The organism is Pseudalkalibacillus sp. Hm43, from assembly GCF_054170705.1.
Map to the genome: position 1 here is coordinate 57,672 of NZ_CM135129.1, position 922,746 is coordinate 980,417.

The 922,746-nt window shown below is 43.0% G+C and carries 975 protein-coding genes, 2 tRNA genes, 2 other RNA genes, 4 pseudogenes, 8 riboswitches and 1 other annotated feature (2 of these 992 running past the window's edge); of the genes and pseudogenes, 436 read left to right on the forward strand and 547 right to left on the reverse strand.

Going from position 1 to position 922,746, the window contains the following annotated elements; genetic code table 11:
• The 8 genes from ACXQIQ_RS00280 to phoU form a co-directional block, all read left to right on the forward strand.
• Positions 1–5,230 carry the 3' portion of a carboxypeptidase regulatory-like domain-containing protein gene (locus ACXQIQ_RS00280; RefSeq protein WP_439300718.1) on the forward strand. 2,993 nt of this gene lie to the left of the window's left edge, so only the last 5,230 of its 8,223 coding nucleotides appear in the window; its start codon lies off the left edge, out of view; its stop codon occupies positions 5,228–5,230.
• A 157-nt stretch (positions 5,231–5,387) separates the two neighbouring features.
• Positions 5,388–6,650: an MFS transporter gene (locus tag ACXQIQ_RS00285; RefSeq protein ID WP_439300717.1), complete on the forward strand. Its 1,263-nt coding sequence runs from the start codon at positions 5,388–5,390 to the stop codon at positions 6,648–6,650.
• Between the two features lie 108 nt (positions 6,651–6,758).
• Complete coding sequence (locus ACXQIQ_RS00290) at positions 6,759–8,804, forward strand: peptidoglycan D,D-transpeptidase FtsI family protein (protein ID WP_439300716.1); 2,046 nt, start codon at positions 6,759–6,761, stop codon at positions 8,802–8,804.
• 339 nt (positions 8,805–9,143) lie between these two features.
• Complete coding sequence (locus tag ACXQIQ_RS00295; protein ID WP_439301974.1) at positions 9,144–10,088, forward strand: PstS family phosphate ABC transporter substrate-binding protein; 945 nt, start codon at positions 9,144–9,146, stop codon at positions 10,086–10,088.
• A gap of 183 nt (positions 10,089–10,271) precedes the next feature.
• Positions 10,272–11,177, forward strand: a complete 906-nt coding sequence (pstC, locus tag ACXQIQ_RS00300; RefSeq protein WP_439301973.1) for a phosphate ABC transporter permease subunit PstC — start codon at positions 10,272–10,274, stop codon at positions 11,175–11,177.
• 2 nt (positions 11,178–11,179) lie between these two features.
• Positions 11,180–12,064, forward strand: coding sequence for a phosphate ABC transporter permease PstA (pstA, locus tag ACXQIQ_RS00305; protein ID WP_226546475.1), 885 nt, complete (start codon positions 11,180–11,182; stop codon positions 12,062–12,064).
• An 18-nt stretch (positions 12,065–12,082) separates the two neighbouring features.
• Positions 12,083–12,910 carry a phosphate ABC transporter ATP-binding protein PstB gene (gene pstB, locus ACXQIQ_RS00310; RefSeq protein WP_439300715.1) on the forward strand — a complete coding sequence of 276 codons (828 nt, stop codon included), beginning with the start codon at positions 12,083–12,085 and terminating at the stop codon, positions 12,908–12,910.
• A gap of 14 nt (positions 12,911–12,924) precedes the next feature.
• On the forward strand, positions 12,925–13,584 hold the full coding sequence (gene phoU / locus ACXQIQ_RS00315) for a phosphate signaling complex protein PhoU (RefSeq protein ID WP_439300714.1): 660 nt from the start codon (positions 12,925–12,927) through the stop codon (positions 13,582–13,584).
• Between the two features lie 88 nt (positions 13,585–13,672).
• Here the strand turns inward: phoU and ACXQIQ_RS00320 are convergent, their stop codons facing one another.
• Positions 13,673–14,158: a hypothetical protein gene (locus ACXQIQ_RS00320; protein WP_439300713.1), complete on the reverse strand. Its 486-nt coding sequence runs from the start codon at positions 14,156–14,158 to the stop codon at positions 13,673–13,675.
• Positions 14,159–14,171: 13 nt separating this feature from the next.
• Positions 14,172–14,375 carry a hypothetical protein gene (locus ACXQIQ_RS00325; RefSeq protein WP_226546471.1) on the reverse strand — a complete coding sequence of 68 codons (204 nt, stop codon included), beginning with the start codon at positions 14,373–14,375 and terminating at the stop codon, positions 14,172–14,174.
• 328 nt (positions 14,376–14,703) lie between these two features.
• Here ACXQIQ_RS00325 and ACXQIQ_RS00330 point away from each other — a divergent pair, with 328 nt between their 5' ends.
• The 4 genes from ACXQIQ_RS00330 (at position 14,704) to rpmG (ending at position 20,899) form a co-directional block, all read left to right on the forward strand.
• Positions 14,704–15,336 (forward strand): DUF4912 domain-containing protein, encoded by a 633-nt coding sequence (locus tag ACXQIQ_RS00330; protein ID WP_439300712.1) that lies wholly within the window; start codon positions 14,704–14,706, stop codon positions 15,334–15,336.
• A gap of 14 nt (positions 15,337–15,350) precedes the next feature.
• Complete coding sequence (locus tag ACXQIQ_RS00335; protein WP_439300711.1) at positions 15,351–18,143, forward strand: 1,4-alpha-glucan branching protein domain-containing protein; 2,793 nt, start codon at positions 15,351–15,353, stop codon at positions 18,141–18,143.
• 1 nt (position 18,144) lies between these two features.
• Positions 18,145–20,556 (forward strand): sugar phosphate nucleotidyltransferase, encoded by a 2,412-nt coding sequence (locus ACXQIQ_RS00340; RefSeq protein WP_439300710.1) that lies wholly within the window; start codon positions 18,145–18,147, stop codon positions 20,554–20,556.
• Positions 20,557–20,749: 193 nt separating this feature from the next.
• Positions 20,750–20,899 carry a 50S ribosomal protein L33 gene (rpmG, locus tag ACXQIQ_RS00345; protein ID WP_221565576.1) on the forward strand — a complete coding sequence of 50 codons (150 nt, stop codon included), beginning with the start codon at positions 20,750–20,752 and terminating at the stop codon, positions 20,897–20,899.
• Positions 20,900–21,271: 372 nt separating this feature from the next.
• Here rpmG and ACXQIQ_RS00350 read toward each other — a convergent pair whose 3' ends face one another.
• Positions 21,272–22,180, reverse strand: a complete 909-nt coding sequence (locus ACXQIQ_RS00350) for a nuclease-related domain-containing protein (protein WP_439301972.1) — start codon at positions 22,178–22,180, stop codon at positions 21,272–21,274.
• Between the two features lie 104 nt (positions 22,181–22,284).
• Between ACXQIQ_RS00350 and ACXQIQ_RS00355 the strand changes: the two genes are divergently transcribed.
• The 9 genes from ACXQIQ_RS00355 (at position 22,285) to ACXQIQ_RS00395 (ending at position 29,429) form a co-directional block, all read left to right on the forward strand.
• Complete coding sequence (locus ACXQIQ_RS00355) at positions 22,285–22,875, forward strand: 5-formyltetrahydrofolate cyclo-ligase (RefSeq protein WP_439300709.1); 591 nt, start codon at positions 22,285–22,287, stop codon at positions 22,873–22,875.
• A complete protein-coding gene (locus ACXQIQ_RS00360; RefSeq protein ID WP_439300708.1) occupies positions 22,862–23,443 on the forward strand; it encodes a molybdenum cofactor guanylyltransferase in 582 nt (193 codons plus the stop codon). Before ACXQIQ_RS00355 ends, ACXQIQ_RS00360 begins: the two co-directional genes overlap by 14 nt.
• 360 nt (positions 23,444–23,803) lie before the next feature.
• The gene (nhaC, locus tag ACXQIQ_RS00365) at positions 23,804–25,192 is read left to right on the forward strand and encodes a Na+/H+ antiporter NhaC (RefSeq protein ID WP_439300707.1); all 1,389 of its coding nucleotides are present in this window, start codon (positions 23,804–23,806) and stop codon (positions 25,190–25,192) included.
• A gap of 98 nt (positions 25,193–25,290) precedes the next feature.
• Positions 25,291–25,485, forward strand: coding sequence for a hypothetical protein (locus tag ACXQIQ_RS00370; RefSeq protein ID WP_439300706.1), 195 nt, complete (start codon positions 25,291–25,293; stop codon positions 25,483–25,485).
• Between the two features lie 36 nt (positions 25,486–25,521).
• A complete protein-coding gene (locus ACXQIQ_RS00375) occupies positions 25,522–25,698 on the forward strand; it encodes a hypothetical protein (protein WP_439300705.1) in 177 nt (58 codons plus the stop codon).
• A 14-nt stretch (positions 25,699–25,712) separates the two neighbouring features.
• Positions 25,713–26,003 (forward strand): DUF5316 family protein, encoded by a 291-nt coding sequence (locus ACXQIQ_RS00380; protein WP_439300704.1) that lies wholly within the window; start codon positions 25,713–25,715, stop codon positions 26,001–26,003.
• 497 nt (positions 26,004–26,500) lie between these two features.
• Positions 26,501–27,895 (forward strand): sodium:solute symporter family protein, encoded by a 1,395-nt coding sequence (locus ACXQIQ_RS00385; protein ID WP_439301971.1) that lies wholly within the window; start codon positions 26,501–26,503, stop codon positions 27,893–27,895.
• Positions 27,896–27,949: 54 nt separating this feature from the next.
• Positions 27,950–29,053: a M24 family metallopeptidase gene (locus ACXQIQ_RS00390; protein ID WP_439300703.1), complete on the forward strand. Its 1,104-nt coding sequence runs from the start codon at positions 27,950–27,952 to the stop codon at positions 29,051–29,053.
• A gap of 199 nt (positions 29,054–29,252) precedes the next feature.
• The gene (locus ACXQIQ_RS00395) at positions 29,253–29,429 is read left to right on the forward strand and encodes a hypothetical protein (protein ID WP_439300702.1); all 177 of its coding nucleotides are present in this window, start codon (positions 29,253–29,255) and stop codon (positions 29,427–29,429) included.
• A gap of 11 nt (positions 29,430–29,440) precedes the next feature.
• On the opposite strand, the gene ACXQIQ_RS00400 is transcribed toward ACXQIQ_RS00395, so the two are convergent.
• Complete coding sequence (locus tag ACXQIQ_RS00400) at positions 29,441–30,316, reverse strand: hypothetical protein (RefSeq protein ID WP_439300701.1); 876 nt, start codon at positions 30,314–30,316, stop codon at positions 29,441–29,443.
• A 95-nt stretch (positions 30,317–30,411) separates the two neighbouring features.
• Between ACXQIQ_RS00400 and ACXQIQ_RS00405 the strand changes: the two genes are divergently transcribed.
• From ACXQIQ_RS00405 to ACXQIQ_RS00455, 11 genes are all read left to right on the forward strand, one after another.
• Positions 30,412–31,464 carry a M42 family metallopeptidase gene (locus tag ACXQIQ_RS00405; RefSeq protein WP_439300700.1) on the forward strand — a complete coding sequence of 351 codons (1,053 nt, stop codon included), beginning with the start codon at positions 30,412–30,414 and terminating at the stop codon, positions 31,462–31,464.
• 112 nt (positions 31,465–31,576) lie between these two features.
• Complete coding sequence (locus tag ACXQIQ_RS00410) at positions 31,577–33,037, forward strand: spore germination protein (protein WP_439300699.1); 1,461 nt, start codon at positions 31,577–31,579, stop codon at positions 33,035–33,037.
• 106 nt (positions 33,038–33,143) lie between these two features.
• On the forward strand, positions 33,144–33,344 hold the full coding sequence (locus ACXQIQ_RS00415; protein WP_439300698.1) for a YqgQ family protein: 201 nt from the start codon (positions 33,144–33,146) through the stop codon (positions 33,342–33,344).
• Positions 33,345–33,357: 13 nt separating this feature from the next.
• Positions 33,358–34,320, forward strand: a complete 963-nt coding sequence (locus tag ACXQIQ_RS00420; protein ID WP_439300697.1) for an ROK family glucokinase — start codon at positions 33,358–33,360, stop codon at positions 34,318–34,320.
• A gap of 520 nt (positions 34,321–34,840) precedes the next feature.
• Positions 34,841–36,718: an LTA synthase family protein gene (locus ACXQIQ_RS00425; protein WP_439300696.1), complete on the forward strand. Its 1,878-nt coding sequence runs from the start codon at positions 34,841–34,843 to the stop codon at positions 36,716–36,718.
• Positions 36,719–36,916: 198 nt separating this feature from the next.
• A complete protein-coding gene (locus tag ACXQIQ_RS00430) occupies positions 36,917–38,107 on the forward strand; it encodes a M14 family metallopeptidase (protein WP_439300695.1) in 1,191 nt (396 codons plus the stop codon).
• Positions 38,108–38,215: 108 nt separating this feature from the next.
• On the forward strand, positions 38,216–38,758 hold the full coding sequence (locus tag ACXQIQ_RS00435) for a putative glycolipid-binding domain-containing protein (protein WP_439301970.1): 543 nt from the start codon (positions 38,216–38,218) through the stop codon (positions 38,756–38,758).
• Positions 38,759–38,781: 23 nt separating this feature from the next.
• A complete protein-coding gene (locus ACXQIQ_RS00440; protein ID WP_439300694.1) occupies positions 38,782–39,111 on the forward strand; it encodes an HIT domain-containing protein in 330 nt (109 codons plus the stop codon).
• A gap of 119 nt (positions 39,112–39,230) precedes the next feature.
• Positions 39,231–39,932, forward strand: a complete 702-nt coding sequence (locus tag ACXQIQ_RS00445) for an ABC transporter ATP-binding protein (protein WP_439300693.1) — start codon at positions 39,231–39,233, stop codon at positions 39,930–39,932.
• Between the two features lie 5 nt (positions 39,933–39,937).
• On the forward strand, positions 39,938–40,711 hold the full coding sequence (locus ACXQIQ_RS00450; RefSeq protein WP_439300692.1) for an ABC transporter permease: 774 nt from the start codon (positions 39,938–39,940) through the stop codon (positions 40,709–40,711).
• A gap of 17 nt (positions 40,712–40,728) precedes the next feature.
• Positions 40,729–41,043 (forward strand): MTH1187 family thiamine-binding protein, encoded by a 315-nt coding sequence (locus ACXQIQ_RS00455; protein ID WP_439300691.1) that lies wholly within the window; start codon positions 40,729–40,731, stop codon positions 41,041–41,043.
• A gap of 50 nt (positions 41,044–41,093) precedes the next feature.
• On the opposite strand, the gene ACXQIQ_RS00460 is transcribed toward ACXQIQ_RS00455, so the two are convergent.
• Together ACXQIQ_RS00460 and ACXQIQ_RS00465 are read right to left on the reverse strand one after the other, a co-directional pair.
• On the reverse strand, positions 41,094–41,279 hold the full coding sequence (locus tag ACXQIQ_RS00460) for a DUF2759 domain-containing protein (protein WP_439300690.1): 186 nt from the start codon (positions 41,277–41,279) through the stop codon (positions 41,094–41,096).
• Between the two features lie 139 nt (positions 41,280–41,418).
• Positions 41,419–41,892, reverse strand: a complete 474-nt coding sequence (locus ACXQIQ_RS00465) for a hypothetical protein (RefSeq protein WP_439300689.1) — start codon at positions 41,890–41,892, stop codon at positions 41,419–41,421.
• 89 nt (positions 41,893–41,981) lie between these two features.
• Here ACXQIQ_RS00465 and ACXQIQ_RS00470 point away from each other — a divergent pair, with 89 nt between their 5' ends.
• Complete coding sequence (locus tag ACXQIQ_RS00470; RefSeq protein WP_439300688.1) at positions 41,982–42,623, forward strand: MBL fold metallo-hydrolase; 642 nt, start codon at positions 41,982–41,984, stop codon at positions 42,621–42,623.
• Complete coding sequence (locus ACXQIQ_RS00475; RefSeq protein ID WP_439300687.1) at positions 42,620–43,705, forward strand: class I SAM-dependent methyltransferase; 1,086 nt, start codon at positions 42,620–42,622, stop codon at positions 43,703–43,705. The genes ACXQIQ_RS00470 and ACXQIQ_RS00475 overlap by 4 nt, the downstream gene beginning before the upstream one ends.
• 62 nt (positions 43,706–43,767) lie before the next feature.
• On the opposite strand, the gene ACXQIQ_RS00480 is transcribed toward ACXQIQ_RS00475, so the two are convergent.
• The gene (locus ACXQIQ_RS00480; RefSeq protein WP_226546441.1) at positions 43,768–44,013 is read right to left on the reverse strand and encodes a DUF2626 domain-containing protein; all 246 of its coding nucleotides are present in this window, start codon (positions 44,011–44,013) and stop codon (positions 43,768–43,770) included.
• A gap of 299 nt (positions 44,014–44,312) precedes the next feature.
• On the opposite strand from ACXQIQ_RS00480, the gene comGA reads away from it, so the two are divergent.
• The 8 genes from comGA (at position 44,313) to ACXQIQ_RS00520 (ending at position 48,975) form a co-directional block, all read left to right on the forward strand.
• Positions 44,313–45,377, forward strand: coding sequence for a competence type IV pilus ATPase ComGA (comGA, locus tag ACXQIQ_RS00485; protein WP_439300686.1), 1,065 nt, complete (start codon positions 44,313–44,315; stop codon positions 45,375–45,377).
• Positions 45,364–46,395 carry a competence type IV pilus assembly protein ComGB gene (comGB, locus tag ACXQIQ_RS00490; protein WP_439300685.1) on the forward strand — a complete coding sequence of 344 codons (1,032 nt, stop codon included), beginning with the start codon at positions 45,364–45,366 and terminating at the stop codon, positions 46,393–46,395. The genes comGA and comGB overlap by 14 nt, the downstream gene beginning before the upstream one ends.
• 17 nt (positions 46,396–46,412) lie before the next feature.
• Positions 46,413–46,733 (forward strand): competence type IV pilus major pilin ComGC, encoded by a 321-nt coding sequence (comGC, locus tag ACXQIQ_RS00495; protein ID WP_439300684.1) that lies wholly within the window; start codon positions 46,413–46,415, stop codon positions 46,731–46,733.
• Positions 46,711–47,157 carry a competence type IV pilus minor pilin ComGD gene (comGD, locus tag ACXQIQ_RS00500; protein WP_439300683.1) on the forward strand — a complete coding sequence of 149 codons (447 nt, stop codon included), beginning with the start codon at positions 46,711–46,713 and terminating at the stop codon, positions 47,155–47,157. The genes comGC and comGD overlap by 23 nt, the downstream gene beginning before the upstream one ends.
• A gap of 278 nt (positions 47,158–47,435) precedes the next feature.
• On the forward strand, positions 47,436–47,888 hold the full coding sequence (gene comGF / locus ACXQIQ_RS00505) for a competence type IV pilus minor pilin ComGF (protein WP_439300681.1): 453 nt from the start codon (positions 47,436–47,438) through the stop codon (positions 47,886–47,888).
• A gap of 14 nt (positions 47,889–47,902) precedes the next feature.
• Positions 47,903–48,262: a competence type IV pilus minor pilin ComGG gene (gene comGG / locus ACXQIQ_RS00510; protein ID WP_439300680.1), complete on the forward strand. Its 360-nt coding sequence runs from the start codon at positions 47,903–47,905 to the stop codon at positions 48,260–48,262.
• A complete protein-coding gene (locus ACXQIQ_RS00515) occupies positions 48,262–48,771 on the forward strand; it encodes a shikimate kinase (protein ID WP_439300679.1) in 510 nt (169 codons plus the stop codon). The genes comGG and ACXQIQ_RS00515 overlap by 1 nt, the downstream gene beginning before the upstream one ends.
• Positions 48,772–48,798: 27 nt before the next feature.
• On the forward strand, positions 48,799–48,975 hold the full coding sequence (locus tag ACXQIQ_RS00520; RefSeq protein WP_226546432.1) for a YqzE family protein: 177 nt from the start codon (positions 48,799–48,801) through the stop codon (positions 48,973–48,975).
• A 39-nt stretch (positions 48,976–49,014) separates the two neighbouring features.
• Here the strand turns inward: ACXQIQ_RS00520 and ACXQIQ_RS00525 are convergent, their stop codons facing one another.
• The 3 genes from ACXQIQ_RS00525 to ACXQIQ_RS00535 form a co-directional block, all read right to left on the reverse strand.
• Complete coding sequence (locus ACXQIQ_RS00525; RefSeq protein ID WP_439300678.1) at positions 49,015–49,473, reverse strand: YjdJ family protein; 459 nt, start codon at positions 49,471–49,473, stop codon at positions 49,015–49,017.
• A gap of 87 nt (positions 49,474–49,560) precedes the next feature.
• A complete protein-coding gene (locus ACXQIQ_RS00530) occupies positions 49,561–50,358 on the reverse strand; it encodes a YqhG family protein (RefSeq protein ID WP_439300677.1) in 798 nt (265 codons plus the stop codon).
• The gene (locus ACXQIQ_RS00535) at positions 50,336–52,015 is read right to left on the reverse strand and encodes a DEAD/DEAH box helicase (protein ID WP_439300676.1); all 1,680 of its coding nucleotides are present in this window, start codon (positions 52,013–52,015) and stop codon (positions 50,336–50,338) included. Before ACXQIQ_RS00535 ends, ACXQIQ_RS00530 begins: the two co-directional genes overlap by 23 nt.
• Before the next feature lie 254 nt (positions 52,016–52,269).
• Positions 52,270–52,359: riboswitch (glycine riboswitch) on the forward strand.
• A 199-nt stretch (positions 52,360–52,558) separates the two neighbouring features.
• On the opposite strand from ACXQIQ_RS00535, the gene gcvT reads away from it, so the two are divergent.
• From gcvT to gcvPB, 3 genes are read left to right on the forward strand one after another with little or no spacing between them, the layout of a single operon-like run.
• Positions 52,559–53,653 (forward strand): glycine cleavage system aminomethyltransferase GcvT, encoded by a 1,095-nt coding sequence (gene gcvT / locus ACXQIQ_RS00540; protein WP_439300675.1) that lies wholly within the window; start codon positions 52,559–52,561, stop codon positions 53,651–53,653.
• A gap of 20 nt (positions 53,654–53,673) precedes the next feature.
• The gene (gene gcvPA / locus ACXQIQ_RS00545) at positions 53,674–55,017 is read left to right on the forward strand and encodes an aminomethyl-transferring glycine dehydrogenase subunit GcvPA (RefSeq protein WP_439301969.1); all 1,344 of its coding nucleotides are present in this window, start codon (positions 53,674–53,676) and stop codon (positions 55,015–55,017) included.
• Positions 55,014–56,477, forward strand: coding sequence for an aminomethyl-transferring glycine dehydrogenase subunit GcvPB (gcvPB, locus tag ACXQIQ_RS00550; RefSeq protein WP_439300674.1), 1,464 nt, complete (start codon positions 55,014–55,016; stop codon positions 56,475–56,477). The genes gcvPA and gcvPB overlap by 4 nt, the downstream gene beginning before the upstream one ends.
• Before the next feature lie 322 nt (positions 56,478–56,799).
• Here the strand turns inward: gcvPB and ACXQIQ_RS00555 are convergent, their stop codons facing one another.
• On the reverse strand, positions 56,800–57,132 hold the full coding sequence (locus ACXQIQ_RS00555) for a rhodanese-like domain-containing protein (protein ID WP_439301968.1): 333 nt from the start codon (positions 57,130–57,132) through the stop codon (positions 56,800–56,802).
• Positions 57,133–57,364: 232 nt separating this feature from the next.
• Here ACXQIQ_RS00555 and ACXQIQ_RS00560 point away from each other — a divergent pair, with 232 nt between their 5' ends.
• The 9 genes and pseudogenes from ACXQIQ_RS00560 (at position 57,365) to ACXQIQ_RS00600 (ending at position 65,601) form a co-directional block, all read left to right on the forward strand.
• On the forward strand, positions 57,365–58,198 hold the full coding sequence (locus ACXQIQ_RS00560; protein ID WP_439300673.1) for a lipoate--protein ligase family protein: 834 nt from the start codon (positions 57,365–57,367) through the stop codon (positions 58,196–58,198).
• A 367-nt stretch (positions 58,199–58,565) separates the two neighbouring features.
• Positions 58,566–59,387 (forward strand): annotated as a pseudogene (locus ACXQIQ_RS00565) (ribonucleotide reductase N-terminal alpha domain-containing protein); the annotation flags it as partial.
• Between the two features lie 360 nt (positions 59,388–59,747).
• Positions 59,748–60,341: pseudogene (locus tag ACXQIQ_RS00570) on the forward strand (vitamin B12-dependent ribonucleotide reductase); the annotation flags it as partial.
• 256 nt (positions 60,342–60,597) lie between these two features.
• Positions 60,598–61,113, forward strand: a pseudogene (locus ACXQIQ_RS00575) (vitamin B12-dependent ribonucleotide reductase); the annotation flags it as partial.
• A 278-nt stretch (positions 61,114–61,391) separates the two neighbouring features.
• Positions 61,392–61,994, forward strand: a pseudogene (locus ACXQIQ_RS00580) (vitamin B12-dependent ribonucleotide reductase); the annotation flags it as partial.
• 88 nt (positions 61,995–62,082) lie between these two features.
• On the forward strand, positions 62,083–62,934 hold the full coding sequence (locus tag ACXQIQ_RS00585) for an HNH endonuclease (protein WP_439300672.1): 852 nt from the start codon (positions 62,083–62,085) through the stop codon (positions 62,932–62,934).
• A 62-nt stretch (positions 62,935–62,996) separates the two neighbouring features.
• Positions 62,997–64,031 (forward strand): spore photoproduct lyase, encoded by a 1,035-nt coding sequence (splB, locus tag ACXQIQ_RS00590; RefSeq protein WP_439300671.1) that lies wholly within the window; start codon positions 62,997–62,999, stop codon positions 64,029–64,031.
• A gap of 100 nt (positions 64,032–64,131) precedes the next feature.
• Positions 64,132–64,566 carry a transcriptional regulator MntR gene (gene mntR, locus ACXQIQ_RS00595; protein WP_439300670.1) on the forward strand — a complete coding sequence of 145 codons (435 nt, stop codon included), beginning with the start codon at positions 64,132–64,134 and terminating at the stop codon, positions 64,564–64,566.
• Between the two features lie 93 nt (positions 64,567–64,659).
• Complete coding sequence (locus ACXQIQ_RS00600) at positions 64,660–65,601, forward strand: patatin-like phospholipase family protein (RefSeq protein ID WP_439300669.1); 942 nt, start codon at positions 64,660–64,662, stop codon at positions 65,599–65,601.
• Here ACXQIQ_RS00600 and ACXQIQ_RS00605 read toward each other — a convergent pair.
• Positions 65,596–65,991, reverse strand: a complete 396-nt coding sequence (locus ACXQIQ_RS00605; RefSeq protein ID WP_439300668.1) for an SA1362 family protein — start codon at positions 65,989–65,991, stop codon at positions 65,596–65,598. The two genes, ACXQIQ_RS00600 and ACXQIQ_RS00605, sit on opposite strands and share 6 nt — an antisense overlap.
• Before the next feature lie 19 nt (positions 65,992–66,010).
• On the reverse strand, positions 66,011–66,970 hold the full coding sequence (locus ACXQIQ_RS00610; protein WP_439300667.1) for a DUF1385 domain-containing protein: 960 nt from the start codon (positions 66,968–66,970) through the stop codon (positions 66,011–66,013).
• Positions 66,971–67,196: 226 nt separating this feature from the next.
• Here ACXQIQ_RS00610 and ACXQIQ_RS00615 point away from each other — a divergent pair, with 226 nt between their 5' ends.
• The 28 genes from ACXQIQ_RS00615 (at position 67,197) to spo0A (ending at position 91,481) form a co-directional block, all read left to right on the forward strand.
• Positions 67,197–67,721 (forward strand): YqhR family membrane protein, encoded by a 525-nt coding sequence (locus ACXQIQ_RS00615; protein WP_439300666.1) that lies wholly within the window; start codon positions 67,197–67,199, stop codon positions 67,719–67,721.
• A gap of 117 nt (positions 67,722–67,838) precedes the next feature.
• Positions 67,839–68,282: a type II 3-dehydroquinate dehydratase gene (gene aroQ / locus ACXQIQ_RS00620; RefSeq protein WP_439300665.1), complete on the forward strand. Its 444-nt coding sequence runs from the start codon at positions 67,839–67,841 to the stop codon at positions 68,280–68,282.
• Positions 68,279–69,346: a M24 family metallopeptidase gene (locus ACXQIQ_RS00625; protein WP_439300664.1), complete on the forward strand. Its 1,068-nt coding sequence runs from the start codon at positions 68,279–68,281 to the stop codon at positions 69,344–69,346. The genes aroQ and ACXQIQ_RS00625 overlap by 4 nt, the downstream gene beginning before the upstream one ends.
• An 18-nt stretch (positions 69,347–69,364) precedes the next feature.
• A complete protein-coding gene (efp, locus tag ACXQIQ_RS00630; protein ID WP_439300663.1) occupies positions 69,365–69,922 on the forward strand; it encodes an elongation factor P in 558 nt (185 codons plus the stop codon).
• 153 nt (positions 69,923–70,075) lie between these two features.
• Positions 70,076–70,357 carry a YqhV family protein gene (locus ACXQIQ_RS00635; protein WP_439300662.1) on the forward strand — a complete coding sequence of 94 codons (282 nt, stop codon included), beginning with the start codon at positions 70,076–70,078 and terminating at the stop codon, positions 70,355–70,357.
• Positions 70,358–70,432: 75 nt separating this feature from the next.
• Positions 70,433–71,377: a stage III sporulation protein AA gene (gene spoIIIAA, locus ACXQIQ_RS00640; RefSeq protein ID WP_439300661.1), complete on the forward strand. Its 945-nt coding sequence runs from the start codon at positions 70,433–70,435 to the stop codon at positions 71,375–71,377.
• The gene (spoIIIAB, locus tag ACXQIQ_RS00645; RefSeq protein WP_439300660.1) at positions 71,374–71,886 is read left to right on the forward strand and encodes a stage III sporulation protein SpoIIIAB; all 513 of its coding nucleotides are present in this window, start codon (positions 71,374–71,376) and stop codon (positions 71,884–71,886) included. Before spoIIIAA ends, spoIIIAB begins: the two co-directional genes overlap by 4 nt.
• 19 nt (positions 71,887–71,905) lie before the next feature.
• Complete coding sequence (gene spoIIIAC / locus ACXQIQ_RS00650) at positions 71,906–72,112, forward strand: stage III sporulation protein AC (RefSeq protein WP_221565492.1); 207 nt, start codon at positions 71,906–71,908, stop codon at positions 72,110–72,112.
• 13 nt (positions 72,113–72,125) lie between these two features.
• Entirely contained in the window at positions 72,126–72,515 is a 390-nt protein-coding gene (gene spoIIIAD, locus ACXQIQ_RS00655; RefSeq protein ID WP_439301967.1) for a stage III sporulation protein AD, read from the forward strand.
• A 53-nt stretch (positions 72,516–72,568) separates the two neighbouring features.
• Positions 72,569–73,726: a stage III sporulation protein AE gene (gene spoIIIAE, locus ACXQIQ_RS00660; RefSeq protein ID WP_439301966.1), complete on the forward strand. Its 1,158-nt coding sequence runs from the start codon at positions 72,569–72,571 to the stop codon at positions 73,724–73,726.
• Positions 73,727–73,747: 21 nt separating this feature from the next.
• Positions 73,748–74,356 carry a stage III sporulation protein AF gene (spoIIIAF, locus tag ACXQIQ_RS00665; RefSeq protein ID WP_439300659.1) on the forward strand — a complete coding sequence of 203 codons (609 nt, stop codon included), beginning with the start codon at positions 73,748–73,750 and terminating at the stop codon, positions 74,354–74,356.
• 6 nt (positions 74,357–74,362) lie between these two features.
• Positions 74,363–75,016: a stage III sporulation protein AG gene (gene spoIIIAG / locus ACXQIQ_RS00670; RefSeq protein WP_439300658.1), complete on the forward strand. Its 654-nt coding sequence runs from the start codon at positions 74,363–74,365 to the stop codon at positions 75,014–75,016.
• Positions 75,017–75,019: 3 nt separating this feature from the next.
• Positions 75,020–75,562 carry a SpoIIIAH-like family protein gene (locus ACXQIQ_RS00675; protein ID WP_439300657.1) on the forward strand — a complete coding sequence of 181 codons (543 nt, stop codon included), beginning with the start codon at positions 75,020–75,022 and terminating at the stop codon, positions 75,560–75,562.
• Between the two features lie 336 nt (positions 75,563–75,898).
• Positions 75,899–76,399 (forward strand): acetyl-CoA carboxylase biotin carboxyl carrier protein, encoded by a 501-nt coding sequence (accB, locus tag ACXQIQ_RS00680; RefSeq protein WP_439300656.1) that lies wholly within the window; start codon positions 75,899–75,901, stop codon positions 76,397–76,399.
• A gap of 9 nt (positions 76,400–76,408) precedes the next feature.
• Positions 76,409–77,782 carry an acetyl-CoA carboxylase biotin carboxylase subunit gene (gene accC / locus ACXQIQ_RS00685; RefSeq protein WP_439300655.1) on the forward strand — a complete coding sequence of 458 codons (1,374 nt, stop codon included), beginning with the start codon at positions 76,409–76,411 and terminating at the stop codon, positions 77,780–77,782.
• Position 77,783: 1 nt separating this feature from the next.
• Positions 77,784–78,191, forward strand: a complete 408-nt coding sequence (locus ACXQIQ_RS00690) for an Asp23/Gls24 family envelope stress response protein (RefSeq protein ID WP_226546408.1) — start codon at positions 77,784–77,786, stop codon at positions 78,189–78,191.
• A 390-nt stretch (positions 78,192–78,581) separates the two neighbouring features.
• Positions 78,582–78,974 (forward strand): transcription antitermination factor NusB, encoded by a 393-nt coding sequence (nusB, locus tag ACXQIQ_RS00695; RefSeq protein WP_439300654.1) that lies wholly within the window; start codon positions 78,582–78,584, stop codon positions 78,972–78,974.
• A 14-nt stretch (positions 78,975–78,988) separates the two neighbouring features.
• Entirely contained in the window at positions 78,989–79,852 is an 864-nt protein-coding gene (gene folD, locus ACXQIQ_RS00700) for a bifunctional methylenetetrahydrofolate dehydrogenase/methenyltetrahydrofolate cyclohydrolase FolD (protein ID WP_439300653.1), read from the forward strand.
• Positions 79,852–81,204 (forward strand): exodeoxyribonuclease VII large subunit, encoded by a 1,353-nt coding sequence (gene xseA, locus ACXQIQ_RS00705; protein WP_439300652.1) that lies wholly within the window; start codon positions 79,852–79,854, stop codon positions 81,202–81,204. Before folD ends, xseA begins: the two co-directional genes overlap by 1 nt.
• On the forward strand, positions 81,204–81,437 hold the full coding sequence (locus ACXQIQ_RS00710; protein WP_226546404.1) for an exodeoxyribonuclease VII small subunit: 234 nt from the start codon (positions 81,204–81,206) through the stop codon (positions 81,435–81,437). The genes xseA and ACXQIQ_RS00710 overlap by 1 nt, the downstream gene beginning before the upstream one ends.
• Entirely contained in the window at positions 81,438–82,325 is an 888-nt protein-coding gene (locus tag ACXQIQ_RS00715; protein ID WP_439300651.1) for a polyprenyl synthetase family protein, read from the forward strand.
• Between the two features lie 829 nt (positions 82,326–83,154).
• Positions 83,155–83,772 (forward strand): hypothetical protein, encoded by a 618-nt coding sequence (locus tag ACXQIQ_RS00720; RefSeq protein ID WP_439300650.1) that lies wholly within the window; start codon positions 83,155–83,157, stop codon positions 83,770–83,772.
• Between the two features lie 9 nt (positions 83,773–83,781).
• The gene (gene dxs / locus ACXQIQ_RS00725; RefSeq protein WP_439300649.1) at positions 83,782–85,674 is read left to right on the forward strand and encodes a 1-deoxy-D-xylulose-5-phosphate synthase; all 1,893 of its coding nucleotides are present in this window, start codon (positions 83,782–83,784) and stop codon (positions 85,672–85,674) included.
• The gene (locus ACXQIQ_RS00730; protein WP_439301965.1) at positions 85,674–86,507 is read left to right on the forward strand and encodes a TlyA family RNA methyltransferase; all 834 of its coding nucleotides are present in this window, start codon (positions 85,674–85,676) and stop codon (positions 86,505–86,507) included. Before dxs ends, ACXQIQ_RS00730 begins: the two co-directional genes overlap by 1 nt.
• A gap of 166 nt (positions 86,508–86,673) precedes the next feature.
• Positions 86,674–87,123: a transcriptional regulator AhrC/ArgR gene (gene ahrC, locus ACXQIQ_RS00735; RefSeq protein ID WP_439301964.1), complete on the forward strand. Its 450-nt coding sequence runs from the start codon at positions 86,674–86,676 to the stop codon at positions 87,121–87,123.
• Between the two features lie 22 nt (positions 87,124–87,145).
• The gene (recN, locus tag ACXQIQ_RS00740; RefSeq protein ID WP_439300648.1) at positions 87,146–88,873 is read left to right on the forward strand and encodes a DNA repair protein RecN; all 1,728 of its coding nucleotides are present in this window, start codon (positions 87,146–87,148) and stop codon (positions 88,871–88,873) included.
• Between the two features lie 123 nt (positions 88,874–88,996).
• The gene (spoIVB, locus tag ACXQIQ_RS00745) at positions 88,997–90,310 is read left to right on the forward strand and encodes a SpoIVB peptidase (protein WP_439300647.1); all 1,314 of its coding nucleotides are present in this window, start codon (positions 88,997–88,999) and stop codon (positions 90,308–90,310) included.
• Positions 90,311–90,683: 373 nt separating this feature from the next.
• Positions 90,684–91,481 (forward strand): sporulation transcription factor Spo0A, encoded by a 798-nt coding sequence (gene spo0A, locus ACXQIQ_RS00750; RefSeq protein ID WP_439300646.1) that lies wholly within the window; start codon positions 90,684–90,686, stop codon positions 91,479–91,481.
• A gap of 75 nt (positions 91,482–91,556) precedes the next feature.
• Here spo0A and yvfG read toward each other — a convergent pair whose 3' ends face one another.
• Positions 91,557–91,766, reverse strand: coding sequence for a protein YvfG (yvfG, locus tag ACXQIQ_RS00755; protein ID WP_439300645.1), 210 nt, complete (start codon positions 91,764–91,766; stop codon positions 91,557–91,559).
• Positions 91,766–92,014, reverse strand: a complete 249-nt coding sequence (locus ACXQIQ_RS00760) for a DUF2627 family protein (protein ID WP_439300644.1) — start codon at positions 92,012–92,014, stop codon at positions 91,766–91,768. Before ACXQIQ_RS00760 ends, yvfG begins: the two co-directional genes overlap by 1 nt.
• A gap of 133 nt (positions 92,015–92,147) precedes the next feature.
• Between ACXQIQ_RS00760 and ACXQIQ_RS00765 the strand changes: the two genes are divergently transcribed.
• From ACXQIQ_RS00765 to ACXQIQ_RS00885, 25 genes are all read left to right on the forward strand, one after another.
• Positions 92,148–94,196 carry a sigma 54-interacting transcriptional regulator gene (locus tag ACXQIQ_RS00765; protein WP_439300643.1) on the forward strand — a complete coding sequence of 683 codons (2,049 nt, stop codon included), beginning with the start codon at positions 92,148–92,150 and terminating at the stop codon, positions 94,194–94,196.
• A 153-nt stretch (positions 94,197–94,349) separates the two neighbouring features.
• The gene (gene yqiS, locus ACXQIQ_RS00770; protein ID WP_439300642.1) at positions 94,350–95,243 is read left to right on the forward strand and encodes a phosphate butyryltransferase; all 894 of its coding nucleotides are present in this window, start codon (positions 94,350–94,352) and stop codon (positions 95,241–95,243) included.
• Between the two features lie 61 nt (positions 95,244–95,304).
• Positions 95,305–96,408, forward strand: a complete 1,104-nt coding sequence (bcd, locus tag ACXQIQ_RS00775; RefSeq protein WP_439300641.1) for a branched-chain amino acid dehydrogenase — start codon at positions 95,305–95,307, stop codon at positions 96,406–96,408.
• A 108-nt stretch (positions 96,409–96,516) separates the two neighbouring features.
• Entirely contained in the window at positions 96,517–97,635 is a 1,119-nt protein-coding gene (buk, locus tag ACXQIQ_RS00780) for a butyrate kinase (protein WP_439300640.1), read from the forward strand.
• Positions 97,636–97,652: 17 nt separating this feature from the next.
• On the forward strand, positions 97,653–99,074 hold the full coding sequence (gene lpdA / locus ACXQIQ_RS00785; RefSeq protein ID WP_439300639.1) for a dihydrolipoyl dehydrogenase: 1,422 nt from the start codon (positions 97,653–97,655) through the stop codon (positions 99,072–99,074).
• A 27-nt stretch (positions 99,075–99,101) separates the two neighbouring features.
• Entirely contained in the window at positions 99,102–100,094 is a 993-nt protein-coding gene (locus ACXQIQ_RS00790; protein ID WP_439300638.1) for a thiamine pyrophosphate-dependent dehydrogenase E1 component subunit alpha, read from the forward strand.
• 12 nt (positions 100,095–100,106) lie between these two features.
• Positions 100,107–101,090: an alpha-ketoacid dehydrogenase subunit beta gene (locus ACXQIQ_RS00795; RefSeq protein ID WP_439300637.1), complete on the forward strand. Its 984-nt coding sequence runs from the start codon at positions 100,107–100,109 to the stop codon at positions 101,088–101,090.
• Positions 101,091–101,110: 20 nt separating this feature from the next.
• Positions 101,111–102,451: a dihydrolipoamide acetyltransferase family protein gene (locus ACXQIQ_RS00800; protein WP_439300636.1), complete on the forward strand. Its 1,341-nt coding sequence runs from the start codon at positions 101,111–101,113 to the stop codon at positions 102,449–102,451.
• A 229-nt stretch (positions 102,452–102,680) separates the two neighbouring features.
• Entirely contained in the window at positions 102,681–103,721 is a 1,041-nt protein-coding gene (locus ACXQIQ_RS00805; RefSeq protein WP_439300635.1) for a serine hydrolase domain-containing protein, read from the forward strand.
• Positions 103,722–103,877: 156 nt separating this feature from the next.
• The gene (locus ACXQIQ_RS00810) at positions 103,878–104,309 is read left to right on the forward strand and encodes a GNAT family N-acetyltransferase (RefSeq protein WP_439300634.1); all 432 of its coding nucleotides are present in this window, start codon (positions 103,878–103,880) and stop codon (positions 104,307–104,309) included.
• A 74-nt stretch (positions 104,310–104,383) separates the two neighbouring features.
• The gene (locus ACXQIQ_RS00815; RefSeq protein WP_439300633.1) at positions 104,384–104,950 is read left to right on the forward strand and encodes a hypothetical protein; all 567 of its coding nucleotides are present in this window, start codon (positions 104,384–104,386) and stop codon (positions 104,948–104,950) included.
• Between the two features lie 168 nt (positions 104,951–105,118).
• Entirely contained in the window at positions 105,119–105,790 is a 672-nt protein-coding gene (locus tag ACXQIQ_RS00820; RefSeq protein WP_439300632.1) for a 5'-methylthioadenosine/S-adenosylhomocysteine nucleosidase family protein, read from the forward strand.
• Positions 105,791–105,893: 103 nt separating this feature from the next.
• A complete protein-coding gene (locus ACXQIQ_RS00825) occupies positions 105,894–106,043 on the forward strand; it encodes a hypothetical protein (protein WP_439300631.1) in 150 nt (49 codons plus the stop codon).
• Positions 106,044–106,168: 125 nt separating this feature from the next.
• Entirely contained in the window at positions 106,169–106,921 is a 753-nt protein-coding gene (locus ACXQIQ_RS00830) for a phosphotransferase family protein (protein ID WP_439300630.1), read from the forward strand.
• A 208-nt stretch (positions 106,922–107,129) separates the two neighbouring features.
• Positions 107,130–107,417 (forward strand): hypothetical protein, encoded by a 288-nt coding sequence (locus tag ACXQIQ_RS00835; protein ID WP_439300629.1) that lies wholly within the window; start codon positions 107,130–107,132, stop codon positions 107,415–107,417.
• A gap of 70 nt (positions 107,418–107,487) precedes the next feature.
• The gene (locus ACXQIQ_RS00840) at positions 107,488–107,955 is read left to right on the forward strand and encodes a hypothetical protein (protein ID WP_439300628.1); all 468 of its coding nucleotides are present in this window, start codon (positions 107,488–107,490) and stop codon (positions 107,953–107,955) included.
• A gap of 256 nt (positions 107,956–108,211) precedes the next feature.
• Positions 108,212–108,577 carry a GNAT family N-acetyltransferase gene (locus ACXQIQ_RS00845; protein ID WP_439300627.1) on the forward strand — a complete coding sequence of 122 codons (366 nt, stop codon included), beginning with the start codon at positions 108,212–108,214 and terminating at the stop codon, positions 108,575–108,577.
• A 55-nt stretch (positions 108,578–108,632) separates the two neighbouring features.
• Positions 108,633–109,055: a VOC family protein gene (locus ACXQIQ_RS00850; protein ID WP_439300626.1), complete on the forward strand. Its 423-nt coding sequence runs from the start codon at positions 108,633–108,635 to the stop codon at positions 109,053–109,055.
• A gap of 529 nt (positions 109,056–109,584) precedes the next feature.
• Complete coding sequence (locus ACXQIQ_RS00855; RefSeq protein ID WP_439300625.1) at positions 109,585–110,142, forward strand: DJ-1/PfpI family protein; 558 nt, start codon at positions 109,585–109,587, stop codon at positions 110,140–110,142.
• 425 nt (positions 110,143–110,567) lie between these two features.
• Entirely contained in the window at positions 110,568–110,759 is a 192-nt protein-coding gene (locus ACXQIQ_RS00860) for a PspC domain-containing protein (protein ID WP_439300624.1), read from the forward strand.
• 256 nt (positions 110,760–111,015) lie between these two features.
• Positions 111,016–111,576: a sugar O-acetyltransferase gene (locus tag ACXQIQ_RS00865; RefSeq protein WP_439300623.1), complete on the forward strand. Its 561-nt coding sequence runs from the start codon at positions 111,016–111,018 to the stop codon at positions 111,574–111,576.
• A gap of 81 nt (positions 111,577–111,657) precedes the next feature.
• Complete coding sequence (locus ACXQIQ_RS00870; RefSeq protein ID WP_439300622.1) at positions 111,658–111,900, forward strand: hypothetical protein; 243 nt, start codon at positions 111,658–111,660, stop codon at positions 111,898–111,900.
• Between the two features lie 313 nt (positions 111,901–112,213).
• Positions 112,214–112,723 (forward strand): hypothetical protein, encoded by a 510-nt coding sequence (locus ACXQIQ_RS00875; RefSeq protein WP_439300621.1) that lies wholly within the window; start codon positions 112,214–112,216, stop codon positions 112,721–112,723.
• Between the two features lie 139 nt (positions 112,724–112,862).
• Positions 112,863–113,336 carry a DUF2975 domain-containing protein gene (locus ACXQIQ_RS00880; RefSeq protein WP_439300620.1) on the forward strand — a complete coding sequence of 158 codons (474 nt, stop codon included), beginning with the start codon at positions 112,863–112,865 and terminating at the stop codon, positions 113,334–113,336.
• Between the two features lie 10 nt (positions 113,337–113,346).
• The gene (locus tag ACXQIQ_RS00885; protein WP_439300619.1) at positions 113,347–113,562 is read left to right on the forward strand and encodes a helix-turn-helix domain-containing protein; all 216 of its coding nucleotides are present in this window, start codon (positions 113,347–113,349) and stop codon (positions 113,560–113,562) included.
• Between the two features lie 72 nt (positions 113,563–113,634).
• Here ACXQIQ_RS00885 and ACXQIQ_RS00890 read toward each other — a convergent pair whose 3' ends face one another.
• Together ACXQIQ_RS00890 and ACXQIQ_RS00895 are read right to left on the reverse strand one after the other, a co-directional pair.
• Positions 113,635–114,366, reverse strand: coding sequence for a HipA family kinase (locus ACXQIQ_RS00890; RefSeq protein ID WP_439300618.1), 732 nt, complete (start codon positions 114,364–114,366; stop codon positions 113,635–113,637).
• A gap of 68 nt (positions 114,367–114,434) precedes the next feature.
• Positions 114,435–114,758 carry a hypothetical protein gene (locus tag ACXQIQ_RS00895; RefSeq protein WP_439300617.1) on the reverse strand — a complete coding sequence of 108 codons (324 nt, stop codon included), beginning with the start codon at positions 114,756–114,758 and terminating at the stop codon, positions 114,435–114,437.
• A 199-nt stretch (positions 114,759–114,957) separates the two neighbouring features.
• On the opposite strand from ACXQIQ_RS00895, the gene ACXQIQ_RS00900 reads away from it, so the two are divergent.
• Genes ACXQIQ_RS00900 through ACXQIQ_RS00910 form a run of 3 tightly spaced genes read left to right on the forward strand, consistent with a single transcriptional unit; the run spans position 114,958 to position 117,184 of the window.
• Positions 114,958–115,512 (forward strand): cysteine hydrolase family protein, encoded by a 555-nt coding sequence (locus ACXQIQ_RS00900; protein ID WP_439300616.1) that lies wholly within the window; start codon positions 114,958–114,960, stop codon positions 115,510–115,512.
• 16 nt (positions 115,513–115,528) lie between these two features.
• On the forward strand, positions 115,529–116,287 hold the full coding sequence (locus ACXQIQ_RS00905; RefSeq protein ID WP_439300615.1) for a class I SAM-dependent methyltransferase: 759 nt from the start codon (positions 115,529–115,531) through the stop codon (positions 116,285–116,287).
• 15 nt (positions 116,288–116,302) lie between these two features.
• Positions 116,303–117,184 (forward strand): GNAT family N-acetyltransferase, encoded by an 882-nt coding sequence (locus tag ACXQIQ_RS00910; protein ID WP_458025697.1) that lies wholly within the window; start codon positions 116,303–116,305, stop codon positions 117,182–117,184.
• A 43-nt stretch (positions 117,185–117,227) separates the two neighbouring features.
• On the opposite strand, the gene ACXQIQ_RS00915 is transcribed toward ACXQIQ_RS00910, so the two are convergent.
• Positions 117,228–117,551 (reverse strand): antibiotic biosynthesis monooxygenase family protein, encoded by a 324-nt coding sequence (locus ACXQIQ_RS00915; protein WP_439300613.1) that lies wholly within the window; start codon positions 117,549–117,551, stop codon positions 117,228–117,230.
• 105 nt (positions 117,552–117,656) lie between these two features.
• Complete coding sequence (locus tag ACXQIQ_RS00920; RefSeq protein ID WP_439300612.1) at positions 117,657–118,001, reverse strand: winged helix-turn-helix transcriptional regulator; 345 nt, start codon at positions 117,999–118,001, stop codon at positions 117,657–117,659.
• A gap of 121 nt (positions 118,002–118,122) precedes the next feature.
• Here ACXQIQ_RS00920 and ACXQIQ_RS00925 point away from each other — a divergent pair, with 121 nt between their 5' ends.
• The 6 genes from ACXQIQ_RS00925 (at position 118,123) to ACXQIQ_RS00950 (ending at position 122,571) form a co-directional block, all read left to right on the forward strand.
• Positions 118,123–118,617, forward strand: a complete 495-nt coding sequence (locus ACXQIQ_RS00925; protein WP_439300611.1) for a lactoylglutathione lyase family protein — start codon at positions 118,123–118,125, stop codon at positions 118,615–118,617.
• Between the two features lie 158 nt (positions 118,618–118,775).
• Positions 118,776–119,738: a metal ABC transporter solute-binding protein, Zn/Mn family gene (locus ACXQIQ_RS00930; RefSeq protein ID WP_439300610.1), complete on the forward strand. Its 963-nt coding sequence runs from the start codon at positions 118,776–118,778 to the stop codon at positions 119,736–119,738.
• A gap of 548 nt (positions 119,739–120,286) precedes the next feature.
• Positions 120,287–120,721, forward strand: a complete 435-nt coding sequence (locus tag ACXQIQ_RS00935) for a BrxA/BrxB family bacilliredoxin (protein WP_439300609.1) — start codon at positions 120,287–120,289, stop codon at positions 120,719–120,721.
• Positions 120,722–120,839: 118 nt separating this feature from the next.
• A tRNA-Arg gene (locus ACXQIQ_RS00940) sits at positions 120,840–120,914 on the forward strand.
• Between the two features lie 122 nt (positions 120,915–121,036).
• Complete coding sequence (locus ACXQIQ_RS00945) at positions 121,037–121,993, forward strand: aromatic acid exporter family protein (protein WP_439300608.1); 957 nt, start codon at positions 121,037–121,039, stop codon at positions 121,991–121,993.
• 62 nt (positions 121,994–122,055) lie between these two features.
• Positions 122,056–122,571, forward strand: a complete 516-nt coding sequence (locus ACXQIQ_RS00950; RefSeq protein ID WP_439300607.1) for a L,D-transpeptidase — start codon at positions 122,056–122,058, stop codon at positions 122,569–122,571.
• An 81-nt stretch (positions 122,572–122,652) separates the two neighbouring features.
• Here the strand turns inward: ACXQIQ_RS00950 and prli42 are convergent, their stop codons facing one another.
• The gene (gene prli42, locus ACXQIQ_RS00955; protein ID WP_439300606.1) at positions 122,653–122,742 is read right to left on the reverse strand and encodes a stressosome-associated protein Prli42; all 90 of its coding nucleotides are present in this window, start codon (positions 122,740–122,742) and stop codon (positions 122,653–122,655) included.
• A gap of 170 nt (positions 122,743–122,912) precedes the next feature.
• On the opposite strand from prli42, the gene ACXQIQ_RS00960 reads away from it, so the two are divergent.
• From ACXQIQ_RS00960 to ACXQIQ_RS01000, 9 genes are all read left to right on the forward strand, one after another.
• Positions 122,913–124,568, forward strand: coding sequence for an acyl-CoA mutase large subunit family protein (locus tag ACXQIQ_RS00960; protein WP_439300605.1), 1,656 nt, complete (start codon positions 122,913–122,915; stop codon positions 124,566–124,568).
• Between the two features lie 24 nt (positions 124,569–124,592).
• On the forward strand, positions 124,593–125,435 hold the full coding sequence (mce, locus tag ACXQIQ_RS00965; protein WP_439300604.1) for a methylmalonyl-CoA epimerase: 843 nt from the start codon (positions 124,593–124,595) through the stop codon (positions 125,433–125,435).
• 2 nt (positions 125,436–125,437) lie between these two features.
• Positions 125,438–126,985, forward strand: a complete 1,548-nt coding sequence (locus ACXQIQ_RS00970; RefSeq protein ID WP_439300603.1) for an acyl-CoA carboxylase subunit beta — start codon at positions 125,438–125,440, stop codon at positions 126,983–126,985.
• A gap of 24 nt (positions 126,986–127,009) precedes the next feature.
• Positions 127,010–128,137, forward strand: a complete 1,128-nt coding sequence (locus tag ACXQIQ_RS00975) for a M20/M25/M40 family metallo-hydrolase (RefSeq protein WP_439300602.1) — start codon at positions 127,010–127,012, stop codon at positions 128,135–128,137.
• Positions 128,138–128,390: 253 nt separating this feature from the next.
• Entirely contained in the window at positions 128,391–128,894 is a 504-nt protein-coding gene (locus tag ACXQIQ_RS00980) for a MarR family transcriptional regulator (protein ID WP_439300601.1), read from the forward strand.
• Positions 128,895–129,225: 331 nt separating this feature from the next.
• Positions 129,226–130,449: a DNA polymerase IV gene (locus ACXQIQ_RS00985; protein WP_439300599.1), complete on the forward strand. Its 1,224-nt coding sequence runs from the start codon at positions 129,226–129,228 to the stop codon at positions 130,447–130,449.
• Positions 130,424–131,374 (forward strand): AAA family ATPase, encoded by a 951-nt coding sequence (locus ACXQIQ_RS00990; protein ID WP_439300598.1) that lies wholly within the window; start codon positions 130,424–130,426, stop codon positions 131,372–131,374. Before ACXQIQ_RS00985 ends, ACXQIQ_RS00990 begins: the two co-directional genes overlap by 26 nt.
• Positions 131,371–132,579 (forward strand): DUF58 domain-containing protein, encoded by a 1,209-nt coding sequence (locus ACXQIQ_RS00995; protein WP_439300597.1) that lies wholly within the window; start codon positions 131,371–131,373, stop codon positions 132,577–132,579. The genes ACXQIQ_RS00990 and ACXQIQ_RS00995 overlap by 4 nt, the downstream gene beginning before the upstream one ends.
• Positions 132,576–133,820, forward strand: a complete 1,245-nt coding sequence (locus tag ACXQIQ_RS01000; RefSeq protein ID WP_439300596.1) for a hypothetical protein — start codon at positions 132,576–132,578, stop codon at positions 133,818–133,820. Before ACXQIQ_RS00995 ends, ACXQIQ_RS01000 begins: the two co-directional genes overlap by 4 nt.
• Positions 133,821–133,957: 137 nt before the next feature.
• On the opposite strand, the gene namA is transcribed toward ACXQIQ_RS01000, so the two are convergent.
• Together namA and ACXQIQ_RS01010 are read right to left on the reverse strand one after the other, a co-directional pair.
• A complete protein-coding gene (gene namA / locus ACXQIQ_RS01005) occupies positions 133,958–134,974 on the reverse strand; it encodes an NADPH dehydrogenase NamA (RefSeq protein WP_439300595.1) in 1,017 nt (338 codons plus the stop codon).
• Positions 134,975–135,076: 102 nt separating this feature from the next.
• Entirely contained in the window at positions 135,077–135,868 is a 792-nt protein-coding gene (locus ACXQIQ_RS01010; RefSeq protein WP_439300594.1) for a glycerophosphodiester phosphodiesterase, read from the reverse strand.
• A gap of 248 nt (positions 135,869–136,116) precedes the next feature.
• Between ACXQIQ_RS01010 and ACXQIQ_RS01015 the strand changes: the two genes are divergently transcribed.
• The 4 genes from ACXQIQ_RS01015 (at position 136,117) to ACXQIQ_RS01030 (ending at position 140,363) form a co-directional block, all read left to right on the forward strand.
• On the forward strand, positions 136,117–137,739 hold the full coding sequence (locus ACXQIQ_RS01015; protein WP_439300593.1) for a M20/M25/M40 family metallo-hydrolase: 1,623 nt from the start codon (positions 136,117–136,119) through the stop codon (positions 137,737–137,739).
• A gap of 157 nt (positions 137,740–137,896) precedes the next feature.
• Positions 137,897–138,493 carry a glycerol-3-phosphate 1-O-acyltransferase PlsY gene (gene plsY, locus ACXQIQ_RS01020; RefSeq protein WP_439300592.1) on the forward strand — a complete coding sequence of 199 codons (597 nt, stop codon included), beginning with the start codon at positions 137,897–137,899 and terminating at the stop codon, positions 138,491–138,493.
• Between the two features lie 111 nt (positions 138,494–138,604).
• On the forward strand, positions 138,605–139,591 hold the full coding sequence (locus ACXQIQ_RS01025) for an MBL fold metallo-hydrolase (protein ID WP_439300591.1): 987 nt from the start codon (positions 138,605–138,607) through the stop codon (positions 139,589–139,591).
• Positions 139,578–140,363: an SDR family NAD(P)-dependent oxidoreductase gene (locus ACXQIQ_RS01030; protein WP_439300590.1), complete on the forward strand. Its 786-nt coding sequence runs from the start codon at positions 139,578–139,580 to the stop codon at positions 140,361–140,363. Before ACXQIQ_RS01025 ends, ACXQIQ_RS01030 begins: the two co-directional genes overlap by 14 nt.
• Positions 140,364–140,401: 38 nt before the next feature.
• Here the strand turns inward: ACXQIQ_RS01030 and ACXQIQ_RS01035 are convergent, their stop codons facing one another.
• Complete coding sequence (locus tag ACXQIQ_RS01035; protein ID WP_439300589.1) at positions 140,402–140,602, reverse strand: YqzH family protein; 201 nt, start codon at positions 140,600–140,602, stop codon at positions 140,402–140,404.
• Between the two features lie 142 nt (positions 140,603–140,744).
• Between ACXQIQ_RS01035 and ACXQIQ_RS01040 the strand changes: the two genes are divergently transcribed.
• The 7 genes from ACXQIQ_RS01040 (at position 140,745) to ACXQIQ_RS01070 (ending at position 145,306) form a co-directional block, all read left to right on the forward strand.
• Positions 140,745–140,921 carry a hypothetical protein gene (locus tag ACXQIQ_RS01040; RefSeq protein WP_439300588.1) on the forward strand — a complete coding sequence of 59 codons (177 nt, stop codon included), beginning with the start codon at positions 140,745–140,747 and terminating at the stop codon, positions 140,919–140,921.
• A gap of 93 nt (positions 140,922–141,014) precedes the next feature.
• Complete coding sequence (locus ACXQIQ_RS01045; RefSeq protein WP_439300587.1) at positions 141,015–141,932, forward strand: GNAT family N-acetyltransferase; 918 nt, start codon at positions 141,015–141,017, stop codon at positions 141,930–141,932.
• Positions 141,907–142,509, forward strand: a complete 603-nt coding sequence (locus ACXQIQ_RS01050; RefSeq protein ID WP_439300586.1) for a TetR/AcrR family transcriptional regulator — start codon at positions 141,907–141,909, stop codon at positions 142,507–142,509. The genes ACXQIQ_RS01045 and ACXQIQ_RS01050 overlap by 26 nt, the downstream gene beginning before the upstream one ends.
• Positions 142,510–142,617: 108 nt before the next feature.
• The gene (locus ACXQIQ_RS01055) at positions 142,618–143,874 is read left to right on the forward strand and encodes an MFS transporter (protein WP_439300584.1); all 1,257 of its coding nucleotides are present in this window, start codon (positions 142,618–142,620) and stop codon (positions 143,872–143,874) included.
• Positions 143,875–144,130: 256 nt separating this feature from the next.
• Positions 144,131–144,331, forward strand: coding sequence for a hypothetical protein (locus tag ACXQIQ_RS01060; RefSeq protein WP_439300582.1), 201 nt, complete (start codon positions 144,131–144,133; stop codon positions 144,329–144,331).
• Between the two features lie 14 nt (positions 144,332–144,345).
• The gene (locus tag ACXQIQ_RS01065; RefSeq protein ID WP_439300580.1) at positions 144,346–145,074 is read left to right on the forward strand and encodes an alpha/beta fold hydrolase; all 729 of its coding nucleotides are present in this window, start codon (positions 144,346–144,348) and stop codon (positions 145,072–145,074) included.
• Between the two features lie 10 nt (positions 145,075–145,084).
• Entirely contained in the window at positions 145,085–145,306 is a 222-nt protein-coding gene (locus ACXQIQ_RS01070; protein WP_439300579.1) for a hypothetical protein, read from the forward strand.
• 42 nt (positions 145,307–145,348) lie between these two features.
• Here the strand turns inward: ACXQIQ_RS01070 and ACXQIQ_RS01075 are convergent, their stop codons facing one another.
• Positions 145,349–146,872 (reverse strand): glycine betaine uptake BCCT transporter, encoded by a 1,524-nt coding sequence (locus ACXQIQ_RS01075; RefSeq protein WP_439300577.1) that lies wholly within the window; start codon positions 146,870–146,872, stop codon positions 145,349–145,351.
• A 274-nt stretch (positions 146,873–147,146) separates the two neighbouring features.
• Here ACXQIQ_RS01075 and nagA point away from each other — a divergent pair, with 274 nt between their 5' ends.
• The 6 genes from nagA to ACXQIQ_RS01105 are packed head-to-tail and all read left to right on the forward strand — an operon-like array spanning position 147,147 to position 152,858.
• Complete coding sequence (nagA, locus tag ACXQIQ_RS01080) at positions 147,147–148,322, forward strand: N-acetylglucosamine-6-phosphate deacetylase (RefSeq protein ID WP_439300575.1); 1,176 nt, start codon at positions 147,147–147,149, stop codon at positions 148,320–148,322.
• A 1-nt stretch (position 148,323) separates the two neighbouring features.
• Entirely contained in the window at positions 148,324–149,064 is a 741-nt protein-coding gene (gene nagB / locus ACXQIQ_RS01085; protein ID WP_439300574.1) for a glucosamine-6-phosphate deaminase, read from the forward strand.
• Positions 149,054–149,809 carry a GntR family transcriptional regulator gene (locus ACXQIQ_RS01090; RefSeq protein WP_439300572.1) on the forward strand — a complete coding sequence of 252 codons (756 nt, stop codon included), beginning with the start codon at positions 149,054–149,056 and terminating at the stop codon, positions 149,807–149,809. Before nagB ends, ACXQIQ_RS01090 begins: the two co-directional genes overlap by 11 nt.
• Entirely contained in the window at positions 149,793–150,749 is a 957-nt protein-coding gene (locus ACXQIQ_RS01095) for an N-acetylglucosamine kinase (protein WP_439300570.1), read from the forward strand. Before ACXQIQ_RS01090 ends, ACXQIQ_RS01095 begins: the two co-directional genes overlap by 17 nt.
• A 1-nt stretch (position 150,750) precedes the next feature.
• Entirely contained in the window at positions 150,751–151,914 is a 1,164-nt protein-coding gene (locus ACXQIQ_RS01100) for an exo-beta-N-acetylmuramidase NamZ family protein (protein WP_439300568.1), read from the forward strand.
• Entirely contained in the window at positions 151,911–152,858 is a 948-nt protein-coding gene (locus tag ACXQIQ_RS01105) for a GNAT family N-acetyltransferase (RefSeq protein ID WP_439300566.1), read from the forward strand. Before ACXQIQ_RS01100 ends, ACXQIQ_RS01105 begins: the two co-directional genes overlap by 4 nt.
• Before the next feature lie 48 nt (positions 152,859–152,906).
• Here the strand turns inward: ACXQIQ_RS01105 and ACXQIQ_RS01110 are convergent, their stop codons facing one another.
• Positions 152,907–153,527, reverse strand: a complete 621-nt coding sequence (locus ACXQIQ_RS01110) for a class D sortase (RefSeq protein WP_439300564.1) — start codon at positions 153,525–153,527, stop codon at positions 152,907–152,909.
• Between the two features lie 6 nt (positions 153,528–153,533).
• Positions 153,534–154,697 (reverse strand): processed acidic surface protein, encoded by a 1,164-nt coding sequence (locus ACXQIQ_RS01115; protein ID WP_439300562.1) that lies wholly within the window; start codon positions 154,695–154,697, stop codon positions 153,534–153,536.
• A gap of 372 nt (positions 154,698–155,069) precedes the next feature.
• Between ACXQIQ_RS01115 and ACXQIQ_RS01120 the strand changes: the two genes are divergently transcribed.
• The 15 genes from ACXQIQ_RS01120 to ACXQIQ_RS01190 all read left to right on the forward strand — a co-directional run bounded on the left by ACXQIQ_RS01120 (position 155,070) and on the right by ACXQIQ_RS01190 (position 167,013).
• Positions 155,070–155,783 (forward strand): hypothetical protein, encoded by a 714-nt coding sequence (locus ACXQIQ_RS01120; RefSeq protein WP_439300561.1) that lies wholly within the window; start codon positions 155,070–155,072, stop codon positions 155,781–155,783.
• Between the two features lie 80 nt (positions 155,784–155,863).
• Positions 155,864–156,283 carry a hypothetical protein gene (locus tag ACXQIQ_RS01125; protein ID WP_439300559.1) on the forward strand — a complete coding sequence of 140 codons (420 nt, stop codon included), beginning with the start codon at positions 155,864–155,866 and terminating at the stop codon, positions 156,281–156,283.
• Between the two features lie 477 nt (positions 156,284–156,760).
• A complete protein-coding gene (locus ACXQIQ_RS01130; protein WP_439301963.1) occupies positions 156,761–157,276 on the forward strand; it encodes a GNAT family N-acetyltransferase in 516 nt (171 codons plus the stop codon).
• Positions 157,277–157,362: 86 nt separating this feature from the next.
• Positions 157,363–157,578 carry a DUF6366 family protein gene (locus ACXQIQ_RS01135; RefSeq protein WP_439300558.1) on the forward strand — a complete coding sequence of 72 codons (216 nt, stop codon included), beginning with the start codon at positions 157,363–157,365 and terminating at the stop codon, positions 157,576–157,578.
• A gap of 122 nt (positions 157,579–157,700) precedes the next feature.
• Complete coding sequence (locus ACXQIQ_RS01140) at positions 157,701–158,189, forward strand: HIT family protein (RefSeq protein ID WP_439300557.1); 489 nt, start codon at positions 157,701–157,703, stop codon at positions 158,187–158,189.
• A gap of 748 nt (positions 158,190–158,937) precedes the next feature.
• Positions 158,938–160,326, forward strand: coding sequence for a tetratricopeptide repeat protein (locus tag ACXQIQ_RS01145; protein WP_439300556.1), 1,389 nt, complete (start codon positions 158,938–158,940; stop codon positions 160,324–160,326).
• Between the two features lie 343 nt (positions 160,327–160,669).
• The gene (locus ACXQIQ_RS01150) at positions 160,670–161,113 is read left to right on the forward strand and encodes a GNAT family N-acetyltransferase (protein ID WP_439300555.1); all 444 of its coding nucleotides are present in this window, start codon (positions 160,670–160,672) and stop codon (positions 161,111–161,113) included.
• Between the two features lie 500 nt (positions 161,114–161,613).
• Complete coding sequence (locus ACXQIQ_RS01155; RefSeq protein WP_439300554.1) at positions 161,614–162,012, forward strand: nucleoside 2-deoxyribosyltransferase; 399 nt, start codon at positions 161,614–161,616, stop codon at positions 162,010–162,012.
• A 17-nt stretch (positions 162,013–162,029) separates the two neighbouring features.
• Positions 162,030–162,383, forward strand: coding sequence for a MazG nucleotide pyrophosphohydrolase domain-containing protein (locus ACXQIQ_RS01160; protein WP_439300553.1), 354 nt, complete (start codon positions 162,030–162,032; stop codon positions 162,381–162,383).
• Between the two features lie 299 nt (positions 162,384–162,682).
• Positions 162,683–163,393: a DUF2711 family protein gene (locus tag ACXQIQ_RS01165; protein ID WP_439300551.1), complete on the forward strand. Its 711-nt coding sequence runs from the start codon at positions 162,683–162,685 to the stop codon at positions 163,391–163,393.
• Between the two features lie 59 nt (positions 163,394–163,452).
• A complete protein-coding gene (locus tag ACXQIQ_RS01170; RefSeq protein WP_439300550.1) occupies positions 163,453–163,878 on the forward strand; it encodes a hypothetical protein in 426 nt (141 codons plus the stop codon).
• 301 nt (positions 163,879–164,179) lie between these two features.
• Positions 164,180–164,632, forward strand: a complete 453-nt coding sequence (locus ACXQIQ_RS01175; RefSeq protein ID WP_439300549.1) for a GNAT family N-acetyltransferase — start codon at positions 164,180–164,182, stop codon at positions 164,630–164,632.
• A 110-nt stretch (positions 164,633–164,742) separates the two neighbouring features.
• Positions 164,743–165,180: a cell wall hydrolase gene (locus ACXQIQ_RS01180; RefSeq protein ID WP_439300548.1), complete on the forward strand. Its 438-nt coding sequence runs from the start codon at positions 164,743–164,745 to the stop codon at positions 165,178–165,180.
• A gap of 146 nt (positions 165,181–165,326) precedes the next feature.
• Positions 165,327–165,803, forward strand: a complete 477-nt coding sequence (locus ACXQIQ_RS01185; protein ID WP_439300547.1) for a GyrI-like domain-containing protein — start codon at positions 165,327–165,329, stop codon at positions 165,801–165,803.
• 169 nt (positions 165,804–165,972) lie between these two features.
• On the forward strand, positions 165,973–167,013 hold the full coding sequence (locus tag ACXQIQ_RS01190; RefSeq protein WP_439300546.1) for a zinc-binding dehydrogenase: 1,041 nt from the start codon (positions 165,973–165,975) through the stop codon (positions 167,011–167,013).
• A 54-nt stretch (positions 167,014–167,067) separates the two neighbouring features.
• Here the strand turns inward: ACXQIQ_RS01190 and ACXQIQ_RS01195 are convergent, their stop codons facing one another.
• Positions 167,068–167,847, reverse strand: coding sequence for a TerC family protein (locus ACXQIQ_RS01195; RefSeq protein WP_439300545.1), 780 nt, complete (start codon positions 167,845–167,847; stop codon positions 167,068–167,070).
• A 237-nt stretch (positions 167,848–168,084) separates the two neighbouring features.
• Here ACXQIQ_RS01195 and ACXQIQ_RS01200 point away from each other — a divergent pair, with 237 nt between their 5' ends.
• From ACXQIQ_RS01200 to ACXQIQ_RS01225, 6 genes are all read left to right on the forward strand, one after another.
• Positions 168,085–168,480: a VOC family protein gene (locus ACXQIQ_RS01200; protein WP_439300544.1), complete on the forward strand. Its 396-nt coding sequence runs from the start codon at positions 168,085–168,087 to the stop codon at positions 168,478–168,480.
• A gap of 75 nt (positions 168,481–168,555) precedes the next feature.
• Positions 168,556–169,173: a class I SAM-dependent methyltransferase gene (locus ACXQIQ_RS01205; RefSeq protein WP_439300543.1), complete on the forward strand. Its 618-nt coding sequence runs from the start codon at positions 168,556–168,558 to the stop codon at positions 169,171–169,173.
• Between the two features lie 103 nt (positions 169,174–169,276).
• Positions 169,277–170,371 (forward strand): hypothetical protein, encoded by a 1,095-nt coding sequence (locus ACXQIQ_RS01210; RefSeq protein ID WP_439300542.1) that lies wholly within the window; start codon positions 169,277–169,279, stop codon positions 170,369–170,371.
• 36 nt (positions 170,372–170,407) lie between these two features.
• Positions 170,408–170,974: a GNAT family N-acetyltransferase gene (locus ACXQIQ_RS01215; RefSeq protein ID WP_439300541.1), complete on the forward strand. Its 567-nt coding sequence runs from the start codon at positions 170,408–170,410 to the stop codon at positions 170,972–170,974.
• Between the two features lie 80 nt (positions 170,975–171,054).
• Positions 171,055–171,222, forward strand: a complete 168-nt coding sequence (locus tag ACXQIQ_RS01220; protein ID WP_439300540.1) for a YfhE family protein — start codon at positions 171,055–171,057, stop codon at positions 171,220–171,222.
• Between the two features lie 111 nt (positions 171,223–171,333).
• A complete protein-coding gene (locus tag ACXQIQ_RS01225) occupies positions 171,334–171,879 on the forward strand; it encodes an ATP-binding protein (protein WP_439300539.1) in 546 nt (181 codons plus the stop codon).
• Positions 171,880–172,089: 210 nt separating this feature from the next.
• Here the strand turns inward: ACXQIQ_RS01225 and ACXQIQ_RS01230 are convergent, their stop codons facing one another.
• Complete coding sequence (locus ACXQIQ_RS01230) at positions 172,090–172,758, reverse strand: type 1 glutamine amidotransferase domain-containing protein (RefSeq protein ID WP_439300538.1); 669 nt, start codon at positions 172,756–172,758, stop codon at positions 172,090–172,092.
• Between the two features lie 206 nt (positions 172,759–172,964).
• Between ACXQIQ_RS01230 and ACXQIQ_RS01235 the strand changes: the two genes are divergently transcribed.
• A complete protein-coding gene (locus ACXQIQ_RS01235) occupies positions 172,965–173,252 on the forward strand; it encodes a putative quinol monooxygenase (RefSeq protein WP_439300537.1) in 288 nt (95 codons plus the stop codon).
• Between the two features lie 19 nt (positions 173,253–173,271).
• Positions 173,272–173,448 (forward strand): hypothetical protein, encoded by a 177-nt coding sequence (locus ACXQIQ_RS01240; protein WP_439300536.1) that lies wholly within the window; start codon positions 173,272–173,274, stop codon positions 173,446–173,448.
• A gap of 46 nt (positions 173,449–173,494) precedes the next feature.
• Here the strand turns inward: ACXQIQ_RS01240 and ACXQIQ_RS01245 are convergent, their stop codons facing one another.
• Positions 173,495–173,758 carry a hypothetical protein gene (locus tag ACXQIQ_RS01245; protein ID WP_439300535.1) on the reverse strand — a complete coding sequence of 88 codons (264 nt, stop codon included), beginning with the start codon at positions 173,756–173,758 and terminating at the stop codon, positions 173,495–173,497.
• A gap of 191 nt (positions 173,759–173,949) precedes the next feature.
• Here ACXQIQ_RS01245 and ACXQIQ_RS01250 point away from each other — a divergent pair, with 191 nt between their 5' ends.
• The 12 genes from ACXQIQ_RS01250 to ACXQIQ_RS01305 all read left to right on the forward strand — a co-directional run bounded on the left by ACXQIQ_RS01250 (position 173,950) and on the right by ACXQIQ_RS01305 (position 188,049).
• Positions 173,950–175,488, forward strand: coding sequence for a BCCT family transporter (locus ACXQIQ_RS01250; RefSeq protein WP_439300534.1), 1,539 nt, complete (start codon positions 173,950–173,952; stop codon positions 175,486–175,488).
• Positions 175,489–175,594: 106 nt separating this feature from the next.
• The gene (locus tag ACXQIQ_RS01255; protein WP_439300533.1) at positions 175,595–176,095 is read left to right on the forward strand and encodes a DUF2716 domain-containing protein; all 501 of its coding nucleotides are present in this window, start codon (positions 175,595–175,597) and stop codon (positions 176,093–176,095) included.
• 33 nt (positions 176,096–176,128) lie between these two features.
• On the forward strand, positions 176,129–176,755 hold the full coding sequence (locus tag ACXQIQ_RS01260) for a pyridoxamine 5'-phosphate oxidase family protein (RefSeq protein ID WP_439300532.1): 627 nt from the start codon (positions 176,129–176,131) through the stop codon (positions 176,753–176,755).
• 546 nt (positions 176,756–177,301) lie between these two features.
• Positions 177,302–178,216: an N-acetylmuramic acid 6-phosphate etherase gene (gene murQ, locus ACXQIQ_RS01265; RefSeq protein ID WP_439300531.1), complete on the forward strand. Its 915-nt coding sequence runs from the start codon at positions 177,302–177,304 to the stop codon at positions 178,214–178,216.
• Positions 178,217–178,258: 42 nt separating this feature from the next.
• A complete protein-coding gene (locus tag ACXQIQ_RS01270; RefSeq protein ID WP_439301962.1) occupies positions 178,259–179,575 on the forward strand; it encodes a sugar ABC transporter substrate-binding protein in 1,317 nt (438 codons plus the stop codon).
• Positions 179,576–179,662: 87 nt separating this feature from the next.
• Positions 179,663–180,598: a carbohydrate ABC transporter permease gene (locus tag ACXQIQ_RS01275; protein ID WP_439300530.1), complete on the forward strand. Its 936-nt coding sequence runs from the start codon at positions 179,663–179,665 to the stop codon at positions 180,596–180,598.
• 12 nt (positions 180,599–180,610) lie between these two features.
• Positions 180,611–181,585, forward strand: a complete 975-nt coding sequence (locus tag ACXQIQ_RS01280; protein WP_439300529.1) for a carbohydrate ABC transporter permease — start codon at positions 180,611–180,613, stop codon at positions 181,583–181,585.
• Positions 181,585–183,168, forward strand: a complete 1,584-nt coding sequence (locus tag ACXQIQ_RS01285) for a glycoside hydrolase family 3 protein (RefSeq protein ID WP_439300528.1) — start codon at positions 181,585–181,587, stop codon at positions 183,166–183,168. The genes ACXQIQ_RS01280 and ACXQIQ_RS01285 overlap by 1 nt, the downstream gene beginning before the upstream one ends.
• A 27-nt stretch (positions 183,169–183,195) precedes the next feature.
• Positions 183,196–184,062 carry a MurR/RpiR family transcriptional regulator gene (locus ACXQIQ_RS01290; RefSeq protein WP_439300527.1) on the forward strand — a complete coding sequence of 289 codons (867 nt, stop codon included), beginning with the start codon at positions 183,196–183,198 and terminating at the stop codon, positions 184,060–184,062.
• A gap of 10 nt (positions 184,063–184,072) precedes the next feature.
• Positions 184,073–185,251: an anhydro-N-acetylmuramic acid kinase gene (locus tag ACXQIQ_RS01295; protein WP_439300526.1), complete on the forward strand. Its 1,179-nt coding sequence runs from the start codon at positions 184,073–184,075 to the stop codon at positions 185,249–185,251.
• 21 nt (positions 185,252–185,272) lie between these two features.
• Positions 185,273–186,991: a beta-N-acetylhexosaminidase gene (gene nagZ / locus ACXQIQ_RS01300; protein ID WP_439300525.1), complete on the forward strand. Its 1,719-nt coding sequence runs from the start codon at positions 185,273–185,275 to the stop codon at positions 186,989–186,991.
• Between the two features lie 8 nt (positions 186,992–186,999).
• On the forward strand, positions 187,000–188,049 hold the full coding sequence (locus ACXQIQ_RS01305) for a serine hydrolase domain-containing protein (RefSeq protein WP_439300524.1): 1,050 nt from the start codon (positions 187,000–187,002) through the stop codon (positions 188,047–188,049).
• Here the strand turns inward: ACXQIQ_RS01305 and ACXQIQ_RS01310 are convergent.
• On the reverse strand, positions 188,038–188,976 hold the full coding sequence (locus ACXQIQ_RS01310) for an AEC family transporter (protein ID WP_439300523.1): 939 nt from the start codon (positions 188,974–188,976) through the stop codon (positions 188,038–188,040). The two genes, ACXQIQ_RS01305 and ACXQIQ_RS01310, sit on opposite strands and share 12 nt — an antisense overlap.
• Positions 188,977–189,113: 137 nt before the next feature.
• Between ACXQIQ_RS01310 and ACXQIQ_RS01315 the strand changes: the two genes are divergently transcribed.
• The 5 genes from ACXQIQ_RS01315 to recQ all read left to right on the forward strand — a co-directional run bounded on the left by ACXQIQ_RS01315 (position 189,114) and on the right by recQ (position 194,655).
• Positions 189,114–190,085, forward strand: a complete 972-nt coding sequence (locus ACXQIQ_RS01315) for an NAD(P)H-dependent flavin oxidoreductase (protein ID WP_439300522.1) — start codon at positions 189,114–189,116, stop codon at positions 190,083–190,085.
• A 60-nt stretch (positions 190,086–190,145) separates the two neighbouring features.
• The gene (locus ACXQIQ_RS01320) at positions 190,146–190,688 is read left to right on the forward strand and encodes a histidine phosphatase family protein (RefSeq protein WP_439300521.1); all 543 of its coding nucleotides are present in this window, start codon (positions 190,146–190,148) and stop codon (positions 190,686–190,688) included.
• A gap of 84 nt (positions 190,689–190,772) precedes the next feature.
• Positions 190,773–192,113 (forward strand): FAD-binding oxidoreductase, encoded by a 1,341-nt coding sequence (locus ACXQIQ_RS01325; protein WP_439300520.1) that lies wholly within the window; start codon positions 190,773–190,775, stop codon positions 192,111–192,113.
• A gap of 69 nt (positions 192,114–192,182) precedes the next feature.
• Positions 192,183–192,365 (forward strand): YfhD family protein, encoded by a 183-nt coding sequence (locus tag ACXQIQ_RS01330; protein ID WP_439300519.1) that lies wholly within the window; start codon positions 192,183–192,185, stop codon positions 192,363–192,365.
• 157 nt (positions 192,366–192,522) lie between these two features.
• Entirely contained in the window at positions 192,523–194,655 is a 2,133-nt protein-coding gene (gene recQ / locus ACXQIQ_RS01335) for a DNA helicase RecQ (protein ID WP_439300518.1), read from the forward strand.
• A 77-nt stretch (positions 194,656–194,732) separates the two neighbouring features.
• Here recQ and mraY (ACXQIQ_RS01340) read toward each other — a convergent pair whose 3' ends face one another.
• Positions 194,733–195,689 (reverse strand): phospho-N-acetylmuramoyl-pentapeptide-transferase, encoded by a 957-nt coding sequence (mraY, locus tag ACXQIQ_RS01340; RefSeq protein WP_439300517.1) that lies wholly within the window; start codon positions 195,687–195,689, stop codon positions 194,733–194,735.
• A gap of 340 nt (positions 195,690–196,029) precedes the next feature.
• On the opposite strand from mraY (ACXQIQ_RS01340), the gene bla reads away from it, so the two are divergent.
• A complete protein-coding gene (bla, locus tag ACXQIQ_RS01345; RefSeq protein WP_439301961.1) occupies positions 196,030–196,863 on the forward strand; it encodes a class A beta-lactamase in 834 nt (277 codons plus the stop codon).
• 97 nt (positions 196,864–196,960) lie between these two features.
• Here bla and arr read toward each other — a convergent pair whose 3' ends face one another.
• Both arr and ACXQIQ_RS01355 read right to left on the reverse strand, forming a co-directional pair.
• On the reverse strand, positions 196,961–197,377 hold the full coding sequence (gene arr / locus ACXQIQ_RS01350) for an NAD(+)--rifampin ADP-ribosyltransferase (protein WP_439300516.1): 417 nt from the start codon (positions 197,375–197,377) through the stop codon (positions 196,961–196,963).
• A 355-nt stretch (positions 197,378–197,732) separates the two neighbouring features.
• A complete protein-coding gene (locus ACXQIQ_RS01355) occupies positions 197,733–198,083 on the reverse strand; it encodes a DUF4367 domain-containing protein (RefSeq protein WP_439300515.1) in 351 nt (116 codons plus the stop codon).
• 322 nt (positions 198,084–198,405) lie between these two features.
• Here ACXQIQ_RS01355 and ACXQIQ_RS01360 point away from each other — a divergent pair, with 322 nt between their 5' ends.
• The 7 genes from ACXQIQ_RS01360 to ACXQIQ_RS01390 all read left to right on the forward strand — a co-directional run bounded on the left by ACXQIQ_RS01360 (position 198,406) and on the right by ACXQIQ_RS01390 (position 206,031).
• Positions 198,406–199,668 (forward strand): Y-family DNA polymerase, encoded by a 1,263-nt coding sequence (locus tag ACXQIQ_RS01360; RefSeq protein WP_439300514.1) that lies wholly within the window; start codon positions 198,406–198,408, stop codon positions 199,666–199,668.
• 17 nt (positions 199,669–199,685) lie between these two features.
• Complete coding sequence (locus tag ACXQIQ_RS01365) at positions 199,686–200,018, forward strand: YolD-like family protein (RefSeq protein ID WP_439300513.1); 333 nt, start codon at positions 199,686–199,688, stop codon at positions 200,016–200,018.
• A 153-nt stretch (positions 200,019–200,171) separates the two neighbouring features.
• On the forward strand, positions 200,172–201,737 hold the full coding sequence (locus ACXQIQ_RS01370) for a SpoIID/LytB domain-containing protein (RefSeq protein ID WP_439300512.1): 1,566 nt from the start codon (positions 200,172–200,174) through the stop codon (positions 201,735–201,737).
• Between the two features lie 494 nt (positions 201,738–202,231).
• On the forward strand, positions 202,232–202,630 hold the full coding sequence (locus ACXQIQ_RS01375) for a GntR family transcriptional regulator (RefSeq protein WP_458025719.1): 399 nt from the start codon (positions 202,232–202,234) through the stop codon (positions 202,628–202,630).
• On the forward strand, positions 202,614–203,513 hold the full coding sequence (locus ACXQIQ_RS01380; protein WP_439300510.1) for an ABC transporter ATP-binding protein: 900 nt from the start codon (positions 202,614–202,616) through the stop codon (positions 203,511–203,513). Before ACXQIQ_RS01375 ends, ACXQIQ_RS01380 begins: the two co-directional genes overlap by 17 nt.
• Positions 203,488–205,482: a DUF6449 domain-containing protein gene (locus ACXQIQ_RS01385; protein ID WP_439300509.1), complete on the forward strand. Its 1,995-nt coding sequence runs from the start codon at positions 203,488–203,490 to the stop codon at positions 205,480–205,482. Before ACXQIQ_RS01380 ends, ACXQIQ_RS01385 begins: the two co-directional genes overlap by 26 nt.
• A gap of 15 nt (positions 205,483–205,497) precedes the next feature.
• Positions 205,498–206,031: an RNA polymerase sigma factor gene (locus ACXQIQ_RS01390; protein WP_439300508.1), complete on the forward strand. Its 534-nt coding sequence runs from the start codon at positions 205,498–205,500 to the stop codon at positions 206,029–206,031.
• 123 nt (positions 206,032–206,154) lie between these two features.
• Here ACXQIQ_RS01390 and ACXQIQ_RS01395 read toward each other — a convergent pair whose 3' ends face one another.
• Entirely contained in the window at positions 206,155–206,634 is a 480-nt protein-coding gene (locus tag ACXQIQ_RS01395; RefSeq protein ID WP_439301960.1) for an MFS transporter, read from the reverse strand.
• Between the two features lie 62 nt (positions 206,635–206,696).
• The gene (locus tag ACXQIQ_RS01400) at positions 206,697–207,368 is read right to left on the reverse strand and encodes an MFS transporter (protein ID WP_439300507.1); all 672 of its coding nucleotides are present in this window, start codon (positions 207,366–207,368) and stop codon (positions 206,697–206,699) included.
• Between the two features lie 250 nt (positions 207,369–207,618).
• Between ACXQIQ_RS01400 and ACXQIQ_RS01405 the strand changes: the two genes are divergently transcribed.
• Genes ACXQIQ_RS01405 through ACXQIQ_RS01415 form a run of 3 tightly spaced genes read left to right on the forward strand, consistent with a single transcriptional unit; the run spans position 207,619 to position 210,099 of the window.
• Positions 207,619–208,281: a TVP38/TMEM64 family protein gene (locus ACXQIQ_RS01405; protein ID WP_439300506.1), complete on the forward strand. Its 663-nt coding sequence runs from the start codon at positions 207,619–207,621 to the stop codon at positions 208,279–208,281.
• A 53-nt stretch (positions 208,282–208,334) separates the two neighbouring features.
• Positions 208,335–208,997, forward strand: a complete 663-nt coding sequence (locus tag ACXQIQ_RS01410; protein WP_439300505.1) for a haloacid dehalogenase type II — start codon at positions 208,335–208,337, stop codon at positions 208,995–208,997.
• Positions 208,998–209,010: 13 nt separating this feature from the next.
• Positions 209,011–210,099 carry an FAD-dependent oxidoreductase gene (locus ACXQIQ_RS01415; protein WP_439300504.1) on the forward strand — a complete coding sequence of 363 codons (1,089 nt, stop codon included), beginning with the start codon at positions 209,011–209,013 and terminating at the stop codon, positions 210,097–210,099.
• A 441-nt stretch (positions 210,100–210,540) separates the two neighbouring features.
• On the opposite strand, the gene ACXQIQ_RS01420 is transcribed toward ACXQIQ_RS01415, so the two are convergent.
• Positions 210,541–213,687, reverse strand: coding sequence for an efflux RND transporter permease subunit (locus ACXQIQ_RS01420; protein WP_439300503.1), 3,147 nt, complete (start codon positions 213,685–213,687; stop codon positions 210,541–210,543).
• A gap of 167 nt (positions 213,688–213,854) precedes the next feature.
• Here ACXQIQ_RS01420 and ACXQIQ_RS01425 point away from each other — a divergent pair, with 167 nt between their 5' ends.
• Complete coding sequence (locus tag ACXQIQ_RS01425; RefSeq protein ID WP_439300502.1) at positions 213,855–214,397, forward strand: PadR family transcriptional regulator; 543 nt, start codon at positions 213,855–213,857, stop codon at positions 214,395–214,397.
• 4 nt (positions 214,398–214,401) lie between these two features.
• On the opposite strand, the gene ACXQIQ_RS01430 is transcribed toward ACXQIQ_RS01425, so the two are convergent.
• The 4 genes from ACXQIQ_RS01430 to ACXQIQ_RS01445 all read right to left on the reverse strand — a co-directional run bounded on the left by ACXQIQ_RS01430 (position 214,402) and on the right by ACXQIQ_RS01445 (position 219,597).
• Positions 214,402–215,496 carry a GerAB/ArcD/ProY family transporter gene (locus tag ACXQIQ_RS01430; RefSeq protein WP_439300501.1) on the reverse strand — a complete coding sequence of 365 codons (1,095 nt, stop codon included), beginning with the start codon at positions 215,494–215,496 and terminating at the stop codon, positions 214,402–214,404.
• Between the two features lie 251 nt (positions 215,497–215,747).
• Complete coding sequence (locus ACXQIQ_RS01435; RefSeq protein WP_439301959.1) at positions 215,748–216,956, reverse strand: Ger(x)C family spore germination protein; 1,209 nt, start codon at positions 216,954–216,956, stop codon at positions 215,748–215,750.
• Between the two features lie 15 nt (positions 216,957–216,971).
• A complete protein-coding gene (locus tag ACXQIQ_RS01440; protein WP_439300500.1) occupies positions 216,972–218,546 on the reverse strand; it encodes a spore germination protein in 1,575 nt (524 codons plus the stop codon).
• A gap of 142 nt (positions 218,547–218,688) precedes the next feature.
• Complete coding sequence (locus ACXQIQ_RS01445; protein ID WP_439300499.1) at positions 218,689–219,597, reverse strand: hydroxymethylglutaryl-CoA lyase; 909 nt, start codon at positions 219,595–219,597, stop codon at positions 218,689–218,691.
• A 198-nt stretch (positions 219,598–219,795) separates the two neighbouring features.
• Here ACXQIQ_RS01445 and ACXQIQ_RS01450 point away from each other — a divergent pair, with 198 nt between their 5' ends.
• The 5 genes from ACXQIQ_RS01450 to ACXQIQ_RS01470 are packed head-to-tail and all read left to right on the forward strand — an operon-like array spanning position 219,796 to position 224,954.
• Positions 219,796–220,977, forward strand: a complete 1,182-nt coding sequence (locus tag ACXQIQ_RS01450; RefSeq protein ID WP_439300498.1) for an acetyl-CoA C-acetyltransferase — start codon at positions 219,796–219,798, stop codon at positions 220,975–220,977.
• Between the two features lie 20 nt (positions 220,978–220,997).
• Positions 220,998–221,687, forward strand: coding sequence for a CoA transferase subunit A (locus tag ACXQIQ_RS01455; RefSeq protein WP_439300497.1), 690 nt, complete (start codon positions 220,998–221,000; stop codon positions 221,685–221,687).
• Between the two features lie 18 nt (positions 221,688–221,705).
• A complete protein-coding gene (locus ACXQIQ_RS01460; protein WP_439300496.1) occupies positions 221,706–222,377 on the forward strand; it encodes a CoA transferase subunit B in 672 nt (223 codons plus the stop codon).
• A gap of 40 nt (positions 222,378–222,417) precedes the next feature.
• A complete protein-coding gene (locus ACXQIQ_RS01465) occupies positions 222,418–223,734 on the forward strand; it encodes a short-chain fatty acid transporter (RefSeq protein ID WP_439300495.1) in 1,317 nt (438 codons plus the stop codon).
• Positions 223,735–223,772: 38 nt separating this feature from the next.
• Complete coding sequence (locus ACXQIQ_RS01470) at positions 223,773–224,954, forward strand: thiolase family protein (RefSeq protein ID WP_439300494.1); 1,182 nt, start codon at positions 223,773–223,775, stop codon at positions 224,952–224,954.
• 221 nt (positions 224,955–225,175) lie between these two features.
• Here the strand turns inward: ACXQIQ_RS01470 and ACXQIQ_RS01475 are convergent, their stop codons facing one another.
• Both ACXQIQ_RS01475 and mciZ read right to left on the reverse strand, forming a co-directional pair.
• Positions 225,176–226,084: an aldo/keto reductase gene (locus tag ACXQIQ_RS01475; protein ID WP_439300492.1), complete on the reverse strand. Its 909-nt coding sequence runs from the start codon at positions 226,082–226,084 to the stop codon at positions 225,176–225,178.
• A 130-nt stretch (positions 226,085–226,214) separates the two neighbouring features.
• Positions 226,215–226,346 (reverse strand): Z-ring formation inhibitor MciZ, encoded by a 132-nt coding sequence (mciZ, locus tag ACXQIQ_RS01480; protein ID WP_439300491.1) that lies wholly within the window; start codon positions 226,344–226,346, stop codon positions 226,215–226,217.
• Positions 226,347–226,445: 99 nt separating this feature from the next.
• Between mciZ and ACXQIQ_RS01485 the strand changes: the two genes are divergently transcribed.
• The 28 genes from ACXQIQ_RS01485 (at position 226,446) to ACXQIQ_RS01620 (ending at position 250,657) form a co-directional block, all read left to right on the forward strand.
• Positions 226,446–226,988 carry an NUDIX domain-containing protein gene (locus tag ACXQIQ_RS01485; protein ID WP_439300490.1) on the forward strand — a complete coding sequence of 181 codons (543 nt, stop codon included), beginning with the start codon at positions 226,446–226,448 and terminating at the stop codon, positions 226,986–226,988.
• 6 nt (positions 226,989–226,994) lie between these two features.
• Positions 226,995–228,155: an endonuclease Q family protein gene (locus tag ACXQIQ_RS01490; RefSeq protein WP_439300489.1), complete on the forward strand. Its 1,161-nt coding sequence runs from the start codon at positions 226,995–226,997 to the stop codon at positions 228,153–228,155.
• Between the two features lie 82 nt (positions 228,156–228,237).
• Positions 228,238–228,888 (forward strand): stage II sporulation protein M, encoded by a 651-nt coding sequence (gene spoIIM, locus ACXQIQ_RS01495; RefSeq protein WP_439300488.1) that lies wholly within the window; start codon positions 228,238–228,240, stop codon positions 228,886–228,888.
• Between the two features lie 114 nt (positions 228,889–229,002).
• Positions 229,003–229,479, forward strand: a complete 477-nt coding sequence (gene fur, locus ACXQIQ_RS01500; protein ID WP_439300487.1) for a ferric iron uptake transcriptional regulator — start codon at positions 229,003–229,005, stop codon at positions 229,477–229,479.
• A 241-nt stretch (positions 229,480–229,720) separates the two neighbouring features.
• Positions 229,721–229,951, forward strand: a complete 231-nt coding sequence (locus ACXQIQ_RS01505) for a YqzK family protein (RefSeq protein WP_439300486.1) — start codon at positions 229,721–229,723, stop codon at positions 229,949–229,951.
• A 14-nt stretch (positions 229,952–229,965) separates the two neighbouring features.
• Positions 229,966–230,856 carry a site-specific tyrosine recombinase XerD gene (gene xerD, locus ACXQIQ_RS01510; RefSeq protein ID WP_439300485.1) on the forward strand — a complete coding sequence of 297 codons (891 nt, stop codon included), beginning with the start codon at positions 229,966–229,968 and terminating at the stop codon, positions 230,854–230,856.
• Positions 230,857–231,089: 233 nt separating this feature from the next.
• The gene (gene deoB, locus ACXQIQ_RS01515) at positions 231,090–232,274 is read left to right on the forward strand and encodes a phosphopentomutase (protein ID WP_439300484.1); all 1,185 of its coding nucleotides are present in this window, start codon (positions 231,090–231,092) and stop codon (positions 232,272–232,274) included.
• Between the two features lie 10 nt (positions 232,275–232,284).
• Positions 232,285–233,103, forward strand: a complete 819-nt coding sequence (locus tag ACXQIQ_RS01520) for a purine-nucleoside phosphorylase (RefSeq protein ID WP_439300483.1) — start codon at positions 232,285–232,287, stop codon at positions 233,101–233,103.
• A 16-nt stretch (positions 233,104–233,119) separates the two neighbouring features.
• Entirely contained in the window at positions 233,120–233,941 is an 822-nt protein-coding gene (locus ACXQIQ_RS01525) for a purine-nucleoside phosphorylase (RefSeq protein WP_439300482.1), read from the forward strand.
• A gap of 18 nt (positions 233,942–233,959) precedes the next feature.
• On the forward strand, positions 233,960–235,261 hold the full coding sequence (locus tag ACXQIQ_RS01530) for a pyrimidine-nucleoside phosphorylase (protein ID WP_439300481.1): 1,302 nt from the start codon (positions 233,960–233,962) through the stop codon (positions 235,259–235,261).
• A 297-nt stretch (positions 235,262–235,558) separates the two neighbouring features.
• Complete coding sequence (locus tag ACXQIQ_RS01535) at positions 235,559–236,731, forward strand: D-alanyl-D-alanine carboxypeptidase family protein (RefSeq protein ID WP_439300480.1); 1,173 nt, start codon at positions 235,559–235,561, stop codon at positions 236,729–236,731.
• 101 nt (positions 236,732–236,832) lie between these two features.
• Positions 236,833–237,183, forward strand: coding sequence for an anti-sigma F factor antagonist (gene spoIIAA / locus ACXQIQ_RS01540; protein ID WP_439300479.1), 351 nt, complete (start codon positions 236,833–236,835; stop codon positions 237,181–237,183).
• Positions 237,183–237,623: an anti-sigma F factor gene (spoIIAB, locus tag ACXQIQ_RS01545; RefSeq protein ID WP_439300478.1), complete on the forward strand. Its 441-nt coding sequence runs from the start codon at positions 237,183–237,185 to the stop codon at positions 237,621–237,623. The genes spoIIAA and spoIIAB overlap by 1 nt, the downstream gene beginning before the upstream one ends.
• Before the next feature lie 13 nt (positions 237,624–237,636).
• Complete coding sequence (gene sigF / locus ACXQIQ_RS01550; RefSeq protein WP_439300477.1) at positions 237,637–238,395, forward strand: RNA polymerase sporulation sigma factor SigF; 759 nt, start codon at positions 237,637–237,639, stop codon at positions 238,393–238,395.
• A 255-nt stretch (positions 238,396–238,650) separates the two neighbouring features.
• Positions 238,651–239,283 (forward strand): stage V sporulation protein AA, encoded by a 633-nt coding sequence (locus tag ACXQIQ_RS01555; protein ID WP_439300476.1) that lies wholly within the window; start codon positions 238,651–238,653, stop codon positions 239,281–239,283.
• Positions 239,264–239,686, forward strand: a complete 423-nt coding sequence (locus ACXQIQ_RS01560; protein WP_439300475.1) for a stage V sporulation protein AB — start codon at positions 239,264–239,266, stop codon at positions 239,684–239,686. The genes ACXQIQ_RS01555 and ACXQIQ_RS01560 overlap by 20 nt, the downstream gene beginning before the upstream one ends.
• Before the next feature lie 51 nt (positions 239,687–239,737).
• A complete protein-coding gene (gene spoVAC / locus ACXQIQ_RS01565; protein ID WP_439301958.1) occupies positions 239,738–240,187 on the forward strand; it encodes a stage V sporulation protein AC in 450 nt (149 codons plus the stop codon).
• Positions 240,188–240,208: 21 nt separating this feature from the next.
• A complete protein-coding gene (gene spoVAD, locus ACXQIQ_RS01570) occupies positions 240,209–241,231 on the forward strand; it encodes a stage V sporulation protein AD (RefSeq protein ID WP_439300474.1) in 1,023 nt (340 codons plus the stop codon).
• Positions 241,231–241,581: a stage V sporulation protein AE gene (gene spoVAE / locus ACXQIQ_RS01575; RefSeq protein WP_439300473.1), complete on the forward strand. Its 351-nt coding sequence runs from the start codon at positions 241,231–241,233 to the stop codon at positions 241,579–241,581. Before spoVAD ends, spoVAE begins: the two co-directional genes overlap by 1 nt.
• A gap of 6 nt (positions 241,582–241,587) precedes the next feature.
• Positions 241,588–242,193: a stage V sporulation protein AE gene (locus tag ACXQIQ_RS01580; protein ID WP_439300472.1), complete on the forward strand. Its 606-nt coding sequence runs from the start codon at positions 241,588–241,590 to the stop codon at positions 242,191–242,193.
• Entirely contained in the window at positions 242,144–243,625 is a 1,482-nt protein-coding gene (locus tag ACXQIQ_RS01585; protein WP_439300471.1) for a spore germination protein, read from the forward strand. The genes ACXQIQ_RS01580 and ACXQIQ_RS01585 overlap by 50 nt, the downstream gene beginning before the upstream one ends.
• Before the next feature lie 57 nt (positions 243,626–243,682).
• Positions 243,683–243,855: riboswitch (Lysine riboswitch) on the forward strand.
• A 108-nt stretch (positions 243,856–243,963) separates the two neighbouring features.
• Entirely contained in the window at positions 243,964–245,289 is a 1,326-nt protein-coding gene (gene lysA, locus ACXQIQ_RS01590; protein ID WP_439300470.1) for a diaminopimelate decarboxylase, read from the forward strand.
• Positions 245,290–245,373: 84 nt separating this feature from the next.
• Complete coding sequence (locus tag ACXQIQ_RS01595) at positions 245,374–245,808, forward strand: peptidylprolyl isomerase (RefSeq protein ID WP_439300469.1); 435 nt, start codon at positions 245,374–245,376, stop codon at positions 245,806–245,808.
• A gap of 379 nt (positions 245,809–246,187) precedes the next feature.
• Positions 246,188–246,337: riboswitch (FMN riboswitch) on the forward strand.
• 186 nt (positions 246,338–246,523) lie between these two features.
• A complete protein-coding gene (ribD, locus tag ACXQIQ_RS01600; RefSeq protein WP_439300468.1) occupies positions 246,524–247,612 on the forward strand; it encodes a bifunctional diaminohydroxyphosphoribosylaminopyrimidine deaminase/5-amino-6-(5-phosphoribosylamino)uracil reductase RibD in 1,089 nt (362 codons plus the stop codon).
• Positions 247,613–247,615: 3 nt separating this feature from the next.
• Positions 247,616–248,263 carry a riboflavin synthase gene (gene ribE, locus ACXQIQ_RS01605; RefSeq protein WP_439300467.1) on the forward strand — a complete coding sequence of 216 codons (648 nt, stop codon included), beginning with the start codon at positions 247,616–247,618 and terminating at the stop codon, positions 248,261–248,263.
• Between the two features lie 29 nt (positions 248,264–248,292).
• Positions 248,293–249,486: a bifunctional 3,4-dihydroxy-2-butanone-4-phosphate synthase/GTP cyclohydrolase II gene (locus tag ACXQIQ_RS01610; protein ID WP_439300466.1), complete on the forward strand. Its 1,194-nt coding sequence runs from the start codon at positions 248,293–248,295 to the stop codon at positions 249,484–249,486.
• A 63-nt stretch (positions 249,487–249,549) separates the two neighbouring features.
• Complete coding sequence (ribH, locus tag ACXQIQ_RS01615; protein ID WP_439300465.1) at positions 249,550–250,020, forward strand: 6,7-dimethyl-8-ribityllumazine synthase; 471 nt, start codon at positions 249,550–249,552, stop codon at positions 250,018–250,020.
• A gap of 262 nt (positions 250,021–250,282) precedes the next feature.
• Positions 250,283–250,657 carry a GNAT family N-acetyltransferase gene (locus ACXQIQ_RS01620; protein ID WP_439300464.1) on the forward strand — a complete coding sequence of 125 codons (375 nt, stop codon included), beginning with the start codon at positions 250,283–250,285 and terminating at the stop codon, positions 250,655–250,657.
• A 13-nt stretch (positions 250,658–250,670) separates the two neighbouring features.
• On the opposite strand, the gene ACXQIQ_RS01625 is transcribed toward ACXQIQ_RS01620, so the two are convergent.
• Positions 250,671–251,198, reverse strand: coding sequence for a DUF309 domain-containing protein (locus ACXQIQ_RS01625; RefSeq protein ID WP_439300463.1), 528 nt, complete (start codon positions 251,196–251,198; stop codon positions 250,671–250,673).
• A 196-nt stretch (positions 251,199–251,394) separates the two neighbouring features.
• On the opposite strand from ACXQIQ_RS01625, the gene ACXQIQ_RS01630 reads away from it, so the two are divergent.
• Genes ACXQIQ_RS01630 through ACXQIQ_RS01640 form a run of 3 tightly spaced genes read left to right on the forward strand, consistent with a single transcriptional unit; the run spans position 251,395 to position 253,162 of the window.
• On the forward strand, positions 251,395–252,156 hold the full coding sequence (locus ACXQIQ_RS01630; protein ID WP_439300462.1) for a segregation/condensation protein A: 762 nt from the start codon (positions 251,395–251,397) through the stop codon (positions 252,154–252,156).
• A complete protein-coding gene (gene scpB / locus ACXQIQ_RS01635) occupies positions 252,153–252,761 on the forward strand; it encodes an SMC-Scp complex subunit ScpB (protein ID WP_439300461.1) in 609 nt (202 codons plus the stop codon). Before ACXQIQ_RS01630 ends, scpB begins: the two co-directional genes overlap by 4 nt.
• Positions 252,758–253,162, forward strand: coding sequence for a hypothetical protein (locus ACXQIQ_RS01640; RefSeq protein ID WP_439300460.1), 405 nt, complete (start codon positions 252,758–252,760; stop codon positions 253,160–253,162). The genes scpB and ACXQIQ_RS01640 overlap by 4 nt, the downstream gene beginning before the upstream one ends.
• A gap of 104 nt (positions 253,163–253,266) precedes the next feature.
• Here ACXQIQ_RS01640 and ACXQIQ_RS01645 read toward each other — a convergent pair whose 3' ends face one another.
• On the reverse strand, positions 253,267–253,365 hold the full coding sequence (locus tag ACXQIQ_RS01645) for a YjcZ family sporulation protein (RefSeq protein WP_439300459.1): 99 nt from the start codon (positions 253,363–253,365) through the stop codon (positions 253,267–253,269).
• 144 nt (positions 253,366–253,509) lie between these two features.
• Between ACXQIQ_RS01645 and ACXQIQ_RS01650 the strand changes: the two genes are divergently transcribed.
• The 13 genes from ACXQIQ_RS01650 (at position 253,510) to ACXQIQ_RS01710 (ending at position 266,494) form a co-directional block, all read left to right on the forward strand.
• Positions 253,510–254,589: a type III polyketide synthase gene (locus ACXQIQ_RS01650; RefSeq protein ID WP_439300458.1), complete on the forward strand. Its 1,080-nt coding sequence runs from the start codon at positions 253,510–253,512 to the stop codon at positions 254,587–254,589.
• Between the two features lie 15 nt (positions 254,590–254,604).
• Positions 254,605–255,171: an isoprenylcysteine carboxyl methyltransferase family protein gene (locus ACXQIQ_RS01655; RefSeq protein ID WP_439300457.1), complete on the forward strand. Its 567-nt coding sequence runs from the start codon at positions 254,605–254,607 to the stop codon at positions 255,169–255,171.
• A gap of 112 nt (positions 255,172–255,283) precedes the next feature.
• Entirely contained in the window at positions 255,284–256,447 is a 1,164-nt protein-coding gene (locus ACXQIQ_RS01660; protein ID WP_439300456.1) for a D-alanyl-D-alanine carboxypeptidase family protein, read from the forward strand.
• Entirely contained in the window at positions 256,440–257,033 is a 594-nt protein-coding gene (locus ACXQIQ_RS01665) for a nucleoside recognition domain-containing protein (protein ID WP_439300455.1), read from the forward strand. Before ACXQIQ_RS01660 ends, ACXQIQ_RS01665 begins: the two co-directional genes overlap by 8 nt.
• Before the next feature lie 2 nt (positions 257,034–257,035).
• Positions 257,036–257,569: a spore maturation protein gene (locus ACXQIQ_RS01670; protein WP_439300454.1), complete on the forward strand. Its 534-nt coding sequence runs from the start codon at positions 257,036–257,038 to the stop codon at positions 257,567–257,569.
• 455 nt (positions 257,570–258,024) lie between these two features.
• Positions 258,025–258,744: a pseudouridine synthase gene (locus ACXQIQ_RS01675; protein ID WP_439300453.1), complete on the forward strand. Its 720-nt coding sequence runs from the start codon at positions 258,025–258,027 to the stop codon at positions 258,742–258,744.
• Between the two features lie 82 nt (positions 258,745–258,826).
• Positions 258,827–259,354 carry a thiol-disulfide oxidoreductase ResA gene (resA, locus tag ACXQIQ_RS01680; protein WP_226549702.1) on the forward strand — a complete coding sequence of 176 codons (528 nt, stop codon included), beginning with the start codon at positions 258,827–258,829 and terminating at the stop codon, positions 259,352–259,354.
• Between the two features lie 12 nt (positions 259,355–259,366).
• Positions 259,367–260,986, forward strand: coding sequence for a cytochrome c biogenesis protein ResB (gene resB / locus ACXQIQ_RS01685; protein WP_439300452.1), 1,620 nt, complete (start codon positions 259,367–259,369; stop codon positions 260,984–260,986).
• A gap of 15 nt (positions 260,987–261,001) precedes the next feature.
• Positions 261,002–262,192, forward strand: coding sequence for a c-type cytochrome biogenesis protein CcsB (gene ccsB, locus ACXQIQ_RS01690; RefSeq protein ID WP_439300451.1), 1,191 nt, complete (start codon positions 261,002–261,004; stop codon positions 262,190–262,192).
• Between the two features lie 84 nt (positions 262,193–262,276).
• Positions 262,277–262,996, forward strand: coding sequence for a response regulator transcription factor (locus ACXQIQ_RS01695; RefSeq protein ID WP_439300450.1), 720 nt, complete (start codon positions 262,277–262,279; stop codon positions 262,994–262,996).
• Positions 262,993–264,792: an ATP-binding protein gene (locus ACXQIQ_RS01700; protein WP_439300449.1), complete on the forward strand. Its 1,800-nt coding sequence runs from the start codon at positions 262,993–262,995 to the stop codon at positions 264,790–264,792. The genes ACXQIQ_RS01695 and ACXQIQ_RS01700 overlap by 4 nt, the downstream gene beginning before the upstream one ends.
• Before the next feature lie 151 nt (positions 264,793–264,943).
• Positions 264,944–265,639 carry a peptidoglycan DD-metalloendopeptidase family protein gene (locus ACXQIQ_RS01705; RefSeq protein ID WP_439300448.1) on the forward strand — a complete coding sequence of 232 codons (696 nt, stop codon included), beginning with the start codon at positions 264,944–264,946 and terminating at the stop codon, positions 265,637–265,639.
• A 42-nt stretch (positions 265,640–265,681) separates the two neighbouring features.
• Complete coding sequence (locus ACXQIQ_RS01710) at positions 265,682–266,494, forward strand: histidinol-phosphatase (protein WP_439300447.1); 813 nt, start codon at positions 265,682–265,684, stop codon at positions 266,492–266,494.
• A gap of 216 nt (positions 266,495–266,710) precedes the next feature.
• Here ACXQIQ_RS01710 and serA read toward each other — a convergent pair whose 3' ends face one another.
• A complete protein-coding gene (gene serA, locus ACXQIQ_RS01715) occupies positions 266,711–268,285 on the reverse strand; it encodes a phosphoglycerate dehydrogenase (protein ID WP_439300446.1) in 1,575 nt (524 codons plus the stop codon).
• A 123-nt stretch (positions 268,286–268,408) separates the two neighbouring features.
• Positions 268,409–268,897, reverse strand: coding sequence for an inorganic diphosphatase (locus ACXQIQ_RS01720; RefSeq protein ID WP_439300445.1), 489 nt, complete (start codon positions 268,895–268,897; stop codon positions 268,409–268,411).
• Positions 268,898–269,151: 254 nt separating this feature from the next.
• Between ACXQIQ_RS01720 and ACXQIQ_RS01725 the strand changes: the two genes are divergently transcribed.
• Positions 269,152–271,536 (forward strand): immune inhibitor A domain-containing protein, encoded by a 2,385-nt coding sequence (locus tag ACXQIQ_RS01725; protein ID WP_439300444.1) that lies wholly within the window; start codon positions 269,152–269,154, stop codon positions 271,534–271,536.
• 1,006 nt (positions 271,537–272,542) lie between these two features.
• Here ACXQIQ_RS01725 and ACXQIQ_RS01730 read toward each other — a convergent pair.
• Complete coding sequence (locus ACXQIQ_RS01730) at positions 272,543–272,791, reverse strand: ferredoxin (RefSeq protein ID WP_439300443.1); 249 nt, start codon at positions 272,789–272,791, stop codon at positions 272,543–272,545.
• 294 nt (positions 272,792–273,085) lie between these two features.
• Between ACXQIQ_RS01730 and ACXQIQ_RS01735 the strand changes: the two genes are divergently transcribed.
• The 5 genes from ACXQIQ_RS01735 (at position 273,086) to ACXQIQ_RS01755 (ending at position 277,132) form a co-directional block, all read left to right on the forward strand.
• Positions 273,086–274,174: a YpbB family protein gene (locus tag ACXQIQ_RS01735; RefSeq protein ID WP_439300442.1), complete on the forward strand. Its 1,089-nt coding sequence runs from the start codon at positions 273,086–273,088 to the stop codon at positions 274,172–274,174.
• Entirely contained in the window at positions 274,164–275,666 is a 1,503-nt protein-coding gene (locus ACXQIQ_RS01740; RefSeq protein WP_439300441.1) for a RecQ family ATP-dependent DNA helicase, read from the forward strand. Before ACXQIQ_RS01735 ends, ACXQIQ_RS01740 begins: the two co-directional genes overlap by 11 nt.
• Complete coding sequence (locus tag ACXQIQ_RS01745; RefSeq protein ID WP_439300440.1) at positions 275,659–276,264, forward strand: CPBP family intramembrane glutamic endopeptidase; 606 nt, start codon at positions 275,659–275,661, stop codon at positions 276,262–276,264. Before ACXQIQ_RS01740 ends, ACXQIQ_RS01745 begins: the two co-directional genes overlap by 8 nt.
• 31 nt (positions 276,265–276,295) lie before the next feature.
• Positions 276,296–276,598, forward strand: coding sequence for a hypothetical protein (locus ACXQIQ_RS01750; RefSeq protein WP_439300439.1), 303 nt, complete (start codon positions 276,296–276,298; stop codon positions 276,596–276,598).
• Between the two features lie 66 nt (positions 276,599–276,664).
• Positions 276,665–277,132 (forward strand): DUF2663 family protein, encoded by a 468-nt coding sequence (locus ACXQIQ_RS01755; protein WP_439300438.1) that lies wholly within the window; start codon positions 276,665–276,667, stop codon positions 277,130–277,132.
• Between the two features lie 16 nt (positions 277,133–277,148).
• Here ACXQIQ_RS01755 and ACXQIQ_RS01760 read toward each other — a convergent pair whose 3' ends face one another.
• On the reverse strand, positions 277,149–277,367 hold the full coding sequence (locus ACXQIQ_RS01760; RefSeq protein ID WP_439300437.1) for a hypothetical protein: 219 nt from the start codon (positions 277,365–277,367) through the stop codon (positions 277,149–277,151).
• A gap of 198 nt (positions 277,368–277,565) precedes the next feature.
• On the opposite strand from ACXQIQ_RS01760, the gene ACXQIQ_RS01765 reads away from it, so the two are divergent.
• The 6 genes from ACXQIQ_RS01765 (at position 277,566) to ACXQIQ_RS01790 (ending at position 282,924) form a co-directional block, all read left to right on the forward strand.
• A complete protein-coding gene (locus tag ACXQIQ_RS01765; RefSeq protein ID WP_439300436.1) occupies positions 277,566–278,198 on the forward strand; it encodes a CBS domain-containing protein in 633 nt (210 codons plus the stop codon).
• A 47-nt stretch (positions 278,199–278,245) separates the two neighbouring features.
• Positions 278,246–278,641, forward strand: coding sequence for a hypothetical protein (locus ACXQIQ_RS01770; protein WP_439300435.1), 396 nt, complete (start codon positions 278,246–278,248; stop codon positions 278,639–278,641).
• Positions 278,638–279,417, forward strand: a complete 780-nt coding sequence (locus ACXQIQ_RS01775; RefSeq protein ID WP_439300434.1) for a metallophosphoesterase — start codon at positions 278,638–278,640, stop codon at positions 279,415–279,417. Before ACXQIQ_RS01770 ends, ACXQIQ_RS01775 begins: the two co-directional genes overlap by 4 nt.
• An 86-nt stretch (positions 279,418–279,503) precedes the next feature.
• Positions 279,504–280,103: a genetic competence negative regulator gene (locus ACXQIQ_RS01780; RefSeq protein ID WP_439300433.1), complete on the forward strand. Its 600-nt coding sequence runs from the start codon at positions 279,504–279,506 to the stop codon at positions 280,101–280,103.
• Between the two features lie 291 nt (positions 280,104–280,394).
• Positions 280,395–281,660 carry a Glu/Leu/Phe/Val family dehydrogenase gene (locus ACXQIQ_RS01785; protein WP_439300432.1) on the forward strand — a complete coding sequence of 422 codons (1,266 nt, stop codon included), beginning with the start codon at positions 280,395–280,397 and terminating at the stop codon, positions 281,658–281,660.
• A 280-nt stretch (positions 281,661–281,940) separates the two neighbouring features.
• On the forward strand, positions 281,941–282,924 hold the full coding sequence (locus tag ACXQIQ_RS01790) for a YpdA family putative bacillithiol disulfide reductase (protein WP_439300431.1): 984 nt from the start codon (positions 281,941–281,943) through the stop codon (positions 282,922–282,924).
• Positions 282,925–282,967: 43 nt separating this feature from the next.
• On the opposite strand, the gene ACXQIQ_RS01795 is transcribed toward ACXQIQ_RS01790, so the two are convergent.
• Positions 282,968–283,942: an asparaginase gene (locus ACXQIQ_RS01795; protein ID WP_439301957.1), complete on the reverse strand. Its 975-nt coding sequence runs from the start codon at positions 283,940–283,942 to the stop codon at positions 282,968–282,970.
• Between the two features lie 164 nt (positions 283,943–284,106).
• Here ACXQIQ_RS01795 and prsW point away from each other — a divergent pair, with 164 nt between their 5' ends.
• From prsW to rpsA, 8 genes are all read left to right on the forward strand, one after another.
• Positions 284,107–284,802 (forward strand): glutamic-type intramembrane protease PrsW, encoded by a 696-nt coding sequence (gene prsW / locus ACXQIQ_RS01800; protein ID WP_439300430.1) that lies wholly within the window; start codon positions 284,107–284,109, stop codon positions 284,800–284,802.
• A gap of 151 nt (positions 284,803–284,953) precedes the next feature.
• A complete protein-coding gene (gene sleB / locus ACXQIQ_RS01805) occupies positions 284,954–285,805 on the forward strand; it encodes a spore cortex-lytic enzyme (protein ID WP_439300429.1) in 852 nt (283 codons plus the stop codon).
• A gap of 15 nt (positions 285,806–285,820) precedes the next feature.
• A complete protein-coding gene (gene ypeB, locus ACXQIQ_RS01810) occupies positions 285,821–287,170 on the forward strand; it encodes a germination protein YpeB (protein ID WP_439300428.1) in 1,350 nt (449 codons plus the stop codon).
• A gap of 97 nt (positions 287,171–287,267) precedes the next feature.
• Positions 287,268–287,927, forward strand: a complete 660-nt coding sequence (locus ACXQIQ_RS01815; RefSeq protein WP_439300427.1) for a flagellar brake protein — start codon at positions 287,268–287,270, stop codon at positions 287,925–287,927.
• Positions 287,928–287,994: 67 nt separating this feature from the next.
• On the forward strand, positions 287,995–288,228 hold the full coding sequence (locus ACXQIQ_RS01820; RefSeq protein ID WP_439300426.1) for a YpfB family protein: 234 nt from the start codon (positions 287,995–287,997) through the stop codon (positions 288,226–288,228).
• A gap of 111 nt (positions 288,229–288,339) precedes the next feature.
• Positions 288,340–289,017 carry a (d)CMP kinase gene (gene cmk, locus ACXQIQ_RS01825; RefSeq protein ID WP_439300425.1) on the forward strand — a complete coding sequence of 226 codons (678 nt, stop codon included), beginning with the start codon at positions 288,340–288,342 and terminating at the stop codon, positions 289,015–289,017.
• A 6-nt stretch (positions 289,018–289,023) separates the two neighbouring features.
• Positions 289,024–289,608: a lysophospholipid acyltransferase family protein gene (locus tag ACXQIQ_RS01830; RefSeq protein WP_439300424.1), complete on the forward strand. Its 585-nt coding sequence runs from the start codon at positions 289,024–289,026 to the stop codon at positions 289,606–289,608.
• A gap of 183 nt (positions 289,609–289,791) precedes the next feature.
• The gene (gene rpsA / locus ACXQIQ_RS01835; protein WP_439300423.1) at positions 289,792–290,943 is read left to right on the forward strand and encodes a 30S ribosomal protein S1; all 1,152 of its coding nucleotides are present in this window, start codon (positions 289,792–289,794) and stop codon (positions 290,941–290,943) included.
• A 104-nt stretch (positions 290,944–291,047) separates the two neighbouring features.
• On the opposite strand, the gene ACXQIQ_RS01840 is transcribed toward rpsA, so the two are convergent.
• Positions 291,048–291,182 carry a YpzI family protein gene (locus ACXQIQ_RS01840; protein ID WP_439300422.1) on the reverse strand — a complete coding sequence of 45 codons (135 nt, stop codon included), beginning with the start codon at positions 291,180–291,182 and terminating at the stop codon, positions 291,048–291,050.
• Positions 291,183–291,306: 124 nt separating this feature from the next.
• Between ACXQIQ_RS01840 and ACXQIQ_RS01845 the strand changes: the two genes are divergently transcribed.
• The 30 genes from ACXQIQ_RS01845 to ACXQIQ_RS01990 all read left to right on the forward strand — a co-directional run bounded on the left by ACXQIQ_RS01845 (position 291,307) and on the right by ACXQIQ_RS01990 (position 317,754).
• On the forward strand, positions 291,307–291,945 hold the full coding sequence (locus tag ACXQIQ_RS01845; protein ID WP_439300421.1) for a YphA family membrane protein: 639 nt from the start codon (positions 291,307–291,309) through the stop codon (positions 291,943–291,945).
• Between the two features lie 147 nt (positions 291,946–292,092).
• Positions 292,093–293,406: a ribosome biogenesis GTPase Der gene (gene der, locus ACXQIQ_RS01850; protein ID WP_439300420.1), complete on the forward strand. Its 1,314-nt coding sequence runs from the start codon at positions 292,093–292,095 to the stop codon at positions 293,404–293,406.
• A 9-nt stretch (positions 293,407–293,415) separates the two neighbouring features.
• Positions 293,416–294,030 (forward strand): glycerol-3-phosphate 1-O-acyltransferase PlsY, encoded by a 615-nt coding sequence (plsY, locus tag ACXQIQ_RS01855; protein ID WP_439300419.1) that lies wholly within the window; start codon positions 293,416–293,418, stop codon positions 294,028–294,030.
• Positions 294,030–295,088, forward strand: coding sequence for an NAD(P)H-dependent glycerol-3-phosphate dehydrogenase (locus ACXQIQ_RS01860; protein WP_439300418.1), 1,059 nt, complete (start codon positions 294,030–294,032; stop codon positions 295,086–295,088). The genes plsY (ACXQIQ_RS01855) and ACXQIQ_RS01860 overlap by 1 nt, the downstream gene beginning before the upstream one ends.
• A 62-nt stretch (positions 295,089–295,150) precedes the next feature.
• Positions 295,151–295,405, forward strand: a complete 255-nt coding sequence (locus ACXQIQ_RS01865) for a stage VI sporulation protein F (protein ID WP_226549540.1) — start codon at positions 295,151–295,153, stop codon at positions 295,403–295,405.
• A gap of 240 nt (positions 295,406–295,645) precedes the next feature.
• Positions 295,646–295,846, forward strand: coding sequence for a DUF2768 domain-containing protein (locus tag ACXQIQ_RS01870; protein ID WP_439300417.1), 201 nt, complete (start codon positions 295,646–295,648; stop codon positions 295,844–295,846).
• 46 nt (positions 295,847–295,892) lie between these two features.
• Positions 295,893–296,615 (forward strand): hypothetical protein, encoded by a 723-nt coding sequence (locus ACXQIQ_RS01875; RefSeq protein ID WP_439300416.1) that lies wholly within the window; start codon positions 295,893–295,895, stop codon positions 296,613–296,615.
• 253 nt (positions 296,616–296,868) lie between these two features.
• On the forward strand, positions 296,869–298,347 hold the full coding sequence (spoIVA, locus tag ACXQIQ_RS01880) for a stage IV sporulation protein A (RefSeq protein ID WP_226549531.1): 1,479 nt from the start codon (positions 296,869–296,871) through the stop codon (positions 298,345–298,347).
• A gap of 729 nt (positions 298,348–299,076) precedes the next feature.
• Positions 299,077–299,349 (forward strand): HU family DNA-binding protein, encoded by a 273-nt coding sequence (locus ACXQIQ_RS01885; RefSeq protein WP_439300415.1) that lies wholly within the window; start codon positions 299,077–299,079, stop codon positions 299,347–299,349.
• Between the two features lie 113 nt (positions 299,350–299,462).
• Positions 299,463–300,020, forward strand: a complete 558-nt coding sequence (gene folE / locus ACXQIQ_RS01890; protein WP_226549513.1) for a GTP cyclohydrolase I FolE — start codon at positions 299,463–299,465, stop codon at positions 300,018–300,020.
• A gap of 16 nt (positions 300,021–300,036) precedes the next feature.
• Positions 300,037–300,261: a trp RNA-binding attenuation protein MtrB gene (gene mtrB / locus ACXQIQ_RS01895; protein ID WP_226549510.1), complete on the forward strand. Its 225-nt coding sequence runs from the start codon at positions 300,037–300,039 to the stop codon at positions 300,259–300,261.
• 244 nt (positions 300,262–300,505) lie between these two features.
• Positions 300,506–301,321: a heptaprenyl diphosphate synthase component 1 gene (locus ACXQIQ_RS01900; protein ID WP_439300414.1), complete on the forward strand. Its 816-nt coding sequence runs from the start codon at positions 300,506–300,508 to the stop codon at positions 301,319–301,321.
• 4 nt (positions 301,322–301,325) lie between these two features.
• The gene (menG, locus tag ACXQIQ_RS01905; protein WP_439300413.1) at positions 301,326–302,051 is read left to right on the forward strand and encodes a demethylmenaquinone methyltransferase; all 726 of its coding nucleotides are present in this window, start codon (positions 301,326–301,328) and stop codon (positions 302,049–302,051) included.
• Positions 302,052–302,064: 13 nt separating this feature from the next.
• Complete coding sequence (gene hepT, locus ACXQIQ_RS01910; protein ID WP_439300412.1) at positions 302,065–303,033, forward strand: heptaprenyl diphosphate synthase component II; 969 nt, start codon at positions 302,065–302,067, stop codon at positions 303,031–303,033.
• An 86-nt stretch (positions 303,034–303,119) separates the two neighbouring features.
• Entirely contained in the window at positions 303,120–303,563 is a 444-nt protein-coding gene (gene ndk / locus ACXQIQ_RS01915; protein ID WP_439300411.1) for a nucleoside-diphosphate kinase, read from the forward strand.
• Between the two features lie 244 nt (positions 303,564–303,807).
• Positions 303,808–304,581 carry a CheR family methyltransferase gene (locus ACXQIQ_RS01920; protein WP_439300410.1) on the forward strand — a complete coding sequence of 258 codons (774 nt, stop codon included), beginning with the start codon at positions 303,808–303,810 and terminating at the stop codon, positions 304,579–304,581.
• Positions 304,582–304,606: 25 nt separating this feature from the next.
• On the forward strand, positions 304,607–305,779 hold the full coding sequence (aroC, locus tag ACXQIQ_RS01925; protein ID WP_439301956.1) for a chorismate synthase: 1,173 nt from the start codon (positions 304,607–304,609) through the stop codon (positions 305,777–305,779).
• Between the two features lies 1 nt (position 305,780).
• Complete coding sequence (aroB, locus tag ACXQIQ_RS01930) at positions 305,781–306,893, forward strand: 3-dehydroquinate synthase (protein WP_439300409.1); 1,113 nt, start codon at positions 305,781–305,783, stop codon at positions 306,891–306,893.
• Positions 306,894–306,928: 35 nt separating this feature from the next.
• Entirely contained in the window at positions 306,929–308,059 is a 1,131-nt protein-coding gene (gene hisC, locus ACXQIQ_RS01935; RefSeq protein WP_439300408.1) for a histidinol-phosphate transaminase, read from the forward strand.
• A gap of 64 nt (positions 308,060–308,123) precedes the next feature.
• Entirely contained in the window at positions 308,124–309,413 is a 1,290-nt protein-coding gene (aroA, locus tag ACXQIQ_RS01940) for a 3-phosphoshikimate 1-carboxyvinyltransferase (RefSeq protein ID WP_439300407.1), read from the forward strand.
• A 293-nt stretch (positions 309,414–309,706) separates the two neighbouring features.
• Positions 309,707–310,618, forward strand: coding sequence for a hypothetical protein (locus ACXQIQ_RS01945; protein WP_439300406.1), 912 nt, complete (start codon positions 309,707–309,709; stop codon positions 310,616–310,618).
• A gap of 19 nt (positions 310,619–310,637) precedes the next feature.
• Positions 310,638–311,900, forward strand: coding sequence for a tetratricopeptide repeat protein (locus tag ACXQIQ_RS01950; protein ID WP_439300405.1), 1,263 nt, complete (start codon positions 310,638–310,640; stop codon positions 311,898–311,900).
• Between the two features lie 173 nt (positions 311,901–312,073).
• Complete coding sequence (locus ACXQIQ_RS01955) at positions 312,074–312,610, forward strand: ReoY family proteolytic degradation factor (protein WP_226549464.1); 537 nt, start codon at positions 312,074–312,076, stop codon at positions 312,608–312,610.
• A 147-nt stretch (positions 312,611–312,757) separates the two neighbouring features.
• Complete coding sequence (locus ACXQIQ_RS01960) at positions 312,758–313,285, forward strand: YpiF family protein (RefSeq protein ID WP_439300404.1); 528 nt, start codon at positions 312,758–312,760, stop codon at positions 313,283–313,285.
• Between the two features lie 142 nt (positions 313,286–313,427).
• A complete protein-coding gene (locus tag ACXQIQ_RS01965; RefSeq protein WP_439300403.1) occupies positions 313,428–313,925 on the forward strand; it encodes a ubiquinol-cytochrome c reductase iron-sulfur subunit in 498 nt (165 codons plus the stop codon).
• A gap of 15 nt (positions 313,926–313,940) precedes the next feature.
• A complete protein-coding gene (gene qcrB, locus ACXQIQ_RS01970; RefSeq protein WP_226549444.1) occupies positions 313,941–314,615 on the forward strand; it encodes a menaquinol-cytochrome c reductase cytochrome b subunit in 675 nt (224 codons plus the stop codon).
• A 30-nt stretch (positions 314,616–314,645) separates the two neighbouring features.
• Positions 314,646–315,404 (forward strand): c-type cytochrome, encoded by a 759-nt coding sequence (locus tag ACXQIQ_RS01975; RefSeq protein WP_439300402.1) that lies wholly within the window; start codon positions 314,646–314,648, stop codon positions 315,402–315,404.
• A 113-nt stretch (positions 315,405–315,517) separates the two neighbouring features.
• Complete coding sequence (lhaT, locus tag ACXQIQ_RS01980; RefSeq protein ID WP_439300401.1) at positions 315,518–316,114, forward strand: lipoprotein heptaprenylglyceryl N-acetyltransferase LhaT; 597 nt, start codon at positions 315,518–315,520, stop codon at positions 316,112–316,114.
• Positions 316,115–316,215: 101 nt separating this feature from the next.
• Positions 316,216–317,028: a sporulation protein YpjB gene (locus tag ACXQIQ_RS01985; protein ID WP_439300400.1), complete on the forward strand. Its 813-nt coding sequence runs from the start codon at positions 316,216–316,218 to the stop codon at positions 317,026–317,028.
• Between the two features lie 48 nt (positions 317,029–317,076).
• Positions 317,077–317,754: a zinc metallopeptidase gene (locus ACXQIQ_RS01990; RefSeq protein WP_439300399.1), complete on the forward strand. Its 678-nt coding sequence runs from the start codon at positions 317,077–317,079 to the stop codon at positions 317,752–317,754.
• 245 nt (positions 317,755–317,999) lie between these two features.
• Here the strand turns inward: ACXQIQ_RS01990 and ACXQIQ_RS01995 are convergent, their stop codons facing one another.
• Positions 318,000–318,872: a YitT family protein gene (locus ACXQIQ_RS01995; RefSeq protein WP_439300398.1), complete on the reverse strand. Its 873-nt coding sequence runs from the start codon at positions 318,870–318,872 to the stop codon at positions 318,000–318,002.
• Positions 318,873–319,042: 170 nt separating this feature from the next.
• Between ACXQIQ_RS01995 and ACXQIQ_RS02000 the strand changes: the two genes are divergently transcribed.
• The 20 genes from ACXQIQ_RS02000 (at position 319,043) to ACXQIQ_RS02095 (ending at position 337,959) form a co-directional block, all read left to right on the forward strand.
• Positions 319,043–319,381: a nucleotide pyrophosphohydrolase gene (locus ACXQIQ_RS02000; RefSeq protein ID WP_439300397.1), complete on the forward strand. Its 339-nt coding sequence runs from the start codon at positions 319,043–319,045 to the stop codon at positions 319,379–319,381.
• Positions 319,378–320,184 carry a 4-hydroxy-tetrahydrodipicolinate reductase gene (dapB, locus tag ACXQIQ_RS02005; protein ID WP_439300396.1) on the forward strand — a complete coding sequence of 269 codons (807 nt, stop codon included), beginning with the start codon at positions 319,378–319,380 and terminating at the stop codon, positions 320,182–320,184. The genes ACXQIQ_RS02000 and dapB overlap by 4 nt, the downstream gene beginning before the upstream one ends.
• Before the next feature lie 10 nt (positions 320,185–320,194).
• A complete protein-coding gene (mgsA, locus tag ACXQIQ_RS02010) occupies positions 320,195–320,605 on the forward strand; it encodes a methylglyoxal synthase (protein ID WP_439300395.1) in 411 nt (136 codons plus the stop codon).
• Between the two features lie 2 nt (positions 320,606–320,607).
• Complete coding sequence (bshB1, locus tag ACXQIQ_RS02015) at positions 320,608–321,318, forward strand: bacillithiol biosynthesis deacetylase BshB1 (protein WP_439300394.1); 711 nt, start codon at positions 320,608–320,610, stop codon at positions 321,316–321,318.
• Positions 321,315–322,460, forward strand: coding sequence for an N-acetyl-alpha-D-glucosaminyl L-malate synthase BshA (gene bshA / locus ACXQIQ_RS02020; RefSeq protein WP_439300393.1), 1,146 nt, complete (start codon positions 321,315–321,317; stop codon positions 322,458–322,460). The genes bshB1 and bshA overlap by 4 nt, the downstream gene beginning before the upstream one ends.
• Positions 322,461–322,471: 11 nt before the next feature.
• Positions 322,472–323,662: a CCA tRNA nucleotidyltransferase gene (locus ACXQIQ_RS02025; protein ID WP_439300392.1), complete on the forward strand. Its 1,191-nt coding sequence runs from the start codon at positions 322,472–322,474 to the stop codon at positions 323,660–323,662.
• Positions 323,635–324,618 carry a biotin--[acetyl-CoA-carboxylase] ligase gene (locus ACXQIQ_RS02030; protein ID WP_439300391.1) on the forward strand — a complete coding sequence of 328 codons (984 nt, stop codon included), beginning with the start codon at positions 323,635–323,637 and terminating at the stop codon, positions 324,616–324,618. Before ACXQIQ_RS02025 ends, ACXQIQ_RS02030 begins: the two co-directional genes overlap by 28 nt.
• A 243-nt stretch (positions 324,619–324,861) precedes the next feature.
• Positions 324,862–325,698 (forward strand): 3-methyl-2-oxobutanoate hydroxymethyltransferase, encoded by an 837-nt coding sequence (gene panB, locus ACXQIQ_RS02035; RefSeq protein ID WP_439300390.1) that lies wholly within the window; start codon positions 324,862–324,864, stop codon positions 325,696–325,698.
• The gene (panC, locus tag ACXQIQ_RS02040; protein WP_439300389.1) at positions 325,695–326,543 is read left to right on the forward strand and encodes a pantoate--beta-alanine ligase; all 849 of its coding nucleotides are present in this window, start codon (positions 325,695–325,697) and stop codon (positions 326,541–326,543) included. The genes panB and panC overlap by 4 nt, the downstream gene beginning before the upstream one ends.
• 16 nt (positions 326,544–326,559) lie before the next feature.
• Positions 326,560–326,943, forward strand: a complete 384-nt coding sequence (gene panD, locus ACXQIQ_RS02045; RefSeq protein ID WP_439300388.1) for an aspartate 1-decarboxylase — start codon at positions 326,560–326,562, stop codon at positions 326,941–326,943.
• 172 nt (positions 326,944–327,115) lie between these two features.
• Positions 327,116–329,914: an ATP-dependent DNA helicase DinG gene (gene dinG, locus ACXQIQ_RS02050; RefSeq protein WP_439300387.1), complete on the forward strand. Its 2,799-nt coding sequence runs from the start codon at positions 327,116–327,118 to the stop codon at positions 329,912–329,914.
• Between the two features lie 60 nt (positions 329,915–329,974).
• Complete coding sequence (locus ACXQIQ_RS02055) at positions 329,975–330,886, forward strand: ComEC/Rec2 family competence protein (RefSeq protein ID WP_439300386.1); 912 nt, start codon at positions 329,975–329,977, stop codon at positions 330,884–330,886.
• A 214-nt stretch (positions 330,887–331,100) separates the two neighbouring features.
• Entirely contained in the window at positions 331,101–331,271 is a 171-nt protein-coding gene (locus tag ACXQIQ_RS02060; protein WP_226549355.1) for a YpmA family protein, read from the forward strand.
• A gap of 8 nt (positions 331,272–331,279) precedes the next feature.
• A complete protein-coding gene (locus tag ACXQIQ_RS02065; protein ID WP_439300385.1) occupies positions 331,280–331,777 on the forward strand; it encodes a hypothetical protein in 498 nt (165 codons plus the stop codon).
• Between the two features lie 34 nt (positions 331,778–331,811).
• Positions 331,812–332,996 carry a pyridoxal phosphate-dependent aminotransferase gene (locus tag ACXQIQ_RS02070; RefSeq protein WP_439300384.1) on the forward strand — a complete coding sequence of 395 codons (1,185 nt, stop codon included), beginning with the start codon at positions 331,812–331,814 and terminating at the stop codon, positions 332,994–332,996.
• A 103-nt stretch (positions 332,997–333,099) separates the two neighbouring features.
• A complete protein-coding gene (gene asnS / locus ACXQIQ_RS02075; RefSeq protein WP_439300383.1) occupies positions 333,100–334,392 on the forward strand; it encodes an asparagine--tRNA ligase in 1,293 nt (430 codons plus the stop codon).
• Positions 334,393–334,733: 341 nt separating this feature from the next.
• The gene (locus ACXQIQ_RS02080) at positions 334,734–335,447 is read left to right on the forward strand and encodes a DnaD domain-containing protein (RefSeq protein WP_439300382.1); all 714 of its coding nucleotides are present in this window, start codon (positions 334,734–334,736) and stop codon (positions 335,445–335,447) included.
• 18 nt (positions 335,448–335,465) lie between these two features.
• Complete coding sequence (nth, locus tag ACXQIQ_RS02085; protein ID WP_439300381.1) at positions 335,466–336,125, forward strand: endonuclease III; 660 nt, start codon at positions 335,466–335,468, stop codon at positions 336,123–336,125.
• Entirely contained in the window at positions 336,118–336,642 is a 525-nt protein-coding gene (locus tag ACXQIQ_RS02090; protein ID WP_439300380.1) for a YpoC family protein, read from the forward strand. The genes nth and ACXQIQ_RS02090 overlap by 8 nt, the downstream gene beginning before the upstream one ends.
• Before the next feature lie 45 nt (positions 336,643–336,687).
• The gene (locus ACXQIQ_RS02095) at positions 336,688–337,959 is read left to right on the forward strand and encodes a glycosyl hydrolase family 18 protein (protein WP_439300379.1); all 1,272 of its coding nucleotides are present in this window, start codon (positions 336,688–336,690) and stop codon (positions 337,957–337,959) included.
• Between the two features lie 97 nt (positions 337,960–338,056).
• Here the strand turns inward: ACXQIQ_RS02095 and ACXQIQ_RS02100 are convergent, their stop codons facing one another.
• Positions 338,057–340,663 (reverse strand): PBP1A family penicillin-binding protein, encoded by a 2,607-nt coding sequence (locus ACXQIQ_RS02100; RefSeq protein WP_439300378.1) that lies wholly within the window; start codon positions 340,661–340,663, stop codon positions 338,057–338,059.
• 70 nt (positions 340,664–340,733) lie between these two features.
• Positions 340,734–341,354: a Holliday junction resolvase RecU gene (gene recU, locus ACXQIQ_RS02105; protein WP_439300377.1), complete on the reverse strand. Its 621-nt coding sequence runs from the start codon at positions 341,352–341,354 to the stop codon at positions 340,734–340,736.
• A 198-nt stretch (positions 341,355–341,552) separates the two neighbouring features.
• Here recU and ACXQIQ_RS02110 point away from each other — a divergent pair, with 198 nt between their 5' ends.
• The 4 genes from ACXQIQ_RS02110 to ACXQIQ_RS02125 all read left to right on the forward strand — a co-directional run bounded on the left by ACXQIQ_RS02110 (position 341,553) and on the right by ACXQIQ_RS02125 (position 344,205).
• Positions 341,553–342,560 carry a DUF2515 family protein gene (locus ACXQIQ_RS02110; protein ID WP_439300376.1) on the forward strand — a complete coding sequence of 336 codons (1,008 nt, stop codon included), beginning with the start codon at positions 341,553–341,555 and terminating at the stop codon, positions 342,558–342,560.
• A 345-nt stretch (positions 342,561–342,905) separates the two neighbouring features.
• A complete protein-coding gene (locus ACXQIQ_RS02115) occupies positions 342,906–343,445 on the forward strand; it encodes a MerR family transcriptional regulator (protein WP_439300375.1) in 540 nt (179 codons plus the stop codon).
• Positions 343,446–343,509: 64 nt separating this feature from the next.
• The gene (locus ACXQIQ_RS02120; protein ID WP_439300374.1) at positions 343,510–343,878 is read left to right on the forward strand and encodes a YppE family protein; all 369 of its coding nucleotides are present in this window, start codon (positions 343,510–343,512) and stop codon (positions 343,876–343,878) included.
• Positions 343,879–344,004: 126 nt separating this feature from the next.
• Positions 344,005–344,205: a hypothetical protein gene (locus ACXQIQ_RS02125; RefSeq protein ID WP_439300373.1), complete on the forward strand. Its 201-nt coding sequence runs from the start codon at positions 344,005–344,007 to the stop codon at positions 344,203–344,205.
• A gap of 36 nt (positions 344,206–344,241) precedes the next feature.
• Here ACXQIQ_RS02125 and ACXQIQ_RS02130 read toward each other — a convergent pair whose 3' ends face one another.
• The 3 genes from ACXQIQ_RS02130 to ACXQIQ_RS02140 form a co-directional block, all read right to left on the reverse strand.
• Positions 344,242–345,264, reverse strand: coding sequence for a cytochrome d ubiquinol oxidase subunit II (locus ACXQIQ_RS02130; RefSeq protein WP_439300372.1), 1,023 nt, complete (start codon positions 345,262–345,264; stop codon positions 344,242–344,244).
• Between the two features lie 11 nt (positions 345,265–345,275).
• Positions 345,276–346,607 carry a cytochrome ubiquinol oxidase subunit I gene (locus ACXQIQ_RS02135; protein ID WP_439300371.1) on the reverse strand — a complete coding sequence of 444 codons (1,332 nt, stop codon included), beginning with the start codon at positions 346,605–346,607 and terminating at the stop codon, positions 345,276–345,278.
• Between the two features lie 114 nt (positions 346,608–346,721).
• Positions 346,722–348,134, reverse strand: a complete 1,413-nt coding sequence (locus ACXQIQ_RS02140; RefSeq protein WP_439300370.1) for a cryptochrome/photolyase family protein — start codon at positions 348,132–348,134, stop codon at positions 346,722–346,724.
• 83 nt (positions 348,135–348,217) lie between these two features.
• On the opposite strand from ACXQIQ_RS02140, the gene ACXQIQ_RS02145 reads away from it, so the two are divergent.
• From ACXQIQ_RS02145 to ACXQIQ_RS02155, 3 genes are all read left to right on the forward strand, one after another.
• On the forward strand, positions 348,218–348,487 hold the full coding sequence (locus tag ACXQIQ_RS02145; protein ID WP_439300369.1) for a hypothetical protein: 270 nt from the start codon (positions 348,218–348,220) through the stop codon (positions 348,485–348,487).
• A gap of 74 nt (positions 348,488–348,561) precedes the next feature.
• The gene (locus tag ACXQIQ_RS02150; RefSeq protein ID WP_439300368.1) at positions 348,562–348,873 is read left to right on the forward strand and encodes a YciI family protein; all 312 of its coding nucleotides are present in this window, start codon (positions 348,562–348,564) and stop codon (positions 348,871–348,873) included.
• 17 nt (positions 348,874–348,890) lie between these two features.
• Complete coding sequence (locus tag ACXQIQ_RS02155) at positions 348,891–349,229, forward strand: Mpo1-like protein (protein ID WP_439300367.1); 339 nt, start codon at positions 348,891–348,893, stop codon at positions 349,227–349,229.
• A 10-nt stretch (positions 349,230–349,239) separates the two neighbouring features.
• On the opposite strand, the gene ACXQIQ_RS02160 is transcribed toward ACXQIQ_RS02155, so the two are convergent.
• Together ACXQIQ_RS02160 and ACXQIQ_RS02165 are read right to left on the reverse strand one after the other, a co-directional pair.
• Positions 349,240–349,479 (reverse strand): helix-turn-helix domain-containing protein, encoded by a 240-nt coding sequence (locus tag ACXQIQ_RS02160; protein ID WP_226549287.1) that lies wholly within the window; start codon positions 349,477–349,479, stop codon positions 349,240–349,242.
• A 93-nt stretch (positions 349,480–349,572) separates the two neighbouring features.
• Positions 349,573–350,226, reverse strand: a complete 654-nt coding sequence (locus ACXQIQ_RS02165) for an SIMPL domain-containing protein (protein ID WP_439300366.1) — start codon at positions 350,224–350,226, stop codon at positions 349,573–349,575.
• Positions 350,227–350,535: 309 nt separating this feature from the next.
• On the opposite strand from ACXQIQ_RS02165, the gene ACXQIQ_RS02170 reads away from it, so the two are divergent.
• The 14 genes from ACXQIQ_RS02170 (at position 350,536) to ACXQIQ_RS02235 (ending at position 365,895) form a co-directional block, all read left to right on the forward strand.
• A complete protein-coding gene (locus tag ACXQIQ_RS02170) occupies positions 350,536–350,736 on the forward strand; it encodes a cold-shock protein (protein WP_226549281.1) in 201 nt (66 codons plus the stop codon).
• A 713-nt stretch (positions 350,737–351,449) separates the two neighbouring features.
• Positions 351,450–352,817 (forward strand): sigma-54 interaction domain-containing protein, encoded by a 1,368-nt coding sequence (locus ACXQIQ_RS02175; protein ID WP_439300365.1) that lies wholly within the window; start codon positions 351,450–351,452, stop codon positions 352,815–352,817.
• Positions 352,818–352,883: 66 nt separating this feature from the next.
• Complete coding sequence (locus ACXQIQ_RS02180) at positions 352,884–354,296, forward strand: YjiH family protein (protein WP_439301955.1); 1,413 nt, start codon at positions 352,884–352,886, stop codon at positions 354,294–354,296.
• A 53-nt stretch (positions 354,297–354,349) separates the two neighbouring features.
• Positions 354,350–355,684: an aspartate aminotransferase family protein gene (locus ACXQIQ_RS02185; protein ID WP_439301954.1), complete on the forward strand. Its 1,335-nt coding sequence runs from the start codon at positions 354,350–354,352 to the stop codon at positions 355,682–355,684.
• 137 nt (positions 355,685–355,821) lie between these two features.
• Positions 355,822–356,649, forward strand: coding sequence for an STAS domain-containing protein (locus ACXQIQ_RS02190; RefSeq protein ID WP_439300364.1), 828 nt, complete (start codon positions 355,822–355,824; stop codon positions 356,647–356,649).
• Between the two features lie 133 nt (positions 356,650–356,782).
• Positions 356,783–359,077, forward strand: coding sequence for a DEAD/DEAH box helicase (locus ACXQIQ_RS02195; RefSeq protein WP_439300363.1), 2,295 nt, complete (start codon positions 356,783–356,785; stop codon positions 359,075–359,077).
• Entirely contained in the window at positions 359,061–360,308 is a 1,248-nt protein-coding gene (locus ACXQIQ_RS02200) for a ribonuclease H-like domain-containing protein (RefSeq protein WP_439300362.1), read from the forward strand. The genes ACXQIQ_RS02195 and ACXQIQ_RS02200 overlap by 17 nt, the downstream gene beginning before the upstream one ends.
• Positions 360,309–360,696: 388 nt before the next feature.
• Entirely contained in the window at positions 360,697–360,963 is a 267-nt protein-coding gene (locus tag ACXQIQ_RS02205; RefSeq protein WP_458026077.1) for a CotD family spore coat protein, read from the forward strand.
• Positions 360,964–361,117: 154 nt separating this feature from the next.
• Positions 361,118–361,687 carry a DUF1273 domain-containing protein gene (locus ACXQIQ_RS02210; protein WP_439300360.1) on the forward strand — a complete coding sequence of 190 codons (570 nt, stop codon included), beginning with the start codon at positions 361,118–361,120 and terminating at the stop codon, positions 361,685–361,687.
• A gap of 101 nt (positions 361,688–361,788) precedes the next feature.
• A complete protein-coding gene (gene gpsB, locus ACXQIQ_RS02215; RefSeq protein ID WP_439300359.1) occupies positions 361,789–362,097 on the forward strand; it encodes a cell division regulator GpsB in 309 nt (102 codons plus the stop codon).
• A gap of 86 nt (positions 362,098–362,183) precedes the next feature.
• Positions 362,184–362,578: RNase P RNA component class B (gene rnpB / locus ACXQIQ_RS02220), an RNA gene on the forward strand.
• A 231-nt stretch (positions 362,579–362,809) separates the two neighbouring features.
• The gene (locus ACXQIQ_RS02225) at positions 362,810–363,958 is read left to right on the forward strand and encodes a THUMP domain-containing class I SAM-dependent RNA methyltransferase (RefSeq protein WP_439300358.1); all 1,149 of its coding nucleotides are present in this window, start codon (positions 362,810–362,812) and stop codon (positions 363,956–363,958) included.
• 56 nt (positions 363,959–364,014) lie between these two features.
• Complete coding sequence (locus ACXQIQ_RS02230; RefSeq protein ID WP_439300357.1) at positions 364,015–364,200, forward strand: hypothetical protein; 186 nt, start codon at positions 364,015–364,017, stop codon at positions 364,198–364,200.
• 171 nt (positions 364,201–364,371) lie between these two features.
• A complete protein-coding gene (locus ACXQIQ_RS02235; protein ID WP_439300356.1) occupies positions 364,372–365,895 on the forward strand; it encodes a carboxypeptidase M32 in 1,524 nt (507 codons plus the stop codon).
• A gap of 25 nt (positions 365,896–365,920) precedes the next feature.
• On the opposite strand, the gene ACXQIQ_RS02240 is transcribed toward ACXQIQ_RS02235, so the two are convergent.
• Positions 365,921–366,046, reverse strand: a complete 126-nt coding sequence (locus ACXQIQ_RS02240) for a hypothetical protein (RefSeq protein ID WP_439300355.1) — start codon at positions 366,044–366,046, stop codon at positions 365,921–365,923.
• A 201-nt stretch (positions 366,047–366,247) separates the two neighbouring features.
• Here ACXQIQ_RS02240 and ACXQIQ_RS02245 point away from each other — a divergent pair, with 201 nt between their 5' ends.
• The 5 genes from ACXQIQ_RS02245 to ACXQIQ_RS02265 all read left to right on the forward strand — a co-directional run bounded on the left by ACXQIQ_RS02245 (position 366,248) and on the right by ACXQIQ_RS02265 (position 372,983).
• The gene (locus ACXQIQ_RS02245; protein WP_439300354.1) at positions 366,248–366,658 is read left to right on the forward strand and encodes a CoA-binding protein; all 411 of its coding nucleotides are present in this window, start codon (positions 366,248–366,250) and stop codon (positions 366,656–366,658) included.
• A 280-nt stretch (positions 366,659–366,938) separates the two neighbouring features.
• A complete protein-coding gene (gene parE, locus ACXQIQ_RS02250; protein WP_439300353.1) occupies positions 366,939–368,912 on the forward strand; it encodes a DNA topoisomerase IV subunit B in 1,974 nt (657 codons plus the stop codon).
• Positions 368,913–368,916: 4 nt separating this feature from the next.
• Positions 368,917–371,352 (forward strand): DNA topoisomerase IV subunit A, encoded by a 2,436-nt coding sequence (parC, locus tag ACXQIQ_RS02255; RefSeq protein WP_439300352.1) that lies wholly within the window; start codon positions 368,917–368,919, stop codon positions 371,350–371,352.
• Between the two features lie 451 nt (positions 371,353–371,803).
• Positions 371,804–372,682, forward strand: a complete 879-nt coding sequence (locus ACXQIQ_RS02260) for an alpha/beta fold hydrolase (RefSeq protein ID WP_439300351.1) — start codon at positions 371,804–371,806, stop codon at positions 372,680–372,682.
• Between the two features lie 82 nt (positions 372,683–372,764).
• Positions 372,765–372,983: a hypothetical protein gene (locus ACXQIQ_RS02265; RefSeq protein ID WP_439300350.1), complete on the forward strand. Its 219-nt coding sequence runs from the start codon at positions 372,765–372,767 to the stop codon at positions 372,981–372,983.
• A 36-nt stretch (positions 372,984–373,019) separates the two neighbouring features.
• Here ACXQIQ_RS02265 and ACXQIQ_RS02270 read toward each other — a convergent pair whose 3' ends face one another.
• Complete coding sequence (locus ACXQIQ_RS02270) at positions 373,020–373,181, reverse strand: hypothetical protein (RefSeq protein ID WP_439302033.1); 162 nt, start codon at positions 373,179–373,181, stop codon at positions 373,020–373,022.
• Here ACXQIQ_RS02270 and ACXQIQ_RS02275 point away from each other — a divergent pair.
• On the forward strand, positions 373,150–373,332 hold the full coding sequence (locus ACXQIQ_RS02275) for a hypothetical protein (RefSeq protein ID WP_439301953.1): 183 nt from the start codon (positions 373,150–373,152) through the stop codon (positions 373,330–373,332). The two genes, ACXQIQ_RS02270 and ACXQIQ_RS02275, sit on opposite strands and share 32 nt — an antisense overlap.
• Positions 373,333–373,373: 41 nt before the next feature.
• Here ACXQIQ_RS02275 and ACXQIQ_RS02280 read toward each other — a convergent pair whose 3' ends face one another.
• Entirely contained in the window at positions 373,374–374,747 is a 1,374-nt protein-coding gene (locus ACXQIQ_RS02280) for an LVIVD repeat-containing protein (protein ID WP_439300349.1), read from the reverse strand.
• Positions 374,748–375,017: 270 nt separating this feature from the next.
• Here ACXQIQ_RS02280 and ACXQIQ_RS02285 point away from each other — a divergent pair, with 270 nt between their 5' ends.
• Together ACXQIQ_RS02285 and ACXQIQ_RS02290 are read left to right on the forward strand one after the other, a co-directional pair.
• Positions 375,018–375,248, forward strand: a complete 231-nt coding sequence (locus ACXQIQ_RS02285) for a DUF3892 domain-containing protein (protein WP_439300348.1) — start codon at positions 375,018–375,020, stop codon at positions 375,246–375,248.
• Between the two features lie 134 nt (positions 375,249–375,382).
• A complete protein-coding gene (locus tag ACXQIQ_RS02290; protein ID WP_439300347.1) occupies positions 375,383–376,018 on the forward strand; it encodes an FMN-dependent NADH-azoreductase in 636 nt (211 codons plus the stop codon).
• A gap of 48 nt (positions 376,019–376,066) precedes the next feature.
• On the opposite strand, the gene ACXQIQ_RS02295 is transcribed toward ACXQIQ_RS02290, so the two are convergent.
• Complete coding sequence (locus tag ACXQIQ_RS02295) at positions 376,067–376,255, reverse strand: hypothetical protein (RefSeq protein WP_439300346.1); 189 nt, start codon at positions 376,253–376,255, stop codon at positions 376,067–376,069.
• 216 nt (positions 376,256–376,471) lie between these two features.
• Here ACXQIQ_RS02295 and ACXQIQ_RS02300 point away from each other — a divergent pair, with 216 nt between their 5' ends.
• From ACXQIQ_RS02300 to ACXQIQ_RS02335, 8 genes are all read left to right on the forward strand, one after another.
• The gene (locus ACXQIQ_RS02300; protein WP_439300345.1) at positions 376,472–376,966 is read left to right on the forward strand and encodes an SRPBCC family protein; all 495 of its coding nucleotides are present in this window, start codon (positions 376,472–376,474) and stop codon (positions 376,964–376,966) included.
• 119 nt (positions 376,967–377,085) lie between these two features.
• On the forward strand, positions 377,086–377,364 hold the full coding sequence (locus ACXQIQ_RS02305) for a hypothetical protein (protein ID WP_439300344.1): 279 nt from the start codon (positions 377,086–377,088) through the stop codon (positions 377,362–377,364).
• Positions 377,365–377,498: 134 nt separating this feature from the next.
• The gene (locus ACXQIQ_RS02310) at positions 377,499–378,041 is read left to right on the forward strand and encodes a sigma-70 family RNA polymerase sigma factor (RefSeq protein ID WP_439300343.1); all 543 of its coding nucleotides are present in this window, start codon (positions 377,499–377,501) and stop codon (positions 378,039–378,041) included.
• Positions 378,038–378,907 (forward strand): hypothetical protein, encoded by an 870-nt coding sequence (locus ACXQIQ_RS02315; RefSeq protein WP_439300342.1) that lies wholly within the window; start codon positions 378,038–378,040, stop codon positions 378,905–378,907. The genes ACXQIQ_RS02310 and ACXQIQ_RS02315 overlap by 4 nt, the downstream gene beginning before the upstream one ends.
• Before the next feature lie 145 nt (positions 378,908–379,052).
• Entirely contained in the window at positions 379,053–380,072 is a 1,020-nt protein-coding gene (locus tag ACXQIQ_RS02320; RefSeq protein ID WP_439300341.1) for a Gfo/Idh/MocA family protein, read from the forward strand.
• Between the two features lie 16 nt (positions 380,073–380,088).
• Positions 380,089–381,150 carry a Gfo/Idh/MocA family protein gene (locus tag ACXQIQ_RS02325; protein WP_439300340.1) on the forward strand — a complete coding sequence of 354 codons (1,062 nt, stop codon included), beginning with the start codon at positions 380,089–380,091 and terminating at the stop codon, positions 381,148–381,150.
• Between the two features lie 19 nt (positions 381,151–381,169).
• Positions 381,170–382,318 (forward strand): Gfo/Idh/MocA family protein, encoded by a 1,149-nt coding sequence (locus ACXQIQ_RS02330; protein WP_439300339.1) that lies wholly within the window; start codon positions 381,170–381,172, stop codon positions 382,316–382,318.
• A 9-nt stretch (positions 382,319–382,327) separates the two neighbouring features.
• Complete coding sequence (locus ACXQIQ_RS02335) at positions 382,328–383,296, forward strand: sugar phosphate isomerase/epimerase family protein (RefSeq protein ID WP_439300338.1); 969 nt, start codon at positions 382,328–382,330, stop codon at positions 383,294–383,296.
• Between the two features lie 1,537 nt (positions 383,297–384,833).
• Here the strand turns inward: ACXQIQ_RS02335 and ACXQIQ_RS02340 are convergent.
• From ACXQIQ_RS02340 to ACXQIQ_RS02370, 7 genes are all read right to left on the reverse strand, one after another.
• Positions 384,834–385,946 carry a Ger(x)C family spore germination protein gene (locus ACXQIQ_RS02340; protein ID WP_439300337.1) on the reverse strand — a complete coding sequence of 371 codons (1,113 nt, stop codon included), beginning with the start codon at positions 385,944–385,946 and terminating at the stop codon, positions 384,834–384,836.
• Positions 385,943–387,040 (reverse strand): GerAB/ArcD/ProY family transporter, encoded by a 1,098-nt coding sequence (locus ACXQIQ_RS02345; protein ID WP_439300336.1) that lies wholly within the window; start codon positions 387,038–387,040, stop codon positions 385,943–385,945. Before ACXQIQ_RS02345 ends, ACXQIQ_RS02340 begins: the two co-directional genes overlap by 4 nt.
• Positions 387,037–388,563: a spore germination protein gene (locus ACXQIQ_RS02350; RefSeq protein ID WP_439300335.1), complete on the reverse strand. Its 1,527-nt coding sequence runs from the start codon at positions 388,561–388,563 to the stop codon at positions 387,037–387,039. The genes ACXQIQ_RS02345 and ACXQIQ_RS02350 overlap by 4 nt, the downstream gene beginning before the upstream one ends.
• A 133-nt stretch (positions 388,564–388,696) precedes the next feature.
• Complete coding sequence (locus tag ACXQIQ_RS02355; protein ID WP_439300334.1) at positions 388,697–398,992, reverse strand: carboxypeptidase regulatory-like domain-containing protein; 10,296 nt, start codon at positions 398,990–398,992, stop codon at positions 388,697–388,699.
• Positions 398,993–399,180: 188 nt separating this feature from the next.
• Positions 399,181–400,116, reverse strand: coding sequence for an NADP-dependent oxidoreductase (locus ACXQIQ_RS02360; RefSeq protein ID WP_439300333.1), 936 nt, complete (start codon positions 400,114–400,116; stop codon positions 399,181–399,183).
• A gap of 216 nt (positions 400,117–400,332) precedes the next feature.
• Positions 400,333–400,761: a DUF1801 domain-containing protein gene (locus ACXQIQ_RS02365; RefSeq protein WP_439300332.1), complete on the reverse strand. Its 429-nt coding sequence runs from the start codon at positions 400,759–400,761 to the stop codon at positions 400,333–400,335.
• Complete coding sequence (locus tag ACXQIQ_RS02370) at positions 400,754–401,101, reverse strand: VOC family protein (RefSeq protein WP_439300331.1); 348 nt, start codon at positions 401,099–401,101, stop codon at positions 400,754–400,756. Before ACXQIQ_RS02370 ends, ACXQIQ_RS02365 begins: the two co-directional genes overlap by 8 nt.
• 139 nt (positions 401,102–401,240) lie before the next feature.
• On the opposite strand from ACXQIQ_RS02370, the gene aldA reads away from it, so the two are divergent.
• Entirely contained in the window at positions 401,241–402,689 is a 1,449-nt protein-coding gene (gene aldA, locus ACXQIQ_RS02375; protein ID WP_439300330.1) for an aldehyde dehydrogenase, read from the forward strand.
• 61 nt (positions 402,690–402,750) lie between these two features.
• On the opposite strand, the gene ACXQIQ_RS02380 is transcribed toward aldA, so the two are convergent.
• The 4 genes from ACXQIQ_RS02380 to ACXQIQ_RS02395 all read right to left on the reverse strand — a co-directional run bounded on the left by ACXQIQ_RS02380 (position 402,751) and on the right by ACXQIQ_RS02395 (position 409,422).
• Positions 402,751–403,704, reverse strand: coding sequence for an aminoimidazole riboside kinase (locus ACXQIQ_RS02380; protein ID WP_439300329.1), 954 nt, complete (start codon positions 403,702–403,704; stop codon positions 402,751–402,753).
• Positions 403,705–403,852: 148 nt separating this feature from the next.
• The gene (gene odhB / locus ACXQIQ_RS02385; protein ID WP_439300328.1) at positions 403,853–405,148 is read right to left on the reverse strand and encodes a 2-oxoglutarate dehydrogenase complex dihydrolipoyllysine-residue succinyltransferase; all 1,296 of its coding nucleotides are present in this window, start codon (positions 405,146–405,148) and stop codon (positions 403,853–403,855) included.
• Positions 405,145–408,021, reverse strand: a complete 2,877-nt coding sequence (locus tag ACXQIQ_RS02390; protein ID WP_439300327.1) for a 2-oxoglutarate dehydrogenase E1 component — start codon at positions 408,019–408,021, stop codon at positions 405,145–405,147. Before ACXQIQ_RS02390 ends, odhB begins: the two co-directional genes overlap by 4 nt.
• Positions 408,022–408,303: 282 nt before the next feature.
• Entirely contained in the window at positions 408,304–409,422 is a 1,119-nt protein-coding gene (locus tag ACXQIQ_RS02395) for an MBL fold metallo-hydrolase (RefSeq protein ID WP_439300326.1), read from the reverse strand.
• 232 nt (positions 409,423–409,654) lie between these two features.
• On the opposite strand from ACXQIQ_RS02395, the gene ACXQIQ_RS02400 reads away from it, so the two are divergent.
• The 3 genes from ACXQIQ_RS02400 to ACXQIQ_RS02410 all read left to right on the forward strand — a co-directional run bounded on the left by ACXQIQ_RS02400 (position 409,655) and on the right by ACXQIQ_RS02410 (position 411,690).
• Positions 409,655–409,801: a hypothetical protein gene (locus ACXQIQ_RS02400; RefSeq protein WP_439300325.1), complete on the forward strand. Its 147-nt coding sequence runs from the start codon at positions 409,655–409,657 to the stop codon at positions 409,799–409,801.
• A 116-nt stretch (positions 409,802–409,917) separates the two neighbouring features.
• The gene (locus ACXQIQ_RS02405; protein WP_439300324.1) at positions 409,918–410,355 is read left to right on the forward strand and encodes a hypothetical protein; all 438 of its coding nucleotides are present in this window, start codon (positions 409,918–409,920) and stop codon (positions 410,353–410,355) included.
• A gap of 84 nt (positions 410,356–410,439) precedes the next feature.
• Positions 410,440–411,690: a YeeE/YedE family protein gene (locus ACXQIQ_RS02410; RefSeq protein WP_439301952.1), complete on the forward strand. Its 1,251-nt coding sequence runs from the start codon at positions 410,440–410,442 to the stop codon at positions 411,688–411,690.
• A gap of 135 nt (positions 411,691–411,825) precedes the next feature.
• Here the strand turns inward: ACXQIQ_RS02410 and ACXQIQ_RS02415 are convergent, their stop codons facing one another.
• Entirely contained in the window at positions 411,826–413,772 is a 1,947-nt protein-coding gene (locus tag ACXQIQ_RS02415; protein ID WP_439300323.1) for an aconitate hydratase, read from the reverse strand.
• A 119-nt stretch (positions 413,773–413,891) separates the two neighbouring features.
• Entirely contained in the window at positions 413,892–415,100 is a 1,209-nt protein-coding gene (locus ACXQIQ_RS02420) for an MFS transporter (RefSeq protein WP_439300322.1), read from the reverse strand.
• Positions 415,101–415,280: 180 nt separating this feature from the next.
• Between ACXQIQ_RS02420 and ACXQIQ_RS02425 the strand changes: the two genes are divergently transcribed.
• Complete coding sequence (locus ACXQIQ_RS02425; RefSeq protein WP_439300321.1) at positions 415,281–415,583, forward strand: hypothetical protein; 303 nt, start codon at positions 415,281–415,283, stop codon at positions 415,581–415,583.
• 23 nt (positions 415,584–415,606) lie between these two features.
• On the opposite strand, the gene ACXQIQ_RS02430 is transcribed toward ACXQIQ_RS02425, so the two are convergent.
• The 3 genes from ACXQIQ_RS02430 to ACXQIQ_RS02440 form a co-directional block, all read right to left on the reverse strand.
• On the reverse strand, positions 415,607–416,635 hold the full coding sequence (locus ACXQIQ_RS02430; protein WP_439300320.1) for a serine hydrolase domain-containing protein: 1,029 nt from the start codon (positions 416,633–416,635) through the stop codon (positions 415,607–415,609).
• Positions 416,636–416,780: 145 nt separating this feature from the next.
• Positions 416,781–417,614, reverse strand: coding sequence for a response regulator (locus ACXQIQ_RS02435; RefSeq protein ID WP_439300319.1), 834 nt, complete (start codon positions 417,612–417,614; stop codon positions 416,781–416,783).
• Between the two features lie 48 nt (positions 417,615–417,662).
• Complete coding sequence (locus ACXQIQ_RS02440) at positions 417,663–419,300, reverse strand: GspE/PulE family protein (RefSeq protein ID WP_439300318.1); 1,638 nt, start codon at positions 419,298–419,300, stop codon at positions 417,663–417,665.
• Positions 419,301–419,374: 74 nt separating this feature from the next.
• A riboswitch (cyclic di-GMP riboswitch) is annotated at positions 419,375–419,463 on the reverse strand.
• A 335-nt stretch (positions 419,464–419,798) separates the two neighbouring features.
• On the opposite strand from ACXQIQ_RS02440, the gene ACXQIQ_RS02445 reads away from it, so the two are divergent.
• Positions 419,799–420,869, forward strand: coding sequence for a GGDEF domain-containing protein (locus ACXQIQ_RS02445; protein ID WP_439300317.1), 1,071 nt, complete (start codon positions 419,799–419,801; stop codon positions 420,867–420,869).
• 48 nt (positions 420,870–420,917) lie between these two features.
• Here ACXQIQ_RS02445 and ACXQIQ_RS02450 read toward each other — a convergent pair whose 3' ends face one another.
• The 13 genes from ACXQIQ_RS02450 to shc form a co-directional block, all read right to left on the reverse strand.
• Positions 420,918–421,367 carry a PCYCGC motif-containing (lipo)protein gene (locus ACXQIQ_RS02450; RefSeq protein WP_439300316.1) on the reverse strand — a complete coding sequence of 150 codons (450 nt, stop codon included), beginning with the start codon at positions 421,365–421,367 and terminating at the stop codon, positions 420,918–420,920.
• A 105-nt stretch (positions 421,368–421,472) separates the two neighbouring features.
• Entirely contained in the window at positions 421,473–422,018 is a 546-nt protein-coding gene (locus ACXQIQ_RS02455; protein WP_439300315.1) for a ribonuclease H-like YkuK family protein, read from the reverse strand.
• 258 nt (positions 422,019–422,276) lie between these two features.
• Positions 422,277–422,993, reverse strand: coding sequence for an ATP-binding protein (locus tag ACXQIQ_RS02460; RefSeq protein ID WP_439300314.1), 717 nt, complete (start codon positions 422,991–422,993; stop codon positions 422,277–422,279).
• On the reverse strand, positions 422,990–423,481 hold the full coding sequence (locus tag ACXQIQ_RS02465) for an ECF transporter S component (protein ID WP_439300313.1): 492 nt from the start codon (positions 423,479–423,481) through the stop codon (positions 422,990–422,992). The genes ACXQIQ_RS02460 and ACXQIQ_RS02465 overlap by 4 nt, the downstream gene beginning before the upstream one ends.
• Entirely contained in the window at positions 423,471–424,061 is a 591-nt protein-coding gene (locus ACXQIQ_RS02470) for a cob(I)yrinic acid a,c-diamide adenosyltransferase (RefSeq protein WP_439300312.1), read from the reverse strand. Before ACXQIQ_RS02470 ends, ACXQIQ_RS02465 begins: the two co-directional genes overlap by 11 nt.
• Positions 424,061–424,504 (reverse strand): bifunctional adenosylcobinamide kinase/adenosylcobinamide-phosphate guanylyltransferase, encoded by a 444-nt coding sequence (locus ACXQIQ_RS02475; protein WP_439300311.1) that lies wholly within the window; start codon positions 424,502–424,504, stop codon positions 424,061–424,063. Before ACXQIQ_RS02475 ends, ACXQIQ_RS02470 begins: the two co-directional genes overlap by 1 nt.
• Complete coding sequence (locus ACXQIQ_RS02480) at positions 424,456–425,064, reverse strand: histidine phosphatase family protein (protein WP_458025770.1); 609 nt, start codon at positions 425,062–425,064, stop codon at positions 424,456–424,458. Before ACXQIQ_RS02480 ends, ACXQIQ_RS02475 begins: the two co-directional genes overlap by 49 nt.
• A complete protein-coding gene (cobS, locus tag ACXQIQ_RS02485; protein WP_439300310.1) occupies positions 425,022–425,810 on the reverse strand; it encodes an adenosylcobinamide-GDP ribazoletransferase in 789 nt (262 codons plus the stop codon). The genes ACXQIQ_RS02480 and cobS overlap by 43 nt, the downstream gene beginning before the upstream one ends.
• Positions 425,811–426,353, reverse strand: a complete 543-nt coding sequence (locus ACXQIQ_RS02490; RefSeq protein ID WP_439300309.1) for a bifunctional adenosylcobinamide kinase/adenosylcobinamide-phosphate guanylyltransferase — start codon at positions 426,351–426,353, stop codon at positions 425,811–425,813. It lies immediately after the preceding gene.
• Positions 426,354–426,413: 60 nt separating this feature from the next.
• Positions 426,414–427,880: an adenosylcobinamide amidohydrolase gene (locus tag ACXQIQ_RS02495; protein WP_439300308.1), complete on the reverse strand. Its 1,467-nt coding sequence runs from the start codon at positions 427,878–427,880 to the stop codon at positions 426,414–426,416.
• A gap of 1 nt (position 427,881) precedes the next feature.
• Complete coding sequence (locus tag ACXQIQ_RS02500) at positions 427,882–428,943, reverse strand: FecCD family ABC transporter permease (protein WP_439300307.1); 1,062 nt, start codon at positions 428,941–428,943, stop codon at positions 427,882–427,884.
• Positions 428,903–429,877, reverse strand: coding sequence for an ABC transporter substrate-binding protein (locus ACXQIQ_RS02505; RefSeq protein ID WP_439300306.1), 975 nt, complete (start codon positions 429,875–429,877; stop codon positions 428,903–428,905). The genes ACXQIQ_RS02500 and ACXQIQ_RS02505 overlap by 41 nt, the downstream gene beginning before the upstream one ends.
• A gap of 151 nt (positions 429,878–430,028) precedes the next feature.
• Positions 430,029–430,222: riboswitch (cobalamin riboswitch) on the reverse strand.
• Positions 430,223–430,387: 165 nt separating this feature from the next.
• A complete protein-coding gene (gene shc / locus ACXQIQ_RS02510; RefSeq protein WP_439300305.1) occupies positions 430,388–432,268 on the reverse strand; it encodes a squalene--hopene cyclase in 1,881 nt (626 codons plus the stop codon).
• Between the two features lie 70 nt (positions 432,269–432,338).
• Between shc and ACXQIQ_RS02515 the strand changes: the two genes are divergently transcribed.
• Positions 432,339–433,382 carry a DUF2515 family protein gene (locus tag ACXQIQ_RS02515; RefSeq protein WP_439300304.1) on the forward strand — a complete coding sequence of 348 codons (1,044 nt, stop codon included), beginning with the start codon at positions 432,339–432,341 and terminating at the stop codon, positions 433,380–433,382.
• A gap of 3 nt (positions 433,383–433,385) precedes the next feature.
• Here ACXQIQ_RS02515 and ACXQIQ_RS02520 read toward each other — a convergent pair whose 3' ends face one another.
• Genes ACXQIQ_RS02520 through ACXQIQ_RS02535 form a run of 4 tightly spaced genes read right to left on the reverse strand, consistent with a single transcriptional unit; the run spans position 433,386 to position 437,479 of the window.
• The gene (locus ACXQIQ_RS02520) at positions 433,386–434,483 is read right to left on the reverse strand and encodes a GerAB/ArcD/ProY family transporter (protein WP_439300303.1); all 1,098 of its coding nucleotides are present in this window, start codon (positions 434,481–434,483) and stop codon (positions 433,386–433,388) included.
• A 15-nt stretch (positions 434,484–434,498) separates the two neighbouring features.
• Positions 434,499–434,732 (reverse strand): hypothetical protein, encoded by a 234-nt coding sequence (locus ACXQIQ_RS02525; RefSeq protein WP_439300302.1) that lies wholly within the window; start codon positions 434,730–434,732, stop codon positions 434,499–434,501.
• 4 nt (positions 434,733–434,736) lie between these two features.
• Positions 434,737–435,933 carry a Ger(x)C family spore germination protein gene (locus tag ACXQIQ_RS02530; RefSeq protein ID WP_439300301.1) on the reverse strand — a complete coding sequence of 399 codons (1,197 nt, stop codon included), beginning with the start codon at positions 435,931–435,933 and terminating at the stop codon, positions 434,737–434,739.
• Between the two features lie 13 nt (positions 435,934–435,946).
• Positions 435,947–437,479: a spore germination protein gene (locus ACXQIQ_RS02535; RefSeq protein ID WP_439300300.1), complete on the reverse strand. Its 1,533-nt coding sequence runs from the start codon at positions 437,477–437,479 to the stop codon at positions 435,947–435,949.
• A 179-nt stretch (positions 437,480–437,658) separates the two neighbouring features.
• Between ACXQIQ_RS02535 and ACXQIQ_RS02540 the strand changes: the two genes are divergently transcribed.
• The gene (locus ACXQIQ_RS02540; protein WP_439301950.1) at positions 437,659–439,416 is read left to right on the forward strand and encodes a Rieske (2Fe-2S) protein; all 1,758 of its coding nucleotides are present in this window, start codon (positions 437,659–437,661) and stop codon (positions 439,414–439,416) included.
• A gap of 161 nt (positions 439,417–439,577) precedes the next feature.
• Here ACXQIQ_RS02540 and ACXQIQ_RS02545 read toward each other — a convergent pair whose 3' ends face one another.
• Positions 439,578–439,667 (reverse strand): YjcZ family sporulation protein, encoded by a 90-nt coding sequence (locus ACXQIQ_RS02545; protein ID WP_439300299.1) that lies wholly within the window; start codon positions 439,665–439,667, stop codon positions 439,578–439,580.
• A gap of 244 nt (positions 439,668–439,911) precedes the next feature.
• Between ACXQIQ_RS02545 and ACXQIQ_RS02550 the strand changes: the two genes are divergently transcribed.
• Positions 439,912–440,064, forward strand: a complete 153-nt coding sequence (locus tag ACXQIQ_RS02550; RefSeq protein WP_439302032.1) for a hypothetical protein — start codon at positions 439,912–439,914, stop codon at positions 440,062–440,064.
• Positions 439,998–440,186, forward strand: a complete 189-nt coding sequence (locus tag ACXQIQ_RS02555) for a hypothetical protein (protein WP_439301949.1) — start codon at positions 439,998–440,000, stop codon at positions 440,184–440,186. Before ACXQIQ_RS02550 ends, ACXQIQ_RS02555 begins: the two co-directional genes overlap by 67 nt.
• Before the next feature lie 86 nt (positions 440,187–440,272).
• Here ACXQIQ_RS02555 and ACXQIQ_RS02560 read toward each other — a convergent pair whose 3' ends face one another.
• Positions 440,273–440,878 (reverse strand): TlpA family protein disulfide reductase, encoded by a 606-nt coding sequence (locus ACXQIQ_RS02560; protein WP_439300298.1) that lies wholly within the window; start codon positions 440,876–440,878, stop codon positions 440,273–440,275.
• Positions 440,879–440,923: 45 nt separating this feature from the next.
• Positions 440,924–441,061, reverse strand: a complete 138-nt coding sequence (locus tag ACXQIQ_RS02565) for a TlpA family protein disulfide reductase (RefSeq protein WP_439300297.1) — start codon at positions 441,059–441,061, stop codon at positions 440,924–440,926.
• 117 nt (positions 441,062–441,178) lie between these two features.
• On the opposite strand from ACXQIQ_RS02565, the gene ACXQIQ_RS02570 reads away from it, so the two are divergent.
• Together ACXQIQ_RS02570 and ACXQIQ_RS02575 are read left to right on the forward strand one after the other, a co-directional pair.
• Positions 441,179–441,337, forward strand: coding sequence for a YjcZ family sporulation protein (locus tag ACXQIQ_RS02570; RefSeq protein ID WP_439300296.1), 159 nt, complete (start codon positions 441,179–441,181; stop codon positions 441,335–441,337).
• Positions 441,338–441,474: 137 nt separating this feature from the next.
• Positions 441,475–441,789, forward strand: coding sequence for a hypothetical protein (locus ACXQIQ_RS02575; RefSeq protein WP_439300295.1), 315 nt, complete (start codon positions 441,475–441,477; stop codon positions 441,787–441,789).
• A gap of 173 nt (positions 441,790–441,962) precedes the next feature.
• Here the strand turns inward: ACXQIQ_RS02575 and ACXQIQ_RS02580 are convergent, their stop codons facing one another.
• From ACXQIQ_RS02580 to ACXQIQ_RS02595, 4 genes are read right to left on the reverse strand one after another with little or no spacing between them, the layout of a single operon-like run.
• Positions 441,963–442,259 carry a ferredoxin family protein gene (locus ACXQIQ_RS02580; RefSeq protein WP_226548971.1) on the reverse strand — a complete coding sequence of 99 codons (297 nt, stop codon included), beginning with the start codon at positions 442,257–442,259 and terminating at the stop codon, positions 441,963–441,965.
• Positions 442,259–443,554, reverse strand: a complete 1,296-nt coding sequence (locus tag ACXQIQ_RS02585) for an FAD-dependent oxidoreductase (protein WP_439300294.1) — start codon at positions 443,552–443,554, stop codon at positions 442,259–442,261. The genes ACXQIQ_RS02580 and ACXQIQ_RS02585 overlap by 1 nt, the downstream gene beginning before the upstream one ends.
• Complete coding sequence (locus ACXQIQ_RS02590) at positions 443,538–444,572, reverse strand: electron transfer flavoprotein subunit alpha/FixB family protein (protein WP_439300293.1); 1,035 nt, start codon at positions 444,570–444,572, stop codon at positions 443,538–443,540. Before ACXQIQ_RS02590 ends, ACXQIQ_RS02585 begins: the two co-directional genes overlap by 17 nt.
• Positions 444,569–445,402, reverse strand: a complete 834-nt coding sequence (locus ACXQIQ_RS02595; RefSeq protein ID WP_439300292.1) for an electron transfer flavoprotein subunit beta/FixA family protein — start codon at positions 445,400–445,402, stop codon at positions 444,569–444,571. Before ACXQIQ_RS02595 ends, ACXQIQ_RS02590 begins: the two co-directional genes overlap by 4 nt.
• A gap of 345 nt (positions 445,403–445,747) precedes the next feature.
• Here ACXQIQ_RS02595 and ACXQIQ_RS02600 point away from each other — a divergent pair, with 345 nt between their 5' ends.
• From ACXQIQ_RS02600 to ACXQIQ_RS02610, 3 genes are read left to right on the forward strand one after another with little or no spacing between them, the layout of a single operon-like run.
• Complete coding sequence (locus ACXQIQ_RS02600) at positions 445,748–446,065, forward strand: DUF4212 domain-containing protein (RefSeq protein ID WP_439300291.1); 318 nt, start codon at positions 445,748–445,750, stop codon at positions 446,063–446,065.
• Complete coding sequence (locus ACXQIQ_RS02605) at positions 446,062–447,747, forward strand: sodium:solute symporter family protein (RefSeq protein ID WP_439300290.1); 1,686 nt, start codon at positions 446,062–446,064, stop codon at positions 447,745–447,747. The genes ACXQIQ_RS02600 and ACXQIQ_RS02605 overlap by 4 nt, the downstream gene beginning before the upstream one ends.
• A gap of 53 nt (positions 447,748–447,800) precedes the next feature.
• Entirely contained in the window at positions 447,801–448,223 is a 423-nt protein-coding gene (locus tag ACXQIQ_RS02610) for a hypothetical protein (RefSeq protein ID WP_439300289.1), read from the forward strand.
• Positions 448,224–448,230: 7 nt separating this feature from the next.
• Here ACXQIQ_RS02610 and ACXQIQ_RS02615 read toward each other — a convergent pair whose 3' ends face one another.
• Positions 448,231–449,826 (reverse strand): multicopper oxidase family protein, encoded by a 1,596-nt coding sequence (locus ACXQIQ_RS02615; protein ID WP_439300288.1) that lies wholly within the window; start codon positions 449,824–449,826, stop codon positions 448,231–448,233.
• Between the two features lie 134 nt (positions 449,827–449,960).
• Between ACXQIQ_RS02615 and ACXQIQ_RS02620 the strand changes: the two genes are divergently transcribed.
• Complete coding sequence (locus ACXQIQ_RS02620) at positions 449,961–450,419, forward strand: DUF2512 family protein (protein WP_439300287.1); 459 nt, start codon at positions 449,961–449,963, stop codon at positions 450,417–450,419.
• A 50-nt stretch (positions 450,420–450,469) separates the two neighbouring features.
• Here ACXQIQ_RS02620 and ACXQIQ_RS02625 read toward each other — a convergent pair whose 3' ends face one another.
• The 7 genes from ACXQIQ_RS02625 to ACXQIQ_RS02655 all read right to left on the reverse strand — a co-directional run bounded on the left by ACXQIQ_RS02625 (position 450,470) and on the right by ACXQIQ_RS02655 (position 455,142).
• On the reverse strand, positions 450,470–451,231 hold the full coding sequence (locus ACXQIQ_RS02625; RefSeq protein WP_439300286.1) for an NRDE family protein: 762 nt from the start codon (positions 451,229–451,231) through the stop codon (positions 450,470–450,472).
• Positions 451,232–451,316: 85 nt separating this feature from the next.
• On the reverse strand, positions 451,317–451,778 hold the full coding sequence (locus ACXQIQ_RS02630; RefSeq protein ID WP_439300285.1) for a DinB family protein: 462 nt from the start codon (positions 451,776–451,778) through the stop codon (positions 451,317–451,319).
• Between the two features lie 11 nt (positions 451,779–451,789).
• Positions 451,790–452,446 carry an HAD family hydrolase gene (locus tag ACXQIQ_RS02635; RefSeq protein WP_439301948.1) on the reverse strand — a complete coding sequence of 219 codons (657 nt, stop codon included), beginning with the start codon at positions 452,444–452,446 and terminating at the stop codon, positions 451,790–451,792.
• Positions 452,447–452,460: 14 nt separating this feature from the next.
• Entirely contained in the window at positions 452,461–452,907 is a 447-nt protein-coding gene (locus tag ACXQIQ_RS02640) for a GNAT family N-acetyltransferase (protein WP_439300284.1), read from the reverse strand.
• A gap of 116 nt (positions 452,908–453,023) precedes the next feature.
• Entirely contained in the window at positions 453,024–453,221 is a 198-nt protein-coding gene (locus ACXQIQ_RS02645) for a hypothetical protein (RefSeq protein WP_439300283.1), read from the reverse strand.
• A gap of 96 nt (positions 453,222–453,317) precedes the next feature.
• Entirely contained in the window at positions 453,318–453,923 is a 606-nt protein-coding gene (locus ACXQIQ_RS02650; protein WP_439300282.1) for a superoxide dismutase family protein, read from the reverse strand.
• A gap of 160 nt (positions 453,924–454,083) precedes the next feature.
• Positions 454,084–455,142, reverse strand: a complete 1,059-nt coding sequence (locus ACXQIQ_RS02655) for an oxidoreductase (protein ID WP_439300281.1) — start codon at positions 455,140–455,142, stop codon at positions 454,084–454,086.
• 182 nt (positions 455,143–455,324) lie between these two features.
• On the opposite strand from ACXQIQ_RS02655, the gene ACXQIQ_RS02660 reads away from it, so the two are divergent.
• Both ACXQIQ_RS02660 and ACXQIQ_RS02665 read left to right on the forward strand, forming a co-directional pair.
• Positions 455,325–455,762 carry an Lrp/AsnC family transcriptional regulator gene (locus ACXQIQ_RS02660; protein WP_439300280.1) on the forward strand — a complete coding sequence of 146 codons (438 nt, stop codon included), beginning with the start codon at positions 455,325–455,327 and terminating at the stop codon, positions 455,760–455,762.
• 77 nt (positions 455,763–455,839) lie between these two features.
• Positions 455,840–456,346, forward strand: coding sequence for a GNAT family N-acetyltransferase (locus ACXQIQ_RS02665; protein WP_439300279.1), 507 nt, complete (start codon positions 455,840–455,842; stop codon positions 456,344–456,346).
• A 98-nt stretch (positions 456,347–456,444) separates the two neighbouring features.
• Here ACXQIQ_RS02665 and ACXQIQ_RS02670 read toward each other — a convergent pair whose 3' ends face one another.
• The 14 genes from ACXQIQ_RS02670 to trpD all read right to left on the reverse strand — a co-directional run bounded on the left by ACXQIQ_RS02670 (position 456,445) and on the right by trpD (position 467,688).
• Positions 456,445–456,780 (reverse strand): MGMT family protein, encoded by a 336-nt coding sequence (locus ACXQIQ_RS02670; protein ID WP_439300278.1) that lies wholly within the window; start codon positions 456,778–456,780, stop codon positions 456,445–456,447.
• Positions 456,777–456,971, reverse strand: a complete 195-nt coding sequence (locus ACXQIQ_RS02675) for a hypothetical protein (protein WP_439300277.1) — start codon at positions 456,969–456,971, stop codon at positions 456,777–456,779. Before ACXQIQ_RS02675 ends, ACXQIQ_RS02670 begins: the two co-directional genes overlap by 4 nt.
• On the reverse strand, positions 456,972–458,114 hold the full coding sequence (locus ACXQIQ_RS02680) for an amidohydrolase family protein (RefSeq protein WP_439300276.1): 1,143 nt from the start codon (positions 458,112–458,114) through the stop codon (positions 456,972–456,974).
• The gene (locus ACXQIQ_RS02685; RefSeq protein WP_439300275.1) at positions 458,115–458,669 is read right to left on the reverse strand and encodes a GrpB family protein; all 555 of its coding nucleotides are present in this window, start codon (positions 458,667–458,669) and stop codon (positions 458,115–458,117) included.
• Positions 458,670–458,675: 6 nt separating this feature from the next.
• Positions 458,676–459,203: a 5' nucleotidase, NT5C type gene (locus ACXQIQ_RS02690; protein ID WP_439300274.1), complete on the reverse strand. Its 528-nt coding sequence runs from the start codon at positions 459,201–459,203 to the stop codon at positions 458,676–458,678.
• A 26-nt stretch (positions 459,204–459,229) separates the two neighbouring features.
• Positions 459,230–459,706 (reverse strand): GNAT family N-acetyltransferase, encoded by a 477-nt coding sequence (locus ACXQIQ_RS02695; protein ID WP_439300273.1) that lies wholly within the window; start codon positions 459,704–459,706, stop codon positions 459,230–459,232.
• Between the two features lie 11 nt (positions 459,707–459,717).
• Positions 459,718–459,969, reverse strand: coding sequence for a hypothetical protein (locus ACXQIQ_RS02700; protein WP_439300272.1), 252 nt, complete (start codon positions 459,967–459,969; stop codon positions 459,718–459,720).
• A gap of 161 nt (positions 459,970–460,130) precedes the next feature.
• Positions 460,131–462,311 (reverse strand): anthranilate synthase component I, encoded by a 2,181-nt coding sequence (locus ACXQIQ_RS02705; protein WP_439300271.1) that lies wholly within the window; start codon positions 462,309–462,311, stop codon positions 460,131–460,133.
• A gap of 34 nt (positions 462,312–462,345) precedes the next feature.
• On the reverse strand, positions 462,346–463,302 hold the full coding sequence (locus ACXQIQ_RS02710) for an aldolase catalytic domain-containing protein (protein ID WP_439300270.1): 957 nt from the start codon (positions 463,300–463,302) through the stop codon (positions 462,346–462,348).
• Positions 463,289–464,089 carry a tryptophan synthase subunit alpha gene (trpA, locus tag ACXQIQ_RS02715; RefSeq protein WP_439300269.1) on the reverse strand — a complete coding sequence of 267 codons (801 nt, stop codon included), beginning with the start codon at positions 464,087–464,089 and terminating at the stop codon, positions 463,289–463,291. The genes ACXQIQ_RS02710 and trpA overlap by 14 nt, the downstream gene beginning before the upstream one ends.
• Positions 464,082–465,290, reverse strand: coding sequence for a tryptophan synthase subunit beta (trpB, locus tag ACXQIQ_RS02720; protein WP_439300268.1), 1,209 nt, complete (start codon positions 465,288–465,290; stop codon positions 464,082–464,084). The genes trpA and trpB overlap by 8 nt, the downstream gene beginning before the upstream one ends.
• A complete protein-coding gene (locus tag ACXQIQ_RS02725) occupies positions 465,265–465,915 on the reverse strand; it encodes a phosphoribosylanthranilate isomerase (RefSeq protein WP_439300267.1) in 651 nt (216 codons plus the stop codon). Before ACXQIQ_RS02725 ends, trpB begins: the two co-directional genes overlap by 26 nt.
• Entirely contained in the window at positions 465,912–466,673 is a 762-nt protein-coding gene (gene trpC, locus ACXQIQ_RS02730) for an indole-3-glycerol phosphate synthase TrpC (protein WP_439300266.1), read from the reverse strand. The genes ACXQIQ_RS02725 and trpC overlap by 4 nt, the downstream gene beginning before the upstream one ends.
• The gene (gene trpD, locus ACXQIQ_RS02735) at positions 466,666–467,688 is read right to left on the reverse strand and encodes an anthranilate phosphoribosyltransferase (protein ID WP_439300265.1); all 1,023 of its coding nucleotides are present in this window, start codon (positions 467,686–467,688) and stop codon (positions 466,666–466,668) included. The genes trpC and trpD overlap by 8 nt, the downstream gene beginning before the upstream one ends.
• A gap of 530 nt (positions 467,689–468,218) precedes the next feature.
• On the opposite strand from trpD, the gene ACXQIQ_RS02740 reads away from it, so the two are divergent.
• The 3 genes from ACXQIQ_RS02740 to ACXQIQ_RS02750 all read left to right on the forward strand — a co-directional run bounded on the left by ACXQIQ_RS02740 (position 468,219) and on the right by ACXQIQ_RS02750 (position 470,367).
• Positions 468,219–469,166 (forward strand): DUF4489 domain-containing protein, encoded by a 948-nt coding sequence (locus ACXQIQ_RS02740; RefSeq protein ID WP_458025798.1) that lies wholly within the window; start codon positions 468,219–468,221, stop codon positions 469,164–469,166.
• Complete coding sequence (locus tag ACXQIQ_RS02745) at positions 469,166–469,642, forward strand: DUF4489 domain-containing protein (RefSeq protein ID WP_439300263.1); 477 nt, start codon at positions 469,166–469,168, stop codon at positions 469,640–469,642. Before ACXQIQ_RS02740 ends, ACXQIQ_RS02745 begins: the two co-directional genes overlap by 1 nt.
• Before the next feature lie 446 nt (positions 469,643–470,088).
• Positions 470,089–470,367, forward strand: a complete 279-nt coding sequence (locus ACXQIQ_RS02750; RefSeq protein WP_439301947.1) for a DUF3817 domain-containing protein — start codon at positions 470,089–470,091, stop codon at positions 470,365–470,367.
• Between the two features lie 93 nt (positions 470,368–470,460).
• Here the strand turns inward: ACXQIQ_RS02750 and ACXQIQ_RS02755 are convergent, their stop codons facing one another.
• Positions 470,461–470,895, reverse strand: a complete 435-nt coding sequence (locus tag ACXQIQ_RS02755; protein WP_439300262.1) for a hypothetical protein — start codon at positions 470,893–470,895, stop codon at positions 470,461–470,463.
• A 183-nt stretch (positions 470,896–471,078) separates the two neighbouring features.
• Here ACXQIQ_RS02755 and ACXQIQ_RS02760 point away from each other — a divergent pair, with 183 nt between their 5' ends.
• Together ACXQIQ_RS02760 and ACXQIQ_RS02765 are read left to right on the forward strand one after the other, a co-directional pair.
• The gene (locus ACXQIQ_RS02760) at positions 471,079–471,606 is read left to right on the forward strand and encodes a hypothetical protein (RefSeq protein ID WP_458025800.1); all 528 of its coding nucleotides are present in this window, start codon (positions 471,079–471,081) and stop codon (positions 471,604–471,606) included.
• A 76-nt stretch (positions 471,607–471,682) separates the two neighbouring features.
• Positions 471,683–472,351 (forward strand): TVP38/TMEM64 family protein, encoded by a 669-nt coding sequence (locus ACXQIQ_RS02765; RefSeq protein ID WP_439300260.1) that lies wholly within the window; start codon positions 471,683–471,685, stop codon positions 472,349–472,351.
• A 40-nt stretch (positions 472,352–472,391) separates the two neighbouring features.
• Here the strand turns inward: ACXQIQ_RS02765 and ACXQIQ_RS02770 are convergent, their stop codons facing one another.
• Positions 472,392–472,652, reverse strand: a complete 261-nt coding sequence (locus tag ACXQIQ_RS02770) for a glutaredoxin family protein (protein ID WP_439300259.1) — start codon at positions 472,650–472,652, stop codon at positions 472,392–472,394.
• Positions 472,653–472,776: 124 nt separating this feature from the next.
• Here ACXQIQ_RS02770 and ACXQIQ_RS02775 point away from each other — a divergent pair, with 124 nt between their 5' ends.
• Positions 472,777–473,454, forward strand: a complete 678-nt coding sequence (locus ACXQIQ_RS02775) for a Crp/Fnr family transcriptional regulator (RefSeq protein WP_439300258.1) — start codon at positions 472,777–472,779, stop codon at positions 473,452–473,454.
• A 36-nt stretch (positions 473,455–473,490) separates the two neighbouring features.
• Here ACXQIQ_RS02775 and ACXQIQ_RS02780 read toward each other — a convergent pair whose 3' ends face one another.
• Genes ACXQIQ_RS02780 through ACXQIQ_RS02805 form a run of 6 tightly spaced genes read right to left on the reverse strand, consistent with a single transcriptional unit; the run spans position 473,491 to position 479,490 of the window.
• Positions 473,491–474,924, reverse strand: a complete 1,434-nt coding sequence (locus tag ACXQIQ_RS02780; protein ID WP_439300257.1) for a dihydrolipoyl dehydrogenase family protein — start codon at positions 474,922–474,924, stop codon at positions 473,491–473,493.
• On the reverse strand, positions 474,908–475,594 hold the full coding sequence (locus ACXQIQ_RS02785) for a TVP38/TMEM64 family protein (RefSeq protein ID WP_439300256.1): 687 nt from the start codon (positions 475,592–475,594) through the stop codon (positions 474,908–474,910). Before ACXQIQ_RS02785 ends, ACXQIQ_RS02780 begins: the two co-directional genes overlap by 17 nt.
• Entirely contained in the window at positions 475,572–476,591 is a 1,020-nt protein-coding gene (locus tag ACXQIQ_RS02790; protein WP_439300255.1) for an ABC transporter ATP-binding protein, read from the reverse strand. Before ACXQIQ_RS02790 ends, ACXQIQ_RS02785 begins: the two co-directional genes overlap by 23 nt.
• Positions 476,592–476,610: 19 nt before the next feature.
• A complete protein-coding gene (locus tag ACXQIQ_RS02795) occupies positions 476,611–477,405 on the reverse strand; it encodes an ABC transporter permease (protein ID WP_439300254.1) in 795 nt (264 codons plus the stop codon).
• Between the two features lie 2 nt (positions 477,406–477,407).
• Positions 477,408–478,274 carry an ABC transporter permease gene (locus ACXQIQ_RS02800; protein WP_439300253.1) on the reverse strand — a complete coding sequence of 289 codons (867 nt, stop codon included), beginning with the start codon at positions 478,272–478,274 and terminating at the stop codon, positions 477,408–477,410.
• On the reverse strand, positions 478,255–479,490 hold the full coding sequence (locus ACXQIQ_RS02805) for an ABC transporter substrate-binding protein (RefSeq protein ID WP_439300252.1): 1,236 nt from the start codon (positions 479,488–479,490) through the stop codon (positions 478,255–478,257). The genes ACXQIQ_RS02800 and ACXQIQ_RS02805 overlap by 20 nt, the downstream gene beginning before the upstream one ends.
• A gap of 180 nt (positions 479,491–479,670) precedes the next feature.
• On the opposite strand from ACXQIQ_RS02805, the gene ACXQIQ_RS02810 reads away from it, so the two are divergent.
• Positions 479,671–480,255 carry a CDP-alcohol phosphatidyltransferase family protein gene (locus tag ACXQIQ_RS02810; RefSeq protein ID WP_439300251.1) on the forward strand — a complete coding sequence of 195 codons (585 nt, stop codon included), beginning with the start codon at positions 479,671–479,673 and terminating at the stop codon, positions 480,253–480,255.
• A gap of 31 nt (positions 480,256–480,286) precedes the next feature.
• Here the strand turns inward: ACXQIQ_RS02810 and ACXQIQ_RS02815 are convergent, their stop codons facing one another.
• From ACXQIQ_RS02815 to ACXQIQ_RS02835, 5 genes are all read right to left on the reverse strand, one after another.
• Positions 480,287–480,541 carry a carboxymuconolactone decarboxylase family protein gene (locus ACXQIQ_RS02815; protein ID WP_458025804.1) on the reverse strand — a complete coding sequence of 85 codons (255 nt, stop codon included), beginning with the start codon at positions 480,539–480,541 and terminating at the stop codon, positions 480,287–480,289.
• Positions 480,542–480,574: 33 nt separating this feature from the next.
• Positions 480,575–480,814, reverse strand: coding sequence for a carboxymuconolactone decarboxylase family protein (locus tag ACXQIQ_RS02820; RefSeq protein WP_439300250.1), 240 nt, complete (start codon positions 480,812–480,814; stop codon positions 480,575–480,577).
• Between the two features lie 28 nt (positions 480,815–480,842).
• Entirely contained in the window at positions 480,843–481,385 is a 543-nt protein-coding gene (locus ACXQIQ_RS02825; protein ID WP_439300249.1) for a hypothetical protein, read from the reverse strand.
• Between the two features lie 141 nt (positions 481,386–481,526).
• Positions 481,527–482,141 (reverse strand): alpha/beta hydrolase, encoded by a 615-nt coding sequence (locus tag ACXQIQ_RS02830; protein WP_439300248.1) that lies wholly within the window; start codon positions 482,139–482,141, stop codon positions 481,527–481,529.
• Positions 482,142–482,165: 24 nt separating this feature from the next.
• A complete protein-coding gene (locus tag ACXQIQ_RS02835) occupies positions 482,166–483,140 on the reverse strand; it encodes a ring-cleaving dioxygenase (RefSeq protein WP_439300247.1) in 975 nt (324 codons plus the stop codon).
• A gap of 155 nt (positions 483,141–483,295) precedes the next feature.
• Here ACXQIQ_RS02835 and ACXQIQ_RS02840 point away from each other — a divergent pair, with 155 nt between their 5' ends.
• The gene (locus ACXQIQ_RS02840) at positions 483,296–483,739 is read left to right on the forward strand and encodes an OsmC family protein (protein WP_439300246.1); all 444 of its coding nucleotides are present in this window, start codon (positions 483,296–483,298) and stop codon (positions 483,737–483,739) included.
• Here ACXQIQ_RS02840 and ACXQIQ_RS02845 read toward each other — a convergent pair.
• From ACXQIQ_RS02845 to ACXQIQ_RS02900, 12 genes are all read right to left on the reverse strand, one after another.
• On the reverse strand, positions 483,726–484,556 hold the full coding sequence (locus ACXQIQ_RS02845; RefSeq protein WP_439300245.1) for an Nmad3 family putative nucleotide modification protein: 831 nt from the start codon (positions 484,554–484,556) through the stop codon (positions 483,726–483,728). The genes ACXQIQ_RS02840 and ACXQIQ_RS02845 overlap by 14 nt on opposite strands.
• A gap of 138 nt (positions 484,557–484,694) precedes the next feature.
• Positions 484,695–486,011, reverse strand: coding sequence for a M15 family metallopeptidase (locus tag ACXQIQ_RS02850; RefSeq protein WP_439300244.1), 1,317 nt, complete (start codon positions 486,009–486,011; stop codon positions 484,695–484,697).
• A gap of 12 nt (positions 486,012–486,023) precedes the next feature.
• Positions 486,024–486,740 carry a hypothetical protein gene (locus ACXQIQ_RS02855; protein ID WP_439300243.1) on the reverse strand — a complete coding sequence of 239 codons (717 nt, stop codon included), beginning with the start codon at positions 486,738–486,740 and terminating at the stop codon, positions 486,024–486,026.
• Positions 486,737–487,285 (reverse strand): sigma-70 family RNA polymerase sigma factor, encoded by a 549-nt coding sequence (locus ACXQIQ_RS02860; protein ID WP_439300242.1) that lies wholly within the window; start codon positions 487,283–487,285, stop codon positions 486,737–486,739. The genes ACXQIQ_RS02855 and ACXQIQ_RS02860 overlap by 4 nt, the downstream gene beginning before the upstream one ends.
• A gap of 187 nt (positions 487,286–487,472) precedes the next feature.
• A complete protein-coding gene (locus ACXQIQ_RS02865; protein WP_439300241.1) occupies positions 487,473–487,979 on the reverse strand; it encodes a hypothetical protein in 507 nt (168 codons plus the stop codon).
• 153 nt (positions 487,980–488,132) lie between these two features.
• Positions 488,133–489,311, reverse strand: a complete 1,179-nt coding sequence (locus ACXQIQ_RS02870) for an acyl-CoA dehydrogenase family protein (protein WP_439300240.1) — start codon at positions 489,309–489,311, stop codon at positions 488,133–488,135.
• Positions 489,312–489,416: 105 nt separating this feature from the next.
• Positions 489,417–489,617 carry a hypothetical protein gene (locus ACXQIQ_RS02875; protein ID WP_226548824.1) on the reverse strand — a complete coding sequence of 67 codons (201 nt, stop codon included), beginning with the start codon at positions 489,615–489,617 and terminating at the stop codon, positions 489,417–489,419.
• 422 nt (positions 489,618–490,039) lie between these two features.
• Positions 490,040–490,690 carry a methanogen output domain 1-containing protein gene (locus ACXQIQ_RS02880; protein WP_439300239.1) on the reverse strand — a complete coding sequence of 217 codons (651 nt, stop codon included), beginning with the start codon at positions 490,688–490,690 and terminating at the stop codon, positions 490,040–490,042.
• Between the two features lie 116 nt (positions 490,691–490,806).
• The gene (locus tag ACXQIQ_RS02885) at positions 490,807–492,222 is read right to left on the reverse strand and encodes an alanine/glycine:cation symporter family protein (protein WP_439300238.1); all 1,416 of its coding nucleotides are present in this window, start codon (positions 492,220–492,222) and stop codon (positions 490,807–490,809) included.
• A gap of 249 nt (positions 492,223–492,471) precedes the next feature.
• On the reverse strand, positions 492,472–492,993 hold the full coding sequence (locus ACXQIQ_RS02890) for a DinB family protein (RefSeq protein WP_439300237.1): 522 nt from the start codon (positions 492,991–492,993) through the stop codon (positions 492,472–492,474).
• Between the two features lie 93 nt (positions 492,994–493,086).
• Positions 493,087–493,521 (reverse strand): DUF4395 domain-containing protein, encoded by a 435-nt coding sequence (locus tag ACXQIQ_RS02895; protein ID WP_439300236.1) that lies wholly within the window; start codon positions 493,519–493,521, stop codon positions 493,087–493,089.
• Between the two features lie 80 nt (positions 493,522–493,601).
• The gene (locus tag ACXQIQ_RS02900) at positions 493,602–495,761 is read right to left on the reverse strand and encodes a beta-propeller domain-containing protein (RefSeq protein WP_439300235.1); all 2,160 of its coding nucleotides are present in this window, start codon (positions 495,759–495,761) and stop codon (positions 493,602–493,604) included.
• 98 nt (positions 495,762–495,859) lie between these two features.
• Between ACXQIQ_RS02900 and proC the strand changes: the two genes are divergently transcribed.
• On the forward strand, positions 495,860–496,687 hold the full coding sequence (proC, locus tag ACXQIQ_RS02905; RefSeq protein ID WP_439300234.1) for a pyrroline-5-carboxylate reductase: 828 nt from the start codon (positions 495,860–495,862) through the stop codon (positions 496,685–496,687).
• A gap of 58 nt (positions 496,688–496,745) precedes the next feature.
• A complete protein-coding gene (locus tag ACXQIQ_RS02910) occupies positions 496,746–497,123 on the forward strand; it encodes a PH domain-containing protein (protein ID WP_439300233.1) in 378 nt (125 codons plus the stop codon).
• A gap of 52 nt (positions 497,124–497,175) precedes the next feature.
• On the opposite strand, the gene ACXQIQ_RS02915 is transcribed toward ACXQIQ_RS02910, so the two are convergent.
• Positions 497,176–497,367 carry a hypothetical protein gene (locus ACXQIQ_RS02915; RefSeq protein WP_439300232.1) on the reverse strand — a complete coding sequence of 64 codons (192 nt, stop codon included), beginning with the start codon at positions 497,365–497,367 and terminating at the stop codon, positions 497,176–497,178.
• A 213-nt stretch (positions 497,368–497,580) separates the two neighbouring features.
• On the opposite strand from ACXQIQ_RS02915, the gene ACXQIQ_RS02920 reads away from it, so the two are divergent.
• Complete coding sequence (locus ACXQIQ_RS02920) at positions 497,581–498,087, forward strand: DoxX family protein (protein ID WP_439300231.1); 507 nt, start codon at positions 497,581–497,583, stop codon at positions 498,085–498,087.
• Between the two features lie 41 nt (positions 498,088–498,128).
• On the opposite strand, the gene ACXQIQ_RS02925 is transcribed toward ACXQIQ_RS02920, so the two are convergent.
• The 3 genes from ACXQIQ_RS02925 to egtD form a co-directional block, all read right to left on the reverse strand.
• Positions 498,129–499,022, reverse strand: coding sequence for a DUF3307 domain-containing protein (locus ACXQIQ_RS02925; protein WP_439300230.1), 894 nt, complete (start codon positions 499,020–499,022; stop codon positions 498,129–498,131).
• Between the two features lies 1 nt (position 499,023).
• On the reverse strand, positions 499,024–499,722 hold the full coding sequence (locus ACXQIQ_RS02930) for a hypothetical protein (protein WP_439300229.1): 699 nt from the start codon (positions 499,720–499,722) through the stop codon (positions 499,024–499,026).
• Positions 499,723–499,876: 154 nt separating this feature from the next.
• Complete coding sequence (egtD, locus tag ACXQIQ_RS02935; protein WP_439300228.1) at positions 499,877–500,836, reverse strand: L-histidine N(alpha)-methyltransferase; 960 nt, start codon at positions 500,834–500,836, stop codon at positions 499,877–499,879.
• Positions 500,837–501,063: 227 nt separating this feature from the next.
• On the opposite strand from egtD, the gene ACXQIQ_RS02940 reads away from it, so the two are divergent.
• Both ACXQIQ_RS02940 and ACXQIQ_RS02945 read left to right on the forward strand, forming a co-directional pair.
• The gene (locus tag ACXQIQ_RS02940; RefSeq protein ID WP_439300227.1) at positions 501,064–502,683 is read left to right on the forward strand and encodes an ABC-F family ATP-binding cassette domain-containing protein; all 1,620 of its coding nucleotides are present in this window, start codon (positions 501,064–501,066) and stop codon (positions 502,681–502,683) included.
• 501 nt (positions 502,684–503,184) lie between these two features.
• Positions 503,185–503,463: a hypothetical protein gene (locus ACXQIQ_RS02945; RefSeq protein WP_439300226.1), complete on the forward strand. Its 279-nt coding sequence runs from the start codon at positions 503,185–503,187 to the stop codon at positions 503,461–503,463.
• A gap of 372 nt (positions 503,464–503,835) precedes the next feature.
• Here ACXQIQ_RS02945 and gvpU read toward each other — a convergent pair whose 3' ends face one another.
• From gvpU to gvpA (ACXQIQ_RS03015), 14 genes are read right to left on the reverse strand one after another with little or no spacing between them, the layout of a single operon-like run.
• Complete coding sequence (gene gvpU / locus ACXQIQ_RS02950) at positions 503,836–504,252, reverse strand: gas vesicle accessory protein GvpU (RefSeq protein ID WP_439300225.1); 417 nt, start codon at positions 504,250–504,252, stop codon at positions 503,836–503,838.
• A 24-nt stretch (positions 504,253–504,276) separates the two neighbouring features.
• Positions 504,277–504,933 carry a GvpT/GvpP family gas vesicle accessory protein gene (gene gvpT / locus ACXQIQ_RS02955; RefSeq protein ID WP_439300224.1) on the reverse strand — a complete coding sequence of 219 codons (657 nt, stop codon included), beginning with the start codon at positions 504,931–504,933 and terminating at the stop codon, positions 504,277–504,279.
• A 22-nt stretch (positions 504,934–504,955) separates the two neighbouring features.
• Positions 504,956–505,288 carry a gas vesicle protein gene (gvpJ, locus tag ACXQIQ_RS02960; protein ID WP_439300223.1) on the reverse strand — a complete coding sequence of 111 codons (333 nt, stop codon included), beginning with the start codon at positions 505,286–505,288 and terminating at the stop codon, positions 504,956–504,958.
• 37 nt (positions 505,289–505,325) lie between these two features.
• Positions 505,326–505,610, reverse strand: a complete 285-nt coding sequence (locus ACXQIQ_RS02965) for a gas vesicle protein K (protein WP_439300222.1) — start codon at positions 505,608–505,610, stop codon at positions 505,326–505,328.
• Positions 505,561–505,839 carry a gas vesicle protein gene (locus ACXQIQ_RS02970; RefSeq protein ID WP_439300221.1) on the reverse strand — a complete coding sequence of 93 codons (279 nt, stop codon included), beginning with the start codon at positions 505,837–505,839 and terminating at the stop codon, positions 505,561–505,563. Before ACXQIQ_RS02970 ends, ACXQIQ_RS02965 begins: the two co-directional genes overlap by 50 nt.
• Positions 505,840–505,855: 16 nt before the next feature.
• Positions 505,856–506,659, reverse strand: coding sequence for a GvpL/GvpF family gas vesicle protein (locus ACXQIQ_RS02975; RefSeq protein WP_439300220.1), 804 nt, complete (start codon positions 506,657–506,659; stop codon positions 505,856–505,858).
• A gap of 10 nt (positions 506,660–506,669) precedes the next feature.
• Complete coding sequence (locus ACXQIQ_RS02980) at positions 506,670–506,921, reverse strand: gas vesicle protein GvpG (RefSeq protein ID WP_439300219.1); 252 nt, start codon at positions 506,919–506,921, stop codon at positions 506,670–506,672.
• The gene (locus ACXQIQ_RS02985) at positions 506,921–507,688 is read right to left on the reverse strand and encodes a GvpL/GvpF family gas vesicle protein (protein WP_439300218.1); all 768 of its coding nucleotides are present in this window, start codon (positions 507,686–507,688) and stop codon (positions 506,921–506,923) included. Before ACXQIQ_RS02985 ends, ACXQIQ_RS02980 begins: the two co-directional genes overlap by 1 nt.
• Positions 507,689–507,716: 28 nt before the next feature.
• Positions 507,717–508,628, reverse strand: a complete 912-nt coding sequence (gvpN, locus tag ACXQIQ_RS02990) for a gas vesicle protein GvpN (protein WP_439300217.1) — start codon at positions 508,626–508,628, stop codon at positions 507,717–507,719.
• Positions 508,629–508,650: 22 nt separating this feature from the next.
• Positions 508,651–508,917 carry a gas vesicle protein GvpO gene (gene gvpO / locus ACXQIQ_RS02995; protein WP_439300216.1) on the reverse strand — a complete coding sequence of 89 codons (267 nt, stop codon included), beginning with the start codon at positions 508,915–508,917 and terminating at the stop codon, positions 508,651–508,653.
• A 58-nt stretch (positions 508,918–508,975) separates the two neighbouring features.
• Complete coding sequence (gene gvpA / locus ACXQIQ_RS03000) at positions 508,976–509,239, reverse strand: gas vesicle structural protein GvpA (protein ID WP_439300215.1); 264 nt, start codon at positions 509,237–509,239, stop codon at positions 508,976–508,978.
• Positions 509,240–509,262: 23 nt separating this feature from the next.
• Positions 509,263–509,709: a gas vesicle protein GvpQ gene (gene gvpQ / locus ACXQIQ_RS03005; protein ID WP_439300214.1), complete on the reverse strand. Its 447-nt coding sequence runs from the start codon at positions 509,707–509,709 to the stop codon at positions 509,263–509,265.
• A gap of 30 nt (positions 509,710–509,739) precedes the next feature.
• The gene (locus ACXQIQ_RS03010; RefSeq protein WP_439300213.1) at positions 509,740–510,132 is read right to left on the reverse strand and encodes a GvpT/GvpP family gas vesicle accessory protein; all 393 of its coding nucleotides are present in this window, start codon (positions 510,130–510,132) and stop codon (positions 509,740–509,742) included.
• Positions 510,133–510,173: 41 nt separating this feature from the next.
• Positions 510,174–510,431: a gas vesicle structural protein GvpA gene (gvpA, locus tag ACXQIQ_RS03015; protein WP_439300212.1), complete on the reverse strand. Its 258-nt coding sequence runs from the start codon at positions 510,429–510,431 to the stop codon at positions 510,174–510,176.
• Between the two features lie 381 nt (positions 510,432–510,812).
• Between gvpA (ACXQIQ_RS03015) and ACXQIQ_RS03020 the strand changes: the two genes are divergently transcribed.
• Positions 510,813–512,204, forward strand: coding sequence for a S8 family peptidase (locus ACXQIQ_RS03020; RefSeq protein ID WP_439300211.1), 1,392 nt, complete (start codon positions 510,813–510,815; stop codon positions 512,202–512,204).
• A gap of 47 nt (positions 512,205–512,251) precedes the next feature.
• Here the strand turns inward: ACXQIQ_RS03020 and ACXQIQ_RS03025 are convergent, their stop codons facing one another.
• A complete protein-coding gene (locus ACXQIQ_RS03025) occupies positions 512,252–512,719 on the reverse strand; it encodes an Hsp20/alpha crystallin family protein (protein WP_439300210.1) in 468 nt (155 codons plus the stop codon).
• Positions 512,720–512,745: 26 nt separating this feature from the next.
• Positions 512,746–512,970: a spore germination protein gene (locus tag ACXQIQ_RS03030; protein ID WP_439300209.1), complete on the reverse strand. Its 225-nt coding sequence runs from the start codon at positions 512,968–512,970 to the stop codon at positions 512,746–512,748.
• Positions 512,971–513,112: 142 nt separating this feature from the next.
• Here ACXQIQ_RS03030 and ACXQIQ_RS03035 point away from each other — a divergent pair, with 142 nt between their 5' ends.
• From ACXQIQ_RS03035 to ACXQIQ_RS03060, 6 genes are all read left to right on the forward strand, one after another.
• On the forward strand, positions 513,113–513,337 hold the full coding sequence (locus ACXQIQ_RS03035) for a spore germination protein (protein WP_439300208.1): 225 nt from the start codon (positions 513,113–513,115) through the stop codon (positions 513,335–513,337).
• A 112-nt stretch (positions 513,338–513,449) separates the two neighbouring features.
• Positions 513,450–514,088 (forward strand): spore germination protein GerPC, encoded by a 639-nt coding sequence (gerPC, locus tag ACXQIQ_RS03040; RefSeq protein WP_439300207.1) that lies wholly within the window; start codon positions 513,450–513,452, stop codon positions 514,086–514,088.
• Entirely contained in the window at positions 514,078–514,257 is a 180-nt protein-coding gene (locus tag ACXQIQ_RS03045; RefSeq protein WP_226548758.1) for a spore gernimation protein GerPD, read from the forward strand. Before gerPC ends, ACXQIQ_RS03045 begins: the two co-directional genes overlap by 11 nt.
• 4 nt (positions 514,258–514,261) lie before the next feature.
• Complete coding sequence (locus ACXQIQ_RS03050; protein ID WP_439300206.1) at positions 514,262–514,633, forward strand: spore germination protein GerPE; 372 nt, start codon at positions 514,262–514,264, stop codon at positions 514,631–514,633.
• A gap of 12 nt (positions 514,634–514,645) precedes the next feature.
• The gene (locus ACXQIQ_RS03055) at positions 514,646–514,888 is read left to right on the forward strand and encodes a spore germination protein GerPB (protein WP_439300205.1); all 243 of its coding nucleotides are present in this window, start codon (positions 514,646–514,648) and stop codon (positions 514,886–514,888) included.
• 14 nt (positions 514,889–514,902) lie between these two features.
• Entirely contained in the window at positions 514,903–515,331 is a 429-nt protein-coding gene (locus ACXQIQ_RS03060) for an Hsp20/alpha crystallin family protein (protein WP_439300204.1), read from the forward strand.
• A 96-nt stretch (positions 515,332–515,427) separates the two neighbouring features.
• On the opposite strand, the gene ACXQIQ_RS03065 is transcribed toward ACXQIQ_RS03060, so the two are convergent.
• Both ACXQIQ_RS03065 and ACXQIQ_RS03070 read right to left on the reverse strand, forming a co-directional pair.
• Entirely contained in the window at positions 515,428–515,649 is a 222-nt protein-coding gene (locus tag ACXQIQ_RS03065; RefSeq protein WP_439300203.1) for a spore germination protein, read from the reverse strand.
• A gap of 163 nt (positions 515,650–515,812) precedes the next feature.
• Positions 515,813–515,911, reverse strand: a complete 99-nt coding sequence (locus ACXQIQ_RS03070; RefSeq protein ID WP_226548748.1) for a YjcZ family sporulation protein — start codon at positions 515,909–515,911, stop codon at positions 515,813–515,815.
• 351 nt (positions 515,912–516,262) lie between these two features.
• Between ACXQIQ_RS03070 and ACXQIQ_RS03075 the strand changes: the two genes are divergently transcribed.
• Entirely contained in the window at positions 516,263–517,630 is a 1,368-nt protein-coding gene (locus ACXQIQ_RS03075) for a YjiH family protein (RefSeq protein WP_439300202.1), read from the forward strand.
• A 44-nt stretch (positions 517,631–517,674) separates the two neighbouring features.
• Here the strand turns inward: ACXQIQ_RS03075 and ACXQIQ_RS03080 are convergent, their stop codons facing one another.
• Together ACXQIQ_RS03080 and ACXQIQ_RS03085 are read right to left on the reverse strand one after the other, a co-directional pair.
• Positions 517,675–517,920 (reverse strand): hypothetical protein, encoded by a 246-nt coding sequence (locus ACXQIQ_RS03080; protein ID WP_439300201.1) that lies wholly within the window; start codon positions 517,918–517,920, stop codon positions 517,675–517,677.
• 130 nt (positions 517,921–518,050) lie between these two features.
• Complete coding sequence (locus tag ACXQIQ_RS03085) at positions 518,051–518,365, reverse strand: thioredoxin family protein (protein ID WP_439300200.1); 315 nt, start codon at positions 518,363–518,365, stop codon at positions 518,051–518,053.
• Positions 518,366–518,508: 143 nt separating this feature from the next.
• Between ACXQIQ_RS03085 and ACXQIQ_RS03090 the strand changes: the two genes are divergently transcribed.
• Entirely contained in the window at positions 518,509–519,396 is an 888-nt protein-coding gene (locus ACXQIQ_RS03090; RefSeq protein WP_439300199.1) for a cation diffusion facilitator family transporter, read from the forward strand.
• A 14-nt stretch (positions 519,397–519,410) separates the two neighbouring features.
• Here the strand turns inward: ACXQIQ_RS03090 and ACXQIQ_RS03095 are convergent, their stop codons facing one another.
• Positions 519,411–519,917: a DUF6141 family protein gene (locus ACXQIQ_RS03095; protein ID WP_439300198.1), complete on the reverse strand. Its 507-nt coding sequence runs from the start codon at positions 519,915–519,917 to the stop codon at positions 519,411–519,413.
• Positions 519,918–519,931: 14 nt separating this feature from the next.
• The gene (locus tag ACXQIQ_RS03100; protein WP_439300197.1) at positions 519,932–520,798 is read right to left on the reverse strand and encodes a GNAT family N-acetyltransferase; all 867 of its coding nucleotides are present in this window, start codon (positions 520,796–520,798) and stop codon (positions 519,932–519,934) included.
• Between the two features lie 362 nt (positions 520,799–521,160).
• Here ACXQIQ_RS03100 and ACXQIQ_RS03105 point away from each other — a divergent pair, with 362 nt between their 5' ends.
• A complete protein-coding gene (locus ACXQIQ_RS03105; protein WP_439300196.1) occupies positions 521,161–521,934 on the forward strand; it encodes a DeoR/GlpR family DNA-binding transcription regulator in 774 nt (257 codons plus the stop codon).
• 59 nt (positions 521,935–521,993) lie between these two features.
• Here the strand turns inward: ACXQIQ_RS03105 and ACXQIQ_RS03110 are convergent, their stop codons facing one another.
• The 5 genes from ACXQIQ_RS03110 to ACXQIQ_RS03130 all read right to left on the reverse strand — a co-directional run bounded on the left by ACXQIQ_RS03110 (position 521,994) and on the right by ACXQIQ_RS03130 (position 526,541).
• Positions 521,994–522,710 (reverse strand): class I SAM-dependent methyltransferase, encoded by a 717-nt coding sequence (locus ACXQIQ_RS03110; RefSeq protein ID WP_439300195.1) that lies wholly within the window; start codon positions 522,708–522,710, stop codon positions 521,994–521,996.
• Between the two features lie 102 nt (positions 522,711–522,812).
• Positions 522,813–524,039, reverse strand: a complete 1,227-nt coding sequence (locus tag ACXQIQ_RS03115; RefSeq protein WP_439300194.1) for a S41 family peptidase — start codon at positions 524,037–524,039, stop codon at positions 522,813–522,815.
• A 20-nt stretch (positions 524,040–524,059) separates the two neighbouring features.
• Positions 524,060–524,797: a hypothetical protein gene (locus ACXQIQ_RS03120; protein WP_439300193.1), complete on the reverse strand. Its 738-nt coding sequence runs from the start codon at positions 524,795–524,797 to the stop codon at positions 524,060–524,062.
• Between the two features lie 17 nt (positions 524,798–524,814).
• Positions 524,815–525,435: a LysE family translocator gene (locus ACXQIQ_RS03125; RefSeq protein WP_439300192.1), complete on the reverse strand. Its 621-nt coding sequence runs from the start codon at positions 525,433–525,435 to the stop codon at positions 524,815–524,817.
• 95 nt (positions 525,436–525,530) lie between these two features.
• Entirely contained in the window at positions 525,531–526,541 is a 1,011-nt protein-coding gene (locus ACXQIQ_RS03130; protein ID WP_439300191.1) for an NADP-dependent oxidoreductase, read from the reverse strand.
• Between the two features lie 122 nt (positions 526,542–526,663).
• On the opposite strand from ACXQIQ_RS03130, the gene ACXQIQ_RS03135 reads away from it, so the two are divergent.
• Positions 526,664–528,043, forward strand: coding sequence for an MATE family efflux transporter (locus tag ACXQIQ_RS03135; RefSeq protein ID WP_439300190.1), 1,380 nt, complete (start codon positions 526,664–526,666; stop codon positions 528,041–528,043).
• 56 nt (positions 528,044–528,099) lie between these two features.
• A complete protein-coding gene (locus ACXQIQ_RS03140; RefSeq protein ID WP_439300189.1) occupies positions 528,100–528,285 on the forward strand; it encodes a polyribonucleotide nucleotidyltransferase in 186 nt (61 codons plus the stop codon).
• 651 nt (positions 528,286–528,936) lie between these two features.
• Here the strand turns inward: ACXQIQ_RS03140 and ACXQIQ_RS03145 are convergent.
• The 15 genes from ACXQIQ_RS03145 to gltB all read right to left on the reverse strand — a co-directional run bounded on the left by ACXQIQ_RS03145 (position 528,937) and on the right by gltB (position 544,839).
• On the reverse strand, positions 528,937–529,443 hold the full coding sequence (locus ACXQIQ_RS03145) for a mismatch-specific DNA-glycosylase (protein ID WP_439300187.1): 507 nt from the start codon (positions 529,441–529,443) through the stop codon (positions 528,937–528,939).
• Entirely contained in the window at positions 529,436–530,044 is a 609-nt protein-coding gene (locus ACXQIQ_RS03150; RefSeq protein ID WP_439300186.1) for a DUF502 domain-containing protein, read from the reverse strand. Before ACXQIQ_RS03150 ends, ACXQIQ_RS03145 begins: the two co-directional genes overlap by 8 nt.
• Before the next feature lie 75 nt (positions 530,045–530,119).
• Positions 530,120–530,761, reverse strand: a complete 642-nt coding sequence (locus ACXQIQ_RS03155) for a TetR/AcrR family transcriptional regulator (protein ID WP_439300185.1) — start codon at positions 530,759–530,761, stop codon at positions 530,120–530,122.
• 15 nt (positions 530,762–530,776) lie between these two features.
• The gene (locus ACXQIQ_RS03160; RefSeq protein WP_439300184.1) at positions 530,777–531,574 is read right to left on the reverse strand and encodes an ABC transporter permease subunit; all 798 of its coding nucleotides are present in this window, start codon (positions 531,572–531,574) and stop codon (positions 530,777–530,779) included.
• Positions 531,564–532,469, reverse strand: coding sequence for an ABC transporter ATP-binding protein (locus tag ACXQIQ_RS03165; protein ID WP_439300183.1), 906 nt, complete (start codon positions 532,467–532,469; stop codon positions 531,564–531,566). Before ACXQIQ_RS03165 ends, ACXQIQ_RS03160 begins: the two co-directional genes overlap by 11 nt.
• A 135-nt stretch (positions 532,470–532,604) precedes the next feature.
• On the reverse strand, positions 532,605–532,796 hold the full coding sequence (locus ACXQIQ_RS03170; protein ID WP_439300182.1) for a hypothetical protein: 192 nt from the start codon (positions 532,794–532,796) through the stop codon (positions 532,605–532,607).
• 75 nt (positions 532,797–532,871) lie between these two features.
• Entirely contained in the window at positions 532,872–533,345 is a 474-nt protein-coding gene (locus ACXQIQ_RS03175; protein WP_439300181.1) for a glycine/sarcosine/betaine reductase selenoprotein B family protein, read from the reverse strand.
• A 73-nt stretch (positions 533,346–533,418) separates the two neighbouring features.
• Positions 533,419–534,252: an aldo/keto reductase gene (locus ACXQIQ_RS03180; protein ID WP_439300180.1), complete on the reverse strand. Its 834-nt coding sequence runs from the start codon at positions 534,250–534,252 to the stop codon at positions 533,419–533,421.
• A gap of 76 nt (positions 534,253–534,328) precedes the next feature.
• A complete protein-coding gene (locus ACXQIQ_RS03185) occupies positions 534,329–535,189 on the reverse strand; it encodes a lipase/acyltransferase domain-containing protein (protein ID WP_439300179.1) in 861 nt (286 codons plus the stop codon).
• 4 nt (positions 535,190–535,193) lie between these two features.
• Entirely contained in the window at positions 535,194–535,922 is a 729-nt protein-coding gene (locus ACXQIQ_RS03190) for a nucleotidyltransferase domain-containing protein (protein WP_439300178.1), read from the reverse strand.
• A 205-nt stretch (positions 535,923–536,127) separates the two neighbouring features.
• Complete coding sequence (locus tag ACXQIQ_RS03195) at positions 536,128–537,075, reverse strand: S8 family peptidase (protein WP_439300177.1); 948 nt, start codon at positions 537,073–537,075, stop codon at positions 536,128–536,130.
• A 134-nt stretch (positions 537,076–537,209) separates the two neighbouring features.
• Complete coding sequence (gene egtB, locus ACXQIQ_RS03200) at positions 537,210–538,481, reverse strand: ergothioneine biosynthesis protein EgtB (protein ID WP_439300176.1); 1,272 nt, start codon at positions 538,479–538,481, stop codon at positions 537,210–537,212.
• A 115-nt stretch (positions 538,482–538,596) separates the two neighbouring features.
• The gene (locus ACXQIQ_RS03205) at positions 538,597–538,740 is read right to left on the reverse strand and encodes a hypothetical protein (RefSeq protein ID WP_226548700.1); all 144 of its coding nucleotides are present in this window, start codon (positions 538,738–538,740) and stop codon (positions 538,597–538,599) included.
• A gap of 76 nt (positions 538,741–538,816) precedes the next feature.
• A complete protein-coding gene (locus tag ACXQIQ_RS03210; protein ID WP_439300175.1) occupies positions 538,817–540,298 on the reverse strand; it encodes a glutamate synthase subunit beta in 1,482 nt (493 codons plus the stop codon).
• 14 nt (positions 540,299–540,312) lie between these two features.
• The gene (gene gltB, locus ACXQIQ_RS03215) at positions 540,313–544,839 is read right to left on the reverse strand and encodes a glutamate synthase large subunit (RefSeq protein ID WP_439300174.1); all 4,527 of its coding nucleotides are present in this window, start codon (positions 544,837–544,839) and stop codon (positions 540,313–540,315) included.
• A gap of 192 nt (positions 544,840–545,031) precedes the next feature.
• Between gltB and ACXQIQ_RS03220 the strand changes: the two genes are divergently transcribed.
• Entirely contained in the window at positions 545,032–545,937 is a 906-nt protein-coding gene (locus ACXQIQ_RS03220) for a LysR family transcriptional regulator (RefSeq protein WP_439300173.1), read from the forward strand.
• A 386-nt stretch (positions 545,938–546,323) separates the two neighbouring features.
• On the opposite strand, the gene ACXQIQ_RS03225 is transcribed toward ACXQIQ_RS03220, so the two are convergent.
• From ACXQIQ_RS03225 to ACXQIQ_RS03240, 4 genes are all read right to left on the reverse strand, one after another.
• Positions 546,324–546,776 (reverse strand): hypothetical protein, encoded by a 453-nt coding sequence (locus ACXQIQ_RS03225; protein ID WP_439301945.1) that lies wholly within the window; start codon positions 546,774–546,776, stop codon positions 546,324–546,326.
• A gap of 60 nt (positions 546,777–546,836) precedes the next feature.
• Positions 546,837–547,097 (reverse strand): hypothetical protein, encoded by a 261-nt coding sequence (locus ACXQIQ_RS03230; RefSeq protein WP_439300172.1) that lies wholly within the window; start codon positions 547,095–547,097, stop codon positions 546,837–546,839.
• A 15-nt stretch (positions 547,098–547,112) separates the two neighbouring features.
• Positions 547,113–547,637 carry a GNAT family N-acetyltransferase gene (locus tag ACXQIQ_RS03235; protein ID WP_439300171.1) on the reverse strand — a complete coding sequence of 175 codons (525 nt, stop codon included), beginning with the start codon at positions 547,635–547,637 and terminating at the stop codon, positions 547,113–547,115.
• A 66-nt stretch (positions 547,638–547,703) separates the two neighbouring features.
• Positions 547,704–548,357: a ribonuclease H family protein gene (locus ACXQIQ_RS03240; protein ID WP_439300170.1), complete on the reverse strand. Its 654-nt coding sequence runs from the start codon at positions 548,355–548,357 to the stop codon at positions 547,704–547,706.
• A 100-nt stretch (positions 548,358–548,457) separates the two neighbouring features.
• Between ACXQIQ_RS03240 and ACXQIQ_RS03245 the strand changes: the two genes are divergently transcribed.
• Complete coding sequence (locus tag ACXQIQ_RS03245) at positions 548,458–550,260, forward strand: dihydroorotate dehydrogenase (RefSeq protein WP_439300169.1); 1,803 nt, start codon at positions 548,458–548,460, stop codon at positions 550,258–550,260.
• Between the two features lie 26 nt (positions 550,261–550,286).
• Here the strand turns inward: ACXQIQ_RS03245 and ACXQIQ_RS03250 are convergent, their stop codons facing one another.
• The 3 genes from ACXQIQ_RS03250 to ACXQIQ_RS03260 form a co-directional block, all read right to left on the reverse strand.
• A complete protein-coding gene (locus ACXQIQ_RS03250) occupies positions 550,287–550,610 on the reverse strand; it encodes a hypothetical protein (protein WP_439300168.1) in 324 nt (107 codons plus the stop codon).
• A gap of 162 nt (positions 550,611–550,772) precedes the next feature.
• A complete protein-coding gene (locus tag ACXQIQ_RS03255) occupies positions 550,773–551,753 on the reverse strand; it encodes an NAD(P)-dependent alcohol dehydrogenase (RefSeq protein ID WP_439300167.1) in 981 nt (326 codons plus the stop codon).
• Positions 551,754–551,934: 181 nt separating this feature from the next.
• On the reverse strand, positions 551,935–552,804 hold the full coding sequence (locus ACXQIQ_RS03260; protein ID WP_439300166.1) for a 50S ribosomal protein L11 methyltransferase: 870 nt from the start codon (positions 552,802–552,804) through the stop codon (positions 551,935–551,937).
• 75 nt (positions 552,805–552,879) lie between these two features.
• Here ACXQIQ_RS03260 and ACXQIQ_RS03265 point away from each other — a divergent pair, with 75 nt between their 5' ends.
• On the forward strand, positions 552,880–553,131 hold the full coding sequence (locus ACXQIQ_RS03265) for a hypothetical protein (protein WP_439300165.1): 252 nt from the start codon (positions 552,880–552,882) through the stop codon (positions 553,129–553,131).
• Between the two features lie 84 nt (positions 553,132–553,215).
• On the opposite strand, the gene ACXQIQ_RS03270 is transcribed toward ACXQIQ_RS03265, so the two are convergent.
• Together ACXQIQ_RS03270 and ACXQIQ_RS03275 are read right to left on the reverse strand one after the other, a co-directional pair.
• Positions 553,216–553,659 carry a YhcN/YlaJ family sporulation lipoprotein gene (locus ACXQIQ_RS03270; RefSeq protein WP_439300164.1) on the reverse strand — a complete coding sequence of 148 codons (444 nt, stop codon included), beginning with the start codon at positions 553,657–553,659 and terminating at the stop codon, positions 553,216–553,218.
• Positions 553,660–553,680: 21 nt separating this feature from the next.
• Complete coding sequence (locus ACXQIQ_RS03275) at positions 553,681–554,799, reverse strand: MGDG synthase family glycosyltransferase (protein ID WP_439300163.1); 1,119 nt, start codon at positions 554,797–554,799, stop codon at positions 553,681–553,683.
• Between the two features lie 152 nt (positions 554,800–554,951).
• Here ACXQIQ_RS03275 and ACXQIQ_RS03280 point away from each other — a divergent pair, with 152 nt between their 5' ends.
• Together ACXQIQ_RS03280 and ACXQIQ_RS03285 are read left to right on the forward strand one after the other, a co-directional pair.
• A complete protein-coding gene (locus ACXQIQ_RS03280) occupies positions 554,952–555,521 on the forward strand; it encodes a YkoP family protein (RefSeq protein WP_439300162.1) in 570 nt (189 codons plus the stop codon).
• A 147-nt stretch (positions 555,522–555,668) separates the two neighbouring features.
• The gene (locus ACXQIQ_RS03285; protein WP_439301944.1) at positions 555,669–556,436 is read left to right on the forward strand and encodes a metallophosphoesterase; all 768 of its coding nucleotides are present in this window, start codon (positions 555,669–555,671) and stop codon (positions 556,434–556,436) included.
• A 49-nt stretch (positions 556,437–556,485) separates the two neighbouring features.
• On the opposite strand, the gene ACXQIQ_RS03290 is transcribed toward ACXQIQ_RS03285, so the two are convergent.
• The gene (locus ACXQIQ_RS03290; RefSeq protein WP_439300161.1) at positions 556,486–557,166 is read right to left on the reverse strand and encodes a GDSL-type esterase/lipase family protein; all 681 of its coding nucleotides are present in this window, start codon (positions 557,164–557,166) and stop codon (positions 556,486–556,488) included.
• Between the two features lie 170 nt (positions 557,167–557,336).
• Here ACXQIQ_RS03290 and ACXQIQ_RS03295 point away from each other — a divergent pair, with 170 nt between their 5' ends.
• The gene (locus ACXQIQ_RS03295; RefSeq protein WP_439300160.1) at positions 557,337–558,392 is read left to right on the forward strand and encodes a M20/M25/M40 family metallo-hydrolase; all 1,056 of its coding nucleotides are present in this window, start codon (positions 557,337–557,339) and stop codon (positions 558,390–558,392) included.
• 33 nt (positions 558,393–558,425) lie between these two features.
• On the opposite strand, the gene ACXQIQ_RS03300 is transcribed toward ACXQIQ_RS03295, so the two are convergent.
• Complete coding sequence (locus tag ACXQIQ_RS03300; protein WP_439300159.1) at positions 558,426–559,055, reverse strand: NUDIX hydrolase; 630 nt, start codon at positions 559,053–559,055, stop codon at positions 558,426–558,428.
• Between the two features lie 37 nt (positions 559,056–559,092).
• Entirely contained in the window at positions 559,093–560,934 is a 1,842-nt protein-coding gene (locus ACXQIQ_RS03305; protein WP_439300158.1) for a PAS domain S-box protein, read from the reverse strand.
• A 205-nt stretch (positions 560,935–561,139) separates the two neighbouring features.
• Between ACXQIQ_RS03305 and ACXQIQ_RS03310 the strand changes: the two genes are divergently transcribed.
• On the forward strand, positions 561,140–561,481 hold the full coding sequence (locus ACXQIQ_RS03310; RefSeq protein WP_439300157.1) for a hypothetical protein: 342 nt from the start codon (positions 561,140–561,142) through the stop codon (positions 561,479–561,481).
• Positions 561,482–561,532: 51 nt separating this feature from the next.
• On the opposite strand, the gene ACXQIQ_RS03315 is transcribed toward ACXQIQ_RS03310, so the two are convergent.
• The 4 genes from ACXQIQ_RS03315 to ACXQIQ_RS03330 all read right to left on the reverse strand — a co-directional run bounded on the left by ACXQIQ_RS03315 (position 561,533) and on the right by ACXQIQ_RS03330 (position 564,151).
• Positions 561,533–562,057 (reverse strand): acyl-CoA thioesterase, encoded by a 525-nt coding sequence (locus ACXQIQ_RS03315; protein ID WP_439300156.1) that lies wholly within the window; start codon positions 562,055–562,057, stop codon positions 561,533–561,535.
• A 94-nt stretch (positions 562,058–562,151) separates the two neighbouring features.
• Positions 562,152–562,547, reverse strand: coding sequence for a DUF350 domain-containing protein (locus ACXQIQ_RS03320; RefSeq protein WP_439300155.1), 396 nt, complete (start codon positions 562,545–562,547; stop codon positions 562,152–562,154).
• Between the two features lie 27 nt (positions 562,548–562,574).
• Positions 562,575–563,828, reverse strand: coding sequence for a glutathionylspermidine synthase family protein (locus tag ACXQIQ_RS03325; RefSeq protein ID WP_439300154.1), 1,254 nt, complete (start codon positions 563,826–563,828; stop codon positions 562,575–562,577).
• A 2-nt stretch (positions 563,829–563,830) separates the two neighbouring features.
• A complete protein-coding gene (locus ACXQIQ_RS03330) occupies positions 563,831–564,151 on the reverse strand; it encodes a hypothetical protein (protein WP_439300153.1) in 321 nt (106 codons plus the stop codon).
• 54 nt (positions 564,152–564,205) lie between these two features.
• Between ACXQIQ_RS03330 and ACXQIQ_RS03335 the strand changes: the two genes are divergently transcribed.
• Positions 564,206–564,655: a hypothetical protein gene (locus ACXQIQ_RS03335; protein ID WP_439300152.1), complete on the forward strand. Its 450-nt coding sequence runs from the start codon at positions 564,206–564,208 to the stop codon at positions 564,653–564,655.
• A 25-nt stretch (positions 564,656–564,680) separates the two neighbouring features.
• Here the strand turns inward: ACXQIQ_RS03335 and ACXQIQ_RS03340 are convergent, their stop codons facing one another.
• From ACXQIQ_RS03340 to trhO (ACXQIQ_RS03380), 9 genes are all read right to left on the reverse strand, one after another.
• The gene (locus ACXQIQ_RS03340; RefSeq protein WP_439300151.1) at positions 564,681–565,193 is read right to left on the reverse strand and encodes a 2'-5' RNA ligase family protein; all 513 of its coding nucleotides are present in this window, start codon (positions 565,191–565,193) and stop codon (positions 564,681–564,683) included.
• Positions 565,190–565,915: a DUF817 domain-containing protein gene (locus ACXQIQ_RS03345; RefSeq protein ID WP_458026081.1), complete on the reverse strand. Its 726-nt coding sequence runs from the start codon at positions 565,913–565,915 to the stop codon at positions 565,190–565,192. The genes ACXQIQ_RS03340 and ACXQIQ_RS03345 overlap by 4 nt, the downstream gene beginning before the upstream one ends.
• 283 nt (positions 565,916–566,198) lie before the next feature.
• On the reverse strand, positions 566,199–567,170 hold the full coding sequence (locus ACXQIQ_RS03350; protein ID WP_439300149.1) for an HD domain-containing protein: 972 nt from the start codon (positions 567,168–567,170) through the stop codon (positions 566,199–566,201).
• A gap of 71 nt (positions 567,171–567,241) precedes the next feature.
• Positions 567,242–567,724 (reverse strand): dihydrofolate reductase, encoded by a 483-nt coding sequence (locus ACXQIQ_RS03355; RefSeq protein WP_439300148.1) that lies wholly within the window; start codon positions 567,722–567,724, stop codon positions 567,242–567,244.
• On the reverse strand, positions 567,721–568,515 hold the full coding sequence (locus ACXQIQ_RS03360; protein ID WP_439300147.1) for a thymidylate synthase: 795 nt from the start codon (positions 568,513–568,515) through the stop codon (positions 567,721–567,723). Before ACXQIQ_RS03360 ends, ACXQIQ_RS03355 begins: the two co-directional genes overlap by 4 nt.
• Positions 568,516–568,651: 136 nt before the next feature.
• On the reverse strand, positions 568,652–569,305 hold the full coding sequence (locus ACXQIQ_RS03365) for a YpjP family protein (RefSeq protein WP_439300146.1): 654 nt from the start codon (positions 569,303–569,305) through the stop codon (positions 568,652–568,654).
• 114 nt (positions 569,306–569,419) lie between these two features.
• A complete protein-coding gene (gene spoIIP / locus ACXQIQ_RS03370; RefSeq protein ID WP_439300145.1) occupies positions 569,420–570,604 on the reverse strand; it encodes a stage II sporulation protein P in 1,185 nt (394 codons plus the stop codon).
• A gap of 121 nt (positions 570,605–570,725) precedes the next feature.
• Positions 570,726–571,109 (reverse strand): sporulation phosphorelay system protein KapB, encoded by a 384-nt coding sequence (gene kapB / locus ACXQIQ_RS03375; RefSeq protein WP_439300144.1) that lies wholly within the window; start codon positions 571,107–571,109, stop codon positions 570,726–570,728.
• Positions 571,110–571,123: 14 nt separating this feature from the next.
• Complete coding sequence (gene trhO, locus ACXQIQ_RS03380) at positions 571,124–572,023, reverse strand: oxygen-dependent tRNA uridine(34) hydroxylase TrhO (protein ID WP_439300143.1); 900 nt, start codon at positions 572,021–572,023, stop codon at positions 571,124–571,126.
• 113 nt (positions 572,024–572,136) lie between these two features.
• Between trhO (ACXQIQ_RS03380) and ACXQIQ_RS03385 the strand changes: the two genes are divergently transcribed.
• A complete protein-coding gene (locus ACXQIQ_RS03385) occupies positions 572,137–572,667 on the forward strand; it encodes a D-glycero-alpha-D-manno-heptose-1,7-bisphosphate 7-phosphatase (RefSeq protein ID WP_439300142.1) in 531 nt (176 codons plus the stop codon).
• Positions 572,668–572,699: 32 nt separating this feature from the next.
• Here the strand turns inward: ACXQIQ_RS03385 and sleB (ACXQIQ_RS03390) are convergent, their stop codons facing one another.
• The 9 genes from sleB (ACXQIQ_RS03390) to ACXQIQ_RS03430 all read right to left on the reverse strand — a co-directional run bounded on the left by sleB (ACXQIQ_RS03390) (position 572,700) and on the right by ACXQIQ_RS03430 (position 580,553).
• Positions 572,700–573,353 (reverse strand): spore cortex-lytic enzyme, encoded by a 654-nt coding sequence (sleB, locus tag ACXQIQ_RS03390; protein ID WP_439300141.1) that lies wholly within the window; start codon positions 573,351–573,353, stop codon positions 572,700–572,702.
• 167 nt (positions 573,354–573,520) lie between these two features.
• Positions 573,521–573,709 (reverse strand): glutaredoxin family protein, encoded by a 189-nt coding sequence (locus tag ACXQIQ_RS03395; protein ID WP_439300140.1) that lies wholly within the window; start codon positions 573,707–573,709, stop codon positions 573,521–573,523.
• Positions 573,710–573,829: 120 nt separating this feature from the next.
• A complete protein-coding gene (locus ACXQIQ_RS03400) occupies positions 573,830–574,606 on the reverse strand; it encodes an ABC transporter permease (RefSeq protein WP_439300139.1) in 777 nt (258 codons plus the stop codon).
• Entirely contained in the window at positions 574,603–575,511 is a 909-nt protein-coding gene (locus tag ACXQIQ_RS03405) for an ABC transporter ATP-binding protein (RefSeq protein ID WP_439300138.1), read from the reverse strand. The genes ACXQIQ_RS03400 and ACXQIQ_RS03405 overlap by 4 nt, the downstream gene beginning before the upstream one ends.
• Before the next feature lie 2 nt (positions 575,512–575,513).
• Positions 575,514–575,711 (reverse strand): PLD nuclease N-terminal domain-containing protein, encoded by a 198-nt coding sequence (locus ACXQIQ_RS03410; protein ID WP_439300137.1) that lies wholly within the window; start codon positions 575,709–575,711, stop codon positions 575,514–575,516.
• Between the two features lie 203 nt (positions 575,712–575,914).
• Positions 575,915–576,829 carry an oxygen-dependent tRNA uridine(34) hydroxylase TrhO gene (trhO, locus tag ACXQIQ_RS03415; protein ID WP_439300136.1) on the reverse strand — a complete coding sequence of 305 codons (915 nt, stop codon included), beginning with the start codon at positions 576,827–576,829 and terminating at the stop codon, positions 575,915–575,917.
• Positions 576,830–576,949: 120 nt separating this feature from the next.
• The gene (locus ACXQIQ_RS03420; RefSeq protein ID WP_439300135.1) at positions 576,950–577,984 is read right to left on the reverse strand and encodes a threonine aldolase family protein; all 1,035 of its coding nucleotides are present in this window, start codon (positions 577,982–577,984) and stop codon (positions 576,950–576,952) included.
• A 136-nt stretch (positions 577,985–578,120) separates the two neighbouring features.
• On the reverse strand, positions 578,121–579,434 hold the full coding sequence (locus ACXQIQ_RS03425) for an MDR family MFS transporter (RefSeq protein ID WP_439300134.1): 1,314 nt from the start codon (positions 579,432–579,434) through the stop codon (positions 578,121–578,123).
• Positions 579,435–579,776: 342 nt separating this feature from the next.
• Complete coding sequence (locus tag ACXQIQ_RS03430; RefSeq protein ID WP_439300133.1) at positions 579,777–580,553, reverse strand: class I SAM-dependent methyltransferase; 777 nt, start codon at positions 580,551–580,553, stop codon at positions 579,777–579,779.
• Between the two features lie 137 nt (positions 580,554–580,690).
• On the opposite strand from ACXQIQ_RS03430, the gene ACXQIQ_RS03435 reads away from it, so the two are divergent.
• Both ACXQIQ_RS03435 and ACXQIQ_RS03440 read left to right on the forward strand, forming a co-directional pair.
• Positions 580,691–580,885: a YjcZ family sporulation protein gene (locus ACXQIQ_RS03435; protein WP_439301943.1), complete on the forward strand. Its 195-nt coding sequence runs from the start codon at positions 580,691–580,693 to the stop codon at positions 580,883–580,885.
• Between the two features lie 203 nt (positions 580,886–581,088).
• Positions 581,089–583,260, forward strand: coding sequence for an MMPL family transporter (locus tag ACXQIQ_RS03440; RefSeq protein WP_439300132.1), 2,172 nt, complete (start codon positions 581,089–581,091; stop codon positions 583,258–583,260).
• A gap of 41 nt (positions 583,261–583,301) precedes the next feature.
• Here ACXQIQ_RS03440 and ACXQIQ_RS03445 read toward each other — a convergent pair whose 3' ends face one another.
• From ACXQIQ_RS03445 to ACXQIQ_RS03460, 4 genes are all read right to left on the reverse strand, one after another.
• On the reverse strand, positions 583,302–584,084 hold the full coding sequence (locus ACXQIQ_RS03445) for an ABC transporter permease (protein WP_439300131.1): 783 nt from the start codon (positions 584,082–584,084) through the stop codon (positions 583,302–583,304).
• The gene (locus ACXQIQ_RS03450) at positions 584,081–585,049 is read right to left on the reverse strand and encodes an ATP-binding cassette domain-containing protein (RefSeq protein ID WP_439300130.1); all 969 of its coding nucleotides are present in this window, start codon (positions 585,047–585,049) and stop codon (positions 584,081–584,083) included. The genes ACXQIQ_RS03445 and ACXQIQ_RS03450 overlap by 4 nt, the downstream gene beginning before the upstream one ends.
• A 97-nt stretch (positions 585,050–585,146) precedes the next feature.
• Positions 585,147–585,581, reverse strand: coding sequence for a BrxA/BrxB family bacilliredoxin (locus ACXQIQ_RS03455; RefSeq protein WP_439300129.1), 435 nt, complete (start codon positions 585,579–585,581; stop codon positions 585,147–585,149).
• Positions 585,582–585,655: 74 nt separating this feature from the next.
• The gene (locus tag ACXQIQ_RS03460) at positions 585,656–586,786 is read right to left on the reverse strand and encodes a conserved virulence factor C family protein (RefSeq protein ID WP_439300128.1); all 1,131 of its coding nucleotides are present in this window, start codon (positions 586,784–586,786) and stop codon (positions 585,656–585,658) included.
• A 213-nt stretch (positions 586,787–586,999) separates the two neighbouring features.
• On the opposite strand from ACXQIQ_RS03460, the gene ACXQIQ_RS03465 reads away from it, so the two are divergent.
• Complete coding sequence (locus ACXQIQ_RS03465; protein ID WP_458025830.1) at positions 587,000–587,143, forward strand: hypothetical protein; 144 nt, start codon at positions 587,000–587,002, stop codon at positions 587,141–587,143.
• A 64-nt stretch (positions 587,144–587,207) separates the two neighbouring features.
• Here the strand turns inward: ACXQIQ_RS03465 and ACXQIQ_RS03470 are convergent, their stop codons facing one another.
• The 3 genes from ACXQIQ_RS03470 to ACXQIQ_RS03480 form a co-directional block, all read right to left on the reverse strand.
• Complete coding sequence (locus ACXQIQ_RS03470; protein ID WP_439300126.1) at positions 587,208–587,750, reverse strand: SWIM zinc finger family protein; 543 nt, start codon at positions 587,748–587,750, stop codon at positions 587,208–587,210.
• Positions 587,747–590,773 carry a DEAD/DEAH box helicase gene (locus tag ACXQIQ_RS03475; protein ID WP_439300125.1) on the reverse strand — a complete coding sequence of 1,009 codons (3,027 nt, stop codon included), beginning with the start codon at positions 590,771–590,773 and terminating at the stop codon, positions 587,747–587,749. Before ACXQIQ_RS03475 ends, ACXQIQ_RS03470 begins: the two co-directional genes overlap by 4 nt.
• Positions 590,774–590,906: 133 nt before the next feature.
• Positions 590,907–591,515 carry a DUF3298 and DUF4163 domain-containing protein gene (locus tag ACXQIQ_RS03480; RefSeq protein WP_439300124.1) on the reverse strand — a complete coding sequence of 203 codons (609 nt, stop codon included), beginning with the start codon at positions 591,513–591,515 and terminating at the stop codon, positions 590,907–590,909.
• A gap of 80 nt (positions 591,516–591,595) precedes the next feature.
• On the opposite strand from ACXQIQ_RS03480, the gene ACXQIQ_RS03485 reads away from it, so the two are divergent.
• Entirely contained in the window at positions 591,596–592,087 is a 492-nt protein-coding gene (locus ACXQIQ_RS03485) for a GNAT family N-acetyltransferase (RefSeq protein ID WP_439300123.1), read from the forward strand.
• Positions 592,088–592,268: 181 nt separating this feature from the next.
• Here ACXQIQ_RS03485 and ACXQIQ_RS03490 read toward each other — a convergent pair whose 3' ends face one another.
• From ACXQIQ_RS03490 to ACXQIQ_RS03510, 5 genes are all read right to left on the reverse strand, one after another.
• Entirely contained in the window at positions 592,269–592,583 is a 315-nt protein-coding gene (locus ACXQIQ_RS03490) for a hypothetical protein (protein WP_439300122.1), read from the reverse strand.
• Entirely contained in the window at positions 592,570–593,139 is a 570-nt protein-coding gene (locus ACXQIQ_RS03495; RefSeq protein WP_439300121.1) for a cysteine hydrolase family protein, read from the reverse strand. Before ACXQIQ_RS03495 ends, ACXQIQ_RS03490 begins: the two co-directional genes overlap by 14 nt.
• A gap of 241 nt (positions 593,140–593,380) precedes the next feature.
• Complete coding sequence (locus tag ACXQIQ_RS03500) at positions 593,381–595,069, reverse strand: formate--tetrahydrofolate ligase (RefSeq protein WP_439300120.1); 1,689 nt, start codon at positions 595,067–595,069, stop codon at positions 593,381–593,383.
• A 123-nt stretch (positions 595,070–595,192) separates the two neighbouring features.
• On the reverse strand, positions 595,193–596,050 hold the full coding sequence (locus ACXQIQ_RS03505; RefSeq protein WP_439300119.1) for a CvfB family protein: 858 nt from the start codon (positions 596,048–596,050) through the stop codon (positions 595,193–595,195).
• 55 nt (positions 596,051–596,105) lie between these two features.
• Positions 596,106–596,519 carry a VOC family protein gene (locus ACXQIQ_RS03510; RefSeq protein WP_439300118.1) on the reverse strand — a complete coding sequence of 138 codons (414 nt, stop codon included), beginning with the start codon at positions 596,517–596,519 and terminating at the stop codon, positions 596,106–596,108.
• 92 nt (positions 596,520–596,611) lie between these two features.
• On the opposite strand from ACXQIQ_RS03510, the gene ACXQIQ_RS03515 reads away from it, so the two are divergent.
• Positions 596,612–596,932 (forward strand): 2Fe-2S iron-sulfur cluster-binding protein, encoded by a 321-nt coding sequence (locus ACXQIQ_RS03515; protein WP_439300117.1) that lies wholly within the window; start codon positions 596,612–596,614, stop codon positions 596,930–596,932.
• A 45-nt stretch (positions 596,933–596,977) separates the two neighbouring features.
• Here ACXQIQ_RS03515 and ACXQIQ_RS03520 read toward each other — a convergent pair whose 3' ends face one another.
• From ACXQIQ_RS03520 to ACXQIQ_RS03535, 4 genes are all read right to left on the reverse strand, one after another.
• The gene (locus ACXQIQ_RS03520; RefSeq protein WP_439300116.1) at positions 596,978–597,619 is read right to left on the reverse strand and encodes an HD domain-containing protein; all 642 of its coding nucleotides are present in this window, start codon (positions 597,617–597,619) and stop codon (positions 596,978–596,980) included.
• 50 nt (positions 597,620–597,669) lie between these two features.
• The gene (locus ACXQIQ_RS03525) at positions 597,670–597,948 is read right to left on the reverse strand and encodes a DUF6123 family protein (protein WP_439300115.1); all 279 of its coding nucleotides are present in this window, start codon (positions 597,946–597,948) and stop codon (positions 597,670–597,672) included.
• Between the two features lie 87 nt (positions 597,949–598,035).
• The gene (locus ACXQIQ_RS03530) at positions 598,036–598,230 is read right to left on the reverse strand and encodes a zinc-finger domain-containing protein (protein WP_439300114.1); all 195 of its coding nucleotides are present in this window, start codon (positions 598,228–598,230) and stop codon (positions 598,036–598,038) included.
• Positions 598,231–598,345: 115 nt separating this feature from the next.
• Positions 598,346–598,879, reverse strand: coding sequence for a type 1 glutamine amidotransferase domain-containing protein (locus ACXQIQ_RS03535; RefSeq protein WP_439300113.1), 534 nt, complete (start codon positions 598,877–598,879; stop codon positions 598,346–598,348).
• A 330-nt stretch (positions 598,880–599,209) separates the two neighbouring features.
• Here ACXQIQ_RS03535 and ACXQIQ_RS03540 point away from each other — a divergent pair, with 330 nt between their 5' ends.
• Positions 599,210–599,602 (forward strand): reverse transcriptase-like protein, encoded by a 393-nt coding sequence (locus ACXQIQ_RS03540; RefSeq protein WP_439300112.1) that lies wholly within the window; start codon positions 599,210–599,212, stop codon positions 599,600–599,602.
• On the opposite strand, the gene ACXQIQ_RS03545 is transcribed toward ACXQIQ_RS03540, so the two are convergent.
• The 6 genes from ACXQIQ_RS03545 to ssrS all read right to left on the reverse strand — a co-directional run bounded on the left by ACXQIQ_RS03545 (position 599,599) and on the right by ssrS (position 604,880).
• Positions 599,599–600,615, reverse strand: a complete 1,017-nt coding sequence (locus tag ACXQIQ_RS03545) for a hypothetical protein (protein WP_439300111.1) — start codon at positions 600,613–600,615, stop codon at positions 599,599–599,601. The genes ACXQIQ_RS03540 and ACXQIQ_RS03545 overlap by 4 nt on opposite strands.
• Positions 600,605–601,570: an ABC transporter permease subunit gene (locus tag ACXQIQ_RS03550; RefSeq protein WP_439300110.1), complete on the reverse strand. Its 966-nt coding sequence runs from the start codon at positions 601,568–601,570 to the stop codon at positions 600,605–600,607. The genes ACXQIQ_RS03545 and ACXQIQ_RS03550 overlap by 11 nt, the downstream gene beginning before the upstream one ends.
• A 93-nt stretch (positions 601,571–601,663) precedes the next feature.
• Positions 601,664–602,671 carry a hypothetical protein gene (locus ACXQIQ_RS03555; RefSeq protein ID WP_439300109.1) on the reverse strand — a complete coding sequence of 336 codons (1,008 nt, stop codon included), beginning with the start codon at positions 602,669–602,671 and terminating at the stop codon, positions 601,664–601,666.
• Entirely contained in the window at positions 602,661–603,626 is a 966-nt protein-coding gene (locus ACXQIQ_RS03560; protein WP_439300108.1) for an ABC transporter permease subunit, read from the reverse strand. Before ACXQIQ_RS03560 ends, ACXQIQ_RS03555 begins: the two co-directional genes overlap by 11 nt.
• Before the next feature lie 86 nt (positions 603,627–603,712).
• Positions 603,713–604,588 (reverse strand): 5'-3' exonuclease, encoded by an 876-nt coding sequence (locus ACXQIQ_RS03565; protein WP_439300107.1) that lies wholly within the window; start codon positions 604,586–604,588, stop codon positions 603,713–603,715.
• 106 nt (positions 604,589–604,694) lie between these two features.
• Positions 604,695–604,880, reverse strand: a non-coding RNA gene (gene ssrS / locus ACXQIQ_RS03570) — 6S RNA.
• A gap of 263 nt (positions 604,881–605,143) precedes the next feature.
• A riboswitch (cyclic di-GMP riboswitch) is annotated at positions 605,144–605,225 on the forward strand.
• A 30-nt stretch (positions 605,226–605,255) separates the two neighbouring features.
• Here ssrS and ACXQIQ_RS03575 point away from each other — a divergent pair.
• The gene (locus ACXQIQ_RS03575) at positions 605,256–605,399 is read left to right on the forward strand and encodes an anti-repressor SinI family protein (protein WP_439300106.1); all 144 of its coding nucleotides are present in this window, start codon (positions 605,256–605,258) and stop codon (positions 605,397–605,399) included.
• 89 nt (positions 605,400–605,488) lie between these two features.
• Positions 605,489–605,815: a helix-turn-helix domain-containing protein gene (locus ACXQIQ_RS03580; RefSeq protein ID WP_439300105.1), complete on the forward strand. Its 327-nt coding sequence runs from the start codon at positions 605,489–605,491 to the stop codon at positions 605,813–605,815.
• A 40-nt stretch (positions 605,816–605,855) separates the two neighbouring features.
• Here the strand turns inward: ACXQIQ_RS03580 and ACXQIQ_RS03585 are convergent, their stop codons facing one another.
• The 9 genes from ACXQIQ_RS03585 to ACXQIQ_RS03625 form a co-directional block, all read right to left on the reverse strand.
• Positions 605,856–606,167 carry a helix-turn-helix domain-containing protein gene (locus tag ACXQIQ_RS03585; protein WP_439300104.1) on the reverse strand — a complete coding sequence of 104 codons (312 nt, stop codon included), beginning with the start codon at positions 606,165–606,167 and terminating at the stop codon, positions 605,856–605,858.
• A 25-nt stretch (positions 606,168–606,192) separates the two neighbouring features.
• Complete coding sequence (locus tag ACXQIQ_RS03590) at positions 606,193–606,444, reverse strand: hypothetical protein (RefSeq protein ID WP_439300103.1); 252 nt, start codon at positions 606,442–606,444, stop codon at positions 606,193–606,195.
• 139 nt (positions 606,445–606,583) lie between these two features.
• On the reverse strand, positions 606,584–607,201 hold the full coding sequence (locus ACXQIQ_RS03595) for a class D sortase (RefSeq protein WP_439300102.1): 618 nt from the start codon (positions 607,199–607,201) through the stop codon (positions 606,584–606,586).
• A gap of 6 nt (positions 607,202–607,207) precedes the next feature.
• A complete protein-coding gene (locus ACXQIQ_RS03600; protein ID WP_439300101.1) occupies positions 607,208–607,888 on the reverse strand; it encodes an LPXTG cell wall anchor domain-containing protein in 681 nt (226 codons plus the stop codon).
• A 108-nt stretch (positions 607,889–607,996) separates the two neighbouring features.
• Positions 607,997–608,593, reverse strand: a complete 597-nt coding sequence (locus tag ACXQIQ_RS03605) for a TasA family protein (RefSeq protein WP_439300100.1) — start codon at positions 608,591–608,593, stop codon at positions 607,997–607,999.
• A 79-nt stretch (positions 608,594–608,672) separates the two neighbouring features.
• Positions 608,673–609,245, reverse strand: coding sequence for a signal peptidase I SipW (gene sipW, locus ACXQIQ_RS03610; protein ID WP_439300099.1), 573 nt, complete (start codon positions 609,243–609,245; stop codon positions 608,673–608,675).
• A gap of 5 nt (positions 609,246–609,250) precedes the next feature.
• On the reverse strand, positions 609,251–609,949 hold the full coding sequence (locus ACXQIQ_RS03615) for a SipW-dependent-type signal peptide-containing protein (protein ID WP_439300098.1): 699 nt from the start codon (positions 609,947–609,949) through the stop codon (positions 609,251–609,253).
• A 251-nt stretch (positions 609,950–610,200) separates the two neighbouring features.
• A complete protein-coding gene (locus ACXQIQ_RS03620) occupies positions 610,201–610,338 on the reverse strand; it encodes an anti-repressor SinI family protein (protein ID WP_439300097.1) in 138 nt (45 codons plus the stop codon).
• Between the two features lie 43 nt (positions 610,339–610,381).
• Positions 610,382–610,463, reverse strand: a riboswitch (cyclic di-GMP riboswitch).
• Positions 610,464–610,592: 129 nt separating this feature from the next.
• Entirely contained in the window at positions 610,593–610,724 is a 132-nt protein-coding gene (locus tag ACXQIQ_RS03625) for a hypothetical protein (protein WP_318289917.1), read from the reverse strand.
• 93 nt (positions 610,725–610,817) lie between these two features.
• On the opposite strand from ACXQIQ_RS03625, the gene ACXQIQ_RS03630 reads away from it, so the two are divergent.
• Entirely contained in the window at positions 610,818–611,078 is a 261-nt protein-coding gene (locus ACXQIQ_RS03630; protein ID WP_439300096.1) for a DNA alkylation repair protein, read from the forward strand.
• A 31-nt stretch (positions 611,079–611,109) separates the two neighbouring features.
• Here ACXQIQ_RS03630 and ACXQIQ_RS03635 read toward each other — a convergent pair whose 3' ends face one another.
• The 14 genes from ACXQIQ_RS03635 to ACXQIQ_RS03700 all read right to left on the reverse strand — a co-directional run bounded on the left by ACXQIQ_RS03635 (position 611,110) and on the right by ACXQIQ_RS03700 (position 626,446).
• The gene (locus ACXQIQ_RS03635; RefSeq protein ID WP_439300095.1) at positions 611,110–611,520 is read right to left on the reverse strand and encodes an ester cyclase; all 411 of its coding nucleotides are present in this window, start codon (positions 611,518–611,520) and stop codon (positions 611,110–611,112) included.
• Positions 611,521–611,621: 101 nt separating this feature from the next.
• Positions 611,622–613,052: a hypothetical protein gene (locus tag ACXQIQ_RS03640; protein ID WP_439300094.1), complete on the reverse strand. Its 1,431-nt coding sequence runs from the start codon at positions 613,050–613,052 to the stop codon at positions 611,622–611,624.
• Between the two features lie 54 nt (positions 613,053–613,106).
• Positions 613,107–614,615 carry a hypothetical protein gene (locus tag ACXQIQ_RS03645; protein ID WP_439300093.1) on the reverse strand — a complete coding sequence of 503 codons (1,509 nt, stop codon included), beginning with the start codon at positions 614,613–614,615 and terminating at the stop codon, positions 613,107–613,109.
• An 18-nt stretch (positions 614,616–614,633) separates the two neighbouring features.
• On the reverse strand, positions 614,634–616,037 hold the full coding sequence (locus ACXQIQ_RS03650; RefSeq protein WP_439300092.1) for a hypothetical protein: 1,404 nt from the start codon (positions 616,035–616,037) through the stop codon (positions 614,634–614,636).
• 237 nt (positions 616,038–616,274) lie between these two features.
• Positions 616,275–617,534 (reverse strand): peptidase, encoded by a 1,260-nt coding sequence (locus ACXQIQ_RS03655; RefSeq protein ID WP_458026083.1) that lies wholly within the window; start codon positions 617,532–617,534, stop codon positions 616,275–616,277.
• Positions 617,535–617,565: 31 nt separating this feature from the next.
• Positions 617,566–618,231, reverse strand: coding sequence for a 3-oxoacid CoA-transferase subunit B (locus tag ACXQIQ_RS03660; RefSeq protein WP_439300091.1), 666 nt, complete (start codon positions 618,229–618,231; stop codon positions 617,566–617,568).
• The gene (locus tag ACXQIQ_RS03665; protein ID WP_439300090.1) at positions 618,174–618,911 is read right to left on the reverse strand and encodes a 3-oxoacid CoA-transferase subunit A; all 738 of its coding nucleotides are present in this window, start codon (positions 618,909–618,911) and stop codon (positions 618,174–618,176) included. The genes ACXQIQ_RS03660 and ACXQIQ_RS03665 overlap by 58 nt, the downstream gene beginning before the upstream one ends.
• Positions 618,912–618,926: 15 nt before the next feature.
• Positions 618,927–620,300 (reverse strand): aspartate aminotransferase family protein, encoded by a 1,374-nt coding sequence (locus ACXQIQ_RS03670; RefSeq protein WP_439300089.1) that lies wholly within the window; start codon positions 620,298–620,300, stop codon positions 618,927–618,929.
• 94 nt (positions 620,301–620,394) lie between these two features.
• Complete coding sequence (locus ACXQIQ_RS03675; RefSeq protein ID WP_439300088.1) at positions 620,395–620,667, reverse strand: YokU family protein; 273 nt, start codon at positions 620,665–620,667, stop codon at positions 620,395–620,397.
• 11 nt (positions 620,668–620,678) lie between these two features.
• Complete coding sequence (gene kamA / locus ACXQIQ_RS03680; protein ID WP_439300087.1) at positions 620,679–622,070, reverse strand: lysine 2,3-aminomutase; 1,392 nt, start codon at positions 622,068–622,070, stop codon at positions 620,679–620,681.
• Positions 622,071–622,248: 178 nt separating this feature from the next.
• Positions 622,249–623,664 (reverse strand): sigma-54 interaction domain-containing protein, encoded by a 1,416-nt coding sequence (locus tag ACXQIQ_RS03685; RefSeq protein ID WP_439300086.1) that lies wholly within the window; start codon positions 623,662–623,664, stop codon positions 622,249–622,251.
• A 62-nt stretch (positions 623,665–623,726) separates the two neighbouring features.
• A complete protein-coding gene (ablB, locus tag ACXQIQ_RS03690) occupies positions 623,727–624,590 on the reverse strand; it encodes a putative beta-lysine N-acetyltransferase (RefSeq protein ID WP_439300085.1) in 864 nt (287 codons plus the stop codon).
• Positions 624,591–624,837: 247 nt separating this feature from the next.
• Positions 624,838–625,443 carry a trimeric intracellular cation channel family protein gene (locus ACXQIQ_RS03695; protein ID WP_439300084.1) on the reverse strand — a complete coding sequence of 202 codons (606 nt, stop codon included), beginning with the start codon at positions 625,441–625,443 and terminating at the stop codon, positions 624,838–624,840.
• A 172-nt stretch (positions 625,444–625,615) separates the two neighbouring features.
• Positions 625,616–626,446, reverse strand: coding sequence for a sulfurtransferase (locus ACXQIQ_RS03700; protein ID WP_439300083.1), 831 nt, complete (start codon positions 626,444–626,446; stop codon positions 625,616–625,618).
• A 141-nt stretch (positions 626,447–626,587) separates the two neighbouring features.
• Between ACXQIQ_RS03700 and ACXQIQ_RS03705 the strand changes: the two genes are divergently transcribed.
• On the forward strand, positions 626,588–627,748 hold the full coding sequence (locus ACXQIQ_RS03705) for an aminotransferase A (RefSeq protein ID WP_439301941.1): 1,161 nt from the start codon (positions 626,588–626,590) through the stop codon (positions 627,746–627,748).
• A 27-nt stretch (positions 627,749–627,775) separates the two neighbouring features.
• Here the strand turns inward: ACXQIQ_RS03705 and ACXQIQ_RS03710 are convergent, their stop codons facing one another.
• From ACXQIQ_RS03710 to ACXQIQ_RS03735, 6 genes are read right to left on the reverse strand one after another with little or no spacing between them, the layout of a single operon-like run.
• Positions 627,776–628,225 carry a CBO0543 family protein gene (locus ACXQIQ_RS03710; RefSeq protein ID WP_439300082.1) on the reverse strand — a complete coding sequence of 150 codons (450 nt, stop codon included), beginning with the start codon at positions 628,223–628,225 and terminating at the stop codon, positions 627,776–627,778.
• Positions 628,226–628,275: 50 nt separating this feature from the next.
• Positions 628,276–628,818, reverse strand: coding sequence for a DUF402 domain-containing protein (locus tag ACXQIQ_RS03715; RefSeq protein WP_439300081.1), 543 nt, complete (start codon positions 628,816–628,818; stop codon positions 628,276–628,278).
• A gap of 20 nt (positions 628,819–628,838) precedes the next feature.
• Positions 628,839–629,171 (reverse strand): thioredoxin family protein, encoded by a 333-nt coding sequence (locus ACXQIQ_RS03720; protein ID WP_439300080.1) that lies wholly within the window; start codon positions 629,169–629,171, stop codon positions 628,839–628,841.
• 58 nt (positions 629,172–629,229) lie between these two features.
• Positions 629,230–629,490, reverse strand: coding sequence for a DUF2533 family protein (locus tag ACXQIQ_RS03725; RefSeq protein WP_439300079.1), 261 nt, complete (start codon positions 629,488–629,490; stop codon positions 629,230–629,232).
• A gap of 14 nt (positions 629,491–629,504) precedes the next feature.
• Complete coding sequence (locus ACXQIQ_RS03730) at positions 629,505–629,690, reverse strand: hypothetical protein (protein WP_439300078.1); 186 nt, start codon at positions 629,688–629,690, stop codon at positions 629,505–629,507.
• Entirely contained in the window at positions 629,683–633,300 is a 3,618-nt protein-coding gene (locus tag ACXQIQ_RS03735) for a dynamin family protein (RefSeq protein WP_439300077.1), read from the reverse strand. Before ACXQIQ_RS03735 ends, ACXQIQ_RS03730 begins: the two co-directional genes overlap by 8 nt.
• A gap of 181 nt (positions 633,301–633,481) precedes the next feature.
• On the opposite strand from ACXQIQ_RS03735, the gene ACXQIQ_RS03740 reads away from it, so the two are divergent.
• Entirely contained in the window at positions 633,482–635,074 is a 1,593-nt protein-coding gene (locus ACXQIQ_RS03740) for a Na+/H+ antiporter (protein WP_439300076.1), read from the forward strand.
• A gap of 32 nt (positions 635,075–635,106) precedes the next feature.
• Here the strand turns inward: ACXQIQ_RS03740 and ACXQIQ_RS03745 are convergent, their stop codons facing one another.
• The 4 genes from ACXQIQ_RS03745 to dat form a co-directional block, all read right to left on the reverse strand.
• The gene (locus tag ACXQIQ_RS03745; RefSeq protein WP_439300075.1) at positions 635,107–635,652 is read right to left on the reverse strand and encodes a GNAT family N-acetyltransferase; all 546 of its coding nucleotides are present in this window, start codon (positions 635,650–635,652) and stop codon (positions 635,107–635,109) included.
• A gap of 23 nt (positions 635,653–635,675) precedes the next feature.
• Positions 635,676–636,167 (reverse strand): metallophosphoesterase family protein, encoded by a 492-nt coding sequence (locus ACXQIQ_RS03750; RefSeq protein WP_439300074.1) that lies wholly within the window; start codon positions 636,165–636,167, stop codon positions 635,676–635,678.
• A 32-nt stretch (positions 636,168–636,199) separates the two neighbouring features.
• Positions 636,200–637,690: a DEAD/DEAH box helicase gene (locus tag ACXQIQ_RS03755; protein ID WP_439300073.1), complete on the reverse strand. Its 1,491-nt coding sequence runs from the start codon at positions 637,688–637,690 to the stop codon at positions 636,200–636,202.
• 331 nt (positions 637,691–638,021) lie between these two features.
• Positions 638,022–638,870, reverse strand: a complete 849-nt coding sequence (dat, locus tag ACXQIQ_RS03760; protein ID WP_439300072.1) for a D-amino-acid transaminase — start codon at positions 638,868–638,870, stop codon at positions 638,022–638,024.
• A gap of 127 nt (positions 638,871–638,997) precedes the next feature.
• On the opposite strand from dat, the gene ACXQIQ_RS03765 reads away from it, so the two are divergent.
• Complete coding sequence (locus ACXQIQ_RS03765) at positions 638,998–640,401, forward strand: Na+/H+ antiporter NhaC family protein (RefSeq protein ID WP_439300071.1); 1,404 nt, start codon at positions 638,998–639,000, stop codon at positions 640,399–640,401.
• Positions 640,402–641,054: 653 nt separating this feature from the next.
• On the opposite strand, the gene ACXQIQ_RS03770 is transcribed toward ACXQIQ_RS03765, so the two are convergent.
• The gene (locus ACXQIQ_RS03770) at positions 641,055–641,921 is read right to left on the reverse strand and encodes a GDSL-type esterase/lipase family protein (RefSeq protein ID WP_439300070.1); all 867 of its coding nucleotides are present in this window, start codon (positions 641,919–641,921) and stop codon (positions 641,055–641,057) included.
• A gap of 193 nt (positions 641,922–642,114) precedes the next feature.
• Here ACXQIQ_RS03770 and ACXQIQ_RS03775 point away from each other — a divergent pair, with 193 nt between their 5' ends.
• Positions 642,115–642,411: a HesB/YadR/YfhF family protein gene (locus ACXQIQ_RS03775; RefSeq protein WP_439300069.1), complete on the forward strand. Its 297-nt coding sequence runs from the start codon at positions 642,115–642,117 to the stop codon at positions 642,409–642,411.
• A gap of 90 nt (positions 642,412–642,501) precedes the next feature.
• On the opposite strand, the gene ACXQIQ_RS03780 is transcribed toward ACXQIQ_RS03775, so the two are convergent.
• The 8 genes from ACXQIQ_RS03780 to acnA form a co-directional block, all read right to left on the reverse strand.
• On the reverse strand, positions 642,502–642,807 hold the full coding sequence (locus tag ACXQIQ_RS03780; RefSeq protein WP_439300068.1) for a hypothetical protein: 306 nt from the start codon (positions 642,805–642,807) through the stop codon (positions 642,502–642,504).
• An 8-nt stretch (positions 642,808–642,815) separates the two neighbouring features.
• Entirely contained in the window at positions 642,816–643,250 is a 435-nt protein-coding gene (locus ACXQIQ_RS03785) for an acyl-CoA thioesterase (RefSeq protein WP_439300067.1), read from the reverse strand.
• Between the two features lie 11 nt (positions 643,251–643,261).
• Positions 643,262–645,607: an AAA family ATPase gene (locus tag ACXQIQ_RS03790; RefSeq protein ID WP_439300066.1), complete on the reverse strand. Its 2,346-nt coding sequence runs from the start codon at positions 645,605–645,607 to the stop codon at positions 643,262–643,264.
• Between the two features lie 164 nt (positions 645,608–645,771).
• Positions 645,772–646,281 (reverse strand): hypothetical protein, encoded by a 510-nt coding sequence (locus ACXQIQ_RS03795; protein WP_439300065.1) that lies wholly within the window; start codon positions 646,279–646,281, stop codon positions 645,772–645,774.
• Positions 646,282–646,428: 147 nt separating this feature from the next.
• Complete coding sequence (locus ACXQIQ_RS03800; protein WP_439300064.1) at positions 646,429–646,569, reverse strand: acid-soluble spore protein N; 141 nt, start codon at positions 646,567–646,569, stop codon at positions 646,429–646,431.
• A gap of 105 nt (positions 646,570–646,674) precedes the next feature.
• Positions 646,675–646,803, reverse strand: coding sequence for an FbpB family small basic protein (locus ACXQIQ_RS03805; protein WP_439300063.1), 129 nt, complete (start codon positions 646,801–646,803; stop codon positions 646,675–646,677).
• 107 nt (positions 646,804–646,910) lie between these two features.
• The gene (locus tag ACXQIQ_RS03810; RefSeq protein ID WP_439300062.1) at positions 646,911–647,621 is read right to left on the reverse strand and encodes a thermonuclease family protein; all 711 of its coding nucleotides are present in this window, start codon (positions 647,619–647,621) and stop codon (positions 646,911–646,913) included.
• Positions 647,622–647,693: 72 nt separating this feature from the next.
• The gene (acnA, locus tag ACXQIQ_RS03815) at positions 647,694–650,405 is read right to left on the reverse strand and encodes an aconitate hydratase AcnA (protein WP_439300061.1); all 2,712 of its coding nucleotides are present in this window, start codon (positions 650,403–650,405) and stop codon (positions 647,694–647,696) included.
• A gap of 499 nt (positions 650,406–650,904) precedes the next feature.
• Between acnA and sspO the strand changes: the two genes are divergently transcribed.
• Positions 650,905–651,054 (forward strand): small acid-soluble spore protein O, encoded by a 150-nt coding sequence (gene sspO, locus ACXQIQ_RS03820; RefSeq protein WP_439300060.1) that lies wholly within the window; start codon positions 650,905–650,907, stop codon positions 651,052–651,054.
• 59 nt (positions 651,055–651,113) lie between these two features.
• On the opposite strand, the gene ACXQIQ_RS03825 is transcribed toward sspO, so the two are convergent.
• Entirely contained in the window at positions 651,114–651,371 is a 258-nt protein-coding gene (locus ACXQIQ_RS03825; protein ID WP_226550110.1) for a hypothetical protein, read from the reverse strand.
• Between the two features lie 141 nt (positions 651,372–651,512).
• Between ACXQIQ_RS03825 and ACXQIQ_RS03830 the strand changes: the two genes are divergently transcribed.
• Positions 651,513–651,653 carry a small acid-soluble spore protein P gene (locus tag ACXQIQ_RS03830; protein ID WP_439300059.1) on the forward strand — a complete coding sequence of 47 codons (141 nt, stop codon included), beginning with the start codon at positions 651,513–651,515 and terminating at the stop codon, positions 651,651–651,653.
• Between the two features lie 77 nt (positions 651,654–651,730).
• Here the strand turns inward: ACXQIQ_RS03830 and selA are convergent, their stop codons facing one another.
• Together selA and ACXQIQ_RS03840 are read right to left on the reverse strand one after the other, a co-directional pair.
• Positions 651,731–653,131, reverse strand: a complete 1,401-nt coding sequence (selA, locus tag ACXQIQ_RS03835) for an L-seryl-tRNA(Sec) selenium transferase (RefSeq protein ID WP_439300058.1) — start codon at positions 653,129–653,131, stop codon at positions 651,731–651,733.
• Positions 653,132–653,190: 59 nt separating this feature from the next.
• Positions 653,191–653,334 carry an Rdx family protein gene (locus ACXQIQ_RS03840; RefSeq protein WP_458025845.1) on the reverse strand — a complete coding sequence of 48 codons (144 nt, stop codon included), beginning with the start codon at positions 653,332–653,334 and terminating at the stop codon, positions 653,191–653,193.
• A 239-nt stretch (positions 653,335–653,573) separates the two neighbouring features.
• On the opposite strand from ACXQIQ_RS03840, the gene selD reads away from it, so the two are divergent.
• Positions 653,574–654,626 (forward strand): selenide, water dikinase SelD, encoded by a 1,053-nt coding sequence (gene selD / locus ACXQIQ_RS03845; RefSeq protein WP_439300057.1) that lies wholly within the window; start codon positions 653,574–653,576, stop codon positions 654,624–654,626.
• Between the two features lie 32 nt (positions 654,627–654,658).
• Here selD and phnC read toward each other — a convergent pair whose 3' ends face one another.
• The 6 genes from phnC to ACXQIQ_RS03875 form a co-directional block, all read right to left on the reverse strand.
• Positions 654,659–655,408 carry a phosphonate ABC transporter ATP-binding protein gene (phnC, locus tag ACXQIQ_RS03850; RefSeq protein ID WP_439300056.1) on the reverse strand — a complete coding sequence of 250 codons (750 nt, stop codon included), beginning with the start codon at positions 655,406–655,408 and terminating at the stop codon, positions 654,659–654,661.
• On the reverse strand, positions 655,408–656,166 hold the full coding sequence (gene phnE / locus ACXQIQ_RS03855) for a phosphonate ABC transporter, permease protein PhnE (RefSeq protein WP_439300055.1): 759 nt from the start codon (positions 656,164–656,166) through the stop codon (positions 655,408–655,410). The genes phnC and phnE overlap by 1 nt, the downstream gene beginning before the upstream one ends.
• Before the next feature lie 6 nt (positions 656,167–656,172).
• The gene (gene phnD, locus ACXQIQ_RS03860; protein ID WP_439300054.1) at positions 656,173–657,069 is read right to left on the reverse strand and encodes a phosphate/phosphite/phosphonate ABC transporter substrate-binding protein; all 897 of its coding nucleotides are present in this window, start codon (positions 657,067–657,069) and stop codon (positions 656,173–656,175) included.
• Positions 657,070–657,075: 6 nt separating this feature from the next.
• Positions 657,076–658,107, reverse strand: coding sequence for a glycosyltransferase family 4 protein (locus ACXQIQ_RS03865; RefSeq protein WP_439300053.1), 1,032 nt, complete (start codon positions 658,105–658,107; stop codon positions 657,076–657,078).
• Positions 658,073–660,013, reverse strand: coding sequence for a selenocysteine-specific translation elongation factor (gene selB / locus ACXQIQ_RS03870; protein WP_439300052.1), 1,941 nt, complete (start codon positions 660,011–660,013; stop codon positions 658,073–658,075). The genes ACXQIQ_RS03865 and selB overlap by 35 nt, the downstream gene beginning before the upstream one ends.
• 71 nt (positions 660,014–660,084) lie before the next feature.
• Positions 660,085–660,648 (reverse strand): recombinase family protein, encoded by a 564-nt coding sequence (locus ACXQIQ_RS03875; RefSeq protein ID WP_439300051.1) that lies wholly within the window; start codon positions 660,646–660,648, stop codon positions 660,085–660,087.
• A gap of 673 nt (positions 660,649–661,321) precedes the next feature.
• On the opposite strand from ACXQIQ_RS03875, the gene ACXQIQ_RS03880 reads away from it, so the two are divergent.
• Positions 661,322–661,418: transfer RNA gene (locus ACXQIQ_RS03880), tRNA-Sec, on the forward strand.
• Between the two features lie 13 nt (positions 661,419–661,431).
• Here ACXQIQ_RS03880 and ACXQIQ_RS03885 read toward each other — a convergent pair.
• Both ACXQIQ_RS03885 and ACXQIQ_RS03890 read right to left on the reverse strand, forming a co-directional pair.
• The gene (locus ACXQIQ_RS03885) at positions 661,432–661,866 is read right to left on the reverse strand and encodes an SRPBCC family protein (RefSeq protein ID WP_439300050.1); all 435 of its coding nucleotides are present in this window, start codon (positions 661,864–661,866) and stop codon (positions 661,432–661,434) included.
• A gap of 137 nt (positions 661,867–662,003) precedes the next feature.
• The gene (locus tag ACXQIQ_RS03890; protein ID WP_439300049.1) at positions 662,004–662,351 is read right to left on the reverse strand and encodes a hypothetical protein; all 348 of its coding nucleotides are present in this window, start codon (positions 662,349–662,351) and stop codon (positions 662,004–662,006) included.
• Between the two features lie 244 nt (positions 662,352–662,595).
• On the opposite strand from ACXQIQ_RS03890, the gene ACXQIQ_RS03895 reads away from it, so the two are divergent.
• Positions 662,596–663,024, forward strand: a complete 429-nt coding sequence (locus tag ACXQIQ_RS03895; protein WP_439300048.1) for a DUF2621 domain-containing protein — start codon at positions 662,596–662,598, stop codon at positions 663,022–663,024.
• 34 nt (positions 663,025–663,058) lie between these two features.
• Here ACXQIQ_RS03895 and ACXQIQ_RS03900 read toward each other — a convergent pair whose 3' ends face one another.
• The 13 genes from ACXQIQ_RS03900 to yneA form a co-directional block, all read right to left on the reverse strand.
• Positions 663,059–663,517: a CcdC family protein gene (locus ACXQIQ_RS03900; protein ID WP_439301940.1), complete on the reverse strand. Its 459-nt coding sequence runs from the start codon at positions 663,515–663,517 to the stop codon at positions 663,059–663,061.
• 8 nt (positions 663,518–663,525) lie between these two features.
• A complete protein-coding gene (locus ACXQIQ_RS03905) occupies positions 663,526–663,975 on the reverse strand; it encodes a Na(+)/H(+) antiporter subunit B (protein WP_439300047.1) in 450 nt (149 codons plus the stop codon).
• A gap of 130 nt (positions 663,976–664,105) precedes the next feature.
• Positions 664,106–664,819 (reverse strand): cytochrome c biogenesis CcdA family protein, encoded by a 714-nt coding sequence (locus ACXQIQ_RS03910; RefSeq protein ID WP_439300046.1) that lies wholly within the window; start codon positions 664,817–664,819, stop codon positions 664,106–664,108.
• Positions 664,820–664,870: 51 nt separating this feature from the next.
• Positions 664,871–665,746: a M15 family metallopeptidase gene (locus ACXQIQ_RS03915; protein ID WP_439300045.1), complete on the reverse strand. Its 876-nt coding sequence runs from the start codon at positions 665,744–665,746 to the stop codon at positions 664,871–664,873.
• Positions 665,743–666,321 carry a TVP38/TMEM64 family protein gene (locus ACXQIQ_RS03920; protein ID WP_439300044.1) on the reverse strand — a complete coding sequence of 193 codons (579 nt, stop codon included), beginning with the start codon at positions 666,319–666,321 and terminating at the stop codon, positions 665,743–665,745. Before ACXQIQ_RS03920 ends, ACXQIQ_RS03915 begins: the two co-directional genes overlap by 4 nt.
• Positions 666,322–666,381: 60 nt before the next feature.
• Positions 666,382–667,446: a tRNA 2-selenouridine(34) synthase MnmH gene (gene mnmH / locus ACXQIQ_RS03925; protein ID WP_439300043.1), complete on the reverse strand. Its 1,065-nt coding sequence runs from the start codon at positions 667,444–667,446 to the stop codon at positions 666,382–666,384.
• Positions 667,447–667,573: 127 nt separating this feature from the next.
• Positions 667,574–667,789, reverse strand: a complete 216-nt coding sequence (locus ACXQIQ_RS03930) for a YneF family protein (protein WP_226550219.1) — start codon at positions 667,787–667,789, stop codon at positions 667,574–667,576.
• Positions 667,790–667,885: 96 nt separating this feature from the next.
• Complete coding sequence (gene sirA, locus ACXQIQ_RS03935) at positions 667,886–668,326, reverse strand: sporulation inhibitor of replication protein SirA (RefSeq protein ID WP_439300042.1); 441 nt, start codon at positions 668,324–668,326, stop codon at positions 667,886–667,888.
• Between the two features lie 167 nt (positions 668,327–668,493).
• Complete coding sequence (gene tkt, locus ACXQIQ_RS03940; protein WP_439300041.1) at positions 668,494–670,491, reverse strand: transketolase; 1,998 nt, start codon at positions 670,489–670,491, stop codon at positions 668,494–668,496.
• A 241-nt stretch (positions 670,492–670,732) separates the two neighbouring features.
• Entirely contained in the window at positions 670,733–671,011 is a 279-nt protein-coding gene (locus tag ACXQIQ_RS03945; RefSeq protein ID WP_439300040.1) for a hypothetical protein, read from the reverse strand.
• A gap of 109 nt (positions 671,012–671,120) precedes the next feature.
• Positions 671,121–671,348 carry a DUF896 domain-containing protein gene (locus tag ACXQIQ_RS03950; protein WP_439300039.1) on the reverse strand — a complete coding sequence of 76 codons (228 nt, stop codon included), beginning with the start codon at positions 671,346–671,348 and terminating at the stop codon, positions 671,121–671,123.
• A 60-nt stretch (positions 671,349–671,408) separates the two neighbouring features.
• Complete coding sequence (locus tag ACXQIQ_RS03955; RefSeq protein WP_439300038.1) at positions 671,409–672,050, reverse strand: YneB family resolvase-like protein; 642 nt, start codon at positions 672,048–672,050, stop codon at positions 671,409–671,411.
• A gap of 24 nt (positions 672,051–672,074) precedes the next feature.
• Positions 672,075–672,377 (reverse strand): cell division suppressor protein YneA, encoded by a 303-nt coding sequence (gene yneA, locus ACXQIQ_RS03960; RefSeq protein WP_439300037.1) that lies wholly within the window; start codon positions 672,375–672,377, stop codon positions 672,075–672,077.
• A 159-nt stretch (positions 672,378–672,536) separates the two neighbouring features.
• On the opposite strand from yneA, the gene lexA reads away from it, so the two are divergent.
• Both lexA and ACXQIQ_RS03970 read left to right on the forward strand, forming a co-directional pair.
• Positions 672,537–673,154, forward strand: a complete 618-nt coding sequence (lexA, locus tag ACXQIQ_RS03965) for a transcriptional repressor LexA (protein ID WP_226550280.1) — start codon at positions 672,537–672,539, stop codon at positions 673,152–673,154.
• 189 nt (positions 673,155–673,343) lie between these two features.
• The gene (locus tag ACXQIQ_RS03970; protein ID WP_439300036.1) at positions 673,344–674,114 is read left to right on the forward strand and encodes an arylamine N-acetyltransferase family protein; all 771 of its coding nucleotides are present in this window, start codon (positions 673,344–673,346) and stop codon (positions 674,112–674,114) included.
• Between the two features lie 45 nt (positions 674,115–674,159).
• Here the strand turns inward: ACXQIQ_RS03970 and ACXQIQ_RS03975 are convergent, their stop codons facing one another.
• The 7 genes from ACXQIQ_RS03975 to ACXQIQ_RS04005 all read right to left on the reverse strand — a co-directional run bounded on the left by ACXQIQ_RS03975 (position 674,160) and on the right by ACXQIQ_RS04005 (position 681,880).
• Positions 674,160–675,509 carry a murein hydrolase activator EnvC family protein gene (locus ACXQIQ_RS03975; RefSeq protein ID WP_439300035.1) on the reverse strand — a complete coding sequence of 450 codons (1,350 nt, stop codon included), beginning with the start codon at positions 675,507–675,509 and terminating at the stop codon, positions 674,160–674,162.
• Positions 675,510–675,722: 213 nt separating this feature from the next.
• Complete coding sequence (glnA, locus tag ACXQIQ_RS03980; protein ID WP_439300034.1) at positions 675,723–677,060, reverse strand: type I glutamate--ammonia ligase; 1,338 nt, start codon at positions 677,058–677,060, stop codon at positions 675,723–675,725.
• Between the two features lie 64 nt (positions 677,061–677,124).
• A complete protein-coding gene (locus tag ACXQIQ_RS03985; RefSeq protein ID WP_439300033.1) occupies positions 677,125–677,514 on the reverse strand; it encodes a MerR family transcriptional regulator in 390 nt (129 codons plus the stop codon).
• Positions 677,515–677,654: 140 nt separating this feature from the next.
• Positions 677,655–678,932, reverse strand: a complete 1,278-nt coding sequence (locus tag ACXQIQ_RS03990) for a methionine gamma-lyase family protein (protein ID WP_439300032.1) — start codon at positions 678,930–678,932, stop codon at positions 677,655–677,657.
• Between the two features lie 2 nt (positions 678,933–678,934).
• Positions 678,935–680,203, reverse strand: coding sequence for a GTPase HflX (gene hflX, locus ACXQIQ_RS03995; RefSeq protein ID WP_439300031.1), 1,269 nt, complete (start codon positions 680,201–680,203; stop codon positions 678,935–678,937).
• 61 nt (positions 680,204–680,264) lie between these two features.
• Positions 680,265–681,203, reverse strand: coding sequence for a stage V sporulation protein K (gene spoVK / locus ACXQIQ_RS04000; protein ID WP_439300030.1), 939 nt, complete (start codon positions 681,201–681,203; stop codon positions 680,265–680,267).
• A gap of 113 nt (positions 681,204–681,316) precedes the next feature.
• Positions 681,317–681,880 (reverse strand): YhcN/YlaJ family sporulation lipoprotein, encoded by a 564-nt coding sequence (locus ACXQIQ_RS04005; protein WP_439300029.1) that lies wholly within the window; start codon positions 681,878–681,880, stop codon positions 681,317–681,319.
• Between the two features lie 118 nt (positions 681,881–681,998).
• On the opposite strand from ACXQIQ_RS04005, the gene ACXQIQ_RS04010 reads away from it, so the two are divergent.
• On the forward strand, positions 681,999–682,976 hold the full coding sequence (locus ACXQIQ_RS04010; RefSeq protein ID WP_439300028.1) for a tyrosine-type recombinase/integrase: 978 nt from the start codon (positions 681,999–682,001) through the stop codon (positions 682,974–682,976).
• Between the two features lie 73 nt (positions 682,977–683,049).
• On the opposite strand, the gene hfq is transcribed toward ACXQIQ_RS04010, so the two are convergent.
• The 120 genes from hfq to smc form a co-directional block, all read right to left on the reverse strand.
• Positions 683,050–683,286, reverse strand: coding sequence for an RNA chaperone Hfq (hfq, locus tag ACXQIQ_RS04015; protein ID WP_226550334.1), 237 nt, complete (start codon positions 683,284–683,286; stop codon positions 683,050–683,052).
• Positions 683,287–683,318: 32 nt separating this feature from the next.
• Positions 683,319–684,257 carry a tRNA (adenosine(37)-N6)-dimethylallyltransferase MiaA gene (miaA, locus tag ACXQIQ_RS04020; RefSeq protein ID WP_439300027.1) on the reverse strand — a complete coding sequence of 313 codons (939 nt, stop codon included), beginning with the start codon at positions 684,255–684,257 and terminating at the stop codon, positions 683,319–683,321.
• A gap of 21 nt (positions 684,258–684,278) precedes the next feature.
• Positions 684,279–686,165, reverse strand: coding sequence for a DNA mismatch repair endonuclease MutL (gene mutL / locus ACXQIQ_RS04025; protein WP_439300026.1), 1,887 nt, complete (start codon positions 686,163–686,165; stop codon positions 684,279–684,281).
• A complete protein-coding gene (mutS, locus tag ACXQIQ_RS04030; protein WP_439300025.1) occupies positions 686,144–688,777 on the reverse strand; it encodes a DNA mismatch repair protein MutS in 2,634 nt (877 codons plus the stop codon). Before mutS ends, mutL begins: the two co-directional genes overlap by 22 nt.
• A 255-nt stretch (positions 688,778–689,032) precedes the next feature.
• Positions 689,033–689,599 carry an outer spore coat protein CotE gene (locus ACXQIQ_RS04035; RefSeq protein ID WP_226550350.1) on the reverse strand — a complete coding sequence of 189 codons (567 nt, stop codon included), beginning with the start codon at positions 689,597–689,599 and terminating at the stop codon, positions 689,033–689,035.
• 365 nt (positions 689,600–689,964) lie between these two features.
• Positions 689,965–690,384, reverse strand: a complete 420-nt coding sequence (locus ACXQIQ_RS04040; RefSeq protein WP_439300024.1) for a RicAFT regulatory complex protein RicA family protein — start codon at positions 690,382–690,384, stop codon at positions 689,965–689,967.
• Positions 690,384–691,883 carry a tRNA (N6-isopentenyl adenosine(37)-C2)-methylthiotransferase MiaB gene (gene miaB, locus ACXQIQ_RS04045; protein ID WP_439300023.1) on the reverse strand — a complete coding sequence of 500 codons (1,500 nt, stop codon included), beginning with the start codon at positions 691,881–691,883 and terminating at the stop codon, positions 690,384–690,386. Before miaB ends, ACXQIQ_RS04040 begins: the two co-directional genes overlap by 1 nt.
• A gap of 190 nt (positions 691,884–692,073) precedes the next feature.
• Positions 692,074–693,252 (reverse strand): glycine C-acetyltransferase, encoded by a 1,179-nt coding sequence (locus tag ACXQIQ_RS04050; RefSeq protein WP_439300022.1) that lies wholly within the window; start codon positions 693,250–693,252, stop codon positions 692,074–692,076.
• A gap of 48 nt (positions 693,253–693,300) precedes the next feature.
• Positions 693,301–694,341 (reverse strand): L-threonine 3-dehydrogenase, encoded by a 1,041-nt coding sequence (gene tdh, locus ACXQIQ_RS04055; RefSeq protein WP_439300021.1) that lies wholly within the window; start codon positions 694,339–694,341, stop codon positions 693,301–693,303.
• A gap of 464 nt (positions 694,342–694,805) precedes the next feature.
• Entirely contained in the window at positions 694,806–695,672 is an 867-nt protein-coding gene (locus ACXQIQ_RS04060) for a 2-oxoacid:ferredoxin oxidoreductase subunit beta (RefSeq protein ID WP_439300020.1), read from the reverse strand.
• A gap of 1 nt (position 695,673) precedes the next feature.
• Positions 695,674–697,410, reverse strand: a complete 1,737-nt coding sequence (locus tag ACXQIQ_RS04065) for a 2-oxoacid:acceptor oxidoreductase subunit alpha (RefSeq protein ID WP_439300019.1) — start codon at positions 697,408–697,410, stop codon at positions 695,674–695,676.
• A 186-nt stretch (positions 697,411–697,596) separates the two neighbouring features.
• Entirely contained in the window at positions 697,597–698,520 is a 924-nt protein-coding gene (locus ACXQIQ_RS04070; RefSeq protein ID WP_439300018.1) for a dipeptidase, read from the reverse strand.
• A 192-nt stretch (positions 698,521–698,712) separates the two neighbouring features.
• Positions 698,713–698,973, reverse strand: a complete 261-nt coding sequence (gene spoVS / locus ACXQIQ_RS04075; RefSeq protein ID WP_003211281.1) for a stage V sporulation protein SpoVS — start codon at positions 698,971–698,973, stop codon at positions 698,713–698,715.
• Positions 698,974–699,289: 316 nt separating this feature from the next.
• On the reverse strand, positions 699,290–700,084 hold the full coding sequence (locus tag ACXQIQ_RS04080) for a TIGR00282 family metallophosphoesterase (RefSeq protein ID WP_439300017.1): 795 nt from the start codon (positions 700,082–700,084) through the stop codon (positions 699,290–699,292).
• Positions 700,085–700,227: 143 nt separating this feature from the next.
• A complete protein-coding gene (gene rny, locus ACXQIQ_RS04085) occupies positions 700,228–701,793 on the reverse strand; it encodes a ribonuclease Y (protein WP_439300016.1) in 1,566 nt (521 codons plus the stop codon).
• Between the two features lie 256 nt (positions 701,794–702,049).
• Entirely contained in the window at positions 702,050–703,093 is a 1,044-nt protein-coding gene (recA, locus tag ACXQIQ_RS04090) for a recombinase RecA (protein WP_439300015.1), read from the reverse strand.
• 74 nt (positions 703,094–703,167) lie between these two features.
• Entirely contained in the window at positions 703,168–704,409 is a 1,242-nt protein-coding gene (locus ACXQIQ_RS04095) for a competence/damage-inducible protein A (protein WP_439300014.1), read from the reverse strand.
• Between the two features lie 63 nt (positions 704,410–704,472).
• On the reverse strand, positions 704,473–705,051 hold the full coding sequence (pgsA, locus tag ACXQIQ_RS04100) for a CDP-diacylglycerol--glycerol-3-phosphate 3-phosphatidyltransferase (RefSeq protein WP_439300013.1): 579 nt from the start codon (positions 705,049–705,051) through the stop codon (positions 704,473–704,475).
• 363 nt (positions 705,052–705,414) lie between these two features.
• Positions 705,415–706,329: a helix-turn-helix domain-containing protein gene (locus tag ACXQIQ_RS04105; RefSeq protein WP_439300011.1), complete on the reverse strand. Its 915-nt coding sequence runs from the start codon at positions 706,327–706,329 to the stop codon at positions 705,415–705,417.
• A 14-nt stretch (positions 706,330–706,343) separates the two neighbouring features.
• On the reverse strand, positions 706,344–707,117 hold the full coding sequence (locus tag ACXQIQ_RS04110) for a DUF3388 domain-containing protein (protein ID WP_439300010.1): 774 nt from the start codon (positions 707,115–707,117) through the stop codon (positions 706,344–706,346).
• Between the two features lie 191 nt (positions 707,118–707,308).
• Positions 707,309–707,563: a DUF3243 domain-containing protein gene (locus tag ACXQIQ_RS04115; protein WP_439300009.1), complete on the reverse strand. Its 255-nt coding sequence runs from the start codon at positions 707,561–707,563 to the stop codon at positions 707,309–707,311.
• 81 nt (positions 707,564–707,644) lie between these two features.
• The gene (gene ymfI, locus ACXQIQ_RS04120) at positions 707,645–708,367 is read right to left on the reverse strand and encodes an elongation factor P 5-aminopentanone reductase (protein ID WP_439300008.1); all 723 of its coding nucleotides are present in this window, start codon (positions 708,365–708,367) and stop codon (positions 707,645–707,647) included.
• A gap of 67 nt (positions 708,368–708,434) precedes the next feature.
• Complete coding sequence (yfmH, locus tag ACXQIQ_RS04125) at positions 708,435–709,724, reverse strand: EF-P 5-aminopentanol modification-associated protein YfmH (protein WP_439300007.1); 1,290 nt, start codon at positions 709,722–709,724, stop codon at positions 708,435–708,437.
• A 2-nt stretch (positions 709,725–709,726) separates the two neighbouring features.
• On the reverse strand, positions 709,727–711,007 hold the full coding sequence (yfmF, locus tag ACXQIQ_RS04130; protein WP_439300006.1) for an EF-P 5-aminopentanol modification-associated protein YfmF: 1,281 nt from the start codon (positions 711,005–711,007) through the stop codon (positions 709,727–709,729).
• 197 nt (positions 711,008–711,204) lie between these two features.
• The gene (locus ACXQIQ_RS04135; RefSeq protein WP_439300005.1) at positions 711,205–712,167 is read right to left on the reverse strand and encodes an ABC transporter permease; all 963 of its coding nucleotides are present in this window, start codon (positions 712,165–712,167) and stop codon (positions 711,205–711,207) included.
• Positions 712,168–713,217 carry an ABC transporter permease gene (locus ACXQIQ_RS04140; protein WP_439301939.1) on the reverse strand — a complete coding sequence of 350 codons (1,050 nt, stop codon included), beginning with the start codon at positions 713,215–713,217 and terminating at the stop codon, positions 712,168–712,170.
• Between the two features lie 6 nt (positions 713,218–713,223).
• Positions 713,224–714,750: an ABC transporter ATP-binding protein gene (locus tag ACXQIQ_RS04145; RefSeq protein ID WP_439300004.1), complete on the reverse strand. Its 1,527-nt coding sequence runs from the start codon at positions 714,748–714,750 to the stop codon at positions 713,224–713,226.
• Positions 714,751–715,029: 279 nt separating this feature from the next.
• Positions 715,030–716,109, reverse strand: coding sequence for a BMP family lipoprotein (locus tag ACXQIQ_RS04150; RefSeq protein ID WP_439300003.1), 1,080 nt, complete (start codon positions 716,107–716,109; stop codon positions 715,030–715,032).
• Between the two features lie 103 nt (positions 716,110–716,212).
• On the reverse strand, positions 716,213–716,941 hold the full coding sequence (locus ACXQIQ_RS04155) for a GntR family transcriptional regulator (RefSeq protein WP_439300002.1): 729 nt from the start codon (positions 716,939–716,941) through the stop codon (positions 716,213–716,215).
• A gap of 954 nt (positions 716,942–717,895) precedes the next feature.
• Complete coding sequence (locus ACXQIQ_RS04160; protein WP_439300001.1) at positions 717,896–720,265, reverse strand: FtsK/SpoIIIE family DNA translocase; 2,370 nt, start codon at positions 720,263–720,265, stop codon at positions 717,896–717,898.
• Between the two features lie 140 nt (positions 720,266–720,405).
• On the reverse strand, positions 720,406–720,651 hold the full coding sequence (locus ACXQIQ_RS04165) for a YlzJ-like family protein (RefSeq protein ID WP_439300000.1): 246 nt from the start codon (positions 720,649–720,651) through the stop codon (positions 720,406–720,408).
• A complete protein-coding gene (locus ACXQIQ_RS04170; RefSeq protein WP_439299999.1) occupies positions 720,648–721,433 on the reverse strand; it encodes a ClpP family protease in 786 nt (261 codons plus the stop codon). The genes ACXQIQ_RS04165 and ACXQIQ_RS04170 overlap by 4 nt, the downstream gene beginning before the upstream one ends.
• Positions 721,434–721,594: 161 nt before the next feature.
• Positions 721,595–722,476 carry a 4-hydroxy-tetrahydrodipicolinate synthase gene (gene dapA / locus ACXQIQ_RS04175; RefSeq protein ID WP_439299998.1) on the reverse strand — a complete coding sequence of 294 codons (882 nt, stop codon included), beginning with the start codon at positions 722,474–722,476 and terminating at the stop codon, positions 721,595–721,597.
• Positions 722,477–722,501: 25 nt separating this feature from the next.
• Positions 722,502–723,728 (reverse strand): aspartate kinase, encoded by a 1,227-nt coding sequence (dapG, locus tag ACXQIQ_RS04180; RefSeq protein WP_439299997.1) that lies wholly within the window; start codon positions 723,726–723,728, stop codon positions 722,502–722,504.
• 13 nt (positions 723,729–723,741) lie between these two features.
• A complete protein-coding gene (asd, locus tag ACXQIQ_RS04185; RefSeq protein WP_458026085.1) occupies positions 723,742–724,728 on the reverse strand; it encodes an aspartate-semialdehyde dehydrogenase in 987 nt (328 codons plus the stop codon).
• A 268-nt stretch (positions 724,729–724,996) separates the two neighbouring features.
• Positions 724,997–725,584, reverse strand: a complete 588-nt coding sequence (dpaB, locus tag ACXQIQ_RS04190; RefSeq protein WP_439299995.1) for a dipicolinate synthase subunit B — start codon at positions 725,582–725,584, stop codon at positions 724,997–724,999.
• Positions 725,585–725,589: 5 nt separating this feature from the next.
• Complete coding sequence (dpaA, locus tag ACXQIQ_RS04195; protein WP_439299994.1) at positions 725,590–726,483, reverse strand: dipicolinic acid synthetase subunit A; 894 nt, start codon at positions 726,481–726,483, stop codon at positions 725,590–725,592.
• A gap of 97 nt (positions 726,484–726,580) precedes the next feature.
• The gene (locus tag ACXQIQ_RS04200; protein WP_439299993.1) at positions 726,581–726,841 is read right to left on the reverse strand and encodes a YlmC/YmxH family sporulation protein; all 261 of its coding nucleotides are present in this window, start codon (positions 726,839–726,841) and stop codon (positions 726,581–726,583) included.
• Positions 726,842–727,030: 189 nt separating this feature from the next.
• Positions 727,031–728,272 carry a M16 family metallopeptidase gene (locus ACXQIQ_RS04205; protein WP_439299992.1) on the reverse strand — a complete coding sequence of 414 codons (1,242 nt, stop codon included), beginning with the start codon at positions 728,270–728,272 and terminating at the stop codon, positions 727,031–727,033.
• Between the two features lie 93 nt (positions 728,273–728,365).
• Positions 728,366–729,358 carry a polysaccharide deacetylase family protein gene (locus tag ACXQIQ_RS04210; RefSeq protein WP_439299991.1) on the reverse strand — a complete coding sequence of 331 codons (993 nt, stop codon included), beginning with the start codon at positions 729,356–729,358 and terminating at the stop codon, positions 728,366–728,368.
• Between the two features lie 113 nt (positions 729,359–729,471).
• Positions 729,472–731,577 carry a polyribonucleotide nucleotidyltransferase gene (gene pnp, locus ACXQIQ_RS04215; RefSeq protein WP_439299990.1) on the reverse strand — a complete coding sequence of 702 codons (2,106 nt, stop codon included), beginning with the start codon at positions 731,575–731,577 and terminating at the stop codon, positions 729,472–729,474.
• A 187-nt stretch (positions 731,578–731,764) separates the two neighbouring features.
• Positions 731,765–732,034 carry a 30S ribosomal protein S15 gene (rpsO, locus tag ACXQIQ_RS04220; RefSeq protein ID WP_221564435.1) on the reverse strand — a complete coding sequence of 90 codons (270 nt, stop codon included), beginning with the start codon at positions 732,032–732,034 and terminating at the stop codon, positions 731,765–731,767.
• A 135-nt stretch (positions 732,035–732,169) separates the two neighbouring features.
• The gene (ribF, locus tag ACXQIQ_RS04225) at positions 732,170–733,114 is read right to left on the reverse strand and encodes a bifunctional riboflavin kinase/FAD synthetase (RefSeq protein WP_439299989.1); all 945 of its coding nucleotides are present in this window, start codon (positions 733,112–733,114) and stop codon (positions 732,170–732,172) included.
• Between the two features lie 17 nt (positions 733,115–733,131).
• Positions 733,132–734,052, reverse strand: coding sequence for a tRNA pseudouridine(55) synthase TruB (gene truB / locus ACXQIQ_RS04230; protein WP_439299988.1), 921 nt, complete (start codon positions 734,050–734,052; stop codon positions 733,132–733,134).
• A 79-nt stretch (positions 734,053–734,131) separates the two neighbouring features.
• Positions 734,132–734,482: a 30S ribosome-binding factor RbfA gene (gene rbfA / locus ACXQIQ_RS04235; RefSeq protein ID WP_225065574.1), complete on the reverse strand. Its 351-nt coding sequence runs from the start codon at positions 734,480–734,482 to the stop codon at positions 734,132–734,134.
• A 111-nt stretch (positions 734,483–734,593) separates the two neighbouring features.
• Positions 734,594–734,824 (reverse strand): DUF503 domain-containing protein, encoded by a 231-nt coding sequence (locus ACXQIQ_RS04240; protein ID WP_458025866.1) that lies wholly within the window; start codon positions 734,822–734,824, stop codon positions 734,594–734,596.
• 44 nt (positions 734,825–734,868) lie between these two features.
• Complete coding sequence (infB, locus tag ACXQIQ_RS04245) at positions 734,869–737,088, reverse strand: translation initiation factor IF-2 (protein WP_439299986.1); 2,220 nt, start codon at positions 737,086–737,088, stop codon at positions 734,869–734,871.
• A gap of 16 nt (positions 737,089–737,104) precedes the next feature.
• Positions 737,105–737,407 carry a YlxQ family RNA-binding protein gene (locus ACXQIQ_RS04250; RefSeq protein ID WP_439299985.1) on the reverse strand — a complete coding sequence of 101 codons (303 nt, stop codon included), beginning with the start codon at positions 737,405–737,407 and terminating at the stop codon, positions 737,105–737,107.
• On the reverse strand, positions 737,408–737,680 hold the full coding sequence (gene rnpM / locus ACXQIQ_RS04255; RefSeq protein ID WP_226550680.1) for an RNase P modulator RnpM: 273 nt from the start codon (positions 737,678–737,680) through the stop codon (positions 737,408–737,410).
• 14 nt (positions 737,681–737,694) lie between these two features.
• On the reverse strand, positions 737,695–738,798 hold the full coding sequence (nusA, locus tag ACXQIQ_RS04260) for a transcription termination factor NusA (RefSeq protein WP_439299984.1): 1,104 nt from the start codon (positions 738,796–738,798) through the stop codon (positions 737,695–737,697).
• 17 nt (positions 738,799–738,815) lie between these two features.
• A complete protein-coding gene (rimP, locus tag ACXQIQ_RS04265; protein WP_439299983.1) occupies positions 738,816–739,286 on the reverse strand; it encodes a ribosome maturation factor RimP in 471 nt (156 codons plus the stop codon).
• Positions 739,287–739,552: 266 nt separating this feature from the next.
• On the reverse strand, positions 739,553–743,848 hold the full coding sequence (locus ACXQIQ_RS04270) for a PolC-type DNA polymerase III (RefSeq protein ID WP_439299982.1): 4,296 nt from the start codon (positions 743,846–743,848) through the stop codon (positions 739,553–739,555).
• Between the two features lie 102 nt (positions 743,849–743,950).
• Positions 743,951–745,651 (reverse strand): proline--tRNA ligase, encoded by a 1,701-nt coding sequence (locus ACXQIQ_RS04275; protein WP_439299981.1) that lies wholly within the window; start codon positions 745,649–745,651, stop codon positions 743,951–743,953.
• A gap of 444 nt (positions 745,652–746,095) precedes the next feature.
• Positions 746,096–747,355 carry an RIP metalloprotease RseP gene (gene rseP, locus ACXQIQ_RS04280; protein ID WP_439299980.1) on the reverse strand — a complete coding sequence of 420 codons (1,260 nt, stop codon included), beginning with the start codon at positions 747,353–747,355 and terminating at the stop codon, positions 746,096–746,098.
• A gap of 14 nt (positions 747,356–747,369) precedes the next feature.
• A complete protein-coding gene (locus ACXQIQ_RS04285; protein WP_439299979.1) occupies positions 747,370–748,518 on the reverse strand; it encodes a 1-deoxy-D-xylulose-5-phosphate reductoisomerase in 1,149 nt (382 codons plus the stop codon).
• Positions 748,519–748,542: 24 nt separating this feature from the next.
• Positions 748,543–749,340 carry a phosphatidate cytidylyltransferase gene (locus tag ACXQIQ_RS04290; RefSeq protein WP_439299978.1) on the reverse strand — a complete coding sequence of 266 codons (798 nt, stop codon included), beginning with the start codon at positions 749,338–749,340 and terminating at the stop codon, positions 748,543–748,545.
• A gap of 15 nt (positions 749,341–749,355) precedes the next feature.
• Positions 749,356–750,126: an isoprenyl transferase gene (locus tag ACXQIQ_RS04295; protein WP_439299977.1), complete on the reverse strand. Its 771-nt coding sequence runs from the start codon at positions 750,124–750,126 to the stop codon at positions 749,356–749,358.
• A gap of 229 nt (positions 750,127–750,355) precedes the next feature.
• On the reverse strand, positions 750,356–750,913 hold the full coding sequence (gene frr / locus ACXQIQ_RS04300) for a ribosome recycling factor (protein WP_439299976.1): 558 nt from the start codon (positions 750,911–750,913) through the stop codon (positions 750,356–750,358).
• Position 750,914: 1 nt separating this feature from the next.
• Positions 750,915–751,637, reverse strand: a complete 723-nt coding sequence (gene pyrH, locus ACXQIQ_RS04305) for a UMP kinase (RefSeq protein ID WP_226550758.1) — start codon at positions 751,635–751,637, stop codon at positions 750,915–750,917.
• A 155-nt stretch (positions 751,638–751,792) separates the two neighbouring features.
• Positions 751,793–752,677: a translation elongation factor Ts gene (tsf, locus tag ACXQIQ_RS04310; protein WP_439299975.1), complete on the reverse strand. Its 885-nt coding sequence runs from the start codon at positions 752,675–752,677 to the stop codon at positions 751,793–751,795.
• A gap of 159 nt (positions 752,678–752,836) precedes the next feature.
• Positions 752,837–753,565 (reverse strand): 30S ribosomal protein S2, encoded by a 729-nt coding sequence (gene rpsB / locus ACXQIQ_RS04315; protein WP_439299974.1) that lies wholly within the window; start codon positions 753,563–753,565, stop codon positions 752,837–752,839.
• A gap of 185 nt (positions 753,566–753,750) precedes the next feature.
• On the reverse strand, positions 753,751–754,242 hold the full coding sequence (locus ACXQIQ_RS04320) for a DUF6115 domain-containing protein (protein WP_439299973.1): 492 nt from the start codon (positions 754,240–754,242) through the stop codon (positions 753,751–753,753).
• A 9-nt stretch (positions 754,243–754,251) separates the two neighbouring features.
• Positions 754,252–754,554 (reverse strand): hypothetical protein, encoded by a 303-nt coding sequence (locus tag ACXQIQ_RS04325; protein ID WP_439299972.1) that lies wholly within the window; start codon positions 754,552–754,554, stop codon positions 754,252–754,254.
• A gap of 27 nt (positions 754,555–754,581) precedes the next feature.
• Positions 754,582–755,964 carry a DUF342 domain-containing protein gene (locus tag ACXQIQ_RS04330; protein WP_439299971.1) on the reverse strand — a complete coding sequence of 461 codons (1,383 nt, stop codon included), beginning with the start codon at positions 755,962–755,964 and terminating at the stop codon, positions 754,582–754,584.
• A 16-nt stretch (positions 755,965–755,980) separates the two neighbouring features.
• Entirely contained in the window at positions 755,981–756,748 is a 768-nt protein-coding gene (locus tag ACXQIQ_RS04335) for a FliA/WhiG family RNA polymerase sigma factor (protein WP_439299970.1), read from the reverse strand.
• Positions 756,749–756,791: 43 nt separating this feature from the next.
• Entirely contained in the window at positions 756,792–757,292 is a 501-nt protein-coding gene (locus tag ACXQIQ_RS04340) for a chemotaxis protein CheD (protein ID WP_439299969.1), read from the reverse strand.
• Positions 757,285–757,923: a chemotaxis protein CheC gene (locus tag ACXQIQ_RS04345; protein WP_439299968.1), complete on the reverse strand. Its 639-nt coding sequence runs from the start codon at positions 757,921–757,923 to the stop codon at positions 757,285–757,287. The genes ACXQIQ_RS04340 and ACXQIQ_RS04345 overlap by 8 nt, the downstream gene beginning before the upstream one ends.
• On the reverse strand, positions 757,920–758,405 hold the full coding sequence (locus tag ACXQIQ_RS04350; RefSeq protein ID WP_226550791.1) for a chemotaxis protein CheW: 486 nt from the start codon (positions 758,403–758,405) through the stop codon (positions 757,920–757,922). Before ACXQIQ_RS04350 ends, ACXQIQ_RS04345 begins: the two co-directional genes overlap by 4 nt.
• 13 nt (positions 758,406–758,418) lie before the next feature.
• Positions 758,419–760,428 (reverse strand): chemotaxis protein CheW, encoded by a 2,010-nt coding sequence (locus ACXQIQ_RS04355; protein WP_439299967.1) that lies wholly within the window; start codon positions 760,426–760,428, stop codon positions 758,419–758,421.
• Between the two features lie 12 nt (positions 760,429–760,440).
• Complete coding sequence (locus tag ACXQIQ_RS04360; protein WP_439299966.1) at positions 760,441–761,505, reverse strand: protein-glutamate methylesterase/protein-glutamine glutaminase; 1,065 nt, start codon at positions 761,503–761,505, stop codon at positions 760,441–760,443.
• Positions 761,502–762,368, reverse strand: a complete 867-nt coding sequence (locus ACXQIQ_RS04365; protein ID WP_439299965.1) for a MinD/ParA family protein — start codon at positions 762,366–762,368, stop codon at positions 761,502–761,504. Before ACXQIQ_RS04365 ends, ACXQIQ_RS04360 begins: the two co-directional genes overlap by 4 nt.
• Entirely contained in the window at positions 762,361–763,494 is a 1,134-nt protein-coding gene (gene flhF / locus ACXQIQ_RS04370; protein ID WP_439299964.1) for a flagellar biosynthesis protein FlhF, read from the reverse strand. Before flhF ends, ACXQIQ_RS04365 begins: the two co-directional genes overlap by 8 nt.
• Positions 763,494–765,527, reverse strand: a complete 2,034-nt coding sequence (flhA, locus tag ACXQIQ_RS04375; protein WP_439299963.1) for a flagellar biosynthesis protein FlhA — start codon at positions 765,525–765,527, stop codon at positions 763,494–763,496. Before flhA ends, flhF begins: the two co-directional genes overlap by 1 nt.
• A gap of 35 nt (positions 765,528–765,562) precedes the next feature.
• Positions 765,563–766,645 (reverse strand): flagellar biosynthesis protein FlhB, encoded by a 1,083-nt coding sequence (flhB, locus tag ACXQIQ_RS04380; RefSeq protein ID WP_439299962.1) that lies wholly within the window; start codon positions 766,643–766,645, stop codon positions 765,563–765,565.
• A gap of 3 nt (positions 766,646–766,648) precedes the next feature.
• Positions 766,649–767,422: a flagellar biosynthetic protein FliR gene (fliR, locus tag ACXQIQ_RS04385; RefSeq protein ID WP_439299961.1), complete on the reverse strand. Its 774-nt coding sequence runs from the start codon at positions 767,420–767,422 to the stop codon at positions 766,649–766,651.
• A gap of 6 nt (positions 767,423–767,428) precedes the next feature.
• Positions 767,429–767,701, reverse strand: coding sequence for a flagellar biosynthesis protein FliQ (gene fliQ, locus ACXQIQ_RS04390; RefSeq protein WP_439299960.1), 273 nt, complete (start codon positions 767,699–767,701; stop codon positions 767,429–767,431).
• A 27-nt stretch (positions 767,702–767,728) separates the two neighbouring features.
• Positions 767,729–768,403 (reverse strand): flagellar type III secretion system pore protein FliP, encoded by a 675-nt coding sequence (gene fliP / locus ACXQIQ_RS04395; RefSeq protein ID WP_439299959.1) that lies wholly within the window; start codon positions 768,401–768,403, stop codon positions 767,729–767,731.
• Positions 768,396–769,052: a flagellar biosynthetic protein FliO gene (locus tag ACXQIQ_RS04400; RefSeq protein ID WP_439299958.1), complete on the reverse strand. Its 657-nt coding sequence runs from the start codon at positions 769,050–769,052 to the stop codon at positions 768,396–768,398. The genes fliP and ACXQIQ_RS04400 overlap by 8 nt, the downstream gene beginning before the upstream one ends.
• A gap of 13 nt (positions 769,053–769,065) precedes the next feature.
• Positions 769,066–769,431, reverse strand: coding sequence for a response regulator (locus ACXQIQ_RS04405; RefSeq protein WP_226550896.1), 366 nt, complete (start codon positions 769,429–769,431; stop codon positions 769,066–769,068).
• A 17-nt stretch (positions 769,432–769,448) separates the two neighbouring features.
• Complete coding sequence (fliY, locus tag ACXQIQ_RS04410; protein ID WP_439299957.1) at positions 769,449–770,606, reverse strand: flagellar motor switch phosphatase FliY; 1,158 nt, start codon at positions 770,604–770,606, stop codon at positions 769,449–769,451.
• The gene (gene fliM / locus ACXQIQ_RS04415) at positions 770,599–771,597 is read right to left on the reverse strand and encodes a flagellar motor switch protein FliM (protein WP_439301938.1); all 999 of its coding nucleotides are present in this window, start codon (positions 771,595–771,597) and stop codon (positions 770,599–770,601) included. Before fliM ends, fliY begins: the two co-directional genes overlap by 8 nt.
• Before the next feature lie 31 nt (positions 771,598–771,628).
• Positions 771,629–772,060: a flagellar basal body-associated protein FliL gene (gene fliL, locus ACXQIQ_RS04420; protein ID WP_439299956.1), complete on the reverse strand. Its 432-nt coding sequence runs from the start codon at positions 772,058–772,060 to the stop codon at positions 771,629–771,631.
• A complete protein-coding gene (locus ACXQIQ_RS04425; RefSeq protein ID WP_439299955.1) occupies positions 772,050–772,271 on the reverse strand; it encodes a flagellar FlbD family protein in 222 nt (73 codons plus the stop codon). The genes fliL and ACXQIQ_RS04425 overlap by 11 nt, the downstream gene beginning before the upstream one ends.
• Before the next feature lie 43 nt (positions 772,272–772,314).
• Entirely contained in the window at positions 772,315–773,103 is a 789-nt protein-coding gene (gene flgG / locus ACXQIQ_RS04430; protein WP_439299954.1) for a flagellar basal body rod protein FlgG, read from the reverse strand.
• 78 nt (positions 773,104–773,181) lie between these two features.
• The gene (locus tag ACXQIQ_RS04435) at positions 773,182–773,559 is read right to left on the reverse strand and encodes a TIGR02530 family flagellar biosynthesis protein (RefSeq protein ID WP_439299953.1); all 378 of its coding nucleotides are present in this window, start codon (positions 773,557–773,559) and stop codon (positions 773,182–773,184) included.
• Between the two features lie 21 nt (positions 773,560–773,580).
• Complete coding sequence (flgD, locus tag ACXQIQ_RS04440) at positions 773,581–774,006, reverse strand: flagellar hook assembly protein FlgD (RefSeq protein WP_439299952.1); 426 nt, start codon at positions 774,004–774,006, stop codon at positions 773,581–773,583.
• Between the two features lie 6 nt (positions 774,007–774,012).
• Complete coding sequence (locus ACXQIQ_RS04445; RefSeq protein ID WP_439299951.1) at positions 774,013–775,272, reverse strand: flagellar hook-length control protein FliK; 1,260 nt, start codon at positions 775,270–775,272, stop codon at positions 774,013–774,015.
• 30 nt (positions 775,273–775,302) lie between these two features.
• On the reverse strand, positions 775,303–775,863 hold the full coding sequence (locus ACXQIQ_RS04450; protein ID WP_439299950.1) for a MotE family protein: 561 nt from the start codon (positions 775,861–775,863) through the stop codon (positions 775,303–775,305).
• 5 nt (positions 775,864–775,868) lie between these two features.
• Positions 775,869–776,315, reverse strand: a complete 447-nt coding sequence (gene fliJ / locus ACXQIQ_RS04455; protein WP_439299949.1) for a flagellar export protein FliJ — start codon at positions 776,313–776,315, stop codon at positions 775,869–775,871.
• A 5-nt stretch (positions 776,316–776,320) separates the two neighbouring features.
• Entirely contained in the window at positions 776,321–777,634 is a 1,314-nt protein-coding gene (gene fliI, locus ACXQIQ_RS04460; protein ID WP_439299948.1) for a flagellar protein export ATPase FliI, read from the reverse strand.
• The gene (fliH, locus tag ACXQIQ_RS04465) at positions 777,603–778,406 is read right to left on the reverse strand and encodes a flagellar assembly protein FliH (protein WP_439299947.1); all 804 of its coding nucleotides are present in this window, start codon (positions 778,404–778,406) and stop codon (positions 777,603–777,605) included. The genes fliI and fliH overlap by 32 nt, the downstream gene beginning before the upstream one ends.
• Positions 778,399–779,412: a flagellar motor switch protein FliG gene (gene fliG, locus ACXQIQ_RS04470; RefSeq protein ID WP_439299946.1), complete on the reverse strand. Its 1,014-nt coding sequence runs from the start codon at positions 779,410–779,412 to the stop codon at positions 778,399–778,401. The genes fliH and fliG overlap by 8 nt, the downstream gene beginning before the upstream one ends.
• Positions 779,413–779,423: 11 nt before the next feature.
• Entirely contained in the window at positions 779,424–781,007 is a 1,584-nt protein-coding gene (fliF, locus tag ACXQIQ_RS04475) for a flagellar basal-body MS-ring/collar protein FliF (protein ID WP_439299945.1), read from the reverse strand.
• Positions 781,008–781,114: 107 nt separating this feature from the next.
• Positions 781,115–781,408, reverse strand: coding sequence for a flagellar hook-basal body complex protein FliE (fliE, locus tag ACXQIQ_RS04480; RefSeq protein WP_439299944.1), 294 nt, complete (start codon positions 781,406–781,408; stop codon positions 781,115–781,117).
• Positions 781,409–781,434: 26 nt separating this feature from the next.
• Positions 781,435–781,881, reverse strand: coding sequence for a flagellar basal body rod protein FlgC (gene flgC / locus ACXQIQ_RS04485; protein ID WP_439299943.1), 447 nt, complete (start codon positions 781,879–781,881; stop codon positions 781,435–781,437).
• Positions 781,882–781,884: 3 nt separating this feature from the next.
• A complete protein-coding gene (flgB, locus tag ACXQIQ_RS04490) occupies positions 781,885–782,271 on the reverse strand; it encodes a flagellar basal body rod protein FlgB (protein ID WP_439299942.1) in 387 nt (128 codons plus the stop codon).
• Between the two features lie 369 nt (positions 782,272–782,640).
• Positions 782,641–783,420: a GTP-sensing pleiotropic transcriptional regulator CodY gene (codY, locus tag ACXQIQ_RS04495; RefSeq protein ID WP_226550964.1), complete on the reverse strand. Its 780-nt coding sequence runs from the start codon at positions 783,418–783,420 to the stop codon at positions 782,641–782,643.
• A 19-nt stretch (positions 783,421–783,439) separates the two neighbouring features.
• Positions 783,440–784,840, reverse strand: coding sequence for an HslU--HslV peptidase ATPase subunit (gene hslU, locus ACXQIQ_RS04500; protein ID WP_439299941.1), 1,401 nt, complete (start codon positions 784,838–784,840; stop codon positions 783,440–783,442).
• 19 nt (positions 784,841–784,859) lie between these two features.
• Complete coding sequence (hslV, locus tag ACXQIQ_RS04505; RefSeq protein ID WP_439299940.1) at positions 784,860–785,402, reverse strand: ATP-dependent protease subunit HslV; 543 nt, start codon at positions 785,400–785,402, stop codon at positions 784,860–784,862.
• Positions 785,403–785,437: 35 nt separating this feature from the next.
• Positions 785,438–786,325 (reverse strand): tyrosine recombinase XerC, encoded by an 888-nt coding sequence (xerC, locus tag ACXQIQ_RS04510; protein WP_439301937.1) that lies wholly within the window; start codon positions 786,323–786,325, stop codon positions 785,438–785,440.
• A gap of 94 nt (positions 786,326–786,419) precedes the next feature.
• Positions 786,420–787,727: an FADH(2)-oxidizing methylenetetrahydrofolate--tRNA-(uracil(54)-C(5))-methyltransferase TrmFO gene (gene trmFO, locus ACXQIQ_RS04515; protein WP_439299939.1), complete on the reverse strand. Its 1,308-nt coding sequence runs from the start codon at positions 787,725–787,727 to the stop codon at positions 786,420–786,422.
• Positions 787,728–787,738: 11 nt separating this feature from the next.
• A complete protein-coding gene (gene topA, locus ACXQIQ_RS04520) occupies positions 787,739–789,808 on the reverse strand; it encodes a type I DNA topoisomerase (RefSeq protein WP_439299938.1) in 2,070 nt (689 codons plus the stop codon).
• 71 nt (positions 789,809–789,879) lie between these two features.
• On the reverse strand, positions 789,880–790,773 hold the full coding sequence (gene dprA, locus ACXQIQ_RS04525; RefSeq protein ID WP_439299937.1) for a DNA-processing protein DprA: 894 nt from the start codon (positions 790,771–790,773) through the stop codon (positions 789,880–789,882).
• A gap of 252 nt (positions 790,774–791,025) precedes the next feature.
• Positions 791,026–791,931 (reverse strand): succinate--CoA ligase subunit alpha, encoded by a 906-nt coding sequence (gene sucD / locus ACXQIQ_RS04530; RefSeq protein ID WP_226550999.1) that lies wholly within the window; start codon positions 791,929–791,931, stop codon positions 791,026–791,028.
• A gap of 18 nt (positions 791,932–791,949) precedes the next feature.
• On the reverse strand, positions 791,950–793,110 hold the full coding sequence (gene sucC, locus ACXQIQ_RS04535) for an ADP-forming succinate--CoA ligase subunit beta (protein WP_226551001.1): 1,161 nt from the start codon (positions 793,108–793,110) through the stop codon (positions 791,950–791,952).
• Between the two features lie 260 nt (positions 793,111–793,370).
• Positions 793,371–793,526 carry a hypothetical protein gene (locus ACXQIQ_RS04540; protein WP_439299936.1) on the reverse strand — a complete coding sequence of 52 codons (156 nt, stop codon included), beginning with the start codon at positions 793,524–793,526 and terminating at the stop codon, positions 793,371–793,373.
• A gap of 52 nt (positions 793,527–793,578) precedes the next feature.
• On the reverse strand, positions 793,579–793,857 hold the full coding sequence (locus tag ACXQIQ_RS04545; protein ID WP_439299935.1) for an EscU/YscU/HrcU family type III secretion system export apparatus switch protein: 279 nt from the start codon (positions 793,855–793,857) through the stop codon (positions 793,579–793,581).
• Positions 793,854–795,404 (reverse strand): hypothetical protein, encoded by a 1,551-nt coding sequence (locus ACXQIQ_RS04550; protein ID WP_439299934.1) that lies wholly within the window; start codon positions 795,402–795,404, stop codon positions 793,854–793,856. Before ACXQIQ_RS04550 ends, ACXQIQ_RS04545 begins: the two co-directional genes overlap by 4 nt.
• A 31-nt stretch (positions 795,405–795,435) precedes the next feature.
• Positions 795,436–796,236, reverse strand: a complete 801-nt coding sequence (locus ACXQIQ_RS04555; RefSeq protein WP_439299933.1) for a ribonuclease HII — start codon at positions 796,234–796,236, stop codon at positions 795,436–795,438.
• Positions 796,237–796,322: 86 nt separating this feature from the next.
• Complete coding sequence (gene ylqF / locus ACXQIQ_RS04560) at positions 796,323–797,177, reverse strand: ribosome biogenesis GTPase YlqF (protein ID WP_439299932.1); 855 nt, start codon at positions 797,175–797,177, stop codon at positions 796,323–796,325.
• 11 nt (positions 797,178–797,188) lie between these two features.
• Positions 797,189–797,740: a signal peptidase I gene (lepB, locus tag ACXQIQ_RS04565; RefSeq protein WP_439299931.1), complete on the reverse strand. Its 552-nt coding sequence runs from the start codon at positions 797,738–797,740 to the stop codon at positions 797,189–797,191.
• Between the two features lie 181 nt (positions 797,741–797,921).
• Positions 797,922–798,269, reverse strand: a complete 348-nt coding sequence (rplS, locus tag ACXQIQ_RS04570) for a 50S ribosomal protein L19 (RefSeq protein WP_439299930.1) — start codon at positions 798,267–798,269, stop codon at positions 797,922–797,924.
• Positions 798,270–798,415: 146 nt separating this feature from the next.
• Positions 798,416–799,153 (reverse strand): tRNA (guanosine(37)-N1)-methyltransferase TrmD, encoded by a 738-nt coding sequence (gene trmD / locus ACXQIQ_RS04575; protein WP_439299929.1) that lies wholly within the window; start codon positions 799,151–799,153, stop codon positions 798,416–798,418.
• On the reverse strand, positions 799,150–799,671 hold the full coding sequence (rimM, locus tag ACXQIQ_RS04580) for a ribosome maturation factor RimM (protein ID WP_439299928.1): 522 nt from the start codon (positions 799,669–799,671) through the stop codon (positions 799,150–799,152). Before rimM ends, trmD begins: the two co-directional genes overlap by 4 nt.
• A 128-nt stretch (positions 799,672–799,799) precedes the next feature.
• Positions 799,800–800,027 (reverse strand): KH domain-containing protein, encoded by a 228-nt coding sequence (locus ACXQIQ_RS04585; RefSeq protein WP_226551037.1) that lies wholly within the window; start codon positions 800,025–800,027, stop codon positions 799,800–799,802.
• Positions 800,028–800,043: 16 nt separating this feature from the next.
• On the reverse strand, positions 800,044–800,316 hold the full coding sequence (rpsP, locus tag ACXQIQ_RS04590; protein WP_226551039.1) for a 30S ribosomal protein S16: 273 nt from the start codon (positions 800,314–800,316) through the stop codon (positions 800,044–800,046).
• 65 nt (positions 800,317–800,381) lie between these two features.
• Complete coding sequence (gene ffh / locus ACXQIQ_RS04595; protein ID WP_439299927.1) at positions 800,382–801,737, reverse strand: signal recognition particle protein; 1,356 nt, start codon at positions 801,735–801,737, stop codon at positions 800,382–800,384.
• A gap of 13 nt (positions 801,738–801,750) precedes the next feature.
• Positions 801,751–802,080: a putative DNA-binding protein gene (locus ACXQIQ_RS04600; protein ID WP_439299926.1), complete on the reverse strand. Its 330-nt coding sequence runs from the start codon at positions 802,078–802,080 to the stop codon at positions 801,751–801,753.
• Between the two features lie 264 nt (positions 802,081–802,344).
• On the reverse strand, positions 802,345–803,343 hold the full coding sequence (gene ftsY / locus ACXQIQ_RS04605; RefSeq protein WP_439299925.1) for a signal recognition particle-docking protein FtsY: 999 nt from the start codon (positions 803,341–803,343) through the stop codon (positions 802,345–802,347).
• 14 nt (positions 803,344–803,357) lie between these two features.
• The gene (gene smc, locus ACXQIQ_RS04610) at positions 803,358–806,924 is read right to left on the reverse strand and encodes a chromosome segregation protein SMC (protein ID WP_439299924.1); all 3,567 of its coding nucleotides are present in this window, start codon (positions 806,922–806,924) and stop codon (positions 803,358–803,360) included.
• A 146-nt stretch (positions 806,925–807,070) separates the two neighbouring features.
• On the opposite strand from smc, the gene ACXQIQ_RS04615 reads away from it, so the two are divergent.
• Positions 807,071–807,298 (forward strand): DUF1128 domain-containing protein, encoded by a 228-nt coding sequence (locus ACXQIQ_RS04615; RefSeq protein WP_439299923.1) that lies wholly within the window; start codon positions 807,071–807,073, stop codon positions 807,296–807,298.
• 46 nt (positions 807,299–807,344) lie between these two features.
• Here the strand turns inward: ACXQIQ_RS04615 and rnc are convergent, their stop codons facing one another.
• The 11 genes from rnc to ACXQIQ_RS04670 all read right to left on the reverse strand — a co-directional run bounded on the left by rnc (position 807,345) and on the right by ACXQIQ_RS04670 (position 818,021).
• On the reverse strand, positions 807,345–808,106 hold the full coding sequence (gene rnc, locus ACXQIQ_RS04620; protein WP_439299922.1) for a ribonuclease III: 762 nt from the start codon (positions 808,104–808,106) through the stop codon (positions 807,345–807,347).
• A gap of 118 nt (positions 808,107–808,224) precedes the next feature.
• Positions 808,225–808,458: an acyl carrier protein gene (gene acpP / locus ACXQIQ_RS04625; RefSeq protein ID WP_439299921.1), complete on the reverse strand. Its 234-nt coding sequence runs from the start codon at positions 808,456–808,458 to the stop codon at positions 808,225–808,227.
• Between the two features lie 435 nt (positions 808,459–808,893).
• Positions 808,894–809,634: a 3-oxoacyl-[acyl-carrier-protein] reductase gene (gene fabG / locus ACXQIQ_RS04630; RefSeq protein WP_439299920.1), complete on the reverse strand. Its 741-nt coding sequence runs from the start codon at positions 809,632–809,634 to the stop codon at positions 808,894–808,896.
• Positions 809,635–809,638: 4 nt separating this feature from the next.
• Positions 809,639–810,580 (reverse strand): ACP S-malonyltransferase, encoded by a 942-nt coding sequence (gene fabD, locus ACXQIQ_RS04635; RefSeq protein ID WP_439299919.1) that lies wholly within the window; start codon positions 810,578–810,580, stop codon positions 809,639–809,641.
• The gene (gene plsX / locus ACXQIQ_RS04640; RefSeq protein ID WP_439299918.1) at positions 810,581–811,582 is read right to left on the reverse strand and encodes a phosphate acyltransferase PlsX; all 1,002 of its coding nucleotides are present in this window, start codon (positions 811,580–811,582) and stop codon (positions 810,581–810,583) included. It abuts the gene before it with no gap.
• A gap of 8 nt (positions 811,583–811,590) precedes the next feature.
• Positions 811,591–812,163, reverse strand: coding sequence for a transcription factor FapR (gene fapR, locus ACXQIQ_RS04645; protein WP_439299917.1), 573 nt, complete (start codon positions 812,161–812,163; stop codon positions 811,591–811,593).
• Positions 812,164–812,244: 81 nt separating this feature from the next.
• Entirely contained in the window at positions 812,245–814,281 is a 2,037-nt protein-coding gene (recG, locus tag ACXQIQ_RS04650) for an ATP-dependent DNA helicase RecG (protein ID WP_439299916.1), read from the reverse strand.
• A complete protein-coding gene (sdaAA, locus tag ACXQIQ_RS04655) occupies positions 814,281–815,168 on the reverse strand; it encodes an L-serine ammonia-lyase, iron-sulfur-dependent, subunit alpha (RefSeq protein WP_439301936.1) in 888 nt (295 codons plus the stop codon). Before sdaAA ends, recG begins: the two co-directional genes overlap by 1 nt.
• A 23-nt stretch (positions 815,169–815,191) precedes the next feature.
• Positions 815,192–815,854, reverse strand: coding sequence for an L-serine ammonia-lyase, iron-sulfur-dependent subunit beta (sdaAB, locus tag ACXQIQ_RS04660; protein WP_439299915.1), 663 nt, complete (start codon positions 815,852–815,854; stop codon positions 815,192–815,194).
• A 117-nt stretch (positions 815,855–815,971) separates the two neighbouring features.
• Entirely contained in the window at positions 815,972–817,642 is a 1,671-nt protein-coding gene (locus tag ACXQIQ_RS04665; protein WP_439299914.1) for a DAK2 domain-containing protein, read from the reverse strand.
• A gap of 16 nt (positions 817,643–817,658) precedes the next feature.
• The gene (locus ACXQIQ_RS04670) at positions 817,659–818,021 is read right to left on the reverse strand and encodes an Asp23/Gls24 family envelope stress response protein (RefSeq protein ID WP_225065629.1); all 363 of its coding nucleotides are present in this window, start codon (positions 818,019–818,021) and stop codon (positions 817,659–817,661) included.
• Positions 818,022–818,245: 224 nt separating this feature from the next.
• On the opposite strand from ACXQIQ_RS04670, the gene rpmB reads away from it, so the two are divergent.
• Positions 818,246–818,434, forward strand: a complete 189-nt coding sequence (gene rpmB, locus ACXQIQ_RS04675) for a 50S ribosomal protein L28 (RefSeq protein ID WP_226551145.1) — start codon at positions 818,246–818,248, stop codon at positions 818,432–818,434.
• A gap of 192 nt (positions 818,435–818,626) precedes the next feature.
• Here rpmB and spoVM read toward each other — a convergent pair whose 3' ends face one another.
• The 17 genes from spoVM to ACXQIQ_RS04760 form a co-directional block, all read right to left on the reverse strand.
• Positions 818,627–818,707 carry a stage V sporulation protein SpoVM gene (spoVM, locus tag ACXQIQ_RS04680; protein ID WP_007202502.1) on the reverse strand — a complete coding sequence of 27 codons (81 nt, stop codon included), beginning with the start codon at positions 818,705–818,707 and terminating at the stop codon, positions 818,627–818,629.
• Positions 818,708–818,819: 112 nt separating this feature from the next.
• Positions 818,820–819,404, reverse strand: a complete 585-nt coding sequence (locus ACXQIQ_RS04685) for a thiamine diphosphokinase (protein ID WP_458026087.1) — start codon at positions 819,402–819,404, stop codon at positions 818,820–818,822.
• Between the two features lie 59 nt (positions 819,405–819,463).
• A complete protein-coding gene (gene thiT / locus ACXQIQ_RS04690) occupies positions 819,464–820,009 on the reverse strand; it encodes an energy-coupled thiamine transporter ThiT (RefSeq protein ID WP_439299912.1) in 546 nt (181 codons plus the stop codon).
• Positions 820,010–820,111: 102 nt separating this feature from the next.
• Positions 820,112–820,220, reverse strand: a riboswitch (TPP riboswitch).
• 27 nt (positions 820,221–820,247) lie between these two features.
• Entirely contained in the window at positions 820,248–820,895 is a 648-nt protein-coding gene (gene rpe / locus ACXQIQ_RS04695; protein WP_439299911.1) for a ribulose-phosphate 3-epimerase, read from the reverse strand.
• Between the two features lie 2 nt (positions 820,896–820,897).
• On the reverse strand, positions 820,898–821,776 hold the full coding sequence (gene rsgA, locus ACXQIQ_RS04700; protein WP_439301935.1) for a ribosome small subunit-dependent GTPase A: 879 nt from the start codon (positions 821,774–821,776) through the stop codon (positions 820,898–820,900).
• Positions 821,777–821,785: 9 nt separating this feature from the next.
• On the reverse strand, positions 821,786–823,777 hold the full coding sequence (pknB, locus tag ACXQIQ_RS04705) for a Stk1 family PASTA domain-containing Ser/Thr kinase (protein ID WP_439299910.1): 1,992 nt from the start codon (positions 823,775–823,777) through the stop codon (positions 821,786–821,788).
• Positions 823,774–824,529, reverse strand: a complete 756-nt coding sequence (locus ACXQIQ_RS04710) for a Stp1/IreP family PP2C-type Ser/Thr phosphatase (protein ID WP_439299909.1) — start codon at positions 824,527–824,529, stop codon at positions 823,774–823,776. The genes pknB and ACXQIQ_RS04710 overlap by 4 nt, the downstream gene beginning before the upstream one ends.
• A gap of 16 nt (positions 824,530–824,545) precedes the next feature.
• Entirely contained in the window at positions 824,546–825,592 is a 1,047-nt protein-coding gene (rlmN, locus tag ACXQIQ_RS04715) for a 23S rRNA (adenine(2503)-C(2))-methyltransferase RlmN (RefSeq protein ID WP_439301934.1), read from the reverse strand.
• Positions 825,593–825,653: 61 nt separating this feature from the next.
• A complete protein-coding gene (rsmB, locus tag ACXQIQ_RS04720; RefSeq protein ID WP_439299908.1) occupies positions 825,654–827,000 on the reverse strand; it encodes a 16S rRNA (cytosine(967)-C(5))-methyltransferase RsmB in 1,347 nt (448 codons plus the stop codon).
• Complete coding sequence (fmt, locus tag ACXQIQ_RS04725) at positions 827,000–827,932, reverse strand: methionyl-tRNA formyltransferase (protein ID WP_439299907.1); 933 nt, start codon at positions 827,930–827,932, stop codon at positions 827,000–827,002. Before fmt ends, rsmB begins: the two co-directional genes overlap by 1 nt.
• A 17-nt stretch (positions 827,933–827,949) precedes the next feature.
• The gene (gene priA / locus ACXQIQ_RS04730; RefSeq protein WP_439299906.1) at positions 827,950–830,370 is read right to left on the reverse strand and encodes a primosomal protein N'; all 2,421 of its coding nucleotides are present in this window, start codon (positions 830,368–830,370) and stop codon (positions 827,950–827,952) included.
• Positions 830,367–831,581, reverse strand: coding sequence for a bifunctional phosphopantothenoylcysteine decarboxylase/phosphopantothenate--cysteine ligase CoaBC (gene coaBC, locus ACXQIQ_RS04735; RefSeq protein ID WP_439299905.1), 1,215 nt, complete (start codon positions 831,579–831,581; stop codon positions 830,367–830,369). Before coaBC ends, priA begins: the two co-directional genes overlap by 4 nt.
• Positions 831,582–831,710: 129 nt before the next feature.
• Complete coding sequence (gene rpoZ / locus ACXQIQ_RS04740) at positions 831,711–831,920, reverse strand: DNA-directed RNA polymerase subunit omega (RefSeq protein WP_439299904.1); 210 nt, start codon at positions 831,918–831,920, stop codon at positions 831,711–831,713.
• Positions 831,921–832,535 carry a guanylate kinase gene (gene gmk / locus ACXQIQ_RS04745; protein ID WP_439299903.1) on the reverse strand — a complete coding sequence of 205 codons (615 nt, stop codon included), beginning with the start codon at positions 832,533–832,535 and terminating at the stop codon, positions 831,921–831,923. It lies immediately after the preceding gene.
• Positions 832,536–832,559: 24 nt separating this feature from the next.
• Positions 832,560–832,820, reverse strand: a complete 261-nt coding sequence (gene remA, locus ACXQIQ_RS04750; protein WP_225065642.1) for an extracellular matrix/biofilm regulator RemA — start codon at positions 832,818–832,820, stop codon at positions 832,560–832,562.
• Between the two features lie 66 nt (positions 832,821–832,886).
• The gene (locus tag ACXQIQ_RS04755) at positions 832,887–833,768 is read right to left on the reverse strand and encodes a YicC/YloC family endoribonuclease (RefSeq protein WP_439299902.1); all 882 of its coding nucleotides are present in this window, start codon (positions 833,766–833,768) and stop codon (positions 832,887–832,889) included.
• A 102-nt stretch (positions 833,769–833,870) separates the two neighbouring features.
• On the reverse strand, positions 833,871–836,594 hold the full coding sequence (locus ACXQIQ_RS04760) for a cation-translocating P-type ATPase (protein ID WP_439299901.1): 2,724 nt from the start codon (positions 836,592–836,594) through the stop codon (positions 833,871–833,873).
• A 390-nt stretch (positions 836,595–836,984) separates the two neighbouring features.
• Between ACXQIQ_RS04760 and ACXQIQ_RS04765 the strand changes: the two genes are divergently transcribed.
• Complete coding sequence (locus tag ACXQIQ_RS04765; RefSeq protein ID WP_439299900.1) at positions 836,985–838,700, forward strand: Rqc2 family fibronectin-binding protein; 1,716 nt, start codon at positions 836,985–836,987, stop codon at positions 838,698–838,700.
• Positions 838,701–838,922: 222 nt separating this feature from the next.
• Here the strand turns inward: ACXQIQ_RS04765 and ACXQIQ_RS04770 are convergent, their stop codons facing one another.
• From ACXQIQ_RS04770 to ACXQIQ_RS05005, 48 genes are all read right to left on the reverse strand, one after another.
• Positions 838,923–839,561 carry a TVP38/TMEM64 family protein gene (locus tag ACXQIQ_RS04770; RefSeq protein WP_439299899.1) on the reverse strand — a complete coding sequence of 213 codons (639 nt, stop codon included), beginning with the start codon at positions 839,559–839,561 and terminating at the stop codon, positions 838,923–838,925.
• Between the two features lie 161 nt (positions 839,562–839,722).
• Positions 839,723–840,370 carry a class I SAM-dependent methyltransferase gene (locus ACXQIQ_RS04775; RefSeq protein ID WP_439301933.1) on the reverse strand — a complete coding sequence of 216 codons (648 nt, stop codon included), beginning with the start codon at positions 840,368–840,370 and terminating at the stop codon, positions 839,723–839,725.
• A 29-nt stretch (positions 840,371–840,399) separates the two neighbouring features.
• Entirely contained in the window at positions 840,400–841,035 is a 636-nt protein-coding gene (gene pyrE / locus ACXQIQ_RS04780; protein ID WP_439299898.1) for an orotate phosphoribosyltransferase, read from the reverse strand.
• Complete coding sequence (gene pyrF / locus ACXQIQ_RS04785; RefSeq protein ID WP_439299897.1) at positions 841,016–841,738, reverse strand: orotidine-5'-phosphate decarboxylase; 723 nt, start codon at positions 841,736–841,738, stop codon at positions 841,016–841,018. Before pyrF ends, pyrE begins: the two co-directional genes overlap by 20 nt.
• Positions 841,711–842,649 (reverse strand): dihydroorotate dehydrogenase, encoded by a 939-nt coding sequence (locus tag ACXQIQ_RS04790; protein WP_439299896.1) that lies wholly within the window; start codon positions 842,647–842,649, stop codon positions 841,711–841,713. The genes pyrF and ACXQIQ_RS04790 overlap by 28 nt, the downstream gene beginning before the upstream one ends.
• A complete protein-coding gene (locus tag ACXQIQ_RS04795) occupies positions 842,646–843,422 on the reverse strand; it encodes a dihydroorotate dehydrogenase electron transfer subunit (RefSeq protein ID WP_439299895.1) in 777 nt (258 codons plus the stop codon). Before ACXQIQ_RS04795 ends, ACXQIQ_RS04790 begins: the two co-directional genes overlap by 4 nt.
• A complete protein-coding gene (gene carB / locus ACXQIQ_RS04800) occupies positions 843,419–846,628 on the reverse strand; it encodes a carbamoyl-phosphate synthase large subunit (protein ID WP_439299894.1) in 3,210 nt (1,069 codons plus the stop codon). The genes ACXQIQ_RS04795 and carB overlap by 4 nt, the downstream gene beginning before the upstream one ends.
• Positions 846,613–847,713 (reverse strand): carbamoyl phosphate synthase small subunit, encoded by a 1,101-nt coding sequence (locus ACXQIQ_RS04805; protein ID WP_439301932.1) that lies wholly within the window; start codon positions 847,711–847,713, stop codon positions 846,613–846,615. Before ACXQIQ_RS04805 ends, carB begins: the two co-directional genes overlap by 16 nt.
• Complete coding sequence (locus ACXQIQ_RS04810; protein ID WP_439299893.1) at positions 847,713–848,996, reverse strand: dihydroorotase; 1,284 nt, start codon at positions 848,994–848,996, stop codon at positions 847,713–847,715. The genes ACXQIQ_RS04805 and ACXQIQ_RS04810 overlap by 1 nt, the downstream gene beginning before the upstream one ends.
• Positions 848,980–849,894, reverse strand: a complete 915-nt coding sequence (locus tag ACXQIQ_RS04815) for an aspartate carbamoyltransferase catalytic subunit (protein WP_439299892.1) — start codon at positions 849,892–849,894, stop codon at positions 848,980–848,982. The genes ACXQIQ_RS04810 and ACXQIQ_RS04815 overlap by 17 nt, the downstream gene beginning before the upstream one ends.
• Before the next feature lie 151 nt (positions 849,895–850,045).
• Complete coding sequence (locus ACXQIQ_RS04820) at positions 850,046–851,371, reverse strand: solute carrier family 23 protein (protein WP_439299891.1); 1,326 nt, start codon at positions 851,369–851,371, stop codon at positions 850,046–850,048.
• 167 nt (positions 851,372–851,538) lie between these two features.
• On the reverse strand, positions 851,539–852,078 hold the full coding sequence (pyrR, locus tag ACXQIQ_RS04825) for a bifunctional pyr operon transcriptional regulator/uracil phosphoribosyltransferase PyrR (RefSeq protein WP_439301931.1): 540 nt from the start codon (positions 852,076–852,078) through the stop codon (positions 851,539–851,541).
• A gap of 209 nt (positions 852,079–852,287) precedes the next feature.
• Complete coding sequence (locus tag ACXQIQ_RS04830; protein ID WP_439299890.1) at positions 852,288–853,205, reverse strand: RluA family pseudouridine synthase; 918 nt, start codon at positions 853,203–853,205, stop codon at positions 852,288–852,290.
• A gap of 1 nt (position 853,206) precedes the next feature.
• Positions 853,207–853,677: a signal peptidase II gene (lspA, locus tag ACXQIQ_RS04835; RefSeq protein ID WP_439299889.1), complete on the reverse strand. Its 471-nt coding sequence runs from the start codon at positions 853,675–853,677 to the stop codon at positions 853,207–853,209.
• A gap of 237 nt (positions 853,678–853,914) precedes the next feature.
• On the reverse strand, positions 853,915–854,592 hold the full coding sequence (locus tag ACXQIQ_RS04840) for a TraR/DksA C4-type zinc finger protein (RefSeq protein WP_439299888.1): 678 nt from the start codon (positions 854,590–854,592) through the stop codon (positions 853,915–853,917).
• A gap of 466 nt (positions 854,593–855,058) precedes the next feature.
• A complete protein-coding gene (ileS, locus tag ACXQIQ_RS04845; protein ID WP_439299887.1) occupies positions 855,059–857,818 on the reverse strand; it encodes an isoleucine--tRNA ligase in 2,760 nt (919 codons plus the stop codon).
• A gap of 83 nt (positions 857,819–857,901) precedes the next feature.
• Positions 857,902–858,136 (reverse strand) — a binding site (T-box leader).
• Between the two features lie 42 nt (positions 858,137–858,178).
• The gene (locus tag ACXQIQ_RS04850) at positions 858,179–858,703 is read right to left on the reverse strand and encodes a DivIVA domain-containing protein (RefSeq protein ID WP_439299886.1); all 525 of its coding nucleotides are present in this window, start codon (positions 858,701–858,703) and stop codon (positions 858,179–858,181) included.
• Between the two features lie 66 nt (positions 858,704–858,769).
• Positions 858,770–859,549 carry a YlmH family RNA-binding protein gene (locus ACXQIQ_RS04855; RefSeq protein WP_439299885.1) on the reverse strand — a complete coding sequence of 260 codons (780 nt, stop codon included), beginning with the start codon at positions 859,547–859,549 and terminating at the stop codon, positions 858,770–858,772.
• A 12-nt stretch (positions 859,550–859,561) separates the two neighbouring features.
• A complete protein-coding gene (locus tag ACXQIQ_RS04860) occupies positions 859,562–859,816 on the reverse strand; it encodes a YggT family protein (RefSeq protein WP_439299884.1) in 255 nt (84 codons plus the stop codon).
• Between the two features lie 24 nt (positions 859,817–859,840).
• Positions 859,841–860,275, reverse strand: a complete 435-nt coding sequence (locus ACXQIQ_RS04865) for a cell division protein SepF (protein WP_226551243.1) — start codon at positions 860,273–860,275, stop codon at positions 859,841–859,843.
• Positions 860,276–860,309: 34 nt separating this feature from the next.
• Positions 860,310–860,987, reverse strand: a complete 678-nt coding sequence (locus tag ACXQIQ_RS04870; protein WP_439299883.1) for a YggS family pyridoxal phosphate-dependent enzyme — start codon at positions 860,985–860,987, stop codon at positions 860,310–860,312.
• An 18-nt stretch (positions 860,988–861,005) separates the two neighbouring features.
• The gene (gene pgeF / locus ACXQIQ_RS04875) at positions 861,006–861,827 is read right to left on the reverse strand and encodes a peptidoglycan editing factor PgeF (protein ID WP_439299882.1); all 822 of its coding nucleotides are present in this window, start codon (positions 861,825–861,827) and stop codon (positions 861,006–861,008) included.
• A gap of 98 nt (positions 861,828–861,925) precedes the next feature.
• On the reverse strand, positions 861,926–862,213 hold the full coding sequence (locus tag ACXQIQ_RS04880; protein WP_226551245.1) for a YlmC/YmxH family sporulation protein: 288 nt from the start codon (positions 862,211–862,213) through the stop codon (positions 861,926–861,928).
• 151 nt (positions 862,214–862,364) lie between these two features.
• A complete protein-coding gene (gene sigG / locus ACXQIQ_RS04885) occupies positions 862,365–863,147 on the reverse strand; it encodes an RNA polymerase sporulation sigma factor SigG (protein ID WP_439299881.1) in 783 nt (260 codons plus the stop codon).
• Between the two features lie 93 nt (positions 863,148–863,240).
• Positions 863,241–863,960: an RNA polymerase sporulation sigma factor SigE gene (sigE, locus tag ACXQIQ_RS04890; protein WP_226551247.1), complete on the reverse strand. Its 720-nt coding sequence runs from the start codon at positions 863,958–863,960 to the stop codon at positions 863,241–863,243.
• Positions 863,961–863,992: 32 nt separating this feature from the next.
• A complete protein-coding gene (spoIIGA, locus tag ACXQIQ_RS04895) occupies positions 863,993–864,916 on the reverse strand; it encodes a sigma-E processing peptidase SpoIIGA (RefSeq protein WP_439299880.1) in 924 nt (307 codons plus the stop codon).
• A gap of 399 nt (positions 864,917–865,315) precedes the next feature.
• Complete coding sequence (gene ftsZ, locus ACXQIQ_RS04900) at positions 865,316–866,473, reverse strand: cell division protein FtsZ (RefSeq protein ID WP_439299879.1); 1,158 nt, start codon at positions 866,471–866,473, stop codon at positions 865,316–865,318.
• Positions 866,474–866,514: 41 nt separating this feature from the next.
• The gene (gene ftsA / locus ACXQIQ_RS04905; protein WP_439299878.1) at positions 866,515–867,798 is read right to left on the reverse strand and encodes a cell division protein FtsA; all 1,284 of its coding nucleotides are present in this window, start codon (positions 867,796–867,798) and stop codon (positions 866,515–866,517) included.
• 151 nt (positions 867,799–867,949) lie between these two features.
• Entirely contained in the window at positions 867,950–868,315 is a 366-nt protein-coding gene (locus tag ACXQIQ_RS04910; protein WP_439299877.1) for a small basic family protein, read from the reverse strand.
• Complete coding sequence (locus ACXQIQ_RS04915; RefSeq protein WP_439299876.1) at positions 868,316–869,017, reverse strand: DUF881 domain-containing protein; 702 nt, start codon at positions 869,015–869,017, stop codon at positions 868,316–868,318.
• An 8-nt stretch (positions 869,018–869,025) separates the two neighbouring features.
• Positions 869,026–869,721, reverse strand: coding sequence for a DUF881 domain-containing protein (locus ACXQIQ_RS04920; RefSeq protein ID WP_439299875.1), 696 nt, complete (start codon positions 869,719–869,721; stop codon positions 869,026–869,028).
• A complete protein-coding gene (locus ACXQIQ_RS04925; RefSeq protein WP_439299874.1) occupies positions 869,705–870,493 on the reverse strand; it encodes a cell division protein FtsQ/DivIB in 789 nt (262 codons plus the stop codon). The genes ACXQIQ_RS04920 and ACXQIQ_RS04925 overlap by 17 nt, the downstream gene beginning before the upstream one ends.
• A gap of 175 nt (positions 870,494–870,668) precedes the next feature.
• Positions 870,669–871,580, reverse strand: a complete 912-nt coding sequence (gene murB, locus ACXQIQ_RS04930; RefSeq protein ID WP_439299873.1) for a UDP-N-acetylmuramate dehydrogenase — start codon at positions 871,578–871,580, stop codon at positions 870,669–870,671.
• 208 nt (positions 871,581–871,788) lie between these two features.
• Complete coding sequence (gene spoVE, locus ACXQIQ_RS04935) at positions 871,789–872,841, reverse strand: stage V sporulation protein E (RefSeq protein ID WP_458026090.1); 1,053 nt, start codon at positions 872,839–872,841, stop codon at positions 871,789–871,791.
• An 85-nt stretch (positions 872,842–872,926) separates the two neighbouring features.
• The gene (gene murD / locus ACXQIQ_RS04940; RefSeq protein ID WP_439299871.1) at positions 872,927–874,279 is read right to left on the reverse strand and encodes a UDP-N-acetylmuramoyl-L-alanine--D-glutamate ligase; all 1,353 of its coding nucleotides are present in this window, start codon (positions 874,277–874,279) and stop codon (positions 872,927–872,929) included.
• Position 874,280: 1 nt separating this feature from the next.
• Complete coding sequence (gene mraY, locus ACXQIQ_RS04945; protein ID WP_439299870.1) at positions 874,281–875,252, reverse strand: phospho-N-acetylmuramoyl-pentapeptide-transferase; 972 nt, start codon at positions 875,250–875,252, stop codon at positions 874,281–874,283.
• A 58-nt stretch (positions 875,253–875,310) separates the two neighbouring features.
• Positions 875,311–876,783: a UDP-N-acetylmuramoyl-L-alanyl-D-glutamate--2,6-diaminopimelate ligase gene (locus ACXQIQ_RS04950; protein ID WP_439299869.1), complete on the reverse strand. Its 1,473-nt coding sequence runs from the start codon at positions 876,781–876,783 to the stop codon at positions 875,311–875,313.
• 159 nt (positions 876,784–876,942) lie between these two features.
• Positions 876,943–878,874, reverse strand: a complete 1,932-nt coding sequence (locus tag ACXQIQ_RS04955) for a stage V sporulation protein D (protein WP_439299868.1) — start codon at positions 878,872–878,874, stop codon at positions 876,943–876,945.
• A 67-nt stretch (positions 878,875–878,941) separates the two neighbouring features.
• Entirely contained in the window at positions 878,942–881,161 is a 2,220-nt protein-coding gene (locus ACXQIQ_RS04960) for a penicillin-binding transpeptidase domain-containing protein (RefSeq protein ID WP_439299867.1), read from the reverse strand.
• A 15-nt stretch (positions 881,162–881,176) separates the two neighbouring features.
• Positions 881,177–881,539, reverse strand: coding sequence for a cell division protein FtsL (ftsL, locus tag ACXQIQ_RS04965; protein WP_439299866.1), 363 nt, complete (start codon positions 881,537–881,539; stop codon positions 881,177–881,179).
• 15 nt (positions 881,540–881,554) lie between these two features.
• Positions 881,555–882,484, reverse strand: coding sequence for a 16S rRNA (cytosine(1402)-N(4))-methyltransferase RsmH (gene rsmH, locus ACXQIQ_RS04970; RefSeq protein ID WP_439299865.1), 930 nt, complete (start codon positions 882,482–882,484; stop codon positions 881,555–881,557).
• Positions 882,485–882,526: 42 nt separating this feature from the next.
• The gene (mraZ, locus tag ACXQIQ_RS04975) at positions 882,527–882,958 is read right to left on the reverse strand and encodes a division/cell wall cluster transcriptional repressor MraZ (protein ID WP_439299864.1); all 432 of its coding nucleotides are present in this window, start codon (positions 882,956–882,958) and stop codon (positions 882,527–882,529) included.
• 295 nt (positions 882,959–883,253) lie between these two features.
• On the reverse strand, positions 883,254–884,873 hold the full coding sequence (bshC, locus tag ACXQIQ_RS04980; RefSeq protein WP_439299863.1) for a bacillithiol biosynthesis cysteine-adding enzyme BshC: 1,620 nt from the start codon (positions 884,871–884,873) through the stop codon (positions 883,254–883,256).
• An 83-nt stretch (positions 884,874–884,956) separates the two neighbouring features.
• Positions 884,957–885,346 carry a DUF3397 domain-containing protein gene (locus tag ACXQIQ_RS04985; protein ID WP_439299862.1) on the reverse strand — a complete coding sequence of 130 codons (390 nt, stop codon included), beginning with the start codon at positions 885,344–885,346 and terminating at the stop codon, positions 884,957–884,959.
• Complete coding sequence (locus ACXQIQ_RS04990; protein WP_439299861.1) at positions 885,339–886,244, reverse strand: 2-dehydropantoate 2-reductase; 906 nt, start codon at positions 886,242–886,244, stop codon at positions 885,339–885,341. Before ACXQIQ_RS04990 ends, ACXQIQ_RS04985 begins: the two co-directional genes overlap by 8 nt.
• Positions 886,245–886,398: 154 nt before the next feature.
• Positions 886,399–887,937 (reverse strand): acyl-CoA carboxylase subunit beta, encoded by a 1,539-nt coding sequence (locus tag ACXQIQ_RS04995; RefSeq protein ID WP_439299860.1) that lies wholly within the window; start codon positions 887,935–887,937, stop codon positions 886,399–886,401.
• Between the two features lie 47 nt (positions 887,938–887,984).
• Complete coding sequence (locus ACXQIQ_RS05000) at positions 887,985–888,197, reverse strand: biotin/lipoyl-containing protein (protein ID WP_439299859.1); 213 nt, start codon at positions 888,195–888,197, stop codon at positions 887,985–887,987.
• 12 nt (positions 888,198–888,209) lie between these two features.
• The gene (locus ACXQIQ_RS05005) at positions 888,210–889,556 is read right to left on the reverse strand and encodes an acetyl-CoA carboxylase biotin carboxylase subunit (RefSeq protein WP_439299858.1); all 1,347 of its coding nucleotides are present in this window, start codon (positions 889,554–889,556) and stop codon (positions 888,210–888,212) included.
• A 166-nt stretch (positions 889,557–889,722) separates the two neighbouring features.
• On the opposite strand from ACXQIQ_RS05005, the gene ACXQIQ_RS05010 reads away from it, so the two are divergent.
• The gene (locus tag ACXQIQ_RS05010; protein ID WP_439299857.1) at positions 889,723–890,253 is read left to right on the forward strand and encodes an N-acetyltransferase; all 531 of its coding nucleotides are present in this window, start codon (positions 889,723–889,725) and stop codon (positions 890,251–890,253) included.
• A gap of 60 nt (positions 890,254–890,313) precedes the next feature.
• On the opposite strand, the gene ACXQIQ_RS05015 is transcribed toward ACXQIQ_RS05010, so the two are convergent.
• The 4 genes from ACXQIQ_RS05015 to ACXQIQ_RS05030 all read right to left on the reverse strand — a co-directional run bounded on the left by ACXQIQ_RS05015 (position 890,314) and on the right by ACXQIQ_RS05030 (position 892,743).
• The gene (locus ACXQIQ_RS05015) at positions 890,314–890,931 is read right to left on the reverse strand and encodes an RsfA family transcriptional regulator (protein WP_439299856.1); all 618 of its coding nucleotides are present in this window, start codon (positions 890,929–890,931) and stop codon (positions 890,314–890,316) included.
• A 103-nt stretch (positions 890,932–891,034) separates the two neighbouring features.
• Entirely contained in the window at positions 891,035–891,793 is a 759-nt protein-coding gene (locus tag ACXQIQ_RS05020; protein WP_439299855.1) for an enoyl-CoA hydratase/isomerase family protein, read from the reverse strand.
• 196 nt (positions 891,794–891,989) lie between these two features.
• Positions 891,990–892,163 carry a 50S ribosomal protein L32 gene (gene rpmF, locus ACXQIQ_RS05025; protein ID WP_226551278.1) on the reverse strand — a complete coding sequence of 58 codons (174 nt, stop codon included), beginning with the start codon at positions 892,161–892,163 and terminating at the stop codon, positions 891,990–891,992.
• Positions 892,164–892,215: 52 nt separating this feature from the next.
• The gene (locus tag ACXQIQ_RS05030; protein WP_439299854.1) at positions 892,216–892,743 is read right to left on the reverse strand and encodes a YceD family protein; all 528 of its coding nucleotides are present in this window, start codon (positions 892,741–892,743) and stop codon (positions 892,216–892,218) included.
• A gap of 192 nt (positions 892,744–892,935) precedes the next feature.
• Between ACXQIQ_RS05030 and ACXQIQ_RS05035 the strand changes: the two genes are divergently transcribed.
• Complete coding sequence (locus ACXQIQ_RS05035) at positions 892,936–894,165, forward strand: nucleotidyltransferase (protein WP_439299853.1); 1,230 nt, start codon at positions 892,936–892,938, stop codon at positions 894,163–894,165.
• 53 nt (positions 894,166–894,218) lie between these two features.
• Here the strand turns inward: ACXQIQ_RS05035 and ACXQIQ_RS05040 are convergent, their stop codons facing one another.
• Both ACXQIQ_RS05040 and ACXQIQ_RS05045 read right to left on the reverse strand, forming a co-directional pair.
• A complete protein-coding gene (locus ACXQIQ_RS05040; protein ID WP_439299852.1) occupies positions 894,219–895,247 on the reverse strand; it encodes a SepM family pheromone-processing serine protease in 1,029 nt (342 codons plus the stop codon).
• On the reverse strand, positions 895,234–896,028 hold the full coding sequence (locus tag ACXQIQ_RS05045) for a patatin-like phospholipase family protein (RefSeq protein ID WP_439299851.1): 795 nt from the start codon (positions 896,026–896,028) through the stop codon (positions 895,234–895,236). The genes ACXQIQ_RS05040 and ACXQIQ_RS05045 overlap by 14 nt, the downstream gene beginning before the upstream one ends.
• Positions 896,029–896,148: 120 nt before the next feature.
• Here ACXQIQ_RS05045 and ylbJ point away from each other — a divergent pair, with 120 nt between their 5' ends.
• A complete protein-coding gene (ylbJ, locus tag ACXQIQ_RS05050; protein WP_439299850.1) occupies positions 896,149–897,372 on the forward strand; it encodes a sporulation integral membrane protein YlbJ in 1,224 nt (407 codons plus the stop codon).
• A gap of 20 nt (positions 897,373–897,392) precedes the next feature.
• Here ylbJ and coaD read toward each other — a convergent pair whose 3' ends face one another.
• Positions 897,393–897,878, reverse strand: coding sequence for a pantetheine-phosphate adenylyltransferase (gene coaD, locus ACXQIQ_RS05055; RefSeq protein WP_226551285.1), 486 nt, complete (start codon positions 897,876–897,878; stop codon positions 897,393–897,395).
• Positions 897,871–898,449, reverse strand: a complete 579-nt coding sequence (rsmD, locus tag ACXQIQ_RS05060; RefSeq protein WP_439299849.1) for a 16S rRNA (guanine(966)-N(2))-methyltransferase RsmD — start codon at positions 898,447–898,449, stop codon at positions 897,871–897,873. Before rsmD ends, coaD begins: the two co-directional genes overlap by 8 nt.
• 433 nt (positions 898,450–898,882) lie before the next feature.
• Here rsmD and ACXQIQ_RS05065 point away from each other — a divergent pair, with 433 nt between their 5' ends.
• A complete protein-coding gene (locus ACXQIQ_RS05065; protein ID WP_439299848.1) occupies positions 898,883–899,260 on the forward strand; it encodes a DUF7147 family protein in 378 nt (125 codons plus the stop codon).
• Between the two features lie 4 nt (positions 899,261–899,264).
• Here ACXQIQ_RS05065 and ACXQIQ_RS05070 read toward each other — a convergent pair whose 3' ends face one another.
• On the reverse strand, positions 899,265–899,540 hold the full coding sequence (locus tag ACXQIQ_RS05070; protein WP_439299847.1) for a YlbG family protein: 276 nt from the start codon (positions 899,538–899,540) through the stop codon (positions 899,265–899,267).
• Between the two features lie 94 nt (positions 899,541–899,634).
• On the opposite strand from ACXQIQ_RS05070, the gene ACXQIQ_RS05075 reads away from it, so the two are divergent.
• Positions 899,635–899,955, forward strand: a complete 321-nt coding sequence (locus ACXQIQ_RS05075) for a hypothetical protein (RefSeq protein ID WP_439299846.1) — start codon at positions 899,635–899,637, stop codon at positions 899,953–899,955.
• 64 nt (positions 899,956–900,019) lie between these two features.
• On the opposite strand, the gene ACXQIQ_RS05080 is transcribed toward ACXQIQ_RS05075, so the two are convergent.
• Positions 900,020–900,460 carry a YlbF family regulator gene (locus ACXQIQ_RS05080; protein WP_439299845.1) on the reverse strand — a complete coding sequence of 147 codons (441 nt, stop codon included), beginning with the start codon at positions 900,458–900,460 and terminating at the stop codon, positions 900,020–900,022.
• 616 nt (positions 900,461–901,076) lie between these two features.
• On the opposite strand from ACXQIQ_RS05080, the gene ACXQIQ_RS05085 reads away from it, so the two are divergent.
• Positions 901,077–901,892 (forward strand): ATP-grasp domain-containing protein, encoded by an 816-nt coding sequence (locus tag ACXQIQ_RS05085; protein WP_439299844.1) that lies wholly within the window; start codon positions 901,077–901,079, stop codon positions 901,890–901,892.
• 3 nt (positions 901,893–901,895) lie between these two features.
• Here ACXQIQ_RS05085 and ACXQIQ_RS05090 read toward each other — a convergent pair whose 3' ends face one another.
• The 3 genes from ACXQIQ_RS05090 to ylbD form a co-directional block, all read right to left on the reverse strand.
• Complete coding sequence (locus ACXQIQ_RS05090) at positions 901,896–902,327, reverse strand: hypothetical protein (protein ID WP_439299843.1); 432 nt, start codon at positions 902,325–902,327, stop codon at positions 901,896–901,898.
• Between the two features lie 157 nt (positions 902,328–902,484).
• The gene (locus tag ACXQIQ_RS05095; RefSeq protein ID WP_439299842.1) at positions 902,485–902,712 is read right to left on the reverse strand and encodes a YlbE-like family protein; all 228 of its coding nucleotides are present in this window, start codon (positions 902,710–902,712) and stop codon (positions 902,485–902,487) included.
• 18 nt (positions 902,713–902,730) lie between these two features.
• Positions 902,731–903,147 (reverse strand): spore coat protein YlbD, encoded by a 417-nt coding sequence (gene ylbD, locus ACXQIQ_RS05100; protein WP_439299841.1) that lies wholly within the window; start codon positions 903,145–903,147, stop codon positions 902,731–902,733.
• 149 nt (positions 903,148–903,296) lie between these two features.
• Between ylbD and ACXQIQ_RS05105 the strand changes: the two genes are divergently transcribed.
• Complete coding sequence (locus ACXQIQ_RS05105) at positions 903,297–903,785, forward strand: PaaI family thioesterase (protein ID WP_439299840.1); 489 nt, start codon at positions 903,297–903,299, stop codon at positions 903,783–903,785.
• Between the two features lie 723 nt (positions 903,786–904,508).
• On the opposite strand, the gene ACXQIQ_RS05110 is transcribed toward ACXQIQ_RS05105, so the two are convergent.
• The 3 genes from ACXQIQ_RS05110 to safA all read right to left on the reverse strand — a co-directional run bounded on the left by ACXQIQ_RS05110 (position 904,509) and on the right by safA (position 906,781).
• Positions 904,509–905,552: a CAP domain-containing protein gene (locus tag ACXQIQ_RS05110; protein WP_439299839.1), complete on the reverse strand. Its 1,044-nt coding sequence runs from the start codon at positions 905,550–905,552 to the stop codon at positions 904,509–904,511.
• A 165-nt stretch (positions 905,553–905,717) separates the two neighbouring features.
• Positions 905,718–906,155: a CBS domain-containing protein gene (locus tag ACXQIQ_RS05115; RefSeq protein ID WP_439299838.1), complete on the reverse strand. Its 438-nt coding sequence runs from the start codon at positions 906,153–906,155 to the stop codon at positions 905,718–905,720.
• Positions 906,156–906,163: 8 nt separating this feature from the next.
• Entirely contained in the window at positions 906,164–906,781 is a 618-nt protein-coding gene (gene safA / locus ACXQIQ_RS05120; protein WP_439299837.1) for a SafA/ExsA family spore coat assembly protein, read from the reverse strand.
• A gap of 162 nt (positions 906,782–906,943) precedes the next feature.
• Here safA and ACXQIQ_RS05125 point away from each other — a divergent pair, with 162 nt between their 5' ends.
• Positions 906,944–907,306: a YugN family protein gene (locus ACXQIQ_RS05125; RefSeq protein WP_439299836.1), complete on the forward strand. Its 363-nt coding sequence runs from the start codon at positions 906,944–906,946 to the stop codon at positions 907,304–907,306.
• 122 nt (positions 907,307–907,428) lie between these two features.
• On the forward strand, positions 907,429–908,490 hold the full coding sequence (ytvI, locus tag ACXQIQ_RS05130) for a sporulation integral membrane protein YtvI (protein WP_439299835.1): 1,062 nt from the start codon (positions 907,429–907,431) through the stop codon (positions 908,488–908,490).
• 165 nt (positions 908,491–908,655) lie between these two features.
• Here the strand turns inward: ytvI and ACXQIQ_RS05135 are convergent, their stop codons facing one another.
• The 6 genes from ACXQIQ_RS05135 to cyoE all read right to left on the reverse strand — a co-directional run bounded on the left by ACXQIQ_RS05135 (position 908,656) and on the right by cyoE (position 914,925).
• Positions 908,656–909,852, reverse strand: coding sequence for a GNAT family N-acetyltransferase (locus ACXQIQ_RS05135; protein ID WP_439299834.1), 1,197 nt, complete (start codon positions 909,850–909,852; stop codon positions 908,656–908,658).
• 144 nt (positions 909,853–909,996) lie between these two features.
• On the reverse strand, positions 909,997–910,329 hold the full coding sequence (locus ACXQIQ_RS05140) for a cytochrome C oxidase subunit IV family protein (RefSeq protein ID WP_439299833.1): 333 nt from the start codon (positions 910,327–910,329) through the stop codon (positions 909,997–909,999).
• Between the two features lie 3 nt (positions 910,330–910,332).
• Positions 910,333–910,953 (reverse strand): cytochrome (ubi)quinol oxidase subunit III, encoded by a 621-nt coding sequence (locus tag ACXQIQ_RS05145; protein ID WP_439299832.1) that lies wholly within the window; start codon positions 910,951–910,953, stop codon positions 910,333–910,335.
• Positions 910,953–912,812 (reverse strand): cytochrome c oxidase subunit I, encoded by a 1,860-nt coding sequence (gene ctaD / locus ACXQIQ_RS05150; RefSeq protein ID WP_439299831.1) that lies wholly within the window; start codon positions 912,810–912,812, stop codon positions 910,953–910,955. Before ctaD ends, ACXQIQ_RS05145 begins: the two co-directional genes overlap by 1 nt.
• 36 nt (positions 912,813–912,848) lie before the next feature.
• Positions 912,849–913,898, reverse strand: a complete 1,050-nt coding sequence (gene coxB / locus ACXQIQ_RS05155) for a cytochrome c oxidase subunit II (protein WP_439299830.1) — start codon at positions 913,896–913,898, stop codon at positions 912,849–912,851.
• Positions 913,899–913,986: 88 nt separating this feature from the next.
• Positions 913,987–914,925, reverse strand: a complete 939-nt coding sequence (gene cyoE, locus ACXQIQ_RS05160) for a heme o synthase (RefSeq protein WP_439299829.1) — start codon at positions 914,923–914,925, stop codon at positions 913,987–913,989.
• Positions 914,926–915,260: 335 nt separating this feature from the next.
• Here cyoE and ACXQIQ_RS05165 point away from each other — a divergent pair, with 335 nt between their 5' ends.
• Entirely contained in the window at positions 915,261–916,148 is an 888-nt protein-coding gene (locus tag ACXQIQ_RS05165; protein ID WP_439299828.1) for a COX15/CtaA family protein, read from the forward strand.
• A gap of 193 nt (positions 916,149–916,341) precedes the next feature.
• On the opposite strand, the gene pyc is transcribed toward ACXQIQ_RS05165, so the two are convergent.
• The 5 genes from pyc to glsA form a co-directional block, all read right to left on the reverse strand.
• The gene (gene pyc / locus ACXQIQ_RS05170) at positions 916,342–919,779 is read right to left on the reverse strand and encodes a pyruvate carboxylase (protein WP_439299827.1); all 3,438 of its coding nucleotides are present in this window, start codon (positions 919,777–919,779) and stop codon (positions 916,342–916,344) included.
• A 15-nt stretch (positions 919,780–919,794) separates the two neighbouring features.
• Positions 919,795–920,994 carry a putative lipid II flippase FtsW gene (ftsW, locus tag ACXQIQ_RS05175; protein ID WP_439299826.1) on the reverse strand — a complete coding sequence of 400 codons (1,200 nt, stop codon included), beginning with the start codon at positions 920,992–920,994 and terminating at the stop codon, positions 919,795–919,797.
• A 101-nt stretch (positions 920,995–921,095) separates the two neighbouring features.
• Positions 921,096–921,569, reverse strand: coding sequence for a site-2 protease family protein (locus ACXQIQ_RS05180; protein WP_439299825.1), 474 nt, complete (start codon positions 921,567–921,569; stop codon positions 921,096–921,098).
• Positions 921,570–921,766: 197 nt separating this feature from the next.
• The gene (locus tag ACXQIQ_RS05185) at positions 921,767–922,033 is read right to left on the reverse strand and encodes a YlaN family protein (RefSeq protein WP_439301930.1); all 267 of its coding nucleotides are present in this window, start codon (positions 922,031–922,033) and stop codon (positions 921,767–921,769) included.
• 100 nt (positions 922,034–922,133) lie between these two features.
• On the reverse strand, positions 922,134–922,746 hold the 3' portion of the coding sequence (glsA, locus tag ACXQIQ_RS05190) for a glutaminase A (protein WP_439299824.1). The gene runs 317 nt beyond the window's last position; 613 of the gene's 930 nt are visible here — the last part of the coding sequence; the start codon falls outside the window, past its right edge — the gene reads right to left on this strand; its stop codon occupies positions 922,134–922,136.

The following is a 922,746-nucleotide window of genomic DNA, read 5'->3' on the forward strand; positions in this document are numbered from 1 at the left end:
GGCACCTGGAAATTACACCATAACCGCTATTGCAGCTGGTTTCCAATCGGCTTCAACAGGAGCCATCGTCCAATCCAACGAATCGACCATTGTGAATCAGAGTTTAGTGAGCAACCCAGGTTCTATTTCTGGAACGGTTAACCCGGTTGTTACCGGCACTTTGATTACATTAACCACGTCAAACGGTGTTCCCATTGGGACTACTCTTGCAGATTCCAACGGTGCGTTTCAATTCAATAACCTTCAACCTGATCAATACATTGTGACTGCGACTGCACCGAATTATCAGACCGCAACAGCAGGAGCAACAGTCGTATCCGATCAAGTAACGGCAGTAGCCATTACGATTACACCTAATCCTGCAGAGGTTGGTGGAGTCATAACCGATACCTCTGGAGATCCTGTGACGAATGCCGCCATTCAGGTGATTGATGGGAATGGGACGGTTTTACAAACAGGTGGAACAGATCAAAATGGACAATATGTCATTGGGAATCTACCACCAGGTTCGTTCACTATCGTAGTAAATGCTCAAGACTACTCATCCGCTACGAATGGAGTTACTTTGGAGCCGGGACAGATTATTTCAAATGCCAATTTTGTATTGATTCCTGACCCAGGTGGGATAACTGGACAAATCATAGATACGAACGGTGATGCTATTGCAGGTGCCACAATCATCATTCGAAATGCTGACAATCTCCCGATCAGAACGACGACAACCAATGAATTCGGTGAATTTCTGGTTGATGGAATCGCGCCTGGTTCATATACGGTTGTTGCGACTGCTACAGATTTTTCAACTAACTTTGTTGGGGTTATGGTCCTAAGTAATGAAGATTCAATTGCGAATATGACTCTGACCAGCTTAGTCGGAAACATCTCAGGTACGGTAGTTGACGAAAATGGTGATCCGATCCTTGGTGATAACACAGGCATCAAACTATTCGATAACAGCGGTGCGCTTCTTCAAACGCTAGTAGCAAATTCGGATGGTACATTTACGTTCTTTGCACTTCAACCTGGTCAGTATCAGATCAATGCAACAGCAACGGATTATGCAGCCAATACAATCGCTGCAACCGTAATTGCCAACACGACTCAAAATGTATCAATACCACTTTCGTTATTACCTGGAATCATAACAGGAAGAGTGTTCAACCTTTCCAGTTCAGAGGGGATCAGCGGAGCTGTTCTTACATTCACCACTTCAGAAGGGATACCGATCACTTCGACTATATCTGGATTGAATGGTCAATATACTGCAGCCAATATCCCTGGTGGGACTGTGAATATTGGTGTAGCGGCGGAAGACTTCGGAGCTGAATCGGTCACAGCTGTGGTCAGTCCGAATCAGACGGAAACGGTGAATATCGGTATGACAGAAAGCTTAGGCTTTTTGACCGGCTTTGTAACCAATATAGCGACAGGGAATCCGATTGCAGGAGCAGTCATTCTTATTGATGAAAATGGCTCGCAAGTTGCTACTGTAACTTCTGACGGTTCAGGAGAGTTTCTCACACAAGGATTAAGACCTGGCAATTATACGGCTATTGTGTCTGCTGCCAATTTCACCTCTAGCACAGCAAGTTTCACTATCCTGCCAAACGATACAACGACATTGAGTTTTGCGTTATCGCCTGAACCTGGAACGATTACAGGGACGATTACGAACTTCAATACAGGTGATCCGATTGTAGGGGCCACAATAACGATCAGAGCACAAACGCCAAGTGGGCCAATCATTGCGAACACGATAACTGATCCGAATGGTGATTATGCCGTTTCAACATTATCACCAAGCACTTACACAGTTATAGCTTCAGCAAATGGATTTGGTGCTGCAGAAGCGACGGACATCGTTGAATCCAACGAGGTCACCCGTGTGGATATCAAACTTGTGCCGAATCCGGGTACGATAGAAGGAACCATCACGAACAATAATACGGGAGATCCAGTATCGGGTGTTAATGTTGAGGTTTTCAACCAAGACGGAATCCTGGTATTCAATACAACGACTGACTCTAACGGCTTCTATCAATTCGTTAGTTTGGCGGCGTTGCAATTCAGGATTGTAACACGAGATCCTAATTTTCAAACACAAGAAGTAGGAGTTACCGTTGTTTCGGATGAGACGACTGTTGTCAATTTTGGACTGGATCCAAATCCAGGTGCGATTACAGGTACAATTCGTGATTCTGAAACGAACACCAGATTGGTTGGTGCAGAAGTGCTTGTTTTCTCAGCACAGGATATCGTTCCGATTGCGATGGCTTTAACGGATGGATTAGGGCAGTATACGATTACTGGTCTGGTACCAGGTACGTATACGATTGTCGTCAACGCAGTCGGATATACGGAAAATTCAGCTGGAAGTACAGTTTTCTCAAACCAGACGACAACAACGAATCTATTCTTGACCACCAATTCGGGTAGTATTTCTGGGACGGTCCTTGGAACGGATGGTCAGCCATTTAAGAATGCAGTCATCAAGATTGTGGATAGTAACGGTGTCGTAGTTGGGACGAGTGCAGCAAATGCGGATGGCTTCTATTCAATTGGAGGGCTGCCTCCTGGAACCTATTCAATTCGTGTAGCAGCACCTGACATTGCTTCTCAATCGTCTGGTATTACGCTGGTCGCAAATGAAAATAAAGTGATTAACTTTGTATTAAGAGTAAGCCCAGGGACGATAACAGGAAAGGTAACGGATCAAACGACTGGAGAGCCGATTGTCGGAGCGAATGTCAATATTCTTGATTCGAATGGTCTCGTCATTGCAACGACAGCGACGAATACTTCAGGTGGTTATTTTGTCGACCGTTTAGCTCCAGGAAGCTATACCGTTTCTGTTACGAAGACGAACTATGCAAAACAAACAAAGGGTGGCATTGTTCAAACAGGAGAGTTAACAACTGTGAACATTGCTCTTAGCCGGTCAGTTGGTTCGATTCTAGGTGTACTCCGAGATGTGGACGGAAATCGGATTAACTCAGTCGAAATCGGGGTTCGTCTCCTGGATAGCAAAGGATTGCTCCTACAATCCACCATTGCATCACCAGAGAGTGATTTCAGTTTCTTCAATCTTACACCGGCACAATACCTGATCAGTATTAGCGCGGAAGGGTTCAGATCGAAGGTCGTTCCTGTCACAGTCGCAGGAGGGACAACAAGTGAATTGGATATCACACTCTTTACTGAATCTGGGAACTTGATCGGAACGGTCCTGAACGATGATTCTGGAGTTGGTATTGCCGGAGCGGTCATTAATATCAAAGATGAAGCAAACAATTTGTTGAATTCTAGTTTTTCAAACGAAGATGGAAGATTCACGGTTGACAACATTCCTACTGGCTCGCTGTTTGTGGTTGCCTCAAGAGATGGTTTTGGTACAAAAGCGATCAGTATTATGGTTGAAACGGATGAGACCGTAGAAGCTACAATCCGTCTGACCCCGAACCCTGGTAGCATTGGGGGAGCCATTACAGATGAAGTAACCGGAGAACCAATTTCTAGCGCTGTCGTTCAACTGTTAGACGGTGACTGTACGGAAGTGGCAACAGTTCTTTCCCAATCAGGTGATGGGCGGTATCTCATATCTGACGTAACGCCTGGTGTATATGAATTAGCGGTGAGCGCTTCGGGTTATGGGACAAAAATCGCAGGTGCGATCGTCGTAAGTGGTAGAAGAACAGATTTGGATTTCGCACTTCCTTCGGATCCAGGTGCATTGAGTGGCATCGTAAAGAATCAAGTGACAGGGGAGCGTGTATCAGGAGCCATTGTTCAAGTAAGGTGGTTAAGTCCTGATGGGGAATTACTTGCCACCACTTTGACGAATGAAAATGGGGAATATCTGATTGATGGTTTGACTCCAGCCGTTTATACAGTGGTAGCTTATGGAGGAGGTTTGGGGAGCGATCAAGCATCCGTGGAAGTCTTTCCAGACCAGACGACAGTTCAAAATCTAGGCCTATTCCCGCTCCCTTCTGCTGTCCGAGGACAGGTAACGGATGCAGTGACAGAACTGCCTATTCAAGGGACGATTGTAAGACTCATCGCTTCCAGTGGTACGATCATCCAGAGAGCCTTGACTGATGCATCAGGTAAATACATGTTTAAGGAATTCGATCCAGGTGAATACACGGTCGCAGCCAGAAATGAGAACTATGAGTCAGTCGCAAAACCGTTTACAGCACAACCACTTGAAACGGAAATTGTAAATTTTGCACTTGAAACAGAGCCCGGGGCTGTTACAGGTAGAGTGAGAGACGAAAGAACGCAAGAACTGGTGTCTGGCGTTTCCGTCATCGTTATGGACTCTGATGGGATCATCATCGCCAATACGCTCACCGATCAATCCGGAACTTATTTGATTCGAGGACTTGCGCCGGGGATCTATTCAATAAGAGCACTTGCTTTAAGGTGTGACTCAGATGCGAAAAGAATGACGATTACGGCAAATGAAACGACTACAATCAACTTTTTATTAACAGGAAATCCTTCTTTCGTGCGAGGAAACGTAACGAATGAACAAGGTAATCCATTAAATGATGTAAGTATCAGGGCATACAACTCGAACGGATTGTTGGTCAACTTAGGTGTGACAAGTAGGGAAGGGGAATATGTAGTCGGCTACTTGCCTGGAGAAACCTTGACCTTTATTGCGTCCTTGCCAGGATTTGAACCAGATGTGAAAGTGGTAGAAGTGCCACCGGGTAGTTCATTGACACTCAATTTTGTTCTGGGTGTGCTGAATCCTGCGACCATCCAAGGTGTTGTGACAAGTGAAGCAACTGGAGAACCTATTCAAGGGGCTTTGGTGACAGTTAGACGAAACAATGAATTGAGAGCAGAAGTCACCACTGACGAAAATGGAAGGTATGTCATTACGGGTCTAGCGGAGGGAGAGTTCACGTTCATAGTATCCGCACAAGGTTTTGAAACGTTCGTCGATCCGATATTCTTGTTAGCAGGAGAGGTGCGAACCATCAACGTTGCGTTGGAAGGGGGAGGACCTTCACCTACCCCTACTGGACCGAATCAGTTCTTGTTGATTTCGTGTACGACAGGACAATATTTACGATTGGATGGTAGCTCGACTCCCACTGTGTTCACACTTTTGTGTAAAGAGGAAGATACACGTTGTGCATTCTTCGGTATCCAGAGCGATCCTTCCGATGTTCTGATCATCGATCTCGACTTCTTCATTTTGGTACCAATCAGCTAAAATTCTTTTTGAAACGATGGGATCTTCTCCCATCGTTTTTTTATGGCTTCTTTTCTCTTTCCGCCTCTTAGTTTTCTTAGGATTGCACCATTATTAGTGAGAATAACAACAAGGGTTTTAGGAAAACTAGGGTTGTTGAGTAAAGGGGAGACAAGTGATGAAAGCATTACAAAAAATGATCGGTGATATCGAAATAACAAAAGACCTTCTGATGTTGTTGATTATCGGGGGACTATACTCGCTCAGTATCGCATTATCGAATACATTCGTGAATGTTTTCCTATGGAAACAATCTGGTGAATTCATCGATATTGCGATTTACAATTTGTCCATTGTCGTTTTTCAACCCATTACCTTCATTATTGCAGGACGGTTAGCTAAACGGATTGACCGGGTCATTGTTTTGAGGCTCGGCGTCATCAGCCTTTCGATCTTTTATTTAACCGTCTTATTGTTAGGAGCCCGGGCAGAACATTTCCTTATCCTTCTAGGTGGGTTGCTTGGGATCGGGATGGGGTTTTATTGGCTTGCTTTCAACGTACTTACATTCGAAATTACAGAACCGGATACAAGAGATTTTTTCAATGGATTCTTGGGATTATTGACTTCATTTGCAGGGATGGTTGGACCATTTTTGGCAGGATGGATCATCACCCGGATGGATGCTTTCATCGGATATAAAACGATTTTCGCCATTTCGTTGATCTTGTTTTTTGCGGCTGTCATTACGAGCTTCATGTTGAATAGAAGATCAGCTGAAGGCGTCTTTTCATTTGTTCGGATTATAAAGGAGAGGAAGAAGAATCCGAATTGGAACCGCATCCTATACGCACATTTCTTTCAAGGGCTGAGAGAGGGAACATTTATCTTCGTCATTGTCGTCTGGGTTTTCATTACGACGAACAGTGAGTTGGCCTTGGGTACTTTCGGTTTGATCAACTCAGCTGTGTCATTCTTGGCCTATTACGTTGCGACGAGGTTCATCAAATCTAAACACCGTAAAAAAGCGATCCTGCTCGGAGGATCCATCCTTTACGCGGCCCTCAGTTTGATTTTGTTTGATCTTACGTTTGGAAAGCTCATTACGTATGGGGTCATCATATCGATTGCCTACCCGATTTTGTTGGTTCCTTACGTTTCTCTCACATACGATGTTATCGGACGTAGCTGGAATGCACGTGAAATGCGAATCGAATATATCGTCGTTCGGGAATTGTATCTAAATTATGGAAGAATAACTTCTATTATACTGTTCATACTCACGATCACCTTCTTTGATGAGAAGACCAGCATTCCTTATCTGTTACCGATCATCGGTGTCGGACATACGCTCATCTACTTCTGCATAAGGAAAATCAGTTTCCAATCCGACCCTGATAATCAAGTCGTACTTTCGAACGAAAAGGGCTCGAATGTATAACTATATCTTTTTTTTGAAATAGAGTTGCGATACAATAAAAAAGCGATTTAGACATATCAGACACCTTACACAAGGTGTCTATTCTACATATTGGGGAGTCATACAAAAATGGATGCGTACAAGAAGAAGAAAACTCATGTTCCATTTCGCTTGAATATCTTGTTTGTAGTCGTTTTCATCATGTTCACGATACTCATATTAAGGTTGGGGGTCGTCCAAATCGTCCACGGTGATTCGTTCAAGGCTGAAGCAGAGCGTACGGAAAACATCACAGCTAAATTGGATGCACCACGTGGAAAAATGTTTGACCGCTATGGGCGGGTGGTCGTTGATAATGAACCTGTATTCTCCATCACCTTTACGAGGACAAACAATACAACTCAAGAAGAAATATACGAAATTGCGACAAAGCTGTCCAAGTATATCGAGATTGATACGGAAACACTTACTGAGCGAGACCGAAAGGATTTTTATCTTTCCTATAAAGTCGAAGCAGCTGAAATGTATGAAAAGCTGTTGACGGAGAAAGAGATGGAAGAGTTGGATGATAAGGAAGAATATCGCCTTGTCATCGAGAGGCTGAAGGTCTCAGAAATCAACCTCACGAATGAGGAAGAAGAAATTGCTGCAATCTGGCGGGAGATGATCAGAGGGTATGCCTTGACGCCTCAACGGATCAAAGTAGGGGCAACTCAAAAAGAAATTGCGGTCATCAGTGAAAACCTGGACGAATTTAACGGTACGATCGACATCAAACCAGATGCCCAACGTTCGTATCCTTATGGAGAAACCTTGCAGTCCATATTCGGACAGGTCGGACAGATTCCTCGTGAATTGATCAATGGTTATGTGCTGGAAGGACGGGATCGAAACGATCTAGTCGGCACAAGTTTTCTTGAGGAGCAATACGAGTCTGTCTTGAGAGGGACGAAAACGAAAATCAACTATGTAACAGATAAATCAGGGAACCCTGTAGGGAAACCTGAAGAGAATGTCGGAAGTCGGGGATACGACCTAGTTCTTACTGTGGACATGGAGTTGCAGAAACGCGTAGAAGCGATTGTTGAAAAGCAGATTGTAGAAGCAAGAAGGAAATATGCAGCCAATAATCAGTTGAAAAGCTCTTATGTCGTCATGATGAACCCGAAGACCGGTGAGATCTACTCCATGGTTGGTAAGCAACTGGAAGATGGCAAGTTCAAAGATGTGCCTTTCGGTAATGTATATAACCAATATCCGATGGGTTCCACGGTTAAAGGAGCGACAGTCCTGACTGGTTATCAAACGGGTGTGATCGATCCAGGCACGGTGCTATATGATACGCCACTGAAATTACCAGGTACGAAAATCAAGAAATCATATAAAAACATGGGTTACGTCAGTGACATCGAGGCATTACAGCAATCTTCCAACGTTTACATGTTCCGTATCGCCATGTTGATTGCAGGCTATGACTATAATGAAAAAAGAGGGTTCAAGAATCCTGCTAAAGCGTATGAGACGATGCGTTATTATTTCAATCAATTTGGACTTGGTGTGCCTACCGGAATCGACCTTCCATATGAGGATGACGGTTACAACGGTGGAGTCCAGGCACTCGGTAACTTGATGGATATGGGCATCGGACAGTTTGATACGTATACACCGATGCAGATGGTCCAGTATATCTCAACCATCGCAAATGGCGGATATAGAATGCAGCCTCATTTCATGAAAGAGATCAGAAACCCGAGTGCGCGTTCAGAAAATCCTGGTGAAAGTATCATGACCCATGAACCGAAAATCCTCAACCGTATCGATATGAAGGAAGAATGGATCGAGCGCGTGCAAAAAGGATTATGGATGGTCATGAATACAAAAGACGGAACGGCGAGTTCTTACTTCAAGAATACCGAAGGGTACATTGCTGCTGGAAAAACAGGTACTGCTCAGTACGATGGGGATTCTTATATCCTGACATTAGTCGGATATGCCCCTCATGATAATCCTGAGGTAGCATTTGCGGTTGTCAGTCCCTATGCTGAAGAAGGCGGCATCAATAATAAAATCGGCCGTGAAATTTTGGACGCCTATTTTGAAATCAAAAAAGAAGGTCATAAAGAAGACATCCTCAACCAACCTGCTGAGGAAAAAGATGCAGAACAAGAAGGATGACAAAATTCAAAATTAAACTTTTTAGAAATGCTCCCATATGGGAGCATTTTTTTATGAATTTCTCGATTAACACTTTTATTTTGCAAATATTCTTGATTATTCGTTTGAAAGAGCTATGAACGTGGTAAGGAACTTATGTGCAATGTTTACATACCCAAATTTCCTCAATATTCGACCCATCTTTACAAAACCTTAACAATCCATTTATACATCCTTAATAAGAAATCGTTATTATGGGCATTGTAAGGGCGAGCGGGCAATTCGCCCTATAGGAATAGAGAGAAACCTTTCTCATTTATTTCTAAATACCCAAATACAAAAATCTAGGGGGATTTCATGATGAAAGCTTTCAAGAGAAGTACGCTTTTTGTCATGCTAGCGGCATTAATGGTATTCGCTGCAGCTTGTGGAAATGACAACGGTTCTGAAGGTGGACCAGAAGGTAGTGTCGTAATTGATGGATCTGGTACAGTATATCCGTTGATGGCAAAGCTAGCTGAGAGTTATATGGGCGAGAATGAAAACGTATCAGTTGAAGTTGGACGTGCTGGTTCAAGTGCTGGATTCAAAAAGTTTCTAGCTGAAGGCGGCGGAACGGATCTTTCCAATGCATCCCGTACAATTAAAGAAGAAGAAAAAGCAAAAGCTGAAGAACTTGGAATTGACTATAAAGAATTGAAACTAGCTCTAGATGGAATCACGATCGTTGTGAACAAAGAAAACGATTGGATCGACGAATTAACTCAAGAAGAAGTCATTGACATCTTCCTAGCAAGTGCTAACAAGAAAAAATGGTCTGATGTACGTTCAGACTTTCCGGATGAAGAAATCAAAGCATACGGACCAAATGAAAACCATGGTACTTACGAATTCTTCTATGAAACGATTCTTGAAGAACAAGAGCTTAGAGGAGATGTAAATCTTCAACAAGAGTACTCTACTCTTGTAGACATGGTTTCAAAAGATAAGAACGCAATTGCATATTTCGGTTATGGTTATTATGAAAACAACCAAGACAAGCTTAAGGCTGTGAAGATCGACTTTGGTAATGGACCAGTTGAGCCATCAATCGAAACCATTAAGGAAGATGGTGAATACGCTCCATTTACACGTCCTGTATTCACTTACTTGAACGAAAAGATGGCGAAGGAAAAAGCTCAAGTGATGGATTTCGCAATCTATGCAATGGAGAATGCTGGGAATGCTGCCAAAGAGTCAGGCTTCGCACCACTTCCTGAGGAAGAATACAACGAAGCTGTTGAATATCTTAAAGGCTTAAAATAATAAAGTTTGAAAAAAAGATTAGAGCAGGTTTGCTAATCTTTGAAGGTGAGGGGACTATAGAGGCCTCTCATCTTCTTATGATTTTTTTAGGATTATTTCTTACTAACCTGAAAATTCTGTAAATTGTATCTGTGATGGGTGAAAGGAGAAATATAAGTGGATAAAAATATAAATGTAAGAGACATGATCCACAAGAATAAGCAATCAATGAATATAGGGCAAGTGTGGGAAAAAATGGTTCCGAAGGTTCTTCTCTCGATCGCAGTCATTTCAATCCTTACTACAATAGGGATTTTGGCGACATTGACAGTTGAAACGATCGCGTTCTTCAGGGAAGTTCCAATTCTTGATTTCTTTACGGGAACGAAACTGAAACCACTTGGTGCGAACGCAGAATTCGGAGTGCTTCCACTTTTGACCGGAACGATTTTATCCACGATCATAGCCATGTTCGTTGCGATTCCTGTTGGATTGATGACAGCTGTTTATTTGAGTGAGTATGCATCTGACAAGGTGAGAAGAACTTTGAAACCACTATTAGAGGTACTTGCTGGAATTCCTACAATTGTGTATGGTTTCTTTGCCTACACATTTGTAACTCCGATCCTAAGAACATTCATTCCAGGACTTGACCCGACGAATATTCTAAGTCCGGGACTGGTTATGGGGATCATGATTATTCCAATGGTAGCATCACTTTCTGAAGATGCTATGAGTTCTGTACCTTCAGAAATGAGACAAGGTGCATTTGCACTAGGTGCAACCAGACTTGAAACTACATGGCGTGTAGTAATTCCTGCATCTATCTCTGGAATTATCGCTTCCTTCGTTCTTGCGATTTCCCGTGCAATCGGTGAAACGATGATCGTTACGATTGCGAGTGGAAGCTCAAAGAATTTCACGTTTGATATTACTCAATCGATGCAGACGATGACGGCATATATCGTTGAGGTCACTGGTGGTGAGGCACCAGCAGGCTCTACCCTTTATTACAGTCTTTATGCTGTTGCGATGACGCTGTTCGTCTTTACATTGGTCATGAACCTGCTTGCACAATATATTTCTCGTAGATTCAGGGAGGAATATTAATTATGAAACACGTTGACTCTACTCAAGTTCAAAACAGAATGGGAACTCGCTTGTTAATCAATAAACTTGCAAAATCAATATTCTTCCTATCGACGATATTCGGACTCATTGTGTTGGTCATACTCATGTACCGTGTATTGTCACAAGGAGTGGAATGGATTGATTGGCAATTCATCACTGGAAAATTGTCTACGATGGCTGAAAATGCAGGTGTCATGGGGCCATTACTCGGTACATTCTGGCTCATGTTGGTCGTAGCGCCAGTTACCCTTATACTAGGTGTAGGTACGGCAATATATCTTGAAGAGTATGCGAAAAAGAATCGTTTACAATCGTTGATTCAAACGAACATTTCAAACCTTGCTGGTGTACCGTCTATTGTATTCGGTCTTTTAGGACTTACTGTCTTTGTCAAAGGAATGAATTTAGGAAACATTATCTTAGCAGGTGGTCTGACGATGTCTCTCTTGGTACTCCCAATCGTGGTTGTAGCAAGTCAAGAGGCCATCCGTGCAGTACCTCAGTATTTGAGAGAAGCTTCATATGGTATGGGTGCTACAAAATGGCAGACTGTTAAAAATGTCGTTATGCCTGCATCATTACCCGGCATATTGACAGGATCGATCTTAGCACTTTCCCGTGCAATCGGTGAAACGGCACCTCTAGTCGTGCTTGGTATCCCAGCTTTGATCATTCCTTTTCCTGATAACATTTTTGATAAGTTCACAGTTATGCCTTTGCAAATTTACTACTGGACAATTGATTCTGCGTTAGTTGATGAGTACGCAAACTTAGCAGCAGCTGCAATCGTCATCCTATTATTGCTACTGTTTGCTATGAACTCTATTGCAGTCATCATCCGTAACAAGTTTCAGAAGAGATTATAATTTTGGAGGGATATGTCCATGTCCACTATGACTGGTAAAGATAAAAAATTCACTGAGGTTGCTAAAGAGAAAGATACAACAATCACATCAAATAATACAGTTTTTGAAACGAAAGATCTCAACCTTTGGTATGGTGAAGATCATGCATTGAAGGATATCAACCTACAAATTCCTGAAAACCAAGTAACTGCGATCATCGGTCCTTCCGGTTGTGGTAAATCAACATTCATCAAGACGTTGAACCGTATGGTTGAAATGGTGCCGATCGTTAAAGTTTCTGGCTCCATCCAATACCGTGATAAGCGGATTTTCGACCCAAGATACAAAGTTGAAGAGCTACGTACACAAGTAGGTATGGTCTTCCAGAAGCCGAATCCGTTTCCGAAGTCCATTTATGACAATATCGCTTACGGTCCACGTATTCACGGTATCAAAAACAAAAAAGTACTTGATCAAATTGTTGAGAAGAGTTTACGTGGAGCTGCGATCTGGGATGAAGTCAAAGACCGTTTGAACGAAAACGCCTATGGACTATCTGGTGGACAGCAGCAAAGAATTTGTATCGCACGTTGTCTTGCAATCGAGCCAGATGTCATCTTGATGGACGAGCCTACGTCAGCTCTTGACCCGATTTCAACATTGAAGGTAGAAGAGCTTGTACAAGAGCTGAAAAAAGATTACAGTATTATTATCGTTACACACAACATGCAACAAGCAGCACGTATCTCTGACAAGACAGCATTCTTCTTGAATGGAGAAGTTGTCGAGTTCTCAGATACAAATGAACTCTTTTCAAATCCTGAGGATAAGAGAACTGAGGATTATATCACTGGACGATTCGGTTAAGGGGAGTGCATAACATGGTTGTAAGAGAAAGTTTTCAAACCCAACTTGATGAACTGAGAGACTTATTGGTACAGCTTGGCGGTTTAGCGGAAGCTGCATTGGATGAAGCAATCGATTCTTTGAAAAACCAGGATATCGACAAAGCGTTACGCATTATCGAGAACGATAACCGTATCAACGCTTTAGAAGAAGAAATCAATGACAAAGCGATTCTTCTTATTGCGAAGCAAGCTCCAGTTGCGAGTGACCTGCGTCGCATCATCGTTGCAATCAAAATCTCTTCTGATGTAGAACGGATTGCCGACTTTGCTGTTAACATTGCGAAGTCCGTCATTCGCATTGGAAAAGAACCATTGATCAAGGAATTGGTAGACATCCCAGAGCTAGCGGAAATGGCAAAAACAATGCTTGCAGAAGCAATCCAAGCGTATAATGACGAAGACATCATCCTTGCGAAGAAGATGGCAGACCGAGACGATTACGTGGATGAGAAATATGGAGAATTGATCCAAGAATTACTTGGTAAAATGAAAGACTATCCAGACTCCACGAACCAAGTCATTCAATTAAGCTTCATCTGCCGTTACATTGAGCGTGCAGCTGACCATGCTACAAACATCGGAGAAAATATCGTATATCTTGTTAAAGGAAAGCACTACGACTTAAACGAATAGATGAAGGAAGAGGCTGACAGATGTCAGCCTCTTATTTGTAGATGAATTAAAAAAAGAGCTGAACTTCAGCTCTTTTTCCAATAAACCGTTATGGAGATGTGATGGTTTTTGCAATTTCTGCGATGGACATGTTGCTGTTCACTTCATAATTTCCAAAGCGAACTTTTGACTCCATGTTATTGGATCGAAGATAATTCAATAACTCATCACTGCTTTTGATGATTTTTTGATTTTCAAGGAAATTCGTAACTTCCCCAGTAGAAGTCCCTTTTTGGATGACAAGAGTTGTGGAATGAACTTGTTCTTCCTTAGCCTCTTCTTCAGATTTTTCTTTTGTATCTTCAGATGGCTTTTTCTCGCCGGTTTGTGCTGCTTGTAATTGTTCAAACTGCGCTTCCTCAACAGCTACAAGGCCTTCGTTCTTCAAATATGTTTTTACCTCTTCATATGTAATGCTCTCAGATCCTTCTGCCTTCACTTCCTGGTTGTCTGATCCCTGGTAGTGTACGAGGGCCAGGATACCTGCAGCCACGATCAGGCCAGCTCCAAAACCTCTTAACCCACTATTGAACATGTTGATAACCCCTTTATCGAATCTCTTTTCTATCTGTAATCATCAGTTCTTCTTCAAGAACTTTAATTTTCTTATTGATCTGATAAAGTTCTTTCATCAACTGTATAGAAACATTCTCTAATTGCGTTTCAATTTGTTGAGTTTTATTTTGCTTGAAGAAAGAGAGAACGATCAATGCGATCCCTGCGACAAGTAAAGTTATGATGGTGAATTCCATGAAATGCTCCTCCTTTAAAGGTTTTCCTATTCATTTATATCATAGAGTTTGTCGACAGGGTAGAGGTTTTGACAAATCTCCATCATAATTCCTATTCATTTTCGACAAGATTTGCCGATATTTACAAATTTCTACCCCCATTGCAAGTAATAGGCAAAAAATTACGCGTAAACTGTCATGATTGCGTTTACAAAAATAAAATAAAACCCCTGATATATTGCGGTTCTTGACGACCGCAAAGTTCTACAAATTACGTTTATTGAAGCTCTATATGACGGGTGATACGATGTTGAAAAATACATACTAATCATTGCTATAGGAGGTCACAATGATCGAAGAAATCATCGCGTTAAAAGAGCGTGGACTTACACTGAAGGAAATCGCAAATGAATTGGATTTATCCGTGGGTAAAATCCAATACCGACTAAGAAAAGAAAGAATGATTGAAGAGAAGAGATCTGTGCAGAAGCAAGTCTATCGAATTTCTCGAGAGATTCCAACGGCTTATGAGTTGGATCGAATTGTCGCGCTGCCACAGAATCCATATAGCATTTATGCTTATTGGGATATCCAATCCACCACGCAACACATGATTTCTCACCAGTTTACAAAACCATGGACAGAGCTGATGAAGAAGCTTCGGGTCTATGATGTCAGTGACCTTCAATTCAATGGCCATAACAGCCATCGGTTCTTCGACATTCTGCTTCCGGAAATGACCAATAACTGGTTCATCCGAAACTTAGAGGAAAACCGTACATATATCGTGGATGTTGGAGTCGGATCTGAGCATTGTGACTTCTTTACAATCGTCCGTTCAAATCCAATCGAAACGCCGAGATGTGGGCCAAGCCAGGGAAGACATGACGAACCTGTGAAGAGATGGCAGTCTGGAGAACTAGCATCTCCGGAATGGAACGAACACTTCTCGACCTATTCAGTCTATCGGTTGTTGAAATGAAAGGAGGACATACGATGACACCTTATTTCTCATTCGTCCTACATGCCCATCTCCCATATGTCCTGCATGAAGAACCAAATCGATTAGAGGAACGTTGGCTGTACGAAGCCGTAACGGAAACCTATATCCCACTCATTTGGGGTTTTGAAAAGAGTACATCGGATACGCGCTACACATTATCCATTTCACCTCCTGTCCTGGAAATGCTCTCGAGTGAACTATTCCAGGAACGCTATCTTCAATATTTGGACCGCACGATAGAATTGTTGGAAAAAGAACAGGTTTTAAAAGAAGCAGATGAAGAAGAGTTGAACGTCATCCAGTTTTATGATGATCGATTTAAAAAAATCAAGCAGACATTCATGGAATGGAATTGCAATTTAATTTCAGCTTTTCGCTATTACGTACAAGAAGAAAAAGTGGAATGTATGACGTCTACTGCGACTCACGCTTTTCTACCTTTTATCCAGACGGAACAAGGCGTTCGAGCTCAAATCGTATACGGGCTTCAATGCTTCGAACATCATTTTGGTTTTAAACCTGATGGCATGTGGTTACCGGAATGTGCTTTCACACCTGGTCTGGATAAGATTCTTTACGAAGAAGGCGTACGATATACCTTCGTTGATGAGGAAACGGTGCGAACACTCGAACCGAAACCGGACGACATTCATGCACCCGTTTACTCACCACATGGAATCGTCCTTTTTCCAAGGAGAATGGATCTATCTAAGAAGGTTTGGGATTCGAAGATCGGTTATCCAGGGGACTTTGATTACCGTGAATTTTATCGGGATGTCGGGTACGACCGGGATCATGCATACATTCTTCCCTATATCCACCCAGATGGGATCCGTATCGACACTGGCTTGAAATATCATCGAATAACAGGAAAAACGGATGCTAAGGATTTCTACAAACGGGATTGGGCAATGGGGAAGGTTGAGCAGCACGCTCAGGATTTCGTCAGCAGTATCCGTGGAAGTTTTACAGTTGCCGGAGCGAGTGGTCGTTCTGTTCTCTCACTTACATCCTTTGATGCAGAGCTGTTCGGACATTGGTGGTTTGAAGGGCCTGAGTGGATTGAGAGACTGCAAGCTTACGGTTCTCAAGAAAACATCGAGTGGATTACATCGGCTGAATTCATCAAGCGTCATCATGAAGAACTCTCAACCCATCATGCATGTTTTTCTACATGGGGTCGAAACAACTACGGTGAAGTCTGGGTGAATGAGGCTAATGAATGGATCTACCGTCATTTACACGCAATGGAGACCGAGCTCATCAAACAGTTTTCCGTAGTAGATGTGTCGGATGCTTTTAATGAAAAGGTTTTGACCCAGATGACACGAGAATGGTTGCTTGCGACGAGCAGTGACTGGGCATTCATCATGGATCACGAAACCGCTTCTGAATACGCAGCATCTCGGACGAAAGAACATATCCAGGCATTCTATGAACTTAAAGACATATTGAAAGATTCGAGTTTGGAATACGACCGTCTTAAGCCTATAGAAGAACGATTCGGTTTTATGAACTGGCTTGAACCGATGAACCTGTCCTCTGACCATGATGCGTATGTTATGTCCAATCCTATTTATCAGGAAAAACGGGATGGTTTGAACATACTGATGCTTTCCTGGGAATTTCCACCGATGGTCGTTGGAGGGCTTTCCCGTCATGTGTTTGATTTGTCCAAAGCGCTAGTGGAACAAGGACATCATGTATACGTCGTTACATGTGCTGTTGATGGATATCCAGAGTATGAAATCAATCAAGGGGTTCATGTGTATCGGGTTAGAGGAACACAACCGCACCACGATGATTTTTATCATTGGGCAGGAAGTCTGAATCTAGCAATGGCGAACCTCGGACGTCAGTTAGGATCAAAAATCTCATTTGATTGTATCCATGCACATGACTGGATTGTCAGTGTCGCAGCGAAAGGGCTGAAACATCATCTGAACCTACCGCTCTATGTAACGATCCATGCTACAGAACATGGGCGGAACAACGGAATCCACGATGATATGCAAGCAGCGATCCATCATAAAGAGTGGGAATTAATGTATGAAGCGGCGCATATCATTGTTTGCAGTGCGTATATGAAACAAGAATTGAAAGATGTGTTTGAAGTTCCAGCTGATAAAATCACCATCCTGCCAAATGGAGTCGATCCGTTGTTGGTTCCTGAGATTGGAGGGAATGCAGACTGGAAGCGTAATTTCGGAAATCCAGACGATTTTTATGTCTTTTCCTTAGGGCGAGTTGTTCCTGAAAAAGGGTTCCAGCATTTGATAGAGGCTGCTAGCTTGCTACGGAATGATTATCCGGACATCCGATTCATCATCGCAGGTAAAGGTCCTCTTTTAGAAGACTATCGAAGGAAGGTGCGAGCGTATCAATTGAACGACAAAGTCTATTTTGTTGGCTTTGTATCCGACGAGGAACGCAACCAGTTTTTACGACAATCCGACGCATTGATTTTTCCAAGTTCATATGAACCGTTCGGAATCGTCGCACTCGAGGGCATGGCTTCTCAGACACCGATCATCGTAAGTGATACGGGCGGTTTGGGAGACATCGTACAGCATGGTAAAAACGGCTTGAAGGTATTCCCTGGGAATGCGGAAAGCATCCGGGATCAGATTGTGGCACTCTACAATGACCGGGAATTAGGAGATCAATTGGTGCAAGCTGCTTGTGAAGACGTAGATACGAAATACAACTGGACTGAAATTGCTGTGAAAACGACGGAAGTGTTGTCAGGCGCTGTTAAAAAACCGAAGACGGTAGGAGTGAAGTAAGGTGAAAGCAGTCATAATGGCAGGCGGTAAAGGAACAAGGTTACGTCCTCTTACATGTAATTTACCAAAGCCGATGGTCCCAATTCTTGAAAAACCGGTAATGGAATATGCGATCGAGTTGTTGAAAAGCTATGGCATTACGGAAATTGCAGTAACCGTTCAATATTTGCCAGAGCACATCAAACAATATTTCGGAGATGGATCGCGATTCGGCGTTGAGCTGGTTTATTACGAGGAGACCTCACCACTGGGTACAGCAGGAAGTATCAAAAATGCAGAGGAATTCCTGGATGAGCGGTTCATCGTCATTAGCGGAGATGCATTGACAGACTTCAATCTGCAGGATGGCATCGACTTTCATGTTGAGAAAGAAGCTCTCGTGACCATTTTCATGAAACAAGTGGAAAACCCTTTGGAATACGGCGTTATTATGACTGATAAAGACGATCGGATCATCCGATTCTTCGAAAAGCCAAGCTGGAATGAAGTGTTCAGCGATACCGTGAACACCGGCATTTATGTGCTGGAGCCGGAAGTGTTCGATTACCTGGAGGAAGGTGTCCCGACCGACTTCAGCAAGGATTTGTTCCCGATCTTGATGGGTGAGCGCAAGCCTTTGTTTGGATATGCGGCGGAAGGCTATTGGTCCGATATCGGGAACCTTGTGCAATATCGTAAGAGTCATGAGGACTTTTTGGACGGATTGATCAATCTGCCATTGCCAGGAAAAGAGATCATGCCAGGATTGCGTGTAGGTGAAAATGTCGTCATCGAACAGCATGCGGTCGTCAATACGCCAGCGTACATCGGTAGTGGAACGACAGTCCGTCAGCATGCGAAGCTCTATCCTTATTCCGTCATCGGCTCGCATAGTGAAGTGTCATCTGGGTCTTCCATCAAGCGGTCTATTTTATGGAACGACGTATATGTTGGAAACAATTCGGAATTGCGAGGGTCGACGATTGCCAACGGAACGTTTATTGATGAAGGAACAAGTTTATTTGAACATAGCGTCATCGGCAACCAAGTCCAAATCGGTAAAAAAGTGACCATCAAGCCGGAAGTGAAGGTATGGCCGAAGAAAGGGATCCTCGACAATTCAATCATTCAGACCTCTCTGATCTGGGGTAAAAAATCAACGAAATCCTTGTTCAGCAACCATGTCGTAAAAGGGATTGCGAACGTGGAGATCACACCGGATTTCGCTGCGCGTGTCGCTTCGGCTTACGGCGCTTCGATCATGCAAGGGAAGAAGCTCGGCATCGCATCCGACTATCATCCGTTCTCCAGCCTGATTTTACAAGCGTTCGAACAAGGGCTTCATTCCGCAGGCATCCATACCGTCAACTTATCACCGACACTCAGCCCGATGTTCCGATATACGATCGAGCGTGAGAGTTGGGACGGTGGCGTGTTCATCCGGATGGAAGATGTGGATAACAGCATGAAAGTCGTCATCGAGTTTTTGGATGAAGAGGGATATCCAGTCTCATCAGACTTTGAACGGAAAATCGAGAACGCGTTCTGGCAAGAGGATTACCGACGCGCGCCATACGATCGCATCGGCATGAACATACCAGTAGGAGAACATAAGGATTATTACTTGGAAGCTTTGTTTGAAAGGATTAATCCACGTTCTGTTCACGAGAGTGATTTCCATCTGGTCGTGAATGTCCAATTCGATAACCAGGAATCGATCATCGCAAAAATGTTGAAGCGATTGAACTGTCGGGTATTCTCCGTCCCATCGGAAACGACATCGCAAGAAATGATCAATATCGTCCGTGCATCAGGTGCGCATTTGGGTGTCTGGATCGATGATAAAGGAGAAAAACTGAAGCTGCTCACGAACAATGGCAACTGGCTGAATGACGATCAAATGCTTTCCCTGTATGTACTCCTTTCATTGCGCGAGTTGAATGTAAAAGAGTACGCGATTCCGGTCTATGGCTCCTCTGAACTCGATCAGCTGGCTGCTTCTCTGGACGGGAAGTTGATCCGGACGAAAGCAGACGCAAGATCAATCATGAAATTCGGCGGAACAGTCTTGAACGTCCAGTTCGATGCGATGTTCGCGCTCGTATCCATTTTGAATATGATGGCGAATCGTAAAGAGTCGCTCTCTCAACTGTTGAAGCTGTTGCCGGATATCCAGTTGATCCGTGACCAGGTGGACTGTCCAACAGTGGTCAAAGGACGAGTGATGAGAAAGCTGATGGAAGAGACGCGCGATCAGATCACCGATTTGGTGGATGGCATCAAGGTCTATCACCCGAACGGAGGATGGACGCTCATTTTACCAGATATCGTAGATCCGACATTCACGATCTACTCGCAGGCACCGGACTTGGAATTTGCGCGTAAAACGAGCGAATCGTTCAAGAATAAAATCAAGACATACCAGCAGTTGTAGGGTTTTTGGCCGCTGCGAAGAATTAATGATTTTCCCTCTATTAAGCATCTTGATTATTTTTGTCAAATTTGATATCATACAAAGGTGTCATTTTGACGATAAGATTATAAAAACTAACAGTTAAGCGATCGGTCATCCGCTGGGTGATCGTTTCGTACGCTTAAACATTGTAGATAGTTTGGAGGGAAACATTATGCGCGTACAAGTTACATTAGCTTGCACAGAAACTGGTGACCGTAACTACATCACTTCTAAAAACAAACGTACTAACCCAGATCGTATGGAGCTTAAGAAATACAGCCCAAGATTGAAGCGTCACACACTACACCGCGAAACGAAGTAAAACAGTAGGAGCATTCCTGCTGTTTTTTTCTTTTTGTGTGGGGTTTCGTATTTAATATGCAGGATTGGGGCTCTATCCTTCCCCAAAATGAGAAAGCTGCTGATTTCGGTAAGGGTAGGGGCTCTATCCTTCCCCAAAATGGGAAAGCTGCTGATTTCGGTAAGGGTAGGGGCTCTATCCTTCCCCAAAATGGGAAAGCTGCTGATTTCGGTAAGGGTAGGGGCTCTATCCTTCCCCAAAATGGGAAAGTTGCTGATTTCGGTAAGGGTAGAGGCTTTATCCTTCCCCAAAATGGGAAAGTTGCTGGTTTCGGGCAGGATAAACACAGTATCTGCTCTTATCTTGAATAGAACGGCATTATTACAAAATATTCTACTTCTTATTTTCATAGTAAGTTGATGGTCCGAACTTAATTTGATTGAAATTCCTATTTAAACTAGTACGGATCTTCTTTACTGACACTACCATCCCACACCACTCATATATCGCATTGGTGGTTATTTTTTTGTCTGGAAAAAGAAGCTGAAAATCTTCTATAGCTTTTAATACAGCAGGTTCATAAGGTTCTGCGCCATCACACTTATCGCATACCAATGTCGTCTTAGTTAATTCTGAATACATCTGCTGACATTTAGGACAGCTAATCCCTTTCCGGAGCTCATCATAATTGTATTGCGGCAGGCGAGCGTTGGGGTTTTTATCGAGGTGCAGCTTCAATAGATGTTGGGCTATTTTCGTCATACGATTATTTGCGTAGGAACGCTCTTTTTTCATCTCAGCTTTGAATCGGTTCAACTGGCTTGGAAAAATAATCGGTGGATCAAGAGGGGTCTGATATAGCTGAAATTCGGGGTTCATGAAAATCAGACGGGGTTCAATGGGGATTTTCAGTCCAATCATACGTAAGAGTCCTCGCAAAAGTACGGTGTTCCGGTGCAATTGATGCAGTGGATTATTAATCTCTTTTCCTTTCAGTGAGTACCAACCATCTCCTTCAACATAGTAATCGCCTTCAAAATTTTTCACTTCAAAAAGAATGATTTTCTCAGAGGTAAGCAACAACGAATCAATCTGAAATATCGTCTGGTTAAAATCCAGCAACAAATCATTCAACACAATCTTTCCATCCAATAGTGGAGCGAGCCAATCGTCGAATTTGCATTCACCTTCATATCCTTTTTCCGCGTTGAAGTACTTGGTCTGCTCTTGATCGGAGAAGGACTTGCGGTTGTTCAGTGCGCGCAGGATTCTCAACTCCTCCGGCACTCCTCTCTCTTTCATAATCAATAAGCATCAACTCCATTCCATCTTTTTACAATAGCATAGCTCGAACCCATCATACTGACAAGCATTATGTTAAAATTGGTGCTAGGTAGGTGATACGGATGAAAGAACGGAAAAAAGCGTTACGCAAGGACATGCAAAAGCGGCTGTCGGAACTGACGCCAGATGTCCGCGCCAATGAAACGGAACAGATCAGGCAGCAATTATTCGCAACGGATCAGTGGAAACAAGCCGCCACTATTGGGGTGACGGTATCGCGAGGGAATGAGATCGATACATACCCGATCATTGAAAAAGCGTGGTCGGAAGGCAAGACGGTTGCCGTTCCAAAATGCCATGCAAAGGATTACTCGATGGACTTCCGAAAGCTCGAATCCTTCGATCAGCTCGAAGTCGTCTATTTTGGTTTAAGGGAACCGATCGTGGAAAAAACAACCCAAATCGAGCCAAACGAGATGGGCTTGCTGATCGTGCCAGGGCTCTTATTCGATAAAAGCGGATACCGCGTTGGATTCGGTGGCGGTTTTTACGATCGATATCTGGATCGTTTCACTGGGACGACGGTCTCGCTCCTCCACAGCGTTCAGCTTCATGACGAGATTCCTCGTGAGTCGTTCGATCAGCCTGTCGATTTTCTCATTTTCCCGGACCGGGTTCACCAAACGAAAGGGTTCAGAAATGACCACTCATAAGAAAGTGGGCATCATCCTCGCTGGTGGAGAATCCCGCCGGTATGGCACTCCGAAAGCGCTGGAACGAATCGATGGGCTTTATTTTTACGAAAAAGCGATCCAGGTCCTGCAACCGGTGGTCGACGAAATGGTGCTCGTCGCGCATCCCACAATCAAAGGTAGGATCAAGACACCGATTACAGTGGTTACCGACTTACAAAAATACCAGGGACAAGGTCCTCTTGCAGGCATTTACACGGGTATGATGACCATCCCAGGCCACGATTACTTCGTGCTCGCGTGTGATATGCCTGTCATGGAAACGGAAATTTTTCAACAACTATATGCTGTAAAAACGATGCTTCCTCCAGATTGCAGTGTGATTCCGACCGTCGACGAAAAGCTTCAACCGTTGGCGGCGATCTATTCATACGCTACGAAAGAGGAAATTCCCACACTGTTGGACGCAGGTGAGCGGAGACTGACAGATTTACTTCAAAATACAAACTGTGCCTACATTCAATACTCTTCCATCGAACCCTTCAAAAACATCAATAAGCCTGAAGACTATACGAAACTGAGAAACTGACATCCATGTGTGTCAGTTTTTTTTCTTGACGAATCCGTCATTTCATTTTATAGTAGAACCACATTATTACTTAAACGCACAAAAGCATAAAAGTGTTGAAGCGGACCGCAGTAGTTCACTCCTTCAAACATCAGAGACTTAGCGGGTGGTGAGAGCTAAGGAAGGAACGGAACGAAATTACAGCCGTGGAGCTTATAGGTTTCATACCTTTATCATGAACGAGAAGATGCTGTTGAACACATCAAGCAGGGTGGTACCGCGATTCGAATCGCCCCTGTACATGTCGTTGACAGTTTTTTTACGTTTAAAAAGGAATTCATTCATAGATACTAAAAGTGTTGAAAAGGCAGGGTATTCATTATGACAGCAAAGAAGCAGCAGACGTTTGCGTTATTATCATTCGTATTATTGATGGGCATCATCTTATTTTCCATGTTGATATTAAAAACCGAACCGCACATTCCATTGCTCGTGTCCCTTGTGGGTATTGCGATTCTCGCAAAAGCGTTCGGATACAAATGGGACCAGATGGAAAAAGGACTGATTGAAGGAATCACGATCGGAATCAAACCCGTACTTATCTTGATGATTATCGGCATGTTGATCGGTACGTGGATGATGAGTGGGACGGTTCCGACGATGCTATTCTATGGAACAAATGTGATCGATCCGAGCTGGTTTACTTTAAGTGCGTTACTTGTGACGATCATCGTTTCGACCTTCACGGGAAGTTCGTTTACAACGATCGGGACGGTAGGTGTCGCGCTCATGGGACTCGCGATGAGCCTGGGAATTCATCCGGGTCTGGCAGCGGGTGCAATCATCAGCGGAGCATGTTTCGGAGATAAGATGTCTCCTTTATCGGACACGACGAACTTTGCGCCAGCCGTTGCCGGTGTAGCTTTGTTCGATCATATCAAGCACTTGATGTGGACGACGGTACCCGCACTCCTCATCACGATCATCATTTTCCTCGTGATCGGAAGTGGTGGGGAAGGAGCTCAAACGCTCGCATCCATCGAACCGGTACAAAAACAACTTCAGAACTCGTTCAATATCAGTGTGTGGACTTTAATATCTCCGCTCGTCGTCATCATCCTTGCACTCGTTCGATTCCCGACGATTCCGGCTTTGATCATCGGTGTCATCACCGGAATCCTGACCGTATGGCTGATTCAGGGGCAAGGCTCGATCAGTGTGATTTTTAACATGCTGCAAAACGGATTCGAACTGGAGACAGGCGAAGCGACAGTTGATAAAATCGTCAATCGAGGTGGAATCCAGTCGATGATGTGGTCGATCTCACTCATATGGATTGCACTTGCCCTCGGTGGACTGGTGAGAGGGTTAGGGATGCTTGAGTCCTTCGTCAATTTGATGAAAACGAAAATCCGCAATCGAGGGAATACGATTGCCACGACGGCCTTATCGTCCATCGGTGTCAACGTGTTGACGGGTGAACAATACTTGTCCATTTTGATACCTGGGCAAACCTTCAAGCCTCATTTTGAAGAGCAACAGATCGATTCACGGAATCTGTCCAGAACATTAGAAGATGCTGGGACACTTGTGAATCCGTTGATCCCGTGGGGAGTGAGCGGGGCGTTCTTCGCTTCGACCCTTGAAATCAGCGTCCTCGAGTATATGCCATACGTCTTCTTCCTGTTCCTTTCACCTCTGTTCACGATCCTGCTAGGTTATGTAGGAATCGGTGTCGGTGGCGTGAAAGCCACGTTTCAGAGTGATTAAATATGAAAAAGTAGAAGTAAAACAGCTGTTTGGTTCATAACATGTTCCAAACAGCTTTTTTCATTGATATAAGAAACGGAATTGAGGGAGGCTATAACATGGAGAACGTTATGGGTTTTGTGTTGATTAGTGTCCAAGTACTCATCATTTTATATGTGATCTTCAGCCTTGCCGTCATGAATCATAAGTTGAACACGCTTTTGCAGCATTTCAATCTAGATGAAGAAAGCCAGGGGCGTGTATCAAATGAGGAAATTGAGAAGGAATTGGAAGAGCAGGTGGATAATAAGTAAGAAGGAGAGTTTTTGTAGTTGTTTGGAGGGTCACCTTTGTTAAAAAGAAACGGACAAGAACCAAGTACTGAATATGAAGAATACGATCCCATTAAATCAAAGAAACGGTACAAAACCGATAAGTGGTTCGAGTTGCTTTACCGGACAGGCGGAGCCATCATCGTACTTGCGATCGGCATGCTGGTTGCACTCTACTATTGGTTATTTGGATGAAAGGCGGGGCATGAATGAAGAAAGCGTTTATTGCAGGTTTGATCTTTTTGCTCATATTGATTGTCGTCACCTTCACGTCGGGTGATTGGACACTTCTATATAAAATCGGTGGTACAGTCGGACTAGGATCCATGCTCCTCAGCGGTCTTCTTCTAGGAGCATTTGTAAACGGGATGCAGCTCCGGGCGAATTATCTCACTGAAACGAAAAAAGATCGCAAGAACCGCAATCGATATGCATACATGTTGTTTGCTTTCGGCCTGCCGAACTTAGCTGCTGGCATCATTTCTATTGTCCTTTTGTAAGTTCCCATGTTTAAAAATCCTTCAAAACGTGTATTAGACGAGTAATCAAGAATGAAGGAGGATGAGCCATGGGTATTATTAGCAAATTGTTCCGCATCGTCACGTTCATTCCAAGATCACTGATCAGAGCGATCATTCCACGTCGCCGACATCGCCTTTAACTTTTCGAGAAATGGGTGTTTACGACAGTAAAAAGAAGCTGTACACTATAAAAAGTACACAAAAATTCAAAATAATAACGCGTTTTTGACAACAATGCGAAAAACAAATCAGTACTTAGGTACTATAATATTAGAAGGATCAACCACTATTCACCTGTAATTTCCAAAATGCAGGTACGATAGTGGTTGTTTTTATGCAGGATATGACATATAACACTAAAGTTTTCCAGTTCGAAACACCTGGCAAACTTTACGCCCTGTCTAGTTGTGTTAGGATACAAAACGGTGCGCATCATAAGAAATAAACAACTTAGACAAGGAAGTGACTTTTACGTAATGGAAATTACACATAATCCAAATCTACTATGGTTTGTCATTGCTTACGGCATTCTCATGGTTGGATTAGGAATTTACTTTTCAAAGAAAGTTTCAAACAGTGAGGATTTCATTCTTGCTGGTAAAGGATTAGGTGCGCTTGTATTGACAGGGACCCTACTTGCCACTTGGACAGGAAGTGGGAGTATTTCCGGCGGGGAAACCTCGATGGCGTACACCTATGGAATCATTCCAGCGCTTTTGATGGCGATCCCGACATTGGTCGGTATTTTTGTCCTTTATGTCATTGCACCTAGAATACGTGCATTCGGAAAATATACCGTTTCTTCTATCCTTGAAGAAAAATACGGTGCGTTCGCGAGGATGTTGGCAGGAATCATCATTATCCTTGCATACGTCGGTATTGTTTCCTACCAGATGAAAGGTTTCGGATTCATTCTTAATCTTACGACGGGCATTTCGGTAGAGGTAGGAACAATCATCGGTGCAGCATTGATCATTTTCCTAGCGACAATCGGTGGACTCCGTTCCGTGGCGCCAACCGATGCTATCAGTGCATTCTTGATGGTAGCAGGTCTTGGAATTACGTTGCCTACGATCTTTGTCATCGCAGGTGGCTGGGACAACATTGTGGCGAATGTACCGAAAGAGCATTTGACCTTCAGCGGCTCATTGACAAACATCCAGCTGTTAGGATATCTGCTCCCTTCATTGTTCCTATTGCTTGCTGACCAGAACATGTATCAGCGTCTTGCATCATCTAAAGGGGACAGCTCTTCGAAAAAAGCACAAATCGGATGGCTCGTTGCCATGCTACTCATTTCACCAACAATCGGATTGATCGCTTTCGCATCACGTTCTCTTTTCCCGAACATTGATCCGGGAATGGCTCTGATGGCGACAACTGTAGCGATGCCGACGTTCGTTGGAGGAATCTTGCTGGCTGCAGCTACAGCATTCATCGTGACGACAGGGAATTCATATCTGTTGTCAGCAGCTACGAACGTAACGTATGATATTTTTGGGAAGTATCTTAAGAAGGATGCAACGGATCACCAGTTGCTTAAGATGACAAAATGGTTCATCGTCATTCTTGGTTCCCTTGCATATGTCATCATCAGCTTCTTCCCAACTGTATTGTCGGTTCAAATGTACGCTTACACTGTCTATGGTGCAGGAATTACACCAGCCGTGTTGGCAGTCTTCTTCTGGAAGCGCGTCAACCTGTATGGTGGAGTTTCATCCATGATCGCCGGTGTCTTGACGACGCTAATCTGGGAAATCCCATTGGCGAAACCATTTGAACTGAACAGTGTTCTATTTGCTGTCCCTGTTGCAGTCATCGTACTGATTGTCGTTACACTTGCTACGACAAAACCGACGAAACAGGATTAATGGAAAAACAATCGAATAATTGAAATGAATACTGGTAAAAGGTTGTGGTCTGAAATGAATCAACGGTTAGAAAGTTTCTCGAAATGGTTGCAAGAGAGTGGACAAACATTCGCGTTCATCCACTCTTCTGCCAATGTCTTTTATCTATCGAATTTTGAATGTGAACCGCATGAACGGTTACTCGGAATGTTCGTTTTTCCAGACAAGGAACCATTCCTCGTTTGTCCCGGAATGGAAGTGTCTCAGGCAAGAGATGCTGGATGGAAATACGAAATCATCGGTCACGGCGATGCGGACAACCCTTGGGATATGATCCACTCGGCGTTGAAGGATCGCGGTGTTACAGAAGCTGATCATGTGGCGATCGAAAAAGAAACGCTATCTTATGAGCGTGCCGAACAGATCATGAAGCGTTATCCATCTGTCACGTTCAACAGTGCAGAGGAAAAGCTTCACGAACTGCGTCTGATCAAAGACGAAGATGAGCTGAAGATTTTACGAAAAGCTGCTGAATTGGCAGACTTCGGTGTAGAGACGGGAGTCAATGCACTCCGAGAAGGATGCACCGAGATGGAAGTCCTTGCAACCATTGAGTATGAGTTGAAAAAGAAGGGAATCCGTGAAATGTCGTTCTCGACGATGGTCCTGTTCGGTGAAAAATCCGGCCAGCCACACGGTAACCCTGGCGACCGCAAATTGAAAAAAGGCGATCTCGTATTGTTCGACTTAGGTGTCGTGTTGGACGGTTATTGCTCCGATATCACTCGGACTGTAGCGTTCCAGGAGGTCAATGACAAGCAGAAGGAAATCTATGATATCGTCTTGGAGGCTCAACTTGAAACGTTGAACATCTCCAAGCCGGGTACGAGACTCGGTGATCTTGACCGAAAAGCGCGTGATATCATCACGAACGCTGGTTACGGAGATTTCTTCCCGCATCGTATCGGACACGGCATCGGAATCGATGTCCACGAGTATCCTTCCATGAGCGAGAACAACGACAATCTCCTCAAAGAGGGTATGACGTATACGATTGAACCAGGCATTTATCTTCCTGATATCGGCGGCGTCCGAATCGAAGACGATGTGCTAGTCACAAAAGACGGATATGAGACGTTGACGAAGTTTCCAAAAGAACTACAGATCGTTGGAAAATAATGAAAAACCCTGCAAGCGCACCATGCGCTTTGCAGGGTTTTTTTCATGTTTGGTGGTCTTGATATCGGGATTTCTCTTTTTTCATTACCAGTTAGTGGTTGTCATCAAGAACTTTTCCCATTCTCAGAGTGCTCTAGTAAATGTCTTGCATAATTCTTCAAACAATATCAGATAGTATAGAGGAAAGGTGGAATGGTTGATGAGATATGGATTCATGAAATGGCTATTGTTTTTTGTCGGTGCAATATTGGTTTATCAAAATCGATACAAGCTGTTGAATATGATCTTAGGCATGAAGTTTCTACGTTCCATTGCAGTTCGCGGATTCATGAAAGTACCTGGTGTACGTGAAAAGTTCGTCCAGGACCTTTTCTAGCTGGACGAACTTTAAGGATCGATGTATTGAACGAGTTGGACATTTCTGCCTGACTTCGTTTCTGTTAAAACCAAGAGATGCGTCATATCTTTGCTCACAAGGATAAGCGGCAGACTGCTCCCAATCGGAGATTCGACTTCTCCGGTTTCATTTTTCACCCCTAAAAAGTAATTCTTATAGATTCCTTCCCATAACCCACCGATCACTTGGTCGGTTTTTTCTTTTGACAAGCCAGGTAAGGGTACCATGGAATAATCGTACAGCTTCGTCAGAGGAATCATGTAGTAATTCTCAACCGGAACGTTGAAGTATTTAATCAAATTATGCCAGATGACTTTCAGCTGTTGATTGGTCGCATGGTCCAGCACTTTTTTATTGATTTCATCTTCCTTCGTCTCTGGTGTCTTGAACGATTCCAAAGGCTGAAGAGGTGAGTCAATTACATAGAGTTCATCGTAACTCATTGTCTGAGCGCTTTTGATGATATCATTAGGGTGGTGCAGCTCAGCATGATGAAAGCTGATCGCTTCGAAATGACCACTATCTTCATTTGTAATAATCTTTTTCTGTTGAAGTGTATCGGCTTCTTGTTCCCATTTGGAAAGGGTATCTCTCAGCATCCCGTCTTCATATAAGAGCGAAATGTCCTGCCTTAAATATGCCTTTTTCCCAAGGGTAGAATCCACTTTCCATTGGACCGTATATTCATCTTCATCTTTTTCCTCTAAAATGTTCACTTTCGTGTTTGCATTGGAAAAAGACACATCCGGATCGATCGGAAAATAGATAATGCTTTCTTTTACATCCGAAGATTGGTTATGATACATATAGAAGGAAGTTGCAGTAACTGCTGCAAGCAGAATGAATAAGATTCTTTTTCTTTTCATACCTTTAAAACCTCCGTGGACAATCCGTTCCATATTAAAATATGAGCGTGTCCGGGAGTTTAGAAGGAATAGTTTGTACATAGGGGGATTTACCAATGAATGAAAACATCAATACGACAGAAATCATGGAACTGATCAAAGGTCTGGTCACGATTCCTAGTCCATCCGGTAATACGGATCGCGTGATCAGTCATGTCGATGAATTCTTCACGAAGTTAGGGATCGAAACAACCCGCAACCACAAAGGCGGATTGTTGATCACTTTACCTGGGAAAAATAACGAGCAGCATCGTTTCCTGACGGCACATGTCGACACATTAGGTGCGATGGTGAAGGAAATCAAGCCGAATGGCCGATTGAAGCTTTCCATGATCGGTGGATTCCGATGGAACCATGTAGAAGGGGAGTATTGTGAAATTGAAACGTCGCAAAACGAAACCTTCACAGGTACGATCTTGATGCATCAGACATCCGTCCATGTGTATAAGGATTCTGGAGAAGCCAAACGGGACGAGAACAATATTGAAGTACGCTTGGATGAGCGGGTCTCTTCAGCAGATGATGTCAAAAAGCTCGGCATTTCAGTAGGGGACTTCGTTTCGTTCGATCCTAGAGTTGAAATGACGAAGAGCGGATTCATCAAATCCCGACACCTTGACGATAAAGCGAGCGTCGCACTCCTCATGCATGTGGTGAAACAATTGAAAGAAGAGGGTATCGAACTCCCTCACACGACGCATTTCTTGATTTCTAACAATGAAGAAATCGGATACGGAGGAAACTCCAACATCCCGGTTGAAACGGAAGAATACTTAGCAGTCGACATGGGTGCGATCGGTGACGGGCAGTCGACCGATGAATATACGGTTTCCATTTGTGCGAAGGACTCAAGTGGACCGTACCATTTAGGATTGAGGAAGCACCTTGAAAATCTTGCGAAACAGAACCAAATCCAGTATCAAATGGATATCTATCCTTATTACGGATCGGACGCATCTGCTGCGATCCGCGCTGGATTCGATGTGAAGCATGGATTGATCGGTCCTGGTATCGATGCTTCGCACGCCTTCGAACGTACACACGAGACTTCCTTGCTGCACACTGGACGCCTCATCTACCATTACTTACGATCTGAAATGAACAGCTAAAACTTGAACGGAAAGAACACTGGCTTCAGCCGGTGTTCTTTTTTAACTCCTAATCCTGAAGTATGCCAGCTCACAAATTAGTTAATGATGGTAATTGAAAGGATGGGGAGTTATGCCACACCATAAAGATGTACCGCCAATCAAAGATTACGAATCAACCGTTGAATATTGTAAAAAAGAACTCGGCATCGGAATCAGCTTCGATCAGATCCATCTCGAAATGGAGTATGCCGGTCGGAAGATGAGTTTCTTCATGATTGATGGTTTTGTAAAAGATGAAATCATGCACTACTTGATGAAGCTATTATCGGAACTCGATCCTGATCAGATAGAACCGGATCCGCTCACGAAGCTGATGCGCACACATTTACCCTATATGGAAATCGACACAGAGGATGATCTCGATAAAGCGATCGACTTTTCTCTAGGTGGTCCGACTCTCCTTATTGTAGAAGGCGTAGATACGGTCATCGTCATCGATGCCCGTACCTATCCGGTGAGGGGACCATCAGAACCGGATCTTGAACGGGTCGTCAGAGGTTCAAGAGATGGATTCGTTGAAACGATCATTTTCAATACATCGTTGACCCGAAGGAGAGTACGAGATCGATCTCTCCGTATGGAATATATGAGTATCGGGCGGCGTTCCCAAACGGACATATGTGTCTCTTATATTGAAGACATTGCAGACCCTCATATTGTTGAGAAAATCAAAGACTCCCTTTCGAAGATTGATACGGATGGATTGCCGATGGCTGAAAAGACGATCGAGGAATTTGTCTGTGGACGACATTGGAATCCCTATCCACTTGTCCGGTATACAGAAAGACCAGATACAGCTGCGGTTCATTTATATGAAGGACATGTGCTGATTTTTGTCGATGGATCTCCAAGTGTGTTGATTACTCCGGCGACATTCTGGCATCATTTGCAGCACATGGAAGAGTATCGACAAAAGCCGATTGTCGGTGCATATTTGAGGCTCGTTCGATTTTTAGCGGTATTTTTGTCGATCTTTTCACTGCCGCTCTGGTACTTGTTAGCGGTGAACCCCGATCTCATGCCTGCTACATTAGCTTTTATCGGACCTGAAGAGGTGGGGGACGTACCGCTTATCTTCCAGTTCATCATCATTGAGATCGGACTGGATATATTGAGGATGGCGACCGTCCACATACCATCCTCTCTTGCAACAGCACTTGGATTGGTCGCTGCCATCTTGATCGGGCAAGTTGCGGTTGAAGTAGGGCTTTTCATTAACGAAGTCATCCTTTATATCGCGATTGCGGCATTAGGGTCATTCGCAACGCCAACTTACGAGATGAGTTTGGCGAATCGACTCGTCCGACTGGTTCTTTTAATTGCGACCGCCTTGTTCGGTGTCGCTGGTTATGTATTAGGGACCACATTATGGATCATCATGCTTGTCAGATTGAAGTCTTTCCACATTCCATATTTATGGCCGTTCATCCCGTTTTCTTATAAAGGATTCCGAGACGTTTTGATCCGCTCTCCAATCCCTTTGAAAAACCGGAGGCCGACCGTGTTACACCCGAAAGATCCCGACCGGTAGAGAAGCAGATATCTGCTTCTCTTTTTTACATTGAGGCAATAAACAGACGAGGAGAGCCTTTCTTAACAAACGAATAGTGATATAATACGGATGGGTGAAATCATATATGAAGACATTATTCGATGTACAAAACATATTGAAACGCTTCGGTACATTCATTTATACGGGTGACCGCGGAGCGGATCTCGAAATGATGCATGGGGAGCTGCAAGAGCTCTTTCAGAATGGATTGATCCAGAACGACGAATTCCGCCTGGCCATTCTGATAATCAAAAGCGAACAAAGCAAGTTAAATAAATTGAATTAAAAGGATGAGACATATGGAAAGACTGTCGATTGGAGTTGACCTAGGAGGCACGACGATCAAGATGGCAATCGTCGACTTCAAAGGGACAATTGTGGAAAAATGGAACATTCCAACGGATACTAATAATAATGGAAGAAACATATCGAATGATATCGCAAATTCCATTCAGGAAAAGTTGCAATCATTGAATATAGATCCTTCTCAAATTGAAGGAATCGGAATGGGAGCACCTGGCTTCATTAACATGACGAACGGATTCATCTATAAAGCCGTGAACCTTGGCTGGGAGAACTATCCGCTAAAGGATGATCTCGAAGCAAAGACAGGTTTGACGGTTCATGTAGACAATGATGCGAACATTGCAGCGCTCGGAGAAATGTGGATGGGCGCTGGGAACCAGGCCTCCAATATGATTTGCATCACCCTCGGAACTGGGATCGGGGGCGGAATTATCCTAGATGGTAAAATTCTTCACGGGGTGAACGGCATGGCTGGTGAAATCGGGCACATTACGTCGATTGTGGATGGAGGTGCTCCTTGCAATTGTGGAAAGACGGGTTGTTTGGAAACGATTGCATCAGCAACCGGCATCGCGCGCATTGCGACAGAAGGTCTCGATCAGCATCCAGAAAGCAAGCTTCATGCGGTTTTATCTGAAAAAGGTAGCATTACATCTGAAGAGGTGTTCACGGCAGCTGCAGAAGATGACGAATGGGCGCAGGAAGTCATCGGCATCATCACACATCACCTCGGATTGGCGATTGCAAATATGTCTGCTGCACTAAATCCTTCAAAAATCGTCATCGGCGGTGGCGTTTCGAAAGCGGATCATGAATTGTTGAAACCGTTGAAAGAAGCATTTGCAAAATATGCGTTACCAAGAGTGTATGAAGGTGCGGACTTTGCCATCGCAAGCTTAGGAAATGACGCTGGCGTGATCGGTGGAGCGGGTCTCGTATTCAATGACACCCCGTAAAAGTTGACGGGATATCCTCTCATAATGGACTTTTGAATCGAATACTATACCAATCAACAACAAAAGGGTCTATAGTTAAGACCCTTTTTCATATTCATTCGACCGAGCGCGTCATCACGAATGGAAAGCACGAAGAGAAGCTTGGCATAGCCAAGTTTCTTCTTGTTTAGTAGTAAAATAGTTTTGGGTTATCTAGAGAGTAGTACAAAGTTCCGTTCATAAATGTGAAAAAAGTGTGAAATATCACCAAAAAACGGAAAATGACAAAACTTTTTTCTTATTCATACGTCTATAGGTTTAAGACTATTTTTTGTTGGGGAATAAATATTCTAGTGTTTGACAAGCTATTTTACAATATCTTGAAAAAGTTCAATTTTCACTTGAAAAATTGTTTGAAAGGGAGTAATATAACAATCATGTGAAAAACGAGTGAAGAAACTTTTGAGATATTATTAAGATTATGAACCGCTTAAAATGACTAAAATAACGAAGACATCATTGTCAAGGAGGTAACAATACGATGCTGAAAAACACCCTATCAAAATATCAGATTCTCATCATCACAGGTGTTTTGTTATGGATCAAATCGTATCTTGTTTACAAAGTTTCATTTGACCTGAAAATCGAAAATGCGATACAAGAACTAATTCTATTGATCAACCCATTAAGCTCAGTGGTCTTCATTATGGCGTTTGCCCTCTTTTTCTCAGGGCGCTCCCGTAATATTGCCACTCTAATATTGAATTTGATCGCCTCATTCATTCTGTTCGCCAATATGGTCTACTACCGTTTCTTTAATGATTTCATTACGATTCCGGTATTATTCCAGACAAGCAACATGGGTGACCTGGGTAGTAGTATTACATCGTTAATTTATCCATTCGACCTACTATTATTCGTCGATCTTATTTTCATCGCCGTCTATATGAAATTGCGTAAAATTGAAGCGCCGAAAGTCTCTTCTAAAAAGATCGGACTCGCGTTCGCTTCCAGCTTGATCATCTTCATCGTCAACGTAGGTATTGCTGAAACGGAACGTCCACAGTTGTTGACACGTTCATTTGACAGAGAAATGTTGATCAAGAACATTGGTACGTATAACTACCATGCTTATGATGCAATCATCCAATCCAAAGCTAAAGCTCAACGTGCGCTTGCGGATGGTAGTGAGATTGCTGATATTGAAAACTATGTAAAAGCAGATTATAAAAAGCCAGACCCTGAAATGTTCGGTGCCGCAGAAGGCAAGAATGTGGTCATGATTTCTCTTGAGTCTATCCAGAACTTCGTTATTGATAACGATATGGATGGCCATGAGATTACACCTTTCTTGAACCAGTTGAAGAAAGACAAAGATACATTCTATTTCCCTAACTTCTATCACCAAACGGGTCAAGGAAAAACGTCAGACTCTGAGTTCTTGTTGGCGAATTCCATGTATCCTTTACCAAGTGGAGCTGTATTCTTCACTCACTCACAGAATGAATACCAAGCTGCTCCTGAAATGTTAAAGGAAAAAGGATATTACACGGCAAGCCTACATGCGAACAACAAGAGTTTCTGGAACCGTGACATCATGTATAAGTCACTTGGTTATGAGCGTTTCTACGATATCAATGATTATGATGTAAAACCTGAAGAATCGATTGGTTGGGGAATGAAAGATGAATTCTTCTTCAAACAATCCGTCGATCATATGAAAGAAATGCCTGAACCTTATTATACGAAGTTCATCACATTGACGAACCACTTCCCATTCAGTCTTGAAGAGGAAGACGAGTTCATTCCAGAGTGGAATTCAAATGACGGTACCGTCAACCGTTACTTCACGACGGTACGTTATACGGACGAAGCTGTGAAAATGTTCTTCGATAGCTTGAAGAATGAAGGTATGTATGAAGATACGATGTTCGTCCTATATGGTGACCATTACGGAATATCCGAAAACCATAACAAAGCGATGGGTGAATTCTTAGGTAAAGAAATTACACCTTTCGAATCTACTCAATTGCAGCGTGTACCGATGTATATCCACATTCCTGGTAATGGAAAAGGGAAAGTGATGGATACTGTCGGTGGTCAAGTGGACCTTCGTCCGACGATCATGCACCTTCTAGGTATTGAAACGAAGAACACGATCCATTTCGGATCTGACCTGTTCTCTAAAGAACGTCAAGACTTCACTGTCCTTCGTGATGGAAGCTTCATTACGAAAGATCACGTGTACACGGACAACACATGTTACGAAAAAGAAACAGGTGAACCTGTCGAAAAAGAAGCATGTGAACCGTTCATGGAAAAAGCGAAGAAAGAATTGGATTATTCTGACCGAATCATTTATGGAGACCTTCTCCGTTTCTTTGACTCAAAAACGGGTCAAATCAAGCAAGAAGAGTAGGAGTAACAAGAGCCGCACCGACAAATTCAGTTGGTGCGGCTTTTTATATCTTCGATCCAGTGCCAGGTACCTCAAAAGATCCCTTACAGGGCAAGGGCTTTTGACTGGTACCTGGCACTTTTTTATGATGCTATACTCATAACAAGAAGAATTTGTCCATATACATGATGGGAGAATGGTTTTTGGAGGGAATCTACCATGAAAGTGACTGTACGGAAAGGAGATAGTCTTTGGTATTTCGCTAAAGTATTCAATGTACCCTTGCGTCTTGTCATTGATTCGAACCGCTCAATCGACCCATCTCAACTGCAGATCAACCAGCAAGTTGAGATTCCTGGCTATGTACAAGAAAAGTATACAATCCAGAGAGGTGATACATTTTATAAGATAGCGCAAAGGCGGAAGATCCCTCTGGACGCGCTTACGATCATGAACCCGAATACAGCACCAAGCAACCTTCAAATCGGCCAGATCATCCTTGTACCGGTCCGAGTCCTCCAGCCGATCGTGACACCTAAAATGGACTACGACTATTCTACAATGATGAATCAATTGAAAAGGCTCAATAGTATATATCCATTTATGAAGATCAGAAGCATTGGCCGGTCTGTACTGGGAAAAAGCATCCCAGAAATCCAAATCGGCAATGGCCCGAAGAAAGTGCATATGAACGGTGCTTTTCACGCACAGGAATGGATTACGACAGCGGTACTGATGAATTTCTTGAACGACTATCTTCTCTCGTTGAACAATCAGTGGTCGATCAGAGGATTGAACATGTCTCCATTTTATGATGGTGTAACTTTATCCATCGTTCCTATGGTAAATCCGGATGGGGTCGATCTTGTGTTGAACGGACCACCTGATGATGACTACTATCGAGATTATGTAATAGAGCTGAACAATGGAAACCCCGATTATTCAGGTTGGAAAGCGAATATTCGTGGAGTGGATTTGAACAATCAATATCCAGCGAAATGGGAAATAGAAAAGGCTAGAAAACCGCAAAACCCAGCCCCGAGGGATTATCCGGGGGAGGAGCCTTTAAGTGAACCAGAAGCAATCGCTATGGCGGAATTGATTGAGGCGGAGGATTTTGACCGGGTCATCGCTTTTCATACGCAAGGTGAAGAAATCTATTGGGGTTATGAAGGTCTAGAGCCTCCATACGCAGAGACGATCGTTCAGGAATTTGAGCGAGTGAGCGGTTATAAGCCTGTCCGCTACGTTGATAGTTATGCAGGATATAAAGACTGGTACATCCAGGAATGGCAAAGACCAGGCTATACAGTAGAATTGGGAGAAGGGGTCAACCCGCTGCCCATCAGTCAATACGATGAGATTTATCAAGAAAGCTTAGGCATCATGCTGGCCAGCTTATATATGTGATAGAAAACCAAACCTTTTTGTAGGTTTGGTTTTTTTATGTAATGGTTAACTTGACATATGGAAATTTGTGTTAAGATGATGTGTAGAAAAGGGGGAAGGACAGTGCTGATGTTGAAAGTCATGTGGGAGAATGTTGAAGCGTATGGGAGTGAAGTTCTTGAATTGAATAAGGAAGACACAATGGTAAAAGTGGATAGCACCATTCTGTTCATGGACGAGGTTCCTCATCAAGTGAGCTACTCACTTCATCTGGAAAACTGGGTGACGCGAGATCTTGAAATCGTTGTTGATTCTCACCACACACTGAAATTAACGTCGAATGGGAATGGAAACTGGTTCAAAGAGAACGGAGAACGAATAGTGGCATTGGAAGGAGCGATCGATGTCGACTTATCGGCTACACCTTTTTCCAATTCGTTGCCCGTCAATCGCCTCGAATGGAAACGCAACCAATCAAGGGATTTTGAAATGGTCTACGTCTCGATACCTTCATTAGTGTATAAAAAGGTGAAACAGCGCTACACATACCTTGAACACACGGATACTCATCGCCTTTTTCAATATGAGAGTGGGACGTTCCAAACCGAAATTAAAGTAGACGAGCATGGGCTGATTGTAGATTACCCAGAACTGTTTAAAAGACGATATTAAATGAGAGGGAGAGTACCGAAAACATGACGAATGATTTTTATTGTGATGAAGTGTTGAGTGGCAATACAGAAGTGGATAAGGTGCATGAAACGGAGAATGTTCTAGCTTACCATCATACAAGACCGGCCTATCAAGTACATATCGTAGCCATCCCCAAAAAACACATCCCTTCCCTTACAAAAGTGGAAGAGCATGATCTTGGCTTATTTTCAGAGTTGATGGAAGTCGTCCGGACGGTAGCCGAAAAAGTAGAGGATAAACACGGGGCTTGTCGAGTCATCACAAACCTCGGACGTTATCAGGACTCCAAACACTTGCACTGGCACATCGTATCGGGTGAGAAGTTAATATAGAGTGAATGAAACCTCCGGATAAGTATTACCGGAGGTTTTTTGTTATAGTTAAGGCTGAAATGTTAAATCATTCATTGTTTGTGAACAATAGAACTAAAGAAATGTATGGAGCGGAATGTATGGAATCTACGGCTATTTTGAAAAGTGATAACTTAACGACGGATGTGCTGAAAGGCATCTCCTTTGAGCTTCAATCCAAAGAGATCACGACTGTTATCGGTCCATCTGGTGCAGGAAAAAGCAGTTTGTTACTCTTACTGAACCGATTGGAAGAGCCTCATGAAGGACGTATCTTTTATAAAGGGACAGATATTCGAGAGTTACCGGTAACGAAACTCCGTCGGGAAATCGGAATGGTGTTCCAGTCCGCTTATCTTTTTGATGGTACGACAGAAGAGAACATCGAATATGGACCGAAACTTTGCGGTGAATGGGAGCCCGGTGAAACGAAACGTTTATTAGAGCTTGTTAAACTTCCGCAATCTTACATATCAAGAGAAGTGAGTACGTTGTCCGGCGGAGAGCAACAAAGGGTGGCACTGGCGAGAACATTGGCGAACAAACCGTCTATCCTTTTGTTGGATGAAGCGACAAGCGCACTGGATATCAAGACCATCGAACATATAGAATCCCTATTGTTTAAACTTAAAGAAGAAAGAGCACTTACGATCATGATGGTCACCCATAATCTTCGACAGGCGGAACGGATGGGAGATCAGACGATCTTTGTAAAAGATGGACAACTCATCGAAAAAGGGAATACGGAAGAATTGTTCCAAAACCCCCAGACCGAAACGCTGAAACTGTTCTTGGAGGAATGACGACCATGCAAGGAACCACTGAAATCTCGAATTTATCGTTGCTATTCATCATCGTCTTTGTGATGATACCCGTTTCGCTTTCCTACTGGTTTTCATTGAATCTTTCCAAACCGGTATTATGGTCTTCACTCCGTGGTGTTGTGCAACTTTTCGCCATCGGTTATGTGCTGACTTTTCTATTTGATTTACCGAGTTGGCAAGGAATCGGCTTGTGGGTTGCGGTAATGATTGTCGTTGCTACCTTGAATGCAGCAAGAAAAGGGAAAGGGATTCCTTATGTCAGAGTGGTGGTGTTTGCGGTCATCGCCTTGATCGAGGTGTTTATCATTTCCCTCTGGCTCGGCTTCGGATACATTCCTTTTACAGCTGAAAAAGTGATTCCGATCAGCGGAATGATCATCGGAAACAGCATGATTGCCATCGGACTTGCTCTTGAAAGATTGCAAAGCCAATTTAAAGAAGAGAGAGGGAGAATTCTCGCGGCACTATCTTTAGGCGCAAACCCAAAGCAATCCTCACTACAAATCATCCGCAAGACCTTGAAGGCAGCGATGATTCCGAACATTGATGGATTGAAGACGATCGGTCTCGTACAATTGCCAGGAATGATGACAGGATTGATTCTTGGTGGCGTTTCACCATTGGATGCCGTAAGATATCAGATCGTCATTTCGCTCAGTATCTTTGTTTCTGTGGCGGTTTGTGCGATGCTTGTTACAATCTTTTTATACCGGTTCTATTATAATGATAAAATGCAATTGATTGATCTACATACTTGAAAAGAGGAGGAATAAACATGGCAATCGTAGACATAACGGTCATCCCCATCGGTACTGAAACACCGAGTGTGAGTGACTATGTAGTAGAAATCCAGAAGGTGTTGGAGGCGAATACTGATAAGATCCACTATGAGCTTACCCCGATGAGTACTTTGATTGAGGGGGAAATGGAAGATTTGCTGGAGGTCATCCGACAAGTACATGAAGTACCTTTCCAAAATGGAATCCAGAGGGTCGCAACGAACATCCGGATCGATGATCGAAGAGATAAGAAGGTGAGCATGAAGGACAAGGTCAATACGATTCAATCGAAACTGAATGATCCATCATAAAAAAGAACCCGGTCTATGGAAGACCGGGTCTTTTTACCGTTCAGTATGATTTAGTGACCAGCGCCCCAACCACCAGTGTGGAATAGGTCGATGACTGTCATCACCGTAAACCATCCGAACACCGCTAGAGTCAAGAATGCGAAGCCCAATGCAAATACATTTTTCCTTTTCAGTTCTCTAAATACCGCCCATAATGCAAAAAGGGTTACAAGGCCAAAGATTATTGACAATGCCATAAGATTTCCCCCCCTTATCAATTCAGAAAGTTTTCTAGTTAGTATTAATATAACCTGTTTCTTCTAAAACAATCTATGTAAGAGAATGATTGCCTATCCTATTGTACCTGTTTTTTTTGACAATGTCGAGAATCCTTCCTTACAAAAATGTGACGTTTACTCCATAAGCGGACGCAATCTGCTCGATCAACTCTTTCTGCTTTCGATCAGCGAAATAGATGATCGGACTGACGGAGTCGTCTTCTCCTACTAAATGCTCTTCCATCTGCATCATCGCCATTTTTTCACTTTCCCCTTCATTTTCCACTTGGAAAGGAATCGTCATCTCCTTATAAAGGTATGCATGATTGGAAGTGGAGACGAACCCATAATCGGTGTTGAAGGTTGTTGTAGGAGATTGGAGCGGATAAAGCTCAAAGCTTTCCTCCAACACATTTTCTTTCTGGAACAAGTCTTGAAGAGCACGGAAATCTTCTTCAGATTGTACGATGCATAAACGATCATCCCGATCGACCACATTGGCAGCGTTTGCAATTTTTCGGACGAATTGACTGATGAAGCCTGACCCTTGGTTTCTGAGTTCCTTGTGTTCAACACCATAAACCGTTTGCATAGCATCCTCGCTTTCAAAACCTATTTAGTATTTGATATTGTAAGTATAGTGTAGAATAAAAAGAGATACATGGCAATGGAGGCGATAGAATGGATTGGAAACGTTTAACGGTTGGACCCGTACAAGCAAATTGTTACATCTTATGGAATGATCAGAAAGAAGGTTTGATCATCGATCCTGGAAGCGATGGCGATCGCATCATTCAAGAATTGGACGCTATTGGAGTCAAACCGATTGCGGTACTGTTGACACATGCTCATTTTGACCATATCGGTGCACTTGATGAAGTGAGAGAGAAGTGGAACTTACCTGTCTATTTACATAAAAAAGAGTTTGATTGGCTCGGTGATGCTCAATTGAACGGATCGAGTTTCTTCCCGATGGTGAAGCCTGTGTCCGTGAAACCGGCAGATCATGAATTACACCCTGGGGAAGAGCTGAAAGTCGGTTCATTCTCTTGTCAGGTACTTCATACTCCGGGGCATTCCCCTGGAAGTGTTTCATTTTATTTCGAGAAAAGTGGAATCGTCGTCAGCGGAGATGCGTTATTCATGGGCAGCATCGGACGTACCGATCTACCGGGTGGAAACCACGATCAATTGATTCAGAGCATCCACGATCAATTGCTCACTTTGGATGAAGATACGGAAGTATTATCTGGTCACGGACCATCGACGACCATTGGAGAAGAGATGAACACCAATCCTTTCCTCAACGGCTTTTCACTATGAGTGAAACGGTAATAGAGGACATCCTGCGGGAGAAAATCGCATCATCCAACGGTTCAATTGATTTTGCAACCTATATGGAGACGGTCCTTTACCTTGAGAAGGGGTACTATCAGAACGAGCAACCCAAGATTGGCAAACAAGGAGATTTCTATACTTCCAGCTCCGTCCATCCTGTCTTTGCGTGGATCTTCGCGGATTATTTCGAGCAGTATTGCTTGAATCATGACCTGCCTTTTCGCATATGTGAGCTGGGAGGAGGAACAGGAGCGTTTGCTGAACAAGTTTTGGATTATGTAAAAAAACACAAACCAGACCGCTATAAGGAACTGGTTTATGAGTTTGTAGAGATCAGCTCAGAACATAAGAATGAAGCACGATCCCGTTTAAGCGATCATAACAATGTCACTTTTCATACAAGTATTGCGGAGCTTCAGGAAAATGGCCCTTACCGAGGAATCATCTTTTCAAATGAGCTGTTGGACGCATTACCGGTTCATGTCGTCGAGAAAAAAGGCAACGCTCTGTTTGAAGTGAAGGTTTCGTTTGATGAAGAGAACGGTTTGTACGAACTGCTTGAACCTCTGAGTGATGAAAGAGTGCTGGAATGGCTGGCTTGGAGTGGTTTGACGATTCCAGAAGGTCACAGGATTGAGATCCCATTGAGCATGATGGATTGGTTGGATGAGATCACGCATTGTTTGGGGGAAGGGTTGCTTGTAACCGTCGATTATGGCTATCAAAATGATGAGCTTCTCCAGCCCGAATTGAGGAATGGAACATTGAGAGGGTACTATAAGCATCAGATGATAGAAAATTCGCTTTCTCATCCTGGAAAAATGGACCTCACCACACATATCCATTTTGATGCCCTGATCGAACAGGGGAAAGAGAAAGGGTTGCAAACGGAATACTTCGGTAAACAAAGAGAATTCTTGCTGGAGCATGGTTTGTTCCAGCATCTAGTAGAGCATGACAACCGGGATCCATTCTCGGAGGTCAGCCGTTTGAACCGAGCAATCCGTTCCTTTGCCTCTCCGGGTGGCATCAGTGAAGCGTTTCATGTACTTGTCCAAAAAAAATAAATGGACCTACCAAAAGAAGCTGCCCAATGAAGGGCAGCTTCTTTTACACAAAGCTATAGAGATTAATGTCCACCTGAGCCAGGTGTCATCATGAATGTGGTCCAATACGTGAATCCGATGAAGAACACCGTTAAGTATGCACCAAAGATATAAATATACATTCTCTCAGATAAGTTTAAGTAGCCAAGTGCAACGAACATGACTGTTTGACCAACAAACAGCAGGGAGAACGCTTGCATACCACCGACATATGCCATAACAGCGATGACTGCCGTCCAAAATCCCATCATGCGGTACATTCTTGCCATATGTAATCCTCCTTTGCAGCAATGATCATACGGTTATAAGTGCGCATTTTGTACTATATTCCACTCATAAAATAATGGACTCTTTTAGTATTATAAATCAAGTTCATGACAAAAGTAAATTACATTTGCTATGTCAATTTTGTGGCGCCCCTAAATCTCTCGTAGATGCTACTCATAGTATAGTGGCTACGGAAAAAAATATACAAGTATTTCTACACGTAAGAAGGAGATGATCTCCATTAGTCGAATTATACATATACTTCCCGAAAGAAGGTGATTGTATAGAAATTAATGTCGAAATGAAGAGTCAAAAACTCATTTCAAAAGCGCTCGCTTTGAATGCCACAGATCTTCACGTCATCCCGAAAGTCAAATCCTCTACGATACAAGCAAGAGTCGATCATAGATTATATCCCCTTGAAGAAATGCCACTTCATCAAAGCACTCGCCTGATCTCACACTTCAAATTCTTGGCCGGTATGGATATCGGTGAGAAAAGAAAACCTCAAAATGGTTCCATCCATCATTATCTTCCAACCCAAGGAAATATTCATTTAAGGCTTTCCACACTCCCTTCTGCCTACAACGAAGCATTAGCCATTCGAATTTTACCTCAAAATACGATGAACCCACATGAACAGCTTTCGATTTTCCCAAATACGCTCGATCAAATCAGTCAGTTACTGAAGCGAAACCAGGGTCTTCTCCTATTCGTCGGACCGACAGGCTCAGGTAAAACGACGCTCCTTTATTCTCTGCTCCAAGAAGCACAAAGACAATCAAAACGACAGATCATCACGCTCGAAGACCCGATTGAAAAGCGGATGGATCATTTCTTGCAGATTGAAATCAATGAGCCTGCCGGAGTGACGTATCTGGATGGATTCAAATCGATTTTGAGACACGATCCCGATGTCATCATGATTGGAGAAATCCGCGATGAGGCGACTGCCCACCTCGCGATCCGGGCCGCGTTGACAGGACACCTGGTACTCTCGACCTTACACGCGAAAGACACGACAGGATGTTTGTATCGATTGCTAGAGTTCGGTCTGAAAATTGAAGACTTAAAGCAAACTTTACTAGGCGTCGTTTCACAACAGCTGTGTGATTTGGTGTGTCCGTATTGTGGGAATGGATGCAAGATTCCATGCCTTGTCAGACGAACGAACAGGCGCATGGGGATCTATGAAGTGCTTGTTGGCGGAACGTTAGCTAGAGTATTGGAAGAAGTACAACTGAAGAATGATCATACAGCCATCTATCCGAAATTGAACGATTACTTAGTGCGAGCAGAGGCGATGGGATTCATATCCACGCAACCATCTAGTGATTTCACCGGCTGGGATTATGGCAAAACGTAATTGGACGAGAATGCAACAAGCTGCTTTTTTAAGAAGCCTTGGGATGCTTTTGGAAAAAGGATATTCCGTTTCTCAAGCGCTTGATCTGCTGAAATTTCAATTTGAACGTCAAAAAAATTACCCGATCAAGGATATCCAATGTGAGTTAAAGAAAGGTCTGCCGTTAGTAGAAGTTCTCGCCGACCATAGAATCCCTTCAGATGTATTAGGGTATTTGTACTTCGCTTCTGAGTACGGCAGTCTTTCGAAAGGACTGAAGGAAGGAAGTACCATCCTTCAAAAACGGGAAGATGTGAAAAAGGTCTTCTATCAGAAAATCCGTTACCCGATCGTGTTATTGAGTGTATTAGCGATTATGATGTTTTTCATGGTGCAATACCTTTTCCCTCAGTTCACATCTCTTTTCCATTCCGTCAATCTAGAACTTCCCATTGTCACAAGGGTGATGATCGGCATCTTCGAGCACATTCCAGCGTTCATTTACGGCAGTCTCGCGTTGTCCATCCTTCTTTTCAGCTATGGTCACTTCAAATACTACAAGCTGACCACATTTGAAAAACTCCTTCGTTTATCAAAAGTTCCTTTCATTTCGATTCCCCTCAAAGTATTTTTAACCCACTATTTCACATTCCAATTGGGACATCTATTAAAAGGAGGTCTATCCATCCCACAAGCATTGCAGCTTTTTCAGCAGCAAAGTCATATGCCATTCTTTCAGGAGGAAGCGGGTCAGCTCATATGTGAACTGAGGACAGGTGAATCATTCAGTAAGATCATACAGGAAAGAGTGTTTTATCTACCAGAGCTGTCTCAAGTGATTCACTTCGGACAGTCCAATGGTCAGCTGGGTCAGGAGTTGATCCTTTATAGTGACATGCTGTTGGAACGGACTGATGAACAAATCCAAAAGTCGCTGACCTTCATCCAACCGATTTTATTCAGCCTGATTGGTGGCGTTATCTTAACGTTATTCTTATCCGTCATGCTGCCGATTTTTCGAATGTTCCAATCCCTTTAAGATGAAAGGAGATTTGTATGTGTCGTTTGAAAGCAAATGAGTCCGGCTTTACTTTGATCGAAATGTTGATTGTGATCCTGATCATTTCAATTCTATTGCTGATCGCTGTACCAAATATGGCGAAGAACAGTCATGTTGTAAAAGAAAAAAGCTGTGAAGCGACCATTCAACTGGTGCAAAGCCAGGTAGCGGCTTATGAGGTCGAGAAGGGTGAACTTCCTGCCGATTTCACTGTGATGAGTGAATACATCGATCGTTGGAAATGTCCGGATGGAGAGGAACTACAGCTTGAGAATGGGAAAGTGGTACGTCCGAGTGAAACAGTCCAGACAAATTGAAGGCGGGTTTACGATGATTGAAGTGGTGATGGTATTATCTCTTCTTGTTCTCATGATGGGAGTGGTGGTCATCAACTTAAAGCCTCTTCAAGAAAGCAGAGAGGTGCAACAATTCATCCAACTCCTTACTTCAGATCTCCATTATGCACAACAGTATGCACTCACCGAACGAGCAAAAGTACAAGTGAAATTCAATAATGCGACCAAGCAATATACCATTCAATCCGGTCCTATGAAAAAGATCAAGTCTGTAGAATACCCTGAAGGTCTTTATTTTCAAGAAGTGTCAACAGGTCTGGTTTTCGAATACAGCAGCAACGGTACCATTCAAAAAGGGGGTACGATTTTGCTGCGATCTAAGAGGGGATCGTACAAAATCGTCTTCTTGCTTGGTAAAGGACGTTTCTACATTGAACAATTGTAGAGGGTGGACACTTCTGGATACAATGATTGGATTCAGTCTGTTCATGTTTACTATCGTATCGGTTGCCCCGATTCTACATGAGATTTATCAGGAAAGAGTGACGCTTCAGGAAGAAAGTATCGCGATCACTATGTGTCACAACCTATTACAAGAATGGCAGGTTACAAGAGCATTACCTGCATCAAATGTCCACTCGGACAATAATGGGAAAACCTTTAACGTGTCATGGGATCAAAATGCAGAGGTCATGAAAATTTGTTTAGATTGGAAGGGTTCGAATGACAGGGCGAAATCAGTATGCGGTGAAGTTAGATGAGCAAGGCATTACGATGCTTGAAACGGTATTGAGTCTGATTTTGTTTCTCGCATTCGTTTCATTAGTGCCATCCATGTATCAGCTGATTTTTTCAACTGATGGAACCTCATTGCACCGACAAGAAGTGAATCTCTTTTTTGAACAAGCCGATAAGGAGATCCAGGGTTCGACGGATGCTGAAATCAGTTCAAACAAGTTATACTTGACTCAACCAAGTGGGAAACTCATTACGTATGAGAAGAATGGGAACCGGGTGATTCGCAAGGTGGATGGAAGAGGCTTTGAAATCATCCTTCAACGGATTGAAGCGATTGATTTTTCTCTTCTTCATACGGTAGTATCAATTACAGTTGAAGCGAACGGACAAAGATTCACACATAAGTCTATCCTCGTCCAGTCATTCTTGAATCAATGAAACAGGGCGGGTATATGACAGCGTTGTCCGTCATGTTGTCCATCCTTCTCGTTTCGGTGACGGTATACAACATTCAGATCTTGAATAGCGAACGGGATTTCATCCGGACGAAAACCAGTTGGTTTCAAACATCGATCCTTTTACAGCTTTCAAGAGAGGAGATACTTCCACAATTACGTTCCGCTCAGCTCAAAAGTGGTGATGTTGGGGTATTCAATCATTCCGTGGGGAGAGTGGAGTATTTCATAACCGATTATGTAGAAGGTATAATCAAAGTACGGTTTGAAGCTGAAGGAACGCGTTTCGGAAAAGGTACGGGTTTATTGTATTATGATTATGTTAACGAACAAGTCATTCAGTGGGTGGTGGTCTAGTGAAAACGATATACTTGACTGGTTTCATGGGGGCAGGGAAAACGACAGTTGGAAAAGTGCTTGGAGAACGGATGAAGATGCAGGTCATTGATTTAGATGCATACATTGAAGAAAAATTATCTTGGAAAATCCCCACGATTTTTGAGCAGAAAGGGGAAGTCTATTTCCGGGATGAAGAACAGAACGCCCTTCGTGAACTACCAACGAACGAAGTCATCATAACGACTGGCGGCGGTGTTGTAATAAGAAAAGAGAATCGCCAATTCATGAAACAAAACGGTTATGTTATTTACTTGGATGCAGAGGTGGATACGATTTATGACCGATTGTCAGGAGACGACGGCAGACCGCTTGCGAAAGGGAAGTCCAAATCGGAGTTGGCCCGACTAGCAGAGCGACGTCAACCGTATTACGAAGATGCCCACTTTACTGTGCAAACAGATCATAAGACAGTCGAACAAATAGCCGATGAAATACAGGAATGGATAAAAGCAACCGAGATTGTCTAGAATGTATGGTAAAAACGGGTGATCAGGATGTCGTTGAATGATCTCATCAAGTATCTTACTCAACAATTTGTAAAATACGTGGATCAGCCAAAAGAAGACCGGAAGAAAACGAAAGAAGGGCGAAAGGAAGAAAAAGCACCACTTTCTGTGAAGTGGTTCGGCCTCGTTCCGATGGCGATCTCCATGTTCATAAAGAAAAAGTAAAGGATGGGTCATCATCACGTGACCCATCCTTTATTTCTTTCAAATCATTGCATCTGTCTTTTTCCGAAGACGAAAGAACTGGTAGCATGCTGAACCGATGCACAAAATACCTGCAGTAATGAACAGTTTCGTGAATAATGCAGCCCCGATTGTCGGTGATTGGATCATGAAGCTCGAACTGATCAATAGCGATGCACCAAAGCAAGAAAAGAAGAGAATCCCTTTTCGTTGGTTGTTAAAAGATCTGTAAGCCACTAAAACGATTATGTATAGTAGACTTGTAGCCATCAAGAGCGGAAAAGTCGGTTCGAATTTCGCTGCGTAAAAGAAAAAGTCCAGCTGTGATATATCGCTTTCCTGAGTCACTTCACCACTGAAGGGTGTCGTGTACTTCCATTCCCATGGATCATTAAGCAAAGCGCTCCCCTCATACCATGCTACAGCAGTTGCAAATAAGAATAACATGATAGCAAACCCGATCTGGATGATGAAACCCATGCTTTCACACCTCTCTTTTTCCCTCATTTTACCACTAAATTCCTTTTAGAAAAGCAAAAAAAGTGCGAATCGTTCTCGCACTTTTCGTTATTGCATCATCGTATGGTTCGATAGATAGAACATACCACCGTTGATGATTTGTACAATCACTTTCGGTTCATACAACTCTTTTAACGCTTGCTTTTCAACATGATAGGATTCAGGCAACACTTCAACGTCTCGGTAGAAGTGATCAAGTAATTCATCATCCTCTTGCCAACGTTTACGGGCATCGATGGACCATTGAGGGTCATCCTCTCGGATCGTTTGTTCAACATAAGACTCGATCCTTTTGATTCCACTTACCGGCTTGATCATCGAGCTCATCGTATAGCAATAATCCGGAATTTTCGGTGTCAGTGGTTTAACCTGTAAAAGGGATTGGAACTCGCTGACCATCATACCGTTGATCAGATTCAATCCGATTGAATGCAAGAGATCTTTTTTCCGATCGCATTGGTAAGATACTTTGATGTTCAATCCGAGCCACGGTACTAGCGGAATATAGGATTGGTTATTCTGCATCACATTCTCATACAACCGGATATAAGATCCCAACTGTTTTGTTGATTGGAAGATTTGATGAAGCCTCGGAGAACCGAAGTGAATGAACTCTCCATCACCACTCCCATCCTCTGCTTGTTCTGTGCGCAACTTCAATTTCATCGGATTAGGTTCAGCACCGGTCATTTGTTGATAATGCCAATAGAAGGGTCTATTCATCAACAACTTATCCAATTCAATCGTCAACTGGACATGGAGCATGTTGTTATAACGTTCCAACAACTCGCAATCATTCGCGTTGAAGTATCGCTCAAGGAAATTATGAATGTCCTTCTGAAGCATATGAATCCCCCTCGTCCTCATTATACGTTAAGAGTGATGTCAGATTATCCATCTTGATCCGTACTTCCCCGTCTGTATCCGAATCATAGAAAATATCCCGGATATGTTGCTCGATGTTCTTCATACCGACACGTGAGAGGATCTCATCCAGGTCACCGATGACGTTTTCAAACAAGTTGATTTTCTCGTATAACAATCGTAGGATGTGTTCTTCAATCGTGTTTTCCGTTGCGAAATTATAAATATGCACATCATGTTCCTGACCGATCCGGTGGACACGGCCGATTCGTTGTTCAATACGCATCGGGTTCCATGGCAGGTCATAGTTGATGATATGTTGGCAAAATTGGAGGTTGATTCCTTCTCCACCTGCTTCGGTGGCAATCAAAACCTTCGCATGGTTTTTGAACAGATGCGTCATCCAGTCTTTTTTGTTCCGCTTGAAACCGCCTCGGAATGGAACGGAACTGATTCCGTGCTGCTTCAGGTACCACTGTAAATACAATTGGGTGGCCCGGTACTCGGTGAAAATGATGACCTTATCGTCAATCGACTGGATGATCTCCAGAGCCTTTTCAGCTTTCGAGTTCCGATCGACGTTCTCGATCTCCTGCATCAGGTTGATAGCTGAATTTCGGGCTTCATCACTGATGCCATCTTTTTCGGACATCGCTTTCAGCGTTAGGAAAACTGCTTCCCGGCTGCTGCAAACTTCACGCTGGAGAGTGATTGTAGAAAAGGCGTGCTGTTGTGCGAGTGTCGTATTTTTCCTTGTATTCGTAATGGATTCATACAACTGTCTTTCGGTAGGTGAGAGGGTGATCGGAATCGTCTTGACGATCCGTTTCGGCCACTTAAGACCGGTATCTTCTCGTCGATTCCGCACCATCACCTTGTTGATCAATTGCTTCAGCTTTTCTTCATTCTGGACATTGTATTTTCCAGAGCGATACGCTTCATCGAAATATTCTTCATTTCCAAGATGACCCGGCTTCAGAAGTGATACTAGGTTGAACACTTCTTCCACACGATTTTGAATCGGCGTTGCAGTCAGCAACAGACAGTACTTCTTTTTCAAGTGTTGGACGAATTCATAGTTTTTCGTTTTCTTGTTTTTCAATTTATGTGCTTCATCAATAATGATCAGATCGTAATCCTGATTCAGGACGATGTCACGGTGAGGACTACGCTTTGCTGTGTCAATTGAGGACACGACTACATCACACTGTTCCCATACATACGCTTTCTTTTGCGGGACCGCTGGAATGAGGAATTTCGTGTTCAATTCATGCGTCCATTGGATGACAAGTGAAGCCGGAACGAGAATGAGAATTTTCTTCGCAAGCCCGCGAATCATGTATTCTTTCATAATCAGGCCAGCCTCGATCGTCTTACCAAGACCGACTTCATCAGCAAGAATACCTTTTCCGTTCATGTCCTCGATGACTTTCCTCGCCACCTCCAATTGGTGGGGGAGGATCTGGACATGTGGAATATGCCTTGGAGCTTGTAATCCAAGGAACTCAGGTATGATCAAGCTTTTCTCTGCTTCAAGTGCAAGTTGATATAACTCCCAGTTCGCCCAGGGTCCATCCTCGTCCATCCGCTTGAGGAAGTCCGAAGCCCAGGATTGATCATGTTGGATTGAAAACGTCATACTAGAAAACCCTTTCCAGAGATGTATTCAGCGTTAATGACGAACATTAAATATATGAGATTATGAAACGTTCGTTAAATGTGTTAAATAGAACGCTTTCATAGAAAAGATAATTGTCATTTTACGTCGTTCGATGATAAGATAGAACTAGTTTCATACTTAGTATGAACAAGCGAACTTAGAAATATAATAGCTGCTATTGATTTAGTCTGAACAGCCGGTGAAAATCGGCTGCATGAACCATATAGAGGCGAGTGAGAACAAGGGGAGAGACTACTCTTTGAAGTAGCGCCGAAGGAGCAAGCATTAGCGAATCTCTCAGGCAAACGGACTCTTGTTTGACGCAGCTCTGGAGAGTGTTCCGATGATGGAGCCACCAAAGGGGACAATCGCAGTTTGCTAACACTGCGATAAACTTTCAGGTACAAGGACAGAGAAGACAGATCAGTCTTCTTTGTCTTTTTCTGTTTTACAAAGACTGAAAGACAAATCTGGCAGCTAGATAACGAAACTTTAAATAAAAATAGAAGAGGAGAGATGTTCATGTCTACCTTGCAGCGAACACCATTATTTGAGCTGTACAAAGAGTACGGTGCGAAGGTAATCGATTTTGGAGGCTGGGAACTGCCTGTCCAGTTTTCTAGCATTAAAGAAGAGCATGAAGCTGTACGTACGAAAGCAGGATTGTTCGACGTTTCTCACATGGGTGAGGTCAGCGTGAAGGGTCCGGGTGCACTAGACTTCCTTCAATATGTCATGACGAACGACGTTTCGAAATTGAAGGATGGCGGAGCTCAATACACAGCGATGTGCTATGAAGATGGTGGCACGGTTGACGACCTTCTCGTCTATAAGCGTGCAGACGAAGATTATCTGCTCGTCGTGAACGCAGCCAATACAGAAAAAGATTATGATTGGCTCGTGAAAAATAAAAAAGGCGATGTCGAAATCAAGAACATTTCCGATGACGTTGCCCAGCTTGCACTTCAAGGACCAGTAGCTGAGCAAGTCCTTCAAAAACTGACGGATTACAACCTCAGTGAAATCGGATTCTTCAAATTTGCGGAAGACGTTGACCTGGATGGCACGAATGCGCTTGTCTCCCGAACTGGATACACAGGGGAAGATGGTTTTGAAATCTATTGCGACAGCCAAGATGCCCCAACGCTATGGAAGAAGATTTTAGAGACTGGAAAAGAAGACGGAGTGCAACCGATCGGCCTAGGTGCTCGGGACACACTACGCTTTGAAGCTCGCCTTGCTCTTTACGGTCAAGAGCTTACAGCTGAGATCTCTCCACTGGAAGCAGGTATCGGATTTGCGGTCAAAGTGAAAAAGGAAGCCGATTTCATCGGAAAAGAAGCCTTGACGAAGCAGAAAGAAGAAGGCCTCAAGCGAAAGCTCGTCGGCATTGAGATGATCGAAAAAGGCATTCCACGTACACACTACGAAGTTTTCAAAAATGATGAAAAAATCGGAGAAGTGACGACTGGAACGCAATCTCCTACACTAGGTAAAAACCTTGGACTAGCCATCATCAACACGGAGTATGCGGAACTTGGCACAGAAGTCGAAGTACAGGTCCGTAAACGCCGACTAAAAGCAGAAGTGGTTAAAACGCCTTTCTATAAACGTTAAATAACGAGGGGGAATGAATGGTGAAATTCCGTTACTTACCAATGACAGAGCAAGACGAAAAGGACATGTTAGCCGAAATCGGCATCGATTCCATTGATGAGCTGTTTGCTGATATCCCTGAAAACGTACGATTCAAAGGGGATTTGAATATCTCAGAAGCAATTCCTGAGCCGGATCTGATGAAGAAGATGACGAAGCTCGCGAACAAAAACGTCAACACGAAGGAGTACGCATCATTTTTAGGTGCAGGAGTGTATGATCACTACATTCCATCCATCGTCAATCACGTCATTTCGCGTTCAGAATTCTATACAGCTTATACACCTTACCAGCCTGAGATTTCACAAGGAGAGCTTCAAGCGATCTTTGAATTCCAGACGATGATCTGTGAATTGACAGGCATGGAAGTAGCGAACTCCTCTATGTATGATGGACAAACGGCGTTGGCGGAAGCGTCTTTCTTAAGTGCAGCCCAAACGCGCAAGAAGAAAGTCATCGTCTCCAAGAGCGTCCATCCAGAAGCATTGAGCGTGCTTCATACGTATGCAAAAGGTCCGAACCTTGAAGTCGTAGAAGTGGAAGCATCCAACGGTACGACGGATTTAGAAGCGTTGAAGGCAGAGGTAGATGGAGATACAGCTTGTGTGATCGTCCAATACCCGAACTTTTTCGGACAAATTGAACCGTTGAAAGAGATTGAAGAAATCGTCCACTCTGAAAAAGCGATGTTCGTCGTCTCCAGCAACCCGTTGTCACTTGGTGCACTTACGCCACCAGGCAAGTTCGGTGCTGACATCGTCATCGGCGACGCACAACCATTCGGAATCCCGGCTGCCTTCGGTGGACCGCACTGTGGTTATTTTGCAACGACGAAGAAATTGATGCGTAAAGTACCGGGGCGTCTTGTCGGTCAAACGACTGACGAAGAAGGACAACGCGGATTCGTTCTGACTTTGCAAGCGCGTGAACAGCATATCCGTCGTGATAAGGCGACATCCAACATCTGTTCCAACCAGGCATTGAACGCATTGGCTGCATCTGTTGCCATGACCGCTCTTGGTAAAAAAGGCATCAAAGAAATCGCGGTGCAGAACTTGCAAAAAGCACACTACGCGAAGAAGCAGTTAGAAGCAGCGGGATTGGACGTTCATTTTAACGGGAAGTTTTTCAACGAGCTGGTTGTGAAGGTTTCGAGGCCAGTGAAAGACGTCAATAAAGCCCTGCTTGAAAAAGGATTCATTGGCGGTTACGACCTCGGTCAATACTACCCGGATCTCGACCAGCACATGCTGATCGCGGTAACGGAACAACGCACGAAAGAAGAAATCGATACATTCGTTAAAGAATTGGGGGGAGTCCAATGAGTCACGAAAAAGACCAAGCGCTCATTTTTGAATTGTCAAAACCAGGACGTGCAGGATACAGCCTGTCCGAATTAGATGTCCCGGAAACTCCCATTGAAGAAATGCTCGATGCTGACTATATCCGTGAGGAAGAGCCGGAGCTACCAGAAGTTTCCGAGCTTCAAATCATGCGACACTACACAGCATTATCGAAGCGTAACCACGGAGTAGATTCCGGATTCTACCCATTAGGTTCTTGTACGATGAAATATAATCCGAAAATCAATGAGGATGTCGCACGGATCCCAGGATTCGCACACATCCATCCCTATCAGGACGAAGATACGGTCCAAGGTGCAATGGAAATGATGTACGATCTTCAAACGTCACTAGAAGAGATCACCGGTATGGACGAAGTGACGCTACAGCCTGCAGCAGGTGCTCATGGTGAGTGGACTGGTCTCATGATGATCCGTGCCTTCCATGAGAAAAACGGAGACCACAACCGTACGAAAGTCATCGTTCCTGACTCTGCACACGGAACGAACCCGGCTTCTGCAGTCGTGGCTGGATTTGAGTCTGTAACGGTAAAATCAGATGAAAATGGCCTAGTAGACTTGGAAGACTTGAAGCGTGTCGTTGGTGAAGATACGGCAGCGTTGATGTTGACCAACCCGAATACGCTCGGTCTTTTCGAAGAGCATATCCTTGATATGGCACGAATCGTGCACGAAGCTGGCGGAAAGCTTTACTATGACGGAGCGAACATGAACGCAATCATGGGGCGTACCCGTCCAGGAGACATGGGCTTTGACGTCGTTCACTTGAACTTGCATAAGACGTTCACAGGTCCTCACGGAGGCGGCGGTCCAGGATCAGGTCCAGTCGGTGTGAAAAAGGACTTGATGCCATTCTTGCCGAAGCCGATTTTGAAGAAGACGGAAGAAGGGTATGTGTTCGATTACAACTTGCCGGATTCTATCGGCCGTGTGAAGCCATTTTACGGTAACTTCGGAATCAACGTCCGTGCTTATACGTATATCATGACGATGGGCCGTCACGGTCTGAAAAAGGTCAGTGATTACGCGGTATTGAATGCGAACTATATGATGCGCAAGCTCGCGCCACACTTTGACCTTCCATTCTCTCAACATTGTAAGCACGAATTCGTCCTTTCCGGGAAGCGTCAGAAGAAGCTTGGTGTCCGTACGTTGGACATGGCGAAACGCCTGCTAGACTTCGGTTACCACCCGCCGACCATCTACTTCCCTCTAAACGTTGAGGAAGGATTGATGATCGAGCCGACGGAAACGGAATCAAAAGAAACGTTGGATGAGTTCATCGAGGCAATGATTCAGATCGCGAAAGAAGCGGAAGAATCCCCTGAAGTGGTACAGCAAGCACCACATACTACAGTCATCAAGCGAATGGACGAAACGACAGCAGCACGTAAACCGATCCTTCGCTACGAAAAACAATAAAGATGAAGATGAAAGGACGGATCCCGGGTTTAGTTTGGGGGTCCGTCCTTCTTTTTCGTTGTATTCAGGGCTGGTTCTGTCCTTCAAAACTCAGGAAACCAGAAATGAGGGACAGCAAAGGGTTCTTTCTATCCCTCATTTACTGAAAAAACGAAAATGGAGGATAGAAAGTGTCGCTTTCTATCCTCCAAATGACAAACAGACAAAAATGGAGGACAGCAAGAGGCTCTTTCTATCCCCCAAATTGCGATAAAACGAAAATGAAGGACAGAAAGCTGTCCAAATAAAAAGAGTGAGATCATTTCGATCTCACTCTATCAGCTTATTTTGCTTTTTTTACTTTACCGTTCCATTTTTTGAATCCGCCTTTGAGGTTGTAAAGGTCTTTAATGCCTTTTTTCCTTAAGACTGCCGCTGCCCTAACTGTACGCATTCCGCTTTCGCAGTATAGGTATACCGGTTGATCTTGACGGATTTCTTTATGACGCATACGGAGCTGAGATAGTGGGATGTTACGCGCTCCTAATATATGTCCGTTATCGTACTCTTTTGCTTCGCGGACATCAATGAGTTGCGCCTTTCGATAACCGCTACGGAATTCTTCTTCAGTCAAAGTCTTCAATTGTCTACGTTGATAAAGGCCAGCAATGATCATATATAGTAGCAGCCCTACTGGCAATACCCATAAAATCCAATCCATGCTATTTCCCCCTAGTTTCTTTCTATAGAATTCATAAAAATATACCATGTCCATTATATACAGGATTGACCGTATTCGCAAAACAAAGTTACGCCAAAAGAGCATTCATTGTACCCTTGTTCATAAATCTGTTAAACTATGAACGGTACATACAGACGATTGTTATAGAAAGAGGCGTTATGTTCGAATGAAAGAGCAATGGTATTTTATCGATTCTGGTGCATGTTCACCAGCTTATAATATGGCGTTGGATGAAGCGCTCTTAGAATGGCACAGTAAAGGCGAAATCAAGCCAGTCGTCCGATTTTATGAATGGAACCCTGCGACGCTGTCCGTCGGTTATTTTCAAAAGGTAGATAAAGAAATCAATATGGATGCAGTCAAGGAACACGGATATGGATTTGTCCGTCGACCGACCGGTGGAAGGGCAGTTTTACATGATCAGGAACTGACTTACAGTGTGATCGTGACAGAGGAACATCCGAAGATGCCGCAGTCCGTGACTGAAGCATACCGAGTCATTTCAGAAGGGATTCTCGAAGGATTCCGGAACCTTGGATTGGATGCCTATTTTGCGGTTCCACGAACTGAGGAGGAAAAGGCCGGCTTGAAAAATCCGCGTTCAGCAGTCTGTTTCGATGCTCCTTCCTGGTATGAGCTCGTTGTTGAGGGACGGAAGGTTGCCGGAAGTGCGCAAACGAGACAAAAGGGCGTCATTCTCCAGCACGGATCCATCTTACTAGATATAGATGAAGACAAACTGTTTGATTGTTTCAAATTTGCAAATGAGCGTGTTCGCGAGCTGATGCAAAAAGCGTTCAGCAAAAAAGCGGTTGCCATCAACGACCTCCGCCAAGAGAAAGTAACTATTGAAGAATCAAAAAAAGCATTCAAACAAGGATTTGCAGATGGGCTTGATGTGGAACTCGTCCCACTTGAACTGAACGATGAACAAAAACGATATATAGATGAGATCATTGAACGACGTTATGCAAATGACGAATGGACTTATCGACGATAATGTGGAAAAACTGCAGCTGAAACGAGCTGCAGTTTTATTTTTTTTCAGGCACAAAAGAAGGATATGAGTAAAACTTATGGCACATCTATAGCTCAAAAATCCTAAAAACCTGCAAACAGATAAATTTGTTATTCCAGATGAAATAGGGAGGGATTTGGACATTTTTCTCCACCATTCTACACATTTTACACCTTTCTGATTTTGACAAGATTATTCTTATTCGTTCTAAATTACACAATATATTGTACTATTTAAATATAATGTACACTATATATTGATATCGGGAGGTTGGATATGCTATTATTTGGGTACACATAAAGCATTAATGAAAAAACATAAAAACACTAAATAATGAGGAGGATCCTGGATGGCGATTGTAACAGGGGAGCAACGACATCATATCAACATTGACCGGTTGAATGAGGACATTGCTAAATTCGAACAGGTGCATCCGATCACATCGGACATGCACACTACACACAAAGGTGTATCTCGATTGGTCATGTTGGACCGGTATTCGTTCAAGGATACCGAGAAAAGGACGTTGAAGGTCGGGGATTTCGTCGTATTGACTGTAAAGGACGACCCGAAATTCCCAGCAAGAGGTGTCGGGTTCATCGTTTCATTGGACCGAGAACAAAAAATGGCGGAAGTGAAGGTAGAAGACGATTATCGAGGCGTATTAGACAAGCCTGAGGAGATCGAAACTGGAATTGTAAAAAGATCACTGGATACGATTGATAAGCCGCTTGAAATCTACTATGAGCAAATCGCAAAGCGAAATGCGACAGGTCTTTCAGCCGTTGAAGAAACCAAAGAAAAGAGACAAGAGTCATTCGAGAAGTTTTATCACGAGCTGGTGAACTTGAACTTCGTACCAGCTGGACGAGTTCTATACGGAGCAGGTGCTGCGACAGAAGTCACATACTTCAACTGTTACGTGATGCCGTTTGTAGCAGACTCGAGAGAAGGAATTTCGGATCACCGTAAACAAGTGATGGAGATCATGAGCCGTGGTGGCGGAGTCGGAACGAACGGTTCGACGCTCCGACCGAGAAACACACTGGCAAAAGGCGTGAATGGAAAATCATCCGGATCCGTTTCATGGCTGGATGATATTGCGAAGTTGACTCACCTTGTAGAACAAGGCGGGTCGCGCAGAGGTGCGCAGATGATTATGTTAGCGGATTAAATTTTCTAGTCCGCGTCATTCAGACAATGAATGACTAGAAAATTGGGTGAATTGCTGAAAAATCCTTAGAGACGATCAAGCTACAACGTGACTGGGAACGGTGAGCGTGAATGCTAAAAATTGATCGGATTGGGTAATCAGCAGCCAAGCACCTATGAAGGTGAAGGTTCAACGACTATCGAAACCTAAGCGCAGTCTTAGGAAGTAGAGTAGGAGATCATTCGATCTTCGAAGCGCCCAACCCCTAACAGGTAGAGCTGAGGGTGATGATATAGTCTAGACCGTCTGCGAAAGCAGAGTTAAAGTATCCTGAAAAGGACGGTATAAGCGTGGCATCCTGACATTATCGAATTCATTATTTCTAAAATGCAAAACCCAAGAATTTTACGATACTTGGTTGAGAATACAAAGGACGAGCGAATCAAGCAACTTGCCCTTGATAAATTGAAATTTACACCACTGACAGAGACGGAACAGTTGATGTACCAAGGGATCGTGAATTACAAGAGCATCCCTGGTCAAGGTGGTTTTACTGATAAAGCCATTAAAGAAGCAGAAGAAAAGCTTCGCACAGGTGGAACATACAGCGTTCATAATTCAGAGTTCCTAACTGGAGCGAACATCTCGGTATGTGTGACAAAAGAGTTTATGGAAGCTGTAGAAAACGACGCAGAATATGAATTGCGTTTCCCGGATGTGGAGAATTACACATTTGAAGAAATGCTCGAATACAACAATAAGTGGCACGAATACGGAGATGTTCGTGAATGGGAAGCACTAGGATACGGTATCCGCGTTTACAAGCGAATCAAAGCGCGTGAACTATGGAACCTCATTAATATCTGTGCAACCTATTCAGCAGAACCAGGTATTTTCTTTATCGACAATGCAAACGAAATGACAAATGCGAAGGCATATGGACAGAAGGTCGTTGCGACGAACCCGTGTGGTAGAGTAGCTTAATTTGCCTCACGTAAAAAATTGCGGAATTAAGCGGGAACCCTGAGATGGGAATCCGAACCGAAGGCTAATTTTAAAAAGATTAGCCAGGGGCAGAGCATAGATCGTGAAACTGCTTGTAGCAGAATATAACCGATCCACGAGGCCGCAACATTAATGTTTATCATTAATGAAAAGATATGCCGAGCTGCACCGAACGATCAAGGTGTAGAACTTTCGGATAAAAAGCCGAAAGGATAACAAACTGGAACAACCTCTCGCACCATATTCCGTCTGTAACTTGGCGGCTGTCAATTTAGCAAATGTCGCTGATAAAGAGACGAAGAAGGTCGATTTTGAGAAACTGAGACAAACGGTTCGTACGGGTGTCCGTATGCAGGATAACGTTATTGATGCAACTCCTTATTTCTTGGAGAATAACCGGGAACAAGCTCTTGGTGAGCGCCGTGTTGGGCTTGGAGTGATGGGCTTACATGATTTGCTCATCTACTGTGAGACGAAATACGGATCTGAGGAAGGGAACAAGCTCGTCGATGAGATTTTTGAAACGATGGCAACGACTGCTTATCGTGAGTCAATCGAATTGGCGAAAGAAAAAGGTAGCTTCCCATTCTTAGTTGGCAAAACAGATGAAGAAACAAGAGAATTACGAGAAGCTTTCATCAGTACAGGCTATATGAAGAAAATGCCTGATGACATCCGACAAGGTGTCCTCGAGCATGGTATTCGTAACTCGCACCTGTTGACTGTAGCTCCTACGGGTAAATAAATTGCCCCCTCTACTTGTAAAAGTATAGGTAAACTTGGCTATATGCGGGAAACTCTGAGTATCCTTTTGTACCCGTGCTTTGCCAGCACATATTATTGGGTAAAAATTAAAAGGTGCAGACAATCCGCAGGGAAGTCGTGGCTGACCCCTCAACGACTACATGCCGAGCACCAGTTTTAAACTGGTTGATGATATAGTCTGACCCATTTGGCGACAAATGGAGAGGGTACTGATAATCCCTCCACCTGCAAAAGCAGGGAGTAACAAAAGTGAGTACAGGAACTATGGTCGGTGTAAGTACAGGACTTGAACCTTACTTCTCATTCTCATACTTCCGTAGCGGACGTTTAGGTAAGTTCATCGAAGTGAAGGCAGATATCGTGAACGAATACTTGTCGCGCAATGAGAATGCAGATGGAGATAACTTACCTGAGTGGTTCGTATCAGCTATGGAACTCAAACCTGAAGCTCATGCGGATACGCAATGTGTGATTCAGAACTGGATCGACAGTTCAATAAGTAAGACTGTTAATGCACCGAAAGGCTATACAGTTGAGCAGGTTCAAGCGGTTTATGAGCGACTATATAACGGTGGAGCAAAAGGTGGAACAGTCTATGTAGACGGAAGCCGTGACTCCCAAGTTTTAACGCTAAAAGCTGAGGAAAACACTTTCGATGAAGAAGAAACACTAACTGAACAAGAACCAAAGAAAGTCGTGCTCGTTGACACGATTGCAGCCCTTCGTTCTACTGACGTAACGATCGGTAACGAAGTAGGAAACACTTGTCCAGTCTGCCGAAAAGGTAAAGTAAAAGAAATCGGTGGATGTAACACATGTACAAACTGTAATGCGCAGTTGAAGTGCGGAATCTAATTACTACATGAGACTATGCCGAATGCATAGTCTCATTTTTTAACAACTAAAAAGAACATACGTTCTTTTCGTGGAGGTGTTGTAAACTGTGGAAAAGAATTGTTTAGAATGCAATAAGATATTGAGTGTAAAACCTAGTCAATTTAATAGGAAAAAATATTGCTCTAGGGAGTGTCAACATAGTTATCAAAAGAAAAATCCATTGGAACATTGGAAAAGACTCACAAAGAAAGTGAAAATCAAATGTAGTTATTGTAAAAAAGAAATCTATGTAAAACGCTGTATAGTTTCTAAAAGAAATTTTTGTGACAAAGAATGTATGTACAACTACAGGAGAAAGAATAAACAGAATCAACATCTAAGGGAAAGAGTTATGATTAACTGTGAGATATGTAATACACCATTTGAGGTGGTTGTCTCGAGAAAAACAACTGCAAAATATTGTTCAAGAAAGTGCTTAGGTAAAGCTAATGGTAAAAGAGGAAAAGTTGAATATAAGAAGAGAGTTATAGTTAAATGTACTGGTTGTAACAAGGATTTTGACAAAAAACCATCTGTAGTTAAAAATTTCAACTTTTGTTCTGTTAATTGTATGTCAGATTATTATTCCAATTCAGGCTTATTCTCCGGTGTTAATAGTGGAACATGGCAAGGTGGGGATATTGATTATTATGGGCCAAATTGGAGAAAACAGAGAAGGATAGCTAGGAAACGTGACAATTTCACCTGTCAGGATTGTGGAATAACTGAGTTGGAATACGGTAAGGAACTTTCTGTTCATCATATTATTCCTTTTCGTAACTTTGAAGGGGACTGGAAAAAGGCAAATGAACTTTCAAATCTGATTAGCTTGTGTGAATTCCCGTGTCATAGAAAACGACATAGTGGTGCTTATAATGTTAAAGAGCAATTTGATTTCTATGTTTTATCTAGAAGATAGCAATTGTCTAAATTTACCTAAAAGATATTTAAACACCTCGCTCATACTAAACACGAGGTGAAATGCTTATGAAACCATTCGTGCCGCAATTGGTCTATGTCGAACCAAAAGCGTTAGAAAAATATCCTCTTGCACAGGAATTGAAACAAAAATTTGAAGATATGGGATTAGAAATCAGAGAAACGACATCTCACAACCAGGTCCGGGACTTACCCGGAAACAACGAGCTTCAGAAGTATCGGAATGCGAAATCCACACTCGTGATCGGTATCAGGAAAACGCTCAAATTCGATACATCCAAGCCATCCGCCGAATATGCGATTCCACTCGCAACAGGTTGTATGGGGCACTGTCACTATTGTTATCTCCAAACAACGCTCGGCAGCAAACCTTACATCCGGACGTACGTCAACCTAGACGAAATCTTCGGCCAAGCCCAAAAATATATGGACGAAAGAGCGCCTGAAATCACGAGGTTCGAAGCTTCGTGTACATCGGACATCGTCGGAATCGACCATCTGACACACTCTCTGAAACGAACGATCGAATTCATCGGTCAAACGGAGCTCGGACGTCTACGATTCACAACGAAATATCATCACGTTGATCATCTGCTGGATGCGAAGCACAATGGAAATACACGTTTCCGATTCAGTGTGAACAGCAAATGGGTCATCAAAAACCTGGAGATGGCGACCTCCTCACTAGAACAACGCTTAGGTGCTGCCAAAAAAGTTGTGGAAGCAGGCTATCCTTTAGGTTTTGTCGTTGCGCCATTATACTTACACGATGATTGGAAAGAAGGATACAAGGAACTTTTTGATATCATCAATGAAATGATTCCGACCGACTATTTCAAGAACATCACTTTCGAATTGATTCAACATCGTTTCACGAAACCAGCGAAAAAAGTCATCGAAAAACGTTACCCGAAAAGTAAGTTGCAGATGGATGAAGAGAATCGAAAATATAAGTGGGGTCGTTACGGAATCGGGAAGTATGTGTACCAGAAGGATGAAGCACAGGAACTCCGCGAAACGATAGAGGGATACATTCACAGTTACTTCCCGGAGGCATCGATCGAGTACTTTACATGACTTTATCTGCTCTTGTCACGTAAAGTTTATTATTGTATCCTTTTAATATGTTTTGATTTTCAAAACAGGTACAGGATCTGCGGTATTGGAGGGGAAGAACATGCCAACTCCAAGTATGGAGGATTATATTGAACGTATTTACCAGCTCATAAGCGAAAAAGGATACGCAAGAGTTTCAGATATTGCAGAAGCACTGGAAGTTCATCCGTCATCGGTTACGAAAATGGTACAGAAATTAGACAAAGGGAAGTATGTGGTCTACGAAAAATATCGTGGATTTGTACTGACTCCGAATGGGAAAAAACTCGGGAAGCGTCTCGTTTATCGACATGAACTATTGGAAGAGTTCTTGAAGGTCATCGGTGTAGATAGTGAAAACATCTACGATGATGTTGAAGGGATCGAACATCACCTTAGCTGGAATGCGATTGATCGGATCGGAGACCTCGTCCAATATTTTGACGAAGACACGAAACGAATCGATGGTTTGAGAGAAGTACAACGTAAAAATGAAGAAGAACAAGAGCAATCATGACATTCGTTATGGTTGTTTTTTTATTGCGTGGATTTGTCTGATTCTGAATCCACACCTCTCTTCGTAAATATATAAAAGGAGAGGGGTGAGACGATGGATGTAGATGGCGTGTTTTCGGGCGGTGGAGTTAGAGCGATCGCTTTCATTGGTGCGTTGAAGGTCGCAGAAGAAAAGAACATCCACTTCAAAAGAACAGCTGGGACGAGTGCTGGAGCGATCATTGCCGCCTTTGTTGCCGCTGGTTATACATCGGATGAAATCAAGTCGTTGCTGCATGAGATTGACCTTCGTGAATTCCTCGACCCAAGAGCGATCTCAGTGGCTTTTCCTTTTATGAAATGGCTGACACTCTATTGGAAGTTAGGATTATATAAAGGCAAGAAATTGGAACAATGGATGGAGGAAAAGTTAGCGGATAAAGGGATCAAAACGTTTGCAGACCTTGAAGAAGGCTCTCTTCGGATCATTGCATCGGACATTACGAATGGTCGGTTGATTGTCTTGCCGGATGATCTGGAGCGATACGGGATACTTCCTGAAAAGTTCAAAATCGCAAAAGCCGTTCGGATGAGCGCGAGCATTCCGTATTTCTTCGATCCGATCAAATTGTATGACGCGACAGGAAAGAAAAATGTGTTCGTGGATGGTGGAGTGCTGAGCAACTTTCCGATTTGGCTGTTTCAGGACGACAAGAAGCCACAGCAACGTCCCGTGATCGGTTTCCAGCTGCAGCCCTCCCAGTTCGAGGAGAAGCCGAACAATATCACCAACGCGATCACCCTTTTTCACGGATTGTTCGATACGATGATGGACGCCCATGATGCGAGGCACATATCTGAAGCGCATAGTGCAGACATCGTGTTCATACCTGTGCAGCAAATTTCAATGATCAATTTTTCTCTCTCGAACGATGTGATCGACCAACTGACGGACTACGGAAAGGAAAGCACGGAGAAGTTTTTACGGACTTGGCGTCATTATCCTACTAACAAAAAAACCACAAAAATCACACTAAAAAAATCGAGCACCTTATAGAGCTCGATTTTTCTTCTTTCCTTTTTTGCCTTCAATGACTTTGAAGTTGTGGTCGTTCCTTCTTTTCTTCGCTTTTGCTTTTGTATAGGAGGGTTTTGCCTTTTGCTTTGGGCTCGGTTTGACTTTTCTGGAAAGAACATTACCAGCATTGTTGTTCTGATATTTCTTAGCAGAGTAGCGAGCCGCTTGCTTGTATTGACCATTATCTGGCCCCATTCTTTTTGCCATGAAACGTTTATACAAGAAGTAGAATAGTCCAGCGACTGCTGCAATGATCAGTACCATTTTAAGAAGGCCCATAGGATCCGTAATCACTTTCATCACAAAACCGAATGCAGCTAGACCGATTAACAACATGATGATCCAGTTGGATACACGTGAAAACAACAAGACTCACCTCCTTTAAGGATTAAACCACTTTCGCGCTTGTTTTTGCCGCTTCTTTTTCATACTCCCCATCTCTGCGAAGCATTTCATTGAAAGAGGCGATGGCAACTTCGACTTGGTCGTCTTTCGGTTCTTTCGTAGTTAGAAGTTGCAGCCATAAGCCAGGATATCCAAGATAACGTAATACAGGGATGTTTCTTAATTTATTTGTAGCCTGTAAGACTTCGTATGAAACCCCGAGTACGAGAGGAATCAATGCCAAGCGTGAAACGAGACGAAGCCATAAGGGCTCGGATGGTACAAGCAAGTAAATGAATACACCGATAATCACTGTGAAAAGTATGAAACTACTTCCGCAACGGTAATGGAGCCTTGATTGGGCCTGCACATTTTCAACCGTCAACGGCAACTTGTTTTCATAAGCATTGATGACTTTATGCTCAGCGCCGTGATACTGGAATACGCGTTTGATCAACGGTGTCATCGATATGAAATAAAGATATGATAGCAATAAGACTAGTTTTAAGAAGCCTTCGATCATATTCTGTCCAACATGTCCTGAAAATATAGGGATTGGACGGAATGCTTCTGCTGCCAGAGCAGGCAATAAGGTAAAGAGAAACTTTCCGAATAAGAATGATAAAACGCCAATCGCAGCGGTTCCTAATATCAATGAAAGCTTAGAAGGCTTATTTTCCTCTAACATTTTTTCATCATCTTCAGGAGCGACGTCATATCTCTCTGTGGAGAAGTTCAAGTGTTTTACACCGTTTCCGCTTGCCTCGATAATAGCGACGAAACCTCGGATCAACGGGATTTTTTTGAGGAATCCAAGGATTGGACGATGTTTCTTCTTCACTTCGAAGTAGTCTAATGTATCGTCTTTCCTACGGATTGCTGTTACGTATGTGTGTTTCCCAGCGAACATGACACCTTCCATGACAGCCTGGCCGCCATACGCTGGAGTTTTCTGCTTAGACATTCATCCACCAACCTATCTATACGTTTCCAATCTACCCTTATTCTATCATGATAGTATAGCTGGTCGCTATATGTGTGGACTTCTTGTCAATTAAATTTACGATTTGGGCTTGCATTATATTTTCCCTAATTCCGGTCATTTAACACGTCGTACTGGCAATTATTTGTCGATTTTAAAAATAGAATTCCAATCAACGGATATACTAAACTTCGGAGGTGTTTCGTTGATGGAAACAGAGCGAAAACAAGATGAGCGGTTGGAACAGAACAAGGATGAGCGACAGTTTTCCTTTACAGGCAGAGTACTGACCATCGGTTTTGTCGGGGGTGTATTCTGGAGTCTGATCGGTTATGCCGTTTACATGTTGAATTTCACGAAAATACGACCTGCATTGGTATTGTCCCCCTGGGTGGTAGGGGATTGGAAGGATAAAGCGTTAGGTGACTGGATCGGAATTATCCTCATCGGTCTGTTATCCATGCTGGTCGCAATCATTTATAAAGTCGTGTTAGCCAAATTCAAGCACATGATGACAGGTGTCCTATACGGTATAGCGCTTTGGCTAATCGTGTTCTATTTGTTACGGCCGATGTTTCCAGGGTTGAAGCCGATCCAAGAGTTAGGCACGAACACGCTGGTGACGACATTATGTTTATATGTGCTGTACGGATTGTTCATCGGTTTCTCCATCTCATTTGAGTATGATGAATTGCAGAAAGCCCGTGAGTCTCGCCGGAGCGAGAACCAATAAACTATTCAAACAGAATGACCTATGATAGAATGTTCAATGGAACATTCTGTTTTTTTAACATTGAAAAAAGTCCCGTTTGTAAAGGGTTTCTAGGAACTTGAGGGAGAGTCGTACATAATGAGAATTCTGGTGATCAACGGTCCCAACTTGAACAGGTTAGGCAAACGTGAACCAACGATTTATGGAAAAGAGACCCTAGAGCAGATCATGGAGACTTTGGAAGAGAAAGCCAAAGGACTTGGATGCGAAATTGTACACAAACAATCCAATCACGAAGGAGATCTCATCGATTGGATCCATCAGGCAGAGACTGATTTCGACGGCGTCATCTTGAACGCTGGCGCATTCACACATTACAGTTATGCGATCCGAGATGCCATTACGAGCATTTCGTTACCAGCCATCGAGGTGCACCTATCCAATATATATGCTCGAGAATCCTTTAGACATACCTCTGTTCTTTCAGAAGTCGTCATCGGTCAGATATCCGGATTTGGAAAAGTCGGATATGAGCTCGCATTAAGAGGACTCTTACATTATTTGAAGGGGGAAGAAAGATGAATCGAATTGAACGTTTAAGAGCTTTATTCAGTGAAAAAGGGATTGACGGAATGCTGATTACGAGTGCTAGTAATCGTCGCTATATGACGACATTCACAGGCTCATCTGGTGTTGTCTTGATTTCGGAAAAAGAAGCGAAATTCATCACGGACTTCCGTTATATCGATCAAGCGAATGAACAAGCAGCAGGTTATGAAATCGTCAAGCACACAGGTATGATGACAGATGAAGTGGCGAACCAGGCGAAGGAAATGGGAATCAAGAAGCTTGGTTTCGAACAGGATTATCTTACATATGCAGGGCATCAGTCTTATGCAGAGAAAGTGGAAGCGGATCTCGTTCCGATTTCTGGAGCGATTGAAAAACTCCGTCTCGTCAAAGACGCGGATGAACTGAAAATCTTGAAAGAGGCAGCTGAGCTTGCAGACCGTACATTCGAACATATTCTCAACTACATCAAGCCGGGCATGCGTGAAATTGATGTTTCAAATGAGCTGGAGTTCTTCATGCGTAAAAATGGTGCGACCTCTTCTTCATTCGATATCATTGTCGCTTCAGGCATCCGTTCTTCATTACCACATGGTGTGGCATCTGAAAAAGTCATTGAAAAAGGTGACATGATCACATTGGACTTCGGTGCGCTCTATAAAGGGTATTGCTCCGATATCACGCGTACGATTGCAGTAGGCGAGCCAAGTGAGAAAATGAAAGAAATCCATCAAATCGTCCTGGACGCACAGTTGAAAGGCTTAGAAGGATTGAAGCCGGGCATGACTGGTAAGGAAGCGGACGCATTAACGAGAGATTATATCAAAGAACACGGATTCGGAGACAACTTTGGCCATTCCACAGGTCATGGAATCGGGTTGGACGTCCACGAAGGCCCAGGACTATCGATGAAATTGGACACAGTCCTTGAGCCAGGTATGGTTGTCACGGTTGAACCTGGCATTTATGTATCGGGTCTTGGCGGAGTCCGAATCGAAGACGACGTCGTCATTACCGAAACAGGCTGCGAAAAGCTGTCGACATCTTCCAAAGAATTGTTTATCATAGGCGAGTAAAGAACAGGAGGAAACCTAATGATTTCAGTGAACGATTTTAAAACAGGATTGACGATCGAAGTAGACGGAGGCATCTGGACAGTGCTGGATTTCCAACACGTTAAACCAGGAAAAGGTGCAGCATTCGTCCGTTCCAAGCTTCGTAACCTCCGTACTGGAGCGATTCAAGAAAAAACATTCCGTGGCGGGGAAAAAGTAGCGAAAGCACACATCGACAATCGTCGTATGCAATACCTTTACTCTTCTGGAGAGGCGCATACTTTCATGGATACAGAGTCCTATGAGCAGCTTGAGCTTCAAACCGCTCAAATTCAAGAAGAGCTGAAGTATCTTCTGGAAAACATGAGTGTCCAAGTTCAAATGTACCAGGGTGAAATCATCGGGGTTGAACTTCCGAACACAGTTGAACTGGAAGTGACTGAAACAGAACCAGGTATCAAAGGTGATACGGCTTCTGGTGGTACGAAGCCTGCGACTGTTCAGACTGGATTGACGGTTCAAGTACCATTCTTCGTCAACGAAGGAGACGTACTGATCATCGATACACGTTCTGGAGAGTACGTATCAAGAGCATAATAGCGTAAATTGAAGCTGCCCAAACAGAGTTTGGGCAGTTTTTTTGTGTCGTAACTCCCCCTCATCTCACCGTAACCCCACCCACCCCAAATATTCCATTCTTTTTCTTGAATCGTTCACATAGGTTGTACAAAAAAGAAAGTGGAGCGATTTATGAAGCATCTTCTCGATTTGTTTGATTCCACCGTATTGAATATGGCAGGTCTCCGGTTGCTGTCCGCTTCGTTTGAACTCACAGCAGTCGTTTTAATGTTGTATTTCAACTCGATACAAAAAGCGATCATCATCAATGGTTCGTTAGCTTTGGTCGGCCCGATCATCTTCATTTTTACAATGTCGCTTGGATTGGTCGGAATAGCTGGAGATATTTCATTCAGTAAGCTAGCTCTGATTGGACTAGGCGTATGCTTGGTCGTAATCGGTGTTCTTAAATAACGCTTGAACAGGTCATAAAACCCCTTGTGCCGCATACATTGGAAACAAGCCCATACAGAAAGAAGTGGGATCCAGATGAAAGAAATCATACACGTTTTACCGGACTCGATTCAAAAGATCATCACCTCTTTAACATCAACAGAGGAGATTGAAGAGATCCGCATTCGAGTCAACAGACCGTTAGAGATTGTGAGAAATGGACGACCTTTCAATCCATCGAAAACTGGAAGAGAACCTTACATGGTCACCCTTGAAGATGGAATACACCTGATGAATAAACTGAGCCAATTCTCCTTGTATGCTTTTGAAGAAGAGTTGCGGAGAGGTTATATCACGATCAAAGGTGGTCACCGAGTAGGGCTGGCGGGAAAAGTGATAACCGAAAAAGGACAAGTCAAAGCAATTCGGGATGTGAGTTCATTCAACATCCGGGTTGCAAGACAGAAGCAAGGAATTGCAGTTCCACTGGCTCCCTATCTTTACAGCAAGCGGTGGCTGAACACTCTTATCATCGGTCCGCCTCAATCTGGGAAGACAACCTTACTCAGAGATTTAGCCAGAGTGGCCAGTGAAGGCTTGCCACAATGGAAAATTGAAAGCTCGAAGGTGGGGATTGTGGATGAGCGTTCTGAAATTGCAGGTTGCATCCAAGGTGTGCCCCAACATGAGCTCGGTTCAAGGGTCGACGTACTCGATTCCTGCCCGAAAGCAGAAGGGATCATGATGATGATTCGCAGTATGAGCCCTGAAGTGATCGTAGTAGATGAAGTCGGGCGGCAGGAGGATGCGGAATCAATACTGGAAGCTCTCAATGCTGGCGTGCAGATGATCATGACAGCCCATGGATACAGCATCGAAAACGTATTGAAACGTCCGACACTCAAGAAACTGGTGGATATCCAGTTGTTTGATCGGTTCGTAGAAATGTCGCGCGTACACGGGAACAACCGGATCAAAAGAATTCTCGATGCTGATTTGAAACCGATCCAAGTCTCGTATAAAGAGAGGATCTCACGATGAACATGATCGGAGCGCTTTGTATTATTCTTGCGACAACGTGGGCTGGTTTCGAATGGGCGAAACGAATGCAGGAGCGGCCTCGTCAATTGCGACAATTGAAAGTCGCTCTCCAATCATTAGAAGCAGAAATCGTTTATGGGATGACACCATTATATGAAGCGTGCACCCATTTATCCAAACAAATGAAGGAACCGCTGTCCCTCTTTTTTGAACAACTTGCTTCACGATTATATACAGGTCACACAACCGTCCAGAAAGCCTGGGAGGAAAGTTTGGAAGTGATTCAGAGACACACTGCTTTCCAAAAGGGTGAGCTGGAGGTGTTGAAGCAGTTCGGAGCAACACTTGGGAGGCACGACCGTGAGCACCAACAAAAACAAATCAGACTCACGATCGTCCATCTTGAGCGCGAGGAGAAGGAAGCCGTAGAAATTCAGCACCGTTATGAAAACATGGTGAAAAGTCTCGGGTTTTTGACCGGTTTGCTGATTGTCATATTGCTCATCTAGTTGGAGAGGAGAAACAGAAATGCCATACGATGTGAACACCATTTTTCAAATTGCTGGAATCGGTATTGTGATCGCGATGTTACATACCGTGTTGAAACAGATGGGGAAAGAGGACATTGCGCATTGGATCACTTTAATCGGTTTCGTGTTGGTTCTCTTTATCGTCATCACTCTTTTAGACGATCTGTTCCAACAAATCAGAGGTGTGTTCCTCTTCCAGGGATGAGGAGGGGTTTGAAATCGAAATCATCCAAATCGTCGGTTTTTGCCTGATTGCGACTTTTCTGACCATCATCATCAAAGAACAGAAGCCCGCGTTTTCGTTTCTGATCGTCCTGTTTGCAGGTGCAGCGGTCTTTTTATTCTTGATTGGAAAAATCCAGACCGTCATCACGATGCTGGAACGCCTTGCGACGAATGCGAACTTGAATATGGTGTATGTGGAGACGATCCTGAAAATTATCGGAGTTGCCTATATCGCTGAATTCGGTGCTCAAATTACGAGGGATGCGGGTCAAGGGACGATGGCGTCCAAAATCGAATTGGCAGGCAAAGTATTGATACTGGTCATGGCCATTCCGATTCTTACTGTTCTTATTGAAACGATAATCGATCTGCTGCCAAGTTAGGGGGGAATGATGTGGCAAAACGTTCAAATCCAACATTCTTTACCGTACTCTTGATGGCGATCGTTTTTTTTACGTTGATGGGACAACCTGTGCCTAAAGTGATGGCCGAAACGAATGGCAGCGATCCGTTGAAAGAAAGCTTGCAGATTGAAGAAGAACATTTTGACGATATACGGGAGTATTGGAATGAAATCCGTAATAAATACGGGGGATTTTTACCGGAAAGTCAGAAGGGGAGCATCCTTGAATTCATCCAAAGTGACAAAGATTTTTCATTCAAGGAGTGGGGAATCGCCCTTCTGAAATATCTCTTCCATGAGATTTTGAGCAATGGCAAATTGCTTGGAATGCTGATCATGTTGACATTATTCAGCATGCTGCTTCAAACGATGCAGAACGCGTTTGAGAACCAGGCGGTCAGCCGGGTCGCTTATGGGATGGTTTACATGGTCCTGATCGTCATCGCCTTGAACAGCTTCCATGTCGCGGTTTCGTATACAACGGATGCGATCCAAAACATGAACGCGTTCATCGTTGCCTTGATTCCATTACTACTCGCCTTGATGGCAACGACAGGAAGCCTGGTGTCGGTCGCTTTTTTCCATCCGTTCATCATCCTTCTCGTCAACACGAGCGGGATGTTGATCCAGCACTTTGTGTTGCCGCTCTTATTTTTATCGGCATTATTAAGCATCGTCAGTACGTTGACCGACCACTATAAAGTCACTCAGCTCGCCAATCTGTTACGGAATGTCGCAATCGGGGTGATGCTCGTCTTTTTCACCGTATTCCTCGGTGTCATCAGTGTTCAGGGGGCATCAGCTGCTGTTGCAGATGGAGTTGCAGTTCGGACGGCGAAATTCATCACCGGCAATTTCATCCCGGTCATCGGGCGAATGTTCACCGAAGCGACGGATACGGTGTTAAGTGCCTCTCTTCTATTAAAAAACACCGTCGGGATCGCTGGAGTCGTCATCCTGATCCTTTTATGCGCATTCCCGGCATTGAAAATCCTATCTCTCGTCTTAATCTATCAAATTGCTGCTGCCGTCTTACAACCTCTTGGTGGAGGTCCGATCATCCAATGTCTCTCTATCATTAGTAAAAATGTCATGTTCATCTTCGCTGCTCTTTCCATCGTATGTTTCATGTTTTTCCTGGCTGTGACGATGATGATTGCTGCTGGTAATCTGACATTGATGATGAGGTAGAAAGGAAGGAGGGAGTTCTCTATGTCTTTCATATATGAATGGGTGACGAACATCATCCTCATCATTCTCTTGGCGACGATCTTGGAACTCTTACTCCCTTCTTCCGCGTTCCAAAAATATGTGAAGGTCGTCATCGGACTTTTGTTGATCATTTCGATTTTGAATCCATTGATCAAGTTCTTCTCTGTCGATCTCAACTCCCAGTTGGCTTCGTTCCAGGTAGAGGGGAGTGAAGAGGACCAAGCTCAGCTGAAAAATTTGATAGAAAACAAGAAAAGTGAAATACAAGCCTCACAAGATGCATATATTTTAGAACAAATGGCTGTCCAATTACGCCAGCAGGTGGAAGGAAAGCTAGAAGAACAATTTGATAAACGGTTAAAGGATGTGGTAGTTCAAGATCAATCCCAGAACGACTCGGGAAAAGACCAATGGGTCGTCCGCGTAACCGTGGAATCCTTTGAAGGGGAACAATCGATTGAAGTGGTCAGGGAAGTCAAGATTGATACATCGACATCCCTCCAAACGGAGGAGGAATCTCCTGATCTGGCTGAGATTGAACAATTCCTTTCGAAAGTATGGGAAATACCGACAGACCAGATTGTACTAGTAGAGGAAGGAGGATCGTAATGCAATATGTCTGATGACAAAAAGAAGAATGACTGGCTCAAATCGATTCTGAAGCCGACGAAAGAGGGGAAGAAGCTCAACCGGAAATCGCAATACATTTTATTAATCCTAGGATTCGGGGTTGCCATGATGCTCATTCAAAACCTGATTCAATCTCCAGAACCGACATCAGTCATGAATATGGCAGCGGGTGATCAGGAATCGAAGCCAACATTCTCAATGGGAAAATCAGACGATCCTTCATCCTTGATCCGGGAACTTGAAGAGCACTATGAAAACCAATTGAAAGAGCTCCTGGATGAAATGATTGGAGTACAAGATGCTGAGGTGATGGTCATTTTGGACTCTACCTTCCGGAAAATCGTAGAAAAAGAAATCAGCAAGCAAGAATCTACCACAGACGAAACAGACAAAAATGGAGGGAAACGCAAATCGACGACAAGTCAGACAGATGAAAAAGTCATCATCATTGATGGGAAGGGTGGCAAGGAGCCGTTCATCGTCAGTGTGGAAAAGCCTCAAGTGACAGGCGTATTGATTGTCGCGGATGGGGCCGAAAACCTTCAAGTGAAAAATTGGATCATTGAAGCTGTATCGAGAGTTTTCGATATGCCAAGTCACAAAGTCAGTGTTATTGCGAAAAAGCAGAAGGGGGAATAAGGAATGTTATTGAAGAAACAAACAGTTTGGTTGTTGACGATGTTGAGCTTGATCATTGTGTTGTCTGTTTACTACATTACAAGCCCTGAGCAATCTCCTGCGGATCTTGCCACTGAACAGAAGGATGGTAAAGAAGCCAGCAAAGAGGGCGCTGAAGCGGATGGCAAGTCTGTCGTCTCTGAAATCAACAGTGATGAATTGTTCATGGAACTACGCATGAAGATTCAAGACAAACGTTCTCAGCTTGCACAAAAATACAATGAAGTCATCGCCTCCACAAGCGTTTCAGCGGAAGTACAATCTGAAGCATTGGATCAACTGACCGCTTTACAGGAGCTCGCAATGAAAGAAGATACGCTCGAAACATTGATCAAAGGCATGGGCTATGAAGATGTCCTCGTCAACACGATGGGTGAGGAAGTGACGATCATCGTCCGCGTCGATGAGAAGCTATCTGCTCAAGAAGCGAATGCCATCATGCGTAAAGCGAAAGAACAACTTGGTGAGAAGCAAGTGGCAGTCCAATACCAGGCCGCAAAGAATTAAACCGAAATTCGAAAACTATATTAAGCATTTGAAACAGCCCGAGGAATCGGGCTGTTTTTCATTTGCCGTACCAGGCACCGATTACAAACGCCGTGGTATCAACGGTCTTGAATCGGTGCCTGGCACCATTTCAAAACCCTTGGTACATAAGGCCTCACAAAATGTACCTGGTACGAAATCGAAAGCGGTTTCTTTCTACAACTACACTGTTCAAGAGGATTATGGTATGATATAAACGAATTAGCACCTGCTCCCATAATAAGGTGTTAAGTTTTAGGTGCCATCTTTTATGCTATAATAAATCATAACCGTAGACATTTAGAAGGAGTGGAAGCAATGCTCAAAATTCAAGAAATTCGAGAATTGATCAAACTAATCGATCAATCCTCCATCAACGAATTCGAATATGAACAAGAAGGTGCAAAAATCAGCTTGAAGAAGGGTGGAGGCGAAACAGTCGTCCAACAAACCCCAGCTCCTCAAGCACGTGTAGAACAACCAGCACCTGCTCCACAACAGCAGCAACAAGCTCAACCAGAGCAAAAGGAACAAAAAGAAACTGAAAAGAGCGAACCAGTCAAAGAAATGGACGAATCTTTACATAAGATTGAGTCACCAATGGTAGGAACATTCTATTCTTCACCATCTCCTGAGGAAGATGTATATGTGAAGTCTGGAGACAAAGTTTCCAAAGACTCCATCGTCTGCATTATTGAAGCGATGAAATTGTTCAACGAAATCGAAGCAGAGGTTAATGGTGAAATCGTGGAAGTACTCGTAGAGAATGGTCAACTAGTGGAGTATGGACAACCATTATTCCTTGTAAAGAAACAATAGGTGATGCATATGATCAAAAAAGTTCTGATTGCTAACCGAGGAGAAATTGCCGTCCGAATCATCCGTGCATGTAAAGAGATGAACATTGAGACGATTGCCGTTTATTCAGAAGGGGATAAAGAATCGCTCCATGTCCGTATGGCTGATGAAGCATACTGCATCGGACCGATTTTAGCGAAAGAAAGTTACTTGAACTTCACGAACATCATGAGCGTCGCGACACTAACTGGTGCGGACGCTATCCATCCAGGATACGGATTCCTTGCTGAAAACGCAGATTTCGCTGAGATCTGTGCAGAATGCAACATCACATTCATCGGCCCGAGTCCGGATGCTATCAACCGTATGGGAACAAAAGACGTTGCTCGTACGACGATGAAAGAAGCGGGCGTACCGATCGTTCCGGGATCTGAAGGAATCATCGAATCCCCTGAAGAAGCGATTCAGTTGGCGGAAGATATGGGCTACCCTGTCATCATCAAGGCAACTGCCGGCGGTGGTGGTAAAGGGATCCGTGTCGCACGCACTGAGCAAGAGCTTGTCAAAGGGATCAAAATGACCCAGCAGGAAGCGGCTTCCGCTTTCGGTAACCCTGGCGTCTATATTGAAAAGTACATCGAGGATTTCCGTCACGTAGAAATTCAGGTTCTTGGAGACAATCATGGTAATGTCATTCACTTAGGTGAACGTGACTGCTCCATCCAGCGTCGTCTGCAGAAGTTGTTGGAAGAAACACCTTCTCCAGCACTTGATCCAGATAAGCGTGAAGAAATGGGGCAAGCAGCTGTCAGAGCTGCAAAAGCCGTGGATTACTCCGGTGCAGGTACCGTCGAATTTATCTTCGAATCAAACACAGGAAACTTTTATTTCATGGAGATGAATACACGAATCCAAGTTGAACACCCTGTTACTGAAATGGTTACAGGAACAGACTTGATCAAGGAACAAATTCGAGTGGCGTCCGGTGAACGTCTATCACTTGCCCAAGAAGATGTTACGTTCAATGGATGGTCCATCGAATGCCGGATCAATGCCGAGAACCCGGACAAGAATTTCATGCCATCAGCTGGTAGAATAGAAATGTACCTGCCACCAGGTGGACTTGGAGTACGAGTTGACTCTGCAGCATATCCAGGATATTTCATCCCACCTTATTATGACTCGATGATTGCGAAGGTCATTACGTACGGAAGTACGCGTGATGAAGCAATCAGAAGAATGAAACGCGCATTAAGCGAGTTCGTCATTGAAGGGATCGATACGACAATTCCTTTCCACCTTCGATTATTGGATCACGAAGCTTTCAATAGTGGAGAATTTAACACGAAGTTCTTGGAAATGTATGACTTGACATCAAAATCAGCTTCCAGTGGAGGTGAGTAGAATGAACGAATATCAAACATTTGAAATGGAAGAGAAAGATTCAGATTTAGGAAAAGTTGAAATCTCACCAGAAGTGATCGAAGTGATTTCAAGCATCGCTGCAACTGAAGTGGAGGGCGTGTCCTCCATGCGTGGCAATTTTGCTTCCGGAGTTGTTGAGCGCTTCGGGAAAAAGTCACTCGGTAAAGGGGTAAAAGTTGAACTTACCGAAGATGGAATCAACATCGATGTGTTCGTAACGATGAACTTTGGAGTTTCCATTCCGGATACAGCAGAAAAGATCCAGGAGAACATCCGCCACACGCTGAACACTATGACAGCTTTAGAGCCGAACCGTGTTGATGTTCATGTAGTTGGTGTCCAATTCGAAGGAAAACCGGACCCTCTAGAAGAAATCGAGGAATATTAAGATTGAACTGACTCGGATGTGAGACCCTTATGCCCTTTTTCATCGGGGAAAAGGATGTCCAACGTCCGGGTCAGTTTTTTATATTGGATTTGTATATTGATTTTAAACGAAATTCACGATACTCCTGCGGAAACAGAAAGTTAGGTCTCCAATGGATCTTCGACTGCTTTAAGGAACTTCGACTAAGTACCATCACGTCCTGTGATGAACGTGGAAGTCAGCACAAGGAATGCTCCTCTGAACTCTCATCGCAGACACGAAAATGTATCATTTTTGTGTTGACATTCTGTGCAAATAACGCTTAATCCTCAGAAAAATGGTGTATGCTGTTAAGGGAAGAATCTCTATGCTATCATCAGATAGAGAAGAAATGAAAGGAAGTATCAAATCATGAAAAGAAGGATTGCAAGGGAGAAGGCATTACAGTCCTTATTCCAAATAGATGTAAGTGAATTGGACCGAGATGAAGCGATCGGTCACGTATTAGAGGAAGGCGAAGAACGTGATGCTTTCCTGATCCAATTAGTAGAAGGTACGCTCGACAACTTGGAACCAATTGATGAAATAATCAAGCGTCACCTGGAAAATTGGAGCTTTGAAAGAATTGGAAACGTCGACCGTTCTGTCCTCAGATTGGCCGTTTACGAAATGAAGTATTTAGAAGATATTCCAATCAACGTGACATTCAACGAAGCGATCGATCTTGCCAAAACATTCGGGGGAGACGAATCCGGTCGATTTGTAAATGCGGTCCTTTCAAAAATAAGCAAAACAATCCAATAGCGGAGGGGATATGAATGGTTGCAGAGCTTATCAAAGGGAATGAAATCGCTCAAGCGAAAAGGAACGAGATGAAAGAAGAAGTCAGTCGTTTGAAAAAAGAGGGGATTGTACCAGGCTTGGTGGTCATCATCGTCGGTGAGAATCCTGCCTCGCTTTCCTATGTAAAGGGAAAAACGAAAGCTTGTAAACAAGTCGGGATTGACGGAAAGCTTATTGAACTTCCGGAAGAGACCTCTGAGGAAAAACTGCTAGAAGTCATTCATCAATATAATGAGGATGAGTCCTGTCACGGCATACTCGTCCAACTGCCTCTACCTGACCACATCTCTGAAACAGCCATCATAGAAGCCATTTCACCAGAGAAGGATGTGGATGGATTCCACCCAATCAATATTGGAAGGATGATGACCGGGCAACGTGCATTTTTACCGTGTACGCCTTATGGCATCATCGAAATGGTCAAAGCGAAGAACATCACCATCGAAGGAAAGCATGTCGTTGTGATCGGACGAAGTAACATCGTCGGAAAACCCGTCGGACAGCTTTTCTTGAATGAGCATGCAACCGTTACATATTGTCACTCCAGAACACCGAATATGAAAGAGATAGCCAAGCAAGCTGACATACTCGTCGTTGCAGTCGGCAAAATGAATTTTATCGGGAAAGATTACATCAAACCAGGAGCTGTCGTCATTGATGTCGGAATTAATCGTAAAGATGATGGTAAGCTGACGGGTGATGTGAATTTTGAAGAAGCAGAAGAAATCGCGGCTTATCTGACACCTGTTCCAAAAGGGGTAGGACCGATGACCATAACCATGCTGCTTCAAAATACGATTCTTTCTGCGAAATGGAGTCATCAAGTAGGTGTACATTAATGCAACAAGATCGTTATATCAGTATTACAGAACTAACCCGTTATATTAAAAGAAAATTCGATCAAGACAGGACGCTTCAGGACATCTGGCTACGCGGGGAACTATCGAATGTAAAGTTCCACAGTCGCGGTCATATGTATTTTACGGTAAAAGATTCGAACAGCCGGGTCAATGCGGTCATGTTCGCTGGGAACAACCGTTTTCTGAAGTTCAGACCAGAAGAGGGTATGAAAGTCTTGATACGCGGTGAAGTTTCCGTTTACGAACCGCACGGACAATATCAATTATATGTAAAAGAAATGCAACCAGATGGAATCGGAAATCTGTTTTTAGCATTTGAAGAACTGAAGAAAAAGCTGGACTTTGAAGGTCTTTTTGCTGAAGAGACGAAAAAACCGTTACCAGCAATGCCAAAACGGATCGGAGTCATCACATCCCCGACAGGAGCGGCTGTACGGGATATTTTGACGACCATCAAACGTCGTTTTCCGATCGCAAAAGTGACAGTCATGCCTGTGCTCGTACAAGGACCGCATGCAGCCCCTAGCATTTCCCATGCAATCGACTACGCGAATGAAAAAGGGACCTGGGACGTCCTGATCGTGGGACGGGGTGGTGGTTCTATTGAGGAATTGTGGGCGTTCAATGAGGAAATTGTCGCCCGAAGTATTTACAAGTCACAAATTCCGGTCATTTCGGCAGTCGGACATGAAACCGACTTTACGATTGCTGATTTTGTAGCGGATGTAAGAGCAGCTACACCAACAGCAGCGGCGGAACTCGCAGTGCCTCATATTGAGGAGCTGGAAGAGCGGATCCGACAAAGGGAATTGCGTCTGACTAGAGCAGTTTCTGAACATGTGAAGAGCATGAGAACCGAGCTGAACCGGCTCCAACGTTCCTATGCATTCAAGTACCCGACTCAGCTTGTCAAACAGAAGGAACAAGATCTGGATCGGCTGATCGAGGGTTTACAAAAAAGCAAAACGAGAGCGTTCACAAGCAAAAAAGAGCATATCGGACGCTTACATGATCGCTTGCAAAGGAATCATCCAGCCAAACTGCATCAACAGTCAAAAGAGAGGCATCAATCCCTTGTACGCATGCTGCAAAAAGAAATGCGCACCAGCTATGAACAACACAACGCTGCATTCAAAGAGAAAGTCGGAAAGTTGAATGCGCTCAGCCCGTTAAGCATTATGGAACGAGGATACAGCCTCGCTTACCATGAAGGACAAGAAAAGCTCATCAAGAGTGTAAGCCAGGTACAACCTGGAGATCCGATTTCGGTTCGTTTGAAGGACGGGAAACTGGATTGCCAAGTTTGGGGACTTGAGGAGAGTGAAAAGTAATGGAAGAGAAGAAAGAACAATCATTTGAAGAAGCGATGCAAGAGCTTGAAGAAATCGTTGGCAAACTTGAAGAAGGTGACGTACCGCTCGAGGAATCCATCCGACTATTTCAAGAAGGAATGAAGCTTTCAAAGCAATGTCACGATAAATTGCAGCATGTGGAAAAGCAAATGGATGAATTACTGAAAGAAGATGGCGAAACTGAGCCGTTCACGATACAGGAGGACGAATAGGTGGATCAGGAAAGGTTTTTGGAGCTCCTACAGGAGAAGAAAAACTTCATAGACGACGCTCTGCCTGCGAAAGTGGAAGCGCTGAATGCCCAACCTACGTTGAAAGAATCCATGCTTTACTCCATTCTAGCTGGCGGAAAACGCTTAAGACCCACACTGCTACTCATGACGATTGAGGCGTTTGGGAAAAACAGCAAGCTCGGGCTGGATGTCGCTTGTGCAGTCGAGATGATCCACACGTACTCCTTGATTCATGATGATCTTCCTGCAATGGACGATGATGATTTCAGAAGAGGCAGTCCGACCAACCATAAGATTTATGGAGAAGCGCTTGCGATCCTTGCGGGTGATGGTTTACTCACTTATGCATTTGAAGTGATCTCCCGTTCCGAAAGCCTTGACAGTGACACGAAAATCGATTTGATCACCCATCTATCCAATGCCGCAGGTCCTGAAGGAATGGTGGATGGACAAGTAGCGGATATGGATGGAGAAGGTAAATCGCTTACGATTGAAGCTCTAGAGAACATTCATCGTAAGAAAACAGGTGCATTGCTTGGGTACTCCATATATGCAGGAGCGAGAATTAGTGGAGGTACGAAGGAACAGATGGAACATCTCGTCAAATTCGCACATTACCTTGGTCTCGCTTTCCAAATTCAGGATGACATTTTGGATGTTGAAGGCGATGAGGATAAGCTTGGAAAACCGATTGGCAGTGATGTTGGCAACAATAAGAGTACATACCCACATCTGCTAACATTGTTAGGTGCGAAAGAACAACTGCTTGATGTGGTGAAAGAAGCCAAGAGACATCTGCATAAAGCGAACATCGATCATAGTTGGCTCGAGCATTTTACAGATTATATGATTAGCAGAGATCATTAGAAATATTGAGCGAAATACGTGAATATGGTATATTATAATTACATGAGGAGTGGTGCAGTATTCTAGTCAGTCTCCCATTTCTGAGGGCGGGCCTAAAAATCCGCCAAAGGGCACATCGATGAAGTTCCTTGTATAGGCTCGAGGCGCCCAGCTTTGGGTCTACACTGGGAGTTAAGGCTAAAGGGCGATCCACAAAGGCATGTGGGCGTTGACCCTTTTGCCGCGGAGGACCTCAACTTTGCGATTTGCGTGCTAATACCTTATTGCGAACTGAGGTTATAAACCTGCTTTCATCGGTTTTTTCGGTCGCTAGAAACTATCGGTGAGCAGCGTAGCCTGCCTTGAGTGGGATTTGAGGGGATTATGGAAGAGGATGAATTTCTGGTTGGCCGCCGAAAGGATTCCATACCATATGAAATCAATCCTGCGAAAGAGGCTAGGGAATGGTAAAGACTGTCGAGGAAAACTCCTAGACTGTTCCATGTGACATTCAATGAGGATTATAGTGCGGACTAAGTGGTAATCTAGTCTGACGATTGGTGACAACGTCAAGAGGGGATTAAAGGGAAACCTCCAGTGTGGCAACGCACTGGTACCCCTCTGGGAAAACCTACTGGACCTAAGCCGCAGTGTTTACTCACTGAATGACCACTCCACCATACATATCCAATAAAATGTTCAAAAGAGATGGACAATCCATCAACCTTTTGAACACTTTTATTATATGATGTTATATCATCAAAAAAATTAGTTGCCGTCCATCTGGTTACCAACTACCGGACTTAGGGTAAGGGACTAGAGCGGCTGTTTGAGGGATTAAGGAGCATACATGAATAAAGTTCTAACGAAATCATTAAAATGGAGTTCTGGAATTGCCGTTATCACGCTAGTGTTAGCGGCTATTTTTTCAATTGTCTCAACATTGCTCATCGAAGGTGTCGTATGGGCGATCGGAGTTATGATTGTATTTTTAATCGTGCTTATCGGTATTGTATTTGATATTATAGGGGTTGCAGCAACTGCAGCAGATGAAGTACCATTCCATGCTATGGCCTCAGAAAAGATCAATGGCTCACGACAATCGATTACGATCTGTCGGAATGCCGACCGTGTGGCAAGCTTTTGTAATGACGTGATCGGGGATATTTCTGGTATAATTAGCGGGACTGCATCCGCTGCGGTCATCGTACAACTTGCACGAACATTTGGCGGAGATGATGCCTCCGCATTTCAATATACCGTTTCGATTGTGTTCACAAGTGTAGTAGCTGCACTTACTGTTGGCGGGAAAGCTCTCGGCAAATCATTTGCCATACATTTTTCTACTTCCATCATTTTTCAGGTCGGGAGATTAATCTACTTCTTTGAGGAAAGATTAAAGTTAAAGAAATTTGTTCCTCAACAACCCGCTTCAAACAAGTTAAAGCGCAATACGAAAGGAAAGTGAGGATGTTCCATGGATTTGGAATCAATCAAGGACCCTAAATTTCTACAACAACTGGATGTTGACCAGCTAGAAGAACTGGCTGCTGAAATCCGTACTTTTTTAATTGAGAAAATTTCAAAAACAGGTGGACATCTCGGGCCGAATTTAGGCGTGGTTGAATTAACGTTGGTTCTACATAAATTATTCGAAAGCCCGAAAGACAAGTTCATTTGGGATGTAGGACATCAAGCATACGTACACAAAATTTTGACGGGTCGAGCAGACAAGTTCGATACATTAAAACAATACAAAGGTCTATGTGGATTCCCTAAAATGTCTGAAAGTGAACATGACGTCTGGGAGACAGGACACAGTTCCACTTCACTTTCTGCTGCCATGGGTATGGCGACAGCACGTGATCTGAAAGGGACGGATGACGAGGTCGTTGCAATCATCGGCGATGGCGCGTTGACCGGTGGAATGGCGCTTGAAGCATTGAACCATATCGGACATGAACAGAAAGATCTTATTGTCATTTTGAACGACAATGAAATGTCCATCGCGCCGAATGTCGGTGCGCTACACAATGTATTGGGACGTCTGCGCACCGCTGGTAAATACAAACGCGTCAAAGAAGAATTCGAATCGTTATTGAAGAAAGTGCCTGCAGGAGGCCGATTGGCTTCGACGGCTGAACGATTGAAAGATTGCTTGAAGTACTTGCTTGTGTCCGGAATCTTTTTCGAGGAATTAGGATTCACATATCTTGGACCTGTAGATGGACACAGTATTGATGATCTTACGGAAAACATCAAATATGCGAAAAAGACAAAAGGACCTGTCCTCGTACACGTTCTTACCCAAAAAGGAAAAGGATACAAGCCTGCTGAAACCGATGCAATCGGTACATGGCATGGACCTGGCCCTTATAAAATCGAATCAGGGGACTTCATCAAGCCTACTGTTGCTGGACCTAGTTACAGCAAAGTGGTCAGTGAGACGTTACGTACGGTTGCACGGAAAGATGAGCGTCTAGTCGTTCTCACACCAGCAATGACGGTAGGATCGAAACTAGAAGCATTCGGAGAAGAGTTCCCGGATCGTTTGTATGACGTAGGAATTGCGGAACAGCATGCAACAACGATGGCAGCAGGACTTGCCACTCAAGACATGAAGCCTGTGCTTTCCATCTATTCAACATTCCTCCAACGGGCATACGATCAACTTGTTCATGATGTTTGCCGACAGAACCTGAATGTTGTTTTCACTGTAGACCGTTCTGGATTGGTTGGTTCTGATGGTGAAACGCATCAAGGCGTATTCGATATCGCTTTCTTGCGACACTTACCGAATATGGTCGTTTTGAACCCGAAAGATGAAAACGAATTGCAGCATATGGTTTATACAGCTACTGAATATGACGCTGGACCGATTGCCGTCCGTTTCCCAAGAGGTACAGGTCTTGGCATTCCGATGGATGAAAAACTCAAGAAGATTGAAATCGGCACATGGGAAGTTTTGAAAGAAGGAAAAGACATTGCGATCCTTGCAGTCGGGACAATGATTCCAGTCGCTATGCAGGCTGCTGAACATCTGAAATCGCAAGGCGTTTCCGCAAGTGTCATTAATGCACGTTCGATCAAACCTCTTGATAACGGTATGATTACTGAACTCGTCACGAAGCGAATTCCGATTTTGACGATGGAGGAAGGTATCCTTCAAGGTGGATTTGGAAGTGCCGTACTTGAGTTTGTCCATGACATGGGAATACATGATGCGGTCATCGATCGGATGGGTATTCCAGACCGTTTCATCGAGCATGGAAGTGTCTCTAAGCTTCTTGAAGAAATCAACCTCACTCCTGAGGGAGTCGTGGAACGCGTATTTGAAATGATTCCGAAGAAACAACAGAGGGCTTACTGATTATGAAAAAGAAAGAACGGCTTGATATTCTCCTCGTCGATCGCGGGTTGATCGAAACGAGGGAGAAAGCCAAGCGAGCAATAATGGCAGGGCTTGTCTTCTCAGAACACGAACGCATGGACAAGCCTGGTCAGAAAGTGGATATTACAATTCCGATTGAACTGAAAGGGAATCCGATTCCTTATGTCAGTCGGGGCGGCTTGAAATTAGAGAAGGCGTTGAAATCATTTGATTTTGATGTAAATGAGAAGATCATGATCGACATCGGATCCTCTACAGGAGGATTCACCGATTGTGCCCTTCAGAATGGTGTTCAATTCGTTTATGCACTCGATGTCGGCTACAACCAGCTAGCCTGGAAACTCCGGAATGATGAACGCGTAAAAGTGATGGAACGGACCAATTTTCGTTACTCCAAGCCTGAAGACTTTGACAAAGGTCTTCCACAGGTAGCGACGATTGACGTATCCTTCATTTCCTTGAAACTGATTTTACCTGTCCTGAAAGAAATTTTGGTTCACGGCGGACAAGTCATCGCCCTAGTGAAACCACAATTTGAAGCAGGCCGTGAGGAAGTCGGTAAGAAGGGCATCATTCGTGATAAAAAAGTTCACCAGTCTGTACTCGAGAAGATCATTGAATTCAGTCACCAAACAGGCTATAACATTTTGAATTGTACACATTCACCGATAAGAGGTGGTGAAGGGAACATCGAGTTCCTTTTACACTTGGAAAAACCTCAGTTGAATGAGGAGGCTTCCATCATATGGACCGGAAAGCCGGAATCGGTCGTGAAGGAAGCACATGAATCTTATAAAAATGACGAAAGATAACGGAAACCACATCCGTTATCTTTTTTTGCTTGTAATAAGGGGTAGCTCTATATACAGCGGTATACATGTTTATTCACCATATACGTGTACAATTAGACAGGATTCGTTTATGATAAGCATATATACGCGTGAAAATGTAGAAAGCACCTTGTGGAGTGATACGATGATGAATAAAGGGCAACGCCATATTAAAATAAGAGAGATCATTACGAATTTTGACATCGATACCCAGGACGAGCTCGTCGAGCGCTTGAAAAATGCTGGATTCAATGTCACGCAAGCGACAGTCTCCCGAGATATTAAAGAACTGCATCTTGTTAAGGTTCCGATGCAAGATGGACGATATAAATATAGTCTGCCAGCGGATCAACGGTTCAATCCTTTACAGAAGTTGAAGCGAACGTTGACGGACAGCTTCATCAATATCGATCATACCGACCACCTCATCGTCATGAAGACGTTACCAGGAAACGCGAATGCGGTTGGGGCGTTGATTGATAACTTGGACTGGGAAGAAATCATGGGGACGATTTGCGGTGATGATACGATTTTGATTATTTGTCGTTCTCCTGAAGACAGTCCACTTGTCACACGACAATTTTTAGATATGCTATAGAACGTACTGTAGGAGGGAAATTATGCTTGCGGAATTATCCATACGAAATTTTGCGATTATAGAACAAGTCACCGTTCCCTTTGAAGAAGGTTTAACTGTTTTGACAGGTGAAACTGGCGCAGGTAAGTCGATCATCATCGATGCGATCGGCTTGTTGATCGGTGGTCGCGGCTCTTCAGAGTATGTGCGACACGAAACGGACCGGGCAGAAATCGAAGGTCTTTTTTACATACCAGAAACACATCCGGTCACACAGAAAACCCAAGAACAGGGCATTGAGGTTTCAGATGGAATGGTCGTTCTGAAGCGTCACATTACGAGCTCTGGCAAAAGTATTTGCCGTATCAACGGAAAGCTTGTTACATTGGCGATCTTACGAGAGATCGGTCAATCGCTCATCGATATTCACGGTCAGCACGAGCATCAATTCCTGTTACAAAGCGATAAACACCTGCACCTGTTGGATCAATACCACTCAAGTGACTTGAAACGGACGAAGCAAGAATATCAGCAATTATATAAACGATTTATAGATACACAAAAACAGTTGAAGCAATTGACGGAAAACGAGCAAGAAATGGCGCATCGAATTGATCTGATCCAGTATCAGCTTGAGGAAATCGACAAGGCGAACCTGCAGCCGAATGAAGATGAAGAATTAATGGAGGAAAAACAACGGCTCAGTAATTTTGAAAAGTTGTTCCAGTCCGTCCAGGACGCTTACAGCGCGTTGTATGGTGAGGGAAAAGGCGTCGACGTTCTTGGGCTTGCAATGAGTCATTTGGAAGATGTATCTGATTATGATGAATCCTTGAAACCGATTCAGGAAACTGTCACGAATGCTTATTACGCATTAGAAGACGCTTCTCACCAGCTTCGGGATTATGTTGATACGATGGAGTTCGATCCAGAGCGGCTGACGTTCATTGAAGATCGTTTGCATGAAATCAATACACTCAAGCGAAAATACGGAAATTCTGTAGAAGAGATTTTGGAATACAGTTCACGGATTGAAGAAGAGCTCGATACGATTACGAACAAAGATGATCGCATCCGGAAGTACGAAGATGAGTTAAACGAAATCGGAAAAGATCTGTATTTAGAAGCGAAGCAATTGAGTAAGCTAAGAAAGAAAGCTGCTAAAGATCTTGAGAAGAAAATCCATCGCGAGTTGAAGGATCTTTATATGGCGAAAACGACTTTTGAAGTATCGTTTGAACCTGCAAGCAGTTCTTCGACTGTTGGTGTTGAAATCGATGGAAACTACATTCAATTCGGAAAAAATGGTATGGATGATGTGGAGTTCCTTATTTCCACCAATCCAGGAGAACCTTTGAAACCGTTGGTCAAAATCGCATCTGGTGGAGAGCTCTCGAGGATTATCCTTGCTTTGAAAGCGATCTTCTCGAATGAGCAGGAAGTTGCCTCGATCATTTTTGATGAAGTTGATACGGGAGTGAGCGGTCGAGTCGCACAAGCGATTGCTGAAAAGATCCAGAAGCTGTCGGCTGGCTCACAAGTCCTTTGCATCACGCATTTGCCACAGGTTGCTGCAATGGCAGACCGTCATCTTTATATCCAGAAAAAAGTAAAAGGCGATCGAACGTTGACGCTTGTGAAGCCTTTGCCATTTGAAGAAAAGGTGAAAGAAATCGCTCGAATGATTTCCGGCGTCGAAATTACTGACCTGACAAAGCAACATGCTAAAGAAATGATTCAATTCGCTGATGAAGTAAAAATTACATCATGAAAAGCTATCCATTTAAGGGTAGCTTTTTCTTTTCACTCTTGGTTATAGAAACATCCTCTAAAGGTAAAATTATAAATGCAACCATAAAAAAGTTGTAGGGTAAGGAATGAGGAGAGTGACTGAATGAAAAGAGTGAAAATCAGACAATTAGTCGGCATTCTTCTCCTTGGATTCCTCATAAGCTTGGGTTTCATTAAGCCTATTCAGGACTATCTCAGTATCCCAACTGATATAACCGTGTTCCAGGGAGAGAGATTAACGATAGATCAGAAACACCCAAAAGCTACACTGCATTCTTCCGATCAAGAAGAATCCATATTGTCGATTGGTAATATCGAAAACAATCCTCAATCCTTTTCAATAGAAGCGAATCAAGATGGTAACGCAGAGGTTACCATGCAAGTCTCCAATTTACCTGTCAAGAAAATGAATGTGAAAGTACTTCCTGAATTCAAAGTCATCCCGGGAGGGCAAAATATCGGGGTTCGCTTGAACACAGTCGGAGTATTGGTGGTCGGACACCATCTCGTCGGAACGTCTAACGGTGACGTGTCCCCAGGGGAAAAAGCAGGTATCCAAGTCGGAGACATCATCACAGAAATCAATGGTAAATCCATTCAAAAAATGAGTGAGATCGGTCCTTTCGTAAAGCGAAGCGGTGAATCCCATCAATCACTCGATCTGAAGATCATCCGTAATAAACAGACATTGCACAAGAAATTAACTCCTGTAAAGGATAAGTCGGATTCCAGTTTTCGTATCGGATTGTACATCCGTGATTCTGCAGCAGGCGTTGGAACGATGACGTTCTACCACCCTGATTCAGGCAAATACGGAGCACTCGGACATGTCATCTCTGATATGGATACGAAAAAACCGATTGTCGTGAACGATGGTCAGATCATTGGATCCACCGTTACCTCCATTGAAAAGGGGACGCACGGACGACCAGGTGAGAAGTTAGCCCGATTTAATGATGGTGAAAAGATCCTCGGCAGTATTTTCAAGAACACGCAATATGGTATCTTCGGTAAGCTGAAAGAGCCAATGCGAAATGGAATCATGGATAAAGCACTTCCGATCAAGCTTTCACACGAAGTGAAAGAAGGACCAGCTGAAATATTGACCGTTGTAAAAGGTGAAGAGGTCAAAAAGTACGACGTGGAAATCGTCAGTTCAGTGCCACAGAAATTCCCAGCCACGAAAGGTCTCGTCGTGAAAATTACAGATCCGGATCTACTGGAAGCTACAGGCGGAATCGTGCAAGGTATGAGTGGAAGCCCAATCATCCAGGATGGAAAAGTCATCGGTGCAGTCACGCATGTATTTGTCAACGATCCGACAAGCGGATATGGGGTGCACATCGAATGGATGCTGAGCGAAGCAGGCATCAATATATACGAACGAAATAGAAATGGCGACAAGGTGGCGAGCTGAACGAGCTCGCCTTTTTGTTATTGGCAGAGGGGATGTTGGAGTTGCTAGTAGAGCGAGAAGCTCATTCGCACCCCGCAAGAGAAGTTCAACTCGAATCCACACGACCTACTGAATCTCACCAAAAAATCCCCCATATTATTTTTGTCTCGGAAGTTGTGACAACATCTGATATAATAAATATAAAGAAAATTCGACAAAGAACACGAAAATCCGATATGTCAAATTGTGATTTAGGTCGAAATTTCGAGGAAAATGAAGGATGTAAAAGATTGAGATATTTTATGATAAAAATATTAAATAATTAAAGGAATTATGAAATTCATGTGGAAATCTTACATACAAGGGTTAGAAAAGATGTGAGGAGGAACATCAATTGCAAAATATTAAAGTGTGTTTGGCAGATGATAACAGAGAGTTAGTGGGGCTTCTTGATGAGTATATTTCTAGTCAGGATGATATGGAAGTTGTAGGTGTCGCTTATAACGGTAAGGAATGTCTGGAGCTTTTGGAAGAGGAGACGCCTGATGTTCTTGTATTGGATATTATCATGCCACATTTAGACGGTCTGGCTGTTCTTGAGAATATGCACGACTTGAACTTGAGTTCGAAACCGAATGTCATCATGTTGACAGCGTTTGGTCAAGAGGACGTTACGTCGAAAGCAGTTGAATTAGGGGCATCATACTTTATTCTTAAACCTTTTGATATGGAAAACTTAACGAACCAAATCCGTCAGATCAGTGGAGCCAAGAAATCATTTGTCAAATCTTCTTCAAATACATCTTCATCTCGTTCTTACACGAAAGAGTACAAGCCGAAGAATTTGGATGCAAGCATTACGAGCATCATCCATGAAATCGGAGTACCTGCACATATTAAAGGTTACATGTACTTACGCGAAGCGATTACAATGGTTTACAACGACATCGAATTGCTCGGATCAATCACGAAGGTCCTTTATCCTGATATCGCGAAGAAATTCAATACGACAGCATCCCGTGTCGAGCGTGCCATCCGTCATGCAATTGAAGTGGCATGGAGCCGAGGCAACATCGACTCGATCTCCAATCTGTTCGGCTACACAGTGAGCATGTCGAAAGCAAAGCCGACGAACTCAGAGTTCATCGCGATGGTTGCGGACAAGCTGCGCATTGAACATAAAGCAGGCTGAAGAGCAAATAAGTGAATACAAAAATAAAGCATCCTTGCTGGGGTTACCCAGACAGGATGCTTTTTGTTTTTACAATTATGATGATCGCACATTCTGATAAGCCGTATTCAGATTACGGATCCGTTTGACGACCTCTGAATTTTTGTTGATGTTATCATTCACGAGCGTGGAAACCATGGAAACATAATAGCTGTTCATCGCTTGTTGCTTATTGAAAACATCCTCGTTTTGCTCCGCATAAGCACGGAAATTTTCCTCGAAAAATGGTACGCTGAATTGCTCCATTATGAATTGCCTCCCTTTTTACGAAATCTGGGTTGAACATTGTTCCTCTTACGATCACGGTAAAAGATGAAGCCACCCACGAATCCGAATCCCACAATGAACAAAAGGATTCCTGCGATCAATTCAATAAGAAAATTCGGGAACGGTGAGTGAACGATTCCGAAGAGGGAGTCTCTGATCAGTTTGATGCCGATGACTCCACCGATTCCTGGTATTACTAATATGAGAAGTGCCATTATTCTTGTCATTTCAATCATCCTTTTCTCGGTCTTCATTGTACCTATTTTAGGGATTTCTGTCTATAAGTTTGCGAAGAGACCCAACTAACGGTAAAATGAAAGGTGTGAAAAATATTGCATGGTAAAAACTAGGGTGTAGATGATGAAAAATGTCATAATTATAGGCGCGCAAAAAGTAGGTACGGCATTGGTGAAAATGATCGAAAAATCCAATGCGCTCAAATTGGTCGCTGTGATCGATCCGGAAGAGCAAGCCCCAGCCATTCAGCTTGCTCAAAGTAAAGGGATCCGCACAGCAACGGATTGGAAAAAGATCATTGATTCACCGATTGATGTCGTGATTGAAACAACTGGAAAGGAAGAGATTTTTTCATCTCTTCAAGAAGTGAAAGACCGAAAATGGGTGATCATTCCTCCATCTGTCGCTGTATTGATATCCAATCTGATGGAAGAGCAAGAAAACCTGATCAATCAATTATCAAGTCAGTCTAGACAACAAGACTTGGTGCTAAGCTCCTCTCACGATGGCATGATTGCAATCGACCAAAACCGTAAAATCACCATCATGAACAAAAGTGCACGAATGATGACAGGTCTCCAAAGCGTGTCAGCGATCGGAAGAGAAATCACTGAACTAATTCCGAACAGTGAATTACCCCGGATTTTAGATACTGGAAAGACAGAAGTCAATAAAGAGCAAGTGCTGGACAACGACAGAAAAATCATCACGACAAGAACGCCGATGATCGATGATAACGGAAAAATCATCGGAGCGTTTGCGGTCTTCAAAGACATCACCGAAGTCGTTGAAATGGCCGAAGAAGTGACAAGCTTGAAAAGTGTCCAAACGATGCTGGAAGCGATTATCCACTCTTCAGAAGAAGCGATTACGGTCGTGGATGAAGAGGGGAAAGGTCTCATCGTCAATCCAGCTTATACGAGACTGACTGGTCTGAAATCAGAAGACATATACGGAAAACCGGCAACGACGGATATTTCTGAAGGAGAGAGCATGCATATGAGGGTGCTCCGAACTCGGAAACCTGTCCGAGGCGTACGGCTCAAGGTCGGTCCGAACCGTCGGGATGTAATCGTAAATGTAGCACCTGTCATCGTAGATGGAAAGTTGAAAGGCAGTGTCGGTGTCATCCACGACATGTCCGAGATCCAGTCGTTGACTGCCGAATTGCAAAGAGCACGACAAATCATTCGTACATTGGAAGCGAAGTACACATTCTCGGATATCATCGGCGACTCGAAGGAAATGCAGTTCGCCATCGATCAAGCGAAGCTTGGTGCAACCACGCCTGCAACAGTGCTATTACGCGGAGAATCCGGTACGGGTAAGGAATTGTTCGCTCATGCTATACATAACAGCAGCAATCTGAAATACAACAAATTCGTACGAGTGAATTGCGCTGCCATATCTGAATCCCTTCTGGAAAGCGAATTGTTCGGCTATGAAGAAGGTGCCTTTTCTGGTGCTCGTAAAGGTGGAAAACGGGGGCTTTTTGAAGAAGCAAACGGTGGCAGCATATTTTTAGATGAAATCGGGGAATTATCAAGCGATACACAAGCCAAGCTATTAAGGGTATTGCAAGAAAACGAAATCATCCGTGTCGGTGGAACGAAAGCAATCCCGATCAATGTCCGGGTCATAGCAGCAACGAATGTCAATTTGGAGAAAAGAATAATCGATGGTTCGTTTAGGGAAGATTTATATTATCGAATCAATCGATTACCGATCTTCATACCGCCACTGAGAGAACGGAAAGAAGACCTGGGCAAATTATGCAACCATCTGATCCAGAAGCTGAACCAGGATTACGGGCGGAATATCGAGGGCATAACAGAGGCTGCGATCAACTATTTAGAAGGCTATGATTGGCCGGGTAACGTAAGGGAATTGGAGAATGTGCTAGGGCGTGCAATCATCCATCTTTCTTTCCATGAATCTTGGATTGATGTTCATTCCATACCACCACTTACTTCCAAGATAGGTGTGAAAAATCAAGCTTCCCATACCCCCATTAATAACCGATCGCTCCAAGAGCAGGTTGAGCATTTCGAGGAGAACTTAATCCGTTCAACGTTAGCTCAATGTAACGGGAATAAAACGAAAACAGCACGAACCCTTGAGTTATCTTTGAGGAATTTATATTACAAAATTGATAAATACAACATTGAATAACATTGCATGCAAATTATTTCATACCATGAAAACATTTGCATGGAACAAATCGACAAAAACGACTTTAAATCAGCGTTTTTAAACTTGGCATGAATCTTGCATTTAATAATAGGCGGGGTACAAGAAAATTTGTGAAGGGGTTGAACATAGGTCATGCAATTAGAACAAATCATCCAAGAAGCAACCCAGTTACCTAATAAAACTGTTGCTGTAGCTGCTGCAGAAGATCATGAAGTGATTCAGGCAGTCAAAATGGCATTAGGGAAACAGTTGGCATCCTTCCAATTGTTTGGAGACGAAGATAAAATCAAGTCCCTTCTTCATGAAGAAGGACTAGAAGGCTCTGATCATTTGAAGGTTGTTGATTGTCAATCAGCTGAGGAAGCAGCTTCAAAAGCTGTCCAAGCCGTCAGCAGTGGAGATGCAGATGTCCTCATGAAAGGAATGGTTTCCACATCCACGATTCTGAAGGCAGTATTGAATAAGGAATACGGCCTCCGCACTGGAAAAGTGTTGTCCCATGTGGCGGCATTTGAAGTGGACGGTTTCGACCGACTCATTTTTGTCACGGATGCGGCGATGAACATCGCGCCCGATCTACAACAGAAAGCAGACATCATTCAAAACGCGGTAGATGTAGCGACAAGGATTGGTGTCAGCACACCGAAAGTCGCTCCGATTACAGCAGTAGAGGTTGTGAACCCGAACATGGTGGCGACACTTGATGCGGCAGCTTTAAGCCAAATGAACAAACGCGGCCAAATCAAAGGGTGTGTAGTAGATGGTCCACTTGCACTCGATAATGCCGTTTCTATGGAAGCAGCTTCACACAAAGGTGTAGGTGGAGAGGTTGCTGGACAAGCAGACATTCTGCTCGTTCCGAACATTGAAACTGGAAATGCACTTTATAAGTCATTGATCTACTTTGCGAAAGCAAAAGTAGGAGCTGTCATCGCTGGAGCAAAAGCACCGATCGTATTGACTTCACGTGCTGACAGTGCTGAAAGCAAGCTGCATTCGATTGCACTTGCCGTTCGTTCAGTTTAACAGGTCAAGTTAATGACCTTCATTAATAGATAGATTTGATTATCCCAAGGAGGAATTTATAATGGAAATTTTCAAGTATATGGAGACATACGATTACGAGCAACTGGTGATTTGTCAGGACAAACAATCTGGATTGAAAGCAATCATCTGTATTCACGATACAACATTAGGTCCTGCACTTGGTGGTACAAGAATGTGGACATACGAAAACGAAGACGCTGCAATTGAAGATGCACTTCGTCTTGCGAAAGGTATGACTTATAAAAACGCAGCAGCAGGTCTGAACCTTGGTGGCGGTAAGACAGTTATCATCGGCGATCCACGTACGGATAAGAACGAAGAAATGTTCCGTGCATTCGGACGTTACATCCAAGGATTGAACGGTCGCTACATAACGGCTGAGGACGTTGGTACGACAGTAGCGGATATGGATCTGATCCGTCAGGAAACTGAATTCGTAACAGGTGTATCCCCTGCATTCGGTTCTTCCGGTAACCCATCTCCTGTAACAGCTTATGGCGTATATCGCGGAATGAAAGCTGCAGCGAAGGAAGCATTCGGTACGGATTCGCTAGAAGGAAAAGTCATCGCAGTACAAGGTGTTGGAAACGTTGCTTATAACATGTGTAAACACCTACACGAAGAAGGCGCACAATTGATCGTGACAGACATCAATAAAGAAGCGGTTCAACGTGCGGTAGACGAATTTGGAGCAAAAGCAGTTGATACAGAAGACATCTACTCAGTAGATTGCGACATCTATGCACCATGTGCACTTGGAGCGACAATCAACGACGAAACGATTCCACAATTGAAAGCGAAAGTCATCGCAGGTGCAGCGAACAACCAATTGAAAGACACGAAGCACGGTGACCAAATTCATGAAATGGGTATCGCGTATGCACCAGACTATGTCATCAACGCTGGTGGAGTCATCAACGTAGCGGATGAATTGAACGGTTACAACCATGACCGCGCAATGAAGAAAGTAGAATTGATCTACGACAACATCGCACGTGTATTTGAAATCTCCAAGCGAGACAACATCCCGACATATCTAGCTGCGGACCGTCTTGCTGAAGAACGTATTGAGCGCAACAAGAACTCTAGAAGCCAATTCTTGTTGAACGACCGACACATCCTATCACAACGTCTCGGTCAATAATTTAAAAGTATCAAGAAACTCTATCTTCTAGGCTCTTCCTGTTAAATCCTAAGATTAAGGGGAGCATAGGAGTGGAGATGAAAAAAATGAATCATTATAGAGTCATCAATGGAGGGTTCCGTTTTGCAACAAAGAGAATATCGATTACTGGTAATTAATCCTGGGTCCACATCAACCAAGATCGGAATATTTGATGATGAACGCTCCGTGTTTGAAAAAACCATTCGACACGACAGCGAAGAAATCAAAGCTTTCGAACACATCATCGATCAATATGAGTTCCGTAAAAATGTCATATTGGAAACATTGGATCACGAAGGTATCAATGTTTCTAAATTAAGTGCGGTCGTCGGCCGTGGTGGCCTCCTTCGTCCAATCGAGGGCGGAACATATGATGTCAATGACATGATGCTCGAAGACCTCCGAAAGGGATACTCTGGGGAGCATGCCTCAAACCTCGGTGGAATCATCGCTTTTGAGATTGCCCAGGGGTTAAACATTCCGTCATACATCGTAGACCCTGTCGTTGTTGACGAATTGGCACCGCTGGCACGAGTTTCTGGTGTCCCTGAGATTGAACGGAAAAGTATTTTCCATGCACTGAATCAAAAGGCGGTTGCCCGAAGAGTAGCGAAACAATTGGGTAGACCATATGAAGAGTTGCGCCTCATTGTGACCCACATGGGTGGAGGAATCACAGTAGGTGTTCATGAACAAGGCAAAGTCATCGATGTAAACAACGGACTTCACGGGGAAGGACCATTTTCACCGGAAAGAGCAGGTACAGTCCCTGTTGGAGATCTCGTTTCCATGTGCTTTTCAGGAGAGTACTATGCTGAGGAAATTATGAAAAAACTAGTTGGTAACGCTGGATTTGTTGGTTACCTCGGAACGAACGATGCCGTTGAAGTCGAGAAGCGGATTGAAGAAGGCGATGAGAAAGCGAAGTTGGTCTATGATGCAATGGCGTATCAAGTCGCGAAAGAAATCGGTGCGGCAAGTGCCGTTTTACATGGTAAAGTCGATGCCATCGTTTTGACGGGTGGACTTGCTTACGGAAAAGAATTCGTGAACTTGATTACAGAGCGCATTGAATGGATCAGCGACGTTATCGTACAACCGGGTGAGAATGAACTACAAGCTCTTGCTGAAGGTGGACTGCGTGTCCTACGCGGCGAAGAAGAGCCGAAAGTGTACCCGAATCAACCAGTCAAACAGAGCATTTAACGAAAGGGGAATGAATCATGGCTGAGAATTATGATCTCGTCATCCTCGGTGGAGGAACAGGCGGATATGTAGCAGCGATTCGAGCATCCCAGCTTGGATTATCCGTTGCGATTGTAGAAAAAGGTAAGCTAGGCGGAACGTGCCTACATAAAGGATGTATCCCGAGTAAAGCATTACTTCGAAGTGCAGAAGTCTTTGCTACAGCGAAAAAAGGTGAAGAATTCGGAGTCATCGCGAAAGACGTTGCTCTTAACTTCGAAAGAGTCCAACAACGTAAACAAGGTATCATCGATCAGCTCCATAAGGGTGTCCAACACCTGATGAAAAAAGGGAAAATCGATGTATTCGAAGGTCATGGACGAATTCTAGGACCATCCATCTTTTCTCCGATGCCAGGAGCCGTTTCTGTCGAGTTCAACAACGGAGATGAAAACGTGATCCTCGTACCGAAGAACCTTCTCGTATCTACAGGTTCACGTCCAAGAACATTGCCTGGACTTGAAGTTGATGGAGACCTCGTGATGACTTCTGACGAAGCATTGGAGCTTCAAGAGCTTCCATCTTCCATCATCATCGTCGGGGGTGGCGTCATCGGGATCGAGTGGGCTTCCATGTTCATCGATTTCGGATTAGACGTAACGGTTTTAGAATACGCAGATCGTATCGTACCGACAGAAGACAAGGAAATCTCGAAAGAAGCGACGCGCATCTTGAAGAAGAAGGGTGTCAACATCGTCACTGGCGCGAAAGTATTGCCTGAAACACTTGAAAAAGGTGAAGGCGTTACAATCAAGGCAGAACATAAAGGAGAAGAAAAATCCTTCTCTGCTGATAAATTGCTCGTGTCTGTTGGACGTCAGCCGAACGTTGAAGACATCGGTCTTCAAAACACAGAAATCCAAGTGGAAAAAGGTGCAATCCAAGTAAACGAATACTTCCAGACGAAGGACTCCCACATTTATGCAATCGGAGATGTCATCGGTGGATTGCAATTGGCACATGTTGCGTCCCATGAAGGGATTGCAGCTGTTGAGCACATGACTGAGAACAATCCACATCCAATGGATTATACAACGATTTCAAAATGTATCTACTCAAACCCTGAAATGGCAAGTGTCGGTTTGACAGAAGATGAAGCAAAAGAACAAGGATACGACGTGAAAGTCGGTAAGTTCTCTTTCAAAGGAATCGGTAAAGCGCTTGTTTACGGTCAATCCGATGGTTTCGTCAAATTGATTGCCGATAAAGAAACCAATGACCTTTTAGGTGTCCATATGATCGGACCGCATGTAACGGATATGATTTCCGAAGCTGGTCTAGCGAAAGTATTAGATGCAACACCTTGGGAAATCGCTCACTCTGTCCATCCTCACCCGACTCTATCAGAAGTCATCGGGGAAGCTGCACTCGCTGTTGATGGGAAAGCGATTCATAACTAAAGGAAGACTCTTAAGGAGGGTAATGTGATGGCCGAAAATCGTCATGAAAGATTAGGTTTATCTGATGAAGATGTATTGAAAATGTATGAAACGATGTTAATGGCTAGAAAGATCGATGAAAGAATGTGGCTCTTGAACCGTGCTGGTAAAATTCCATTTGTCATCTCTTGTCAAGGACAAGAGGCAGCTCAAGTTGGTGCTGCGATGGCATTGGATAAAGAAAAGGATTATGTCCTTCCATACTACCGTGATATGGGCGTTGTTCTTCACTTCGGTATGACTGCACGTGACTTGATGCTTTCAGGATTTGCGAAAGCGGAAGATCCGAACTCTGGCGGTCGTCAAATGCCAGGTCACTTCGGTCAAAAGAAGAACCGCATTGTTACTGGATCTTCTCCAGTTACAACACAAGTGGGACATGCTGTCGGTATTGCGTTAGCAGGTAAGATGGAAGGCAAAGACCTTGTGACGTTCACAACATTCGGTGAAGGTTCATCCAACCAAGGTGATTTCCACGAATCTGCCAACTTTGCGGGAGTACATAAGCTTCCGGTCATCTTCATGTGTGAAAACAATAAGTACGCAATCTCTATTCCGGTTTCCAAGCAATTGGCTTGTGAAAAAGTATCCGACCGTGCAATCGGTTATGGAATGCCAGGTGTGACGGTTGATGGAAACGACCCACTTGCAGTCTATGAGGCAGTGAAAGAAGCGGCTGACCGTGGACGTCGTGGTGAAGGTCCATCCTTGATTGAAACCGTTTCTTACCGTCTGACTCCTCACTCCAGTGATGATGACGACCGTGCTTATCGTGAGCGTGAAGAGGTTGAGGAAGCGAAACAGAAAGACGCTTTGATCACTTTCAAGAAATACCTCGAGGAAATGGGGATTTTAACGGAAGAAAAGGCGAAAGAACTCACTGAACGCATTGATAAAGAAGTGGACGAAGCGACGGATTATGCTGAAGAAGCACCGTATGCTGACGCTGAAAGTGCGCTCAAATACGTGTATGCGGAATAGGGGGACGAACATATGCCAGTAATTTCTTATATAGATGCAGTAACCCAAGCTTTACGTGAAGAAATGGAACGTGACAACAAAGTATTCGTACTTGGAGAAGACGTCGGTGTGCGAGGCGGAGTATTCCGTGCCACTGCAGGTCTTCATGAACAATTCGGTGAAGATCGTGTCATCGATACACCACTCGCAGAATCTGCGATTGCTGGAGTTGGTATCGGAGCTGCAATGTACGGTATGCGTCCAGTTGCTGAGATGCAATTTGCGGACTTCATCATGCCTGCAGTGAACCAGATCGTTTCGGAAGCAGCGAAAATCCGCTACCGTTCCAACAACGATTGGCACTGCCCGTTGACAATCCGTGCGCCATACGGTGGGGGAGTTCACGGTGCGCTTTATCACTCTCAGTCCGTTGAAGCACTTTTTGCGAATATACCAGGTTTGAAGATCGTCATGCCTTCAACACCTTATGATGTAAAAGGATTATTGAAAGCGGCAATCCGTGACGACGATCCTGTCTTATTCTTCGAGCACAAGCGTGCTTACCGTCTGATTAAGGGAGAAGTTCCGGAAGACGATTACACACTACCGATCGGAAAAGCGGATGTGAAACGTGAAGGTGAAGACATTACCGTCATCACTTACGGATTGGCTGTCCACTTTGCACTTCAAGCAGCTGAAAAGCTTGAAAAAGACGGCTATTCTGCACACGTGCTTGACCTTCGTACCGTTTATCCATTGGATAAAGAAGCGATCATCGAGGCAGCTTCCAAGACAGGTAAAGTATTGCTCGTAACAGAAGACAACAAAGAAGGAAGCATCGTGAGTGAAGTTTCTGCCATCATTGCAGAGAACTGCCTATTCGAATTGGATGCACCAATCCAACGTCTTGCTGGACCAGACGTACCGGCAATGCCTTATGCACCAACTATGGAAAAACACTTCATGATCAACCCAGATAAAGTTGAAAAAGCGATGCGTGATCTAGCAGAATTTTAATCTCCAAGGAGGGAAACAAAATGGCAACAGAAAAAATAACCATGCCCCAGCTTGGTGAGAGTGTAACAGAAGGTACCATCAGTAAGTGGCTCGTTCAAGTTGGAGACGAAGTAAAAAAGTATGATCCAATTGCGGAAGTTATGACTGATAAAGTAAACGCAGAAATCCCTTCATCCTACACAGGTACAATCAAGGAACTTGTTGCAGGAGAAGGAGATACGCTTGAAGTAGGAGAGCTCGTCTGCTACATCGAAACAGAAGGCGGAGCGGGTGCTGAAGCGAAGGAAGAGGCTCCTGTAGAAGCTGATCCAGTAGAAGATGCTTCTGCTGAAGATGCACCTAAAGAACAAGCACCTCAGAAAGAAAAGCCGAAGCAACCGAAAAACGGTAAAGTCCGTTATTCTCCGGCTGTTATGATGCTCGCTCAAGAGCACGACATCGACCTTGAGCAAGTCGAAGGTTCTGGCCGCGAAGGACGTATTACTCGTAAAGACCTTCAGAAGTTGATTGAATCGGGTAACATTCCGAAGGCTGGCGACAAGCCGAAGGAAGAGGCAGCTCCTGCACCAGAAAAAGCAGCAGCACCACAAGCGGAAGCTCCAGCAGCTGCTGCAGCATCCAAGCCAGCTTCTAAACCGATGAACATCCCGGTAGAACCAGGTGATGTCGAGATTCCTATAAGCGGCGTCCGTCGTGCGATTGCTGACAACATGGTCCGCAGTAAGCATGAAGCACCACACGCATGGATGATGATGGAAGTCGACGTAACGAACCTTGTGGAATATCGAAACAGTGTGAAAGGCGACTTCAAATCGAAAGAAGGATACAACATCACATTCCTTCCTTTCTTCATCAAAGCTGTCGTTGAAGCACTGAAAGAATTCCCTATGATCAACTCCATGTGGGCAGGCGACAAGATCGTACAGAAGAAAGACATCAACATCTCAATTGCGGTTGCTACGGATGATTCTCTCTTCGTTCCAGTCATCAAGAATGCGGATGAGAAGAGCATCAAGGGTATTGCACGTGAAGTGAATGACTTGGCGACTAAAGTCCGCACTGGAAAACTTTCCGGTGACGACATGAAGGGCGGAACATTTACAGTGAACAACACGGGTTCATTCGGTTCCATCCAATCTACGCCGATCATCAACTACCCGCAAGCAGCGATCCTATCGGTTGAATCGATCGTGAAACGACCAGTGGTCATGGATAATGGCATGATTGCCGTACGTGACATGGTAAACCTCTGTATGTCACTCGACCACCGTGTACTCGACGGATTGATCTGTGGAAGATTCCTTTCCCGCGTCAAAGAAATCGTCGAAAACACAACGAAAGACAACACAAGCATCTATTAATAACTTAAAGCAGCGCAAGCGAATCCTCGCTTGCGCTTTTCTTATGGATTAATATTTTTGTACTCGAGATCATATGTTACAATTTAGTTATAATTATCAGAATTTACCAAATGAGCAACCTAGTTTATTCAGTAAACGTTCAGAATTCATACATAAGTCAAATAAAGTAGATCCCTCCTAAGAACCATTCATACCCTTTCTTTTATAAAAAATATATGGAGGTTTTAAATTGATAAAATCAATCAACGATTTCAACATTGATGACATTACGTCCAATGCTGTGTCAAAAAAGAACATTTTTGGATCAGTAATATGTGTTGAAAAAGGTGATGGCTCATTATCTCTAATAAGTAGTGCTGGTAACTTAACAGTAGAACAACCCTACTTCATAGCAAGTGTAACGAAATTATACGTTACAGCTGTCTTATTAGAATTAAGAGCTGAAAAGCAACTTCAGTTAGATGATAAAATATCAAGATACCTCTCAGATGATATTCTTCATCAACTCCATGTCTTTAAAAATGTTGATTACTCCAATGAAATTACAATTAAACAATTAATGTCAAATACATCAGGAATTCCAGATTATTTTTCTTCTGAAGTCGTTTCTGAACTAACAGCAGGAAAAGATCAAGAATGGGGCTTTCATAGAACGATTGCTCACGCAAAACGGAAGACTCCTAAATTTGCACCTGGAAAGAAGGCCCAATACTCCGATACAAACTTTCAGCTTTTAGGAAAAATTATTGAAATCGTAACGGATAAAGACATACGTACGGTCTTCAAAGAGCGAATTTTTAACGAATTAAGTTTAGGAAATACGTATTTGTATGAAGATGTAAACGATTCAGGACCAGCTCATTTATATTACAAAGATAAGAAACTGCATTTGCCGGTTTATATATCGTCTATTGGACCTGAAGGTGGTATTGTCTCCACAGCAGAAGATACAATGATTTTTTTAAAAGCTTTTTTTAATGGGCGCTTTTTTCCAAAAAAAGATTTTGAAGAGCTTAAAAGCTGGAGAATCCTTTTTGGTCCCGGATTATTTTATTATGGAGTTGGGATAGCGAGTCAGCCGATTTCATTAGTAGAGCTAAAAGAAGGGTTGATTGGACACTGGGGTCAATCTGGTGCATTTGCATTTTATCACCCTAAAACGGATCTATATTTTACTGGCACAGTTAATCAGTTTGTCGGACATAGAGTTGCAGCGAAACTAATGCTGGATATCATAAAAACCTACAAAAAAGAATATAAAAACAGGTGAACTTGTATTAAGTTTTTCACTTTTGACGTACATGTTTTAGATAATACTATATGAATACTGACTTTTATTTCATCTATTTTAATAACAGGGTTTTAGAATTCCATAGGTAAACTCCGTGATAGAAGGGCTAAGGTGAATTCATTAATGGAGGTATGTATGAAAGTTAGGGAAGCTACAAAAGAAGATGCGCTACAAATGGTCTCTTTAATGGAACAACTTGGTTACCCAACCACATTAGAACAATTTGAACCGAGGTTTGAAAAGATTTTTTCGCATACATGCTATCATACATTAGTTGCAGAGTTTGAGGATCATCTTGTTGGAATGGCAGGATTATGTACTAATTTGTTCTACGAATACGATGGTTCTTATGTTCGAATTGTAGCTTTTGTTGTTGATTCAAATTACAGAAGGAAAGGCATAGGAAAAAAGTTGATGAAAGAAATCGAAAGTTGGGCAAGAGACCAAGGTGTTAATGCAATAGCTTTAAATAGTGGAAATCGTAAAGAGAGAAAGGATGCACACCAATTTTATTTAAGTATGGGCTTTGAGGCTCAAAGTATTGGATACGGTAAGGCTCTTACTTAACTAATTCAGCTAATTAATAGAATATCATTTGTTATTGCGTAAACGGGGGCTATTCTTAAAATAGGGGAATAGCTTTGTATAAATTTATTGCGGTAGGGTTGAAGGTTAGGGTAGGAGGGAGTTCTATTTTAGAATTTTTGTATGTTTTAACGTTAGTGACCCTTATTTTAGGGCCAATGTTTGTGTTGATCCATGAATTAGGTCACGTTTTACCTGTTTATTCTCAATCAGAAAAAGTATACATACAATTAGGAATACCTTATAAAGGTTTGTCTAGGCGTATGATCATAACGTTAGGAAAGATAAGGTTTAAGATATTTCCCCTTATATTAATTAACGGCAGTTTCACTATATCTAACTGGAATCAATTTTCTAAGAAATATAAAATTGCAAGCTTATTATCCGGTCCTATAATTACACTTGTGATGCTCGTAATTACAATTACTTTTTTTTTATTAGATTTAAAAGACTTAAATGTTTTTATAGATTATTTAATATTTGCAAGTTCTGTTTTTTTATTTTGGGAATTAATCTTCACGGCTATTCCAATGGTGTATTCTAGAAGATTTGGCCAATTCTACGATTCCCGAGAAAGTGATGGACTCCAGGTTCTAAAATTGATTAGTCGAAAGGGAGGATAACAGGCAGGTCCCTTATTGTGCTTACCAAGCAGGTTAGGAAAAAAGGATACTTACATATCAATAACAATTTTTGTTGAATCGAGGAAAGAAGAATAGGCATAAACATGAAATTCTGACCATGTATAGACATTTTAAAGTGACTAATTAAATTTGTAGGGTGATCAGTCGATGATAGGAATAAGCATAGCAACGAAGTGGGAATACGAAGCAACATTGAAATACTATAGCATAAAAGATAACGAACGTATCGATTACCCATTTGGCGAGTATTTTATAAGAACAATTAATGATGCCGAACTGGTTTTTTATAGTACAGGTGTAAGAAAAGTAAATGGTGTTGGTGGTAATCAGTATATGATTTCTAGTTTTAATTTAACTAAAGTTATCGTTGCTGGAACTTGTGCAGGAATAGATGATAAGTTCAGTAATTTAGATATTTTTGTACCCGATAAAGCCGTTCAATATGATTGCACAGTAAAAGAAATTGAGCCTCTTATTAAAAAATCCTTCATAGTCGATATTGCTCTATCAAAATATGGAGATGATTTTTATACTGGAACAATTGCCACCGCTGATAAAGCAGTTGTTATGTGGAAGGACTATTTAGAACTTAAAGAAAACGAAATAACAATAGCCGATACAGAAGCGAGTGCAATTGCTTATATCTGTAAGAAGAATGATGTTGAATGTATTATTATAAAAGGGATATCTGACTTTCCAACGGAAGAAAGTAACTCTGATCAATTCGAATCGAACATTGAACAAATTAATGTTTATTTAGAAAACACCCCCAAAGTTATGAACAAAATATTTGGCGAATATTTAAATAGATTTATATAAATAAATTGGTTAATAGAAAGGTTAATATTGCTGACCTTATTCAACAAACGAGGCGATTTTCTTAGAAGTGTTCGCTCTATTATATGAAAGGTGGTTTTTATTCTTGGCAATTATATTTCTATTATTAGGAGCGATAATGCTATTTGGTATAATTTATTATGGAGTAAGAATGGGGATTGATAGCTCTGAAACTAGTATCTATATTAAAAAAATACACGATCTTCTTGAAGAACAGAAAAACAAAGAGTCTTGATTTGTTTTATTCCATTATAGGGGCATATCCAGAATAGGAGATGTCCCTTAATTATGAAATTTTTAATTGTGTTAAATCTTATAATTTGAAATAATTGGTATTAAGAGAGGGGGTATTAGAGTCAAATGAATTTAGGTACTCCAGTAGCGATAGGAAACACAGCAAAGATCTATCTTTATGAAAATAAAATCATCAAGTTATTTAATGACAATTTACCAGATAATGAATCTATAAATGAAGCGTTTAAACAGAAGTATGCTTATTCGTGTAGACTCTCTGTTCCGAAGGTATTGGATGTCACAAAAATAGAAGGTAAGCAAGCTCTTATTATGGAATACATCAAAGGAAGAACAGTAGGGAAGATTTTATCAGGTAATATAGAACAAGCAGAATATTACATGAGCATTTCCATAGATATACAACAAAAAATTCATCAAATTGAAGCCAATACAATCGAACTTATGTCAAAAAAATTGACTCGACAAATAGAAAATGCTTCTGCTTTAGGATATAAAGTGAAGTTAGCTTTGATAGATAAGTTAAACTCAATGAAATTTGAAAAAAGGCTTTGTCATGGAGATTATCATTTATTTAACTTAATTATGTCGGAAAATAAAGTGACAATTATTGATTGGGTAGATTCAAGTGCTGGTGATTTACGGGCCGATATATATAGGACGTATCTGCTGTATTCACAACTTTCATTAGAATTAGCTGATATGTATTTGCGAATTTATTGCGAAAAAAGTGGCTTGTCAAAAGATGAGATCTTTCAATGGGCTCCAATAATTGCTGCAGCAAGATTGTCTGAGAATGTATCATCTGAAAATTCCAATCGACTAATGGAAATTGTAAATTATTATTGTTCTACAAGATAATTTTATTCAACAAACGGGAGCATATCTGATGTTTGGATATGTCTTTTTATTATGGAATTAATGATTGAGTTAATACCTATATTTTGGAATAATTGCTATAAATCTAGAGTGCAGATTTATTCAAAAGAAATTAAAAGTAATTTAAAAACTGGGATGAAGCACATTATTATTTATCAGGATATGATTAAAATATATGGAGGTATTAGTTATGTGGGTAATATTAGGGGTTATTGCAATAGTAGCAACTATTATAAATCTTTATATGTATACAGCAGGAAAGGATTATAAGCTTGCTATGGCAATGGGATTATCATTTACAGCATTAACACTTTGTGCAGAATACAGTCTTGTATCTCGATGGGTAAAAGTGGAAGATTGGGCAGCTTTATTAGATGTAGTACCTGGTATGGAAAGGGCATTATGGGTTTTAACAATCGTTTCTATCTTACTAAATATATCACCTATAATTTTAGAACTAAGAGGTAAGAAAAAATGATTTTTCTTGTTCAACTTTCTTTGGCGAATTTCTATGAAAGATAGGCTAAATCATATGAAGGGGTTACCATATGAAAAATACACTAGTCATATTTTTGTTTCTAATTGGATTAACCCTTAGCGGATGCTCGAATAATGGCTTGGATGGAGAAAGGCCTCCAGAAGCTTTCGTAAAAGTGGGAAGTGAAACTTTTAGAACCATTTTAGGAACTTATTGCTGGAAAGGAAAAGGAAAAGGGATTTGTGTAGATACAGTTGGACCTAAAGAAATTTTGAAAGGGAAAGAACCGATTCCAGTGAAACAAGGAGAAGAAATAAATCTTGTAATCAATTTTGAACCAAAACCAAATGAGTTTCATGTCCTACAGATCAATGAGAATGATGAAGAAATTGAAGTAAGTGTAAAAAATAATAGTTTCAATGTCCCTTTGCAGAGGGGCGTTTACTATTATTCTTATGGAGTATGGTGGATGGACGAAAAGGTAGAACACTTATCTCATGGTGATGCTTTTTATAATTTTGTTATAAAAGTGGAATAAGCTATTTGAATGAGCGTTGATCTATTAAAGGATTAATGCTTTTTTTGTTTTATATCTAACCTTATTAATAGGTTCGTTTACCGTTTGAAGGATAAACGGTCCTTTTATCGAATCTTTAAATAACAGTTGGCAGGAAAAATTTTGACAAGGTGATTTATATGGTTAGGATGGGGATAGGTGTCTCTTGAAAAGTAATTAGGGAGGCGAAAACATAAATATAAAATATGAAGAAGATACTGAGTTAGAAATCTATGCAGTGAAAACATTATATAATGATGCGAACTGGTCAGCTTATACTAATGATATCGTAAAACTGAAGGAAGCAATAAACTGTTCTTTAAAGGTTATTACGGCTTGGGATCATGACAAATTGGTAGGGTTAATTAGAGCTGTCGGTGATGGAAAGACCATTATCTATATCCAAGATATATTGGTTCTGAAAGCATACCAGAATAATGGAATTGGTTCACACCTTCTTGAATTGCTGTTATCAAGATATAAAGATGTCAGACAAAAAGTGTTATTAACGAATGATGCGGTGGATGTAAGAGCCTTTTATCAAAAACACGGATTTTCATCGTGTGATAAAGGTGATCTAGTATCGTTTGCTAAGTTTGATTAATGATTTTCTCTTTCAATTAGGGTTTTCTTTATTATTCCAAAGGAGTTGTTGAATAATGTCAATTTCACTGAACCCATATTTATTTTTTGACGGTAACGCGAGAGAAGCAGTCCAGTTTTACGAGAAAGCGCTGGGCGGTAAAGTAATCGGTATCATGACTTACGGAGATATGCCGGCGGACCTGAATAATCCGCTGTCGGATGATATGAAAGATCGTGTCATGCATGCACATTTGAAAGTTGGCGATGGGGACCTTATGTTCTCTGATACGTTTGAAGGCATGCCTTATCAGCCAGGCGATACAATTCAGATTGCCATCCATCCAAAGGAAGAGTCAAGAGCGAGAGACATTTTCGCTGCTTTGGAAGACGGCGGACAAGTCCTTATCCCCCTTCATAAGACGGATTTTAGCCCATTGTATGGGATGGTAAAAGACAGGTTCGGGGTTAGTTTTAATGTGAATGTTCCAGCGGAGTAACTTACAAGAAACAAGCTCTTACTATTTCAACCAACAACGCCTCCTGTTCAATGGCACAGGGGGCTTACTCATTTTCAAGTTCAATGGTAGGCTTAATCCTAACTGGAGTGTGTGTGCAATCGATAGAAAGAATTAGATTGGAGTATAGAAAATGTTAGGTGAAGAGAAAATTCCGGATTTTTCACCTCATCCATTCACTCAGTGGTTTTTGGTGATTGTATTCGGTGTTCCATTTGTAGTGTTGTTAATATGGTCCATAAAAAATTCCGAAAAAAGCTATTTATTCGGGAAACGATGGCTGTTTAAAGGCGAACCGCATATTTCTAAAGTAGGCATCTTTTGGCTTCGTATAACTAATACCATACTATTAATTATCACATTATTGTTCTTTATGAACTGGCTAATTAGTTTTTTCAAGAATTAGTTGGTCAAAGCTTACGATTACATAAAGGGGTTGTTATATATGAAACATATTAAAAACAAAGAAACAGGTCGTTGTAGAATTTAAAATGACAAAGGGGATGAACATTTGAAAGTTTTATTTTTTCTGTATGATGGATATGTAGATTGGGAGATTAGTCCATTGTCTTACATGTTAAGTATTTCGGATATTGCTATTGAAACAGTAGCATTAACAGAGGAAGTCACTCATAAAGGTATGTTCAAGATCATGCCTGATCTGAATATTGAGGATTGCGACCCATCAGAATATGAAATGTTGATCATACCCGGAGGCGAGCCTGCTCCACTAGATAAAGAGGAGCGCTTGTTGGATCTTATCCGTAAGTTCGATGAACAAGGGAAATACATTGCTGCCATTTGTGGCGCTCCGACATTTCTTGCAGCAACAGGAATATTACGGGAAAGAAAATACTCGACCTCAATTGAAGAGCCAGAGTACTTACATTACTTTGATCAAACATTCAAAAGTGAATCAGATGTGACTGTGTGTGAAAATCTAATAACCGCTGAAGGGAATGCCTATATTGAATTTAGTGTTGCGGTTGGTAAAGAACTGAAAATATTTGAAGACAGAGAAGATGAACTTGAAACAGTCTTGTTCTTTAAAAATCAACTTAGAGGATAATAGCGTACAGGAAAAGATCAACCATATTGCTGGTTGGTCTTTTTTTAGTAAGTATTTAAAAATTTGTACGCTCTTTTTTTGTACCCTTGTTCCTTCTGGAAAATATAAGAAACTTTTTGATTGATTAATGCGTATAGAAAGAAATAAGCTTTATTAATGGGAGGTATTCCATGGATTTTATTAGTTGGTATGACTGGATAACACCTACTAATCCTTATGCTTCAATATTTTTCGGCGTCTTATTTACTATGATTCTAGGAATTACAATATGGGTAGAAACGAAGCATTTTAGAACTGTCATAATCCTTGCTGTAACTGGGTTTGTTGTGACTGGCATTGGGGTTGTCATACTAAATGCTATCGGCTACTATGTGTAACTCTAAAATAGTGGTTTTGATTTAAATATGTGAGAAGGAGGGGGGGCTATGATGTATAAAAGAAATTTAAGAAGATCATATATTGATAAGTCCATACAAGGAGTTTGTGGGGGAATAGCTGAGTTTTTTGGTATTTCTTCGTTAGCTGTTAGATTAATATTTGTACTTACACTGCCAACTTCTTTACTTATATATCTGATTCTTGCTAACACGCTTGACGATACCCCTCCAACTTTATAGAATTCTGAAGGACATATTTTATTTCACTGGGGGACTTGTAATGGGAATAGGTTTAATAATCTTTGGGATTACTATTTTTCTGCTAGGTTTATTTACACCTGTGAATGATTTTTATACTCTTCCAATATCAATCGTATTGATTGCATTCGGTAGTAATCTAATAATGAATAGACGAAAATCCTCTAGGAGGCGTTAATCTAATTAAGGGTTACGCTTTCTTACTTTGGAAGAGGAATATAAAAAGGAGATTTACTTTATGAGAACAGAAAAAGAGAAGATGTTAGCAGGAGAAATGTATGATCCAGCTGACCCAGTCTTATTAAAAGAACGGGAGGAAGCTAGACGAAAGGTCAGAATCTATAATCATACATTGGAGACTGAACATGAAAAACGGATAGGAATATTGAAAGAACTACTTGGATCTACTGGTAAAAACGTTTATATGGAGCCAAATATCAGATTTGACTATGGTTATAACACGCATGTTGGAGAGGACTTTTTTGCGAATTTCGATTGTACCATCTTAGATGTCTGTGAAGTACGATTTGGGGACCACTGTATGCTTGGTCCTGGTGTACAAATCTATACAGCAACTCATCCTCTTCAACCGACAGAACGTAATTCAGGTAGAGAATACGCCAAACCGATTACATTTGGAAATAATGTGTGGATTGGAGGAGGTGCAATCATTAACCCTGGTGTAAAAGTTGGGCATAATGTGGTAATCGCCTCTGGTGCAGTAGTAACGAAAGATGTCCCCGAGAATGTGTTTGTTGGCGGTAATCCAGCAAAAGTAATTAAAGAGATAGAAGTTTGAGCAGCTCATTCTGGAATAATACCGAAACAAAATACATAACCATTCGTAAATAATAAATAAAAACTTAAAGGTGGGATTAGTTTGAAAAAGAGCGTAATCTCATTAGTGGGTGGAATAATCTTAGGTCTCATCATTTCTTATTACACACTTGAATACAACGGTTGGAAATATATCTATGGAGACGAGAATGGTGATCCATATCTCATCATTAATGAATTGGATGTAGATTTATTAATGAACGGGTTATTGATTGTAATCGGTATGTCAGCCCTGATTTATTTGATTTGGACTCTGATAGAAAGGATTTCGGAAAGGATTAATTAGGGGAACAGACGAAAGACAATCCAATACAACGATTTGAATTCATCACCCTTCATGTCTTGGTTAATGTTTGCACCCATAACTTACTATTCATTCAAGATAGAGTTTTACATCATTTTCATAGGTGCAGCATTGTGGCAGCTATTTCTGTTCATTCATTTAGTTAGAAATTTGTTATAGAAAAGATAGACAAGTAGATCGTTTTAGATGATTAAGATTCCCCAATATAAAGTAGGAAGCTTCACATTTATATACCTGAGTGTAATTCGTTAAGTGATGAGGGATACTACAATGAAAATATATTGGGGTGATGTTTTTGAAGAGAGAAATGTACTTATTTGTAGTTGTGTTAATTGGTCTAACCCTAGTCCCATTCAAATCCTATGCTGAACAACCAAGGTTATCGGAAGAATGTATGAAAAAGATGGAATTGAGAAATGAAAAATACAATCGATTGGTAATGAAGGATATCATTGCCGGGTTCAACCTTGATATAGATGAAGTGAATTACCGAAAAGTAACAAGAGAAGGTCTGGAAACGGCATATATGATTTACGGTGGAAAGCTAAGAGATGACTACTACAATTCTTTGAAAGAATATTTTAATGTGGCATCTCGTGGAAATCCTATGTTATTTGTAAGACCACAAGAAGCTTATCTTTTGTATAAACAGCTTAACAACACAAATGTAATGATTCATTTAAAGCTCAACGGCTCTAAATGGGTGGAAATCAACCGGGATAAAAAATCAGGAAACTACATTGAATTTCAAAAGCTGAAATGCGAAACAAAATACATGAAAGAAAAGCAGAAAATTTTAAACTAAATTCAGCTAGGAGCATTCCTTCATAAGGAGTGCTTTTTATTTTGTCTGTGAGATATATATTAATAAATAACAATTATTTATTGTAAAACAATAAATAACGTAGTATATTTAACTAAAATAAATAAGCGAGGTGCTTTTAATGAATAGAGGAACGCTCTTCCTGAAGGTGGTTGTCTTTCTCCTAGCCATTCCAATCATCGGGATGTGTATATTTTTGTTACCGTGGATTGCGCGAGAAGTATCAGATAGTCAATTTGCGAATTATTTTTATCCAGTCTTAATCGGTATGTATGCATCAACGGTTCCATATTTAATCGGTTTGTTCCAGGCTTATCGTTTGTTGAGCTATATTGATCAAAACCGAGCGTTCTCACAATCGTCCATAGGTGCTTTGAAAACAATCAAGTTCTGTGCCAGTACTATCAGCGTCTTCTATCTCGTATGCTTACCCTTTTTCTACCTTATTGGAGAAAAAGACGATGCACCAGGAGTCATCCTCATGGGGTTCATTCTTATTTTCGCCCCAATGGTGGTCGCTGTCTTTGCTGCTGTTCTCCAGAAGCTTTTACAACAAGCCATCACCATAAAAACAGAAAATGATCTGACAGTGTGAGGTGGTTATTATGGCAATCATAATTAATATTGATGTGATGCTAGCGAAAAGAAAAATGAGCGTAACAGAACTCACCGAAAAGGTTGGTATAACGATGTCCAATCTTTCTATCTTAAAGAACGGAAAAGCCAAAGCGATTCGATTTTCAACGTTGGAGGCAATTTGCAAAGCGTTGGATTGCCAACCAGGAGACATTTTAGAATATAGAAATGACGAGCATGAATAAAAACACCCATGATAAAAAGTACCCTAAGCTGTCAGTGCTAAGGGTACTTACTGAGCAGTTATACAATATCGATTAAGTTGCTAGTATCGCATTCATGTTCTTTGCTAATTGTTCTTTAGATCTTTCTAAAAAGGCTTTTATAGCTTGCTTTTTTTGATCGGTGACTTTCCAATCAGAAGGTATGGATTCAAGAAGTTCGTCTAATTTATCTTCAGGAAACTCCTCAATTTGTTTGATAAACGTTAATGTGGCGTCTTTACAATTTGAAATGGATAGTAACCAATCGTGTATATGTTTTTTACTTGAATGCAACTGTTGATAGTTGGTTTCCGCAAACGTATGGGTGTGGTCTATTATATGAATGAAGTATTGATCGTCCTCGAGTTTTTGACAAAGGATATTTTTCCGATGTCGATCCTTGTTACCTGTCCATACATCAAATACGAAGACTTTAGGTCCTGCATCCCGATTGATGAGTTGATGTTCATTCGGTCTAAATTTGTTCAAGTCAATACAATTCGTTAGATACTCACTGCAAAATTGTGTCCCGTGCTTAAATCGATGCTTGAATAGTCTTCCATTTTTTCTGATGAAGCTTTTCGGTATCTGAATGGTATCGAATTGAACGATGGGAAGGTTCAGTTCTTGAGCAAGTCTACCGATAACATACTCACGAACCAGATATTTTGATCCACCAAGGTAATGTTGGAATTTGACGACATACTGCCTTTCGTTATCAAATTGTATGATTTGTGGACGTGTGAAACCATGTAATTCCTTGATGACTTTAATTGGTGTCACCATGGCCTGCCCTCCTAATCTATCTTCAAACTAAAAAGGGGTGGCCGATTAGACACCCCATCCAATTTCTGTTACTCGCTGCTGTTATCTTGAGGTGTATTGCCCCAATATTGAATCCCTTTTATCTCTCTGCAGTCAACTGTGACTGGGAGGTTCAGGTCACCATCATTGTCTTCACTAATAAATGTTGCAGCACAGATGTCTTCTTCTAAACAAACGAATCTCAGTACAGCTGCTGTGGAAGTAGGGTCTGTAGTCGTAATCAAGAAGTAATCATCTCCGAATGTGATACGGACTCTGTCCCCGACATTCAACCGTTTAACGAGTTCACAGCCGAATGAATCACATTTCTTTCCTTTCTTCTTACAACACCCATCACTTGAAAATAAACTCATTCTCCATCCCCCTTTCTTCGGGTTTCATATTAATATATTGCGACTAGCAGAAATTTGGATGGACATGTACCCAAGTCGTCCAAATTTGGGTTCACATCAGATTGTAAGCAGCTGTCCATAAATTTACAAATATACATCTTTTGCTTATGATGAAGAAGTGGGAAATTTCAGATAAAAGAGAAAAGGGGTTCTTGTGATCATGATACATAATCAGGTTTTGTTGAGTGTTGATGTACAAAATGCATTTTTCGACCCGAAATGGGGCGAGCGCAACAATCCGAATGCGGAAGAGAATATGAGAAAAGTATTGGATGTGTATCGTGAAAAAGGTTGGGAAGTCATACATATCCAGCATAAAAGCGACAAACCTGACTCGGTTTTCTACCATGAAGGGGAAGGATTCACTATAAAGGAGATCGTTGCACCGATTGAAAGTGAGAAAGTGTTCACGAAGTATGTGAACAGTGCTTTCATCGGAACAGGTCTGAATGAGTATTTACAAAGTATACACGCTGAACATGTTGTCATTGTAGGGTTGACGACTCCTCATTGTGTATCGACGACAACGCGGATGAGCGGAAACTTCGGGTACGATACGTACTTGTTATCCGATGCGACTGCTGCTTATGAACTGGTCGACCACAACGGCAAAAATGTAGATCCAGAAACGGTCCACTATGTGTCGCTTGCTACTTTGCATGAGGAATTTGCGACTGTGATGACCACTGAACAATATTTGCAAACAATCAAATAACAAACGAGGGATACATATGCTAGGGTACTATAGTCGATTATCATCTGAAATTTATGATATTGATAAGCCGATCGGCCGTTCGTTCGGCGATATCGAGTTCTACTTGGAACGTCTCGAGTCGGTGGAGGGACCGATCCTCGAACCTGCGACAGGGACTGGCCGGATCTTGATTCCTCTGCTGGAAAAGGGCTTCCAAGTAGATGGCTTCGATTCATCCGAGGAAATGCTCAGCATCTGCCGAAGAAACTGTAAGCAACGAGGGTTAGACCCGACACTTTTCAATGGAAAAATGGAATCCTTTTCATTGGACACCCAATACGGAGCGATCATCATTCCGACGGGCACCTTCTTGCTGTTGCATGAGCGGGAGAAGTCGATCGCTGCGTTAAAGAATTTCCACAAACATCTGAAACATGGTGGGAAGTTGATCGTCGATGTGTTCTTACAAACGGATATTACGCTTGGAAAAGTATCGACAAGAACGTGGGAGTTGGCGAACGGGGATGTCATCACGCTGGAAGACAAGACCGTGCAAGTCGATTACATCAACCAGTATACAGTTGGTCACAACCGTTATGAAAAGTGGCGTGATGGAACGTTGATTCAGTCTGAGCTGGAGAAGTTTCCATTGCGTTGGTACGGGGTAGAGGAGTTCAAAACGATCCTGGAGCAGGTCGGGTTTGAGAATATCGTCATTTCTTCCGGTTATGAGTATGGAAAATATCCCGAGACGCATGGTCAGCCAATCACGTTTGAAGGGACGGTACACAAATAAAAGCAAGGAGTTCGAATGATGATCCATTTGCAAAATCGTCCGGTCTATGAAGAAGTGGCAAGTTTCATAGCGGAGTTAAACAAAGAAAAACATCACCACGTCGGTTATTGTGGTGAACAGACAGATGAGGTCTTACATACTTTGCTCAACGAATTTTCGGATTTACCGTTGGAATCCTCTTTAGTCGCTGCCTTTGAGGATGACCGAATGGTAGGTGTGTTTGGCATCGATCTGGAGAAAGAAAGTGGAGAAGGTGAATTGTGGGGACCGTTTGTCCGACATGTAGATTGGCATGAAGTTGCCACGTTGATGTGGGCGTTTTTAAATGGACAAGTTTCCGATCATCTGAAAAAGGTGGTGGGCTTTTACAACGTGGAAAATCAGAATGCCCATCAGTTCATGGAATGGTTGGCAGCTGAAAAGCGTAACAGACATGCTATTTTGAAGATCGCTCAAGGGAACCATACCTCTGATACTGTCGGGCAAGAATGCGTTGAACTGTCAGATCCATTGATTGAGGATTTTCAAAGGTTACATGACGAAACGTTTGAAGATACGTATTTCTCTTCCGTTGACATTCTCGGTAGGAAAAATCGAGAAAATAAGGTGTTCGTAGAGAAAGATGGTGGCGATTTGAAGGGATACATTTACGTGGAAGCGAATCCTGCTTTTGGCGAAGGAGATATCCACTATGTCGCCGTGTCACCTCAGTATCGGAAGCAGGGTGTTGGAAAGCGGTTGGTTCAGAAAGGGTTGGATTTCATGTTCTCATTCCAGGAACTTGAGGAGATTGTCTTATGTGTGGATGCGGACAATGAACAAGCATGCAGATTATATGTAGGGGCTGGCTTTAAAAAAGTACATACGCTCAATTCGTATGTACTGGAGGTCAATTAAGTGGAAGGACACATAAATGGTTTATGTGTCCTTTTTTTTCATGTTACTTTAAACGGTTGAAATTCGGGAACAATTGGTCGGCTTCTGATAGTGAAGAGAGGTTTTTCATTTCGGCGACTTCCATCATATGCTCCCAAACTTTCATGACTGTACTGGATTCATGGGCCTGATTTTTTGCCTCGACAGATTTCCATTGAAACAGTTCTAAATATGTACCGTTCTCACTTTTGAGCAGCAAAGGTTGGAAATCGGTAATCAAGCCTTCACGCCGTAATAGTGGTGTGTGACCTTCAATGATCTTCAGCAGTTCTTCTTCTTTTCCCTCTTTAGGTTGATATAGAGCAATGGCGAAATTCGAATTTTCCACTTCAGACACCCCTTTAGATTAGATACTTCAAGCGTAATCCGAAGGCCGCTCTTTGTAAATAAAAAGGTGAACGGTGTCGTTCATCTATCATTACATTATTCCTCATCAACAGAAGTCTTCGCCGTTATCGGTTCCCCAGCGATGCATTTCATGGAGTATGGGCATGAGGGTCATTCCTTTATCCGTCATGGAGTATTCGACTCTTGGTGGAATCTCATCATATTGCTTTCGAGTGATCAGTCCATCCTGCTCCAATTCCTTCAACTGTTCTGTCAAAACTTTATGTGTCACACCGGGAAGTAGCCGTCTCAATTCGTTATAACGATAGGTTCCTTCGACTCCAAGGTGCCATAAGATGACCGTTTTCCACTTGCCGCCGATTTTGTTCAATGTATATTCGATTGCACATTTCAGTTTCCCTTGATCATCGACTTGAACAGAATTTTTCATGTATTATTCCACTCCTTACTTACCTTAAGGTTAGTTTCTCACAAAAAAGTGCATTCTTACATAAACGAATCTTACTGATTTATAATAATCAATGTCAAAAGATAACTAGGAGGGAATTGAAATGTACCCATATCCAAGAACATTTTCACATATCGGATTGTCTGTACCGAACCTTGAAGAGGCAGTCAAATTTTATAAAGAAGTCTTTGGTTGGTATGTCATTATGGAACCATCCGAGGTTCTGAACGATGATACGCCAATTGGACAAATGTGCCGCGACGTATTCGGGAATGATTGGGAGAAGTTCCGTATTGCCCATTTAGCGACTGGAGACAAGATTGGCGTTGAGCTATTCGAGTTTCCACACAACGAAAATCCTGAAAACAACTTCGAATATTGGAAAACTGGGTTGTTCCACTTCTGTATCCAGGATCCTGATATCGAAGGAATTGTGGAGAAAATCAAAGAATACGGCGGAAAGCAACGGATGCCGATTCGCGAATACTATCCAGGTGAAAAGCCTTATAAGATGGTTTACGTGGAAGATCCATTCGGTAACATTTTCGAGATTTACACACACAGCTACGAATTGACGTATTCACAAGGTGCATATTAAGAATAGGAAAGACAGGGTGACTGCATGGTCATCCTGTTTTTTTTACATTGGAAAAAGAAATAGCTTGTCTAACGCTTGAAAATCGGAATGGTTACGATATAATAGAGAATGCTTTTATTTTAAATAGTAATTGGAAAGAGACGAAAGGGGAAGTACCATTGAGATTATTCACGATCATACTCTTGTTCTCGATGTTGATTGCCGGATGCAGTCCTGATGGCTCAGACGCGGAAAAAGAACAAGGATCTCAATTGAAAATTTATACGTCCATCTATCCGTTGCAATATTTTGCTGAGCGGATCGGTGGGGAGCACGTAGACGTTCAATCGATCATTCCGCCAGGTGCGGATGGACATACGTATGAGCCGACAACGAAAGAACTGATTAAAATTGCTGAATCGGATATGTTGATCTATAACGGCGCAGGGTTCGAAGGTTTTATTGATAAAGCGAAAAACTCCCTGGATGAACAGGATGTCGTATTCGTGAAAGCATCGGAAAATATTCATGCTGGTGAAGAGGGCGAGGATGCCCATGAGGACCATAGTGATCATGATGAAGGTGAGCATGAAGGCGAACATGATGAACATGCTCATGAGGGTGAAGATCCACACTTCTGGCTTGATCCCGTTCAAGCGATTCAGATGGCTGATACGATTAAGCATGAAATCATCGAGCTACGCCCTGAGTTGAAAGATGAAATCGAAGCGAATTTCGGCACTTTGAAAAAGGATCTGCAAGAGCTGGACGGACAGTTTGAAAAAGTAGCAGAGGAAGCGGAACGAAAAGAATTCATCGTCGCCCATAGTGCCTATGGGAAGTGGGAAGAGCGGTACGGCTTGAAGCAGATTTCCATTTCCGGCTTGTCCCCGTCGCACGAACCAACTCAGAAAGAAGCACAAAAAATCATCGATTATGCCCGAGAACATGATGTCCGCTATATCATCTTCGAGAAAAACTTCACTTCGGATGTCGCTGAAATGATCCGTAAAGAAGTGGATGCAGAAGTGCTCTATTTGAGCAATTTGGAGTCACTGACTGAAGAACAGCTAGATGCTGGAGAAGATTATATGAGCATTATGAGAGAAAATGTCCAGACACTGAAAAAAGCACTAAATTAATTACAAAAAAATCCTGGAAATTAGTTTTAAAATTTGACAGCGGGGTATATAACCAATACAACACCTCTATACCCCCTAACCCCCTTTCAAAGTGAGCCTCGTGCTTGCTTTCTTTTTTTGCGCAGATCTAGGTGATATCATGCACGAAAATCGGGTTTTAGGGGGATTTCCTGCGGGTAGAGCGGTTATCCTGCCCTCAAACTAGCTGTTCTGTTGTTTTCAGGGAAGGATCTAAGCCCAATCCCTCGTATTCATTACCACCAAGACTGATTTCTGCGTTCATAGGGATGAATAGCCCTTATTCATTCCCATCATCAGCGGTTTTTGCCCTTCTTAGGGACGAATAGACCCTATTCAAAACCATCATTGATGGTTTTTTCATTTTATAGGGATGAATAGATCTCTATGAGTACCCGAAAAACCAAAGATCCAAAAAGGAGGACTCATACATAAGTATGAGTCGTCATATTGAATCCACAAATTTGCGCTCCAACCCTGATTCAGAATAAAATAGGATTAAGAGGGATATGGAAAGGGTGTGTTGGATTATGAGTAATATGAATTTCAACTTCTTCATGAATGATGTCGTCGTAACGGCCCGTAACGAAGCGAAAGAGGCAGGTTTCCAGGAGCTGACGACTCCAGATGAAGTCGATACAGCTCTAACGAAAGAAGGAACGACGCTCGTACTCGTGAACTCGGTTTGTGGATGTGCAGGTGGAATCGCACGACCAGCAGCCAATTATGCACTGCACAAGAGCGAAGTGAAACCAGAGCATACGGTAACAGTTTTCGCTGGACAAGATAAAGAAGCGACGGAAAAAGCAAGATCTTACTTTACAGGCTACCCGCCTTCATCACCGTCATTCGCACTACTAAAAGACGGCAAGTTGTTGACGATGATTGAACGTCATGAAATCGAAGGTTCAGAGCCGATCGAGGTTGTCGAAAAGCTTCAGGCAGCCTTCAAAGAACATTGCTAATCGATCAATTCAGAACGTCAGCCCACCCAAGGGATGACGTTCTTTTTTCCATTAAAAACACTGTTGACAATCCTATCGACTTCCGATAAAATTAATTTCTGTCACCACATAACAATTTGCGTCCATAGTGAAATGGATATCACACGAGATTTCGGCTCTCGTATTCTGGGTTCGAATCCTGGTGGGCGCGCCATTCATTGACTATTCAAACTCTGCTTAGCGAAAGCGGAGTTTTTTTGTTTTTGTTTGACCTTTATCGGATTTTTGGGCACGATGATTAATGAAAGATTTTCGTTCAGGAGGAAGGGGTAACCCATGAAATTTCAAATTGGGTATCGGACCATCAAGACTGCAATCGCAGCTCCCATAGCGATTCTCATCGCACAAGCTTTCAATCTGGAATTTTACATATCAGCAGGAATCCTTGCCATCCTTTGCATCAAGGTAACGAAAAAGAAATCGATCGTCAGTTCCTGGGAGCGTTTTGCCGCCTGTCTGGTCGGGATTCTTTTCGCTTTCATCTTCTTTGAAGGGATTTCGTATCATCCGTTGGTCCTTGGGCTTCTGTTGCTCGTTTTCATACCAACGATGGTCGCACTCAAATTGAAGGAAGGCGTCATCACAAGCTCGGTCATCATCCTACACTTCCTGGTCATTCAAGATTTTACATGGGCAATCGTATGGAATGAACTGGGCATCATCGTCATCGGAATCGGTATGGCGTTAGTCATGAACTTGTACATGCCGAGCATGGAAAAACAGTTGAAGAAATACCAGGGAGAGCTTGAGTCGAAATTCGAGATAATCCTTAAAGAGATCGCCTCATTCTTAAGAGAAGGCAAAAGCGATTGGGATGGAAAAGAGATCGTCGAAGCGGATGAAATCATCCAAAAGGCGAAGAGTCTTGCGTTCCGGAACGTCGAGAACCATCTCACCCGACATGAAGACCAATATTACAATTATTTTAAAATGAGGGAAAAGCAGTACGAAATCCTCGGAAGGGTCATGCCAATCATCACTGCTATAGACCACACCTACGTTCAGAACTTCCGTATCGCTGACTTTCTGGATGATATCGCAGATGCGATCCATCCTGGGAATACAGCACAAATTTATCTGGATGAATTAGAAGGGATGAGGGAAGCATTCCGAGAGATGGACCTACCAAAAGACCGATCGGAATTTGAGACGCGTTCAGCGCTCCATTACTTCCTGACCGAAATGGAACAATATCTGATCCTGAAAAGGTATTTTAAAGCTAGAGACGTGTGATAATCATGAGCCATTCAACGCAAAATAACCTGAAAGCGACTATTTCAGGAGGTTATGGCGTTATGGCATCATTCACACTGTTTCTAGCTTCTTTTTTATTCGTGGCGTCTCCGATCTGGCCACTCGGACTCAATCCACTTCCGGGTGATCCTTATGTGATCGTCAATAAAGCCGATAATACGTATGCCTATATTGATGATGGGAAAATTGAAAGGGAAGGGCAAGTCGCCACAGGGAGATTCAATGGGCTCACACCCGAGGGGGAATTCACGATCGTCGTCAAAGCGAAGGATCCTTATTATCGTAAAAAAGACATCCCTGGCGGAGATCCGGAAAACCCGCTTGGGTCAAGATGGATCGGCTTTGACGCTGAAGGGACGGACGGTCGCATATACGGACTTCACGGCACGAACAACCCAGAAGTCATCGGGAAATTCATCACTGCAGGTTGTGTGAGATTTTACGAGAACGATATCCAATGGCTCTTCGATCACGTTCCTTTAGGTACGAAAGTGTTAATCGTCGATCATGACACATCCTTTGAAGAACTCGCAAAAGAACGCCATTTAATCGAATAACCGATTCGTCATGAAAAAAGGCGGGAAAAGGATACCGAAGTCACAGCTACGGTAATCACATTTCCCCGCCTTTTCTAGTATCTAGAACATCAGTGCAACATTCGCCAAGAGTGAGACGACCATCGTTACGATCATGATGTAGATCATCACTTTCATCAATTTGTTTCGCATGGAATCTACCTCCTAAAACTCTCCTTCTTATTGTACATAGATTCGTGAAACCGGACAAGTGAAAGACTAGTTCGAGTTTTTTCGACGATTTGCAGGAGTTAACCGCTTACATAGAGAAGTGATGTAGGTGGTATATCTGGTTTACGTTATGGAAAAAGGAGGCTTCTAGAATGGAACAGGAGAAAGACTTCAATCAATTATACAAAGAGTGGCAAGAAACGACGAAAAAGTTGATGGAAAGATTCCCGGAGCGGAAAGAGGAGTTCAAAACTTCCTCCAACATACCGGTTGAACGATTATACTTACCTGAGCAACTGGAATCTGACTATATGGAGCAGCTCGGACTGCCTGGACAATATCCATATACAAGAGGGATTCAGCCGACGATGTATCGTGCACGGCATTGGACGATGCGCCAATATGCAGGATTCGGTTCTGCGGTTGAAACGAACAAACGGTTCCACTATTTGCTTGAGCAAGGACAAACGGGACTGTCCGTCGCGTTTGATCTCCCGACTCAAATCGGGTATGACTCCGATCATGCGATGTCGAGAGGGGAAGTCGGAAAAGTCGGCGTAGCCATTGATTCCTTAGAAGACATGGAAGCTTTATTGAAAGGCATTCCATTGGATAAAGTAAGTACATCAATGACGATCAATGCACCGGCGGCAGTGCTGCTAGCGATGTATATCGTCGTTGCAGAAAAGCAAGGGGTCTCACCTGAGAAAATCTCAGGAACGATCCAAAATGACATTTTGAAAGAATATATTGCACGGGGGACTTATATCTTCCCGCCTAAACCATCAATGCGTCTCATTACAGACATTTTCGCGTATTGCTCGGACAATGTGCCTAAGTGGAATACAATCAGTATTTCCGGTTATCACATCCGTGAAGCGGGAGCAACGGCAGCGCAAGAGCTTGCTTTTACAATTGCCAATGGAAAAGCATACGTCGAGGCGGCATTATCGGCTGGTCTCGATATCGATAAATTTGCACCACGCCTCGCATTCTTCTTCAATGCGCATAATGAATTTTTTGAAGAAGTGGCCAAGTTCAGAGCGGCGAGAAGAATGTGGGCGAAGATCATGAAAGAAGAGTACAATGCGAAGAATCCGAAAAGCTGGCAGCTCCGTTTCCATACCCAAACAGGTGGTTCTACATTAACGGCGCAACAACCTGATAACAACATCGTACGTGTTACGGTGCAAGCGTTATCGGCTGTACTTGGCGGAACGCAGAGTCTTCACACGAATTCCCGCGATGAGGCACTTGCTCTTCCGACAGAGGATTCAGCTCGAATCGCATTACGTACGCAGCAAATCCTGGCAAATGAGAGCGGAGTAGCAGATACAGTCGATCCACTTGCAGGCTCCTACTATGTCGAGTCGTTGACCAGTGAGTTGGAAAATGAAGCAAACAGCTATCTGGATAAAATAGAAGAGCTAGGTGGAGCTGTGTCTGCGGTTGAACAAGGTTACATGCAGCGTGAAATCCATCATACGGCTTACGAAACACAGAAAGCGATCGAAAAGGGCGATCAGATCGTCGTCGGAATGAATGCTTACCAATTGGATGATGAACCGAAGCCTGAACTGCATCGACTCGATCCGGAACTTGCGGCGAACCAGGTGAAAAAGTTGGCAGATATCCGGGAGAACAGGGATCAAGAACGAGCGAGCGCTCAGTTAGAAGCACTTCGCCGGGCAGCCCAAGGTTCAGACAACTTGATGCCTCATATTGTGGAATGTGTAAGATCGTATTGTACAATCGGTGAGATTTGTGGCGTTTTACGTGAAGAGTTCGGGGAATTCACAGGAATTTAAACAGCGGAGACGGAGGGAAATCAGATGGAAAAGAAAATAAGAGTGTTGATTGCGAAGCCAGGATTGGACGGACATGACCGTGGAGCGTTGATCATTTCTCAAGCCTTGCGGGACTATGGGATGGAAGTCATCTATACAGGGCTAAGACAAACACCGGAACAGATCGTCGCATCCGCCATCCAAGAGGATGTCGACGCAATCGGATTGTCTTGCTTGTCCGGTGCGCATAATGAACTTTTTCCAGATGTCATAAAAGGTTTGAAAGCACAAGGCGCAGAGGACATCATCGTTGTCGGCGGTGGCGTCATTCCGTGGGAAGACATTCCGTTCTTAGAAGAACAAGGTATCAAGAAGATCTTCACACCAGGCACGCTCTCAATTGATACAGCGAAGTTCATCGAGCAGGCTGTGTACCAGCGGGATGGGATTGAAGTGAAGAGTGACATGGAACTTGTGGAGAAGATTGATCACATCGGAATTGCTGTCCAATCACTTGATGACTCGCTTCCTTTTTATTTGGACACACTGCAACTAAAGCTGCAAGGCGTTGAAGAAGTAGAGTCGGAAAATGTGAAAGTCGCGTTCATCGAGGCTGGCAATGTGAAATTGGAATTGTTGGAGCCGACATCCAAAGAAAGCTCGATTCAAGGATTCATTGATAAGCGCGGACCAGGGATTCACCATGTCGCCTTAGGTGTGAAAGATATTGAAGGCAGGATTGCAGAATTGAAAAAGAAAGGCATCCAAATGATCCACGATGCACCTAAGCCTGGCGCAGGAGGAGCATCCATCGCATTCATGCATCCTAAATCAGCAAATGGTGTACTTTATGAATTGTGTGAGAAAGAATCGAAGGAGCGTTTGTAATCATGGACATCTACGATAAAATCAATGAACTGTATGACCGGCGCCGCGAAGTCGAAATGGGTGGCGGAGACGAACGAATCGATAAACAGCATGAAAAAGGGAAACTGACGGCACGCGAGCGGATCGATCTGTTGTTGGATGAAGGAAGCTTTGTCGAAATCAATCCGTTCATTGAACATCGAACGAACGATTTCGGTATGGACAAAAACCGTGCGCCTGGTGAAGGGGTCGTGACCGGGTATGGTACGGTCCACGGTCGTTCCGTCTATCTGTTTGCACAAGATTTCACCGTGTTCGGAGGCGCACTCGGAGAGATGCATGCACAAAAAATCGCGAAGGTGATGGATCTCGCTGCTGAGAACGGCGCACCATTCATCGGATTGAATGATTCCGGAGGCGCGCGTATCCAGGAAGGAGTCGTATCCTTGGATGGATACGGTCAAATCTTCTATCGCAACTCCGTCTATTCCGGTGTCATCCCACAGATTTCGGTCATCCTTGGACCGTGTGCGGGTGGAGCGGTTTATTCACCTGCAATCACTGATTTCGTTTTCATGGTCGAACAGACGAGTCAGATGTTCATTACCGGACCGAAAGTCATTGAAACCGTTACGGGTGAGAAGATCAGTGCAGAAGACTTAGGTGGAGCGAAAGTTCACAGTTCGAAGAGTGGCAATGCCCACTTTACAGCACCTACAGAAGAAGAAGTGTTGGCGAATGTGAGAAGGTTACTCGATTACTTGCCACAGAACAGTGAAGAGAAACCGGAACCGAAGCAAGTGGATGATGAATCGGATTATCGCGACAACCTTGCTGATATCGTTCCATTTGAATCGATTCGCCCATATGACGTCAGAAATGTTATTGTAGAAGTGGTCGATGACGGATCGTTTATGGAAGTCCATAAGGATTTTGCAAAAAATATCGTCGTTGGGTTTGGTAGAATCAACGGGGAATCCGTGGGTCTGATCTGTAATCAACCGAAAGTGATGGCAGGCGGACTGGACATCGATTCTTCCGATAAAGTAGCGCGTTTCATCCGTTTCTGTGACAGTTTCAATATTCCGTTGATCACCTTTGAAGATGTGACAGGCTTTTTCCCTGGCATTAAGCAGGAACATGGCGGTATTATTAGACATGGGGCGAAAATCCTTTACGCATACTCCGAAGCGACTGTACCGAAAATTACCGTCATCACTCGAAAAGCATATGGCGGTGCTTATGTCGCATTGAACAGTAAATCCATCGGAGCGGATCTTGTGTTTGCATGGCCGAATGCTGAAATCGCCGTTATGGGTCCTGAAGGTGCAGCGAACATCATTTTTGCAAAAGAGATCAATAATAGTGAAGACCCTGAGCAGACGAGAAAAGAAAAGATTGAAGAGTACCGGGAGAAATTCGCGAACCCTTATGTTGCTGCGGCAAGGGGAATGGTCGATGATGTCATCGATCCAAGGGAGACGCGGATCAAACTGACCCAATCCTTACATATGCTCAGGAACAAGAAAGTGCATCGTCCATATAAGAAACACGGCAATATACCGTTGTAAAGAACTGAAAGGAGACTTGATGATATGATCAATCAAGACAGACTTGTTGAAGAGTTTCTAGAGCTCGTGCAGATCGACTCAGAAACAAAATATGAAGAAGAAATTTCGAAAGTGTTGAAGAAGAAGTTTTCAGACTTGGGCCTTGAAGTCGTAGAAGACGATTCCAAAGAGAGAACAGGCCATGGTGCAGGGAATCTCGTTTGTACATTACCTGCTTCCAACGGATCTGCAGACTCGATCTACTTCACTTCTCACATGGATACAGTTGTACCTGGCAAAGGCGTGAAACCTTCCATAGAAGATGGCTACATCAAAACAGATGGGACAACCATTCTTGGCGCAGATGACAAAGCAGGGCTTGCTGCAATGCTTGAAGCCCTCAAAGTCCTGAAGGAGCAAGACATCCAGCACGGACAAATTCAATTCGTCATCACAGTAGGTGAAGAATCAGGACTTGTCGGTGCAAAAGAATTGGATCCTTCCCTTGTGGATGCGAAATTTGGATTCGCGCTCGATTCAGATGGTAAAGTCGGGAACATCATCGTCGCTGCTCCTACGCAAGCGAAAGTGAAAGCTGTCATCGAAGGGAAAACCGCACACGCAGGTGTGGCTCCGGAAAAAGGTGTTTCTGCCATTACAATTGCTGCAAAAGCGATCGCGAAAATGCCGTTAGGACGCATTGACGAAGAAACGACCGCGAACATCGGACGTTTTGAAGGCGGTGCAGGTACGAATACGAACATCGTCATCGATCATGTGGAAATCCTTGCGGAAGCTCGTTCATTGATTCCTGAAAAAATGGAAGCACAAGTGAAGAAAATGAAGGATGCTTTTGAGGAAACAGCAGAAAAAATGGGCGGAAAAGCACATGTCGATGTGAACGTCATGTATCCAGGCTTCAAATATGACCATGGAGATCATGTCGTTGTAGTGGCGAAACAAGCGGTCGAGAAACTTGGACGTAAACCGGAATTGCAACAAAGCGGTGGAGGAAGTGACGCAAACATCATCGCAGGCTTCGGAATTCCGACGGTCAATCTAGCAGTCGGATATGAAGAGATCCACACAAAGAATGAGCGCATGCCGATTGAAGAACTGGTCAAGACTTCCGAATTGGTCGTCAACATCATTCGCGAAGTAGGAAATCAATAAGTATGATGACGAAGGTTGATTTGGAGAAATGGGACTGTTTTCGTGTTGAAAGTCCTTCCAGCTCCAGGTCAACCTCTCATTTTACCTTATTAGCGAAAGTGGAAAACTCCTTCCATAGAGCTAGTCGTATTTAAGCACCCTGAAACGAATTTTGTAAAATAAGCATTGAAGGGTGTCGAAGTTTACAAAATATGTTAATATTAAACTACCTTTTAATGCCTATTAATAGACTAGAGAAAGCGAGGCGCTGGTAGTGAAAGTCAATATGTCCAACTTGCATATCATCATGAATTATTTGAGAGGGACTTATAAAGTATTGGAAGAAGAATGGCAGAAATCAGCTAGAAGCATTGGATTGACCCAAGCTGAGCAACACGTGCTGTGGATTGTCCATCTCGAAAAAGAAGCAACCATCACGAAAATTGCATCCATCGGATTGTGGGATGTGTCTACGGTTATGCAGGTCATTACACGTCTCAAGCAAAAAGGTCTCATCACCTTGATGAAAAAAGCGGCAGACCGCCGTGTGTCCTATGCGACTTTAACTGAATTAGGGGAACAGAAAATTCAAGAGTCCTATGATTTCTCGTATAAGTTGTACGACTATCTAGAAGACTATAGTAAAGAATCTGAGGATAATATGGAATTCATGAAACAAATGATGGATTTCCATAAAGAACTGAATCAATACTTTCATGGTTCCGAGTTCATCGATTGGACGGAAAGGACTTCAAAGTCTTTAAAAGACGGGAGCTAATGTAATGTGCATTCTCTTATGCCAGAGATTCTTTGATTGGACGCCACGTTGAATTCCATGGATTCAAGGATCCATTCTACAGAAGCGCCTGTTACAAGGGAAAGCTCATTGATAGTGGGGGAGCGATGTTGTTCTGCTTTCACATGTTCTACTGCTGCCAAAACCTTAAATCTCAGTTTAGGGTAAGGGGTACGAGAATAATGTCGAATGCGATTGTACATAAGGACATTCCTCCCTCCTATTATAGTCCCATTTTAGCATAAGTATATAGAATTTTCAAAATATTCTTACTATAATAATTTTGACGATTTTGTTCGAGGTGAAAGGGTTCATGTTGAAAAAAGAAAATACAGCAAGAATAATCTTTCATATCGATATGAACAGTTTTTACGCCTCAGTCGAGAGTGCACTGAACCCAGAGCTAAGAGGGAAACCCCTTGCCATTGCTGGGAATGTGGAGGAAAGACGCGGAATCGTTGTAACGAGCAGTTACGAGGCGAGGGCACAAGGTGTCAAAACGACCATGCCGGTTTGGCAGGCGAAGAAGAATTGCCCGGACTTGATCGTCATGGCACCCTCATTTGAAAAGTATCGAGCGGCCTCGGAAAAGATGTTTGATTTGCTATTCGAATATACGGAATTAGTGGAACCGATTTCCATTGATGAAGGGTACATGGACGTCACCGATCTTCAAGGTGATCTTTCACCCGTCCAAATAGCGAAAGAAATTCAACAACGGCTCCAAGAGGAACAACATCTGCCATGCAGTATCGGGATTGCACCGAACAAGTTTCTTGCGAAGATGGCTTCAGATATGAAAAAACCACTCGGAATAACGATTCTTCGTAAAAGGGAATTGGCAGATAAACTTTGGCCTTTACCGATAGAGGAAATGCATGGTGTCGGGAAGAAAACGATGAAGAAATTTCATGAAATCGATGTCTATACGATCGGGGACCTTGCGAAAAAAGAGTCGTACGATGTAAAGCTCCAGCTTGGAAAGAATGGTCAAAAACTATGGGAACGCTCCAATGGAATCGACGATCGTCCTGTTGATCCTGAAGCCTCCGGTGAGTTCAAGTCTGTTGGAACTTCCACAACCTTACCTCAAGATCTGCTCCGTATCGATCAAGCCTCCCAAGTCTTGAGAGAGCTTTCAGAATCCCTTCAACAACGATTAAAAAGAAAAAATGTAATGACCAATTCGATCCAATTGACGATCCGGTATGCCGATCTGAAAACGATTACGAGAAGCCATACGATGTTAAATCCGGTTTTCAAGAAAGAAGAGATTTTTGACATTGCGATGCTTCTATTCCGTCAAAATTGGAATGAAGAACCTGTCCGGTTGTTAGGCATAACGGGAACACAGATCATAGAGAGAAGTCATGCCACTCAGCAACTGGATTTGTTTACATATAAAGATCATAGTAAAGATGAAAAGCTGTATGACACGATGAACAATCTCCATAAAAAATATGGAGATCATTCAATAAGAAGAGGTGTAGAGAAAAAGGGGGATCAACAAAATGGAAATGAGAACGAAGCTGAATGATTTGAAGCAGGGGATTGGAAAAGTTTTGATTGGGAAAGAGGAGAGCGTCGAACTGTTGATGGTCGCGTTGCTCGCAAAAGGACACGTGTTGATGGAAGATGTTCCAGGTACCGGGAAGACGATGCTTGCGAAAAGCCTGGCAAAGTCGATTGACGGATCATTCCGACGGGTACAATTTACGCCAGATGTGCTACCGTCCGATGTGACAGGCATTCAATACTTGAATCCAAAAACGAGAGAGTTCGAAATGCGATACGGTCCTGTCATGGCGAACGTTTTACTGGCTGATGAAATCAACCGAGCGACTCCAAGGACCCAATCAAGCCTTTTGGAAGTGATGGAAGAGCGACAGGTGACCATCGATGGATACACTGAACTTTTACCTGTACCTTTCATTGTATTGGCGACGCAAAATCCGATTGAATCACAAGGGACGTTCCCATTGCCTGAAGCTCAATTGGACCGGTTTTTACTTAAAATCAAAGTCGGTTATCCGACTTTGAGAGAAGAACAGATGATCATGCAGGCGTACCGCGAGCAGGAACCGATTGAACTCCTCAAGCCTGTGTTTACGACGGATGACATCATCCAGATGCAAACCATGATCAAACAGGTTCACGTCAGTACAGATATCGAGCAGTATATCCTGAACATCATCAACGAAACTCGGAACTCCAAGTACATCGAGGTCGGTGTGAGTCCAAGGGGAACCCTCGCCTTCATGCGTGCCTTACAAGCTTATGCATGGCTTCAGGACCGGGAGTATGTCATCCCTGGTGATGTTAAAAAGCTTGCAACGGCTGTCCTTGCACACAGAATCGTATTATCATTGGACGGTGAATTGAGGAAGACCTCTATTCAGGTGATCGAAACCATTCTTGAAGAAGTCGAGGTACCAGTCGAAGCTGGAGCGGTAAGAGAATGAACTGGCGGATAATGATCCACACAGGGAAAACACAAAAGTTTTTGTATTTGTTTTCCATCATTACCATGATCGTATCCTTCTATAGTAAATCCCGTTTTTTGTTCATGGTGGGTGTGCTGATTACATTAAGTCTTTTTCTATCAACAAAATATTTGAAAACGATCACCGATAAAATACAGTTTTTGAATAAGAAACAGGTGTATCGGATGTTTCCGGACGATGAGGAAGTGTGGCATCTGACGATGACCAACCGGAGTCGATTACCGGTACTCCAGAGCAACCTCGTATTTTCGATGAATAAAGAAGTGAGTCTAGGAGAATTCAAACCGAGGGATGAACGAAAAGGCTATAACATATTTACTTTGCCACTTGTCTTCCAACCGAAAGAGACGAAGACTGTCCAAATTCCAGTCGTGGCATTGAAACGCGGCGTTGCGAAGATTTCTAGCTTCGAACTGCATATCAGCGATCCTTTGAATCTTGAACAATATCAGTTGTTGAACGATCGACTTGTCCGGACAGAGTTCATCGTCTATCCGACACCTGTGCCTGTGAAGGGAATTCATAAACTGGACCAGCTGAAACAGGGTGACAGGGCCGTGCCATTGTCATTATATGAGGATCAGAGTCTTGTGATCGGAACGAGAGAATATGAGCCAGGCGATTCGTTCCAACGGATTCATTGGAAAGCGTCAGCCCGAATGAATGAGCTTCAAACGAAAATCTATGAAAAGACACTGTCTCAATCGTGGACGATCCTATTGAACATCAATGTAAGCAGTGCACTCATTTCTGAATATGGAGAATTGGAAGTTTCAGAGAAACAGATCAGTCATGCAGCATATTTGTGCCAGTATGCCACCCAACATAACATTCCGTTTGATATGTATGTGAATATCCGGACGAAAGGGAGAGTGCCCTATCTTCACCTGGAAAAAGGAGAAGGAAAACCGCATTTGATGAGAGCGTTGGAGCTTCTTTCCCGGATGAATATCAACAGTGTACGGGTGCCGATGCACAGGCTATTAAGCATGTACGACAGCTGGGAGTCCGATTCAACTTCTGTCATCGTTCTAGGCGATCGATCGTCAGATGACTTTTATTACGATCGGTGGAAAAAGAAAGGGATGGATGTATTCCATGTGCAGTTAGATGGAGAGTCTGCCAGCCTTGAAAGAATGGAAACAAGGAGGGCGACATCATGAAGATTTCAAATCGATTCCTTTCCAGATGGCTTCACTATTCGGTGGATATGACATTCCTCCTGATCATGTCCGTATGGGCATTTGCTCCTTACAAAGAAAATCAATATTTACAAGTTTTCGCGTTGATGGTAATTGCCGGGCTTCTGTTCGAGCTCTTGTTGCCGAGGATCTCTGCGACTGTCGGTAAGATTTTGCTTGCGTTGCCGGTCATTATCGGAATAGGCTGGTTGCTTCAGATCGATATGTTCATTTTAATTGTCACGACCGCTTTTGTGGGATGGCGTTTCACGAGTCATTATTTTGATGAAGACCTGGGGCAAGAAGCAATCATGCTGCTGTTTTCAATCGTGTCCGGTCTTTTGTTCCTTTTCTTGTATGCGAATAATGCAGCGGTTCCAATCGTGTTAGGGTTGCTATTCTTGCAGACGATCCTGTTCACGCTCACACGGATCAATCGTTATATTCAGAGTAACCCGAATACAGTCGTGAACAATTGGATATCGAGGTTTGCGTTACTGATCATTGGTGGGACTGCTCTGATAGCTGCATTCTATCCTTTCATCAAATCAGCAGCTATGTTCATATTGAAAGGTTTCGCTGCAGCCTTTGCGGTCATCTTCTATTATCCTTTAAGCTTCGTTTTCGGTGCTTTTGAGAGATTGTTGAACGAAAGAGAAATTGATCAAGAAGCTGCGGAAGATAATGAAACGAGCTTAGAGCAGAATGAGGAATTGAAGAAACTGATTAATGACAACAATCAAAACGAATGGTTCACGTATATGCTTGTCATACTGATCATTGCAGGATTGATCTGGTTTGGAATCAAGTTGTACAAGAGAAGAATGATGAAGTTGGACCGGTTTGCATTTGATGGGATGCATGAAAAAAGCGTTATTTTTGAGGAAGACGTACCGAAGAATTACTTTGGTGGAAAAGTAAAAGCACCTGACAATAAGATCAGAAAACAGCTATTCCGACTTGAAAAGAAAATGTCTTCGTATGATTCTGGAAGAAGGTCTAGTGAAGCGGTACTGGAATGGCTTGATCGAGTGGAAGCTCCAGATGAGCTTTCCGTTGAGATTAACCGTATATATCAGAGAGTCCGATATGGAGAGCAAAATGTTACAGCTGAAGAAGAAGGACGTTACGTCCATTCCATTGACGAACTGCTGAAATGGGCGAAAGCACAACACAAAATGAGAAAGAAAGAGCAAAAAAGGAAAGATCGACTCGATAACTGAGTCGATCTTTTTCATATGATATGGCTATTCATCCCTATAAAGAAAAAAATCCTTCATGATGGTAACGAATAGAGGCTATTCATCCCTATGAAAAGGAAAATACCCTCACAACGGTAATGAATGGCGCTTAAACCACTCTACCAACCTCGCTCGTACTGTCTCGGTGATTCGATTTCGGTCTTCAGTTCAATCGCGGCTCTTCGTGGCCAATAAGGATCTCGCAACAATTCTCTTGCGAGGAAAATTAAATCAGCCCGGTCATTCTGCAAAATCGCTTCTGCATGAAGAGGGGAGGTGATCATTCCAACCGCACCTGTGGCAATTCCCGCTTCCTTTTTTAACGCTTCGGCATATTGGACTTGATAACCCGGATAAGGCTTGATCTTAGCAGGTACGACACCTCCAGAACTGCAGTCGATCAGATCGACTCCTAGCTCCTTCATCCACTGTGCGTATTCCACATAATCCTGAACGGAATATCCTTCGTTATTATAGTCATTCGCTGAAATCCGAACGAAGAGTGGTCCATCCCATACTGTATTCACAGCTTCAATGATTTCTTTCAGGAAATTGAATCGCTTTTCCTTGGATCCCCCATAACGGTCAGTCCGTTGATTGATCAACGGAGATAAGAATTGATTGATCAAATATCCATGCGCACCATGCAGTTCAATGACATCAATGCCAGCTTCCTTACTTCTTCTCGCAGCCAAGCGGAAGTCTTCAACCGTTTCTTCGATTTGTTCGATTGTCATTTCATTCGGTACTTCCATATCATCATTGAACGGTAAAGGGGAGGAGGAATAGATCGGTCCTTCTACAATCGCCTTCCGTCCAGCATGTGCGAGCTGGATACCGACTTTCGCATCCTGTTCGTGTATCATTTCGGTCAATGTTCGCAGTCCATCAACATGACTGTCATCCCAAATGCCAAGGTCTTGCATCGAAATCCGACCTTGCGTATGGACGGCTGTCGCTTCCAATACAATCAAGCCGACCTGTCCGACTGCACGGCTCGTATAATGCGTCTTATGCCAATTCGTCACCTGTCCATCCTCTGCTTCACAAGAATACATGCACATCGGTGACATGACGATCCTATTTTTCAATGTGACATCTTTAATAGCGAACGGTTCAAATAGCTTTCTGCTCATGCACTCCACTCCTATTATCTATGTTTCGTTAAGTTTATCACAAGGACATGCGGGAACATCTCTTATATGCTCATCCTTTAAACAAGTAAAAAAAGCTGACGATCATGATCGCCAGCTTTTCAAATTGATTTTTTGCAGTGCATTTATGACTTTCTTACCTTTCGTGGAATGTGTTCCAGCTTTTACAGCCCGTGCAACATCCGGGATGTCAGTGACGATCGCTTCCACTTCATTTTCGAACAACCATTTCATTCTCTTCGGATCGTTGATCGTATAAGGACGGACTTTGATGCCAGCATTTTTAAAACCGTTCAAGATCGTTTGGTTCAACGTCCGCCAACTTGGATGGGCACTGTAGGCAGGCAGCTGCTGCACATACTTCCATGGTTCGTACAATCCATTGGAATAGAGTGGCGCAACATCCACTGAAGGGTCCAGATTTTTCATTTCCTTCAGACTGTAATGATTAAATGAGGAATAGATGAGTCGGTCCTGAAGACCATGCATCTTCACGAGATCATACACGATTTTTTCCATACCGTAATATGGTAGGATATTGTTTTTGAATTCGATGTTCAGTAAAAGGTTAGTCGGTTTCATCCAGATGAGGAACTCTTCAAGGGAAGGAATTCTCTCACCTTTGAATTTTTTCGAAAACCATTTGCCGGCATCCAGACATCTCAATTCCTCAAATGTATACTCACCGACGAATCCTTTGACGCCAGTCGTACGTTTCAGCGATTCATCATGGATGATGACAGGTACTTTATCTTTCGTCAGCTGGACGTCAAGTTCGATGCCGTCCGCTTTCAGTTCATATGCCTTTCGAAAAGCAGCCATAGAATTTTCAGGTGCGTACTTACTCGCACCACGGTGTGCGAAAATATAGGTCAAACCAATCTCTCCTTGAATGGTGTGATGTCCCATTTTTTTCTGGAAAAATGTATTCTCTAATCAGTAATTTAGCATTATTTATATAGTATACACAAGTGAACCTCCAGTGCGTAGATCCAGCCCGAAATGGTCACTCTTCTTCATCCGAAAGTTTTTTTACTATAGAAAGGAATTCGACGTCATCCGCCGAAATCTTACTATTACACATACAAATTTCGACATATTTTTAATATAGGAGTGAGGCATCTATGAAGAAGTGGCAGGATAAAGAGAGTCTGAAAGAATTGCTATGTCACCTGATTGAGTTTCCGAGTATTACGGGATCTGAAGCGGAGCTTGCAATCAGTGAATTCATCCATATGCAGTTGAACGACTTGGATTATTTCCAGGAGCATCCTGAGGATTTGCAAATCCACCCGACAAGTGATGGCCGTAAGTTCGTCACAGCGTTTGTCCGGAACGGCAATAAGAAGGAAACGGTCGTTTTGATCAGCCACTTCGATGTTGTGGATGTGGAAGACTACGGGGAATGGAAGAACCTCGCATTCCGCCCGAAAGAATTGACGCAGGAGTTTCTTGCGAATATAGATGAATTACCTGACCTCGTCCAAGAGGACTTGAAGGAATCGGAATGGCTGTTCGGGAGAGGCTCGATGGATATGAAAGCGGGACTTACGCTTCAAATGTCCATGATTGAAAAAGCCACTCAAGGTGAATTTGATGGCAATTTGCTACTTCTTACCGTCCCGGATGAAGAAGCCAATTCCACCGGGATGATGGAAGCGGTGGAAGTCCTTCTGGAGATGTCTCAATTGCACGATCTTGAATATAAAGCGTGTTTGAACTCAGAGCCGGTCTTCACGCGTTATCCAGGTGACACGAATCAGTACGTCTATACCGGTTCAATTGGAAAATTGTTGCCTGGATTCTTGTGCTATGGTATGGAAACGCATGTCGGTGAGCCATTCTCAGGCATCAATGCCAATTACATGGTTTCCGAGCTCACCAAGGAGCTTGAGCTGAATACCGATTTTTGTGAGTCGATTGACGGTGAAGTGACGCCACCTCCGACCAATTTGATGCAGAAAGATTTGAAGGAAGAGTATTCTGTGCAGATCCCACACGTTGCGGTCACGATGTACAATTTGATGGTCATGGATCGGTCGGTGTCTGAGATCAATAAAGATTTGTTGTCACTTGCCTCAAAGGTGGCGAAACGAATTGAAAGGCATCTCTACAATCATGCGATGACATTCACCCAATGGGAATCGTTTGAACCATTGGAACATCACATATCCGTTTTTACCTATCAGGATTTATTGGAAAAAGCGATCCAACAATACGGTGAAGCAGAAATCGTCCGGCGTCAGGCATACATTGCGGCCAACTACAAGGTACTCGGTGACCGCGATCTTTCCACCCGTCTCGTTTATGACCTTGCGTCGCTTTGTAAGGATGAAGGGCCGATGATCGTCTTGTTTTACAGTCCGCCATTCTATCCTGCAGTTTCATCCCGGAAAAATCCATTCATCAAGCAGGTTGTCCGTGAGATGATCGAGTATGCGGAAACGAAGCATAATGTCGTTTTGAAAGAGCAAAATTACTTTGCGGGGCTCTCAGACTTGAGCTTTACAAGCCTTTCTCAATCAGTCGAAGGGTTGAAGCCGTTGTTTCGGAACATGCCCCTTTTCCAAAACGGATACCGTTTCCCGTTGGATGAACTGCAACAGTTGAAGATTCCTGTCATGAATCTCGGACCTCAAGGTCGGGATGCCCATAAATGGACGGAACGATTGAACATCGATTATTCCTTTGGCGTATTTCACGACATGCTGCCCGTCGCGATTTCCAAGCTATTGAAAAATAAATGACTTATAAGAACACAGGTGCTTTCACATTAGAAATCGCCTGTGTTTTTTCTTGTTACATGATCGGTATAGAGGGAAGCACTTAAGTCGTATATAATGAAAATAATGACAAAATAGAAAATGCACAGTTGAAAAAGGGGATGTAAAGGGGCGATAGGGGATGGCTTGGATTTTACTCATAGTCAGCTACTTGATCGGTTCGTTCAGTTTTTCAATTTGGATCGGTAAACGATGGCATGGTGTTGATGTTCGAACGCAAGGAAGTGGAAATGCAGGGGCAACCAATACTTTCCGCACATTTGGTAAAAAGACCGCAATCCTGGTGGCTGTTGGGGATGTTTCAAAAGGACTGTTTGCTGCTTCATTGCCTATGCTTTTTAACGTGGATGTTTCACCTCTAACAATCGGGATGATGGCCGTTATCGGGCATTGCTTTCCTATTTATTACGGGTTCAAGGGTGGAAAAGCGATCGCTCCGACAGCAGGTGTACTACTCGTCTGGAATCCTATTTGGAGTCTCATCGCATATGGTGTTTTCTTTCTCGTCATCTTTCTGACTCGTTACGTATTTCTCGGGTCCATTTCCATCGGCATCACATTGACCATCCTATGCTTGCAAATGAACGAGTGGAGAACGGGTGTGTTTTTTATCTTCTTCACCATTTTTCTTATCTATCTACACCGATCGAACATACGGAATTATTGGAACCGAGTTGAACCGACAATTCACCATAAGGACGTGAATAGAGAAATGTAATCCCTGCTCCTTCTTTGGGATTGTTTTAATCTACGCTATAATATGAATGAGCACCCATTCATTTTTTTACATAGTCGTTGGAACTTCTAACACAACGGAGGCGTTGTTAACTTGAATATAAATGAACAGATACACTGTATAACATTACCTACACCATTCGCAGTCGGCGATGTGAATCTCTATTTGATAGAGAGTGAGAAATTGACTCTAGTCGATGCCGGTGCAAAGACAGATGAAGCATGGGCATCTTTCCAACAACAACTGCAATCACTTGGGTTCAAGGTCGATGACATCGAGCAGGTCGTTTTAACCCATCACCATCCTGATCACGTTGGACTTGCCGATTATTTGAAAAGAAATGATGTCAGATTCATCAGTCTAGCTTACAATTTGCCTTGGTTAAGGCAGGACCCTGACTTTTTTGATCACCATGATGACTTTTATTTGACCGTCTATCGGGAAATGGGCATCGAAAAATTCCACAAAAAAGCGATGGAAACAGTCCGAGGATACCTTCAATATTCTTGTAACATTAATATAGATGTCGTCGTGAAGGAAGGGGATTCGATTGAAGGGCTACCTGGATGGTATGTCATTGAAACACCGGGGCATGCGCAAGGTCATTTATCTCTGATCCGTAAAATCGATGGTGTCATGATTGGGGGAGATCATCTCATCAAGCACATATCATCCAACGCATTGGTAGAGCCGCCCCCGGTGGGTGTGAAGGAGCGACCGAAAACGCTGCTTCAATACCGTGAATCCCTTCAAAAAGTCATCCATCATGATGTCAAAAAAGTGTATGCCGGTCATGGGAAGCCGGTTGAGCACCCGAAAGAGCTTGTCCATCTGCGTTTGTTGAAGCAGGAGGAACGTGCGGATGATATTTTGAAGATGATCACGGAACGACCGATGACCGGATTTGAAATCTGTCAGAAACTGTTCCCGACGATCTTCTTGAAGGAACTTGGTTTGACGATGTCGGAAACATTGGGGCATCTGGATCTACTCGAAAGCCAAAACCGGCTTAAGATCGATGAGAAAGATGGCGTGCTGTACTTCCAAGCGAAAGAGGTCGTAAGAAATGAGTGCCGATAAAATCATCGTAATAACCGGAGCATCGAGCGGAATCGGTGCAGACATGGCAAGACTTGTCGCTGCAAAAGGTTGGACACCAGTCTTGATGGCTCGATCTGTAGCCAAACTCGAACACCTTCAAAATGAAATCCAACACGATTTTCAAGTGCAAGCGTACCGTTACAAATTGGATGTGCAAAACCTCGATGAAGTAGAGGACGTTTTTAACCGGGTCGAGAAAGAAATCGGTCCGATCCATGTATTGATCAATAACGCGGGGTACGGTATTTTTGATTACTTCCTGGATGCAAAAATGGAGGATGTGAAAGGGATGTTCGATACGAATGTCGTCGGGTTGATGGCTTGTACGAAAGCGGTCCTCCCAGAAATGATGGAGCGGAGGGAAGGCCATATCATCAACATCGCATCACAGGCAGCGAAACTCGCAACGGTGAAAGGCAGTGTCTATGCCGCCACGAAGCATGCGGTACTCGGGTTTACGAACAGCTTGAGGATGGAAGTGAAAGACTACGGAATCTACGTGACCACCGTGAATCCCGGTCCGATTCAGACGAACTTCTTCAAAGTCGCTGATAAGAGCGGTCAATATGAGAAGAACATTGAGAAATGGCTGCTGGATCCAAAGGAAGTGGCACAGAAAATTGTGAAGACGATTGACAAACCGGTCCGTGAACTGAACCTCCCGGGGTGGATGGAAGCAGGAAGTAAGCTCTATCAGCTCGCTCCAGCCCTTGTTGAAAAACTCGGCAAAAAAGCCTTCAGCCAGAAATGACGAACAACCTGAGTGGGATTCCCCTCAGGTTTTTTTGTTCACGTTTCTGTCGCCAAATACATATACACTTTGTCGTGGACGATGACATAGGTCGCTTCATCTTCCTGATTTCTGAGCTCATCCTTGATTTCGTCAATCAGTACGCTGTAATCCTCTTCTCCAAAAGGGGATAAGGACAGCTCTCCGAAATAATCGATCAAACATCGATCGATCATTTTCCTTATGAACTTTTCTTCCACTTGAACGCACAACCTTTCTCCATAATACGGTAGTGGACTCGGAATTTGTCGTCAATATGACCGTGTATGACCGAGGAATCAAGAAGGAAAAAATTCAGTAGACTTCGAATATACATATACAAGATCAAAGGGGGAATGAAAGGTGAGAATTAAAGTTGTGATGAACAGCGGTAAAGAGTATGTGTTGCAAATGGAAAAGAACGACTTTCAATCGATCGTGATGACCGAGGATGAATCGGTCCGAGATGAACTCATCGAAATACACCCTTCGTTATACATCAATCCTTCGCACATCTCATCGTATGAGGTTATGGATTAATTACCATTATTTTCTTGAATTGAAACATGAATTGGATTATGATGTACTTATAAAAAACTAACCAGTCAGTTTTATATGAGGAGGAAAAAAGAAATGATCGTGTTGGAACGGATGTCCAATTGCAGATTGACCGATGTGTTAGACGCCTGGAACCACGGATTCAAAGGGTATTTCACCGATATGACGATGACGATGGACCGTTTCTTGCAACGGATGGTTCACGAAGGCTTTTCCGCTGATGATTCAATCATCGCATTTGTAGACGGTGTACCAGCTGGAGTTGTATTGAACGGCTTTCGGGAAATCGATGGGAAAATGATCGGCTATAACGGGGGCACAGGTGTCGCTCCGGAATTCAGAAGATCAGGTGTCGGCAAAAAAATGATGGAGGAAGTCTTCCGGATTTATGAAGAAAAACGAGCAGACTTCGCAACTTTGGAAGCGATCAGGGACAACGAAGCTGCGATTCGGTTATATGAATCACTCGGTTACGAAATCCATGACCATGTTGAGTTTTTACAACAACAAGGTGTTATTGAAGAAACGCGAAGTACTATTCAAGAAGGTTGGCAGTTCGAACGAACAGCTCCTGAAATGGTCCGACATTTTCCTTTTTACGATGTGAATGGTCCATGGCAGACGCAATGGCAAAGCGTCCATAATGGGCGTGCACTCATTGTATCTGATGCAAGTGGAGAAATCGGTTATGCCTTATATCGGACGTTGTACGATGAACACGGCACGGTTTCCACGATCGTCCTCCATCAATTCGGCATGAAAAAGGATGTAGAGGCACCAGACACGTTGATGAACGCGATCTTGAAAGAAGTGCTTCAACCAGAGCTTGATTGCAAGCGCCTCGTCATCAATCTTTCGAGCGAAAAGAAAGAACAATACGAAGCCATCAAGCGCTTCGGGTTTTCGACGATGATCGAACAAGTGTGTATGGAGAAACCCATGAAAGAAAGGAAGTCGTCGCTGAGCAATGCCACGAGTATCGGAGAAATATAAGGAAGAGAAGCGTCAAGCGATCCTAGATGCAGCCGCCCAATGCTTTGCAGAGAAAGGGTATAACGAGACGACTGTGGACGATATTGCAAAAGCGTCCGGAACGAGTAAAGGCTCGATCTATATTTATTTTAAAAGCAAAGAAGAAATCTTCCACCTGTTGAATGAAAAGCGTACGGAGAAATATTTTGAGATCAAAGATCAACTCAATCGTTTGGATGGAGCTACCAAGAAAGTCAATCATCTGTTCCAATACTTTTTGTCTGGAAAAGTGAAGGATGAGGATTTCAATCAGATCGCTGTTCAATTTGAATTTTGGATCTACATTTCAAAAGGGGACCATCAAAAGCTTTTCGATGAACGAGCGGAACGATTCACCCGATTCTTGGAGGAGATCATAGAAGAGGGAGTCGAAACCGGTGAGTTCAGGGAAGATATCCAAGTTTCCGAGTTTTCAAGATTATTCTGGTCGTTGCTGGATGGGATCGTCCTCCACTTGCTGTTCCATAAGAGTGAAGAATCGCACAAATCCATGCTGCAGTTGTACCAACAAATGGTACTCCGATACCTGCTTCCATAAATCAGACCTGAGACGGAGAGTAAGAACATCCTTGAGACAGTATGAAAGATTGGTTGTTTTGTAGAAAATGGAAGTAGAAATTGTTCAATCATTTGGAGGCGATTATTCATGGAAGCAGTAGTGGAGCAGAAACCGCAGGGGGAGCTTGCCCCTGCCATTTGGAAAAATCGGAATTTCTTATTTTTGTGGATCGCGGGGCTTTGTTCTAGCTTCGGACTGGCGATCTTCATGTTCTCAGAAGCCTGGTACGTCGTAGAAGTGATGGGACTCGAAGCTTCGTTAGGTCTTGTATTCATCGCGTCCAGTGTGCCACGGGTCCTGTTCATGATGATTGGTGGAGCAGTGGCTGACCGGTTCAGCAAAAATTTCATCATGTTTTTGTCGGATATTTTGCGAGCCGGTGTTGCCGTCGCGCTTGTGTTATGGCTGTTGTTCGGTGATGTGACGATCTGGTCGTTCGTTCTTTTCGCACTCATTTTCGGAATACTCGATGCCTTCTTCTGGCCAGCTAGCGGTGGATTGCTACCAGCACTGGTAAGTAAGGAGCAGTTGACCCGCGCGAACTCGGTCATCCAGATGACGAGCCAATCCTCGTTTATTCTCGGACCGATGCTCGCTGGTGCTGTCATTGCACTCGGAAGCTATGTGTTTGCCTTTTCGATGACCGCAGCTCTCTTGGCTATTGCGAGTATCGCGATCCTGCTCATCCGTACATCGAAAAAGAAAGCGGAAGGCGGGGAGCAGGAGGCAGCTTCAGACTTGTTCAAGTCGATTAAGGAAGGAATCGCTTATGTAAAAGAATCCTCGTTCTTGCTTGCGCTGATCCTATTCGCAGTGTTCATCAACTTGTTCATGGTCGGACCTTTGCAAATGGGGCTTCCACTCTTCGTTAAAAATGTTCTCGGAGGAAACTCGCTGGACTTCAGTTATCTCGAAGGAATGTTAGCTGGTGGAATGCTGCTCGGATCGATTTTAATCGGCGTATTGAATGTACAGAAAAGAAGAGGCCTGCTCGTCATCGCAGCTGTCGGTATCAATGGACTCTTCTTCACCTTATTCAGTTTTACGAATGAGCTCTGGCAAAGCCTTGCGTTGATTGCGCTACTCGGCTCGACGTTCTCGATCATCAATATCCCGATCATCACTGCCATCCAGGCGACGATTAAAGAAGAGATGCTCGGACGCGTGATGAGCCTGTTGTCGATGGCTTCACTCGGACTCGTGCCGGTGTCCTTTGCCGTGACCTCCCTGTTTTTATCGGTCGGAGTGGACATCACGACGATTATGCTCGTAGGTGGGGGTCTGATCGTACTATTATCGATTGTAATCTACACGAAAGTGCCAGGATTACGTAACTTTGATTGAGAAAAGACCATCGCAGTCGGCTGCGATGGTCTTTTTTTGGTGATTTTAGCTAGATTTGTGCTTGTTTCCCGAAAAACGGGTCCGGTTTCCCGGAAATCAGCGGTTGTTTCTCGAAATTGTGTGAAGGTCTCTCGAATATCAGCATTCGTTTTGCCAAAACAAACGAACAGCCGGCCAATCGAGTATTTAGAGTGAATATCCTATTTCTGGGAATACGGAAGTATGGTATGGTAAAAGTAGGAAAGGGGGAAGCGAAATGAAAGATGTAATGGTGTTAATCGTCATCCTGCTCATCATATCCCTTCCCATCTGGATTGGGATGATTCGTTCGAGGTTCAATTCGAACTCGTTTTATGGGGATGAGCTGAACAAAAAGAAGAACAAACGGACTTTACGTGATGAGTCGTACGAAAAAACATCGAGTGCTTCAAAAGGGGAGAACTTCTATAATTCATAAGGGGGAATGGTGTTGTGATTTTACATACGGAATCTTATGGCGAAGGTGACCCGATCGTATTTTTACATACAGGACTACAAACGGGTGAGCTCGACTTTTCCACTATAAAAGAGCGCTTCCAAGATCAATACAAGGTCGTGCTTCCGGATCTCAGAGGTCATGGCAAATCTCACGCTGAGAATCTGGAAAACTATCTGGAAACGTGTATTGAAGATCTATACGAAACACTCGAATCACTGAATATTGACGAGGCCCATATCGTCAGTTGCTCACTTGGCTCTTTCGTCGCGTTAGGTTTTGCTAAAAAGTATCCCGACAAAATCATCAGTCTAACCGTTTCCGGCGTGATGGCTGAAGAACCGACGAACTGGCCGGAACTACACCGGGAAACGGTACGTCAGCAAACGGCATTGCTCCAAGATCCCGAATCAGTTGCATACCACGATCAATTGCACAGCTCCGATTGGAAACAGTTTATGTACATGTGTCAGGACCAAGATTGGTATCCGTTCCAATTTACAGCTGATATTTCTGATATCAAGCCACCTATGCTATTTATTGTCGGGGAACAAAATAAAGAAGAGGTTAAAACGGTCTCTACCTATCAATCTATGAAGGATAATTTACACGTTTGTGTCTTACCTTTCGCTGGACACCTTGTTCACTCAGAACAAACCGACCTGTACACCACGATTCTTAACAACTTTTTAAACCAGTACTCCTTAGTGAAAAACAACGAATAGGTGACGCAACTTGTTTAAAACTCACATCATATCGCTATGTACATTCTTGTTCGTCAGTGGATTTCTGCTCTTAATTGGGTATGCGCAAAACATAGAATGGCTCATGCTCTATTACTATGAAAAAACGGCTACAAGCCTCCATGCGGGTGGATCCATGCTGCCACTACTCATAGGCTTGGCTGCCAGCTACCTCATCACCACCATCTATAAAAGAACAACTCAACAAGCATAAAAAAGGCGTGCCACCGATGATGGAGGCACGCCTTTTAAGCATTTATGAAATTTTTTCTTCGTACTTTTTCTCTTCATAAGATTTATTCTCAAGCTCAGCTTTATCCTTCCGCAAGGCTTGATACAACGAGTACACCATGAGGATCATGATGAACGAGAACGGGAATGCGGCTGATATCAATGCATTCTGCAAGGCTTGCAATCCACCTGTATATAAGAGGACAGCCGCAATCGCGGATTGTGCGACACCCCAGGCAAACTTGACTGTTTTAGGCGGATTCAACGAACCGTTCGTCGTCTGCATACCCAGAACGAATGTTGCAGAGTCTGCGGAAGTGATGAAGAATGTTCCGATCAACATCATCGCAATGACTGACAATGCAATACTGAATGGGAACTGATCAAATACACCGAACAGCATTTGCGCATCCGGTAAACTCGCAATGTCTGCGCCTTCCTTCTCTTTTTGGATTGCGGACATTCCGAATACGGCCATCCACAAGAAACTGACGACAGATGGCACAATCAGTACGCCAGATAAGAATTCTCGGATGGAACGACCTTTCGAAACACGAGCAATGAAGATTCCCACGAATGGCGACCAGGCGATCCACCATGCCCAGAAAAAGACTGTCCAGTTACGGACCCATTGCTGTTCATCCTGATTCTCTGGACTTAACCGGAAACTTTCGACAGCCAGGTTTTGGATATACGCACCGATCGTATCAGTGAACGTGTTCATGATATATAAAGTCGGTCCGATGATCAGCATCGACACGAACAAAATCGTTGCAAGTCCCATATTGGCGTTACTCAAATAACGGATCCCTTTACTGAGCCCTGTATAGGCTGAAATCATGAACAAGACCGTCACGATGACGATGATGACAAGCTGTATCCAGAACTGTTTCTCGATGCCCATCAGATAGGTGAATCCACCATTGATTTGCGCAGCCCCGAAACCAAGTGTCGTTGCCACACCGACAATCGTCGCAAAGACAGCAATGACGTCCACGAATGTACCCCATGGTCCTTTCATTTTGTCACCGAACAATGGCTCAAGAGTGGCACTGATCAGACCAGGCTTTCCATGTCGGAACTTGAAGTAGGCGAGGACCAATGCAACGACCGCATAGATTCCCCAGGCATGGATGCCGTAATGGAAAAAGGTGATCCGCATGGCATCCCTGAGTGCTTCTGCCGTTCCAGGGTCAGCCGTCGGCGGGGTTTTGATGTATTGAGAAATCGGTGCAGCGGCACCATAGAATACGAGTCCGATTCCCATACCTGCACTGAACAGCATGGCGAACCAGGTAGAATAACTGTAATCCGGTTTATCATCCGGCTTCCCGAGCTTGATCTTTCCATAAGGACTGAAGATTAAGTATAGGCAGAAGATGACAAACAGGGAAACAATCAATAAATAATACCATCCAAAGTGAACGGAAATGTACGTTTGAATGGTACCTGTGATTTTCTCTAAATTTTTTGGAGCGAATGAACCCCAAACTGCAAGAAATATTGTGATTCCTAACGTGATCCAAAAGACTTTTGTGACTTTCTTCATCTCATTCTCCTTTCGTAAGCTTTGGTTGCAAAATTTGTCGTCTATAAGTTTAATACCCATAGAAAATTAGGATAAACAAAATTTTATCCCTAAAGTAAGCTGAAATCCCGACAGAAATAAAAAATGGCCATCTCTGACCATCCTGATTCTGACCAATTAAAATTCGTTGTGAAAAGCCTGTAGCAGTATAACATACATGCGAAAGATGTTTAAAGTTCGACAGATGACTGGTATAGACAACTATACAGCGAAACCACTATACTAGTATGTGGAGGTGAATGGATTGAGTATTCAGGTAATTGAAGGTGGAAACGTGTTCGTCGGTGAGATCGGATTTCAAAAGAAACAGATACATATTCATAATGGTAAAATATCTGCACTGACAGACGGAGCAGGAAATCAAAAGGCAACGATCAAGTTGGAGGAGGAAGATGTCGTCCTTCCGGGCAGAATCGACGGGCACATCCACGGGGCAGCGGGATTCGATGTGATGGACGGAACCCAGGGAGCCATCGAAGGCATCGCTACTGCCATCGTAAAAGAAGGGACTACAAGCTTCCTGCCGACGACAATGACGTCTTCTTCTGACCGAATCGCACAGGTATTACAAAATCTCAATGACTACATCCATTCACAAAAACGTACGGGAAAAGCAGAGGTCATCGGGATCCATTTAGAAGGACCTTTCATTTCACCAGAGAAAATGGGCGCACAAAACCCAGAACATATTCAGAAGCCGGACTTGGACACCTTCATGGCCTGGAACGAAAAAGCAGGCTCAACGATCAAAGTCGTGACGATGGCGCCAGAGTTGGAAGGTGCGCTAGCATTCATCCGGGCGATCACCGATCAACAGATCATCGCTTCCATCGGTCACAGCAATGCGACTTATGATCAAGTCCAAGCTGCGTACAAAGCGGGGGCAAAGCAGTTCACTCACTTGTACAATGCGATGAGACCGCTGCATCATCGTGAACCCGGTGTCGTAGGGGCGGCCTATCTCCACACTTCAACAATCGCTGAGCTGATTGCAGATGGTCTTCACTCTGCGCCGGAAATGGTCAACCTTGCTTTTCGCATGAAAGGGAAGGAAGGATTGATGCTCATTACCGACGCGATGCGGGCAAAGTGCCTTGGGAACGGTACGTACGATCTTGGTGGACAGCAAGTGAATGTCCTTGATGGGAAAGCGACTTTAGAAGATGGAACCCTTGCAGGCAGCGTCTTGACGATGCAAGAGGCTTTTACGAATATGAAGAACTTTACAGATGCGACGCTCGAAGACCTTGTTTATATAACGTCGATCAATCCTGCAAAACAATATAACTTGTATGACCGGAAAGGCTCCATCGACATTGGAAAAGATGCCGATCTGATCGTTTTAGATAAAAAAGGTGAGTTGAAGATGACCATCTGTCGGGGAGTCATCGCTTATCAGAGGGGGTGCTGACATGAACATCGTGACGGTGAAAAATGACATGCAGCTGAGTGATGTTGCTTCCTCACAAATTTTGAAAGCCATAGAAAACAAACCCGATCTCGTACTCGGAATTGCAACTGGGGGAACTCCAGCTGGCACTTACCAGCAACTGGTGAAGAAAGTCCAACTCAAATCCGTTGATCTCTCCAACATCAAGACCGTGAACCTGGATGAGTATGTCGGGCTAGCGCGGGACCATGAAGAAAGTTATTGGCACTATCTTCATGAGCATCTATACGGACCACTCGAACTGTCACCGGACCAGGCGATCATTCCGAACGGCCTGAACAAAAAATTGGAGGAAGAGTGTGTCCGATATGAACAAGCAATCCAACAAGTCGGTGGGGTCGACCTTCAGATCCTCGGTGTCGGGCGAAATGGCCACATCGGTTTCAATGAACCGGGCACGTCTCTCGACTCGAAGACGCATGTCGTGGAATTGACGGACAGCACGCGTCAGGCGAATGCACGGTTCTTTGAAGATCCATCCGAAGTTCCGACTCGAGCCATTACTGTAGGGATTTCCACGATCATGAAAAGCAGGTCGATTTTACTTTTAGCTTCAGGAGAAGAAAAAGCAGCTGCTGTTTCGGCATTACTCTCAGGAAAAATAGACAAGAATTGGCCCGTGACAATTTTGAACGAACATCCGGATGTCACGTTGGTCGTCACAGAAGATGCAAAAGCAGAGGAGCAAGGACATGCTGGATAAACACTCATCTTTACCGTTATATTCACAGGTTGAACTTTACTTAAAAGAAGAAATCCAAAATGGCGGCTACCATACAGGTGATCTGGTCCCTTCTGAACGGGAGCTATCGGAGAAATTCCAGATCAGCCGGATGACTGTCCGCCAGGCGATCAACAACATGGTCAACAGTGGTGAGCTGTATCGAGAGCGCGGGAAAGGAACGTTTGTCGCAGCGCCGAAACTCGCATACCCGCTAAAGGGTGTGTTCAGTTTTACGGATGATATGAAACGAAGAGGGTTGACGCCTTCGACGAACGTCATATCTTTTGAAACGATTCAAGACGCGCCACCTCACATATACAGAAAATTGGAACGAACGCTAGGCTCCAGATTACATCGCATCAAACGGGTCCGGCTGGCAGATGATGAACCTGTTGCAGTAGAGACCGCCTATCTACCGTATCAACTTTTCTCTGAATTTACCGAATGGCATTCGAGCGGTTCGATTTACGAGTATGTGAGAAATACGTTAGGCAGAGAAGTTACACGTGCCAACCAACGGATTGAGGCATCGGTTGCAGGTGATCAAAATAGTGTACGCTTAGGAATAAGAGCGGACAGCCCTGTGCTGATCGTCAACCGAAAGACGTACTTGGATACCGGAGAGCCATTCGAATATGTCCAAACGGTTTTTCGAAGCGATAAATATTCGTTCTCGATTGAAGTCGAACATGAAAAGGGGGATGACGATGTATCTAGGAATTGATGGTGGGGGCTCGAAAACAAGGATTGCACTCGCTGATGCATCCGGTAAAATTGTAGCCGATTTCGTTGGTGGACCGAGCAATCCATTGTCCGTTTCAATGGAAATGATCCAAAACACGTTGGATGATTTGCTTCAGCAAATAGAAACCGTCGTTGATCTTTCAGAGATTGTAAGTATCTGTGCAGGCATTGCGGGACTCGAAAACAGTCACTCCAAGGATGAATTGGATGCGTATTTGAAAAGTAATTTCTCTGAGCATACGAACGTGGAGCTTTGCCATGATGCACTGACCGCCCTCTATTCCGGCACGGATGGAGAACCAGGCATCGTCAACATTGCAGGGACAGGCTCGATTACATTCGGTCTGACCGATGAACTAGAGATGGTCCGGTCAGGCGGCTGGGGCTATCTGTTGGATCATACCGGCAGCGGTTATGGTATCGGTCGTGCTGCCCTTCAGAAAGTGTTTGAATCGTATGATGGTATGGTCGGAGAGACCACCTTGACAGAACGTATACTTACGAGGTTTGAAGTTTCTAGACCACCCGAATTGATTCCGTACATTTATAACCACCCCGATAGTCGGACGAACATTGCTTCCATCTGTGAGGAAGTTTTTCAGTTGATGCGTGAAGGGGACGGTCATGCGATGCAAATCATCGAAAAAGCCGCTTTCGATATTTCAAAATGCATCCGAAATCTGATTGAGCGACATTTTAAAAATCGATCTGAAATAAAAGTCGTCCTAACCGGGAGTGTGTTCAGGAGCTGTGATCTAATCCTGCCGATGCTTGAAAGGCATGTACCGGGAGAGGTTGAATTCTTACTGCCGAAATCACCACCGGTCTCTGGTTCCATCATTCAGAGCTACCAAACCGTGAACGGGAAATGCCCGGTTGAATTTACACGCAATCTTCATGCAAATTTAAAGGAGGTATAAGATGGTCCAGACAGGTCTCCATGCATTTCTCAACGGCCTAGGTGAGAAGTATAGAGGAAAGAAGATCGGAATGATCCTGAATCACACGTCCGTCACGCCTTCCATGGACTTAAGTATCGATGTTTTGATTGAGCAAGGATACGACATCGTTGCTTTGTTTTCCCCTGAACATGGACTGCGAGGGCACGTGAAAGAAGGACAGCACATCTCACATGAAACCGATCCTCGGACAGGTCTTCCAGTGTACAGTTTGTATGGGAAAAACAAAGTCCCACCGGATGATTGGCTGAAAGACATCGATGTGCTTCTGTTTGATATCCAAGACCTTGGCGTACGGTTCTATACATACATTTATACACTCGCGAATTGCATGCAGGTAGCTGGGAGACTGGGAAAAGAGTTTGTCGTACTCGATCGTCCGAATCCGATTACTGGGACCAGGGTTGAGGGAAATCCACTCGACTTGAACTTTGCCTCATTTATCGGAAATTACAATCTACCGATCAGACATGGGATGACAGTCGGCGAGCTAGCCGCTTACATCAATGAGGAATTCGGGTTCAATGCAGACTTAAAAGTGATTAAGATGGAGGATTGGAAACGAGAGATGTGGTTTGATGAGACATCTTTTCAGTGGACTCCACCTTCTCCCAATGCGCCTTCACTTGATATGGCAATCGTTTATCCCGGCACCTGTTTCTTCGAAGGGACGAACGTTTCGGAAGGAAGGGGGACGACGAAGCCTTTTGAATGGATCGGAGCGCCGTGGATTAATTCATTTGAATGGAAAAAACGACTGAGTACCTATTCGTTGGAAGGCGTTCAGTTCAGAGAAACCGTGTTTCAACCGACAACCTCTAAATATGAAGGTGAAACCTGCTTCGGCTTACAAGTGCATGTGACAGATCGCGAAACCTTCCAACCGGTAAAAACAGCATGTGCGATGATGGAAAGCTTGATTCAGCTCCATCCAGAAGAATTCTCCTGGATTCAATTGAAGGACGGTCGTTACATGGTTGATCTGATCTTAGGAACCGATGGATTCAGGTTCGCATTGGAACAACAAAGTCCGCTCATCCAATGGCTTGAGAGGGAAGAGGAACAGCTGGAAACCTTCAAGGTAAAGCGGGAGAAATATTTGCTTTATGGAGGTGAATCGCTATGAAACTCGTAAACTGGCACGATGGAGAAGTACCTGTAAAGGAATTGTGCCACTTATGGAACCGAACGATAGGAGAATCTTTTCCGATGTCTGAGCGACTGTTCCTCCAGAACAGCATCAAATGTCCACATGTATTTTCAGAAGGATCCTGGTATGTGGAGGTAGAAGAACAGATCGTCGGATGCGTGGTCTCGAAGGTCACCGCTGAACGAAAAGACCTTTTGCCATCAGGCGTTGGATGGATCCAAGTACTAATGGTTGATCCCAATCACCAAAACAAAGGGTACGGAACAGCTCTCCTTGAAAAAGCAGAACAAGCACTCCAATCGGCTGCCGTATCCAAAATCGCCCTCGGAAGTGATATCAATCACTACTTCCCAGGTATTCCGAGCGAATTGGAAACGACCATGGAATGGTTCGAAAAGAAAGGGTACATACAGGTCAATACCGAACACGACTATGTCCAATCGTATGAACAAACACCACAAGCACCTGTACCAAATAAAATTTCATTTACCGTACTGAAAAATGAAGAGAAGAATGACTTGCTCACATTTTTAGGCAGGTGTTTTCCAGGGCGTTGGTATTATGAAGCTTGGGATTATTTCCGTGCAGGTGGGCAAGGCGAACATTTCCTCGTTGCGAAGGACAACCAAATCATTATCGGTTTTGTCCGCGTGAATGATTGGAGTTCACCTATCATCGGACCGAATGTGTACTGGAAAGATGCGTTCGAAGACCAGACGATGGGAATCGGTCCTTTAGGAATCGACCCTAACTACCGGAAAAAGGGATATGGAAAAGCGATCATCGAGCAGGCCATCAAGACCGCATACGACCGCGGTGCAAGAAACATCATCATCGACTGGACAGATTTAAAAGGCTTTTACGAGTCGTTTGGTTTTTGTAAATGGAAGAGCTATGTCCAATTTAAGAAAAATATATAAAAAAACAGACTCGACACCAATTCTTGTGTCTGAGTCTGTTTAATTCATTTAACTTCTTTCCTTTTTCACCAAGTCAGCTACAAGCACGTACCGTTCTGGTGCTGCCCCGATAAACGTAAACGGATAGCAGGTGGTCACTGTCAGAGTAGCCTTTGGTTTCGGTACGATGACTGTACGATCATCTGCATCGACAATCCGTACCTTTCGAATTTTGTAAGTGAAAGTACCCTCGGCAGTTGTAACGATGAGTTCATCGCCTTCTTTTACCTCTCCTAGACGACGGAAGACCGTATCCCGGTGACCAGAAAGGACGGAGTTATCTTTTTCACCAGGCAACACACTTCCCGCATAGTGTCCGACACCGCGACTAAGTTCATCTTCATCCGTCCCATGAATGATGGGAAGCTCTTCATCAAGTTTCGGAATATATAGTGTACCGATGTTCTCCCCTTTTTCAGGCCGAGTAGGGTAGAGGAGTTCGGACGAATCATCGATCACATCCTCTGTATTGCCCACTTCTGGTTCGACTTCAACTGTACTTTTAGATCCCTTATTTCCATTGAAGAGTTTCGCCATATTGTTACCGGATACCACAACGCCAAAAGTAATGAACGAAATCGCAACAATCCATAAAACTATTCGTTTGACTGACGTTCGGGTTTTATTCATCTTTCGTTATGCAGCTTTCTTTATTTTTAAACGACGAATCATGTAAAGTCCGACAAGAAGGAATCCAAGTCCAGCAATTGAACCTTCTACATAATTTCCTGCAGTTTTCGGCATTTTAGCGCCTTTTTCGGTTTTCATAATTGGCTTTGCTTTCTCAGCTTTCGTAGGCGTTCCAGCCGTCTTCAGATCTTGAGCCGTTTCTTCAATCAATTCGGAACTCACCATGTCAGCAGTGATCAGCATGTCCAAAATCATTTCACCATTCAAGTTGTAAAGCTCAATTAAAAGGCTATAACCCGCAGCTTCTTCCTCTGACATTTCAAGCATCTGAGCAAGTGTAATCGGCGTTGTTTGCCCATCTTTCACAAGGTAAAACTTAGCATCCAATTCCATTAGGTTAAACATCTCTGTCATGATCGCTGCCATTTCAGCAACTTGTTCTTTCGTAAGCTCTTCAGCCGTTTCAAAATCCCCTAATGCAAGCATACGATCAGATAGCTCCATCATTTTCGCTTCCAAAGCAGGGTCTTCAACATTAAGCGTCATTAAATGATTGAACAAAGCTTCAAGCTCCGCCTCTGTAAGTCCCAACTCTGTAAAAAGATCTTCAAAGTTCAGAAGTTCATCCCCATACATATATTCAATCAAGGAAAGTTCTAGTTCCTCGATAAACTCATACGCTTCAATTGAATCACCGTTTTCTTCAAACAGTTCCACAAGCTCTTCATATGTGATTTCGTACAGATCAAGTAATTCTTGCAAGGATTCCTCTGTTATTGGCGTTTCAGTTTCCACCTCTAAGTAAAAACCAACCAATCCATCTAGCTCTTCATAGATTGTGAAAACTTCAAGAACATCCTGACCCACTTCTAATTCCCCGGATTCAACTAGCAATTCGTTCAGTTCTTCGCGAGTCAAATCATAGTTCGCTAGAATCTCTTGAAGATTTTCTTCTGTTAATGGATTACCAATAAACTCCTGGAGTTCTTCAATTGTCTCAAAATCATCCAAAGTCATATCAGAATAAGACAACTCTTCCTCCAACATTTCTTGCGTCCAACCGATCGACTTCAAATAAGCGTCGAGGTCAGATTGTTCGATGGCTGCAAACGCTGTCATCGGAACCATAATCAAACTAATTGTTAATACAACTGCCAACACATGCTTCACTGATGTGTCCCCCTTAAAGTTTATCAAAACAAGATAATTATATAGATATATTAATAGATTGGATACAGGTAAATTATACTAACTTTTAAGGGATGAAAACCGCTCAACGATAGGGGTTGAAACCGGTTTTTAAAAGATGCGAAATACAATCTGAAATATAGAAGTGTGGTAAAATGAGGAAAAAATATGCTTGTAAGGTATTACGGCTTTATTCCAGAAAAGGGCAGGATTGTGGAAGACTCAGTTTCGAGATAATATGTAGAATTTACATTTAATTATCATTCTACGAAACTCCATAAGAGTTATTCTAATATGTAAAATGCTAGTGAGTAAGAAATATATAATGAAAATTAATATGAATGGAGTTTTGAAATGAGTGACTTTAAGTTTCACAGAGGAATTAGAACTGCTTCTAGTGAACAATACGATATACACTACTTAGGTGAAAACATTGGTGAGTTACATATTCATTTTATGGAGCAAAGTTCAAACGAGATTTGCAATTTATTAATCACGAAAGAACTTGAGGAAATTAATAAAGAAAAGTTAGTTGATGAAATTGTTGATACACTCATTTACAACCCTGAAGATTTCTTTTGGATAAATGTTTTTAATGCGAATTATGAATTTGGAATAATAAATGAGCCTCATCCAGACAGTCTAAAAGCTAGACAGAAAGACTTGTCTAAAGTTTTAAATACTTTTCAAGTTGCAAAAGGTCAATTGTCAGAAGTTGCTCCAATAGAATACTTTAGAGGTTTTGACTATGAGGTTAAGGTAGCTTCTGAATATTATGATAAAAACCTGAAAATTGATTTAATCGGCGAAAATCTAAAAGAACAGCTATACATACAGGTTAAACTGGGTATGATTGGAGAACAAGAAATAATAAAGACTGTAAGTAAAGTATCTGAAATAAACAAAACAAATAAATCTAAAATTGCTTGTATTGTTGCTGAGAGATTTCCTGTTAAAGCAGAATTTTTAAGAAACAGGTTAGAAAATGAGTTAGGTTTAAGAGTGATGTTTGTTCATAAATACCAAATACTAGAGTCTGTTTCGAAATATAAAAGAACGCTAAAGTAACCAAGGTTTTTTCGCAGCACTGATTTAGAATCTGAATTAAGCAACCTTTATACAAGATAGATCATTAAGGGGGGAGTTCTATGCAAATTCTACAGGCTTTATTGCCATTAATTGGTGTTATTGTAGGTGGTTTAGTTTCTTATCTAGCCCAGACTGCCCATCAAAAGAGAACAGAAAAGCATAAGGACAGAAGACAGAAGACAATCGCATATAATGAAATATTAAAGATCGAAGGGGAAAATAGCCCCCTAGAAATCCCCAGCTATAGTGGTGAAAACAAAGGATTCGATTGGAAGAAGTATGTGGAGGGCAATAGGCGAATTTTATATGATAATCTTCATTTATTTGACTTTAGTATAGCGGATAAGGTCTTAGACATTGATCACATAGGGGAAAAAGCAGAGGTATTAGGCCCTGAACAAGAAGATATTGATATGGTATATGATCTTTATTGCGAAATCATTGATTGGATTAAAAAAGATTATCCCAGAAACCGATAACCCCTTTTCTGGATTTCAGGTCTACAAGAAATTGGGGCTTTTCTACAATATCTTAAGTAGAAGAAGGCTCGTTATACTGTTGAACGTGATTGAATAATACGAACCTATTAAAACATTATAAGGTTGTGGTTTTATTGAAAAATTCTATTAGTTTAATTATTATTATCTTCTTGATGCACTTGGTTACGCTGATTCATGTGACTGTTTTTAATGGTGACTGGGATGGAGTTGTTTTAATGCTATCTTCTATATTCTTTATATCAGCAATAGCAGTTTTTGGGATTAGCCAGCAAAGAAATAAACAAAAGTAGTTGTTAGACTTTAAAGTATTGATCGTCTTCCAGAATCGGGGGCGATAATCTAGGAAGGATTACGCTTCTTTTTGTTTAATACATAAGAATTGGTCAGGATTGTGGACTAAGGAATTTATTTATGAGTAGTTTAAAATAGAAAATTCAGTTTAAGGAGAGGGACGATATTTCAGAACAAATCAAAGAACGACAAATACAAATTAACATTTGGGGAGACACTGACCTGGATCTACTTTTTAAAATAAATGCACCAGAAATGATGGAACATCTGGGTGGCTCTGAAAGTAAAGAACAAATTCTAAAGCGTCACAAAAGGTATCTGAAACTTGGTGAAAAGGGGAAAATGTTTAGCATTACCCTAAGTCCTGATTTTGAAGCGGTTGGTTCTGTTGGTTATTGGCAAACAACTTGGAAAAATGAAAGTGTCTATGAAATTGGATGGAGCATACTACCACAATTTCAGGGAAATGGTATAGCAACTATTGCAGTTAAACTAGCAATTAAAGAAGCAATAATGGAAAGAAAATATAAATACATCCACGCTTTCCCTTCAATTGATAATCTTGCTTCAAATGCCATTTGTCGAAAACTCAACTTTTCATTTATTTCAGATTGTGAATTTGAGTACCCACCTGGTAACTTAATGCATTGCAACGATTGGCGTTTAGACATAAGTAAATAGTAAGCTGAGATCTTCAATTATAGGGGGCATTTATTGAATCAAGTGACCCTCTTTTCATATAAAAATTGGTCAGATGGAGGACAATTGTGAGTACTACTAAAGAAAAACCTAAGGATAGACGAGAGAGGCTTCGGCAAGAAGAAATCAAAACAAATTCAGCAAGTAATATAGGTGATGGATTTAATCGTTCGCATAGTGGCAGTTTCATTGATTTAGTTGGTAGTTTAAGTTGGAAAGGTACAGGAACTCTGATTGTTATAATCATAATAAGTTACATAATTTATTCGTTGTTATTCAATTAACGGGGGCATTTCTCCAGAAAGAGAAGTACCTAACACTATTAAATCAGGCAATGGATATTTTGAAAAAGGGCTAATTTCTGTACTGAATTTATACTGTATTTATTTATAAGGAGAAGAAACATTTGTATATACATATGCCATCTAACTATACTTGTCCTTTTTGTTTGGTTGTTAAGGGTGAAGAGGACGAATTCAATAAGCGTGTCCAAACAAAGCAGCAAGATATTATTTATAAAGACGATGATGTAACAGCTTTGATTGCAACCTTGTGGTGGCCTAATAATAAAGGCCATGTGATTATCATACCTAATAAACACTTTGAAAACATTTTTGATCTACCTATAGAGATTGCCACTAAAATACATAAATTGTCCCAACAAGTATCTTTAGCACTTAAGGAGTGTTACGGTTGTGATGGTATCTCAACAAGACAACATAATGAACCTGGTGGGAGTCAAGATGTTTGGCATTATCACCTACACGTTTATCCAAGATATTATAATGATAATCTATACCTAACACATGGTAATTTAAGTGAACCATCGGATCGTGTGGTATATGCTGAAAAGCTTAGAGCGTGGTTTCAATCAAATATTTTAAATAAGAGTTAATAATGTATAGATAATCGCTTAAAAAGTAGATCCATTAGTCCAGAATAGGGGGCAATTGATTAATCATGGAGGTATATATCCAATTTGAAATTAAGGATTGAGCAAAGAAAAATATTAAATATAATATCAGTATTTATTCTTGCGATTGGTTTATTTGAAGCCACTTTCCCAGTGTATAACTTGGTTGATTCAAAAGTAATTATAGTGCTTATTTTTTTGAATTTTATATGTTTAATAGTAATTTTCACTTTAATAAGTATTACATATTTAAATAAAAATTTTTTCTCATTACCAATTTTAATAGTTGCAGCAATACTAATAAGTGTATTATTAATGGTTAACATTACTGGGGGAGTATAACAAGCTTTATTAAACAATCGGGGGCTTATCTGAAATAGGATAAGCCCCCTTCATTATGAAATTAGTGATTGAGTTAGATCAACAATTTTGAAATAATTGGTATTAAGAAAAGGGCAGCATTCCTTGTTAAGAAAAGTTTGACAGGAGGAGAGGAAATATAATTAAAAAGATATTATTTTTTATAATAATGTGGGGTTTTTTAACAGGTTTGTTCTTTGGACTATCCCTCTGGTTTGATGAGGTACAAGGGTTCGAAGCATGGGTATACGTCTGTTTATTAGGAATAGTAGTTTTACTGTTTTGTATAATAGGTTTATTTAAACCACGGTGGCATCCCTTAACAAATAAAGGAGTTATTTTTCGTCTAATACTACTTTCGATATTGGTAATGACTTCAACGTTTGTCATCAGTACCGTAAATTATGCCTTTGAAGACATGATATCCAAAGAGGGGGATGATCAGAGTAGCCCTTCCCGAAAAATCAGTTTATACAAATTGTTTTTTGCAAACCTCCGTAATCAGGAAATCGATTTGGAAGGTCTGGATACAAAAAAAATCGGTCATATCACTTTTTATTATGAAGAAAGCGAAAAGAGTTCTAGTTATATCAACAAAGTGCTAAAAGCTTTGGACGAAAAAGAAAAAGAGTATCATTCTCTATTCGGAGACATTCCAGAAAAACCCGTTCGCATCATCTTTCGTGAACAACAGTCCTTTGATAATGAAACAAAGCTGGAAGGCGACAATAAAGGTTTCACCAGTGGTTATTATACATATGAGAACCATACAATTCATCTCCCTTTACCAGGAAAATCGGAAGAATTGAAAAGATTTGAAGGGACCGCTATACATGAATACACGCATCATTTATTCGCTACTTCATTGGAAGAACATGGTCTTTCCTATTCTGCTATCCCTCTTTGGTTCAATGAGGGTTTGGCGAGATACGTTGAAAGTAAAGATGTTGGGGTATTTGTTCGAAATTTTCAAGACTTAGAGTACCCGAGTCTTGAATCACTCGATACACTTATAGAATGGAATAACCATTTAAAGGAACCGTATGACCCTTACTTCCAAAGCATGGTATTTATCCAGCATATTTTGAGAAACGAAGAAACGGAATTCGTTCAAGAAATAATAGAAAAGACGAAAAAGAATGACTTCGAGAATGCGTTTCAACAAGCAACAGGTCAATCTGTCGATACGTATGAAGAGAGGGTATTCAATCAGTTGAAAAAGGTACCAGACATGATGGTTACCGCAAGAAAACTACACTATCAGGAAGACAAACCAAAAGAATCCATGGAAATATTGATGAAAATTAACGACTTCATGCCGAACCTGTTGGATTCGAAAATACTAATCGCCTCGTTGTATTCAGAAGAAGGAGATGTGCAATCCGCCATCCGATACAACGAGAGAATTGTGGAATTGAACCCTCATAGTAGTCCCTTATATCAAATGCTTTCTTTAACACTACTTTCAGAGGATATGGATAAGGCAATTGAGGCTTCTAAGTTAGCTGTCAAGTATGCTGAAGCGAGTGAATCTAAACATGCAAGAGGACTTTTAAACATCTTAGAATCAGCAAGAGAAACTATTCGTTCGGGTAACCCTTTCTCAGGCTACTTGCTCATATTAGAAAGCGATTATTTGTTCATGGATTCCGAAAAGAGGAATCTTATCAAAAGAATTCTTGAAGAATACCCTGATGAGGATGAAGTGGGTCGAACGAAGATTCTTGCACTGAGAGACGAATTGGACACAAGGAATTAAATGATGATAACTTAATGTTTATTATTTAATCACCTTCAATATCCTAATGGTTGGGTTCTGAATAATGAAAGTACAAACAAAGAAATATGGGGGAACTATATTGAGGTTATTCCTTGCGATTCCAATCATAGTGTTTGGTAGTTTTCTTATTAGTTTAACAGTTGATAACATTGGTATAGGTAACATTATTATTAAAGTCATTGGTGCTGGATGTATCTTTGTTGGAATCATTATCGGGAAAAACAAAAGAATATACTAATGAATCTGAATGATTGAACGTGTACTAGTTTATATCTAGAATTAATGCTTATTAGGAAATAGTTTTTGTGAGGAGAAAAATTCAATGGACTTTAAATTTATTCCAATAACTATAGAGTATGTAAAAGAAATAGATTCATGGAATTATGAGGGCTTCATTGAAGAAGTTTGGATGACTCCCTATTTTGAGTCGTTCAATAATACGGAGAAGTTAAGAGGTCCTGGTGGATGCGAAGGTTTTGTAGCATTATTGGATAATAAGGCTGTTGGATTATTTGAATTTAGAATGGAAAACAGTATTATGGAAATCGGCCTAGCATTAAGACCCGATTTAGTGGGGAAAGGCTTGGGAGTAGAATTCGTCAATCAAGGGATAGAGTTTGGCCTTAAACATTATGATACTGAATTTGATTACATAAGATTAGAGGTGCACTTTCAAAATAAAGCAGCTATCCGTGTTTATGAAAAAGTGGGCTTTGTAAAAGTCGAACAAAAGGCTACTGAAATTGAAATGAGAAAGACACTGTAAAGTAATTTTATATGGTCCAGAAAGGGGAGGGTTAATCTATGAAGGATTAACGCTCTTTTTGTTTAATAATTAACAGAAGGGCTGGATTATATAGAAGCTTTTTAATTAAATAAATTAAATGGAGTTCGGGGATAAAAAAATGAATAGAATATTTGTATCATTATTCGTTCTACTTCTAATTTTTTTAGGTGCTTGTGAGAGTTCAGCGCATACAATTTCAAAAGAAGAAGTAAAATCAATTGTTGTGGAACAGAACTCAGGATCCATCGGAGAAATTAAAATAATATCAGTCCGTCACACAAGGGGTAAATACATAGTCGAGTGGGAAAACAAACAAAACTGTGAGAGGGGCACTCAATATATTGATGACCAAAGTGGGGAGATAACAAAAGGTAAAGTGTCGATATGTTAATAATATTTGTTTCTAACAGTTATTCTTCTTAGTAGTAATTTAAGTGCTAGACCTTGCGAATAGCGTATAGGTATTTAAGGAGGAGCAGATGAAGTTTTATGTAGCATCGAGCTTTAAGAATGTAGATAAAGTTCGGCAAGTTAGTAAAATGTTAAAAAGTAAAGGGTATATACATACATTTGATTGGACTAAAAATATAAAGGCTTCAACACTTGAAGACTTGAAACAGATTGGGCAACAAGAGAAAAATGCTGTTTCTGAAGCTGATTTCATTGTGGTTTTATTACCAGCAGGAAAAGGAAGTCACATTGAATTAGGAATAGCACTAGGGCTAAATAAAAGGGTTATACTTTACTCGCAGGATAATGAAATCAATAACTTTTCCACTACGAGCACTTTTTATCATCTATCAGAAGTAGAAAAGGTCATTGGATCTTTGGAAGACTTGGTTGAATACTTGACCTCGAATGATAAAGTACTTAAATAAATTAGGGGGTATTGAATGTGAATTCGAAATTAATTGAAGAACTTACTGATCAAATGGAAAAAGATAGAGGTTGGGTTGACGAGGATGCATACTATAAAATGAATCTTTTAATTGAAGAAGTTGGGGAATTAGCTAGGGAAGTGAGAAGGAGAGAAACTGGTAGATTAAGACCTGATGAAGACGATACGGTGGATAATAGAGATGATTTAGAACTTGAGGTGGGAGATGTATTATTTTCGCTAATATCTGTCTCAAATCATTACAAGATCTCACTAGACAGAGCATTCCTAGCAAAGTTGAACGACCTAAAACGACGATACAATTCCAGCATACCTATTCCTGGATATGAAGAAATCAATTCTAATAAATAATCGGTATATCTGGCATTATTTTAGAGGAGTTTTTAGAAATGAAAATTAAATTTCTCATAGTTTTAGTCTCATTAATCCTAGCTATATTCACATTCAGTATCCCTGGACTATACATGCTCTGGTCTTCTTCAGGGTTCTTTGAAGTGTGGACTTTTTGGTTGGTAATACTTATTTTTTTCATTTATATAAAAAGAGAAGAAAAGTAGAATTCTCTACGATTGAAAGCGTTAATCTCAGAAGGATTAACGCTTTTATTTGGAGTTTATTGGATTGAATTATGATAAAAGGAGGTATGGACAATGGATTATTTCTACCCCTTAAATGGTGACCTTGAAAAAGATCCTTTGTTGGATCAAACACCTGAGAAATTTAGATTTGCTGCTATCATTTTTTATCCTTTTGTAAAAATGCCAATCAAATGGAAAGCTAAGAAGGGTGCAAATCCCCATGCCTACCCGTCCAATAAAGATATTCTTAAATATGGAAAGCCCGTATATTGGAATGAAATCAGAGACAAGAGTGGCTTAAATAACATTGCTGAGATGTCTATTGCTGTAAAATCTGCCATATCAGGAGAGTCAGGAAGACAAATCTATCAAAGACCCGACTTAGCAATACAAATGAATGATTGCTTATATAAAAATATCTTCTATCCATTGGAAGATCGTCTATCTATTTTTCAAATAGATGGCATATTGAAGATCCTGAGCTCTAAAGGAGCAAAACGGATAAAGTATACAAAGATTCATGGTGAAGAAGGTACATATGAAATTAATAGTATTAAAACGAATGATGCGATTAACTTATGTTCTGGACCCATAACGAATACAGATGAAAATGAAGATTTTGTGGTTGCCTGCTATTTTGATGAAGTATCAGCATTATGTCTTGCAAAAGAAGATATTCGGGATCTTTTAAGGAAAACTAAGTTGGAGGGCATTATCTTAGACGAAAAAACACCCTTAGTTTGGGAAAAATACAAGGTTGCTACTTTAAACTCTCTTATTTAGCCTAAGAATTAGGCAGGAATGTGATACCGAGAATGTTACTTTTAGGCAGGTGAAAACATTTGGATTGGGATCAACAAGCAGTCATTTTTAACATTTTTCATGATGGAGTGATTACAGATTTAATTAAAAGATCTGGGATTCTTGAAATGAAGATAGAAATTAGATATTTAGCTGAAATGTTAGATGAAAGTTATAGGTGTTTCTACTGTAAGTTGATCAATTGCGATAAGTTTTTGTTAGAGAATTGGAGTGATGAGCAGAATTACATTCATGATTTAAAGACGATCATTGACTATGATCTGGAGATTATGGATGCCAAGAATTCCGAGGAAGGGGTATTGGTTAATTGTCTAAGTGTGGAGTTTATAGGTGGTACATTGCAAATTGGTACAGAGGATATAAAAATTTTTGACCAAAGTAAGAAAGAAATCTTTTTAGACGAACTTACTCAGTTAGCTGATCGTTATTGGAAAGATAGTGTCTAGTTAATAGCCCGTTCAATAAGTTTATTGAGATAGTTGCTCATATTTGAAATAATTGGCATGGGAGGAGTGGTGTTCTCATGTTTCTTTTTAATGATTTGTTCATGTGGCTTCTTTTAGCTTTTGTCGTTATATTATTAACGATCATTGTATTATTGAGAGGGATTTTCCAGAGGTTTAGAGAACCGAATGAGGAATTAAAAGAACGTGTTCGCAGACTAGAAAGGCAGGTTCATGAGCTCCAAAATAATAAATAGCTAATGGAGCCCCTTTCATCTTAGTGACATGAGAGAGGAAGATGGTTATGGAATGGGTGAAAAAGACTTTTCAAAAGTTGACGAAAGAGGAGTTATATACGATTCTGCAAAAGCGCGTAGAAGTATTTGTAGTTGAACAGGAGTGTCCATATCCAGAAGTGGATGGGCGTGATGAAGAGTGCATACATATTTGGTCTGAAATGGATGGTGATATGGCAGCTTATTGCCGGATAGTTCCACCTATTCATAAAGACGGACACTACTCCATAGGCCGGATATTGATTCCGAAAGATTACCGCAGACAGGGGATTGCCCGAGATATGGTCAATTTAGCGATTGACGTCTTAGTTCAGGAAATCGGTGTAAAAAGGATAGCGCTTCAAGGTCAGGAATACCTACGTCACTTTTATGCTTCGTTCGGATTTAAAGAAGTTTCAGGTGTGTACCTAGAAGACGGGATTCCACATGTGGATATGCTGATGGAAGAAGAAGAAAGGTGAATCAGGTAATGATGGGGCGTGAATCCAAGAAGGATTCATGCTCCTTTTGTTTAAATTAAATCATGAAATTAAGATAGGCTCTTGTCATACAATACATTGAGGTGAAGAAAATGCCTAGAATAAAGTATACGAATTCGGATGTTGATTTAATGGCAAGAATGATGAGAGCGGAAGCAGAAGGCGAAGGCAAGCAAGGGATGTTGTATGTTGGAAATATAATTGTTAATCGCGCGAATGCAGAATGTTTAGATTTTAAAAATATAAGAACCATTCCACAAGTCATTTATCAAGTACAAGGTGGTAACTATTCTTTTGAAGCTGTTCAAAAGGGCAATGTATTTTATAACCGAGCGAGATCTGCTGAAAAAAGGTTAGCCAAAAAGAACTTGGATTATTGGAGGGAACACCCGGCGAAATATGGTCTTTGGTATTTTAACCCGTATGGTCCATGTCCACAAACATGGTTCGGGCAACCTTTCGCTGGTCAATACAAAAACCATTGTTTCTACGAACCAAAAGCCGGTACATGTGCAAGTGTTTATGTATGAGTTGGTTTAGAAAAAAATAAGAATTATCTTCTAACTAGGAGGCGCGGATCTACGCCTCTTTTTGTTTTGTCTAAAAATGGAGGATTCTTACAGGCGATGTAGAAGACTGGTCATGTAAGAGAAACCATCCTTCAGGAGTGAAGTTCATGAGCCAAGAAGTTATTAATGAAAAGTCTGTTAAAGAATTAGGTCAAATTAAACTAGTCGGGTTTAGAGTAGTGTGTGCAGATAATCAGTATATTGAAGAAATCCCAAAGGCGGCAAACGAACTAGCCGAGAGGATAAATGAAATAAAAAACGTCATGAATGTCGACCAACAGATAGGAGCTTTTGTTGTAGAAGAAACGACTCCAGAGCACGAAGGATACTGGGTCGGAGTGCAAGTAAGTGAATATCAGAACATACCTGAAAATATGACTATTCTAACCATTCCTGAACAAAAATATGCCACACTGGTACATACAGGACCAAACGATTTAATTAGAGAAAGTTATAGCCACTTACACCAGTGGATCGAGGAACAAGGATATACACGGTCCAATACGGGATGGAATTTAGAGATCTCTCCAAAACAAAACGATCCTCAAAATCTTCAAGTTGAATTGATGGACTCCATTAAGTAACCCGAATGAGAGAACGACAATTTGATGGTCGTTCTCTTTTTGTTGTTACTAACTTAAAAAGCTTCTTTCTCATATAATTTTCAGATGCATTTAGTTTGGATGAGCAGCGGTATTATGTGTACACTAACGGTGGATTATTATAATAAATGTTTTGAAAGGTGATTCTAGTATGAAAGCTGTTCAAGTAACAGGATATGGAGATGTCGACAAATTAGAATTAGTGGACACACCGATTCCTGAGCCGAAAAGTAATGAAGTTCTCGTAAAAGTTAAGGCTTGTGCAATCAATAACACGGAAATCTGGATGAGAGAAGGCGCATATGGAACTGGCAAAAAATCAGGTTGGAGACCAGAGGGTGTTCAATTTCCGAGGACTCCAGGGTCTGACATTACAGGTCAGGTCGTAAAAGTAGGAAGCCAGGTTGAAGAAAGCATGATTGGAAAAGATGTTGTCCTGTTTCCATTCACTTCAAGCGGTGAAGAAGGCCTTGAACATATTTCTGAAGATATGTCTTTCATCGGTTCTGAATATGATGGAGGGTATGCTGAATATGTTGTTTGGCCCGCGGAACTTTGCTATGATATGCCCCTTCCTGACTATATAGAGAGCTCAGTTTTCTCTGTTAGTGGGATGACCGCCTGGCATATGGTTGAACAGATTCAGGCGAAACCAGGAGAAACGATTATGGTGACGGGCGCAAATGGTGGCGTCGGATCGTTGAACGTTCAAATCGCTTCAAAAGTCTTCGGTGCCAAGGTCATCGCAATCGTTGGTGATCTGGCTTTAGAAGATAAGATGAAAGATTTAGGAGCTACACATGTACTTTCCTATAGATCGGACAAGCTTAGCGAAGAAATTTTAGAAGCGAACGGCGGTCCAATTGATTCTGTCTTGGATGTAGTAGGTGATGCGTTGTTTGCAACATCGCTTCAGGTTCTGAAAAAAGGCGGGAAGTTTTGTACTTCTGGTTCAGCCGGGGGTCAAAAAACGGAGCTTGATTTCAGAACGATGTATTTAAAACACATCACGCTGTATGGCTCTGTATTAGGAACGAGAGCGGATTTTCAAAAAATGCTTACTGCCATATCAGAGGAAAAAATCAAGCCAGTCATCGATTGTACTTTTCCATTAGAAGAAGCAAGAGAGGCACAAACCTACTTCAAAAACTCAGGGAAACTCGGAAAGATTGTTCTACTTCCTGAAAAATAGGTTATAAACTAAAATGGCGTAACCCGTTAACTCGGGTACGCCATTTTTTTAACGTCATTCACTATAGTTTTCTTGAGATTCTTTGTTTTTAGTTGGTGCGAACCAGCCTAATAATGCGATTGCAATCAGCACGCCGTAGAAGATGAGCGTCCAGACCGTACTATGTGGGAAATGGTGGTCCAGTACGCCGATATCCTTGTGCGCAAGAGTGATTACTGCAAGCTTGACTCCGACCCATGCCACAATCGCATAAGCAGTCGTTTCTAAAGCAGGGCGTTGTTCAAGAAGTTTTACAAACCAGGTTGCAGCATACTTGATGAGGACAAGTCCTGCAATCCCACCGAGCACGACGACTAGAAATTTTCCGCCATCCATACCGCCGAAGTCACCGAGCGGGGAGTCTGGTAGGCCAAGTGCTAGAGCAACTGCAGCTAAGATCGAATCAATCGCAAACGCAAGGTCTGCCACTGCAATTTTTCCGACTGTTGGCCAAAATCCTTTTCCTGCAGCCTCTTCTTCTTCATCCTTATGGACGTTTTCGTTTTCTTTTCCAAAGCGAGCCTTAATGACATGCTTTAGACCTAAGTATAGAAGATAAGCCGCTCCGACTGCTTGAATCTGCCATACATTCGCGATAAAGGAAATGGCAAAAAGAGCAAGGAAGCGGAAGGCGAACGCCATGATAATTCCATATTTGATCGCTTTCTCTTTTTCATCGTCTGGTAAGTGCTTGGCGATCACCGCAAGAACAAGTGCGTTATCCGCTGATAGCAAGCCTTCCAGACCAATAAGTATCAGTAATGTCCATCCATATTCTAACCAAATTGACTCCACAAAAAAGTACCCCTTTCACAAACAAATCCAAATCATCTGAGCCTTTATACGGTTTAACAATTATAAATATACCATAGTCCACGAAAGATAAAACTTTTTCGCATATGAGTTATCTTCCCTCTTTTACAAGATCTAATTCTGTAATCTGACCTTTTGAAGCAGGATTATGGCGTTCCGATAAGAATATACATACGTGAAGGTTCAGTAGTCAAAAATCTGTCAAATCTGGAGGTAATGATGGGAAGATTGATTCATTTCGAGATTCATGTAGATGACATGGAACGTGCTAAGAAGTTTTATGGAGAAGTATTCGGATGGACGTTTGAAGATTGGAGCGAATTTGCTGGCATGCCATATTTCGGGGCTGTAACAGGAGATGCAAATGAGCCTGGAATCAACGGCGCATTAATGCAACGTCAAGGTCCACCACCAGAAAAAAACCAGGCAGTGAATTCCTTTACTTGTACGATGGGTGTAGAAGATTACGATTCCATCGACACTAAAATCAAGGAGCTCGGTGGAGAGGTCGCATTGCCGAAATATGCACTTCCAGGAATGGCTTGGCAAGGGTACTACATAGATACGGAAGGAAATATTTTCGGTATCCATCAACCGGATGAAAACGCGAAATAGGAGTTTTAAAAAAGTAGTACAAGTCGAAGAACCCTACTATAAGGGTTCTTTTGTTTTCTAGAAGAGGGTGATGTATTGGACAAGTGGAATAGATTCGTTTATAAACTTTGGTCTCCTGTTTATGATAAGTTTTTCAACACTGGGCAATTCCTCAAAGCACGAAAAGAGGTTTTTCAAGACCAACGTTTTCACGAGGGTCAGGAGATCTTATTTGTAGGAGTAGGAACAGGTGCAGATTTAGAGCTTATCAACTACGAAGTAATGAACATAACAGCGATCGACTATTCAAACGATATGCTCAACAAAGCGAAAACCAAATTCAAAGGTACATCTATAGAATTCTTGAAAATGGATGCTCAAGATATGAGTTTTCCGGATCATCAATTTGACGTTGTTGTGGCAAGTCTTGTTTTATCGGTCGTACCTGATACGAAAAGGTGCTTGGAAGAAATGGTGAGAGTATTAAAGCCTCAAGGGACTATCATTGTATTTGATAAATTTGCGCCTAAACATAAAGGTCTTTCCTTTTTGAAAAAAGCATTAAGACCGTTTATTAAGTTATTGGGGACGGATATCGGGATCAATTTTGAAAAATTGTATGCGGTACATAAAGATGGATTATTGATTAGAGAAGAGGAGCCGCTCATGTTCAATGGTATGTACATGAAGATTATCCTCCAGAAAAAAGATTAGAAACCTTAGAAAAGAAGGATTCAGCCCTTCTCTCTATAATAAGTACTGTTGGGGATGCTGAATTTCTTTCATCTACATAGTGAAAAAGAGGAGCTTACATAACATGAACTTGCTTACAAAAAACGCTTCTACAGAACTTGAACTCATCAATAGAGCGTTAAACAATGAAGGATTAAATGGACTATCGGATAAATCTCAGATCCATCGTTTAGGTGAAGGTGCCTGGCACTTTGCTTATTTGGTTGAAAAAGATTCCCTCGTTCTTCGTATTCCGAAAAAAACAGCCTACGATCAAGAGGTCGTTTTTAATCGAGATGAATTGACGACCGAGTTTGCTGGCACGAAAGCATTTTACGAAATGGCTAATAAAGCTAAAAAAGGTATCTGTCCTGAGCATTTCGAGTACTTCGTCCATGACGAATTGACTTATACCATTGAATCCTATTTGGGAACATCAGCAGGGCTTGGCGATCAAACCGAGGAACAAGCAAAACGGTATGGTGCAGAACTGGGAGAGTTTTTCCTGGCACTTGAAGGTTTAGAACATCCCTATGACGGAATTGGATACTTGAAAGTCGGAGACAGCGGTAATGTGAAAGGCTCATTAGATATGGACTTGAAAGCGTGCATTATTGAAGAAACGCAAGAGTACCTGGATGATTTGAATACGTTGGCGTCCAATAATTACCGCTTTGATAAGGAAAAAGTTTTAAACATAGGTAAGGAATTGCTCTCTAAACGGTCAGTAGAACGTGAAAAAAAGGTGCTTACCAATCAAGACACCTCTCCTGAAAACATTCTTTTTACCAGTAGTGGTGCTCGAATGATCGATCCGGTACCGATCCTTTACACAGGAACTTCACTAGCTGCCAATTATGTTTACAATTATCAGGGGTTTTTCCATACGGTTCATGACACTGAAAGATATGGGAAATGTCAGTATCACCTTCATATACCGAGATTAAAGGCCAATGCTGAAGGATTCATAGCAGGATATACAAACGGCTCACCGCAAAAACTGCAAGACTTGAATGTTGAAGTGTTCATAAAGCTTTTATCGATGGCGTTTACACATCATGAGCTATTGCAAAAAGATGAATTGAGCCATGAACAAATCATCCGATTCGGGACAAAAGAACAAATTGAGAAACGTCTCCAGATTTATTTGAGAGAGCTTGAGGCGTTTACAACTATCTAAAGTGACAACTAATCAGAAAGCATTTGGGGGATGATCATGGAACAAAATGTACATAAACCAATCAAGTTTTTAGAAAGCAAAAGAGTGTATTTGAGACCTGTTGAAGAACATGATTTAGATCTTTTCTATACTCAAGCCTTGTGGGATAAAGAAGGCAGAAGGCTAACGGGAACCCAAGCGGTATTCAGTCGAGCTGGTGTTCAAAATTGGTTTGAGAGTATTTCCACCGATACGACTAGAGTGGATCTAATTATTTGTTTACAGGAAAACGATCAACTGATAGGAGATCTGTCGATGCTCGAAATCGACCATCAAAACCGTAAGTCTGTCGTTCGTATCTCGATTTTCGAGAAAGGTTGTTGGGGAAGCGGATACGGAACAGAAGCAATGTCGCTTCTGTTGGATTATGGTTTTAACATCTTCAATTTAAACAGGATCGGTCTTGATGTTTTCGACTATAACGAAAGAGGGATCAAGTCTTATAAAAAGTTAGGGTTTAAAGAAGAAGGCCGCATCCGACAGGACCTCTTTTACAATGGTGAATATCATGATTCCGTCTTGATGGGTGTTCTAAAGGACGAATTCCGGCCTTATCGTTTTTAAGATTAGTGACTAATGTTTATCGTATTTCTGTGCCGGGTACAGCATGGACATAACCCAATTCCACAGAAAGGATGAGTACATTGGCTAGAAATATTCAATATCAACCTGTAAGAGGAAATGGGATGGAATTATCAGACGCTCAAGAGGTGTCTTACGCGAAAGAATTCAAACATGCCGATATGGCAGGTGGATATCGCAAACCGAGAGTGAAAGAAGCGAAGAGGGAAAATCCTAAATTACGCTCTTAATCGGAATGAAAGCAGCCCATCAGCGGCTGCTTTTTTACGTTTTACATAGGAAATGACCGAGGAGTATGGAATCAATATCTACACTACTTTTAGTCAGATTGGAGATTTTTAATGGAGAGATATGTAATCATTACTGTTGGAAAAACACATAGTGGAAAGTCGACGTTTGCAAGAGATTTAGAAAGACAATTGAAGAATACGGTGGTCATTGACCAGGACGTACATGCAGAGTTTATCAATACATATTATGATAAACTATTGCCTGCCAGTGGTCCCAATACTTTTAAATATGCAATCACGAAAACCATTGTAGATTATGCGGTGGAAGAGACGAATGCTCACCTTATATTGTGCAACTCCAATCGCAATGAGAAGATCCGCTTGAAATTGCTGTCCCGTTTTCATGATTTAGGCTTTAAGAGTATCCTTGTTGATTTTGACTTACCGGATGATGTACTGCGGGCACGTATTGCCGATAGTACGCGGAGCACAAAGATCTTTCGCAGTGCATCAACCTTTCAAGAAGTGCTCGATCGTCAAGAGGTTGAAAGAAATGTAAAGCAGCCAAAAACTGGTGAAGCGGACCACTTATTCGTTATTAATAGACCAGAGGATGCAGAGCAGGTCATTTATTCAATTGTTGAAGTAGTGGATTAGAGAAAAATAATGGCGTTTTGGTCTATAATTTCTGAATCTGGTCTATAATTTTTTATTTTTATGGGAAAATCGAAAATCTGATCTATATTTTCTCATTTTTATTGGAAATAACCCGTTTTTTATGGGAAATAATCAAAACCCACTCTAAAACAAAAAAACAGAGCCGACATAATCACTGTCCGGCTCTGTTTTACAACATTTCAACTCAAATTACTCTTTTTCCTTCAGTGCTTCTACCATTTTCTCGGCTGCACTTTCACTGGACATCGGATTTTGACCGGTAATCAAGTTTCCGTCACGCACAGCATGAGAAGTCCAGTCTTCACCTTTTGAAAAGTTTGCTCCTTTATTACGAAGCTCCGTTTCCAACATGAATGGCATATGAACATCCAATTTCATGCTGATTTCTTCTGAATCTGTGAAGCCTGTTACGGTTTTACCTTTTACAAGTGGAGTTCCGTCTTCATATGTTGCGTTTACAAGACCAGATGGACCGTGGCAGACGGATCCGATGACATTTCCTTGCTCAGCATGTTGTTGAAGGACATACTGAAGGGTTTCATTCTCTGGGAAGTCGAACATTGTACCGTGTCCGCCTGGTAGGAAAATGCCGTCAAAGCCTTCTGCATCATCTTTTGACAGTTGAGCTGTGTCCTTTAATTTATCTTGAGCTTCAGCCCATTCCTTGACTTCTTCTTCAGGAATGCTGTTCGGGTCAAGTGGGACTTCGCCTCCCTGGATGCTTGTTACTTTTACGTCATAACCAGCTGCCTTGAACGCGTTGTAAGGGACAGCATATTCCTCCAGCCAAAGGCCGGTTTTATAATCGTCTGTAATTTTAGTGTGATTGGTTACAACCATAAGTACTCGCTTGCTCATTTTCTCTACCTCCTAATTTTTTTATAGAAACTAAGGATTACGTAGTCAGTTATAACACGAACCTTCTTTATGACAAAAATAGTTTGCTCAAACGCTTTTGAATTAAACATGGATTTATGTAGTGATCGACGAGCATATGTAAGGTGAATGCAATTGATTTGTGGTACAGTTTTTGCAAAGCCCTAAGATTGAAAGGATGTATCGAAATGGACGCTATTGTAATTAATGCGATTTTCAAACCGAAAAGTGATAAAGTTGAGGAATTTTTTAAAGAGCTGAAGGAAGTTCAACGTGCTTCAAGAGAAGAAGAAGGTTGTGTACAGTATGAATTGCATCAAGGTCTAGAAGACGATACGTTCATGCTTTATGAAATCTGGGAGAATGAAACCGCATTTGAGGAGCATATAACGACAGATCACTATAATCACTATCGCGATCAGACAGCGGATCTTATCGAATCGAGAGAAGTATATAAGTTCAAGAAATTGGACTAAAATTGTTGCGAGGTATTGAATGAGTAATTTTCAGCTGCAAAAAAGGTTATGGATCGGGAGCGTATTTGGATCGTTACTGGCTTTTCTGATTTTGAAAGCCATCTGGTATGAACTGCCCAATCCTACTTTACTTGTCATCCTGATGATTAGCTTCCTGATCAACTTCATCATTTCATTCAAGTTCGGAATAAAATAAAAAATGTCTCATGCTGAAACAGCCATGAGACATTTTTGCGTTTTGCTTACCAGATTCCATAACCATATGGTGGATAATACGGGTATGGTCGGAACAAGGTGACACCAGCAATCGCACCCAGCCCCAAACCAATTAGCCCCGCACCTAATAAAGGAAAGAACCTTCCTTCTCTTTCTTCAAATGGTTGCAGGTATACTTTCTCCGAATCCACATCTACAATGACACCGACAAAGACTTCCTTTTTGTACGTGGTAATCATCACAGGCTGTTCAATATGGTGAACACATTGTTGATAAATATAGTCTTTCATACCTTCACCTCCCCCTTCCGCCTAAATGACTCTTTTTATCATATGAAGGGGTTCTGGAATTGACAAAAAAGCCCGGAGAAAATTTCGTTTTAGAGGAATGGAATCCGGGTATGACGACTATAGATATGGGTCTCATGGTTATTCATTGAATAACTGTGGGGCTTTTTATTATATAGAAAGAGGGGGAGAACATGAATAGCAAAAACTTGATCGAGTATAAGATCTTCTTACCATCTTTACTCGTCATCATTGCCATAAGTGTTCCGTTTGCATTGTACGAAGCGGAATCGCTCCAATTACTGAACTCCATTTTTGACTATATCGTGAAGGTATTCAGCTGGGGTTACTTATGGTATGGGATTCTATTGGTGGCTGCGGCGTTATATTTTTCATTTTCCAAATATGGTCAAGTCGTACTCGGTGATCCGAAGGAAAAGCCGAGGTTCACCTTATTCGAATATGCTTCCATATTGATTGCGATGGGGATTGGTTCAACAATCATGCGGACAGGGATGTTGCAGTGGACGTCGGTTGCAAACGATCCTCCGGCAGGTGTGGAACCGGGCTCAGCTGAAGCCCTATTATGGGGGAATTCCTACAGCATGTTCTTATGGAGTTTCCAGGTATTTGCGATCTTTGTCATGATTGCGCCTGCGATGGGATACATCCTCCATGTAAAAAAACGACCATTGATGCGGATCTCAGAAGCCTGTCGGGTGTTGTTTGGTGATCGATTTACAGATGGCTGGGGCGGCAGAGTCCTGGACATGCTTTTCCTGATCAGCATTCTAGCGGGAGCAGCCGTGACTTTGGGGCTTGGAGCTCCGATTGTTACACATAATCTGTCCTCTTTGTTGGGGATGGAAGTGACTTTCACGATGACAATCATCGTCACCATCATCTGGGTGATGTTGTTCTCGATCAGTGCATACTTAGGGATTGATAAAGGAATCAAACGGTTAAGTACGTTGAACATGTATTTAGCTGCACTATTTGGGCTTTTCATCATCATAGCAGGACCCGGTGTGTTCATTTTGAATTATTTCTCGGATAGTGTTTCCTTTCTGTTGACACACTACATTCCAATTTCAATGAACACGGAGTCTGTCCATCAAGGGGCAGCATCGCATATCCAAAGTAATACGGTGTTCTGGTTTGCCTATAGTGCGACCTGGGCGATGCTGCACAGTGTATTTGCGGCGAAAATTTCAAAAGGCCGGACAGTCAAAGAAATGATTCTTACCTATCTGTTGGCACCGACTCTCATTTCCTGGGTAGCAACTGGCATACTCGGTGGGCTTGGAGTGCACCGTTACCTCACAGATCAACTTCCGGTATTAGAGCTCGTGAAGGAGAAGGAAAGAATGGCTGTCATTCCAGAGATTCTATCCACACTGCCACTCGGTGAACTGTCCATCATCATCTTTATGGTCGTCGCACTTATTTTCCTGACGACGACACTGGATTCGACCACTTACACCGTAGCAGCATATACGAGTAAGCGGGATATGAGTAAACATGAACCGCCTAAAACGTTGCGGATTGTCATCGCTGGAATCATTACGGCAGTTGCCCTTGTCTTGATGCGAATCGGAGGGTTACCACCGTTATCGGTTGTGTCAGGATTGATGGGATTACCAATCATCGTGATTCAGTTCATTCTCATCTATGCAGCGAAGCGAATGTTTGATGTCGATCAAGCATTTAAAAATAATATAAGGGAAAATTAATGAAGGAGACGCGTCCAGTGGACGCGTCTTTTCTAATTAGATAAAATAAAAGGAACGAATGGAAAGATGTGGAATGAGCTATGTAAAAAAGGGAGGGTGTATGTATATGAAAAGTTGGGTGCCAATGAACGATCAAGAATCGGAGCAGGTTTGGACCACGATTTACGAAGAATTTGAGTTTCGACCAAGTACGACAATCTTTCCTTCCTTATCAGTTCCTGCGCCTTTTATCACGTATGATGTATCTTCATACTATAAAGCGAAAAATCACGAAGCCCTTTACGAAGATCTGGAGAATAAGGTCATACATGCTTTCCGAAATCTAACGAGTCAAGATGAGTTGATCTATGCATTGGAGTGGCAACATGAAGGGTATTGGTTCAACCCACGCGATGAAATACCGAGTGATGAATTCGGTGAATGGGTGGTTCCGCCTTTTCCTAATGGAGATTATCCTTTCTACTTGGAACAGAATTTCAGTTGGGGATATATCGGACATCCATGGGAGAAATCCGTCATTGTCTTTGGTGACGCATTAATCAGTAGTCTGGAGAACCAAAGGCCAAAATTATTTCAGCAAATCATTCGTTCCAATTACCATCTTTAATGAGAGAACTTTATTTTATAGAGGAGAAAAAGAATGCAATTTAAACATGAAATTACGAGCGAAGAAGAGCTGCGAGAAATCATTGGTACCCCGAGTGAGAGAGCAAGGAAAAAAGTCATTTCTCATATCGACGAGCATGTCAAAACGTTCATCTCCAAGTCACCTTTTCTAGTATTAGCAACTTCCAATCTAGCAGGCTCTTGTGATAGTTCTCCTCGAGGGGATGCGCTAGGCTTCGTACATATCTTAAATGAAAACATATTGGTTATTCCAGAACGTCCCGGCAACAAGAGGATGGACTCCATATTGAACATCATGACGAACCCGAATGTGGGCTTACTGTTTTTCATACCAGGATTGGAGGAAACCCTCCGAATCAACGGAAAAGCTAAGGCTATACGAGATGAAGAGATTCTAGAAAAGATGAACGTGAATGGGAAGACTCCATTACTAGCAATTGCCGTAATAGTGGAAGAATGTTTCATCCATTGCGCCAAAGCCCTCAAGAGGTCACAACTCTGGCATAACGATACATGGTATGAAGACTGTTCTCTTCCAAAACCTGCGAAGATACTAGCAGATCACGTCAATATACCTGAAATGGACGAAAAGAGAATAGCGGCTGACCTGAAAGAAGGTTATCAAAACCGGCTGTATTAAGGAGAATGAATAATGAGATTATTATGGAGCGGTATACGGATTTCTTTAGAGTTTTTGCGATTCATAGTCATACTTATTCTTCTTGGTAGTTTGTTAGGTGGTGTGAGTAAGCTCATATACAACATGTTTGGGATTAATCTTGATCATACTGTTGGTGGTTGGATGGTGGGGTGCGCAATCCTCATTTCTATTACAGTGTTTTATAAAAATAGATTTCAAAAAACAGTCTTTTATAAGGGGCACCCTTTTTCACCAACAATCAGGAAGACGCTCCTTTTCGTGTCCTTAATGATGTTCATCATGGCACCCTTTTTCAGTTGATAAGCTTGGTTATCCAAGCTTTTTTATTTTTGCCTATCTGAAATCAAATTTTATAATTTAAAATAAAAAACTAAAAAAATATTTTATTTTGGAAGGGATTTTTCATTTCAGGCCGAAATAATATTTTAAGAGTGTATCCGTAATTGTGAAATCAACATTCAACAAACATTTAAAGGGGGATGGAACGGGTCTTCATTTAAAATTTTCAAACAATAGAGGTGTCTTATGGAGTTAGATTTGACGTCGTTGACGACGGAACAGCGCAACATGCATACGAATAGCATCGACACACTCGGGACTCAAGAGATTCTGCAAACGATTAACAAGGAAGATGAGAGCGTTTCTCTTGCGGTAAAAAAGGTCTTGCCAGACATTTCTGCTGCAGTTGATTTGATTTATGAGGGTTTTAAAAACAACGGCAGATTATTGTACATCGGTGCTGGCACAAGTGGCAGATTAGGTGTCATTGATGCGGCCGAATGCCCACCGACGTTCAGCACACCTCCAGAGCTCGTGCAAGCGATTATAGCAGGAGGAGCGGAGGCGATGTTCGAGGCGATCGAAGGTGCGGAAGATAATGAGCAACAGGGAAGAAAAGATCTCCTCGCTCGGGGTTTGGCTGAAAACGATGTGATCGTTGGGATAACGGCGAGTGGTCGAACGCCTTATGTCATTGGTGCTATAGAAGCCGCAAAGGAAATGGGACTGAAAACGGTCAGTTTAAGCTGTAATCCGAATTCGGTTGTATCGGATCTTGTGGACCAAGCGATTGAAGTTGTGGTCGGTCCTGAAATTCTGACGGGTTCGACCCGGATGAAAGCGGCAACTGCACAAAAGATGGTCCTGAACATGCTGACGACTGCTTCGATGATCAAAATGGGTAAAGTGTATGAAAATTTGATGGTCGATGTGAACGCCACCAATAAGAAATTGGTGGAAAGAGCGAAAGGAATCGTCATGACGATTACAGGAATTCCGTATGAGGAAGCCGAAAAACTGTTAGAGCAGACAGGTTATGAAGTGAAGACTGCAATTGTCATGCAGAAGGCGGACGTACCACTAGTTGTAGCGAAAGAAAGCATTCAGAAAGCAGATGGATTTGTCAAAAAGGCGATTGAATTGGCAAAACGTTTCAAGTAGAGTTAGCGAATTACAAATTTGTGAGGGGGATTCACATTGAAAATGAAGAAATGGTTAATGGGATTCGTTTCAATGATGCTCGTTGTTGGTATTTTTGCTGGATGTTCGAATGATGATGCATCAAAGGACATGAGTTCGGATGAGTGGAAGGATTGGGAAGGCACCATCACGATGTGGGATGGTCCACGTTGGGCTGATAAGGATGAAAACAAGTACCACTGGATTGAAGCGAAGATTTCTGAGTTCCAAAAAGAGTATCCGAATGTAAAAATCAAACTCGTCAAAACACCTTGGGCTGAAATGAATGACAAGCTCAGTGTAGCGATTGCTGGACGTGCATGGCCGGATATCGCACCAGTGGACATCAGTGGTGGATCAGTCAACCAAAACCACATCAAACAAGGTGTCATCGCTGAATTGGATCCTTATTTTTCAGATGAAGACAAAAGTGATTTCTATGACAATGCACTAGAAGCGTACACGACTGACGGCAAATTGTATGGTATTCCGACGTCGATCAGTGTTCATGCGATGCTTCTGAACCTTGATATCTTTGAAGAAAAAGGCGTAGAACCTCCTGAAAATGGAAAATGGACATATGATGAATTCGTCGAAAAGATGAAAGCACTCACTGGTGATAAAGTGGATGGATTCTCAACGTACATCCTTCCAGGATACTATGAAGCTTGGCCGTTCCTATTGATGGATGGCGGGTATCCATTGAATGAGGACATGACGGAGTATACGTTTGACTCCGAAGAAGCGATCAGCGGCTTACAAAAGCTTGTCGATCTTAAATACAAACACGAAGTTGCACCTGAAAGCATGGGTGGTCAAGATGTCGGTGGTACTTGGAAGGCTTGGGCTGCAGCCGATCAACGAACAGTAGCGGTTCAACCTTGGGCGACATGGGCAATTGCTGCTGCACAAGGAGATAAGTTCAAGACGAACTTCATGGTTGCAGAGTATCCGATCGGTGAAACTGGCGAACCCGTTACAATTGGCGGTGTCGGTGGTTACGTGATGTTCAACGCGAAAGACGAAGCGAAAAAGCGCATGACAGCTGAGTTCATGAAGTACATCACGAGCACGGATGAGCAAGTGGTAACCGCAAAGAACTACGGAACGTTCCCAGCAAGAAAATCTGCTGCGGACCAAGAACCGTTTGCGGATAACCCTCAAATGGCGAGAGCGCAAGAACTTGCAAAGCATGCAGTACCTGTTCCTCGTCACGAAAACTGGGCACGAATTGATGAAGCGATCCAGAAGGAACTTCAGCTTGCTCTGAACGGTGAGAAAGAACCGGCAGACGCATTGAAAGACGCTGGAGAAGCTGTAAACGCCATTCTAAGCGAATAGTTTAAACCCATGGGGTTGGCTCGATGAACGATCGAGTCAATCCCTACAATTTTAGTCATTGTCGGTTCAGAAGGGAAGTGGACAACCTTGGAAACGAATACGGTAACCGAACGTAAAGTCCAACAACGGACGACAACGAAATCGAAGACCAAAAAGGTCCTGAAAGAGATGTACAAGAACAAAGTGGCTTACCTTTTTCTCATGCCGAAGCTTTTGTTCTTTTTCTTGTTCATGCTCGTTCCGATTGTTTGGGCATTCATATTATCGTTTCAGGAATTCAATATCATGGGCTCGACATGGATCGGGTTCGACAACTATATAACAGCTTTCCAAAGTAAGGTCTTCAAAGTGTCGCTATGGAACACATTCCTCTATACGATTGTGACCGTACCGGCATTTGTCATCACCGCACTCATTATTGCATCACTCGTGCAGCCGCTCGGTAAGCTCTCGCAATCTTTCTTCAGAGCTGCGTTCTACCTACCGACGGTAACGTCTATGGTCATCATCGCAATGGTGTGGCGCTGGATGTACAACTATCGGTTCGGAATCTTCAACTACATCATCGGATGGTTCGGATTTGAACCTGTCAACTGGCTCGGTAAGAGTGATTCTGCGTTACCTGCACTCATGATCATGTCGATTTTGATTCCTCCAGGTGCCGGGATCATCATCTACCTTGCAGCGATGAATGACATCGACCAATCGTTATACGAAGCGGCAAGGATTGACGGGGCGAATGCGTTCCAACGGTGGTTGCGCATCACAATACCGATGCTGAAGCCAACGACCTTGTATCTGGTCATTTTAAGTACGATCGGCTCGTTCCAGGTGTTTACCCAAATCATCATGATGACGGGCGGCGGACCAGGGAATGCTACAGAAACGATCGTCCATGTCATTTATAAGACCGCATTCCGCGATTTCAAATTCGGATTAGCCTCGGCACAGTCCGTTATCCTGTTCTTCATCATTATGATATTTGCTATTTTCCAATATCGAACACTACGGGATCATCATTAAGGAGGTGGGAAGATGAATCCAAAACAAGTGAACCAAAAAGTCGGAAAAATGCTCATCTATGTCACGCTTATATTCATGGCAATCGTTTCCCTACTCCCGCTGTACTGGGTGTTCGCGACCTCATTACAATTACCGAGTTATCAAAATGAAACGATGGAGGAACCAGTCAATTACGTGGAATCGACTCCACCGAAGTTGTATCCGGTCGGGGTGAAAGAGTACTTCCATCAGTGGCAAAAGCGTGAAGCGGCAGAGGATGCAGGCAATGATGCGCAAGCTGCTTATCACGACGAGAAGATGGATGAAGTAGTTACGAAAACGTTTGAAGGATTCGTCATACTCTTTGAGCGGACGAAAATCATGAAATGGCTGCTCAACAGTTTATACATATCCATTGTCACGACGGTCGCCATTGTCTTGATCGATACGATGTCCGGATATGTGCTCGCAAAGAAGAAATTCCCAGGGAAGATGATTATCTTCTGGGCAATCATCTCTACAATGATGATTCCAGAGCAGGTCACGCTTGTGCCGACGTTCATGATGGTTCAGAAATTGCAGCTTTTTGACACGCACTGGGCATTGATTTTCCCGAGTCTCGCATTAGCTTTCGGTGTCTTTTTGATGCGTCAATTCTTACTGGCAATACCGGATGAGTTAATTGAAGCGGCGAAAATTGACGGTGCGTCGGAATGGAAAATCTTCTGGACGGTGATCGTACCGCTCGCAAAACCTGCAATGGCAGTGTTGAGCATCTTTACGTTCGTGTTGATGTGGAACTCCTTCTTGTGGCCTATCATCGTATTGAACGATGAGAACCTGTTAACGCTTCCGGCAGGACTGAAAACGTTACAGGACGCGAACCTTGCAAGCTTCAAGCTGCTTATGACAGGTGCTACGGTCGCAGCGATCCCAATGATCGTATTCTTCTTGTTGTTCCAGCGTTACTTTGTCAAAGGACTCTCAATGGGTGGTGTGAAACAATAATGGATCTACGGAAAAAGATTGGCCAATTGATGGTGTTCGGATTTAAAGCCGATCATCCTTCGGAGCTGTCTGACGAGATCAAAGATCTGATCGAGAATCATCATGTAGGCGGCATCATTTTATTCGGTAGGAATATTGGTACTCCTGAAGAGATTCAACAACTGACAACAACGCTTCAATCCACTGCGAAAAATGCAGGTCATACGCATCCTCTGTTCATTTGCATCGATCAGGAAAATGGTGTCGTTCGTAGGTTAGGAGAAGGAACGACCGTGTTTCCTGGAGCCATGTTGCTAGGAGCAACGGGTAATCCAGAACGCGCATTTGAGATTGGAAAAGCTTCCGGTCGAGAGCTGATGGATTTGGGCATCAACTGGAACCTTTCGCCTGTTGTGGATGTGAACAACAACCCGAACAATCCTGTCATAGATGTACGTTCTTTTGGGGAGAAGGCGGAGGTCGTTGCCCAATTCGGAAAGCAGTTGATGAAGGGAATGCAAGCTTCCGGAGTGATTACGACACTGAAGCATTTCCCGGGGCACGGTGATACGACTGTCGATTCGCATCTGGCATTGCCAGTGATCCCGCACGAGCTTCAGAGATTGCATGAGGTAGAATTGGTCCCTTTTAAAGAAGCGATTGAAAACGGAGCGGAAACGGTCATGTCTTCGCATGTCTATTTTCCATCCATCGAGCCGGAAGAAAACCGACCGGCGACAATGTCCAGAGCTGTCATGACTGGTCTATTGCGTGAAGAGCTCGGGTTTGAAGGTGTCATTACGACCGACTGTATGGAGATGAAAGCCATCGCAGACGGAATCGGTACGGCAAGAGGGGCGGTCGAGGCGATCAAGGCGGGCGTCGATCTGATCATGATTTCCCACTTACCTCAATTGCAGCATGAAGCGATTGAAGCGATCTATCAAGCCGTTCAGAGCGGAGAGATCGACGAGAAGCTGATTGATGAAGCGGTCGATCGTGTGATGAAGCTGAAAGAAAGCACGTTGGATTGGCACGATGACCTGAAAGGATTCTTGAAGCCAGAAGCTCATCAGAAACTAGCTGAGGACGTGATGCGCAGCGGTGTTACACTCCTTGAGCATAGAAAAGGATTGCTCCCGCTAAAACGGGATCATCATGAACGAATCCTTGTCATTTATCCGGAAAACAGTTACTTGACCCAAGTTGAGGATGAACGGTTTTCACAAAATGCGCTCGGAGAATTGGTGAAAGAATTGAACCTGGGAGCAAAGGTGGCTTCTGTTTCACCACAGCCAGAACAAAGCGAGATTGATTTTATGAACGTTTTGGCGAGTGGTGCTGATGTGATTATTGTAGGGACATTGTCAGCTACGCGATCGGAAGGTCAACAAAGGTTGATGCAGGATATGTTGAAGATGAACAAGCCGATCATCCATTTTGCGATGAGAAGCCCATATGACCTCGGATTGTTTCCGGAAGTCGATGTGTCAGTAGCCACTTATGAATTCACGACCCCTGCATTGCGTATTGCCGTCCGTGCTTTATTCGGATTAGAAGACGTTAAAGGGAAGTTACCCGTCACCATTCAGAATAAGAATTGATGCAAAGAGAGAAGCAGGTGAATACAGATGACGAATACGACCGGTGGACTTGTGATGTTGAAAGAAATGCGTGACAAGTTACCCCCATCAGAGAAAAAGATTGCAAGCTATATTCTAACGAACCCGAAAGCAGCCGTTTCTTGCACAACGAGTGAGCTTGCGAAGCATAGTGAAACAAGTAGTGCAGCCGTTATCAGGCTATGCAAGTCCTTAGGACTGAAAGGCTTCCAAGAACTGAAGCTGAAAGTCGTCGGGGATCTGCAGAAAGACGTTCAAGAAGGCTATCGGGACATTCAACCGAATGAAGCTTACGACTCAGTGTTGGAAAAAATGACGAACAACAGCATCCAATCTCTGAAAGAGACCGCGGAAATGCTGCACCTTAGTGAGCTTTCAAAGTCAGTCGAAGCGTTGAAAGATGCGAAAAACATCCATTTCTTCGGCGTCGGCGCTTCGGCAATCATTGCACAAGACGCTCAGCAGAAATTTTTACGAATCAACAAGAACGCCAACGCATTCTCCGATCTTCATATGGTGGCGATGCTCGTAGGTAATGTGCAGCCTGAAGATGTGGTGGTCGGCATATCGTTTTCCGGTGAAACGGCGGAGGTTGCCCATATCCTTGAATTGGCGAACCAAAAGGGAGCAACCACGATCAGTCTGACGAAATACGGTTCATCGAAGGTTGCTGATCAGGCGGATATCAAATTGTTCACTTCCGCATCGAAAGAAGCGACATTCCGAAGTGGCGCGACCTCTTCACGCCTCGCTCAGCTACACGTGTTGGACATTCTGTTCATGTGTGTTGCTTCCAGTCAATACGATGCATCCATTCAGTACCTGGATGAGAGCCGAAGTGCCATTGAATATATCCAACAGAAACGTCGGAAGTAGGAGGGATGGAATGCTTCAGAAACTGACTTCTATTTTGAAAAGTGAGAGGAAATTGGCTGTCGGTTTGATGTCCGGGACGTCGCTGGATGGAATTGATGCCGCTTTAGTTGAAATCAGCGGGGCAGGAGAAAACACTGAAGTGAAGTTGATTGAATTCGATACGACGCCTTATTCGAGTGAAGATCGTGAACAGTTGATCGAGCTCTGCAGTCCATCTTCTTCAACGGTTGAAAAAATCTGCCGGATGAATGTCGTGCTTGGTGAACGATTTGGTGAAGCGGCTTTAAACGTCATCCAGAAGGCTGGTTATCAACCTGGAGACATCCAATTCATCAGTTCTCACGGTCAGACGATTTATCATTGGCCTGAGGAACGATCTACGTTACAGATCGGGGAACTTGCTAACATCGCAGCAAAGACAGGTATTTTAACCGTTGGAGATTTCAGACCGAGCGACATGGCGTATGATGGGCAGGGTGCTCCGCTTGTTCCTTTCGTAGACGCACTGCTCTTCTCGCATGAGACCGAGACTCGAGTGTTACTAAATATTGGTGGAATCAGCAACTTGACGGTTGTCCCTGCACTATCCAACCGGAACAGAGCGTTCAGTGCTTTTGACGTCGGTCCGGGCAATGTCTTGATTGATGGGGCTGTCCGGAGATTGACGAATAACAAGCAATCTTATGACAAGAACGGCGAAATGGCGAAACAAGGTAAAGTGCATTTGGAGTTGCTAGAAACCCTAATACAGGAGGATGGATTTTTAACGATTCAACCACCGAAAAGTACAGGGAGAGAGCTTTATACAGAAGATCGTCTGGACAAAATCCTTGTTAGAGCAGAAAAGTTGAATCTGAATCCGAATGATACGATCGCGACGATCACTGCCTATACCGTGCAGATGATTGCAGAAAGCCTCGACAAGTTCATACATAAGGATCATGCCATCAATCAATTGATTGTTTCCGGTGGTGGTGCCTACAACGAGACGATTATGGATGGATTGAAGGATGCTCTTTCATATAAGGTATCTAAGATGGATGACATTGCGTTCGATGGGGATGCGAAAGAGGCGATTGCATTCACGATTCTAGGAAACCAATTCCTGCACGGCGAAACGAACAACCTTCCTACGGCAACAGGAGCTTCTAAACAAGTCGTCATGGGAAAAATGGCATTACCCTCATAACAAACAATCAGGGGGGAGAGAATGAAACGATCTTATAAGTGGTTGATTGGAGCAACAATTGCAGGCATTTTGTTGCTTCTTTTTATTTTCATCTATATGAATCAAAGTCCGATGATGTGGAGTGAAGTGCAATCGGATGAGGATCTTGATGATTTTATCAAACAAATGAGTACAGAAGAGAAAGTCGGTCAACTGCTCATGCCAGCAATCCGTGAGATGGATGGAGAACCGGTTACTGAGATGAACGATGAGTTGAATGAAATGCTCGGTACGTTCCAGCCTGGTGGAATCATTCTTTTTCGTGAAAATATACAGAGTCGGAATCAAGTGAAGCAATTGAATGAAGCGATGCAGAAAGGAAGTGACGTTCCACTCCTCATTTCCATTGATCAAGAAGGAGGAATTGTGACACGCCTCCCTTACTTTCCCGAGCTTCCAGGCAATATGGCACTTGGTGCAACACATAGTGCAGACCTTGCCCGTGAAACCGGGGAAGTGCTAGGAGCTGAACTCCGACAAATCGGTGTACATATTGATTTCACTCCTTCCGTTGATGTGAACACGAATCCGAATAACCCGGTCATTGGTGTGAGGTCGTTCGGAGATGATCCTGAGCTAGTCACTGAGATGGGTCTCGCGTTCATGGAAGGACTGCACGCTTCTGACGTAATGGCAGTTGCCAAGCACTTTCCAGGTCATGGGAGTGTGAATTTGGATTCTCATTACGTCCTGCCAGTCAGCGAACAGTCGATTGAAGAGCTGGAACAAGTCGAATGGAAACCTTTCCGTAAGATGATTGAGCAAGGTGTGCCTGGTATCATGACGGCGCATATCACCTTCCCAAACATTGATGATTCGGAATTCACCTCTCGTAAAGATGGTTTACCGATCCAAACGCCAGCGACTATGTCACCCAAAATCATGAATGAACTACTAAGGAATGAGATGGGGTTTCAAGGGCTTCTTTTCACAGACTCTATGGAGATGAAGGCAATTACCGATCATTTCGGTCCAGGAGAAGCTGCGGTTCAAGCGGTTTTGGCAGGTGTGGATGTCATCGTTATGCCCGACCATTTGAAAGTCGCGTATGATTCCTTGGCCCAAGCGGTAGAAGAGAATCGGATTTCAGAAGAGCGGCTTAATCAATCGGTCAATCGGATTTTACAAGCGAAGTTGAAGTGGATCGATGAGAGTGAGGTAGACGAGTTAGATGCCGCGGTTACAAATCGAGCTGTGGAACTAGAAAAAAAGATTGCCCAGGATTCTATTACACTCATGAAAAATGAGGGAAGTGTGATTCCGCTCACAGCACCAGTCAACGGGCAAATCTCATTCGTATCTACCAATAGCCAACACTTAGAAAAATTGAAGTACGCGCTTTGGAAGGATCACAAAAAAGTTACTCTGATCCTATTAAAAGGTGATGCCCTCACAGAAGCGCAGAAGCAAGAACTGAAGAAGAGCGAAATGACCATTCTGATAACCGATTCCAAAACCGTTATCGGAGAAGGGGATACAGGTTGGGAACAATCAGCCATGAATGAAACCATCCGCCACTCAGAAAAATCCATTCTTGTCATGGCACGAAATCCGTATGATGCGGATGTGTTATCAGAGGTTGATGCTGCGATTGCGCAGTACTCGGACCAACAGGCTTCTTTCCAGGCAACTGTGGATTTGATTTTCGGACGGATTGAAGCAAAAGGGGAACGACCTGTAGAACGATTGGAAAAAAGGTGAGGAAATTCATGAACAGATTAGATGCAATCGTAGAAGACGCTGTGCGTACTCAATTTCCAGGCTGTGTCGTCAAGGTCTTGAAAGAGGAAAAGACGGTTTATGAAAAAGCTGAAGGGTATCGGCAAACTGAACCGACACTTGAACCGGTAAACATGGAAACTATTTTTGATATCGCCTCTCTCACGAAAATCATGACTACGACAATGATTTTACAGCTGATCAGTCAGGAAAAATTGAGGATGGATACTTGTGTTGGGGAGTTTTTGAATATTAAGCATCCCAAACTGAGAGAAAAACTAGAATCTATTACCCTATTTCAGCTTTTGACCCATTCTTCCGGTTTGATTGCCTGGCATCCATTTTATACGGCTGACGATGATTTCTGTTCACAGCTTCATAAATTGGGTCCAAACCTTTTTCAAGCTGAAAAAGTGAAGTACAGTGACGTGAACTTCATTTTGCTTGGAAAAGTGATTGAGGAAACAACAGGACATTCCTTGAATGAAGCTGTCCGAACAAGAATCTGTGTACCTTTGGGTTTGTCGACCATGAAATATGGTCCGGTTGAAGCGGAGAATGTGGCAGCCACGGAGTTTGGCAATCACATTGAGCGAAAGATGTGCGAAGAGCGGTCTCTCACTTTTAACAGATGGAGAAGAACAGATCGACCGATCATCGCAGAAGTGAATGATGGAAACACGCATTACTTCTTCAGAGGTGTCTCCGGTCATGCAGGTCTTTTTTCAAATGTGGACGATGTTCTCGAGTTAGGCCGAATTTATATCGATCCTTCACATGCAGAGAAAGTAGATATCCAACCAAGCTTGATAGATGAAATTAAAAATACAGTCGTAGGGTCCAGAAGTCTAGGATTTGAGTGGTCGCCGAACTTTCCAGGTGGGTACGGTCATACTGGATTCACGGGGACATCTTTATTCATCCATCCTGAACAGAAAATCGTTGTGGTGATTCTCACGAACCGATTGCATCAAATAGAGCCTGTAAACATCAATACATTTCGTCGAATCTTCCATGAAGCGGTCTTGTCACACACCTAGCCACTTCAACAACCCATAAAGGAAAGTCAACGTGAACATGGAGAGCACGGTTGATATGGCTGAACCGACGGATGCGAAGTAAGGGTCACCTCCATACTTCCTTGCATACAAGGCGATTGTCGGAGCGGAAGGCGTTGCTGCAACCAATACCGCAACGAGTAAGAGAATTTTATTGTCGAGTAAAACAATGAACGGAACGAGGCAAATGGGGATCCCGATCAAGCGCATGAATACAGAAGACCAGAGGTATGGACTGCAAAAATAGTTCCATACCTCTTTCTTGTTTAAGTTCGCTAAAAGGATTCCGATAATTAGCATTGAAAGCGGGACGGTGGGAAGTCCGACGGTTTCAAAAAGGTTATGGATCGATTGTGGCCATTGATACGGAAGTAGAAAAAGGATGAACCCGATCACTGTAGCCATTACACCCGGATTGAATACGAGCCATTTCCATGTGAACGATGCATTGCTTTTTCCAACCACATAAATGCCGTATGTCCAAATCAAGACGATGTAAAGAAAATTGAACACCGCAGTATAAAGGATGCCGATGTCACCGAGTAACAAATAAACGATGGCATAACCGATGAATCCTTGATTCCCGAATACGATCAATCCTTCATAGACGCCTTTTTGCTCATCGGGTAGTTTTGCGTTTTTTCGTAAAAGGTATCCGAATAGACAGGCGATGATGATGGCGGTAATCGATAACAAGAGCAACCAGCTGAAATCATGGAGGTAACGAGCTTCATAGGGAAAATCCATGGAATAAAGGATGAGGGCAGGTAAGGTGACATAGAGGACAAGCTGGGTCAATACATAGTCGGATCCGTCCGGAAGTACTCGAGCTTTCCGAGCGATGTACCCAATCACAGCTATTCCGTACAGCATGATCATTTCCTCGAACAATGAAGCCATGGCACCCATCGGAAACCCCTCCCCTTTGCAGAGTATGAGCTCTGTTGGGCATAGGTGCAGAGATCGATTTTGGAAAAAGGAAGGTGTAGTTGATTCCGATGGCGTATTAGTAGGTATGCACAAGAATTATGGAAGGGGTTTTCCAATTGTTATCGAAGCTACCAGATCATATTGCAAAAGAACTAAGTGTACCCGTAATTTCTGCACCTATGTTTCTCGTATCCAGTCCTGAACTCGTCATTGAAAGTTGCAAATCAGGTATCATCGGATCGTTTCCCTCATTGAATGCTCGTACCGAAACGATTCTAGAAGAATGGATGGAACGAATTCAATTTGAGTTAAGTGAGGCGAAGGAGAAGGAGCCGAACCGAAAAGTTGCCCCATGGGCTGTGAATCTTATCGTCCATAAATCGAACAAACGATATGAGAAGGATCTTGAAATCGTGAAGAAATATGAGCCTCCGATTGTCATTACATCGCTCGGAAATCCATCTGCTGTCATTGAGATCGTCCATTCCTATGGTGGACTCGTTTTCTCAGATGTATCTACGATTACACATGCTAGGAAAGCGGCTGAAACAGGTGTAGATGGACTCATCCTCGTGTGTTCAGGAGCAGGCGGACATGCAGGCACCATCAACAGCTTCGCATTCGCAGGAGCGGTACGGGAATTTTGGGATGGTATCACGATACTTGCGGGTTGCATCTCAAGTGGCAGAGACGTGCTTGCTTCTGAAGTGTTAGGGATGGACTTAGCCTATATGGGAACGAGATTCATCTCGGCAAAAGAAAGCTTCGCATCAGATGAATATAAAGAGATGCTGATTGAATCGGTCTTGGATGATCTCATATATACGGATGCATTCACAGGTGTTAACGCCAATTATTTGAAAAACAGCATCATCAAAGCTGGCATTGATCTGGAGAAATTGAAGAGTAAGGAAAAAGTCGACCTCTCTTCTCTGGATCAATCGGATTCTAAAGCCTGGAAGGATATTTGGTCGGCTGGGCAAGGAGTCCATCAGATTCAAGCCGTGCAATCGGTCAAGGAAATGGTAGCCGAACTACAAGATGAATACGACAAAGCAAAAGAAAAGCTTTTCGTTCCTTCGTCTTAACGTACATGTGGGCATTGCTTCGATAAGAAGTAATGCTCTTTTATTCAAAGGAGGAAGAATATGATATATGTCATCCGACACGGTCAAACAGACTTGAATAAAGAAGGCAGGCTGCAAGGTAGAAATGGACTGCCTTTAAATGGACAAGGTATCAAACAAGCTGAATCGTTAAGAGGGGAGTTGAAAGGGGTCTCTTTTGACTATGTCTTTTCATCTCCACAAGAGCGGGCGGTTCATACTGCTGAAATTGCAACAGGCGTGACTCCTGCAATAGACCCGAGGTTGGATGTCTTTGACCTCGGTACTGCGGACCGTATGAAAAAAGAGGATGTTCAAATGAAAGAGGCTATACCCGATCCAGATGTCTATGAGGGAGTTGAAGACATTCCTAGCTACATGAAGCGGGTTTTCAGTTTCATGGAGGAGCTTGAGAACAAGTACGGTACAAGTGATGTAAACATATTGATTTCCGGACACCGGTGTACGACCGGCTGTATCGGCTCGTACTTTGAAGGCATCCCGGAAGACCGGAACATACTGAAATTGTCCTCTGATAATGGAGGTTACAAGGGATACTCTTTCAAGAGCCGAGTGAATAATTGACCTGAAAGTTGCCGTTCTGCCCTCCCTAAACTTGTCGTTACTTCATATACTGCGGTAATAAGACAAGCTAGAGGTGGAGAGAGAATGGCAACAAAATTGACTGGACGGGTCGTTTTGCCGGATGATCCGGCTTATCCGGAAGCCCGCACCAATTTGAATCTATACAGAGGCAAGTACCCTGCTGCAATCGTATTTTGCCAGGATGAAATGGATGTTTTGAATGCATTGAAATTTGCGCGTGAACGCGATATTCCTTTTCGAGTGAGAAGCGGTCGGCATAGCTATCAAAATTTTTCTATACTGAACAAAGGTATTGTCATTGATATCAGCGAGATGGTTAAAGTGTCGGTGAACACCAGTAGCAATACTGCGGTCATTGATGCAGGTGCGGATCTCGGTCATGTGTATCAGTCGCTATGGAAGTATGGACGAGCTCTTCCAGGCGGAACAGAATACAGTGTTGGAGTAGCGGGACTGACATTAGGTGGAGGCATCGGATACTTATCAAGAATATTCGGATTAACGTGTGATCATCTCATTGGGGTAAGGATCGTGATTCCGAAAGGCGACAACAGTGCAGAGATTGTTGAGGCGAATAAATGGAAAAACAGGGATTTGTTTTGGGCCTGTTGCGGAGGTGGGGGAGGAAACTTCGGAATCATCACCCAGTTCACGTTCCGTGTTCATCCGATAGACATGGTTTCCATATACCGGGTGGAATGGGACTTTGATCAATTGGAAAAAGCGTTTGACTCATGGCAAAATTGGGCTCCTTTTACCGATGAGAGGTTAACATCGGACATAGAATTACATGCGAAAAGTCAAAATTTGATACTATCGGAGGGGCAATTCGTAGGCCCGAAAGAGGAATTGAAGCAGCTGATCAGACCATTGCTGAAAGGAACACGCCCTCGTAGAATCCAAATCGCATCGCTACCTTTCAATAGAGCGTTCGAACATTTCAATTATCCTGCAGGGAACGAACCCTCCTACTTTAAGCGATCGGGATCTTTTGTTTATGAAAAAATTCCGGAACGTGGCATTCAAATCATGAAAAAGTTTTTGGAAAATGCTCCGAATGAGAATGCATCGATCTGGCAGCAATCGTTGGCAGGGAAGGTCCAGACAGTCGGTCCGACGGAAACGGCGTATTTTCACAGAAATGCACTTATCGCTCAGGAATACAACACGACCTGGGAAAAAGGTGAAGATCCAAAAAAGTTCGTCGAGTGGGTCGTGGCTTTACGGAAACATATGAGTCCTTATACGAGAGGCGATTACGTCAACTGGCCGGATCTGACCATTTCTGACTGGCCGACCTCTTATTACGGGGAAAACTACGATCGGTTGCGAAAAGTGAAAACGCGGGTCGACCCGATGAACGTGTTCAACTTCAAGCAGAGTATTCCACCATTCACACGCTAGAAAGCGGTCGCGTTTCGAATAATTCAATGGTGATTTTCGCAATCTAATCCCATGAAAGGAGGTTCTTTCATGGGAAGAATGGACCACGGTCGAAAAGCGAACAACAGCAAGAAAAAGATCTCGCAAGATCCAAATCAAGTCGGCGGATTGACGCAGGAAGAAGTTGAGCTTTCGGAAGAACTTGACGCTTCATATGAAATGGAAGAGAAGCCAGGCTTCAGACCAACTGCGGCGAGAAAGAAAGAAGATTAAGTCTAGCAAGAAAATACTAGAAAAAATTGGCGTACTCCTAAGAGAAGTAGGATACGTCAATTTTTTTATGTGCAGAAATCTAAACTTTGATATGTTTTTCTCAGTACAGATGGTACCCTTATAAACAGAGAAGATAATCCGAGGAGGATCACAAGTTTTGATACAAAGAGCAAAAGAGATGCTGGAGCAATACTATGGTTATTCGTCATTCCGATTGGGCCAAGAAAGAGCGATACAATCGGTTTTGAACGGGGAAGATACCCTTTGTGTGATGCCGACTGGTGGAGGGAAATCGATTTGTTATCAGATTCCAGCGGTCGTATTTGAGGGAACGACGATCGTCATTTCTCCATTAATTTCTTTAATGAAAGATCAAGTAGATTCATTGCTACAATTAGGTATCCCTGCTGCTTTCATCAACAGTTCACTCACTGGATCGGAAACGAGAGAACGAATTGAAAAAGCGAAAAGCGGAGAATACAAATTATTATATATCGCACCTGAAAGACTGGAATCGTATGACTTTATGACGCTTTTAAAAGAGTTGGACATTCCCTTGATTGCAGTGGATGAAGCCCATTGTATTTCGCAGTGGGGACATGATTTCCGACCAAGTTACCAGCGCATTCAGAGAATGATCGGAAGCCTGCCGAAACGACCGACTGTATTGGCGTTAACGGCAACGGCTACACCGAAAGTTCGTCAGGATATTTGTAGGTCACTTGATATTGATGAGAACAATTCGGTTCTGACAGGTTTTGAGCGGGAAAATCTATCATTTTCTGTAATCAAAGGACAAGACAGGGTCAAATTTTTAAAAGACTTTATTAAAAAGAATGGAAATGAAGCAGGCATCATTTATGCAGCCACCCGAAAAACAGTGGATAAGCTGTATGAACAATTGAAAAAAAGTGGTGTCAACGTCTCACGCTATCATGCTGGCTATGATGAAGCGGAGCGAATGGAACAGCAAGAGCAGTTTTTACAAGATCAATCAACAGTGATGGTAGCCACCAACGCGTTTGGTATGGGAATCGATAAATCCAATATCCGATATGTGATCCATTTCCAGCTACCGAAGAACATGGAAAGTTATTACCAGGAGGCAGGACGTGCCGGACGTGATGGACTTCCGAGTGAATGTATCCTTCTGTATTCTCCTCAAGATGTTCAAGTACAGCGCTTTTTAATTGATCAATCGAGTGAAGCTGATCGCATGTCGCAAGAATTGCAGAAGCTGCAACTCATGGTGGATTATTGTCATACAGAAAGCTGTTTGCAAAGATCGATTGTCAGGTATTTCAGTAACGAGGATACACCGCCATGTGGTCGCTGCGGCAATTGTACTGATTCGCGTGAAAGTATCGATGTGACACGAGAAGCTCAAATCGTCCTGTCTTGTATCGTGAGAATGGGGCAAAAGAGATTCGGAAAGACGATCATCGCTCAAGTACTGACAGGCTCCAAAAGTAAAAAAGTACTGGAATTGCGTCTCAATAAACTTCCGACTTATGGTCTGATGAAAGAAAAAAGTACAAAAGAAGTGACGGACTTTATCGAATTTTTCATCTCGCAAGAACTAATAGCTGTTGAACACGGTACATTTCCTACCCTTTACATCAATGAAAAAGGGAAGGACGTTCTACTCGGAAAAGAAACTGTGAAGCGGAAAGAAGCTGTTCAGACGAAACAAGTTGCCGTCAATGATCCATTGTTCGAGGAACTTCGAATGGTTCGTAAAGAGATTGCTGAAAGAGAAAACGTTCCACCTTTCGTCATATTTGCAGATACGGCCTTGAAAGACATGTGTGTGAAGCAGCCACAGTCTAGAGAGGAATTCTTAACGATAACGGGTGTAGGGCAAAATAAACTCGAAAAGTACGGAGAACGGTTCATTGAAGCCATTACGGATTATCTAGTCCAGAACCCTGAGCAGAAAGACGAAGCAATAAAGGGATCTGACAGTATTGAAAAGCCGAAGAAAGCTACACCGAACTCACATCTTGAGACGTACACGTTTTTTAAAGAAGAGATGAGTGTGGAAGAAATTGCAGAGCATCGCGATCTCGCGGTGAGCACGGTGGAGAGTCATCTCATTCAATGCATGCAAGAAGGAATGGACGTTCAGATGGAAGATATTATTCCGGATGAATATGTTTCAGAAATAGAACACGCCATTCAGCAAGCAAACGGCGAGAAGTTGAAGCCGATCAAAGAACTGCTGCCTGATGAAGTGAGTTATTTTATGATTAAAGTGTATTTACTTCAAAATGAGAGACAAGTAACTTAATAAACAATTTGACATATTGGTATGCAAAAAAGGAACTTCGTAATTACGAAGTTCCTTTCATTTTTACAGATGTTTAATTAAGGGTGCAAAAAGAATTTCCAGTACGCCAAACTGATAAAAGCACAAATCCAAGAAATAAATCCAAAAACCGTGACAATTTTATTTTCAGACCACCCATATTTTAAGCTGAAGTGGTAGTGAATTGGTGTAAATCTGAAGATTCGTCGACTTGTAAGTTTAAAGGAAGCAACTTGTAAGATAACCGAAAGTTTTTCTGCGAAATAGATAAAGAACAATACGGGAATTACAATCTCAACTTTCTCAATCACAGCAAGAAATGAAAGGGATCCACCTATTGCTAGAGATCCTGTATCTCCCATAAAAGCTTTGGCTGGATAAATATTATAAATGAGAAAACCGAGTAAGCATCCAATCATAATCAAACAAAACAGTTGTACCTCTGTACGATCTGAAATCACAAAAAAGAAAAAATAGGTTGGAATTGCAACGACTCCTAAAAGGCCGTCCATCCCATCTGTAAAATTGATGGCATTTGCAGAACCAACGACAAACAAGGTGATGATTATGATATAAAATACCATGGGAAGATCGAAGGAAAGATTTTTATGAATACGAATGATTGGGTCTACACCTAGTTCGTCAATCGTGTAGTAAAGTAATGCACCAGTAAAAAGAAACTGTAAGATGAGCTTGGTCTTACCTGATACCCCTAACGGATCTTGGCGAGAAGCTTTCCAAAAATCATCCAAAAAACCAATAAAGCCAAACAGAATGTAGGTAGCAGATAGGAAATACATGAATGGAGTAGGTGAAAATAGAAGGGAAACGATAATCCCTACTAATAGAATCAATCCAAACATCAACGGTGTTCCTTTTTTCAACTGATGATCCGGAGGGAGTTCTTTTCTAATCGGTTGAAGAAGCTTTCGTTTTCTCAAGATAGAAATGAATAGTGGGGATAATACGGATACGAATACAAAAGCAATGATTGCAGGAATGATTTGATTACTCAATTTTTTTCTCCTTTTCTCATTAATATCTATAATAAGTTCTAAGATGACTATTCATTTCCTCTAATTCATACAATAAATAAAAATTAAGATACCAAGAGGTGCACTTATTCATTGTACTTTTTTTTGTTTAGGTCCGTAGTACGTAATTTAATCCCGTTGAAGTAAAAGAGTCTTTAACCTGACCATAAAGCAGTTCTATGGATGGAATATAATCAGGCACTTTGGACGAAGTACACGAACTGAAAATGCATTAAACTCAATCTATTACTATTAAAGGTTGGAGGGTTCTATGACTTTATTTAAACGAGTCTTGGGAGCAGGAGTTTTTGCCTTGGGTGTTATGTTTGTCGTGGGCTGTTCAATTTACGAGAGTGAATCAGCGTCAAAAACGGAGCATGAAACAAAAGTCAGTTTCGAGGATCTAGAGAAGGAATATAATGCCAGGCTTGGTGTTTATGCACTTGATACGGGGAGCAATCAAACGGTTTCCTATCGAGCTGATGAACGCTTCACCTATGCATCTACTCACAAGGCACTAGCTGTAGGAGTACTTCTAATGAACAAATCTATTGATGATCTTGACGAAAAAATTAATTATACGGAGGCGGATTTGGTCAATTATAATCCAGTAACGGAAAAGCATGTTGATACAGGTATGACCTTACGGGAGTTAAGTGATGCCTCTATCCGTTACAGTGATAATACGGCAGGGAATCTAATCCTAGAAGCCATCGGAGGTCCTAAAGGATTCAAGGAAGCTCTCCACAAAATCGGTGATGATGTTACAAAACCTGAAAGAATGGAACCGGACCTGAATAATGTCGGACCCGGGGAAACGAGAGATACCAGCACGCCTAAAGCACTTGCTACAAGCTTAGAAGCATTTTCACTGGGCAGTGTTCTTCCCAGTGAAAAGAAGAATCTACTGAATGACTGGTTGAAACGAAACACGACAGGCGATGCTTTGATCCGTGCGGGTGTTCCTGAAGGCTGGATAGTAGGAGACAAAACCGGCGGCGCAAACGGAACTCGTAATGATATCGCTGTCATTTGGCCGACAGATGGAGACCCCATCGTTCTCGCTGTACTCTCCAGTCGTGAAAACGCAAACAATGCAGATGAACTCATTGCCAAAGCTACAGAAGAAGCGATTAGACAGCTTCAAGATAAGTGACAACAGTTAATTCTAAAATTAATATCAAGATTGATAAAAATCCTGGACTTTAAGTTCGGGATTTTTTTAAAAAAGAGAAAGAAGCGTGGAATGAAGTTTAATCGTATATTACATATTTTCCTTGTTCACGTAACTTTTTTAGAGATGTAAGCATATGATTGATTTCTTCATCGGTATGTCTTTCCCATGAACCCAATTCAGCTATTATTTTCAAAGGTGATTTAGATCTATATGAACGGGTTGGGTTTCCGGGAAATTTTTTATCAGTTAAGTTCGGGTCATTTTCAAAATCACCTAATGGCTCTACAATATAAATTCTTTCTTTCGATTTAGATCTTGCTAATTCAGCACCCCATTTAGCAGCATCTAATGTTGCTGTGAAATATATGTAGTTCGATTTTTTGTCCTGATAATTTGATAAGTGTTGCGGTTCTAATAGATCTCCGAGTTTTAGTTCAGCTTTAGTACCATGAAAGAAAGGACCATGATCTAAGACATCTTTTTGGTCATCCATACGGGTACACCTCTTTTTTTTAGATTTGATAACAAAAGTATATGACAGGAATTTTAGAAAGAGTAGTCTACAAATTATTGGGAATCAGGAGTATAATGTAAGTAGAGAGTATGATATTGAAGTACGATTAAACAATTATGCGCGAAAAGCCGCATGCCTGGATGCATGCGGCTTTTGCTTTATTCTTCTTCTCTTTTCGATGCCCAGAATATTATAAGAATGAAAATCGAAAAAATCACCAAAAGAAATAGGGTGGATAGACCATGATTATAGTGGAAAAACGCCTGAACAAGCGGAAATTGATAAGCAATCAATCCTAAGATGATAATGAATAGAGCAAACATGAAAACATTCCTTATTTAATCGACGAAGCAACCTGGATCAATTCGTCTTTGCTTAAAGGTTCTTTCCCCACATAGTCGATGGCGTACTCGACTTCTTTTCCGTTTCGCCAGCTAAGCATTTGAGTCCCGTCACTTTCAGTATAATAGGCTTTCCGACCATCCTCGAAGGTCAGTTCTTCGTCCCAATCGGTTACGTTGTTCCAGCCGATTTCAGATGTTACCCAAATACCCAAGGAATCTTCCGCATTCTCGAACACGAGCCGTACTCGATCGAAACCAGTGAATTCTGCGTATTCCTCTTCTGCTTCAAAAGGCAAATAAGCTGGTGTTACCACTTCAAAAGGTACAATCCAATTGATCATCTTGGTCGGGAATTTCACCCAATTTAATATTAGAAAAAATGAGATGCAAAAGACCAGTACCCATACGAATGTCTTTTTCACTCTGATGCTTTCCCTGAAATATCTCTCCATATGTTCGAGCAATTTGATCCCCACCCTGTCACCTAATTGATTGGAAAATTATGATAATTTCAGTTTATCATACGTTCAAATCCTTGAGAACAACGGAATCAGGTTTAAAAAATCAGACCTAGGTGAAAATTACCAGTGGAAAGCGAACGTATATTCGCTTACAATAAGACATAAGATATAGAACAAACGTTCTTATTGGGAGTGACTGAGGATGGAGATTGATTATTCGACCTTTGAAAAACGAACGATCCTTTGTATTGACATGAAAAGTTTCTTTGCAAGCTGTAGTGCGGTGGAGAGAGGCTTGGACCCGCTTACGTGCTACCTTGTCGTTGTAGGAGATACCGAACGGCAGGGCAGTGTCGTATTGGCTGCTTCACCGATGATGAAAAAAGAATTCGGGATCCGAACAGGAAGCCGGTTGTTCGAGGTGCCGGACGACCCGCGCATCCATGTCGTGAATGCGCAAATGCGCTTGTACCTGCGGCGTTCGACGGACCTGACCCGCTTGTTCAACCGTTATGTGCCGAAAGATTCAATCCATACGTACAGTGTGGACGAAAGCTTTTTACAAGTGGATGGGACGGAACGGTTGTGGGGAGACGGCTGGGAAGTCGCCCGCCGCATCCGGGAGGAAATATGGGAGAAGTATGGTCTGCCGTGTGCCATCGGGATCGGTCCGAACATGTTGCTTTCGAAAATTTGCCTTGACCTTGAAGCGAAGAAGGAAGGGATTGCGGAGTGGACGTTTGAGGATGTGCAGGAAAAGCTGTGGAAAGTTTCGCCGCTCAGTAACATGTGGGGCATCGGTCCTCGGCTAGAGAAGACGCTGAACCGGATGGGCATCATGTCGGTCGGTCAGCTTGCGAACTATCCGCTGAAAATGCTTGAGAAAAAGTTCGGCGTGATGGGGAATCAGCTATACTATCATGCCTGGGGAGTCGACCTTTCTGAAATCGGCGCGCCGATCATGCAGGGACAGATCAGCTACGGGAAAGGCCAAATTTTACTCAGGGATTATAAAGACCGCAAAGAGATCCAGCACGTGATTCTCGAAATGTGTGAGGAAGTCGGCCGACGTGCGCGGACGGCGCGGAAAGCCGGTCGTACGATCAGCCTCGGTGTCGGTTACAGTAAGGATGAAGGCGGGGGAGGATTCCATCGCTCCAGAACCATCACGGACCCGACGAACATCACGATGGATTTGTACCGTGTCTGCCTAGAGCTGTTTGACGAATTTTACGGAGGTCAGACGGTACGGAAGCTTAACATCACTTTATCGAATGTGTGTCCAGACGATGAAATGCAGCTGTCTCTATTTGAACTTGATCGCCCGAAAAAGCGGGTGCTCGGCTATACGATGGACCAAATCCGTGAGAAATACGGAGGAGACGCCCTCCTGCGCGCAGTATCCTACACACCTGCTGGGACTGCAAGGCATCGCAGCCGTCTTGTCGGTGGACATAAAGCGTAGAAAGGAGCGTGGGTCGATTGAGTATTCGTGATCGCGGCAACATCAAATGGACGTCCATGATGCTTCCGGAGCACGTGAAGCTGCTCCGAGACTGGAAGGAGGAAGAACGCCTCCGGAAAAAGCCGGAGCTCGATGAACAGAAGCTTGAGGAGATGAACGAGACGATTAATGAGGCGATGGCCTACAACGAAACCCTTTCGTTCGTCTACTTTTCGGCATATGAGTATAAGCTCCTTGTCGGCAACATCCATTATGCGGATCCGGTTAAGAAGGAGCTGCGCATCGTCGATGAGTTCGGCGACCGTTATGATTTGAAGCTGCAAGACATCGTAGATATTCGCCATTTATAAAAGGGAAACCGCTCATTTTTTGAGCGGTTTTTTCTTTAATTAGGTCCATGTGACTAAAATTTAATTTTAGAAATATTAAGATAATTTTGAAAGGAAATTTCAACCAAACGTCGAAAAGTACAGATAGAAGACTAAAAATGAGGAGGAAATGTGTTGAAACGAATTTGGCTTGTGCTGTTGACGATGGTGACAGTGGTTGCTTTTTCTTTTCCAAATGCACAACAAGGGATGGCATCCGAACCAGAAGACATGATTCGAATCGGTGTTGTTCCTGAAGCGGAGTCTCTTACACTAGGGAGTGCCGACACCTTCCGTATCCAGGACAAAGTGACGGGTGATGTGCTCGTTGAAGCAGTGAACGACACTGCAGAAGTGATGTTGGAAAGTACGGGATCCGTCGACTCTTCCTACAGATTGCAGACGGCATGGACAACGAGTGAAGCTTACATGAACGACTGGGTAGCCCGTGCGGAAGCAGGGGGATACGAAACGTATATTGAACCGTATAACGGAGGGCATCGCCTATACATAGGGAAGTTCCCTGCGGATGCGAGCTGGAGTGTACGGAATAACTTCCGAAATGAAGTGATTGCGAATGGACTCGCCGCTACGGATTCGTTCTGGAAAGTGATTACGTTGACGACAGGCGTCTCATCGGTAAAAGTAAGCTATCAAGGAAGCGAGTTTGTCACCGAGAATCCGGTCGTAGTGAGCTCACCGGATGGATTGATCGAAATGAACGGTAAGCAGTACCGCGGTGTTGGGGAAGTTGGCTACAACAGCAACGGCACGTTGGCTGGTATCAACGAACTGCCGCTTGAAGAATACTTGTATGGCGTCGTGCCTAAGGAATTGCCACCAAATCCGTATGGAGAAATGGAAGCACAAAAAGCACAAGCCGTGGCAGCCCGTACTTACACCTACGCGAACTTAGGAAAACGCAGCAATGATGGATACGACTTGTTGCCGACCACATCCGATCAAGTGTATGGCGGCTATGAGGTCGAGCATCCAGTATCCACACAAGCAGTCCAAGAAACAGACGGTGTTGTCGCGACAAAGGACGGTAAGCTGATTACAGCCGTCTATCATTCAACAAGCGGTGGCGTGACAGCGAATAACGAAGACGTCTGGGACTCAGGTCCAGTCGACTACTTACGAGGTGTTTTCGTTTTTGATTGGAAAAAAGGAAACAAACATAAGTCCCAAAAAGAAGAATTCAAAAATGCAAAAGAGGCTGCCTCACTCCGAACGAGTAAAGTATTGGAGTATGAGAAAGACTGGTCGAAGTATTACCGATGGGAGTTTGAGTGGACAGCCGAAGAAATTTCGGGTGTCTTGAGCGAATACTTCGGTACCGATGTCGGCGAGGTGTATGAGATCAACGTCGTAAAACGGGCTGATCTCGGTCGCGTACTGGAAATCGAGTACGTCACTGAGAATGGAACATTTTACGAGCAAAAGGACAAGATTCGTTGGTCGTTGAAATACATCAACTCAGCTGGGAAACATAGTGTGTTACTCAGCACTCTGTTCTATATCGATCCGGTTGAAGGTGACGATGACAATCAAGCTGCCGGATTCAAAGTTTACGGCGGCGGCTGGGGACACGGAGTCGGATTATCCCAAACCGGAGCAGTTGGAATGGCCGTTGACGGGAAAAACTTCGAGCAAATCCTGAAGCACTTCTATCAAGGGATTGAGCTGGAAACAAGATAATAGTATGAATGTGAAAGAACCTCACGAGAGACGTGGGGTTCTTTTTATGTTGCCCTCAAAAGCGGTGATTAGTTGGTTTTGGGTAAAGATAGAGGGTACATCTTGCCCTCAAAAGCAGGTATTTGCGATTTTAGGTAAAGATAGAGCGTTTACCCTTCCCAAAAAGAGTGATTCATCGGATTTCGGGAAGGGTAGAGCGTTTATTCTGCCCCAAATGAGCGATCCTCCGGATTTCGGGAAGGGTAGAGCGTTTATTCTGCCCCAAATGAGCGATCCTCCGGATTTCGGGAAGGGTAGAGCGTTTATCCTGCCCCAAATGAGCGATCCTCCGGTTTTCGGGAAGGATAGCGTCCCCCTACCTTACCTACATGAGCAAAAATTTTTTCCAAATATATCTTCCCAAATTGAATTTACTGGTATATAATCAAAACTGTATTAATAATCATAATACAGTTAGTACGGATAATACAGTTGGTACAGATGGGAGGGAGTACATGTTTAATCTTGATGTCAGAAGCAGAAAGCCAATCTATGAACAGTTAGTCGAACGGTTCAAAGAGTTGATTATCAGTGAAGTGATGAAGAAAGATGAGAAACTCCCCTCTGTCAGAACGTTGGCTCAGCAATTGACGATCAATCCGAACACGATCCAAAAGGCGTACCGAGAGCTCGAAACCCAGGGCTATATTTATTCAATAAAAGGAAAAGGGAGCTTCGTGAGTGAAACGACCGACGTCGTCAACACAGAAAAGCTCCAAAAAGTTGAAAAAGATCTGAGCAAACTCATTTTAGAAGCCTTATATCTAGGGATGACAGTCCCACAATTACAAGCACTAGTCGAAGAAACAGAAAAATCAATAGGGGGAGGGGAACAAGATGATCGTAGTGAATAAAATTTCAAAAGAATTAGATGATACGGAAGCTCTTTCAGATGTTTCCTTTACGGTCAAAAAAGGATCCATTTATGGACTGCTCGGCTCGAACGGCGCTGGGAAAACGACGTTGTTGCGAATCATTGCAGGTGTCTTGAAAGAAAGCAAAGGGAACATCACCATCGACAATCTACCGGTTTTCGAAAATACTCAAGTGAAGGAACGGATGATTTTCATCCCGGATACATTGTATTTCTTTTCGCAATACACGGTCCGTCAGATGGCGAATTTTTACCGAAGTATGTATCCCAGTTGGAATGAAGAACGTTTCCAGCAGTTAAGTGAAGTCTTCGATATTGATGTAAAGAAGAAAATCCAAAAGTTCTCAAAAGGCATGCAGCGCCAGGTCGCGTTCTGGATTAGTCTTTCGGCAATGCCAGACATCCTGATCCTTGACGAACCGATTGACGGACTCGATCCAGTCATGCGGAAAAAGGTGAAGAACTTGATCCTTCAGGATGTGGCAGAACGTGAAATGACGGTCTTGATCTCATCCCATAACTTGAGGGAGATTGAGGACATTTGCGACCATATCGGCATCTTACATAAAGGGGAACTTTTACTGGAAAAAGAACTGGACGACTTGAAGTCAGATGTCCATAAAGTCCAAGTGGCCTTTAAAGAGGGCATTCCAGAAGGATTGTTCGAAGATGTAAGAGTCCTTTATAAGGAAGAACGAGGAAGTGTACTGCTCTGTATCGTGCAGGGGCGAGCGGAGGAAGTTGAAAAGCAGATCGAACAATACAATCCAGTCATCTTCGACTTGTTGCCACTTACATTAGAAGAAATATTCATCTACGAAATGGGGGATGTGGGTTATGCAATCCAAAGCGTCCTGGATTAATAAAGAGATCCTTATACAAAGTTTTCGAAGTGTTGGATGGGTGAGCATCATCTATCTAGTCGGTCTTTTGCTGACGATTCCGTTACAGATCTTGATGGATTGGAGCTATCGAAAAGACGAACTTGAACAAAACATGCAAGTAGAAGCTACTAACTTGAACTACTATGACAATGTGTTCCAAATCGGAATTGGTATTCAATTAATCATGCTTGTCGCTATACCGGTCTTGCTCGGAATCTTTTTATATCGTTTCCTACAAGTGAAGCAAGCATCTGATTTTATGCACAGCTTACCTTTAAAAAGAACCAATTTGTACACGCAATATTTTCTGATAGGCGCTCTATTCTTAGTGATTCCGTTGTTCGTGACTGCAGTTGTTTTGGTCATTATTCATGGAGCATTAGACTTAGAACAATATTACGCTTTAAAAGATGTCGCTAGTTGGTTTGGAATCTCTATTGTCTATTTACTACTTATGTTCTCTGGGACTGTCATGATTGGAACGATTTCCGGTTTATCAGCGGTTCAGGGTGTGCTCACGTTCATCATGTTTTTATTCCCAGCAGGAATCTTAAGTCTGATCTATTTAAATGCTAAATACTATTTCTACGGTTATGATGCAGAATGGTATTTTAATAACGAACTTGAAAATTATTCACCAATTACAACAATACCCGTGTTACATGATGGATCTTTCAGTTCAGTTCAAATGTGGACTTACATCGTGCTGACAATCGTATTTTTCACGATAGGTTTACTATGCTATCAATATCGTAAACTTGAAAGTGTTTCACAACCACTTGTTTTCAAATCATTAAAGCCAATTTTCAAATATGGCGTAACCTTCTGTTTCATGTTACTAGGAGGTATTTACTTCGCAGAGCTTCAATATCACGGAAGCTTTCCTTGGTTAATTGTTGGATACGTAATTGGATCATTCATCGGATATCTTGTAGCAGAAATGGTGCTTCATAAAACGTGGCGCGTGTTCACCCACTTGAAAGGGTATGCGTTGTATGTAGTAGCCGCTGGTATTTTAGTAGCGGCACTTCAATTCGATGTTACTGGTTATGAGAGAAGAGTTCCTGAAATGGAAGATGTGAAAAGCGCATATATCGGTGAGGTGACTTACGGATACATGCAGGATAATTTTGATCAACCTGATTTTGGTGGTGGGTCAATATTAACGACTCCAGAAAATATAGAGGAAATTCGTGAATTGCATAAAAGATTGATTGAACAAAAGGGTGAGTCCCAGAGATACAGTAATTACAATCACATTTATCTGGCATACGAGCTGGAAAATGGTAAGGAAATCACAAGGCATTATAAGGTTCAAATGAACGATGATATGACCAAAGCGTTAAAACCAATTTATGAATCAGATGAATTCAAATTAAAAACAAACCGTATTTTGAGTGTCAATCCAGAAGATGTCATTCAAATTCGAATCATGCCAGACCATCCGGTTAGTATCAATGCGCAACTGAAAGATCCGAAGGTTGTAATAAAAGCAATAGAAGCTTTGCAAAAGGATACGCTTAACACGCCTTATGAAGGTTGGACCAACTGGCACGATCATGAAGCTGATATTGCAATCCATCTAGATAATGGAGATGACTTCCATATGAATCTAACGTCAAACTACACATCCTTTAAAGAGGTATTGAGGGAAGCTGGCGTACTAGAGGATATTCAAGTTGGTTCAGAAGACGTGAATTATGCAGTTGTCATACAGGCAGAAGGGATGAACAACCTGCATCGTTTAAGTGCTGAAGAAATCATTGACCTTGAAAATTCAATAATGGTGAAGGATGCTGAGAAAATCGATAAGATCTTGGACTCTAGTAAATCTTACAACCCTGGCAGTCCTTATGTCGTCATGTACATGTATTCTAATTGGGAAGTTGACTTTGGTACGCTTGAGGATAACAATCTTCCTGACTTCGTCAAGGAACATTTTGAATAAGGTGAGGTGATGGGAATGGCTGCAGAAATGAATGCGCCGGAATTAGATTTCGGTCTTTTATATGAAACCTTTGCGGATAAGATCTTCAAGATTGCAATGATGATAACGAAGGACGCCTACCTGGCTGAAGATATCGTCCAGGAGACGTTCATCAAGGCTTTTAACAAAATCGACTCTATTTTGGACTTAGAAAAGGTCGGTGCCTGGCTGTCCACAATCGCCTCACGAACCGCAATCGATCTGATCCGGAAAGAAAAACGATCGGGAACGATCTTAGTGGATGACATTATTTTTAACGAGAGCACGAAAGCGATCAATGATGTGGAGCAAGAAATCGAGTATCTTTGGATGAAGCGGGAAATCACTCAGGAAGTGCTTCAACTGAAACCTGCACTCCGAACAGCTTTCCTTCTGAAATATAAGGAAGACATGAAGGAAGAAGATATTGCGACTCATCTCCAATTGCCACTCGGTACGGTGAAGTCAAGGCTTTACCGCGCAAGACAGCAGATTCGAACGGAACTCAATCAACAATTGACAGCTTCATAGCAATACAAAAAGGACACTTGAGATGCAGGGGATGCCACATCAAAAGTGTCCTTTCTAATAATAACTTTTAAGGGGGTTGTGTTAATAAGTTTCGGGTTTACAGGATTACATGTGGGGGTGCTGTTAAAAAAATTCTTCAGCACGTTGATGTGTTTTCTTAGGAAAGCGTAAAGTGAAGGCCAGGAACGGGATGAACGTGATCATACTGATTAAAGTAAGCCCTGTTCTGATAGTTAATGAATCAAGCATCCATCCAACTAGAAACGCTCCAATTCCACCACCTGCAACTGCTATCAAACTCCAGCCAGCAAAAACTCTACCTAAGTACTCATCCGCAACACGTTCTTGAATGACGATCTGCAGTAAAGTTACGGTTGCGGTCAGTACGCCACCGAAAAGGAAGGAAAACACAGCAATGGTCACCGGATGCAACCACTGCGCCACCAGGACCAGCAGAATGCAAAGTGTGAACCCGCTTATTTTTACAAGATGGGTGGGAGGAATACGGTTGTGCACTTTGGGTATAAAAAGAGATCCTGTTATGCCTCCTGTAGCGAAAATCGCCAAAAGCATTCCAAGCGAATGTAGACCGTCACTATTCATGCGATTGCTGAAATCCAAAACCAAGACATCAAAAATTTTCCCAGTCCACGCAACAGGAAAGATCAGCAGGAGTAATGAACGGACGCCCTGGTACGGAAAATGAATTGGAACCCTTCTAACAAAAGTGGTCTTCCGGGAACATTTTGTTGACGTTCAGAGTCCTTGAAATCTACTTGGAGTAAAAAGAAAAAACTGATAAGAAAAGTGATAGCGTCTAATACAAACAACAGCTGTAGAGATTCGTTCGTGTTGAAATAAAGTATACCGGCGAGGAGAGGTCCTGCAATGACCGCAATTTGACTGAGCAGGGCGCTGACAGATCCGGAAATTTTTAAAGGTGTAGGATCAGAAATACTTTTGAATGACGCTTTAGCAGCGGGATCATAAACACGCTGGACCGCTTGAGTTGAAAACGCTAGTAAAGGAAGTAGCCAGACTTGATTTCCGTGGTCAACGAAAATGAAGCAGAACGTTAACAACCCCAGTATCACGTCTGTCGTAAGCATCAACCTTTTCCGTGGGAAGCGATCTGCAAGCACACCTCCAAAGGGGATGAGAAGGATACTTGCAATCCCGCGAACCAACCACAAGACTCCCACCGCAGTAAGGGTTTCGGTAAAATGATAAGCAGCCACAGATTGGGCGAAAAAAGAAAAATGATTGCCGAGTGAAGAAATGAATCGACCGGTAAAGTACCGTCTTAAGTTGTTGTTTGTCCAAATCTCATTAAACATCCATCACCCTCCTAAATTGAGTAACCTTAATATTAGAAGGAAATTTGTGTAAAAGACAGTCTGTAATTGCTCAGGATATTGGAGTATACTTAAGATAGAAGGACATACGTCGAACACACCGCCTGACCACATTGGTTTGGCGGTTCTTTGTCTAGCTGGAACGTTAACGTTTAGTCAGGTCAGCGGAAAGGGAAAGATAACCTTTAGAGTCTATCGTTCGATCAATGAATTCCGAAAACGAGGGAAAATTATGGACAAACGTAAATTGGCTAAGAAGATTGCGATCATTTTAACCATTATTGGTGTTTTCATTTGGTTGAACCGAACATTCTTCGATATTCCACCTGAAGAGATTCGCAATTGGGTAATGTCATTCGGATGGATTGCGCCTGGTATTTACCTACTCATTTTTGCATTCAGACCATTTGTTTTATTTCCTTCTTCTCTCTTGGGAGTCGTTGGAGGATTAGCGTTTGGGTTTTGGTTTGGATTCTTACTCACAACAATTGGGACAACAATCGGAGCGGTTCTATCTTTTCTAGCAGTGCGTCAATTAGGTTTTTCTTTTGGAAAAATCCCATCCTCTGAGAAGTACGATGGACTTCGGAAGCAGATTGAAGACAAGGGCTTCATTATCTTGATGATTTTACGATTGATTCCGTTTTTGCATTTTGAATTGGTGACCTATTTAAGTGCCGTTTCCAACATCAGGTTCAGAGATTACTTCTTTGCTACATTGGCAGGTGTGATACCAGGAGCGGCAATTTACACAGGGATTGGAAGCAGTTCCTATTCCGGTGGAAGTGAAATACTCATCTTTTCCATCGTGAGCTTGATCATCCTGACATCGATCCCGATTTTGTTTCGGAAAAAACTCTTTACGATGCTTGCAATCCGAGCGGACCAAGAATAGGGAAACGAGCGGACCAAAAATAGGGAAATAGGAAGGAGCGTTTTTGAACAATCATGGCAGATTTTCGTGTGAAAGCAATTGTATTTGATGTATACGGTACGTTATTTGACGTACATTCCGTCATTGAAGAGTGTGAGCGGCAATTCCCTGAAAAAGGGGAGACCATCAGCCAAATTTGGCGGAAAAAGCAATTGGAGTACTCCTTTTTACGTGGATTGATGGGTAACTACCGTCCTTTCTGGGAGATTACACAGGACGCATTACGTTATGCTTGTATAACTGAGGATGTAGAATTAACGCCTGAAAAAGAGGAAAAACTGCTGAATGCTTACAAGCAATTGCAGCCTTACGATGAAGTGAAGGAAGTCCTTACCCAATTGGAAGGCTATCAGCTGGCGGTTTTCTCCAACGGTTCAGAAGAAATGCTCCATCCGTTAATTAAATATCATGATTTTCAAGGCTATTTCGATGCATTGATTTCCGTAAATGGGATCAAACAGTTCAAACCGCATCCATCGTCTTACTTGTATGCGCTAGAACAGCTTGGCGTCGAGCGTGAAGAGGTGTTGTTCTTATCGTCCAATACATGGGACATCGCCGGTGCGAAGACGTTCGGTTTCCAGGTTGCATGGGTGAACCGTTCGGGTGGTATAATGGACGAACTAGGGGTCACACCGGATTATGTAATAAGAGACCTCACTGAGCTATTCGAATAGGAGATCACGTTGTATGTCAGAGAAATTGTTGTTAATCGGAGGTGGCCATGCCCACCTTTCTTTATTGAAAAAATTAAAAGATCATCAGCTTCCAGATTGTGAAGTGACTTTATTGAATCCAACTTCATCGTATTATTATTCCGGTATGTTTTCAGGATATGTGGAGGGCATCTACTCGTTAGACCAGTTGGAAATCGACCTGGCTGAATTGAGTGAGAAGGCAGGCGTCCAATTCGTTGAAGGAACGGCAATGAGTGTTGATGCAAAACAGAAAATGGTGCTCACCGAAAAAGGCGACATCCTGTCTTTTGATGTGCTCTCCTTTGACATCGGAACAAGACGAAAAGGTATTGAGGACCTGCCTCAGTCTGATGCCATTTATCATTTGAACAGAAAAGAACAGATCCAGGAGCTCGGAACGGATGAAAGTCGACGAGGAGAGGTCGTCATCATCGGCGGTGGGGCAGCTGGAATCGAACTTGGCTTCTCAATCCAATCATGGAAAAAGAAACATGGTGATGAGGGACGAGTGAGCCTTATCAGTTCTTCAGCCATTTATGGAGAATCTGAAGATGATCGTTGTAAAAAGCAGTTGAAACAGAAGCTTCTAGATGCTGGAGTGCACCTTCTGGAAAATGAGAGGGTAGAAGAAGTCAGGGAGCATGAAGTGGTTGTCGGGGGAGAATCTGTCCGATATGATTCGTTGCTCTGGATGACAGGTTCTGAAGCCCCTAAATTATATAAAAGCTCCAAGTTGCCGACTGATGATGAGGGTTATCTTCTCGTAGAGGACACATTGCAGGTGAAGGAATTTCCATTCATCTTCGGCTCTGGTAATGGCGTTACTGTCCGGCAGTACCCAGAAATTCCGAGGAACGGTGTCATGGCGGTACGACAAGGGGAAGTGCTGTGGGACAACTTGAAAGGCTTTTTGGGTTCTGGTGAGGGCTACCATTTTAAACCGCAAAAGCGGTATTTAACGATTTTATCGACCGGTGAACGGCACGGCTACCTACGCTACGGTTCGTTATGTACATCCGGCAAACTCGCCTGGAAACTGAAGAACAAAATCGATCAGAAGTTCATGTCAACGTTCAAATAATGAAGGAGGAGTGCCGTGATGGCACTCCTTTCATCTTGAAAAGAGTCTATTCACCCCGACGGAGCGGAAAATTAATTGAGATGGTAATGAATAGGGGCTATTCATCCATACGAAGTGGAAAGCTGATTGTGATGGTAACGAATAGCGTTTATTCGTCCCTAAGATGCGGAAAATTGCTTGAGATGGTAATGAATAGGGGCTATTCATCCCTAAGATGCGGAAAATTGCTTGAGATGGTAATGAATAGGGGCTATTCATCCCTAAGGAGCGGGAAAATGACTGAGATGGTAACGAATAGCGCTTATTCGTCCCTAAGATGCGGAAAATTGCTTGTGATGGTAACGAATAGAGCCTATTCGTCCCTATCAAACTAAAAAACAGCACATAAAGGTAACGAAAAAGGCTGATCTCCGCTACAAAAGCGGGATCAGCCTTCTTTTATTATGCATCTACTGCTTGTTTTCGTTCTTTTCGTGCTTGTTTGAAGAAGAACAGTTCATAGATGACTGGGACGATGATCAATGTCAGGAAGGTGGAAGTGGTTAATCCACCGATGACGACAATAGCGAGTCCTTTAGAGATCAACGTACCGGATGAAGTTGTAAACGCCAATGGTAACAAGGCTGCAATCGTGGCGAAAGCAGTCATCAAGATTGGGCGCAAGCGCGTTTTACCTGCTTCCAATAAAGCCTCACGAATCGACATTCCTTTTTCAAATCGGTTCTGTCCGATGCGGTCTACGAGTACGATCGCGTTCGTCGTTACGATACCGATCAGCATCAGGACACCGATCATGGCACTGATGGAGAGTGGTTCACCCGTCAACCATAAGCCACCAATGGATCCAATCGGTACGAAAATCAGTGAAGACAGGATGATGAACGGAATACGTGCTTTTCCGAATGTGATAAGCATCGTCAGATAAACGAGTCCGATGGCTACTAGCATTGCAAGACCTAGCTGTTGGAACGTTTCTACCGTCTCATCACTTCCACCACCGCCCTCAAGGGAAACGCCGTCTGGTAATTCTAAATCAGATTTCACACCACTGACCACTTCGTTTGAAACGGTTTGGATGTTTTGACCTAGAATCTGTGCAGATACACGAGCAAAGACTTTTTCATCAAGCTTTTGGATGGAAGCGACATCTTCAATCTGTTTCACTTCAGCAAGTTCAGAGAGTGGAACGGGACCTTTGCTTGTGAATATCTGCAGTTCTTCAAGCTCCTCAAGTGAGGTCACATCTTCATCATACTGGAGCGTTACAGATGAATCTTCTTCACCAATCGGAAGTTCTCCGACACTCACAGGTTTCGTCTGTTCGCTGATGATGCCTAGAATCATGAATCCAGATACGCCATATTCAGACGCGATTTCAGGATCGATTTCAACCTTCCATTGAGGTTGTTTTTCAGAGAAGTTGTTGCTTACATAATCCAGATCATCGTTCTCTTTCATATAAGCTTCAACCTTGGCTGCTGCTTTTTGGAGCTTATCAAGGTCATTGCTGTATAGATCGATGTTCACGGCATTATTAGTCGGTGGTCCTCCAGACTGAAGTTCTTGAACGCTGACCACAGCATCTTCGCTTTCAGAGGTGACGATCTCTTTCATTCCGTCTTCCAGCATATCAATAACGCCACTCACATCTGCAGACTCAGTCAGGTTGATGAAGTAGTTGGCGACATTTTCACGCTTAAGTCCAGTCTGGAAGTCTCTGCTTCCGACAGCTGCGGTGACATCCTTTATGCCGTCTTGGTCTTCAAAATATTCCTCGACTTGTAACGAAACTTCATTCGTGTTTTCGAGTGTAGTGGAAGCTGGCATCTCAACGGATGCAATCAATGTCTTCTGCTTTTCGTTCGGTAAGAATACGAATCCGAGTTGAGAGGTCATGAAGAACGAACCTCCAAGCAGCAAGAAGGACAGGATGATGACAACCGCTTTGTGATTCAAGGATTTCTTGATCAGGCTGACATACACTTTTTGAAGCCAGGTCACTTTCTCTTCATGCTTTACATTTTTGAACGACACTTTTGCAAGGATCGGAACAATCGTAACCGCTACGATAAGGGATGCGAGTAGAGCAAATACGATCGTCAATGCGAAAGGTAAGAAGAATTCTCCTGTCACGCCTCCGACAAATCCTAATGGTAAAAAGACGACAACCGTAGTCAACGTAGAAGAGACGATTGCTTTCAAGATTTCTTTCGTCGAGCTTAAGATGAGCTCGTTGCGATCTTCCGTTCCATCACTTTTGCGCATTCGCCTGAATATGTTTTCGATGACGACGATACTGTCATCGACGACTCGACCGACTGCAACCGCCATACCACCGAGCGTCATGATGTTCAATGTGATGTCCATCTGGTCTAAGAAGATGGCCCCGATCAACAAGGATAGTGGTATGGAAATGATGGCGATGATCGTTGCACGGATATTTCGCAAGAACAACAATACTGCAAGGGATGCGAATAAAGCACCGTACAACCCTTCCTTCACAAGCTTTTCAACGGACTGCTTGATACCAGAAGCTTGGTCGAAGCCGATCGCATAATCCACTCTGTCGTCGTACTTTTCGAGTGTCGTGATGATTTTTTCTGATACTTCAACAGTGTTTGCGCCTTGTTTTTTCGTAATGGCAGCAGATAAGGCTTCCTGCATGTTGTAACGTGTGATTTCATCGCTTTCTGCCGTCTCTTCGACTTCAGCAACATCCCCTAACGTTACAGGTTCTGGTGCCTGAGTCGGTGCAGTTCCGGCAGGAGGTCCTGCTTCGTTTCCACCACTCGGTGGCCCTGCATTACCCTCACCGGAAGGAGGACCTTCCTGTTGAGCGGGTTGCCCTGTAGCTCCAGAACTCAATTGGAGAGCTTTCAGTTCATTGATCGTTTCGATTTTTTCTTCGACACGGACAGGGACGGAGATCGTCTCCTGTTCAATGGAACCAGCAGGGAAGGACATGTAATGCTGATTAATTGTTTCTTTGATTTGATTCAAGTTCAAGCCATTTTGTCTGGCTTTTTCTTTATCGACCGTGATGACGATGGATTCGTCTTCCAATCCACCTACGGAAATGTTGTTCACTCCAGAAATTTTATTGATTTCTGGAATCAGTTCATTTTCAACGAACGCTTTGAAATTTTCACCTTCACCGGAAGGGAAGAGTGAAATGTTGTAAATCGGAAATGTACCGAATGAAAAACGGTTGATTTCAGGTTTTGCATTCTCCGGTAGATCCGCGTCTTCAATCAAACTTTCGATTTCACGTTCTACGTCATCCAAGTTTGTGGAGAATGGAAACTCCAGATTGATGACGGAAAAGCTTTCAAAGGATTGACTTTGCAGTTTTTTGACATCGTTCAATCCTTTCAATTGTTCTTCTAATTTGTCGGTGACTTTCTCATTTACGTCCTGGGTGGAAGCCCCTGGATAGACGACTTGCACAGACATTTGTGGGAATTCAATGTCAGGAAGTAGATCGACTTTCAAATTACTGAATGAAAAAAGTCCGCCAATCACTAATAAAATACCGATGATAACAACAGCAATCGGATTCTTCAGACTGAATTTAGTTAAGAAACTCAAGATTTCGCCCCCTCGTATTATGTAAAAATAAATTCAGGTGTATATGTGAATTTACACATATACACCCTAAGTATAAAGCATTAGTGAAGTGGTGCAACTATTTTGTATCTGTTTGTTTGTAAATTTTGTGATAAGATGTATTCAGTTGAGAAGAAAGAAGGATAAAAATGGCTTTACGATACGCAATACTCGGGTTATTAACCAAGAAACCATCGACGGGTTACGAACTGAATCAGCAATTTAAGGAAACGATGATCCATTTCTGGTCAGCGCATCACACACAAATTTATCGTGAATTGATCAAGCTGGAAGAAGAGGAGTGGGTGAGTTCTGTCATCTATCCACAAGAGGATTCACCGGATAAAAAGGTCTATTCAATTGAAGACAAAGGAAGAGAAGAATTATTGAAGTGGTTGTTGAACTATAAAGTCGAGCCACCCAAATTGAAAGACCAACAGTTGTTGAGAGTCTCCTTGTTCCATCTGATTGATCCGGATGATGCGATACGATTTTTAGAACAGAGTAAAGAGCATCATAGAATCGGTGTTCATCATATGAACGTCTGGCAACAGACACAATATCCAACAGATGAAGACAAGAAAGCTGCGCTCGGAGAATATTTCACCTCCGAATTTGGTAAAAGGTATATGAAAAGCTGGATTGAATGGTGTGATTGGGCGATAGAAGTGTTAAAAGAGTTGAAAGAGTAGATAATCAAGATTGTCCCTTTCCTTTAAAGGATCCTATGATTAAGAGCAGTAAAGGGAATATCAAACCAAACAACAATGCATAAGCGAGCCACGTTTTCGTGGCAAAGTCGATGAAATAGGCGCTGTTTGGATAGGCAATCAGTGAGTAGATATATAAGATGAATGACATCGGAATGACCAACAAGCGATAATCTTTCAAATTGAACAATTTCTTGAGCATGATGAGTGAAGCATGGAATGAGAGAACCAGTTTAAAGAACAGGGTGATTCCCCATAATGCAGCAACCGTGACTTCTATCCGCTCTAAGAAGTCTGCTATGCTGATTTTCTTTGCCCACACATAGGTAGGGTATACTTTCAGTTTTGTCAGTTCCACTCCGAGAACGAGGATGGTAAATAAGGTCGTAACGATTAGTATAGACGAACCTAATGTGACACCTAATAAAAAGCTTTTTCTCGTTTTCTCCGGATGATTGATGGACGTATAAAATGTGGTCAAAATGACCAATTCAAGGAAGGGAACTCCAACCATAGATAGTGAGCCCCCAAAAATCGTCTTCAAACCTTCCCCTGCAATCGGTTGTATGTTCGTCAGATTGATTTGTGGAGACGTAAGGCCGACTAGTATGATGAACATCAGTACGACAAAGGGAAAAGTGATTTCCGCTACTCGGCTATATGTTTCTAAGCCCAATTTCACTGCATAAATGACCGGAATCAGAAACATGATATGGATCGCTTCAAGTGGTGTCTCCAACATGATTTTCGTTTTCATGAAATCGCCGAAATTTCTTAATACGAGTGCAGCAAGCGTGAAGCAAAAGAAAAAATAGAACACGATGATGATACGCCCCAAAAATTTACCTAAAACAAGTTCAGCGATGCTCGGTAAATTCATTCCAGGATACCGTTTAGGAAATGAGGAATAAAGATAAGCCAAGCCCAATCCTATGATGGAGGCGACAATTGCGGAGATCCAACCATCTTGACTGGCCGTAATAACCAGACTTGATGGAATGATGATGATTGAACTTCCCACAGTGAATAACAAGACGAGAAGTACAAACTGACGGGAACTAATACTCTCCTCTTTTCCCATAAACGTTCCTCCTTACTTAAATAGATTGAGAATACTCGTACTGATTGGTTCGAAAAGATAACTTACTAAATTTAATGGATTGGGGATTTTCACATCAAATCCATAAAGAGTTAGAAGTATGCTTGCAAATGCTAGCAGGACAAAATAAATGATACTTGGATAGAATTGCTGTTCCTTGATTAAGGGTGGTAATTCTACAGTTACAAAAAGTATCGCTAACAATAACATTCCTACAGTGAACCCCATCTACTTCATCCTCCAATCTCTGGAGATTCTGAAATCGATCCTGTATTATGAATTGCTGAATCTACTTTGACCTCAACCTCGATGTTTGGGAATAAACTATCCCACTCTTTCTCTACTCGTTTCCAAACTTTAGGATGACTACGATGAAGAGCGTTTCCAAAGCCATATATATCAGATTGATAAGTGTCTTGCGCTTTTTTAATGGCTTCTCGAATGTCCTTTTCAATGGTTTCATTCATGTTGTTTTCAAATTTCTTCATATAATCTGGATCATTGAATGGCTGTGGTAAAACACATTCCGAATCCATAATATTTCCGTTTATCTCCACAGAAACATCACCTTGAATTTTTTTGTTTTTTTGTTCTGTGTTGATTGAAGCGTTTGTATTGATCACTTCAACACCAACGAGTCCATCTCCCTCGACACATGGAACATTAATCAATGTGCTTTGGATATTGCCTTGAGAGAAGTTATAGGCAATACTTTCTTTCTCTTCCATCCAAGCAATAAGCTTATCCTTTTTGAACACACCTAAAGGACTATACATGAGATAGGTTTTAGGACTGATATATTTATATTTTGATTCCGTTTGCCCCTCTTCTTCATCCCCCTCAATGAAGACTCCTGTTACAACGAGGTTTTTCCCTGTGCTTACCAGTTCGGTAATGAAAGTGTCCAACGATACTTCCGTCGTTGAACCATATGATGTGCTGGATGTAACCAGTGATTTGAACAACTTGTTTCCAGGAATTTCATCCATGGTTGTCAAGATTGAGAGAATGTCATTGGCTTTACCATTTTTTGCAATTAAGATGAAAAAGTCAGAACGATATTCATGGTCCCTTAGCATAACGTCCATGATTTTTGAAACTCCTTCTTTTGCAAGGTCTTCTCCGATGATAAGTACCCGAACGTGCGAAAAGTACATTTTTGTTTCAGCTTTTTTCGTCATTTTTCTCCATGCTTCAAAAAGTGTATCTCCCTTTTCATCTAGGGTCGTTACTACTGTCCGTTTTGCAGAGCGTTCTTTTGCTACCTCACTCGGATTAATGATTTGTGTTGTAAAAACATATTGCCCATCCACTTTGTCAATTCCAAGACCAGTCGTTATGGAGAGTTCGTTCAATTCACGGCTGTTCCAGCAGCCTGAGAGGAGGGGAGTAATGAATACGAGAATTACAATAAAAGTTTTAAAAGATCTCATTTCTATCATCACTCCTCATTATCATCATTGCTTTCTCTTGCCATTCAGAGGCGAATGGTATTGTTGCTTCGTTGTATTTATTTGACTTATCAATCGAGGTCTGGTGATCAACCATCTTCTAGGGAATCTGAATACAGCATCTTTTTGTTCTTTTAAGCTGAAAGGTCCAATCGGAGACATGTACGGCATACCGAAAGAACGTAGACTACATAAATGTAAAAGCAATAAAAATAGTCCGACTGCGATTCCGAATAAGCCAAATGTGGCGGCAAGAATCATAAAGCCGAATCGTAGAATTCGGACAGAAAGTGCCATGTCGTAAGAAGGGAATACGAAGTTGGAAATTGCAGTGATGGATACGACGATAACCATTGTCGGAGAGACAAGTCCCGCCTGGACAGCAGCCTGGCCGAGAACCAGTGCGCCTACAATTGATATCGCTTGTCCGACTGCTCGTGGCATCCGAATACCAGCTTCCCTTAAAATCTCAAAGGTTACTTCCATGATTAAAGCCTCAACGAGTGCAGGAAAGGGAATTCCGTCTCTTTGTGCTGCTAAGTCAATTAATAGTTGAGTCGGTATCATTTCCTGATGAAATGTTGTTACCGCGATGTATAGTGATGGAATGAGTAACGCTGCAAAAAAAGCTAGGAACCTTAAAACTCTTATGACTCCAAAGAATGAACGCTCATAGTAATCCTCAGGTGATTGGAAGTAATGGATAAACAATGCAGGCACAATAAGTGCGAAAGGTGTTCCATCGATGAGGATGGCGACTCTTCCCTCCAATAAAGCAGCAGCAACAACATCTGGACGTTCGGTGTTAAAAACAGTAGGGAAAGGGGAGGACGTCTTATCCTCAATTAATTCTTCTATATAAGCACTTTCCAAGATGCCGTCAATGTCAATCTGTTTAAGACGGTCACGTACTTCTTGAAGTACTTTAGGGTTGGTAACAGATGAGATGGAGATGATAGATACATCCGTTTGTGTATGTTTTCCGATGATGTTCGTTTCCACTCTCAAGTCTGGATCTTTAATTTTCCGACGTAAAAGTGACGTATTCGTCCTGATGCTTTCTGTAAAAGATTCCTTTGGACCACGGATGACATTTTGTGTAGTCGGTTCTGTAACTTCACGATGTTCCCAACCACGAGTAGCAGCAATGACCGCTGTGTTGATACCTTCTATGAAGATAGCGGCATCCCCAGACAAAATGTTGTTCAACGTTTTCTTGAAATCCTTCTCATCATGTACTTCACCAATGGAAATTGCTTGTTTTTTCAGGAGATCAAGATCGTTCTTTTTTTCATTGCGAAGTACTTTGGAATCATGATCGAACATCATGACTTTTAAAATAAATTCCTGTATGGATTGGATATCTACAAGTCCATCTACATAAACGATGGAAGCGTTGATTTGCTGGTAGATCTGGAATTCTCTGATGATAATGTCGTCACTTTGACCAAGACTTTCACGAAGAGCTGCAACATTTTCCTTCAGTGACCGAGAAACTTCATTAATCGGAGAATGCGTGACCTTCTTTTGATTTGTACTGAATTGATCTTTCATCCGGTTTCGTTTGCGGAAGAAACTCATGACGAGCTCACTGCTTCCCTTCTGATTTGCCCGATTTTCTTTAGTATTCACGGATAATATGAATTTATGAATACACAAAAAAGATGAACCAAATGAATTTGGTTCATCTAACTTTTCCATATCGTTTTGTAAGTCCTTAACGTCAAGAAACAGAATGCGTGTTGTTATTCAAATTGTAATATTTACTTTCAATGTTTCTAGAGACGTGTCCGGAAATGCCTTGAATGGCTTTCTGGAGTTTTTCTAAATCGATGCCGGTTTCAATGCCCATCTGATGAAGCATGTAGACGACATCCTCTGTTGCAACATTTCCTGTCGCACCGGGGGCAAACGGACATCCTCCAAGTCCGCCGGATGAGGCGTCGAATCTTGATATTCCAGCCTGGAGGCATGCAAACACATTCGCGAGTGCCATTCCGCGCGTGTCGTGGAAGTGCGCTGTCAGGAGCAGGCGATCTCCCAATTCATCATTCAACCTTTTGAACAGAGCATAGCTTTCTTGCGGGTTCGCCATCCCGATCGTATCCGCAACGCTCAGTTCGTCCACTCCATTATCTGCAAATTGCGTGCAGAGCGCGACTACATCGTCCGGATTGACCTTCCCGTCATAAGGGCAATAGAAGGCTGTCGAGATACATGCTCGGACAAAATAGCCTTTTTGCTTCAACTCCGCAAGGATCGGTTTTAATTCTTCCATACTTTCTTCTGTCGTTTTATTGATGTTCTTTTTGTTGAATGCAGAACTGACGCCTACAAAAACTGCGACATGCTTAACGTCTGTTTCATAGATGCGATCGATCCCTTTCCGGTTCGGTGCTAGGACGAAATTCCGTTCTCCATCCAGACAAGCCTCGATGACTTCCTTGGCATCACCCATCTGTGGCACCCATTTCGGGGATACGAAGGAAGTGAGCTCCATTTCCTTCAGTCCAGCTTCTTTCAATCCTTTTATGAAGTGAATTTTTGCATTGGTTGGAACTTGCTTTTTCTCATTTTGAAGTCCATCCCTTGGTCCGACTTCAATCATGGTCACTTTTTCAGGTAAGTTCATGTTCGACCTCCCAATCTGGCAAAAATCGTAAGCGTTTTCACCCATACTAACTTTCATTGTAACGCGAAAATTTTTATAAGGGCAAGAATTTTCAATAAATTGAAGAAATATTGGAGGATAGGGAGGAAATGCTCGAATGAAATGAGAAATAGACAAGGTGAGACATAGAACTACAATTCACAAGGAGGCAACAAAGAGATGGAGAGAGAAGCTGTCATTGTAAGTGCTGTCCGGACGCCAATCGGGACGTTCGGCGGTAGTCTGAAATCAATTCCAGCCACTCAATTAGGTGGTCTAGTCATTAAAGAAGCTTTACAAAAAGCTGGTATATCAGAAGTGGATGAAGTCATCATGGGGAATGTCCTGCAAGCAGGCTTAGGGCAAAATCCGGCTCGACAAGCTGCGATTCATGCAGGTCTTTCAGAGAAAATTTCATCCATGACAATCAATAAAGTGTGTGGATCCGGACTGAAAACTGTCCATCTAGCAGCACAATCCATCCTGCTTGGGGATGCAGACGTCGTCCTTGCGGGTGGAATGGAGAATATGAGCCAGGCGCCTTACTTGTTACAAGGCGCACGTGATGGCTATAAAATGGGCGATCAGAAAGTGGTCGACTCTATGGTCCACGACGGGCTTTGGTGTGCATTCAACGATTACCATATGGGGATTACAGCAGAAAACCTTTGCTCATCACATGAGTTGAAACGTGAGGAGCTTGATGAATTCGCGGCATGGAGTCAGGAGAAAGCAGCGAACGCAATTGAAAGCGGAAAATTCAAGGATGAAATCGTACCCGTTTCCATTCCTCAACGAAAAGGTGATCCGGTTGTTTTTGATACAGACGAACACCCGAAAAAAGGGTCGACTGCTGACAAGTTAGCGAAACTTCGTCCAGCATTCAAAAAGGATGGCATGGTCACTGCAGGGAACGCTTCCGGAATCAATGATGGTGCAGCCGCAGTTGTCGTCATGAGCCGACAAAAGGCTGAAGAGCTCGGATTGAAGCCGCTGGCAATCATCCGTTCAAATGCATCAGCAGGTGTTGACCCAAGTGTCATGGGCATCGGACCTGTTCCGGCAACACGTAAAGCACTTGAAAAAGCGAACCTCACAATGGATGCGATCAATTTGATCGAAGCGAACGAAGCGTTTGCCGCTCAATCGTTAGCGGTCGGGAAAGATTTGAATATCAACCGTGACATCCTCAATGTGAATGGTGGCGCAATCGCACTCGGACATCCGATCGGAGCGAGCGGAACGCGCGTACTCGTAACGCTCATTCATGAGTTGAAGCGACGTAATGAACAATATGGTCTGGCAACATTATGTATCGGTGGCGGACAAGGTGTCGCAACCATTATCGAAAATGAAGCTTAAGCAGAGGAGATGAAGAAGTTATGAAACCAATCGAAACATCATTCTTAGAAGCTGTCAAAGAAATCAAAGATGGCGCAACGATCATGGTCGGAGGATTCGGACTTGTCGGAATCCCGGAGAACCTCATCCTTGCTCTTGTTGAAAGCGGTGTCAAAGACTTGACCGTCATTTCCAACAACTGTGGAGTCGATGAGTGGGGACTCGGTCTTTTATTGAAAAACAAACAGATCAAAAAAATGGTCGGCTCTTATGTCGGTGAAAATAAAGAGTTCGAACGCCAAGTGTTGGCAGGCGAATTGGAAGTCGAACTAATCCCTCAAGGTACGCTTGCAGAGAGAATCCGTGCAGGTGGAGCAGGTATTCCTGCATTCTATACGCCAGCTGGCGTTGGAACACCGCTTGCAGAAGGTCGTGAAGTCCGTAACTTCGACGGCAAGGATTATTTGCTCGAATATGGCATGAAAGCCGATGTGAGTCTTGTTCGTGCGAAGAAAGCGGATAAGATGGGGAACCTCATCTACAATAAGACCGCTCGTAACTTCAACCCGATGATTGCAGCGGCAGGTAAAGTGACGATTGCTGAGGTGGAAGAGTTGTGCGAAGTCGGTGAATTGGATCCAGATCTGATTCATACACCAAGCATCTACGTTCAAAAGTTGATCGTTGGAGAACAGCAAAAGAAAATCGAGCGCTTGACGGTTACAAAGTAGCAGAGGAGGAACTGAATCATGACAAAAGTAGATAAAGCAATTGTACGCGAACGTATCGCAAGAAGAGCAGAAAAGGAAATCCAGGACGGCTTCTACGTGAACCTAGGAATCGGTATGCCGACGCTAGTAGCCAACTACATTTCAGATAACAAGACAGTCGTTCTTCAATCGGAAAACGGACTGCTCGGAATAGGCCGTTATCCGACAGAAGATGAAGTTGACCCGGATTTGATCAATGCTGGTAAAGAAACGGTCACAGCGACAAAAGGAGCTTCTTACTTTGACAGTTCCGAGTCATTCGCGATGATCCGTGGAGGTCATATCGATATCGCCATTTTAGGTGGTATGGAAGTTTCCGAAAACGGAGACCTTGCGAACTGGATGATTCCAGGAAAGATGATTAAAGGTATGGGCGGTGCGATGGATCTTGTCCATGGTGCACAACGCATCATCGTCATTATGGACCATGTCAATAAGAATGGTGAACCGAAGATTTTGAACAAATGCTCACTGCCGCTAACAGGTGAAGGTGTCGTCGACCGTATCATCACCGATCGTGCAGTAATCGATGTAACACCAGAAGGTCTTAAGCTAGTTGAGGTGGCAGAAGGATTCACACCTGAAGACATCCAGGAAGTGACTGAGCCTTCGCTCATCATTGCAAATGATGTAACAACCAATTCATTTTAATGAATTGTAAGCTTCTAATCGTGTAGGGAGGGGATTGGTCTTGAAAAGATTAACAGCACTTTCAAATCGGATCATGCAGAGGTATCTGCCTGATCCCTTCCTTTTTGTCGTCATTTTGACGATCGTCGTATTTTTGATGGGTATGCTCATCATGCAAAGTACACCGGTTGAAATGGTGACATATTGGGGAGATGGATTCTGGAATCTATTAACGTTTTCCATGCAGATGGTCTTGATCCTTGTGACCGGATTCGTTCTTGCGAGCAGTCCGTTTTTCAAAAGGATCCTGAAAGGGATGGCTTCGCTCGTTTCCAAGCCAGGCCAAGCGATCGTTTTCGTCACGATTGTTTCATTGATCGCAAGTTGGGTGAACTGGGGCTTCGGATTGGTCATCGGTGCCTTGTTTGCGAAAGAACTGGCCAAGAAAGTAGAGAAGGTCGATTATCGTTTGTTGATTGCCAGTGCGTATAGTGGATTCCTCGTCTGGCATGGCGGATTCTCCGGATCCATACCGTTGACGATTGCGACACCAGATCATTTTACGAGTGACATGATCGGGATCATTCCGACATCGGAAACGATCTTCGCACCGTTCAATATTTTCATCGTCATCTCGTTGTTCATCGTGCTACCGATTGTAAACCGCTTGATGATGAATTCGAAAGAGAATGCCTATTACATCGATCCTTCTGTGTTAAAAGATTCTGATGTACAAGCAGCGACCGTCGAAGCGGGTACACCTGCTGAAAAGATGGAGAACAGTAAGATTTTATCACTGATCATCGGGTTGCTCGGATTGGCGTTCATCGTCTATTATTTCGCGACGAACGGATTCAGCTTGAACTTGAACATCGTGAACTTCATCTTCTTGTTCTTCGGAATTCTGCTGCACGGTACGCCGAGAAGATTCATCAACAGCGTTTCGGAGGCGGTGAAAGGAGCAGGAGGCATCATCATTCAGTTCCCATTTTACGCTGGGATCATGGGGATGATGGTCGCATCTGGACTCGCAGCTGAAATGTCGCAATGGTTCGTGAGCATTTCTAACGATATCACGTTCCCATTCTTCGCCTTCCTTAGTGCAGGTATCGTCAACTTCTTCGTTCCATCTGGTGGAGGTCAATGGGCGGTTCAAGCACCGATCATGCTCCTTGCTGGTGAAGAACTTGGATTTGATGCAGCTAAAACTGCGATGGCAGTAGCATGGGGAGACGCATGGACGAACATGATCCAGCCGTTCTGGGCATTACCAGCCCTTGCGATTGCAGGATTGTCAGCCAAGGACATCATGGGCTTCTGTGTCATTGCCATGCTTGTAAGCGGTTTATTCATTACGGTCGGTCTCGTATTCATCTAGGATGATGCCGGATTGAAGCCTTTTTAGGAGGATAAAAGATGAACGATTTATACATTGTAGATGGCGCACGTACAGCTTTTACAACGTTCGGTGGATCATTTACACAGGTCGGTCCAACCGAACTTGGTGTTGCAACCGCGAAGGAAGCCATGCAACGGGCGAATGTGTCGCCTGAAGATATTGACCAAGTGATCTATGGAAATGTGATTCATAGTAGTGCAAATGCCCCTTACGTCGCGCGCCATATCGCCACTCAGTCTGGCATCCCTGTAGAGGTACCGGCGATGCTCGTCAACCGTTTGTGTGGTTCCGGATTGCAGTCAGTTGTTTCTGGGGCGCAGTCTTTGCTGTTGAACGAGGGAGAAGTCGCTCTTGTCGGCGGTGTGGACAACATGTCGATGAGTCCGCACGTATCTTTTCAAAATCGGTTCGAACATCCGAAGCTGGGTGGCGTCGAATTCCAGGACATGCTGTTGTTGACGTTACGTGATGAAGCGATTGGAAACGGTATGGGCATTACGGCGGAAAACTTAGCGGAGCAGTATGGCATTTCGCGTGAAGAGCAAGATGAATTTTCTACGTTGAGCCATACGAGAGCCGCTAAAGCGATTGAATCAGGCCGATTCAAAAAGGAAATTGTATCGGTTGAAGTGAAGAAGCGTAAAGAAACCGTCATGGTCGACACGGATGAACATGTTCGTCCGACGACTTCCATTGAAGGTCTTGCGAAGCTGAAACCGACGTTCAAAAAAGACGGGTCTGTAACAGCTGGGAATTCTAGCGGAATTAACGATGGAGCGGCTTCTCTAATTATCGCTAAAGATTCTTTTGTGCAAAAGAAAGAGCTAAAGCCGATGGCGAAAATCCGTTCATGGGGAATCTGCGGAGTCGATCCATCTGTGATGGGCATCGGGCCAGTGCCAGCGATCAAGATGGCACTCGAGCGGTCCGGATTGACGATGGATGATATCGATTTAGTCGAAGTGAATGAAGCTTTTGCCGCACAATATTTATCGGTCGAAAAAGAGTTGAAACTCGATCGTGAAAAAACGAATGTAAACGGTGGCGCGGTTGCACTCGGACATCCTGTTGGAGCGAGTGGTTCAAGACTACTGCTGTCACTAGCATATGAATTGCATGAACGAGATAAACAATTCGGTGTTGCTAGCCTTTGTATCGGAGGCGGACAAGGCATCGCGATGGTAATTGAACGCGTTTAGTTTCAATAAGGAGGGGGCTGACCACATGTCAGCCCCTTTCGTTATGGAGAAGTTGAGTTTTGAGCTATAAATTTCGATTTATATGGAAAAATCGAAATTCTGATCTATAATTTCTCAAATTTATGGGAAATAACACTATTTTATGGGAAATGCCGAAATCTGATCTATATTCAAAAAAACGGAGCCCGACAACCACTGTCGAGCTCCGTTTTTCCACCTATTTATTCTCGATGTTTATCGTAATGCGTCACTTGTGTCCATTCTTTAAAGAGTTCTACCTCTTCTTCTGATAGATTCACGTCTGCTGCCGCTACGTTGTTTTCCAATTGACTCACACTGCTCGCCCCTGGAATGACTGTGGCTACAGCAGGGTGATTCAGAGGATATCGTAAGGAAAGGTGTGACAAATCGCGACCTTTCGCGATTTCTTTTACTTTGGTCATTACATCTCTAATTTCCTCGTCACTATATTCCATGAATCCTTTACCAGAAGCTTTATCAGTGAAAATTCGCTCTGTAAGATTCCCCTTCGCTAACGGACCTCGTGCAATGACGGACACATCGTTTTCCTGTATGAGATCAAGGAATTCCTCAGGTCGTCGATCGAGCATGCTGTACTGCATCATGATACTCACAATGTTGGACCGTGATAAGTATTCTTTGATGACGTTCGGACGGATGGATGAGATGCCATATTCCCGAATCAGGCCATCTTGCTTCAAGTCTTCGAACGCTTCAATGATTTCATCAATCGGATCCTCAATCGTTCCACCGTGTAATTGATACAAATCAAGATAATCCGTATCCAGTCTTTGTAAGGATCTTTTGACCGCAGTTTTTATATAATCCTTACTTGGTGCCCATTCCCAACCTTCATCGACATGATCCCAGCGATTTCCTACTTTTGTAGCTAGGACGCATTGATCACGTTTTCCTTTCAATGCTTTACCGACCAACTCTTCATTTGCGCCAAAATCATACAGATCGGCAGTATCGATGAACGTCACGCCTTCATCAATTGCTCTGTGTATGATGTTGATCGATTCTTGTTCGTCCTTTCCAAGTGACATGCAACCAAGACCAATCTCTGATACATATAATTCGGAAGAACCTAGTTTATTTCGTTGCAAAGTACGCACCTCCTACACCTACATTACCACGTACGGATGGAACTGTAACACGAGAATGAGGATCAGCTTGAATTCTAAAGATAAAACATAAAAAAGCACCCTTCTGTAGAGTGCTTTCCGTCCGTTTCCTTTATACTTTTGGTTTTCCTTCGATCCATTCCTGGACGGTGGTGTATTCACGCATGTACTTCTTCAGCATGTATTTAATCTGCCAAGGTTTCCCGACAAGTGTCACGCTGTTTGGTTGAAGATAGACTTTCATGCTCGGACCCCCTTCATTTTTTACGTAGTAGGTTTAGGATGTCGCGTATGATAGACTTTATGTAAGTTGAACTAGATTTAGTACAAGGAGTTTTGCGATATGAAACCATTAGAAGAGAAGACCCTTGATTCGAAAGTGATCTATAACGGAAAGATCATCGATTTACATTTGGAAAAAGTAGAGTTGCCTGATGGAAGGACTTCAGAAAGGGAAGTGGTGAAGCATCCTGGTGCCGTTGCCATTCTCGCTGTCACGCCAGAGGACAAGATCGTGTTTGTCCGCCAATACCGTAAACCATTGAATCGTGAAATCATTGAGATTCCAGCAGGAAAGCTCGAGCCAGACGAAACTCCTGAAACATGTGCAATCCGTGAACTGGAAGAAGAGACGGGTTACCGGACAGGAAAGCTTGAATTCTTACAATCGTTCTATACGTCTCCAGGATTTGCAGATGAAATCATCCATATCTATTATACTGATCAACTCGAGCCTGGTGAGGAACAGCTCGATCAGGATGAGTTTGTTGAATTGATGGAAGTGACTTTGGATGAAGCGATCCAGATGGTGAAAGACCAGAAGATCTATGATGCGAAAACCGCATTTGCGGTGCAATATCTTCAATTGAAACGAGCGATGGAGTAAGAGAATATGATTCAACCGTTTGCAGATCTTCATATTCATTTAGGAAGTACTTGGGAAGGACAACCGGTCAAAATCTCAGCTTCCAAGAACTTGACGATTCCAACAATCATGGACACTGCTGTGCACAAGAAAGGGATCCAAATGATCGGAATCATCGACTGCCACGTCCCAGCGGTGATCGAGCAATTACAGTATATGTTGGATGATGGTGAGCTTCTCGAACATGAAGAAGGTGGCCTGATCTATGATAGTGGCTGTTTGATCCTAGGTTCCGAGATCGAAATCTATGATGAAAATTGCAAGGGACCAATTCATGTACTCGTATATTTACCTTATTTAGACAGCATGAAACATTTCAGTGAATGGTTGAGCCAACGGATGACCAATCCGACTCTATCATCACAGCGTTATTATGGTTCGGCGATCGAACTGCAAGAGAAAACGCACGAGCTAGGAGGTCTGTTCGTGATCGCCCATGCTTTCACCCCGTTTAAAAGTCTGTACGGCAAAGGGGTTGAGCGGAATCTTTCAGAAGTGTTCGATCCTGCTAAAATCAATGCCATCGAGCTTGGGTTGAGCGCGGACACAGAAATGGCGGACCAACTCAGTGAGCTCCATTCCTATCCGTATCTATCAAATTCAGATGCGCATTCACTAGAGAAGATCGGAAGGGAGTACCAACAGATTCAGGTGGATCAGCTTTCTTTTCAAGAGTTGGAATGGGCTTTGAAAGGGCAAGAAGGCAGGAAGCTTCTTTCCAACTTCGGTCTTCATCCAAAGCTAGGCAAATACTATCAAACGAGATGTTCAAAATGCGGTGCTGCTATAGAGGAGCTCTCTATGAAACGATGTCCTCACTGTGAAAAAGGTAGAGTGGTCAAAGGTGTATCCAATCGGGTGGCAGAGCTGGCGGATACATCTTTTCAACTCGATCGGCCCCCTTTTGTCCATCATGTTCCACTGGATTTCATCCCAGGTTTAGGACCAAACACTTTACGGAAACTGAGAGAAAAGTTCGGCACCGACATGGAAATCATCCATTTTAAGGATAGAGAAGCGTTGGAATCGATTCTTCCAACCCGTTTAGTAGAGAAGATCATCCAGTCAAGAACGGGTTCTGTAGCTGTGGAAGCAGGAGGAGCAGGTAAATACGGCAAGTTGAGATGATAGATTAGCTCCAAACGGATTGTCATACTCTATGAATTCCCTCATAAGATGGAAGTAAGAGAAGAAGAGGGAGGGCAATACGATGGAGCACCGGGTAACCTTGAATATGAAGCGGTCATTCTCGCAACACATGCAAGAACATTCTTCCTTATATATGTTCACAGTCGTTTTACTCATGATGGGAATCGTTTTCGGAGCCGTCATTGTAAATAGCTTAAGTTTGATGCAGAAGGAGGATCTGTTCCATTATTTGAATCGTTTTTTCGGACAAGTCTCTGAAGGAGAGGTCGCTAGTGCATCGGCCATGTTCACCCAGAGCTTTTTACACTATTTAAAATATATGGGATTGATCTGGATTCTTGGACTTTCCATCATCGGACTGCCCGTCATCCTCGTTTTGCTGTTTTTGAAAGGAATGGTGGTTGGGTTTACGGTCGGGTTTCTCGTCAATCAAATGGGGTGGCAGGGCTTCTTGTTATCGTTCGTTTCCGTACTGCCACAAAACCTAATCCTAATCCCAGCATTCGTGCTCGTCACCACTGCTGCAGTTGCAATTTCCTTGACATTGATCAAGGCTCAATTCTCAAATAGGATGAAAACGCCGCTTATGCCTTTGCTCGTCCGTTATACCATGACAGTCGTTCTCATTATGGTTCTTGTCGCATGCGCATCTTTTGTCGAAGCCTTCCTGTCGCCAACTTTGATCAAAACAACGATCGGCATTTTCAATTAATAATTGCTATCAGATGATAATAACTTTAAAACCCAAATTAAAATTATTATAATTTGACACTATTTTCACCCACGCTTATAATGAGACTATACATAGAGTGTGGGAGGGTTCGTCTTGGAAAACCGTATTGAAAGCATTAAAAAACAACTCCATTCACAAAGCTACAAATTAACCCCCCAGCGTGAAGCAACGGTCCGGGTCCTGCTAGAACGTGAAGAGGACCACTTGAGTGCAGAAGATGTCTACCTTCTCGTTAAGGAGAAAGCGCCGGAAATCGGTTTAGCAACCGTCTACCGGACACTGGAACTGCTGACTGAATTGAAAATCGTCGATAAGATCAATTTCGGCGATGGGGTTTCCAGATACGATCTACGAAAAGAAGGCGCGGATCACTTCCATCATCATTTGGTATGTATCGAATGTGGCGCAGTGGATGAAATCCAAGAGGATTTGCTTGGAGATGTAGAGCAGATCGTTGAAAGAGATTGGAATTTTAAAGTAAAGGATCACCGATTGACATTCCATGGAATCTGTCACCGGTGCCATGACAAAGTTGAAGCTGAAAAAGAAGAAGAAGTAACGACGAAATAATTGAAAATGAATCATAATGAAACGATGGGTTGACCCGAAATGAAAGAGTTCCAAAGGGTCAGCTTTTTCTTTTGTTCTTTTCCTAAGGATTGTTGCTATTGAGGAAGTGACTGTAAAGAATCAACAACTATCAGATCCCATAAATTTTGCTAATCTTTCTTAACGATATCCCGGTTTACAAGTATATTCTTTCGAAAGACAGGCATATCCTGTAGAAAGGACAAACTGGGAGGCTTTCGTTATGTTGTCTATGATTCGGTTGATGTGGAACACGATGAAAGTGTTCTTCACATTCATTTGTTTTACACTGCTGTTTTATTACGGACTTTTATGGTTAAATGAAGAGTATCAGAACTTTCACCGTTATGACGAGCCTGAAGGGCGTGCTGTGAAAGTATTCGAAGCCTATTATGAGAAAGAAGAAATGAACTGGGTCGACCGTTTGAAGTTGTTTTATGATATTGGGGAATAAGGAGCGGTTGCTTCATGCTAGACGAAGTGAAGGATTATTTGCATTACCTCACAGTTGAAAGAGGTCTCGCAGCCAATACGCTGCAATCATACGAACGTGATCTGAAGAAATACACCACACACTTACAAAAAGAATTGAACCATACGAATTATAATACGATTACTCGTAACGACATCATGAATTTTTTATATCATTTGAAGGATTCTGGAATGGCGACAACGACGATTGCAAGAACAATTGCATCCATTCGTTCTTTCCATCAATTCCTGATCCGTGAAAAGGTCACCGATCAAGATCCTTCTGTACATATTGAAACACCTAAAACGGAAAGACGCCTACCGAAGATTCTTTCATCAGCAGAAGTGGAAAACTTGATGGAAGCGCCAGAAGGGAACACTCCTTTCGGATTAAGAGACCGTGCCATGATTGAGTTGTTGTATGCAACAGGTATCCGGGTATCGGAAATGATTCAGCTGAACGTGTCGGATGCGCATTTGACGATGGGATTCATCCAATGCACAGGAAAAGGGAACAAAGAGCGGATCATCCCGGTGGGGCGTATGGCTAGTCAAGCATTAACCACTTATATAACAGAAGCACGGGGCAAGCTATTGAAGAAGAAATCGAATGATGCTTTATTCTTGAATCATCACGGAAATCGTTTGACCCGACAAGGTTTCTGGAAGATTTTAAAGAAGCTTGCTCGTCAAGCGAATATCGAAAAAGAGCTGACACCACATACATTACGGCATTCATTCGCGACGCATTTGCTCGAAAATGGTGCGGATCTTCGTGCGGTCCAGGAATTGCTTGGGCATGTGGACATATCGACGACACAGATCTATACACATGTGACGAAAACCCGGCTGAAAGATGTCTATTCCACGTATCATCCAAGAGCCTGAACAAACAATATTTTACATTGATAGAATAGGAATGTAAGCCCTTATATAAAATTACGTGCGAATTGAAAGAAAAGATGATACACTCAAAAAAGTGCCTTCGTTTAGAACAATGAATGAAGGGCACTTTTAAATAAGATAAGAGGTCAGACTTCTGACCTTTACAAACTGTTGTTTGATAGACCGTTTCGCTGGAAATGGTATTAAATAGTGTGAAAATAGGGAGGAGACTTACTATGACGGATCCTAAATTCAAACGAGTATTCCTGATAGTCATGGACTCTGTTGGAATTGGAGAAGCACCAGATGCAGAACATTTCAATGATGTCGGTGCGGACACGCTTGGTCATATCGCAGAAAAAATGAATGGCTTGAACATGCCGAACATGGGACGCCTTGGATTGAGCAACATCCGAGAAATTCAAGGAATCGAGAAAGCAGATCAACCGATGGCTCATTTCGGTAAGATGGAAGAGGCGTCTAATGGAAAAGATACGATGACAGGCCACTGGGAAATCATGGGCCTTCATATTGAAAAGCCTTTTAAAACATTCCCTGATGGTTTTCCGGATGAACTGATTCAAGAGCTCGAAGAAAAGAGTGGCCGAAAGATCATCGGAAACAAACCTGCTTCCGGTACTGCTATTATTGAAGAACTTGGCGAAGAGCATATGAAAACAGGTGCTTTGATCGTATATACATCAGCGGATTCTGTACTTCAGATTGCTGCACATGAGGACATCGTTCCAATTGAGGAGCAATATGAAATTTGTAAAATGGCTCGAGAATTGACTTTGGATGAAAAGTATATGGTCGGTCGTATCATCGCACGTCCATTCATCGGAAAACCAGGTGAGTTCGAGCGTACATCCAACCGTCATGACTATGCATTGAAACCGTTCGGTCGTACCGTCATGAATGAGTTGAAAGATGAGAATTACGATGTGATCGCAATCGGTAAGATTTCCGATATTTATGATGGAGAAGGGGTAACAGATGCGATCCGTACGAAATCCAATATGGATGGAATGGATCAGATCGTCAAAACAGCTGAACGTGATTTCACTGGCATCAGCTTCTTAAACCTTGTCGATTTTGATGCGAAGTTCGGACACCGTCGTGACCCGATCGGTTATGGAGAAGCATTGGAAGAGTACGATGAGCGACTCCCTGAACTGTTGGATAAAATGAAAGAAGACGATTTGTTGTTGATTACGGCAGACCACGGAAATGACCCGATCCATCATGGCACGGATCATACGAGAGAGTATGTCCCACTACTTGCTTACCATAAAGGTATTGAGGTTGGTCAACAGCTACCGACAAGCAAGACATTTGCCGATATTGGTGCAACGATCGCGGATAACTTCAACATCAAATTACCTGAGCACGGAAAAAGCATTCTAGAAAAATTGTCGTAGGAGGAGAACCATGACACAAATTGAATCCATACAACAAGCTGCACAATACATTACTGGTAAAATCGATGCTAAGCCGACAATCGGTCTGATTCTTGGATCAGGCCTTGGCGTGTTGGCGGACAAAATCGAAAATCCAGTTTCTTTCCCTTATTCTGATATTCCGAATTTCCCTGTTTCCACAGTAGAAGGGCATGCTGGCGAACTCGTCGTTGGTACGATTTCTGGTAAAACAGTCGTCGCGATGAAAGGACGCTTCCACTATTACGAAGGTTACTCCATGCAAAAAGTCACGTTCCCTGTTCGTGTCATGAAAGAAATCGGAGTGGAGCAGCTGCTTGTAACGAACGCTGCTGGAGGAATCAATGAAAACTTTGATGCTGGTGACTTGATGCTGATCACGGACCACATCAACAACACAGGAGACAACCCGCTTATTGGACCGAATGACAATAAACTAGGTGTCCGTTTCCCTGATATGTCTGATGCCTATTCTGAGCGCTTGCAAGGCATTGCGAAGCAAATTGCCAAGGATCTTGGGGTGAAAATGCAAGAGGGTGTCTACATCGCGAACTCTGGTCCTTCTTATGAAACACCAGCAGAAGTCAGAATGCTTCGTATCATGGGTGGAGACGCAGTCGGAATGTCTACTGTACCTGAAGTCATCATCGCTCGTCATAGCGGAATGGAAGTCCTCGGTATTTCTTGTATTTCCAACATGGCTGCAGGAATCCTTGATCAACCATTAACGCACGATGAAGTCATCGAAACGACGGAAAAAGTAAAATCCAACTTCATGGATCTTGTCCAACAAGTTGTCAAAAGCATGTAAGTAGAGGGGGATATACATGTCAAACCTAATGGAACAAGTGAAAGAGTCAGTAGGTAAAATCAAAACCTTCACAGAGCAGCAACCGACGATCGGTTTGATTTTAGGATCTGGTCTAGGTGATTTTGCAGACGAAATCGAAAATGCCACTTCCATCGACTATGCGGATATCCCACATTTCCCAGTATCAACAGTAGAAGGTCATGCTGGGAAATTGGTCGTCGGTGAAATGAGTGGCAAGACGGTCGTTGCGATGCAAGGCCGCTTCCATTTTTACGAAGGGTACTCCATGCAGGAGGTTACGTTCCCGGTCCGTGTCATGAAAGGATTAGGTGTGGAGCAGATCATCGTCACAAATGCATGTGGCGGAATGAACCCTGATTTTAAAGCAGGAGATTTGATGATCATTGAGGACCACTTGAATTTGACGGGGGCGAACCCGTTGATCGGACCGAACGACAAGGAGCTTGGACCGCGTTTCCCTGATATGAGTACAGCGTACACACCTGAACTCATCGAGTTGGTTGAAAATGTAGGGAAAGAACACGGTATCAACCTTCAAAAAGGGGTATATGCTTCTATAAGTGGACCAACGTATATGACGCGTGCTGAGTTGAAGATGCTCCGCACACTTGGGGCAGATACAGTCGGAATGTCCACGGTTCCAGAAGTGATTGTCGCTCGTCATATGGACATGAAAACAATTGGAATTTCATGTATCACGGATATGGCGATCGCTGAAGAACTCGAACCGTTGACGCACGAACAAGTCGTCGAGGTTGCGAACCGCACGAAACCGACGTTCAAGCAATTATTACGTTCAATTATTGAAAAAGTTTAAAACAAGGAATGATTTCGCATGAGAATGGTAGATTTAATCGAGAAAAAACGTAATGGTCAAGAGCTCTCGAAAGAAGAGATTGACTTTATCATTGAAGGATATACAGAAGGTGACATCCCGGACTATCAAATGTCTGCACTAGCTATGGCGATCTATTTTACGGATATGACGGAAGAAGAACGCGCAAACTTCACAATGGCGATGGTCGAGTCTGGCGATCAAATCGACCTATCTGCGATTGAAGGCATCAAAGTCGATAAGCACTCCACAGGTGGTGTCGGTGACACGACGACGCTTGTACTTGCACCATTGGTTGCAGCGCTCGACGTTCCAGTTGCGAAAATGTCAGGGCGTGGACTTGGTCACACAGGTGGAACGATCGACAAGTTGGAAGCTGTCCCTGGTTTCCACGTTGAGCTAGAGAAAGACGAATTCGTCGACCTCGTCAACAAGAACAAGATCGCTGTCATCGGACAGAGCGGTAACTTGACTCCTGCAGACAAGAAATTGTACGGTCTGCGTGACGTTACAGGTACAGTCAATTCGATCCCATTGATCGCAAGCTCAATTATGAGTAAAAAAATCGCAGCAGGTGCTGATGCAATCGTGCTTGACGTCAAAACAGGCGCAGGCGCATTCATGACGGAAGTTGAGCAAGCGGAAGAACTTGCAAACGCGATGGTCAAGATCGGAAACAATGTCGGTCGTAACACGATGGCAGTCATTTCTGACATGAGCCAGCCGCTCGGGTTCGCAATCGGTAATGCGTTAGAGGTAAAAGAAGCAGCGGATACGTTGCGCGGTAAAGGACCGAAAGACCTTGAAGAGCTTTGTCTCACGCTAGGTTCATTCATGGTGGTCCTTGCAGGAAAAGCGGAAACGAAAGAAGAAGCACGCGAGATGTTGATTGAAGTTATGGAAAATGGCAAAGCGATCGAAGTGTTCAAAACATTCTTGGCGGCACAAGGCGGAGATGCTTCTGTCATCGACGATCCGAGCAAAATGCCACAAGCTCAATACCAAGTTGCGTTTGAAGCAGACCAAGACGGATACGTTTCTGAAATCGTTGCGAACGAAGTCGGAACGGCCGCAATGTGGTTAGGTGCTGGTCGTGCGACGAAGGAATCTGAAATCGACCTCGCTGTAGGAATCGTCCTTCACAAGAAGGTTGGAGAAGAAGTGAAGAAAGGCGAAGCACTCGCTACCATTCACAGCAACCAGGAGAACGTAGACGATGTATTGAAGAAGCTGCGTGAATCCTACACGATCTCAGCTGAAAAAGTGGATGCACCACCACTTGTCTATAAAGAAATTATGTAAACTTTAGTTGGGAACTGCCCTTGAGCGAATGCTCGGGGGCAGTTTTTTTATGGCGTGTGGCGTGGTACAAAAGGCCTGATTTCTAAAACAGGTCGCTGTTTTTCTAAAACCGACGTGCAAAATTCTAAGACCCCATGTGATTTTTCTAAAATGAGCGCGCAAATTTCTAAAACCCACCCTCATTTTTCCAAGACCACCTCTCAACTCCCCCACAAAAACCAACCGAAACCCACTCGTTAAGTATAAACTCTCCAAAATTGGAAAATATAAGAATAATAAGAATGGAGGGATTATGCCATGAAACGTATTTTTTCTAGTATTCTGGCGGTTATGATCGCTTTTTCAGTCGTATCACCGACCGCTTTTGCAAACGAAGACCATGTTACTGTGAATTCTCTTGCGAATAATGCATCTTCTGCCATCCTGATTGAAAGGGATACGGGCAGTGTTCTATTTGATAAAAATGCTGATGAGAAGCTTCCTCCAGCAAGCATGACCAAAGTCATGACGATGATTCTCGTGATGGAAGCCCTTCATAAAGGCAAAATCAACATGAAAGACAAAGTGCGTACAAGTGAATACGCTGCTTCCATGGGAGGTTCTCAAATTTTCCTGGAGGCTGGTGAAGAAATGACGGTTGAGGAGATGCTCAAAGGGATTGCGTTAGCTTCAGGAAACGACGCATCCGTTGCCCTTGGGGAGCATATCGCCGGAACGAACGATGCGTTCGTGAAACTGATGAACGAAAAGGCGAAGGAACTCGGCCTGAAAAATACAAACTTCGAAAATGCGACAGGTCTACCAGGCAAAGAGCACTACAGTACTGCCAGGGACATGGCGCTTATGGCGAAGGAACTGTTGAAGTACGAGCAGATTACGAAGTATACCGGTAAATACGAAGATTACTTACGTGAAAACACCGAGAAAAAGTTCTGGCTCGTGAACACGAACAAGCTTGTCAAATTCTACCCTGGAGTCGATGGGCTCAAAACAGGTTACACGTCTGAAGCAAAATATTGTCTGACAGCTACTGCTAAGAAAAACGGCATGCGTGTCATCGCGGTCGTCATGGGTGCTCCGACAACGAAAGAGCGGAATGCGCAAGTGACGCAAATGCTGGACTATGCATTTGCCAATTACGAAACGCAAAAGCTTTACGATCGTCATCAGATGATTGAGAAAGTAGAAGTGCAAAAAGGTGCTTCGAAAACCGTCCAAATGCAGACTTCAGAGCCGATCTCCATTTTGATGAAAAAGGGAGAGAAGAAACTGAAGTTGAAGACGGAAATCAAAATCAAGAAGAGTCTTAACATGCCGATTGAGAAAGGCGATCGTCTCGGAACACTCGTTGTGAAAAACAACGGCAAAACCGTGACGGAATCAGCACTCGTCGCATCTGAAAACGTTCCATCAGCCAACTGGTGGGGACTATTCAAGCGAACCGTCGGCAAGTTCTCACAAACACCATAGAGTATTTTTTTATCGATTCGACACTAGTTTTGTCATCGTGAAAGGATTCAACTATTGCGGTATAGAATTGACTCACTACCCAGAAGAAGGAGGAGAGGTAAGTGAGTCTCAGCGTAAAACTTGAAGTGAAAGACCGTGTACTTTGTATCCGATTATCCGGTGATTTAGACCACCATACAGCGGCACAGTTAAGAGAAGAAGTCGATCAGACCATCCAAGAAAATCAGATTCATGACATCGTTTTGAATTTGGAAGCCTTGTCTTTTATGGATAGCTCGGGATTAGGTGTAATCCTCGGCCGTTATAAATTGATTAAAAGCCAAGGTGGAGAAATGGTTGTATGTTCGATCTCCCCTTCTGTAAAAAGACTGTTCGAAATGTCAGGCTTGTTCAAGATCATTCGTCTTGAGGACAGTGAACAAAAAGCACTGAACACGCTGGGGGTGGCATAATGAAAAATGTAATGAAAATGGAGTTCTCTGCGAAAAGTGAAAACGAGTCCTTTGCACGCGTAACCGTTGCTGCGTTCATCGCGCAGCTCGATCCGACAGTCGATGAATTGACGGAAATCAAGACCGTCGTTTCAGAAGCAGTCACGAATGCGATCATTCACGGCTATGAAAACAAAGAAGATGGCATGGTGCACATCGAATGTCGTTTGGAAGATGGTTGTGTGGAAGTCGTCATCCGTGATGAGGGTATGGGCATCGACAACCTGGACGAAGCTCGGCAGCCTTTATTCACGACGAAGCCTGAATTGGAACGTTCTGGAATGGGCTTCACGATCATGGAGAACTTCATGGATCAAATTGAGATTGAAACAGAAAAATCCTTCGGCACCACGATCCGCTTGAAAAAGTACTTATCAAATCATAAAGCGCTTTGTAATTAAGGGAGCTAAGCCTATGGATTTGGACGTCAAACAAGATAAAAAGACCACGTACCTGAATGACAAGGAAATGAAAGAATTGATTCAACGTAGTCAAGATGGTGATCAGACGGCACGCGATACGATTGTCGAGAAGAACATGCGACTTGTCTGGTCCGTTGTACAACGTTTTTTGAACAGAGGGTACGAACCGGATGACCTTTTCCAAATCGGAAGTATTGGTCTGCTCAAATCTGTCGATAAATTCGATCTTAGTTATGACGTAAAATTCTCAACCTATGCGGTACCGATGATCATTGGAGAGATCCAACGGTTCATAAGGGATGATGGCACGGTAAAAGTAAGCCGTTCCTTGAAGGAGCTCGGCAATAAAGTCCGGAAAATGAAAGACGAATTATCCAAAGATCTCGGAAGGAACCCGACGATCAATGAGATCGCCACGAAACTCGAAATCAGTCCAGAAGACGTCGTGATGGCGCAAGAAGCTGTAAGGGCACCTTCCTCCATTCATGAGACGGTTTATGAAAATGATGGCGATCCGATCACCTTGCTCGATCAGATTTCGGATCAAGAAGAAACGAAGTGGTTCGATCAGATTGCGTTGAGGGAAGCCATACAGACGCTCAATGAACGTGAGCGGCTGATCGTCTACCTCAGGTATTTCAAGGATCAAACCCAGTCGGAAGTCGCGACAAGGCTTGGCATCTCACAAGTCCAAGTTTCGCGGCTCGAAAAGAAAATACTTCAGGAAATGAAAACCCAGATGGACGAATGACTCGTCGCATCTGGGTTTTTTACGTTAAATGATACCTAACCTCGGTCAAACTGAGCTATCATTTTTCATTTTTTATGGGAAATGCCGAAATCTGATTTATATTCCACAAAGATCCTACATCCATGTATCCTTTCCACTCCATTTCACCCCATTTTTTGCAAATAGGTAATTGTTGGAGAACCTGAGTGGACAGAATGATACAGGTTTGGAAGAAACATACTACACATAAACGAATTGGCATAAGGGGGACTTACTATGGATGCTGAAGCGGTGTATCTACGTATGCGACATAAGCTGCATGTTTCTCCAAATCAAACCGTACGTATCAAGGACCTTGCCCAACTCGTAGGACCTGACTCGGTCATTGAAAAGATCGGTCAGATCATCGTGCACAAAATCACGATCCATGACAAGAACATCGTCATCATCGACCTTATGAAAGTTCTGAAAGCGATACGAGATGAGTATCAAGGCATCGACATCCAAACGATCGGAACCGCGCAAACGATCATCGAAGTACAGTATAAAAAACCTAAAATGACAGGTATGTACTTTATCATCGTTTGGCTCCTCCTATTCATAGGTGCGGCTCTTGCCATCATGAACTTCCATGAGGATGTCAGTATGCAGGAAGTACATCAGAAAATCTATTACATCGTGACAGGTCGGGAGAACGATTATCCTTTACTGCTTCAGATTCCTTATTCACTAGGACTGGGGCTTGGGATGGTGTTGTTTTTCAACCATATTTTCAAGAAACGCTTCAATGAGGAGCCTAGTCCACTTGATGTAGAGATGTTCAACTATCAACAGGATCTCGATCAGTACGTCGTCATGAACGAAAATAGTGAGAATGAGAAGAAGACCCATGACAATCAAAATACTTAGCGTCATGTTGATCGGATTAGGTGGAGGATTGGCCGTCGGTGCCGGTTTTGTCGCGGTACTTACCGTGTTCGGTATCCTTCCTAGGCTTATGCAGATTTCCAAAACACATGCACGCATCAGAAGCTATGAATTAAGTGTCATACTTGGAGTCCTTTTTTCCAGTTGGTACGGACTTCGGGACATGACGATCACAAGCAGTCCATGGCTGCTCGTCCCGATCGGGCTTGCAAGCGGGACGTTCATCGGAATGCTGGCAGCTGCATTGACGGAAGTGTTGAATGTCCTGCCCATCCTCATGAAACGGGTCGGGTTCAAAGAGCAAGTGCTCATCCTTCTGATGGCTATTCTTTTTGGAAAAGTGTTCGGCTCGTTATTTCATTGGATATTCTTTGTCCATTTGTAGAAGTGGTGCTCATCCAAAACAAGGAGTGGAATTCAATTGGCTAAGAAAAAGCTGACACCTGAACAACAGGCATACAAAGAGAAAATCAAACCCTTGCAGCCGAAAACCCCTTATGTGCTGAATGCGTTCAAAGCGTTCATGGTCGGAGGTTTCATTTGCTTGATCGGACAAGGGATCTCCAACTTTTACATCATGTTTTTTAATTTTACCGAAAAAACAGCCGGCAATCCGACTGTTGCCACACTGATCTTGATCGCTTCGTTACTCACAGGTTTTGGTGTGTACGATAAAATCGGTCAGTTCGGCGGTGCAGGATCAATCGTGCCGGTTACAGGCTTTGCGAACGCGGTCACGAGTGCCGCACTCGAACACAAAAGCGAAGGGATCGTTCTCGGGGTTGCGACGAACCTGTTCAAATTGGCAGGAGCTGTCATCGTGTTCGGAGCGGTATCCGCCTATGTCATCGGTATGATCCGATATATTATCCAACAATTCCTATAAGTCTCAGGGGGACTGACAATCATGAAGTTAACTGGAAAGCAAACTTGGACTTTTTCGAAACCGTTATACATTACATCCTCAGCTGCTGTCGTCGGTCCAGAAGAAGCGGCAGGTCCTTTAGGGGATCAATATGATCTGTCGTTCGATGAACTCCATTGCGGTCAGGACAATTGGGAGCTCGCAGAACGTCATCTGATGGAACAGGCGATCAACATCTGTCTGGAAAAAGGAAGTAAACAAGCGTCCGATATCGATTTATTTTTGTCAGGTGATCTGATCAACCAGACGGTCATCGCGAACTATACGGCACGTCAAAATCAGATACCGTTCCTCGGTATGTTCGGGGCTTGTTCCACATCAATGGAAACGTTGGCTGTGGCATCTGCATTGATCGATGGCGAGTTTGCCAACAATGTGTTGACGGCGGTCAGTAGTCATAACGCGACAGCTGAACGGCAATTCCGGTACCCGACAGAATACGGTGGTCAGAAGCCGGACTCCGCGACCTACACGGTAACAGGAGCGGGGGCATCGATCGTCAGCACGACGCCATCCCCAATCAAAATCACCAGTGCCACAATCGGGCGGGTGATGGACTTAGGGATTAGTGATCCATTCGACATGGGTTCAGCGATGGCACCGGCGGCTGCAGATACGATCGCGACTCACTTGAAAGATACGGGACGTTCACCGGATTACTATGACATGATCGCAACAGGCGACCTTTCCGCTGTCGGGACACCGATTTTACTTGAACTGTTAAAGGAACAAAATTATGACCTCACTGCGAACCATCAAGACTGCGGACTGCTCGTCTATCGACCTGATCAGCCTGTCTTCGCAGGTGGTAGTGGGTGTGCCTGTTCAGCAGTTGTGACTTACGGTCACCTGTTGAAAGAGATGAAGGCCGGTAATCTGAAGCGGATTTTCGTCGTTGCGACAGGTGCGCTCATGAACCCGATCATGATTCAACAGAAGGAATCTATTCCGACTATTGCTCACGGTGTCGTATTAGAGGCTGTTTCAGGAGGTGGGAATCAATAATGGAATATCTTATCGCATTTGTCGTTGGTGGTCTGATCTGCTTGATCGGTCAATTGCTGCTCGATTTATTCAACATCACACCTGCCCATCTCACCTCTGGATTTGTCGTAGCTGGAGCCTGTCTCGATGGATTCGGATTATACGACAAGTTGATTGCATTCGCTGGAGCAGGGGCAACCGTTCCAATCACGAGTTTTGGACATTCGCTGCTTCATGGGGCGATGGCCGAATCGGAAGAACATGGATTCATCGGAATTGCAATGGGGATTTTCCAGCTCACCTCAGCTGGAATCTCCTCCGCGATCTTGTTCGGATTCATTGTCGCTGTGCTTTTCAAACCAAAAGGATGATCTGACATGAAAAAAAGAGTCATCATGATTACGGATGGAGACTTGTACGCTCTGAAGGCAGTCGAGCATGTGGCAAAGGAAATCGGAGGTCGCTGCATCTCCCAATCCTGGGGGAATCCTTCCAAGATGTCCGGCGAAGAACTCGTCTCCATGATTTTATCAACTCCATATGATCCCGTACTTGTCATGTTCGACGATTGCGGATACCGAGGCGAAGGTCCAGGAGAACGGGCGATGCGTGAGGTATGCAACCACCCGGACGTGGAAGTGCTTGGAGCGATTGCGGTGGCGTCCAAAACCCATCTAGCGGAATGGACCAAGGTGGACGTCAGCATCGATCGCTTTGGAGAACTTTCCGCTTATGGCGTTGATAAGAGCGGTCTTCCGGATATGGAATTCGGTCGATTGGACGGGGACACCGTTTATATCCTTGATGAACTCGATATACCCTTCATAGTCGGAGTCGGTGATATTGGAAAAATGGCGGGCATCGACCACGCTGAACGGGGCTCACCGATTACGCGACAAGCCATTGAACTCATCTTAGAAAGGAGTGGACAACATGAATCCGAAAAAGGAAAAGGAAACACCGATCAAAAAGAAAATCGCTGAAAATGAAGAGTTCTTGAAAGAAAAAATCGGCATAGGAAAGAGCTTCGACGTCGGTGTCCGGAAGATGAACATCCTGAACAAGGAAGTCCAGATCTACTATTGTACAGGTCTCTGTGACAGTGAATACATCATCATGCTGTTAAAAGAACTCCTTGTCATGAACGATGATTTCCGAACGAGCTCTAAAACGAAGGATATGATCAAAAACCACCTCGCCCATCAGCAGGTGTCGACTGCGAAAAACCTCGATGAAGTCATCGACCGGGTGCTTTCAGGGCTGATCGCGGTGCTCATTGACGGTCATGATGAAGGATTCATCGTCGATGTCCGTAGTTATCCCGGACGAACCCCACAGGAACCGGATGTTGAAAAGGTCGTCCGTGGTGCACGTGATGGGTATACAGAGAACATTGTTGAGAATACAGCCCTGACTCGTAGACGATTGAGGGATGAGCGTCTACGCAATGAAATCGTCCAGATCGGTGACCGATCGAAAACGGACGTATGTTTATCTTATTTGGAAGACGTAGCCGATCCTGGACTGATTGAAACGATCAAAAAAGAACTCGACAATATCCGGATCGACGGAATTCCGATGGCAGACAAAACGGTAGAAGAATTCATCGTCAATCAAGGCTGGAATCCATACCCACTCGTACGATACACCGAACGTCCTGATGTTGCGGCGACCCATTTGCTTGAAGGGCATGTGCTCATTTTCGTCGACACTTCTCCAAGTGTCATCATTACACCGACGACGTTTTTCCACCATGTGCAGCACGCAGAGGAATACCGACAAACACCGATGATCGGGGCTTTCTTGAGATGGATCCGTTTTGGAGGAATGCTGACCTCAGTGTTTCTGCTACCACTCTGGCTGTTGTTCGTCTTGAATGAAAACTTACTACCCGCGGGTCTCGATTTTATCGGTCCGACGAAGGAATCGAATATCCCAATTTATCTGCAGATCTTGTTCGCCGAACTCGGAATTGACGTGTTGAGGATGGCCGCTATCCATACGCCATCGGCCTTGTCGACCGCAATGGGCTTGATCGCGGCTGTGTTGATTGGCCAAATTGCGATCGATGTCGGATTGTTCGTATCTGAAGTCATCCTTTATGTTTCTTTAGCGGCTATCGGATCGTTCTCGACACCGAGTTATGAGCTGAGTGTCGCCAATAAGATCGTCCGGTTGATTCTGATTACGCTCGTACTCATATTCGGAGTACCAGGGTTCATGGTCGGTACGACATTAGTGATCATTTTACTGTGCAGCATCAAGAACTTGAACACACCTTATTTGTGGCCGTTCATACCATTCAATCCACAAGCATTGATGCAAGTACTTATCCGTGTGGCTGTACCGTTATCGAAAGTCCGTCCAAGTATCGTCCGTCCGCAAAATCAGAAAAAACAAGAAAATACAGGTTGATTCTGTCAGGGGCTTATGCTAAAGTTATTGATAATTTCATAATTGCCTCATTCAACGTAATGGGGTAGAGGCGCAAAACGAATGAGTAGTCGTTCCGAGCAGGGGTGCGAAGACGTACGATGAAAGGTCAATTTGCCGAAGCGAACAATGGACCTGACCATGTTTCGCTGGGTCGTTGCTGAATAAGTAACGGACTGTCACTACACATGTAGTGGAGAGCTATTCCGACTGATGAGGGTACGGACGAAACCAGTTTATGTACCTATACATGGACTGGTTTTTTGTATTTTTATCAGTTAAAAGAGCTCTCTCATAATCCGAGAGAGGGGAAATGAAAAATGGCATTCTTAGGAACAGGTTATATGAATCAAGCAGGGCACTTGGAAATTGGCGGTGTAGATACCATCGATCTGGCGAAGGAATTTGGAACACCTTTATTCGTATATGACGTAGCGAAAGTCCGGAAACAAGCGAGAGCCTTCCGCTCATCTTTCGAAGAAAATGGAGTTAAAGGCAAGGTGGCATATGCGAGTAAAGCTTTTTCAAGCATCGCAATGGTCCAATTGATGGAGGAGGAGAAGATCGACATCGAGGTCGTTTCTGGTGGGGAATTGTATACGGCACTTCAAGCAGGATTTCCGGCAGAAAAGATCCACTTTCATGGAAGCAATAAAGGTGTCGATGAACTGCGGATGGCGGTGGAAGAGAACGTCGGTTGCATCATCGTCGATAATTTTTACGAGTTGGACTGTCTGAAGGCGATTGGAGAACAGTTGAATCGAATCATTCCTGTCCAATTGAGGATTACCCCGGGAATCGAAGCCCATACCCATGAATATATCCTTACCGGACAAGAAGATTCGAAATTCGGTTTCGACGTCATAAGCCTTCAGGCGGAGCAAGCTTTACAGGAGGGATTGAATTCTCCTTACATCGCCGTGATGGGGATCCACTGTCATATCGGTTCCCAAATTTTCGAAGCGGACGGGTTCGTGATGGCCGTTCAGAAGGTGTTCGATCAGTTGGAAAGATGGTCAGAGTCGTTTGGCTTTGAAGCGCGCGTTGTCAATTTGGGTGGAGGGTTCGGTATCCCATACACGTCCGAGGATTCTGCGATTTCTATTGAAAAAATGGTTGGTGTCTTGATTCGTGAGGTGGAAAACCAGGTGGCTGCTCGAGGACTTTCGATGCCCGAAATCTGGATTGAACCAGGGCGTTCTCTTGTAGGTGAAGCGGGAACGACGCTCTACTCAATTGGTTCTGAAAAAAGAATCCCTGGCGTGCGAAATTATCTAGCGGTCGATGGAGGCATGACGGATAATCTTCGACCTGCCCTGTACCAGGCAAAATATGAAGCCGTCATCGCCAACCGTTTGATGCAGAAAAACGCTCAAGTCGTTTCAATTGCAGGGAAGTGTTGCGAATCTGGGGATATGCTTGCTCATGACATCGAGTTGCCGAAAACGTCTCAAGGGGACATTCTTGCGATGTTCTGTACGGGGGCATATGGATATTCGATGGCGAACAACTACAATCGCCTTCCGCGTCCGGCAGTTGTTTTTGTAGAAGAAGGGGATGTGCAGCTCGTCGTAGAACGGGAAACGTACCGGGATCTTGTCCATTTGGATCGACCTTTGAAAAAGGCCACTGTATCAAGCGTTTAGAACGATGATTGGAAGGCACTTACCTTTACTTCTCCTCCAAAAAGTCATACAATAAAACTACTTGTCAAAGAGGAGGAACCAATCATGAAAAAAGGTAGTATCGAGTTTGAAAACGGAGAAAAAGTACTTATCGATTTCTTCCCTGAGGAAGCACCGAATACAGTTGCGAACTTTGAAAAATTAGCGAATGAAGGTTTTTACAACGGTTTGACGTTCCACCGTGTCATCCCTGGTTTCGTTTCACAAGGCGGATGCCCGACAGGAACTGGAACTGGCGGACCTGGTTACACAATCGATTGTGAAACAGAAGGAAACCCTCATCAGCATAAGCCTGGTTCATTATCAATGGCACACGCTGGTAAAAACACAGGTGGAAGCCAATTCTTCATCGTGCATGAGCGTCAACCGCACTTAGACGGTGTACATACCGTTTTCGGTCAAGTGACAGAAGGCATGGATTCCGTATTGCGCACTCAGAACGGCGACGTGATGAAAGAAGTCAAAGTCTGGGAAGAATAATAAACATCAAAAGGAGGATCGTTTCATTCTGAAACGGTCCTTTTTAACACTTTTGTGGGACTGTCTAGGTGACAGTCCCTTCCTATTACGGGAGACAAAGCTGCATTTTCGAGAGATGGACCCACATTTTCGAGAAACACCGACCTAATTTGCGTATAAAACGCATTTCAGTAAGTCTAAAATCCTCATCTAAGATTTGTGATTCTCCACTTATACAATAATTGTTCACTATAGAATGGATCAAAAGCGAATTTCGTAACATTTTCAACGTAAATGCGTGAATATTACATCAACCTTCTCTTTTTTCACATCGACCGTGCGAGGAGGACATTCCTCTTGCTAATGCGGGAAATAAAGAGTAACATGAGAATACAACTGAAATATCCTTCGGGGTCGGGTGAAAATCCCAACCGGCGGTGATAAAGCGAACGGTGCTTTTCAGTCCGTGACCCGGTGCAATGTCTATTGTAGCGGTGGATTCGGTGCAATTCCGAAGCCGACAGTATAGTCTGGATGGGAGAAGGATTCATAAGAAGAACAAGGTATATTCTGCTGTAAAACAACAGCAGTCACTATGCCCTCAGTTTACCTACGTCTATTGTCTGAACATTCGTTCAGTTAGACAAAGGTTTATTTGTTCATGATTTTAAACCCCCGAAGATGCTTATGCATTTTCGGGGGTTTTTTCACCTTCAAGTAGGAAAGAGGAGATCAGATGATACAAGAACAATATATGCAGCTCGCATTGGATATGGCGAAGCAAACAGCCGGTCAGACGTCTCCGAATCCGAAGGTAGGTGCTGTTGTCGTCCGAAATGGTGAAGTCGTAGGACTGGGAGCCCATCTTAAAGCGGGTGAAGGACATGCTGAAGTCCACGCCTTAAATATGGCTGGATCGAAAGCAGACGGAGCTATCATGTTCGTTACGCTGGAACCGTGCAGCCACCACGGCAGGACACCGCCTTGTGCGGATCTCGTCATCGAACGAGGCATCAAGACGATCTATATCGCGACTTTGGATCCAAATCCGATCGTGGCAGGTAGAGGTGTCGAACGTTTGCAAGAAGCAGGGGTCGAAGTCCATGTTGGAATGCTCGAAGAAAAAGCAGTAGCTCTCAATCCATTCTTCAACCATTTCATGAAAACGAAGCTTCCTTATGTCACCTTGAAAGCTGCGTCGAGCCTGGATGGAAAAACAGCGTCCAATTCAGGGGATAGCAAGTGGATTACAGGAGAAGAAGCGCGTCTTGATGTTCATCGACACCGTCATGAGCATGATGCCATCCTGGTCGGGGTCAATACGGTCATCCAGGACGACCCACAACTCACGACAAGGATTCCCCTCGGTGGTAAAAATCCGATCCGTATCGTTTTGGATACGAACCTGCGGATTCCTGCTCATGCGAAGCTTTTACATGACCAAGAAGCGGAAACGCTTATCATTGCTGGGAGCAGTGCGCCAAAAGCTCGGATCGCTGAACTTGAAAGAGCATCCGTTCGAGTCATCCAGCTCGATGAACCAGCGATCGAAATCCCTTCTCTGCTGGAAAAGATAGCGAAAGAAGGGATCACATCGATTTTCGTGGAAGGCGGCGCATCCGTACATGCGAGTTTTATCCAAGCAAGATGTTTTCAACAGATAATCACTTACATCGCACCGAAATTGATCGGTGGAATCCATAATCCGACCGTCATCGGTGGAACAGGAATTGAGACGATGAAGGATGCTGTCGAACTAGAGATAATTTCAGTTGAACATGTGGGGAATGATTTGAAGGTCGTTTCCGAGCTGAAGGAGGGATGAGGAATGTTTACTGGGATCATTGAAGAAATCGGAACCATTCAATCAGTGAAAGAATCGAGTGAAGGTTATGTCGTCACAATCAATACGAAAAAGGTCCTTGAGGATGTCCGCCTAGGAGATAGTATCTCGGTCAACGGGATCTGCCTGACCGTCACTTCATTTAAAGAATCATCATTCACGGTCGATGTTATGCCGGAAACGCTTAAAGCGACCAACCTGAAAGGGCTTGGCACAGGAGATCGGGTCAACCTGGAACGTGCAATGGCAGCCGGTGGAAGATTCGGGGGACATTTTGTCTCCGGGCATATTGATGGCGTAGGAAAAATCGTCAGCAAAACACCGAAGCACAATGCCATTTATTTTGAAATTGAAGCCCCGCAAGAATTGAATCCCTACTTTATGATGAAAGGTTCTGTAGCGGTTGACGGAACAAGCTTGACGATCTTCGGGGTGACCGATACAACCTTCACTTTATCCTTGATTCCACATACGGTTGAGGAATCAGTCATCGGTCACAAAAACGAAGGAGACCTCGTTAATATCGAATGTGACATGCTGGCGAAATACATGGATAACATCCTTCAACGAAGAGCTGAACAATCTCAGCAAAGCAAATTGACGAAAGATTTTTTGACAGAACACGGCTTCTAACGCGTGCACGAAAAAGGGTGGTGACAGAAATGTTCGATCGAATCGAAGAAGCAATTTATGAATTGATGCAAGGAAATGTGGTCATTGTCTGTGATGATGAAGACCGCGAGAACGAAGGTGATTTCATTTCGTTGGCCGACCGGGTCACACCAGAGATCATCAACTTTATGGTGACGCATGGAAGAGGGCTTGTCTGTACGCCCATTACGGAAACTCTGGCTGACAAGCTTGAACTGAGTCCGATGGTCCATCAAAACACGGACCCTCACGGCACGGCATTCACTGTCAGTATTGACCATAAAACGTCTACGACGGGAATCTCCGCTCAAGAACGTGCAGCGACCATACAATATCTTTTAGATTCAAATGCAGTAGCTAGCGACTTCAAACGTCCGGGACACGTTTTCCCATTGATTGCAAAAGAGGGAGGCGTACTGAGACGGGCTGGTCATACGGAAGCTGCTGTCGACCTGGCAAGACTCTCAGGTGCTGAACCTGCTGGCGTCATTTGTGAAATCATGAATGAAGATGGAACAATGGCCAGAGTTCCTGAACTACGGAAAATAGCAGATGAGCATGATTTGAAAATGATTACGATCAAAGATCTCATCCAATATCGAAACAGGAAGGATAAGCTCGTCAAAAAGGAAATCGAGATCAACCTCCCAACGGTGTTCGGTGATTTCCGTGCAATCGGCTATTCCAATATCCTTGATCAGAAAGAACACGTTGCGCTCGTAAAAGGGGAGATCATCCCTGATGAGCCGACGCTCGTCCGAGTCCATTCCGAATGTTTGACAGGAGACGCATTCGGTTCGTACCGCTGTGATTGCGGTCCGCAATTGCATGCAGCCCTCTCACAAATCGAACAGGAAGGAAACGGTGTTCTTCTATATATGAGACAAGAAGGTCGAGGAATTGGTTTGTTGAACAAGATGAGAGCTTATAAGCTACAAGAAGAAGGCTATGATACCGTAGAAGCGAATGAGAAACTCGGTTTCGCACCTGACCTTCGTGATTATGGAATCGGAGCGCAAATTCTACGCGACCTTGGAATCTCCAAAATGAAGCTGTTGACGAACAATCCTCGCAAAATCAAAGGATTAAGTGGGTATGGACTTGAAGTGGTCGATCGAGTGGCGATCCAGATGCCACATCGGGACGAAAACGAGAAGTATTTGCGTACGAAACATAGCAAACTCGGACATATGTTGCACTTTTAAGTGAACTAGATTTCACACTCACACATGAAATTACAAAAAAAATCTACCTGGAGGTAATCAAATATGGGAACGACTTTTGAAGGACATTTAGTAGGAACGGATTTGAAGATTGGAATCGTTGTAGGCCGCTTTAACGAATTCATTACAGGAAAATTGCTTTCAGGTGCTGAAGATGCTCTTAAGCGTCACGGTATTAACGAAGAGGACGTTGACGTCGCCTGGGTACCCGGTGCATTTGAAATTCCATTGATTGCAAAGAAAATGGTCGAATCCAATAAATACGATGCCGTCATCACATTAGGTACGGTAATCAGAGGATCTACACCTCACTTCGATTATGTTTGCAGTGAGGTATCCAAAGGGGTATCCAGCCTCTCTATGTCTTCCGGTATCCCGGTCATTTTCGGTGTGTTGACAACAGACTCCATCGAACAAGCTGTAGAACGTGCTGGTACGAAAGCAGGGAACAAAGGTTGGGAAGCTGCAGTTTCAGCAATAGAAATGGGGAACCTCTGCCGTACATTCAATAAATAAGAATGAATCGGACAAAAGTATGGTACAATTCGAATAGAATGTTATACTGATATCGGGTGTAGGGTTAAAATTAGCAACTTGAATGAAGATTCGCTATAATGAATGTGACTTTGAATCAACTCGAAAATTATGTTTAAATAAGAGGCTGAGTGGATGAACAATCGAAAGCAAGAACGCATACTATTCATCGTAGTCATCATCGTTGCATTCCTCTTACTATTGTCACTAGTCGGGAAGTTATTTCGATAATGAGGGAGAACTTATGTTAATTCGTTATAAGCGTAATTATGAAAAAATTGCAATGGGATTATTATCGTTCATGCCGAACGAGAAAGATCTCAAGAAGTTGCAGCAAACCGTGAAACAATACGACACAGAACCTGATTATCAGTTGTTCCTATGGAAAGAAGATGAGGATATCATCGGAATTATAGGATTGAAAATGGAAGATGGTATTGCTGAACTGCAACATGTCAGCGTCAATCCATCCCATCGTCATCAAGGAATCGGTAAGAAAATGGTCGACGCCCTTAAAAAGGTGTTGAAAGATGAATATAAATTGACAGCCAATGAAGAGACTCATTCTTTCTTTGAACGCTGTGAAGAGAATCCAGTCAAACTGGAGCATGATCAATAAGAAACGGAAAGGTTCAACCTTCCCGTTTCTTTTTTCTAATCGCTTGTTGTTCTAACCGTTCTTCTATGACAGGCTGTCTGTCTCGGAGAGTGTGCTTATGGATGAGAAACTCATTGTCGAGGTCGCTCGGAATGCCATACTTACAGCCAACCGCTAAGCATTCCTTCTCACATTCTTGTAGCAACTTTTGATCAACGATGGGAAGATTGAAGCTTTTGTATGGCTTTTCATCCTTGATCTCAGCCAATCTGGATTGCAGCTGTTGCTGTAACTGAGCGGTGTCCAGACCGAGGCCGACGACCGCTTTTTCGTTTTGCCGGACAATATTGAGAGCACTCTTCATCATTCGGTATGCCCCAGGGAAATTACCGCGTCGCTGGTGGTAGAGCCCTACAGCAATCTGAATCAATCCCACCCAATGGTGCTTCGGTTCTTCTTTCGGTACAGACTTCCAATATTCTTCTAGTATTTCATGACATTCGAAGTAATCTCTCAATCCATGAAAATGAACGAGATATTCAATGTATGATTTCGGATACATACGTCTAAAACCTCCACTCGAGTGGTGACTTTCATTTTACCATAATCGGCCGGACAGTTGAAAAGAAGCAAATTGTGAAGCACCAGGCGGTATGCTATAATATCGACATATTTTGATGCAAAAATCAGGTTGAAAGAGTTGGCGGTGTGAACGAGGATCCGCCTAGGAATCAACCTCTGGAAATGGTGAAAAATACATGACGCAATACAATGTAAGACTGGATGCATTTGAAGGACCTCTTGATCTGTTACTTCATCTGATCAACCGTTATGAGATCGATATATATGATATTCCAGTCTCTCAAATTACGGAACAGTACTTAGAATACATACATACGATGCAAGAATTGCAATTGGATGTGGCTAGTGAATACCTTGTGATGGCGGCGACATTGGTCGCCATCAAAAGCAAAACGCTACTTCCAAAGCATGAGGAAGAAGATTATGATCAGCAAATGGAAATGGATATGGAAGAAGATCCCCGGGATGAACTTGTCCGTCGATTGATCGAATATCGGAAGTTCAAGGAAGCTTCGACTTACTTGCGAGAACACGAAGGACAGAGGAGTCTTACCTTCTCAAAACCCCCTTCCAACCTTGAGCATATCGAGGCGAATGCTGAACCGGTCAATCCAGTATCCAATATGACGATCTATGACCTCGTGGATGCATTCCAATCCATATTTGATAAAAAGAAACCAAAAAAACAACCACAAACGAAAATCGATCGTCAGGACATTCCGATCGACACTCGAATGAATGAAATCGTGACAGAACTGAAAGGTAAGAAAGGGGTAAGGACTTTCAAAAGTCTGTTTCCTTATCCGAGCCGCGATCATATGGTCGTTACTTTCTTGGCCGTATTGGAACTGATGAAGACACGACAAATCCGTTGTGAGCAGGAAAAGAATTTTCAGGATATCATGATTCATCTGGTACAGGAGGAGAAAAGCCATTGACGACGAAAATAGAACAGAAAGCAATCATTGAAGGCCTACTTTTTGTCGTCGGAGACGAAGGGCTGGAAAGCAAACAAGCTGCCGATATTCTTCAAATCGAAGTGGCGGAAGCGGATGAATTGATTCAAGAAATGAAAGAAGAATATCAATCTGAGGCTCGTGGTATCGAAATTGTTGAAATCGCTGGAGCATTCCAATTTACAACCAAAGCGAAACACATTTCTTATTATGAGAGATTCGTAGAGTCACCGACGACAAGTTCTCTGTCTCAAGCAGCACTTGAGACGCTTGCCATCATTGCATACAAACAACCGATTACAAGAGCTGAAATTGAAGATATACGTGGAGTAAAGACCGAAAAGCCGATCCAGACCTTATCTTCGAAACAGTTGGTGAAGGAAGTCGGCCGAGCAGAAGGGACAGGCAGGGCAATCCTGTATGGTACGACACGTGACTTTCTCGAATACTTCGGTTTGCGGGCGTTGGAGGATCTACCAAGCCTTCCGGAGCAATCAGGGGAAGAATCAATCGAGGCGGAAGCGGATCTTTTCTTTGAAAATTTCCAAGATGTTATCAATACGGATGATAAGGAGGAAGGAAATTGATCATACATTCCATTTCCGGTGAAGAACTGGAAAAGTCGAAGTCCAATTCACCTGAGGAATTCTTCACGCGTTCGGAGGTCACTTTTTCCGGTGAGGATGGTAAAAGCAAAACGTTGGCAGTCTTGTATGTACGTTTCTTTGATGAGAAGATGTCGGAATGGAGTCCGTTCGAATCAGACCCGATTTTTGACGTGAAGGGCAAATCCATTCACATGCGGGATGTTGTGGCACTCATCGCATTACATAAAAATCCTGATTTCCAACATCGTCATCGGGTATACATCAATGAAGAAGAGGCGTTTGCAGCTTTGTTCAAAGGTTTGGATGCTGAAACAATCACAGGGTGGGTCACACAGCTGGAGTCAGATGGTCAACTGAATCTTGAAACTGCTCAAGCATAAAAGAAATCAAAAGGGATTGATCGATTTGTACAGGTTTGAAATGCTCAAAGCCGCACGGATCGGAACAATCCCTTTTTTTATTGAAAATGATGGATAGATCGATGTTAGCCGACCGTTCCGGTATAGACCACGATCCCGATGATCACCAAAAGGACGAATAGTACGACGACTAAAATGAATCCTTTCCCGAGTCCGTCTGACATGAAAAGTCCCCCTCTACCTCCTGAGTCATTCACCCATACTATATGCATTCGTCTAGTAGGCGGTCTGGACGGATGCCCGGTTTTACATAATTCACCGAAATTAGTACAAACTGTTACCAACCATATGAGAGGGTAGGGTCGCTCATGCCATACATACTATCGGTTGGAACATGTGATGCAGAACATAAGATTGACCAAGAAAAAACAGTCATCTTCGCCAAGGAGATGTTCGAGGATCATTTCCCTAATATCAAACGTCTGTTGAAGGTGTTTGAAAATGGTCAGATCCAATCCAGGAATTTTGTGCAGGATGTCAGCTGGTACAAACATGATCATTCATTACAAGAAAAAAACGATCTGTATATCGAGAAAGCGTTGGAATATAGTGTTAAGGCGATCGAACGATGTTTGAGCACGTACGACACCCCTTATCATGAAATTGAAGCGATTTTCTTTGTTTCTTCTACCGGATTTTCCACGCCTAGCATGGAAGCAAGAATCATGAATGTGCTGCCGTTTTCCCCACATACGAAGCGGATTCCCATATGGGGACTCGGGTGCGCGGGAGGCGCTTCAGGCATGAGCCGCGCACATGACTACTGCCTTGCCTACCCAGATGCGAAGGTTCTGCTTGTTTGTGTGGAGCTTTGCAGCCTGACTTTCCAAAATGACGATTTTTCAAAGAGTAACTTGATCGGTACGTCCTTGTTTGCAGATGGTGTTGCCGCAGCTCTTGTCGTTGGTGAAAATGTGAAAGTGAACGAATTCGAGCAAGACGGACATACATATGTTAAAACGATTGCAACACAGTCGACCCTCAAACCACATTCGGAAGACGTAATGGGCTGGGACGTGAAGGACAACGGATTGAATGTCGTGTTCTCGAAAGACATCCCTACGATCGTAGACAACTGGATGTATCCGACGATCCATCAATTTTTGATAGATCAAAAGCTGGAAATGGATCAAATTCAGCATCTAGTGGCTCATCCAGGTGGAATCAAGGTGCTTAATGCTTATCGGAGTGCACTTTCTCTGCCTGAAGAAATGATCGCGGATGCATTGGAAGTGTTGAAGCATTATGGCAACATGTCCTCTGTCACTGTGTTATATGTCTTGAGCAGATTCTTTGGTAAAAAGATCAATGCAGGAGAACTGGGACTGTTGATGGCACTTGGTCCTGGGTTCAGTTCAGAAATCGTCTTATTGGAATGGACCGAATAAAAGGAGGGGAGAAGAATGGTATTCATCGTACTCTTTTCGTTTCTTGTCGTCCAACGACTTGTCGAGTTATTCATCGCAAGGCGGAATGAACGTATCCAAAAGGAAAAAGGCGCGCACGAATACGCACCCGAACATTATAAATACATTGTGCTCCTTCACACCGCATTCCTCATTTCTTTATTGATCGAGTCTTCCTTGCAAGGTTTTTCGCTCTCGCCTATATTCGGCATCCTGTTCGTTCTATTTGTCGTACTACAAGCCTTGAGAATCTGGACGATCCATTCGTTAGGACACTTTTGGAATACGAAAATCATCATCTTACCTGGAGCAGATGTCGTGAAAAGGGGTCCGTTCCGTTTCATAAGGCATCCGAACTACGTGATTGTAGCATTGGAACTGATCGTCATTCCGCTTCTGTTCAACGCCTATGTTACGGCCGTTCTTTTTACGATATTGAATGCGTGGTTGATCCGATTCGTCAGGATTCCTGCAGAAGAAGCCGCTCTGAAAGAATTGTGCAATTATGAAGCAACATTCAAGTCTACCCCTCGATTCATACCGAACGAACCTGAACGACCTTGACGAACAACATTAATACAAGTCGACCATAACAACATTATGTATACTATCTTTTTTTCATATCCCGTCCTTTCCAGCATAAACTTGTACAAAACGTGCTAAGGGACGGGATGTTATGTTTGCTGCAGCAATTAAAACAGGAATCCGAATCGGGCTAGCCCTTTTATTATTGATATTGATACCGATCCACCACACAGGGGAAGCAGCAAGCCCAGGGGTGAACGCTCGTGCAGCGATTCTCATGGAACAAGAATCCGGTAGAGTGTTATTCGGGAAAAAAGAGCATGAGAAGATGCGCATCGCAAGCATTACCAAAATCATGACCGCAATACTTGCAATCGAGTCGGGTAAAATGGACGAAAAAGTGAAAGTGAGTGAGCGGGCGACATATGCAGAAGGGTCCTCTATCTACTTGAAAAAAGGCGAAAAGATTCTTATGGAGGATCTCGTCTATGGCCTGATGCTCCGTTCTGGGAATGATGCAGCTGTGGCGATTGCCGAGCATGTCGGCGGCAGTGTGGAAGGCTTTGCTTTTATGATGAACGAAAAAGCGATGGAACTGGGCATGGAAAATTCGTATTTCTCCAATCCCCATGGCTTGGACGACAGTGAACACCATTACTCCACTGCGTATGATATGGCGTTGTTGACCCGTTATGCGATGAACAATTCCGAATATCGTAAAATCGCTGGAACAGATACCCATCGTGCACCCCAAGAAGGTGAGAAGTGGGATCGCATTTGGAAGAACAAGAACAAATTACTCCGGATGTACAAATATACGACGGGTGGAAAAACCGGCTTCACTTCCCTCGCCAAAAGAACACTCGTATCGACTGCAGCAAAAGAGGACATGGAACTGATCGCCGTCACTTTGAACGACGGAGACGACTGGAATGACCATATGAACCTGTATGAATGGGGATTCAAAGAATACGATCTCGTTTCAATCATTGAAAAAGGCACCATTGAGGGATTAGAGAACAAATTTTACAAAAACAAAGTCGAAGCGGCCCGTACGTTCGCCTATCCATTATCAGAGGATGAACGGGAGCTTGTCCGGAATGACATCACATTGATCAAGCCACCTGAAAAAGGAAAGTGGAAAAATCCGCCGAGTCATGTCGGTAATGTGACGGTACTTCTTGAGGATCAACCGATCGGGACGATGCCCCTATATATGAAGGGTACGTACCGGGAAATGGATGAAGAGACCTTTTGGAAGACGGTGAAAGAGGTTGTTACGAAGTTTTTCATCATAACGGTGCCTTATGGTTAATCTCATTTGGGTGTTCATGTTTGTTTTCGGTATCGTTTATGCCGCCATCAATGGAACGATGGAGGAAGTGAACAAAGTCCTTTTCAAAAGTGCGCAGGAGGCTGTCACCATCAGCTTAGGATTAATCAGCATCCTCGTCTTTTGGCTAGGGTTGATGAACATCGCCAAGAAAGCTGGATTGTTGGACAAATTGACTGGCTTGTTCAAGCCGATTGTACGAAGGTTGTTTCCGGAAGTGCCGCCAGATCATCCCGCCATGGGTTATATCCTCTCCAACATGGTGGCAAACCTGTTCGGATTAGGGAATGCTGCCACTCCGATGGGAATCAAGGCAATGGAACAGATGAAAAAATTGAATGAGGACCGGGATGAAGTGAGCAGGTCGATGATTACCTTTCTGGCGATCAACACCTCGAGTTTGACGATCATACCGACGACTGTCATCGCCATCCGGATGAATTACGGATCGGTTTCCCCGACGGACATCGTTGGGACGACCTTGATTGCAACAGCCTGTTCGACGGTTGCTGCCGTTCTGATCGACCGATATTTCCACCGACGTCGGATGCAGAGAAGGAGGCATTGATCATGGAAGCAGTTTCGACGATTTCCATTTGGCTCATGCCTTGCTTGATTGGATTTGTGTTGATCTATGCGACGTTTAAGAAAGTCGCTACGTATGAAGAGTTTGTGGAAGGCGGTAAGGAAGGATTTTCAATTGCCGTGTCGATCATTCCTTATCTCGTCGGGATGCTCGTAGCGATAACGGTGTTCCGGGCATCGGGTGCGATGGGGTTTATGATTTCGTCGATCCAGCCCTTTCTGACAGCCATCGGAGTGCCATCTGAAATCGTGCCACTCGCTTTGATCCGTCCGATTTCCGGTACGGGAGCATTGGCGATGACCTCCGACTTGATCAGTACACATGGAGCAGATTCGTTCATCGGTCGGCTGGCTTCCACGATGCAAGGAAGCACAGACACGACTCTCTATATATTGACCGTCTATTTTGGTGCAGTCGGCATCAAAAAGATGGGAGACGCTCTGAAGGTCGGCCTGCTGGCAGATCTGGTAGGCATCATCAGCGCCATCATCGTCGTTACTCTCGTTTTTGGAAGCTAGGTTTCATTCATTTTTCCTCCTTATATTGAGGGTGCCCGTAACGGGCACCTTCCTTTTTTGGTTTTGGTAGGATGAGGAGTTATCGTGCCCGAGGAGTCGGCTGATTTCGGGAAGGATAGAGCGTTTATCGTGCCCGAAAAAGAGGTGGGGGCTGATTTCGGGAAGGGTAGTGCTTATTCATCCCTACCACCAGCGAAATCGTAACCAACTGTAATGATTAGTGCTTATTCACCCCTACCAACACCGAAATTCCCTTCCAATGGTAATGAAAAGGCTCTATTCATCCTCATCATCACCCAAAACAAGCCTCTAAGGTAACGAATAGCCTCTATTCGTCTCCATTAACACCCAAATTCCCCTCCGAAGGTAATGAATACCCCAGCCACCAGCCAAAAAAATCATGTAAACTTGAGAATTCAAACACCGAGGAGTATGATTGAGAATGAGGTGAAAGTATGGAACGATTACAAAAAGTAATAGCACAAGCTGGAGTGACTTCCCGCCGTAAAGCGGAGAAGCTGATTGAAGAAGGACAAGTGAAAGTGAATGGACAAGTCGTAAGGGAATTAGGTACAAAAGTATCCCCATCAGACGAAATCGAAGTGAACGGTGTACCGATCGATAAAGAGGAACCCGTCTACTTCTTGATGTATAAACCTTCAGGGGTCATCTCGAGTGTAAAAGACGAAAAAGGAAGAAAGGTCGTAACCGACTACTTCCCGGAAGTAGAGCAACGGATTTTTCCGATCGGACGATTGGATTACGATACATCCGGGCTGCTTCTACTCACGAATGACGGTGATTTTGCCAATATCCTTATGCACCCGAAATACCACGTGGATAAGCGCTACATAGCGAAAGTCAAGGGAATTCCGAGCAAGCTCGAACTTCGCACGCTTGCGAAAGGCATCCAACTTGAAGACGGCAAAACGGCACCAGCCAAAGTGAAGATGAAAAGTCTGGATAAAAAGAAGCAAACAGCGATCATCGAGCTGACTATTCATGAAGGCCGAAACCGGCAAGTCAGAAGGATGTTCGAAGCACTCGGATATCCAGTGCAAAAGCTGAAACGGGAAGGGTATGCATTCCTCGACTTGCACGGATTGAACTCGGGCGAGTCCCGACCGCTCACCCCTCATGAAATCAAGCAGTTGCGCAACCTTGCTGTCACATAAAAGTCAAAAAAAACCCATGAATACTGGACAAATTAGCGTTATAGTAGGAAGGGTAGAAGATTAGATTGGAGCGATTGCCATTATGAAAAAACAGCAGCGATTCATCATGCGTACTGTCATATTGGCTGTAATTGCCCTAGCCCTTGGATACACACTTTTTCAGACAGTTTTCAGTGACAAGGAAGAGCCCGTCGCTGCAGGTGATATGGCTCCGAATTTTGTCCTCAAAGACCTAGATGGAAATGAAGTCGAACTAGAAGATTTCAAAGGGAAAGGCGTTTTCTTGAACTTCTGGGGTACATATTGCCCGCCTTGTGAAAAAGAAATGCCGGCAATTCAACGTCAATACGAGAAATATAAAGATCAAGGCGTTGTCGTTCTGGCGGTGGATATCGCAGAAACAGAATTGACCGTCAAAAAATTCGCCGAAGAGAAGAACCTGACATTCCCGATCGTGTTGGACCAGCAAAGGGAAGTGGTTGATACATATGGTGTCGGTAACCTGCCAGCCACTTATCTCATCAGTCCTGAAGGGGAAGTTCTTGATAAGATTACCGGTGAATTGAACGATACACGTGTCCGTGATTACATGGAACAAATTAAGCCATAATGGGGTGTTCAAATGGACAAGATTAAGTGCGAATGCGGCCATCTGAATCCCTACGGTACGATTCTTTGCGAATCATGTGGAAAACCGATCCAGGAAGAAGCAGATCAGCAACTCTTGAACATGAGGTATGAAGGAACGGCGAGACGTTCCCAAACCTACAATACGAATTTCATTGATAAGACGTGGAACTTCTTCTCCAGTGTCAAAGTCGGGGTTTGGTTGATCGTGATTACATTGATTGCTTCTGCAATCGGAACGATTTTCCCTCAACAAATGTACATTCCACAAAACGTGGACCCTGCTGCTCATTACGAAAATGAATACGGGGTACTTGGAGAAATCTATTATCTGTTAGGTTTCCATAACTTATATAGTTCGTGGTGGTTTGTACTACTGCTAGGATTGATCGGGGTCTCGATTACAGTCGCGAGTATTGATAGAGGTATTCCACTCTATCGTTCTTTGAAAAATCAACGAGTGACCAAGCATGAAAATTTCCTGAAACGACAACGGATGTTCGGAACATCGAAGCGTCCTGACGATGAAGAGCAATTCATTGAAGAAGCGATTTTCCGTTTGAAAGAAAAGCGCTATAAAGTCCGTCGTGATGGGAACAATATCCTCGCTGAAAAAGGGAGATTTTCCAGATGGGGTCCTTATGTGAACCATGTCGGACTGATTATTTTCTTGCTTGGAGCGATGTTGCGGATCGTACCAGGGATGTATATCGACGAAGATATGTGGGTCCGTGAAGGCGAAACGAAGGCGATCAAAGGGACGGATCGCGAGTACTATTTGAAGCATGAGCAGTTCGTCCTCGAAACCTATGATCCGAAAGAAGAACGCTATTCAGAAGCGCTTAACCGGGTCGGCGGAACGGTCGTCAAAAACTATCAAAGTGACGTTATTCTGTATAAAGCGGATGAAAAACTTCCTGGTGCGAAGCCAGAGCTGACAGAAGTGAAAGAGTATCCGATCCAGGTCAACCGACCGCTGCAATTCGATGGATTTTCCGTTTATCAGGTGGATTACAGGCAAGAGATGAGCGAGATGAGTTTCCAATTGCAAACCAAGGAAACGGAAGACACGATCGGAGAATTCACGGTTGATTTACAGAATCCGAAGAATGAGTACGATCTAGGGGATGGAAACAAAGTCATACTCAGAAACTATTATCCTGATTTCTACTTTGATAAAGAACGGAATCAACCGGCTACACGGACGAATGTACCGAACAATCCTGCGTTCATATTCAATATGATGACCCCTGATACTCCGGATGGAGAGATTGCATTCATCGGAATCAGGCAGAACCTCGATCCTTCGGGAGAGAACCAGTACAAGATCGCGTTTAACGGCATAGATACAGAGTTCATTACCGGTCTTACGGTCAACCGAGATTACACACTACCGATCATCTTTGTCGGTGGGATCATCTTCATGATTGGTGTCGTACAAGGATTGTATTGGAATCATAGACGGATCTGGTTGAAATTGAACGAGGAAGAAATTTGGGTCGCAGCCCACACAAATAAGAACTGGCATGGAATCAAGCGTGAAATGGACGATGTCACATCCAAATTGCAATTGAATCCGGCTATCGATCAACAAGAAAAGAAAAAAGACAGATAGAAAGGAGGAAACACATTGGCAGAATTAAGTAGTAGTCTATTATATGCGGCATTTATCATCTATTTTATCGCAACAGCTGTCTTTGCCGTCGCATTGACGGTCAAGAAGTCAGACGAGGCAACGACGATGAACAAATGGGGACGTTGGGGATACATCCTTTCGATCATCGGTTTCATCTCCCAACTCGGCTACTTCATCACTCGCTGGATTGCGTCAGGACATGCTCCAGTCAGTAACTTGTTCGAATTCACGACGTTTTTCGGCATGATGATGGTATTGGGCTTCATCGTGATTTATGCAATTTACCGTTTGAACGTATTAGGTGTGTTCGCGATGCCGGTCGCATTACTGGTCATTGCCTATGCTAGTATGTTTCCACGAGAAATCGAACCGCTCATTCCGGCACTGCAAAGTAACTGGTTGAAGATCCATGTTACGACAGCTGCCCTTGGGGAAGGGATTCTGGCAATCAGTTTTGTCGCTGGACTGATTTATCTCATTGCGTCCATCGATCAATCAAAAGGGTCGAAGAAGACGGGATGGTTGGAATTTGTCCTGTATACATTACTCAGTACCCTCGGATTCATCCTTGTCTCCTTATATTTCGGATTGACGGACTATCAGGCGACCTTCAACTGGATCAATGAGAATGAAGCGGAAGCAGAGCTTGTCTATCAACTGCCTGCCATTGCAGGACCTCATGAAGGGGAATTGTTGACAGAAGATACATTCGGACCTCTATTCGAAGCTCCATCCTGGATGGAAGGTATAGACGCTCCGAAAAAACTGAACACATTCATCTGGTCACTTCTTTCAGGTGGTGTGCTTTATGGTCTGCTTCGATTGTTGCTTCGCAAACGATTAGGCGCAGCTTTACAGCCGATGTTGAAAAATATCAATAAAGAGCTTGTAGATGAAATCAGCTATCGCTCAGTCGCAATCGGGTTTCCTGTGTTCACGCTCGGAGCGCTCATATTCGCGATGATCTGGGCACAAGAAGCATGGACCCGTTTCTGGGGCTGGGATCCTAAAGAGGTCTGGGCACTGATCACATTCCTGTTTTATGCTGCTTATCTACACTTACGACTGACAAGAGATTGGCACGGTGAACGATCTGCATGGTTATGCGTCCTCGGATTCGTCATCATCATGTTCAACTTGATTGCTGTCAACCTTGTCATCGCAGGGTTACACTCGTATGCTTAAGAAATAACCTTCACGTTTCGTGGAGGTTTTCTTTCCATTTGGTAAGAATAAATGGTATGTATGATGTAGGAGGGTTTGTATATAATGGAAAATTTACAAAGAGTATTAGTTGTTGATGATGAAGAACGAATCCGTAAATTGCTGAAGATGTACTTAGAACGTGAAGATTTTGAAGTCGTTGAAGCAGAAGACGGGGAGACGGCATTGCAAATCGGCCTGGAGTCTGAATTCGATATCATCCTGCTTGATTTGATGTTGCCTGAAATGGACGGAATTGAAGTTTGCGAGAAACTTAGAAAAGAAAAAGCGACTCCAATCATCATGCTGACAGCAAAAGGAGAAGAATCGAACCGCGTGCATGGATTTGAAGCTGGTGCGGACGACTATGTCGTCAAGCCGTTCAGCCCGAGAGAAGTCGTCTTGCGGGTGAAAGCGCTGTTAAGAAGATCGACTGCTACGAAATTTTTACATACAGATACAGCGAGTAAAGACTTGCTCGTTTTTCCGCATTTGACGATTGATAATGACGCCCATCGCGTGATGGCGGACAATAAAGAAATCAATTTGACACCGAAGGAATATGAATTGTTACTTTATCTGGCCAAGACACCAGACAAAGTGTACTCCCGTGAACAATTGTTGAAGGACGTTTGGAATTATGAGTTCTTCGGAGATCTTCGTACGGTGGATACGCATGTGAAACGGCTCAGAGAGAAGCTGAACCGTGTCTCTGCAGATGCAGCATCAATGATTTCAACCGTATGGGGCGTCGGTTATAAGTTCGAGGTGGAAGAACAAGAATGATCTGGCGGAGTGTCGTAGGCAAGCTTTGGGGGACGATTCTGCTACTCGTTTCCGTTGTATTATTCATCTTGACCGTCTTATTGCTGCAGTTCTTCGAGAACTTGATCGTCGACAATGCAAAAGTGCAGCTTTCTCAACTTGCCGGCTCACTCGTCCAGGTGATCGAAGACGAACGACGCTTCGAAAACTCTGAGGAAACGATTAATGCACTGGTCGATGCGCATTCAAGCAATATTGTCATATTAGGTGAGAACACACAGTTCTCCCATGCTTCCAATCAAGTGGAACTGTCGCTTTTGCCTTATTCGTTGTTCCGTGAGGATAAGCAGTTGTCGCAAGTTCTGAAACAAGGAAAAGAAGTGACTGTACAGGGTGATTTTCCTTCTGCAAAAAATAACGGGACGGAATCGAACGAAATCCTGATTGTCGGGAAACCTGTCCAGTTAACCCCTAATGAGCGCGGAGCTGTGTACATCTATCAGTCGTTGGATTTGATTCAGGAAACGAATAAGAAAGCGAAGCAGATCATCTATCTATCAGCCGGAATTGCCATCATACTGACTACGATTTTCGCCTTTTTCTTATCCACGAGGATTACAGCGCCTTTACGACGGATGAGAGAAGCGGCACTAGAAGTGGCTCAAGGGAAGTTCGATACGAAAGTACCGATCCTCACCCATGATGAAATCGGTGAACTTGCGCTCTCTTTCAACCGGATGGGGCGTAAGCTGAAGAACAACATCAATGCACTCAGTCAGGAAAAAGAACAGCTCTCAAGCATTTTGAGCAGTATGGCAGATGGTGTCATCACGTTTGACCGTAGAGGGAAAATCCTTGTGACGAATCCACCTTCCGAACGCTTCATCCAAGCCTGGTATTATGAGCAAGGAATGGAGGAACGAGTAGGGGAAGAGTTACCTGAACAAATCAAAGACTTGTTCCGACGAGTCGTCAACCTCGAACGAGAACAGATGACAGAGATCGAATTGCAAGGGCGTAGCTGGGTCGTTGTCATGACGCCGCTCTATAACCAGGCAAATGTCCGTGGTGCTGTTGCTGTATTCCGGGATATGACAGAAGAGCGGCAACACGATAAGCTGCGGAAAGATTTCATTGCGAATGTCTCACACGAGCTCCGCACACCGATTTCAATGCTACAAGGATATAGTGAGGCGATTATTGACGATATCGCAGCTACAGAAGCCGAGAAGAAAGACATTGCTCAGATCATTTATGATGAATCGCTCAGAATGGGTCGCCTCGTCAACGAGCTGCTTGATCTTGCAAGAATGGAAGCGGGATATGTCTCATTAGAAAAGATGGAAATCGATGTGGATGAATTCTTCAGTCGTGTCGTTCGCAAATTCCAGGGACTTTCAAGAGAAAGGGACATCCAGCTGCAGATTTCTACTCCAGAGCATCCGGTCCAAGTAAATGCAGATCCGGATCGTCTGGAACAGGTGATGACGAACCTTGTCGATAATGCCATCCGGCACACTGATAAAGGGGGTCATGTCACGGTCAAAGTAACAGATCGAGGCGATGGTATCCTGGTTGAGGTGAAGGATACAGGAACAGGAATTCCGAAAGAAGATCTGCCATTCGTGTTCGAGCGTTTTTATAAGGCAGATAAAGCACGGACGAGAGGAAGATCTGGGACGGGGCTTGGTCTTGCCATCGCGAAAAACATCGTCGATTCGCACGGTGGAAAAATATCCGTTCACAGTAAAATGAACGAAGGAACGACATTCTCCTTCCACATCCCTCGAAATAGTGAGAACACGAGTAAATCGTGACGATTAATCTTGTTCCATAAGAAACATTGAAGCGCTTTTTACAGTAAAGTGACATTCAAAAACTTTTGTTATAAAAATTGGACAACCTCCATACGATATGAGCATGTGCAAATTTGGTCCATATGCTCTACCAATCGTGGGAGGTTTTTTTATGTGGAAAAAAGGATTCTTCGTGTGCTTGTTGATCATGTTTTTTAGTTTGCCAGAATTGGCGAAACCATATATAGTTTCTGCAGAGGAGACAGAATTGAACAGGGGTGCGTTCAATTGGGAATGGCCCGTTCAGGGCATCATCACGGATCATTTCGGCTCTCGGGGTGGTTCGCATTTCGGGATCGATATTGCTGCTGAACGTGGTACAAATATTTACACGGTCGATCAAGGGAGGGTTCATAAATCGTATTACTCCAGTACGTATGGCCATGTGATCTTCATCAAACATCCTGGAAAAGTGGAAACGGTCTATGCCCACTTGAGTGAGCGACTTGTAGAAGAAGGGGAAGTCGTCGAACGTGGTCAGGTCATAGGGAAGGTCGGCAACACGGGAAGATCGGATGGAAATCACCTTCATTTCGAAGTACATACGGAGGAATGGAATATCGAAAAGAGCAATGCAGTCGATCCATTGGTATTGTTAGACGAAGAAAACCATCGGTTCCATGCACTTGAGGTCAGTCAAACGAATGCACCAGAAGATAAAGTCATCACAATCCAAAGTGGTGATACTTTATGGTCGCTTTCAAAGCAATACAGTGTTTCCGTGGAGAACTTGATGCTGTGGAATGACCTTGGATCCGATTTAATAGTCGCCGGAAATCCACTCATTGTATTTAAAGAAAAGTCATAAACACGTATAATGATGGTGATCACAGTCGGAAGGATGATATTCGTGCTGACAGATTACCATAATCATTTGGAAAATGGGACTTTGACATTGGAGTATTTGAAGAAGTTCACTGATAAGGCATCAGAAAAAGGAATCGAACATTTCGGGATTTCAGAACACGCGTATCACTTTTACCAAACAGCCAATATTCTTTCGAATCCCTGGGTGGATGAACGCCGCTATTACGACATGGATGATTATGTCGCATTGTTTGAAGAAGCCTGGAAGAAGAATATTGATGTGAAAATGTCGATTGAGATGGATTACACACCTGGAAAGCACGAAGAGATGGGTTCCTTTATCCGTTCATACGATTTCGATTATGTCATCGGATCCATCCATTGGGTCGAAGATTTCGGCATTGATCTTTCAGAATTCAAGACCGAATGGGATACAAGAGATCTGCATGATACGTACCGGAAGTATTTTGATCAAGTCGTCACGTTGGCTGAATCCAACCTTTTCGATATATTAGGGCACTTCGATTTGGTCAAAATCTTCAACTACGTGCCACAAGAGAAGGAATTTCTCATTGAGCAATATGAACGGGCGACGGACGCTATTGCGGAGTCTAAAACGTGTATCGAAATCAGTACAGCAGGATTACGGAAACCGGTAAAAGAAATGTATCCACATGAGGAATTGCTGAAAATGTGCTACAAAAAAGGGATCCCAATCGTTTTGTCCTCGGATGCTCATTTTCCTGAACATGTCGGATTCGCTTATGACAAAGCGGTGGAATTTGCTCGTTCCGTCGGTTACACACAATTGATGACATTTGAAAAAGGCAAACGACGCGAAGTGGAGCTTGGATGAAAGTAAATCAAAAGGCTTAGAGGATATGTTCCTCTAAGCCATTTTTATAGTCCAGGAATAGGTGAATTCCGAGAATTGATGATTTCACCCTACCAGAGCGCATATCTGGATAGGTGAATTCCGCGAATTGATGATCACACCCTATCAGAGCGCTTCTCTGGATAGGTGAATTCAGCGAATGGGTGATTACACCTTACCAGAACGCCTCTATATCATCTATTCCATCGACATGACGGTTACCGATGAGATGTTATTCGTTTGTTGCAACTCTTCGAGCATCGGGTGGGTCAATGGCTCATCAAACGTCAGTACCATTGCAGCTCCACCTCCGATTTCTTTTCGGCCAACCTGCATCGTAGCGATGTTCATTTCGTATTTTCCGAGAACCCGACCGACCATACCGATGACACCTGGTTGATCATTATGCGTAATGAAAACGAGGTGACCTTTCGGTGTGAAGTCGATGTCGAATCCGTTCAGATTAACCACTCTTCCACCTAAACCAGGCAATAATGTCCCTTGGATAGAGACGCTATGATCTTCTCCGATTACTTTTACGTCGATTAAGTTGGAATAACCGTATGATTGGGATGCCTTCGTTTCCCCGTAGGATATCCCCCGCTGTTTAGCGATGACACTCGCATTGATAATATTGACGGGTTGATCCACGCGCGGATTCAAGAACCCAGAGAGAAGACTTCTCGTAATCGGTAACGTTTCATGGTCTGAGAGGTCACCTGAATAGCTCAACTGGATTTCGTTGACCGCGGTTTTGATACATTCGGATAAGAATGAGCCTAGTCGATAAGCAAGGTCGATATAAGGATAGATGAATTCGTGTACATCTTTAGAAATCGTCGGATAATTGAGCGCATTATAAGCTGGCTCACCGAGCAATACATTGCGGACATCCTCGCTTACCTGCCTTGCCACATGGTATTGAGCTTCAGTGGTAGAAGCAGCGATGTGTGGAGTGGCGATTACTTTTTCATGTAAAAGTAGTGCTTGGTCCAAACAAGGTTCAGCTGAGAATACGTCGAGTGCTGCTCCTGCAATATGTCCATTGTTGATGTATTTCAGCATTGCTTCTTCATCGATGATTCCGCCGCGTGCACAATTGATCAGATAGACGCCTTTCTTCATGGACTCGATGGTTTTCGGATTGATGAGTCCTTTCGTATCCTCATTCAATGGTGTGTGAACAGTGATGATATCTGCGTGTTCCAGCAATGGATCCAATGGAACGGCTTCCACTTGCAGTTTTTTTGCGCGTTCCTGTGTCAAGTATGGGTCGTACACGAGTATTTTCATACCGAACGCGAGAGCACGCTTCGCAATTTCCGATCCGATCTTTCCTAAGCCTACGATGCCGAGTACTTTCCCATGTAATTCATGCCCCGTAAAAGCAGAACGCTTCCATTCAAGGTTACGGAGTGAGCGGTTCGCTTGCGGTATGTTCCTCAACAAAGACAGCATCATGGCAAATGTATGTTCAGCGGTCGAAATCGTATTCCCATTCGGGGCATTGACGACGATGATGCCTCGTTCCGTAGCCGCTTCCACATCAATATTATCTACACCAACGCCTGCTCGTGCAATGATTTTCAGGCGGGGCATTTCGGAAATCAATTGTCTCGTGATCTGGGTACTGCTCCGCACGATGACAGCGTCGACTTCATTTTTGGACTCTATTTGAGCGATGTTTTTTTCGATAAGGTGCATTCCTGATGTGTTCGCTAAAGGCTCTAGTCCAGTCTTACTGATTGGGTCACTTATGACGATATTGAACAAAGATCCATCACCTCATCCTTCACTTATTAATAGTTGATTGTCCTATCATTCACAATCTATGTCAACAAAAATAAATAAGACCCATGGAATCTTTTCCATGGGTCTTTCAAATATAATTCGGTTTTATTGCTCTTTGTAACGTTTTACGCACTCATCAACCAGCTGGGACGCTTTTTCAGGGCCTTCCCAAGCGCCGATTTCTGTTTTCTTACCTTGAAGGTCTTTATAACGCTCGAAAAAGTGGGAGATTTCTTTCAATGTGTGTTCAGACACATCTTCTAATGACTTCACGTGATCGAAACGTGGATCTTCAACTGGTACCGCGAGAAGTTTAGCATCTTCTTCGCCAGAGTCGATCATGTTCAATACTCCGATGACGCGGGATTCGATGACACATCCAGGGAACGTAGGATTCGTCACAAGAACGAGGATGTCAAGTGGATCTCCATCAAGCGCTAATGTATTTTCAAGGTAACCATATTCTGCTGGATAGAACATTGGTGAGAAAAGAACACGGTCAAGCTTGAATACACCTTGCTCTTTGTCATACTCATATTTGTTTTGGCTTCCTGTTGGTATTTCAATGAATGCATCGACAATTTTATTTTCCATTCAATAGGGCCTCCTTTAACTATGTAACAACTTACAGTTACCTATTATAGCAATTTGTTCCCCGTTTGAAAACTTACGTCTCTCCGTACATGGAAAAACGTATGAGCGGCTTCAACGGCGCCTAACCCAAAAATAGGCGGATTGATTCCGTGCTGGACATGGGCATTCTTCATCCCAGGTCATATAATGCACTATTACATCTCTACTCTCTTTGACGCGGACGACGACTATTCACATAAGGAGATGTTCAAGGAATGGGGAAGAGGCTCAGTTCTTTAAGGGGACTCGCAATTGCTGCTGTATTGTTGTTCGGAACCATCTTTTCATCGACGACTGTTGCTGCTACGTCTTGGATACAACCGGATTTGGATCAGCCAGGACCGATCGACCTCGGAATTGTGAACGATGAGCGCATGATTGAGGCTTTGATTGAGCGAGGATTGATTTCGAATACATTAAGTGCTTCAGGTAAAGAGAAAGCACTGAAGGCATATCTTGAAAAGCGGGCCAATGGACAAGCGCATAAGCATTCCGGGAAAAGCGTTCTAGGGGGAGAGCATGCCGATCGGTTGAAACATGTTCAAGAGAGAATGCGGAAAGGGATGCCATTTCCCTTGAAAACGAATGGAACGCCAAAAAAATCCTCCAGCTTCCAACTTCCTTCTGTATTTGAAGAACAATGGCAAGGAGCAGTCAGAACAGATAAGGTGCTCGTCATTGCCATTCAATTCCCTGACCTGCCTACAGGATCGTTTTCTCCAGATGAAACCGATATGTACTACGATGAATATCCCGTTTCCCATTACGAAGATATGATTTTTGGAGCAGAAGGGTATGTGGGACCTTCAGGTGAGAATCTGATCTCCATGAGACAATATTATGAACAACAATCAGGGGGGAGTTACTCCGTTGATGGAAAAGTGGCTGGTTGGTACACGGCTGCACACCCAGCGTCTTATTATGGATCGAATGGACCCGAGCCAGATGGTAACGATTCTAAACCTCGAACACTGGTTGCAGAAGCGTTGATGCTTGCAGCGCAAGATCCGAATATCAATTTAAGGGATTTCGATATGGAGGATCGTTACGATCTGGACGGTGACGGCAATTATCGTGAACCAGATGGCTTAGTGGATCATTTGATGATTGTCCACTCCGGAGCGGGAGAGGAAGCTGGAGGTGGCTCGCTAGGTGAAGATGCCATCTGGTCACACCGTTGGAATCTAGGAGGCGTGTTCCTCATACCCGGCACAATCGCCAAAGTACCATATTGGGGTGGTGTGATGGGGGCATTCGACTATACGATTGAGCCTGAAGATGGCGCTACGGGAGTGTTCGCGCATGAATACGGGCATGACCTAGGACTCCCCGATGAGTATGACACCCAATATTCAGGAGAAGGCGAACCGGTCGCCTACTGGTCGATCATGAGCAGCGGGAGCTGGGCTGGGATCATCCCGGGAACGGAGCCCACTGGATTCAGTGCATGGGCAAAGGAATTTTTACAAGGGTATGTTGGTGGCAATTGGCTGACCGGAATGTCGATTGATATAACGGATCCGTCTTTTCATGCAAAGCTCGCCGTATTGGATCAGGCAAACGACAAAGGAATCTGGAACGATGCAATCCGGGTAGAGCTTCCGGATAAGATGACACAAGTCAATGAACCATACAGTGGAAACTATGAGTATTACAGCGGTAAAGGGAATAGCTTGGATCACGCCATGTTGACGACGGTCAATCTGCAGAATGCAAAGAAAGCGAGCCTGTCGTTCAAGGCTTGGTATGAAATCGAAGAAAATTGGGATTATGCATCCATACAGATCAAGGAAACCGGAACAGAAGAATGGATTTCAATCAAAGGGAACCTGACCACATCAGAGGATCCCAATGAACAAAATCCTGGTCATGGCATAACAGGTCATTCGGATGGATGGGTGGACGGCGTATTCGATTTATCCCCATTTGCGGGTAAAATCATAGACTTGAAGGTGAACTACTGGACGGATGTCGCAGCCACGGAAAAAGGATTGTATTTAGATGATATCCATATCCAAATGGATGGAGAAACGATTCTTTGGGATGACGCAGAAGGGGATGCTCAGTTTGCATTGGAAGGGTTCAGTAAAGATACCGGCACTTTCTCCTCAAAGCATTATTACTTGCTGGAATGGCGGAATCACCAGGGAGTAGACCAAGGTCTCAAGCACATCCTCAGGGGTGAATCACTCATGGAATATGATCCCGGATTGGTTGTCTGGTATGTAGACTTATCTTATACAGACAACTGGACAGGAACACATCCTGGGGAAGGTTTTTTAGGTGTCGTGGATGCTCATCAGTCTACGTTGAAATGGAGTGACGGCACAATCGCGTCAACGAAGTATCAAGTGAATGATGCCGCCTTCGGCATTTCAAGGACGAACGGAGAATATTTGGATTATCAGGAATCGTTGGGGATCACGCTGACAGCACAAGACCAAAGAGGAGATTGGTTGTTCTCAGATCAGGATGAGTATCTGAATCCAGGTCTCGTAGACGCTGGACGCAACATACCGCAATATGGTCTCACCTTCGTCGTCTTCGCACACTCGAAAGATAAGTCCACAGCCTTGATTGGTATTTTCAAAGAGAAGTAAGTAGCTATTCATCCCTATGAAGATCATTCTACCTGAAACGATAATACTGAAGGTTATTTCCGCAAATATTGTTGCTCTTGAGTTCATTTCCGCTTAAGGTACTCAACTTGCACAAGTTGTTTCCTAACAAAAATGATCCGATTTCAACAATCCTAAAGAAAAGATCCATATAAAAAAAGAACGCTTCTTATTAACCGGTTCGGTTATCTATCACAAACAATAAATATGTTGACTAAAATGTGCCCCGAATTGCATAGCAATTTGAGGCACTATTTTTGTTGATAAATAAGGATTATTGCTCAAATAGAACGTTAAATTGTTTGAACATATGCATACGAATTTGTAACCTTACAGAATCCCCTGTATGTTTGCAAATTGACCTGCATTTGTTTTTGTTAGAATGCGGAAGGTAATCAAATTTTGAAATATTATATGGATAATGCTAAAAGTGTACTTAGATACACACTTATTGTTATTCAACAAAAGGACAGGATTGTTGAAGGTGGGAGATAGGGATTAACGGACATCAGATCCGTTATTTGTGACAAAAACGCTAATTTCGGTGTGCAAGCGGACATCAGAGACGCTATTCTTTAAAAAGTATATTGTTTTTGATGATTTTGGACCAAATAAGGTATCATATGTCCGTTAAGTTTAGTGAAAATGAATAAGTTATAGAAATAAGGTCCTCAATGTCCGTTAGATTTATGAATTAGTCATTCTTCATTAATTATCGCGCGCTTTAGTTTAAAAAGCTGAAAAAAAATAGCCGCACATCGATCCGTAATGGATTGAAAGTTCGGCTTATTTTTTATCTTATACGATATGAAATACAGTGAAATTATCTATGCATTTCCATATGCAATTTCTTAAGTAAATTACGGTTTTGTGACAGGTATCAGAACCCGATAGCTTCTTATGGCGTTCTTTTTTAATTGACAATGATTATCATTTGTAATAATCTATAAAAAACGCCCTGCATTGAGGGCGTCTTCGTAAGTATTTTTTATTCGAACTTAGTTGCATCTCCATCGAAAGGCTCTTCTGCGATCTTGATTGAATCTGTTGGGCAACCTTCGAAGGCGTCTTGCATATCTTCGTGCAAGATATCTGGAATTTCTACGATTCCCTGGTTGTCATCCAATGTTACGAATGCAATTCCTTCATCATCGTAATCATAGATATCAGGTGCTGCTGCTCCACAAGCTCCGCAAGCAATACAAGTTTCTTTGTCAACAATTGTGTACTTTGGCATATCGAAATTACCCTCCTAGTAATTGATGAAACTGTCTTTCGTCATCCACTTTTCTAATCCTGCTTATTATCAATTAAAAAACAGTTCATATTCTCCAAATGATACCATTTTATATATCCATATTACTATTGTAAAACTGTTGTTAAGAGATTTCAACAGTTAAATTCAATGAGAATCCTTATCAAATAAGGGTTTCTCAATACTCTCATCTACATAAGCAATTTTCCCAAATTGACCAAAATCTAAACAACCTTTGATACAATAAGAGTATAGATGGGGAGGAGGTATGGAAATATGGATTATGCTGAAATGATCTACTTGTTCGGAATTCATCGTATGAACGGAGAACGGACGACATCAGGTCTCTTCCATCTATTAACAGGTAAAAAGTCTTCACAGACGGTCCAAGATGGGAAACTTTTTGGACTGTCCCATTTGTTTGGAACGTTTCAAGGATATAAGTATGCAGCCTTCGCGTCAAAGATACATGAATTCGAGAAAAAGGGATGGATCCATCTAGAAGAAAACCAAAAGGCGATCTTAACGGAACTCGGCGAATGGACTTTACAGGACAAGCTGGAAAATAAACCGATTCCGGATGCTTTGGATGGATGGCGGTTTGGAGATATCGCACGTGTGTTTTGGCGGCGATTCTCACTATTCACCCAAACCCTTTCGTACTTGTTAGTGGATGATTCGAAGTTTCATCCGATCCAGAATGATCCACAGGTTTTAGCATGGGTAAAACATCATTTCCCGAAAGCACCACAAGATCGTATACGTGTCTCAGAAGTCATACATAAAGAATTGAAGTCCCTCCTACATGGATTTGATCGAAAGACATCTGAAAACCTAGTTTTTCGGCTCACAAGATACAACCGGGTTGGAAGGACGTCCACACAGATGTCGGAACACTTGAAGATGGACCCGATGGAGTGTCACATTCATTTTCAAGCGGCTCTTCATCGTCTTGTTCGTATCGTCATGGAGGGTCGGTCTCAATTTCCATCCCTTTACCTATTCATTTCTGATCTGGACTCTGAATACACGTTAACGGAATCTACGAGAAAAACATACGAGTTGATCCAGGCAGGTTATCCTCACGAAAAGCTGCCGATGATACGGAATTTGAAGATGAGTACGATTGAGGACCATATCGTTGAGCTCGCCATTCATGTCGAAGATTTTCAAATTGAACCATACATATCGAACACAGATCAAATCAAGATTATGGAATCGTCGAATCGGCTGAATAGTAAAAAACTGAAAGACATCAAACAGGATCTGGATGAGGATTTTACCTATTTCCAGATACGGTTGACCTTATCGAAACATACTGCTGAAACCAGCTTGAATAAAGGAGCAATGAGCCTTGTCGATTGAGCAACTTTTAATGGACCGATTCGGACACACTTCTTTCCGGAGAGGACAAAAGGAAATAATTGAAGATGTCCTACAGGGAGAAGATGTCTTTGCCATGCTTCCGACGGGCACAGGTAAATCGATTTGTTACCAACTTCCCGCTTATATCGTACCCGGGAGCGTTATTGTCGTTTCACCTCTCATCTCATTGATGGAAGATCAGGTTGAGCAATTGAAACGGAACGGTGAGAAAAGGGTATACACGTTTCATAGCGGTTTACCATTTGAACAAAGGAAAAAGATCCTCAAGAATATCAGGCGGTTCAAATTCATCTACTTATCACCTGAAACGTTACAGTCGGATGTGTTGTTCGATGCTTTGAAGAAAACGCATATCTCTCTATTCGTTGTGGATGAAGCGCACTGTATTTCCCAATGGGGTCATGAGTTCAGAACCGACTATTTGAAGCTAGGAAAGATATGCGAACAGATTGGAAGGCCTCCGATCCTTGCACTGACAGCCACAGCTACTGAAAAAGTCCGGTTGGATATCATCCATCAATTGAAGTTACATGAGCCGAAGCAGCACGTCTATTCGGTGGACAGGCCGAACATCGCATTGCAGGTGGAAAAGGTGTTGGATCAAACAGATAAGATGGATCGTCTCATAGATTATGTGAAGCGATTAGAAGGACCAGGACTCATCTATACTTCAAGTCGGCTTATCGCTGAAACATTGACAGCGAACCTGAAACAAAACGGGATCGAACGTGTGGCGTACTATCATGGAGGTATGGAAAACGACGATCGGTTGTTGATCCAAAAACAATTCATTTATGATGAACTAGATGTTATTTGTTGCACAAACGCCTTTGGGATGGGAATCAATAAATCGAATATCCGCTTCGTCATCCATTATCACTTTCCGGCGAATATGGAAGCCTATCTCCAGGAAATAGGTCGTGCTGGACGAGACGGAAAATCGAGTATAGCCATTTTGTTATACCATGAGGACGATGACTTTATTCCTGAACGATTGATCGAGATAGAGTTCCCTGAACCCGAACAGCTTGATGGTTTCAGCCGGGCTATGGCACATCATCCAAAGGAAAGAAGTCACCTGGATCATGTGCTGCAATCACTGGACGTGTCTGAAACCGGTGAACGGTTCATCCGGTATCATTATGAAAACTTCTTACGTGACGATGATCAGGACCTTCAAGCATGGAAGGATGCTTTACTTGATAAGATGGAAAAGCGAATTCAAGAAAAGAAACGGCGCATCCGATATATGAAGAAATGGATTGAAACGGATACTTGTAAACGATCGAGTATTTTAGCAGCCTTTTCAGAAACATTGATTGATCGACCGGATCATTGCTGTAGTCATTGCGGCTTACGAGTGGAGGATTATGAACGAAAAGAAGTTACGCAAACGGAAGCTCCAACAGAGGACATAGGATGGGAAGAAGAATTAGCGAGGATATTCCATCAGGGGAATTTGCATGTTTGAGCAGTTGAATCAGAAAGAGATCATTAAGTCTTTGTCACAGAAAGATCTATATATAAACCTATACTTTACGCAAGGCATCTTCTTATTCCTGACGCTCTTGTTCTCATTGGTTTTCAACCAAGGTGTAGACGAATGGGTGGCGTTGTTCCATTTAGAGTGGGGTTCACTTCTTATTTGGACCCTACCTACTGTCGTTATCATTGTTGTACTGGACGTTCTTTTGTGGATAAAGGTACCGAAGAAATGGATCGATGATGGAGGGATCAATGAGCGGATCTTCTCGAATATATCCGTTTTTCACCTCTTTTTGATTTCAATCATTATAGGTGTTTCAGAGGAAATCTTGTTTCGTGGAGTCTTACAAGTGAACATTGGATATGTCGCTTCAAGCTTGCTCTTTGCATTCATGCACATCCGGTATATTACGAAACCTGTCTTACTTCTATTTGTTACTCTATTGAGTTTTCTGCTTGGTTGGATTTTCATGGTCACTGGGAATTTGTTGATTCCGATCGTTATTCATATATGCATTGATTTTCTATTAGGATTGATCATTCGCTATAATTTGTTTTCTGTCCGTAAGGCTAATGAACAATGAAGGTTTTGACCATCAGTGAAGGGGGCTACTCATGTTGAATCAACATGATCAAGCATCGGATTTGCGAGCGAAAATGAACAACGGACATGTGTCTGAGAAAGATGAGGTGGATATCCTCCATCTACCTCCTAGAAGTGAAAAACATCGTTCCAATAAAAAAACCAAGCAAAAAGAGACGACACCATCAGGTAAAATCCACATTTGGATCACCAGGATCATCGTCGTTGCCTTTCTCGGTTTACTCGTATTTACCGTTTTCTATTTTTCGAACGGTTTTGACTTGAATGACGAGTTGAAAAAAGATGCCGTAAAACTGATTGATATCGTGCGTTAAAAGGGGTTTGAAGTGCATGTATACGACATTCCCTCCTAGCATAGGTTTGAATAGGAGGGAATTCAAATGGATGGATTAAGAGTTTGGAAATTCAAGCAATATCAAATATCTGAAGTGACGCTGGAAGTGATCAAGAGTTTGGTGGAGAAAAGACAAAAGGAACAACGATTCGAACAGATCCTGTTGAAATGGTCGTTGTCGCTATTCGTCATCTTGTTCTTTGCGGTCTTATATATCTACTTCTATAAACTTCCTACTCTCGAAACCATGTTCATGAACAATCGCAAGGTCAGTGAGTATTTCATGCAGGATATGCTGTTGTTCGTCCTTTTTGTTGGAGGACTCTTATGTTTTGTCCAAATCATCCTTTATAAGAAGAAACATGTAAAAGCTGAAAGTGAATTCGAAGAGCTCAGGATAGCAACGATTGAAAGAGGAGAAGAACTGTGGGATAAACCAGTTCCATGGAAACATCGTCACGAGGTGTTTGAATGGTTGAAAAAAGACCATGATGTCAACTTATATCATAAGTGATGGTATTGGCAGCCGGTTACATCGGGCACGGGCAACCGAAAAAAGCGTTTGCATCTCTGCAGAAAAGCTGATCGTTGACGCGTACATGTTGTTTCGTAATCAATTGGATTCTTCCAAATGCAACGGTTTCATGATCCTTCATACAGAAAACTTCTACTGGGAGTCCGATTTTCTGGCTGTATTCCAAATCCTGATCGAGAACGAGAGACTTATTCGTAAACTTGGATATGGTCATGGTGTGTCCTCTCCTAACTTTAAATTTTAGAATTTTCTGAAGCGCTTTATCTTACTCATATCTTAATGTAAATTTACATAATTTTCAACCTCTATTGTTTAAATATTCTGATAAAAATTAATTTGTTACACATTCTAGTAGGAAATATCCAAGTGAATCTCGAATGGGTTATAGTACGAATATATCAGGGGGGATACCATGTTTGTCAAAAGCGTCATGATACCAAAAGAAAAGGCTTATATCGTCCAATCTTCCGAGAATTTGAAAGAAGTGTTACATAAGATGGAAGAATATCAGATTGACGGTATGCCCGTAGTGAACGGAAATCATTACGGTGGTCTTGTCACACTCAACAAGATCTATAAGGCGTTTTTCGAATCCGGTATGCAAAGGGATGATTTCCTTGCGCAGACTGTGGCAGGTGATGTTGCTGCTTATAAAGAAGAGTATATCGATGAAGAAGAGATCTTCGAGAATACGTTCTTAAGAGTGAAGGACCGTCCTTTGGTCGCTGTTGTAAACCAAAGTGGTGAACTGAAAGGGGTTATCACAAGGTCAGATATCCTGGAACAGTTCCAGAGCGCATTCGGTATGAAGCGTAAAGGAGTAAGGATTTCATTCTCCTCCTCTGAAGCGGAAGGCCGAATCGCCAGACTTGCAGAGATTGCGAAGCAATTTCATGAGAACATCATTTCACTCACGACGTTCGATGAAACGGATAAGTTCATCCGCAGAATCGTCATGAAAGTGGAAAAGCAGCAGAACATCGATAAGTTCGTAAAAAAACTGGAGGCATCTGGATTCAGGGTCCTCGATATCAAGGAAGATTAAACATGAAAGTCCCTTTCTCTACATAACGTGTAGGGGGAGGGATTCTCTTGTTTACACGATTCTTTTCTCTTATAATCGGATATTGGTCTTTCTATATTGTTGTTATTGAAATTCCTACCACGAATATGCAAGAATTCAGAAGGTGGCTAGGTACATTAATTTTTCAACCTGTTATGTTCGTTACCATTTCGTTTATGAGTATGGTCGGTATCTTAGCTTACGGATTTATGATTAAGAAAACCATCCGTGATTTGAAAGATCGTTCGAAAGGAAGCCTGTTTCAGAAAGCGCTATTCGTAGTCTTACTCCTGACAAGCTGGTATTTTCTTTTTCAGATGAACGTGGTAGTGATGCTGATATTATTACCATGCACCTTCTTTTATGGTATCATTTCGATATTACAGGCGAATAAGCATGTACGAAGACAGGAAGGTGTGGAATGATTTACTTCATCGGTTTTCTATTGTTATGCGGAATCCTATTGATTGTCCATATGTGGGTTGAAGCCCATAAAGTGACTATTGAGAAAAAGGAGATTCAACTTGAACATTATCCTGTAAGCTTCAATGGCTTAAAGGTTTTTTTTATTTCGGATATCCATACAAGGACCATCGATGACCGTCTATTGGATCAGATTGACGAGCCGATCGATTTGGTTGTCATCGGGGGCGACTTGATGGAAAAGGGTGTTCCTTTTGACAGGGTTTCAAGGAATTTAGACAAACTATCAGAAATTGCTCCTATTTATTTCGTGTGGGGGAATAATGATTATGAGGTTGATTTTCGAAGATTGGATGTCCTATTGAAAGATAAAGGTGTTACAATACTTGATAACACTTGTGCACGTTTTGAAACAGATGAAGATGTCTTACACTTGATCGGAGTAGATGATCCGACACTGGATCGGGATGAATTGAGACTCGCTCTGCAAGACATAGATGAGAGAGGATACAGGATCCTGATCAGCCATAACCCGAATATTATGGAGAAACTGCAGAGAGAAGATCGAATCGGTGCCGTATTGAGCGGACATACCCACGGTGGCCAAATCCGCTTTTTTAAATGGGGGATTGCCGCACGAGGTGGCATTAGCCGACATGCCGGTACATTACTATTCATCAGTAACGGATTCGGATATACGCAGCTCCCTTTCAGACTTTGTGCACCGGCACAAACCCATGTATTGACCTTTTCTCGATCGACATCTTCAAAAACCTGAAGAACAACATGACCATCATGAACCTTATTCTTGCACCATCATATAGTGTAGAAAGGGTGGAGTATTGCTGTTAAGGAGGACCATATATGCGATTGGAGCGTTTGACATATAATAAGATAAAAGTGTTCTTAACGTTGGATGACCTTGACGAGCGTGGTATTTCAAAAGAAGAAATGTGGCAAGACCTCCCTAAGGTACATGAGCTATTCAGGGATATGATGCTGGAGGCGGATGATGAGCTTGGCTTCAAAGCTGATGGTCCTATAGCTGTCGAAGTGTTTTCATTACCAGCTCAAGGTATGGTCGTAATCGTTACGAAGGGGCAATCGACCAATGAAGATGAGGACTACGATGATGAATTTTTGGAGCTTCAAGTGACGATGGACATCAGCGACGACGTCTTTTATGAATTCGACGGATTCGATGATCTCATCGCATTGACTTCACGGTTGTATCCGTTAGGGGTCAAAGGTGGAGAGATCTATCACTATAATGGACGCTACTACGCTTCCTTCGAAGAGGAAGATTATGAACGTCTCGATGTTGATATGTTCGTAGCTCTGTTGTCCGAATTCGGAAGTCCATCGACCATAACAAAATGGCGCGTCAGAGAATATGGAAAATTGATCTTAGATGACGATTCAGTCGGAAAGATCAATCACTTCTTCTTAACCGGAAAAGAATAAATGGTTCATAAAGCTTGGCTTCTGCCAAGTTTTCTATTTAGAGGCGTAAATATGGAACTTTGATTCAAAAGCTCAGAATAGTGAAAGAAGGCTTAAGAACAAGGGGGAAATGAACTTAAATACGTGATTCGGTATAGAAAAAGTCGTTCAACCTCAACATAAGAAAGCGTTTACAAAATAAAATGGAAAACTTATATATATCACTTCTCATAATCAGTGCTAGGGTGTATACTATGCATTGAGAAATTGAAATCATACTTATATTTATGGATTTTTCACGGGAGGTAAACCATGTCTGCCAATGAACACGATAACAATGGACAAGACAACGTATTAATATCAACACAAACTGTAATCAATGATGCTTTAGATAAGCTCGGTTATCCAGAAGAGGTATTCGAGCTGTTGAAAGAGCCTGTCCGATTGATGACCGTCCGCATCCCGGTAAGAATGGATGATGGATCGATCAAAATCTTTACAGGATATAGAGCACAGCATAATGATTCTGTTGGACCAACAAAAGGTGGCGTAAGGTTTCACCCGAATGTAACAGAAACAGAAGTAAAAGCATTATCAATTTGGATGAGTCTGAAGGCAGGAATTGTCGACCTTCCATACGGTGGAGGTAAAGGCGGAATCATCTGTGACCCGCGTGATATGTCTTTCCGTGAGTTGGAACGATTAAGCCGCGGATACGTTCGTGCAATCAGTCAGATTGTGGGACCTACAAAGGATATCCCAGCTCCTGATGTGTTCACGAACTCTCAAATCATGGCTTGGATGATGGACGAATACAGCCGTATTCGTGAATTTGACTCTCCTGGATTCATTACAGGTAAGCCGCTTGTATTGGGTGGTTCTCACGGTCGTGAGTCTGCGACAGCGAAAGGGGTAACCATTTGTATTCGGGAAGCGGCCAAGAAGAAAGGGATCAACATCGAAGGCGCTCGCGTCGTGATCCAAGGATTCGGTAACGCTGGAAGCTTCCTAGCGAAATTCATGTACGATGCCGGAGCGAAAGTGATCGGAATCTCTGACGCTTATGGTGGATTACATGATCCAGATGGATTGGATATCGATTATCTATTGGATCGCCGAGACAGCTTCGGAACAGTGACGAAGTTGTTCAAGGATACGATCTCAAACCAAGATTTACTTGAGTTGGATTGCGATATCCTCGTACCAGCAGCGATCGAAAATCAAATTACAAAGCATAATGCCCACAATATCAAGGCATCGATCGTCGTGGAAGCTGCAAATGGTCCGACGACGATTGAAGCGACGAATATATTGACAGAACGCGACATCTTGTTGGTACCTGATGTCCTTGCAAGTGCTGGTGGAGTGACTGTATCCTACTTCGAGTGGGTACAGAACAACCAGGGTTACTACTGGACAGAGGATGAAGTTGAAGCGAAATTAGAACAAGTCATGGTAAAAGCATTCAACAACATCTTGACTACAGCCACCAACCGAAAAGTGAACATGAGACTAGCTGCTTATATGGTCGGTGTTCGTAAAATGGCTGAAGCATCCCGTTTCAGAGGATGGATTTAAGACGATTAAGTTGAAACACACATTAAAATCCCCTATCATCTATATGTATGGTAGGGGATTTTTCCTATGTGTAAGGTGTTAATTACCTTAAAATTAAAGGCTCTCTCCAAAAGGTTATTTGCATTTGAGTCAAGTGCAAAAGCAACCAAGTTTGCGAAAACATCCAAATCAAAAAGCCATACTCACTAATTAATCGTTAATGATCGTGTAAGATTTTATAGAATAAATGTTGTAAATGATAAAGATATAGACATGAAGTTATTAGGAGTGAAGAGAAACCATGCAAGCGGATGCAATCATCGTCGGTGGAGGCCCCTGTGGATTATCTACAGCAATCGCCTTAGAGGGAATTGGTCTCAAACCGATCGTCATCGAGAAAGGAAACATCGTCAATTCCATATATAATTACCCGACACATCAACAATTTTTCAGCACAAGTGAGAAGCTGGAAATCGGCAACATGCCATTCGTTATCGAACAAAGAAAACCGAAGCGAAATCAAGCTCTCTCCTATTACCGGGAAGTGGTGAAACGGAAACAGCTCACGGTTCATACGTTTGAAAAAGTTCAAAAAGTCGAAAAGACGGCTGACGGATCTTTCATTGTCAGCTCGACGAAACAGGATGGGTCTGCAGAGACATATGAAACACCATACGTCATCATCGCTACTGGATATTATGATCATCCGAACTATATGAATGTGCCTGGTGAGGACTTAGACAAAGTTTTCCATTACTTTAAAGAAGCACATCCTTATTTTGATACAGATGTCGTTGTGATCGGCGGTAAAAATTCAGCTGTTGATGCAGCGCTTGAACTTGAAAAGGTCGGAGCTAGAGTGACCGTCCTCTATAGAGGATCTGAGTATTCCGGCAGTGTCAAGCCATGGATTCTTCCCGAATTCGATGCGCTCGTAAGGCATGATAAAGTCAAGATGGAGTTTAATGCAGAAGTGAAGGAGATTACGCCGGACACTGTCCGTTATGAAGCGGATGGAGTGGCGAAGGAAATCAAAAACGATTTCGTATTTGCCATGACGGGCTATCACCCTGACCATTCATTTCTGACGAAAATGGGTGTCTCTATTGAAAATGAAACAGGCAGACCTCTTTTCGATCCTGAAACGATGGAAACGAATGTTGACGGCATTTTCATTTCAGGCGTCATTGCTGCAGGCAATAACGCGAATGAGATCTTCATTGAAAATGGCCGGTTCCATGGTGGACTCATTGCAAAAGAACTCCAGAAACGGAAGAAGGATTGACCGATATCATTTTGGTCAATCCTCTTCTTATTCTATGATCAATTTAGTTCTTCAGAAACGCTTCTCTGATCTCTTCCATTTGATAATCCATTTCTAATGTGACCATCAGTTTGAGGCGTGCTTTCGGTCCATTTAAACCGTTTGTGAAGATGACCCCTTTATCTTTCAACTGTTTTCCACCGCCGTCATAACTGTAGATGTCCTGCACGATACCATTGAAACATCTGGAGACGAGGACGATCGGAATGTCTTCACGAAGGAAAGCTTCCACTTCTTCGACCAATGCAGGTGGGAGATTACCCTGACCGAGTGCTTCAATCACCAGGCCATCAATCTGCATGTTCCGGACGGATTGAAGCAGTTCTTTGTGCATACCCGCATAGGCTTTTAGAAGCACTACCTTTTTTGAAAGACCCAACGTTTTGTAATGCTCCTTATTCACAAGGTTATGGTGAAAGTGGACCCCTCTTTTCGTTACGATCCCTAAAGGCCCGTATTGGGGACTTTGGAATGTGGCAATGTTGCTCGTATGTGTTTTTGTCACATTTTTAGCGGTATGGATTTCATCATTGAAGACGACAAGTACTCCTTTATCTTTTGCTTCGTCACTTGCAGCTACTCTGACGGATGAAATGAGGTTATGAGGCCCGTCCGCTCCAAGTTCATTGCTTGAACGCATAGCTCCTGTCAATATGATTGGAGTGTCGTTTCCATGGAGAAGATCCAACAAGTAGGCCGTTTCTTCCAAAGTGTCCGTACCGTGTGTCACGACGACACCATCCAATTGATTTTGTACTAATTGAGCATGAATATAATTCGAGAGCTCAATCATATGTTCAGTCGTTATATGGGGAGAAGGCAGGTTCAAGAAATCATCCATCGTCACTTCCGCTACCTGGGATAACAAAGCATATGTTTCATGGAGCGGATTGACTTCCCCTGGCAAAACTTTTCCTGTATCTTTATCCTCGCTCATGGCGATGGTACCACCTGTATGAATGACTAGGATTTTTTTCATCATTCTGCTCACCTCAGTTCCAATAGTTTCTCCAAGACTTAACATACCATTTTCCGATGTTCCCGTCTAAATGGAAATGTTCTTCCTCTTTGAAAATATTTGAAGCCATGGAGCATCTGTTCATGATACGATAGAGAAAATAAATTGGAAACGAGACGATTTACATGTTTACGATCTTTTCAGCTGGAATAGCTCCTGGTATAGCCTTGCTATCTTTTTTCTATCTGAAAGAAAAATACAAACCAGAGCCGATATTAATGGTATTGAGAACATTCATCATCGGTGTTCTTCTTGTTTTTCCCGTTATGGTACTTCAATTCGGCATACATGAAGAGATGGTTGTACCAAGTTGGGTGGATGCTTTTCTCGTCTCATCCTTATTAGAAGAGTTCTTCAAATGGTTCTTACTCTACTTTGCTGCTTATCAGCATATTGATTTCAATGATCCTTACGATGGCATCATCTATGGCGTTTCGATATCTTTAGGCTTCGCTACCGCTGAAAATGTGTTGTATCTGTTTTCGAACGGAGTAGAAACTGCAATGTATCGAGCAATGCTGCCAGTACCAAGTCATGCTCTGTTCGGTGTCATAATGGGATACTACCTCTCAAGAGGGAAATCTTCAGAGAAAGGCTCAATCAAACGGCTTTTCATACTGGCATCCCTTTTCATACCGATCCTGTTCCATGGCTTTTATGATTATATCCTTTTCGCTTTCATGCAAAAACGTTGGTTGTTATACATGTTACCGTTTATGGCTTTCCTGTGGTGGCTAGGGTTGAGGAAGATTAAATATGCACAAGTGGCTTCTGAGAGAAAATACCGGAATGCCCATACTCAGAACAAAACAATACTATGATGATGAAATGAAGTCTGGTTTGACCTGATGAGGTCAGTCAGGCTTTTTTTATTACACAAAATCAACTTCGCCTCTTTTGTATAAAATTCCATCAGTGACAAAAACTACGAACATTGAAAAGCTACACAGGATTCAACAGGAGGCTGTAACGATGAAAAGTCGATTTATGTGCTTGAAAGTATGTTTATCCATGATTCTCTTGGTCATCCCCTTGCTCACGGCTCTGAACGTAGAAGAATCGAAAGCGTTTAGTCCTCAAGTCATCCAGCACGGAGCGACAGGGGAGGATGTAGTTGAATTGCAAGCTAGACTGCAATATTTAGGATTCTATAACGGGAATATCGATGGCGTCTTCGGATGGGGGACTTACTGGGCTCTTCGAAACTTCCAATATGAATTCGGTTTGAAGGTGGATGGATTGGCAGGCTTCACCACGAAAAAGAAACTTGCTGATGCTTCCAAATACAATGAAAGCTTTGTAAAGAATAATCTCCGCAAGGGCAAAGACTTCACCCATTACGGAGGACAACCAATCGAGCAGCAAGCTGAAAAAGGGAAAGCGAAAGCGCCATCTGGACAAGGGAAGGCTGCACCTAAAGGTGATCAAAAGCAAACCGCGAAAAAGGGTAAAAACGTGCCGAGCGGCTATTCGGAAAATGATATCCAATTGATGGCGAATGCCGTATATGGTGAAGCCCGGGGTGAACCTTATGTCGGTCAGGTAGCGGTAGCAGCAGTAATCATAAATCGTATCGAAAGCACGTCGTTTCCGAATACGATTTCTGGAGTCATTTTCGAACCCCGTGCTTTTACAGCTGTAGCGGATGGTCAAATCTGGTTGACACCGAATGAGACAGCGAAGAAAGCAGTACAGGATGCGTTGAATGGATGGGATCCGACGGACGGAAGCATCTATTACTTCAACCCGAACACTGCGACTTCTGGTTGGATTTGGACACGAGATCAAGTGACACAGATCGGGAAACATATCTTCGCAAAATAATGGAGGTGAATCGGAATGATTCGAACGATACTCATCACCCTTTTAGCGATTGCAGTAGTTGGTACTGGCTATTGGGGATATAAAGAACATCAAGAGAAAAACGCCGTTTTGATCAATGCGGAAAATAACTACCAAAGAGCCTTCCATGATTTGAATTTCCACGTAGATGCCCTTGAGGAGAAGATCGGGACGACACTTGCGATGAACTCTCGTCAACAGTTGTCACCCGCTTTAGCGGAGGTGTGGCGATTGACGTCTGAAGCCCATAATGATGTCGGACAATTGCCGTTAGCCTTGATTCCTTTTAACAAAACGGAAGAGTTTCTGACGAACATCGGAGAATTCAGCTATCGAATCGCAATCCGTGACCTAGAGAAGAAGCCTCTTTCGGATCAGGAATATAAGACGCTTGAAAAATTGCATCAAAATGCTTCTGAAATCAAAGGTGAATTAAGAAAAGTCCAATCACTGGTCATGAAAGAAAATCTTCGTTGGATGGATGTCGAATTAGCACTTGCGACAGAAGCTGATCCACAAGACAATACGATCATCGATGGATTGAAAACCGTCGACAAGTCCGTTGAGGGGTATTCAGAAGTGAACTGGGGCCCTGAAATGACGAAGATCAGTGATATCAAGGACAATAAATATAAAGCTTTATCCGGAAAAGAGATATCCAAAAAAGAAGCAAAAGATCTTGCGTTCAAGTTCTTGAATTTGAAAAAGGGTAGCAAAGTGATCGTTGAGGCCAACGGAAAAGGCAGCCCATATGAAGCTTATCGAGTTTCCATCAATGAACCGGACACAAAATCGAACATTTATATGGAGCTGACGAAGAAAGGCGGTCACCCTGTTTGGATTCTTCAGGATCGTAATGTGAAGAAAGCCAAAATCAGCCTTTACGAGGGTAGTCAGAAAGCGTTGAAGTTCTTGAAAAATCATGCGATGGATCAAATGGAGCTTTCAACAAGCGACCAATATGACAACATCGGTATTTTCACATATGTGAAAATGCAAGATGATGTTAGGATCTATCCTCAAACCATTACGATCAAAGTGGCATTGGACAATGGGGATATCATCGGGTATGAAGGAATGAACTACTTGGTCGGAGAAAAAGACCGGAAAATCGGTTCCCCAAGTCTTTCGATTGAAGAAGCGAAAGGCAAAATGAATCCGAAGCTGAAAATCATGGAAAATCATCAGGCGATGATTGTAAACGATTTAGGGGATGAAGTGCACTGTTATGAATTCCTCGCCACACTCGGAAATGAAACATTCAGGATTTTCATCAACGCGGATAATGGGTATGAAGAGAAAGTGAAAAAGCTTGATGACCCGAACACACCCGTGAATAGCATGTAGTGAATTCGAGGGAAGGAAAAGCGCAAAATGTGCTTTTCCTTTTTTTATTAAAATGAGATAATAGACCTAATCGAATCATTAAGGGGCGAGGGGAAATATGATTCAAATCGGTGACATTCTTTTCTTGGATATCCATAAGCCTGGCGCAGCACCACTCAAATATAAATGTAAGGTGGAGCATGTCGGGACAGATCGATTGCTTGTTACATATCCGACAAACCTTCGGACGAACAAGTCTGAATTTTTTATGGTCGGAACACGTTTTCACGGGCATTTTACAACGAAAGATAAAATGACATATTCGTTCAATACGGAAATGGTGGATCGGAAGAAAGATCGGCTTCCTTTATTAGTCATCTCTTATCCTGGTGAACAGAACCTGAAAAAGATCCAGCGTAGGGAGTATGTAAGGGTCGATACATCCATTGATGTGGCCATCCACCCGAAAGATGTGCATTTTTCACCATTTAATACGATGACCTCCGATATCAGTGCAGGAGGTTGCGCCATCAATTTGCCTGAGAAACACAAATTGAAGGCAGGGATGGATGTCATCTGTTGGTTGGTATTGCCTTTGAAAGACCGGATCCATTACTCTAAGCAACATGCAAAAGTCATTCGGATCATTGATGGGAAAGATGGCAAAAGGGATAAAGCCCCATTACAGTTCGTTGATGTTTCCGAAAATGATAAGCAGAATTTCCTACGATTCTGTTTTGAAGAACAACTACGCTTCAAAAAGAAAGGTCTCCTTTAATCATGTAAAAAGATCCATGAAATTGGGCATAGATAAATAAGAAACCAATTTCTGAGGATGATATGTCTTGAAAAGGACGGAACGACTCTTCACCAAACTGATCATTTGTCAATTCATCTTTCTCATCATCGCCCAGTTGGTGCTTGCCAATCCTGGTCTGAGAACCTATATGAACAAGGTTTATCAGTATGAAGGGATCCATAATGGCCATAGAGGAGAGACGGTTGAAACGATAGACCACTCCAGTGACCTATGGTATGATGGAAGAGTTGAAAAGGAAGACCTAACTGAGAAGAAATAAATGCGTGAACTTGGCATAAGAAGCGGGTGCTTTACTGCTATCAAAGCCAAGTTTTCTCTATGATTAAAAACAAAAATAATTGGAATACAACGTGATATAGCAGGAGGAAGTATGAGTAATCTAATGAAAATTGCCATCGATGGTCCAGCAGGTGCTGGAAAGAGCACTGTAGCGAAAAAGGTCGCAGATGAATTAACCTATGTATACATTGATACCGGAGCGATGTACCGTTCCATCACTTTGAAAGCACTTCGCGAGGGTATTGATGTCCGTAATGAAGATGCACTGCAATCTTTGTTGCAAACGACAAAAATCGATTTGCAAAAGCAATCAGACCGCCAGATCGTACTATTGGACGATGAGGATGTCACTGAAGAGATTCGTACTTCAGATGTAACGAATAATGTGTCTGAAGTAGCGAAGCATGCGGAAGTCCGAAAAGAAATGGTCAAGCGCCAACAGAAGCTGAGTGAAAAACATTCCGTCGTCATGGACGGAAGAGATATCGGCACGCACGTCATTCCGAACGCTCAGGTGAAAATTTTCCTGATTGCTTCTGTGGATGAAAGAGCGAAAAGAAGACACGAAGAGAACGTATCAAAAGGGATGGCTTCAGACATAGAACAAATCAAGAAAGAAATTGAACAAAGAGACTTGTTGGATTCGCAACGGGAAGTGTCCCCACTTAAAAAAGCGGTGGATGCAATCGAGGTCGACACAACTACGATGACGATTGATGAGGTCGTAGATGCGATTTTGACGATTGTAAGAGAATATGAAAGGGTTTGATGGTTGGTGGCGCTTTATAATTTAGGTCGTTCATTATTCAATGGAATCTTTTACGGAGGGTACCGAATTCAAGTGGAAGGACTTGAAAATGTGCCGAAAGAGGATGGCGTATTGATCTGTTCCAATCATATCAGTTATCTGGATCCGCCATTAGTCGGCTCGTCTTCAGGACGTACGGTCCATTTCATGGCGAAAGCCGAACTTTTTGAAGTCCCGATTTTGAAAAATATCCTACCTAAGATTCATGCTTTCCCTGTCCGTCGCGGTATGAGTGATAAACAAGCCCTACGTAAAGGCTTAGAACTTCTGAGAAATGGGAAAGCGGTCGGACTTTTCCCTGAAGGAACGAGAAGCAAGACTGGCGAAATCGGTTCAGGTCTTGCAGGGGCAGGGTTCTTTGCGATGAAGACGGATGCCAAAGTAATCCCTTGTGCAATCATCGGTCCTTTCAAACTATTCCGCACTGTGAAGATCGTTTACGGACCTGAAATCGACTTCAGTGAATTGAAAGAAAATAAGGCTTCTGCAAAGGACGCAACCGAGAAAATCATGGCAGAAATACGCAAATTGTATGAGGCAAATAAGTCCTGAAGATAGAAGCATAGTTACTTGACAAATCTCGCTATTTGTAAGAAGTTAGAGGAAAGAGAATGGAGATTGAGAATGTTCAAAACATTTTTTTGGACACTCACTTATACATACTCTTTCACTGAATTTTATGTGAAGGGTCTTATATAGTTTCTCTTCGTTTAGACACTTAAGGAGGTAAAGCCAATGACTGATGAAATGAATCAAGAACTTTCAGAAATGAAGCCTTTGGAAACGGGGGACGTCGTAGACGGTACTGTTACAAAGGTCGAGGAAAAGCATGCATTAATCGATGCAGGATATAAAATGGATGGAATCCTGCCGATCAGTGAGCTCTCTAGCTTGCATGTTGAAAAAGTTAGTGATGTTTTATCTGAGGGAGATACATTAACACTTAAAGTGATTAAACTAACTGAAGAAGAACTGGTACTCTCCAAGCGTGCGATTTCTGCTGAAAAAGCTTGGTCTGAGTTAAAAGAAGCTCATGAAAACAATGAAACTTTAGAAGTCGATATCGCTGACGTAGTCAAGGGCGGTCTAGTGGTCGATCTTGGCGTGCGCGGGTTCATCCCTGCTTCCCTTGTGGAAAGACACTTCGTCGAAGACTTCTCTTCTTATAAAGGAAAATCACTTGAAGTCAAGATCGTAGAGCTAGATGAGGAAAACAACAAGCTGATCTTGTCTCACCGTGCAGTCCTTGAAGCGCAAGAAGAATCGAAAAAGCAAGAAGTGCTTCAATCACTAGAAGCTGGTCAAGTACTTGAAGGTACGGTTCAGCGTCTAACAGACTTCGGTGCGTTCGTTGATATCGGCGGCATCGATGGTCTTGTACACATTTCCCAGCTCGCACACCACCGTGTGGAAACACCATCTGAAGTGGTAAGCGAAGGGGATTCTGTGAAAGTGAAAGTACTTTCTGTTGACCGCGATAATGAGCGTATTTCATTATCCATCAAAGAAACGTTGCCTGGACCATGGGATAACGTCTCTGATGTACTTGAAAAAGGTAAAGTCGCTGAGGGTACAGTGAAACGTTTAGTTTCCTTCGGTGCATTCGTTGAAGTGGCACCTGGTGTCGAAGGCCTAGTGCATATTTCAGAAATCGCCAACCGTCACATCGGCACACCAAGCGAAGTGCTGTCCGAAGGCGAAGTCGTGAAAGTGAAAGTGCTGGACATCAATACGGATGAAAAACGTATTTCCTTGAGCATCCGCGCTACACTTGAAGAAGAAAACCGTCCATCGAAAATCGATCCTGAATACAGCAAAGAGACAGATGGAAATTCCGGTTTCTCACTTGGAGACATGATCGGCGATCAACTAAAGAAGTATAAGTAAATGAACGAATGAAGGCGAGCGCATTTGCGCTCGCCTTTTTTAATTTTCGAAAGGTCAACCTGATGACCATAGTCATCATCGATTAGATTCACCTGCACCTCGATTTAATGTTGATTATCCCGTCTCGCCTCTTCTGGGGTATCCATGCGAGTCGCCCCTTTAAAACGCAAACCTCGGTCACGATCAGATTCTACACGTCCTGATTGCTTCAACTTCTTTTCTTGTCTGTCTTTTCCCAATTTCATCACTCCTTTTCAATTAGTTTTAGAAATCGAAGGATTCCTATACATTTTTACACCCTAATAAAGATTCTACAGTTTAGAATTCGCCTTCCATTTCCATACTTATTAAGGATGTGGATTAATGCCAAAACAAGAAGGTGGAGTTGAAAATATGGAAGGTGCTGCATTTTACTGGTTAGCTTGGATTGCTTGGACAATTACGACATTTCTTATGAAGAAAACGAAGGAAAGAGTGTATCTCTCCATCTTCTTTCTCCTACTCATTTACACATCGACCTTCACTTTTCATATCGATCGTTTTTCCATGAATGGAACCCTTTTAATGCTCGCATTAATCAGTTATGCTTACATTGGTATGCAGACTGCCAGAGATACGATGTACAGCATGTTTGTGAGTATCCTGTTATCCCTTGTATATCTCGGTTTGTATGTCATCGTCATGAATGATCCAATTTGGGTCATGTTCAGTTTTCATTTCTTTATGGCGCTTCCGGTGGCATTACTCTCGATTTTAATGCTGAAAACGGTCAGGACTAGACTTTCTGTAGTGATTTCCGCATTGATCCATGGGGAAGTGGGATACACCATTTTCATGTTGGACATGCATCCGATGTATGTTTCTGGATCCTTCATCTTTTTAAATGTCCTAGTAGTGGCGTGCGGAATCGTCTTTCTTTGGACGATGTATGAATCCTTCATCAGCAAGCTGAAGGTGAAGGTGGATCGACCCGTCAAACATGTGAAGGAAGGGGTTCATTAATCGGCCGTTGTTTCCGATGTTGTAGGGAACCTTGTTTTTTGCTAAAATAAATGAGTTCTAATTGTAAATTGATTTTACATACGGAAGATGGATTGGAAATGCACCAATCATAAGGATTGGAAGCATTGAAGAGAAGGAAGTGATGTTATGCGTAAACCGGTTGTAGCTGTTGTCGGACGTCCTAATGTTGGAAAATCGACAATATTCAATCGTATCATCGGGGACCGTCTAGCGATTGTGGAAGACAAGCCAGGCGTAACTCGGGACCGTATTTATAGTTCAGCAGAATGGCTGAATACAGAATTTAATGTAATCGACACAGGTGGGATCGACCTCGGTGACGAACCACTTTTGAAACAGATGAGACAACAAGCCGAAATTGCTATTGACGAAGCGGATGTCATCATCTTCATGGTTAATGGACGTGATGGAATTACTTCTGCAGATGAAGAGGTAGCTCAAATCCTCTTCCGTTCGAAAAAGCCGATCGTACTTGCAGTCAATAAAATCGATAACCCAGAGCGCATGAGTGAGGTATATGAATTCTACTCGTTAGGATTCGGAGAACCAGTCGCCATTTCTGGGGCGCATGGTCTTGGACTCGGAGATCTTCTCGATGAAGTCGTCAAGCACTTTCCTGAGGAAGACGTAGAGGATTATGACGATTCTACAATCAAATTTTCATTGATTGGACGTCCGAACGTCGGAAAGTCCTCCCTCGTGAATGCGATCGTCGGTAAAGAGCGTGTGATCGTAAGTGACATAGCCGGTACGACACGTGACGCAATCGATGCCAAATTCACGAAAGATGGTCAAGAATATGTCATCATTGATACGGCAGGTATGCGAAAAAAAGGAAAAGTATATGAAACCACCGAAAAATATAGTGTATTAAGGGCTTTGAAAGCGATCGATCGCTCTGATGTCGTTCTTGTCGTCTTGAATGCAGAAGAAGGCATTATCGAACAAGATAAGAAAATCGCAGGATACGCTCATGAAGCGGGTCGAGCGGTCATCATCGTCGTAAACAAATGGGACGCGATCGAGAAAGATGATAAGACGCTACGTGACTTCGAACAGAAGATCCGCGATCATTTCTTATTCCTGGACTATGCTCCGATCGTTTTCGTTTCGGCGTTAACGAAACAGCGTCTACACACTCTACTGCCAGTCATTGAGCAGGTAGCTGAAAACCATACAATGCGTGTGAAAACGAATGTATTGAACGATGTCATCATGGATGCTGTCATGATGAATCCGACACCGACTGATAAAGGTAGAAGGCTTAAAATCAATTATGTTACCCAGGTGGCAATCAAGCCGCCGACATTTGTGTTGTTCGTGAACGACCCTGAACTGCTCCACTTTTCGTACAAGCGGTTCATCGAAAATCGGATTCGCGAAGCTTTCGGATTCAAAGGTACTCCGGTTCGCATTATTGCTCGTAGAAAAAATGAATAGGAGGCACTCATGGACATCATCAATATCATTCTTGCGATACTCATCGGTTATTTTATCGGTTCGATCAGTTTCAGTTATCTGATCGCTAAGAAAATCAAGAAGGTGGATATCCGTACGCAAGGGAGCGGGAATGCAGGCGCTACCAACACCCTTCGTGTCCTAGGATGGGGTCCTGCAATCGCAGTATTGCTGTTGGATGCTTCCAAAGGGATTGTTGCCGTATTACTCAGCTATCTATTAGGTGTAGAAGGCTGGGTCGCTTTCCTAGCAGGTCTGTTTGCGATTGTCGGACATAACTGGCCGATTTATTACGGGTTCCGAGGCGGCAAAGGTGTAGCGACTACCATTGGCGTATTTGCCATCCTTGTATTCATTCCTGCCCTCATCGCAGGTGGGGTCGCCATTTTGACGATTGCTTTGACTAGATATGTATCATTGGGATCGCTGTTCTTTATCATTCTTACACCGATTTTGGCAGCCTTTATGGGCGAATATGGGACAGCTTATATCATTCTCGCTACCGTTATCGGCCTTTTATCCTTGTGGCGTCATCGTACGAATATCCAGCGGTTGATGAAAGGTACTGAAAGCAAGTTAGGTCAGAAGAAGGAAGTGACAAGTTAATGAAGAAGATTGCTGTTATTGGTGCAGGTAGTTGGGGAACCGCTTTGGCACTTGTGCTGGCGGATAACCAACATGATGTACGGTTATGGGCTCGTAGAAGCGAGCAGGTGGATGAGATCAATGAACGCCATACAAACCAAAAGTATCTACCGGATGTAGAACTACCTGAAAACATCATTGCGACAAACGACTTGAAAGAAGCTGTCTCCAACACGGATACGATTCTGCTCGTTACTCCGACTAGCGCTTTAAGAGAAATACTGAACCAGATGAAAGAGGATCTGGAGGACAAGGTGACTTTGATCCATGCAAGTAAAGGAATTGAACCTGATACGCTCTATAGAGTGTCAGAAGTGATAGAAGATGAGATTCCTGCAGAGCTGCGTGAAGCCGTTGTCGTGCTTTCCGGACCGAGTCATGCCGAAGAGGTTAGTCTTCGCCAACCGACTACTGTGACGGTCTCTTCCAAAAACCACGAAAAAGCAGAACAGGTCCAGGATCTGTTCATCAACCCGAACTTCAGAGTGTATACGAATCCGGATATTGTGGGTGTCGAACTTGGAGGTTCGTTGAAGAACATCATCGCTTTAGGTGCCGGGCTGTCCGATGGCTTAGGTTACGGGGACAATGCGAAAGCGGCCCTGTTGACACGTGGTCTAGCTGAAATCGCACGGTTAGGAACGACAATGGGTGCACAACCTCTCACTTTTGCAGGATTATCCGGAATCGGAGATCTCGTCGTTACTTGTACGAGTGTACATAGCCGGAACTGGAGAGCAGGTAATCTGCTCGGGAAGGGCAACTCTCTCGATGAGGTCCTGGAAAACATGGGCATGGTCGTCGAAGGGGTACGAACAACGAAAGCGGCCTATCAGCTCGCCAAGAAAGAAGGCGTTGAAATGCCTATTACGAATGAATTGTATGAAGTGCTTTTCCATGACAAGCATCCGAAGGAAGCAGTCGATTCCCTGATGAGAAGAAGCAGGACTCACGAAGGGGAAGACTTGAGCTCGTTGATTTCGAGTCGATATACGTTAAACGAAAAAAATCCTGAATAAAGCACACGAAGTGCCCTCCATCGCATAGGATATTATGAATGTTACGTGTGAGGAGGACTTCGATGGACAGAAATTTCATGGATGACATTGAAAAGAAGACAGGTGTAAAGAAAGAAGATATTTTCAAGCTAGCCGATTCTGTACAAAATGCCAATTTACGTGATGAGAAGACGATTCGCCAATTGATTTCACAGGTCTCTCGTATGGCGGGGGTACCGGTTTCAAAAGAAAAAGAAGATCAGATCGTAAAGGCGATCATAAATAATAATATCCCTCTGGACATGGCCTCGATCGCGAAAATGTTCAATAAGAAATAATATTGAGGTAAAAATAGGCGATTGAGCGATACAGGTATCCATAAATTTGCATAAACTAGCATGGAATGGACATTTGAGCTGCAGCGGGAAATGTTATTTAGTCAATTGCTGGAGAAAAGGCGCCCCTTTTCTTCAGCTTTTATTTTTTATCGCGATGATTCTTTGAGTTGTCCTTTCTTGTTCATATGTTCTATTCAGAAAATGTGCTATAATGAAACCCGGAAATAAGGAGGTAAGCGCATGTCTGAAGGGTTAATCAAGATGTGGATCGCTCTAGCTGCGATCGGACTGATGTTCATATCGGTCATTTCGATATCCATCAGCCGGACGAAATTGAACGGTATCCTCAAAGGGATCATCTCAATCTTTGCATATGCATGTATGATTACTGCAGGGATCCTGCTCATATTTGTCGTGTTCAGCGGTCCCGTTCCAGAGTAATACCTAGTAAGATGATTTTACATAGCTTAGTAAGTCAGGTGATAACATGAAGCGTTTCATATATTTCGTCGTAGGTGTCCTTTCTTTTACACTGTTGACGGGCTGTCTCTATCCAGAGGAGCGAATGGCACAAAATCGAGTACCTTATAAGCAACAGCTCAATACTGTCCAAGATGCGGTCAACCAGTACCGTATGGATAATGGTGTGCTGCCGATTGAGAACCGGGAACAGGGCACTGGCATTTACATCAAGTATCCTATCGATTTCGGAAAACTAGTACCACGGTATATGCCGGAACCTCCAGGCAATTCGTTTGAAAATGGGGGTGTCTTTCAATACGTTCTGGTCGACGTTGAGAAAGACCCTGTCGTAAAGCTAGTAGATCTTGAAACAGTAGAACAGCTTAAAGACTTCAAAATGAAATTACGGTTATATATCCAGAAAAAGGACTACCCACCTTATAAAGATGTTTTGGCGAACAATCGGTATACGCTAAAGCACAAAGAATTAGGTTATAAGGAGCAGCCAGTCGTGAAGAGTCCATTCACAGGTAATAACCTTCCGTTCATTGTAGATGGACAGAATAACGTCTATATCGATTATTCTATGGATCTATACCAGGCACTCCAAAACAAAGAGTATGATTATAAAAAAGGTGATGACATAAGGGACATCCTGATGGAAGATTCTCCATTTGTCCCTGCATTCTCTGTCCCTTATACGGTCGAGAATGATGAGCCTGTCTTTTTATTCGAAAAATCCGAATAATGACAAGTTCTCGGAAAACAAGTTTTTTCTCACCGAAATAGGTATGTTCCCTCTCTTCTACCAATAAAGTGTAGTAAGGGAGGGATTTTTTTCGTTCAATAGGATGGTTATTTCTCCGACGATGAGGTGATCGAACGATCGAATCTACGATATTATTTTTAGTTTTATCACCAGAACAGTCATATTCGTTGGACAACATCATAGACATATATTGTCTATCCCAAACACTACTCTGGAATGGGGAGGGGAACTAATGGAAAAAGTTGATATCTTCAAAGATATCGCAGAACGGACTGGCGGCGATATATATTTGGGTGTAGTGGGGGCTGTAAGAACCGGTAAATCAACTTTCATCAAAAAGTTCATGGAACTCGTCGTACTGCCGAACATAGAGAGCGAGTCTGAAAAGATGCGTGCTCAAGATGAGCTGCCTCAAAGTGCGGCTGGTAAGACGATCATGACGACTGAGCCTAAATTCGTGCCGAATAATGCTGTCAAGATCGAAGTGGATGATGGTTTAGAAGTGAATATACGCTTAGTAGACAGCGTAGGTTATGCGGTACCGAGTGCTAAGGGTTACGAGGACGAAAATGGTCCTAGGATGATCCATACACCATGGTACGAAGAACCGATTCCGTTTCATGAAGCAGCAGAAATCGGTACGAGAAAAGTCATACAAGAACATTCGACCTTAGGGGTAGTTGTCACGACGGACGGTTCAATCGGAGAGATTCCACGTTACGATTATGTAGAATCAGAAGAACGGATCGTTGATGAATTGAAGGAAGTCGGAAAACCGTTCATCATGCTCATCAATTCCGTACATCCGCATCATCCAGAGACAGAGAAGCTGCGAAGGGATCTATGCGAGAAGTACGATATCCCTTGTCTATCGTTAAGTGTAGAAAGCATGACAGAGCATGACATCAACAATGTATTGAGAGAAGTCCTTTACGAATTCCCTGTACTGGAAGTCAACGTTAATCTTCCGAGCTGGGTAATGGTATTGAACAACGAACACTGGCTCCGTAACAGCTATGAAGAGTCGGTTCGTGAGACTGTAAAAGATATCAAGCGTCTTCGTGATGTCGATCGTGTGGTCGGAAACTTCACCGATTATGAGTTCATTGACGAAGCGAGACTTGCTGGTATCGAAATGGGGCAAGGGATTGCGGAAATCGACCTTTACGCACCAGACGATTTATATGATCAAATCTTAAAAGATGTCGTCGGAGTCGAAATCAGGGGTAAAGACCATCTCTTACAGCTCATGCAAGATTTTGCACATGCGAAGTCCGAGTATGATCAGATAGCAGACGCACTCCGCATGGTTAAGCAGACAGGATATGGAATCGCAGCACCTGCCTTATCGGATATGAGTCTTGATGAACCTGAAATCATCCGTCAAGGATCAAGATTCGGTGTCAGGCTGAAAGCTGTCGCACCATCCATCCATATGATCAAGGTAGATGTAGAGTCCGAGTTCGCACCAATCATCGGTACCGAGAAGCAGAGCGAAGAACTGGTCCGATACTTGATGCAAGATTTCGAAGACGATCCACTTTCAATCTGGAACTCCGATATCTTCGGAAGGTCGCTTAACTCCATCGTACGAGAAGGTATTCAGGCGAAAATTTCGCTAATGCCGGAAAATGCGCGGTATAAGCTTAAAGAGACATTAGAACGCATCATCAACGAAGGTTCAGGCGGACTGATTGCGATCATCCTATAATCCAGAAGACTCCAATTGAGTGGAGTCTTTTCTTTTTTTGGATGTGAAGGGTGTATCCTACCCGAAAATGAGAGCAAATGTGATTTCGGGCAGGATCAGAGGTCTATCCTCCCCCAAAATGAGAGCAAATGTGATTTCGGGCAGGGTAAGAGGTCTATCCTCCCCCAAAATGAAAGCAGATATGATTTCGGGCAGGATAAGAGCTCTATCCTCCCCAAAAATGAGAGCAGTTGTGATTTCGGGCAGGGTAAGAGGTCTATCCTCCCCCAAAATGAGAGCAGATATGATTTCGGGCAGGATAAGAGGTCTATCCTCCCCAAAAATGAGAGCAAATGTGATTTGGGGCAGGGTAAGTACTCTATCTTACCTTAAAAAAGCAAAACCCAAGTTTGAGAACAAGATTAATTTGACCGGAATACGATGCAGGTTCATGGCCAATCAACCCCCGAATCACACATAATGAGGACCCGCATTTTGCGGGTCTCCTTTTATTTTTTGCTCGTTTCATGCCTTAGATGTTATGATGGTTTGACGAACCGTTGATATATCTAGATTGAGCGTGAATTGGCTGATATTTACTTTCAATTCGGAAATATACCGAAAAATGATTGAATTTCGGTTCAATATCGTTTAATATAAGGCATGTCAACGTATTGACGCTGTTAGTTCTTTGAATAATTGGTTATAATGACTAAAATGAAACGAACTCATTGAGAGGAGGTGAGTCGTGTGAACAAGACAGATCTAATCAATAATGTATCTGAGCAAACCCAACTTTCTAAGAAGGACGTTTCTAAAACAGTTGACGCTGTATTCGAAGCGATTGAATCTTCACTAAAAGGCGGGGACAAAGTTCAACTCATCGGTTTCGGAAACTTCGAAGTACGTGAGCGTGCTGCTCGTAAAGGCCGTAACCCACAAACAGGTGAAGAGATTGAAATCCCTGCAAGCAAGGTACCTGCATTCAAACCAGGTAAAGCCCTTAAAGACGCTGTAAAGTAATAAGTACATAGGGCATCGGAGGAGAGTCGAACATTCGGCTCTTCTTTTTTGCGTCTAAAGAGGCTATTGTGCTATTATCTGTTTGATACTGTATTAATGAAGGAGCATTGGAAATGGATCATAGCAAAATTGAAACAGCAGTGAGAATGATACTGGAAGCAATAGGAGAAGACCCTGATCGTGAGGGGCTTTTAGATACACCAAGTCGAGTAGCTCGTATGTATGAAGAAGTTTTTCAAGGTTTGAATCAAGATCCTTCAGAGCATTTCAAAACGGTTTTCGGGGAAGATCATGAAGAGCTTGTACTCGTAAAAGATATCCCATTCTATTCCATGTGTGAACATCATCTGGTTCCTTTCTTCGGAAAAGCACACGTAGCATACATACCGAAAGGCGGTAAAGTAACTGGATTGAGTAAATTAGCACGAGCTGTGGAAGCGGTCGCAAAACGTCCTCAACTTCAGGAACGTATTACTTCGACGATTGCAGATTCATTGCTTCGTTCCCTTCAACCGCATGGCGTAATGGTCATCATCGAAGCGGAACATATGTGCATGACGATGCGTGGAGTGAAGAAGCCAGGTTCGGAGACGATCACATCCGCTGTAAGAGGAATCTTTGAAGAAGATCAAGCAGCACGTGCTGAAGTCATGAGTTTGATCAAGTCTTAACTTGGAGGTATGAAAAATGGCAACTTCTGAAAATGAGTTCTTCGTCATCAAGGCGAAAGAAAATGGTGTCAATGTCATCGGTTTGACGCGTGGATCGGATACTCGTTTCCATCACTCGGAAAAACTCGATAAGAACGAAGTGATGATCGCCCAATTCACAGAACACACCTCTGCTGTCAAAGTAAGAGGGAAAGCAGTCATCCAGACTCGTCACGGTGAAATGCATACCGATCAGGACTAACCGGCTTTGAAGTGTCAGAGCTCTCTTCTGCATTGTTCACAAGAGAGCCCTGAACACATTGAACAGGCGTTACATAAAGCTTTGAAGTAGTGAGACCCCTCGTATCTGGTGAAAATATGAACCGTATGATAGAAGGGGTTTTATGATATAATAGACAATACATTATCAACGGAATACATAAGATTAACACGACGATTTCCATTGTGGCATGAATACATTGGAATCGGTGGGGGCTTAGGGCATAATGCAAAAATATGAAATGGACCTGAAAATTTCAGATTTACTTCAAAAGATCAATAAACGCTTACAGCATCCCTATTTGATGCGATATATCGAAAAGCCGGTCATTGATGAAGATAAACTTCTTCTCACATACATCATCTTGAAAGAAAAAGATTTACCTGAAGAAGAACTGGACAATTATGCGATTTCAACCATGCTCGTTCAAATCGCTTTGGATACGCATGAGCGCATCACTTCACATGAAGTTACGACTGACGAGGACAAAAAGAATCGCCAGCTATCTGTGCTTGCAGGGGATTATTATAGTAGTCTCTATTATTATCTCCTTTCTGAGATCAAGGATCTTTCTATGATCCGGACGCTTGCACAGGCAATTCAAGAAATTAACGAAAACAAGATGCAATATTATAAAAACGATAGACAATCCATTGAAAATTCGATGGAAAACATTCATCGGATTGAGTCTTCCTTGCTCTTGAAAACCGCTGATCATTTTCACCTGCCACTATGGAAAGGGATTGCTGATGAGTTTTCTTTCATGAAAAGGATGTTGATTGAGCGTTCAGAGATTCAGAACAACCATTATACACCGTTGGCGGCTAAGGTGATGAATCATCTGAATCGTTCCAAAACAAGCTGGCTATCATTGAAGTTTCAGATTCTGGAAGTTATAGATTCTTATATTCTCCATTCCAAAGAAAGACTGGAGAAATTATGGTCACAAGAACCGATCATGTATACGATTTTGGAGCGCAAAATTGACCACTATATCAAAGAATCAGGGTTTCTGAAGAAGAAATATGCGGAAGAAGGGTAAAAGTATGCAACAAGATTCAAAGGAACAACGTGTCCATCAAGTGTTCGAGTCCATCTCTACAAACTATGACAAGATGAACTCTATCATCAGTTTCCAGCGTCATGTTGCCTGGCGTAAAGACACGATGAAGCGTATGGCTGTCCAGGAAGGGTCCACAACGCTGGACGTATGTTGCGGTACCGCTGATTGGACGATTGCGATGGCAAAAGCAATCGGTAAGGAAGGACAAGCTTACGGACTTGATTTCAGTAAAAACATGCTCAAAGTCGGAGAACAGAAAGTGAAGCATGAAGGAATTCCAAATATCGAGCTTCTGCATGGCAATGCGATGGAACTTCCTTTCGAGGATGGTAAGTTCGATTATGTAACGATCGGATTCGGCTTGCGAAATGTACCGGACTTGAAACAGGTACTGAAAGAAATGTATCGAGTGTTAAAGCCGGGTGGCAAGCTCGTCTGTCTGGAAACATCACAGCCGACGATGCCTGTGTTCCGTCAACTTTACTATGGGTATTTCCGATATCTCATGCCATTGATGGGGCGTATGTTTGCAAAAAGCTATGAAGAATATTCTTGGTTGCAAGAGTCTGCAAAAGAATTTCCAGGCAGGAAAGAGCTCGCCAGGTTATTTGAAAAGACCGGTTTTGAAAATGTTGAAGCAATTCCTTATTCAGGCGGTGTTGCAGCAACACATATCGGTCAGAAACCCATGACAAACACCAAGAATTAAATTAGGTGAAAATATGAAATTGACGACAATCTATTCCCATTTGAGGAATGACTTATCTACAATTGAAAAGGACTTGGAGAAGACGATCGAAGCTCAGCACTCCATCCTACAAGATGCATCGACCCAATTGTTAAAAGCCGGGGGAAAACGGATTCGCCCTGTTTTTGTGCTGTTGTCTGCTCAATTCGGGAAATACGATGTGGAACGTGTCAAAAGAGCAGCAGTCGCATTGGAGCTGATTCATATGGCTTCACTCGTACATGATGATGTCATTGATGATGCCTCTTTAAGGCGGGGAAAGCCTACGATCAAAGCTCAGTGGGACAACAGAGTGGCGATGTACACTGGAGATTATATCTTTGCACGATCATTGGAGTACATCACCTACCTGAACAAAGTCGAAGCGCATCATGTCCTCTCACAAGCGATTGTTGACATGTGTCTTGGTGAAATCGAGCAGATCCGGGATCAGTACAACCTCGACCAGGATATTAAGGATTATTTCCGTAGGATCAAGCGTAAGACTGCACTCTTGATCTCCGTCAGCTGTGAACTTGGTGCGTTGGCAGGAGATGCGGAGCCTGATATTCAACTTCATTTGAAGCGGTTCGGTTACTATGTCGGAATGGCATTCCAAATCACTGATGATATTCTTGATTTTACAGCGACCGAAAAGCAGCTCGGTAAACCGGCAGGAAGTGACCTTCAACAAGGAAACATCACTTTGCCTGTGTTCTTTGCCCGAGAGGACCAATCGTTCGAAAGACATTTACGTGAAGTCATGGATAAACAGACGATTACACGAGTTGAAATTGAAAGTTTGATTGGTGCAATCAAAGAGTTGGGCGCGATCGATCGGTCAAAAGAAATTGCGGATCGATATTTGGAGAAAGCATTTCATGCGCTCGATCAAGTTCCCGATATGAAGGCGAAGCGTTCTTTGCGACAAATTGCTGAATATATCGGAAGACGTAACTATTAAATGTTGTGAAAACGCTTAAAATTTGATAAAATCAACTTCGGACAAGGCAGCACGTCCAAATCATACATAGATAGGAGTGCGTGAACATGGAGAAAACTTTCTTGATGGTTAAACCAGACGGTGTTCAACGTAATTTGATTGGAGAAATCGTAACTCGCTTTGAAAAGAAAGGGTTTACACTTGCAGGAGCGAAATTGATGCAAATTTCGGATGAATTGGCTCAAAACCATTATGGTGAGCATAAAGAACGTCCATTCTTCGGTGAGTTGGTCGACTTCATCACATCTGGACCTGTTTTTGCAATGGTTTGGGAAGGTGAAAACGTAATCGCTACAGCTCGTAACATGATGGGTAAAACAAACCCTACAGACGCTGCACCTGGAACAATCCGTGGTGACTATGCAGTCCAAGTTGGACAAAACATCATTCACGGTTCAGATTCACCAGAAAGTGCTGAACGCGAAATCAACCTTTTCTTCAACGAAGAAGAGCTTGTAAACTATGAAAAAACAATCTCTAAATGGGTTTAACATGAAACACTGACCAGCTGGATCTATCCGGCTGGTTTTTTATTTGTCGTTAAAGGATAGGTCCCATGTAATTCTCCACGAATAGTTATTCTAACGTCCCCCATTTTGGGGTTTTCCCGATTTCAGGGAGGCAAGGTACTTTTGAAAAGCTGTAAACTAACTGACCCTCCTCATAAGAAATAGTGGGAAAACCAATTTCCTTGCCGATATAATAGATAGAAAACAGATAGAGGAGAAGGATGAAATGGATCAGGATTACACGACATTTTCAAATCAGATTAAAAAACATACAGGAATCGATCTCTCTCTTTACAAAGAGGCACAGATGAAAAGGAGACTGATTGCACTGAGGGAAAAGAAGGGTTACGATAGCTTTTCTGACTTTTATGATGCCATGAAGGACAATAACACCCTGCTCGACGAATTTCTTGATCGGATGACCATCAACGTCTCTGAATTCTTCCGAAACCCGACCCGATGGGAAGTGCTTGAAAAGGAAATGCTCCCGAGGCTCTTGAGTGATCGGAAATCGCTGAATGTTTGGAGTGCCGCATGTTCTACTGGTGAAGAGCCATACACGCTTGCGATGCTTTTACGTAAAGCAATACAATTAAAGGACTTTTCCATCTTTGCGACGGATATCGATGAACTCGCTTTGAAGCGTGCGAAATTAGGATATTATCTTGAGAGAAGTTTGAAAGATGTACCAGAAGATATGAAGGCAAAGTATTTTGAGAAAGATGGGATTGGGTATAAAGTAGAAGATATATTGAAGGAAAAGATTACGTTTGCAAAACATAATATGCTCGCAGACCCCTTCAAGTCCGAATTCGATCTAATCGTCTGCCGAAATGTGATGATTTATTTTACAGAAGACGCAAAAGCGGAGCTATACAGAAAATTTAGCACAGCATTGCGGCCTGGCGGGATTTTATTCGTTGGGAGTACAGAACAAATTTTCAATCCGAAACAATTTGGGCTTGAATCGGTGGCTACCTTCTTTTATGTTAAAAAGTAACCTTGTAGAAGAAAGGAACCAGGATATGCGCTATTTAACTGCTGGAGAATCTCATGGACCACAATTGACAACGATCATCGAAGGAATGCCTTCTAACATGAAACTTGAAAGAGAAACGATTGACAAGGATCTGAAGAGACGTCAAAAGGGATATGGCAGAGGAAGACGTATGCAGATTGAATCCGACGCTGTCCAGATTGTTGGTGGGGTACGTCACGGGAAAACGACAGGTGCCCCGATCGCTTTGACTGTTGAAAACAAGGACTGGAAGCATTGGCTGAAGATCATGGGTCCTGATCCGATTACAGATGAAGAACAAGAAAGCATGAAGAGGGTCATCACAAAGCCACGTCCTGGTCATGCTGATTTGAACGGTGCTATCAAGTACGATCACAGAGATATGAGGAATATCCTCGAACGATCCTCAGCTCGTGAAACGACCATTCGTGTAGCGGCTGGGGCGGTTGCGAAGTCACTTCTCGCTGAATTTGGTGTTACCGTTGCAGGACACGTGCGTGAGATTGGCGGCGTAAAAGCGACGGATTTTTCCTTCCAATCATTGAAGGAACTTCAAAATGTGACGGAGGAATCCCCTGTCCGTTGTTTTGATGAAGCGGCAGGTGTGAAGATGATGGAAGCGATCGATCATGCGAAGGAAAACGGGGACTCCATCGGTGGGGTCGTGGAAGTGATTGTGGATGGCCTGCCGATCGGCCTTGGCAGTCACGTTCATTACGACCGTAAACTTGATGCCAAAATCGCCGCTGCTATCTGTAGTATCAACGCTTTTAAAGGTGTGGAATTCGGAATCGGTTTTGAAGCTGCACAACGGCCCGGAAGCGAAGTACATGACGAAATTCTTTGGAGTGAAGATAAGGGATATTACCGCAAAACGAACAATTTAGGTGGTTTCGAAGGTGGAATGACCAATGGGATGCCAGTTGTCGTTCGCGGAGTCATGAAGCCGATCCCGACCTTGTACAAGCCTTTGAATAGTGTCGATATTGATTCGAAAGAGACATTCGCCGCAAGTATCGAGCGTTCAGACAGCTGCGCAGTGCCTTCTGCAAGTGTAGTAGCAGAAGCGGTCGTAGCCTGGGAGCTCGCGAATGCTTTCACTGAAAAATTTGGTAACGAGTCCATTGACAGGATGCGACGCGTTTTTGACGAATATGTTTCCTATACGAAGGAGTTTTAACGTGGAACAGATTCAGGTGAAAACTGAGACAAAATCATATCCTGTTTTGATCGGTGATGGTGTCATCGATCAATTGCAACAGGTTTTGGAGGAGCGAGTACGAGATTGCAGTCGGATTTTGATTATATCCGACAGCAATGTCGCACCTCTATACCTGGATGAGGTCAAATCAAAATTAAGTGGTTACCAGGTGAACGAATGGGTCATTCCTGCTGGTGAAACGAGTAAGTCGATCCGTGAATATGAAAAAGGGATCACGTATGCCCTACGGTGTCAGCTCGACAGACAAGCTTGCATTATCGCTTTAGGAGGCGGGGTTGTCGGTGACCTTGCTGGTTTCATCGCATCTACATATTTGAGGGGGATACGGTTCATCCAGGTCCCGACCACTCTTCTTGCGCATGACAGCAGCGTCGGTGGAAAAGTCGGAATCAACCATACGTCAGGGAAGAATTTGATCGGGGCATTCCATCAACCAGAGGCTGTCTTGTATGACATCCACTTCCTCAAGACTTTGCCTAAAAAAGAATGGAGATCCGGCTTTGCTGAAATTGTGAAGCTGGCTTTGATTCGAGACCCGGATTTTTATGATTATTTAGAGGAAAATGTCCGCTCACTACCGATTGAAGACGAGATTCTGACTGATATCGTCAAGAAAGCAATCAGCATAAAAGCTGAGATCGTAGGTCAGGACGAAAGAGAAGCGGGTATCCGAGCCTACTTGAATTTCGGACATACCCTCGGTCATGCGATCGAAGCAGAAAGCAGATACCAATCCATCACTCATGGGGAAGCGGTGATGATCGGTATGATCTTTGCCATGAAATTGAGTGAGGAACATTTCAAGACAAAAGTCTTTCCAGAAGGATTTTTCACCTGGGTCCATCAGCTAGGTTATTCAGATTGGCATGCCACTTTAAATAAAGGTGGACTGCTCCTCGAAACGATGAAGAAAGACAAGAAATCCCAGGAAAACAAAATCCGGATGGTGCTGTTGAAGAATTGCGGCGATGTCATTCTTCAAACGGTAGAGGATAGTATACTGACAGCTGAATTAGCCTCCTACCGGACTTGGTTGAAGACAATTGCTGCTGACCGGGTTGCTGAGAAATAGAAACTGAAGATATCCCATAAAGAAGAGGTGTATATATGAAGGCGAAAGATCAAGTTTTATCTTTGAAAGCATACAAGCCAGGAAAACCGATCGAAGAAGTGAAGCGCGAGCTCGGTCTGACGACGGTCACGAAGCTTGCGTCGAATGAAAATCCATTCGGATGTGCACCAGCTGTGAAGGAAGCAGTCATGGATGAACTGGACCGGGTTTCAATCTATCCGGACGGTTATGCAGCTGATATTCGGATGAAGCTCGCACAACATTTACAAGTGAAGCCTGAGCAGATCCTATTCGGCAATGGCTCGGATGAAGTGATTGAAATGTTCTGCAGGACGTATCTTACTCCTGAGACCAATACGATCATGGCGACACCGACTTTCCCTCAGTATAAACACAACTCTGTCATTGAAGGTGCCGAAATCATTGAAGTGCCCTTGATGGAAAATGGGAAGCATGACTTGGAGAAGATGCTCCATGCAATCGATGAAAATACCCGGATCATCTGGTTGTGTACACCCAATAATCCTACCGGGTCCTATATTACAGACGAAGAACTCATTACTTTTATGAAAAAGGTGCCTGATCACATCATTGTAGCTGTTGATGAAGCATATAAAGAATACGTCGTGGCAGACGATTACCCGGATACGATCGCGCTTCAACGTCAGTACCCGAATTTGGTTGTCACCAGAACTTTCTCCAAAGCATTCGGATTGGCGTCTTTACGTATTGGATATGGCATCGCTCATGAGGATCTCATGAAAGTGGTAGATCCAGTACGAGAACCATTCAACACTTCTAGAGTCTCGCAAAGGGCAGCAATCACTGCGTTGGAGCACTTGGAATTCATCGAATCATGCAGGAGGAAAAATCGTGAAGGCATGGTCTTGTACGAAGCATTTTGTGCAAAGTATCACTTGTATTATTACCCTTCACAAGCGAACTTCATTCTGATTGACTTCAAAACTCTACAAGGGGACGAAGTGTTCGATTTCTTGTTGAGGAAAGGATATATCGTTCGGTCAGGGAACGCATTAGGCTTCCCGACATGTGTGAGGATCACAGTCGGAAGCAAGGAGCAAAATGAAGGTATCATCCAATGTCTGTCTGAATGGTTGGAGGAAATAGGGATCGATTCTGATCGAGAGACGACCATCATCGATTGATGATCATATGAGTAGGGTGACTCGATAACCGAGTCACCTCTTTCAATAAGGAGAGGTGTTTTCAATGGAGGAACATACTTTAGCGAAAAGAGAAAAAGGCTTGCAAGGTACTTTAAAGGTCCCGGGAGATAAGTCTGTAACGCATCGATCCATCATGTTCGGAGGGATGGCAGAAGGAAAAACGATCGTCCGGGATTTTCTAGACAGTGCTGATTGCCGAAGTACGATGCGATGTATGAAACAGCTTGGTGTTCAGATAGAACAGCTCGGTTCAGAGTTACACATTGTAGGAGTCGGTCGTGGAGGGTTGAAAGAGCCTGAACACGTATTGGATGTGGGCAATTCAGGTACGACGATTCGATTGATGACCGGTATTTTGGCAGGTGCACCGATTTATTCGGTCTTGGTCGGGGACGATTCCATTCATAGGCGTCCGATGAGCAGGGTTGTGGATCCACTTCGGCAAATGGGTGCCGATATTCATGGACGAGAAGATGGGCGTCTTGCCCCGATTTCCATTAAAGGTGGGAAAACGAGAGGTATTCGGTATGAAAGCCCGATTGCAAGTGCCCAGGTAAAATCGGCTTTGTTACTTTGCGGATTAAATAGCGAAGGGACGACAACGGTAAAGGAACCATATGTGTCCAGAGACCATACTGAACGAATGTTGAAATCATTCGGGGTAGAAGTGATGCGGGAAGGCACGTCCGTACAAATCAAAGGCGGGCAGAAATTAAAGGGTACCGATGTTCAGGTCCCCTCCGACATTTCATCAGCTGCATTTTTCATGGTTGCTGCAGCAATAACTCCAGGCAGTTCGATCCGTTTGGAGAAAGTCGGATTGAATCCGACCCGAACAGGGATCATGGATGTTCTCGAGAAAATGGGAGCTACCTATTCCATATCAAACGAACAGACAATCAACGAAGAGCCAATCGGAGATATTGACGTGTCATACTCTAAATTGCGAGGCACAGAAATAAATGGCGAAATCATTCCAAGGCTGATTGATGAAATTCCTGTCATCGCCCTTCTGGCTAGCCAGGCAGAAGGGATCACAACCATTAAAGACGCCTCTGAGCTCCGATATAAAGAAACCGATCGGATTGCAGCAATTACAGACCAATTGAAGAACATTGGAATAGACATCGAGCCGACAGAAGACGGAATGATCATCCATGGTAAACAAAAGGTGAAAGGTGGTAACGCAGACAGTCTCGGCGATCATCGGATCGGGATGATGCTGGCAATCGCTTCTTGTATCAGTGAAAGCCCTGTAACGGTCCGTGACGTATCAGCTATCGGCGTTTCGTACCCGAATTTCTTAAATGATCTGGAGTCTTTATCAGAATAAAAACAATTATATAAATTTTCTAAAAATATATTGATTTTTTATACGAGCTTGTTATAATAATTGTAGTATGGTTTCTCTCCACTCCTATCCATATACATTATGGACAATTGATCCCGGACGACATGTATTTACTACATCGTTGGCGGGGTCTTTTTTTGTTCATGGATCAAAAGAAATCGGGAATTATACTATGCACAAAAAATGATTCGGGTTGTCCAACCAATTGTTCTGAAAATTCTCTTTGATTCATAGCCTGTCTATAACACCAGTGTTTCTATGAGGGGGACAGGTCAATGGAATATATATTAGAGAATGTTTGGACCACAGACCGGAATCCAAAGCAAAAGCATGTGTATGTCAAAGATAATGTCGTTCGATATGTTTCAGAACGGCCATTACGGATGAAGTGTTTCACAGTCAACTCGGCTGGTTTTGACGTCATCCCCGGTTATGTATTCCGAGACTTTTCATTAAATGGCATGGATGATGTATCGTTGAAGGATCATTGTGAGCAATTGGTCAGGATGGGGTGCACATCTGTCGTAACGGCTTTATCTCTCACATACCCAAAAGAGTTCGAACAACGGATATCTGAAACCCGCACAAAATTGAATGCACTGCCGTTCGATTACGCAATCGGGGTCGAATTACCGATGAACAGGATATCCCCGGCTTTGATCCGTACTTGTCAAAAAGCGAAAATCCCATTCATCAACGCCATGGTCGAACAAGAAGAGGATTTGGATACCGTCATCTGGGAATGGGTCCGTAATGTGAATTTCCCATATACGGTTCCCATCATTGCTGATTGGTCTCAAATTCCGTTGCATGAAAAACGTTTGATGCAATTGAAGGAAAAATGGGCACGAATCTGTAAAGAAAAATCGATCGTTACGATCGACGACTTTCCGAATCACGACCAGCATCGATTGAACAAGCATCAATTGCAATGCCTCGGTCTCTATCCTAAAAAAGGATCCTGGGTGACTGGGTGCGATGTCGATTATCTCGTCTACGAGCGAAACGTATCGGTTGATGGGGAAGAGAGAGTCGAGTATGATAAAGGTAAAAATCCAGTGATCGTCGTACAAAACGGAAACATAATCAAAGTTAAAGATGACATTCGATTGAAACAAGGGAATGGGAAAGAAATGCGGATCATCCGTCCCGGTATCTTTCGAGTGATGTCCAACGATTTGTTATAGGAAGAAAGGATGTACATCAATGTCGAGTGTGGAAAATGCAATTGAGAAAATCGACCGTGGAGAAATAGAAGAAGGTCTGAAATTATTAAAGGACCTGCGAGAATCAAGCGATCATGATACATTGCTTGAAATCGCTCAAATATACAACGAACTTGGTTTCATTGAGGAAGCGATCGATGTTACGGAAGAACTCATGGCATTCCACCCGGATGTTGATGAACTGAAGTTATTCGGAGCTGAACTTTACATGGAAATGGAACGGGAAGAAGAGGCGTTACACCTTCTTGCTTCTGTAGAGCCTGGAGCAGAGCAGTACCTCGAAGCCCTACTTCTTTCAGCGGACCTCTATGAACGACAAGGACTGATCGAGGTCGCAGAACAGAAGCTCCTGACTGCCAAGCGTGAAGCTCCGAATGAACCTGTGATCACCTTTGGCTTAGGAGAGTTTTACCTCCATCAAGGGAATTTCAACCGAAGCATCCTTTACTATGAGGAATTGCTCAAGTCCGGATATGATACCTTCAATCACACTTCTACATCATTACGATTAGCAGAGGCTTTAAGTGGCTCAGGTAAATTTGAAGAAGCGCTCACTCATTATGAAAATGGATTGAAGGATGATTCCAACCCAGATGACTGGTTCGGTTTTGCTTTGACAGCGGATCGGATTGGCGAAAATCAAAAAACGATTCAAGCATTGAATCATTTGAAAGAGCTTGATCCACAATATACAACGTTGTACCCGATTCTTGCACATGCGTATGAAGAAGAGGGCGCTCTTCAGGAAGCGATGGATATCTATCTAGAGGGAATGCGTCTGGATGAATTCAATGAAGAGCTGTATCTACAGGCAGGGCAGCTTGCACTACGGTTGAAAGATGAAGAAAAAGGGATTGAGCTCCTGAAACACGCTTTAAGCCTGGATCCAGCCAATATGAAAGCCACCTCCTTGTTGATGGATCAGTATATTGCTAATGAACAATACGAATACGTAATCGATCTAGCTACTGAAGCTGAAAGATATGGTGACCTTTCTCCGGATGCACATTGGAAGACAGCGATGGCCTATAGGGAGCTTGAGGAAGATGAAGGCGCATTAAAACGTTACGAAAACGCATATAATGAACTAGAGGACCAAGCAGAATTTCTTGAGGACTTTGGATGGTATTTGATTGAGATCGGGCAAAGGGACAAAGCGAAGCAACTGTTGCAAAAAGCGTTAGATCGTGACCCTGAACGTCTGCATCTTGAAGAAGAGATTGTAAGGCTTGAGGAAAGATAATGCTTCCGTTCGTTACAGACATCGGTCAACGACCCTAAAAAATTTCCGATTAAGAAGGAATTGGATGATGGCATATCGAACATAGTAAGTAATTATCAACCAGCTTTGGATTATTATATGGCTGTAGGATATTGTAAGATCTCGAACGACACGTGAATGATGGAGGGATTGCAATGGGCAGCACCGTAACAGTCTTAGAGAAAAAAGATTTTCTTAAATGGTTCTTGAACCACTACCAACTAAAAAAACGCGAATGTGTATGGTTGCTCAACTATTTGGTAAGTGATGAGGCGTTGATGGAAAACGTTCATTTTGTTGAAAATGCAGAATACTGTCCAAAGGCAATCATCATGTCTACCAATTGTGTAGATGGTGTACCTTTCAGATTCTATAAGCAAAATATATTGACGACGGATGCTGAAAAATCGTTTCACGATATCCGTCTGAATCAGGACGAAGACGTCTACATCGAATTGAAGTTCAAAGGTGCTTACCGTACACCGCAATATGCAGCCGTTCTAGAAGAAAATCCTCACATTCCAGAGAACATGGTACCTGATAAGAAGTATGGCTTGTGGGCTGAGATGATCCTGGATCAATCGTTCAGTCATTTCAGAAAAAAGTCACTTCAAACTCAGATCGATGAAGCGCTGGACCGTAAGGATTTTGAAAGCTTCGAACGGTTGAGCAAAGAATACAATAAACTTTGAATGAAATGACAAAGATTCTTATATATACGTCTATTTGGTCAGGAAAGTTGATGAAATGTCTGTCCGTTTCAATCGTCACAAAGGTGATGGCTGAGACCGGCAGACATTTTTGTATGCTTCGAAAAATCATTTGAGAGATATAGCTTTATGAACATCCTGACAAGTGATACACTTTGGATTAGATTGAATGGATTGGATGTGAACGATAGAATGAAATGGAGAACGAAGGATATAGATTTATATCATCAGGCAGCCGAGTATGTCGATACTGCGATCATTCCTCTCATTCCGGTTTCCTGGGGATCTCAAAAGAAACAAGTGGTTCTGAAAGGAGAGTTCCCGCAACTGATCTCAGATGAGTTGGAGCGTCAACTGAAAGGCCGTGTCGTCTTATTTCCGCCAGTTACATATTTGGAAAGCGAAAAAGAGGAAGATGTTCTAAATCGGATCAGTTCTTTATCAGATGAACTTCGTCAAGGGGACATGCCCTTTACGGTTTTCATCACTTCGGATGCAAAGTGGAGCGGTGCAGATTCAGATCGTCAGGAACAAATTATCAACATTCCGCCGGTCCCACTTGAACATATGGATGAAGACTATCAAAGGGAGATTGTTTCTGAACAAGTCAAGCATATTCTACAAATTGTCACAAAAAAGTGGCAAAACACTTTCTAGAACGAATAGATTGGTTGAATTGGACAATGATATTATTGACGATGTTTGTAAGTTACGCTATCATGTTAATGTCCTAGTAATATATGTGTAATATGAGAAAATGTCCGGTTGGACTTAGTCTACTGCGTAAGGGGGGAAACCAATGGCCAATAAAGATGAAGTCTCCAGACGACAATTTTTGAACTATACCTTAACGGGTGTCGGTGGATTCATGGCTGCAGGCATGCTCTTACCGATGGTACGATTTGCGATCGACCCTGTCTTAAAAGAAGGTGCCGGTCAAGATATGGTAGCTGTTGTCGAAGAGAGTAAACTAACAAAAGAACCACAGAGATTCACATTCAAAGTAAAACAAAAAGATGGCTGGTATGAATCTGAAGTCACACAAGCTGCTTGGGTGTTCAAAGAAGATAACGGTGATATCGTAGCATTGTCTCCGATCTGTAAGCACCTTGGCTGTACAGTAGACTGGGGGACAAACCCTGCTTATCCAAACCAGTTCTTCTGTCCTTGTCATGCAGGACGTTATAAGAAAGATGGAGAGAACGTACCAGGCACACCGCCGCTTGCGCCGCTTGATGTTTATAAGAAAGAGGTAAAAGACGGCAAACTATACTTAGGTCAAGCAGAACCACAGTAGAAAGGGGCGTAAAAGATGTTACAAAAAATGTATGACTGGGTAGATGAACGTCTTGATATTACGCCTATGTGGCGAGATATTGCAGACCATGAAGTACCTGAGCACGTCAACCCGGCTCACCACTTCTCAGCGTTCGTGTACTGTTTCGGTGGATTGACGTTCTTCATTACCGTCATCCAAATTCTATCTGGAATGTTTTTGACGATGTATTATGTTCCGGATATTATCAATGCCTATGAATCTGTTTATTACTTACAAAATGAAGTCGCGTTTGGTGTCATCGTTCGCGGAATGCACCACTGGGGTGCGAGTCTGGTCATCGTAATGATGTTTCTACATACTCTTCGTGTTTTCTTCCAGGGTGCATACAAGAAACCTCGTGAATTGAACTGGGTAGTCGGAGTTCTGATCTTCGGTGTCATGCTCGGACTCGGTTTCACAGGTTACCTATTACCTTGGGATATGAAAGCGCTATTTGCAACAAAAGTAGGACTTGAAATTGCAGTAACGGTTCCTGTTATCGGACCAGCATTGAAAACATTGTTAGCGGGTGACGCAACGATCATCGGTGCACAGACGTTGACAAGATTCTTTGCAATCCATGTATTCTTCCTGCCTGGTGCTCTTCTCGGGCTCATGGGAGCGCACTTTATCATGATTCGAAAGCAAGGAATTTCTGGACCACTGTAAAATATGCGATAGGATAAAGGAGGGAGAAAGATGCATCGTGGCAAAGGTATGAAGTTTGTAGGGGATTCCCGTATCCCTGCAGAACGAAAGCCGAACATCCCGAAAGATTACTCCGAGTATCCAGGGAAAACGGAAGCGTTCTGGCCAAACTTCCTTTTAAAAGAATGGATGGTCGGATCCGTATTCTTGATCGGCTACCTTATTTTGACGGTCGTTCACGAATCCCCGCTTGAGCGTAAAGCGGATCCAACGGATGCAAGTTACATTCCACTACCTGACTGGTATTTCTTATTCTTATACCAATTATTGAAGTATAAATATGCAGCCGGTGATTTCACACTGATTGGAACAGTCATCATGCCAGGATTGGCATTCGGTGCACTTCTATTAGCTCCATGGTTGGATCGTGGCCCTGAACGTCGCCCGAACAAACGACCTGTAGCAGTAGGAATGATGTTGTTGGCACTCATTTCAATCATCTTCTTGACTTGGGAATCTGTCGTCAACCATGATTGGGAGAAAGCTGAGCAACAAGGTAAGATCGTTGAAGTCGAGATTGATGAATCAGCACCTGGATATAAAGTTTATCAAGAACAGGGCTGTATCGGATGTCACGGTAACAATTTATCCGGTGGAAGCGGGCCTTCCTTGATTGGAACTGGCTTACCACCTGAGGAAATTGGAAATATCGCGAAAAACGGTATCGGGAATATGCCAGGAGGTATCTTTAAAGGTACTGACGAGGAATTACAACAACTTTCCGAGTTCATCGCTGAACTCGAGAAGTAATAAAGTATACTTATAAGGAGAGACTGACAAATATGGTCAGTCTCTTTTTACATCGTTCAATCATCATACATAGTTCGAAAATCTACTTCACGCTAATAAAAAGGAGATAGAAGATGCACACGATTTTGATGTTGTTAAGACACCGTGCATTCCTTTGGATGCTTCTGATCATCAACATTTTAGGAACAATTTATGGATACTACTGGTACGCTGACCAATTGGAACGTACACCGTGGTACTTCCTGCCGTTCGTTCCAGATAGTCCAACTGCCAGTCTGTTCTTCGTATTTGTCCTGATTGCGTTTTTACTAGGGAGGAATTGGCCTCTGATGGAAGCGCTCGCAGCCATCACTCTGTTCAAATACGGAATATGGGCTGTCATCATGAATTTGCTCGGTGGTTCAGTGACAGGTTCATTGAATTTCGTCAATTACATGTTGATCTTTTCTCATTTAGGTATGGCGATCCAAGGCATTTTATATGCTCCTTTTTATCAAATCAAAAGATGGCATATATTTGTCGCTACTATCTGGGTCCTCCATAATGAGATGATTGACTATCTATTCGACATGATGCCGACCTACTCAGTGCTCGATATGTACTATACGGAAATCGGTTACTTCACCTTCTGGTTGAGCATCCTTTCCATTCTCATCGTTTATCTATTAACGATCCGTAAATCTACTACCGATCGTTTCGAGACTCAATAGAATCCGCGTTCTACTCTTGTCCCATCCTACATAAGATGAACTATAGCTTGTACGGTCGTGATGTATAAGAAAGAGTTTTCTTAATAGGAGGGACAAGTTTTATGAGAGGGGTATTTGCTTTATTCCTGATAGGGTGTTTCTTGTTCATTCCATTGACTGTTTTTGCTGACCATGGTGAAGGAGATCATTGGAAGAAGCTGAGTGAGTTATCCTATAAAGCACTGCAACTGACGAAAGAAGAGAAATATGCTGATGCCAAGGATGTTCTCGGATATTTCGAACGTGAATATCATGAATTAGCCGATGCAGACAAGGACTTATCTATCCATCATCTCCGCATTTTTTCAACCAGTTATGATGAATCGGTGAAAGTATTGACGGAAGTCGCTGCTTCCCATGAAGAAAGAGTCAATACCTTGATGGGTTTACACCTACTTGTTGATGCCGTTCATACGGATCACCAGCCGTTATGGAAATCGACACAGAATGAATTGATGAGCATGTTGGAGAAGATGGAAGGGGCAGCCGCTGACCAGGAGTTGCAATCCTTCTATGCGTACTTCAATCAATTCTTGGTGAAGTATGACAAAATCCACCCTGCATTAAGTGTTGATCTACCAGCAGAATTATTGAGCCGAATCGATTCCTATGTAAAATATTTAGATGAAAATCGGTCATTGGTTGTAACGACGGATCATCAGCTGCAACAGATCAAGTTCATAGAAGCAGCCTTGAAAGATGCTTATGACCAGAAGCAAGAGGACAGTGCGGATCCATCCATTTTGTGGCTGATCTTTACGGTCGGAGGCGGAATTATCTCTACATTATTTTACGTCGGATGGAGAAAATATTCAGAGGAAAAGAAAGGCATTCAAACCTTCTCCAAGCAAAAAGAATACAATCGCTTCCGCTAAGTGATATACTTGCTTTATAAAGGGAATCAAAGCGATTAGGAGGGACAATTGATGTTTCTGATCTATTTTCTCCTGTTATTGGCCATTCCACTTTGGGCTCAGTTTCGAGTGAAAAAAGTCTATAGTAAATATGCTAAAGTACCTTCCGCACTAGGGATGTCAGGTGCAGAGGTAGCTCGCAAAATCCTGATGGATAATAACATCCATGATGTAGAAATCGAACCAATCCGCGGGAAACTGTCGGATCATTATGATCCGCGCAGCAAGGTTGTGCGTTTGTCGGAAGATCATTATTACGGACATTCCATAGCAGGGACGGCAGTTGCCGCCCATGAAGTGGGCCATGCGATCCAGCATGCGAACCAATATGGTCCGTTAAGAGCCAGGCATGCCCTTGTTCCTGTCGCATCGATCGGCTCGAACATGTCATATTTCCTCATCCTTATTGGCATCATTTTTGGCGCAGCTGACTTGATTTTGCCAGGTATCTTGCTGATGGCTGGGGCAGTGCTCTTCCAGCTGGTAACATTACCGGTCGAGTTCAATGCAAGCAGCCGTGCGATGAATCAGATTGTACAGCTAGGGCTGATCCGAAATGATGAGGAACGGCAGGCAAGAAAAGTGTTGAATGCAGCAGCACTAACGTATGTTGCTTCCGCACTAGTCGCGTTGTTAGAACTCGCGCGGTTCGTGCTCATTTTCGTCGGAATGAACCAATCTGAATAATGATAAGGTAAAACCGCTTGGTAAAAGCCAAGCGGTTTTTTTTATGTTGTTTCGCCGTTCTTTTTACTGGCATGCGCACCCCAAAAACGCCAAAAACGGAAGATCGCACCCCGCAAGAGGCTCTTGGGCACCCCGAAAACGGGAAAAACGGAAGATCGCACCCCACAAGACGCGCTTAACTCACACTACATCATAAAAAAAGCTGACCTGAACATCATATATTTGATGTTCTAGGTCAGCCTCATCTAATCGTGTAATGGGTTCTTGTTTTCATCCAGGGTGAATCCTTCTCCAAGTACATCATGGACGTCATTGACGGCGACGAAAGCATGCGGATCGATCTGTTGGATCAAGATTCGCAACCGGAAGATTTCATTCCTCGCGATGACGCAATACAAAACCTCTTTTTGCGCACCGGTGAACGTTCCTCTTCCATTCAAGATGGTCGCGCCACGATCGAGCTCTTTGATGATGCGATTGGCGATTTCTGCGTTTTTCTCAGATATGATCATGGCTGCCTTGGCTGCGTATGCACCTTCCTGGATAAAGTCGATGACACGCGCACCAACAAACACGGCAACAAGTGTGTACATCGCTTCTTTATAGTTGAGGTAAGTGATGGTCGCAGACAAAATGACGAAAGCGTCAAAAAGGAACATCGTCTTACCGAAACTCCACCCGACATATTTGTTCACTAGTCTAGCAATGATATCGACACCGCCTGTGGTACCACCATAGCGGAAAATGATACCCAATCCGATTCCGATGAATACCCCGGCGAACAACGCCGCAAGTGTCAGATCCTCTCGGAGTGGAAAGTGAAACCGCAAATGGTATTGGAAGATCCATAGAAAAAAGGACACTGCCACTGTACCGATGATGGTGTATATGAAGGCGTTCCTCCCGAGCAATCTCCAACCTATCAAGAACAATGGAACATTCAATACGAGGTTGGATATGGCAGGATCGATTTGAAAGAGATTATAGAGAATCAGGGTGATACCCGTGAATCCGCCTTCAGCCAGGTTGTTTTCAAGATTGAAATGGATGATGCCGAAACTGAAAATTGCTGAACCGAGTAAAATGAATAATACATTCTTAAGCTTGATCTTAAGCATCCGGACAGCCTCCTTTTAACGTATTCTGTTGATTGAGTGACGGTTCGGTCATACTAACGAATAAGTAGAAATCATACATCACTACCTAACCAATCTATCCATGTCTTTATTATTTGTCAAACCGTTTTGATTTAGCTAACATGAAGTAGAGTATGAAATGAGGTGGAACGATGAACGAACGTACGATGAAAGAGATGCAAGATGCAGTAGATGAATATATCGGACAATTCAAGGAAGGATATTTCAGTCCACTAGCCATGCTTGCGAGGATGACAGAAGAGTTAGGCGAACTATCCAGAGAAGTGAACCATCGTTATGGGGAAAAGCCGAAAAAATCCAGTGAAGATGAACAGTCGATTGAAGAAGAATTAGGAGATCTATTGTTCGTCGTGATCTGTTTTGCGAATTCATTACATATTGATTTAGACGAAGCGTTACGCATCGTGATGGATAAATTCAACACAAGAGATAAAGATCGTTGGACACGTATAGAGGAGGAAACAGAATGAGTGAACGAACCATCCGTATCGTCATAGCTGGTCCGAGAGGAAAAATGGGCAAGGAAGCTGTGAAGATGGTCACCGATACAGAGCACTTTCAGCTGAAAGCAGTCGTGGATACTAAAAACGCAGGAAAGATGCTAAAAGATCTTGAAGATCAGCCAAACCTGGAGATTCCTGTTTTTGATGATCTACGAACGTGTCTTTCAGAAACCGAAACGGATGTTATCATTGACCTGACCAAACCGGATTCCGGTAAAAAGCATCTGGAAATCGCACTTGAGTATGGTGTTCGGCCAGTCGTCGGAACAACAGGTTTTACAGATGAGGAAATCGCACGATTCAGTGAAACAGCAGAAGAGAAAGGCATCGGCGTTGTCATCGCGCCGAATTTTGCTATCGGAGCGATTTTGATGATGAAGTTTTCTCAAATGGCAGCCAAGTACATGCCAGACGTCGAGATCATCGAACAGCATCATGACCAAAAGCTGGATGCACCTTCTGGTACAGCGATGAAAACGGCTCAAATGATCAAAGAGGTCCGTGAACCGAAACAACAAGGTCATCCTGAAGAAACAGAAGATCTCAAGGGTGCAAGAGGTGGGGATGTTGATGGCATCCGGATCCACAGTGTACGTCTTCCGGGACGTGTTGCACACCAGGAAGTTCTGTTAGGTACGACAGGACAAACGTTATCCATCCGCCATGATACGATCGATCGAAGTGCGTTCATGCCAGGTGTGAAAATGTCTGTTGAGACGATCATGAAATTGGACGTATTGGTTTATGGATTGGAAAATCTAATGGAGTAGGGGTAGACAGATGAATATAGCATTGATTGCACACGATAAGAAGAAGCAGGATATCATTAATTTTACAGTCGCATATGCACCTGTTCTGAAAAAACATAAGCTGTTTGCTACCGGGACGACGGGAACGAAAATTTCGGATGCAACAGGCCTTGAAGTGCACAGGTTCCAATCCGGTCCGCTCGGTGGGGATCAACAAATCGGAGCAATGATCGCTGAAAACAAGATGGATTTGGTCATCTTTTTCAAAGACCCGCTAACGGCACAGCCACATGAACCGGATATCGCAGCGCTTATCCGACTTTGTGATGTTTATCAGATCCCTCTTGCCTCCAACATTGCAAGTGCAGAAATTTTTGTCCACGCGTTAGAGCGCGGTGATTTCGACTGGCGTAAAGTGATCCGGGATAGAGAGGAAGGTTAGGTATGAACGATGAACTTGATCTTCTTGCCTTCGGTGCACATCCTGATGATGTTGAAATCGGTATGGCAGGTACACTGATCAAACATGCAGATAGAGGCTTCAAGACAGGAGTCTGTGATTTGACGCTAGCAGAACTGTCTTCCAATGGCAATGTGGAACTTCGTCAGCAGGAAGCGAGACAAGCGAGTGAAACACTCGGTCTGAGTGAAAGGATCAACCTTCACTTGCCAGACCGCGGATTATCGATTACGGATTCCCATATTAGAAAAATTGCGGCAGTCATAAGAAAATACAAACCAAAGGCGGTTTTCGTTCCTTATCCGAAAGACCGTCACCCGGATCACGGAAACTGCACAAGATTGGTTGAGGAAGCCCTCTTTTCGGCCGGAATCCGAAAATTCACGGTGGAGGGAGATTTACCTGCACACCGAATCGAAAAGGTTTATTATTACTACATCAACGGTTATGACCATCCTTCTTTTACAGTTGATATATCAGCAGTCCAAGAGAGGAAGATGGATAGCTTGAAAGCTTATAAGAGTCAATTTACAGCAAGTGAAGACGGTGTAGAGACCCCGCTCAATAACGGTTACCTTGAAACGGTTGAAGCGCGTGACACGATGTTTGGAAAAGAAGCAGGTGTACGTTATGCTGAAGGGTTCTATACTAAACGTCCGATCTTGATGGATCATTTGTTAGGAGAGTCAACATGAAAAAACTGAAAATCGGTATCACATGTTATCCGACAGTCGGTGGATCTGGCGTCGTCGCCACGGAACTTGGAAAAATGCTAGCGAAGGAAGGGCATGAAATCCATTTCATCACATCAAGCGTCCCTTTTCGCCTCGAAAAGTTCTATTCGAACATCCACTTCCATGAAGTCGAAGTGAATCAATATTCCGTTTTCCGTTATCCTCCTTACGATTTGACGCTCGCGAGTAAAATGGCGGAAATCGCAGAACGGGAAGAACTGGATCTGTTGCACGTCCATTATGCTGTCCCTCATGCCATCTGTGCCTATTTAGCGAAGCAGATGGTCGGAGATCACTTGAAGATCGTGACTACTCTGCACGGGACGGACATTACAGTGCTCGGTTATGATCCGAGCCTGAGCGAATTGATTAAATTCGGAATTGAACAGTCAGACTCCGTGACAGCGGTCTCAAACAGTTTGATCGAGCAAACACAGGTCCTGTTGGGCACGGATAAAGAAATCGAGTGTGTATATAACTTCATTGATGAAAAAGTGTACCACCGGACCACTTCTACTGATTTGCGCAAAGAATATGGGATTGGTCCAGATGAAAAAGTGATCATCCACGTTTCCAACTTCCGAGGCGTGAAAAGAGTTCCGGACGTCGTCAATACCTTTCATAGAGTCAATAAGAAAGTTCCTTCCAAACTATTGCTGGTAGGAGATGGCCCAGAGCTTACGGTCGCTTGTCGTCTGACGAAGGAGCTTGGTATAGAAGACGATGTCCATTTCTTAGGGAAGCAGGACAATATTGCAGAATTGTTCTCTATCAGTGATTTGAAGTTGCTCTTATCTGAAAAAGAAAGCTTCGGTCTCGTTCTACTAGAAGCGATGGCATGTGGCGTTCCGGTCATCGGTACGAACATAGGAGGTATTCCAGAAGTCATTGAAGACGGGAAAACCGGTTATGTTTGTAAAGTGGGAGATCTGGATGTCATCACTGAAAAATCCCTTGAGATCCTGCAAAACGACGAACTCCATGAGCAAATGTCAAAGAATGCAATAGAGCATGTCCATACGCAGTTCCACTCACGTAAAATCGTAGAGCAATATATGGATGTTTATGCGAAGACACTCGGTATCAAATCAGTCGAAGTTTAGGAGAGCGGATCATGTCTTTCAGTAAAGCGGAAAAAATCATCGAGCAATTGAAAAACAATGGATATGACGCTTATATCGTAGGTGGTGTCGTCCGGGACCTTCTGTTGAAGAAGAAGCTTGGAGATATTGACATCGCCACTTCCGCTTTACCAGAGGACGTCCAACGGATCTTCGAAAAGACGATTCCGGTCGGCATAGAACACGGTACCGTCATCGTCAGGATGGATGGAGAATCCTATGAAGTGACGACGTTCCGAAAAGAAGGCGAGTATGAAGACTATCGACATCCATCAGAGGTTGAATTCCATGATTCAATCGAATTAGATCTGTCAAGACGTGATTTCACCATTAATGCAATGGCTCTCAGGCAGGATGAGACCGTTTTTGATCCTTTCGGTGGTCAATTAGACTTGGAAAAGAAGCTGATCCGTGCCGTCGGAAATCCACATGAACGTTTCCGCGAAGACCCATTACGGATGATGCGGGCATTGCGCTTCCTCTCAGCACTCGGGTTCAGGTTGGAAAGTGAAACGTATACTGCACTCAAAATGAATGCAGTACTGCTGGACAAGATTTCAGTTGAACGAATACGGGATGAATTCGAAAAGTTACTAGCAGGGGCCCATTGTGAAGAAGCTCTTCAATTCATCAAGGAGGCAAACCTCGATCGGTATTTACCAAATGGTCCATATAAGTTTGAAGTGAATCCCGCTTTTTCCAAATGGGAGAAATTGACCTCTGATGAAGAGAGATGGGCTGGATTCCTCTTGAGGCTGGGTATATCGGAACCGTTCGATTGGCTTCATGCTTGGAAACCTTCCAATCAGAAACGCAAGCAAGTTTCTCATCTTGTAGAATTATATAGAAACGATCCCGATTTCAAAAATCCAATGACCCTCTACCGCAATGGATTGGATCGTTTGAAATCGGTTATGAGATTACAACAGTTTTTTGGATATCAGGTGTCTACGACTCCTCAAGAGATGAATGCAATCTTTGTACAGCTTCCGATCCAGGAGCGATCGGAGTTGGCGATCGATGGGAATGACCTCCAAGCCCTGGTAAATCAGCCGCCTGGACCATGGATTGAGGAACTTTTGGAAAATATCGAGTGTCGTGTCGTATCGGGAACATTGAAAAATGACCCCGGGGAAATTAAGGAGTGGATTACACAATGCAATCAAGCACAAGAGAACGGTTGATCAGTCTTCTTTCGGAATCGGATGACCATATGTCCGGACAAAAGCTCAGCGAAATCATCGGATGTTCACGAACAGCGATATGGAAGCATATCGAAGAGCTGAGAAAGGAAGGGTATGTCGTGGAGGCGGTACAGAAAAAAGGATACCGCATCATCGATCGACCGAATAACCTTCATCCGGGTGAAATCAAACATCATATGGAGACAGAAAAAATCGGACAAGTCATCCATTATGAGCCATCGGTGACATCGACTCAGGAAATCGCCCATAAATTCGCCTTGAATGATGCAGAAGAAGGAACCATCGTCATCGCTGACGAACAAACGTTAGGAAAAGGACGATTAGGTCGTTCATGGCACTCACCGAAAGGAAACGGCATCTGGATGAGCATCATCTTACGACCGAACATTCCACCCCAAAGGGCACCTCAGCTCACATTACTGGCTGCTGTCAGTGTCGTCCAGGGGATCAAGGAAGTGACCGATTTGGATGCCCAGATCAAATGGCCGAATGATATTTTGATTGAAGGGAAAAAAGTGGTCGGGATCCTGACAGAGCTTCAAGCGGAAGCAGATCGTGTCAATTCCGTCATCATCGGGATCGGCATCAACGTAAACACACCAGAAGAGGTTTTTCCAGAAGAAATCAAGAAAATCGCAACCTCATTGAAAGTCCAAAGCGGGAAAGAGATTGAACGAGCCCATCTCGTCCGTGCCATCATGGAAAAGATGGAAAAGCTCTATCATCTATACCTTGAGCACGGGTTTGCCCCGATCAAGCTATTATGGGAAGGTTCTGCAGCAAGTCTTGGAAGGCGGGTAAAAGTCCGTACGATCACTGGAGAGCTGTATGGCAAAGCGAAGGGTATTACAGAAGAGGGTGTCCTTCTCGTTGAAGATGATGAGGGTGAAGTCCATCGGGTATACTCTGCAGATATAGAACTTCCCCAAAACTGATAAATATTTGATATAATGGTCATGTAGGCGGTATCGCTCAGGCGAACTGCACTTTGATTAAACATGTTCATACAAAGTACGTTAAGTAATATGTTCTGCCTTGATCCGAACATTGGACATGGACAGAGGGATGAAAGTTTGTAAGCGTTTTATCTCCTTCTTTCTGTATGTCTGAAAGAAGGTTTTTTATTTGCACGATTTTCCACTTTCATCTTCCTCTGATAATAAAAAAGGAGGAGAAGTATGAAACAGACGGTTGATTTTAAAAAAATGAAGGAGAATGGCGAATCCGTTGTCATGCTCACCAGTTATGATTATCCTTCCGCTAAGATTGCTGAGGAAGCAGGGGTCGATATGATTCTTGTCGGTGATTCACTTGGCATGGTCGTACTCGGTTATGAATCGACGATCCCCGTTACGATGGCAGATATGATCCATCACACGAAAGCGGTCAAAAGAGGTGCAAGGAACACGTTTGTGGTCACGGATATGCCTTTCATGAGCTATCATGCCTCCATTCAGGATGCAATGATCAATGGGGCGAAGTTGATGCAAGAAGCTTCAGCTGATGCCGTGAAAGTCGAGGGAGCAGGAGAGGTTCTTACTGTCATCGAACGTTTGACACAAGCAGGTGTTCCTGTTGTCGGGCATCTAGGCTTGACACCGCAATCGGTTGCTGTTCTTGGTGGATATAAAGTCCAAGGGAAAGATGCAGCAGATGCACAGAAATTGATACAGGATGCAAAAGCGGTAGAAGAAGCGGGAGCCTTCGCTCTCGTCCTCGAATGTGTGCCGAGACAACTTGCTGAAACGATCAGTGCAGAACTGACCATACCGACAATCGGGATTGGTGCTGGACCTGGTACAGATGGTCAGGTGCTCGTTTATCATGACTTGGTCGGCTATGGGTCCCATAGAATTCCGAAATTCGTCAAACAATATACGAATGTCTCCGGACAGATAGAGGATGCGATCCGTTCATATGTTGATGAGGTAAGATCGCATAAATTTCCTGAAGAGAAACATAGTTTCACGATGAAAGAAGAACAGCTTGCTTCATTGTACGGAGGGAAAGTATGAAGGTGATCCGCCACATCTACGAGATGCAACACTTCATCAAGGAGCGGAAACGACGAGGCGATACCATCGGATTCGTTCCAACGATGGGCTTTTTGCATGAAGGTCATGTTTCCTTGATCGAGAAGGCACGGGAAGAATGCGACACTGTCGTGACCAGTATCTTCGTGAATCCTCTCCAATTCGGTCCGAATGAGGATTTCGACCGTTACCCAAGAGACTTTGAACGTGATGAAAGACTCGCGAGGGAGCGCGGCACGGACGTTTTGTTCTATCCTTCAGTGGAAGATATGTACCCTGATGGTGCAGGCGTCCAGATGAAAGTCACAGAACGTACGAACGTATTATGCGGTGAAAAAAGACCCGGTCACTTCGATGGTGTCGTAACCGTTTTGACGAAGCTGTTCCACATCATACAGGCTGATCGAGCCTATTTCGGATTGAAGGACGCCCAACAAGTCGCTGTCGTCAATGATTTGATCGACTCGTACTTCTTCCCGGTAGAATTGGTCGCATGCCCGACCGTTCGTGAAGAAGATGGACTTGCGAAAAGCTCCAGGAATGTCTATTTGAAGGACCACGAACGTTTTGAGGCTCCAAAGCTTTATCAGCAACTGCTCAGAGCCAAAGAGCAGGTACAGACAGGAAAAGCACTTAAAGATGTCCGTCAAGAAATGATTTCTGTATTGGAGGATATTCCATACGGAGAGACGGACTATGTTGAAATCCTATCATACCCTCAATTACAGACGGTGGAGACGTTCGACCGTAAGTTGATCATCGCACTGGCCTATCGTTTCGAAAACGCACGATTGATCGATAATATCATAATAGAAGAAAAGCTTTGAAAGGGGAAAGACAACCATGTTTCGCACGATGATGAAAGGGAAGATCCATAGAGCAAGAGTGACAGAAGCGAATTTGAATTATGTAGGGAGCATCACAATCGACGAGGATATTCTGGATGAAGTCGATATGCTTCCGAACGAGAAAGTACAGATTGTCAACAACAATAACGGTGCACGATTTGAAACATACATCATACCGGGTGAACGAGGAAGTGGGACCATTTGTTTGAATGGAGCAGCCGCTCGACTCGTACAAGAAGGAGACGTCGTCATCATCCTCAACTACACGATGATGACAGAAGAAGAAGCACGGAAGCATCAACCTACCGTAGCCATCATGGATGAACATAATCGTATTATAGAAAAGATCACAGCTGAACCTGCTTCGACTGTGCTTTAATACTTGGAATCGGCCCGATCTGCGGGCCGATTTTTTTATGAGATCAAGGTGGTTTCTCAGACGAGATGGACACTCTTCATTGCACAAATAGTACGGGAAGCGTAGAATAAAGTGAGAGGTTTGGAAAGCTTGGCCGGATTGCCAGCTTTTCTTTTTTTGAGGTGAACGAACAATGAACAACCGTTATGTTGTATTAGACCTGGAAACGACGGGACATTCCCCTAAAAATAAAGATCGGATCATACAAATCGGCTTAGTCGTCGTAGAAAAGGATACCATTGTCGAGCGGTTCTCGACATATGTCAATCCTGCGATGGCCATTCCGACATTCATCACGTCTCTGACCGGGATCGACCAGGCGATGGTTGAAGACGCTCCTATGTTCGAAGATGTTGCGCCACGTCTTCTCCAGCTATTGGATGGGGCTTGTTTGGTTGCACACAATATCAAGTTCGACCTCGGATTTTTGAATGCGGAATTGGAAAAGGCCGGGTATTTCGAATGGAGAGGCATGATTCTCGATACCGTAGAGCTTTCAAGGATCATGATGCCAAACCTAGACTCCTATAAGCTTACACAGCTGTCAGAAGCACTCTCATTGGCTCACGAGAACCCACACCAGGCGGATAGTGATGCAGAGGCAACGGGCTTTTTGCTCATTGAATTGTTGAAGCGGTTGAGCGGTCTTCCATTATTGACGATGCAGAGACTACTTCCTCTCGTCAAAGGGATGCACAGCGATATTGCAGACCTAGTACAGGCAGAAATCGATCGGAAAATGATTCAATTGGAAGAAGAGGAGCCTGCGCTGGAAACCTATCGGCAGCTCGTTTTACGTAAATTGCTTGAGACTGAGCAAGATGAGGATCCTATCGACGAGAATCTTACTCATCAACAAATCGAGGAACAGCTTGAAAAGACTTTGCCCAATTATGAAAAGCGGACAGGTCAAGTGGAAATGATGGATGTAGTCGAACAGTCGCTGACCAATGGACAACATGCTTTGATTGAGGCTGGAACAGGGATCGGTAAGTCTCTAGGTTATCTGATTCCAGGCTTGTTGAACGCAAAAAAGACAGGAAGACCTCTGGTAGTCAGTACACATACGATTCAGCTGCAAGAACAGCTGCTGGACAGGGATATTCCATTGCTGCAGAAGATGGTGCCGTTTGATTTCAAGGCGACTGTCTTGAAAGGACGAAACCACTATTTGTGTTTAAGGAAGTTCGAGCAGCAACTCGATCAGATTTATGACAACAATTATGACGTTCTTCTCGCAAAAGCACAGTTGCTCGTATGGTTGACGACGACAGACGAAGGAGACATCGAAGAGCTGAATCTTCCGTCTGGTGGTCAGTTGTTCTGGCATCAAGTGAAAAGTGATGCCAATTCATGTCTGAACCACAAATGCCCCTGGTTTTCACGGTGCTTTTACCATCGTTCGAAAAGGGAAGCCTATGACGCCGACATCATCATTACGAACCATGCATTGCTTTTTACGGACCTGGTCAACGATCACTCGTTGATTCCTGCTTACCAGGAAGCGGTCATCGATGAGGCGCATCATCTGGATGATGTAGCGAGCGACCATTTCGGATTGCAGACGGACTATTTCGCTTTTCACCGGTTGCTTGATCGGATTGGTACTTCTGAGGACTTGACTGTCAATCTGTGGTTGAAGCTAGAAGACGTCTTGAAATCAGTTGATGTCGACTTCGAAAAGTCAGACCTTCTATCTAGAATGCGGGATTTGAAGTTTGAAATCGATCAATTATTCAGCATGATCAAAACCTATGTACTTTCCAAAGGGCAGAGAAAGTCTGAAATCGGGAAGATCAACTTCCGTTTTTCCATCGATCAAGTCGATCCGACCTGGTATGCTGAATTGAAGGAAATCTTCGCAAGGTGTCAATTGCAAATCAATGATCTGATCCGGGATCTGCGCGATCTTCTCAAAAAAGCGCAAAAGCAGGAAGATCACTTGAATGTAGCTCAAAAAGGCATCCTTGTGGATTATACGGGTCTGTTGAACCGTTTGGATGAAGAACGGAACACACTCGCTCACATGCTGTTATCGTCCAATGAAGAAGAGGTCTGTTGGATTGAAACCGATTATGGTGGTGCGAAGAACGCAGTCTCCATCTTCAATCAACCCATTGATATATCAGATCGTCTGTCGGAAGATTTCTTTGGGAAGAAAAGAAGTGTGGTCCTCACATCCGCTACATTGACGATTCGGAATCGTTTCACTTTCGTGCGTAAGCGTCTCGGAATGGAAGAAGATACATTGACGGTCCAATTGCAGTCCCCATTCGATTATCAAAATCAGTCCAAAATCATGATTCCGACCGATTTGCCGATGATCAAGGACGTTTCAACGGATGATTATGCATCGACCATAGCTGCATCGATTTACCGGATTGCACATGTCACTGATGGAAGGATGCTCGTCCTGTTTACAAGCTATGACATGTTGAAGAAGACGTATCATGCGTTCAAAGAATACGCAGAACCAGAGGACTTTTCATTGATCGGACAAGGAATCGATAGTGGAAGCCGGGCTCGATTGACTAAGAATTTCAAACAATTGAATCGAGCAGTGTTATTCGGAACGAGCAGTTTTTGGGAAGGCGTCGATATCCCTGGTAATGATTTATCGTGCCTAATCATCGTACGACTTCCATTCAATCCACCGGACAACCCAGTCATGGAAGCGCGCAGCGAAAGGTTGAAGAAACAAGGAAAAAGTCCTTTCATGGAATTATCGCTTCCGCAAGCGATCATCCGTTTCAAACAAGGATTCGGGCGACTTGTACGCTCATCCTCCGACCATGGTGCAGTATTTGTATTCGATCGTCGTATCGTAACGACTAAATATGGGAATTTATTCATCAATTCTCTACCAGCAGTCCCTGTTCGACAAGGAACGATGGATCAACTGCTGGATGACCTGAATGACTTTCTCGATTAAGAATCATCGGACCGCATACACTAGGATTAAAGCACACCGTATTCTGCGGAGGGATCCATTGTGTATGCGAAACCATTGATTTTGTTCAGTCTGTTTCTGCTCATGCTGGTGTTGAGCATCATTCCGGTCAAGGATGAACCGGTTCTTTTTATGATGAATGAAACGAAAGGTAACGCCATCAAAGAGCTGAATTTGAACCTTGATTCGAAAGATGTAGCCATCTCTTTTCTTGAATTGAAAAGCGGTGAGTCCACACTCCTTCAGGATAGCACTGGGAAGAGTGGGCTCATCAACACGGGTAGTGGGCAATCAAAATCCCAATTCAAACAACAGATGAAAATCTTCAAAGTCCAACAGATTGACACGTTAGTCCTGACGAACATCGGGAAACAATTTACAGGAAATCTCGACTGGTTGCTGGAACAGAAAAAAGTCAAAACGATCGTGATTGCAGAAGACATCCGAGAGGAATTGGCTGCCAATCATGATTTGACAGACGTAGAAATCAAATCGCTCAAAAAAGGCGACCGGTTCACCATGCTGGATAAAATTCAACTGGAAGTCGCCTATATCGAGTCCAGACCTGAATACAATGTTGGCGGTCTGGCACTTGTCATGAACTATGGAGAGCATCGCTTCCTGTACATGGGGGTTTCCAATAAGGATGCAGACATGGCCATCGTGAAAAATGGACCTCTCGACATCTCCTTATTGAAGGTAGGTGGGTTCGGGCATTACTTCGGTACGAACAAAGCTCTGTTGAAACATACGAATCCACAAGTCGCCATCATTTTTAAAAGGGAAGGCTACACAGCAAGTGATGAGGTATTGAACCGTTTGGATGACCAGTGGGTAGAAGTGTTGAAGCCCTCTGAGGAAGGCATTGTGATGGTAAAATGTAATGAACATACGTACGAAATCACCCAGGTTCCATTGACGACGCCTGAAATGGCTTTCGATGATGAGAATTAAGTATTGAAAAACCAGGTGATTTCATTGAAAATATACACGTAGGACGAATATGAAAAAAGGAGGATGACGGTCGTCATCCTCTAAAAAAGGTGTAGGGAAGGAAGAATATATGGCAGCCGTTTGAGGGGCTGCTTGTTGCTTCGATATCTATATTCTGTCCTGATCGAACCCACTTATTAGTGGAAACAGGAACAACTAATGGGGTGTACTGGTAATGGAGAGTAAAATTGAGATTTTATCAACAGTCAAGGTGCAATCTTCCCCTGACTTATATAAGATTGTGGATGCATTGAACCGTACGCTGAAACATCAGGACTTGATGTTCGGACTTGCCCTTGATAAGGAAGATCAAGAAAAAATGGTATTCACGATCTATCGTACATAGGTGATGAAATGAAAAAGATAATTTATGGCGCAGGAACGTTTTTCCTCGGAACCATTATCATCGGAGCATCTTATTATTATTATGTGTGGAATGAACATGGTGACGAGCAAAATGGAAGTATCGCATTCGCAAAAGAAAAATATGAATTGACGGAAGTCGAGAATACAGAACATTATTACGGATCATACGGCGCATTTGATGTCATCGAATCCAAGGTGGATGGGAAGACCCGATACATTTTTGTCCCTCTTGATAAAGAAGGCGAAACCAGGATGCTCGATGCAGATGACGGTTGGAGCAAACAGCAAGTGAAACAATATATCGAGCAGGAACTGAATCCTGATCAGATTGTATCAATCCGATTGGGTCTAGAGAAATTCAAGGAATCCTCTTCGTTTACACCGGTGTGGGAAATCGTCTACAAAAAAGATGGAAATGCTTATACATTCCATTATATCCGGTTCGAGGACGGTACATTTTTTAAAGCTTATAAAATGAAGCAATAAACCAAAAATCATTATTACTTGTGGAGGTTGAAATATGAAATTAGCGAAGCGTGTAAAAGCATTGACACCATCCAGTACGTTAGCGATCACGGCAAAAGCGAATGCCTTGAAAGCAGAAGGCCATGATGTCATCGGTCTAGGAGCAGGTGAGCCGGACTTCAACACTCCTGCACATATCATTGAAAAGGCAGAGGAAGCGATGCGCGAAGGGTTGACGAAATATACGCCTGCCGGAGGGCTCGGTGAGCTGAAGAAGAGTATCATCAATAAGATGAAAAAAGATCATCAACTTGAATATGATCCGAGTGAAGTGATTGTAACAACAGGTGCGAAACATGCCCTATACAACCTTTTTCAAGCTTTGTTGGATGAAGGGGATGAAGTCATTATACCGACTCCATACTGGGTGAGCTATCCTGAGCAAGTGAAACTTGCCGAAGGGACGCCAGTCCATATTGAAGGTAAAGAACAGAATGGATTCAAAATCACTCCGGATCAGTTGAAAGAGGCGATCAATGAAAACACGAAAGCCTTAGTGATCAATTCGCCCTCTAACCCTACAGGTGCGATCTATTCTGCTGATGAACTGAGACAGATCGGTGAGATTTGTGTGCAACACGATCTTGTCATCGTTTCGGATGAGATTTATGAGAAGCTTACGTACTTTGGTGAGCAACATACGTCCATTGCTGAACTCTCAGATGAGCTGAAGGCTCGTACGATCATCATCAACGGTGTTTCGAAATCCCATTCAATGACAGGATGGAGAATCGGTTATGCTGTAGGGGACAGGGACATCATCAAAGCGATGACGAACCTTGCGAGTCACAGCACTTCCAATCCGACTTCTATTTCACAATATGCAGCGATTGCAGCATATGACGGGCCACAAGAACCTGTAGAAGAGATGAAGCGTGCTTTTGAAGACCGTTTGAATAAAGTGTATGAAAAATTGATTCAAATCCCTGGATTCAAGTGTGAAAAGCCGAAAGGTGCGTTCTACTTGTTCCCGAATGTAACGGAAGCTGTCGAGATGACCGGTTTCGAATCTGTAGACAAATGGGTTGAGGCACTACTTGAATATGAAAAAGTGGCACTGGTTCCAGGAAGCGGATTCGGTTCTCCTGACAATGTACGTCTATCCTACGCAACATCCATGGATGTGTTGGATGAAGCGTTGGACCGCATCCGTAGCTTTATGGAGAAACATCAAAAATAAGAGCCGGTTGTTTAACGGCTCTTGTTTATGTACAATATAAAAAGCTAAATTAACAATGAAGAATCAAAAATGTTGATACATAACATTGGGTGGAGGGAATAGTGTGAAGACCACAGTAACGTTATTAAAAAACCATATTGATGAAGAAGTCACCCTTGGTGCATGGCTTGCCAATAAACGATCCAGCGGAAAAATCGCTTTCTTACAGCTTCGCGATGGGACAGGCTTTGTGCAAGGTGTCGTCGTGAAGAGTGAAGTGGATGAGTCGGTTTGGAACCTGGCAAAATCGATTACACAAGAATCCAGTTTATATGTAACTGGAACTGTACAAAAAGACGATCGTTCTCCAACAGGTGTAGAACTTGTCGTTTCCAACATCGAAGTGATTCATGAATCGGTCGATTATCCGATCACTCCAAAAGAACATGGTACAGAGTTCTTGATGGACAACCGCCATCTTTGGCTACGTTCCAAGAAACAGCATGCCATCATGCGAATCCGTAACGAAATCATCCGCGCAACTTATGAGTTTTATAATAAAGAAGGATTCGTCAAAATCGACCCGCCGATTTTGACAGGAAGCTCAGCGGAAGGTACGACAACCTTGTTCCACACGAAATATTTTGATGAAGATGCTTATCTTTCTCAAAGTGGACAACTCTATATGGAAGCAGCTGCAATGGCATTCGGACGTGTATTCTCTTTCGGACCGACATTCCGTGCTGAGAAATCGAAAACACGCCGTCATCTGATCGAGTTTTGGATGATCGAGCCTGAAATGGCGTTTGTGGAACATGAAGAAAGCCTCGAAATCCAAGAACAATATGTGTCTTACTTAGCACAATCCGTCCTTGAGAATTGTAAAATCGAGCTTCAAACACTCGGTCGTGATATCTCGATGCTAGAGAAAATCAAAGCACCATTCCCGCGTATTTCATACGATGATGCCATCAACCTTTTGAAAGAAAAAGGATTTGATGATATCGAATGGGGCGAGGATTTCGGTGCACCTCATGAAACGGCGATTGCTGAAAGCTTTGACAAGCCAGTGTTCATTACGAATTATCCGAAAGATATCAAAGCCTTCTATATGAAGCCGCATCCTGAGCGTGAAGATGTCGTTCTTTGTGCAGACTTGATTGCGCCTGAAGGTTTTGGTGAAATCATCGGTGGAAGTCAACGGATCGATGACCTCGAGCTGATGCGTAAACGTTACGAGGAACATGACCTTTCTGCTGAAGCGTATGAGTGGTACTTGCAATTGCGTCAATATGGTAGTGTACCTCACTCTGGTTTCGGTCTAGGTCTTGAGCGTACGGTGGCATGGTTATCCGGCATCGAGCACATCCGTGAGTCAATTCCATTCCCACGTCTGTTGAACCGCCTTTACCCTTAAGCAACGTACGAACGTCATTGTGATGATGAAGAAATGCCTCCTTTTGGGGGCTTTTCTTTTTTAACTAGGCTTACTGCGGAAACCGAGCATCCTTAAGCGGAAATCAAAGAATTTTTAAAGAAAACTTGGCGAGACCAAGCCTTTTGTAGGTCGAGCCTTAGTTACCCTTATACTGAAGAAAGTATTTAATACTTTCTTTAAGTGCAAGAGCAACAAAGTTTGCTATGACAGCTTATTTTAAGGTGCTTATTTTCATTCATGTTTGCCACTTATGAAAATTCCACTTTTACATCAAACATGGTTGCCCTACAGTTTGTTATAATGATGAGGAGGTGTAAGAGATGAAAAAAGAAAGCTTTATCAACTGGCTTGAAATGGGGACGATCTCCATTCCGAATGCATTATTGGTGAATTACAACAAATTAGGCTTAGATGAACAAGAAATGATGATTCTCATACATATGCACTCCTTTATCGAAGGTGGCAATTATTTTCCGACGCCAGAGGAATTGTCTGCTCGGATGTCGATTAACACCCAACAATGCATGCAACGTTTGAGGACTTGTATTCAAAAGGGATTGCTGAAGATTGAAGAACAGGACGATCATGACCAACATATCTATTCTGAAATTTATACGTTACGTCCACTATGGGAGAAATTGATCCGTGTCCTTGAAGAAGAAGAAATCGATCAACAACAAGAACGTCAGCAGCAGGATGAAATGCAGATCTATACGATCATGGAGAAGGAATTCGGTAGACCGTTATCGCCTATTGAATGTGAAACACTCTCCATGTGGCTCGATCAAGATGGACATGAACCTCCCATTATTGTCGCAGCGTTGAAAGAGGCTGTGCTTTCAGGAAAATTGAATTTCCGATACATTGATCGTATCCTTTTCGAATGGAAGAAAAATGGCATACGATCTGTAGATGAGGCAAAACAGTACGGTGAGAAATTCCGCCAACAACGTTACAAGAGGACGCCAACCCAACGGGATCAAGAAACCGAAAAGTCGGATTTCCCTTACTATAATTGGCTGGAACAATCCTAACAAAGGACGAGATAGGTTATGTTGACGAAAAAACAGATCAGAGAAGTATTGGATGAAATGGGTGAAATGTTCCCGGACGCCCATTGTGAATTGCATCATTCGAACCCATTCGAATTGACCATTGCGGTCCTGCTTTCCGCCCAATGTACAGACGCTTTAGTCAATAAAGTGACACCAGGATTGTTTGAGAAATATAAAACGCCTGAGGATTATTTGGCAGTGCCTTTGGAAGAGTTAGAACAGGATATCCGCTCGATTGGTTTGTACCGGAACAAAGCAAAGAATATCCGGAAGCTTTCAGAATTGGTGATTCATGAGTATGGAGGAGAAATACCGAAGGACCGCGATGAACTCGTGAAACTCCCGGGTGTCGGGCGAAAGACGGCCAATGTCATCGTATCCGTATCTTTCGGAGTACCTGCAATAGCGGTGGATACGCATGTAGAACGTGTCTCAAAAAGACTAGGCATTTGCAGATGGAAAGACAGTGTTTTGGAAGTGGAGAAGACATTGATGCGCAAAATTCCTGAAGAAGAATGGTCCGTCTCCCACCATCGCTTCATTTTTTTCGGTCGTTATCATTGTAAAGCCCAGAACCCGCAATGTACGGTATGTCCACTCTTGTATCTATGTAGAGAGGGACAAAAACGGATGAAGAAAGTGAAAGTGAATGTCTAAGCAAAATGTTTCGATCCCTGAGACTTTTAAGAATCCCTTATTCTTCCCAGATGGGGATTTTATTTATGATGACCAATGCAATTTAGAACAATTGGCAGCCGTACCTTTTTTGATCGACCTTCTTTATTATCAAGGGAAATTCGAACAAGAAGAGCTCAAGTATGAACAATTGGTAGGCAACCTTTTTTATCTATGGGAAAAAGAGAAAACCGAGATTGCAGATGATTTCAAACGGAGAGATCGGACTGCTGCAAGATCGAAAATGATAAAGGGGATCGGATGGTACCTATCCTTACTGCACTGGATGGATGGACGTGGTGTCGATGATTTAACGGACATTTTCCAATCCATATCGAAAGCTACGGTTCAACCTGTCAATTTGAATGAACGTCTTTCCTTTATACTTGATGCACCCGATCATTATCAATCATTCATCCAGTTGTCAGCGTTGTTTGATGAAACCGAAAAGAAATGGCATACGATAGAACGAAAAAAACAGCATACGGACAAGAATTGACAACATAGGATAATAGCATGATTACGTCGGCAGGAGGTAGGATTCATGCAAATACATGTTGTCAGACCAGGTCAATCCTTATGGGGAATCTCTCAGTTGTATGGTATACCGTGGCAGCAAATCACAGAGTTGAACGGACTTGAATATTCCGACGAGCTCGCGATTGGACAGACGCTGCTCATACCGACTCAAAACCGTTATACGGTTCAACCGGGAGATTCTTTTTTTTCAGTTTCACAAAAAACGGGCGTTTCGGTTCCTGAACTGCAAAAAGCCAATCCTCAGGTAGAAGGTTCTGTCCTTTATCCAGGTCAGGTTTTGAAGGTTCCACAAAAGCCGAAGACAACCACACTCGTGAATGCATATGCCGAACCTTACAAAGATACGATCGATAATGCGAAAACAGTCGGGGATGCACTGAGCTGGCTTGCTGTATTCAGCTATCATGTAGATGAGAAAGGGAACATCAGGCCGCTCGAAAACGATCAGCAGCTGTTGGATGTCGCCAAGGCGAACAATATGAAACCGATCATGACGATCACGAATATCAAGGAAGGTGCTGAATTCGATACGGACCTCGCTACAGCCATTCTCAAAAGCGATGAGGTTCAGAATACTCTCATCTCCAATATTGATAAGGAGATGAAAAATAAAGGCTATAAAGGTATAAACGTGGATTTCGAGTTTCTTGGCAAGGAAAACAAGGAAAGGTACAACTCATTCTTACGGAAATTAGTCAAAAAGATGAGGCCACAAGGCTATGAAGTTTCAACGGCAGTCGCACCTAAAGTGAAAGCCGATCAGAAAGGTGTCCTATATGAAGGGCATGACTACAAAGCACATGGAGAAATCGTCGATTATGTCATCATCATGACTTATGAGTGGGGATGGAGCGGGGGACCGCCTATGCCGGTAAGCCCCCTTCCGGAAGTTGAAAAAGTCCTCCAATATGCCCTTACAGAGATTCCGAAAGAAAAGATCGTGATGGGTGTCAATTTATATGGGTACGATTGGACATTACCGTATGTAGAAGGAGGGAAGTTCGCGAAAGCTTTAAGCGTCCCTCAGGCTACAAGACTCGCATATACGAAGAAAGCGGAAATCCAATACGATCAGGATTCCCAAGCCCCGTTTTATACGTATTATGATCAAGACGGGAAGGAACATATTGTTTGGTTTGAGGATTTGAGGAGCATGGCTGCCAAATTCGATCTTCTCAAAAAGCTCGGGCTGGCTGGAATGTCTTTCTGGAATCTTGCTTTTCCTTATACACCGTTGTGGCCATTGATCAAAGACCGGTTCAACGTAAAAAGGTAAATAATCTGAGCTGTTTTCAAAAACATACTTATAAGCATTTAGAAAAGAGCTCTAATAAAAAAAGGCTGACAGATGACTGTCAGCCTTTCGTATTCAATCAGGCAGATTGACGAGATTGTGTTGTTGGTGGGAGATCGATGCCGAGAGGTGAGGAATCTTCGTCACCACCGTCTCCGTCGTTACCGGATTCTCCATTTCCACCACCGGAATCACCTTCACCACCAGTATTGCCTTCTCCTTCATTACCGCCTTCTTCATTGCCTTCACCGTCGCCGTCACCTTCACCGTCTTCATCACCATCTCCATCGAGAGGAGGGAAGTCACCTTCATCTTCCTCTTCAGGCTGTGTTGTGGTCACTTGGACTGTTGCAGGATCACTTTCTTCGCCGCGTTCTTCACTTACTGCTACGACAGCGAATGTAATCGTTGCATTCGGAGAGAGATTCTCTACGACAAGTTCTGTTTCTTTTTGTTTCGTAAGTTCTTGATATCCGCTGCCATCAATGGAATACAACACTTTGAACGTTGTTCCTTTTTCAAGCAATTCTTTCGGATAAGACCATGTCAATTTTGCTTCTTGTTTCTCCTGGTTGTAATCCGCCTTCAGGTTTTGAGGAGGATCCAATTTGAAATACTCCTGAGAAACATCCGGAAGACTGGTACCACGTACGGCAAGTTCGCGTACGATTTTGTCCTTCGGTGTGAATTCACTTGCACGTTTACCGGAGTCTTCTTCCATCGCAACTTCAACTACCGATTTCGGTCGTTTCCAATCTGAGTTCTTCAAGTTTGCACTTGCTTTTTCCATTACATAATCGAAGAGGATCTTCGAGTAGTCATCCGTTTTTCCTTCAAGGTACAACGGATTGCCATCCTCATCCCGTTTACCATCGTAACCGGTCCATACGGCCATGGTCAGCTCAGAAGAGTACCCAGCGAACCATGCATCCTTCGTCTTATCCTTGAATTCAGCACCATCATCTGCACTGAAGTTGGTCGTTCCCGTCTTACCTGCGACAGGGAAGCTCAAGTTGACTTCATTACGAGCGGTTCCTTTCGTAATGACATCCTTCAGCATATCTGTCACCATGTATGCTGTATAGTCCTCCATGACAGGTTGAGGATCTGCCTCATGTTTGATTTCACGCCCGTCTGGGAACTTGATTTTTGTAACTGTATAAGGTTTGTTATAGACGCCTTCATTACCGAATGCGGCATATGCGCCCGCAAGTTCCATTGGAGTTGGACTCTTACGGAATCCGCCGATTGCATATGAAGGGCTGTAATGCTTATCTTCAACTTCGATTCCGAGTTTCGCTGCGAAATCTTTCGCTTTATCTGCACCGACTTCTTGCCAAGTACGAATCGCTGGTAAGTTGTAGGATTTGTATAAGGCTTTACGGATAGACATGTCACCATGGTGCTTATCATCATAGTTGTGGAATTCATGTCCGTTGATGACGAGTTTGTCATCACTTACTTGCTTGTATGTTGGCCACTGTAAATGTTCGATCGCTGGTCCATAATCTAGGATCGGCTTGATCGTTGAACCGGGTTGTCTTGTATCCATTTGCGTGGCGTAGAAAGCACTGGACGTACTTTTTCGACCGCTTCCGATCGCACGAACTGCCCCGGTTTTCGTATCGGTCACGACGAGACCACCCTGAAGATTTTCTTCTTTGATGATGTTCGTCGTATAAAGAGCTTCTTCTACAGCTTTTTGGGCAGTCGGATCCAGGGTCGTATAGATTTCAAGACCGGATGTGTACACTTGACTTGTGTCCTCGAATCCTGCCATTTTTGCAGCTTCTTTTACAACTTGCGCTTTAAAGGTCTCATAGGAATCCTTCTTAGATTCGATTTCTTTCTTGTCTACATACTCTGACACTTTCATCGCTTTCGCTTTATCGGCTTCTTCTTTCGTAATGAAGCCGTATTTCTCCATCTGGCTTAAAACGACATTACGTCGTTCTTCAGCACGCTCAGGATGTTCGTCAGGTGCATAGTAGGAAGGTGCTTTCGGAAGCCCTGCCAGTAAGGCTGCTTCATGGAGTTCAAGGTCCTGTATGTCTTTTCCGAAATACGTCTTTGCAGCAGTGGCGACTCCATACGCCTGGCTACCATAATAGATCTTATTGAGATACATTTCGAAAATCTGATCTTTTGAATAACGTTGTTCCAATTTGATCGCAAGGTATGCTTCTTTGATTTTACGGGTCATCTTCTTATCACTCGTCAAAAGGGTGTTTTTGATGACCTGTTGTGTGATGGTACTTCCACCTTCAGAACCGAAGCCACTAGTGACGTTGGCAATCGCTGCGCCACCGATCCGGCGGATATCGATTCCGAAATGGTCATAGAACCGGACGTCTTCCGTAGCAATGACAGCATCCCTCATCACTTGTGGAATTTCGTCAAACCCTGCCTTGATCCGTTTTTCATCGCTCGAGATCATACTGAATTCATTGCCTTCCTTATCAAAAAGCTTAGAAGAGACGGGTGTCTCTAGTTCTTTAGGATCCAATTCAGGTGCCTGACTTATCACGGCGAATACTACAATCGCACCAGCAGTGATTCCAATCAACCCGAAAATGAGAAGGAGGGCAGTCACCTTTTTCATGACGCTTTTATTCGGTTTTTTCGATTTCTTATTAGAAGACGTTTGTTTTCGTCTCTGTTGTCGAGAGTTATAATTGTCACTCATCGTTGTTCCTACCTTTCTAAACAGTACCTAACGTAATAACATTCGAATCGAACAAATGGTTTATTACCCTTCAATCGTCAAGGAAAAACAATTGATCGATGATTTTCAAATAATCGATTCTTGGATTGAGACCTAGTTGGATCGGATGTCCATTTTCTTCAAAGTACGTTTTCGGAATCGATTTCCGTCCACCTGTAAATTGCTCGTCCCAGAAATGAAATAAATGTGATGAATCCAAATAGTATACTTCCTGTGTCGATTTGAATCGCACGAGGATAAATGAAATCCCTTCCTGGCCGATCACTTGTTTCATATGATCGATCTGGTGTTGGTGGAAATTCGTCAATGGAAAGGACGTTTTATTCCGTGTTTCTTTCGCTTCAAAATCGATGTATTTTCCTTTATAGACGCCATTGTAGTCTGTCGTGGAGGGTTGCTTGAAATAAGCCTCCTTGATTACCGCCGCACTCCGTTTCGGATAGTCGACGGAAACGATCTGGACTGGAGTCGGTTTTTTGTGAATAACAGACTTGCCGGTCTGCAAATAATAGTCATTGGAATGGTTGATATCCTCTTCAAAAGTCATACCTCTGTTCGCATAAGAACGATCCGGTTGTTTCCCTTTTGAGTTTTGCCTTACCGGTCGTTGAATGGATACGGTAGACTTACGATTCGGATAACGAAAGTCCAAATAAGCCACCTTCCTTTCACAACATGAAATGGATTATAACATTCTAGACGAAATAAAAGTAAAATGGTTTCATGCTGTAACGGATGTTTGTCCATCATCCTTTCAGTATACATGTATAAAAATATACCATATTTATAGTGAATGTCGAGTAAGATCACACATTTAAACGAACGGATGTTTGTAAATGGAGGGAATGAAATGAGTCTGGATACGGTTCTGAAACAGAGACAACATACGAAATTGACAGACTCTGAAGTCGCCCTCGTTACACAGATCAACAAACAGATCGAAAAGATGAATGTCGATAATATATCTCGGACGAAAGCTTATCAAGATTTCTACTTCCGTAATCGAGAAATCTTATGGTCTTTCCTTGCCAGTATGGTGTCTCGTAATGCAGGGTGGAACATGGTCGATCTCCATCTGAAAGAATACAGGCAAATGCTGACTCCAAATGCACGACGATCGATCTTCTATACATATGAACGTGCCAATTGGCTCATCTTCTCGGATGCCTATCCTCAATTGCTTGTTTATGAAGCTTCTAAAAATGCCCGTCGTCCGCTTTTTTACCTGCTCAAGGAATGGAAGGTTTCCGCTTTTATGGAATTGGAGTGGAATCGTTTCTGGCAGGAACAAGATCATGGCAGGATCGATATTGCGCTTATCATCAATGAACAGAACCTGATTCAACACCCCGTCCTGGAACATCCTGAATATCGGAAGGGCGTTTTTTCAACATTGCCTTTCTGGCTTCAAGAACGCTTTCATTTCAGTACGGTTCTATTTCCGACATTAGAAGGGGACTTATTCGGAATATCGGTTTATGGATTCAAGAAGTTGAATAAACGGATCAATGTCGGAAAAAAGCTCCTACAAATCCTATCGAATCCTGCTTATCAAGAGCGATTTGAAACATTCGCCTTGCAAACCGAACCGACTGGAGCAAGAAATGATTATGAACGTTATCTGTCACAAAATCCACGGACGGATCATCGGTCGATCCTCAGGATGGTATATCCAATTATCCGACATGAGCGGCACGATTTTTCGGATTGGTCTTTGAACCATCCGAAAGTTGAACCGTTCTTCCGGGAAGTGAGACTACCGAAGCAGATCCATCTGAATGATTGGTACGAACATAAACGAATGGAGTTATCCCTACTTGCAAAAGTTAAGAGCCACCTCATCAAGAAAAGAGGATGACACGAGTCACGTCACCCCCTGAATGAAATGTTTAAGTGGAAGGGCGGTTCGGTCCTTCTAGTTTCTTATCTCCATAACCTGTCCGTGTTTCTTCTTGAGCTTTCTTCTGCTCTTCTTTAACAGGACCACGTCTTTTTGTCATGATGCGTCACCTCCTAGTGTTAGTATGGTATTCCATACATCATCTATTCAAAAATCAAAAGTGGACAACTGCTGTCGAATCCGTGTCCTCCTAGTGAAAATCCACTTTCTTTGCCGAACGGATACTACTTTTGTCATGCCTGAAGGGGAAGGAAGGTAGGCTCTAGAATAGTAACGGTACCATTATTTCGGGAGGTCCGTACTATGGAAAGATTGGTGAAAACGAAAGTCGTTTCCAGGAAGCTGAATGTCAACCCGACCACCATTCAACGCTGGGTAAAGTATTTCGATATCCCGTGCCCGAAGAACGATCATGGACATTATCTGTTTCGACCTGAGGATATCGAACGGTTGGAAGAAATACAGGACATGCTGCAGCAAGGTTTGCAAATGAGCGACATCAAGCAACAGGAAGAGAAAGGGATCGAAGTAGTGCAACCGAAAAAAGGCAATGCACTGAAGGAAATGGATGCATGCTTCCAACAGCTGCAGGGGCAGTTGGACCAGCTGGAGTCGAAGGTATCACAAAAAGCGGATGAAGTCCTTTCATACCAGGTTCTGCAACATCGTAAGGATATGGATCAGATGTCGACGAAACTGACTGAATTGGAAGAGAAGATGCTCGTATTGGAAGAGCAGCTCCTATTACAAGTGACGGCTACGAATGAAATCAGAACGGAATTCAATCCGACGGTGATCAAACCGAAAAAACGGAACTGGCTGATCAGCCTTTTCACCTTGTAGACAGCATTCGATCGATGGCTTTTATCGACCTCGTTTGATAGGATAGATTCAGCGAGGTGAAAGCATGGACAATAACCATCAAAAATTGAAAGAGCTGACGGTCCGTCTGCGGTCTTTGAACGATCAGGCTCATGCACAATATATCGAAAAGACGACGAAAGATGGGTATGAAGTGGATTTTTACGGAGAAGTGAAGCCTTTTGCGGATGAAGTACAGGAACTGGCTGATCAATGGAAGCCACTTGCGACGAATTGGGCGATTGAAGAGAAGCCGAAGTATGTGTATCCGATTCAAATCAAAGACACACATGAAAACATGACGATCGTCGCCGTTCAAGCTTTCCAGAAGGATACGAGGGAAAAGCGATTCATTGCGATGACGAAATCGATCGAGTACATTTTGAAATCGATCGATGAACAAATCGAAACGTGAGAGGCTGATCTCATCGGATCAGCCCTTATTCGTTTATTCACGAAATTGTAATAGCTCTATACAGACATCCCCATGGGGATGTCTGTTATAATGTAGGAAGCTAATCAAAGAGAGGGCGTGACGCGTATGATGGAGTTTCTTTATTTTCCTGACGATAAGACAGAGTACATCCCCTCCGTCATCATGTTGATCATATTCATGGCAGGGGCCATCATCGCAACGATATTCATCCGTAAGCATTCCGCTAAGGAATTGAGCAAGTTCGAACAGGAACATCAATCCTTAAGTGATGAAAAGGTCTCTGAACCGTCAAATGAACGTAAATGAACAAAGGCTGCCTTCGAGGGCAGCCTTTTCTGTTGTTCACGATTCCGACTCTCCAGATTTGATATATCTGCGGTCTTTCATGAACAAGCGCCAGAAATAGATGAAACCAGGGATCAAGATCGCAAACCCGACGATGTAAGAGACGAACAATGCACGGAACATATTCGGATTCGTAAAACCAGACTCGATCGTCACGGATGGATATACGATATACGGAAGATGACTCGTGCCATATGCATAACTTGCGAGCAAATATTGGATGACGATAGCAAGGACTGCAAAACGCGGCATCTGTCGTTTCGTCCATAATAGAGCGTAGCCGATTAGAAAAACGATCACCGACGAGCCTAACCAGAAAGTGCGCTCCATCATGTTTTCATATAACCATGGAGCTTCCGTCCTGATCGCCAACATGATGAAAAAGGCGAACAATAGGACTACCGGTCCGATTAGCTGAGCATCCCGACGATAGATGACGAAGGCTTCATGGTCGTTCGCTACATTGGAATAATCATAGAGAAGAAGCGAAGACAGAAACAATGTACTGGAGATCGCAAACCCGACAAAGGCGTACGTACTCCAGCTAGTCCATAAAGCCATCATGCTCAATTGTTCGTTTCCATTGATCACATCGATGTAACCACCATGGGAAATCGGCAGAATCAGTATGAGTAGCCCAGGGATCAAGAATCCGGACACCCCTGAAACATATGTCAATATCTTCTCATACTCCTTAGCGGTATGGGAGAAGACGAGGAAGGCACTCCGGACAGCGAGCAATAGGATGACCATACTGCCTGGAATCAATAAAACCGTGCCCAACGTATAAGTTGCACCAGGAAAGAAACTGACGAGTGCGACGACGATCAGTACGATGAACACGTTCGTCACTTCCCATGATGGTGAAAGGTAACGGTTTGCGATTCTCGTCGCCCTCATCTGCCGTTTCCCGAGATAGATCATCGACCAGAACCCTGCACCGAAGTCGATGGTGGCAGCGACTGCATAGATGAACACGAATACCCAAAGTAATGTGATTGCGAGCAAAGCATCTGTCACTGAAAACCCTCCTAATTCTTCTCGATGTCCAATTCCTTTTCAATAGGATGTCTGCGGAAGTAATACCGAAGCACCAGGACGGTCGCGACCATCAAGATGATGTAGATGATGATGAAAAAGATGAACAAAGTACCCAGGTTAGTGGCCGTCGTCACGACTTCTTCCGTCTTCAAGACCCGATAGATGACCCATGGTTGCCGGCCAGTACAAGCAAAAATCCATCCGAATTCAATGGCAAGGATCGACAGAGGTCCAGCAGATATGAAGAGCACCATAAGCCAACGGGGGAACTGTTCCTTTTTGAAAATATGTCGGATCGCAAAACCGATCATCGATAGGAAGATCAACATCGTCCCGATACCGACCATAGCATTGAATAGTGTATGGACGAAAAGCGGTGGCCACAATTCTTCAGGATAGTCATTCAAACCTTTCACTTCCGTGTCGAATCGATCACCTGCAAGGAAGCTGAGCGCCCAGGGGATTTCAATCGCCCATTTCACTTCTTGTGTTTCACGATCTGTGAAGCCTCCGATCGCAAGCGGGGCATATCGTTGCGTTTCAAATAATCCTTCCGCGGCTGCCAACTTTTCCGGTTGATATTCATGTAATAGTTGTGCACTTTCATGTCCGTTCAAGGAAGTCGCTATTGAAAATATGCCGCCGACGACGAGACCGAGCATCAACGCTTTCTGATGAAAACGATAAGCTCTGTTGATCTTCCGTTCTTTCCACATTTTAAATGCAGCAATCGAGGCGATGACGAATGCGCCTGTCATGAACGCGGAGACTGCGACGTGTCCTCCCGTTACAAAAAAGCTGGGATTGAAGAATGCAGCCCATGGATCCACATCCACGAATTCTCCATTCTCGATCCGGAACCCAGCCGGCGTGCCTTCGAATGCATGGACATTCGTAATCAGGATTCCAGAGGCAGCCGCTCCTACGAAAACGAGAAACACACTTAATATCCGCATTGCAGGTGAGAGTCGATCAGCAGCATACACATAAATGGACATGAAGAGCGCTTCTAGGAAGAAAGCATAGATTTCGATCTGGAAGGGAAGGGCGATGACTTTTCCGACCACTTCCATGAACCCTGGCCATAACAGGGATAATTGGACACCTGCGATTGTCCCGGTAGGGATGGCAACCCCGAGCAGGACGGCGAACCCTTTCGTCCATCGGTTGGCCATGATCGCATAATCCCGATCCTTCGTCTTCTGATACATCAGCTCTGCAATAAGGATCATGAGTGGAATGCCGATCCCAAGAGTCGCGTAAATGATATGTACACCCATCGTCGTTCCGAATAGCGTTCTTGCAATCAATAAATCATCCATTTTGAATTTTCCTTTCGAAGTGCCAATGAATGGTAAGTCAACTGCTCTTATTTTGAACAACAAAGAATGATTTATTCGAAAAAAAGAACCGGCTAGTGAAAAGCCAGTTCTTGATCATTTCATTTCTCCATATAATTTCAATGCTTTTTCTCGCTGTGTCTTATGGTCAACGATCGGTTCAGGATAATCTTTACCGATTGTACATCCGTACTCTTCTTGATCAGACTTGCTCATTTTCCAAGGTTCATGGATATATTTTTTCGGTACGTCTTTCAATTCTGGAAGCCACTTCCGGATATAGGCACCCTCCGGATCAAACCGTTTACTTTGCGTTGTCGGGTTGAAGATGCGGAAGTAAGGCACAGCATCCGTACCTACAGAGGCTGCCCATTGCCATCCGCCGATATTGGATGCCGGATCATAATCGATCAATTTACGAGCGAAATATTGTTCTCCATAACGCCAATCCATTAGCAGATCTTTAGATAGGTAGGAAGCGGTGATCATTCGTAAACGGTTGTGCATCCAACCAATCGAATTCATCTGCCTCATGCCAGCATCGACAATCGGAAATCCAGTTTTCCCCTCACACCAGGATTCAAACAGATTCCGATCGAATCGCCAATCCATTCCTCTGTATTTTTCTTGTATTTCTTCATTTCTAGCATAAGGATATTGGGTGAGTACACAATTATAGAAATCTCTCCACGCCAATTCTTTCACATAAGTTTCTTTCGCATCGGAGTCGGATTCTTCCTCTACGAGTGAAAACAGCGTCCGGATGGACAGTGTACCTGTTCTTAAGTAAAAGGATAAGCGGCTTGTTGCATCTTTCGAAGGAATGTCACGCTTGTCATCATAAGAACCTAACCGTTCATTCACGAATTGTTCTGCGTCTTCGAAAGCCTTGGCTTCACCCATTCGTTCCCATTTCGCTTCACATCTTTTCAGAAGATTCCCGAAATTCGTACTCCTAATCTTGTCAGGTAGATGATGATGGTCCTTTAAGGTCTGGAGCGGAACTTGATAAGGCTGTGGTTTATCGATTGTGCGCCAGACTTTGTAATAGGGTGTAAACACCTGATACAGTCCGCCGTCATTTTTGCTAATGTCATAGCTTCCGTGAAGATTGTAATCGAGAAGCTGGTGGAAATCGATATCATAGGCCTCGCATAACTCTCTTACCCGATCATCCCGTTCTTTTCCATATCCCCATTCGTCTTCGTTCGTATATATCCCTTTGATATTTCCGACACTTTCTATCAGATGCTTGATCTGTTCTTCCGGTTTTCCTTCCATTATATGAATCGGAATTCCCTCTTTTTCACAGGTCATCCGGAAATGCTCGACTGTTTGGAAAAAGTAATCGTTGCTCAGATCGATTTCTTCAGTGAATGTCGGATCGACGATGAAAAACCCAAACCATTGCCCACCTGATTTTGTAAGCTCTTCGGCTAATTTATATAGCGCATGGTGATCTTGAAGGCGGAAATCCCTTCGGAACCATAATGCATAAACCTCATCCATTGGAACCACCCTAGTTGAAAGATTTGTCTTTATTCTACTGATAAGAACGACGTAAAGTCCAATCATAAGCGGAGGTTGAATTTATGGATGAATATGAAGGAAATCTATTGAGTGGGGAGTGGGATGCCGAGTCATCTCACTTTATACTGAAGCGGGTGAAACAGATTGAAGTCCAGTCCGTCTTGTCTCAAGGTCAATTCGAAAGGCTTCAGCGATATCTTGCTAACCATGGTGTTGAAGAATCTGTCATGATTACATTACATGACCAGATCCCGATCATCGTATCTTCAGAACAAAGAGAGGAGCTCGATTCTGACCTCCACGGAATCTCCCAATATTGGCATCAACAATAAAATTTCACGTACCGTGTGTAAAGAGGATTTTTGAATCGTACAGAGAACGTATATAAATAGAAGGAGGAGAGGGAATGGAGGAGTATTTGTACAAATTGACGCCTAAAAGGCAAGATTTCATCAATCAAATCACACCAGAGGAAGAAGAAATTCTACAGCAACACTACAAGTATTTAGAGAAGTTGCTTGAATCAGAAGAACTTATTCTGGCTGGACCATGTTTGGATGGCACACTCGGACTGGTCATTCTTCGCACGTCATCCCATGAGCGTGCGATGAAGTTGATGGAAGGGGATCCTGCTGTGTTGAACGGGATCATGGACGCATCGTTGCATCCTTATCGGGTCTCTTTGATGCAGCAGAACTCGCTACATATTGATGGATAAGAGGGGATGATTGAAAAATGGAATTCAAAAGTTATCAAGAGTTTTGGCCGTTTTATCTACAACAGCATTCCAAGCCAGCAACTCGTGCCTGGCATTTTGTAGGGACTAGTTTTGTATTCGTATGTATCGGTGTTGTCCTGTTGACGATGAACTTCTGGTATCTTCTCGCGGCACCGATCATCGCCTATTCATTTGCCTGGATCAGTCACTTCTTCATTGAGGGGAATAAGCCAGCTACATTCGGACATCCGTTCTGGTCGCTTCGTGCTGATTTCCAAATGTTCGGCAGTATTTTGACAGGGAACATTGGAAAAGAACTCGAAAAGCACGTAAAAAAAGAAAAAACGGCTTCCTAGGAAGACCGTATTATTCCATGATTTCACTTTCGACCAATTGATGAACTTCTTCAATCAATTGTCCAGGTGGAATGTTCAGATGTTCTGAAATGATGAAGATCGTTTTGACTGTAGGTACTCTTCTCCCGCGTTCCAACAAGCTGATGAACGACCGGTCGAAACCGGTTAATTCAGCCAGTTTGAACTGGGAGATTTTTTCTACAGTCCTATGTTTACGTATTACAAGGCCGATCGCTTGTTCCAACTTCATAGTAAGTCCTCCAAATGATTTGAAAAAATGACAGCGGACTATAGTCAACATTCTATATTTTAATACAGGTTTCGTCAGACAACAATATGAAATTCATTGATAGCAGAACCATACTTTCAAAATCGCTTGAACCGTCACTCGTTGAGGTTGAATTGGTGTTGTAGCAGCCTGGAGGAGTTCGGTTTTGTAAGGAATGCCATTTCGAGAGGCGGGTTGTTCCTGGACTTTCAAAGGGTTCTTTGTCATACGTACACCCATCACATTAGCAAGAGAACAAGCTTTTCCAAGAGCGTCTTCGTAAGCTTTTTGTAAAGCGACACAATAATAGTCAGATGGATTTGATAGCTCGAAAGATAGACCTCTTGCGACATTTGCACCGGCTTGGATGGCAGTGTCATATACTTCTCCTGCCATATTCATTTGATTGAGGCGTATGCGATACAGATGTTCGACTCGGAAGCCTTTTAAATTCGACTTCCCATCTTCATACTGATAAATGGGTTGTATATTATACTCGGTCGTTTCAATTTGGTTGGTAGGTACTCCAATATTTTGGAGAGCTTTCAAGACTTGTGTTGCACGGTATGCATTCTCTGTGGTGGCTTGTTTGACATCTTCATTCTCCGTCTGTACACCAATCGTCATGTAAATCTGGTCCGGATCTGCCTTGATTGTCCCTTCTCCGTACATTTCCATGACATGAGATAGGTGAAGGAGTTGATTTGCAGGTGTTTGATAAGGATACATACAAACATTCCTTTCCTTAACGGGAAGTCTATATAGTAGACTATGAGCCGGAGTGAGGCGGAAATGTGTAGGATTGAAAAATATTTTTGTTGTAGGTTTGACATTACCGCCAAGATGTTTTATAGTGGGGTTAACGCTATAAAGTTAGTTATATAGACAGTGGGTAGATTGAAGTCGTAGCTGCAAGATGTTGTAGACGATGATGGAATTGTTGTCTAACAACAGTGCAGGTACGAATTTTTTAATACAGCAAAAAGTATAACGTTTAACTTTAAGTGAAATTTGTAAGATTTTCAGGAGGTACAGTATATGAATACTGGTACAGTAAAATGGTTTAACGCAGAAAAAGGTTTTGGTTTCATCGAAATTTCAGAAGGTAACGACGTATTCGTTCACTTTTCTGCAATCCAAGGTGAAGGATTCAAGACTTTAGAAGAAGGTCAAAACGTATCTTTCGACATCGTTGAAGGCGACCGTGGACCACAAGCTTCTAACGTACAAAAAGTTTAATTGAGTTTTTTAACTGACTAAGACTTTAATGGGTGATGTACGTTGTGCATCACCCTTTTTGCGTTTATTAACGCAAATGCCTTCACCCAAATCAATGGAGGTTCCTCGACAAAAGAGGAACACATGCTCCTTACCAAACTACGTATGCATTGCCGCATACCAACCCCTCTATTTATTCTCCCAAAATGATTATTCCTAACAAGAAAAATTTTAAGAGTAGAAAGGAGAAAGGTAAGAGTTAAGCAATAACTGATTCACACTGGCGCGACCTAGGAGTCGTAAGGACGGAAGAGAGGTAGGGCTTTCGTTGTATGAGTTATCTGTTCATTCAAGTCTCGGGTTGTACATGCCTGATTTTGATCGGCATATAGTCACTTTATAGCAAGCGATCTATTCACTAGAGATAGGAGCATGAATCACTGGTTGGAGTGAACATCTCACGGTTTCATTCGACCAGACTTACATAACTGAAATAAATTCATCCGCCAATCTGAAGAAGAACCTTCATTCACACTCCTCAATAATGATCCCGTTCTTTTCTTTTCAACCATCCACATGTATGATGAATAGTATGAAAATTCAAAATTGAATAACGGATGCATTTATGAATAAATGTTTATCTATCAGGTATTCATAAGTAATCTTCATTCGGAAACATACAGTTAAAGTATTCATATTTGCATAACTCTAATCATGCATGTGGAGGGTTTTACATGAAGAAAGGTAAATGGAATGAAGCTGAGGCGATTCTTGACTCGCTACAAGACGATATTGTCGTTACCGATAGGAACGGTGTCATTGTGAAGGTAAGTGACTCAACTGGATTGATTTATGGGGTCAAATCCAAGGATCTGATTGGCAGATCGGTTTATGAACTTGAACAGGAAGGGCTTTTCTCCCCGCTTGCAACCCCATTGGTTCTAGAAGAAAAGAAGAAAGTCACATTTGTTCAAATGACGAATGAAAACAAAAAGCTGCTTGTAACGGGTGTACCTGTCTTCAATGAATCTGGTGAAATCTACAAAGTCGTCAGTTACTCGCATGACGTAACGGAACTTATGGAAATGAAAAATTATATGGAAAATCTCGAAGGTGAAATGGAGCGCGTCAAAAACGAATTAGAAATCCTTCGGAACCGCTTCAATCAAATTGGAGGCATCATATCAAAAAGTCCTCGCATGGAACAAGTATTGAAAACTTCCATCCAGGTTGCTTCAGTGGATGCAAATGTACTGATACTAGGTGAATCCGGAGTAGGAAAGTCGATGTTGGCCCAATTCATCCATAAAAAAAGCCACCGGAAAGAAGGGCCTTTCATAGAAGTCAACTGTGGTTCAATCCCTGATCAGTTATTCGAAGCAGAGTTTTTCGGGTATGAAGCCGGTGCCTTTACAGGTGCAAACCGGAAAGGGAAAGTCGGCTTGGTGGAACTGGCAGAAGGGGGTACCCTTTTCCTGGATGAGGTCGGAGAACTACCGATCGAGCAGCAAGTGAAAGTGTTGAAGCTCATTCAAGAAAAACAATTCTACCGTGTTGGAGGCACGAGGCCTCGCTTCGTCAACTTCCGATTGATTGCAGCTACAAACAAAGATTTGTTGGAAGCGGTAAATGCGAAACAGTTCCGGAAAGACCTCTATTTCCGATTGAATGTCGTTCCTATTACAATCCCATCATTGAAAGAACGGCAGGAAGATATTCTGCCTCTCATAGAGATGTATTTGAAACGCTTCTCAGAAAAGTATGACCGGATGCGCACCATTAATGATGAAGCGATGCGTCTGCTGCTGAATGCAGAGTGGGAAGGTAATGTGAGAGAACTGATGAATGTCATTGAACGATTAGTCGTCACGTCCGGAACAACAGTCATTTCCCCAGAGTACTTACCTGAATCCATCCGGACGAGGGAAGCTTCTTATTCCGATGAAACAGAGGGCACTCTTAAAACGATCATGGATGAGGTAGAAGAAAATATATTGAGAAAGGCACGGATCCGTTATGGTACGACGACAAAGATCGCTTCCGCTTTAGGAATCAGCCAACCTACAGTAGTCAGAAAATTAAATAAATACAAAATAAAGTGACCTTTTTGGCATGAAACTTGCAATTACCTAAGAGTAAGGAAGTACATTTTCCATGCAAAAGGAGTGATCGAGTTGGAAGCGAAAAAAAGACAAGTCGACTTACAGCAAACATCCACTGTATCGATACCTGATAGTGGAAGCCATTCTTTAGGCTCTTATTTGAAATTTATCATCCCATCATTGTTAGGTCTTCTCCTGTTTCTGATTCCAGTGTCCTTTCAAGGTAAAGTGACCATTGGAGTAGGAATACTGGCTGAGTCAGTCAACGGGTGGTTTGCCGACTATATCCCATCCTTCATGACAATCGTATTCGGTTTATCTGTTCTTCTCGTTATTTATGCGAAGATGGTAGATCCACTTTGGTTGAAAACACATCTATTCTTGAAGGAATTATTCGACATCCATCCATTTTGGTTCTCGATGAGAGTAGTCGGTTTACTGTTTGCAGTCATGACCTTATTCAAGATCGGACCTGAGTGGATATGGTCAGATGTAACTGGAGGGACTGTCTTATACGCACTTGTACCGGTGCTTGCCACGTGGTTCTTATTCGCTGGTCTTTTAATGCCATTGCTACTTGAATTCGGATTGATGGAATTCATCGGAACGATGGTCCAGAAATTGATGAAGCCACTGTTCCAATTGCCAGGTCGATCATCGATCGATGCAGTCGCATCCTGGATGGGTAGCGGAACGGTTGGCGTCCTCATCACAACGAAACAGTATGAGGAAGGCTATTACACGAAGAGGGAAGCAGCAGTTGTAGCGACGACCTTTTCGATTACATCCATTGCATTCAGTCTGGTGGTCATCAGCTTCATCGGTTTGGATCACATGTTTGTACCTTTCTATTTGACAGTTGTCGTTGCCGGATTGATCGCCGCAATCGTCTGTCCTCGAATCCCTCCGTTATCTAGAAAAAAAGATACGTATTATGAGCCGGTCGGAAAACAAATTGCGGAAACCGTACCAACGACTACATCCCGATTCAAATGGAGTATTCATCAAGGTGTTGAAAAAGCAGGCCAAGTGAAAGATTTCAAGATCGTGATTCATAAGGGATTACAAAATGTGCTCGATATTTGGTTCAGTCTTATCCCGCTTGTTATGGCGCTTGGTACACTTTCACTCATTATTGCTGAGTTTACACCATTCTTTTCATATTTATCTTATCCATTGATTCCCTTACTTGAATGGATGCAGATTCCCGAGGCATCAGAAGCAGCTCCTGCAATGATTGTCGGTTTTGCAGACATGTTTTTACCTGCCGTATTAGGAAGCGGAATTGAAAGTGAATTGACCCGTTTCGTCATCGCGGCTGTATCACTCACCCAGCTGATCTACATGTCTGAAATCGGAATTTTATTGATCAAATCGAAAATCCCGATTTCATTTTTGGAACTTGTCATCATTTTCGTCCAACGAACACTGATTACTCTTCCGGTCATTGTTCTCATGGCACACCTATTGTTTTTCTAAACGATTTGATTTCCTTAAACAAATGATTGAACTTGGAGGGATAGATTATGTCAATGTCAACTTATGATTGGAATCACCGTTTCGAGAAGATGCCCGATTTGTTAGCTCCCTCGATGGCGAAAGATCATCCGAATCTTCCTGTCGTGAAAGAGGAAGGTTGTTATTATTACGGTGCGGATGGGAAACGATATTTGGATTTTACTTCCGGGATCGCCGTTACGAATACCGGACATCGGCATCCTAAGGTCGTACAAGCGATCAAGGAAGCTGCAGATTCACTCGTTCATGGACCGTCAGGGGTCATCATGTATGATTCCATTTTAAAACTTGCAGAAAACCTCCAAACGATCCTGCCTGAAAAATTGGATTGCTTCTTTTTTGCAAACAGCGGTACCGAGGCTATTGAAGGTGCGATCAAACTGGCTAAACACGTAACCGAAAGACCTTTCGTCGTTTCATTTACTGGATGTTTCCATGGAAGATCGATGGGGGCACTGAATGTAACGACTTCTAAGAGTAAATACCGCAAGTTCCTCAACCCGACGGGGAGTTATCAAATTCCATATGTTGATTTGGATGAGTGCCCTTCGGGAGTCGATGACCCGATCGATTTCGTCGTTTCTAAATTGGAAAAGGACTTTGAAAAGCTATTCAGACATCAAGTATCCCCTGACGAAGTGGCATGTGTCATTTTAGAGCCAGTGTTAGGAGAAGGTGGGTATATCATTCCGCCATCTGAATGGTTACGAAAGATAAGGGAAATCTGTGATCGACATGATATTCTCCTCATATTCGATGAGGTCCAGACAGGATTCGGACGAACAGGGGATTGGTTTGCAGCACAGAAATTCGGGGTCACCCCGGATATCATGGCGATTGCAAAAGGGATTGCTTCGGGATTACCTTTGAGTGCGACAGTCGCCTCCAAAGAACTGATGAAAAAATGGCCACTCGGTAGTCATGGTACGACGTTTGGAGGTAATCCGATTGCCTGTTCGGCAGCTCTCGCTACACTTGAAGTGATGAAAGAAGAACAACTTTGTGCAAATGCAGAAGTCATGGGTGAATATGCCGTCCAAAGACTGATAGAGATGCAACAGAAACATCAGGACGTGATCCAAAGTATACGGGGTGTCGGACTGATGATTGGAATTGAAATCATGGATCCTCAAACCTATAAGCCGAGTGGAGACGCCTTACTTCGCATACTGGATCTCGCACTGGAAAATGGGGTGCTTTATTACTTGTGTGGGAATGAAGGGAATGTCATCCGGATGGTACCACCACTCATCGTAACGAAAGAACAAATTGATGATGGTCTACGGATGCTAGATGAAGCGATCACGATGTACAAAGAAGAGCGGAAGAGAGTAGCTGTCGGCATTTAGAAAATCAATAAGATTGAACATTCTATTAATGAACGGCCCGTTTGGGGTCGTTTTTCATTTTAAATAAATTGTAGTTTTCTGTCATAAGGTTTAATATTAGTTGTAGATAGGTATATGACGTGTAGGAGGTCTCTGAGATGCAACGAAATGAAAAACTATATACATTCCTTATGGAGAAAGCGTCCCAGTTAACAGATGATTGGTATGAATCATTAGATAAAAGTGATCCCTCAGGGGTTTACGCATCAAGCGACCCTGATGTAATCCAAAACCTGAAGAAGCAAAATTATGATTTCCACACGAATCTCATTCGAATTTTCAATGTAGAAGAGAAAGAATTTTTCAGGGATTTCGAAGAATGGGTGGTCAGTGTCGCCAGAGATAAAGAGCATCTCGAAACACCAACTCATTTCATCATGCGTGAATTCATCCGAGTCCGAAAGCAATACATGGATCTGATTGATGAATTCGTAGAATTGCATCCAGGTGAGTATTCATCTTCACAGATTCAGTTATGGAAAGATATGATTGCAAAAGAGTTTGACATTGCGATGGTGAGATTCACTGAGGAGAAGAACAACTATTTGAACGATCAATTGAACGCCCAGAAAGAAATGATCAACGAATTGAGCTCTCCAGTGATTGACCTTTCTGATAACAGAGGTCTACTTCCTTTAGTCGGGGACATCGATACACACAGAGCAAAAGTCATACTGGATAGTACGTTACAACAATGTGCAGACCGGAACATCGAACATCTTTACGTTGATTTATCCGGTGTGTTCATGGTGGATACGATGGTGGCACATGAGTTATTCCAACTCATCAGTGCACTGAAATTGTTGGGTGTCAAAACGACCTTATCCGGAATCCGTCCGGAAATCGCTCAGACTGCCGTTCAACTAGGCATCGATTTTGAAGATATCAACATGACTTCAAAACTTGCTATCGCTTTAAGTAAGTAATATCGCTAGATCTTGAAAGCACCCTAAATGTTGGTGCTTTTTTGTATGGAGAGACATTCTTACCATTCTTGTAGGTATCCCTTTTCCTACGAACGTTTATTCGATAAAATGGAGGGAGAATGGAGTGAACGGTATGAGATTCAGAAAAGATTTGAATGAGATTCTGAAAGTGATGAATCAGGATGATACGATCGCAGCTAACATCGCGCAATGGAAAACACTGCCCGAAAAAGAAGGCAAATCTGTTGAAATTCCAGAGCTTGTACACCCGAAAATTCGTCATGCTCTAGAGAGAAGAGGAATCAATTCTTTATATACACATCAAGCTACAGCTTTCGAGTCGGCAAGGAACAAGGAAAGCTTCGTAGCTGTAACGCCTACCGCTTCTGGAAAGACCCTTTGCTACAATCTACCCGTCTTGCAAGAGGTAGCGGAGAATGAAAACAGTCGGGCGCTCTATCTGTTCCCGACGAAAGCGCTGGCACAGGATCAGAAAAGTGAAATGAATGAGTTCATTGAAGAAATCGGATTGGATATCAAAAGCTATACGTATGATGGGGATACACCATCGAATATCCGGCAAGTGATCCGTAAGGCAGGTCATGTCGTCATGACCAATCCGGATATGCTGCATTCAGCGATTCTTCCTCATCATACGAAATGGGTATCCCTATTTGAGAACCTGAAATATATTGTCATTGATGAACTGCATACATACAGAGGGGTTTTTGGGAGTCACGTAGCCAACGTCATCCGCAGGTTGAAGAGGATATGTGCTTATTATGGAAGTCATCCTACGTTCATTTGTACATCCGCCACCATCGCCAATCCTAAAGAATTGGCGGAGAATCTGACGGGAAATCAAGTCCGGCTCATCGATAACAACGGTGCGCCAGTGGGAAGAAAGCATTTCGTATTTTATAATCCTCCGATTGTAAACAAACCTCTCAACATTCGGCGTAGTGCTACTCTTGAATCGAAAAAGCTTGCCTCTTTGTTTTTGGAAAATGAAGTTCAGACAATCGTCTTTGCAAGAAGTCGAGTGCGAGTGGAAATCCTATTGACCTACCTTCAGGAACTGATCAAGCGGAAGATCGGAAACAAATCGATCAGAGGCTATCGAGGAGGCTATTTACCGAAACAAAGGCGTGAGATCGAACAAGGGTTGAGAAGCGGCGAAGTAATGGGCGTCGTCAGCACAAATGCCTTGGAGCTTGGCGTGGATATCGGTCAGCTTCAAGTCTGTATCATGAACGGATATCCAGGTACGATCGCAAGTACATGGCAACAAGGCGGCCGTGCAGGAAGAAGACAGGGTGAATCTGTTGTCGTGTTGGTGGCAAGTTCATCCCCACTCGACCAATATATCATCCAGAACCCGGATTACTTCTTCAATCGAAACCCGGAAACAGCAAGAATCAATCCAGATAACTTATTGATTTTGGTAGACCATCTGAAATGTGCAGCTTATGAGCTACCGTTCAGAAATGACGAAACATTCGATGGCGTCGAGATAGACGAAATCATGTATTTCCTAACAGAAGAAGGCGTCCTGCACGAACAAGGGGATCGTTGGTACTGGATGAATGATTCTTTCCCTGCTCATAACATCAGCCTTCGCTCTGCATCCCAGGAGAACGTCGTCATCATCGACCAGACGGACGTCGCTAACGTCAAGGTCATCGGAGAAATGGATCGGTTCAGCTCTATGACACTTTTACATGAAGAAGCGATCTATCTACACCAAGGCATCCAGTACCAGGTGGAAAAGCTCGATTATGAAGAGAAGAAGGCATTCATCAGGGAGGTGGATGTCGATTACTATACGGATGCGAACTTAGCTGTTTCACTGAAAGTGTTGGAAGAGGACAAACAGAAAGGGTATCCTCGAATGGATGTGGCGTTTGGAGATGTTACGGTCAACGCGATGGCGACGATCTTCAAGAAAATCAAATTCGGTACACATGAAAATATCGGTTCAGGTCCGATATCGTTGCCGGAAGAAGAACTTCATACATCTGCGACATGGATCAGCTTCCCGCAAGAAATGGTAGAAGGGCTATCCGAACAGGAATTGGAAGAAGGGCTCGTCGGTATATCCAATGTCATGCGTCACGTTGCACCATTGTTCGTCATGTGTGATGTTAGTGACTTGCATGTCGTTCCGCAAGTGAAAGCTTCCCACTCTCAGTTGCCTACCATTTTCTTCTACGATCGTTATCCAGGAGGGATCGGTCTGAGCGAATACGTGTACGAACATATTACCGAAATTCTCAGTGAAGCTGAGCAAGTCATCAAAAGGTGCCCTTGTGAGAAAGGATGTCCGTCCTGTGTCGGAAATGAGATGCAGGCTACTGACATCAAAGGATTGGCATTACGATTTTTATCAGAAGGAAGGAACGATTCGAAACATGTCTTTACAAAATAAATTGAATCGTTTTAAAAAAGAGCTCACGCATGTCGGAACAGATAAGCAGAATATGGAAAATACTGCTCGAAAGGTTTCTCCTGCTCAAAAGACAGATCCTGCATGGACTTCATTTGATGCGATCCAGGCGACATTCGAAGATCAGTACTGTATACTCCGGGAGAAAACGTATGATTGCAACCATAAAATCGGCCCCTATCGAGTAGCGGATTTGTATGATTCCGTATCGCTTTGGAATGATTGGAATCAGTCCCACCCGCTTTCTTCAGCTGGAAGGAAAGCAGAGGACTTGTTGTTCTTTGATACGGAGACGACCGGATTGGGTACTGGAGCGGGAAATACGATTTTCCTTCTCGGCGTCGCGAGGATCATGGAAAACGCAATCCAGGTCAGGCAATATTTCCTCCCGGGTCCTGGCCATGAGACAGCACTTTACCACCATTTTCTGACCGATGTCCAAGATATGGGCAATCTGGTGACATACAATGGAAAGGCATTTGATTGGCCGCAAGTGAAGACAAGACATACATTTGTCCGAGACATGGTACCGAAACTCCCTTCATTCGGACATTTCGATTTACTTCATGCTTCACGACGAATATGGAAAAAGTCTTATGAATCGTTGCGTCTAGCAAATGTCGAACAAGAAATATTGAATATAGAACGGAAAGAGGACACACCAGGATATTTGGCTCCGATGCTCTATTTTGAATATTTAAGAGAGAAGGATCCTGCCATTCTGAAAGGTGTCTTTGAGCATAATGAACTCGATGTACTGACGTTGATTGCATTGTATACTCACTTATCCAATGTGCTGATTGGACAAGGGAAAGAAACGTTGAGTGCTGTTGAGCAATATGAAGTCGCTCGATGGTTCGAAGCAGTGGAGGATGTTGAAGAAGCCAAGCGAAGATATGTTGAATTGAAAGAATCCACACAATCGTTCAAAGCGAAAAAAGCGTTGGCACGCCTCTATAAGAAGGAAAAGAATCTTCCGCAAGCAGAGGTCTTGTGGAAAGAGGTCCTTGGTGAAAAGGAGGATCCAGAAGCTTTCATTGAATTATCCAAGATTTATGAACATACTCATAAGGATTTTGAACGAGCATTGCATTTTGCACAGAAAGGGTATGATACCTGGAAAAATGCAAACCGTATCATCCGAAGGAACGATGAAAAGGATCGATTGTCCTATTGTAAAAGGATTGAGCGTTTGGAAGGCAAAATAAGCTGAAAATTGAGGAAATAATGCAAATGAAATATTCCCCGGGTAAGCGCAAAAACCGATTCTTTTCGCGCTATACCGGGGTTTTTTACATGTTTAGAGACTTTTGTCATAGAAATATTGAAAAAAATGTCGAAACGCCCTATTATTATGAATGGATCATAACATTTTTAGGGGGAATCCGACATTGAGAAGGATGTTAGTTGCACTATTCTTTTTGATGATCGGCCTGACCGTATACTTCATGAACGTAGGTGCTTGACCATTTTCATCAGATGAGGGGGATAACGAGGCGGTTGCCTCAGACAAGTCTCATAGGTTTCTCATACATTAACTACAAAGCAGTAAATAATTCAAAAGGAGAATCTATGGGATGCAATATAATAAGCCTCAAATGATGTGCCCGGTGGTCCATCCACCCAAAAAGTGTGTCAAGCATTTCTGTCATTATAAGGTCGTGCCGCATATCCATCCAGTAATCGAAGAACACGTACACCACAACATTTACCAGCATAAGCATATGCAGAAACATTGTACAAAGTCTTGTTGTAAGACCCATCATAAACATTGTATGGTTCCGCCAAAGTGCGGTTGTCAACATGGCGGAGGCTATGAAGGCGGCTATGGTGGAGGTTATGGTCAAGGACCTCGCCCTTGGTGGTAAAGGTGTATGAACGGACCGAATTCTTTCGGTTCGTTTTTCTTTTTCCTATTTTCAAAAACATGATGGATTTGTCTTTTTTCTACAATTTTGGCAATGGAAAATGTGATACACTAGAAGGGAGTCCATTTCCCTATAAGAGAAAAGGAGTCGAGGGATGATTAAAGTAGTAGCTGTGACAGGGTATAAAGCGCATGAACTCGGCATATTTTCAAATAAGCATGAAGCTGTACCATACATACAAGGAGTCTTGAGAAATCGTCTGATCCAGTTGATAGAAGAAGGATTAGAATGGGTGGTCATGACAGGACAGCAAGGGGTCGAGCTCTGGGCTGGTGAAGTTGTCCTGCAACTGAAGGAGCAATACCCAGAACTTCAATTGGCAGTCCTGACACCATTCGAGGAACAAGAACACAAGTGGAAAGAAGCATCGCAAGAATATTATCATCAGATTCTTGAAGGTGCGGATTTCGTGGACAGTGTATCCAAAAAACCTTATGAAAATCCGGGACAACTACAAGCATGTAACCAGTTCATCATTGATAAGACAGATGCACTTCTTGTGCTATACGATCCTGATCAATCAGGGAGTCCTGAATATTATTTGAAGACTGCGCACAAATATCAGGAAGCGGGTAACGAATATCCTATATTATCGATTTCTTTTTTTGATGTGAACGACTATATTGAAGAACAGAAATCAAACACAGAGGATTGGGCAACATAAACATTAGATGAATATTTCTTGGAAGTTGGTATAATGTTTGATAGAACTTAGCGCATTTCCTCATTATGATATTATAAAGTACTAACGGGGTGACGGTATATATGGATAACAACAAACGTGTTCAATTAACATCAAAGGAAATTTTAGAAAAAGACTTCAAGTCGGGCTTTCGAGGCTATGACCAGGATGAAGTCGATCAATTTCTCGATCTTATCATCAAAGATTATGAACAATTCCAAAAGGAAATCGACCGTTTGACAGAAGAAAACAATAAACTGCGTAAAGAAGTCCAACGTGCAGGAGAACAGCCAAGGCAGCAAAGCAACGGTGCTGGAATCACGAATTATGATATTTTGAAACGCTTATCCAATTTGGAAAAGCATGTTTTCGGTAGCAAATTGTACGATTGATCCAAGGCTACATTCGTTCTGGTTATTATTTACATTGAAAACGTGATGAGCGTCATGTATAATGGAAGTTGACTCTAGCGGTCATATCGTTTGGGTAATCGCTGTACCTCCTTTGAGAGGTATAGAGGAAAGTCCATGCTCGCACAGTCTGAGATGACTGTAGTGTTCGTGCCTAATGAATTCATAAGTTAGGGTACTCTGGTCAAGACTGGAGTAACGGCAAGGAAAACACCTACGTCTTCGGATATGGTGTGAATACTTTGAAAGTGCCACAGTGACGAAGTCCTTCAGGAAACTGCAGGAGTGGAACGAGGTAAACCCCACGAGCGAGAAACCCAAATTACGGTAGGGGAGTCTTCTCGGAGGAATTGAACGAAGAGAAGAGCAGATGTTGGAGAACATCTGGAGATAGATGATTACCACCCACGTACGAGGAGCCTTGCTCTGCATGAGTACTGGGAACAGAACATGGCTTACAAAACGATAGACCGAAAGCCCACTTAAAAGGGCTTTTTTTTATTTTGTCGTTGATTTTCATAGAAATTCACTCCCTTTCCAAAGTTGACCGTGGGAGGATTGTGAATTTCCTTTAAATCACCTTTTTAGAATGACCCTTGAACTGTTATTCAGTATTATGTTGTTGGATTTGAAGCATTTTTGCATGTTTCGGGTATAATGGGAATGAACATACATAGGATTGGAGTCTTTATTAATGAATTTAACGTTGATTGCGACTGCAGCAATGGGGCTGGAGTCCATCGTAGCAAACGAAGTGAAAGCACTTGGATATGAAAACGTACAGGTTGAAAACGGGAAAATCATCATCGAGGCAGATGAGCGGGCCATTCCACGATTGAATTTGTGGCTAAGGACGGCTGATCGGATCAAAGTGCAAGTCGGCTCGTTCAAGGCACTTTCCTTTGAAGAGCTGTTCGAGAAGACGAAAGCCTTACCATGGGGAGATTACTTACCAGAGGATGCAGAATTCCCTGTCATCGGACGTTCAGTGAAATCCAAACTATTCAGTGTATCTGATTGTCAGGCGATTGTGAAGAAGGCGATTGTCGAAAATATGAAGGAAACGTATGGTGTTTCTGGCTGGCTCCCAGAGGACGGTGCGTTTTATCGTGTAGAAGTCGCTTTGCATAAAGACATCGCTACACTCACGATGGATACAAGTGGTGAAGGACTTCATAAACGTGGGTACCGCTACTTGCACAATGAAGCACCATTGAAGGAAACATTGGCAGCGGCATTGATTCAATTGACGAATTGGCGAGCTGATCGACCTTTCCTGGATCCATTCTGTGGTTCTGGCACCATTCCGATTGAGGCGGCGATGATCGCGAAAAAAATCGCACCGGGGCTCAATCGAGAATTCGCTTCTGAAAATTGGTCCTGGCTTGATAAAAAACTTTGGTATCAAGCAGTTGAAGAAGCCCACGACGTGGCTGACTTCGACCTCCCTGTAGATATCATGGGTTGCGATATCGACCATAAGATGATTGAGCTGTCTGAGAATAATACAGACGAAGCGGGATTAAAGGGAGACATCACATACAAACAAATGCAGATGAAAGATTTTCGCACCAAGAAAGAGTACGGATATGTGATTGGAAACCCGCCGTATGGAGAGCGTCTGAATGAACGAGATTACGTAGAAAAGCTTTATCGTGAACTAGGCGAGGTGTTCGGTGCACTGGACACATGGTCGCTCTATATACTCACATCACATGAAGGTTTTGAAGGCTTGTATGGCAAGAAAGCTTCCAAGAAAAGAAAACTGTATAATGGGGATCTTAAATGCCATTATTATCAATACTTCGGGAAAAAACCGCCAAGAAAACACGTCGAGGTTTAAGGATGACGGAAACCACCCATACTAAGTTAAGAAAGACTTAGAAGGGTGGTTCCTTTATGTACGAACGATTCACAGACCTCGAAAGGGTTTCGAAAGCGATGAAAGCGCTCGAACATATCAACAATGGAGATCCTTGTTACACGGAAACCTGTCAGCAAATTAAAAATCAATTGCACCAGGCCATCTCACATGAAACAGGTTACCACAGTGGAATGAGCCAATACTCCAACTTATACGATTGAAAAAGGAAGTGTCTGACCTCCCGAGGGACCAGACACTTTTTTAAATTTCACGTACCGTACTTAATTCTAAAATTATTAAAAGATGTTGGTCCTTAAAAGGGTTTTTTCGATTTTCGTCTAATTAGTAGGATGGAGCACTTTGATACTGGTATATAGAAGGGATTGTTACATATGACGAATACAACAGTACATAAGTCAGAACAAAAGTTCCATGAGCTTACACAACGAATTACAAGCTATAACGAAGCAATCGGTCTTATGGTATGGGATTTAAGAACAGGGGCACCTAAAAAAGGTGTAGAACAACGTTCAGAAGTAATCGGAATGTTATCATCTGAAGTCTTCAAGTTGTCCACATCAGACCAAATGAAAGAATGTCTGGATGCCTTATCAGATGATTCTTTACATCCGAATTTAAACCCGGTCACTAAACGTGCCGTTGAAGAGGCAAAACAAGAGTTTGAACGGAACAGAAAAATTCCGGAGGCGGAATACAAAGAATATATCATTACCCAATCCAAAGCGGAGAATGTATGGGAAGAGGCAAAAGCAAACTCTGATTTCTCCATGCTTCAACCTTATTTGGAGAAGCTCGTCAATTTCAAAAAGAACTTTGTGGGTTATTGGGGATATAATGAACACCCTTACAATACATTGCTTGACCTGTACGAACCAGGTGTTGATGTCAAAACGATCGATCGCGTCTTCAATCAATTGCGTGAAGCAATCGTACCGCTTGTACAGGACGTAGTCGCTTCCAAAAATCAACCGGATACCTCCTTTTTATTTGATCACTTTCCGGCAAGTCAACAGGAGGCATTCAGCATGCATGTCCTAGAGCAAATGGGGTATGATTTCAAGGCTGGGCGATTGGACACGACGAACCACCCGTTTGCAATCGGTTTGAACCCTGGGGATGTCCGTGTTACCACGAAGTATGATGAGAAGGATTTTCGTACAGCTGTATTCGGTACCATCCATGAAGGCGGGCATGCACTTTATGAGCAGAACATCAGTCAAGACTTGATTGGAACACTATTATGTACAGGTACCTCCATGGGGATCCACGAATCCCAATCCCTATTCTGGGAGAATTTCGTTGGACGAAACTACTCTTTCTGGGAAAACAATTATGATACGTTCAAATCCTATTCAAACGGTCAGTTCGACAACGTATCGATGGATGATTACTATAGGGCCATCAATGTTGCCGGACCATCATTGATTCGTATTGAAGCAGATGAGATGACATATCCGCTCCATATCATCCTTCGTTATGAAATCGAAAAGGGACTCTTCAGCGATCAAATCCAAGTGAAGGACCTTCCTGAAGTTTGGAATGACAAGATGAAGGAGTACTTAGGAATAGAACCGAAAAATGATGCAGAAGGTGTACTTCAGGATATCCATTGGTCTGGTGGAGACTTCGGTTACTTCCCGTCTTACGCACTAGGCTACATTTATGCTGCACAGTTGAAAAATGCAATGTTGAAAGACATCCCTGACTTCGATCAAAAACTGAAGGAAGGCAACCTTCTTCCAATTAAAGAATGGTTGACGAAGAATGTGCATCAACACGGTAAAATGAAAAAACCGATTGAAATCATCAAAGAAGTGACAGGAGAAGGATTGAACGCAGAACATTTAATCCAGTATCTGTCCGATAAGTACCGAGGCGTTTACAAAATCGGCTAAACTTAAAGAATCCCCATCTCCTCCTTTAGAGGTGGGGATTTCTTTGTTGGATCTTCATCAAGATCTCTTCTTTTTCTTTTTCATCGATGATGGATAATACATTCAGCAAACAAGTATAGTATGATAACTTCTTCTTGATATGGTTAGACATGAATATTCCCTCCATTTTTTGCATTAGAGCAACTTATTTAGTTGATTACAATATATGTTGCTGTAAGAAAAAGTGGAACCAACAAGTGCCTGTAATAGCAGGAAATCCATTACATCACCACGAATATTATATGGAGGATGTTTGAAAAAGGGCGTTTCGTGAAAGGTTAGAATTAAATACATTTCAATGGGAGTGGTATCAATGGCTTTTCAAAATCCAGATCAATCGAAAATAAAAGACATTCTTCAAACGAAAAAGAGAATCGCTGTTGTTGGGTTATCTGATAAACCCGAAAGGACATCTTATCAGGTTTCCAGCTACATGAAAGACAACGGTTATGAAATCATTCCTGTCAATCCGACAATTGAAGAAACCATGGGGTTGAAAGCTTACCCATCACTTAAAGATGTGGAAGGTCCTATTGATATCGTAAATGTTTTCAGACGTAGCGAAGAACTTCCGGCCATTGCTGAAGAGGCGAAAGAGTTACAACCTGATGTGTTCTGGGCGCAATTAGGGATATTTAATGAAGAAGCTGCGAACATGCTAGAAAATACAAAAACGACAGTCATCATGGATCGTTGCATTAAGGTTGAACACGCATCCATGTAAACGTAATGAACCACTCCACGCAGAGTGGTTCATTTTGGCTTTCAAAAGGAAAATTGAATGAAAACCACTCAAAACGGGCAAAACGAATGGTAATATAAGATTAGAACGGCTTAAGCCTTATGATATAATGGTTCATTGCAGGCATGAATAAAAGATAATAGATGTATAACCGATACTATTGATGAACAATGTAACAAGTAAAACGTTGTATGTGAACAAATGTTCTGATACGATACAATTAAAAAATGTTTGTCTGAGTTTTGAAAGGGGCACGAGGGTTTTGGCTACAAGAGAACAGCTTTCATATAATGATGATGCCATTCAAGTTCTGGAGGGTCTTGAGGCTGTCCGCAAACGACCTGGTATGTACATCGGAAGTACAGATAACCGGGGATTACACCATCTCGTATATGAAATCGTAGATAATGCAGTCGATGAAGCATTGGCTGGGTATGGGAATGCCATCACTGTCAAGATACATAAAGATAACAGCATCAGCGTCGTGGATGAAGGACGTGGGATGCCAACAGGTATGCACAAAACAGGTAAACCGACACCAGAAGTCATCTTTACCGTCTTACATGCCGGGGGGAAATTCGGTCAAGGTGGATATAAAACAAGTGGTGGACTACATGGTGTGGGTTCATCTGTCGTCAATGCACTTTCGGAATGGTTGGAAGTGACCATCCATCGAGACGGCGTCATATACCATCAACGGTTTGTGAATGGTGGAAAACCAGCAACGACGCTCGAGAAAATCGGTACAACTAGAAAAACCGGTACAATCGTACACTTCAAACCGGACCCGAGTATTTTCTCTACAACGACATACAACTTTGAAACGTTAAGTGAGCGTCTTCGAGAAGCTGCTTTCCTTTTGAAAGGCATGAAGATCGAATTACATGATCTAAGAGATAATGATAATGAAAAAGTGGAGTTCCAATTTGATACGGGAATCGAAGCATTCGTCAATTATTTGAACGAAGAAAAAGATACCTTGCATCCTGTCGTCTCTTTTCAGGGATTCCAGAATGCCATAGAAGTCGAATTCGCTTTTCAATTCAATGATGGATACTCCGAGAACATGCTATCCTTCGTCAACAACGTACGGACGAAAGATGGTGGAACGCACGAGTCTGGTTCCAAAACGGCAATGACACGCGTGTTCAATGAATATGCACGGAAAACCGGACTTCTGAAAGAAAAAGATAAAAATCTTGATGGTTCGGACATCCGAGAAGGCTTAACTGCCATCGTGTCGGTTCGGATTCCTGAAGAGAAACTTCAGTTCGAAGGTCAGACGAAAAGCAAACTAGGTACGAGCGATGCTCGATCATCCGTTGACGCGGTCGTTTCAGAGCAGCTCAACTATTTCCTTGAGGAAAATCCGAAAGTAAGTGAGATGCTCGTTCGTAAAGCTGTCAAAGCTTCTCAGGCACGTGAAGCCGCTCGCAAAGCACGTGAGGATGCTCGGAACGGCAAAAAGAAGAATCGTAAAGATTCCATGCTGAGCGGTAAGTTGACGCCAGCATCATCTCGTAATGCTAATAAGAATGAGCTCTATCTCGTCGAGGGGGATTCTGCAGGCGGATCTGCCAAGCAAGGGCGCGACAGACGATTCCAAGCGATTCTTCCGCTCAGAGGTAAAGTCATCAACACCGAAAAGGCTAAGCTTGCCGATATCTTCAAAAATGAAGAGATCAATACGATCATCCATGCCATCGGTGCAGGTGTCGGGGCTGATTTTACGATAAAAGATTCCAATTATGACAAAGTCGTCATCATGACAGATGCCGATACAGACGGCTCCCACATCCAGGTATTGCTGTTGACCTTCTTCTATCGTTACATGAAACCGATGATTGAAGCCGGTAAAGTGTACATCGCCTTACCACCGCTCTATAAAGTGAGCAAAGGAAAAGGCAAGAAAGAAGTCATCGAATATGCATGGGATGAAGACGGCCTCAAACAAGCCATCAAAAAAGTCGGAAAAGGATATACGATTCAACGCTACAAAGGTCTTGGTGAGATGAATGCGGATCAGTTATGGGAAACGACGATGAACCCGGAGACCCGTACACTCATCCGTGTGAAAATTGAAGATATCGCGAGAGCGGAACGTCGAGTATCCGTATTAATGGGCGATAAGGTCGAACCGAGACGTAAGTGGATTGAATCCAATGTCGCTTTTGGACTGGATGAAGAAACCAACATCTTAGAAAACGAGAACTTGGCTGTAGTTGAGGGGGAGTAATGTTTTGGCGAATGCAGAGAAATATTTAGATTTACCATTAGAAGATATCATCGGCGATCGTTTTGGCCGGTATAGTAAATACATCATTCAGGAACGTGCACTACCAGATGCGCGAGATGGCTTGAAACCTGTACAACGACGTATTCTTTATGCCATGTATCAGGATGGCAATGTGTCAGATAAACCGTACCGGAAGTCGGCTAAAACAGTCGGTAACGTGATCGGGAACTTCCATCCACACGGCGATACGTCTGTATATGATGCGATGGTCCGTCTCAGTCAAGATTGGAAAGTCAGGAACGTCTTGGTTGAGATGCATGGAAATAACGGTAGTATTGACGGGGATCCGCCAGCTGCGATGCGTTATACCGAAGCAAGGCTATCACCGATCGCTTCCGAACTGTTAAAAGACATCGAGAAAAATACCGTTGATTTCACACCGAACTTTGATGACACACAAGAAGAACCGGTCGTCTTACCGGCACATTTTCCTAGCTTGCTCGTCAATGGTTCCACAGGGATATCTTCCGGTTACGCAACTGAAATTCCACCTCATCATTTAGGTGAGGTCATTGATGCTGTGACCATGCAGATCGACAATCCGGAATGCACCGTGGACGAATTGATGACGGTCATCAAAGGTCCTGATTTCCCAACTGGCGGAATCATCCAAGGCGTGGACGGCATTAAACAAGCCTACGAAACAGGTAAAGGAAAAATTGTCGTCCGTGCAAAAACTGAAATTGAGGATCTACGAGGTGGACGTCAGCAAATTTTGATTACCGAAATTCCTTATGAAGTGAACAAGGCGAACCTCGTCAAACGTATGGACGAGCTTCGATTGGATAAAAAAGTGGACGGTATTTCTGAAGTGCGTGACGAGACCGATCGTACTGGTCTTCGAATCGTAGTGGAATTGAAAAAAGAAGCGGATTCACAAGGGGTATTGAATTTCCTCTTCAAAAATACTGATCTGCAAATATCGTATAACTTCAACATGGTTGCGATTCACAACCGTACCCCACAATTGATGGGCTTGAGACAATTGATTGATGCTTATATCCAGCATCAGCGTGAAGTGGTCACGAACCGCTCCAACTATGAGCTGAAGAAAGCACAAGATCGTCAACATGTCGTTGAAGGTTTGATCAAGGCCATTTCAATCTTAGACGAAGTGATCTCCACGATCCGTGGTTCGAAAGATAAGAAAGATGCTAAGCAAAACTTGATACAACAGTTTGAATTCACGGAGCCACAGGCAGAAGCCATCGTAACGCTCCAGCTTTACCGATTAACGAATACGGATATACAAACACTCGAAAAAGAAGCGGAAGAACTGAATAAGCGGATTCAAGAATTGCTTGCCATTTTGAACAGTGAACGTAAGTTGCTCTCCGTTATCAAAAAAGAATTATCAAGAGTGAAGAAAACGTATGCAGATGACCGAAGATCCGTCATAGAAGCGGAAATCTCTGAAATCAAAATCAATTTGGAAGTCATGATTCCATCAGAAGATGTCGTCGTTTCTGTCACGAAAGAAGGCTACGTGAAGCGTACGAGCCCCCGTTCTTATGCAGCATCTAATGGTGAACCGCCTGGGATGAAAGAGACCGATCGGGTTCTGAGAACGTTCAACGCCAATACGACCAACACGATGTTGATCTTTACGAACAAAGGGAATTACTTGCACATACCTGTTCACGAGCTGCCGGATATTCGTTGGAAAGATGCCGGTCAACACGTCACGAACATCGTTTCGATCGATCGAGACGAATACATCATCGATTCAATGGTCATTGAAGAATTCAAAAGCGATGAGTTCATCCTGTTCTTTACAAAAAATGGCATGGTGAAGCGAACCGAATTGAGTAATTATAAAGCACAACGATATTCGAAACCGCTCATGGCCCTTAAATTGAAAAATGATGATGAGTTAGTAGATGTCTATATTACAGATGGTCAGCAAGAAGTCTTCATTGCTACACGAAACGGTTATGGTCTCTGGTATGAAGAAGAAGAAATCAGTATCGTTGGACAAAGAGCGGCAGGTGTCAAGGCGATCAATCTAAAAGATGGTGATTATGTCGTCAGTGGCTTTATCAAGGATAAGGAATCGAAAACAGAGATGGTGTTGGTTACAAATCGCGGCGCCGTCAAGAAAATGCGATTGGAAAACGAATTTGAGAAAACAACCCGAGCGAAACGTGGCGTAGTCATGCTACGTGAGTTGAAAAACAATCCACATAGGGTGGTTGAAGTCATACATGTCCAAGACAAGGATTATATCATCATGAAGGCAGAAAAAGGGAAGGAAGAAACCGTTGATCCTGCACAGCTACGTCCAGCTGATCGTTATAATAACGGTTCCTTCATGATAGATGTCACTTCAGAAGGCCCAGTTACGGAAGTGTGGAAAGTGGAAAGAGAAGAAGAGGAATAACATAGTATGTCAGGCTACCTATGTATTTAGGTAGCTTTTTTTCTTATGAGGTTTGTTAAACTAGATACATATCCTGTAATTCGTAAGGGGGGATTCGTTTGGACATTTTTTCAATTCTGATCGGGGTTGGTGTCTTTTTCTTTATCATTTTTCTTGTAGCGATTTCCGCTTCGATTAAAAATCGAAATAAAAACTAGATAGAGGTTCTTTTGTAGTAAGAAGGAACTGTTCGGCAAAACCTAGCTCTAATTTCGAGAAACACATTCCTAATATCGAGAAACGCATCCTTATTTTCGAGAAACGTACAAGGATTTTGGCAAAAAGAACACTTGTATTCGAGAAACAAGCTCTTATCTCACCCCAATTTGCGGTTAGTTTCAATAGGGGTTGTGCAAGTAAATTATAGCGTCCGTATATTTATGTAAAACACTAGGGAATGGAGAAAAAGACGTTGGGAAAGTCAATTTATAAAAGCTTAAAAGGTAAAAAACACATTGAAGAACACTATGAATCGTATATGGCTTCCTTTGAACATGAATTCGAGCGGGAACATGTCATGACACGGTTTGGAAATACACATGTTTTGGTAGGTGGACCTTCTGATGGGAAACCTCTTTTCATCTTACAAGGGGGCAATTGCATCAACCCGATGACATTGTCCTGGTTCTTGCCATTATTGGATATATACAGAGTATACGCTCCAGATACAATCGGACACCCCGGTTATAGTGACGAAGTACGTATATCTGCCAAAGATGATAGTTTTGCAATTTGGGTAAGTGACTTGATGGATCATTTCGGAACCACTAGTAGTGCGTTCATTGGCCCCTCTTATGGTGGAGGGATCATTTTACGGTTGGCTACCTATTTTCCAGAGCGGATTAAAAGTGCAATATTGGTTTCTCCAGCAGGCATTCGCTTGGGATCCAAGTACGATATGATAAAAAGGATTCTCATACCTCTTCTTATGTTCCAGATGACTTCTTCAGACACCTATTTGAGAAGGATAACGGATACCATGTCTGATCACTCCATGAAAGAGGTAGATCATAAAATTATCGGTGATATTTTCAAGCATCTTCGATTAGAACAAGACATGCCGAAACTTACTTCGAGGGACGATCTAACGAATTTTCATGCCCCTACTATGGTCATTGCTGGGATCAATGATGTTTTCTTTCCGGAAAAGAATTTAAAAGCTGAAGCTCATGAAATCATTCCTAATCTGAAATCTTTCATAGGGTTTGAAATGGGACATTTTCCTTCGGGTGATCATCTCATCGAAATGAACAAAGAGATCATGTCATTTTTACAAGTTCACTACTCATGATGACGAGATATGGAGGTGGAAAGCTTGTTCCAAGCAGTATTCATAGACAGGGATGGAACGATAGGGTGATCGATGGACTGATATGGTCGCTGCAGAGGATGCAGGTTGTTATAAGATCTTAGTCAAGACCGGTTCAGGTATGGATGCTTCTGAAAAATACCGAGGTTCGAAGTACTATGGGAAATGGGGAAAGGTAACTCCGGATGTGATAGCGGAAGACTTTGTGAGCGCAGTAGATTGGATCGTAAATAAGGGAAAGAAAGATGGTTACCACACAAAGGGAAAAATGAAGGCAAAATGATCCTCTTTTTCGTTATTACATACTAGTAAAATCAACTTAGAACAACTGAATTGTTTGAAAGGATGTTTCTTTGAAAAAATCATTTTTATTTGGCATTTGTTCATTATCAATATTAGCAATCACTTTGTTTTTTGATGTATCGTTGTTCTTCAAAATATCAGCAATCATGAGTGTTGCTACCATTGCTTTATCTGGCATACTATTAGGTTCATTTGTTCGGAGAACGAGAGATGTACAAAGCGGAGATGCGGATGAAGATCGAAGAAATCGAGAACTTGGCCAAAATGTCGTCTTATTTGGATTGCCCTTTATAGCAGCTACAATTTTTACAACGTTTATCATTTATTAAACAGTAAAAAGCTGGCCATTAAGCCAGCTTTTTAAATAAATTTATTTGTTATTGCTGTTATTCTTCAATAGAACTTTGAGACCTTGTCCCATATCTGAAGCTAGAATGTAATTCTGATCAACAAACACTCCCCAGAAGAAAGCCTGTTCAGGTACATATTGACCGATTTGTTCGGGATTCGCCGGGTCTGTAATGTCTACAGCCCTTATCCCTCCTGCATAGTGAGAGAGATAGAGGGTGTTACCGTGAACCTTAGGATCGTGGACGGTATTTGCAAAAGTAACGCCATCTTCTACATGATCCACGAGATCCGTTTTGAAAGTACTAAGCAGTTTAGGATTCGTTTTATCCTTTATATCAAAAATCCGCGTATAGCCATACGATCTTTCATAACCTTCTCTTGTAGGGTGGTATACTTCTCTTGTTTCAACCAACACATTCCCACCTTTTGCAAGCGCAGAAGAGTGAGCCGCTCCTTGTACATCTGGCCCGAAATCGGTTCTGCCAAGATACTCAACATCATATGGATTTGAAATATCTAGAATGATTGTACCTAGATCCCAGAACGAAAGGAATGCCGTTTTACCTGTCTGATCCGTCATTGTACTATGGTTGAATGCAGGACGGGTTTTTCCGTCTGGTGCATGCCAGTGATATCCATTGAAGTCCTCCGGAACCTCTTCAATCATCCTTGGGTCGAATTCATAAACCGTTTGTGGATTTGAAGGATCTGTGACATCTACTAATGCGAAATCCTTCTGTTCTCCATGCGTATAGTAATCTGCATAAGGGTTAGCGGTCAATACGACTGGTTTGTTCCCTTGAACAGTCAAGTATAGTTCATGTGTGCCTCGTACTCTTTTATCAAGCTCCCAGAATCCAAGCTTTTTCGGGTTGTGTGGATCGTTTACATCATATAAAAGGAAACCACCCTTTGAAAGCGCATTGTTGACATTTAGCTGTTGTACACTTACAACCGCTAAATCTCCTTTGAAATAAGGGGTGTTGACCGTTTTAACAATGACTTTTTCTTGCCATGTACCAGGAATGTCGTCAGCAAACTTCGCAATTTCTACTGGGTTAGAAGGGTCCTTCAAATCGAAGATCCTTACTCCACCGTTCCCGCCACCAGAAGTATGGGTGCCCAGATATGCAAACCCTTTATGGGCATAAACATCAGCTGTGGAATTCTTTTTCCCGTTGTACTCTTTGATTTGAACAGCAGCCGCTTCATTCCAATGGTTGAGGTTCTTCGTTCCTTCCAACTTTGGAATTTTATTTAATTGTTCACCATCTTGTGCTCCCTTTTCTATGGACACATCATCCAAATTATCATGGGCCGAAATTGACGGAGATAACAAAGACAAGCTCATGATCCCTGCTAGTGCTACATTCGTGACAATTTTCTTATTCAAAATAACGCCTCCTTTTGTAAATACTTCCAACAAAATACCACAATACGTTTGAATTTTCAGCAAATTTCTGATAAATGAACCCATTAGCACGCCTTTCGTTTACAATAAATGGGAAATGCTGACTACTTCACAAATAATTTAACCAAATACATGTAAATAGACCTGATTCCAAAAAAGGAGAACAATGGCCAAGTACGTTATAAATTGAAAGGCTGTTTTTTATGCATATAAACCACAAACTCGCTCAACACTATGTTAGAGGAGGTTGTGATGATGGAAAAAGAACGATTTTCTGCTGTACGGAAAGACGAGAACGGAAATATCCAAATGTTCAAAACGAGTTTTGGAAGAGAATTATCTTACCCGGAAGCTATTCAAGAAGTCGATCAAGAGCGGATTGAAGGGGTCAGTGTCATCCGTGAAAAGGATGGGGAAACTTATATCCGCTCCAACCCGGATAACCGAAAAGACAATAATCTAGACGGTCTACCCATTTTTTAGGGCTGGTAAAAAGCCAGCTCTCTTTTCGTGCAAGCATATTTCTTTGCTTACTTTTTGTTAGGTGATATTATACTATATGTAAAATAAGTTACTAAATAAAAGTAACAAAATAACAATTATTAGGAGGAACCAACATGGCAGAAGTACTATACATTACTGCAAATCCTAAATCAGTGGAAGAGTCCCTCGGCTTAACCGTAGGGGAGGCATTCATTCAAGAATACCGGGAAGCCAATCCGAATGATGAGGTCATCCGCCTTGATCTTTATGATTACGATATCCCCTATATTGATACCGATGTTTTCAATGGGTGGGGCAAACTTCAACAAGGAACAGCTTATGAGGAATTGAGCCCAGATGAACAAGACAAAGTAAGAAGAATCAATGTACTTACCGAACAATTCAAGAAAGCTGACAAATATGTATTCGTAACCCCACTTTGGAATTTCAGTGTACCTCCAAAGATGAAAGCGTATATTGATACGATCTCTATTGCTGGGTCCACTTTCAAATATACAGAGAACGGACCAGTTGGTCTCTTGGATAACAAAAAAGCATTACACATCCAAGCACGTGGTGGTATATATTCAGAAGGACCTGCTGCAGAGCTTGAAATGGGTGATCGTTACATTAAAGCGGTCATGGGCTTCTTAGGCGTTGAAGATACAGACTCCATCATCATCGAAGGTCATGCCTTCATGCCGGAAAAAGCGGAAGAAATCAAAACCGCAGCATTGGAAAAAGCTAAATCTTACGCAACACAATTTTAATAAAAAGAGGTTGAACCTGTAATAGGCTCAACCTCTTTTTTGTTTATCTTATTCATCATGTGGTCGATAGGGTACTTGATCAAGCGGGACAACTAAGGAGTAGTCGTATCCAGAAGATTGTGATGGTACTGCACCGTTTTGATAATCCATGACTGAATCATTGAGTGGATTGTCATTCTTCACATTTTCGAATGTGGGAACATGATTAGACGGAATCTCTTTTTGATGATCGAACATTACTATCCTACCTCCTAATTCTGGAAGTTTATTTTCATTTATATTCCACACCAAGTGACCAATACCTTTATACAATATGGAATTTCATGATTTCTTATTCTTCTTGTCCATACCACTGGAATAAATTGCACAAGGTACAGTATTGTAAGTTAACGCCTGTTATGTTACCTTATAGTCACAAGTTACTTTTGAGTCACATTTTAGGAGGAGATAAAAGTGAACAAAGATTTTACAACGATTCTGGATATTCCGGTATCCAGTTCAGAACTCTACAAGGCGATTCACACTGAGGAAGGTGTACGGAATTGGTGGACGAAGTTTGCTAATATCAGTGAAGAGGTAGGAGGCATATCAGAGTTCAGGTTTCCTACAGCTGGATTTTATGTTGTAGCAGAGAATGATCAATTACAACAAAATGAAGTTGTGATCTGGAAAGTCATTGAGTCTCGACACCCTGAAAAGAGCGGGTTTAATGACCTAGAGGATTGGGTCGGAACAACTATCCGGTTTGAAATTGAGCATGTGAACGAAAAGGATTCCCGTCTTCACTTTGTCCATGAAGGCTTAACACCGAAACTGGAGTGCTACGAAGCTTGTGAAAACGGATGGGCGCACTATTTGAACAGTCTAAAGAATTATGTGGTCAATGGACAAGGTGAGCCTTACACAGATGATTCAGAAGACAACATCAAACAAAGTGGAAAGAAGTGAGTGTATACAGGGAGATGCTGTGATCAGCAGTATCTCTTTTTGTATTTTGAGCATAATCGAACACACATTTGCATTTCCGTGATAGAATAAACGAAACACCAATGAAAAGGGGGATTCACGTGCCGCAATTTCTGTTCAAAGTGGTAGAAGTGGAAACGTTGGAGTCGGAATCCGATGATCCCCGTCTTATCAATCGCGTTGCAATCGTAGACGCCGAGGTGATTGATAAACAATCTGGGGATACGATCTACAGAGGCAATTTCGACGTTTTGTTCAATGAAGATGGCGTTTACCCTTCCATAAAAAAAATCAATGCAATCAATGTACCTAAATACATAAAAACGGAATTACTCTTTCAATCCAAACGCTATATCAAACGCTTAAGAAGATGGCTTTAAGTAAGGGCTCGTCCGAGAAGTGATTAACACTTTCTATGGATGGCTCTTTTTTTATGGAAAAAAATGAAACCATTTTGTAAGTCCCTCGTCTAAGTTACGATTTTAAACAATACAGAGAGAAAGGGGTGAATCAAGTGCCTGAATTGGAAGAAGGACGCTCTAATTATACAAGGGATGAAACCATTGTCTATCTTATGGACGAATACGGTGACATGGTGAAGAAACTGGCATTTACATACGTCAAGGATATCAGCCTTGCAGAAGATATTGCACAGGATGTCTTCATCAGTTGCTATCACCACTTACATCAATTTGAAAAGCAATCCAGTTACAAGACCTGGATTTATCGGATAACGATCAACCGTTCATTGGATGTCCTTAAGAGTAGTCATTTTAAAAAATGGCTGCCTTTTAAAGTCGAACGACACAAAGCCGGAAGTGATCTAACACCTGAATTAAAGCTCATCCAAAAAGACGAAAAGAAGTTGATAACTGCATCCCTTCTGGGTATCCATCCAAAGTACAGAGGAATTCTTTATATGTTTTATTATGATGGATTGAAAATCAGAGAGATCAGTGTGATTACAAAGCTAAAAGAAGCGACCGTCAAAACCCGGTTAAGCCGTGGGAAGCAATTATTGAAACAGGAACTTGAAAGGAGAGGTTTAGAGCTATGAAGAACGAACAGTTTGATAACCTCAAAAAACGGTTGGATGATGAAGTTTATCGAGACCTGAAATTTTCTAAAACTGAAAAAGATGAGGTGATGATTCAATTGAAAACGGATCAAAGAAAGAAAACCCGTCCTATTGTCAGATGGAGCATGAGTGTAGCAGCCATTGTAACTTTGTTGTTGTTCGGAGGGATTTTACTTACCCAAGGGTTAGATTCAACAGAAAAAGCAAATCAGCAGACGACCGAACCTTCAGAAGAAACGCTTGCTTCAGATGATACACAAAAAGATCAAACCAAAGAAGATGTCACAGATGATGCGGTGAGCGCAAGTGGGAATGGTTTAAATAAAGAGTGGAAAGATGTATCCGATTTTCACAAAAATGATCCGGAAAACGATGCTGCAGCTCATAGTCTTGGGGAGTTCATACAACAGTATGCAGAAGAATTAAATGAACCTGTTCCAGTTCAATATGAGGATGATCCAGTTTATTACAGATGGCTCGCTGCAACCGTTTCAAGTACTGATCTCAGAAATAAACTTGTGGATGGTGAAGCGATTGAAAAAGATTTCAAAAACTTATTCGATTTAACACTCATCATCCATTGGGAACAGATCAACCGCTATTTACCTTTAAATAAAGAAGGAAATCCTATGGACTATCGCGATGAGTGGCTTGAGCCGAGCGATCGATTAATCCAAGCCATTGAATATTCAAAACAGCTAACCCACGATTTGAACGTGGTAATCAATAAGGATGGGCAAGGAGAAACTTACGGTGTTGCCCATATGCTGGATGGCGAAAAAGCAACGGAAGTAGAACAATTCATTCAGGCGGAAGAATTTAAAGACATGTGGATTGAAGACTAAATAATTTTGCATAGAGTACCGAAAATAAACCGCTTCTCATATGATGGAGCGGTTTTAAATTGTTTGTAAAATTCTTAATCTTGACAACTTTAGCGGATTAAAATAACCTAACCACATACGTTTTCAAAAATGAGGAGGTATCCAATTGATTCGTGTTGCTTTGTTAAGTAAATGGCATGTCCATGCAAAAGATTATGCACGCGAAGCTAGCGAGATAGGAAATATACAGATCAAAGTGGTCTGGGATAACGATGTGGACCGTGGTTCTGAATGGGCAAACGAGTTGGATGTTCGATTCGAAGATAATCTGGAGAATGTCCTCAACGATCCAGATGTTGATGCGGTCATTGTGAGTACTGCGACAAATCTACATAAAGAAGTGATACTAGCTGCTGCAAAGCACAAGAAACATATTTTCACAGAAAAAGTTTTGGCATTCACAGTTGAAGATTGTCAGGAAATTTATCAGGCGGTCAAGGAGAACCATATTGAATTGATGGTATCCCTACCAAGATTGAAAGACGATTATTACTTATATGCGCAAGACGTCGTTGACCAGGGACTCTTGGGTGATTTGACAACCATTCGCTGTAGGGTTGCTCACAATGGTGCCGTTTCTCAGGAGGGTCATCCGAACGGATGGTTGCCATCCCACTTTTTCAACAAAGAACAATGTGGTGGGGGTGCCTTGATTGACCTAGGAGCCCATCCCATTTATCTGACGAACCGTCTAGCAGGACCTGTAAAATCAGTCATGGGTCAACTGCAGCAAACAAAAGGTTTTGAGGTGGATGACAACGCAGTAGCAATTGTTGAATATGATTCTGGAGCGATCGGTATTTTGGAAACGAGTTTTATATCGACTGGAAGTCCTTTTCAGCTTGAGCTATATGGAACAGAAGGTACCTTGTTGATTGAAGACCGAATGATTCGGCTGAAATCTCTACAGTATGGTGAGGATTGGCTAACGCCAGAGGAGCTTCCACGACCAGACGAGACACCTATGGAGCAATGGGTGAATGTAATCCAACACGGAGTGCCTACACGCATATTGGAATCTGATGTGATGGCATTGACCATGGTTAACGAAGCGGCAAAAATCTCCCATGAACAAAACCGGAGAGTCTTAACGAAGGAACTGAGCAATACCATAAAAAATGCATGATCAGGAGGGTGTCCCAATGACGAATAAATTGAAAGTAGCCATAATCGGCGCTGGTGGAATTGCACAAGCCGTACACATCCCTAATTATCTCAAATGTAGTGACCGCATCGAAATTGTAGCAATTTGTGATGTTGTTCCAGAAAAAGCTCGTGAACTCGCAAGTGAAGTGAAAGCTCCTTACGCTTTTTCTGACTACGTAGAAATGTTCAATATGGTTGAAATTGATGCAGTGAGCATTTGTACACCGAACAAATTCCATTACCCTGCAACGATGGCAGCGATTGAAGCGGGATGTCATGTGCTCTGTGAAAAGCCACCTGCAATGACGGTCGAGGAAGCGGCTGAAATGGCAGAAGCAGCAGAAAAGGCAGGCAAAATCCTCACTTATGGATTCCATTACCGTCATGCACCGGAAGTCGAAGCATTAAAACGATTCATCGACCATGATGAGCTGGGGGAAATCTATGCAGCCAATGTACGCGCCATGAGACGGCGTGGTATTCCGGGCTGGGGTGTTTTCACCAATAAAGAGTTGCAAGGTGGTGGACCGCTGATCGATATCGGAGTACATATGCTCGATACGGCACTTTACCTTATGGGATACCCAGAACCAGACACGGTGTTCGGAGTAACTTATCAGAAGCTTGGGAAGCAAAAAGGCGTCGGACTGATGGGACCCTGGGATTGGGAGAACTTTACGATTGAAGATATGGCACGCGGCATGATCACCTTCAAGAATGGTGCGTCCATCCTTTTGGATTCCGCATTCGCTGCTAATGTGGAGAAACATGATGAGATGAACGTGACACTTATGGGAGATAAAGGGGGAGCGGATGTCTTTCCGCTAAAAATTTATCAAGAAAAGCATGACGTGTTAATTGATACAACACCTTCTCATCTTCCTGTAAAAGGGCATCACGAACTTGAAATCGAACGATTCGTTGATGCTTGCTTGTCCGGCACACCAACGATCAGCAATGGGAAAGAAGGGGTCTTCCTACAGCAAATCATCAATGGCCTTTACGAGTCTGCCGAGAAAGGTGAAGCCGTAAAAATCGAATCGATCATCAAAGTATGACTAGAAGGAGGAGAGGCAGATGAATCGTTTGAAAGCCGGCATCATCGGGACAGGATTTTCCGCGATGTCACACTTGGAAGCGGTTAAACGCCTTCCAAACGTTGATGTAGTCGCCATCGCTTCAAGCCAGATGGAGAAAGCGAAAAGCGTCGCACAACACTATAATATCGATAAAGCATATGACAATGTGTCTGATCTGATTCAAGATCCTGATGTGGATGTCATTCATAATTGCTCTTCGAATCAGCTTCATTACCCATTCAATCGGGCAGTTTTAGAGGCTGGTAAACATCTATTATCAGAAAAACCATTAGCCATGAACGTTGAAGAATCCAATGAGCTCTTAGAACTGTCTAAGAAAGTGGGAAGTGTGAGTACAGTCTGTTTCAACTATCGTCACTTTCCTATCGTGCATGAAATGAAAACTCAATTAAGTACCGGTGAACATGGCAGAATGAATCTGGTATATGGCGGGTATGTGCAAGATTGGTGTTTATATGAGACGGATTACAGTTGGAGAATGGATCCAGAAAAAAATGGTCCTTCCCGTGCCATTGCAGACATCGGATCCCATTGGTGTGACACGATCCAATATGTCACAGGTCAAAAAATCGTGGAAGTGTTTGCAGATTTGAAAACCGTGCATCCTGTTCGTAAAAAACCAAAGCAAGAAGTGGCGACCTTTGGAGCCAATCAAACGGCTGAAACAGAAGACGTGAACATTGGAACAGAAGATTACGGCAGTGTACTCGTCCATTTTAATAATGGGATGCACGGGGTTTTTACCGTATCGCAAGTAAGTCCGGGACGTAAGAACAAGTTTTATTTCGACATTACGACGGAGCACACCACCTTCTCCTGGGATCAGGAGAAGCCGAACCGTTTGTGGATTGGAAAACGGAACGAAGCGAATCAAGAGCTGGTGAAAGACCCAGGTTTGCTTTCAACAGGTGCTGCAGACTTAGCGCATTATCCAGGCGGTCATCAGGAAGGATGGCCAGACGGGTTGAAAAACTTGATGATTGACTTTTACAGTACGATTGAAGGAAATAAAGGTAGAGATGCTTCATTTGCAACCTTAGAGGATGGTCATCGTATCATGCTACTGATTGAGGCAATACTCGAAAGTCACCAAACGAAAAAATGGGTCAAAATATCAGAACGGTAGGTGAATGAAATGAAATTAGGTGTTTTCACCGTATTATTTGGAGATCAATCTTTCGAACAGATGTTGGATCATGTGAAAAATAACGGGCTACATGCAGTTGAGATTGGGACAGGCTGTTATCCAGGGAATGCACATTGCAATCTTGATGAATTGTTGCATGATGCAGCAGCAAGAAATCATTATTTGAGCCTTGTAAAAGAGCGTGAATTGACAATCAGTGCATTCAGTTGTCATGGGAATCCATTGTCTCCAGACAAGAATTTCGCACACGAATCCGATGAAACCCTTCGTAAGACGATCAAATTAGCTGCTCTCATGGACGTTCCCGTCGTAAACTGTTTTTCGGGTACAGCGGGAGATGGGGAAGGGGCAAAGTATCCGAATTGGCCAGTTACACCTTGGCCGGGTGAATATCGGGAGGTTTATGAATGGCAATGGGAGAACCGGTTGATTCCTTATTGGAAGGAAATCGGAGAAATAGCTGAAGCGCATGATGTGAAAATCGGCCTAGAACTCCACGGAGGATTCATGGTCCATACACCCTATACGATGCTGAAATTAAGAGAAGCGACTTGTGACGCTATAGGTGCGAACCTCGATCCAAGTCATTTGTGGTGGCAAGGAATCGATCCGGTTGCAGCCATCAAAATTCTCGGTGAAGCGAATGCCATCCATCATTTTCATGCGAAGGATACATACATCGATCAAGATAATGTCAATATGTATGGTCTGACAGATATGCAACCTTATGACAATGTGAAAACTCGAGCATGGACGTTCCGTTCAGTTGGTTGCGGTCACAGCCTGGAAGTGTGGTCCAATATCATTAGTACACTTAGAATCTATGGATATGATCACATCATCAGCATTGAACACGAAGATCCAATCATGTCGATTGATGAAGGGTTCAACAGAGCTGTGGCGAACTTGAAAACGGTCTTAATTGAAGAAAAACCTTCTCAGATGTACTGGGTTTAGGAATCGTTCATCTGAAAAATCGCTCATAAGACTTATAACGGGTTTACTTCAGAGGTGCAAACAAGTAAATATTAAAGAGAAACGCACTGGAAATCACAACGAAAATCAACAGTGCGTTTTTCATTGTTTTATCAGCCCTTCCCTAAACATTTGAGCCAAAACAACATATGAATTCACATATCATTTCACAAGGTCTGAAATAATTATTGGAGGGCTGTGAATTTAGATGTGATTTGTGTATGAATTTCAAAGGAAACTAGAAAAATTTGTTAAAAAATTAGAATGAAACCATATGAAAGTATTTAATAATCGGGCAGTTATCAGGAAGAAAGAATTCTCCTTAATAAAAGGATCTGATAGGGTGAAAACACCAAAATCGTCAAGTCACCTAACGAGAGAAGCTTATTGGTAGGGTGAAAACGCTGAAACCATACAAGTCACCCAACGAAAGAAGCTTTATGATAGGATGAAAACGCTGAAATCATACAAGTCACCCAACGAAAGAAGCTTTTTAATAGGGTGAAAACGCTTAAACCATACAAGTCACCCAACGAAAGAAGCTTTATGATAGGATGAAAACGCTGAAATCATACAAGTCACCCAACGAAAGAAGCTTTTTAATAGGGTGAAAACGCTTAAACCATACAAGTCACCCAACGAAAGAAGCTTTTTGATAGGGTGAAAACGCTTAAACCATACAAATCACCCAACGAAAGAAGCTTTTTGATAGGGTGAAAACGCTTAAACCATACAAGTCACCCAACGAAAGAAGCTTTTTGGTAGGGTGAAAACGCTTAAACCATACAAGTCACCTACCGAAAGAAGCTTTTTGATAGGATGAAAACGCTTAAACCATACAAGTCACCTAACCAGAGAGGCATTCTTATGGGTTGAAAAGCCAAAACCGGTTATCAAGTATAGGAAGGATTACGCCTTTACATTTATTTCGGTAATAAGAGGGAATAGAACACTTAAATCTTCTTTGATACCAACTAATACCAGATATATTGATACTCTATTATTGGGGCTATTCCTTAATAGGATGGAAGTCTCGCTGCCGGAAGTTAGTGACTATAGCATAAATAATATCAGTTTGGAATATCCACCCGAGAGTAATCTTGGGGAACCAATTGGGGACCGCCACGTTGTAATAATTTCTTACGTAGATGAAATAGGTGAAAAAGCACATCATAATGACAAACAGTCGTTCATTTAACGTGAAAAACGGTTCATTTCAAATGATCTTTCACTTAGATGGATCATTGACAAAGGAAAATGGAAATTTATTGATGAGATTGTAAAAGAAAACAAATGACTTCAAAACTTGAAAATGTATATACATAATGAAGATCATAAAATAAGCTTTTGAGCTTAAAGATTCAATTCTGTCTCACTATCATGAGTATACTTTGATATTGAGACGTATTTTCTTTGTTTTTTTATTGAGGGATATAATAAATATTATGTAAACTAGTTAAAGGTAATTAAATTGGGCTAGGTAAGTATTTTCGCCTAGCCCTCTTTTTATGATTTATTGCTATTTCAAGACTCCATAACTGATGATGTTCACATCCGTCTTGATAGATACTTCCGCTTCTGCTAACGCTTTTCCCCAATCGTCCTGGACTGTCTTCCATGCGTCATATTCATAAGCTCTTGCAAACAAGCCTAATCCGATCGGATCGATTTCATTATCTTGAATCTTTTCCAAGAGCCCTTTGTACTCTTCTTCCAACGCTTTCGATATCAGTTTTTCGATGACGTTCTTGTCTTTGTTCATATTGACTTTAAATGGCATTTCGGTGATTAAAATATTCAATTCAGAGTGTATATCGAATGTGAACCTTCCATCTTTGTGTTTGACCTTCACTTCTTGGTCCACCGTTGAAATGTGAAAACTTACCTGCCCCAACCCATTCTTTTTTATTTGAACATGTTCTGGGATTTGGATGATGATATGGACAGGATATTTCACTTCCTTTTGAAGAATCTGAAGCAAGGAACTCTCTCTCGGGTTCAAAGATGTTACGAATTTTCCATCATTATCGAGTAACGCTACCCCTTTGACCACAATTTTGCCATCCTTCTTCTTCAATTCAGAAAGATAAGGTGTGAGTCCTTTTTCGTAATGTTGGTAATGGTAATCTCTCAAGGTTGTCGATGCTGTTATTCCCTGATCATAAGAATTGTCGATGAGGTTGGACAAATACACAGAGATGATTGGTTTTTCTGGCATTTTTGTATTGAGAATATCTGCAATGGAGTCTTCAGTCATGACGAGGCGCGCGTTTGTTGAATTTTTTGCATCTCTATACAGGACATCCAAAACCGAGTAAAGTTCCTGCTGCTCTAACAACTCTTTACTGACCAGGAGGATTTGGAGCTTCCCCCCTACAACAGGTCCATTTGCCTCTGCATTCATCTTCTCTCTTGCTTCACGTAACGTTAACGCAGTTGCAGACAATGTTTCAGTGTTTTCAGCAATCTCTTCACCGAAGATCGGATTGGATTCATATGCGATGATTTGGTTATCCTCAGCAACATCAATTCCAATCGCCAAAGCAATCGTCGTTTTTTCCAAGTCCTTACGATCGCTGCAAGCTGTCAACAAGAAAATCAGCATAATTAACACGATGGTAAACTTTTTCATATTGTATTTCTCCTTACTTTGAAGAAGATCCAAATGTAAACCCAGAGCAACACTGGGAAGACATATGAGAACAAAATGCCAGCGACGCTGATGACCTCACCTGCATAATCCAGTTTTTGAAAGGATGGTTGATAGAACAGGGCTACAACTACTATGGATAAAGTGATCATAATGAGCGGTCGGTTCGAATTCATTTTCCCCGTAAGATGGTTGATTCCGTAGACCGTAAAAAAGAGATAGCTGATGACGGTCATAGATAATATGACAAAGTAAAGTGCCAGGAAGAAGATTTCAAATCGCTCGATAAATGTAAATTCAATCGTCTTCAATAAATTCAAAGTCGGCCATTTAAATTTGTCGAGTTGATCCGGGCTGAAATAGATGAAGCTCATAAGTACTACGATCAGATACACGAACAAAGCGAGAGAATTCGCTATGATGACACCGAGATAAGCTTTACGCTTGTTTCGTAAGAATGGATAGATGAGAAAAATCATTTCAAACCCCAAAAACGAGAGCACAGTTGTTTGCAACGCTCCGAACACAGGAGTCCACCCTTCTTTCAAGACGGGCAAAAGATTCAGCCAATGACTTTCAGTTATAGCGAGAAGCAGGAGTGGCGGCATCCATACGCTGAAATAATACACGAATTCGGAATATCGCCCTATGACAGTAATACCGTTCTTTGTTATGTAATAGATCGGAATCAAGAAAAGTAGAATGATCCAAAAATTCGGAGTCATCGGCAAGATCCATATTTGCATGACATACACACTTGTGAAAACCACGTAAAGTGTAATGAAGGCTAGATAGACAACCCAACAGAGTGAAAATGCTTTACCACCCCATACGCCGAACAAATGCCGAAACAGATCAAATAAAGTATCCTTCTCAAACTTCTGCATGATATTGATAAGAATGAGACTGACGATGACAGCCAGAAACCACCCGATGATGACTGCGATCCATCCATCTGTACCTGCATGGTCAGACACTTCCCTCGGCAGAGTCAACACACCAATCCCGATTTGCGTTTTGTAGATGATGAATATGAATTGTTTAAGGCTGATTCCATTTGCATTGTATTGCATCATTCTTCCTCGCCATCATTCCATTTAGGACCATGTCTATAAGCTTGAATAGGCTTAATGGACCTTGGACGCATTTTCATATATTTAAGAGGAACCCGGATGATCGTATCTTTTAAATCAGATAGAAGTAACGGTGCTACCGGTCTACTATATGGAACGCCTAGTGATCTTATTGAAACCAGATGACCGACGAGAATCATCAATCCAAAAACGATTCCGATGATCCCCATCAAAGAAGCAATGATCATCATCGGGAACCGGATTAACCGTATTGAAGCAGCCATATCTTGATTCGGCATGATGAACGTTGTAATTGCTGTCAGGGCCACGACGATCACCATGATATTACTGACTAATCCCACCTGGACAATCGCTTCTCCAATAACAATTCCCCCTACGATTCCTACCGTTTGGCCAATCGGGGCTGGTAGTCGAATCCCTGCTTCTCGAAGCATCTCCAATATAAGCTCCATTAATAGGGCTTCCAGTATTGTCGGAATAGGCACTTGAGCACGTGACTCCCCGATGGAGATCATTAGATTGATGGGTATCACTTCGTAATGGAATGAGATGACGGCAATATATAGGGATGGTAAAAAAACGGCGATCAAAAAGCCTGTAAATCGTAGGAGTCGGATAAACGAAGCGACAAGCCATCTACTACTATAATCATCAATAGATTGAAAAAAAGAGGTGAACGTCATTGGACCCACAAGCACGCCGGGTGACTTGTCCACTACAATTGCAATCCTCCCCTGAAGAACTTGTGAAGCCGCTGTATCAGGACGTTCAGTCACTTGAAATTGTGGGAAAGGTGAAAACGGGTGGTCTTCAACATACTGCTCAAGTTCACCTGTATTCAAAATCGCGTCAATATCAATCCGTCTAATACGTGTCTCCATCTCTTCAATTAATTCTGGATTAGCAACATCCTCTAAATACAGCATGGAAACTTTCGTTTGTCCTCGTCTACCGACAACCTGCTCTTTCAGTTGAAGTTCGCGATTCGGTAAATAACGTCTGATGAGTGCGATGTTGGTCTTTCCGGATTCAATGAATCCGCTATGCGCGCCTTTGATTGCAGATTCTGCTGTCGGTTCTTCAATCGCCCGTTCCGGCCATTTTTCTGTACCTAGAGCCAACGCAATATTAGAACCTTCTATGAAAAGAATGGTCTTTCCTGAAAGCAATCCGTTCTCAACCTTTGACCAGTGTTCAATGTTCATTACATCACCGACCGTAACGATGGAACGATAATCTTCTACCTTGGTCTTGGCATGAAGCAAGGGCTTGATGATATGCTCATTGATTACATCTATATCCACTTGATTAGTAAAATAGGCAATAGCTGCCTCTCTGCCCGTTTTAGTTTCCAGTTTTCTTACGATTAAATCGGGCGTGTTGCTGAACAATAAATTTAAGGTTTCAAGGTTGGAGTCTAGTTTCTCATATAGAGGGGTTTGGAGAATCTGACGCATATCAGGAGAATGACGATGTTTTCCTCTATTCCATTTCATTCTGCGCATAGTTCAAACCCTCTTTTATGATTTATAGATTGCTTATAGAGTTAGGATGTACGATACATGTCTTCTTATTCTGAACATAAGAAAGAGACTGGCTAGCCACCAGTCTCTTTCCATTCCGTTCCACGATCGTCACCTAATGGACAGGTACTAAAATCACGTGTGATAAATCGAATAAAATCAATTGGGTTTTTCTTGATCCGTCTACAATTTCTATAAAAGCAAACGTAGCGCATGTTTTATCTTCATTCATGTTAACTAAAGTGAATAATGTTGGTGAGGTATCACTATTTTCTAGTGTTAAATACTTTCCACCAAGAATGATGTAATATTGATTGACTCCCGTTCGTCCCGGTGCTGGTGAGTCTGGTGAAAGAGAGATCAAGAGTAGTAATTCTTCATCTGGTCGTAATTGGACGGTGGTGTTATATGAAAGGTATCCATCCCTTGACGCCCGAACTCGATAAGTACCAGCCGGTATTCCTGAAAAAGCGTATACGCCTTCCGAATTCGACGTAACTTCTTCTACTCCTGCCCCATTCTCGTTGTTCAGCTGTATCAATACCCCTGGAAGTGGTTCCCGAGTTCTACTGTTGGTCACTTGCCCTTTAATTTCTCCATCCGCTCCAGGACTTAAAGCAAAATTGATTCCGTCCTTATTTTCACCTCTTTCAAAGGCTAACTCGATTGAGACGGTCAAATAGCCATCCGCATCTGCTGTTACCGTAAGGACCCCTGCAGGCAAATTGCCGATAAAGTAAGTGCCATTTTCATTCGTTGAGGTGTTTCCGACTACGATCCCATTCTGATCTGCAACCGTTACCGTGGCATTATTCAGTGGTTGCCCCTCAATGGATGTCACACTGCCTGAAACAGAAGCAGGATTTACGCTTAAAATGAAGTTTTCAATTTTGCTGTCATTCACGAGTAATGACGAAAAGCGGGACATAGAGCTATACCCTTGTGCGGATGCCCTGAGAGTATAGGTGCCATCATTTAGAGCAGGAAGCGTATATACGCCATTAATATTTGTTAACGCAGCCGCAACTGGGCGATCTAACAAATCATACGCTTCTACGAGAGCTCCAATGATTGGGAGTTCCGTTTCTGCATCTATTACTGTGCCTGTAAACTGACTCGGGAAAGCTTGCAAATTAAAATCGACAAGACTTGGAGACCCCGGTTCAGCTAGGAAGGAAACGATTTGACTTCGATAGTCTGTATTAAGGGCTGCGATGCTGTATTCACCAGGCATAAGTCCTTCATAAGTAAATCTACCGCTCACATCCGTCTGGATTTCAGCAATGACAGTCCCGCCTTGGTTAGCAATTCTGAGAAGTGTATTCTGAAGGGGTTGATCACCTTCACTATTTCGAACCGTTCCGTTTATACTTGTCGTTATCCTAGCGAGTTGTAGATCTGCAAATGTCGTTGAATTCATTTGTACTGAGATGAACTCCGCATCAGCTCCATATAGTCGGTGTGTCGCGATGACAGTATAGTTTCCGCTTGTGATGTCAAGGAATCGATAATGACCTTGTGAATCCGTCAGCGTGGATGCAATGACCGGACCTGATGGGCTGATGAGCCGCAGTTCTACATTCGTCCTCGACAAGAATGCGCCTGTTTCTGTATCCGTAACGATCCCTTCAACACTTCCGGGTGCGGATTCAATGATCAAATTGTTCCTTGAAGTTTGACCTGCTTCTATATATGCACTAAGAGACTGCTGTTCATATCCAGGATGATTGATGAGCATCGTATAGATTCCAGGTGCTAAATCAAACACGGCAAACCCGCCATCCGTTTGGGTTAATACAGTTGTTACAACAGATCGTTTAGAGTCCAGGATTTGTATAGTGACTCCGGCGAGTTGTTCTCCACTCGGAGCGGTTAACGTACCTTGGAGTTCTCCCGTCTCCGGTGTAACAGCAAGAGTGGTCTCTTTCGTTACGCCACTTTCAATAATTGCTCCTTTAGAAGCATTGGTATAGTTTGGAGCTACAGCTGAAACGACAACTTGCCCTTCTGGTAATTTCTCGAACGTAGTCTTCCCCTCTTGATCTGTAACGCCAGAAGTAATGGGAATTCCGGTCTCATTGTAAATATCGGTAATGACTCCTGGTATAGGAACACTAGTATCGTCTTCAATGACCTGTACGGACAGATTGCCACCTAACACACTCAACGGGACCGTTAAATCCGTAACTTCATCCGGTTCGACCGATACACCAGAGGTTTTTGATTCATATCCCTCTGTTGTCACTGTCAGCAAATAATCTCCTGGCTTCACCTCTGGAATTGAGAATGTTCCGTCGGGTTGAGCTAGTACGGAATATACGAAACTGTCATTTTGATCAAAAACATTCAGATAAATGGTTTTATTATTGAGTGGGTTTCCATCTGAATCTGTAACAGTTCCGCTAATCACTCCGAATATGGAAAGCAGGTTGAAATTTGCTGTAGCCGTCTCGTTACTTATTACGACTGCGCCAATAGAAGCCATACCATATCCAGGTTGATCTGCAGTTAATTGATAAGACTGTGGTTGGAGATCCTGGAACGAATAGCTGCCGTTTTCATCTGTTAAATTAGAACCAATGATTAAACCATTCAAGAGGACATTAATGACGGTCCCTGAAATAGGTGTTCCGTTTTCATCTAATACCGTACCAGCAATTGAACCTGGTTCCGGAACCAGGGTGAAGCTAAGCGTTTCAAATTCACCTGGAGAAATGGTGACTCCTTGTGAGATGCTATGATGATTAGCAGCAAGGATGGTTACTGCAAACGTTCCTACTGGTAAATTTCCAATGGAGAAGGTGCCGTCTCCATCTGTTATACCGGAACCTATACTCGATCCATTCACATCAATGACTTTCACTGCCGCTCCTTCTAGCGGACCTTCTGTCCCCGTAACGGTACCAGAAATAACGCCTGGATCTGGTGCTAAGAAGCCGTCAATCGTTATCGTTTCATTTGCATTAATGATCGCTCCTGTTGTGAAAGTCTTATAGTTTGATGATGTCATTGTTAATGTATAGTTTCCTGGAGCAAGGCCTGAAATGACATAGCTTCCTTCAGGGTCTGTTATAGCACGATTCGCAGGCTGCAAACTGTCTGCATAGAAGACTTGGATGAGAGCACCGGGAAGTGGTGATCCCTCTTCGTCAAAAATGGTTCCGATTAAACTACCTGGTTGAGCTATCAAATCAAAATCAAGGTTAATGGCTTCCCCAGGTAGTGACGTAAATCCTTGTTTTCCAGTCTGATAATCTACATGATTGACCAACAAAGCGTAACTACCAGGTTTGAAATTTTCAATCAAGTATTGCCCTTGTTCATCTGTTTGAACCTCAAACACATTTGCCCCAGAGGTGTCTACAAGCCTAATCAGTACGTTCGTTAAAGGTACACTTCCGGTTGTAACAGTTCCACTGATGCTGGAAGGATTGAGCGAAAGTGAAAAGTCGTGTGTATGTGTTACGCCATTCTCAATCAAAACAGAGCCACTTTTATCTCCATAGTTGTCTTTCGTGACAACGATCGTATAGGTACCGACAGAGAGTGTTCCGAAGTTATAATTCCCCTCACTGTCAGTCAGAACATTATTGATGACTGGTCCGAACGGACTTATTGATCTGACTTCGACAGACGCCCCAGTTAATGGTGTTTCTGTATCAACATCAATTATGTTACCGATTAGTATTCCGCCAATTGGAGTCAAGGTGATATTGACGACTGTTTCTTCATCTGCGCGAATGGTCCCGGCAATTGAATTGCTCCCGAAATTAGTGGCATTTGCCAATATGGTATATTCATCTACTTGAAGCGTAGCGGTGTAAGATCCATCTAAATCTGTAATGAACGTTGCGACGGTTGTGTTGGTCGGGTCAACAATTTGCACCGTGCTGCTACTGATCGGTATGCCGTCTGGATCCATGACTGTACCTGATAAAAGACCAGTGATCGGTGAGAGGGTGAGTTGGGTGTTCGATATTTCTCCAGGTTCAACAATAATTCCAATGGAGGAAGGGCTGAATTCTGGAGCAGTTGCTTTCAAGTTTAGCGCACCTGGCTGAATATCTGTTAGAAGGAATTCCCCATTCTGGTCACTCGTAATGGTAGCTACGATCACTCCCGTGACATCAAAGATTTCGATGAAACTCCCAGGAATCGGAATGCCTGTTTGGGATGATACAATCCTTCCTTCAACGGTGCCGCCTTTTAAGGTAAGCGGAACTGTCAGGTCAGCAATTTCACCGTTTTTTATGTTCGCTCCTACTGTTGTCGTTTGATAGGTGTCTGCAATGACATTGACTTGATATGTCCCAGCAGAAAGGTTCAGAACTTCAAACGTTCCATCAATCAACGCCTGTAGAGTTTGCAGTAATGCCCCGTTATTGTTCAATAATCGAATGGCGATTGGAGTATTTGTAATAGGATTCCCGTTTTCATTAACCGCTCTTCCCTTAATCGAACCGCCGATGCCTTCAAGTTGGAAAATTACTTCACTCGTCTGATTGGAAACGATGATAACGCCTTTTTCATCCTGGACGTAATACGGCGAGCTTGCGATTACTGTATACATACCTGGTGATAGCAGTGGAGATACGAAATTCCCGATTGGATCAGAGTTGGTTGATATGATGGGGATTCCTTCAGGTGTCAGTATGGAAATGAGGACTCCTGCTATCCCTTCACTACTTTCAACACTGGTTACATTTCCTCTGAACATCCCTCCAAGTGCGATCATTTGGATGTTTAAATCATCATATTCTTCGCCCGGCTGTACAGAAATGCCTGTAGTAAACTCTGCATAATCATCTATACCTGCTATGATTGTGAAGTTACCGCTCGGGAGATTTCCAATGGCAAAGTTACCGTCGATATCTGAGATCCCATTTCCGATTTCAACTTCGTTTTCATCAATGATCCGCACACTGACATTCGCTAAAGGATTATCATTCTCATCAAGTACCGTTCCTGATACGGTCACTGGGTCAGGGTCAAGTTGAAATTCCACTTCTGTTATCCCGTTCGGCTCAACGATTATACCTTTGATTTCCTCACTGTAATTAAGTGTATAAGCCGTGATGGTAAATGACCCCGGAACGACTCCTTCAATGAGGAAGTCTCCGCTTGCCCCTGCTGTTCTTCTGGCTACCGGTACGGTTGAACCGGGGGAATACACTTCAGCCTGAGCGCCGACTAGAGGAGATCCTGTCTCGGCATCCAGTATCAGACCCGATATTTTACCTGGTTCAGGTTGGAAAAAAATATCTGCAATGACAGTCTCTCCAGGTTCCGGATTTATAGAGATTTGAACTCTCTGATAAATTGGAAAGATGGCGGAAATAAGATACTGACCGGATGTGAAACCCGAAAAACGATAAAAACCATTCATATCGGTATTAATAACTTGAATGGAGCTTCCATGTATGTCTAACAATCTTACGAAAACATTCGGTACAGGTTCTCCGGTTGCTTCGTCGCGTATTGTACCTTCAACTGTAGATGGGAACGGTTCTAGTGCAAAGTCCACTGTTCGTGTACCGTTCGCTGGTATCATGACGGATGCGCTTGAGGATCCGTAACGATCATCCGCAAACACGATGACTGTATAAGTACCTGCATAGAGGCCTTGTGTTTGATAATTCCCCTGGTCATCGGTCAATGTATTTGCATACACCGGACCCGCAGGTGTCAAATAACGCACTTGGATATTGACGCCAGGAATAGGTGCACCTGTAACAATATCTGTAATGGTACCTAACAAATTCCCTGGCTCTGGTGTCAGTATGAAACTCAGTGAAGTCGTTTGATCGGATAATACAACGAATGTTGCACTTTGACTTGAGAATCCTTCTGCCGTGACGAGCGCGCGGTAAGAACCTGGAGAAAGGTTTGGAAACGTAAATTGGCCATAACTATCGGTCACAACGTGGTTTTCTAATGATTTCCCTGCATTGATGACCGTCACGACTGCAGTTGTTAGCGGGTCACTTGATAGTTGGTTCGTCACATAACCCGTTACTGCTCCTGGATTTTTGGTCAGGGCAATATCGATATCTGTGCCACTTTCAGGCACTGTTACCGTCACGATTTGATTACCGTAACCTTCTGCATTCACGTTCAACAGATAGATTCCAGGAGATAAGGAATTGAATGAAAATAGTCCAGTTTCACTAGGGTACTGGTTCGTCACGAATACGCCAGTATTTTTCGTTAAAGAAATAGTAACAGCTGTTCCCGTAATAGGATTTCCTGATTCCGAATCCACTACTGTACCAGATAAGGTTGTAAGAATAGGAGATAATTGTATGTTTATGTTATTGATTTCACCAGGTGTCAGGATGACGGATACGAGATTAGAAGTATAACCTTCTAAAGCGGCTGTAACGAAATACGTCCCTTCAGACAAATTGGGTATGATGAAAGAACCATTTGGCTGAGCCAGCAGTGCTTGCAAGAGTTCTCCATTTGCTCCTTTGAGCTTGATTTGTACATTGTCACCACCAATTGGATCTCCCTTGTCATCAGTGACCTGCCCAGCAATGTTTCCGACTAAGCTTTTTAAAGCAATGTTGAGTCCCGAAGTTTGTTCACTCTGTACAATCACCCCTGATATCTCTGTCGAATAATTGGGAGCTGAGGCTGTGACAGTATAAGACTCAGGCCCAATATTCCTGAACAAGAATTTTCCGAACTGATCGGTGGTCGTGTATTTGATGAGAATCCCTTGACTGTTACGTAGCAAAATGGAAGCTCCTGTTATCACACTACCAGAAGTAAAATCAAAAACGCCGCCAGAAATCGTCCCTCTCGTTCTAGCCATGTTGAAATTTATATCCGTTACATCCTGCCCCGGACTTACGGTAACTGTACCTGTGGTCGTTGTGTGCATCATCAATTTAGCAATGAGGGCATAGCTTCCGGGAGGAACATTACCTATATAATAATTCCCATCAATATCGGTATTGCCATATGCAATTGGTGTTTCGTTCGCATCCAATAACGAGATCGTAACGTTCGGTAAGACAGTCCCGAGATCATTGATCACATTACCACTGATTGAACCAGGAGAAGGCTTGATGGTCAGTGAAACGTTCGTCTCCGAACCAGTTTCTACGTAGGCGCCTGTGCATGCTATTGAATAATTAAGCGCAGAGGCTTTAAGGATGTAATTCCCTTGAGCAAGGTTTTGGAATTGAAAAGTACCAGTAGGATCTGCAGCAGTAGAGTTGACGAGCTGGTTATCCATTGAGATCAGCTGTATGATTGTATTCTCAGCAATTGGAGTGACGGTCCCTCGGATGGAACCTGGATTAGGTGTCAACTGGATATCGATACTTTTAGTGAATCCCCAAGGAACAATCTCCCCGACAAGGTTGGTTTCGTATCCTTCCGCAACAACTGCAAGTGTATAGATACCCGCTGGTAAACCCATCGACAAAAAGTGCCCATCTGTACTCGTAATCATAGAGTCTACTTGGAATCCAAGTGCATTACTGATATTAATCGTCGCACCAGCAATTGGATCCCCTGAGTTGATGTCTGTTAATGTACCGGTTATGAATCCAGGTAATGGTTCCAGTCCGATACGTGTCGAAGTAGTTTGGCCGGGTTCGGTTTTCACACTTGCATACGAACTACGGAAGCCGTCTGTGCTCGCATTGACGGTGTAGGTATTCGGCAAGATGTTTTCAAAAATGAATTCACCCTCTATGTTGGAAAACGTTGTCGCCAATACCACTCCATTCGAATCAATCAATTGCATTTGGATGGATTCGCCTTTGATTGGCTCTTGTGTATCTATATTGATGACTGAACCTATGATAGTAGATGGATTCGGTTTAAGTGAGAAGCTTAGCTGTGACTCGTTTCCGGAAGTAACAATGGCTCCACCTAGTTGTGTTTGGTAATTCGTGAAGGATGCAGTCACAGAATAACTGCCTGGATTGAGGTCATTCACATTATATCCACCATTAGAATTGGTGAGGATTCTTGCAACGAGAACATCTGAATCTGAATTATTCACAAGGATAACAGCACCTGGAAGCGGATCACCGTTTTCTTTGGTAACTAAACCATTAATCGTGCCAAAAATCGTTTTGATGTTTGCATTGAGAAGAGTCGTTTCATTGTTTTCAATGATGGCACCAAGAGAAGTAGTTGAATATCCATCAGCTGTGAAAATCACCGTGTACCTACCAGGACTCAATCCACTGATGGTATATGTGCCATCTGAGTTGGCAAACGTTTTGGCCATGACCACGTGGTTGGACACAACATCTACTTTGGCTCCACTGACCGGTAGCCCATCCGACCGTACCGTTCCGGTTAGAACACCTGTCAACTTTTTTAGTGAGACATTCAATTCAGTCGTCTGATCGGGCTCAATGTATGCACTGATGTTTTTGGCTCCACGTCCATCTGCAGCAATGGTAATGACATAATTCCCTGGTGTGAGTGAGTCCACGGCATATTGTCCATTTATATCTGTTATTGCATGTGCGTTTGTGATACCAAAGGCATCGGTTATTTTCAGACTAGCCTCTGATAATGGATCGCCTGTATCCTCGTCTGTAATGGTACCGGTTAGTGAACCCGGATTCGGTAACAGATTCATGTTGACTTCCTCAGTCTCCCCAGATCCTACTGTGAAACCGATATTCCTTGTTTGGAACGAGGTAGCACTTCCTCGTAGTCGATAAGAGCCTGGAGCAAGTTTGTTGATTACGTATTCCCCAATACCATTTGTAGTGGTAGAAGCTACTACGATCCCAGTAGCTCCGATTACTTCCACATTGGCATTTGATAATGGACTTCCATCGCCACTTATGGTTCCTTGTACGGTTCCTGGGTTAGGTGATAAGACAAAATTGGTTGTAGTGGTCTGATTTGGGAAGATATCTTCTCCGATTGACGCAGATTGAAAGTTATTTGCTGTAGCGGTTATGACATAGTGGCCAGGTTGTATGTTCGGAATTACATATTGCCCTGTAGGAGAGGTCGTGGTCGAAGCGACAACACCCCCTATATTGTTTGCTATGAAAACATCGGCATTGTTGATCGGGGTTGCATCATTGGCAGTTACGGTTCCTTGTAGGTCTCCGGACAATGGAACTAAATAAAGGTTTAGGATTGTCACGTTATCTTCGGTTATTTGAATATTACTTGTCGCAGTCGAAAAATTGGATTTCGTAAATTCTAACGTGTACGTTCCAGGAGGAATATTCGTAAAGTTATAATCTCCGTAAAAATCGGTTTGTGTCACGGCTACTTCGGTTCCACCAGATAGTAGACGTACATTTACATTTTCTTCTGGTAGCCCATCTACATTGTCAAGGGCATTTCCTGCCGCACCACCTGTTGATTGGACATCAACTGAAACAGCGGTCGTTACAGGGATGAGCTCTCCTCCAGTGAACAAGTCATAGCCAATACCAGTCGCTGAATTCAATATTTGATTACCAGAAGTATAGAACAATCCATTTTCCACAAAGTTCAATGTTGCACTCTGACCGGCCTCTAAATCTCCAACCGTCCATGTAAGCGTTTTGGTAGCTTGGTTATATGCAGTAGAACCTTGAGTGGTTGATTGGACATTAAATGAGGAGACCACATCTAAATTGACCATATCGAGCACATTCAATATGGTAGCCTGACTTTTCCCAACATTTGTGAGTGTGATGCTGCCGCTCCACTCTTCATTTTGTCCTGCAACCGGCGAACTCGGTCCAGAATCAATTTCTTTCGTAATCTGGAGGCGAGCTCTTACATTTCCATCTTCCATCGTGACCGGGTCGGATAGTGCATCTTTAAATTGATAGTCTTCAGATCTTCTTAATGAGTCTTTATTATAATTGTTGTTATTCGCTGCAGTGAATGCGACCATTTGTAAAGGACTGTTTGGTGATACATCTAAATAAGAAAAAAATGTGGAAGCTGGGATCAGGAAATCAACAAAATAGTTTTGAGTGTTTCCGAATGTGGAGTCAGCTTGCAACACACGAGCCACATCGAAGTTGATGATTTGTCGTGAATAATTTGGTTCTCCTCTCCCATTCGTTCCCTCGGCTCGATCAGTCCAGGAATTAAATCGCTTTTTGACATTTTGAATAAGATTGACTCTATTCTTACGTCCATTGACAGCTAGTAGCCAGTCGTAAGTCCCTTCTACTCCTGTTGTGTTCAATAAGACACCCCAGGCGTAATTCGCAAACGAAGTTTTTGCCTTGTTTCGTGGATCTGAACGGATACGCATTCGAAAATAGACGTTAACAGTATCATAAGCGAAGTAAAAAGAAGGGAAAATTGCGTTCCCTACAATATCCGTACCTGCGGGATTGATATCCTTCACCACATCTGCATAATCATTACCACCTACTGTTATAGGGGTAAATTGACGAGTATTCGGAAAAGGCATTTCTACACCCCCTAGAAAAGAAAATAATCCCATTAACATTATGCAGAAATGTCAACATAAATTACTTTTATACTTCTAGTATCTAGTATGTGGATTTAAATGACATTTTTGGATTGATTGAATTAAAAAACATCAACTGCTTTGACCAAACAGTTGATGTTTTGGATGTTGAGGTGCAAACGGCAAATTTACTTTACTTTGATAACAATTTTACCTTTCGCATGGTGCGTTTCACTAAGAGCATGTGCTTCTTGAAGGTTTTCCTCTGTGAAATCAAAAGCTTCCCCAATGATCGGTTTTAATTGACCTGCTTTATATAATTCTGCAAGTTTTTGCAGTTGATCTCCATTTGGTTCCAACCATACAAACCCTGCCTCGACTTTATGTTCATTTGCTTCATCCTCGTTAGGTGGTTGTACGATCGATACAAGCTTTCCATTTTCTTTCAAGACTTCATAACTCTTGGATTGAACTTCTCCGCCAATTGAATCCAGAACGAGATCAAAGTCTTGAAGAATATCAGAGAAATCTGCATGCTTATAATCAATCACTTGATCTGCTCCAAGTGACTTTAAGAACTCATGGTTTTTCTCACTGGCCGTTGTCGCTACATATGCTCCGTAACTTTTGGCAATCTGAATAGCGAAATTACCGACACCACCAGCACCAGCGTGAATAAGAACCTTATCGTTTTCCTTGATTTTACCGAAATCAACTAAACATTGCCAGGCCGTCAGTCCTGCAAGAGGAATGGAAGCGGCTTCTTCGAAGCTCATTTCCTCAGGCATATGCGCAAGTAGATTCTCCTCAACTGGCACGTATTCTGCATAAGTACCTTGGTTGGTTGTAGCAGGTCTTGTGAAAACCCGGTCTCCAACATTGAACCCAGTGACATTTTTCCCTTTTTCCACTATTACACCCGCTGCATCCCAGCCAAGAATCAACGGAAATTCGAATGGTAGCATATCTTTAAGATAGCCTTCTCTTACCTTCCAATCTATAGGGTTGATGGATGTTGCATGAATCTCCACTAACACCTGTTCATCATTGATCGTTGGTCTTTCGACCTCTCTTTCCTTTAAGGTCTCTTTTCCTCCATATTGATCAATTACGATAGCTTTCATGATTCAAAACCTCCTTCTGAGTGGAAATGATAATACACTTTCAACAAAAGATAAAACTTCCTGCTTGTTAGGATGACGTTATCCCGACAGCATTATTCAAAATATGGATGAAGTTGAATACATTAACTAACTTATGAATAAAAGAAAAAAGAAACTGGAATAAATTCAGTTTCTTTTTGTACAGATAAGGTGTCTCTATTGTTATATTCGGACCCTTTAGTTCCTCACCTCATAGGTCTCCCTTAAGAATTCTATGGACCGGTTGATAAGTGCTTTCAGTACATCTACGTCGATGTCTGCCACTTTATTGATATACACACAAGCTTTCCCAGAGGTGTGCTTTCCGAATTGATTTAGTAATTCCTCGCGTTTTATATCATCACCAGTAGCGAAATACAGGCTGATTTTTGCTTTTCTTGGAGAAAATCCGACTAGTGGTGCATCTCCTTCATGTCCTGTTTTATATTTGTAATGGTACGAGCCGAAGCCGATAATGCTAGGCCCCCACATTTTCGCTTTATAACCTGTCGTTTCCGTAAAAATGTCCAATAGTCGGTAGGCATCTTCCTTTTTCTTCGGACTTTCTACATTTTCAATGAACTCGATGACACTGTTGTCATTTTCTTTCGTTTTCAATTCATACATTTTCTGCTCCTCCTTTATCTTCCCATACATTGAATACCATTCCGTAAGGGTCCCTCACATAGCAGTCTTTCCCTTTTCCTTCCCATCGGACAATGGCACAACCGTTATGAACGAGGTAATCCTTCGCCTCTGATAAATCCTCAACAATCAACTCCATGACAGGTCCCATGTTTTCCTCCCCATCAATGAGAAAAATGTTGTTATGAAAAGTTCTGAATTCAACTTCGTCTACAACACTGTTACGCGGTTGCTGAAAGCCTAGGACTCTTTCATAAAACGATTGGGCTTCTGAAACATTATGTACTTGGAAACCGATATTTTTTGAGACTTTAAATTTCATATCTGCGCCCCCTTCTTTGCCTATTGGCTCTTATCTTCTTTCGTTTCACTTCTATCATTCTCCTCCTTGAGCATGAAATGTTTAGCACACACCCCGGAGTGGAAGGTACAGAGTAACTTTATTTAGGGAGGAAGCGCTTTTGCAGACACATCAACTTTATATTAATGGAGAATATGTGCAATCCACAGGAAATGAAACGATAGATGTGATCAATCCTGCTACCGAAGAGGTGATCTCTCGTATACCGAACGGAACCGAAGAGGATGCAAATAAAGCCATTGAGGCGGCATACAATGCTCAAAAGAAATGGGCTAAGGTCCCTTCCAATGAACGGGGTCAAATCGTTCGTAAGCTCGGTGATGAGTTGGAAGCGAGACGCGAACGATTCATCGAGCTCTTAATAGAAGAACAAGGAAAAAGCTACGAGCATGCGTCTGCTGAAGTGGAACTTGCGATCGACTATTTCCGATACATGTCCGAATGGGCGCGAAGAATTGAAGGTGAAATATTACCGAGCGATCGGCCGAATGAAAACATATTGATCAAACGCAAGCCAATCGGCGTGGTTGCAGGTATCGTGCCTTGGAACTTTCCTGTCTTTATATTGGCACGAAAAGTGGCAACTGCACTGATTTCAGGATGTACAATCGTCTTAAAACCGAGTCAACAAACCCCGAATACAGCAGTTGAATTTACCCGTATCATCTCAGAAATGGATATTCCAGCAGGCGTTTATAATCTTGTGACCGGGAAAGGGTCAGAGATTGGGAATGCGATGGCCTCCCATCCAAAGGTGCGCATGGTTTCTATGACAGGTAGTATCGGAGCAGGTACGAAAATCATGGAGGCTGCTGCTCAGAATATCACGAAGATGAATCTGGAACTTGGCGGAAAAGCGCCAGCGATTGTTTCCGAACATGCCGATTTGGATCTTGCTGTAGAAAACATCAAGCTGTCCAGAATCGTTAATGCCGGGCAAGCGTGTACCAATGCTGAACGCGTATATGTCCACGAAAAAGTAGCGGATACATTCATAGAGAAGCTGACGAAAGCCTTGAGTGAAGTTCGATATGGCAATCCAGCGGAAGATCGCGAAGCGGACATTGGTCCACTCGTAAGTAAGGACCGCCTTGAAACCGTCCATGAAATAGTCGAACGTGCCAAAGAACAAGGTGCAAAAATTCTTACCGGTGGAAAACCAGCTGATGTAGAGAGAGGTTTCTTCTATGAGCCCACTCTTATCACCAATGTCACGCAGGATATGGAAATCATGCGAGATGAAATTTTCGGACCGGTCCTCCCTGTTATGACCTACAAAACGTTTGATGAAGCAATTGAATTGGCTAATGACACCGATTATGGCCTCTCCTCTTCCATCTATACGGAAAATGTGCACGAAGCGATGCGAGCTGCCAACGAGTTGGAGTTCGGTGAAACTTTCGTGAATCGCGAAAACTTTGAAGCTGTGCAAGGATATCATGCAGGTATGAAGAAGTCAGGACTAGGAGGCGCAGATGGGAAACATGGACTAGAAGATTTCTTAGTCACTCATGTCGTATACATGCAGTATAAAGATGACATCCAGTAACCAAAGCGTATGGAATATGAAACAGGGTGACACGATACGTGTCACCTTTTTTTGAATTGAATCATCTTCCATCCAATATTTCGGATACTTCTTTTAAAGTAGGGAGAGCTGTCATTGCACCTTTCGTAGAAGCGGCTAATGCTCCAGATACGCTTGCAAATTGAGCCATCTGGGTAACCTCTTCAATTGTAATTGATTGTACCTCACCTTGATATTGATGCAAGGAATAAAGGAAAGCGGAAACGAATGCGTCTCCTGCTCCCGTCGTATCGATCGCTTTTACATTCATGGCCGGAATGTGAGCTTGATCGTCCGTTGTATGTACATAACTTCCTTCACTTCCAAGAGTGACAAGAATGAGTGGTATGTCATATGTCTTTCTCAGCTGTTCGATGCCACTCTCCATATCCGTTTCACCCGAAAGGAATGAGAGCTCCTCCTCTGATACCTTCAGCACATCGACTTCATTCAGTACACTCATAATTGTATCACGTGCCTGTTCTTCAGAATCCCACAAAGCCATTCGAAGGTTAGGATCATATGACACCATCATTCCATTTTCTTTCGCAAGCTTGATGGCGCACTTTGTCGCATCTTTAGCAGGATTGCTGATCATCGAAATGGAACCGAAGTGGAGGATTTTACTTTCCTTGAAGAGTTCTGTATTTATTTCGTCCTTGTGCAAAAACCAATCAGCACTAGGATTGATATAAAAATCGAAACTTCTTTCTCCATCCTCATTGTTCGTCACGAAAACAACACCAGTCCGTACTTCTGGTGTCAGGATCATGTTGTTCGTATTCACGTTAAATCCTGTTAATGTCTCCATTAGGAAATGCCCTAACACATCATCTCCTACTTTACCGATAAAAGTGGAAAGCAAGCCTAATCTCGCTACACCAACTGCTACATTCGCCGGGGCACCTCCAGGGCTTTTCTGATAATTGGTATTGTCATCATCCAATGGGATGAAATCGACGAGTGCTTCGCCGAGGGACAAAATTCCTCTTTTCAAACCTCTAACCTCCCATAGACATTTTCGCTAAACCTAGTTGTAGCTTATCACGAACCATCTTGGAAATCCGCTAATATCCTTTTCATCGATAGAAAAAACTCAACCGGACGTTTCCGGGTGAGTTCATCGTCTAACAACTTATTTGTAATTAACCTTCTAAAAGAAGTGATTCTGGATCTTCAAGAAGCTCTTTTACTTTCACTAAGAAGCTTACGGCTTCACTACCGTCTACGATACGGTGGTCGTAGGACAATGCGATGTACATCATCGGACGGTTTTCCATGCGTTCCTTATCAATTGCAACCGGACGCCATTGGATCTTATGCATTCCAAGGATACCGACTTGAGGTGCATTCAAGATCGGGGAAGACATTAATGAACCGAACACTCCACCATTGGTAATCGTGAATGAACCACCTTGCAACTCATCTAGCGTCAATTTCTTGTTACGTGCTTTCTGTGCAAGGTTCTTGATTTCTTTTTCAATACTCGCAAAGCTCAACTTATCTGCATCACGTACGACTGGTACGACGAGTCCTTCTTCTGCACCTACCGCGATACCGATGTCATAGAACTTTTTAAGTACGATTTCATCGCCTTGGATTTCAGCATTCAAGCGAGGGAACTTCTTCAACGCTGCAACAACAGCTTTCGTGTAGAAGGACATGTATCCAAGCTTGACATCATTTTGCTCTAGGAACTGTTCTTTACGACGTTCACGGAGCTCGTTGATGGCTGTGAGATCCACTTCGTTATACGTTGTCAACATTGCAGCTGTTTGTTGTGCTTCAACGAGACGCTTTGCAATTGTTTGACGACGGCGAGACATCTTAACGCGTTCAACTGGTTTTTCATATTGCTGCTGATCAGAAGAACTTGTGGTCTGCTTCCCTTTTGACTCTTGTTTTGGAGCGGATGGTTGTTCTGACTTAGGTCCCTCTGCATGCGCACGAACATCTTCAGAGCGTACTCTTCCAAGTGGATCCGTAGCTTTCACTTTGTTCAAGTCGACACCTAGCTTGCGCGCCAACTTACGAGTAGCAGGAGATGCCATCGGACGATCCGTATCGTCACGATCTTCTTCCGCCGCTTCGTTCTCTTCTTTTTGTTCTTCTTTAGTACTTGGAGCTTCTTCTTTCTTATCTTCTTTAGAAGCATCCTTACTTTCTTCCTTACCGGACTCTTCTGATTTCGCGCTGGAAGCTTCACCGTTTTCGTTCAACTTCGCGATCGTTTCACCAACTTCAACTGTATCGCCAGCTTCTTTCAAGAATTCTTCAATGACACCATCAATTTCTGCACTTACTTCTACATTGACTTTGTCTGTTTCCAATTCACAGACAGGGTCACCTTTGCTGACTTTGTCTCCAACATTCACTAACCATTCGGAAATGGTTCCTTCTGAGATAGATTCTGCAAGTTCTGGTACTTTGATATCGCTCACGATACATTACCTCCTTCAGTTGTCACAGTGTTCGTTTGATTTAGGTTCAATGCTTGATTTAGGATGCGTTCTTGTTCTTTTTTATGAACATCTGGTTCCCCACCAGCAGGGCTGGATCGATCAGGGCGTCCAACATAAGAGATCGTTACACGATTGGAAGCGATGGACTTGATTCTGGATTCGATGTAGAACCATGCTCCCATGTTTTTCGGCTCCTCTTGCACCCATACGATTTCTTCTAGGTTTTCATACTGTTCAAGGTGTTCAACGATTTCATCTTCTGGGAATGGATACAGTTGTTCCATACGTAGTACGTCGACCCAATCCCAATCTTTTTCGTTTGATTCCATTGCTGTCTGAAGATCGATTGCCACCTTACCTGTACATAAAAGAAGTCGTTTCACTTTTTCCTTCTTCACTTCACGGTTCGGTTGTTTCATTACAGGCTTGAACTCACCTTCACTGAATTCTCCTGGTTTAGAAGCTACCCGTGGATTACGAAGCAAGCTTTTTGGTGTCATGATGACCAATGGCCGTACTTCATCCCGTTCTAGAATAGCAGCCTGTTTCCGTAAAATGTGGAAATATTGTGCTGCGCTTGTCAGGTTTGCGACTGTCCAGTTGTTTTCTGCAGACAGTTGAAGGAATCGTTCTAAGCGTCCGCTTGAATGCTCTGGTCCTTGTCCTTCATAGCCATGAGGTAATAAGAGGACCATTCCGGAGCGTTGTCCCCATTTCGCCCGACCAGCAGAGATGAATTGGTCGTAAATGACCTGTGCCGCATTGGCAAAGTCACCATATTGAGCTTCCCAAAGAACGAGCGTTTCCGGAGCAATGACATTATAGCCATATTCATATCCGACAACAGATGCTTCGGATAGTGGGCTATTATGAATTGCGAAGGATGCATTCGCTTCTGTCAATTTGTGCAATGGTGAGTACACTTCTCCTGTTTCAGGATCATGTAAGACGATATGTCGTTGAGCGAATGTTCCGCGCTCCGTATCCTGACCGGTAAGGCGGATCGGAGTTCCGTCCTTCAAGATACTTGCATATGCCAGTATTTCAGCGAGAGCCCAGTCGACTTTACCGTCTTCATCCAATGCCTTATCACGACGGGTCAAGATCTTCTTCAACTTAGGATAAACTTTGAATTCTTCAGGCCATTGTAGCAAACCTTCATTCATTGAACGCAATTCATCCAACTCAACAGATGTTTTGATTTTCGGTAATCCGTTTACGATTTCTTCGGGCGCATTGACTTCATCGATTTCACGCTTGTCTTTTGACACTTTGTCATATTCGGACTGAAGCATGTCCTGAACATCGGATTGGATTTGTTTCGCTTGTTCTTCATCGATCGTTCCATCATTTTGTAGAACTTCAGAATAAAGATGACGGACGGTCGGATGGTTGTTTACGATTTCATAAAGCTTAGGGTTCGTTGCATTCGGATCATCCATCTCGTTATGCCCATATCGACGGTAACCGATCAGGTCGATCAAGAAATCTTTCTTGAAGCGCATACGATACTGATACGCCAGATGCATCGCTGCAAGGCAAGCTTCCGGATCATCAGCGTTTACATGGACAATCGGTATCTCAAATCCTTTTGCAAGGTCACTCGCATATTTCGTAGAGCGTGAGTCTGTACTTTTCGTTGTAAAACCAAGTAGGTTATTCGCAATGATATGTACAGTCCCACCGATTTGATATCCAGGCAATTGACTCAAGTTCAATGTTTCCGCCACAATTCCTTCTCCAGGGAAAGCTGCATCCCCGTGGATCAAGATGGAAAATGCTTTGGATACATCTTGCTTCGGATATCCTGCTGAGCTTCGGTCCTCTTGGGCTGCACGTGTATATCCTTCTACTACAGGATCGACATACTCCAAGTGACTTGGATTGTTTGCGAGTGTGAGTACCGCCGGTTCAGTCGTTCCTTCTTCAATTTCACGATTTCCACCTAAGTGGTACTTCACATCACCCGTCCATCCGTAATTGATTCCCATAGAACCTTCTGATGGTACAAGTTCTTTGTTTGGTGAGTGCTGGAATTCTGCAAAGATTTTTTCATACGGCTTCCCTAATACGTGAGCAAGCACGTTCAATCGACCACGGTGAGCCATTCCAATCATCACATTTCGTGCTCCATCCTTTATACCCGACTGAATGATGTTGTCGAGCATCGGAACCATTGAATCCAATCCTTCGATGGAAAATCTTTTCTGACCGACGAATGTACGATGAAGGAAGTTTTCGAATCCTTCGACTTCTGCCAAACGCTTCAGCAGTGACACGCGGTCATCATTGGATAGCTTCTGGTAGACAGAACCGCTCTCCACCATTTCATAAAGCCAGTTGCGTTCTTCATCTTCATGTACGTGGCTGAATTCGTACGCTAGAGATTTCGTATAGACCTCTCTTAGACGTAGGATGGCATCGTAGCCTGTACGGATGTTGTTTGGTGCTTCGGACCACACGATATCGGCAGGAATCTCTTTCAAGTCTTCATCAGAAAGACCGTATTCCTTAGGATCGAGTAATCGTACTTCTTCAGCATTTTTCATTATTGGGTTAGTTTCTGCAGCTAAATGACCATATGTGCGGATATTCTCTGCTAGTTTGACCGCTGCAACCACTTTCTTCATTGTGCCTGCGTCCTGTTTCATTTCAACTGGTGCAGTTGAATGGTCAGCAACATCATCACTAGAAGTTGGTGGAGGTCCCCATTTATCAAATAATTCCTTTAATTCAGGTTCGACCGAATCTGGATCCTCTTTGTACTGATCGTATAGTTCGATCGCATAGCCAAGGTTTGGACCAGAAAATCCTTGCCATGGCTTCTCGTTGTTTGGTCCATTTGTAGCCATTTCATTTAACCTCCTAGTTACATATGGGATAACTGTGTTTGAACCATCTTCAAGCTTTTTATCAACAATAGAAATGACAGTCGTTTTCGAAGTCTAATCTACTCTTAGAATTCCTTAAAAGCAAGTAAACTAAACTTCCTAGACCATAGTAACATAACAACGCTTTCAGTGGGTTATAAAGCGTTCAATTTCTGATAAATTTCGAACAAAACCGACAATTTATAATATTAGAAAAGGCTGAACGTTCAAGTTCAGCCTTTCAACCTCATCTATTCCGACTTTTCAGCTGATTGCACAGCGGTTTGGACCGACTTCCATCTCTTGTTGCTCTTCCGCATCAGGAGTTTTTTGACCCATGTTCGTTTTTCGGATTTGTTCATGACTGTTCGGTTGTGGTGGCAAATTATCCGTAACCATATGATTGAATTGATCCGGATCTTCTATATTCAATCGTTCGTTTTCCTTATAAAGAGTACTTAGTTTGGCTTGAACACTGCCATCCTCATTCATCTCTTCCATTTCTCCAAAATGTGAAGGGAGTACTGTCAGGTCATCTGACAATTGTTCGTATCGTTCGTATAAGGTGTTTCTCAGATCGTCTACCCAGTCGTCAGCTTTCCCAGCCAGATCCGGACGTCCGATCGAATCGACGAATAAGATATCTCCTGTCAATAAATATTCATCATCGACAATTAGGCTCGTACTACCAATGGTATGTCCAGGCGTATAAATCGGCTTGATTTCGGTATCTCCTACCTTAATAACCTTCCCATCTTCTAAAGGTTGATATTCAAATTGAACACCTTCATCATCTTTTGGCGGGAACCAATAATCCGCATTTGAATCGTCTGCCAATTGTCTTCCTCCGGATATATGATCTGCATGTAAATGAGAATCAACGACGACTTTGATGGTCCATCCTTTTTGACGCACAAAATCTTCATAAACCTCAGTCATCCGGTTTGAATCAATGATTGCGACTTCCCCATTTGATTCAATCAGATAAGACAAACAACCTTTCCCGATTCTTACGAATTGATGGATTGAACCTCCATTCTTCGTTTCTCCAATATGAATAGGTTCGAGATGTTCACTCCAAGCAGTCATGCCTCCTTCCACATATGTGATATCTTGTACACCTGCATCCTTCAATATCGATACTGCTTTTTGTGAAGAAACGCCTTTTGCGCACATGACATAGATGTTTTTGTCTGTTGGCAGTTGCTCCTTTACATCCTCGACGCCATTTTCCAGTTCATTAAAGGGTATATTCATGCTCCGGACGGTGTTTCCTTCAACCGACCAATCTTCATAGTCTTCTTGTTTCCTTACATCCAGGAGAAATACTTCTTCTTTGTTTAAGATTTTCTGCACGAGTTCTTTGACTGTTAAAGGTTCCATAATTGATCTACTCCTCCATTCTTGGATTTGTCTCATCATAGCTTTCCCTGTAGTACTTGATGAATGCCCTCATTTTTGCCATACCCCAATACGTATGTAAGCTAACATAAATCATGGAGCTCCTTTAATTGTAATTGTCAGAATATTTAGGTGTATCACTTGCAAAATGTAGCGAATCGAGGGACAATAATAGTAACAATCCAATAAAATACTCGTGAGGAGTGACGAAAAAATGCATTCGTTGAGGAAGGGCTTGCGGATTTTCGTATTTTCTAACCTTGCAGTCTTTGGATTCTTGTTATTGCTCCCTGCACTCATGATTACAGGTGATCTCGAAATCGTAAAAGAGTTCATCAGTTACCTGAACAAAGATAAATAATTCGAATCTTCTTTAAGAAAACCAGCTGTTACGCTGGTTTTTTTGTTTGGTAGCAAGAGTACAAGCAAGAGCGTCATACAATACCTCTAGACAAATATCTATAAGGAGGGATTGTATTGAGACAGAATAACATTTGGGAACCAACAGCTACTGCAATCAACAGAAGTTTGTACGGTGAATTGATGGTCTGCTCTATGAGCACTCAACTCTTTTATATTCCAGAGACGGCACAATTGGAGGGCAATAAACAAATGCATGACCATCTCGTACCCGCTTCTTATCACCGTGTTACAGCTGCCGGCTCTGCACTGAGAATGATGAACGGCGAAACTCAGCCTGCAGTCATTCAGACGTACGTGGGATGTATTAAAAATGCAGAAAAAGAAGACCAACAGGTACGTGCTGGTTTAGAGGTCATGTTAGAAAATGCTCCGAGCAACTATGAATCATTCGTACAAACCATCATCCAATGGCAAGACTATGCTGAACAAAACTTACAAGAAGCGAAAAAATCTGCAATGCAAGTGACTGGTCCAAATGTTTGGCAAAGTTAGACGACGTGTTCAATCATTTTACATGGTATAGGTTTTGTATTATGATTCCTTCATATCCGAGTAAACAAATAAGAAATGGAGGAAATTAATTTGGCTATAAAAGAAACAGCTTTGCATGAAGATACGCCACTTGGATCACCCGTCCTCCCATCGCCTCAAGCTTTACTTGTCACGGGTGGACTGATTACGACTGCAGTGCTGAGTTATGCGATTCTTTCTTCATCAGGTTTGCAACAAAGTATGACGATGTGGCTTGGTCTTTTACTAGGTTATACATTATTCCATGCTCGATTTGGATTCACATCTGCATTCAGAAGGCTGCTCTCGGTTGGAAATGGTGAAGCGATGCGCGCGCACATGATTATGTTGGCGGTCGCATGTACTCTCTTTGCACCGATCCTTTCCATAGGAGTCGGATTCTTCGATCAAGCACCTGCAGGTTATGTTGCGCCAGTAGGCACGAGTGTCGTCGTCGGAGCGTTCCTGTTCGGTATCGGTATGCAGTTAGGTGGAGGCTGTGCTTCAGGAACCTTGTATGCGGTCGGTGGCGGTCGTTCCGCTATGTTCATCACATTGTTCGCGTTCATCATTGGTTCGGTTTTGGGTGCGTGGCATTGGGATTTCTGGGTGAATCAAACCCCTTCTTTCCCTGCTATTTCTTTGGCAACTAGTACGAACCTCGGCTACACAGGCGCTTGGGTTGTACAACTCGGCATTTTTGCAGCCATATTTGGTGGGACATACTTGATTGCAAAAAAACGTAGACCTCCTTCTATTAAACCCTTACCTACTACAAAAGGCTGGAAAAGGGTTTTACGTGGCTCATGGCCATTATGGGTAGCAGCAATCGCGTTAGGCGTACTGAATGCTGTGACTTTGATGGTAAGAGGAAACCCTTGGGGAGTGACGAGTGCTTTTGCATTATGGGGTTCCAAGATGGCGATGGCACTTGGCATTGATGTGACTCAGTGGGTCTATTGGTCAGGCGATCGAGGAAATGCATTGAACCAATCCATTCTGGCTGACTCCACAAGTGTATTGAATTTCGGAGTCATTTTGGGTGCATTCCTTGCATCAGCAACCGGCGGTGTGTTTGCACTGAAGAAAGTCGGTCTGAAACGAGTCGCAGCTGCGATTGTTGGTGGTTTACTGATGGGTTATGGAGCACGAATAGCATTTGGTTGTAACATAGGAGCATACTTCGGAGGAATCGCTTCCTTCAGCCTTCATGGTTGGGTTTGGATGGTGATGGCACTTGCCGGAACTTTTCTCGCACTTTATCTACGACCGTTGTTCGGCATGTCTGTACCTAAACCAAAAGACACCTTTTGTTAAATGGAAAAAAGGACTGTCCCAGAGTTTCGTATTGAACTCTGAAGGACAGTCCTTTTCTTATAACAAACCTGCTCCATCACAAGCTTTACAAATTTGATTGCGATCCACCATAGTTGATCCTCCTTATCTAGGCTGTTATTTCTGGCGATCTCTTTCCCAATTGATTAAGCCACCTTTTAACATCATCTCTACCTGTCGCTCGGACATGGTATGCTTCGCTTTAATTTCTTTATTTTTACCTTTCACTGTTACCGTGATTTCTTTACCGGATTTCAATTGTTCCCTCAAATTGGAAAGTTGGAGGATGTCTTGGTCATCCAATGCATCAAAATCTTCTTCATTACTGAAGGTGAGTGGCAGTACCCCGAAGTTCACGAGATTTTGCCAGTGGATCCTTGCAAAATCCTTCACCAAGGCGATCCGTAAACCTAAATACCGCGGAGCAAGTGCGGCATGTTCTCGACTAGATCCCTGACCATAGTTGAATCCGCCGACAATGGCATGTCCGCCTTTATCCTTGATATCCATTGCACGATCATAATAGTTCTCATCAACGATTTCGAAGGTAAACTTACTGATCTCAGGGAGATTGCTTCGATACGGAAGGACTCGAGCCCCACCTGCTAATATCTCATCGGTCGAAATGTTATCTCCCATCTTCAATAGAATCGGTAACTCCATTTCGTTTGGAAGTTCGTTCATTTCAGGAATGGATGCGATATTCGGTCCTTTTGCCAACTCTACCTGCTTGGCTTCCTCTTCAGGGAGCGGCTGTTCCAGTAATGCATCATCCACAGTCGGATGGTCTTTATCTTTTACAATTGGATAATCCATGTCCAACTTACGAGGATCCGTAATTTTTCCTGTCAATGCTGAAGCGGCAGCTGTTTCTGGACTGCACAGGAATACGCTGTCTTCCTTCGTACCTGATCGTCCAGGGAAATTCCGTGGTGTCGTCCTCAAGCTGTTGCGACCAGTTGCGGGTGCTTGACCCATCCCGATACAACCGTTACAACCGGCCTGATGAAGTCGAGCTCCAGCCGTTAAAAGACTCCCGATATGCCCGTCCTCAACCAAATCTGTCAACATTTGACGAGATGTTGGATTGATATCGAAAGAAACCCCTTGAGCGATTTTCTTCCCTTTCACGATTTCCGCTGCAATCGCAAAATCACGGAACCCAGGATTTGCTGATGAACCAATATAAGATTGATAAATCGGTTCGCCTTCCACTTCACGAACTGGGACCACATTCCCAGGGCTTGAAGGTTTTGCAATCATCGGTTCAATTTCAGAGAGATTGATCTCTTCATGGAGGTCATACTCTGCTCCATCATCTGCTAAAAGCTCTGTCCAGTCCTCTTCCCTCTCCTGACTTTTCAAGAATCGCTTCACTTCCTGATCTGATGGGAAGACAGTGGTCGTCGCACCAAGTTCAGCACCCATATTTGCGATGACATGCCGATCCATTGCGGTCAGATTTTCAAGTCCAGGTCCATAATATTCGATGATTTTACCGACTCCGCCTTTTACGTCGTGACGCCGTAAAAGCTCTAAAATGACGTCCTTCGCACTTACCCATTCCGGAAGTTTACCCGTCAATTTGATGCCCCAGACCTTCGGCATTTTGATATAAATCGGCTCACCTGCTATCGCCATCGCAACGTCGATCCCCCCTGCACCCATGGCAAGCATTCCCATGGACCCGTTTGCACATGTGTGGCTATCTGAGCCGAGTAATGTTTTACCAGGTTTCGCTAATCGCTGCATATGTACTGGATGACTGACCCCATTACCTGGGCGACTGTAAAATAATCCAAACCGTTTGGTCGCACTTTGCAAGAATAAGTGGTCATCCGGGTTCTTGCTGTCCTCCTGGATGATGTTATGGTCAACGTACTGAGCTGATACTTCTGTTTTGGCTCGATCGAGTTTCATCGCTTCAAGCTCTAACATCACCATCGTACCTGTCGCATCTTGAGTGAGGGTTTGATCGATTTTCAAACCGATTTCACTCCCAGGTTTCATTTCTCCAGAAACTAAATGGTCTTTGATTAACTTTTGTGATACGTTCATTGCCATGACTCTTCCCTCCTAGGATTATTGGTCTAAGTTCACGTACGGTGTTGATGTGATCATGGTCCAATTTCACATCATTTAATAAACCTGTACCCCTTTTCAAATCGTCTTACACGTTGAAATCAGGCTTTTCTTACTACTTGTGTTTTCCATTCAAGCATGAAAATTGTCATTAGAATGGCAGCTGCACCAATCAATGCCAAAACGATAAAAACAGCGTTCATTGAACTTTTAAGAAGGATGGAAACGATCGGTGGCCCAACTGCTACACCAATGAAACGAGTGCTGCTGTAAAAAGACGTAATCGTCCCCCGCTCTTCCTTTTCTATCCCTTCCGTAATCAACGCATCTAGGCAGGGTAACGTAATTCCGATTCCAAGACCTGTCACAGATAACGCAATTAGGATGGTGATCAATTGAGAATCTAGAAACAGCAGTGACACGAGTGAAAGCAAAGCAATGAACCCGCCAAACAAGACGATTCTGTTCATCAGCATCACTTCTTTTCCGATTTTCTTCCCGGTGAAATAAGATGCGATACATAAGACGAGTAATGGAACGGCTAAATAAACCCCTTTTAACACGCCTTCAATTTTATAGGTCTTTTCAAGGATAAAGGACAAATAAATCAGGAAACCAAACAATATGAAAGTCATCATTCCACCAATGAATAAGACGCCTGCTAACCAACGACCGTTTTGATGGAAAATCTTCTTGATTTGCTTTACAAATTCCCCGAACGGAATCGGTTCGTCTTCACGTTTAGGAGGTTTAATGAAAAAAAAGATCAATATGATTGCAATAATCGATAAAAATGGAACGGACCAAAACGGAATATGCCAAGCCCAAATTGCAAGAAAAGCACCTAAGATCGGGCTGAGCACTTTACCAAACGTATTGGAGGTTTCAATTAGTCCTAGTCCTGCGCTCACCTCTTCTTCTGTTTTGAAAAGGTCACCTACGGTAGGTATGACGACTGGGAAGGCACCAGCTGCACCGGCACCTTGAAGAAACCTGCCTAGAAGGATCATCCCGTATGGGTCTTTCAAAGAAACTGCAGCCCAACTGCTGATCAAACCACCTATACCTACTAGAACTAGGCTAGGGATGATGATCTTTTTACGTCCAAAGTGATCGGATAAATAACCAGCAATGGGTATTAAGAAAATCGCGACCACCGAATAAATGGTGATGATCATGCTGGATTGAAACGGTGTGATATTGATTTCTTTTTCTATGATAGGAAGTACCGGGATGAACATGGAGTTCCCCAGAGTCATCAATAACGGAATGGATGCTAATGCGTATAAGGACCATTTCAGTTCTTTCATTTCCTTCTCTCCATGGGTTCAGATCGATTGATTGGGTTAGTGTGTGGGTAGATATCGGGAGCAAGCATGCCCTACACATTTTTACCTATTTAAGTTGAAATATGCATGCTAAGGTTATTGTGTAAGCCTTGAAATGTCCGCTATAATGAGCGTTATAAGAGGAAAAAAGGGGAAATGAAAGTGGATTCAAAAGATCTGGAGAACAAAATCATTCAGAACTACCAAAAAGACGAACATATGATGATCCTTGTATTTGCACAGTGGTGTATCAATCATGACCTGGACCCTCACGCTTTATACGTAAAAGCCTATCCGAATCAAGCAGCGAATCCTGCCCTTCAGCAAGCGATCGACCTGACCGTATCGAAAGAGGAATCTGAAGACATTGCCGATCAGACATTGCTTGGTGTCTTATCGTTGTTTGGGAATGATGATCTGGCTTTTGTGGTGAATGAAGAAATCGATAATCGGAAGAAAAAATAACCGCCGGACTCGGCGGTTATTTTTTAAGCATTCACTAGTTCTTCTTCAATTGCTTTCATGATGAAAAACGGACCGTCAGCTTGATTTGATGGAATCGCGATGATCAAACCAAATTCAGGGTATACAGCAGAGTGGAAGCTTACCCCAGGGTCATATCCCATGACATGGTATTTTAACAATTGCCCATCTTTCATGTTCAACCAGACGCCATAGCCGTAATAAGCATCCTCACGCGCTTTCATATGTCTAGACAGTAAGGTTTTGGTCATCGACTCACTCAATAATTTGTCCGCTAACAATCCTTCCCAAAGCTTGATCATATCGGCAGAGGTCACATAAGCCCCACCATCGGATCCACCTTTCAACGGCATAGTAAAGGTATTCGTCCGGTATGAGCCATCATCTTCATCAATATAGCCGATTGCCGTGTTACGAGGTAGACGGTCCAGTGAAAAATAACCTGAATTCGTCATATCGCACCGCTTAAAAATATTCTCTTCTACATAATCTGTGAAATCCATTCCAGTCAATTGTTCCACGACAAGTCCTAACACAATGTAACCGGCGTTATTGTAATGAAACCTTTCGCCAGGTTTGAACATCTGTTCTTTTTGTTGGAACAAAGGTAGAAAGTCTTCCAATTTTCGTACTTGGTACATGGGGATCGTTTTCCACAGGTCTTCATAATCATCCATTACGGATTCATCAAAATAGTCCGGAATACCAGACGAATGTGTGAGTAGGTGATGAATGGTCAACTCCCTTGAGAAGTTCGGAAACGCGATATCCAAACAATCTGTCAAACGGGTATCAAATGTTAACAATTCTTTCTCAACCAACTGGCAAATGGCAATGGCCGTGAACAACTTGCACCCGGATGCAATGGCGAATCGGGTATCGGATTGTACAGGAAGTGATTCTGACCGGTTGTAAAGGCCAGAAGTTTTTTGAAGTACGGTCTCTCCCTCTTTTTTTATGTGGACAACTCCAGAAAAAGAGTGTTCCTCTATTATTTCATCTACTCTCTTTTCAAAAGTTAAGCTTTTCATCATTCTCAATCATCTCCATATTGTTAGAACTGCTTAACTACCTTCTCTATTCCCATCGGGAGACCTGCAATGAATTTATAAATGAGCCAACTTACTCCAAATTCAGTAAAAAAGCTGCTCCCTTTCAAAAAAAGGAAACAGCCTACCTTCATGATCCATTCATTCTTTTACCTTCTTCAAGACGTTGCTCAAGCCAATCATGTAGTTCTCTGAACCCATCTAGGGTCAATTGGATGGATTGTTTCTCGTTCTGTTCATCCATCATATCAATTGTGATGTTGTTATCATTTTCTGTATAGGTGAATGAGTAGGCTCTGTTCTCCCCCTGAATTTCTTCTTCCCAGTTGCACATATAACTTGTCTTAAATTGTATTTTCTTATCTGATTTAGAAATCATAGATCGTTTTCTCTTTTCTACTGGTTGAGCTAGCGCTGTCTGGTCTGACTCCTGTTCAATCGCGGTTGCTTCAATTGAAGCTGCGACCTCTACGGGACCAATTTCAGTGGTTGGAATATGGTTAACATTCTCTACCATGCTTACAGACTCTTCCACTACTTCTTCCTCTATAACATCATTCTTCGGCTCTTCCTCATCTTCAGGTGTCAGGGGTTTTAAATGGGGTTCTGCGTAACGTTTAACGATTTCTTGCATGTAGTCTGGTTTGAATGGCTTCATAAGGTATCCAACTGCTCCTGCATCCAATGCTTCTTGAATCAGATCTTTTTGATTGCTTGCAGAACAAACGAGAATGACGGCTTCCGCATCATACACTAATATCTCCTTAATCGCATCCAACCCGTTCATTTCAGGCATGGTCAGATCCATCATGACTACATCCGGTTCCAATTCCTTGAATTTTTCCACAGCTTCCTTTCCGTTCACCGCTTCACCTACAACATGGTACCCGTGTTGGATCAGACATTCTCTTGCCATTTTTCTCATAAAGCTTGTATCATCTACGACTAGAAAATTGTAAGACATCCCATTTTTCCCCCTTAATCAATTTAAATGCAAACATTGATTCATTCCTCATTGGATATTGGTTAGAACGTCATCGACGGTTGTTATACCCTCTTTGACTTTTGTAAGGCCATCGTGAAGGAGCGTTTGAAATTCTTTTTCTTCCAGGTGTTCTCGGAACGCTTCTGCTGGACGGTTCTGTAAGATCATGTCTCTAAGTACATCGTCGATTGTCAATACTTCGTGGATTCCGACCAATCCTTTATAACCTGTATTGTTGCACAGCTTACATCCATCACCACGTACAACAGCAATCTTCGAACTTTTATTTGTCGTTACGAAGGAGCGGAAATTCCCGATTGCACTTTTGCTTTTCGCATCATCTGAAGGAACCAGTCCATGTGCTTCAAAAAGCTTGGATTCTTCATCAGACGCAGGCATGCTTTTCGCACACCGCTCACAAACCTTTCTCACCAATCGTTGGCTAACGATACAAGTTAAGGAGGTTGCGAGGAGATATGGCTCGATGCCCATATCAAGAATTCTTCGGATCGTTCCAACTGCATCTTTCCCATGGATCGAACCTAGAACGAGCCGTCCGGATAGTGATATTCGAGTTGATGCTTCTACTGTTTGTTTGTCCTCTAGATGACTGACCATGATGACATTAGGATCTTGAGTTAGCATTGTGCTTAATCCATTCGTGAAATTAAATCCGATTGAATCATTCACTTCCACTTGGGTAATTCCATCCAGCCGTCTATCAACACTTTGTTCAACGGATACAATTTTATGTTTTGGGTGATTGATATGGTCGAGAATGGAATACAGTGAAGTCGTTTTTCCACTCATTGATGGTCCTGAGATAAGGACAAAGCCGCTGCGACGATCAATGGCTGATTCCACTTGTTTCAGGTTGTTTTCACTAAAGCCGAACTCATTAAGTTTCAACAATTGATCCGTACGATCGATTAATTTTAAGACCGCACTTTCCCCATTAATGGTTGGAACCGTAGAAACCCGAATGTCGTAATCCGTATTATACGCTTCCTTATGTATGTACCCGGTTTGCGGGAGTCCCCTTTTTGACGCATTTAAACTCGCTATTGTTTTGATCCTACCTATAATTGATTCTTTCAGATCGTTTGAAATAACCTTTTGTTTTTCAAGCATCTGATTGATGCGATACTTGACTGAAAGACCATCTTTTTCAGCATCCAAGTGAATATCACTCGCATTTTGCTGGACAGCATACTCGATGATATCATTCAGCTCTTTAACAGAACTCAAAACCCCATAGTGATCGATAATCGCCATCTCTAGTTCACTTCTTGTTGCAATACAAGGTTGGACGATCATACCAGTCGTCTCCTGGATATCTTTGATGGCCTCTTGATTAAGGGGATCCACCATAGCCACTTTAAGCTTTCCACTCATTTGTTCAATCGGTATGAAGCAATGTTTTCTGGCTAGGGCTTCATGTATGAGTTGAATGGTACTACGGTTCGGTACAATCTCATCCATATTCACGACAGGTATGCCAAGTTGAAATTCTAGGGCTTCAGCGAGTTGACGTTCGGTTATGAGATGATCCTCTACTAATATTTCCCCTATCTTTTTAAAGGAATGGGTTTGTTTTTGGAGCGCGTTTTCAAGTTGATCCTCTGTAATCAGTCCATTCATGACCAATAATTCACCTATGCGCATATACAACCTCCTTTTGGTACTATTCCGACATTGATAGAAATAAAAGGATATTAATAGACATAAAAAGCCAATGTTTGAGCGGCCCGACGATCATGCCTCGTGAAGAGGATTAGACTCGTAGCTTTGCGTCCCCAACTTTCGTATGGGTTTGCCTTTTTTCATTCATTTGGCTTGAGTGGAATTTATTTTCTGTCTAGGAAAAATGACCCTTTTCTGTATGTTTCAATTATACTGTAAACCTATAGTTGGAAAAATAGAGCATTATCACTAAATTGAATGCTAGATAAAAAGGACCAACAAGTGAGTATTTTATGTTTTCAGAAAATAATACATAGGTATTTGTAACTAAGTTACAAACCAAGGGATTAGGTATAATGATGTGTTTCTAGATTACTCGATTATGTCGAAATAAAGAATATTATAGATTTTTAATCCATGAACCCTACCTGATTATGGTAAAATACTCATTACATCATGTTCTTAGGGTGATCTTACATAATGAAGGACTTAATATTTCACACAACACTGATCTTATCGTATTTGTTTTTAGTTGGATTCATCATGGGTTGGCGTGAACAGAACTTTTCACGGTTTGTAAACAGGCTGTTCATTGGAACTGGTACAGGGCTAATGGGAATCGTATTGATGTATTATTCTATAAGAATCACAGAAACAGTAATACTTGATATGCGGCACTTGTTCATGATTATCGCTGCCTTGTTTGGTGGTCCTATTTCGGCAATGCTTTCAGCAGTAATTATTGCCTCCGGAAGAATTTTACTCTTCGGAGTTACAGAAGCGTCATTGACGGTAGCTGTCTTGTTTGTATTCATCGGTGTCATTTACAGTTTGATTGCGAAATTGAGATACAACAATTACATTAAAGGATTCATCATGAACATGGTCACATTAGTGCTCGTATTCATGGTCATCAATCATCTTGTCAGTTTTACTCAAGCTATGGAAAGCACCATTTATCTATTCGCCATCTCAATTCCAGTCGGTTTTTTGACCGTTTCCCTTTGGATCTATCTTTATCGGTATAACGAGATGGTCAAGACTTATAAAGCACAAGCGAAGGTCGATTTTTTGACCAGCTTGAACAATGTCCGTAAGTTTGATGAAGAGATGAACGCATTTAAAAAACACCGGCTCCCAAAAGGCGAACGGTTATCGATTTTATTGATTGATATCGACTTCTTTAAGAAAGTGAATGATACTTATGGGCATGAAGCTGGAGATGAAGTCCTCCGCCAATTAGGTCAGGTATTGAAATCGAAAGCCAGGATGAAAGATATCGTGTCCAGAAATGGTGGCGAAGAGTTTTCGATCTTACTTCCAGATTGTGATTTGGAAACTGCTGAGGAAATAGCAGAACGCATACGAAATGCTGTAGAGAACCATATTTTCGATTTACCGGATGGGTCTGGCATCCAAATTACTGTATCCATCGGTGTAGCGAGCTTTCCGGACACCGTTAAAGTGTTTGATAAGTTATATAAGGAAGCGGATGAGGGTCTTTATAAAGCAAAACGCACAGGCAGGAATAAAGTTTGTGTCCCTACATAAAAAAGTGCGACCACGATGTTTTTCTAACTCATCGTGGTCGCTTTTTCATTACATCGGTTTAGGTGTTGGAGTAGGCTCCATCCCACTTTGACCGTATTTAGCTTCAATCATTGCTCTAATGTCTTTCAGGTCTGTCCCTTTTTCATATTCGAATTTAGCCTCACGGGCTATATTGACACAAATTCCTCAGCCAAGTCCCATATCATCCAGAACCGCCACGTTGTCTTCGATCTGATCTACGAAACAATCGGTATTGTTATTGTGGCCGGCATCATGGTGACACCCACAATAACACGGTATGTAATCCAATACTTCAGGATGGTGGACAGCAAAATCATAGGCTTCAATAGTAGCAGCATCAACCCCAAGATCCTTGAGGTGCGTCCAATCATTATTGTGCATATCATGGGTCATTTTGGTTGGTTGTTCTTCACTGCTACAAGCAGAAAGGAATAGAAACAGAGAAACCATCAGTAGGAAAATCCTTTTTCGGCACATGTTGTTCACCTCATACCTATCGTTACATAGTAACAGTATATCTGATAAATCAAAATAAAACATGTACCGATCTAACCTTTTTTGTTACTTTTTTATGAACGATTATTACTTCGTATAACGGTTCGCATAACTGGAAGCGACAAGTGACTCAGGTTTGATTTTTGCTTCAATGCCGTGCGCTTCAATCCGTGCGACCATTTCGGCGACGAATTCCCGTGTCTTATTCTGTTTTCCTTTCCCAATATCTAGATGCCCTTCCATAATGAAGCTTGATCCTTTATATACATGAGGAAGGACGATGTTGATGAACTGATTCTTGAGGTTTTCATCGAAAAGTGAGGCGACTTCTTCTGTCAAAGAGGTTTCATAGGAGATTTTCTGATGTAAATTCCGTATAGGATCGGGGTATCGGATTTTTCGATAGCATGCCCATGCTCCTTTTCCGACCCGTTGCATAACAAGCCCGGTAATGAAGATCGTTTCATTTTGATATACATGAGAATCGGTTCCAATCATGAGCTTATAGTTACCTAGTGGCTCTTTCCTCATGAAAGTAAGCATATGTTCACGGACTTCTTCAAAGGTCAGATGAGCGAAGGTCAGATTTCTGAAAGTCATCGGCTGATCCGCAAAGAAATAATGGTCTACCATATGCCGTTATCTCCTTTTTCTTAGCTTTGGAATTCTGAAATTCTGAAATATCAAATCCTGAGAGTAAATATAATCTTAAAATACCCATAAAACACTTTTGTTATAAAAATCATATGTCATTTCTTGTCTCACATACATAAATCATTGAAAAACTTACAGGAAATTTACAGTGTTATACTACTATCTTATTCAACCGAAGTACAAGATGTGTGGGACTTTACTATATGCAAAAAAGGAAGACCAATGATGGTCTCCCCTTCAACCCTTTATTCTGTCTATCATTTCAAGTGGATAAAATAATTCTCTGCATTTAGAGTGGATTTCCTCTTCGTGATTGATTGGATAAGATACGATCGTGCATGTGGAAGGTCCTGCGGATGCATGGAGGTCAAGTTCAGAGTTAACTTTAAAATCCTTGTGAAAGATTTGTTCCAGTTCCGCTTGTATTCCTTTTGAACCGACTGGCCATAAGTAAACATCCTCAAGTGCAGAAAGAGATTTAAACATTTCCAAAGGGATGACGAAACTCGAATGATCCATAACGCCTTGTCCGACCAAAGGTTTTCCAATGACAGCCCATCCGAACTCAGGACGAAACGATGGCATACTCCTTTTGACATGTTTGGCCTTCCCCGCCACTGCAATCCCGATGGCGGACTGGACCATTGAAAAATTACTTTCCGAACTTCCAGAAACATTTATGTGTCGCATTTCTAGCTCTTCTAGACCTTTATGTATCCCTTTCATCAATGAATGCCAATGACCTTCACCGTTGAAATTATGGAGGATGATCGAGGTTGGCTCACCACCTGCAGCCAAACACTCCATGACGGCAACTCGGAAGGAGTAATAGGCTAAGATGTCATATGGGACCTTTACCTCATCATTGTCTTTCTCACCAATTCCTCCACTGTTATCGCTTGTAAATATCAAGAATTGTTCAGACGTAATAGGTTGAATGACCGCATTTCTCAAGAGCTCCACTCCTTCATCGGACTTTTATTGAACATATTAGCACCCTTATGAACACTTATGACCGCGAGAATTGTATTCACGACTGCGCTCAACAATAAGGAAGGAACGATTGCGGTGTAAAAGGAAGCCCCGATGATCCAAATGAACGGTAAAGGCGCTAACAAAGCATTGCCACATACGAAAACGACACATGCTAGTCGCTTGATGCCTCTTTGGTATAGTCCACTAAAAAGGTATACAAAAAACGCCATCTCAAGACTGATGAGGACATGAAAAGGTCCAAGTGGCATACCTCCGAACAGAGCAGAAATCAAATGTCCAATGCCCGCCACAATCGCTCCAGGTATGCTGCCAATAAGCATACCTGCCATGAGGGCTGGAAATGTGTCTAATCCGATACTCCCAATAACAGCGGGTATCTTAATGGCGCCACCGATTGCCGAAAATGCTGTGAACAATGCTACTAGGCTGATGATTTTAGTTCGCATCTTCCGATCTTCCTTTAGGTTTTTTGAAAACAATCGCACTCCTCGCATATTCAACATCTTTCACATTCAGTCTGAAGTTGATGACTCTTGATAGCGCAAAAAAATAGTCCGATAGACGATTCAAGTATTGGAGTGGGCGTTCAATATCCTCAGCACCTGATTTCATAAGGTGTACGACCAATCTCTCTGCTCTTCTTGTAATCGTCCTGGCTATGTGGATGGATACTGCCGGTTTTGTACCGCCTGGAAGGATGAACTTTTCCAATTCAGGCGTTTCTGCAATCATTATATCGATCCGTTTTTCCAAGTAGGTGATTGATTCATGAGTGAGCTTCGGTTCATTCTTTTTCGTAATGTTGGAAAGATCTCCTCCACAGTCAAATAATTCATGCTGGATTTTCTCCAAATCAAAGCACACATCATTAAACAAGTCGGCATCCAATTCCGCTATCGCTTGGCCCACGAAAGCATTCAATTCATCTATGGTCCCATATGCTTCGACGCGGATATCGTCTTTATCGACTCTTCCTCCAATTACACTGGTTGTACCTGAATCACCTGTACGCGTATAAATTTTCATCATTTCGCCTCCGATTTAATGGTTTGATGAATGCCATACCAGATCAAATCTACCCGGCTAGCATGTTTGCTGATTTGTTGATAGCACCTTCCTGTGAGATCTCTCCAGTTACGTTCCTCGGACGAAATAGGGACAATTCCTTTCGTGATATCCGTACCGATCAGGATCATCTGTTTCGTGGTTTGTCTCTCCCAATCCATCCATCTTTCCAATAACTGCTCCCAATAGAATTCTGGTTGATCTTGCCTCATCACCTCATGCCGAATCCAGTTTTCTAGTCCTTCAAGGACGACCAGTGTGTGAGACAAATGATTGACATCTGTTGGTAACGAAGCGTTTTCATATTGTGATATCCAGATATACTCATCCCTGAGCGTTAAATTATAGTGTTGCTTTACCCAAGCACGCTTCCCGTTGAAGGAACCTCCTGTAACGAAGTGCATCGCTCTCCCCTCCTTAATTGACTCTCGGTAAAAGTAAGTTCGTAACCTGCTGCAAACGGGACTTCCCATTCCCAGAAGTTCTTGGGAACCGGAGCAAATCGGTGTAGCAAGCTTCGAATGACACCACCATGTGTGACGAGCGCAAGCCGTCTTCCCTTCCGATCGGCTAGTATTTTACTCCAGCCTTGCATAATCCTTTCTTGAAATTCATCCAACCCTTCTCCATCGGGAGGAGCGATTTGATCAGGATCGTCCAGCCATTTTTGGTAGTGAAGGTCGTGTTTCAGAGATTCATAGGTATGTCCTTCCCATGAACCGAAATTCATTTCCCTGAATTCCTTCAACAAAGTCGGTTCAGAATGTGGAAACAGTCGAAGACATGTTTGCTGACATCGCTTCAAGTCACTTGAAAAAAATTGGTCATATTCCTTGTGTGCAGGAGATATCCTATGTGCTTCATCTTCACCCAAAGAAAGATCATCCCATCCACAATATGTCCGGGTTCGATTGGCTTTCGTTATACCATGTCGATAGAGAGCAATATCCACCATGTCATCCATGCGAATAGTTCAACACCTTCCACTGAAGCCCCTATTACATCTCCGGTCATCCCGCCGAACCACTTCACGCTCTTCTTTCGAATGAACAGAAAAGTAATAAGACCCATTCCTGTTAAGGTAACGAAAAGGAAGATATTTATATCTGTTATTACCCATACGATAAACATGATGCCCCAAAATACCCAGTATTGAGGCATTCTCTTCTTCTTCACTGACTGATGGAATAAAGAAGCTAATCCTTCGTCTTTCGCGGGTGTGACGTGGACTAACAAATACCCCATGACCGTTCTGCTGATAAACGGAATGAGAATGATCGTAATGAATGCCTCGTTATTGGTAAATGATAAAATTTCATATATGAATAGGAACTTAGCGGCAAGTAGAATGATGACCGAAAGAACACCAAAGGCACCTGTTCTAGGATCTTTCATGATTTCAATCCGTTTTCTGACATCTTGATGAGAAAAAAACGCATCACTCGTATCCATCCAGCCGTCCAGATGGATCCCTCCTGTCAATACAATAGACAATACCCAGAGAGCAAAGGCAATGGCTATGGTTGAAAAAGGAGAAAACTGACTCAAAGCCACCACGATTAGATAATAGATGATACCTTGTAAAAGACCTAACAACGGAAATGTTTTGACCGCACGCTCAAGATGTGGCTGGTCCATCGGTATTTCCATTCGGATCGGTATGGAAGTGAAAAATTGCAGGTTCAGTAAGAACCCTTTTATGTATCCCACTTAAGTCACCCCTTTCATTACGATAGGAATGCCACATTCAACATGGAAAGCTTCGGAAGCTCGTTCCACAACTTGTTGATGGATCTTCCCCAGGACTTTTTTATAAGTCAGGACAACCTCGGAGTCCGTAGCTGCATCAAAAAAGACATCATTGCTGACAAGGATAAGGGTATGACAAGACCTGGCGATCATCTCAATATCCTCTACCATTTTAGCTCTGATGTGCTCTCCCCTTTTTTCACCGCCAATAAAAAACTCATTGTTCAACCATGTTGTCAAACAGTCCAAAAGTACAATATCTGTCTTTTGAAAATGCTTCGCTACAACTCGGATGTCTGTTGCTTGTTCAATGGTATTCCAGCTATCTAGTCGTCTGTCTTGTTGATGTCGTTGGATGCGTGATTCCATTTCTGGGTCGGTGGGAACCCCTGTTGCCACGTATTGAAGTTTACCAACAGAGTTCAGCGAAGCCTTCTGAGCCAATTTTTCTGCAAAGCGGCTTTTTCCACTTCGTACACCTCCACTGATGAAGACGATTTTCATCCTTATCCCCCTTCTCCTGATAAAACAAAAAGGAGCATTCACTCCTTTTTGTACATCCGTTTAATTGTCCATTCTTTTCCGATAATGCGCGATTGCTTCACTTGTACATGTGTAAACGGCCTGGCTGATCATTTTTCCTAATGGGGTGATGGTGCCTCCGAATTCGATCTCTTCTCCCTGCTGGGTAGAAGCGATTAAGATGCTGTCGGTTGCTGTCCCTGTGGCTAATGTCCCTGTAACCGGATCACGGACTTCCAGATCATGAAGTACCTTCGTTTTCACCTCTGTAGCGGTCATCATGCTTTGAATGAATGCTTCTTCGGTCATGCTCCCATTCACAAAAATCCAAGTATTGATTGTACCTGGCTGCAATTCCATCTCGTGGTGTCCACTCTTCGAAGCATCGATGGCATGTCCTACTCCAGCAGTAACGACGACGAACATGGAGAATCCTTCGCCATCCAAGAAGAGGTAAGAAAAATCCTCCAGATTGACTGCTGTCATCATCCCTACACAATCAGAGGGCTCATAACCGGTTTCTTTCAAATAATGCCGCATTTCCTCCCGATGGTCATTGCAATCGTAATCGAGTCCGACTCGACGATTGATGAACGTATCATGCCAACCCGTTCCGGAACCGATGACCCCGGAAGATAAGGTTTTCATGGGCTGAGGGGTTCGGATGACAATTCGTTCTTGGGTTCTATTCAACATCTCTGCATTGACTTTAAAAATGTGTCGGTCTTCCTGCTTTTCTGGAAGAAGCACCATTTGTGGTGCCGGGACCTTCGGGTGTGCCTGTTTCTTTATTTTCGTCCGGTAAACCGCCTGCACCCGATCTTCTCTTAACACTTCATTTGGTTTATGATGGATGTTCAGTTTGCCGTCTTCCATCAACAGCAATTGATCACAATATAATCCTGCAAGATTCAAGTCATGGAAGATGGAGATGACGGTCAATCCTTTTTCTCGTGTCCATGCTTTCAGCACATCCAATAATTCTTTCTGGTAAGACAGATCTAAATGGTTCGTCGGTTCATCAAGCAGGAGGATCTGAGGTTCTTGTGCAAGAGCTTGTGCGAGGAACACCCGTTGTTTTTCTCCTCCAGACAACGCTTGTATATCTTTGTTTTGAAAATGATGAATACCGGTTTGCTTCATGACAGATTGAACGATTGCTTCATCTTTGGGACTCCATGTTTGGAACCAACCTGATTGATGAGCATACCTTCCTAGCGCGACCGTATCTTTTACCGAATATGAAAAGCTCTGATTCGAATGCTGTGGTAGAACGGCTATGATTTTAGCCAATTCTTTCGCGGAGAAGGATTGTATCGGTTGATTCGCGATATCAACTGTACCTTTTTGGAAGGGTAAGATTCCGCTGATCATTTTCAACAACGTCGTCTTCCCACTTCCGTTGGGACCCAGTATACCGAACATTTCCCCATTGTTGACTCGAAATGATAGATCTTTGACGATCGGTACGCCAGCATATCCACCTGTCAGATTTTGAACGTTCAACATATTAACCACTTCTTTCTGATCTGCTCTTCATTAAGATCAGTGCAAAAACAGGCGCACCAATCAATGCAGTGATGACCCCGATCGGGAGTTCAGTCGGAGATATGATCGTCCGAGCAACAAGATCTGCTAAAATTAAGAAACCACTACCTGTCAAGATGGAAAGTGGCAGAAGATGCTTGTGGTCCGATCCCCATAACAATCTCGTCAGATGCGGAATAACAAGGCCGACGAATCCGATTGTTCCAGAAACAGCGACGGCAGCCCCAGTCAATATCGAACCTGCCGTCAGCACCGATAACTTTCTACGGTGAACATCTACACCGAGATGATGTGCCCGTTCTTCCCCAAAGGACATCGCGTTCAATTCTCTTGCATTGAAAAGGAGTATCCCAGCTCCTATGATCAAGAATGGCAGGATGATCTTGACATACACCCATCCACGCATGGATACACTGCCTAACAGCCATCCAATGATCTGTCTCAATTCATCTCCAGTAAGTGCAATCATCAATGAGATGACGGCGCTGAGAAAGGAACCGAATATGATACCCGTCAATATGATTGTTTCCACTCTCATGGATTTTTCAATTTTACGAGCAAAACTTAAAACAAGGACGATTGTCATAAACGATGAAACAATACTCAATAATGGTAATGTGAATGCTCCGACAAATGGTATGGATATTTGAAAAAACAACGTGACGACTGCTCCGACGGATGCACCGGAAGAGACTCCCAAAGTATACGGATCAGCTAACGGATTTCGGAGTAAGCCTTGAAAAGCGGCTCCTGCTATAGCAAGAGATGCGCCGACAAGGCTTGCCAGTATCACTCTTGGCAGCCGGACATTCAATACGATGTTCGTATGCATAGAATCAACTTGAGCTAAAGATATAAACGGAAAAATTTCATGACCTACAATGCGGATAATGCTTGAAATTGGTACATGCACGGTTCCGATTGAGATTCCGAGCACCATACTGATCAGTAGAAACAAGACGGAGCAAGCATAAGCGAGCAGTCTATTGTTCGCCAAACGCTTCCGGATAGACCGATTTTGCAAGCTCCTCTACTCCTTCAACCAATCTCGGACCTGACCGAGTGACCAGATCAGAGTGCACATCATATACCTGCTCCTCTTCAACAGCTGTCACATTGCTCCATCCTTCTCGTTGTAACACTTGTTGTTTTGGATTCTCTGTATAATAGCCATAGGTGGTAATAATGACATCTGGATTCTTATCAATGATCGTCTCTTGGTCGATTTTGGCCCATCCATCTATATCCTTTGAAACATTTTCTGCATTGATGATTTGGAGCATTTCATGCATGAACGTGTTTTTACCTGGTGTATAGATTTCCGGCTCTGGAGATACCTCGATGAACACAGATTTCTGATCTTCTATTTTCGCTACCTTCTTTTTAATGTCTTCCACTTTTGTTTTCATGTCTTCAATGATGGTATCGGCTTTGCTAGTTTCACCAGTTGCTTTACCGATCATTTCAATAGAGTCATAGACCTCTTCGAAATTTGCCGCTTCATTCACAACGATGACTGCGATGCCAGAATCACGTAGCTGTTGAATCGCATCAGATGCCATTTGGACACCAGATTCATGTGCGAGTACCAGGTCAGGATTCAAGGAGATGATTTTCTCCACATTCAGTTCTTGACCTCCAACCTTCTCTTTTTCACTTACCTCTTCAGGGTAGTTGTCATAGTCAGAAACCCCGACGATTTTTTTCCCTAAACCTAATTCATAAGCAACCTCTGTATTACTCGGTATGAGAGAGATGATGTTTTTTGGTTGGTCCTCAATCGTCACCTCTTGATCTGCGGCATCTTTAATCGTTACTGGAAAAGAAGCTTCATCTGTCTGTTCTGCAGTCTGATCGTTCGAAGAACCATTTTCAGATTGAGTTGGTTCATCATTACAGCCTGCCATTAAACCAAGGACGAGAAATAATGATAGAAAGATAGATAATACGTTTTTCATGAAGAATCCTCCTGAATGTTAGTGTAGTACGCTTTCATTTTCTGCAAAATAAAAAACATCTCCACGTAAGAACATGAAGATGTCGTATTGAACAAGTGATCGTGCAGAGCAATCAAATATCCGTGACACACCTCCCTATCCGCGTAGGTTTCAAGTGCTTGCAGAAATGGCAGGTCTCCTGGCTCATGGTCATTGTGGTCTACACCTTCCCGTACTTGACCGTACAGTGGCTAATCGCAGATTCACTCCCAATTACAGTGGCGGGACCGCGTTGGAATTACACCAACTTCCCTTTTAAGAGTTTGATGTTCTAACATCAAACTCACCAATTTCTTTATGTATGAAATTTTCCTAATATCGATTATACACCAGACTGATGGTTCAAAAGCAACCTTTTTTCGTAGATTGTGTAAAAATTTGATAGACGATGTCTACTATTCCTACAACTATTAATGAGCATTGTGAACGGTAAGAGAGTGATCTTTGAGTAAGGACCACCCTCCTAAGCACCTATACCAACCCATACTTGTTCCGATAATGACTCAATGCCATAAGTGGCCAAATATACCGGTAACTGTGGTAGTGGATGTAAAATCCAGCTGCCATCCCCTGACCTTTCGGGTATTGTTCGGTCCATCCTTCTTTATTGCCATTTCTGACTAGAAAATCGATGCCATTGTCTATCTTCGCATTTGGGACGTCTGATATCGAAATCAGAGCATCTAAAGCCCAGGCGGTCTGTGTCAACGTACTTTCTCCAAGGGGGATGTATTTTCGTTCAATATCACTATTGCAGGACTCCCCCCATCCGCCATCCTGGTTTTGTATGGAGTAAAGCCAATCGACGGCTCGCTTTACGGTCTTATCATCCTTACCTTTTCCACATGCAGCCATGCCGGTCAGAGCCGCCCAAGTCCCATAGATGTAACAGATGCCCCACCTCCCATACCAGGAACCATCTTCACGTTGGTTTTGTGCGAGCCATTTCAGCCCCTTTTTGATGGCGGGATGATTTCTATTCAATTGCGTATAGTTCCCTAGAAACTCTAACGTTCTCCCTGTCAAATCTGCAGTAGAGGGATCCAGGAGAAGGTATTCCGCTCCTTGAATGGGAGCAAGCGCCAACCATTTCTTATCAACCCCTCTTTCAAAAGCAGGCCACCCACCATCCTGATTCTGCATCGACAGTATCCATTTCAGGCCGCTCTTCCAATATTGCTGATAGGAGGGATTTTCGGACACTTGCGTTCGAATGGCACGTAGACTTGCGGTCGTATCATCTACATCTGGGTTGATTGTATTGATATTGGAAAAACCCCATCCTCCTGGAATGGTGTCTGGATTGTTCAACACCCAATCACCGAATTTGTATTGTTGACGGGTCAATAAATACTGATTCGCTTTTTGTATGGCTGGTATTGTGTAAGACAAACCAGCATCTTGTAGCGTATGACTGATCAAGGAAGTATTCCACACATCTGCAGTCGTATATTGCATATGGATGGTTCCATCCATATGATCCGCCATGCTGAAAATACCTCTACATGCGTTGATGATTAATGGATGATTTTTAGGATAACCGAGCGACAACAGAGCAAAGATCATGAAAAAGGTCGCACTGTAGTAGCTTAGGAGTGTTCCATCAGGTTCAATTCGTTTCAGCATATATTGTAAAGCCGCTTCGATGCTTTTTGCTTTCAGTTTCTCAGGTGTTTCTGATAATTTTTGTAATTGTTCATTGATTATTGTTAACATGCCACGCCATTCTCTCGTCTGAGATACACTCGTTCTCTTTTGTTCAGATGTATACAGATGCTTAAGATCTGGAGTATATGAAGTTGGCAATTGAAATTTCTTTTCCCTAAGAATCAACACGGGGGCAAGGTTCGCTCTCCCGAATACAGAAAAATCATAAAAATTTAATGGAGCTTTTAAGGGGAAAAGCATAATCTCAATCGGCATGGATACGATGGAAGACCAGTCATACTGTCCTGTAAGAGCGAGCAGGAATTTCGTAAATGTACCAGCATGCTCTATACCTCCCTCTCGTGTTATGAAGGATGAAGCCTTCTCCATATAGGGATCATCTTTCTTTACATAGCCTGAATAGAGTAAGGCATTATAGGCTTGAATAGTCGATGACAAGTCTCCATTCGGTTGGTCCTTGAACAGTTTCCACGATCCATCTCCCTCTTGCTTTCGGAGGAGTCTTTCCTTTAACGACTGAATGAAACCCTCCTCATGTATTCCCAAACTTCGTAATAAAATGATGGTATAGGCATCGGTCGCTATACCCGTTTCAAATGCATAATTCCAAGATCCATCTGAAGATTGATTGCTCAACAATTTGGCTACGATCCGTTCCATTTCTTGTTCAATGTTATCTACCAACGTCATCAACCTCCTTTCACCATCTTATTCAGAGGTTTGAGTGGACATCACACTTAGAGGAGGTGCAAATATGCATGATTCTCATTATATGGAGCTTGTACACTCCATCCAACAAGAGACCAAAGCATTGAACGTAAACAACGTAACCAGGACGATGGCTTACTTGGACTATTTTCGAAGGAACCCTGAAATTGACTGGTCTTTCCTTGCCCACATGGTCTCGAGAAATGCTGGTTGGAATATGACGGATCTGAAAGGAGAATTTCTTCCTAAGCTTCTTTCTGAAGAGGAAAGGACTCATTATTTCATGTGGCTTGAACGGGGAAATTGGTTGATTTTCCAGGATGCTTTTCCTCAGTTATTGCTTTATGAAGCTAGTAAGAGACAGCGAGCTCCTTTGTTTTCATTACTTCATCATTTTCATGTTTCACGTTTCATGGAAAAGAACTGGAATGACTTTTGGCGCGACGAGGATCAGTCCAAGTTGACCATCGCTCTGATCATCAATGAACAGAACTATATTGAAACAAGAATTATCCAGAATGAAGAATATAAAGTGAAGATCATGGACAAAACATCGTTTGCCCTCCAAGACCTGTTGAATCTCAACTACATTCTATTTCCCTATGAAGAAGGATCCAGTAGAGTTAATTTACTTGGTCGCATCGTTCACGATTTTACGTCCCTAGAGGAACGAATCAGCATCGGAAAATGTCTGTATGCGATTCTTTTCCAGTCTTCAGGTCACCTACAATCCGTACTCAACTGGGCTTTCAAACAAAATCATACGGCATCAAGAAAAGACTTCTGGCCACACCTCTTCCATGATGTGAAAGTTTCCTTGCCAGGTAGACTATTCAACCCACAAATCAAATCCTGCAACTTGAAAAAAGGTGTCCCGAAACTTTACAGTCCACAACTTCAATATGTATGGCCTGATGTGGACCATGAAGCTCCAATGATTCACGATTGGTACCAAGGAGCATTGCCGAATGACTTGTTTTCTCCAACACTTGGAGATGAGAGTAACAGTGTTAAAAAGAACTACTGCAGCTCACTGGAAAAACTCAGCCTTGCGGTATACACAAAGAAAGCGATATTTGAGCGTAGGTGAGGTTCAATTTAGTGTATCTTCTCTTCTTACGAGGGAAACGCCCCATAAAATGAGAGGAAACACAAATCCGAACAGAAATACGTAAATTTGCATCGTTTCGGTGAACTCAATGAGAAATGCCACATTTGGAAAAATATTATTTGCCAGTACGTACATAAGCAATCCTAGTGGCAAAGTCAGCACTTTATAATCCTTGATTTCGAGTGTCTGTGCGAGCCCTAGCGATACGACGTATGTTAAGATCGTCAGCTTCATGAAGACCGTTGTAAACCAAATGAATGCCACCATCGCTTCAACTCGTTGGAAGAATCCTCCCAGATTGATTTGTTTTGCAAGGTCATAACTTGAATATATGCTTTCTGTCGTCTCTTCTACTCCAGCAACCAGTATAGAAACTGATGAAACAAGTATAAGAAGAACGCCACCAACCATTGTGCCGATCAACATTCCATTCTTCGTTTTTTCAGGTCGGTTCACATACGGTATGATCATCATGAATACGATGAGTTCTAAAAAAGGAAATGTGAGAAAGGAAAAGCTTGCATGAAGGACCGGTTTGAGTCCGTTCTCTAACACAGGTTGTACCTTACGTATGTCGATTTGAGGAGCAATCGTGAACAATAAAACAAAATATAACAGAAGGACCCAGGGAAGAAATAATTCACCAGCACGGGAAAACGTCTCCAACCCTAGTCGAACCGCTAGGATGACAACAAGTAGAAAACTGATATGGATAGCTTGTATCGGTGTTTCGACCATCATCACCGTCACCATGAAATCCCCTATGTCCCTAAGTACAAAAACACAAAGCAGAAACACGAACAAGATGAGGTAAATGATGGAGACGATCTTTCCGATCCATTTCCCAAAGAGGGCTTCCAGGATCTCCGCAAAATTTTTCTCTGGGTACTTTGATGCAAGCTTATAATATAAGAGGGTTACAGATAACCCTATCCCTAAACTGATTAAGCCGGATATCCATGTATCTTGTTTCGCATTAGTAGCAAGGATAGATGGAATGACCAAAATCGTTGTTCCGATGACATAAAAAAGAACGAGGATCGTAAATTGGCGGACACTGATCTTTCCCTTTTCAATCATCTCCATCCTCCTTTGTTACTTGAAGATTTCATAAAACTTTTCTGTGATCGGACTTAATATCGATTGTATCCATAATAATGGTGATGGAATCATTCTTCCCGTATTCTGATAGATCAACAATCCGAGACCGATACACAATGTAACCCCGAATACCAACAATGCCCTTTTGTTGCGTACCTTCCATAAGGGAACACCATCCATACCGATAATAATAATGATTGCAATGAAAATGAATAAGAAATTCCACATGGGATTACTCCTTCAAGTTATTGATGAATGGATTACTTCTTCTTCCGGATTGACGGATATTCACCTCAACCTTGACGTTAATTGGCATATCGACGAAAGTTTCATCCCATTTTGATTTGATGCGTTTCCAATAAGCAGGATGTGCACGATGGATCTCATCTCCAAAACCAAAAATATCAAGCTGGAAATCTTCTTTCGCTACAGTGATTGCATGGTTGATTTGCATTTCAATATCTTTCTCGGTTTGCTTCTCCAATCGCTCGATCGTTTCGGAAGTCTGCAAATTGATAGGACACTCGACCTCTCCTACGTTCCCAGTAGCTTTTACATTTACCTCCATATGAGGCTGACCATTCATCATTTTGCTGGTCATTTTTGAATTTGTATTCAATATCTCTATGGATATGCTGTCCTTTTCTTCCTTACAAGGAATGTTCACAATTGTGCTGGTGACATCACTGATGATATAGTTGTACCCTTTGCTCTGAGACTCATCCAGCCAGCCTTTTAATCGATCCCCTTCAAAAACTGCCAAATCATTGTATTGAAGTCTCGTCGATGGATCTACTGACTGTAAATTTTCCATCTGTTTTCCTGCTTTCTCATCCCCTATAATCTGTACACCACTGATGACAGGATGCTTACCCTGGCTTGTAAACTGATCCAGCAAATCTCCGAATTTCAAAGCGGCGGTAGGTGCCCAAACTTTTGATGAAGTTTCCAGCTTGGTAAAAAGGTTTTGCGCTGTAATCTTTTCGACAGGTACCAAGAGATCAAGAATGTCTTGTGCATCGTGATCCTTTGCAATGACGACGTAAAAATCAGGTCGGAATTCCTGATCACGTTCCATTAAATCTAGCGAAGTGGCAATACCTTCTTCAGCAGCCTTCTCTCCAATTACGAGCATCCGTAGGTGTGGAAAATACGTTTTACGAGGGACGGTTTTGGTCATCCTTCGTAAGGCTTCAAACAGTGAATCCCCTTTTTCTTGATACGTTACAATCGGTGCACGTGATCCACCGGATTGTTTTGTCGAGATTTCAGCAGGATTGACCAGTTGGACAGTGAGAAGAACTTGATCATCTTCTGTCTTATCGATTCCTAAACCCACCGCTATTCCAATTTCATTCAATTCCCTGCTGTTCCAACACCCGCTTAAGATGAGAAGGGAAATATAGACTACGATCAATCTCAGTTTCATCACGATCTCCCTTTCATTTTGACCCTTTTGTCTTTTGTCGGACGACATCCTTCTGACTCAACAGTTTAGGTCGAGTGAATAAAAGATTTTGTGGCAAACGGATAAGGGTATCTTTCTGGTCTTGCAAATTTGATGGTGCCAATGGCGACATGTATGGAATACCAAATGAACGTAAGCTACAGAGATGTAAGGAAAGCGCGAATAATCCTAAAGCTATTCCATAAAGACCGAATGTAGCAGCAAACATCATAAATAAAAATCGAAGTATACGGATTGAAATGGCCAAATTGTACGAAGGAATGATGAAATTTGAAATCGCTGTGATGGAAACGACGATGACCATGGCAGGCGAAACGAAGCCAGCTTCCACAGCTGCCTGTCCAACGACTAATGCCCCTACAATGGATATCGTCTGTCCAACAGCGACAGGCAATCGAATTCCCGCTTCTCTCAGTATCTCAAGCGTCACTTCCATTAAAATCGCTTCGAAAATGGCTGGAAAAGGGATCCCTTCTCTTTGTGCAGCAAGACTGATCAACAGATTCGTCGGCAACATCTCTTGATGGAATGTACTCAGTGCAATGTAAAAAGCAGGCCCAAGCAAGGAGACGAAGAAGCTGAAAACCCTTAATAATCGCAGTAAACTTGATATGTCCCACCGCTGGTAGGAATCTTCTGCTGAATGGAAGAATTGTACGAAAAGGGCTGGAACCAATAAGACGAATGGGGATCCGTTTACAATAATGGCGACTTTGCCTTCCAACAATCCAGCAGCGATGACATCCGGTTTTTCAGAATTGAATGTAGTTGGAAACGGTGAATACGTCTCATCTTCTATCAATTCCTCTATGTTTCCACTTTCTAAAATCGCATCGATGTCGATCCGGTCAAGCCGTTGATTGACTTCTTCTACGATCTTTTCATTGACCACTCCTTCAAGAAACAAGACTGCTACATCTGTCCGGGTGGAGCGTCCAATGACCTTGGATTTGACCCGTAAGTTCGGATCTCTGATTTTTCTCCGAACCATAGCTGTATTCAGTTCAATGGATTCCGTGAAGGCCTCTTTCGGTCCCCGGACCACAGGTTCAGCCGTAGACTCCTGAACACCTCTGAAATTTTGATTGTCCGCATCAATTACATAACCAAGCTCTTCACCCTCCATCAGTAATACCGCATCACCTGATAGGATGGATTGTATTAATTCATTCAGATTCTCAAACTGTTCAAGTTCACCGATCGGCAATTCCTTAGATTGTTGAGTAACCTCATCCGTTCTTTGAATGACCAAATTCGTCGTAAAATGATTGACTGTTGAAGCATCTACAATCCCCTTCAAAAAGATCAGAGACGCGTTCTTCGATTTTGCCGACATGAGCGTGAATCTTTTCACTTGTAAATCGGAACTGTTTCCCAGGGCTTGTGTAATGACCTCCACATTTTCTTCCATGTTTGAAGAAAGCGGTCTTGGTCGATCGGTAACTTCGAAAGCGTGAGGTTCTGACTTGTCTAAAGATTTTCGGATCGGTTTTTTTCGATAGCCCATGAAGAACTCTCCTGCTGTTCATTTCTTTTAGCTTTCCATGTAGATTCGCCTTTATGCATTATTTGGAAATTGTTCATCTCAGACTTTTGAATGAGAGATGTTTCTACTTATGAAGGATTCAAGATGAAAATCGTTAATTTAAACTAATAGGTGTAGAAAAACAAAGGAGGGTTCACATGTTGGAAGAAAAAATCGAAGCAGGATCAATTGAAAATTTGAAACAAGAAGGCGCAAAAGTCATTAAAGGCGGGAATCATGGAATTGCTGTCTTTGTGCATGATGGAGAAATTCACGCTGTGGATAATCGTTGCCCACATATGGGGTTCCCGCTTCATATGGGAAGCTTGTGCGATGGTATCCTCACTTGTCATTGGCACCATGCACGCTTTGATGTGAAAAGTGGCGGAACACTCGACCCATGGGCAGATGATGTACCGACTTATCCGGTTGAAGTTGTAAATGATCAAGTGTATGTCGTACCGGTCCCTCATCAGAAAACCACCATCCAGAAACTCCAAAGACGGTTACGAGAAGGACTAGAACAAAGTTTAAGCCTTGTAATTGCCAAGGCAGTCGTCGGGTTGGTCGAAGCAGGCGTGTCCCCTACTGAAATTTCCAAAGTAGGAATTGAGTTCGGCACGAAACATCGGCAAAGTGGCTGGAGATCAGGTTTGACAATTTTGACAGCCATGACGAACGTCTTGCCCAAACTTGATAAAACAGGTCAGATTTTAGCGTTGTATCAAGGATTGGTACATGTTGCAAGAGAAAGTTCAGGGATGGGGACACGTTTTTTGTTAGGCTCTTTGCCGCAAACCGATCTTGGAGAAAATCAAACGAAAGAACAATTGATGAAATGGTATCGACATTGTGTCGAAGTCCGGGACCAGCAAGGTGCTGAACGAGTACTGTTGACTGCAATTGAAACGTGTTGGTCCGATGAACAGATTTCAGATATGATGATGACTGCTGTTACAGACCACTTTTACATCAATGCCGGACATACCCTTGATTTCCATAACAAAGCGTTCGAAATATTGGAGCATATCGGGGATGAATCTCGTCCGTACATTCTTTCTTCCCTCTTACCAGGGATTTCGAATGTAACTCGAAGTGAAGAATCACACAGTTGGCAATCGCCGGTCAATTTGGTTAAACCCTTACACCAAGCGTTTGAAAAACTTCCTGATATTCTAAAAAATGAAGGATCAGAGACATCCATTGATGAAGAAGCGATTCTTGAGCAGATCCTATCTGATCGACCTGTGGAAACCGTACAGGTTATGATGGAATCATTAGAAAGTGGTCTTTCTCCTGAGAGACTTGCGCAGCTGGTTTCATTAGCAGCAGCCGAACGGATCGCCCATTTTCATACGCAGAATGATTTCAGCGATTGGATTACAGTATTGCACACTTTCACCCATGCGCATGCGGTGCATCAATCGTTGAAACGTTCGAGAACGGTTGAATTGACACGCGGTGTTTTCCATGCGGCGATGAGCGTTTATTTGGACCGGTTTTTGAACATGCCGAAAGCAAGAAAGCCGAAACCGACCGACGAGCCGTTAGATTCTGATAACCTATCTGAACTGCTGGATCTTATGAATAAGCAGCAGCAAGTTACGGAGGCTGCGAAATGGGTGGTGACCTATCTTTCCAATAATGGTGATAAATCAAGTCTCTTCAATACATTAGGGCATGCTTTATTACGGGAGGATGCTGAATTCCACTCTTTCCAAATGTATGAAGCAGCATTAATGGAACATGATGAATGGGAAAAGGATGAAAGTTCTCTCGCAAAACGGGCTCAGGAAACGTTGATTGTTGCTGTCACCCGCTATCTTGCAGGTCACGCTCCAACTTCCCGCGAAATGCCACACATGGCTACCATTGCGATGAGGCTACAACGCGGAGAGAGGCTATTTGAAGAAGAATAATGGTAAAAATAATAGTGCTCTATCGGCCTACACGCTGATGGAGCATTTTTATGTAAAAAATCACCGCAACTTCCTCACATGTATCTCATTTAAGAATAGAAAAAGGTGACTATGATAGCCACCCTCTTTACTTACCTCACCTGACTTCTACAGGAAAGGTCCTACCAGCTTACGAAAGCACACCCTACAATGATGAGTAGGACAAACAATACGACGATCAAAGCGAAACCATTTCCACGTCCGTATGACATAAAAAAACTCCTTTCTCCAGTGAATTAAAGAAGGTTTACTTCTTATTATCACCGTATGCATGTCTGGCACTTTTGTTTGGACAAGTGTACTAGAAGGTTGTACACATTTTTTGCAAATCTTCATTAAGAGCCAGTCTTTTCCGTGAATTGTTAGGTGTTCAAACAATCCATCCCATTGGACAAGTCATATAGTATTACTAGTTCATAGATACCTAGTAGGTGACAAGGGAGGTTCAAAAAATGTTTGAAGATCGGCGAACCAAGAAGGGTTTTTGTATTTTTCCAGGTTACAGATATTGTGGACCCGGCTGCAGCGGACCAGGGTTTCCAATTAACGATGTTGATGCTGCTTGTAAAATACATGATGAGTGTTATGAAATGTATGGACCTTGTTTAGAATGTGACCTGGAATTCATGGAGAGGTTACGAGAGGAAATGCAATATGACACAGAGGTAGGTCGACATGCACGAATCATGTATCGTTTCATGAGAATCAAGACTTTCTTCGCCCGTTATTAGTTTAATCTTATAATCATTTCATAAAAAAAAGAGGAACTCTGAAGAGTCCTCTAGATACATAGAATTCAGGTTTTATTGATTTTAGACTACTGACTGGTTCCTGGGATTTCACACCCTTCAGGACCACAATCAAGCTCACCGTTCTTCTTCGCCTCTTCTTCCCTCTCTTGTTTCAGAAGCGTTTGTTGCCAGTCGGTATCGATCTTATCCGTAAATTTCTCAGGGTGGCGGATATACCATCTTTGCTTTCGAATAAGGAAGTTATCCGGATCTAACTGAAGGGCTTCGTCCAGTTCCTTCAATGCATCTTCCTTTTGTTCGTTTTTCAAGTATTGCATACCGAGCTTGTATTTTGTTTCGGCCAGTTGGATTTGCACCTGTTCGACTTGGGATGGTGGTGAATAATAGGAGTCTTCCAACTCTATCTTTTCTACTTTTTCGTCCAGTAACTGCTTGACGGCATCGAGATGTGTTTTCTCCGTCACTTTAAAGCCTTGCTTGATCAACCTAATCGTTCCATTTTCATCTACAAAAATTCCGTTCGGGACAATTTTAAATTGGAAAAGACTACTCAGTTTGTTCTCCGTATCAACGACTGTCGTGAATGTGGTTCCTTCCACATAAGGTTTGACCACTTCAGGACCTTGTAGATCGACTGCTACAGATAAAATCTCAAAATCTTCTCTTGCCATTTGCTCATAGAATTCCTGCCATCCAGGCAGTTGCTCCCGGCATCTTCACCAGGATGCCCACATGAAGATCAGTGCTTTCTTGCCCTTCAGTTGTGCCGTTGAAAAAGTTTTCCCGTCAAGGTCCTGTAGTTGCACATCCGGTATAGTTTCAAGCAACATGACATCATCTCCTTTGCCAACCATTATAAAGGCTCCTGAATTAAATGAAAAAATATATGCCCATTTTTCTTGTAGCTATTCGATAGCCTGTCCACATCGAATCCAATACACATATAGTAGATATGAAAGGAGGTTTTGAATATGAGTGATGATGCTGTAGGTGGAATCAGTGGGAGAACTTTTGCGCTTCTCGTAATCTTGTTCATCCTATTGATTATCGTAGGAGCTGCTTGCGTTGGTGGTACTCGACGTCGTCGAGGAGGATTCTGCTGCGGAGGTGGCGGCGGGTTCTTCTATTAATTGGAATGAGATGAGGTTGACGTTTGTCAATCTCATTTTTTTATATGTTTTCTGACAATTCTATAATCATTCGTCTTGGTCGTACATATACTGTTATAAGACAATTTTTCAGTTCTAATATCAAGGGAGTGAGGTCTATGAGGAACGTCCCGAACTACGGTGAATTTTATCAGAGAGCTCTGATCACCATCGGAGAATCTGATCGTAGTTCAGTAGATTGTGAGACATGTACACATTGGTTGATTGTATTAGAGGGTAGTGAAATGGATAAAGATACAGGGGCTTACCATTGGAACGTGGTCGTCTTCCCTTCGAAAAAGTGTGGAGGATTCAATTATAAGCTTCCTTACTTCGTATCTGAACGTTTCTCTTCCATTCATAAAGCCATTGACTACACGAGTCAGTTGGAGAAAATGGCGAAAGAAGATCAGTTGGTTACGATTGTTAAATAAAAAAAGAGAATGAAGCCTACCTTCCTCTCTTTTTGAAGTGGTTTGTGAAATAGTGTACATAAACAAATACATATGTATCTGATTGATAAAAAGGCAACACCTTATGATGAGGTGTTTTTTTGATGGATAGAAAAAAAGAGCTGGTTCTTATTGAACCAGCTCTCCAACCTTATCTAACCTAACCTGAAGATGATCCCGTGACCGCCTTTCGGGTAGACCCAGTCGATGTTTTCATGTGGACATCCGATTCGGCAGCTCCCACACTCATGACAACCTTCATATCCGATGTGCATCCGGATGTCTTCCCACTTATAAATTTCTGCCGGACAAAAAAGTGTACAGATCTTATCTGGACAATCGGTCATACAGATTTCAGGATTCTTCACATGAAGATGGGACTTCGTGTCTGCGTTGAATCGGACGAGGTACTGCTTTTCTTCAATGGATTGTGTTTTCTTCTCCTCACTCATTATTTCATCACCTTCCATGCCCGGTACATATCCCGGGCGATTTTGATCTTTTCCCTTGGAGATCCGATGTCTTTCCAAATCTTCTTCTGCTTTTCCCATTTAGACGTACCGTCCACTGTGAACATCTGACTGGCAGCACGATTCATCATAGGAATATACTGGTCGAAGTATTGCGGGAATTTATCAAAATGATGAGTGGAGTCTTTGTACTTTTTCATATCTTGACCGACGAAGCTCGCCATCAGCTTCACACGGTACTGATCCAGTGTCCCCTCTGAAAAATCCTCTTTTTCCATTGCATCCAGGACTGTTTCAGCAGCATATCTTCCGGAAGTCATCGCAAGGTTCGATCCTTCACGGTGAATAGCGTTCACGAGTTGTGCAGCATCTCCAACCACGATGACGCCATTACCAACGACTTTCCCCATTGATTTATAGCCGCCTTCTGGAATCAAGTGGGCCAAATATTCTTGCTGCTCTCCCCCTTGCAGATACGGTCTGATCATCGGATGACCTTTCACGTAATCCAATAATTCGTATGGTCTAATCTTATGTTTGATCAATCCGGATAATAACGTTCCGACACCGATGCTTAACGAATCTTTATTTGTATATAGGAAACCGGTCCCCAGGATGCCTTTCGTGGCATCTCCGAACAATTCGATTGTACAGCCTTGATTCGGTTCGAGATTGAAGCGGTCTTCTATGATCTTCTTATCGAGCTTCAAGATTTCCATCGTGGCGAGTGCAACTTCATCAGGTTTGTATTCTTTATGGAAGCCAAGTGATTTTGCCAGAAGTGAATTCACACCATCTGCTAAAACGACCACATCAGCAAATACGTCTCCGTCCGGTCGATCGGTCCTGACGCCGATGACCTTTCCTTTTTCAACAATACATTCAGTTACGACGGTTTCATTGACTAACAAAGCTCCTTGTTCAACCGCCTTCGATGCGAACCATTGATCGAACTTGGCACGCAAGACGGTGAAGTTGTTATATGGTTCTTGCCCCCATTCCATCCCTTTGTATCCGAAAGTGACGGCAGACTCCTTATCCATCATCATGAACCGTTGTTCAACAATCGGTCTTTCAAGGGGTGCTTCTTTATAGAAATCAGGAATGACGTCCTCCATCATTTTTCTGTACAGGACACCGCCCATGACGTTTTTGGATCCAGGGTACTCGCCTCTTTCCAATAGAAGAACCTTCGCTCCTCCTTTGGCTAGTTCGAAAGCACATGAAATTCCAGCTGGCCCTGCACCGACGATGATACAATCAAACTTCTCTGGCATGGTCGACCTCCTTCCTGGACAATTCCTGATCAAACGCTTTGATCATTAACGGGAGGATTTCAAAAGCATCTCCCACTATTCCGTAATGACAAGCTTCAAATATGGCTGCATCCGGATCTTTATTGATGGCGATGATCATACCGGAATTTTTCATTCCGACGAGGTGTTGGATCGCTCCTGAAATGCCGACCGCTATATATATTTTCGGAGTGACGGTAACACCTGTCTGCCCGACCTGATGGTGGTGCTCGATCCAACCGGCTTCGACGACATCTCGGCTCGCTCCGACTGCTCCGCCTAATGTATTCGCTAATTGATGAATCAGCTTGAATCCTTCTGCACTTCCTAGTCCTTTTCCACCAGCCACCACGATATCGGCTTCATCAATTCGCACTTTCTTTGTCGTCGTTTTGACGATTTCCAATACTTTTGTACGAATATCATCTTCCTTAACGTCTATCGATTCCTCGACGAGCTCACCAACTCGTCCTTCTTCAGGCTCTAGTGCTTTCATCACCTTCGGACGGACTGTCGCCATCTGAGGTCGGTACTTTTTACATAAAATCGTTGCCATGATATTTCCACCGAATGCAGGGCGACTTGCGAGCAATAACCCGGTGTCTTCCTCTACATCCAACTCGGTCGTATCAGCAGTCAGCCCCGTTGGTAAGTCTGTCGCGACAGCGCTTGCAAGGTCTTTTCCTGTTGAAGTTGCACCAAACAGTATGATTTCTGGTTTATGCTTTTCACTACAATGGAGCAACGCCTTCATGTAAGATTCGGTCCTGTAATGGGTGAAAATCTCCTGATCATAGACATAGACGACATCTGCCCCGTATTCAAACGCAACGGTCGACAGATGCTTCACATCATTCCCGATGATGATGCCGCCCAGTTTAACGCCTCGTTTGTCCGCCAGCCTTCTACCAGCCCCTAACAATTCAAGAGAAACAGGAGCGACCGAATCTCCATCTTCCTCCAAAAACACCCATACACCGCTGTAGTCTTCAAAATTCATGATGAAGAACCTCCTTTCAAACGGAACAGTTCTTTCTTCTCTAAAACGACAGAAAGAAGCTGATTCACTTGTTCTTCCGCATTTCCTTCAAGCATCTTACCGCCTTCAGGTTTAGGAGGTGCCCAAACTTTCGCTACGATGGTCGGAGAACCCTTCAATCCTAATTGCTTAATGTCCACCTCTTCTAAATCATCGACTGACCAAATATGTGGTTCGTATCGTGCAGCTTTGAGCATATTCGGAAAAGGCGAATAAGGCACTTCATTAATTTCTTTCTCTACGGACATGAGACAAGGAAGACTGGATTGGATGACTTCATGTCCATCTTCAATCTTACGGTGGACGATGACATATCCCTCGTCTTTATTGATAACCTCTACCTTTTTGACCGAGGTCAAAGGTGGAATATCCAAACGCCTGGCGATTCCTGGACCGACTTGTCCAGTATCACCGTCGATGGTCATCTTCCCACACAGGACCAGGTCGACAGGTCTGATTTTCGAAATCTTTTCAATGGCTTTCGTCAGAGCATAACTCGTTGCCAATGTGTCAGCACCAGCAAATTTCCGGTCAGAAATCATATAGCCTTCATCAGCTCCGATTTCAATACATTTCTTGATGGCCTTGACCGCTGGCGGCGGTCCCATCGTCAATACAGAAACGATACCTCCATATCGTTTCTTGATTCTGACAGCCTCTTCCACAGCATGAGCATCATATGGGTTCAAAATCGCCGGCGCACTGGCCCGATCCATGGTATTGGTTTTAGGATTCATCTTGATGATTTTCGTATCAGGCACTTGCTTGATGCAAGCGACGATATGTAGCATTGGACACCTCTCCTTTTCTACGAAAATCGTACAATTCTCGTACTTATGAATTGTCTATACACTTTAACTATATTAACGAGAGATGGTGATAATGCTGATTTTAGAGATGAAATCTAACCAAACACGGAAAAGGAATACGACTAGAGTTGTATTAATTAGTTCATTCCTATCAATCTTGTTCTATTTTCGTTTTAAAATTTAAAATATTCAAACATTTAATGTATAATTTTGGATGAAAGAAAATAGAAGATTACCTTTGTATTGAAAGGTGGTGATCCATCAAGGACCATGAACCTTCATCCATCTGTCGAATTAGTCACGGAACATGATCAGGAGGTGTAGTAGATGAAAGACATCGAACAAGACATGACAAAAAAGCAGCATGAATATTGGAAGAAAAATACTCGTCTAATCAAGGTGCTGCTCGTCATTTGGGCACTCGTTTCCTTAGTCGCTGCCATCATACTTGCGAAACCTCTCAGTGAAGTTCAGTTCTTTGGTGTTCCATTGGCTTTTTGGTTTGCACAACAAGGTTCAATCATCATCTTTTTGATCTTGATTTTTTATTATGCTAAACGGATGGACAAGCTCGATGAAGAGTATGACGTACAGGAGGTCATATTGACGAAGAAGAAAACGAAGGATAAGGGGGTATCGACATGAGTGTAGAAACCCTTACCTTGACGCTCGTCGTTCTTACCTTCGCCATCTACCTCTATATCGGGTGGCGCTCAAAAGTGAAAGATACGAGCAATTTCTTCGTGGCTGGAAATGACATTCCGGCAGTCGCGAATGGAGCTGCAATTGCTGCGGACTGGATGTCAGCTGCATCGTTCATCTCGATGGCAGGTCTGATCTCATTCCTAGGGTATGACGGCACCATCTATTTGATGGGCTGGACAGGGGGATATGTACTCCTTGCCCTCCTCTTAGCACCGTATCTGCGTAAATTCGGTCGCTATACGGTACCGGATTTCATCGGTGACCGCTATTATTCCAATGGTGCACGTGCGGTTGCGGCAGTAGCCACAATCTTCATCTCACTTACATATGTAGCGGGACAGATGCGTGGTGTCGGAATCGTATTCAGCCGTTATCTACAAGTGGACATTGTCATTGGCGTACTTATAGGAATGGCCATTGTCGCATTTTTTGCCGTACTAGGTGGAATGAAAGGAATCACCTGGACACAGGTCGTCCAATATTCTATCCTGATTGTCGCTTTCCTGATTCCAGCAGTTGCCATCTCGTTCAAATTGACAGGAAACCCTGTACCTCAATTGGCTTTGACATTCAGTGATATTGCGAAAGAATTGAGTGTCCTACAGGTTGAACTGGGACTGAAGGAATATTTAGCTCCATTCCAGAACATGTCCGCTCTCAATGTATTTGCGGTCACACTGGCGCTTATGATTGGAACGGCTGGTTTACCTCACGTCATCATCCGATTTTATACAGTCAAAAACGTCCGTGCAGCAAGATGGTCTGCTGGATGGGCATTGCTATTCATCGCATTGCTCTATACAACAGCACCCGCGATAGGTGTTTTTGCAAAATATAATCTAATCAACAGTTTTAACGATCAACCGATCAACGAAGTTCGTGAAACAGCATGGGTCTCGAAGTGGGAAGAAACGGGGTTACTGACGCTTGATGATAAAAATGGAGACGGCGTTCTAGCCTTCTCATCCAATGAAGCAACGAATGAAGTGACTATTGACCGGGATATCATTGTGCTATCTACTCCGGAAGTAGCTGGTCTTGCTCCAATCGTTATCGCGCTGGTAGCAGCAGGAGGTCTAGCGGCTGCTTTATCCACCGCATCAGGTTTATTGCTGGCCATGTCCAGCGCAGTTTCCCATGATATTTATTTCAGAATCTACAGGCCGAATGCAAGTGAGGAACAGCGTTTGAAAGTCGGTCGACTGATGATTTTTTTGGCTGTTATCGTTGCTGGTTATTTCGGCATCAACCCACCAGGATTTGTTGGCGAAGTGGTCGCATTCGCCTTCGGGTTAGCGGCAGCCAGCTTATTCCCTGCAATATTACTAGGCATCTTCGATCGACGGATGAATCGTGAAGGAGCGATTTGGGGAATTTCAGTGGGTCTAGCCTTTACTGTTATCATGATCCTTTTGATGCGCTCACCTCAAATCTTCGGTACAGACGCACCTGTTCTGGAAAGTTTCTTTGGCATCAACGCTCAAGGAATCGGAGTAGTCGGTGCATTGTTGAATTTCATCATCTCTTTCATCGTTTCACGAAGGACAGCAGCACCACCAGAAGACATTCAACAAATGGTGGAAGATATCCGCGTACCGAAGGTGATGGACAAGACAGGTTGAACAATTGGGGGAGAATCTTCCCCCCTTTTTACATATCGAGGAGGAAATGATTTATGACGGTTTTCTTCGGACTACTTACGCTTGCGTTATATATGTTTCAACCTTATCTGGATTTGAAAGTGATCAAGAAAGCACTTGGAATCGCTCTTTTCCTGGAGATTTTTTATCTGCTTGGACATTACATCGCAGATTGGCCATTCCCGACACCTACCGTCATATTTCAAATCATCATTGTATCCGCATTAGGAGTAGCGTTAGGGGTCATCTTTTCTCGGATTTGGCCACTACCGAGAAACAAAGGTTTCGAACGGATCATGCGCACCCTGCTCATCGTCATCCCATCCCTCGGTATCGGAGTCGGTTTGCAGCTCGTTCTACAAGGAAACTTTGCAACACAGGCCATCTATCTCATATTTGCCTTGTCCGCTTGGTTAGGATCCGGACATTTCATAAAAGAAAACCCGAAAGAAGGATGAATACAGGTTATTCATCCTTCTTTCTTTTGTATCGTATTCTTTTGAAAAGCTGGTGAAGACGACTTTGTTTCGGGATGACTTCGTACGGCCGCATCATCTCTTGATCCTCGTGTTCGAGCATGTGACAGTGCCATACATACCGGCCTGTATAAGGTTGGAATTTTCCGATGATACGTGTAACCTCACCTGGGTTCGCACTTACGATGTCTTTCCAGCCCTTTTCGTATGGTTCAGGTCCCCTTCGATCACCTGTGTATTTCAAGTTTCCCGTTTCGTTAAAATAATCGACATCAAACGATTGCCGATCCAAGATTTGAAACTGGATGAGGTGGAGATGAATCGGATGTGTGTCGTCGCTGATATTGATGAGGCTCCAAATTTCAATTGCCCCTAACTCAGGGTTCTCCGTTATCGGATCGTCCCATCTAAGGTCATCCAATAACATGATTGGTCGACCGTAAGCATCCTCTCGGTGAACTAAAGTCAAAGGTCGGATGATGGACGCTTGGTTTTCATTGTAGTATTTGATCTTATTCAATGTTTTCGGTATCACAGATGTGTCCTTTTCAGTGAGAGGTTTCGTCACCTTAAAAGCCATGATTTGCCCGGTCGTTGACGGATCTGGCAGTTCGCCATCCGGAAAAGGCGCTGGTGCCTTATTCCTCAATACGATCGTCTGCCCTTTCAAATCCGAAAAATCAACGATCAGATCAATCCTCTCCCCGGGTGCGAGTAAGAAACTTTTCAATTCCAGAGGTTCTTCTCTAAGTCCCCCATCAGTTCCAATCTGGTAAAAAGACTGTTGGTTGCTCAAGGAAATCCGGTAAAATCTTGCGTTTGATCCGTTCACCAATCTGAAACGATATTTTCTTGGTTCAAGCTCTAAATAAGGCCATACGACTCCATTAACAAGATTGGTGTTACCGAAGAATTCCGGTACAACCGATGGATAGACGGGTGTCGTCATATTATCGGGCTTCGCAGGATAATAAAATGTTCCATCGGGATTGAACGATCGATCTTGAATCAGCAATGGAATCTCAAACGCTCCTTTAGGGAGGTTCAATTGTTCCTCATGTTCATCTCTTATGATATACATTCCTGCTAACCCAGCATAAATGTTCAGGCGCGTTATGCCGATTGCGTGATCATGATACCAGAGCATCGTCGCTTCCATGTCATTCGGGTACTCATATGTGTCTTGTTCAAAAAAAGATCCAACCACCTGATAATTTTTCGTAAACCAGGCGTCCGGGTATCCATCACTGTCCGGTTTTACACGCGCTCCGTGCAAATGGACGACGGTGCGAACATCGGGAACCTGTACTCCAGCACCATGGACAGTGTGATCAAGTGGTAGGATATGTTCAGCCGGCAAATCATTCATCCATCTTACTCGAATCTTCTGATTCCGTTTCACTTCCAATGTAGGACCAGGATAAATCCCTTGATACCCCCAAATGACAGTATCTGGTAAGTCTTTATGAAGCTTTTGATACATTTGTTTCATGGTCACTTCATAATAGGCAACCCCTTCTTTCACATACAAAGGTCTCTGTATTTTCGGAATGGGAAGAGGTGTATTGAACGGGTTGATCTTCATGGTACCCCTCCTAGTTGTGCTGTTCCTCCATTACTTATGTATGCGCCTCAAACCTGTACCATGTTCAGCGTAATATTAAAAAGCGAATGGGAAACCATAGAAATAGAAAAGATGAATAAAAGGAGCTATCCAATTTGAATATCAGACATATTGTTGCGATCTCTTCTAAATTTGTCATTGTATACGGTCTTTGCCTTTCTGTTTTGACGCCGTTTTTCGGGGTGTCGATACTGAATGCTTTATGGGTATCCGCCTTGATTACGGCAATCGGTTACCCAATCGGGGATCTGTACGTGTTGAAGAAACTAGGCAATTTCTTTGCTACTGCGCTTGATTTCGGGTTCGTGTTCATCGTCCTGTTTCTTTTAGCCGAGCCGATCGTCGATACAGCCTATAATCGCCTCCTCGGAGCAGGGATCACTTCCTTAGGTATTGCGGCTTCGGAATTTGTTTACCATATGTTTATAGAAGTGACGAATCCTCTCCACCCATCCAAAGCAGATGTTAAAGGACACGGATACGCTGTTGAAGTTGGAGAAGAGTTTGCACCAGCAGATGATAAGTTAATCAACGAAAGCGACGAAGACAAGTAGAAAACAAGAAAGGTGACGTGGCATTCTGTTTCAGATGCCCGTCACCTTTTTTATTCGAAATGGAAAGAGAAATGTTCGGTGTTCAGTTCACCATCAATTAAACTTCTTTCAGTCAAATCTACGTAGCGATTCAAACCGAGTTTCAAAACCGTCGAAGAACGTGTTCCATACCGTTCCGATTCAATGAAGATGGAAGACAATTTTTCCTCCCATTCCAAGCCAATCCCAGTGTCCGGTAACAGGTGGCGGTCAGCCGGATCTCGGTTATTCAATATTTCAAACAAGCATTCTTCATCCATTTCCTCTGATTTCGAAAGACATTGCTCCAAGTCTTCCTTCCCTCTTTCAACTTTCGGCCAAGGGGTATCTAGGAAATGATTGCTGAGTCCATAAATTCCAGGTGGAAGCTCTCTGATTTCATTTTGGACATTCGAATAATAAAAGAGTGCCTCTTCATTTCCAACAATCAAGTTGTAGCCACGATAATGGTTCCGATCTTCTTGCTTTTCTTTTAGAAATTCAAATGTGTCTTTTTTACTCTTTAAATAATCTGAAACGAGTTGGCCTCGTGAAATTTTGTTTTCCGTCGGTTCATTGGGATCCCTGAAATTCGTCAAGGCTGCAAATCTTCCTTTTGTCGATACCCCCATCCACGTCCCCTTTTCTTTCAGGTCTCGTCCTGCAAGAATGGATGGGTCATCCTCCCAGAAATGAACAGGGGCAGTCGGTCTTTCATAAAATTCGTCTCGGTTTGCTGCAACAATGAGTGGATATTGATTGTGTATTTTATAAGCGAAAAATAAGACGCACATTCGCTACCCTCGTTTCTGGTCTTTTTCTTTTAATCTTATGATTATTGTTCCTGACGAGAGACCATCGTACACGTAATAAGCCCTATTATTTGGAAAGAACCAGTCTTCTGTCGATCAGATTGGCTGAAACAGGCTTGCGACCGATTTCTCTTGACCAAATGGAGAGTTGTCCACTATGGTGGATCTCATGCGCTATGATATGGCGGAGGATCTCACCTTTCCTGAACTTGTTGAACCGAAGATCCAACTCTTCTTCCATTTGATTGGTCCAATTCCCTAGGTATGCTTCCACTTCCGGATGGCATTCTTCAGAAAGATCAATGACCTTTTGTAGCGAATCATACTTATGGAAAGCTTCTTCGATATCAGGTTTTCCTTGTAAAATTTGAATCCAGCTATATTCTACGTCGACAATGTGGTACAACGTTTCAAGAATACTTCCGACTCCACCTGTACGCTTTGCAAGTAATTCATCTTCTGGAACTTGCTTGCACCATTCAAACCATTCATTTCGGACCTGCCAATTGTATTGGAATAAAGTGAGCATTCGGTACCCTCCTATTGAGTTTTACTTTGGTTTACAACATCCATGTGAAAGAATTCCTCCACTGTTTCCAGTATGTGATCAGGTTCTACTGCAAATTCCGCTACTTGCGTATTCGGTAACCACTGTACACCGATCGTAAATACGCCTGCTCTCTTCCCGGCCTCAATATCAGCGTCGCTGTCACCAAGAAACATCGCTTCTTCTTTCTTTGCGTCCATCATCTGTAAAATTTCAATCAAGCCTTCTGGGTCCGGTTTCGTCTGTTCGACTTCATCCCCCGCCACTGTGACATCAAAAAATGCTTCCATCTGCAATTCTTTCAAAGAAATATCAAGGCTTCTTCGGGATTTACCAGTTACGATTCCGAGCTTGAATCCATTTCCCTTTAATTGTGATAACAATTGATGCATGTCCTTATTGAAATCAACAAACTTAGAATGTTGCTCAGCATATGTTTCAAAATACCACTCTATTGCCTCTTCGTACCGATCGTTTTCCAATTGATTTCGTATGATTTCCGTTTCAGGAGGTCCAAACATGCTTTTGATTTCTTCAGGGTGATATTCTTTCTGATCGAATTGGTGGAAGACGGTGTTGAAGGAATGAAAACAGAGAGGTAATGTATCTGCCAAAGTTCCATCGAAATCGAAAATGATCGTTTTCATGATAATCATCCTTTCCGCTATTCTACTGGGAGAAAATAATAAAAATGATCTGTGTCCTTTTGGTATCCTAGTTTTTCATAAAGCGCTTGAGCTTGGACATTATCATCAGCTGTTTCAAGCAAAATACCGGAAGCATCGGTATGCTCTGCAAGTATTTTCGCTTTGGCCATCAAGGCTTCAGCCACTCCTTCACGACGATGTTTTTCAGCCACAAACAGGTCATTCAATAACCATTGCCTCTTCAGACCTACGGATGTGAAAATGGGATAAAGCTGTACGAACCCCATCGGTCGACCTTCCTCATCGTGAGCAATGTATATGATGGATTCTTCATTTTTTATACGTTGACGAAGAAACGCTTTCCCTGCTTCAAAATCAGAGGCTTTTCCGTAAAACACTCGATATTGATCAAAGAGGTCTGCAATATCGTCCAATTCATTCATTGTCACTGGATTGATGATCATAGAATTACGTCACTCCTCATGGTAATAATTACTAACTCAAGGATATCTCAGTACGGCCGATTTTGCACTTAATTAGAAAAAGGCAACCCAGTCAGGTTGCCTGAAAAGAGTACCACTCAAGCCTTGTGTATCATCTGTTTCACACCTTTGAAAATCAGAACCGCAGCAAATACAATAACCGTGATGATTCCAATGATATCAATTGCAGAATCGAAGCTTGCCAAAAAGGTGCCTTCTAATGAAATACCTAGCAACAAATAACCCGCTACCAACGCTGCAAAATACGTGAAGATATTCCCTTGCACGTCATTCACCCCTTTCATCCTGTTTTTGAAAACAAAAAAAGGGAAGTGGTGCAAGTGTATGACGCAAAATCAAGATTTATACAGGGACAAGCATCGGTAATTGGCTCACTCTGCTTTACTGATGACACCACATGCTACACGACTACCAGCATCTCCAGATGGCTGGGACTCTTGATCATCAGCACCTTTATGAATGATGAACGCAGTTCCGGTTGAACCAATCAGTGAATTGGGTTCGCCGCTTTTCAGTGTGACTTTTTCGGCGAGTATGTCTTCTTGAACGGCTCCATCCTCATTGACATGAAGGTTCGGCAAATCCCCAGCATGAGCTTCGTTTCCATGATCGGTGCCGTGACTTGCATCATTCGGGTTGAAGTGACCTCCAGCAGACTTAAAATCTGGTGCCTCACAAATGCCTTTCTCATGAATGTGAAAACCGTGTTCTTCTGGCGATAGATTGGATGCCTTGATAGTGATCAATACCCCTTCGAATTGCTGTTCCAGATCGACCGTGCCGATCTTGTCGCCATCACTATTCTTTAGATCAACAGAGACCGGAACAATGTCATCCTTAACGTTGCCTTCATTTTCATTCCCACTCAATGTAGGGTTATCTTCGTCATTAGGAGCGTCTTCACCTACATTTGTGCTACATGCTGCTAGTGACATAACAAACAGAAATAAGATGGAATACAATAGCCAACGTTTCATCCAAATCTCCCCCTGCAATTATTTGTTACAGGACCCTTCACAGATTTCCCAGATTTTAAACGTTTTGCAGGATAATGTGGCCTTCTTTCCTAATGAAAATCCACCCTTCTTCCTACGAAAAAACGGTCACATCATTATATTTAAGATTATCTACTTTTTTCTATGTGAGCTTTATCAAATGCTTTTGGCTATCATAGATTTCTAATGGTTTTCCTCTCTCGAGCTTTGTTACAAAATCTGGATTAGCAAGCAATGGCCGACCGAATGCTGCTAGATTGATAACATTATTTTGAATTGCGGTTTCAGCCATTTCAGGATTAAGATTTCCGACACCTATAATATTACTGTCCCAGTGCTTTCGAACAACTTCATGAAATGTCTGGCCCCTTAGTAACACTTTGTCAAATTGATGTACCGAGGGATGAATGATCTTAATACCCACCTCTTTAAAAGCTTCCGTAAATGTCTGAATGGTGGTTTCCGGGTCTCTCCACTTGTATTGAGGTGCATCATCTTTCAATTCAGAAAAGCGGATGATTGTATTATTATCTCCAGCTTCAGACATAACGGCTTGAAGAACTTCTTTCATAAACGTTATCCGCTTAGCCAGATGTCCACCATACTCGTCTGTACGATGATTGGAGACTTCCGAATTGAACTGATCAATCAAATACCCATGAGCCCCATGGACTTCTACACCATCAAAACCAGCTTGCATTGCATTATGGGCAGCTGTGGCATATTGTTTGATTGTTTCTTTGATATCCTCTTCCGTCATTTCCTCAGGCCTATCAAACGGTTTTCCATAACGATGTACATGTCCTATTGCTCTGATGGCAGAAGGAGCTTGAGGAGGTAAACCAGCCGCTACTTCATGGTGTGTAAGTCTACCTACATGCCACAGTTGGGCAATGATGGTCCCATATTCTTCATGTACAGCATCTGTTACTTTTCGCCATCCTTTAACCTGTTCGTTTGTATATAAACCAGACAGGTTGAAAGTACCCTTCGCACGTGGGCTGATTATGATTCCTTCTGTAATGATAAGACCAACTCCATCAGCAGCTCTCTTCCTGTAGTACTCGACAACATCATCTCCCACAACACCAGTCTTGTCATCAGCAAAACCACGTGTCATGGGAGCCATCGTTATTTTGTTCTTAAGCTTCCAATTACCAATCCGGAAAGGGCTTAGTAAATTTGGATAAATGTCTTCCATTTTGGATTCTCCTTTTCTGTATGGATTACAATAATGGTAATGAATTGAAAAGGAATTTTACATGCATAATCCAATGCCTTTTAAATGATTCTGTTATAAAATTAAGAAAATAATTGAGCTTAACAAATGAATTTAAAGGTGTAAATTTTTGCGTAAATTTACATGGATAAGGGGGAAAGAAAGTGGATAAAACGGATATTGAAATATTAATCAATCTGCAAAACAATGCACGAATTTCAATGACTGAATTAGGTAAAATGGTCTCAATGTCACAGCCTGCGGTCACAGAGAGGATAAAAAGGCTTGAGGAAAATAAGGTGATTGATCATTACCGTGCAATCCTAACCCCGCAAAAAGTTAACAGAACAACAACGGCTTTCTTATTATTTCATACTAAGAATTGTGAAAAGTTCATCCAGTTCTGTAAAGGATCATCAGATGTGGTTGAATTACATCGAATTAGCGGTCGATACAATTACTTACTTAAAGTTGTATCTGAATCAATGGAAACATTAGAAACCTTTATTGATACTAGTGGAGAACACGGGGATTCTACAACTTTGGTAGTCTTATCTTCTCCGATCGACTTCAAAAACATTACACCTATCATCAAAGATTAGTGTTTGTTTAGAATATTCTTGCTGCCTTGATTTAAATGAATTCGAATTTCCATACTAATGAAGGGGTTGCCCAATAAATGAAAGTATTTGAAACTGAACGACTGACACTCCGATGGATAGAAGATAGAGATGCAAAGTTTATCTATACGCTTTTAAATGAACCAGGATGGATCAAGTATATTGGGGATAAAGGTATTCATAATTTAGGTGATGCTACCTCCTATATTAAAAACGGCCCTCGTGCTATGTATGAACGCGAGGGGTTTGGACTTTTCTTAGCACAACTCAAAGAATGTCAGACGCCTATCGGATTGTGTGGTCTGATAAAACGAGAAGGACTTGTGGACGTCGACATCGGTTTTGCCTTTCTTAAAGATTATCAATCTAATGGATATGCTTTTGAAGCAGCTAGCAAAACATTAGAATATGCTAAAAACATTGGGTTGAAAAAAATTGTGGCCATTACCACTAAAGATAATCAATCATCCTCTAAGCTCTTGGGGAAACTCGGAATGAGCCATGATGGTTGTGTGACTCTACCTGGTGATAGGGAAGAATTAAATAAGTATACAGTAGTATTGTAAGTGAGATGACTGGTACCATAATACGCTTATCGTAGCACTGTATTTTTCGACCAAAACAAACCCTCAAACTATACGGTTTGAGGGTTTGTTAACCATAATCATATGATGTTAACATCGTCCATTTCATGATCAGGCTCAAATCTGAACTGGCTTAGATCAACCCGATTTGATGAATCCACATGTACGCCTTCTTCTTCCAACGCTTCTATTTGCATTCGCGCTAAAGTTTCTTCCTGAATGGAGATTTCCCCTTTTGCGTTGATGACCCTGTGCCAAGGCAGCTCATAGGCTTTGCTCATGGTATGGAGTACGCGGACTACTTGTCGTGCTCCTCTCGGGCTTCCTGCCAGTTTTGCAATTTGACCATATGTCATCACTTTTCCAGGAGGAATATCACCGATGATGTTGATGACTTCATTTGTGAAAGGTTTCAAGCTGAATCCCTACCATTCTTTTGATAGATTAATGATGTAAAACCAAGAGAGATTCCCAGTCCTATAAAAATGATTGCAAATGTCTGGGATTGCTCCACTTTCAATAGATTCATCATACATACAAATCCAAGCGCGATAAAGATCACGGATAACACGAAGTTCATTTTACCAAAACGAGTGAGATTATTCATTCAAGACTCCTTCAAACTTTTCTTTTTTAGATCAAAGATCAATTCATTAGCTTCACGTTTATTTAATTTGTACGTTTTGGGATTGAGTTTCAATTCGTTTGTTAAGGTTTTGATTTCCTGTATTTGATTATCGGTTGGGGGCTGATTCTCGATCAACCGTTCATAATTCTGATAAGCGACTTTTCCAGCCGTTTCAGGAGTAAGCAAATGAATTAATTCGTACATCGCTTTATACGCATTTTCCAAACCGATTTCGTAACCTGAATCTGATCCTAAAAAGAACTGATCAGAATACTCTTCAATGAGCGGAACAAAATCTGCCAGCTGTTGTTCACTGTTTTCATTATAACGGGTGAAGCCAGGAAAGAAATCAATATAGAGATGATCATGATTCCTTAATAATGATCTTAAATTTTCAGGTGTGTTATGGACATTCGCATGCGCATAAACAAAAATGGTGTCTGGGTGAATTCGTAGAGCCTTCTTCAAGTAGGCCATGTTCTTTCCGTTTGGTGGGTCGATATGAAGTAAAATCGGTACCTGATACTCAGCACATAAATCATAGATTTCAGGTAAGAGACCCCAGTGCGGGTGTTCAGCTTTCCACGGTAGACCGGAATGACTCGAATAAGTGGATGCAGCAAAGAGTTCACCAATATTAAGGTATCCTTGCTCCAACTTTTGTCTAACCTTTTCAATGCCATCCGAGTCCTCTGATAATGGAATGCCTGCAAATGATGGATAAATATGATCCGGATATTTTTCGTAATACTGCCAAGCTAACTTGTCAGTTTGAATGGCTTCGGGTTCAGAGACGTTCCCAAATAAAACGGTACGATCAATACCATACTTTTTCCAGGTTTCCAATAGAGAGCTACTTAGCTCACTTTTCCGTCTCTCTGAAGCATCTAATAAGGGAGCGTCGTGACTATGTACATCTATGACAGTAAGTTTTTCGTACACTTCGTGTAGAGGGGTGGAGCTATCCGAGTCCTTTCTCATCTGCTCAATGGTGTTTGCAACGTTCTCTACCCTTTTATAATCAGTTGTGCTGATTACGTTCACCTGGTTTGCATCGTTGTATATGTACCAGGTAAGGAATAAGACAGTACCGATCAATGCTGGAAAAATGATTTTTTTCATTTAAGAACCTCTTAAATCCGTATCTTGCATTAAATGATCCAGAATACCTTTGATGAATTCAGTTTTACCTGCGGTATAAGCTTCACGATGATTTGACGAGTTTGCCAGATTCCTTTTTAATTGACCGTACTTTCTAACGATTTCAGGATTCGTTCTCAAAAAATCTCTGAACATGATATGCTTTTTTAGCTCTTCGTTATCTTTTGTACAAACGTACAGGTGATGTTTCATCCAATCATTCCGATGCCAATCTTCAGTGACACTTGAGTTTGTTTTACGGAATGCTTCACGCCCAAGTATTCCTAAGTCACCTTCGTGTTCGTACCCTAACTTTTTAAATCTAGTTATGATTTCCGGTAGTAGCTCATTGCAGTCGATAACAATATCGATATCAAGAATCGGTTTAGCGATAAGTCCAGTCACAGACGTGCTTCCTACATGTTCAATTGCTAAGATTAAATCTGATAAATCATGTTGAATTCCTTGCTTGATTAGATTAAAACTATTTTTCCATTCTGGGTCGTAGGGTCTGAGATCTATCTTGTTTGTACACATACTCTATTACTCCCCTATTAACAATTGATAGACTTCTTTCCAGGAATCAACTCTCGTGTATTTTTGTTCGTGAATGTTATGTGACGCAGTGAAAAGGATGCCCTCTCCTTTGAAATTTGCAAAGTGTTTCGGATTATCATCAATCAGATAATCTGCATGAATGATACTTTTATCCCCACAAAATACGAAATTCATATCATTCAAGAAAGGAAAGTGTTCTTTAAGCCATTCATGTTTTGCTGTGAATGAATTGGGATGCTCCATAGCCGCTGTCGTAATATATACCTCGTACTGTTTTGTCAGTTCGCGGATCACTTCTTGACTACCTTCCATTACCTCTAAATCACGGAAAAACGTTGGATCGTCCACAAAATCTAAGATTTCTCGAGACAATGATGCTCTTATTTTCCATAAACGAGTACCATTCAGATCCTCCATCTTCAAATCTTCTTTATAGGCTTCGTTATAAACTTGAAGATGTTTTTTTGTGAAATCAGCTATGACCTCATCCATATCTATCGCAATTCTTTTCAAACTCTACTCCCCCAACTGTCTGCTAATCAACCTAATAGATTTTTGACAAATAAAACCTTATCATTTCCTAGTCCATCGTAGTTTGAGTGAACAGGTAACCCATTTATATCCTTGTCTCCAGGTATGATTTCAAAACCAATATGTAAGTGGAATTCGATTGAGTTTGCATTAATTGGTGATGTGATGACGTATACCTTATTTACATGTTGTTTTTCTATAACTTCAAAAAACGTCTCATAGAGCCGTTTCCCCTTCCCCAATTTACGCTGTTTTGGATCAATACCTACGAGATGGATGTAAGCTTCATCTTCTCTTGTTTGGGAGATGAATCCAATCAGAAAACCCGTAACTTCATTTTCTTCTTCAACTACGAAACTCGTATTCTGAAAATGATCGCATAAAAAGCGGGGCAATAGATGAGATACCTCTCGTCCGCCCCACCAATCATTCATTTTAGGTAAGATTGTTAAGAAATCATCAGAGGTGATGTGTCTGATATACATTGATACCATCCTTATCTCTGCATTTCTCTTTTGTGCTGACCTCTCTCGATCATGGACCAGATGATGTAGATGAATGCAGATATCCCTATGATGATGAGAGCGCTATCCAACAATAAGTCGACATCCAGTTCATTGATTGTTCGGATTGCTTCTCCTCCACCATCACCCATGTGTTGTATGGTCATTCCACTATAATCCAGGGTGAAATAAGCAATCAGTGCTCCAATAATAATGCCCGCGAGTATGGAAACCAGACCTTTCATCACTCATCCCTCCATTCACACTTTCCATACACTTCTATATATTGTGATGATTTCCTTTAATATGGGTGAAGGTTTCTATTAGTTGCTCTTGTAAGGATCTTCTCCATCTTAGGTACTCATAAAAATACCTGCAGCTCTATTAGACTGCAGGTAACTTTTGTTTACACTTTTACTTTTTTCTCATGCTTGCGTACTGCGTTCATCACATTGTGGATGATTTTGATTCCGATTTGATCGGCCGAACTGACAATTGATTCTGGGTGGAACTGAACCGCATAGATGGGAAGGTCTAGATGTTCTATCGCCATCGGGATATCGTCATCAGACCGCGCCGTTAATTCCAAGGATTCCGAAATCGTTTCGGCATAAATAGAATGGTAGCGGCTGGCTTGAAATCGCGTTGGTAACCCATCAAACAATTGAGATACTCCCATTTTAGTGATATGGGCGGTTTTCCCATGTTGAGGGTAATCAAGGACACCTAAAGATCCTCCAAAGTATTCTACAATTCCTTGAAATCCTAAACAAACGCCGAAGATCGGAATCTTTTTTTCGATACATCGTTCAATGGTTGAAGAAACATCAAATCGTTCAGGCAGTCCAGGCCCTGGAGACAGGACAACCAAATCAAAGCGTGATTCATTCATCAATGCTTCACGTGCAAAAGGTGCTCTGAGCGTAACGACTTCAGCTCCTGTTTGTTTAAAGTAGTTGGCTAACGTGTGGACGAAGGAATCTTCGTGATCCACAATAAGAATTTTTTTGCCATTACCAGGTTGGGTTGATTGAGCTGTTTCATGACCGGTATTCGACTGCTTGATCGCCTTCCGAAGACCTGCAGCTTTCGTCAACGTTTCTTCTTCTTCCGCTTCAGGGATGGAATCATAAAGTAAGGTTGCTCCTACACGAATTTCGGCGACATCATCCTTCAACCGTATCGTCCTCAAGGTCAATCCTGTATTCAAATCTCCATTGAAACTGTACCATCCGACGGCACCACCGTACCAGCCTCTTGGGGTCTCCTCATGGTTTTCGATCCAATCGATGGCTGCTTTTTTCGGAGCACCTGTAACGGTTACTGCCCACATGTGTGTCAAGAACGCATCCAGCGCATCAAATTCCGGTCTCATATAACCTTCGACATGGTCAACCGTATGGATCAAGTGGGAATACAGTTCGATCTGTCTTCTGCCCACAACGTTAACAGAGCCAGGTATGCAGATTCTAGACTTGTCATTCCGGTCGACATCCGTACACATCGTCAGCTCTTCTTCATCTTTTTTCGAATTGAGGAGTTTCCGAATTTGTTCGGCGTCCTCAATCGCATTGTTCCCACGTTTGATGGTCCCGGAGATCGGACAGGTTTCCACCCGATTGCCTTCGACTCTGACATACATTTCAGGAGATGAACCGACCAGTATCTCATTCCCTAAGTTGATGATGAATCCATATGGGCTCGGATTGATTTCCTGTAGCCGTTCAAATACTTCAGATGGTTTGGACTCACACGATTCATAAATGGTCTGGGATGGTACAACTTCAAACATATCCCCCATTTTGAAGGCAGCTTTAGCTTGATGAACGAGATTGGCATATTTACCCGGCTTATACTCCTGCACAGATCGTACGGAGCTTTTATTTTGAGTTATCTTTGTTCCTGATCGCTTGAAATGTTCCGTATGCTGATTTCCGTATTGAAAATCGTACGATAACTGGTAAGCCTGTTTCGTTTGATGATCAATAACGGTGATTTCATCGGGGAGATAGAGGACCAGATCCGCTTGATTTTTCTCTCTCCTCAATTTTTGTTGGATGGCTTCAAATTGAAAGACGAGATCGTATCCGAATGCACCATACAAACCCAGGAAAGAGTCTTCCTCAGACGCAAACAATGATTTGATTGCTCTGATGACCGTGAAGATAGATGGTTGCATACTTCTTTCTTCCTCTGTAAAAACAGCCTCCGTCTCTATCACCTTTCCAGTCAGTACCGTTTTATCCAATGAGAGAGAAGCCAATTCCTCAATGCTTTCTAAATGCGTCTGGATCGCATTCAGCAATACATTGCCTCTCGCATTCAACGCCTTGACCGAGAATTCCCTTCCTTTTGCTCGGATCACTATGGGTGGATGGATGAAACCCACGTCCCATCTGGAATAACGGCCAGGGTACTCGTATCGGCTTGAAAATAGCCCACCTTGGCTGTGGTCGATATCCTTTAGGATCAGCTCCAGCTCCTCTGAGCCTTCCACAACAACTTTTGACCGAGAGATCTTCATTCCGCCTTCTGTCTCATACTCATGTAAAGTTTGTTTGTTCATCAATTGTAAGAAGTTCCTCATGCTCAACTAACTCTCCTGTCTCAGCTTTTCTCAACTATTTTGCAGCTTGAAGAGGGTTCTCTTCCATGCTTTTAGATTGCTCATAAAACGCTACGTACTTGTCTTTCAATTCATCCTTTTCTCGTAAAGCGATCGCTTTCCTAGGATGATCATTCATCTGACCTGAAATGGCATAAGGAATCAGATAACCCCATTCCATTTCTTTACGAAGCGGGATTAGGCTTTCTTCTATGGCCTTTAGAACGGGTTTAAGATCATATTTTGGTTGTAGATAACCAATCAACAATTCGGTGGGACAATTGCCTGCTGCTCTTCCCATTCCATACACTGTCGAATCCAAAAACCTGCTTCCTGCTTGCTCTGCTGCAATGGTGTTGGCGAAAGCAAGCTGCAAATTGTTGTGTGCATGGATACCGATTTGTTTATCTGGTAACATGCGCTTGTAAATTTCCGCCAATCTACGGATTTCTTCCATGTACAAGCTTCCGAACGAGTCGACGATATAGACCACATCGACTGAACAATGTTGGACTTTCCTCAACTTTTGTTTCAATTCCACCTGATCCACATTCGATACTGCCATGATGTTCAGACACGTCTCATATCCTTTTTCATGCAACACATTGACAGTGGTGATGGCTTCTTCAATTTGAGAACTGTAGCAAGCAACACGGATCATGTCGATCAGACTATCTTGTGCTATCGGTATATCATCTAGTGTAAACTTTCCGATATCCACCATAACGGACAACTTGGTCCGCTTCTTAATGGGAATGGTTTTCGTTAATAGGTCTTCCCGACAGAAGCGCCAAGGTCCAGTATCCTCATCTCCCACTAACCCAGGTGCGTTTTTATAACCGATTTCCATATATTCGATCCCTGCTTGATCAAGCGCTTCATACAAATTACTTACGAACTCGATGCTGAAATTCCAATTGTTCACGAGTCCTCCATCTCGAATCGTACAGTCGATGATTTTAGCTGTTGACATGTTGTTCACCTTTTACGAGTGAAGATAAGTAAGCTCTAAAGGCACTTCTGAAATCAGCAGATGGATCTTCTCTCAACTCGTGTGCTTTCTTGATCAATGAGCTACCGATGATGACTCCGTCACACACTTCCCCTACATCGATGAACTGCTGTCTCGTTGAGATCCCGAATCCTAATGCCACCGGCACATCTGTATAGAACTTCGATTCTTGCAAAAGTCTTTTCGTTTCAGGATGGAAGTCTTTTCGTTCACCTGTGACTCCTAGAGAAGAAACACAGTATAAAAAGCCTTGGGCGGACTGAGCAATCTGAATCAACCGCTCAGGGGAGGTCGTTGGTGCGACCAGAGATATGAAGCTGATGGACTCTGCATCACATCTTTCCCGCAAGTTTTCACTCTCTTCAAATGGCAGGTCTGGAATCAATAACCCATCAATATCGTTCTCTTTAGCCAATTGGAAGAACTGCTCCTCTCCAAGTCGTAGGAAAGGATTAATATAAGTGAAGATGAGGACTGGAATTTCCAAACCTCTCTTACGCATTTCTCCGACAAGTTTCATCGCTTTTCCGATGGTCATTCCTTTAGCACGTTTCGCTGCCTCTTGAATGACGGGGCCATCAGCAAGCGGATCCGAATAAGGAATTCCAAGCTCTAGAACATTCGCTCCTTCTTCTTGTAAAATCAACGCGGTCTCGATGGTGTCTTCCGGTGTAGGATCTCCTGCCATGATGAACGGGATGAACAATGGTTTAGAATCGTTTTTCAATGATTCGAATCGCTTATTCATTGCTTCCTTCCTCCTCTAGCAAATTCATGATGGTTGTTACATCTTTATCACCACGTCCGGAAAGACAAACGACAATGGACGTGTGTTCAGGCTGGACTTCTGCCTCTTTAAATGCTTGCGCCAAGGCATGTGCACTTTCGATCGCGGGTAAAATCCCTTCTTCCTCTGAGAGAATTTTCAGTGCATCTAACGCTTCTGCGTCTGTAATCGTTTTGTAGGTCACCCGTTTAGACGCAGCCAGGTAAGAATGTTCCGGTCCTACACCTGGGTAATCGAGACCTGCAGAAATGGAGTAAGGTTCAACGATTTGACCACTCTCATCCTGATTGAGATATGTCATTGAGCCATGTAACACACCGATTGAACCTGTCGTGATGGAAGCGGCATGTCTGCCTGTCTCGATTCCTAGTCCTCCAGCTTCTACTCCGATGAGATTCACTTCCTGATCTTCCAGAAAGGGATGGAACATGCCCATCGCGTTACTGCCACCACCCACACAGGCGATGACGGTTTCTGGAAGTTTTCGTTCAAACTCAACATGCTGCTCCTTCGTTTCCAAACCGATGACCCGTTGGAAATCCCGTACGATCATAGGATAAGGATGAGGTCCAACGACCGAACCGATGCAATAGAAGGTATCCTGCACGGCACCTGCCCAGTACCGGATCGCTTCATTCGTAGCATCTTTCAAGGTTTTGCTGCCGCTTGTCACTGAGACGACCTCTGCTCCCAGCAGCTTCATCCGGAAAACATTCAACGATTGACGTTCAATGTCTTCTTTACCCATGAATACTTTACAAGACAGTCCGTAACGAGCACATGCAGTCGCGACTGCTACACCATGTTGGCCTGCTCCTGTCTCTGCAACGACTTTCGTTTTGTTCATTCTTTTAGCGAGTAAAACTTGTCCGATGGCATTGTTGATCTTGTGCGCACCTGTGTGGTTCAAATCTTCACGTTTCAAGTAGATTTTTGCTCCACCAAATCTTTTGGTCGTGTTTTCCGCATAAGTGAGCGGTGTCGGTCTACCGGAATATAAGTTCAATTCTTTATGAAGCTCTTCCTGAAAGTCGGGATCCTGAATGGCTTCATGAAATTCGCCTTCCAATTCTTCTAGAGCGAACATTAACGTTTCAGGAACATATCGCCCTCCGAATTGCCCGAAACGTCCTTTTTTATCTGGATACAATGCTGTTGGCATATGCGTTCATCCTTTCTGTCAGTTTGCTGATTTCCGTTTCACTTTTCCGTTCATTTTGTTCTACACCGCTCGACAGGTCGATCCCGAGAGGTTTTTTAGAAAGACACGCTTGTACATTGTCTGGATGGATACCACCCGCGATCAAACAAAGCTTTTCATTCTTTTTTGCGAGTTCTGTATAAGCAGGAATCGCTTCCCAATCAAAACGAATACCTGTCCCACCGGTTTTTCCTTTCACCTTTGTATCAATGACGAATCCATCAACTACTGCCATGTAGTCGGCCATTTCATCGAGCGTCTGTTCAGAATGAGGCAGTGCCTTCCAGATAACTTTATCCGTCTGGGCTTTCACTTGCTTGATGAATGAGACAGATTCTGTGCCATGGAGCTGAAGGACATCTAGATCTACCTCTACCAATGTTTCTTTGATTTGCTTTAAGGTCGGATTTACGAATACACCGACATGAGAAATGCCTTGGTTTCCGATGGTCCAACGCTTCACGTCCTGAGGCGCAACTCTCCTTTTGCTTTCTGCAAAAATGAATCCGGCATAATCGGCCGAGCTTTTTTGGATTTTCACATAATCTTCACGTGAACGTGCTCCACAAATCTTCAATTTGGTCATTCTATATCACCAAACAAATCGGCTATACATTTGGGGATGGATTTCGCACGCATCAACGTTTCACCGACCAGTATCCCTTTTGCTCCAGCTTTTCCGACCAATGAGACATCCTCCTTCGTAACGATGCCACTCTCACTTATGAAGGGGACATTTTCTGGGATCTGTTCAGCAATTATCCGCGTATGCTCCACTCTCGTTTCAAATGTCCGGAGATCACGGTTATTGATACCTAGTAGATCTGGTGTAAAGTTTGAAAGCGCGGTGTCCAACTCATCGATGGAATGCACCTCGAGTAACACTTCCAGTCCAAGTTCTTTTGCTACTACAAAAAGTTCTTTTGCCTGCACCGGTTCCAAAATAGCTTGGATCAACAGGATTGCATCGGCCCCAATCGCCTTGCTTTCCTCTACCTGGATCGGATCAATGATGAAGTCCTTTCTCAGAAGAGGTAGATGGGTAGCATTCCGGATTTCCGTCAAGTACGCCTTCGATCCCTGGAAGTAATCACGATCTGTCAGAACGGAAATTGCATCGGCACCAGCCTGTTCGTATGTTTTTGCAATTTCAACAGGTTCGATATGTTCACGTATGAGCCCTTTTGAAGGTGATGCTTTCTTCACCTCTGCAATGAGTCCCAGCTGACGAGTCGGGTACTTTATTGCATCAGACAAAGACCGGATCGGGTAAGCATGATCTTCAAAGGATGTTGGTATATCTAAGAGTTCCTGCTTTTTCGTTTCGACGATTTTGTTAAGCATACGAACGCTCCTCTGTGTTCGTCATGCTCAAATAGTGGTTCATGACCCTACCAGATTCCAATGCGTCTTTCACAATCGGGACGGCTTTTATAAAAGAATCCGCTTTTCCAGAAGCGACTAGACCGGCAGCTGCATTCAGGATGACGATGTTTTTAGCTGACGAATTGGAAGTGCCTCCGAATACCTGGCGGATCAAGTGGGCACTTTCACTCGGTGAACCGACTTGTATGTCTTTCAAAGATCCTCTCGAAAGCCCGAAATCTTCTGGAATCAGTTCCATGGATTCAATGGAATCCGGCGTCACCACCAGCACTTTTGTGGAGGTCGTAATCGTGCACTCATCCAAGCCATCTGAGCCTGTGACAATCAGAGCTTTTTGAATGCCGAGTCGTTGAACGACCTGCGCCATTTTATCCGCCAACATCGGTTCATAAACCCCGATCAATTGTCGGCTGCAGCCAGCTGGATTACAGAGCGGTCCGAGTATGTTGAACACCGTACGGAAACCGATGTCCTTTCTCGGCTGCACAGCATGTTTCATCGCAGGATGATAGAGTGGCGCGAATAAGAACGTCATCGAATGCGAATCCAAAGCGTTCAGCGCTTCTTTTACACCAGATTGTGTCGGAATGTTCAGTTGTTCAAGAACATCTGCGCTTCCACTTTTCGAAGAGAATGAACGGTTACCATGCTTCGCGACCTTTACGCCTAACGCTGACATGACGATGGCTGATGCTGTGGAAATGTTGAATGTGCTGGAACCATCTCCGCCAGTGCCGCATGTATCTACAGCATCTTCAAGGTTCACGGGGAAACGGACGGCATGTTCTCGCATTGAACGTGCAAAGCCTGTCAGTTCATCAACCGTTTCACCACGCATCCTTAAAATGGTCAGTAAACTAGCAAGCTGACTGGAGTTGACCTGCCCCGTCATGATCTGGTCCATGATCGATTTGGCTTCTTTTTCTGTAAAAGTAAAGCCCTCTATTGCTCTCTTTAATTGGATTTGTATCATTTGTAGTCTCCTCTCGATCTATTTGATTCATAGGTAGATCAAGAGAAGTTCAAGGTGGGATAAATTTGAGTTGTACATCAATACATAGAAGTTCCATCTCTATCACTCTCCATTTCTGAACGGAGTACGGATAGAGCTGAGGTATGGAAATAGGAAGGTATAAAAATAAAAAAATCCTATGGACATAAAGGTGCCCAAGGATTTGTCTTCTGTAAACGTACCTTAGCTCGCCTCAACTCTCTCAAACTCGTCTCTCATTCTCATCTCAACTAATCTAATTTCATTCTAAAAACTTAAACTTATAGTAGTAAATTTACTGACAATTTGTCAAGAGATTAATTTTATGTTCCTCTTTTTGCATACAATGGATTAGTTGAATGGTTAGGCTCTTTTCAATACAACGAGAAAAGGAGATCATGATGGCCAAATTGAAGTCATTGCCCTTCGTGAAATGTGGAAAAGTGTTCGATTCTCCCTTGCCAGATTCTCTCGATATGAGTATGCCCCCGATTGTACTTGGAGAGGTCAAGGTGGAAGTTCCTAATCAACGGGATGAACGTAATGTTTGTGTTCTCGTAACATTCTCAGAGTTCATTAACTTTGCCTTGCTGGGTCTTAACCCAAAGCTATCGATCATTTATCGTTTTGTGCGGATGAATCATGGCTCACATGATGCTCAAATTCTGCAAGAGTACGAATTTCTGTTCGAATCTGCTCGAGCAGATGAAGTAGCGAACGTGACTACGAACCAACCGACTGTCCTTACTGTGTGTGATTGCATGGATAAGGGCACATCAGGTTCGTTTACCTATCGCCTGGAGATCACTCAGATTGATTCAAACAGTCTAGAGAATCTAGAAATCGTGAACAAAAGCATCACTGCCACTGTTTTGGATGAACAGACAGAAAACAACGATATCCAAATGCGGAGAGGCCCAAGAGGTCCGTTGCTATTCCTCGATCGAAATTTTTCACTTCCGAAAAAAACAACGAACGGGCAGGCTTTTGTCGCTTGTGGGAGAGTGTTCAATCCAGTGTTACCATTGCGCCTTTCCGTTTCTGACCCGCCCGTAGTTCTGACTCAAGTGACTGTTCGACCAGAAGTGGTGAAAAAACCCTGTGTGTTGGTCAATTTTTCAGGATTCTTAACGTCGATTCTACGGAATGCAGACTTCAGTAACTTGACGTTCCGTTTGGTCAAATCAAGAACAGACGGCTCTGGCCGAAAAGTGCTGCAAACGTGGCCATTTTTGAGGGAATTCGTGAGTGACACGAATATTAAAGAACCGATTGTGTTCAACTTTTGTGACTGCTTGGACGACGTAAAGGCGGATGCTGAAATCCTGTACACTTTTGAACTCATTGAAGCTACTCTTTCTCAGCAATCCTCCTATAACATTACTCAGAAAAGCATGACCGCCCAGGTCTATACCGGTATCGACCAACAGAAGAGATCAAATCATAAGGAGAAGAACTGATGCATGGAGATTCGCAAACACCTATTTTGAATTGTGGACGCATCCGACGAGTGAAATTTCCCCAACAGTTGTCGATGGATGACCCTCCTGTCACACTTGCTGAAGTTGCTGTGAATACAGGTAAAGTGAACCTGCCGAGTGTTCTGTTCAACTACTCTCAAGTATTATCGTTTCAAACGACTGGAGCGAACCTCGATTTGACGATCACATACCGGTTGATCCGGATATCGAGAGCTTCCAAAACGGTGAAAAACCTTGAAGAATGGACATTCAGAGGTGCAGAGATCATCCCTACAGATGTACCGGATCTGGATACGATCGAACCCCTGGTGGTCAATTTCTGTGATACTGGTTTGGAAAAAGACCAATCATTTGTGTATCGGTTCCAGCTCGCTGAAGTAATTACCAATAATGCGAGGTATCGCATTTCCGATCAAGTCATTACGGCGATTGTATTGGATGGAGCCAGTGATTAAGAAATTTAATGGAAAAATGCTGCCCGGAAGTGTTGGGGCAGCATTTTTTGGTAGTAATATGTACCCGATTTGCAAAACATATGTCTGTTTTTGTTAGAATCTATTGCATTTTTGTCCGAACATGCGCAAAAATTGTCTGAACCAAGCGTGATTTGGTCCGAACATTAGAGAAAATTCTAAAACCCAACATCCAATCACTCTCATTTCTGCAAAAAATCATAGTATTTTGCTCGGTCATTCCAACTTTTGAACAAAAAGCGATGAAGTGTTCCTCGTTTTGATGAGTTTTTAATCGAACTGCGATTCAAAATCACTAATTTTATGCAAATTCCCAACCACAACCCCGATTGTCATAATTCGTATACAAAAAATACGTATGTTTTCTGATCTGGATTGTTATAATGGCTTTGAGTACAAGTTTTTAGGAGTTGAGAGATTTGAATAATTTGCTGAAAACGTTTCGTATTGTTGGATATTCTGAAGGGGTTTCCTTCCTGCTCCTCCTTGGGATCGCCATGCCTTTAAAATATATGTTCGATTACCCAATGGCGGTAAGCGTTGTCGGTGCAATCCACGGTGGTCTCTTCGTTCTTTATTGCATGATGGTCGTCTATCTGAAGTTCAACTACCGCTGGTCCATCCGAAAAGCGGCAATGGGTATCATCGCATCTGTCCTACCGTTCGGTCCATTCGTATTTGACGCTAAAATGATCCGCAGTTCATGATCAAATAAGGTAACCATCAGCTTCTGCTGATGGTTTTTTCTTTTTCAAAAACGAAAAGACTGCCTCAAACGGGCAGCCTTTCTTCATCAGTCGTTATCGATTTGTTTTACTGTAAACGAATGCAAGAATCAGTGCGAAACCGAGATGCGTAACAAGGTTCATCAATTGAGCACCTGTAAATGCCTGCCCGATCATGACACCCATACCGAGCATCGCTGGCATGATCAATAGTGGCCCTACTACCCAAAGCACAATTCCATAGATGATGGCTAAACCATAAATGTTTTTCCTACCAGATGCTAATACTCCGAATCCTAGACCGAAAATCACGCTGATCACCATATGCACAAACCATCCGACCGCGACGCTTTCTGAACCGACCAACATTGCGACCATTGGCAACTTGCCCATCAGTTGCATGAAAATACCGAAGATGATACCCGCTACAACGCCTCCGATTGCCGAAGCTTTTAATGAAGTTCCCATTGTCAACGGATTCGTTTCACTCATACTCTTCACTTCTGCCATTTTTCATTCACTCCTTTTCATAAGTTACTTTTATTATAAAAAGGAAGCGCTATCATTACTGTAAGTTAAATTACAAAACATTCAAAAAACGGATACCATTTATAGGAATTGTTATAGGCATCCGCACAATAAACGAAACAGATTCATATACTGCATCAATTCAAACCGATCTTTAGGAGGATCATGATGCATCATTACCACTACACTACCATTCTGAGACTTCTCGGTTATTGGCCGGAGCCCCAACGTCGTATAGGTTATGAGTTGATTCAGAAATATGGAATGCCGGATGAGTACACAACGAGTGCACTCCTATGGTTTCACCGAGGACCTTGGAATAATATCATGTTGTTCCGCGAGTCGGTTCCACATGACTTCCCGACCCCACACAAAGATTTCCTGGAGCAGACGATCAGCTACAAAGTACCCATTGAATTTTACGACGACATTGCCAAGTTTGATGGCAGTGTCTATCCCGACCGTACGAGTGGTGAACTCTCGGTCAAGTGTCATAATGAACCGATGAACATTTTGACGTTGAATCTCGTTCATGATCTTGTTACTGGAAAAAGGACCGTTGAAGAAGCGAGAGCTTTCTATGGTCAAGTCGCAAGTGCCTTCAACAAAGGAGATCATAGTTCACCTTTTACTCAACGTCTGCTCTTTGCAAAACAAACCAACACTGCCGATCCAGATGTGGCCATCATTTGATAAGTCCGTACATTCGTTTTTTCAGAGTCAAAGCCTTATAATGAGAAGCAATTCACCATATTAGGAGTTAGACATCTTGAAAAAAATCGGTTTATATTTGGTACTTATCTTCATTGTTCTTTTATTGATTATAAAAGGTGATCAACTGATTGGCTTATTGACGAGTGGATCATTGGATCGAGTCGTCGGGTACGTGCAATCATGGGGAATTTTTGCACCACTCATCAGTATAGGGCTGATGATTTTCCAGGCGATTGCAGCGCCCATACCAGCTTTCCTGATAACTGCAACGAACGGCTTATTATTCGGGGTTGTTTGGGGATTCGTCATTTCCTGGATCGGTGCCATGTTAGGAGCAATCGTATCATTTTATCTTGCCAAACGACTCGGTTATGATTTTGTGAAAAAGAAGGTCAATGAGACTGGGTGGTTGAATCATTTAGAGCGGCTTAATGGAAAGTATGGATTCTGGATTGTACTGATTGCAAGGCTTGTCCCGGTCGTCTCATTCGACTTGATCAGTTTTGCCGCTGGACTCGCAGGTATGAAGCTCAGAACCTTTTTGGTTTCAACCGGCATCGGCATGCTACCAGCTACAATTGCTTATACGATGCTAGGTCATGACATGAGGAACATTCAACAATTCAACGAACGGATGTTGATCATCATCAGTGCTTTGGTGGGAGTGACCTTAATCGCCATGCTACTGAAAAAGAAATACAAATCTGAGAAACCAGGGGGCTGAAATCGGTCGTAGACCATCAACTTGCCCTGGTTTTATTTTTTCAACGATCGTTATTAAAACCAAAATCTCCATTGATCAATTGTTGGATTTCTTCCAGCCGATCTCCTTTAATGGTACGATTACGATAGATGAAAAGAGGAACGTAAACTTCACCAATCTGTTCCTTCACATCCTTATGTCTAGAGGGTGTTTCAGATAAGTTGACCTCATTGAATTCTATTTGGAACGACATCAGATAGTTTTTCACAGTCTGACATCTAGAACAACTGTCGATGGTATACAATACAGGTGTATCACTCATGACACAGACCTCCTATTCCCCATCATTTTACCGGAACAATAGGACTGAAGTATGTAATATATCTTACTTTTCCTTCGATCTAATCCTTATATAATAAAAGTAGCTAATAGGAGGGTATACCGATATGGACAAACTAACCTATCTCTCACAAATCAACTTATTTGAAGAAATGCCGATGAATGAACTTGAAGAAATCGATCGTATATCTGACATGCAACCTTTGAAGAAAGGGTCCACGATCTTTACACCAGAAACGAATATACAAGCGTTATATCTGTTGAAAAAAGGACAAGTACGTCTTTATCGTATGAGTGAAAATGGCAAGCAATTTACGGTAGATATCTTAGGTGACGGGAATATCTTTGGAGAAACTGCCACTTTCTCCTTAACAGAGGAACAAGATTATGCAGAAGCGATGTCCGATGTCTATTTGTGTGTCATTGGAAAAACCGAATTCGAAAAATTGATCGAACAAAATCCGAAGCTTGCCATCAAGCTGATCGAGATCTTATCTGCCCGCCTCAAGGATATATATGAAGTCAGTGAACAAATCGCTTTAAGAGACGTTCGTTATCGTGTTCTGTCTCTTTTGCTGAAGCTAAGTGAGAAGTTCGGAAAGCGTAGTAAAGAGTGGCAGACGATCGATGTGAAGATCACCCATCATGATATTGCAACCATGGTCGGTTCCAGTCGAGAAACCGTCAGTTCAATCATAAGTCAATTGAAAAAAGAAGGACTGATCAAAAAGTCGATCGTTTCGATGAAAATCAATGCCGATAAGGCGAAGAAAGAGCTCGAATAAAGGTGGTGACCAGTCTGGTCACCACCTTTATTTGGATCAACGGAAGATTTGTATATACTTTTCTGTAATTTTCGGTATGACGCCTTCAAACAATTTTTCTCTCCAGAATTGATTGGCCGCATTTTCCAAAATAGCGCCATGAGTAGGATAAGGATGTATGACGTTCGAAAGATCTCCGATTTTGTTCCCTTGTGTTTTTGCAAACACGATCTCTTGCATCCAATCTCCTGCATTTCTCCCAACAGCATGAGCACCGAGGATTTCCCCTTTTTGTGAAGTGATGACTTTCACCAACCCAACGTCATCTCGATCTGTTGCAAATCGGTCGACATCTTTGTTTTCCACTTTAAACACTTTTATGGAATCTCCGTGCTTTTCTTTTGCTTCCTTCTCCGTCATCCCAAGATGATATACTTCCGGATCCGTATACGTGACCCATGGAAGATTTTCATAGTTGATCTTGCCTTTGAATCCAATCAAAGCATTTCTGACGACCAATTTTCCTTCCATCCCTGCAGCATGAGTAAACGGATATTGTCCATTTGTATCTCCCACTGCAAAGATATTGGACACTGTCGTTTGGAGATGCTCATTAACGACTACATTACCTTTATCCAGCTGAACACCGATCTCCTCCAGTCCGAGATTGTCGGTATTCGGTTTCCGACCGGTTGCGATCAGTATGTCATCGGCTTCAAGATCAATCTTGTTGCCTTCTTTTTCAACCGTTAGAAGTTTAGTGCCATTTTCAAGACGAACGCTCTTGGCCATCGAATTGTACAGAAAATCCATTTCTTTCTCTAGTTCACTTTTAATAACCGGAATCATGTCTTCATCTTCACGACCGAAAATCGTATCGGAAGTCTCTACGACGGTCACTTTTGATCCAAAACGTGCAAGTGACTGAGCCATCTCAAGACCAATTGCTCCTCCACCGATGACGACGAGGCGTTTCGGAAGCTCCTTTAAATTGAAAATCGTTTCATTTGTCAGGTAATCTACCTCTTCAATTCCCTCAATCGGTGGTATGAATGGTCTGGAACCAGTCGCGATGACGAACCTTTTCCCTTTCAGAATCTTGCCGTTATCCAGCTCGAATTGTTGAGAGTCGACGAAACGTCCAGTACGTTGTGAATAGATATCAACGCCAAGTGACTCAAAGCGTTCATGGCTGTCATGATGTTGTAAGTCTGAAATGGCGGAACGGACTCTTTCCATTGCTACAGCTATGTCGGCTTGTCCATTAACAGTCAATCCGAATTTTGCCGCTGCCTTCTGAGCGTTATAAACTTCTTTTGCACTTTTGATGAGTGCTTTAGATGGAACACATCCATAATGAAGGCAGTCTCCTCCGAGGAGCTCATTCTTTTCAATAAGAGCGACCTGTGCCCCCAGACTCGCTGCACCGGCGGCAACCGTCAGGCCACCCGCTCCGCCTCCGATTACTATCAGATCATATGGTTTCATCATCAACTAGCACTCCTTCCTTCTCTTTTTGTTTCTTCATCCATCTATTTCTCACCCACATCGGAATCAAAGTTAAAGTGGCGAAAACACCGACTGCCAATAGAATGATTTTCGGGTCCCCTGTTACGAGACTGCTCCCAAGGAAGTTATAAGCGAATGTACCAGGGATGATTCCTATTAATGTTCCCAAAAAGAAGTCACGAAAACGGACTTTCGATATCCCAGCAGAATAACTGATGAGATCAAAGTTGAATAAAGGGATGAAGCGGAATAGAAGGACATAGAAAAATCCGTTCTTTTCAAGTTGCGATTGGATGGCTTTTCCCTTTCCTTTCCATTCTTTATTGGCAATGTTCTTCCCGAGTTTACGGGCTACAATGAAGGATAATAATGCCCCTGCTGTCGCACCAAGTACGGTATAGATTGTACCGAACAATGGTCCGAAGGCTAGTCCCCCTGTTATGGAGAGGACAGACGCTGGGAAGAAGATCAATGGCCGGACCGTGTACAAAAGCATGTAGATGATCGGTGCAAATATACCGAAGCCTATGATCCAATCCCTGATTTCATTTGCGTTTATGTTCAATTGAGTTGTACTGAACCAGATTGCGACAATAATGAAAACACCAATTAAGATCCATTTCAACCATTTATGAGTAAGCAACGATTTCATTCTCTCCTTCTCCCCCTTTCTTCCTCTTACGAACTTCATCAAAATGATGAATACTGTTTTTTGTATATTTCAACACTACAGATGAACCTTTGTTGATATCATGCTTTTTTGAAGAAGGGATGGTGATTGTCTGTTCTAATTGAGGAACTCGGATATGGTAGATCTTTTGTCCGTACTCTAAACTTTCATTCACCACTTCCCCTTCCATTTGAAGGTTTGTTGAAGGAGCATCAGAAGGTATGAGTGTCAACTTCTGGGTTGGAATGAAGCCCTCTTCTAATACCAAACCTTCTGAAAAGAATCCCGCCACGAAAGGGTTGCATGGATGTAAGGATAGGACTTCCGGATGACCGACTTGTTGAATCCGTCCCATTCCCATAACAGCAAGACGATCCCCCATAAAAGATGCTTCTTCTTTATCATGAGTGATGAACAGAGCCGTCACTCCTTCTTCGACAAGTACATTTCGAACGTACTGTCGCAATTCATAGCGAAGGGATTGATCGAGGTTGCTGAATGGTTCATCCAGCAACAACAAGTCCGGCTTTGTGACAAGAGCACGTGCGAGTGCAACTCTTTGTTGTTGACCACCGGATAGTTCATATGGGAACTTCTTTTCATGATCACTCATATCCACTTTTGCGAGCATCTCTCGTGCGGATCGTATTCTTTCCCTTTTTGCGATCTTTTTCATTTTCAACCCGTAGGTTACATTTTCTAATACATTCATGTGTGGAAAGAGCAAAGAATCCTGGAACATTAATACGATGCCACGATTATCCGATCGGTCGGACAAATCTGTTCCATTCATTCTCATGATGCCTTCATGCCTTTCAAGTCCTGCCATACATCTCAAAAGAGTTGTTTTCCCACATCCGGATGGTCCGACGACACTTAAGATCTCGCCTTGTTTCATAGAAAGAGAGAGATCATCCAGAATGATCTTTTGATCGTTATAATGTTTGGTGATGTTCTGTAATTCAATGTAATTCTCCATATATAAGAATTCCTTTCCATCAAGGTTGTCGAATCATCGTTGTTACACTTTTGCAAACCAGTTCGATCACGAACCAGAAGAAGATCGGCAAGACAGCAAATAACAAAGTGAACGCTGCCATGATCGGTTGATCTGCACTAGAGAAATAAGGGTAATAGATGATCGGCAAGGTTGTGATGATGCCTCCCCCGATAATTGCAGTCAAGGCATATTGACTGAGGGTGATGACAACTGTAAGAACGATGGCACTTCGGATGCTCGGCATCAGCATCGGCACTGTAATCGTCCAGAATTGTTTTTGTCGACTTGCACCAAGGACGGTAGCTTGTTCATACCACTTCGTCCCTACCCTTTCATATCCCGTACGCAAGATTCGGATTGCATAAGGAACACAAGGAAGTAGGTGGACTAAGATGACCCCCGATAGTGTGTCTGCTAGATTGAAACGTATCATGGTTAAATGCAAACCCATGACGATGAAGAGCAGCGGTATCAATAATGGAAGCATCAGAGTGGTCTCAATGAGTGTCTTTCCTTTAAACTGCTCGAATGCGAGTGCTCGTGCCGCAGGCATGCTGATGACCATAGTCAACATGACGACCGCAGCTGTAATGACCATCGAATTTCCTAATGCTTGAAGCAAACTTGGATCCTCCAAAACAGCTCTCCATGCCCTCATTCCAAAATGTTGAGGCAAAAGATTCGGCCACATCCAACGGGAAGATAAGCTTTGGATGCCCACTAACAAGACGGGACCTATCGTTAAAATGATGGAGAATACCAACAACGTTTTTAAGAATATGTTTTTAACCATCCTTAACTTCCTTTCATCAAACGGTGTCGGTATTTTTGGGTGGAGGAGTATAACGCGATCGTCAACACCACGATGATTGCTGTTACAACAATCAATGAGGCAAATGCGACCGGTCTTTGATCCCAGTTTCCATCGTAAAACCAGTCAAACGCCAGCACTGGTGTCATTTGTGGAAACGTAACCCCAAGTAGATAAGGTACTTCAAATGCTGCGAAAATAAATGCGAATAAGATGATGGCAACCTCAATGATCGTTGGCCACAGATATGGCCATTGAGCCGTAAAGAACTCATCACGCTTCTTGCCGCCCAATGTCTGTACGACATCTTTCAAACGTTGGTCCATTTGTACATATACCGGGAGTAACATCAAAACGACAAAAGGGATCTCTTTCCAAACATATGTCAGTATGATTCCGATCCCACTTGTATCATTTACTAGATTCGGAAAGTCAGTCAACTCGGAGATTGCGCCGAATTGAAAAAGCAATCCGGAAATCCATCCGCTATCTGAGAATAATAAAACGATTAAATATCCTGCAGCGAAATGTGGAAAAAGCATAGGAACCCATATCACAGCTTTCCAACGATCCTTCACAAGATAAGGATAAAGAAAATGAGTCAAACAAAGACCAATCAGTAAAGAGATGATCGTAGAAACCAAAGTGATATAAAGGGTGTACCCAAGTGATGTCCAGAACGTACTATTTGCAAAAAGTGTCCGATAAGCTTCAAATGTCCATGAAAAGTCCATTTGTAAGCTTTCCAATATACCATTGAACACGCCATACCCCAACAGCCCGGCAATCAGGAGGAATGCCGGGGCAAGTTGCAGGTAAGGGAGAGCTCGTTTATTTTTGTACAACTTCATTGAGCCAATGCTCCTTAATCCAATCAATGTAAGTAGAGTTCAGTTCAGGTAAGTAAGCTTCCTCCAGGTCTTTTGTCGACAATACCGAATCACCTCGATCCAGTGCTTTCAACTCTTTTTGGATGTCGTTCGGTAAGCGATCTGATTCAAGTACCATGCCTTCCCCCCACATTGAAGGATTCATCTTAGCCAACTGAGCTTCAGGTGACTCCATAAAGTTGATCGCAACCATTGCACCTGCCGGGTTCGGACTATTGAAAGGAATGCTCAGATAATGGGTATTCCCGATGGAACCGACATCCAATACAAATGACTTTGTAGAAGGAGGGAATACGCCATCCTTGATTAATCCTTCTCCACGGGCTTCGTTGAATCCGAGTGTAAACCAAACTTCCCCTTTACTGTAAAGTTGGTCAAGTTGAGATAAGGATTCTGGATACGTTTTACCTTCTCTCCATAAATGAGGCGAAATCTCTTTGAGATCTTTCCAAAATGCTTCATCTTCTCCTTCAAGCCAGGAAGGGTCATCCTTTTCGGTCAAATTCGGATTTTGTTCGGTCTTCTCATATAGGACATGTCTTAAAAATGCGTTTCCTGAAAAATCTTTCGGGTTTGGATAAGTGAACTTACCAGGATGCTCTTTCACGAACGATTTCAACTCATCCATGTTTTTTGGAGGATTTTCCACTTTGTCAGAGTCATACCACATGACAAATTGCACATTCCCCCAAGGTGCTTCCATACCATCTATGTTTGTTCCCATATCAGACTTCGTAAAATTTTTGTCCTGATTGATGTATTCTTCATAGTTCGGAAGTTTGGATGCAAAGGAACCGAGCAACAGCTTATTTTCCTTTGCGTTTTTGAAGTTTTCACCGTTGATCCAGATGATGTCGATCGTACCTTTGTCTTTCCCTGCTTTCTTTTCGGTTTGAAGCTTTTGTATGAATTCATTTGTATCCATAGGGTGTCTTTTTAGAGTAACGTCATGATCCTCTTTCAATCTTGGGGCCACCCACTCATCAATATAGCGATTGATCCCATTATCCCCGCCCCACATGAAGAGATTGACTGTCGACCCTTTTGCTTCTTTTTCGATGTCTTCCCATTTTTCTTCAAGGACCTTTGATGTTTGACTCTCACCGTTACCTGCAGAATTACATGCTGCTAGAAACATTGAGACTATCATTATTAGTGCTGTGATTTTAAGCTTCATTCGTCCTGACCCTCCGATAATATTTGATTTTCATACAACTCTAATGTAAGTATAGTAGTTATCCACTATGATTTATGTAAGGTGTATTACAGTATCTCTTCCCTATTATGGGTAAACTTAGTAATATATTCACACAATTTAAATGATTGATTACAGTATTTTTAATAAGGTGGTCATAACATGCTGGATACTCATGCAAGGAAATATGTACAGCCAATCATAGAAAAGACGGCAGATTTCTTTATAAAAGCAGGACTCAGTGCCAATCAGGTCACGTATCTTGGATTTTTCGTAGGAGTATCCACAGGTATTTTTGCCTATCTCGGATATCCAATCATAGCAGTATTCGTGCTCTGGCTCTCTGGTTTTCTAGATGCAGTGGATGGAACGATGGCTCGAAAGACAAAACCATCCCCATGGGGCACCCTATTAGATATAACGTTTGATCGGCTTGTTGAGATCAGTGTGATCATTGGTTTAGCGTTCAGATTTCAGGAATCCATGTGGGCGTTGCTACTTTTGAGTGTTTCCATCATTTTCGCTATGACGGTTTTCCTCACTGTAGGAGCTCTTTCTGAGAAAAATGGCATCAAGTCCTTCTATTATCAGGCAGGACTTGCAGAACGAACAGAAGGCTTTATCCTTTTCTCTCTCATGATTTTGTTTTCACAATATTTGACTGTCATCACATTGGTGTTTCTGGCAATTGAGTTGTTCACAACCTTCCAACGGCTTTTAGAAGCTCGGAAACTGTTAAAGGGTTGACGTAAATACGTCAACCCTTTTCAAGTTGATGTTATTTCTCCAACTTTACACCAAGGCCTTCAGCCATTCGGTTTACAAAATTGAAATAGGATGCAATTTGGCATATATCAAGAATTTCAAGGTCAGTACATCCTAGGTCCTTCAGCAAGTTGACATCCTCATCTTTTACCGCACTGGGCTCTTGTGTCAATTTTACAGCATAGTCAAGGATCACTCTTTCCTTTTCAGTCAGATCCGCTTCTTTATAGTTCTGCTTGATTTGTTGGACAAATTCCTCATCTTTCACAAGTAAATGGAGCGCCGCCCCATGATGTTCAATTCAGTAAAAGCATTCATTCGTCGAAGAAACGACGGTTGCAATCATCTCCCTCAACCTTCTTGGTAATGGAGATTTTCCGAACATGATGACCCGGTAATAGTCTAAATGGGCTTCTAATGATTTTGGATTCAAGGAGTGGACTCTCAAAATGTTCGCCATTTGACCATTGAAACGGTCATATAGTTCCTTCATTTTTCCTTCAGCTCGTTCATGATCGATGATTTCAATTCGTGCAGACATATGTATGAACCCCCTTTTCAATAGTTTATCAAATGTTTGATCTTTTCTTCGACTTTTTAAGCTTCACTCTTTCCACAATCAAGTAAACGATTGCCGCTACGAAGAAAATGGAGTGGGTGATGCTGAATTCTCTCCCATAAAAATCAGGGTCCCAATAAGAAATAGGTCCTCTGACAATATAATCATTCAACGGATATAAAATGGGAACGGCATCTTCGACATGTGTTAGAAGATCAATGATGATATGGCCCAACCATCCATAGAGAACGGCTTTCCATGGTGACAGCCGCCATTTTGTCAATAGGATCGTAATGATCATAAGGAAGAGCCATACAGGAATCGAATGCCCTAGTTGTCTTAACACGATGACAAGCGGGTGATCAAACATTTGGTGGACGATACTATGTAATTCAAAAGCATTTTCTTCTATCGGAAAACGTATCGCCATATAGAGGAACATGATGTAGTAAATGATATCTGGTAAGATGCTCCCGAAAACGAAAAACTTAGCAAGGCGTTTTTGTTTACGGAAGATAAAGTATGTCCAGAACCCATGATGAATCGTGTTCATAGACAACCTCCTTTTGAGAACACTTATCTTTAAGTAAATCATGTGACCTCAACTGAATCTGTAAGTTATATTACATATAGAAGAGGTGACCCCTTAGGTGCTGGACGAACACGCTCTGAATGGGTCACCTTCAATAATGGATCATATCATATTGGTTTTGTACCAGGCGTTGGCCTTCTCCACTTCTTCTCTAGTCAACTGGTGGCCACCATTGGTCCAGAACTCCTCAACTGCTGCTCCAGATTTACGAAGTTCTTCAGCTAGTTCTTGCGTTTCATCCATCGGAATGAGCGGATCGTTCTTACCTGCTCCGATAAAGACGGGAATTCCATCAAGAGAAGGCAATTGGAAGTTCTTCAAAGGCACCATCGCATGAAACAATATAGCACCTTTCAAAGCATCTTGATAGTGATATAACAAACTGCCAGCTATATTGGCACCGTTCGAATAACCGATTGCGACGACATGGTTACGATCAAATCCGTATTCCTTTGACATATCCTCAATGAAATCATTGAGATCATTCGTACGGCGTTTCAAATCTTCTTCGTCAAAAACCCCTTCACGCAGTCTTCTGAAGAAGCGAGGCATGCCGTTCTCCTCAACATTTCCTCTTACTCCAAGAATCGATGCTTCAGGATCGATCATTTCGGCTAATGGCAACAGGTCCTTTTCATTTCCACCTGTACCGTGTAACAATAGTAAAGTTGGTGCATTTTTGTCTTTGCCTTCTATAAATATGTGTTGGTGTTCCAAGTAAGCGTCCTCCTTCGTGTCAACTTATTCTTTCGTATCGAGTGGCTTCAATCGCTCTTCAATCTCTTTACGGTCATTTTCGAAGTATGGAGGCAATGCGAGGCTTTCACCAAGAGATTCGAACGGTTCATCTCCTTCAAAGCCAGGTCCATCTGTTGCTAATTCGAATAAGATTCCATTCGGTTCTCTGAAGTATAATGATTTGAAATAATATCGTTCTACAAAGCCTGAGTTGGGGATTCGCAGCTCTTTGATGTAGTCGCCCCACTTTTGCAACTCTTCTTCACCTTCAACACGATAAGCAACGTGATGAACACTTCCTCGTCCGGGTCTTTCTGGAGGTAGATCATTTCGTTCAATCAAATGAACTTCAGCACCATTTCCACCCTCACCGGTTTCATATACATCAACTTGATTGTTATCACGTTGATAGCTTCCTATTTTTGTGAATCCAAGTACATTTGTAAGAATTTGTTCTGTTTTATCAATCTTTGGGATCGTAAGGAATACAGGACCGAGACCTGTAATACCGTATTCCACTGGTACAGGACTCTTTTCCCATGGCTTCCCGCTCTCCACGCCAGTGTCGTGTTCATCAGAGATGAGCATGAGGCGTTGACCTTCAAAATCCTTGAAAGAGATCGTCGCTCTATCGTTTATGTGATGAATCTCACCATGCTCTACTTCATATTTGATGAATCGTTTTTTCCAGAAGTCTAACGCTTCATCTGATGGTACTCTCAATGAAGTCGTGGAAATGCTACTCGTACCTTCATAGGTTTGACCGGCCATTGGGATTTCAAAAAAGGTAAGGTCCGTTCCTGGATTTCCTCTTTCATCCGCATAGAAAAGATGATAAACGGACGGATCGTCTTGGTTGATCGTCTTCTTCACAAGACGCATACCTAATACTTTTGTATAAAACTCATAATTCCTCTTAGCTTCTCCTGTAATTGCAGAAACATGGTGTATACCTTTTAGCGGCTTTCGTTCGCTCATACCTCAACACTCCAATCCAGCATATTAATTACTAACTAATAGTAAGTGACCTTCATTTAATAGTATACCATTAAATGACGATTACAAAACATTTGTGCTCAAATCAGAGAAACCATAAAATGGACAGTAGTAAGACTATGAGGAGGAAATCTACAATGGCAGAACATCGTTTCCATTTGAAAGCAGATTGGCCAGGCCATAGAAATGACGTAGGAGAAATAGAAACAGCAAATTTAAGGACAAAGGTTTCCATTCCACCTGAAATGGATGGACCAGGAATCGGAACCAATCCCGATGAAATGTTATTAGGTGCCGCTGCAACTTGTTATATCATCACGCTAGCAGCGATGTTGGAAAGAAGTCGGATGGATAAACAGTCACTCACGATGGAATCGGAAGGAATCGTCGATGTGACCAATCAAGTGATTACATATAAGGCGATCATCCATCGTCCTAAACTCATCTTGAAGAATGGATCGGACAAAGAGATGAAGAAAGCTCAAAAACTCATTGATAAAGCAGAAGAATCTTGCATGATATCAAGGGCGATCAAAGGCAATGTCCATGTCAGTGTAGAACCCCTTATTACCTTTGAATAAGTTTTTTCGCCCATCTGATAACGGAATGATCGGCATCGACAACAAATTCCTGACCTCGGGCGACAGATTGAAAATATTCCTCTTTCCAGCTAGTCGGCTTATGGTAACTGATCGGACAGTCCCTGAAACATTCGGGTAAATCCCAGCAAGACTTATTCATGCCTTTCTTCGTCAATACATACTGTTCGTCATAGTTGAAAGTCCCGTATCCTGCCTTCTTTTCACTCCAATCCAGCGTATTTCGAGCGATGTAGATGGTATTCCTCTCTTTCTTTCGCTTGGCTGGAGTGACATGAGGGTGGTCCTTCATCCAATCTTGGACAGCCGCAGATGGATGGACTTGATGAATTTCATCCACTTGGAGGTACCCATAAATGATATGCCTGCCTTTTTGATCTGCAGGGTCGAAAATCAATCGATTCCCTTTACGCAATGTGTTTCGAAACCAGCCGAAGAACAGGAATAGGTCTCCTTCTTCTACCCCTTGATTTTCCAGGTGGCGTTGGGCAGCTCCACTTTGACCGAAGATTCCCTTCCAACCCTTTTTCCTTCTTAACGTATTCTTCTGAAGGTCAGGGTCCAAATGACAGTAGGTTTTTTCATCAAGAGACGTCCATTGATTGTTCACCTTTACTTTATCTTTAAAAGAATGCATCACATCCATATATGATTGTTGATTGAAAGCAAGGTTGTTGTACGCTATGCTAGAATCTTGATCAGGAATGGGCAAAGACAACAAGGTTCCATCTGGCAAAATCGGACTAGGATAACCTCCAGATGAAGAGTCGAATCCCTTCCTGCTTAAAACGATTTTCATGTATTTCACCTCTCTTGACTATGAAACCATAATCGGAGCACTCTATAAACTCATTCGCACCTATTTGTAAAAATCCTGTCGTAGAATGAAAAAGTAGGCTGTCCATTTTACTTGGACAACCTACTAGATTGATCTTCCTTATTGGAATCCTCGATATTCTTCAAGGGTCAGTTGCTTAGAATGAATATACCCTGCAGCTTTCTTTCCAACGTATCTTAGATGCCAAGGCTCATAACTATATCCTGTAATATCAGATTCACCTTTCGGGTAGCGGATGATGAAGCCATACTCATGAGCGTGATTCAGCACCCATTGTCCTTCCTCGGTCTGATCGAACGATTGGATGAGTCTGTAATCCACAGCTGGAGACGTTACGTCCATCGCTAAACCGGTTTGATGTTCACTTTCCCCGGGTTGAGCACTGACTTTATTCGCTTCCTCTTTACTGCCATAACGGTCTACATTGGAAGCAAAGATGGCTTCTTGGCGATCATAGGAGCGGTAACCGGATTGGGCGAACAACTCTAAACCTTGACTGTTCGCATCTTCAAACATTTGGTCTAGCGCTGTTGCAGCTTCTGAGCGGAGTAACTTCTTCGGTAGATCCTCTTCAAATGGAAACGGGACTGGTGTTTCGACTAGATCATTCGGTACATAGGAGTCGGGTAAATGACGTTTTTTATTAACAACTGCTAATATGGAGCTTGGCTTGTCAACGATCACAGGAGAACTTTCTGTTGGTTCAGGATCTTTGTGTTTTTCAGGATCCTTGGATGCTTGATTTTCTTCGCTTGTGTTTTTGTCTTCATTTTGTTGTTCCGTTTGCTGCTTCTCTTCTTTGTTTGTGTCTGAATCATCCGTGGATTGTTTTTCCTCAGTCGAATGCTTTTCCTCTTTGTGCTGCTCTTCCTGTTCGGTTTGTTCCTCTTGTTTCACTTCTACTTCCCTTGCTGAAATTTTCCATTGATCTTCTGTATACTGATAGGTGATTTTAAGCGTATATTTTCCTCTTAACTGATTCTGTGTTGTTTGGATGACGACATAGGTCGTTTCCGATTGTTGTTTCTCTTCAAATTCTTCATCTGTATTCAACCATACGGGCGCATCTTGTTTTTTGAGATAAAGATCATCATTTTTTTCTTCGAAGTATTGGTCAACATAATGTTCAGCCACATCTTTTGCTACTATGGCTTCAAGATGCTGGATGAGTGATTCTTTATCGGAGAATGCTTTCACCCTTTGTTGTGCATTCGTCTCTTGCATCAGCAAATCTTTGAAAGAAGATTCAATTTTTGCATAAGCTGGCTCTTTGATGGGATCCTCATTTTCTTTATCTCTTTGTTCTTCACCATTTGCAACCTCATGATTTGGCTCATTGTCAGTACCGGCTTCATCATTTTGACAGCCTCCTAAAATGATGAACGTAGAAATCAATAGTACCGACAAAAGTCTCATTGTATGACCTCCTTATCCTTCTTCTTTATATTCAATGTCATATTTGGTAATCAACCATTTTCCATCCATCCACTCGAACTCCGTTTGAATGACGTAGGTTCCGTTTAATTCATTAGAACGTAGTTGTTCGATTTTGAATTTGCCTTCCCCATTCTCTTCCAAACGAATATCAGAGAAATCAAATCGTTTGATTCCATGGAATGTTTTAGGTTTCAGTTCCCCGTCCTTTTCTTCCATAAAACTATTGACCCATTTCTGAGCAACTTCTTCAGTCGCTGACTTTTTCACTTGAGTGATCGCATCCTCCACGGAGTCATACCGGGTAACCGTGTTGTTCTCGTCAAGCTCAGGGTACACATCCTCATAAAACTGTTTAAGTAACGCTTCTGCTTTTTCTTCTGAGAACGTTTCAGGTTGTTGCTCAGTGTCCTGATCATCTTGCTCTTTTTCATCCTCTGAAGGTTGTTCCTGGGATGGCTCCTGTTCCTCTTGCGGCTTTTCCTGTTGACCAGTCTGCTGCTGTAATGATTGGAAGCCGATAGCTGCAACAATGATCAATAGAATGGATAATGTTGCAAAGCTGAGTGTTTTTTTGAAAAAGAAGGTACCCTTCGGTTGTTTCTGTTCCAACTCTTCAAGCTTCTGAAAAGTTTCACGTTTCTTATCCTCAGAGAAATGAATTTCATCCAAGGATGATTTTTGCTTCAAATCATTTAGATCCCTTTTCATACTTCTTCATTCCTTTTTTCTAAATACTCTTCTAGCATTTGTCTGGCTCTTCTCAATCTCGTACGTACCGAAGTATCCTTCAAATCCAGAATTTCACTGATTTCCTTTGTGGAATAATCTTGATAATAATGCAAAATGGTCACTTCACGGTATTTGACTGGTAATTGTAATACAAATTGGGTCAACGCATCATGTTCCATCTGAGTCGTCACTTCCGATTCAGGGGTTTCATGCGTTTTCGGTTGACTGAAAAAAGGCAAATCAAATTGCATATACCTCTTCCAACCACTTTTCAAGTGATCTTTACACTTGTTGATGGTTATCCGGTTCAACCATGTTTTCAGAGAAGAATTGCCTTTAAAGCTATCGAGTTTCGTATAACATTTCAAGAAAACGTCCTGAGCAATATCTTCTGCTGTCGTCATATCTTTCACATAGGAATAAGCCAAACGAGTCATATGGGACCCATGCTCGTTCATGACCTCTCGTAAAACATCCTCTTTATTCAATTGGTTGGTCTTGTACCTCTCAATCAAGCTCTCCACTGTCAACAACCACCCTTTTTCCGCTCCGTATATTTAGACGAAGATCTTATCCATTACAATTCAAAAAATTTTCTCTTATATAATGTGTACCCAGGAAAAACAAAATAAAAAAGATAGAATGCCATAAAAAAACTGCACGGCCAAATGTGACTAACATTTGGTCGTGCAGTTCTGCATGCCCTCGGATTCAATAGGCTTGATTCCAGACAATTTTACCTGATTTATTATGATAATCAACTTCTACTTGAAAGTTATGCTTTTCATAAAAATGAATGAGTCGATCTAAATGATCCCAATCACGATCGGAGATGTCTCCTGTAATATAAGGGATGTTTTTATCTTTTGCGAGCTCTTTCAAATAATGGATGCATATCGTTCCGTAACCTTTGTTCTCAGGACCTTTAATATCACCAATATGAATGCGATCTTCATCTGGGAATAGAGCCTGCAGTGCAAAATCCCAAACGCCTCGGAAAGCAGAATCACAGTCATTAAGCATAAGGTTGCAACGTTCTTCTTCTTCCGCTTTATAAACGATGACCAAGTTGTCCTCTTTCGTTTGATCGACACCGACAACGTCCCACTTTTTCGCGATTTCCTTCATGTCGTTTTGCATACGGAATACTTGCATTTCCATTTCTTCTAGATCTCGGTCGTTTTCTTCAGTAAAAACAGATTGATAGGCTAATGACATTGTGTTTCTCCTTTCTTCAGCAATGATTTGAATCGTTGTTTAAATGTTTTGTGTTAAAAATGATCCAACACACAATTTTCCATTTTACAAGATTTGAATCACTTTTTCAAATCTCCACTAAAAAAGACTCCTTAACAGGAGTCTGTAACGTGACTATTCACCGTTTCCCCCATGCAGTGCTCGACGTGCAAGTGTCTGTATGACAGCATCATCCATTGGTGGATTGTGTAAACCGGCACGAACATCCCGATAATACCGTTCGAAGCTAGAGGATTTCGAGAGCCCCCTTCCACCGACAATCCGCATGGCGAGGTCAACTACATCATTTGCCGTATTGGTTGCGATTGTCTTTACCGCAGCAAGATCTGGCCCTAATTCACTTCGCTTATCAGGTTGTGCATCCCATTTTTCAGCAACGGCGTACATGAAGTAACGAGCATTTAATAAGGCAAGGTCCATCTTCCCAATCTTTTCTTGTATATGAGGAACTTCAGATATGGGCTTGTTCAGGCTGTTCGGTTGATAGGTTTGTGCGAATTCGATGGCATCGTTTCTTGCTGCCAGTGCTATACCAAGGTAACAAGCGGGTATATGGAGCAACCAGCCTTTTGGGATGGATTTCTCTGGATTAGGCTTCTTCGTCTCAACCATCCTGCTTCCAGCTACATGTACAGTATTCAGCACTAAATCATCACTTGCTGTTCCTCTCATTCCTAATGTGTCCCACGTATGCTCGATTTCTACCCCTTTCTGATTTCTTTCTACGAGAAACCATCCTATTTCTTTTGTATCTTCTATAGAGGCTGAAACGATATAATAATCTAGCACATCTGCCATGGAGGTAAAGGATTTTCTCCCATTCAGTATATAGCCATCTTCTGTTTTCGTCGCATTCGTTTCAGGGATGCCCCCACGGGTAGGACTACCAGTAGCAGGCTCTGTCGCCGCACGGTTAATGATTTTGTGTTTGTCTATTATTTGTGATCCTAACCAGTTGAACATGTCATCCGTCCATAATTGTTCATCTCGAAGTTCCATCACAATACCAAGGTGCCAGCCTATAGATAGTGCAACGGAAGGATCTCCTTCCGCCAGTTTTTCCTGTGATAGGAGAAATTCATATAAGGAAGCGTTCTTGCCTCCAATCTCTTCAGGTAGGGTTAGTGTTATGTAGCCAGATTGTTTGAGATCATTTAAATTTTCAAGGGAGAATGTTCCTTCCCTGTCGGTCTCCTTCGCTCTTTTTTTCACTTTATCCGACACAGACTTGGCTAACGAGTACAGTGCTTTCTGTCGATCTGTTTTAACAAAAGGCTCATCCATTTTCCACATCTGAAAACCACTCCAACTCATTCAATTGTATAAAGCATACTAAACCTGTCGGAATTTATTCAACTGTGATGCTTTCTACACAGAAAGAAAGGGCCTTTTCTGGCCCTATTTACTCTCACGGAGGCAATTTCTTTTTACTAGATACTTCAGATGCTGGACAGGCATGGATCCATACCCTTGTTGATCCCCTAGATTAAATGAGACCACATTCCGGAAATGAGATGTGATTTTCAATGTTGTAGCTGAATTGAAGTTGACGGAACCTGGATCTGTAATCTGATAAATCGTGCCATCTTTAAGGTTCATGGAGACACTCCTCAAACTATTTTTATTCTAGTATCTCCAGACTCAGCATCATTATATGTTGATACAAAAAAAATCCCTGGACAACTTACATCCAAAAGATTTCTAGAGTTTATTTATTCACTGGTTCTTTCAAATTTTCAGCCAATCCCTCTTGATAGGCCATTTCTAGATACATGGAAACAAGTTGGCGAATTTTCGGTTCTACCCCTAAAACCTCCAGGTGAGTCATACATTTCCTTATGGAAGAACTACTTGGATCAACGTTCAACACCTCTAACAACTCCCTCCGAACATGGATTCAACAAAATCATGTACGTGGCCCTAATCCCTAAGCACGAATGTTGTTAAATCAAGTATGAGGGTTGTTAGTCATTAATGATACCCCTTCGCCCAAACTTCTTATTGTTCGACAATAAAAATAGTCATTTTACTCCTTCTCGATTCCGTAATAATTCAACTTCAGCCTTCAGGTTCTCTAATTCGTCGAGTAAAGACAGAATCATCTCATCACTTTTTTGCATTTCATCATTCAAATACTGTATCGTCTCTTCTTCCCAAATGAATGGATTCCCATTAGAAGGGGACATAGGTAGGTTATCATATACAATTCCGTCCTCTTTAGGAGCAGGCTTAAAGTAAATCACAACTTCGCAACCGGGATCCCCCATTGCAATCCGTTTCTTCAAATGTACCTGTCCAAAACCCATCTTACGGGCTGCAATCCCTCCAAAGACGCTAGAAGTCATCATACAGAGGTGTGGTGCATCTTGAACAATTTCCCCGAAAGGACATCCAGTAGCTTTGACGACAGCATAATCCTCATTGATCTCAGATATGCGGAAATGCCCCCCAATCGAATTCTTTAAATCGACAATCACTTCAGCATATCGATCAACTGTCCAATCATCTTCTGGATTACAATAGAATGATTCGATCCACTCCCCGGTTTTTATCCCTAATTGTTTGATATACTCCTCTGCATGTTCCCCTACTGTCCGTCTGTGTAAGTGAGCATATTGTGTGACCAGTTTTGACAGAAAGATTGTTGCATTGAAACTTTGGTTCTCTGACATAGTAATCTCCCTTCCCAAAACCTTTTTCCTCTATTATACAGAATATTCTAATATATTTATATTAAAAATATTGTTTAATATAAAAAAAGGCAGGTTCCCCTGCCTTTTTTTCGTCATTAACCTGCGATATCTTTCTTTTGTTTGACGCCATCTCCCCAGCACTCTGTATTTTCAATGCCGAGTTTGACTGGATCGAACGTAGGATCTTTTCCTTCTTTACGTTGCATTTCATAGTCTTTAAGAACTTTGAAGGCAACTTTTCCAAGAAGTGCAATCCCTACCAAGTTGATCAAAGTCATCAATGCCATGAATAAGTCTGCCAGACTCCAAACGAATGCGAGTGGAAGCATTGCACCGACCATGACCATTCCCATTGTAGCTAACCGGTATACAAAAATGGCTGGCTTGCTTTCCTTGATGAATTCGATATTCGTTTCACCATAGTAGTAGCTTCCGATAATTGAACTGAAAGCAAATAAGAAGATTGCAACTGCGATGAAGATCGTAGCTGCGTTACCAACATGATCTCCAAGAGAATCCTGAAGCAACTGGATTCCGGCAACATCGCCAGTTTGGTAGATCCCTGACATCAGGATGATGAACGCTGTCGCAGAACACACAATCAATGTATCAAGGAATACGCCAAGTGTTTGGATGAACCCTTGTTTTGCTGGGTGGGAAACACTTGCAGTCGCTGCTGCGTTCGGCGCACTACCCATACCAGCTTCGTTAGAGAATAGTCCACGTTTAACACCATTCATGATTGCGGCACCGATTCCACCACCGATAGCTTGTTCTAATCCGAATGCACTCTTGATGATTAACATGAACATTTCTGGGATTTGTCCAACATTCAAAATGAGTACGACAATCGCCAGGATAATATAAAGAACAGCCATGATTGGAACGACTACAGAAGATACGTTCGCGATACGGTGTACGCCACCGAAAATGACCAATCCAGTAAGGACCGTAATGACGATACCAACTACTGTACCATTGAAGTTGAATGCATTTTCATATGCAGCAGAAATCGTGTTACTTTGTACCGAGTTAAAAATAAGACCGAAAGTTAATGCAATTAGTACTGCAAAAATGATTCCAAGCCATCTTTTCCCGAGTCCTTTTTCAATGTAGTAAGCAGGACCTCCACGGAATGCTGATTTATCCTTGATTTTGTAAACCTGAGCAAGTGTACTTTCTACAAAACTCGTTGCTCCACCTACTAATGCTACGATCCACATCCAGAATACAGCCCCTGGACCACCAAGACCGATCGCTACGGCAACCCCAGCAAGGTTACCTGTACCAATACGTGTAGCTGCACCGATACAGAAAGATTTGAATGAAGAAATGCTTTTTCCATCTGTAATCGTTGATTTCTCAAATAATACTCTTGTCATCTCTCCGAGGTAGCGGAACTGTACGAATCTTGTTGCTACCGTGAAGTATACTCCTAGCCCAAGTAAAGCGGCGATCAGAACATACCCCCATAAATACGTATTCAAAAATCCTACGATGTTTTCTAACACAATACCTAACCCCTTTTCCCATTTTTTGTTTTTTCTGAATTTTTAACTTAAATATTATTATAATAAAAGCTTGTCTATTTGCAACAACTTTCTGCATATTCTTACATTTCGACTTCCGAAATATCGCGGATTTTACCTTATAAAACAACATTTTGTTACATGATTATTCGTGTGCAAATTATTTTTTTTGTAAAGAAGATCTTGTGTAAAAAATGGAAAATCCAACATTAGAATGCTGGATCATGACTTCTATTTGGATAGAATCCGTAGATACTCTTTCCACGGTCCTACATCCTGGGTATAACGATTTGCCATCACTCTTGTGATTTGTGAGATATGATTCAGATCATGGACGACCCATGTAGAGAGTAATTGATGAAGCGATACCTCTCCGAACGCTGGATGTATCCCTTTTAATTCAAGCTCTGCTACGTTTGAAATAGAATCGATCTCATTGAGATTCTGATCGCGTAACCTTCTGAATTCTTCAAGTAACTCTTCCAATGATCGGTCTTTGTTCCGAGTCAGATGTTCGAATCGATCAAAGGGTTGAAACTCCAAGTTGTCACCTTGTGAACGAATGATCTGTACTCTTTCCAGCCAATCCCTTCGTTCCCCGTCTATGAGATGACCTACAACATCAAATGGAGACCATGTATCCTTTCCTTCATCAGTCCGGATCCAGTTCTCCGACAATCCGGAGAGCAATGACGCCAAAACATTTGGGGTGTTCCTTAATATTTCTTTTGCTTCTTTCAAATCGAAATTCATCTTCTCCACCTCCAATAAGTTACAAGTTAATTGTACACGAAAAAAAGAGACTTACCCGATCATTCCGGCAAGTCTTCAAGTAATTGATCGTTACTATGATTTGTTCCGTTGGATCCTTTGATAACGGTATCGACTCCATTGATATCGAACGAAACAACCTATACAAAACCCCATTATGGCAATGAAGGAAGCAGCTGCGACCATGCCACTCGATAAGTAATACAAAGTTTCTGATCCTATTCGTTCTCCTATTAACGCACTTATCAATAAGATTACAGCGATCAATTGATTGAATTGTTGTTGTTCGCGATCTTCTTGTATATAGGATGAATGATCCTTTTTGAGAAAGTGGCGTGCCAGTTTCATTACTGGATTATATTTAAATAGTAAACCGGAAAGTCCAGTAATCAACGGGAAAAGTAAAACCCATTCCGAACTGGTGAACCAAGCAACAACTACGGAAAGAAAAATGAACCATTGATTCGTTCTTATGATGGGTCTAGGAATGGATTGGATAGAATGAGACATTTATATAAGACCTTTCTTATATGAATGATATGGTTATCTTAACCTTATTCATATGGAAAGGGAAGTGTGAGCACTCGGCATTATGGTATTTCAATTGCACCAATCTGCTCATATGTCTTCATTTCGTGTGTGACGATACTGTTGTTGGAAAAGCTGTATAAGTGATCGTCGATATAGATCAATCGATGAATTTCCTGTTCCCACGGCGATTGATATAAGTCTGAAACGTCCGCATGTGAAATCTCTTCTATTAACTTTAAACCATCTTTCATCGTGATCTGGTAAACGTGGGCTCCGTTAAACAAGTAGCCCCCCGTTTTTTCATTGTACATTTGTAATGGAAAAGCGAACAAATTCTTTGAAGGTTCAAACAAGAGCGCTTTATGGTCATGGTTCAAAGGTGAGTAGGTTCCGCTTCCACCAATGATTTTGGTGTGAATTTCTTTTGGATCATGCATATCTTTTACGTTGAAGATCGAAATTTTTATGCCGTCTGTTTGAATCATCGGTTCTCGACTACCCTTAAGGTTCACCAGTTTTGTGTGGTGACCGAAACCGATGATATGGTCCTCATCATAAGGGTGCAGATAATTACTGAAACCTGGAATTTTGAGCTCTCCCTTTACTTCTGGGTTCCGGGGATCACTAGCATCAATTACAAAGAGAGGATCCACTTGTTTGAACGTGACAATATAGATCCTTTCATTCATGAACCGTGCAGAATAGATCCTTTCCCCCTCAGCTAATCCCTCTACTTTTCCAATCAAGTTCAAGTGTTCGTCATAAATGAACAAGTGGTTAAAGGATTGTGTACGATCATCTCCTGAAAATCCACTAGTTGTCGCGATTCTGAAATTCCCCTCGAATTCATCCATAGAAAACTGGTTCAGAACCGTTCCTTTAACAGTTACGGAAGCTTTGTAATCTATTTCTCCATCCTCGATGGTGAACTTATAAACATCAGTGTCCGGTGTATAACTTCTCCTGAATTCTGAATCATTAACTACATTTGTTTGGACAGCAATATAAAGGTTCTCCTTGGACATAAACAACTCTCCGCCTCCACCAAGAAATGTCTCGTGAAATGCTGGACTTTCCGGTTTATCGATATTGATGGAAGAGATTGTCGTGTAATGGGATTCATTTGTATCAGGAAAGTACTGAATCTCATCATAATCAATGACATTCATCTTGTTGCTCATAGCCGTATCTCTGAACCTTGGTCGAAGTTCGACTTTTTCATCCCCCTTTTCGAACGTACGCCAAACTGGAGGGTGATATTGGGAAATCAAGTAAACATGTTCCTGAGATCTTCGAGCAGACAAATAGGACCCTTCGATTTCCACTTCCCTTTCCAAGATTGGGTTGGATACATTTTCAACATCATATACCTTCATTTGAACACTATGAAAGGCAGTTCTTGCAATAGAATCCTCAGAGCCAGATGACTTTTGTTCGTGGGATGTTTCGCTTTGATAGGAATGACCCATTACGATGAGCTTATTGCCATATAGGAGTAATTGGTGTGGAGAAAATGCCATATCCTCAAAACGGATGGTAGTCATCAATTTCAATTCGTCAGCAGGTTTTGCTCTCGTGATATGGAGTTTGTTACGGACTAATTGGTAAATGAAATCACCATCATTCTTGATCGTGTCCGGTTCATCTACACCCTGTACCTGGATATTCGTAGTTGAATGACTTTGATCAGAATTCCCACTGCTGCTATTGTCAGCCATTTCCATTGATGATTCACCATCTGCTGAGGATTTTTCCATGACATGTACACTGTTCTTATGGCTCTTTTCAAAATAGGCCTGAAGTCTTTGTTTTGATCCAATTACGGGTAAGCGATCTTTCACAACGAATTGAATGCGCTCTCCATCGAGCTTTCTTCCACCAACGGATTGAATGTCTTCAGTAAGATGGAGTGTGAAGTAATTACTTTCTGAGTCATAACCTTCGTGTGGAGATGCAATGGAAATGGACCTGTTATCTTCGTTCAGCTTAATGGATACAGCTTGTTTCTCCCCATCCTCATTTGTGACATACACACTTTTATCTGTTACCGAATGTGCATTCAATTCTTTTGAAAATGCCAAGTCCAGATTTTTATTTTGCAACAAAATTTTCCCTCCATCTTCCCATTCATTAAGCACCTTCAGTTCGGTTGTATAATAGACAGCAATGGTGAATATTGTGACAAACATTACACCAGCGAGCAGCCACCATTTCTTCATAAAAAACGCCCCCTTTTTCCTAGAGACGTTTTCCATTAAGATTCCGTTACAAAAACTTCCTTTTCAAGAACATGAAGTTCTGGTAGGTTTAAATAACGATGGATTCAGAAGGGTTGGATGACATGGAAAAATACCGTTTATTAGTGATTGGTGCAGGCAGGATGGCAGAGGCCGTTACATCTGGTCTGCTGAGTCAAGAGGAGTCCCTATTTTCGACAATCCTGGTTGCAAACAGGTCTGATCAAAAACGCTTGGAGACATTTGCTAGTAAGTATGATGTAGAAGTTACGACAGATTGGAAGTCAGCAGTTTCCAATTCGGACGTGATTCTATTGGCTGCACCTCCGAAGGCACATGAACATCTGTTGCACGAACTGTCCAGTCAATTGGATGAGCAACTCATACTTACCGTTGCAGCTGGCATAGACCCTACCTATATGGAAAGTCAACTACCCGACGGTACACCAGTCTGTTGGTTGATGCCGAACACAGCTGCTCTCGTTCAAAAATCGATGACGACTTATACATGTGGTAGGCATGTGGATCAGACACACCGAAAAATCATCGAACATATTTTGGACTCAATTGGTGACTATGAAGAACTGACAGAACAACAGGTACATGATTTGACAGCTATAACCGGTAGCGCTCCTGCTTTCCTTTATCTGGTTACTGAAGCGTTGGAAGAAGCCGCCCAAGCTTATGGTCTCACAGATGAACAAGCACAGCGGTTAGTTACGAAAATGATCAGCGGTTCAGCTGCAATGCTGGAGACTAATACACCCGCAGTAGAGTTAAGGGATCAAGTAACGACACCGGGAGGTTCAACAGCAGCTGGTGTCGAGGTTTTGGAGCAATCTGATTTGAAAAAAGTCTTGAAACAAGCCGTATACGCAACAAACGAGCATGCCAGAAAAATACATTAGGTAGGAAATTCTGCTCAAATCTCGAATGGTATAGGTAATGTATAAGGAGGGATTTCAAATGGGCATTTTAGATGGTTTGATGGGCAATGCATCAGAGGCAGATCTGAATGCAGTCGCTAAAGACCTCGAACAGATTGTAACGGAAGGTGAACGCGTCGAAAAAGCATTCAAAATCATCCGTGACATGATTGTATTCACAAACAAACGATTGATTTTGATTGATAAACAAGGTATGACAGGTAAAAAGGTGGAATATCATTCTGTACCCTATAGAAGTATTACGCATTACAGTGTAGAAACCGCCGGAACATTCGATATGGATGCAGAGTTGAAAATTTATATTTCGAGTACTGCACAACCGATTTCAAAACAATTCCGTAAAGACAACAGTATATTTGATGTCCAACGGGCACTTGCCACTTATGTGAATGCCTGATGAATAAAGGATGACCGGAAACGAATTTCCGGTCATTTTTTTATGTTTCAAATTAGTAACGATCTTTGTTTCGCTCTATTTGTTTATTAAGTGCATCTGCTGTTTTGTCTACAGCATTCATTGCGGCACTTTCTGTAGCTTCCACCGCATTTTGAACACTGTCAAAAGCGGTATCAGCGCCGTCCTTAATATTCTTTGCAGCTCGCTCCACTGCACGTTGTCCATCATTTCGTTTATGAGACATTTTCAGTCCTCCTTTGCTGTCAGTAAAGAACATTATTAGGTTTTTACTGTTGATTGAAATTATGCGCCAATCGTACTATTGACAGAAACCACCATATCCATAAGGAATTCGAACCATTTATCTTTCTATTTGTTGCCCTAATGCAAAAACGAAGTCTATAATGTGTATTAGCGCTAAAATGTTTCCTTAAGGAAAAACACAGGAGGTTTTTACATGTTTTTGTCTTTTATTAGGCGTAACGTCTATGCAAGTTATGGTTTGACCTTAATCCGCGTTTACTTAGGATTTATATGGTTGCAAGCAAGTTGGGGAAAGATAACGGGTTCATTTGATGCAACTGGCTATTTGAAAGGGGCTTTGTCAAAAGCGGAAGGCGAACACCCTGCTGTCTCTGGGTGGTGGGCATCTTTTATTGAAAATGTTGCTTTACCGAATGTTTCAATCATCAACTTCATGGTTCCATGGGGTGAATTTTTGGTTGGAGTTGCCTTAATACTTGGCGTATTCACCAGTTTTTCAGTATTAATGGGGCTTATCATGAATTTTTCTTATATCTTTTCAGGATCTGCTGGTCAGAATCCATCTATGGTGATTATGGGGTTCCTCGTTCTGATTGCAGGGTATAATGCTGCTCATTTCGGAATGGATCGCTGGATTTCGAAAAAAGCTCGTACAACTACTGAAAGTTCACAGCCGAAGGATCCGGCATATGACAATTAAAAGATATGAGGGTGACGGAAACGATCCAGTCACCCTCTTTTTTATAGTATTCTAAGGATTCCATAGCCTAGAACAATCCCGATCCCAGCACTTAATAAACTTCCGATCAAATAGTATTCCGCGAAGGATTTGCTTTCAAATTGTTTGAAACGGGTCAAGGATTTTACAGCAATTAAGAATGTCATCCCGTGTGGAATACCTTGGACGATGAAGATCATGATCAACACTCGTTCAATCATGCCTATATAACGTCCGATCTGTTTTGGAGAATCTTTATAATATTGATCGGTACGAATAGTCGTAACTTCATTCACTTCTTCCCCTTTTTCATTGAAAAAGGTTTTGATTTCTGTTTTTTCATCGGTAATACTGTACATATTTTTTTGCAATGTCGGGTTGGGACCAAGATCCCTCAATACGATACCTAAGAAATACCCGGCTCCTTCTGTTGCTAGGATGAGGATGACTCCAATCATGAGCAACTTCGATAAATCCGTTACTTCTACTCCATCAAATAAAAATGTCAATAGTGCATTATTCAGCTCAATCCATGAATAGGAAGACAATCCAAAAAGATTGAAAAATAGGAGTATGAACGTGACGTGAACGAATTGATCGAGTATGAATAAGCTCGCTCGAATACCCACCCTATCATGCTGCCGATTGATCCATTCCTTCAACCAATCCACAGCATAGTGCGTAAGAGCTATTGAAATTAAAACACCACAAATACTAACAATAAGGGTAGTAGGATTCGTTTCGCCCCAGGTGAAGTAAATTACAGTACCTATCAACATGACCACGAAATGTATCAATACATGTAATCCTAAACCTTTATGCAAATGGTCCTTTTTCAGTCGGATGATCCGATTCGTCTGTAAAACGAAATCTGCCAAAAAGTGAGTGAAAAGAATGACTAAGAGAAATTGGAACACTTTATCTCTCCTCGCTCTTCATTCTGTCTTGCATGTCCCCTAATAACGCCATAAGGCTATTCTCCATTTCAATGACTGTATGGTATTGAGCTCTAGATAATAGATAGGAAACGGTCGATTTTGCAGATTTATATCCAAGCTGCTGACCAATTTGCTCATAGGTAGCATCAGGATGCGTTTCAAGTAAGCCAATGACTTCCTTTTGCTTTTCACTGCGACCGATCTTCTTTTCAGTAATAGCATAATTGAGGGCATTCAATGCTTGATAAGGGAACTTCTTTGAGTAAAAAAAGACTGTGGAACGTTTCGTTTCGATGATCCATGGCTTGATCTCTTGATGCTTGTCCTTCAAATACCGATCCCGAGCATCAAGTGCATTCAGGACAGCAGACCCGTTCATCGTGTGTATCGTCGAGTCTTGTGTATCAAGAACTCCGAGTCCGATGCCGATATACAGATCAATTCCTTCTTTGGACAGGAATTCTTCAAGCCATCGAGAAACCTGGAATCCAGTACGGAAACTTTCAATCACACCAAGTAACTCATCTCCGTTGCGCACGTCAAATGGCACGAGAACGTCATCTCGATGTCGATCATTGATGTATTCAGCGCACCGCAGTAATGCTAATCGAAGCTGTTCTTTATCTTTCTTCCGAGAGTCTTTAACATCTACTGCGATACACATACTCGCTATTCCCATAAAACTCACCACCTATAGTTGATGTTTTTTCATCAATATCTATTTAGTTGATGTAATTATAACAACTATAACAAACTATAACCAATATACAATAGGAATATCGGAGTAATTAAAAAAGAGGATTCTGATTGAGCAAGAATCCTCCGTTGTAGTGCTATTTGACAGTGAAGTAATGAATGCTGAAATGTCCCTTTTCGTCCAACCATACTGCTTCTCTCTTGAACCCACATTGCTCTGTGATTTTTTTGAATTCCTCAGGTTCATATTTGTAGGAATTTTCTGTGTGGATTGATTCACCTTCTCTGAAGTGAAAAATGTCTTCATCAATGGACACTTTTTGATCAACCGTACTGATCAAATGCATTTCAATTCGACCGATTTCTTCATTATAAAATGCATGGTGGCGAAAGGTGTCTAGCTTAAAGTCAGCAGAATGCTCCCTATTGATTCTTTTCAGTAGGTTCAAATTAAACTCAGCTGTAACATTTTGGCTGTCATTGTATGCATCTTCCAATATTGGCAGCTCTTTTTTTGTATCAACACCAATCAGTAGTCCATCTCCTTTCTGGAGAAGTTTTGATGTCCGCTTCAAAAAATTTTGCCCTACGAGTGGTTCGAAATTGCCATATGTGGATCCGGGAAAAAAGACAACTCTTTTCTTGGCCTTCCTTACTTCAATCGGTAGCTGGAACGGTTTTGTATAATCCGTACAAATGCCTTTGATCATCAGTTTGGGAAACCTATGAGAAAGATGGTTGACCGATTCCTCTAGGATGGATTTTGAAATATCTACTGGAATGTAAGCTGCTGGCTCCTGTAAATTTTCCAGCAATAGACTGATCTTCGTATGACTCCCGCTTCCAAACTCTAGTATTGAAGTGTCCTTTCCTATCATCTCGGATATCAAACAGCTATACTCCTTCATGATCTTCAATTCGGTTCGAGTAGGGTAGTATTCCGGTAATACTGTAATCTGTTCAAACAGTTGTGAACCTGCTTCATCATACAAAAGCTTCGGATCAGTCTGTTTGGGATCCTTTCTCAGTCCCATTACAATCTCTTCTTTAAAATCCATCAATTTCGGTTGAAAATCCAAAACTTCAACGTTTTTCATTTTGGCCTCCATCATGAATTTATCTTTGTATTCCTATATTAGCACTTGGGTTTTTGGAAGGCATGTGAATAGTCTTGAGATTTCATACATTTCTGACCATTCAAAACCTGTCCCTTACCAATTGTTGATTTCTTGGCATATGTGTCAAAGAAATAGCGATCATCTCGCTCTCAAAGCAAGAACGTGATATAATTCCTTCGTAGCTGAATTATGGAGGAATGTAAAAAATGATTACTGTTACAAATGTAGGTTTGCGATTTGCCGATCGCAAACTCTTTGAAGACGTCAATATAAAATTTACTCCTGGGAATTGTTATGGATTGATCGGGGCAAACGGTGCCGGTAAATCGACCTTCCTTAAAATTCTTTCTGGAGAAGTTGAACCACAAAATGGTGATGTTCATGTCCCACCTGGCCAACGCTTGGCTGTATTGAAACAGGACCACTTCGAGTACGAAGAATACGAAGTGATGAATACGGTCATCATGGGGCACGAACGCCTTTATGAAATCATACAAGAGAAGGACGCAATTTATGCAAAACCGGATTTCTCTGAAGAAGATGGAATTAAGGCTGCTGAACTAGAAGGAGAATTCGCGGAACTAAATGGTTGGGAAGCAGAATCCAACGCAGCTGTCCTTTTGAAAGGTCTTGGTATTGAAGAAGAACTTCATACGAAGAAAATGGCAGACCTGACAGGTTCCCAAAAGGTTAAGGTTCTTCTTGCTCAAGCTCTATTCGGAAATCCTGACATCCTTCTACTGGATGAGCCGACGAACGGTCTTGACTTGAAAGCGACTCATTGGCTGGAAGAATTCCTGATCAACTTCGAGAACACAGTCATCGTTGTATCCCATGACCGTCACTTCTTGAATAAAGTATGTACGCATATTGCCGACCTGGACTTTGGAAAAATTCAAATTTATGTCGGTAACTATGACTTCTGGTATGAGTCCAGTCAACTTGCTCAAAAGATGGCGTCCGAGCAAAACAAAAAGAAAGAAGAAAAGATCAAAGAATTGGAGAAGTTCATTGCGCGGTTCAGTGCGAACGCTTCGAAATCCAAGCAGGCCACTTCTCGTAAGAAGTTGCTTGATAAAATCACGCTTGATGACATCAAACCATCTTCCCGACGTTATCCATTCGTAGGATTTTCACCTGCACGAGAAATCGGTAACGATCTTCTAAGAGTCGAAGGTCTCACGAAAACAATCAATGGTGAGAAAGTATTGGACAATGTCAGCTTTGTCATGAACAAGGATGACAAGATTGCCCTAGTCGGTAAAAATGAAATTGCCAAAACGACGCTCATGAAGATACTCATGGGTGAGATGGAACCAGACAGCGGCTCATTCAAGTGGGGTGTCACGACTTCTCAAGCTTACTTCCCGAAAGACAACTCAGAGTATTTTGAAGGATGCGAACTCAACCTTGTGGATTGGCTCCGTCAATACTCCCCTGAGGATGACAGTGATACGTTCCTGCGCGGTTTCTTAGGCCGTATGCTCTTCTCCGGCGATGAGGTCAAGAAGAAAGCAAGTGTCCTGTCTGGGGGAGAAAAAGTACGCTGTATGCTATCGAAGATGATGCTGAGTCATGCGAATGTGCTATTGCTCGACGAGCCGACGAACCACTTGGACCTCGAATCCATCACGGCTTTGAACAATGGTCTGATCAAGTTCAAAGGTTCGATGCTATTCGCATCTCATGACCACCAATTCGTACAAACCATTGCAAACCGCATTATCGAGATTACCGATCATGGAATCATGGATAAGGAAATGGCATACGACGAATACCTTGAAAACAAAGAAATCCAACAGCAACTTGAAAAAATGTATGCTTAAGTATTGAGGCTGCACAAATAAACTTTGTGCAGCTTTTTTCTATGGTGTTGGGTGCGGGTTGTGGTAGTAAGATTGTCCTGATTTCTAAAACCTACCTGCCAAATTCTAAAACCCGAGCTCTCTTTTACAAAACCAACGTCCGTTTTTCCAAAACCAGCTTCACTTTTTCTAAAACATCCATCCAAATTTCTAAAACAAGTCCCCACCTTTCACATCCCAGCCCCTTCTCAACCACACGATTGTGACTTCGGCACCTTGTTCGTCAAGTTGTATAGGAAAAAATGGCTGTTTTTTTAAAATAATAGGAATTTTTCACAAGAATCATATATTTCTCCGTTATTCTCCTTTATAATGATAATAAGATAACTGTACGGTTCTTATTACATTTCTTAAGCATTCTACGCTTTAAACTGCGCTTGGTGATGACAAGTTCTCTCCTATTTGATCCAATTGACGTCAAACCACTCATTTCTTATTCCTTTTTAGAAAGTAGGTAATCCTATGGAATCTATCGTAATCCGCTCTTTCCAAAATGATGAAGTACGCTTTGCATTCGTTTATAATGGAAGATTATATACGATGATTATGAATTGGTCCGTTGAAGAGAAACGCTGGAATCTTCAAACCTATGATCAGGAATTGTTGAAAGATCCGGATCGACATAACTTTATCGTGACTCAGTTACTCTCAAATGAGCGGGTGCAAGAGTTTTTCAAAGAGAAAAACATCCATATGGAACAAATAGACTGTAAGGAATGCGGAAATGTTGCGGTTGAATAATCGTCAAGGTTGATACGATGTGTATCAACCTTTTTTATTTGATTTCTCATAAGCTCAGCTTATATGTTACAAGTCCTACAGATAAGCAACTTGTCATTTACCAGCTTTTTGAAGAGGTTTAAAATTTATGGCAAAAGGAAGAACAATACTGTACACCCTTTTACAATTAGCCACCGAAAATTATTATGTTTGGAGGGTTCCCCTTGTTCCGCAAGCGCCTGGTAATCGTAAGCATCTTCGCAGGTTCGTTTCTTGGAATGGCAAGCCACGTAATCGGTTAATGCAACCCGAACATCCTATCCCCTTTCTAAAAAGGGGATTTTTTTCTGAAATCAAAAAACGACGGATTGCCCGTCGTTTTCATCATCGTAATCATGATGATTTCTTTTCTGAACTGCTTTTTGATTCCGATATTTTACCTAGGAAGAAACCGTCGATTTGATCCAACTTTCCTCTCCATAAAATCTTTCCTTTAGAAGGAGTCGGTTTGCTGTCACCACAGTAAACGCGAGTATTTTTCAAATGGATGAAATTTGCTTCAGCATCATTATATTCATCTGTCGCTTCACTCGCGGCAGCTAATTCTTCACTCAGTTTCTGAGAGATGTCATTGCCGTTCTCAAGCTTTCCGCTGAGCGCTTCGAAATATTCTTTTGCAGAGATCATCGTGCCAGAAACGACTGCCCCATTGACATTCAAGGTGATATCAAGTGATAAGTCCCCTGTATTGGATGCTTTTACGAAATATTCAAGAACGTTGTCTTTGTCGGTTACTTTTTCCGAACTCATTGAGATCACTCCCTTATGATTTGCTCAAGATGACGTATCATCATCGCTCGTCAATGCAGTATCGTCATCCTCTTTCTTTTTAGTCGAATTTTTGGAGCTAGTGGAGTTGTTGTTACTTTTATTGTTCGTTGATTTACTCTTTTTGCCATCCTTATCGTCATCGTCTTCTTCATCGTCCTGATTTTCAGTCTGCTTTTTACTTTTACTGTTTGTCGTTTTCTTTTTCGCTTTCGACTCATCCGATGATTCTTCGTCTTCCTTCTTTTCATCTAACTCTTTGTCGAGCAACTGATTGATCTTCTCTTCTAATGAATCGAGCTTTTCCTGTAGTTTCTGATTTTCATTTCTCAGTTCTTCTATCTCTTCAGTGTCTACTTGTTCAGTAGTCGCTCCTACTTCTGTTTCAGCACCTTCTGCATTCGCATTACGCCTACGGTTTATGAAGTCTGTAGTGGACGTTTTTACAGAGTTGAACGCTGACATGGATTTCTCTTTTGCCGAGCGACCCAAAACCATACCTCTATTTTTGATCGCTTCCTTGTCGATCCTCTGCAACATTTTCTTGCCATTTTCAGGTGTAGCAAAGTATCCTAGAGCTGCACCAAGAATACCACCAGCTACTGTCCTTGATAGTGGTTTACCGGATTCATTATTAGTAGATGACTTTTTTTCTTCTCCCATATTTGACGCCTCCTCTTATTGATCATTCATTTTCCTTCGCATTCCAGCGATTGGTATCATCCAACTTATGTTCAAGCTGTTCTAAACGGCTTTTCAATTCTTCATTCTCTTCTTGTAATGCTTGTGTATGTTTTTCTGAAGCTTTAGAGCTTAAGTAAGGATCGTTTTCCCACCAATCCATGCCGATTTCCTTTGCTTTATCGACTGATGCTATGATGAGGCGAATCTTGATGGACAATAATTCCACATCCGCTAATCCGACTCGGATATCTCCTGCAATGACGACACCCTTGTCCAGCACCTTTTCCAAAACATCTACGATTGAATGTGATTGCACAGGATGTTCAACAGACATCTCTCATCCCTCCTTGGTCCCGTTCAGACACATGTTGCTATAGCAAATGACCTAATGGGCCGAGATCGATATTCAAGTCTTCTTCATCAAGATCAAAGAGATCTTTCAGTTCTTCCATCTTTTCTTCAAGATTCATCAAAGCTACACCCAAGTCTTCGATCTGTTCTTCTGAAAGCGCGCCACCTTCTACTCTTCTCAGTGCATTCCGTTCTACAACCTGTCGTAATAATTCAATGACGGTGAGCACTAATTGGGCAAGACCTTGTTGTGCATTATCCGGGTCGATTTCTATTCTTGAGTCCGTATGATTCATTGACTGCATTCGTCAGATCACCTCTCTGTTCATCTAGTTCTACCGATGTAATCGTTGAATCTCCTTTTGCTTGCACGAGGGTTTCAACCGAAGAGATCATCACGCGTAGATCTAAATAAACCAAATCTACTCCCGCTACTGATATGATGATATCACCCTTTATGGCGACACCTTTATCCAAAATGACATCTAATAGATCGATCAGTGCAATATCTTTGTTTTCAATTGATTCATGCATCCCGTCACCCCTCTGTTCAAGACAATCCGGAAAAGTGATAGGCTGGCCAAGGACCTGATACTTCGAACTTCCAGCCTTGAGGATTCAAGTCCTTTTGGAGACTCTTGATTTCTTCCAGATACGAATCGACTGTTTGGTCGGGAAGTAAGAAGACACTGTTCCAAGCCATACGTTCATTCATACCTGTGACATCCTTGTTCCAATTACGCTTAACTTCTGCTTTCTGCGAATACTTTTTCAAGCGGTCATGTACATCCTCACATAATGTGTTCTTCTCTTTCTCCATTTCTTGCTCGATCAACTGGTCTAATTTCTTCTTCTCGAAAAATCGCTTACCGGGAGACAACGAATCAAGATTTCGTCTCATCTCTTCCACGGCTGGAGAATCACCTTGACCTTTCCACTTTTTCTCGTCCAAGTAGATTTTGAGGTTCCATTCCTGATTCCCATCCAATGAGTCGAAAATGTCCATCAGTTTATCTTCATTTTCGCGGATCGTTTTCTTTACATTTTGCTCTGACTCATAAATCGTACAAAAGGAAGAGGGGATGATATCCGGGTACACCTTATACAAGGAAATCAAGGTCTCATGATGATGGAAAGCTTTCGATTTCAACCATTCCATGTCCTGATCGATTTTCGATTTGATGATCTCTTCTGAGTAATCATCAGGATCCAGCGCACATAAGATTGCTGTAATTTGACGGTCTTCAATCATATAAAGCTCTGTCTCACCATCAAATCCTTGTAAAGATGGAAGGTGATTCTGGTGTCGTTTAGAAGTAGGTATAAATCCATATAAATAGCTTAGATACTCCATCTTTCATCCCTCATTTCTTGGTCAATTCTTCCCACTGCTCCAACTCTCTCAGCTTTGCGATTTCATAGCGTTGCAACAGGATCTCTTCCTTTTCTTTAAAAACTTCTTCTGGAATTTCTTCGAGCTCATACATCATCTGCAATTGAATCAGCTTTTGTTGAATGGTATTCAAGTCGTATAATTCCTTGTCCACTTCCTCTTTCACCTTTTCACCGACTTTGACGACGGCATTCATTGGTGCAGTTACTAATTTATGAAGCATCAGCCTTCCTCCACACTCAAACGGATATTGACGAAATTATATACAGGCCAGGGTCCTGTATATTTGAAATCAACTTTGTCTTTCCATTTTTCATGTGCTTCATTCACTTTTGCATCAAAGTCTTCCTCTTGTTTTCTGTCAATCAGAAATGATGCGTTCAGGAGCATCTTTTCACCAAGGGGATCATTCGCTACCGCAGCTTCCGCTGTTTCTTCAAGAGGCTGATACACTTCGGATTTTATTTCACCTTGAATTTGAGAAACCATCTTCTGGGCAAAGCCCCCTAATTGGATACGATCATAATAGCTTGCAGCTTCTGACTTCCCTTTTACAGAGTTGGCTTTTTTCATCATCTCTGGATGTTCGTTGACTCTTGATTCGAGCCATTCTTTTTTGCCGATGACTTTCAAACCGAGCTCCATTTTGCCTTTTATCTTTGGGAAAAGTTGTTCGAATTGCGGATACAGGTTTTTAAGGAGAACTTCTACATCCTCTACACTCTTGAAAACATTACCGAAACTGATCGGTATGACGGTGTCCTTCCGATTCATCACTTCAGAAATGGTATTTTGATGAAACATCAAATTCTCTTTATTAGGATGGTAGATTTTCAATGGCACTTGAGCTACGACCATCGCAGCATCTTTATAGCGGATGGTGAAAATCTCGTATTCTCTTCCATCCATTTCAACGATTCCGAATTCATCTTCTTGATCGGTCTGTATTCCACAAAACAAATAGATTCCCATCTTGTCTTGACGATCCAAATGACTCACTCCCTATACCGACTTTTCATTATAACTTCTCACATGCTTGGATGACCCGTTTCGATGCTTCTGATGATGTGATCCCCTCTTCTGTAGCTGACTGACTCAATGGATAAGCAAGTATATCGATACAGAGTTGTTGGAATTCCTCGTTCTGCCCTTCAATAGGGATATCATCTTCCATCGCAATTCTGGCAATCATTAATGATGATCTTAAACTAGGTCCATTCCAATCTACTGTGCCTTGTTCTCTTAATAAGGAGACCAAGTTTGTAATCGCTTCTGCATCTTCTAAATCCATACCTAGCTTTTCAGAAACGATTTCTGCTTCTTTCTCTTTGCTTTTGTACTCGACGAATAACGTGATCATCCGGTCGAATAAAGCATCGGGGCTATTGAATACCCCTGCATATTCCCCGGGGTTGCTTGTAAAGATCACCGAGAAATCAGGATGGACCTTCACAAAAGGTTCTGTCGTTTTCGATCCGTATAGCGGTAGAACCCCTTCTTCCAATATGGATAAAAATAGATTATTCGTCGTCGGTCGAGACCGAGTGAACTCATCATACACAAGGGTGTATCCATTTTTGACCGCTTCTAGGAGTCGTCCATCCCTCCATGTTTCAGTAACGCTTTCATCCTTTTTATAAACGGAACGGACATATTGGTCGACCACTTTTTTGCTTGTATATCCCGTAAAATCTCCAATCAAGTCTTTATTATCGAGCTCATGATTACCGTGAATGAGCATCACAGGTCTTTTTCTTTTCTTAGCAAGGGCTAGAGCGAGGGAGGTTTTACCCGAACCCGTCGGACCTGTGAAATGTACTGGATACCCAGCTTTCAAGTATTGTAAGGATCGGTATAGGAGATGTGTCATTTCTTGGTCCTCTATCAAAGCCCTTGAATCTTTCATTCTTTTTTCTCTCAATTCAGCCATTGAAGCCTCCTACTGCTCTCCTTTAGACTTCAACATGGAGTGCGCTTCGATATCTTATATCTTGCCGTTTGAAAGAAGTGACCTCTTTATTTTTGTTGACCAGCACTTCATAAGTACCGACCATTTCGTCTTTTGCGTATTTCTTCATATACTCTTTTTCCTCGATCACTTCTATGGTGACACTCCAACCTTCATCTTCCCGCGCTTCAACAGAAGTAATTTTATGCGGCGGGGCCACATGTTCATTGAAGAATTCTGCAACATTATTCATGATTTGTTTGATTTCCATAGCCGCCTCCACTTCAATCTGATGGTAGGAGCAGGGGCTTTAATGAAGCCCCATTTCCCTATACACTGAATTGTGCACTTCTTCTTTCATTGCTTTGAGAAGGTAGTCCTTCTTCTTCAACTCCATCACGTAAAAGTCCCACTGCTTCTGCATATCGAAGCCAGGTGTCTACGCTTGCAATGACCACACGTGCTTCCACTGTAAGAATCTCGATTCCTACGACAGAGACCCGTGCAAATGCGTCAATGACGATTCCTTTATCGAGTATCCGATCGATTACCTCTGCCAAACTTGAGCTATCCGTCGTTTTTTGAACAGACATGATGAATGTCTCCCTTCTGTGTTTTAGGATCCTAACGTCTTGATATCTGTAGAAGATTTGATATTTGTTGAACTTTTAATCTGGGTAGAGCTTTTGATGTTCTGAGAGCTTTTGATCTCCTGGACACTTTTAATGTTCTTTACGCCTTTTATCTTGGTATTTTCATTAGAGGACAGCTTTTGTTGGAATTCTTCACCTGCATCCTTTACTTTCTCAAGCTTGTCCCTTACAGATAATAAGACATCCTGTACCTTCTCTTTCGCCTTTTCTGCCTGACCATGTACCTTTTCTGCATTTTCTTCTTTCGCATCAGCCATACGATCCGATACTTGGTCCGCTTTTGATTGGACATGGTCTTCTACTTTTTCAACGGCGTGCTCTTTTACTTTTTCTTTCGCTTTTTCCTTCAGGCTGGATGGTGCGAGCTGTACAGCCTTGTTGATGACTTTTTTGATAGGCTTGGATGCCATGTGATCCCCCCTTCACAGAGTCAAGGGTTTTCATTTCTTACTTTCCATCAGGGCATCGAGCTTCTCTTCTATGCGTTGAAGATGTTCATTCAATTGTTTGTTTTCTTCTTTCAACTCTTGATAACGATCTGAATCATCATTTTCCTGCTGGTTACCTTGGGAAGCATCACGTTTAAGCCTGTATCCTGCTGCAGTTTCACGAAACGTCATCACTAATTGATCGGTGATGATTTGTTGTGCTGTTCGTCTCAACTCGTTTCCTGCAGCTCTCATCGTTTCGGATTGATTGATGTTCTGAATCACTTTCTTTCCCGTACCAGGAGTAGTCAGTAGTCCGATGCCAGCACCAATAATTCCTCCCAATACAGCGAAATTCATCGATAACGTTTGATTGGAGTCATCTTTTTTTGATTGATTTGCCAATAGGTATCACTCCCTTCTAATCTTGCTTAATAAAATGTGCATCAAATACTGAATTGAGCCTGGCGATTTCTTTCTTCAATCTGTCCTTCTTCCTGGACATCATCTCGAAGCAATCCTACCGCATTGGCATATCTAAGCCACGTATCAACACTTGCAATGACGACCCGAGCTTCAACTGTCAAAATTTCAATACCGACAAGTGAGACCCTGGCGAAGGCATCTATCACTATCCCTTTGTCCAAAATACGATCGATGACTTCTGCTAAACTCGAGCTGTCCGTGGTCTTTTGGATACTCAACTGAATCGCTCCCTTCCTAGAGATCAAATCATTGAAAATCTGAATATTTTTTCTTAAATATAATGGGGATATACCCGCTAACAAATTGGAATAAAACCGCAAAACCTATCTATTTGATGGACTTACCAATATTTTCATATATTATTATCGAATAAAGTTTATTCGAAATGGAAAATTGCCTGCTATGTAAAGGTTCTCTGCTGAAAACTCTTTCTAATAAGACAAACATAACAATTTGATTACAGTTTATATTTTTTTATATTGAATGGTATTTTCTCTATTTCAGAATAGAAATTGACCGTTGCTCATATGGAATGCCTTTTTAAATATTTTCCTTGAAAATACACATCCTAACGATAGATGTTAGGAGGAGGCTTTCTGATGAGAAGTAAAAATTGGACACTAACCGTTGCTGTTCTCGCGTTGATTACGGGCGTCATTCTCTTACTCCCTGCTGATGAAGTGGAAGCACCGCTCGTTGTAGGAGAAGATTCTACAAAACGGATCATTCCAGACAAACTCTCTACAAAGCAATCTAATCAACTAGTGAAGATGGATTCCATTCAATATGGTAAAAATCTGGTACGGAAACTAGATACAAGTTCATCGATTGGTGTCATTCGTCATAAAACAAAAGTAAGCAGTCACTATCAAGACCGTGAAGTTACCGTTAAATTCAATCGGAAACCAACGAAAGAAGAATTGAGTCGTTTTGCCAATGAAATTGATGGTCAGGTGAGAAAAGAACTGGATTCGACTTATATCTTCAAGTCGAATACCCTTTCAACTCCGAAGCTTGTTCAATATTTCAACGAACAAGATCGTATAGTTTATGCTGAACCGAACTACATCTACTTGCAAAACGAAACGGATGATGAATTATATAGTCGTTACCAATGGAACCTGCCTGCTATCAGAACGGAAGACGGATGGAAGATATCCAGAGGAAATGAAGATGTCATCATCGCTATCATTGATACAGGTATTGATATGAAGCATCCCGATCTAGCTAAAAGAATTGTGGATGGTTACAATGTGTTGAATGAATCACCAATGCCGAATGATGACAACGGACATGGCACCCATGTCGCAGGAATCATCGCTTCAGAGACGAACAATGGTGTCGGTATTGCCGGTATGACCTGGTATAACCGGATTATGCCAATCAAAGCGATGAATGCAGATGGATATGGAACATCCTTCGATGTCGCTCAAGGAATTCGTTGGGCAGTAGAGCATGGAGCTGACGTCATCAACATGAGCTTAGGGAACTATAAAGCCTCTAAGGCATTGAAGGAAGCGATTGACTACGCTTATGAAAAAGATGTCATCATGGTTGCCGCTTCTGGGAATGAGAATACGAATCAGACGAGTTATCCGGCAGCCTTTGACAACGTCATCGGAGTTGCAGCTGTCAATCTGAACTTGAACCGAGCTGAGTTTTCGAATTATGGAGATTATATTGATGTCGCAGCACCTGGGGTGGATATTGCAAGCACTTATCTAGAAGGACAATATGCATCGCTTTCCGGTACTTCGATGGCGACTCCGCACGTTGCTGCACTTGCTGGTCTCATCAAGTCTTATCAACCGGATCTGAAGAATAGCGACATCATACGAATCATTGAAGAGACGACAGATGATGTTGGCGATCCTGGCAAAGATATTTACACTGGAAACGGTGTGATCAACGTTGCATCAGCTCTCGAATCTGCTAATGAAACGAAAAATCCCCTGAGCAACTTTGGAAAATGGTTCAAAGGTATACGATAAAAAGAGGATGCCCGGACTTTCAACGGGCATCCTCTTTTACAGGATTGTCACTCTTGGTCAATTTCAATAATTTGAGAATGGTTATGGTTACCTTTAGGAACTTTAACTGTCAGACGATTGCCGGACATAGAAGCTTTGATGCTTTTAGGAGCAACATTGGGGGGTAAAGGCAAATATCTTTCAATCCGTTTTGAGAAATTTTCTTTCTTCAGGATCTCCCCTTCATTGTTTTGAATCTGTTCGGTCTCAAACCGTTGAATCAAGATTCTTAACTGATGGTTCACCAAATCAAGATTCACTTTATCTTGGTCACTTACCGGTAAAGTTGCCTGAATGATCACTTCATTTTCTGTTTCAGTACTATCGACATGAAAGAAATAATTGTTTTGAAAGTGGTTTAAGTGATGGTCGAATTCTTTCAGAGAATGTGCCAATTGTTGATCGATCGATTTCAACAACCCATCCAATCGTTCATCGTTAAAAAGGTTTTTCAATTGTTCCTTCCAGAAGTCCACTGTATACTCCCTCCTTTATCCTATCATCAGAAGTTCGCTAAGTTGTTGGAATCGCTGATATCAGGATCCAACGTATTCGTCATATTCCAGAAGTTGTTCACAAGCATGAAGTCGCCAGTGTTACCTCCACCCGATCCACTTGCAGATTTAGATGTGGATTTTGGAGAAATGTACAATGTATCCCCGAAGTTCACGGTTCCATTACTTTCAACTGTACTGATTTTAATTGGAGCTAAAATGACCGAAGGCAAAAGACTCTCCCCTTTCTTGAAAGGATCCTTGGGCTGATTTACTAAGGTATTGTATGCATATCAATAGAAAGGGGTACTCATTAACAATCAATTAGGTATATGCATATGTTGAAAGAAATAACTTCTAAAGGATGTTTTACACATGCCTGCCATGGTTGGAGCTATCAAAATCAACGAAATATCCGGCACAGCCATCTTCAATGTGGGAGATGTGTACCATATGTCACCTCAAAGTCAAACGAAGACGTTTGCCGGCGCAGGCTCTTTCAATACGGGGGATTACCTTCAGGTCAATAATGGCTATAGTGTGACACACACCATAGACTCGGATGTCATTGATTCAAGTAATATCGGAAATCAGGGCTAGCCGCTCTATCGAAATTCCACTTCATCCTGACGACTTGTTTCATATATTTATGCGGAGGCTGTGTTAAAAACTTATCCATTCCGCATAGGTTAGAAATAAGGGGGTGATGGGCTTGAGCAACATCAATTACTTACACCAGCGAATCCAACAGCTAGAAGAGATGATCAGACAATTACAAGCGAAAACGGATTCGTTTGAGAACATGATCACATCCCTGCAAAACGAATTGAGCCAATTGAAAAGCTCACCCCAGACATCCATTGAATACAAGTTCGATCAATTAAAAATAGAAACCCTTGAAGGTACGTTGAATATCGGTCTCACCCCTGGTGGGAACGGTTTTGAAAATATTGAGGATCTCGGCGTAAATGGAGGAAACTTCAAGGTCAATCAACAGCAACAAGATACAGAAGCACCCTATACGAATGAAATGTATAACTGGATCAACCAAGGAGTCGATCATTATTTAAACAATGATGTGTTCAATGATATTAAGAAAGTCGAACGACAAACCCAGTACCGATTGAATGAATCCCAGTTGAAATTGGTGGTAGAAGATATCAAGAAACAGATGGGGTTACGACTACCACATTATATGATGGCTGCGAAAAAGGAAAACATCCGATCCAATCCTTCTCAAGAGGCTGATCGAATCATGACACAAATCAAAAAAGATATTTTGACGGGAATTGAAATATACTTAAATAATGAAAAGAAGAAATCTCAAGGAGGCCAACAGGATGGAACTTAATGTCATCAACCGGGATATATCTGTAGGAGATATCCGAATCATCGGTATTGGTACATCCGCGATGGTACTTGTCGGAGATAGTGATGTGATCAACTGTCAATCCATGTTCGACACGCCACCTGAATCATTGATCATTGGTACGCCTCTCGTCCCGTTATCAAAGGAATAATCAGATGGATCGCACTTCTGTTGTTCAGAATATGCAAATCACTTCCCTTGTTTCTGCGTCCATTGTCCAGATTGGTGATACCAGAATCCTCACCCCTTCTTCCAAAGCCTTGGCTGTACAAAGACAAGAATCGACCTATGATCCAAAAGAGCACGAGTTTGATATGTATCCGATGTTTACCGCACCATTCCCTCCATTCGAATATGAAACCATTCCTGTCAACACGGTTCAAGAAGTACCAGCAATTCATGTCAACTCCATAAAAATCATCGGTATAGCTGCTTCTTCAGTAGTACGTGTCGGAAAGACTGATTACATTTGCAATGAAGCACGTGTGAAGCATATCCGACAGTTTACTTTGAATCCATATGATTAGGAGGGTTTGGGGATGAATGTATACGTCAATCAAACGATCTCAATCCAAACCATCCGAATCGATGGTCTATCCAACTCTTCCGTACTTCAAATTGGAACGAGCGGAGTCATCAAACCGGTCTCATACCTTTCCAATACGGGAGGGTATACCGGACCTGCACCGGCAATTGAAAATCCATTCGGCAGTGTCATTGAGCAACCTTTTGAAGGACCTCTTGTGCCTTTATCAGGTCCACGTGAACCAAAAGCAACATAATGTGAGGAGATTGTATGGATACTTGGTCTAAAATGATGGAATGGAAGCAAGTTGCAGATAAATACATGAATCAAAGCTTCTTTCCGGATTATCAGCAACCTAAGAAACAAAGTCCGCAGGTGAATATTTATGAATCTGATAATGAACTGTTATGTCTCATATCCTTGCCTGGATTGAATCGTGTAGATGATGTCGAAGTGTATGTATACAAAAGTTCCATAAAATTAATTGGCAATACGACGTTACAAACGCATGGGATGTCATTGAAACAAGATGAAATATTCCAAGGGAGATTCGAGCGGGATATCACTTTACCTTATTCAGTCCGTGAAGAGCCGATTGATGCCTATTATCAAAAAGGTGTTTTATATATTCGACTTTATAGACTTTTGACCGATGACCGTCCAAAAAAGAAGGTACAAATCAAAGATCATGGAGAATAATAGTAGGGCTTGCCCGAAAATTTTGCACACATCTCATGTCGCTAACACCCTTAAGGTGTATGAGTTGTCCCAAAATGATCGGTAAGCCCTTTCCTTTTATACGTTTCCAACATTGTTGCTATCCGAGACATCTGGATCAATAGCTACAACTGCGCTGAACAGGTTATTCACTTGAGAAAAATCCCCAGTATTTCCTCCCCCTGAACCTGTAACTGATTTTGAAGTAGAAACGGGTGAATTATAAAACAGGTCTCCAAAATTGACATTTCCATCATTGACAGTTGAAATCTTGATGGCACCTAATATGATAGATGGCATATATACACTCCTTCAGTTTGTCTCAAAAGAAAAAGAGTCGGACCCACCTGGTTATATAGGCCAACCCTTCAATAGATGAATGTTTATTCTATATTATATTCATTTATATATAGGTAGTAAAAGGAGTGAGTACCCCTTTCACTTACCTAAGTAGGTTGGTTCCTTAGTATAGGAAACAAGCACATCCTACAATAATAAGGAGAATAAACAATACTACGATCAAGGCAAAACCTGCTCCATAGCCGTAACCCATGAAATACATCCTCCTCCCTTAAGGTCTTGAAAGAATATTCTTTTCAATACATCCTATGTATGTGTGATTTTTTTGATAGGTACAAGTGGCGATATTTTTTAAAGTTTTTTTATTTTTTTAAGAAAAACGCTCGAAATTTCACCTTTTTTTGAAAATTTAAGTATGTTATAATTATACTGTTTCGTTTTTAGAGATGCATCGTTATGCACTCTTTTTTAATTGCTGCCTCGTATTCATCCAAGCAAAAACTCGTATCCTTTCATGTTTATTCAGTCTGGATCGATATGGGCAAAGCTTTGAATATCAAGGTATGCGGAGAGATTAGGATTTCATATTTCAACAGAGAGGTGAACGAACTAGATGGACCAACAAAAGACGAACTCAAATCAACTTACATTATTCAATTACTTGAAATTCGCCATTCCTTCTCTAATCGGTATTTTCCTGTTTATGATACCGATTACTTTCAAAGGAGAAGTCACGATACCTGTCGCACTTCTCGCAGATTGGGTACAACAGGTGTTGGAAGGAAAACTTCCTGCAATTATGACGATCATCATTGCTCTTACGGTTGTCCTGACCCTATTTGCATCAATCTTGAAGCCTACATTCCTAACGGAAAGACCATTTCTGAATTCTCTATTAGTGGTTCGCCCAATATGGGTGTTTGCTAGAGTACTAGGATTGATTTTTGCAGTCATGACTTTATTCCAACTTGGACCTGAGGCTGTATGGTCAGATGCAACGGGAGGTCTTCTGCTAGAGGGGCTTATCCCAGTCCTCTTTTCCGTATTTTTATTTGCGGGATTATTTTTACCATTGCTTCTGAACTTTGGGTTACTAGAGTTGTTCGGAGCGTTATTGACAAAAATCATGAGACCGCTTTTCACATTACCAGGCCGTTCTTCGATCGACTGTCTTGCATCCTGGTTGGGAGATGGTACGATCGGTGTGCTATTGACAAGTAAGCAGTACCAGGAAGGGAACTATTCCAAGCGTGAAGCAGCTGTAATCGGAACGACCTTCTCAGTCGTATCCATTACATTCACGATCGTTGTCCTTCAGCAGATGGAGTTAGAAGCGTATTTCGGTCCATATTATCTGACGATCGTGTTGGCTGGACTAGCTGCGGCATTAATTATGCCTAGGATTCCGCCGCTATCAAAGAAAAAGGACACATATGTGGATGAATCTGACGTTCAAAAAAGCGAGGAAATTCCTGAAGGGATGACCATTTTGGGGCATGGGCTTCGTTCTGCAGCCGCAACTGCAAAAAAGACGCGGAGTTTTGATGCCATCATCAAAGGCGGAACTCAAAATGTGCTCGACATGTGGATGGGTGTCATTCCGATTGTTATGGCAATCGGGACAATCGCATTGATTGTTGCTGAAAATACACCATTCTTTGAGTGGATCGGTGCACCATTTGTACCTCTCCTTCAAATCATGCAAGTACCAGAGGCTGCAGCTGCTGCGCAAACAATGGTTGTCGGATTTGCAGATATGTTCTTGCCGGCACTGATCGCGTCTGAACTTATCCAAAGTGAAATGACAAGGTTCATCATAGCTTGTCTATCCGTAACACAATTGATTTACATGTCTGAAGTCGGTGGTTTGTTACTAGGTTCTAAAATACCAGTGAACTTCAAGGATCTCGTAATCATATTCCTAGAAAGAACATTGATTACGTTGCCTGTCATCGTCATCATGGCACATATCATATTTTAAAAAAAGACGGCTGACCTGATTAAATTGGGTCAGCCTATTTAATGTTACCAGTTAAACCAGAAGTTGCGTATACGTTTTTCTTCGTCATCAACTTCTTCTTCTGTCTCATCTTCTTCCCGTTCCTCATCAAGTTCTTCTTCGTGATCTTCTAGTTCCAGTTCTTCTTCATCTGAATCATCAACACCGATCCCCCACATTGCGTCCCAAATGTTGACTTCTGGTCTTTCTCTTTCTTCGGCCTGATTCGTTTCAACATCATGGTTAGCATTACCACTCGATTTTCTTTTCATATTCACCTCTCCCTTCCATCTGTTATTACAGTATTGATGGAAGGGATATTTGGTAACGGATAATCGCCTATGTTAGGTGAATAAAATAAAAAGAGGTAGGGCTGTTTAGCCTACCTCTTATCTCGGACAATTATTGTTCCTCAAAGAATGAACGGACAGATTCAGGTGTTTTGGCATTTGCGCTGTGCAAGTGACCTTTTTTCTCACCTTTTTCATACACAAGCAAACTCGGAATCCCCATCACTTCGTATTTTTCAGCTAGCTCAGGAAAATCGTCCTTGTCGATCTGATACCATTGCTTATCATTATTTTCTTCAATGATATCACCAATGAACATATCAAGACGCTTACAATCCGGGCACCAATCTGCTTCAAATTTCACGACTGACTTTGTATCTTGGTTGATGATTTCATAAAATTCTTTTTCACTTGTTATTGTTTTCATACTGGTTCCCCCTCTTGTTCTTTCAATACTAGTATACAAAAGAGCAATACGTTTGTTAATCAATCTGTTTTCAATATAATGATGTAAAATAAGCGGGTTCCGAGTATCCTATAAAAAATGACATGGTCGGGAGGAAGGCAATCATGGACCACCATCAACACGAACATAACTATGAGAATAAAAATGCGTTGCGAATATCGTTTTTCTTGATCAGTATATTCATGACTGTCGAAGTAGTTGGCGGGTTATGGACGAACAGCCTTGCATTATTATCTGATGCAGGTCATATGTTCAGTGATGCTGCATCCCTTGGACTGAGCTTTCTAGCCGTTCATTTCGGAAGCAAAAAACCAAATGATTCTAAAACATTTGGTTACAAAAGATTTGAAATTCTCGCCGCATTCATAAATGGTTTAGCGCTAGTTGTGATTTCTTTATTCATCATATATGAAGCGTATGAGAGGTTTATGGACCCTCCCGATGTAGCTGGATATGGGATGCTTTCCATTGCGGCGATCGGATTGATAATCAATTTGGTTGTGGTCTACATACTGATGAAAGGAAATCACCATGACAACTTGAATGTCAAAAGCGCTCTTCTTCATGTTATTGGGGATCTACTAGGTTCTATAGGTGCTATCTTGGCTGCAGTGATCATCATATGGACCGGTTGGGGTTATGCGGATCCTTTAGCTAGTGTCATCGTTGCCATATTGATTCTGATCAGCGGGTGGCGGGTAACATGGGAAGCGATCCATGTGCTAATGGAAGGCACACCACAACATATTAGCATAAGTGATATTAAGGTATCACTTGAATCACTTACACAAATTAAAGGTGTACACGACTTGCATGTATGGTCGATTACATCTGGCTATGTTGCATTAAGCTGCCATATCGTAGTGGAGCCTGGGAGTAATTATCAAGGCATATTGAACCAGGCATCGGATCAACTAAGAAGGGATTTCAACATCAATCACACAACGATTCAGATTGAAGAGGAACCAGAACATTGTGATGGCTGTAATTGATGCGATTTTTAACATCATTCCTTCCAAACAATACTGTCCAGTACCTCTTTAACTTCATCCGGTTTTTGGGTACCGATTAGCATGTTTTTTCCATTCTTGAGTTCGATTCTTATCCCATGGTTCCCTTTTACATTATATCCTTTTTCTCCATCTAGGCTAATCCGAATCCCATAACCCCAAAACTCCCTTATCGGATGATAGGTTTCAACTTGGATAGAATTGATTTCTGAAAAAAGAAAGGTTTGTTTCTTGATCATCAATGGTTTAAATTGAACGTGGATGGACTGATCCGTAACCTTTATTTCCAGTCTCAAGGTAAGAAAGAAAATGGGAAATCCGATACCGAACAAAACCCATAACACGATCAAGACTGGATCAGAAGCAGGATTGGTTCCGAAAGGTAGTCCATAAATGATTTGTTGTATAAAGCCGTACCACATCAAACTGGTTAAAGCGACTACAATAAGAACAACCCACCATAACGTCATCTTTTGCTTCTCTTCATACATGATCTTTTCCACTCTAAACCACGTCCTTATCTGTCAAACTGAAAAACGACGGAATCTCCGATCGGGTTGTAACCAATCTTCTGATAAATGCTGTTGGACGTCGGATTGGATAGATCCGTATACAACGTACAGAATGAATATCCCTCATTCAACAACCGATCGCTCAGTTCAGTTACACAGGCAGTAGCGTAACCTTTCCGTTGATGCTCAGGAGGAGTGTAAACAAAATTAACGCTGACTCCATTTTTCGTACCGCGTGCTTTCCGAGCCATAGATACCGGTTCATCATTGACCAGCCATAGATAAACACTTTGTTCCTGTATGAATTGCCTTGCTTTTTCCTCTGCCTGCTCTTTAGTGAAAGGATTTTCGGTAACAAATGAAAACTGATATCCCCATTCTTTAATGACATCTAAATCATTGAATGTAGCGAGCCGTAATTTCCCGGACCTTTGGATATCTTCTTTCACTTTCGTCAGTTTATAGATACGTTGATCCATTGCCATTTTATATGATTTTCCTGTTTTTTCAGCCCAAATGGTTGCGAAAAGCTTAGAAATCGATTTCTCTCCAATGACACCAGGTAAAGGAACCCCTTCGGTCAACAAATAGTCGATGGCATATTCGACTGCGCTTTTTATCTTTGGATTTAGCGGATCGCCAAACACCCCCATTTTGTATGGTGGGGTCATCAACAAGTACAGCACAGGTTCATGACCGTTCTGTATGGTTAGAAAATAAGGAGGTGGATCAGTCTGCGTCCCTTCTTGTTCCTGTTTTACACAGCGATTCAATATGCCGATAGGAAGATTGTTTAACGCTTCTTGTTTATACAAATCGTGATGAGCATACTCTGCGTACTTCCTTGCACTAGTAAAAGTTATAGCTTCCATTTCTCTACCCTTCCTTCGAACGTCTATTGTAATGTCAGTACCCTTATAATTACATACAAAAAGTACGGAATCCTTCCTTCCGTACCCACTTTGTCTCTACACATGATGAGAATCGTCTATGAAGTTTCGTTCCGGACCATCAGCAAAAGACTCAGTTCCAAGAATACGAGTAAAGTGATAAGGATAAAACCAATCATAACCTATTCTCCGTTTCTTTAAGGTATATAATCAATCATAAGCCATTTCACTATTCTAATCAATAAGTAATTATAAGTAATTTTGCGTAAATACTTTTTGCTTACTTTACTTAAAACACTTATAATGGAATTAAATACTACTATGCGTAACAAGTGAGGTCGATTATGTATCAAGATGAACGTTTAATTGAAATAAAAAAATACTTAAAAGATCATAAACGTATAACCGTAAGTGAAATGATGGAGAGGTATGAGATATCTAGAGATACAGCTAGAAGGGATCTTGTAAAACTGGAAAAGGATACTGACGTAATCAGGACGAGAGGTGGTGCGAAATTACGTACATCATCTTTACCTGAGCTTAGTAAAAACAGTGAATCAAACGGGTATTCCGCGCTCTCGATACAAAGGATCACGAACTATGCGAAATCCATTGTAAAAGAAGGCGATTCTCTACTGTTGGATGGATCTAAAACAGTTGAGTCTTTAACGAATGTATTAACAACACCTCATATTAAGGTCGTTACAAATGCCATCGCCTTGCTTCATATACTCTCTGAGCGTGAACATGTACACATTCATCTCCTTGGTGGAAGATACAATAAAAACAAAAGTTTTTTGTACGGTCCAACATTGATCAAAAGTCTAAATGATTTTCATACTGATAAAGTGTTTATTGGAGCTGAAGGAATGACAGCAGAAGGGATTTCATACAGCAGCGAGGAAGAAGCCTTGGTGAATCAGGCTATGATTAAACGAGGAGACGAAGTAATTGTTCTCATCAGACATTCATCTTTTGGTTCAGAAGCGTTTTATAGAAGTATTCAGTGCCATCAAATCGACAAGGTCATTACTGACAAACATCCTGGAGCTGTCTTTGAGGAGATATTCGAGGAAAACAATGTGGAATTGATTGTCGCTGACAAATCCACAAAATAAAATGCACAAAACAACCCCCATCTTATTGAAGCTGAGTGCTTAAAAGATGGGGGTCGTCTTTATAGATCGGTCATTTTTTGTGCACGCACAAATAGGAACTGTGGACGTTTTGTCAATCGCTCATATTTTTCAGGGAGAACTTTTCTGAACTCTTCTGTCGGCATTGGTTCAATGATTTTTTCGATGACGAATCCATTCAAGTATAACGGCTTTAATATTTCATTCAAAGGGCGGCGATAGAATTGCACTTCCACTGAACCCTCAGGCGTTTCCCATTCATCTGTCAATAATTCCGTTGCAAAGTAATTATCGCAATTGAACAGTGTGAAATCCATGAATGGATGGTGTACGGAAAAAATGAGTCTCCCTTTGTTTTTGAGTATACGATTGAATTCCTGCATGGTTCCTTCCCAATCTTTTAAATAATGAAGCGTAAGCGCCGAAACGATGACATCATATTTGTTAGATTGGATGTTTAACGGTTGATTCAAATCAGCAGTGAACACTTCTGCTACTTTTCCAACACGTTGTTTTGTCATGTTGATCATGTTTTCGCTGAAATCAACAGACGTCACTTTTGCACCATGATCTAGTAACCACTCCGTATACCAACCTGCACCACATCCTGCATCGAGTACGGTTTTATTTTCTACATCTGGCAATAAGGATAACGTGCCTGGTCGTTCATAATACGCATTAAATGGTTTTGTATCTACATGGCGGAAATAATAATCGGCTAGCTTTTGATATGACTCGTATGAGATAGACTTTTCCATACTGTACACTCCTGTTTATAGCTGATCATTTTCGTCAAAAAGGCTGGTATGTACGTGTAAATTAATGCGGACTATAGTCAACTATACTAAAATAACAACATCTTAAGCCTTTTGAAGTCGGTTATTGTAATCTAATGCATGACGCAAATCGACATCTTCATCAAGGTGTTCAGGGGTCCAAGGGATATGGTGGTCAGGCTGTACACCAATATTGTCAATCCCTTTTCCTTGTTGGACTCGATCACTGATTGATGTAGGATACCAGAGTTCGAACCCCTTGGAAGGGAAAGATTCTTTGGCAACATTGCTATAATCCAATACCCCCTTTGTAGGTCTACCTATCATCCTAACTTTAGGAGATTGTGAAGCAATCAAGGCAAATTGATCTCCCGAACTGCCGCAATATCGATCGGTTATGATCATCACAGTTTCAGGTGCTGTGAGTCCATCAATCACTTCTTCATTAGTATCCAAATCGAATTGGACAAAACCTTGTTCCTTATATTTCTTCATATTATCGATGAATGAGAGAATAACATCGTCTTGCCCATATTGTTCGAGAAATCCATTGAATAGGTCCATTCTGTTATCGTAGTTCCGTTTTGTAATCAGATGATAAGTTGAATCATATGTGATGATGGATTCAGGTGGGAAGATATACTTCAACAGAGGTTCATATACCGCATCCATGCCCCCTCTGTTACTCCTAATATCGATGATCAATTTTTCTTTTTTAATGATCTTGTTGTGATTCTCTTTCAACAAAGTCACCATTTGTTCCTTGTCCATAAAGTCATTGATCGATAACAATCCGACATCGGAGCGGATATCCATATATGTATACTTTGAATCATGCTTCGGATTTTCATAGAAGCGGATATCCATTTCAAGCACATTTCCTTGCAGATCTTCAATGGAAATACATTTTGCTCTTTCCAATACGCTTGACCAATTTTGTTCATTTGTATCGTATGTATGAAGAGGCTGTTGATCAATCTGGGTGATTTTCATACCAGGACTCAGCCTTTTTTCCGAATCTACATGGGTAACATACAATTTGTTAACATAATATTCTACTCGGTAACCTATGTAATTTAAATTCGATGTTCCTTCCATCATCTTAAATTTAACATGTTGATCCTTGAAAGCTGACAAGTAATCAGTAACGATCTCATAAAAGGTTTGGTTATCTAATGAACCGTTCTGATCGGCTAGTTTAAGCTCTCTAAAGAAGTAGTCGGGATCATCCCAACCCTTTTTCGCTTCACATCCTGAATAATCCTCATGCATGATTGAGACAATTTCTTTAAAAATCTCCCTAAATCCCATACGAAACAAACTCCTCTATTTTAAATGTAATAAATCCACCCTTCTTCTGTTGCGGTTTCTTTATGTATGCAAGGGTCTTGTAAGGTAACATTCTCGATGAATTGCCCATTCCCTTTAAATAGTAAAGCTAAGATTGAACATATGGCTGCATCATACGCATCTGATCTCGGATTGATTTCAGATGGGATCCGTTTAAGAATCTCTTCCTTAATAAAGGACTGTTCCATAGACTTCACCAACGCAGGATAAACTTCAATCATCACGTGTTTACTCGATTTGTTCCCTTGCTGAGGAATCATTTTAAAGCCTTCCTCTCGGCTCCATTTCAAGGCATAAGATAAAGCCAACGTAGTATTGTTGCCGAGTTTGTCAAATGGAGCAGAAAGCGGTTTTTTGCCAAACTTCTCAAAAATATGTCGCTCTGTATCGCGGTATGCAAACGGGTTTTGTATTTCTTTGGATGGGAATTTTAGCTCATGATCTTCCTGATTCACGAGCTTTCTGTAGGCTATAGGAAAGCCTAGAGAAGCATCCATTCCAATTGTAACTTCCTCAAATTCTTCTATACTTATTTTAGGGTCCAATGCTTCTAATATGGATTGAGGTGTCCAGTGTTGATGTTTTTTCAGATTGGTGTTCCTCGGTGTGCCAATCCATTCGAACTTTTGTGTGTCAAGATTGAATGTGGCAGCGGCAATCCCTTGTTTGGATCCCATCCATCCACCGACATCCCAACCAATACCTAATATTTTTGTCATAAGACTCTCTCCAATCGTTATTTCCCTTCAAACAACAGCCGGATAGAGAAGAATGCGAATACCAACCCTTTCATGCGGTTGATCCATTTGACGATTATTGGATTCCCCCAAAGTTTCTCTCCCACTGTTCCTGCAGAAATAGACAATACAGTGAAAATGATCAGTGCCTGAACAATGAATAATACTCCTAAAATCGTCATTTGCAATGGTACGGCACCGCTTTTCACAGATACAAATTGAGGAAGGAATGCAAGAAAGAAAATGGACACTTTCGGGTTCAAAATGTTCATGAAGATGCCTTTCCTATACAACGCTGATAAGGTATACTGTTTCACTTTTTGTTGCTCAGGCTGGGCGTTCTCTCTGAAGGCTTGGATAGCAAGATACAATAAGTAGATGGCCCCGATGAACTTTATCAAGTTGAAAGCGAGGCTAGATTGATAGAGAATCGCTGAAATCCCGATTGCTGCAGCTAGTGTGTGACCGATGAGGCCTGTACATAACCCAAGACCTGTGGCAATTCCTGCTTTCTTTCCATGCGAAACGCTCTGCGCAAATACGAACATGAAATCTGGTCCTGGTGTAATTGTCAATAATACAGATGCTAAGATGAAATAACTGATCGTGTTTATATCCAATGAACTATTCTCCTTTTATGTACTATTTATCTAGTTTATCAAATTATATTGAGCTGACCCAATATAAATTGAATCAGCTCAAGTATTCTTGTATTCTAGTTTGAAGGTTCTGCAACTCTTACGATGTATTTGCCGATATTCTCGCCCTTGAATAGTCCTATAAACGCATCTGGTATTCTTTCAAATCCTTCAACTACTGTCTCTTTGTATTGTAATTTACCTTCCTGTAACCATTTGGCTAAATCGGATACTGCGTCTTCGAAGTGCGCGCCGTAATCAGATACAATGAAGCCTTTCATCAAAGCGCTATTTACGAGTAAGTTTGGCTGAACACGTATACCTAAATCGGGTTTTTTCAAGTTATAAAGTGAAATCTGTCCGCAAACCGGAATTCGTGCGCCTTTATTGATTAATCTGAGTACGGCATCTGAGACTTCTCCACCTACATTATCAAAATAGACATCTACTCCATCTGGGCAAGCTTGTTTCAACGATTCTTGTAAATCATCAGACTTATAATTCACCACTGCATCAAACTTCAGCTCATCTTTAAGATAGGCAAGTTTCTCTTCCGATCCTGCAATACCTACTACACGAGCGCCAGCGATTTTAGCAATCTGTCCAACGACCGTTCCGACCGCACCAGCTGCTCCAGAAATGACGACTGTTTCGCCGGGCTCTGGTTTTCCGATATCCAATAATCCGAAATAAGCTGTAATACCAGGCATTCCGATCACACCTAAATGAGTTGTGAGAGGGGCTTGAGAAGGGTCGATTTTACGTAGGGCATCTTCATGTGCGAGTTGATAGGTCGCCCACCCTAGATTGCCGATGACGAAATCTCCTTCCTCCAATTCCGTGCTGTTCGATTGGTGGACTTGAGCAATCACCCCTCCTGAGATGACCTCATCCAAGCCATAAGGCTCTACATAGGATTTCTGATCATTCATACGTCCTCTCATGTATGGATCTACAGAGATGTATAGCGCCTTCAGCACCACTTCTCCGGTATCTGGAGCTCTTAAGTCCTCTTCAGTCCATTTGAAATTGTCTTCATTTGGCATACCAACTGGTCTCTTACCTAAACGGATTTGTTTTGCTTTCATTCTCACATTCCACCTTTCCACTTGTCATCCATTATAAATTTCAAGTAGAAAGAAAGGAAATAGATTGCTTGGATATGTATAATGGATAGTTGTAATGAATTTTTGAAACAGAGGTCGTTATTATGTATAAGACAGATACGATATCAGGAAAATTACGTCAATTCATGGTCATTCTCCTACCCATACTGATTACTCAAGTCGGTTTGTTGGCCATGAACTTTTTTGATACGGTCATGAGTGGTCGTGCTGGAGCAAATGATCTTGCTGGTGTTGCAATCGGTTCAAGTCTTTGGGTACCGGTTTTCACTGGATTGACAGGTATTTTAATGGCTTTGACACCGATTGTGGCTCAATTGATCGGGGCGAAAAAGGAAGGTCAAGTATCATTTTCAGTATTACAAGGCGTATACCTTGCCATCTTCTTGTCGGTTGTCGTTGTTCTTCTCGGTTCTTTGGTACTGGATTTGATCTTAAATGGTATGGATCTTACCGATGAAGTGACTTATATCGCAAAGCATTACTTAATCGGATTAGCCTTTGGAATTTTGCCTTTATTCGTGTACACCGCATTAAGAAGTTTCATTGATGCATTGGGAGAGACGAGAACCACTATGTTCATCACTCTCCTATCTTTACCGGTTAATGTATTGTTCAACTACTTATTGATCTTCGGAAAACTTGGCTTCCCTGAACTCGGAGGAATCGGAGCTGGATATGCATCTGCTATCACATACTGGTTCATTTTTTTCGTTGTCCTATTGGTAGTCCATCGGATACGACCATTTTCAATTTATGGCATCTTCAAAACTTTTTATCGAGTATCGTTCGGGAAGTGGAAAGAGATATTGAAGATCGGAGTTCCAATCGGTTTATCTATTTTCTTTGAAGTGAGCATATTTGCAGCAGTTACACTTCTAATGAGTCGATTTGATACCGTCACCATTGCTGCCCACCAAGCCGCGATCAACTTTGCCTCCTTACTTTACATGGCGCCCCTTAGTGTATCGATGGCTTTGACGATTGCAGTAGGGTTCGAAATTGGGGCTCATCGACCGAAAGACGCCAAGCAATACAGTGTCTTGGGAATAATCATTGCTGTTGGTTTTGCACTCTTGTCTGCTGTCCTGCTACTTCTGTTCAATGAACAAATCGCAGGCTTGTATACGAAAGATCAGGCCGTTTTACAGTTGATTGCGCATTTCTTGATCTATGCAATCTTCTTCCAACTTTCAGATGCCATTGCGGCTCCGATTCAGGGTGCACTGAGAGGTTATAAAGACGTCAACATCACACTGATCATGGCATTGATTTCTTATTGGGTCGTGGGACTACCGCTTGGATTTGTTTTGGCAAACTATACTGATTTCGGTGCTTTCGGATATTGGATCGGTTTGAGTTCGGGACTGACGAGCGGTGCGATTACACTCTATCTCCGACTTAGATGGCTACAAAATAGATATGCTAACAAGCTTACAGAGGATGTTCCTGAAGGCACTTCATAATCAGGAAGACGCATCCGATATTATGGATAAGTCTTGCATTGGAGGTGTAGAACGGAATGGAACTTTCATCATTCATGGCGAGCAATTTGCAACAATTACGCCATACGTTGAATATGAATTTGTTGGATGGAAATCTTGCTAAACAAGCTGCCCAATCCACAGTCATGCTGAAAGATTTTCAAGAAGCACAACAGCAGGTTCAACACCCAACATCCGGACATCGAGTGGATGTGAAAGTGTAAGTCGTTATAACGAAGAGGCTGAATCAAGAGGAGTTTCTCCCTTTTGAAATCAGCCTCTTTTATTATGATGGTGAGGAACGGATTCGGCTTATAAATTCTAAATTAGGATAATCATATCAGAATTTGGCTTATAATCATCATTTTTCCTGCGAAGTGCCCACGCACACAACCCTCCATTCACAAAAAAAACAGAGCCGACGCTTCGTCGGCTCTGTTTTTTAAATTTTCTTATGTCAGTATAATCTCTGCCTGCAGCGTTCTGCTACCTCGTAACAGATTTCAGTCAAATTGTATTCTGAAGAGATCGGATGGGATTTGCATTCATTACCACATGCTTCACAGATCAATTCACAAAGCTGGCAAACTTCTTTCGAAAAAGGAGTTTCTCGTTGTAAAGTTAATGCGGTATAAGCACATATATCATAGCATTCAAGGATCAGTCTCGAGCATTCATCTATCGATTCATCAGATGACTGGATGTTGCTGCGTTTGAGCCAATCTTCGCAGAGGTCACGACATTCCATACATAATTCAATTAGGTTTTGATCGGACTCTTTAGCCATCTCTTATACGCCTCCAACAGTATGTTACTATACTGTATCCGTTCTACAGTGAACGTAAACTCCGAGGCGACAATATTTTTTCATTGATTCAAAACTTTGTTGAAAGTTGTTCATAAATAGAGACCACTTCGTCTAGTTTCATCCTTACAAGACCGCTAGATGAAGGAGCAACGAAATCTCTCACACCAGGCACAACCGACTCTTCCTGGAAGCCCCAATCTACTTTTCTTCTGCCGCTGTATTGTTGATAAACGCCTTTCCCAACGAAACATACGACTTTTGGCTTATATTGTTGAATCTTTTCATTTAGTTGGAGCTTACCTTCTACATACTCTTCTTTCGTAATATCTGCAGCTTCCTTTGTCGGTCTGGAAACAATGTTCGTGAATCCATAACCATACAGATCGATGAATTTTCGCCCATCTTCAGGCTTATGCAATTGGTCCGTCAAACCAGATCGATAGAGGATTTTCCAAAACCGGTTATTCGGATTAGCGTAATTATGACCCGTTTCGCTGGAACGTATGCTAGGATTGAAGCCTACAAAGATAATGTTCAGATCGTCATCAAGAATATCGGGTACAGGGTTAAGCATGTGTATCCCCTTCTTTTCTCCGTTCGTTCTTTCTGACACTCATTCCACCAGATAATACGAATTTCATAGCATCTTCTGCCTTCATATCCAATATTTCAACTTCCTCTTTCGGAATAAGGAATGTCATACCAGCCACCTGGAAGGTTTGTGGTACGTATACGGCTATATGATCGACTAATGGATCGGCAATCGAATCAACTTCTTCAGACGTTACAAAGCCAATGGCTTTCATATTTGTGCCAGGTATATAGACCAACGCCACCTTGGAGAATGACTTTTTATCTCCTGCAAATGACTGGAGCGTATCCTTAATAATGGAATATAAACTCTTCACTAGAGGAATGCGATCCAACCACTTATCAAGCAGTTCGACTACTTTTCCACTTATATATTGTTTAGATAACCAACCTAGCAGTGTAATCAAAAGAATGGAAGCGAGCAACCCTAGACCAGGAACATAATCTTCTTGTAAAATCCCTCTGAATGTCTGTCCAAGAATGTTGTCCAGAAATTCAAAAACTTTAATCACGACATAGATGACCAGTATGATAGGAACCACAGTTACGATTCCGTTCAGAAAATTTTTCGCAAATGCTTTCATCCTATACCTCCAAAGATAAAGAAATAGGAGCAACAAATGACTGTCACTCCCTTAGCTTCATCTATTATAGCATTTTTAACGATAAACACCGTGTTTGATGACATCGATGTACTGATTCAACCGATTCAATAAAGGGTCGGGATGTTCCAATAATTCCTCTTCCTGACCTTTATATTGTTGCAGAATGGACCGATTGAATTGCTCCATCACCGTCATGACATATTCCAATACAAAGGGTACAGTGAGACCTTCACGTAAATCAGACTCATTCAAGTAGGCGAACAAAAGCGCTTGATTCTGCTCAATCGCCTGTTGTTGAATCTCTTTGAACAAAGCTGCGATTTCAGCTTCAATCTCTTTAGGTGTATCCAGGAAGGACTTCAATAACACGTGATACTCATCGGGATACCTTGAAAATGTCTCCATCTTCATGATCGCCGTTTTCTTGATGCGTTCGAAGAAATCCTCCTCTTGTAGGTCTTTTAATCGTTCATAAATCTGAACATGCACGATATCAGCTGATTGCTTCAAAAGATACAAATACAAACCTTTTTTATTCTTGAAGTAATGGAAAAGCAAGCCTTTCGAGATTCCTGCTTTTTCCGTTATCTTGTTCGTTGAAGTGTTTTCATATCCGTTCGTTGCAAACTCTGCCATGCACGTTTTGATGATTTGTTGTTTCTTCTCTTCTGGTAAATTCTCGAATGTACGGTTCATTGGGAACCTCCCACTTTAGACGGCGATATCTTTTTTACGGTAATACAAGTACGTACTGATTGTACAGATGATCATTATTGATAACATGATCGCTAGGTATAGTCCCTTAATGGATTCATTCGTAATGATATCTGCTGCATCCACATATACGAATGGACTCATGTATTTCAAGTTCTCGAGTTTATCCGAAACGCTTGAAATCACCTGCAGAAAATAGGTGATGAAAACCAATCCTACCGTAATCGATAGAATCTGACGTCCTTTTCTAAAAATACTTGATAATAGGAATGCGATGGATGCAAAAGTTAAATGCAAGAGAATTGGAGCGATTGACATCAACACGAATGGGTAAAATTCAAACGTGCCATCATCAACGAGCATGAACCCTGTTAAATTGATCAATGAAACAAACAAGTTGAACAAAACGACATTGACGATGATAACGAGCATTTTTTGGGTAACGAGAGACGTTCTAGAAATCGGTTTGGATAGAAGGAATTCAATCGTCTTCTCTCCTTCTTCTTTCGCTAGCATATTTCCAGCCAAGAGAACGACATAAATGCTACCGATCAAAGTAATAAGCATATAACCTTCAATCGCATAGAATCCTAATACAGTTCCCAAACTCAACTGATCCATATTGAATGCTTTTTTGATTCCTTCAGGATAGGCTTCTAATAATGCTTCCAGATTGCCCTGTTGTTTGGCGAAGTCAGGATAGATCTGCATCATCAAGAAGACTAAGCCTCCAAGGATGACCGACCAGATCAATAATGATTTGAAATTCCATTTCAATTCTTGCTTAAAGATCATCTTCCATCCCTCCATTCTCCGTTTCATAGAAATGCATGAAAATTTCATCCAGTGAGGGTTCTTCTATTACAACGTCTCGATAATCTTCTTTACTTAATGCATTGATCAGTTCATGTATATCGCCTCTGAACAGAATCGTCAACGTAAGACCAAGTTGTTCTTGTTGGATGATACCATCTACATTTAAATTCAGGGTTTGACCTTCTGAAAGGAGGATGCTCACTTTCTTGAACTGATTTTTCGTCAGATTTTCAATCGTATCGTTCGCAATCAATTTCCCTTCTTTAATGATGGCTACACGGTCGCACATTTTTTGTACTTCACTTAAGATGTGCGATGAAAAGAAGATGGTTACTCCCTTCTTCTTTTCTTCCATCAACAGATCAAAGAAGGTATGCTGCATTAATGGATCGAGGCCGCCAGTAGGTTCATCCATGATCAGGAGTCGCGGTTCATGTATTAAGGCTTGAACAATTCCTACTTTTTTACGGTTACCGAATGAAAGATCCTCGAATTTTTTATGAACGTCTAAATCCAAACGCTCTGTCAGTTCATTCATTCGTTTTTTATACGATTTATTTTGATAAAACCCTGCAGAATAATGAAGGAGATCTTTCACCTTCATGTTTTCATAGAAATGGACTTCTGAAGGCAGATATCCCACTTCTTGTTTAATGGCCATCGATTGAGTCACAATGTCTTTCCCGAAAATCTTTGCTGATCCACTCGTTGGAAAGATGAAGTTCAACAACGTACGGATCGTCGTACTTTTCCCTGCACCATTCGGACCTATGAAACCATAGACCTCTCCTTCTTCCACACTGAATGTTAGATCCGAGACGGCTTGATGTTTTCCATAGTACTTCGTGAGATGATCCATCTCAATAACCTTCATTTCAAGACCCCCTTCAATTGATTGACCACCTAGTCAATATTAAGTATATACCGATTTGACCATGTGGTCAATAACCACATAAAGAGAAAAGGCTGTCCAAAAATGGTTTCCCATTTCAGACAGCCTCCTACGCTTTTACCCTTTATATGAGATGTCGGAATCTTGGATCGTACCCGATTCTTTTGCATCTGTAAGAAGTTGTAAAGCTGCTTTTAACACCGCTTTTTGTTGATCGATGTTCTTCGGTTGACCAACAGGGCTTCCGAAAGGAAACCTGGAATACAGTGAACGAGCAGGCTTTACAATCTCGGCGATCTCTTTTGCCATAGTCAAAGTAACCGTCGGAATATCGTGTTCCTCAATTGTACGTGCGACCAGACCGGCCGTCTGTTGACAGATTGGTCAGGACGGTACCAGAATAGCAAAATCCACTTGTTGCAGCTGTAATTTTTCAGCTACTTCCTTTGCAGTCACCGTTTTGAGAGGATGTGGAATTGGAACGTAACCCATGAATGAATAATGGACATCCGCTACTGATCCGATAGAACCTTCTTCACTTAGGTGTTTTAACATTTCTAGCGGGAATACCACATTGCGGTCTTCGTTCGCCTTCGAGTGATCATAATGCTCATGGGCGATGGAAAGTTGATCATAGTCCACATCATGTCGTATTTCTCTGTACGAAGGGTCTCCCAAACCATAATGGTCTTGAAAAGGAGGTTGTCCTTTCACATAAATGCCACCCGTTGTAATGATGACCCCTTTAGCTTCTTCAATCGGCTTGTTCAATGTTGCAAAAGCACCGGGCTCATTCCGCTCATACTTGAACGAAGGTACCCAGCGTTCCTGAACCGCTTTTTCCACTTTCTCGATCACACGATCACCTCTTCAAATTGTAGGTTGCAAGAAAAGTATTCCCAATGGCGTGCCGACCATAACTTATTTAAGTTTAAAAATCGAAATTGTCCGGATCTGGACCGAACCGTTCATTCTCATTCAATTGGTCGATCTTTTTCATTTCATCATCCGTAAGTATAAAGTCGAACAGCTCGGAATTTTCGCGGATCCTTGATGGATTTACGGATTTAGGAATGGTGATGATGTTATGTTGCAAGTCCCAACGAAGGATGACTTGTGCTGGTGACTTCCCATACTTCTCACCAATCTCTTTTAATGTTGGATGATCCAGTAATTTACCATGCATGAGCGGAGACCATGCTTCCACCAAGATGTTTTCCTTGTCGCAGAAAGCGCGTACGTCTTTTTGGGTCAATTTCGGGTGGAATTCGATCTGGTTGACCATCGGCTTGATGTTCGCATCTTTTATCAAATCCTCTAAGTGATGTACATTGAAGTTACATACGCCAATTGCTTTCGCACGCCCATCTTCATAAAGTTTCTCCATCGCTTTCCATGTATCATTATACTTACCTTCTACAGGCCAATGAATCAAATAGAGATCGACATAGTCGAGTCCTAATTTTTCAAGGCTTTCATCAAACGCTTTCAAAGTGCTTTCGTATCCTTGATCTTTGTTCCATACTTTTGTCGTGATGAACAGTTCTTCACGAGGAACATTCGCATCCTTGATTGCTTGACCTACACCTTCCTCGTTTTTATAAATGGCAGCTGTATCAATGCTACGGTATCCAACTTCTAAAGCAGTCTTAACAGAATCAATGACTTCAGAGCCTTCTTCGACCTTGAATACACCGAACCCTAAGCGCGGCATTTCAATTCCATTATGTAATTGTACTGTGTCTTGGATTTTCGTAATCAACATGGATCACTCCTTTAATGGATATATCGCAATTATATGGGAAATTCAAAAAAGGTGTAAGCGATTTGCTTACACCTCTTTATTGGATGGAACGGTGTAACTTTAGAAGTCGGTCAACGATAAATGAAATCGTATTGTCGTCTTTTACGTACTGGAAGTGTGATAACGGAGTCCAGCTCGTGAGGAGATTGCCAGTATTGAATTCAAGATCTTCGACCACCGCTTGTTCATAAGCTTTATTGAGTGTTTTCAGAGGATACCCGAGTACATCATCCTTATCAAAAATATTCCACCATCCTCCTTTTGCATCCGGAAAGTGCCTCTGAAACGGCTTGGCTGGCACTTGAATCGGTCTGTTGAAGTCAGCATAACGTAAACTCCATAATGCAAGAGGAGAGCCCAAAGATATGAAAGCTGACAGTGTTTCACCTTTCATAAGAGGCGTTGCGTCACGAAGCCAATTACGTACATATGGCAATTGATCTTTTTCTTTCTGGAGGTCATAGAAGAAATTACTTGTAATGACTGTCCCCAGACTGTGACCGACTACAACAAGTGGTGCTTGATCCCCGACCTGCTCATTCAAACGCTTCAATGCATGAAAATATACTTCATGGACCCGTTCATAGTTTTGGAACTGATCACTGGTCGGTTGATAAGCGATCGCATCTCCTAAAAATTCAATGATAAATTTACGCAAAGTACTGAAATCAAGTTGTCCTCCTTTATTCAGGGCTTCCCACAACTCTTTTTCACGATCATTGAAAACGGTCGCCCAGTAGATAGGTATAAACGCAAAGTCATCAATGGAAAGGTCGTATTTATCCTTTTTCGCCTTTTCGATGATTTGCTCTTTCAAGCGTGTAATGAGGATTTCAGCAAAATCTTCTTTCTGAATACCAGCTCCATGTATGACTGCAATGCCAATCTTTTGATTCATGGAATCACCTCTCTCGTTTCTTCTCCGTTTTTCCTAGTTGGAATCCATCGAACAACCTTCCACCATGTGGCTCTAAAATGGTGTCTGCTAGGTCGATGATCTTGCTGTCATCATTCGTTTTATAGTACTGATCAAATGCGTTCATGAACGTGTTCGCAAAGCCTTTATCATAGTGTTTCAAAGCGCGATAAGACCATTTCGAGCTGCCGACCCATCTCCCATTCGTCCAAAGTAGAAATTCTTGTAGACGATCGGCCAACGTATTGACGATGAATATTTGTTCGAATCGATCTGGACGACCGATCAAATCATCAAGTAGATCCGTAATAAAATACCTCTTCATGTTGATCGTTTCTTGACTCCAAGGTGTCGGTCCTTTTTCAAGAAGCCCTTTCGCCTCTGCCTTTATTGCTTGTAGGACTCCTTTATCTTGAATGACGACTCCTTCTGCAACCATCCTTGGCATAGAAGGAGTACCTCTGTCACAATCCGATTGAAAATACTGCTGATAAGAGGAGAGGTTATGTACGAATATTTCAACTGGCCAACCTTGAAATATGAATGATCGGCGGTAAGAGGCGAGAATGCTATCATCAAAAATGACCACGTCCAGGTCAGATGACGGTGTGGCTTCACCTCGGACAACACTTCCTGCCAGTAAGGCACCTTGGCAATTTGAATAATGTGTATCAATCAGTTTTTGTGCAGTTTCTAATGGCGATAATCGATCCATGAATGTATACGCTCACTTTCATTGGAAATGTTTTTACATTTCATTTGTAATGTCCCTTTTCACTCCCTTCCTTTCGACAATCATCAAATCAATCCCTCCTGACCATGCTTAAGATCATAGTAGTCGACATCTCGTTATGGAATCTTTCTGTGTGGATGAAAATAAAAAAACCCTAGAGAAATGTTTTTTCATCTGGGGTCATTTTTCAACTACTTTTTCTAGATTGAATACCTTTCGATAAATCCAATACGCCCCTCCCGACGGAAACACGATCAAAATCCAACCTTTGGGTGTTATTCATCAGGAGATTGTAGATTTCCCTTTCGGTCAACCTTCTTCTTAATTGGGATTCATATCCTTGGATCAGTAATGCCGCTGCACCGGCTACATGAGGTGTTGCCATAGATGTACCGGAGGATCTAGCGTATTTACTGTTAATGTATGTGGATGTGATGTTCACTCCTGGAGCTACTAGATCAATTTCATCATTCGTGTTGGTAAAACCAGCTGGGTACAATTTCTCATCAATTGCTCCAACGCAAACGACTTCAGGGTAATACCCTGGATATGTTCGTTCAAAAGAATATGCCCGTCCATCCCCAAGATTTCCAGCTGCGCACACGACCAGTATATTTTTTGCGACTGCCCTTTTGACAGCTGCATGGAGTCTGGGATCATCAGCTGGTCCACCAAGCGACATGGAAATGACCCGAACTCTTTCTCGGTTCGGTCCCCTCCAATTGATGGCATAATGGACACCACGGATCAAATTCTCATAAGAGCTTGCGCCGCTTGCGGGTATGACTTTCAAGACCAATAATTGGGCTTCTGGTGCAACACCTGCGACCCCGAATCCGTTCAAGTTGGCTGCAATTGTTCCAGCTACATGGGTACCATGGAAGTGGTTGTCGGAATAGTCCGTTGGATCGCCACCATGATCGGAAGTAAAGTTACGACCGCCGATGATTCGGCCTTGGAGATCTGGATGATCTGGCTGACATCCTGTATCCAATACCGCTATAGTAACTCCTTTTCCTCTATATCCAAGATCCCACATCTTTCTGGCGTTGATCATATCAACACCATAAGGTACTTCCCGTCGTAAAACGTTTGAATTCACCATTTGAGAGGGGAACCAATGTAGATCTGACATCTTTAATCTCCTTTACACTCAAATCACTTTGCTCATATACCTATTAGATTCAAGTGAAAGGAAAACGGTATGGTGTCTTGTCCATAGAACAGGAAAAAGGGGCTGAATCCTTTTTGGATCAACCCCTTTGTAAATCAAAGGTCTTTTGCTAACCTAAGACCGCTGAATTGCCATCTCTTATCCGGATGGAAGAAATTCCGATATGTCAGTCTCATATGAGTGGAATGGGTGGCACAAGAACCTCCTCTTAATACCATCTGATTACACATGAATTTTGCATTATATTCCCCTAATGTTCCTTCCAAAGGTTTAGACCTCGGATATGGAACATACGGGCTTGAGGTCCACTCCCAAACGTCTCCGAACGTTTTCATCATACGATTACTTTGATCGTTGTATTCTGCTGTGGGATGATAGTAACCTTGATCGGCAAAGTTTCCTTCAACATTCTGATTCTTCATAGCATGCTCCCATTCCGTTTCAGTCGGAAGCCTGTACCCTGCCCATCGTGCGAACGCATCTGCTTCATAAAAGCTGATGTGTGTAACAGGTTCGTCTTCATCCACCTTTTGCATACCTGATAGTGTGAACAAATACCATTCCCCATCTTTTTTCTCCCAATATAACGGGGCTTCCCATTGTTCCTCTTTTACAATCGACCATCCTTCAGATAGCCAATATTCAGGCTTTTCATAGCCGCCCTCTTCCATAAAGGAAATGTATTCGCCATTTGTAACGGGCCTGTTCGCTAAGGCAAAGCTGTCCAGCCAGGATTTATGGATTGGTCGCTCATTGTCGAATGAAAATCCTTCATCTTCACAATGACCCGTTGCAACGATCCCCTCCTCAAAACTTACCCATTCCAGTGTGGGCGCAACCGTTTTTGAATTGGGAATGGGCTGTTGATAGACTGGCTTCAAAGGATTGATGGAGAAATTATACTTGATGTCTGTAACGAGTAACTCTTGATGCTGTTGTTCATGCTGCAATCCGATCTCAAGCAACGGTTGGATCCGATCACAGGTATCCGTATCACATCCTTCAAGTAAGCGGGTCATCTGTTCATCGACATAATCGCGGTATTGGAAGATCTCATTCACAGACGGTCTAGCCAATAAACCTCTCGCATGCCTTGGATACGGCTTCCCGTGAGTCTCATAATAAGAATTGAACAAGTAATCATATGTATCATTGAACCTTGTAAAGCTCTCTAAATATGGAACAAGGATGAAGGTCTCGAAAAACCAGGTCGTGTGGGCAAGATGCCACTTTGGCGGACTCACATCAGGGATCGCCTGGATGACGAAATCTTCAATTTCCAATGGAGAAACGATTTGCTTGGAGAAACCTCGAATTTGTTTATACTGCTGTAAGAGCTTGGTTGTTTGATGATTTATGACAGACATTTCGCTCTCTCCTCTCAAATGTACTACACAAAATATACTCTTCTTTTCCCTGATCTAGAATCCTGCAAACAACTGAAAAACGAAAGAAGCTGAACCTGTTTGGCTCAGCTTCAATTTATCGTTCGTTTTTTTCGTCTTCTTGTTTTTGTAAGTCGATCGGTTCATCTCTGGCGAATTCTTCGCGAGCAATTTTCGATCCTTTCGGTGGTCGATTGATGGTTCCCTGACGCTTATGCTCAAAGTTTTTGCCTCTTCCCATAGGACGGGCACCTCCTTGGAGAAATTAGGTGGTCATATTAACAGGTTGCCCATAGAACAACTGTTTTATCATCCCATCAAACGGAAACAGCTGACATCTTAGAACTCATCAAATAGTCGTGTACTTCTTTCGCAGCTTCCTGTCCTTCACGGATCGCCCATACGACAAGACTTTGACCTCTTCGGGCATCACCAGCTGCAAATACGCCATCTACACTCGTCTTATAAGTTGTTTTTTCCGTCCAGACGAGCCCTCGTTCCGTCGCTTTCAAGTTGAAATGGTCCAAGATTTCTTTTTCCGGTCCTGTAAACCCGATTGCAATCAATACGAGCTGTGCGTCCCAGTCTTTTTCAGTACCTGGGATTTCAACCGTCACAAGTTCACCGTTCTTGTTTTCCTTCTTGACTTGCATCGTCCGTAATGATGATACTTTTCCGTCTGCTCCCCCTTTGAACGATTGGGTCAAAATTTCATATTTACGAGGATCGTTTTTGAATTGTTGATGAGCTTCTTCATACGCATATTCCAAGGAAAAGGTCATTGGCGTATGCGGCCATGGATTATCTTCAGCCCGTTCTTTTGGAAGTTCAGGATGCTTTCCGAACTGGACAACACTTTTACATTTCTGGCGTAATGCGGTTGCAACGCAGTCTGCACCTGTATCTCCTCCGCCAATGACAATGACGTCTTTCCCTTCTGCTGAAATGCTCGGTTCGGTTTTCGAATTCAATGATTTCGTCGATTCCGTCAGGTACTCCATAGCAAAATGAATGCCTTCACTTTCGCGTTCTTCTATCGGTATATCACGCGGTTGTTGAGCCCCTGTACAGATTACGACGGCGTCAAATTCCTTCTGTAACTCTTCCCGGCTGACATCCACTCCTATTTCTGTGTTCAACCTGAACTCGATCCCTTCTTTTTCAAGAAGATCAATTCGTCGTTCAATCGTCCTCTTTTCCAATTTCATGTTCGGAATCCCGTACATGAGGAGACCGCCAGGACGGTCTTCTCTTTCAAAGATCGTAACCAGATGTCCGGCTTTATTCAGTTCGTCAGCAGCGGTCAATCCTGCAGGACCTGAACCAATGACGGCAACTCGTTTCCCTGTACGGGAAGAAGGAGGTTCAGGTTGAATCCATCCATTATCAAACCCGCGCTCAATGATTTCGTTTTCGATTGATTTGATCGTCACAGGGTCATCGTTGATACCGAGCACGCACGATCCTTCACACGGAGCAGGGCACACCCGACCTGTGAATTCAGGAAAGTTGTTCGTCAACTCCAGACGATCTAAAGCTTGCTTCCATTTCCCTTGGTGCACCAGCTCGTTCCACTCTGGGATCAGATTGTTGATTGGACAGCCGATCGAGGATCTGCCCCACTCCATACCTGTATGGCAGAAAGGGGTTCCGCAATCCATGCATCTGGCACCTTGTTGTTTCAAATCTTTCTCGTCATGACGTTCTGTATATTCATTCCAATCATTGATCCGCTTTTTCGGATTTCGCTCTTCATTGTCTTTCCGAGCATATTCTAAAAATCCCTTTGGATTACCCATGATGAGCTCCCTCCTTATTTGGTCAATGTTTCTGTGCCATTTGAAGCTTTCTTTCTCCGGTCATCATCTTGTTGGAGTTTCCGTTTATACTCCTCCGGGATGATTTTGACAAATTGGCTCACAGCTTCCTGCCAATGGTTGAGAATGTACCTTGCCCGGGCACTTCCGGTATATTGGACATGCTTTTGAAGCATTTGTTTGATGTGTTGGCTCTCTTCATAATCCTCCAGGTCTTCAAAAAGGACCATCTCTGGATTACATCGGGCTTTGACAGATTTTCGATCAGTAGTCCAAATATACGAAATGCCTCCTGACATTCCAGCTGCAAAGTTTTTACCGATAGAGCCGAGTACGATGACTCTGCCTCCAGTCATATACTCGCATCCATTATCGCCTAAGCCTTCAACGACAGCATGAGCACCGCTGTTCCGTACGGCAAAACGTTCACCAGCTGCTCCGTTGATGTATACCTGACCGGATGTTGCACCAAATAAGGCGACATTTCCAATCACCACTTCCTCCATTTGTTGGAACGTGCTTGCACGAGGAGGTGCGATGATGATTTTACCTCCAGATAATCCTTTTCCTACATAATCATTTGCATCCCCAATAACTTTCAAAGTGATTCCTTTCGGAACAAATGCTCCAAAACTTTGCCCTGCAGATCCTTCAAAGGTAAGATTGACTGTATCCTCTGGTAAGCCTTTCGCACCGTGTTTTTCAGTCACAGCATAGCCGAGTCTCGTACCTACAGCGCGGTCCGTGTTCCGGATCGGTGACTTGACGAACACCGGCTTGTGATTCAATAAGCTTTGCTCCACTTTAGGAATCAGATGTGCCTCATCCAAGTGGTTCTCGTTATATTCAGTACGATATGGTCTTTTTTTCGTTTTCCAAGCATGGTCCGTTTGCAATAATAGCGGATTGAAATCCAAGTGCTGCGCTTTCGGATGTTCCAGTGCTTTATCATTCACTTTCAGCAGTTCTGTTCTACCGATCAATTCGTCGAGAGACCTCACTCCGAGTTGTGCCATTAATTCTCGGATTTCCTCTGCGATGAAGCGCATATAATTGACGACATGATCCGCTTGACCTAGGAACTTCTTTCGTAGTTCGGGGTTTTGAGTTGCAATTCCCACTGGGCAAGTATCCAAATGACATGCTCGCATCAGAATACATCCAAGTACGACGAGCGGAGCCGTTGAAAACCCATACTCTTCTGCTCCGAACATTGCGGCTTTCAAGACATCTGCACCTGTCATCAACTTTCCGTCTGTTTCGAGCACGACTTTATCTCGCAAATTATTCAGGATTAATGTTTGATGGGCCTCTGCTAAACCGAGCTCCCAAGGTAAACCAGCATGACGGATGCTCGTTTTTGGAGATGCACCTGTACCACCTTCATATCCACTGATCAGAATGACATCGGCTTTTCCTTTTGCCACTCCAGCTGCAATCGTTCCTACACCTGTCTTGGCAACCAATTTGACGCTGATGCGTGCTTTCGGGTTCGCATGCTTCAAGTCATAAATCAGCTGAGCAAGGTCTTCAATGGAATAAATGTCGTGGTGTGGTGGAGGTGAAATCAAACCGACTCCAGGTGTTGATCCTCGAACCTCTGCAATCCACGGGTGTACTTTTTTACCCGGAAGGTGCCCACCTTCTCCAGGCTTTGCCCCTTGAGCCATTTTGATCTGGATTTCTTCAGCACTCGAGAGGTAATGGCTGTTTACGCCGAAACGTCCAGAAGCCACCTGTTTGATGGCACTCTTTCTGCTGTCACCATTAGCGTCAGGAATGAAACGGTCCGGGTCTTCCCCGCCTTCACCGCTATTACTTTTACCTCCGATCCGGTTCATGGCGACTGCGAGAATTTCATGTGCTTCCTTACTCAATGAACCGTAAGACATTGCTCCAGTCTTGAACCGTTTCCAGATTGCCTCGACCGGCTCAACTTCATCTAACGGTATCGGTTGAACATCGTTGGTATTGAAATCGAATAGATCTCGCAAATAGGTCACTTTCTCCGTGTTAACAAGCTCGGAAAACTTTTTATATAACTCTTTGTCGTTCGTTCGACAAGCGTGCTGGAGTGTATGGATCGTTTTCGGATTGAAAGAGTGATGTTCTCCCGTACTTCTCCATTGCATATCTCCGCCTGCTTCAAGAGTTGGATTCAAAGTGAAGTAAGCCGTATGGTGGCGTTTGATCGATTCGTCCGCAATCGTAGTGAGATCGATTCCGCCTAACTTTGAAGAAGTCCCTTTAAAGTATTTTGAAATGACGGATTCTGAAATCCCGATCGCTTCGAATGTTTGAGCTCCACGATAACTTTGAATCGTGGAAATCCCCATCTTGGACATGACTTTCACGATCCCTGAAGTAGCGGCATCTCTGAAACGATCAACGGCTTCCATGTAGTCGTAATCGGTCACATGTTCCTGATCAATCAAGCTTTGGATCGTTCGATAGGCGAGATACGGATACACCATGTCTGCACCAAAACCGATCAACACCGAAAATTGGTGAACATCTCTTGCTTCTGCCGTTTCCATAATGATGCTCGCCTTCGTACGTAATCCTTTTTCCACTAAGTAGTGATGGAGTCCACTTACGATGAGTAACGATGGAATCGGAACTCGATTCTCATCCATTTTTCGATCGGATAAAACGATCAAGGAAACACCTTGGCGTATCGACCTTTCGACTTGTTTAAACACGTTTTCCAGCGCTGATTCCATCGTTGCACTTTCACCTGTGAAGCACGTCGAGATTTTCGTTGATCGGAAATCATTCCGCCCGTTATGGATGATCTCTTCGAACTCCTCTTTTTTCAATATAGGTGTATATAACCGGATTCGTTTACAATGTTGCGGACCTTCATCCAGCACATTCGCTTTCGCACCAATGTAAGAAGTTGTTGAGGTGATCGCTTTTTCCCGGATGGCATCGATCGGTGGATTGGTCACCTGAGCAAACAGCTGTTTGAAATAATTGAACAATAGCTGTGGTCTGTCAGATAGCACCGCTAGTGGCGTGTCATTCCCCATCGACCCAATCGGATCCTTCTTTTCATTCACCATTGGCAATATATTTTTCATGATCTCTTCATTTGTATATCCGTGTGCAAGCTGATAGGTCAAAAGCTCGCCTTCAATCATTTTTTCAAAGCGAGGGCCATCATTTTGTGCATGCAAGCTGACAAGAGACTCGTTCAGCCATTTGCGATAAGGATATTGCGTCGCAATCTCACGCTTAACATCTTCATTTAGAAGCACTTCGTTTTTCTCAAGGTCGATCAGAATCATTTCTCCAGGAGCCAATCGTCCTTTCTTCACGACTTTATCTGGCTCGACATCCAACACACCTACTTCTGAAGAAAAGATGATGGTATTATCATCCGTCAAATAGTAGCGTGCCGGTCGTAGTCCGTTCCGGTCGATGGAAGCTCCGATCTGCTTGCCATTCGTATATGCAAGTGCTGTCGGTCCATCCCACGGCTCCATGATGCAACTCATATACTCGAAACAAGCTCGTTCCGGATCCGTCATCTGGTCGTTGAAATCCCAAGCTTCGGGAACCATCAACATGGCGGTGTGCGCCAACGAACGGCCATTCATGACAAGGTACTCGAAGGTCTGATCGAGCATTCCAGAATCGCTGGAATCTTCAGACACAACAGGGAGCAAGTCATCATGGCGTTTCCCATAGACCGTGGAAACAGCCGCAGACTCACGGGTTTTCATCCAATTCACATTCCCTGTAATCGTATTGATCTCCCCGTTGTGCATGAGCATGCGGTTCGGATGAGCTCGTTCCCATGACGGAAACGTATTCGTACTGTAACGGGAGTGGACCATACCGAACATGGAGGTCGTCACTGGATTCGCTAAATCCAAATAAAACTGATCCAGCTGATACGACGTTAGCATTCCTTTATATACGATTGCATCTGGGGATAAGCTCGCAATGTAAAATGGACCTTTCCCGATATTGTCCAAATCCATAACACGCTTTTCGATCACCCTTCGAATCAAATACAAGGATTGATTGAACTTTTCGCTCGTAAAAATGTCATCCGGTTTACGAATGAACATTTGTCGGATGTATGGCATCGTTTCTTTCGCGGATGAGGTGACAATCGTTTCATCTACAGGGACCGTTCTCCAGCCGATGAAGTGGTGTCCCTCTTCATTCACAGTACGCTCAATCGTTTCTTCGATCTGTTGGCGCAAAGACTCCTTTTGAGGTAAAAAAACCATCCCTACTGCATAATCGCCTTGTTTCGGGAGGGTTTCATTCCATGTTTTACGGAAAAGTTGATCCGGCATTTGTATCATGATGCCTGCCCCGTCTCCGGAGTCAGGGTCAGCTCCTTGCCCGCCTCTATGTTCCAGCCGGCATAGGATCGTCAATGCATCCTTAATGGTTTTATGAGTCGAAGTCCCGTCGACTTGCGCAACGAAACCGATACCACAAGCGTCACTTTCATATTTGGGATCGTATAAACCTTGCTTCTCTGGTAGTCCTGTTCGAATCATCCTATCACCCCATAGCGCTTATATTTTTTAAAAAGGAATACCCCTAAACTTGAAAGAGTACTCCTCTAATCGTTCGAAAATTTCTGACAAAAGGTTAGTTTAAATGTTATGGGTTTTCTGTTATGCTTTCAATATATAAATTAGATTGAATTGATCTCATTTTGAGATTAAGCGCTTACAAGGGTTGATATAATGGAACTGAGACAAATCAGGTATTTTATAAAAGTTGCGGAAATAGAGCATGTCAGTGAAGCAGCAGCCGAATTGCACGTTGCACAATCTGCGGTCAGCCGACAAATCGCAAACTTAGAAGAGGAACTCGGGGTGAAACTCTTTTTCCGTGAAGGACGAAACATCCGTTTGACCCCAGTTGGGAGGATCTTTTTGGAGCGTGCTCAGTTGGCCGTATTGGAAATCGAGAAAGCGAAACAGGAAGTGTATGAGTTCTTGAACCCTGAAACAGGGACAATTCGGCTCGGTTTTCCGAACAGCTTAGCTGCGAAGACATTGCCATCCGTCATCTCCGCCTTTCGGAAAGAACACCCGCAAATCGGCTTTCAGCTCCGTCAGGGCACTGTGAGCGAGTTGACGACCGCCGTCATCCAGGGGCATATTGATCTTGCATTCGTCTCCCCGGTTCCTGGAAAACAGGATGACGTGAAGGGGCATATCTTTTTTACCGAGAAAATCATGGCATTGTTGCCTGAGCAGCATTCACTGGCAGGTGAGCTTCATTTGAGACTTAGCCAGTTGAAGCACGATCCGTTTGTCATGTTCCGGCAAGGATATGTACTGAGGGATTTAGTAATGAGAGCTTGTCAGCAGGTCGGCTTCAACCCACGTATTGCGTTTGAAGGAGAAGATGTGGACACGATCAAAGGGCTCGTATCTGCTGGACTTGGCGTGAGCTTACTCCCTGAGATCACCTTACATGAGCGACCGGATCGAGATACTGTGGCGATTGAGGTCATCGAACCGAATGTCAAAAGAACGGTCGGTATCATCATTCCGCAAAACCGGGAACTCGCCCCATCCGAGAAGATTTTCTTCCAGTTCTTAAAGGAATTCTATGAAAAGCTGAACCGATTCGGACAATGAAAGAAAGCTCAGAGCGTTTGCGCTTTGAGCTTTTACCTTATTTAGATGTGGTAGATGCGTTCTATCCTTCATTTTGGGATTTTGCCGTTTTGAAGGATAGAAAACACCTCTTTCTATCCTTCATTTTGGGATTTCGCTGATTTGAAGGATAGAAAGCCCCTCTTTCTATCCTCCATTTTGGGGTTTTGCTGATTTGAAGGATAGAAAGCACCTCTTTCTATCCTCCATTTTGAGATTTTGCTGATTTGAAGGATAGAAAGCACCTCTTTCTATCCTTCATTTTGGGATCTCGCTGATTTGAAGGATAGAAAGCCCCTCTTTCTATCCTCCATTTTGGGATTTGCAGATTTGAAGGATAGAAAGCCATTCTCATACACCGCTACCCATTACATGCACGATTCTATTGAATTCGATAGTACGCTTGGACCTAGTTTGTTGGTAATTGAGTTAGATAACCTAACTTGAACGAACACGTTTTTCATTTCAGCTGTAATTAAACCAATTCGACCAGCCCAAGTGGGTGCATCGTCTTCTGGTGTTGGATAAAGAGTGAAACGCCAGCTGATTTCTTCTGGTATGTAAGCGAATCCTTCGTACCGATCGTAATCACCAAAGAAAGCTGGATCTGGTAAATGTACTGCTAGAATGCTTATATTTGTTCTGGCAAAGCTCGGGGGATTCAATTGCACTTTATAGATTAAAGCACTACCCATAGCATTTTTCAGATGATCTGGTTCGTTTGGTTTCAATACCATGGAACAAGGCATTGATAAGGCTATAGCTTCTAATGGAAACAAGAATATACTCAATAACAGGACGATGACAATGAATCGTTTCATGGAGACCTCACTCACAACTATGTCTTTCCTCTATTGTTGCCTGCTACTTTCAAATATTTATTACAACCAATCCCGGATATTCACATAGATCAACGTGATGATCATCAGGCCGATGAATCCGATCCAAATGTAACCTATGATGCGGATTGGTTTAGGCAGTCCCTTCATATTGATGCGACCAACATTTCTGGTCGGATAACCTTCGATGCGTCCGAGGTGATCCAACGCACTGTTGATTGGTCGCGAGGCAGAACCTTTCCGTCTGTGGTACTCCAATCGTTTCTCCGTTCTTTTTCTCACTTTTTCAAGTTCTTTTTCCATTCGTTCTCTCCACTCCTACAATTCCACTTCATATTTACAATGCTGACCAAATTTGTTTTTGACTTCCTTTAAAGGATAACGCTTCTGATAATAAGCATTTAAACTTTCATTGCTTGCTAAACAATCGAAGCGCATCGTATTCAGTCCAGACTCTCTTACATAGTCTTCTGACCAGTCGAGGATTTGGTTCCCTAAACCTTCCCCTGCAAAATCTCGATGTACAACGACTCTATGTAAGTAAACGACAGGATCATTCGCTTCATCTTCCCACATATCAAAATCCCACTCACTTGGTTTTAATTCCAGTGTAGCGGTCGCGATCGGTCGTTCCTTTTCGTAAAAAAGAAACGTACTCCCATTTCGGATAGAGTCCTTTACCTCTTGCGTGTTGCCTTCCAAGTCGTTCAGGTAATAGTCCCATTGGGTCGTACCCTTCGTTTGGATCCATTCAGCTGCGTTAACCAACAGATCCAATACTGTATTGATATCTTCCATCGTCGCTGTTTTTACTTTCATATTTTCCCCTACGTATGCATTCACTTGAACGCCTCCTTATATGAACCTGTCTACAACTTCCATTATGCACTCTCCATTTCCTTCCAATGATTATAATTCTATGGTACTCGATATCTCTACCCCGTTCAGCGCTTGTGTAGCCAGTTTATCCGCTTCCTGATTCTTTTTCCGGGAGAGGAGCTCATACTCAGGTTGAAGTCCAAGCCGATTCAGTTTTTGATCAATACGATCCGCCCATCTGGTCAACTCTTCTTCAAAGCAGGCCCACTCTCCATTCAGCTGATTGATGACCACTTGTGAGTCCCCTACGATTCTAATAGGCAAATGATGCACTCCTAAATTTTCAAGTTCTTTCAACGCTAGATGAAGCGCAGCATATTCGGCCTCATTATTGGATTGGAGCTCATCGACACTTGCATTCTTCCGTAGCCGAAAAGACTTTCCGCTTTGGTCATAATAGATCACACAACCCAAACCGGATCGCCGGGATTCTAACTCATATCCTCCATCAAAATACACCTTTATATTGTGCGGTTCCGTTTCGATTCCTTTTAAAAATTCCTTTAATTCCTTTACCGACCATGTAGAATCTTGAGAGTCGATGAACGAAAGGTTCTTCACCCGTCCTGTCCGTTCTAAGTCCTCTGCCATTTTTATCGCTTTGTCCGCGTTCATCTCATCGGATTGGAAAAGGGTTTCTAGACCCTTTGGCGTTCGGTATGTAAAATCAATTCGTACGTTCATGTTGAAGCCTCCTTCGAACCTATTCTTCCCTACATAAACAAAAAATTCCTTCATGTATGTGGATGAATATTTTACAATGAAAAGGAAGGAGAGAAACGTTATGCCAGATTGGTCTTATCACACATTTTTTAAACCGTTGTTATTCAACTTGAAACCTGCTAAAGCCCGTTCTATAACCCTTAATATGATGAACACCCTTATTTCGATTCCTTATGGATATCGGATCATCGAATTTTTTGGCCATATGGCTTCATCCCCTGCCATCCGCAAAAACGTATGTGGTGTAGAAGTGGAAAGTCCTGTTGGTTTAAGTGGCCAGGTGGATCCTAAGCTTCAAGGGATTTCAGCACTTTCGAACCTAGGATTCGGTTACATTGAAGTCGGTCCAATTACAATTGACCCTGTTCATGAACCAGAGATCAAACTTCATCAGGAGTACAACACGATAGAGTACAGTCACCTACAAGAAAACACAGGTTTCACTCATGTTGAAGAAGTATTGTCCAACAGAAAACTGAAGATACCTGTACTATTCCGTATTGGAGAAGCCTCTCTTCAAGATACTCTGAAAATCATACATAAGCTGAAGAAATATGCTGATTGGTTTGTGCTTGATACATCCTTCCATGCGGAAACGTTAGCTGAGATAAAAGAAGCTGCGGGTAAACCTATTCTAGTAAATGTAGAGAAACAACATGAGATTGATCATTCCATCGAATGGATCGATGGATTTTACATCCCAGAAGGAAAAAAGGTTGAACAATCTAATCATGTAGGGCCTCTTGAATTGGATCATCATTTGGAAAGGATTCATCAACTACAATCCTATGAAAAATCGATTATCGTTTCAGGTGGGATCCATGAACCTGCTGATGCTATTACCTTAATGGGAGCTGGAGCAGACTTGGTTCAAATACATAGTGGATTCATTTTTTCGGGTCCAGGTCTACCGAAACGGATCAATGAAGCTTTAACATATGAAGTGAAACAGAAACAGCCAACCCAACCTGGATGGTTGGCGAGTTTTCTCATGGGACTTGGGGTCTTCATTGCGGGTATCATCGCCACTTTTGTCGGTTTGACGGATGTCATTCTTTCGCCTGATGAGCGATTTCTCGGCATGACGAAACAAGAAATTCAGCATTTCAGTGATCATCTATTCAAATTCATGTCTCATGATCGCATCAGTCTTGCGGGGGTCATGATTTCGGCTGGTTTCTTGTATATGATGCTCGCTTATCATGGCATCCGGAATGGATCACATTGGGCAAGAAAGGTATTTTACATAGCCGCGACACTTGGTTTTTTGAACTTCTTTTATTTTATCGGTTTCGGATATCTGGATCCGATTCACTTGCTATACAATGGGCTCATTCTACCTTTTTTCCTCTACGGATTTATTAAAACACGGAACATGCCTTTGGGAAGTGAAGGAAGCAATACACGAAATACAACAGCCTGGAGGAAGAGTCAATTTGGACAAACGATGTTCATCATTCTCGGAGGAGCTTTCTTGACGGCTGGAATTGTCATTTCTTACATCGGGATGACGGACGTTTTTGTAAAAGAAGATCTCGGATTTCTGGAACTTGATCCTGAACACATCCATGATCATAATCAACAGTTCATATCGTTGATTGCTCATGATCGCGCTGGCTTTGGTGGAGCTTTGATATCGGCAGGGATTATGATTGCACTGATTGCGATGTGGGGATACCGTGAAGGTGAGGAATGGATTTGGTGGACGTTGACACTCGGAGGTATTCCTGGCTTTGCAGCTGGTATCGGCATTCACTATCATATCGGTTATGTGGATCAATACCATCTAGCACCTGCCTATTTTGCAGTCTTACTATATGTTCTAGGTGTGGTCTATTCTTACCCGTACTTAATGAAACGCTAAAATAGCGCTCGACAAGAGCGCTATTTTCATGCGGTGAAATAAGGTAAGTAATAGATGAACGTCACTACACCACTTGTAACCAGGTAGACGATCGTTCCAACCATGAAGGAATTGAGCGTTACCGTAAAAGGTTTGGACACACCAGTACTAACCCCCGTAGTCCCTTTGATGGTTGCATTCAGTATATTTGTAGATTGATTGTGATTCAGAAGAATCATCCAAACCACTCCAAAAACGAGCAACCCACTAAGAAAAATGGTTTCCATGTAACTCCACCCTACTAACCTTGAAAATAACCAAGCAATACCTGCGTTCCCTAGGATCGATGCTGTAAAATACAAGAACTTCATGAAACCCCACCTTCTATGTATCGTTAGTCATACTTACGTATGAGAAGGACGAAGGTTTCAAATATTTTACATAATATCCCTGCAAGTTTTTATCTCGTACTCTTTTCCCAACTTCATTCCTCGCTACGCCTATATAATAGAAGGAAGTGTCGTTTTTTAATCCTAGTCACTTCTCGCTTCCCAATTGATGACGACATTGCCCACTTTATGTCCCTCATCTACGTAACGATGAGCCTCCGCAATCTGTTCTTTTGTATATTTTCTGTCGATTACTGCTTTGATTTTCCCTTCTTCAATAAGCTCTTTCAGATATTTGAGATCTCCTGGATCTTCCCCCGCAATACCACTTATGATTTTTTTCTTACCGAATTTCGATGTGATGAGGATTTGTGCAACTTCTCGATAGTCGACGACTGCTGTAACGTACAAGCCTTTCTCTTGCAATGATTTTTTGCTCCTAGAGAAAGGCGACTTCCCTAACGTATCAAAAATCAGATCGTATTTTTCACCGTTCTTCGTGTAATCTTCGTTTTTATAATCGATCACATGATCTGCTCCTAATGATTTCACTAGTTCAACATTTCTAGTACTGCACACTCCTGTAACTTCTGCTCCAAAAAGTTTCGCCAGTTGAATGGCATATGTCCCTACACTGCCGGAAGCCCCGTAGATCAAGACCTTTTGGCCAGCTTGGATTTTACCTTTTCGAAGGAAATCAAGTGCCGACACGGCTCCAAAGGGAACGGACGCTGCTTCTTCGTATGACATGCTGGAAGGTTTCAATGAAAGTGACCCAGCTTCTCTTACGCTGATATACTCCGCATAAGTGCCTTTTCCACAGAATCCATATACCTGGTCACCTTTACAGAACTGTGTGACGTCCTTCCCCACTTCTTCAATTTGACCGGAGAAATCCATTCCAAGTATGTTCTTTCTCGGTCTTCTGATTCCAAGCGCCATTTTTGAAATCGGCCATAATGGTAAGGTCTTACGATTGCCGTTCCGGATTCTTGAATCTCCTGAACTGACCGTGGTGGCATGGACCCTGATCAGCACTTCGTTCTCCTGAAGCTCAGGTTTTTCCAGTTCATGCATTTCCAAAACGTCTGGTGGTCCATAGCGATTACACAAGACAGCTTTCATCGATCTTCCTCCCCTTACATGTGTCCATTACGAAAATATAATATGGGAAATTTCTCTATCAAATCACTATTTCCTTCTTTTATCTTGTGTGACATTAAGCTGCTGTAAAGTTTCTGCAAGTGACGTGACCATTGATCAACAGCTGGATATATAAAAAACTGTGGATTTTCTCCACAGTTTTTTACTTTCTCATAAAATGGATCGTCATCCATTCGTCGTTTATATGCTTTTCTACAGCTTCATAACCATATCGCTCAAAGTAGTCCAACAGTTTTCCATGACTCCACTCAACTACACCAGAAATGAGGAAATGTTCAACTTCGTTTTTGAAAAAAAACTGTTGTTCTAGAATTTGAATCGTCTCCTCCGTACCAATATTGATAAAGACCCAATCCAACTTCCCGTAACTTTCCGGCTTTTCATTGATGAGGTCTTTTTGCTGTACTTCGATTCGTTCCACACCATTCAATTCAGCATTCGCATACACTTCTCTTTCACTTGGTTGAATGTCTATCGCAATCATTTTTTCAGCATTCTTCTTCGCTGCTGCTATGCTCAGTATACCGGACCCCGTTCCGATATCCATGACGCTTTGTGAAGTCAAATCATTATGAAGCAATACACGCAAGCAATCACGAGTCGTGACGTGTGCTCCCGTACCGAAGCCTCCCATTGATTCTAGGAGAATCTGCTTTTTACCTGGAGTTGGATCGTGCTGAGGTGTGACAATCTCCCACTCCTCATCCACTTCTATTCGCGGAATGGGCTGCTGCCACTCTTGCAATTCATAAGGTTCATTTTTAATCTGACCAGTGTCATGATCCAGAAGTCGAGCGAGTTTCTTCGTCGTATCGGACGCATTTTCTGTTGGGATGATCACATGTAAATCAACGTCCTGATCTTCTGTTACCTCATAATCATAGCCGTTTTCATTTCGAGACACTTCAATCGGTTGATCGTAAAAGGCATTGTAATAACCCTCGATAGCAAGTTTTTCAATCGCTTCCTCTACCGTTGGAAAAGGTAATCGGATGATAAATTCATATTCCATAATCCGTTCGTCCTCCTACACTTGTATGTATATCTTGGGATTTGGCTAGAATGGATACTAAAAAGGTGATTCACTATGGAATTATACCGCATCTTTTATACGTTTCGCACGAGGGATCTTAACTTCATCACCATTACAGGAATGGATATGATCAACCGGAAGCTTTTTTCCGTGCTCGTCTATTCTCCCGACGACTCAATTGATCTCCTACATTCCCTGACTCGGGATCTTCCCGAGCCATTGTACGATCTGATTCTGGAAGAAAAAGCAAAGATTGACCTGGGTTATTATGACTTGGCTACCTGGGAAAGGAACGTCATCCACTAGGATGATGTTCTTTTTTATGACATATAAAAAAGCCCTCTCTCTAATCCGCGTCAGGAATAGTACTTCGAAAGGACTTCTACACATTCAACCCTCGTCTTTTGACAGCTTGATCAAGGAGACGACTTTCTTATGGATTTCTCGTTCTGACAACTTCTTACTTGCATGTTGATTTTCCAGTTCCATTATTTTCATGAAGATTTTCTTATCCGGTGAAACCGTTACTTCCATTTCTGGGTATTTTGAATCCATTTTCTTCTTTACTTTCTTTTCAATGCCTTCTATTTGGAAGCGATCGATATTTGTCACTTTGATAGCCACCAACAGTTTATCTTTGGAATGGATGATTTCTACATCTTCGACACCTTTCATATCAATTACTTCTTTCTCAATGGATGTCGATTCATTCGTCGATAACTCTTGTGTCGAAATCGTATTCTTCATATCTGTTTGTGGTTCGTCTTTACATCCTGTTAAAAAGATAAGGGCTGTAATGGTAAGTACTGATCCTTGTAAAATGATCCTTTTCATAACATCTCACCTTTCTCATTACTATGATTTAATATTCTCATTCGTGGTTTGAGCGATACTCTCATTGATTAAATTGAGGATGGATTTGTCAGTTAGCCGCGTATGATAGACGTCCAACTGTTTCTGTAGGACTTCAAATTCCCTTTTATCATCCAAAAATCGAAGCAAATACTCTTCTGCCCCTCTCCACTCCCTCAGATTTTGGACGAGATTCTGACTTCTCAAGTAAGTGAAGTTGTATTCCTCTTGGCCTGGCAGGTAGTCATAGATGAAAATCGGTAGCCTCGACTTTAAGCACTCCGACATGGTGACGCCACCAGGTTTAGATATGATCCCATCACATCGCTCATACAACTCATTCAGTTGTTCCTTGCATTGGATATAAGAAAACGGCTTGATTTGAGGATGTTTCCAGGCTTCTATCCGAGCGAATAGTTTTTGATTGTTCCCACACAAAACGTTGTATTGAATGCGACCTTTTGGCTTCAGCGCGTGGATGAACCTATTGAGCTTGCCGGTGCCTTGAGCTCCACCAGAAATCAAGATTTCATAGTGATCCTTCCGCTCATAATTCCTACGATCTGTTATTCGAATAGCACCGTCTGTCGGTATCCCTGTCATGACGATCTGACTTTCATCCACCTTTCGCTGTATCAATTCATGCGTGAAAGGTGCATCAGGGACCATATGCAGGTTGATGTATTCGTCCCCCCACAAATGATTGATGAAATAATCTGTGTAGATATTGATGACAGGGACATCCACCTTCCCTTTCCTTTTCAAGATGTTCAGTAAATGAGAGGGAAGCGCATGTGTACATATCACAACATCTGGCCGGTAATCGGATAAGATCTTCATCATGTTCCTCAAGAACAGTTTTTCGTAAAATTTGAAAGGTAGGCTCGTGTTACCGTTCGGAAGCGCGATCCGCTTATACACCTTGCTGTAAAATGCCGGACTATATGTAATCCATTTCAAGTACGCCTGAGAAACGATCGTCTCCCCTTTTCCGAAGGTATACGAAAGAAGTTCAACCTTTTGGCAGTCAAATTCATTGCTGATTTTTTGTTGGACACTATCTGCCACATGATGATGACCAGAATTGATCGTCAGGAGCGGCATGATCAATGCACGTTTCATTCTCCATCCACCCATTTTTTCTTTTTAGTGTTTGAAGAAAGATGAAAATCATTCAACTGGTTCAATATCCTGTTATTACCTCTTTTACAATGGTACGTCCGTGAGAAAAATAAGAACGATTCAAACTGTATGATTTAAAGGAGAACGTCAACATGGAATTCATTAGAGGATATGCTTTGTCCATCTGGAGCTTCTTAGATCCGTTGTATTACATGTTTACACGATTGACCTATCTGGATCGATGTGCAGGCTCACGTGGATGTATCTTCCGTGTCAGATTGACCCGTTACAAAGGAAGAACAATCACACTGTCAGATGGAACAGTGTTCAAGAAGAATGATGTATTAGTGAAAATCCATCTGCATAACGTTCGTCTACTTAAAGACATGGCGGGTATAACGAACGATTTCCAGAAGATGATTTACTTATATAAGAAAATACAAACATCACTACCACACGTTGCTGACTATATAGAAAAGCATCATCAACAAGGCGAGATCAAAGGCATTATCGGAATTACCTTATTGGATCGAGGATGTAAGAAACTCGGCTTTGAACCCTATACCATTCAGAGTCATTGTTACCGTATATTCAAGCTATCTGCACTGCTACCGATCTCCCTCCTTTCAAGAGGAGGAGAAAGGCATTTTTTTCATGCCAAGCCCCAATACTTGATGATGTCCAAAGACAAGTTGTACCAACGTTATAGACAACCAAGATAGTGACTCCCAGCATTTACCGGTTCCAATCCTCTCTCAATTTCCTATAATTGTATATGGGAGGGGATTGACTTGTTCGTAAGTGCTTTTTTTATTTTTATCATCGTTGTTGCAATAGTCAAGGCCCACAAGAATACGAAAGATATACAAATGGAAAAGGTCCGCATTGAGGCGAGGCATACTCGTTCTGGACAGTCACTAAAGGTATTACAGATTTCAGATATGCATTTGGAAAACCTGTCGATTAGTCCAAAGGAGCTTTATACTCGATTGAAAGACGAGGATTTCGATTTGATTGCTTTGACAGGAGATTTCCTGGATCGAAAGCGCACTTTGAAAAAGCTGCCTGACTATCTTGAGACCTTCCAAAAGCTCAATCCCCCGCTTGGCATGTATGCCGTGTTCGGGAATCACGATTATGTATTGAGAGAAGGACACTTTAAGCAACTTGAGCAGCTGTTGAATCGATATGGTTGCCAAACCATGCGTAATGAACATACACAAATCGATGTGAATGGGGTTAAAATCAACATTATCGGAATTGACGATTATGGTACAGGTCACAGTGACCTATTCGCTTCTTATGATGGATTAGAAGAGTCTGACTACAATCTAGTACTGACACACGATCCGAACGTTGTACTTGATATGGATGGTTCTCAGTTCGACTATCTGTTATCTGGTCACTTCCATAATGGTCAGATTCACTGGCCGAAACCCTATCATCTTGTAAAAATGGGAAAGCTTGCACGGATGAACATGGTAAAAGGGTTGTTGTATATGCATGAAAAACCGTTTTACATCAGTGAAGGCTTAGGACAGACAGGACTGAACATCCGAGTCGGATCAAGACCTGAATTGACCATTCACGAGATACAAATCGGTAAAGCACAAACACAGAGTGTCGCTGTTTCATAAATGAGAAAGCTGATAAACGGACGATTGTTGTAGAGACAATCGTTTTTTATCAGCTTTTTTCTATGCAGGGAAATAAGTAGCGCCTATCCATCAGTGAAGCTAGTGGATCAAATCCTGTTTTGTCTAACGCATCGGCAATGATGGTATATCCTATTTTGTTCGGATGAAGCCCGTCAATCGCAAGTGCATTCCTTCCGTGTTCTTTGAAGCCTTCAAAAATGTCCGCCATCAAGATTCTTTTCCGGTTGAACCGCTTCAATTGTGTATTGAAAGTATGGATCCATTTATCACTGAAATCCAACTGGGTATAAGGGTTGTATAGCCCCACTAATCGGACGTAATAATCCTCTTGACCGGTTTTTATTTTTTGGACCTCTTTCAACATAGATGCTATGTTCAACATACTTTGCTTGATCGTCTCCTTGAAGACGACTTGATCTTTCTTCTTATAATACGTCCGCAGTGCTCGCTTAAGATCATTCCCACCTGCAGTAATTGTGATAACATTCGCATTTTGTATAGCTTCCCGGACTTTCCGTTTTTTAAAAAACTTAAGTATTTGTTTTGTTGTAGCGCCATTCCGCGCATATACGAACCTGTCTACATCCATCTGAAAAACACTTTCCAACGCTTGAGTATACAGGGTTACGAAATTCGGGTTCATCAATGAACCTACTCCAATCGTCAAGGAATCCCCGATCGCTACATATTTTACCGTTCTTTTCTCCAAACATTCTCACCACCCTTATACTTCTATCGCTCTCTATAAGTTATGTAAATGATGGATGATTGAAATGGACAACTGTGTAGGAGATTAAAATGGTTAAAACGCCGAGAGCCTTTGTGTTTTTCTGTTTTTACAGTTATGATGGTAATGGATATTTTACTAGGAGGTACGTCATGGAATTCGAATCGCAAAATTTCTTGAAAGAATTATTATCTACCCCTTCACCTTCTGGGTTTGAAATGGGGATACAACGCAAATGGATGGATTATGTGCGTACATTTGCTGATAAAATTGAAACGGATAATATTGGAAACGCTTACGGAGTGATCAACCCAGATGCTCCATTCAAAGTATTGCTTGCTGGTCACTGTGATGAAATCGGGTTCATGATCAATCGCATTGACGAAAATGGATTCCTGCATTTTACTAAGCTCGGCGGAATCAGCCCAAAGCCTTCCATCGGCATGAAGGTAGAAATCCTCGGGAGCAAACAGACCATTTCGGGGGTCATCGGGGTAAATGCAGAGCATCATGGTGGCATTAACGATGACTTTGGTTTTGAGGATCTTTACATAGATTGTGGAGCGAAAAGTAAAGAAGAAATGGAAGAATACGTTCAAATCGGTGATCTCGCCATCTATCGTAGGAACGTTGAATTCTTGTTGAATGATCGCATCAGCGGTCGAGGATTGGACAACCGTACAGGGTCTTTCATCGTTGCTGAAGTATTGCGCAGAGTGGCTAAGAAAAACCCGAAAGTAGGCGTCTATTCTGTCAGTACAGTGAATGAAGAAACCAATATGGGTGGCGCATATTTCGCAGCTTCCCAGGTGGAACCGGATTTTGCACTTGCAGTTGATGTGACATTTGCGACAGATTACCCAGGTGTGAACAAGAATAAGCATGGGGATATCCGACTCGATGGTGGTCCTGTATTAGCAAAAGGAGCACCGATCCACCACAAGCTGAACAATATGCTGGAAGAAACGGCACGGAAGCACAAGATCAACGTTCAATACGAGCTGACCCCACGTGTAACCGGAACTGATGCTGATCGCATGCGTCTTACGGGTAAAGGTGTACCTGTATCGCTTGTTTCTCTCCCACTTCGGTACATGCACTCTCCTGTGGAAACTGCAAGCCTGCAAGATATTGAAGATGAGATTACTTTGATAACAGAAATGATCCTTTCATTGGATGGAAACGAAAACTTGAAACCTGTAGAATGATGATAAAGAAAGGTTGATCCAGATACGAACGGATCAACCTTTTATAATGGAATCGATTTTTGAAGAGATCGTTTCAAAATAATCATCTTCATGCGGGACAAAATGATTTCGAGTCACCTTTTTGTGAATCGGTTGTTTGTCTCCATCATCAAACATCTGAAATCCTTCTACTTCTAACTCCTCTATTTCTTTGAAGCAGAATTGTTTGAACAAATCGAATTCTGACTTCACAATGCCTGAAACTTCATCCTCTTGGACCTTGAACGTGGGTGCTTCGTCATTATGCATTCTGTGTAAAAAGGTATGGGCAAGCTCATTATCAATGAAATCTTCCCTTTTTAAAGAGTAATGAATGATACCTAGCTGGTCCAGATCTGCCAATTCCACATCCAAGCCAATCTCTTCTTGTACCTCTCGTTTACCATCTTCAATGGATTCATTCGCCATCAAATGACCAGCAGCTGTGATGTCTAAGAGTCCAGGATAGTCTGCTTTATGCTTGCTTCGGATTTGAAAATAAATGTAGGGGACGTCATTTTCAAAACGGATCAACCAGTAATGAAAAGTATGATGCCAGTACCCCTTTCTATGGACTTCGTCTCGTGAAAAAACACCAATCGAATTCTGATTCTCGTCGAAAGCTTCTATAAGTTCTGATGTCATTTTTGTACTCCTTCAAGTCTAGGTGCTTCAAGTTTAGTTACTTTGGATTATGAGGTAGATGAATTTTTACGGTTGTTCCTTCCCCCACTTTACTTTCATAATGAACATGCCCTTTATGATTGGAGATGATCTTTTGGCTGATCATCAGTCCAAGGCCGGTACCGTTTTCTTTCGTCGTAAAAAACGGAGTCCCGATTTTCTCTAAATCTTCTTTGGATATCCCTTTTCCGTTATCTTTTATCAGTACGACGATTCCCTCAGCTTCACGCTTAACAGAAACGTCTATTTTTCCACCATAGGAACAAGCTTCAATTCCATTTTTAATATAATTGAGAAAGACTTGTTTCAGTTGGTTTCCATCACAATAGATAGTTGGAATGTCATTTTCGATATCGAAGGAAATTTCTACATTTTCCATAATGGCCTGACTGTCCACTAATGCTAATAGATGGCTTAACAAATGATGAATGTGTGTTTCTGAGAACTTTGAAGTCTGAGGTTTTGCGAGCAGTAGGAATTCACTGACAATCAAATTGATGCGCTCGACTTCTGATAACATCAGCTCATAATAGGTTTTCGTCAAGTCGTCTCCATTGGAGTGAAAATATTGCAGAAAACCTTTCAACGATGTGAGAGGATTACGAATTTCATGGGCGATGCTTGCTGCCAATTGCCCAATGACTGCAAGCTTATCAGAGTTCCTCAATAATTCTTCTGTATTTTTACGTTCTGTTAAATCACGGATAACCATGACGATAGATGTAATGGTTCCGTTCTCATCCAATACCGGCATGCATCTTGCTTCCACTGGAATCCACTCACCCTTCGCATTTTGCTCACGGTATTCGATATTGACCGGTTGCTTCATCTTAATCATCTGCTGGTAAAGCTCATTCGCTGAAGACAAGTCTAGCGGGTGTACATATTGAAAACCGTTCCTGAACTGGTAATCGGACTCGCTTCTTCCTAAAATCATTTTATGGGAAGGAGATGCATAAAGGATCGAATTGTCCAAATCCAGTACACGGATCATATCGGCTGTATTTTCGGCGATCAACCTATATTTCGCTTCACTTTCACGCAATACTTCAACATTCTTCTTCCGTTCGGTAATGTCTCGAAGAATGTTTGCCATCGCAATCATTTCCCCGTTCTCATCATAAATAGGAGAATACGTGATTGCTACATCGATCAGTTGACCATCTTTACGTTTACGTACGGTCTCATATTCGACAACAGATTTACCGGATTTTACTTTCCGCTGCAGAAAGTCAACCTCTTCTCGATACGATTCATCTGGAATGGTCACCACCTTACCGCCAAGTAACTCTTCTCTAGAATACAAGAAGATATCTTCCGTTGCCCGGTTCAGTTTAAGGATATTTCCATCCATGTCAAATAGGCCGATGGCATCAGCAGAATGATTGATGAACGATTCCCAGTATGCATTTTCGGATTTCAGATCTTTCGTTTCTTTAAGTTCCTCTGTTCGATCTTTCGTTTGGATGAAACGACCAATGATTTCATCGCGGATGATGATCGGTATGCTTGTCATCTCAAAGACAATGGATTTCTCGGAGTGACGTGTTTTCATTTTGCCTTTATAGTGATGGGTATCTTCAGAGTATAACGTTTCATATAATTCGTTTTCATCATCAAAGGTAATCCACTCATGGATCGGTGTATAAAAGTATTCTTTGGAGTCGGCAGGTAATAGAGTTCTTCCGGCCTGGTTCACTTGCAAGACCATTCCATTCAAATCGATTGCCCAGATTGCATCACTGTTATGCTCGAACAGTGATTGGTACATATCTGAGTTCAACAACTGATGAATGTCAGAGCTGCATTCCAAAGCTTTCAAACGTTTATTCGAATACATTCTGGTACCTCACTGATTGGTTTATTTTCTAATTACATAGTTTGACAAAACCTCTCCATTACCTCCCGCTTCTTGTAAAATATTTTGAAGTTCCTGTCGAATAGAGCGTTACATTGTCGAGTGCTTAACTGCAGCATGAACGTTTAGCACCCGTCCAGTTGTGGAATGGGTACGTATAATACGAAACTATAAAGAGGTGATGAGCATGACCGAACGTAATACGTTTTTTGTATCACCAAAAGGGGATATTTATCCTACACCCGTTGAGTCTCAGTTTCAATTATTCGAGATCAGAGCGACAGACTATGAATTGAATGAATTCAAAGTAGCAGTAGAGGAATTCAACTCGTCTGAAGATGTGGAAAAAGAGGACTTCTGGTCTTTGAATCACTTCAAGGAGAGCGAAGTGGACAAAGATCGTGAAGTAACGTATACGAAGCTTGTAGAGATTTATAAGTGGATTTACACACTTGGTACTTCAGAGACTAAAAAACATATCGAGGGCATGAATGTATTGCCTAGATTAAGTGAACGACCACAGTTATGACGCAAAAAAACAGGTTGGACTCCCCAACCTGTTTTTTTGCGTCAACATTTGTTAAAAGCGTTCCCACGGTTTTTGTGTTCCGAAATTCTGAGCTAGCTGCTTGCTTTCATTTCGTCGCTTTCGTCTTCTCTCTGCACGTTTGGGTGCCCCTTCAAATAACCATTTCTCTTCTTCTGTTTCAGCTATGACATTCGGGACAGGCGCTGGATTTCCGTCCTCATCAACAGCGACGAATGTCAAAAAGGATAAGGCACATAATTTGCGTTCTCCTGTAAGGAGGTTTTCCGAAATCACTTTTACGAACACTTCCATGGATGTCCGGTGTGTCCAAGATACAAATGCCTCCAGGCAAACCGAATATCCTTCTTTAATCGGATGGAGGAAGTCGACCGAATCACTTGAAGCGGTTACGACATGCTGACGGGCATGACGCGTCGCTGCGATGGCTGCAACATCATCGATATACGCCATCAACTTCCCACCGAATAATGTTCCATGTGTATTTGTATCCGGAGGTAGCACATGACTGCTCTTTACCGTCCTGGATTCTCTGACACTTTTTGCTTTTACCGTCATAATCACTTACCCCTCAGTTTCAGTTTGTTAGTAGCTTTTACGCGGTTATGATATATCATACACAGAATGGAAGCAAGTAATTGATTTAATCGAATCAGTACGTAAGCGATCCTGCGATTGTCAGGCCAAGAGCGATGGATACGAACAGTAAGAACAATCCTACCGCTTGATTATCATCATCAATCGCTTTCGTAATATGAAATCTAGGTGTCATCCATTCCACAATATAGAAGGCAACAATTTGGACGATAATCGCGACAGCGCCCCACACGACCATATCATACAAGCTGATCGAGTTTGCAATCGAAGCGTAAAGCACGATTGATAAACCGATGATCTTACCGCCAAGTGCGTACGCTGCAGCCTTGTTTCCTTGTGAAATCAACTGGAACTCCTTATTTTTCGTCGTCATTTCAAATAAGAAGATCCCCACAATCAATAAGCCTAGCCCAACAGCAAAATATGATAAAAAGTTCAATAATAGTTCCATTTGCCTCTTCCTTTCTAAACGGTTTATTTATTTCATTCCTAGTGGCAAAAAGTACGCTTTATTATCCGTAATTTCGTTACCTGCACGAAGACCGATGGCACTTGCTTTTCCTTTGATCAGAAAACTTCCAATCAAGAGATGGCCTTTCTGTAAGCCATTGGATGTCCTGATCGACGTCGATGGTAACGTGACAAATTGTTGATAGACAGGGATGGAACTCTGATAGGTACGGTTTTCATCCGCATTGACTAGGTTGCCACTGCCATTGAATACTTCAACCGTATCCCCTTCCCGTCCGAAACTTGGTTTTTTCACATAAGGAACTCCGCGTTCTTTAAATGGTACGTCATCCAAATAAGTCGGTAGGAAATACGTACGTATCCACTGTCGTTCTTCTGCAGTGTAGTAAGGATTCTGTTCCTCATACAATCCCCATATGACAGCTTGAACCGCTTTTGACTGAAGGAGAAAGGCGGATAAGGGATTGAAACAGATGACGCTTTTGTCATGAATCAATTGTAGAAGATCTACTCCAACTTTTGCTCCGGTATTTGGGTCCTGGTCATTAATGAGATGCTCCAAAGGATAAGTCTGTCGGTAGAGTACATCAATCGGTTCTCCTTGATCGTCCAACAGCAAGCGGGTATCGCTATCCTTCCACAATTGTAATTGGTGTAGAGGGACATAGCGTGCGTCCAGTTCACTGATTTCCATCAAGTATTGTGTCGTCAGACGGTCTTCTTCATGATCCCCATGAGATGTGAACACGATGTTGGCATCATCCGTCTTATGAAGGGAATGTATACTTTTCGTCACCGTCGTATGTATGGTTTTTGCCAGGTCCCTCTCATATCCTTCGTTTGGATCTTCGTATCCGAAGTGTTTAGCTGCTGCAGCATTAATATGGAACACTTCTTTTTCAAATGTAGGTGTATCTGCATTCACTTCAAGTACTTTCAATCCATCAGAAGTTTTCACAAAATCCACCCGGGATATCAACATTTCAGCAGATATACTTTTCGTTCGGATGAAGGGTATGACTTCTTCTGGGATATCCAGTTGCAACAACGTTTCGTCATCTAGATTACGTAACAATCCAGCAGTCTTCTGATAGATTTGACCTACCTTTTCGGTCGCATTTCGGATTTCATCGATTTCACTTCGGGACATTGGATAGCAATCATATAGCGCGTACTCCTCACCGTCTAGATCATGCCAGAAATCTTGGAATGTCCCGTAGAATGTTTCTCGGTTTTTAATATGTTGATCGTTTGAAAACACAATCAGCCTCCGAACCCTCCTTTAGAGCCGGACCCAAATCCGCCCTTGAAACCTTTACTGGAGCGATATTTTTTGTAGGCAGAACTGCCGAGCAATTTGCTCTTTGATTTATAATACTTACCAGCATAGAAATAATGGCCGTAGAAGTTTGAGTCATGATCCTCACATTCATAAACGCCTTCATCCGCTTCCCACTCCCACTCATCACAGTTCTCATCATCTGGTTCTGGTGGTAAGCTTTGTTGACCACAGCCTGTCAAAGAGGTAGCCACGACTGTAGACAAAACTCCTGTCATCAATTTTTTTGTTTTTGATCCTTTCATCCGTATCCCTCCTTTTATATAATCAAACTATCCGATGATTAGGTGGTGAATAGATTGAATACCCTCACAGATCGCTTGGAATATCGACTTTTCGATGAAAAGAATGGATTTCCTGCTCTCTATCATTATGAAGGCTTAACCTCTGGTGAACTTTTTGCTCGCCGTATGTGTGATTTTTACATAAAAAACAACCAAATATACACGAAGACGTCAACCGCTTATGAAACCGACTTGTTCGTGATCTACCTATCCGTAGATGCGAAGGAAGAAGTTTTTGACGATGCTCCGATCTATGAATATGTCACAATCGAGCTGAGAGAATGGAAAGAACATGTTGATTCCCCAGTCCTCCATACGATTGAATGTCAGAACCATGAAGAAGTGGTCGGTTATATCGGTTCGGATTACATCCAATTGAAAAATGCCGAATATGAAACAGTCGCCTCTGAAATCGATGAGGATCGCCGCGCTTATGTCATGTATATCAAGCCGTCTACAATGTAACGTACGATTGAGGTAGTAAAAAGATTCACATTACATGAACATATTCCACGATGGACGCTTCATTTTCTCCGATTGTTTCTAACGTGATTCGATCAACCGTTAAAGTAACCGGTTCATTGATCAGCTGTGCAATTTCATTTTGCACAGCTTTCGCTTTTTCCAGGTCATTGAAGCGTCCGATGGTGATGTGCGGTATGTATTGGTGAGTAGTTGATCTGTATTCTTTAAACGGACCAGAATATAACTTCAAATTCAATTGTTGAATGATCTCTTTACCATCCTTCACCAACCAGAATAAGCATCCATCCTCAGCTACTACTGTGTCTTCTAAAGTGATCTGGAACGGATTGAAGTCTTTCAATATGCGTGACATGTGATGTTGGCACTGTTCCGTTGTCATCTCATTTTTAAATGGAAAGACCAAAGTGATGTGAGGTGGAATTTTTCCATACAATGGATCATGTTTTGCCCGAATTTGCTCTACGATCGGAAGTATATGACGATTAAGGAAAATGGAAATGGTCCTTTTCTTTTTCATGCCTGTTCCTTCCCCTTCAACATTTTCAGGTGAGCAACAATCAAGAAACTGACGATAACGAGCAAGAACCATGAACTCAGTTTTCCTAAATCAACAAGAGACCATGCTTCCTTTTGATAAGGGTAGTGCCATGCTTTGAAAAAGGTTGCAATGTTCTCAGCAATCCAGACGAAAAATCCGATTAAAAAGTACGCAAGGATAATCGGCATTTGATACGTATTCCCTCTTACTTTGAACATGACATAGGTTCTGAAGAACAATAGGAATAGGATCCCGACCAACCACCAGCGAATATCAAAAATATAGTGGTGCGTAAAAAAGTTCAAGTAAATCGCAGCCCCTAACAGTGTTGTCAATAAAACATTCGGCCAGGCAATGATTTCGACATGAAGCCTTCTCCAAGCCTGACATAAATAGCTGGCAACACTCGCATACATGAATCCACTATATAGCGGGACACCTAGGATTTTCGTATAGGCCTCCTCTGGATACGACCATGATCCCATATTCACTTTGAATAACTCTAGTAAAAGTCCAATGATATGAAACACACAAATGACTTTCAATTCGTCCATCGATTCAAAACGACCAACCACCATGAGGATTTGAGTTGCAATACAAATCAATAACATTAAATCATATCTCGGGATCGCTATGTATGCCTGGAATTGGTCCGTCAAAAACAAGCTCGAAAAGATGACGAGAGGAAAGATACAAGACATGGCTTCATGATAAGTGAATACCGTTAAGTCTTTTAAATATCGAGACCCTTTTTCATAAACGACCTCCAACCCAATCCCTCCTTGTTTACAAGCCTTTTTTTAAGGCAGTTTTCGGAAACTTTGTCGCTATTGCACTTGAAGAAAGTATAAAATACTTTCTTCAGTATAAGGGCAATTAAAACATGATGTTGCAATTGTGTTGAAGTGTCCGAGTGCCTTTATTAAACTGTTTTATTAAATTTTGTTTTTAAAAATTCCATTTCTAGTACGGTACGTGAAATTTTTATTTTGAGATTTTGATCTTGGCACCTTTTAAAGATCGTTCCTTTGCCTTTTCATTCATATCCATCACTTTTTTAGAAAGTTGGCTTACTGGTAAGCTTTCTTTCCCGACAATCACTTCAGGATCGATCAACCTCATCTTTTTCTTTACTTCGATGTCGTAATCCTGGTCGTTGGCATGGACCACAACAGAATCCGATAACTTGTTCCGTAGTGATAGAATCTCAGGTTCTTTACTGTTCTCTATCAGCCTCAATAATGCATCGTCTGTCATTAAAAAGTCTTCTTTTGTTATGATCGCCTTCTTTAGTGAAGCTTTTAATAGTTCAGACATCATATGATTGCTGTAAATGTTGAGCGGGTGTAGAAAAAAGTCCAGTACTTCTTGATAATAGTGGTCCACAAACCATTCAGCAGCACTTACATCTTTTACATGGATTCTACCATTATACAAACTCAGGCTTTGCAGGAAGTCCTCTACTTCTTGCTTAGTAATTTCGCCATATTCATACAGATCCCTTAGTGTATAATCGATGCGATCCGCACATAAGCGTGGTGCTGGCTGTTCGAGGATCTTCCAATTGGCTTCTTCTAACACATCATCTAGGTTTACATTGTATTTTTCCAGAATAGATGGTAGGTCTGACTCCATTACCATCTGTTCCTTGATCTGTTCATGGTAATCCTCATTTTCTTGTTGCAAAGCATCATCTACAACATGGGAAAATGCGGTGTGTGATACGTCATGAAGAAGTCCTGCAATTTGCTCTTCTAGGCTACCTCCCAGAAGTCTTATCAAACACATCACTCCGACTGAATGTTCGTATCTCGTATTCTTCCACTTCGGATTGACGAGATAGCTTGCTCCATTTTGATGGACACCTTTTAAGCGCTGAACCGCATCTGAGTCGATTAAATCTACTAGAACCGGTTCCAGCTCAAAACGTCCATATAAGGAATCCTCTATGTACATCCTTCCACTCCTTTGTAAAAAAGAAGAGTGCCTGACTTCGGTCAGACACCTTCTACGTCGCTCTCATGATGTCAGTCTGTCTTACGGTCGTAAACACAGAAATAATAGTCGTACGGGTTCTTTTCGTCTTTGATCCCTATTTCTTTTGAGGTCAGTTCCCATTCAGATTCATCATACTCCGGGAAGAAAGTGTCCCCTTCAAACTCTTCATCAATGTAAGTCATATAGAGGCGATCCGCATCATCGAGTACTTGCTCATAGATTTTCGCACCACCGATGACAATCGTTTCGTCCCCATCTTGTTGCAACGCTTCTTCGATTGAATGTGTCACAATACATCCTTCTGCTTCGTATTCTTTATCATTGGTCACAATGACATTTTTACGATTCGGGAGGGGTTTACCGATTGATTCATAGGTTTTCCGTCCCATGATGACCGTATGTCCCGTGGATACCTGTTTGAACCACTTCAGATCCTCTGGTAATCGCCACGGCAAATCATTGTTTTTACCAATAACGTGGTTCTTTCCCATTGCGAAAAGTAATGAAATCATACAGAAACGGCTCCTTTGATGTGTGGATGTGGATCGTAATTTTCCAATGTAAAATCTTCAAATTTGAAATCAAAAATCGATTTCACTTCTGGATTAATGGTCATGGTCGGAAGCTCACGGGTGTCTCTAGTGAGCTGCAGTTCCACCTGTTCAATATGGTTCAAGTAGATGTGCGCATCTCCGAAGGTATGTACGAATTCACCTGGTTCGAGATCGCACACTTGCGCAATCATCATGGTAAGTAGTGCATATGATGCGATGTTGAAAGGTACTCCCAAGAATGTGTCAGCTGATCTTTGATAGAGCTGACACGACAACTTGCCATCGTTCACATAGAATTGGAACAAGCAGTGACATGGTGTGAGTGCCATATCATCGAGTTCTCCGGCATTCCATGCATTGACGACAAGTCTTCTGGAATCCGGGTTTTGTTTGATTTCCTCAACGACACGTGTGATTTGGTCGACAGTCCCGCCATCCGGTTTCGTCCAGGAACGCCACTGTTTCCCGTATACCGGACCAAGGTCACCATTTTCATCCGCCCATTCATTCCAGATCCGAACGCCATTCTCTTGAAGATATTTGACATTCGTATCGCCATTCAAGAACCATAGGAGTTCATGGATGATAGATTTCAAATGGAGTTTTTTCGTCGTAACCATCGGAAAGCCTTTTTGGAGATCGAATCTCATCTGGTAACCGAAAACACTGATCGTTCCGGTGCCTGTACGATCTTCTTTCTTTGTGCCATTCTCTAGAATGTGACGGCACAAATCCAAATATTGTTCCATGGAATCCCTCTCTTCTATTCAATTTATAATGCTTGTCCCAATTATAGCATTATGCATTCATGGTCGAAATGTAATTTAGAAATTCTGTGGCAAGGTAATTCGGCCTATAAGAAAAAGCAACCTGTACTCAGGTTGCTTAACTCATCCAATTCGGTGGTGTATTTTTATCCCAGTAGATGCTCCCTAGTTCATGATGGCTTTCAAAGTTGTCTTCTGATACATGATAGTGGAACGAAAACCAGTATCCTTGCCCTGGTGGATGTTCTCTTCGTACGTGTAAACGAAACACATCTTGATTTGTGTGTTCATTTTTGATGTGGAAGATCTTTTCGCTCTTCCCAGGGGTAGGTCGTTCTGTAATCGTCAAGTTCCTTAACATCTCTTCTTCAAGATGTGCACTCAGTTGCGAGATCGTTTCTTCAATCTTTGGCAAAATAACGGTTCGGAATTCCTCGCCACGTTTTGCCTCGATCCGGTCTCCGAATTTTTCTTTCGTCTGTTCGGTTGCTTGATACACAGAATAAGCAACGAAAGCTTCTTTTAACTCATCTGTTTCTTCGTATGTAGCTGCAACCTCTTGCCAAGGTTTTTGGAAGAGGTCGACTTCTGGTTCGTCATCTATTATTTGTTCAAAATCAAACGATTCTAAGTTGGCTTGATTAACCGCAGAAGTCGTTTCTGTCGGAGTTCGTTCATCACTCTCTGCTAACAAATGCGGAGGCGGCGTAACAGTTCCTAATGTGAAGACCGTAATCAGTACGACGAGCGTTTTCCTTAACCAGTTCGGCATGTGCATTCAACCTCAGTCTACTTAAAGATTTGTAACTTCATTATCTCACAACGAGTTTGTGATAAGTGTGAGAATAATGTGAAGATTTACTCCACTTACATAATTCGTTACAAATCAGTTACCTCCTGCATTCACTTTCTCATCTTTCCAATAATATTCAGCAAACACTTCTGCGAAAGCTTCCATTGAGCGTTGAATTTCTTCGAGGTTATTGTCCACACCGCCGACCTCCATTAGAGCTGCACGATCTGAGAGGTCTTGATTATAAAGTCCGTTGTTCCCTGCAATCTTTGGTTTTACAAGAATCCCGCGGCTGAGTCCGGGATACTTCTCCTCGAGCAATTTGTGGAGTTCACTTGCAAGTTGTTCGTTCTTTTCATAATCAGGATTCGCTTTACCTATGACAAACATGAGTTTTGCGTACGTTTTACCATTAATCGTAGCCGTTGTTTTATCTCTTCTGAGAGAATCTCGATGCAGATCGAAACTGAAATCAATGTTGTTGTTAACTGATACAGCTTCCTTCACAATCTCTCTGGACAATTGATAAGCATTTCCATGCTCCCATCCCCGACTTTTCAACATTTCTCCAGTATTTGTCCGATCTTGTTGGGAACCAATTCCCCTCTTCTCCAGTTCGCTGGCTAGCATTTCCCCTACTCGAACCATGTTCGCTTTCGGATTAGAACTGTTGGCATCATTCGGTACTTTCGCATCTTTCAACAATGGAAGAAAGGACTCATAGGAATGCGACTGATAGATATAAACGACTTTTCGCCCACCTGTCGTCATGTTCGGTTCGGGTGTGTCTTTTGAACCTTCTACATTCAGTTTTTCTTCTGCAACTTCACGTTCTTTCAAGAGGACATCCAAAGGCGGAGCGGATTCAATTGGCAACGTCGTATAATCCGTTCCTTCTCCGGCGACAAGAATTTCTGTATCAAAGATCGCGAATCCAGGTAGTTCCCGACCAAGTAAAGAGCGAATATCGCCTGGTTTGATATTCGTCGCTAACTCGAACGAGAGGCTTTGAATGGAAGGGGGTTCATATGAATTCGGAAGCCCTTGCTGGAAATAGGGATTCACAGTGCCCATGAACGTCACCAACTGTTCAGTGGAAAAGATATTGAGCGTGCCTTTCAAGGAACTGGATTGAAATCTTTTCTCGAAAAAGGAGGATGCTAATATGGAAACAGTGATGAACAGGATCAACACAATGACAGCATAAATCCCTGCTCGCTTGACGAACGTTTCGTTATTCGACTTTTTCAGATTGTAGATGAGTCGATTGTGTTTCATGCGCTCTCATTCCTTTCAACCAGCTTTATACTCTATGAATATGTACAAGCCAATCGAAATAGAAGTAGATTTGATAGAAAAGAAAACCCGCATCAATCAACGATTGACGCGGGTTAATGAATTATTTCTGATAATCTTTTGATAGAATCTCGAGCTTTTGATAGGATGCTTTAGCATATTCGCTTTCCTCATCCTTCAGTTGATCCATCTGTTTATGAAGAGCTTCCATCAAGGACTCATCATACCCCGGAATCTCTCCTTCATACGGTTTAATGCTTGAAAGTGGAACGAGTGCTTTTTCCGTATACGCCAGGGCTTTCCGCTCATGGAAAAGCTGAACGTCCACCTGATTCGGTGAATGGAGGTCCCCTTGTTTCGGATGGACGATGACCGCCAAAACCTTCACGACGGCTTTTTGTAGTTTCGGCTTGAAATCAATGACCTCACCGATGTATCGACCTGTTTTGTAAGTGGCCGTCACTTTATCTCCAATTTCGATTGACATGTACTTCACCTCAATTATTTGGATGCTGTGAAAGCTTCTTTACATTCATTTGAACAGCAGCTTTCATATTCTTCTTTACAATTCTCGCATGTGATGTGGAGCTTGTCACACTCATCAATTGGACAATTCACGAATTGTTCAGCTTGCGTTCCGCAATGATGGCATTTGCCGACGATTTTCTGATCGTCCGTTTGATTGATATCCGTTGTCATCCGCTCATCAAACACGAAACACTTCCCATCAAAGTGGGCACCTTTCGTCTCTGGGTCTTGGCCGTATTTGATGATGCCACCATGCAGTTGATTGACATTTTCGAATCCTTCTCGAACAAGGTATCCGGAAAACTTTTCACACCGAATTCCGCCGGTACAATACGTTAAAATCTTTTTGTCCTTCTTGTCTGCTAGATTCTTTTGAATCCATTCCGGCAAATCCCTGAATGCTTTGATATCCGGTCGGATAGCATTTCTGAAATGGCCGATATCATACTCATAGTCGTTCCGCGCATCCAGTACGATGACGTCTTCATCTTCCAACGCTTCCTTCCATTCTTTCGGGGAAAGGTGTCTTCCTGTCACCTCGTTCGGGTCAAGGTCATCATCCAGTCTCAATGAAACGATTTCATCTCTTGCTTTGACCGAAATCCGATTGAATGCGTGCGCGTCAGATGCTTCGCGTTTGAATTCCATATCTTCAAATCGCGGGTCTGCGTGCAGAGCTTTCATGTACGCTTCAGTTTGTTCCAAAGTTCCGGATACGGTTCCGTTGATCCCTTCCCTCGCTACGAGTACACGACCGAAAACGCCAAGTTCCTTGCAGAATTTCAGGTGCTTTCGTGCAAAATACTCAGGATCTTCAATATCTACATATTTATAAAACAGCAAAATCTCATAGTTGTTTGTCTCTTCTATCATTCTGATCACCTTTTTGTATTGTTTTCCACCGTTTATCTTACCAAAAAACGCTTCATAGTTCACATGTTATTGTATCTTATGGGAATCATGTATGTATCAGGAGGTCGAATGTTATGCAGAAAGCGGTGTTCTTGGACCGGGATGGCGTCATCAACGACAACAAACGACCGGTGAATCGTCCAGAGGAATTGATATTATACCCGAAGGCTGGTGAAGCGATACGACTGTTGAATGAAGCCGGCTACAGAGTGTTCGTCGTGACCAATCAGGGCGGTGTCGGGCTAGGATATTTGTCTGAACAAGACTTGAAAGAAATCCATGCCAAAATGGAAGAAGACCTAAAGACGGCTGGTACTGGTGTTCACGAAATTCGGGCGTGCACGCACAAGCCACATGAAGGATGCGTATGCCGCAAACCAGATGCAGGGATGATTCTGGAGTTGGCTGAGAAACATAGCATCGATCTTCACCACAGCTATATGGTCGGAGATCGTATCACGGATATTCAAGCAGGAGAAAAAGCGGGAACGCAAACCATTTTTATCGGTGATGAAGATGTAGAAGCTGATTTCATTACTGACTCTCTTTATGAAGCAGTCCAATGGATATTAGAACGTGATGAACATGGTTGTACGATAGAATAAGAAAGAGGCAGCCTTTCGCTGCCTCTTGTTGGTTACTTCGCAAAGATATGCTTTCCGATTTGGGTAATTTGGGTTCTTGACCAGATCCAATCGGATGTCGCAGTGTTCGGATTGAAGTAGAATGTCGCACCTTTAGATGGATCCCAACCTTGGATCGCATGATAAACAGCGCGATAAGCATCCTTATCAGGAGACATGTTGTATTGTCCGTCCGCTACTGCAGTAAATGCGAGACTCTCGAACAGGACATCCTCTACTTCATTTGGAAACTTAGATGAGTCAACACGGTTCAAGATAACGGAAGCGACCGCTACCTTCCCTTTATAAGGTTCACCACGAGCTTCCCCGTGGACCATTTGTGCCATCATCTGAATTTCTTCCTCACTGAATGTTGTGTTGTATATTGTTGAAAACGTTTGGTGTCCAGCAATGCCATCAACTTTCAGTCCATGCTTACGTTGAAATTGGACCACCGCGTTTTTGGTTTGCTGTCCATATACGCCATCTATTTTTGCTTCATAAAAACCTAGCTGTTGGAGACGGTGTTGTAAGTTCCAGACTTGACCATACTTGTCACCGACCTGAACCGTCTTCGTGTGAGCTGAAGCTTGTTCAGTCGGGATGGTTACAACCGTACCGATCGTCAGTGTAACAGCCAGGAGTAGTTTTCCTATATTTTTGAACATATGGGTTGCACCTCCTAGTCAAACACTACTTTTATATTGTAAAAGGAGCCTAACTTCTGTCTCAATAGGAGGTTAGCGGAAATAGATGAAGGTTTTTCCAGCGTGTTGTAGTCTACATAATATTGTTATGGTTGCATATGAAAAAGACAGCTAGGATAGCTGTCTTTTTACGCGAGGTTCAATAGTTTTGTCAGTTGATCTGGATCAAATCCTGTAATCACTTGATCACCGATGATGATTGTCGGTGTTGACATGGAATCGTATTTCTCAATCATTTCGTCTCTTGCTTCTGCATTTTCAGCCACATTGTACTGTGTGAACTCAACATTATGCTGTGAAAGAAACTCTTTCACCATATGACAAGGTGGTCAGGAAGGCTGCGAATAAACGATTACGTTTGGTTGTGTCATTGTACATTCACTCCTTTACTTTTAAGGTACCAAAGTTGGAGGAAAATAATCAAAGAGTTTGCTTCATCAAGCCAATTCTTTGTTTTTCAATGTAAAAATGGAAGCAACCAACAGCATGATGACCAATACCAGCGTTACGCCAGCCGTCCCCCATAGCTCTGTCGGGATCACTCCGGTGTTCAACGTATCCATGATGTATTCTGATAAACGGTTCGGGCTCCATACAAGATATTTATTGAATATGTTTGTCAGGATGCTTGATGCGATTATGGTGATGAACGTCAAAAATGCTACAACGCCTGAATTTTTGACGAGCGTATTCATGAAAACGGAAATGCTCACCACGAGGATCAACCACAAGCTGTAGAACAGCAATGTATGCATGAATTGGCTGAACGAGAGTTCTCCGAACAATACGCTTGTATAATACCAGCTCATCAACACGCCACATGCCAGTGATACCCATACGAGTAACACCGTTGCAGCCCATTTAGCGGTGATGTACGTACTGTATTTGACCGGTTTCACAAGGATCAACTCTGCAACTCCGCTACGCCGTTCACGAGCGATCATACCCATTGTCATCAAAACGATGATCAAAACACCGAGCTGGCTGAACTGGCTAAGACTTGCCATCAAGATGTCTTCCGCCAGGAATTCGGGGAGGTTGATGGTTGCGCCGTCCGGCATACCCCCAACAGCATCAAGGATTTTCGGCAAATAATATGTACTGATTGGATCCATAACACCAAGCAAAACGAAGACGATCGGTACCCAAATCCACTTGAAGTTACGCCATAATTCAAGATTTTCTCTCTTGAAAACCGCTGCCCACTGCCTCATTTCTGCACCACCTTCATGAACATATCCTCAAGCGTTGTTTTTCCGACTTCGAATTTTGTCAGCGGCCATTTGTTAAATTGAACTGCATCTAAAATTTCTTCACGGCCTTGATTCATATTTTGAACGAACACATGAATAGAGTCTTTATTCATTTCCACTCGCTCGACTGATGGAAGCTGGCTGATTAGATTCTGATAATCAGCGGTTTCATTCGCAAAACAAATATCGATTTTCTCCACTTGATGTCTGTTACGTACTTCGCGGATCGGACCTGATTCTAGAATCTCACCGTGATGCATGACAAGCAGCTCATTACAAATTTCCTCCGCATCGTTCAGGATATGGGTCGAAAACAGCAATGTCGTATGTTCTTTTAAGCTGTCCATCAGTGTGAGGACCTCCCTACGCCCGATTGGATCAAGAGCTGAAACAGGCTCATCCAGTAGGAGTAGTTTCGGGCTATGTATGAGCGCTTGAGCGATACCAAGTCGTTGTTTCATTCCACCCGAATATTTTCTGATCCTCTGACCGGACGCATCGATAATACCCACTAGTTTCAACAGCTCATCTGCACGAGTGGACGCTTCCTTTTTCGTTAAATTAGCGAGCTGCCCGACATAGACGAGAAACTCTTTTCCAGTCATCCAATCATGGAAAGCGGGATATTGCGGAAGATAACCGATATGCTGGCGGATGTCCTTCGATTCCTTCAACTCTTCGAATTGAATTGAACCAGAGGTAGACCGGATCAAACCAGAGAGCATTCGGAGTGTCGTCGTTTTCCCCGCTCCATTCGGTCCCAGTAGTGCAACACACTTTCCTGGCTCAAGGTCGAAACTGACATTCTTGACGACATGCTTCCCATCGAACTGTTTATTGAGACGATTCACGTTAATCATGGACATCGTTATTGCTTCCTTCCAAAAATGAAATATAAAATCGGTCCGAACAAGTTTACCAATAAAATTATCAAAACCCACATCCAACGTGGACCATTCGTCTCTTTGTGGCGGATTAGATCCACTAAAGCGACAACAATCAAAATCAATTGAATGATGATGATCGGAATGACCAAATCCCAGCGGATCATCTGTAACTCTTCCATCGTGATATCCCCCTTTTTCTCAAACCTACATTACTATATACGATTATGTAGTAAAGAAGATTCAAATGGTAGTAAAAAATGATGACAGTGCCAGGTACCGCTCACAAACGTAGTGATATCAACGGTTGCCGAGCGGTACCTGGGACGACTGAAGCATTAGAAAAGCACTGCCACGGATGGCAGTGCTTCTTAGTTCGTTTGATTTATGCTTCTTGAGTTTCTTGTGCTTTGTTATAACGGTTGCGTGGGTGTTCACGGCACTCGTCTGAGCAAGAGCGCATATGCTCTTCTTCACACTCAGGACATGCTACGTGCTGTAGGTTACACTCTGGGTTCGCACAATTAACGTAGCGATCCTCTGGCTTACCACAATAATAACATTTCCCGACAACCTTTTCCTCCACCTGGTTGATTGGCACTGAAATTCTTTCATCGAAAACGTAACATTTTCCGTCGTAAAGTTGACCCTGCGTTTTCGGGTTCTTGCTGTAGTTGATAATACCACCGTGTAACTGGTTTACGTCTTCAAATCCTTCTTCTTTTAAGAATCCTGAGAATTTCTCACAACGGATTCCGCCTGTGCAATATGTGAGGATCTTTTTGCCTTCGAATTTTTCACGATTTTCTTTGATCCAATCCGGTAATTCACGGAATGTTTGGATGTCCGGACGAATCGCTCCTCTGAAGTGTCCGATGTCATATTCGTAGTCATTACGAGCGTCGATGATGATCACATCATCCAGTTTCATCGCTTCGTAAAACTCTTCAGGAGACAAGTGCTTTCCTGTCGTGACATTCGGGTTGATTTCTTTCAGGACACCAGAGTTTACAAGTTCCGGACGATAGCGGACGTGCATCTTTTTGAACGCATGTCCATCTGCTTCATCTATTTTAAACTCAGTATCTTTAAAACGTTCATCGCTTGTTAGAGCTTCGATGTATGCATCCGTTTTTTCAACGGGACCTGAAAGTGTACCATTGATCCCTTCATCAGCTACCAAGATACGGCCTTTCAAACCGAGCTCTTTACACATTTTCAAATGTTCATCTTTAAACTGTTCTCCGTTCTCAATCGGAACGTACTTGTAATAAAGTAAAACACGATATGGTTTTGTCATGTTGAATCACCTATTTCATTAGTATTGTATTGCAGGTACAACACCAGTTACGACATAATATATTAGCAAAAAGAACCTGCATTTGGCAAGTTCTTTTTGACTAATTTCAATTTTTGTCCATTATTTTTGCACAGGCTGTAAAAGTTGATGGAACACTCGAAGCGTTTGTTTGATATCGCGATCAGTGATGTGATGGTGTGTCGTCAAGCGGATTGTGGTAGGTCCGAATGGAACCGCTAGTATACCTTGAGCCTTCAAGTCCTCTAGCAATTGTCCAACCGATTTTCCCGTATTTTCAATGTCAGCAACGACAATATTCGTATCCACTTGGTTGACGATCTCCAACTCTTCGATCGCTTTCAGCCCTTCCGCAAGATTCCTCGCTCGAACATGATCTTCCTTAAGTCGATCTGCCATCTTCGTTATAGCAATCATACCAGGTGCCGCCAAAACACCGACTTGTCGGAGTCCACCTCCAAGACGTTTTCTCCATTTTCGTGCTCGTTGTATGAATGCATTGCTGCCTGCGATGATGGACCCAGCTGGTGCACCGAGTCCTTTGGAAAGGCAGATCTGTACTGTCGTCGTGTGTTCCGTGAATGCAGAAACAGGTAACTCCAATTCCGCAGCGGCATTGAACAATCGAGCTCCATCGAGGTGGACTGGAATCTTGTGTTCCTGTGCGACTTGATGAACTTCTCTCATGTTCTCGATCGGTACAATTGCACCACCTGCGCGATTGTGCGTGTTTTCTATACAGATCAATCCCGTTTCAGGAAAATGGATATCGTCACCGCGCACCGCATTTTTCAATAGGTCTGGTCGGATTTTACCCCGTTCGCCTTTGATTGTTCTAGTCTGAACGCCTGCAAATGCTGATATCGCTCCACCTTCATAGTAAAAAATGTGAGCATCCTCCTCGAGCAATACCTCGTTCCCAGGCTGACAATGAGTAAGTACGGCAATCTGGTTCCCTTGCGTGCCACTCGTCACGAATAATGCTGCTTCTTTTCCAAGGATTTCAGTCGCTTTCTCTTCAAGACGTTGGACAGTCGGGTCTTCTCCGTATACGTCATCGCCAACTTCTGCTTCATACATCGCTCTTCGCATTTCTTCTGTCGGTTTTGTTATCGTGTCACTTCGTAAATCAATCATGAATGACCGCTCCTTTTCAAACTTTTAGAAAGTAGATGATGTCGTTAGAGCATTTCTAATATCATTTCGCCATCGATTAAGAAACCCCTACTCCAAAATGGGAGTAAGGGTCGGTTAGTGTTCATTTTAACATAGCTTATTGGTTTACAGTCGAAACATTTCCCTGAGTGACGGAAGACTCTGCACTCGGGCGGTCATCTACCCAACGATCAAGTGAAAGATAGATGATTCCTGCAATGATACAGCCGATACCCAGGATCGTGTAAAGGATGTTTCCAAGTCCCAGATCAAGCAAGTAACCTCCGAGCAATGGACCGGTTACACCACCAAGAATCCATTGAAGACCTGCAGCCCCCATATAGGTTCCTCGTAAGTGTTCCGGTGCAAGATTGGCTACGAATGTCATTTGTACAGGTGACATGAGCATCTCACCTAATGTGTAAATGCCATAAATCGCAAGGAATATGAGCATGATCGCCCAGTAACTTGTTCCGATGGCAGTGAACGCTTGTGGAAGCCAACCGACTGCGAGAAGTCCGAATCCAAACAAGATACAGCCATAAAGCATCACTTTTCCGATTGCCCGGTTCCCTGCCCATCGTGAGATCGGAAACTGGAACAAGACGACGAGCAATCCGTTGAACGCAAGCATGTAAGTGAACGGATTCTGTGCATCTGTCAAGTTCGGCAACGTTTGATCGAAGTGGAGCGGCAGCATCCCTTCCGTTTGCGTGAACGACATCGAAATGACGACTCCAGTGATGATGAAGATGAACAATAACTTGTCTCGTAAAATCACTTGGAATGGGCTCGGAAGATCTTGCTTCTCTTCTTTCTGAGAAGCTTCCTCAAGAGTTTCTTTTTTCTCAGATTTCGGTAAGCTTTCCCGGATCCAGATCAAGACGATGAGCGCATAGAAGAACATGCTCACCGCAGAAACCATAAAAATGACCTGCTTCGAGAAAAGCACGACCGAAGCACCGATTAAAGGTCCGATGGCAGCACCGATGTTGTGCCCCATCCTTAAAAGGCCGAATGCTTCTGTCCGTTTATCCGGCTCCGTCACATCCGCAACCATTGCAGAGGCAGCAGGATGGAACAACGAATTGAAAAATCCTAAAAACAACGATAAGATAACGAACGCCCAAAACCCGTCAAACCAGACGAATCCAAGCATCACGACTGCATTTCCTGCCATTGAGCCAACCATCAACGGCTTCCGGCCGTAAATGTCTGCGAGACGACCACCGATCATCGTCCCGAAGACGGATGCTAATGGTGAGACACCCATGACAATGCCGACTTCCCAAATATGATCGACCCGGTCTTTCAAATATAAGGCCAAGAAAGGAAGCAACATCATGAATGCAATTCCATTGATGGACTCTCCGATGAAACGGATCCAGACATTCCGGTCCATTTCTTTGTAAGCTCTCCATGTTTCTTTCATTTTTTCTACCAACTTTCTGCATGTGCGTTAGTACGAGGAAGACTACATTTGATCATTGAATCATTGGTATCATAAAACTTGGCGAACAAAAAAAGCCATGGGATAGAAAACACCCATAGCTTCACACGTATACAAAACACCCGTTCAAAACAAAGTTCGTGTTACGTCGCCAAGTGGTATCTACCTGAAATTCGGTCCATATGTAGTTGAACGATGAATTGCTGTTGCTGCTGTACGAATTTCATCAATACCACTCCTTCCAAAATTTTGTACTCTACAAACCAAGTATAAAGAACCCTTCTCTAAAAGTAAACGGTTTCTGAACAAGTGCCTACTCATTGCTTATTTAACTTTAATGTGGCCGAAGTGAAAGGCAGAGGTCTTTCGAATTTCGACATCGAAACCGAATTGGGCGAATCGGTTGCTCTTATAATGATCTTTCAACACGACACGCTCTCGAGCGACCCGCTTTGCCTCTTCGATGATTTCTTCAGAAATCGGTTCGTACACTGCAAAGTCCTTCAGCGGTGCAATGCCATCTGAAGTGACGATCGTTTCCTCGAACATCGGATCGAAATAGACGACATCAAAACTATCTGTTTGACATTGCCGCAAATAATCCAGATGATCCCCCTCCTTCACCTCAACACGACGCATCGCTTCATAAATCAGAGGATTTTCATCTTCATAGACTTTCAGGCCAAGTGTTGTAAGTAAAGCAATCGTCGAACTCCCTTCAATACCGACGACTTTACCATTCTTTCCGACTACAAAGCTCGCAACGATACTGTCCGAAGCCCACCCCAATGTACAATCTAAAATGGACATCCCTTCTCTCAATCGAGCATTTCGTACAAGAGGGTCGTCCTCTCCTCTCATCAATCGTTTGATTCTGAAAAGCGAGGAATTCGGATGGAAGAATACAGGACTGGAAGACCCTTTCGGATAAAAGAGAAATCTTTCTCTTCGCACGACAATGATTCCGTCTTCCACGAGGTCCATCATTTTATCAATCGAGCGATCCTGCCGATCCACATACGGTATCCCTAGCTCGTTACCGACTTCTTTTGCCCGATGTTTCAATTCGATTTTCGCTTTTCCACCAGTCGTAATGATCATTTCTAAACACCTCGAAAAAATAGGTTTGTACACAAAAATTCCACTAGTGTCCCCGTTGCATATAAGGCAATTGTACATATTTTGTAGTAAGACAGAACAGATTATATCAAATTTGGAGGGGAAGTCTGTTGGAAAAGATGAAAAAATATATGCCTAAGAAAAAGGAAATGGACTACGGATATGATCATTGTTATCCGATGCACCATGGTTATGGATACGATGGATACTGCGATGGATATGGTCATGGATTCACGATCATCGTCGTTTTATTCATTCTCTTGATCATCGTCGGTTGCGCCTGTGCCGGTGGGGGAAAAGGTAAAGACCACTAATCGCTGATTCAAGTGAATTCGCTCAATGCCTACTAAAGTGTAAACTACTCCAGTGTGTTTTTTTGCATGTCAAAAACAGCCAAACTCATTAGATCTGATTGTAAGATATCACAATCGGATCTTTTTTTATGCAGAATTATCCATACATTCCCATCATCAAGTGTATAATATCCACATATCATCTGTTTGATTTGGAGGAAATCATGAGAAATTCATTTTTACATACGTACAGTACCCTTTTGTTCCGTTTCAAGAAAACCATCATCTTTCTATGGTGTATCCTTGCGATTGCACTCGGGCTGTTCGCCTGGAAAATGCCTTCAATTCTTGAAGGCAGTGGTTTCGAAACCAAAGGCTCTTTCAATGAGACTCAAAAGATCCTTAAAGAAGATTTCAATCAACCGAAATCGTCCATGACGATCGTCATAGAGTCAGAAAGCTATAAGGCTGATTCAGATGAATTCAAGAATTACGTGCGAGATACAATCGAAGACTTAGAGGGAGTGGATCATCTTTCAAGCATCACCTCCCCCAACCAAAACACAAAAATGGCCAAAGACAATATCGCTTACATTCTTCTCGGATTTGATAAAAGTTTTACCGAACTGAAAGATTCCATTGAACAGATCCGAGAGAACCTGGAAGACACTGAGGATTTCAATGCGAGTCTGACAGGCGGCGCGGTCATTTCTGAAGACATGAACAAAGCTAGTCAAGAAGATTTGAAGCGAGCTGAAGCCATTGGTATCCCTGCTGCGCTCATCATCCTTCTTTTCGCATTCGGTGGCGTTGTGGCAGCATTCATTCCACTACTCATCGGCGTCGTAAGTGTCGTCAGTTCTCTCGGGATCCTTTATTTCATCGGACAGGAGCTTGATTTGTCCATTTTCCTGTTGAACGTCGTCCCGATGATCGGTCTTGCACTTGGAATCGATTTCGCATTACTCCTTGTTAATCGGTTCCGTGAAGAGATCGATAAGAGATCCATCGAGCAAGCGATTGACGTTTCAATCCAAACTGCCGGCAGGTCGATCGCCTTTTCCGGGCTCTGCGTGTTCCTAGGACTCTCTTCCATGCTGTTCATCGACATCGATATTTTCCAAACGGTGGCGATCGGGGGGATGGTCGTCGTCATCTTATCGGTGATCTGTGCCCTTACATTCCTCCCTGCAGTTTTAGGGATACTGGGACACAAAATCAATAAATGGAAAGTTTTAAAAGCAAAAGAAAAGAAAGTGAGCAACTGGTATCGATTCGCCCAATTCGTCATGAAGCGTCCGGTTTCCATGTTCCTGATTGCACTCGTCATTCTCATCACGGCGATCCTGCCCCTAGGCAACTTGAACTTGACCATTCCGGAAGCCGAAGCCTTACCGAAGTCATACGAATCGAGACAGGCGTTCGAGACGTTCAAAGACACGTTCGGTGAACAAGAGTTGTATCCTGTCACGATGATTGTTGATGGTGGAGAAGAGCTCCTCGACTCGAAGGAAACGTTGGATGATCTGGAAGATCTGCAAAACGAACTGAAAGATGAACCCATCGTAGATCGAGTCGAATCCGTCTTCTCAACAACAGGTGTACCACCCGAACAACTCCATTCCATGGTGGAATCCGAAACACTTCCTTCCGGTCTGAATAAAGCGGTTGAGTCGTATGTTCAAGAGGATAAGTCCATCTTCCGAGTCTATCTGAACGTGGATACGACATCCAGCCAAGCGAAAGACTGGGTTCGAGAGTGGAACGGGACTTATGAGGAATATGAACTGATTCTGGGAGGAAACAGTAAATTCACCCAGGAGATTTTCGATGAAATCTATGAAAAAGCACCATATGCCGTGGCTTTCGTTCTCCTTACCACCTATATCATATTGTTGATTGCGTTCCGTTCACTATTCATACCGTTAAAAGCCATCGTGATGAATGTGATCAGCTTGAGTGCAACATTCGGCATCGTCGTATGGATTTTCCAGGAAGGGCATTTCGTCGACCCTGTTAATGGCATCGGTCTGATGATTCCAGTATTCACGTTCGGTATCGTATTTGGACTCAGCATGGATTACGAGGTCTTCCTCATTTCCCGCATCCAAGAATATTACGAGGAAACGAAGGACAATGACTATGCGACCTTGATGGGCTTGACATCAACGAGTAAAATCATCACATCCGCTGCGTTGATTATGATCGTTGTGACAGGCGCGTTTGCGTTTACCGGCGTTGTGCCCGTCAAACAAATGGGGGTATCGATCGCGCTCGCAATCTTCCTCGACGCAACACTCGTCCGGATGGTCCTCGTTCCTTCCCTTATGAAGCTGATGGGCCACTGGAATTGGTGGATGCCGAAGCTCAGGAAACAGCGACAACCGAATCATTGACTTAAAAAAGGACCCAAGCACTGGGTCCTTTTTCTATCGTTTTATCCGCGACTGACCGCTTTCTTCGCGTTCAATGCAGCAAAACTGATTGTGATTACACAAATGATTACGATCGCTGTCAAACCTTTCACAAGTTCTTCCCACACCCAACCGTCGATCAACACCGCACGCATGCTCTCAAATATGTACGTCGTCGGGTTGATGACTGCTGCTACTCTCAGCCATTGCGCTTCAATCAGCTCATACGGAACGAACGTGGTACTCAAAAAAATGAGAGGGAAAAAGATGAGCGTACCGGCCTGTGCAGCCTGTGCATTCTTCGTCCGTAAAGCGACGCCAGCAGAATAGCCTGCAAATGCAAGCCCCCATCCGATTGCGATGAGTATGACCACAAGCATCCCACCGACACCGGTTGCCACTTCCAAGCCTAACAGAAGTCCTACGACAAGGATTAGTATCGTCTGGACACAGAGCTGGAGCATTCCGGCGATAATCGGACCTAGAACAATCGCCAGCCGTGAAGACGGCGTCAACAACAGCTTGGAGAAATATCCATTTTCCAGGTCTCGAACGAGGGATTGCCCCGCTCCACCAGCCCCACCGATGGCAGCAGAAACGATCGATACCGGTAAAATGAATGCCAAATAGTTGGCTCCCTCGAATTCCGGTAGCTCAGAAATGCCACTTAATCCGCCCTCATACACGAATAGGAAAAACAAACTGATCATCAAGTTCGGAATGAAGGTGAAAGGGTTACGGAGCGTGACTAACACGCTTCTTTTGGTATGTAGATACGTCTCGACGAAAAACGAAGCTTTGCTCATGCCTGCTCCACACTCCTTTGTGACTTTTTCAAACGCTCACCCGTAACGTTCAGAAACACATCATCCAATGTCGGAGGCGAGACGTTCAGTTTTACCAATGGGATGTGGGATTCATCGAGTTGTCGGATCATCTCTGGCAATTGTGCCGTACCGTTTTCAATGTAAATTTGCAGTTGCTCCTTCAAGTCGATGACATTCTCGGATTTGTTTGTGAACAGTTCCTTCGCGCTCAGTGCGTCATCCCGCGATTCAAACTGTAACGTGACGAGATCCACACCGATCGAGCTTTTCAATTCCTCTGCGGTTCCCGTTGCGACGATGGTTCCCTTGTCTATGATACTGATCCGATCCGCCAATTGGTCCGCTTCTTCCAGGTATTGTGTCGTTAAAAAGATCGTCGTACCGAGCTCTTTATTGAGATGCCGGATTTCTTCCCATACCGCTTTTCGGTTCATCGGATCAAGTCCAGTCGTCGGTTCATCGAGAAAAAGCACCTTCGGGCTATGTACGAGAGCGAGCGCCAAATCAAGTCGACGCCTCATACCACCGGAATAGTTGCCACACTGACGATCCGCATCACTAGTCAAATCTACAAGTTCAAGCAGCTCGTTTGCCCGCTCTTTCGCTTGCGAACCATTCAAACCGAACAACCTCGACTGGAGGATGAGAAGCTCTCTGCCTGTCAAGTTCGGGTCCACACCCGTTTCTTGCAGTGCAACTCCGATGTTTTGGCGAATTTTTTCGGGTTCTTTTTCCGTATCATAACCTGCAACGGTGATGGATCCTGCTGTAGGAGTCAATAACGTGGTCAGCATTTGGACGGTCGTCGATTTCCCAGCTCCATTCGGTCCGAGAAAAGCGAAAAACTCCCCTTCGTCTACTTCAAAGGTCACATCCTTCACTGCTTGTACATTCCCCTTGAACGTTTTCGCAAGATTTTCAACACGGATGATTGGTGAAGTCATTGCCATCACTCCTTTTTGTAATAAGAAGAAAAAACCCTATCAAATCAAAATTTGATAGGGTCTGCATCGTTGTCATCCTGTTTTTTGTATGCCCTTTTTATTTGCAGTGGGTTTCAAATGCGTTCGTCAGGTTCTGGACGATATCTTCCGGATCATGGTCTTCAATTTCTTCTCTTGGTACGAAGTGGACCAATTCTTTACCTTTCAACAGTGCGATTGAAGGAGAAGATGGTTCAACATCCAAGAAATAAGAACGCATGACTGAAGTTGCGACTTTATCTTGGCCGGCAAATACAGTTACAAGGTGGTCTGGTGCGTTTTCAAGTTGAGCTGCTGTACGTACGGCAGGACGTGCTAGACCTGCAGCGCAACCACAAACAGAGTTGATCATCACGAGTGTCGTACCTTCAGCGTTTTCCATATATTCATCGACTTCTTCAGGTGTGCGAAGCTCTTTGAAACCTGCTTCTGTCAATTCATCTCTCATTGGTTGTACAAGTTGTCTCATATATTCTTCATATGCCATGGACATGGAACATACCTCCATTATTCTTTGTCTTTCATTAACTTTATCATGAGGTCATTGAAACATCAATTGACTTTCCGTTACTTGCCTTTTTGAATCGTTTCCGTCATCTGTTTCCATACGGAACCTTTCGCTTCTTCCCCGCCTTCAATCCGTTCTAAAGCCATATTCACTTGCATCGCCACTTCGAATTCAGGGTCGTCTTTCGCTGCTTTCAATGCTGGAATCGCTGACTCGTCTCCAACTTCATATAAAAACATCGCTGCACGCCAGCGGACGAGTTTGTTCTTGTCCTTCAACGAATCGATCATCACTGGAATTGCCTCTTTAAATCCGAGGTCCGACATGCAATCTCCGGCCGTTCGACGGACTGTCACACTTTTATCCTGGAGTGCTTTCGTCATGTATGGAAGCACTTCTTGGTCTTCAATCATACCTAGGTAAACGGTTGCCAGACGACGAATAGATGTTTTCTCATCATCCAACGCTTTTTCCAGTACAGGAAGATCCATTTTCGTCGGTTCCATCTGTTCGAGCGCTGCGTAACGATCTTTCCAATCAGGCTGTTCCATCATATCCATCGTCACTTTGTACGCTTGTTTTCGCTTAGAGATGTCAGCCGTATTTTGTTCAAATGCCTGCTCCTTCAAGGCAGATAGACGTGCGTCATCATAAGCGGCACTGATTTCTTCTGCCACTTCTTTACCGACCTCATCCATGTCACCGTAACGTGGACTTTGCTCGATCCATTGACGCTCCATCACAACATTGTCTGAAGCACTTTGAGCCGCCATGACGGTTTCCATGAATCGGTCTGGTAAACCGACTCGCTCTTCCGTTTCACCTTTGATCAGTTTGATTTGCATCGGAATACGACGGAACTTTTGGATGAACACTTTGATCTCTTCAAAATCTTCATCCTTTTCCTCTTGCTCCGCCTCTACCTCAGCTGTTTCATCTCCCATCACTTGACGGGCTTTCGGCAGAATCACTTTCCAATCGTGCTTCGCATTCCGTTCGAGCGCGATGAAATCAGCAACATAGTAAAGTCCTTTCACACCTTCGATGCTTAACAATGCATTCAACGGTGCGGGTGCTTCATCTATCTGGTCTGCTTTGAAATTCATGTTTTTCCCGCTCGGTAAGGCTTCATCTACAATCAACTTCATTGTATTCGGACTTGGTGTCGGTTCGATACCGCGCAGTTTCATAATACAAAAACCCCTTTCTGAAACGTTCCTTGCCTCTACTCAAAATATAACATACGTATGAAGAAATCTCATATCGTTCGGCTCGCAGAGAATTGTCTTTCATTGTCATATGTTTGTAACTTTTGTAGTTTTATGTTAAAAATGTTCATTTTTCTGAAAAACGGGTATATAAAAGTATAGGTTTCATCCATTCATTATTTTAAAGGAGAGGATATGATGAAGAAGCTCCCAGTCGAAGGCAGAGTCATCCGCATTACAGAAGACCGAATCGTCACTGTACAAGGACAACAAGTCATCACCTATAATCGAGCTTATTATGAGATTGTCCCTCCAACCTATCAGGATCAACCTGCATAAGCACTCATACTTAATCAACAGCATACGCAAGTCAAAAGGGTTGACCTGATGCAGGTCAACCCTCTTACTGTCTTTTCTTCAATTCGTCCATCACCGATACAACACGAGCATGGACCGTTTCAATGTAATCCTTGTTTGGTATGTTTCGGCTTCCTCTATACGAATGGAGCTCTAAAATTGAACTCGTTTGTGCTGCCACTTTTTGTTGCAGTTCGTTCAATGGTTCTTCGATTTGTGCCGATCGTTCCATTCTAACCCTGTCTTCTGTATCTTTCTGTTCCGTAGACAGTTCATTCAGTATGAAAAACATCGTCGCACAAACGCCATGTTTACAGATCGGCTTCTCATCAGGACAGGAGCATACCACCTCATAATCGTTCAAAATCGGTATACCGTCTTCCAGCCTGTAGTATCCTCGAACTTCATACGGATCATGCTGCCCTTCAATCTGGCACTCGAAATGATTCGGAAACACCTGAAAGCCATGGACACGATGATCGTTGTAAAGGTTCATTCCTTTTTGGAACCTGGTATAGTCCACACGTTCTGAAAACTGATTCAACCATTGTTGGAGTTTCGTTTCCGACTTTCGCCCTTTTTTCGTCATGAGTGCAGCACCTTCTCCCGTAACCGAATCAGCTCAATCAATTCTTTATCGCTCATTTCCGTCACCCATTGATCTTCATGACTGACGATTTGTGAGGTGAGATGGGACTTCCGATCAATCAATTTATCGATTCCTTCTTCAAGCGTCCCTTTCGTAATCATTTTATACACGCTCACGTTTTGCTCCTGACCGATCCGGTATGCACGGTCCGTTGCCTGGTTTTCAACCGCAGGATTCCACCAACGGTCGAGATGGATGACATGATTGGCTTCGGTCAGATTCAATCCGACTCCACCCGCTTTAATTGACAAGATGAATACGCATTTCTTCGATTCCGTTTCCCGGAATTGCTTCAGCATCTGTTCACGCTTCTGCGACGGAATGCCTCCATGTAAAAAGAACACCTTCATTTCAGTGGTTTCCTTTTCCAACAATCCCTTCAGTAAATCACCCATTTTGACATATTGAGTGAAGACGAGGGCTTTTTCCCCTTCCTTCACCTTACTGTCTAAAATTTGCAGAAACTCGGTGATCTTCCCGGAGTGAGAAGCAATCGGTTCATCCCACGTCAACAAGGATGGATGGTTACAAACCTGCTTCAATTTCGTGATGCCACCGAGTATCGTGCCTCGTCTTTCCATTCCAGTCGTAGACTGAAGCTTTTCTCGGATCTGATCGACGACCATCTGATAAAGGGAGGCTTGCTCCTTCGTCAGCTGACAATGGATTTTCGTCTCCGTTTTTTCCGGCAACTCTTCGACAATGGACGTCTGTTGCTTGGATCGCCGCAATAAGAACGGCTGTATCAAGCGTTTCAATACTTCGACCCGTTCTTTTTTACCTTCCTTTTCAATCGGACGGATGAACTGTTGGCTGAAGGAACTCCGGTTGCCAAGGTAACCGGGATTCAAGAAATCCGAAATCGACCAAAGCTCCTCCAAGCGGTTTTCCATGGGCGTTCCGGTCAGAGCAATCCGGTGAACTGATTTTAACGAACGGACCAGACGACTTTGTTTCGTAGTCGGGTTCTTGATCATTTGCGCCTCATCTAGGATGACCGCATTCCACTCCTCGTTTTCAAATAGATGTTGATCCCGTAAAAGCAGCGCGTAGCTCGTAATGAGTACATCTTCACCTTTAAGTTCATGTTGGAAGGTGGGCACATCTTTAGCCCGGTCCGCTCCATGATGCACTTTTGAATTCAATGATGGGGCGAAGCGTTCTAATTCCCGTTTCCAATTGCCAAGAACCGATGTCGGGCAAATGATCAGATGAGGCTTCGCTTCCCGCTTGATATCCAACAAATACGTGATTGCCTGGATCGTTTTCCCGAGCCCCATGTCGTCTGCAAGGCAAACACCGATCCTTTTGTCCCGATGCGAACGCATCCATTGAAAGCCTTTTTTCTGATAAGGACGGAGCACACCTCGGAAACTTTCTGGAATCTCATATTGTTCTTCGGTTGGTGTTAGGAAATACTTCAGATAGTCTTGCACTTCACGGTCCATGTGGAGATCGATGTCCGAATCGAAATCCTGATTTTTGGCGTTCACACCAACTAATGTCGCAAACGATGCTTTACTCCGGATGATCGGATCTAGCTCACCGATTTCCTCGAAAATCTCTTCAATTTTCGATTGCGGCAGCATGATCCATTTACCGTCTTTTTCAATGATGTATTGCTGTCGGTAGACGAGTCGTTTGAACTCTTCGACTGACAGCTCGATATCACCGATCGCAATCTGCCAGTTGAAGTTCAATAAACTGCTCAATCCGACCCCTTCTCCATGGTCGTTTTTCACGTTCAGAGAGACCGATACATCCTCTCGATCCATCGATTCGAGCGTCAAGCCAGCCGGGAACGTCAATTGGATGTCCATCGACTTCAGTACACTCAAGTTTTCATGGAGCGTACGCATCGTATCGAGCGAAATTTCTGCCGTCCCGGATTGTCGAAGTTTCCGTTGGGACTGATAGAGCGCATCATCCATCTGAACGAGGTAATTGATGCGGTCATCTACCCAGTTTTTAATATATGAACGGACGATCCGCTGATCATCCATCGGTAGTCTCAATGATTCCCCTTCTTGTTCACCTGTGATGTAGATCTGCACGCCCCAATGTCTCATCTCTTCGTCATCCATAGGGAAGCAGTTGATGTCCATCGATCCGACGGTAAAACCTGTCTGGATGAACGGCTGCTTGAAGTTGACTAGCCCTTTTTCCAATGTACGGAAGGAATCTGTGCTGATTGGCGCATGCCACTTCCGCACTTCACGAATCAGGATGTGCAATTGTTGAAGCTCCGACTTCTGATCGACGATATGGAAAAAGCTCGCATTTGAAGTTAGAAGCGCTTTTTCCCATCGGACCATGATATCTGAATGTTCCACAGTTAAGCCTTCCAAATCGATTTCAGGTCCAGAGGTGAGATGGACTTTGATGATCTGGTCCGCCCAGATGTCGATCATCAGATTTTGCCACTCGCGGATTGGGAACGTTGAAAGATGCTCAAATGAGAAGATAAGTGGTGAGGCGGATTTCAACCAATCGGAAAGCGCTTGACCTTCGAGTACGGTTCTCGCAATCATCCACTGCGCATAGGCATAATGCCGCTTCTCTTTCGTGATTTCATAGATTGTCGGGAAGTATTGTCCGCCCCGTATGAGTGTTTCAAGACTTCTCGCGACTGTCTCCCAATACACGAAACTTTCACCGAAATAAAAGGAGCCCTTTGTCGTATGTGCGACTGGCTGCTGTAAAAAGAGGTACACCCGCCACATGTCGACGAGCAGTCCTTCCACTTCGTAATGCTTTTCATCCCAATCTACGATGAGCGTTTTGCTCTCTTCTTTTTCACTTGTGAAAACATGCGAAATCCCCGATTCCCCAAGCAGCCAGTGCAACCTGGACTTGCTGATGGAAATCGGTTCGCCATTCGGGCGTGTGACCCATATGAGAAACTTCCCGCGTTCGTCGAGGGAAGGTATGAATGTCATTTGTAAGTGATAGTATGTAATCATCGCCTAACTCCTATTGGAACGAATTTATCCCATAAAGACCATTTTATCACAAAAAAGCACTCCATAAAAACTTCCATCGGAAGGGATCGAGTTGTTGTCAAAAAAAGCCCACGTATGTATCGTGGGCATTTGTCTAACGGGACGTCAGTTGGCGGATCGGACTATCCATCGCAGCCATCGAACGAACCTCTCCTAACGGGATCGGCACTTCAAGAAATCCATAGACGTAAGGTGTGTATTCATACAGCTGGTAAAAAAGCACGAGATCCTCGTCTGTTAGGTAAAACTCCTGATCATCCGTAATCGTCTGTATCTCGTTGATCAACTGGATGTTTTCCTTTTTTACATAGTCCTTCACATAGCGGGTCAGTCTCGTTTTGTAATAGCTGTTCTTCGAAAACAGTTCAGGGAACGTATAGTTGTGCCCTGTGAGCGTTGAAAAAGTGAGTGCCTTCTGGATTTGCATCGGGTGGGCAGCATGCTCTATGAAATAAAAGAGGATGAGTACGACGCTGTAGACGCCATTCCGGTTCACTTTCGTTTCATATCGGACCTCCACAGTGGTGGCATCGGGTTGGTTCCCCTCCTCCACTAGCTCATCCACTAACTCCCGGATCTCCCTATTGATCTTTGCCTCCGCTTTTTTGTCCTTCATATCCACAAGTTTTGGATACGAAACTTTCACAATCTCATGTTCTTTCTTTATCGTAATCACTTTAACTGGTTTAAATTTATCATACATTCCATTCCCTCTTTCCAATTGGGGACTAGGCGTCTATCATGAATGGTATATCTTATTCATTTCGGGATGGAGTGGTGTCTATGATTCGGAAAGCGACGATTGATGATGTGACGCAAATTGCTGAAGTCCATGTGTCAAGCTGGAAAACGACGTATAAAGGGATTGTGAGTGATTCGTTCCTTGCTCAACTATCGGTTGAACGTAAAATTGAGCAATGGACTCAGGTCATCCAGCAGACTGGCGGATTCATGTACGTAGCTGAAGAGAATGGGAGAATTGTAGGTTTTGTGAATGGCGGCAGACGTCGGATTGAGGAGATTCCTTACGACGGCGAGATTTATGCAATCTATTTGTTGAGTGAATGTCAGGGGAAAGGGTTTGGGAAGCGATTATTTGAAGCGTCCGTGGACTGGATGAAAAGCGAAGGCTTGAATTCCATGTATGTGTGGGTGTTAGAAGAGAATTCATCGAAGTTTTTCTATGAAAAGATGGGTGGACGAGCATTTAAAGAGGATCAGCTTGAAATTGAAGGGGTTAAACACACCGAAATTGCATACGGGTGGGAGTTTTAAAGTGAGGTTTTAGAAATTTAGGGATCGGTTTTAGAAAAACAGCTGGGTGTTTTAGAAATTTCGGGGGTGGTTTTGTAAAAATCCCTTGCGGTTTTAGAAAAATGACCACCTGTTTTGTAAAATAGGTCTTTAGTACGACAAAAATCTGACCCCGCTCGTTTGGGATCAGATTTTTTTACCGCTAATCAAAGGATTTTTTCTCGACACCATCGTAGATGTCTTCCAATTCGGTCAGGAAATTCAGCAGGAGAGGTCCTGGAAGCTGCTCCTGAATTTCCTCTATTTCAGGCATCGCTTCCAGCTCATCATAACTCGGGGGCTTTGGTTCTAGCTGCTCATACCAGAACTTCAGCTTTTCTACCATCTCGTAAAAATGCTGTTCAAATCGCTCTGCCCACTCAGCCCCTTCATCTCCAGAGGTTTTCTGCATGTGGCTCCAATCATCGAGCGCTTTCTGAAACGTATTTTTCACCTGTTCAAAATCACTTGCTGACATTGGATCCTTCTGCGGCATTAACGACTTCAGCGCCGAGCGTATTCTTAAAGTGGCCAAGCGCCCATTCATGACCAGCCTGGTTGAAGCTCTGGACTGCATCTTCGTGAACGACGATCTTGAATCCTTTGTTGTAGGCATCAATTGCAGTATGTAGCACGCAAATATCGGTACATACCCCGACGAGATGAAGCTCTTGCACTCCGCGTTCGCGGAGTTTCAGTTCCAGGTCCGTCCCTGCAAAAGCGCTATAACGCGTTTTGTCCATCCAGTACACTTTATCTTTCACTTTTTCATAGTACTCGCCAAGTGAACCGTATTGATAGCGTCCAGCAGTGCCACGGATGTTATGAGGCGGGAACAGGCTGTTCTCTGGATGATGCGGATCGTTTTCGTCATGCACATCCACTGCGAAAACGACATACTCCCCTGCGTCCACAAACGTCTTCGTCAATTCTGTAATCCGAGCTTCAATAGCCTGGCCTGGCTCTCCACACGTCAAACGACCGTCATCTGCCACAAAATCATTCGTATAATCGATTACGACTAACGCTTTCACGTCTTGAATACCCCCTTCATTATTCTACTTTCATTATAACAAAGTCTTTGTCAGGAAGTTTCTACTACAATCCCGGATTTTTCTGTGAAAAATCTCCGATTATCTGTAAGAATCCAATTTTTTCTGTAAAAAATTCAATTAATTGTGTAAGAATCACAGTTAATTCTGTAAGTTTTCCGATTTATTCTGTAAAAATGAAAAAGGACTGACTCCACGTCAGTCCTCTCATCATCAAATTATTCTAGAACAATCCTTCTGCTTTCCCGTCGTCGGTGACGTCCATGTTCAGTGCAGCTGGTTTTTTCGGCAAACCAGGCATCGTCATGACGTTTCCTGTCAGCGCGACGATGAATCCAGCTCCGATGGAAGCTTTCAACTCACGGATCTGAACGCGGAAACCTTCCGGACGTCCGAGCAGCGTCGGATCATCCGACAGTGAATACTGTGTTTTTGCCATACAGACTGGAAGGTTGTCCCACCCAAGATCTGTGTATTCTTTCAATTGTTTCTTCGCTTTCTTCGAGAAGTCTACGCCTTCAGCGCCGTAAACCTTCGTCACGATCGTCTCGATTTTCTCTTCGAGCGATTGGTCCAATGTATAAAGCGGTTTGTAGTTGTTTTCACCCGTGTCGATCATGTCGACGACCTTCTGAGCAAGCTCTTCGCCGCCTTTTCCGCCGTCAGCCCAAACTTTTGCGACCGCAACTTCGACGCCTTTCTTCGCACACCATTCTTTTACAAATTCCACTTCGCGGTCGGTATCCTTCACGAAATGGTTCAATGCAACAACGAACGGCAATCCGAACGACTGAACGGTTTCAATGTGCTTCTCGAGGTTGACCATTCCTTTTTCCAAAGCGGCCAAGTCTTCTTTCTGGAGCTCATCTTTCGGTACACCACCATGCATCTTCAACGCACGGACCGTTGCGACGACAACGACGAGGTTCGGGTCGATTTCACCGTAACGAGCTTTGATATCAAGGAATTTCTCTGCCCCAAGATCCGCACCGAAACCGGATTCTGTCACAACGTAATCGCCAAGCTTGGAAGCCATTTTCGTCGCGATGACACTGTTACAGCCGTGCGCGATGTTCGCGAATGGTCCGCCGTGAATCAATGCTGGCGTATTTTCTAATGTCTGAACGAGGTTCGGCTTGATCGCATCTTTCAATAAGAGCGTCAACGCACCTTCCACACCTAGATCTTTTACCGTAACAGGCTCTTTATTTACATCATAAGCCACGACCATGCGGGATAGACGCTCTTTTAAGTCGCGGACATTACGTGCAAGGCAGAAAATCGCCATGATTTCAGAAGCGACCGTAATGTCGAAGCTGTCTTCACGCGGTACACCTTGCACAGCGCCGCCAAGCCCGACCACCACGTTACGTAACGCACGGTCATTCATGTCGATGACACGCTTCCAAACGATGCGGCGCGTATCAATGTTCAGTTCGTTCCCTTGATGGATATGGTTATCAATCAACGCAGAAAGTGCATTGTTCGCTGTCGTAATCGCATGAATATCACCTGTAAAATGAAGGTTGATTTCCTCCATCGGCATGACCTGGGAGTAACCGCCGCCCGCAGCACCGCCTTTGATTCCCATGCTCGGTCCAAGGGATGGCTCGCGGAGTGCGATGACTGATTTTTTGCCGATTTTATTAAGAGCTTGTCCAAGACCGACTGTTACCGTCGATTTCCCTTCCCCTGCAGGTGTCGGGTTGATCGATGTGACGAGGACGACCTTTCCGTCTTTCGTATCCTTCAATCGGTCCATCACATCTAATGAAATTTTCGCTTTATAACGTCCGTATGGTTCCCACTCTTCTTCCGTCAAGTTCAATTGTTCAGCAATTTGTTGAATCGGTAAAAGCTCGGCCTCTTGGGCAATTTCAATGTCTGATTTCACTTTCGTATTTTCAACCATTTGACGTTCCTCCATCTTCTACATGATTTCTCTTTTTAACGTCTGCACATGAATAGATGTGCCTTCCATTATCAACGATAACAATAGTTTTTGGAAAATGAAAGCACTTTCATATAGAAAGGATTATTTTAATTTCGTACCTTCAGGAGACTGTTCTATCTTCTTCTCTTTCATCAGTTTCCCCATCGCTCGTTTGAAAGCTGCTTTCGATAATCCGAATGCCCGTTTGATGTCATCCGGGTTGGATTTATCGTTAAAGCGCATGAAACCGTCGTTTTGTTCCAGGTACGAAAGAATCTGTTGCGAATCCTCTTCGTAAGCGATCTCTTTGGGTGCTTTTAACGAGGCATTGACGCGACCGTCTTCCCGCACGAAGGTTACGCGCACCTGTAGACGTTGTCCCAGTCGGAGACGCTGACCACCTTCATCTCTATGTAAAAAGGCGATGTGCCGGTCGTCCGTGAAGATCATTGCTCCTTGTTCATTGAAGCGGTATACGTGACCCGTTATGTACTGGTTTCGGAGCGTTTCAGGAGCAGGCTCTGAAAGCGTCTCGATCTCTTCATTTGAAGCACGATCTGCAAATAACCGACCTTTTTTATCTGTACGAAGTCCGCAATACAACTTGTCACCTTCCTGTGGCCAGATAGAACGTTCATTCGGTAGATCGTCCTTTGATAAAAGGATGTCTTTCTTGATGCCGATGTCCATAAACACGCCAAGCTTCGGTTGTACGCCGACAATTTCCAGCCACGCGATGCTGTTCATGTCAATGAATGGCATTGTCGTTGTTGCAGCGAGACGTCCTTCATGATCATGATAAAGGAACACTTTCACTCTTTCATTTTCCTCAAGACCTTTTTCCGTTTCTGCTCGGTGAAGAAATACTTCTTCCCTTTTGGCGTTCATGAGCATATATCCAAGCTCGGTTTCACGAGAAACGACTAAATTTACAATTGTTCCAACTTCTAATGTATTCATCTATACAACTTCCTTTACTCGCTTTGTCTTCATATTCTATCCCATTATATCAGAATCATTGATTGGGATAATCGCAAAATTCGATAATGGTTCCTTGGGTGGAGGCTGGGTTCAAGTAAATGAGCCTTCTGCCTAACTGGTTCGTCCGATACGTATCTTCTAGGAATCGGATCCCATCTTTCCGACTTTCTTCAATAGCTTTATCCAGGTCTGGTACCCGGTATGCTATATGATGGACGCCTTTCCCTTTTTGCCGGATGAACCTGGCGACTGGTGACGTATGGGAAGTCGGCTGCAGGAGTTCGATCAGATCACCCTTCACTTTTACCGCAGCAACATGCACTTCAACTCCAGGCGTGTCGCTAGTATATCGATGATCGAGTTCACCTCCGAGAATATCTATGTAAAATTGGAGCGCTTCATCCAAGTCACGGACGGCAATACCGATATGATCCAATGTTTTTTCCACGGGTCATCATTCCTTTCACTAGTTTAACGTTGTATGGTTCAGGTAATGGTATAGTATAATAAGTAGGAATTCATCTCTAAAGGAGGAAGATCATGCCAAAAGTTACAGTACCCGACCATGGAACATTTGAAGTAGAAGAAGGTAAAAAGCTCGTCTTAGCGCTTGAAGACAATGGAATCAATATCCTCCACCGCTGCGGGGGAAAAGCGAAATGCACCACATGCCGCGTCGATGTTGAAGGCGGTGACTTTGGAGATCTGACCGACATTGAACAAGAAGCTTTCTCCAAAAAAGGCATTCAGGAAGGATTACGTTTGTCTTGCCAGGTTCGTGTCACTGAAGATGTAACTGTACGACCAATCATGACCGAAGAAAACTCCGAAATGGATGCAGGACCACGCCCAGCTGAATAATGGACTCATGTTTGGAGGACTTCGGTGAGCCGAAGTCCTTTTATATTATTGAACGTCTTTCCCTTCCCACTCTGCTAAAAATTGTTCCACGAACTGTTCGATGAATGTGTGGCGTTCTTCAGCTAGACGAATGCCTTCTTCTGTATTCATCAAGTCCTTCAACTTGAACAATTTTTCATAAAAATGATTGATGGAGGTGCTTTTTCCTTGGCGGTACTCTTCTTTTGTCATCTGTTGTGTTCGGGCAGGGATCGCTGGGTCGTACATCGCCTGACCTTTTGCACCTGAGTACATGAACGTCCGAGCAATGCCGATCGCTCCTAGAGCATCCAATCGGTCGGCGTCTTGCACCACTTCTCCTTCAAGCGTACTCATTCCCTTTTCGGGACCACTGCTAAACGACATCGTCGTGATGATCTCGACGATATGATCCATCTCTTTCTTTTCGATTCCTTCTTTTTTGAGGAGTTGAATAACTTCCTTAAGAGCAGTTTCTTCATCGCTGAACAGCTTGTCATCAATGAGATCATGGACAAGGGCTGCCAGTTCGCAGATCTTCAAATCTGCTCCTTCCACTTTTCCGATTTGTATCGCGAGCATACGAACCCGGTCGATATGCGCCCAATCATGCCCAGTCGAGTCCTTTATTAACTTTTCCATGACGAACTTCTCAATGTTCTTCAACATTCTTACCTCCCACAAAAGTAAAAAACAGCATCTCAGGAATGCTGTCGCTGTTATGAACTGGGTACGATTTCTTGATTTTTCACGAACCGCTTCGCATCATATGTACTTTGAGCACCAGATTGTTTCATCGCTTCCAATAAGGCAATGTAATAGCTGCCATCAAACCGGACTTGTACCTTCAATGTTGTTTCAATCGCAACATTCACGAGCTCATCGTCCGCATCCGTATACTTTTTCCCGAAATAGATGAAAGCAATGTCATCATCTGATAGATGAAAACCTTTGCTGCTCAAAAATTGAATGAATTCACCCGTAGATCTGTGACGCATATGTCTTTTGCCCTACCTCTATCTGAAAATTTATACATTCATTTTACCATAAATGAGAGGAAGTGGAACAAAAGCTCTAATATTTCGCTAACCTTCTACACGTTTCGACGATAACGATTCCCCAAGCATCTGCAGTCTTCTACCGATTGAGCAATCGCGGTTGCAGAAGCTTTGTGCATAATTTTTCCCATAGTCCTTTTTGAACGCTTCACACACGAAACAATCCCTGCAATAGGTTTTCAAGGTCCATTCAATTTCCTCTGTCACAACCTTTCTTTCCAATCGTCTCACTCCTGTACGTTCATTTACTTTCAGTATGCCTTTTCTAGTTTTATTTTATTGATGGAATCGTGGTGTATACCTTTTATCCAAGAGAAAACCACTCGCTATGGAGTGGTCAGTCTCTGTTGTTCTCTTCTAACACTTTGATGAGCTCCCGCGTATAGTCCGGTAAGTCAGGCGGTCGCCTGCTCGAAACGATGTGACCATCCACCGTCACCGCTTCGTCCCTCCAGACTGCGCCAGCATTTGTCATATCATCTTTTATGCCTGGTGTACTTGTCACCACTTTATCTTTAAGGATGTCGGCTGAAATCAAGACCCATCCAGCATGACAGATTTGTCCGATCGTCCGTTTCTGGTCATTCATGTACTGGACGATTTCAATCACTTTCTTATCGCGACGGAGTTTATCGGGTGCCCAGCCGCCTGGAACAAGAATTCCGTCGTATTCGTAGTAGTTCACGTCTTCATAGCTGTAATCGGCAACTGCCGGTACACCGTACTTTCCTTTGTATTCCTTGTTCTCTTCGGCACCGACGATGTGGACGGTGACGCCTTCTTCACGTAAGCGGAGTACTGGGTACCATAGTTCTAGATCCTCGAAATCATTTTCAACCAATGCCATAACTCTAGTGTTCGACAGCCTCATTGTGTGAACCTCCTTTTTACAAAACATTCGTACAAATGTCCATCTTACAGACCGTAAAAGAATCTGTAGCTAGATATGGTAGTACCTATTCCCAACTTGTATGATAAAATAAACGTTAAGTCGAGGGGATTTTTGGAGCTGCTCACTTCGTTCGGTGCTCGAAAAGCGTTTTTTCCCGTTTTCAGGGTGCGAAAGTGCCGCATACGGGGTGCGAAATCTGATTTTTCCCGTTTTCGGGGTGCGAAAGAACCTCTTGCGGTACCCGAAATCCGATCTCCACCGATTTCGGGGTGCGGACGGTAACAAATTTTTACAATTATAGGTGATTAGATGATAGACGTTTATGTAGATGGTGCCAGTTCAGGTAATCCTGGACCGTCTGGCGCAGGTATATTTATAAAAGGAGCTCCGGATGGAAGTCATTCCTACTCCATCCCGCTCGGTGAGATGTCGAACCATGAAGCAGAGTACCATGCTCTTATCCACGCATTGAAAATCTGCATCGACAAAGGTTACAAAATCGTTTCATTCCGGACCGACTCACAGCTAGTCGAACAAGCCGTCGAAAAGGAATATGTCAAAAAGAACGTATACCAGCCCCTCCTTCAACAAGTTCTTGTGTTGAAAGACGAGCTGGATCTGTTTTTCATCAAGTGGATTCCGAGTTCGCAAAACAGGAATGCTGATAAACTCGCTCGTGAAGCCATCCAAAAGAACGCTTAAATCTTTGTAAAATCCAACTCTGTAGCTGTCTTCTTTCGAAGGCGGCTTTTTCGTTCGCGCTTCTTTTTAACATATGGATTGATTTCAAGCGTTTGTGTTAAACCGTGTACCAGTAAGTTCATCATCAAAATGACGAACGAAAACCCTAGAATCGGTCCAAAAACAAGCATCGGGTTGAACATATATTCAGACCAATACTTTCCGATCAGTCCACCCCACTCATTCGACATCGTAAATGATTCCGTTATGATGACAACTTCTTTTCCTTCTATACGTTCATCCATTTTATATGTCTCACTTCCACCGATGAACACCTGGAGGATTCCTAAATGGACAAAGATGATCAGGACCGTACTGATTTGTTGAAGGAATAACACAAACATTTTTGGTACTAGGAACCTAGATACATGTTTTCTAAAAATGTGGAAGACGCCTCCCCCCAATGTAGGCGCATTTTGGATGAACTCGACTTTATAAACCTGTTCTAATTCCTTTGCGATCAGATTTGATAGTACGGGAACAGATAAAAAGATAATGACGACCGCAGGAAAGACGATCTTCGTTTCTAACGTATAGCTCCATGTAAAAATGACGAGGACAGGTCCAACGAGTAAATAAATGAAAATCACAAATGGAGCATAATGGAGTGTATCAAATAAACCATCGAATGTAAGGCGAGCTTTTTTCGGTGAAAGATACAATAAAAATCCGCCAAAGAAAGACAAAATCATTTGTATGAGACTGATGATGGCCGCTAGTGCAATCGTGTATTTGGCCCCGTCTATAACCCGATACAGATAATTTTCCCCCAGGTTATCTGATCCTAAAGGATACTCTAAGGACGGTTCGAAAGGCGCACTGTCATAAGGAAGACCCTCCTCATCATATAGGATCGTTACACGTTCTCCATCATATTTCAGCCAGGCCTCATACCCGAAGCTTAGCGTAAGTAGAACCGTTAATCCGATAAAGCTGAATACAATCCATGGATTTCTAATGAGTTTAAGCAGCATCTTCCATTCCCCTCCTTACTTTCGTTTCCGCAACTGACATCTTAATAAGTGAAGACAATACACTGATCAAGAAGTAAGGAAGGTAAATCATCAAGACCCCTACGATGAACAATGATGGATTCAATGGTCCATTCTCCACCAAGAACATCATGATTCCATTATAATTCATGAAGATCTCTATCATTAGCCAATTGGACAGCATGATCCAAAAGATCGTCTTGAAATGATTCCTTAAAGTCGGAATCGCATTGCGGAAAATATGGATACTGACGATCTTGAACCTTGCAACTCCCTTTCCTTTTGCGAGTTCCACGTATAATTGGTCTTCTTGATCTTCAAAAGCCAGCAATAGATATTTTACGAAATACACCGTTGGCAATATGGATAAGACCAATATCGGAAAAAATATGGCCTCGTCTCCATATGAATGGGTGGTATTGAACAGTACCACCCCCGTTTTTTTGAACACCATGATGATGGCAAGTTGAACGATCATGATGAAAAACACATCAGGAAGTGATTTTAAGACTGTGAGCATTGCCTTAAAAGCTCTTCTTACTTTTTTATTTGTCATCATGATGATGTGAACTGAGATGACAGAGAGACAAACGGCTACAACTAATCCACCTAAAAAGTAGGATGCAGACTTGAAGTAAAGTTCACTCAGTTCAGGGAATACAGGCAAGTCCTTACCGACTTTCGTCGAATAGGTCATCTCCCAAAACGTTCCGACTTCTCTCAGTGAAAGTGCAACTTGATCGAGGTATCCTTTCCAGTTGAACATGATGTCATCTGACATGTAGCTCGCATTTCCTAATATGTCCTTATTGAGCAGATAGAGGATTTCTTTGTTCACTTCCATGTTGAATAACAGAAATGGAAGACACCCGAACAAGATGATGCTCAAGACTGTCAGTAATGCTTTAAAACCGGATATTGCTAGAAATTTCCCCATAAAAAAGACCCCACTTTATTTTCTATAAAGTAGGGTTTCGACAAAATTCTCTTATTCCCTTTAATTGTTATTTATGTTATGTTCTTCCTTCCGTTAAATCTTTGAAAAATCCAATTCAGCAGCTTCCTTGTTTTGAAGGCGGCTTTTTTGTTTCCTTTTCTTTTTACCATATGGATTGATTTCAAGCGTTTGCGTCATGCCATGCACGAGCAGGTTCATCATCAAAATGACAAACGAAAACGCCAAAATCGGTCCGAAAATGAGCCAAGGGTATGCTATATAAAGTGACCAATACTTACCGATCAATCCACCCCACTCATTTGATAAAGTGAAGGTCTCAATCATAACACCACCATCTACACTTTCTGCCATTTTGTATGTTTCACTACCTCCGATGAACACCTCTAACACGCCTAAATGGACAAAGATGATCAACACCGTACTGATCTGTTGGAGGAACAATACAAACAGCTTCGGGATGAGGAATTTGGAAACATGCTTCCGGAAAATGTGGTAGACGCCACCTCCCAAGGTTGGTGCATTTTGAATAAACTCCACTTTATATAAATCCTCTAATTCCTTTGCAATCAGAGTGGAAAGCACAGGAACAGATAACAAAACGATGACGATGGCAGGAAAAATGATTCTCGTTTCAAGTGAGTAACTCCATACAAAGATATCAATGACTGTTCCCGCCAACAAATAAATAAAAATGGCGAAAGGCGCATAATGGAACGTATCAAATAAACCATCTGCAGTCAGTCTTACTTTTTTAGGTGCAATATATAGTAGAAATCCACCGAATAAAGATAAGATGATCTGGACGAGGCTGATTGAAGCTGCCAATCCGATCGTATACTTGGCTCCATCTACTATTCGATACAGATAATTTTCTCCTAGACTATCCGACCCTAACGGATACTGAAAAGAGGGCTCGAACGGCGCACTATCATAAGGCACACCATCCTCATCATATAAAACAGTAACCCGATCTCCATCATCTTTTAGCCATGCTTCATATCCAAAACTGAATGTCAGTAAAACCGTCAATCCAATAAAACTGACTAAAAACCACGGGTTACGTATCAATTTAAGCAGCATCTTCCATTCCCCTCCTAACGATTACTTTTTGAACAGACATCGTCATGAGTCCTGATAGTAAACTGATCGTATAGTAAGGGATGAAAATCATGACAACTCCTAAAATGAACAATGTCGGATTCAACGGTCCATTTTCCAAAAGGAACATCATGATCCCATTAAAGTCCATGAATATTTCAACCATCAACCAATTGGACAGCATAATCCAAAAGATTGTCTTGAAATGATTTTTTAAGGTAGGAATCGCATTACGGAAAATATGTAAACTCACGATACGAAAACGAACAACGCCCTTTCCCTTCGCAAGTTCCACATATAACTCTGACTCCTGATCCTCAAAAGCCAATAATAGAAATCTCACAAAATAAACCGTCGGCAATATCGCTAACAGCATGATTGGGAAAAAGATTGCTTCATCCCCGAATGAATGTGATGTATTAAACAACACCACATCCGTACGTCTGTATACCCAGATGATGATCAGTTGTGTAAGGATGATGTAAAACACATCCGGAAGGGATTTCATGATGGTCAATATTCCTTTAAGTACTCTTCTCACTTTCACGTTAGTCATCATAATGATGTGGACTAACATGACAGACAAGCTAACCGCTACTACTAATCCACCGAGAAAATAGGCAGCTGATTTTACATATAATTCTCTCATTTCTGGGAAGACAGGTAAGATTTGACCCGTTTTCGTCGAATACGTCATGTCCCAAAATGTAAATAGTTCCTTAATTGAAAGCGCAACTTGCTCGAAGTAAGCTCGCCAGTTGAAAATGATATCATCAACCAAGTAGCTCGCATTCGACATCATCTTTTTATTGATCAGATAAAGAATTTCTTTGTTCGACTCCATATTGAATAACAAATACGGAAGACAACTGAACAGGATGATGCCGGTAATGGTAAGCCCACCCTTCACCAATGAAACAGCCAATAAATTTCGCATAAAAAGACCCCACTTTATATTTTCTATAAAGTAGGGTTTCGACAAAGTTCTATCGTTTCCTTTTTTTGGTTTTATTAGTATACAACTTACATCCGAACGCGTAATTCGAGTCGTTCCACTTCTTGTTTCAGTTTTTCACGGTCAAGTCGTAAGGAGAATCCATCCCATGGCGTTTCATTCAATATCGGAATCTGTGTATCGATGGTTACGAGATCCTTACTGAGGAATGCCATCTCACGACCGGCAGCAATCTTCTTCAAGTAACGCTTGAAAATCGGATCCAGCTCTTCTTCCTCATAAATCGCTTCGACCGATCCGTACTGCTGGATCATCGGGAGCGCTGCTTTTTCCCCAACACCATGCACGCCAGGAATGTTGTCACTCTTATCACCAAGTAGTGCCTTCACATCAATCCATTGAGCAGGCGTAATCCCGAACTCGTCAGTGAAATGCTTCAGAGTGTATGCATTCTCTTCTTTCTTTTTCGCTATGATCTGAGACACTTTATCCGTTAAAAGCTGCAGCAAATCACGGTCGTTACTGTAGATGTAGCACTCTCCGTCCATTTCTTCCGACCAACGGCGTGACAAAGTACCCATGATGTCATCCGCTTCATATGGGCTGATCGCCATTTGTGTGACTCCTACAATATCGAACAGTTCCGTTACAGTTTGATACTGCTGAATGAGAGGTTCAGGCAGTTCGTTTCGTGTATCCTTATAATCTGGATACTTTTGACGGCGCAACGTTTCTTCACGCTTCACATCCCATGCAATCATAAGATGTGTCGGATCGTAAATTTCAATTAGATTCAAGAGCTTTTGAATTTTGACACGGAGTGCATTCGTGTACAATCCTTCACTGTTTGTCGTCAATTCATGGTCTTCTCGACCATAGCTCGTCGCAAAATAACATCGGCTTAACAGGTTGAATCCATCTATGATAATAAATCGGTTACTCATTTTTTTGTCCCCTTTTCCCCGGCTTTTCCTCTGTTCATTGTATCACATTTTACTTTATAAATAGAGAAGGACTGACCATTGCTGGCCAGCCCTTTCACAATATGTATGAGTTCCCGCACTTGCCGTGACACTTCATGACTCATAAACCCACTTTCGGCAGGTGGGTACCCGCATCAATCCGTTCGTCTTCCGCTTCCGAAGTTGCGGCATGACGTCTAGATCGAGATTTAGGGTTCCCTATGTCATGACATCGGTTTAAGACATAAACGTGTCACTAACAATGCAGGAACTTTATTATAACTAGGAATGGGTTGTTTGTAAAGAACTCCGATCATTGTCGAGTTGTTACAATTTATGGTATCTATCAGACCTTTCCTAATCGCTAAATCTAGTATGTCACTTTATCATCCACAGCATTCGCGTCAATATGTAGATAATCAGGTAATTTGTCGGATATTTCTGTCAATACGACAAAATTAGAACGAATTTTCATCGTAAACTTACAACTTTTGTAGTAGGCATTCTATATGATAGATAGTATAAAAATGGAAACCCTCCTTGCAAAGGCAAACCCGTTGAAAAGCGGCGACGCAAAGTCACAGATCTACGGATATACCAAGATGGCTGGGCTACCAAGAGGCAAGTTCTTAATTAGGAGGAATGGGTAATGGAAAAACGAGTTGAAAAAGAGAAGTTGGATTTAGAGTGGGTTGAGTTGATGAAAGCAGCAAAAAACAATGGCCTGACAAAAAGCGAAATCCGGGACTTTATTCGTAGTTTTTCCTTCAAAACCGTCCAATCAAAAGCGTAACTACACAGAAATACATAACAGATCACCAAGTTTTATGGTATAATGGGTTTAATTATCCAGAAGAATTTTGACTTGAAGGAGTTACAATTATGATTGGGGATCGTCTTAAACACTACAGAAATGAAAAAGGATTCTCTCTATCAGAGCTTGCAGAACGAGCGGGTGTGGCTAAGTCCTACCTCAGCTCAATTGAGCGTAATCTACAATCGAACCCTTCCATTCAATTCTTAGAAAAAGTATCGACAGTATTGAATGTACCTTTAGATAATCTATTACATGATGCAGTGGATGCAAAACATGAGGACCTAGATGAAGATTGGATGAGACTTGTACAAGAAGCCATGCAGTCCGGGGTTTCAAAAGACGAATTCAAAAGTTTCCTAGAGTATAATAAGTGGAAAAAAGAACAAGAATAATAATTAAGCACTCCCATTCTAATTTGGAATGGAGTGCTTTTTATTTTGCATCAAGGGAGAGAAATTGTTGCTGTAATATGAAGTTCCGTATTTCCGTTCTTGAAAGTCCTAACTGCCTTGCTTCCTTAATCAGATCCAACCATTCAGGATCAACGTACAATTTATCCATCTCATATACATCCAATCCTAATTCTTTTGCAATACGTACAACGGTAAAAAATGATGGATTTTGTATGATACCACTCTCTAGATTCAATATGTAAGCCTCCGTTACCTGGACAAGTTTCGCCAGTTCTTTTATAGAAATCTGTTGGGCAATCCGAGCTTGCCTTACTTTTTCTCCTAAATACATAACTGGGATCCCCCTTCTCCAAGGTCTAAACTTGAATATTAATCAGTGTACCTACCTTCAATTCTCTAAATAGAATTTCATCGTCTTGAATATAGATTTTTTCTCTACTCTTCACTTGTTCCATACGTTCTATAGATGATTTAGCATAAGAGTAAGAACATTTCCCCATCAGTTGGTTATTGATGTAGAGTTCTCCAATGTCTTCTTGTAAGTATCTCAAGGTAACCTTCTGATTATTAATATAGGAGATCGAATCACCATTTAATCTACGAATCATGGCAATCACCTTTTCTTATGGATTTTGTATACGTTTTGAAAACGATAACTTTTCAACGAGGATGTTCGTCGACGTTGAAGAAAAGTAATAGATAAAAGTATAAGAGCAACTAAGGTTCAACCTGCGCCAAGGCTTGGCTTCACCAAGTTTTCTTTATAGAAGCTTGAACAATCAAGCGATGTGTAGGGTCTTTGATAGGGTCACACGTTATTAAGGTTATGATGGATTGATCTTGATTTGATGCTAATACTGAAGTGTCATCTGGAAGAACACGCAAAGTGTTGTCCACAATATATGTGTATGTGGAAGTTTCGGTTGTAATGATGATCTCGTCACCATCTTCTAACTCATCAAGGCGGTTGAAGTCTTTTCCGTAGGTATAGCTGCGGTGTGCAGCAATCGCTGCATTCCCCTTCTCTCCTAATAGAGCAGTACCTTCGAGACGGCCAGCTCCTTTTTTCAAGTTCGGGATTGTTGCTCCTTCAAGAATTGGTAATGTAAGATCTATACTTGAAATTGAGATTGTGCCTATTAATTCACCTGTTGTTGGAAACGTTTTTGTTTGTTCTTTATTCTCTTCTGAAGCATATACCTTTGATAGTGAAGTGAAGCTCTGTCTTGCGGTTTCCTGATTAGATTGGTTCCATTCAGTAAGGAGTTGTTCTTGTTGATGAAGTGAGTACTGAGATTTGATAAAAGGGAAAGAGGCAACACCTATACCAATAAGTATGAGTAAAGAAGCCATAAGTAGTTTCATAGTGTGTTACCTCTTTAACCTGATTCTAGGACGATCACCTTTTAAACTTTGACGCAATACACCAACACCAACACCAGCCAACATAATTCCTGTTAAGTAATACCAGATAGGATTGGATTCACCAGTTTGTGGAAGAGCACTCTTAGGTGATTCATTTTCTGTTTTATCAGGATCTTTAGGTTCTTGAGTCGGGACTTCTTCTTTGGTAGCTTGAGCTGAAAACTCTAATTCAAAAGTCGTTCCTAACCCTTGAAACTCGTTTCCGGATTCAGATGGGAACGTTACTGTCACAACAAATTCGTCTGTATGGTGATGATCCAACTTACGTTCAGTTAGCTGATCAAACTTGTAAAGCTTATCCTCAAATAGTACTACTCCAGTTTGATCTTCAATCTTTAGATCCAATTGGTCGTAAAGCTTTTTAGATCCATCTTTAAATTTTGCTAATGTTCGATAATCAAAATCAATATTACCGTCATTACTAACGACTAACTTACGCTCAGCCCAATCACCAGGTTTTAAATTTTGCAAATCGAATAAATAGCTTGCAGGTGAAGTACTGATGTCCAACAGCGGGGCACTTTTCTCAGCACCAGTATCTTTTACAGGATGATAAAATACATTTACCAACATAATTGCACTATATAAGATTATTACTCTAACAAGTAATCTTTTTATCAATCTCATAAATTGACTCCTCATAAGAAAATTTTGTTATCCAAGGAGTTTCAAGTTTTTACTTTAATTAAGAGGAAGGTGGGATTACCCACCTTCCCATTCATTAAGTATTTCTTATTATCGTTCTTCTCCATCTGTTTGGTGACCAGTAAATGTCCACTGAAGGTTCAATGAATCTTGTTGGAATTCATTTTGATCAGTACCATCATCCACGAATTCAAATTGTACATAAAGTAAATCACTTGAACCAGCTACTAATCCTGTGCTACCCCATCTATCTCCGAAGATATGCTCCCATGTGTTTTCTACAGCTTCAGGAGACATTGACGATAAATCAGCAAGAGTAGTAGAGTAAACTGGTACATCCAACTTATCGATATTGAATAAGAAGTTTACTCGTATATGCTCACCCAAATCACGAGCATTATTGTTGCCATGATCTGTTACAGAATAAGAAGTATCGAGAATAACATTTTTGATATCGAGTGTACCACCATTGACAAGCTCAAAAGAACGAAGCATAGTATCCCCTGGCTTTAAATTGTCAACATCAATAATAGTAGTAGGATCAACTGATAGGTCCAATTTTCCTGCAGCAAAAGTATTACTTGCTGTTGCTGTATCACTAAAGTATGCAAAAGTCCCTCCACCGACCAACGACAATCCTAGTGCTGCTGATGCTACGCCCAAACCAATCTTCTTTTTAATACTCATGTTTCTTTTTCCTCCTTTACCCTATTGGGTATGTATATTTTTTATTTTGAACCCGCTGAATAGCGGTGATTCAACTTATTCAATTACTAGTAGTAGAACTAGATTCTTCTTTTTTAGGTACTTCAATTTCCTTAATAGCCTTCCAGATAGAGTAGGCAGAATAAATGATCAACAGTAATCCTGGAAGGATCAATAATATTGCTGTACCAATTTTTGAATTTGCAAAATTCATAAAATAGCCAAGTAACGGGATATTGAAGCCATCATATTTTCCAACAACATTTTCCGAAAGAACTGGGGATATGTCAGCACCATCATTGTTATCCCCTTTGGTGATGTATTGCACATGATTGGCGGTTTTTTTAACTTCTATAATTCTATGAGTGATTAACTTTTCTGCATCTTCCATGAAGGTGATGATGTCACCCTTTTTTAGTTTCTCTTTATTAATAGATGGATCTATAGCAATAATTGATCCTGTATCGAATGTGGGTTCCATCGAACCTGAAAGAACAGATTTTAGTTGATAACCCATGAACGTTGGTTCTCCACCTGATGCTTTCGAAGTTACAACCATGAAAACCATGACTATAAAAATGCCGAACAATAACCATGACGTAATGTTACTAACCCATTTCAATGTTGTTTTCATATACATCACTCCGTTGTTTCTTGATTATTTTCATTTTGGGGTTCATTACTACTTGTCTTATTCTCCTCTGTTTGTTTTGGATCAGGAACTTCAGGAGTCTTTTCTGTGTTTTGTCCTTTTCCTTCAATTACGTTATTTTCTTCATCTTCTTCAGAAGACTGAGATTGTGGCTCAGTTTCATTTGACCCATCAGTTTCATTTCCTTCTTCAGCTTCTTCAGATGATTGATCAGATTCACTTGCTTCAGTTTCATCATTTTCTGAGTTTTCTATTTGTTCTTGACTATTAGTATCATCTTGTACTTGATCTTCTTTTTCTTGTTTTGTATCATTTGTTTTGTCTGAACATGGAGCACCCGTATGATCATCACAATCTTTTTTGTTATGACCAGGGTTGTCTGGATCAGTTTGTTCTCCAGTATCATCGTCTCCATCTTCTGGTCCGTTTCCTAAACCTGCATTATCTTTACATAATTCTTTATGAGATTTTTTATATTCTTTGTCTGCACAAAAGTCAGTTGCTGCTGTCATCGTGCCTGATACTCTAGCTTGATCCGAGAAATAGGAATATGTACCTTGAATTGCATATCCCATTAGAAAAAATACAATAAGTGCCAGTGAAAAGTTTAGTAGTAATCTAAATCTCCTTTTTCTATTACCTTGACTCCTACTTCTTTTTTTTCTGCTTGGCAGTTCAAGCACCATTCCCACCTACTTTGTTATGGGTTTTGTAAGTGTTGTTCTTTTTAAAGAACATCTTACACTTGTGATTATATACCGTTATAAAGAACGTTTAAACCCTTCTATAGTACCATATCGTTCGTTTTGAAGAACAATACCTTAGTAATACTCGCTTATACTCCCTTTTTCGTAGTTTTTCAACTTTTTTACTATGTTCTTTTTACAGAACGACCACAAAGAAAAAGACCCACACAACCGGTGTGGGTCCTAAATATTTACTTCTGTATGTGGTGTTTTCTTGTTGTCATTTCCAGGAAAGCTTGGATCTCTTCTTTGGTCAGTCCGAGCGACTTTGCTTCAAGGATCAGTGCAACCCAGTCTTGGTCAATGATTTTAACAGGCACTTCATTCATTGGTAGCCCTCCTCTTATCACGATCCTGGATTTTAGTCTCCTGATATGTCGGGTCGGTTGCACCACTGACTCCGCGCAGCATAAGTGCCCAAATGTATATGCGCTTCATTGTCTCCCATAGCTATAACGAACTATTTAATTAGTTCTATTATATACATCTATAGTACTATGAAGCAACATTATTGTCAGAAAATTTTGTCATATATGGGAGTTGTTCTTTTGCTCAAATAGAACAAAAAAACAGTCCCTCTATTTCATTCGCTCTCCATCTTTTTCGCTTCTACTTCAGCGAAGTTTGGCATTTCACCTGATTTTGCGCGTTTTTCCATTGCTTTTGCATTATTGTTTCGTTGTGCGTTTGCATTTCCTTTTTTCTGTTTGCCCATTGGGATCCCTCCTATTCTTTTTCTTAGTATGAGCCATTCCGATTTCATAATTCTTCAAAATCTGGTCATTCTAAGTGATAGGAGGTGTTCGCTATGGGTGGACCTTATTTATGTCCCGGCTGCAAGACCAACCGAACGCGCTTTAACATGATTGAACAGATCCCTAAAGGTGTCAAACTGGATCCACAGTCAGGTGATGTGGTTGAGGAATATTCCAACGATCATTTAGATACGTTCCACATTCCTTATAGTGGATCCCATTATCGCGTCCAGTGCGGTGCTTGCGGTTTGATTGAGAATGAAGAAACGTTCAAGGCACGTGCAAGCTCGTCCCAAAATCCATTTTTGACATGAAAAAAGCCTCTATAATAGAGGCTTTTTCGCATTATACATTCTGCAATAGACCGAGTTGCTTCGGAATTTCGTATTCGTTGAAGCATACATAGTTTTCATAAATTTTTCCGTCTTTAAATTTGAAAAACGAACTGCCGTGGAGCTCTATGCGTTTATAGGTGGCAGGATAATATTGTAGAGGGGCTTTGTTCGTTCCTTTCATCTTCCAGTAGACGACGACACAACTCCCGTCCTGGTACATGTTCTCCGTACAATAGGTCAAATCTGGAAAAGCCTGCTGGTAGTCATTCATGTGTTCGGCGAAAGCATCCAATCCGAAAACACAGCGATCATCGTTTGATTTGAAGGTGAAATCTCGATGACAGTAGAGAAAAAAGTTGTCGTAACACCTCTCGTTCAATACTTCATCCTGAAACTTCTGAACGATCTGTTTATAAATCATCTCGTCTCCTCCCTCAAGTGTGATAAGACTAATTTGTATGCAGGTGGGACGGTGATTAGTACTTTTACAGATAAAAAAACACCTGAATATGATTCAGGTGTCTAATTCAAGCGGAAGGTGCTTTCTTTTTCATGGAAGTTAACTTGTTTTGAAATGTTGTATATTTTAATGTGCAGCGCTTCTACCTTTTTGAAGTCTTTTTTAGTCAGGCCGATCATTTGGGAAGCACTGCCCGACGTTGGCAAAAGATTGATCCGTACAGATTCCCCATCCTGATCGCGCACATCAATAATCGGATTGGCATGTAAGGGCTCTTCTTCATCATCGGGTCTGAAGTGTAAATCACGATCACCCTCCGCTTCAACCGCTATCGTAATAGCGTAATCGCTACCTTCAAAAACCTCTCCTAAGCTTCTGATATCTTCTAACCTGAAGGACACATCATGAATTTCCCCGATATCACGCTCCAATCGTCGCTCCTTTCCTCCGTTCTGAACCGCCTGAAGATGTTCTTTTTCAATTGTAAAATCGAGTTCATCTCCGGTGGTATAAAGTCCAGATAATAGCGAGAATTGGATTTCGTCATTCAGTAGGCTTGGATAATGATGGAGTTGAATGTAAGTATGACCTTCTTCATCTTTTAGAATGGAGCTATTGCCCATCATACCATTCACTCTAAATGTTAACGTCCGTAGCTCAGTTTTCGTTTGTAGTGAAAAATAGAGACGATCGTCATATAAATGCTTATCGAATTTCGTATAAGTGATGCTGGATTGTTCCTTCAAATCAACGGATTGGTCGAGTTGAAACGTTTCCAGTTTAGGATTGAATTCCTGAAAGCGATAAGGAATTTCAACATCCTCCATCGTCTTGGTTTCTGCACCATTTTCTTTTTTCGTCACAAGCTCGATGTTCTTCAGATCCACTTGATGGATGGATTCCGCAGCGTCATTAAAGTTGGATGGACCTTCTGACCAATTTCGAATTTGGTCATACAGATCTTCTGTCATGACAGGAATCAAGACCGTTCTTCGGTACAACCGGTTCTCATAAACGACCCCATCATTCGGCCAATAGTTCCCACCCACCTGATTATGAGTTTGGACGGTCATATTCAAAGGGTCATCATCGTCTGGATGATAGGTTAACTCATTCACACGAAGATGTGGAATTGCCTCTGGAATTTTATCGCTCGGCAACAAATTGAAACTATAAGTCAGGATCAAATCAAGTCGGTGATTCCACATGGATTCGACCCTAAAATCTCTCTGTTCATCAATCAATGGGACTTTTACACCTTCAATTTCTTTCATCAGATCATATTGATAAGCTTTTATTAAAAGGTCTCCGTTATACCTCGACTGTCCAGCTAACAATGATTCAAGTTCATCTTCCGTATCTACAACTTTAAAATTCTCACGGTCAACCTCAAACGAAGTAGATGCTTCTTCTTTTGCATAGTTGCTAACAATGATAAAAGCTGCAATAAGAATCAGCACTGGGAGCAGCTTCAAATATGTCTTGGATTTCATCTCATCCCACCTTAACACCGACGTTGAAAAAGCACCCACACAGGTGCTTTTTCATCATTCACTTCCCAATGATACTTCATTTTCGGCAAAATCAACATACATTGGAAGATTGAATATGCGGATGTTCAATTCCTCAATTTCATCAAAAGAATGAGGTTCGAAACCATAGAAATGACCGGATTCATCTGAGTAGTGTTGATCTGCCCGAACCGGATTACCATCTTGATCTTTCACTTCCATCATGGGTTGCCCCCTAAAATGCATTTCTGCTTCAGGATGTTCTTTAATCGTTTCCAAGTATCTTTCATAGCTTTGGAAGTATATATGACGATCATACTCATGCTCTGGATCTACCTTTAAAAAGAAACCATAATTGTCCTGATGTGGTCCATTCGGGTTTATTTCCAATTTGACGAGTTCAAAATCTATCGTATTCACCACACCTAAATCACGATTGATTTCGTAAACATTTTCGTCTTGTTCCATTTTTGCTCGAAACTTTTGAAATTCATCCTTCGTAATCGTAAACGTTAATTCTTCATCTGTTGGATAGGATCCTGATAGGAGTGAAATCGTCGGCTCATCAGGTCCCAAATCGCCGTTGTAGGGGTCATGATAAATTTCGATATATTGTCTACCGTCTGCATCTTTACGAACGGACGATTGACCCTCGATTTTTCCATACTTGTAGTAAACTTCATTCAGTTCTAGAGGTGAATTCATCTCAAAATAAAGACGTTTCTGATGAAGCCTTGTTTCAAAATCTGTATAAGTGATGGACCTCCCATTCCCAAGATTGGTTGATTTGTTAACGGAGACGGATTCAAGCAACGGATCCTGACTCTTCATCTGGTAATCGAGCGCAATGTCCTGGAGTGCGAACTTTTCACCACCTGCATTCCCCTTCTTTACCAATTCCACCTCTTGAAGTTCGATTTTGGATATTTTCATGATTGCTTCATTAATATGATCAAAGTTATCCATTTCCTTACTATTTACCCAGCTGGATAATGTTTTTAAAACTTTTTCATTCCAGTCTGGTTCATAAACTACTCTACGGTAGATTCTGTTTTGAAAGACGACACCGTCACTTTGCCAATGTTGGTCCTGGAATCCACCATGTCTACCAACCCCGAGCTCGAGAGGATCTTCTCCATCTGCTGTCAGTTTTAACCGGTCAAACTCAAAGTAGGGAATATCATCCGGGCTTTCATCGTTGGGCAATACATCTAAGCTGTATGTCATGAAAAGACCTAGCCCTTGATTATATAATGATTCAATTCGGAATTCCCGTTGCTCCTCCACAACTGGGATATTGACGTTTTCAATTTCGGTGATAAGGTTATGTTTTTCCATGAGTTTGAACATTTCCGGGTCAAAGTATTGAACTTCTCTTCCGAGTCTTTCTTTCAATTCCTCTTCGGAATCGACGACAATGAACGCCTCACGATCGACTGCAAACGACGTTCGCTCTTTCTCTTTGAACATTTCACTAATAAAAAAGAAAGCACCTAAAATCAATAAAACTGGCAAAAGTTTTGCGAGCGTATTTTTCCCTTTCACAATTTTCCCCCTTAAAAATTACTCTGTGTGAATTGGAATCTCGATGAGTTCCATTTCTAATGGATACGGTTTTGAAAAATGGAAGAACCTGAAATTTAATTCATTCTGATCAATAAATACATCCTTAGCTATTTCAATATTAATATTAATACTATTTGCGCTCGGCTGACTTCTAACTTCCATAAGTTCTAACCTTTCCCCGTTACTGTTTGTCACTTCGACCAAAGGATCCATAAACAGATGCTTTTCATTTGGATCATGTTGTTTATGCTCCAAATACTCCGCATAATCTCTGAACCAATAGTCTTGATAATCGATGTTGTCCCCTTTTAAGTTGACATTGAAGGAGACAGCGTTTCCGTCAGGAGTTTCACGGTAATCCAGGCTTCTTGCTGTAAACGTATCATCACCGTTGATTTTTCCGAATGTTTCATTCAATGCAAGCATTGGTGGTTTTTCTTGAGATAAATCATTCTTGAAATCCTCCATATTCTTACCGGTTAGTTGATAGGTCGCTTCTTCATTGCTCGGAACAGATGCCTCTGTAAAATGGATAGATAATTTTCCAGAATCCATAGGCTTCTCATTGGCTTGAATGTATAATTCCCCTTCTCCATCTGATTGGATTGAAGATTGCATTCCATGTCCGTTCAAGCTATAAGTCAGCGCTTTCAACTGATCTTTATTTTCACCAATGTCTATATACAGCCGCTCTTCAAAAAATGACACTTCATAACGCTTGAACAGTAAGGTCGTATCAGGTGCCAATTGGACAACCCCATCCAATTGAGCGGATTCGAGTGGTTTTGTGAAATTTGTCATTTTCATATTCACAGTCAGAGGATTGAGTGATGTCATGTTCCAATCTTTATCAACCATCTGTAGATTGGTAAACGTCACACCATTTACCAATTCAAGCCGTTGCTGGACTGCGTCTCCATCTTCAACAGTTGGTAAGTTCCATTCCATGATTTCCTCGTGGAAACTAGGACTGTCCATCCCTTCAATCCAAATACTTCGGTAAAATCGCTCCTCATATACGAAACCTGTATTCGAGGTCGAATTCATTTTATTGTTTGGATTGGTTTCATATGGATCAACGAGAATACGTGCTTCTTGATTTTCTTCATTATGTAAAAAAATATCGCCGAACGTCATGTATGGGATGTCTTTCGGTTCTTCATCACTTGGCAATAGACTGACACTATAAATGATGAAAAATTCGGTATTGGCGTTCCAAACCTCATGTATTTTAATCGTTCGATTCGATTCCATGACCGGTATTTCTTCATGCTTAACCTTTTGAATTAAACCGTATTGATCCGCCTTCTTCAACCATTCACGTCGATAATCAGACCCCAGCCGACTGTATCGCTGTATCTTTTTGTAAGAATCGACGACATCGAAATTTTCTTCGCTCACTTGGACGTTCTGTACTTCTTCTTTCTGAAATTGATTACCTAACAAGATAAATAAGATGATGACAATTGCAATTGGTATTAGCTTCTTGATGATCGGTCCCTCCCCTTTCCCTTCATCCTACCATAAGTTCAATATTCTGGGAGAGGTTATCGGCGAAATAATCGGATGATTCTGTAAAATAAAAAAATCTGTCCTCAAGTAATAACAAAGATCCCATCGGTTACGATGGAATCCTTTTTAGAGCCCTTCCCCTTCACACCACTCATAGATGACGAGGCTGAAGATCTGAGCGACTTGGAACACTTTTTCAAGCTCGATGTATTCGTTCGGGTAATGCGCGTATGCCGTGACACCTGGGCCGAACACGATGGACGGTGTGTTTCCGACCTGAGTCAAAAGTCCACCATCTGTTCCCCAAGGAGACGCCTCAATCTCAGGAGGTTCACCCAATACTTCCTCATACTTGCTTTGAAGGATACCCATCAATTCGTGCTCGACGTCTATAGAACCTGGAAGCCACTGCGCACCGAACCATTCCACTTGAACCGGATGCTGTTGAATCCAGTTGTCCTCGATCTGGCGCATCGAGTGTTCGAATTCAGCTTTTATCTCTTCTAACGTCTCTTGAGGTCCAACTCCGATTCTGCCTTCAATCAATACTTCATCTGGTACAGAGGACGGCCAGCTTCCGCCTTCAATTTTTCCAATATTGATTGGTAGAGGGATCGGCGTATTCCTGTAAAGTGGATCATCCACCCGCTTGTTGCGCTCGTGTTCAAGGTTTTGTATCGCATGGATGACCGGCATCGCTTTCTCAATCGCACTGATGCCTTCATACCGGGTTCCACCGTGCGCGGATCGACCGTTGATCTTCAGTCGGAACCACATCGATCCTTGTTGTTTCGGAAAAATCTTCATGTTCGTCGGTTCGGGCACCAGGGCTGCATCAGCGGTATGACCTCTTAAAATCGCAGCCAGCGTGCCAGCCCCACCGCTCTCTTCTTCTATCACACTATGAAAAAGCACATCCCCCTTCAGCTTCACACCCAGTTCTTTCAAACACTGGATCGCCAGAAGTAGAGCGAGGTTGCCGCCTTTCATGTCAGTGACACCCCTGCCGTACATCTTCCCGTCTTCCATATGACCACTGTAAGGAGGATAATCCCACTGGTTCAAGTCACCGGGAGGCACGACATCGATATGCCCGTTCAATACGATCGACTTACCTCCACCGGTTCCTTTCCATGTACCTACGATGTTCGGACTCTTGGAAAAATCCTTTCGAGTTGCACAAAAGTAAGGGTGATTAAGGAATGCCTCGTCACTCGGAATCCAGTAGTCTACGTCTAATCCAAGATTTTCGAGATGCGCTTTTACGAGAAGCTGGACACCTTGCTCATTTCCCTGTTCACTACCCTCTTGGACGAGTTTCTGTAAAAGGTCCGTCGCCTCTTCCCGGTGTTCATCAATCCATTTTTTAATTTTCGTTTTCAGGATGAACGCCTCCTCCCAATATGTAAAAGATCGCTCACGATTGGATTGTCGTGAGCGTCGGACTCACTTGGAATGTCGCTTCTGTGGCCTTTTCAATCTGTTCGAGCGTATACGGATGCATGATTTCAATCAACTCAAGATGGTCGTCATTTACTTGGAAAACCGCCATTTCAGTGATGATCATGTGCGCCCCTTTTTGAACGGTCAATGGCAAATTACAGCGGTGAACGATTTTCGAGCCGCCATCCTTATTTGTATGATTCATAAGGACAATCACTTTCTTCGCTTTTTGAGCGAGATCGATTGCGCCTCCCATTCCAGGTACTCTTTTCCCAGGGACGATCCAATTGGCGATGTCGCCTTGTTCACTCACTTCAAGCGCTCCGAGAATGGTCATATCGAGATATCCTTTGCGGATGATGCCAAACGCAGTGGCACTGTCGAAGTAGGAAGCACCTGAAACAAGCGTCACTGGGTAACCACCAGCATTCGAAAGATGTCCGTCTTCCTCTCCATCCTCTGGTGATGGACCCATACCAAGGATGCCATTTTCCGTATGAAGCATCACACCAAGCTCTGGTTTCAAATAATCAGCAACAAGAGTCGGAATTCCGATTCCAAGGTTGACGATCATGCCATGCGTTATTTCTTGTGCGGCACGTTTGGCGATCCGTCTGCGCGTCTCAGCTCCCAAACCCATTTCCAGTCCACCCCTTTACTCGGTACGACGTAATCGACGAATGCACCCGGTGTCACGATACACTCGGGATCCAATTCACCAGCACCGACAATCCGCTCCGCTTCAACGATCGTGATGTCTCCAGCCGTTGCGATGAGCGGGTTTGTATTTCTTGCACTTTTATCAAACGTCAGGTTCCCGTATATATCTGCTTCCTTTGCAAAAACGATGGAAACGTCGGCTGAGAGTGCCGGTTCGATCATGTACTCTTTATCTTCCACATTCACCTTCTGCTTTCCTTTTTCAACGAGCGTTCCTAAGCCGACATCGAGCAGAATGCCTCCGAGCCCCATGCCCCCCGCTCTAATTTTCTCCGCTAACGTACCTTGGGGATAAAACACGACCTCAAGCTCTCCGTCGTGCATCTGTTTTCCGGCTTCTGGGTTAGAGCCTATGTGAGAAGCGATGAGCTTTTTCACTCTTTTCTCGGTAATCAACTTGCCTGGTCCGATCCATGGAAAACCAACGTCATTGGAAATGAGTTCAATGTCTTTTGTTCCGAGGTCCAAAATAAAGTTTACAAGAGTCGGAGGAGCACCGACTCCCCCAAACCCTCCGCACATCAATGTCATGCCGTTTTTAAAACAGGAAGCAAGATGTTCCATTTCAACAACTTTAGAAGGGACATTCGGTTCCGTCATCTATTCTCCTCCTTTCTAACTGATCGACCGGTGCTGTAAAAGACCTTCCTGGTCGAGATCATGACTGATTTCAGCAATCGCTTCTTCCAATGTCGTCAACAACAGTTTCACTTCTTCTTTATTGATCGTGAGGGGTGGTGCTACGATGACTGCATCACCTGAAGTACCATTGATTCCACCAACTGCAGGATAGACGATCAATCCCTTTTCAAAGCATTTCTTGATGGTCCGCTCTGTCACGAATGTGTGGATCGGGAAGCATTCCTTCGTGTCAGGGTTGCTGACGAATTCAAGGCCCCATAAAAGACCTTTTCCTCGCACGTCTCCGACCAAAGGATAACGATTCGCAATTTGATGTAGCTCCTGTTCAACGAACGCTTCAAGATCCGCTGCGTTATCACACACTTGATGCAAGTTCATGTAATCGACGACGGCAAGGGCTATGGCCGCTGATTGAGGGTTTCCGCTCAGCGTATGCCCGCTCATAATGACTTTCGAACCTCTCTCAATCGTGCTGATGATTCTTTCCGAGGCCATCGTTGCGCCAATTGGTGTATATCCACCACTCAAGCCTTTTCCGAGTGCCATGATGTCGGGTTCCACGCCCCAATGCTCCATGGCAAACCCTTTTCCGGTCCGACCGAATCCTGTCATCACTTCATCGGCAATCAGAAGGATGTCATACTTGTCGCAAATTTCCTTGATTCTGTTGTAATAAGGGTCAGGTGGAACGATTGCGCCTCCTGCTGCCCCGATGATCGGTTCAAACACGAATGCTGCCACTTTATCCGGACCGATGCGCTGGATTGCGGTTTCCAGTTCATTCGCACACTTCAATCCACATGTCGGATAGGTTTCGTAAAAAGGACACTGATAGCAGTACGGTGGTGACACCACCGGGTAATCTGCGAGCAATGAAGAGAAGCGGTTCCGCCTCAGCACATGGCCAGACATGGATAAAGCTCCGAGTGTTATTCCGTGGTAGCTGGTCCATCGAGATATGACGCGGTTCTTTTCCGGTTTCCCTTTTTCCTGCCAAAATTGGATGGCGATTTTGAGTGCCGTTTCCATCGCTTCAGATCCACTGTTGACGAAAAACACGTAATCAAGGTCACCTGGAGCCATTTGTGATAACTTTTCAGCGAGTTCTTCTGCTGGTCGATTCGTGAACTGTGAGCGATAGACGAAAGACACTTTTTCCGCTTGCTCTTTCATCGCCTGGATGATTTCCGGGACACCATGCCCAATATTCGCTGTGACTGCACCAGAAGCGCCGTCCAAATATCGGTTTCCGTCTGTATCGTATAAATAGATCCCTTTCCCATATGCGACTTCAGGATAAGATGCGCCAAGCAAAGGTTTGATGAGATGTGATTTGTTCTTGGCCATGGCAGATAACACCTCTCTTCTATAATGAAAGAAGCACCGAATGGATCGCTGCTCCTTTCGTATCTGTGATGAATCAGATCAGATGTCCGATACTCTACAATTTAAAATAATTCTTCTTCAAAAACCGCGGGACTTCCATCAGTTCTTGGTAGGTCAAGGAATTCGGCAGCGGCTTCGTATCAATCAACATAAGCTGGTCTTCGATCTCTTCAACTAAAGTTTCATCCTGATATTCCATTCCACAATCCGGACACTGGACAGATGGAATCGCCACAATTTCTATAGCTCTTGTTCCGTCTGGAAGTTCCCAGTAACAAGTCGCAGCTGCATTGGTCGCTTTTTTCGATTCACACCACGCACATTGCATAGAATCCCCCCTTATTCCCCAGCCGTCTTGTTCTGTTCGGCTTGCCATTTCCGCTCGATCATTTCATCCCGTTTCGATCGGCGATCCTTCAATGAACTGTGATCCGGATCATCGTTGTAAGTTTTCCGTCTGTTCAACCGTTGCAATCCTTCAGGTACAAGATTGAACGCCTCATCCCTCATCAAGCCGGCAATTCCGACGCTCTTCGGTTTTTCTGCGATTTGATAGAGTTCATCGAAATACGCTTCGGCCCGGCCTGGTACATAATTTTCTGGCTCTGGATATGTCGTGATCACACCTTCAAAATTCCGCAAGACCACTTTATCGGCACTTTGCGAAATGATGTAGTTCGGCTGCACGGAAATCTTACCTCCGCCACCTGGTGCATCAACGACAAACGTCGGTACAGCATAGCCCGATGTATGACCGCGGAGCGATTCAATGATTTCCAGACCCTTGGAGACAGGTGCCCGGAAATGTCCGATTCCTTCTGACAGGTCACATTGATAGATGTAATATGGACGGACTCGTATCTTTACGAGGTCGTGCATCAACTTTTTCATAATGTAAGGGCTATCATTGATACCCGCTAAAATGACAGCTTGGTTTCCGACTGGTACACCGGCATCGGCCAGCATTTCACACGCTTTTTTCGACTCTTCGGTAATTTCAATCGATGTATTAAAATGTGTATTCAGCCAAACCGGATGGTATTTCTTCAAGATATTGCACAAGTTTTCCGTAATCCGCTGCGGGAACACGACCGGTGCTCGGGTCCCGATCCGGATGATTTCAACATGCGGAATCGCCCGTAAATTTTTCAACACATATTCGAGGATGTTGTCGTTGATCAACAATCCGTCTCCACCGGAAATCAACACGTCCCGCACGACCGGTGTATTCGCGATGTACTCGATGGCGGCATCCAATTGTTTCTTCGGTACACCCATTCCGATCTGGCCCGAGAAACGGCGTCGCGTACAGTAACGGCAGTACATCGAACATTGGTTCGTCACCAGGAAAAGGACACGGTCCGGATATCGGTGAGTCAGACCCGGGACAGGTGAATCTTCATCCTCATGAAGTGGGTCTTCGAGATCGTACTTCGTCTTGTTGATCTCTGCGGATATCGGTACCGACTGCATCCGAATCGGACAACGGTGGTCATCCGGATTCATGAGTGAAGCATAGTAAGGCGTGATGTTCAACGGAATCGTCCGAGTGGAGATCCGAACCCCTTCTTCCTCTTCTGGTGTCAAATTGACCACTTTCTTCAATTGATCGACGTTCCGGATCGTATGGGTCAGCTGCCAGAGCCAATCGTTCCATTGCTCATCGGTAACATCCTTCCAGAGCTCAACATCTTTCCAATGACGTTTCGGCTTATAAATGAACTCTTTCATGTCATTCCCCCCATTAAAAGTTCTGCTCACCTATATGAAATGCAAGTTTCATGCCAATTTCTAATTTTTCAGAAAATAGTTCCTCTACATCATATGAGACATAGGCAGAAAAGGGTGAATGACTATTTTGCGGAGGATTGATTTGTGATATTTTTGTTTTAAAAAAGAAACACACCGCCTAATTTTCGGCAGTATGTTTCTCATTGATTTTTGAGAGCTTATATTGCAAGGTTTGTCGTGGTATTTTCAAAAGTTTAGCCGCTCGCTGGATGTTTCCGTCCGTCGCATCCATCGCTTTTTTGATCCATTTCGCTTCGGTGTCCGAAATTGCTTCCCGAAGTGATGGGATCCGGACTTCTTCACCCGGGAGATCGGACGCCTCAATCAAGTGGATCGGGATGTGCTCAAAGGTCAGGGTATCTTCGCTGATCAAGTTCAAAGCCGACTCAATCGCATGCTCCAATTCACGGACATTGCCGGGCCAATGATACTCGTTGAACAATCGCTTCACTTCATCTGAAACCCGGATGACGAGTTTACCAAATTTGAAGTTATACCGTTGGATGAAATGGTCCATCAGCAGTGGAAGATCTTCTTTTCGGTCCCGTAACGGCGGTATTTTTAAAAAGATGACGTTCAATCGGTAGTAGAGGTCTTTCCGTAGCGTTTCCTTCTCGATGCACACTTTCGGATCTTCGTTCATCGCAACGATGACACGAACATCTACGCTTTTTTCCGTCGTACTTCCTACACGGCGGATTTTTCCGTTTTGAAGAACGCGAAGCAGCTTCGCCTGGGTGTCGAGCGGCATGGAATTCAGCTCATCCAGAAACAGCGTGCCACCATCAGCGAGCTCGAACAATCCCGGTCGGTCCACTGCTCCGGTATAGCTTCCTTTCGCTGTTCCGAATAGAATGCTTTCCAGCAGTGATGACGGAATCGCTGCACAGTTTTGAGCGATAAAAGAACGTTTGCGACGATCGCATGCATTATGGATTGCCTGAACGAGCAGTTCTTTTCCAGTACCCGTTTCCCCGTACACGATGACTGGCGAAGTCGATTCTGCCGCTTTCATCGCGGTTTCCTTCACTTTTAAAAACAAATCATTCTGTGTCAAAATGTCGTTCATCTTGAAGTTGGTTCCGTTTTCGTATTCCTTCGGCCGTTCATTCGTAGTCGAACCTTTGACCCTTGCTTCCAGATCAAGCAATTTCCAGGAAAGCTGTTGGATTTTCGAGAAGTCCTTTGCAATTTCAACTGCTCCGACAATTTCCCCATTTACAACGATCGGAAGGGTCGTATTGACCGTCGTGATCAGCTTTCCTTTTACATTCGGATAGCGTTGATGCTGGTTATAGATTGGTTCACCCGACTCCACGACCTTCAGCAATGTGCTCGTTTCTTTTGAAAAGGTCGGAAACACATCCAGCAAGTGATTGCCGAGTACATCCTCAACTGCAACACCATCATGAATGGACGCGATATCGTTGTAAAATACGGTAATGCCCTCTTTATTGATGACATGAATTCCTTCGTCAATGGAACTTAAGATGGCTTGGAGCATTTCGCGCGTATTGGTGACATCCAGTAGCATGTTCCTTACCCCCTTGAAACAAGATGCCCAAAATTCATCATCTGCTGCCGGTTTTTCGGCATCTATTTCCGTCTTGATAAATCACAGACCCATAGGTTCATATCTTCAAGTTTGTTATAGATGTTGCAGTTTTTTGTGAATCGCCCTTTATATTGATAATATCGTTGGTGGAAAACCGCATTCATCCCAAATGAGAGGGCACGTGCGATCGAGTAAGCACAGTAAATCTGCTTCTCTTTCAACTCACATTCCAGCTTGGCGATGAGGATTTTCATGAGACCTTTCTTCCGATGATCAGGCAAGGTCGCACAGTCGGTGAGCTCAGCATTGTGGTAGGTGGTGTTGATGTCGGCCGATGCCGCACTGACGATTTTTCCATCGAACTCGGCAACATAGAAAATCGAGTCTTGGTTGATCAGCTTTTCGATGTATTTCGGATCGTTCATCGGCGTCGGGTAGATTTCAAAGACAGCCTGGTACAGTTCTGATAACGCATACGCATCCGTTGCCTCTGCTTTTCGGATTTTATAATGTGCAGCTGTCGGGACGTCTAATGTTCGTTCCACCTCTTGCACTTGCTGCAACGTTTCATCTTCATACACCCAGTAGTCACTCGTGCGACGGGCATTTTCCGTGAAAAGCGCCATGGAATAGGCATCATTTCCGCTGAAGTATCCAGAGAAAAGTGCCTCGAATTGATAACCGAGAGATAAGAAGTTCTTCCAGTCTTCTTGCCTAGAATAGACGATGACTTTTGAGAACGGATTGTCGGCAAGTAGTCTCATAATCTGTTTGTGGATCGAATCAACGTTTCCTCTATAATCCTCTATTTTCAATCGTTCATTAAAGAAATCCAGCGAGACATCCACCGTAAAATCGGTCGATGTGATTACGCGATCTTCCTTGAACACCTTCGTTTCCTTCATCCTTGCCATGCCCCCAATCGAGATTTGATGACAACTATTTTTCTATATGATTCCATATGTTTATGTCCTTTTCCTGCAAGTATGAGAGGAGAATAATTCGCCGATTTATGGGAAATCTCTGATTCTGGTCTATAAATTTTTATTTTTATGGGAAATGCACTCAATTTTATGGGAAATAACCAAAAACAGATCTATACGATAAAAAAAACACAACTTCCATCCTGGAAGTTGTGTTGATATTTCAAGTTTATAAGGTTTGCAAGTATCGATGAGGCAATTTCCAGCGGTACCTGGCTGAAAAAAGTCTCAGCGTGATCAGTATGATGCATAATGCATACAGTTCCCATGCCTGTGAAACGAATCCCGTTCCGATGCAGATCCCTGCAATGATCGCCCATGCGGCATAAATGTCATACCGAAGCACCGTCGGCTTTCGCCCTGCAAGAAGATCACGGACAATTCCGCCTCCTGTACCTGTCATGACCGCCGCCATAATGATTGCCGTCAACGAGTGACCTGCTGCATACGCATAAAGAGCACCCTGGATGGCAAAAGTCGATAATCCGACTGCATCAAAAAAGTTCAGCCAACCTCTCGTCCAGTGAATCCAGCCATCCGGTATGATAAACACGATGACGATAACGAGAACCGTCACTTTAATGAGGATGTCCTGTTGCCACAGTGTCGACATCGGTACATCTATCAATATATTTCGTATGATTCCGCCTCCGAAAGCGGTCGCTAATCCTAATATCAAAACGCCGAGAAGATCGTAGTCCTCTTCCATCGCGATGATGGCTCCACTGATCGCAAAAGCCAACGTACCGATGACGTTCAAAACCTCCCAAGTCAATCCCGTTTCTCTCCTTTGGTTCATTACTTTTTCGTTATGCCAAATAGAGTTTACACCGTTTCCATCGGGATGGCAACGGATAATGAGTTTTTATTAAAAACCATTTAATGACGGTTTGGTATTCAATTTATCAAACTTCAGTACGGTACGTGAAATTTAATAAATATCATCCTTATTTCTCGTTCGGTTCCGTCTTAACTGCGTGCTCATCATATGAGCTCCAGTCACTCCAGCTACCTACGTATAACTTGCTTTTCTTACCGATTTCATCAAGAGCAAGTACGTTGACGCATGCGGTGACCCCTGACCCACAGTAATTGATGACTGGCTTGTCCTCCGCTTCGAACCGTTCCTTCAATTGATCGGTTGATTTCCAAGTTCCTTGCTCGATATTGTCCATGAAAAAGCGGTTGCGAGCCCCAGGAATATGTCCTGCTTTTACATCGATCGGTTCAGATTTACCAAGATATCTTGCTTCATCTCTTGCATCGATCAACACGATATCTTCTTTGTCAGTCGCTTCCCTTACTTCATCCAGATCTGCAACCATATCTTCCTGGATGTCTGGTTTGAACGTGGTTTTCTCGACATCCGGAAGTTTTTCCGTCAATGGATAATTCTTTTTCTCCCAAGCCTGGAAGCCTCCATCCAACACGTAAACTTTTTCATGACCGAGATATTTCAGCATCCACCAGAGTCGGGCAGCCATTGCGGTGTTCTGTGCATCATATGCGACGACCGTTTTCGTTTCATCCACTCCCATCGATTCCAGGAAACTGACGAATTGGTCCAGATCTGGTAACGGATGCCGTCCACCACGATCTCTGACTGGACCCGAAAGGTTTTTCTCGAGATCGGCATAATGCGCACCCGGAATGTGAGCATCATGATATTCTTCCTGTCCTTGGTCTTTATTGTTCAAATAAAACCGGCAATCTACGGGAATGACACCTTCGTCATCGAGCCATGAATACAACCAATCCACTGATACGATATTTTTCATGATCCATTCACCTACTCTTTTCATTTTCTTCATTGTATCTGAATCGACTTGCCGATGACAAACGAATGGACACCTTCATTGACGGGTGCTGTACAAACGATTAAACTTCAGTTAGATGAAGAAAGAGAGGTCGTTTTACATATGGAGCAATGGATCAATCCAAGAGTGAAAGAGATACAAATTTCAGGCATCCGGCAGTTCTTCAACAGAGTTTCCGCTTATCCTGATGCCATTTCTTTGACGCTAGGACTTCCGGATTTCCCAACACCGGAACATGTAAAAGAAGCCGGTAAAACGGCAATTGATGAAAACAAGACAACCTATACACATAACGCAGGTTCGATCGAACTAAGAAACGCCATCGGACGATTTGTAAAAGAAAAATACAATCTCGATTACGAGACCGAAAACGAAATCATCGCCACGAGCGGCGCAAGTGAGGCGATCGACATATCGCTGCGCACGATCCTCGTCGAAGGAGATGAGGTCATATTGCCGGGACCCGTCTATCCTGGTTACGAGCCGGTCATCCGCTTATGTGGTGCAAAGCCGGTCCACGTGGATACGAGGGAAACGGAATTCAAGCTGACTGCATCACTTATTGAAAAAAACATGACGGACCGGACGAAATGCGTCATTCTTCCATACCCTTCCAATCCAACTGGGATGACGTTATCGCATGATGAAAGGAAAGAAATCGCTCACCTTTTGAAAGATACAAATGTGTTCGTCCTATCTGATGAGATCTATAGTGAATTGACTTACGATCAAGCACATCAATCCATCGCCACGTATGAAGGCATGAGGGAGAAGACGATCGTCATCAACGGGCTATCGAAATCCCACTCGATGACAGGATGGAGAATCGGATTTTTATTGGGGGATGCTGATATCACACAGCATATCCTCAAAGTTCATCAGTACAACGTGACGTGCGTATCTTCAATCACCCAGTCTGCCGCAGTCGAAGCGCTAACAAATGGTAAAGATGATGCGAAGCCGATGAGGGAGATTTATGAACAGCGGTTGGGCTACACCTACTCGCGCCTTCAAGACATGGGTCTTGGAATCCATAAACCAGGTGGCGCATTCTATCTCTTCCCTTCAATCAAAAAATATGGCATGAAATCATGGGATTTCGCAACCCAACTGTTGGAGGAAGAAAAGCTCGCAGTCGTTCCAGGTATTGCATTTTCCGATTACGGAGACGATTATATCCGGATTTCCTATGCGTATCATCAAGATCAGCTGAAGGAAGGTCTCGACAGATTAGAACGCTTCCTTAATCGACTCGAAAAATAAACGAGCAGGCATCCCCTGCTCGTTTTGCTATACATCCACATATTTTTTCAACAAGATAAAGTATCCATAACAGACGATATACGCAAGTAAGTAGGAAACGAATGTCCAGAGGATCGTCCAACCGTTGTAATAATGGACCATGCCGATCACCACTCCCGTATACTCAATGATCGTCGTCAACAAAGTGAATAAAAGAATCCAGAGAATCGGGCTCCATCCCGAACGTTTAATGAAGTAGAAAAGGAAACCCGTGAGGATCGGATAGACGCCGAAATACATCGGTAATGCGGCGAAAGTCTCTATATCATGCTTTGGATCGATTCGCCAAAACTTCAAATGGAAGCCGACAACATCAAACGTAAACGCCACAACAGCCGCAAACGGTGCAATCAACAGAAAGATTTTCGTGTCTCTCTTTAACAAAAAGATCCCTGCAATCCACGGGATCAACAAACCGAACAACGTATTGATGAACATTTCGCTCAACTCCTTATGTAAGGTTTGAGCAATTTAAGCTGTTTTTATACCTAGCACAGTTTTTTATAAAGAAGATCCTTATGTAAAGAGGATTTCTGCAACAAAGGGAATGTCCCGTGCTGGACCTGCTCTTTCAGGCGATTCAACTCAGTCCATGCTTTCTCGTATTGTGATGTCCTGATGATCTTTTTCTGGAGTGCTTCCTCCAGTTCATCAGCATCCTTCACGATCATCTCACCAGATGGAAGGATGACCAGATCCAAAAACAGATCATCCAACCATGGAACCCCTTCATCAAATCCAATCTGTTCACATACATCGATATACCACTGGACTGGCGTGCCCGTTGAATCATACATCGTCGTGACGGAATAATGTTCACCAATCGGGAAGTGCTGAAGCCAGCAGTAACCGTCATCGATGATACATACTTCACTGTTATCGTATTTTACAATCAGCGGTTCGGTCACACTGTTCATTTTTAACAAAGAAAGATGACCTGTGAAGTCATCTTCCTCAATGAACGCTTGTGCATATTGGTGATCGATGAGCCTCGTCCAACCCGGACGGTTTCCATACAATCTTTTTAACATGTGCCCCTCTCCTCACGTAATCAAGTATTCAATTCATATATTTTGCTCACTTGAGATTCCAACGCATCCATCTGTACGAATCTTGCTTCTCGGATGTATTCTTTTCCTTCTACGAACAGTAACAGGACTGGAACGGTGAAAATGGAAAAATGGCCTGCAATGTCTGGCACTTCATCTGCGTTGATATGGCCCATCTGGATCTCCGGATAATCAACCAACATCTCACGGACCTTTGGAAGTAAGGCATGACAGACGCTGCAATTCGTTCTTGAAATATAGATGAAGCTCAAACGATGATTCTCTACAAAGTGATTCACTGCCTCGATGGAATGAAGCTCTTTCATTTCTTTCATGGTTTACCTCCGAAATTTATGAAAAGAGTGCGATGTACACCATCACACTCTTCGCTCTTTATTGCTTTTGACAATATTCTTTGATCATGTCTTTCGTTACATTCTTACGTTGTGGAACGATGCCTTTCCTCGCCAGCTCATTGATCTGCTCGGTAACTTCATTGATTTTTACGAGCGCTTCTGAAAAATCATCATCCGCTTTGCATTTCTTCAAGGCGATCTCGATCCATTGCTCCCGTTTTTCGTCGAGTTGAGCGAATTGACGTACTCTTGCATGTTGATCATTGCTATGTTTAGAAATCTCGTGATGTACAGACATGTACGTTCCTCCTTTTAATCTTCCCTATTTTTCTTATCCATCAGTTTTTTTACATGTTCTTTCGGCTTCCAGCAATTGAACCGATAATCCGGCTTCGTTTCATAGCCGAGTCGCTCACAAAAATACGTAATGGAACCTGGTTTCTTATCGACCCGAAAATGGATACAGGTCGCACAACAATGGAAACGTTCCTCATTCATGATTGACACGAACCTCTTGTTGGATGATTTGGTCAAGCTCATGTTTCATCGTTTGCAACGTTTCCAATTGTTCCTTCGAACCGAATGATTCGATCAGACCAATATAGTATTGCTGAATTTCATCTATCATCTGTTCTTTGAGTCGGTTCAATTCATCCGTCATTTTTTCCTTATAAAAAAGGTTGAACTGTTCTGTGAAGCGATCGACGACCATCTGTAGTTCAGGTAGGAACTTTTCAGAAAGTTCTTCCCTAAGTTCATCGCGTCCATTCCCTTCAAAGAACTGCTTCGGATTTTTGAACCGCTTCAACGAAGGTCGTAAGTTTTCACGTGTTGATTTGGACCAAACTGCTTCGACTTCTGGCGTCTCAATCGAGAGCTCAGCCATCTCCATGTATTCATATTGGCTTTTTGCAGATGTGAAATCCGCAATCATATCAAAGAATTGGAGACGCTGGTCATTCAATTTCTTCTCCACGCGTAATGTCGTCGCCCGTAATTCTTGAGATAGTTGGAACGCCATCGATTCCAACAATTCCTCTAAACAGCGTAGGAGTTGTTCTTTCCCTACATTTTTCTGTGAAAGGACGGATGGATTGAAGGCAATCTTGAATTCATCATTGAACGTGAGCATCAAACGATGAACGACATAATGGAGCAATTCATTCGTTTCTTGGACAACTGCTTTTTCATATGGTTTCGTCGAGCTAGAATGGATTTTCTCTTCAATCTCAGTTTGATCTGTTTTCAGTTGATCTTTTTGAGCGGCTTGCGTCTCTTTATCCGCTTGTGCGTTTTGGATCCATTCCGTTAAGCGATCTTTCGCTGCTTGCAGTAATTGATTGGCTTGCTGCTGTAGAATGTCGTCCCGTTCACGGATGGTGTTCGTATGGAAGGACTCCGCAAATGAACCAAATTTCGAATGATCTTCTTTCGACTCTCCTTTACGTTCATTCAAAGCTTCCTTACTGGATAAAGCATACATACGAGGGTGCCGGATGCCGTATGTGTTCAATTGGGACCTTACATAATCGACGACGGCTTCCCGTTCTTCTTCATCTTTCGCAAGATCGGCTGCATTGATGACGAAATACATTTTGTCCATTGAGAACGTATCTTTTACACGGCCGAGCTGTATGAGAAAATCACGATCCGCTTTCGAGAATGCATGGTTATAATAGGTCACGAAAACGATCGCATCCGCGTTCTTGATATATTCGAACGCAACGGAGGTGTGACGCGCATTGATCGAGTCCGCACCTGGCGTATCCACGAGCGTGATCCCTTCCCGGGTCAGTTCACAATCGTAATACAGTTCCACTGATTCTGTGAAGCATGCACGTTCTTCTTGTGCCACAAACGAACCGAAGTTCTCATGATCGATGATCTGTTCTGAACCTAGGTAGTCCTTCATAGCCGCGTATCCCTTCGATACAGCCATCAAGAAGTTGTAATGAGGGCCCGGTTTCTCACTATCAAGCGTTTGAATGACCTCAACCGCTTCTTCGAGGGTTCTACACTCTTTTCCGAAGCGTTGTAACGAATGATTCACTTCTTCTAAGATGATTTCGACCGATTTTAGTTGAATTTTGACGGTTCCGTGTTTGTTTTCATCGGTCACAGGTAAAATTTTATTGATCGTCGCCGTAGTCGGATTCGGTGATACAGGAAGGACATCCTGTTTCATCCAGGCGTTAGCGAAGGATGATTTTCCTGCACTGAATGCGCCGAACAATGCGACCGTATATTCTTTGTTCTTGATTTTTCCAGAACGTTCCTTCATCCGTTTCGTCAAGTCACTGAGAGATGACCAATCACTTAGTAGTTCACTCGCCTGATCCAGCTGGGAAGCAGCTTGTTCAATATTAACTGTTGACCCTTCGACGATTTCTTCTTCTTCAACTGTAAAATCAGCTGCATCTGCTTCATGCTTGTCTGGCTGTTTGATCCATTTTCCTTCTTCAACTTCTGATTGAAGGTGATCTAGTACGTCTTTAAACCATTCTTCCGTACCGTTCGCTTCTTCATTTGAATGAAGCAGTTGGCGGAGCGTTTCCTGTTCGTGCATGTAAAGGTCGTTTTCAACCGAAGCCCCCTTCACCTTTTCAAGTTCTACCTTCAACTGTTGAAGTTCATCGTTCAACTTCATTTGTTGGGGTTTCACTTGTTCGTTCAAATACATTTCTTTGATTTTCTCGAACAACTGAACAACATCTTTTCGGTACCGTTTCTTTAAATCATCCTCGACATCACGATTATATTGAAGCACATATGCTTCGTTGAACGTCGCCCCTTTTTGTTGGAGACGCCATATATCTTCTGGCTCGAACTTATGCTCCATTTCCAGGATGCTGTTTTCGATGTCTGCATCATGGACGTTCAATTTTTTCATTTGCTTTTGCAATTCATCTTTCAAGTGCCATTCCAATTCCGTTTTCGCTTTCTCATTGACCGCTTCGACAAAGCGTTTGATTCGCGATTCGCGTTCTTCTTCCGTTTTCTTCCTTGTGAAGAAAAGACCCGTTTTGAAGTCTTCCTTCAGGCTCTCAAGCACCGCTCTCCCCAGTTCTCTCACTTCATATGGGGCAACACGTGCATTGTCGATCAGTTTTCTCAATTCGGCGTGGAACTCTTTTTCCACTTTCTGATCCTGCTCTTCCAATGCCGCTTTTTGATCTTCGAACGATTCGATCTCATGGATCAATGACTTGGAATCCTTTTGATTTCCTTCATCAACATCAGGATACTTTTTTTCCAAATATTCATTGATGATTTGTGCGCTCATCGATTCCAGTGTTTTTCGGATATAAGCTTGCTTGTTCGCTTTGATTTGCTTCAATTCTTGCTGTAGACGATCCAACTGATTTTCAGTATGATCTGTTGCTTTTAACGACGTAAAAAAGGTTTCCTTCGGTCGCACGCCCCAATGCATGAAAGCTTCAGTCGTCTGACGCTTGAAGTCCGCAAATGAAAGCTCCTTCTCACTATGTTTGTCGATCTGATTCACGACAAGATAGACCTCTTTTCCGAGATCCTGCATTTCCTTTGTAAATTCGAAATTCAGTTCAGATTGAACGTGGTTGTAATCCATCACGTAAAAGATCACGTCAGCCAGATGGAGCATGGATTCCGTTGAAATCCTGTGGGCATCATCCGTTGAATCGATTCCCGGTGTATCCATCAACACTGTATCATCATTCAAGAAAGGGTGATGCTTAAGGATTTCGATGGTACGTATCCCTTCACCATCTTTAGAAGCTTTCTTCACTTCATCTAGATCCATCTCACCTTCATAAGCGATCTTTTTACCATGTTGATCGGTCAGGATCACCCGAGGTTCCCCTTCCCTCAAAGCGACGATGTTGGCGCTTGTCGGAATTGGAGATGACGGCAACATATCGTCGCCCATGAGCGTATTGATCATACTGGATTTACCAGCACTGAAATGTCCACAAAACGCAATCGTGATTTCTTCAGCATCCGCTTTCTGAGCGAGCTGACGAATTTTATGTAAAAAAGCTTGATCGGCTTGATTCTGTGCAAAATGTTGGTCCATTTGATAAAAGCGGTCCAACCAGATATTCGTTTTGTTTTGTCTATTCGTTGTCATGTTAACACCTGATTTTTTATCGTTTTATTCTTACTTTATCATATTTACCAACTTCTGTGCGTTCCTTTAAACTTGTCCTGCTGTTTTCGATATAATAGAAGATGAAGAATTTGGAAAGATATAGAATGGAGCCGTTGAGAACGAACAAGACTTATTGGACAATTTTGGGAGAGGAGTACATATGGAAACACAATTCGAACTCGTATTATTATTGTTAGCAATCGCCGCAGGAATTACTGCAGTCGCAAAAAAGTGGAGGCAGCCGTATCCAATTGCCCTGGTCATCATTGGTGTCGTGATCGGTCTGATGCCATACAGTGGATTAGAAGAATTGAAAGAGACATTTGCAGAAGATGAGTTTTTCCACTTTGCGATCATCTCGATCTTTCTACCGACTTTGCTCGGTGAAGCAACACTGAACTTGCCTTTTTCTCATTTAAAAGAAAACAAAATGCCGATTTTGCTGCTAGCAGTCATCGGTACATTGATTACATTCGTCACCGCAGGTTGGATGACCGCTTTGTTTCTCGGGCTCTCCATCCAAGCGGCACTCGTCTTCGCGGCATTGATGGCCCCGACGGATCCCATCAGTGTGCTGTCCATCTTCAAATCGATGGGTGTCAATCACAAGATTTCGACTGTCATGGAAGGTGAAAGTCTGATCAACGACGGTTTGGCTGTCGTCTTGTTCACGATTGCTGCTTATCAGTACGATGTGATCCTCGACGCTGGGACGGGTGGCATCGGCATCGCCTTAGGCGAATTTTTCAAAGTCGTCATCGGAGGTCTACTAGTCGGTGGCGCGTTCGGTTACTTCTTCTCCAGACTGACAACCTTTTTTGATGATTACCCATTAGAAATCGTCTTTTCGATGCTATTGTTCTATGGATCCTTTTTCGTGGCAGAAGCCTTCCATGTTTCCGGGGTGATCGCCGTTGTCATCGGAGGAATCATTTTCGGTAACTTCGGAACCCGCATCGGGATGAGCCCGACAACGAGCCTCAGCATCCGGACCTTTTGGGATGTCGCTTCACTCGTGGCCAACTCTCTCGTCTTTTTGCTCGTAGGTCTCGAAATCACGCGGATGGTCCATTCCGTCAACTGGATTCAAGTACTCATCGCGATCGGAATCGTTGTGCTTGCGAGAAGCATCGCCGTGTACAGCACGATCAGTTTCATCCGCTCCCTGCCGAAAAACTGGAAGCACATTTTCAATTGGGGCGGATTGAAAGGGTCTCTATCACTTGCGCTTGCACTCAGCCTACCCATTGATTTTCCATTTCGTGAAGAGATTCTGATGCTTGCTTTCGGAGTAGTCTTCTTCTCCCTTGTCGTTCAAGGATTAACAATCAAGCCGCTCGTATCCTTATTAGGTGAAAAGGCGACGAAAGAGGAAAAATTGGAGTATGATCGTATTCAAAGCCGAATTTACCGTTATCATTCAGGGCGTAAACAGTTGGAGAGGATGACGGCTGAAGGGACATTGTCGTCCATCGTCTACAATAAATTGGTCGATCAATATGACGGAGAATTGAAGGAATTGAATGAGGAACTGGAACGACTTTATCAACAGGAACCCGAATTGAGAAAAGAATCGACTGCCCGTGCGATCAAACAAGCTCTATATGCAGAGCACGAAGCGCTTGAGCAGTTGGAACGCCGGCATCTTATCTCCAATCAAATAACAGAGGAAGAGAAGCGCTTCATCCGAGATCTTCTCGAACGGGAAGACATGGGTGACCAAGTCGCCCTTCATGAACACAAAAAGGAATGACCCATCCCGGTCATTCCTTTTTTTAGAGTTGCTCAATGAAAGAAGTACGCCATATAAATCTCGTCTTCGTACTCCCCTTTTATGCAAAGCTGATCTTTCTGGGTGCCTTCATGAACGAATCCGTATCGCTCATACAATTTGGAGGCAATTGGATTGTTGGAAAAGACCGTCAACCAAAGCTTATGAAGCCCTTCCGTCTTCCCCCATTCAAGCGTATACTCCATAATTTTCGTCCCGATCCCTTTGCCCTGAGCTTCTTCCGTTATCCAAGTCCGGAAAACGCCACAGTGCCGCTTCATTTCGAGCTCACCTCTCAACACCCTTGCAATACCGACGATATTACCGTCCACTTCAACAACAGCGTACATGTTGTCCGACAGTTTCACATCAGTTATAAAGGAACGCTCCTCTTCGATGGTACGCGTTTTCTCTTTCTGGATGAATGAACGGCTTTTGACAATTGATTCTGCAGCCTGGATGATGTGCTCAGCATCCCGAATGTCAGCTGGTCGAATCGTCACAACACTACCGTCTTTCGCTTCAAATGTATATACATGGGGTTCACGTTTCAACGTCACACTAATCCCTCCTGTCGACAGGTCTAGAAATAGTGTGTCTCAATTTGGAGAGAGTCATGAATCGTAAGCCAACCATATGAATAATTCTTTTGAAATCGTTTGGCAGTCGCTGATCCTGGATTATAAAGGATTATACCGTCCACCTCTTCATGATGAGGAATATGGGAATGTCCAAACACAATGACATCGACTTCCTCTTCTTCGAATGCACGTAAAGCGCGTTTCGGTGTACTTTTTCCTTTTCCGAGATGACCATGAACGAGTCCAATTCGATAACCTTCTATTTCCACAACTTTCTTATGGGGAAGTCGCTCCTGCAGTTCATCGGAATCCACATTTCCATACACCGCTTCGACTGGTGCATATTTCATCAACTCTTCCAAAACACTTGAATCCATGAAATCTCCTGCATGTAAAATCAGGTCTGCTTTTTCCATCTCTGTTAAAAGAACTTCTGGGAAAGGTTTCCCAGAAGTTCGTAAATGCGTATCCGCTAACAGGAGGATTTTTTTCATGAAGCATCACTTCCTGTTTCACTGAAATTGTCTTATTTCACTCGTTGCTTGTAAGAACGGTGAGAACGGTTCTGTCTGCCGCCACCAGAACGGCTGTTCTGAGGTCGGTTACCGCCGCCACGCTTTGGAGGACGTCCACCTTTTCCTTTATGCTTGTTGTAAGGTCGACCGCCGCCACCTTTATTGGATTTTTTCTTGGAATCCAACGGCTTGATCGGTGTGATGTCAACTGGCGTCTTATCCGGCTCTTTCGTATAACCTTTAAGTGCTGCAGCTACCAAATCACGAGGATTATATTGGGAAAGCAGTTCATCTGCAACAGCATGATATGATTCAAGATCATCATTTTTGATGGTATTCGTCAGTTGATCCGCAGCCATACGTTGTTGACCTTCCAGGGCATCATCCGTTGTAGGGATCGTCATTTGTTCCATGCGCTTCTTCGTGATCTGTTCGATCGTCTTCAAGTGATCGAATTCACGAGATGTCATGAATGTGATTGCCACTCCTGTTTTACCAGCACGACCTGTACGACCGATTCGGTGTACATAGCTTTCTGGATCTTGAGGAATGTCGAAGTTGTAGACGTGTGTCACGCCACTGATGTCGATACCACGAGCTGCAACGTCTGTCGCAACGAGGATGTCCACACGATTTGTACGGAATTTCTTCATGACACGGTCACGTTTTTGCTGAGAAAGATCACCATGGATACCGTCCGCAGAGTACCCACGTTTGTTCAATGCATCCGTCACTTCGTCTACACGTTTTTTCGTACGACCGAAAATGATGGCAAGTTCAGGTGCTTGGATATCCAACAAACGGCAAAGGACATCGAATTTCTCTTTTTCATGGACCTTCACATAACGTTGGTCGATTTTCGTAACCGTCATTTCACTTGCTTTCACTTGGACGATTTCGCGGTCCTTTTTCATGAATTGGTTCGCAAGTGATTGAATCGCTTTTGGCATAGTTGCAGAGAACAACATCGTTTGATGTTCTTCTGGAATTTGACCAAGGATCGCTTTGATATCATCAATGAATCCCATGTTCAACATTTCATCCGCTTCATCGAGGATGACGGTTTTCAATTCGCCAAGGCGGATCGTCTTACGGTTCAAGTGGTCTAAAAGACGACCAGGTGTACCTACAAGAATTTGTGGTTTTTTCTTCAATGCTTTGATTTGCAATCCGATGTGCTGACCACCGTAAATCGGTAGCGTACGAATACGCTTATGGTGTCCGATTTTGTTAAGCTCTTCAGCAACTTGGATCGCAAGTTCACGTGTCGGTGTTACGATCAATGATTGGACACCTGTTTCTTCCTTATCGATTGCTTCGATAATCGGGATACCGAATGCGGCAGTCTTTCCTGTACCCGTTTGAGCTTGCCCGATCAAATCTTTCCCTTTGATTGCTACAGGGATGGCATCTCTCTGGATTGGTGTCGGTTCTTCAAATCCCATGTCATTAATCGCTTTTAACGTACGTGCTTCAATTCCTAAATCTTTAAATGTTGTCAAATCATCTAACTCCTTTTTTAAATAAGGCAGCGTTAGCATGTCATGTTGACGTTCGGCTCTACCGTCAACCAAAAATTCCTCACCTTTGAGGATATTTGTCATCAAAATCTATATGTTTTCAATAAGTAACTAACAATGCCTTTCCTAATACCATTACTCTTATTATTGAAAGTTCCACAGCTTCCAATACCGTAAACCAAAACATGCCATAAGACATACAAAAGCACTTCCCGTTTCCGGAAGTGCCTCACTACGTTTACGATTTAATATGAGCTACCGGTTATTGAATTCAAATTAAAATATACCATGGTTAATGAAGAAACACAAGAAATCAATTTTCTACACTTTGATTTTGTTGAATACGTTGATTGAATTTCTCTTGAAGCTTCTTCGTTACAGGACCCGGTTGGCCATCGCCAACCTGTTTTCCATCGATCGTGACGACGGGCGAAACCTCCATAGTGGTACTCGTGATGATGACTTCATCAGCATTCATCAGATCATCCCTCGTGAATGTTTTTTCTTTTACGTTAATAGCCGATTGTTTCGCGAGTTCAAGCAACACATTCCTTGTGATGCCATTCAAAATATAATTGTTCGCTGGGTGTGTGAACAATTCACCATTTTTGATGATGAACACATTGGAAGAACTACCTTCCGTCACGATCCCATCCCGAATCAGGATCGCTTCATCACAGCCCGCTTCCTTCGCCTTTTGTTTACTCAATACATTTCCAAGCAAATTCAAACTCTTGATATCACAACGTAACCAGCGAATATCTTCTGTTGTGATGACTGAAATGCCTTCCTTCATTTTATTGAGAGGACGTGGCGCTTCTTTCGTATAAGCGACAAGGATACCGCTTGCATGATCCGGAAAATGGTGCGTGCGCTCTGCTACTCCTCGTGTGATCTGTAAATACACTTGACCGTCTTTGATCGAATTGGCAACAGCCAGTTCCATTAGTCGTTCTTTCAGGACTTCTAACGAGAAGGGAAGCTGCATTTGGATTTCATTGGCACTCCGTTGCAGTCGCACCAAATGTTCATCCATTCCGAAGAACTGTCCATCATAAATTCGGATGACTTCATAAATGCCATCTCCGAATTGATATCCTCTGTCTTCCATTTCAATATGTAGTTTGGACTGCTCCATCAGTTGATCTTGTACTAGGATCATTTCCGTTCCCCTCCGTTTTTTATACAGTATAATATTCAACCCACTTCACAAGCTAAAAGAAGTTCTTTCAGTACGTAAAAAATGTTCTTTCAAGTATACAACATTTCAGTTAATAGGTGGTCTATTTATGGACGGAAATTGGCTCTCCATTATACCTTTTTTGCTGGTCATACCGATTGCGATGATGACCAAACAAGTCCTTCCAGGGATTCTCGTCGGTTTGATAGCCGGAGCATACTTGATGAATCCTTCTGTCATCGGAGGAATTGAAACGATGTTGACCTATCTGGTCACTGCTCTCGTTGATAAGAATAACATCAAGATCATCGTTTTCCTGTACGTGTTTTCCGGACTCGTCGGTATGATCAAGATCGCAGGTGGGATCAAGGGCTTCGTCGAAGCTGCGTCTGAAAGGGTCGATACTAAAAAGGAAGCTATACTCCTAACATATGTCTCAACCCTCGGAACATTCAGTGCACCAAGCTTCCGTTTTGTCACCATCGGACCCATCATGCGCGCCTTGATGAAGCGAGTGAGCATGACGAAAAAAGAGCTTGGATTCGTGATTGAAACGACGACCACTCCCATCATCGTCCTCATACCGATCGCCACAGCCTTCGTCGGTTATATGGTGTCGGTCATCGAGCTCGGTTTGCACAACCAACAATTAGAGGGTGACCCTTATTCTTTGTTCATCCAGAGTATCCCTTTCAATTTTTTCGCAATTGCCATTTTCCTTGTGGGGATTTACTTGAGCTTTTTCCATCATTCATCTGATGGTGAACAGGAGCAACCAGCTGATGAAGGTGACGAAGATGATTGGCACAACTGTGATCCGGCCGTTTCCCTTGATCTTCCTTCAAAGCCGGTCAATTTGTTGTTGCCCCTGTTTCTTGTCATCGTATTGACGCTAGCTCTCACATGGTACGACGGAGCTCAGCAAGGCTATGGCTTCTTCCAGGCTTTCATCAAGGCGAACGTCTTGGATGCGATGGTCATTGCACTATTGATCACCACACTCTTGACCGTCTTTTTGTTCCTGTTCCAGAAATTCGAGCTGAAGATATTGATTGAGAGCTTCGTTTTTGGTGGAAACAATTTGATGTCGGTCATCCTTTTGTTATCTGTCATCTGGGGATTGGCTTCTGTTACAGAGGATCTCGGGTTTTCTTCGTTCATCACGGAAAATGCCAGCTGGATTCCACCGATCCTCGTGCCCCCGATTCTGTTCTTATTCGGTTGCGCAGTATCCTATTTCATTGGTTCTGCTTGGGGAACATGGGGAATCCTCATGCCCCTCGGTATATCCATGGCAGCTCTCGCTGACGTTTCCTTGCCACTTGTGATCGGTGCTGTTTTTGCAAGTGGTACATTCGGTTCGTTCGCTTCTCCCTTGAGTGATGATATCAATACCGTTAGCCGAATTTTGAACCTCCAGGTGATGGAGTATGCTCGTTTCAAATTGAAAGCTGCTCTCATTGCAGTTGGCATTTCAGCCCTTCTATACGCTGGGATTACATTCATCTTATAAATCTTTTTTCTAAAAAGCGAGCATCCTGGAACGGAAATCAACGACGATCAAGAGCAACAAAGTTTGCGAAAACAGCCTAATAAAAAACCTGAGAATCTCATTCATAATGGGTTCACTTGTGAGGTGCATAACGCAAAATCACAGACTAAATCACAAGGTATAACACATACTTCTAGAGTCCACTCTTGAGTCTTAATGGAACCAGTTACTTATTCAGCAAGTGCACCTGATAATTGATGAAGAATGACTAATTCATAAATCTAACGGACATTGAGGACCTTATTTCTATACATTATTCACTTTTACTAAACCTAACGGACATATGGTACCTTATTTGGGCCAAAATCATTAAAAACCATATACTTTTTAAAGAATAGCGTCTCTGATGTCCGTTTGCACCCCGAAAGGAGCGTTTTTGTCACAAATAACGGATCTCCTGTCCGTACAACACAAATCACATCTAAATTCACAGCCCTCCAATAATTGTTTCAGCCCTTGTGAAATGGTATGTGAATTCATATGTAAATTAGGCACAAAAGTTTAGGGAAGGGCTGATATAACAATAAAAAACGCACTGTGAATTCCAATGTGAAATCCAGTGCGTTTCTCTTTGAGATTTACTTGTTTGCACCTCTGAAATAAACCTGTTAATCTCATTCATCCTCAGGTAAATTTAAATACTCCTGTATCCGATTTGCCATCTTCACGTACCCTTTTTGGTTCGGATGCAGTTTGTCATTCGCAAACAGTTCGTCACTGTCTTCTTCAATGAAGATATCGTCGACTGGAATGTATTGCGTATTATCATTGATATCTGCAACTAATTCCGCAGTTTTGTTCCAATCTTCGATGACACCGTCGATCTCTTTGATATCCTGGAAGAAGTTATGGAAAGGGTTGAACATTCCGATTAAATACACATTGGCATCCGGATTCAATGCCCTGATCGTCTGGACGATGACGAACAGGTTTTTCCTATATCTCACCTTCCCGGTTTCAAACAAGTCCATATTCAGACTGAAAAAGTTGTACTCCACGATATTCAATATATCATTGCCACCGATGGTGATGAATATGTGATCCGCCTTTTCAATATGCTCGCGGACGTTCTCCTCATCGACTTTCGGTACGAGTTTTTTACTAGGTAGTCCATGGATTCCGAAGTTCTTCAGACTAACGCTCTCCTCAGATTGTTCTTGGATGTATTGAGAAACGGGATGGATATAACCACCTTTCGTCTTGTCTCCTGATCCTTTCGTCAAAGAATCCCCTAGTCCTACAATATGGACATCCTCTATGACGGATTCCGTTACTTCTTCTTCCTTCTTATCGTCCTTCTTATCCTCTTTCTTTTCCTCTTCCGGCTTCTCTTCTTCAGTCTTCTCTTCTTCTGGTGGTTCGTTTACGATCGGACCGATTACCGGATCGGATTCTGGTTCCTCTTCCGGGTTGTTTATGAATAAAAGAAGACCGATAATAGCTACCAGAGGGACAAGGACCAGGAATATCCATTTTTTCATACTCATAAAATCCCCTCGATCTATGGAAATCTTTCTGTGATTTATGCTTTAAATTACCTTATGAACGGGAATATAAACCGTAGTACATTGTGATTGCAAATCGGTTGCATTCCCGATAGGCTGTTGATACAGTTATTGCATCCGAATCAGATGATGTATTGTAATTTCGATAAATGGATAAGGAGGATCGACAATGGATTTCTCAATTACAAAACCTGCCGTTCAATGGTTCATCAATGAACTAGACTTATCAGAAGGTGATCACGTCAGATTCTTCGCACGAGTAGGCGGTTGTAGTACCGTTCAGTCAGGTTATTCCTTGGGTATTTCAAAAGAAAACCCATTCGAACCTGCGAAAACATTCGAATCCGATGGTGTTACTTTCTTCATTGAAGACAAAGACCTTTGGTATTTCAACGATCATGATTTGAAGATCAAGTATAGCCGTAAATACGATGAAATATCTTACGAATATACGGAACAAGATTAACGCAAACTCTACATGCACATACTCCCGCGGGGAAAAATTCTCACTTTACCGCGGGAAGGGCATGTCGCAACCACAATCCCCTCACACCGATCAACCATCCAATTTGAATCTTTCAATCTGCTCCCATTGATTTTCTGCTTTCAGCACTTTCAATTGCCGTTCCCCCACTAGATCAAAATGAGGAAAGTCCCATCGGTAGTCAACCCACTCTTTTTTCAACCCATAGCGTTGTCCCCATTCGAACAACTTCTGAAGATCCTTGCATCCTACTTTTGTGACTGTATTGCAGTCCGGAAACCGCTCATCTATCCAATAATGCGTCAGAAAAGCAATTTGATTTTGATTTACTTTCTCTTTCCATGACTGCAACTCATCTCTTTTTATCCCAAATGCCATTCCGTTCGTTACCTTTCTTGTTGTAAAGGCTTCATTGCTTCCTTATATGCCTTATGCCAATCTGGAAGGACCTTTTTCATGATCAATGGTTTGAATGTTTCCTTATCTACAAGTACATGTGAAGATGTGCCTGTTATGCACAGTTCATCTTGTTCATTATAAATTTCGTAGCCGTAAATGGCACGGAGACCCGTATAATCATCCAGCCACGTTTTGATCGTAGCCGTATCACCATAACGGAACGGTTTCTTGTAAGAAATATTGATATCCGTAACAGGTGCAAGTACACCATCCTCTTCCATTTTCGGATAACTGAAACCGAGTTCTTTGATGAAGCGTGTCCGACCTAGCTCGAACCAGACAAGGTAATTGGCATGATGGACAACTCCCATTTGATCCGTTTCCGCATATCGGACTTCTATTTCAGTATGTGTTACATGCACGATATCATCCCCTATTTCACTTCTAGTATCGCTTTTTCGAAATCGATCTGTTTCAACTGTTTGAGTGAATTTTCGTCCAAGTCCTCGCTCGCTTTCATAATACGATGTGCTTGGAGCTGGATTGCGGTATCGATTAAATCTGTCGCAAAACGACCATTCCCATCGATGTCTATTTCTTGGAGGCGTTTCAGCAAGTAGTCCTTTGTGGACGCCTCCCACGAATAACCGTAACGATCGGAATACCTTTCCATGATTTCAATCAATTGTTCCACCGTATAATCTTCGAAATGGAAAAACTTCTTGAACCGTGAAGAGAGTCCAGGATTACTGTTGAGCAGCTGCTCGGTTTCTTTCGGATAACCGGCTAAAATGACGACAAGATTTTCATTATGCTTCGTCATTTCTTCAACCATCGTGTTGATTGCTTCTTTTCCGAAGTCTGCACCTTGACCTGTGTAAAGAGAATACGCTTCATCGATGAACAACACCCCTCCAAGCGCTTCTCTCACTTTCTTTCGGGTTTTGATCGCGGTTTGACCCGTATAGCCGGCTACTAGATCGGAACGGCCAGCTACGATGAGATGTCCCCGCTTTAAAAATCCTTTCTTTTTTAACAGGTTCGCATAAATAGACGCGACGGTGGTCTTTCCCGTTCCAGGGTTACCGACGAATACGGAATGAAGCTGGATCGGCACGGATGGCAAACCACGGTCCCTTCTCATTTGTTGAACTTCAATGAACGAACTCAGCGATTGCATTTCACTTTTTATCTTTTCCAAGCCGACAAGCTGGTCGAGATGCTCATCTGGATCTTCTTCATAAGTAGACGTGTTGATTTGTACGTCATCTTTTACGATCAACGTCAAATCCTGAGCGGTAAGATCCTGGTCTGCAGGAAGGTTCGCCCCTTTTTGAAAAATGACATCCAGTACGAGGTTCCTTACAGTCCGGGCATTTCCGAATGATTCGTCGACTCTTGCATAGTCGATTTTCTCTTCCATTCTCTTCAGAGCATCAGGAGTGAAAGTATAATCGTTTTCAAAAGCGACCTTTTCGGCAATTTGCAAGAGCTCTTCATTCGAATATTGTGGAAGATAGATGTGATTGCTTTCAGGAAACCGGCTCTGCAAGCCTGGATTCATTTGTAGAAACTGTCTCATCTCTTCCGGATACCCTGCTAGGATGACGGCGAATTGACCCGCATATTCACTATTCGTCATGGCGGACACGAGTGTATCGATCACTGTCTGTCCGTAATCATTACCTGATGCGCCTTCGCGCTTCAACGTATAAGCTTCATCAATGAATAAGACACCACCGACAGCCCGTTGTATCACTTTCATTGTGTTCTCTTCGGTCTGACCGACATACGCGCCTACAAGCTGTGAGCGGTCCACTTCTGTAACTTCGCTTTTCGGGAGAATCCCAAGATCATGATACAATTTAGCGAGAAGACGTGCGATTGTCGTCTTCCCTGTACCCGGGTGTCCTGTCAGAACCATATTCAAGCTCAATTCATCTTTCATTCGATACCCTTTTTGCTGCCGTACCTTTTGGAATTGCAAGAACTGATACAGCTTGTGGACCCGTTCTTTCACTTCATCCATACCGATCATTTCGTTCAACTGCATGAGTGCCGTACTCGAATCATTTTCCCTTTCGGCTTCTTCCAGCCACTTTTCTTGAATCATCTTGAATTCATTTATGAGCTCTTTCATTTCCGATTGAAGAGCAGATGGGTGGAATGATCCGGATAAGGAAGAACGGTATTCATCCGCAACTTCATGAAGACGGCTGAACAAATCGAATAAACGGTCCACTTGTTCGGCTTGTTCTTCTATCGTTTGAATCTTAGACTGTTCATTCAAAACATTTGAAGAATGTCTGCCTTGCTCCACAAGTTGTTTGATGTGGCGCTTTTTACTTTGTACTTCCTCTGAGGTGTAAATGGCATCATCCGCTGCTTTTCGTTTTGCAGGAACATTGTCTGTTTCCCGGATGACCGGCAGGTTGATGGATTGAATCCAATCGTCCAGTTCAATCAAGGCGTAGTTGTATGCCACATCCTGTACGATGACGTCTTGTTCTCCAATTTTCATTGTCAGATCAAGCCGTTGTTTCATGGACGAATCGATACTGTGCGTTCGTTCCATCCTTACCTTAACGATCAAAGCATTCAATTGCGCCATCAATTGATTCAATGTACCTTCGTCTTCGTTCTCCGTCTGTTTCCAGCTTTCAACGGATTGAAGATACTTCAGCAATTCAATCTCCGCATTAGGTGGATATTGTTTTTTTCTATATAAGTCGTTGATTTGTTTCTGAATATCTTGTATTTGTATTCGTTCTGCATTCATTTTCTTTCACCACCTGCATTTCCCAATCGGAATCATTATATCATACGAACAGGGCTACTTTCTGCACTGACGATTGCATAAAGAAAGCTGCCATTCCGTATGGCAGCTCTTTATAAAAGCGGTTTGAGTATCCGTTTGAATACCAGATTACAGACAAACCTTATTCACGATGATTGAAGCATGATCGGAGTCGTATGTTCAACTGATGCTTCACAAGCTTTCCTCAGATTATTCCAATAGGAAACGATCGATTTGTCTTCTTCTTCAGACATCGACATTTCCAACCAACCTAATTCTTCAAGAAGCCTTACAGAAGAACCGATCCATACTTTCTTACTCCCGATCGACATATAGAATGGATCCTCAAAACGGAATGGCAGGTATATGCCCGTGTTGTTCGGGTGTAAGATGATGTGCTGATAAATCGTGCCTTTCGTGAGCTTTGCATAAAGCAAAAGTACGCCATCATTCTTGGCCGTCTTCTTCCTGAAATTTTTCAACGTTTCAAGATCTCCGAGATCGATCGTTGTTATAGGTGAATCCCAATTCAATTGCTCTTTGAAAGGAATGAGATGACCGAGTCTTTGCATATGGATTTCGAGTTTTCTATAAAAAGGATCTTGTTTGTCCCGATTTGTTACATCAAGTGGTTGAATCATTGCTTGTACTGTCATATCTTCCACTTCTCCCCCTTCGTTCTTCAAAAGAATTCGTTTCAGAGAGCAGTTTATAGAGGGTTTCTACAATTTTTAGTCCGTTCAATGATGATTTTTTTGTTGATTGAAAAAAGTGTGCAGCCATTCACTGCACACTTCGGTATCTTATCCTTTTGGAGGAGCATAGTCCGGCTGTTCATCGGACTTGTTGCTCATCTGCTTCCCCTTGTTCCCACCAGCCGGTTTTTGTTGCGTCCCGATGTGGTTCGGAACGAAGTCTTTTGGATGACGTTTAGGATTGCTCAATTCATCAGCCTCCCTTCCGTCTTATCGTTCCCCATTTCAAAAGAAACTTGAAGAAGAAATTTGTAAGAAAATGTACAAAAGAAAAAACAGGATCACTCCTGCTTTTCAGCTGTTTTTCAGATGTCTGTTCTCTAATCGGATTTCAAGCTGTTCCATCGCTTCTTGATCTTTCAATAGCTCTCTTTTGTTTTCGAGTACCAGATCTTTGAAGGATCGCTTTTTGCTCTTTCTCATATGTAACCTCCTCGCACTCTTGACACTATCTTTATTCTTTCCCGCTTTTGGCCTATTTTATTCCAATTATCAGAAAGTTTATATAAAAATGTTGAGTGCCTAGAAGATTACCTGCTAGAAGGTCTAAAGCCTGCTTTCTCCGCTTCTTTTTCAGAACAGAACATCTCTTCAGCTTTCGTCACCTCATAGTAAGCTCCGTCCGGCATATGGTAGATCTTTTCTCCATCTGAATTGATATTCCCTTTGATATCACACGCTGCATTCTCGTTTGTAGAAGATCCTTCCGTTTCACTCTCAGTGTCTGAAAATCCATCAGAGGTTACATAGTTCTCTAAACTCCAAATTCCAACTTCCCGTTTTTGGGCATCCTTCTGGATCGTTTGAAACCGTTCCACATATTTCGTGTTTGGTGGAAAAATGTAAGCGACACGTGCAAGACCTTTTTGTAAAAGCAGTTCATTCAGCATGTTTCCTTCCATGTCGTATGCGTAAGCCAAAATCCGTCCGTATTTATCCCTTTCCGAGACGTCTAACTCTAGCTCCACTTCTTGTCCTGCTAACTTTTCCTTCATGAATTGGCTCGCCTCTTTCCCGTATGGCTGGACGGGTTTATTCGGATGGACCGTTTCGGGTGTATCGATCAGCAAGAGTCGGATCGTTTCTTCCTCCCCTTCATAGTCGACTTTGAACGTATCTCCATCGATCACTTTTGTTACAGAATAAATTCCTTTCTCCGCTGTTTCCGTTTCTGGTAAGGAACAAGCGGACAGAATGATGACAAGTATGACGACAAAGGTCATCCAATTGAAGTATTTCACCTATTCGTTCTCTCCCTTTATGTATGGAAATAGCAGCCCCTCAAAAAGGAGCTGCTATCTATAGTCAAAGACTTATGCGTTTTGAAGTTTATTACGTAGAACCATTTGAAGGATACCACCGTGACGGTAGTAGTCGATTTCAACTTCACTATCGAAACGAGCGACAACTTCGAATTCTTTCTTATTGCCTTCTTCGTCCGTAGCCGTTACTTTCAACATTTGACGAGGTTTCACATTTTCGTCGATGTCGACATCGAATGTTTCTTTACCTGTCAAACCTAGTGATTCAGCGCTGTCTCCATCCTTGAATTGAAGTGGAAGAACACCCATCAAGACAAGGTTACTTCTGTGGATACGCTCGAAGCTTTCAGCGATGACTGTCTTAATGCCGAGAAGGTTTGTACCCTTTGCAGCCCAGTCACGAGAGCTTCCCATTCCGTAGTCCTTACCAGCTAGTACTGCAAGTCCTGTACCATCTTGTTGATACTTCATGCAAGCATCATAGATGTACATTACTTCTTCAGTCGGCCAGTAAGTCGTCCATCCGCCCTCAGTTCCGGGAGCGATCTGGTTCTTAATTCTAATATTTGCAAAAGTACCACGCATCATGACTTCATGGTTACCACGACGGGATCCGTAAGAGTTGAACTCGGATGGCTTCACGCCGTTATCCATCAAGTATTGTCCTGCTGGGCTGTCTTTCGCAATTGCACCTGCTGGTGAGATGTGGTCCGTTGTTACGGAGTCACCAAACTTACCAACTACGCGCATGTTGTCAAGCTTCTCAATCTTACCTGGCTCCTTGGACAAGCCTTGGAAGAATGGAGGGTTTTGGATGTATGTGGAGTCATCATCCCAGCTGTATAGCTCTTCTTCTGTCGTGTCGAGATCGTTCCATTCCTGGTTGTCATCAAATACACGCTCGTATTCTTTCTTGAAGAGTTCAGGTTTTACAGCATGATCCATCGCTTCCTTGATTTCAGCAGTTGTAGGCCATAGATCCTTGAAGTACACTTCATTTCCGTCTTTATCTTTACCGAATGAATCCTTTTGGAGATCAAAGTCGACAGAGCCAGCCAAAGCATAAGCGACGACAAGTGGCGGTGAAGCCAGGTAGTTCGCTTTTACAAGCGGGTGGATACGTCCTTCAAAGTTACGGTTACCGGAAAGAACAGATGAAACGACTAGATCGCTCTTCGCGATGCCCTCTTCGATCTCTTCTGCCAATGGACCGGAGTTACCGATACATGTTGTACAGCCATAACCGACAAGGTTGAAACCAAGCTTATCCATGTAAGGCATTAGACCGGACTCTTCAAGGTAACCAGTAACAACTTTGGATCCCGGTGCCAAACTTGTTTTCACGTATTCAGGTACTTCCAATCCTTTTTCAACCGCTTTTTTCGCGATGAGTCCCGCTCCGAGCATAACACTTGGGTTGGACGTGTTCGTACAACTTGTGATCGCTGCAATCGCAAGGTCACCCGTCTTCATGTTGGAAACTTTACCGTTCGGGTGCTTGATTTCAACAGATTTGTTGATTTCGTCTTTCTCTAGACCGAATCCGCTGTTTCCTGCTGGAGCAACCAACGCACGGTTGAACGCATCTTTCATTTCAGATAGTGGAATCAAGTCTTGAGGACGTTTAGGTCCAGACAAGTTCGGTTCCAATTCAGAAAGATTCACATCTACAACATCTGTGAATTGTGGATCTTCTGTTCCTGGCGTGTAGAACATGCCGTTTGCTTTCGCATACTTTTCAACTAGTTCTACTTGTTCTGGTGAACGTCCAGTCAAACGCATGTAGTTCAATGTTTCATCGTCTACTGGGAAGAATCCGCAAGTCGCACCGTATTCAGGTGCCATGTTGGAAATCGTTGCACGGTCAGCTAATGTCATGTCTGCAAGACCTGGTCCGAAGAACTCGACGAACTTACCGACAACATTCTTTTGACGTAGAACTTGCGTTACCTTAAGTGCAAGGTCTGTTGCAGTTGTTCCTTCAGGCATTTCACCTGTCAACTTCACACCGATGACTTCTGGTACCGGGAAGTAAGATGGCTGGCCGAGCATGCCTGCTTCCGCTTCAATTCCACCAACACCCCAACCGAGTACACCGATTCCGTTGATCATTGTCGTATGAGAGTCCGTTCCGACAAGGGAATCCGGGTATGCTACGTGTTCTCCATCTGCTTCATGAGAACCTACTACAGATGCTAAGTATTCAAGGTTAACCTGGTGGACGATACCTGTTGCTGGTGGCACAGCACGATAGTTGTCGAATGACGTTTGTGCCCAACGCAAGAATTTGTAACGCTCAAGGTTACGTTCGAATTCTCGCTTCATATTGAATTTCAACGCATCGTCTGTACCATATTTGTCAACTTGTACGGAGTGGTCGATAACGAGGTCAACCGGAATTTCAGGGTTGATCTGGTCTGGTGAACCACCCATGTCCGCCATCGCCTTACGAAGAGATGCAAGGTCAACGACTGCAGGAACACCAGTGAAGTCCTGCAAGATGACACGTGAAGGTTTGAAAGGAACATCAATGTCCTTGACGTCTTTCGTTCCCCATTTTGCTAAGTTTTCAACGTGCTCTTTTCCAATCACTCTACCGTCGTATTGACGTAAAACTGATTCTAACAATACCTTAATGGAATAAGGTAGACGGGATGTGTTTCCTACTCCCGCTTGGTCAAGCGCTTTCAAGTCATAATAATGATACGTTTTTCCGTTTGCATCAAATGTCTTTTTAGCATTATAAACATCATTTGTGCTCATGCGAAAAACCTCCTTCTCCTGTCCATGATACATCAATTACTGGAATGCTGTCGAAAGATTACTGTTGCTGTTTCTATTTGTTTTATCCTTCCTTCTACACTAGTGTAGTATAGAGCAGAACATAAGTAAATTTCAATATTTTTATGGATAATCATAAGATTTTCTTATGATTAGGCTGTTTTCGCAAACTTTGTTGCTCTAGTCGTTGATTTCCGTTCCAGGATGCTCGCTTTCCGCGGGGCGTGCGGTGAGCCCACTCGTCGCTTTGCGACATTGAATGGTCTCACCTGTCCCGCTAATCCCGCAGGAGTCTCGCACCTTGCTCTCCAATCACTTTCACAAGGTGATTTTTAAAAATGACTTAGAAGCAAAAATCTTTCAAAAAGAATAACTATGATTAGAAACACTATATTGATTTTTCGATATCTATAAAAGTAATAATGAAGTGTGTATGTTGCTACGCTTTGGAAACACACTATACTCGTGGAGGTGAAATCCATTGGCTAAACCGAAAAGAGGTAAAGTGAACGCATCTTTTTCCGACAAACAGGCCGTACAACAGTCTTCGGAGTTCGATCACGAATTTGCGAACGAACCGTTGACTGCTAATGAACGCCAAAACAATAAGAAACGCAAAAAGAATCAATAATGAGCATATAAAACAGGGTTGTCTGTCGGGACAACCCCTTTACCATTTACACTTTTGTATTAATAAAGATCTTTTCTAAGATTGTACAAATCCTCTTGATATTGCTTCAACTGCACTCGCTGATGCTCACTTGCAACTTCTAAAGCGTTGTCGATCTGTTGCAATGCTTCATTCAATTCCTGAGTGAACATTTGCTCTTTCGTAGCAAAATCAGGATCTGCTGAACTCTCAAGTGCTGCGCCATTCGCTTTGATCGCCTGCTCATAACCTTGTTGAGCCGCCTGGAATGCTTGTTGTTTATCCTTATGATATGGCATGAGAATCCCTCTTCCTTTCATAATGGTCTTTCATTAATATGAAACAGGACAAGCCGATTTATTCCAACAACGTGATGAATATCCTTCCGTACCCTCCTGCATACTAAATTTTAAGGTCTGATATTTAATGGAGGGTTCCGAATGACAGAAAGAAACACATACAAAGACCAGAGGAAAAATGCTCCGAAAGGTGACAATCCAGGGCAACCTGAACCACTTGATGGATCCAAAAAAGTGAAGAAAGCGAATCATACACGCCAAAAGCACGGTGGCCATATCTGATTTTTACGTTCAAAAAAACCGTACGGTGAACCCTAGGAAGGGTCATCTTACGGTTTTTTTACCCATTTATATTGAAATTAAACGAAAATCGTTTCAAAAATTTGCACGAGTTCCTTTTGTTCTTCTAAAGTGACTGTGCGGAAGTCCAAGAAAAACTGTTCGTCCTTTATCCTTCCGATAATCGGGGTCTCCGCTCCACGAAGTTGAACAAACAATTCCTCGCTGGTCAATGTATCATGACGGACTGAAACAACGTACGTCGGGAGCTCGACTTCAGGCATCGTACCTCCACCGATTTTAGAGACACTTTCCTGTATGCTGAAGGACACGTTCTCTAATCCGCTGACTTGATCAATGAAATGTTGTGCCTGGGTCTTGATCTCCTCAGCAGTACGCAAAATATCTCGGACAGTCGGTATCTCTTCTAACTGATCATATTTATACGATAAAAGAGTCGCTTCCAATGCAGCCAAGGTGAACTTGTCGACTCTTAGCACTCTCGCTAATTGATGCTTCTTCAGCTTCCGAATCAGTGAAGCTTTTCCAGCGATAATGCCACATTGTGGACCACCTAGCAGTTTGTCCCCGCTGAACGTGACGACGTCGACACCTGTTCCTACGACTTTTTTTACAACTGGTTCGTCCCCTATTCCTTGTTGCTCGAAATCATAAAGGGCCCCACTCCCTAAATCTTCATAAGTGAGTACTCCTTCGTGTTCAACAGCCACATCCACCAATTCTCTGGTTGAAACAGAATCTGTAAACCCGACGACCTTAAAATTGGATGTATGGACCTTCATGAGCATGGCCGTCGTCTCATCAATGGCATCCTCATAATCGTGGCGATGCGTCTTGTTCGTAGTGCCGACTTCTTTCAGTTCTGCACCACTCTCTTCCATTATAGAGGATACACGGAATGAACCACCGATCTCGACGAGTTCACCCCTTGAAACCACGACTGACCGATCTTTAGCCAAAGCACGGAGTACAAGGTATACAGCAGCTGCATTATTGTTGACGACCATAGCCGCTTCCGCACCAGTGATCTCCTGTAGCACGTCCTCTACCAAATCATGACGGGAACCGCGCTTTCCCTCCTCGATCTTATATTCGAGGTTGGAATAATGCTTAGCTACATTCGTCATCTGTCGAAGAGCTTTTTCACTCAGTCGGGAACGTCCCAGATTTGTATGGATGACCACCCCTGTTGCGTTGATGACCGAACGCAGATTATATGTAGAATCCGATGATACTTTTTGGTCCAATTCATCAAAAATGTAATCCAACATACTGTTCTTGGTTTCAAAGCCTAACGCTTCTCCATCGAGAATCCGTTTTCGGATCGAACTCAAGATTTCTTGTGTGATGGTAGTCAAGCCCTCTGACGAGTACTCACTCTTACTCAGGATATCTTCAAACCGGCTGTCTGACTGTATAAGGTGGACTGCAGGTAGCAGTCGCAATTGTTCGTTCAACATCGTTCACTCCTCTGAAGGCGTAAGAACACCTCCAGGGAAAGCCTCAGGAGGTGTCGTACCTATCTATTCAAAGAATCAAATTCTGCAAATAACTGATCGCTGTCTGGAAACTCACCCGTTTCCAGCTTGGAATACAATTTCGTTCCATTTACGGTGACTTCGAATGCCCCGCCAGAACTCGGAATCAAATCAAGAGAAGTCACGTCTGAACGAAAGTGATTGAATAACTGTTCCGCGAAACTCGCGGCCTTTGGAGCGTAGTTTCACTGCATGCAAAATTCAACGGATACTTTGTAACTCATTACAATTCCTCCTTAGAATGATGTTAATTCCTTCTAAATTAACATTACCTTACCTTCGTTTTCTGAATTATTTTCATTCTAGTATATTATTTCTCAAATCGCAAAAAAGATGTTTATACTATGGAGAGGAGGTGCTTTCATTGAGTAAGCAAGAAAAGATTCGTTTAACAACCTTATCTTCCAAAGGTGGCTGAGGATGCAAAATCGGTCCTGAAGACCTGGCGCAAGTTTTGCGTCAATTACCAGAACGTGAAAAAGATCCAAATCTATTGGTCGGTATAGATACTTCTGACGATGCTGGCGTGTACAAGCTGACAGATGATCTCGCCATCATCCAAACGGTCGATTTCTTTACCCCGATTGTCGACGATCCATATCAATTTGGACAAATTGCAGCAGCAAATTCACTAAGTGATGTATACGCAATGGGGGGTCAACCGACGACAGTATTGAACATACTCGGATTCCCTATCAAGTCACTCGGTCCTGACATTTTAGCTGAAATCCTTAAAGGGGCAGCTGATAAAGTACAAGAATCTGGTGCTGTCATCGCAGGAGGGCACTCCATTGACGATAACGAGCCGAAATTCGGTTTATCCGTCACAGGTGTCGTCCATCCAGAAAAAATCTTCAAAAATGTCGGTTCCAAGCCAGGGGATGTACTTGTCTTGACGAAACCGATCGGAGTCGGTATCCAGACGACGGCCATCAAAAAGGAAGGGTTGACTGAAGAACAGCTCGAGCGTGTCTCAACTGTTATGGCGACCTTGAATAAAACAGCAGCAGAGCAACTAAAGGATTTCCATCCAACTGCCGTAACAGACGTAACAGGATTCGGATTGCTAGGTCATGCTTCTGAAATGGCGAAGGGTAGCAATGTTTCAATGGAAGTGCGTTTGAACGATGTACCGGTCCTTGATGGAACGATGGAGCTTGCTGAATCCGGCTTCGTTCCTGGTGGTACGAAAGCCAACCATCGTTGGATTGCAGAAGATGTTCAATATGAGGGATTATCTGAACTGGAGCAATGGCTGTTATGCGATGCCGTAACGTCCGGTGGTCTGTTGATCAGCATGCCAGCAGAAGAAGCTGAACAATACGTACAGCTGATGAAAGAACATGGTGTACCTGAAACATCCATCATCGGTTCTGTTTCTGAAAAGAAAGACTTCTATTTATATGCAAAGAAATAGCAAAAAGAGTGATCCAGTTGGATCACTCTTTCTTATTCGTAGATCGTTTCAAGCAATTCTTCTGTCAATCGTTCAGGTTTTCCATCGAAAATCAGTTTACCGTCTTTCAAGGCGAGTACTCTCGTCGCATATTTCTTCGCGAGATTTACATCATGGACGTTGATGAGCGTCAACAATTGATGCTTTTCGTGAATCCTCTTCAGGAGTTGGAAGATTCGGTTAGCGGTACCTGGATCGAGACTGGCCACAGGTTCATCCCCGAGAAACACTTTCGGTCTTTGCAGCAACGCGCGTGCAATCGCAACCCTCTGCTTCTGTCCACCGCTTAGATGTTCCACCCGTTTGTTCGCATGGAGGCTCAATTCGACCGCATCAATCGCTTTATTAGCTTGCTCCCTTTCCTTTTGATTGAAATAGCCTATCAAGCTCAACATGTCATTCCTTTTCCCGAAAGTTCCAGTCAGCACATTTTGCATGACCGACAATCTCGGTATCAAATTGAAGTGCTGGAAGATCATGCCCATGTTCGTCCGGACTCCCCTGAGTTTTTTCTCTTTATAGGCTGTAATGTCGTTCCCTTCAAAGAGGACATGACCTTCTGTCGGGATCTGCAAACCATTCAAACAACGGATCATCGTCGACTTTCCCGCTCCACTTTTACCAAGTACACAGATGAATTCTCCGGTTTCCATCGTGAGAGACAAATCTTCAATCGCAAAGTGATCGGCCCCTGGATATTCCACGCTTATATTTTGCAGTTCAATGATCGCTTTATTCTCCATCAGATCACCGCTTCCCTGATTTTACTGCCGGCAAAGTCGACGAGAATGACCATGATCATGATCAACAAGACATCGACCGCGACAGACTGATATTGGAAGGTTTTGAAATGATTGAACAATTGCTGTCCGATTCCTCCACCACCAATAAATCCGAGAATGAGCGATGTCCGAATAGCGACCTCAAACCGGTAAAAGTAATGAGATAAGACATTCGGCCAAATTTGCGGGATGATTGCAAACAAGTTGGCAAGCCACCTGCTTGCACCTACGGATTTCATCGCTTCTTGCGGTCCGACATCCGCTGCTTCAATCAATTCAGAGATCAACTTACCTAACACTCCGATATTATGAAGAATGATGGCAATGACTGCAGGGAAAGGTCCCAATCCGAGTGCAGTCAGCAAAATCAGACCGAATACGATTTCAGGAACAGATCTCAAGAAGCTTAATCCGATCCGAAAAGCGCCGTATAAAAAAGGAGAACGGCTCGTATTTCGAGCCGCTACGAATGCAAGTGGCAATGCAACGACAAGTCCAAGGAAACTGCCCAGAAACGCCATCGCCATTGTATCGAGACTTTCCATGATCATTCTTGGAATGATTTCGGTTTCAATCGGGTACCAGCCTGAAAGGAATTCGATCATGTTCCGGAAATCCCGGAACTTGGACAGATCGAACTCCATCGCTCTCATACTGATCAGTACTATTATCGATATTAATAGGGTTGTGAAGATGTGACGGCGTTTAAACCAGGCCATGTGATCCTACTCCTTAATGACTCCTTGCTTGATAGCTGCTTGTCGAATGCTTTCATAATCTTCGTTCGAAGCTTTGGTAAAACCAGATGCACCAAATGCATCTAAAATTTCTTTATCGTCGATGTTGACGAAGATATCTTGTAGCTGTTTGACCGTTTCGTCATCCATCTCTTTATTGACAGCCCAAGGGTATTGGAAAAGCTTATCGGATTTCCAAATCACTTTCAGTTGGCTTTCATCGATTTTTCCAGACTCGATCAGCTGATCATAGATCGCACTATCTATCGCACCAGCATCAACTTGCTTGTTTTGAACAGCTAACGCAGTGGCATCGTGAGAACCTGTATATCGTACCGTATTGAATTCATGTTCGTTCTCATCTGTAAAAACGCCACGATCTCCAAGTTCAATGCTCGGTATGAGTGACCCTGAAGTGGAATTCGGATCACCGAACGCAAAGTCATACTTTTTACTCTCTTTCAGGAAGTCTTCTAATGAGTCAAATGCGTTGTCTTTATGGGTGATGATATAGGAATGATAGAACGGTTCTCCATCCACCAACTGAGTGATGATGGCTTCTGCTCCACTCTTTTCATGAGCAATGACATACGTCAACGGTCCGAAAAATGCCATATCGATCTTATCGAAGTTCATCGCTTCGACAACCCCGTTATAATCCGGATATGTATCAATTTTCACTTCACGGTCCATCTTTTCTTCAAGTAAGCTTTCCAGCTTTTCCATCGCCCCTTGCATTTCCCCTTCTGTCTGAGCCGGGATGACTCCGATTGTCAATTCTTCTTTCTGTTCACCGGAATCTTCTTTCGTCTTATCTGCTCCTCCACATGCTGCTAATACGAACAGCATGAAAATCGCGATAATTGGCATGAATACTTTTTTCATTTTCGTTCACCTCGTTATTTGTTGATAAATTTCTTTAAAGTGTTGAATCTCTTTCTGAATGGAAAATTCACGATTCATCATGGATCTTCCATTATTGGCAAACTGGTCATACAGGCTTCTGTTTTCCATCAATCGAATGAACATCTCATCAAAGGAGTCTGGTTCTTTATAAATAAATCCATTCTCTCCGTGACGTATGAGACTTTCATTCCCTGCGTTAGAACGAGCGATGACCGGCACACCGTGATACATCGCTTCCATCAGCGCGATCGGTTGACCTTCTGATATGGACGTATTCAGGATCATATCCGCCCACTGATATACATACGCCATTTGCTCTAGCGGCAGACTTCCAATGTAATGAAACCACTCGTTTTTTTGTTCGAATTTTTTCACCTGGCCTAAGATTTCAAGATCCAAAGCTTCCCCAACAATCATGAATTGAAGATCCGGGTACATTTCTTTCAGCCCTGCAATCCGATCCATGATATGGAAAACATCCTTTACTTCTCTCAAACCTGCGGGTAATAAAAGGTGTGGTCCCTTCCCTTCAGGGAGGTCCACATCGGGTTCTTCGTGACGCTTAGGGATGTAGACGCTTTGTGGGATGACATGCACCTTCTGTTCCAGTTCAGGATAAACAGACATGACCTTTTGAGCAGCTTCATCGGTAAAAACAGTGATGGCTTCTGCTTCTGCTAATAAACGCCGTGATATCGGGTCTTCCATCTGCTCATTCACGTCCGTGCCTCCAGAAGTAATTACATAAGGCTTTGTCAGCTTGATGTCCTTCGAATCCATCCATGAGGAAAATCGACTGAAGTGAAGGATATGATAAAGGTCGCAAGATTCCATCCTCTTAAGATCCTGATCCGACCATTTTTCTTCCTCAAAAGCGAACATTTCAACTTGATACCCCTCGTCACATAAACCGGCAGCAATTCTTCTAGCTGTTGTGGTATTTCCACGATTCGAATGGAGATAAGGCGTCCAGAAGCCGATTTTATTTACTTTTTTCGGGTTTGAGATAGGGTTCAAGTTTATGTTTCACCCACTTCCGTTGATCATCAATTCTTGTTGTCAAACCGAGTGCGTCCAGCTTTTCTAAAAATAGAATACAGTACTTACGTGACAGATCGAGAATACCTTTAGCATCCTGTACAGTGAATAAATCGCCACCCGTACCGTCATACAAGTTTTTCAAAGCATGGTCGAAAACTTCCTGGTGGATGAATGTGCCATCCTCGAGTGTTACAGCTCGGTTCGTTTCAAGTAAATATCTTTCAAACTCAGGTAACAGGGAGTCTGGTATTTCTTGGTCACGAACCATTTCAGCTAAACCTTCATGCTTAATCCCAGCATAGCGCAGCTGTTCAACAACGTTGCTCATCCTTTTTGCCCATTGTTTCGGGAATGTAGGTTGATGCTCGGCTCTTTTCAAGTACGGTCCATTCTTAATCATAACCTTTTCATCGAGACATCGCGTAATCGCATGCTCAATAAGCAAAGTCGGATAAGATACTTTGAACTCTTGAACCACTTCTGCTTTTCCTGGACCTAATCGCATTGGGTACATCTGATGGAACTTAGAAAGATGTTCGATTAATTGTTCGGAAGCGCGCTCTAGTTCAGCTTTCAAGGCTACTTTATCTGGTTCAAGGTTGACGACCTCTCCGCTTTCCTTCATTTCTGATAGAGTATCTGCCGTCTCCTCTTCTGTAGCCCCAATTGATTCACTCAACTTAAGGATTGATGCAACCTTCATTGATTGGAGAGAATCGATCATTCTATCAAATAAGGAACCTTCCATTTTTTGTTGAAGCATTTCAATCGTCTTCGTTCCGAATCGATATTTGGCACCGAATGGATCTAAAACCCATCCACCACCGATTGTTTCAACAGGCGAAGGCCTTCTGATGATGAATCGATCTCCTCTTAGAACCGCTATCGGTTCATCTAATCTCAACTGACAGAGGATGCTTTCCTGTGATCCCTCACTCAGCTCATTCCGATCGAAATAAACGAGTGTTCCCATCACCTCTGAAGTTCCCGTATGCAATTTGACTCGTGAACGTTGTTTCAATTTGTACTCCAACTGCTCACGGACATGAAGGACGAGATCGACAGTAGTGGATGGACTGAGAGAGGTGTTCGAAGTCAAGGTGTCTCCTCTTGATATCTCGTTTGAAGATACTCCTCCTAGGTTGATTGCAGCACGTTGACCAGCTATGGCGACCTCAACCGTTTCCTTATGTACTTGAATTTGACGAACCCGAACAGGTGCTTTACCCGGTAGAAGGAAAAGCTCATCACCCGTATTGACTGTCCCTTCGAAAACGGTTCCTCTAACGATTGCGCCTTTCCCTTTCAACGTGAATGCCTGATCAATCGGCATTCTGAATTTGGCAACCGGATTCCTCTGCTCGACTTCAGGCAAACGTTCGAGTATACCATCTTTCAGATCATCAATCCCTTGACCAGATACACTGTCCACGAAGAACATCGGGACCTCACCGAATATCGTGCCGGAAAATTCACTCCGGATGTCTTCTTCAACAAGATCGAGCAGTTCTTGTTCCACTTTATTGGATTTCGTTACCGCGATGACAGCGTTTTCGACTCCTAAATAATTCAAGATCAGAGCGTGCTCTCTCGTTTGAGGCATTACGCCCTCATCCGCAGCAACGACCAGAATGACAAAATCGATGCCGGCAACGCCCGCAATCATTTGCCGGATGAATTTCTCATGCCCTGGTACATCTATGATGGAAACTTGATACCCATCCCCTAGATCAAACGGGGCATAGCCTAATTCTATTGAGATGCTCCGCTCTTTTTCTTCCTTCAACCGATCAGTGTCTACGTTCGTCAACGCTTTCGTCAGCGTCGTTTTTCCGTGATCGATGTGTCCGGCCATTCCAATTGTATAATAGTTGGTAGACATGCGTTTCACCTACTGTTTTCTGTATCATTTTCTACTTTATCTACTGTTATGGTAAGAAGCAACAAATCGGCTTACTCCGTTCCTTTTTTCCTTTCAATATACCGATAGATCGTCGCTCGGCTCAATCCGGTTTCCTCTACAATCTCACGCATCGTATGTTCTTCCGATTGATACATCTCAAACGCTTTTTCCTTCATGGATCGACTCGCTTCATTCCTGCCTAGTTTGACACCTTTCTCTCTGGCATTTTCAATACCTAGCTTGATTCTTTCACTATGTAACTCCCGCTCGAAATCTGCGAATATATCGATCCAACTATAAATATCGTTCCCATGATCCGTGGTCGTATTGATGTTTTGGGTGATTGAAACGATATCAATCTCTCTGACTTTCAAGTCATCAATGATTTGCTGAAGTTCTTGAATGCTTCGAGCTAAACGGTCCAACTTCAAAACGACTACGATGTCGCCCTCTCTTGCATATTCCAACATCGCATTCAAACCATCTTTATACGTATTTTTAGTTGTCTTATCATCGGTAAAGATTTTCTTGCAACCAAATTCTTTCAAAGCGTCAACCTGTTCTTCAAGTGCATCACTACCAGCTGCTACCCTTGCATAACCAAGTTTCGCCAATCTACTTTGCTCCTTTCTTAAAACCAACCTTTTACTCTATGATATATCAAAAACATGATGTTTCATAATTATATCTCATTAAGTTTGTTGAGACGTGTTTGTGAGACGATGGTATTATTGGGTCTTAAGTCCTAGTTTCGTTTCAAAAAGGAGTGTTTTTGATTCTGGCGTTAGAACGGTGGATAACTGTGGGTAACCGGGGATAACTTTGTAGCATGTTTGTAACATTGAAAATAGATTCAAAATGCTAATTTTTTGAGAAGATTGAAAAACAGTGGAAAACTCCAGATCATTGTGGATAATTTCAATTTCATCTTTTGGGTGTTGGATTTTGTAATAAAATCCTATCGTTTTGAGATGAAGGGAAAAATCGTGGATAACTCTCTGGATTGGGGATAACATTGTTACGCGTATATTACAACGGCATATTTCGACACGCTTTTCCATCATAATATAAATGGGCCTATTCTTCAATAGAAATTTAAAAAGCACTCTATATTTAGATCCAAACGTACGGATCCTACATACAGAATGCTTTGTAGTGAGTAGAACACCTATTAAATTGTAGAATATTGTTGTATGTTGACTATAGTCTTCAACAAAATTTGTCACATGAGCTGTGATGTTTGATATTTTGTCGAAACCGATATATAATGAAATCCTGAAATAACATGGGGCTGGCTGCGGTTCTGGTGTCCGCCTAGGTCTTCAAAACCTCTCGGGAGGCGCGTGCCGTCTCCGGTGGGTTCGATTCCCACACAGTCCCGCCATTTTTAATTTCAGTTATTTTGTTCGAGTTTCAAATGCATTTTTAAACTTCTTCAATTGATCTCCGTCCGACTTCTTTATTGCCACCTGGATCAATGGTGACAATAACTTCATCAAACCTGACGCCTCACAATTAGCATTTAAAGTCATCTTCGTTCCATTGTTTTCTTTTCTGAATGAATAAATGTAATCTGCCCGAAATTTTCCTTGTTGAGAAGTTAAAGTCACGGTATCCATCGGTCTATACTTTGTAATGGTCGTCGATAATGGCTTGCCACGGGATTCGAATACATAACTTGTCCCCTCCTCTACTCCACCTGAGCTAACCTTATCCAAAGACGAAATTCCATTCATCCAGGATGGACCATTTTCCTCTAGGTTGATAAAGTATTCCCACACTTCTTCCAAATCTGCGTTTACTGTCATTGTACATGTAAAAATTCTATTCATATGTAAGCTCCTTTATGAAGTCCCTTGTCTGATAGATGATATGGTACCACTTCATTCTATAGCTTTTATGTGTGGCCCTTCAACAAAGAATGAACCGTTTATGTAGAAAGTAGCTGGAAAAGCTACTTTCATTTATTTTAGCTCGGTGGTGTGAAGTTGTTGAGTGCATTGTATGCCTGGTTCATAATCGCTCTCATACTATCTAGGAATTCTTCATTTGCAATCGATAATGAGACGATATCACGGCAATCAATGATCGTCGTAATTTCTTCCCGAAAGACTTCTTCTGTAAAAGTCGCACAACACGTCTTTTTATCAAAGCATAAGAATCTTCCTTTGATCGATGATTTAATTCCACCTGCTTTCGTCCTTACGAAAACCGGTGTACCCGTATCCAATTTAGAAAGCTGATCGCATACACACGTGTCGCACTTATCTTTCTTTGAATTTTTCCAATCGTTGCAGTGATGTTCGAACAAACTCATCTTTTCATCCCTCCCCCACTCAGACGTACTACATCATATGTCTATATATGTTGAATTGAGTGGGACAATAACCATACGAGAGGACTTGTATTCATTACATCACTCTACTTTGTTTACATAATTTTGTTATGGTAATCTAATGTTATGACGACGGAGTCCTATGTCTTGATAATCAGACTTGATTTGCTTTTTTAAGAGCTAGTATAATGGGGAAAGAAACGTAACGTTAGACTGAGGTGGCTTTATGTTAGAAGGTTGGTTCGGGTGGTTCATCGTTTTATGGACCCTTTTCTTGATATCCATGTTTGCGATAGGCGGATACTTCATGTTCCGGAAGTTCTTAAAACGAATGCCAAAAGAAGATGGAATGTCCATCCTGGATTGGCAAGACCATTATATAAAAGAAACAAGACACATGTGGACTCCTCAACAGTCCGCTCTGCTCGAGGAACTTGTCGAACCCGTTCCGGAACTGTTCAGAGATGTCGCCCGAGATAAAATTGCAGGTAAAATCGGCGAATTGGCAATTGAGGAAAAACGAAAAACGATTGATCAGGATCTGATCATCCGCGGTTACATCATTGCTACACCTAAACGTGACCACAAATTCTTGATCAAAAAGTTGAATCAAAAAAATATCGACCTACAACCCTATCAGAAGTTGTTAGGCTAAAACGAAAGGTTGACCGTAACGGTCAACCTTTTCTTCATTCTGTAATTGTTTGAAGCTTCTTGAATTTAAAATACATCGCTATCCGCCAAGGAGCAATCATACCGAAAGCTAAAATAAAGAATAGTCCGCTTGTTTCTTCAATGGATATCTGTTGCCCTAGATAGAGCTTCAGTACAATTCTGAACAACAACAATCCAATCAGAATGAAAACGAATGCCTTGGACCGTCTCAAATAAATTTCATCTGATCGCTTTTCGAAAGAGGATGTGCGGATGAGCAGCAATGAGAACAATGCTCCTACAAGAAGAGCTTCCAGAGCTTCATCCAAATTGACCCTTGCTGGAGGGTACAAAAACATAAGGAATCCCGTTGACATGAACAACGGGGGTAAGATGATTTTCTTGATGGATGCAGGCTTCCGTGCAGCCCGCATTCTGATGAAAAGTGCTACACTTGCCATCACAATCGCAATGATTGTACTCGCTACTACCAACACTTCATTTACTTCCCTTCCTGCACATTTCCTTGATCCCGATCTTCTGCGATTGTCAAGATAATCGTCATCGTAACTCCGATTACCGTCAAATACACACCAAGGTCGAAAAACATTGCAGTGGCAAGCTCCGTCTTCCCTAACAACGGCAGTTTGAAATAACCGAATGTATGACTAAGGAATGGTTGATTAAAGACGAAAGAACCAATTCCAGTTAAGAATGCTACCATCAAACCTACAGCAATAAAATATCGGAAATTGACTTTCAGCACTTTGTTCATCGTTTTCAAACCAAATGAGATATACAAAAGTATGAATGCTCCAGCTGCCATCAAGCCACCAATGAATCCTCCGCCGGGTGCGTTGTGACCTGCAAGGAATAAATTGACGGAAAACGCAAGTATGACGAAGACGATGATAGCTGAGGTCGTTTTTAAAATAATATCATTAGATTGCATCGTCTCGAACCCTTTCTATCACTATGTATTTTTCTTTTACCCTATTTAACGATATAACAAAATGGGATTATAGGTCAAATTGATGTAAAAGAGGATGTTCTACGAAACATCCTCCACTATAATCGAATAATCAGAATCCATAAAAGCCATTGAAGAAACGATTGGATAAGAAGGATGTCAGTGTCGACATCCAATCAAAATAAAGGAATACTCCCATGAAGATCATCAAATAACCACCTACCAACATGACTCTTCTGCTGTATTTCTTGATCCAGGTCATTCGCCCGATAAAGAAAGACATGATGAAGAATGGTAATGAAAATCCGATGACGTACGCAACCATATAGAACATCGCTTGTCCTGGATTGGTTGTTGCCATGTAGATGACCGCTCCTAAAATCGGTCCTGTGCATGGCGTCCATCCAGCAGCGAATCCCATTCCGATTGCAGAAGAACCCAGATATCCTGTCGGTCTCCTCTGAAATTTGAATTTCCTTTCTTTCATAAGAAATTCAGGTTTGAATACTCCGATCAGGACAAGTCCGAATATCACGACTAATATCGCACCAATCTCACGGATCAAATCTTTATATTGGAAGAAGAAGGTGCCAAACCAGGAGGTACTCATCCCTAAAACGATGAAGATCGTTGAAAATCCAATCAAGAAAAAGGTGGTATGTAATAAAGCCCTTTTCCGTAGTATGCCTCTTTCCTCTTTCAATTCATGCACGGACATTCCTGTAATGTACGATAAGAATGCCGGGTACAATGGTAAACAACATGGCGAAATGAAGGACAGAAATCCCGCACCGAATGCCAAGAACAAATTCACATCTGCTGCCAACGGTTTCAACTCCCCCTAATACCGACTCTACTCTCTTTCATATCTTTCAGTTTACTCGGTAGAGTTGACGGCTTCAACTTGGACACCCAGATATTCTTCAAGTGTCATATTTTGTTCATGAATTCGCTCGGCATGGACTTTCCCAACAAAACGTAAATGCCATGGTTCATATTGATAGCCTGTGATTTCTTCCATACCTTTTGGATAGCGGATAATAAAGCCATATCGATGGGCATTTTCCTTCACCCATTGCCCAGCCTCAGTCTCTCCGAATTCCTCGATGAGTTTGAATTCAACCGCCGGTGACGTCACATCGAGTGCTAGTCCGCTCTGATGTTCACTTTGACCTGGATACGCACTGAACTTGTTCGCTTCTTCTTCTCCTACCCTTTCAGCATTAGAAGTAAAGATCGCTTCTTGCCGATCATACGAACGGTAACCGGATTGTGCAAACAGTGGTATTCCATCTTTTTCAGCCTGGCTGAACATCTCTTCCGCCGCAGAGGCAGCTATTTTCTTCAATTGTTTTTTCGGTAAATTTTCCGTAAATGGAAAAGGGACATTCGGTATGACGAGGTCTTCCGGTTCATAGTCAGCTGGTAAACTACGTTCTTTATTGACGAGAACAAGTGGATCATCAACATTGGTGACGACTTTCTTTCCATCTGCTGTCACCGTCACCGTGTCTTCTAAAGAAGGTAGATCAGGCTCATCTGTCTGTTTGTCATCTTGACCATCCGACTGATCATCCGATCCTTCATGATCCCTGGATTCATCCTGATCATTGTTGGATGGATCTTTCTGTTGTTCATCTGGTTGTTCACTGACGGAGGGTTCTTCCTTTTCAAACGGATTCGGTATAGAAGAACACCCTCCCAATATCAAAGTTAAACTTGTCAGTCCTATGATGGCCTTATTTTGTTTCATTTTTTCACACCTTTATCATTCTGAAGTTCGTTATTTCGGATGAACGGGAGCAAATTCCACAAGAAAAGCAGACTGATCACCAAGAGGATCAATTTTCCGATCCAGTTCCATTCCATTACTTGTTGGACGGCTAAAGCTTCTATTAATAATGCTGGAATCTTCCCTATTGTACTTGCAAAAACAAAGGTCAAAACAGAAACGACCCCGATCGCTGCAAAGAAGGTGACGATTCCGGATGGCATGAATGGCATCAGCCTTAGCGTCAAAATGAATTGGAATGCTCTCCATCCACTTAAATTCATTAGTGGTTCAACCCTTTTATATTTTTGCAGTTTATCTCTAGTAAATCTGCGAAAACCTTTCCTATAGATAAGAAAGGCGACATAAGCACCAATCGATTCGCCAACAATGGAAAGAGTTGTCCCGCCCAAAAATCCGAAAAAGTAGATATTTGCTGCTGTGAGAAAATAACTAGGAAGGAAACCAGAAACCGCAATTAAGATATTGATGAGTAAGCTTATGGCGATTGCCACCTCGGCATTTTCCCGAAACAATGTCAATACCGTTTCTCCCATATGTATGCCTCACATTCTACATGATTCGTCTCTTATGATGTCTTTGCGTACCCGCTAGAATTACAAATCACGTACGTTCTTGAATTGTTCATAATCTTGAAGGATTTCCCTGACTTTTGCTAAACCTTCTCCCAAGTCCTCCATATGGACATGGGTCGGCGATGTGACGTACTGATCCGCAGTAAATTGATATCTCGGATCATAATAATGTTCAAGTAAGACGCGGACAACATTTTCATACTGATGCTTTTGGAAATCATTCATAAGATCATGAAACAATTCTGGCTTCATTCTTTTCTTTAATCTCTGTAGTGCCTCACCTAAGTGGTCATGATGATCTTCAGGTTTATAAGTGGCACAGATCGCCTGAACCCTTTTTTCAAATGGATAATGGATATGGATTCTTTTCCCGTAGGCTTTACCACTTAAAATCCAATCGGGAATAATCACTTTACCGATCCGTTTGCTTTCCGATTCAATCAAATAGTAATCTGTCTCACCAATATCTGAAAGTCTATCGTAGAGGTTACGGTCAAAGGCTTTTTGTGATTGTGCTTCGGTGCCGACCTGCCCGAAGATAGAACCTCTATGCCCTGCCATTTCCTCAAGGTTCAACACAGGATAACCTTCTATTGAGAGCCTTTCTAGTATATCCGTTTTCCTGGAACCGGTCAGTCCCTCCAAGACGACAAAAGGTACTTGGTTTTGGTGATAAAAACGTAAGCCTGAAACGATCTTTTGCCGATATGCGCGTATTCCGCCTTGTAATTGGTAACACGGTAGCCCCATTAATGACATGACGGTTGCAAAACTACTACTACGCATACCTCCACGAGCGCAATAGACGAGAATGGGCTTTTCTATAGAATGATGAATGTCCTTCAAACGGCTAACCATCTCAACAAGTTTCGGAGACACGATGGAAAGACCGAGCATTTTCGCTTCCTCTTTCCCGACTTGTTTATACATCGTACCGACTTTAGCCCTCTCCTCATTTGAGAATATCGGTACATTGATCGCCCCATTGATATGGAATTCTCTAAATTCTGATGGAGATCGTACATCTATGATATGAAAATCATTCCATTCAACGGATTCAACTGAAACAACTTGAACGTTATCCATTTCCATCAAGTCCTTTTCTTCATTCATCTTAAAGTTCAAGATGATGTGTAATGAGTCTAATTGGCATACAGCTCATTATACTATAATGTAAAAAAAGCACTCAACCAAGTGAGTGCTTGTCCACCATCTATTTCATCTGTTTTTGCATTGCTTGCATCATCTGATTGATTTTCTTTTGGGATGGTTTTTGTCCCATTTGCATCATCATTACGCGTAACATATTTTCGTTAATAGGTGGATTTTTCTTAAGATAACTCATCATGTATTTGCGGGCGATAAAAAAGCCAATCGCTACACCGACGAGTAGTGCGATTAAGCCCACAACGACTAACATCCAATCCATGTTCATATTTCTCCCTTCTCGTTGTCTAGAACTAGTGTACTATAAATTCCGATCTGAACTCAATATATGTAAACGAAATTTCTTTGACGTTTTGACTCAAATGAAGTGGGCTTGTTTAACAGGACTTAACCACCCGATGCTATTCCCTTCGATATCCACTGCAACAAATGTTTTGTCGACTTTTCTCAAGTGCTCGAACATGAGTGTCTCCGCATCGAAATTACCAGTAGAGATCAGTGTCAATTGGTGATCCAGCTTCCTAAGAACAGCCTTACTTACATCAGAATAAATGATAAGCATTTGTTCATCCTTCTTCAAGTTGAAACCTTTTGAAGTGGAATCTACCTTTTTCAATTCATAGTTAAACACGAAGCTAGGAATTGCTTTCGTAATATAGGCGAGCTGCCTTTCTATAATATTCCTTAAACTTGGTACTGGATTAACAGCTTCTACGAAAAATTGATACAAAACCTGTTCCCGCCCAAAATAATAGTACGCTACTTCATCTTCGAGTAAAAAGATCTCATATTTCCGCACAATCCATCACCTCGGCATACCATACTTATCCAGTCAGTATACCAAAAATATCCTGTAAGCGCTGTCATTATATGTAGAATTAAATGGCGTCTTTTGTCGAAAGAATTTTCGATCTGAACTTTTTGAAGTAAAAAGGATTGACCCTTACCGGGTCAATCCAAAAATCATTAATTATTTAACATCGCTTTTACTTTCGCTACGACATTTTCTACTGTGAATCCGTATTCCTTCATGACTCGATCACCAGGAGCTGATGCTCCGAAACGATCAATACCGAGGACTTGTCCTTCATCTCCAGTATATTTATGCCAACCATGCGTTGCACCCATTTCAATTGCAAGACGTTTCTTCACAGCTTTAGGGATGACACTCTCTTTGTAATCCTGTGGTTGTTCTTCAAAACGGTCCCAAGAAGGCATGCTGACAACCGAAGCCTTGATCCCTTCTTTTTCGAGCTCCTCTTTCGCTCCCACTGCAAGGGAAACTTCGGAACCGGATGCAAGGAGCATCACATCTGCAGGTCCCTCGTGTGCTGGAGATACGACATAAGCACCTTTACGGACACCTTCTTCGTTCGTGCCTTCCAATGTTGGAAGACCTTGACGAGTAAGAACAAGTGCAGTCGGCTTCGACTCACTTTCTAGAGCAAGTTTCCAAGCTGCAACCGTTTCATTTCCATCAGCTGGACGGATGATACCGAGATTCGGCATGGCCCGAAGTGAAGAAAGTTGTTCGACCGGTTCGTGTGTCGGTCCATCTTCACCAACTGCGATGGAGTCATGTGTCAGTACATATGTGACTGGTAGACCCATTAGTGCAGAAAGACGCATTGCAGGACGAAGGTAATCTGAGAAGACGAAGAATGTTCCTCCGTAAACTTTCAAACCGCCATGTAACTGCATTCCATTCAACGCTGCAGCCATAGCGAATTCACGTACACCGAACCAGATATTGCGTCCGCTGTAGTCATTACGAGAAAACGTTCCTTTATCTTTCATCATCGTTTTGTTCGAACCAGCTAAATCAGCAGAACCTCCAAAGAAATGAGGTACACTGTTTGCGATTGCATTCAATGTTTCTCCAGAAGATGCACGTGTTGCAAGCTTATCCTCACCTGCTTTGTATTGAGGAAGCTCATTTTCCCAGCCTTCAGGAAGTTTACCATTGATCGCATCCGTCAATTGGCTTGCAAGTTCTGGATACGCTTCTTCATAGGACTTGTATAGGTCATTCCATTCTTGTTCCTTTTTAGCACCATCTTCTTTCAATTGTCGGAAGTGCTCTTGGACTTCTGCTGGAACATGGAAGTCTTCTTCAAATGTCCACTTGTAGGATTCTTTTGTCATCTTCACTTCATCTGTACCAAGTGGAGCACCGTGTGAGGCTGATTTTCCAGACTTGTTAGGTGAACCGTGACCGATGACGGTCTTCACTTCGATCAATGTCGGTTGATCAGTGTTTGCTTTCGCTTCAGCAATCGCTTTGTCCAACGTATCCAAGTCTGTTCCATCTTCCACAAACAGTACTTGCCAACCATATGCTTCGAAACGTTTTTGAACGTCTTCAGAGAAGGACATGTGAAGGTCCCCATCCAAAGAGATATCGTTGGAATCATACATGACAATCAGACGACCGAGCCGTAGATGACCTGCAAGTGAAGCAGCTTCAGAAGAAACACCTTCCATCAAATCTCCATCACCACAAATGCTGTATGTGTAATGATCGACAACATTGTAGTTTTCACGATTGTATGTAGCAGCAAGGTGTCTTTCAGCCATCGCCATACCTACAGACATTGCAACACCTTGTCCTAATGGACCAGTCGTTGCTTCAACACCGGGCGTATCTCCATACTCTGGATGACCTGGTGTTTTACTTTCCCATTGACGGAAGTTCTTCAGATCTTCCATAGATACATCGTACCCGAAAAGATGTAGCAGGCTATATAAAAGCATAGAACCGTGGCCAGCCGATAATACGAAACGATCACGGTTGAACCAATCTGGATTGGATGGGTTATGATTCATATGCTTACTCCATAATTGATAAGCCATTGGAGCCGCACCCATCGGCATTCCCGGATGTCCAGAGTTCGCTTTTTCGACACTATCAATTGATAATGTACGGATTGTGTTTATTGATAATTGCTCAATAGATGTTGACACGACGATTCATCCTTTCTTGTTACACCCTTATTCTATCATTCCTTTCTCATGATATACCCTCTTGTTAAAATTCACAAGGCAGATCTATAATAGTCGAAAAATTGTAATTCGTGCATGTTTTCTTGGCTTTTAATAAAGGGATTCCAGTGTTGTTTTGCACATCTCCCTCTTTATCATTCAAGAGGAATTGAAGGTACACAAAAATGCCTGCACCATCTGTTGTGGTACAGGCATTCAACCTTTAAGCGATACTTGGAAGTTCAATCGTAAATCGATCGTCATAATCATCGTAATCCATTGTCATTTTTTCAACGAACCAGACTTCATGTGGCCGGACAAAAAATTGGATACCGTCAATTTCTTGAACATAGTCGTCTTCCCCAGGCAAACCTCGTTCTACTCCAATGCATAGACCTGCTTCACTCCCAGCATATCGGCAAAACAATTGTATGCCATCCCCATTCTTCAAGCCTAGTTCTTCCTTATATAACTTTACAGCCGGACTTGTTATAGAGAACATCAGATTATCCACCCCTCACCCGTTGTTATACAACAGTATACCAGAGTTTCATTCTGATGCAATACAAAGACAAGCCTGATTTGAAAAAATATTCAAATCAGGCTTGTTATCAATGTTTACGCTTTTTTTCGTTTTTCAATTTATCGGGAGTTACATCATTTCCTTCCGGGTCGACGACTTTAATCGACTTCAGTTGGTTTTTGAAACCTCCGCGGAAAGCCTTGAGATATTCTGCTCTCAGTTTTTGTTGTTCGTCCTTCTCTTTTGGACTAAGTCCTTCAGCTTTCGATTTTCTTGCAAGTTCATTGATCCGATCTATTTTTTGTTGTGAAAGCATATCGCTAAACTCCTTTAACCAGATTCATTTTATAAGTGTAACGTATTTCGATTCATATTTCTAATTTTGTGCATCCACATATTCTTGATACCGCCGGTGGACTGTTGCTTTAGAAATATCAAACCCTAATCCGTTAAGAGTCGTCGCGATTTCCTTAAATGTCAACTCAAGCTGCCTAAGCCTTACAATTTCTTCGATGGGGACTTCCTTGCGTTCTCGTCCACCTTTTGTCAAATTGGACAGGTTCCGTTCAGGTCGATAGCCTTTGTTGACTGCTCTTCTCATTCCTCGTTTGATCTTTGCATTATGTAACTTCCGTTGATAGTCTTCTACTAGGCTCACGATTTCAAGCACCATTGAATCCGCTTCTGTAAGTTGGATTTCCCCTTGCTCACTGATCGTATAGCATTTTACACCATATTTTCCCAGTGTGTGAAGAATGGCGATTTTGGCACTTCCCCTGCCGATCCTCGTTTCGTCTTGTACTAGTAAAACATCCGCATAGCCTTCTTTTGCTAGATCCATTACTTGAAGCATGCCGTCTCTTTCAATCTCAAAACCGCTTTTCATTTCTTGGATGACCTCTATAATTTCAAAATGAAACTCGGCTGCGAGTTGTCTAAGCTCCATTTCTTGACGCTCGAGAGAAGATGCTTGTGTTTCTTTTTCTGTGCTGACTCTACAGTATATGACTGCTTTCATGTAATTCCCTTCACTTCTGTTCGGTTATTTGGATGCAATCTGGTTCATATCCAATTTAACAGGGATCGTGACCGTTTGTCCCGGTTGGAGGCTTTCTGCTTGTACACCATTATTTTTCTCTACCCAATTCACGAATGCTTCAGCTGTAAAAGTATGATCTTTTTTATATTTGGAGGATAAACCCCAAAGCGTATCCCCTTGTTCAATCTTGATCTTCACGTATTCTGCTTCCGCTTCAGAGTTCGCTTTTACGAGTGAATAACTTCCCATTATTGAGACAATCACAATCAATACAATTACGAAAGACCAACCGTTCTGTCTTTTCATTACAAATCCCTCCGATACGAATATCTGTTCTCATTTGATAAATTCATTGTAATAAGAACGCCTGTTCTTGTCAACCGTTTTTCTCGAACTTATGTTTGTATGTTCGCCGAACACATGATATACTTAATGCAACAAACGAGGAGAATTGAGGTGGACAGAATGAAACTATCACGCCGGCAACAAGACATATTGAATTACATAAAGTTTGAAGTGAAACATAAAGGATATCCTCCTTCTGTCCGTGAGATCGGGGAGGCAGTTGGACTCGCATCCAGTTCGACCGTTCATGGACATCTATCACGTCTTGAGAAAAAAGGGTTGATTCGTAGAGACCCTACCAAACCTAGAGCGATCGAAGTCATTACAGAGGATATGGATACGACCATACCGAAGAGCGAATCGATCAATGTTCCTGTCATTGGTAAGGTAACTGCTGGTCAACCTATCACGGCTATCGAAAACATAGAAGAGTATTTCCCTCTACCAGATCATATGGTAGGAGATGACAATGTATTCGCATTAGTTGTCCAAGGTGATAGTATGATAGAAGCTGGAATCTATGATGGAGACATGGTCATCGTGAAACAACAGTCCACTGCCATCAATGGGGATATCGTCGTAGCTATGACAGAGGAAGATGAAGCGACAGTCAAACGATTCTTCAAGGAAAGAGATTATGTCCGACTTCAACCGGAAAACGCTTCTCTGGAACCGATTATTCTAAAAAATGTATCTATACTAGGAAAAGTCATTGGAGTCTATCGAACCATACACTAGATTCCGTGGTAAGGAGGAGTGCGGATGATCCGCACTCCTTTTTTTATTGCATATGTTGTGCGTATACACTCTACAACTTAAGCTCTAAAACTTTTCATTCCTATGACCGTTCCACTTCATTTACAAATGTGTGAAAATAAAGATATGAAAAGCAGCCTATTCAATGTTATTTCAATGGAGGTGTTGTACATGAATGAATTGTTCCGGAAGAGGATTGGAATTTCGAGCCAGGAAACGGTTGATTTCCATAACCTGGAGCAGGTACTCCAAAACTTATCAAGGACCATTCCTTTTGAAAACATACGCATCATGCAAAATAAGACGCAACCTCTGACAGAAGATTACCTGATTGACAAGCTTCTAATAAATGAAGAAGGTGGACTTTGTTATGAACTGAATCCTTTACTTTATCTATTCTTGATTGAAAATGGTTTTGAGGCGTATATGGTGCGTGGAGTCGTTCTGAACGGTGAACCGCTCGGAAGAACCCATGTCGCCATTCTACTGATTCATAACAGCAAAAAATATCTTGTCGACACTGGTTTTGGTGGTAATCTGCCATTGAAGCCGGTCCCTTTGAGTGGTGAGAAAGTGACGTCTTCCAACGGGGAATTCTTTGTGAAAAAATCAGAAAACGATCTGGGAGATTATACGCTCGAACTAAAATTGAAGCATAAAGATAAAGACTGGAGAGCAGGTTACACTTTTGATTCGACGGAACAGATCGAAGATGTCACAGCGTTCAACGATATACAAAAAACAATCATTGAACATGAAAAATCGCCATTCAACAAAAACCCTCTGTTAACCCGATTGACTGAGAATGGGAGAATTACATTAACCGATACCACCCTGACCCGATGGGATCATGGTCAGCACGAAAAGGTTGAAGTCAAACCCAATCAATTCCAAGAGTTATCAAAAAAACACTTCAAATTGGATACCGAAATGATGGAATAATAAAAGGGATCACCTGAAATGGTGATCCCTTCTCTCTTATCAGACTTAGAAAAATTGTCGTGGATTGATAGCATTGGATTTGCTCATATTCCATTGACCTTTATGAATTTCAAAGTGTAAGTGCTGTCCAGTCGATCTTCCTGTATTCCCCATAATTCCAATTTGCTGTCCTTTTTGGACAGATGCACCGTTTCCAACATTACGACTTCTTAAATGAGCGTAAACGGTTGTGTATGTTTGTCCATTGAGATAGTGGGCAATAAAGATGACATTTCCGTAACTGCTAGAGTAGTAGGATTTGATGACTGTCCCTGACGCAGATGCGACAACTGGAACTGTCCCACCACGCGCAATATCGACTCCAGGATGCATGCTTCCCCAACGAGGACCGTAACCGGATGTGAAATATCCAGCCGATGGTTTCATGAACAAGCTGCTTGAAACAGATGGTTTCTTAACAGCCGGTTTGCTGCTGGTTGAATTGCTGTTTGAAGAAGAATTACTGCTCGATTGGCTTGAAGACGATTTCTTTGCAGCCGCTTTCTCTTTTGCCGCTCTTTCAGCTGCTGCTTTTCTTGCCGCAGCTTCTGCAGCTGCCCGAGCTGCTGCAGCCCGTCGCGCCTCTTCTTCCTGTCGGCGTTTTTCAGCTTCGAACGCAGCTTGCTGCTTCCTTAGAAGATCCTGTTCATCTTCCAACTTACCAAGCTCTTCATGCATGTGCTTTTCTTCTTCTTTCAAGTCGCTCAAGAGTGCATTCTTACGATCGACTTTTTGCTTCAAGCTTGCCTTTAAACTTTCTAATTCTTTCATTTGTTGATTCAACTGCGCAAGTTCTTTTTCTACTTTCTGCTTCGTTTCTTCTAGTTTCTGTTTATCATTCTTATGTGCCTCTAAAATCTCTTTATCTTGCTCCGCAATTTCATTCAATGCGAATATACGATCAAGGAAGTCTCCAAAACTTTTGGACCCAAGTATAACCTCTATGTACTGGACAGTACCTCCATTTTCATACATCGCTGTTACTCGTTCCTTGAGCATTTTATCCCGTTCTTCAATCCGTTTTTTCAGAACGGCAATTTCAGCTTTCAGTTTTTCGATTTCTTCTCTCGTTTTTGCTATGTCTTTCTCTTTTTGATCAATTTTGGTTTCCGTCTCGCCCATTTGTTGATCAAGCTTTTTGATTTCTGCATCAAGAAGGTCTTGATTGTGTTTGATCTTTTCAATCTCTTTTTTGGTTTGATCTTGTTCTGATTTATTCTCTTCACGCTTTTCTTTTACATCATGAATCTTATCCTTCAACGACTCGGCTCGTACAACATCGTCGCCTATAAAGCCGAATCCACCTAATACCAAGCTCGCTGAGGTCAATACCGCAATGGTTGCTTTTCCTTTCAATCTTTCTCCCCCATTTATTTAAATGATCATAGAAATCATGTCAGATTTTGAACTTTTTTGTCCCTCTATACAATACTAAAAAATCCCACATAAAAATATAGTCAAATAGTACAAAGAATTGGTTAGCTTATCCATTGCAGGCCATGAACCATTGTTAAATAAGGGGAAAACAGAAAAACCCTGGACCAAAAATAGGTCCAGGGTACTAGTTGATTAATATAGTTGGATATACTGTTCACGTTCCCAAGGGTGGACTTGCGTACGGAACATATCCCATTCGATCTCTTTCAACTCGATGAAGTGTTCTGTAGCGTGTGCACCTAGAGCAGAAGTGATGACTTCGTCTCGTTTGAAGAGTTCTAGTGCGTCCTTCAATGTTGCTGGAAGGTCACGGATTCCTGCTTCCTCACGTTCCGCTTTATCCATTGCATAGATGTTGCGGTCGATTGGTTTCGGTGCTTCCATTTTGTTCTTGATGCCGTCCAGGCCTGCTGCCAACATCGCTGCCATCGCCAAGTATGGATTTGCAGCAGGATCGACACTACGTACCTCGATACGAGTACTGATCCCTCTTGAAGCCGGGATACGGATGAGTGGACTACGGTTACGCATAGACCAAGCTACATAACAAGGTGCTTCATAGCCCGGAACGAGTCTCTTATAAGAGTTCACTGTCGGGTTGGTGATCGCTGTAAATGCTTCAGCATGTTTCGCAATTCCAGACAAGAATTGCATGGCCGTTTCACTCAATTGCGTTTCTGTATTTTCATCAAAGAAAGCATTGTCTTTCCCTTTGAATAAGGACATGTTCGCATGCATTCCAGAACCATTCACTCCGAAAAGTGGTTTCGGCATGAACGTCGCATGAAGACCATGCTTTCGTGCGATTGTTTTGACGACTAATTTGAATGTTTGGATGTTATCACACGTCGTGACAGCATCTGCATATTTAAAGTCGATTTCGTGCTGACCAGGTGCAACTTCGTGATGGGAAGCTTCGATTTCAAAGCCCATGTCCTCAAGCTCAAGGACAATATCACGTCGGCAGTTTTCACCTAAATCGGTAGGAGCAAGGTCGAAGTATCCACCCTTGTCATTCAACTCAAGAGTAGGCTCACCTTTTTCATCGTTTTTAAATAAGAAGAATTCCGGTTCAGGTCCAATGTTGAAGTCTGTAAACCCAAGGTCTTCCATCTCTTGCAAGATTCGTTTCAAGTTTGCACGAGGGTCACCTTCAAATGGTGTACCATCCGGATTATAGATGTCACAGATCAAACGTGCGACTTTCCCTTTTTCAGAAGTCCAAGGGAATACGACGAAAGTATCAAGGTCTGGATACAAATACATATCTGATTCTTCGATTCGGACGAATCCTTCAATGGAAGATCCATCAAACATCATTTTGTTGTCAAGCGCCTTCTCTAATTGACTTGTAGGAATTTCGACGTTCTTGATCGTACCTAGCAAGTCAGTGAATTGCAAACGGACGAATCGTACATTTTCTTCTTTCACCATTTTGAAGATCTGGTCTTTTGAATACTTCGAACCCATGTTTTGTTTCCTCCTAATTTTTTAAATGAATTTTTCATTGCATATACAAGTAAATCGCATTGCCTCAATTAAAGAAACGTGATAGTTCTCCCTGGATCAGTGAAGTCTTTCCGAAACGCCCCGCTTGATATAATTCTTTCTTCAAGTACTTATGGATTTCTCCTTCAGTCGGTTCTTTCTTATAGTGGGGCTCAGGAGCCTGAATTCCTCGTTCCTTCATTTCAAATACTTCTCGGATTCCAGCCAGGTTGATACCACGCTCCAGAAGAGACTTGATCTCAAGCAGCCGATCGACATCATTGAATGAAAACATTCTCCGGTTACCTTCGGATCGTGCCGGTGTAATCAGGCCGTTTTCTTCATAGTAACGGATTTGTCTTGCGGACAGTTCTGTCAACTGCTTTACGATACTTATGGGAAATAGAGGCATGTTACGTCTTACGTGATCTCCCATATCGGTCCCTCCCTCCTGCTGAATTACTATAAGTATATGCTATTGTTATGTTTTGTGTCAAACATATGTAAGAAAACCTCACATATTTTTTTGAGCATAGAAAAGGGAGTGTTTTTTCCACACTCCCTTTAAAACATTCCCTATATCAGAATCTTTAAACCACTTTTTGTCATTTCCTTTACAGCAGATGTGACGGCGATTTTCACATGCGAATAGGTCAATCCACCTTGAACGTATGCTTCATATGGCGGTCGGATCGGACCGTCTGCCGACAACTCGATACTTGACCCTTGTATGAAAGTGCCAGCAGCCATAATCACATCATCCTCGTATCCAGGCATATAACTTGGGTGAGGTACGACATGAGCATTCACTGGCGATGCTTTTTGGATTTCCTGGCAAAACTTCACCATTAATGAAGCTTCATGAAATTTTACGGACTGAACGAGATCTGTTCTCGGTGCGTTCCAAGCTGGTGTCGTATCAAAGCCCAGTTCACCGAGAAAGGCTGCTGTAAAGACGGCGCCTTTCAACGACTGGCTGACCACATGTGGTGCTAGGAAGAATCCTTGATACATGTCGAGTAATGTATCAAGAGAGGCACCCGCTTCTCTCCCTAAACCAGGTGAGGTCAGACGGTATGCACATAACTCAATCAGATCTTCCCTACCTGCAAGATACCCACCGATTTTCGCCAACCCGCCACCTGGGTTCTTAATGAGCGATCCAGCCATCAGGTCTGCTCCTACTTCTGTCGGTTCTCGATCTTCTACAAACTCTCCATAACAATTATCCACAAAAACGATGACATCTGGTTTTATCTTTTTCACAAACGAGATCGCTTTTTGGATTTGTTCTATGGTGAAAGAAGGTCGATCGGCATAGCCTTTTGATCTTTGGATCCCAATCATTTTCGTTTGGGAATGGATCGAATGACGGATTGCATCAAAATCCATTCTACCCGCTTCCGTCAAGTCAACGGATTGGTAAGAAATATCGAATTCTTTTAAAGAACCTTTACCGTCCCCACGGATTCCGACAATCTCTTCCAACGTATCATATGGTTTCCCAGTGATGTATAAAAGCTCATCTTTAGGTCTTAGGACACCTGATAGCGCAATCGATATAGCGTGGGTGCCAGAAATGATATGTGGTCTAACGATTGCCGCTTCAGCTCCGAATACATCTGCATACACTTTCTCCAGTACATCACGTCCAGTATCGTCATACCCATATCCTGTAGATGGAGTAAAATGAAAATCACTCACCTGATGATTCCGAAAAGCATCTAACACTTTCTGTTGGTTGAAAAGCTCGATACGCTCGATCTCTTCATGAATCGATTTGATTTTTTCTTCAATTTTTTCCGTTAATGTGGATAGTCTTTCTTCGTTGCTGTTCTCATCATATACGTTCATTCTTAATTAGAGTCTCCCTGTTCGTTCAATGTTTGAATCCGGTCATAGATCGGAAGAGTCGGATGGACAAAACCTTCACATACGTAGACATGTGCTTCTTCGTCCCACTCTCTTCTGTTCAGGATCGTCAAACGCTGCAATTCACTCAACAACTTTCCATCATGAGAAGGAACCGAAACCTGATAATGTACCATGGAGGATTTGATCGTCTCTTCCATCGAATTCAAGAGCTTTTTCGCGTCTTCTTCTCGGAAAGCAGATACATTCAACGATTGATATTCTGTCAATGCTTCATGCTCTAGATCACTTTTGTTGTAAACCGTGAGGACTGGGATTTGATCCGCTCCAAGTTCTTTCAATAAACCAACGACCGTTTCCTGATGCTCGTCCCGATTTGGATCAGCAATATCGACCATATGTATGATCAAGTCCGCCTCTGTCACCTCTTCAAGTGTCGACCGGAAAGCTGCGACGAGTCCAGTCGGCAAATCCTGTATGAAACCTACTGTATCTGTGAGCAACGTCAACATCCCACTCGGTAGCTTCAGCTTCCTTGTCATCGGATCAAGTGTAGCGAACAATTGGTCTTCCTGATACGCATCAGCATCCGTCAATACATTGAACCAGGTTGATTTCCCCGCATTTGTATAACCTACCAATGCAATTTGATAAGCTTGGTTCGTCTTTCTCCGTTCACGGTATCTTTGTCGATGAGAGGCGACAGTCTTCAATTGGTTCTTGATATCTGTAATTCGGTTGCGGATATGTCTCCTGTCTGTCTCTAGCTTCGTTTCACCTGGTCCTCTTGTCCCGATACCACCACCAAGTCTTGAAAGTTGGGTACCTTGTCCAGATAACCGGGGTAACAAATACTCAAGCTGCGCCAATTCCACCTGTAGTTTCCCTTCCTTGGACTTGGCTCGCTGAGCGAAGATATCGAGGATCAATTGTGTACGGTCGATGACTTTGACGTCCCACGCTTCACCCAAATTGCGCAGTTGACTCGGTGACATTTCATGGTTGAAAACGACAAGATCGACTTCAATTTCTTCTATAAGAGATTTTATTTCTTCTACTTTCCCTTTTCCGATCAAGGTTGCTGGATGGAACCGTTCCCGCTTTTGGCTCACTTCCATAACCGGATCTCCCTGAGCTGTTTTTACCAATGCGGCGAGCTCGGACATAGAAGATTCAAAAAGGGTGTCGCTTCTGTCCTGCAACTGACACCCTACTAATAATGTTTTTTCTTTTTCAATCGGTAATCCTGCCAATCTATTCCCCTGCCTTTTTTCAGTACAGAATGCTCATTCTATTGCATTCATCTTATCAAATTCAGGGGGTTTCTGCTAGATGGAGGTCTCTCTCTGTCAACAAGATTAAATAATCCCGATCCACCCTACCTTCTTTCAATAGCCTCATGGACTGTTTCCGCATCGATTTCTCTAACAGATTGCGGATATATCGACCATTGGAGAACGTGCTTCCTTCTCTTGACCGAACGGATTGCAAATGGGAGCGAAGCTTTCTTTCTGCATCCAATGACAGTTTATATTCACGATCCTTAATCATCCGTTTTGCAATTTCCATCAATTGATCGACTGTATAATCTGGAAAGCTGACGACAACAGGGAACCTTGAAGGCAAACCAGGGTTCAAAGTGAGGAAGTGATCCATTTCATTCGAATAGCCAGCTAGAATCAGGATAAAATCATTCTGTTGGTCTTCCATCGCTTTTACAAGCGTATCTATAGCTTCCTTACCGAAATCTTTTTCACCACCGCGTGCCAGAGAATAAGCTTCATCAACGAATAAAATCCCACCAAGGGCTTTCTTGACCAGCTCCCTCGTCTTTTGTGCGGTATGTCCGATATATTCACCAACCAGATCCGCTCGTTCCGCTTCAATCAAGTGCCCTTTGGAGAGTACGTTCATATCATGAAACAGCTTACCGATCATCCGCGCGACAGTGGTTTTTCCAGTACCCGGATTACCTTTGAACATCATATGAAGCACTTGCTTCCCTGTCTTCAGGTTGGCAGTTTCTCGACATTTATTTATATAGAGCCACGCATAGATTTCATTGATCAATTCCTTCAATTCATCCATTCCGACAAGAGCTTCAAGTTCTTTCTGGATACTTTTGAGTGGTGCGTGCTTTTCGCGTCCTTTTGCATCAGTTAGCCAGTCGTCTTTTGTCATAGATGAAGGAGAGCCCGAACTAAGCACGACGTTGATCTGGCTTTTCGTGTTTCGACTGATCGCCTGTTGCATGAACCTTCACCTCACTTTCAGATTCTTGTGTATTATACGCCCAGTAGCAGAATGTGTGACAAATGCCTATGAACCACTCATATACTAATTAAAAAGACCCTGGTTTTACAGGGTCATTTTTTGATATCCGGTAATCGGTGTCGATCCAAATATTCTTTTGAAGGGTTGGATTTGCGGATTTGCAGGTCTTCGTTAGGCTTGATATGGCTGATCATTACGCCTAGACCGTTATAAATATCAATCTCTTCGGTCATTTTATTATTTTTGATGGCGGTGCCCCACTCATCCAATGTACGGATATGCTCTGGATTTGCCGTCACCAAAGCGTTCGCACCATGACTATGGCTACTAAGCCGTTCATATACGGCTTTTACCGTTTCGTTTTCGCCAGCCCCTTTTTCAAGCTGAATGCCAACAACGATGTAGATGCCACTTACGATCGCTCGAGCACTTTCCACTCCATTCACCTGCTCAGTCAACTCGACAAGCTCTTTCGCGTTTGCAGATTCTGCTGATGTTCTTTTCACAATCGGTGTATCTTCTAAGTTGTTCTTGTTGGTCCGGAAGTTTTGTTCTGTAGGGTTGCTGTAATTCTCTTGCCCCTCTTCAGCATCGATATAATTACATGCAGCTAAGAAATGAAGGACGAAGAGAACGGTGAGTACTTTCTTGAACATCCAATCCACCTCGATGATTTTTTTCTTAGCGTGTGAGTTTTCCTTTATGGTTATGCATTTTCATCTTCCTCACACGTGCTATAATGGAAACAAATGACTCCAAGGTGGTGGAAAAGGCATGAATACTGAGGAAACACCGAAAAACACGATCGACTTCATTCTGGATTTGGAGAAACGGGGAAAGCGTCCCTCAACGGTCAAACGGTATCAATATGACCTGGAAGATTACCTTGCATGGATCCGCGTGAACGACTTGTCTTATGAAGATCCGAAAGTCTTCACGACAACCTTCATACAGACGTATTTCGATTTTTTGAGTGAAGAACGAACGTATTCATACCGGACGTTGAAACGAGTCTTTAGTGTTTTGAAACAATATCACCATTACCTTAATTTACATAATAAAATTCCGAGCAACCCCGTAAACGATATCCAGTTGCACAGCCTTGCTGAAGAAGGATTCTCTGAAGAAATGTTCATCAAGGACGCGGAAAGTGAACGGTTGATGGAAATCGTACCAACAGCGGAAGGTCTTACGGAAAATCAACAAAAAGCCTATCCATACCTGGCAAAAAGGAATTTGGCACTATTCACCCTGCTGTTAAACCATGGACTGACATTGCATGAATTATGCTCGATCGACATGAGGCATGTTTCCTTCATACAAAAGGAACTGAAGGTGGAAACGGATGAACCGTCAACCCATCGGACCATCAATCTCTCCAAAAAGGATAGTGAAATACTTTTCGCCTATTACGAGTCCATCCCTGTTTCAGTCCGTCCTGCGCAGTACAGTGCAGATCCATTTTTCGTGGCGTTCGATTTTAAGCGACTGACCTATCGTTGGAGTTATGAGGATAATCGACCGAAGCGTCTGACGGAAATCGCGATCCAAAAGATGATCCGCCAAGAAGTAGCCCGTTCTGGTTTGCGGAAAGGGATTTCAGCCCAACATTTCAGAAGAACCGCTATCCTCCACGCCCTCTTATCCAAACAAGAGAACGATTATATCCAGTACCATTTCGGAATGAAAACACCACTGACATTGAAACGGTACTTGGAATATGTTGAGGAAATGAATTCGCCTATTTCGTAAAACCAAAAAAGGATTGACCGCACGCGGTCAATCCTTTCCTTATTTACATCCAGGCAGGGTACCTGGAGATGGATTAATTATTTTGATTGTCAGAGCTGAATTCGACTGGACGTTGCGGAGTGAAGGTGGAAATGGCATGCTTGTAAATCAATTGTTGTTTCCCGTCTGATTCGAGGACTACTGTGAAGTTGTCGAATCCTTTAACCAGCCCTTTAAGCTGAAATCCGTTCAATAAGTAGACTGTTACGAAAACATTTTCTTTTCTTAGGGTGTTTAAGAATTGATCTTGAATATTAATGGATTGCTTCATGTGTATAGGCCTCCTAAATAAACGTTCATACATTAATTCGATTCAAGTTGTAGCTTTCCTGCCACATAACGCAAAATAGATGGAATTTTTTCATCAATCGTTCCACCCGTTACATCAAACCATTCCACATCCATCTGATGCCGAAACCAAGTCAATTGACGTTTTGCGTATCTTCTCGAGTTTCGTTTCAGTGTGACGATTGCCTCATCCAGTGTACAGTTTCCTTCGAAGTAATCATAAAGTTCTTTGTAGCCGATTGCCTGAACAGCTTGTGTGTTTCGTACGCCTGCCTCATAAAGCGCTTGTACTTCTTCAAGCAAGCCCTCTTCCATCATCAAATCCACGCGATGGTTGATGCGATCGTAGAGCTCTTCCCGATCCATCGTCAATCCAATCGTAATTAACTCGTATGAGGATACCTGATGTTCATGGGAATGCTCTTGATCCAAACTGCCATTTGTATGGATGATCTCCAATGCTCTGATGACCCGGCGAACGTTATTCGGATGGATTTGGGCTGCCCGCTCTTCATTTTTTTCTTTCAGCAGATCATGAAGGGCTTCAGCTCCTTTTTCTTCACCAAAACGTTCTAGTTCTTCACGATAGGCAGAATCAGCAGTAGCATCCGAAAACTGATAATCATGGGTGACGGACCGGATATATAAGCCAGTCCCGCCCACCATGACGGGAAGTCTCCCTTTTTCATGGATCTGATGGATCACTCTTTTGGCATCCACCTGATATTCAGCTGCTGAATAGTCTTCAAAAGGACTTTTGATATCAAAAAGGTGATGAAGAATTCCCTCTTTTTCCTCTTCTTTTATTTTTGCTGTACCGATATCCAGATCTTTATAGACTTGCATCGAATCACTGTTGATGACTTCCCCACTGAACGCCTTCGCGATTTCGACGCTCGTCTTCGTTTTGCCCACTGCCGTCGGTCCTACAATAACAACTAAGGGTGACTTCATCCATCCTACCTCCAACTAACGTTACATAACCCGTTTGAACATCTTTTCCATTTCATACGTCGTGAATTGGATGATGATCGGTCTACCATGCGGACAGGTGAACGGGTCTTCTGATTTTCTCAACGTATCAATCAACGTGATCATTTCATCGTTTCTCAAATGCCGGTTCGCTTTGATTGAGCCTTTACATGACATCATGATCGCTGCATCTTCCCTGAGCTTTTTGATGTCTGTTTTCTTATCGGCCAGAACTTGATCGATGATTTCCTGTATGGTCTCCTTCTCTTCCCCGCTCGGGAACCATTGAGGATGAGAGCGGACGATGAACGTGTTACCACCGAACGGTTCTAAAAAAATACCGATCGTGGACAGCTCTTCTTCATGTTCCTTAAGGATGGTCGCTTCCGTATGTGTGAATTCAAAAGTGAGCGGAACGAGAAGTTCTTGGACTTCATGCTCATACATCCCCACTTTTTCCCTGAAATACTCGTACTTGATCCGTTCCTGGGCAGCATGTTGGTCGATGATGTACATCCCTTGATCATTTTGAGCGATGATATAGGTTCCATGTACTTGTCCGACCGGATACATCGTCGGAACTCGTGAACTAACCGGTTCTTGTTGTTGAACCGTGTCCTTCACAGGCTCCTTTTTGATCAGTGGTTCCCCCTCATCGAAAACATAACCTTCCTCAGGTTCTTTGGAGACCGATTCCTGATGATGTTTCCATTCGGTACTGGTGAAATCGGGTTGATCGTGTTCCACTCTTGGAGGAGTGAATGAAGGAGTAACCAGATCATCTTTCTGTTGGAATGATGCCAGCCTCCGTTCTATGTCCTCCCTGGACGTATCAAATGAAAAACTAGATTGCTCGGTCTTCGGTTTGGATACATGACTTTTTCGAGAAGCATGAGGAATCAATTCAGTCTGTTTGAGCGCGTTTTTGATTCCTGTTTCGATCGCTTCTGAAAGTTCTTGTTCTTTACTGAATCTCGCTTCTAGTTTTCCAGGATGTACATTCACATCTACCAAGATCGGATCAAGTTCAATTGAAAGAATGACAATCGGATGACGACCGATCGGTAGCAACGTATGATAGGCGCGCTCGATCGCTTTATAGATCTTATAATTCTTGATGTATCGCCCATTGATGAATAAAGAGACATATTGACGGGATGCACGAGTGATCTCCGGTTTCACAGCAAAGCCTTTGATCTCATAGTCCAACGTTTCATTTTCGACCGAAATCATTTTCTTAGCAACAGACATCCCATAGATGGCAGCAATGACTTGAAGAAGATCGCCATTCCCTGGTGTTTTCAATACGGTTTTCCCATTATGTTTCAAATGGAAAGCCACTTCAGGGTGTGCCATTGCCTGCCTGTTGATTACGTCTGTTATGTTTCCCAATTCAGTATGGACGGTTTTCAAATGCTTTAGTCGTGCAGGTGTATTATGGAAAAGGTGTGTCACCTCGATGGTCGTTCCTTTTCGACTGTCGGACTTCTTCTGTTCGACCACTTTTCCGAAATGGATCGAAACCTGATCCCCTGCATCTTTCCCGGTGGACGTCTTCAAATCGACTTTGGAGACGGATGCGATACTTGGTAAGGCTTCACCACGAAAACCCAACGTACGAATATGGAAAAGGTCATTCTCATCCTGAATCTTACTTGTTGCATGGCGTTGAAAAGCTGTCAGAAGATCCTCGCTCTCGATCCCGTCTCCATTATCGATGACGATGATTCTGGATAAACCGCCTTCTTCGACTTCAACGTCGATGCGTGTGCTGTTCGCATCAATGGCGTTTTCGACCAATTCTTTCACAATGGAGGCTGGCCGTTCGACCACTTCACCCGCTGCTATCTTATTGGACAAAAGGTCATCTAGCTGTTTGATTTTGCCCATTTAGATTCCTCCTGTTTCTCTTGTTTGATCGACAATTGCAGCTCATAAAGTGCATTCATCGCTTCAAGAGGCGTCATCGAAAGAAGCTCCATATTCTTCAACTGATCGATGACAGGGTGATGTTCGATCTTCTTCTGGGTCTTTACAGAGGGTGCTTCCGGTTCGAAGAGAGACAGCTGCCCTTCTTCATGCACTTTTGATTCCGCCTCTTTTTTCGCAGGACGTTCTGTATGGTTTGTATCCGATTCGAATTCAGTAAGCAATTCATTCGCACGTTGAATAAGCTTTTCTGGCAGTTGAGCAAGCTCTGCCACATGGATTCCATAACTTCGATCGGCTTTACCATCTTCGACCTTGTGCAAGAATACGACTTTGCCCTCTTCTTCGATCGCTTTGACATGAATATTATGCAATCGATCCAGCTCATTCTCCAAAACGGTCAGTTCATGGTAATGAGTGGAGAAGAGCGTTTTTGCACCGATATGGTGATGGATGTATTCAATAATGGATTGTGCTAGAGACATGCCGTCATAAGTGGATGTCCCTCTACCAATCTCGTCGAGCAACAACAAACTCTTGTCCGTTGCATGGGTGAGCGCATATTGCGTCTCCATCATTTCGACCATGAATGTACTCTGTCCACCTGCCAGGTCATCCGCAGCTCCAATCCGTGTAAAAATTTGATCGAAAATCGGTAAGGTTGCTGACTGTGCTGGTACGAAACAACCGATTTGTAAGAGTATCGATGAAAGAGCTACCTGTCTCATATACGTACTTTTACCGGCCATGTTCGGTCCTGTTATGAGTAGGACCTCTCTCTCCGGATCCATATTGACGTCGTTCGATACGTAATCCTGGCGATCCATCATCTGTTCAACGACCGGATGTCTGCCTTCTTCGATTCGAATCGTCCCTTCTCGGGAGATGATCGGTCTACAATATTGTCCCTCTTCACTCACTACCGCAAAAGCTTGCAGCACATCAATCTCGCTGATCTGTTTGGCTAGTTTTTGCAAGTGTGGTATGAACGCCTTGACTTGTTCACGGATTTCTAAAAATAGTTGGTATTCCAGTTCGACTGATTTCTCTTCCGCTGATAGAATGATGTCTTCCTTTTCTTTCAGCTCTGGCGTAATGAACCGCTCAGCATTCGCCAATGTCTGTTTCCGCTCATACCTTTCCTCGTCTATGAGGTGAAGGTTGCTTTTGGTCACTTCGATATAATAGCCGAACACTCGGTTGTAACGGATTTTCAAAGAACGGATCCCTGTCCTCTCCCGTTCGGATTGCTCAAGTGAGGCAATCCACGATTTCCCGTTTACACTTGCATTCCTGTACTCGTCCAACTGTTCGTTGTATCCGCTCTTGATGATGTTACCTTCCTTAATTGAGATTGGAGCTTCTTCATGAACTGATGCTTCCAATAACCGTTCAAGATCGACACAAGGGTCCATCGCCTCTGAACGACTCGTCAACCCAGGGTGGTCCATATCCAATAGACGATCTTTCAACGTCGGGATATTTTGAAGTGAACGTTTCAGTTGAATAAGGTCCCTAGCATTCACATTCCCGAAAGCGACTTTACCGGCCAATCTTTCTAAGTCATACACTTCCGTCAATTGCTCACGGATCTGTTCTCGATTGAAAAACTGCTTCATGAACGTCTCGACGATCGATAGGCGTTCTTCGATCGGTTTTGAATCGAGCAAAGGCTGTTCAATCCATTGCTTGAGCATCCTTCCACCCATCGCGGTGACCGTCTTGTCCAACAACCATAGTAGTGAACCCTTCTTTTGCTTTTGTCGGAGCGTCTCAACGAGTTCGAGGTTCCGTTTTGAATTCGGGTCGATTTTCATGTAGGAAGTGGTCTCGACATATTCGAACTCCTGCAGATGATCAAGTGCTCGTTTCTGGGTTCTCACGAGATAGGAAAGCAGCTGTTTGCCTGTTTTTTGTAGATCCTCCGTTCCTAACGTAGTGATGATACTATGTAAACTTTCAGGAACTTCTATTTCCCGTTCATTGGAAACTGTAAATTGATAAAGATCCCTCAACATGTTCACTTGGTCTTCAGCTATATTACCTGGTACGACAACCTCTTTGATCTCTAACGATTGAAGCTCTAAGCATACAGACTTCCAATCTTCCTTGAGAATTTTCACAGAGTTCTGACCCGTCGAAAGGTCGCAGGTCGCTATTCCATAGCCTTCAGAGAGCGGGGTTATGGAAGCGATGAAGTTGTTCACCTTTTCATCCAACATCGCGCCTTCCATCACTGTACCTGGCGTAATCACCTGGACGACATCCCGTTTGACGACACCTTTTGCGACTTTCGGATCTTCAACTTGTTCACAAATCGCAACTTTGAAACCTTTTTCAATAAGCTGCGCGATATAATTCGGAGACGAGTGATGGGGGACGCCACACATCGGAATGCGGTTTCCTTTTCCCCCGTCTCTGCTTGTTAATGTTATTTCAAGCTCTTGTGACGCTCGTAATGCATCGTCAAAGAACAATTCATAGAAATCTCCTAATCGAAAAAATAAAAAGGCATCTTCATAGTCTGCCTTAATCGATAAATATTGCTGCATCATTGGAGTATACTCAGCCATGTCAGTCCTCCGTCTTACTTATATTCTTCACCCCATTATAGCATATTTTTTCACGATGAATGCAGGGGCTAATATAAGAGGATGAACAACTTGTAGCTGCTTTTATCCAAGGGCGTTCTCGTCTACATTGTGGCTCTTGTATGAAGCCCTAAAAGGAAAAGACTGACCCAAAAAATAAAGTGTCAGGCACCTCCAATCGAACGGAATGGTCCAATCGGAGAGAGTCAGACACTTAAGGGTCAGCCCCGTGTTCACTTACTCTTCCAAATCCCCTAACAAGAAATTCGGATCGAGGTCTTCAAATTCTTCATCATCGACTTCATCTTCCCAGCTGTCGTCCTCAAGCTCTTCGATGACCCCATCCTGGTTCACTTGTACCCACACTTTTGTCTCGCCGATGACTTCAGCAATGAATTCACGCTCAACTTGGACGAGAATCTTGTTCCCATTTGGTGAAATGGTTGCTTCTAATGTATTCGGTTCCTGCAATGCCCTAGCGCTCACTTCAGTATGTTTGCCGAGTGAATTCTCATCTCTTTTCGTGAGGTTACACGTATCTTTATACTTGATCGTCTCTGTTACGACCTCTGTTTTCGTATTGTTATTGTAGGAGTACCAAACATTGATATCATAGCTTCCTTCTACGTCTACAGAGTTCCCGTTTTCTACAGGTTTGTAGTTGTGATTGATGATCCAGCAACCGAGGATGCTGGAAGGTCTGTGAGCAGGTGTGACCGTGTGGGTGGCCTGTGAAAACTTCCGACCTTTGCCGCAAACCGCTTTCGTAATAATCTCTCTATAGCTGTTATCGTTTTTGGCCATGTGACTAAATCCCTCCTCTTCCAATCTTCAATTCATCCTATGCAGGGCGAATGTCTAGTGTGCCTAAAATTTTTATAAACTCGTTCATAATGTCCCGTTAGTTCAGTCTATGAAATTCTTACAGAATTATTTTATCTTTTTTTCTACTTTTTCAAAGTTCGTACGGTACGTGAAATTAGTGTACGAGGATAGATTTGAGTTTAACTGATGTAAATTTGGATCGGCTATTTCGTGCATACGACTGAATCTGGGTAACGTCATGCCCTTGGGCGTTTTTTTTACTATGAAAATCGGACATAAGAAAAGGACTGTCCCTGTCGTTCTCGATTTAGGAGAACGTCAAGACAGCCCTTATACAATATAGATTAAAATCGGTTATGCTTGACCGCTGATCCTGTCATGCCTTTCAGCTGGTCACCTTCCGTTTCACGGATGATTTCATCGGTCACCGTGTTCGAAATCGTAGATGTGACGAGTTGTAGGAGGTCGTTCACATCCGTTTGTGATTGCTTGAATTCTTGTACAATCGGAATGGAATCGACTTCTTTATGAAGGTTTTCAAGCTTTTCTTCTACCTTCTTCAACGCTTCATGCTTTTGATAATGTTGAAGATTTACAGCTTCCTGCTGATACATTTTGATCTTACCGATCAATTTCTGTACTTTATCGTTTTCATTGATTTTCTCTTCGGCACGCTTGAAGAAATCGACTTCTTCTGTAGAAGAAATCATCTTCGCTAGCTCTTCTGCCTTTTTGATGACTTGATCTCTTGTATATTCTGCCATTATTGATTCACCTCAACTGTTTTTACGAGCTCACCATTCAAGCTCCATGTCTTTGCTTCATGTATTTTTACATTGACCAGTTCACCGATCATCGATTTTGGAGCACGGAAATGGACGACTTTATTCGTGCGGGTATGTCCAGTCAACACTTCAGGGTTTTTCTTGCTCTCCCCTTCGACGAGCACTTCGACCACTTCGCCTTCCAATGCTTTATTCTTTTTCAAGAAAATCTCGTTCATGACTTCATTCAATCGATGAAGTCGTTCCTTCTTCACTTCCATCGGCACGTTATCTTGCATCTTAGCTGCTGGAGTACCGTCTCTCGGCGAATAGATGAAAGTGAACGCCATGTCATATTCGACTTCTTTTACAAGAGAAAGTGTCTCTTCGAATTGTTCTTCCGTCTCGTTCGGGAAGCCGACAATGATATCCGTCGTGAAGACGGCATTCGGAATCTTCGCTTTGATTTTATCAACAAGATCCAAATAATGCTCGCGTGAATACTTCCGCGCCATCAGCTTCAATACGTCGGAACTTCCATGCTGGACTGGAAGGTGGATATGCTCAACCAGATTGCCGCCTTTCGCCAGGACGTCGATCAGGTGATCATCAAAGTCTCTCGGGTGGCTCGTCGTAAAGCGTACGCGAGGAATATCGATCTTGCGGATCTCATCCATCAGATCCCCAAGTCCATAGTCCGTATCTTCAAAATCCTTGCCATATGCATTGACGTTCTGACCGAGTAGCGTAATTTCCTTGTAGCCGTTCCGTGCAAGATGGCGGACTTCTTCTATAATATCTTCCGGACGTCGGCTTCGCTCTTTTCCTCGCGTGTACGGCACGATGCAATAGGTGCAGAACTTATCGCAACCGTACATGATGTTGACCCAACCTTTGATATTCCCTTTACGCACTCTTGGAAGGTTTTCGACGATGTCCCCTTCCTTCGACCAAACCTCGATGACCATCTCTTTTCCAAAAATCGCATTCTTGATTAACTGAGGAAGTCGATGGATATTATGTGTACCGAAGATCAAATCGATATGCTGATGCTTTTGCAGAATCTTATTGACGACGGATTCTTCCTGGGACATACATCCGCATACACCGATTATCAATCCCGGTTTTTCCACTTTCAAGGATTTCAAGTGACCGATTTCACCGAACACCTTGTTTTCTGCATTTTCACGGATGGCACATGTATTCAATAGGATGACATCGGCATCGTCTGTGTCGGTTGTCGATTCGAACCCCATATCTGATAGGATCCCCGCCATGACTTCCGTATCATGTTCGTTCATTTGACAGCCATATGTACGGATCAAGAACTTCTTCCCTACACCGATGTTTTTCAAATCGTCATCAATTCCAAAGTCTTTATGGAATTGGATCTTTTCTTTTCCTCTTCTTTTCGCATCTTTTAAAGAAGGAGGCTGATACGTCGTTTGAAAGTATTTGGAGTAGTCTTTTTCTTTCGTTTTCAAACTGTTCACTCCCAACTGCTATGCTGAATCAATTCGCTAACGTGCGAAGTGCCCGTTTAAACATTCATGTTTGTTGATATATAACTCATTTATTATAACAAATCCAGGGTGAAATGACCATAAAACGTCGTATCTTACTCCTCATAGAGATGATGATCTCCGACTATAAAAAAAGAGAAGGCATCCGCCTTCTCTCATTACATCTTTACTTGATGATGTTCAGTTCCTTACCTGCTTTTTCGAAAGCGTCAAGTGCATCTTGAAGCTCTTCTTTCGAGTGTTGAGCAGTTACAATCGTACGCACACGCGCAGACCCTTTTGCAACAGTCGGGAAGCCGATGCCTTGTGCAAACACACCGTAATCGAACAGCTTATCGGATAGTTTGTGCGCAAGGGCAGCATCTCCTACAATCACTGGAGTAATTGGGGTTTCACTTTTACCTGTATCGAATCCAAGCTTGCTTAAGCCTTCTTTCAAGAAGTTGGCATTATCCCATAGCTTGTCGATCAATTCCGGTTCCTCTAATAGAACATCGATGGCTGCCGAGCATGCTGCTGTTACAGCCGGTGGATGTGAAGTACTGAAGAGGAAAGGACGTCCTTTATGGATCAAGTACTCACGCAAAGCTTGCGTACTCGCTACATAACCACCGAGGACACCAATCGCTTTACTTAAAGTACCTACCTGGATGTGGACACGTCCGTTCAGGTGGAAATGGTCGACAGACCCACGGCCATTGCGTCCAAGTACACCGCTGGAGTGAGCGTCATCTACCATGAGGATTGCATCGTACTTTTCACATAGTTCGACGATCTCCGGTAATGGTGCGATGTTACCGTCCATTGAGAAGACTCCGTCCGTTACGACAAGACGGACGCGATAGTCAGAAGACTCTTTCAATGCACGTTCGAGGTCTTCCACATCCACGTGCTTGTAAATTTTACGAGCCGCCTTCGTTAACCGGATTCCGTCAATGATGGATGCGTGATTCAGTTCATCTGAAATGACGACGTCTTCCTTTGTAAGGATGGAGGACAGGACACCTTGGTTCGTTGTAAAACCAGATTGGAAGACGAGGGAAGCTTCCGTATGTTTGAATTCAGCGAGCTTGCGTTCGAATTCTTCATGCATGCTGAGTGTACCAGCGATCGTACGGACCGATCCTGTTCCGACACCGTATTTCTCTACTGCATCTAAAGCAGCTTGTTTCATTCTAGGGTGATCAGTCAAACCAAGATAGTTGTTAGAGGACAACTGGATGACTTCTTTTCCTTTGATGACGACTTTCGAACCTTGTTCGGATTCTAATGGAATCAACTCTCGGAAAACACCTTCGGATCTCATTTCATCTAATTCGTTTTGAAGATATTCAAAACCTTTCACAGTACATTCCTCCTATCAAATTAATGTTTCTAGTTTTTACAGCTGAATTTAAGGTTTAAGGACAACTTTTCCACATTTGCCTTCAAGCATGAGGTCGAAACCTTTTTCAAAATCTTCAAGTGCAAATTCATGTGTAATCATCTTCTGTACGTCGACTTGGCCTGATTCGAGCAATCCTGCAACTTGTCTCCACGTTTCAAACATTTTACGTCCGGTAATCCCTTGAACCGTAATTCCTTTGAAGACGACGTCATTTGTAAGATCAACTTGAACCGGTTTGACAGGTAGACTGAGGATCGACATACGTCCACCGTTCGTCAACATTTTGAATCCTTGATCGATGGCGACGGGATGTCCAGACATTTCACAGACTACTTCGACGCCGTTTCCATCCGTCAAGTCCATTGCAACTTGGACAGGATCTTGTTCTTTCGAATTTACGATTGTCGTTGCGCCCATTTCTTTTGCGAGGTCCAAACGATAGTCGTTCAAGTCATACGCAATGACTTTTGAAGCGCCCGCTGCTTTCGCGACGCCAACCGCCATCAAGCCGATTGGACCACAGCCGATGATGGAGACGGTTTTACCCGCTACATCTCCAGCGAGAACTGTATGTACCGCATTTCCCATCGGTTCTTGGACAGATCCGACTGACATTGGCATCTCTGGGTCGTTGATCCATAGATTTTTAGCAGGCAACGCCACGTATTCTGCAAAACATCCATCGATATCGACACCGATGATTTTCGTGTTACGGCAAATGTGGGCATTCCCTGTCAAACATTGTGGACACTCTCCACAAACGATATGAGTTTCAGCTGATACTGAGTCCCCGATCGTCACATTGGTAACGTTTTCACCGATTTCCACAACTTCACCAGCAAATTCATGACCGAATACGTAAGGTGGATTGACACGGCTTGCAGACCATTCGTCCCAAGCGTAAATATGTACATCCGTTCCACAGATCGATGTCGCCTTCACCTTGATCAACACTTCGTCTTCTTTTATTTGAGGGATGTCCACCATCTCTAGTCTAGCGCCTTTGTCACGATGGTGTTTTACAATCGCTTTCATTTTTCCTTGCAAGATGAACACTCCTTTAAAGTTCACAATAAGTTTCCCTTGAAAATTGTATCACGACAATATTCAAGAGTAAAGATGTGTCCTCCTGACATGAACACGTGCGCATCCATGCTGGATGTGTGCCTAATATTCATTTTCTGCTTACTACCTTAAACTATACCTAAAAACGGCGACAATTCAAAATAAGACACCCAGACTCTTTCGGGGTGCGATCTTGTCAATTTTGTGTTTTCGGGGTGCGAATGAGCCTTTTGCGGGGTGCGATTTCGTCATTTCTCCGACTTCGGAGTGCGTAAGAGCCTCTTGCGGGGTGTGATTCCGTCATTTCTCCGACTTCGGGGTACGAATGAGCCTCTTGCGGGGGGCGATTCCGTCATTTCTCCGACTTCGGGGTGCGTAAGAGCGCCGACCCGAGGAATAACGAAAAAACCTCATCCGAATTGGATGAGGTTGATGATGCTCTTATTTTACATGAATTCCGAAATCAGCTCTTCGAATTGCTTTTCGTCAATTGAGAGATCCGCTTTCGAAAGTGATGAATCACTGTATCCATGTGCAAGATCTTGATATGATTTCTTGTCCGTATTTTGATAGATCAAGCCTTTAACCAGACCGTTATTCTCCATCAATGTCTGCATCGCAACCATTCTGTTGTTCGCATCATAATTTTCGATATCGGAAAGGCTGACAAGATTTTCTTTAAACCAATCATATGTGTTCACTTTGTTGTATGTGACACATGGGCTGAATACGTTGATCAGTGAGAAACCTTTATGTTGGATCCCCTGTTCGATCAATGAAGTCAACTCCTTCAAGTCACTGGAAAAGCTTTGTGCAACAAATGTCGCTCCAGCAGTCAAAGCGGTCTCCATGATGGAGATGGATGATTCAACTGAACCTTCCGGCGTACTCTTCGTCTTGAATCCAAACTCGGAACGAGGCGAGGTTTGACCTTTCGTCAATCCGTAGATTTGGTTATCCATGACGATGTAAGTGACATCGATGTTACGACGGATTGCATGGATGGTATGACCCATACCGATCGCAAATCCATCACCGTCACCACCAGATGCGATGACCGTCAAATCACGGTTCGCCATCTTCACACCTTGCGCAATCGGAAGGGAACGTCCATGGATGCCGTGGAACCCGTAAGAATTGATATATCCAGAAATACGCCCGGAGCATCCGATTCCAGAAACGACGGCCAAGTCTTCAGGCTCAAGACCGATATTCGCTGCAGCACGTTGAATTGCAGCTTGTACAGAGAAATCTCCGCAGCCTGGGCACCAGTTCGGTTTTACTTGGTTACGAAAGTCTTTGAATGTTGCCATCTTATAACAGCTCCTTGCATTTTGCGTAAATTTCTGAAGGCAAGAATGGGTTGCCGTTGTATTTCAATACGTTGTTGATTTTTTCAAGGTTTCCAATGTTCATTTTCATGATGTTCGCCAATTGACCAGTCGAGTTGTTTTCAACGACAACGACTTTCTTAGCAGAATCGACTAGTTCTTTCATCTCTTCGGCAGGGAATGGATGAATCAGACGAATATGAGCATGGTTCACCTTGACGCCATCCTCTTCAAGACGTGGCATCATTTCTTCGATCGCCCCTCTTGTCGAGTTGAATCCAACAACGAGGACATCCGCTTCATCATGCTTCGCATTTGTATAGATCGGTGTATTGAACTTCAAGTTGTTCAATTTACGGTTACGCTTATCCATCTGCGCTTGACGGTTTGCAGCCACTTCTGACGGCTTACCAGTCTGGTCGTGCTCAACACCTGTCACATGGTAGATACCATTCTTCGCACCTGGAAGGACACGAGGTGACACGCCATCTTCCGTCACTTCATAACGCTTGAAATATTCCTTCGCTTCGAGCTCAGGCAGTTCATTCGTTTCAAGCTTACCGCGACGAATTTCCGTTTTACCATGTTCCAATGGCTGTACGGTCTGCTTACCGAGTGAAAGCTGCAAGTCAGACAATAAGATGACTGGACATTGATATTCTTCAGCAATGTTAAGTGCTTCTACTGCATCGTAAAAAGCTTCTTCTGCTGTACTTGGCGCCATAACGACTTTCGGAATTTCACCATGTGTACCATAGATCATCGCCATCAAGTCGGATTGCTCCTGCTTTGTCGGAAGACCAGTCGATGGACCACCACGCTGGGTATCAACGATGACAAGCGGTGTTTCGGTAATACCGGAAAGACCGATTGCCTCCATCATGAGGGAAAGCCCTGGACCAGCAGATGCTGTAATCGTACGGACTCCTGCATAGTTAGCGCCGATCGCCATTGTCGCTGCAGCAATTTCATCTTCTGTTTGGATGACCGTTCCGCCATATTTCGGAAGATGCTTGATCATATACTCCATGATTTCAGATGCAGGTGTAATCGGGTAGGCAGACATGAATCGTACCCCACCGACTAAGAATCCTAAGGAAATTGCATCGTTTCCGATCATGAACATACGCTTTTTGCCGTCTGCTTTTTCAAGCTGAAGACGCTCGATCGGACCGCCTGCTTGTTCATTGAAATATTCTGCACCCTGTCTAAGCGCTTCCATGTTCTTTTCTACAACTTTTTCACCTTTACGACCATATACTTCCTGGACAATTTCACGGTACTCTTCTGTTGATTGCCCGAGAATAGCACTTGTTGCTCCGATGGCAACCATATTTTTCATCAATGATGTACCTAATTCATTTGCAATTTCAGTAAATGGAACAGCGAATAATTTGGCTTTACAATCTTCTGGAGCAGTCGGATTAAATTTGGAGTCTGCGATGATGATGCCTTCATTATGTAACTCGTGATAGTTCACATCGATCGTTTCTTGGTCGAACGCAACCAAAATATCCAAGTCATCAGAAACTGCACCAATTTCTTTTGTGGAAACGCGAATCTTGTTGTTCGTGTGACCACCTTTAATTCGAGAAGAAAAGTGGCGGTAAGTATAGAGGTAATAACCTAAACGGTTTTGAGCAAGTGAAAATACTTCACCAGTACTGTCAATTCCTTCTCCTTGTTGACCGCCAACTTTCCATGAAAGTTGATCTACCATTCAAAACTCCACCCCTTCTAATGTTCCAGTCCTTTTTGATTAATCCAAATCGATGGTAATATGTAATAACCCTCTAAAATTTGGGAAGAAAAATGGTTTATAACGCTTACAATAATAGACCTATCCCTATTAAAATGCAAGTAGTCTACTGAAAATTCTTCCATCAATCCGACTATTCCAAATTTACTAAAAAGTAATTCTTTCAACGAAATTTTCATAACAAAAGCCTCTTACTTCTTCTTCTGAAAAGTGTTTCTGAAGTTCGTTGATGAGCAGGTCGTAGCCGAAATAGGAATCCAGTCCTTTGACTGTTTCCGATATGCCGTCAAAGTCCGATCCGAATCCGATGTTGCGAACACCACCAAATGATGCGACATAATCGATGTGCTTGATGATCTCCTTGATATGAACAGGGGATCTTTCGCTCAAAAAGTATGGAACGAATGTGATACCCATCATCGCATCTTTTTTAATGAGGGCTTGGATCTGGTGGTCATTCAGGTTCCTAGGATGGTCGCATAACACCTTCACATTGGAATGGGAAGCGATGACCCGATCGGTCAATTCCATCACATCCCAGAATCCCGCTTCTGTCAAATGCGAAACATCAGTCCATACCTTCTCAGCATCCAGCATTTTGACTGCTTCAATCCCGAGGTTCGATAAACCTGCTTGTCTCTCTTCAAGGACACCGTCTGCCAGATCATTGGCATAATTCCAGGTCAATCCAACGGATCGGACACCCAGACGGAGCAATGTTTGAAGACGGGTAAGGTCGTTCGCAACAGGGCCGCAACCTTCCAACGTCAGCATGACTCCGATCTCATTTTCTTCCAATCGATCGATTTCCTCTTTTGTCCTGACAGCTTTAATGTCAGGATAAGGTTTCACGACTTTCTCATAAAAGAGGTCGATCATATCGAGAGCTGCTTGAAAACGAGCATCCCCAACAATATCATCTGGAACGAATACCGCAAAACATTGTATCTTGGCTCCAGCTGCTTTCAATCCTTGATATGAAACTTGTAGATGATGAGAACTTTGAAAAGTGAGTTCTGGATTTCTCCACAGCTTCAATAATGCATCACAATGTGCGTCGAACACCTTCATTCCAACATGACCTCCTCAGAAACAGTTCCGTAAAAAACCGTTTCAGCTTACTAGTATAGTTAACTATGAGGTTTTTTAAACCATGAAAAAACCTGGTCCTCCTCAACAGGTGCCAAGTTTCCATTATCTATTATTTCGTTTCGAACATGCAAAAACCTGCTTGCTCTTGTGAACAAACAGGTCGAACGTTTCTTATCTCGGTTCTACAATCAACTTGATTGCCGTTCTCTCTTCTCCATCAATCAAGATATCTGTAAATGCAGGGATACAAATGAGGTCAACTCCACTGGGTGCTACAAATCCTCTGGCGATCGCTACAGCTTTCACTGCTTGGTTCAAGGCGCCGGCACCGATTGCCTGTATTTCGGCAGCTCCTCTTTCACGGAGGACTCCGGCTAAAGCGCCAGCTACAGAATTTGGATTGGACTTTGCTGAAACTTTTAATATTTCCATGATTTGTACCTCCTTATTGATATCCTACCACTTCTACTATATTCAGGATTTGAGCTTGTATTCCTCCTAAGTTACCAATTTGTAAAGAAAACTTGGTGAAGCCAAGCGTAAGCGCAGGTTGAACCTTAGTTGCGCTTATACTGTGAACTTAGCCTTTTCTACTACGTCGACACACTTCTTTTGTTGAAAAGGCATCCAACACAAGTGTAAAGAAAACTTGGTTGAGGCAAACGTTGGTGTTAAATAAAGCTCAGGAGTCGCGAGAAGTCAGTTGATTATAGCTTCCTGTAGTAAAATAGTAGCGAAAAGGAGCACGCTACTCAGTGAAAGGATGATCATCATTTATTTGGATTCTTCGAATCGATTTAGCTTGACCGGTCTCTTTATCCAAATCGATAACGACTCCACTTAACTGTTCCCGCCCATTTTCCACTTCAAACCTGACAGGCAGATTTGTCAGAAATTTTTTGAGAACCGCTTCCTTACTCATGCCGAGGATCCCATCGTATGGACCCGTCATGCCGACATCGGAGATATACGCAGTTCCTCCAGGCAGGACACGGTTATCGGAAGTCTGGACATGGGTATGCGTACCGACAACAGCAGAAACTCTTCCATCTAGGTACCAACCCATCGCTTGCTTTTCACTTGTAGCTTCTGCATGGAAATCCACGAAAATATACGGTGTACGACTCTTTACTTTTTCAATGATTTCATCCGCCTTCTGGAAGGGGCAATCGAGCGGCGGCATGAACGTTCGTCCTTGTAAATTGACGACTGCTACTTCAATATTGTTTATTTTTACAAAAGTATACCCTTGACCAGGTGTCCCTTCCGGAAAATTGGCGGGGCGTACCATTTGAGGTACATCGTCGATGAAATCGAAAATCTCCTTGTTATCCCATGTGTGATTTCCCATCGTAATCGCCTGCGCTCCCCATTGCTTCAGGTTGCGAGTTATCTTTTCTGTGATCCCACGACCATGTGCTGCGTTCTCCCCGTTCACGATTGTGAGTGTCGGATTGTATTTGTTTTTCAATTTAGATAAATAGGTTTCGACCATCGCACGACCAGGTGATCCTACGACATCTCCTACGAATAGAATTCTCATTCTCAAACTCCTTCTATATGTAATAATGAATAGCTTACCTTACTATGCCATTTTCCTTATCCTGTGTCCAATCTCTCGTTACTATGAACAGCATCACAAGTCTTGGTTGATCCATAAAAAATAAAGTGGCGGAAATCGCCACTTTATTTAGCATACTCGACTGCTCTCGTTTCCCGTATAACGGTGACTTTGATATGTCCTGGATAGTCGAGTTCTTCTTCAATTTTCTTCGTGATGTCTCTCGCCATACGATGGGATGCAATGTCATCCACCATGTCTGGGCGAACCATGATACGAATCTCACGACCAGCTTGAATGGCAAAGGACTTCTCAACGCCCTCGAAGGACTCTGAAATCTCTTCAAGCTTTTCGAGTCGCTTGATATACGTCTCAAGTGTTTCTCTACGTGCACCTGGTCTTGCAGCAGACAAGGCATCTGCAGCAGCGACAAGTACAGCGATGATTGAAGTCGGTTCCGTATCTCCGTGATGGGATGCGATACTGTTGATAACCACCGGGTGCTCTTTATACTTCTCAGCGAGCTCGACTCCAATTTCGACGTGACTGCCTTCCACTTCATGGTCAATCGCTTTACCGATGTCATGAAGCAATCCAGCTCTGCGTGCGACTGTTACATCTTCACCCAGTTCAGCAGCCATAAGACCAGCTAAGTGAGCGACTTCCATGGAGTGTTTCAATACATTCTGACCATAACTTGTACGGTACTTCAATCGTCCCAATACTTTGATCAAGTCAGGATGCAATCCGTGTACACCCATTTCGAATGTCGTCTGTTCACCGATTTCTCGAATATACTCATCCACTTCTCTTCTGGATTTGTCCACCATTTCTTCAATACGTGCAGGATGGATTCGTCCATCTGAAACAAGTTTATCGAGAGCAATTCTTGCAATCTCTCGTCTGATTGGATCGAAGCCTGAAAGAATGACAGCTTCTGGTGTGTCATCAATAATCAAATCAATCCCCGTCAATGTTTCAAGGGTACGGATATTTCGTCCTTCACGACCGATGATTCTACCTTTCATCTCATCGTTCGGCAGGTTGACAACGGATACCGTCGTCTCCGCTACGTGGTCAGCAGCACAACGCTGGATGGCTAGGGATAGAATTTCCTTCGCCTTCTTATCTGCTTCTTCTTTCGCGCGAACTTCACGTTCTCTCATCATAGCTGCAAGCTCGTGGTCGATTTCCGACTGTGCTTGATCCATGATCATTTGCTTCGCTTCATCGCGTGAAACTCCAGATAATCTTTCGAGTTCCAGTTGCTGTTGCTGCAACACTTGCTCCACTTTGCTTTCCATCTCTTCGATTTGTTGTTGTTTTTTGGTGAGAGAATCCTCCCTTTTTTCTAATGATTCCTCTTTTTTGTCCAAGGTTTCACTTTTACGGTCAAGGACCTCTTCTTTTTGAACCAAGCGATGTTCTTGTTTTTGAAGTTCAGTTCTGCGTTCACGAATTTCATTCTCTGCGTCTACTCGTTGCTTATGAATCTCATCTTTCGCTTCGAGCAGAGCTTCTTTTTTGCTAGCTTCAGCTTCACGTTTTCCATCTTCAATGATCTGCTTCGCTGCATGCTCGGCACTCGAAATTTTCGCTTCAGCAATGGATTTACGAACAAGATATCCAACAACTGCAAATACTACTGCAGAGACAAGCAAAATGGAGATGAGGACAAATATGTTATCCATACCTATCACCTCCTCTTGCTATCTGATTGTTGGTTGTAAAATTGAATAGTTTCTTAAAAGCTAGCTATTCACATACAGCGGTTTCATTGTTTAACAAATGTAAAAGTAATCAAACAATATACCCTAATTGTATAGTTGTCCAAATTCAATGTCAAGAGCTGTCAGAATGCTCGTACTTTACCAGCTCAAGGACTTTGAAACTCTTTTATATAACAAAAGATACCCGGGAAATCCCGGGTATCTTTATCTAAGCGGATTAAACGAGTTTATCGCTTTCTTCCTCTTCTGTTTCAGCAGCTGCTGCCGTTTCGTTCGTACTCATCTGATAGTAGGAACGGATCGACGAGTAGATCTCACTTTCAATCGCTTCGTTTTCTTTCAAGAACTGCTTCGCATTTTCACGTCCTTGTCCGAGACGTTCGCCATTGAAGGAGTACCAAGCCCCGCTCTTTTGAACGACATCGATGTCTGAACCGATATCAAGAATCTCACCTTGCCTAGAAATTCCTTCTCCGTACATGATATCCACTTCAGCCGTCTTGAATGGAGGAGCGACCTTGTTTTTGACAACCTTGATACGCGTCTTGTTACCGACCATATCGTTTCCTTGCTTCAATGTTTCTGCACGGCGTACTTCTAGACGGACGGATGAATAGAACTTCAACGCACGTCCACCAGGAGTTGTTTCAGGATTTCCGAACATGACTCCGACTTTCTCACGAATCTGGTTGATGAAGATTGCTGTCGTCTTCGACTTGCTGATTGCGCCGGAAAGCTTACGAAGTGCTTGGGACATCAAACGGGCTTGTAGACCTACGTGAGAGTCACCCATCTCCCCTTCGATTTCAGCTTTCGGTACGAGTGCAGCAACGGAGTCGATGACCAAGATGTCTACTGCACCGCTTCGTACTAATGCTTCTGCAATCTCAAGCGCTTGTTCACCTGTATCCGGTTGGGATAGTAATAGTTCGTTAATGTCGACACCGAGCTTTTCAGCGTATACCGGGTCTAATGCGTGTTCCGCATCGATGAAGGCCGCTTGACCGCCGTTTCTTTGTGCTTCTGCAATCGCATGGAGGGCAACGGTCGTTTTACCAGATGATTCAGGACCGTAAACCTCGATGATTCTTCCTCGTGGATATCCGCCTACTCCTAGTGCGATATCTACAGCGAGTGATCCGCTTGAAGTCGTGGAAACACGGTTTTCAGTTTGTTCCCCCAGCTTCATGACAGATCCTTTACCGAATTGCTTTTCTATTTGTCGTAATGCCATATCTAATGCAGCTTTGCGATCACTCATGAAATCACTCCTCTAAATTGACTAACCTCATCATACCGTTTTTCATTACATTTGCCAATACTTTTTACGAACATTTATTCGCCTTTTTTCAATTCTTTCAACAAGTAGAACAAGCCGTAATTGACGGTCCGACTGCGTACCGCATTTCGACCACCCGCGAGGTTCAACGGATATATGTTCGTCCCACCTTCAGAGGCGATTCCGATATAGACAGTACCAGGTGATTTCCCTTCCATTTCATTCGGACCGGCAACACCTGTAAAGCTGATGCCATAATCACTGCCGAACTGGGAACGGATATTTTCAGCCATCAATCGAGCACATTTTTCACTGACAGCTCCTTCATTGTCCAGTACTTCTTGCGGGACTTTCAGAAGATCTCTTTTAATATCATTCTGATAGCAGATCAACCCCCCGAGGAATACTTGTCCAATCCCAGAGATTTTCGTCAAGTCATGTCCGAAGTAACCTCCAGTCAAGCTTTCAGCGCATGCCAGTGTATGATCCGTATCTTGAAGTTTCTGCATGACTTCTGCTGACAGGCTCGTCTCGTCATAACCGTAAAAATACTCGCCTACACGTTCAAAGATCTGACCTTCCAGCTTATCGATCAGAGCCTCTCCTTCGGCTTTCGTCTGACATTTCGCTGTCAGTCTCAATGTCACTTCAAAGTTCCCCGCTAGAGGTGCAATTGTCGGGTTTGTCTGTGCATCAATCAAATCCATCAGTTTCGTTTCAAGAGCAGATTCCCCTATACCATAGAAACGAAGGACACGCGAATGGATGAGTGAATCGTCCCCACGGAACTGCTTCACGTAAGGAATGGCATAATTCATGAACATCGGTTGCATTTCCTTCGGTGGTCCAGGTAATAGGATATACGTCGTACCGTCTTGATGAAGTGCCATCCCTGGCGCCATACCATTATTGTTCGCTAGAACATCCGCGCCTTCAAATACGACTGCTTGACGACGATTGTTTTCGGACATCGTCTGACCGGTTTTTTCATAGTACCCTTCAATCAAAGCCATCGCTTCTTCGTTTTCCACGAGAGACAAACCAAGGTGTTCCGCAATCGTTTCTTTCGTTAGATCATCTTTCGTGGGACCGAGACCGCCTGTGAAGATCAGTAGGTCTGACCGCTCTGAAGCCGTTTCAATTGCTTGGATCAAGCGGTTTTTGTTATCTCCCACCACTGTATGATAGAAAACATTGATTCCTTCCTCAGCTAGTTGCTTGGAAATGAATTGTGCATTCGTATTGGCGATCTGACCAAGTAATAGCTCAGATCCAATTGCAATGATTTCAGCGTTCATTCAATCCACCTCATTTTCAGGAAAGTATAAACCGCCCTTTAAGTAAGGACGGTATGAGTTCTGTTATTTCGACTTTAGCATAATATGTTTGTTTTTCATAAAATAATCCCATCCGGAATAGACCGTGATGATTGTCGCAGCCCATAGTGCAAGGCTTGCGAACGGGATGGACAGCGCAGTGAAAGGCACGTTGTGAAGCAGCAATGCGGCTATCGCAATGATTTGGATCCATGTTTTCAATTTACCCATCTGACTCGCCGCAATCACATCGCCATCTCCTGCAGCGATCAAACGTAATCCAGTTACAGCAAATTCACGGCTCAAAATCAAAATGACCATCCAAGCAGGAGCCAGCTGTAATTCTACAAGTCCAATCAACGCTGCCGTGACGAGTAGCTTGTCAGCTAATGGATCTAGAAATTTCCCTAAGTTGGTGACCATGTTAAGCTTTCTTGCATAATAACCATCAATCCAATCCGTACAGGATGCAATGATGAAGATGAGTGCTGCAATGAAATGATGGGTCGGGATCTCTCCCGAAAAGATTTCAATCGCGCCCCAGTCAAATGGCACTAATAAAAAAATCATAAATACCGGAATCAATAATACACGTGAAAAAGTAATCTTATTAGGTAAATTCATAACTTCCTCCTGAATCAATATGAACGTAAACATGTCTATTTTACCACAATCCATTTAAAAGGAAACTTCAATATGTAAAAAGAAAAGACTGTTTTCGCAAACTTTTGATGCTCTTGAAAGTAGTTGATTTCCGCTTCAGGTGCTCGCTTTCCGTGGGGCGTGCGGTGAGCCCACTCATCGCTTTGCGACATTGAATGGTCTCACCTGTCCCACTGATCCCGCTGGAGTCTCGCACCTTGCACTCCAATCAAATTGCACAAGTGGTTTCTAAATACCATTGATTTTAAAGTAACAATCCTTAAGAAAAGAGCCAATGAAAAAGGATTGGCTCGAGACCTTATGACTTGAGCCAATCCTATGTTTTTACTGAGCGTTTTCTGTTCCTTTTTCATATTGAATGACGATTTTTTGGTGAACTCTTTCAGACGGTTTCACGGTGTAGGTGAAAGGTTCTCCATTGACCGTGATGTCAACATAAGGTGTTGCACCGATATTGAAAGTGACCTTCGATTGATCAGTGAGAGAATACTGAAGTGTTTCACCTTCAGGATATTCCTTCCCGCTCGGTTGTATCAATTTATTGTCGGCACCCTTCACATCAATATATGATTTTCCAGTCGTCTTCAACTCAACATTGAATTCATCTGTATTGGAAAGGGTGTACGTCGTTACAATACCTTCTGTTGAAACCTGTTCAATATTTTGCTCTTGAACCGGTTCCTCTTCTTCAGATTGGGTTTCTGTACTGTCACCTTCAGTTGTATCATCTGCACTGGAGTCATCCTGAGTATCTTCTGCAGGCTGTTCAGGTTCCTCAGGCTCATCCCCCTGTTCAGAGTCATAATCATCAACACTGTCCTGAGTCGGTTCGGATTTCGCATTGTTTACGTTATTCGATACGAACCAGTATCCCGCAATCAACAATGCAATCAGGAGCATGACCGTGAAAATCAATGGCAATACTCTCGCAATCTTACTGTCTTTCGGTACGTCGCTCTTCGCTCTGGATGCCCGTGGAGCAAATTCGGTCTTCGCCTGATCAGTGGCAGGAAGATCACTTGCATGTTCTTCAAACAATTGATCTGGATCGAGATCCACCGCTTCTGCATAGTTTTTAATGAACGCTCGGGCATAGAAAGCACCTGGAAGAATGCTGTATTGTCCTTCTTCAATGGCTTGCAGATAGCGTTTTTGGATTTTAGTCTTGTCTTGCAACTCATCATAAGATAAACCTTTACTTAAACGCGCTTCTTTTAAGCGCTGACCCAATTCTGTCATACTACCACCTACCACTATTCAAAATCAAAGGATGTAACGTTCGTTTCAACAAGATCGTATGTGATTTCTTCATCTGGGTCATCCCGAAGTTCGATGATGTAATCGAAGTCATCCATCGTATATTCCGATTCTCTTACGAAGATATCCGGATGTTCCACGATTTTTGTAGCTGGAAGCCTCATCACTTCACGGATGAGCTGCCAATGCTTTTCAGATGATCGTTTCAAAGAGACAATCCCATCAATGAGGAATACGTGATCGTTACTATATTCATCATCAGCAAGTTGGCTGCGGATCGTCTGTCTCAACAAGGTTGAAGAAACGAATACCCATCGTTTATTCGCACAGACACTCGCTGCCACGATGGATTCGGTTTTCCCGACTCGTGGCATCCCTCGTATCCCTATCAGCTTATGTCCATCCACCTTGAACAATTCGGCCATGAAATCGACAAGTAATCCGAGTTCATCTCTTACAAAGCGAAATGTTTTCTTGTCATCGGCATCTCTTTGTATGTATCGTCCGTGTCGGACTGCTAATCTGTCACGTAGCTTCGGCTTTCTCATCTTCGTAATCGTAATATTATCCATCGTTTCGAGAATGGTCTTCAGACGTTCGACTTGTTCAGAATTGTGAACGAGTAATAGCATGCCTCTTCTCATATTGTCTACACCATTGATAGTGATGATATTGATACCAAGCATCCCGAGCAATGAAGAAATATCCCCAAGTAGACCAGGACGATTTTTATGTATTTCATATTCTAAGTACCATTCCTGCGCTTCCATTGCTCATCTCCTTCCGTCAATTCCTCATTTTCCGACATCCTTTTCTCTAATGATAAATGATTTTCATCTGTAAGAAAAGTAAAAATAAAGATAAACTTGGTAATCCTTCATCCATGAAAAAAGCTGACCCATCTTGAATCAACTTCTTAACCTGTAAACAGGTATCCGTCAAGAGGATCAGCATCTTTCAACTATTCACGACGGTCTTCAACTAACTTGACCATCATGCTTGCGATAGAATGGCGTTCTTCTTCAGAACCAACATTCCAAAGGTCAGCAAGTACCTTTTCTTCCGCATTTTTCGGTTCTACTTGCTCAGCTAAGTATCCACCGATTTCTGTGGCAATTTCAGTAATGGCTTCGTGTCTCATCCCTTTGCCTTCTGCATTGCGTAGACGGTCTCCGAGAAAACCTTTCCATTCTTCCCAGTTATCAAGAACAGACATTTGCAGTCCCTCCTAGAAAAAATTAAAGTCGTTCACGGATTATCATTTCTCATTTCAGGATGGATTATGCACGAAATTTCTTCAACAATACCAAGCGCCATTTACCGGTAGGATATGACCGGTGATGTAGGATGATTTCTTCGAGATCAGATATCCGACAGCATCTGAAACTTCCTCCGGTAGTCCGAAACGCCCGATTGGGATTTCGTCAGCAATCTCATCCAACTCTTCTTCTGAAAGATGTTCGTTCATTTTCGTGGCGATGATTCCTGGAGCCACTGCATTGACCCGGATCCCGCTTGGGGCTAGTTCCTTGGATAGCGCTTTGACCATCGTGTTCATTCCCCCCTTGACCATGGAATACAAGACTTCACACGATGCACCTGTTTGCCCCCAAATGGATGTAATCATCACGATCGATCCTTGCTTTTTTTCCACCATGGTCGGAAGAAGCTTCTGCAACAAACTGAAGGGACTTTTCAATTGTAGTTGAACCATGCTATCCAGCTCTTTGGGAGAAACATCCGTCATCAATCCAGTATGAGAACTTCCGCAATTATAAACGAGGACTTCCACCGGCTTGTCTAACTGTTCATAAAGAACGGAAGGTCCCTCAGAATCAGCAAGATTCGCATTGACGAGCTTGCATTCGACCTTTGTTGAAAATTCGAACTGCAGCTTCTCGACGGCTTCTTTATTTTGATAATAGTGCAAATAAAGGTTGTAACCCTGATCGGCAAGCTCTCTTGCAATGGCTTGTCCAATTTCCCCACTCGCACCTGTCACTAAAGCATATCGAGACATAGCATTTCCCCTCCCCAATATATCAATATGAAGTAGAGACTGACCTCTCAGCCAGTCTCCCTCTGTGCTATGCTTTTTTTGGTCTAACCTGACAACTTGTGAACGATTTCTGATTGAAATGCTCTTTCATGATCGTTTCTAAATCCTCATTTGTAATCTTATCGTACATTTCTACGACTTTGAATAGATTCATGCCTCCGAATTGGAACCGGGTGAATTGATTTGCGATATATTCCGGTGAATTCATGGATCGTAAGAAGCTTCCGATTTTTTTCTTCTTCAAACGGTCGATGGACGAACCTTCAATCCCTTTGGATTTTTCTGCCTCGATCATTTCAACGATCCGCTCCGTCAATCGGTCAGGATCCGTCGTGTCTCCACCTATCAAGGTGAATCCGAAGTCCCCTTCTTCCGTGTAATCAAAAGAGAAGGATTGGTCGATCAGCCCTTCACTATAGAGATCTTCATAGTTGTTGGAACTTTGACCGAAAAGGTAATCCAACAGAAGATTCATGCAAAGCTCATATTTCAAACGTTCGTCACCAAACCTGCCCGGATTCGCCTGTTTGAAACCGACCATGCATTTTGGCGTTTGGACCGTCATCTTGATGACAGACTTTTTCTTCGCCACCTCGGCTGGTTCATCGTCAAAGAACCGTTCGATTTTTTCAGGAGGTGCGAAATCTTTACTGTTCTGGTTCTCTACAATCAGATTCATGATCTCTTCTGGTTCCACATTCCCAACGATGAACAGTAACATGTTGTTCGGATGGTAGAACGTTTCATAACAGGTGTATAGGTCATCCTTCGTAATTTTTGCAATGGAAGGAACGGTTCCTGCGATATCGATTTTCACCGGGTGATGATGGAACATATTTTCAATCACACCGAAGTACACACGCCAATCCGGATTATCATCATACATCTCAATTTCTTGCCCGATGATCCCTTTTTCTTTTTCAACTGTCTGTTCGGTGAAGTATGGTGCTTGAACGAAATCAATCAGTGTTCGCAAGTTTTCGATCACATTCGATGTACTTGAAAACAAGTAAGCCGTCCTTGTAAAAGATGTGAAGGCATTTGCAGATGCCCCTTGCTTACTGAAATCCTGGAAGACATCGCGATCTTCTTTCTCGAACAATTTATGCTCTAGGAAATGCGCAATTCCATCCGGTACTTTAATCGCTTCTTCTGCTCCAAGAGGAGTAAAGTGATTATCCACTGATCCGTATTTCGTCGTGAACGTCGCGTATGTCTTGTTGAACCCTTTTTTCGGTAAAATGTAAACTTCGAGACCATTATCAAGCGTATCTGAATACAACGTCTCCTGTAACTGATCGTAATAGACTTCTTTCATGATTATTGACCCTCCCCTTTAAGGAAATAGATCGTATCTAAAGTAACAGTATCTGCAACTTCCAACACATCCCGCATCGTGACAGCTTGAATGCCTTCGATCCATTCATCAATGGAGCGTTCGATGCCTGCTACTTTTGAGTGATATAGGAGATCGACCCAACTATTCGGGTTATCTACAGACTCTAGGATTTGGTTTCGAAGCATTTCTTTTGTCTGTGCAAGTTCTCCGTCAGAAATATCTCCGTTTTTCATCTTATCCATTTGCTCTCGGATAATGGTTACTGCCTGCTCATAATTTTTGAATTCAATACCAGACATGACAAAAATCGCACCGATATGGCTTTCCACTCTGGAAACAGCGTAATAAGCGAGGCTCGCTTTCTCCCGGACATTGATGAACAGCTTGGAGTGAGAAAATCCTCCAAAGATCCCATTGAACACTTGCATAGCATAATAGTTTGGGTCGGAATACGTAATGGATGTGCGGTAACCCATATGAAGTTTCCCCTGTTTGACATCTTGCTCATCGAAGATTACGTTTTCCTGATCTTTTCGATTGATAGCAGGTGCAGACATTTTTTCAGGAGCCGGTCGTGAAGAAAGCTGGATTTTCGATTGGATTAGATCCGTCACTTGATCTCCATCGATATCACCAACGACATAGACGTCAATTTCATCATTCTCGATTACATCCTGATAGTATGTGTAAAGCTCCTCGGCTGAGATGCCATCGACTTCTTCTTCTTTCCCGAATGCATGGAGTGCATAACGGTCACCTTTGAACATTTCTTCAATCAAGCGTTTATTCGCAAAGCGCATTTTATCGTCGTAAATGGATTGGATCTTCTGTTTAAGGACACGTTTTTCTTTTTTGACATTCGTTTCATTGAATTTCTCGCCATCCGTCAGAGGATTCAACAATACTTCCCCTAAAAACGAAATCGATTGTTCAAGCAACGGGGTTTGATCCAGTAGAAATTTCTCGTTGGAAACATCCATACGGATCGTGATGATCTGATACTCGCCCTTCTTACCGATTGATGTGACGAACCCGGCACCATACATATCCTCTAACAATCTGTGAATATGTAATGAGGAAGGATATGACTCCGTACCTGCTTTCAAAACTTGAGCCAACAATGCTCGTTTTGTGACATTTTCTTCTTCAATCTTCCGTTTGATCTGGATGGAAAATGTCGTGGTTTTATATTTTTCTGTTTCTAGAAGATGGAGTGTATAACCATTTGATGAAACCACTCGTGGTTCTTTAGTCTTCGCCATATTCGGACCTCTCCTTCTTTTTTTGTTAGCATACCCGAATCGGAGTAGAATCATGAACACTTCATATATACTCGGATCAGGGACGTACGATAACGTCAAGCTTTGGAATTGAGGAGGTTGATTTCATTTAATATCAATGATGAATCTAATTTAGACAAAGTAAAAAGAACTCCTCATAAAGAGAAGTTCTCTAAAAGTTAGCGTTTTCCTTTTTCGTAAGGCTTCCCGATTGCTTTCGGTGCATCTGCCCTTCCGACGAATCCTGCCAGGGCAAGGATCGTCAACACATAAGGAGAGATCAAAAGGAACACATAAGGGATTTCTTTTAAAAACGGAATCTGCTGACCTGTGATACTCAAGGATTGCGCTAATCCGAAAAACAGTGCCGCCCCTAAAGCTCCAAGTGGATGCCATTTTCCGAAGATCATCGCTGCAAGCGCCATGAACCCTTGTCCTGCAATCGTCGAGTGGGTGAAGTTCCCGCTGATGGATGTAGCGTAGACCGCGCCACCCAGCCCTGCGAAAGCCCCACTGAGCATGACTGCAATGTATCTCATTTTCGTAACGTTGATTCCCATCGTGTCTGCCGCCATCGGATGCTCACCTACAGAGCGTAATCGTAATCCGAACGGTGTCTTGTAAATGACGAACCAAACGACAATTGCAAGTGCAATCGCCACATAAGACGTGACATAAGCTTTACCGAACAACAATGGACCGATGATCGGGATATCAGACAGGATTGGCACATCCGACTTGAAAATACGTTCGTTCAAGTAAGGTGTTTGTCCTGCATCGAAAATTTTCTTCACAAGGAAGATCGTCAAACCTGCTGCAAGGAAGTTCAGCGCTACACCACTGACGACCTGATCCGCTCTGAATGTAATACTTGCAACGGCATGTAAAAGCGAGAAGATCGCTCCAAGTATGATTGCAACTACGAAAGAGAACCATGGTGATGCACCACCGAAGCCCCACGTTTCTCCATAGAACGTGAATACTGCTCCGACGAATGCGCCCATCATCATGAGACCTTCAAGTCCGATATTGACGACTCCGGATCGTTCACTGAATACTCCACCGAGCGCAGTTAATATAAGAGGGGCTGCTGCAAAGATGGCTGTTGGTATGATGATGCCTAAAATTTGCATGAGATCCATCTAGATTTTCCCCCTTTTATTAATGCGATTTCTCAGCCAATGCACGAGATAACTGGATGCAACGAAGAAGATGATCAATGCAATGACAATCGTGATCAGTTCAGGTGGAACTTGAGCGATGGCTTGCATGTTCAATGCACCAATTTTCAATCCACCGAAAAGAGCGGCAGCAAGAATGATACCGATCGCACTGTTCGCTCCTAAAAGGGCAACAGCGATACCATCAAAACCAACGCCGGTGAACGCAGCGTTAATCGTCATGTACTGGTACGTTCCGAGACCTTCCATCGCTCCTGCGACACCTGCGAAACCTCCAGAGATGACCATTGACAGAACGATGTTTTTCGATACATTGATACCTGCGTAGTCAGATGCATGTTGGTTGAACCCTACCGCACGCAATTCATAACCAGTCGTCGTTTTCCACAGAAGATACCACATCAGGATCGCAGCAAGGATTGCAACGACGATCCCATAATGGAGACGTGAAAAATCTGTGATCTCTTGTAAAAACATTGAGGATAAGGACGCGGAAGGTTGGATTTCCTCCGTACGCTCCCCTGGTGCCAAAAGGTACGATCGAATGATGGAGTTCGTCACATGTAATGCAACATAGTTCATCATGATCGTTGTAATGACTTCATGGACTTTGAACCTTGCCTTCAAATAACCCGGCACTAGACCCCATAATCCACCTGCAAGTGCTCCAGCCAGGATGGCAAGCGGCACATGGATGAAAGCAGGTACGCCTTCTACAGCGATTCCGACATAGACAGAAGCGAGCCAGCCGACTAACAATTGACCTTCCACTCCGATGTTGAATAAGCCTGTACGGAAAGCAAATGCTACTGCAAGACCCGATAAGATCAACGGCGTCATTTGACGGATCGTTTCACCAATGAAGTATGAATCTGTAAATAGGACACTGAACAATGCGTAATATGCTTCGAATGGGTCATATCCGCTCGTCAGCATCAGAATCCCACCAACGAGAAGGGCAAGTGCAACTGCTATGACTGGTACACTGAGTTTGAAAAGAATCTTTTGCAATTTCACCTACTGTTCCCCCTTCTCAGCTTGTTTGGATCCTGCCATCAACAATCCGAGTTCTTGTTCGGTAACTTCCTTCGGATCGACAACAGCTACAATTTCCCCTTCGTATATGACAGCAATCCTGTCACTAACATTCATGATTTCTTCAAGTTCGAAAGAGATAAGCAAAACTGCTTTATCCGCATCACGCTCTTCAATCAACTTGGAATGGATGAATTCAATAGCTCCGACATCCAATCCACGTGTAGGTTGCGCTGCAATCAATAGGTCAGGACTTCGATCGACTTCCCTCGCGATGATCGCTTTTTGCTGATTTCCACCAGATAATGCACGTGCTTGTGTATGCACACTCGGTGTACGTACATCGAACTGGTCAATCAACTCTTTCGCTTTATTCAATATGTTCGTTTTCTTCAATTGCTTGAACTTTGAGTAAGGTTCTTGATAATACGTTTGAAGAACCATATTTTCACCAATTGAAAAATCCAGGACAAGACCATGTTTATGACGGTCTTGAGGAATATGGCCGACACCCGACTCGGTCACTTTTCGTGGCTTACGATTCGTGATGTTCTTACCGTTCAGCTGAATCGAACCACTCGAAGCTTTACGAAGACCCGTGATCGCTTCAATCAACTCAGACTGACCGTTACCATCGACACCAGCGATACCGACGATTTCCCCAGCTTTCACAGTCAGATCAAGACCTTTCACAGCTGTCACACCCCTGGAATCCTTCACGACGAGATCTTTGATTTCCAGGACATCCTGTTTAGGTTTGGCTGGTTCTTTTTCAGTTGTAAAAGAAACTTCACGCCCTACCATCATGGATGCTAGTTCGTCCCTGTTCGTAGTGGCTACGTCGACCGTTCCGATTCCTTTACCTCTTCGGATGACGGTACAACGGTGACAAACCTCCATGATCTCTTTCAACTTATGGGTGATGAGGATGATGGATTTACCCTCAGCGATCAATCGCTTCATGATCTGAATAAGTTCTTTGATTTCTTGCGGTGTCAAAACCGCTGTCGGCTCATCGAAAATCAAGATGTCTGCACCACGATAAAGCGTTTTGAGGATCTCCACGCGCTGCTGCATCCCTACGGAAATGTCTTCGATTTTTGCATAGGGGTCAACTCTCAGTCCATACTGACGGGAAATTTCCTCTACTTTCTTTGCAGCCTTTTTTACATCGACCTGACCTCGATGCCTAGGTTCACTACCAAGGATGATGTTCTCTGTAACTGTGAAATTCTCGACTAACATGAAGTGCTGATGAACCATTCCGATTCCGAGATTGTTGGCAATATTCGGATCGGTTATTTCAACTTTCTCTCCTCGTACTCGGATCTCACCCTGTTCAGGCTGATACAATCCGAACAATACGTTCATCAACGTGGATTTCCCTGCACCGTTTTCCCCCAAAAGTGCATGGATTTCCCCTTTTTGTACTTGTAACGTTACATTGTCATTGGCAACAATGCCTGGAAACTCTTTTCGAATCCCTTTCATTTCAATGACGTATTCCAAAAGTAATCACTCCTACACCTGTTGTTCCTAAAACATAGCCTACAATTGTTGTATGATCGATGCTCCCTATTCTCTCGAGTGTAGCAAGGAAAGCTACATTGAGCGTGTAAGACTTGCCTTGTTACACCCAAGAGCTATGACGTCTTACCTTACTGATTCTGACTTGAGAGCATTTCGGATTACATGCGTGCTTTTACACCCTGTATGGATGGTTTACATGAACAAAGGCCAGTAGTAACTACCAGCCTTTGTATAGAGCTATATGGAGATTACATGTTTTTACTTATTAAATGATGCAAACTCGTCGTCTGTTTTAGGAACTTCCACTTCACCTGCAACGATTTTCTCTTTGTACTCTTCGACCATTTTAAGAGCTTCTTCTGATACGTTGTCTTGAGTAGGGGCAATTCCTACGCCGTCTTCTTCAAGACCGAATTCTACGATTTCTCCACCAGGGAAGTTTCCTTCCATCGTTTTCTTCGATACTTCGAATACAGCTGTGTCAACACGTTTTACCATTGAAGTCAACGTTACACTCTTGTTAGCGTCTTGATCATAGATACCTTCAGCGAATTGGTCACGGTCAACACCGATCACCCATACGTCTTCACCGTTTTTCTTACGGTTGATCGCTTCTGTGAATACGCCTGCTCCAGTTCCACCAGCTGCGTGGTAGATAACATCTGCACCTTTACCATAAAGTGTAGCAGCGATCGTTGTACCTTTTGCAGCGTCGTTGAAGTCACCAGCATATTGTGTGAAGATTTCAGCGTCAGGGTTAGCCGTCAATACACCAGCTTTGAATCCGTTTTCAAATTTCTTGATGAGTTCAGATTCTACTCCACCGATGAAACCGATTTTGTTTGATTTAGACTGAAGTCCAGCTACAAGTCCAACTAGGAAAGATCCTTGGTGCTCTTTAAACGTGATGCTTGCTACGTTATCCAAATCAACGACACTATCTACTAGTGCAAATTGTGCGTCTTTTTGCTGTTCAGCTACTTTTTTGATGTCTTCTTGCATAAGGAATCCGATTCCGAATACAAGATCGAAGTCTTGACGTACTAGGTTGTTCAAGTTCGGACGATAGTCACTTTGAGCGTCTGATTGAACGTACGTATATCCTTCTTTTTCTTTCAAGTCGTTTTCATTTCCGAATTCTTGAAGACCTTCCCAAGCAGATTGGTTGAATGACTTATCGTCAACTCCACCTGTATCGGTAACCATTGCTACTTTAAAGCCGTCTTCCTTCTGTTCCTTTTCGCCATCCCCTGATGCATCGTCACTTGCTCCACAAGCAGATAGTAGTGTACCTGCTGCCAATACCATAGACATTAAAAATCCATAACGCTTTTTCATGAATCCTATTCCCCCTTAATGTATTTTCAAAGTTTCATAGTACACGTATGATGCTTGAACGCTCTCTTTTTCAGCACTCACCCCCTAAAATTGGTAAAAGGCCTTACACCCGACGTCTGACAACATGGAAGTCAAATTTATCTGCACGGAAGTAATTGACAGAGTATAAGACAGCGTTGTCATTTTGATCATAATGCATCTGCTTCAACACAAGTAGAGAAGTCTCTGGTGGACATTCAAGGATCTCTGAAACCCTTTCGTGGTAACCGACCGGTTCGATATGTGTAACCGCATACAAAACACGTCGATTTGATTCCTTTTCAAGCAAGTTGAAAAGAGACTCTTCCTCAGTCGTCTTCTGATTCACTGGCATGAACTTCGCTGGAATCTGATCCAGGCAGTATACGACAGGTCGTCCATCTGCTGTACGTACACGCTCCACAACGACCAATTGTTCGTCTTCCTCTGTATTGAAACGTTGCAGCTCTTCCTCCGTAACGTCCCTAGTATCTGAACTTAGAAAATTCGTACCCGGGCTTTTACCGCCACGTTCGATCATTTCAGTGACACTGAAAAGCTCTTCGATTCCAGATGAAAAGACCGCACGAGAACGTACGAATGTACCGACACCATGGCGTCTGACTACGACGTTTTCATCTTCTAGGATCCGTAAAGCTTCCCTGAGGGTCGCTCTGCTGATCCCGAGTTGTTTAGAGAGTTCGAATTCACTTGGAAGCCGCTCCCCCTCTTCGTAAACACCTGCTTCAATATCTTTCTTCAATCGATCTATTACCTGCAAATATAATAGACGATGGTCCGTTTTAATGGTCACACGTCTTCACCTCAGAAGTACTACTAATCTATTTAATTTAACAATATTCGACAATACTATATCATTTTTACAACAATAAATAAATACTAATTTTACAGAATAGGAAAAAATGTTACACGAATGTTTCAAAAAGTACACTCAAATTCATAAATTAGATGACAATCGAGTGACCTTGTCAGAACTTCCACAGGATGTGGTGACTTCGAGGTTCTCCACAGGACGGACTTGTACAGTATGTACTGACTTCGACGTTCATCACAGGATGTGATGGTACTTAGTCGAAGATCCTTTAGTGGTGAAAGCTGCTGTAGGGTCTCGCCTGGCTCGCTTTTCCCGCTGGAGTGTCGAAAATTTTTAAAATAAAGAAAAGAATTTAAAAACGACCATTCATTTCGTAACGGGTTCACTTGTGAGGTGCAAAACGCAAAATCACAGACTGAATCACAAGGTATAACACATACTTCTTGAATCCACTCTTGAGTCTTAATGGATCCAGTTACTTATTGATAATTGATGAAGAATGACTAATTCATATATCTAACGGACATTGAGGACCTTATTTCTATACATTATTCACTTTTACTAAACCTAACGGACATATGGTACCTTATTTGGGCCAAAATCATTAAAAACCATATACTTTTTAAAGAATAGCGTCTCTGATGTCCGTTTGCACCCCGAAATGAGCGTTTTTGTCACAAATAACGGATCTCCTGTCCGTACAACACAAATCACACCTATATTCACAGCCCTCCAATAATTATTTCAGCCCTGTGAAATGGTATGTGAATTCATATGTTATGTAGGCACAAAAGTTTAGGGAAGGGCTGATATAACAATAAAAAACGCACTGTGAATTTCATTGTGAAATCCAGTGCGTTTCTCTTTGATATTTACTTGTTTGCACCTCTGAAGTAAACACGTTATTCATCTCGAATGGTCGTCTTTCTTGTGTTAACTGGATGAGGCATCTTGATCATGATGTGAAACTAGCACTTCACGTGGTTTGCTGCCTTCATATGGCCCGACGATCCCCCTCGCTTCCATTGCGTCGATGAGTCGCGCAGCACGGGTATACCCGATTCGGAATCGTCTTTGAAGCATAGAAACTGAAGCGGTCTGCATGTCGAGAATCAAACTGACCGCATCATCGAACAATTCATCCTCGACATCTTCAACCTTTTGTTCAGGTTCATCTGTAGGAATCATTTCTTCTTGGTATTTTGCCTTCTGTTGACCGATGACAAAGTCGACGACATCTTGTACCTCTTCATCCGACAAGAACGCTCCTTGCACCCGTGTCGGTTTGTTTGCTCCAATCGGGAAGAACAGCATATCCCCTTTTCCGAGTAATTTTTCTGCTCCACCCATATCGAGTATCGTCCTTGAATCGGTTGAAGAAGAGACACTGAACGCTATTCGTGATGGAATATTCGCCTTGATGACACCTGTGATGACGTCCACTGAAGGTCGCTGGGTTGCAATGATCAAATGAATGCCTGCTGCACGAGCCATCTGAGCCAGTCGAGTGATTGCATCCTCAACATCACCCGATGCGACCATCATCAGATCCGCCAGCTCGTCAACGATGACGACGATGTATGGTAATAAGGCTTGCTTCGCCTCTGATTCTTCATCATTCTTCCGTTTGATCATATTGTTGTAACCCTCGATATTCCTTGCGCCACTATGGGAGAACAACTCGTAACGACGTTCCATCTCATTGACGACGCGTTTCAGTGCCTGTGCGGCTTTCTTCGGTTCCGTTACCACAGGAGCCAGAAGGTGTGGAATGCCGTTGTATACATTCAGTTCGACCATTTTAGGATCGATCATCATCATTTTCACTTCATGCGGTTTCGCTTTCAACAAGATACTCGTGATAATTCCGTTTACACATACACTCTTACCACTACCCGTTGCACCTGCGATGAGCAAGTGCGGCATCTTGCTTAAATCCGCTAAAATAGGCTCTCCTGAGATGTCACGACCTAATCCGATCGTCAGCTTCGAATTGAGATCATTCCGTTTCGTATCAACGACCTCTCGTAGAGAAACCATTGAAACTTCCTGGTTCGGGACTTCGATACCGATTGCGGATCGTCCTGGAATAGGAGCTTCAATCCGTAAATCTTTCGCAGCGAGAGCTAAAGCCAGATCATCCGTCAGATTGACGATTTTACTGACCTTGACACCGATAGCCGGTTGAACCTCATACTTTGTCACCGCAGGCCCTAAGTGGACTTTGACGACTTTAGCTTTCACGCCGAAGCTTTCGAAAGTTCTTTCCAGTTTTCTCGTATTTTCAGATACATGTTGTCTTTCTCGATGTTGACCCGCCTTCACTGGACGGCTGAGCAGATCATACGATGGCAATTCATAAGACTCATTTTCCACTTCCGCTATTGAGAAACCAGGTGACTCTTCAGTGGATTCAGGTGCCTTCCCTTTATTTTGGGATGAATCGGACATCTCTTTTTTCTGTGCAGCAGTTTGGTTAGCCGCTTTCTCTTCTTTCAGCTCTTCGAATTCGAAAGCCCCTTGATACACATTTTCGTTATATTCCTGAATGATCGGTTCTGTATAAGTCTCTTCCTCTGACACTTTTTCTTCTGGAACAGGAGGCTTTCTCTCACTCGTTCGCTTCCCTCTCGACTTCCGCTCTTTTGTACGTTCCGCTTTTTTCTCCTCTTTCTTACTTTCAAAATGCTCTTTCCAGTCCGAATATGTATGCACGATGAAATTTTTCATTGGAACGACGATCTTTGATAATATATCGCTCATTGAGAGACCTGTAATCAGAAGTACAGCTATGACCCACATGAAAAAGATGATGACCTGGGTCCCTTCAGGTGCGAATAAGACGTAAGTGAATGCAAATCCAATAGCTCCAATCATTCCTCCGCCAAGGTCAGCTGTACCCGGTGCTGCCCCTTGCTGCTGGATGAAGAGCTCCCAAGTATTCTGGATGACAGAAGGGTTTTCCCATTCTCCGTTCCGGGTAAGCAGTTCGAACAGCTTCACATGACTTTGTAGTAGCAGTCCAAGCACAAACAAGTATATACCTGCTAGTCTTCTAGTGAAGAATGCAGGCCACGAACGTTTCCAGATCACGTACATGGATAAAATGAATACGCCAAGCAACAGCAGGCCATACCATTCACCACCTAAGAGCTTGAATAAGTTCGCGAATACACGCCCGACTCTACCAAACTCTGCTGCAGCAATCAATGTCAAGGCTAAAAGCGACAATCCGAACAATTCAAAGGTCAATTGAGACTTCCAGCTTGATGACTTTTTATTTTTTTTCTTTCGTTTCGCCATGATTTCACCTCTCTTGGTATATCCATCTATAGATGTATGTGGTGTTTATTACACGAGGTTATGTAGTGGAAAAGGGTTGGCCCTTTCCATCTGATAAGACATGGGCCAACCCTTGAGTAGTGTTATTATATCATACAGAATTACAGCGAACTAGAAGGATTTTGATCTGGGGCGACGGTCATTTTCAACACTGTGCCTGGCTGTAGATTCGCATCCAGATAATGAGCGGGGTCCGTGCTCATCATCCTTACGATTCTGCAGTCTTGATTCTCCAGCTGCTCAACCATCAAAGGTATGCCGTTCATCTCGATCATTGAATGTTTTTCAAAATCGGACTGGACTGCACTGAAAACGACTTCGTGAGGCATCGATGTGTAAAGTATCATTGGACGAGATCCTGTTCTTCGTTCGGTCTCTTCGCTTCGATCAGCTCATTCAACTTTTTCATCGCTGCACCGACCCCGCCTACCTCGTCGATCAGTCCATAAGCGACTGCATCATCACCGATTACATTGGTTCCGATATCCCTTGTCAAATTTCCTTTAGAGAGCATCAATTCTTTGAACTTCTCTTCTTCAATGTTCGAATGTCTCATTACGAAACTGATGACACGTTCCTGCATTTTATCAAGGTATTCGAACGTTTGAGGCACCCCGATCACCAGTCCGGTCAAGCGAACCGGATGGATCGTCATCGTAGCTGTTTCTGCGATGAAAGAATAATCCCCTGAAACCGCAATCGGTACGCCGATCGAATGACCTCCACCAAGGACCAGACACACTTTCGGTTTTGATAAGGAAGCGATCATTTCAGCTATCGCAAGTCCCGCTTCCACATCCCCACCAACAGTATTGAGGATGACAAGTAAGCCTTCAATCTTCGGGTTCTGTTCAATGGCAACCAACTGAGGAATCATATGTTCATATTTCGTCGTTTTGTTGTTTGGAGGGAGTTGTACATGACCTTCTATCTGTCCAACTATCGTCATACAATGGATGTTCGATTGTTCCATTTGGGGAACATTGGTCTGACCCATTTGTTGGATTTTATTGATCAGACTAGATGAACCCTCTTTGTTTTGATCTTGTTTTTTCGGCTTATCCGGTTGAGATGGTTGAGATGGATTGGTCGGAGAAACCGTCTTCTGATCGTTAGGCTGTTCGTTCATGATGGACTCCTTTCACGACTTACTTTGGTCTCCTTATAGTATTGTCATAATCGGTTTCTTTCTATCCATCTGAATCCCTTGTACTTTTAACGTATCTGACCTTCAGAACAACCATAGAAAAGAGGATGATCTCTTGAGACCATCCTCTTATAATATGGATTCTATTTTACTTTAGCGAAGTCATTCAACAATGAATTCAATCTTACTCGTTCTTGCTCAGATAAAGGTATGAGCGGAAGTCTTACACCGCCAACATCGATACCTAATATCTGCAATGCCGTTTTCACGGGTGTCGGACTAGGTGCAGAGAACATTTCGTTCATAACTGGTAACAACTTACCGTGCAATTGTGCTGCCTTCTTCACATCACCTTCTGAATAAGCTGCAATCATGCTCTGCATTTCATTTCCGACTACGTGAGCGGCTACGGATACGATGCCGTCTCCTCCGATCGATAACGTCGGTAGGGTCAATGTGTCATCTCCACTGTAAACTTTAAAATCATCCGCTGTTTTCGTAATGATTTCTGTAATTTGATCCAAATCCCCACTCGCTTCTTTTACACAAACGATGTTGTCGATTTCAGATAATCGAACGATCGTATCAACGGACAAATTGACAATGGAACGTCCAGGAACGTTATAAAGCATAACTGGAAGCTTAGTCGTTTCCGCAATGGATTTAAAATGAAGATAAAGCCCTTGTTGATTCGGTTTATTGTAATAAGGAGCCACTAGCATGACAGCATCAACACCTGCTTCTTCCGCTTGCTTCGTCAGCTCGATGGAAGCATGGGTGTTGTTACTACCTGTACCAGCGATAACTGGGACTCTTTTTTGCACGACTTTCACGACATGTTTGAAGAGGGCTACTTTCTCTTCTTTCGTCAAAGTCGGTGACTCTCCTGTCGTTCCAGCAATCACTAGACCATCTGAACCGTTCTTGATCAAGTACTCGATCAATTTAGTCGTCTTGGAAAAGTCGATATTGCCTTTATGGTCGAAAGGCGTCACCATTGCAGTCAAAATTTTTCCGAAATTCATTTCGATATCTCCTCCTTATAGAAAATTAGATGAAATCTCCTTTTTCAAGCGCAAATACTTGATGTAGTGCATTTACCGCATCAATCATATCATCTTCTTGCACCAATACCCAGATCGTCGTATGGGAATCGGCAGATTGTAGAATATGGATGCCTTTTTGGGAAAGTGCTTCGACGATTTTGGCTGTAACTCCCGGTACCCCAGCGATACCCGCACCTACTGCAGAGACTTTTGCACAATTACGCTGTATATCCGCTTCATACCCTAAATCCTTCAAGATTGAAACCGCTACGTCTGTAAGGTGACCGTTAATCGTATAAATCACACCGCGTGGACTGATATTGATGAAGTCCACACTGATCTGTCTTTCCGCCATGGCCTTGAAGATCTTGGATTGGAATTCGTAATCTCCTTCAGGAGCTTGCACCTTGATCTGTGTGACACCCGCAACATGAGCGATCCCTGTGATCAAGCGGTCCTCGATATCTCGACCTGCTCCATCTCCGGTAGTAGAAGTAACAAGTGTACCTGGATGGTCACTGTAGGTTGAACGGATGCGGATCGGTACCTTCGCTTGCATCGCAATTTCAACTGCCCTTGGGTGGATAACCTTTGCTCCCTGGTACGCCATATTACAAATTTCGTTGTAAGTGACAACATCAAGTGGTCTTGCATCCTGTACGATCCGAGGATCGGCTGTCATGACACCTTCTACATCTGTAAATATATCAATGACTTCTGCCTTAAGAGCTGCACCGAGTGCTGCTGCAGATGTATCACTGCCTCCACGTCCAAGAGTCGTTATATCCCCTTCATCCGATTGACCTTGGAATCCTGCCACTACGACAACATCCAATTCCTCGAATGCTTGGAGAATCTTTTTACAGTCCATTTCCATAATTTTAGCGTTCATGTGTTCAGCGTTGGTTTTAAAACCTGCCTGTGCGCCAGTAAATGCTATGGAAGATACACCTTGTTGCTTCATCAGATTAGAAAAAACGACGGAAGATATGATCTCGCCACAAGACATGAGTAAATCTGTTTCCTTTGGACTGATGTCTGTCGGGTTGCCAGTGATCAAACCAAGCAATGTATCGGTAGCATAAGGATCGCCTTTACGTCCCATCGCTGAAACGACTACAACGACTTTGTTACCGTTGCTTACAGCATTCGTTACGTGTTGTACGGCACGATCCCGACCATCTTCCGTTTTCAATGACGTGCCGCCGAATTTTTGTACGACGATATTCATGAAAGCACCTTCTTCATTTCAATAAATTCAATTTCACTAAGCTTTCAGCAATCTGTACGGAGTTCAGTGCTGCTCCTTTAAGGAGGTTATCCGACACGACCCACATGTGGAACCCGTTCTTGCGATCCAGGTCTTTGCGGATTCTACCTACGAATACATCATCTTTACCGACACAATTCGCTGGCATCGGATAAAGCTGTTCAGAAGGATCATCTTGTAATGTTACGCCTTCAGCTTCTGCCAATAAGGACTTCATGTCAGCAACCGAAACATTTTCATCGTCTATCTCAATGTATACCGACTCTGAATGTCCTGTCTCAACCGGTAACCGTACACAAGTAGCTGCAACTTCGAGCTCTTGCATGCTCATGATCTTCTTCGTTTCATTGATCATTTTCATTTCTTCGAATGTATACCCGTTATCTTGGAATTTATCGATTTGGGGTACAGCATTGAAAGCGATTTGATAGTGCTTTTTATCACCTGAAACAGGCAATACTTCTGGTGTGAACTCTTCACCATTCAAAATGGACTGCGTCTGATCATTCATTTCATCGATCGCTTTCGCTCCTGCACCGGATACAGCTTGATACGTAGAAACGATTACTTTCTTCAGACCGTATTTTTGACGGATTGGTTCTAAAGCAACGACCATCTGGATCGTTGAACAGTTCGGATTGGCGATGATGCCATTATGATTCTTCAATGCATCTTCATTTACTTCAGGTACTACAAGTGGCGTATCAGGGTCCATGCGGAACGCACTCGTATTATCGACCACAATCGCGCCTCGTTTCGCCGCCTCTGGTGCCAGCTCCTTCGAGATAGAACCGCCTGCAGAGAACAACGCAAGTTGCACCCCTTCAAATGCTTGGGGTGTGGCTTCTTCAATCATATATTCATTTCCATTGAATTGCATTTTCTTTCCGGCAGAACGTTTACTTGCTAATAACTTGAGAGAAGCGATCGGAAAGTTCCTTTTTGCTAATGTGTTCAGCATCTGTTGACCTACTGCTCCAGTAGCTCCAACGACTGCGACGTTAAATCCTTTATTTGAATCCAAAATCTGTCCCTCCTCATAAATCTTGCTCTGTGAATGACTTTGACCTATCTTGTGAATATGATAACTGCAAATCTTCAAGAACGATAGAAGGAGAAACAAGATCGTTTCTCCTGAAATACTTGGTCATATTGTCATTTATTTTACCATATCATTGAGTACAGAGGTATGGTTTTGTTTACGATTATACTTGGCTTCCTCTGTTCTTCTATTCATATATTCGTAAGACAGGTTGTAATTGTTGACCATCAAGTGCAGCTTCTACGGTTTCAAGGAGTAGATCCATATGTGCGACTAATGAATTCGGTTTTTTGTTCGGCGAATCTTGACCATATGGGATAAAAAAGATATTTTTCGTCGACATCAATCTCATGATGTTGACCCCGTTCAATCCGAGTCCATCGTTTGTAGAAATACCAAGAACAACTGAATTCAGATTACGCATGGTCGCTTTTGCTGCCATCAAGACGGGAGAATCTGTCATCGCATTAGCAAGCTTACTGATGGAATTTCCAGTCAACGGCGCAATCACCATACAATCCAATGGTGTTTTCGGACCGAATGGTTCCGCTTTGACGATCGAATTCACAACTTCGTTACCTGTCATTTCTTCGATTTTACGAATCCAGTCTTCACCTTCACCGAATCTTGTCGTCGTATTTTGGACGGTATAGGTGGCGAACGGCGTCACTTTTGCACCAGCATCCAACAATCTTTGGATTTGCGGAACGACTGCATCATACGTGCAATGGGATCCTGTCAATCCAAAGCCGATGTGTTTCCCTTCAAGTTTCATTCTACTTACCCCTTCCCCATATTCCTTTCTTCCATAAGTAGTTGTGTCAACACGTTTGCAATGATCTTACCAGCTGTCTTAGGCGCGACAATTCCCGGTAATCCTGGAGCAAGCATAGCTTTTATGCCCCTTTTCTCTGCAAAACGAAAATCCGTACCTCCTGGCTTGGAGGCAAGGTCGATGATTAGGGTATGAGATGGTATTTTAGATATGACATTGGAAGTGATGATCGGTGCTGGAATTGTATTGATACATACATCAACGGCGTCCACTTCATTTTCCAGGTTGCTAAGATAAAATGGTCTGAATCCCATTTCAGTAATACGTGCGATATGCTCAGATCTTCGAGCTCCGACGGATACATTCGCCCCTAGATTGGCGAATGTCCTCGCAACCGTAAATCCGACTCTGCCAAAACCAAGCACCGCGATATTGGATTGGTGAATGGTGAAATCGGTGTTCTGGATGACCATCATGATGGTTCCCTCCACAGTGGGTATCGCATTGTAGATGGCTACATCATCACGCTCAAATAGTTTAATATGCTTTCGGCCGGCACCATTGGTACAACCCGTCAGATAAGGATTGCTTATACCTGAAAAAACGGTGCAGTCCTTTTTCGTTTTTTTAAGGAACTCTTCTGTAAACTGGATTTTTTTGTTGGAGAAGATCGTTTCAACCTCACCATTCGGACCGCTGCCGCTTACAGGCAGAATCAACGCATCCAATTCACTGATTGGTAATTCATCGAGATCCATTTTCGTCGCTCCTGTAAAGCCGTGATCGAGTTGGTCGAATCCGACTAAATAGAGGCGTGCGTCTAATTCAGTCAGCTTCCTGATGACCTCCAGCTGACGAGCATCTCCACCTATGATGGCTGCTTTAATTCCTGTTAACATCGTTCCTCCCCTTTCTCATTCGTCGTATGTTACGGAGGAATAATATACTTGAGTGCTGATTCTTCAACATCATATGAAGAAGATACTTGCAAGGTGATTATTTATATTCGGATTGCACATCGGCTTCTGAAGGGTCAACCAGAATCGTTTCTTCACCTACACGATAGATCTTATTCCACCTGAATTGTATGATGGTCTTTCTCTTTCGCAAACCGTTCCATTGGGTAAGTGGGATCTCCAACGTATCAATATACCCGGCATTTTCATCTATGATGAATTCCGCATACGATAAGACCCCCAACTTTTCTCCCTTCGTATAATCAATGAGTTCTTTTCCAAGAATTTCACTTAATCTCATGTTCGCTCCCCCTTCAAGCATGTCATTCTATATATATGTCCACATGTAGGGAGAAATCCACATCTTGACTCGAAAAATAGGATGAATGGTTGAAGGATACGAGCGATTAAATCATTATGATTTATTCCATTCCAAAAGAAAAGTGTCAAATCCCTTGTTGGGATCAGACACTTTCGTACGATTTGTTCATTAATGAGGAAAACTCTTCGGAAATTCCCCGCTCGGACTGATCAATGAACTTGAGAAGTCCCCAGCAAAGATTCGATGAATCAGTTGATCAACGTTCTTCTTATTGACGCCATCAATACTTTGAAGGATTTCATCCAATGTCCGTTGCTTTTTCAGCATCAGTTCATGCTTACCGTTACGACTCATACGGCTGTTCGTACTCTCAAGACTCAACATGAGACTACCTTTGATCTGTTCTTTGCTGTTCGCAACTTCCTTTTCTGAAACGCCGTCCTCTTTCAACGTTCCGATGATGGAGGAAATGGTCTCATACACTTCATCCAGTTGTCCTGGTGCGGTGCCTGCATATATGTTGAAGACCCCCGTATCCAGATGTGCGGAATGATAGGAGAATACTGAATATGCAAGACCTTTCTGTTCCCTGACTTCCTGGAACAACCGGCTACTCATACTGCCTCCGAAAATATTGTTCAAAACAATCAAATCGAAGATACTGTCATCTCCCACAGGAAGACCCTCAAACCCCATGCACATATGAGCTTGCTCGGTATCTTTCTTTCTAGCTTTCTTTTCCGTACAGAAAGAAGGTTTGACCGCTTCAGGTTTCGTACTTGTAGAAGTGTATCCACCGAAGTGCTCCTCGACTTCTTTAATAAGAGCATCGTCTACATTTCCAGCAATGGATATGACGACATTGTCAGGTGTATAATACTCTTCCATATACTTACGTAACGTTTGACCATTGAATGAGTTCAACGTTTCTTCCGTACCTAAAATCGGATAAGCAAGCGGATGGTGATGATAAGTCGCTTGGCTCAATAAGTCATGGACAATATCATCAGGGGTATCTTCGTACATTTTGATTTCTTCTAGGACGACATTCTTTTCCTTCAATAATTCATTCTCATCAAATGTAGAGTTAAAGAACATATCCGCTAAGGTTGCAAGAGCATTGGAAGCATGGTTATCCAACACTTTGGCGTAATAACACGTATATTCTTTCGAGGTGAATGCGTTCACCTGTCCTCCGATCGAATCGAAAGACTCTGCTATTTCCCTTGCATTCCGTGTCTTGGTTCCCTTGAAGAACATATGCTCAAGGAAATGTGAGATGCCATTGTTGTCTTGTTGTTCAAAACGAGAGCCCGTACCGATCCAGATCCCAATTGCAACGGAGCGTACACTCGGTATGTGCTCTGTAATAATTCGTACACCATTTTTACACGTATGTTTCGTTATCAATCTGTCTCCTCCTAAGTCAGTACAGGAAAGTTATGTAGGTAATTTGGTTCTAGCACTTAGAACCACTATACCATTTAAGCTATCATTCGACAATTACTTGGAAACATCAGACTTTTGTTCGGGCTTGACGATCCGTTTTTCACTCATTAACTGGGAAACTGTGCCGATCGTATACCCCTTCGATTGAATGTCTACAATCATCCTTTCGAGACCCTTTGCTGTAGAAGAAGTCGGATGCATGAGTATCATCGCTCCAGGATGGACCTTAGATACGACTCTTGCTGCCATCTCATTCGGATCTGGCTTTCTCCAATCGACCGTGTCTACAGACCAGAGAATCGTGTACATATCCATCTGGTTCGCAATTTGTACGACATCCTCTCTGAAGCTTCCGCTAGGAGGGGCGAACCACTTTGGCGTTTCTTTCAATGTGCTTTCAATGATCTCATTCGTTTTACGGATTTCTTCAGTGATCCTATCGTTCGACAAACGACTCATGTCAGGATGGGAATAAGCATGATTCCCGATTTCATGACCTTCTTCATAAATGATTTTGGCAAGATCTTGATTTTTCTTGACCCAGGATCCATCCAGGAAGAAAGTCGTATGTACTTTATGCTTTTTCATCGTTTCCAGGATTTCTGGCAAATACTCATTTCCCCACGCTACATTGACAAGGAATGTGACCATCGGTTTATTCGGGTTCCCTTTGTAAATAGGGGAAGGTGGTAAATCTTCCAAAGAAACTTCAGGTGGCGTCTGTTTATATACAATCAATGATTCATCAAATTCCCCTTTTTTCTTCATTCTTTTATAGGAAGCATCTTCATCCACAGAAAAACCATTATATCCGGGAATTGCTTTCCAGACTGGATCAATCCTTGCATTTACAGGCTGGATGTTATGCTCAGCCGCAAAAGATTCAATTTCTTTCCGTAAAGGTTCTTTCACTGCATTCGCAGTAACAGTCAAGGTATCTTCCTTCAATGTAGTCAAGTATCGGTCCGTCAGTGGGTTTTGGACACTTGTATAGGAAATCAATAAAATGATCAACACACCGAGTACTATAGGAGCATTTTTTCTCACCTGAGCTCACTCCTTCCTATAGTCACATTATGAAAGAGCAGGACAGGTTAGAACATGTGCCCATAAGGGGTTAGAAAGCAAAAAAAAAAAGAGGCGGATTCAACATCCGTCTCTTACTTTTGTTCCTGTGCTTTTTTCTGTTCTTTCAAAACAGCTTTTCGAGATAAGTTCACTCGACCTTGGTTATCGATTTCCGTCACTTTGACAAGAAGTTCATCACCGAGCTTCACAACGTCTTCAACTTTTCCGATCCGTTCTTCTGCTAGTTCAGAAATGTGGACGAGACCGTCTTTACCGCTGAACAATTCGACGAAAGCTCCGAATTTCTCAATCCGCTTGACTTTACCTAGATACATCTCTCCAACTTCAACTTCACGAACGATATCTTCAATTGTTTCTTTCGCTTTCGTGTTCATCGCTTCATTCGTTGATGCGATGAAGATTGTACCATCTTGTTCAATATCGATTTTAACACCAGTTTCTTCAATGATCTTGTTGATGATCTTACCGCTTGGACCGATTACATCACGGATCTTATCCGGCTTGATTTTCATCGTCAAGATTTTCGGAGCATATTCAGACAATTCTTTTCTAGACTCACCTAACGTACTGAGCATGGAATCTAAAATTGCCATTCGCCCATCTCTAGCCTGGAACATTGCTTCTTTCAATACTTCCTGGCTAATACCAGAAATCTTAATATCCATTTGAAGCGCTGTAACACCTGTTGCTGTTCCCGCAACTTTAAAGTCCATATCACCAAGGTGGTCTTCCATACCTTGAATATCCGTTAAGACCGTTACATCTTCTCCATCACTGATCAGACCCATCGCAATTCCTGCAACTGGTGCTTTAATCGGAATACCTGCATCCATCATTGCTAGAGTACTTGCACAAATACTTGCCTGTGAGGAAGAACCGTTTGATTCAAGAACTTCACTTACAAGACGGATCGTATAAGGGAACTCTTCTTCAGATGGGATGACGACTTCTAGAGCCCGTTCTCCTAAAGCACCATGGCCGATTTCACGACGACCCGGTCCACGCATGAATCCAGTTTCCCCGACACTGAACGGAGGGAAGTTATAATGATGCATGAAACGCTTAGATTCTTCAATATCCAGTCCGTCCAACACTTGAACGTCCCCTAAAGCACCTAGCGTACAGATGCTCAACGCTTGAGTCTGTCCACGAGTGAACAAGCCAGATCCGTGCGTTCTAGGCAACAATCCTACATCAGAAGAAAGTGGTCTGATTTCATCAACCTTACGACCATCAGGACGTAACTTATCTTTAAGGATAAGACGCCTTACCTCTTTCTTGATGATTGTATGTAAGATTTCCTTCGCTTCACCAGCTTTTTCTTCATCTTCCTCATAATGTGTTGCTACTTTTTCAGCCACTTGATTCAATGCTTCTTGTCGAGCATGCTTTTCAACGACTTTAACTGCTTCTTTAACATCATTAAGGAAAAGTCCAGAAACTTCTTCCGTTAATTCTTCATCCAATTGATGAAGGGTGACTTCCATTTTCGGCTTACCGATTTCTTCTGCAATCTTTTCTTGGAATGCAATCAAGCGTTTGATTTCTTCGTGACCGAACATGATTGCTTCAAGCATCACTTCTTCCGGCACTTCATCTGCGCCTGCTTCAACCATATTGATTGCATTTTTCGTACCTGCGACGATCAGGTTGATGTCACTATTGTCTTTTTGTTCGATAGTCGGGTTGATGACGAATTCCCCATCAATTCTTCCGACGGTAACACCTGCAATCGGACCTTCAAATGGAATATCCGAAATCGTCAACGCAAGTGATGATCCGAACATTGCTGCCATTTCAGAAGAACAATCCTGATCCACACTCATCACCGTACTGACGACTTGTACTTCATTACGGAATCCATCTGCGAATAAAGGACGAATCGGGCGATCGATCAAACGGGAAGCCAATACAGCTTTTTCACTTGGACGACCTTCACGCTTGATGAATCCTCCAGGTATCTTACCGACAGCATATAGACGTTCTTCATAATTTACTGTAAGTGGGAAGAAGCTAAGGTTCTTAGGTTCTTTGGACGCTGTAGCCGTTGATAGTACAGCTGTATCGCCGTAACGTACCATGACGGATCCGTTGGCCTGCTTAGCTAAGTTTCCAATTTCAAGGGTCAGCTTACGGCCAGCCCAATCAATGGAATAAACATGCTTGTTTTGCTCCATTTCTGCGAGAACTCCTCTCAAACTACATTGTATTAAGGTTACACTGTTCTATTATAACCCAAAAGTAGGTGTTCAAAAAGCCGACTCCCTTAAGAAATACAACTCCTAGGGCATACACACCTATTATGTATCCAAAAAACGTTTTAAAGCTAACAAAAAAGCGGGTATAAACCCCGCTTTTAAGTGACTATCGACGTAAACCAAGTTTGTTGATAAGAGTACGGTATCGAGTTACGTCTTTTTTACGTAAGTACGTTAACAAATTACGACGCTTACCAACCATTTTTAGTAGACCACGACGAGAGTGGTGATCTTTCTTATGAGTTCGTAGATGATCGTTCAATTCGTTAATTTGCTCTGTTAGGATAGCAATCTGTACTTCTGGAGACCCAGTATCGTTATCATGAGTCTTATACTCTGCAATCAAGTCGTTCTTTCGCTCTTGTGAAATAGCCATCCTTTTCACCTCCTTTTTCATTAATCCCCTTCTCCCTAGCAAACGTCGGTGAATCGTTGTGCCAAGAAGCGGTTCTGTACATTTAGTACAACTATTAGAATACAACTTTTTTCTAGTGAATGCAACCGATATATCCTATGAATTTTGCAGAACCTGTTTGGCTGCGTTTACATCCCTGGATATTTGTTCTTTCAGATCATCAATTGACGAAAATTTCTTTTCATCCCGTATGTGATCACGCCATTCGACAATGACATCTTCACCATATATGGATGCATCAAACGAAAACAAATGGACTTCAATACTTGGCTTGTCCGGTTGCTTTTCTTTGAAGGTAGGCTTATAGCCGACGTTGCAAACACCTGCATACCATTCTCCATTCACCTTCATTTTCACCGCATAAACACCGGTTTTCGGAATCATATACGTATCGGATAAATGGATGTTGGCAGTTGGAAAACCGATCGTGTGACCTCTGCTGTCTCCGTGTATGACCGTTCCTCTCACTTGATAGTTACGAGCGAGATATTTCGGTATCTCTTTGACTTGTCCTTCTTCAATCAAGGTTCGGATAAGCGTGGAACTTACTTTATGCCCATCAATGGATACTTTATTTACTACCGTATGTTCAAAAGCACCTCTCGAATGGAAAGGAAGGGTTTCCATCGTCCCTTCTCCTTTCTTACCGAAGGAAAAATCAAACCCTGCTACGACATGCTTAACATTGAAGCCGATGATGAATTCATCCACGAATTGCTGTGGTGTCAATGCAGCGAAAGCCTTATTGAAATGAACGATATATAAACGATCGATACCTAATTCTTCAATGACTTTCTGTTTATCTTCAACTGGGGTGATATGGGATTTTTCGGTTCGTTCCCTGCCTAATACGACGGAAGGGTGAGGGTCGAAAGTCATCACGGCCGATTCCAATCCTTTTTCATCTGCTATGGCTTTGGCTGTGCAGATGACTTCACGGTGCCCCATATGGATTCCGTCGAAGTAACCGATTGCCATAGCTGCTGGTTCGAATGTAAGTTGATCTTTTAATTGTGTGTGGTCAATCCTGTACGTTTTCAAATTTACCACCCTAAGTTCTATTTATGAATTTTGAGCACCTTTTCCGGTTTCACCCACCCCGGTCGATCGGGATGTGGTTTATAGATCGCTAGACACTCTCCACGTTCATTATAAACGGCTGTTCTAGGATTGGAAAGTTCTTTCGTCTCCTCAAGAACAGTACCATTCAAAATTTGCTTTTCCACTTCTTCTGATACCGTTGCAGACGGGAATATGGTCAACGCTTTTTCAATCGGCATTAACATCTCAGAGAAGGAGCGTTCTTCCTCTGCCAGTGCTTCAAGGTCTTCGAATGTAACAGTATCTTCCAATTTAAAAGGTCCCGATTGTGTGCGAATGAGCGAGGACATATGTGCCGGGACACCCATCGCTCTTCCGATATCCACTGCCAATGTTCTGATATACGTCCCTTTACTGCAGGTCACACGAATGTTGAATTCGATGTTCCCACTTTCCGGGTTCTTTTCAGGTCCACCGAGCCACTCAAGTGATAAGATGGTCACTTTCCGAGTCGGACGCTCGACCGAAATACCTACCCGTGCATATTCATAGAGCCTTTTCCCTTTCACTTTGACAGCCGAATACATCGGAGGGGTCTGCTCGATTTCACCTCGAAACGACTCTAATACCTTTTTGATCTTTCCCGAATCGATTTCATCCATCTCTATTTCCTCAACGACATCTCCAGTCTGATCTTCCGTTGTGGTGGACGATCCTAACGAGACGGTTGCTTCATAGGTCTTGTTATATGCACTCATATATTCCGCGACTTTCGTTGCACGATTGATACAGATTGGCAGCACTCCTGAAACCGCAGGATCCAATGTACCGGTATGACCGACCCGTTTCGTCTTGAGGATTTTCCTTAATTTCACCACACAATCGTGGGAAGTCATTCCTCTCGGTTTATGTAATGGGAGAATTCCATCTTCTTGCATCTCATACACCACCTCTGTACATCCATCTATCAATTAGCATGAAAAGGGAAAGAGGTTTCGCCCCTTTCCCTTTCCATTTTTATTCTCTGTTATCGTTGATTTCATCTAACAAGGTTTCAATCCTGTTTCCGTATTCAATCGAATGGTCGAATTGAAAAAGGATTTCAGGCGTTTTCCTTAGACGGATACGCTTTCCGATTTCGGATCGTATGAAACCTGTCGCTTTTGCGAGACCTGCAAGAGTATTCGCTTTTTCCTCTTCATCCCCGAAGACGGAAATGAAGATCGTTGCTTGCTGTAAGTCACCAGTGACTTCAACAGCCGTAACGGTTACGAAGCCTACTCTTGGATCTTTGATTTTTTGTCCGATGATTTCCCCGAGTTCTTTCTTCATTTGCTCTGCTACGCGATTCGCACGTACATTGCTCATACTTACACCTCATTTCATTTCAAGGAGCCTTATGAATTGGAATTTAAAAGAGTTCTATTGAGTATTCCCTCTTTACAGGAAAATTCACGTTTTGTGTACCGTTTAAACCTCTTATAATAATTCCATATCATAGGATGTCACTTGAAATTCCTCATAGCGATCGAACGATTCGAGAACTTTTTGTAGTTCTTTCTCGACCATCTGCTTATCTTTTGATATGGTCACGACGCCGATTTCAAAACGCTGCCATAGTTCGTGATGATCCGTTTCAGCAACGGCTACATTGAACTGGTTTTTAAGTCGTTGCATCACTTTTTTCACGACGGAACGTTTTTCTTTCAAAGAGTGAGCGTCAAAAATTTGACACTCACACTTCAAACTCCCGATCATTTCGGTTCTACTTCTTCCATGACATACGCTTCAATGATATCGCCTTCCTTGATATCATTGTACTTCTCAAGTGTAATACCACACTCATAACCAGTCGCTACTTCTTTTGTGTCATCTTTATAACGTTTCAACGTGTCTACTTCGCCTTCGAAGATGACTACGCCATCACGAATGAGACGCACTCCGGAATCACGAGTGATTTTACCTTCGGTTACATAACAACCTGCAATGGTTCCGACTTTGGAAACCTTGAACGTTGTACGCACTTCTACTTGACCGATAATCTTCTCTTGGAAGACCGGATCGAGCATACCCTTCATCGCAGACTCGATTTCATCGATTACGTTATAGATGATGCGGTGGAGGCGGATGTCGACCTTTTCTGCCTCAGCAGTACGTTTAGCATTGCTATCTGGACGTACGTTGAATCCGATGATGATTGCATTGGAAGCAGATGCCAGGATGATATCTGATTCTGCAATCGCACCTACACCGGTGTGGATGATTTTGACCTTCACACCTTCAACATCGATTTTCTGAAGCGAGCTAGCAAGTGCTTCGACCGATCCTTGAACGTCTGCTTTAAGGATGACATTGATTTCTTTAATGTCCCCTTCTTTAATTTGTTCAAAAAGGTCATCCAGATTCAATTTGGAGCTTTCTTTTCGTTGTTGTTCGATTTGACGCTTCGCACGTGTTTCTCCGATCGAACGAGCTTTCTTCTCATCCTTGAAGACTCTGAACTGGTCTCCTGCGTTCGGTACTTCATTCAAGCCCGTAATTTCAACAGGTGTAGATGGTCCCGCCACTTTAACACGACGTCCTAAATCATTGACCATCGCACGGACACGCCCGAATGTATTACCAACGACAATCGGGTCTCCTACCTCAAGCGTTCCTCCTTGGACAAGAAGGGTCGCAACAGGTCCACGACCTTTGTCAAGCTGTGCTTCGATGACTGTTCCGTTTGCAAATCGATCTGGATTAGACTTATGCTCTTCCACTTCTGCGACCAATAGGATCATTTCGAGCAATTCATCGATACCTTCACCACTTAGGGCAGATAGCTTGACGAAAATCGTGTCTCCTCCCCAGTCTTCAGGGATAAGACCGTGTTCTGTCAGCTCCTGCATGACTCGATCCGGGTTGGCACCCTCTTTGTCGATCTTGTTTACTGCAACGATGATCGGTACTTCAGCCGCTTTGGCGTGGTTGATCGCTTCAACCGTTTGTGGCATAACACCGTCGTCCGCTGCTACGACAAGAATCGTGATGTCCGTCACTTGTGCACCACGGGCACGCATCGTCGTAAAGGCAGCGTGACCTGGAGTATCTAAGAACGTGATCGGTTTATTATTTTCTTCAATCTGGTAGGCACCGATATGTTGTGTAATACCGCCTGCTTCACCCGCAGCAACCTTCGTCTTACGGATGGAATCGAGCAATGTCGTTTTACCATGGTCAACGTGTCCCATGATGGTTACGACAGGTGGTCGGATTGCAAGTTTATCTTCTTCTTCTTCAATCTCGTTTTCTTCGAAGTTCGTCTCATCAATGATGATTTCTTCTTCTACTTCAACATCGTAATCTGCAGCAACCAATTCAATCGTCTCTTTGTCAAGCTCTTGGTTGATCGTTGCCATCACGCCAAGACCCATCAACTTCTTGATGATATCAGAGCTTTCGAGATGCAACTTCTTCGCCAATTCTCCAACTGTAAGAGAGCCCTCGAACGTAATCTTTTCAGGTCTTTTCGGTTTAGGTGCTTCCTTACGCGGTTGTTGTTGCTGGTTGTGTGCAGGACGGTTGTTCTTCCCTTTACCACCACGAGGAGGTCGGTTATTACCGCCTTTATTGTTGTTGTTACGGTTGTTATTGTTGTTCCCTTTATTGAAGCTCTTACCTTGGTTGTTACCACTTGGACGGTTGGTGTTTCGTCTCTCACCGCCAGCTTCAGAATTGTTTGGTTTGTTCCCACGTTGTTCAGGTTTCTTCGAGTTTGGTCGATTGGCCTGATTGGATGGTTTTTGTCCCTTTTGTTCTTTCTTTTGTTCTGCTTTCGGTTGGAAGGCAGCATCCAATTTGTTCACGGTTGAATCTTCAATCGTGGACATATGGTTGGAGACTTCTATATTCATCGTCTTCAATTTTTGGATTACATCTTTACTTTGTACATTGTGTTTTTTTGCATATTCATAAACGCGCATCTTACTCATTTGGTCACCCCCAAAATTATTGATCGAATAAGGTTTTCATTTTTTCTGCAAATCCGTTATCGATCACTGCAACGGTTACCCGTTGTTCTTTCCCAATTGCGTTACCTAACTCGGTACGGTCAGGTACTGTATAATAAGGAACTTGATAGTAAGAACACTTATCTATCAATTTCTTTTTCGTATTGGCGGATGCGTCCTCTGCAAGCAAGATCATCTTGGCACGTTGGCTCCGAATTTCTTTAAGGACCAACTCTTCCCCTGAAACACATTTTCCAGCACGATTAGCCAATCCAAGTAAGGAATTCCATCTTGATTTCATCTATTCCCTCTTTTCTTCGACTTGGCTTTGCAATTCTTCGTACACTTCATCTGAAATAGGGGTATTCAATTGGTTCTGTAATGCCTTTTTCTTCTGTGCCAACTCAAAACATGAGACTTGGTCGCAGATGTAAGCACCTCTGCCCGATTTTTTACCGGTGAGATCAATTGAAACTTCTCCTTCAGGAGTACGGACGACACGAATGAGTTCTTTTTTCGGCTTGTTTTCCTGACAAGCGACACACTTTCGCATCGGTATTTTCCGCTTTTTCATCGTCTCCCTCTCCTTTAATCTTCCAGTTCTTCTTCGTAGGAGTCCGGCTCTTCCTCCGGTTGTTGATTCGGATCGTACAATCCTTGTTCGATGGCTTCCGACTCACTTTTGATATCGATTTTCCATCCAGTCAGTTTGGCAGCTAATCTAGCATTTTGCCCTCTTTTACCGATTGCAAGTGATAGCTGGTAATCCGGTACGATGACCCTCGTCATCTTCTCTTCTTCATTCACTTGGACTTCAAGTACTTTAGAAGGACTTAGTGCATTTGCTACATATTCTACCGGGTCGTTCGACCAGCGTACGATATCGATCTTCTCACCATGCAACTCATTGACAATCGTCTGTACCCGTTGTCCTCGTGGACCTACGCATGATCCGACTGGATCTACTTCAGGATCTTCAGCATGAACTGAGATCTTAGAACGGTCTCCAGCTTCACGGGAAATCGACTTGATTTCTACCGTTCCATCATAGATTTCAGGCACTTCCAACTCGAACAATCTTTTCAAAAGTCCAGGGTGTGTTCTTGATACCATGATCTGAGGACCTTTTGTCGTCTTTTCAACTTTCGTTATGAACACTTTGATCCGATCGTTCGTTTTATAGTTTTCCGCTTGAATCTGTTCAGTAGTAGGAAGCAACGCTTCTACTCTACCAAGGTCGATATACATGAAACGGTGGTCTTGTCTTTGAACCACACCTGTAATGATATCTTCTTCGCGGTCGATGAATTCAGAATAAATGATTCCTCTTTCAGCTTCACGGACTCTTTGTGTAACCACTTGTTTAGCGGTCTGAGCAGCAATCCGGCCGAAATCCTTCGGTGTGACTTCCAATTCGACGACATCCCCAGCTTCGTATTGCGGGTTCATTTCTTTTGCCTGGTCGATTGAAATCTCAAGTCTGCTATCTTCAATTTCTTCGACGACATTTTTTCTTGCAAAAACTTTTACACTGCCCGTATCTTGATTGAAATCTACGCGGACATTTTGAGCCTGATGGAAATTCCTTTTGTATGCTGAGATCAAGGCTGCTTCAATCGCTTCCACGATTACATCCTTGCTTATCCCTTTTTCTTTCTCAAGAACCGTTAGCGCATCCATTAAATCGCTCATCCGTCTCTCCCCCTTGTTTAAAATGATACCGCCAAACGTGCATTGGCAACTTTATCAAACGGTATCTCAATTGTTTTCGTCCTCGTCTTCACACGGACTTCCACTGATAATTCTGTCCCGTCAAAGGACTTCAGAATGCCTTCAAACTCTTTTTGGCCATCGATCTGTTCATATGTCTTAATGAAAACATTCTTTTCAATTGCCTTTTGGAAATCTGATTCTTTTTTTAATGGCCGTTCAACACCAGGTGAAGATACTTCGAGAAAATAAGCTTGAGTGATCGGGTCTACCTGATCCAGTTCTTCACTGAGTTGTTCACTCACTTTCCCGCACTCTTCTATATCCACACCTTCTTCGCTGTCGATGTAGACTCTTAGAAACCAGTTTTTACCCTCTTTCACAAATTCAATATCCACTAGTTCAAGGTCCATGGAATCTAAGATCGGTGTGACGAGTTCTTCTGTAATCTCGGTCACTTTCTGACTCATGAATGGTCCTCCTTTATCGTTTGGAACGTATTAAGACGTCTTTTGCTGTTTCAGCCAATCAAAGAAAGGCTTCACCTTTACAACGGTTTGGCCAAAATGCACTTATCCGTAATATGTAGCCGTAGTTCTCCCTCTTGAAAGTGCAAAAAAAGATCAAACATAAATGAAAGAGTGGGCTGGCACCCACTCCTTCCGACGACCTATTCACTAGTATTTCCAAATTCAATATACCATAAACGTGAGCCTGATTGCAACTTACTGCCCGCCTAGAACAGGGACAGCTGATTGGCATCTGGCAATCCTTCAAGACAACCCTGATCTTCAAGGTATTGAAGAACCGTTTTAGAAATTTTACTTCTCTGTTGCAGATCCTCTTTAGATAGGAATTCTCCGTTTTCTCGCGCCTTCACGATGTTGATCGCTGCGTTTGTCCCCAACCCTGGAATCGCATTGAATGGAGGAATCAACTGATCGCCATCCACAATGAACTCTGAGGCCGAAGATCGATATAAGTCTACCTTCTTGAAGCCGTATCCTCTTTCGCACATTTCAAGAGCCAGCTCCAATACAGTCAGCAACGATTTCTCCTTCGGTGAAGCGTCAAGTCCTTTTTGATTGATTTCATCAATCCGGTTGCGAATGGATGTTGATCCTCGCACCATGGATTCCAGGTCAAAGTCATCTGCACGTACAGTAAAGTACGCAGCGTAGAAAAGAATAGGATGATGGACTTTGAAGTAAGCAATACGGACAGCCATAAGTACATATGCAGCCGCGTGGGCTTTCGGGAACATGTACTTGATCTTTTTACAAGACTCGATATACCAATCAGGTACATCATGCTTCTTCATTTCTTGGATCCATTCATCCTGGAGGCCCTTCCCTTTTCGGACGAACTCCATGATTTTGAACGCGAGAGATGGTTCAAGACCTTTATAGATCAAGTAGATCATAATATCATCACGACAACCGATTACGTCTTTCAGTTCGCAAGTACCATTCGCAATCAACTCATTAGCATTGTTCAACCAAACATCCGTACCGTGGGACAGACCTGAGATCTGAACAAGTTCCGAGAACGTACTCGGTTTTGTATCCTCTAACATCTGCCGGACGAATCTTGTACCGAATTCTGGTATTCCATACGTACCTGTCTTACAAAGGATCTGTTCTTCCGATACACCTAATGATTCCGTTCCACTGAACAACTTCATCACTTCAGCGTCGTCAGTCGGGATCGTCTTCGGATCGATTCCGCTGAGATCCTGGAGCATTCTGATGACAGTCGGATCATCGTGACCAAGTATATCGAGCTTCAACAAGTTGTCATGAATGGAATGGAAATCGAAGTGCGTCGTCTTCCATTCAGACTTTTTATCATCTGCAGGGAATTGAATCGGACAAAAATCAAATATATCCATGTAATCAGGAACGACGATGATACCTCCAGGGTGCTGACCGGTCGTTCGCTTGACCCCAGTACAGCCACTTACGAGCCGATCGATTTCTGCTGAACGATAATGGATATCGTAATCGGATGCATAACCTTTTACAAACCCATAGGCTGTTTTTTCTGCGACTGTACCGATCGTACCAGCACGATATACATAGTCTTCACCGAACAGCTCTTTCGTGTAGTTATGGGCACGAGGCTGATATTCTCCAGAGAAGTTCAAGTCGATATCGGGTACTTTATCCCCTTTGAACCCAAGGAACGTCTCAAACGGAATGTCGTGTCCGTCTTTTTTGAACTGGACGCCACACTTTTCACATTCTTTATCAGGAAGGTCGAACCCTGAACCCACCGACCCGTCATCGAAAAACACCGAGTGTTTGCAAGTAGGACAAACGTAATGCGGCGGGAGAGGGTTCACTTCCGTAATTTCCGTCATCGTCGCAACGAAGGAAGATCCGACAGAACCTCGTGAACCTACCAGGTATCCATCATCCAATGATTTCTTTACGAGTTTATGAGAAATGAGATAGATGACAGCAAAACCATGACCGATGATACTCTTGAGTTCTTTCTCAAGCCGATCTTCTACAAGCTGTGGAAGTTCTTCACCATATATGCTTCTGGCCATGTCATAACTCATGTTACGGATCTCATCATCTGCTCCCTCGATTTTAGGAGTGAACAGATCATCCGGTATCGGTTTCACTTCTTCAATTTGCTCGGCAATGCCTTGGGTCGCTTCCACGACGATTTTCTTCGACATATCGTCACCGAGGAAAGAAAACTCTTCAAGCATCTCATTTGTCGTACGGAAATGGACATCAGGATGTTTCTGCCTGTTCAGCGGATTCGCATTCCCTTGACTTCCAATCAGGATTTTACGATAAATCTTGTCCGTTTCATTCAAGTAGTGGACATTCCCCGTCGCTACGACTGGCTTACCAAGCTTCTCTCCTAGCTTAACGATATTCGTGACGATCTCTTTCAGAGCCAGTTCGTTTTGTACAAGTTCTTTTTCAATCAGATGGGCATAGTTTCCGAGTGGCTGGACTTCTAAATAGTCATAGAATCTCGCAATCTCTTCTACTTCCTCAGGTGATTTCTGCATCATGCCTTCAAACACTTCACCCTTGTCACAACCAGAACCAATCAGAATGCCTTCCCGGTATTTCTTTAGCTTGGATCGAGGAATTCTTGGTGTCCGGTAAAAGTAATTCAGGTGAGACTCTGTTACGAGTTTGTATATGTTCTTCAAACCTTCCTGATTTTTAGCCAGAAGTATGCAGTGAGAAGGTCTTGTTCGTTCAAACCCTGTTTCACCCATATGATCATTGAATTCATCATGATAGGTGATTCCTTTCTCCAGGCTATCTTTCAGCATCTTTACAAGCAAATAACCTGTCGCTTCAGCATCATAGATCGCTCTATGATGCTGGGTCAATTCAATATCGAACTTCTTACACAACGTATTCAATCTATGGTTCTTGAATTCTGGGTATAGGAAACGGCCCAGCTCAAGCGTATCGATCACCGGATTCTTCGCTTCTCCGATTTCAGCTTTACGGAATCCTACATTCAAGAAGCCCATATCAAAGCTCGCATTATGGGCGACTAGAATACTATCACCAATAAACGTATGAAAATCTTTTAGAACCTCTTCGATTTCCGGAGCATTTTCGACCATATCATCAGTAATTCCCGTCAACTCGATGGTAGTCGCTGACAATGGGTGATGAGGGTTGGCGAATGCTTCAAATCGGTCGATGATTTCCCCACCACGGACTTTGACGGCAGCAAGCTCTATGATTTTGTTATAAACAGCTGAAAGTCCTGTGGTCTCAACATCGAAAACGATATACGTTTCATCTTCCAATAACCGATGCTGATCGTTATATGCAATCGGCACTCCATCATCCACCAGGTTCGCTTCCAGCCCATAAAGGACCTTGATACCATGTTTCTTACCTGCAGAATACGCTTCAGGATAAGATTGTACGACAGCGTGGTCCGTTATCGCTACAGCAGGATGCCCCCATTTTGCAGCTTGCTCGACCAATGCTCCTGTAGAAGTAATCGCATCCATCTGGCTCATCGGTGTATGAAGGTGCAGCTCGACGCGCTTCTCATCTTCCGGTGCATCATCCGTTCGTAAACGGGGGCTCAACTCTTCCACATCATTTGCGATCATGACAAGGTCACGGACGAATGTATCGTTTTGAATTCCTCCTCGAACCTTCACCCACATGCCTTTTTTCAACGCTTGAAGTTTCGGAATGTCTTCTTTGTCACGGGAGAACATCTTGATCAGGATAGAGTCCGTATAATCTGTTATTTTAAAGGTCAAAAGCGTTCGTCCGCTTCGCAGTTCTCTCGTCTCTGCATCAAAAACATAACCTTGCAATGTAATCTTACGTTCTTCATCGACGATTGATTGTATTTGTACAGGATCGTCCTTGATTCCATAACCGATTTTCAATTTTTCATCCCGAACTCCATTGTCGAGTTTCTTTTCGGCTTTTTCTTTTTCCATCAAGGCTGCCATTACTTTCGTCTTATCTTCTTGTTCTCGTTGTTCTACGAATCTCTGATAATCCTCTTCATTCTGCTCCACTTTCGTATTGAACATCAGAGTCGGAAAACCATATTGCGAAAAGACAGAACCGATGGTCGGAGCCAATTTACGCTGGAAGAGCATAGCTTGTGCGTCATTGGAGACCGTTACTGTAACCTTGTTCCCTTCAACAACTGGCTTCTTCTCACTCAAGATATCCAATGTCGGAAACGACTGCTCTTGCATCTGATTGACACATAGATCCCAATAACCATTGAAAAGATCATTCGAGAATTCTCTCTGTTCACAGTGAATATGACAATGGACATCAGCGATGGAGTGGAAGGCTTTCTTCAGCATGGTCACGAACAGCTGGTAGCCCTCATAAGGGAGAGGAGAATCAATCGCGATATGGAACGTCCATTTCTTCTGTTCCTTTTGAATGGAGAGCTTTTGTAAGTAGCCCCCTTCAAACAGCGTTCTTTTTTCATCTGGATATCCGATTTGATCCAGTAACAATGACAAGCGCTGCTTACGGATTTCTATATCTTCCATCTGGCTTGGTACTCCTTTCATTTCTTAAAATGGCTTAAAGCTCGTAAGAAAGGTAAGGGACTGACGTAAAACAGTGATTGTCAGTCCCGGAAATCTATTGAACTAGAGATAGTTTTGTCCAAGATAGGCTTCTATTTCAGAGGCTGGCATTTCAAGCTTCTCTCCGCTCTTCCGATCTTTCACTTCGACGATGCCCTCTGATGCTTTCTTCCCTACGATGATTTGGACAGGCACACCGATCAGGTCTGCATCTGTAAATTTGACCCCTGCGCGTTCTTTCCGGTCATCGTACAGGAGATCCATTCGTTTGGAGCTTAGCTCTTCATACATTCTTTCACCCAACTCCGATTGTTCATCGTTTTTAGGGTTCACACAAATCAAGTGGACGTCGAATGGAGAAAGAGCTGCCGGCCATAATACGCCATTATCATCATGCATTTGCTCAACGACAGCTGCCATCGTCCTTGAAACACCGATTCCATAAGAACCCATGATGATTGGAGCAGACTTTCCGTTCTGGTCAAGAATGTTCGCACCTAACGATTCACTGTACTTCGTGCCGAGTTTGAAAACATGTCCAACCTCGATCCCTCTTGCAAACACGATTGTACCTTGTCCGTCTGGTGAAGGGTCACCTTCTTGTATGAAACGAAGGTCTGCATATTGCTGAACCTTGAAATCTCGTTCTGGATTCACATTCTGGTAATGCTCATTCACGCGATTTGCTCCACAAACCCCATTCACGATCGATTGGACCGCATGATCAGCGATGATGAGTACATCATCAGAAACATCGATCGGACCAATGTAGCCAGGCTCACAACCGAGGACTTGTTTCGTTTGTTCTTCTGTTGCCAATTCGACTACTTCAGCATCCAGAACATTTTTAACTTTGACATCGTTGATCTCATGGTCCCCTCTGGAAAGTACGAGGACAGGCTTCTCATCCACCATCCATAACAATGATTTAATGCAATCCTCTTTAGGTACATCCATGAAGTCGGCCACTTCGCTAATTGTCTTCTGGCCTATGGTTTCAACGGATCCCAGTTCTTTTTCTGGATCATCCTTTTTGGAATATTCGACCTTGACTGGCGCCATTTCAATATTAGCTGCGAAATCGGATTCGTTCGAATAGGCGATCGTATCTTCACCAATATCAGCCAGTACCATGAATTCATGCGTATCTTTCCCGCCCATAGCTCCTGAATCAGCAATGACCGCTCGGAAATTCAAACCGCATCGTTCGAATACCCTCTTGTAGGCATTGAAAATATCGTCATAATTCTGGTCGAGACCTTCTTGGTCGACGTCAAAGGAATAAGCATCTTTCATGATGAACTCTCTGCCACGTAACAAACCGAATCTAGGACGTTTTTCATCCCGGAACTTCCCTTGGATCTGATAGAGAACCATAGGCAACTCCTTGTAAGATCTTACTTCATTTCGGAGCAGACTCGTAATCAATTCTTCATGCGTTGCGCCAAGTGCAAATGTCCGATTATGTCGATCGTTCAAACGCATGAGTTCAGGTCCGTATGTATGCCATCTTCCAGACTCTTCCCATAGTTCTGAAGGTTGTAGTGCTGGCATCAGGACTTCTTGTGAGCCGATGCGATCCATCTCTTCGCGGACAATCGTTTCGACTTTCCGTAGCACTTTACGTCCGAGAGGTAAAAAGGAATAAACTCCCGAGACGCTCTGACGTATGTATCCTGCTCTTACTAACAGCTGATGGCTTTTTGCCTCAGCATCAGACGGTACTTCTCTCAATGTTGGAATATATAGTTTGCTTTGTCTCATTACGACACCTTCTTTATCGAATTACTCTCCTTTTAATTTAAAAGGTAGTAGAGCTAAAAATCAACCGTTTAATTAGAAAGCTTTTATAAATGATTGTGTGATTCCTTCGAAATGCACTCCCTTTCCGCGGGCGAACCGCGAGCCTCCTCGCTCATAGCGTGGTTCTGATGGGAATAGTTTGCTGTGGGGTCTCGCCTGGCTCGCTATTCCCGCAGGAGTGTCGTGAATTTCGTGCAAAATCTGGCAAACGTAAAGTTCTTTTTTCAACGATATTTTCTGAAAGATTGTTGCTGCCCTTATACTGAAGAAAGTATTTTATACTTTCTTCATGTGCAAGAGCAACATAGTTTGCAAAAACAGCCCTTACAATACAAAGATAAAAGCCTGATCCGATGAGTGACCATCGGGTCAGGCTTACGTGTTTATACATATTAATTGAAAAAATTAATTGATGAAGAACTTGTGAATGTCATTCCAGGTGACGACAATCATCAGCAGCATCAAGAGTGCAAATCCGATGAAGTGGACGAGACCTTCTTTTTGAGGATCGAGCGGCTTACCGCGGATTCCCTCAAGCGCTAGGAATGTCAAACGTCCGCCATCAAGTGCTGGTAACGGCAATAAGTTGAAGATACCAAGGTTGATACTGAGGAATGCTGCCCATTGTAACAGGACGAACACGCCTTCATCTGCAACCTGGTCCGTATAATTATAGATGCCGACAGGACCTGAAAGATTATCGAATGCGATTTGTCCGGTAACAAGCTGGCCGATCGCTTGTATGATCGCAACGGTCAAATCACCTGTTTTCTCGACCCCGTATTGAAGTGATCCTAACACAGATACTTCTGTTGGCATGTATACGCCGATGAATCCTTCTGCTTTACCGTCTTGACCTTCCCGTTCATTCGGTTTGACCGTGACATTTTGCGTTTCGCCTTCACGTTGGACCGTAAACGTGAGTTCTTGATTCGGATTTTGCTGGATGACGGTTACAAGCTCTCTCCATGTATTCACTGCTTGACCATCAACAGATAAAACTTTATCCCCTTCCTGGAGACCCGCTTCATATGCTGCTCCTTTAGGATCGAGTTGTCCTAATTTTGCTTGGTCGACAGGAATTCCTTGTGTCAACGCATAAACTGTCAATAATACGAATGCCAGCAAGAAGTTCATGAAAGGTCCTGCAAAAATGGCGAGGAACCGATCCCACAACGACTTTGAACCGAACTGGCGATTGTATGGCGCGATTTGCATCGGCATACCATCCTGGACATAGTCCGCTTCAGGATGAACCTGATAGGTCTCCGTCAGTTCATCATTCACGTGACCTCTGATCAATAGGTCCCGTTCAAGATCTGCTTTTTCAACTGTCACGACTTTCGCATCCGGATATCTGGACACTTGATTGGCGATGATTTGTTTCACTTTGCCTTCAGAATCGAACAACATCCCGACACGAGCGCCAGGCTTGATTTCAATTCCTTCCGGGTCTTCTCCAGCCATACGAACGAATCCACCTAGAGGTAAAAGTCGGATCGTATATAACGTCTCACCCTTCTTTGATGAAAATATTTTCGGGCCGAAACCAATCGCGAACTCACGACATAAGATTCCTGCTCTTTTCGCCAGGAGTAAGTGACCGAGTTCATGGAAAAAGACAAGGGCTCCGAAAATGATGATGATGGAGATGATTGTGTTCATTTAAGTGACCACCTTTACACGATAAGTGATTGTACATATTGTCGTACTCTAGCATCTACTTCATGGATATCTTCGAGCGATGGATTTCTCATGATTTCAAAATCATTCAAAGACTTTTCAATGAACGATTCGATTTCTAAGAATGAAATCTGTCCTTTCAAGAAAGCACCTACTGCAGCCTCATTCGCAGCATTCAACACCGTAGGCATCGTTCCACCTGCTTTCCCAGCTTCAAATGCATAGGCGAGACAAGGGAAACGTTGTAGATCCATCTTCTTGAAGTGCAATGTTCCGATATCAACTAAGTTTAACCTTTTTCCACTTGGCACTTCAAGTCGGTCTGGGTGTGTCAAAGCATATTGGATCGGAACTTTCATATCTGGTGTTCCTAAATGAGCGATGATGCTTCCATCTACAAATTCTACCATAGAATGGATGATGCTTTCACGATGGAGTACAACTTCGATATCCTCATATGGTGTACCGAAGAACCAATGAGCTTCGATGACTTCTAACCCTTTATTCATCATAGTTGCTGAATCGATTGTAATTTTGGATCCCATCGACCAATTCGGATGGTTCAATGCTTCTTCTACTGTAACGCCTTCTAGATCCTGTCTAGATTTGTCACGGAAACTTCCTCCCGAAGCGGTCAGTATCATTTTTGACATTTCTGATTGATTTTCTCCATTCAAGCACTGATAGATCGCTGAATGTTCACTATCTACAGGCAGTATTTCCACCTGGTTTCGTTTCGCACGATCCATCACGATGTGCCCTGCGGTAACTAAAGTCTCTTTATTTGCAAGAGCGATCGTCTTCTTTTCATCAATCGCAGCTAGAGTTGGTGCAAGTCCAACACTTCCCATGACGGCATTGATCAACAGATCGGATTCTGGATCTGTTGCAACTTCCAACAACCCTTCTTCCCCATAGTATACGATACAGGAATGTCGGATAGTCCTTTTTAATTCATCCGCTAGATCTTTTGAAGATACGGAGACACGTTGCGGCTTGAATTCTTCAACGAGCTTTGCTCCTAACTCGATGTTCGTTCCGAATGAAAAAGATGTAATGCGAAAATGCTCTGGATGTGCCCGGACCACTTCGAATGCCTGTGTTCCGATCGAACCAGTAGCACCTAGAATGCTGATAGATTTCATACTTTCCTCCCAATGTACTGAATGCTAGGACATCAATTGTATAAGGTGTAAAATCGGCAAAACGAACAGGATGCTATCGAATCTGTCAAGAATCCCTCCATGTCCAGGTAGGATCGTACCCGAGTCTTTCACTTCATAATGTCTTTTGAAAGCAGACTCGACCAGATCTCCAATCTGTCCGAATACACCGATGACCAACGCTGCAAGGACAGCTAGAATCATGGTGGTATAAATAGGGAAGAAGAGTTGGAATATCAAGGCTACGACAACGGCACAAACAAGACCACCCAACGAACCTTCAATCGTCTTGTTCGGACTGATAACCGGCCAAAGCTTCCGTTTCCCAAGTGATTTTCCAAAGAAATAAGCGCCTGTATCCGTTGCCCAAACGATGAATAATACGAAAAACAGGCTCCTTACCCCATTTTCGAGTGCTCTAGTTTCATTGAAATAGAGAAAACCGATTCCTACGTATAAAGTCGACATGATGACGAAACTGGCATCTTCAAACGTAAATCGATTCTTCGTTATGACAGTCCAGGTAAGCAGAGCAAACAGGCCGATAATGATCGTATCGATCTTGATCGTATTCAAATCATATGGTAGTTCTAGAAAATCTTTTGGAATGACCAGGACAATCACTGTAATAAGTGCAATGATCCCTGGTATGTTCTTAAGTCGGATTCCTTTCATCCGTAGTAACTCTTTCAAACCGATCGCGGCGAGCAATGCCATCACACTGTAAAACCATCCACCACCGATGAAAACAATCGGTAAGAATACTAGAGCAGCAAGGACTCCGGTAATGATACGTACTTTCATATAAGCCTCCTAGGGTTACACCCCGCCAAACCTTCTACCTCTGTTCTGATAGTCAAGAATTGCTTGATCCAAATCAGACGCTGTAAAGTCCGGCCAGTACACATCCGTGAACCATAATTCCGTGTAGGCCAGTTGCCATAACATGAAATTGCTCAAACGGATTTCTCCACTCGTACGAATCAACAATTCAGGATCCCCGACTTCACTCGACATCATATAGGAACCGATCAGCTTCTCGTCCACCTCTTCGGACTTGATCTTTCCTTCTTCGATCTCAGAGGCAAGCTGCCTGACAGCTTGTGTAATTTCATATCTGCTCCCATAGTTCAGAGCGAAATTCAATATTAAACCATCGTTATGCTTTGTTCTCTCTACTGCTTCATGAACAGCTTTCAATGTATATGAAGGAACACCCTTCTTCTCTCCCATGATACGAACCTGCACATTTTCTTCAATCAACTCTGGTAAATAAGTCAATAGAAATTGCTCAGGAAGCTTCATGATGAATTCTACTTCTGGTTTCGGACGCTTCCAGTTTTCAGTAGAAAAAGCATACATGGTCAAAGCTTTGACCCCTAATTCGTTTGCTCTCTTGACGACCTTCCTGACAACCTTCATTCCTTCACGGTGTCCTGCAACTCTCGGCAAGCCCCTTTTCTTCGCCCAGCGGCCATTTCCATCCATGATGATGGCGATGTGCCTCGGAATGCGACTTAAATCGAGTTGAATGTCCTTTTTTGATTCTTTATTATTCGTTTTTGTCAAATTCGTAAGCTTGTTCAGCATTATTATGTCCCCCAGAGAGAATAAATCAAACCACTCGTAAGGTTTGTCCAGCATTGTTTCAATCATTTTACTCATTAAGGTGACGATTATGTATATGGGATGAAGGCAGACATGTTTTGGGTAACATATCACTCCTCCATCTTCTAAAAACAGATGCTGTCTTTATGTGCAAAAAACCCTCTATGAAAAAGAGGGTCTTTTTCTTTATCTTATTTTAACTTGAATCAGGTTATACTTCCATGATTTCTTTTTCTTTGTCAGAAGCGATGGAATCGATCTCTGCAACATAACGGTCTGTCAACTTCTGAACTTCATCGTTGTAGTGACGTAGATCGTCTTCCGTCATATCACCGTTCTTCTCAAGCTTCTTCAATTCGTCATTTGCATCCCGACGGATATTTCTGACTGCTACTTTACCTTCTTCCGTATACTTCTTCACAAGCTTCACAAGCTCTTTACGGCGTTCTTCTGTCAGTGCAGGGATTGCAATGCGGATTACATCACCATCATTTGTTGGTGATAAACCGAGTTCCGCTTTTTGGATGCCCTTTTCGATGTCACCGATGACGGATTTGTCATACGGTTGAATCAACAATAGACGTGCTTCAGGAACTGAAATGTTCGCCATCTGATTCAATGGTGTAGGTGCACCATAGTAATCAACGGTTACACGATCCAGCAAAGATGGATTCGCACGTCCTGCTCTTAATGTCGCTAGTTCTCTTCTGTAAGATGCGATTGCTTTTTTCATTCTTTCTTCAGCTTGTTGAATGATTGTGTTTGACATGTTATTTCCCCCTCACAACGGTTCCGATATTTTCACCTTCAATAACTCGTTTGATATTACCCTCTTCCATGATTGAGAATACAATCAGAGGTATATCGTTATCCATACATAAGGATGAAGCTGTAGAATCCATTACCGCAAGTCCTTCTTTCAAGACTTCCAGATAGGAGAGACTGTTGTATTTCTTCGCTGTTTCATCCGTTTTAGGATCAGCTGTATAGACACCATCGACGTTGTTTTTCGCCATCAAAATGACTTCAGCTTCGATTTCAGCAGCACGTAGCGCTGCAGTTGTATCTGTAGAGAAATATGGATTTCCAGTACCAGCAGCAAAGATGACGACACGTTTCTTTTCCAGGTGACGAATCGCTTTTCTACGGATATAAGGTTCAGCCACTTGTCGCATTTCAATAGAGGTTTGAACCCGTGTTTCAACTTCTATATTTTCAAGGCTGTCCTGAAGAGCAAGTGAGTTCATGACAGTAGCCAACATACCCATATAGTCAGCTGTAGCTCTGTCCATTCCCATTTCACTTCCAGCTTTCCCTCTCCATATGTTACCTCCACCGACAACCACTGCAACTTCGACGTTCATTTCGACGAGTTCTTTTACTTGTCTAGCAATCGATTGGATGATTGTTGGGTCGATTCCATATCCGATACTACCGGAAAGTGCTTCTCCGCTCAGTTTTAACACGACTCTGTTATATTTAGGCGTACTCATTTTTTCCCTCCATCAGCGATTCCTCATTTAAATAAATCGATCAAAAGAAAAACTCTGTTATAGGTTTGTAAACAAAGCTTTTTGAAAAAGAGGGAACACATGCTGTGTCCCCCTTCTTGTAGTTGATGTTAAGAAATAAGTTGTCTTTAGGTCAATTATTTCTTAACTTGAGACATTACTTCATCAGCAAAGTTCTCTTCACGCTTTTCCATACCTTCGCCGACTTCGTAACGTACGAAACCTTTTACAGTGCCGCCTTTACTTTCAACATATTTACCTACTTTTTGATCTGGATCTTTTACGAAGCCTTGATCTAACAAGCAGATCTCTTCGAAGTACTTGTTGATTCGGCCAGCAACCATCTTTTCGACGATGTTTTCAGGCTTTCCTTCATTCAATGCTTGTTGAGTCAATACTTCTTTCTCACGAGCAACTTCTTCTTCAGAAACTTGGTCGCGACTGATGTAACGAGGATTTACAGCAGCTACGTGCATAGAAACGTCTTTCGCCACTTCTTCATCCGTTGTACCAGCGACAACAGAAAGTACTCCGATACGTCCTCCCATGTGAAGGTATGCACCAAACGCATCTTGGTCTTCTTTTTCAAGGATAGCGAAACGACGAAGAGAAATCTTTTCTCCAATTTTTGCAATCGCATTGTTGATGTATTCTTCAACAGGAATACTTTGTCCAGTCATTTCTTGCTTAAGAGCGTCTTCTACAGATGCCGGTTTCACTTCTAATAAGTGTGTAGCGATTTCAGCAATCAATTGTTTGAAGGAATCGTTCTTTGCAACGAAGTCTGTTTCAGAATTGACTTCAACGATAACTGCTTCGTTCCCTTTTGTTTCTATGTGAGTAAGACCTTCTGCAGCAATACGGTCTGCTTTCTTAGCTGCTTTAGAGATCCCTTTTTCACGAAGCCAATCGATCGCTTTGTCCATATCTCCGTTGTTTTCTGTAAGAGCTTTCTTACAGTCCATCATTCCTGCGCCAGTTTTTTCACGTAGTTCCTTTACCATTTGTGCAGTAACTGCCATGATAAATTCCTCCTTTAAAATATGTAGCTTCATAAGCTTTGGTTTCAAACTAAATCATTAAAAGGTTGTCCGCAATCATTGTTGCCTAAAACATCACCTTTTGTTTAAAAAAGGTGATAAAGGGTCAGTTCCCCTCTATCACCCTTAATGAGCATTCATTTACGCTTTAACTTCTTCTTCCTCTTCAGAAGAAACTTCTTCAGCGCCGCCTTGGTTTGCTTCAACCACAGCGTCCGCCATCTTGGAAGTCAAGAGTTTGACAGCACGGATTGCGTCATCGTTACCTGGGATGACTACATCCACTTCATCAGGATCACAGTTTGTGTCTACGATCGCAACGATCGGGATGTTCAACTTGCGTGCTTCCGCAATTGCGATGCGCTCTTTACGAGGATCGATTACGAAAAGAACATCTGGAAGTCCGTTCATGTCTTTGATTCCGCCTAGGAATTTCTCAAGACGATCCATTTCCTTTTTAAGAAGGATAACTTCTTTTTTAGGAAGAACATCGAACGTTCCATCTTCTTGCATCTTCTCAAGGTCTTTCAAACGCTTGATACGCTTACGGATCGTGTCAAAGTTAGTCAACGTTCCACCTAACCAACGTTGGTTGATGTAGTATTGACCAGCACGTACCGCTTCGTCTTTAACAGACTCTTGAGCCTGTTTCTTCGTACCGACGAAAAGGATCTTTCCTCCGTCAGCTGCAATGTCGCGCATATAGTTATACGCTTCTTCTACCTTCTTGACTGTCTTTTGAAGGTCGATGATGTAGATGCCGTTACGCTCTGTAAAGATGTAACGTGCCATCTTTGGGTTCCAACGGCGTGTTTGGTGACCGAAGTGAACACCAGCTTCTAACAATTGTTTCATTGAAATTACTGCCATGAATGGCACCTCCTAAGGTTTTTTCCTCCGCCCGCTTCCGAACAACCAAAACTTATTCAATAGTTAAACTTCAAATAAGCACCGATGGTTGAATCCACGAACGTGTGTGGTAATGTTGATATAAATCCTATATCACTAAACACCGAGAATAAATATAACACATACTGTGTGAATCTAGCAAGTATCTATCGCCCATCTTGGTGAAATTTTATGAGCAACTCGATCTCACCCTTACCTTTATCCACTTTTTTAGCGATTTCTTCTATTGTATATCCTTTGTCTTTGAGAGATAGTACTTGAGACAATAAGGATGGACCGAACGTCTCTTTCGTATCGTCAACCGGTGGAGTGTATGGTTCACTCACATCCTCGGTTCGAACAAAATCGGATGTTTCTATTTGGCGTTCAGAATCATCCGAGATTTGCAGATCTTTATATTGTTCGGACTTTTGGAGGTGGGGTTCCTTCGATTGCGTCACTTGTTGCAACTCTTTAAGGAAGGCATCATTCTCTTCTTTCATTTCGGTCGTATAGGCAAGAAGGATGTCTTCCATTTCTTGCTTAGCCTTTTTCACATCATAGTCGTCTGTTGCCTGGAATTTCTTCCATAATATAATAATGGAGAGAAGTGTGATGATGTGTATGAGAAAACTGATACCGAGTAAAAATCCTGTCATCTTCTCCTCCTAACCAGAAAAATCTACGTTGTGACCTTTATAAGGGTGTTTTGCGTCACCGTCTTCTTGTTCCTTGTTGTTTTTATGGCTTCTACCGCTTTGGGAACTTGATTGTTCATTGTCATTCCATTCGGAGTGAGTGGTCTCTTCGTGCTTTTCAACGCTCTTTCGCTTCATCTCTTGCGCTTTCTTTTCCGCTTCAGCAGATTGAGCTTGATTGATTTGTGATTGTTGCTGGAGCTGTTCCTGGACCTTACCTGCATCTTGTGTTCTTGGTATCGCAACTTGTAGCTCTATCAATTTCAGACTCATCTTTTCACTCCTCCATGCAAAAAATCGTTATTCTTTGATAGGTTGAATGATGACTTCGCCTGATGATAGCTTCACTTCTACTGCCTTATAGTCCGATTTGATCACTCGTTTGTACTTTCCGAATGTGACTTCTACGCCTGGATAAACAACACCTTTTACATATAAGGATAGATCATGGACATCTATGAAATCCTCCGCAACGAGATCGAGCTCCCCCTTCAGTTGCTCAATAAAACTCTCGGATTGCAAGTAGGTATTCTTTATCCTGAGAAGTAAGAGCCGCTCCTTCGTTGTACGCTGATTTTCGTCTTTTTGTTCGATTTTAGCCTGTAGCAATCTTAGTTTTTTCAGATTATCCTCTTCTTCTGTAATCTTCTTGGATAGATGCTCATGCTTTTGGATGACATGGGGAGGGACTCCGAAGTAGAAGTTGGTTTTCGTCATCAAATCATTGCCAGCTTGATTCAAATGAATATTGCCCCCAGAAGTGATATTCCCCCCATGGACAATACCTTTACCATTTTGACAGAAGATATGACCGTCCACTTGGATATCGCTATGGTTGATCAGACCTACATGCAAGTCACCACCAGCGATGACTTTCCCTTGATTGATATGACCTGTGCGGATATCACAGCCAGCTTCAATCTTCCCTTTCCCTTGACCGGCAATACCATTCCGGATGAATACAGAACCTCCCGCTTTAATATCAGAAGCTTCCACCGAACCGTTGATCCGGACATCTCCATCCGCACGGATCGTATAACCTGAAGGCACATCACCATGGATATGGATGTTTCCGGTAAAAGTTAAATTCCCTGTCTTCAAATCCAGATCTCCATGCACTTCGTAAACAGGAAAAACGTGAACGGATCTCTTTTGGTAACTGACTTGTCCATCTGTCAGGGAATAGACCTTGTTTTCTTTTTCAGCAATACGGATGTTTTTCGTTTTCTTAACCCGAATCGGCTTGCCTGGTTTCGCTTTGACGGTATCGCCTAGAACATTGACACCATCTGTACCTTCGGTGTGGTGGACAATTTCAGCAATCAAATCCCCTTGTTTGACGGATTGGATGTAAGTAGGGGATCTCAGGTCAATGTAACGTTCGTCCAGATCAGGTGTACGCTCTTCTTCCTTCAATACTGGGCTGATATACCCCGGTTGACCATTGACAGGTTTCGTACCTTTTGCCACGACAATGGGTTCCATCCAATGTTCAGACAGCTGTACCAATTCATCGATGATGTCATGTTGTATGCCATTCACGACATCATTGTCAGATAGATACTGGATGAGTCCCTCGGATGTCAATTCACCTTCAAATGAGGAGACCGGCACTAATATCGCTGTCATTCCACTGTCTTTGATTTTTAGTTGTACGTTTCCTGAAACAAGATCAATCCCCACAAATGAACTTCCTTCCTTAATTCAAGTATTTGTTCAGTACACCACGTAATTTGAATAGTGCCTTGGAGTGGATCTGTGATATCCGGGAAGTTGATAATCCAAGAACCTGTCCAATCTCAGTCAATGTCAGTTCTTCATAGTAGAAGAGACTTACGACGAGCTGTTCTTTTTCATTCAATTCATGGATGATATCCGTCAGATGTTTATGTAACTCTTCTGTTAAAATCATGCTTTCAGGTGTGTCTATTTTCTTATCTTCAATCGTATAACCGACCTTTTCATTCGTATCGCTGTCTTTATTCTCTTCATCAATGGAGAGGACATTCGCCAGAAAGCTTTCGGACATGATGCTGAGTACTTCATCTTCTGACAGGTCGATTTCTGATGCGACTTCTGATGCGCTCACTGAACGCATCTTTTCCTGCTCCATCCGTTCGATGGTCATTTCAATTTTCTTCGTTTTCTCCCTCAACGATCTTGGCAGCCAATCTTCACGACGAAGTCCATCGAGTATGGCACCTCTAATCCGGAAAGAAGCATACGTATCAAATTTCAAGTCTCTCGTAGGATCGAATTTTTTCAAGGCATCATACAATCCTAACAGTCCATGACTGCGAAGCTCATCCTTATTGACATTCCGTGGTAATCCTACAGCAATCCGTTGAACATGATATTGGACCAAGGGTAAATGCATTTCCAATAAGGCTTGACATGAATCTTTGTCACGGAATTTCGACCAGTTATCCCAATGTACACTCGCTTCAGAAGTTGCCCCTTTACGCATCCAATCCCTCCTTACCTTCATTCTAAATCCACCGTTAAATGGACTAAATCGTTCTCATGCCTTTGTGGATCGTCCGAATCATCAATTCTCCGTTATCTGTATTGAACTCGATCGTTCTTCCGTTTTGACCGCCGACATCTTCAGCAACGATCTGTATGTCAAGTGTCCTCAGAACTTCTTTGACGGCCTCTGCATTCCTTGGTCCCACTCTCAGCGCTTCACTTTTTCCTGTAAACTGGAACATTTGAGCGCCACCAGCCATCTTCGCTTGCAAATTCCTTCTATTAATTCGATAAGTTTGCACCATCTCATTCACCATCGCAGGTATAGCCGTGTCTGCATATTTAGCTAAGTTGAAAGTAGTTCCTCTTGTCAGCTCGGAACTCGGGAGCATGACATGTGCCATACCAGCCACCTTAGCAGCGGGTTCGTAAACAACCACTCCGATACATGAGCCGAGACCTGTCGTTTTCAGGAGTTGAGGTGATTTGGCAAGCTGGTAATCCGATATTTTGACCTGGATGGTTTCAATGGTTTTATTCATTAATCGAAACTCCTAAAGAATGAAAGATCTTTTCGAAAGAGTCAGGGTCAGGCAACAACAGAAAGTGTCCATCAATGCCGGTCTGCAACCCATCTGATTCTTTCAACTGTGTATCTATGATAATGGCATAATCACTTACTTGTGACATCTCAACAAGACCGAATGATAACACTGCCGCCGCCATGTCGATCGTCAAATAAGGCACCGAGGGCGATAGCTTCAATCCGGTAAAATCAGAAAAGGAAGAAAGATAGGATCCCGCTAAAATATTGCCTGTTTCCTGTAAAGCTGAACGTGTCATTTCACAATCATAAAAGCTGTTTTCATCGATACTCTCATCGCCTGTCAGTTGTTTAAGATAGGATACAGCCTCTTCAATGGTCAGAATGAAGTACATGTTACCAGGCGCATCCCCTGTGACACGGAGGAAAGTGGCCGCAACTACGGTGTCTTCTCCTCCGAGCAACTCAGTCACTTCGTGAAAAGGAGCCAACTTGACAGATGGAACATTCATATCGATTGACTTGTTGACGAGTTCAGATAACGCGGTAGCGGCATGCCCCGCTCCGATATTACCGATCTCTTTCAGTATGTCTTTATGGAAGTCTGTCAATCTTTCAGGTGTGATCATTCACCCTTCTCCTTGAATTGTCGGAGTGCGATGATCTCTTCTGGGTTCAACACTTTATCCAGGTTAAGCAAAATCAATAATCTCTTTTCGAGTTTCGCCACACCATCCAAATATTCTGCATCAATTCCACCTACGACTTTAGGAGCCTGTTCCACAGCGTTTGCTGGTACATCAATGACGTCATTCGCAGAATCTACAATCATGCCTACTTCGAGATCATTTGCATTGACGATGATGATTCTTGTTTCATCCGTCGGTTCGGTTTCTTCGATATCGAAACGGCTTCTTAAATCTATGATAGGAGTAACAATTCCTCTTAAATTGATGACACCTTTTACGAAAGAAGGCGTTCTCGGGACTCTAGTAATCTCTTGTAGACGCTCGATGGAACGGACTTGATGAACATCCACACCATATTCTTCATCTTTAAGCTGGAATACGATCGCTTTCATTTCGGTTTCTACTGTTTTCACTTCGGACATTCTGAATCCTCCCTTATTTGATTAGATCGTTGCAATCAAGTATTAACGAAACCTTACCATCCCCAAGAATCGTAGCACCAGATATGGCGAAGACATTGGTCAGGTAATCTCCTAACGGTTTAAGGACGACTTCTTGCTGGCTGATGAATCGGTCGACGATCAAGGCTGCCATCTGATCTCCTTTTCGGACGACCACGATGGAATAAGTATCCTTTTCTTCTCCCACTGACTCGACTTCCAAAACATCTTTCATAGACACAAGCGGGACAACCTTGCCTCTGAAATCAATGACCAATTGGTTGTGTGCTTTCATCACATCACCCTTTGGAATGATGATGCTCTCCACTATGTTGGAAAGAGGAATCGCATATGTTTCGAGTCCGATCGTGACCAACATGACCGGTAAGATCGACAACGTCAACGGCAATTGGATTGCGAACTTGGAACCGCGTCCCGGCTTGGAGGTTACATGGATGTGACCTCCCAATGATTCAATCTTACTCTTGACGACATCAAGACCGACACCCCGACCTGAAATATCGGAAACAGTATCTGCAGTACTGAATCCAGAAGCGAACAATAGCTGAAACACTTCTTCGTCTTCCAGCTTTTCTGCCATCGCTTCATCGACGATATTGTTTTCAATCGCCTTCTTCAGGACCTTATCACGATTGATTCCGCCACCATCATCCTCAATATCGATGTAGATGTGGTTACCACTGTGATAGGCGGTGAGTGATATCGTACCAACTTCAGGTTTACCAGCTTCTGATCGCTTCTCCGGCATTTCGATTCCATGATCGACGGAGTTCCTTAACAGATGGACGAGTGGATCACCGATTTCATCAATGACCGTACGATCCAGTTCAGTCTCTCCACCAGTTACATTGAACTCGATTTTCTTGCCTAAATCTTTTGAAAGACTTCGAATCATACGCGGGAATCGATTGAATACAGTATCGATCTGCACCATCCTCAACGTCATGAGTGAATCTTGTAAGTCACTGGTCAAACGAGTGATATGCTCAACGGTATCTGTCAAACTACCGTTATCTATTTCTTTCGCGAGTGCTTCCAACCTGCCCCGGTCGATGACAAGTTCTTCGAAGAGGTTCATCAAACTATCCAATCGATTGATGTTGACTCGCATCGTCTTGTTGCTTGCTGCGGCTTTCGCGTTTTTCGTATTTTCCGGTTCTTTTTCCTGTTTCTTCTCTACAGGTTTATCCGTTTCAATTGCAGCTGCCGCTTCCTGAGTTGCCTCACTCGCCTCTTTCGTTGCATTGAATGGCGTAACCGAAACTGTCTCTACTTCTGAAACCTTACCGATTTTCGTTTGGACTTCATCTGCGTCCAAGTCAGTGATCAAGGTCACCGTAAAGTCTTGATCGAACTTCTCTTCTTCCAAATCGCTGACTGCCGGTGAAGAGTGGATGACTTCAGAGATTTTTTCAATGACTTCGAAAACCATATAAACGCGGGCAGCTTTAAGCATACATGTGCTCTCTAACGTTACCTTGACCGTAAATGCATTCATTCCTTGATCAATGGATTGCTGTAGGATCGACTTCTGAAACTCATCTAACCCAGTATCCTCTGAGCCAGTTTGAGATGATGGAGTTCCGGAATCTGAATCCGGATCCTCTCCTTTTTCGATCAAATTCAATGTATGGACGATGTCTTTCACATCCCGTTTACCATCCCCGCCTGCGATGATGGATTCAACCATCGCTTCAAGATGATCAACTGATTCGAACAATGCATCCACAGTGTGATCCTTGACGGTAATTTTCTCTTGTCTGATCGCATCCAATACGTTCTCCATCTGATGGGTAAGACTCGCTAAGTCTTCATATCCCATTGATGCAGACATCCCCTTTAATGTATGTGCAGATCGGAAAATGTCGTTGATGATCGCTATGTTTGATGGATCGTTTTCAAGCTTCAACATATGTTCGTTGATAGCTTGAAGGTGTTCCCGACTCTCCTCAACGAAAATCTCAAGGTATTGGTTCATATCCATATGTACAACCCCCTACTTTAAATAATGGACGATTCTTTCAGCTATGCTGTTTACAGGTACGATTTCATCTACTTTAGTCGTAGCGATGGCAGCCCTCGGCATTCCGAACACTACACAAGTCTCTTCTGATTCAGCAATGGCAATCGTCGATTCATCCTGCTTTAAAGATAAAAGACCGTTTGTGCCGTCTGAACCCATCCCGGTCATGATGACGGCAATCTTTTCGTAGTCTTCGATCTGTGTCAGGCTATTGAACATTTCATCTACAGAGGGACGGTGTCCTCTAGTCGGCGGTGTTTCATCATCAAGCTGGACATATAAGCCTTCTGTATCTTTCTTCACTTTCAGGTGGTGACCTCCCGGTGCGATATATACACAGCCTTCTTTGATCCGTTCACCTGTTTCTGCTTCTTTTACATTCAATTCAGATAATTTATTTAATCGCTCAGCCAATGATTTAGTGAACCCTTCCGGCATATGCTGCACGATGAGCACAGGAGCGTTGATTTCTTTCGGAAGTTTGGATATGACCTCAACAAGTGCTTTCGGACCACCTGTAGAAGTTCCGATCGAAATCAGTTTTTTCCTCTCGCCTTTTGCCCCTGACTTCAATGGTACTTTCGGTGTGATGGGGTCAGGTTGGATAGGAGGTTGTTCAGTAAAGTCTTTCGGTAAGTTCGCCTGGCTTGCGATTTTGACCTTTTCAACCAATTCTCCTTGAATTCTATGTATGTCTAATGAAATGGATCCAGATGGTTTTGAAATGAAGTCCACTGCACCGTTCTGCATGGCTTCAATCGTTTGCTTCGCTCCAGATTTGGTGACACTGCTGACCATGATGACTGGCAACGAATAATGATCCACGATTTTTTTCAAAGTGGTCAACCCATCCATCACCGGCATTTCTACATCAAGTGTGACAACGTCCGGAGAAAGTTTCGAGATTTTGTTTAACGCATCTTCTCCATTTCTTGCAGTACCAACAACTTCTATAGATGGGTCGCTGGATAGCAAATCTGAGATGACTTTCCGCATGAAAGCGGAATCATCAACAACCAACACCTTTATCATGTTCATTTGGCACCCTGCTTTCTAAAAAAGTATCGCGAAAATCGTTGTAGAAACCCTTCCTCTTGCATCCCCTTCATTTCAGATCCTTTTTTGTAGGCGTCGGACAACTGTTTCATTCCCCTGGAGACAGGAGCATGAGGTGAATGGAGCGTGTAAGGGATTTGTTGTTTCACGGCTTTAAAAACCAAACCATCATCTGGCAGGACACCTAACACCTCGATTTCCTTCTGTAAAAATTGCGTCGCGGCCAGTTGGATTCGCTTACCGATTTCTCTTCCTTCCTTCGGATTCTCCACTCGGTTGACGATGACAGATACTTTGGTCATTGGCTCTTGCCTCAAAATGAATTTCAACATCGCATATGCATCTGTAATTGCTGTGGGCTCGGGGGTAGTAACAAGCAATACCTCATCTGCAGCAGTGATGAATTGCAAGCTATCCTTTGAAGCACCTGCTCCCATATCAAGAAAGATATAATCATAAAGATCATGGATCACTTGAAGTTGCTCAGTGAAATGTTGAAACTGGCGCTCATTCAATTGGAACAGTTTATTCAATCCGTTACCGCCTGCGATGTAATCGATCTTTCCAGGACCGTTCTCTATGATCTCTATAATGGAAAGTTCCTGTTCTACGAGGTCGACGATATTCGCTTTGGAATGGACCCCCATCAAAATGTCCAGGTTCGCCATGCCGATATCGAGATCAAGCACGATTACCCTTGAGCCTGACTGTGCAAGCGAGATGGCAAGATTGACCGTTACATTTGATTTTCCGACGCCACCTTTACCGCTTGCGATTGCACATACTTTCGCTTGCTTCTTGTCATCCCCCAACCGTTTTCGGAGCATTTCCGCTTGATCATGCATGTTGGACATCTCCGATGACAAGGTCTATGATTTGTTGATGACTCGCTTCTTTTATATCATCCGGTACATTTTGACCAATTGTGATGTACGCTACACCAATGCCAGTTTGATGACTGATATTCAAAATATCTCCGTATGTTTCCGTTTCATCCTGCTTCGTGAACACTAGTTTATCAATTGGAACTTTTTCAAATTGGCTTACAATCTTCACCATATCAGCATGCTTGGATGTAAGTGAAAGTACGAGGAAATTTTCCATTTCCTCATTGAATTGATAAATGTGTTCCAGGTCAGTTACATATTTTGCGTTCTTGAAATTACGTCCAGCGGAATCGACGAGTATGACGTCATAATCACGGAACTTTTCTTTCGCTTGAATGAAATCCTCATGGTTGTAAGCTACCTCGAGAGGAATATTCAAGATCTCTGCGTAGGTCTTCAATTGCTCGATTGCCGCAATCCGGTATGTATCTGTCGTAATGAGTGCAGCTCTCTTCTTTTTATTCAGGACTGCATCTGCAGCGATTTTTGCTATGGTAGTCGTTTTCCCCACACCAGTAGGTCCAATCAGATTCAAAAATTTCTTATCATATTGAAAACCACCAAATCCTTCTTCCGGTAAAATGGAGAGCACGATCTCCCTCACCCAATCCAGTAGTTTATCATTTGCTTCCTGTTCAGAATCTTCCTGATACCATTTTTTCAACAGCTGTTTAGAAATGAGATCTCGCAGTTCATGATGGACACCTTGTTCCTCCAAGTGGTTCATGATGGTTACGATTTCTGGAGGAAGATGGCTCGAATGGCTTTTCTCCGTTGCCAGACTTCGTAACAGTTTCTGCATTTCATCGTAGTCAGAACGATTGAATTCTTTGGTTTCAGTCTTCTTAATACTGGTTGGTCTATTCGGCATCTTGAACTGTTCGGTTTCTTTGCTTTTGTCCGTATAGATCGGCTCAGGGTCTAAAGCAGCCACAACCTCCAAGGAAGGTTTTGTGAAAAAACCGAGAAAACCTCCAGTCCTGATTTCCTTAGAGTTCAAAATGACTGCATCTTTACCAAGATCGTTTCGAATCTTCTTCATCACTTCGGGCATAGTCGGTGCTATATACTTTTTCACTTTCATCAGACATTCACCACCCCTATGCTTTGTACTTCCAGATCAGGTTCCAACTCATTGTAGGACAACACAGTGACGTCAGGTAGATATCGTTCTATCAACTGTCGAACATACATCCTGACGGCCGGTGAACATAATAGAACCGTCATCGGACTGACTTCTTTCACTCTTTTGATTTCATTCGTAATCGAATCAAAGATCGCTTGTGAATCATTCGGATCCATAGCGAGATAATTGCCATGCTCGGTCTGCTGGACAGATTCAGCAATGCGTTTTTCAACGGTTCCCGCCAATGTGATCACTTTCAAACTGGATTGTTCATCTCCGAATTGCTTGGAAATTTGGCGTGACAACGATTGACGCACGTATTCTGTAAGTAGGTCTGTATCTTTCGTCATTTGTCCATAATCAGCAAGTGTTTCAAAAATGATCGGCAGATTTCTGATGGAGATATTTTCTTTCAATAGCTTGGAAAGCACTTTTTGAATATCCCCGATGTTCAATGGATCTGGAGTGACATCTTCAACAAGGGCAGCATGCGATTCTTTCAAATGCTCGATTAGCTGCTTCACTTCTTGTCTTCCCAGCAATTCATGGGAATGCTTCTTGATGATTTCGGTCAAATGGGTCGATACGACAGATGGTGGATCGACTACCGTGTAACCAGACAACTCAGCACGCTCTTTCAGATCTTCTGAAATCCACAGTGCTGGCAAACCGAATGCTGGTTCAACCGTCTCAATCCCTTCAATCTCTTCATCATCAACACCTGGAGACATAGCCAAGTAATGATCCAGGAGAAGTTCTCCCCTTGTGATTTCATTCCCTTTGATTTTGATTCGGTATTCGTTCGGTTGTAGCTGGATATTGTCCCTGATCCTAACGACAGGAACGACAAGACCGAGTTCCAGAGCTAGTTGACGGCGAATCATGACGATCCGATCGAGCAAGTCTCCACCTTGGCTCGTATCGGCCAAAGGAATGAGGCTGTACCCGAACTCGAATTCAATCGGGTCTACCTGTAAGAGATTGACGACACTTTCCGGACTCTTGAACTCTTCAGTCTGAACTTCTTCTTCAACCTCTTCTTCAGATACTTTTCGTTGTTTTTCGACACGACTCAACTGAAATCCTCCAAAAGCAAGCAATAATGCAATCGGAATTGTGAAACCATCGTGTATCGGTGTGAAAAGTCCTAGAAGGAATACGGTTGCTGATGCAACATACAACATGGCGGGATAGGCAAGCAATTGCTTCGAGATATCTTGTCCAAGGTTCCCATCAGACGCTGCACGCGTTACGATGATTCCTGTTGCAGTTGAGATGATCAACGCTGGGATTTGGCTGACTAGTCCGTCACCTACGGTCAACAACGTATAAGTTCCAGAAGCTTCTGACAGTGGCATACCTTGCTGGACCATACCGATGATGATTCCGAAAATCATATTGATGATGACGATGATGATTCCGGCAATTGCGTCTCCTTTTACGAACTTACTTGCCCCGTCCATCGCTCCGTAGAAATCTGCTTCTTGTTCAATCTTCTGTCTACGCTCACGAGCTTCCCTTTCGGAAATCAAACCGGCATTCAAGTCCGCATCGATACTCATCTGTTTCCCTGGCATCGCATCTAGCGTAAATCTTGCAGCAACCTCAGAAACACGTTCCGACCCTTTGGTGATGACGACGAATTGTATGATGATCAGTATGACGAAAACGACAAAACCGACGAGTACATTCCCTGCCACAACGAACGACCCGAATGTATCGATGACATTACCTGCCTTCGCTTGGCTCAGGATCGATCTCGTTGTCGAGACATTCAGACCAAGTCTGAAGAGCGTGACAAGGAGCAACAGCGACGGAAAGATCGAAAACTGCAACGGTTCATTCGTATTCATCGCGATGAGGATGATCAGCAGAGCTAAGGATATATTCGTGATGATAAGAAAATCGAGCATCCACGTCGGAAGCGGTATGATCAACATCGTGATGATTAATATGACACTGAGTAGGACTGTCAGATCTCTAGGCTTCATCGTTGTACGCTCCTTCTAATTCTTCAATGAATCTCTTAAACTAATTTCTTCAATCGATAGACATAAGCGAGTACTTCTGCAACGGCTTTGAATAAGGTTTCTGGTACTGTATCTCCAATTTCCGTCTGGTCATAAAGGCTACGGGCAAGAGGACGGTTTTCGACCGTTTCAATTTGATGGTGCTTCGCTACTTCACGGATCTTTAGTGCGACATAATCGACACCTTTCGCTACTACAACGGGTGCATCCATCTTTCCGTCATCGTATTTCAATGCAATCGCATAATGAGTCGGGTTCGTGATGACGACATCCGCTTGTGGAACTTCTTGCATCATCCGCTGCATCGCCATCTGTCTTTGCTTTTCTTTGATTTTTGACTTGATCAAAGGATCCCCTTCGGATTTCTTATGTTCATCTTTGACATCTTGTTTACTCATTTTGATGCTCTTTTCAAAGTCATACTTCTGATATGTGTAGTCCAACACAGCAAGGAAAATCAGCAGAACGGAGGCTGCGAGCCCCATCTGGATCGTCAGGGTGCCGATGACCGTCAATGAATGTTCAGCGGTACCTTTTGATAGGGTGAGTACGTCATCCCTTTTCAACCAAAGGATGGCGAACGTCACGAATCCGACGAGAGAGATTTTCAGAATTGATTTAAGCAATTCTACGATTGCCCTCATCGAATAGATTCTCTTGACGCCTTTCAACGGATTGATCCGTTCTAGCTTCAGTTTCAACGGATCCGTCGAAAAGAGGACACCGACCTGCAGATAGTTGGCAGCTACTCCGGCCACCATTGCGACCAGGAGTACTGGGGCAACGATCTTCGCTGCCTCAAAGGCTAAGGATGCCATGACTTGCTGAATGTTTTCTGTTGTAACATCGAAATGTATGAATTCACGGAAGCTCATCTGAAAAATGCCGAGTAATGAGTTCAACATGAAGGGACCAATAAGCCATAAAAATAAAAATACGATTAATAAGATAATGGCAGTATTCACATCGCTCGACTTGGCAACCTGACCTTTTTTACGGCTGTCTTGCCGCTTTTTCGGGGTTGCTTTTTCCGTCTTTTCCTGAGAGAAGTACTGTAAATCAAGCGAACGATAGGACATAGGCTATTGACCACCTAACAATTTCATCATTTTTCTCATCGTTTCGAGCATATCGATCGATAAAGCTTCGATCATTTGGAACATGATCGGAATGACAAGCAACAATACAAAGAAACTGACAAAGATCTTCAACGGTAAACCGACGATAAATACGTTGACTTGCGGTACGGTCCTAGAAACGATACCGAGTGCGAGATCGACTAGAAACAGACAGCCGACAACCGGTATGGCCATTTGGAACGCGATGTAAAACATCGTCACTACAGTATCCGAAACGAGCCTCGCCACATTCCCCTCTCCGAACATAAAGATCCATTCATCGATGGGAGCGAATTGATAACTCTGATAAATCCCATTCAATATCATGTGATGCGCATCAATGCTCAACAGAAAAAGAATGGCGAAGATATATAAATAACGCCCGATCAGCGGTGATTGGATCCCAGTCTGGGGATCGAACACGTTGGCAATCGCAAAACCCATCTGCAAATCGATGAATCCACCTGCAACTTGTAAAGCATACAGTAGGATTGCGGCGATGAATCCGATGCTCAATCCAACCATCAACTCTTTGATCAACAACAGGAAATACTCTCCATTGAGTGCAATGAGCGGACTTTGGATTGTTGTAACAATAATGAATGATAACGCGACAGAAAGTCCGATTTTATGAATCACCGGGATGTTGCGGTATGAAAAAATCGGTACTGTTGCCATGAAGCCGGTGACCCTGACCAATACAAGCAAGAAAGCTGGAAGCATGTTTACAAATTCCATATACGATTACAATCCTATATATTGGTTGATATTGCTGTATAGATCATGCGTAAATGTGATCATCTGGGTCAACATCCATGGACCGAAAAAGATGAGTGATACAAGCACTGCTGCGATTTTCGGAATGAATGCAAGCGTTTGTTCCTGGATCTGCGTCGTCGCCTGAAAGATACTGACGAACAAACCGACCGCGAGAGCTAAGATCAGAAGTGGTCCACTAATCAACAGAGTCGTATAGACTCCTTTTTCTGCAAGTGATATGACGAATTGTGTATCCATGGAAAGCAGCACCTTCTCTTAAATGATCTAATAACTCTCTAATAGGGAACGGACAATCAAGTACCATCCATCGACCAATACGAATAACAAGATTTTAAACGGTAAAGAAATCATGACCGGTGGCAACATCATCATCCCCATCGCCATCAACACGCTGGCAACCACCATATCAATAACCAGAAACGGAACGAAGATCATAAAGCCCATTTGGAATGCCGTCTTCAATTCGCTTATGGCGAATGCAGGGACGAGTGTAGTGAGCGGAATGTCCTGAACGCTTTCAGGTCGTTCTTCTCCTGTATAATTCATGAACAATGCCAGGTCTTTCTGCCTCGTATGCTCTGCCATGAACTCTTTCATAGGTATGCTCGCTTGTTCCATCGCTTCTTCCTGAGATATTTCACCTTCTAAGAAAGGGGTCAGTGCTTGATCATTCACATCTGATAAAACAGGGCCCATGATGAAAAAAGTCAAAAAGAGTGCGAGTCCGATAAGAACCTGATTCGGTGGCATTTGTTGCGTCGCCAATCCGTTCCGGACGAATGATAGAACAATGATGATCCTTGTGAAAGAGGTCATCAGGACAAGAAACGCCGGTGCTAATGACAAGACGGTCAACAGGACTAACAATCGAACTGTAGTAGCTACGTTTTCTGGACTATTGTTGAACAGCTCATTGCTGATACCTGGTACTTCAATCATTGTCATGCCCCTTCTTCATTGCTTCCAAAATCGAGTTTCTCTTTTGTTTGGAGTCACTTAACTGTTTATCAAGGATATTCCTGAAATTCGATTTGCCTTGTTGTGCATCGTTGTTCCTCAAAGCATTGAACCAGCTATTCAAGCCTTTGATCGAGTCTCCAGGTGATGATGGGGACTCATTCATCCGTAATAGTGAGTCGATTTCGTCCGGGTCTTCGATCTCTTTGATCAGTTCAACGTTATCACCGACTCCGACGACGAGAATCCGGTTACCAACCTTCACCAATTGGACGGATCGGTGATTTCCCAACATCGTACCGCCGAGTGTTTGGATTCCTTTGCCTTGCTGGACGACTTGGGTACGTTTATGTAATAGCTTCAGCACAAGAATCAACAATGCCACGACAAACGCAAGAGCGAACAGTACTTTGAACATCGTACCTACAGAGGATACACTCGAATTCGTATTGACTGTCTCCACGCTCCCGTTGTTTGACTCTGACTGTTCTTGATTGTTCTCTTCTTTCATGCAATCTGCAACCGTTGTACAATCGGTTGGAGTCTGTGGTGTGTTCGCATGGATGGGAGCGGGTCCTAACCCAAGTACAATAACGATTAACAGGACCCGTACAATTCGTTTACAACTCAAAAATAGCACCTACTTATGCATCTAGTGTTTTCTTGATAGCTTCCAAAACACGATCCGCCTGGAACGGTTTAACGATAAAGTCCTTTGCACCTGCTTGAATGGCATCGATGACCATCGCTTGCTGCCCCATAGCTGAACACATGATGACTTTCGCATCCGGATTCATGCCTCGAATTTCCTTCAACGCAGTGATTCCGTCCATCTCTGGCATTGTGATGTCCATCGTTACAAGGTCAGGCGTATGTTCTTTATATAATTCAACTGCTTGTGCGCCGTCTGCAGCCTCACCTACAATTTCAAAGCCATTCTTACTAAGAATATCCTTGATCATCATTCTCATAAATGCTGCATCATCCACAATTAAAATTCGATTAGCCATTTTTATTCCCCCTAGGATTATTGTAATTTCTCTAAGCGATCTCTTTGACTGATGATTTCTGTAACTCTGACACCAAAGTTCTCATCGATGACGACAACTTCCCCTTTTGCGATAAGCTTCTGGTTGACCAGGATATCTACCGGCTCCCCAGCCAGTTTATCAAGCTCGATGATCGACCCTTGCGACAACTCGAGGATGTCCTTCACGGATCGTTTCGTCCGTCCGAGCTCCACCGTCACCTGTAATGGAATGTCCAACAACATGTCCAAATTGCGCTGATCCACTGTTACAGGCTCTTGTTGTGAAAAGTCCGTAAACGCAGCGGGATGGACATTTTCCTGTCTTCTATTTTGATAAGAAGGTTCCGCTCTCGGCTGAGGTGCAGGCTGAGGCGTCGGTTGTTGTGCAGGACGTTCGGCAGCTGGTTCACTGACATGTTGAGGTTGAGGAGCAGATTGTTGAGGAGGTTCCTCATAACTCATTTCCTCTTCCGGATTTTGCATCGGTTCTGGATTCATCAATTGATCGACAAGATCTTTACCGAAATACAGAGGTACCAATTGCATGATCCTCGAATCGATCAAATCTCCCACCTTCAATTTGAAGGACACTTGGACGAGCAATTCTGAGTCCGGGATGTTATCTGTGCCTTCATCTGAGTTGATGTCCATCAAATCAATACTCGGAGGTGAAATGTCGACCCTTTTGTTAAAGACTGTAGACATCGACGTCGATGCTGACCCCATCATCTGGTTCATCGCTTCCTGAACGGCGCTCAAGTGAAGTTCTCCAAGCTCTCCGTGCGGATTCGTCCCATCCCCTCCAAGCATCAAGTCTGCTATGATCTGTGCATCAGTGGTCTTGATGACAAGTAGATTGGATCCATCAAAGCCTTCAGTATAACTGACATTGACAGCTACATGTGGCTTCGGAAATTCATCAATAAGTTCGGATTTACGAACGACCGTCACGCTTGGTGTCGTGATTTCCACTTTTTGATTCAATAGAGTTGATAATGCAGTCGCAGCACTACCGAAAGAAATGTTCCCGATTTCGCCGATCGCATCTTTTTCGATGACGGTCAGCTCTTCTTCTTCACTGGAATCTGAAGAATCATCACCGCCTCCATTCAATAGAGCATCGATTTCTTCTTGGGAGAGCATGTCATCACTCATCGTCAAATTCCTCCTTTTTATAAACATCTATGATTTGAACGGCCATCTGGTTTTTCACTTTACCTGGTTGTCCAATGAATTTGTTCTTTCCCTGGACATTAATATTCAATGGAGCGGATATTTTTTGATCCAACTCCAGGACATCGTTGGTTGCCAGTGACAAGAATTCCTGTACGGAAATGGCACAGCGACCTAATTCAGCTGTAAGAGGAAGCATCGCATTCTTGACACGTCTCTCAAGCTTTTCAACTTCTTCTGGCAGCTTATCCCTTTGCTTCTTCTGCATCCAATGATGGACAGAGAGTTTTGGGATGATTGGTTCCAATACGACATGCGGTAAACAAATATTGATCATTCCGCTTGTCTCTCCGATCGTTGTCGTGAAAGAAATGACAACAACGGTCTCGTTTGGTGAAACCATCTGAAGGAATTGCGGATTTACTTCGAAATCAACCATTTCTGGTTCCACATCGACAATCGTCGACCATGCTTCACCGAAGCTATCTAACGCTTTTTCAAACAGTTGGTTCATGATTTTCGTTTCGATCTCTGTCAAACTATCAATCTTATTCATGCCTGCTCCCTGTCCACCCAGGGTACGATCGAGCATGGCATATGCGATGTTCGGATTGACTTCGATCAGCAACCGCCCTTCAAGAGGCGGGGCTTCAAATAGGTTGAGAATGGTCATCTTCGGTATCGAGCGGATGAACTCTTCATATGGAATCTGATCGACAGAAGCGACAGAAATCTGTACATATGTACGTAATTGTGCTGAGAAGAAAGTGGTTAGCAGTCTCGCATAATTCTCATGGATCCGGGTAAGACTCCTTACCTGATCCTTTGAAAACCGCAAAGCCCTTTTGAAATCATAGACTTTGACTTTCTTTTCAGCTTCTTCTTTCTTTAATTCTTCCGCATCCATCTCTCCGGTGGAAAGTGCGGATAACAGCGCATCGATTTCGTTCTGAGATAATACTTCAGCCAACAGCCTCACCTCTTTTCTGCATCAAGTCATGGAGTTATTGTACGATTTTCTCGGTTGTGAAGACCCTGACGACTTTTCCGTTTTCCAAAAATCCATTGATGGTCTTTTGTAAATCTTGCTCGAGTTTGTCAATTCCTTCTGGACCCTTCAGATCTTCTGCCTGTGTACCTGATAATTGATAGATGATCGAATTGCGGATCTGAAACATCCTCGTCTCCAGTTCCTTTTTGGCTTTCTGATTATCCACCTGGATTCGGAAGGTCACTTTTGCAAAACCTTCATCTGAAAGATTCGTCATGATTTCTTCTGTCGTTACAGATAATTCCACCAGTTCATCGGCTGATAATTTCCCTGAAGCTTTTTTGTCATCTCCAGAAAGATTTATGTATAGGACTACGCCGGCAATCGCTAAAACTGTAATAGCAGATAGCATGACCAGCATCGTTTTGACGAGGCTACCTTTCATCGTCATCCCCCTTTTGTATCGGCAAGCCGATGATTGAGATCTGTTTGTAAAACTCTTTCACCGCTTCCTGGACTTCGTTGACGGAATCTCTGACTAAGAACTTCCTTCCATTTGTGAGAGTGATCGTCGTATCCGGGAACGCCTGGACCTGCTCGATATAGATTGCATTTAGTGTGAACTTCTGCCCATTCAACTTTGTAAGTTCAATCATAATGTAGGTGGGGCTGGACTTATCCAGCCCCGGTCACCTCACTTTATCTCTTTAGATTGACTAGTTCCTGGAGAATTTCATCTGAAGTCGTAATGATTCTTGTATTGGCCTGAAAACCACGCTGGGCAACGATCATCTCTGTGAATTCCTCAGATAGATCGACATTGGACATTTCCAATGTACCCGCTACGATTTCACCCGCTCCAGCAGTCCCTGCAGTCACTACATTTGCAGCTCCGGAGTTAGTTGTTTCTTGATATAGGTTGCTACCTGCTTTTTCAAGTCCACCGTTGTTCGCAAATTTAGAGATGCTGATTTGGCCAGCCGAAACGACATTTCCAGCATTATCAATGTAATTCACGGTACCATCGTTCCCGATACTAAAACTTTCAGCATCGGTCGGAATAGTAATGTCACCACCTGCACCTTGAACTCTTAATCCGTCAGCGTTTACAAGTGTACCGCCTTGGTCTAAGTAGAAGTTACCTGCTCTTGTGTAGAAATCATTCGGACCGTCTGAAACGACGAAGTAGCCATCTCCTGAAATGGAAAGGTCAAGCGGTCTTCCTGTAGTCTGCAAGCTTCCTTGCGTATGGATGGTATCGATCGTCGATAACTGTGATCCAAGACCGACTTGCTTTGGATTCACACCCCCGCGGTTTGCATTAGGTGCACTTGCTCCGGAAATTTGCTGGGAGACGAGATCCTTGAATGTCGTTCTCCCTTTTTTGAATCCGTATGTGTTGACGTTTGCGATGTTATTCCCTAAAACATCCAATTTGGATTGAAAGTTTTTCATCCCACTAATACCTGAATACATGGATCGAAGCATTACATCATTTCCCCTCTCAATTTTAAGTCCTGCCTCTGTCATTCGGCAGAAGTACGAGCCCCCTAATAGGTCCAGCTCTTAATTCATTACGATTGCGCCATTAATGTTCGTAAAAATATGTTCTGAAGCTTCATGCCGGTTCATTGCAGTGATGACTGTATGGTTGTCCGCATTGACAACAAGTGCTGCATCTCCCACAAGAACCAATGAATCCTTGATCCCTTTCTGCTTTGCCTCAGACAACTTCTCATTGATTCTGTCCCAAGTCATCTGATCGATCGTGATGTTTCGTTCTGCTAAACGGGAATTTGCATGTTTTGAAACTCTGAGTTCTTGATTGTGTACCTGGTTTCTTAGAACTTCCTTGAAATTGGTATTTGATTTCTGATCATGTTTGACCACTTTGCTGTTTGGCGGTATAGCTGAAGTGATCGGAGTTTGATAGATTCGTTGCATTTGACCACCTCGATATTTAATTTACGCAGAAAGTGTCGTTACTTGAGCTGGTGTCACTTTCGTTCCATCCTCCAACTCGATCGTCGTTTCCCCTTGTTCAAAGTGAATTTTAGCGACTGTTCCTGTATGCGTTTCGTTTCCATCTTCACCTGAGTCCATCCAAGTCACTTTTTTCCCGATCAATTCACTGTATTGGAGAAGTTGGCCATTATTTTGGTGGGCAACCCAACTGTTCAATGTCTGGTTCATGTTCACCATCTGCTCAAGACTTGAGAAGTTCGCCATCTGAGAGATGAATTCCCGATCTTCCATCGGCTTCAATGGATCTTGATTGGCTAGTTGAGCGACCAATATCTTCAAAAAGTCATCTTTCCCCAAATTTGAACTGCCGGTCTTCCTGATCTGTTGATCTGGTAAGAATAGACTTTGTTGAATCTTATTGTCCATTCTGGATTAAACCTCCCCTTCAACCTCTAATTCTTCCATCCATTGCTGGAAAGTTTGAGGTCCGTTCTCTTCGTCTTCATTCTCATTTTTTTGTTCTCTTCCAAAAGGATTCTCTGAATTCTGCTTTTCGCGTTCATCATTCATCCAATCGGGCACATGGTTGCTGACCTCAATTTGGTTGACTGTAATGTTCTGCCCCTGGAGTACATGCCTAAGTTGATTCAGGTTCGTCTCGATCAACTCTTTTGCCTGTGCTGTAGAAGCGATGATCTTTGCTGCAATTTCACCATTCCGTTGGACGATTTGGATGTCTAAGGCCCCAAGGTTCTCAGGGAATAATTTTATGGATAATTGCGTGTTCCCGTTCGGTAGGCTCATGAGTCTTCCGCGATTCATCATTTTTGCCATTTCATTGAGAAATCGCGCCGGTGATTCTTGTTCTTGAGGAGCATGAAGAACATATTGTTCTACTTTACTCATCAGATTTGGAGATGAAGATAATCCAAGTATTTGCGGAGCTTCTATCGTCAATCCTTTGATAGGTTTGTTGCCATTTGTCTGTTCGTTAGCCTTTTGGGATGCTGATTGATATGTATGTATGAGTGCATGATGCTTGTTTTGCAGTGTTCCCAATTGATTTGACAATGACGTCCTCTTATCCCCAGATTGGGTTTGTTGAAGCTGGTTCTGAACCTGATTCAACAAATGTTTTAAATTGGTAAGTTGGGGTAGATATTTACCAGTGTCTGTTTTGCTCATAAATTTGACGAATTCATGGAGTGTGCTTTCGGCTGTACCAGACGACTTCAACAAATCCACGAGGTGTGAAATCTTGGATTGCTGAGCAGCGGAATCGGTCTTACCAGCTGAAGCATTCGTTCCACCCTGAACTTGTAAAAGAAACCCACTACCACTCATATTTGATTTGGAAGGAACGGTAATCGGCAATGTCCGATCCACCTCTTTCAAGAGAGATTGGAAGTTACCAAAGCCTAGTGATTCCAGTTCATTTTGAAGATGGTCCACGATTTCTTCCAATGTCAGGTCTGTTCCATTTTCTGCATTGAAAGAACGCTTAAAATCCTCAAGCAAGGTCATCAACTGATCAATGCTTACATTAGATGTTCCGGATGCCGTACCATGGGTCATTTGGGAAGCAATCATTCCTTTGAATGTATCGCTTTTTGCTCCTGAATGTTTCGATTGTGTAGCTGTATTACCATTCATGACCGTGGATTGCATCATCATCGTAGGGATCGATGTCATTCGTGTTCACCCCCTTTCAATTCATATGAATTATCCATTCGTTAGTAATTTCGTCAGTTCAGCGGCTGTAGCAGGATCCATTTCAGCTAAGATGGCAGCTTGTGCATCTGTCTCAAGGTTCGTCAGGATGATAGCAGCTTCCGATTGATCCATTGTTTCAAAAATCTGAGCAGCATTTCCTGCAGGCATCGTGCTGTATACTTCTGAAAGTCGATCTAATGAACTCTTCTGGTCGGCTTGTTCAGACTCTTTATCTTGCAATTGGTTCTTTAATCGAGCAATGTCGGATTGTTGTTGCTTGATGACTTCCTCCTGTTGCAAAACTTCAGCTTCCGCTTTCTCATTTTCCGCTTGTAAGGTCTTCACTTGACTTTCCAAAGTCAACATCATCTCTTCTGTCGAGCGCTTTTTCACATCCGTAGGTTCAACCCACTCTGAAATGACGGGGACGTTAGCGGCATAGTTTTTCCCTTTTTCAATCAAGTTCACGCCCATCAGAGAGAAAATGATGACAGACAAGGAAGCTGCGAATAAGAGCGGAATGACGATAACTAGTAAAAACCATAAGGCTTTATTCGGTTTCTTCTCCAATGACCTCACCTGATTCCATTTGTCGTATGTCGTAAAACTGCAAGTTCATCGGTGATCTTCATCTCTTCTGACTTTACATATTCTTGATACCGATCAAACTGTTTTTCCTTCAACTTTTCATATTTCTTTACATCGATGGTCTGATTCACCAATCGCTCATGGGTTTGATTCATGGTGTCTCTAGCTTGTTGTAATTTCATCTGAAGAAGTTTCACTTGTCCATCCAATCGATCGATAAAGTAATTGATCTGTTGAATGTTCCTCACTTGCTCTCCATGCTGGATCCTTTGAGATTGCTCTTCTATTAAAACTTCCTTTTTCTTCAGAAGGCCATACAATTCGTAGCCGACTTCTTCGAAGATTGTTTGGCTTTCCATATACTCCTTGTGTGTACGTTCTTTTTCATGATGTTTATAGTCTAGTACTTGATCCATCCTAAATTGAAAACTCACGATTTTCACCTCTCATGAAAAAGTCTTGCCAGTTCTTCAGCGGATTGAGCAGCTGTTACATCTTCATACGTCTCTTGTCGAAGGTATTCCATGATTTTCGGCTGATAAGCGATTGCCTCATCCACTTTCTTAGAGGTCCCGGTTTTGTAGGCACCGATGGAAATGAGGTCTTCAGACTCTGCATAAGCCGATAATAATTCCCGGCCTTTTGATGCGTATGCAATATGCTCAGGAGTTGCGATATTGTTCATCACTCGACTGACGCTTTTCAAAACGTTGATGGAAGGAAAATGGCCTTTGTTCGCTAAGTTCCGATCTAACACGATGTGTCCATCCAGTATTCCTCGAACGGTGTCCGCAATAGGTTCATTCAAGTCATCACCATCCACAAGAACTGTGTAAAATGCGGTAATACTACCACTCATACTCGTTCCTGAACGTTCCAACAGCTTAGGGAGTGAAGCGAATACGGATGGGGTATACCCTTTCGTTGCCGGTGGTTCTCCGACGGCAAGACCGATTTCCCTTTGAGCCATAGCAACCCGGGTGACAGAATCCATCATGAGCATGACGTTCTTACCTTGATCGCGGAAGTATTCTGCAAGTGTTGTAGCAGTGAGTGCTCCTTTAATCCGTAGCAAAGCTGGTTGGTCAGATGTCGCAGCGACCACGATGGACTTTTTCAATCCTTCCTCACCGAGATCATGTTCAACGAACTCTCTTACTTCTCGACCACGTTCTCCGATTAAAGCGATGATGTTCACATCGGCACTTGATTGTCGAGCAATCATCCCTAGAAGTGTACTTTTCCCAACCCCACTACCAGCAAAAATACCGACACGTTGACCATTTCCAATGGACAGGAAGCTATCGATCGCTCTTACTCCACAACTGATCTGTTGGGATATCCTCGGTCGGTGCATCGGATTCGGTGGCGGCGTATCGGTCAACCGCGATGACAGACCGAAGGGTAAGGAATCACCATCTAGCGGCTTCCCCAGTCCATCGAGCACTTTACCGATTAATGCTTCACCTGCTTTGATCTGCAAAGGTTTTCCTGTCGCTTCCACCAGACTCCCTGGTGAAATTTCCTGAATGGAAGTGAAAGGCATCAACAAAACATTCTCTTCCCGAAATCCGACCACTTCTGCCGGAATCCGTTTATTCAGTCCTTCGCCGGTATGGATATAACAAACATCTCCAATGGAAGTTCTAGGTCCTTTCGATTCAATCATAAGACCGATTACACGATTGACTTTTCCATACCGTTTGTAAGGATCGATTTTATCAAGTGACTCCAGAACCCGAGTGATGTTCATTATGTTCACCTACAAGCTCTAATAATTTTTCCTTCAGTTCTTCTAGCTGACTATCAATTGAAGCGTCGATTTGTCCGTACTTCGTTTCAATGACACAACCAAGATCCGTTTTTGAATCATCCGGGTAAACGATGATTTCTGTGTTGAAGATGGATGATAGGTTTTTAGCCAACTCCACTGATGAAGTGTAGTGTTTGGGCGGGACGAACAATTTAATATCCTCTTCTTGTTTCACCTGATTCAACGCTTCACTGATGAATGTCTTCCATTTGTCCTCGAAATCCAGATTTTCGCCGATGATCTTTCCTGCAACGGAAACACTCAGTTCAATCAACTCCGGTTCACATTCCATCATCTTCTGATGATGATGGGATTGTGCACTGGCAAGAATTCGATTCGCTTCTGCGATCAGAGAACGGTATTCTTCTTCTCCATTTTTCTGCCCTTGCTCATAACCTTCTTGATACCCTTTTTCAGCTGCCTCTTGTTCGGCTTTCGAGATATAGGACTGCAGGTCAGCTTCTTTTTGTGCAAGTTCTTCCAACTTCTGATTTATCTCATTTTGAGCTTCTGAGACGAGCCGCTCTGCTTCTTGTCTTGCTTCTGTCAAAAGCTTTTCTGCATCATGCTCAGCCTTATCTCTCAAATTGGATTCATGATTGGACTGCTCTGCAGAGGATTCCTTGGATTGGAACGCACTCAGTCGTTTAATTTCAACAGGCTTTGTATCACTGTTCTGGATTACAGGAGAAAATTTGATGACTCTAGACAATGATATCGTCTCCTCCACCACGTGCAATGACCACTTCTCCAGCTTCTTCCAATCTTCGGATGATCGAAACGATTCTTGATTGTGCTTCTTCTACATCTCTCAATCGGACAGGGCCCATGTACTCCATTTCTTCTTGGAAGTTTTCGACCATCCGTTTCGACATGTTCTGGAATACGATTTCTTTCACTTCTTCGCTTGCAGCTTTCAGTGAGAGTAATAGATCTTCGTTCGGAAGTTCTCGGATGACACGTTGAATGGAACGGCTATCCAACGTGACGATGTCTTCAAATACGAACATCCTCTTCTTGATCTCTTCTGCCAGGTCTGGATCTTGTACTTCCAGTGCATCCAGTATCGTACGCTCGGTGCTTCGATCTACTCCGTTTAGTACTTCTACAACTGCTTCGATACCACCAGCTGATGTGAAGTCCTGGGTAACAGTCGTTGAAAGTTTTTGCTCTAGAATCTGCTCAATTTCCGTAATGACTTCGGGTGATGTCCGATCCATTAATGCAATCCTTTTGGCGACATCTGCTTGAACTTCTTGAGGTAGCTCTGAAAGTATTTGTGCAGACTGGGTTGAATCCAAATATGATAATACAAGTGCAATCGTCTGCGGGTGTTCATTCTGGATAAAGTTCAAAATCTGGCCTGGATCGGCTTTCCTGGCAAAATCAAACGGACGAACCTGCAAAGTCGACGTCAGCCGTTGAATGATCGATGAAGCTTCATTCGAGCCGAGTGCTTTTTCCAAGACGGTCTTGGCATATCCGATTCCACCTTGAGTGATGTATTCTTGCGCTAATGCAATTTGATGGAATTCATCGATGATGTCTTCTTTCACTGTAGAATCGATTTTTCTTACATTCGAAATTTCTAAAGTCAATCGTTCAATTTCCTCTTCGCTTAAATGCTTGTAAATCTGTGCAGATACGTCAGGTCCTAATGAGATTAACAGGACCGCAGCCTTTTCTCTTCCCGATAATTTTTGCAATCCCCTTGCCACTGGTCCACCTCCTAATCTTCAGAAAGCCATGAGCGTAATAGCTTGGCAAATTCATCAGGCTTGTCCTTCGCTAATTTCTCCAGCTGTTGTTTGCGTGTAGATTCTTCAGTTCGTTGAGGTTGTAGATCCGGTACTTCCTCGACTTGATAATTGATTGAACTGTAATCCTCATCAGTGTCCTCTTTTTCTTTTCTCTTTCTAAGCAGAAGGATGATCAATAAAATGATGAGTACAAGTAGTGCGCCTCCTACTATGTAAACCCAAGTCGGAATGACGGGCGTCGGTTCCGGCATCTCCATCTTCCCTTCAAAGGACTGAGCCGATACGATGATCTTCTGTTGAACTTCATCATCTGTAATTTCGTTGGATATGTCTTTTGAAATCGTCGTTCGGACAATACTGCTTAACACCTGTTCGATATCGGTGATCCGTTCAGCGGGTAGAGAATTGAGGTCATCCGGTGTCGGCGGCTCTACCATGACCTGGATACCGATGTCTCTGATCTCATAAGGAGCTTCTTCAACTTCTTTATGTATTCTGTTCACTTCATTGTTGATTCGCTCTTCGATACGCTGGTAATCCCCTGATCCTCCATCTTCTCCTTGATAAGAAGGAATATCCTCTTCACCAGTTCCTGCCACCCCTCCTGGAGGTGCACCATTACCAGTGTATGTTTCGCGGATACGCTCCACGCTCATCTGTATGCCTTCCATCTTGTCTTTATCGACAGGCTCGACAAGCTCCTCTTGTCTTTTTTCTTTCGTAAAATCGATGTCGGTCGTAACAGATACGACGACCTTTTCAGGACCCATCATGGTAGCAAGCATTCTCTGGATGTTTCTTTGCAGATCCTTTTCGATGTCTTCCTTGATCGTCTTCTGCTGTTCATATGCGGTCAACGTGTTGGACTGCTCATTTGGATTATTTAAGTCAAAATAGTTAAAATATTGATCCATAATGACGATATTATCGATAGGTAAGGACGGTACACTTTTCGAAACCAAGTGATACAACGAATTCACTTGTTGCTCCTTCAATGTGTATCCTGGTTTCAAATCAAGTACGACAGAAGCTGAAGCAGTCTGTTCGGCATCTGTGAGCCACACATTCTCTTTCGGTAAATTGATCATTACTTTGGAATTTTGAACGCCGTCTATACTTCCGATCAAATCTTGCAGTTCAGTTTGCATTGCTGCACGTTCCAGAACCCCAAATTCTTTATCTGTCATTCCAAAACCGTTGTTCTCACCAAAGAATTCATAATTGATAGCACCACTTTTAGGTGTACCCTCTGCTGCAAGTTCTACTTTCAATGCATCCACTTGCTGATCAGGCACCAGAATCACTGTGCCGTTACTTGATATTTCATAAGGAATCCCTTTGGCTTCTAGGCTGCTTTTCACTTGCCCGGTTTCTTCCGGGGAGAGCCCGCTATACAATGGAACATATTGATCGTTTGAAATGATGACCGTTAGTATGGTGACGAAGGCGAATAACCCGATGATAGAACCAAGGATCAACGCTTTTTGTTTCTTTGAACGTTCATTCCAATATTGCGACATTTGATTCTTGTATGACGTGATCTTTTCGTTCATTTTATCCCCCGGTCGTCATCCATCGAAAAAAATTATTTTCCATGGACAAAAAACATTTTCACATTTCGAAAGTTATGTACGAATAAATTAATAGTTTAAATATGCAATTAAACTTGCATCCTCATAACTTCCTGGTAAGCTTCAATAGCTTTATTACGCACTTCAACAGCGGTTTGAAGCGTAACGCTTGCCTTTTCCGCTGTGATCATCACATTATGTAGGTTATCCGTCTTTCCAGAGATCAGTTTCTCCGTTTCGACATCCGACTTGATTTGTGCGTCATTGACCTGCTTTAACATCTCTTTGAAAGATGATGCCATTTCAGTACGAGCTTGGTCAGGAGTTGAGCTTTTGACAACTGTCTGATTCGACAGTTTGTTCATTAAAGAAACGGATTCCATAAATCATCTTCTCCTATAAAAAGATTTTATCTGCCGATTTCCAACGCTTTCATGTACATCCCTTTTGCTGCATTCATTACAGTAACATTCGCCTCATATGAACGCGTCGAACTCATCAAGTCCACCATTTCCTTCAACGGATCCACATTAGGAAGTCTGACATAACCTTGATCATCCGCATCAGGATGTTCCGGTTGATACACCAACTTGAATGGTTGTTCATCCTCTCGCAACTCAACAGCTTTGACGCCTTCCATTTGGTTACTGCTCTGTGCTTTAGACAACATCGATTGAAAACTAGCAGACTTTGGTTGAAGGACCACCATCTTTCTGCGATATGGCTGCCATTCACCATTGACGAATTCACCTCGAGTCGTATCCGCATTGGCTATGTTTGAAGATGCGACATCCATCCTCAGTCTTTGTGCTGTCAGGGCAGAAGCTGAAATATTCATTGAATCAAACATCCCCATCTATCATCTGCCTCCCTTCAACACCATTTTCATAGAATTCATTTTTCCATTTAATCTTTGAACAAGTGCTTGATAATGCAATTGATTCTCTGCGAGTTTCGCCATTTCTTGATCGACGTCCACATTGTTTCCATTATGCGAATAAGAAGAATTCTGGTTCGTTCTTATCTGATAAGAAGATGTAGATCCCGCTTCTGAAGAGAATGGCACATGTTTCGCATCCGTCCGATAAGCCTTGAGTGACTCATTGAACGTCTGCTTGAATGCCACCGATTTCGCTTTATAATTCGGTGTATCAGCGTTCGCAATATTGTTGGCGATAGCCTTGTGATTTGCAGAACGATAGTTTAATGCATGTTCAAGATGTCGAATCATACCTGAATCTAGCATATCTATCCTCCTTATAGTAAAATTTCCTTAAAACCCAACAATTTCTAAGTAGCTTTCAGATGTATTTTATAGAAATAATGTGTAACTGTCTATGTAATTTGCAACATTTCGATTTTTTTCGATATAAAGCCCCATTAAAAAACCGGGACTATTTGCTTATTCGACATTTATGGTATTCCATTACTATCTATTCTCCATTATAAACGGCAATACCTGCCAATAGATGTTAAGATTCGACAATTTTTTCATTAAGTTCTTTAATTCTTCTCCTCTCTGCTTTCATTATTTTTTGAGGACACCCATTAATAAAAATAGAGAAAACAAAAAGAGACTAGACCCTTTCAGGTCTAGTCTCTTGCATGCTCAGCGTTACATAGCTTTCAATTTAGATAGTTCGTGAAGGAATTTGTCATTCAGTACTTTGATGTACGTCCCTTTCATACCAAGTGAACGAGACTCGATAACGCCAGCACTTTCCAGTTTTCGGAGTGCGTTGACGATGACAGATCGTGTGATTCCTACACGGTCTGCAATTTTACTGGCAACAAGTAGTCCTTCGTTACCATCAAGCTCTTCAAAAATGTGCTCAATCGCTTCTAATTCACTATAAGATAATGAGCTGATTGCCATTTGTACGACAGCTTTGTTACGAGCTTCTTCTTCAATTTCTTCTGTCTTTTCACGAAGAATCTCAGTACCAACAACAGTTGCACCATACTCAGCCAAAATCAAATCATCGTCCTTGAAGGATTCATTCAAACGAGAAAGGATCAATGTCCCTAGTCTTTCACCTGCACCGACAATCGGTACGATTGTTGTAAGACCTTCATTGAAGAGATCCTTGTTTTCAACCGGGAATGCCGTATAGTCACTGTTGATATCAAGGTTAGAGGAAGTATCTGTAATATTGAACAAGTTTTTCGTATACTCGGTTGGGAATTGACGATCGACCAACATCTTTTTCATTCTCTCGTTTTCAATTTCCTGTACGAGGGAATATCCAAGCAGTTTTCCTCGGCGACTGACGACGAAGATGTTCGCTTCGATGACGTCACAAAGTGTTCCCGCCATTTCTTTAAAGTTAACTGGTTTACCACCAGACTCTTGTAATAAGGCATTGATTTTACGTGTTTTCTCTAACAAATTCATTTGGAACTCCTCCTAAGTATTATAGAATGTATTGACTCAAGTCTCGGTCTTTTGCAATAGCTCCTAGTTTATCATCGACATATTCAGGAGTAATTGTAACCGTTTCGAGTGAAATATCCGGGGCTTCGAAAGATAAATCTTCTAACAGCCTCTCAAGGATCGTATGCAATCTTCTCGCACCGATATTGTCGGTATGTTGATTCACTTCTGTAGCGATCGTTGCAATTCTACGAATAGCATCGTCAGAAAATTCTATGTTTATACCTTCCGTTTTCAAAAGTGCTTTATATTGTTTTGTCAGTGCGTTGTCAGGGTCTACTAGAATAGAAACAAAATCATCGATCGTTAGACTGTTGAGCTCTACCCTGATCGGAAATCTCCCTTGCAATTCAGGTATCAAATCAGATGGCTTTGCGATATGAAACGCACCTGCAGCGACAAACAGTACATGGTCGGTCTTTACCGGTCCATATTTCGTGACGACTGTCGATCCTTCTACAATCGGTAAGATATCCCTTTGTACACCCTCACGCGAAACATCTGCAGATTGATTCCCTTTACCTGCGATTTTATCAATCTCATCTATGAATATCATACCCGTTTGTTCCGCTCTTGTAACAGCTTCTTGGCCGACTTCATCCATATCGATCAATTTCTGGGCTTCTTCATGGGTCAAGACTTTCCTTGCATCCTTGACTGTAAGCTTCCTCTTTTTCTTTTTCTTTGGCATGAAGCTGCCAAGCATATCTTGCATGTTCATACCCATCTGCTCTAAGCCAGAGCCCTGGAACATATCCATCATATTCTGATTCTGTTCTTCCACTTCAACGGTGACATAACGGTCTTCCAGCTCACCTAGTGCCAGCTGGTGCGCAATTTGCTTCCGACGCGCGGCAATCTGATCTTGCTCTTGGTCTGCCTGTGATGTAGTATCGTTTGGTTGTTGGTTTCCACCAAACAACATTTCCAACGGGTTTTTGTACGCGCTTTGCTCTGTCTTCTTCGAAGGGACAAGCAATTCGACGAGACGTTTGTTGGCATTCTGTTCTGCACGCTCTTTCACATCAGCCATTTTCTCTTCTTTTACGATCCGGATGGATGTTTCAACGAGATCACGGACCATAGATTCAACGTCACGACCTACATAGCCCACTTCAGTGAATTTCGTAGCTTCCACCTTAATGAAGGGCGCTCCTACAATCTTCGCCAACCGTCTAGCGATTTCTGTCTTTCCCACTCCTGTAGGACCAATCATCAAAATATTCTTCGGTACAACTTCATCACGAATCGATTCATCGATCATGCTTCTACGGTAACGATTTCTGAGGGCGATGGCGACCGCCTTCTTCGCACTTTTCTGACCGACAATGAATTGATCCAGCCGTTCGACAATTTGTCTTGGTGTGTAATCCATTTTCATCGTGTCAAACTCCCCCGTTTCACGTTAATTGTTCTACAATAATTTGATCGTTCGTATAAACGCAAATGTCAGCAGCAATTTCTAAAGCACTTTTTGCAATATCTTCAGCACTCAAGTGTTCACCGTGACGTTTCAACGCTCTGCCTGCTGCTAATGCATAGTTCCCGCCTGAACCTATGGAAAGGATTCCATCGTCCGGTTCGATCACTTCTCCTGTACCTGAAACGAGAAGCATGGATTCTGTATTCATGACGATCAGCATCGCCTCTAACCTTCTGAGAATCTTATCCCCTCTCCATTCCTTAGCAAGTTCTACAGCAGAACGTTGGAGATTTCCATTGTACTCTTCCAGTTTCGCTTCGAACTTTTCGAAAAGAGTGAATGCATCTGCCACAGATCCCGCAAATCCTGCAAGCACTTTTCCACCATACAATTTACGGACTTTCTTGGCAGTATGTTTCATGACGACAGCATTTCCGAAGGTCACCTGACCGTCACCAGCCATCGCAAATCCTCCATTATGCCTTACTGCGAAAATCGTTGTTGCATGAAATGAACCCATTCCGAAAACCTCCTTCCATCATTCTTTTTCTCTTCCTAAGCTCTTGGATGATAGGAACGGTATAACTCTTGTAAACGGTCTTTCGTAACATGTGTATAAATCTGAGTGGACGAGAGTTGTGCATGCCCTAAGAGTTCCTGTACCGCTCTCAGATCAGCTCCTTCATTCAATAGATGGGTCGCAAAAGTATGACGCATCATATGGGGAGTGATTTTCATCGTCAAGGAAGTCGACTTGATCATTTTTTGCAATATTTTTCTGACCCCTTTATGAGAAAGTGGTTCCCCTCTATAATTCACGAACAACTTATCGTGTGAATGTGTCTTCATCAGTTTCTTTCTTCCATCATTCAAATAACGATTCAAAGATTCCAATGCATAGCTTCCGATCGGAACATACCTCTCTTTCCGACCTTTTCCTTGTACTAGGATCGTCTCGATGTTCGTATCAATGTCTTTCACGGTCAATTGACAAAGTTCACTGACACGAATCCCTGTGCCATAGAGGATTTCGAGAAGAGTCTGGTTCCTCTGCCCAAGGGGAGTAGTAAGGTCTGAAACCTTAAACAACTCCTCAAGTTCTTCTTGATAAAAGAATTTGGGGAGTCGCTCTGTTTTCCTTGGTAACGAAGCCATTTGGAATGGATTTTCAGACACGAATTCTTCTCTTAGCAAAAACCGATATAAACTTCTTAAAGAGGAGATCTTCCGTGCCACTGTTTTTCGAGCATATTCTTTCTCATGCAAGATGGTGAGATAATGGCGCACATGTACATAAGAAACAGCAGCAAATTGGTCCAAGCCTTGCTGCTTCGTAAAGTCTACAAAATCTTCGATGTCTTTTTGATAATTCAGTATGGTATGGGATGAACTGTTCTTCTCAATCTGTAGATATTCAATGAACAGTCGAATGTGCTCTTCCATTTTTGTAATCAACTACCTATTTTCTGAATAGTATTACAATTAGCATAAAGACCCCTAAATCGTAACACAACATAGAGGCCTTGACAATATATATTCACATTTTTGTTAAAAAATTCTGAATTGTTTCCAGTGCTCTGGAAGCAATCATTTCGTTACGTTCTTTTTTGTTTTTAATCCGCTTCTCGAGCGGTGGGAACAAACCGAAATTGGAATTGATCGGTTGGAAGTTGTCAGGGTTGGCAGTCGTGATGTATTCAGCCATGCTGCCTAACGCGGTTTCAACAGGAAATACTACCGGTTCTTCTCCTTGCACGAGTCGTGCAGCATTCATTCCTGCAATCAACCCGGAAGCTGCGCTTTCGACGTACCCTTCCACACCTGTCATCTGCCCAGCGAAGAACAAATCATCGCGATCTTTATACTGATAAGTAGGACGTAACAGGTTCGGAGAGTTGATGAACGTGTTACGATGCATCACACCGTATCGAACGATTTCTGCATTCTCAAGTCCAGGAATCAAACGAAGGACCTCTTTTTGTGGTCCCCATTTCATGTGGGTTTGGAATCCTACAATATTGTAGAGAGTACCAGATTTGTTATCTTGTCGGAGTTGCACAACCGCATATGGTGTCTTGCCGGTTTTCGGATCTTCAAGTCCAACCGGTTTCATCGGGCCGAACAATAACGTTTTCTTTCCTCTTTGCGCCATGACTTCAACGGGCATACAGCCTTCGAAGAAGATTTCCTTCTCGAATTCTTTCAATGGGACCGTTTCAGCATTGATCAATGCATCGTAAAAACGATCGAATTCTTCTTCTGTCATCGGGCAATTCAGATAGGCTGCTTCACCCTTATCATAACGACTTTTCAAATATACTTTATCACGGTCGATACTGTCTACTTCAAGGATTGGAGCAGCCGCATCGTAAAAGTATAAATATTCTTCACCCGTCAACGATTTCAAGGCATCCGATAAATCTTTCGAAGTGAGAGGACCTGTTGCAATGATGGTTGGACCTTCTGGTATCCCTTTGATCTCTTCATCGTGGACAGTCACATTCTCATGACCTTTAACTCTTTCAGTCACTCTCGCCGCAAATTCATGACGGTCTACGGCAAGTGCTCCTCCCGCTGGGACAGAACAGTCATCCGCACTTTGAATGATGACGGAATCCAATTGTCTCATTTCCTCTTTCAACACACCGACAGCATTCGTCAATGCATTGGATCGCAAGGAATTACTGCAGACAAGTTCTGCGAATTTATCTGTATGGTGAGCAGGGGTCTGCTTCTTCGGTCTCATCTCATAAAGATGGACGTGAATGCCGCGTTTCGCTAATTGCCACGCAGCTTCACTTCCAGCTAATCCCGCTCCTACAACGTTTACTTCTTGTACATTCACTTTCAATCACCCTAATTCTGTTTCTCTTTGTAGTCACAGTTCGTACATTGGATCGATGTACTCTTCTTCGATTTCTTCTCAACAAGCAAGCTGCTGCATTTCGGACAAGGACGGCTGATCGGTTTATCCCAAGAAACGAAATCACATGATGGATATCGATCGCAACCATAGAAAATGCGTCGCTTTTTACTTTTCCGTTCTACAATGTTCCCTTCTTTACACTTCGGACATTTGACCCCGATTTCTTTTACAATCGGTTTCGTGTTCCGGCAGTCTGGGAAATTGGAACAAGCCATGAACTTACCGTAGCGACCCATCTTATAGACCATTTCGCTGCCGCACTTCTCACAGTTCTCACCGGCGGGTTCATCCTGGATCTCTACTTCTTTCATCTCTTCTTCTGCAATCTTCAGCTTTTTCTCAAACTCTTGATAGAAATTATCGATGACCTTCTTCCATTCTTCTGTACCTTCTTCGATATGATCAAGAGACGTTTCCATATCAGCAGTGAATTCTACGTTGATGACTTCCGGGAAGAATTCCAGAATCAAATCGAGAACGATTTCTCCAAGTTCAGTCGGTACGAACTTTCTTGCATCAAGCGCTACATAACCTCGACGTTGAATCGTATCGAGAGTCGGCGCATACGTAGAAGGTCGACCGATTCCCAGCTCTTCCATCGTTTTGACAAGTCGCGCCTCAGAATATCTCGGCGGTGGCTGGGTGAAATGTTGACTCGGTTCAATGTCTTTCGATTTGACTTTGTCCCCTTCATGCAGCTCCGGAAGGATTTTATCTTCGTCCTTCTTGTTATCGTCATTTCCTTCTACATACACTTTCATAAATCCAGGAAACTTGACTTTAGAACCGTTCGCACGGAAGACGACTCCGTTGTTTTCCAAATTGACTGCCATTGTGTCCATGATTGCTGGAGCCATCTGACTGGCAACAAACCGTTCCCAAATCAACTTATACAAACGATGTTGATCTCGGCTCAAGAATTGCTTGACGATTTTCGGATCACGCAATGTCGAAGTCGGACGGACCGCTTCGTGGGCATCTTGTGAATTATTCGACTTCTTACCGCCTGAGCGGTTTGTCGTATATTTCTGCCCGTAAGTGTCCTGAACGTACTGTCTTGCTTCATCCTTGGCAACTTCAGAAACACGTGTTGAATCGGTTCTCATATAAGTGATGAGACCGACTGTTCCTTCTTTTCCGATATCGATACCTTCATATAATTGTTGGGCCAGCATCATCGTTTTCTTAGCACGGAAATTAAGTTTCCGAGCTGCTTCCTGCTGGAGGGAGGATGTTGTAAAAGGTGCCGCTGGATTCCTTTTACGCTCTTTCTTCTGAACTGAAGTGACGTCGAACGAATTCCCGTTCACGTGCTTCAGAACATCCTTTACATCCTCTTCTTTGGATAACTCTACTTTTTTTCCATTCAACTCAAAGAACGAGGCTTCAAATTCTTCCCCACTTTTGTCGAAGATCGCTTTGATTTTCCAATACTCTTCTGGTTTGAAGTTTTGGATTTCCTTTTCTCGTTCAACGATCATGCGCAATGCGACGGTCTGTACACGTCCTGCACTGAGTCCCTTTTTCACTTTCTTCCATAATAAAGGACTGATGTTATAACCTACAAGTCGGTCAAGAACACGTCTTGCTTGCTGTGCATCCACAAGATTCATATTGATAGCTCGTGGTCTCTTGAAGGAATCTTTGATCGCTTGTTTCGTAATTTCATTGAAAACAACACGGCAGTCCGAATGATCATTTATTTCAAGACTATGGGCTAAATGCCAGGCGATGGCTTCCCCTTCACGGTCAGGGTCGGCTGCGAGATAGATTTTCTTCACTTTTTTGGCAGCAGTCTTCAGTTCTTTCAGAACAGGACCTTTTCCGCGGATCGTAATATATCTAGGTTCGAAGCCTTCCTCAACATCTACACCCATTTGACTTTTAGGTAAATCACGTACATGTCCCATTGAAGCTTTGACGATATATTTTTTTCCTAAGTATTTTTCAATCGTTTTTGCTTTAGCGGGAGATTCTACTATTACTAAATAATCAGCCATATCTTTTTCTGTCTCCCCCTTTTCTCTTATTTTGAAATCTTCACTATTATTGTATAAAGTATATTGGTTTGTCAAACGTTTGTCGTAAAATCAACCAGTTCTTCAAGTATGTCTTCAGCACATGTAGTGAGCTTCGCACCTTGTTGTATAAGGTGGTTCGTACCCGCTGAGCATGGTTCTAAAATCGAACCTGGAACAGCAAAAACTTCTCTTCCATCCTGTAGTGCCAAGTCCCCTGTGATGAGCGATCCACTTTTTTCACGGGCTTCTATAATCAATGTTCCCCTAGAAAGCCCACTTATAATCCGATTACGTAAAGGGAATTGCCATTTAGCGGGTTTTACATCTGGAGGATATTCCGATAACAGAAGATGTTTCGAGGCGATTTCGTCTGAAATTGGGATATGCTCTTTAGGATAGATATGTCGGAATCCGCTTCCTAATACCGCAATTGTTTTCCCTGATTGCCTCATGGCTTGTTCATGGGAGTGCAGATCGATCCCATATGCTAAACCGCTGACGATTACCCATCCTTTCTGAATCAAAGGAGAGAGTATCTTTCGAAGACTATTCTTTCCATTGATTGTCGGATAACGAGTTCCAACGACACTGAGCAATCTAGGATGGGTGAGTAATCTCCGATCTCCCTTCAAGTAAAGAACAATCGGCGGGTCATAAATCTGTCTGAGTTGTGGTGGATAGTCGGCATTAAGGATCGTGATTGTTTCAATGTTGTCTCTCCTGTATGCTTCTCCCTTTTTTAAGAAATTCTCCTGATTCCTTGGATCAAGGAAAAGATCTATGAGATCTGGTTGAAGCTTGTAGCGTTCAGACAGTTCATCGGGCTTTCTGACAAGGATGCTTTTCAGGCTTGGATCTTCATTCAGCCATCGGGTCAGTTGTTTCCTTCCAACACCCTTACATTGAGACAGGTATGTAATCCGATCTTCGACGTTATTTAACAAACGGGTTCTCCTTCTTCTATTAACTAGCGTGCAAAAATAGTGAACGATATTAATCGCCTTCACCATTCGTTCGATATGTAGATCATGATTTCCTCTTTTTGAAATTGATCTCATATTGATTTCTTTGAAATTCACTCCCTCTCCACAGGAATGTCGTGAAGGAACAGGAAATCAAATTCAATTCTTCAGAGGTTTAAGCATAATAAAACAGGACTGACCCATTGAGTCAGTCCCATCGAAGTGTTTGGATGCTTATTTTACAGTCTTACATTTTTCAAGAAGATCGTTTTCTTTCAATACTGAAATCAACGTCTCACCCATGACAGATGGCGTATCCGCCACTTTGATGCCACAAGCGTTCATCGTCTTGATTTTCTCTTCCGCAGTACCTTTACCACCAGAGATGATGGCACCAGCATGCCCCATACGTTTTCCTGGAGGTGCAGTTTGTCCACCGATGAAGCCGACGACAGGTTTCGTCATGTTCGCTTTCACCCATTCAGCTGCTTCCTCTTCAGCAGTACCACCGATTTCACCGATCATGATGACTGCATAAGTGTCTTCATCTTCATTGAAAGCTTTCAATACGTCGATGAAATCTGTTCCATTTACAGGGTCTCCACCGATTCCGACAGCAGTAGACTGACCGATACCTGCTTGAGACAGCTGATGAACAGCTTCATACGTAAGAGTCCCTGAACGAGAAACGACTCCGACATGACCTTTCGTATGGATGTAACCAGGCATGATTCCGATTTTACACTCATCCGGTGTGATGACACCAGGGCAGTTCGGACCAACAAGACGGGTCTTCTTGCCTTCCATGTAACGCTTAACCTTCACCATGTCCATTACAGGAATATGTTCTGTGATACAGATGGCAAGATCCATCTCTGCATCCACTGCTTCTAGAATAGCGTCCGCTGCGAATGGAGCAGGCACATAGATTACGGAAGCATTCGCGCCTGTCTTTTCAACAGCTTCTCCGACTGTATCGAAAACAGGTACTCCTTCTACCTCTGTTCCACCTTTACCAGGTGTCACACCGCCGACGATTTGAGTTCCGTAATCAAGCATTTGTTTTGTATGAAAAAGGGCTGTAGAACCAGTGATCCCTTGTACGATAACTTTCGTATCTTTATTAATGAAAACGCTCATCGTAATTTCCCCACCTTCCTACTTGACTAATGAAACGATTTTTTCTGCGCCGTCTGCCATAGACTCAGCTGCAGTGATATTCAAACCAGATTCGTTCAATAATTTTTTACCAAGATCGACGTTCGTACCTTCCAAACGCACAACAAGTGGCAATTCAAGACCGACTTGTTTCGTCGCTTCAATGACACCTTCAGCAATGACGTCACATTTCATGATGCCACCGAAAATGTTTACGAAGATACCTTTTACATTCTTATCAGATAAGATGATCTTGAAGGCTTCTGTAACTTTTTCTGCAGTTGCACCGCCCCCAACATCAAGGAAGTTAGCCGGGTCTCCGCCATAATACTTGATGATGTCCATTGTAGACATAGCAAGACCTGCACCATTTACCATACAACCGATATTTCCATCTAGGGAAATATAGCTGAGGTCATGCTTGGAAGCTTCGATTTCCTTCTCGTCTTCTTCATCCAAGTCACGGAATTCAACGATATCCTTATGACGGAATAAAGCGTTCGGATCGAAGTTCAACTTCGCATCAAGTGCCATTACATTCCCATCACCCGTTGTGACGAGAGGATTGATTTCTGCGATTGAGCAATCCTTTTCAACAAATACAGTATATAAGCCCATCATGAACTTAACAGTTTTGTTCACAAGTTCTTTAGGGATGTTGATGTTGAATGCTAAACGACGAGCTTGAAAGGCAGTTAGACCGACTACAGGATCGATCACTTCTTTGAAGATTTTCTCTGGTGTTTGTTCTGCAACTTCTTCAATTTCAGTTCCGCCTTCTTCTGAAGCCATCATGACGACACGTGAAGTCGCACGGTCCAATACAAGGCCGACATAATATTCTTTCTTAATGTCGCAACCCTCTTCGATAAGTAAGCGCTTTACTTCTTTACCTTCTGGTCCCGTTTGATGAGTCACCAGTGTTTTGCCTAGAATCTCTTCAGCATATGTACGTACTTCATCAAGATTTTTGGCAACCTTAACACCACCGGCTTTACCACGTCCACCAGCGTGAATTTGTGCTTTAACAACATTGATTTCAGTACCGAGTTCTTTTGCTGCGTCTACTGCTTCTTTAGGCGTGTACGCAACTTTTCCATTCGGAACAGATACCCCGTACTTTCTCAAGAGTTCTTTTCCTTGATACTCGTGGATATTCATTCTCCATCCTCCTATCATGTGTCTAATCTATGCAACACCGTTCTTATTGTATAAATAAACCGCTCTCATGTCTACCGTTGCGGTTGGAAATCCTGCGAAAAACGAGAATATTGCTGAAACTGAGGAATTGAATGTCATAAAACTTGGAAGATTGATGTTAAATGTGGTAAAGTGCGTGATCACTATGGGAATATTTGATTTCTTTAAAGTTCACTCGCTTTCCTACATTCAAAGGAAAAACGCCAGTATCGGCGTTTTCCTTAGCAATCCTTTTTCTTGTTTTCGTCCACTAGCTTTTTGGTAATCGATTCTCTTTCTGCTGCAGGTCGATAGATCCCGAATTCTTCAGCAAACTCTTCTCTGAAGCCTTGGACACATTGTTCACAACCTGGTACTTCAAGTGCATTCTTTTTCAACTCAGATCACCTCACTTTTTTTCAATAGTATGTGGTGATTTCCTCATCCTTATTACGATTTCGGTTTAGCCGCCTGGTCAAGTTGATAAATGAATGCAAATACTTCCGCAACCGCTTGGTATAAGTTAGGCGGTATTTCACGATCGATATCAAGCTGGGATAGCAGGTGTACGAGAGAATCGTCCTGTTGTATCGGAACGCCGTTTTCTTCAGCTAACCTCATGATTTCTTCAGCTGTTTCACCTTTCCCTTTGGCTACGACCTTTGGAGCGGAGGTATTCGATTGGTCATACTTCAACGCAACTGCTGATTTACGTTTTTCATCTGTCATATCGAGAGGTCCACTCCTTGTATGGAAGCTTCCATCATGGTCGAATTGAGGTGTTTCTTTGACTCATTAACAGATTGTTCCACTTTTATGGTCGACAATGTATATCCATGCTCTACTAAACGCTCTTTCAGCATTTCTTTGAATGGAGGAATCAATTGATTTACATGCATTTGATCATTCACGATCTTCAACGAGATGACACGGTTTTGGACGTTCATATCGATTACTGTCTCGTTCAAATGTTGTAAATCAAGGTAGAACAGAATTCGACTATAGTCCTCATCGATCTCCCCGGATTGGTTTTGCTTTAAATCCCATCTCATCATCAAATCGCTTTTCCATTCTTTGAAATGTATAGGCATTTGATAAAACAGCGTCATCAACGATTGGTTCTCACTCGTATGCAGAAGTTGCTGTCCTGTAAGACGGTGCATGAGGGATTCTGCTTTATCGCGAATCGTAGAGGGTAATTCTTGATTCAGCAACTCTAGTAGTGCAGATTTTAATGATGGGTTTCTTTGTAACTCACCTATTTGATGGCTGATCAGATCTTTTTCCAAAGACAACCCTAACCCTTTGACCATCTCAATCAAACTGAATTGTGGTTTCTGATCCATCGTTTGTGTCAGTTGTTTCAGGTTACTCATTTGCGTTTGATTAAGTTGAGAAAACTGTTCTCGCAAGTAAACTTCCGCATTCCTAGGTGACATGTTCAGCTTCAAACTTTGTAACAGCATTTCATCAGTAGGTAAAGAAAGCGTTGTTCCTTTAACGGTTGACTGTTGATCATTATGTTGTGTTGGTAATGGCAGCTTCAATGACTGGAAAAGATCCTGAATCTGTTGCTTAACCGCAAGACTCGTATCAGGTTGCTGGTACATCATAAACAAATGTTTAACCGTTTGAAGATTGGTTAAAGGTGTGATACTTGTTTTCAATGTTTGAATCGCACTGGTCACATTATTGATGGCTTTTTCATTACCAGACATGCGCTGTTGTTGTAATAACTGCATCAGGTCATCTATTTCTGCAGACATCGGTGTTGACGATTGTGCATGATAAAGTGCTTTGAAGACGCCATCGGTTTGCGGAAGATTCTTAAGCACCATCGTCTTGATAGCCTGAATGCCTTTTTCATTAGAGCTTACCTGAGCGAGCCATTGTTCTGCCTTCCCTATCGTCTCCTTTGTCATCGGAAGTTGTTCCCGACTCAATGCCTCCACGAGTAAACGGAGCTGTGGATTCAACTTTCGTATGCCTATACTTTGAGGTGGAGGTGTCTGGGTCCCCTTGGCCCCTTCTATCACTTGTAAGAGAGGTACGGATCCGCTCGAATTCGGTTTGACCTGGAACCAATACTTTTCTCCAAGGGATAAACCTGTCATCAATTGTGCCGTCATGTTTTTGCCAGCAAGCTGAATCTTGGCCATATCATTCGGGTACAAAGCCAGCACTTTACCCGAAAAAATCTGTCCAGGTTTAAGCTCTATTTTCGAATTGAACCTGGTCAGGTTCGTCATAATCGTCTCAATGGATAATGCTTTCATACCATCACGCCTCTTTTAAGATCTCACTACTTTATTTATCGTCATAGAGGGATAATTGTTTGGTATTTCGTTCTGAAACAGGTGCGAATGTTTTTCGGTGTTCCGGGGTGACTCCGTGGATATTCAAGGCTTCCAAATGTTGAGCAGTCCCATAACCGACATTGGAATGAAACGCGTAGGCAGGGTACTGTTGCCCGACTTCTTTCATATACCGGTCTCTCGTCACTTTCGCGATGATGGATGCTGCAGCTATTGAATTGCTTCTGCCATCACCTTTGATGAGTGATTCTTGAGGCAGATCTATATCCAATTTCATTGCATCGATCAGCAAGTAGTCTGGTTGGATTGGTAAGTCCTCAAGCGCTTTCAACATCGCAAGTTTACTGGCTTCATATATATTGATGCGGTCGATTTCTTCTGCTGTTACCATTCCAACTCCGATTGCTACCGCTTTTGAAATGATTTCATCATATAGTGCTTCCCTCTTCATTTCAGGAATCTTCTTCGAATCATCCAGACCGATGATGCTAGCATCAGGATTGAGGATGACCGCACTGGCCACTACCGGACCTGCAAGCGGACCACGACCGACTTCATCGATTCCTGCAATTTTACGAAATCCTTGTGTATAGCATTTTTGTTCGAACTGGGACATTTCTATGTAACGCTGTTGACGACTTTCCTCTTCTTGTCGTCTTTTGCACCACTGAGCCCAAAGTTTCTGAACCCCTTTACGCTCGTCCTTTTCAATCTCTTGAATGACTTCATTGCTCACGTTACCTTCGACACTCTCTAAGTATTTCTGAATCTCTTTTATGGATTTGTTCTTCATGTGGAACTCCTTATCTGTTTGCTGAATTCTTTCTTATGTAAATAAAACAAGACCCTGTCAGCCGATATCCAACAAGGTCTTTGTCTTTAAAAGTCAGATGGACGCTCGAACGAGAGAGGTCCGAGTTTTTCTGAACGAAGATCTCTTAAAATGATTTCTGCAGCTTTCTCATAATCGATTTCTCCACCTTTTATAAGGCATCCTCTTTTTCTGCCGATTTCTTCGAAAACCTCAAGAGGGGGTGCAGATGTGTCTTCGAGATTGTATCTTTCCATAAGCTTGTCAGGATACATCTCCTTCAAATATTGAACGGCAAAGAAAGCAATGTCGCCGAAATCAAGTATTTCATCCTTGATCGCACCGGTGACAGCCAATCGATACCCTGTCGTCTGGTCCTCGAACTTCGGCCAAAGGATTCCAGGGGTATCCAAGAGCTCGATTTCCTTCCCCACCTTAATCCACTGCTGACGTTGTGTAATTCCAGGCCGGTCTCCAGTTTTTGCAATCTTTTTGTTGGCCAGACGGTTGATAAGGGTAGATTTACCAACATTCGGGATACCCAAGATCAATCCTCTCACTGCTCGAGGCTTAATTCCTTTTTCAATCATTTTATCGATTTTATCCTTCATCAGGTCCTTTGCAATGTCTGAAATCCGATTCAAACCTTGGCCTGTTTTCGAATTGACTGTTACCGTCCGCAATCCTTTTTCAGAGAAGTACACTTCCCATTGTTTCGTAACAGCGGGATCAGCCATATCCGACTTATTGAGAAGAATCAGTCTTGGTTTGTGCTCGACGATTTCATCAATCATCGGGTTTCTTGAAGAAAGAGGTACTCTAGCATCTACAAGCTCGAATACGACATCGATCATCTTCAACTTCTCAGTTATTTCTCTTCTAGCTTTTGCCATATGGCCAGGAAACCATTGGATTTGTTTCATTGTGTATTCACCTACTCTAATACATTCAAATGATCGACAGGCCAAAAAATGACGTTTGCTTTACCGATGATTGCATCCATCGGGATCGCTCCAATATTCCGGCTGTCCTTACTATGTTGTCTATTGTCTCCGAGTACGAACAGATGACCTTCAGGGACCGTTTTCGTTCCGATTTCCTCACTTAGTTGAAAATTATCCGTCAATGTCCCGTCAGGAATAGATTGTTTATATTCGTTCAAATAAGGTTCAGGAACTTCTTGATCATTGACAAATAGGGTGTCGTCTCGATACTCGATTTCATCACCTGGGAGACCGATGACTCTTTTGATGTAGTCTTTCCCCTCAGGGGCATTAAATACAATGATATCAAATCGTTCCGGCTTGCCGATATCATAGCTGATCTTATTGACGATCATCCGGTCGCCATTATGCAATGTCGGCATCATCGATTCACCATCTACTACAATCGGAGCGAACAAGAAATACCGGATCCCTGCGGCAATCGCTAAGGCAATCACAAGTGCTTTTATCCACTCCCAGGATTCACTTTTCCCCTTGGCCATTTCTCCACCTCGTTTAATCTATTTCCTCTTTATATACTACTATTTCAACTATTATTCAATCAATATGTAAAATAAGCGCAGTCGCCATTGGTCCACTGAATCTTAGACGCCTCTTTACTTTCTTTACGTATATGAAAAAAGGAGCTTGTCTCCAAGCTCCTTCTTACGTCTTTGATTTTGCTTATCTGCGGATCTCTTTGATACGCGCAGCTTTTCCACGTAGTGCACGTAGATAGTAAAGCTTCGCACGACGTACTTTACCGTGACGTACAATGTCGATCTTAGCGATTTTTGGAGAGTGTACAGGGAATGCACGCTCAACTCCAACACCGTAAGAAATCTTACGTACAGTGAAAGTTTCACTGATGCCAGATCCACGACGCTTGATGACTACACCTTCGAATACCTGGATACGCTCACGCGTACCTTCGACAACTTTTACGTCTACACGTACAGTGTCTCCTGCACGGAATTCAGGCAAGTCTGTCTTTAACTGCTCTTTTGTAATATCGTTAAGTAGTTGTTGCATCGGGTATTCCTCCTTCCATACAAATGCTCTTGTTTATGCCTTTTCCATCATAACAGCGGAACATCGTAATCAAGTGACATTAGCCACAAAGAATATCATAGCATATAGAAGCCTATGAAGCAATATATCTCATAAGATTTTCTCTATCAACCATTGTTTTCCTTGAGCGATTCAAGGTATCGTTTTTCTTCTTCCGTCAATGAGCTTTCCTTGATAAGATCCGGTCGTCTTTCGTAGGTCCGTTTCAAGGACTCCATACGGCGCCAATCCTCGATCTTTGCGTGATCCCCTGACAAGAGTATCTCTGGCACCTTCATACCTCGAAATTCAGCCGGACGCGTATAATGGGGGTGCTCCAAATATCCAGATGAATGGGAATCCAGTTTAGCCGATTCTACGTTTCCGAGCACTTCAGGAAGTAAACGGGTCACACCATCAATGACGACCATTGATGCAAGTTCACCGCCGGTGAGCACGTAATCTCCAATGGAGATTTCATCGGTGACGAGATGCTCCCGGATCCTTTCATCATAACCCTCATAATGACCACAAAGGAAAATCAGATGTTCTTCTTCAGATAGCTCTTCCAGTTTCCGTTGGCTCAGCCGCTCACCTTGAGGGCACATCATGACAACTCTCGGTTGATGCTCGGTCCCTTCTTTCATCGCATCAACAGCATCAAACAACGGCTGCGGCGTCAACACCATACCAGCCCCGCCGCCGTATGGATAATCATCGACTTTCCGATGTTTGTTTTCGGCAAAATCCCGAAAGTCAGTCACCCTATATTCCACAGCACCTTTTTCCTGTGCTTTTTTTAATATGGAACTGTTGAGCACGCCGTCAAACATTTCCGGGAAGAGAGTTAGAATATCAATCTTCATTCTAACAGCCCTTCCATTGGTTCAATTTCGATCCGTTTATTTTCAACGTCGATCTCTCTCACAACTTGTTCAATATAAGGGATAAGATACTCTTTCTTGTTCACTTTTGATTCTACGACCCAAACATCATTCGCACCTGGAGAAAGAATCTCTTTCACTTTACCGATTTCTTCTCCAGAAACCGTGAAGACATCACATCCGATGATTTCATAATAATAGAACTCGCCTTCATCCAATTCCTTCAGGACATCTTTCTTCACTTTCAAGAGTCCATCTCGCAATGGCTCTACATCGTTGATATTCGGATAGCCTTCGAAAGCAACGAGATCGAATTGCTTGTGTTTACGATGCGACCGGACGACCAATGGAATCGGTTCAGCTTTGTTCGGATGAAACAAGTGCAGCTCAGCACCTTCTTCATATCTTTCTTCTGGAAAATCCGAACGCGTGATGACTCTTACTTCCCCTCTGATGCCGTGCGTATTCACAATCTTCCCTACATTCAACCATTCGCTCATCTGTTCTCCTCCGATTAGCGTTTTCTACTAGCTTGATAAAAATGAACAGAACCTATACGTTAATCCGCCGTTCATCATTCGTCAGATATAAAAGAAAGGCGGGGTTGCCCCCACCTCTTTCTCAAAACTCAAACGATCTCTAAATGGATCTTTTTGTTTTCGTTCGTACCAGCTGCATTGATGACGGTACGAATCGCTTTTGCAATGCGACCTTGTTTGCCAATGACTTTGCCCATGTCTTCACTATGGACGCTGAGCTGATACGTAATTGAAGAATCTGTCTTCACTTCTTCTATGCGTACTTCTTCTGGGTGATCGACAAGAGCTTTTACGATTGTTTCGATTAACTCTTCCATTATCGTCACACCTTACTTATTTTTGGTTTTTTGCGTTGTGAAGCTTTTCCATAAGACCTGCATTTGAGAACAGGTTACGAACTGTGTCAGAAGGTTTTGCACCTTTCAACATCCACTCAAGTGCTTTTTCTTCGTCGATTTTTACGTCGATTGGTTGAGCGATCGGGTTGTAGTAACCAATCTCCTCGATGAAACGTCCATCACGAGGTGAACGAGAGTCTGCTACGACCAAACGATAAAATGGAGATTTTTTTGCTCCCATACGCTTTAAACGAATTTTAACTGCCATCTATAATTCCTCCTAGAATTTGTTTTAAATTATTTTTACGGTAATGACTACCGGTCCACACAATGTTACATGAATGGGAATTTCATGCCACCCATTCCGCCTTTTTTCTTGCCTTTTTGCTGCATATTGGACATTTGTTTCATCATCTTCTTCATGTCCTCGAATTGCTTCAAGAGTCGATTGACCTCTTGTACGGTACGACCGCTTCCTTTGGCGATACGTTTCTTTCGACTTGCGTTAATGATTTCGGGTTGAACCTTCTCAGCTTTTGTCATCGACTTGATGATTGCTTCTACATGGTTCAACTGCTTCTCATCTACCTTGACGTTTTTCAGTTGTTTCATCTGTCCAGAGCCAGGCAGCATGCCGAGTAACTCATCTAGTGGTCCCATGCTTCTTACCTGGGTAAGTTGGTCAAGGAAATCCTCAAAGGTAAAGCTCATCGTACGCATTTTCTCTTCGAGCTCTTTCGCCTTCTTCTCATCTACATTGGTTTGCGCCTTCTCGATAAGGGACAATACATCTCCCATTCCGAGGATTCTAGACGCCATCCGTTCAGGATGGAATGGCTCCAGTGCGTCCAGCTTTTCACCCATACCGATGAATTTGATCGGTGTATTCGTCACGGACTTGATGGACAATGCTGCACCACCGCGCGTGTCTCCATCGAGCTTCGTCAGAACGACTCCGGAGAGTCCGAGCTGATCATGGAAACTTTGTGCGACATTTACGGCATCTTGTCCAGTCATTGCATCGACAACGAGTAGGATTTCATCAGGCTTCGCAATCTCTTTGATTTGAGAGAGCTCGTCCATCAATCCTTCATCGATGTGCAAGCGACCTGCAGTATCGATAATCACATAATCGTGATGTTCTTCTTTCGCTTTCTCGATCCCTTGCTTCGCAATTTCAACCGGACTTACATCCGTTCCAAGATCGAATACGGGCATGCTTAGCTGTTTTCCAAGTGTTTGCAATTGGTTGATCGCGGCAGGTCTGTAGACGTCTGCTGCGACGAGCAATGGTTTGCGGTTGTTTTTCTTGCGCAAGTGATTGGCAAGCTTCCCCGTTGTGGTCGTCTTACCGGCACCTTGCAAACCTACCATCATGATGACGGTCGGTGGTTTGTTGGCGACAGCGATTTTACTCTGTTCTCCACCCATCAACTCGGTCAGTTCCTCATTGACGACTTTGACGACTTGTTGACCAGGTGTGAGACTCTCAAGTACCTCTTGACCGATTGCTCTTTCTTTCACTTTAGCGACGAATTGCTTTACAACTTTAAAGTTGACGTCAGCTTCCAATAACGCTAGTCGAACCTCTCGCATCATGACTTTGACGTCCGCTTCGGTAACTTTACCTTTACCACGGACTTTCTGAAGTGTCTGTTGAAGTCGGTCGGCTAATCCTTCAAATGCCATCTAGTGCCGCCTCCTAATCCAATTCTTCGATACGATCGATCGTACCAAGAACGGTTTTCTGATCCTTCTCCTCAGCAATCTGTTGACGGAGTGTCTCGAGAAGTTGCTGGCGTCTCTGATATTTTTCGAGAAGTTCTAGCTTTTCTTCGTATTCTTCAAGCATAAGCTCTGTACGTTTGATATTGTCATATACAGCTTGACGGCTTACATCATAACTTTCGGCAATTTCTCCAAGGGACAAATCGTCGAGATAATAAAGCGCCATGTAATTTCGCTGCTTTGGAGTCAAAAGTGCATGATAGAAATCGTACAAAAAATTGACTCGTGTCGTTTTTTCGAGCACTTTTTCCACCCCTTGTTAAGCGAAATGCCTTTACGATTAATCATACTACACCCCATAGAAACCTTTGTCAAGTTTTTTTCTTAACATCAGTTTGCAGTGCCAGGTACCATTTTTGAAGCCTGTCACATCAAGCTTCCTCTATGGTACCTGGCACCACCTAAGAAGCTTGATATGACAGCATTTCTGAGCAGTACCTGGCACTGCTCAGGGTTCCAATGAAAAACACACGCGGTGTGCGTGTGTTCTCTTTTCACATCTCTTTGATCAATTGATGGTTTCGTCTTGTTCTTCCATAATCAGGTCTGAGAATAATCCATATACGAATCGATCAGCATCGAACTCATATAGGTCATCGACTTTCTCGCCAAGTCCGACCAATTTTACCGGAATCTCGAGTTCATGACGGATCGCTAGGACGATTCCACCTTTAGCCGTTCCATCCAGTTTCGTCAAGACAAGGCCGCTGACATCTGTCGTTTGGCTGAATGTCTTCGCCTGGCTCATCGCATTTTGACCCGTTGTTGCATCGACGACGAGAAGCACTTCATGTGGAGCGTCTGGAATCTCACGTCCGATGACACGTTTGATTTTCTCAAGCTCGTTCATCAAGTTGACTTTATTCTGAAGTCGACCTGCTGTATCACATAACAATACATCTACCCCACGGGATTTTGCGGACTGGACTGCATCAAACACCACCGCTGCAGGGTCTGAGCCTTCACTATGTTTGACAACATCTACCCCGACTCGGTCGCCCCATACTTGCAATTGATCGATTGCACCTGCACGGAACGTATCTCCTGCTGCCATCATGACCGTCTTACCTTCCTGCTTCAGCTTGTGCGCGAGTTTTCCGATCGATGTCGTCTTCCCGACACCATTCACTCCAACAAACAAGATGACAGTCAATCCATCCTCTTGTATGTTCAGTTTGTTATCTTCATCTTCTTTTTCCAAGAACTCGGCAAGCTTTTCTGATATGACGACTTGCAATTTTTCAGTGTCTTTGATGTTCTGACGTCTCGCTTCATCTTTCAATTCGTCAATCAGATCCATGACGGTCGCAACACCGACATCCGCTTCGATGAGGATCTCTTCTAATTCCTCAAAGAACTCCTCATCGACTTTACGGTAATTTTTGACGAGCTCGTTGACCCGTGTTGAAAAAGAATTACGGGTCTTCTCCAGACCATCTCTAAACTTCTCTGTTACGGTTTCACTTTGGTTCGTGAACTTATCTTTCATTCGTTTGAAAAAACTCATGTTATCCTCCTAAACTACGTCGTTACTAATTCTTTCGTATCTTCTAATTTCACTGAAACAAGATTGGAGACGCCTGATTCCTGCATGGTGACGCCATACAGTACATCTGCCTCTTCCATCGTTCCTTTACGGTGTGTGACCACAATGAACTGGGTCTCTTTACTGAAAGCACGCAAGAATTTTGCAAACCGGCTTACGTTCGCTTCATCCAGTGCAGCCTCTACCTCGTCCAAAATACAGAATGGCACAGGCCGGACTTTCAGGATCCCAAACAACAGTGCGATTGCGGTTAGTGCTCGTTCTCCTCCAGAAAGCAGGGCCATATGCTGAAGCTTCTTCCCAGGAGGTTGCGCGAGGATGTTGACCCCTGTGTTCAACAGATCCTCGGGGTCAGTCAATTCAAGATCCGCTCGTCCCCCTCCGAAGAGTTCACTGAATATCGTCCGGAAGTGTGTGCGGATCTCAAAAAATGACTCCTTGAACCGTTTCGTCATTACTTCATCCATCTCTGTAATGATACCGTATAATGTAGCTTTTGCTTCATTCAAGTCGTCACGCTGATCTGTCAAGAAGTTATATCGCTCAGAAACACGCTCATACTCATCAATTGCACCCAGATTGACCGTACCTAATTCTTCGATCGCCTGCTTGATCAGTTTCACTTTCGTACGAGCTTCATCGGGGTCCATCTCCAGTTTGTACTTTTCTTTCGCCCGCTCATACGTCAACTGGTATTCTTCACTCAAGTGAGTCAATCGATTTTCAAGCTCCACATCCAGGCGGTTCATCCGAACTTCTTCTTGGTGAATGCCGTCTGACATCTGCTTATGGACTCTTTTCAATTCTTTCAGTTCCATTTCGTGCTTTTCGATATTCTCTTGTCTTTCCGTCCGCTCTTTACGACGGTCACCAATCAACTGGATGGTCGCATCCTTATCTTTTCGATGCTGTATGATCTGCTCGTCCAACGCTTCTTCATCAGAAGAACTCGTGTTCACTGCTTCCTCTAACAACCAGAATTCTTCTTCCGCTTCCTCTAAGACTTGGACTGTTTCATCCAAATCATTCTGTAGACGACGAACAGTATCTTTTGAGTTCGTGTACTGTTGCTCACATTGAGCGACGTTCACCTTAAGCGTCGTAATGGACTCATTCAAGTCTTCCTTCGTCGTTTGGGCGTTTTTCTTCTGATGCGTCAAACGTTCGACTTCAGTTTCAAGTTCAGACGCTTTATCTTCAGAGGTCTTTAACGATCCTTTCAAGGTTGATATCCTTTTTTCCATCGTTTCCTTTTCTGAATGGAATGCACCTTTCTCACGGTCATACAGATAGAGATGCTCGTTGATGTTTTTGCTTTCGAGTTCAATCTCACGGAGTTCGCCTTTCAACTGTTGTTCCTTAAGACGAATTTGCTCCCCGTTCTCGCGCATCGACTCCATACTCGACTTCTGTTCTTGCAACTCAGCTTTCCCGTTTTTCACTTCCATTTCCAGCTTTTCGGTCTGGACTTCCATGGAAGATAATTTTTCAGTGATTGTTTCTAGTTCTCGTTGTCTCGATAACAGGGAGCTGTTCTTCTGCTTCATGCTACCACCTGACATCGACCCGCCCGGATTGACGACATCACCTTCAATGGTGACGATTCTGTATCGATGCTTCAAGAGCCTAGCCAATGCGTTCGCACCTTCTAAATTTTGTGCAATCACTACATTACCAAGCAGATTTTCAATGACGTTTCGATAACGATCGTCAAAGGTGACAAGATCGGAAGCAATCCCGATAAAGGAGTTATGGCTGCGTACCTTCTCTACCTCTTGTGAAGGCAGTTTTCGGCTTCGAATGACCGACATTGGTAAAAAGGTCGCTCGTCCAAGTCGTTTCTGTTTGAGGAATGTAATGGCGGCTCGCGCATTTTCTTCAGAATCTACAACGACATTCTGCGTAGCTGCACCAAGGGCTGTTTCCAAGGCGGTCTCTTGTTCCTTCTCTACTGTCACAAGCTCAGCAACTGCCCCTTCAATGCCCTTCAAACGTTTTCTACGTTCCTTAAGAATCTCTCGGACTCCCTGGAAAAAACCACTGTAATCGTCCTGCATTTCCTCAAGCATTTCTTTTTTCGAACGGAATTGTTGGATGAACTGATAGGCTTTGTAAAGGTTCGATTCTTTTTCAGAAAGCTTCGATTCATCTTGCTCAATTTGTCTTTTCAACTTCAGAAAACCGTCCATCTGTGTTTCCAGCTGCTCTTGCACAACCGACAACTGCTCCGTAAGTTCAGCTTTTCTGGTGGTGATTTTCTCCCGCTCTTCAATATATTGCTCATGACGTTCATCGAGTTTGCTCGTTTTGTTCGATTGCTGCTCAAGCTGCTCCGTCAAATAACGGATTTCGTTTTTGATCGAGGTCTGCTCATTCAAGCAATCGAAGAATTGGCTTTTCAACTGTTCAAGCTCTTCTTCAATGTTCTTGTCCATCATGACGAGCTGACCTTCTTCATCCTTCAACTGCGCCTTCAATTGACTTAGCTTGTCCTGATGCTGTTTCAACACTTCTTTTTCACTGGTCAACATTTTATCAATGGATTGTTTCTTCTCTTTGTAACTCGCAATCTTCTTTGTCAGCTGTTCTTTATTCTGATGATAGTTCTTCTTTCTCTCCCGCATGACTTCACGTTTACCTTCATGCTTTTCAAGCTCTTCGCTGACGTTCAGCAAGACATCTTGCAATTCATCAATCGACTCATCCAAAGCAGACAACTCGTCCCGGATCTTATCGATGGAAGCCTCTTTTTCAAGCACTCGTTCTTGAAGCTTCACTTCTTCCTCTTTCAATCGTTCAATCTCTTTGGACTTCGCTTCCCAGCGACTATGTAGATCCTCTATTTCATGGACGATCAATGCGGATTCGATGACCTCAAGCTCACTTTTTTTATCAAGATAATCTCTTGCAATGGAAGCTTGGATCTTGAGAGGCTCGACTTGATCTTCCAATTCATAAAGAATATCTTCCACTCGATTGAGGTTCTCTTCTGTTTCCTTAAGCTTTTGCTCCGCCTTGATCTTACGTGTCTTATATTTCAAGACCCCAGCCGCTTCTTCAAAAATTTTTCTGCGGTCTTCTGGTTTACTGCTTAAGATCTCTTCGACTTTACCTTGTCCGATGATGGAATAGGCTTCTCTCCCTAAACCGGAATCCATGAACAAATCGATGATGTCCTTCAATCGACATTGCTGACGGTTGATCAAGTATTCGCTATCTCCAGATCGGTACACTCTACGAGTAATACTGATTTCATTATATTCAATCGGTATATGCTGATCTTCGTTATCCAATGTAAGTGTCACTTCGGCAACATTCAGTGGTCTACGTGTATCACTACCTGCAAAGATGATGTCTTCCATTTTAGCGCCACGCAGCGATTTGGCTGATTGTTCACCAAGCACCCATCGGACTGCATCCGATATATTACTTTTCCCACTGCCGTTCGGGCCAACAACAGCTGTAACCCCTGGAACGAACTCGATTCCGATTCGTTCAGCAAAGGACTTGAACCCTACGACATCTAAACGTTTGAGGAACATGTAAGATTCCCCCTTCCCTTGAATACATACCTATATATTTTATCATAAAGAGGAAAGCTGAAGAAGAACACAAGTGAAATTCAACAAGTGCCCATGATTCATGCTACAATGAAAATTGATCAACGAATCGTAGAAAGGATGGTTCTGTGAATCTTAGTGTCAAAAGCCAGGAAAATATGGCGTATATGCTTGAGCAAATGCAAAAACAAATGCAAGTTGTCAATACAGGCGTCATGCGCTCTGAAGACTTTGATGTCGATCAATATGAAGATCTGAAGGACTTATATGAATTCGTCATGAAAAAAGACCATTTCAGTGTCAGTGAGACTGAAGGCATCATTCAAGAATTGAGTGAGTTGCGCAAAAGTAAATAAGTCAAGAAAGGGTTGCCTCCATAGAGGCAACCCTTCTTCATTCCGCTCATTTAGAGTTCAAGTATTGTAATGCTTCTCGGGCGGCCTGCTGCTCCGCTTCTTTCTTGGAACGGCCATGCCCTACTCCTAATCGTTCACTGCCCAAATATACTTCTGATGTGAATTCACGGTTGTGTGCAGGACCTGTTTCTTGTACGATCCGATAATCAAGTGTACCGTGATTTTCACGTTGTATGAATTCCTGTAGCTGACTCTTGAAATCCATCACATGGGAAAAAGCACCTTCATTAATCTTAGGATACACATATTCGTCCAAAAAGCTCTCTACCACTTCTAGTCCCTGATCGAGATAAAGAGCACCGATGAAGGCTTCGAAAACATCCGCCAATAGCGCAGGTCGAGTACGTCCACCTGTATTTTCTTCCCCTTTACCTAATAAAACAAGATCTCCGAATTTCAATTGATGTGCAAAGGTCACTAGTGATGGTTCACATACGATGGCTGCACGTAGCTTGGTCAATTCACCTTCGGACATATTGTGATATTTCTTATACAAGTACTGTGAAATCGTCAGCTCAAGGACTGCATCTCCTAAAAATTCGAGGCGTTCGTTATCGTCACTTGGACGTTTACGATGCTCATTCACATACGATGAATGAGTAAAAGCTTGAAACAACAACTTTTCATTATTGAAGTGGATGTGCAATTCTTTTTGAAACGCAGCAAAACGGACTGAAAGTTCTTCTTTCGTAAAAGGTCTGCGTTTCGGTCTTGGATATTTATTCTTTGATGAAGTACGGTTGGACATAGTGACCTCCATAATTCCTTTCGCATGTCATTTTTCTAATGTGTATTCCATTTGTTTTTCCTTTATATTAGCAGAAAATTAGATAAAGGGCTGACCGGTAAGGGTCAACCCCGACAAACTATTGATGGCTGTTTATGTAATTCACTACATCGCCAACAGTAGCAATCTTTTCTGCATCTTCGTCAGAAATCTCCATATCGAACTCATCTTCAAGTTCCATAACAAGTTCAACAACATCTAGAGAGTCTGCTCCAAGATCTTCTTTAAAAGAAGATTCTACTTTCACTTCTTCCTCATCAACCCCTAAACGGTCAACGATGATTTTTGTAATACGCTCTTGAATGTCTGCCATGTCCGTTCACCTCCTCTCAAGTAATTATACGAGAAGTATACGACTTCGTAAATTGTGATTGTCTTAATCTTTTAGGTTTTGTTAAATAGTCATGTTGATTTCTTCAAAATCACTCCCACAGGATGTCCCGGCTTCGACGTTCACCACAGGAAGTGGTGGCTGTTAGTCGAAGATCCTTTTAAAAAGTGTGGGGTCTCGCCTGGCTCGCTATTCCCGCAGGAGTGTCGTAAATTTCATGCGAAATCACCAAGGAACAAAGCATCGTGATCTAAAAGCTTCAAATATTCTAAATGAAAGCTAAAAATTGAGGATAAACAGGGCCTCGAAATACAAGGCACGGCAGTTGCGAGGACCGGAGCGTATATATAATACGTGAGGATCCGAGCAACAACGTAACGCAGTAGTTCGAGAGACATGTTTACCAGAAATTTTTAGTTACATTACCATGCCGCCGTCTACGTGGATAGTCTGCCCCGTAATATAACTCGCCTCATCCCCCGCCAAGAACCTCACAGCAGCTGCGATATCTTCCGGTCGACCGAGTCTTGCGAGTGGGATCTGCTTGAGCATTTCATCTTTTACGTTCCCTTCAAGCGCGTCAGTCATGTCCGTTTCGATAAAGCCTGGTGCAACTGCGTTGACTGTGATGCCACGGCTGCACAATTCTTTTGCGGTTGATTTTGTCAGACCGATGACTCCTGCTTTGGCTGCAACATAGTTCGCTTGTCCTGGGTTGCCGGATACACCGACGATGGAGGCGATGTTGATGATACGTCCTGAGCGCTGTTTCATCATTTGACGGGTCACCGCTTTCGTGCAGTTGAAGACACCTTTAAGATTCGTGTTGATGACAGCGTCCCATTCTTCTTCTTTCATTCTCATCAACAGATTATCACGTGTGATTCCTGCATTGTTGACCAGAATATCAAGTGATCCGAACGTGGAGATGACTTCTTTGATCATAGAAGTTACGGAGTCCATACTCGCTACATCCGATTGGATTGCGAAGGCGTTACCTCCGTTTTCTTGGATCTCTTCAACAACTTTACGTGCTTTTTCTTCACTTCCAGAATAGTTGACGGCCACGGAAGCTCCTTGACGGGCAAGTTCAAGTGCAATTGCTCGTCCGATTCCTCTAGAAGCACCTGTTACTAACGCAGTTTTACCACTAAGCATCGTTTCATACCTCCTTCAGTTTTTCCATCGCAGCAGTCAATGATTCAGGATCAGATATGGCGATGGTCGTTGCACGACGATGGATTTTCTTCACTAATCCAGATAGAACCTTACCTGGTCCGATTTCGACGAATGTATCTACACCTTCGTCTAACAAGAACTGAATCGTTTCTTCCCAACGGACAGGAGAATATATTTGTTCGATCAATTTCTTCTTGATTTCAGAAGCTTCTGTGACTGCAGTAGCTGTTACATTCGCAACGACAGGGATCGCAGCATCAGAGAACGTCAATTCATCGAGGACGTCTCCCATCTTGTCCGCAGCTGGCTTCATCAATTCAGAGTGGAATGGACCACTGACTTGAAGAGGGATGATTCGCTTCGCTCCTTCTTCTTTTGCAATTTCAGAAGCTTTCTCTACTCCTTCTTTCGTACCGGAAATGACAATCTGACCAGGGCAATTCAAGTTCGCTAATTGGACAGAATCTCCTGCTTCCGTCACCCGGTTAGTGATGGTCTGAAGTGCATCAGCATCCATACCGAGGATGGCTGCCATCGCCCCTTCCCCTGCAGGAACCGCTTCTTCCATGAACATGCCGCGCTTTCGTACAGCATAAACCGCATCTTCAAACGAAAGTGCACCTGAAGCAACCAGAGCAGTATATTCACCCAGACTGTGTCCAGCGGTAAAGTCTGGTTGGACCCCGTGTTCTTCCATTGCTTTCAAGATCGCTATACTTGTAGTCAATAGTGCTGGTTGTGTATTCTCCGTACGTGTCAACGCATCTTCTGGACCGTTTTTGATGATATCCGATAGCGCATATTCAAGTCTTTGGTCCGCTTGCTTGAACACTGCTTCAGAGCGTTCGTTTACTTTTGCGATTTCTTGACCCATCCCTACTTGCTGGGAGCCTTGTCCTGGAAATAAAAATGCTACTTTACCCATTTATTCCTCATTCCCTTCCAATCGAGATGCCTTTTCTGTAATAATGTCCACCACGTCATGCTCTACCATATGGCGCGCTTGTCGAATCGCGTTCAAAATCGCATTTGCATCCGAAGAGCCGTGGGCTTTTATGACAGGAGCTCTTAAGCCGAATAAAGCGGCTCCCCCATACTCACTGTAATCCAGTTTTGCCTTCAACGCTTTGAATTGTGGTTTCAAGACCGCAGCTGCCAATTTACTTTTCATTGAGCTCATCAATTGTTCCTTCAACATTGAAAAGATCGACATCGCTGTTCCTTCAATTGTCTTCAAGACGAGGTTTCCAGAGAAACCGTCGCAAACGACAACGTCAGCAATTCCATCCAAAAGGTCACGTGCTTCCACATTTCCGACAAATTGGATGTGCTCTGAGTCTTTCAACATCTGATAGGTCTTCTTGGAAAGTTCATTTCCTTTCCCTTCCTCAGTGCCAACATTCAGCAAACCGACTCTCGGGCGTTCTATATCCCTTACTTTTTGACTGTAAACCGTACCCATCAAGGCGTACTGATATAGGTGTTCTGCTTTTGCGTCCATATTGGAACCGACATCCAACAACACAAATCCTTGTCCGTCTAGCGTAGGTAATGTAGGTGAAAGTGCTGGACGATCAATGCCTTTGATTCGACCTACGTGAAGAAGCCCGGTCGTCATCAACGCGCCAGTGTTCCCAGCAGAAATACAAGCATCCGCTCGACCTTCCTTCACTTCGACAGCAGAAAGGACCATTGATGCATCCTTTTTCCTTCTTACAGCTCTGACAGGTTCATCTTCACTCGTAATTTTTTCTGTTGTATGTAAAATGTTCAATCGGTCGGAATCACTTAAATATTTCTTGATTTCGTTTTCGTCACCGACCAATGTGATCTCTAAATCTTTATATTCTTTGACGGCTTCCATGGCACCCAGAACGACTTGCTCTGGTGCATGGTCACCTCCCATTGCATCAATGGCAATTCTCATCGATCCTTTTACGTCCCTTCTGTTTGCCTTTTATTCGAACGGAACATTGTGAAAATGCCCTCGAAGACCAGTTCTTGTTCTACATAACTTCTCACTTCGACAATTGTCCGATCAGCTTGATGTTCTTGGACCACTGCTTTAGCAACTACACGCTCGCCAACTTTCACCTGTCTCGTAAATCGTATATCCGATTTACTTGTGAGCGCCAGTTCATCGTTGATGATTGCAACAGCTAATGAATTGGCTTGTGCGAACAAATGATGACCACGTGCGATATTATGCCTTGAGAAAACATGCTCTTGTTTGATGTCGAGTATCGAGATAGCTGACTCATCAAGCTGCAAGTCGATGATTTCACCTATGACATCCTCAATGGAAAGAGCCTTGACTTCATCTAATTGTTGCTGAGCTACATTCTTGATCCTTTCCCGCAACTCTGGAATCGAGAGTTCCAGCCGATCCAGACGAATGGTCTGCACGCTGACCTGGAATTGATTCGCTAAATCTTCATCTGTAATGAAAGGATTGATTAGAATGGTCTCCTTCAACACTTGTTGACGTTCCTTCTTATTACGCTTCATTACTTCACCATCTCTTACTCTTATGAGTAGGTACTAAAAGTAGTATATAATGATTAGTCCTCATTTTCAAGGATAAGAGGACTAATCAAGCTCTTCCCAATGCTCAACCTGACTCATCAGCCAATTACGTAAAGAAGCGTACTCATCTTCTTTCCAAAATACATCGGAATTGACCATCGTTGCTGCATCTTGTCTGGCAAACTCGAGTGCACGATAATCATGCACTAAGTCAGCAACTTTAAATTCCGGGAGTCCGCTCTGCTTTTTGCCGAAAAAGTCTCCTGGACCACGAAGTTCGAGATCTCGTTGTGAAAGCTCGAAACCGTCATTCGTCTCGGTCATGATTTGCATACGTTCCTTTCCTACGTCCGATTTTGGATCTGCAATCAGGATACAGTAGGATTGCGCATCACCACGTCCGACACGTCCTCTCAATTGGTGAAGTTGGGCCAACCCGAAGCGCTCGGCGTCATAGACGACCATGACGGTAGCATTTGGAACATTCACTCCGACCTCAACGACCGTCGTCGATACGAGAACTTGGACATCATTCTTACTGAACCTCGTCATCATCTCTTCCTTCTCATCGACAGCCAACCTTCCATGCATCAAACCGACATTGAAATCCGTGAAATATTGTTGAAGCTGCGCATGCACATCTACAGCATTTTGGAAATCCATCTTATCCGATTCCTCGATCAACGGACAGATGACATAGGCTTGTCTTCCATTTTCAAGTTCTTTTTGGATAAAAGCCAGCACCCGATCCAACATGCCGTGCTTAGCCCAATAGGTTTCGATCGGCTTTCTACCTGCAGGCATCTCATCGATGGTCGACACATCCATGTCTCCGAACGCAGAAATGGCTAACGTTCGTGGAATAGGCGTCGCGGTCATGAACAGAACATCAGGAGTAATGCCTTTCTCCCGTAACACTTTCCGTTGATTCACACCGAACCGATGTTGTTCATCCGTTATGACGAGACCGAGATTTTGAAATTGAACTTCTCCTTGAATCAGAGCATGTGTACCGACTAGGAAATCGACTTCCCCTTCTTTCACCCGTTTCAAAATTTCTGCACGTTGCTTGCCTTTGATAGAACTCGTCAACAGCTCTACTTGGATGTCCATCTCTTTAAAAAGATCGGTCAAAGATTCATAGTGCTGCTCAGCTAAAATTTCTGTAGGTACCATCAGAGCGGATTGCATTCCTGCGGTTGCTGATGCATACATGCTAATTGCGGCAACAATCGTTTTCCCCGAACCGACATCACCTTGAAGTAACCGATTCATCCTATATGGGGAGCTCAAATCTTTAAGGATCTCATCTGTCACACGTTGTTGGGCTCCCGTCAATGGGAAAGGCAACGAATGGATGAACGCTTGCAGCTTGGCTTGATCAAATGCTCTCGCTTTTCCATCGGTTTTTTCCTTTTCTTGTTTGCGCCACCATTGCATCTTCAATTGGAAAAGCAACAGTTCCTCATACACGAAATATCTCCTTGCATGTTTCAGATGCTCATGGCTCTCGGGGACATGAATCCATTGAACCGCTTGCCTCCGCTCAATCAATTTGTACTGCTGTCGCTTCTCTTCCGGTAATATGTCCTCGATGTATCGGACATATTGATGAACGGTTTGATGGACGACATTTTTCACACGTTTGACCGTCCAATCTCCTTTAACAGAGTATACAGGCTCAATCTTTTCATCCTGTTCCTGATGACCAAATGTAACATGCTGCCCGGTGATTGTCAGTCGATGTTGATCCCATTTCCCAGTGATCGTCACAGGTTGCCCGATCGAGAAATTCTTCTTCAAAAAAGCTCGATTGAAAAAGACTGCAGTGACGAGATACTTGCCAACAAGGACTTTGACGGTCAATCTTGATTTCTTCCGGCCATAATAGCGTAAAGAAGGTTCGCTATGAACCTTCCCCTCTACAGTCGCTTTTTCATCATGCTTAAGTTCTGTCAGATCCTTTACTTGAAAATCCTCATAACGATAAGGAAAATACAAGAGCAGATCTTCAATTGTATAAATGTTCAGATCGGCAAGCTCTTCCGCACGAGCTTCACCGATCCCTTTCACTTGGGTAACAGGTTGATTCAAATCCATTATTTCTTCTTTAACGGAACTCCGTAGATCTTCGCTTCTAGCTCTCTACCTGTAGGAGTCGCCGCTAATCCTCCTTGTGCAGTTTCCTTCAATGCTGTCGGCATGGATTCGCCGATCTTATACATAGCGTCAATGACTTCATCACATGGAATTCGACTAGTGATGCCAGCTAAAGCCATATCTGCAGCGGTAATGGCGATACTTGCGCCGATTGCATTTCGTTTTACGCAAGGCACTTCCACGAGCCCAGCGACAGGATCGCAAACGAGCCCTAACATATTCTTCAACGCAATTGCCATCGCCTGTGCAGATTGCTCAGGGGAGCCACCTGCAAGTTCCACAATGGCTGCTGCAGCCATTCCAGTCGCTGATCCGACTTCAGCTTGACATCCTCCAGCAGCACCAGATATGGATGCGTTATTCGCCACGACAAATCCGAATGCGCCAGAAGTGAACAGATATCTGACCATCTGTTCGCGAGTCGGGTGAAGTTTATCTCGCAACGCAAACAAGGTACCTGGGACGACGCCAGCAGAACCCGCGGTCGGTGTTGCACAGATTGTGCCCATCGCAGCATTCACTTCATTCGTCGCTACTGCTTTACTGACTGCATCCAATACCGTAGTTCCTGCAAGACTTTTTCCACTCTCGATATATTTTTGCAAAAGGACAGCATCCCCGCCGGTGAGGCCGGAATGGGATTTCACGCCTTCCTTGATACCTTTTTCAACCGCTTGCTCCATGACATCAAGATTTTTTTCCATCAGGTCCATCACGGTTTCACGATCTCGCCCAGTCACATCCATTTCTTGCTGGATCATCACTTCAGAAATCGGGATATTCTTTGAGACGGCTCGTTCAACCAATTCACTGACATTACGGAACATCATATCGATAACCACCCTTCTATTTATTCATGAATTCGAGTTGCCTTGATGATGTGCGGTAGCTTTTCAATTTCTTCTAGGACGGAATCTTCCAAGTTCTGATCGACCTCGATAGTCATCAACGCTTCACTACCGACTTCTTTTCTGCCGACCTCCATATGTCCGATGTTGATTTCCAGTTTGGCAAGGAGATTGGCAACACCTGCAATCGCCCCATATCGATCATTATGGACGACGAGCAGAGCTGGATGATTACCGGATAATCGAAGTTCAAAACCGTTCAACTCAATGATTTCGATCTTTCCACCACCGATTGAAATCCCTACGATTTCAAGCTCCCCTTGCTCATCCCCCATCCGTATCCGAGCTGTATTGGGATGGTCGGTCAAAGCATCTTCTTCCGTCATTTTCACTTTGATCTTTTCTTTCTTTGCGATTTTCAAAGATTCACTGATCCGTTCATCGAACGTATCAAAGTCTAGGATTCCACCGACAATGGCTACATCGGTCCCATGACCTCTATAGGTCCTTGCAAAGGAACCGTAAAAGGATATATGTACCCAGTCCGGTTTACGTCCAAATAATGAGCGCGCTACCCGGCCGATTCGGGCTGCACCGGCTGTATGTGAACTGGAAGGACCGATCATGATTGGTCCGATGATATCAAAAACGCTTTTAAACTTCATCCTACATTCCTCCAGGATAAGCGGTTTTTTGGAACTATGATGGAAAAACTCCCCTGATATAGAATATTCCTACCCGATCGGTCTTCAGAAAGATCATGGTAGGAATATGTTTAGCGTTTATTCAACGGAAATGATATACGAATAGATGGGTTGTTGACCCGGATGGATTTCAACTTCCGCATCTGGGTAGTGCTCCGTAATATAATCTTCTAGCGCTTCAGCATCTTCCTGATTGGCATCTTCGCCATAAATGATTGTGACGATTTCATCATCTTCATCAATCATTTCAGACAAGAGAGCTTCCACCGCTTCTTTCTGGGACTTCTTCGACGTAACGATTTTCCCATCGAATATACCCATGAAGTCGTCCTTTTTGATTTCCACGCCATCAATCGACGTGTCTCTTACTGCGAACGTGATTTGACCGGATTTCACATGGCCAACCGCTTCAGTCATACTCTCTTGATTCTCTTCAAGAGATGCGCTTGGATTGAAGGCCAGTAGGGCTGAAATACCTTGTGGAACTGTTTTCGTCTTAACGACAGCAACGTCTTCATCTACAACAGAAGCTGCTTGTTCTGCTGCCATTACGATGTTCCCGTTGTTCGGTAGGATGATCAGCTTTTCAGCATGCGCTTCTTCGATGGCTTTCACGATGTCTTCCGTACTTGGATTCATCGTTTGACCTCCTGCAATCACGACAGTTGCTCCCAGGCTCTTGAATAATTCTTCAATGCCCGATCCCATTGATACTGTAATGATGCCGAAAGGTTTTTTCTTTTCTTGGACTTTGACTTTCGGTTCGTCCTTTTCACTTTCTAATATTGCCGTGTGCTGCTCGCGCATGTTTTCAATCTTAATATTGATCAGATCTCCATACGATTGCGCAAGAGACAGCATATCTCCCGGCTTTTCCGTATGTATATGAACTTTGACAAGTTCCTCATCCGAAACGACGAGCAAAGAATCACCATGTTCATTCAGCTCGTTACGGAAATCGTCTTCAGAAAACGGATTTTGATCCGTCTTCTCTTTCTTGAACTTGACCATGAACTCCGTGCAATATCCAAAATGGATATCTTCCGTTTTCATGTGCATTTGAGCTTTATGGTGCTCCGCGCTTACCAGTTCATCCATAGAAGGTCCGGAAATGCTTACTTCTGGCAACTCTTTTCCTTCAAGTACAGCTAAAAACCCTTCATAGATCGTGACGAGTCCTTGACCGCCAGAATCAACGACACCGACTTCCTTCAAAACCGGTAACAGATCCGGTGTACGATCAAGTGATTCTTTCGCTTCCTTCAACGTTTGCTCCATCAAGGAAACGAGATCATCCGTTTTACGGGCTGCCTTAGATGCTTTCTTCGCTGCATCCTTTGCAACTGTAAGGATTGTCCCTTCTACAGGTTTCATGACTGCTTTATATGCCGTTTCCACTCCGGCTTCCAATGCTTCCGCAAACAGCTTTGCGTCCACTGATTTTTTCCCTGTAAGTGCTTTAGAGAACCCTCGGAAAAGCTGGGAAAGAATAACACCAGAATTTCCTCGCGCTCCCATCAAAAGACCTTTAGAGAATGTAGATGCAATCAAACCTGCATCGTCCGTGTCAAGACCTTTCACTTCCTTCACACCAGAAGTGATGGTCAAATTCATATTGGTTCCTGTATCTCCATCCGGAACCGGGAATACATTCAGGGCGTCGACCATCTTCACATTTTTGTTAAGATTGTCCGCCCCATAGATAAACATCTGGGAAAGCTTTTTCCCGCCTAACTTCTTCTCTGTCACGAATTCTTCCTCCTCGTTACGGGTTCGTCACCCTCACGCCTTGAACAAAGATATTGACGGAATCAACTGATAATCCGAGCATTTGATCAAGCGTATACTTCACTTTTGTTTGAACATTGTGAGCTACTTCAGAAATTTTCGTTCCATAGCTGACGATGATATACATGTCTATGTGTACTTCATCCTCTTCTTGGCGCACGACGATTCCACGGCTGAAATTGTCACGTCCTAGAAGCTCTGTAATGCCATCTTTAATTTGCTTTTGCGATGCCATTCCGATAATACCATAACAATCGATTGCGGCTCCACCTGCAATCGTAGCGATCACATCGTTAGAGATATCAATTTCTCCATACTTAGTTTTCATTTCTATAGACATGTAGAATCCTCCCTTGGATTTAATACCTATGACTAGTGTCATTTTACTATAATATCTAACATTTTAAAAGAAAATATCAATATTGGCCAATATCATGTCAAGTAAATAAACTTGATAATGCTTGTTGCAATCTAAGAACACTCGTGCTACTATAGTGTAGTGTTTTCGTATAAACTATAAACTGCATTATTTCTCTTATTTGCAATAAAGGAGGTACATTCATAATGGCTAGAAAATGTGTTGTTACTGGTAAGAAAACAAGCTTTGGAAACAAGCGTTCACACGCATTGAACACTACGAAACGTAAATGGGGAGCGAACGTTCAGAAGGTTCGTATTCTTGTTGACGGTAAGCCGAAGCGCGTATACGTTTCTGCTCGTGCCTTGAAATCAGGTAAAGTAGAGCGCGTTTAATTGTATGAAAAGAAAATGAACCCAAGATCGGGTTCATTTTTAATTTCTGGGACCTGAAGCACCTCGCTTCCGGTCCTTTTTCGTATATTCGAGTACCGCAAACGTCTCATTCGCACCCCGATTTCGGCTTTTTCTCAGTTTCGAGTACCGCATAGACAAAACAAAAAAGCACCTCGGTTGGTGCTTTTTTGCTTACCCCTTCTTAAAGGACCCTAGGACCGCTCTTACAAATCCCCCTAAGAACTTCGGCAGTTTGATGGTATAAAATTTCATGATTCCGCCTCCTCCAACGTTAGTTTCCGCACCCAATCTCTTCGGAAAATTAACATTCTATTTAAGTATATTCGTCTACTTAAAAAAAGTACCAGGAGTTTACGTTTGCAAATCAGTCTTTGCTTCTTACCACCATAATTATGCCGTCTTCAAATGAATAAGTACCTTTTTTTGTTACAAGCTCATTTGAAATGCAGAGGGTCGAACCCCACACTAGTTCAGCTTGATCGAGGGGATACTTGAATCCTTCCAGCGTAATCCCTTTCACTTCAGCGCTAAAAGGGATGAAGGATATATAAGGGTATCGCTCGTCATGCTCCAACGAGTAATGGCCCGGATTTTTCATCATCACTTCATTCGTTCGATCGATGATCACCGTTTCAATTCCCCGATCGAGACCTTGCTTCAGCAGTTGCATGTTGATCAACTCATGATCGAGCCGGCCCCCCGTTGCGCCGTATAACTCAATACGATCAGGATCTTGTTCGAATGCCCATTGCAAAGCCAGTTCCAAATCCGTCATATCCTTTTCTTGTTCAAATGTGAACATCGCCATTTGTTCATCTTTAAGAGCAGTGATATCTTCGTCTGTTATGGAATCGAAATCACCAAAAGCAGCTGCGGGAACGATTTTTCTTTTCTGAAGAAAAAGAATCCCTTCATCTACTCCGATAAATATCGCATTTTCCTTACCCATCTGTTCAGGTAGCAAGTACTCAGGCCCTCCTGAAACTAAGCAAATCGTCTTCAATACTATCACTCTCCATGAATCAGTTTAGGAGCAGTCTTAGATAACAACACGAGTAAAATGACTGTCAACACGAATGTTGGGCCAATGTATGAAATGTTATATAGGAACGAGTACATGAATGCAGGTGTTCCTTCAGGTGCTTGGTCTGCAAAGAATGCAACGCCCGATATAACATGGCTGGCAAGTCGTAACACGCTTCCGATAAAGGTTCCAAGTATGATCATAAAGACTCGCTTGCCAAAAGTATCACTCCAGCCTGGTCTTGTGAGTCCAGCTAATCCTACCAATAAAAATGCTAGTGGGTAGTCCAGGATAACTTGTAAGAAATAATAGATATATGGATTAATCATTAGTTGTAGAAGTCCAATGAGCAAACCTGTCAGGACGCCAGGAAATAACCCTCTACGGAATGCCATGATAAAAATTGGAACCATCTCTAGTGATACAGAACCACCGAATGCCCAGGGACCACTCAGTTTAATAAATCCTAATATAATTCCTAATGCTGCCATGATGGCAACTTCCGCCATCAATAAATTACGGTTTCTCATATTCTCTCTCCCCTTCATCTCTACAAAGAAATCACTGATCTGGAATAAAAAAGCGACTGCCCAAGAGGACAGCCGCTTTCGAATAATTTTATCTATCTATTATCGATTGAAAGCCAACTTCCCTCCGCAGGTATGATCCTGTTCAGGTTCTCAGGGTCAGAAGCCTACACTTCACTCTCAATCTCTTTCGGAGATTCCCCTAGTGGTTTCTTTGTAACTATTTAATTTCTACTCCACATTATACACCACGGATGGCTTCGATTGCATCCTTCCTGTTTTCCTTTTTGTAAATCGCAGAACCTGCGACAAGGACATTGGCACCATGCTCGCGGCACAGCTTTGCGGTTTCCGGATTGACACCACCATCGATTTCGATATCGATGTCGAGTCCTCTTTCCTTACACAGGTCCGATACTGCCTTCACCTTTGGAAGAACTTGTTCAATGAAGGATTGCCCTCCAAAACCAGGATTGACCGTCATCAACAAAACAAGATCGACATCGTCAATGATGTGCTCAATCATGCTGACAGGCGTATGAGGGTTGAGGACAACGCCCGCTTTCACCCCTTGGTCTTTAATCAATTGAATCGTCCGGTGGAGATGTGGACAAGCCTCTACATGGACGGATAATATATCCGCGCCGGCCTTCGCGAACTCCGGAATATATTGATCCGGGTTTTCAATCATCAAGTGGACGTCCAAAGGGAGATCCGTAACCGGGCGAATGGCGTCTACAATCAATGGTCCAATTGTGATGTTCGGTACGAAGTGTCCGTCCATCACATCCACATGAATATAATCCGCGCCACCTAGTTCAACATCTTTAATCTCTTCTCCTAGCTTCGAGAAATCAGCAGAAAGGATCGATGGTGCTATTTTCGTCATCGTCAGTACCTCCGTTGCTTTTGTTCATTGATTTCTTGTAAAAACTTTTCGTAATGTTCATAACGGAATTGCGCAATCTCTCCATCCGCTAACGCGGCTTTCACTGCACACTTCGGTTCGGATGTATGTGTGCATCCTCGGAATTTGCAATCCGGTCGTCTGTCACGCATTTCAGGAAAATAAATCGTCAAGTCCTCAGGTTCCATATCTACAAAATCAAGAGAACTGAACCCTGGTGTATCCGCTACTAATCCTTCCCCGAAAGGAATCAATTCGACATGTCTGGTCGTATGTTTCCCACGTCCGAGGTGATTTGAGATTTGGTTCGTTTCCAAGTTCAACTCTGGATTCAACGCATTCAACAAGGTCGATTTACCGACACCCGATTGTCCAGCAACAACCGTTACTTTATCTTCAAAAACGGTTCGAACATCTTCAAGTCCGATTTCTTCGGTAGAAGAAGTTTCAATTACTTCATATCCGATTTCTCGATACACATTAAGATCGTCCTTAAGTTCTTCCGGTTGATCGAGTAAATCCAGCTTACTGAGACAGATTACTGGTAAGATATCATTAGCTTCGATATGGACGAGGAACCGATCCAAAAGGAGCGTATTGAACGCTGGCTCTTGTGCTGAAAAAATGAGAAGTGCCTGATCCACATTGGCAATCGGTGGTCTGATGAGCTCATTTTTCCGTTCAAGGATTTCTAAGACATAACCGTCTGTCTTATTGCTTGATTCGAATTCAACATCATCACCAACTAGTGGGGTCAGCTTTCGTTTCCGAAAATTGCCCCTGCCACGACATTGATACACTTCACCTTCACTTTTCACATAATAATAACCGCTCAACGCTTTAATAATCGTTCCTTTTGGCATGCAGTTCATCTACTCTCCATTCTGGAATTTTTTCGCTTCTTCATACGTATACGACTCGCTATAGTATTCTTCACCGTCGACAAATACTTTATAGCTGCCTTCTTCGTTATAGGCGATCGTCAATGGGATTTCGTACATCTTCGTCTCTTTGATTTCTTCTTCAATAATGGTTTTTTCACCGTTCACATCATTCGTGACGATTTTAACCTTATGTTTCTTCGGTTCCTTCTTATCCTTTTCATTACCTTGTCCATCACCTTCTCCTGGATTTTCCTCGATTTCAACCTCTACCATGTCTTTGATTGATATCGGATCTGGAATACCTTTCGATAAGGTGACGGTGATTTCATCTCCTGCACGGACGGATGAACCGGCAGATGGATCGGTTTTGATGATGCTTCCTTCTTTCACATCTTCAGAGTATTCCCGTTCACTCGCTTCTTTAATAGTGAGTCCGTTCTCTTCAGCATAAACTTTTGCTTCTTCAATCGTTTTACCGGTCAAATCGGCTAAATCGAATGATGGCGGTCCACTGCTCACATATAAAATCAGAACCTCTTGACCAGGAATCACCATTTCCCCTGCTGCAGGGAATTGGTCGAGGATGACACCTTCCTCATACTCCTCGCTTACCCGTTTCGTCGTTTCCACGCTTTTGAACAGGTCATTTACATTCGTCCGCTTCACGTCCTCTTCCTCTTGACCGACGTAATTTTCAACTTCGAACTTTTCAGGACCGGTACTGACAAACAACGTCACTTTGTGGTTCTCTTTTACATTCGTACCAGCAGAAGGTGTTTGCCTGATCACATTTCCTTCCTTGACCTCTGCACTCGGCTGCTCTTCTTTCTCGGGATCGAGACCGGCATCTTTCAATTTTTCATAAGCATCTGTATAAGACATGTTGATGACGTCCGGTACAGGTACTTCTTCTGTTTGTAGAATTTCCGGCCAAATCGTCAATGCAGCGACACCTGCAATTCCGACTAACAGAAAAATGGCTACAAGGATAGCGATCCAGTTTTTCTTTTTCTTCTTTTTCTTTGGTTCAGATGGCGCCTTAGCCTCGGTTTCCTTTTTAGGAGGTTCTGCTGCTGGCTTCACTTGCTCCTTTGAACTCCCGATCGGGGTCAACACCTTTGTCGCTTCTTCATCCTCATCAATGAATAGCTTAGGTTCATTTGGATGCTGGAGAGCGAATTCCAGCTTCTCCCCAAAATCTTCTACACTATCAAACCGTTGACTCGGATCTTTCGCCATCGCTTTCAGTATGATATTTTCCAGGCTTTGAGGTATATCAGGATTAAGCAACTTCGGTTCCGGAAATTGCTCTTGTAAATGCTTCAGCGCCACAGACACGGCAGATTCACCTGAAAACGGCAATCTCCCTGTGACCATTTCATATAAAACGACACCTAACGAATAGATGTCAGACTTATTGTTGGCTATTCCGCCTCGAGCTTGTTCAGGTGAAAAGTAATGAACACTTCCAAGGACAGAGTTCGTATGGGTGATGGTCGCTGAAGTAGCCGCTAACGCAATACCGAAATCCGTCACTTTGGCGTTACCTTTTTTATCTATTAAAATATTATGTGGCTTGATATCCCGATGAACGATGTGATGGTCATGGGCGTGTGCAATAGCCGAAGAGATCTGTTTCATGATTTCAATGGATCGTTCTGGCGATAACGGTCCTCGATCGCGGATGATTTGTTTGAGTGTTTGCCCTTCCACATACTCCATCACGATGAAGTAGATCTGTTCTTCCTCACCTACATCGACGATATTGACAACGTTTGGATGGTTCAAGCTTGTTGCAGATTCAGCTTCTCTTCTAAATCTCCGGATGAAGTCTTCATCTGTTGAATATTCGGACCTTAATACTTTAACCGCGACGATTCGATCAAGGATCAGATCTTCAGCTTTATAAACGACCGCCATACCACCATCACCAATGATCTCTAAAATCTTATACCGATCACTGATTCTTCTGCCGATCATTCAGACGCACCTTCTTCAGGAGCGACATCATTATGCAATAGGATCAGGGTGATGTTGTCTTCGCCACCAGCGTCATTCGCCATATTGACAAGTTGATTGGCTTTTTCTTCAATGGTTGCCTCTCCATTGACGACTTCCACGATGGATTGTGATGAAACCTTGTTGGAAAGCCCGTCCGAGCAAATGAGGAGATAGCTCCCTGATGACCATTCATAGGTCAAGTCATCGATATCAACTTCAGGATCTGTTCCAAGTGCCCGCATGACGACATGCTTCCTTGGGTGATATTCCGCTTCTTCAGCCGTGATTTGGCCGGACTTCACAAGTTCGTTGACGAGTGTATGATCGTCCGTCAGTTGGATGATTTCCTCTCCTTGGATCCGGTAACAACGACTGTCACCGACGTGTCCCAGGTGGACCTCATTCCCCTTTGCACGCAATACGATTACGGTCGTCCCCATCCCTCTGCATTCAGGATGGCTTTGTGCATAGGAATAAATTTCCTTGTTAGCGTCTTCAATTAATGAATGAATGATTTCTGATGATGTTTCTTTCTCGTTTATGTATGTATCCAAATGCTGTTTGACAAAATGGACTGCCATTTGGCTGGCTACATCTCCAGCTTGATGTCCACCCATTCCATCTGCAACCACAGCAAAAACATCGGAGGCAGAGATCGGAATCACTGCCCCGCTGTCTTCATTGTGAGGTCTCACTTTACCTTGGTCTGTCTGAAAGAATGCCTTTAACAACCTTCCTCACCTCTATTTACGTCGTTTCGTCCTTACGCTCTTTTGCACGGAGCTGACCACAAGCAGCATCGATGTCATGCCCTTGCTCTCTACGGATCGTTACGTTGACACCGCGTTCACGCAGGGTACGCTCAAATTTGAAAATTTGATTCTTAGGCGTACGGACGTAATCTCTCTCTGGTACATAGTTGACTGGAATCAAGTTCACATGGCATTTGATATCCGAAATCAAGTCGGCTAATTGTTCTGCATGTTCCACTTGATCGTTCACACCACCGAATAAACCATATTCGAATGTCACCCGGCGACCTGTTTTACGGATGTAATACCGGATGGAATCCATCAAGTCATCCAGTGGGTACATTCGATTGACAGGCATGAGGCGACTTCTGATTTCTGTTGTAGGGGCATGCAGGGAAATGGCAAAGTTGATCTGCATTCCTTCATCAGCGAAATCGTAGATTTTTGGTACGACTCCACTTGTAGAAATCGTAATGTGACGTGCGCCGATGTTCAGACCTTCATCATGGTTGATGATTCTCAAGAAGCTCATCAAGTCTTCATAATTATCGAATGGTTCCCCGATACCCATAACGACAACAGAGCTGACCCGCTCATCCGTTTCATCCATAGCACGTTGTACTTCCAATACTTGTGATACGATTTCTCCAGCCTTCAGGTTACGCTTCAATCCACCTAGTGTGGATGCACAGAATGTACAACCTAATCGGCAGCCTACCTGTGTCGTAACACAAACACTGTTTCCATATTCATGGCGCATCAACACGGTCTCGATCGAGTAACCATCTTCCAATTCGAACAAGAACTTGATCGTGCCGTCTTTTGATTCTTGTTTGATGATGGTTTTCAATGGTGTGATGACATATTCTTCTTCAAGCTTCTCTCGAAGTCCTTTAGAAAGGTTCGTCATGTCTTGAAAAGATTCAACCCGTTTCTGATAGAGCCATTCGTAAATCTGTTTTGCTCGGAAAGAAGGTTCTCCTTCCTCCTTCAGCCATTTTTTCAAATCTTCGTATCCTAATGAAAAGATCGATTTCTTGATATCAGGATTCGTTTGTTTCTCGGTTAACGGTTTTAACAATGTTCCATCACCGCCTTTTCTGTTATTTTTTCCTCAAGGATGCAATGTAAAATCCGTCACTATCAAAGTATTGTGGGAGCACTTGCAGCTCACCTTTGTTATTTGAAATGTAAGGTTGTACGGATTGAGGCATTCGTTCGTAAAATGAGACGTCCCAGACAAACTCTGGATGTTCTTGCAGGAACCGCTCGATTTGATTACGGTTTTCATCTGCTTCTATTGTACAGGTACTATACACTAATAATCCACCTGGTTTTAGCACTCGGGCGACTGATTCGAGCAAATCGTACTGGACCTGTTGAATCCTCTCGATATCTTCCGGCCGTTTGGACCACTTGATATCAGGTTTTCTCCGGATGACTCCGAACCCAGTACACGGAGCGTCCAAAAGCACCTTGTCAAAACTTTCTGCTTGGAAAAGGTTAGCCGCTTTACGAGTATCCATGGCAATCGTTTGGACGTTTTCCAATCCGAGTCGTTCAATCTGTTCATCAATCAACTGAACTTTGTGTTCATGCAAATCGATGGCTGTAATTTCACCCTCGTTGTCCATCCGTTCAGCAAGATGGGTCGTTTTCCCACCAGGAGCGGCACAAGCATCCAGCACTCTTTCGCCACTTCGGGGATCCACTGCGTAACCGACTAACATCGAACTTTCATCCTGGATCGTCAAAAGACCGGACTTATATACGTCAGTTTTCGGCAAATTACCGGATGTGACCTTGATTCCATCTGGTGTAACTTCACTCGGTTTTCCACCAACCGATTCTTTCTCGAGTCGATCAATGACTTCTTGGACCGTCGATTTCAGCCTGTTTACTCTTGCTGTAACCATAGGTGGCAGATTGTTGATCGTACACATGTCCATCGTGTTTTGTTCACCTAGCTGGTCGATCCAGCGATTAATCAACCATTCCGGGTGACTACACTCAATCGCCAATTGTAACTCTTTTTCCTTGATGGATGCAAGTGGTGGAACGCCTTTTCTTTGAACATTCCGTAACACACCATTGACGAAACCGGATGTACCTTTATGACCTTTCTTTTTGGCAATCGCTACAGCCTCATTGATGATTGCATGATCCGGTACTCTGTCCAAATAGACCATTTGATAGAGCGATAATCGAAGAAGTACGACTACCCAGTCATCCAATTTGGTCAATGGTTTATTAATGAAGGACTTCAGATAGAAATCCAATGTGTTCTTCCTCTGTACCGTACCATAGACGATTTCAGTCAACAGACCTGAATCTTTAGAGCTGAGATCATTTTTCTGGATTGCCTGATTCAACAGGAGGTTGCTGTAGGCTTGCGAGCGGTCGATCTTCAACAACAGATCCGTCGCAACTTCCCTTACGTTTTTCTTCACTATTCTTCACCAAGTTTCATGTCTGTACTAAGTTGAGCGCCAGCCACATATTGGGAAGCATCCATGCGCTTCTTTCCTGAAGGCTGAAGCTCAGTGATCCGGATCGCAATGTCATTCCCTGTTGCGACCAAAATTCCTTGTTGATCGAATTGAAGGATCTGACCAGGCTCTCCACCTTTTGCGTCTGATACCTTTTCGCCCCACCAGATTTTCGTCTGTTTACCATTCAGAAGCGTGTATGCAACCGGCCAAGGTCGAAGTCCTCTGATCTGATCATAAATCTTTTCACCGTCAGCTGACCAATCGATCTTTTCCATTTCTCGTGAAATGTTGGGTGCATAGGTGACGAGTCCTTCATTTTGCACTTCTGGCTCAATTTCTCCATTTATGAGTTTCGGTATCGTCTCACTTAATAGATCTGCCCCGGCTACACTCAATTTATCATGAAGCGCACCGACATCATCGGTTTCTTCAATTGGCACACTCACTTGTGTCAGGATATCACCTGCATCGAGTTTATCGACCATATACATGATCGTAATGCCAGATTCCTTCTTGCCATCTAATATCGCTTTATGAATAGGAGCTCCTCCACGATATTCAGGTAAGAGGGAAGCATGCACGTTGATACATCCGAACTTAGGATATGATAACAGCTCGTTCGGTAAAATTTGTCCGTATGCTGCCGTTACAATCAGGTCTGGTTCATAAGCCAGTATTTCTTCATATTCAACCCGAACTTTTTTCGGTTGGAGCACAGGAATTTCATGTCGTAAAGCTTCGTGTTTAACGGGAGGCGGGGTGATGACTTTTTTCCGTCCTACCGGCTTGTCCGGCTGGGTTACGACGGCAACGACTTCGTAGCCATCCTGGATGATTCTTTGTAGTACCGGAACCGAGAAATCCGGTGTTCCCATAAATACAATTTTCATATTATCACCTATCTCTATTACAGGATCGTTTGAGGATGCATATCGACGCTGATCGTCAGTTGGTCTTGTTGCATCCGTTTTTGATAATGCACGAGTATTTCGTTCAAGATTTCTTTCAAGTTTGGTTCATTTTTGTATTTTATCACGCATTGATATCGATATCTATCTTTCACACGAGGGATGGGTGACGCTACAGGTCCCAGTATGATCGCATTGGAGCTTAAAGATTCCTGTAGTCTCGCAGCAACCTTTTCACATATATCCACCACATACATCAGTTCTTCATGAGAAATCGTAATAAGTGCAAGAAAATAAAAAGGTGGATATTGATGAAGTTTCCTCATTTGCATTTCTTTATTGTAAAAAGTGAGGAAGTCATGCTGCTGCGCTAGCTGGATGCTATAATGCTCAGGTGTATACGTTTGAATGACGACTTCACCGGAAAGAATGTGACGTCCGGCTCTTCCGCCCACCTGGGTAAGCAATTGGAATGTGCGCTCTGCTGATCGGAAGTCTGGTAGGTGGAGCATGGAATCTGCAGCCAGGACCCCGACCAATGTGACGTTCGGAAAATCTAAGCCTTTTGCGATCATCTGTGTCCCCAGCAAGATATCCGCTTTTTGCTCGGCGAACGTGTTCAAAAGTTTTTCATGCATCCCTTTCCGGCTCGTCGTATCGACATCCATACGGATGACCGATGCTTCAGGAAGCAACCGATTCAATTCTTCTTCCACTTTTTGTGTTCCCGTTCCGAAGAACCGGATATGTTCGGATGAGCATTCGGGACAGTGAGAAGGGTGTGGAGCTTCATGTCCGCAATAATGGCATTTCAACACATTTGAGCGTTTATGATACGTCAATGAAATATCACAATGCGGACATTGGGCAACGAATCCACAGTCCCTGCAATTCACAAAGGTCGAATATCCTCTTCGATTCAGCAGCAGGACGCTTTGTTCCCCTTTCTCCAAGCGATCTTTCAATCGTTCAAAAAGAGAAGTGGAAAACAAAGAGCGGTTCCCTGAGCGTAACTCCTCTCTCATATCGACCACTTCAGCCGATGGGAGTTCTCTCTGATTCACCCGTTCATGAAGCGTACATAGTGTGTAAACGCCTTTTTGAGCACGAGCATACGATTCAAGAGTCGGTGTGGCACTCCCCAGCACGACAGGACATTGATGGAATTTCCCTCGTTCAATTGCTATGTTTCGTGCATGGTATCTCGGATTTTCTTCTTGTTTGTAGCTCGATTCATGCTCCTCATCAATAATGATGATACCTATGTTCTCAAACGGCGCGAAAATCGCCGATCTCGCCCCTACGACCACTTTTGCTTCTTTCCGTTGGATCTTCCGCCACTCATCGTACTTTTCGCCGACAGATAGACCACTGTGTAACACAGCGACTTCTGAACCGAATCTCCCTTTGAAGCGGTGAACCATCTGTGGAGTCAAAGAAATTTCAGGTACAAGCATGATGGCATCTTTACCTTGCTGGATTACCTTCTCGATCGACTGTAGGTAAATTTCCGTTTTTCCACTTCCTGTCACACCGTGGATCAGAAATGTTTCATGTTGGCGGTTTTCAATATCATCAAGGATCGGAGTGATTGCCTGTTGTTGTTCCTCAGTCAATGGAAGTGGTTCTGTATGTTTGAACTCCCTATCTTTATAAGGGTCCCTGTATACTTCTTCTTCCGTTTCCTTGAACAAGCCTTTGTCGATCAAGCTTTTGACCGTCGCCCGGGATGCGCCCGTCTCTTCCATCAGCTTCAAGGTCGGAATCTCCTCTTCTCCATGGTCAAGAACATACTTGAGAACATCTGCTTGTTTGGGCGCCTTTTTCTTCATCGCTTCAAGTGAGAGTGCCAATGCTTCACTCGAAAGATCGATATGGATGACCTTATGTTTCTTTTTCTTTCCCTTTGAGCGGATTTCATACTGTACTTCCAGTTCTCCATCACTCAAAGCTTGTTGAATTTTACGTACATCCGCTTTTTCATGCTTCAATACTTCATCCCATGTCAAACCATCCTCTGAAAGCAGACCCGGATGGAACACTTCAGGAATTCCAGATAAATCGGCCTGATCCGTCAAAAGGATTTTCTTCGAATAATTCATTTTCATCGCTGCAGGTAGCATCGATTGATAGGCCGAATGCAAAAAACAAAGTGTGTTCTCCGCAATCCATTTTCCGAGTTCGATCAATTCACAATTCAGTATCGGCGATGGATCCACAATGTCTTCAATCTTCTTCAAACGGTTATGCTCAGATGTATCTTTCAAGGCAATAACGAATCCAGTCAATTTCCTCGGTCCAAACGGTACGACCACCCGCATCCCGATACTGATGACTTCTTCCAGGTGCTCAGGAATCCGGTAATCAAAAGTCTTATCCGTCCCCATCGCCGGGACATCTACAATTACTCCTGCTATCATTTATGATCAGGACCTTCCAAATATCTAAGGCATTCCTTCAAGACGATTTCAGCAACTTGCCTTTTTGATAGAAGTGAACTTTCCATTTCATGCCCATCCCGACCATAGATGAAGACTTGGTTCGTATCTCCTTCAAATCCTGAGCCTTGCTGCGAAACATTATTCGCGACAATCATGTCGAGATTTTTCTTTTCCATCTTTTCTTTGGCGTAACGAGTGACATCATCCGTCTCGGCAGCGAATCCGACCAGGACCTGGTGATTTTTTCTCTTGCCGAGTTCTTTTAAGATATCTGTCGTCCGTTCCATCTCAATGGATAGGTTGCCGTCCTTCTTCTTCATCTTGGATTCAAAAGTTTCTTTCGGTCGGTAATCAGCTACTGCAGCAGATTTGATGACAAGATCTGCTTCGTTGTACTTTTCCATGACCGCCTCATACATTTCTGCAGCACTTTGGACTGGAATGAAATCGACACCGTATGGCTGTTTCAAATGCGATGGTCCACTGATTAAAGTCACATGGGCTCCAAGGGAAACTGCAACTTCCGCAAGAGCATATCCCATCTTTCCGGAAGAGCGGTTTGTAAAGAAACGGACAGGGTCGATCTGCTCTCGAGTCGGTCCCGCCGTAATCAATACGTGCTTACCACTCAATACCTGGTTCTCTTCCTCTTCAAAAAATTCCTGAACGGCTTTTAAGATCTCTTCAGGTTCGGCAAGACGTCCTTTCCCAACGTATCCACAAGCCAACAATCCTTCACCTGGCTCGATGAAGCGGTGTCCGAAATCAGCCAAACGCTCCATATTCGCAAAAACGGCGGGATGCTCATACATATGGACATTCATAGCCGGTGCAATCATGATTGGAGCCGTTGTAGCCAATAAGGTCGTGGAGATCATATCATCTGCAATCCCATTCGCCAACTTACCGATGCTGTTCGCAGTCGCTGGAGCGATGACAACGAGATCTGCCCAATCTGCTAAATCGATATGGGCAACCCCGGATGGGTCCTTCTCATCGAACGTATCATGATAGACGTGATTTCTTGACAGCGTTTGGAAAGTAAGTGGCGTGACGAATTTCATTGCCGATTGAGTCATCATCACTTTCACGTCATAACCTGCTTTGCTCATTTGGCTAGTCAATGCCGCAGCCTTGAATACTGCAATACCACCAGTTACACATAACAAGATCTTTTTCTTTTCAGACACTGAAACCATCCCCCGGAATATATGGTATACATAATATTTTTCCCGTTACTCGTTTATTGGTATTAATCTAGAATACTAACATCATTCAAAGGCTGAATGAAAAAAAGAACAACCTATGAAATAGGTTGTCTATCCTTCTCGATTGCTGTTCATGTCATAGCTCAGTTTGCCTTCAATGATTTCTTCCAATGCCTTGCCTACAGGCTTGTTAGACTTGGACTGCTCTAATGCTGAAGCAGGTGATTGTTGGATGATGCGAGCTCGTTTTGCTGATAACGTAACCAATGTGTACTTTGAATCTAATTTTTCCATTAAGGAGTCAATAGATGGATAAAGCATTTATTCTACCTCCAATAATCGTAGATATTGTTGTTTAATGCGATCTTTCTTACAATGTTCAGCAATCGCGATGGCTTTGATTCGGTCGCAAGCTGCCTGGATTTCATCATTTTCAACGACATAGTCGTAATGATCCATCATTTCCAATTCCTCTTTCGCGACGCTCATGCGATTGTTGATGAGATCTTCGGTTTCGGTACCCCGACCGACGATCCGGTTTCTCAACTCGTCCAGACTTGGTGGTACCAAGAAGATGAATACCCCTTCCGGAACAAGCTTACGTACTTGTAATGCACCCTGAACTTCGATTTCTAACAGTACATCTTTTCCAGATGCCAATGTATCTTCTACATATTTCAGTGGTGTGCCGTAATAGTTTCCAACATACTCTGCATACTCGAGTAATTCGTTATGCTCGATCATTCTTTCAAATTCTTCACGTGACTTGAAAAAATAATCGACACCATCTTGCTCCCCTTCACGAGGATTCCGGGTCGTTACGGATATGGAAAACTCCAATCCATCCCATTGTTGTCGTAGTGATCGATTCACTGTCCCTTTCCCAACTCCGGAAGGACCAGATAAAACGAATAAAATGCCTCTTTCTTTTTTCATTTCTCCTTACACCTCAGTCAATCTCTATTCTTCAGTCAAATCCTCTTTATTCAATAACCGTTGTGCAACCGTTTCTGGCTGTACAGCCGAGAGGATGACGTGATCACTATCTGTGATAATAACGGCACGGGTACGTCTTCCGTAGGTTGCATCAATTAATTTATGTTGAGTGCGTGAATCGGTAATGATCCTTTTGATCGGAGCTGACTCCGGGCTTACGATTGAGATGATTCGATTGGCAGACACGATATTTCCAAATCCGATATTGATTAACTTTATGTTCATGGTTACCTCCTGCGTTCTATATCTAGCGTATCCAAGTTTTAAAGCTTACAACCATCTTGCTTGGTGTTATTCAATGTTTTGTACTTGCTCTTTGATTTTTTCAATTTCGCTTTTTAATTGTACAACATTTTTACTGATTGAATAATCATTTGCTTTGGAACCGATCGTGTTGCTCTCTCGATTCATTTCTTGAACGAGGAAGTCCAGTTTCCTGCCAACTGCTCCCGTCTCTTTTAAAATATCCTTGAATTGATGTACATGACTTTTTAGACGGATAATTTCTTCATCAATATTACTTTTATCGGCAAACAAGGCAACCTCTGTCAAAATCCGGGTCTCATCTGTTTCAAGATGCTGATCTGTCAGATCCTTGATTCGTTTATAAAGACGCTCCCGATAAATTTTTTGAACCTCAGGGGCGAACTTTTCAATCTCGATCAGGGTGGTTTCCACATTTTCAAGTCTTTGTTTCAAATCCCGTTCAAGATTTTTGCCCTCTTCTTCCCTCATTTGACATAGCTGGTCGGCAGCTCGTTCTACAGAAAGAAGGACTTGTTTAGCAAAATGATCAGTCACCTGTTCTTTTTCCTGTATATTGACAATGTCAGGTAAGGTTAGCAACTGCTGATAACGAATATGCTCGTCTACTTCATATCTCTCTCTAAGTTCTTCTTGTGCAGCAACATATTGATCCAACAGAGCCCAATCAATCTTCAGTTTCCTCTCGATCCCTTTCTCACCATCGATACTAATCCAAACATCCGCTTTGCCGCGATTTATGTATTCGTTGACGCATCTCTTTATCTTATCTTCGATGATGGAGAGTTGTCTAGGCAATCGAACCTGAATTTCACAGAAACGATGATTCACTGACCTGATTTCCGTTGTAATCGAATACTGCTCTTCTTCAACAACTGCTCTTCCAAAGCCCGTCATACTTTTTATCACGTTATCACTTCCATTGTACTATTCTATACAATTTTACAACAGTGGACAAGATTATGAAAGAAAAGACCCACAAGTGATTTCCACTTATGGGTCTCCCATCTATTATTCAACTGAGCTTGCAAAATTGCCTTTTGCTTTCTGCGTACGCTTGAATAGGTGTGAGCCTGCCAAAGCGAAGGTCGGAAGTCCTGCCATTCCAAGTACTAACAAGCATTCTCTCAAATTCAATGCGGTTGTATGGAAGATCGGCTGCAGCGGCGGATAGTAGATCACGATAGCTAATAAAACAATAGAAGAGATGACCGCCCAGACAAGATAAATGTTGCCGAACGGATTCCTGTGGAAAACTGACCGTTCACTTCTGCAATCAAAGACATGGATGAGCTGTGCCATGACTAATGTGGAAAAAGCGATCGTCTGAGCTCTCACCAGGTTTTCCGGGTTTTCAAAATAGGCGATGGCAAATGCGATGATGGTTACGATCCCTATCAGAAATCCTCTACTGATGATTTTCCATCCTAACCCTCTCGAGAACACCCCTTCATTCGTCCTCCTCGGGGCTCGTTTCATGACGTTTTCTTCGGCACTGTCGATTCCTAAAGCCATCGCTGGAAGTCCATCCGTGACCAGGTTCACCCACAGGATCTGGATGGGAACGAGTGGTAAAGGTAAGGCCATCAACATCGCAAAGAGCATGACCAGGATTTCACCAACATTAGATGCTAACAAATATCGAATGAATTTCCGTATGTTCTCATAAATGTTACGTCCTTCTTCTATTGCTGCTCGGATAGTGGCAAAATTGTCATCCGATAAGACGAGTGAGGAAGCTTCACGAGCAACATCTGTGCCGGTAATCCCCATTGCTATTCCGATATTCGCTGCTTTTATCGCAGGTGCATCATTTACACCGTCACCGGTCATGGCAACGATGTGCCCTCGGTTTTGCAAGGCTTTTACGATCTTCAACTTATGCTCTGGAGAAACTCTGGCAAATACATAGACATCATCCACGATATCTTCCAGCTCTTCTATCGACAGGGAAGCTAGTGTACTGCCCTCCATGACCTTTCCATCAGGCGGCAACATATTGAGCTGTTTGGCGATGGCTTTCGCGGTTACGACGTGATCGCCCGTTATCATGACCGTTTTGATTCCTGCCTGTTGACATTCACGTATCGATTCAATCGCTTCAGGTCTTGGGGGATCGATCATCCCTTGTAATCCGATGAGTGTAAGGTTTGCTTCAGCTTCAAAGGCGGATTTTACCTGTTCCCCTGTTTTTAAAGGTCGGTAACCGACCGCAATTGTCCTAAGGGCATGAGACCCCATTTTTTCGACAGTCCGATGGACATCTTTTTTCCGGTGATCATCCAACAGTGATTGTCGATCATTCCATAGAATGCGTTCACATCTGGAAAGGACGACATCCGGTGCGCCTTTCGTCACCACATATCTCTGCCCATCAGCTGACTGGACAATGACACTCATCATCTTCCTTTCGGAGTCGAATGGAAATTCATCTTCCAACTTATAGGAGCGTTCAACGACAGCATCTTGTATCCCCGCTTTATATCCTGCAATTTTCAATGCGATCTCAGTCGGATCGCCACTCATCTGGATTTCCTTCCGACCTTTCGATTCCACGTTCCGGATGGTTGCATTATTACAGAGCACACCAAAAGTGAGAAGCTGCTTCAATGATGGGGTCCGCTCGATATCAATGAGATGATCACCACTCATGAAATGACCTTGGAGATCTGCACCAGTTCCGGTCACTCTCCAACTCTTCCCGCTGCTCCATAGCTCAGTGACGGTCATTTTGTTCTGTGTCAGTGTGCCTGTCTTATCCGAACAAATCACCGTTGCACAACCTAACGTTTCGACGGAAGGCAGTTTACGAACAATCGCTCTGCGCCTGATCATCTTCTGTACCCCTAAAGCAAGGGCAATGGTAACGATGGCAGGAAGTCCTTCTGGAATAGCAGCCACTGCAAGAGAAACACCTGCAAGGAACATCGTGTAAAGGTCATGTCCTTGTACGACCCCGACGACGACCACTAAAGCCGTCAAAGCGAGGGCGACGAGGATAAGTATTTTACCCAACTGCTCTAAACGTCGTTGCAGTGGAGTTTGTAATCCTTCTTCACTCGTAAGTAAGTGTGCAATTTTACCCATTTCCGTCTTCATTCCAGTACCGATGACAATTCCGGTTCCTCGCCCATTGGTCACCATCGTACCCATAAAGCACATGTTCTCTTGATCACCGAGTGGCTGCTCTCCAGTTAAATGTGCGCCTGCCTTTTTCTGAGAAGGAATGGATTCACCTGTTAAGGCAGACTCCTCTACTGACAATGATTTCGAATCGATGAGGCGGACATCTGCACTGATTCGATCTCCAGCTGAAAAGCGGATGATATCCCCAATGACGACTTCCTGAGAAGGAATGGTCACCCACTCGTTGTTACGAAGCACGTTGACTTTCGGACTGGATAATTGTTTCAGTGCATGAAGGGATTTCTCCGCTTTCTGTTCCTGGACAAATCCTAATATTCCGTTCACGAAAACGATGAGCATGATGGCGATTGCATCCATATACTCGCCAAGAATGCCTGATATAAGGGTTGCAACCAACAACACGAGTACCATAAAGTCTTTAAACTGGGATAAGAAAACGATGATCGGTGACATACGTTCTTCCTGGTGAAGTTCATTCGGACCGTGGTTCATCAATCGTTTCTTAGCCTCTTTTTCAGTTAAACCTTGTTTGATATCCGTCTGAAGCGTATTTTCAACCTCTGCTGTTGAAATTGAGTACCATTTCATCCTTCCACCCCGTTTAAACCTTCTTATACAAGCCATCTATATTCAGGATTGTCCCAAAAAATGCTATAATGGAACGGATATTTAAGAGGCACAAAGCGGTTGATTGGAAGAGGATCATACATATGCTTTCCCCTTTAGCTCTGCTTCAGCACAATAACGTTTACACGCAAGCGTGACACTCTATTGTGCATTCGCAGCGCCTTCGCTTCACTCAAAAATTCTTTTTAAAGGGGAAAGCATAGATGATTATTCATAGAGGTCCTCACTTTTAGCCTGCAAAAAAAGTCTTTGATCTAGATGAATGTAATGAAAGTCACAACCAATGACTTTTTAAAGAAATCATCTCGTAGCTAAATAAAGAAGTATTTAATACATTGGAGTGAACACAGTATGTCCTTTGACGGAATCATGACCAGAGCCATCACACATGAATTGACTGAACACCTTTCAAAAGGAAAGATCACGAAAATCTATCAACCCTTCCCGACGGAACTCATTTTTGTCATCAGATCAAAAGGGAAGTCTCATAAACTACTCTTATCCGCTAATGCTAGTTATCCAAGAGTTCATATTACGGAACAGCAATACGAGAATCCGAAAGTTCCACCTATGTTCTGCATGCTGTTAAGAAAGCATCTGGAAGGGGGTGTCATTGATGAGATCGAGCAACCAGGGATGGAGCGGATCCTCATTTTCAACATTGCATCCCGAAATGAGATAGGTGACATTACTCATAAACGTTTGATCGTTGAGATCATGGGACGCCATAGCAATATCTCTCTTGTCGATGCAGATACAGATTTGATTCTGGACTGCGTGAAACATATCCCACCGTCTCAGAATCGGTATCGTACATTACTACCTGGCAGTCCGTATGTGTTCCCGCCAGCCCAAGACAAAATCAACCCACTGGAAACAGATGAAGAGACGTTTATCAGAAAGCTGGATTTCAATAGTGGTAAAATCGACCGGCAGATTGTCCAACAGTTCGAGGGATTAGCGCCTATCGTTGCGAACGAGATCGTTCATGGCTCCCAACTGGGGAATAAGCAATCATTATCCTCTTCTTTCATGACACTGATGGAAAAAGTGAAGTCACACGATTACTCACCGCAAATGGTCATCACCGACAAGAAAGAGTATTTCTCAGTGATCGAGCTTTCCCACTTGAAAGGTGAGGCAACAAGATTTGAAGATGTAAGCACCCTTTTGGATCGCTTTTATTTCGGAAAAGCTGAAAGAGATCGGGTCAAGCAACGAGCATCCGACCTAGAACGCTTCCTAAGAAATGAACTGAAGAAGAACGAACAGAAAATCCCGAAACTGAAATCGACCTTATCAAACTCCGAAAAAGCAGACACTTTCAAATTGTACGGTGAGTTGATTACGGCGAATATCTATCAGCTCGAGCGAGGCATGAACAAAGCGGAAGTACCGAATTACTATGATGAAAATGCCGAAATGATCACAATACCGATGGATACGCAAAAGACTCCATCTGAAAATGCCCAGCAATATTTCAAGAAATACAATAAGATGAAAAATTCAATTGAACATATCCACCAACAACTTGATGAGACAAATGACGAAATCCGTTATCTGGAGTCCCTTTTACAGCAGTTGGAGTCCGCTTCCGCCAGTGATGTCGAGGAAATCCGTGAAGAACTTGAAGACGGACATTATCTGAAAAAGAGGAAAAACGTTCAAAAGCGAAAGAAAAACGATAAACCTTCGATTGAACGGTATCGTTCTACAAAAGATGTGGATATCTGGGTCGGCAAAAACAATAAACAGAATGACTATTTGACGAACAAATTTGCAAATGCTTACGACACATGGCTCCACACGAAAGATATTCCAGGTTCCCATGTCGTCATCCGTGATAGCGAACCGGATGAAACGACCTTGATGGAGGCGGCCAACATCGCTGCCTATTTCAGTAAAGCGAAGCATTCCGGCTCTGTTCCAGTCGACTATACACATATCAAACATGTGAAAAAACCGAGCGGTGCGAAGCCTGGATTTGTAACATATGACCATCAAAAAACAATCCATGTGACACCGGATGAAGATCTCGTCTACCAGCTCAGACAACGGAATAGTTGAAAATAGACTTTAAGAGGTTTATTTCTCTGTGTAGTAGTGAATTATACTTCTAAGACTTCATATAACGATTCATAAAAAATTTCGAATTAAGAAAGGAAGTATGAATTATGCTACGCACTATTCTAATGATTATCGGAGCAATCGTCGTTATCAGTTTTATCATCAACATGCTCTAATGTCGGATCATGCACAACTATTATAAAGTACAAGAAAGGCAGCCACTTAAGTGGCTGCCTTTCCTCGTTCCTCCTTTTTTGTCCAAAGCCTGTAAACCAGAAAGACGACAAGCAAGAACAGGAGATAAACGAACAAACCGATGACGAGATTACGGATGGAAGAAAATAGTTGACTTCCTCCGAAAGCGAACATGAACATCGGTGGAATTTTACCGATAGAAGATGCTGTTAAATAGACAAGAAAGGACATTTTCGTCAATCCAGAATAAATATTGACAACAGGTGGGGGTACAATCGGTACCATACGTGCGAATAGTATCGTGATAAAAGCGTTTTTCTCGATTAATCCATTGAATTTATGGATTCCATCAAACTTTTGTATGTAATTCCTGAAATAGTCGGCAAATAGATATCTTGCGGATAGGAAATAGATGAGAGAAGCTGTAACACCACCCCACCAATTGATGAGAAGACCGATCCAAATGCCATACTTCGCACCCATGATCCCGGCAAACAATGTATAGGGCACAACGGGGATCGTCGCAAAAAAAGATGAGAGCAAGAACATGATGGGCAGTTTGGAAGTGTCGCTTTCTTTGATCCAGGCCAATAGGAACTCCCGGTTCATGAATACCAGCACCACAGCAATGATGTAAAATACAAGGATGAACCACTTTTTCTTCATCAGAACGCCAACTCTCTTCTCCTTCATGATGTTAGCGTTCGACGAATGTATAATCTTATACCCATTTGATGATTTAATAAGTGATTTCCTCTCCAATCAACTTGCACACCGTTGTACAAAGAAAAAAGACGCTTCAATAAATGAAAGCGTCTTTCGAGATTTTAGACCTTTGCAGTTGTAATCATGGCAAGTCCATCTAAAACTTCTGTATTGATGACTTCCGTTGCTCCCAAATGCATGAGTAAGTCTGTCATGTCCTCTTCCGAATATCGATGTCTTCTCGTAGAGACATTCGACCATTTCAACAATGTAGTTTGTTCGAATCCTGTAATCTGGTGTGCCTTGCTATATTCAAAGGCATTCATCTGATCCATTTTTTTACTCGGGTTCAACATTGTGATTGTCCCACCTGGTTTGGTTACGCGGATCATTTCCTTAAGACCTTTTTCGGGCTCAGGTAACAAAAACATGACACAAGTCGAAAGAGCAATATCAAACCGGTCCTCCTCGAAAGGTAACGCATAGGCATCTGCAATGAGGAAAGTGCTCTTCTCAGCACGGTTATGTAAAAAGAAATTCTGTTGACTCGCTTTGATCATTTCAGAAGAAAGGTCAACACCAGTTAGATGCTCGGCCTCTTCTACTCCCTTCAGAAGCAGGCGACCCGTTCCGCATCCGATATCAAGCACTTGCGCACCTTCCCAATTTCCCGATTGTTCTTTCAAACGCTTATGGATAGAACTCAACCAACTTGTCCTCGCCATCCCATCAAAGAACGAGACAAGCTGATCGAATTCTTCCCCATCCATTTTTCTCAAGACTGCTCACTCCAGAACTGTTATTTCGTAACCGCGTTGGACCACGCTTCAGGATCCTTACACCATTCCTTCAAATGTACAATCGAATCATTTGTAATCCTTCTATCATTTACGGCTACATTCACTAATGTACTAAAATCCGTGATCGTTTGCACGTTTAATCCAGCTTCTGAAAGAGCTGTTTTTCCTTTTTGCAATTCGTAGGTGAAGATTGCTGTACAACCCAAAACTTCAGCTCCCCTCTCTAATAAAGCGTTCATCGCATTCAATGCACTTCCACCAGTGGATATCAAATCTTCAATGATGACAACTTTATCCCCTGGTCGGATTCTCCCCTCAATCTGAGAACCTGTTCCATGCGCTTTCGGTTTGGATCGGACGTAGACCATCGGTAAATTCAATCGGTCTGCGATAAGAGCAGCATGAGGAATCCCAGCAGTTGCTGTACCTGCAATCACGTCTGCATCAGGATAATGTTCTTGGATCTTTTCAACGAAGAATGACGCAATGTCTGATCGTATTTCCGGATAAGAGATGATCAATCTGTTGTCACAATAAATCGGTGAACGTAATCCAGACGACCAGGTGAAGGGTTCATCTGGACTTAAGGTAACAGCTTCTATATCCAATAAATATTTAGCGACTTGCTCTTTCATAAGTTTGCCCCCATTCATTCATGATGGTCTGATAGGTTCTGGAAGGATTTTCAGACTTTGTGATCGTTCGTCCTACTACGATAAAATCACTGCCTAATCGTTTTGCATCGAGTGGAGTCGTCACTCGTTTTTGATCATGTCGGTCATCGGTATCCAAACGAATACCTGGCGTTACAGTCAAAAATGAAGGGCTGCAATGGTCACGGATGAGTGGTACTTCTAGTGGTGAACAAACGACACCATCCATACCTGCCTTTTCAGCATTCGATGCAAGGTGAATGACGGAATCTCCCACCGTCCCCGAAAGACCGACTTCGTGATTGATCATTTCAGAAGTTGTACTGGTCAATTGTGTCACGGCGATACATTTCGGTCTTAGTCCTTGAGCTCCTTCTTCAAGGCCTTCCAAAGCCCGACGCATCATTTCAGTCCCACCCATGGCATGGACATTGACCAGATCCACCTCCAATTTAGACAGTCCGACCATCGCTTTATGGACTGTCGTCGGTATATCGTGCAGTTTCAAGTCCAAAAAGATCGAATGACCTCTTTCCTTCAACATGCGTATTAGCTCGGGACCTTCTTGATAATATAACTCCATACCAACCTTTAGGAATAGGCGCTCATCACGATAATGGCTCAAAAACGAAGTTACATCTTCTTTAGAAGGAAAATCTAGTGCGATAATGACGGGCTGTAACATGACTTCCAGCTCCTTCCGATCAATTCACTGATATGGTCGACTTTCTTATCTATCAAATTTTGTTCCAACTCATCGATGATTTCTGGACAGATGAATGGATTAACAAAATTGGCTGTGCCCACGGCAACTGCGCTTGCACCTGCCAGGAAGTATTCCAATACGTCATCGGCTGAAGTGATACCGCCCATACCGATGATTGGAATCGAGACACGTTGGCTTACTTCATAGATCATCCGGATCGCTACCGGTTTGATGGCAGGTCCTGACAAACCACCTGTACGATTAGCGATGACGGGTTTCTGAGATTTTAAATCGATCCTCATACCGAGGAGCGTGTTGATCATCGATAAACCATCGGCACCTGCTTCTTCCACCGCCACAGCAATTTCAGTAATGTCCGATACGTTAGGAGATAGCTTCACATATACCGGTACTTCTGAAACCTCTTTTACCGCTCTCGTCAGGCCAGCTGCAATTTCCGGATCCGTCCCGAAGGAAATGCCGCCTTCTTTTACATTCGGACAGGAGATGTTCAATTCAAGTGCAGTCACGTTCGGTGCCTTAGATACTTCCTCCGCAACCTTCACGTAATCCTCCGTTTTCGTACCTGCGATGTTCGCGAGAATAGGTACATCATAATCTGCCAAAAAAGGCAGCTCTTCTGATAAAACTTTCTTGAGCCCTGGATTCTGTAAACCGATTGCATTCAACATGCCTCCTGGCGTCTCAGCAACACGAGGAGTCGGATTTCCGAACCGGCTTTCTTCTGTCGTCGCCTTGATCGCAATTGCACCTAAGCTGCTCAAGTCATAATATCTCGCAAACTCTCTCCCGAATCCAAAACAGCCGGACGCTGGCATGATCGGATTTTTCATAGAGAGGCCTGGTAATTCAAGCGCCAATCTGCTCATAGCTGGATCACTCCTTGTGGAAAAACTGGACCATCTGAACATATTTTACGGTATTCAGTACCCGTTGGATCTTCTTTTACTGGACAGACGCATGCGAAGCACGCACCTATGCCACACCCCATCCGCTCTTCGAATGAATAATAGGCACGGGCAGGATTCAGTTGTTCTTCAATCGCCTTCATCATTGGTGTAGGTCCACACGTGTACAACACGTCGTATTGTGGATTCTCTTTCAGAACATAATCGGTTACGAAGCCTTGATATCCGAGAGAACCATCAATCGTAGTCACAAACGTTTCACCAAGCTGATCGAATTTCTCTACATAAAATGCATCTTTCTTAGAAGCGTACCCTAGCACATGCTTCACACGAATGTTGCGTTCGACCAATTTACGAGAAAGATAATACAGCGGAGGTACTCCGATTCCACCCCCGATTAGCAGGGCGGTTTCCCCTTCCTGCAACGCATCAAGTGGAAAACCGTTCCCTAGAGGTCCCAAAATGTCCAGCGAGTCACCCGCTCGCTTCTTCGATAACAGGCGGGTGCCTTCTCCTTCAGCACGGTATAAGATCGTACACCGCTTTTGCTCCAGGTCCACATCACAAATGCTGATCGGTCTTCTTAAAAGTGGCATATATTGTTCTCCGACACGGATGTGGAGGAACTGGCCGGGCTCTGTCATCTGCTCGACCAATTCTCCTTCAAATGTCAATTCGTAGATTTTATCCGCAATCTGTTCCTGGTGTAGAATCGTCGTCCATTCTTTTATCAAACGAGCACACCTGCCTTCTTTCTTTCGAAGGAAGGCATTTCATTCGCCGAGAAGGTCATGGATTCAATCACATTCAATAGTGCTTTGACCGTATCGAATGAGGTCAAGCAGACCGCACCGTTCTCAACCGCTTCACGGCGGATCCGGAAGCCGTCTCTAGCAGGTTGCTTCCCTTTTGTCAGGGTGTTCACGACAAATTGCACTTCCCCCTGCTGGATCCGATCGAGCAAGCTTGGACTGCCTTCCTGGATCTTATTGACGACCGTAACTGGAATACCGTGCTCAGATATGAAGTTGGCAGTTCCTTCTGTCGCAAGGATTTGATAACCGATGTCATAGAATCGCTGCACGAGATCGAGCCCTTCTTCTTTATCTTTGTCAGCGATGGTGAACAAGACTGATCCGAACGTAGGCATTTTCATTCCTGAAGCGATCAACCCTTTGTATAATGCTTTTTCCAAAGTACGATCCCTTCCCATGACTTCTCCAGTCGATTTCATTTCCGGACCTAAAGTGATGTCGACTCTTCGCAGTTTCGCAAATGAGAAGACAGGTACTTTGACGAATACGTCTTTCGGTTCGTCATGGTATCCTGTTTCATACCCTAAATCGACCAAACGCTCTCCAAGTATCGCCTTTGTAGCGAGGTTCGCCATCGGAACTCCGGTAATTTTACTAAGGAAAGGTACCGTCCGGCTTGATCTCGGATTCACTTCCAGGACGAACAGGTCATCGTTACAAATGACGTACTGGATGTTGAGCAACCCAACGATCTTCAATCCTTCTGCCAATTTCGTCGTGCACTCGATGATTTGCTCCTTCATACGGCTGGAAATCGTTTGCGGTGGATAGACCGCGATCGAATCGCCTGAATGGACACCTGCTCGCTCGATATGTTCCATGATGCCCGGAATATAGACCGTTTCTCCATCAGAGATCGCATCGACCTCAATCTCTTTTCCGAACAAGTAACGATCGATCAATACAGGGTGTTCAGGGTTGATTTTCACTGCATTCTCCATGTACTGGAGGAGCTCTTGTTCTTGATAGACGATTTCCATCGCGCGCCCACCAAGTACATAGGATGGTCGGACAAGTACAGGATAACCGATCTCTCTCGCTATCTGGACTGCCCCTTCAACCGAAGTAGCCGTTTTCCCAGGAGGCTGTGGTATGCTGAGTGATTGCAATGTCCGTTCGAATTTGTCCCGGTCTTCCGCTCGGTCCATGTCCTCTAGGCTCGTTCCAAGAATTTTCACACCTCGTGCACTCAACTCAGACGCCAAATTGATGGCTGTCTGTCCACCGAACTGGACAACAACTCCGATCGGATTTTCCTGACGGACGACATGCATGACATCCTCAACCGTCAAAGGCTCAAAGTAAAGCTTGTCGGACGTACTGAAATCGGTCGATACCGTTTCTGGGTTGTTGTTGATGATGATTGCTTCGTATCCTGCTTCCTGGATCGCCCATACCGTGTGTACCGTTGCATAGTCGAATTCAATCCCTTGTCCGATTCGAATCGGACCAGAACCTAGAACGAGTACGCTTTCTTTTTGGCTGACTTCAACTTCATTTTCCATGCCATATGTGCCGTAATAATATGGAGTTGCAGAATCGAATTCCGCTGCGCACGTATCCACCATCTTATAGATCGGGAACAGATCCTGCTCTTCACGGAAACGGAAGATGTCCACTTCTTTCGTGTTCCATAGCCGCGCAATCACCTTGTCAGAGAATCCTCTCAACTTCGCCTCTTTCAACACATTGATTTCGTATGGATGGGAGGCGAGTTTCTTTTCAATCTCTGTAATGTTCTTCAGTTTGTATAGGAAGAATGGATCGATCTTCGTCCAATCGTAAATCGTGGAAACTTCCACACCCACTCGCAACGCCTCTGTTACGTTGTATAGTCTTTGATCGTCGGTCGTTTTCAGGACTCCTTCCCAATTTTCAACCTGATTTGAATCGATAGAACTATGCAAGTGATCGATATCCGTTTCAAGCGATCGGACGGCTTTTAATAAAGACTCTTCGAAGTTGCGGCCAATCGCCATCACTTCACCTGTCGCTTTCATTTGCGTGCCTAACGTACGGTTTGCCGCTTCAAATTTATCGAATGGCCATCTTGGAATTTTCGTGACCACATAATCCAGTGCTGGTTCGAAAGAAGCATACGTCCGACCAGTGACTGGGTTCTTCAATTCATCAAGAGTGAAACCGACCGCGATTTTCGCTGCAAGCTTTGCAATCGGATAACCGGTCGCTTTAGACGCAAGAGCTGATGAACGACTGACCCGTGGGTTGACTTCAATGATGTAATAGTTGGCACTATCCGGATCTAGCGCGAGTTGGACGTTACATCCACCCTCGATTTCAAGAGCTCGGATGATTTTCAAGCTTGCGTTACGGAGCATCTGATACTCCCGATCCGTTAAGGTCTGGCTCGGTGCAACGACGACCGAGTCACCCGTGTGTACTCCGACCGGGTCGATGTTTTCCATGTTACAGACGACGATCGCGCCATCGTTTCCATCTCGCATTACTTCATATTCGATCTCTTTGAAGCCTGCGATGCTCTTTTCAAGCAAGACTTGAGAAACCGGACTATATTTCAGACCGCTTGAAACGAATTCATTCAATTCAGCTTCGTTGTTGGCGATGCCTCCACCTGTTCCACCAAGTGTGTACGCCGGTCGAATGATGACGGGATATCCGATTTTTTGGACGAACGCCTTCGCTTCAGGTAAAGAACGGATGATTTCGCTTTCCGGAATCGGCTCATTCAATTCGTTCATCAACGTTCTGAACAAATCGCGGTCCTCCGCCTTTTGAATTGAATTGAGGTTCGTCCCGAGCAATTCGACGCCATGCTCTTCCAGAATTCCTGCTTCAGAGAGTTCCACAGCAAGGTTTAAACCGGTTTGACCTCCAAGTGTCGCAAGGACCCCATCAGGTTTTTCCTTACGGATGATCCGGCTGACGAAATCGACTGTTAATGGTTCAATGTATACTTTGTCTGCCATCGTCGTATCTGTCATGATCGTAGCTGGATTGGAGTTGACGAGTATGACTTCATAACCTTCTTCTTTTAACGCTTGGCAAGCTTGGGTTCCGGCGTAATCGAATTCAGCAGCCTGACCGATGACGATCGGTCCTGAACCGATGACGAGAATTTTTTGGATATCTATACGTTTTGGCATAATACATTCCCCGCTTTCTTTGAAGTAGACATCAGAGCCAAAAATTGTTCGAACAGGTCGTTGGAGTCGGTTGGTCCAGGTGAAGCTTCTGGATGGAATTGGACGCTGAACGCTGGGAATTCTTTATGACGATACCCTTCAATCGTTCCGTCATTGATGGCCACATGCGTGACGATGAGCCCAAGTTCTTCAAGTCCGTTCGGTTCGACCGTATACCCATGATTTTGAGAAGTGATCATCACTTTGTTCGTATCCAAATCTTTTACTGGATGATTGACGCCTCTATGTCCGAATTTCATTTTCATCGTTTTCGCTCCACAAGCCAATCCGAGCAATTGATGACCTAGACAAATGCCGAAAACCGGCACTTTTCCGAGTATGCTTCTCACCATTTCAATCGCTTGTGGAACGTCTGTCGGGTCTCCAGGGCCATTACTGAGCATTACGCCATCCGGCTGCAGTCTGAGAATCTCTTCTGCACTGACATCATAGCGGACGACTGTCACATCACAACCGCGCTCAATCAAATCTCTGAGAATACCACGCTTTGCACCGAAGTCGACAAGCACAACTCGCTTCCCTCTACCTGGCAACGTATATGGCGTACTCGTGGATACTTTCTGTACTTGATCTGTCGGCAACGGCATCTGTTGAAGGGATTCAATCACCTTTTCAACTTGGACATCCATGCCACACATTTTCCCCTTCAATGTCCCATGTGTACGGATTTTTTTCGTCAGTGCACGTGTATCGATCCCGGTCAGTCCAGGTATATCTTTCACTCTCAGCAATTCATCAAGTGTACTCGTCGATTGCCAGTGACTTGGCTCAGATGCCGCTTCGCTCACGATGATGCCTGCAGCTGCTGGTTCGATTGATTCGAAGTCTTCATGATTGATTCCGTAATTTCCGATCAAAGGGTACGTAAACGTGATGATTTGATCACAATAAGAAGGATCTGATAAAGTTTCCTGATAACCCGTCATTCCTGTCGTAAAGACGACTTCACCAGTCGAGTCCCGATCACTCCCTATTGCCATCCCTTCGAAAATACTGCCATCTTCTAAAATGAGTTGTCGCTTCATCATGCAAATACACTCCCATTCTTGTATGCTACTTTTCCAGCTACTAATGTCAGGACTGGCCATCCGTTACAGATCCGGTCCGTAAACGGTGTGTTCCGCCCTTTGGACAGAAAATGATCCGGTTGTATCGGTTTTTCGTGCTCCATATCTAACACGACTAGGTCAGCAGGTGCACCTTCTTCAATTCTTCCATATGGTAATCCGAAGCACTCGGAAGGTTTTGCTGTCATACGATCGATCAGGAATGCCAGATCACAGATTCCTGGTTTCACAAGGTAGGTATATAAGAGTGGGAATGCTGTTTCAAGACCAACGATCCCGAATGGCGCTCTTTCGATCCCGACCGATTTTTCTTCCTCAGTATGTGGTGCATGGTCTGTTGCAATGAAGTCGATCGTTCCATCCAACAGCCCTTCTATTAGGGCATCTCGGTCCTCTTCACTCCGTAATGGTGGGTTCATTTTAAAATTGGGTGATTGCTCGACGATATCTTTTTCACAGAGTAAAAGGTGGTGAGGTGTCACTTCAGCGGTGACATGAATACCCGCTTTCTTCGCATCGCGTACGACTCGGACAGACTCCTTCGTACTGATGTGGCAGACGTGATAATGGACGTCTGTCGCTTCTGCAAGCAACACGTCCCTTGCAATCTGCACACTTTCACAAACAGAAGGGATCCCTTTCAATCCTTGTTGTTTGGAGTATTCACCTTCATGCACACAGCCACTATGTATGAGGGAATTCTCCTCACAATGAGCGACGATCGCCATGTCCAGCTCAGATGCTTTCTGCATCGCTCGGAGCATCGTGTCTGCATTCTGTACGCCGACACCGTCATCGGTAAAAGCGAATGCCCCTTCCGCTTTCAAGCCTTCAAAATCGACGAGCTCGTCTCCAATTTGTCTGATTGAGATGGAAGCATAAGGCAAAACTCTCGTAACAGCTGTTTCCTTGATACGCTTTTGAAGGTTGCGCATCGTTTCCACACTGTCCGGAACAGGACGTGTATTCGGCATTGCAGCTATGGTCGTGAAACCGCCTTTCGCAGCGGCAAGCGAGCCGGTTTCTATCGTCTCTTTATGCTCTCCACCTGGTTCACGCAGATGGACGTGGAGATCGACAAACCCTGGTGCTAGCAAATTACCTTCCAGATCAAGGACCTCGTGACCATCCGCCTCTATTTTTGAAGCGATTTCTGATACCTTCGATTCATTGATCAAAACATCCACCAATCCATCTTGCTCTTGATTCCATAACCTTGCGTTTTTAAGTAGTAATCCCATAGCTTTCTACCTCCTTGAGTTGTAATGCCCATTCCAGGACAGCCATCCGTATTGCTACGCCATTGGTCATTTGTTTAAAAATACGAGAACGATCACTTTCCACGAGTTCATCAGCGATTTCGACACCTCGATTGACTGGAGCTGGATGAAGGATGATACTTTGCGGCTTCATCCGCTTTTCCCTTTCCACCGTCAAGCCGAATTGCTCGTGATATTCCTCTTTCGTCATGTCCATCATGTCGTGATGCCGCTCATGCTGGATCCTCAGCATCATGACCGCGTCTGCTTCTTCGATTGCCTGATCGATCGGCATATAGGTTCCATTCGGCATCTCTTCATCAAACCATTGTTCCGGCCCTGAAAAGAGGACTTTCGCACCCATCTTCTTCAGTAAGCTTGCATTCGATCGAGCTACACGACTATGTCTCAAGTCCCCTATTATCGCGACTGTCAGTCCTTGTAATACGATGAACTCCTGGCGGATGGTCAACAAGTCCAACAAAGATTGGGTTGGATGGTTTCCACACCCATCTCCCGCATTCAACACCGGAATGCCAACCTCTTTCAGCTGTTCAAAATATCGATCCTCGTCATGACGGATGGTGACAGCGTCCGCCCCGATTGCCTCCAGCGTACGGACCGTATCATACAACGACTCCCCTTTTTGGACACTGGACCCTTCCGCTTCGAAGTTAAGGACATGTAAGCCTAATCGTTTCTCCGCAACTTCAAAACTGAATTTCGTCCGGGTACTCGGTTCATAGAACAGGTTGGCAACGAACTTTTTTTCCTTAGGCTCAGAGATCTCGAAATTCTGATCGAGAATTTCTTGTGCGCGATCCATTATGTTTTCAATGAAAGCAGGACTCAATGTATCAATTGTGAGTAAATGATTCATGGGAACCACTCCTAATTATGGTTGTGTAAAAAAACACGCCTTAGACTAAGTCAAGGCGTGTTGAAGCAAAAGGTCCTCGACGAACTTCGGACCTTTTGCAAAACAGCCCACCTTTATAAGCCTCTCTGGACATTATTTAAAAGATGGTACATCATGCTGCAGATTCTTTTGATTTCTCTTGCTCGATTTCACTGAAAATCGCGTTATTATGGACGTTCTTATCTCGTCCTGGGATAAGTAGGTTTAAGGCTATACCAGTGATGGTCGCAAGTGCCATGCTAGCCACTTGGAACTCGTCTGTGATCTGTAGTGTCGCTCCTCCGACTCCTAGTACGAGAATGACAGATGAGATGACGAGATTGCGTTTTTCCCCAAGATCCACTTTATTATCAATCAACATTCTTAATCCGGACGATGCGATGATACCGAACAACAAGATGGAAACCCCGCCCATGACAGGCGTAGGAATCGTGCCGATCAATGCTGAAACCTTTCCGACGAACCCGAACAGGATTGCGAGGACGGCTGCACCTCCGACCACGAATACACTGAAGACTCTTGTGATTGCCAGTACACCGATGTTCTCTCCGTAAGTCGTATTCGGTGGTCCACCTAAGAAGGAAGCAATCATCGTCGCTACACCATCCCCTAAAATTGAACGGTGGAGCCCAGGTTTTGCAATGAAGTTCTTTCCGACTACTTTACTTAAAACCATTTGATCACCGATATGCTCTGTAATGGTGACGACTGCAATCGGAACCATGATCAATGCGATCTGCCATGAGAACACGGGAGTATAATTGACGAATGGAACCATCAAGTCTGGCACTTGGAACCACTGTGCTTCTCGCACCGGTGTAAAGTCGATCAGACCGATAAAGAATGCATACGTATATCCCCCGATGATTCCCACCAATACTGGAATCAAGCTGAAGAACCCTTTCAGGAAGACAGCAGCCAAGATTGTAATTCCTAATGTGACCAATGCTGCTGAGAAGTGAGTCAGGCTATATTCCTGAGGATCTGAGCCTGGGACGTACATCGCCATGTCGACTGCTGTTGTAGCAAGTCCTAACCCGATGACGATGATGACCGGACCGACAACGACCGGCGGCAGGATTTGAAGCAACCAACGTATCCCTAACGTACGAATCAGTAAGGCGACTCCTCCGTAGACGAGACCTGCCAAGAAGCTACCGACCATGACGGCTTCCATTCCGCCTAGCGATTTCGCCAGAACAATTGGCGCGATGAAGGCGAAAGATGAACCTAGATAAGCAGGGATTTGCCCTTTTGTAATCAATAAGTAAGCTAGTGTACCCAATCCACTGGATACGAGTGCGACTGCTGGACTGAGACCGACCAGGAATGGCACTAAGATCGTTGCTCCGAACATCGCGAACAGATGCTGGAAGCTCAACGTCAACCATTTCCCTGAGTTTGGCACTTCACGGATTCCGACTTCTTTTTGATTCATAATTGATTTCCTCCTCAGATTCGAGGCCCAAAAAAATACCTCTTTGCAGGCATGCAAAGAGGTTGGATGAAAGGGTGCTCCAGATATACAGATCTCCTGCATGTCCTGAACCGCACCATCTCACTCCCCTTTGCCAGCCTCACGGGACTGACTTAAAAAGGGCCTTATTAATTTTTTTGTATGATGACTTGATCTTTTTCATCGACTTCAGTTAGATCGACGCTTACGATTTCCTCACGGGATGTCGGTACATTTTTACCGACAAAATCTGGTCGGATCGGCAACTCTCGGTGTCCTCTGTCAATGAGAACGGCCAGTTGGATTTGCGAAGGTCGTCCGAGGTCCATGACCGCGTCCATTGCTGCTCTTACGGTTCTTCCCGTATAAAGGACATCGTCTACCAGTACAACTGTTTTATTCGTAATGTCTACTGGAATATCGGTACCTCTCAACATCGGTTCTTCATTCTCCGTCTTTTTGGATAAGTCATCCCGATATAAAGTGATGTCAACTTCCCCTTTGTTGACTTTTTCGCCTTCGATTTGCTCGATCCGTTCGCTAAGCCGGTTTGCAAGGTACACACCCCGTGTTTTGATACCGACCAGGACGAGGTTTTCTGTGCCCTTATTTCTTTCTAAGATCTCGTGGGCAATTCTCGTCAAAGCCCTTCGAATTGCTTGTTGATCAAGCAGTACGGTTTGTTCCATCACCGTTCACCCCCCTATTGTTGATTGACCACTATTTTACGTAAAAAAACCCTTTCACCGTGATGGCGAAAGGGTATACTTCTCCTGAAAAATCCATAGAGATGCAATTACTCTCATGGATTGACCGATTCCCTTCTCAGCCTCACGGGACTGATTTTAAAGGTGCTTTTCATATGTTGAACTGATTATCTCAAAGCCTCAGACAAGAGTCAAGCATTATTTCGACGAAGTTCGTCTAACAAAGTCGACATGTCTTCAGGAAGCTCAGAAGTGAATTCCATCTCTTCACCCGTCCGCGGATGGACGAATCCTAATGTCTTAGCATGCAAGGCCTGACCGGAGATGTCCAGTGTCTTCTTCGGTCCGTACTTCGGATCACCTGCCACAGGAAAATCGATGTAATGCATGTGGACCCTGATCTGATGTGTACGACCTGTCTCAAGGATACATTCGACAAACGTAAATTTGTTGAACCGTTCAATCACATTGAAGTGGGTCACAGCGTCTTTACTGTTTTTATCAGTGACCGCCATTTTTTGTCGATCATGGACATCTCGCCCGATTGGCGCATCCACTGTGCCTTTATTGTGAGGTATGACGCCATGTACGATCGCCTCATACTTTCGAGTCGTTGTCTTATCTTTCATCTGTTGACCTAAATGTTGATGAGCCTTATCGTTCTTCGCCACCACTAATAGACCTGAAGTATCCTTGTCAATCCGGTGGACGATGCCTGGTCTCAGCACGCCATTGATTCCGGACAAATCTCCACAATGTGCCATCAAGCCGTTCACTAACGTCCCTTTTAGATGACCTGGAGCAGGGTGGACGACCATACCTCTAGGTTTGTTGACGACTACTAGATCCTGGTCTTCATAGATGATATCCAATGACATCTGCTCAGGTACGACTTCCAATGGTTCCGGCTCTGGAATTTCAATCTCGATTTCATCCCCTGCCGAACATTTGTAATTCGCCTTTACCAATTCACCGTTCACTTTCACCCGTTGTTCTTTGATCCATTGTTGGACTTGTGTTCTGGATGCATCTTCCTGTTCATTGGAAATGACTTTATCGATTCTTTCACGGTTGATCGAATCTGCTACTTTAATAAAAACGTGTTCCATATTATGTCTCCTTAGAAGTTCTGCTTTCAAATAAAAATGCAATCGCAATCAGTCCGACACCGATCACTAATGCGGAGTCCGCAATATTGAAGATCGGAAAATCGTAAGTGAAGATGTAAAAGTCAAGGAAATCTACAACCTCACCACGAAACAATCGATCGATGAAATTGCCAATCGCACCACCAAGTATGAGTGCGAGAGATGTACTTAACAATACATTTCCTTTCGCTTCCGTATGTAGATAATATATGACTGCGATGATGACGACGATGGTCACAATGATGAACAGCCACATCTGTCCCTGGAGGATGCCGAATGCTGCCCCTCTGTTCCGATGAGAATGCAAATAAAAGAAATCCTCGATCAAGGTCACTTGCTGACCTAGTTCCATACGAGTGACGACCACCCATTTCGTAACCTGGTCGATGATCAATACTAAAATCGCTAATAGATAATAACGAGCGTTCTCCATGTTTCCCCCACCTTTGTTTCTATCCGTTTGATTTTAGCATAATAAAGGTACTTTCACAACGCTGTGGAGTTAGGTGGAGCAGTTCGTTGAAGCGATGTTGATTTCTTGAAAATCCACTCCCTTTTCGCACTTGCACAGGATGTTGTGACTTCTACGTTCCCCACAGGACGTGGTGGTGCATAGTCGAAGTTCCATTGTAAACCTAACTTTCAAGTTAGCAAGAAAAGAACAGTCAACTTATGACTGTTCTCCTTCATCTATGTTCGATTGCTCGTTCATATATTCATCGTATTGTACATTACGCTCGAATTTCACATGATCTGCTCCTGTATATCCTTCGATATCTGTAGAGACGAATTGCTCATATTCCTCCACATAACCTGTTTTGTCCTGGTTATCGATCAAGGATGAGTCTTCGTACGTCATACTGTTTTCATTGAAGGAAGCCACTTCGTAATATACATTCGGATCGTTGATTTCATTGTTCGTTTCTTCTGAGTAGTTTTCTTCCATAGATTGTATGATCTCTTCTTCGACAGGACGGTCCCTTGATATTTCTTGGTTAGGTGAGGCATCTTTAATGGTCCTCGCCGTAGGTAACGCTTCGAGTCGCTCCATAGGAATTTCCTGCCCTGTCACTTCACAAATTCCATAAGTACCGTTCTCCATCTGGTTCAACGAATATTCAATGTCAGATAGCTCTTCTTTCAGGTGTCCATCTAATGCTATATCTTTTTCACGTTCATATAGTTCAGTTCCTGAATCAGCGGGATGGTTATCATACTGTGAAAGTTCACCGGATGACGTATCGCTTGCGAAGCCTCGATTCAGACCGTAATGGTCATTTTGTTCAAATTCATGCTCGATTTCTTTTTTTCGCTGCTCTAGCTGTCTTTTCAAGTGATCGTATTTCATGTCCCAACTTCCCTTCTTGAAGAATCCTACGTTTAGTTTGACCAGAGCAGACCTTTTTACACCACTCAATCGTTAATGATTAGATCCATGAATACAAATATCCGATATCATTGGGATTTTGACAGATAAAAATTGGCAAAGATCACTTATTTAAGATACGCGCAGCATACAAGAAGATAGAATGTGAATGCTCCTTGTGAAAATGTAATACTGAAACCCGTGAAGTTACCTAACCTGAGGAGCTTTTGATAGGGTGAAAATGCCAAAACCAGTGAAGTCACCCACCCAAAGAGAGCTTATTGATAGGTGAAAACGCTGAAACCGGTGAAGTCACCCACTCAAAAAAGCTTTTTGACTGTCTGAAAAAACACGAACTCCTGAAGTGAGAGCGTTAATTGAATAAGTCATATAACGAAAAGGCTTAGAGAAGAAAAATTCTCCTCTAAGCCTTTTTTTTAAATAAATATCAATAGTTATTCTTTACGACTGTCGCACAACGTTGACAGAGGGTTGGATGTTGTTCGTCCTGTCCGACTGTTGTTGTAACCGTCCAGCAACGTTCACATGTTTCACCTTCTGCAGCTCGAACAACGATGGCAACTTGATCGTATGCTTCAGCGTCTTTTGGCGCTTCTTCTTTCGTACCGACTACTTCAGCATCGGAAACGATGAAGAATTTATCAAGTTCCATTACGCTTTCCAATAATTCTTTTGCATCCTTAGATGGGTACAGCTTGATGGATGCTGCAAGAGATTTACCGATGACTTTTTCATTACGGGCGTTTTCAAGAGCCTTCAATACTTCGTCACGGATATCCAACATTTGATCCCATTTTTTCAACAATGCATCAGCGTTATCGTATTCCTTCACTTCAGGCATGTGGCTCAGTTGGACACTTGCTTCCTTATCGCCAGGGATGTATTCCCAAACCTCTTCTGCAGTGTGCGCAAGAATAGGTGCAACCATTTGCGTCAACGCAACAACACTGTCATAAAGGACTGTTTGCATAGAGCGACGTTTATGATCGTCTTCTGCTTCAATGTACAACGTATCCTTCGCAAGATCGAGATAGAAGGAGCTCAATTCGATCGTACAGAAGTTGTGAATTGCATTGTACACCGATAGGAATTGATAATCATCGTACGCGTGTTTGACACGGTCGACGAGTTCGTTCACCTTCACAGCCATGTATTGATCCAATTCATTCATATCTTCATATTGGACACGATGCTGTGCAGGGTCGAATCCGTTCAAGTTACCAAGCATGAATCGAAGGGTGTTCCGGATTTTACGATACACTTCCGAAACTTGCTTCAAGATATCGTCTGATACACGTACGTCAGATTGGTAGTCGACGGACGAGACCCAAAGACGGATGATATCTGCTCCAAGCTGCTTCATGACCTTGATTGGGTCGATGACATTCCCAAGGGACTTACTCATCTTTTTACCGTCACCATCTAACGTGAATCCGTGCGTGATGATCGTTTTGTAAGGTGCTTTCCCTGTCACAGCGACGCTAGTAGAAAGGGATGAGTTGAACCAACCACGGTATTGGTCGGTACCTTCTAGATAGACATCAGCCGGACGTTCGAGTTCAGGGCGTTCGTTCAACACGCTTTGGTGAGAAGAACCGGAGTCGAACCATACATCCATGATGTCGGTCTCTTTCGTGAATTCTCCGTTCGGGCTGTGTTCAGATTTGAATCCTTCCGGAAGCAAGTCTTTCGTGTCCCACTCGAACCAGACATTTGAGCCATGCTCTCTGAACAAGTTCGAGATATGTTCGATCGTTTCTGGTGTGATGATCGGTTCACCGTCTTCACCATAAAATACAGGAATCGGAACACCCCAAGCCCTTTGACGGGAGATACACCAGTCATCTCGGTCCTTGACCATGTTGTGGAGACGAGTCTCACCCCAGCTAGGGTACCATTTCACATCTTTGATTTCGGATAAAATCTGATCTTTGATTTTATCAATCGATGCAAACCATTGGTCAGTCACACGGAAGATGATCGGCTTCTTCGTTCTCCAGTCATGTGGATAAGAGTGTGTGATGAACTCAAGCTTCAATAACGCACCGAGTTCTTTCAGCTTCTCAGTGATCGGCTTGTTCGCTTCATCATAGAACATGCCTTCATATCCAGGTGCTTCCTCAGTCATATATCCCTTGTCGTCTACAGGACAAAGGATGCCCAGGTTATAACGTTTACCGACTTTGAAGTCATCCTCACCATGACCTGGTGCGGTATGGACACAACCGGTACCAGAATCAGTCGTGACATGATCACTCAACACGACAAGTGAATCACGGTCATAAAGTGGGTTCGTCGTAACGACATGTTCGAGTTCTGCACCTTTCACTTTTTTCAATACTTCTGCGTTTTCCCAATCCAGTTCAGTCGTAAGGTGATCGAGAAGGTCTTCTACGACGACAAATTTACGTCCATTCGCTTCGACAACCACATAAGTGTAATCAGGATGTACGGAAATACCTAGGTTGGCAGGAAGCGTCCAAGGCGTCGTCGTCCAAATGACAACGGAAACATCCTGTTCCAACACGCCTTTGCCATCCTTCACAGGGAAAGCGACGTAGATGGATGGAGAACGCTTATCTTGATATTCGATTTCAGCTTCAGCAAACGCTGACTCAGATGATGGAGACCAGTAGACAGGTTTCTTCCCTTTATAGATAAGACCTCTGTTCGCCATTTCTCCGAATACTTTGATCTGTTCTGCTTCATACTCTTTGTTCAACGTGATGTATGGGTTCTCCCAATCACCGCGTACACCCAGGCGTTTGAATTGTTCTTTTTGAAGCTTCACTTGTTCCATCGCATACTCCGCACACATTCTACGGAACTCGGCAATGGAATGTTCTTTACGGTTCACTTTTTTCTTTTTCGCTAGCGCTGTTTCAATCGGCAATCCGTGTGTATCCCAACCAGGAACGTAAGGTGCATTGAAACCGTTCATCGATTTATAACGGACGATGATGTCCTTCAGAATTTTGTTTTCAGCGTGACCGAGATGGATATCCCCATTTGCATATGGAGGTCCATCATGGAGAATGAACTTTGGAAGGTCTTTGTTCTTCTCCTGCACTTTTTCATAGATCTTTTCGTTTTCCCAGTTCTCCTGGATTTTAGGTTCCTTATTTGGAAGACCGCCTCGCATTGGGAAGTCTGTCTTCGGCATGAGCAAGGTATCTTTATAATTCATCCATCTTTCCTGCCTTTCTTATTTTCTTATCTTTTTGGCTGCTTTGTGGTAGTAATCGAGAACAAAAAAACCTTCTCATCCCAAATAGGGACGAGAAGGTTGCTCGCGGTACCACCCTAATAGGTGCATGACTCAGATTAACGAAAGTCATGACCCACTTAAGCATTCGTAACGTGAATGACCCGCCCTCGCTTACTTTATATTTCAGCGCAGGAACTCCGGGGTGATTTTCCGATATCAGAACCTTTGTCAGGCTTCCACCATTCCCGACTCGCTCGGAAAGTTTCTGAAACGTACTGTCCCCATCCTAGTTTTCGTTTTAGACTGTTCTAAAAGTATATCGGATTCAAATTCACTTCGTCAAGTGACGTTTGCATTTTCAGTTTCGGACTCTTGAATTTGGTACTCTTCATCCTCATCTTCTGGAGGCATGAGCTGATCCCAATCTTCATTCTTCAGCATTTCCAATTGAGCCTCTATCAACATGCGGAACCGTGTACGATATACAGATGATTGCTTTTTCAATTCTTCGATATCCAACATGACTTTACGAGACTTCGCTAGTGATTCATTAATGATTCGATCAGCGTTCTTCTCTGCTTCCTTGATGATAAGACGCGCTTCTTTGTTCGCGTTGCGCTTCACTTCTTCCCCTGTTTCCTGCGCAACTACGATGGACTTGTTCAACGTTTCTTCAATGTTAGAGAAATAAGTCAATTTTTCTTCCATCTTGGCTAGCTTTTCTTGCAAGTCTTTCTTTTCGCGGATCACAGTCTCATAATCCTTGATGACCTGATCCAAAAACTCATTCACTTCATCTTCATCATAGCCACGGAATCCTCGATTGAATTCCTTATTATGAATATCCAATGGTGTTAAAGGCATGACGCCACCCCCGTATCGATGTCTTACTAACTGTTTTTTCGACATATTGTCTATTGATTCCTGCTGTCATTTCGATTTTTTTGTTCCGTAAGAGATTTTCCACTTTCCCTTTTTGCTCTGTCCATCTATGGAAATGAGCTTTGCCCGGCCTAAACCTCGGACTGAAATCTGGTCACCCGCTTCAAGTAAGCTCGATGGTTGTTCGACAACTTTCCAGTTCAACTTGACCTTTTTATTCGTGATGAAAGGTACGACTTTCGCACGTGAGAGACGGAATATCTCCGCAAGAATGACATCAAGACGGAGTGAGGAAACGGTGCTCTGTGAGTCAGCCCATTCGTCATCCGTCTGGATCAGTTGATTGCTTGGAATCTCACTAACCTTCACCTTGCTCTTCCCTATTGATGTCAGATTCAAACGGACATAATCAGCAATTTCTCCAGCAACGACGATCTGGCATCTTTCGTCCGCGATAAGGATATCCCCGAATTTCTTCCGCTTTATTCCCAGGCTCATCAAGGCACCGAGGATGTCCGAATGCTTCAACGTCACGAACTTGGAAGGATACTCCACTTCAAGACATTGGACTTCGTAATCATCCGCTTCAGGTTCATAATAAACGGGGTACAACAAGGTTCGAGTTCTCTCGATGCCCTGGTACCCCTTCCATAAATCGAATTGTATCTCATCATTCTTACCCATCAGAGCAACTAGAATCTGTTGTTCTCTTGGATCCAGAAAATCTGTCACTTTCATCCGATATTGGTCTGTTACAATCCTCCGCCATTCCAAGACTTGATCAATGAATGGTTGTTCTTCTGGTCTGAAATGTTCGTAAATAGACATCCTCAATCCAACCTAAAACATGTTGAATAACGAAACGATTCCGATTTCAACAAAGTAAAGTGCAAACAATGCGACGATTGGGGAAAGATCAATCATCCCAAGCGGCGGAATGATCTTACGGAACCAGGATAAGAACGGCTCACAAATGGATCCTAAAAATTGTCCAAAGGAAGATTCTCTGGCATTCGGTACCCAGGACATGAAAATGTAAATGATGATCAGCCATCTGTAAGCGCTGACTCCAAACAAGATTATTTCTAATAGCATGCTCTATACCACCCTTTTGTTCTACTATTCTTCTCCAGCCATTTCTGAGATGGCACCTGACACATCCACATTATCTGGAGTGCACATGAACGTATTCGGTCCAAGCTTCTGTATATCTCCACCGATGGCATACACGGTGCCGCTTAGAAAATCGACAATTCGCTTCGCTTGATCGAGTGGGATTCTCTGGAGATTCATGACAACCGCACGGCGGTTTTTTAATTGATCTGCAATTTCTTGTGCCTCAGAATATGTACGCGGCTCTAGCAAAACCACTTTGACTTGTTGTTGGACACTTTGCAGACTGACGATGTTCTGACTCTGGCTCTTCTGATCCCGTCGAGAACGGCTCATCGTTTCATATTCTTCGCCGTTTTCTTCATCGACTTCATATACTTCTTCTTCGTACATGTCGTCATCAAATGCAAAAAAATGTTTCAACTTCGATTTGATTCCCATGGTGAGCCTCCTTATAGTATATGTTCAATACCATTTATATTTCTTTACCGACTAAAGAAGTGCCGATTCGTACGAATGTCGCACCTTCCTCTACGGCAATCTCATAATCATTTGACATGCCCATGGACAGCTCTGTGCAAGGAGCAAACGGAAGATTCAGAGCTTGTACATCTGTCTGCAGTTTGCGAGTCTTTTTAAATATGTTCCGCAATCGCTCCTCGTCCTCAATATGCGGTGCCATCGTCATTAAGCCTACAACTTCAATCGAGTCATAAGGCTCGAGTTGTTTAATGAAATCAATCAACTGCTCAGGCTCTATTCCATGTTTCGACTCTTCACCGGAAACGTTGACTTGAACGAAGCACTTCACTTTACGATCAGCCCGTTTATTGATTTCTTTTGCTAATGACTTGCGGTCGAGCGAATGTATGTAATCCACCTTATCGATGATGGATTTCACTTTACGGGACTGGAGTGTCCCTATGAAATGCCATCGGATGTCGCCGGTAACTTGTCCATGCTTATGTAAGAACCCTTCATCCCGATTTTCCCCAAGATGAACAACTCCAGCATCAACCGCATTTTGTGTGGTCTCGACGCTCACGTATTTAGTGACAGCAACCACAGATACATCTTCAGGATCCCGACTTGTCTTCTGACAAGCCGTTTCAATTCTATGACGTATGTGATTCAAGTTATCTTGGATATTCAAAATTACCGGTTTCACCTCCTACTCTTTCATCATGATGAAAGCTAGCATTCTGCCGGTGCTTCCATTTTCTTTACGATGTGAAAAGAAATCTTCAACCCCACAGCTCGTGCAGTGGTCGGTGACATGAATATGTTCTTCTCGTATCCCCGATTGGAGCAGCAATTGCTTATTCAACATCTGCAGGTTCAACATGTACTTTCCTTCACTTTTCTGCGTATAAGGTTTCGAGGACCCTTCTGGTAAGATGGCTTCCACATGAGAAATGACGCGCTCATCCACTTCATAACAGCATTGCTGTATGGAAGGACCGATCCAAGCTTCGATATCAGAAGCAGGCACATGCTCATTCTTTTCCCATTTGGAAATCATTTCTTGGGCAATTCCAGAAACCGTGCCTTTCCACCCTGCGTGGACCACCCCGATGATGGAATGACTTTTCGATATAAAATAGATTGGCACACAGTCCGCATAACCAAGAGCAAGTACTGTATTCGGATCCTTCGTGTACAAACCATCAGTACCCATTATTCCCGTATTATAGGAAATTGAACCCTTGCCACGATCCATTTTGGACACTTCTTGTACCTCTTTATCATGGACTTGATCTGCAAAAATCCACTGATCGAGTGTTGTCCCAATCGATTCTGCAAGACGCTTACGGTTTTCAATCACTTTGTCAGTTTCATCGTTGACATGAAGACCAAGATTCAAGGATTGAAATGGAGAGTGGCTGCATCCGCCATGCCGGGTGGAAAATCCGGCGAATACCTGCTTGTTCGGGGAATCAATACCCTCGATTTGGAAGTATCGCTCATGCTTTTGTCGGAATGATTCAACCATATTCAACCCTCAAATCTCAACAGTAATGTCGACTTTTTGTTGCGCTTTCCTTATTTTATCACAACTTGTTGAATTGTTGGAGAACTGCTTCTCGGCTTTTAACTTTTCGTAGAATTATGGAATCCTTGTGGTGAAAGTTGATTTTCCGAGTGATCTTCAAAACGGACCAGGATGACATCTTTTCCGATCTTTACAATATCTCTCCATGGGATGATGATATCATTTTCCTTCCTCATGAAGCCCATCATCCGTCCGGCTCCGGGAATGACGATGGCTTCAATTTTACCAGTACCAAGATTGATTTCAAGGTCTGCAATATGTCCGAGCTTACGGCCGTTAGAAACGTTGACAACATCCTTTACTTGGAATTCAGAGATCTTTATCACGTTTTACTCCCTGCCTTTCATAATTGGCTAACGTTAAACAAGGCTTCTCTATTAAATATATGAGGCTCTGATTTTATATGAACAAAAAAAGCACTGACCCGGGTTTCAGTGTCGTTAGGACACTTCGGGTCAGTGCTCAATTATTCTTGATTCAACTGCTCTGTATACTCTTGTTCATCTGATTGATGGCTGCTTTCTCGAGTCGAGAAACTTGGGCTTGAGAAATGCCGATTTCATCAGCCACTTCCATTTGCGTTTTTCCTTGGAAGAAACGCATCGTCAAAATCATCTTTTCACGTGAGTTAAGACGAGTCATGGCTTCGCGTAGAGCTATCTCTTCAATCCATTGATAGTCCTTCTGCTTGTCATCACTGATCTGATCCATCACGTAGATCGGTTCGCCACCATCATTATAGATCGGTTCAAACAATGAAACCGGATCTTGGATGGCATCCAGTGCAAAAACGACTTCTTCTTTCGTGACGCCTAATTCCCGGGCGATTTCAGTCGGGTTCGGTTCACGCGATTCCTTACTGACGATCTTGTCACGCACTTGAAGGGCTTTGTACGCAATGTCCCTCAATGAACGAGATACACGAATCGGATTGTTATCCCTTAAGTATCTTCTGATTTCTCCAATGATCATCGGGACGGCATAAGTTGAAAATTTAACATTTTGTCCTAAATCAAAATTATCAATGGACTTCATGAGACCGATGCATCCGACCTGGAACAAATCATCGACATATTCTCCACGATTATTGAACCGTTGGATGACACTCAAAACCAATCTCAAGTTACCATTGACTAATTTTTCTCTTGCTGATAAATCACCACTCTGCATTTCTTTGAACAAAATTCTCATTTCTGTGTTTTTCAAAACTGGAAGCTTAGATGTATCCACACCGCAAATTTCAACTTTATTTCGTGTCATATCTTCCCCTCCAATTGGGAGTAACTGTAAAAATAAGTATCTCCTCAGGAGGGAAATTTATGCACAAGCATTCAAAATGTGTCGAATGTCCTGCTACATCATCTTATTGAATTCTTTTTGAAGACGCTTGATAATGCGCTTTTCAAGCCTCGATATATAAGATTGGGAAATGCCCAAAAGATCAGCCACATCTTTTTGGGTCTTTTCTTCACCACCCGCAAGACCAAAGCGGAGCTCCATGATTTGTTTTTCTCTAGGAGACAAGGAATATAAGGCCTTAATCAACAGTTTCCGGTCGACACTCGCTTCAATATCCCGTGTAATGATATCTTCATCTGTGCCTAATACATCGGATAAAAGGAGTTCGTTCCCGTCCCAGTCCACGTTCAATGGTTCATCGAAGGAAACTTCAGAACGCGTTTTGTTGTTCCTTCTTAAATACATGAGGATTTCATTTTCAATACACCTGGAGGCATATGTGGCAAGTTTGATTTTCTTTTCCGGGTTGAATGTATTGACCGCTTTAATCAGACCGATTGTACCGATGCTGATCAAGTCTTCGATGTTGATGCCGGTGTTCTCGAATTTCCTTGCGATATAGACGACAAGCCTGAGGTTTCGTTCGATGAGGACTGCTCTTGCTGCTTTATCTCCTTTCGGTAACTTTTTCAGGAGTAAGGCTTCTTCATCTTTCGAAAGGGGCGAAGGCAGGGCCTCGTTACCACCTATGTAGTAGATTTCCTCTTGCTTCACCCCTAATTTGATCAACAACTTATACCAAAACAGTGTAATGCGAAGTTTCAGCTTCCCCATTCCTTATCCTCCCTCGAAAATTTGGTTGAGTCTTAAGAGGCTGATGAGACGACCGTAGCGTGAGACAGCATTTTCGGATGGAGGATTGCCTGGTATTCCCCCTCTCCAGAAACATTTGTGAAGGTGAGACCTACGATGAAGTTTCTGGTCTCATATTTCACCCCATCTGCCCATATCGTCATTTGATCGGCTTTGATCCCCATTAGAAATTGATTGCTACTACCTACTGCGCGGTATGGAATGATGCGCATCCGGTCAATCCATGGATTCTCTTCATCGTCCATGTCTCCAAGCTGGTCTATGCTTTTTGCTTGTTGTACGACTGGGTCTGGCAACTCATTTTCGAACACAGTCAGATCTAGTATCATGACAGGTGTTTTCGTTATCGGGTCATGGAGTTGATTCCCACTGTCCAATAGACCCTGTCCTTTCAGGATTGTCGAGTCTATTTTCAACTCAAAATTCATAATTTGGTCATACCGCAGTTTCCGGACTTCAATATCCCCGACTCTACGTTTCGTGAAGTAAATCATGACAGGAACCATGAGTAGAACGAATAACCAACTGATTGGATCTCCCATACCGGTTGACTGGGTCATTAGAACGCCGTTCATGACCTGTGCTTCCGATTGAAGAAAATAATGTGCTCCTAATATCCCCCCTCCAGTTATGAATGTCGCAAAATAAAACATAAATAGGCCTTGTACAAAATAACGGAAACGCTTGAAACCGAATGTACACATAATGATAAAGACAGAATAAATGAATTTCACAATCGGATGGTAAACGAGACTGGAGTCTAAGAACAAAAACAGTACGTAAAGAGATCCTAAGAATGATCCCAGAATCAATCTTCCCATTTTCGTGTTTCTTTTTAAGATGATGGAAGTAAGCCATAACAACATGAAATCGATACAGAAATTCAGAAACCAAATGACATCCAAATATATCGTCATTGGTCGCTCCTTTCACAGCTTGAACTGTGAAATCAGTATAGCTTAAACCGCTTAAAATTGTCTGTCGGTTTATGAAGTGTACAACCCATTAATTTTGGAAGATTTATAGAGGTTTTGTCGGTGGTTTTTCGGGGTTTTGTACATGTTTCAGCTCATAAAATGATTTGCGAGACAACGGACTGGAATTCTTCCGCTTTTTAGAGGGAACAAATCGATGGATTTGGGAGACGAGACTGCTGTTTCTCGAAAATGTTCGTTTGTTTCCCGAAAAAAGGAATTCATCTCTCGATAAAAGCGGAACGTCTTGCCAATTAGTCACATCATACTACGTACACGAACTACCTCCCTTAACATGAAAAAGGACCGTCCCATAAGTGGGACAGGCCTTCATAATCGTTATTAACGGCGACGGTTACGGTTACGTAAGAACGCTGGGATGTCGAGCGTGTCGTTGATATCCGTCTGTGGTGACGAATTCGTAGAACGCTGACTTTCCTGACGTTGTGGTTGCTCTTCACGGCTCTTTTGAGGTGAAGGTTGTTGATTTTGGTTGTTCATCGTTTGCTTTGGACGTTGCGGTTGTTGTTGCTTCGCTTGATTTTGAACTTCATCAAAACCTGTCGCAATGACCGTCACAAGGATTTCGTCTTTCAAATCTTCGTTGATGACAGAACCGAAAATCATGTTTACATCTTCGTCAGAAGCAGAAGATACGATATCAGCAGCTTCGTTTACTTCATAAAGACTCAAGTTCGATCCACCAGTGATGTTCATCAATACGCCTTTCGCACCATCGATGGATGTTTCAAGCAATGGACTTGAGATCGCTTTTTTCGCTGCATCGGACGCACGGTTCTCACCAGCTGCAACCCCGATACCCATCAGTGCTGATCCTTTAGAAGTCATGATCGTCTTGACGTCTGCAAAGTCCAAGTTGATTAAACCTGGTACAGCGATCAAGTCGGAGATACCTTGTACACCTTGACGAAGTACGTTATCCGCTTCGCGGAACGCTTCGAGCATTGGCGTGTTTTTATCCACGATTTCCAATAGTCGGTCGTTTGGAATGACAATCAACGTATCTACTTTTTCCTTTAATGTTTCGATTCCGCCGACTGCATGAGTCGAACGCTTTCGGCCTTCGAACGTAAATGGACGTGTGACGACTCCTACTGTCAACGCACCGATCTCTTTTGCGATCTCTGCAATGACTGGAGCTGCACCTGTACCAGTTCCGCCACCCATTCCCGCAGTGACGAACACCATGTCTGCTCCTTCAAGAGCTTCTTCAATCTGCTCTTTACTTTCTTCAGCAGCTTTTTTACCGATATCCGGATTAGCACCTGCACCTAATCCTCTTGTAAGTTTCGAACCGATCTGCATTTTCGTCTCCGCTTTGGAAAGGTTCAATGCTTGTGCGTCCGTATTGACGGCAATGAATTCTACACCTTGTACATTATTTTCGATCATACGATTGACGGCATTACTACCTCCACCGCCGACACCGATTACTTTAATCTTTGCGAGGCCATCCATATTCATATCAAACTCTAGCATTTGCGATCCTCCTAATCATCTGGTTTTCTGATTTTGTGTGGTTATTCGAAGAAGGTTCCGAACCATTCTTTCATTCTATTCTTCACACCCGGCTTTTCTTTCTCTGAACGTTGTGGTTCTGTGTTACGTCGCTTTTTGACGGGCTGTTCTTCCATATGTTCTTCTGATATCGCGGCAGCAACTTCCTTTCCTTGAACTTTCACATTTTTGAAAGTGAACTGGATCAATCCTACTCCAGTCGTGTACTGCGCTTCACGGACTCCGATGTAATCCGGCATGGATATTCGGACATTCTGATCCAACACTTCACGTGCCAGTTCTAGGACACCCGGCATTGCAACGACCCCTCCAGTCAGGACAAAACCGCCTGGAAGTTCCTGATAACCATTACGATTCAATTCTTCTACAATCAAACCGAAAATTTCTTCCATTCTCGGTTCGATGATATGCGCTAATTCATATTGCGAGAATTGCTGCTCGTCAGAGGAACCAATTCGAGCAACCTCGAATGTTTCTTCATCTGAGGCATGGTCAATATAAGAATGCCCATGTTTTACCTTAACACGTTCTGCGTCTTCTGTGGTCGTTCTAAGTCCAATTGAAATATCTTTAGTAACAAAGTCTCCCCCGATTGGAAGAACCTTTGTGAATTGGATTGAACCTTGATCAAAAACGGTAAGAGTGGTTGAACCTGCACCCATGTCGACTAATGCGACACCAAGGTTGCGTTCGTCTTTATTCAGTGCGACTGTTCCTGCTGCTAAAGGTTGTAGACATATATCTGCAACTTCTAAGCCAGCTCGTTCTACACACCTTAGTACGTTATGTAAAATCGTTTTTGATCCTGTAATGAGTATGCCTTCCATTTCTAGTCTGACGCCAATCATGCCCCGAGGGTCATTGATTTCGGCTAACCCATCGACCACAAATTCTCTTGGGATGACGTCGATGATTTCCCTTTCAGGAGGTATGGACATTACTTGAGCAGCATCTATGACTCTTGTAATATCTTCATCTCGTATTTCACGATCCTCACTGGATACGGCAACAACTCCATGACAAGGTTGGAGTTGGACATGGTTTCCGGTAATTCCGACAATCACGGAATTGACTTTTATTCCTACCATTCTTTCAGCTTGTTCAACCGCTTTTCTTATTGAACGAACAGTTTCATCAATATCAACGATGGAACCTTTTTTGATTCCTTCTGATATTTCATTCCCTACTCCAATGACATTAAAGGACTCATCAGACATTTCTCCAATGATTACTTTAATATTGGATGTACCGATGTCTAAACTAATCATAACTTCGCTGCTGTTCATTCTGTGGCACCTCCCTCAAAATATCTACTTGCTCGATCCATTACGAGATCTGATAGGTTCCATTCCTATCCTAATGAATAAGCCGAAAATACTGGTTTAAAAGCGTATTTAAGGAATGTATTCAACACTAAGCAAGTATTCCCTTTATTTTTTATAAGTTTTTTCGCTCTGTGGCATCTAATTTTGTGTTTTTTGATAAAATCAAACGACGAATGACCGCAATGTTGTTAAAAAGCCTTACACCGAATGCAAAAATTGCAGCCAAATACAAGTCTACACCAAGATGGACACCTAGAAAAGCCAAACCTGCGGCAAGCAGGATATTGAAGAAAAATCCCGTTATGAAAACTTGATCATCGAACGTTTTTTGCAGCTGGGCGCGAATCCCACCAAATAATGTATCAAGAGCCGCTAAAACGGCGATCGACAAGTAACTCGTATACTCATCCGGAATTCTTATTTCTGACATGAACCCAAGAAGGAGGCCGATCAATAAACCTAATACAGGTAGCCACATTTAGGATTCCCCCTTCTCTTCCATATACTTGACACGAATTTGCTTGTCATATGCAGGAATTGTGACGTTATCCACCAATTCAGAAGACAACAGAAGGTTATCTCTAGCGAAATCGTCACCTGATTGAGAAGTGAGCATTTCGGTATGAAGTTTGTTTGAATCTTTTGAAAGGACTTTGATCCTGATCGGAAATGAGGATAACGGTTCGTCATTTACAAAGGTCTTGCCGTTCACTTCACGAATCGGGGTCGTATTGATGATTCGTTTTCCATCAATGGACATTTCTCCTGCACCATATGTATTCAGTTCATTGATCAGACGACGCAGTAATTCTGGATGGATGGTTTTCACATCTGATCCGGCTAAATTTTCGTCGTTTAATAATGGTTCGATGGTCAGAATGATTCCGTGACCGCTAACTTCTGTCAAGCCTGCATCTTTTTTCAGCTCTGATAAAGTTTTCTCCAACGCCCTTAATTGATTCGAAGTACTTTCTCCGGAATACTCATCAATCAGTTGTTCATTCTTATAGATCTCATTATAGAGTTCTTGTTGAACCTTCTTTTGTTGCTCGAGATCTTGTCTTAATTCCCATATGTCTCGTGTATCTCTTACAATCGGCTCTTGGGTCGTATGAAATTGAACAGCAACCATGAACCCTAAGATCAACGTTGTTATCGCAAAAATTACACTTCTCCGCATCGTTGCTGTCATCCTTCCCGATCGATGAATGGTGGAATCTCGATGCTAGATTCTTTTTTCATTGTAACCTCTACTCCATCATCTACTAATTGATCTGTCACATTACCTGATAGATTCAATGAACTCCACAAAATATCCGTATCTCCGATGGCAGTGATGACAAATGGAGCAGGATGTTTTACCCCATCGACATTCACGACAGGTCCAACGCAATTGATGAAACTCGTCTTGGAGATCCGCTGACCATTGATGGCAATGGTCTCAGCACCTGTAACATATAACTCATGTATGACTTTTCTGATGTGCTCTTCATGTACGATATAATCATTCGGGTTTTCGGTTTCTGGAATGTAAGAACTGTCTTCTAGTTCTACTTTGAGTCCAGGACCTTCTACACCGACTTCCCCGACAACTTTTCTCAGTTTTTTGACCTCTTCTACCATGTTGAAGGATCTTTTCTCTTGAGTAGCAATCTTTTCTTCCATGTCATTGACGACTGTTTGGGCATCTTCCAGTTCAGTCTGCAACTGTCTGTTTTCCCGTTGTAATGACAGTATCGAAGTCCTCAACTGGTCTTCCCTCTTCCACTGGTCATTGGTCGGACGCTTGTCCGCCTCGCTTGTGTATTGAAAGGAGTAGGAAATGATGAAGCCCGTAACCAGAAGAACCAACGAGTATATTGCATGTTTACCCCTGACTTTCATTCTCCGTTTCTTCCTTCCCTTCTCCTTGTTCATAAGGTTCGAACCTTGGTGACTCAGACATATAAATGATTCCTTCTTTCTGACCATCCAATTTCTCCACAATGGAAGGGTAGTATTGCATGTATGTAGCAAAATTGGAAATACGGGATTTTACTTCGTATCCATCGTTCATATAGAGTGTGATTTGCTGTTCATCCTTCTCAACTGGCGTATGATGAATTTCAGAGATTCGGATACGGATGCTTTCATCCAATTTATTCAACTCTTCTGCCATGCTCGGAATCCGTTCTTTGTCATTCCAACCGATCAGAATCGGCGCATTTGTTGGAACTGTATTTTCGGAGACTCTTGGAAGTGATTCCCCGTTTTGTAGTAGCGGATAATAGACGCCTTCTTTTTCAAGAAAAGCGACCTTTCCGAATTCAGTAACATTTATGATCACTTTGTTTGGAAATACTTTTTCAACCTTCACTGATTCCACTTGGACCAGTTTTCGGACATCTGATTCGATGGCAGCCGCATTGACTGACCAATAGTTCGTTTCCGTCGTAAGGTCGATGTTGGACATGATTTTTTCTTCGGTTATGACCTCGTTCCCTTTGATCGCAATCGTCCGCACATGACTGAGCGGCGATTGGAAATAAACTATGATAAGAATGAGCAAAAAGAAAAAGGAAACATAGAAGATCATTCTACGATTCGCTTTTTGTTTCCGTTGTTGCTTCAGTTTAGGAATACGGTCTTCGAGTGTCGTAACCTTTTTATTTTCCATAAGGTCTCCCCCAATAATCGAGGACTTTGAAAGAGTGAAAAAGGGTCTGACCTGCACCATCTCGTCAGACACCTTCAAACGTACATGTCCACTATGATCAAATACATCCATTTAGATGTATTATAGCATATTGAAATGGAACTTTAATCCAACTTTATGCATCATTCTCCATTTTTTATGAGTTTTCTCTTCCAATCATCTCTACTTCTGTTTCCATATCGATATCATGTTTCTCTTTTATCGTCTGTTTGACCAATTGAATCAGGTCGAGTACATCTTTTGCTTTGGCATCTCCGGTATTCACAATGAAGTTTGCGTGCATATCCGAGATTTGTGCACCACCGATTGAATGTCCCTTCAAACCAGAACTCTCGATTAATTGTCCTGCATAATTCGGTAACGGATTACGGAATACACTTCCACAGCATGGATGATTCCAAGGCTGGGTTTCTTTACGGTAATCTTTGTTCTTCTGCATGACTTCCGTGATGGATTCCCGGTCTCCTTGCTTCAGTTGAAGTACGGCCTCAAGACAGATGCCAGGCCTTTTTTGAAGGATGGAAGTACGATAGGAGAATTCCATTTCTTTGCAAGTAAGCCATTCCATCGTACCGTCTTCGAAAAGAATAAGTGCTTTCTTCAAAATTTGTGACATATCTGAACCGTGGGCTCCAGCATTCATGTAAACGGCTCCACCTACTGAACCTGGTATTCCACTTGCAAATTCAAGCCCAGCCATCCCTTTACGACTCATGATGGTAGACAGCTTGACGAGTGAATATCCTCCACCAACTGTAATTTCTTCACCATTTTCTTCGAGATGGTCCATCCCTTTACTTAATTTGATGACGACACCTTCAATGCCCTCATCCATGACAAGCAGATTCGAGCCACGACCGATGGCCGTCCAACGCAGACCACTATCTTTTACGATCTCGACCGTTTTTTTCAAGTCCTCGATCGAATTCGGTTCCACCAATATGTCGGCTGGTCCCCCGATCTTCATCGTTGTATGTTTAGCGAGCGGTTCGTCCTGAGAGACTTTCCCGACATTCGCATCTTCTAATTTTTTTATCAATTCATTCATTTCACAGACACCACCTTATACATCTCTATAATATGATATGCACTTTACATGTCCATAGCTAAACATGGCATTTTTCGTAAAATTGATCTCAACGTGCAACCGACCATATTATTCGTAAGCAAAAAAAGAAACTTGGCAGAAGCCAAGCTGTTTGGAGAACGTATTCTACCACTTTAAGTCTAATCCAATCCACACATAATGTCCACACTCAATACCTTGCGTATCGGCTTATATTCAATAGGACGCCAAGGGCCATGAGCATGAGTGTAAGAGAAGATCCTCCGTAACTCAAAAATGGAAGTGTGATACCTGTAACAGGCATGAGCCCGGTAACAACTCCAATGTTGATCATGACTTGTATGGCAATCATCCCGATAATACCGATTGATAAAAGGCTGCCGAACAAATCCGGTGCCCCGAGTGCAATCCGTATTCCTCTCCAGAGGAGCAATCCGAACAAAAGCAATACGAGTGATCCCCCGATAAAACCGAGCTCTTCAGAGAGAATGGCAAAAATGAAGTCCGTTTGCGGCTCAGGCAAATAACCGTATTTCTGGCGACTTTGTCCAAGACCAAGACCTAATAATCCACCAGGTCCGATCGCATATAAAGATTGGATGATCTGAAATCCACTACCGAGCGGATCACTCCATGGATCGAGGAACGATGTGATCCGTTTGATCCGATATGGTGCGGATATGATCAAGCCGACGAATCCGATTAGACCGATGAAGCCGAGTCCGACGAAATGACTGACTCGTGCACCTGCCACATAGATCATGACCACACACGTTCCGACGAGGACCGCTCCTGTCCCTAAATCCGGCTGGAGCATAATCATTCCGAACGCGAGCATGACGACACCAAGCGATGGCATCAATCCTTTTTTGAAGGAAGTGATCTTCTTCTGATTCGATGCTAGATAACGAGCCAGAAAGGCAATCATCGCCAATTTGGTGAATTCAGAAGGTTGGATCGAGAATGCACCGACACCAATCCAGCTCCTTGCTCCACCTCGGACCATTCCGATGCCAGGAATCAGCACAGCGATGAGAAGAACGAAACAGGCTAATAATAGAATTTTGGACCAATTCGACCAGTTCCAATAATCGACCTGCATGATCAAAAACATCGCAAAGATTCCGAGGCCGGCGAACAGCAATTGACGCTTGGCAAAGAAAAATGAATCATCGAATTTTATTTCCGCCCATTGAGCGCTTGCACTATAAACGGTGATGATACCGATGGCAAGCAATGTCATCGTCACAATCACTAATACGAAATCTGGTGTTTTCTTAGCCTTAGGCAATCAAGACACCTCGAATCTAAAGGTTTACACGTCCCTATTACCTAAGTTTATGCACCGCTTGGATAAACATGTCCCCTCTTTGTTCGAAAGAAGGATATTGATCCCAACTGGCACATGCAGGGGATAACAACACGACATCCCCAGATTCAGCGTAATGGTTTGCAACAGGAACGGCTTTTTCAACATTATCAACATGTTCAATCGCCTTTATTCCTGCTTCTTCCGCTACTCTGATCAATTTCGGAGCTGTTTCACCAAATGTAATCAATGCTTTGACGTTATCTAAATACGGTTTTAACTCATCAAATTCGTTTCCTCGATCCAAACCACCTGCAAGAAGTACCATCGGTTCATTGAATGCAGCGATGGCTTTTTGAGTCGCCAGAATGTTGGTCGCTTTTGAATCATTGTAAAAGCGTATACCATCGTGGGAAGCGACGAATTGCAACCGATGTTTGACTCCACTGAAGGTGCGTAGCACTTTGGTTATTTGAGCATTAGAAGCCCCTGCCAGTTTTGCTGCTGCTATGGATGCCAAAATGTTCTCGAGATTGTGCTCTCCAGGGAGAACGACATCCTCTACGGGTATGATGGCTTCCTGCTTGAACATAACATTCCCTTCGAGGAGATAAGCACCATCTTGCATGGTTCTTTTCGTACTGAATGGAATCTTTGTGCTCTTCACTTCTTTGACGAGTTGAACCACTTCTTCATCTTCAGCATTGTACACACAAAAGTCCTCAGATGTCTGATTCATGAATAGTCGAGCTTTCGCCTTTCCATATTCCTCACGCGTGCCATGATAATCGAGATGTGCATCGAACAGATTCAAAAGCACCCCGATGTTCGGTTTGAAAGAATCGATTCCCATTAATTGAAAGCTTGATAACTCAGCAATGATGATATCCTCGTCCGTTGTCTGATCGGCAACTTCACAGAGAACAGTTCCAATGTTCCCGGCAACGTGAGGTGTCTTTTTCCCATCTTCAAGCATTTCTCCCACAAGTGTCGTTGTAGTCGTTTTCCCATTGGAACCTGTTATACCAATCAATTCTGCATAGGTCAGATAGGAAGTCAACTCTACTTCGGTATAGATCGGTATCTTCCTTTCAAGTGCAGAATGGATCAACGGGTTTTTATATGGAATCCCTGGGTTCTTTACGATGAAGTCGATCTGCTCGTCCAACAGGCTGAGAGGGTGACCTCCGCAGTGCACCTCGATTCCTAGTCCTTGAAGCTCTTTCGCCTCTGGGTTCTCTTCCAGCGGCTTTTGATCGTTGACGATTACCCGCGCTCCGTGACTATGCAAAACTTTTGCAGCTGCTGATCCGCTTTTGGCAAGGCCAACCACTAACACGTTTTTCTTTTCCAATTCATGTTTCCGGTTCAATTTAGATCAACACCTCAATATAGATTCCGAGACTTGCGAGCAATAGTCCTACTGCCCAGAAAGTGACAACGATGCGCCATTCACTCCACCCGCTCAACTCGTAATGATGGTGAAGTGGACTCATCTTGAATACTCGTTTTCCTGTCGTTTTGAAGGAAACCACTTGAATCATGACCGATAAGGTCTCCATGACAAAGACTCCGCCGATCAAGACAAGGAGTAATTCAGTTTTTGTTAATATAGCGACTGCAGCAATTGCGCCACCGAGCGCTAACGATCCTGTATCTCCCATGAATACTTTCGCGGGATGTGCGTTGAATACGAGGAAGCCTAGCAAGGAACCTACGACTGCGAGACAGAATAATGCTACATCCAAGTCAAGCTTACTGGATGCGATGACCGCAAATGCACCGAATGCAATCGCAGCAGTTCCAGCGAGCAATCCATCCAGACCGTCTGTCAAGTTGACAGCATTTGAAGCACCGACGAGCATGACGATGATCAATACGAAATAAAACCATCCAAGCTCAATCGACCATTCCGTTCCGGGGATTGATAATGCGGTTGAAATGCCTGCTTGCCTCATCCCGAAATAAAAAATGATTGCAATGACAAGTTGCCCAAGCAGCTTCTGCTTGGATGTTAGACCTAGGTTCCGTTTCATGACGACTTTGATGAAATCATCAATGAATCCGATCACTCCGTAACCAAATGTCACGAATAACAAAATCATCGTTTCTGTTGTAAACAATCCGAAATACAATGCGATAAACAGAGTCGAAATCAATAATGAAACAATGATGACGATTCCACCCATTGTGGGTGTTCCAGATTTCTTTTGATGTGATTTGGGCCCTTCTTCACGTATGCTTTGGCCGAATTTTAGACGTTTCAAAAATGGAATGAATATCGGCGAAAGGACGACAGCTACAATAAATGAAGCCAGAAGGGTAACGATTAATGTGGTTTCCATTTGAACTAACCCCTCCCAGTAGATGATAAGTTGCTACATATTTGAATAACTTTCAACATTATACGTCAGACCGTTTCTTGATTGCTTGTCGTGCCACTTCGCGGTCATCAAAATCAATTGTCTGATCACCGATGATTTGATACGTTTCATGACCTTTTCCAGCAATCAGGATGACATCACCTTTTTTAGCGATATTCACAGCTGTTTCAATCGCTGCTTTCCGATCTATGATTGAGGTGTAGGAGCCTTTTTCAATGCCAGCTTCCATATCCTCTAAAATCTGCTCTGGCGCTTCTGTTCTTGGGTTATCGGACGTGAAAATCGCATGGTCTGAATAATTGACAGCTATTTGTGCCATTAACGGTCTCTTGGTGCGATCACGGTTTCCACCACAACCGACGATCACATGGACATCGCCTTCAGCAAACTCTTGGATCGTTGTCAGGACATTCTCCAGGCTATCTGGTGTATGGGCGTAATCGACGATCACCGGAAATGGTTGTCCTTCGTCAATTACTTCAAAACGTCCAGGTACACCCTCCAATTGTTCGACAGAAGTGATCATTTTTTGCTCATCAAGTCCTGCTGCAATTCCAGCTGTCATCGCTGCAAGGACATTATATACACTGAACTTGCCGACGAGCTTCATGGTGACATCGTATTCACTTGTTAAGGTTCTGATTTTGAATTGGGTACCCTTCCCAGAAATACGGATGTCTTTCGCCATGACATCACATTCATTTTCGATGCCATAGGTCATGATTTGAGCCGAGGTCATTCTTTTCAGCTGTTTAGAAGCATCATCATCAGCGTTCAAGATTGCGAGTTTTTGCTTCTTTCTATCATATGTATTACCTAGCTGAGAAAACAGAAGACCTTTCGCCTGTAAATATTTCTCCATCGTTTCATGATAGTCCAGGTGATCCTGAGAAAGGTTTGTGAATACAGCAATATCGTAATCACACCCACGGACACGCCCCATTTCCAGTGCATGAGAAGAAACTTCCATGAATGCACTATCGACTTTTTCATCAATCATCTTAGAAAAAGCTTTCTGAAGGAACGGTGCTTCGGGCGTCGTATTGGCGACCGGGTATTTTTGATTGTTGATCCGCATTTCAATCGTACCGATGACACCTGTCCGTTTGTTCTGGTCCTGAAACAGATGGTCCATGATATGCGTGACTGTCGTCTTACCGTTCGTACCGGTAACGCCAATCAATTGGAGATCATGTGTCGGTTGATCGTAGAAAAAATCCGACAGGACAGCCATCGCATGCCGACTATCCTTCACCAGAATGACTGGGACGGTCGTTTCAATCATTCGTTCAGCTAAGATCGCTGACGCGCCTTTCTGCACGACATCGTCAACATAGTCATGTCCGTCAAACTTTTCACCCTTGATACAGATGTACAAATTCCCTTTTTCCACTTTTCTCGAATCCATCTCGATACTGGTGATGGAAGGGTCATCTTCATTGAACAATTGATAGACCATCAAGTGGTCCAATAGTGATTTCAAGTTCTTCATAAAATTCATATCCATCCTTTTATTCAACATGATTCATTTAACATGCAAAAGAAAGTGTCGGACACTCTATCAACATTCTCGGTCTGGTACCATCCAGATGATGTTGAAAAGAAAGAATGTCAGACACTGTTCCGCTTAATGAATGCTATAGCTTACATTTTAATCTTCTGAAGCAGATTTGTCACCCATATATAGTCGAATCGTTGATCCGACAGCCAATTTGATACCAGGTTCTGGTGCCTGGTCGATAACCGTATCACCTTCGCCGACTGTTTCAATCTTCAGCTCGTAAAATGCCTTATGGATATCTTGCCTTGATTTCCCTTTTAAATCCGGAATTTCGATTAAAGGTTGATCCAGCCATGTCAATTCCTTTTCAATCTGATTCTTTCGTTTCGGAACATTCATCGCTGCCAAACTGTCTTCAATGATATTCCCGACGATTGGAGCGGCTACGATCCCCCCGAATTGCAGTGTCCCTTTCGGGTTATCCACGGCAATATAGACGACGATTTGTGGATCATCCGCAGGTGCAAAACCGATGAATGACACGATGTGATTGTCTTTCAAATATTGTCCGTTCACAGCCTTCTGTGCAGTACCCGTCTTACCTCCGACCCGGTACCCATCAACGAACGCCCCTTTACCCGTTCCTTGAGCGACAACACTTTCGAGCGCTTCCCTAACTTGCTTGGAAGTTTCTTCAGATATGACTCTGCGTTTCATCTGTGGAGTTGTTTGTTCCACAGTCTTCCCCGTATCTGGATCGAGCCATTCTTTGGCTACGTATGGTGTGTAAAGGTATCCTCCGTTCACAGCTGCTGCAACTGCAGATACTTGCTGGATCGGTGTCACCGAGACCCCTTGCCCAAAAGCAGTCGTAGCCAGTTCCAATGGGCCGACTTTATCCAAATTGAAGAGAATTCCTGTACTCTCCCCTTGAAGATCAATTCCTGTTTTTGTCCCGAAACCGAAGTCTTTAATATAAGAGAACAACTTTTCTTTCCCTAACCTCTGACCCAAGACAACGAACCCTGGGTTACATGAGTTTTGCACGACTTCTAGATACGTTTCACTTCCATGACCGCCTTTCTTCCAGCAACGCAGCTTTCGTCCAGCCACTTCAATCGAGCCTGGGTCGTGGATGCGATCATTTTGCAGGTCCACTTTACCTTCCTCTAACGCTGCAGCCAGTGTGATGATCTTGAACGTCGATCCTGGCTCGTACGTGCTCCATACCGGCTTATTACGGTTATAAATCTCTTGAGGGACTTCCCGGAAGTTTTCCGGGTTGTAATCCGGCCTGCTCGCCATACCGAGAATTTCACCTGAATTCGGATCCATCGCAATTGCGACGACCCCGTCCGGATTATACGTTGCTTCCGCAATATCGAGCTCCCTTTCGATGATGGATTGGACGTTTGAATCGATCGTCAGTTTCAAGTCCATACCATCTGTAGGGGGTTTGTATTCATCAGATAATGAAGGCATACGGTTCCCTCGTACATCAGTGTAAAAAGAAACATATCCTTTGTCGCCTTTCAAATAGTCATCGTATTGAAGTTCCAGTCCTGTCAGCCCTTGATTATCGATTCCGACAAACCCGAGTACATGAGAGAGATAGCTTCCATTCGGGTAGTGCCTTTTACTGTCTTCTCCGATAAACACACCCGGTAGATCGAACCCTCTGATCTCATTCGCTTTTTCATTGCTGATCTTCTTTCCACCTTTGATCTTAACGATCGATTCTCTCTTCGTAATCGTCTTATAAACATCCGTTTCACTCAGGTTCAGTGCAGCCGCTAATTTTCTGGCGGTTTCAGAAGGATCCTTCACCTGTTTCGGTACGACAAATACCGTCGGAGCACTGACATTCATTGCAATCGGAACACCATTCCGATCAAGGATCTCTCCTCGCTTCGGTTCAAAAGGGACATTACGGCTCCAGGAATCAAGCGCCAATCCGGTCAACCAATCCCCTTTCACAAACTGAACATAGGCTAAACGACCCGTAATAATCAATAAAAATAAGAGACCAGCTACAAAAACAAAAATAAGCCGTCTCCGCACAGTCACATTTGAAACGCGCAATAGTCCAACCTCCTCGGCAGATAAGCTCGTTCCAATTATATGCTTGTACAGAAACGACTAGAACTTGTCAGTTGTTCTTCTCTTTCTTGTCTTCTTCTTTCTTCTCTTTTTCTTTTGACGCTTCTTCTAGCATCTTTTTCAGTTCTTGTGGAGACTTAAGCTCGACCACGAGCGGTGAGTTCTCCTTCACGGCAGATCCTTTCGCTATACTTTGTAAAGCTGCAAATCCGCTCCCTGTGAACTCAGGTGTCTTCAAATCCAAAGCCTTCGCAAGTCTGAGCACTTCAGAACGTGACATACCAGTCAAATCCGGCATCGTCACCTTCCCATCCGTTTTCAAAAAGACCGTTTCCCCTTTTAAAAGGTTTGTGCCCGCAAAAGGAGCTTGGTTGACGATCGTATCTCCTTCTCCGAAAACCTGAACTTGAAGCCCTTGTTCTTCCAGCTTCTTTTTCATCTCAATGGATGATTCGCCAGTAAGATCATCGAGCCCGATCCCATTACCAGATGACCCTTGGACTTCTACTGAACTCTCATCTGGAGTGATGTTCAAATACTGCAAGCTGCTCTTCATGACCGGGTTGAATACTTTAGATACTGGGACTGATCCGGATTCATATTTTGCATCGTCTAGGTCGGGACGATCTATAGCTACATATACAATCAAACGAGGATCATCTTTCGGTGCCATCCCTAAGAAAGAGAACAGGTAGTTGTCCCACCCCGACATAAGTTTTCCATTTTCGTATAGCTGTGCAGTTCCTGTTTTTCCTGCAACATCGTAACCTTCAAGCTCATAGTTTTTACCTGTCCCGTCGGTTACTACCGTCCGTAAAATTTCTCGGACTTTTTTTGCCGTTTCAGAGGAAATCGGTGTACCGACAGTTTTCGGTTCAGCATCTTGGATTGTTTTCTTGGAATTCGGGTCTACCATTTTATCAATGACATAAGGCTTCATCATATTACCGCCATTAGCGATTGCGGTTGCTGCTTGTATTTGTTGTATTGGTGTAATGGCGCTACCTTGTCCAAATGCAGTGGCCAACCGATCTATTTCACTATAATCTTGAATGACGGAATTACCCTCACCAGGGATGTTAATTCCTGTTTTCTCATCAAATTCCCAACGATTATTAATATACTCATACAACTTATCAAAACCAAGTTGTTCGTTTGCAATTTTTGCAAAAGCTACGTTTGAGGATTTACGGACACCCTCATCATACGAGATGGTCCCCCATCCTTTTCTGCCATTGTGATCTCCTACACTACTATACTTTGTCTTGTAGACTCCTGATTTGTATTCATCATTTCCTTTGTATACCCCTTCTTCAATCGCTGCCGCCAGGGTGAAGATCTTCATCGTCGATCCTGGCTCAAATGCAGAACTGATGGCGAAATTCGTATAGTTGGTGATGTCGCGGATGTTCGGATTGAAGCTCGGGCGGTTCGACATCGCCAAGATCTGTCCTGTCTTCGGATCGGCGACTATCCCGATCATACGTTCCGGACTATATTCCTCATCTACGTTGTTCATCGCTTTTTCCAGGAATAGTTGAATCTTCTCATCAATCGTCAAGTAGACACTCGCTCCATGTTTCGGTTCTTTAATCACTTCATTCGGGTCAGGGAGCTTATACCCAGCGCTGTCACTTTGATACTTCAGCATCCCGTCTTCTTCTTGCAAGTATTTGTCTAATGCCTTTTCAAGACCCATCGCACCAGTACGTGTCCCGTCATCATTGTTCGCTGCAAAGCCAATGATATGGGATGCAAAATCCTGGTTAGGATAATACCGCTTCGTTTTTCGGTTAAATTCAATACCTTGGACGCCAAGCGCTTTGACCTCTTCCATTTTAGAATGGCTGATTTTGTCTCCACCAGGGCCTAGCTCAACCTGGAACGCTTCTCTCTCGATTCCACTTTCCAATAAATCTCTGATTCTTGCTTCTGACATATCGAGAACAGGAGCCAGTTTGGATGCGGCTTTCGAAGGATCTTCAATATGATTTGCGTAGTCTTGATTCAGAATGGCGATAACCGTATAAGAAGGGATGTCTTCTGCAATCGGTTCTCCGTTCCGGTCATAGATCGTTCCTCGATTTGCATCGAGTTTATTAGACCGAGTCCACTTCTCCTCTGCCCATTGTTCCAAATCGACACCTTCCGCTTTACCTGTCCAACCTAAGTAGAAATACCTGCCAATCAATAAGAAAAAGAGCAGGACAAATATCAAAGATAAAATCACTGCTCCTTTGTTGATATTAGAACTCTTCTTTTCAATCATCCGAACCACACCTAATTAATTATTGACTACTTTTATATTTTTATCGTCAAATTTCATGCCAAGTTTATCTTCAGCATAATTCATAATTCGGAGAGGCTCGCTCAATTCTGCCTTTTGTAGCTCAAGATCGTTCACTTTTTTATTATGCTGATCGATTTTTTGCTCCATCACCTGAATGTCTTTGTTCACGGTGTAGATTTCAGCATAATTTGAAATTACGAAGATCGAAGCGGCAATCAGCATGAGACCAGCGATTGACCATAATACCTTTTCACCTTTCGTAATACGTGAGAGCTTGCGTTTGACGACTTGTGGTTTCGGCTGTGGATTTTGAACATGATTCGTATTTCTCTGTACTTGATGGGCTAGATTACTCATACCCCTCTCCCCTTTCTAGCGTTTTTCTGCGATTCTGAGCTTCGATGAACGAGCTCTTCTATTTTTATCTGTTTCCCCAGTGTCTGGTGTAATCGGTTTACGAGTGACAAGATCCATATTCGGTTGGTATTCGTCCGGGATGACCGGCAAGCCTTGCGGCAAATCCGGTGTGCTGCTTTCTTCCTTCAAGATCTTTTTGCATAACCGATCTTCAAGGGAGTGGAAGGTGATCACGCAAATTCTTCCACCTGCATTCAGCATTTCAATCCCGTCTCGTAAAGCCTCTTCGAAAGCATCGATTTCATCATTCACTGCAATCCGGATCGCCTGAAAGGTTCTCTTAGCCGGGTGGCCGCCTTTTCTACGCGCCCTTGCTGGGATAGCTTCCTTAATGAGATCGACCAATTCACCAGTCGTTTCAATGGCTTTTCGCTCTCTGTACGATTCGATTTTCCTCGCGATCGATTTCGCGAATTTTTCTTCTCCATATTTGAAAAGAATCGAGACAATTTGTTCATAGGACCATTCATTCACTACATGATAGGCAGAAAGTTCGCTCGTCTGATCCATTCTCATATCCAATGGGGCATCCTGATGGTAGCTGAAACCTCGTTCTGCTTCGTCCAATTGTGGAGAAGAAACACCAAGGTCAAACAAAATCCCGTCAACACCACTAATCCCTATTTCCATGAGCTCTTGTTTCAGATGTCTGAAATTCGACTTGATGATCGTGAATTTCCCTTCATACTGTGCCAATCTCTGTTTTGCATTTTCAATTGCGTGAATGTCTTGATCGAAAGCATATACATGTCCTGTGGTGAGTCTTTTGACGATTTCTTCTGTATGACCCGCTCCACCAAGCGTACAATCCACATATATGCCGTCTTCTTTGATGTTCAGTCCTTCAATTGCTTCTTCTTTCAATACTGTTTCGTGCTCAAACATACGGTTCCCTCAATTTCTACATGTCCACAAAGTCCGGCTGCACTACAGGTCGAAATCCATAAGACTTTCAGCAATCTCACCAAATGAGTCTTCTGATTGGGAGAAGTATTCTTCCCAGATCTGCTTGTTCCAGATCTCGATTCGATTACTTACCCCGATGACGACACAGTCCTTTTCCAACTTTGCATATTGTCGTAGTGTCGATGCGATGTTCACACGACCTTGTTTATCGAGCTGACATTCAGCAGCTCCTGAGAAAAAGAATCGTGTAAAAGCTCTAGCATCTTTTTTTGTAAATGGGAGTGCTTTCAACTTTTCTTCAAGCTGTTTCCATTCATCAAGAGGGTATCCAAAAATACATTGGTCTAGTCCTCTTGTAAGTACGAAAGTGGATCCCAGTTCGTCACGGAATTTTGAGGGGACGATCATTCTTCCCTTATCGTCGATGGTATGTAAATGCTCTCCCATGAACATAGACGGATCCCCCTCCCCACTTTCATCCCTAAGTCTACCACAACTCCCCACTTTGCACCACTTGTTTTAGTATTCGTTTGAACAAAAAAAAATCCTGCTGTTGTAAGCAGGATTTTTCAAAGTTTTTATCGTCTATAAACTACACGATTGGCAGTCTTTTTCCGACAGTAAATCGGTTATTCAGTTAAGAACTTCCACCTTGGAATACGTATGCTGTAGACGACCGTAGAATGATCCTATCCAGTTCAAGTACAAGTGCATATTTTGTATGCGTCCGATCATGAATCATGGTGAATTATACGTACACCGCTTTCGGATTTCCATTCCATTCATATTGTCCGCTCATGAGCGTATCGATCAAGCCCATTCCACAATGATTAATATAATAGAAGACATTAAGCACCCGTTCTTGAGGTTGTCCGTGTGGTGAGATGTGGGTGAATAGATAATCGTATTTCCGCATTTCAATTTCGTGGCGTTGATAAATCGAATGCTCCATTTTTTGTTTCAAATACGAGATTTGTCCCTCTATGATTTCCCAATTTTTCTCCACTATAGGCTGTAACCCCTTATCCAGGTCGACTGCTATCTCTTCCAAACGCTCATGTTCCTTTTTCAAGTGGTGGAGGGAAGTGGTGAATTCTTCGTCAAGATCGTAATCGGTATGCTCCTTCAACCATTCTTCCTTTACAGAAGAGACATCGGACTGCTGAATCATCTCCAAAGATAACCCGGTATCGTCCATCAATTTTTTTGTCGTCCGATCGATGACAGAGATCGATAGACGAGGAATAATTGGAGGCATCTGGATGTCATAGGTATGGAATGTCTTCCTTAACATGCTCCAATAACTGATTTCCCCAGGACCCGCTACAAACGCCAGTGTTGGCAAGAGTAGATCCTGCATCAATGGTCGAGTGACAACGTTGTTACTGAAGCGCTCAGGTGTCTGCTTCGCGATTTCTCGCATTTCTTCTATAGTATATAAGCATTCATTATGCTTACCTCTGAATTGACCATCTTCTCGGATGAGCAGTACACGTGTATCTCCCTCATCGATGAATAGGTGGGAATTCGCTTCCTCTGATTCAATGATGGTAGAGTATCCTAACTCAGAAACCTCTTCCATACCTTCTTGAAAAGCATGATCGGTTTCACGGTTCTGCTTAATCATCTCAAGAAAATAGGGCGTTTCGATCTTTCGAATTTCCGGATGATTTGAATCAAGCATAACGATTCCATAATCCTTGAAAAGAGTTAGCATCAGATACGAAAAGAAGTCTGTCATGGAACTTGTATGTTCAATCACTGCTTCCATCATAGACTTTAATTCATTCGTATGTTCTTTTTCACCGAACGATCGGATCACTTCATCTATCCATCGATGCATTTGTTCTTTTTGCAACTGAATATAGGAAACGGACCTTTTCCCTTCACTTAAAGAAAGCTTCTTCTTACGGACCATGCTCTGTTCGGGTACATGGATATGATTCACTTCATCGAAATCATGGTCTTCACCTGCGACCCAGAAGACAGGGACAACAGGGGTTCCAAGTTGCTTTTCTTTCTCTTTTGCAAACAGGATCGCTGACATACATTTATGTATCGTGTAGAGTGGTCCAGTCAGAAGACCCGCCTGCTGCCCTGTCACGACGACTGTTGTCTCCGGGTCCTTGATTCTTTCAATATTCGAATACGTATGCTCGGAAGCTGGTAACTTCCGATGGTAATCCATCAAGTGTCCATAGACCGCTTCTCTTGGAAAATGACGTTCCTTCAACTCTTTCCACCGGTCGATGTATGATTGCTCTGAAGTAGGATCGTAATCAAATAGACCAAGCACATTCGCATCGCCAGAAAGGTAAGCGGAGTATAGATCGTTTTTATGTTGGTAGGGTATATCTAGTACATTCATTATGCTCTTCCTTTCTACATTCACACCGTCACGTTGCGATTATGAGTATAGCAAATCCCATGGTCTACCATAAACAAATTTGCTTACCATCCTATATTGATGACCCGAATGATCAGACCATACAGACATAAGAACAAATAACCGGTTGAAAATAATAAGAAGTTGAATCGCCACGAGGTTTTAATGATTTGATAGATCCCAACGTCCTTATCTTGTTTCCAAAATACGAATGTAATACCGATGACGACCAATAACAACACAACCATGATCGGCCAAATGAAGGACAGACTCCATATCGTATACATGATGACAAGCACGGATAAGATCAGGAAAAACGTCGTCACATCTGTTGCCAACAAGAAGGATCTCTTTTTCTTCTTCGTCAATCTTTTGGTGATCCAGTACACTGCTATCCAAGCAAGAATCGGCACTGTCACGAAAGTAGCTAATGAACCAAGTAAAACGTCAACCATCGTTTCCCCTTCTTCCCTTTTCCATCCCCTTTATCGCACGATAGACGAATTCCTGATTGGGAATCTTCAGATTACTGTTCTCTGCTAGACGTACTAAGTACCCATTAATTGCCTCGATTTCTGTTTTCCGTCCTTGTTCGATATCCCTGAGCATGGAAGATTTATTTAATGAAGTATTCTTGCAAACCGCCATCAAATCCTCCCACGCTTCCTTTTCCGCCAGCTGAAGAACTCGACATGCTTCGCGGCTTAAACTGCTCATCAGTTTGATCCACTCAGGATGATCTTGCAATTCTCCATTCCTTACCTTTAATAATCCCGTCAAAGGGTTGATGACCGAATTGATATGCAGCTTACGGCTAAGCATTTCATACCAATCTGATTGTAGGATGAATGGAAATGCATCAGAAGAGAGCTTATTCCAGTTGATACCTGAGTGACCATCCAGATAAGGTGCCACTTTTGTACGGCCGATCCCGGTATGTTGGATCACACCATCTGATTGTCTCAACGCACCATGCTCTACGATTCCGAGAAAGAGGGAATGACTTTTCAATTCTGGTATCAAATGTATATGTTTCATGCCATTTTGCACAAACAGGATTGCTTTCGTCCGCTCAAACCTCTCTGAAATGAACTTCATGATGGATTCTAATTGGTACGACTTCACCGCTATGATGAGAAGGTCCTTTTCAACCAAGGCGTCTTCATCAATCAGACTTACTCCAGGACGGGTTGAATACTCTCCTTCTCCTACCTTCAATAGCAGTCCGTTTTCTTTAATCGTTTTTACTTGCTCTTCCCTACGGACGAACAATTCCACCTCGTGCCCCATTTTCGTCAAATGGGCGGTATACAATAATCCGACCGATCCCCCACCGATGACCGCTACCTTCATCCGAACCCCTACTTTCTACTCATTCTTTTTCCATATTAGCACAGCAATCCATCCTAAACACTCCGCTTTTCCTGATCGAGATCATCTTTTATGTAAAAAAGATCAACCCGAACATAGGTCGGATTGATCTTCAGCAAGCATTCAAACTTTGGAGTTATACCGGATACACCGGGTGCTTACGTTCACTGAACGTCATTTCTTTGGATTCGTACATGCTATATCGATCAATCAACTCTTCACGAAGGTCATCTCCTGAAACGATTTCATCCACAATCATCTCAGAGGCAAGCTTGTAGATATCAATATGTTCTTTGTACTCTTGATGTTTCTCTTGAACATATTTCATTCGTTCCTTCGGATCTTCAATTTCATTGATCTTGTTGGAATAAACCGCGTTCACGGCAGCTTCTGGTCCCATGACGGCAATTTGCGCTGTCGGTAATGCAATACAGCAATCAGGCTCGAATGCAGGACCTGCCATTGCATACAGACCTGCACCGTATGCTTTTCGGACAACGACCGAGATCTTCGGAACGGTCACATCACTCATCGCTGCAATCAACTTCGCGCCATGACGGATGATACCTGCACTTTCCACCTTCGTCCCGATCATGAAACCTGGTACATCCGCAAGGAACAATAACGGAATGGAGAAGGCGTCACATAATGTGATGAACTTCGCCGCCTTATCGGCTGAATCGACAAATAGGACCCCGCCTTTGACTTTAGGCTGGTTGGCTACGATACCGACTACTTTTCCGTCGATTCTCGCAAAGCCCGTCACCATCTCAGGTGCAAACAGCTTTTTCATTTCATAGAAGCTTCCTTCATCCACTAGGCCGTCGATGAATTCATACATATCAAACGGTACATTCTGGTTTTCTGGAACGATTTCGGATAGATTGCGCCCTTCCTTCGGGATGACCGCTTCTACCTTTTCAGGCTTATGCTTGTAATTGGATGGGAAGTATGAAAGATAAGAGCGCGCAGATTCAATCGCTTCCTCTTCATTATGCGCGAGTACATCTCCACATCCACTGACGCTGCAATGCATGCGTGCGCCGCCCATCTCTTCGAGTGTCACTTTTTCCCCGATGACCTTTTCGGCCATACGTGGTGAACCTAAGTACATGGATGCATTCTGATCGACCATGATGACCGTGTCACAGAATGCCGGAATGTAAGCCCCACCTGCTGCTGATGGTCCGAACAGCACACAAACTTGCGGAACCATTCCGGACATTTTCACTTGATTGTAAAAAATCTTCCCTGCTCCTCTTCGGTTCGGGAACATTTCAATCTGGTCAGTGATTCGCGCACCTGCCGAATCGACCAAATAGAACATCGGTACTTTGAGGCGCATCGCTGTTTCCTGGATGCGGATGATCTTTTCAACCGTTCTGGCACCCCAAGAACCTGCTTTAACAGTTGAATCGTTCGCCATCACACAGACCGTCTGACCATTCACTTTACCGATCGCTGTGACAACACCATCTGCCGGAAGGCCTTCAGCCTGGTTATTGGCAAACTTTCCATCTTCAACTTTATAAGATCCATCATCAAACAATAATTCAAGACGCTTTCTTGCGAATAGCTTGTTCTGCGCCTTCAGCTTTTCATGGTACTTCTCCGCACCACCGGCTTCAATTCTTGCTTTCGTCTCTTGCAATGTTTCATTTATCGTTTTCAACATCTGAATCCTCCTTCATTGCTAGTGAGAGAACGAGCGCTCATTCATTTTTATTTCATGACGACGAGTACGTCACCTTCATTAACGAAATCACCGACATTTACATTGACAGTACCTACTTCTCCTTCTTCTGTCGTTTCAATCGGGATTTCCATTTTCATTGACTCAAGTGTAAGAACAGCTTGTCCTGTTGAAACATTTTCTCCTTCAGATACCAATACATTCAATACTGTTCCTGCCATAGATGCTTTAATCTCTTTCATGTTGTACCACTCCTAATTGTTTACTTTTGTTTTTACTTGGTTCAGGTAATTTGTTGTGTAATTCCCTTTTTGGAAAGACTCTTCATTCAGGATTGTCGTGAATAAAGGCCCATTGTGCTTGATCCCTTCCAATTTCCATTCATTGAAGAACGAAATGGACTTTTCTAGAGCGTCTTGACGGTCTGTTCCATAGATGATGACTTTTGCGACCATCGGGTCATAGAAAGGTGTTACCTGGGTTTGTGATGCAAATCCAGTATCCACTCGAACACCATCTGCTGTAGGATAATCGAATGTCTCGATTTTTCCTGGAGAAGGCATGAAGTTGACTGGATCTTCTGCATAGATTCTGTACTCGAAGCTATGACCTTTCGTTGTCAACTCTTCTTGCTTTTTCGGAATCGGATTTCCTTGCGCGATCTTAACCTGCCATTCAACGAGATCCAATCCTGTAATCATTTCTGTGACAGGATGCTCGACTTGTAAGCGGGTGTTCATCTCCAAGAAGTAGAAGTTCTCTTCTTCATCTACAATGAACTCGACAGTACCCGCATTGGTATAGTTTACATGATCCCCTGCTTGGACGGCCGCTTCACAAATCTGTTGGCGGACTTCATCACTCAAGAAAGGAGATGGTGTTTCTTCAATGACCTTTTGATGTCTTCGTTGGATCGAGCAATCCCGCTCGAACAGATGGACGACATTCCCATGGTCATCACCGAAAATCTGCACTTCAATGTGGCGACTGTTCGTAATGAATTTCTCCATGAACATTTCGTCATTACCGAAGTATGCTTTTGCACGATTCTGGCTGGAAACGAATGCGTTCCGCAACGACTTTTCATCTTCACAACGCTGCATGCCAATTCCTCCGCCACCTGCACTTGCTTTGATCATGACTGGATAGCCAATTTCACCCGCAAGCTTGACAGCTTCTTCAACATCTTTCAATGCCCCGTCACTACCTGGAACGACAGGAACGCCTGCTGCTTGCATCGTTTCTCTTGCTCTCACTTTGTCCCCCATCGCTTCTACCACATCTGCAGAAGGTCCGATGAACGTAATGTTAGCGTTTTCAACTTCACGTACAAAATTTGCATTCTCGGATAGAAATCCGTACCCCGGATGGATTGCGTCGACTTTTTCTGTTCGTGCAACCTCTAATATCCGTTCGCTGTTCAAATAGGATTTTGCGACTGGCGGCTCACCTATTTCATATGCAATCTTAGCATTTTTCACGTAAGGAAGGTCACGGTCGGCTTGTGAATAAACGATCACAGGCTCGATTCCTAGCTTTTCGCATGTTTGTACGATTCTTGCTGCGATTTCTCCTCTGTTCGCGATTAGTATTTTCTTCAAACGATCTCCTCCTACTCCAATGGGCTACAATCTACTACTTTCAACAAGAATAGGGTAGATTCCTGTAGAAATCTGCAGAAATTTTTCACTATTGCAGAATTTTTCGTAATTTTATTATATAATAAAGTTAGACATATAGGGAGAGTAAATGAAGGGGGATGCGATTATGTATAAAGTGCAAAAACTTCTCGTTAACTATAAAACCCTTGAGGAATTCAAAAAATTCAAGGAATACGGGATTCAGGAGCTATCCATGCTCGAGGACCTTCAAGAGAATATCATCGAAAACGATAGTGAATCACCGTTTTATGGAATTTACTACGGAAACAAGCTTGTTGCTAGAATGAGTCTTTATCGAATTGACGGGCATTATGACCGTTATTTCGATCCACCACAAGACTACTTGGAATTGTGGAAGTTGGAAGTATTGCCTGATTATCATGGAAAAGGATTCGGAAGCGCGCTCGTCCAATATGCCAAGTCTTACAATCTACCTATCAAAACGAACGGACGACAACGTTCTAGCGAATTCTGGGAAAAGATGGGCTTCAATTCCGTCACCTACAACCCGAATCGTGACCGCGGTGAGAACCCTTATGTATGGTATCCTGCCGGTGTACACGAGCAACAAGACGCCACGACGAGTGAAGGTCCATTGAAGGAAATGGATCTATCCTCAGAAAGCATAGAATCTTAAAACGTAAAAAAGTGGTCGATCAATAATGATCGGCCACTTTTTTCTTATGGGGTATATCGATTATTTCTCTACCTTCTGGAGGTTTCCGTTATAATCCATCTGGAACTTTACTTGTGAAGCTTCTTCATCGTCTTCTGTTATCGCCATTTTTCTCGCTCTGTCCATGAAATTCAATAATACCCTGTAATCTTCATGTACTTTTTCGTATTCATCCTGGACTTTCCTGATCTGACACTCGAGTTCTTTATTCTCCTCAGCCAATTGAGCATAATCTTCCTTCAATTGTTGGTATTCTTCCAATATGGATTCTGCATTCATTTCTGTTTCTTGTATGTTTTGCAAATAGTTTATGACATCCTCCATACATAAACTTTGATTGTCGGTATTCATGACTTTTACTTGATCCTTTTCAGGTTGTGCCGACTTTTTCTTCGACTTGGACGAAGCTTGATTTGCTTGTTTGCGTTGTTTTTTTGCGATGGTGATGGCTGCATCATATTTTTTCCGTATTAAAGAATTCCACCGGAAACCGCATGCAGCAGGTGTCCTTGATAATTTCTTCCCTACCTCTTCAAATGCCGCCAATTGAGTTCCACCTTCACGTATATGTCGGAGAACGACTTCAGCTAGCAATAGATCTTCATCGTGATTCCATGCATCTTGGCGTGTGGAGCCCATCTGCATCCCTCCATACATTTCTACTTTTATAACCAACATATGCACATAGTAGAAAAGATAGACTTCGTTCTAGTAAAAGATGCAGGAGCACCAATAGGTTGAATTAACGCCGCTTCAGGAAGGCAGCGACAGCCTCGTGGTGCTCATCTGACGCCCATAACTTGGAGCACTCACGGATTTCCGCTTCCATGTTTGCTTTTGTTTTCTGGAGATTGATCTGATCGAGTCGACGTTGCTTGTAGGCCTTGAGAACACCGATTGTTTGATTGGCGATCGGTTGTAGCCAAGTCTGGAATTCATTTTCCGTATATCCGAGTTCTTTTTGAATGAATCCTTTCGCAACTCCTTCTGCAGCCGTGTATTTTTCAGAGCTGAGCAGCCATTCGAGTGCTGTATCATTCGCCACCCTTTCCATGAGGAAGGTGGTTCCTCCCCAGCCAGTGGTAATCCCTAATGTTCCCTGAATGAAACCGAATTTTACATGTGGAGCGGCTAGCCTGAAGTCACACGCTGAAGCAATTTCACACCCTCCGCCGACCGCCACGCCATTCAACAGCGCGATCGTCGGTTTCGGAAAGGTGAACAGCTTGAATAAGACATCCCCCATTCTGGACAGCATCGTATAGGCCTCTTCTTCTGTATGCAATTGATGGAACGCCGATAAGTCTCCGCCAGAACAGAACGATTTGTCGCCTGATCCGGTTATGACAAGGACTTTTGCGTTGTCATCATGCTTCAGTTCATCAATCGCGTTGTCGAGCAGATCCATCATTTCGTAATTTATCGCGTTGTATCGTTCTGCATGATTGAGTGTAATCCATCCGATTCCGTCTTTTACTTCCACTAGCAATTTGTTCACCACAGTCGTTTCCCCGCCCCTTCACAGCATTTTATTTAACATTATACACGTTTTAGAAAAATAACCGGGTTCAAAAACCACAGCTATCGCCTCTATGTGGTATCGATATCGGTGTTTCTCTGTTTTCAGTACCAGCTAGCGGCCTCTCTATGCCCAATAAAAAAACAAGGAGGACAATTCCTCCTTGTTATCTTATAACTTACTTTTCAACTACTTCTTTTCCTTTGTATGTGCCACATTCGCCACATACTCGGTGAGAAAGCTTGTATTCGCCACAGTTAGGGCATTTGACCATTCCAGGTACTTTCAACTTATAGTGTGTACGACGCTTGTTTTTACGAGTTGTAGAGGTTCTTCTAAAAGGTACTGCCATGGTTTTCCACCTCCTTGAAGGAATTGTTCAGCTAGAGCATCTCAATGCTTCTTCACTTTTCATCATTTTTATCAAAGAATTTGGCCAATTCGGCCATCCTAGGATCAACTTTTTCTTCTTGATCCGGTTCTTCCTCAACGACATCCCATCCTTTACCAGATGGTGGTGCGGGAGGGTTGTCCGTTGGTTCAGAGCTGATGACCTTCAACGGCTTTTCCAACAGAATGTTTTCCTGAATATAAGGTATCAGGTCCACTGTATTTCCTTCAACGACGTGGATGTCCTCTTCATTCGCATCCATTCCATGATCAGGGTCGAACATGAAAATTTCAGTCGAATGGATATGGAACGGGTAGAGCACATCTTGGAGCGTTACCGAATCCGGCAACGTCATCGCCCCTTTGATCGTCAGATGGAATACAGCACGATTTTGGTTGACTTCCGCGTTCCCAGTTATGTGGACCGGTGTCAGATCGCGGATTTCAGGCTCCAAATCGCTTATTGAATCCAACTCAATGGTTTCATCAATTTCTAGTCCTTTACGTTGAAAACTTCTCAATTGTTGTATGGACCATTTCATTTGTCATCACCTCAAGGCAACAGTAGTAATTATAGCTTTCCACAAAAAAATTGTCAACATTTTTTCTTTACAGTCGTTTTCAATCTTTCGGCAGAATTTGGTACAATAGAATTCCACATTCATATTTACTTTAAACATACCAACAGTGTAACGCAAACTCTTTTTTACTACCAAATTATAAGGAGTCAAAATATGAAGGCATTAGGTTTAGTGGTGGAGTACAATCCCTTCCATAATGGACACTTCTATCATCTCCAGCAATCCAAACAGTCCTCTCAAGCGGATGTGACGATTGCGGTCATGAGCGGGAACTTTCTGCAACGGGGAGAGCCCGCACTCGTGTCAAAATGGACGAGAACCCGCATGGCACTTGAGGCTGGCGTGGACATCGTTGTAGAACTTCCATACGCTTACGCTACACAACGGGCGGATCGCTTTGCTTACGGGGCGATCTCCATTCTGGATGCGTTAAAGACAGATGAAGTTATTTTCGGCAGTGAATCCGGAAATATACAACCTTTTATTGAAACCGTCGACTTTTTGAACACACATGAAAAAGAATACAACGAGAGCATACAGGAGAATGTCAAGAAAGGCATCAGCTATCCAGCAGCCGCTTCAGAGGCATTCACTCAACTCACCAATCGACCTGAGGATATCGTAGATCTCTCACAACCAAACAACATCCTTGGCTATCATTACGTGCAATCGATCCAACACATCAATCCGGACATCAAGCCCAATACGGTAAAAAGAACAGGCGCAGGCTACCATGAACATGGTGAAGGTGAGAATGATATCGCCAGTGCGACAGGTATCCGGAAAATGCTTTTTGATGGGGATGCAGACTTATCTTCCATTCAGCGTTTCGTTCCGGCATCTACATACACCGGACTAACCCAACATCAAAAAGAATTCGGTCATTTCATGAATTGGGAGCGATACTTTCCCCTGTTGAAACACCGAATCATTACATCGACAGACGAAGATCTGAGACAGATTTATGAATGTGTGGAGGGAATTGAAAATCGGTTGAAGGAGTGTATCGTTCATGCAGGAACGTTCACGGAATTCATCGAACGGGTCAAAACGAAACGATACACATGGACTCGATTGCAAAGGCTCTGCACCCATATTCTTACGAATGCAAAGAAACACACGATGGAAGTCGCACTCACCGAAGCCCCTTCGTATGTCCGACTATTAGGTATGAGTCCGGACGGTCAAGCGTACTTGAACAGTGTTAAGAAAGACATGAAACTCCCTCTTGTCAGCATGCTTTCGAAATACAGTGACCCATTTTTCGAATTGGATAAGACCGCAACGAATACCTACATTCTCGGATATCCGAACGAACAGCACATTTCACTATGGAAACGTGAATACGCCACACCTCCTATACGACTCCATGTAAACACATAAAAAAGAGCCGGACATCCGTTCTTCTACGGGTATCCGGCTCTTTTCCTACTATCTCATTCGCTGTGTTTAAGTTCTTTTAAATAATCGAGGGCATCCTTGAATGTTTTTACAGGGACGATTTCCATATCGGTATTGATATCCTCTGCAGCTTCTTTTGCTTCTTTATAGTTGTCAGCAGCTACGGGTGAAAAGAATACATCCGCTTCCGCATTATCTGCTGCCACGACTTTTTGTTTGATTCCGCCGATCGGTCCGACTTCCCCTTTTTCATTCATTGTACCTGTACCCGCTATGTGATACCCCTTCGTCCAGTCTGTGTCCGTCAATTGATTGTAGATTTCTAACGTGAACATCAAACCAGCTGAAGGACCACCGATCTGGTTCGTATCAATCTTCAGTTTTGGATCGGTTTTGATTTCAGTGAACGTGACAGGGTAAGTGATGCCGATGCCGGCACGTTCATCACCATCTTCGTCCATAAGCTTTTCAGGGAATGGTTTCAGTGGGATGTTCACCTTTTCTTCCTTCGAATCACGGACTACCGTCAATTCCACTTCTTCATTCGCCTCAAACTTCTTCAGCCCTTCGACGAGTTCTTCTGCTGTTTTGATTACTTTTCCGTTCAATTCAGTTATGAGATCTCCTACATTCAATAGATCATCTGCAGGCATACCTGAAATGACACCCGTTACGAATACGCCTTTATTTTTGATTTCAATTTCCTTATCCGCTTCCTTATAGGCGACGATGGTTGCTGCGTGTTGAGAGCTTTGCATCAATTGCAGTTGACGGGACTGATATTCTTCTTCCGTCTCATCTGAACCTCTGATATGATCCTCCGGATACACCTCTCTATAGTCGCTCAGCTTTGCCCATAAGTATTTGGCTCCATTCGCTTTTCCGACCAATACCGTTGTCAACATGAAGGTGCCTTCAGCTTCATTCCTGTCTTCCACTTCGATAATTGGAGTGAGTTCCTTTGCATCTCCAGGTTGTGTGAAATAATACGGAATCGGTACGAACGCCAGTAATATTGCGAGTAGGAGACCTGCCCATGGCCAATAACCTCTATATCTCTTCATTCTGTTTCCTCCAGTTTTGTATTACAGCTTCGATATCCGCAATTCGGCCATTCGTTTCTTTTTCGCCGATTTCGATGATCTCTTCTATGTCTTTGAAAGCGGAGGCACTGAAATTTTCCACATGGGGCCTGATCAAGACATCCGTCGTGATTTCATGTGCTTTGACCAATTCGCGCTGCATGATATCGATGCTTTGCATGATCACATCGAAAATCGTACTGATCTCAGGATTCTGTTTAATATGGGAAATGTCGACGGCAATGATGATATCTGCTCCCATTTGTTTCACGACCGAAACAGGTACACGATCGATGACACTCCCATCCACCAGGAGCCGTCCGTCCTTCTTATACGGGACAAAAATTCCAGGTACCGCAATGCTCGCTCGAACAGCTTCTGAAATCAAGCCTTCCTGGATGACGACTTTTTCCGCCTTCAGCAAGTCGGTCGCGATGATTGAAAATGGAATATCGAGCTCTTCTATCTTCTTCCGTTGGGTCAAGGCATAAATCAGCTGCTCGACTTTCTTGCCCGAAACGAACCCCATCTTCGGAACAGTATAATCCATATAATACCTTCTACGAAACATTTTCGCCATCTTCACCATCGTGGCGGGCTCGTGACCAGTACAATAAAAAGCTCCTACAAGTGCCCCCATACTGCTACCTGCTACCATGTCAATCTTGATACCTGCATGATGGAGCGCCTTCAAGACGCCTATATGTGCAAACCCTCTGGCTCCACCCGAACCGAGTGCTATACCGATTTTAGGTTCCTTCACAGCACGTCCTCCTTCGTGTAGGGACAATTGGTCTAATCTGTACAAGCGTACGTATAAATAATAGGGACAACTTCTTCTAGATCGCCTATATATTTAGACTATTCATAAGGAGGCTTTAGATTGTACCTTTCGCGCATAAAAAATCTGATCATCGCCCTTCTGACGACCTTATTCGCCTTCTCTATTATGATATACCCTAAAGCCGCCTTCGAATCATCCTTGAAAGGGCTTGAAATGTGGTGGGAAATCGTCTTTCCTTCCTTGCTTCCATTTTTCATAATCAGTGAATTATTGATTTGCTTTGGTGTCGTCCGTTTTATCGGAGTTTTAATGGAGCCGATCATGAGGCCATTGTTCAACGTACCTGGTTCAGGGGGGTTCGTATGGGCAATGGGGTTAGCTTCAGGATTTCCTGCAGGTGCCAAGTTGACCGCCCGTTTAAGACAAGAAAAAGAAGTGACACAGCACGAAGCTGAACGTTTGGTCGCTTTCACCAATTGTTCCAATCCTCTTTTCATCCTCGGGGCTGTAGCCGTAGGGTTCTTTCATAATGCAGAACTGGGTATCCTGCTTGCCGCTTCACATTATATGGGTAACATCATCGTCGGTATCATCATGCGATTTTATGGATCATCTGAAATCGCGGCACCGGTTTGCAGGAAGCCGACAAAAATCAATCTATTCATGCATGCATTAGAGCGAATGTATCACGTCAGACAGATGGATCCCCGTCCGTTCGGTAAACAAATGGGAGATGCAGTGAAACATTCGATTCAAACGCTGTTGATGATAGGTGGGTTCATTCTCCTATTTTCTGTACTGAACAGAATGTTGACGGAATTCAATATTACGATGTTATTCGCTACCATTTTAGCTTCAGTGGCTAGCCTGATTGGTTTTTCTCATGACATCATTTCGCCATTCATCTCCGGATTGTTTGAGATCACGCTAGGAAGTAAACAAATCAGCGAGACATCCAGTTCCGCACTATTACAACAAGCGATCGTCGTCAGCTTCATACTCGCTTTCAACGGCTTTTCCGTACAAGCTCAAGTGGCGAGCATACTAGCTGAGACGGACATCCGGTTCAAACCATTTTTCCTTGCGAGGATCATGCATGGATTCATAGCTTCTGTATTGACTCTGATCCTATGGAAACCACTTTATTTGAATCATGGTCATCAACCCACCGTGGTTGAAACATTTTCGACTCATCCATCGATTTCATGGATTTATGATGCCTGGGAAAGCCTGCTATCGGTCGGTGCATTGATTACATTCATCAGTCTGCTAGGTTATGTAACCTTACACTGGAAATCACTCAAATGGAAATCCGCCAGGTAAAAGCTTATGTATCTAACGCATTATTTAGCAAACTTCTTCTTCAGCGCTTCTTCTACGATTTTAGGGACCAAGTCGGAAACAGGAGAATGATATTTTGCTACTTCCTTTACGATGCTGGAGCTTAAGAAGGAGTATTGATTATTTGTCATCATGAAGAAGGTTTCCACAGATTCATCCAACTTTCTGTTGATTGAAGTGATCTGCATCTCGTACTCGAAGTCAGAAACGGCACGGAGTCCTCTAAGAATGACTTTTGCACCAGTCGTTCTCACATAATCCATCAATAGACCATTACAAGTATCCACTTTTATGTTGGGAAGGTCCTTCGTCGTTTCTTTGATGAGTTCCATCCTTTCTTCAACTGAAAACAATGAACTCTTGCTCTGATTATTCGCCACTACGACAATCACTTCATCAAAGACACTTGCACCTCTTTGTATGATGTCGAGATGTCCATATGTAATCGGGTCAAAGCTTCCCGGACAGATTGCTAGCTTCTTATTCATGTGTCATCGTCCTTTCGTCCTCATTCACAAATATTGTAACCGCTGTTGTACTGTTATATTGCTCATGTTTATGCATTTTACAGGTACCGATTTGCTCAGGTAGTCGAAGTTTCGCATCGTGCTCAGCCACAATCAGTGCTTGTGACTCTAACAGATGATGTTCGACGAGGAATTCAATTTCTTTTGCGATCTTCTGTTTCCTATAAGGGGGGTCTAGAAAAACGTATCGGAATCGAATCTCTCTTTTTCGAAGCGCTTTCAAAGCTCTGTATGCATCATTTCGGAACACCTCTACCCGATCCACCACATCAAATGTTTGGATGTTTTCTTTGATCGTTTCAATCGCTTTCGGTTCTGCATCGACAATCGTGGCCTGTTCTACCCCGCGACTTAGCGCTTCGATGGACAGAGCTCCACTGCCTCCATATAGATCAAGGGATCGTCCACCCTCGAAAAATGGACCGATCACATTGAAGATCGATTCGCGTATTTTATCCGATGTAGGTCTTGTACCGGTTCCCGGAACTGCCTTCAATCTTCGTCCTTTAAAATCACCAGATATGATTCTCATTTCGTATACCTCACATCGTTATATTTTCCTCCACTATCCTACCATAAAAGAAGCAAATTCTTAAATACAGTGTATATCTGTTTTTGAACTGTACAATAATAGGATTAACAACATCATAGATGGTGTTGTTAGTTGAACCACGGAGTAAGCTTAATTTCCCCATAGGCTTAACTCCGGTTTCTCCTCTCCCATTGTTCCATTCTTACGGCGAAAAAACATTTCAATGATGTTTCCAGCATGTTTTGATATGGAACAGCCCGCAGGCATTCCTACCTGCGGGCATTTTTTTATGGGTAGATGAACATATGTTGAAGAACGCATTTCCACGACTCTCCTGATGGCCTACAACCCTATGGAATCGGTAAATGGAGAAATCGTTCACACATCAATGGATTCGTGCTACAGTATGTATGTAATGAAAGGAGTCTTACATATGATACAACGATTCATAGAACTAGGTGAGGGTTACTCAGACCTATACGAACTTATTGAACTAGCGGATACGAATGAAGCCCGACTGAGTAAATTCGTTGCGCTGAAAACAGTCAAAAATGACCAAGAAATCTGCTCACTTGCCATCGTTCTGCAACCTGCAGGTGAATCCAACTTCCAACCGATCTACATCTGTCGGGAAGGGATTCGCGAACACTCGAAACGTTGGGACCTATTCGAGCAATGTGCTGTGCGCCATAATAAAGAAATCCAACTCTTGGAGGTTCGTCCGTCGAGTGGATTTAATGAAATCGACCTATATTATCAGTACCTTACGGGTATTCTGAGATTGCAACATATCATTCCTGCCTGGCAATAATGTTTTATAACCCGATTTTATAATCGTATTCTTTTGCCTTGTCCGGCATTGCGTTTTGATATTCAGTCTTGATATGCGCCTTATGTGAAGGCTCTACCTTCTTGACGAAGTGTAGTTTTTCAATCTTTTCGATGATTCGCTCCTTTTGAGCGGTATCACAATAAAGTACTGCATATTTCATACGCTTGGAAACATAATGGATGTTCCCGAATTTCCGAAGCTGTTTTATGTATTTTAAAGAATGTAGCCAAATCGCTAATCCTGTCCGGTTCGTCAGCATAAGCACACTCCTTTATCCCGGTTTTTATTCAGTCTAGCACGAAGATCGCTGACATGGCAATCTCAATTATCGATTATCCAAGGTGTGTGGTGAAATGGATCTTGATAAGGTATGGACTGTTTTCATCCAAAAACTTCAAAAAGAAGATGGTATTCAATCTGTTGAAAAAACACAGATGGCAGGAATTCCATTCTTCTATTTGACGGTTCACGAGGATATAGTCCATAAACAAATGCAAAAGCTGATCGAAAAGGCAGCCGTTCAAGCTATGAAAGGAAAAAGGCTTCATTCCGAAATGATTTTTGTTAGGAAAGAAAACAATGTATACGTATACCGAGGTAGATTCTTCGTACCCCAGGAAAAGATGTTCTGCTGCGGCAACCTATGCCATGACTGCATACGATTCAGGAGTTGAATGATCCTTCTACCTATCAAAAAAAGGGAAACCCGAACGGGTTTCCCTTTATCGATTAAGTACATCAACCACAGCCACAAGATCCACCGGAACCACAGCCTCCACCACATGACATGTTGTCAAAGAATGGATTTCCTGTAGGGACCTTGATATTCTTGGAGACTTGACCTGCGATGATTCCGCTGATTTCATTCAGCAGTTTTTCGAGGGCTTTCTCCGCGACTTTATATTCGTACACTGTATCCAGGAGATCGACTTCACGCTTAAGAACTCGGATATCCTTCGAAACCGTCTTGTAATCCGGATGATATTTACCGAATCGCTGGACTTCTTCGTACTTCTCCTTCATCTTGCTGAACTCATATATGAGGCGCTGGGCCTTTTTATCATTCTGAAGCTTTCGTTTAGCTTCTTTATATTGCTGTGCGACATCTGAATGGACCACCATTGCTGCAAGTTCATCTGCACCATCCAGAATCTCAATGCCTTCAATTGTTGCTAACATGTGATACACCTCCACCCTTTTCAATGGGTTATCACTATTATGCCACACAATCGCCACACATTTCCATGCTTCTAACCGAATCGATTCCAACTACTTGCAATACAACCATTCAAGGGAGGGTATTTCGTTTAAAAAGGCTCTTATCTGAAAGATTATTGCTTTTTAGTGACTTTTAGAAACTGACCTTGTGCAAGTTGATTGGAGAGCAAGGTGCGAGACTCCAGCGTGCCTACTACCTGAATAATCTCCTGGCAAGGCATGCGACGAGGAAGCTCGCTCCACAGGACTTTCTTGTAGACGCAGGAGCACAAATGGCTTCTTTGAAAATGTATCATTTTTGTGTTGACATCCTGTGCAAGTGAGTGGGCTCACCGCACGCCCCGCGGAAAGCGAGCATCCTTGAGGGAATCGACAACTTTTAAAGAAAACTTGGCGAGACCAAGCCTTTTTTAGGGTCGAGTCCTAGTTGCCCTTATACTGAAGAAAGTATTTTATACTTTCTTCAAGTGCAAGAGCAACAAAGATTGAGATAACAGCCTTTTAAAAAATCAATTGACAGAATGTATGAATGACCATATAATTTTCTCGTTTAGTACATTTTTTAGGGGATAGAAAATTGAAATTAGTAACGTTTAATCCGTTTCGCACCATCGGTATTCCTGGCGTCCATTACATCAAACCGGAATTGATGTTCCGTGAAAGTTCTTCTATCAAAGACGCTGAAGTCATCCTGTATCCTGAACACTGGCAAGTGAATTCCATTGTGTATGGATTGAAGAAACCAGTGTTTCCTAGCGTAGAAACCATCCATCTTGGATATGACAAGGTGGAAATGACCAGAGCTTTCTGGACGGTATGCCCAGAACACGTTCCCTATACGGAAATCTTAGGTAGATCCGAATCGAACATCAGACATGTTTTGGATACATTTCCTTTTCCATTCGTTGCAAAAGAACCTCGCAACTCCATGGGTAGAGGGGTATTTTTAATCAACTCGGAAGAGGACTTCCTTAAGTATTCTGAAAAAAACGAAACATTCTATGTGCAAGAATACTTGGAAATGGACCGTGACTTGAGAGTATGTGTCATTGGTGACGAAGTTGTTGCCGCTTATTGGCGAGTTAGCGAAGGCTTCCATAACAATGTTTCAAAAGGTGGTCTTGTCGATGTCAATCACATACCACAAGAAGCGTTGGAGTTGACCATGCAAGTCGCGAAACAGTTGAATGTGAATCACGCAGGCTTTGATCTTGCCTATGTGAATGGGAAGTATTATTTCATTGAATTCAATACATTGTTCGGAAATGATGCTCTTCGAGAAATGAAAATCAACTTGCAAGAAAAGATTTTTCAATATCTTTTGAAAGAATTCAAACCGTTACAACCGCCGAATCCATTCGGTTCTAAACAAGTGACGCCACTGAGCTCATAATATTCAACGGACTTGTACAAAAAATTGCTTTTCCAAGCCATCGATTTTTTCACCATCGGTATCGACAAGGGATACGCGGATATGGTGGTTTCCTTTGGCTAGATCCTTAATAACAAATGCAGCTTTATATACCGGAAAGGGTTTTTGATGATTGACAGAGATCTTCAAGTACCCTTTTTTGTCGTGCTGAGATTTCCCTTCCCCCTTGGTGAATTCAAATCCCGGAACATAACATTCTACGGATATATCGTTGTTCGTCACCATATGCCTGACTGTCATGCTCAATTCTTGGGCTGGATTGGTCACTTCCATCGCCTGAAACGAATCCGGTCTTGATTCAACGACGACTTGTTGCAATTTTTCATCATGATCCCATTGGCAACCGGACAACAATGCTATGGTAATAGTGGATAACATAATACGATTCTTCATCATGATCAGGTGACACCTCCTCACCCGATATCTTTTGCGGACCATAAAAGATTTATCCACTTGCTTGTCCAAAATAAAAAGGCTGACTCGTAAGTGCTATTAGCCTCGCAGCCTAAATGGTTCTGGAGGTGTGGAACACTTTTATTTGAGTCAACCTGCGTTATTGTTTTGCAAAAAGCTGTAAAAGCTTAGAAAAGGACTCGATTTGTCCATTCAATCGGTCCACTCTTTGACCGAACGTTTGACCATAGAAGGTTTTTGCTTCTTCTTCAAGTTCCTGGATGGAAGCAGGATTACGAGACAATTTACGATACCAGTGGGGTTGTTCTCGGATGATGAATTTCAGATCCGGCCGTTGATCCAAGTATTGGATGATTTCTCTCCGCATAGTTCTTACTCCCTTATCCTAGTCTTTGAAATATTGATTAAATGGGTTGTTATTCGTCGGTGGTCTCGTCGGACCTTTCGATTGGAAGGACTGGAGCATCTCTTGAATGCCTGTTACTGCAGAACTGAACTGAGATACATACTCCCTCACTTCTTCCATATCGAGGTTTTTGAACATATTCAATAACTCCCCAACGGACAGATCGTTGACACTTGTTCCTTTTTTCTTCGTTTTTTCTTTTGTATTTGCAACCCCTATTTTTCGCTCAATGTATTGACCCCATTGCTCATGGTCTTCACCAAGTAAGTTCCATTCTGTAAAGACTTCTTGCCATGACTGGTTGCCAGTTTTTACGTGATCGATTAATCCAGGGTGTGAGCGTACAAACATCTTGAATTGTTCGACCTTTACGTTTTTATTCGCTTGCTTACTCACCTTAATGCCTCCCCATTACGTTCAACTCAAGCCTACAGTATATAGTACAATGAAACACGTTATTATGTTCGCCTATTTTATAGTTGCGGAACGTATTTTTTCATTGATAAACTTACAATGCGCATACATAAAGGAAAAGAGGAACCCATATGGATTTGAATAAAGAAATTCTAAACAAGGTGCAAGATGTCCTGACTTCAGCAACCGATGAAGATAAACGTGTTCTGACACAAGTATTAAATGGCCTTCAATCCAAACACAATGGTGAATATAAGACTTACATAACAAGTTTCATGAAGACGAGCATACAGGAATCTGGTGAACAGCTTGAAATGAGTATTCCGATTACACCGTTTCTTAGTAATTCCGTAGATATCGTACATGGCGGATTCACGGCTACACTTGCAGACACAGCAATGGGTACCCTCGTCAATCGAAGGATTCCAGAGAATCTGGTTGCAGTCACTTCAGAGATGAAGCTGAATTATATCGCTCCTGGTGTTGGTGAAGCTTTACGCTGTGAGGCTACCATCCTTCATCTGGGGTCTAAGACTTCCGTTACAGAGTGTAAGATTTACAATGATGTAGGAACACTCGTAGCAGCAGCCTCAGGCAGTTTTTATTTGATCCCCAGATAATAAAAAAGGCTGGTCTCAAGAGAACGGGTTCTGATACCTGTCACAAAACCGTAATTTACTTAAGAAATTGCATATGGAAATGCATAGATAATTGCACTGTATTTCATATTGTATTAGATATAAAATAAGCCGAACTTTCAATCCATTACGGATCGATGTGCGGCTATTTTTTTCAGTTTTTTAAACTAAAGCGCGCGATAATTAATGAAGAATGACTAATTCATAAATCTAACGGACATTGAGGACCTTATTTCTATAACTTATTCATTTTCACTAAACTTAACGGACATATGATACCTTATTTGGTCCAAAATCATCAAAAACAATATACTTTTTAAAGAATAGCGCATCTGATGTCCGTTTGCACACCGAAATTGGCGTTTTTGTCACAAATAACGGATCTGATGTCCGTTAAACCCTATCTCCCACCTTCAACAATCCTGTCCATTTGTTGAATAACAATAAGTTTAAAAATCTTGATTACCTTCCGCATTCTAACAAAAACAATTAATAGTAAAATGCAGGTCAATTTGCAAACATACAGGGGATTCTGTAAGGTTACAAATTGTTCTATTTGAGCAATAATCCTTATTTATCAACAAAAATAGTGCCTCAAATTGCTATGCAATTCGGGCACATTTTAGTCAACATATTTATTGTTTGTGATAGATAACCGAACCGGCTGGTCTCAAGCTTTTTCTCTAGAGAACCAGCCTTTACATTTTATTCAAATGGAACAATGAAGTTCTGCGTGTAATATTTTTCATAGACTCCAACACCAAGATGTGTGAAGTCTTTATTCAGCAAAGCCTTTCGGTGTCCCTCACTGTTCAACCACCCGATTACAGCTTCAATACCGTCAATATAATTCGCCGCTATGTTTTCACCCGCTTGGAGATAACGAATATCCCCATTTTCTAAACGGTCTGATAAACTCCCGGATATCGGTGACTCATGAGCAAAATAATTTTCTTCACTCATTTCCTTACTGTGTCCGTAAGCGACCTGAGCTGTATTCTCATGCCACTGTAACGGTGCCTGACCGTATTGCTGGCGGATGACATTTGTAATTGTGAAGATTTGTTCCTCTTCCCCATCCCGGATCTGCTTCCGCTCATCTGACGAGATTTTAGGCTGCTCAATCAATTCACCACGGTACTCTAAGGAATATGGTCGTTGCATGACCAAAACTTTTGGATCCAGGTAACGGGCACCTACCAATGTACCGTCAAATTGATCCAAATACAATTGCGCCCAAATACCGTTGATTTTCACGAGAGGTCTCGTATTCAACTCTTCTTGTGTCAGCTCGAACCGATAACGATTCCCATCAACATTCAAAGGGACTTCTCCTTCTATGTTCACCTTCGATTGTACTTCGGACGTCTTTTCACCTATTTTCAGTGGAGATATGTCGATATTCTTTCCGAGTACGAATACCGTTACAATCTTCCCTTTTTCCACCCCAAACTGGATATATTGGTCTGGATTTTGCTCATAAATCCACCATTGGTACCCATAAGAGGAAGAATCGATGCGATCTGGTTCACCAAGTTCAGCAATCAGCTCTTCCTGATTCATGGAGAAGTAATGATTTATGCCCCCTTCAGGAAGATCCAGATTTTCTGAAGCAGAAGAATTTTCGACCGACTCCTGTTGGGCTTGGTTTTCTTTATTTACTTCCGGGAGATGCTTCAGGTCTTCGTACAGAATACTGAAACCATACATGATAATGGCAATAACGATGATCAACCCGAAACTCTTCATCTTAGCCCTCCCCCATCCATCGTATAGACTTTAACCTCACATTACATGAAAGAGGCCAGGTTGTCTATTTGGACAAACCAGAAGTGTTTCTATACATCCTATTCAACATCGTAATGATTCATACAAAAAAGGTTGACCTTCTGTAAGGTCAACCCGCTGATCATCTTAGTGATAAGGTTGTTGATCTGGATCTGCCTCAGATATATCCGTTAATGCTACACCAGCTTGTTCATTGGTTTCTCTATGCTTCGCGAGATCTCCAAGTGAGACAATGCCAATGAGCCGGGTTTCTTCAACAATCGGGAGTCTGCGAATTTCATGCTGCATCATTAAATGGATTGCCTCATCCACCGACATCTCAGGAGTTCCAGTAATGATGTGATCACTCATCACATCTGTGATTTTCGATGCATTAGGTTTCTTTTCCGCTACACCTCGAACCACGATATCCCGATCTGTAATCATTCCGACTAACTTGTCATTTTCACAGACAGGAATAGCACCGACATGATCGTCCTTCATCTTTACAGCTGCCTCATAAACATTGTCCAGTACGGTACAAAAGTCTACTGGCTTGGTCATGATGTCTCTTAATTGTTTCATTCGATCACCTATTTCCTGATGAACATTTGTGTCCAATAATACCTTCCGGAACCACCCTTAGCATAACCGACACCAATGTACGTATAATTCGAACTTAAGATATTTTTCCTATGACCTGGACTCTTCATCCAAGCATCCACGACCGCTTGTGCGGAGGTTTGTCCCATTGCGATGTTTTCACCTGCGGATGTGTAGTTGATATTGAAATCCCGCATCATTTCGAATGGAGATCCGTATGTCGGTGATTGGTGAGAAAAGTATCCGTTATTCTTCATATCATTGGATTTGTATCTCGCCACCCGTGATAATTGCCAATCCGCTTTCAATGGTCCGAGGCCATTCTCGGCACGTTTTTGATTCGTAAGTTTGATGACCTCATATTCAATCGACTTGATCTTCTGTTTTCTCGGAATATACACTTTATCTCCAGGATAAATCAGATCAGGATTTTCAAATTGGGGATTCGCATTGATGATTTCAGACAACCCGATTTGAAACCATTTTGAAATTTTCCAAAGTGTATCTCCAGATTTGACGATATGGACTGATTGACCTTGAGCCTGTGCAGGTGATTGAAGACAAAAACTCAACATCAATGCTAATGCTACAACCATCCATTTCTTCATCTCATCTCCTCCATTTCACCGTTTAGTTTGACCAATTTTTCAATTTCTTTTCAGTTTTGATTGCAATTTATTTCAAATCAGTTGTGGAAAGATTGCATCTTTAACAGTTTCGTACTATTATAATGAAGGAAAGAACATATCGAAGGATGTGGAGGATTACTCATGAAATTTGAAGAGATCGGCTTGGCCGGCAAGGTTCTGGACTTTGAAATGCTTGAGCATTTGACGAATGAGGTTGGTTTCGTTCGAGCAGGCCAATGGGATTACGAACGCATTACATACGATTATAAGTTTGAAAACATGGATACGGGTGAAGTCTTCTACTTGCGTGTTCCTTGTTATGCTGTCGAGGGTGAAGTGGAAACTGGACATGCACTCATCAAATTGATGGAACCATACTTAGGGAAGCATTATTATCCTCATGGTGTCGAGTATGATGAAGATTTCCCAAACAAGATCGTAAGTACTTGTAAGAAGCTCTTGAATCAGCTAAAAGAAGAAATCGATAAACACCATACGGATTAATGGAGAAGGTCTGGCTAAGCAGTCAGACTTTTTTTGTTGAGAATTAAAGAAAGATGTCTGTTCATATTTTCACATTACCCATATAATATATAGTAAGGAGTACAAGGGGAAGGGGGACTATATTGAAACAACTGACACCACGTAAACGTTGGATCGTTTATACATTGATTACACTTATCATTGCAGCACTATTCATCTGGATTTTACCGATTTCTCTCCCGATCGTCTTCGCCCTTTTAACAGCGTTTTTCTTAGAACCTGCCGTGAGGATGTTACAGAATCGGTTCTCCCTCAAACGAAATTTTTCTGCTTTCATCGTCTTCATGCTTTTTGTCATTTTAATGGGGATGGGCAGTTATCTTCTCGTTACGAAGGTTGTTACCTCAGCAATCAATTTCATCGAAAATTCTCCGATGTATATTTCTGAAGTGAACAATGTCTGGGATGATATTGAGCAAAATTTTGAAAAAGCTGCACAAGACTTGCCAGAGGAATTCGTCATTGAAATCAATAATCAAGTTAATCAGTTCTTGGAATCGATCAGGGGAAAATTACTTGAAAAAAATTATGTCGAGACGCTTACATCTCTTGTATCGCTAATACCGAGTTATTTAGTGAGCATCATCGTCTATTTGATCACCCTATTTTTGTTCCAATTGGAATTTCCTCGCTTGCGCCGTCAATTCTATTCTCATCTGACAGAAAAGACAGCTGAGAAAGTGCATTTTATGACAACTAGACTATCTTATGTTGTCTTCGGCTTCATGAAGGCGCAATTTCTCGTGAGTATCGTCATCTTCATCGCTGCGTTGGTCGGTCTTTACATTATCGTGCCGGATGTAGCCTTATTGATGGCTTTCATCATTTGGATCATTGATTTCATACCGATTATCGGATCCATTGTGATTCTTGGCCCCTGGGCTATTTATTACTTATTGATCGGCAACATTGTCCTTGGGACAAAGTTAGCTGTTTTAGCAGTCATTCTTCTGATCATCCGAAGAACAGTCGAACCGAAAGTGATGGGACACCATATCGGTCTATCAGCGCTTTCTACACTAATCGCTATGTATCTTGGTTTGAAACTGCTTGGACCAATAGGCTTTATTGTCGGTCCACTCATTTTGATCCTGTTCAATTCAGCGAAAGAAGCGGGTATCGTCAAAACGAATTTTAAAATATGAAAAAGGTGACCTGAACGTTACGAGCTAAGCTTCGGAAACGTCGGTCACCTTTTTTAGTTTTGTGTGACAGGCGAGACCAAGCCTTTTGTAGGTCGAGCCTTAGTTGCCCTTATACTGAAGAAAGTATTTTGTACTTTCTTCAGTATAAGGGCAACAAAGTTTATCTTAAAAGAAGTCATACAAAAACGGTTTGTGGGAGCCGATCAACTTTTCCAACCGCTCGATTTCCGTCTTGCTACCTGAGATCCACCCTTGCTCTGCTAATTCTGATGGTCGCATACAGTGGAAGAACATTGTTGATAAAGCATTGATATCACATAAGACCCCTCTCTTGGGCTCTTGTGTACAGCTGCTGTGGTCCTTAGGTGGAATATGCTCTACTTCATTCTCAGCATCCTCATTCATTCTAACGATGAAAACCCCATTGTTCCATTCAGCGAATGAATCCGTCACTTGGAAGATGAAGGGCTTTTCATCTACAGGCTTTTGAAAAGGATATTCTTTCAAGAATTTTTCGACATCAACGATCCGGCTCATAAAATAAGAACTGATTTCTTGTTTGATTTTAGGGTCCGACATCCAAAACGCAAAGCTCTCATGGACAGGTGGGTGTATCGTAATCTTATCCACCATCGAATCGTGATTGGAAACATAATCAATCATCGCCCGTTTAGCTTCACCATTCAGATTGATCCACTCCTCAATCTCCATATGCTCTTTTTTGACTTTATAGATCATATATCCCTGATCGACTCCATTGACGTCCTGATAGACGGCTACGATCTCTCTCTCGTTAGGTAGAATGGATTGTTTCCACCATAACTCAGATCGCTTCAACATCCCTGAATAGTCTTCTGCATATCGTTCATACATCGCATTCAATCGTTCGATATCATGATTGATCCGGAATACTCTTCCTGAATAGTCCAGTTTCCTCTTCGGTAACTGTACTGGCTTGATTTCATATTTCATCACTTGATGGGTCATCTCCCATCCATAATTCCGATAGAACGCAAAAGAAAAAGGATGCAGCATAGAAACATATTGTCCTTTCTCCTTCATGACTTCAAGTGATTTCCTCATGAGCGCTTTAATATGACCTTTCCTTCGGTGTTCTGGCCATGAAGCAACTCCAGCGATTCCACCCATCGGCATTTGCTTTCCAGCAAGCCAGATTTTCATCGGATGAATGGTCAATTTCGAAGCCATTTCTTCCCCTTCGTACAGTGCCCAGCAATTTTCCAGCTCCAACAACGATTTGCGATTCTCTACATCCTCATCCGACAACTCATATTGGAATGCAAATTCTCCCATCCGTAAAAAATCTCTGAATTCATCATCTCGTATCGTTCTGATTTCCATATGTAATGTGTACCCCCTTGTTGATCCCTCTCCACTAATATTTCACCAGAAGAGCTGAAAACCCTTTATCCAGCTTAGTTAATAAGCTTCGTTTGAACTAAAAAAGGTTGACCCTGAATTCAGGATCAACCTTCTTGTGCCAAACTACCAGATAAGTCCCATCAATGTACCGACAGTGATGACAGCGATCAAAAGACCACTTGCAATTCCCCACATTGGGAATTCATGTCCTTTATGTCCTAGATGCATCCAAACGTAAAGTTGGAAAAACACTTGAACAGCTGCTAGTACCAGGATGAATAGAATGGCAACTTTGTTAGAGACAGCATCGCTCGCTATCGCTGCAAACGCTACGATCGTCAACAAGATCATCATAACGAAAGATACATTATGTTGACGACGTTCTTGCTTCAACTTGATTTTCTTCTGCAAGGACGTGTGGTGATGGACAGATTTTGTTTCTTCGTGACTAGCCATCAATTACCCCACCTTTCCCATTAGATATACGACTGTGAAGATGAATACCCATACAACGTCGACAAAGTGCCAGTATAAAGCGAAAAGGTAATACTTCGGCGAGTTGTAGAGCGTCAATCCTCGTCCGCGGTTACGTACAAGCAAGGCGGTGATCCAAAGGACTCCGAAAAGAACGTGTCCTCCGTGGAAACCGACAAGCGTATAGAACGCAGATCCGAAGGCACCTGAAGTAAAGGTGTGTCCTTCATGTACATAATGCACAAATTCATAAATCTCTAGGCCAAGGAACCCAACTCCAAGTAACAGTGTTACAAAGAACCAGCCTCTCATGGCCTTAACTCTATTTTCCTTCAAAGCCAGAACGGCATACACACTCGTCAAACTACTTGTAAGTAGAATCATTGTCGCGATGAAAACAATCGGTAATTGGAAGATTTCAGATGCTTCTGGACCTTTACCGAATGAGTTACGCAACCCTAAATAAGTTCCGAACAATGTCGCAAATAATACAGTTTCTCCACCTAAAAACAACCAGAATCCTAAAAACTTGTTTTTACCTTCGAGAGTTGCTTTTTCAGGGGATTCAGGGAAGTTTTGATCCGTTAAGCGTTGCCCTACGTCCATTATGCATCAACCCCCTTGTTCTCTTTCAGTAAATCTTCTTTATGGATATGATAACCATGATCGTCGATCCATGATCTTAAGAACATACATACAAGACCGATCCCAATACCGCCAATTACCGCAATCAATGCCGGTAAACCTAATGTATTGATGTAAATGAACCCTAGTCCCGCAATGAAGAATCCTAAGGACATGACAAACGGCAAGATTGAATTGTTCGGCATGTGGATGTCACCAATCGGTTCTGCTGGTGTCATTCCTTTGTTTCCTGCCATTTTCTCAATCCATAATGCATCCAATCCACGAACTAGTGGAGTTTGCAAGAAGTTATAGTGAGGAGTCGGGTTCGGCATCGCCCATTCAAGCGTACGGCCATCCCATGGATCTCCACTCACTTTCTCACCTTTAGCATGCGTAACGAAGATGTTGATGACGAATAGGATCGTCCCGATTGTCATTCCTATGGCACCTATCGTACTGATGAAGTTCAATGAACCAAGTTCGAACTCTTCTGGATAAGTGAAATAACGACGTGGCATACCCATCAACCCTAAGAAGTGCTGAGGGAAGAACGTCAAGTGGAATCCAATGAAGAATGTCCAGAAATTCCATTTTCCAAGCGTTTCATTCAACATCACACCGAACATTCTTGGATACCAGTAATAAAGTCCAGAGAATAGTCCGAGAATCAATCCACCAACGATAACGTAGTGGAAGTGAGCGACTACGAAATAGCTATCATGATATTGATAGTCTGCTGGAGCTGCAGCAAGCATGACCCCTGTCACTCCACCCATAACGAATGTCGGGATGAATCCTACTGAGAAAAGATTCGCTGTTGTAAAACGGTTTCTACCGCCCCACATCGTGAAGATCCAGTTGAAAATCTTAACCCCGGTAGGAATCGCGATCGCCATCGTCGCTACTGCGAAAATGGAGTTCGCTACTGGTCCCAATCCAACTGTGAACATGTGGTGGGCCCAAACCATGAATCCTAAGAAACCGATCAATACGGTAGCGAATACCATTGCGCTATAACCGAATAGACGTTTCTTAGCAAATGTTGCTACTACTTCTGAAATAATACCGAATGCCGGTAAGATCAGAATGTATACTTCCGGGTGACCGAAGATCCAGAAGATGTGCTCCCAGATGATCGCGTTACCACCCATATTGGCATCAAAGAAATTCGCTTCGAAAATACGGTCGAACATCAATAGGAAGAATCCGATTGTCAAAGCTGGGAAAGCAAATAGAATAAGTCCAGAAGTTACGAATGCTGTCCAAGTGAACAATGGCATACGCATGAACGTCATTCCAGGCGCTCTCATGTTAATGATCGTTACGAGGAAGTTGATTCCCCCCATTAACGTACCTGCACCAGAGATCTGCAATCCTAGTACATAAAAGTCGACTCCGTGACCGCTAGATTGCGTAGATAGCGGCGCATAAGCCGTCCATCCGGCATCCGGAGCGCCACCTAGGAACCAACTAAGGTTAAGTAATACTCCTCCGAAGAAGAATAACCAGAAACCTAATGAGTTAAGAAATGGAAAGGCTACGTCTCGAGCCCCTATCTGCAGTGGTACGACAGCATTCATAAATGCAAAGATGATCGGCATGGCTGCCAGGAAGATCATCGTTGTACCGTGCATCGTCAATACTTGGTTATAAAGGTCCCCTGTCAAGAATGTCATTTCTGGACCCATCAATTGAATACGGATCAATAAAGCCTCTAAACCCCCGACTAAGAAGAAGAACCCGCCGGAAATGAGGTATAGAATTCCAATTTTCTTATGGTCGACTGTCGTAAGCCAATCCCATAAAACGCTTTTATTCGCTGCATATGCGTTACTCACGATTGTACCTCCTTTTTAAAGCGATTGAAACTACGCTTACTCAGCGGTTTTAAGTTCCAATAGGTAATCAGCTAGTGCATCTAACTGTTGTTCATTGAAATTGAAGTCCGGCATGTTGTTACCAGGCTTGATGTCTTGTGGATCGTTAATCCACTTTTTGATGTTATCTTTGTTATGTTCAAGGATCCCAGCAACTTTTTCGTTGTCAGCAAATCCAGTCAATGCTGGTCCTACATTACCACCTTTATCGCCAACTGCATGGCATGAAAGACAGTTGTTTTCAAAAATCTTTTGGCCTTCAGCGACTTGAGATGGTGCATCATCATACTTCGTGTTTTTCATGCTTTCCATCCAAGCATCGAACTCTTCTTTTTCAAGAACTTTAACTTTGAAATACATCAAAGCATGTGAGTCTCCGCAAAGCTCAGCACATGCACCTTGGAAGGTACCTGTCTTTTCTGGGTGAAGCCACATTGTGTTCTCAAGCTTATCTCCAGGGTTGGTATCCATCTTACCGGAGATCGTCGGAATCCAGAAAGAGTGGATAACGTCTGCGGAAGAAAGGTTCACATTCACTCGCTCGTCAACTGGAAGGTAAAGCTCTTGAGAAGTGATAACACCTTGATCTGGGTATTCAAACTCCCACCAATACTGGTGTGCTGTAACATTGATCGTCATAGGTCCTTCCTTATCACCGGAAGCATCCTTCGATTCTTCAGCACTCTTCTCACTAACAGCCAAATCGAAAGTCGTCATGACTGTCGGTACAGCAAGTACCAGTAGCAATACAATCGGAATAGCAGTCCAAAGAACCTCTAGAAGATGGTTCCCTTCGACTTGCTCAGGAATTGTATCGTCACCTTTACGTTCTCTGAATTTCACCAATACATATCCAAATAGAATAAATACGATTACAAGCACGACAACCATGATGGCAAGACTTAGGATCATAAGATCAAAAAGAGCACTTGCCCCTTTACCTTGTGGTTGTAATGCAGATAACTGAGGGTTTCCACAACCCATTAAGCCAAGCATCAGAATTCCGAACAATGGAATAATGCGCCCGATTCGTAGCCATCGTTTCATTACTAAATCATACCCCGCTTTCTCTGTTGTACTAAAGAACGAATTTTACAAATTAAAAATATGTAATCGCCAGAGGGCGTGTCCACCCTTAGCGATTGACGATAATCATAACCACGAACATGATGGTCAAATAGTTCAAGGAATAGACGAACATCATTCTAGCCCACTTGATATCATCCTTCATGAAGAATCCTGAGATACCAAGAGCTAACCATCCAAGTCCGAGAACCGCGGCAACGATCACGTAGACGATGCCGAAGTGATACAGGTATAAACTTACCGGAAGCAACGCTGCTACATAAACTACCATCTGCCGCTTCGTCATTTTAAAACCTGATACAACAGGAAGCATAGGAATTCCGGCTTTGCGGTACTCTTCACATCTTTTCATTGCTAATGCCAAGAAGTGAGGAGGCTGCCATAAAAACATAATCAAGAACAAATGCCATGCTGTCATATGCAGGTTCGGATCAACTGCTGCCCAACCAATCAGTGGCGGGATTGCGCCAGAAATTCCACCAACAACCGTATTAATGGAGTGCGTACGCTTCAACCACATCGTGTAAACGATAACATACACAAAGAGTCCTATCACACCAAGGAGTGCAGCCATCAAGGAGGCGAACATCAATAGCAATGTTCCGATTGCTGACAAAATGATCCCAACCCACAATACCTGATTGGCATCAATCTTGCCTGTTACGGTCGGACGTTCATGCGTTCTTTCCATCAAATGATCGATATCACGATCGATATAGTTGTTCAGACTACATCCCCCAGCAATCACAAGTGCTGAACCTAGTAGGGTCAACAATGCTGTCGGAATGTTTGCGATCAAACTGGACTCAGTGACTTTCAATGCGATCCAGAAACCAGCGAATGTCGTAATGAGGTTCGACATGACGATCCCCATTTTTGCGAGTGTCAGGAAATCTTTCCAAGTACCAGTCGGATTAGCTTCTGATAAAGGTCCTGGCTCCATCACTCGGCTTGATGCTTCATAAGTTGTCGTATTCGTTTTGCTCATGCTTCCACCTCCTTTAAAAAGCTCTATTTCCATATCTTACATCAATCATAAGCGTAAGGAAAACACCTATTCTAATTTATCAGTAAATAGGCTCCGTGAAAACAAGTTTTCGTAAATTGTCTATGGTTGTTCACATTTATAATGATTTGCTTCCAAGACATATGTTACGATATTCACGATTGAAATGTCCTTTAACATTATAAACGAATTCAATAGTTTTGTATACTTACATAAGACTCCATTCGACATTAGAACTTAGTTTCTCTTATACGATATAATCTATGCTTCTATAATATAAATCTAATGGTGTACTACTTTGTGAGAAGGTGTCGACGATGAATCGAATTTTGAAAATATATGGAATCTTGACCAGCTTCGGTATGCTCATGGTCCTCCTTATGGGAGCCATCGTAACGACGACAGGATCCGGAGAAGGTTGTGGCAACTCATGGCCATTGTGCTATGGAGAAGTACTCCCTACCCAACCTGAATTAGAGACCATCATTGAATACAGCCATAGAATTGTGTCGGCTGCTCTTGGATTGATGGTCATAGTTCTAGCAGTCTGGTCATGGTTAACAAATCGAAAATCAAAAGAAGTGAAAGTATTAGCCATCCTATCGGTCTTCTTTATCGTATTCCAAGGACTGTTAGGAGCAGCAGCTGTCGTATGGGGGCAATCTTCTTTCGTGCTCGCCCTTCATTTCGGCTTCTCACTGATCTCATTTGCAAGTGTCGTCCTATTGACGGTCGTCATCTTCCAGGGCGAGAAAGGGAGAGTCGTACTGAAGATCGATCGCGGCTTCAGGTGGAATGCTTACTTTCTTTTCATCTATTTATATACACTGGTTTATACCGGTGCACTGGTCAGACATACGAAAGCGAGCCTAGCATGTTCCGGATGGCCTCTATGTAACGGACAAATATTACCACCTACGAATGAATTGGAACTGATCCATTATAGTCATCGGTTCATGGCTGGACTATTCTTCGTATGGGTATTACTCAGTTTCATCCAAATTCGCATGTATTACAGAGACGTCCCTACACTCTATCGTTCATTCTTGATCCTTCTGATCTTAGTTTCCATGCAAGTCACGACAGGAGCACTGATCATCTTTACGAAATTGAATCTATTTATAGGATTAGCACACGGCTTATTCGTTTCTCTACTCTTTGCGACATTAAGTTATTTGATCATGGTACTCCTCCGAAAGTCTTGATTATCGGTAAAATGAAAAGAAACACGCGTCGTAGGACGCGTGTTTTTTCATGTCTTTCGGAATCCGATCCTCTAGCGGGTACTCAGATTTTGGGTTTGGTTTTTTCAGTACCTGCTAGAGCTTCCAGCAGGAACTCATATCTCTTTCTCACAAAAAAAACCATCTGGCCCGCGGCCAGATGGTTCATTTTAGATTAGCTCAACTCTATAAGTAGGTCTCCTGGTTGGAGAGTGTCTCCATTTTTCACATGGAGGTCTTGAATTTCTGCATCAAACGGAGCTTGGATCGTCGTTTCCATCTTCATGGCTTCAGTGATCATCAAGTGATCACCTTTTTTGACAGACTCCCCTTTTTCCACAAGAACCTTGATGACTGTACCAGGCATAGATGCACCGATATGTTTTTCATTGGACTTATCAGCCTTCGGTTTTGTCACGACATTCGTTTTCACATTTTCGTCTCGGACGACAACTTCACGAGGTTGACCGTTCAATTCGAAGTATACGGTTCTCGTTCCATCAATTTGTGGTTCTCCAATGGAAACCAACTTCACAATCAATGTTTTTCCTTGCTCGATTTCGATCTCAATCTCTTCGCCTAAGCGCATTCCGTAGAAGAAAGTTGGCGTATCGAGCACGCTCACATTTCCGAACTGCTCTTCCATTTTCTCACGGTCCATGTATACCTTAGGATAAAGGGCATAGGAAATGAGGTCGTGACTCGTAACTTGACGATTGAGTTTATGATAGAGAACTTCTTTCAGCTCTTGGAAATCGACCGGCTCTAGCATTTCACCAGGTCGCACCGCTAGCGGCTCTCTTCCTTTCAAAATGACCTGTTGTAATTCTCTTGGGAAGCCTTGATGTGGTTGGCCTAAATACCCTTGGAACATTTCCACAACAGAGTCAGGGAAGTCGAGTGATTCACCTTTTTCAAAGATATCATCCTCAGTCAGTTCATTTTGAACCATATAGAGCGCCATGTCTCCAACTACCTTGGAAGATGGTGTTACTTTAACGATATCACCGAATAGGTCATTGACTCGGCGGTACATTCGTTTCACTTCATCCCAACGATGGCCGAGTCCGACTGCTTTCGCCTGTTGTTGCAGGTTACTATATTGGCCACCTGGCATTTCATGTTCATACACTTCTGTATGTGGTGCATTCATACCACTTTCGAAGCCCTGGTAATACTTACGCACATCTTCCCAATAATGCGAGAGTTCTTCTAGGTTATGGATGGAAACCTTCGGCTGTCTTCCGCTACCTTCCAATGCATAGTACAAGGAATTTGCACTCGGTTGAGAAGTCAGCCCAGACATTGCACTGATCGCCACATCGACGATATCGACTCCCGCTTCGACTGCTTTCGCATATGTCATGATTCCGTTACCACTCGTATCATGCGTATGAAGATGGATCGGAATATTGATTTCTTGTTTCAATGCAGAAATCAGTTCGTAAGCTGCTTGAGGCTTCAAGAGCCCAGCCATATCCTTGATTCCTAAAATATGAGCGCCAGCCTGTTCCAACTCTTTCGCCATTGAAACATAATAGTTCAAGTCATATTTCGGTCGGTTCGGATCCAAAATGTCTCCTGTGTAACAGATTGCTGCTTCTGCTACTTTTCCAGTTTCGCGGACAGCTTCGATCGCCACTTTCATGCCATCGATCCAGTTGAGACTGTCGAAGATCCTGAATACATCAATACCTGCATCTGCAGATTTTTCAACGAACTCCTTGATTACATTGTCCGGATAGTTTTTATATCCAACCGCATTCGATGCTCTCAACAGCATTTGGAAAAGGACGTTCGGTGATTTCTTCCGCATTTGAATCAATCGTTCCCATGGATCCTCATTCAAGAACCGGTATGCAACATCGAATGTCGCTCCACCCCACATCTCTAACGAGAACAATTCCGGTACATGTCTTACAGTTGGTTCTGCAATCTGAAGCAAGTCATTCGTACGAACACGGGTTGCTAACAAGGATTGATGAGCGTCCCGGAAAGTCGTGTCCGTCAACAGGACTTCCTCTCTCGATTTAATCCAGTTCGTCAGTCCTTCTACACCTTCACGATCTAAGATCTGCTTGGTACCTTCCTTGATCGGATCTGTATAGTTCACATATGGAATTCTAGGTTTATTGAATGCAGGTTTCTTTTGAACGCCTAACCCTGGGAAACCGTTGACCGTGACATTCGCAATATACGAAAGCATTTTCGTACCCCGGTCTTTCCGTTTAGGGAAAACAAACAATTCTGGAGTAGTGTCGATGAACGCTGTATTGTATTCACCTGATACGAACTGTTCATGCTTGATGACATTCTCCAAGAAGGCGATGTTCGTTTTGATTCCACGGATACGGAATTCTCTTAAGTTCCGGACCATCTTGGATGCAGCTTGTTCGAAAGTCAGAGCCCATGTGGAGAGTTTTACAAGCAACGAATCGTAATGCGGCGTGATGATCGCTCCCTGGAACCCGTTCCCTGCATCAAGTCGTACTCCGAAACCTCCACCGGTACGATAGGCCATGATTTTCCCTGTATCAGGCATGAAGTTGTTGGCAGGGTCTTCAGTTGTAACACGTGCCTGGATTGCCACTCCGTGACAAGCAATTTTGTCCTGGGTCGGGATGGACAACGGGCTGTCATACAGCTTGTATCCTTGTGCAATCATAATTTGGGATTGGACGATATCAATCCCTGTTACCATTTCAGTTATCGTATGTTCAACTTGCACACGAGGGTTCACTTCGATGAAATAGAAAGAACCATCTTGCGCGACAAGAAATTCAACTGTTCCAGCATTCACGTATTGTACATTGTTCATCAATTTGACTGCAGCAGCACAAATCTCTTCACGTTTTTCGTCTGTTAGGGAAACACTTGGAGCAACTTCGACGACTTTTTGATGACGACGTTGGACAGAACAGTCTCTATCATACAAATGCACAATATTACCGTGTTCGTCTGCGACAATTTGAACCTCGATATGTTTTGGGTTCTCTACGAATTTTTCTACATAGATTTCATCTTTACCAAATGCTGCTTTGGCTTCTGATTTTGCGCGGTCGTATGCATCTTCAAGTGATGCCATATTGCGGACGATCCGCATTCCACGTCCTCCGCCTCCGAGCGTAGCTTTGATGATGATCGGGAATCCGTTTTCTTTCGCAAAGCTTCTCACTTCTTCAACTGTCTCAACTGGTCCATCACTTCCAGGAATGACTGGAATGTCAGCTTTTATCGCTTCAGCACGTGCACGGACTTTATCTCCGAACATGAGCAGGTGTTCAGTTTCAGGACCTATGAATTTGATGCCTTCCTCGCCACATCTTTTGGCGAAATGGAGGTTTTCAGATAAGAATCCGTAACCAGGATGGATCGCATCCACTTCATAACGCTTCGCAACTTCAATAATCCCTTCGATATCCAGGTATGCATCAATCGGTTTCTTGCCTTCACCGATCAGGTAAGCTTCGTCTGCTTTGTATCGATGGAAAGACCCGGAGTCTTCCTTGGAATAGACTGCAACTGTACGAATATTCAATTCCGTACATGCCCGGAAAATCCGGATCGCGATTTCTCCACGGTTGGCAACTAGAATTTTGTTGATCTTTTGCATATAAGTGATTCCTCCTTATTGAGATACACGTTGTTGTGATACGACTCTCAGCTTCGTCCGTTGTTGTGATGATGGGATCGAATGATTGGCTGGAGGTGATTGCTCTTTACGGTATTTTACGAACATGGATATATTGACTAGAATTCCTACACTCATCATCAAGAGGATCAGTGACGAGCCTCCGTAGCTGATAAAAGGTAGTGTAACACCAGTGACAGGAAGTATGCCAGAAGCAGCTCCCAGATTGACGATCGTTTGAATTCCGATCATACCGGAAATCCCGATCGACAGAAGACTTCCGAATGCGTCTTTACAATGCAATCCTGTGTACATCCCTTTGAAGACGATATACATCAACATGAGAATGATCACAAATACACCGGCAAAACCAAGTTCTTCAGCGACAATCGTAATGATGAAGTCTGTATGCGGTTCAGGCAAGAAGCCATACTTTTGTATGCTTTGACCTAAGCCTTTACCGAACATCCCACCTGTTCCGAGTGCCAAATAACCATTGATCAATTGAAATCCCGAATCTGTCGGATCTTCAAATGGACGATATGCTGCGGAAAAACGGGACAATTGTTCGCTACTTAAGAAAAACTTGAAAGCGATGAACCCGAGAAAAAAGAGTACCGAGCTCATGATCGTAAGATGCTTCCATTTCATCCCTGAACAGAATAGGATGACTCCTGCCGTCATCGCCACAATCATCATACTTCCCAAATCGGGTTGGATGAAGATGAGGAAACAAACGAGAGACAAGACGATTAATGGAGGTGCTACACCTGTCTTGAAATCGGATATGTAACTCTGTTTTTTTGAGAAAACAGACGCCAAATACAATATGATCCCCAATTTCGCATACTCTGCCGGTTGGATACTGAAGCCCCCGACGGAAAACCAGGATCTTGCATTGTTGACTTCATTACCGAAAAAGTAGACTGCGACCAATGACAGTAGCATCGTGACCGTAATGGGCACAATCAATTTTTGATACATTTTATACGGCAGGATCATGAACACGGAAAATACGATGATACCAAGAAACACCCATATCAAATGCTTGTTGAAGAAGTGATCACTGCTTCTTCCATACTTCGTCACCGCTTCGATCATGCTTGCACTATAGACCATCACAAGACCGATGGCACATAAAGCAAGTACGATCGCAATCATCGTATAATCATAGTTTTTAAACATTTTTTTTAGCATGTTTGCCAACCCCACATAAATCTTTATTAAGAAACTATTCGAGTCAAAAAACCGATTTCCTTCCACATACCACTAAATCATTTATTCGAGCTCTCAGGAATTCAATGTGCTGTTTTTCTCTTGATGACTTTCCATAAGCTTTCAAATACGATCCATCCATCTGATTTTTTCCCCTTGATTTGAAAAGGAATCAAGTTGCCGATGGCTATCCAGATATTGATGAATGCAAACAACGAAACAAGGGCTTCAGATAGATCCCCTTGCAGCGTATTCAATATCAAATAAGCATAAAGTGCTAATACAAGGTTGACCAGTGGACCATTCAACGAAATGAGCAATCGCTGGAAATCACCTGTCTGATCTGAACCTCGCGAAATCGTATAGGCACCTAAAAAAAAGAATAGACCGACTTCTATATGTAAAGAAGGTCGATGGATTTTCATAATGACAGGTCCCAATCCCATGCGAATCTCGGACGCTTTAATCCCTGTCATACGAGCAGTTATGTAGTGACCCATTTCATGTAAAAAGGTCGAAATCGGGAATAAGATCAAGATGACGATAATCGGGATCATCTACGCACCTCCTTCGGTGGTCTCTTCAACATCGTACCATACGAATATCGGTCATAAAGTTAAAATTACTTGTCAATTTCGGAGAAAAGGGCGATATGACCTCATAAAAAAACTCAAGCTGGAATCCACAGCTTGAGTTTTATTTATCCATCAATGTTCAACTGGAGCATAGTCCAGGGTTCACTGATATCAAAGTCTTATTTAGACCAGGCATCGTGTAAAGCTGTAAGCTGACGTTCAAGCGATTCTAATAATGCTTTCCCTTGTTCAGCTTCAATCAATTCTAAACGCACTGCAAAATCTATCTCTCTGGAAAGTCCGAACATTTGAGTATCGAGTACTTCCTCATAGAGAGGGCATTGCGGCATCGTTAAGTTTTCCATCTGAACTTCAATCAACTTTAGGATTTTTTCTGCATCAGCCTGCAATAGGGCAAATGCTTTTTCACGATGACCGGTAACCATCTCAGTCGACAAATCGAATCCCTCCGTTCCAAGTGCCTCTCTCTATTACTAATAGTATCGTTTCATACCCGAAAATGCAACATAAATCAGACGTCTCACATTAAAATATACTTAAATCATAGCGTTGAGATAACATTTCCAAAAGCTTCACTCCTCCGATGCTATTTCCTTTATCATTCAGCGCCGGACCATACACGCCGACACCCATCGATGGAGGTACCAAACCTAAAATCGCACCTGACACACCACTTTTTGATGGAATCCCCACTTGAATCGCAAATTCACCTGAAGCGTTATACATCCCGCAAGTAACCATGAACGTCTTGACGATCGTTGCAATCCTAGCCGGTAATATCCTTCTGTTACTTTGAGGATCGAGCCCTTTATTTGCCAAAACGGCTCCGATTCTCGCGAGGTCGTAGCATGTTACTTGTATCGCACACTGTTTCGTGTATAGATCGATGAGTTCGTCTACATCCCCTTCTACAACACCATGCTGTTTCATGAAATAGCAAAGAGATCGATTCAAATTCGCTGTTTCATATTCAGATTGTGCGACCTCATGATCGATATCAATGTCAGAGTTGTTGGTCATGTCGTGAATGATTGAAAGGAGCCTCCCTAACTTCTGATGAACAGAATTTCCTGCGATCATATCCGTCACCACAAGCGCTCCTGCATTGATCATAGGATTAAGAGGCTTTGCAGGTACT

Bases quoted from the DNA above. Each gene is read 5' to 3' on its own strand.
- ACXQIQ_RS01730 (WP_439300443.1), bottom strand. From the start codon at position 272,791: ATGCCAAAGTACACAATTGTTGACAAAGAAACTTGTATTGCTTGCGGA.
- ACXQIQ_RS01955 (WP_226549464.1), top strand. From the start codon at position 312,074: ATGGGCAGCACCGTAACAGTCTTAGAGAAAAAAGATTTTCTTAAATGG.
- ACXQIQ_RS03260 (WP_439300166.1), bottom strand. From the start codon at position 552,804: ATGGAATATGAATTTATCATCCGATTACCTTTTCCAACGGTAGAGGAA.
- ACXQIQ_RS01395 (WP_439301960.1), bottom strand. From the start codon at position 206,634: ATGAATAGTGACGGTCTACATTCGCTTGGAATGCTTTTGGCGATTTTC.
- ACXQIQ_RS02810 (WP_439300251.1), top strand. From the start codon at position 479,671: ATGCTGGATACTCATGCAAGGAAATATGTACAGCCAATCATAGAAAAG.
- ileS (WP_439299887.1), bottom strand. From the start codon at position 857,818: ATGAATTATAAAGATACCTTGCTCATGCCGAAGACAGACTTCCCAATG.
- ACXQIQ_RS03450 (WP_439300130.1), bottom strand. From the start codon at position 585,049: ATGACTTCACCAATCATCCGTGTTGAAAATCTTGCGAAAACGTTCAAG.
- bla (WP_439301961.1), top strand. From the start codon at position 196,030: ATGTTTGTCGTGGGCTGTTCAATTTACGAGAGTGAATCAGCGTCAAAA.
- ACXQIQ_RS02395 (WP_439300326.1), bottom strand. From the start codon at position 409,422: ATGGAACCTTTAACAGTCAAAGAACTCGTGCAGAAAATCTTAAACAAA.
- ACXQIQ_RS02695 (WP_439300273.1), bottom strand. From the start codon at position 459,706: ATGTATATCAGACACATCACCTCTGATGATTTCTTAACAATCTTACCT.
- ACXQIQ_RS00395 (WP_439300702.1), top strand. From the start codon at position 29,253: ATGAGATATGGATTCATGAAATGGCTATTGTTTTTTGTCGGTGCAATA.
- ACXQIQ_RS02585 (WP_439300294.1), bottom strand. From the start codon at position 443,554: ATGCCAGAGAAGTTTGATTGTATCATCGTCGGTGCAGGGCCAGCTGGA.
- ACXQIQ_RS03270 (WP_439300164.1), bottom strand. From the start codon at position 553,659: ATGAAAAGGATCATTTTACAAGGATCAGTACTTACCATTACAGCCCTT.
- ACXQIQ_RS03190 (WP_439300178.1), bottom strand. From the start codon at position 535,922: ATGGATCGATTATCGCCATTAGAAACTGCACAAAAACTGATTGATACA.
- ACXQIQ_RS05030 (WP_439299854.1), bottom strand. From the start codon at position 892,743: ATGAAATGGTCCATACAACAATTGAGAAGTTTTCAACGTAAAGGACTA.
- ACXQIQ_RS03580 (WP_439300105.1), top strand. From the start codon at position 605,489: ATGATTGGGGATCGTCTTAAACACTACAGAAATGAAAAAGGATTCTCT.
- ACXQIQ_RS01775 (WP_439300434.1), top strand. From the start codon at position 278,638: ATGATTTACTTCATCGGTTTTCTATTGTTATGCGGAATCCTATTGATT.
- ACXQIQ_RS05035 (WP_439299853.1), top strand. From the start codon at position 892,936: ATGAAGGCATTAGGTTTAGTGGTGGAGTACAATCCCTTCCATAATGGA.
- folE (WP_226549513.1), top strand. From the start codon at position 299,463: ATGGATCATAGCAAAATTGAAACAGCAGTGAGAATGATACTGGAAGCA.
- ACXQIQ_RS03065 (WP_439300203.1), bottom strand. From the start codon at position 515,649: ATGCCATCTATCATATTAGGTGCCATCAAGATTTCAACTGTCAATGAT.
- ACXQIQ_RS00675 (WP_439300657.1), top strand. From the start codon at position 75,020: ATGTTATTGAAGAAACAAACAGTTTGGTTGTTGACGATGTTGAGCTTG.
- ACXQIQ_RS00520 (WP_226546432.1), top strand. From the start codon at position 48,799: ATGTCGTTGAATGATCTCATCAAGTATCTTACTCAACAATTTGTAAAA.
- ACXQIQ_RS02600 (WP_439300291.1), top strand. From the start codon at position 445,748: ATGAAAGACATCGAACAAGACATGACAAAAAAGCAGCATGAATATTGG.
- yvfG (WP_439300645.1), bottom strand. From the start codon at position 91,766: ATGGAGCAATTCAGCGTACCATTTTTCGAGGAAAATTTCCGTGCTTAT.
- ablB (WP_439300085.1), bottom strand. From the start codon at position 624,590: ATGAAGGAAACGAAGGTGTTCAAGGAAGATCGCGTAATCACATCGACC.
- ACXQIQ_RS02480 (WP_458025770.1), bottom strand. From the start codon at position 425,064: ATGGATGACATGGTGGATATTGCTCTCTATCGACATGGTATAACGAAA.
- ACXQIQ_RS03055 (WP_439300205.1), top strand. From the start codon at position 514,646: ATGAATGTATACGTCAATCAAACGATCTCAATCCAAACCATCCGAATC.
- xseA (WP_439300652.1), top strand. From the start codon at position 79,852: ATGCAACAAGATCGTTATATCAGTATTACAGAACTAACCCGTTATATT.
- ACXQIQ_RS00990 (WP_439300598.1), top strand. From the start codon at position 130,424: ATGGAAATGAGAACGAAGCTGAATGATTTGAAGCAGGGGATTGGAAAA.
- gpsB (WP_439300359.1), top strand. From the start codon at position 361,789: ATGGATAACAACAAACGTGTTCAATTAACATCAAAGGAAATTTTAGAA.
- comGC (WP_439300684.1), top strand. From the start codon at position 46,413: ATGTGTCGTTTGAAAGCAAATGAGTCCGGCTTTACTTTGATCGAAATG.
- ACXQIQ_RS02325 (WP_439300340.1), top strand. From the start codon at position 380,089: ATGACGAATAAATTGAAAGTAGCCATAATCGGCGCTGGTGGAATTGCA.
- ACXQIQ_RS01455 (WP_439300497.1), top strand. From the start codon at position 220,998: ATGAAACCAATCGAAACATCATTCTTAGAAGCTGTCAAAGAAATCAAA.
- dat (WP_439300072.1), bottom strand. From the start codon at position 638,870: ATGATCCTAGTACAAGATCAACTGATGGAGCAGTCCAAACTACATATT.
- ACXQIQ_RS02945 (WP_439300226.1), top strand. From the start codon at position 503,185: ATGGAATCTATCGTAATCCGCTCTTTCCAAAATGATGAAGTACGCTTT.
- ACXQIQ_RS03685 (WP_439300086.1), bottom strand. From the start codon at position 623,664: ATGCTACTGGATGTCACCAATACGCGCGAAATGCTCCAAGCCATCTTA.
- ACXQIQ_RS00435 (WP_439301970.1), top strand. From the start codon at position 38,216: ATGTTGAAAGTCATGTGGGAGAATGTTGAAGCGTATGGGAGTGAAGTT.
- ACXQIQ_RS04685 (WP_458026087.1), bottom strand. From the start codon at position 819,404: ATGGGTAAGGAAAATGCGATATTTATCGGAGTAGATGAAGGGATTCTT.
- remA (WP_225065642.1), bottom strand. From the start codon at position 832,820: ATGAACATAAAGTTAATCAATATCGGATTTGGAAATATCGTGTCTGCC.
- mntR (WP_439300670.1), top strand. From the start codon at position 64,132: ATGCCAACTCCAAGTATGGAGGATTATATTGAACGTATTTACCAGCTC.
- ACXQIQ_RS01105 (WP_439300566.1), top strand. From the start codon at position 151,911: ATGAAACTCGTAAACTGGCACGATGGAGAAGTACCTGTAAAGGAATTG.
- ACXQIQ_RS03990 (WP_439300032.1), bottom strand. From the start codon at position 678,932: ATGAACGTATATGATGAGAACAGCAACGAAGAAAGACTATCCACATTA.
- flhB (WP_439299962.1), bottom strand. From the start codon at position 766,645: ATGTCCTATCGTTCGCTTGATTTACAGTACTTCTCTCAGGAAAAGACG.
- trhO (WP_439300136.1), bottom strand. From the start codon at position 576,829: ATGACAAAACCATATCGTGTTTTACTTTATTACAAGTACGTTCCGATT.
- ACXQIQ_RS05015 (WP_439299856.1), bottom strand. From the start codon at position 890,931: ATGGGCTCCACACGCCAAGATGCATGGAATCACGATGAAGATCTATTG.
- ACXQIQ_RS05145 (WP_439299832.1), bottom strand. From the start codon at position 910,953: ATGGACGTAGGGCAACGCTTAACGGATCAAAACTTCCCTGAATCCCCT.
- ACXQIQ_RS01310 (WP_439300523.1), bottom strand. From the start codon at position 188,976: ATGGGTGCCATGGCTTCATTGTTCGAGGAAATGATCATGCTGTACGGA.
- ACXQIQ_RS03525 (WP_439300115.1), bottom strand. From the start codon at position 597,948: ATGCGTCACAGATCTACGGGTGAATTCATTCAATTTTTGAGCAGCAAA.
- ACXQIQ_RS01745 (WP_439300440.1), top strand. From the start codon at position 275,659: ATGTTTGAGCAGTTGAATCAGAAAGAGATCATTAAGTCTTTGTCACAG.
- ACXQIQ_RS03500 (WP_439300120.1), bottom strand. From the start codon at position 595,069: ATGGTTGAAAATACGAAAGTGAAATCAGACATTGAAATTGCCCAAGAG.
- ACXQIQ_RS03045 (WP_226548758.1), top strand. From the start codon at position 514,078: ATGGAACTTAATGTCATCAACCGGGATATATCTGTAGGAGATATCCGA.
- fmt (WP_439299907.1), bottom strand. From the start codon at position 827,932: ATGAAAATTGTATTTATGGGAACACCGGATTTCTCGGTTCCGGTACTA.
- ACXQIQ_RS02915 (WP_439300232.1), bottom strand. From the start codon at position 497,367: ATGTCTCATAAACGAAATGATGGACAACGTGCAGTGGAGCGAGCTGCA.
- ACXQIQ_RS02870 (WP_439300240.1), bottom strand. From the start codon at position 489,311: ATGTGGAAAATGGATGAGCCTTTTGTTAAAACAGATCGACAGAAAGCA.
- ACXQIQ_RS00400 (WP_439300701.1), bottom strand. From the start codon at position 30,316: ATGAAAAGAAAAAGAATCTTATTCATTCTGCTTGCAGCAGTTACTGCA.
- gmk (WP_439299903.1), bottom strand. From the start codon at position 832,535: ATGAAAAAAGAAAGAGGCATTTTATTCGTTTTATCTGGTCCTTCCGGA.
- ACXQIQ_RS00625 (WP_439300664.1), top strand. From the start codon at position 68,279: ATGAATCGAATTGAACGTTTAAGAGCTTTATTCAGTGAAAAAGGGATT.
- spoVS (WP_003211281.1), bottom strand. From the start codon at position 698,973: ATGGAAATATTAAAAGTTTCAGCAAAGTCCAATCCAAATTCTGTAGCT.
- ACXQIQ_RS00920 (WP_439300612.1), bottom strand. From the start codon at position 118,001: ATGAAAAATTCTGTTCAAGTCGATGATCAAGGGAAACTGAAATGTGCA.
- ACXQIQ_RS00820 (WP_439300632.1), top strand. From the start codon at position 105,119: ATGATAGGAATAAGCATAGCAACGAAGTGGGAATACGAAGCAACATTG.
- ACXQIQ_RS01665 (WP_439300455.1), top strand. From the start codon at position 256,440: ATGGTTAATCTCATTTGGGTGTTCATGTTTGTTTTCGGTATCGTTTAT.
- ACXQIQ_RS01260 (WP_439300532.1), top strand. From the start codon at position 176,129: ATGCAATTTAAACATGAAATTACGAGCGAAGAAGAGCTGCGAGAAATC.
- ACXQIQ_RS04250 (WP_439299985.1), bottom strand. From the start codon at position 737,407: ATGAAATCAAGATGGAATTCCTTACTTGGATTGGCTAATCGTGCTGGA.
- ACXQIQ_RS01015 (WP_439300593.1), top strand. From the start codon at position 136,117: ATGAAGAAGTGGCAGGATAAAGAGAGTCTGAAAGAATTGCTATGTCAC.
- fliE (WP_439299944.1), bottom strand. From the start codon at position 781,408: ATGGAATCCGTTTCTTTAATGAACAAACTGTCGAATCAGACAGTTGTC.
- ACXQIQ_RS03895 (WP_439300048.1), top strand. From the start codon at position 662,596: ATGTTAGAAGGTTGGTTCGGGTGGTTCATCGTTTTATGGACCCTTTTC.
- ACXQIQ_RS00290 (WP_439300716.1), top strand. From the start codon at position 6,759: ATGGATGCGTACAAGAAGAAGAAAACTCATGTTCCATTTCGCTTGAAT.
- rpsB (WP_439299974.1), bottom strand. From the start codon at position 753,565: ATGGCAGTAATTTCAATGAAACAATTGTTAGAAGCTGGTGTTCACTTC.
- ACXQIQ_RS03730 (WP_439300078.1), bottom strand. From the start codon at position 629,690: ATGAATGAGGAACGTTTCCATTGTTGTGCGACCTGTATCCATTTTCGG.
- pgeF (WP_439299882.1), bottom strand. From the start codon at position 861,827: ATGGTTGAATCATTCCGACAAAAGCATGAGCGATACTTCCAAATCGAG.
- ACXQIQ_RS01060 (WP_439300582.1), top strand. From the start codon at position 144,131: ATGAAAGATGTAATGGTGTTAATCGTCATCCTGCTCATCATATCCCTT.
- ACXQIQ_RS03180 (WP_439300180.1), bottom strand. From the start codon at position 534,252: ATGTTGATTACGAAAATCCAAGACACAGTACAATTACATAATGGAATT.
- ACXQIQ_RS03305 (WP_439300158.1), bottom strand. From the start codon at position 560,934: ATGTATTCGAATAAACGTTTGAAAGCTTTGGAATGCAGCTCTGACATT.
- ACXQIQ_RS04950 (WP_439299869.1), bottom strand. From the start codon at position 876,783: ATGAAGAACTTGAAATCACTATTGGACCACTTGATGGTCTATCAATTG.
- ACXQIQ_RS03365 (WP_439300146.1), bottom strand. From the start codon at position 569,305: ATGCCGAACTGGTTAAGGAAAACGCTCGTCGTACTGATTACGGTCTTC.
- yneA (WP_439300037.1), bottom strand. From the start codon at position 672,377: ATGAAAAGACAGAACGGTTGGTCTTTCGTAATTGTATTGATTGTGATT.
- ACXQIQ_RS04670 (WP_225065629.1), bottom strand. From the start codon at position 818,021: ATGTCTATAGAAATGAAAACTAAGTATGGAGAAATTGATATCTCTAAC.
- fliI (WP_439299948.1), bottom strand. From the start codon at position 777,634: ATGAACATCACTCGGGTTCTGGAGTCACTTGATAAAATCGATCCTTAC.
- ACXQIQ_RS01555 (WP_439300476.1), top strand. From the start codon at position 238,651: ATGGATGCTGAAGCGGTGTATCTACGTATGCGACATAAGCTGCATGTT.
- rplS (WP_439299930.1), bottom strand. From the start codon at position 798,269: ATGCAACAACTACTTAACGATATTACAAAAGAGCAGTTAAAGACAGAC.
- accB (WP_439300656.1), top strand. From the start codon at position 75,899: ATGCTCAAAATTCAAGAAATTCGAGAATTGATCAAACTAATCGATCAA.
- pstB (WP_439300715.1), top strand. From the start codon at position 12,083: ATGTCCACTATGACTGGTAAAGATAAAAAATTCACTGAGGTTGCTAAA.
- ACXQIQ_RS02580 (WP_226548971.1), bottom strand. From the start codon at position 442,259: ATGAGTGAGGAGAAGAAAACACAATCCATTGAAGAAAAGCAGTACCTC.
- ACXQIQ_RS02745 (WP_439300263.1), top strand. From the start codon at position 469,166: ATGCATGGAGATTCGCAAACACCTATTTTGAATTGTGGACGCATCCGA.
- gltB (WP_439300174.1), bottom strand. From the start codon at position 544,839: ATGATTCGAACAGGACTACCAGAGAAGCAAGGTTTATACGATCCCAAA.
- ACXQIQ_RS03985 (WP_439300033.1), bottom strand. From the start codon at position 677,514: ATGGGAGATCACGTAAGACGTAACATGCCTCTATTTCCCATAAGTATC.
- ACXQIQ_RS01660 (WP_439300456.1), top strand. From the start codon at position 255,284: ATGTTTGCTGCAGCAATTAAAACAGGAATCCGAATCGGGCTAGCCCTT.
- ACXQIQ_RS02725 (WP_439300267.1), bottom strand. From the start codon at position 465,915: ATGACCAAATTGAAGATTTGTGGAGCACGTTCACGTGAAGATTATGTG.
- ACXQIQ_RS03385 (WP_439300142.1), top strand. From the start codon at position 572,137: ATGCAGAAAGCGGTGTTCTTGGACCGGGATGGCGTCATCAACGACAAC.
- accC (WP_439300655.1), top strand. From the start codon at position 76,409: ATGATCAAAAAAGTTCTGATTGCTAACCGAGGAGAAATTGCCGTCCGA.
- dapA (WP_439299998.1), bottom strand. From the start codon at position 722,476: ATGAATTTCGGAAAAATTTTGACTGCAATGGTGACGCCTTTCGACCAT.
- ACXQIQ_RS03735 (WP_439300077.1), bottom strand. From the start codon at position 633,300: ATGACAACGAATAGACAAAACAAAACGAATATCTGGTTGGACCGCTTT.
- phnE (WP_439300055.1), bottom strand. From the start codon at position 656,166: ATGGCCTGGTTTAAACGCCGTCACATCTTCACAACCCTATTAATATCG.
- ACXQIQ_RS00285 (WP_439300717.1), top strand. From the start codon at position 5,388: ATGAAAGCATTACAAAAAATGATCGGTGATATCGAAATAACAAAAGAC.
- ACXQIQ_RS03790 (WP_439300066.1), bottom strand. From the start codon at position 645,607: ATGAATGCAGAACGAATACAAATACAAGATATTCAGAAACAAATCAAC.
- pyc (WP_439299827.1), bottom strand. From the start codon at position 919,779: ATGCAAAAGATCAACAAAATTCTAGTTGCCAACCGTGGAGAAATCGCG.
- ACXQIQ_RS02335 (WP_439300338.1), top strand. From the start codon at position 382,328: ATGAAATTAGGTGTTTTCACCGTATTATTTGGAGATCAATCTTTCGAA.
- resB (WP_439300452.1), top strand. From the start codon at position 259,367: ATGGACAAGATTAAGTGCGAATGCGGCCATCTGAATCCCTACGGTACG.
- ACXQIQ_RS04775 (WP_439301933.1), bottom strand. From the start codon at position 840,370: ATGGATGGGGAAGAATTCGATCAGCTTGTCTCGTTCTTTGATGGGATG.
- ACXQIQ_RS05105 (WP_439299840.1), top strand. From the start codon at position 903,297: ATGGATTTGAATAAAGAAATTCTAAACAAGGTGCAAGATGTCCTGACT.
- ACXQIQ_RS00860 (WP_439300624.1), top strand. From the start codon at position 110,568: ATGATGTATAAAAGAAATTTAAGAAGATCATATATTGATAAGTCCATA.
- ACXQIQ_RS01185 (WP_439300547.1), top strand. From the start codon at position 165,327: ATGAGCCAAGAAGTTATTAATGAAAAGTCTGTTAAAGAATTAGGTCAA.
- ACXQIQ_RS03240 (WP_439300170.1), bottom strand. From the start codon at position 548,357: ATGAACGTACGAATTGATTTTACATACCGAACGCCAAAGGGTCTAGAA.
- ACXQIQ_RS01650 (WP_439300458.1), top strand. From the start codon at position 253,510: ATGCCATACATACTATCGGTTGGAACATGTGATGCAGAACATAAGATT.
- ACXQIQ_RS01125 (WP_439300559.1), top strand. From the start codon at position 155,864: ATGCAAATTCTACAGGCTTTATTGCCATTAATTGGTGTTATTGTAGGT.
- ACXQIQ_RS03355 (WP_439300148.1), bottom strand. From the start codon at position 567,724: ATGATTTCATTACTTTTCGCAATGGGAAAGAACCACGTTATTGGTAAA.
- hslV (WP_439299940.1), bottom strand. From the start codon at position 785,402: ATGGGTTCATTTCATGCAACAACGATTTTCGCAGTAAGGCATAATGGA.
- selA (WP_439300058.1), bottom strand. From the start codon at position 653,131: ATGTTGAACGAACAATTGCGACTGCTACCTGCAGTCCACCTTATACAG.
- dapB (WP_439300396.1), top strand. From the start codon at position 319,378: ATGAGTGAACGAACCATCCGTATCGTCATAGCTGGTCCGAGAGGAAAA.
- nusA (WP_439299984.1), bottom strand. From the start codon at position 738,798: ATGAGCGATTTAATGGATGCGCTAACGGTTCTTGAGAAAGAAAAAGGG.
- ACXQIQ_RS03075 (WP_439300202.1), top strand. From the start codon at position 516,263: ATGGACCAACAAAAGACGAACTCAAATCAACTTACATTATTCAATTAC.
- ACXQIQ_RS02400 (WP_439300325.1), top strand. From the start codon at position 409,655: ATGCATTCGTTGAGGAAGGGCTTGCGGATTTTCGTATTTTCTAACCTT.
- dxs (WP_439300649.1), top strand. From the start codon at position 83,782: ATGGATTTGGAATCAATCAAGGACCCTAAATTTCTACAACAACTGGAT.
- ACXQIQ_RS04920 (WP_439299875.1), bottom strand. From the start codon at position 869,721: ATGAAAGTCAGGGGTAAACATGCAATATACTCGTTGGTTCTTCTGGTT.
- truB (WP_439299988.1), bottom strand. From the start codon at position 734,052: ATGCAAGAAGATGGAATTCTCCCATTACATAAACCGAGAGGAATGACT.
- ACXQIQ_RS01780 (WP_439300433.1), top strand. From the start codon at position 279,504: ATGCGATTGGAGCGTTTGACATATAATAAGATAAAAGTGTTCTTAACG.
- ACXQIQ_RS03395 (WP_439300140.1), bottom strand. From the start codon at position 573,709: ATGGTGAAAGAGTTTCTTTCACAGCATAATGTTGAGTTCACACAGTAC.
- ACXQIQ_RS03340 (WP_439300151.1), bottom strand. From the start codon at position 565,193: ATGAAAAAGAAAAGGACCATTTCCATTTTCCTTAATCGTCATATACTT.
- ACXQIQ_RS03140 (WP_439300189.1), top strand. From the start codon at position 528,100: ATGGAACTTTCATCATTCATGGCGAGCAATTTGCAACAATTACGCCAT.
- ACXQIQ_RS00455 (WP_439300691.1), top strand. From the start codon at position 40,729: ATGGCAATCGTAGACATAACGGTCATCCCCATCGGTACTGAAACACCG.
- trpC (WP_439300266.1), bottom strand. From the start codon at position 466,673: ATGCTTAACAAAATCGTCGAAACGAAAAAGCAGGAACTCTTAGATATA.
- recA (WP_439300015.1), bottom strand. From the start codon at position 703,093: ATGAGTGATCGCAAAGCTGCATTAGATATGGCATTACGACAAATAGAA.
- ACXQIQ_RS01430 (WP_439300501.1), bottom strand. From the start codon at position 215,496: ATGGGAAAAGAGGAGAGTATTAGTTCCCGTCAGTTTGTACTTCTCGTC.
- ACXQIQ_RS03050 (WP_439300206.1), top strand. From the start codon at position 514,262: ATGGATCGCACTTCTGTTGTTCAGAATATGCAAATCACTTCCCTTGTT.
- tsf (WP_439299975.1), bottom strand. From the start codon at position 752,677: ATGGCAGTTACTGCACAAATGGTAAAGGAACTACGTGAAAAAACTGGC.
- ACXQIQ_RS03410 (WP_439300137.1), bottom strand. From the start codon at position 575,711: ATGGAAGAGTTACAGATGATCCGCTGGGATTTGGTCATTCCGATCATC.
- ACXQIQ_RS03955 (WP_439300038.1), bottom strand. From the start codon at position 672,050: ATGAAAGCAGTCATATACTGTAGAGTCAGCACAGAAAAAGAAACACAA.
- glnA (WP_439300034.1), bottom strand. From the start codon at position 677,060: ATGGGTTCGAAGTATTCAAAAGACCAGATCTTCAAAATGGTGAAAGAA.
- ACXQIQ_RS00950 (WP_439300607.1), top strand. From the start codon at position 122,056: ATGGCATCATTCACACTGTTTCTAGCTTCTTTTTTATTCGTGGCGTCT.
- ACXQIQ_RS03440 (WP_439300132.1), top strand. From the start codon at position 581,089: ATGAGAAATTCATTTTTACATACGTACAGTACCCTTTTGTTCCGTTTC.
- pknB (WP_439299910.1), bottom strand. From the start codon at position 823,777: ATGATCGGCAGAAGAATCAGTGATCGGTATAAGATTTTAGAGATCATT.
- ACXQIQ_RS02840 (WP_439300246.1), top strand. From the start codon at position 483,296: ATGGCAGAACATCGTTTCCATTTGAAAGCAGATTGGCCAGGCCATAGA.
- ACXQIQ_RS00760 (WP_439300644.1), bottom strand. From the start codon at position 92,014: ATGACAAGAATAATGGCACTTCTCATATTAGTAATACCAGGAATCGGT.
- ACXQIQ_RS00720 (WP_439300650.1), top strand. From the start codon at position 83,155: ATGAATAAAGTTCTAACGAAATCATTAAAATGGAGTTCTGGAATTGCC.
- ACXQIQ_RS01045 (WP_439300587.1), top strand. From the start codon at position 141,015: ATGATCGTGTTGGAACGGATGTCCAATTGCAGATTGACCGATGTGTTA.
- rpmB (WP_226551145.1), top strand. From the start codon at position 818,246: ATGGCTAGAAAATGTGTTGTTACTGGTAAGAAAACAAGCTTTGGAAAC.
- plsY (WP_439300592.1), top strand. From the start codon at position 137,897: ATGGCTTGGATTTTACTCATAGTCAGCTACTTGATCGGTTCGTTCAGT.
- flgG (WP_439299954.1), bottom strand. From the start codon at position 773,103: ATGCTTCGATCCATGTATTCAGGTATTAGTGGGATGAAAAACTTTCAA.
- ACXQIQ_RS03425 (WP_439300134.1), bottom strand. From the start codon at position 579,434: ATGAAAGAAACATGGAGAGCTTACAAAGAAATGGACCGGAATGTCTGG.
- frr (WP_439299976.1), bottom strand. From the start codon at position 750,913: ATGTCAAACACAATCATTCAACAAGCTGAAGAAAGAATGAAAAAAGCA.
- ACXQIQ_RS01320 (WP_439300521.1), top strand. From the start codon at position 190,146: ATGATATATGTCATCCGACACGGTCAAACAGACTTGAATAAAGAAGGC.
- ACXQIQ_RS03700 (WP_439300083.1), bottom strand. From the start codon at position 626,446: ATGAAAAATATCGTATCAGTGGATTGGTTGTATTCATGGCTCGATGAC.
- lysA (WP_439300470.1), top strand. From the start codon at position 243,964: ATGGCATTCTTAGGAACAGGTTATATGAATCAAGCAGGGCACTTGGAA.
- ACXQIQ_RS01675 (WP_439300453.1), top strand. From the start codon at position 258,025: ATGGAACGATTACAAAAAGTAATAGCACAAGCTGGAGTGACTTCCCGC.
- spoIIIAA (WP_439300661.1), top strand. From the start codon at position 70,433: ATGAAAGAAATCATACACGTTTTACCGGACTCGATTCAAAAGATCATC.
- ACXQIQ_RS02755 (WP_439300262.1), bottom strand. From the start codon at position 470,895: ATGGCAGAAGTGAAGAGTATGAGTGAAACGAATCCGTTGACAATGGGA.
- trpB (WP_439300268.1), bottom strand. From the start codon at position 465,290: ATGCCAACAGCATTGTATCCAGATAAAAAAGGACGTTTCGGGCAATTC.
- ACXQIQ_RS03725 (WP_439300079.1), bottom strand. From the start codon at position 629,490: ATGTCTGTACATCACGAGATTTCTAAACATAGCAATGATCAACATGCA.
- ACXQIQ_RS04820 (WP_439299891.1), bottom strand. From the start codon at position 851,371: ATGAATCAAAAAGAAGTCGGAATCCGTGAAGTGCCAAACTCAGGGAAA.
- ACXQIQ_RS00530 (WP_439300677.1), bottom strand. From the start codon at position 50,358: ATGCTTCAGAAGGACATTCATAATTTCCTTGAGCGATACTTCAACGCG.
- ACXQIQ_RS02115 (WP_439300375.1), top strand. From the start codon at position 342,906: ATGGAAAGATTGGTGAAAACGAAAGTCGTTTCCAGGAAGCTGAATGTC.
- ACXQIQ_RS04855 (WP_439299885.1), bottom strand. From the start codon at position 859,549: ATGTCTATTTACGAACATTTCAGACCAGAAGAACAACCATTCATTGAT.
- fabD (WP_439299919.1), bottom strand. From the start codon at position 810,580: ATGGGTAAAGTAGCATTTTTATTTCCAGGACAAGGCTCCCAGCAAGTA.
- plsY (WP_439300419.1), top strand. From the start codon at position 293,416: ATGGACATCATCAATATCATTCTTGCGATACTCATCGGTTATTTTATC.
- yfmF (WP_439300006.1), bottom strand. From the start codon at position 711,007: ATGGCGAAGACTAAAGAACCACGAGTGGTTTCATCAAATGGTTATACA.
- ACXQIQ_RS03460 (WP_439300128.1), bottom strand. From the start codon at position 586,786: ATGAAACTGCGCGGTATCGAACCGACACCAAGTCCGAATACAATGAAG.
- ACXQIQ_RS04960 (WP_439299867.1), bottom strand. From the start codon at position 881,161: ATGATTGAAAAGAAGAGTTCTAATATCAACAAAGGAGCAGTGATTTTA.
- ACXQIQ_RS02125 (WP_439300373.1), top strand. From the start codon at position 344,005: ATGATGGAGTTTCTTTATTTTCCTGACGATAAGACAGAGTACATCCCC.
- ACXQIQ_RS02185 (WP_439301954.1), top strand. From the start codon at position 354,350: ATGTCAACTTATGATTGGAATCACCGTTTCGAGAAGATGCCCGATTTG.
- rpe (WP_439299911.1), bottom strand. From the start codon at position 820,895: ATGACGAAAATAGCACCATCGATCCTTTCTGCTGATTTCTCGAAGCTA.
- ACXQIQ_RS04135 (WP_439300005.1), bottom strand. From the start codon at position 712,167: ATGGATCTCATGCAAATTTTAGGCATCATCATACCAACAGCCATCTTT.
- ACXQIQ_RS02630 (WP_439300285.1), bottom strand. From the start codon at position 451,778: ATGCTCACTTTATTCCAATACAATTGGCAGGTCCGAAATGAATGGTTT.
- ACXQIQ_RS03275 (WP_439300163.1), bottom strand. From the start codon at position 554,799: ATGAAACGTGCATTGATCATGCCGCTCCTGACGATCAATTCTGGTCAT.
- ACXQIQ_RS01425 (WP_439300502.1), top strand. From the start codon at position 213,855: ATGGCTTTACGATACGCAATACTCGGGTTATTAACCAAGAAACCATCG.
- priA (WP_439299906.1), bottom strand. From the start codon at position 830,370: ATGATAGCAGGAGTAATTGTAGATGTCCCGGCGATGGGGACGGATAAG.
- ACXQIQ_RS03770 (WP_439300070.1), bottom strand. From the start codon at position 641,921: ATGAAAAAATGGATATTCCTGGTCCTTGTCCCTCTGGTAGCTATTATC.
- ACXQIQ_RS03775 (WP_439300069.1), top strand. From the start codon at position 642,115: ATGGATTTCTCAATTACAAAACCTGCCGTTCAATGGTTCATCAATGAA.
- dpaB (WP_439299995.1), bottom strand. From the start codon at position 725,584: ATGAAACTTGAAGGGAAACACATCGGCTTTGGATTGACAGGATCCCAT.
- ACXQIQ_RS00450 (WP_439300692.1), top strand. From the start codon at position 39,938: ATGCAAGGAACCACTGAAATCTCGAATTTATCGTTGCTATTCATCATC.
- ACXQIQ_RS03165 (WP_439300183.1), bottom strand. From the start codon at position 532,469: ATGAAGGTTATTGAGATGGATCATCTCACGAAGTACTATGGAAAACAT.
- ACXQIQ_RS01390 (WP_439300508.1), top strand. From the start codon at position 205,498: ATGGCTGCAGAAATGAATGCGCCGGAATTAGATTTCGGTCTTTTATAT.
- hisC (WP_439300408.1), top strand. From the start codon at position 306,929: ATGAAGGCGAAAGATCAAGTTTTATCTTTGAAAGCATACAAGCCAGGA.
- ACXQIQ_RS00465 (WP_439300689.1), bottom strand. From the start codon at position 41,892: ATGCAAACGGTTTATGGTGTTGAACACAAGGAACTCAGAAACCAAGGG.
- ACXQIQ_RS03885 (WP_439300050.1), bottom strand. From the start codon at position 661,866: ATGAATAGAATTTTTACATGTACAATGACAGTAAACGCAGATTTGGAA.
- nagZ (WP_439300525.1), top strand. From the start codon at position 185,273: ATGAAACGATCTTATAAGTGGTTGATTGGAGCAACAATTGCAGGCATT.
- rsmD (WP_439299849.1), bottom strand. From the start codon at position 898,449: ATGAGAATCATATCTGGTGATTTTAAAGGACGAAGATTGAAGGCAGTT.
- ACXQIQ_RS01960 (WP_439300404.1), top strand. From the start codon at position 312,758: ATGAACATCCTGACAAGTGATACACTTTGGATTAGATTGAATGGATTG.
- ACXQIQ_RS00995 (WP_439300597.1), top strand. From the start codon at position 131,371: ATGAACTGGCGGATAATGATCCACACAGGGAAAACACAAAAGTTTTTG.
- ACXQIQ_RS03420 (WP_439300135.1), bottom strand. From the start codon at position 577,984: ATGATTGATTTACGAAGTGACACGATAACAAAACCGACAGAAGAAATG.
- ACXQIQ_RS01845 (WP_439300421.1), top strand. From the start codon at position 291,307: ATGCCAAAACAAGAAGGTGGAGTTGAAAATATGGAAGGTGCTGCATTT.
- folD (WP_439300653.1), top strand. From the start codon at position 78,989: ATGGTTGCAGAGCTTATCAAAGGGAATGAAATCGCTCAAGCGAAAAGG.
- ACXQIQ_RS04555 (WP_439299933.1), bottom strand. From the start codon at position 796,236: ATGAAGAACAAATCCATAAAAGAGATTCAGAAATACTTAGAGAGTGTC.
- pyrH (WP_226550758.1), bottom strand. From the start codon at position 751,637: ATGAGTACGCCTAAATATAACAGAGTCGTGTTAAAACTGAGCGGAGAA.
- ACXQIQ_RS01120 (WP_439300561.1), top strand. From the start codon at position 155,070: ATGAGTGACTTTAAGTTTCACAGAGGAATTAGAACTGCTTCTAGTGAA.
- ACXQIQ_RS03245 (WP_439300169.1), top strand. From the start codon at position 548,458: ATGCCAGATTGGTCTTATCACACATTTTTTAAACCGTTGTTATTCAAC.
- ACXQIQ_RS02240 (WP_439300355.1), bottom strand. From the start codon at position 366,046: ATGTCTAACCATATCAAGAAGAAGTTATCATACTATACTTGTTTGCTG.
- ACXQIQ_RS01245 (WP_439300535.1), bottom strand. From the start codon at position 173,758: ATGAAAGACTATATTTATCAACAATGTGTTCACCATATTGAACAGCCT.
- coaD (WP_226551285.1), bottom strand. From the start codon at position 897,878: ATGAATAAGAAGCTAGCAATCTGTCCGGGAAGCTTTGACCCGATTACA.
- ACXQIQ_RS02080 (WP_439300382.1), top strand. From the start codon at position 334,734: ATGAAAAAAGAAAGCTTTATCAACTGGCTTGAAATGGGGACGATCTCC.
- ACXQIQ_RS03545 (WP_439300111.1), bottom strand. From the start codon at position 600,615: ATGCTGCTTAAACTCATTAGAAATCCATGGATTGTATTCAGCTTTATC.
- ACXQIQ_RS02790 (WP_439300255.1), bottom strand. From the start codon at position 476,591: ATGGAGAATTACATTGAATTACAGAACATCACCAAACATTATAACGAT.
- ACXQIQ_RS05125 (WP_439299836.1), top strand. From the start codon at position 906,944: ATGAAATTTGAAGAGATCGGCTTGGCCGGCAAGGTTCTGGACTTTGAA.
- ACXQIQ_RS03405 (WP_439300138.1), bottom strand. From the start codon at position 575,511: ATGTCCATGATTAACGTGAATCGTCTCAATAAACAGTTCGATGGGAAG.
- gvpJ (WP_439300223.1), bottom strand. From the start codon at position 505,288: ATGTCTGTTGAACATCCTGTGCAATCACATTCAATCGTAGATGTTTTG.
- ACXQIQ_RS02065 (WP_439300385.1), top strand. From the start codon at position 331,280: ATGAAAAAGATAATTTATGGCGCAGGAACGTTTTTCCTCGGAACCATT.
- ACXQIQ_RS03135 (WP_439300190.1), top strand. From the start codon at position 526,664: ATGTATAAGACAGATACGATATCAGGAAAATTACGTCAATTCATGGTC.
- ACXQIQ_RS03480 (WP_439300124.1), bottom strand. From the start codon at position 591,515: ATGTATGATAAATTTAAACCAGTTAAAGTGATTACGATAAAGAAAGAA.
- ACXQIQ_RS03105 (WP_439300196.1), top strand. From the start codon at position 521,161: ATGTATCAAGATGAACGTTTAATTGAAATAAAAAAATACTTAAAAGAT.
- ACXQIQ_RS02195 (WP_439300363.1), top strand. From the start codon at position 356,783: ATGAGATTCAGAAAAGATTTGAATGAGATTCTGAAAGTGATGAATCAG.
- bcd (WP_439300641.1), top strand. From the start codon at position 95,305: ATGGAAATTTTCAAGTATATGGAGACATACGATTACGAGCAACTGGTG.
- sleB (WP_439300141.1), bottom strand. From the start codon at position 573,353: ATGTTCAAAAATATAGGAAAACTACTCCTGGCTGTTACACTGACGATC.
- ACXQIQ_RS03490 (WP_439300122.1), bottom strand. From the start codon at position 592,583: ATGTCAGCAAGTGATTTTGAACAGGTGAAAAATACGTTTCAGAAAGCG.
- ACXQIQ_RS00960 (WP_439300605.1), top strand. From the start codon at position 122,913: ATGGAACAGGAGAAAGACTTCAATCAATTATACAAAGAGTGGCAAGAA.
- lspA (WP_439299889.1), bottom strand. From the start codon at position 853,677: ATGGAGAACGCTCGTTATTATCTATTAGCGATTTTAGTATTGATCATC.
- ribD (WP_439300468.1), top strand. From the start codon at position 246,524: ATGATACAAGAACAATATATGCAGCTCGCATTGGATATGGCGAAGCAA.
- gvpO (WP_439300216.1), bottom strand. From the start codon at position 508,917: ATGGAAATCAAACAAATCATGAATAATGTTGCAGAATTCTTCAATGAA.
- ACXQIQ_RS02430 (WP_439300320.1), bottom strand. From the start codon at position 416,635: ATGATGAAAAGCTTAACTTTTGAAAAGAGAGTAGATGAAATAATAGAG.
- ACXQIQ_RS01415 (WP_439300504.1), top strand. From the start codon at position 209,011: ATGTCAGAGAAATTGTTGTTAATCGGAGGTGGCCATGCCCACCTTTCT.
- ACXQIQ_RS00615 (WP_439300666.1), top strand. From the start codon at position 67,197: ATGGAAACAGAGCGAAAACAAGATGAGCGGTTGGAACAGAACAAGGAT.
- ACXQIQ_RS01985 (WP_439300400.1), top strand. From the start codon at position 316,216: ATGAGAGGGGTATTTGCTTTATTCCTGATAGGGTGTTTCTTGTTCATT.
- ACXQIQ_RS05000 (WP_439299859.1), bottom strand. From the start codon at position 888,197: ATGAAAGAGATTAAAGCATCTATGGCAGGAACAGTATTGAATGTATTG.
- mtrB (WP_226549510.1), top strand. From the start codon at position 300,037: ATGGCAACTTCTGAAAATGAGTTCTTCGTCATCAAGGCGAAAGAAAAT.
- ACXQIQ_RS03660 (WP_439300091.1), bottom strand. From the start codon at position 618,231: ATGGGTTTGGGAGCTGAGACGCGCAGACGGATCGCCAAACGTGCCGCA.
- ACXQIQ_RS02615 (WP_439300288.1), bottom strand. From the start codon at position 449,826: ATGAAGATCAACCCGTTCAATACACCTCTTCCCATTCCGAAAATACAG.
- namA (WP_439300595.1), bottom strand. From the start codon at position 134,974: ATGAGCAGAAAGCTATTTGAACCGTTCGCTATTAAAGATGTCACATTG.
- ACXQIQ_RS00335 (WP_439300711.1), top strand. From the start codon at position 15,351: ATGACACCTTATTTCTCATTCGTCCTACATGCCCATCTCCCATATGTC.
- ACXQIQ_RS01145 (WP_439300556.1), top strand. From the start codon at position 158,938: ATGACTTCAACGTTTGTCATCAGTACCGTAAATTATGCCTTTGAAGAC.
- ACXQIQ_RS00975 (WP_439300602.1), top strand. From the start codon at position 127,010: ATGATCAATCAAGACAGACTTGTTGAAGAGTTTCTAGAGCTCGTGCAG.
- ACXQIQ_RS04840 (WP_439299888.1), bottom strand. From the start codon at position 854,592: ATGAAATACGATCACTTGAAAAGACAGCTAGAGCAGCGAAAAAAAGAA.
- ACXQIQ_RS02800 (WP_439300253.1), bottom strand. From the start codon at position 478,274: ATGAAGTTGTACAAAAATAAACGAGCTCTCCCTTACCTGCAACTTGCC.
- ACXQIQ_RS04200 (WP_439299993.1), bottom strand. From the start codon at position 726,841: ATGAGATTAAGTGAAATTCTTGGAAAAGAACTCATTGATTATACGAAG.
- ACXQIQ_RS03600 (WP_439300101.1), bottom strand. From the start codon at position 607,888: ATGAGATTGATAAAAAGATTACTTGTTAGAGTAATAATCTTATATAGT.
- ACXQIQ_RS01705 (WP_439300448.1), top strand. From the start codon at position 264,944: ATGTGGAAAAAAGGATTCTTCGTGTGCTTGTTGATCATGTTTTTTAGT.
- ACXQIQ_RS04275 (WP_439299981.1), bottom strand. From the start codon at position 745,651: ATGAGACAAAGCAAACTATATATTCCAACATTGAGAGAAGTACCGTCT.
- ACXQIQ_RS03170 (WP_439300182.1), bottom strand. From the start codon at position 532,796: ATGGCAAAAGAGATCGCCGAGATTGTAAAGCCTGCTCGTTCACTGTAT.
- ACXQIQ_RS04150 (WP_439300003.1), bottom strand. From the start codon at position 716,109: ATGAAAAAGCGTTATGGATTTTTAATGTCTATGGTATTGGCAGCAGGT.
- ACXQIQ_RS00810 (WP_439300634.1), top strand. From the start codon at position 103,878: ATGAAAGTTAGGGAAGCTACAAAAGAAGATGCGCTACAAATGGTCTCT.
- ACXQIQ_RS00970 (WP_439300603.1), top strand. From the start codon at position 125,438: ATGGACATCTACGATAAAATCAATGAACTGTATGACCGGCGCCGCGAA.
- ACXQIQ_RS01965 (WP_439300403.1), top strand. From the start codon at position 313,428: ATGGCCAATAAAGATGAAGTCTCCAGACGACAATTTTTGAACTATACC.
- ACXQIQ_RS02060 (WP_226549355.1), top strand. From the start codon at position 331,101: ATGGAGAGTAAAATTGAGATTTTATCAACAGTCAAGGTGCAATCTTCC.
- ACXQIQ_RS04865 (WP_226551243.1), bottom strand. From the start codon at position 860,275: ATGGGAATCAAATCGAAGTTGAAACATTTTTTTGCATTTGATGACGAC.
- ACXQIQ_RS02900 (WP_439300235.1), bottom strand. From the start codon at position 495,761: ATGAAGAAATGGTGGCTGCTCGCTGGTGTAATGTTTGTCACAATATTC.
- ACXQIQ_RS01165 (WP_439300551.1), top strand. From the start codon at position 162,683: ATGGATTATTTCTACCCCTTAAATGGTGACCTTGAAAAAGATCCTTTG.
- rsmH (WP_439299865.1), bottom strand. From the start codon at position 882,484: ATGTTTGAGCACGAAACAGTATTGAAAGAAGAAGCAATTGAAGGACTG.
- rpoZ (WP_439299904.1), bottom strand. From the start codon at position 831,920: ATGCTTTATCCATCTATTGACTCCTTAATGGAAAAATTAGATTCAAAG.
- ACXQIQ_RS01795 (WP_439301957.1), bottom strand. From the start codon at position 283,942: ATGAAAAAAATCCTAGTCATTCATACAGGTGGTACCATCGCCATGAGC.
- ACXQIQ_RS02000 (WP_439300397.1), top strand. From the start codon at position 319,043: ATGAACGAACGTACGATGAAAGAGATGCAAGATGCAGTAGATGAATAT.
- ACXQIQ_RS00795 (WP_439300637.1), top strand. From the start codon at position 100,107: ATGCCAGTAATTTCTTATATAGATGCAGTAACCCAAGCTTTACGTGAA.
- ACXQIQ_RS01225 (WP_439300539.1), top strand. From the start codon at position 171,334: ATGGAGAGATATGTAATCATTACTGTTGGAAAAACACATAGTGGAAAG.
- rseP (WP_439299980.1), bottom strand. From the start codon at position 747,355: ATGAACACAATCATCTCCATCATCATCATTTTCGGAGCCCTTGTCTTT.
- ACXQIQ_RS03285 (WP_439301944.1), top strand. From the start codon at position 555,669: ATGGAAAAGGTCCGCATTGAGGCGAGGCATACTCGTTCTGGACAGTCA.
- ACXQIQ_RS00905 (WP_439300615.1), top strand. From the start codon at position 115,529: ATGCTAGGGTACTATAGTCGATTATCATCTGAAATTTATGATATTGAT.
- ACXQIQ_RS03205 (WP_226548700.1), bottom strand. From the start codon at position 538,740: ATGGGAAGAGGCAAAAACTTTGAGCATAAGCGTCAGGGAACCATCAAT.
- ACXQIQ_RS00710 (WP_226546404.1), top strand. From the start codon at position 81,204: ATGGAAGAGAAGAAAGAACAATCATTTGAAGAAGCGATGCAAGAGCTT.
- flhF (WP_439299964.1), bottom strand. From the start codon at position 763,494: ATGAAAGTGAAAAAGTATATAGCACCGACTATGCCCGAAGTGATGAAG.
- ACXQIQ_RS03830 (WP_439300059.1), top strand. From the start codon at position 651,513: ATGACAGAAAGAAACACATACAAAGACCAGAGGAAAAATGCTCCGAAA.
- egtD (WP_439300228.1), bottom strand. From the start codon at position 500,836: ATGAAAAACGTTGAAGTTTTGGATTTTCAACCGAAATTGATGGATTTT.
- ACXQIQ_RS03445 (WP_439300131.1), bottom strand. From the start codon at position 584,084: ATGAGCAAAGCTTCGTTTTTCGTCGAGACGTATCTACATACCAAAAGA.
- ACXQIQ_RS04995 (WP_439299860.1), bottom strand. From the start codon at position 887,937: ATGTTGAAAACGATAAATGAAACATTGCAAGAGACGAAAGCAAGAATT.
- egtB (WP_439300176.1), bottom strand. From the start codon at position 538,481: ATGTCTGTCATAAATCATCAAACAACCAAGCTCTTACAGCAGTATAAA.
- ACXQIQ_RS00800 (WP_439300636.1), top strand. From the start codon at position 101,111: ATGGCAACAGAAAAAATAACCATGCCCCAGCTTGGTGAGAGTGTAACA.
- ribE (WP_439300467.1), top strand. From the start codon at position 247,616: ATGTTTACTGGGATCATTGAAGAAATCGGAACCATTCAATCAGTGAAA.
- ACXQIQ_RS02090 (WP_439300380.1), top strand. From the start codon at position 336,118: ATGTCTAAGCAAAATGTTTCGATCCCTGAGACTTTTAAGAATCCCTTA.
- ACXQIQ_RS03535 (WP_439300113.1), bottom strand. From the start codon at position 598,879: ATGAGGCTGTCGAACACTAGAGTTATGGCATTGGTTGAAAATGATTTC.
- ACXQIQ_RS03060 (WP_439300204.1), top strand. From the start codon at position 514,903: ATGGATACTTGGTCTAAAATGATGGAATGGAAGCAAGTTGCAGATAAA.
- ACXQIQ_RS02940 (WP_439300227.1), top strand. From the start codon at position 501,064: ATGATTACTGTTACAAATGTAGGTTTGCGATTTGCCGATCGCAAACTC.
- ypeB (WP_439300428.1), top strand. From the start codon at position 285,821: ATGATTCGAACGATACTCATCACCCTTTTAGCGATTGCAGTAGTTGGT.
- ACXQIQ_RS01380 (WP_439300510.1), top strand. From the start codon at position 202,614: ATGATCGTAGTGAATAAAATTTCAAAAGAATTAGATGATACGGAAGCT.
- ACXQIQ_RS02575 (WP_439300295.1), top strand. From the start codon at position 441,475: ATGAGGAACGTCCCGAACTACGGTGAATTTTATCAGAGAGCTCTGATC.
- ACXQIQ_RS01405 (WP_439300506.1), top strand. From the start codon at position 207,619: ATGGACAAACGTAAATTGGCTAAGAAGATTGCGATCATTTTAACCATT.
- ACXQIQ_RS03590 (WP_439300103.1), bottom strand. From the start codon at position 606,444: ATGATTCGTAGATTAAATGGTGATTCGATCTCCTATATTAATAATCAG.
- dapG (WP_439299997.1), bottom strand. From the start codon at position 723,728: ATGAATATCGTCGTACAAAAATTCGGCGGCACGTCATTGAAAACGGAA.
- ACXQIQ_RS01075 (WP_439300577.1), bottom strand. From the start codon at position 146,872: ATGAAGAAAGTCACAAAAGTCTTTTGGATCACGTTAGGAATCACAATA.
- ACXQIQ_RS01920 (WP_439300410.1), top strand. From the start codon at position 303,808: ATGGATCAGGATTACACGACATTTTCAAATCAGATTAAAAAACATACA.
- ACXQIQ_RS02590 (WP_439300293.1), bottom strand. From the start codon at position 444,572: ATGAATTTTGAAGACTACAGCGGTGTATGGGTGTTTTTGGAGGAAGAT.
- ACXQIQ_RS02920 (WP_439300231.1), top strand. From the start codon at position 497,581: ATGTTTTTGTCTTTTATTAGGCGTAACGTCTATGCAAGTTATGGTTTG.
- ylqF (WP_439299932.1), bottom strand. From the start codon at position 797,177: ATGAAACAAATCCAATGGTTTCCTGGCCATATGGCAAAAGCTAGAAGA.
- ACXQIQ_RS01785 (WP_439300432.1), top strand. From the start codon at position 280,395: ATGTCTGCCAATGAACACGATAACAATGGACAAGACAACGTATTAATA.
- ACXQIQ_RS03265 (WP_439300165.1), top strand. From the start codon at position 552,880: ATGGAATTATACCGCATCTTTTATACGTTTCGCACGAGGGATCTTAAC.
- ACXQIQ_RS02445 (WP_439300317.1), top strand. From the start codon at position 419,799: ATGAAGGACTTAATATTTCACACAACACTGATCTTATCGTATTTGTTT.
- ymfI (WP_439300008.1), bottom strand. From the start codon at position 708,367: ATGTCTCGATATGCTTTAGTGACAGGTGCGAGTGGGGAAATTGGACAA.
- ACXQIQ_RS02135 (WP_439300371.1), bottom strand. From the start codon at position 346,607: ATGGATGATTTATTGATTGCAAGAACGCTATTCGGAACGACGATGGGT.
- ACXQIQ_RS04060 (WP_439300020.1), bottom strand. From the start codon at position 695,672: ATGGCAACATTCAAAGACTTTCGTAACCAAGTAAAACCGAACTGGTGC.
- ACXQIQ_RS00945 (WP_439300608.1), top strand. From the start codon at position 121,037: ATGAAATTTCAAATTGGGTATCGGACCATCAAGACTGCAATCGCAGCT.
- ACXQIQ_RS00525 (WP_439300678.1), bottom strand. From the start codon at position 49,473: ATGGGTTTCATCATCCAGATCGGGTTTGCTATCATGTTATTCTTATTT.
- ACXQIQ_RS02465 (WP_439300313.1), bottom strand. From the start codon at position 423,481: ATGCGAACTAAAATCATCAGCCTAGTAGCATTGTTCACAGCATTTTCG.
- hepT (WP_439300412.1), top strand. From the start codon at position 302,065: ATGAAATTGACGACAATCTATTCCCATTTGAGGAATGACTTATCTACA.
- ACXQIQ_RS03150 (WP_439300186.1), bottom strand. From the start codon at position 530,044: ATGAAAGCATTTGCGAAAAATTTTCTGAACGGAATCGTAACTGTGGTT.
- plsX (WP_439299918.1), bottom strand. From the start codon at position 811,582: ATGAGAATTGCCATTGATGCAATGGGAGGTGACCATGCACCAGAGCAA.
- ACXQIQ_RS00765 (WP_439300643.1), top strand. From the start codon at position 92,148: ATGAAAAATGTCATAATTATAGGCGCGCAAAAAGTAGGTACGGCATTG.
- spoIIGA (WP_439299880.1), bottom strand. From the start codon at position 864,916: ATGACGATATATTTGGATGTCATTTGGTTTCTGAATTTCTGTATCGAT.
- hslU (WP_439299941.1), bottom strand. From the start codon at position 784,840: ATGAAAATGGATTACACACCAAGACAAATTGTCGAACGGCTGGATCAA.
- ACXQIQ_RS00600 (WP_439300669.1), top strand. From the start codon at position 64,660: ATGGATGTAGATGGCGTGTTTTCGGGCGGTGGAGTTAGAGCGATCGCT.
- panC (WP_439300389.1), top strand. From the start codon at position 325,695: ATGAAGGTGATCCGCCACATCTACGAGATGCAACACTTCATCAAGGAG.
- xerD (WP_439300485.1), top strand. From the start codon at position 229,966: ATGCTAGACGAAGTGAAGGATTATTTGCATTACCTCACAGTTGAAAGA.
- ACXQIQ_RS04070 (WP_439300018.1), bottom strand. From the start codon at position 698,520: ATGAAGGTGTTCGACGCACATTGTGATGCATTATTGAAGCTGTGGAGA.
- ACXQIQ_RS03295 (WP_439300160.1), top strand. From the start codon at position 557,337: ATGGAATTCGAATCGCAAAATTTCTTGAAAGAATTATTATCTACCCCT.
- sigG (WP_439299881.1), bottom strand. From the start codon at position 863,147: ATGACACGAAATAAAGTTGAAATTTGCGGTGTGGATACATCTAAGCTT.
- kapB (WP_439300144.1), bottom strand. From the start codon at position 571,109: ATGTCAATCGAAATTGGAGATAAAGTGACGGCCACTTACAAAACAGGT.
- ACXQIQ_RS02190 (WP_439300364.1), top strand. From the start codon at position 355,822: ATGCAACGAAATGAAAAACTATATACATTCCTTATGGAGAAAGCGTCC.
- ACXQIQ_RS02025 (WP_439300392.1), top strand. From the start codon at position 322,472: ATGTCTTTCAGTAAAGCGGAAAAAATCATCGAGCAATTGAAAAACAAT.
- ACXQIQ_RS04790 (WP_439299896.1), bottom strand. From the start codon at position 842,649: ATGAGCAGATTGGCGCTTGAATTACCAGGCCTCTCTATGAAAAATCCG.
- sleB (WP_439300429.1), top strand. From the start codon at position 284,954: ATGAAAAGTCGATTTATGTGCTTGAAAGTATGTTTATCCATGATTCTC.
- ACXQIQ_RS00935 (WP_439300609.1), top strand. From the start codon at position 120,287: ATGAGTAATATGAATTTCAACTTCTTCATGAATGATGTCGTCGTAACG.
- ACXQIQ_RS00360 (WP_439300708.1), top strand. From the start codon at position 22,862: ATGACCACTCATAAGAAAGTGGGCATCATCCTCGCTGGTGGAGAATCC.
- ACXQIQ_RS04350 (WP_226550791.1), bottom strand. From the start codon at position 758,405: ATGTCCGAAGTGAAAACAGTAGAAACCGAAATGAAAGCGATCGTATTC.
- ACXQIQ_RS05080 (WP_439299845.1), bottom strand. From the start codon at position 900,460: ATGTTAGCAACAATTGAAGGCATTGAGATTCTGGATGGTGCAGATGAA.
- ACXQIQ_RS03475 (WP_439300125.1), bottom strand. From the start codon at position 590,773: ATGATTACATACTATCACTTACAAATGACATTCATACCTTCCCTCGAC.
- ACXQIQ_RS01200 (WP_439300544.1), top strand. From the start codon at position 168,085: ATGGGAAGATTGATTCATTTCGAGATTCATGTAGATGACATGGAACGT.
- ACXQIQ_RS02675 (WP_439300277.1), bottom strand. From the start codon at position 456,971: ATGAATAATCTCACTCGTTTTGGTAAAATGAACTTCGTGTTATCCGTG.
- spoVE (WP_458026090.1), bottom strand. From the start codon at position 872,841: ATGACATTGCTTGCCATCGGTATCATCACCGTTTATAGTGCAAGCGCT.
- ACXQIQ_RS00690 (WP_226546408.1), top strand. From the start codon at position 77,784: ATGAACGAATATCAAACATTTGAAATGGAAGAGAAAGATTCAGATTTA.
- ACXQIQ_RS00850 (WP_439300626.1), top strand. From the start codon at position 108,633: ATGTCAATTTCACTGAACCCATATTTATTTTTTGACGGTAACGCGAGA.
- ACXQIQ_RS01155 (WP_439300554.1), top strand. From the start codon at position 161,614: ATGAAGTTTTATGTAGCATCGAGCTTTAAGAATGTAGATAAAGTTCGG.
- yqiS (WP_439300642.1), top strand. From the start codon at position 94,350: ATGCAATTAGAACAAATCATCCAAGAAGCAACCCAGTTACCTAATAAA.
- ACXQIQ_RS03120 (WP_439300193.1), bottom strand. From the start codon at position 524,797: ATGACAAAAATATTAGGTATTGGTTGGGATGTCGGTGGATGGATGGGA.
- ACXQIQ_RS01470 (WP_439300494.1), top strand. From the start codon at position 223,773: ATGAACGATTTATACATTGTAGATGGCGCACGTACAGCTTTTACAACG.
- ACXQIQ_RS02290 (WP_439300347.1), top strand. From the start codon at position 375,383: ATGGCAGAAGTACTATACATTACTGCAAATCCTAAATCAGTGGAAGAG.
- aroQ (WP_439300665.1), top strand. From the start codon at position 67,839: ATGAGAATTCTGGTGATCAACGGTCCCAACTTGAACAGGTTAGGCAAA.
- der (WP_439300420.1), top strand. From the start codon at position 292,093: ATGCGTAAACCGGTTGTAGCTGTTGTCGGACGTCCTAATGTTGGAAAA.
- lepB (WP_439299931.1), bottom strand. From the start codon at position 797,740: ATGGCCAAGGGGAAAAGTGAATCCTGGGAGTGGATAAAAGCACTTGTG.
- ACXQIQ_RS04170 (WP_439299999.1), bottom strand. From the start codon at position 721,433: ATGAACGAACAGCCTAACGATCAGAAGACGGTTTCTCCGACCAATCCA.
- comGB (WP_439300685.1), top strand. From the start codon at position 45,364: ATGGCAAAACGTAATTGGACGAGAATGCAACAAGCTGCTTTTTTAAGA.
- panB (WP_439300390.1), top strand. From the start codon at position 324,862: ATGAAACAGACGGTTGATTTTAAAAAAATGAAGGAGAATGGCGAATCC.
- ACXQIQ_RS01250 (WP_439300534.1), top strand. From the start codon at position 173,950: ATGAATAGCAAAAACTTGATCGAGTATAAGATCTTCTTACCATCTTTA.
- ACXQIQ_RS01995 (WP_439300398.1), bottom strand. From the start codon at position 318,872: ATGCTTAAGATCAAGCTTAAGAATGTATTATTCATTTTACTCGGTTCA.
- ACXQIQ_RS00390 (WP_439300703.1), top strand. From the start codon at position 27,950: ATGAATCAACGGTTAGAAAGTTTCTCGAAATGGTTGCAAGAGAGTGGA.
- ACXQIQ_RS02155 (WP_439300367.1), top strand. From the start codon at position 348,891: ATGGAATTCAAAAGTTATCAAGAGTTTTGGCCGTTTTATCTACAACAG.
- ACXQIQ_RS00635 (WP_439300662.1), top strand. From the start codon at position 70,076: ATGAAGCATCTTCTCGATTTGTTTGATTCCACCGTATTGAATATGGCA.
- ACXQIQ_RS01240 (WP_439300536.1), top strand. From the start codon at position 173,272: ATGAGTAATTTTCAGCTGCAAAAAAGGTTATGGATCGGGAGCGTATTT.
- ACXQIQ_RS03605 (WP_439300100.1), bottom strand. From the start codon at position 608,593: ATGAGTATTAAAAAGAAGATTGGTTTGGGCGTAGCATCAGCAGCACTA.
- ACXQIQ_RS03505 (WP_439300119.1), bottom strand. From the start codon at position 596,050: ATGAATACATTAGAAGTTGGAACAATTGTAAATTTAGTCGTTTCTCGT.
- ACXQIQ_RS04910 (WP_439299877.1), bottom strand. From the start codon at position 868,315: ATGTGGCTACCTGTATTAGGTTTATTGATCGGCCTCCTTCTTGGGTTC.
- ACXQIQ_RS04830 (WP_439299890.1), bottom strand. From the start codon at position 853,205: ATGGAACACGTTTTTATTAAAGTAGCAGATTCGATCAACCGTGAAAGA.
- ACXQIQ_RS03345 (WP_458026081.1), bottom strand. From the start codon at position 565,915: ATGTCTTGTATCTTTCCTCTCGTCATCTTTTCGAGCTTGTTTTTGACG.
- gvpA (WP_439300215.1), bottom strand. From the start codon at position 509,239: ATGTCTGTTCAAAAAACGACGGATAGCTCAAGTTTGGCAGAGGTAATC.
- ACXQIQ_RS02610 (WP_439300289.1), top strand. From the start codon at position 447,801: ATGACGGTTTTCTTCGGACTACTTACGCTTGCGTTATATATGTTTCAA.
- ACXQIQ_RS02495 (WP_439300308.1), bottom strand. From the start codon at position 427,880: ATGTTGAACGTTCAAAATCTGACAGGTGGATATGCTGGCGTACCGATC.
- fliP (WP_439299959.1), bottom strand. From the start codon at position 768,403: ATGATTGAAGTACCAGGTATCAGCAATGAGCTGTTCAACAATAGTCCA.
- ACXQIQ_RS03185 (WP_439300179.1), bottom strand. From the start codon at position 535,189: ATGAATCAAAAGATTGGCATTGCAGTCATACATGGAGCTGGTATTCAG.
- ACXQIQ_RS02230 (WP_439300357.1), top strand. From the start codon at position 364,015: ATGTACGAACGATTCACAGACCTCGAAAGGGTTTCGAAAGCGATGAAA.
- ACXQIQ_RS01215 (WP_439300541.1), top strand. From the start codon at position 170,408: ATGGAACAAAATGTACATAAACCAATCAAGTTTTTAGAAAGCAAAAGA.
- ACXQIQ_RS02150 (WP_439300368.1), top strand. From the start codon at position 348,562: ATGGAGGAGTATTTGTACAAATTGACGCCTAAAAGGCAAGATTTCATC.
- spoIIP (WP_439300145.1), bottom strand. From the start codon at position 570,604: ATGAAACACAATCGACTCATCTACAATCTGAAAAAGTCGAATAACGAA.
- ACXQIQ_RS01485 (WP_439300490.1), top strand. From the start codon at position 226,446: ATGAAACCATTAGAAGAGAAGACCCTTGATTCGAAAGTGATCTATAAC.
- ACXQIQ_RS02365 (WP_439300332.1), bottom strand. From the start codon at position 400,761: ATGTATGAATTGAAAACGAAAGAAAATGACAACAGTGTCATCGAGTTC.
- ACXQIQ_RS01875 (WP_439300416.1), top strand. From the start codon at position 295,893: ATGAAGCGTTTCATATATTTCGTCGTAGGTGTCCTTTCTTTTACACTG.
- ACXQIQ_RS00900 (WP_439300616.1), top strand. From the start codon at position 114,958: ATGATACATAATCAGGTTTTGTTGAGTGTTGATGTACAAAATGCATTT.
- ACXQIQ_RS02265 (WP_439300350.1), top strand. From the start codon at position 372,765: ATGGTCGCTGCAGAGGATGCAGGTTGTTATAAGATCTTAGTCAAGACC.
- ACXQIQ_RS01865 (WP_226549540.1), top strand. From the start codon at position 295,151: ATGGACAGAAATTTCATGGATGACATTGAAAAGAAGACAGGTGTAAAG.
- ACXQIQ_RS03225 (WP_439301945.1), bottom strand. From the start codon at position 546,776: ATGAAACGATTCATTGTCATCGTCCTGTTATTGAGTATATTCTTGTTT.
- ACXQIQ_RS05115 (WP_439299838.1), bottom strand. From the start codon at position 906,155: ATGAAACAATTAAGAGACATCATGACCAAGCCAGTAGACTTTTGTACC.
- ACXQIQ_RS03230 (WP_439300172.1), bottom strand. From the start codon at position 547,097: ATGGAAAAAGAACTTGAAAAAGTGAGAAAAAGAACGGAGAAACGATTG.
- ACXQIQ_RS01595 (WP_439300469.1), top strand. From the start codon at position 245,374: ATGAAAAAAGGTAGTATCGAGTTTGAAAACGGAGAAAAAGTACTTATC.
- ACXQIQ_RS00430 (WP_439300695.1), top strand. From the start codon at position 36,917: ATGAAAGTGACTGTACGGAAAGGAGATAGTCTTTGGTATTTCGCTAAA.
- ACXQIQ_RS03300 (WP_439300159.1), bottom strand. From the start codon at position 559,055: ATGACATCAGAACTTATAGAAGCTTTCGACGAGAATCAGAATTCGATT.
- ACXQIQ_RS02470 (WP_439300312.1), bottom strand. From the start codon at position 424,061: ATGAAAATTTATACGCGTACAGGTGATTCAGGTACAACCAGTGTAATT.
- ftsA (WP_439299878.1), bottom strand. From the start codon at position 867,798: ATGAACAGCAGCGAAGTTATGATTAGTTTAGACATCGGTACATCCAAT.
- carB (WP_439299894.1), bottom strand. From the start codon at position 846,628: ATGCCAAAACGTATAGATATCCAAAAAATTCTCGTCATCGGTTCAGGA.
- hfq (WP_226550334.1), bottom strand. From the start codon at position 683,286: ATGAAGCAATCCATTAATATTCAAGATCAATTCTTAAACACCCTAAGA.
- ACXQIQ_RS03565 (WP_439300107.1), bottom strand. From the start codon at position 604,588: ATGAGTAACCGATTTATTATCATAGATGGATTCAACCTGTTAAGCCGA.
- topA (WP_439299938.1), bottom strand. From the start codon at position 789,808: ATGGCTGATTATTTAGTAATAGTAGAATCTCCCGCTAAAGCAAAAACG.
- spoIIIAB (WP_439300660.1), top strand. From the start codon at position 71,374: ATGAACATGATCGGAGCGCTTTGTATTATTCTTGCGACAACGTGGGCT.
- ACXQIQ_RS02780 (WP_439300257.1), bottom strand. From the start codon at position 474,924: ATGATGAAACCATATGATCTGATAGTAATCGGAGGCGGAGCGGGTGGC.
- ACXQIQ_RS01450 (WP_439300498.1), top strand. From the start codon at position 219,796: ATGGAGAGAGAAGCTGTCATTGTAAGTGCTGTCCGGACGCCAATCGGG.
- ACXQIQ_RS03670 (WP_439300089.1), bottom strand. From the start codon at position 620,300: ATGGCCAAGAACAAATCACATCTCATCAAACCTTTGCTTGGCGCATCT.
- ACXQIQ_RS00415 (WP_439300698.1), top strand. From the start codon at position 33,144: ATGAAGACATTATTCGATGTACAAAACATATTGAAACGCTTCGGTACA.
- ACXQIQ_RS03470 (WP_439300126.1), bottom strand. From the start codon at position 587,750: ATGACGAAAAAAGGGCGAAAGTCGGAAACGAAACTCCAACAATGGTTG.
- ACXQIQ_RS02435 (WP_439300319.1), bottom strand. From the start codon at position 417,614: ATGTCTTACAATTTTCTAGTCGTAGATGATACAAGCTTTATGAGAAAA.
- ACXQIQ_RS05185 (WP_439301930.1), bottom strand. From the start codon at position 922,033: ATGGTTACCGGTCATCGTGAAAAAGCATTTGCCCTATTGCAGGCTGAT.
- gvpQ (WP_439300214.1), bottom strand. From the start codon at position 509,709: ATGGCATCCAAGCCTATCAAAAAAGTCATCAACAAGGCTGTACAGCTC.
- ahrC (WP_439301964.1), top strand. From the start codon at position 86,674: ATGAATAAAGGGCAACGCCATATTAAAATAAGAGAGATCATTACGAAT.
- ndk (WP_439300411.1), top strand. From the start codon at position 303,120: ATGGAGAAAACTTTCTTGATGGTTAAACCAGACGGTGTTCAACGTAAT.
- ACXQIQ_RS03555 (WP_439300109.1), bottom strand. From the start codon at position 602,671: ATGCTGCTTAAATTGATACGTAACCCGTGGTTTTTAGTCAGTTTTATT.
- lhaT (WP_439300401.1), top strand. From the start codon at position 315,518: ATGCACACGATTTTGATGTTGTTAAGACACCGTGCATTCCTTTGGATG.
- ACXQIQ_RS01330 (WP_439300519.1), top strand. From the start codon at position 192,183: ATGGGAAGAATGGACCACGGTCGAAAAGCGAACAACAGCAAGAAAAAG.
- spoIIAB (WP_439300478.1), top strand. From the start codon at position 237,183: ATGAAAAATGTAATGAAAATGGAGTTCTCTGCGAAAAGTGAAAACGAG.
- ACXQIQ_RS04355 (WP_439299967.1), bottom strand. From the start codon at position 760,428: ATGGATATGAACCAATACCTTGAGATTTTCGTTGAGGAGAGTCGGGAA.
- ACXQIQ_RS03540 (WP_439300112.1), top strand. From the start codon at position 599,210: ATGATAGACGTTTATGTAGATGGTGCCAGTTCAGGTAATCCTGGACCG.
- ACXQIQ_RS01765 (WP_439300436.1), top strand. From the start codon at position 277,566: ATGTTTGTCAAAAGCGTCATGATACCAAAAGAAAAGGCTTATATCGTC.
- ACXQIQ_RS01670 (WP_439300454.1), top strand. From the start codon at position 257,036: ATGGAAGCAGTTTCGACGATTTCCATTTGGCTCATGCCTTGCTTGATT.
- mnmH (WP_439300043.1), bottom strand. From the start codon at position 667,446: ATGGATAACGTTCAAGTTGTTTCAGTTGAATCCGTTGAATGGAATGAT.
- nhaC (WP_439300707.1), top strand. From the start codon at position 23,804: ATGACAGCAAAGAAGCAGCAGACGTTTGCGTTATTATCATTCGTATTA.
- ACXQIQ_RS00985 (WP_439300599.1), top strand. From the start codon at position 129,226: ATGTTGAAAAAAGAAAATACAGCAAGAATAATCTTTCATATCGATATG.
- ACXQIQ_RS04360 (WP_439299966.1), bottom strand. From the start codon at position 761,505: ATGAACATGATAAAGGTGTTGGTTGTTGATGATTCCGCTTTCATGCGG.
- safA (WP_439299837.1), bottom strand. From the start codon at position 906,781: ATGAAGAAATGGATGGTTGTAGCATTAGCATTGATGTTGAGTTTTTGT.
- ACXQIQ_RS02805 (WP_439300252.1), bottom strand. From the start codon at position 479,490: ATGAAGCTTAAAATCACAGCACTAATAATGATAGTCTCAATGTTTCTA.
- ACXQIQ_RS03100 (WP_439300197.1), bottom strand. From the start codon at position 520,798: ATGGAAGCTATAACTTTTACTAGTGCAAGGAAGTACGCAGAGTATGCT.
- ACXQIQ_RS02700 (WP_439300272.1), bottom strand. From the start codon at position 459,969: ATGAAAGGTCTGGTTTCCATACTCGCGGGCATTATTATTGGAGCACTG.
- recN (WP_439300648.1), top strand. From the start codon at position 87,146: ATGCTTGCGGAATTATCCATACGAAATTTTGCGATTATAGAACAAGTC.
- fliR (WP_439299961.1), bottom strand. From the start codon at position 767,422: ATGGAATTTGTAAACATGCTTCCAGCTTTCTTGCTTGTATTGGTCAGG.
- ACXQIQ_RS02420 (WP_439300322.1), bottom strand. From the start codon at position 415,100: ATGAAAGAACTGAAATGGTCCTTATACGCATTAGCATCCATTCCGTTA.
- ACXQIQ_RS02165 (WP_439300366.1), bottom strand. From the start codon at position 350,226: ATGTATCCTTATCAAACACCTGCAAATCAACTCCTTCACCTATCTCAT.
- ACXQIQ_RS00560 (WP_439300673.1), top strand. From the start codon at position 57,365: ATGAAAGAGCAATGGTATTTTATCGATTCTGGTGCATGTTCACCAGCT.
- ACXQIQ_RS02355 (WP_439300334.1), bottom strand. From the start codon at position 398,992: ATGCCTTTTCCGAATACTCGTCAATTTACCCCTATAACAGTAGGTGGT.
- ACXQIQ_RS04285 (WP_439299979.1), bottom strand. From the start codon at position 748,518: ATGAAATCTATCAGCATTCTAGGTGCTACTGGTTCGATCGGAACACAG.
- ACXQIQ_RS03195 (WP_439300177.1), bottom strand. From the start codon at position 537,075: ATGTCAGATCTACATTGGTTCCCCTCTCAAATGGTGAATTCAAACGTT.
- ACXQIQ_RS02520 (WP_439300303.1), bottom strand. From the start codon at position 434,483: ATGATTGAAAAGGGAAAGATCAGTGTCCGCCAATTTACGATCCTCGTT.
- ACXQIQ_RS03825 (WP_226550110.1), bottom strand. From the start codon at position 651,371: ATGCCATATCATAAGGATAAACAACAAGCATTCCAGGCGGCTCAACAA.
- ACXQIQ_RS04335 (WP_439299970.1), bottom strand. From the start codon at position 756,748: ATGCGTAAAGGGGCAACTTCTGAAGCGAGTGTACATTGGGATAACTGG.
- ACXQIQ_RS01410 (WP_439300505.1), top strand. From the start codon at position 208,335: ATGGCAGATTTTCGTGTGAAAGCAATTGTATTTGATGTATACGGTACG.
- phnD (WP_439300054.1), bottom strand. From the start codon at position 657,069: ATGAAAAAAGTATTCATGCCAATTATCGCGATTTTCATGCTGTTCGTA.
- ACXQIQ_RS02895 (WP_439300236.1), bottom strand. From the start codon at position 493,521: ATGTCTCATTCTATCCAATCCATTCCTAGACCCATCATAAGAACGAAT.
- rnpM (WP_226550680.1), bottom strand. From the start codon at position 737,680: ATGAAAAAGCGGAAAATACCGATGCGAAAGTGTGTCGCTTGTCAGGAA.
- ACXQIQ_RS03360 (WP_439300147.1), bottom strand. From the start codon at position 568,515: ATGGAACAATATTTGGATTTGTGCCGTCACATTCTAGAGAATGGCACA.
- ACXQIQ_RS04915 (WP_439299876.1), bottom strand. From the start codon at position 869,017: ATGCGGAGAAGTGTAATTTTTGCGATAACAACGTTGATCTTAGGGTTC.
- ACXQIQ_RS03350 (WP_439300149.1), bottom strand. From the start codon at position 567,170: ATGTACATAGAGGATTCCTTATATGGACGTTTTGAGCTGGAACCGGTT.
- prsW (WP_439300430.1), top strand. From the start codon at position 284,107: ATGTTTACGATCTTTTCAGCTGGAATAGCTCCTGGTATAGCCTTGCTA.
- ACXQIQ_RS00895 (WP_439300617.1), bottom strand. From the start codon at position 114,758: ATGAGTTTATTTTCAAGTGATGGGTGTTGTAAGAAGAAAGGAAAGAAA.
- ACXQIQ_RS02965 (WP_439300222.1), bottom strand. From the start codon at position 505,610: ATGCAGTCAATGAATCATACGGACTCAAGAATAGAAATCGACCCGGAT.
- ACXQIQ_RS01700 (WP_439300449.1), top strand. From the start codon at position 262,993: ATGATCTGGCGGAGTGTCGTAGGCAAGCTTTGGGGGACGATTCTGCTA.
- ACXQIQ_RS04040 (WP_439300024.1), bottom strand. From the start codon at position 690,384: ATGGCAGAATATACAAGAGATCAAGTCATCAAAAAGGCAGAAGAGCTA.
- ACXQIQ_RS03430 (WP_439300133.1), bottom strand. From the start codon at position 580,553: ATGATCATTACGACTGGTGGAAAAGCGAAAATCGAATTGAAACATCGG.
- cyoE (WP_439299829.1), bottom strand. From the start codon at position 914,925: ATGAGCAAAACGAATACGACAACTTATGAAGCATCAAGCCGAGTGATG.
- ACXQIQ_RS00460 (WP_439300690.1), bottom strand. From the start codon at position 41,279: ATGGCATTGTCAATAATCTTTGGCCTTGTAACCCTTTTTGCATTATGG.
- fliY (WP_439299957.1), bottom strand. From the start codon at position 770,606: ATGAGTGATGACATGCTCTCCCAAGAAGAAATCGATGCTCTATTGAAT.
- ACXQIQ_RS03090 (WP_439300199.1), top strand. From the start codon at position 518,509: ATGGACCACCATCAACACGAACATAACTATGAGAATAAAAATGCGTTG.
- ACXQIQ_RS02490 (WP_439300309.1), bottom strand. From the start codon at position 426,353: ATGAAAATCGTCTTCATCAGTGGAGGTGTACGAAGTGGAAAAAGCCGC.
- nth (WP_439300381.1), top strand. From the start codon at position 335,466: ATGTTGACGAAAAAACAGATCAGAGAAGTATTGGATGAAATGGGTGAA.
- ACXQIQ_RS01445 (WP_439300499.1), bottom strand. From the start codon at position 219,597: ATGAACTTACCTGAAAAAGTGACCATGATTGAAGTCGGACCAAGGGAT.
- ACXQIQ_RS00835 (WP_439300629.1), top strand. From the start codon at position 107,130: ATGTGGGTAATATTAGGGGTTATTGCAATAGTAGCAACTATTATAAAT.
- ACXQIQ_RS03750 (WP_439300074.1), bottom strand. From the start codon at position 636,167: ATGAAAAAAATCCTCCTGTTAGCGGATACGCATTTACGAACTTCTGGG.
- thiT (WP_439299912.1), bottom strand. From the start codon at position 820,009: ATGAGAAACCGTAATTTATTGATGGCGGAAGTTGCCATCATGGCAGCA.
- ACXQIQ_RS03020 (WP_439300211.1), top strand. From the start codon at position 510,813: ATGAGAAGTAAAAATTGGACACTAACCGTTGCTGTTCTCGCGTTGATT.
- ACXQIQ_RS01400 (WP_439300507.1), bottom strand. From the start codon at position 207,368: ATGTTTAATGAGATTTGGACAAACAACAACTTAAGACGGTACTTTACC.
- ACXQIQ_RS01100 (WP_439300568.1), top strand. From the start codon at position 150,751: ATGGTCCAGACAGGTCTCCATGCATTTCTCAACGGCCTAGGTGAGAAG.
- ACXQIQ_RS02170 (WP_226549281.1), top strand. From the start codon at position 350,536: ATGAATACTGGTACAGTAAAATGGTTTAACGCAGAAAAAGGTTTTGGT.
- pyrF (WP_439299897.1), bottom strand. From the start codon at position 841,738: ATGTTACAGCCCGTCATTATCGCACTAGATTTTCCTTCTAAAGAAGAT.
- ACXQIQ_RS01230 (WP_439300538.1), bottom strand. From the start codon at position 172,758: ATGAGCAAGCGAGTACTTATGGTTGTAACCAATCACACTAAAATTACA.
- ACXQIQ_RS03575 (WP_439300106.1), top strand. From the start codon at position 605,256: ATGGAAAAACGAGTTGAAAAAGAGAAGTTGGATTTAGAGTGGGTTGAG.
- ACXQIQ_RS02565 (WP_439300297.1), bottom strand. From the start codon at position 441,061: ATGGTTGGCAAAGGAGATGATGTCATGTTGCTTGAAACTATACCGGAT.
- ACXQIQ_RS04345 (WP_439299968.1), bottom strand. From the start codon at position 757,923: ATGATCACACCTGAAAGATTGACAGACTTCCATAAAGACATACTGAAA.
- ACXQIQ_RS03595 (WP_439300102.1), bottom strand. From the start codon at position 607,201: ATGAAACTACTTATGGCTTCTTTACTCATACTTATTGGTATAGGTGTT.
- panD (WP_439300388.1), top strand. From the start codon at position 326,560: ATGTTTCGCACGATGATGAAAGGGAAGATCCATAGAGCAAGAGTGACA.
- ACXQIQ_RS01305 (WP_439300524.1), top strand. From the start codon at position 187,000: ATGAACAGATTAGATGCAATCGTAGAAGACGCTGTGCGTACTCAATTT.
- ACXQIQ_RS01385 (WP_439300509.1), top strand. From the start codon at position 203,488: ATGCAATCCAAAGCGTCCTGGATTAATAAAGAGATCCTTATACAAAGT.
- recG (WP_439299916.1), bottom strand. From the start codon at position 814,281: ATGGATTTGAATCAACCTGTTACCCAAGTGAAAGGGATCGGTGAAGCT.
- ACXQIQ_RS02890 (WP_439300237.1), bottom strand. From the start codon at position 492,993: ATGAATTTCGATTTGAAAGAAGCAAAAGAAATATTAAGGAACACCCCA.
- ACXQIQ_RS05040 (WP_439299852.1), bottom strand. From the start codon at position 895,247: ATGAAGAGATATAGAGGTTATTGGCCATGGGCAGGTCTCCTACTCGCA.
- ACXQIQ_RS03905 (WP_439300047.1), bottom strand. From the start codon at position 663,975: ATGCAATCTAATGATATTATTTTAAAAACGACCTCAGCTATCATCGTC.
- ACXQIQ_RS02370 (WP_439300331.1), bottom strand. From the start codon at position 401,101: ATGAAATTTAAAGTCTCAAAAAATATCGGTTTCCAAGTACATAATGTT.
- ACXQIQ_RS00470 (WP_439300688.1), top strand. From the start codon at position 41,982: ATGGATTGGAAACGTTTAACGGTTGGACCCGTACAAGCAAATTGTTAC.
- ACXQIQ_RS02530 (WP_439300301.1), bottom strand. From the start codon at position 435,933: ATGAAACTGAGATTGATCGTAGTCTATATTTCCCTTCTCATCTTAAGC.
- ACXQIQ_RS00320 (WP_439300713.1), bottom strand. From the start codon at position 14,158: ATGTTCAATAGTGGGTTAAGAGGTTTTGGAGCTGGCCTGATCGTGGCT.
- ACXQIQ_RS02030 (WP_439300391.1), top strand. From the start codon at position 323,635: ATGCAATCAAGCACAAGAGAACGGTTGATCAGTCTTCTTTCGGAATCG.
- pstA (WP_226546475.1), top strand. From the start codon at position 11,180: ATGAAACACGTTGACTCTACTCAAGTTCAAAACAGAATGGGAACTCGC.
- ACXQIQ_RS03400 (WP_439300139.1), bottom strand. From the start codon at position 574,606: ATGAGGCAGTGGGCAGCGGTTTTCAAGAGAGAAAATCTTGAATTATGG.
- ACXQIQ_RS03920 (WP_439300044.1), bottom strand. From the start codon at position 666,321: ATGGGAGAAACGGTATTGACATTGTTTCGGGAAAATGCCGAGGTGGCA.
- rnc (WP_439299922.1), bottom strand. From the start codon at position 808,106: ATGTCCAACCGTACTTCATCAAAGAATAAATATCCAAGACCGAAACGC.
- ACXQIQ_RS02545 (WP_439300299.1), bottom strand. From the start codon at position 439,667: ATGTCATACGGACGTGGAAATGGTTTCGCTTTGATCGTCGTATTGTTT.
- ACXQIQ_RS03280 (WP_439300162.1), top strand. From the start codon at position 554,952: ATGGAATTCATTAGAGGATATGCTTTGTCCATCTGGAGCTTCTTAGAT.
- ACXQIQ_RS03560 (WP_439300108.1), bottom strand. From the start codon at position 603,626: ATGCGAAATTTATTGGCTGTTTCATTGGTGAAGGGTGGGCTTACCATT.
- ACXQIQ_RS01790 (WP_439300431.1), top strand. From the start codon at position 281,941: ATGCAAGCGGATGCAATCATCGTCGGTGGAGGCCCCTGTGGATTATCT.
- aroA (WP_439300407.1), top strand. From the start codon at position 308,124: ATGGAGGAACATACTTTAGCGAAAAGAGAAAAAGGCTTGCAAGGTACT.
- ACXQIQ_RS02785 (WP_439300256.1), bottom strand. From the start codon at position 475,594: ATGAAATCGTTGCTTACTCATAAATGGTTGAAATGGATCTTAATTGGT.
- ACXQIQ_RS02145 (WP_439300369.1), top strand. From the start codon at position 348,218: ATGGATGAATATGAAGGAAATCTATTGAGTGGGGAGTGGGATGCCGAG.
- ACXQIQ_RS02820 (WP_439300250.1), bottom strand. From the start codon at position 480,814: ATGTCTGCACGAATTGAAATCATCGATCATGAACGAGCTGAAGGAAAA.
- ACXQIQ_RS01655 (WP_439300457.1), top strand. From the start codon at position 254,605: ATGGTATTCATCGTACTCTTTTCGTTTCTTGTCGTCCAACGACTTGTC.
- ACXQIQ_RS02070 (WP_439300384.1), top strand. From the start codon at position 331,812: ATGAAATTAGCGAAGCGTGTAAAAGCATTGACACCATCCAGTACGTTA.
- rpmF (WP_226551278.1), bottom strand. From the start codon at position 892,163: ATGGCAGTACCTTTTAGAAGAACCTCTACAACTCGTAAAAACAAGCGT.
- ACXQIQ_RS02205 (WP_458026077.1), top strand. From the start codon at position 360,697: ATGTGCCCGGTGGTCCATCCACCCAAAAAGTGTGTCAAGCATTTCTGT.
- ACXQIQ_RS02120 (WP_439300374.1), top strand. From the start codon at position 343,510: ATGGACAATAACCATCAAAAATTGAAAGAGCTGACGGTCCGTCTGCGG.
- ACXQIQ_RS00420 (WP_439300697.1), top strand. From the start codon at position 33,358: ATGGAAAGACTGTCGATTGGAGTTGACCTAGGAGGCACGACGATCAAG.
- ACXQIQ_RS03035 (WP_439300208.1), top strand. From the start codon at position 513,113: ATGCCTGCCATGGTTGGAGCTATCAAAATCAACGAAATATCCGGCACA.
- ACXQIQ_RS00535 (WP_439300676.1), bottom strand. From the start codon at position 52,015: ATGACGTTTTCAATCCAACATGATCAATCCTGGGCTTCGGACTTCCTC.
- ACXQIQ_RS00425 (WP_439300696.1), top strand. From the start codon at position 34,841: ATGCTGAAAAACACCCTATCAAAATATCAGATTCTCATCATCACAGGT.
- ACXQIQ_RS03625 (WP_318289917.1), bottom strand. From the start codon at position 610,724: ATGGGCAAACAGAAAAAAGGAAATGCAAACGCACAACGAAACAATAAT.
- ACXQIQ_RS00370 (WP_439300706.1), top strand. From the start codon at position 25,291: ATGGAGAACGTTATGGGTTTTGTGTTGATTAGTGTCCAAGTACTCATC.
- ACXQIQ_RS02685 (WP_439300275.1), bottom strand. From the start codon at position 458,669: ATGTGTACAAACAAGATAGATCTCAGACCCTACGACCCAGAATGGAAA.
- ACXQIQ_RS01210 (WP_439300542.1), top strand. From the start codon at position 169,277: ATGAACTTGCTTACAAAAAACGCTTCTACAGAACTTGAACTCATCAAT.
- ACXQIQ_RS00440 (WP_439300694.1), top strand. From the start codon at position 38,782: ATGACGAATGATTTTTATTGTGATGAAGTGTTGAGTGGCAATACAGAA.
- fliF (WP_439299945.1), bottom strand. From the start codon at position 781,007: ATGAACGAAAAGATCACGTCATACAAGAATCAAATGTCGCAATATTGG.
- ACXQIQ_RS04770 (WP_439299899.1), bottom strand. From the start codon at position 839,561: ATGAAGAAAAAGTGGTTCATCCTTGTATTTTACATCATTGCTGTGGTG.
- ACXQIQ_RS00555 (WP_439301968.1), bottom strand. From the start codon at position 57,132: ATGATCATTGCTGGCCTTTATCAACGTAGACAATTGAAGACTTTGACT.
- spoIIM (WP_439300488.1), top strand. From the start codon at position 228,238: ATGGAGCACCGGGTAACCTTGAATATGAAGCGGTCATTCTCGCAACAC.
- nusB (WP_439300654.1), top strand. From the start codon at position 78,582: ATGAAAAGAAGGATTGCAAGGGAGAAGGCATTACAGTCCTTATTCCAA.
- rpsO (WP_221564435.1), bottom strand. From the start codon at position 732,034: ATGGCTATTTCACAAGAGCGAAAGAACGACTTGATTGCAGAGTATAAG.
- ACXQIQ_RS01110 (WP_439300564.1), bottom strand. From the start codon at position 153,527: ATGAATAAAACCCGAACGTCAGTCAAACGAATAGTTTTATGGATTGTT.
- ACXQIQ_RS01610 (WP_439300466.1), top strand. From the start codon at position 248,293: ATGTTCGATCGAATCGAAGAAGCAATTTATGAATTGATGCAAGGAAAT.
- ACXQIQ_RS02505 (WP_439300306.1), bottom strand. From the start codon at position 429,877: ATGAAAAACGTATTATCTATCTTTCTATCATTATTTCTCGTCCTTGGT.
- ACXQIQ_RS03765 (WP_439300071.1), top strand. From the start codon at position 638,998: ATGGACGGAAATTGGCTCTCCATTATACCTTTTTTGCTGGTCATACCG.
- ACXQIQ_RS02390 (WP_439300327.1), bottom strand. From the start codon at position 408,021: ATGGCTACAAATGGACCAAACAACGAGAAGCCATGGCAAGGATTTTCT.
- ACXQIQ_RS01585 (WP_439300471.1), top strand. From the start codon at position 242,144: ATGAATCCGAAAAAGGAAAAGGAAACACCGATCAAAAAGAAAATCGCT.
- ACXQIQ_RS03805 (WP_439300063.1), bottom strand. From the start codon at position 646,803: ATGAGAAAGAGCAAAAAGCGATCCTTCAAAGATCTGGTACTCGAAAAC.
- ACXQIQ_RS02625 (WP_439300286.1), bottom strand. From the start codon at position 451,231: ATGTGCGTCTTATTTTTCGCTTATAAAATACACAATCAATATCCACTC.
- ACXQIQ_RS03115 (WP_439300194.1), bottom strand. From the start codon at position 524,039: ATGGGATTTAGGGAGATTTTTAAAGAAATTGTCTCAATCATGCATGAG.
- ribH (WP_439300465.1), top strand. From the start codon at position 249,550: ATGGGAACGACTTTTGAAGGACATTTAGTAGGAACGGATTTGAAGATT.
- ACXQIQ_RS02535 (WP_439300300.1), bottom strand. From the start codon at position 437,479: ATGGGCTATCGAAAAAAACCGATCCGAAAATCTTTAGACAAGTCAGAA.
- ACXQIQ_RS05140 (WP_439299833.1), bottom strand. From the start codon at position 910,329: ATGGCTAGTCACGAAGAAACAAAATCTGTCCATCACCACACGTCCTTG.
- pyrR (WP_439301931.1), bottom strand. From the start codon at position 852,078: ATGGAACAAACCGTACTGCTTGATCAACAAGCAATTCGAAGGGCTTTG.
- ACXQIQ_RS00830 (WP_439300630.1), top strand. From the start codon at position 106,169: ATGAATTTAGGTACTCCAGTAGCGATAGGAAACACAGCAAAGATCTAT.
- yfmH (WP_439300007.1), bottom strand. From the start codon at position 709,724: ATGAAAGAAGTCTATTACGATCAGTTACAGGAGACGTTGTATTCAGAT.
- ACXQIQ_RS03220 (WP_439300173.1), top strand. From the start codon at position 545,032: ATGGAACTGAGACAAATCAGGTATTTTATAAAAGTTGCGGAAATAGAG.
- ACXQIQ_RS02855 (WP_439300243.1), bottom strand. From the start codon at position 486,740: ATGAAAAGGGATCTAAATGATTTGAAGCAAAAATCATCCTTGGATGAA.
- ACXQIQ_RS03330 (WP_439300153.1), bottom strand. From the start codon at position 564,151: ATGAAAGGATCAAAAACAAAAAAATTGATGACAGGAGTTTTGTCTACA.
- ACXQIQ_RS02680 (WP_439300276.1), bottom strand. From the start codon at position 458,114: ATGAAAAAAATCATTTTTCCAGCATTGATCGGTACTGTCTTATTCCTT.
- ACXQIQ_RS01280 (WP_439300529.1), top strand. From the start codon at position 180,611: ATGAATCCAAAACAAGTGAACCAAAAAGTCGGAAAAATGCTCATCTAT.
- gvpT (WP_439300224.1), bottom strand. From the start codon at position 504,933: ATGGGAGAAGAAAAAAAGTCATCTACTAATAATGAATCCGGTAAACCA.
- ACXQIQ_RS02865 (WP_439300241.1), bottom strand. From the start codon at position 487,979: ATGTCATTAGCCTATCAATCTGTTTTTACTGAAGAAAACGACCGAGAT.
- ACXQIQ_RS04850 (WP_439299886.1), bottom strand. From the start codon at position 858,703: ATGCCTTTAACACCATTGGATATTCATAATAAGGAATTCAATCGAGGA.
- ACXQIQ_RS05095 (WP_439299842.1), bottom strand. From the start codon at position 902,712: ATGCGGAGAGAAATCATCCAATACTTGGATCAACGGCCGGATCTGAAA.
- ACXQIQ_RS00480 (WP_226546441.1), bottom strand. From the start codon at position 44,013: ATGGCAAGAATGTACCGCATGATGGGATTTTGGACGGCAGTCATCGCT.
- spoVM (WP_007202502.1), bottom strand. From the start codon at position 818,707: ATGAAATTTTATACCATCAAACTGCCGAAGTTCTTAGGGGGATTTGTA.
- ACXQIQ_RS02100 (WP_439300378.1), bottom strand. From the start codon at position 340,663: ATGAGTGACAATTATAACTCTCGACAACAGAGACGAAAACAAACGTCT.
- ACXQIQ_RS03210 (WP_439300175.1), bottom strand. From the start codon at position 540,298: ATGGGTAATCCAAAGGGATTTTTAGAATATGCTCGGAAAGACAATGAA.
- flgC (WP_439299943.1), bottom strand. From the start codon at position 781,881: ATGGGGATGTTTGATTCAATGAATATTTCAGCTTCTGCCCTGACAGCA.
- ACXQIQ_RS03665 (WP_439300090.1), bottom strand. From the start codon at position 618,911: ATGACGGAACCGAATGTCCCTTCTAAAGTTGTTGAAATGGAACATCTT.
- ACXQIQ_RS01760 (WP_439300437.1), bottom strand. From the start codon at position 277,367: ATGACCATATCCAAGTTTACGAATAAGTCTCTCGTTCTCGATCAGGAT.
- ACXQIQ_RS01090 (WP_439300572.1), top strand. From the start codon at position 149,054: ATGCTGGATAAACACTCATCTTTACCGTTATATTCACAGGTTGAACTT.
- sdaAA (WP_439301936.1), bottom strand. From the start codon at position 815,168: ATGTTCCGTAATGTCAGTGAATTGGTTGAACGAGCCGTCTCAAAGAAT.
- ACXQIQ_RS02525 (WP_439300302.1), bottom strand. From the start codon at position 434,732: ATGTGGAATTTCTTATTCATTTTCATTGCAATCATTATTATTATCGGT.
- ACXQIQ_RS02650 (WP_439300282.1), bottom strand. From the start codon at position 453,923: ATGAAACGTTGGCTATTGTATTCCATCTTATTTCTGTTTGTTATGTCA.
- mciZ (WP_439300491.1), bottom strand. From the start codon at position 226,346: ATGAAAGTCTATCTTCAACCAAACAGCGTGACACTTGTCGGGAAACCT.
- ACXQIQ_RS04810 (WP_439299893.1), bottom strand. From the start codon at position 848,996: ATGGGATTACTACTTAAAAACGCAAGGTTATGGAATCAAGAGCAAGAT.
- ACXQIQ_RS04290 (WP_439299978.1), bottom strand. From the start codon at position 749,340: ATGAAAGTACGTATCATTACCGGAGTCCTTGCTGCTCTAGTATTCTTA.
- efp (WP_439300663.1), top strand. From the start codon at position 69,365: ATGATTTCAGTGAACGATTTTAAAACAGGATTGACGATCGAAGTAGAC.
- ACXQIQ_RS04115 (WP_439300009.1), bottom strand. From the start codon at position 707,563: ATGTCTGTTCTTGATAACTGGGAAGAATGGAAAGGTTTTCTCGGAGAC.
- smc (WP_439299924.1), bottom strand. From the start codon at position 806,924: ATGTTCCTCAAACGTTTAGATGTCGTAGGGTTCAAGTCCTTTGCTGAA.
- ACXQIQ_RS04340 (WP_439299969.1), bottom strand. From the start codon at position 757,292: ATGAATAAAACCATTGAAACCATCCAGGTCAAAATATCGGATTACCAG.
- ACXQIQ_RS03255 (WP_439300167.1), bottom strand. From the start codon at position 551,753: ATGAAAGCTGTCTTGTGTAATCGCTATGGACCACCAGACGTTTTGGAA.
- ACXQIQ_RS03145 (WP_439300187.1), bottom strand. From the start codon at position 529,443: ATGCTTAACCCTGTACCCGATATTCTTGATGACGATCTGAACATTATC.
- spoVK (WP_439300030.1), bottom strand. From the start codon at position 681,203: ATGCAACAGGCGATCAGTCGAAACACGAAAAGCCAGATCAACGTCGTG.
- ACXQIQ_RS02705 (WP_439300271.1), bottom strand. From the start codon at position 462,311: ATGAGGAACTTCTTACAATTGATGAACAAACAAACTTTACATGAGTAT.
- ACXQIQ_RS05110 (WP_439299839.1), bottom strand. From the start codon at position 905,552: ATGAAGAGTTTCGGGTTGATCATCGTTATTGCCATTATCATGTATGGT.
- ACXQIQ_RS02285 (WP_439300348.1), top strand. From the start codon at position 375,018: ATGATGGAAAAAGAACGATTTTCTGCTGTACGGAAAGACGAGAACGGA.
- ACXQIQ_RS02225 (WP_439300358.1), top strand. From the start codon at position 362,810: ATGAATTTAACGTTGATTGCGACTGCAGCAATGGGGCTGGAGTCCATC.
- spoIIIAE (WP_439301966.1), top strand. From the start codon at position 72,569: ATGGCGATCGTTTTTTTTACGTTGATGGGACAACCTGTGCCTAAAGTG.
- ACXQIQ_RS01360 (WP_439300514.1), top strand. From the start codon at position 198,406: ATGGAGATTGATTATTCGACCTTTGAAAAACGAACGATCCTTTGTATT.
- ACXQIQ_RS04585 (WP_226551037.1), bottom strand. From the start codon at position 800,027: ATGGAAGAGTTAATCGAAACAATCGTAAAAGCTCTTGTCGATCACCCA.
- acnA (WP_439300061.1), bottom strand. From the start codon at position 650,405: ATGAGCACAAATGATGTTTATAATGCTAAAAAGACATTTGATGCAAAC.
- ACXQIQ_RS02845 (WP_439300245.1), bottom strand. From the start codon at position 484,556: ATGAAAATCGTTTTAAGCAGGAAGGGATTCGACTCTTCATCTGGAGGT.
- ACXQIQ_RS04405 (WP_226550896.1), bottom strand. From the start codon at position 769,431: ATGGCTAATCGAATTTTAATTGTGGATGATGCAGCATTTATGAGAATG.
- ACXQIQ_RS03930 (WP_226550219.1), bottom strand. From the start codon at position 667,789: ATGGATTGGATGTTAGTCGTTGTGGGCTTAATCGCACTACTCGTCGGT.
- ftsZ (WP_439299879.1), bottom strand. From the start codon at position 866,473: ATGCTAGAGTTTGATATGAATATGGATGGCCTCGCAAAGATTAAAGTA.
- ACXQIQ_RS02665 (WP_439300279.1), top strand. From the start codon at position 455,840: ATGAAAGTATTTGAAACTGAACGACTGACACTCCGATGGATAGAAGAT.
- xerC (WP_439301937.1), bottom strand. From the start codon at position 786,325: ATGGAAGAGCACATTCGACTGTTCATTGAATATCTACAGATTGAGAAG.
- ACXQIQ_RS02245 (WP_439300354.1), top strand. From the start codon at position 366,248: ATGGCTTTTCAAAATCCAGATCAATCGAAAATAAAAGACATTCTTCAA.
- ACXQIQ_RS03160 (WP_439300184.1), bottom strand. From the start codon at position 531,574: ATGATCTTTAAGCAAGAATTGAAATGGAATTTCAAATCATTATTGATC.
- ACXQIQ_RS02455 (WP_439300315.1), bottom strand. From the start codon at position 422,018: ATGGTAGACCATTATTTCTTTGCGGATCAGCCGATGACTTTCAGAAAT.
- ACXQIQ_RS02140 (WP_439300370.1), bottom strand. From the start codon at position 348,134: ATGGATGAGGTTTATGCATTATGGTTCCGAAGGGATTTCCGCCTTCAA.
- ACXQIQ_RS01815 (WP_439300427.1), top strand. From the start codon at position 287,268: ATGATTCAAATCGGTGACATTCTTTTCTTGGATATCCATAAGCCTGGC.
- splB (WP_439300671.1), top strand. From the start codon at position 62,997: ATGCTTATGAAACCATTCGTGCCGCAATTGGTCTATGTCGAACCAAAA.
- ACXQIQ_RS05075 (WP_439299846.1), top strand. From the start codon at position 899,635: ATGGATCTTGATAAGGTATGGACTGTTTTCATCCAAAAACTTCAAAAA.
- ACXQIQ_RS01560 (WP_439300475.1), top strand. From the start codon at position 239,264: ATGACAATCAAAATACTTAGCGTCATGTTGATCGGATTAGGTGGAGGA.
- ACXQIQ_RS01285 (WP_439300528.1), top strand. From the start codon at position 181,585: ATGGATCTACGGAAAAAGATTGGCCAATTGATGGTGTTCGGATTTAAA.
- ACXQIQ_RS03620 (WP_439300097.1), bottom strand. From the start codon at position 610,338: ATGAATGAAGTGCCTGTTAAAATCATTGACCAAGACTGGGTTGCACTG.
- mutL (WP_439300026.1), bottom strand. From the start codon at position 686,165: ATGGGCAAAATCAAACAGCTAGATGACCTTTTGTCCAATAAGATAGCA.
- ACXQIQ_RS01625 (WP_439300463.1), bottom strand. From the start codon at position 251,198: ATGTATCCGAAATCATACATTGAATATCTCGTTCATTTTCATGGATTG.
- ACXQIQ_RS00385 (WP_439301971.1), top strand. From the start codon at position 26,501: ATGGAAATTACACATAATCCAAATCTACTATGGTTTGTCATTGCTTAC.
- ACXQIQ_RS01325 (WP_439300520.1), top strand. From the start codon at position 190,773: ATGGCAACAAAATTGACTGGACGGGTCGTTTTGCCGGATGATCCGGCT.
- ACXQIQ_RS02295 (WP_439300346.1), bottom strand. From the start codon at position 376,255: ATGTTCGATCATCAAAAAGAGATTCCGTCTAATCATGTTCCCACATTC.
- rny (WP_439300016.1), bottom strand. From the start codon at position 701,793: ATGGATAACATATTTGTCCTCATCTCCATTTTGCTTGTCTCTGCAGTA.
- menG (WP_439300413.1), top strand. From the start codon at position 301,326: ATGCAACAAGATTCAAAGGAACAACGTGTCCATCAAGTGTTCGAGTCC.
- ACXQIQ_RS04160 (WP_439300001.1), bottom strand. From the start codon at position 720,265: ATGGCGAAACGAAAGAAAAAAAATAAAAAGTCATCAAGCTGGAAGTCT.
- ACXQIQ_RS01435 (WP_439301959.1), bottom strand. From the start codon at position 216,956: ATGATAGAAATGAGATCTTTTAAAACTTTTATTGTAATTCTCGTATTC.
- sucC (WP_226551001.1), bottom strand. From the start codon at position 793,110: ATGAATATCCACGAGTATCAAGGAAAAGAACTCTTGAGAAAGTACGGG.
- deoB (WP_439300484.1), top strand. From the start codon at position 231,090: ATGACGGATCCTAAATTCAAACGAGTATTCCTGATAGTCATGGACTCT.
- selB (WP_439300052.1), bottom strand. From the start codon at position 660,013: ATGTCTACCAACTATTATACAATTGGAATGGCCGGACACATCGATCAC.
- rpsA (WP_439300423.1), top strand. From the start codon at position 289,792: ATGACTGATGAAATGAATCAAGAACTTTCAGAAATGAAGCCTTTGGAA.
- ACXQIQ_RS01505 (WP_439300486.1), top strand. From the start codon at position 229,721: ATGTTGTCTATGATTCGGTTGATGTGGAACACGATGAAAGTGTTCTTC.
- comGA (WP_439300686.1), top strand. From the start codon at position 44,313: ATGAAGAGTCAAAAACTCATTTCAAAAGCGCTCGCTTTGAATGCCACA.
- trpA (WP_439300269.1), bottom strand. From the start codon at position 464,089: ATGAATAAGCGATTCGAATCATTGAAAAACGATTCTAAACCATTGTTC.
- ACXQIQ_RS04435 (WP_439299953.1), bottom strand. From the start codon at position 773,559: ATGCAACGAATCTATCAAACTCCGATCACTTCAGCTATACCGCCAAAC.
- ACXQIQ_RS04445 (WP_439299951.1), bottom strand. From the start codon at position 775,272: ATGACATCGATCCCTACGATGATGATGCAATCCACGGTCATGAATGGT.
- ACXQIQ_RS02775 (WP_439300258.1), top strand. From the start codon at position 472,777: ATGGACAAACTAACCTATCTCTCACAAATCAACTTATTTGAAGAAATG.
- ACXQIQ_RS04295 (WP_439299977.1), bottom strand. From the start codon at position 750,126: ATGCTGAACAAGCTTACGAATTTGACAAAAACGAATAATAAAGAATCA.
- pstC (WP_439301973.1), top strand. From the start codon at position 10,272: ATGATCCACAAGAATAAGCAATCAATGAATATAGGGCAAGTGTGGGAA.
- ACXQIQ_RS05065 (WP_439299848.1), top strand. From the start codon at position 898,883: ATGATACAACGATTCATAGAACTAGGTGAGGGTTACTCAGACCTATAC.
- ACXQIQ_RS01750 (WP_439300439.1), top strand. From the start codon at position 276,296: ATGTTGAATCAACATGATCAAGCATCGGATTTGCGAGCGAAAATGAAC.
- trpD (WP_439300265.1), bottom strand. From the start codon at position 467,688: ATGATACAAATCCAATTAAAGAGAGCAATAGAGGGCTTTACTTTTACA.
- ACXQIQ_RS03705 (WP_439301941.1), top strand. From the start codon at position 626,588: ATGGAGCAATGGATCAATCCAAGAGTGAAAGAGATACAAATTTCAGGC.
- ACXQIQ_RS04805 (WP_439301932.1), bottom strand. From the start codon at position 847,713: ATGAAGCGACAACTCATTTTAGAAGATGGCAGTATTTTCGAAGGGATG.
- flhA (WP_439299963.1), bottom strand. From the start codon at position 765,527: ATGAAGCCTAGAGATCTGACAGTCCTACTCAGTGTCATATTAATCATC.
- ACXQIQ_RS04765 (WP_439299900.1), top strand. From the start codon at position 836,985: ATGTCCTTTGACGGAATCATGACCAGAGCCATCACACATGAATTGACT.
- ACXQIQ_RS04105 (WP_439300011.1), bottom strand. From the start codon at position 706,329: ATGACAGAATTGGGTCAGCGCTTAAAAGAAGCGCGTTTAAGTAAAGGT.
- ACXQIQ_RS02175 (WP_439300365.1), top strand. From the start codon at position 351,450: ATGAAGAAAGGTAAATGGAATGAAGCTGAGGCGATTCTTGACTCGCTA.
- ACXQIQ_RS02515 (WP_439300304.1), top strand. From the start codon at position 432,339: ATGCATGATTCTCATTATATGGAGCTTGTACACTCCATCCAACAAGAG.
- lexA (WP_226550280.1), top strand. From the start codon at position 672,537: ATGAAACTATCACGCCGGCAACAAGACATATTGAATTACATAAAGTTT.
- ACXQIQ_RS01525 (WP_439300482.1), top strand. From the start codon at position 233,120: ATGTCAAACCTAATGGAACAAGTGAAAGAGTCAGTAGGTAAAATCAAA.
- ACXQIQ_RS03250 (WP_439300168.1), bottom strand. From the start codon at position 550,610: ATGAAGTTCTTGTATTTTACAGCATCGATCCTAGGGAACGCAGGTATT.
- ACXQIQ_RS01190 (WP_439300546.1), top strand. From the start codon at position 165,973: ATGAAAGCTGTTCAAGTAACAGGATATGGAGATGTCGACAAATTAGAA.
- ACXQIQ_RS02970 (WP_439300221.1), bottom strand. From the start codon at position 505,839: ATGCATGAATCAATTGAAAACAAAGATATTGCACTGATCGATCTATTA.
- ACXQIQ_RS00380 (WP_439300704.1), top strand. From the start codon at position 25,713: ATGAAGAAAGCGTTTATTGCAGGTTTGATCTTTTTGCTCATATTGATT.
- ACXQIQ_RS04860 (WP_439299884.1), bottom strand. From the start codon at position 859,816: ATGCTATTAGAAATAATCTTGTTTGGAGTCAGCGCTTACAGATGGCTG.
- ACXQIQ_RS05135 (WP_439299834.1), bottom strand. From the start codon at position 909,852: ATGGAAATCAGAACGATACGAGATGATGAATTCAGAGATTTTTTACGG.
- ACXQIQ_RS00790 (WP_439300638.1), top strand. From the start codon at position 99,102: ATGGCCGAAAATCGTCATGAAAGATTAGGTTTATCTGATGAAGATGTA.
- ACXQIQ_RS03890 (WP_439300049.1), bottom strand. From the start codon at position 662,351: ATGAGTTTGTTCGAACATCACTGCAACGATTGGAAAAATTCAAAGAAA.
- ACXQIQ_RS01900 (WP_439300414.1), top strand. From the start codon at position 300,506: ATGCAAAAATATGAAATGGACCTGAAAATTTCAGATTTACTTCAAAAG.
- ACXQIQ_RS01055 (WP_439300584.1), top strand. From the start codon at position 142,618: ATGGAAGCAGTAGTGGAGCAGAAACCGCAGGGGGAGCTTGCCCCTGCC.
- ACXQIQ_RS04110 (WP_439300010.1), bottom strand. From the start codon at position 707,117: ATGGAAGCGCAGGAATGGTACTTAGAATATGAAATACATAAAAATCGT.
- ACXQIQ_RS03130 (WP_439300191.1), bottom strand. From the start codon at position 526,541: ATGAAAGCAAAACAAATCCGTTTAGGTAAGAGACCAGTTGGTATGCCA.
- prli42 (WP_439300606.1), bottom strand. From the start codon at position 122,742: ATGCGAAACAAATTGATGAAAGTGATGATCTACATCATGATCGTAACG.
- spoIIIAC (WP_221565492.1), top strand. From the start codon at position 71,906: ATGCCATACGATGTGAACACCATTTTTCAAATTGCTGGAATCGGTATT.
- nagB (WP_439300574.1), top strand. From the start codon at position 148,324: ATGAACATCGTGACGGTGAAAAATGACATGCAGCTGAGTGATGTTGCT.
- fapR (WP_439299917.1), bottom strand. From the start codon at position 812,163: ATGAAGCGTAATAAGAAGGAACGTCAACAAGTGTTGAAGGAGACCATT.
- ACXQIQ_RS03110 (WP_439300195.1), bottom strand. From the start codon at position 522,710: ATGGAAAAGTCTATCTCATACGAGTCATATCAAAAGCTAGCCGATTAT.
- ACXQIQ_RS04425 (WP_439299955.1), bottom strand. From the start codon at position 772,271: ATGATTGAACTTACAAAGTTGAATGGGCAGAAGTTCACACTAAATGCA.
- qcrB (WP_226549444.1), top strand. From the start codon at position 313,941: ATGTTACAAAAAATGTATGACTGGGTAGATGAACGTCTTGATATTACG.
- ACXQIQ_RS02760 (WP_458025800.1), top strand. From the start codon at position 471,079: ATGATGCATCATTACCACTACACTACCATTCTGAGACTTCTCGGTTAT.
- ACXQIQ_RS00910 (WP_458025697.1), top strand. From the start codon at position 116,303: ATGATGATCCATTTGCAAAATCGTCCGGTCTATGAAGAAGTGGCAAGT.
- flgB (WP_439299942.1), bottom strand. From the start codon at position 782,271: ATGCTAGATTCAGGTATGATTCGACATCTTGAACATGCATTAAACTAT.
- sdaAB (WP_439299915.1), bottom strand. From the start codon at position 815,854: ATGAAGTTTAAAAGCGTTTTTGATATCATCGGACCAATCATGATCGGT.
- ACXQIQ_RS01355 (WP_439300515.1), bottom strand. From the start codon at position 198,083: ATGATCAATTGGATTGTACCTTTTGAAGTGGTAACACCAGCTTATTTG.
- ftsW (WP_439299826.1), bottom strand. From the start codon at position 920,994: ATGCTAAAAAAAATGTTTAAAAACTATGATTATACGATGATTGCGATC.
- bshB1 (WP_439300394.1), top strand. From the start codon at position 320,608: ATGAACGATGAACTTGATCTTCTTGCCTTCGGTGCACATCCTGATGAT.
- ACXQIQ_RS00890 (WP_439300618.1), bottom strand. From the start codon at position 114,366: ATGGTGACACCAATTAAAGTCATCAAGGAATTACATGGTTTCACACGT.
- ACXQIQ_RS01735 (WP_439300442.1), top strand. From the start codon at position 273,086: ATGGATTATGCTGAAATGATCTACTTGTTCGGAATTCATCGTATGAAC.
- ACXQIQ_RS03315 (WP_439300156.1), bottom strand. From the start codon at position 562,057: ATGACGGTAAAAGCAAAAAGTGTCAGAGAATCCAGGACGGTAAAGAGC.
- ACXQIQ_RS04365 (WP_439299965.1), bottom strand. From the start codon at position 762,368: ATGCATGATCAAGCGGAAATGCTCCGAAAACGGTTGGGGGATGACAAG.
- ACXQIQ_RS02315 (WP_439300342.1), top strand. From the start codon at position 378,038: ATGAAGAACGAACAGTTTGATAACCTCAAAAAACGGTTGGATGATGAA.
- ACXQIQ_RS03915 (WP_439300045.1), bottom strand. From the start codon at position 665,746: ATGAAACAAAATAAGGCCATCATAGGACTGACAAGTTTAACTTTGATA.
- mgsA (WP_439300395.1), top strand. From the start codon at position 320,195: ATGAATATAGCATTGATTGCACACGATAAGAAGAAGCAGGATATCATT.
- ACXQIQ_RS03675 (WP_439300088.1), bottom strand. From the start codon at position 620,667: ATGCAATGTGCGTGGTGTGAATCGAAAAAAGCGACCAATGCAGCTGCG.
- bshC (WP_439299863.1), bottom strand. From the start codon at position 884,873: ATGAATGTACTAGATATACCCTACCAACATAAAAACGATCTATACTCC.
- sigE (WP_226551247.1), bottom strand. From the start codon at position 863,960: ATGGGGAAGCTGAAACTTCGCATTACACTGTTTTGGTATAAGTTGTTG.
- gcvT (WP_439300675.1), top strand. From the start codon at position 52,559: ATGTCTACCTTGCAGCGAACACCATTATTTGAGCTGTACAAAGAGTAC.
- trhO (WP_439300143.1), bottom strand. From the start codon at position 572,023: ATGATAGAAGAGACAAACAACTATGAGATTTTGCTGTTTTATAAATAT.
- ACXQIQ_RS01580 (WP_439300472.1), top strand. From the start codon at position 241,588: ATGAAAAAAAGAGTCATCATGATTACGGATGGAGACTTGTACGCTCTG.
- fliQ (WP_439299960.1), bottom strand. From the start codon at position 767,701: ATGGATACACAATTCGTCATATCACTTGCAGAAAAAGGAGTCTATACG.
- ACXQIQ_RS01375 (WP_458025719.1), top strand. From the start codon at position 202,232: ATGTTTAATCTTGATGTCAGAAGCAGAAAGCCAATCTATGAACAGTTA.
- ACXQIQ_RS01725 (WP_439300444.1), top strand. From the start codon at position 269,152: ATGGGGAAGAGGCTCAGTTCTTTAAGGGGACTCGCAATTGCTGCTGTA.
- ACXQIQ_RS00610 (WP_439300667.1), bottom strand. From the start codon at position 66,970: ATGTCTAAGCAGAAAACTCCAGCGTATGGCGGCCAGGCTGTCATGGAA.
- ACXQIQ_RS01440 (WP_439300500.1), bottom strand. From the start codon at position 218,546: ATGAGTTTCTTCCGCAAACGAAACCGGATGAAAGATCAATTCAGTACA.
- ACXQIQ_RS00445 (WP_439300693.1), top strand. From the start codon at position 39,231: ATGGAATCTACGGCTATTTTGAAAAGTGATAACTTAACGACGGATGTG.
- ACXQIQ_RS03435 (WP_439301943.1), top strand. From the start codon at position 580,691: ATGAAAAAATATATGCCTAAGAAAAAGGAAATGGACTACGGATATGAT.
- ACXQIQ_RS02655 (WP_439300281.1), bottom strand. From the start codon at position 455,142: ATGGAAGACATTTATCCAAATTTACTAAGCCCTTTCCGGATTGGTAAT.
- ACXQIQ_RS03515 (WP_439300117.1), top strand. From the start codon at position 596,612: ATGCCAAAAGTTACAGTACCCGACCATGGAACATTTGAAGTAGAAGAA.
- ACXQIQ_RS01095 (WP_439300570.1), top strand. From the start codon at position 149,793: ATGTATCTAGGAATTGATGGTGGGGGCTCGAAAACAAGGATTGCACTC.
- ACXQIQ_RS00475 (WP_439300687.1), top strand. From the start codon at position 42,620: ATGAGTGAAACGGTAATAGAGGACATCCTGCGGGAGAAAATCGCATCA.
- ACXQIQ_RS02270 (WP_439302033.1), bottom strand. From the start codon at position 373,181: ATGCCAGATAAAGCAATGGTAGCAACACTCATGATTGCTGATATTTTG.
- ACXQIQ_RS04760 (WP_439299901.1), bottom strand. From the start codon at position 836,594: ATGAAATGGTACTCAATTTCAACAGCAGAGGTTGAAAATACGCTTCAG.
- buk (WP_439300640.1), top strand. From the start codon at position 96,517: ATGGAGGGTTCCGTTTTGCAACAAAGAGAATATCGATTACTGGTAATT.
- ACXQIQ_RS01975 (WP_439300402.1), top strand. From the start codon at position 314,646: ATGCATCGTGGCAAAGGTATGAAGTTTGTAGGGGATTCCCGTATCCCT.
- comGF (WP_439300681.1), top strand. From the start codon at position 47,436: ATGACAGGGCGAAATCAGTATGCGGTGAAGTTAGATGAGCAAGGCATT.
- ACXQIQ_RS02605 (WP_439300290.1), top strand. From the start codon at position 446,062: ATGAGTGTAGAAACCCTTACCTTGACGCTCGTCGTTCTTACCTTCGCC.
- ACXQIQ_RS03070 (WP_226548748.1), bottom strand. From the start codon at position 515,911: ATGTATTTCATGGGTTACGGCTATGGAGCAGGTTTTGCCTTGATCGTA.
- ACXQIQ_RS00410 (WP_439300699.1), top strand. From the start codon at position 31,577: ATGCCACACCATAAAGATGTACCGCCAATCAAAGATTACGAATCAACC.
- ACXQIQ_RS03640 (WP_439300094.1), bottom strand. From the start codon at position 613,052: ATGAAATCCAAGACATATTTGAAGCTGCTCCCAGTGCTGATTCTTATT.
- ACXQIQ_RS01645 (WP_439300459.1), bottom strand. From the start codon at position 253,365: ATGTCAGACGGACTCGGGAAAGGATTCATTTTAGTCGTCGTACTATTC.
- ACXQIQ_RS03970 (WP_439300036.1), top strand. From the start codon at position 673,344: ATGAATGAATTGTTCCGGAAGAGGATTGGAATTTCGAGCCAGGAAACG.
- sigF (WP_439300477.1), top strand. From the start codon at position 237,637: ATGGATTTGGACGTCAAACAAGATAAAAAGACCACGTACCTGAATGAC.
- ACXQIQ_RS04550 (WP_439299934.1), bottom strand. From the start codon at position 795,404: ATGAAAGCATTATCCATTGAGACGATTATGACGAACCTGACCAGGTTC.
- ACXQIQ_RS01175 (WP_439300549.1), top strand. From the start codon at position 164,180: ATGGAATGGGTGAAAAAGACTTTTCAAAAGTTGACGAAAGAGGAGTTA.
- ACXQIQ_RS01720 (WP_439300445.1), bottom strand. From the start codon at position 268,897: ATGGAAAATAAAATTGTCGATGCATTCATTGAAATACCAACAGGAAGC.
- ACXQIQ_RS02475 (WP_439300311.1), bottom strand. From the start codon at position 424,504: ATGCACTTCGTTACAGGAGGTTCCTTCAACGGGAAGCGTGCTTGGGTA.
- ACXQIQ_RS00865 (WP_439300623.1), top strand. From the start codon at position 111,016: ATGAGAACAGAAAAAGAGAAGATGTTAGCAGGAGAAATGTATGATCCA.
- ACXQIQ_RS01050 (WP_439300586.1), top strand. From the start codon at position 141,907: ATGCCACGAGTATCGGAGAAATATAAGGAAGAGAAGCGTCAAGCGATC.
- ACXQIQ_RS02275 (WP_439301953.1), top strand. From the start codon at position 373,150: ATGAGTGTTGCTACCATTGCTTTATCTGGCATACTATTAGGTTCATTT.
- asd (WP_458026085.1), bottom strand. From the start codon at position 724,728: ATGCTGAACACATTAGCAAAAAGGAACTTTCCGATCGCTTCTCTCAAG.
- sucD (WP_226550999.1), bottom strand. From the start codon at position 791,931: ATGAGCGTTTTCATTAATAAAGATACGAAAGTTATCGTACAAGGGATC.
- ACXQIQ_RS03780 (WP_439300068.1), bottom strand. From the start codon at position 642,807: ATGGCATTTGGGATAAAAAGAGATGAGTTGCAGTCATGGAAAGAGAAA.
- spoIVB (WP_439300647.1), top strand. From the start codon at position 88,997: ATGAAAAGAGTGAAAATCAGACAATTAGTCGGCATTCTTCTCCTTGGA.
- ACXQIQ_RS05070 (WP_439299847.1), bottom strand. From the start codon at position 899,540: ATGCTGACGAACCGGACAGGATTAGCGATTTGGCTACATTCTTTAAAA.
- ACXQIQ_RS03710 (WP_439300082.1), bottom strand. From the start codon at position 628,225: ATGTTCATCAATACGTTGTTCGGTTTGTTGATCCCGTGGATTGCAGGG.
- ACXQIQ_RS00840 (WP_439300628.1), top strand. From the start codon at position 107,488: ATGAAAAATACACTAGTCATATTTTTGTTTCTAATTGGATTAACCCTT.
- proC (WP_439300234.1), top strand. From the start codon at position 495,860: ATGGATTCAGAAGGGTTGGATGACATGGAAAAATACCGTTTATTAGTG.
- ACXQIQ_RS04005 (WP_439300029.1), bottom strand. From the start codon at position 681,880: ATGTTCAAGAAAGTACTCACCGTTCTCTTCGTCCTTCATTTCTTAGCT.
- pnp (WP_439299990.1), bottom strand. From the start codon at position 731,577: ATGGAGCAAAACAAGCATGTTTATTCCATTGATTGGGCTGGCCGTAAG.
- rimM (WP_439299928.1), bottom strand. From the start codon at position 799,671: ATGAGCGAATGGTTGAATGTAGGGAAGATTGTGAATACGCACGGCATC.
- ACXQIQ_RS02710 (WP_439300270.1), bottom strand. From the start codon at position 463,302: ATGTCAACAGCTAAAATCATCGACTGTACGATTCGAGATGGAGGACTC.
- ACXQIQ_RS04095 (WP_439300014.1), bottom strand. From the start codon at position 704,409: ATGAACGCTGAAATCATTGCAATTGGATCTGAGCTATTACTTGGTCAG.
- ACXQIQ_RS03085 (WP_439300200.1), bottom strand. From the start codon at position 518,365: ATGAAAACAATAACAAGTGAAAAAGAATTTTATGAAATCATCAACCAA.
- ACXQIQ_RS03720 (WP_439300080.1), bottom strand. From the start codon at position 629,171: ATGAAAGAAATGAAAGAGCTTCATTCCATCGAGGCAGTGAATCACTTT.
- ACXQIQ_RS02975 (WP_439300220.1), bottom strand. From the start codon at position 506,659: ATGGAGTATCTAAGCTATTTATATGGATTTATACCTACTTCTAAACGA.
- mraZ (WP_439299864.1), bottom strand. From the start codon at position 882,958: ATGTTCATGGGAGAGCATTTACATACCATCGACGATAAGGGAAGAATG.
- ACXQIQ_RS03635 (WP_439300095.1), bottom strand. From the start codon at position 611,520: ATGATTTATAAACAGATCGTTCAGAAGTTTCAGGATGAAGTATTGAAC.
- ACXQIQ_RS02770 (WP_439300259.1), bottom strand. From the start codon at position 472,652: ATGAGTGATACACCTGTATTGTATACCATCGACAGTTGTTCTAGATGT.
- murQ (WP_439300531.1), top strand. From the start codon at position 177,302: ATGGAGTTAGATTTGACGTCGTTGACGACGGAACAGCGCAACATGCAT.
- ACXQIQ_RS01535 (WP_439300480.1), top strand. From the start codon at position 235,559: ATGAAACGTATTTTTTCTAGTATTCTGGCGGTTATGATCGCTTTTTCA.
- ACXQIQ_RS03310 (WP_439300157.1), top strand. From the start codon at position 561,140: ATGACCGAACGTAATACGTTTTTTGTATCACCAAAAGGGGATATTTAT.
- dpaA (WP_439299994.1), bottom strand. From the start codon at position 726,483: ATGTTAACAGGAATTAAAGCAGCCATCATAGGTGGAGATGCTCGTCAG.
- ACXQIQ_RS03455 (WP_439300129.1), bottom strand. From the start codon at position 585,581: ATGTCCATGGCATATGAAGAATATATGAGACAACTTGTACAACCAATG.
- ACXQIQ_RS01695 (WP_439300450.1), top strand. From the start codon at position 262,277: ATGGAAAATTTACAAAGAGTATTAGTTGTTGATGATGAAGAACGAATC.
- ACXQIQ_RS04010 (WP_439300028.1), top strand. From the start codon at position 681,999: ATGAATACTGAGGAAACACCGAAAAACACGATCGACTTCATTCTGGAT.
- ftsL (WP_439299866.1), bottom strand. From the start codon at position 881,539: ATGAGTAATCTAGCCCATCAAGTACAGAGAAATACGAATCATGTTCAA.
- miaA (WP_439300027.1), bottom strand. From the start codon at position 684,257: ATGAAGTCACCCTTAGTTGTTATTGTAGGACCGACGGCAGTGGGCAAA.
- ACXQIQ_RS01030 (WP_439300590.1), top strand. From the start codon at position 139,578: ATGAGTGCCGATAAAATCATCGTAATAACCGGAGCATCGAGCGGAATC.
- ACXQIQ_RS01000 (WP_439300596.1), top strand. From the start codon at position 132,576: ATGAAGATTTCAAATCGATTCCTTTCCAGATGGCTTCACTATTCGGTG.
- ACXQIQ_RS02930 (WP_439300229.1), bottom strand. From the start codon at position 499,722: ATGGGAATAGCGAGTATGTGTATCGCAGTAGATGTTAAAGACTCTCGG.
- ACXQIQ_RS01860 (WP_439300418.1), top strand. From the start codon at position 294,030: ATGAAGAAGATTGCTGTTATTGGTGCAGGTAGTTGGGGAACCGCTTTG.
- ACXQIQ_RS01630 (WP_439300462.1), top strand. From the start codon at position 251,395: ATGACGCAATACAATGTAAGACTGGATGCATTTGAAGGACCTCTTGAT.
- aroC (WP_439301956.1), top strand. From the start codon at position 304,607: ATGCGCTATTTAACTGCTGGAGAATCTCATGGACCACAATTGACAACG.
- ACXQIQ_RS02570 (WP_439300296.1), top strand. From the start codon at position 441,179: ATGAGTGATGATGCTGTAGGTGGAATCAGTGGGAGAACTTTTGCGCTT.
- bshA (WP_439300393.1), top strand. From the start codon at position 321,315: ATGAAAAAACTGAAAATCGGTATCACATGTTATCCGACAGTCGGTGGA.
- ACXQIQ_RS00350 (WP_439301972.1), bottom strand. From the start codon at position 22,180: ATGAAAGAGAGAGGAGTGCCGGAGGAGTTGAGAATCCTGCGCGCACTG.
- ACXQIQ_RS02095 (WP_439300379.1), top strand. From the start codon at position 336,688: ATGCAAATACATGTTGTCAGACCAGGTCAATCCTTATGGGGAATCTCT.
- ACXQIQ_RS03550 (WP_439300110.1), bottom strand. From the start codon at position 601,570: ATGGGGAAATTTCTAGCAATATCCGGTTTTAAAGCATTACTGACAGTC.
- lpdA (WP_439300639.1), top strand. From the start codon at position 97,653: ATGGCTGAGAATTATGATCTCGTCATCCTCGGTGGAGGAACAGGCGGA.
- ACXQIQ_RS02235 (WP_439300356.1), top strand. From the start codon at position 364,372: ATGACGAATACAACAGTACATAAGTCAGAACAAAAGTTCCATGAGCTT.
- ACXQIQ_RS03945 (WP_439300040.1), bottom strand. From the start codon at position 671,011: ATGTTCTCTATAACAAGTCCGGCTGTAAAGTTATATAAGGAAGAACTA.
- phnC (WP_439300056.1), bottom strand. From the start codon at position 655,408: ATGGAGAATAAAGCGATCATTGAACTGCAAAATATAAGCGTGGAATAT.
- ACXQIQ_RS00295 (WP_439301974.1), top strand. From the start codon at position 9,144: ATGAAAGCTTTCAAGAGAAGTACGCTTTTTGTCATGCTAGCGGCATTA.
- ACXQIQ_RS00880 (WP_439300620.1), top strand. From the start codon at position 112,863: ATGAATAGAGGAACGCTCTTCCTGAAGGTGGTTGTCTTTCTCCTAGCC.
- ACXQIQ_RS01950 (WP_439300405.1), top strand. From the start codon at position 310,638: ATGTCGAGTGTGGAAAATGCAATTGAGAAAATCGACCGTGGAGAAATA.
- ACXQIQ_RS02360 (WP_439300333.1), bottom strand. From the start codon at position 400,116: ATGAAAGCTATCGTAATTGATCAATATGGAGGAAAAGAGACCTTAAAG.
- ACXQIQ_RS00330 (WP_439300712.1), top strand. From the start codon at position 14,704: ATGATCGAAGAAATCATCGCGTTAAAAGAGCGTGGACTTACACTGAAG.
- rsgA (WP_439301935.1), bottom strand. From the start codon at position 821,776: ATGCCAAAAGGAACGATTATTAAAGCGTTGAGCGGTTATTATTATGTG.
- acpP (WP_439299921.1), bottom strand. From the start codon at position 808,458: ATGGCAGACATTCAAGAGCGTATTACAAAAATCATCGTTGACCGTTTA.
- mce (WP_439300604.1), top strand. From the start codon at position 124,593: ATGGAAAAGAAAATAAGAGTGTTGATTGCGAAGCCAGGATTGGACGGA.
- ACXQIQ_RS01520 (WP_439300483.1), top strand. From the start codon at position 232,285: ATGACACAAATTGAATCCATACAACAAGCTGCACAATACATTACTGGT.
- infB (WP_439299986.1), bottom strand. From the start codon at position 737,088: ATGAGTAAGATGCGCGTTTATGAATATGCAAAAAAACACAATGTACAA.
- ACXQIQ_RS02640 (WP_439300284.1), bottom strand. From the start codon at position 452,907: ATGATCATCAATCCAGTGACAATGAATGAATTGGACGATATTGCAGAC.
- mraY (WP_439299870.1), bottom strand. From the start codon at position 875,252: ATGGAAACCACATTAATCGTTACCCTTCTGGCTTCATTTATTGTAGCT.
- ACXQIQ_RS02835 (WP_439300247.1), bottom strand. From the start codon at position 483,140: ATGAGCGAACGAAAGCCGCTAAAAGGTATACACCATGTTTCTGCAATT.
- ACXQIQ_RS03950 (WP_439300039.1), bottom strand. From the start codon at position 671,348: ATGCTTTCACAACAAAAAATAGATCGGATCAATGAACTTGCAAGAAAA.
- resA (WP_226549702.1), top strand. From the start codon at position 258,827: ATGAAAAAACAGCAGCGATTCATCATGCGTACTGTCATATTGGCTGTA.
- comGG (WP_439300680.1), top strand. From the start codon at position 47,903: ATGACAGCGTTGTCCGTCATGTTGTCCATCCTTCTCGTTTCGGTGACG.
- ACXQIQ_RS04925 (WP_439299874.1), bottom strand. From the start codon at position 870,493: ATGGAAAATAAAAAGGTTACGACACTCGAAGACCGTATTCCTAAACTG.
- gcvPB (WP_439300674.1), top strand. From the start codon at position 55,014: ATGAGTCACGAAAAAGACCAAGCGCTCATTTTTGAATTGTCAAAACCA.
- trmD (WP_439299929.1), bottom strand. From the start codon at position 799,153: ATGAAGATTGATATTCTAACTCTCTTCCCGGAAATGTTTGACGGCGTG.
- ACXQIQ_RS02880 (WP_439300239.1), bottom strand. From the start codon at position 490,690: ATGTCAGAGAACCAAAGTTTCAATGCAACAATCTTTCTGTCAAAACTG.
- flgD (WP_439299952.1), bottom strand. From the start codon at position 774,006: ATGGACAATAAGATTCAACAAAGTCTATTCTTACCAGATCAACAGATC.
- ACXQIQ_RS05180 (WP_439299825.1), bottom strand. From the start codon at position 921,569: ATGATCCCGATTATCGTCATCTTGATCTTATTCCCGATTTCGACCTTT.
- ACXQIQ_RS01295 (WP_439300526.1), top strand. From the start codon at position 184,073: ATGCTTCAGAAACTGACTTCTATTTTGAAAAGTGAGAGGAAATTGGCT.
- rpmG (WP_221565576.1), top strand. From the start codon at position 20,750: ATGCGCGTACAAGTTACATTAGCTTGCACAGAAACTGGTGACCGTAAC.
- codY (WP_226550964.1), bottom strand. From the start codon at position 783,420: ATGAATTTGTTAGAGAAAACACGTAAAATCAATGCCTTATTACAAGAG.
- ACXQIQ_RS04165 (WP_439300000.1), bottom strand. From the start codon at position 720,651: ATGATACTTTACACATCGATGCCTCACGAAGTCGTTTTCAGTGCAGTC.
- ACXQIQ_RS00925 (WP_439300611.1), top strand. From the start codon at position 118,123: ATGTACCCATATCCAAGAACATTTTCACATATCGGATTGTCTGTACCG.
- ACXQIQ_RS01235 (WP_439300537.1), top strand. From the start codon at position 172,965: ATGGACGCTATTGTAATTAATGCGATTTTCAAACCGAAAAGTGATAAA.
- ACXQIQ_RS05165 (WP_439299828.1), top strand. From the start codon at position 915,261: ATGAATCGAATTTTGAAAATATATGGAATCTTGACCAGCTTCGGTATG.
- ACXQIQ_RS00885 (WP_439300619.1), top strand. From the start codon at position 113,347: ATGGCAATCATAATTAATATTGATGTGATGCTAGCGAAAAGAAAAATG.
- ACXQIQ_RS04325 (WP_439299972.1), bottom strand. From the start codon at position 754,554: ATGAGTCTGAAATTGATAGAGCTACAAGTTGCGATACCAAGAACACAA.
- ACXQIQ_RS05010 (WP_439299857.1), top strand. From the start codon at position 889,723: ATGTATAAAGTGCAAAAACTTCTCGTTAACTATAAAACCCTTGAGGAA.
- ACXQIQ_RS02415 (WP_439300323.1), bottom strand. From the start codon at position 413,772: ATGGCAATGAACGTATCACAAAAGTTAATCAAAGACCATTTAGTTTCT.
- fabG (WP_439299920.1), bottom strand. From the start codon at position 809,634: ATGCTTAGTGGTAAAACTGCGTTAGTAACAGGTGCTTCTAGAGGAATC.
- ftsY (WP_439299925.1), bottom strand. From the start codon at position 803,343: ATGAGTTTTTTCAAACGAATGAAAGATAAGTTCACGAACCAAAGTGAA.
- fliL (WP_439299956.1), bottom strand. From the start codon at position 772,060: ATGAAAGGTAGCCTCGTCAAAACGATGCTGGTCATGCTATCTGCTATT.
- dinG (WP_439300387.1), top strand. From the start codon at position 327,116: ATGAACAACCGTTATGTTGTATTAGACCTGGAAACGACGGGACATTCC.
- ACXQIQ_RS02875 (WP_226548824.1), bottom strand. From the start codon at position 489,617: ATGAACCTTAAAGATGGCACGATTTATCAGATTACAGATCCAGGTTCC.
- ACXQIQ_RS01945 (WP_439300406.1), top strand. From the start codon at position 309,707: ATGGAATATATATTAGAGAATGTTTGGACCACAGACCGGAATCCAAAG.
- rbfA (WP_225065574.1), bottom strand. From the start codon at position 734,482: ATGAGCAATGTACGTGCGAATCGCGTAGCAGAGCAAATGAAGAAAGAA.
- ACXQIQ_RS04815 (WP_439299892.1), bottom strand. From the start codon at position 849,894: ATGAATCATTTACTCACAATTGATACATTGAGTCCTGCTTTCATTGAA.
- ACXQIQ_RS02595 (WP_439300292.1), bottom strand. From the start codon at position 445,402: ATGCTACATATCGTCGCTTGCATCAAGCAAGTGCCTGATACGAAAATC.
- ACXQIQ_RS02330 (WP_439300339.1), top strand. From the start codon at position 381,170: ATGAATCGTTTGAAAGCCGGCATCATCGGGACAGGATTTTCCGCGATG.
- ACXQIQ_RS02910 (WP_439300233.1), top strand. From the start codon at position 496,746: ATGGGCATTTTAGATGGTTTGATGGGCAATGCATCAGAGGCAGATCTG.
- ACXQIQ_RS03585 (WP_439300104.1), bottom strand. From the start codon at position 606,167: ATGTATTTAGGAGAAAAAGTAAGGCAAGCTCGGATTGCCCAACAGATT.
- arr (WP_439300516.1), bottom strand. From the start codon at position 197,377: ATGGATGACCAAAAAGATGTCTTAGATCATGGTCCTTTCTTTCATGGT.
- ACXQIQ_RS02795 (WP_439300254.1), bottom strand. From the start codon at position 477,405: ATGGTTAAAAACATATTCTTAAAAACGTTGTTGGTATTCTCCATCATT.
- rimP (WP_439299983.1), bottom strand. From the start codon at position 739,286: ATGAGTCAGAAAGTGACCGAGATTACAGAAGAACTCGTCACACCGATC.
- ACXQIQ_RS03740 (WP_439300076.1), top strand. From the start codon at position 633,482: ATGGAAACACAATTCGAACTCGTATTATTATTGTTAGCAATCGCCGCA.
- gvpU (WP_439300225.1), bottom strand. From the start codon at position 504,252: ATGAGTTCGGAAAAAGTAACCGACAAAGACAACGTTCTTGAATATTTC.
- ACXQIQ_RS01270 (WP_439301962.1), top strand. From the start codon at position 178,259: ATGAAGAAATGGTTAATGGGATTCGTTTCAATGATGCTCGTTGTTGGT.
- ACXQIQ_RS03715 (WP_439300081.1), bottom strand. From the start codon at position 628,818: ATGTTAAAAAGATTGTATGGAAACCGTCCGGGTTGGACGAGGCTCATC.
- ACXQIQ_RS04320 (WP_439299973.1), bottom strand. From the start codon at position 754,242: ATGACAGGATTTTTACTCGGTATCAGTTTTCTCATACACATCATCACA.
- ACXQIQ_RS02160 (WP_226549287.1), bottom strand. From the start codon at position 349,479: ATGAAGTTGGAACAAGCGATCGGCCTTGTAATACGTAAACATAGGACT.
- ACXQIQ_RS02825 (WP_439300249.1), bottom strand. From the start codon at position 481,385: ATGAACACGATTCATCATGGGTTCTGGACATACTTTATCTTCCGTAAA.
- ACXQIQ_RS02110 (WP_439300376.1), top strand. From the start codon at position 341,553: ATGAGTCTGGATACGGTTCTGAAACAGAGACAACATACGAAATTGACA.
- ACXQIQ_RS04065 (WP_439300019.1), bottom strand. From the start codon at position 697,410: ATGGTAGATCAACTTTCATGGAAAGTTGGCGGTCAACAAGGAGAAGGA.
- ACXQIQ_RS03080 (WP_439300201.1), bottom strand. From the start codon at position 517,920: ATGAAAAGAAAATCGAGTGGTAATGCTAACCATGATGTTGAAACGAAT.
- ACXQIQ_RS05090 (WP_439299843.1), bottom strand. From the start codon at position 902,327: ATGATGAAGAATCGTATTATGTTATCCACTATTACCATAGCATTGTTG.
- ACXQIQ_RS03520 (WP_439300116.1), bottom strand. From the start codon at position 597,619: ATGTTGAAGAACATTGAGAAGTTCGTCATGGAAAAGTTAATAAAGGAC.
- ACXQIQ_RS03465 (WP_458025830.1), top strand. From the start codon at position 587,000: ATGATGAAGAAGCTCCCAGTCGAAGGCAGAGTCATCCGCATTACAGAA.
- ACXQIQ_RS03630 (WP_439300096.1), top strand. From the start codon at position 610,818: ATGGGTGGACCTTATTTATGTCCCGGCTGCAAGACCAACCGAACGCGC.
- ACXQIQ_RS03155 (WP_439300185.1), bottom strand. From the start codon at position 530,761: ATGAACCGTACATTCGAGAATTTACCAGAAGAGAAGAAACAACAAATC.
- ACXQIQ_RS01620 (WP_439300464.1), top strand. From the start codon at position 250,283: ATGTTAATTCGTTATAAGCGTAATTATGAAAAAATTGCAATGGGATTA.
- rpsP (WP_226551039.1), bottom strand. From the start codon at position 800,316: ATGGCAGTTAAAATTCGTTTAAAGCGTATGGGAGCAAAAAAATCTCCA.
- ACXQIQ_RS04990 (WP_439299861.1), bottom strand. From the start codon at position 886,244: ATGAAGGTAGCGGTCATCGGTGGGGGATCGGTCGGATTATTGTATACC.
- ACXQIQ_RS00405 (WP_439300700.1), top strand. From the start codon at position 30,412: ATGAATGAAAACATCAATACGACAGAAATCATGGAACTGATCAAAGGT.
- ACXQIQ_RS02440 (WP_439300318.1), bottom strand. From the start codon at position 419,300: ATGCGCATAGGTGAATTATTGGTCATGAATGGACTGATTACAGAGGAT.
- spoIIIAG (WP_439300658.1), top strand. From the start codon at position 74,363: ATGTCTGATGACAAAAAGAAGAATGACTGGCTCAAATCGATTCTGAAG.
- ffh (WP_439299927.1), bottom strand. From the start codon at position 801,737: ATGGCATTTGAAGGATTAGCCGACCGACTTCAACAGACACTTCAGAAA.
- ACXQIQ_RS01460 (WP_439300496.1), top strand. From the start codon at position 221,706: ATGACAAAAGTAGATAAAGCAATTGTACGCGAACGTATCGCAAGAAGA.
- cmk (WP_439300425.1), top strand. From the start codon at position 288,340: ATGAGTAATCTAATGAAAATTGCCATCGATGGTCCAGCAGGTGCTGGA.
- phoU (WP_439300714.1), top strand. From the start codon at position 12,925: ATGGTTGTAAGAGAAAGTTTTCAAACCCAACTTGATGAACTGAGAGAC.
- kamA (WP_439300087.1), bottom strand. From the start codon at position 622,070: ATGAAAGAGTTCATTTATAAGCCGAAACGTCATTGGAAAGATGTTGAG.
- spoVAE (WP_439300473.1), top strand. From the start codon at position 241,231: ATGGAATATCTTATCGCATTTGTCGTTGGTGGTCTGATCTGCTTGATC.
- pgsA (WP_439300013.1), bottom strand. From the start codon at position 705,051: ATGAATTTACCTAATAAGATTACTTTTTCACGTGTATTATTGATTCCG.
- ACXQIQ_RS02345 (WP_439300336.1), bottom strand. From the start codon at position 387,040: ATGATGCAATACAATGCAAATGGAATCAGCCTTAAACAATTCATATTC.
- ACXQIQ_RS00355 (WP_439300709.1), top strand. From the start codon at position 22,285: ATGAAAGAACGGAAAAAAGCGTTACGCAAGGACATGCAAAAGCGGCTG.
- ACXQIQ_RS01290 (WP_439300527.1), top strand. From the start codon at position 183,196: ATGACGAATACGACCGGTGGACTTGTGATGTTGAAAGAAATGCGTGAC.
- ACXQIQ_RS02340 (WP_439300337.1), bottom strand. From the start codon at position 385,946: ATGAAAAAGTTTACCATCGTGTTAATTATGCTGATTTTCTTGTTGACA.
- ACXQIQ_RS04545 (WP_439299935.1), bottom strand. From the start codon at position 793,857: ATGACAGATGAAAAACGTAAATCAGCAGTTGCGTTGAAGTATGACCAA.
- ACXQIQ_RS01530 (WP_439300481.1), top strand. From the start codon at position 233,960: ATGAGAATGGTAGATTTAATCGAGAAAAAACGTAATGGTCAAGAGCTC.
- spoIIIAF (WP_439300659.1), top strand. From the start codon at position 73,748: ATGTCTTTCATATATGAATGGGTGACGAACATCATCCTCATCATTCTC.
- ACXQIQ_RS01255 (WP_439300533.1), top strand. From the start codon at position 175,595: ATGAAAAGTTGGGTGCCAATGAACGATCAAGAATCGGAGCAGGTTTGG.
- ACXQIQ_RS00325 (WP_226546471.1), bottom strand. From the start codon at position 14,375: ATGGAATTCACCATCATAACTTTACTTGTCGCAGGGATCGCATTGATC.
- ACXQIQ_RS02560 (WP_439300298.1), bottom strand. From the start codon at position 440,878: ATGGCAAGAGAAGATTTTGAGATTTTATCTGTAGCAGTCGATCTACAA.
- mutS (WP_439300025.1), bottom strand. From the start codon at position 688,777: ATGGCTGAGTATACTCCAATGATGCAGCAATATTTATCGATTAAGGCA.
- ACXQIQ_RS03795 (WP_439300065.1), bottom strand. From the start codon at position 646,281: ATGACAGTACAAGCAATGATTCAACCACTTGATGTAACAAATCGGGAC.
- ACXQIQ_RS04270 (WP_439299982.1), bottom strand. From the start codon at position 743,848: ATGGAAGATATAGAAATCCGTAAGCAGCGCTTGTCATTGTTACTGGAT.
- ACXQIQ_RS03485 (WP_439300123.1), top strand. From the start codon at position 591,596: ATGATTCGGAAAGCGACGATTGATGATGTGACGCAAATTGCTGAAGTC.
- ACXQIQ_RS02850 (WP_439300244.1), bottom strand. From the start codon at position 486,011: ATGAGACTTTTGTCGGTACTATTGATTTCTACGTTCATCATTTTAGGA.
- coxB (WP_439299830.1), bottom strand. From the start codon at position 913,898: ATGAAACGATGGCTACGAATCGGGCGCATTATTCCATTGTTCGGAATT.
- ACXQIQ_RS04985 (WP_439299862.1), bottom strand. From the start codon at position 885,346: ATGGTTGACGTTTTACTTGGTTCATTAGCTACTTTCGTGACAGTGCCG.
- ACXQIQ_RS02350 (WP_439300335.1), bottom strand. From the start codon at position 388,563: ATGCGCAGAATGAAATGGAATAGAGGAAAACATCGTCATTCTCCTGAT.
- ACXQIQ_RS02210 (WP_439300360.1), top strand. From the start codon at position 361,118: ATGATTAAAGTAGTAGCTGTGACAGGGTATAAAGCGCATGAACTCGGC.
- ACXQIQ_RS01870 (WP_439300417.1), top strand. From the start codon at position 295,646: ATGTCTGAAGGGTTAATCAAGATGTGGATCGCTCTAGCTGCGATCGGA.
- ACXQIQ_RS01180 (WP_439300548.1), top strand. From the start codon at position 164,743: ATGCCTAGAATAAAGTATACGAATTCGGATGTTGATTTAATGGCAAGA.
- murB (WP_439299873.1), bottom strand. From the start codon at position 871,580: ATGAATGAATTGATAAAAAAATTAGAAGATGCGAATGTCGGGAAAGTC.
- ACXQIQ_RS01755 (WP_439300438.1), top strand. From the start codon at position 276,665: ATGGATGGATTAAGAGTTTGGAAATTCAAGCAATATCAAATATCTGAA.
- ACXQIQ_RS01150 (WP_439300555.1), top strand. From the start codon at position 160,670: ATGGACTTTAAATTTATTCCAATAACTATAGAGTATGTAAAAGAAATA.
- ACXQIQ_RS04080 (WP_439300017.1), bottom strand. From the start codon at position 700,084: ATGAGAATTCTATTCGTAGGAGATGTCGTAGGATCACCTGGTCGTGCG.
- ACXQIQ_RS03615 (WP_439300098.1), bottom strand. From the start codon at position 609,949: ATGGTGCTTGAACTGCCAAGCAGAAAAAAAAGAAGTAGGAGTCAAGGT.
- spoIVA (WP_226549531.1), top strand. From the start codon at position 296,869: ATGGAAAAAGTTGATATCTTCAAAGATATCGCAGAACGGACTGGCGGC.
- spoVAD (WP_439300474.1), top strand. From the start codon at position 240,209: ATGAAGTTAACTGGAAAGCAAACTTGGACTTTTTCGAAACCGTTATAC.
- ACXQIQ_RS04035 (WP_226550350.1), bottom strand. From the start codon at position 689,599: ATGGCCAAAAACGATAACAGCTATAGAGAGATTATTACGAAAGCGGTT.
- ACXQIQ_RS01490 (WP_439300489.1), top strand. From the start codon at position 226,995: ATGATTCAACCGTTTGCAGATCTTCATATTCATTTAGGAAGTACTTGG.
- ACXQIQ_RS03320 (WP_439300155.1), bottom strand. From the start codon at position 562,547: ATGGAACTATTATTGAACTTTTTATCATATTTTGCTGTTGGGCTAGGC.
- ACXQIQ_RS02980 (WP_439300219.1), bottom strand. From the start codon at position 506,921: ATGCTTCATAAATTAGTAACTGCACCAATGAATGCCGTCGTCAAAGTC.
- pyrE (WP_439299898.1), bottom strand. From the start codon at position 841,035: ATGAAAGAGCAAGTCGCTAAATATTTATTGGATATAGAAGCTGTTACC.
- ACXQIQ_RS02200 (WP_439300362.1), top strand. From the start codon at position 359,061: ATGTCTTTACAAAATAAATTGAATCGTTTTAAAAAAGAGCTCACGCAT.
- sipW (WP_439300099.1), bottom strand. From the start codon at position 609,245: ATGAAAACAACATTGAAATGGGTTAGTAACATTACGTCATGGTTATTG.
- gvpN (WP_439300217.1), bottom strand. From the start codon at position 508,628: ATGGCTGAATTGAGAGAAAAAAGAATGAAAGATTCAAGGGCTTTGATA.